The sequence below is a fragment of the Brevirhabdus pacifica genome, assembly GCF_002797755.1.
Taxonomy (GTDB): domain Bacteria; phylum Pseudomonadota; class Alphaproteobacteria; order Rhodobacterales; family Rhodobacteraceae; genus Brevirhabdus; species Brevirhabdus pacifica.
The window spans coordinates 613763-1518101 of the sequence record NZ_PGFI01000011.1 but is presented as its reverse complement, the minus strand read 5'-3'; the positions used below and the strand labels follow the sequence as shown (position 1 = coordinate 1518101).

The following is a 904339-nucleotide window of genomic DNA, read 5'->3' as shown; positions in this document are numbered from 1 at the left end:
GTCGACATGCCCACATCCCGGGCCAGAATGGCAGGGCTGATCGGCTCCTCGATGTTGCGCTCCATGATCTGGATGACCTGGCTCAGCTTGGGGTGGCGGACGCCGATGCGGGTGGGTACCGACAGGCGCTGAGTGTCACGATCGGTGCGGATGGCGCTGTAGATAAGCTGATCGGCGACGTGGCTGGCAAGGTCGGGCCCATGGTCGCGGGCGATGATCTGAAGCATCAGGTCGACAGAGGCGGTGCCGCCGGCGGTGGTGATGCGGTTGCCATCGATGACGAAGACCGACTTGGTGAGTTCGACATCCTCGAACTCTTCCTCGAAACTGTCCTGGTTCTCCCAATGGATGGTGGCACGCTTGCCGTCCAGCAGGCCGGCCCGGGCCAGCGAGTAGCTGGCGGTGCAGAGCCCGCCGATAGTGGTGCCGCGCCGCGATTCCCGCCGCAACCAGTTGAGAAGCTTGGGCGTCGTCGCCGCCTGGATGTCGAGGCCGCCGCACAGAAGTGCGGTATCGTGACGCTCCAGCTCGCCCAGATCGCCATCAAGCGCGAAGGAGGTGCCGGCCGAACAGGTGACCTGGGTGCCACCCTCGCCGACCAGAATCCACTGATAGACCTGGCGCCCGGCCATGCGGTTGGCGATGCGCAGCGCCTCGATCGCGCAGGCAAAGCACAGCAGGGTGAATCCGTCCAGCAGAACGAAGACGAAGCGGTGGGGCCGGGTCGCGCGCGCGCCGTCGGCACGGGCCTCGGCTGGGGTTGATACCGGTTCTTTCATCGCACTGCCTTCCACTGCCGTTCCATCACGGATGCACATTGCGGCGCGCCTTCGCAATAGGTCGCGGATTATCCACTGGCCCTCGGGGCCTCGCGATTCTATAAATCAGCCCTTCGATGCCGAAACGCCAATGTGGAGCTGAGACGATGACACGGGCCTGGAGCAAGTCGGACTGGCGCAACAAACCGCGCGTCCAGATGCCGGAATACACTGACGAAGCCGCCCTGCAGGCGGTCGAGAGCCAGCTGTCGAAATATCCTCCGCTGGTCTTCGCCGGCGAGGCGCGCAAGCTCAAGAAATCCCTGGCCGAAGTTTCGGAAGGCCGCGCCTTCCTGCTTCAGGGGGGCGATTGCGCCGAAAGCTTCAGCGAGTTCAACGCCGACAACATCCGCGACACCTTCAAGGTGATGCTGCAGATGGCGATGGTGCTGACCTATGGTGCCAAGATGCCGATCGTGAAGGTCGGCCGCATGGCCGGGCAGTTCGCCAAGCCGCGCTCGGCCCCGACCGAGACCGTCAACGGCGTCGAGCTTCCCAGCTACCGCGGCGACATCATCAACGGGTTCGAGTTCACCGAGGCCGACCGCGTGCCCGATCCCCAGCGTATGTTGCAGGCCTATACCCAGGCCGCCGCCACGCTGAACCTGCTGCGCGCCTTCTCGCACGGGGGCTATGCCGACGTGCATCAGGTCCACGCCTGGACGCTGGGCTTCACCGACCGCGAAGAGGCCGAGAAATACCGCGACATGGCCAGCCGCATCTCGGACACGCTGGACTTCATGAAGGCCGCAGGCGTCACCCAGGACAACGCCCATACCCTGCAATCAGTGGATTTCTACACCAGCCACGAGGCCTTGCTGCTGGAATATGAAGAGGCGCTTTGCCGGACGGATTCCACCACCGGCCTGCCGGTGGCGGGCTCGGGCCACATGATCTGGATCGGCGACCGCACCCGTCAGCCCGACGGCGCCCATGTCGAATTCGCGCGCGGCGTGCAGAACCCGATCGGCCTGAAATGCGGCCCCTCGACCACGGCCGATGACCTCAAGGTGCTGATGAAGAAGCTGAACCCGGCCAACGAGGCTGGCCGCCTGACCCTGATCGCCCGTTTCGGTGCCGGTCAGGTGGGCGAGCATCTGCCGCGCCTGATCCGCGCCGTCCGCGAGGAAGGCGCCAAGGTGGTCTGGTCCTGCGATCCGATGCACGGCAACACGATCAAGTCCTCGACCGGCTACAAGACCCGGCCCTTCGAGTCGGTCTTGCGCGAGGTTCAGGAATTCTTCGCCATCCACAACGCCGAGGGCACCAACCCCGGCGGCGTGCATTTCGAGATGACGGGCCGCGACGTGACCGAGTGCACGGGCGGTGTCCGTGCCGTCACCGACGAGGACCTGTCGAACCGCTACTTCACCGCCTGCGACCCGCGCCTCAACGCGAGCCAGGCGCTGGAACTGGCCTTCCTGGTGGCCGAGGAGCTGTCCTCGCGCCAGGAAACCATCGCGGCGGCATCGATGTAAGGATCGGGCGGGCCGGTCCAGTGACCGGCGTCCTTGCGAAAACAAGGGGCGGGCATCGCGGTGTCCGCCCTTTTTCGTGCGCGATTCCCGCTTTCCTCGTGCATCGCGGCCACGGTCCGGGCGCTCCGCCGCCGGCCTGGGATACCAAGATTGTCGGATTATCAACCTTCTGCTATCAAAACCGGGGGTAGCAAGTGAATTTCCGGGCCCGGATCAACCTCCGGTTGCCAGGCGGGAAGGTTGGTCATGGTAACGTCAATGACTGGGTTCGCGACCGAGACTGGCGAGGCCGCGGGCCACGCCTGGGTCTGGGACCTGCGCAGCGTCAACGCCCGCGGGCTGGACCTGAGGCTGCGCCTGCCCGAATGGCTGAGCGGGCTTGAACCCAAGCTGCGCGGTCGCATCAATGAAAATCTGTCCCGTGGAAACCTTTCGGTCAGCCTGCGCGTGCAGCGGGCCGAGACAGGTTCCCCCCTGGAGGTCGACCGTGAAGGTCTGGCCGTTGTCCTGAAGGCGCTCCAGGAGGTCGAGGCCGGGGCCGAAGCCAGCGGTTTCGTACTCGGGCCGACAGGCGCGCTGGAGCTGCTTGGCTTTCGCGGCGTGCTGGCGTCCCAGGACCGGATGGAGGCCGAGCCGGACGCCGCCGTCCTGGACGGGCTTGTCGGCAGCTTCGACACGGCACTCGCATCCCTGGTCGGGATGCGGCGGGCCGAGGGGGACGCGCTGTCGCTGGTACTCTCCCGCCAGCTAGACGAGATCGGGGAGCTGACGGCACGGGCGCGGGAGGCTGCCGCCGAGCGGCAGAACAGCGCCGCCGAGCGTCTGCGTCAGAACATCCGCCTGATCCTCGACAATGCCGATTTCGCCGACGAGGGGCGGCTGGCCCAGGAGCTGGCCGTGCTGGCCGTCAAGGCCGACATCACCGAGGAGATCGACCGCCTGGAAGCCCATGTCGGCGCCGCGCGCGAGTTGCTTCGCGCCGAGGGGCCAATCGGGCGCAAGCTGGATTTCCTGATGCAGGAATTCAACCGTGAGGCCAATACCTTGTGCTCCAAGTCCGGATCGGCCGATCTGACGCGGACCGGACTTGACCTCAAGGCCGTGATCGATCAGATGCGCGAACAGGTTCAAAACGTGGAGTGAACATGCGGTCGCGCAGGGGTTTGTTGCTTATCCTGTCGTCACCATCGGGTGCCGGCAAATCCACCCTGGCCAACCGCCTGCGCAACTGGGACCCCGATATCGTCTTCTCCGTCTCGGCCACGACCCGCGCCCCCCGACCCGGGGAGCTTGACGGACGCGAGTATTATTTCCGCAGCCGCGAGTCCTTCCTGGCCATGGTCGAGGATGGTGACATGCTGGAACATGCGGAGGTTTTCGGCAATCTCTACGGCTCGCCCCAGGGTCCCGTCGAAGAGGCGATCGTCGAGGGGCGCGACGTGCTGTTCGACATCGACTGGCAGGGCGGTCAGCAGATCCGCAATTCGGCCCTGGCCGAGGATGTGGTGTCGATCTTCATCCTGCCCCCCTCGATCGCCGAGCTTGAGCGCCGCCTGCGGTCGCGCGACCAGGACAGCGATGAGGTGATCGCCGCCCGCATGCAGAAAAGCCGCGACGAGATCAGCCACTGGGCCGAATATGACTATGTCCTGGTCAACCGCGACCTCGACGAGACCGAGATGAAACTGCGCGCGATCCTGCAGGCCGAGCGTCTGCGCCGCAGCCGCCAGGTGGGGCTGGTGGATCTGGTGCGCGAACTGAACAAAGAATTCGGAGACAGGTGATGACGATCTATGCCCTGGGGGACCGCTGTCCCGTGCTGCCCAGCGATGGCGATTACTGGATCGCCCCCGATGCCAATGTCATCGGCGGGATCATCGTGCACTCGGGCGCCTCGATCTGGTTCGGCGTCACGCTGCGCGGCGACAACGAGGATATCGTCGTCGGCGAGGGGACGAACATCCAGGATCATTGCGTGCTGCACACCGACATGGGCTACCCGCTGACCATCGGGCGCAACTGCACCGTTGGCCACAAGGCGACGCTGCATGGCTGCACCATCGGCGACGAGACCCTTGTCGGCATGGGCGCCATGGTGATGAACGGTGCCAAGGTGGGGCGCAATTGCCTGATCGGCGCGGGCGCTTTGGTCACCGAGGGCAAGGAGATCCCCGACGGCTCGATGGTGCTGGGCGCCCCCGGCAAGGTCGTCCGCCAGATCGACGAGGCCACCATGGAGGTGCTGCGCCAGGCCGCCGTCTCCTACCAGAACAACATGCGGCGTTTCCGCGACGGTCTGAAGGTCCTGCCGGCATGAGCGGCGCATCCGACACCCCGAATAGTACCCGCGACGCCGCGAACGCCCTGCGCCGCACGGCGTTTCCGGCCAGCAGCAGCCGCGCCGTCAGCAGCCCGATCATGCCCTCGGTCGTCTATGCCTCGGCCACGCCCGACGCGCTGGACGATCAGTACGAGGGCCGCGCCAAGGGCTTCACCTATTCCCGCGAAGGCCACCCCAATGCCGAGGCCTTGGCGCGCCGCATCGACATGATGGAAGGCGTCGAGGGCGGTATCGTCACCGGCTCGGGGATGGGGGCCGTGACGGCCATGTTCATGGGGCTTCTGAAAGCCAGCGACCATGTGGTTGCGGGCAACCAGCTTTATGGCCGTTCCCTGCGGATGCTGTCGGACCAGCTTCCGCGTCTGGGGATCGAGGCGACCCTGGCCGACCCCACCGACGCCAGCGCGATCGAGGCGGCGCTGACCGACCAGACCCGCCTGATCCTGGTCGAGACCGTCTCGAACCCGACCCTGCGGGTGCCCGACCTTGAGGCGATCGCCGAACTGGCCCGTCGCCGCGGCGTGCTGCTGGCGGTCGATAACACCTTCACGACGCCGCTGGCCTACCGTGCGCTCGACGCAGGCGCGGATATCGTGATCCACTCGATCACCAAGCTGCTTTCAGGCCATTCGGACGCGATGCTTGGCTATGTCGCTGCCCGCGACCCCGAGCTGATGCGCGCCATGGAAGAAACCGCCGTCACCCTGGGCCTGACCGCCAGCCCCTTCGATTGCTGGCTGGCAGAGCGGGGCCTTCTGACTTTCGAGCTGCGTTATCGCCGGGCGTGCGAGAACGCGGCGAAACTGGCCGATTGTCTGGCCGATCTGCCCGGCGTGCGCCGGGTGCTTTACCCCGGTCGCTCCGACCACCCCGATCATCAGCGTGCCATGGCGCTTTTCGGCGGGCAGGGGGGCAACATGGTCAGCTTCGAGGTCGAGGGCGGTCGCGCCGCCGCCAACCGGCTGGTCGCGGCGGCGCCCGATCTGCCCTTCGCGCCGACCCTGGGCGACGTGGCGACGACACTGTCGCATCCGCCATCCTCCTCCCACCGGGCCCTGACGGCGGAGCGACGCGAGGCGCTTGGCATCTCCGAGGGGTTCTTCCGCGTTTCGGTGGGGATCGAGGAGGCCGATCAGCTGTGCGAGGAGCTGCGCCGCGCCGTTGCGGCCGCCGCGGGCTGAGCAATGAAAAAAGCGGCCCCATCCCGGCCGCCCTTCCTGCCCGTCCGTGAGCTGGGACCGGGCCTTCCAACGCGTGATCCGACCGGTTCAGTCGTGAAGCGCGCCCCTTGCCGACATCCCCGACACCGCCTCGGCGCCAACGGCCGGATAGGTGTAGAAGGTGCAGCGGACCGACGGACAGCTGTCGCGCACGTCGCGGGCGACCACCTCGCTGTCCAGCCGCGGCTCCACCCCCACCACCAGAACGCCGCCGTATCTTGCCGCTTCAAGGCGCCGTGCCACTTCGACCGCGTCGAAACCGTTGCGGATCGCGGGGGTGACTATGGTGCGGGGCGACAGTTCACGCAGGGCGCTGACGGTCAGGCTGCGGAAACTCATCAGCCGCACGTCCGCGGCGATCGAACCGGCCCGCATCCCCGCCCATTCACTTGCACCGCAGTCGTCCAGAAGGAATATGGTCTCGGGGTGAGGCAAGCCACGGAGGTTCGAACTGGCGGCCGGAATGGCCGAGGACAAATTCGCTGCACGCATTGTCTAACCCGTAAACAAAAAAGCAAAACCGGAACTCACATTACTGCAATACCAATCCGGCAGATATTTGACCAGTCCACAAAGATTGTGACGTAACGACTCAATTGATTAACATGCCCCGAACTGGGCGTGGCGAGGGATCCAAGTGATTGATAAGACGACGCAATCAATATTAAACGGACTTCCGCAACCGATAGTTGCAATAGGAGTCGACGAGCGGATCGCCTTTTTGAATCAGGAGGCGCGGGCCCTTTTCGGAGCCGGTGTCGAGGGGCGCCATTACGCAACCGCCATTCGTCAGCCCGCCTTGCTGGAGGCCATCGACCGGGTCGGTCGGGGAGGGGAGCCGGAGTTTGCGACACTCATGCGCTCGACCGGCGGCTCGGACCAGGCCTTCCGCGTTCACGTGGCGCCGTTCGAGGGGCGCGCGACCGACGGGCAGGCGCGGGCGCGGCCGCTGGTTCTGTCGTTCGAGGATGTCTCGCAGCAACGGGCGGCCGGCCAGATCCGGCGCGATTTCGTGGCCAACGTCAGCCACGAGCTGCGCACACCGCTGACTGCGCTCACCGGTTTCATCGACACGTTGCAGGGCGCCGCGCGCGATGACGCGGCGGCCCGGGACCGGTTCCTGGCGATCATGGCGCGCGAAGCGGGGCGGATGAACCGCCTGGTCGAGGACCTGCTGTCGCTGTCCCGGGTCGAGGCCGAGGAGAGGATGCGCCCGCTTGACCGGATCGATCTTGTGGCGCTGAGCCGTTCGGCCATGGCCAGCCTCCTGCCATTGGCCGAGGAAGCCGGAGCGCGGCTGGAGCTTGAGACGAGCCATGACAGCCTTGTCGTGCGGGGCGATGCCGATCAGCTGACGCAGGTCCTGCAGAATCTGGTCGAGAACGGGGTGAAATACGGCGCCCGGGGCGACAAGGACTCAGGGGCGAATGTGGTCACCATCCGCCTGGGCGTGATCGCGCATGAACCTGTCCTGCGCCAGGCCGGGGCCGTGATGGAGGTGGCCGACCGTGGCCCGGGCATCGACCCTCTGCATCTTCCGCGCCTGACGGAACGCTTTTACCGGGTCGACAGCCACCGCTCCCGCGAGATGGGGGGGACGGGTCTGGGCCTGGCCATCGTCAAGCATATCGTGAATCGCCATCGCGGACGGCTTCGCATCACGTCCGAGAAGGGGCAGGGCAGCCGCTTCACCGTCATCCTGCCGATGGAATGATCGGCGGGTTTCGACCCAAAACGGCCTTTCGGGGCGGAAAATCTCGGAAATGGCGGATTGTCATGAAACTGTTACGCTGGTGTCACAAAAGCATTGTGGACGCGCCCTATCTGGGCGTCATGGATGCTCGAGACAGGGCGTCCTGAGGAACCTGAATTGGAGCTTGACCGAATGACCCTCGTGAAACTGACCGCTACCGCGTTGGCCCTCGCGGCCGTCAGCGCAACCGCCGCCACCGCACGTGATCAGATCCGCATTGTCGGTTCGTCCACCGTCTTCCCGTTTTCGACCGCCGTGGCCGAGCAATTCGGCAAGACCACCGATTTCGCCACCCCGGTCGTCGAATCGACCGGCTCGGGCGGCGGCCTCAAGCTGTTCTGCTCGGGCGTCGGCACCGAGCATCCGGACATCACCAATGCCTCGCGCCGCATGAAGGAGAAGGAATTCAAACTCTGCGCCGACAATGGTGTGACCGAGGTTACCGAGGCCGTCGTCGGCTTTGACGGTATCGTCGTTGCCAACTCCAAGGACGGCCCCCGGTTCGAGCTGACCCGCGCCCAGCTGGTCGAAGCCCTGGCCGCCAACGGCCCACTGCCCACCAACTGGTCCGAGATCGACCCCTCGCTGCCCGCCATCAAGATCGAGGTTCTGGGCCCGCCGCCGTCCTCGGGCACCCGCGACGCCTTTGAAGAGCTGGTCATGCACGAGGGCTGCGAAGACACCGACAAGGTCGAGTGCGAAGGCGTCACTGTCCGTGAGGACGGTGTCTATGTCGAGGCTGGCGAGAACGACAACCTGATCGTCTCGAAGCTGGAAGCCAACCCCAACGCACTGGGCATCTTCGGCTTCTCGTTCCTTGACCAGAACGCCGACAAGATCCAGGGCGCCGTGGTCGACGGGGTCGAGCCGACCTTCGAGAACATCGCCGACGGCGAATACCCCGTGTCGCGCTCGCTCTACTTCTACATCAAGAACGCGCATGTGGGCGTGGTGCCGGGCCTGCAGGAATACGCCAACGAATTCCTCAGCGATGCCGCCTCGGGCGAAGAGGGCTACCTGATCGACAAGGGCCTGATCCCGCTGGCCGAGGACAAGCATGACGAAATCGCCGACAACGTCGCCAACCTGACCCCCATGACGGGGAACGAGTGGCAATAATTCGCGAAGACGGATAAACCGGCGCGGAATCACGTTCCGCGCCGGCACCCGACCGCCGGCACTACCGGCGGTCGTTCGACATTGAAGGCCCTGCAGTTGACGCAGGGAGAAGACGAAGGGGCAAAGGATGCTGGGCACAACATTCGTCGTCATTCTGGCATTGTCGGCGGGCTGGTATTTCCTTCTCAGACGTCGGGCCATGGCGGCCGCCGGTCCGCGGCTTGCGGACCTGCACTCGCGCCCCTCCTACCACGGCTTCTACGCCGCGCTGGGATCGTTCCTGGCCGGCACGGCGGTTTTGCTGGTGGTTGGCATCGGCTGGGGCCTGTGGAACGACATGCAGCTCCAGAACCAGATTGGTCAGGCCCTGCCGGAAAGCAGCGCGATCGAGCGTCAGCTGGTCCTGTCGGATGCCAAGGCCGTGGCCGACGGCGCGCTGCCCTCGCGCAGCGGCGAGCTGCGCAGCGCCGTGGCCGAGCGTCACGCCACCCTAGAGACTGCCCGCCAATGGGGCACCGCCGCACTGGCGCTGGCCGCCGCGCTGGCCTTCGGCCTGCTGGCCTGGCGTCGCAGCGACCGCGACTTCCGCGCCCGCAACCGCACCGAGCGGATGGTGACCATCGTCCTGTGGGCGACCGCCGCGATCGCCGTTCTGACGACGCTGGGCATCGTGCTGTCGCTGATCTTCGAGACGGCCAACTTCTTCTCCAACATCGGCTGGCGGATCGATAAATTCCTGTTCGGCACAACCTGGAGCCCGCTTTCCGGCGTTCAAAGCGGCCAGATGAATCCCGACAAGGTTGGGGCCGTGCCGCTCTTTGCGGGCACCTTCCTGATCACCCTGATCGCGATGATCGTGGCCGTGCCCATCGGCCTGATGGCCGCGATCTACCTGGCCGATTTCGCCTCTCCGCGAACCCGCTCGGTGGTCAAGCCGATGCTCGAGATCCTGGCCGGTATCCCGACGGTGGTTTACGGCTTCTTCGCCGCCATCACCGTGGCGCCCTTCATCCGCCAGTCCGGCGAGGCGCTTGGCATCTCGGTCGCCTCCGAAAGCGCGCTGGCGGCCGGTGTCGTGATGGGGATCATGATCATCCCCTTCATCTCGTCGCTCAGCGATGACGTCATCAACGCGGTTCCCCAATCCCTGCGCGACGGCTCCTACGGGCTGGGCGCCACCAAGGCCGAAACCATCCGCCAGGTGGTTCTGCCGTCGGCGCTGCCGGGGATCGTCTCGGCGGTGCTGCTGGGTGTCAGCCGCGCCGTGGGCGAGACGATGATCGTGGTGATGGCCGCAGGGCAGGGGGCGAACCTGACCCTGAACCCGCTGGAGGCCGTGACCACCGTGACCGTGCAGATCGTGATGCTGATCACCGGCGACACCGAGGCATCGACCGCCGCAGGACCGGCCTTTACCCTGGGCTTCACCCTGTTCTGCATCACGCTGCTGATGAATATCATCGCCCTGCGGATCGTCCGCCGCTACCGTGAACTTTATGACTGAGGCTGGACAGATGACCGATCAAGCCCCCGAACAAGCGACCGACCGCCCCGCGACCCCGCGCAGCGACATCCACGGCGGCCCCGAGGCCGCCCGCCGTCTGCGTGGCCGCCGCCGGGCCGAGACGCGCTTGCGGATCTATGGCCAGATGGCGATCGGGCTGGCGGCGCTGGCGCTGGTGGCGCTGTTGTGGTCGGTCGTCGGCAAGGCCTCCGGTGCGCTGACCGAACATTACGTCACCCTGCCGGTGACACTGGACGCCAAGGAACTGGGCCTGAAAGAGCCCGAGCCCACGCCGCAGCAGATCCTGCGGTCCGATTTCAACGGGTTGACCAAGGACACGCTGCGCGTGCGCTTTCCCACCGTGAAGGGTCGCAGCGAGAAGCGCGAGCTTTACGACCTGTTGTCCGGTGGCGCCAGTTTCGAGCTGGCCGAGATGGTCACCGCCAACCCGTCGCTGCTGGGTCAGACCATCGAATTCCGCTTTCTGGCCTCGGACGTGGCCGACCTTTACCTCAAGGGCGACTACGGCACGCTTGAGCCGATGGAGACAAGCGGCACGCTGACCGTGACCCTTGACGATGACGAGGCGACGCTGACCTCCAGCTCGGCGGAGGATTTCGCCTCGGTGCTGGGACAGGTGCGCGCCAGCCTGCTGGACCGCGCGGCCCGGCTTCAGCGACAGGCCGACCGCCAGCAGGCGGGCGTCGAGGCTTTCACCCGCCGGGCCGAGGCCGCCGAGGATGCCGAGACCCGCGAAAGCAATCAGGCTCTTGCCGCCGAACGCACCGCCAACCGCGACAAGCTTCTGGCCGAGGTTGCCGATCTGAAGACCCGCGCCGAGGGTGGCGATGCCGCCGAGGCGCTGAACGACGCCAACGACTCGCTTTTCGTGCGGCTGGGCGGCGGCTGGGTGCGGATCGAATCCCTGACCAGCCGCGCCGCGACCGGCGCCGTCATGGCCCCGCTGACCGAACTGGAGGGCGCGGGCGCGGGTCCGGTTGAGGTGGCGGACTGGCAGCTCATGCGCTCGACCGTGGCGGCCGAGGCGCGCAAGGTCTCGGACGCCCAGATCGTCTGGCTGGAGGACCTGCGCGAGAAGGGCGCCGTGGATCAGGTCTTCAACTGGCGCTTATTCAGCGCCTCGGACTCGCGCGAGCCCGAGCTTGCCGGCATCTGGGGGGCGGCCGTGGGCACCTTCTGGACCATGCTGGTGACCTTCGCGCTGGCCTTCCCCATCGGCGTTCTCTCGGCGATCTACCTTGAGGAATTCGCGCCGCGGAACCGCTGGACCGACTTCATCGAGGTCAACATCAACAACCTCGCCGCCGTGCCCTCGATCGTCTTCGGTCTGCTGGGCCTTGCGGTCTTTCTGGGCGTCTTCGGCGTGCCGCGATCGGCGCCACTGGCGGGCGGCATCGTGCTGGCCCTGATGACGCTGCCGACGGTGATCATCGCCAGTCGCGCCTCGATCCGGGCGGTGCCGCCCTCGATCCGCGACGCGGCGCTGGGGCTTGGCGCCTCAAGGTTGCAGACCTCGTTCCACCATGTGCTGCCCCTGGCGATGCCCGGCATCCTGACCGGCACGATCATCGGCATGGCCCAGGCCCTGGGCGAGACGGCACCGCTGATCCTGATCGGCATGGTGGCCTTCATCGTCGACGTGCCCGGCGGCATCACCGACAGCGCCACTGTGCTGCCGGTTCAGGTCTACCGCTGGTCGGATTTTCCCGAACGCGCCTTCGAGGCGCGGACCGCGGCGGCGATCTGCGTGCTGCTGGCGTTCCTGGTGGTGATGAATGCGCTGGCGGTGTTCCTGCGCCGCCGGTTCGAGCGTAGATGGTAAGGGGCAGGGCGATGAACGATCCGCGACAGATCTCAGCACAGACGGAGAAGGCTTTGGACTCCAACGACATCAAGATCAGGGCCCGCGACGTGCAGGTCTATTACGGCGACAACCACGCCATCAAGGACGTGGACGTGGACATCCTCGACAAGACGGTGACCGCGTTCATCGGCCCGTCGGGCTGTGGCAAGTCGACCTTCCTGCGCTGCATCAACCGGATGAACGACACCATCGACATCGCCCGGATCGAGGGCGAGATCCTGCTGGACGGGCAGGACATCTACGACCCCTCCATCGACCCGGTGCAGCTTCGGGCCAAGGTGGGCATGGTGTTCCAGAAACCCAACCCGTTCCCCAAGTCGATCTACGACAACATCGCCTATGGCCCGCGCATCCACGGTCTGGCCCGCAACCGCGCGGAACTGGACGAAATCGTCGAAAAATCCCTGCGCCGCGGCGCCATCTGGGACGAGGTCAAGGACCGGCTGGACGCGCCCGGCACCTCGCTTTCGGGCGGTCAGCAGCAGCGCCTGTGCATTGCCCGCGCCGTCGCGACCGAGCCTGAGGTCCTGCTGATGGACGAGCCGTGCTCGGCGCTGGACCCCATCGCCACCGCGCAGGTCGAGGAGCTGATCGACGAGCTTCGCGCGCGCTATTCGGTGGTGATCGTGACCCACTCGATGCAGCAGGCCGCCCGCGTCAGCCAGCGCACCGCCTTCTTCCACCTTGGAAACCTTGTGGAATACGGCCTGACCAGCGACATCTTCACCAATCCCCGCGACAGCCGCACCGAGAGCTACATCACCGGCCGGATCGGCTAAGGAGAGATCACAATGTCCGACAAAGCCCATATCGCCTCTGCCTTCGACCGCGACCTCGAGACCATTCAGGCACTCATCATGAAGATGGGCGGGCTGGTCGAGGCCGCGATCATGGACGCCGCCCGCTCGCTCGAGAACCGCGACGAAGATCTTGCCGACCAGGTGCGCCGCAATGACAAACTGATCGACGCTATGGAGGAAGAGATCAACGCCGAGGCCGTGCGCGTCATTGCCCTGCGCGCGCCCATGGGCAGCGACCTGCGCCTCGTGCTGTCGGTCATCAAGATCAGCGCCAACCTGGAACGTGTTGGCGACTATGCGAAAAACATGGGCAAGCGCACCTCCGCACTGGTCCAGATGGAGCAGATCGAAGGGGCAGGGGGTGCCCTGCGCCGGATGTCCAAGGCGGTCGAGCAGATGCTGCGCGATGTGCTTGATGCCTATATCCAGGGCGATGCCGCCTTGGCCGAGGATGTCCGCCAGCGCGACGCCGACGTCGACCAGATGTACACCGCGCTGTTCCGCCAGTTCGTGACCTACATGATCGAGGATCCGCGCAACATCACCTCGTGTATGCACCTGCATTTCATCGCCAAGAACATCGAGCGCATGGGCGATCATGTGACCTCGATCGCCGAACAGGTGGTCTTCATGGTGACCGGCGAGCTGCCGGACGAGGATCGCTCCAAGGGCGACCGCACCAGCTATGACCGGCTGACCGGGGATCTCTGATCGGGGGACCGAGCATGAGTGCCAACCCCGACCAGCCGCTGATCCTGGTGGTCGAGGACGAGGACGCGCAGCGCGAGGTCCTTGTCTACAACCTGACCGCCGAGGGCTACCGCGTGATCGCCGCCGCCGATGGTGACCAGGCGATGGAGCGTATCGCCGAGGAAACGCCCGACCTTCTGGTCCTGGACTGGATGATGCCGGGTCTGTCGGGGATCGAGATCTGCCGCCGCCTGAAGACCCGCGAGGCGACGGCCAACATGCCGATCATCATGCTGTCGGCGCGGTCCGAAGAGGCCGACCGCGTCCGCGGCCTTGAGACCGGCGCCGATGATTACGTGGTCAAACCCTTTTCGGTGGCCGAGTTGCTGGCACGGGTGCGCGCCAGCCTGCGGCGGGTGCGCCCGGCCTCGGTAGGGGGGCGGTTGACCTTCCAGGACATCGTGCTGGATTCCGAAACCCACAAGGTCACCCGCGCCGACAAACCGATCAAGCTTGGCCCGACCGAGTTTCGTCTGCTGGCCACCTTCATGGAGCGTCCAGGCCGCGTCTTCAGCCGCGATCAGTTGCTGGACCGTGTCTGGGGGCGCGACATCTACGTAGACAGCCGCACGGTGGACGTGCATGTCGGCCGTCTGCGCAAGGCCCTGGGTGAGCATGGCGGCGAGGATCCGTTGCGCACGGTGCGCGGCGCCGGATACGCCTTGGGCTGAGGGACCGTAAGAGCCCGCAGGACTTGGGTGAAGCGGTTTGCAGGGGCGAGTGCCACGCAAGCAAACCTAATACGTATAATTGGTATTATGTAAATAATGGATTAACGCGACGTTCTGTTGCGCCCCCATGTCACATAAGACCAAAGAACATCTGAAACCTTCCGCAAAGCCCTGAAACCATACTCAATCTATGGTAAACGGAAGCTTCTGCATGCGCTTGCGCGTCCTCAATAACCTTGCGACCGACCGCCGGCCGCAGCGCGGAGACCAAAGATGTCATCGATCCTGATCCTCAACGGACCCAACCTCAATCTCCTGGGCACTCGGCAGCCCGAAGTATACGGCGCCCACACCCTCGCGGATGTCGAAGCGCTGTGCCGCTCGGTCGCAAAGGATCTGGGCCTGACGGTCCGCTTTGCGCAGTCGAACCACGAAGGCGTCCTGATCGACGAGATCCACGCCTGCCGTGGCAAGGATGACGGCATCCTGCTCAACGCCGGCGCCTACACACACACGTCGATCGCCCTGATGGACGCGATCCGTTCGGCCGAGGTTCCCGTGGTCGAGGTTCACCTGTCGAACATCCATGCGCGGGAAAGCTACCGGCACCGGTCCTACATCGCGCCGGTCGCCGTCGGACAGATCGCCGGCTTCGGCATCCAAGGCTATGAGCTGGGCCTGCGGGCGCTGGCCGCCCATGGCAAGGAAGATGGGAAGGCTCCGGGCGGATGACATTCGACCACCTGCACCGCCTGCTGGATGCCCAGAGCCTCGAGGAGATCTGGGAAATCCATACCACGAAGATGGCCGAGTTCGGATTCGATCGTCTTCTCTATGGGTTTACGCGGTATTATTCAGGCAGATCCTACGGTGATCTCGACGACATCCTGACCCTGTCGAACCACCCGCGCGCCTATCTCGACGATTATCTTGGCAAACGGCTTTTCATGAGCGGCCCGGCGCTGCACCAGCTGACAGAAGGTTGTAGTGAGATCAGCTGGGGCCCGATCGAGGAGCGGTTTGCCAAGGGGCTGCTCACCGAGGCCGAGGCTGAGGTCTGGGAATTCAATCGTCGCTGGGACGCCAACGTGGGATATTCGCTGGGCTTTCAAGGCATCTCGACCCGGTCTGTGGGGGCACTCAGCCTCGCGGCGCGGCCCGGTCTGAGCCAGGACGAGATCGACGAGGTCTGGCAACGCGAAGGTCGCGACATCGTCCTGATGAACCGGGTCATGCACCTCAAGGTCAGCCAGATGCCCTACCAGGGTCACCGGCGCCCGCTGACACCCCGGCAGATCGAGGTGTTGGAATGGGTCGCCGACGGCAAGACCATGCAGGACATTGCCCAGATCGTCGGCCTGAAGGTCGCCACGGTCGAGAAGCACCTGCGCCTTGCGCGCGAAACGCTGGACGTGGAAACCACAGCCCAGGCGGTTGCCAAAGCCTCTATAATGAACCAGATTTTCGTCAGCCAACCCCACCGTCCCGCTGAGCCGGGCGAGGAGATTCGGGATCCAGGTCCGTTCGATGGTTTCACCGAGAGCGATCGGGGAAGATCCGAGGGCTGATTTCGGGGGAAACTCCCCTGCCCTCTGAAACTTTCTGTCTAGCATCGCTTCACGCAATAATTTTGCGGCCTGCAATTCGACTATACGAAAGAATAGGCAGCCCTATCCTTTCGAGGTAGGGAATCCCTGACTTTTGCCTCCTCCCCGAAAAGGGGACACTCTTTACCGTTCCGTGAGTGATGGCTTAGGCCATGGGACTGGCGACCTGGGGGTCTGAATTCATTTTAATCAGCAAGTCCAAGTCGTCCCGGTTTCGACCGGTATAAATTGCCGACAGGAAAATTCCGGTCCGGTCGGTGGTCGCAGAACGAACGGGAGGTTTCCGCGAGATCTGCACAAATGAAAGGGTGGCCGATTGGAATCCGGCCACCCTTTTGTATTTTGAGAATCTTGTCCGATATAAAAACGTAGATCAGGATCCGGCGGCGGGGCCGCCGGAGGTTGATCAGGCGTTCATCTTCGCGACTTCCTCGGCGAAGTTCTCGGCTTCCTTCTCGATCCCCTCGCCCACTTCCAGGCGCACGAAACCGGTGATCTCGACGCCGGCTTCCTTGGCGGCCTCGGCCACGGTCTGGTCGGGGTTGATGACGAAAGCCTGGCCCAGAAGGGTCACTTCGGAGAGGAACTTCTTCATGCGGCCTTCGATCATCTTCTCGATGACCTGCTCGGGCTTGCCGGATTCACGGGCCTGCTCGGTCAGGACGCTTTTCTCGCGCTCGACCAGGGCCTGGTCCAGGTCGGCTTCGCCCAGCGATGCGGGGTTGGCGGCGGCGACGTGCATTGCGATCTGACGGCCGATGCCGTTGTCGGTGCCGTTCATGGCGATCAGCACGCCGATCTTGCCCATGTTCTCGGCAGCTTGGTTGTGAACGTAGGCGGTGACGGTCTCACCGCTGATCTTGGCCATCCGGCGGATCGCCATGTTCTCGCCCACGGTTGCGATCTTGTCGGTCAGGATGTCCTCGACCTTCTTGCCGTTGATGTCGCTGGCCTTCAGCTCATCGACCGAACCGACCTTCAGGGCGGCTTTCGAGAAATCAGCGACCATCGCCTGGAAATCGGCGTTCTTGGCGACGAAGTCGGTCTCGGCGTTCACCTCGAGGGCGACGGCTTCGCCACCTTCGATAGCGACGGCGACCAGGCCCTCGGCGGCGGTACGGCCGGACTTCTTGGCGGCCTTCGCCAGACCCTTGGTCCGCAGCCAGTCGACGGCGGCTTCCATGTCGCCATTGTTCTCGGTCAGCGCCTTCTTGGCGTCCATCATGCCTGCGCCGGTGGTGTCGCGCAGCTCTTTTACCTGTGCAGCTGTGATCGCCATGTCATGGCTCCTTTGCAAATGGTTGGGGGCCGGACGGGGCGGTGCCCGTCCGGTCTGCAATCTGGGGAAGAAGGATCAGACCTTCTCGCCGGGCTCGCTGTTTTCCAGGTCGTAGGGCGCGTCCTTGGCGACGGCGTCGTCGGCCACGGTCTCCGAGGAGGCATTGCCAACCTCGACGCCTTCGCCCTCGGCGACGGCCTCTTCCTCGGGGGCCTCTTCCATGGCACCCAGGTCGAAACCAGCGGCGCCCATCTGGGCGGACATGCCGTCCAGGGCAGCGCGGCTGACCAGGTCACAGTAGAGAGCGATGGCGCGGGCCGCGTCATCGTTGCCGGGGATGATGTAGTCGACGCCATCGGGCGAGGCGTTGGTGTCGACGACGGCGACGACCGGAATGCCCAGCTTCTTGGCTTCGGCGATGGCCAGATCTTCCTTGTTCACGTCGATGACGAACAGCAGATCGGGAACGCCACCCATCTCGCGGATACCGCCAAGCGAGGCTTCCAGCTTGACCTGCTCGCGCTCCATGCCCAGACGCTCTTTCTTGGTCAGGCCTTCAACGCCGTTCTGCATCTGCTCGTCGATCGCCTTGAGGCGGTTGATCGAGTTCGACACGGTTTTCCAGTTGGTCAGCGTGCCGCCCAGCCAGCGGTGGTTCATGTAGTATTGTGCGCAACGCTCGGCGGCGTCTGCGACGGGCTTCTGGGCCTGACGCTTGGTGCCGACGAACAGGATGCGGCCGCCCTTGGCGACGGTGTCGCGCACGACCTGCAGGGCCTGATCCAGCATCGGGACGGTCTGCGTCAGGTCGAGAATGTGAATGCCGTTCTTGTCACCATAGATGAACTCGCCCATGCGGGGGTTCCAACGCTGGGTCTGGTGACCGAAGTGAACGCCAGCTTCAAGCAGCTGACGCATGGTGAAATCGGGGAGCGCCATGTCCAATATCCTTTTCCGGTTTGCGCCTCGGCAGATCCATCAAGGGCTGTTGCCCAACCGGCGGACCGTCCGGGATTTCTCCCCTTCCGGCCCAGGATCCACCTGTGAAGTGCCCGCGCATTAGGCCATCGCGGGGGAATGCGCAAGCCCCGACCGTGGCCCGACCCAAGATTTGCGCCTTCCTCCCCTTGCGCGGGCTGCCGCCACGGGTCATCCCTCGGGCATGACACGCGCATCCGATCCAATGCTTTGCGACATCCTGTGCCTGGGCGCCGCCCATTGGGACGTGATCGGCCACGGCACGGGCAATGTCGTGCGCGGCGCCGATCTGCCCGGTCGGGTAAAGCGGCGGCCGGGCGGCGTAGCGTTGAACCTGGCGCTGGCGATGAGCGAGGTGTCCGCGCGGTCTGTCGGGCTGCTGGCCGCAGTGGGCGATGATGCGGAGGGACAGGCCCTGGTCGCGCACTGCACCGCGCAAGGGATAACGACCGACGGAATCCTACGCCTAAGCGGCCACGCCACCGACAGCTATGTGGCGATCGAGGACCCGGACGGGCTTGTCTGCGCCATCGCCGATACCGGAACACAGCTTGCCGCCGGGACGCGCATCCTGGCCCCGCTGGAGCATGGCACGTTCAGCGGCGTCGCCGTGATCGACGGCAACCTCGCGCCCGAGGTGCTGTTGCGCGCGCTGGAGCATCTTGCGCTGGCGCGGATCTGTCTGGTTGCGGCATCGCCCGCCAAGGCGAGCCGCCTTGCCAATCTGACGGCGGCGGGCGCCCTGCCCCATGCCACGCTTTACGCCAATCTGGCCGAGGCCGCCGCCATCTGCGGCGAAACTTTCGACGACAGCACGGCGGCTGCCCGCGCGCTGGTCGGGGCCGGCTTTGGCCGCGCGGTCGTGACCGATGGGCCCCGGCTGGCGGCCGATTGCGCGGAAGGCCGGGAGACGGCCACCCTCTGCCCGCCGCCTTTCAGCGCGGGCGCCCGTGTCACCGGCGCGGGCGACCGGTTCGCGGCCGCCCATATCACCGCCGTGCTGGACGGGCGGGATCCGGTCCGGGCCCTGGGCCAGGCCATCGCCGCCGCAGGCCAGGTGACCGACCAGGCCCATGAAGCCTCAACCCATGTTACGGCCCCGACACTAAAGAAAGGTCGCACAGATGTCTGAACTGCCTCTCGAAATCCTGCCCGAGCTGCGCGAGGCGCTGCGTGACGGGCGCCCCGTTGTCGCGCTGGAAAGCACCATCATCACCCATGGCATGCCCCACCCCGACAATATCGAGACCGCCCGCCGGGTCGAGGATGCGGTAAGGGAGGCGGGCGCCCTGCCCGCCACCATCGCCATCATGGACGGACGCATCCACGTGGGCCTGGACGCCGAGCGGCTTGAACGGCTGGCGACCGCCCGGGACGCGCGCAAACTGTCACGCGCCGATCTCGCGGCCTGCCTTGCCCGGGGGGAGACCGGTTCCACCACCGTGGCGGCGACCATGATCTGCGCCCACCTGGCGGGGATCGAGGTTTTTGCCACCGGCGGCATCGGCGGGGTTCACCGGGGCGCCGAGGAAAGCTTCGACATCTCCGCCGACCTGCAAGAGCTGTCGCGCACCCCCGTCAGCGTTGTCTGCGCGGGGGCCAAGGCGATCCTGGACATCGACAAGACGCTGGAGGTGCTGGAGACCCTGGGCGTGCCCGTCATCACCCGCGGCTCGGACGCCTTTCCCGCCTTCTGGGCGCGGGACTCGGGCCGGCCCAGCCCCCTGCGCATGGACGACCCGGCCATGATCGCCCGCGCCCACCGCATGCGCGCGCGCCTCGGTCTCGGGGGCGGCCAGCTGATCGCCAACCCCATCCCCTCAGAGGCCGAGATCCCCATGTCGCGCATCGCCCCCCTGATCGAGCAGGCGGTCGAGGAGGCCCGGCGCGACGGCATCGCCGCCAAGTCCGTGACCCCGCACCTGCTGGGCCGGATCCTGGAGCTGACGGGGGGCGAGTCCCTCTCCGCGAATGTGGCACTGGTGCTGAACAATGCCCGTCTTGCCGCCGAAATCGCCAAAGCTCTGTGCGAAACGGAATAAAAGCGGCAAATCGGACCCGCGCGCGTTGGATTCCGCCCAGCCTTTGCTTAGGTTTGGCCCAGCATCAAGATCGGTAGCCCATGACCTCCCCAAACGACCTTTCCCCTGCGGACCCGCCCAAGCGTCGCGGCCCGCGCGCATTTGCCCGGCTGAGGGGCAATTTCCTGGCCGGTCTCATCGTCGTTGTGCCCGTCGCCCTGACCCTGTGGCTGATCTGGGCGGTGACCGGCTGGATCGACAGCTGGGTGCTGCCGCTGGTCCCGGCCAAGCTGGCACCCAAACAGTATATCGGCGTCGACCTGCGCGGCGTCGGCGTCGTGATCTTCCTGATCTTCACCGTCATCATCGGCTGGCTGGCCAAGGGGATCATGGGCCGCTCGCTGTTGGGACTGGGGGAAAGCATCGTCGACCGCATGCCGGTGGTCCGCTCGATCTACAACGGCGTCAAGCAGCTGGTCGAAACCGCGCTCAGTCAGGGCGAGGCCTCGTTCGACAAGGCCGTGCTGGTCCAATACCCGCGCGAGGGGCTGTGGGCGATCGCCTTCGTCTCCACCCCCGCCAAGGGCGAGATCGCGGCCAAGGCCCCGCCCGAGGGCGAGCTTCTGTCGGTCTTCCTGCCGACGACGCCGAACCCGACATCGGGCTTTCTGCTTTTCGTGCCACGCAGCAACGTCATCTTCCTCGACATGTCGGTCGAGGATGCGGCCAAGCTGGTGATCTCGGCGGGCCTGGTCTATCCGAACCCCAAGGATCCCACCAAGCCCTCGGTGCCCGCCTCCTCGCTGGGCACCCAGTTGACCGTCGATCCGTACGCCACGAAATGACCGGCGCGGTGGCCGGGCCCGCCCTGGCGGGTTTCCTGACCGGGCTGTCGCTGATCCTGGCGATCGGAGCGCAGAACGCTTTCGTGCTGCGTCAGGGGCTGATCGGGCGCCACGTCTTCTGGCTGTGCCTGCTGTGCGCCATGTCCGACGCGGTGCTGATCGCGCTGGGGGTGGCCGGGTTCGGCGCGGTCGCGGCCCTGTACCCCGCACTGCCCCGGATCATGGCGCTGGCAGGCGCCGCCTTCCTGCTGGTCTATGGCGCGCTGCGTCTGCGGGCGGCCTGGCAGGGCGGCGGCGCGCAGATGGTGGCCGAGGGCGGTCGCGGCCTGAAGGGCACGCTGCTGGTGGGCCTCGCGCTGACCTGGCTCAACCCCCATGTCTATCTGGATACGCTGGCGCTGATCGGCGCGGTCTCGACCGGCTTTGCGGAGGGGGCGCCGCGCCTGGCCTTTGGGGCCGGCGCGGTCGTCTCGTCCTTCGTCTTCTTCTTCTCGCTGGGCTTTGGGGCGCGGCTGCTGTCGCCCATCATGTCCCGCCCCGGCGCCTGGCGCATCATCGACGCGGGCATCGGCCTGGTGATGTGGGCGCTGGCGGCGGGGCTGCTGCGCGGGGCTCTGGCCGGCTGAGCCGTCAGCTCAAAGCGCCGTCCAGCCGCCGTCCAGGCTTATCGCGGTGCCGGTGATCTGGTCGGCCACCGCCGAGCACAGGAAGGCCGCGGTGCCCGCGATCTGCTCGACCGTGACGAATTCCTTCGAGGGCTGGCGCGCCAGCAGCACGTCGCGCACGACCGTCTCGCGGTCCATGCCGTATTCCTTCATCGTGTCCGGGATCTGTGCCTCGACCAGCGGGGTCAGAACGTAGCCCGGGCAAATGGCGTTGCAGGTGATCGCCTCCTCGGCCGTCTCGAGGGCCACGGTCTTCGACAGGCCCACCACCCCGTGTTTCGCCGCCACGTAGGCCGACTTGAACGGAGAGGCCGTCAGCCCGTGGGCCGAGGCGATGTTGATCACCCTGCCCCAACCCGCCTGCCGCATCAGCGGCAGCGCCGCCGCCGTGGTGTGAAAGGCGGCACTCAGGTTGATAGCGATGATCTGGTCCCATTTCTCGGACGGGAACCGGTCGATCGGGGCCACGTGCTGGACCCCGGCATTGTTGACCAGGATATCGCAACGCCCGGCCTTCTCGACCAGGGCGCGGCACTGGGCGGCGTCGCTCATGTCACCCTGGATATACCGCACCTGGCGCCCGGTCTCACTGGCGATCTCCTCGGCAAGGGCGTGGTCGGCCGCCGTGTCGGTGAAGGAATTCAGGACCAGATCGGCCCCCCGCTCCGCCAGCGCCCGGGCAACACCAAGTCCGATGCCCGAGGTCGATCCCGTAACCACCGCAAGCTTTCCGCCGAGTTCCATCGCATTTCCCTTCCGTGACGATTCGCGCCGCTGCGTCACCGGTTCTGGCGGTGGACGTGCGGCCCCTGGTTCGGGCAGAAGGAAGGGCATAAAAAAAACGCCCGCACAAGGCGGGCGTTAAGTTATTGAGGCAGGTTTCATACAGGCAAGAAACCTATCGAGCAGTGACACCTTTATACGCAACTCGCCGCTCAGGGCCAAGCTAAAAGTTTGAACACATTGAATTCACTGCGTAGGCTTGCCGCCAGTAAAACAAGGTAAGCGAGGGATTGTCGCCGATATGCTACCAAACCTTTTCCAATGGCTGAGCGGGGCCGGAGCCTTAATTTGTGGCGTTTTTGCGGCAAATGTCGCATGGGCCGAGCCGAGCCACGGCATCGCCATGTATGGAGAGCCCGAACTCCCGGCGGATTTCAGCGCACTTCCCTACGCCAACCCCGATGCCCCCAAGGGCGGACGTATCGTCATGGGCGAGGGCGGCGGCTTCGATTCGCTCAACCCCTACATCCTTAAAGGCACTGCCCCTTACGGTGTGCGGACCCACGTGGTCGAATCGCTGCTGGGCCGCAACTGGGACGAACCTTTCAGCCTTTACGGCCTCTTGGCCGAGACTGTTGAGACGCCCGAGGATCGGTCCTGGGTGGAATTCACCCTGCGCCCCGAGGCCCGGTTCTCCGACGGCTCGCCGGTCACGGTCGAGGACGTGATCTGGTCCTACAAGACCATCGGCACCGAGGGCTCGCCCCGCTACACCGGCTCGTGGTCCAACGTCGAAAGCATCGAACAGACGGGCGAGCGCAAGCTGCGCATCACCTTCAAGAACGACGACCGGGAACTGGCGCTGCTGATGGGCCTGCGCCCCGTCCTCAAGAAGGCCCAGTTCGACGGCCGCGACTTTGCCGAAAGCTCGCTTGAAAAGCTTGTCGGTTCGGGCCCCTACGTGATCGGCGACTTCGAGCCGGGCCGCTTCATCGTCTTCGAGCGGGACGAGGATTACTGGGGCAAGGACCTGCCCTTCATGCGCGGTCAGGCCAATATCGACGAGGTCCGCTATGATTACTTCGGCGACGGTAGCGTCATCTTCGAGGCCTTCAAAGCCGGCAACCTGACCACCTACCGCGAGTTCAACGAGGCCAAGTGGAACGCCTCCTACGACTTCCCGCGCGTTCGTTCGGGCGATGTGGTGAAATCGGTCTTCCCGCACAAGCGCCCCTCGGGGATGGTGGGTTTCGTGATGAACACCCGCAAGGACATGTTCCAGGACTGGCGCGTCCGCGATGCCCTCATCCACGCCTTCAACTTCGAGTTCATCAACGAGTCGCTCAACGGCGGCTCCAAGCCGCGGATCACCTCGTATTTCTCGAACTCGGTCCTGAGCATGGAGCCGGGCGCCGCGGGCCCCGAGGTCGCGGCCCTTCTGGAGCCCTTCCGCGACGAGCTTCTGCCCGGCGCGCTTGAGGGGTATACCCTTCCCGAAGGGGATGGCTCGGAAGCCAACCGGCGCAACATCCGCAAGGCGCTGAAGCTTTTCCAAGAGGCCGGCTATTCGGTCAAGGATGGCGTGATGACCGGCCCCGACGGCAAGCCCTTCACCTTCACCATCCTGCTTCAGCAGGGCGCGTCCGAAAACCGGGCCATCACCTCGATCTACATCGAGGCGCTGAAGCGTCTGGGCATCGACGCCAAGGTCGAGACGGTCGATGCGGCCCAGTACAAGGAACGCACCAACCTTTACGATTTCGACATGACCTATTTCCAGCGCGGCCTCTCGCTCAGCCCCGGAAACGAGCAGAAGCTCTATTGGGGCTCGCAGGGCGTCGAGGAGCCGGGCACGCGCAACTGGATGGGCATGAACTCCCCGGCGGCCGAAGCCATGATCGACCGCATGCTGACGGCGACCGACCGGTCGGATTTCCTGTCGGCGGTCAAGGCGCTGGACCGGATCCTGACGACCGGACGCTACGTCATCCCGATCTGGTATCGCGACGTATCGACCGTCGCCCATGTGAAGGAACTGAAATACCCTGAAAAGCTGCCGATGTATGGCGATTGGCTGGGCTTCCAGCCCGACGTCTGGTGGTACGAGGAAGACTGATCCGGCGGGCGGGCGCCCGGCGCCCGCCCCTCTCCGGCCCCTTGCGGGCCCTTTCGTCGGAACCTTTCACTCCCCGGCCCATTGAGGCGGTAGAAACACGAAAGGAACGCGACATGGACTGGACGTTGGTCAAGGACAACTGGCCCGCCTTCATCGAGGTGATCACCGCGCGGTGGCCTCGCACCACCCAGAACGACCTGATCGGGATCGACGGCGACCGCGCCCAATTCACCCGCTACCTCGCCGAGAAGCATGCCCTCACCCCCACCGAGGCCGAGGAAGAGATCGGCCTGTGGCTTGAAGGTCCGATCCCGGTGGATGTCGCCACCGACGAGCATCACGACAACCAGTCGATCACCGAAAGCGGGCGCCACATCCCCGAGGGCGAGGATGTCTATTCCGACGACCGCGAATTCGGCGACGACAACGTGGCCGAACCGCCGCTGGGCCGCGACTGACTCAGCGGGGCCAACGGCCCCTTATCCGGCGGCCTCGCCCCTCCCTCTCGTGGCCGCCGGACTTCGATCATTGCCCCAGGCTTGATGCTGCACACCCCTGCCCGCGCCCCGGTCTTGCACCCCGCGAAAGGCAGGCGTAGCAGAGGGGGCATGTCACAGACCGACCCCCTCTCGATCCACGCCGAGGCCCCGCCCGCGCCCGCGCCCCGCGCCTTCAATATGGCGGCCTACGTGCTGGCCCATGCCGATGACATGCCGGCGCGGCTGGCCCTGTCGGTGCTGGCTCCTGATGGTGGGTCCGAGGACTGGAATTACGATGATCTGCGCCGCGCCGTCCTGGGCACGGCAGGCGCGCTTCTGGCGCGCGGGTTTCAGGCCGGCGACCGGGTCCTGCTGCGGCTGGGCAACACGGTCGACTTCCCCATCTGCTACCTTGCCGCGCTTTCGGTCGACATCGTGCCGGTCCCCGTCTCGTCCCAGCTGACGGCGGCAGAGCTTGCCCCGATCCTGGACGAGATCGCGCCGGTCGCGATCCTGGCCGACAGCCGCCTGGCGCTGCCGCCCACCGACGGGCCCGTCCTGACCGAAGAGATGCTGCGCGAAATGCGGGGCGCCGATCCGGCGGTCCCGGTGATGGGCGATCCCGACCGGCTTGGCTACATCATCTATACTTCCGGCACCTCGGGCCGGCCGCGCGCCGTGATGCATGCCCACAGGGCCGTTTGGGCGCGGCGGATGATGCACGCCGACTGGTGCGGGTTGGGCCCCGACGACCGGCTGCTGCACGCAGGCGCCTTCAACTGGACCTACACCCTGGGCACGGGGCTGATGGACCCCTGGACCGTGGGGGCCACGGCCCTGATCCCTGCCGAAGGCACACCGATCACCGCCCTGCCCACGCTTCTTGCCCGCCACGGCGCCACGATCTTCGCCGCCGCCCCCGGCGTCTTCCGCAAGCTGTTGAAAGACGGCGGGCCGCTGGATCTGCCGGCGCTGCGCCACGGGCTTTCCGCGGGCGAGAAGCTGCCGCCCGCAACCGCCCGCGCCTGGCAACAGGCCACCGGCACCCCCATCTACGAGGCGCTGGGCATGTCCGAATGCTCCACCTTCATTTCGACCGGGCCCGAACGCCCCGCAGCGCCTGACAGTTCGGGCTTGCCCCAGCGTGGCCGCCGCGTCGCCGTGGTCGACGAGGCCGGACAACCCCTGCCCCGCCGCACCCCCGGCATCCTGGCGGTCGACCGGGACGACCCGGGCATGATGCTGGGCTACCTGGGTCAGCCCGCAGAGACCCGCGACCGTTTCCGGGGCCAGTGGTTCCTGACCGGCGACACGGTATTGATGGAGGATTGCGGCTCCGTGCGCTATCTGGGGCGGGACGACGACATGATGAACGCCGGCGGCTACCGCGTCTCGCCGCTTGAAGTCGAGGCCGCGATGAGCGCCCATCCCGCCATCCTTGAAGCCGCGGCGTTCGAGGCGCAGGTCCGGGCCGACGCCAGCGTCATCGCCCTGTGCTACACCTGCCCGCCCGACGTCGAGGCACCGGAGGACGACACCCTTGCCGCCTTTGCCGCCGAGCGGCTGGCGCGCTACAAATGCCCCCGCATCTTCCGGCGCATCGACACGATGCCGGTCAATGCGAACGGCAAGATCAATCGCCGCGCGTTGCGCGAAGACCGGAAGGCAAGCCAATGATAAAACTCGACATAATCTCCGACCCGGTCTGCCCGTGGTGCTACATCGGCAAGGCCAATCTGGACCGCGCGCTTGCCGCGGCCCCCGATCATCCCTTCGCCATCGAATGGCATCCCTTCCAGCTGAACCCGGAAATGCCGCCCCAAGGCATGGACCGGCGCGAGTATCTGGAAACCAAGTTCGGCGGGCGCGACGCGGCCGTTCAGGTCTATGGCCGCATCGAAGAGGCCGCCCGCGCTGCAGGTCTGGAAATCAACTTCGCCGCCATCAAGACCACGCCCAACACCATCAACGCCCATCGCCTGATCCACTGGGCCGGGATCGAGGGTCGCCAGACGGCAATCGTCTCGGCGCTGTTCAAGGCCTATTTCGTCGAGGGGCGCGACATCGGCGCCACCGACGTTCTGCTGGATATCGCAGAGCATTGCGGCATGGATCGTGCGATGGTGCAGACCCTGCTGGAGGGCGACGCCGATCTGGCCGAGACCCGCGCCCGCGACGCCCACACCCGCGAACGCGGCGTCACCGGCGTGCCGACCTTCGTGGTGGCCAATCAGCATGTCCTTCCGGGGGCGCAGCCGCCCGACCTCTGGGCGCGGGTGATCGAGGATATCACCCAGCAGCTCGCCGAGGCCAACGCGGCAGGCACCGATGATGGCAGCGCTAATGGGACCAACGGGGGGGCCGCGCCTGAAGGAACCGGCGCGTGACACCCGTCCCGCCCGGAGGTGGTCCGCTCACGCCGCTGCCGGACCCCGGTTCTGACGCAGCGCCGGGTGCAGTCGCTGGCGATCTGGATAAGCAAGCGCCGAAGCACGGCTCTTACCTCGAATTCGTTGTCATCATGGCGTTGCTCTTCTCGGCCATCGCCTTTGCAATCGACGCCATGCTGCCCGCCCTGCCCCTGATGGCGGACACCCTGACGCCCGAGGCCCCGAACCGCATTCAGTGGGTCATCTCAAGCTTCCTGCTGGGGATCGGCCTTGGCACCATCGTCACGGGGCCGCTTTCGGACGCGGTGGGCCGGCGGCCGGTGATCCTTGGCGGGTTGGTCGTCTATGCTTTGGCCGCGGTCCTTGCCGCGCTAAGCCAAAGCCTTGAAGCGATGCTAGCGGCCCGCGTTCTTCAGGGGCTTGGTGCCTCGGGCCCGCGGGTGGCGGTGATGGCGCTGGTGCGCGACCGGTTCTCGGGGCGCGACATGGCGCGCACGAGCTCCTTCATCATGAGCTTCTTCACGCTGGTCCCGGCCATTGCCCCCACGCTTGGTGCCGGGCTGATGGCGGCCTTCGGCTGGCGGGCGATCTTCGTAGCCTTCGTCATCTTCGCGCTGATCGCGGGCGTTTGGTTCATGGCGCGTCAGCCCGAGACCCTGCGCCCCGAGATGCGCCGCTCGCTCCATCCCGGGCCGATACTGGTTGCCTTGCGTGAGGTCCTGACCAACCGTCAGGCGCTGCTGACCACCCTGGCCCAGGCCCTGGCCTTTGCACTGCTTTACATAATTCTGGCCTCGTCTGCGCAGGTCTTCACGACCACCTTCGATGCCGCCGATACCTTTCCCTTCTGGTTCGGGGTGATGGCGCTGCTGTCGGCATTCTCGACCTTGCTGAACGCAGTGCTGGTGGGTCGGCTGGGGATGCGCAACATCGTCTCGGTGGTCTTTGCGATCCAGCTTGTCCTGTCGCTTGTGACCCTGTTGATGAACGGTCCGCTCTCCTGGCCCGAGGGGCTGGCTTTTCCGGCGTGGATCTTCTGGCAGACCTCGATCTTCTTCACCGCCGGCATGACGATTGGCAATCTCAACGCGTTGGCGATGGAGCCGCTGGGCCACATCGCGGGCACCGCGGCCTCGGCCATCGGGGCGTTTTCGACCATCGTCGGGGTGCTGCTGTCGGTGCCGGTGGCGGCCGCCTATGACGGCACGCCCTTCTGGCTGGCCTTCGGCGCGGTGCTGGTGGTGGGCAGCGGTCTGGCGCTGATCCGGGCGAGTTGAGGGGCGGCCTCAGGCCTTGCCGCCCCTCGCCACCGATTTGGAAGCTGTCTTGCCAGAAGGCTTGGCGGGCGCCGCCTTCTGGGCAAGATCGCGGGCGATGGCGAAGGCGCCCTTGATCTTCTCGGCGTCCTTGGTCCAGTCGCGCATGACCACGATCTTGTTGTCGCGCACCTTGGCCTGACCCTTCTGGTCGTGGACGAATTCCACCAGCCCCTGCGGGTTGGGGAAGTGGTCGTTGTGGAACTGGATCGTGACGCCCTTGGGGCCGCCGTCCAGCTTGGCGATGCCGGCGCGCTTGCACATGGCCTTGATCCGCACGATCAGCAACAGCGTGTTGACCTCGCGCGGGAGAGGGCCAAACCGGTCGATCATCTCGGCGGCAAAGCCCTCCAGCTCGACCTTGGTGGCCAGCGACGACAGCCTGCGGTAAAGCCCCAGCCGCACGTCGAGATCGGGCACATAGGCCTCGGGGATCAGGACCGGCACGCCCAGATTGATCTGGGGCGCCCACTGGTCGTCGGTCTGGCTCAGACCCTCGCCCTCGCCGGCCTTGATCTTGGCGATCGCCTCTTCCAGCATCTGCTGGTAAAGCTCATAGCCCACATCGCGCACGTGGCCCGACTGTTCCTCGCCCAGAAGGTTGCCTGCACCGCGAATGTCCAGATCCTGACTGGCCAGCGTGAAGCCCGCGCCCAGCGTGTCGAGCGAGCCCAGAACCCGCAGCCGTTTCTCGGCCGTGGCCGTGAGCTTGGCGCGGGGCTTGGTGGTCAGATAGGCATAGGCCCGCGTCTTGGACCGCCCGACCCGGCCCCGGATCTGGTAAAGCTGGGCCAGACCGAACATGTCGGCCCGGTGCACGATCATGGTGTTGGCGGTAGGAATATCCAGACCGGATTCCACGATCGTGGTCGCCAGCAGCACGTCATACTGCCCGTCGTAGAAGGCGTTCATCCGGTCATCCAGATCCCCCGCCGCAAGCTGGCCGTGGGCCACGACATAGCTGACCTCGGGGACCTGCTCGGTCAGGAAAGCCTCGATCTCGGGCAGGTCGGTCAGACGGGGCACGACAAAGAACGACTGCCCGCCGCGATAGCGTTCGCGCAGAAGCGCCTCGCGGATGGTGACGGTGTCGAACTCGCTGACATAGGTGCGGATCGACAGGCGATCGACGGGCGGCGTGCCGATGATCGACAGATCCCGCACCCCCGACAGCGACAGTTGCAGCGTGCGCGGGATGGGTGTGGCGGTCAGCGTCAGCACATGGATGTCCGAGCGCATCTCCTTCAGGCGTTCCTTGTGCTGGACGCCGAAATGCTGCTCTTCGTCGATGATCAGAAGGCCGAGGTTCTTGAACCGCACCCCCTTGGCCAGAAGCGCATGGGTGCCGATGGCGATGTCCACAGTGCCGCGCGATATGCCGTCGCGGGTGTCGGCGGCGTCCTTGGCGGAGACAAAGCGCGACAGCTGCCGCACCTCCATCGGGAAGCCGCGGAACCGGTCCGAGAAGCTTTTGGCGTGCTGACGCGCCAGCAGGGTCGTGGGGGCGATCACGGCGACCTGCATGCCGCTGGCGGCGGCGATGAAGGCCGCGCGCATGGCGACCTCGGTCTTGCCGAACCCCACGTCGCCACAGATCAGCCGGTCCATGGGCTGGCCGCTCGCCAGGTCCGCGACCACATCCATGATGGCGTTCTGCTGGTCGTCGGTTTCCTGATAGGGAAAGCGCGCGCTGAAGGCGTCCCACATGTCCTCGGGCGGCTCCAGCATGGGCGCCGTGCGCAGGGCGCGTTCCGCCGCAACCCGGATCAGCCGTTCGGCGACCTGGCGGATCCGCTCTTTCAGTTTGGCCTTCTTGGCCTGCCAGGCACCACCGCCCAGCTTGTCCAGCAACCCTTCCTCGTGGCCATAGCGGCTGAGCAGCTCGACGTTCTCGACCGGCAGGAACAGCCGGTCGCCGCCCGCGTATTCCAGCAGCAGGCATTCGTGGGGCGCACCCATGGCGGTGACGGTTTCAAGCCCGCGGTAGAGGCCGACGCCGTGGTCTACGTGCACCACCAGGTCACCCGGGCTGAGGCTTTGCGCCTCGGTCAGGAAGTTGTCGGCGCGCTTGCGCCGCTTGGCCGAACGGATCAGCCGGTCGCCCAGCACGTCTTGCTCCGAGATCACGGTCAGCCCGTCGGTCTGGAAGCCCGCTTCCAGCGGCCACACCGCCAGGTGGACGCCACCCGACTTGCGGCTGCCCGGGGTGGCGTCGCTGTCCGGCACGTCGCGGAAATCAGAGATCAGGCGCGTGTCGGCAAGCTCCTCATCCTCCAGCAGACCCTGAAGGCGTTCGCGCGCCCCCTCGGAATAGCTGGCGATGATGACCGGACCCGAGGCGCGGCGCGCCTTCACATGGGCGGCCAGCGCCTCGAACAAGTTGATGCTGTCCTGCTGACGCTCGGGCGCGAAGCTGCGGCCGATACGGCCGCCCGCGTCGATGACCCCGGGCCCCGTCGCCTGGGGCAGCACCGACAGGTCAAGCCGCCGGCGGGGACCCAATGCCCCGTCGAACGCCCCCTCGTCCAGATACAGCAACCCCGGCGGGGCGGGTTTGTAGACCGAGTCCAGGCGCGCCTTCTTGACCAGCGCCTCGCGGCGGTTGTCATATTGGTCGGCGATGGTTTCCCAACGGGCCAGCCGGATCGCCGTGGTCTGGTCGTCCAGCACGACCGGCGCCCCCGGAAGATAGTCGAACAGCGTCTCAAGCCGCTCATGGAAGAAGGGCAGCCAATGTTCGATACCCTGGTGCTTGCGCCCCGCGCTCACCGCCTCGTAAAGCGGATCGTCGGTGCCGGCGGCGCCGAACTCGGTGCGGTAGCTCTGGCGGAACCGGGCGATGGCCTCGTCATCCAGAATGACCTCGGAAACGGGCGCCAACTCGACCGCGTCCAGCTTCTCGGTTGTCATCTGGGTCGCGGGATCGAACCTGCGCGCCCCGTCCAGAACATCGCCGAACAGGTCAAGGCGCACCGGCCCGTCCTGTCCCGGCGGGTAGATGTCGATGATGCCGCCGCGCACGGCATAGTCGCCCGGCTCGGTCACGGTGGGCGATTGGGTAAAGCCCATGCGCACCAGGAACTGGCGCAACTGTTCCTCGTCGATCCGCTCGCCCACCCGGGCGGCGAAGCTGGCACCGCGCAACACCTCGCGGGCCGGCAGCCGCTGGGTCACGGCGTTGACCGTGGTCAGCAGCACGAAGCGCCCCGTGAACCCGGCCGCCAGCGCCGCCAGCGTGGCCATCCGTGCCGCCGAGACATCGGCGTTGGGCGACACGCGGTCGAAGGGCAGGCAATCCCAGGCCGGGAAGGTCAGCGCGACCACATTGGGATCGAAGAAGGCCAGCGCCGCGCGCATCGCCTCAAGCCGGCGGTCGTCGCGGGCGACATGGATCACCGGGCCGCCGGCGCGCTCCAGCTCCCGCAGGACGATCTTTGCGTCGAAGCCCTCGGGCGCGCCGCTGACGGTTATGTGGTCTTTGCTGGACATGGCTGGCGAAGTACCGCCTTTCGGGGCGAAGTCAACCGGCCAGGGGCCCCAGGCGCAGGTTCTGGAACATACCCCACATGGAGGTGATGAAGATCGCGTTCATGCCGATGACCTGGGTCCAGAACCGGTGCCAGCGCAGAACGGGAAAAAGCGCCTCGTCGCGGATGTCGCGGCTGGCGATGCGCGAGGCGGTGCGCATCGACAGCGCCCCCACCAGCACCAGCGGGCAGAACAGCAGGAAAAGCGCCTGGCACAGCTCGACCCCGTAGCCAAATCCAAGGGCCGCCAGCATGGTCAGCGCGAAAAAGACGATGCCCACCAGGACCGCCCCCGCCTCCCGGGCGATATAGAGCAGCCGGCGCACGTAGATCCCCACCAACGCGTTCAAATCGTCCATTGCCCGACCGCCCTGGCGCTTGGCCCGCGTGACCATGTCGTAGGGGACGCCCAGAACCCAGTGACTGGCCGTTGACCAGATCACCGCCAGCACGATCCAGAACCACAGGTTCGAAAAGGAACGCATGTCGATCAATTCGAATATGGTGGCAAAAGCATCCATGGGCGACATCCGCTGGCAGTGAGGTTGGCGAAGACTATCCGCCGGGATCGGGGATTCCTACCCTTGAGATGCCCCCCGAACCGTGCGATTTCGGCATGAGGCCAAGAAGGATCACCCCATGCAACCCGTCACCGCCCCTTTTCCCGCATCCCGCCCCCGCCGCCTGCGCCGCACCGGCGCGATCCGCGACCTGGTGCGCGAGACGCGGCTTGCCACGGGCGACCTGATCTGGCCCCTCTTCGTGCGCGACGGCGAGGGGATAGAGGAGCCGGTGGCCTCGCTGCCGGGGGTGAGCCGGCTGTCGATCGACCGGCTGGTCGATGCCGCCGCCACGGCCCGCGACCTCGGGATCCCGGCGATCTGCCTTTTTCCCTACACCGACCCGGCCCTCAAGACCGAGACCTGCGAAGAGGCGTGGAACCCCGACAACCTGTCCAACCGCGCCATCCGCGCCATCAAGAAGGCGGTCCCCGAGATCGCGGTGATGACCGACATCGCCCTTGATCCCTACAACGCCAACGGCCACGACGGGATCGTGCGCGATGGCGTCATCGTCAACGACGAGACGGTCGAGGCGCTGGTGCGCATGGCCCTGGCCCAGGCCGAGGCGGGCGCCGACATCCTGGGTCCCTCGGACATGATGGACGGGCGGATCGGCGCGATGCGCGCGGCCCTCGAGGAGGCCGGGCACAACGACATCTCGATCCTGTCCTATTCCGCCAAGTTCGCCTCTGGGTTCTACGGGCCGTTCCGGGACGCGGTCGGCGCCAGCGGCGCGCTGAAGGGCGACAAGTCCACCTACCAGATCGACCCGGCCAACGCCGACGAGGCGATGCGCATGATCGCCCGCGATCTGGCCGAGGGTGCGGACATGGTCATGGTCAAGCCGGGCATGCCCTACCTCGACATCTGCCGCCGCGCCAAGGACCGCTTCGGCGCGCCGACCTTCGCCTACCAGGTCTCGGGCGAATACGCGATGATCGAGGGGGCGGCGCGCCAGGGATGGATCGACGGGGACAAGGTGATGATGGAAAGCCTGCTGGCGTTCAAGCGCGCCGGTTGCGACGGCATCCTGACCTATTTCGCCCCCCGCGCCGCCCGCATGCTGGCCGAGACCCGCCAATAGCCGCGCATCCGCCCCGGTGGGGCGCGCAGAAGGTGACAGGCCCGCACGGGTCGGATATAACGCAGGCGACCGCCCGGATAAGGGCGGCAGAGCAGATCGAGGGCACAGACATGAGCAGCATTATCCGCCAAGGCACCCGTGAGGGCGTTCACGGTTCGACCGGCACCGAGGCCGGGCGCAACACCCGCCGGGGCTTTCTGATCGGCGCGGGCGCCCTGACGATGACGACCGCCGCCTGCGGCAACGGCGTCGCCAGCCGGGGACCGGCGGCGGCGGACGCGCGGGTCGATGCCGCGCTGAACTACATGTACCGCACCGTTCCCGGCACCGAGGAGCTGTCGCGCAAGGCGGCCGGCGTGCTGGTGATGCCGCTCATCACCAAGGCCGGTTTCGGCGTCGGCGGCAGCTACGGGCGCGGCGCGCTGCGCATCAACGACGTGACGGTGGACTATTATTCGGCCACCCAGGCCACGCTGGGCCTTCAGATCGGCGCCCAGCAATATGCCCACGCACTGTTCTTCATGACGCCCGAGGCGTTGCGGGAATTCCGCCGCTCCCCCGGCTGGGCCGTGGGCGCGGACGTGGAATACGTGGTCAGCAACCGGGGCAACAACCTGGGCGTCGAGACGACGACCGTGCTCGACCCGGTGATCGCCGTCGTCTTCGGACAATCGGGCCTGCTGGCCGGCGCCACCATCGAAGGCACCAAGTACAACCGCATCATTCCCTGAGGCTTTCACGTCCCGGGAAACGCAAAAGGGCGGGCCATGTGGCCCGACCTTCGCGTCTTTGGGTGGCGGTAGGCGCTTAGCCGTCGATCCCATTGAGCCGGCGGATCAGGCTCGAGGTGTCCCAGCGCCCGCCGCCCATCTTCTGCACGTCCTTGTAGAACTGATCGACCAGCGCCGTGACCGGCAGGCTGGCGCCGTTGTTGTCGGCCTCGTCCAGGCAGATCCCCAGATCCTTGCGCATCCAGTCGACGGCGAAGCCATGTTCGAACTTGTCGTCCAGCATCGTCTCGTAACGGTTCGCCATCTGCCACGATCCGGCAGCCCCCCCGGCGATCACGTCGACCACGGCGCGCCCGTCCAGACCGGCCTTCTGGGCGAAATGCAGCCCCTCGGACAGGCCCTGAACCAGGCCGGCGATGCAGATCTGGTTGACCATCTTGGTCAGCTGGCCCGCGCCGCTGTCACCCATCCGCCGGCACAGCTTGGCATAGGCGTCGATCACCGGCTCGGCCCGGTCGAAGGCCGCCTGGTCGCCGCCGCACATCACGACCAATGCGCCGTTCTCGGCCCCCGCCTGGCCACCCGACACGGGTGCATCGACAAAGCAAAGCCCCGCCTTCTCGGCCACCGCAGAAAGCTCGCGCGTGACCTCGGCGGAAACGGTGGTGTGGTCGACGAAGACCGCCCCCGGCTCCATCGCCCCAAGCGCCCCGTCGTCGCCCAGACAAATGCCGCGCAGATCGTCGTCATTGCCGACGCAGGCCATCACCAGCTCGGCGCCGCGGGCGGCCTCGGCAGGGGTGGCGGCGGCGCGGCCGCCATGCTCGGACGCCCATTTCTCGGCCTTCGCGGCCGTGCGGTTATAGACCGTCACCTCATGCCCGGCCTTGGCCAGATGCCCCGCCATCGGATACCCCATGACCCCGAGTCCGAGGAATGCCACTTTCGCCATCTTGCCCTCCCGCAATTGCGCTTGTTTCGCTTTGTCCTTAACAAACGAATTCGAGGCAACGGTCAACCGGACAGGACGGGCGCACAGGCATGGCACTGGCATTTCGCTGGCTTTTAAGGATATTCGTCGCGCTGGTGGTGCTGGCGGTGCTTGCGTTGTCGCTTGTCTACTATTTCGCCTCGCGCTCGCTGCCCGACTATACGGCGGAATATCGCGTGCGCGGCGCCGAGCAGCGGATCGAGATCATCCGCGACAATGCCAATATCCCCCACATCATGGCCAAGACCGACGAGGATGCGTTCTTTGGCCTCGGGCTGGTCCATGCCCAGGACCGCCTGTGGCAGATGACCCTGCGCCGCCGCCGTGCCCAGGGCCGCATGTCCGAGGTCTTCGGAGAGCGGATGCTGCCCACCGACGAGCTGATGCGCCGGCTGGACCTCTACCGGCTGTCGGTCCGCTCGTTCCAGGCGATGGAGGCCGAGGACCGCGCCGCGCTTGAGGCCTACTCCCGCGGCGTCAACGCATGGATTGACATCGTCAACCGCGATGCGATGGGACGGGGCGCGCCCGAATTCTTCATGTTCTCCAACGCCATCGCCCCGTGGCAGCCGGCCGACTCCATCGCCATCGGCAAGCTGCTGGCCTTCGAGACGACAGACCAGATCCGGGCCGAGGTCCTGCGCGCGCAGGTTTCGCTGCGCCTGGACGAGCCGCGCCTGCGCGACATCCTGCCCGAGCCCAGCGGCCCGGCCCTGGCCACCTTGCCGCCCGTGACCGACGGCGGCCCGACCAGTCCCCGCCGGCGTGCGGCCCTGGCCGCACAGTCCGGCGCGCGCCAAAGCGCCGACAGCGCGGATGAGCCGGGGCTTGCCCTGGCCGGTGCCTCGAACGCCTGGGCCGCCGCGCCCAGCCGCGCCGCCAGCGGCGCCAGCCTGCTGGCGAACGACCCCCACAACCGGCTGACCGCCCCGACCCAGTGGTACCTGGCACGGCTTGAGCTGGAGAGCGGCGGCGTCATCGGCGCGACCATGCCAGGCATGCCCCAGGTCATGGCCGGGCGCAGCGACCGGCTGGGCTGGGGCATCACCTCGGCCTTCGCGGACGACCTGGATCTGTTCGTAGAGCGGCTGGATCCGGCCAATTCGCGCCGCTACGAGACCGAGGAAGGGTTCGTCCCCTTCCGCACCGAAAGCGCGGTCATCCGGGTCAAGGACGCGGCCCCGGTCACGATCACCCTGCGCTGGACCCGCAACGGCCCCGTCCTTCCGGGCAACCATTTCGACCTGAACAGCGTGACCCCCCCGGGCCATGTCATCGCCTTGTCCTGGACCGGGCTCAGCGATCGCGACACCACGATCGCGGGCTTCCGCGCGCTGATGAAATCGCGCACCACAGGCCAGGCGCTGAAGGCCGGCGAGCGTTTCGTAGCCCCCGCCTGGAACCTGGTTCTTGCCGACCGGCGCGGCATCGCGATGCAGACCGTGGGTGCCCTCCCCGAACGCTCGGACGAGCAGCAGGGCGAGGGGCGGCTGCCGACGCCCGGGCGTTTGGCCAGCAGCCCCTGGCGCGGCACCCTGCCCTACGCGGACAATCCCGGCTTCTCGGACCCCGAAGGCGGGATCGTCGGCAACACCAACAACCGCATGGTCGACCGTCCCTTCCCCCGCAACGTCAGCGGCAACTGGGGCGACATGCTTAGGATCCAGCGGTGGCGCCGGCTGATGCAAAGCCGTGGCGTCCACACCCGCGAAAGCTTCATCGAGGCGCAGCTTGATACCGTCAGCAACGCCGCCCGCACGGTGCTGCCGCTGATCGCGCGCAACCTGTGGTTCACCGGCACCGCCCCCGCCCAGGGCACGCCCGAGCGCAAGCGCCAGACCGCGCTGGAGCTTCTGGCCAACTGGAACGGCGAGATGAACGAGCACCTGCCCGAGCCGCTGATCTACGCCGCCTGGGCACGCAACCTGCAGCACCTTCTGATCCGCGACGAGCTGGGCGAGGTCGCCGACCGGCTGGCCCGGGTCGACCCGGTCTTCATCGAGCGGGTCTTCCGCGACATCGAAGGGGCGGGCGTCTGGTGCGACGTGGTCCAGTCGGCCGTTGTCGAAACCTGCACCGACATCTCCCGCGCCGCCCTCGACACCGCCATCGTCGAGCTGGAGGAGACCCACGGCGCCGGGCTGGAAAGCCTGCGCTGGGGCGACGCCCATCTGGCCGAGCATCGCCACCCGATCCTGGGCGACATCCCGTTGCTGTCGTGGTTCGTCAACATCCGCCAGTCGACAAGCGGCGGCGATCACACGTTGCAGCGGGGCCTGACGGCCGCCACGGGCAAGATGCCCTATGCCAACATCCAGGCAGCGGGCTATCGCGGGGTCTATGACTTTGCCGATCCCGACAGTTCGGTCTTCGTCACCGCCACCGGCCAGTCGGGCCACCCGCTCAGCCGCTTCTACGACAACCTCGGCGACCTGTGGCGGCGGGGGGAATACACGCCCATGAGCTTGGACATCGGCCTGGCCGCCGCCGCCGCCGTCGGACACACGGTCCTGCTGCCTGCGGCACAGCCACGCTAAGCCACACGCCCGGCGGAGTGCAACCTGCCGGGCGTGTGCTTCACGGGATCATTGGGAAACGTCCGGCCAAGACCGGATCAGAGGGCGGAGAACTGCTGTTTCTGACGCTCGGTCCAGTAGACCCGCATCTCGTAGCCGTCCTCGACCTGACGGTCCTCCTCGACGACGCCCTGCTCGAACAGCCAGGCGCGGCGTCGCCCCTCGGAAAAGCCCAAGGTCAGGGTCTCGCGCGTGCGGGGGGCCGCCAGCATGTCCGCGATACGGCCATAAAGCGCCTCGATCCCCTCGCCCGTCAGCGCCGAAAGCGCCAGCACGCCCGGATCACGCTCGGCCGTGGCAAGGACCGGGTCGCGGGCCTCGGCGGGCAGCGCGTCGATCTTGTTCCAGACCTCCAGCAGCGGTGCCTGATCGTCGATCCCCATGTCGGCCAGGATATGGCGCACGTCGGCGGCCTGCTCCTCGGACTGGGGATGGGCGATGTCGCGGACATGCACGACCAGATCGGCGTCCAGCACCTCTTCCAGCGTGGCGCGGAAGGCGGCGACCAGCTCGGTCGGCAGGTCCGAGATGAAGCCCACCGTGTCCGACAGGATCACCCGCGGGCCCGAAGGCAGCTCCACCGCACGCATGGTCGGGTCAAGCGTCGCAAACAGCATGTCCTCGGCCATCACCTCGGCGCCGGTCATGCGGTTGAAAAGCGTGGATTTTCCGGCGTTGGTGTAGCCGACCAGAGCCACGATCGGAAACGGCACCTTCTTGCGCGCGTCGCGGTGCAGCGCGCGGGTCTTGACGACCTTGTCGAGTTGCCGGCGCAGGCGCACCATGGCGTCGTCGATCGCCCGGCGGTCCGCCTCGATCTGGGTTTCGCCGGGGCCGCCGACAAAGCCGAGGCCGCCGCGCTGACGCTCGAGGTGGGTCCAGGCGCGGACCAGGCGCGTGCGCTGGTAACTCAGCGCCGCCATCTCGACCTGAAGCACACCTTCACGGGTGCGGGCGCGGTCCGAGAAGATCTCGAGGATCAGGCCAGTTCGGTCGAGGATCTTGACCTTCCACGCCTTCTCGAGGTTGCGCTGCTGGACGGGGGTGACGGGGCCGTCGATCAGGACAAGATCGACCTCGGCCTCTTCGAAGCGTTTGGCCAGCTCCTCGATCTTGCCGCTGCCAAACAGCAGGCCGGCGCGGGCCTTCGGAAGGGCCACGACCTCCTTGCCCACGACTTCGAGCCCCGGGAGGGCATCCCCCAGGGCGGCAGCCTCGTCCAGAGCGGCCAGCGCCTGTCGACGCTGCCGGTCATTGCGGATGTCGGGATGGATGACCCAGGCGCGGGTGACCGGCGCGTCGGTCGAGAACGGAGTGCTCAATCGTCCCCGTCGTAGAGATTGATCGGCTGGGCCGGCATGATGGTCGAAATCGCGTGCTTGTAGACAAGCTGGGACTGACCGTCGCGGCGCAACAGAACACAGAAATTATCGAACCAGGTAATGACGCCCTGCAGCTTGACCCCGTTGATGAGGAAAATGGTTACCGGGACCTTGGTCTTTCTGACGTGGTTTAAAAATGTATCTTGCAAGTTTTGTTTGTCCGCAGCCATTACATTTAGCCTTTTATTGTTAAAGCGGCCCTCCGACCGCTTTTCTTGTCGCCAGAGTATGTCTTGGCTTCACAACATATTCCAGCCCCAATCGGGCGAATTTCGCCTGTTATTGCTTACGCTTGCGTCAAGAGCGCCAGAAGTCCGGATTGAGCAGGGCGATGATGGCAAGGGTCTCCAGCCGCCCCAGGACCATGGCTCCCATCAGGATGAACTTGGCCGCGTCAGGCAATGTCGCGTAGGCAATCGGCGCCTGGGAGGCCACCTGGGCGATGGGCCCCGTCGTGGAAAGCGAGGCGATGGTCAGCACCATCGCCGGCTCGAACCCCAGCCCGGTCAGCGTCAGCGCCGTCATGATCAACGCGATCGACAGCGCGAAAAGCATGAAAAAGATCCAGGCGATATAGGCGCCCTGGCGACGGATGGAACGACCGGCGCGCCCTGCCCCGCCCACGGAGGAGGGGTGAACAAGTTTCTCCAACTCCCTGACACCGTGAGAATAAAGCGCGTAGACCCGCAACAGCTTGACGCCGCCCGCGGTGGTGGCCACCCCGCCCCCGACCAGCGCCAGGCCCATCAGGATCAGACCCGGTGTCTGCAAGCCCGACCAGTTCTGCGCCGCGTCCCAGTCAGCTGACACAAAGCCGGTGGTGCTGAGGAACGAGACCACGGTGAAGAACGCCCCCCAGAGCGACCGCAGCGCCCCTTCGGTGTTGGACAGGTCGTCCACCTCGATGGCGCCGTACCAGTGGCGCAGGAACAGCGCGACCGGCAGCGCCGCCGCGACCACGGCCGCCAGACGCAGTTCCGGGTCGTCGCGCAAATGGGCCAGCTTGCCGCTGCGCCGTTCGCTGGCGAAGGTCTGCCGCGACAAGGCGAAGATGAAGAAGACCGCGATCACGAACTCGGGCAGGAAGCCCGCCTCGACCACGCCGCCGGGGGGCATGATGCCGCTGGTCGACATGGTAGCCATCGCCGCCATCACCGAGAAATAGGGATCGCCCCCGGCCACGATCAGCAAGATCCACAGGGCCACCGTCAGCGACGAGTAAAGCGGCAGCAGGGTCTGGGTGAAGCGCACAAGCCGCTCGGTCGGGTCGGCGACATGGCTGATCTGGCGCATGGAGGTGGTCTGGCCCGCCTGGCGCAGGGATGTCACCTCGAACCCGCCCAGGTTCAGCGGCGCCAGGATCGCCGTGGCCGCCAGCCAGATCAGGAATCCGCCCATCCAGCCCACAAGCCCGCGCCACAGGTGGACCGCGTCGGGCACCGTGGCGGAGGGCTGAAATATGGTCGCGCCGGTCGTCGTCAGCGACGAGAGCATCTCGAAATAGACGTTCACGAACCGCAGGTTGGGGACCGCTTCGGACATGGGCACCGCCAGCACCAGCGGCAGCAGGGTGAAGCTGCCCAGAAGCGACAGCAGATGGCTGCGCGCGGCGCTGGACTGGGGGTAGTTGGCCGTTGCCAGCCCGATCAGCCCGGTGACGATCAGGAAAAGCGTGCCGAAGTAGAAATAGACGCGCGAGGTCGTGTAATCCGTCTGCGCCAGCGCGAATAGCGAGGGGATGAACATCGCCACGGCACCGATCCCCATGAGAAGGACGATGACCGGCAGGTTGAACAGGACCCGCATGGCCTAGAAGAAGTCCACAGAGACCTGCAACAGCCGTTCGACCTCGGGCACGTCTTCGGTCAGGGCGAAGAGGACGATGATGTCCCCCTCCTCGATCTTGGTGGTCGCCGTCGGGCGGATCACCTTGTCGCCCTTGCGCACCGCACCGACCAGCGCCCCTTCCGGGAAATCGATCTCGCGGATCATGCGGCCGGCGATGGGCGAGGTCGACAGGACCTGCGCCTCGATCACCTCGGCCTCGGCGTCGCCGATGGAGTAGATCGCGCGCACCCGCCCGTGGCGGATATGCTTGAGGATCGACGACACGGTGGTCGAGCGCGGGTTGATGTAGGCGTCGATGTTCATCGGCTCCAGCAGCGGCACCAGCGTCGGGTCGTTGATGAGCACGATGGCCATGGGGCAGCCCGCCGCCTTGGCGCGCACGGCCGCCAGCAGGTTGGTCTTGTCGTCGTCGGTCACGGCCAGGATGGCGTCGGCGCGCGAGATGTTGGCCTCTTCCAGCAATTCGCGATCCAGGCCGTCGCCGTTGAGAACGATTGTCCGCTCCAGCTCGTCGGCGGCACGCTCGGCGCTGGCGCGGTTACGCTCGATCACCTTGACGCGGACCCGGTCGGTCTGGGTCTCAAGCGAGCGGGCCACCGACAGGCCGACGTTGCCGCCGCCCACGATCACCACCCGCTCCTGCTTGCGGCTGGACTTGCCGAAGATCTCCAGCGTGCGCGAGACATCCTCGACATGGGCGATCAGGTAGATCTGGTCGCCCGGGAACAGCTGATCCCCCGGCTCGGGCGCGAAAAGGTTGCCCTTGCGCCGGATGCCCACGACGATGGCCCGCAGGGTCGAGAAAAGCTCAGAAAGCTGCTTCAGCGGCGTGTTCACCACCGGGCAGTTTTCCTCAAGCAGGATGCCCAGAAGCTGCGCATCGCCTTCAAGGAAGCTTTCGGTGTCGAAGGCCGCAGGCGCGTTCAACCGGCGCAGGGCGGCCTCGGCGACCTCGCGCTCGGGGCTGATCACCACGTCGATGGGCATATGCTCGCGGCGGTAGAGGTCCGAGTAGATCGCCGTCAGGTAGCTTTGGCTGCGCAGACGGGCGATCTTGCGGGTGATCGCGAAGACCGAATGGGCCACCTGGCAGGTGACCATGTTGACCTCGTCCGAGTGGGTGGCGGCGATGATCATGTCGGCGTCGCGCGCACCTGCGCGGTCCAGCACCTCGGGATAGGAGGCGAAGCCGGCGATGCCCTGCACGTCCAGCGTGTCGGTGGCCCGGCGCACGAGGTCGGGGTTGCTGTCGACGACGGTGACGTCATTGCGCTCGCCCGACAGGTGGCGGGCGATCTGCCAGCCCACCTGTCCGGCACCACAGATGATGACCTTCATGTCTCTGCCCTGTTGCGGCTGTCAGGCGCCCTGCATGGCAGAAGCGCCCCAAGCCGTCAATCGCGCGCGACCACGGGCGGCCTGCTGCGAATGCATGGCCGCCCTGCGTGGCGCGCGCGCCGGTTCGGACCCGTCCCTCGGACCCTGCGGCTAGGGGGCCGTCTTATGCGCCGTCGGCCTCCGCCTCTTCCATCTCGTCGACGCGGGCGACGCGGGTGCCCGCCTTGGCGCTGGTCACCACGTTCAGCGACTTCAGCTTGCGATGCAGGGCCGAGCGTTCCATGCCCACGAAGGTCGCCGTGCGGCTGATGTTGCCCCCGAAGCGGTTGATCTGGGTCATCAGATACTCCCGCTCGAACAGCTCCCGCGCCTCGCGCAGCGGCAAGGTCGCAAGGCTTCCCGACAGGATGACCCGATCGGGATCCTCGGGGCCGGTGTCGCTGGAGGGCAGCTCCTTGACCGAAACCTCGCCGCTGTCGGGGCCCAGGATCAGCACCCGCTCGATCACGTTGCGAAGCTGGCGTACGTTGCCCGGCCATACCATGGTCTGAAGCAGCGCCTCGGCCTCTTCCGAAAGCTCGCGCAGGGGCAGGCCCTGGCTGCGGTGAAAATCATCGATGAAATGCCGCGCCAGTTCGGGGATGTCCTCGCGCCGTTCCTCCAGCGAGGGGACGGCGATCGGCACCACGTTCAGGCGGTGGTAAAGTTCTTCGCGGAAGCGGCCGGCCGCCATCTCGGCCTTGAGGTCGCGGCTGGTCGAGGCCACGACCCGCAGGTCCACCCGCACCTTGTCCATCCCGCCCACGCGCTGGAACTGCTGATCGACCAGCACGCGCAGGATCTTGGACTGGCTGCCCAGCGGCATGTCAGCCACCTCGTCGAAATAGATGATGCCGCCGTGGGCCTGTTCCAGCAGACCGGGCTCGACCGAGCGGTCGGCGCTTTCCTTGCCGAAAAGCACCTCTTCCATCCGGTCCGGTTCGATCGAGGCACAGTTGACGCAGACGAAGGGTGCACTGGCCCGGTTGGAATGCTGGTGGATGTAGCGTGCCGCCACCTCCTTGCCCGACCCGGCGGGGCCAGAAAGCATCACACGACCATTGGATCCCGTCACCTTGTCAAGCTGCGATTTCAACGATTTGAAGACCGCGCTTGATCCGATCATCTCGGTCGCGCCACCGTCGGCGCGCTTCAACTCGGCATTCTCGCGGCGCAGGCGCGAGGTTTCCATCGCCCGCCCGATCACCACCATGAGCTGGTCGATGTTGAAGGGCTTCTCGATGAAATCATAGGCGCCCTGCTTGATCGCGGCGACGGCAATCTCGATGTTGCCGTGGCCCGAAATGATGACGATGGGAATGTCCGGGTTGTCGCGCTTGACGGTCTTGAGGATGTCGATCCCGTCCATGTCGCTGTCTTTGAGCCAGATATCCAGAACCATCAGCCCGGGGGGCGTGCGGTTGATCTCGGCCATGCACTCGCCGGAATTCGCGGCCAGGCGGGTGGAATAGCCTTCGTCCTGGAGAATATCCGCGATCAGTTCCCGGATATCCTTTTCATCATCAACGATAAGAATGTCACTCATGATACTGCAAACTCCCTGTTTCTCAGGCCGATTTCAGGACGCCGGCGCGTTCGGCGCCGACCTGCAAGGTGACGACCGCCATGGCCCCGCGATGCGCAGTCTCCCCGAAGGGGTCCGCATCGGTCAGCTCCAGCGTGCCGCCGTGTTCCTCGATGATCTTCTTGACGATGGGCAGGCCGAGGCCGGTGCCCTTTTCGCGGGTGGTAACGTAGGGCTCGAACAGTCGGGCCCGATCGACCGGCAGGCCGATCCCGTTGTCGCTGATGCGGATCACGACCTTCTGGTCCGTGGTCTCGACAGCGACGCGCACCTCGGGATCGTAATCCTCGGGTGCGCCTTTTTCGACAAGGCTTTCAATGGCCTCGCCGGCATTTTTTATCAGGTTCGTCAACGCCTGCGAGATCATGGTCGCATCCAGAACCGCCGGCAGCGTGCCGTCGGGGATGTCGGCGTTCAGCCTCACAGGCTCCAGCGCGGGGCGCTGCAGCAGAACGGCGCCGCGGATCAGTTCCAGGATGTCATGCTCACGCCGCTCGGGCTCGGGCATGCGGGCGAATTTCGAGAACTCGTCGACGATGCGGCGCAGGTCGTTGGTCTGGCGGATGATGACATCGGTCATCTGGGCCAGGGCCTCGCCATCCTCTCCCAGCCGGGGGGCGAACTTGCGCTTGAGCCGCTCGGCCGAAAGCTGGATCGGCGTCAGGGGGTTCTTGATCTCGTGGGCGATGCGCCGGGCGACGTCGCCCCACGCGGCCATCCGCTGAGCGCTGACCAGGTCCGTCACGTCATCGAAGGCCACCACGTAACCTTCTAGCCGTCCCTTGGCGTTGACCCGCACGCTCATCCGCACCAGCAGGCTTTCGCGCTTGCCGTGGCGGGTCAGTTTGATCTCTTCCTGGGTGGTGTCGCGCTGTCCGGCGCGAAGCTGCTCCAGCAGGTGCGAGAACTCGGGCACCACAAGGGCCAACTCCCCTTCAAGCCCGGCGCCCTCCTCCAGGTCCAGCAGCACCGCGGCCGAGCGGTTGACGAAATCGATCCGCCCCTTGCTGTCCAGGCCGATCACACCGGCAGTGATGGATGACAGGACCGAGTCGAACAACCTCCGACGCCGCTCGATCTGGCGGTTGGATTCAAGCAGCGTCTCGCGCTGGCCCTTCAGCTGCCGGGTCATCTTGTTGAAGATCCGGCCCAGCATGGCGATCTCGTCGTCGCCATCCTCTTCCATCACCTGCACGTTCAGATCCCCGTCGCCAACCCGCTGTGCCGCACTCGTCAGGCGACCCACGGGCCGCGACAGACGCTCGGCGAACCACAATCCCAGCCAGATGGCCGCCAGCATCAGGATCACCGCGAAACCAAGGTAGAGAAGGCCGAACTCAAAAAGCACCCTGCCCCGCTCATTCTCGAGCTGCTGGTAGAGGCGGACGGTTTCCTGGGTGTCGTCGAGAAGGTTGAGGATCTGGCCGTCGACCTCGCGCGAGACGTAGAGATAGCGGTCGTTGAAGGCCTCAAGCGCCACGAGGGCGCGAAACTCGTTGTTGCGCCAATCCTCGATGATGGCGATCCCGTCCTCGGTGGCGCGGGTGAAATCGCGGCGACTGGGAAGCTCGTAATCGAAAAGATAGCTGCGTTCGCCCCGGGCGCGGATCTCGCCGGTGCCGTCGATGACGTAAGCCTCGCGCAGGCCGCGCTGAATCCGCGCCTGGCCCTGGGTCAGAAGCTGGCGCAAATTGCCGTCCGACAACAGGAAAGTCGCCTGCCGCGCCACGTTGAGATAGGCGGCCAGGGACTCGGCGTCCTGGCGCAGGTCGTCGCGATGCTCCTGCTCGTAGGCCTCGGCGGCGGCGAGGGAGTTGCCCACCACCTGCCGAACCCGGTCCGAGAACCAGCCCTCAAGGCCGATGTTAACGGTCAGGGTGGCGAAGACGGCGACCAGGATCGTGGGGATCAGGGCGACAATGGCGAAAACGCCGGTCAGGCGCAGGTGCAGCCGCGAGCCGGCCGAGCGCGCCCGCCGCGCCGCGATCATCCGCGCCACCCGCTGCATCACCAGCGCCGCGATCGACAGCACATAGATCAGGTCGGCCAGCAAAACCAGCCGCAGCGCTGTTGCCGCCGAGCCGAGGTTGAGGGGGCCGAGAACCAGGTAGGTCGCCACCACCAGGACCGGGCCCAGAACCACCAGGCCGAATGTCACGATATTCTGCACCCGCCGCTGATGCCGCAGCTGGTTTACCCGTGCCCAGGTGTTCCGCTTCTTTCGCGAATGCCGCTGCGCCCCCGCCGGCGGCGTTGATGGGATGGGCCGACGCACGCTGTCTCCTGACCGCTCGAACAGGGAACGATTTCTGGTGGTGACCAGAAAGCGAACCTCCAACTGTGGGTGCGTGACCGAGGGCCTGTCCCCGAAGCGCAACGCACCTGTTGCATTCTTACATCAATTTGCGGCGGCGTGTCACGTGAATATCCAGCTCGGTGATCTTTTTTCGCAGGGTATTCCGGTTGATCCCGAGAAGTTCGGCGCATTTGGCCTGGTTTCCGCCCGTGGCCTCCAGCGCGATCTCGATCAGCGGAACCTCCACCTCCTTGAGAATACGCTGATAAAGTCCGCGCGCCGGCAGCACCCCGCCATGCAGGTCGAAATACCGCCGCAGGTGCTTGTAGACCGACGAGGTCAGTCGATCGCCGTCATCAAGCCCGATCAGCGGTTCCACCTCGGGCTGACTGCCCAGAACGCTGGTCACCGCGTTGACGCCGATCTCGTCCTCGGGCGAGGTCACGACAAGGCGGCGGACGGCGTTCTCAAGCTGGCGCACGTTGCCGGGCCAGCTGTAGGCGCGGATCATTGCCTCGGCATCGGCCGACAGCCTGCGCGCGGGGGCCCCCTCACGTTCGGCCTTGGAAAGGAAGTGCTGTGCCAGCAGCGGAATGTCATCGACCCGTTCGCGCAGCGATGGCACCTGGATCGTCACCCCGCCCAGCCGGTAATAAAGATCCTGGCGGATCACGCCGGCCTCGACCTTGCGCAGCAGGTCCTGCTGGGAGGAGGCCATGATGCGCGGTGCGTTCTGGCCAAGCGCGTCCAGCATCCGCACCACCCGCGCCTGGGCGTCGGCGTCCAGATCGCCGATCTCGTCAAACAGGATCGTGCCGCCGCGTGCGCGGGCGAGGATGTTGGTGGCACTGTCGACGCTGGTCAGATCGGCGGCGCTGACGGTGACGAAGGGCAAGGTGCGCCGGTCGCTGAAATCATGCACGGCGCGGGCGATCAGGGACTTGCCGGTGCCCGACTCTCCGGTGACCAGCACCGGCAGGTCGGTGTTCATCACCTGTGCCACCAGGCGATAGAGGGCCTGCATCTGCGGCGTGCGCCCGACCAGCGGCAGATCCTCCTGCGGGGTCTCGGCGCCGGCGGGGCGGGCCGCGGCGGCAGGGGCGCGGCGCTTGACCTCAAGCGCGCGGGCCGTCCGCTTCATCAGGTCCGGCAGATCAAAGGGTTTGGGCATGTAGTCATATGCCTCGGCCTCGGCGGCCTGGATCGCCGTCATAATCGTGTTCTGGGCCGAGATAACGATCACCGGCATGCCCGGACGTTTGGCGGTGATCTGCGGCAGCATCTCAAGACCGTTGCCGTCTGGCATGACCACGTCCGAGATCACCAGATCGCCGCGCCCCTCCTCGACCCAGCGCATCAGCGTCACCAGCGACGAAGTGGCGTGCACCTTGCACCCCGCCCGGGTCAGCGCCTGGGTCAGGACGGTGCGGATCGTGCGGTCGTCGTCGGCTACAAGGATCGTGCCATCCATCAGTTCGTCTCCTGGTCAGCGCGGGCCATGGGCAGCGAGATGCGGAACACCGTGCGGCCCGGCACGGTATCGAGGGAAATCCAGCCGTCGTGTTCCGAGACGATCTTGGAGACCAGCGCCAGGCCCAGCCCGGTCCCGTTCTCCCGCCCCGAGACGAAGGGTTCGAAGACCTCGCCGGCGATCTCGGGCGGCAGGCCCGGGCCGTCGTCGATGATCTCGACGTGCAAGGGCACGGGGCCGCCGGTGCCATCCCGGCGCTTCACCCGGATCGACAGCTCGTAGAAGGTGCGGATGCGGATCGTGCCGCCCTGGGGGCTGGCCTCCGCCGCGTTCTTGATCAGGTTCTGGAACACCTGCACAAGCTGATCGGCATCGCCCAGCGTGTTGGGAAGCGAGGGGTCGTAATCCTCGACGATCTGCATATGCGCGGCAAAGCCCAGCATCGCCGACTTGCGCACCCGGTCCAGCACGTCATGCAGGTTGATCGGCTGGCGTTGGGGCGGGCGCAGGTTGCCGAACTGCTCGACCTGATCCAGCAGCGAGGTGATGCGCCGGGTCTCGGCCACAATCAGGTCCGTCATCTCGCGGTCGGCGGCGGGCAGGTTCATCGACAGAAGCTGGGCCGCGCCGGTGATGCCGGCCAGCGGGTTCTTGATCTCGTGGGCCAGCATCTCGGACATGCCAATGGCCGAGCGGGCGGCCGATTTCGACGACAGCGCCCGGCCCAGCCGGTCCGCGAACTCGCGCGGCTCCAGCAGGATCAGAACCCGGGTTCCGTCATCGACCAGGGGCGCGATCTGAAGGTTGCACTGCATCGGCGGCCGCTCGCCACAGCCGACATCGACATCATTGACGAAAAGCGGCGCCTGGTTGGCGCGCACCCGCTCGAACGCCCCCTCAAGCGGCGCGTCCACATGGATGCGGTCCCAGACCGGCGCGCCCCGCAGCGCCCGGGCCGAGGAGTTCAGGAACAGCTCGGCCGCCGGGTTGACCAGGTCGATGCGGTCATCGACATCCACGATCACGGCCGGCACGGGCAACGAGGCCCAGATGGTTTCGGGCAGAAGGGTCATGCCGCCACCTCGACAGGGGCCTCGGCCAGGATCCGGCGCAGGCGTGGCGCGATCCGGTCGGGGTGGGTTTCGGTCAGCAGGGCGTGACGCTCGGGGTGGGCCCCCTGCCCCGCCGCGTCCAGATACCAGCCCAGGTGCTTGCGCGCGTTCTTCATCCCCAGCTCCTGGCCATAGAAGGACAGGATCGCGGCGTGATGCTCGGCCACTAGGTCGGCCAGGTCGTGGCCTTGGGGCTCCGGGCACTGGCCCCGGCCCTCAAGCCCCGCCGCGATCGCGGCAAGCTGCCAGGGACGACCGCGGGCGCCGCGCCCCACCATCACGCCCCCGGCGCCGGACAGGGACAGCGCCTTGCGGGCGGTGGCGGTATCGACGATATCGCCATTGGCGATCACCGGCAGGTCGAGCGCTTGGACCACGTCGGCGATGGCGGCCCAGTCGGCGGTCCCCTTATAGAACTGGCACCGGGTGCGACCGTGGATGGTGACCATCTGCACCCCGGCCTCCTGGGCGCGGCGGGCCAAAGGCGCCGCGTTGAGCGAGGCGTCGTCCCAGCCCAGCCGCGTCTTCAGCGTCACCGGCACCGAGACCGCGTTCACCACAGCCTCGATCAGCGACAGGGCGTGATCGGGCGTCTTCATCAGCGCCGAGCCGGAATAGCCGCTTGTCACCTTCTTGGCGGGGCAGCCCATGTTGATGTCGATGATGCGCGCGCCGCCGGCCTCGGCCATGCGGGCGGCTTCGGCCATCCAATGAGCCTCGCGGCCGGCGATCTGCACGGCCGTGCCCTCGACCCCCAGCCCCAGCTCGGCCTTGGCGCGGACCGAAGGCTTGGCCTGGACCATCTCCTGGCTGCCCACCATCTCCGAGACCACAAGCCCGGCACCGAAGCGGCGCACCAGGGTGCGGAAGGGCAGATCGGTGATTCCGGCCATGGGGGCCAGGAAGACGGGGGTATCCGGGGTTATGGATGCTATCCGAACGGTCAAATGCTCAATCCTTGTGCAACATCCTCGAGCTACCGCAGAGGCAGCCGGGATGCAACAAAACCGCCCCCCGGAAATGACCCCAGACATGCAGTGCCCAAAATTTGTGCAGACTTCCGGGCCAATGGGGCCGCCGTTGCCACAGCGCGTGCCGCTGCTTATGACGGGGGCATGAACATCACCGCAATCATCGTGGCCGCCGGGCGCGGCCTGCGCGCGGGCGGCGGCCTGCCCAAGCAGTTTCGCCCCTTGGCCGGCACCCCCGTCCTGCTGCGCACCCTTGCCGCCTTTGCCGATCATCCACGCATCGACGCGCTGATCCTCGTCACCAATCCCGACGATGCCGAAACGCTTGCCGCCCTGGATCTGGAGGCGCGCTTTCCCGGCCTGCGCCAGGTTCACGGGGGCGCGGACCGTGCCGCCTCGGTCCGCGCGGGGCTGGAGGCGGTCGAGACGGCGGGCGTCCTGATCCACGACGCCGCCCGTCCGCTGGTGGCGGCCGACCTCATAGACCGGGTGATCGATGCGCTGGACTCAGCCCCCGGCGCCGCCCCCGCCCTGCCCGTGACCGATGCCCTCTGGACCGGCAGGGACGATCTGGTCAGCGGCACCCGCGACCGCGCCGGGCTGTTTCGCGCCCAGACACCCCAGGGTTTCGCGACCGCCGCCCTGCGCGCCGCCCATCTGGCCCGCGCCGCCCAAACGGATGCGCCGCCCGCCGCCGACGATGTCGAGGTGGCCCGCGCCGCCGGCCTTGACGTCCGTATCGTCGCGGGGGATGAAACCAATCTGAAACTGACCACCGGCGCCGACTTCGCGCGCGCCGCGAAACTGCTGGGGGACCGGGTGGACATACGTACCGGAAACGGCTTCGACGTGCATCGCTTCGGCCCCGGCGACGGGGTTATCCTTTGCGGCGTGCGGGTCGATCACGACCGCGCCCTTGTCGGCCATTCCGACGCCGATGTCGGCATGCATGCCATCACCGACGCCATCTACGGCGCGTTGGGCGCGGGCGACATCGGTCGCCATTTTCCGCCCAGTGATCCGCAATGGCGCGGCATGGCCTCGGAGCGGTTTCTGGACCACGCCGTCGCCCTGGCCGCCGAGCGGGGGTTCCGCCTGTCGAACGCCGATTGCACGCTTATTTGCGAGCACCCGAAGATCGGCCCGCATGCCGCTGCAATGACAAAAGAAATCGCCCGCATCCTGCGGATCGAAGAAGACCGGGTCAGCGTCAAGGCCACCACATCTGAGCGGCTGGGCTTCACCGGTCGAGAGGAAGGGATCGCCGCCATGGCCACCGTTACCCTGATCGCCGAATGAGCCGGCTGTTCACCACCCCGCTTGCCACGCCCGTCGCCACCATGGGCGGCATCGGTTTTCTGCGCCCGGCCTCGGGGACATGGGGATCCGCCGCCGCGATCCCGCTGGCCTGGGTCATCCATGCCACGATGGGTTTTCCGGGCCTGGTGATCCTGACGATCCTGGCCTTTGGGCTGGGCTGGTGGGCAACGGGGGTGCATGTGCGCGCCACCGGCAGCCACGACCCGTCCGAGGTGGTCATCGACGAGATGGTGGGCCAGTGGATCGCCCTCTGGCCCCTGTCGGCGGGCCTGTGGCACGCGGGGGTCGATCCTTGGATCTTTCCCTACCCCGGCTGGATCGGGGCCTTCCTGATGTTCCGCCTCTTCGACATCTGGAAACCGGGCCCCGTCGGCTGGGCCGACCGGCGCGAGGATCCATTCGGCGTGATGATGGACGATGTCATCGCGGGTCTGCTGGCGGCCGTGGTCGTGGCGCTGGCGGCCGCCATCTCCCACGGGGCGCTGGGGCTGTGAAGACGCCCGCCGACAGACCGGACGCCGAAACGCCCGAGGCCCGGCTGCTGGAACTGTCGCGCGCCCACGGCATCCGCCTCGCCTGCGCCGAAAGCTGCACCGGCGGGCTGGTCGCGGCGCGTCTGACCCGGCTGGCGGGCTCGTCCGACATGTTTGACCGGGGCATCGTGACCTATTCGGACGACGCCAAGATGTCCCTGCTGGGGGTGCGCAAGGCAACGCTGGACGCCGTCGGCGCCGTCTCGGAAGAGGTCGCGCGCGAGATGGTCGAGGGGTTGCGCGCGGGTGCCAAGGCAGGCCTTGCGGTCTCGATCACCGGCATCGCGGGCCCCGGCGGGTCCGAGCACAAGCCCGAGGGCCGGGTCTGTTTCGGCCTGGCTTTTGCCGAGAGTTCTGGCCTCGCGACCCGGACCGAAACGGTCGAGTTCGGTGCCCTGGGCCGCGAGAACGTGCGCCAGGCCTCCTGCGAGCATGCGCTGCAACTGCTGATTGCGGGCTTTGCCGAGCTGTTTCACGACTGACGCTTTTTTGGGCATTCGTCCCGGGGCGCGCACAAATATGGGGCTTTCCCCAGTTTGCACAGCTATTCAGCGCCCGCCCATGCAAATGCTTCTTTTCTTTGCGCCCGTCTGTCGGCCATTGGCACCCAAACCTGCCAAAATGTCGAAAGGAAGCAAGATGAATGGTGCGGATACTGCCTGGATAACGGTGGCGACGGCGCTGGTGCTTTTCATGACCCTGCCGGGGCTCGCACTGTTCTACGGGGGCCTGGTGCGCGCGCGCAACGTGCTCAGCGTCTTCATGCAATGCTATGCCGTGGCCTGCCTGATGAGCGTCCTGTGGTTCGCGGTCGGCTATTCCATCGCCTTCGGCGGCGGCGACACCGGGTATTGGGGCGGCCTGGACAAGCTGTTCCTGGCCGGGATCGACGCCGACACCCTGTCGGGCACCCTGCCCGAGATCCTGTTCTTCGCCTTCCAGATGACATTCGCCATCATCACCCCCGCCCTGATCGTCGGCGCCTATGTCGAGCGGGTGGGCTTCGGCTTCGTGCTGCTGTTCTCGGGGCTGTGGATGCTGCTGATCTATGCGCCGGTGGTGCACTGGATCTGGGGCGGCGGCATGTTGGCCGACGGCGGCATCTTCGGAGAGACCGGGGTCAAGGATTTCGCCGGCGGCATCGTCGTGCACGAGACCGCGGCCATCGCGGCCCTGCTGATCGCCGTCTTCCTGGGGCCGCGCCGCGACCGCTCCAAGCCGCCCCACAACCCCGGTTACGTGATGATCGGCGCCTCGATGCTGTGGGTCGGCTGGTTCGGCTTCAACGGCGGCAGCCAGCTTGCCGCCGACGGCGGTGCTGCCATGGCGCTGACAGTGACCCATATCTCGGCCGCGACCGCGTCGCTGACCTGGGCCCTGTGGGAGCGGATCAAGTATGGCAAGGCCTCGCTGGTCGGCATCGTCACCGGCACGATCGCGGGTCTGGCCTCGATCACCCCCGCCTCGGGCTTCGTCGGTCCGATGGAGGCGCTGATCATCGGTGCCGTGGCCGGCATCCTCTGCCAGGAGGCGGTCAACCTTGTGCGCAACAAACTCAAGATCGACGACACGCTGGACGTCTTTGCCGTGCACGGCGTGGGCGGCATCTTCGGCACGATCATGATCGCGGCTTTCGGTGCCGGGAGCTGGGTCGCGCAGTTGGGTGGTTTGGCCATCGTCGGGATCTTCACCGTCGTGGGCACGATCGTACTGATCAAACTGGTCGGGCTGGTGACGCCGCTGCGCGTGGATGCCGAGACCGAAGTGACCGGCCTGGATCTGGCCGTGCATGGCGAACGGGCCTATGACCACGTGAGCTGAGGCCACGCCACGCCACTATTTCAGACAAGGAAAACGCGGGCCGAAAGGCCCGCGTTTTTCGTTTAACCGGATCAATCGAACCGCAGGGCCCGCCTCAGCCCTGGGCGTAAAGCTCGGCCGCGCGCCGCTCGAACGCGCGCACGATCCGCTGCATCGCCTCGTTGAAAACCACTCCGACGACACCCTGCAACACCCTGTTGCGAAACTCGAAATCGACGTGGAAATCGACGCTGCATCCGCCCTCGGGAAGGTCTGTGAACTGCCAGCGGCTTTCCATGTAGCGAAAGGGCCCGTCGAGGTAGGAGGTATCGATGCGATACTCGCGCGGCCACAGCACGACCCGGCTACCGAAACGTTCGCGGAAGACCTTGAAGCTGATGACCAGGTCGGCCTCGAGAACCTCGGCGCCCTCGGCCTTGTCGCCGGCAGGCGTGTCGCCCGCCACGGGCGTGCCGTCGAAGGGTCGGCGCGACCGGATGCGCGCCGCCGCGCACCACGGCAGGAACTCTGGGTAGGATTCGACATCGGCCACCAGCGCGAACATCTGCGCGGCGGTGTAGGGCAGGATCTTCTGTTCGGAATGTGTGGGCATGTGCTCCGTGAACTCGTCTGTGCGGCCCGGCCCGGGCCCTGCGCGCCCCGGACTTGGCGGCGGGCGCGGATTTGTTTAAGCCATGAAAATCAATGATGCCAGCCGGGTGCAAGCGGAATGCGGTCCGGCGCCGGCCTCTCCCCGCCCCCCGAAGCCCCCGGATCCGATCCGCGCAGGAGGATGCAATGAACCAGCGCTGGCTTTTGCGCATGGCCAAATGGGCCCACAACCCGCCAAGCGCGGCCCGGGTCAAGCTGGTGCTGGGCGTGGTCGCGGTGGCGCTGGCGTTGGGAGCGGTCGAGTATTTCGTGGGCTGGCCCGAGTGGCTGAAGGTCAATGCTCCGGTCAGCCGGGTGCCGAAACTCTGACCGGTGCCCCGGCGGCCCGGGGGCCTAGCCCGCCTGCCCCGCCGCACCAAGCAGCCGGTCGGCCTGCCGCTCCAGTGCCTGGGCAAGGCGTGAGCGCACCACGCGAATGCGCGGCACCTCCGACAGCTCAGCGTGGCAGGCGACCCAGATTGGCACCGAAAGCCCCCGGGCCGTGTCCCGCAACAGGCGCAGGCGCGGGTCGGCATCGGCGATGACACACGGCAGCAGCGCGCGGCCCAGCCCCGCGACCGCCATCTCGCGCAGCGTGATGAAACTGTCCGCCCCGCCGACCACCCGGTCGGGGGACACGTTGGCCTCCATCCACTCCGCCGGGCCCGAGCGTCGCAGCACGCCGCCCAGCTCCAGCCAGGGCAGCGCGTCATCCTCGGCGCCGATGCCGGCATAGGCGGCAAATCCCAGTTGCGCGGCGCAGATCCCGTCCAGGTCCTCGGGCAGGTTCTGGGTCGGGCGCACCGTCAGGTCGGCCTTCAGCCGCCCCAGCTCCACCGGCCCGTTGGAGCAGATAAGCTGCACGCTCAACTCATCCTCCTCGCCGCAAAGGCCGGACAGAAGCGGCGGCAGCACCGCGTGGCAGAACGTGTCGGTTGAGGTGACGCGCACCGTCCCGCTGAGGGGGCTGTGGATGCCGCCGATCTGACGCTCGGCCGCCGAGACCGCCCCGTCGATCTGGCGGATCGCCTCGATAAGGCGCAGACGGTCGGGCAGCACCACGTAGCCGCGCGGCGTGCGTTCGAACACCGGGCATTCCCAGCGCTCCTCGAACATGGCGACGCGGCGCAGGACGGTGGCGTGGTTGACCCCCAGCCGGCGCGCTGCGGATGAGACCGACCCCATCTCGGCGACCGCCAGCACATATCGGAAGTCATCCCATCCGGACTTGTGCAAATTTACACCGATCAATGCAAAATTTCAGTCTGTCCGCCAGTATAATCACAGATAAGATTCCCGTGCAAAACCTCGTTCCCTCAGGAGATTCTCATGAGACATTCTTCCCTGCTACTGGCCGGCTTGCTTGGCGCCACGGTCACCGCGACGGCCGTTCTCGGCGCCGCCCACATGGATCCCAAGGCGCTGGAAGATGCGGTTGCCGCGCGTCAGGCCCACATGAAGCTCTATGCCTTCAACCTCGGGCTGCTGGGCGGCATGGCCAAGGGCGAGGTCGATTACGACGCCTCGGCCGCCGAAGCCGCCGCCGCCAACCTCTCGGCCCTCGCCTCGGTCGACCAGACCCGCTACTGGCCCGAGGGAAGCGACGCAGAGGCGCTCAAGACCCGCGCCCTGCCCGACATCTGGACCAAGATGGACGAGTTCGAGACCGCCCAGGACGCGCTGATCCAGGCTACCATGAGCCTGGAAGAGGCCGCGGGCACCGACCTGGCCGCGCTTCAGGGCGCGATGGGTGACGTGGGCAAGTCCTGCGGCGGGTGCCACAAGCCCTTCCGCAAGCCCGAGTAATCGGGCGCACGGGCATGGGGGCCGGGCGCAGGGGTCTTGGCGCGGGCCTCGTCATGCTGGGGCTTCTGGCGGTCGGGCTCGGCGCCTATTGGCTGCTGACCCGGCCGGCCCCGCTGAGCGGCGCGCAGCTTAGCGGCGCGCTTGCCGCCGCCGAGGCGGTCGAGGCCGGGGGCGCCGCGACCCCCGGCGCATCGGGGCTGAGCGGGCAGCAGGTCTTCGACGCGGCGGGCTGCGCCTCGTGCCACGCGGCACCGGGGGCCGAACCCGCCGACCGCCCCGTCCTTGCGGGGGGCAAGCGTTTCGCGACCCCCTTCGGGACCTTCGTCGCGCCCAACATCTCACCCGACCCGAAGGCCGGGATCGGCGCCTGGACCGACGCGCAGTTGATGAACGCGATCATGCGGGGCATCTCGCCGGGCGGCGCCCATTACTACCCCGCCTTTCCTTACGCGACCTATGGCCGGGCCGATCCGGCCGACATCGCGCTGCTGGTCGCGCACCTGCGGGGCCTGCCGGCGGATGCCACCCCGAGCCAGCCGCACGAGATCGGCTTTCCCTTCAACATCCGGCGCAACATGGGAATCTGGAAACGACTTTTCGTCGATCACGACTGGGTCGTCGCGAATGCCGCCGAGCCCCAGATCGCGCGCGGCCGCTACCTGGTCGAGGCGTTGGCCCATTGCGGCGAATGCCACACGCCGCGCAACGCACTGGGCGGCATTGATCGCGGCGCCTGGCTGTCGGGGGCGCCGAACCCGACCGGCAAGGGGCGCATCCCCGACATCACGCCGCGCGGGCTGAGCTGGTCCGAGGCCGATATCGCAAACTATCTCAAGACCGGGTTCACGCCCGAATACGACACCGCCGGCGCCGAGATGGCCGAGGTGGTGGAGAACCTGTCGAAACTGCCCGAGACCGAGTTGAAGGCGATCGCCGCCTACCTGAAATCCCTGCCCGCCGGGAGCGAAGGCACGGGTGACGGGGCGAAATGATGCGCCGAGGGCAAGCCAGTGCTGTGACGCCGCCTAGCTGATGCCCAGCTTTTTCTGACGCGCCGCGCGCAGCCGCTCGAAATCGTCGCCCGCGTGATAGCTTGAGCGTGTGAGCGGCGTGGCCGAGACCATCAGGAACCCCTTGCCGAAGGCCGCCCGCTCGTAGCCCGCGAACTCGTCAGGGGTGACGAACCGGTCGACCCGGTGATGCTTGGGGGTGGGTTGCAGATATTGGCCGATGGTCAGGAAATCGATGTCGGCGGCGCGCATGTCGTCCATGACCTGCAACACCGACTGTCGATCCTCGCCCAGACCGACCATGATGCCCGACTTGGTGAACATCGAGGGGTCCATCTCCTTCACCCGCTGCAACAGGCGCAGAGAATGGAAGTACCGCGCACCGGGGCGGACGCCGGGATAAAGGGCGGGCACCGTCTCGAGGTTGTGGTTGAAGACGTCCGGCCGGGCGTCCACCACGATCTTGACGACCGAGGGGTCGCATTTCAGGAAATCGGGGGTCAGGATTTCGATCGTGGTGCCGGGGGCCTGACGGCGCACGGCGCGGATCGTCTGGGCGAAATGCTCGGCCCCGCCGTCGTCCACGTCATCCCGGTCGACCGAGGTGATGACCACGTGCTTCAGCCCCAGCTTCTTGACCGCATCCGCCACGCGCCCCGGCTCGAACACGTCCAGCGCCTGGGGCTTGCCGGTGGCCACGTTGCAGAAGGTGCAGCCGCGGGTGCAGATCTCGCCCATGATCATCATCGTGGCGTGGCCCTGGGACCAGCACTCGCCGACGTTGGGACAGCCTGCCTCTTCGCAGACGGTGGACAGCTTGTGCTCTCGCATGATGTCGCGGGTCTGGCGATACCCTTCCGAGGTGGGCGCCTTCACCCGGATCCAGTCGGGTTTCTTCGGCTGGGCGTTGTCGGGCCGGTGGGCCTTCTCGGGGTGGCGCTCCTGGGGCAGGCGAAGATCGCGCATGACGGACCCTTTCCGTTTGGCGGGCATTGCGACGGCTCCGGCAACCGGTGCGACCGTAGGCGTCAGGCCGGATATATCCGCTTCGCGCGCGATTGTCTTGCCGATCCCGCGGAATTCCGCCTTGCACCCCGCGCAATGCTGCATGTGCGCAATAACCGCGCCCCTTTAGGCCCCGGTGACCTTGTTTCGGGGCGGCAGATGGTCCACATCAAGCCGTGAAAACGGGGATCCATCCCCGGGGACGTGCGTTGTCGGGGTCGAACCCCCTCGTGATCGGCGTTCAGTCCCGCTGACGTGCAGAACTACAGGAGAAGCTGATGAAACCCCGCAACGAACTTCCCGACGTGACCTTCCACACCCGCGTACGCGACGAGTCGCTTGGTGGCGACAACCCCTTCCGCTGGGAAGACCGCACGACCCAGGATTATTTCGGCGGCAAGCGCGTTGTCCTCTTCGCCCTGCCGGGTGCTTTCACCCCGACCTGCTCGACCTACCAGCTGCCGGGCTTCGAGGATAATTTCGAGGCGTTCCGCGAGCAGGGTATCGACGAGATCTACTGCCTTTCCGTCAATGATTCCTTCGTGATGAACAAATGGGCCGAGGCCCAGGGCATCAAGAACATCAAGGTCATCCCGGACGGCGCGGGCGAGTTCACCCGCCGCATGGGCATGCTGGTTCGCAAGGACAACCTGGGCTTCGGCCTGCGCTCGTGGCGCTATGCCGCCGTCATCGACGACGGCAAGGTCGAGGCCTGGTTCCAGGAGCCGGGGCTTGAGGACAACTGCGCCGATGACCCCTATGGCGAGTCCTCGCCCGAGACGGTCCTGGCCTACCTGCGTGACGCCGCCAAGAGCCGCGCCGCTTAAGGCCAACCGGCACTCAGCGCCGCGCGCGTTTGCAACCCGCCATCCCCCGGATGGCGGGTTTTTTCGTGCTCTCCCCAAGGCTCTGGCCAAGCATGGATGCAGGCGCAGCATCCGCAACGCCAATGGCAGCTGACGAATGCCCCTTGCGCATGGCTCCGTGGCCTGGCCCGGCCCTCAGGCCGCCTGCGGCAGACCGGCGGCGTGGCGAATCAATTCCTCTCCGGCTTCGCGCATGGTGTCGGCCAACTCGCCCAGCCAGCCGTCGTCGGGGGTGCTGAGCCGGTGGACCAGGGCAACCTGGCGGGCGGGTTCGGGCGCGGTGAAGCGGCGGGTCGCAAGCTCGGGCGCGGCGCGGGTTTCGGTGGGCAGGGAAATCTCGGGCAGCAGGGTCAGGCCGAACCCCTGGGCGACAAGCCCCGACAGGGTCGACAGCGACGAGGCGCCAAGATCCAGGCTGCGCCCGTCGCGCCCCATGCCGCAGACCTCCAGCGCCTGGTCGGCCAGGCAATGCCCCTCATCCAACAACAAAAGCTGGTCCTGCGGCAGCGTGTCGGGGCGCAGATGCTCCTGCGCCCGGTCCATACCGGCCAGGCGCGAGCGTGAGCCCGCCAACACGAACCGGTCGCGAAACAAGGGGATGGCGCGCAATGTCGGGGCGGTGATCGGCAGACTCATCACTGCCGCATCCAGGCGTCCCTCGGCCACGTCGGTCACCAGCTGGCCGGTCATCGCCTCGCGGACGCGAATGTCCAGGGTCAGGTCGGCGGCCTTCAGACGGGTCAGCGCCACGGGCAGAAGATAGGGCGCGATCGTCGGGATCACCCCCAGCCGCAGCGCCCCCGCCAATCCACGGCCCAGCCCCGCCACTCGCCGCAGATCCTGCGCGTCGGCCAGAAGCTGGCGCGCCCGCACCAGCACCGCCTGCCCCGACCGGGTCAGCCGAATTTCCCGCGGAAGACGTTCGACCAGGATAGTGCCCAGGCGCTGCTCCATCTCCTTGATCTGTTGGGACAGGGCCGGTTGCGATACATTGACCCGCGTGGCGGCCATGTTGAACGATTGCGTATCGGCAAGGGCCACGAAATAGCTAAGCTGGCGAAGGGTGATGTCCATAATCTTAAATTATCGCACCGCAAAGATAATACAATTTCTATTTATATCCCCGCCCCGTCATACTTCGCCCGAACCCATTCATCGGAGGAGACGACCATGTCCGACAAGAACCGCCTGACAACCACCGCGGGGGCCCCGGTTCCCAGCAACAACACCAGCGCCACGGCGGGCGAGCGCGGTCCCGTTCTGCTTCAGGACTACCAGCTGGTCGAGAAGCTGGCCCACCAGAACCGCGAGCGGATCCCCGAGCGTGTCGTCCATGCCAAGGGCTGGGGTGCGCAGGGCACGTTCCGGGTCACCCACGACATCACCCAATACACCTGTGCCGACATCTTCTCGAAGGTGGGCAATGAATGCGAGATCCTGTCGCGCTGGTCCACCGTCGCCGGTGAGCTTGGCGCCGCCGATGCCGAGCGTGACGTCCGGGGCTTTTCGCTGAAGTTCTACACCAATGAGGGCAACTGGGACGTGGTGGGCAACAACACCCCCATCTTCTTCGTGCGCGACGCCTTCAAGTTCCCCGACTTCATCCGCACCCAGAAGCGCCACCCCAAGACCAACCTGCGCAGCCCCGAGGCGATGTTCGATTTCTGGGCGGCTCAGCCCGAATCCGTGCATCAGGTGACGATCCTGATGTCTGACCGGGGCATTCCGGTGAACCCGATGCACATGCACGGATACGGCAGCCACACCTATTCCATGTGGAACAAGGACGGCGTGCGCCACTGGGTTAAATTCCACTTCCGCTGCCAGCAGCCGATCCAGAACTACACCAATGCCGAGGCCGAGAAGCTGATCGGGTCGACCCGCGAAAGCTATCAGGAAGACCTCTACAACGCGATCGAGGACGGCAACTTCCCCCGCTGGGAGCTAAACATCCAAGTCATGCCCGAGGCCGAGGCCGAGACCTGCGGCTTCAACCCCTTCGACCTGACCAAGGTCTGGCCGCATGGCGACTACCCCCTGATCCCCGTCGGCATGCTCGAGTTCGACCGCAACCCCGAGAACTATTTCCAGATGGTCGAGAACGCGGCCTTCAGCCCCTCGAACAAGGTGCCCGGCATCGGCTACAGCCCCGACAAGATGCTTCAGGCGCGGGTCTTTTCCTATGCCGACGCCCACCGCTATCGTCTGGGCACCCATTACGAGGCGCTGCCGGCCAACGCGCCCAAGGCCGCGGCCGGGCTCAATCATTACCACAAGGACGGCACCATGCGGTTCTTCACCAATGATTTCGGCAACCCCGACGCCTATTACGAGCCGAACCAGTATGGCGGCCCCGTGGCCGATCCGTCGGTGGCCGAGCCTCCGCTTCGGATCAACGGCGACGCCGACCGCTACGTGCAGCAGGAAAGCGACGCCGATTACGTCCAGCCCCGCAAGCTTTACGCCGAGGTGCTGAACGATGCCGAGCGTGACCGGCTGCACAAGAACATGGCGGCGGCCTTCGGCCCCTGCTCGCGCAGCGTCAAGGATCGTTGGTTGGCGGTACTGGAGAAGGTGCATCCCGACTACGCCGCCGGCGTGCGGGCGGCGGACGCGGCCTCGGATTCGGACGTGAACGCGATCCCGGTCAGCGACGAGACCCCGACCGAGGCGGCCGAGTAAACCGCGCGCCCTGCAAGGGGCAGCCGACAAATGGAAACGCCCGGCCAATCGGCCGGGCGTTTTTGCATTGCGACGGGGGCGCCGGGGATCAGCCGATCAGGCGCGAATTGCCCTCGGGCAGGCTATCGTAATGGGCGTGAAGCTGTTGCAGGGCGATGCGTAGCACGACCTTGCCCGACCGGGCCGACCAGCCCATTCGCTTCTCGGCGGCCTCCAGCCCCTCCAGAAAACAGCAACAGCGCAAAAGGATGTCGCCCAGCCCCGGCCCCAGCGCCGACAGCGCCGCCATCACCCGGTCCCGGGCCGCCTGGGGGCCGTGCCCTGCCCCGCCCGCGCCATAGGCGCCGCGATCCCCCCCGCTGAGAAACCTGTCCCAATTCTGGGCCACGCGCGGCCCCATCTGCGCCAGCTCGAAATCCTCGCGCAGACGCTCGCCCGCGCGCACCAGCTCGGGCGGCAGGAAGGCCTGGCCGGTCTTGGCATCGCGCCGGCGCGACAATGCCAGCAAGGGCGACTCGGCCAGGTTGTAACGCGCCCGGCGCGGCGCCTGGCCGGCGGCGGGAATGGGGCCCGAATGATCCTCAGGCGCCCAGTCCCGGTGCTGATCGGCAAAGGGCTGGATCCCCTCGGCCCCGTCCACGCCCGCCTTGTCATCGGGCGGCGGTGTGCCCTCTGCCCGTCCGCCGCGGGCCTGGGCCAGCAGCCGCTTCAGCGCCGCGCGCCCGACGGTCGTGATCTCGTAGCGGGCGATGCGCCCCTTGGCGGCGCAGGCGATCCATTCCTTCACCGCAAAGGCGCGCGCGACCTCGTTGTCGAGGACCGCCGTGCGAACCGGATCCTGATCCGGTTCGGTCCGGCGCAGGACCACGGCCTTGGCCAGCCCCGGCGAGACGACCAGCGAGGCGCCGGTTTCGCACAGGCGGCGCAGGATGCGACGCGCCTCCCGTTCGATGGTGTCCTGATCGAGTGAGGTGGTGGAGCGGATCATCGTCGTCATGGGCGCGGATTCCTCAATATTCTTTTCATGTGAAATGCCGTGACCCCGAGGGGCGGAGGGGACGCGCCCGCAGGCCTGTCCGATCTCGTTCAATGCCTGATCGAAAAGCGGGTCGTCGCGCCGGGTCTCGCAACGCCGGACCTGGCGAAGCACGGTCGAGGCATGCACCCGTCTTCCCCGTGCCAGGCCGCGCAGGCTGGCGCCGGCCTCGACATGGAGAAGGTAGAGGCGCACGTCCTCGGGCACCCAGTCCGGAAGTCGCAGCGCGCGGCCTCCTCCGGTCATGTCCGGTTGATGTCCCATCGCCCTCCAACCCCTTGGTTCACCGGCGGAAACATCGTTTGATTGTCTTACTTACTCGTTAAATCATACCAATTTGGCTCAAATTGTTTCCATTCGCTAAACATTGGTTAAACCATGGCGCGGCACATCCCCCAGCGCGCAACAGCACCCCGCCCGTCGCCATGATGACGGTCCTGGACCAACTTGGGGGATGGACATGGATGACGTTTCGACACGGCTTGATGCACTGCGCCGGCCACGACTTCTGATCCGTGCCGCGCGCCATGCGCTGCGCGACTATGATCGCGGCAAGCTTTTGCGAAGGCTGCTGGCAACCGACAGGCCGCCCGCGCCCGACCGGGCGCTGGACCGATTGATGGATCAGGAAGATGCGCTGGAATCTGCCCGGCGCGAGGGGGACGCCGCCTACAGCGTAAGCCGCCATATCGAGGTGCTGGTCGCCCTGATCGGCGAGGCAAGGCTGCGCCGTCAGGGCGCGGCCTGAACCGTGGCCGGCCCGGCCCCCGATCGCGCGGGGGCCGGGCCGGGATCAATCGTCAGCCGCTGCGGCCGTCGATCTCGATCTTGCGGCGGGCCACGAAGTCGCGCAGCGCCTCGTGGGTCGCAGGATCCATCTCGGGCTGCCGGTAATCGGACAGCAGCTTGTCGACGCGCACGGCCGCAAGGGTGGCGCTGTCGCGGGCGCCTTCCTCGGACCAGGTCTCGAAGGGCTTGTAGTCGAAGACCTCGCTGCGCCAGAAGGCAGTCTTGAAGTTGGCCTGGGTATGGGCGCAGCCCAGGAAGTGCCCGCCCGGCCCCACCTCGCGCAGCGCATCCATCGCCTGGGCGTTCTCGTCCATCTCGACGCCCCGCGCCATGTGATGCAGCGCGCCGAGTTGATCCGCGTCCAGCACGAATTTCTCGGGCGAGGCCACAAGCCCGCCCTCAAGCCAGCCGCAGGCATGAAGCATGAAGTTCACGCCGGACAGCAGCCCTGTGTTGAGCGAGTTCGCCGTCTCGTAGGCGGCTTGGGCATCAGGCAGCTTCGAGCCGCAGAACGACCCGGCGGAGCGGTAGGGCAGCCCCAGACGCCGTGCGAGTTGCCCCGCACCATAGGTGATCTGCGCGGCCTCGGGGGTGCCGAAGGTGGGCGCGCCCGAGTTCATGTCGATGGAGGTGACGAAGGCACCGAAGATCACCGGCGCACCCTTGCGGACAAGTTGGCTGTAGGCCACGCCCGCCATCACCTCGGCCAGCACCTGCGCCAGCGTGCCCGCAACCGAAACCGGCGCCATCGCGCCGCCCACGATGAAGGGCGAGATGATCGAGGCTTGGTTGTTGCGCGCGAAGACCTCAAGCGCGCCCATCATCACCGAGTCGAACGTCAGCGGCGAGTTGATGTTAATGAGCGAGGTCATGCAGGTGTTCTGCTGCACGAAATGGGCACCGAAAAGCACCTCGCACATATCAACCGAGTCCTGCGCCCGCGAGGGTTCGGTGACCGATCCCATGAAGGCCTTGTCCGACAGGGTCATGTGAGCAAACAGCATATCAAGGTGACGCTTGTTGACCGGCACGTCGGTCGGCTCGCACACGGTGCCGCCCGAGTGGTGCAGCCATTTGGACATGTAGCCCAGCTTCACGAATTTCTCGAAGTCCGCCATCGTGGCATAGCGGCGCCCGCCTTCGGAATCGCGCACGAAGGGCGGGCCGTAGACCGGCGCCAGCACCAGATTGCGGCCTCCGATCTCGACGTCCTTGTTGCGGTCGCGAGCGACCTGGGTGAATTGCGAGGGCGCGGTGGCGCACAGGCTGCGGGCCAGGCCGCGGGGGATGTGCACCCGTTCGCCGCGCACGTCGGCGCCGGCCTCGCGCCACAGCTCCAGCGCGCCGGGGTTGTCGACGAAGTTGACGCCAATCTCTTCCAGCACGGTCTCGGCGTTGCGCTCGATGATTTCCAGCGCCTCCTCGTCCAGGATCTCCAGATCGGGGATGCGGCGGCGGATGGCGGGCGCGGTCTCGAAGCGGACGGCCGTGCGCTCGGCCCGGCGGGCCGCCCCACCGCCGCCACGGGTACGTCTGCGGGCGGGTTGTGCGGTTTCACTCATCTAGGCAGCCTCGCGTTCACGTCTGGTTGCGGGCCTGCGGCGGCCCGGTTCACGCCCGGTCTAGCGCACCTCGCGGCGGCGCCTCGCTCGGATTGCGGCGGATCAGGATGGAAAGCGACACCGTGACCGGTTGCATGACGTTACGGCCGCCTGCCCCGGGAATGGCCGATCGGCTTGATCATCTGGTTAAACTGCTGCTTTACGGGGCCACGGCCTTTGGTTTAGCTAGCGCAATGGATTTTTGTCCGAACAGGGAGAATATCAAATGAAAAAGCTGCTTCTGGCCTCTGCGGCCACTGCCTTGCTGGCCGGTCCGGGCCTTGCCGCCAGCCACTCGAACGAGATCAAGATCGGCGTGCTGCTGGGCTTCACCGGCCCCATCGAATCGCTGACCCCCTCGATCGCCGCCGGCGCCGAGCTGGCGATGACCGAAGTGAACGAGTCGGGCCTGCTTCTGGACGGCGCGACCGTGACGCCCGTGCGCGGCGATTCGACCTGTGTCGACGCCAGCGCCGCCACCGCCGTGGCCGAGCGTCAGATCACCGATGACGGCATCAAGGGCATCATGGGCGCCGACTGTTCGGGCGTGACCGGCGCGGTTCTGGCCAACGTGGCCGTGCCGAACGGCATCGTGATGATCTCGCCCTCCGCAACCTCGCCCGCGCTGAGCGAAGCCGAGGACAATGGCCTGTTCTTCCGCACCGCCCCCTCCGATGCCCGTCAGGGCGAGGTGATGGCCGACGTGCTGATGGAACAGGGCGTCAAGGAAGTCGCCGTCACCTACACCAACAACGACTACGGCAAGGGTCTGGCCGACGCTTTCCAAGCCGCCTTCGAGAAGGCCGGCGGCAAGGTCACGATCAGCGCCGCGCATGAGGACGGCAAGGGCGACTATTCGGCCGAGGTCGGTGCACTTGACTCCGCCGGTGGCGAGCGTCTGGTCGTCGTGGGCTATGTCGATCAGGGCGGTTCGGGCATCGTCCGCGCGGCGCTGGACGCCGGCGCCTTCGACACGTTCCACTTCCCCGACGGCATGATCGGCGACGCGCTGACCGAGAAGTTCGGCGACGAGATCGAAGGCTCCTCGGGTCAGCTTCCGGGCACCGACAGCCCCGGCGGCGACAAGTTCAAGGAACTGGCCGGCGATGCCGCTGACGCCTCCTCGCCCTTCACCCCCGAGGCTTATGACGCCGCGGCGCTGATGATGCTGGCCATGCAGGCCGCAGGTTCGGCCGAGCCCGGCGACTACAAGGACAAGATCGAGATGGTCGCCAACGCCCCCGGCGAGCAGATCTTCCCCGGTGAGCTGGCCAAGGCGCTGGAAATCCTGAAGAACGGCGGCGACATCGACTATGTTGGCGCCACCGCAGTCGAGCTGATCGGCCCGGGTGAATCCGCCGGCAGCTACCGCGAGATCACCATCAAGGACGGCAAGATCGAGACCGTCAAGTATCGCTGATCTCTGAACTTTACGACGCAACAGCCCGGCTTTGCCGGGCTGTTTGCATAAATGGAACTGATGAATGATCGAAGTGCGCAACATGGTGAAGTCGTTCGGCGGGTTCCGCGCCGTTGACGACGCGAGCCTGACGATCGAGACAGGCTCGATCACCGGCCTGATCGGCCCCAACGGCGCGGGCAAGTCCACGCTGTTCAACGTCATCGCCGGGGTTCACAAGCCGACCTCGGGACAGGTGCTGATGGATGGCGAGGACATCACCGGCCTTGCCCCGCACCAGCTGTTTCACAAGGGCCTGCTGCGCAGCTTTCAGATCGCGCATGAGTTCAGCACCATGACCGTGCGCGAGAACCTGATGATGGTCCCCGCCGCCCAGACCGGCGAGACCCTGTGGAACGCCTGGTTCCGGCGCGGCCAGATCGCCGCCGAGGAACGCGCGCTGGCCGAAAAGGCCGACGAGGTTCTGGACTTCCTGACCATTTCTCATCTCACGCATGAACTCGCCGGCAACCTGTCGGGCGGCCAGAAGAAGCTGCTGGAGCTGGGGCGCACGATGATGGTCGATGCCAAAATCGTCTTTCTGGACGAGGTCGGTGCCGGCGTGAACCGCACGCTTTTGCGCACCATCGGCGAGGCGATCCAGCGGCTGAACCGCGAACGCGGCTACACTTTCTGCCTGATCGAACATGACATGGATTTCATCGCGCGCCTTTGCGACCCGGTGATCGTGATGGCCTCCGGCTCGGTCCTTGCGCAGGGCAAGGCCGACGAGATCATGCAGAACGAAGCCGTGATCGAGGCCTACCTGGGCACCGGGCTGAAGAACAAGGTCGAGACATGACAGAACATGCATCCGCCCCCCTTGCCGGGGACGCGCCCTTCCTGATCGGCGAGGCCATGTCCGGCGGCTACGGCACCGGTCCCGACATCCTTCATGGCTGCACCATCGCCGTGAACCGTGGCGAGATTGCCGTGATCGTCGGGCCCAACGGCGCCGGCAAGTCCACCGCGATGAAGGCCGTCTTCGGGATGCTGGACCTGCACTCGGGATCGGTGCGGCTGGACGGGCAGGACATCACCGCCCTCAGCCCGCAAGAGCGGGTGTCGCGCGGCATGGGCTTCGTGCCCCAGACCTCGAACATCTTCACCTCGATGACGGTCGAGGAGAACCTTGAGATGGGCGCCTTCCTGCGCCGCGACGATATCCGCCCCACGATGGAGCAGGTCTATGACCTGTTCCCCATCCTGCGCGACAAGCGCCGCCAGCCCGCAGGCGAGCTGTCGGGCGGCCAGCGCCAGCAGGTGGCCGTGGGCCGCGCCCTGATGACCAAGCCCAGCGTGCTGATGCTGGACGAGCCGACCGCAGGCGTGTCGCCCATCGTCATGGACGAGCTTTTCGACCGCATCATCGAGATCGCCCGCACCGGCATCTCGATCCTGATGGTCGAACAGAACGCCCGCCAGGCCCTTGAGATCGCCCATCGCGGCTATGTCCTGGTGCAGGGTGCCAATGCCTATACCGACACCGGCAAGGCCCTTCTGGCCGACCCCGAGGTCCGCCGCACATTCCTGGGAGGCTGATCGCCCGTGTCCGATATCCTCAACGCCCTCGTGGCGATCACCAATTTCATCCTGATCCCGGCCACGGCCTATGGCAGCCAGCTTGCGCTTGGCGCTCTTGGCGTGACGCTGATCTACGGCATCCTGCGGTTTTCCAACTTCGCCCATGGCGACACCATGGCCTTCGGCGCCATGAGCACGATCCTGGTGACCTGGTGGCTGCAATCCCAGGGCATCGGCCTTGGTCCCTTGCCGACGGCGCTGCTGGCCCTGCCCGCCGGCGTCGCCGCGACGGTGCTGCTGGTGCTGGTGACAGACCGCACGGTCTACCGCTTCTATCGCCGGGCCAAGGCCAAACCGGTCTTCCTGGTGATCGTCTCGATGGGGGTCATGTTCGTCTACAACGGGCTGGTGCGTTTCATCATCGGTCCCGATGACCAGAACTTCGCCGACGGCGCGCGCTTCCTGATCTCGGCACGGGATTTCAAGCAGATGACCGGCCTTGACGAGGGGCTCGCGATCCGCAGCTCGCAGGCGATCACCATCGTCACGGCCGTGATCGTCGTGGCCTTCCTTTTCTGGTTTCTCGAGCGCACCCGCACCGGCAAATCCATGCGCGCCTTTTCCGACAACGAGGATCTGGCCCTGCTGTCGGGCATCAACCCCGAACGGGTGGTCATGCTGACATGGGTTCTGGTGGCGGCGCTGGCGACCATCGCGGGCGTGCTTTACGGGTTGGACAAGTCGTTCAAGCCATTCACCTATTTCCAGCTGCTGCTGCCGATCTTCGCGGCCGCGATCGTCGGCGGCCTTGGCAGTCCGCTGGGGGCCATTGCAGGCGGCTTCATCATCGCCTTCTCCGAGGTGGCCATCACCTATGCCTTCAAGAAGGTGGCGGGCTACCTGCTGCCCGAGGCGTGGGAGCCCGACGGCCTCGTCCAGCTTCTGAGCACGGATTACAAGTTCGCCGTCTCCTTCGTGATCCTGGTGATCGTCCTGCTGTTCCGGCCGACCGGCCTCTTCCGCGGAAAGGCCGTCTGATGCGCACCGTGTTTCTCTTTGCCCTGGTGGGGCTGCTGTTCGTCGTCACCGGCTTCACCTCGTCGTGGAACGTCGCCTTGGGGATCTTCAACATGGGGTTGATCAGCGCGATCATGGCGCTGGGGGTCAACATGCAATGGGGCTATGCGGGCCTGTTCAACGTGGGCGTCGTGGGCTTCGTGGCGCTTGGCGGTCTGGCCGCCGTGCTGGTCGGCATGCCGCCCACGCCCGACGCCTGGTCCGCCGGCGGTCCGCGCATCCTGCTGGCGCTGCTGGCAGGCGCCGGGGCTGTTGTGGCCACCATCGCCCTGCGGCGCGCCATGCGCCCGGGCTGGTCCCGCGCCCTGGCAACGGTCGCGGTGCTGGTCGTCGGGTTCTTCCTGTTCCGCGCGATACTCGACCCGGCGGTCGAGGCGATCGAGGCGGTGAACCCCTCCTCCACCGGCTATCTGGGCGGTCTGGGCCTGCCGGTGCTGCTGGGCTGGCCCGCGGGCGCGCTGTTGGCAGCGGGTGCGGCCTGGGCCATCGGCAAGACTGCCCTCGGGCTGCGCTCGGACTATCTGGCGATCGCGACGCTGGGCATCGCCGAGATCATCATCGCCGTTCTCAAGAACGAGGATTGGCTGAGCCGGGGCGTCAAGAACGTCATCGGCCTGCCCCGACCCGTTCCCTACGAGGTGGACCTGCAATCCTCGGAAAGCTTCGTGGCGCGGGCCCGCGACTGGGGAATCGATCCGGTCACCGCCTCGTCGATCACGGTCAAGCTGGCCTATGCGGGACTGTTCGCGCTGGTGCTGCTGGCGCTGCTGTGGCTGGCGCAGATGGCGCTGAACTCGCCCTGGGGACGGATGATGCGCGCCATTCGCGACAACGAGACCGCCGCCGCCGCCATGGGCAAGGATGTGACCGCGCGGCATCTGCAGATCTTCGTGCTGGGCTCGGCCATCTGCGGTATCGCGGGGGCGATGATGGTCACGCTCGACGGTCAGCTGACCCCCGGCAGCTACCAGCCCCTGCGCTTCACCTTCCTTGTGTGGGTGATGGTGATCGTCGGCGGTTCGGGCAACAACCTGGGCGCGGTGCTGGGCGGTTTCCTGATCTGGTTCCTCTGGGTCCAGGTCGAACCCATCGGCCTTTGGGTGATGGAGCTGGTGACCTCGGGCATGGACGGCGGCAATCCGCTGCGCCAGCACCTGATCGAGTCAGCGGCCCACATGCGCCTGCTGACCATGGGCGTGATCCTGCTCGTGGTGCTGCGTTTCAGCCCGCGCGGCCTGCTTCCCGAAAGGTAGCGTTACGGCACGGGCGCAGAAAATTCTGCGCCCGTGCGCAAAAGGACTATATCCGGGAGAAGCCCGGCGGCCTGCTTGCCGCCCCAATCAGCCGATCGACCAGACAAGAGATTTTCCCCGGTGATCTTCGGACTAGTAAAACTGCTGCTCAGGGTCGGACTGGGGCTGAGCCTGGCGCTGGGGATCTACCTTGGCCTGATCTGGTATCAGGTGACCCGTCTTGACGACGCGGGCCTGCGCGCGGCGCTGTCGCGGCCGCTGATGCTGGTGCAGGTCACGCCCCAGGGTCTTGGCCTTGCCGAGTGCAACTGTAACCGTACCCTGCGCGACGACGAGATCCCGCTGATGGTGCGCGACGCACTTGTCGCGACCGAGGACCGGCGCTTTTTCGATCATGGCGGCGTCGATCCCATCGCGCTGGTCCGTGCCGCCGCCACCGGCTTTGCCGAAGGGGGCAGCACCCTGACCCAGCAGCTGGCCAAATCCGCCCTGACAGGCGACTACGACCTGATCCAGCGCAAGATCCACGAGGCCATGTTCGCCTGGCGGATCGAAAGCCTCTACAGCAAGGACGACATCCTGCGCCTCTATCTCAGCCGGGTGCGGTTCGGTTCGATCCGGGGGGTGCCGGTCTTCGGGCTGCGTGACGCGGCCGAGGTCTATTTCGGGGTCGAGCCTGCCGATCTGAGCCTGGCGCAGTCGGCCCTGCTGGTCGGCATGCTGAAAGCCACGACCACCTACCAGCCGATCGAACACCCCCAGGCCGCCGCCGGCCGGGCACTGACGGTGGTAAACCTGATGCGCCGGGCCGGCCACATCCCCGCCAGCCTGCGCGTGGACATCGCCGCGGCCCTGCCCGACGGCCCGCGCAAGCGCCCCGCCCGCGACCGTTTCATCGAAGATCACCTGCTGGCCGAGTTCCGCGAACTGGGCTTCGATAGCAAGCCTGGGTGGTACCGCATCGTCACCTCCCTCGACCCCATCGCCCAGTACCAGGCCCGTCTGGTGGTCGAGGGCGAGATGTCCGAGCGGCGCGCCTCGGGCGCCCGGCGCGCGGCGCTCGTCACCCTTGATCGCGAGGGGCGGATCGTGGCCCTTTACGGCGGGCGGGACTACGGCCGCTCGACCTTCAACATCGCGACCCAAGGGGAACGGCAGGCCGCCTCGACCGCCAAGCTGGCCACCTATCTTGCCGCGCTCGAAGCCCGGTGGCAGGTGGATTACGCCGTCCAGGACAGCCGCGACGCCCTGACCGGCCCGTTCGAGCCGCGCAACGCCGATGACCGCTATCTGGGCAGCATCCGCATGGATCAATGCCTGGCCCAGTCGCGCAACGTCTGCACCATGTTCCTGGCCCAGGACGTGGGCATGCGCCGCATCTCAGAGATGGCGGCGCGGCTGGGGATGGTGGCGAAGGGGACGCCCGGATCCTCGGTCGTGCTGGGGGCGGCCGAGACCACGTTGCTGCGCAACACCGCCGCCTATTCCTCGCTGACCGCCGGCGGGCGCGTGCCCCATCCCCGCGCCATCCGCGCCGTTCTGGGTGCCTTCGGCCGAGTGCATTTCGGCGCCCCGCCCGAGCGGTCGCGCGCCGTCGCCTCCCCCACCAGCATCGACGCCATGCGCCGCATGCTGCGGATGGCCGTGACCGAGGGCACGGGGCGCAACGCCGATTTCGTCGGGGGCCGCGCCTTCGGCAAGACCGGCACCAGCCAGGAAAACCGCGATGCCTGGTTCATCGGCTTCACCGCCGACGATCTGACCACCGGCGTCTGGATCGGCCCGGCCGAGGGCAAGACCATGCGCGGCATATCGGGCGGCGACCTGCCGGCCCGCATCTTCAGCCGCTACAACCGCAACCTGGTCGAGCGTTTCCGCGACTACAGCGAAGGCGCGCCCAGCCTCAGCCGCTGAGGGGGCGCGGTTGCAAAGCCCGCGCGCCTGTCGCAGGCTTCCGGCCGCGTGACCGCCGCCCGGCCCGCGCCCACCATGCCCATGACATGACGGAGCATCCGATGTCCCAGCTACACGCCCTGATCCTTGCCGCCGGCCGCGCCGCGCGGATGCGAGGGGCCGACAAGCTGTTGGAAGAGGTTGCGGGCGTGCCCGTGTTGCGCCGCCTGGCCGAGGCGGCAATCGCGGCCGGGCTGCCCCTGCGGGTGGTGTTGCCGGCCCCGGACGCGCCCTTCGGTGCCGGACGGGCAGAGGTGCTTGCCGGCCTGCCCCTTTCGACGATCCGGGCGCCCGAGGGGGTGGTGGCGATGGGCCGCTCCCTCGCCGCCGGGGCAGCGGAGCTGCCTGCGGAGGCGTCGGGACTGATGGTTCTTTTGGGGGATATGCCAGGGATCGGGCGGGAGGAGGTGCGCGCAATGGCACAGGCCCACCTGGAGAACCCCGACCGGATCCTTCGCGGCACCGATGACAATGGCCGCCCGGGCCACCCGGTCATCTTTCCCGCCGCCCTTTTCCCGGCCCTCTCGGGGTTGAGCGACGACAGGGGTGCGGTCGCGATTATCCGGTCCCAGGCCCAACCGCCCCTGCCCGTCCCCCTGCCCGGCGCCCGCGCGACGGAGGATCTGGACACGCCTGAGGATTGGGAACGCTGGCGCGCCGGCAACCCGGACGATCAGGACGCCGACGGAGGTCAGTCCGCCGCGCGCGGCGGCAGCACCTCATAGCCTGCAAGCGCCAGCGTCAGCGCCTCGCCCGGCGCGGGCGTCTCCTGGGGGCCCGCGACCGGCGGCAGGGCCAGCGCCTGGCGCGCCACCTCCAGCAGGGGCATGCCGTCGGGACCGGGGGGCGCGACCCGCGCCTCGATACGCCCCGCCGCCGCGACCCCGGCTTCGGATCCGCTGATCCGCACGACCTGGTCCCGCCGCACCATCAACTGGAACTCGGCCCCCGGCGGCAGGTCCAGCCGCTGGCCCAGATGGCCGATGTCCAGCCGCGTGCCCTCGGGCCCAACCTCCAGCACCCGGGCATCCAGCAGGATCGCCCCTTCGGGCAGCAACAGCTCCGATCCGCCGCTGGCGGTGATGCGTCCCGCATCCATCCGCAGGACCCTGTCGGCCATCTTGCGCAACTCCGCGCGCGAGTGGGAGACATGGATCGCCGGCACCCCCGCCAGCGCAAGGCTGCGCTGAAGATAGGGGATCAGTTCGGACCGGCTGGCGTGATCGACTGCGCTCAGCGGCTCGTCCAGCAGGATCAGCCGGGGTGCCGACATCAGGCAACGGCCCAGGGCCACGCGCTGACGCTCGCCCCCCGACAGCCGCCCGGGCATGCGATCCAGAAGCCGCTCCAGCCTCAGCGTGTCGATGATCGCGTCCCGCTCGGGTCCGCGCTGCCCGGCGCCGCCGGAGGGGCCGGCGCGCCGCCGCTCCAGCCCGTAGTCGAGGTTCCGCGCAACATTCATGTGGTCGAAAAGGGCAGCTTCCTGAAAGACATAGCCGACCCTGCGGCGCCAAGCGGGCATCAGCCCGACCTTCGGACCCTGCCATTCCTCGCAGAATGCGCTGACGTGGCCAGTGGCCCCCGGCTCCAGCCCGGCGATGACGCGCAAAAGGCTGGTCTTGCCGCTGCCGCTGGGTCCCGAGACGGCCGTCACCCCGCGCAGGGCAATGGCGTGATCGACCGCAAGATCGAAGCCCGGCCGCCTCAGCGCCAATTCGAGGATCAGCTCAGAACACATCGCGCCGCCCCCTGCGGTTGAGGACGTAGACCGCGCTCAGCACCAGGAAGCTGAAGACCAGCAGCCCCGAGGACAACACGTGCGCGCGCTCGTAATCCAGCGTCTCCACGGCCGAGTAGACCTCGATCGAGATGACCCGCGTCTGGCCGGGGATGTTGCCCCCCACCATCAGCACCACCCCGAACTCTCCCACAGTGTGAGCAAAGCTGAGGACCAGCGCGGTCAGCAGCCCGCGTCGCGACTGGGGCAGGACAATGGTGCGGAAACGGTCGAACGGCCCCGCGCCCAGCGTCGCCGCGGCCTCGAGCGGGGGGCGCGGCACAGCCTCGAACGCGGTTTGCAGGGGCTGGACCGCGAAGGGCAGCGAATAGACCATCGAGGCCAGCACAAGCCCGGTGAAGGAAAAGGTCAGTGTCTCGCCGGTCAGCCGCACCCAGGCTGCACCAAGGCCCGTGTCGGGGCTGAAGAGGATCAGCAGGTAAAAGCCCAGCACCGTCGGTGGCAAAACCAGCGGCAGCGCGGTCACAGCCTCGATCAGCGGGCGGATGCGGGCCCGGGTGGTCGCCAGCCACCAGGCCAGCGGCACCGCCAGCGCCAGCAGCAACACGGCCGTCAACGCCGAAAGGTGCAGGGTCAGCCAGACCGGCGACCAGTCGATCGCCCATCCCCCTGCGCTGTTGGCCGGATCACTCCCCATCGGTTCCGTAGCCGAAATCACTCAGCACGGCGCGGGCCTCGTCGCTGAAAAGAAACTCGAAGAATTCCGCGGCTGCCGGATCCCGCTCGCCCGCAAGAAGCACCGCGTCCTGGCGGATCGGATCGTGCAGGCTGTCGGGCACCACCAGCCATTGATCGTTCAGGTCCTGGCGCGGGCTGCGCAGTTGGGACAGCGCCACAAGACCCAGCCCCGCGTTGCCGGTGGCGACGAATGCAAAGGTCTGGCCGATATTCTCGCCCAGAACCAGGCGGTCCGACAGGGCCTCGTCCATCCCAAGCGCCTTCAATGCCTGCATCGCCGCCAGACCATAGGGGGCCAGGACCGGATCCGCGATGGCCAGGCGCCCGAAATCCCCCGAAAGCCGCGCCTTGAGCATCTGGCCCACCGCAGCGTCGTCGGGCGGGGTGGTTCCTGTCCCCTCGGCCTCTTTGGCCGCTTTAGTCGGGCGCGAAGACCACAGCGCCAGCCGCCCCAGCGCGTAGGTCCGCGCGGGACCCACCGTAAGACCGGCCTTTTCCAGAAGGGCCGGCCGTTCCTGGTCGGCGGCAAGAAAGACGTCGAAAGGCGCGCCGCGCAGGATCTGGGCGTAAAGCTTGCCGGTGGAGCCGTTGATGATGCTGACCCGGTGGCCCGTCCGGGCCGCGAAGATCGGCGCCAGGGCCTCCAGCGGCTCGACCACGTTCGAGGCGGCGGCCACGCTCACCTGCCCCGCCCCGGCGGGCAACGGCGCCAGCCCCGAAAGGCCCAGCATGAGGGTAATGGCAAGCAGCGCGCGCATGGGATCCGGCCCTAGGAAATACGTCGGCGCAAGCTAGCGCCCCGCGCCGGGCGGTGCAATCGGGCGCCGGGCATTGTGTTCGGGCCGCGATGTCGCGGCAGTCACGCTAATTGATTGCTGATGAATGTTGGTACCCGAGGTCGGACTCGAACCGACAAGGTGTTGCCACCGGGGGATTTTGAATTGTCCCGACACCGGGCGATTTCAACGCCCTAGCCTACGCCGGATCACAGGGACATAGCAGAAACGTAGGGGGAAACTGTGACACGGGGGGATCGGCTCCCTCCTATCCATTGCGTCCGGGGCAGGGCCGCGCCGGGAGTCGAACCCGGAATGTGCCGCCATAGGCAGTGCGTCTAACCATTCCGCCACGCGGCCCTGTCGTTCCCCGAACCTCGGCTTTAATGGACTCCGAGGTGCGAATAGGCACCAAGCTCAATCGTGTACCACTTTCCGTTTGCATCCGGCCCAGCAACTGCAAATTCAGCTTCGTCTGGGTCACAGTCATTGCCGTGGTTGTCGAACCAATTTGTGATCGGGTACGTTTTCCCATCATCTAACAGAATGATGCGCAGACTTCGGTTTAGGGCTTCAATCGTCGCCATGCGTCCGCTCCTGTTCAGACTTTAGCGCGGGGGTCATAGCTGTAGCCGACCTTCCGCAATTCGCGGCGGTCATGGTCCCAATAGACCTTGCCAGCCTGCCACCAAACTTCATCGCCCAAAAGTGGCATTGCTGGCGCATCCTCGACATGAACAGCGCACTCGTCGCCGCTTCGGTCAACGCACCACAGGCGCGAAACGCTGCGGCCCTCGGGCGTTTTGCCAATCGGCATAATTTCAATAATTTTTCCGCCAACCATGGCTGCGCTCCTTTCTAGGATCTCTTCGCGCGCGACTTGCGCACATTGGCTGCGTTCTGTTCGGCCGCCACCATCGGCAAGGGAAAGGTCATGTGTCGCTTTCCTTGGCGCGACGCATCCGCGCATCGCACCGGATTTTCAACTTGCGCAAGGTGGCATCCCTGTCGGCCTTGACCGGCTCCAAAGCCCTTTGCGCCTCAGCGAATTTCGCATCTGCGGCTTCAAGCTCAGCACGCTCTTCATCGGTCAGGAAATCTTGCCACGCCATGCGCGTTTGTATGCTCATGGCCTGCATACTGGCAACTTATTAAATGTATGTCAATGTTTGACATACTGTATGTAATCGAATAGCATACATCAAGGGGAACACGGATTGCTGCGAAACCGCCCGCCTCGCGGCAATACCCAAACCAAGCGCGGGCACATTCGGAGGTAGAACCCGATGAAAGACCAGGCCGAGCAAATCAAGCTGCTGATCGCCAAAGCGGCTGAGGCGCACAGTGCCGCCGAGGCGCTGCACTTCTCACAAGCGGCCTGCAACGCCGCAAACGCTCTGTGTGCGCTCAGAAGCGCAGAGGGCGCCTAAACCCGCTGGCGGGGTTCGGCCCCGCCAGTCCAACAACCGCCCGGAGACCTATAACATGAGCGAACAAGAGAACTGGAAATGGTGGGTCGGCCACGACGATGAACGCTACCACACCGAATGCGAAACCAGAGAGGAAGCGGTCTACATCGCATCCGAAGAACAGGACGGCGGCCACATTGTTGAGGCGATGAAGCCAGCCAATATCAAGATAAGCCGATACTTTGACGGCCACATGTTCGCAGAGGAAGCCGAAGAACGCGCCTACGAGGATCACGGTGACCCCGAGGGAGACGTCGAAATCTTTCCGATCAAACCGGAACTCCGCGCCGACCTTGAAAAGATGGTGCGCGAGACAATGGACGCGTGGCAGGACAAGCATGGCCTGACCTTCACCGGGTTCCAATTCAAGGCCAGCCGGAACCAAGAATACATCCCGCCGAAACCCGAATCCAACTAACCCCCCCGGAGGAGAGAGATGCTTCATAACGACTGCGACGGCGGGGCTTGTGTCGCCTGCCACATGGCGGAGCAAAGGGCCAAAGGGCGGCGCTGCGACACGTGCTATTGGTGGCTTCGTGATTGGATGGGCGACGGCGAGGGCATCTGCCGCCGCTACAGGCCGGCACGGGTCGAGACCACCGGCGCAGGACATTTCTGCCGCGAACACTCTTTTGATCAACCACTGCCCAACTAACGCCCGGAGGCCGATATGGCGAAGCGCGGACGTGCTGATAGAATGAGCGAACAAGAGAACTGGAAATGGTGGGTCGGCCACGACGATGAACGCTACCACACCGAATGCGAAACCAGAGAGGAAGCGGTCTACATCGCATCCGAAGAACAGGACGGCGGCCACATTGTTGAGGCGATGAAGCCAGCCAATATCAAGATAAGCCGATACTTTGACGGCCACATGTTCGCAGAGGAAGCCGAAGAACGCGCCTACGAGGATCACGGTGACCCCGAGGGAGACGTCGAAATCTTTCCGATCAAACCGGAACTCCGCGCCGACCTTGAAAAGATGGTGCGCGAGACAATGGACGCGTGGCAGGACAAGCATGGCCTGACCTTCACCGGGTTCCAATTCAAGGCCAGCCGGAACCAAGAATACATCCCGCCGAAACCCGAATCCAACTAACCCCGGAGGCACCATGACCAGACCACTTTGGAGCATTGACCCTGAACAGCTAGAGCACTATCGGTGGGCCGCAAGCGTAGGTCGTGAAGCGCGAGACATGCAACCACAGGACTTTGAAGATTACCGCGAGGCGGCGAAAATCATCGTTGCGCAAGAAGCCGAAATTCGTCGCCTCCGCGGCGAGGCTAAATAGCCCCAACCGCGTCACCCCAAGGCAGAGGGACCGGCCCCCAGAAAGGAAAACGACATGGATGATGAATGGTATGATGATGCGCTGACAGAGGGCTATCGTCCAGACGAGGACGACGAAGACGAATGCCCGATCTGCGGCGATGACATCGGCATGTCGTGCCCCTGTCTTCGCGACTAACCCTCAATCCAACTGGATCAGCGAATTACCGGCCCCCTCGACGCAAAGGCCGGAGGAACACGGGGCGGCTTACCGCGCCGCGATACGGTTGATCTGGGCCTCGACCCTTTCGAGGATGGCGGTGCTTCTCGCCGCGGCGGTCTCCAGCTGATCGACCTTGCCGAGTATCAGGAATACCGCGACAGCAGCGCACCCGGTCAGGCCGCAGATGAGCCATCGAAGCGCAGATAGCCGGCCGGCAAGATCGCGCCGGAATATGTGGAAGGCCGTGCTGACTTCTTGGAGGGGTTCCGGCATGGCCTACGCCGGCTCACCTTCCGGCAGCGGATCGAACAGAGCAAACCCTGAGCCGATGGCGACCACGCAGGTCTCTCCGGTCGGGCTTGTCCGCGTGATGGTCCAGCCGCCGGTGTCGTCGTTTCCCCAGAACTCGATGATGAGCCGCCTGTCGGCGGTCAGTCCTGCCATTCGGCGCTGCTCAGAATACCGCTCGGTCAGCGTCTCCACCATGCTTTCGCGGGGGCCGCAGGGCGGGCCGGGTTCCGCCTTCACCGGCATAGGCCAGAGGATCGCCGCAGCCAGCGCTCCGGCAACCAGCAACACGATAACGAGGGTCAGGTCGAAGCATTTCCGCATTGGTCTTACTCCTTCATTTGCGCAATGCGCGGACCACCCCAATCGCGGCTGCCCCGCCGAAGTAGAGCGTTGCGATACGCTCTTGCAGGGACAGTAATTCCGGGCTGAGAGGGTCGGTGATGCCGAGGCCCAGAACCTTGTCCCAGACGACCAGCTTGAACGTGTAGATGATGAACGGCGCGGCCCACGCCATCTGCACCAGCGCCGTGATGCGGCCGCCGAGGGCGCGGTTGGCCTGCCGTTCCTCGAGGCGGGCGATCTCGACATTCGCCGCGATGCGCTCGCTCTCGTTCTTGGCGTTGTGCCGGGCTGCGTAGGCGTCCGCGAGGCGGTCCACCACGCCCCCGCTGAGCCACTTGAGGACGAGGGCGATCACAGCCCCACCTTCACGCGATGGATCTCGCCGCGCGTCTTGTCGTAAGTGATTGCCTGGATCTGCGCCCGAGCCGAGAAGGCGTTGCTGTAAGCGTGGGCGTCCCGCGCGGTCATCGCCCGCAGCTTCTCCCACAGCACCCCGCCGATGTCCGCGCTCCGGTGGTGGTGTTCGTGCGCCGTGTAGAGATACCGATGCAGGGTGCGCCCCCACATCACAGCGAACTGGTCGGCCATGAAATGAACCAGCCTTTCGGGCTTGGCCTTGTGGCCGTGGTGGGCGCCGAGCATGACCCGACCCCATTCCATCATGAAGAACTCGCCGGGGTCCTTCTCGACATTGACGCGCGGTTCATTGCGGTAGCGCTCGGCAAGCGCGAACATCACGGCCATGTAGCTGGTCGGGTTGTGGTTGCCGGGCAGGATGCGGATAATCACGTTGCGGTGCTTTTGCCGCGCCAGTTCCACAGCAGCCCCCAGCGCCTCGATCGACATGTCGAGGGTGCGGAAATGCCGGGTGTCTACGTCGAGCTGGTGGTGGGAGCGCGGCGTCTGGTTCGACTGATCGTCGGCGTGCTGCCCGTCCCCCACGTCGAGGATAACGGCGGTGTCGGATGCCGGGGCCGAGGCCACGCAGCGCCCCATCCAGTCGCGCAGACGGTCGCATGCTATCTTGGTGTCATAGTCCTCGCCGGTCTCCCTGCCCCATGCCATCATGCCGATATGCGCGTCTGCGATGGGATAGACCGTGCAAAGGTCGTCCAGCGTGTGCTGTGGGGTCGCCACCTCGGTCGCTGGCTCCATCCCCTCGAACGCCTCGCGCATCCGCTTGAGCATATCGTCCGGCAGATCCTGAGGCTTGAGAAGCACCGAATAACCGGGCTGGCCGTCCTTGGCCGGCACCTTCGCCCACGCCAGGCGGGGTTCCATCTGGGTGCCAACCGCGTCCATGCTGGCCTGAATGGCCGGGTCTCGATTGACGAAGCTCTCGTAGGCCCGCAGCCTGCCCTGTAGGCCGCCGCGAGACAGGTTCAGGGCCTCTGCCGCTGCGACCTGCGACCCGAACTGGCACAGGGCCTTGTGGGCCTCCTTGGCCTGTTCAAGCGTTATGCTCGGTGTTCCCATCGGGTTCCCCCCGCTTTGCCGCCAGCACGGCGACCGCCTGCTCCAGCCGCATGACGTGGCGGATCAGCGCCTCGTCCTCTCCGGCCATGATCCTGCGCAGCTTCGGTGTGCCGCGCAGGTATCTCTCCACGACCCGTTTCGCCGCCGCTGCGTCCTCTGCGATCAGGTCGGTCACTTGAGGTCGCGCTGTTTCGACCAAATGAGGGAAAACGCCACGGACGACAGGATCAGCGCCGCCTCGGTCATGTCGGCTTGCATCGCCTCGGGGATCCATCCGCGCGAAACGGCATAGATCACGGCCACGGGGACGAGGTGGCGAACGAGGCGCTTGATGTCTTCGGTCATTTGAACCTCCCGAGAATGCTGAGAATGAAAGAGACGAGGGCCGGCCACAGCCCTGCGACCTTCGGGGGCGTGGCGACGGCATCGGGCAGCGCCGGGGGCCGTGTGCCCCACTCCGCGGCCTCCAGCGCCGCCTCGAAGGACAGCGCGAAGTCGGCGTATTTCCCGGCCTCGAAGGTGCCGTTCCAGACCCGCCGGGCGGCCTTGTAGTCCCGGCGGTCGCCCTCGACGCACTGGGGCAGGCTGACGCCCGTGGCCCAGCCCTCGAGCATCGGCTGAACGAGGGCACGGACCGACAGGCGCAGATCTGACAAGGCTTCGGGGTTGCCGATCAGATCGACGCCCAGCCGGTCGCCCCATTTCTGGTGATTGTCGCGGCCCGTGATCTGGCCCAGCCCGTTGCCGCGATAGAGCCAACCGTCGTCGGAACTGACCCGGTTGCCCATGCGACCGTTGTAGACGCGGTTGGCGAGGTCACGCGGCTTTCGGGCGAAGCGCTTGGCTTCTTCCATGGTCCTGAAACGGTGCGGCCAAACCTCGCGAAGGCGCTTGGCGCTGTAGCTGAGGTTTTCACGGCGGGGCTGCATCTTCCCGCCCGTCTCGCCGTATGCCGTGGCGAGGATGTAGGCCGTCTGTCCGAGGTCAGCCCCGCGCACTTCGCATTCATCAAGGATCGCCTCGCAGACATCGACCTGGGGTTGGGACAGCTTGAAGCCGAACACACGCTTGTCGCGCCGCAGAGCCTCGTAGAATGCCTTTCGGTTCATTGCTTCTTCTCCCTCTCAAGCCGCTCCTGACGCGCGTCGCTGCGGGCCATGAATGTGAGGATGCTGGCGAACCGCTCGTCCGTGCGGGCTGCCTGCGTCTCCAGCAGTCGCATACGGATATCCATGTCGCGGCGGTCGATCCGCGCTTGCTCGATCTGGAGCGTGATGGTTTCGAGCGAATTGGCCGTTGATGCGTAATAGGCACCGACGCTGACCAGCAGGACCGCGATCTGGATCACATTGCCAAGGGTGATGGCGGGGGAGAACTCGGGCTTGGTCATCACGCCACCTTGAACGATCCGCTCAGGTAGAGCGTCTGACCGGACAGGTTGGCGTTCGTCACACCCCCCAAACCGGCCTGCGTGAAGACCTGCATCTTGTCGGCCGTGGGAAAGCCGTGGAAGCCCGAGATCGCAGTGCCGTAGGTAGATGTAATGCGCATCCCGGCGCGGGATGACGTGTCTGCGCGATCACCAAGCACCGGCATGTTGATTGTGACTTGAGTTGTGTCGGTGGTGGTGGGGAAGACGATGACAGCCCGGTATTCACACGTGTCCCCAATGACCTGATAGGACCCGCTGGCCGACGTGAACGTCAGGCCCGCCCCGCTCTTGTCCACCGGCGTCCACGACTTCTGCTCCAGCTTCCAGCGCGCTTCGCCCTCGTATTCCGCCAGAGGCCCGGCAGCGTTGCTGTTGGCCTTGACGTGAACCCCCGCGCGCAGCCCCTTGACCACGGGACCGTTGACCGAGCCGAAATAGACAATCGCCGTCTGGCCAACCGTCGTGCTGTAGGGACCAAAGCCCCAAAGCGACGAGCTGTCGGCGCTGAGCTTGAACCGCAGCCCGACCTCCCAGATGCCGGTCGCCAGCTCCTTGTTGTGGGTGACGACGAAATCCGTCGCGCCGGTGTTGCTGGTGACCAGCAGGTTCCCCACCGTCCCTGACGCGACCAGGGCAACCCCGGTATCATGCAGCTGCACCGAGGCGTTGGCAGACGTGCCCGCCGCGTAGACCCAGCGCATGTGATACTCGATGCCGGCCTTCATCGCCTCACAGGGCGCCGATGTCCGGTCTTGCGTGGACCCGGCGCTTGCGACCTCGAGGCCCGGATATAGACCCAGGGCGTTGTCGGCCCGATCCGTGCCTGCCGACCACGTGGCCGCCTTCGCGATCATGTTCTCGGAGCGGATGGTTGCGGCCAGGTTCTCGCCGTAGTTGCCCTGAACGACAATCGCCTCGCCAGTGCCGTTAAGTTCGAGCAAGTGAGAGCCAATTGTGGCGAACCCGATGTAGTTGCCGCTGACGACGCCGCCGGCCACCTTGCCGCCATTCCCGCCGCAGAAGATCGGGATATGGGCACCCGCATCCGACGTGAAATAGGATCCGTGGAGATTGAAGCCAGCCACCGTCTTGTTCGTCGCGGGGTAGAACAGGAAGCCATAAGCGCCGTTGCAGCCCTCGGTGCGGATCACACCGTCAAGGCCCCAGAGGTCGCCGTCGCAGCGGAACTCGTTCGTCACCGTCTGCTCGAAGTTGACCGAGGCAAGCGACATCTGAGAAACTGCAGACGCGCTGTCGATATAGATGCCGATGTCGCCCGTAACGGTGCTGTCGCCGAACGTGTAGTGCCCGCCGCCGGTGAAGGCCTCGAAGTGCACCCCGTAGCGGCTGATGTCGTAAAAGGTCAGGCCCCGGTGGCCGTTGGAGAAGGTGGAGGTCCCGCCGTAGACGAGGCCGTCCCGGAAGCCGTAGAATTCCGTGTCGCTGATGTCGCAATAGGACGCGTTCTCGATCAGGGCACCGTTGGTGCGCGTTCCGGTCGTGTCGCCGCGCAAGGTGATGTCACGGATGCCGAAGTGATAGGCGACATCCACAGCGTCTTTGTCGAGGTGCAGCGCATAGGCCGTCGAAGCCAAGCCCGACCAGAGGAGCGTGGTTGATTGCTTCCCGGCGCCCTCCAGGATCAGCCGCCCGCTACCAGCCGCGTGCGTGAGGGTCGAGGTCATGCCATAGGCAACGCCCGCATCAGCCGCCGGGATCGTCACCTTGTCCACCCGCTTCGTCCGCGCGGCGGTAACGGCTGCCTGCACCGCAGAGGTGACATCGCCGCCCGAGCGGACAAGACCGAACGCCTCAGCGCTGTAACCGCCCTTGGCATCGAGCAGAATATCCACCTGGACGGGTGTCGCGGCAGCGCTGGCCAAGTGCCCGGCGGACCCCGACGCTAGAACCACAGCACGGACCCCGCCGATCAGGACGATATCTCCCGCCGCCACATACTTGGCCGCTCCAAGGGTGTAGCTCGCAGTCGTGTCCGCCTTGAACTCAGCAGCCGTATCCCACGCATACCGAATATTCTCGAAGAGGTCGGCGATGCCCTGCGTTGAGGGCTGATTGGCCGTGTCCTTCGGATAGCTGAAAATGGCGTTCTCAGCGGCCTGCTTGATGCTCATATTGCTCTCCTGCCACGACAAAAGACCCCGCTGGCGGGGCTGAGGGGTCGTGCTGCTCTCTGGTTGGTTAGGTGACGGTCACGCTGAACGGCCCGCTTGGTGTTCCGGCCACACCGCTGCCGTTCTGCGGGGTCGCCCAGTAGTAATAGGTTCCGGCGGCAAGGCCGGTCTCCGTCGCCGAGTTGGTCACGTTCGCCCCGGCAATAACCGTGGTAATCAGGGTCGCGCTGCCGTAGGTGGCGACCGAGTTGCGATAGATCGCCACGCTGGCTTGGTTGGTGTCGTTGGCCGTGGTGAAGTCCACCGTCGCCTCACCCGCCCCGCCGGTCGCGCTGGCGCTGGCAAGGGCTGCCGGAGCTGTCGGGTTGGCCGTCGCCGTCACGTTGACGATGGAAGACCACGCCGAGGCCCTGCCCCCCGCCGTCGTGGTCTGGTATTGCACGTCGTAGACCACGCCATCCTCGACCACCGCCGAATAGGCCCGCTGGTCGTCCATATCCACGAAGAAATATTCGTAGACCGTTGTTCCCGTCGGCGCGTAGCGGAAGCGATAGCGGCGATCCACGCGCGAGGGGGCGTCGAACGTCGCCTCGAGCCGCACAGCCGCCCCGCTGCTGGTCTCCACGGGGGCCGCCGTAATCACCACGTTCGTCGCGGCCGCGATGGTGTCGCTGATGTTGAGCGCGGGCGTCGGTGCCGGCGGGACGCCCTCCTCCCCGGCGCCAAGGTCATAGCGATCGGTCTGCATCGGCACACAGGCAAAGCTGGTCGCCATGCCGCTGGGGTCTTCCTCGACCGGCGTCACGATCTCGTAATCCCCGGTGAACTGCGCGTCATAGTCCAGATCAATCGTGCGCTCGCCCTTGGCGAGGATGCCCTTGACCGTGGTCCCGACGCCGATCCGCTTGCTTGCCGCCGACCGCAGGCCGATGGCCTTCGCCAGCCGCACAGCCTGGTTGTGATTCTGACATCCCAGAATATCCAACGTGCGGTAGTTCGGTTCACTCACCCCGTCGTAGTAATTGGTATTCTGCCACGGCGCCGCGGGCTGCTTGGTGTAGTCGTGGTCGGGCGAGATGTAGTTGACGATCACCCCGTCCACTGCCGCCTCGCCGTCGTCAACCACCTCGGTCTCCGCCGACATGATGTCCCGCGCGGCCGAGAAAGTCAGTGTCGGGGCCTCGTAGACGCCCACGCGCGGCCATGCCTTGCCCTCGCTGTCGTAGACAACGAACGCATCCGCCGTCATCAGGATTTCGGCCTCGCACTCATGGCGGGGCTTGTTGTCGGGAAAGGCCACCCCGCAGCGATAGCGGGGGATGCTGTTGCCGCTGCGATCCAGCACCGTCGCATCGCACTTGTCCGCCTCTGCCGCGACCTTCGTCCAGTTGATCTCCGTCATCGGCCGGTTGCGTCCGCGCGACGAGGTGCGGAACCATGCCCAGGCAATCGCGGGGTTGCCGTCGCCTGCCGTCCATGTCGTCGGATCGTCTATATCGTGGGCGCCGTTGCGCGGGTCATACATCCGGTTGAAATTGGCGACGATGGTGACAGAAGGTTCGCCTATGCCGATTGCGCCGCGCCAGCGATAGACCTTGCCGCGATGCTCGGGCGGCGCGGCCTTGCAGCGGATGACCGTGTAGCAGACGCCGACGCCCAGAAAGTTGGCCGGCAGGTTCGAGAAGGCCGACGTGAAGGCCGAAGGCTTGGTCCCGTAGTCGCTGCCCGATGAAGGCGTGACCGTGTAAAGCCGGAAATACGGCACCCGCGTTCCGGTGCCCTCGTATTGCTCGTATTCGTCGGTCAGGCAGAAATCATCTGTCAGCACGTCGCCAGCCGTGAACCCATCCGTGCCGTCCGATAGCGTGACCTCGATCCCGTCGAGATAATAGGTCGGGGTGCCGGTGATTTCCGCATCCCCGTGAACCGCGAGATACCAGAAGTTGCCGCTCTCATCGTGTTCGCCGAAGATCCCTACCTCGCCCCCGCGCGAGACGGTCCCGGCCATCTGCCAGCGGGGCGCGTCGGCAAGGCGGCTGTTCACCCGCGCTTCCTCGATGGTCGGCGCCTGTGGCCCCTTCGGCTTGGACGCCGTGAGGAAGGCCAGGCCGACGTTCAGCAGGATCGAGCCGAGGGTGGACGAGAAGAACGCGGCGACATTGGTGCCTAGCGCAAACGCCCCCGTGACGCCGGCGCCCGCAACGACGCCTGTGCTGACAAACGTGCTGATACCGTAGAAGAAGGCCGAAACCGGCTCCGCCTGCGACGGGAATGGCACAACCAGCATGAACAGAACGAGCCACTTCATACGATCCACGCCCCCAACACTTCCGCCCGCATCTCAAGGACGCCGCGTTCCGTTCTGAATATCTGCCGTGGTCCCGCGCAGACCCCCGCGGCCTCCACCCCGAAAACCCGCGCCACAACCGGCCGACCCGCGATAGCCTCGCCCTCGGGAAAGCCCGCCTGCTCCATGCCGTACCGAAACAGCCCCAGCAGCCCGCCGTGAGCATCAAGGATCGCCCGTGCGCTGTCCTCGTCGCTGTAGGCGCCCCGCCACGGGGCGGCAGGGTCTACGCCCGTCCGGTCACGCACATAGTCGCAGACCGACAGGGCGCAGTTTGCCCCGCCCCATTCGAACCGGCTTGACCGCCAGTGCGCCTTGAGGGCGTCAATTTCCGCCGATGACATAGGTCCGGTTGCTGTTGGCTGCGACGAAGCTGCAAAAGGTGTCGGCGGCATAGCCCTCGAGCCGCGCCCGCTCTCTCTGCGCCGTATCGGTGTAGGTGCCGGAAGGAACCCGCGACCGGCCATATTCCAGCGAGCGACACAGCACCGAGGCCGAATAGGTCTTGGTGGTGGTCCCCTCGAGCGCTTCGGCCCGCTCCCCGAATTTCACGCCCATGATTTGCAGGCGGTAGTTGAACCGGATGGGCGTGGTCGGCGCGATGCCCTCCCCGTGGATGAAGATCGCGTTATGGCAGGTCACTTCCCGGCCCGCCGCCAGATCCTGGTCGGCCTTCAGCGCATCGAATGTGGCCTGGTCGATGAAGGGCATGGAGAATTCATAGCGCGGGCTGGCCCCGTCCCTCGCGTCCCTGACCGCCGCCGCCCGGTGGTGGTTGGTGCCGTTGCCGTCGATGGAGCCAAGCCATTCGTTGCCGTCCGATGTGGTCAGCACCCCCTCGCCGTCCCAGATCCGCACGGGATAGCCGAGAAAGTCATAGAAGAAGCATCGCCGAACCACCGCCCGGATGTCGTGGGCGTCCGTGGCCGCACCAGTGGCCGCAAGCAGGACCGTCGAGAAGTCGCTCATTCCTCGCCCCCCGTCTTGACCGGCGCGGGCCTGTTTTCGCCGATGCGGATCATACCAGCGCCTCCACGAATTCGGCCTTGCTGAACGCCATGTGACGCCCGCTCTGGAAGTTGTTCATCACCTCGCGGGCGTTCATGCACTGCACCAGCATCGAGGGGCGGAATTGCAGGGTGTCCGACGTGGTGACGGCCCTGCGAAGCGGCGGCGAGACGGTCATGGTCGCCACGTCCGAAGCGTCGTAGCTGATTTCCTCGACCATATGCGCGAACTCGAACCCGCCGGCCTTCACGCCGACGACATGGCCGATTTCGACAATCTCGCCATAGGTGCCCAGATCCGCCGTCAGGGTCGTCGTGCCCCGCCCTGCCGCCGCCGTGATCGCCGCCGAGGGCCGGGAGCGCCAGAAAGCCCCGCTGGACCACGTTTGCCCATTCGACCACGTAAGCCCGTTGGAAATCCCCAAGGCGCTGTTGGGCACCAGCTGGACGCTGTTCCAGAGGCCGATCCGCATGATGGCCCCGTTCATCATGCGGCTGATGGTCCAACTGGCCGCTTTGTTGGCCGCCGTGGTGGCGAAGGGTCCGAACTCCAGATGCAACTCACCGCGCCCGCCCGGTGCGGGGCTGACGACGTTGATCCCGCCGAGGGTCATGCCGCCTTCGTTTGCCCTGCCGCCCGCGCGAAACACCTGGCTCAACGGAACGCAGTCCGAGCGCCAGTCGTAGATGACCGGGCTGTAACTCATGCCAGCGCTCCATCCGTTTCAAGCTGGTTCTGCCAGTTCTTGAAGTTGCCCTTGACCTGCTGGACCGCAGCCCCGGCCGCGCCCCTCGCCGCGCTTGTGGACACGTTCTGGACATAAGCCCGCAGAGACCCGGCATCGTCCACGCTCACGCCCACCTGCACATTCACGTTCTGGTTTCCGCCCATCATCCGGGCCGTGTCGGCCCGGCTGGTGACAACCGCGCCGCTGGACGTTGAACGGACGATCTCCGGCCCGTTCTCGCCGACCACGCCATACTGACCCATTCCAATGGTGCCGCCGCCGTCGAAGAAGCCGCTGAACAGGCCCTTGAACAGCATCGTTCCCACACTGTCGGATGCGGTTGTGCCCTGGATCTTGCTCAGCAGGTTCTTCTTGAGGATGGCCTTGCCCAACTCCTTGATGACGTCGATCAAGGCGTCCTTGAGCGTGGCCGTCCCGTCGATAAGCCGGTCGATGGCAGACCCGCCAGCCTGTTTGAACTGCTCCCAGACCTTGCCCGTTTCCTCGGCCAGCTTCTTGGCCGCGTCCGCTGCCTTCTTGGCTGCTTTGGCGGCCTTGTCTGCCGCGCCCTTGCCCTTCTTCCCGGCCTTGTCGCTCGAGTCCGCAACCTTCTTGTATTCGGCATCGACCTTGCTCAGCGTGTCCTTGAGGCGCCCGAGGCTTTCCAGCGGAGCCGTGGCCCTATCAAACGCCGACGAGGCGGTGGCGCTGGATGACTCCGACCGTCCTAGGGCTTCTCGCGCTGCTAGATCCAGATCCTTTACAACCAGCCCGAGCTTCGCGCCGCTAAAAATGTTGGTGTTGAACAGCGCGTTCATGCCGTCCGCAATCTGATTGGTCAGCTCCATGAAGCCACTAAGCACGGAATGGATCGCATCGAGGAATACCGACTTGAGATAGGCCGCCGCCGAGGCGAACGTGTGTTTCAGCCCCTCCATGATGTCGTCGATCCGGCCAAAGGCTTCGGACGCCACGTCCTTCAGGATGGCCATTGCCTCACCGAAGCCACCCGCGCCGCGCACAAGACGGCTGAACTGGTAGACGAGTTCGCCCGCGCCGACGACCAAAGCGCCAATGCCTGTGCGGATCAACGCGCCCCGAAGGAAGGTCAGAGCGCCGGCCAGCGACATCGTGGCAACCCTTGCGGCAACAAGGCCTACCACGAACTTGCCCGCGAACAGCGCAGCCGCCGTGCCCGCGATAAACACCACCCGCTCAAGGTTCTCGACCGCAAAGCCGACCACCTTATCAAAGGTCTCTGCGATGCTGGAGACGCCCGAGAACGAGCCGGCGAGAATAGGAAATGCTGCGGACAAGTCGATTGCGCCTGCGGTCATCTTGAACAGCACGTTGCTGAGGGGAACGGCGATGGCAACCACGGCACCCATCGCGGCGCCAAGGACGCCGAAACCGCCCAGCAATTGCGGCATCTGTTGACCGAGCGCGACCGACGCCGCCGTGCCAGCACCCACCTGAGCCGCGAAGTCGCCGATCTGGAACGACACGTTCTGGACGCTGCGTCCGAAGTTGCGATTGACGCTGGTTCCCTCGCTCAACCGCCGCGAACCGCGCCTGACGCCCCGCCCCAGGCGCTCCACAGCGCTCTCGGCACGAAATGCGCTGGTCTTGACCCCTTCCAGCGACCGCTCCGCGCGGTCGGCGCCCGTTTCAAGGGGCCTCGGGTCAAGGTTGAGGCGAAGATTTGCCATGATATGCCGCCTCCGCGTTATCCAGAGCCACGATGAACCGCACATGGCGTTGCCGCTGCACCGGGCAGGTCAGCCCGAAGAAGTCGCAATTCGCCGCGATCTCTGAAAATGGTATGGTCGCGCCCAGACCTCTTGAGCCTCGGAGCATGTTGAAAGCCCGCCAAGCCAGCCAATTGCCGGGGTCTGGCGCTTCGATCACGGCCCCCTTGTTTCGCAGATACTCCAGCTCGTCGGCGGAATAGGTCAGCGAAAACTCAAGGGCCGCGATCAGTTTTTTTCCGTGGCCTTGTCCGATGCATCCACATCATCGGCTGCTTCGACCAACGCCCCCTCAAGGTCGGCCACGGCTTCCGCGATCTCGGGCACCCGCGCTTCGCACAGGGCGAGGAAGTTGGCCCGGTCGCAGACCAGATCCTTGCCGTCGTCCTGGATGTTGGTGCGCCACTCGATCACGCAGGCGTCATAGAGCAGGCCAAGCCGTTCGAGGGTGATTTCCTGCGCCGCCTTGTAGCCCTGCGAAACATAGGCCTCGTCGTCGGTCTCGCGCTCCAGACGCCGCTGCGCCACGCTGCCGCGAAGCATCAACGCTTCGGCGCCTGCGATATAGGCCGGGTTGATCGACCCGCCGGGCCGCGCATCCACCTCCAGAAAGCACTCGCCGCCGGGGCCGAGGAATTCGGGCAGGACGCGGCGGAAGTTGACCAGCGGCAGTTCGCGTTGGTTCAGCTTCATTTCGCCAGCCCCTTCCTGACGAGATCCATCGCCTCGGCTTCGGCCTTGGTGATCTTGTCGCCCTTCTCGAACCGGCGCTCCTTGCCGTCAATCACGCCGACGAAGCGTTTCAGGGCGATCATGCGACGGCCCGCGTGATCTTGACCACGGCGTCCTCGGTGGTGTCGTACTGGGGCAGGATCGTCACCTTCTGGAGCGCCTGCGCACCGGATGTGTCGATCTCGCCCATGCCGAAGTGACAGGACGGGAAGACCATCGTGTATTTCTCCCCCGACACGGAGCCGAGCGGGACGGTGACGGAGAACGCCGCGTGGGTCCGCGACCGGATGGCGTTGTAGATCGCGAGGAAGTTTCCCTCGATCAGGATGTTTGCCGTCAGCTCGGGCAGCAGGTCGCCCCGCGTGTGCCCGCACAGGTCATCCGACCCGATCTGGTTTTGCGGCTCCCGGCTCTCGTAGGTCAGCGCAATTTCCAGCGCCTGCATGCAGTCGAGCGTATAGCCCGAGAAGGCGATGGTTCCGACATCCGTCCCGCTGGACAGGGGGTCGGCCTCGGTCGGGTCGGTATAGGTAGCACCCGTGATGGCTGTCGTGGTCGCGTCGTCGGACCCCATGCCCGCCAGCGTCAGGGACAGCTGCGCCGCCGACTTCGATTGCAGGGATAGGGTGCCGCCGGTCGCCTCCACGCCCCGGAACCGCAGCATGGTCGAGGTGCCGCCCACGCCAGCCGGAAGCGTGTTCTCGATGGCGACGGTGGAAACGGCCTTGCCGTCCTTCAGCACGTTGGTCGCCCACGAGCCTTGAAGGAGGGTTGCCAGAAGCGTGTCGTAGACGCCGTAGATCAGCGGGCTTTCCAGCGATCCCGACACGCTGATCCCCTGGATGCCGTGGCCCATGCGGGCGCCGCTGGCGACAAGGGACCGGCCGGAAATCGGCTCCACCGCTGCGGTCATCCGCGCCGGTTGGTGCAGGGTGGTGAATCCGGGGAGGGCGGGAATCGTGCCCGCGGTGGTTTCGGCCACGTAGGCCGAACGCATTTGGCTGGATGCAGTGCCGGTCATGGACGGGCCTCCTTAGCTGTAGGAATAGCGCACGAACGGCGCCGTGATGTTGGTGACGTGGAACGGCGCGTCCTTGAACGAAGCCGAGATGTAGGGGTGCCGTCCCTCCCCCATTTCCGGCGGCGAAAAGCGCAGAAACGCCTCTGCTGTCGTGCTGATGACCGCGCCGCTACTGTTCAGCGTAACCTCGGTCAGGAAGCCGATGATCGTGTCCGCATAGGCCCGCCACGCAGCCGACCCGAGCGCCCCATCGGTGTATATGCCGACCACAAGCGTTCCGATGTGATCGTGGCGGTTGCTGGTGCGCCCGATGCTGCCCTGAAGGACAGCGCCGCTGTTGATGGTCAGGCGCACACTATCGGGGGTTGGCTCTCCGGTCTGCCCGTCAGGAATGACAGTCGTTGCCCCCGCCCACTGGGCGATGAAATAGGTCTCGATCGCCTTGCGTTCGTTGGCGTAGCTCATCACACGTCCTCGCCGTTGAACATCGTCTGCAACTCCGCCACGGTCAGCCCGACCATCCCGCCCGGTGCCTGCTTGGAATAGCCGTCCTCAAGCCGCTCCGAATAGGGCAGGTTGTTGACGATCCAGACCGGCGGGAAGTTCTTCAGGCCCGCATAAGGCGCGATTGCGGTGCTGCCCTTGGCGAGGGTTGCGCCGCCGCTCGGGTCGGTGGTCTCCAGTTGCCCCGCCTCCGGCGTCCCGATGGACAGTTGCCAGTTGCCCTTGAAGCGCCCGGTATCGACCGGGGATTTCTGCACCAACGCGCGAAGGGCCGTCAGACCCACAAGCGACACGAACTCGTGCAGGTCATCGACCTTTTCGGCCCACTCCCGATCCAGTTGCAGCGAGAATTCCCGCGCGGTCATTTGCGCCTCACGATCACATAGAACAGGGTGCCGGCGGACACGATGTCCTGCACCGCCATGATGGTGTGATCCTTGCCGGAGAAAGTCAGCGTCCACGTCTCCTTCGGGACCGTGGTGAAGCCCTCCAGCAGGACCATTTCGTCGCGCGGCCCGATCACATAGTCGGGAAAGATGTCCCGCGCCGGCGTGACCTGATCGACCACGGATCGCCCGGTCAGCGTGGTGGTCGTGGTGGCGTAGGTGCCGGTGGTGGCGTTGTAGGCCCCTTGGGTGTCATAGCTGATGGTGGCCGACTGGATGGCGTCGGTGATTTCCGCCGCGACCGCGGTGAATGCCTCGGCGGCGATTTCTGCAACGGTGGTTGCCATGTGAGTGACCTTTCAGCATTCTGCCGGCAAAGGAGTCCCCATGCGACACGCGATCTTTGCCTTCTTCCTCGCCGCCAGCCCCGCCTTTGCCGGCGGTGTCACTGTGGCGAACTGCGACCCCATCGACCCCGGCTTGCTGGAGTGCGATTTCACAAACCGGAATACCGAAGCGGTCGCCGAGTTTTCCTACACGGTCCTGGTGTCCGAAGAAGGCCGCGCGGTGCCGTGGGTGGATACCGACAGCCTCTCAAGCCGAGCGATGTATCAGTATCAGGTAGCGGGCGGCATCGAGCCTGCCGAGACGATCCGCATCCTCCTGCAATTCCCCGCCGTCTCCGAACGCGCCGACCCGGCTCGCCTCACCTACAGGGTCACTGTGACCGAAGCGCGGGGCGTAGACGGAAGCCCCCTGCCCTAACCACGCACCATCGGGCGCTGGCCTCGCCCTTGGGTCAGATAGGGTGCCAGCAGCCCGGAAATAGCCACATAGGACGCGCGGCCCTTGCCGCCTTGGTAGGTGGTCTCCGTCTCGACCGGCCCCGCCTTGCTCCGCGTTGACGCCACCACCCCTGCAATCGTGGCAAAGGGGTCCGCTCCGTTCTGGATCAGGTAGGCCATCTCGAACTGGGCATAGATGATCGCCTGCGGGATCGTCGTGGAAGACACGGCATAGCCCTCGATCAGGTCGTTGATGTCGCGCGGCCACTGGAGCGCTTGGGTAGAGGACGCGCGGTAGCCCTTGAACGCATATTGCCGGTCGATGACCTGAGCGGCGCGGCGTAGGTTCGCCTCATTGGCCGCATCTGCGGCAAGGGTCCAGCCCATGTCCGAGCCATACGCCTGATAGGCCGCCAGCGTGTCGTAGCTGTCCGACGATGCGCCGCCGACTGTGGTATCAAGGGCCATTGGTCAGGTCACTTCTGCTTTTTCTTCGGGGTCGTCTTCTGCTCGAACGGCTTGTGCTTCTTCGGGTCGTAGTCCGCTTCGTTGATGATGGCATAGCCATCTTCGGTCGCGATTTTCACGGTGGGGAGTTTCATGCTGTTCTCCTTTGCTGATCTTGGGAAAGGGGGCGAACATGGCCCGCCCCCTCAGAAAGATCAGCCCAGCAGGGCAGCGATCGCATCGGGCTTCCACGCTTTCGCGTCGTAAAGCGTGGTGATGTCGATCATCGCCTTGTTGTAGCCCTTGTAGGCGCTCAGCTGGAACACCAGGCCCGACTTGGGGTCCTGCACGGTCATCACATCGACCGCAGCATCGCCACCGAGCGGCTTTGCCAGCGGACGGACCACCAGCTCGACAGCCGACTGGTGCAGGCCGACGTGGCCCGTGTAGCTGGCGCCCACGGAGACAGCTTCGGAGCCGGCGGTTGCCTCGCGCAGACCGGGGGACGCGATGGTGATGGTCCCGGTGGTGGATGCGCCGATGGTGACGTCCGACGCCACCACGTACTTGTTGCTGTCACCCGCGAAGGTAACAACGTCGCCGGCGCTGAGCGAAACCGACGCACCGGCAGCGGTCGTCACGCCGATGGCAGTGGTCCCGATCGCGTTCACGCCCGTGACGGTCACGGTGCCGGTCACGGTCCCTGCGGTGTGGCTCTGCACCTGTGCGCTTTCACGCATCATGATGCCCGAGATGTCCGTTAGAACGCCCTGACGCAGCAGGCGGCTATCACCGGCCTCGTTCACCTTGTAGAGGTTCGAGAGGTTGCGGAAGTTGACGCCTGCCTCGGTGTTCATCACCAGCGACACGCGCCCGTCGTCCACCGGCATTCCGTTGTCCACCAGGATCTTGCGCACGTCGTTGACGACGCCATGAGCGGACGCGAAGGGAACCGTCCCGGCAGTGCCGGCCGCCCGCGAAGCCGCGACGTAGGCCGTGCTGGCGACCTTGGTTTCGATGGCGTTGGTGATGCCGCGCATGGCCTGCGCGATCTGGTCGCCGTAGATGGTCTCGAAACCGGAGCCGTTGCCGACATGCTTGATGTCTTCGCCGGTCCACGGGATGCGGACGGAGGCGATCTGCGAGACGGTCATGGTCTTGTTGTCAACCGTCTGGTCATCGCCTTCCGGGATGGTCATGCTCGGCGTTGCCGAGGTGTTGACGGTTGCCGAGCGGGTGAAGTGCGACCGCACGGTGTCGCCCTGCGCAGCCGCTTCGGCGCCAGCGTTCAGGGTAACGGAGGGGATGAAGCCGACGAGTTCGCGGCCTACGATGTCAGCGGCTTTGTAGATGTCAGCCGCCAGATCAGTGAGGACGTTTGCCATTCCTCAATTCCTTCTTTTTCGCGGGCTAGCCGTCAGTGACCTTGCCGCCTGATTTGGAGAAGTCGGACCGCTCGACCTGAGACATTCCGTCGAAGACGGCCCGCGTTACTGTCTTTGCTTCAGGCTTCCCGCCTTGTGATCCGGGCTGCTTCCCGCCGCCCCCCGCTCCACCGTCCTTGACGAGGTGCGGAATACTGCCCGCCAGTTCCTTGGCGAGGTCGGAGAGGGTGGCCCCCCCGTTCGCGCCGCTGCCGATCATCGGCTGCGACCCGTCAGACGACAGAACCTTCGGGGTGCCATCGTCGTTGAACTTGATGCGCGAGGCTGCGAACCCCGCCAGAAGGTCAAGGCCCTCGGGAACAACCCCGGCCTTGGCCAGTTCCGCCTTGAGGTCCGACGACGCTTGCCGCTGCCATGTCTGGGCGATCTTGTCGTCGCGCTCCTTCAGCTTGCCCTCGTAATCGGCCTTCAACTGGTCGATGATGGCCTGCTGGTCGGCGCTTGCCTTGCCGCCCTTCGACGCCTTGTCCTCGAGTTCGGCGATCTTGGCGGCGATCTCGTCGGCCGTGCCCAGCTTCTTGTAGGCGGCCGCGTTCTCGCGCTCCTTCACCAGAGCCGTCTTGAGGCCGTTGACAGCCTCCGCAGGCTCCACGCCCTCCACGTCCAAGACGAACTTCCCGTTCGCTTCCTTGTAGAGGTCCTTGATCGCGTCGTTTTCGATGCCGTCGAGTGTGTCCAGTTGATAGGCAATAGCCATTTTGCAGCTTCCCGCTGTTGAAAGTTGGCTTCCCGCCAACGAAAAAGGCCCCGCAAGATGCGAGGCCCGGTTAGGTCGATTTGGTGCGGCCTATGGCCAGACGATGTTCATGCAGTAGGGACAGAGCCATACAGACCCCTTCCCCTTGACCACACGGCCATCCTTGAACCGTGGTCGCCTCGTCTCGATCAGGTTCGGGTTGTTGTTGCATCGCTTGCAAACGATGGGTGTCCCGGAGTCGAGCGGCCGTTGCTTCTGCTTCTGGTTGGACACCAGTTTCAGGAATTTAGGCCTGCTTTCGTCCATGCTTCGGATTCCCGCTTGCGCAGTTCGTCCAAGGTCAATTCATTCCCGGCCCGGTCCACGAACCGATCCAGATCAACGCTACCCCTTCGGAACAAGGTGGCCTTTTTTACTCCCAAAACCTCGTTCTGGAAAGCCACCGACTGTTTGCGCAGCCAGGTGCTGTATGTCTGATCCGCCGGCACCTGCCCGTTCATGCTGGCCCGTGTGCTTTCCGGCAGGCCCTTGAGGCCCATTTCCCGCCAGCTTTTCAGCACTGGCACGACGCTCGATCGGCAACTCGGATGCGCCGGGGGGCGCGGGCCGCTATCGACCGGGAACACCTTGTTGTCACGGGCACGACAGATCGCGCTCGTGCGACCGTCAAGCGTGGATGTCCACTGCACCGCCTTTATCAGGGCGCTGTTGCGGGCGTAGAGGTCCGTGCGGGCCGCCTGCGCCGTGTGCGCAACCGCTGTTCTGACAACCACCTCCACATCGCGGCGGGTGCGGTTCAGTATGCCGTCCTTGTAGCCCTGCGCCGCCGTGCCCCGGATTTCTCGGATCATCTGGTCGGTCGTGCGCCCTTCCACGATACCCCCGCGGATGGTGTTGCGCAGCCTCCGGTAGGCCCCGGTCTCGATCTCGTCAAACCACTCCCGCAGGAATCTGCCTTGGAACGGGCGGCTGTTCACCACGGCCACGATCTGGCTTGATGGCGGCCGCACGAAATCCAAGCGCACCGGGGCGACGTTCTCGAACAGGTCGAGCTGATATTCCACTTCGTATTCCGCCAGCGCCTCAAGGTCGATGGTCAGGCGACCCAGCGTGTCCGCCTTGACCGTCTCAAGGATGGCCTCCAGATCCTTCAACAGACGCTCTTGCCGTGCCCGGCTCAGGGCCGACAGGTCATCCCGTGCCAGCCGCGCCAGAATGCGGCCCTCCGACCGGCGCAGCCGTGCGACGATCTTCCTTACCGTGGCGGTGCTGAGGCGTTGTAGCCCGATGCTGTGGGCGATCTGCGCGTCGGCGATGTCGTCATTCAACGACACAGCACACCCGCTCTATGTCTGCCGTGCCTCCGCAGCCGGTATGCAATGCACAGGCGGCGCGAACCGCCGTCTCAGCATCGGCCCCGACATGCAGCGCCCCGAGGGCAATCTCTGCCCCCGACCCGATGGCCTGAAAAGGTGCTTCGAGGCTGAACCATCCGCCGCCCTCATAATTGCGCACCGTGCCATCGCCGAGAAGCCAGATGACCTCGTAATCGCCGCCATCAACCTCTTCGGGACGTCCCGCGCCCATCTTTTCGAGAGCGGCCTGTGCCGGCGCCAGATTGCCGCTGGCCCCCGCAAAACCACCACCAACATGATCCGGCACAGCAACGATCTTTCGGACCTCGCCGCTCCGACCAGACCCGCATGTGACCAGCCGGTCAGCCGCGATCACGCCATCCCGGACTGCAATGACCGTCATTCCGCGTCTTCCATCACGTTGCCCTCGGCTTCGATCCGCTCGATCTCGTCCTCGACGTCGATGTCGGACCGGATCATGCCCCGCCGCGCCATTTCGCGCAGGAAGGTCTCGCGGCTCATGTTGCCGGTGTTGACCGCCGTCAGCATCGCCGTAAGCTCTTGTGCGCCCATCATGTGAACGCCGAAGTCCTTGTTGACCGTGACGGACGGCTCGAACGTCTGCCCGCCGTATTTGCCAAGCCAGTCCATAGCCTGTTCCAGGGCGTCCTTCAGTTGGTCGGCGGTCATCGACAGCGTGGATGTCTCCTTGGCCGCGTCCAGAGCTTCCCCTGTCGCTGATTGCTGCCCCTTTACCACCAGAAGCTGCAATCCGTGCGTCTCCATCTGGAATTCCAGATCCTTGAGGTCTTGACGGCCCGCATCAATCGCCTTTCCGGTATGCTCGACCCACTCCAGCTTGGCGTTCGCATCGGTTGCCGTGGTTGCGGCGCCCGAGCTGATAACCAGCGGGCCTTCCTCAGTGGTCATGCCGGCGGCGAACAGGATCGGCACCCGTGCGAAGTGCAGGATGTTGCGCTGGTCGCTCTGGCTCTGCCAGTGGGCGATGTTCACGTCCGACAGGTCATCCAGCAGCGGGGCGCCCGTGAAGAACCCCGCCCGGTTGGCGTAGAACGGGATGATGGTGATTTCGCTCAACTGGCTGGTGGACGCCATCTCAGGCACCTCAAGCCACTTCGATTTGACCTTGCGGTAGATCCGCGTCTGCACCCCTCCTTCAGATCGGTCCAGAACCCGCACCTGCTCGGTGGCGATCTCCGCGAATTCGTCATCGGGGTCAGGCTCCTTGATCTCCTCCATGATGCGGACCTGCGACAGCACGGTCGCATTGTTCACGGTGGCCGTCTTCCAGCCCAGAATATCCTCGACACGCAGATGCACGAAGTAGGGGCGCATGCCGCCCGCCTCGGCTTGTGCCCTCGTCACATCCCCGTCGCGCTGCGGTGCGTCCACCATGATGAAGCTGATGCCGGGGCCTGCCATTGCATCCTCGAACACCTGACGCGCGAAGGTGGAAAGGTCGCGGCCCTCCATGTCGATGTTCTCGACCCACCTCTTGACGGCCGCCGGCGCTTCCTCGCCCAGCTCGACCGGCTTGTCGAAGACCCGGCCCGTCATGTCGCGCACGGTTTTGCGATAGCCGTTGAACAGCCACGAAGAATCCTTCCGCGCCCGGTAAGCCTCCAGGCTTTCGCTGGGGAACTTGGGCAGGTACGTCTCGCCCGCCTGCCGCATTGCGTCCGAGCCGCCCATGAGCGCCCTGCCCTTGGCCGCCGACGCAACCATCGCGGCGCTGGCTTGGGAACGCTTGGCTACGCTGTCGCTCATATACGAAGCTCCGAACTGCGGAAGGTCGGCTTCACCACGGGCATTTCAAACGCCACAGGGTAGCCGAACGCATCATTCTGGTGGTCGAGGCCCGACGATTTGTCAGGCTCGCCGTTGTCGTCGTAGGCCTGTTGCTCAAGGCACTTGGCCGTTTCCGGGCAGCGACGGGCATTGACCCAGATCGCCTTGCGCTCGAACGCCTTGTTGACCGCAAGCACCCGATCGCGGACCCGCGGATTGCTGTCCTTGGCCCGGATCTTGTGCCCCGCCTTCCTGAGAAGACCGATGTCCGACACGCTGGCGCCCTTGCTGCTGGCGTTCTTGCCGCTGGCGTCCGGGTAGATCGTCAGGACGTGCCCGTCATACCGCTCGGCAAGCGTCTCGATCATTGCCGGCGTGTCGATGCCGCGTTTGATCTCATCGACGCAGTGCCAGCCGTCTTCGCGATCCACGAACACAGAGGCGGCCATGTTGCCGACGTTGAAATCCATCCCGACCCGCAATGGTTCACCGGCCCGGATTTCCTCGGTGCTGTCGTTCGCGGCCCTGTTGTAGCTGCGATAGACCGTGCCGCTCGTCAGGTTGACGAACTGCCCTTCGAGATACGCGCTGATGAGTTCCTGCGGGTAGGTGTCCAGCAGGGACGGAATGTAGTCGGGCGGCAGCGACCATGCGTTTTCGTAGGTGCTGGCCTGCACCATGCTGTAATCCCGCTTTGGGTTGTCCGCGAAGGCCCTGTATACGAAGCGGAACCCCTCCGGCGTCGTCGTTACTCCGATTCCATTGACCACACCGGGCACCTGCAAGCGCAGACGCGCGATGATCTTGTTCCAAGCGGCCTGCGCTTTTTCGGTCTTGAGCGTGTCGATCTCGTCCACCAAGGCGCGGGCGATCTTGAAGCCCACGATGGCCTCGGCTCTCTCCATCGATCGACAGATCACGGTCCCGTAGAAGGCCCGCCCCCGATAGACATGGACTTCCTTGTTGGCCTCGCGGATAGCCACGCGAAAGCCAAGCATCTCGGCGGCCTCGGAGAACGTGGGGTAGAACACGTCCCGAATGCTCGGGTATGTCGGCCCGAAGTAGCCTTGCACCAAGCTTGGGTGCATGCCCATGAACAGCAACAGGTCCAGGCACCCGACGAAGGTCTTGCCCCCACCGAAGCCCGCGACATAGGCCCTGAATTTGGTATCCAGCCCGTTCCCGTTGGCGTTCAGGAACAGCGACTGCGCGGCGTTAAGCCTTAGATCGTGTGACACGGACTTCCCTGACGGCCTCGACCGTCGAGATGTTGATCGACAGCGGGGCTGCGGCGTCCGGGTCGCCCACTCCCTCGAGATGCTGGCGCAGCTGGGTCAGCGCCGCAATGCGGGCCGAGTGGCTGGATTTCTCGTCGTCGCGCTCGGCCTCTATGACGAGCCTGCCGATGACGTAATCCATCGTGACCTGTGTCCGCTCCGTCCGTTCTGCCTTGGCCTTTGCAAGGGCGGCAGCGATCTGGGGTTTCCTCAGGTTTTCCGCGCCGACCGAATATGCCGTCTTATGGCTGTATCCCGCGTCCTTGGCAGCGCGGGTGGCGTTGCCGTCCTTCAGATACTCCTGGACGAAACGCTCCTGTTTCGCCGTGAGCGTCATCGTGACTTCCCGTCTGTGATGAATATGTGAAGGGCTTCCCGCCCTCTGGTTTGCCAGCCTGCTGAATGCGGCAACGAAAAAAGGCGCCCCGAAGGACGCCCTGTGTCTTGTCTGTATTCTGTGTCGGACTACTCCGATGATGCCAAGATCGCACCTTTTCCATTTCCGGTCAAGGGGCGCTGTGCCGATTGACTGAGGCCTCGAATGCGACGGCCGCGGCCTTGAACAGGTCCATGCCCGCCTGATAGCGCCGCCCCTTGAACCCTATCCGCATCACCGTCTGATTATCCAGCACGACACAGGTGATAACCCGCCGATGCTCGGGGCGAACGTGGGCCATCATCTGGGAGTATCTGCTGAGCCGATCCATGAGGATCGCGACCGCGTGATCAGGCTTCGAGCTGGTGTCTACCTGGAGTTCCTGAATGGCCGGAGGGCCACGCTGCGTTTTCTCGTAGGCCATGCGCAGGGCCATGAGCGCGGTGAACTCGGCCTGGGTAATTACGCCAATGATCCGGTAGTGCTCAATAAGGTCGATACGGCGTGCCCTCTTGATGCCGTTGGGGTTGACCCGCTTGCCTGTCTCCGGATCGGTCTCGGTAACGTCCTCGATGATCCGACCGGCCCGCTGTGCTGCGGTGTCCGGCCCTGCGTCCCACGTGGTCGGCGGGGTGTACGGTGCCCGCTTCTTAGCCTTGATCTTGCCCATGTCTGCCCCCGAATATGCGCTCTGCGATGGCGCTGTCTGTCAGTTGTGCCTCAAGTTCTGTGATCCGCGCCCGCTGCCAGTCCACCATGCCCTGTAGGGTCTCGCAGCGGCTCCGAAGGCGGGATAGATCCAGCCATGCCGCCTTGAGGCTTGCGGCCTGTGTCTCGACTTGCTCGGTGAGGCGGGCGGTGGTCATTCTGCCGCGAACCTCCCGGTCTCGTTGCCCCATGTTCCTGCCCCCTGATCTTCGTATAGGGTGATTGCCGCACCCGCTTGCGTGTCGATCACGGCCAAGAACATCCGACCGTCCGGCGCCGCCCGGAACCGGAACACCCGAACGCCCCGCCTGTTGCGGCGCCCGACATACTCGACCAGGTCCGATCTGTTTTCGCTGATGGCCCAGTCGAGCGCCGCAGCCAGTTCTTCAGGGTCAAGTGCGCCCCCAACTCGCTGCGCCACGCGCTCTCGGAAGTGGCTGGTGACGTGCATCAGAACGGGATCTCCGAGTCATCAAGATCCCCGCCGCCGTATCCCCCCGCCGGAGCGTCACCCCCCGACTGGTCGGCCATGTAGCCGCCACCGCCGCCGCCTTCACCGCCACGGCTGTCCAGCAGCGTCAGCTCACCCTTGTAGGGGCGCAGGACAACCTCGGTCGAATAGCGGTCCTGACCGGACTGGTCCTGCCATTTGCGGGTTTCAAGCTGACCCTCGAGATAGACCTTGGAACCCTTCCGCAGGTATTGCTCGGCGATGCGAGCCAGGGGTTCGGAGAAGATCGCAACGGAATGCCACTCGGTCCGCTCCTTGCGTTCGCCGTCTTTCGTGGTCCATTTTTCACTTGTGGCAAGTCTTAAGTTGCAGACCTTACCCCCGCTTTGAAAGGTCCTTACCTCAGGATCTCGGCCCAGGTTCCCTACCAAAATGACTTTATTTACCGACGACATCTCATCTTCCTTTTTCGATTAATTGCGCGCGATAGGGGTTATGGTTTAGCCAGTAACGGACGGTCCCGCCCCCCAGACCTAAAGCCCTCTCAGCCGCCTTTATGCTCTCGTAGTCTTTCCCTAAGACCCGGACGGGCTTAGCCTGCTTAGGACGTTGTTGCAGTTTTCCAAATTGGGGGTGGTCAGCGCCGCTGCGCATTCGCCCGCGCTCCGCCGCCTCTGCCATGTTTTCCGCGTGGCTTCCCGCCCTCAGGTGGTCTGGGTTGACACAATGCTTCACATCGCAAGAGTGTAAAATTTCCAAGCCATCGGGAATCGTCCCCTTATGAAGCTCATACGAGAATCGATGCGCGGAAACTACGCTGCCGAAAACCTTCAACCACCCATATCCGTTTTGATATGTTGATCCTTCCCACAGCCAACATCCAGTGTCGGGGCTGACGACAAAGCCCTTAAGAAACCGGAGGTAAGGGGCTTCAGGAGAGGGCATAATCGGCCCCCTTCCAGTTCTCGGAGGTGGCAATGCGCAGGTTGCAGACCTTGCCCCCGTTCTGGAATGTCCGAATTTCAGGATCGGCTCCGAGGTTTCCGATCAGCATTACGCGATTCAGTGATCCGGCCATCAGAAGTTCTCCGCCACGAATTGTTCCCACCAGTCGCCCTCGCCCATCGACATGGGATATTCGTCTGGCATGTCTCTGTTGTTCTCGACCCAGTTCAGAAGCCAATGTTCTACGGCGGCCCGCAGCTTCACCTCGAACTCTCGGAATGTGATTTCCCCTTCAGTCGCTCCCATCAGTCCATCCCCAGCGCTTGCTTGTAGAGGTCCAGCACCGCCTCTTCCTCGGCGATGTCGTCCTTGTCGCGCTTGCGCAGGGCGATCACCTTGCGCATGACGGCGGTGTCGTAGCCGCGCCCTTTGGCCTCTGCCATGACCTCTTTTTGCTGGTCGGCCAGGTCCTTCTTTTCCTGTTCCAGCCGCTCGTAGCGCTCGATAAACTGGCGCAGTTCGTCCGCTGTGACGCGGTAGGTTTGATCTGCCATCTACTTGGCCTCCTTGTTGGGTTGCTGCCACCGCGCCTCGCGCTCGGGCCAGTAATTCTCGGCTGCCCACTCGACAGCCTCCCGGATGATCTCGCGCACTGCTCGCCCTACGCGACCGGTGCCGCCGCAGAAGTTGCATGAAACCGCCTGTTTCATTGCTTTCACCTCGCGCAGACCTTCGCGGCGCAGAGCGCAAGCTGGGCAGTCCTCGCCGTTACCGTGCAGGGACACATCGGGCATCTACTTGGCCTCCTGATGTGAAATTCCGGGTGCGTCGAAGACCAGTTCCCACGCGCCGAGGTGGGTTGCGGGATCAATCCGGTCGAGGACCTTGCGGGCAGCTTCCCGGTCGTGGCGGTCGATGATGATTGACCGATTTCCCGGATCGCCATGCCCACAGCAGGCCCCGTAGGTCCAAATGCGCTCGGACCATAGCGCCAGCACGGTATCCGCGATGCACTCGTCAACGCAGATGGTAGCGCGGGCGTTCTCATGCTCACTTGCCCACTCCGGACACGTCAGTATCCGGCTACCAACTGTCTGCCACGGCTGCGGCTGGTTGTAGCTTATGCACTTGCACGTCATCTACTTGGCCTCCTTCATGAGTGTGTCGATCCTGCGAATGCTGTTGAGGACGCTCGTGTGGTCCCGGCCGAACATCCGCCCGATGCTGAGCAGGCTCATTCCGGTTTCCCGGTAGATCCGCCATTGGGCATACTGGCGGGCGCGGTAGATCTGGCGGGTCCGATTTGCGCTGAAAATCTTGCTGATCGGGATGCCGGTCTCTGCGGCGACATCCATGACGATCTGGTCGGCCCGCTTCTGGCGCGGGGCGAGGAAATCGGGAAGGGTCATGCGGCGTCCCTCCCGAAATAGCTGTGAACGACTGCGCCAAAGCGGCCCTCCATGACCTTCGCCGCATCGCTGCGGTAGAGGTCGAGATACTGGCGGACGCTGCCTTCCCGGTATCGGTCGAGGGTGGCGCGATCGACCAGCCCGCTCAGGAGGCGACCGCTGGCCGGCCCCCAGACGAAAGCCTCGGGAACGGCGGCGCCCTCCCGCATCAGCTTTGCCGCGCTCTCGTCACGGCTTGATGCCGCGAACGTCTCGGGGGCCTTGACCGGGGCCGCGCCGCGCCGGGAGATGTGCTTCACAAACGAGGCCTGCGGCGGCCAGGCGTAGCTGTCGTGCCCATCCAGCACGGCGGCGAACGTCAGGCTCAGGTTTTCGCGGAACTGATCCTCGTTGCCGACGGGCAGCTTGCGGTTCAGCGCATCGGCGATGCTCTCGACCATCTGCCCCTGCCCCTCCTCGGTCATCCCCCGAGGGGCTGAGAAGCGGCTGAGAAGCTCGATCAGTTCACGGCGTATGATCGCTATTCGTTGCTCATACTTCATCGGGATAATCCTCCGGCAGCAGTCGGCGCTTCACAGCTTCCGAAACACCGAATGAATGTGAATTCCTTCTCCGCCCCCCCGTGGGGGGGCTAAGGGGGGTGGTTCCCTTACGGGTTCCCTTTACAAGGTTAGTCTCCAATTTCTGGAGACGGGTCGGCCCGTTTTTTGGAGACGGGTCGGCCTGTTTTTTGGAGACGGCTCCGCCTCCATCTTCTGGAGTCAGGTCGGGCGGATTTCCGTCTCCATTTCCTGTAGACGGCCCCTGTGCCTCGCCAATCTCAAAGCCCAAGATGTAGCGCGTCGGGCGCTGCCGTTTGGTACGGTCATCAATCGCCCGGACACGCCGAATAAGCCCGCGGGCCTCCAGTGCGTTCAGGTGGTTGTTCAGGGAGCCATTGGAGACGTTGGCGCGGTCCATCAGGTACTCCTGGGAAGGGAAGCACCCCAGCGACGGGTTGTGGCAGTCGCACAGATGGAACAGGACGACGAATTCGCCGGGTCGCAAATCTCGAAGCCCCGCCAGCCAGGATGTCGCCTTGTGGCTCATGCTGCCCCCACAGAAGCCGCGACAGGGCGCACAGTGACCCGGCAGGGGGTCTGATCATGCACCCAGCGGAACGAGGACGCGACGATGACGCGGTTGTTGTCGTCCTCGATCACCCCGGCCTTGACCAGCGTGTCGAAGACGCATTTCAGCAGGTTGTCGCCGTCTCGTGCCCTCCGATCGGGGGCGGTGAAATCGACCTCCAGAACGACGGGGCCAGCCACCTTCGGGCTGCCTTGCGCGAGGATCATCTTGCCGGCCTCGCGCTGGTATGCAGCGTAGCGCGGGGTGGTCGCCCTCCCCCTGCCCCGGACGTTGTGGAAGCAGGCGCTGAGGGGCACGGGGAACGGCAGGTTCAGGGAAATGGTCATACGTCCCACCAGAGCGGGGGCATACCGCCGTCCATGTTCTCGGGCTTCTCGCAGGCGCAGGGATGCTTGCCACAGGCCAGACGGACGCGCCGACGCAGGCCGGAGGCCGTGCTGCGGGATACCCCGTTCAACCGGCCCGCCTCGTTCAACGTGCGCCCCTCGTTCTCGACCATGTGCAGGATCGTCAGGTCGCGCAGGTCGTGTTCACGGCTATGCTCGATCATGCTGCCTGTTGGAAAAGCCCGCCCCCGGTCAGGCGGCACCGGGGACGGGAGTTGGCCGCGTTCTGTGGCGGCTTGTCTGCTCATCGGGACACCTCGCGGAGAGGCGTCGCCTTGCCTGAGACCGGGGTGACTGTCGCGGTGCCCTGCGTCTCGAAATGGTTGGCGCAGCGGGTGTGGGCGTCTGCTGCCTCGCGATGCTCCACGGCGGCGCGGGCCGCATCACCGGCCTTGCCCGACGCGATCGCCTTAAGGCCCCACGATATGGCTTCACCGCCCTCCTTCGCCGCTGCCGACGACAGGTCCAAAGGGCTGGAAGCCCCGTCCTCCGCGCGTTGCTCCAATTCACGGCGGCGCATGTTGAAGAACGGGAAATAGCCCGAGGCGTTTTCGAGGATCTCGGCCCAGTGCCCAGGCACCATCGCGTTGCCGTTCTGGACCTGCGAGACTGTGGACCTGTGGGGGGCCTCGCCTGTCGCGGCCTCGATAACAGCGCAGGCAGCGTCGAACCCGCCAGTGCGGGCGATCAGGGCGCGGAACATCTCAGCGCGAAGACGGTCAGCCATCGTAAACCTCATTCATTTTGTGGTTGACGCCCCCTGCCCCATGTTCGGAGCATGGAAGACGCAGATGCAGAGAAAGGATCATCGGATGAGGTCCTTGCGCCCAATGGCGGTGAGGGCTTCATTCCGGGTGAGTTTGTTTCGCTTCATCAGATCGTAGTCCGCGCGTTCCTCAGCGGTGAGCGCGGCCAGCGGGTTGAAGGCGGGATCACGATGAAGGCGGCGCATGGCCTTGGCGCGGGCGGCGGCAATCTGGGGGTCGTGGCTCATCTTGCGCAACCGCTCGGCATTAGCGGCGGCGAACTCGGGGTCGGCGTAGCGTCGCTTCATCCGCTCGGCATTAGCGGCGGCGAACTCGGGGTCCTTGCGGGCGTCACGGAATTTCACCCCGTGCCTTTTGGTGGCCTCTCTTGCGGCCCAGATGCTCACCCCCCGCGCCTCGGCAGCCTCGGCGGCGCTCATGCCAGCGTCCGCGCACTCTTCCCACGAGGGGATGGGTGATGCGTCCCGGGGCATCAGGCGGCGTCCGTGGTGCGCTCAGGTTCTCCGAAGATGTCCGGGCGCAGTTCATGCTTGGACACCGCCCCATCGGTGGCAGCGTCAACCTTCATTGCCATGTCGGCGGTGATACCCTTGGCCTTGAGAAGGTAGGATATTTGCTGTTGCGAACACCCAATCGCCTCGGCGAGCCTCGCCTGAGAGCCATGGTGTTTAACAGCTCGCTCGATGTGTTTTCTGATGCTCATAATACTAGTTTTCTAGTATGACGGCACTCGCCAGTCAACTAGGAAACTTGTCTAGCGGCCAACAAGGACGCTGGTATGCTACGCGCGATATGAGCATCGCCGAGAACCTCAGGAGACTCCGCAAAGCGAGCGGAATGTCGCAGAAGACGCTGGCAGAAAAAGCCGGGGTCGGCCAGCAGTTGATTTCTCAGCTTGAGCGCGGCGAAAACACGAGCAGCAAGAAGCTACCGAAGATCGCCGAGGGGCTTGGATGTGCAGTTCACGACTTGGACCCTGCCTACCGTCCAAACGTCCCCGGAGGCGGTGATGAGGTGCGGGAAAAGTTCACTCAAATTGTTGAATCGAACGATGTAAATCAATTGCGTCTGCTAGACGATTACCTTGATTTCCTTTTGTCGCGACAGCGCGGTAGCACTCAATGAACGCTCTAATTTGCTCAGGCGGGAGAGTATCGGCCTTCGCCAATATGCGATTCCGAATTTCCATATACAACTCCAGATGTTCTCACTTCGTTCACGCTACATTCAGTTTCGGATCGGGGTCAACATAAAGCGCCACCCCCATTTAATCGCGAAGGAAGCAGTCCATGATCAATTTCATCGCAGAAGCATTCAAGCACATGGTAGGCTTCATCGCCGGGTTGGCGCTGATTGCGTCAGTGATCTTTGGGGTGGCCGCTTGGATCTCGACCGGCGGAGGCTGGCAGGCTTGGCTTGCTCTTGTCGCAGGTCCTCTATTGGTGATCTTCACGTTCGGGACATTGGCGCTGGTCATCCAGAACAACCAACTGCTGAGACGCATTGCGGATGGCCAGGACGCCCCGCCGAAACCACGCGCCGAACCTGCTTCGGACGCGGCGCTGCGCCGGGAACCCGCGATGCGGGCTGGCCGCTGATGTCCCGGTTCAACCTACCGCCTGAACTAGTGAGGAAGGTGACGTGATGGATGAAATCGCTGATCTGCGTGAGAAAGTGGCGGCGCTGGAGTCCGAGGTGCGACTATTGCGATCTGGCCTGGTCCATCTGCAAGGAATGACAATCGAGGCAATGACCGCAATCGTGTTCGACGATGAGCCAGAGAGGCGCAAGAAAGCCCTTAAAGACTTCACCACGACATACGGCGAGCTAAAGACCATTCTGCACTATGATCGTGAGATCGGTAAAAATGAGTGAGGTTCATGATATGACCGGTCAAGATCGAGCCATGGAAGAGCTTCTGAAGCACGTCAGGGATAGTGCCTTGTCAACCGGGGGCGGTGGCCCATATGATGGAGGAGGAGGCAAGCCACCCATGGAACGCGTAGCCGCACTTGAAGCACAGATCGGAAATGTTGAACATCGGTTCGATGGCCTCGACACCCGGCTTGATCGTATCGAGGACAAGATACCGTCGAAATGGGACATGGCGCAGGTCGTGTTCTTCGTCGTCGGCGGACTGATGGCGGCAGCAATTTTTGGGCCGCGCATTGCCGCTATGATCCCGACCGCCCCGTAAGTCTTTTTCCCCGCAGTCCTGCCCCAGCCCGCCCTCACCGGCGGGCTTTTTTGCACCGCAGCCGATTACCGCTTCCATGCTTTGAGAAAATCCAGTGACAGCCTGTCTATCGCTGAAGTCGGAATAGGGGCCGTCAGCCCCATATTTATGTTGGTCGCATCCGCCAGAAGCTCAATGAAGGTCGCCACGTCCAGAAAGTAGTTTGGGTAAGCCGCTCGTAGCGCCGCCATGCTGTCAACGGCAACCAGAATGCTCTGCTGACGCTCCCCGCTATCGACCATGCTATTATAGCTGGACTCTCCCATCCGGAATGAAGATTGCGCTGACACCGTAACTTCGCCTGTCTCCGCGTTCATCTGGACAAGGTAGAATCCTGATCCGGACCGGCTTTCGGTTTCACGAACTACCGAACGAAACGACGTAAGCGCCGCAATCGCCGACAGGCTGTGGCAGAGGTCGCGCAACTCAGCATTGCGTTCCGCTTGATCCATCGGCACGTCCGCGCCCTGCGGCAAGCCTTCCCGTTCGGCGATAACGCCAGACATCAGGGTTAACAGCCGCAGCCAACCGCGATTCCCCTCCCCAGCCTTCAGGTCCTCTCCGCGCATATTGCCGATCGCTTCGACAGCGGTCGCCCATACGTGTTGAAGGTGGGTGCGCAACTGAATTTCGACTTTCTGGCCGCGATACATGGCCCCTGCTCCCGCTTCATCGAACGGCTTTATCAGGTGGATGCTGCGGTATCCTCCGGGCTTTGGCTCGGCGACATAGTCTGATGTTCGGAGGTCTTCAGAGTAGCGGCGGCGAACTCGGTTCACATCTTCCATCGTAGGCAGAATGGCCCTGATCCCCGCCAGGTCCTGCATTCTGTCCAAGGAGATTGGAGAGCGCCGAAGCTTCTTCCTTATGGAGTCCATCCTCTTGATACGACCGGCGGTCAGCCCCTTGGATATGGTGGTCAGTCTGATGCGCTCCCGCATGAGCGGATAAGCATGAGCGGCACGCCAGTTGTGGGCAACATTAAATGCGGCGACTGCACCTGCCATGTCGCTGTCATAAGGCACCGTCCTGCCCAGCATTCGCCCCGCGTCTTTGATTTCCCGCTTGGACCACTCTCTGGTCGGATAGTCCGCCACGGCAATCACCCCCGCTGTCTCCGGGTAGATGCAACCGAGTACTAAGTGATTCTGCAATGACGTTGTCCCTGCGATCAGGTGCGCGACCGTCCCGCGCTGACAGGGACGGTGTAGCACATCGATTCCGTTACTACTAGTTTTCTTGTTTTCCATGTTGACCGAATACTAGTTTTCTTGTATTTCATCCCCAAGCACACCACTTGGAGGATGCACGATGGACCACCCGAGACCCGATATGGCCGATGCCCCCGTCGCCATGAAGAAGCGCCCGATCGACCATCGCGGCTTCTATGTCCCGTGGTTCGTCACGGAGAAGAACGAGGCGGGTCTTTGGGACTTCGGCATCGTCACCTACGAGCGACGGGCGCGCGCCTTGCGTTCTCGCCTCGACTGGGTGACGGGCGAGCCCCTTGGGCGACACATGGCCTTCGTAATCGGCCCGATGTGCATCATCAACAGGGTCGCGTCCGACCCGCCGGTGCGGCTGGAAACGGCGCGTTGGTCGGCGCGGGTCTGCCCGTTCCTGTCGCGCCCGCTGGCAAAGCGACCCGAGATGGAGCGGGATCACGACACCCCCGGCACCCCCGTCCTGACGAACCCAGGACTTTGCGCGGTCTATGTCACCGACAATATCACAATCCGGGACGGCCTGATCCATTTGGGCCATCCGTCCACTATCGAGTGGTGGACCAAGGGCCGCCGCGCTTCGCCTGACGAGATCGGCGCGGGCTTCGAAGCTGGCGCCGAACGCCTCCGCGCAATGGCCGCGCGGGAAGGGCCGGAATCCATCGCGCACTTCCACCGCCTGCTCTCTGCCGCGCGCACGATCATGCAAACGGCAGAAGCTGTCTAACCCCACCCCCACCACCTGAACCCACCCCGCCCAGCGGGACAGAGGGAGACGAGACATGACCCCCGACCACTTCGCCAACATCGCCGCCGATCCGAGGCATGACCTCACCGTGTCCGAGGCAGCCGCGATCTTCGAGGGCATGCGCGACGGCGACATCCACCACATCGACGGCCCCTTCATCCGCGCCCTCGATGAACTCGCCGGCGCTGGCTACACCGAATACGCCGGGTGCGAGATCACGCGCAGCGACGGGGACACGTTCACCATCCTTGCCGACGGACGCATGACCCACGAGGACAGCGCCGTCTGCGCCCTCATCATGGCATCCAACCCCTCCCATAACCGCCGCCATTGGAGCGCCTTAGAGAACGCTATGGCGCACCTAAGCGGCCAGCCGGAGGAAGCAGCATGAGCGTCCACCGCATCACCCCGACCGCCGGGCGCACCCAGGGCGTCAACACGCAGGCCCTCTATGCCGACCTGATCCGCAACGCCCCCACCGAGGAAATGCGCCGCGTTCTTGCCAACCTGAAGGACATCGACCGCAACCTCAGCGGCCTGCGGGACGACCCGTCGGAACTGCGCATGGCCAGCGATGATCTGGGCGAGAACGTCAGCCCGCTGATGCGCGACATCGAAGCCCGCGCCGACGAGATGGACGGGGGGACTGCGGCATGAAGCTGCTGATCCTCACCGCCGGTCTGCTGTCCAGCGCCCCTCTCTACGCCGCGTTCGACAGCATCATCCGGGACACCGCAATCACCTACGCCCTCGCATGTGAGCGGGGAGCGGACTGCCGATAGGAGGTAATGATGAAGGACGACCGCGCCAATGAACTGAGCCGTGAGGCGGTTGCCGCCAAGGACCTTATCGCGGCGCTTGCTTCCGACGACGAGCGCCTGAACCACGATATGGTCGAAGGCGAGACCTCGCTGTTCGAGGCATTTGACGCGGCCCTTGCCGAGATTGACGAGTGCCAGGTGATTGTCGAGGGCTGCAAGGCCAAAGAGGCGGTATTTGCCGAGCGCCGCGAGCGCTCACAGCGACGCATCGAGCGGCTGCGCGGACTGATCGAGCAGGCGATTGTCGTCAGTCAGATCGAAGGCGCGATCCGCCGACCGACCGCCACCCTGTCCGTCTCCAACCTCAAGCCGAAACCTGTTGTCACAGATGAGGCGTCCATCCCGGCCAAGTTCTGGAAGCCCCGCGACCCGGTGATCGACCTCAAGGCGATCAAGGACGCCATCGACAACGACGAAACAGTTCCCGGCGTCTCCATGACCAACGGAAGCACCAGCCTGACCATAAGGAGCAAGTGATGAGCAACGCAGTCACCCTCAGCGGATACACCCCCGCGCAGATCCGCACGATCAAGCAGACGGTCGCGAAGGACACCAACGAGACCGAGTTCGACCTGTTCATGGAAGCCTGCCGATCCTACGGCCTGGACCCGTTCCGCAAACAGATCCATGCCGTGGTCTACTCGAAGGATCGCCCGGACCGCCGCAAGATGAGCATCATCGTCAGCCGGGACGGCCTCCGTGTTCTCGCACAGCGCTGCCGCGACTACCGGCCGGCCAGCGAACCGGCGCAGATCGTCCACGACGAGGCGCTGGCCGGACCGACCAACCCCAAGGGGATCGTGTCCGCCACTGTCCGCCTGTGGAAGCAGGACAACCGCGGCGAATGGTATCCGGTGATCGGAGAGGCTTATTGGGACGAGTTTGCCCCGGTCATGGACGAATGGGCCTTCGACAAGGAGGCCGGAAAGCGCCAGCCGACCGGGCGCAAGACCCTCGACCAGTCCGGCAACTGGGCGAAGATGCCCATCGTTATGCTGACGAAGTGCGCCGAGAGCCAAGCGCTTCGCGCGGGCTGGCCCGACCAGTTCGGAAACATCTACTCCGAAGAGGAAATGGAACGCCTCAAGACCGACACCACGGCATCCGAAGCGCTGCACGAACTGGAGCAAGCGGAACGGGAGGCCCGCGTCGGCGGGGCCGGCATTCTCATGGTCTTTGACGACACCATGAAGCTGGAAAAGGTCCCGATGGGTATGGTCCACGATCGCTGCGCCGACTTCCTGCGCACAGCCACGCCCGAGGAAGCCCACGTCTTTCGCGTCCGCAATGAGCATGCGCTTCGGGACTTCTGGGTCCACGACAAGGGCGCAGCACTGGAGATCAAGAAGCTGATCGAGGGCAAAGAGGCCGATTTCAAGCCGGGCCAAGCAGCATGACCCCCGAGTCCCGCGGCTTCTGCATCCACCGCCTCACCAGCGCCGCCGATCTGGCTGGGTTGGCACGGGTCTGGGACAGCTTCGGAGTGGACGCACAGCGCGATCCCAAGGTCCGGGCGACGAAGGACTCGCTCAAGGCTGAGTTCCAGCGGGAGGGCGTGTGATGGCGACCCGCGTGATCCGAGCGCCAGAGGACATCGCCAAGCTGTCCAGCTTCCTGTCGGCCCGGACCAAGTTTCCCCTGACCGTCACAATCACGCAAGGGGCGGCCCAATCCAAGGCTCAGAACAGGCTGGCGCAGCGGTGGTTCACCGACATCGCCCGCCAACTTGGCGACCGAACCCACGAAGACGTGCGGGCCGAATGCAAGCTGCACTTCGGAGTGCCGATCCTGCGAGCCGAGAACGAGGCGTTCCGCCAGTCCTACGACAGCACCATGAAGCACCTGCCCTATGAGGAAAAGCTGGCTGCGGTGAAGGCGTTCGATCTGCCCGTCACGCGCCTGATGACCGCCAAGCAGATGACGGCCTTCATGGACGAAATACAGCGGACGTGGACGCAGCGCGGTTTCCGCCTGACGGACCCCGAGGCGCTGAAATACGAGGAGGAGTTCGCATGAGCCGCGCAGTCTCCGAATGGATCGGCAAGACCGACGACACGGCCATTCCGCCCCGCGTCAAGGTTCGTGTCATCGAAGCCCAAGGCGGCCTCTGCGCCTGCGGCTGTGGCGTCAAGCTGGGCATGGCCGGGGAGCGGATCGACTTTGACCACCGGGTCGCCCTCATCAACGGCGGCGAGAACCGGGAAAGCAACATCCAAGCCCTGCGCCACCCCTGCCACGTCCCGAAGACCCGAGAGGACGTGAGGATCAAGGCCAAGACCGCCCGGGTGCGCAAGAAGGCGCTGGGGCTGGACCGCCCGAAGAAGAAAATCCCCTACCGGAAGTTCGACAACACGCCGGTTTGGAAATGACCCCATGAACACGCCCCACTCACGGAGCGTGAGTCCCCGCCGCTACCCCTCCCAATCCTCCCAAGCGGCGGGGGCACCTGAGACAAGGACGAGCCAGATGAAAGTGCTGATCGGATGCGCCACAAGCTGCGTTGCTCTCGACGCCTTCCTCGCCCGGGGCCACGACGCATGGCAGTGCGACATCCTGCCGGCCGACGAGCCGACGAACCGGCACATTCAGGACGACATCCGCAACGTGCTGGGGCGTGGGTGGGATCTGATGGTCGCCAATCCGCCCTGCACCAGGCTCTGCAACAGCGGGGTGCGCTGGCTGAGCAAGCCGCCCGCTGGCAGGACGCCGGAGGATATGTGGCGGGAACTTGATGAGGGCGCTGCGCTGTTCAGCGACTGCCTGAACGCGCCGATCGCGCGGGTGGCTGTCGAGAATCCCGTCATGCACCGCTACGCCAAGGAGCGTATCCGCAACTGGATCAAGCCGCAGATCGTCCAGCCCTGGTGGTTCGGGGATCAAGCATTCAAGGCCACCGGCCTTTACCTGCGCGGCCTGCCGCCCCTGACCGCGACCGACCGGCTGATCCCGCCGTTGCCCGGGACGGATGCCCACAAGGCGTGGTCCGCAATCCACCGCGCCCCTCCGGGGCCTGACCGCTGGAAGATCCGCAGCAAGACGTTCCCCGGCATGGCCGCGGCTTGGGCCGACCAATGGGGCGATCACGCCCTCGAAGCCGCAGCATAGGAGCCGACATGACCCACCCCCTTGAGAGATCCCAGATGCGCCGCCTGTTCGAGCGGATGAACGCGCCCCAGATGTTCCGCGACTGCCTTCTCGGCTGGTTCCTCGCCGCGCTGACGGGCTTGGGCCTTGTGGTCACGGTATCCAGCATCCTCGCGATCCGGTGGCCGCTGTGATCCGCCGCATCCTCCGCTTCATCGGCATAACCTTGGGAGATTGAGACAATGAAATCCGACATCATCGATATCGACGTTCAAGTTCTGCACCGCACCGAGAAGGCCGTGCTGGTTACGCTGGATGTTCCCGACAACGGGGTTTGGCTGGCCCTGTCCAAGATCGAGATCGATCCGTCCGGTGTCGGCGGGATCGAAACCGTGACGCTGCCCGAATGGCTGGCGCTGGATAAGGGGCCGATCTGATGGCACCACATGAATTGAAAGCCGAAGTCATGGCATATTCCAGTGTTGTCGGTAGCGGCGTCCTGCTGTTCAACGAGCGCGGCCAAATGCTCGGGCAGATCGCCTTTCTATGTCAGGCCGACGAACTGCGCGAGAAGGCGTTTCAAGAACGCTTGGCCGGTGTCATATCGAACGCCATCAACGCCGCCTTCGCCGCCACCCAACCCACCCCGCAGGAAGCGGCGAAGGTGCTGCTGAGGCACGACGAAAACGGTGGGCGCAAGGAGGTCTACGACGCCTGTGAAAACCGCATCAAGGTTTACAAATTTGACGCCGCCCTCCGCGCCATAGCTGGGGAGGACAAGGCATGACCCCCACGATCCACGCCGTAGAGGTTCTCGGCTTTGCCTTCTTGGGCGGGCTGTTCATCGGCCAGTTCATCGCGTCACAGAGCGACTGGCTATCGCTGATCCTTGGCGGGATCGGCTGGACAATCGCAATCGGCCTGGTCGTCACAGGCCCGGACCAGGAGGATTCCCAATGAGCGGGAAGACAGACATATCGCCCGCGGCTGTTCGCACGATGCTCAAGCGTATCGGATCAACGCCGTTTCCCGATGGATTTCAGGGAATAGCCAACGATGCGGAGATAATGATCTATTTCCAAGCCGCTCGCATTGCTGATCTGGAAGCCGAGCGGAACACCGCCCGCGCCGAGGCGCTGCGGGAGGCGGCGGCTCTCTGTGATGACCACCGTCCAGACCGTCCCCTAGCAGCGCGTGTGAAAGCGGATTCCATCAAGTCCGCCATCCTCGCCCTGATCGAGAAGGAGGGCTGAGACATGGGCGTCGGCCGGCCCAAACAGATCGACGCAATCGCGGTGCCCGACACCGAGGCCGCGCGGATGCTGCGCTTGCGCCCCACTGAGTTTCGCGATTTGGTGTCACAAGGCGCCATCCCGCCGCCGCACCGGATCGGACCCTATGAACGGTGGTGGGTGTCCGAACTGGACGACCTTCGCAGCGGGGAGGCCGCCCTGCCGAAAGAGGACTTCGACCTGTGAACCCGCCCAAGCCCCGGATCACCAAGCCCCGCCTTGTCTGGCGCTGGACCCGTGGAAAATGGGTGCCCCGACATCGCGTGACGTGGACTGAGGCCGGCAAGCAGCGATCCAAGGAGATCACCCTCGACTGGAAGGGCGACCCGAAGGAGCTGGACCGGCTCTACTGGCTGGCTCAGGGCGGCAAGCACGAGGCGCAGAAGACCCGAGAGCGGTATTCCTGGCGGGCCTGCATCGAGGCGTGGCGGGTCGATCCGCAGTCGGCCAAGCTGGCCCTCTCCACGCGCAAGCAATATCGGCGCGTCATGGACGTGATCATGGAGAAGAACGGCGACAAGGACATGCGGCGCACCACCCGGCAGGCGGTCAAGGCCGCGCTGGCAAAGTGGTCGGACATGCCCCGCAAGGCAAGCCGATATGCTCAGACAATCTCGCTGCTGTGGAACTTCGCCGCTCGGGAACTGGACTGGCCGATGGGGCCGAACCCCGCCGCCGGTCTGGGTGCCCATAGGGCCGCGAACCCCTACAAGCCGTGGCCCGCGTGGATGATCGCCAAGCTGGGCACCGCGCCGGAATCGGTGCGGGTCGCCGCGAACCTGATCCGCTACACCGGCCAGCGCCCGACCGCAGCCATCACGATGCGCCGGGACCAGATCGACGGCGACTGGATGACGGTCGTTGACGAGAAGGGCGGGCAGGAGCTGGAAGTCTACTGCCCTGCCCCGCTGCGCAGCTTCGCCACCGGCCTGACGCCGCGCGGGGCGCACTTCATCCCCCGGAACCTGACGCAGCCTGTGGGCTATGACGCCGTAGAGCGGGCGTTCCGGGCGTGGCGAAAGTCGCTGGGCGACAAGGCCCTGCCATACTCGCTGCACGGTCTGCGCAAGCTGGCGATCATCGAACTGGCCGAGGCCGGGGCGAGTGACGCGGAGATCCAGGCCGTGACCGGACAGAGCGCGCCCATCGTCGCCTATTATCGGGTAAAAGCCAGCCGGCGGCGCCTGTCGAAGGCCGCGCAGGAGCGGAGAACATGACACGAACGAAAGCGGACACTGTGACTCGCCACTGTGACACACTCGAAAATTCGCACTAATTCACGCTGGGCTATTCGGCAAAAACGTCTTATAATTCAATGTGGTGCCCGAGGTGGGATTCGAACCCACACGCCTTGCGGCGGGGGATTTTGAATCCCCTGCGTCTACCATTCCGCCACTCGGGCATGCCGTGCCGGGGCCGGCTGCCGGCCCGGGCGCCAAGGCGCGCGGGCCGGTGTTTTGATGCCTCAGCCCGCGCCGGGGGTAAAGGGGCAAATCGCGCCCTTTCGGTAAAACCGACCCCCGGTGCCAGTGGCGCGACCCGCCCTCCCGGCCCCGCGATCAAGCCCTCGTCAAAGCTGGCGGGCGTTGAAGGTGTCGCAGGTTTCGAGCTTGGGCGACTCGTAGCCGCGCGAGAACCAGCGCTGCCGCTGCTCCGAGGTGCCGTGGGTAAAGGAATCGGGCATCGGCACCCGGCCCGCACCCCGTTGCAGCGCATCGTCGCCGATCCTGCCGGCGGCGTTCATCGCCTCCTCGATATCGCCCGGCTCAAGCGAGCCGAACCGAGCCTCGGCCCGCCGCGCCCAGAGACCCGAGAGGCAGTCGGCCTGAAGCTCGGTGCGCACCGAGATGGCGTTCGACTGGGTCTCGCTTGCGCCCTGCCGTGCCCGGGTGGTCCGCTCCAGGATCCCCAGCTCGTTCTGGACGTGGTGGGCAACTTCGTGGCCGACCACGTAGGCGGCGGCGAAATCGCCACCTGCGCCAAGCTGCTGGCGCATGGTGGTGAAGAACGCCGTGTCGAGGTAGATCTTCTGGTCCGTCGGACAGTAGAAGGGGCCCGTCGCGCCGCTGGCGCCGCCACAGGGGCTTTGGGTCACGCCCTTGAACAGCACCAGCGTCGCCGGCTGGTAGGGCCGGTTGACCTGTTCGGAAAAGACGTTGGCCCAGACCTCCTCGGTATCCGCCAGGGTGACCGAAACGAATTCGCCGGCCTGGCGGTCGGCTTCGGTGATCTGCCCGCCGCCGCTCTGGACCGGGGCGAAGCCGCCGCCCCCGCCGCCCAGCAGGGGCGTCAAGTCCACCCCCAGGAAATAGCCCACGACCACCACGGCCAGGATGCCCAGCCCCCCGGCCCCGCCGACCCGGCCGATGCCCGCGCTGCGCATGCCGCGCCGATCCTCGATGTTGCTGCTGCCACGTCTGCCTTGCCACCGCATCACGATACTCCTTCAATTCTTCAATGCGCCCTCGCGCCACAATGCCACGCCGATCCCCCGCCCGACTTGACTGCTCGTGACTTGACCTTGACTGCTGCGCGTGATGCATGAGTGCAATTCAAACCGACCGAGCGGGGCCAGCTTGATCCAACGCCTGTATGACTGGATGGTTCGGCAAGCCGTGTCGCCTTATGCGATCTGGGTGCTGGCCGGGGTGTCTTTCCTGGAAAGTTCGGTCTTTCCGATCCCTCCCGATGTACTGATGATCCCGATGATCCTGGCCCGGCCCGCCAAGGCCTGGCTGATCGCGCTGGTGTGCCTGCTGGCCTCGGTCGCGGGGGCGCTGCTGGGCTATTTCATCGGCGCGGTGCTGTTCGACACGGTCGGCCTGCCGGTGCTGGAGCTTTACGGCAAGACCGGATATTTCGACGAGTTCGCCACGCGCTACAATGAATGGGGCGCCTGGGCCGTGCTGATCGCCGGGATCACGCCCTTCCCGTTCAAGGTCATCACGATCCTGTCGGGATCGACCGGCCTGTCGCTGCCGGTCTTCATCGCCGCCAGCATCATCGCCCGCGGGGTGCGCTTCTACCTGGTGGCGGCACTTCTGCGCTGGTTCGGCCCGCCGGTGCGCGACTTCATCGAACGCAGGCTGGGCCTGATGTTCATCCTGTTCTTCGTCATCCTGATTGGCGGCTTTTATCTGGTGAGGTTCCTGTGACCCGCAAAACCCTGATCCTTCTGGCCGCCGGCGGCTCCGTAGCACTTCTGCTGGGGGCGTTGGCCTTCCAGTACCTGGGCGGTCTTGCGCCCTGCAAACTGTGCATCGTGCAACGCTGGCCCCACGTGGCGGCGGCGGTCGCGGGCGCGGGCGCCTTGCTGATCCCCGGCATCTGGCTGCCGCTGGCGGGGCTGCTGGCCGCGCTGACCACCGCGGCGGTCGGTCTCTACCACGCTGGGGTCGAGTTGACGTGGTGGGAAGGTCCCGACACCTGCACATCCGGTCCGGTCGGCAGCCTGACACCCGAGCAGCTGATGGAGCAGATCATGACCGCGCCGCTCGTACGCTGCGACGAGATCGCCTGGAGCTTCGCAGGCCTCTCCATGGCCTCGTGGAACGCCATCCTGTCGCTCGGGCTGGCTGCCCTGTGGGTGGCTGCCATCCGCCGCAGCCGCTGAGCACGCGGGCCCGGCCCGTCCGGAGCGGGCCCCTGCTTCCTGCGGTTCGGATCAGACCGTGAATTCACCCACCTGGTTGCGCCATTCGCCGGGGCCGATCATGCGCCGATGGGTGAAACGGACCGAATGGAGCGGCCCCTCGATCCGCTCGTGCCAGAATTCGATGAACCGGAACAGCTCGGGGTAATCCGGTGCAAGGTCCATCGCCTGCCAGACGAAACTGTTCAGCACACTCCTGAAATCCGGCATCCGGTAAAAGAATTCGGCCGTCGTCAGGCCGTATCCCCTGAGCATCAATTCGCTGTCGCGTTCTGCCATCGTAACCTCCTGCCTAAGATGTCACATGGGATCATGATGCCGCGAATTTAAAAATAATCAACTAAAACAGCTTCTTGAGCTGCGCCGCAGGACACGTTTGACGTTTATGCAAAGGGGGCATTGCACCCTACATCCGCGATAAGTTATAGTCGGGGCAACAATATATAGACGTTTCTGGATCAATCGGAACCCTGGATGAGCGATACACCCCAACCGCCTGAAATTGAGGATGAAAACGCCCCCGAGCGCCCTCATTTCGACGGCCCGACCATCGACATCACCGACGAGATGAAGACCTCCTATCTCGATTACGCGATGAGCGTGATCGTGAGCCGCGCGATTCCCGATCTGCGCGATGGTCTGAAGCCGGTCCACCGGCGCATCCTCTATGCGATGCACGAAACCGGAAACACCTTCGACAAGTCCTACCGCAAGTCTGCCCGTCCCGTTGGCGATGTCATGGGCAAGTATCACCCCCATGGCGACAGCGCGATCTACGACGCCCTGGTGCGGATGGCGCAGGACTTCTCGATGTCGCTGCCGCTTCTGGACGGTCAGGGCAACTTCGGCTCGATGGACGGCGACAACGCCGCCGCCATGCGATACACCGAAGTCAGAATGGCCAAGCCGGCCAATGCCTTGCTGGCCGACATTGAGAAAGAAACCGTCAACTTCCAGGACAACTATGACGGCAAGGATCGGGAACCGACGGTGCTGCCGGCGCGCTTCCCGAACATGCTGGTCAACGGCGCGGGCGGCATCGCCGTCGGCATGGCCACCAACATCCCGCCCCACAACCTCGGTGAGGTGGTGGACGCCACACTGGCACTGATCGAGGATCCCGACCTGACGTCGGAAGACCTGATGGAATACGTGCCTGCCCCCGACTTCCCCACCGGCGGTATCATCCTGGGCGTCTCTGGCGCGCGGAAGGCCTACCTTGAGGGGCGCGGTTCGGTCATCCTGCGGGCCAAGACCCGGATCGAGGAGATCCGCAAGGACCGCTACGCGATCATCGTGGACGAGATTCCCTATCAGGTGAACAAGGCCACCATGATCGAGAAGATCGCCGAAATGGTGCGCGAAAAGAAGATCGAGGGCGTCAGCCACGTTCAGGACGAATCCGACCGCAACGGCGTCCGCGTGGTGGTCGAGCTGAAGCGCGACGCCACCGCCGAGGTGGTGCTGAACCAACTTTACCGCTTCACCCCGATGCAGACCTATTTCGGCTGCAACATGCTTGCCCTGAATGGCGGCCGGCCCGAGCAGCTGACCCTGCGCCGTTTCCTGACCAGCTTCATCGCCTTCCGCGAAGAGGTTGTGGCCCGCCGCACGGCGTTTGAGCTTCGCAAGGCCCGCGAACGCAGCCACGTGCTATGCGGTCTGGCGGTCGCCGTCTCGAATGTCGACGAAGTGGTCGCGACTATCCGCGCCTCGGCCGATGCCGCCGAGGCCCGCGCCAAGCTGATGGAACGGCGTTGGCCCGCGGGCGACATCGCCTCCTACATCCGGCTGATCGACGATCCGACCCACACCGTGAACGAGGACGGCACCTACAACCTGTCCGAGATCCAGGCCCGCGCCATCCTTGACCTGCGCCTCCAGCGTCTGACCCAGCTTGGCGTCAACGAGGTCACGGACGAGCTTCAGGACCTGGCCGGCAAGATCCGCGAATACCTCGAGATCCTCGCCAGCCGCGAACGCATCATGGGCATCATCGCCGCCGAGCTGACCGAGATCCGCGATCAGTTCGCGGTCCCCCGTCGCACGACCATCGTCAACTGGTCCGGCGACATGGACGACGAAGACCTGATCGAGCGCGAGGACATGGTCGTCACCGTCACCTCGGGCGGCTACATCAAGCGCACCCCGCTGAACGATTTCCGCGCCCAGCGGCGCGGCGGCAAGGGCCTGTCGGGCATGTCCACGAAAGAGGACGATGTCGTCACCACCCTTTTCGTGGCCAACACCCACACGCCGCTGTTGTTCTTCACCACCGACGGCATGGTCTACAAGCTGAAGACATGGCGCCTGCCCCAGGGCGGACGCAATGCCAAGGGCAAGGCGATCATCAACATCCTGCCAATTCCGCAAGGCGTTTCCATCGCGGCGACAATGCCCGTCGATGCGCCCGAGGATGCCTGGTCGGATCTTCAGATCTTCTTCGCCACCTCTGCGGGTGACGTGCGCCGCAACCGCCTGTCGGACTTCACCAACGTGAAATCCAACGGCAAGATCGCCATGAAGCTGCCCGAGGGCGTGGAACTGGTGAACGCGCGCATCTCGACCGAGGATGACGATGTCATGCTGGTCACCGCCGGCGGCCGCGCCATCCGTTTCCGCACCACCGACGTGCGCGTCTTCAAGGGCCGCGATTCCACCGGCGTGCGGGGCATCCGCCTGGCCGAGGGCGATCGCGTCGTCTCGATGGCCGTGATCCGCCACTTCGAGGCCAGCGCCGAGGAGCGCGCGGCCTACCTCAAGATGCGTCGCGCCGTGGCCGGTCTGGCCGACGATGCCGACAGCACCGACGAGGATGACGCCGGCGAGGCCGCGGTCGCGGATCGCGAGTTCACGCAAGAGCAATACGCCGCCATGTCCGCGGCCGAAGACCTGATCCTGACCATCACCGAGAATGGCGCGGGCAAGCTGTCCTCGTCCCACGACTACCCGGTGCGCGGTCGCGGTGGCCAGGGTGTCGCGGCGATGGACCGTGCGATGCGCGGCGGCCAGCTGGTCGCAAGCTTCCCGGTGGAGATCCAGGACCAGATCATGCTGGCCACCTCCACAGGACAGTCGATCCGCTGCCCGGTCGAAGGGATCTCGTTCCGCTCGCGCAGCGCCGGTGGCGTCAAGGTCTTCGACACCGCCAAGAAGGAAAAGGTCGTCTCGGTCGCGTGGATCGCCGATCAGGGTGACGAGGCCGTCGACGCGATCGATGGCGAGGTCGAGGATGGCGGCACCGATAACGGCGGCGGCGACACCCCGTCCGTCGAGGGGTCGAACGACCTGGAATAAGTTTCATCGGCGGAGCCGGGCGCCACAGCCTGCCCGGGTCCGCCGATACCGTGAAATGTGACTGATAGCTGGTTTAACCTGTGCCATTCCAGCGCGAGGCCCCGGCCTTGGCTGCTTACCGAGGGGACTGCCCGTTCATGGACAACTGGGACGATTTTCGTTTCCTGCTTGCGCTGCACCGTTCCCAGACCATGGGGGCGGCGGCGCAGGATCTCGGCACGAACATCACCACGGTGTCCCGCCGGATCGAGCGGTTGAACGAAAGCATCGGCGCACCGACCTTCAAGAAGACCGGCAACGGCTGGCAGCTTACCGAAACCGGGCAGCTTTTCCTTCCGCTCGCCGAACGGCTTGAGGCCGCGCTTGAGACCGACCGCAACAACCGCCGGTCGCGTGACGGCATCAGCGCGACCCTGACCCTCGCGGCACCGCCCATGGTCTTCACGGGTATCCTCATCCCGCAGATGCACAACATCCTCAGCCAGCATCCGAACCTGTCGCTCAACCTCATCAACCGGGTGAATGTCCAGGGGCTGGGGGATGCCGACATCATGATCCGCTACGAGCGGCCGGTGCAGGGGCGCCTCATCACCCGTCGCCTGGGCGAGGTGACCTATCGCGCCTACCGCTCCACCGCCTGCCCCAACCCGGTCGATGGCTGGGTTTCGCTGGGCAAGAAATACGACCTGGCGCCCCAGGCGCGCTTTGGCCAGCGCCGTTTCGGCACCCAGCCGCGTGTCACGGCCGAGCTTTACGAGCAGAAATTCGCGATCATGCGGTCGACCGGCATGCAGGCGATCCTGCCCGACTGGATCGCCGATGTGCAGCCCGACATCGTTCCCATCGACCAGGATGACGAGTCGCTGCGCCTCGACGTGTGGGTCGCCTACCACGACACCCGCCGGCAGGACGTTGCCATCGCCGCGACCGTCGAATGGCTGGTGCATTGCTTCCGCCGCAGCGGTCTGAACCGCGCCGACATCGAAAGCGCGTCCGGCGATCAGCCCGACGACACATCAGGACCGGAGAGCGAAATCAGTGCCTGAAGGTCAAACAATGGACTACTGGGACGATCTGAAGTTCCTTCTGGCGGTCAATGACGCCGGCACCATGTCGGGTGCCGCGCGGGCGCTGAACACCAACGTCGCCACGGTCTCGCGCCGCATCGACCGGCTGAGCCAGAAGCTTGAGGTCGAGGTGCTGATCAAGACGCCCGACGGCTGGATCGCCAACCCCGAGGTCGAGGGGATGATCGCCTCGGCCTCGGCCTTCAGCCACGAACTCAAGCGTGAACAGAACCGCATGCTCTTCTCGGCGCCCGATACCCGGGTGCCCGTGCGCATCGGTGCGCCGATCGCGTTTTCGACCTATATGTTCACGCCATACATCAAGGACCTGCTGGACGCGCTTCCGAACGTGACGGTCGAGCTTTACCACCGGTTCTTCGAGGAAGGGCTGGGCGACAACGACATTGTGGTCGTGCCCTGGCCGCCGAAGCGCGGGCGTCTGATCACCCGCAAGGCCGGCACCATCATGGTCGGTGTCTATGGCAAGAAGGGCGGATCGCGCACCGGGCCGTGGATCGGTCTGCAAAAGGAAAACGAACGCAGCCCCCAGCACCAGATGGCGATGAACTACTTCCGCGAACCGCCGACGATCCGCATGGATCACTTCAACTCGGTGCTGGAAGGGATCCTAAAAACCGGCATGCCGGGGCCCCTTCCCAGCTTCATCGGACGCAGCCACGACGACCTGGTCGAGCTTACGCCGCCGGCCCAGATGGTGCAGATCCAGTTCTGGCTATGCTACCACCAGACCAGGCGTCATGACCCGGTCATCGACCTGCTTGTCGAGTGGGTGATTTCGTCCATTCGGAAGTCTGTACAAAAGTCGGATACCTGAAAGTGCAAAGGCCGGTTTGCGTTCTGGGACATTGTTGTCACTCATAAGTTGTGTATCGTTAACCATAACGCAGTAGAAAACTGCGATTATATAGGCAGTACACCCATGAGCACACTTCTCTCTACCCTCCAGTGCGGATTCCGAGTCGGGCTTGGCCTGGTGCTTTTCAGCCATTCCACCGCCACGCTGATCTCCCCGGCCTTTTCCGCCAACGCAAGCTCTGTCGTTTCCTCCGGTCACCTTCCGACCTTCGCGTCGCTCGCCCTGAACGGGCTGCTGTTGATCATCAGCATCTGGCTGTTCTTTGGCGTGCGCACCCGGGTCGTGGCCCTGACCGGTTCGCTTCTCTACGTCAGCTACTCCCTCTATCACGCCAGCGCCGAGATCGTGCCGACAGACGTGTCGGTCCCCGTCCTGCTGGTCGCGATCCTGGCGGCCCCGCTGGTCGCGTTCGGTGGCGGGCAGTACTCGATGTACAAGAAGGGTTGGCAGGGCGTTCTCTGACACATCACAGTTTTCCACGGGAAAAGACCGGCTGTTCGCAGCCGGTCTTTTCTTTTGTGCAGAAGCGTTTGTCGCGCCCCGCTCAGCTGTGCATGCGCAGCACGGGGTAGAGTGAGGCCACCAGAAGCGCCGCCATGCTGACGTTGAAGACCCGCAAGCGCGTTGCGTTCGACAACCACTGGCGCAGTACGGTGCCCAGCCAGGCCCAGACCGAGATCGCGGGAAAGCTGACCAGCGCGAAGGCCCCGGCGACGATCCCGACCGAGACCAGCGAGCGGTCCGGTGCGTAAAGCGTGACCGCCGTCAGGCACATGGCCCAGGCCTTGGGATTGACCCACTGGAACGCCAGCGCCTGAAAAAAGCTCATCGGGCGACCGTCGATCTCACCCTGCTGGACCGGGGCCGCCATGGCGATCCGCGCGGCCAGCCACAGAAGATAGATGACCGAGACCACCTGAAGAACGGTGCCCAGCACAGGCATGGCGTCGAACAGCGCCATCAGACCCGCGCCCACCAGCAGCGCCATCGCCGTCACACCGCCGACAATGCCAAGCATGTGCGGCAGGGTGCGGCGGAAGCCGTAATTGGCACCCGATGCCATCAGCATCAGGTTGTTGGGCCCCGGGGTGACGGTGGCAACGAAAGCAAAGCCCACGAGAGCGGTCAGGACAGCGATACTCATTTAGGGGGAGGCCTTTGGTTGATTGACCGCAACAATAGGTCATATATGGCGCAATGTTCCGCCTAAGATGGCGCCACTACCACAGATTGGACAACGAATGACCAACATGGACGCCCTGGAACAGAAAATATTGCGCGAGCTTCGCCGCGATGGTCGCATCAGCAACGTGGCCCTGGCCGAGCGGGTCGGCCTGTCGCCCTCGGCCTGTCTGCGCCGGGTGCAAGAACTGGAGCGGATCGGCGTCATCCGCGGCTACCGGGTCGTCACCGACCCCGAGCGAATGGGCCGGGGATTCGTGGCCTATGTGATGGTGGGCCTGTCGTCCCACACCAAGGCTGCCCAAGAAGGGTTCGAACGCGCGATGGCCGTCGCCCCCGAGGTGGTCGAATGCCACAATATCGCCGGCGCCTTCGAATATATCCTCCGTGTCGAAAGCGCGGATCTGGGCGAATACAAGCGCTTCCACACCGAGGTGCTTGGCACCCGCTCCCATGTCAACGCGCTGACCTCCTACATCGTGATGGGCTCGCCCAAGGACGAACGGGCGGGCTGAACCCGGGCTGCCGGTCGCGATCGTGGGTTCTGGCCCCTTCCCAATGTGCGCCGCATCCACTAAATCCCGGCCATGGAAAAAAGACTGAACATCGTGGGCGGCGGAATGGCCGGCTCGGAAGCCGCCTGGCAGGCCGTCAACATGGGCGTGCCCGTCACCATTCACGAGATGCGCCCGGGCGTCGAGACATTCGCCCACAAGACCGGCGATCTGGCCGAGATGGTGTGCTCCAACAGCTTCCGCTCGGATGATGACGAGGCCAACGCCGTGGGGCTGCTGCATTGGGAAATGCGTGCGGCCGACGGGCTGATCATGGAAATGGCAGACCGCCACTCCCTTCCGGCCGGCGGCGCGCTGGCGGTGGACCGCGATGCCTTCTCGGCCGCGGTGACCGAGCGGCTGCGCGCCCATCCCCTGGTCAAGGTCGAGCCGGCCGAGATCACCACCCTGCCCGACGACGGCACCTGGATCATCGCGACCGGGCCGCTGACCTCCGGCAACCTGGCCGAGGCGATCCGCGGCGTCACCGGCCAGCAGTCGCTGGCCTTCTTCGACGCCATCGCGCCCATCGTCTACGCCGACACGGTGGATATGGACACGGCCTGGCTTCAGTCCCGCTATGACAAGGGCGAGACAGAGGAAGAGCGGACCGCCTACCTCAACTGCCCCATGACCCGCGACCAGTACGAGGCCTTCATCGACGCCCTGCTGGCCGCCGACAAGACCGAGTTCAAGCCCGGCGAGACGGCCGGATATTTCGATGGCTGCCTGCCGATCGAGGTGATGGCCGAACGCGGCCGCGAAACTTTGCGCTTCGGTCCAATGAAACCCGTGGGTCTGACAAACGCGCACCAGCCCGATGTCAAACCCTACGCGGTGGTGCAGCTGCGCCGCGACAACGCGCTTGGCACGCTCTACAACATCGTCGGTTTCCAGACGAAGATGAAATACGGCGCCCAGACCGAGGTGTTCCGCATGATCCCGGGCCTCGAGAAGGCCGGTTTCGCGCGGCTGGGGGGCATTCATCGCAACACGTTCCTCAACTCGCCCACGCTGCTGGACGACCGGATGCGGCTGAAAACGCATCCGCACATCCGCTTTGCCGGCCAGATCACCGGCGTCGAGGGGTATGTGGAATCGGCGGCGATGGGCCTTCTGGCCGGCCGCATGGCCGCGGCCCAGATCCTCGGGCGTGACCTGCCCCCGCCGCCGCCTCAGACCGCGACCGGCGCACTGATCCACCACATCACCGGCGGTGCCGAGGCCAAGACCTTCCAGCCGATGAACGTCAACTTCGGTCTTTTCCCGCCGCTGACGGACGTCAAGGGCGGGCGGCGCAACCGCAAGGATCGCTACAAGGCCTATACCGACCGCGCCAAGGCCGATTACAGCGCCTGGCTGGCCCATGTGCCCGAACCGGCCTGACGAACACCCGGCGCCCGGCGCCTATGTCACCCGCTTCGCGCCCTCCCCGACAGGGCCGCTGCACCTGGGCCATGCCTATTCGGCATTGATCGGATACCGGCGCGCCCAGGCGCGGGGCGGCACCTTCCTGTTGCGGATCGAGGATCTGGACCAGGCCCGGTCCCGCCCCGAGTGGGAGGAGCTGTTGATGTGGGACCTTTCGTGGCTTGGCATCGACTGGCCCCGCCCCGCATGGCGACAGTCCGAGCGGCTGGATGCCTATGGCGCGGCGCTCGACCAGCTATGGGCGCGCGGCCTGCTTTACCCTTGCCGCTGTTCGCGCGCCGATATCCGCGCCGCCGCCGATGCCCCCCAGGAGGGCGCACCGCGTTTCGGGCCCGACGGGTTGATCTACCCGGGCACATGCCGGCCCGCCGCGCCGCAGGTTCCCCCCGGCCCGCGTCCGACCGATTGCGCCCTGCGCCTCGACATGGTCCGGGCCACCGCCGGGATGGATCCGCTATGGTTCGATGAAAGCGGCGCCTCCCCCGATGGGCAAAGCGGCCGGATCGAGGTTACGCCGCAGGACTTGATCGAAGGGGTCGGCGACGTGGTGCTGGCCCGGCGCGACATGCAGGCGGCCTATCACCTGGCGGTGGTGGTGGATGATGCGGCCCAAGGGGTAAGCGAGGTGGTGCGCGGCGCCGATCTGTTCGATGCGACCGCGATCCACGTGCTGCTGCAACGGCTTCTGGGCCTGCCGCATCCGGCCTATCACCACCACGGCCTTATCCGGGACGAGGCGGGCAAGCGGCTGGCAAAGCGTGACGATGCCCGGGCCCTTGCGACCTATCGCGATGCGGGGCTTTCCCCCGCCGACATCCGCCGCATGGTCGGGCTTGATTAAGCCACGCCGGGCCTCAGGCCTCGGGCGCCATCAGCTCGACCTCTGCGCCCTCGCGCACTGCGGTGTAGAAACAGCTGCGGCGGTTGGTGTGGCAGGCGGGTCCCGTCTGGCGCACCCGCAGCAGCAGGCAATCGCGGTCGCAATCGACCCGCAGGTCCACAAGCTCCTGCACGTGACCGCTGCTTTCGCCCTTGATCCAGAAGCTCTGGCGTGACCGGGACCAATAGGTGACGCGGCCGGTGTCCAGCGTGCGGGCCAGGGATTCGGCGTTCATCCAGGCCATCATCAGCACCTCGCCGCTGTCGGCGTCCTGCGCGATGGCGGGGATCAGGCCCCGATCGTCGTATCGCAGCGATTTGGGATCGAATTCCATGTGCCTCGTCCTTTGCAATCCGTGCAGCCGGGTTTATCTAAGGGGACAGAACCGAAAGAGAAACCCATGACCGCCGAAACCGACCTCATCAAACTCTACTCGGACCGGATCCTGGCGCTGGCCGCCGACATCCCCCACACCGACCGCCTTGAAAATCCCGATGCCACGGTCAAGCGCCGCTCGCCGCTTTGCGGCTCGACGGTTGCGGTGGACGTGCGCGTCGAGGGTGAGCGCCTGGTCGATTTCGGCCAGGACGTGAAGGCCTGTGCCCTGGGGCAGGCGGCGGCCTCGGTGGTGGCGGCGAATGTGATCGGCCGCGACCGGGCCGAGATCCGCGCCGGCCGCGACCAGCTTCTGGCCATGCTGAAATCGGACGGTCCCGTGCCCGAGCCCCCTTTCGACGGGCTTGAGGTCCTGCTGCCGGCCCGCGACTACAAGAACCGCCATGCGTCGATCATGCTGGCGTTCGAGGCGATCTGCGAGGCGATGGACCAGGCCGTGAACTCGGCCTGCGCCTGACAGCCGCGCGGGGCGCCTGTCGCGCTCCCTTCTCTTACATTGATGACAAAAAAAACCGCCGCGCTCCGGGGAAGGAGGCGGCGGAAGTAGGGTCTGTTGCATCCGGCGTGATCGGGGGGGTGACCGATCCCAGGCAGGTGCCCCGGGCGGGGCGGTGACGTCATGTCTTGGGGAAACAGAGCGTCGGGCCGGACAAGACCGCAGGCAGTGTCAACCGAAGCCCGGCAGGCTGAGCCCGCCTAGAAGGATCACAACCAGGGCGAACCCGCCGATCGCGTCCTTGGCGAAACTCGCCGGGGAGCGGGCGACGGCAATCCGGACAATCTCGGTCATGATGCGTTCCTTTCTGACTTCTGTTGCCACTTTGTTCTCATTTCGCGGCCCCGAAGTAAAGAACTTTATGGGAACATTCCGGAACATTTGTTGCCAACTCGGCCTAACCGACTGAAATCAAACGGATCGCGCTGTCCTGTTTCATCAGCCACAACAGCACCCGCGCCGCCTGCCCACGGGGTCCGGTCAGGTCCGAATCCTCGGCCAGCAGCTTGCGGGCGTCCGATTGGGCCACCTGCATCAGGTCGGCTTGGCGTTCGATATCGGCGATGCGGAAACGTGGCAGGCCCGACTGGGCGGTGCCGATCAGGTCGCCCGCGCCGCGCATGGCCAGGTCCGCCTCGGCGATGCGAAACCCGTCCTCGGTCTCGCGAAGGATCGACAGCCGCTTGCGCCCGGCCTCGCTGAGCGGCTCGCCGAACATCAGCAGGCAGGTCGAAGCCTCGGAGCCGCGCCCGACCCGACCGCGAAGCTGGTGAAGCTGCGCCAGGCCAAAGATCTCGGCCCGCTCGACCACCATGATCGAGGCGTTGGGCACGTTGACCCCGACCTCGATCACCGTCGTCGCGACCAGGATCCGGCTGCGCCCGGCCACGAAATTGGCCATGGCGGCATCCTTCTCGGCAGCCGGCATCTGGCCGTGGACCAGCCCAACCTTGTCGCCGCCGAAGATGGCCCGCAGGGCCTTGAACCGCTCTTCCGCGGCAGTCAGGTCGCTTTGTTCGCTCTCATCCACCAACGGGCAGACCCAATAGGCCTGCCGCCCTTCGTCGACGGCGCGGCGCAGACGGTCGATCACCTCTGCCATCCGCTCGAACGACACGAGGGCGGTTTTCACGGGCGTCCGTCCGGGCGGCTTCTCATCGAGGATGGAGACATCCATGTCGCCGTATTGCGACAGCGCCAGAGAGCGCGGGATCGGCGTGGCCGTCATCACCAGCACATCCACCCACCGCCCCTTGGCGCCCAGGTCCATGCGCTGGCGCACCCCGAAGCGGTGCTGCTCGTCGATGATCGCAAGCCGCAGGTCGGCGAATTCCACGTCCTTCTGGAAAACAGCGTGGGTGCCGACCAGAATGTCGATCCGCCCCGCGGCCAGATCCTCGAGCTTGCGGCGCCGCTCGGCACCCCGGTCGCGGCCCGTCAGGATCTCAAGCCGCACGCCGGCCGAGCGTGCGAGCGGCTCAAGCCCTTCCAGGTGCTGGCGCGCCAGGATCTCGGTCGGGGCCATCATCACCCCCTGCCCGCCCGCCTCGACCGCGATCAGCAGCGCCATCAACGCCACCAAGGTCTTGCCAGAACCTACATCGCCCTGAAGCAGCCGGTTCATCCGATGCGCGGCCCCCATGTCGCCCGCGATCTCCGAGATGGCGCGGATCTGCGCCCCGGTCGGGCGGAAGGGCAATTCGGCCAGCACCTTGTCCTGCAAGCGACCGTCGCCGGTCGAGGCGCGGCCGCTCTTGCGCCGCTGAGAGGCCCGCGCCAGCGCCAGCGTCAGCTGATGCGCCAGAAGCTCGTCATAGGCCAGCCGTTCGCGGGCCGGGGTCAGGGGTTGCAGGTCGGCGGCGTTCTGGGGGGCGTGGGCCTCGGCCATCGCCTGGTGCCAGTCAGGCCAGTGGGCACGGGCCTTCTGGCCCGGGTCAATCCACTCGGCCAGCTCGGGCACCCGGGGAAGGGCCGCCGCCACGGCCTTGGTAAATCCGCGCAGGGTCAGGCCGGCGGTCAGAGGGTAGACCGGCTCGAACGCCGGGATCGTGCCGGCCTCCTCCGGGCGGATGACGTGATCGGGGTGGGCCATCTGCACCATCCCGTCGAAAAGCTCGATCCGGCCCGAAACGATGCGCTTCTGCCCGTTGGGCAGCAATTTCTGAACGTAATCGCCGCGCGCATGAAAGAAGATGATGCGGAATTCGGCATGCGCGTCCGAGACGCTGACCCGGTGCGGCCGCCCCCGCCCCGAGGGGGGATCGTGGCGATCGACCGTCACCTCGACCGTCACGACCGAGGGCACGGGCGCGCCCTTGACGCTGTCGCGCGGGCGCCTGTCGATGCCGCCCGTGGGCAGGGTCATCAGCAAATCGCGCGGGCTTTCGATGTCCAGCGCGGCGAAGGTACGCGCGGTCTTCTCGCCCACCCCCTCAAGGGTCTCCAAGCCCGCAAACAGCGGGAACAGGATGGGGGGACGGCCCGCCACGCGCCCTAAAGCCCGCCCGTGAGGGTCAGCCAGGCGTCCTCGTCCAGCACCTCGACCCCCAGCTCGGCGGCCTTGGTCGCCTTGGATCCGGCGCCAGGCCCCGCCACCAGGTAATCCGTCCGCGCCGAGACCGAGCCTGCCACCTTGGCGCCCAAGGCCTCGGCCCGGGACTTGGCCTCGGCCCGGGTCATCCGCTCCAGCTTGCCGGTGAAGACGACGGTCTTGCCCGCGACAACGCTGTCGCCGGGATCGGGGGCCGCGACGGCTTCGACCTCCAGCTCGGCGACCAGACGCTCGATCGAGGCGCGTTCCCGGTCCTGCTGCAACGTCGTCACGAGCGAGGTCGCCATGACCTCCCCCACCCCGTCGATGTCGTTCAGCGCCTGCCAGGCGGGCGCGTCGGTCCCTTCGGCGGCGGCATCCATCGCCTGGGCGAAGGCCTCCCAGGTGCCGTAGTGGCGGGCCAGAAGGTTGGCGGCATTCTCGCCCACGTGGCGAATGCCCAGGGCGAAGATCAGCCGGTTGAGGGGGATGCGGCGCCGCTCGTCGATTGCGTTGAGCAGGTTGGCGGCGGATTTCTCGCCCCAACCTTCGCGGTTCTTGAGCTGTCGCGGCCCCGAGCCGTAACGCGCGCGCAGGCGGAAGATGTCGGCCGGCTCGGCGATCCATTCGTCGCGGTAAAGCGCCTCCACCTGGCGCGCGCCCAGCCCCTCGATGTCGAAGGCCGCGCGGCTGACAAAATGGCGCAGGCGCTCGACCGCCTGGGCCGGGCAGATCAGCCCGCCGGTGCAGCGCCGCACAGCGTCGCCCTCCTCGCGGATCGCCTCCGATCCGCATTCGGGACAGGTATCGGGAAAGACGTAAGGCTCGGCCCCATCGGGCCTAGCGGCCAGGTCGACATCGGCGATCTTGGGAATGACGTCGCCGGCGCGGTAGACCTGGACCCGGTCGCCGATGCGGATGTCCTTGCCCTCGCGGATCTCCTCGCCGCGGCTGTCGCGGCCGGCGATGTAATCCTCGTTGTGCAGGGTGGCATTGGCGACAACCACGCCGCCCACCGTGACGGGGCGAAGCCGGGCCACGGGCGACAGCGCGCCGGTGCGCCCGACCTGAATGTCGATCCCTTCCAGCCGGGTCCAGGCCAGCTCGGCCGGGAATTTGTGCGCCAGCGCCCAGCGGGGCGTGGTCGAGCGGAAGCCAAGGCGGCGCTGAAGCTCCAGGTCGTCGACCTTGTAGACGACGCCGTCGATGTCGTAGCCGAGGGTCGCGCGGTCCTCCTCGATCCGGTGATAATGGGCCAGCAGATCCTCGGGCGTGGACAGCCTGCGGGTCAGGGGGTTGGTCTCGAACCCCAGCGCGGCAAGCCGCTCGATGGCGCCCATCTGGGTGTCGGCCAAAGGCTCCGAAAGGCTGCCCCAGCCATAGGCGAAGAAAGCCAGCGGCCGGGCGCGGGTGATCTCGGCGTCTAGCTGGCGCAGGGATCCGGCGGCGGCGTTGCGCGGATTGGCAAAGGGTTTCTTGCCCTGGGCAAGCTGGGTGCGGTTCAGCTCGGCGAAATCGTCGTGGCGCATGTAGACCTCGCCGCGCACTTCCAGCAGATCGGGCGCCCCGGACAGCTTCTGGGGCAGGCCCTGGATGGTGCGGGCGTTGGCGGTGACATTCTCGCCCACCGACCCGTCGCCGCGGGTGGCGGCGGTCACCAGAACGCCCTTTTCATAGCGCAGCGACAGGGACAGGCCGTCGATCTTCGGTTCGGCCGTGAAGGCAAGCTCGGCGTCGCGGGCAAGGCCCAGGTACTTGCGGACACGCTCGACGAACTCGGTGATCTCCTCGTCCTCGAAGGCGTTCGAGAGGGACAGCATCCGCTGCTCATGCTCGACCTTGGAAAACCCCTCGGCGATGGTGCCGCCGACCTTTTCCGATGGGCTGTCGGGGCGTTTCAGCGCCGGAAAGCGCGCCTCGATCGCTTCGTTGCGGCGGCGCAGGGCGTCGTAGGTCGCGTCGTCGATGACGGGGGCGTCGTCGGTGTGATAGGCGCGGTCGGCCTCTGCGATGCGCGCGGCAAGGCGGGCCAGCTCGGCGCGGGCGGTCTTCTCGTCCAGCGCCTCGACCGGCGTGTCGGCGGCGCCCTTCGCGGCGGGGTCTGCCCCGGCCGTGCCTTCGTCCCCGCGCGGGGCGGTCGTGCCCTCGCCGGTGTCGTCCTCGCCCTGCCCGCTGCGCAAACTGTCGGTGCCCATGCACGCCCTCCTGTCCGCCCCTGCCACGGGGCTCAGGCGATGTGATAGGAGGCAGCGGCGCCCGCGTCCAGTGGCCGCCCGGATTGGCACGCGGTTTCGCGGGGCTTTAGGGGGGGGCTTCGAGGGGCGTCCGGCGCCACTCGGGCCACCGTGTACAGAGGGCCTTGAAACCTGCCCAATAGGGCCGCCCACCCGACGCAGACCCCGGAACCGAAGCCGAGTAGATGACAGGCGCAGGGGCAGGACAGACACCCCGAGCCGTCCCTGCGCGACGACGGCACACAGCGACCTGCCGTCTCAGATCCCCGTATCCAGCGCCCGAGACCTAACCCCCGAGGCCATGCCCTGCCCCTTGGTCCTCATCCGTGTCAGGCAACCGCCTCGCGGCCGGGCGTGTCATCCTCGGCCGGCACCGGGTCGCGCAGTACGTAGCCGCGCCCCCACACCGTCTCGATAAAACTTTGCCCGTCCGTGGCCTGCGAGAGTTTCTTGCGAAGCTTGCAGATGAAGACATCGATGATCTTCAACTCCGGCTCGTCCATGCCCCCATAGAGATGGTTGAGGAACATCTCCTTGGTCAGGGTCGTGCCCTTGCGCAGGCTCAGCAGTTCCAGCATCTGGTATTCCTTGCCCGTCAGGTGCACCGCCTTGCCGTCGGCGGCCACCGTCTTGGCGTCGAGGTTCACCTCGATGCAGCCGGTCTTGATGATCGATTGCGAATGGCCCTTGGACCGGCGGATGATCGCGTGGATGCGCGCCACCAGCTCCTCCCGGTGGAAGGGCTTGGTGAGGTAGTCATCCGCACCAAAGCCGAAGCCCTTGATCTTGTTCTCGGTATCGGCCGATCCCGACAGGATCAGGATCGGCGTTTCGATCCTGGCCAGACGAAGCTGGCGCAGCACCTCGTGCCCGCTCATGTCCGGAAGGTTCAGATCCAGCAGGATCAGGTCGTAATCGTATAACCTGGCCAGATCGATCCCCTCTTCGCCCAGCGTGGTCGAGTAGACGTTGAGGTTGGCATGGCTGAGCATCAACTCGATGCTCTTGGTTGTGGTCGGGTCGTCTTCGACTAGCAGAACGCGCATCGGACTCTCCTACTGAGGCACTCACAAATACTTTGCAGAAAACGGTTAATGGCTAGTTACCAATGCAAGGCTACAAGGATGGGTCGTTCTGCGTCCAAGAAATTATCTAAACTTGCGCAGGCTCGTGGCCTTCAGCGCCCCCTCCCCGTGGTTCCTGACGGCCGCGATCCAGCCCTGCAACTCCTCCCCGGACAGGTCGTAGGATCGGCATGCCTGTTCGGCCGTCAGCTTGCCGCCCAGGACCGCGTGCACCACCGCCGCCTTGCGGCTGGCGACCCAGCGCCGGACAGAGCGGGGTGGCAGCCCCGCGGCACCGTCACCCGCAGCATCTTCCTCCTCCGTGATTTCCTTTTCTATTTGCATGGCGGATCCTCCCTATTCCGGCCGGGCCGAAATTGCCCGGTGTGGGTCAAAGCCTTCCCCGGGCGCGTTTAGAAGTGGTGAAAACCGGGGGTTGAGAATAGCGGGCATTTTCTTATATTCTGCGCCACTTCCGTCCCCCTCCCGGACCAGAGGTCTTTCAATGCCCCTCGATACCCCCGCCCACCCGATCAATTCGCTGGGCTTTGCCAAGCCGCCCTCGGAAACACGGGTCGTGGTCGCCATGTCGGGCGGCGTCGACAGCTCGGTCGTGGCCGCGATGCTGGCCGAGGAAGGCTATGACGTGGTGGGCGTCACGCTGCAGCTTTACGATCACGGGGCCGCCTTGGCCAAGAAAGGCGCCTGCTGTGCGGGGCGCGACATCCATGATGCCCGCCGCGTGGCCGAGGCGATGGGCTTTCCCCATTACGTGCTGGATTATGAAAATGTCTTCCGCGACGCGGTGATGGACGAGTTTGCCGACAGCTATCTGGGCGGTGCGACGCCCGTGCCCTGCATCCGCTGCAACGAGCGGGTGAAGTTCAAGGACCTGCTGGAAACCGCCAAGGACCTCGAAGCCGACTGCATGGCCACCGGCCATTACATCGCCCGTGCCGACGGCCCCGGCGGCCCCGAATTGCACAGCGCCGCCGACCCGGCCCGCGACCAGAGCTATTTCCTGTTCTCGACCACGCCCGAACAGCTGTCCTTCCTGCGTTTTCCGTTGGGCCATCTGAAAAGCAAGGCCGAGACCCGGGCGCTGGCCGCGAAATACGGGCTGATGGTGGCCGACAAGCCCGACAGTCAGGACATCTGCTTCGTGCCCGACGGCAATTACGCAAGCGTCATCGAGAAACTGCGCCCTGGCGCGGCCGAGCCGGGCGAGATCGTCGATACCGAGGGCCGCGTCTTGGGCACCCACCGGGGCGTTATCCATTACACGATCGGCCAGCGGCGCGGCCTGGGCATCGGCGGGCTCAGCGATCCGCTTTACGTGGTCAAGCTGGATGTCGACAACAAGCGCGTGGTGGTCGGGCCGAAATCGGACCTTGCCACGCGGCAGGTCCCGGTGCGCGAGATCAACTGGCTGGGCGAAGCGCCTTTCGACAGCCGCGAGGAGTGGCACGTGGCGGTCAAGGTCCGCTCAACCCGGCCGCCGACGCCGGCGGTGATCCGGCCACTTTCGCCCACCACCGCCACGGTCGAGCTGGCGGAGGCCGAGGAAGGCGTGAGTCCGGGACAGGCCTGCGTGTTCTACGATACCGAAAGTAGCCGCATCTTCGGCGGCGGCTGGATCTGGCGCGGCTACTAGGCGCCGCCTGACCGGCGCTCACGCAGCCCGTCCAGAACGGCGCGGGCCGCGCGCAGGCCCGGATCCTCGCCGCCCCGGCCCAACCGCTCCATCGTCAGGGCCATAGCGCCCTGCTGGCCGTCGCGGGCGGCCGGATCATCCATCAGATTCACCAGCGCCTCGGCGATGGGGCCCGGCCGGCAGTCGTCGGCCAGAAACTCGGGGATGGTGCGGCTTTCGGCGACCAAGTTGACCAGGGTCACCGTGTCCGTGCGCAGCATCGGCAGCATGATCCGCCGGCTCAGCCAATTCATATCATAGGCAATCACCATGGGCGTGTCCGCCGCCGCCAGTTCAAGCGAGACCGTCCCCGAAGCCGCCAGCGCCACGTCCGCCGCCGCCAATGCCGCGCGCTTTCGCGCCTCGGCGGCGTCGGGCTCCATTCCCCGGGGATCCAGGATGATCGGGCGAACTTTCCAGTCAGCGCAGGCCTCGGCGACCATCCCCGCGACCTGGCGTCCGGCGGGCAGGACGACGCGGGCGTCGGGATGGCGGGAAAGCACCTTCTCCAGCGCCGCGCCGAAGACGGGCAGCAGCCGGCTGATCTCCCCCCGGCGCGAGCCGGGCAGCAAGACGATCAGCGGCGCGCCATCGGCCACGCCCAGCCCGTCGCGCATCGCCTGCCGCTCATCGGCCGAGACCCGGGGCTCGGCGACCACCGGGTGCCCGACGAAATCGCACCGCATGCCCGCGGCCTCCATGTAGGGCGGCTCGAACGGGAAAAGGGCCAGCACCTGGTCGATCAGCGGCGCCATCTTGGTGGCCCGTCCCGGACGCCAGGCCCAGACGGTCGGCGCCACGTAATGTACCGTCCTGATCCGGCTTTCGGCCCGCACCAGCCGCGCCACGCGCAGGCAGAAATCGGGGCTGTCGATGGTGATGAGCACATCGGGCGGATCTTGCAGAATTTCGCGTGCCGTTTGGCCAATGCGACGTTTCAACTGGCGATATTTGGGCAGCACCTCGGCAATGCCCATGACCGACAGCTCCTCCATCGGGAAGAGGCTGGTCAGCCCCGCATCCTCCATCAACGCGCCGCCGACCCCGGCAAAGCTGGCGTCAGGATCAAGGGCACGCAGGCCGGCCATGAGCGACGCGCCCAGGCGGTCGCCCGAAGGCTCCCCAGCGATCAGGAAATACCTCATGACGCCAGGCCCGCGGGGCGGACCCACAGGAAAAGACCTAGGCGTTCGGCCAGCTCCAGCACCCGATCACGCTCCAGCACCATGACGCCCCCGGCTTCGATGACCACGCCGTCAAGCCCGGCGGCGGCGGCCAGCAGAACCGTCTGGGGCCCGATGGCCGGCAGATCGACGCGGCGGTCCTGGGCCGGCTTTGGCGCCTTGAACAGGATCCCGCCAGACGGCAGGTCAGGCGGATAGTCTAGCCCGTCCACATCGGCACGCGGAGGATCGAGCCCCTCGGTCAAAGCAGCCGGCAGATTGCCAATGGCTATGCGGGCCGCATCACCGCGCCCCGAGAGGGAGCGCAACATCCAGTCGGTGCCCGCCAGCGCCTCGATCGCCAGCGCCTGGCCCCGTGCCACCACGCAGGCCTGGCCGATGTCGGCGGCCCCGAGGGCGGCGACGATCGCCTCGCCGCGCCTTGCGTCCTGGCGCGCCCGGTCATCCGGTCCCGCCTCGGTCAGCACACCGGCGGGCGGCAGCAATTCCGGCAGAAGATCCTGCACCGGGCGGATGGCAAACCCCTTCTCCTCGAAGAGCGCAAGGGTCTCGCGCAGCACCCCGTCATCGCCCGAGTTGATGGCGCGCATCATGCGCGGGACCAGCGGGATCGTCGCCATGTCCAGCGCTTTGGCATCGATGGCCGGGCGGGCGACACGGCCGGCAAAACACACCTCGGTTACGCCCCGCCGGGCCAGTGTCTTGAAAAAACCGCCCAGCTTCTCCACCCGGAACCGCAGGGCGTCGCGCCCCTCGGCGCAATCGGCCGGGTGCCCTTCCAATTCGGCCACGAGGAAGGGGACACCCCGCTCCTCCAGACGTTGGCATATCAGGGTCGGCAGGCCACCCTGCCCTGCGATCAGCGCCAGCATGGTCAGCTGGGCGTCAGGAACGAGCGGTCCGAGTCGCTCAGGATGAAGCGGACAATCTCGCGGACATATTCGCTGTCGCTTTCGTCCCCGAGACGGCGGGCCCGGTCCTGGAAGGCGCCTTCGCCCTGCTTGAGCATCTGGAAGGCCGCCCGCAGCGCGGTGATATCCTCGCGCCCGACGCCGCGCCGCTTCAGCCCGACCAGGTTCAGCCCGTCAAGGACGCCGCGCGGGCCCTGCACCAGGCCGTAGGGGATCACGTCGTTCGTCACCATGGTGACCGCGCCGACGATGGCGCCGCGACCCAGACGAACGAACTGGTGCACGCCCGACAGCCCGCCGATGATGACGTCATCCTCGACAATGCAATGCCCGGCCAGTGCGGCTTGGTTGGCCATGACGACCCGGCTGCCGACCACGGCATCGTGGCCCACGTGGGCGCCGGTCATGAACAGGCAGTCGTCGCCGACGCGGGTGACGCCGCCGCCACCCTTGGTCCCGAGGTTCAGCGTCGCGCCCTCGCGGATGCGGTTGCGCTTGCCGACGATCAGGCGGCTCTTCTCCCCGTCGTATTTCAGGTCCTGGGGCACCTCGCCGACAACGGCGAAGGGGTAGATCACGGTCTCGTCGCCGATCTCGGTCCAGCCGGTGACGACGGCGTGGCTCTTGATCTCGACCCGTTCGCCCAGGATGACATCGGGGCCGATGACGCAGAACGGGCCGACACGACAGTCGGCGCCGATGCGCGCGCCCTCCTCGACGACGGCGCTGGGGTGGATCTGGGCGCTGGGCGCGATGCTCACCTGGCGGTCTCCGCGTTTTCGGGCTGAACACCCATCATGGCGGTGAACTCGGCCTCGGCGCAAAGCTTGCCCTCGACCTCGGCCCGGCCCGAGAATTTCCAGATCTTGCCGCCACCGCGAATCTTGGTGACCTTGAGCTGCAGCACGTCCCCCGGCACGACCGGGTTGCGGAACTTGCACTTGTCGATCCCCATGAAATAGACCAGCGCGTTCTTGTCCGCGAGGTTGGCCGAGACGCCCACCACGACGGCGGCGGTCTGGGCCATGGCCTCGACGATGGTGACGCCGGGCATGATCGGGTGATCGGGGAAGTGGCCCTGGAAATGGGGTTCGTTGCAGGTGACGTTCTTGATGCCGACCGCGCTTTCATGGGCGACGATGTCGACGACCTTGTCGATCAGCAGGAAGGGGTAGCGGTGCGGGATCAGTCGCTTGATCAACGCCAGGTCGGCGGTGGCGGGGATCTCTTCGGTCATGGACTGGTCCTTCGGAATGGTCATTGTCTGCCCCCGTGCTAGCAATCCCGGCGCAGGCGAACAAGCGTTCCCCCGCGCTTTGCCGCCGCGTGCGGGCAAGTCTGTTGCCCAATCGGCAACGCAGTCGCAAGGGTTGCGCGGGCCCGCGGCGCGGGGCCGGTCAGCGCCCCTCGGGGTCCGTGTCGGAGGGGGGCGAGACCGCCGGGTCGTCCTTGGGGCCTTCGGTATCCTTGCCCGGTTCGGGGGTGGTGTCGGGCGCGGGGTCACCTGCCTCGGCCGGGCGGCTTCCGTCTCCCAGGGCCGCATCGATGCGCTTGATCGCGATCTCGGTGATGTCGATCGCATTCGACGACAACACGATGGAGCGGCTGTCCAGGATCGCGACCGCACCCGATTCCTGCACAAGCTGTGCCAGCACGCCGAAACTTCCCTCGAAGAAGGCCTGCCGCTGCTGGTCCATGGCGCGGCCAAGGCTGCGTTCCTTGCCGTCCTGGGCGCGGCGGATGGCGACGACCTTCTCGTCGAAGGCGTCGGCCAGCTTGCGGAATTCCTCGGGGCTCATGCGCGAGCGGCGTTCGGTCAGGTCCTTCTCCTCGGCGACCAGACGCTCCTCGATTTTGCGGTTCTCGTCGGAGAGGCGCGCGGTCGCGGCCTCAATCTCCATCACAACACGTCGCCCGAAGGCACTGTTGCGAAACAGTTTATCCTGATCGATGGTCAGCAGCGGCGATTGCGGCACACCCAGTTCGGCGGCCTTCGCCGCGGGCACCGCAAAACCCGAAGGGGCCGCCCACAGGACAGCCCCTCCAAGGATCAGCGACAGCAGGCCGCGCATCCTAGAACTCGGTCGAGATCGTGAAGTCGAAGAACTGCGACTTGTCGTAGCTCTCTTTCTGGATGGGGCGCGAGAAGTTGAACCGCAGCGGCCCGATCACCGTCCGCCAGAAGACCGAGACACCGACCGAGGCGCGCAGGTGCGCCTCGTCGTCGACGCTGTTGGCGATGGGCGCGCCCTGGGGCCCGCCGTTGGTGTTGTCCAGGCCCCAGACCGAGCCCACGTCCATGAAGACGCCGCCGGTGATGCCGTATTCCTCGGGCAGGCCCACGGGGAACTCTGCCTCGACCCGGGCGACTGCGTAGTAGTTGCCGCCAAGGGCGTCCCGGTTGGTCGCGTTCAGATCGCGCGGCCCGATCGAGTAGGATTCAAAGCCCCGGAACTGGCGCGAGGACAGCTGGAAGCGGTCGGTGATGCGCGAATTGCCCGAAAGCGAGTTCAACGCGCCGGCCTCAAGACCTGCGCGAAGGGTGATCTCCTCGCGGGCGATCTTGCGCTCGCCGATCACGCGGGCGACCGATTTGACGTATTCGTTGTCGCCGCCAACCCCTGCGAAATCCTGCGAGAATTGCAGAAGGATGCCCGAGTTCGGGTCAAGCCCGACGCGCCGGGTGTCATAGCTGAGCGTGTAGCCCACGGCACTGGTCAGGACCGATCCGGCCTCCTTGTGGAGGATGTCGGACGAGTTCGGGCTGACGTTGTAGATCCGGTCTTCCTTAAGGATGTAGCGCAGTTCCAGGCGCGTATCCTCCGAGATCGGAAACTCGATCGACGGCTGGATGCGGGCCAGCGTGGTGTCGAAATCGGAATTGGCCTTCTCGGTCTCGACATAGGTCGCGTTGAACGAGAACCGCAGGTCCCGGTCCAGCAGGCGCGGCTCGGAGAAGTTGAAGCTGTATTGCTGGTTGTCGGTGCCGGCGCTGATGGTTGCGCCGATCTGCTGACCGCGGCCCAGGAAGTTCCGCTCGGAGAAGGAGACCGCAAGCCCGATCCCGGAGTCGGTCGAATAGCTGGCACCGAAGGACAGGCTGCCGGTGGGCTTTTCCTCGACATCCACGTCGATGATGACCTGCTGGGGCGAGGAGCCTTCGCGCGCCGAGACATCCGCCTGCTCGAAATAGTCGAGGGCGCGGATACGCTCGGCGGTCTGGCGGATCTCACGCGGGTTGAAGGGATCGCCCTCGACCACGCGGAATTCGCGCCGGATGACCTTGTCCAGCGTGGTGTTGTTGCCCTCGATATCGATCCGCTCGACGAAGATGCGGGGGCCGCGCGACAGCTGGAAATTCACATCCAGGGTCTGGGCGGCGTCGTTGCGGGTGATCTGCGGCTCGACCCGGACGAAGTTCAGGCCCTTCTTGATGGCAAGCCGCTCCATCCGCGCGATGGTGTTCTCGATCGCGGTCGGCGAGTAGGTGTCACCGCTGTCGATCTTGCTGACGGCCAGGAACTCCTGGGCATCGACGCCTGGCAGAGTGCTGCTTGCGGTCAGCTTGCCGAAGTCGAAGGATTGCCCTTCCTGGACGTTGAACGTGATGAAGAAGGCGTTGCGCTCGCGCGTCAGCTCGGAAGTGACGTCGAGGATGCGGAAATCGACATAGCCGCGCGACTGGTAGAAGTCGGTCAGCACCTGCTTGTCGAAATCAAGCCGCTCGGCGACGAACTGGTCCGAGGAGATGATCGCCCGCAGCAAACCGGCCTGCTTGGATTCCAGAACCCGGCGCAGGCGGCGGTCCGAGAAATTGCGGTTGCCCACGAAGCTGATCCGCTCGGTCGAGGCGACGCCGCTCTCGGTAATCTCGAACACCAGGTCGACGCGGTTGTTGGAACGGCGGATGATCTTGGGATCGACCGAGGCGGCAAGTCGCCCGGCCTGGCGGTAGGCGCCGGCGATAGCCTCGGCGTCCTGCTGGGCCTGGGCCGGCGAGAAGACCCGCCGCGGGGTCGAGGTGACCAGCTCGGCCAGCGCCTCGTCCTTGAGGCGGCGGTTGCCTTCGAAGCTGACGCGGTTGATCGTCGGATACTCGGTCACCTTGATGACCAGCTGCCCGCCCTGTGGCACGATCTCGACGGATTCGAACAGCCCGGTATCGGCGATACGCTGGTAGGCTTCGTTCACCTGACCGGCCCTGACGACCTGCCCGCGCGGGATGCCGGCATAGGTCAGGATGGTCGCCGTCTCGATGCGCTGGTTGCCCTCGATCCGGACGCTGTCGAAGCGGTAATCCTGCGCATGGACCGCCGGCGCGGCCAGTCCGATTGCCAGAGAGAGTGCCACAACCTGTGGGATACGCGCTGGTGTCCCGGACAAGATCGTGTGATTCAGCAGCGTCACTGCGCTTTTGATTGAGGGAAGCATGCTCGGCCCCTTGCCAGTCGGTTTATTATAGCCTGACTAGCGGCAAAGCCCTAACGTGTCAAAACGAACTCGCGCCCGATGCAGCATCTGCGCAACAGCGGCCGGGCACCGCCTGGCGCCCCGCGCCGAGCAGGGGGCGGAAGCTGGTTCGCGCCACCCCTTTCAGGGTGCCGCGCGCATCGATCCGGGATCAGAGAGAGGCGATATAGGCGCTCAGCGCCAATGCGCCACCGATGGTCGCAAGCCACAGAAGGCGGTCCAGGTTCAGGCCCAGAACAAGGGCCACGCCGCGATATCCCGAAGAAATGATCTGCATGGTCGAAGCCTTTCGTGGCCGGAGGTACGCATATGGCTTCGGATCGTGGGGGCGAAATCTGGCGCAAATGCGGCACGCGCCTGACCATCTCGTGACAATTCGAATGGCATTGCCGTGATCGGGCGACCCCATCGGGCGCCGCCCCGGCCCCCAACGGGGCCGGAAGGATCAGGGGCAGAAGATGTCGTTGCTAAGCGCAAAGACCATCAGCGTCACGATGAAGGCCAGCCCCACCGCGAAGAAAACCCGCAGCGCCCGGTCCGTGGGCGGCTTGCCGACCACGGCCTCGTAGGCGTGGAAGACCAGATGTCCGCCATCAAGAACCGGCACCGGGAAAAGGTTCAGAAGGCCGACGGCCGTCGACAGCACGGCGATGAACCACACGAAGCTCTGCACGCCCTGGCTGGCAGCGGCGCCAGAGGTCTCGGCGATGCCCAGCGGCCCCTGAAGGTTGCACGAGCTGATCGCGCCGGTGACGATATGCGCCAGCCCTGAAAGCGAGGATTTGACGATCGACCAGGTCTGCTGGATGCCGTAGCCCACGGCCTCGAACGGACCCGGCGTCTCGGTCAGCGGCTCGAAGAACAGCCCCCCCGAGACCCCGATCAGATAGCGGGTCTCAAACCCGCCCTCGGGCAGCGGCAGGTCGCGGCGCTGGGGCACGAGGGTCACGTCGAAGGTCTTGCCGTCCCGCCACACGCTCATCAGAAGCGGGCGGCCTTCCGAAACCTCGACGATCTGGCGCAGCTCGCGGAACGCGGTGATGGGCTTGCCCTCGATGGTTTGGATGACATCCCCCACCTCGAGGCCCACGTCCATCGCGGCCGATTTGGGGTGGATCTGGTCGATGCGGGCGGGCATCGGGAACGGACCCGTCACCTCGGTCACCTCGCCGTCACGGCGCACGGTGTATTCGACCGGGCCCAGATCCAGCGTGTCGGTCAGGGTGAAAAGTTCGCCGAAATCGGCGACCTCCTTGCCATCGACCGCCAGGATCTCGTCGCCTTCCTGCAGGGCGGATTGTTCCTGCGGCAGGGTCTTGAGGCTGCCGACGGTCGGTGTTTCGACCGCGACGCCCTGGGTCCACATGACGCCCGCGAAGACCACGATCGACAGGATGAAGTTGAAGACCGGCCCCGCCGCCACCGTGGCCGAGCGCCGCCAGAGGGCGGCACCGTGCATGGTGCGCTTGGCCTCTTCCGGCGTCATTTCGGAGATCTGCGAGCCGTCCTTGCCGCTGGCGGCGTCGGCGTCGCCCAGGAACTTGACGTAGCCGCCGAAGGGCAGCGCGGCCAATTGCCAGCGCGTGCCGTGCTTGTCGAAGGTCGAGAAGAGAACCGGCCCGAATCCGAGCGAGAAGACCTCGGCGTGGATGCCGCACCAGCGACCGACGATGTAATGCCCATATTCGTGAATGGCGACGATGATGCTCAAGGCAAGGATGAAAGCCCCGAAAGTTCCGAGAAACCCGCCGAAAGACGGCAACATATCGATCATACCAACACTCTCCTACGCCCGGACACGGGCGGAATCGATCGCCGCCTTACGTGCCAGATGGTCCACGTTCAGCACGTTATCAAGGTTAAACTCGGCACTTCCAAGTCTCGTTTCGGCAGAAAGCGTGTCCAACACATGTTCGACAAGCACAGCCATGTCCAAAAACCCGATACGTTTATCAATGAATAGGTCCAGCGCCGTTTCCTTGGCGGCGTTGAACGCGGCCCCCGCAAGGCCGCCGGCCTCCATCACCTCGCGCGCCAGGCGCAGGGCGGGAAAGCGGTTTTCGTCAGGCGCTTCGAAATCCAGTCGCCCCAGGGCGGCCAGGTCCAGCCGCTCGACGGGAACGTCACCGCGCCCCGGCCAGTGCAGCGCATAGCCGATGGCATGGCGCATGTCGGCCGGGCCCAGGTGCGCCAGGATCCCGCCGTCCCGGAAGCCCACCAGCGCGTGGACCAGCGATTGCGGATGGACCAGCACCTCGATCCGGGCCGGGTCCAGACCGAAAAACTCATGGGTCTCGATGATTTCCATCGCCTTGTTGAACATCGAGGCGCTGTCGATGGTGATCCGCTGGCCCATGTCCCAGTTGGGATGGGTCGCGGCCTGGGCCGGGGTCACCTGGCGCAACCGCTCCATGCTCCAGTCGCGAAACGGCCCGCCCGAGGCGGTCAGGATCACCCGCTCCACCCCTGCCGGATCCTCCTGGCCAAGGCATTGGAAGATGCCCGAATGCTCGCTGTCGACGGGCAGCAGCGTGGCGCCGTGACGCCGGGCCGTGGCCATCATCAGCGGGCCGGCCGCCACCAGGCTTTCCTTGTTGGCCAGCGCCAGTGTGGCGCCCTGCTCAAGCACCGCAAGCCCCGGCGGCAGACCGGCCGCGCCCACGATGGCCGACATGGCCCAGTCGACGGGTCGGCGGGCGGCCTCGATGATTGCATCGGCGCCGCTGGCGCATTCGATGCGCGTGCCCGCCAGCCGCTCGCGCAGCTCGGGCAGGCAGGACGGATGGGCGGTGACGGCAAGGCTGGCATCAAGGGCCCGGGCCTGTTGGGCCAGCAGCGCCACGTTGGCCCCGCCCGTCAGCGCGACCACGTCGTAAGCGGACGGATCAACGTCGCGGCCCCGCGTCAGCAGATCCACCGTGCTGACACCGATGGACCCCGTCGCGCCAAAGACCGAAACCTTGCGTGTCAAAAGCGGACCTCGGGCACCTCGACCAGGGAGGCCACGAGCAGCATGAACAGCGCCGCGCCCAGAAGGCCGTCGAACCGGTCGAAAAGCCCGCCGTGCCCGGGGATCAGGTTCGAGCTGTCCTTGACCCCTACCCTGCGCTTGAGCGCCGATTCGGCCACGTCGCCCATCTGCGAGGCAAAGGACAGCAGCATCGAGATCCAGATAAGATCGCGCCCGGCGGTGGTGTAGACAAGGAAGATCGCCCCCACCAGCCCCGCGCCGATCCAGCCCGCGACGGTGCCCGACCAGGTCTTCTTGGGGCTGACACGCGGCCAGAACTTGGGCCCGCCGATGAACCGGCCGGCGAAATATCCGAATACATCCGTCACCACGACGACGATCACCATCCAGAACAGCCACGTGACGCCGTTCAGGCTGCGGAAGGTCACCAGCCCGTAGCCCGCGATCAGGATGGCCGAAAAGAAGATCGCGTAGATCGACGAGCGGCGCGGCATGGTCAGCGTCGCCACCAACGCCAGGCCGATCACCCAAGGCAGGATCCACAGGGCACCGATCTGCGGCACCGCCATGATCAGCGCGACCGAAAACTGGCCGAACAGCACGCCGCGGGCCGCAACCTCCGGGGCGACCATGCGGGTCAGCTCCCAGATCATCAGCCCGGTCGCGATGGAAACCAGGGCCTGGAACCAGATCCCGCCCATCCAGATCGCGAAGACGCCGACGCCGACCATCACGGCGCCCGAGATCAGGCGCGGCATCAGGTCGTCCCAGCGTCCGCCTGTCTTGGGGGCGGCGCTTGCAGGGGACGTCGGGTGGGTCGTGGTCGAGGCCGAAAGCTCGCTCATGCAGGGACTGCTCCGAACCGCCGTTCGCGGTTTCCGAAATTTTCCAGCACCGACTCGAACACCTCGGGGGTGAAGTCAGGCCAGAGCGTGTCGATGAATTCATATTCCGCGTAGGCCGATTGCCACAGCAGGAAGTTCGAGATCCGCGCCTCGCCGCTGGTGCGGATCACCAGGTCGGGGTCGGGAAGGACGCAGGTATCGAGGAAACGCGCCAGCGTCGTTTCGTCCACCTCATCGGGGTGCAGGCGGTCGGCGGCGACCTCCTGGGCTAAGCGCCGGGTGGCGCGGGCCACCTCGTCGCGGCCGCCGTAGTTCAGGGCGATGGTCAGGTGGGTGCGGTCATTGGCGATCGTCAGCGCCTCGACCTCGTCCATCAGGGCACGGAGCTTGGCATCCAGCCGCACCCGGTCGCCGATGAAGCGGACCCGCACGCCCTGGCGCATGAACTCCTGCATCTCCTTGGCGATATAACGCCGAAAGAGCGACATCAGCCCCGCAACCTCGGACTGGGTGCGTTTCCAGTTCTCGGTCGAGAAGGCGAAGATGGTCAGGTAATGCACGCCCAGCTCTGGGCAGGCTTCCACGATCTCGCGGACACGGCGCGCGCCGGCCTGGTGCCCGAACAGGCGCGGACGCTTGCGTTGGGTCGCCCAGCGGCCGTTGCCATCCATGATGATGGCCACATGTCTCGGCCGGTTCTTTTGGGCTTCATCTGCCACGCGGGATATCCTGTACGCTACGCCTGGGACACTATACCGGATCGCGCCGGGCCCGCCTATGGGCCATGCGCGCCGGCGGGCGGCTCCCGGCCGCCCACCCGGTGATCAGACCTGCATGATCTCGGCCTGCTTGGACTCCAGCGCCGCGTCGATGGCGGCGATGTGCTTGTCCGTCATCTCCTGGATCTCGCCGGACCAGATCTTCTGGTCGTCCTCGCTCATGCCCGCGGACTTGGCATTCTTGATCTGGTCCATCCCGTCGCGGCGCACGTTGCGCACCGCCACGCGGGCGGCCTCGGCATATTGGGCGGCGATCTTGGTCAGCTCGCGGCGGCGTTCCTCGTTCAGCTCGGGGATCGGCAGGCGGATGACCGTGCCGTCCATGACCGGGTTGATCCCCAGCCCCGACTCGCGGATCGCCTTTTCGACCTTGTTGACCAGCTGCTTGTCCCAGACGGTGACGGTAAGCATCCGCGGTTCGGGGACGTTAACCGTGCCCACCTGGTTGAGCGGGGTGACCGTGTCATAGGCGTTGACCGTGATCGTATCCAGCATCGAGGCCGAGGCCCGCCCGGTGCGCAGGCTCTGGAATTCCGAGCGCAGCGCGGTCATGGCGCCATCCATGCGATGGCCAAGATCGTCCAGATCGATTTCGATATCGTTGTCTGCCATTTCTGGGTATCCGTTTTTTAGTCGATATTTGACTGGGTTGGCACAGCTATAACGTCAAGCGACCGAGCTTGTATAGGCTCAAGCCCGGCGGGCGCCCGATCGACGCCCCCGGCCGGCCCCGCCCAGACGGGCCTGTGGCCCACCACGGGGCGCCGGGCCCGGTCGCGTGACGCTCAGCCGTGAACGCGGGTATAGGTGCCTTTGCCCTCGAGGATGGTGCGGAAGCCGCCCGGCTCATCCAGCGAGAAGACGATGATTGGCAGGCTGTTGTCGCGGGCAAGTGCGATGGCCGAGGCGTCCATCACCTTCAGCCGCTTTTGCAGCACGTCGTCGTAGCTGACCTCGTCATAGCGGGTCGCGGTGGGGTCCAGCATCGGGTCCGCGTCATAGACGCCGTCGACCTTGGTGCCCTTGAAGATCGCCTCGCAGGACATTTCGTTGGCGCGCAGCGTGGCGGCGGTGTCGGTGGTGAAATAGGGATTGCCGGTGCCGGCGGCGAAGATGCAGACGCGGCCCTTTTCCAGATGACGGACGGCGCGGCGGCGGATGTAGGGCTCGCAGATCTGGTCCATGGGGATGGCGCTGATGACCCGGGTGAAGACGCCGATGGTCTCCAGCGCCGACTGCATCGCCAGCGCGTTCATCACCGTCGCCAGCATGCCCATGTAGTCGGCGGTCGTCCGCTCCATCCCCTGGGCGCTGCCTTGCAGGCCGCGAAAGATGTTGCCGCCGCCGATGACCATGGCAATCTCGACGCCCATGTCATGGACGCTCTTGACCTCCTGGGCGATCCGCTCGACCGTCGGCGGATGCAGACCGTAACCCTGGTCCCCCATGAGCGCCTCTCCCGAGATCTTCAGCAGAACCCGCTTGTAGGACACCTGATGGTCGCTTGGATTGGGGTCGGTCATGCGGGAGGGCTCCTTGTCTGGAAAATCGACGCGACAATGTGCCAAAACAGGATCACGTTCAACGCTTAAACGGCTTGTCGTCGGCCGGCGGCGGCATTACGCGGCGCCCTGACCGGACGATCAGCACGCCGGCTGCACGAAGGACCCTGATGAACACTGCCCCCCGCCCCGCAGATACCGCCCCCGACGCAGTGGATGCGCAGGTTGACCGCCTGCTGCGCGACCTGCCGCCCGATCGGCCGGTGCTGATCGCGGGGCCGACCGCATCGGGCAAATCGGCGCTGGCCGCCCGGATCGTGCGCGAGGGCGGCGGCCTCATCGTCAACGCCGACGCGCTTCAGGTCTATGGCAACTGGCGGCTGTTGACCGCCCGTCCTTCGGCCGGGGAAGAGGCCGCGCTGCCCCATCGCCTTTACGGCCACGTGGCTGCCGGCGACAGCTATTCGGTCGGCCACTGGCTGCGCGAGGTGGCGGAGATCCTGGAGGGGCCGAACGCCCCCCGCCCGGTTGTGGTGGGCGGCACGGGTCTTTATTTCCGCGCCCTGACCGAGGGGCTGGCGCCCATCCCCGCGACCCCCGCCGACCTCCGCGCCGAACTTGACGCCCGCCTGCGTGAGGAAGGCGTTGCGGCCTTGGCGGCGGAGCTTGTGCGCGAGGATCCGGCCACCGCGGGCGGCATCGATCTGGCCAACCCCAAAAGGGTGCAGCGCGCGCTGGAGGTCCTGCGCGCCACCGGTCGGGGCCTGCGCACCTGGCAGGACGCGACCCCTGCCCCGCTTTTGCCGATCGACCGGGTTCTCCCCATCGTCCTGAGCCCCGGGCGCGACGCGCTCAACGCCCGCATCGACCTGCGGTTCGACCAGATGATGGATCAGGGCGCGCTGGAAGAGGCCCGGGCAAACCTGCCCGGCTGGGATCCCGCGGCCCTGTCGTCGCGGGCAATCGGCGCGCCCGAACTCATCGCCCACCTGCAGGGCGAGATCGATCTGGCGACGGCGGTGGCGCGCGCCAAGATCGCCACCCACCAATACGCCAAGCGCCAGCGGACGTGGTTCCGGGCGCGGATGGGGAACTGGCACCCGGTGGTGCCGTTCTGAATACGACGCGACCCGGCCCCGCCGGTCGGGAGTCCGGTTGCAATCCGGCGGGATGTCGGCTCTGATTTGGATGTGAGGTTCGGGTATGGTCCGGGCGCTGGTCGGGGGCCGTTCGGGCGCCCCTCCGGGTTCGGCCGCACCAGCAAGGAGAGACCGATGTCAGATCCCAATTCCCGCCCCACGCACCCGCTGATCGCCGCCCTTGCCGAGGAGACCCGGGCCGGCGGGATGCCCCGGCGCGAATTCCTGGCCCGCGCCACCGCGCTGGGCGCCAGCAGCGCGGCCGCCTATGGCGCCCTTGGCCTGACCGCCCCCGCCATCGCCCAGCGGAAAACCGACGAGGCCGCCCCCCAAGGAAAGACATTGCGCATCCAGACAGAGGTGCGCGCCGGCCTCGACCCGCGCCTCTTCGACTGGAGCCAGATCGCCAATTTCACCCGCGGATGGCTGGAATACCTGGTCGAGTATCAGCACGACGGCACTTTCCGGGGCATGTTGCTGAGAAGCTGGGAGGTGAACGAGGACGCGACCGAGTACCTTCTTCACGTCCGCCCCGACGTGACATGGTCCGACGGACGCCCCTTCACCTCTGACGATGTGCTGCGCAACATCGCGCTCTGGTGCGACAGCACGCTTGAGGGCAATTCCATGGCCGGGCGCATGTCGGTCCTGATCGATCCCGCGACGGGCCAGTTGATGGATGGCGCCGCCGAGGTGGTGGATCCGCTGACCGTCCGGCTGGTGCTGCCGCGCCCCGATGTCTCGATCATCCCCGGCATGGCCGATTACCCCGCCGCGATCGTCCCCGAGGGGTTCGATCCCGAAGCGATCCTGACCCGCCCCGTCGGCACCGGCCCCTTCCTTCCCGAAAGCTTCGAGCTGAACCACCGCGCCGTGCTGGTGCGCAACACGGCCCACCGGTGGTGGGGTGCCGACACGCCGGGATACGGCGGCCCCCACCTCGACCGGATCGAGTTTCTGGATTACGGCACGGACCCCATGACCTGGGCCCGCGCCGCCGAGGCCGGCGAGGTCGACATGCTTTACGAAAGCGTCGGCAATTTCATCGAACTGATGGACCAGATCGGGTGGGAACGATCCGAAACACTGACAGCGAACACCATCGTCATCCGTGCCAAGCAGGGCGCCGAGATCGACGGGCGCAAACCCTATGCCGACCCGCGCGTGCGCCGCGCCCTGGCACTGGCGGTCGACAACGAGATCTGTCTAGAGCTGGGCTATGGCGGCCGCGGGCTGGTGGCCGCCAACCACCACGTCTGCCCGGTGCAGCCCGATTACGCCGACATCGGCCCGGCCGAGTTCGATCCGGTGCGCGCGCTGGAGCTGATGACCGAGGCCGGGTTCGCCGATTTCGAGCATGAGCTCGTCTCGATCGACGACGACTGGCGCAAGACCACCACCGACGCGGTGGCGGCCCTGCTGCGCGATGCCGGGATCAAGGTGCGCCGCACCAGCCTCCCCGGCGCGATCTACTCGCCCAACTGGGCCAGCTATGCCTTTTCGTCGACCAACTGGAACATGCGCCCCCTGGGGGTGCAGGTGCTTGCGCTGGGCTATCGCAGCGGGGCCGCCTGGAACGAGAGCGGCTTTTCCAACAAGGAGTTCGACAGCCTCCTCAACGAGGCGCTGGGCGTGCCCGTTGCCGACCGCCGCCGCAGCGTGATGCGACGGCTTGAAGAGATCCTGCGCGAGGAGGGCGTCATCATTCAGCCCTACTGGCGCTCGGTCTTCCGACACTGGCGCAAGGGCGTTTCGGGGGCCGAAACCCACCCGACGTATGAGCTGCATCTCTACCGGCTGGGGATCGAGGACTGATCGGGCGGCAGACGCCGCAGGCCCGGCCTTGGGATAAGTGTCAAATGACGCGGTGACAGGGAACATTCCGCCCCCGGACCGGTTGGCCATGAGTAGTCGTTCCCGACCCTCCCAAGGAGCCTTGCCCATGTCCTCGCCCGATCTGTCCTGGACCGCCCCCGTCATGCGCGCGGGCTATGCCGGGCGCGGCCTTGTCTATCTGGTGATCGCGGGCTTTGCCCTTTTCGCCATCGCCCGGGGTGAGCGGGCCGAGGGCACCGGATCGGCCTTGGAAAAACTTGAGACCAGCGCCTGGGGCCTTGTCGTTCTGGCCCTGATCGCGGCCGGCATGGCCGCCTACGCAGTCTGGCGGCTGGTCGACGCCTGGTTCGACCTTGAGGATTACGGCCACGAGATCAAGGGCGTGATCGCCCGGATCGGCATGGTCGTCACCGGGCTCATTCACCTGGCCATCGGCTTTGCCGCGGCGGCCGTCCTCTTCACCCGCTTCGACACTGACAAGCCCGGATCGGGATCCACCATCGCGGAATGGACGGCCAAGATCATGTCGCTGCCGGCCGGGATCCAGATGGTGGGCATCGCCGGCGCGCTGACTGTCGGCGCGGGCATCTACTATACCGTCAAGGCGGTGGGCCGGACCTACCAGGACCACCTCCGGTCCAACACGATCACCCGGCGCTGGGACTGGATCCTGCGCCTGGGCGTCCTGGGCCAGGCCGTGGTGGTGACGCTGATCGGCGCTTTCCTGACCTATGCCGCCTTCACCGCCGATCCCGAGCACGCGGGCGGCCTGCAGAAGGTCTTCGACTGGCTGAACGAGCAGGCCTTCGGCCCTGCACTCGTCGCTGCCGTCGCCGTGGCGTTGGTCTGCTTTGCCATCTTCTGCGTGGTCAACGCGCTTTACCGGATCATTCCCAAGGTGGACGGCGACAGCGTCGAGTCGCTGTCCAACTGGGCCCAGGCCCGGATGCGGGAGGCGACGGGGCGGGCCTGAGGCCAGTCCCCAAACACGCCCCCAACGATTTGAGATCACCTTTTCAGATGTTTGCACACCGAAGCTGACCTTGCGGCTCAATGGCCCCAGATGATGCGGACGTAATTGCGCGTCTCGCGGTAGGGCGGGATGCCGTTGTACTTGGCGACCGCTCCCGGGCCCGCGTTGTAGGCGGCCAGGGCATGGCGCCAATCTCCGAACCGCTTGAACTGCCGCTTGAGATAGCGCGCACCACCTTCCAGGTTCGAGACCGGATCATGGGGATCCACGCCCAGTCCCCGGGCCGTTGCCGGCATCAGCTGTGCCAGACCCAGAGCCCCTTTCGAGGATTTGGCCCGCGGGTTCCAACCGCTCTCCTGCTGCACGAGGCGCAGGAAAAGATCCTCGGGGATGCCGTGGCGGCGCGCGGCCTGCCGGGCGTGGGAAAGGTACTGACCCTTGTAGCTGCCGGAATAGCGCGGCGGCGCGACGCCGGGCCGCCCGGGTGCCGCGGCGGCGGGCGCGGGCCGGTATTGCGGTGTCAGACGGACCGAGGCCGCGTATTGCTTTGACAGTCGCTGATCCATCAGTCGCGCCTGCGACGAGAAGATCTTGGCACGCGATTTCGACGAGGCGCGCGCGCCCTCGGCGCTGAGCGGCGCGGGCAGCGACAGGGCAAGGCCCAGCAGGCCGGCAAGAAGGGTTTTCATGATACTGACACCATATTGTTACTGTCCCCCGCCGGACTATAGGCACAGGCCGGACGAATCCCAAACCCCACCCCGGGCCGGACTATACCGATGGGACGAATGGCTCTTCTTAATTGCCCGTTCACCCGATAACGTCCACGGTTAACAAATTCAGGATTCGATGGAGGCGCATATGGCAGGTTCGGTGAACAAGGTCATTCTCGTGGGCAATCTGGGGCGCGACCCCGAGGTTCGGACATTCCAGAACGGGGGCAAGGTCTGCAACCTGCGCATTGCCACCTCCGAGAACTGGAAGGACCGCAACACCGGCGAACGCAAGGAGCGGACCGAGTGGCATTCCGTTGCGATCTTCTCCGAACCCCTGGCCCGCATCGCCGAGCAATACCTGCGCAAGGGCTCCAAGGTCTATCTTGAGGGTCAGCTTGAAACCCGCAAATGGCAGGACCAGTCCGGTCAGGACCGCTATTCGACCGAGGTTGTCCTGCGTCCCTACAAGGGTGAGCTGACGCTGCTGGACAGCCGTGGCGGTGAAGGCGGCGGCGGTGGCGGCTACATGGCCGACCAGTCTGGCGGCGGCTATAGCGGCGGTGGCAGCGGCGGCGCCAACGACGGCGGCGGCTATGGCGGCCCGTCGGGTGCGGCCTCGGACCTCGACGACGAGATCCCGTTCTAAGCCTGCCGCAGCAATCGGCACGACTAAAGAAAACGGCGCGGTCCCCGGGGGCCGCGCCGTTCTTGTATCTGCTCCGGGACCTCAACCCACTGTTGGCCCGGCCCGGCTCAGCGCATGGAAAGCGCGTCGTCCAGAACCTCCAGCACGGCCTTGTCGGGCACGTCGCCGGTGACGAAAGCCTCGCCGATCCCGCGTGCCAGGATGAACCGCAGCTTGCCCTGAACCACCTTCTTGTCCTGACCCATCAGACCCAGCAGTCCCCGCGCGTCGGGCAGCGGGCCGGGAATGTCGGCAAGGTCGGTCTTCATCCCCATTTCGCGCAGGTGGGCGCGGACGCGGCCCGGCTCTTCCTGGGCACAAAGGCCAAGGCGTGCCGAAAGCTCGAACGCCAGGGCACAGCCGATCGCGACCCCCTCGCCGTGAAGCAGCCGGTCCGAATAGCCGGTCGCAGCCTCCAGCGCGTGGCAGAAGGTGTGGCCCAAGTTCAATAGCGCACGATCGCCCTGCTCGGTCTCGTCGCGAACGACAATCTCGGCCTTCATGGCCACAGAGCGGCGGACGGCCTCGATCCGGTCGGCCTCGGCGCCCGGATCCAGCAGGCCGGGGCCATGGGCCACCAGCCAGTCGAAGAAATCCGCATCCCCCAGAAGCCCGTATTTCACCACTTCGCCATATCCTGCCAGGAAATCGCGGCGCGGCAGCGTGTCCAGAACATCGGTGTCGGCCAGCACCAGCGCGGGCTGGTGAAAGGCACCGATCAGGTTCTTGCCCTGGGGCGCGTTGATGCCGGTCTTGCCCCCGACCGAACTGTCGACCTGGGCCAGCAGGCTGGTGGGGATCTGCACGAAACGGACCCCGCGCCGAAGCACGGCGGCGGCAAAGCCTGCCAGGTCCCCGATCACGCCGCCGCCGAGGGCCACAACCATGTCGCGCCGCTCGATCTTCTGTTCCAGCAGCCATTCGGTGGCACGGGTGAACTGGGGCCAGCTCTTGGTCGCCTCGCCGGGCGGCAGGGCCAGGGCGACCATCTCGATCCCGTGGGAGGCAAGCCCCGCGCGCAGGGTCTCGAGGTGCAGGGCGGCGACCGTCTCGTCCGAGATGACGGCGACCCGGGGCCGATCCAGCAGCGGCGCGATCAACTCGCCCGACCGTGCCAGCAGACCACCGCCCACGTGCACGTCATAGGCCCGCGTACCCAGCGGCACATGGACCACCGCGCCCGCGCGGCCGGTGGTGGCAGAGGGGGCGTCGGTGCGGGTTCCTGCGGTCATGTCGTCTCCTTGATGATGCCGGCGCGGGACAGGGTGTCGGCCACGGCCTCGGTCATGTCGGCAATGCTGTATTCGGCCCGCGCCTCGACGGCCAGATCGGCCAGCGCATAGACCGGCGCCCGGGCGCGGAACAGCTCTCCCAGCGTGCGGCGGGGATCGTCGGTGCGCAGCAGGGGGCGGGTCGTCTTGTGGCGCACCCGGCTCCAGAGCAGCGGCAGGTCCGCGTCAAGAAAGACCGACACGCCCCTGTCCGAGACAAGCTGTCTGATGCGGGGGCTGAGGAACGCGCCGCCGCCGGTGGACAGGACCGAGGGCGCACCATCCAGAAGCCGGGCGATCACCTGCTCCTCCTTCTCGCGGAAGAACGGCTCCCCGTAGCGGGCGAAAATCTCGGCGATGCTCATCGAGGCCGCGACCTCGATCTCGGCATCGGAATCCAGGAAAGGCACGTCGAGACGCTTGGCCAGGGCCGTCCCGATCGCGGTCTTCCCCGATCCCATCATGCCCACCAGCACGACGGTTTTTGCCAGCTCATTCGCCATTGGTGGCATTGTCCCGCTTATGAAAGAATCTTTGTTTGAATGGCGTGAACTCGGCCGGAAATCCATATATAAACTTCACATAATGCGACAACGACTTCGGGGCAGGAGCAGAGGCAGGATGAAGATACTACTGAAATTGCTGGTTTTTCTGATTGTAATCGGTTTTCTCGGGCTGACGGGCTATGCCTTTCTGGGCGACATGTCGCCCCGGGTGGAGACCAGTTCAACGCCTCTCACGCTTGATGTCGACTAGGCTCAACCTCTCTACGCTGTTTCTCGCAGTCGGCATGCCCCTGGCCGTTGTGGCCGAGGGGGACCGCCCGCTTTCGGCCATCGACTGGCTGAGCAGCGAGGATGCGCAGCAATCCCTGCGCGCGCCCGAACCGCCGGTCAGCCGCAGCGCCCTGCCGGATCAGGTCGCCACCTCGTCCATCGGATCGGTGCGGCGCGACGCGATCGGCCTGCTGCCGGCGCAGATTACCGGCCTGCCCGCCTCGCTCTGGGGCGATACGCGGGTCGACGAGCTGACCGCGCTGATCGAACAGCAGGAGATCGTGGCCCTGCCCTCCGTGCAGGCGCTTCTGATGATGGCACTTCTGGCCGAGGCCGACGCGCCCCTTGCCGCCGTCACAGCCGGGCCGCCCCCGGGCGACGGGGCCGTTTTCCGCGCCCGGGTCGCCAAGCTGATCGAGTTCGGCGCCATCGATCAGGCGGCCGCCTTGCTGGAACAGGTCGATCCCCATGATGTCGCCACCTTCGGCCAGGCCTTCGATGTCAGCCTGCTGCTGTGGCGCGAGGATCAGACCTGCGCGCGGCTGATGAAGTCGCCCGAGATTGCGCCGACCCTCTCGGCGCGGATCTTCTGCCTGGCACGCAGCGGTGACTGGAATACCGCAGCACTGACGCTGGAATCGGGCCGGGCGGTTGGGGCGCTGGATCCCGACTCGGCCCTGCTGCTGGCCCATTTCCTTCAGACCGAAGATCCCGAGCCGGGCCGCCGCCCCCGCCTGCCGCAGCCCGTTTCGCCCCTGGCCTTCCGCATCATGGACGCCATCGCCGAGCCCTTGCCCACCAATGCCATGCCCCTGGCCTTTTCCCATTCGGACCTGCGCGATACCGCCGGCTGGAAAAGCCAGATCGAGGCGGCCGAGCGTCTGACCCGCGTCGGCGCCGTGCCGGGCCGTCGCCTTTTCGAGATCTATTCCGACCGCCTGCCCGCCGCCTCGGGCGGGGTCTGGGACCGGGTCTCGGCGGTGCAGGTCCTGATCGCCGCCATCGGAGCCGACAACCCGGTCGCGGTCGGCAACGCCCTGCCCGACGCCTGGTCCGCCATGCGATCGATCCAGCTTGAGGTGGCCTTCGCCCGCCACTTCGGCCCCCAGATCTGGCAGGTCATGGCGGGCAGCAGGACCGCGCCCCTGGCCCCCGGCGGTCAAAGCCTGCCCCAGTCCATTCCGGGCGGCGACACGCCCGGCGCTGGCGTCCTGGGTCCCAACACCGACCTTGCCTTCCGCATCCTGATGCTCTCGGACCAGGCCGAGGAGGTCGCCCAGGCCTGGCAGCCCGAACAAGAGGGCGACCGCCTGCTGCGGGACCTGGCCATGGGCCGCCACCCTGCCCCCGATCAGGCCGCCAACACCATGGAAGAGGCGATCCTGCTCTCGGCCGAACCCGCAACCCCGCCCAGCGACGAGGATCCCGCCGCCGCCGCCGCCCGCCACATGTCCCTTGGCGAGACGATCCTTGAGGTCGCGCTGCTGCTGCGCCGGGGCATCGAGGCCGATCCCGGCGACGTGACCCGCGCGCTTCAGCTCCTGCGCGATTGGGGGCTTGAGTCGACCGCCCGCGCGGCCTCGCTCGAACTATTGCTGCTGGGGGACGAGGCGTGACGCCGGCCCATTGGCTTTCAGTCTTTCTGGAGGCCCAGGCGGCCGAGCTGGACAATTCCGAGAACACGCGCCTGGCCTATGCCCGCGACCTCAGGGATTACGCCGAATGGTTGGATGGGCGCGGCAAAAGCTATGCCGAAGCCACCCGCGAGGATGTCGAGGCATATCTCGTCCATTGCGACGCGCAGGGCTTTGCCCGCGCCACCCGCGCCCGGCGGCTGTCGTCCATCCGGCAGCTTTACCGTTTCGCCTATGACGAGGGTTGGCGCAGCGACAATCCGGCGATCCGCATCCGCGGCCCCGGCAAGGAACGAAAGCTGCCGCGCACCCTGACCGAGGCGGAGGTCGACCGCCTGCTCGAGGCCGCGCCGCTTCAGGCCCGCAACCCCCATGACGCCGCCCGCAACGCCTGCCTGATGCAGCTTCTCTATGCCACCGGCATGCGGGTCAGCGAGCTGGTATCCCTGCCCGTCGCCGCCGCCCGGGGCGATCCGCGCATGTTGTTGGTGCGGGGCAAAGGGGGACGCGAACGCATGGTGCCCCTGTCCCCGCCGGCCCGCGCCGCGACGCTGGAATGGCTGGAACTGCGCGATCGGGACGAGGATCTGGCGCGCCGGAACGGTGGCACGGCCTCGCCATACCTCTTTCCCTCGCGCGGAAAGCTGGGTCATCTGACGCGACACCGCTTCTACGTTTTGATCAAGGACCTGGCCGTCTTCGGTGGCGTCTCGCCCGAGAAGGTGACGCCCCACACCCTGCGCCACGCCTTCGCCACCCACCTTCTGGCCAATGGGGCCGACCTGCGTTCGATCCAGACATTGCTGGGCCACGCGGACCTGTCGACGACCGAGATCTACACCCATGTGCTGGACGAGCGTCTGAAGGAGCTTGTCCTCAACCACCACCCGCTGGCGCGCTGACCGGGGTCAGGACAGGGGCGGGCGCATTTCGGCGGGCAGGATGTCGGTGCTGGGCCAGGACCCATCGGTCAGCGTCGCGTGATAGCCTTGCGTCAACCCCGCGGCTTCCATCGCCTGGCGCGCGGCTTGCGCGTCATACTCCAACCGGTGGAACAGGACGCGGCCCTTGTCCAGCGTGGCAAAGCGGGTCGCGGCGCGGCCGTCGTGGGGCGGCAGGCCGATGACGCCCGCGTTGATCCAGTCGAGCCCATCGAACCGCCGGCGGAAGGCCAGCCCGCAATGGCCCGCAACGATGGTGTCGAGGGGGCCGGTTTCGGCCTCAAGGACCCGGCGTTCGTGGCGAAACCCCTCGTCGGGGGTAGAAGGCCAGAGGAAGCGGGCGATGTCGGTGGCTCCGCCATGCAGCACTGCGATCCGCCGGCCCTCGTGATAAAAGACGATCGCGTCGGGCAGGTCCGCCATCCACGCACGCGAGTCCGCCGGGGTCTGGGCAAGTGCGTGAGGATACCAGCCGCGCGACAGCAGATCGCAGGCGCTTCCGGCATCGAAGCCACAGCCGCAATCGGGGGCACCCTCGGCCAACTGCCGCTCGCAATTGCCGGCGACCACGGCCCCGCCCCGCGCCCGCACCAGCGCGACGGTGGCCGCGGCACCAGCGCCATAGGCCACCACGTCGCCGGTGCAGATCCGGCGCCCCGGCGGGATGCCAAGCCCATCGGCGCGCTCCATCAGCGCGCTTGTCGCCTGCAGGTTGGAATAGGGGCCGCCGTAGACCAGCACGCTGCCGGTGATCTCGCCCAGGTCCGTGATCCGCATCATCCCCTCCGCGCCTGCAACCGGGCCGCCGAAACACCGCGCGACCGGCGCCACACTTGATCGCACCCCACCCAGACCCCATAAGACGGAACGACCCGCGACTGAACCCCATGGCTGCAAAGGATCAATCAAATGCTCGACACCGGTTTCTGGATCACATCGGGCGCGATCCTGCTGCTGCTTGTGATGTCGGCCTTCTTCTCGGGGTCCGAGACGGCGCTGACCGCCGCCTCGCGCGGCAAGCTGCGCAGCCAGAGCGACAAGGGCTCGCGCGGGGCCACGACCGCCCTCGCGATCACCGAGGACAACGAGCGTCTGATCGGGTCGGTCCTGCTGGGCAACAACTTGGTCAACATCCTGGCAACCTCGCTGGCGACGGCGCTTTTCACACGGCTGCTGGGTGATTCCGGCGTCGCACTCGCGACGCTGGTGATGACGCTGCTGGTGCTGATCTTTGCCGAGGTGCTGCCCAAGACCTACGCCATCACCAATGCCGAGGCCGCCGCGGCCCTGGTAGCGCGCCCCATCGCCTTCGTCATCACCGTGCTGTCGCCTGTGGTCAGCGCGGTGCGCGCCCTGGTCCGGCTGCTGCTCAGCGTCTTCGGCGTGCGCACCGATCCCGACAGCCACATCCTTGCCGTGCGCGAGGAAATCGCCGGCGCCCTGCAGCTTGGCCATTCCGAGGGCGTGGTCGAGAAGGAAGACAAGGACCGCATCCTCGGCGCGCTGGACCTCAGCGACCGCGCGGTCGAGGAGATCATGCTCCACCGCAGCAAGATCGAGATGATCAACGTCGACGACGCCCCCGGCGACATCCTCTCGCAGCTGCTGGAATCGCGCTACACCCGCCTGCCCCTCTACCGCGACGATCCCGAGAACATCATCGGTGTCGTTCACGCCAAGGACCTGCTGCGGGCCATGGACAAACTGTCGCGCGGCCCCGAAGCCTCGGAGGACGCGCTGGAGAAATTCAACGTGCTCGACGTGTCGATGAAGCCCTACTTCGTGCCCGAGACGACGCCGCTCGACGACCAGATGCGCGAGTTCCTGCGCCGCCGCACCCATTTCGCGCTGGTGGTGGACGAATACGGCTCGCTTCAGGGTCTCATTACCCTTGAGGATATTCTGGAAGAGATCGTGGGCGAGATCACCGACGAATTCGACGTCGACGCCGAACACCCGATCCGCAAGACCGACGACGGCGCCTATTTGGTCGAGGGCGGGATGACGATCCGCGACCTGAACCGCGCAACCGAATGGAACATGCCCGACGAAGAGGCCAACACCGTCGCGGGTCTGGTGATCCACGAGGCCCAAATGATTCCGACCCAGGGCCAGGTCTTCAGCTTCCACGGCTTCCGTTTCGAGGTGGTGCAGCGCAAGGACAACCGCATCACCAAGCTGAAGATCCGCCCGCTCTGATCCATCGGCCCGCGCGGGCGCGGCGGAAAAGGGGCGCGCTCAGCGCCCCTTGAAAAGCCCGCCCAGCACCCCGCGCACGATGGCCGAACCCGCCCGCGTGCCCAGCGACCGCGCCATCGACTTGGCAAAGGCCGTGCCGATGCTGTCGCCCCGTCTCTTGCGCGTGCTGGACCGGCTGACACGGGTGCCGCTGTAGCGCCTTCCGGCGCTGTATTCGCGCGCGGCGGCCTCCTCCTCCTCGGCCTTCTCCTCGGCGCGCGCAGCCTCATCGGCGGCCTTGGCGGCCCGTTCGGCCAGACGCTCGAAGGCGCTGTCGCGGTCGATGGTCTTGGAATATTTCGGGCCCATCTCGTCCAGCGTGATAATCTGCGCCCGCTCGGCGTCGGTGATCGGGCCCAGTTGCGAGGATGGCGGCCGGATCAGAGTCCGCTCCACCACGCCGGGCACGCCCTTCTTTTGCAACATCGAGGTGACAGCCTCGCCGACGCCCACCTCGCGGATGGCCTCCTCGGTGTCGAAGCGCGGGTTCTCGCGGTAGGTCTCGGCCGCCTGCGCCAGCGCCCGCCGGTCGCGGGCCGTGAAGGCGCGCAGGGCGTGCTGCACCCGGTTGCCCAGCTGGCCCAGAACATCCTCGGGCACGTCGGCGGGGTTCTGGGTGACGAAATAGATCCCCACCCCCTTGGAGCGGATCAGCCGCGCCACCTGCTCGACCTTGTCGACCAGGGCCTTGGGCGCGTCGTCGAACAGCAGATGCGCCTCGTCGAAGAAGAAGACCAGGCGCGGCTTGTCGGGATCGCCCACCTCGGGCAGCTCCTCGAAGAGCTCGGACAGCAGCCACAGAAGGAAGGTCGCATAAAGGCGCGGAGAGCTCATCAACCGGTCGGCGGCAAGGATGTTGATCCGGCCCATCCCCTGGGCATCGGTGCGTATCATGTCTGCAAGTTGCAGCGCGGGCTCGCCGAAGAAGCCGGCGCCGCCCTGGTTTTCCAGCACCAGCAGCCGGCGCTGGATCGCACCGATCGACTGGGGCGAGACATTTCCGTATTTCAGCGACAGGTCGGCCCGGTTCTCGCCCACCCAGACCAGCAGCGATTGCAGGTCCTTGAGATCCAGAAGCGGCAGCCCCTCCTCGTCCGAGACACGGAAGGCGATGTTCAGGATCCCTTCCTGCGCCTCGCTCAGGTCCATCAGCCGCGACAGAAGAAGCGGTCCCATCTCGGCAACCGTGCTGCGCACAGGATGGCCCTGTTCGCCGTAGAGGTCCCAGAAGGTAACGGGGAACGCGCGATAGGCGTAATCGTCAAATCCGATGGTGGCGGCCCGGTCCGTGAAGGCCTGATGCAGCTTGAAGTCGGCCGAGCCTGACTTGGCCAGCCCCGACAGATCGCCTTTGACATCCGAAAGGAAGACCGGCACGCCCCGGGCCGAGAAGGACTCGGCCAGGATCTGCAGTGTCACGGTCTTGCCGGTGCCCGTCGCCCCCGCGATCAGCCCGTGGCGGTTGGCGTATTTCAGCGCCAGCAGCTGCGGTTCTGCGTAATTCTCGCCGCCGCCCCCGATGAAGATGTCTTCGGCCATGTCTGCGTCCCTGTTCTGCCTTGCGGTCGTTGGTCTTGCCTGCCCTGCGCGGGCACGGGCTGCCCATCGCCGGGCGCCCCCACCTCCTTGATACAGCCTTAAGGAGTTTATGCCAGTTCTGAGGGGCCGGCCCGGACAGTCCGGGCGGCATACCTCCCTGTCGACTGGCCGTGCCCTCGTGGCACGGTCCTTTTTTGCCTGCCTGCGGGTGTTGCGGGCAGAGTCGGACCGGCCGTCGCGGGGATCCACGCAAAGCTTCCCTTACGTCATAGATGCTGACCGGACTGGCGCCCGCCTCGGGAAAAGCGGGTCATATTGTCGGGTTAAGCCCCGAAATTGACAGTTGACGGGTGCGTCGGAAGACCGTAGCGTTTCCTTAGAACAAGTCGGCCAGTCCGACGGGGAGAGAACGGAAAAAGGGTCCTTCACGGGGCCCTTTTTTCTGCGCGCCGTCCGGAAGCCTTCCTGCGCTGGTGCCTTTTGGCCGCCTGCCGCCTTGCCCCCGTCGCCCCCACCCTGCCATGCCCCCGTCCGCCTGCCGGTCCTAAGCGATTCCCCGCCGTAGGCCCCTGACAGTCGCGGGTGCCCGTGCTACATCCGGGCAAAGACAACTCATCAATGATGGATCAACATGTTCAACAATGTGCGTACCGCCCTGCTGCTCGGCGTGCTCCTGGCGCCCACGGCCGTTCTGGCCCAGTCAGCCGATGCCCCGAAACCCGCGGCACAGGACAGCGCGACCGAGCAGGGCGCGACCGAAACCCCGACCACGACGGCCGAACCCGCCGCCAGCGGCGAGGCCCCGGCCGAGACCAACGGCAAGCCCAAGGCCGTCACCGGCCAGGACTTGCCCGGTCAGCTTTCCATGGGCGAAAGCCGCGAGGAGACTGAGGTCGGCAAGACCTACGTCAAGGAGAAGGTCAAGGACTGGACGGTGCAATGCGTGCGCACGCCCGAGGGCAATGATCCCTGCCAGCTTTACCAGCTTCTGCGCGACAAGGACGGCAATGCCGTGTCCGAGATCAGCGTCTTCGCGCTGAAGGACGGCGGCCAGGCCAAGGCGGGCGCTACCATCATCACCCCGCTTGAAACCCTTCTGACCGAACAGCTGACCCTTGCCGTCGACAGCAGCTCGGCCAAGCGCTACCCCTTCTCGTGGTGCAGCCAGGTGGGCTGTTTCGCCCGTATCGGCCTGACCGAGCAGGATCTGGCGGCCTTCCGCAAGGGATCCGAGGTCAAGATGCTGATCGTTCCCGTCGCGGCCCCCGACCAGAAGGTCGAGCTTTCGATCTCGCTCAGCGGTTTCACGGCCGGGTTCGACATGGCAGCGGGCAAGTGACCCGTCGCTGATTGTCAGACGAACAAAAGACCAAAGGCGCCCCGCGGGGCGCCTTTTTCGTTTGAGCAGTGTCGTGGAGAAGCGTGATCGCGCCTCAGACCCGGCGCAGGGCGATCACCGCGTTCAGACCACCGAAGGCAAAAGCGTTGCTGAGGGCCACGTCGACCTGGGCCTCGCGCGCCGTGTTGGGCACCACGTCCAGGTCGCATTCGGGATCGGGGGCGTTGTAACCGACGGTCGGGGCCACCACCCCCTCACGCAGCGCCATCACGCAGGCCAGAAGCTCCACCGCGCCCGTCCCGCCGATCAGGTGCCCGTGCATGGACTTGGTCGACGAGATCATCAGCTTGTCCGCATCGGCGCCGAAGACGTCGCGCACCGCGGCGCATTCGGTCCGGTCGTTGGCGGCCGTGCCGGTCCCGTGGGCGTTGATGTAGCCTACATCACCCGGTGAGACGCCCGCGTCGCGCAGCGCCCCCGCAATGGTCCGCGCCGCCCCCTCGCGCGAGGGCATGACGATGTCGGCAGCATCCGAGCCCATGGCGAAACCGATCACCTCGGCCAGGATCGTCGCGCCCCGGGCGCGGGCATGTTCATATTCCTCGAAGACGAAGATCGCCGCGCCTTCACCCTGGACCATGCCGTTGCGGTCGGCCGAGAACGGGCGGCATGCATCGCGGGACATAACCCTCAGCCCCTCCCACGCCTTGATCCCGCCAAAGCACAGCATCGCCTCGGACCCGCCGGTCAGCATGGCGGGCGCCACGCCCGCGCGGATCAGGTTGAAGGCCTGGCCCATCGCGTGGTTCGAGGAGGCACAGGCGGTCGAGACGGTGAACCCCGGCCCCGTCAGGTTCCACTGCATGGACAGGTGACTGGTCGCGGCGCTGTTCATCAGGCGCGGCACGACGAAAGGATGAACCCGGTTCTTCCCTTCCTCGTAGACAGCGCGATAGCTGTCGTCCCAGGTGTTGACCCCGCCGCCTGCGGTGCCCAGCACGACGCCGCTCCGCTTGGCCAGCTCACCCTCGAACTCCAGGCCCGACTGGGCCACGGCCTCGCGCGCGGCGATCAGCGCGAACTGGGTGAAACGATCGTAGAGGGACAGTTCCTGGCGAGTGAAATGGGCGGTTTCGTCATAGCCCCGGACCTGACCGCCGATCTGGATCGACAGCCGGTCGAGATCGCGCAGATCAAGCGGTCCGATGGCACAGCGCCCCTCGCGGAACCCTTCCAGGGTTTCCCCGGCCGTGTGCCCAAGCGCGTTGATGCTGCCTTGGCCGGTGATGACAACCCGTTTCATACCGCCTGTCGGGCGACCAGAGCCTCGATCGCGTGGACGATGGTGCCGACGGAGGTGATGTCGAACTCGCTCTTCTCGGGCTCGTTGGCGTTGAACGGCACCTGGATGTCGAATTCTTCCTCAATGGCGAAAATGCTCTCGACCAGGCCGAGGCTGTCGATGCCCAGGTCCTGCGGCGAGGCGTCCATCGTGATGTCGCCACGCTCCAGCATCGCCTGTTCGGCAATGATCCCGACAACCCTGTCCCTGATCGATTGTGTCATTCTGCGCCTTTGCGGTGTCATCACCGAAGATCTATTCGGTCGGATCGATTTTTGAAACCCGTTTCTGCAACGCCGCAACCTGCTTGAAGAGGCGCGGCAACCGGCGCAGCGCCTTGTAGTTCTCGACCGCCTGGTCCATCCGCGTCGCCGGGTTTCCCCAGACCGCCTTGCCCGGCGCCACGCTGGAAACCACGCTGGCGCCGCCCCCGACGACCACGTCGTGACCCAGGGTGATGTTGTCGTTCAGACCCGCCTGCCCCCCCAGCACGCAGCGATCGCCGATCACGGTCGATCCGCCGATGCCCACCTGCCCGCAGAGCAGGCAGTCGCGGCCGACCTGGACGTTGTGACCGACCTGAACCATGCTGTCGATCTTGGTACCGCTTCCGATGCGGGTCGCGCGGATGGTCCCCCGGTCGATGCTGGAATTGGCTCCCACCTCGACATCGTCGCCGATCTCGACCGCACCGACCGAGGAGATGCGGATCCAGCTGCGATCTACGGGCTGATCATCGGAAGACGCCTTATCGGCCGCAGGCTTGTCACCCCCGGCCCGGACATCGCCGGAAAGCGTCTCGCGCACGGTCTCGACCGTGCTCTTGTCGCCGGTGACGAAGGAAAAGCCGTCGCCGCCGATGACGGCGCCGGGCTGGGCCACGAAACGCGCGCCGATTTGCACACGCTCGCCGATACGCACGCCGGGGTGGATCAGGCAATCCTCGCCGATGACCGCGTCGCGGCCGATGGATGCGTGGGAAAGAATGCGGGCGTTGGGCCCGATCACGGCCCCCGGCCCGATGACCACGAAGGGACCGACCGAGGCGCCCTCGCCCAGTCTGGCGCTGGCATCGACATGGGCCAGCGCAGAGATCCCCTCGTGGGTGTGGGGCGGGACCTCGAACAGGCGGGTGACCTTGGACATGCCCAGGCGCGGGCGGGCCACAAAGATGGCGGCCCGAAGGCCCATCTCTTGCCAACCCGCCCCGACCCAAAGCGCCGCCGCCTGGGCCCGACCCTGACCCAAGGCCTCGGCATAGGTGGGCTGCATCGCCATGGCGAGGTCCTCGGGACCGGCGTCCGAAGGCTCGGCCAGACGCGTGATTTTCAACCCGCCGTCGCCGACGAATTCCGCGCCCATCGCCTCGGCAATCTCACTGACGGTCCAGACCATGCCATCCCCCGCAATTCGGGCGGGAAAATCCCGCCCGGTCGATGCGCGGTTTAGCTTTCAATCGAACCCAACGCCACCCCGGCCTTGAGCAGGGCGTCGAAAATCAGGTCGTCCCGGTCATAGACATCGGGGCGGAAGTTGACCCGCCCGCCGGCCGGAACCCAGGCCGTGCGGTAGACCAGGTGCACGGGCAGCGGCGTGTCCAGGTTGACCTGGGTCTCGCGGCCGGTGCGCAGGATGCGGTTGAAGTAACCCTCCTCGTCCTCGATCTGCGGCGCCAGCAGGTGGTAGGCGAAGTCGAAAGGCTTCTCGAGGCGCACGCAGCCGTGGGAGAAATCGCGCTTGCTGCGCGAGAACAGCGACTTGGCCGGCGTGTCGTGCAGGTAGATCGCATAGCGGTTGGGGAACATGAACTTGACCCGACCCAGCGCGTTGCGCGGCGACGGCGGTTGCTTCATGTCGAAGGGGAAGTTCGTTTCGGTCAGCTGGGTGAAATCCACGCGCGAACGATTCACCTCGCGCCCTCGCCCGTCGTAAAGCTTGAGGTAGCTGACGGCGTTGGGGTTGCGCTTGAGCATCGGCAGATACTCTTTGGTGGCGATGCTGCGCGGTACGTTCCAGGTGGGGTTGATGACCATATGGGTCATCTCGTCCGAGAACTCGGGCGTGCGCCGGTCCGAGGTGTTCTTGCCCACGACGGAAACGGTTTCGAACGAGACCTTGCCATCGTCGACCACATAGGTGCGGAAATCGGCCAGATTGACCAGGATGTGACGCTTGCCCAGCGGCTGGTTCAGCCAGCGGCGGCGTTCCAGCGCGACGAGGACCTGCCGCAGGCGGCGATCAGGCTCGATATTGAGCTGTCCCAGCGTCGCGGGCCCCGCGACACCGTCATCGGTCAGCCCGTGATCGCGCTGGAACCGCTGCACGGCCTTCTGAAGGGTCACGTCGTAATCGACCGCCGGGGTCTTCTTCATGTAGCCCATGCGGATCAGGCGATTGCGCAGCGCCACGACCGAGGGGCCGCCGGTGCCGGGGCGCAGGACCGAGACGGGCACCTGCGGGCCCCAGCCGCCTTGGGCGGCGGCCTCGGCGAGGCGGCGACGCTCTTTCAGCAGCTGGGCGTATTCGGGGTTCTGCGGCGGCAGCTTGCGCAGGAACGCGCGGGGCGATCCTTCGGCAAAGCCGCGCATGGTTTCCAGCGGATCGCGCAGCAGGACCTTGCGCACGACGCCCGAGTCGACCTTGCCCGGGGTCAGCACCCCGGTCTGCACGTCCTTGGCATAGCGCAGGAACAGCAGGCTTGCCGCGACCTCGGCCTTGCCGCGCTCGCGCTCGCTGCGCACGGCGCGGAACTGGGCGGCCAGGGGGGCAGTATCGTAACGCTCGACCGGCAGGCCATGCTCGGCCGCCTGGGCCAAGGCCGAGAACAGGGCCGAGCGGCGCTCGGCATCGCCCTCTCCGGTCCAGATCGGCTGATAATCACGCTCCCGGTAGAAGGCGGCCAGGGCCTCGCTCTGGGCGGCGGCTTCGGCCAGGGCCTGCTTGAAGGCCATGGAGGGGCCAGCGTTCGCCTCGGGCGCGGGGGTGGTCGCGGCCGGTGCAGCGACGGCTGCCGTCGCGGTGATACCCTGGGAAGCGTTCTCCTGGGATGCCGGGGCGGCGCCAGTCCCGGCATCGGCCGATTGCGACCAGGCCGGCGCCGCCAGAAGCAGCAACCCTGCCAAGGCACCACCAGCGCCGGAAAGAACAGGTCTTCTCCAGCCGTCTACCGCGAAATTCGTCATCGTAATCCTCCAACCCGGGCACAGATTCACCGTTGCTCGCCTGACAATTTCCGTCGCGGCCACTCCGGCGTCCATTCACGAAAGCGAAAGTTGCCGAACCGTGTTGGTCTGGTAACATACTGCCTGCGCCGACCCGCGAATGCCCCGAAACAGGCAATTTCCCGCAGGCGAAACCCCAAAACGAGCAATTTATTGCCGGTTCCAACGCCCCAAACGGGATTCCGTTCCCCGGCGGTTGGGCGAAAGAGAAACCTGTGTCATAAACATACCACTTCCTGGGGATGGGAACGCGGAGCTGCCGAATAAGGCAGCCCACTGACAAATTGGGACACGTTTTGATATGGGCAAAACATCGACGAGCTTCTCGCGTCGCGGAATTCTGCGCGCCTTTGCTGCAACATCACTCATCGCCGCACCTTACAGCGCCAATGCCTTCGGCATCCTGCGCGGGGCCGGCGATATCCGACGCATTCGGATGTACTCGGGCCGGACGGGCGAAAGCCTGAACACGATCTACTGGATCGAGGGTGAGTACATCGAAGAATCTCTGAAAGAGATCAACAACTTCATGCGTGACTGGCGGACCGACGACGTGGTCGAGATGGACCGCCGCAACGTGGACATCCTGTCGGCCTCGCAGAACCTGCTGGACACGACCGAGGCGTTCACACTTTTCTCGGGCTACCGTTCGCCCAAAACCAACGCCATGCTGCGCAAGCGCGGCAACGGCGTCGCCAAGAAATCCCTTCACCTGCAAGGCAAGGCCGCCGACGTCCACCTGACGTCGCGCAGCGTCAGCCAGATCGCCCGCGCGGCCTCTGTCTGCAACGCCGGCGGTGTCGGTCGCTACTCCAGCTCGCAGTTCGTCCACATGGACTGCGGACCGGTCCGCAGCTGGGGCAAGTAACGCCTGTCGAGCAGCTGATAAAAAAAGACCAACGCGGGGCCCACGGGGCCCCGTTTTGCTTTCCAACCCTGCCCCATTCGGGCACGGCGCGGCACCGGATCAGACAACCAGATCAGACAACTGGATCACGACCCGCAAGGGCGTCGGGTGCAACGGCGGCGCAGGAAACATCGGCAATTGGGAAATGGCGCACCCGAGAGGATTCGAACCTCTGGCCTCTGCCTTCGGAGGGCAGCGCTCTATCCAGCTGAGCTACGGGTGCCTGTGGCGAGGGTTTAGCGAAAGCAGGACGGGCCTGCAATCGCAAACTCAGGCAAAAAGTTCGTGGCAGAGCTCCAGCGCCTCGACCAGCACATCGACCTCTTCGCGGGTATTGTAGAGGCCGAAGGAGGCGCGACAGGTGGCGCTGACGCCCAAGTGCTCCATCAATGGCTGGGCACAGTGATGCCCGGCCCGGACGGCGACACCCTTCTTGTCGAGAACGGTAGAAATATCATGAGGATGCGCCCCCCCGTTCAACGTGAAGGAGAAAATCGCGGCCTTGTCGGCGGTGGTCCCCTGCAGGTTCAGCCAATTGAGGCCCGAGAGCCGCTGGACCGCATAGTCGCGCAGATCCCCCTCGTGGGCCGCGACATTCTCCATGCCCAGATCCATCAGGTATTCAAGCGCGGCCCCCAGACCGATGGCCGAGACGATACTGGGCGTCCCGGCCTCGAACTTCATCGGCGGGTCGTTGTAGGTCACGTGGTCCTTGCGGACCTCACGGATCATGTCGCCACCGCCCATGAAGGGGCGCATTTCGGCCATGCGCTCGGGCGCGACATAGATCGCGCCCGACCCCGAGGGGCCGTAAAGCTTGTGGCCGGTGATGACGTAGAAATCGCAGCCGATCGCCTGAAGGTCCACGGGCGCGTGCACCGCCCCCTGGCTGCCGTCGACCAGCACCGGAACACCCTTTTCGTGGGCCGCCCGGGTGATCGCGGCAACATCGACCCGCGTTCCCAGCACGTTTGAAAGCTGGGTGATCGCGACCAGCTTGGTGCGCGGCGTGATCGCGTCGATTACCGCCTGCGGATCCAGCCCGCCGTCCTGGTCGATGTCGACCCAGCGCAGGTTGACCCCCTGGCGTTCGCGCAGGAAATGCCACGGCACGATATTGGCGTGGTGTTCCATCACCGACAGGACGATCTCGTCACCGGCTTCCATCCGCGGCATGGCCCAGCCGTAGGCGACCATGTTGATCCCCTCGGTCGTGCCGGTGTTCAGGATGATCGACTCCGGGTCGGCGGCGTTGAGAAACCGCGCGATGGTGCCGCGCACGGCCTCGTAGCGCTCGGTGGACAGATTAGAAAGGTGGTGCAAGCCACGGTGAACGTTGGCATATTCCTCGCCATAGCCCCGCAGGATGGCGTCGATAACCACCTGCGGCTTCTGGGCCGAGGCGCCGCTGTCCAGATAGACCAGCGGCTTGCCGTGAATGGTGCGGGACAGGATCGGAAAGTCGCCGCGTATCTTGTTGACGTCAAACATCTTCTCACATCTCCGGGGCGCTGATGCCGATCAGCGTGAGGATAAGGCTCAGGCCGAACAATCCGCCCAGCAGCGAGACGACCGCGCCGGCAAAAACGAGGCCCAGCGAGGCGAAACCGTGAAGCGCGGCCACGAAGTTGATGTAGATCCAGACGAAGATCACCAGGCCCGCGACCCCCACCACCGCCGCCAGCGGCGGCAGCACCACCAAAAGCACGGTCTGCACGACCTGAAGCAGGATCATCACCACCTGGAGCCACGCGATCAGCAGGATCGTGTCATCCAGCGTGCCGGTGCCCCCGAAGCCGCGCCCGATATAGAACGTGCCCAGGATCATCAGCACGGTCAGGCCGATCTGGATCACGCCCAGAACCAGCGGCCCGCCCAGCATCGCCTCCATGCCCATGGCCATGGGTGCAAGGAACGCGGTCACCTGGGCCAGCATCACGCTGAGGACGACGACCAAAGTCACCGCCTGCCACAGGACAGGGCGTGGAAGTCCCAGGCCCATCAGCCGGTGCGCCACCCCCTTGGGGTCGGTCACCGTGTCACCGGCCAGGCGTATCGTGCCACCGAGGTTCAGTTCAGACATGGGCGGTCTCCGCCTCTTCTTTCGGCGCGGCGTCGGGGCCGGGCCTTGTGGTGTCTTCCGCGGGCCGGGGACGCTCGGCCTCGCGCAGGTTGATCGCCCAGTAAACCACGAACATCGCCCCGGTCAGCAGGCTCAGCACCGAGGTTTCGGGACCACGACCAAGGAAGGCCTCGGTCAGGCCCCGCAAAAGAACGGGCGGCACGATCATCAGCAGCGTCCAGAAGAGCGCCAGCCGCGCGTCCAGCCAACCGCCCTGCCCGCCCAGGGCACGGGCCGCAAGATGACTGAGCGCGGCGACCCCGTAAAGGACCAGCGGCGCCATCAGGACAGAGCCCATGAACGTCCCCGAGGCCAGCGCCGCGAAACCCGGCTCCCCGCCCGACAGGAACGCCTGCCGCGAGACCGCCGGAAGCTGCGCCACAAAGAACAGCAGGCAGGCGATCATCACATAGGCCAGGGCTCGGGATTCACCGCGCCCCGTCGTCAGCAATCGGCGCATCACCCGTCGCGGCCGAAGATAGCTGCGCAGGATATCCTCGGTCACCGCCACGCGATCAGCTCCTGCGGCGCCGCAGCCAGGCCGCCAGCCGGTCGTTGATGTTGGCGGCGAGATCCGCGTCGTCGATCTCCTCGATGGCCTCGGCCAGGAAGGACAGGACCAGCAGGTCCTGCGCCTCGGCCTTCTCGACCCCGCGCGAGCGCAGGTAGAACAGCGCCGTTTCGTCGATCGCGCCGGTGGTCGACCCGTGGGAGCAGACCACGTCATCGGCGTAGATCTCAAGCTCGGGCTTGGCGAGGAACTGACTGTCCTCGTCCAGCAGCAGCGACTGGCTGATCTGATAGCCATCGGTCTTCTGCGCGCCCGCTTTGACCAGAATCTTGCCCTGGAAGACGCCGACCGCGCCGTTGCGCAGCACCTTCTTGAAGACCTGGCGGCTTTCGCAGCGCAGGGCATCGTGGGTCACGAAGATCGTGTCATCGTGGTGGAACGCGCCCGAGGCCCCGTCGCCCAGGGCGGCACCGGCCACGTGGGCCACGCCGTCGTCGCCGGTCATCTCGATGATGCATTCGTTGCGCGTCAGCGCACCGTTCGCCGACAGGGTGAAGGATTTGAACAGGCTCTCGCGACCCAGACGGGCGAAGATGTGGGTCGCCTCGCGCCGCTCGTGGTCGCGGCCCTGGGTGCGGATGTGATGGAATGCGGCCTCGTCGCCAAGGTCGACCTCCAGCACCGAGTTGAAGCGCGCCGCGGCCGGACCGTTCTCCAGCAGAGTAAGCGACGCCCCCTCCTCGACCCGGACCACGGAATGCAACATCGCATCCGCATCAGCGTCGCGGCGCAGATACCTGATCGCGATCGGCTTTTCGACCTTTCCGGTCGCCCGGATCAGCAGACCGTCGGTCGCCCGCGCGGTGTTGATCGCAGCCAGGGGCCGCACGACGGGTTTCTGGCCCCGGGCCTCCAGCACGCCGTAGAGCTCCTGCGCCCAGTGGTCCGAGGTCGCGGCCACATCGGCCAGCCGCTCGATCGTCAGACCCGTGCCTTCCAGCTTGTCCGAGGCGTCGGCATCGAAGGCGCCGTCGACAAAGACCAGGTTCAGGCAATCTGTGCCGCCGAAGAACGGCGCCTCATCATCTTTCAGCAGGGCTGCGGTGCCGGCCTCGGGGGCCGTCAGCGTATCGGGCCGGGTGAAGCGCCAGTACTCGTCCCGGCGGCCGGGCAAGCCGGTCTGCTCAAGCCGGGCCTCGGCGGCTGCGCGTGCGGCCTCAACCCAGCCGCCGCGCGGCGGGCGTGCCAGGGCCGATGCCAGGTCAGGCGCGGCGGGGGTGTTTTTCTGCAACGTCGCGGACATCAGGCGGTGCCCTCCAGCAGGTCCGCGTAACCGTTGTTCTCGACCTCGAGCGCAAGCTCGGGACCGCCGGTCTTGATGATGCGGCCGTCGGCCATGATGTGCACCACGTCGGGTTTGATGTGGTCCAGAAGCCGTTGATAATGCGTGATAACAAGGAACGAACGCCCCTCGTCTCGCAGGGCGTTGACGCCGTCGGCGACCAGCTTCATGGCGTCCACGTCAAGGCCGGAGTCGGTCTCGTCAAGGATGCACATCCGCGGCTCGAGCATGGCCATCTGAAGGATCTCGTTGCGCTTCTTCTCGCCGCCCGAGAAGCCCACGTTGACCGGACGCTTGAGCATGTCGGCGTCGATTTTCAGGCTCTTGGCCTTGGCGCGAACCTCTTTCAGGAAATCGGTCGCGGACATCTCTTCCTGACCGCGCGCCTTGCGCTGAGCGTTCACGGCGGTGCGCAGGAAGGTCATGTTGCCGACGCCGGGGATTTCGACCGGATACTGGAAGGCAAGGAACAGGCCGGCGGCGGCGCGCTCCTCGGGGTCCATCTCCAGGATCTCCTCGCCGTCCAGCTCGGCCGAGCCTTGGGTAACTTCGTAGCCTTCGCGGCCCGACAGAACATAGCTCAGCGTCGACTTGCCCGAGCCGTTGGGCCCCATGATCGCATGCACCTTGCCGGTCTCGACCGTCAGGTTGACGCCCTTGAGGATCTTCTTGTCTTCTTCTTCAAGCTGGACGTGCAGATCGGTGATCTTAAGCATGTGGTCTCATCCTTCGAATTGGGGGGCGCGGCCCGTGGCCTGCCCCTAGTCTTTCCATTGTCCCCGGAGGTTCGCGAGGAAGCTCTGTTTCGCCGTTTCGGCGATATCCTGCAGGTCGCTGTCATCCAGACAGCCCAGCGACTCTCCCATCCGCTTGAGATAGCCGCTGCGGGTCACCAGGCGCTGTGCGACCGCGTTCTTGAACGCCTCACGGCCGCTTGCCGGGTGAAAGATCTTGCCGTGTGTGTCGTCGCGGGCGCGGATGGCGTCCACGAACATGTCGGGATCGGTGGTCAGCACCGTGCCGTCGAACCACTCGGGCGCGTGGTCCTCCAGCGATTCAAGCCGCAGGTCCCCGGCCGCCCCCACATGCGAGAACGAGAAGATCTCGTCATTGGGGAAATGCCGTGGCCGGCAGTCGTTTTCGCTGCGCGCGCGCCGGCATTCCAGCAGGTGGTCCAATGCCCGGCCCGAGAAACGGGTCAACGCAAAGATCGCCCGGCGCAAGTGCAGGCCCTGATCCATGTCCGCCGCGAAAGGATGGTTGCGGGACACCCCCTCGACACCGAACCCCAGCGCATCGGCCTCGACCGTGTCGAACCGCTCGAAGAACCCTTCGGCATGGCCGTTGAACAGAACGTCAGGCTCGATCAGCCAGTATTGGTCGTAATCGGGGCAAGCCTCGCGCAGCGCGAAGTAGAAGTAGTCGCCGCACCGCCAGCCCCAGTCGCGCACCCCGCGCAGGCCCTGCTTTTTCACCCAGGCGCCGGTGATGTCGATCACCTTGAGGTGCAGGTTCAGATCCAGGTTGGCGGGCCGGTCGTGAAAAACCACGGCCAGGTCGTCGCCGAAGATCGGGCGCAGCGTGTCGTAAAGACGCTGCTCGTCCTCGCCCCAACGATGGGTGCGGATGGCGGCGACCTTCCTCATGCGCGGGCCCCGATCATGAAGTTGGTATTGTTCTTGTAGCGCTGGAAACGCTCCAGCACCTCGTAACCCTCGGCGGCGCACCAGCTGTCGAAGGCCTCGTAATTGCGCTTGTCCACCTCGATGAAGATCTTGGGGCGGTGGCGCTGAAGATGGGTTTTGAGCCCTTCGAGAACCTTGATCTCCATCCCCTCGACGTCGATCTTTACCAGATCGAACACCTCGTCGCGCAGCAGCTCGTCGCCGCTTTTGATCGGGATGTCGCCCTGCCCTTCCTTGACCCGTGCGCCGCCCAGGTTGTCATGGCCGGTGCGGATGAAGGCTTGGGCCACCGCGCCGTCCGACAGGCCGATGCCCAGCCGGGACAGGTCGCAGACATGGTCGATCCCGTTCAGGTGGACGTTGGCCTCCAGCAGGCCGATGGCCAGCGGATTGGGTTCGATCAGCACGATGCGCCGCGCATGCATGAACCGCGCCAGGTAGACCGAGTGGTTGCCCACGTTCGCGCCGATATCGCAGAACCGCCCGCCAGTGGGGAAATGGCGGCAGATGATGGCCAGCTCCTCGGGCTCGTAGAAATCACCTCGGGCGTGGTGGCTTTGGATCTCGTCGTCGACATTGGCGATTGCGAAGGCCACGCGCTGACCATGCACGGTCGAGACGGCGACGCGAAAGGGCTCGCTCAGGAAGACGGGGGCGGCGGCCCGCGCCATGGACGCGGACAGGGACGTTTCCCCCGCCGATACGGTGTCTTCCACCGTCACTTGCTTGTCCATCCGCCTGGCCCCTTCTGCATTCGCCGGCTCGTCTGACCGCGCTTTCGCGCCTAGCCTACGCTGCCTTCGAGCGAAATCGCCACAAGCTGCTGCGCTTCCATGGCGAATTCCATCGGCAGTGCCTGAAGAACCTCCTTGCAGAAGCCATTGACCACGAGGGCGACGGCCTCCTCCTCGTCCATGCCGCGCTGACGGCAGTAGAACAGCTGATCGTCGTCCACTTTCGAGGTGGTGGCCTCGTGCTCGACCCGGCTCGAGTTGTTCTTGACCTCGATGTAGGGGACCGTGTGGGCCCCGCATTCGCTGCCGATCAGCAGGCTGTCGCACTGGGTATAGTTGCGGCTGTTCTTGGCCTTGGGGTGCATCGAGACCAGGCCGCGATAGGTGTTCTGGGCATGGCCCGCGCTGATCCCCTTGGAGACGATGCGCGACTTGGTGTTCTTGCCCAGGTGGATCATCTTGGTGCCGGTGTCGGCCTGCTGGTAGTTGTTGGTGATTGCGATGGAGTAGAACTCACCCTGGCTGTCGTCGCCGCGCAGGATGCAGGACGGGTATTTCCAGGTCACGGCAGAGCCGGTTTCCACCTGCGTCCACATGACCTTGGCCCGGTCGCCCCGGCAATCGGCGCGCTTGGTGACGAAGTTGTAGATGCCGCCCTTGCCGTTCTCGTCGCCGGGATACCAGTTCTGGACGGTCGAGTATTTCACCTCGGCGTCTTCCTCGATCACGATCTCGACCACGGCGGCGTGCAGCTGCGCGGTGTCGCGCTGGGGCGCGGTGCAGCCTTCCAGGTAGCTGACGTAAGAGCCCTTGTCGGCGATGATCAGCGTGCGTTCGAACTGACCGGTGTTCTCGGCGTTGATGCGGAAATAGGTCGACAGCTCCATCGGGCAGCGCACACCCGGCGGCACGTAGACGAACGAGCCGTCCGAGAACACGGCCGAGTTCAGCGTCGCATAGAAGTTGTCCGAGGCCGGAACGACCGTGCCCAGGTATTTCTTCACCAGTTCGGGATGCTCACGGATCGCCTCGGAGATCGAGCAGAAGATGACGCCGGCCTTCTTCAGTTCGGCCTGGAAGGTGGTGCCGACCGAGACGCTGTCGAAGACGGCATCGACGGCGACCTTGCGCTCGCCGGCATCCTCGGCGCCCTCGACCCCGGCCAGAAGCATCTGCTCCTTCAGCGGGATGCCCAGCTTTTCATAGGTGGCCAGCAGCTTGGGGTCGACCTCGTCCAGGGACTTGGGCTTTTCCTCCATGCTCTTGGGGCGGGCATAGTAATACTGGTCCTGGAAATCGATCTCGGGATAGTTGACCATCGCCCAGGTCGGCTCTTCCAGCTGGGTCCAGCGCTCGAAGGCCTGCAAACGCCATTCGGTCATCCACTCGGGCTCTTCGTTCTTGTTCGAGATCAGCCGCACGATATCGGGGTTCACGCCCTTGGGGGCGTATTCCATCTCGATTTCCGTGTTCCAGCCGTGCTTGTACTTGCCGGCCATCGACTGGACGGTTTCCACGGTCTCGCGGTCCACGCCTTCGCGAATTTCTGCGTCCAATGCTGCCATGATCCTGTATCCCGTTCTATCCTATGCCGCCCGAGCCCGGAATTTCCGGTGGCTCGACAGCCATGCCTGCGCAAAGCGCAATATGTCTTCTTCACTCGTCGCCGGCCCGATCGAGACCCGCACCGCACTGCCGGCGGCCTCGTCGGGCAGGCCCATCGCGCGCAGCACCCGGCTGGCGCGGACCTTGCCGCTGGAACAGGCCGACCCCGCCGATATCGCGAAGCCCGCCAGGTCCATCTGCATCACCTGCGTCTCCCCCTTCCAGCCCGGCGTGGCGATGCACGAGGTGTTGGGCAGACGCGACGCGGTATTCCCGACAAAAATAGTATCCGAAGCCTCGGCTTCCAATGCCTTCTCGAGAATATCGCGCAGCTGCGCAACCCTTTCCCACACGCCGCGACCCAGATCGGCGACCGAAGCCTCCAGCGCGGCAGCCATTCCGGCGATGCCGATCAGGTTCTCGGTGCCGCCGCGACGGCCCCGTTCCTGACCCCCACCCGCAACCGGGCGGGCCGGGTCCGTGCCGCCCTTGAGCAGCAGGACACCCACGCCCTTGGGCGCGCCCAGCTTGTGCCCCGAGACCAGCCCCGCGCCGATCCCCGACCAGCCGAAGGCGAAAGGCAGCTTGCCCACACCCTGGGTCAGGTCCGACACCGCCAGCCCGTCGGGCAGATCCTGGATCACGCCCGTCTCGCTGTTGGCCCATTGCAGACAGGCCGCCGCAGGATCGGCGGGCGTCACGCGCCCGTCGGGCGCCACGGGCAGCACCGGGTCGATCCGGGCCAGCACCGCGTCATGTTCGATCTCGGCGCCCTTCAGGCCGCGCCCGTCCAGCGCAATCGACGCCGCCTCGGTCGCGCCGGAGGTGAAGATCACCTCCTCAACGTCTGCGCCCAAAGCCGCGGCCACCCGGGCGCGACAGCTTTCCAGCAGCGACTTGGCGGCGCGTCCTTCGGCATGGACCGACGAGGGGTTGCCCAGCACATCCATCGCCTCGCCCATGGCCTGCCGGGCCTCGGGGCGCAGCGGGGCCGTCGCGTTCCAGTCGAGATAGGCGCGCGCGCTCATTCCTCGTCCACCACCGCAAACAGGGTCGGCACCGCCGGACAGGGCGTCAGGTCGTTGCCGACAACATCGCTCAAACGGGTCTGGTGCAGGAATACATAGACATGTGCGCTGAGGCTTTCCCACAGGCGGTTCGCCATCGATTGCTCACGCGAACCCGACAGCCCGCCCGAGGCCCCTGCCCCCGTGTGCATGGCCGAAACCGTCTCGTCCACTGCGCCGAGGATGTCGGCGACGCGGATCTCGGCCGCGGGCCGTGCCAGGCGGTAGCCGCCCCCGGGGCCGCGCACCGACTCGACCAGCCCGGCCCGGCGCAGCTTGACGAAAAGCTGCTCGAGATAGGGCAGCGAAATGTCCTGACGCTTGGAGATCGCGACCAGCGAGGTCAGCTCCCCCTCCGCGCGGGCCGCAAGGTCGGCCAGCGCCACCATTGCATAGCGCCCCTTGGTGCTGAGTTTCATTGCCGCATCCGTTCGATCCGAGTCCCGCCGCCCCATGCCGTGCGCCGCATTGTCATTGACTGCGACAGTCGGGCGCTTTACCTCCCTACCATCCACACATGATCGCGCCGGCCGTGATTTAGAACAGTTCTAAAGTGCCCGACCAAATCCGTCAAGATAAGGCGGGGCACTTGGAAGCATACACAGGAATTAAATGCCCGAGGTTATTTTCCCAGGTCCGGAAGGACGGCTTGAAGGTCGCTACCACGCCCAGAAGGAAAAAGACGCGCCGATCGCGATCATCCTGCATCCGCACCCCCAGTTCGGGGGCACGATGAACAACCGCGTGGTCTACAATCTTCACTATACCTTCCTGAACATGGGCTTCACGGTCCTGCGGTTCAATTTCCGCGGTGTGGGGCGCAGCCAGGGCGAATACGACCAGGGCATCGGCGAGCTGTCGGATGCGGCCTCGGCGCTGGATTACCTGCAGTCGATGAACCAGAACGCCAAGCATTGCTGGGTCGCGGGTTTCTCCTTCGGGGCCTGGATCGGCATGCAGCTTCTGATGCGCCGCCCCGAGATCACGGGCTTCGTGTCGGTCTCGCCGCCCGCCAACATGTACGATTTCTCGTTCCTGGCGCCCTGCCCCTCCTCGGGTCTGGTCATCAACGGCTCGGCCGACCGGGTCGCGCCGCCCGCCGACACCCGCAACCTGGTCGAGAAGCTGCACGACCAGAAGGGCATCACCATCACCCACGAAGAGGTTGAGGGTGCGGGCCATTTCTTCGAGGATCCGCACATGGACGGGATGCTGGAAACCGTGCGCAGCTATGTCTCGCGCCGGCTGACCGAATCCACGCGCTAGGCGAAACCGGGGGGCCGGGCGCGCATCGTCGCGCCCACCCGCACCCCGCCATCAGAAGGCCTGCATCATGTCGCTTCTGAATGAACTTGCCGTCGCCCTGGCCCGGGACGTGTTCGAGCTGTCCCAGCGAACCGGCGACACGACCCTGCCCCAGGACGTGGCGACCTCGCTCGAGTCCTCCTCTTCGACCATGGCCGAGGAGTTCCTGACCTCCATCCGCTACCTGCGGGCCGAGGCCCGCGCGCGCGAGCTACTGGAACAGCGCCGGCACGCGCCCAAGGGCTAACGGCGCGACGGGCGCCTAGTTGCCGCCGGCACCCTTCTGGAAATCACCCATGTCGAGGATCGGAGAGGCCGGGATCTTGCCGGCGTCCAGCAGCGACGCCACCCGCTCGAGCGCGGCGACGATCATCGCCTGCTCCCAATCGGCCAGCTTCTCGAATTCCTTGACGTAGCGGTCGTGCAGCGGGTCAGGCGCACGCTCAAGCGCGTCGCGGCCGGCCTCGGTCACCAGAACGTTGGTCTGGCGCCGGTCCACGGCCGAGCGCTGACGCTCCACCAGGCCCTTGCCGACCAGCCGGTCGACCAGCGTCGTCACCGTCGCCTGCGAGACCGCCAACCGGGACGAGATTTCCTTGGGCGTCGCATGCCCCTTCTCGCCGATGGCCTGCAACACGCGGATCTGCACCGGGGTCAGCCCCGCCGCCCGCGCAAGATCGCGGCCATAAAGCTCGGTCGCGCGCAGGATCTGACGCAGCGCGATCAGGCTAATGTCAGATCTTTTCATATCGTTCGCCCTCTTACGCACCACGCCACCAACCGCGCGAAACTAGCTTGAGCCAGAATGTGCGATCAAGCGCAAATAATACTTCGAATGGGTTATTTGTCGCATCACGAAACAACCCTAGCCTGAATAATCGCGAAACTTCGTTATTCTTAAGGTTTTTAAGGCGCTTTATGATGGTTTTGTGACGGAATACTTAGGTGGTTGAAATTTTGCAAGACTAACTATATTGAATAGCCAAGCCCGAGGCTGCCTGGAGGAAAAGTAGCAGATATGAAGAATTCAAGCGACAGCATCACGTTCCGCAAGCCCACCGCAGAAGATGGCGGCGCAATCTGGGAACTCATCGGCCAGTGCAAGCCGCTGGATGAGAACTCCATGTATTGCAACCTCATCCAGTGCGATCACTTCGCGGACACTTGCGTGCTTGCAGAGCTTGATGGCCAGCTTGCCGGCTGGATCTCCGCCTATCTGCTGCCCCAGGACGACGAGACGCTTTTCGTCTGGCAGGTTGCCGTTGCCGATCACGCCCGTGGGCGCGGTCTTGGCCGGCGCATGCTCAACGCTCTGCTGGATCGCCGCGAATGCCGCGGCGTGCAGCGCGTCCAGACGACCATCACCAAGGACAACGACGCGTCCTGGGGTCTGTTCAACAGCTTCGCCGACCGCCTCGATGCCGACCTGAGCAGCGAGGCCCACTTCAAGCGTGACGCGCATTTCAACGGCGCCCACGCCACCGAGCACATGGTCACCATCGACCTGGCCGAGGTGCAGCCGGCGCTCCGCAGCGCCGCCTGATCCCCATTCCATCGACATTGCGCAGCGCGGGGGCCGCAGGCCCCCATCCTCGCCGCGCGCCCCTTTCATCATTCGGAGGTTCCGACATGACCAATTCGACACAGACCAGCGCCAAGACCAAAGAGATCTTCGCCCGCCGCGAGTCCGAGGCGCGCAGCTATTGCCGCAGCTTCGACACCGTCTTTTCCAAGGCCAAGGGCAGCGTGCTGACCGACACTGACGGCAAGGAGTACATCGACTTCCTCGCCGGCTGTTCCTCGCTGAACTACGGGCATAACGACCCCGACATGCAGGCCGCGCTGATCGAGCATATTCAGGGCGATGGCATCACCCACGCGCTGGACATGTTCACCGACGCCAAGGCCAAGTTCCTGACCGCGTTCGAAGAGATCATCCTCAAGCCGCGCGGCATGGACCACAAGGTGATGATGACCGGCCCCACCGGCGCCAACCCCGTCGAGGCCGCGATCAAGCTGGCCCGCAAGGTCACCGGTCGCCACACGATCATCTCGTTCACCAACGGCTTTCACGGCATGACGATGGGTGCGCTGTCGCTGACCGGCAATGCCGGCAAGCGCGGTGGTGCCGGCGCGCCGCTGGATGGCGTCGCCCGCATGCCCTACGAAGGCGCCTTTGGCCCCGACGTGGACACGCTGGCCCAGATCGAGATGCTGCTCAGCAACCCCTCGTCGGGCATCGACGCGCCCGCCGCCTTCATCGTCGAGCCCGTTCAGGGCGAAGGCGGCCTGAACGCGGCCTCGAAAGAGTGGATGCAGGGCATCGCCCGGCTGGCCCGCGACCACGGCGCCCTGCTGATCGTCGATGACATCCAGGCAGGCTGTGGCCGCACCGGCACCTTCTTCAGCTTCGAGGAGTTCGGCATCGACCCCGACCTCATCACCCAGGCGAAAAGCTTCTCGGGCATGGGCCTTCCCTTTGCCGCGCTGCTGATCAAGCCGCAGCATGACATCTGGAAGCCGGCAGAGCACAACGGCACCTTCCGGGGCAACACCCATGCCTTCGTGACCGCCCGCGTGGCACTGGAAAAGTTCTGGAAGAACGACGCCTTCGAGAAGGACGTTCAAGCCAAGGGCGACCGGCTGGCCGAGGGGCTGGAGCGCATCGCCGCCACCATCCCCGGTGCCACCACCAAGGGTCGAGGCATGTTCCGCGGCATCGACGTCGGCTCGGGCGATCTGGCTGCCGCCATCTGCGGCACCTGCTTCGAAGAGGGCCTCGTGATCGAGACCTCGGGCGCCCATGACGAGGTGGTCAAGGTGCTGGCCCCGCTCAACATCCCCGACGCGCTGCTGGACCGTGGCCTCGACATTCTGGCGGATGCCGTCAAGCGCCACGCCCCCACAATCACCACCATGGCTGCGGAGTAACCCAAATGATCGTTCGCGACTTTCACAAGCTCAAGGACACCGATCGCGCCGTTTCGGATGCACAGTGGACCTCGGTCCGTATGCTGCTGGCCGACGACAAGATGGGTTTTTCCTTTCACATCACCACGCTGGCGGCCGGTTCCGAACACACGTTCCACTACAAGAACCACTTCGAAAGCGTCTACTGCATGTCCGGCAAGGGCTCGATCACCGATCTGGCCACCGGCGAGACGCACCAGATCACGCCCGGCGTCATGTATGCGCTGAACCTGCACGACCACCACACCCTGCGGGCCGAGGAAGAGCTGGTCATGGCCTGCTGCTTCAACCCGCCGGTGACGGGCAAGGAAGTGCATCGGGCCGACGGCTCCTATGCCGCGCCGGAGGAGGTCGAGGGCTGAACCCCCTCCCCCCGACGTCGCCCGCAAGGCGCGGGCCGGTCCCCGGCCCCGCCCAAACAACGCAAGGAATATTCTGACGTGAGCATTCAAGTCCCCAATACGCAAGGCACACATACGGTCGAGAAGATCGGCGGCACGTCCATGAGCCGCTCGCACGAGCTTCTGGACACCCTGTTTCTGGGCGACCGCGAGGATGCGTCGCTCTACAACCGCATTTTCGTGGTCTCGGCCTATGGCGGCATCACGAACCTGCTGCTGGAAAACAAGAAGACCGGAGAGCCGGGCGTCTACGGCCTGTTCTCCAACGCCGAGAACGATCACGGCTGGTCCGAGGCGCTGAGCACCGTCGCCACCGCCATGTGCAAGGCCCATGACGCGGTGCTGGAGCATCCCGGCGACCGGGCCGACGCCCATGACTTCGTCCGCGACCGGATCGAGGGGGCGCGCGGCTGCCTGATCGACCTTCAGCGCCTGTGCTCCTACGGTCATTTCCGCCTGAGCCAGCACATGCTGGTGATCCGCGAACTTCTGTCGGGCCTGGGCGAGGCGCATTCGGCCTTCGTGACCGCGCAGATGCTGCGCCGGGCCGGCGTCAACGCCCGCTGCATCGACCTGAGCGGCTGGCGCGACGAAGGGATCTATACCCTGGACGAACGGATCGAGGCCGGCCTGCGCGATGTCGACGTGACATGCGAGCTTCCGATCGTGACCGGCTACGCCCAGTGTTCCGAAGGTCTGATGCAGGAATTCGACCGCGGCTATTCCGAGGTCACCTTCTCGCGGCTGGCCGCCCTGACCGGTGCCGCCGAGGCCATCATCCACAAGGAATTCCACCTGTCGTCGGCCGATCCCAAGATCGTCGGCGAGAAGGCCGTGCGCAAGTTGGGACACACCAACTACGACGTGGCCGATCAACTGTCGAACATGGGGATGGAGGCGATCCACCCCAAGGCCGCCAAGATCCTGCGCCAGTCGGGCATCCCCTTGCGCGTGACCAACGCGTTCGAGCCCCACGATTCCGGCACGCTCATCGACAACGAGCCGTCGAAAGAGCCGGGCGTCGAGATGGTGACAGGCCTGGGCGTCTACGCCCTGGAGCTTTTCGAGCAGGACATGGTCGGCGTGAAGGGCTACGACACCAAGGTCCTGGACGTGCTGGCACGCCACAAGATCCGCATCGTCGCCAAGTCCTCGAACGCCAACACGATCACCCATTACCTGGATGCGCCCCTCAAGGCCGTCCGCCGGGTGGAGCGGGACCTGTCCGAGATTTATCCCAACGCCACTCTGTCGGCGCGTAACCTGGCGGTGGTCTCGGCCATCGGGCGCAACCTGGCCGACCAGAACGTGCTGTTGAAGGGTCTGACCGCGCTTGACGAGGCCGGTATCGACATGATCGCGGCCCAGCAGACGACCCGCACGGTGGACGTGCAGTTCGTGGTTGCCCGTGATCGCATGACCGACGCGATCGAGGCGCTGCACCGCAAGCTGGTGGCCCGCGCCCGGATGGACGCCCAGAAGGCCAAGCCCGCCGCGGCTGCCTGAGCCGACACCCCCCCTATTGACCGGTTTCAACCGCCTGCCCCCACCGGGGCGGGCGGTTCAGCCATGCGTTGACGTCAGAACGGCATTGCATTGGTTCCGATTGATTGGTGCCCCCGAGCCCTTATATTGCAATGCAGCATGATAAGGAGTTCGATCATGGTTGATGTCACTTCTTCGACCCACAACGCCAAACCCGACAGTGGCTTTCTGGGCTTTTTCACCTCGCTCTTCGCTCGCCGCGATGCAGCGTTCTCCTTCGGCATCCTGTCGGGCCTGACCGCGCATCGGATCTACAAATCCCTCGACGCGAAAAGCGACGCCGAGCTTGCCCGCATGGGCCTCAAGCGGACGGATATTGCGCAGGCCGCCTTCACCCGCGCCTTCCCCGCCTGAGCCAAAGCCGACACGGGCCGCCAGCGCGCGGCCCCGAAGAAACACCGCCCCCGCCATCTGCGCAGGGGCGGTTTTTTCATGTCTGAACGGCCCCGCTGATCGCACCCCGCGGCGTGGGGCCGCTTTCTTCCCTCCAGCGACCAATTTACTCGACATTGGCTGAACCAATCTGATATTGGTTTCAGGAATCGATCCGCGCCCTCGTCGCGCGGTGGCCGGCAGGGTGAAGGGAGCGCCATGACGGAAGATGCCGGAGCCCTCACGCAGTTGCGTGCGTGGCTCGCCAACCAGCAATTGCCAGAGGACAGCCGGCTGCCCGCCGAACGGCAGCTCTGCACCCTTCTTGGCACCTCGCGCAGTGATCTGCGCAAGGCGCTCAGCGTGCTGGAGAAGGAAGGCGTGCTGTGGCGTCAGGTCGGCAAGGGCACCTTCTTCGGCATCCGCCCCGTCGACGAGATGACCTCGATCTCGACGCTGGCCGCCCGCTCCACCCCGTCGGAGGTGATGCGTGCCCGGGTCAAGGTCGAGCCGATGCTCGCCTTCGAGGCCGCGCTCAACGCCACCGCCCAGCAGATCGACGAGCTGCGCCACTGCATGCGCCTGTCGCGCGACGCGGATTCCTGGCGCAAGTACGAGACATGCGACAACCTCTTCCACAAGACCGTGGCCGAGGCGACGGGCAACAAGGTTCTGGTTTCGCTGTTCGATCAGCTCAACCTGGTGCGCCGCGCCGTGGTCTGGGGCCGCGGGCGAAAACGGGCGGAGGGTCCGCCCCCCGATCACCACAGCTATACCGAGCATCAGCGCGTCATCGACGCCATCGCAGAACGGGACGCGCCCCGTGCCCAGGCCGCGATGCTGGCCCATCTGCGCGCGGTCGAGGCCGCGCTGATCCACAACGAGCATGACGCGCCGACGCCGCTGGAGGCGCGCGCCGCGATGCGCCCCGCCACCCTTCCCGGTGCAGGCTCGGGCGCGGAGGCCGCCGAATGATCCCCCGCGCCGCCGCCCCCGCCACAACTACCAACGAGGACCCCGCCTTATGCTGAACCTGTCGCTGGCAACCTGGGATCATGATCGGGTCATGGCCCTGCACGACGGCCGTGTCACGGTGCCGGGTGTCAGCTTCGAAAGCCATGTGGAGCCGACATCCAAGCTGTTCCCCCTGGCCGTGCAGGAAGCCCGCTACGACGTGACCGAGCTGTCGGTCTCCAGCTACGCGCTCCAGGTGTCGCGGGGGGAATGCGAATACACCGCCATCCCCGCCTTCATCAGCCGCGCCTTCCGCCACAGCGGCTTTTTCGGGCGCCGCGGATCGGGCGTGGAAAGCCCCGCGGACTTGGCCGGGCGACGGGTGGGCGTGCCCGAATACCAGATGACCGCTGCCTTGTGGATGCGCGGGATCCTGGCCGACGAATACGGCGTCGACAATTCGGCCATTCACTGGCGCACCGGCGCCCTGGATGCCGGGGTCCGGCGCGAACGGCTGGAACTGGCCCTGCCCCCCGGCATGGTGGTCGAACCCATCACCGAAGGCGACACGTTGCAGGACATGCTGCTGCGGGGCGAGATCGACGGCCTGCTGGCCCCCAAGCCGCCCCGCGCCTTCCTGGATGGAAACCCGGATCTGGTCCGGTTGCTGCCCGACTTTGCCGAGCAGGAGCGCGCCTATCACCAGCGCACGGGGTTCTTCCCGCTGATGCATCTGGTGGCCGTGCGAAAAAGCATCGTTGAGGAACACCCCTGGCTGCCCCGGGCCCTTTACGACGGCTTCGTCGCGGCCCGCGATCTGGCACTCAAGCGCCTCGAGGATGTCTGGCTGGGCAATGCCAACCGCCTGTCCCTGCCCTGGCTGAACGAGACCATGGAGAAGACGCGCGCCGCCATGGGGCCCGATTTCTGGCGCTATGGCTTTGCCGCCAACCGGGCAGAGCTGGACGCCGTCTGTCGTTATTCCTTCGATCAGCATCTCGCCGCCAGACGCCTGGCGCCCGAGGATCTGATCCACCCATCGATGCAGGAGAGCTGATGTCGCCGGAAATGATCCATGCGGGCCTTGGATGGCAAGTGGCGTCGGTGCTGATCGCGGTCAGCTTCGCGGCCTCGTTCATCACTGCCGCCTTCGGCATCGGCGGCGGCGCGGTTATGCTTGCGGTGCTGGCCAGCCTGTTGCCGGCCGCCGCGATCATCCCGGTGCACGGGGTGGTGCAGTTCGGCTCGAACGTGGGGCGCGCGGGCATCATGCTGCGCCATGTCCACTGGGCCACGATGCTGCCCTTTCTGGCCGGCGCCGTGCTTGGGGTGGGCCTTGGCGGCGCGGTGGTGGTGCAGCTGGAGCCGGGGCTGATCCAGCTTGCGGTCGGCGGCTTCATCCTGTGGTCGGTCTATGCGCCACCGCCGGATTTCCTCAGGCGTTCGGCCGCGATCGCGGGGGGTGTGTCGAGCTTTCTGACCATGTTCTTCGGGGGCACCGGCCCCTTCGTGGCGGCCTATGTGCGCGCCCAGAACTTCGGCCGGATGCAGCATGTCGCCACCCACGCGGCGCTGATGACCGCGCAGCACCTGCTGAAATCGCTGGTCTTCGGCTTTCTGGGCTTTGCCTTCGCCGAATGGGCGATCTTCATCGCCATCCTGGTGGCGGTGGGTTTCCTGGGCACCGTGGTCGGCCGGCTGGTGCTCGGCAGGCTGGAGGATGTGGGCTTTCGCCGTATCCTCGGCGTCATACTGACATTGCTTGCGCTGCGGCTGATCTATGCCGGGGCGATGGATCTTTGGGCCGGCGGGGAGGCCGCCCTCTGATCGCGACGACACGAACCAACACCCCGGCCAAGCGCGGCGACCGGGGACACAAGACGAAAACGCGCGAAGACTGGATAAGGGAGGATCCGATGATCCGTAATAAACACATGAACCGCCGAGAGCTTCTGACCCGCGGCGTGGCGACCACCGGCATGGTGATGGCGGCGCCCTCGATCCTGCGGGCCGAAAGCTATCCGTCGCAGAACATCAACGTCTACATCCCCACCCGCGAGGGCGGCGGTGCCGACCGCAACTTCCGCGCCTTCACCAGCGTCTGGAAGGAAAAGCTGGGCGCCGATTTCGAGCCGGGCTTCTACCCCGGCGCCTCGGGCCGTGTGGGTTACGAGGTGTTCATGGGCAAGGCCGAGCCCGACGCCTATAACCTGATCTTCGGCAACATGGGTCCCGAGGTGCTGAACTGGGCGATGAAGGAGCCCAATTTCGACATCAACGACTATGTCTACTTCGGGCGTGTCGATACCGACCCGGGCTGTGCCTTCGTCGGTTCGGAAAGCAAGTTCACCTCGATCGAGGAGATCGTCGAGGAAGGCAAGAAGCGCGTCCTGAACGTCGGCACCAGCCGCATGGCGCACCCCGCCTCCATCGGCATCCTCGCCCTGGGCGAGAAGACGGGCGCACAGTTCAACCTGATCCCCCTGTCGGGTGGCAAGAACACCATCGCCGGTGCCGTCACCGGCGAGGTCGACTTCTCGGTGCTGACCTCGGGCTCGGTCATCGCGGCCGGCGACTCGGTCAAGACCGTCCTGGTCTTCGGCGAGAACCGCGTGGGCGAACAGCTCAACAACGCGCCCTCAATCAACGACCACTACGACATGCAACTGGCCGAGATGCTCTCGTCGCGTGCCTTCGCCATCCACCGCAAGGCCATCGAGGATTTCCCCGAGCGTTACGAGATCCTGAAGAGCACCTTCAAGGAGACCTTCGACGACCCGAAGCTGATGGAGGCCTACGTGGCCGCCAAGGGCACGCCTGAGTACCTCAACTACGGCGGCGAGGAGGAATGCGCCGAGTTCGTCAAGGCGATGCTGGAGCTGGGCGCCAAGTACAAGCCTCTGCTCACCGGCGCCTGATCCCGGGCAGACAGGAGGGCGGCGGCATTCCGTGCCGCCGCCGTCACTTCGCAAACCCGCAGTCCCACGACGAAAGGCCGAAAATGGCGCAGCCGCATCCGAAAAGACACCTTGGAGGGGAATTGGTCATTCCCGTCCTCGCGATCGTCTTTACCCTCTATTTCTTCAGTACCATCCTGAACTCCCCCTGGACCGCGCAGGTCAGCGCCTTCTCGCTGGGCTCCCTGCTGCTGCTGTTCTGCGTGATCTTCGTGGCGAAGACGGTCTATCAGCTTCGCCGGGGCGACGGCACGCTGAGCTTTGGCAACATCGTCTCGCGCGATGACCTGGCGTCGGGACGGGTGGGCCTTTTCCTGGCAACGCTCGGCTTTACGCTGCTGATCGACTACCTGGGCTTCACCCTTACGACATTCCTCTTCCTGCTTGTCAGCATGACCATCCTGGCACGCGGTCGCGGGTTCATGCGGATCACCCTGGTCTCGGCGCTGATGGCGCTGGGGGGCTGGGCAGTGTTCATCCTGGCCTTCGACACGCGCTTTCCGCGCGGCTGGTTCGAGACGACGATGAAGGCGGTGCTTGCAAATGGGTGATACAGCCAACCTTCTCGCCAGCGTCTTTCTGGACACCATCAGCTACTGGTGGGTCATCATCCCGACGATCTTCCTGGGGCTGATCGTCGGCGGCATTCCCGGCTTCTCGGCCGCCAACACCATCATCATCCTGATGCCCCTGACCCTGTCGATGGACCTTCAGACCGGTCTGATCTTCATGGTCTCGCTTTACAGCGCGGCGCGCATGGGCGCCGGCATCCCGGCGATCCTGGTCAATATTCCCGGAACCGCCGGGGCCGCGGCGACACCGCTGGACGGCTATCCCATGACCCGGCAGGGCCGTGGGCAGCAGGCGCTGGCGATCACCTTCGTCTCCTCCTCGCTGGGCGGCCTTCTGACCACAGTGGTGGCGCTTGCGACCATGCCGATCCTGGCCCGCGTGGGCTTTTACATGCACTCGGTCGAGATGATCGTCGTGATGCTCTTCGGCATCTCGCTGATCGCGTCGATCGCGGCGCAGGACATGCTCAAGGGTCTGATCGCGGGCTTCTTCGGTCTGATGATCGGCTCCATCGGGACGGACGTGGTCTATGCTACGCCCCGGGGGACCATGGGCTTTCTGGAACTTTACGACGGCGTGCCGCTGATCCCGGCGCTGGTCGGTCTTTTCGCCGTCTCCGAGGCGTTCATCATCATCGAGAAAAAGGTCATCCTGACCGACGAGGGTCAGGCGGCCATGGCCAACCCGTCGTGGTCGGCCACGTTCGAGGGGGTCAGCATCGCCCTCAAGCGCTGGGTGCACATCGTCTGGACCTCGCTCATCGGCCTGATCATCGGGGTGATCCCCGGCGCCGGCGCCTCGATCGCCAGCTTCGTCGCCTACCAGCAATCGCGCACCTTCTCGAAGACGCCCGAGCTTTACGGCACGGGCCATCCCGAAGGGCTGATCGCCCCCGAAAGCGCCAACAACGGTGTCACCTCGGGCACGCTGGTGCCGCTGCTGGTCCTGGGCATCCCCGGGGGTGCGACGGCCGCGATCATGCTGGTCGTGATGCAGTTCCACGGCGTCAGCTTCGGCCCCTCCCTCTTCGAGAGACAGCCGGAGGTCGGCTATGGCATGTTCATGGCCATGATGGTCAGCTACCTGCTGATGATCCTGACGATCCTGCCGCTCAGCCGCTACATGAGCCGGGTCACCACGGTGCCCACCATCTACCTTGCGCCGATGATCATCAGCTTCACGCTGGTCGGCGCATTCGTGCCCCGCGAATACATGTTCGACATGTTCCTGGCCCTCGCCTTCGGCGTTCTGGGCTACATCGCGCGCCGCACCGGCTACCACGTGGCGGCGATCCTGATCGGCGTCATCCTCGGCCCCCTGCTCGAAACCTATTTCCTGCGGGCGCTGAAGAAATCGCAGGGCGACATGAGCATCCTGTTCTCGTCGAACATCGGCAACGTGCTCTGGGTTCTCCTGGTGCTGTCGCTGGTGCTGCCACCCATCCTGAAACTGAAACGCAAGCGTCGTGACCGGCGTCTTGCAACCCTGAGCGGAGACTACCAATGAGCGCGACGACCACGATGAAACAAGAGGTCGAGTACGAACTCTCGCGCAACATCCGTCGGTTGGGCCGGCTGGAAATCCAGGGCGGCGGCCAGGTCGAGGTGCATGGCAACCTGGTCTTCGTCGGGCACATGAAGCCGCCGATGGGCACGTCGATCATCGACGTGTCCGACCCGGCCAACCCCACGGTGCTTAGCCATATCGAGCCGCCCGACGCCTATTCCCACACCCACAAGGTGCGCGTCTGCGGCAACATCATGATCACCAATGTCGAGCAGGATCGCCGTCACTTCCTGCGCAAGGCCGACAAGATCCCCGCCATTCGCGCCGAAATCGGCGACGGCGCGACCGACGCGCAGATTGCCGAACGGCTGGGCGTGAAGACCGAGGACATCGCCGATCTGGAAGAGGCCAAGGCACGCGGCTACTACGGGGGCGGTTTCCGCGTCTGGGACATCTCGGACCCGCGGGCACCGAAGCTGCTGTCCTATGTGCGCACCCACGGCTTCGGGGTGCACCGTTTCGATATGGACGAGCGCCACGCCTACATCTCGACCGAGATGGAGGGCTATGTCGGAAACATTCTGGTAACCTACGACATCACCGATCCTGCCAACCCGCGCGAAATCTCGCGCTGGCACATGCCCGGCCAGCACGAGGCCGGAGGCGAAAGCCGCGACTGGGAAGGTTATGGCATCCGTCTGCACCACGCCATGCGCTGCGGCGACGAGCTTTGGGCCGCCTGCTGGCACGCGGGCTTCCGGGTGCTGGACGCAAGCGATCTGAACAAGACGCCCAAGGTTCTGGGCAGCTTCGAGTTTCCGCCCGCCATTCCCGAGCCCACCCACACCATCATGCCGATGGAGCAGCGGGTGAACGGGCGCCGCTATGCCCTGTCGATCGACGAGGAGCATGACCACAAGCCCGGCCGTCTGCACGGTTTCCTGTGGGTGATGGACGTGACCGACCTGTCGGACATCAAGGCCGTCGCGGCCTGGGACCTGACCGAGCGGGCAAGCCCCTGGGTCGGCCAGCCCGGCGTGCGGTTCGGCGCACACCAGTATCGCGAAAAGCTGGACGGCAATCTGGTCTATGCCACCTGGTTCGCCGGCGGTCTGCGGGTGCTGGACCTATCCGATCCGCTGTACCCCACCGAGATCGCCCATTTCATCCCCGAGCCCGGCAAGGGCGGCCCCGCGCAATCCAACGACGTGGACGTGGGCGAGGATGGGAGGATCTACCTTTTGGACCGCAACCACGGACTGGACATATTGGAGATGACGACATGAGTGAAGATCTGCTGCCCCACAGCATGGGCGAAGGCGTCGACGTGTCCAAGACCGCCATCGGCATCCGCCGCGTCAGCGCCCGCAACCAGGGCTCCACCCGCAGCGTGATGATGGTGCGCGACCATATCCTTGTGACCGACGAGAAGGAAACCAACACCGGCCCGACTCCGCTGGAGATGACGCTGTCGTCGCTGCTGGGTTGCGAAGGGGTGATCATCAACCGCTGTGCCGAGGCGATGAATTTCGCCTACACCGCGGTCGAGATCGACGCCGACGGCGAAGTCGATCAGCGCGGCTCACGTGGGGTGCAGGGCGTGCGCCCCTATTTCACCAAGGTCGACATGCGCATCCGCGTCCATACACAGGAAACCCAGGACCGGCTGGACCGGCTGGCCCGCAACGTGGAATACCGCTGCCCCGTGATGAACCTCTTCCGCTCGGCCGACGTCGAGCTGAACGTGAGGTGGGAACAGGTCGTGCCATGAGCCTGACCCTTCGCATCAACGGTCGGGATCGCCAGATCGACAGCGATCCCGACACACCGCTGCTGTTCGTCCTGCGCGACGAGCTGAAGCTGAAGGGCGCCAAGCTGGGCTGCGGGCTGGAGCAGTGCGGCGCCTGTTTCGTGCTGGCCGATGGCGAGGCGGTGCCAAGCTGTGTCACCCCCGCCGCCGTCTTCGCCGACAAGCAGGTGGTCACGATCGAGGGTCTGGCAGAGCGTGAGACCGGCGCACGGGTGCAAAGGGCCTTCGTCGATGCTCGTGCCGCCCAATGCGGCTATTGCACCGCCGGCATGGTCGTCGCCGCGACCGCGCTGCTGGAGGCAGAGCCGGGTGCGGACCGTGACCGGGCACGGGTCGCGCTGGAGCGTAACATCTGCCGCTGCGGCAGCCATCCGCGCGTGTTGGACGCCATCGAGAAGGCCGCGAAAACTACATGAACATCCAGGAATATCCCCTTGTTTCGGATTGGCTTCGGCCCGATGGCGATCACTTGGTGATCCGTTCGGGCAAGGTCGAACTGGGCCAGCGGATCACAACCGCCTTGATGCGGATCGTGGCCGAAGAGCTGACGCTGCCCCTCGCGGCCCTGCGGATCGAGCCGGTGCGCACCGGCGTCACGCCTGACGAGGGCGTGACCTCGGGCAGCAACTCGGTGGTCGACTCGGGCGGGACCCTGCGTCTTGCCGCCGCCACCCTGCGCGCCCGCGCCATGGCCCTGGCCGCCGAACGGCTGGCCGAGGGGGTGGCCGACAATGCCCCCGATCTTCGGATCGCCGATGGGCGGATCACGGACCCGGCCAGCGGCCGGCACGTGAACCTGCTGAAGATCCTGGCCGACTGCGGCGACGCGCTGCCGGTCGACCCCGATGCGCCCCCCTTGCCCCTCGCGGACCGCGCACCCGCGCCCTCGGCCCCGCCCCTGGGCCTCGAGGAGATCGTGCGCGGCGCCTATGCCTTTGTTCAGGACCTGGAACGGCCGGGCATGCTTCACGCCCGCGTCATCCGCCCGCCCCGGCGCAATGGCCGGCTGGAAGCCATCGACGCGGAGGCCCGCGCCGCGATGGCCGAGCGCGGGCTTGAGATCGTCCAGGACGGGTCTTTCCTGGCCGTGGCCGGCCCGGCCGAATGGGACGTGATCCGGGGTGCCACCCGCCTTGCGCGGGGATGCTCCTGGACCCCCGGTGCGGATCTGGACGAGGGGGATTACCAGGACCTGCTTCTCAACAACCCCCGAACCTCCGTGCCGGTGGTGGACGGCATGCCCCAGGACGCCCCCGTCCCACCCCCTTTCGAGGCCCCGGATTTCGAGGCGACGTTCACCCGTCCCTACCAGCTTCATGGCGCGATGGGCCCCTCGGCCGCGCTTGCCGAATGGGGCAAGGACGGGCGGCTCGACCTCGTCACCCACAGCCAGGGCATCTACCCCCTGCGCCAGACGATCGCCGAAAGCCTTGGCCTTGAAGAAAATGCGATCACCATCAGCCATGCCCCCGGCCCCGGCTGCTATGGCCACAACGGCGCCGACGACGCGGCCTTCGAGGCCGTGCTGATCGCCCGCGCCCTGCCCGGCCGCCCCGTCCTGCTGAAATGGACCCGCGAGGACGAGCATGGCTGGGAACCCGTCGCCCCGGCGATGGTGGTGCGCATGGCGGCCCGGCTGGAGGGCGACCGCATCGCCGCCTATTCGGCCGAGGCCTACAGCGATACCCACCGCGGCCGCCCTCGTCCGGGTCCCGACCGCGCCGGGCCCCGCCGGCTTCTGGCCAACACCTACCGGGAAGCCCCCGAGGAGCCGTTCGTCGCCACGCCCAACATGACCCGGCACGCGGGCCTGCACCGCAACCTCGATCCGATCTACAAGGTCGGTGAAAAGCGCATGGTCAAGAACCTGGTGCACGACCTGCCGCTGCGCAGCTCGGCCATGCGCTGCCTGGGCGCGGCGGTGAACACCTTCGCCCACGAGGCGTTTCTGGACGAGCTGGCCGAGGCCGCGGGCCAGGATCCGCTGGAATTCCGGCGCGCCCATCTTGAGGATCCCCATGCCCTGGCCGTGCTGGACCGGCTGGCCGAGGCGCTGGCCGACAGCCCGCCTGCCGAGGGCGCGGCCCGGGGCATCGCATATGCTCAGTACAAGAACCGGATGACACGGGTCGCGGCGGCCGTGGACCTGCGCGTCACCGAAGCCGCAGAGCCAGTGCTGGAGCGTATCCTGCTGGTGGCCGACGCGGGCCGCATCGTCGATCCCGAAGGGCTGCGCGAGCAGCTTGAGGGCGGCGCCTTGCAAGGCGCAAGCTGGGCGCTGGTGGAAGAGTTGCACTGGGACCGCGACGGCGTGATTGACCGGGATTGGGACAGCTACCCCGTCCTGCGTTTCCCGCAGGTGCCACGGATGGAGACACTGCTGATCGACCGGCCCGACGCGCCCTCGGTCGGCGCGGGCGAGGCCTCTCCCGGCCCGGTGATCGGCGCCATCGCCAACGCGCTTTACGGAGCCACCGGAATGCGGATGCGGCGGATGCCCTTCACGGCTGACCGCCTGATGTCGATGGCGCTGGCTGAGTAGGCCTCCGGTACCACGCCCAGCCCTGGGTCACGACAGCAAAAGGCCCGCGCGATGGCGCGGGCCTTTTGTCCGTGGAACCTTTGGCCGGGCGCCGCATGGCCGCGCAGGCGCTTGGAGGGGCGCCGCCCGTAGCGCGCCCCCCTCCGCTCAGGGCAGCCTCAGACCACTTTGACCTTCAGCTCGCCCACACCCTCGATCTTGCCGACCATGGTGTCGCCCTTCTTGACCGCGGCCACGCCCGAGGGCGTGCCGGCCAGGATCACGTCGCCCGCCGCCAGTTCGAAATAGTCCGACAGGTAGGAGATCATCTCCGGCACCTTCCAGATCATCTGGTTCAGGTCGCCTTCCTGGCGCAGCTCGTCGTTGACCAGCAGCTCGACACGGCCCTCGGAAGGGTGGCCGATCTTGTCGGCGGGCACCAGCGCGTTGATCGGCGCCGAACGCTCGAACGCCTTGCCGATTTCCCACGGCCGGCCGGCCTTCTTCATCTCGCCCTGAAGATCGCGGCGGGTCATGTCGAGGCTGACGCCGTAGCCCCACACATGGCTCAGCGCGTCCTCGACCTTGATGTTGGTGCCGCCGGATTTCAGCACGACGGCAAGCTCAATCTCGTGGTGCACGTCCTGGCTGTGATCGGGATAGGGAAACTCGCCCGAGGAATCGAGGTTGTTGGGGTTCTTCTGGAAGAAGAACGGGTCCTCGCGGTCCGGATCGTGCCCCATCTCGACGGCATGGGCCGCGTAGTTGCGCCCGATGCAATAGACCCGGCGCACCGGGAAGGTGGCACCGGTGCCTTCGACCGGGATCGTCGGGACGGGCGGCTGCTCGATCACGTATTCGGACATTGCGGGTTCCTTTTCGCTGAATGATGGGCTTGTAATAGGACAGGGGCGCCATAAGATCAATCGCAACCAATCCGATTTTTTCGGATCAATGCGGGAAATCGCCCGTAACAACTGCATTCCGGTGCTTCGGCCCCGGATCAATCCTCTACGCGGAAGGGAATCGAACAGGGTGATTCAACGGCACGACAGGATGGAAGAGGGATCCGCACAGGACCGGCTTCGCCGTTTCATCGAAGGCGGCGGCTATGGCGTGGGCGACCGTCTGCCCCCCGAGCGGCAGCTCATCGCCGAGCTGGGCATGACCCGCACGGCCCTGCGCAAGGGGCTTGAGGCGCTGGAACGCGAAGGGGCGATCTGGCGTCACGTGGGCAAGGGCACATTCGTCGCCGGCGTCGCCTCGGAAGTGGCGGCGATGGAAGATACCGGCGAGGCACAGCCCCCCGCCATCCCCGCGCCTCTGATGGATCTTGGCCGCCAGATCACCCCGCTGCGGATGATGCGCGCACGCCTTTGCATCGAACCCGCGATTGCCCGCGAAGCCGCCGCCAACGCCTCGACCGAGGCAATCACCCGGGTGCGCCTTGCGATGGAACGCGCCAACGCGGCCACCAGCTGGCGCGATTACGAGGCCCAGGACGACCTGTTCCACCGCGCCATCGCCGAGGCCACCGACAACCCGATGCTGCTGGCCGTCTTCGACCAGATGAACCAGGTCCGCCGGGTGGTGATCTGGGGCAATCTCGAACGTGAAAGCGCGCGCCCGGCCCATGACCATTCGAGCTTTGGCGAGCATACGGCCGTCACCAACGCCATCGCAGAGCGCAACCCCGCCGCCGCCTACGAGGAGATGCGGATGCACCTGCGCTCGGTCTCGCGGCGGCTTTTCGACGAGGAATAGGCCCACGCGAGCCCGGCACCCTTCGCGCTTTCGGGTGCCTACGTCCAGGGGCCGCGCCGGGCGCAAGGACGGATTTGCCGGTTCGAATGGCGGCCCCGCGTTGCCGCCCTGCCCCGCTTCGCATACGGTGGGATACAATTACCCATCCCCAGTCAGCCGGAGCCCCGAGTGACCGTTCCCACGTGGCTCCCGCGCCTGAATGCCTTCGTGATCGCCTCAGCCGGCGCCGCGCTCTTCAGCCTGCTGGGCCTGCCCCTGCCCTTCCTCTTCGGCCCCATGTGCGCCTGCCTCTTCGCGGCGCTGGCCGGCGTTCCCATGCGGGGGCTGGGCCAGGTCTCGGTGGCGGCGCGGACGATCCTGGGCGTCGCCGTGGGTGCCTCGCTGACGGTCGCGGTGGTGATGCAGCTGCCGCGAATGCTGCCGACCCTGGCGCTGATCCCCGTCTACATCGCGGTGATCGCGGCGGTGGGCGTGCCCTTCTTCACCCGGCTTTGCGGCTTTGACCGGGTGACGGCCTTTTACGCGGCCATGCCGGGGGGGCTTCAGGACATGGTCATCTTCGGCCAGGAGGCCGGCGGCAACGTCCGCAGCCTGTCGCTGGTTCATGCCACCAGGGTCCTGATCATCATCAGCCTGGTGCCGCTGCTGCTCAACACCATGTTCGACCGCTCCCTCGACCAGCCCATCGGCGCGCCGGCGGCCCAGATCCCCCTGTGGGACCTCGTGCTGATGACACTGGCGGCGCTTGCCGGCTGGAAGATCGGCGAGCGGCTGGGCCTTTTCGGCGCCTCGATCCTGGGGCCGATGTTCGCCACCGCCGCCCTGGCGCTTACCGGGCTGATCACCCACCGCCCGCCGGCCGAGGCGATCCTGGCCGCCCAGTTCTTCATCGGCACCGGCATCGGTGTGCATTACGTCGGCGTGACCTTCGACGAGCTGCGCCGCGTCGTGCTGTCGGCCGTGGCCTTCGTCGCCGTCCTGGCCCTGCTGGCAGCCGCGTTCACCGAAGCACTGGTGCTGCTGGAACTGGCCCCCGCGGTCGACATCTTCCTGGCCTACGCCCCCGGCGGCCAGGCCGAGATGACGGTGCTAGCCATCGTGGCGGGCGCCGACCTGGGCTTTGTCATCGTCCACCATCTGGCACGGATCGTGCTGGTCATCATAGGTGCCCCCCTCGTCGCCAGGGTGGTCCTGAGACGACGGCCAAATGATGCGTCTAGGCGGTGAAAACCGGCTCGGGTCGGTGACACGGCAGGCGGTTCGGATAAGCGGGGGATAATGGCGGAGAGACAGGGATTCGAACCCTGGAGACGGTTTCCCGCCTACACACTTTCCAGGCGTGCGCCTTCGACCACTCGGCCACCTCTCCGTGCTGGGGTCTTTAGCCCCGAACCGACCCTCAAGACAAGGGCCGATATGCGATTTTTCATGTATCCAGGTGGATGTTCACCCGGCGGTTGCGGCGGCCCTTGTTCTCGACCTTGCCGACCCGGATGCCGCCGATCTCGCCCAGGCGCGCGACATGGGTTCCGCCGCAAGGTTGCAGGTCGATCTGGTCGTCCTCCTCGCCGATATGGATCAGCCGCACCCGGCCCGCGCCCGTGGGCGGGCGGACGGACATGGTCTTTACCAGCTCTGGCTGGGCGGCAAGCTCGGCGTCGGTGATCCAGCGTTCGCTGACCGGGTGATCCTGATCGATCAGTTCGTTGAGCGCGGCCTCCAGCCCGTCGCGGTCGGTCTCGCCGTCGGGCATGTCGAAATCCAGCCGCCCTTTCGCGGCGCCGATCGCACCGCCTGTCACCGGCAGCGGGATCAGCACCGAGAGCAGGTGCAGGGCGGTGTGGACCCGCATGTGGCGAAAGCGCCGGTCCCAGTCGAGCCGCTGGACAAGCTCGGTGCCGACGGGCGGCAGGGTGACAGGCTCGGCCGGCACCAGCACGATCCGCCCGTCGGTGCCGCGCACCGCCGTGGCGATCGGAAGTCGCCGCGCGCCCGCGACCAAAAGCGTGCCGCTGTCGCCGGGCTGGCCGCCGCCGGTGGGGTAAAAGAGGCTTTGGTCCAGCACCAGCCCCCCCTCCTCCGTGTGGGCCACGACCGTGCCCGGGGCCTCGGTCAGGTAGGCATCCTCGCGGTAGAGCATCCGGGTCATTGGCTCTTCTCCCCTGCGGGATCGGGCGTGTCGGGCGCGGCCGTCAGGGCCGAGGGGCGGGCGATCTCGTCGGCGACGTCGCTCGACATCTCCCCCTCGGGACGGGCAGTCCCCTCCTCGGGCTTGCTGGCTTGTTCCTCCTCGGCAGGTGGCGCGCCGGCGGGCGCGCCGCCGCCCCCGGGTTGCAGAACCTCGGGGTTGCGCAGCCACACGTCCCGCTGCGCGAAGGGAATCTCGATCCCTTCCTCGGCAAAACGCTTGGCAATGGCGTGGTTCAGCTCGGACTTGGTGGGCAGCAGGAAGTTCACGTCGCGCAGGATGGCGCGGATCTCGAAGTCCATGCTGTCGGCGCCGAAGCCCTGGAACAGGACGCCGGGGCGCGGGTTGGCCAGCACCATTGGATGGGCCTGGACGATCTCTTGCAGGACCTTCTCGACCTTGCGGGTGTCGGTGCCATAGGCCACGCCCACCGGCACGATCACCCGCCCGATCAGATTGCCCAGGGTGTAGTTGGTCACCGTGCCCGAGATCAGGTCGGCGTTGGGCACGATCACGTCCGTGCGGTCGAAGGTCTCGATCCGGGTCGAGCGGACCGAGATCGCCCGCACGTAGCCCATTGTGCCCCCGACCTCGATCCAGTCGCCTTCCGACACCGGCCGCTCGATCAGCAGGATGATCCCGGAGACGAAGTTCGAGACGATGTTCTGAAGGCCGAAGCCGATGCCGACCGACAGGGCGCCGGCGACGATGGCCAGCGACGACAGGTCGATGCCCGCCATGGTGATCGCGACCACGGCGGCCAGGAAGATCCCGACATAGCCGAGACCCGCCACGATGGCGTTGCGCCCGCCCACGTCGATCTTGGTCTTGGGCAGGACCGAGTTGCGGATCGTGCCCTGCACCAGGCGCGTCGCCAGATAACCCAGAACGAAGACGACGACAAAGGTCACGAAATCGGTGGGCGAGATCCGCGTCTCGCCGATCTGGAAACCCTCGCTGAAGCGCGCCCAAAGCTCGGTCAGGTCCGACACGCGCGCGCCCCAGATCAGCGCCGCCACCGGCAACGCGGCCAGCGACAGGGCAAAGCCGATCAGCACCGGGATCAGCGCGTCGCGTGCCCGGTCCTCGCCGCGCACCAGGACGGCGTAAATGTCGACGACCAGCTTTTGCAGCAGGCCCATCAGCGCCAGCAGCCCCAGAGTCAGGATCGTCGGGAACAGCAACGCCGCCGAGAACATGCCAAAGCCCACCGCCGCCAGAAGCGGCGCCAGGATCGAGATGGCGATCACCCCACGCCCCAGCAACGTCAGCAGCCGGTCGCGGTAGGAGGGCTCTTCCTCGGCAGGCTCAGGCCGGGTGCGGTTGGCCAGGATCTGCCCCAGCCGGAACAGCAGCAGCCCGCCCACGACCAACACGCCGAAATTCAGAACAGCGCGGGTCGGCTCGCTATAGTTCTCCGAGGCCGCCAGCGTCGCCAGCACGATCCAGACCGCATAGGTCCACCCCAGCAGTGTCGCGCTCCAACGGCCCTGCCAAGCACGCTCGGGCGTCAGGTCCACCAGCCGCGAACTCAGGTCAGACGACAGGGTCATCCGCCCGATCCAGGTGGCGCCCAGTATCGCCAGCGCCGCAATCGGCAGCACCGACAGCACCGCGTCGCCGCGCAGGCCCACGATCCCCAGCGCATAGACGATGCGCGTCAGCAGATAGATCCCCAGGATCGGCAGCCCCACCTGACCCAGCGACAGTGCGAAGATCGCGACGCTGGTGCCCAGACGCGGTCGGGCCTGCAACCGGGTAATCAGCGTCTCCACCCAGCGGCGCGAGCGCAGGATCAGCAGCGCGCCGATGGCGAAAAAGATCAGGATCCGCGGCAGGTTGTCGTTTGCCTCGCGCTGCTGCGCAGGGCGTCCCCAAGCCGAGGCGACCTCGGACTGGATGGTCATCACTGACTGGGTGATCGCCTCGAGCGCGGGCCCCCAGTGGCGCGGATTGAGCGGTGAGCTGCCAAGTTCCAGCAGCGCGTCGGCTTGGCGTTCACGGACCAGGCGGTCGATCTCGCGGATGATGCCGTCGGCCTGGCGATAGGCTTCCTCGGCGCGGATGCCCGGCGCCTGCGCGGTCGACAGCTGGCTGTTCAGCTCGGCGCGGCGGCGGGCAATCTCGGGCGCCTCGGTCTCGCCTTCCTTGGGCTCGGGGCCCAGCACGTCGATCTGCTGGCGCAGCGTCCGGATGCGGGCAGCGTTGGCGTCCTGCGCGGATTGGAACTGGGCGCGCCAATCGGCGATCTGGGCGCGCAGTTCCTCCAGCGCCACGGTCGAGGCGCGGCCCGCCTGGATCGCTTCTTCGGCGCGGGTGGCGGTGGCCTCCCACCGGGCATAATCGGGCGTATCGGCGGCCTGCGACGGGCTCGGCTCCAAGACCGGCAGAAGGCCCGGCACGGCCGTGCCGGGCACGGGTGTGTCGACGATTGCCCCGTCGGCCGCGGCGGCATCGGCGGCGGCGCCGTCGGCCGGCGCACCCTCAACTGGGGCCGCGACGGGTGCCTCGCTCTGCGGCTGTCCGGCCGTGCTGCCGGATTGCTGCGCCATCGCAGCCCCCGATGACAGCAGCGCCAAAACGAGAAGGATCACCGGCAGGGCCCGGAATGCCCCCCCGGGCACGCACAGGTTTCGCCAACACCCCGCGAACGCGGGGCGCATCGTCGCGCTGACAACACTCATCGGATCACTCTTTCTCGAAAACATCCGGCATCACGACCGGCGCGCGGTCCAGCCACTCGGGCACGGGCAGGCCCTTTTCCTTGAGGAAAGCGGGATTGAACAGCTTGGACTGGTAGCGGGTGCCGTAATCGCACAGCACCGTCACGATCCGGTGGCCCGGCCCCATGTCCCGCGCCATGCGGATGGCGCCCGCGACGTTGATCCCGGACGACCCCCCAAGGCAGAGCCCCTCATCGCGCAGCAGATCGAAGACGACCTGAACCGCCTCGTCGTCGGGCACCTGGTAGGCGTAATCCACCTTCAGCCCCTCGAGGTTGGTGGTGATCCGGCCCTGGCCGATCCCCTCGGTGATCGAGCTGCCCTCGGACTTCAGCTCGCCATCGGTGTAGTAATGGTAAAGCGCGGCCCCCATCGGGTCGGCGATGCCGATCTTCACATCCGCCTTGCGCGCCCGCAGCCCCTCGGCCACCCCCGCCAGCGTGCCGCCCGACCCCACGGCGCAGATGAACCCGTCGACCTGGCCGTCGGTGTCCTCCCAGATCTCGGGTGCTGTGGTTTCCACATGGGCCTGACGGTTGGCGACATTGTCGAACTGGTTGGCCCAGACGGCGCCGTCGGGCTCGGTCTCGGCCAGCCGCGCCGCCAGCCGCTCGGAATAGCGCACGTAGTTGTTGGGATCGCGGTAGGGGGCCGCCGGCACCTGCACCAGCTCGGCGCCCGCCAGGCGGATCATGTCCTTCTTTTCCTCGGACTGGGTCTCGGGGATGACGATCACGGTGCGGAACCCCATCGCCGCCCCCACCAGCGCAAGTCCGATGCCGGTGTTGCCGGCGGTGCCCTCGACGATGGTGCCGCCCGGGCGCAGGGTGCCGCGCGCGATCGCGTCGCGAATGATGTAAAGCGCGGCGCGATCCTTCACCGACTGGCCGGGATTGAGAAACTCGGCCTTGCCCAGGACTTCGCATCCCGTGGCCTCGCTGGCACCGTTGAGGCGGAAAAGCGGCGTGTGGCCAATGGCGTCCGGCAGGTCGCGATAGATCGGCATCGTCAGGCTCCTTTGAACGTGCCCCCCCTGATAGCCGCAGGAGGCGGTGATCTCAAGCGATGGCGCCCCGTGCGGATCGGGGCGTCGGCGGCTCTATGCCCCGCCCGCCCGCAGGCGCTCGCGGTTCGCCGCCAGCCACAGAAGCGAGATTATGAGCGGCGCATTGCGGGTCTGGTCTTCGGCCATCAGCGCCATTGCCTCGTCGAAGGGCAGCACGAAGGTGCGGATATCCTCGCCCTCCGACGCCTCGCCGCCGATGCCGCCCGCCCCATCCGGCAGCTCGGCCAGCCCGATGTAGGAGATGACGTATTCGGTGGTCGTGCCCGTGGCCGGGTAATAGCCTGCGATCCGCTCCAGCGCGCCGATCTCAAGCGACGCCTCCTCGCGCACCTCGCGGCGGGCGGCGGCGGCGGCCTCCTCGCCGGGATCGATGCGCCCCGCCAAGGGCTCGATCGACCACGGATAGGCCTCGCCCCGCAGGTAAAGGCTGCCGCGGAACTGTTCGGCCAGCATCACCCGGTCGCGTGAGGGATCGTAGGGCAGGACCGTCACCGCGTCGGCGGCCACGAAACATTCCCGCTCCATCCAGTCGCAAAGCCCTCCGTCGAACCGGGGATGGCGCAGCTCGGTCGTGCGGGTCTGGAAGAACCCGTCGTGGCTGACCCTGTCGGCGCGAACGTCCACTGCCTCGCGCCCCGGCCCTTCGGCATGGCGCGGACGGCTCCCCTTCCCCGCACGCAGACGCGCCGCGGCGCGCACGAGAATATTGTTGAGCCGCCCGGCCGGATCCCTCTCCGCGTCGCCGTGCAGGCCCCTGCCCCGGCCCGGGTCCAGATCCAGGATCTCCACAGCCGCGTGTTCCATGATCGCCAGCAGGCGCGGCCCCCAGTCATCCGGATCCCAGGCTTCGATGCTTTCACTGTCGCGAAAATATCCCTGCACTCCACCGGGGCCCGCGTCCGTTCCAGGCAGGTCGCACCGCCGGCCGCCCTGGAAGGCCATGAAGCGGTCCAGCCGCGCCAGCGCCTCCGGCGTCAGCGCCCATATCTCGCCCTCGACCGGCTCCCGGTCCCGTCCGCCCGCGACAAGGGACGGGATGGCGCCCGCCGCCGGTCCTTGGGCCAGCGAATGGCCCGGCAGGGACAGCGCGCCCTCAAGGGCGCCGTGCCCGTCCGGGCCCAGAATGCGTGCCAGCAGCGAGGGCGCGCAAAGCGGCCGGTGCAGGAAGACCCGCGCGCTCACTTCCAGCGGCGCCCGACCCAGGCGGCCAGGAAGGCGGCCAGCAGGCCGCCGATCGCCGCCGTCAGCAGGATCTCGAGCGAGAAGATCACCAGCCCCGCCTCCCCCATCAGCTCGAACACCCCGGTCAGTGCATCCTCCACCCCGCGATAGCGTTTCTGCATGCTGCGCTCGATCATCTCGACGATCGAGAAGATCAGCACGCCCCAGAACAGCACCAGCGCCCCGGCGACGATGCCCTGGTTGAAGCGCACCACCCAGCTGTCCTGGGAGCTTCCGGCCCCGCGCCCGCCCAGGGTGAACCACCCGACCAGCAGGCCGATCAGGCTCCAGCCCGGAACGATGTGCGGCGGGCGGTATTCCCGTGGCAGGTTCTCAAGGTAGAGGTCCGCGACCAGTCCGGCCGCGATTGCGAGAATGACGGCGGCAACCAGTCGGGAGGCTGTGGGCATGGGTTCAGGCCGGTCTTGCTATTGCGATCTGTGTCACGTCGCAGTTTCGGCTGTGGAAGGTCGCGGCGCAAGAGGTCAGATACAGATTCCACATCCGCCGGAATCCCTCGTCAAACCCCATCTCGCGGGCCTCGTCCCAGCGGCCGTTGAACCGGTCGTACCACAGGCGCAGGGTGCGGCTGTAGCTTTCGGCAAACTCGACCGAGCCCACGATATCGAGACCGGCGCGCGCCACCTGTTCGCGCAGGGCCGTGGGGCTGGGCAGCATACCGCCCGGGAAGATGTATTTCTGGATGAAATCGACACCCTTGCGATAAACCTCCCAGCGGCGGTCCTGGACGGTGATGATCTGCAGCCCGGCACGCCCGCCCGGTTTCAGCCGCGCCTTCAGCGTGTCGAAATAGACCGGCCAGTATTGCTCTCCCACGGCTTCGAACATCTCGATCGAGGCGATGGCGTCGTAGCTTCCGGTCTCGTCGCGGTAATCGCGCATGACGATCTCGACCTGGTCGGCAAGACCCGCCTGCGCGATGCGGCGGGTGGCATAGTCGTGCTGTTCGCGGCTGATGGTCAGCGCGGTCACCCGCAGCCCCCGCTCCCGCGCGGCGAATTCTGCGAACCCGCCCCAGCCGCAGCCGATTTCCAGCACGTGATCGCCCGGCCCCACCCCCAGCATGTCCAGCAGGTTCGCGTATTTCGCCTGTTGCGCGGTCTCCAGGTCGTCGTTGCCGTCCCGGAAATAGGCCGAGGAATAGGTCATCGACGGGTCCAGCCACAGCCCGTAGAACCCGTTGCCCAGGTCGTAATGGGCCGAGATGTTGCGCCGGGCCTGTTTCCGGCTGTTGCGCCGCAGCCAGAAGCGCCCCCGCTCCCAGGCGCGGATCAGCCCCATGCCGGGGAAGCCGTCGAAAAGGGCGTCGTTGTCCGCGTGCACGAGGTCCATGAACGCCTGAAGGTCGGGCGTGTCCCAGCCGCCCTCGACATAGGCTTCGCAGAACCCCAGGTCCCCGTCGCGGATCAGCCGCGAGAAGACGTCCGCATCCTTGATCCGCAACTCCGCCTCGGGGCCCGGGTTCTGCCCTTCGACCCGGAAACGGCGGCCGTCGGGCAGCACGAAATCCAGTCGCCCGTTGCGCATCTGGCTCGCCACGCGCATGGCCGAGGGAAAGAAGCGGGGAAGGTTTCTTTCGCCGCGGGTCGTATGTCTGACGTCCATATGGGTCCTCATGGGGTTTTCGGGATCATGGCAGATCGGAGAGGTCGGGCAAGGCCCTAGCGCCGGCTGTCGGCATAGGCCGCGAGGGCGCGGTCGCGCCCCTCGGAAAGATCGACAACAGGCGCGGGATAGCCGTCTCTGGGCGACATCGACCATCCGCGCGGAATGGCATCGAAATAGGCCAGCGCATCCGGGTGCGGATCGGCCCGCCCTTCGGCCAGCCAGCGGTTCACATAGGCCCCGTCGGGATCGAAGCGCTTCTGCTGGGTCTCGGGGTTGAAGACGCGGAAATAAGGGGCCGCGTCGGGGCCCGAGCCTGCAACCCATTGCCAGCCCATTGCGTTGGCGGCCGGGTCCCAGTCGACAAGGCAGTCGGCGAACCATTCCTGCCCCAACCGCCAGTCTGTCAGCAGGTGTTTGACCAGGTAGGAGGCCGCGATCATCCGCGCGCGGTTGTGCATGCGGCCGGTCACATACATCTCGCGCATCGCGGCATCGACGAAGGCGATCCCCGTCCGGCCTTGGCTCCAGGCGCGGAACTCGCGGCTGCGGCGATCTGCCGACCAGGCAAAGCCGTCCCACTCGGGCCGCCAGTTGTCGCGCAGCAGGCGCGGCGTGTGAAATGCCAGGTGATAAGCGAACTCGCGCCACGCCAGCTCCTTGCGAAAGGTCTCGGCACCCTTGCCGCGCGGATCGGCCCCGCATGAGGCGTGCCAGCACTGTCGGGGCGAAATCTCGCCCCAGGTCAGGTTCTCGCTGAGGTTCGAGGTGCCCGGGACGGCCGGAAAATCCCGGGCCTCGGCATACTCGCCGACCCGGTGCTCGACAAAGCGGTCCAGCCGTGCCGCCGCCTCCTCCTCCCCCACCCGGACATGGGGGCGCACGACCCGGGCGCCCCGGTCCATGGCGCGGCCCATCTGCCAGTCGTCCAGGCGGTCGGAGGCAGGCCACTTGTCCGGGACCGACAGCTTGCGCACGCCGGAAAGGGGCTGGGCCACCTCAAGCGCGCGCAGGGATTTCCAGTAGGGTGTGAAGACCTTGTAGTGATCGCCCGCGCCGGTGCGGATCGCGTCGGGCTCGTGCAATAGAAAGCCCGCGAAGGAGCGGGTTTCAAAGCCTACGCGCGCGCCCAGATCCTCGACCTCGCGATCGCGCGCCATAGCGTCGGGATCGTAGGCGCGGCTGAACCAAACCTCGCTCGCGCCCGTCTCCTCGACCAGGCGGGCGATCTGGGCCGCCGCCTGCCCCCGGCGCAGGATCAGCCTGCTGCCGATCCCCTCGAGCCGGCGCGCGAAATGCTCCAACGCAAGACCAAGACGCCAGCGCGGGGCGGCGCCGAAACCCTCGACCAGCTCGTCATGAATGAAGACCGGGATCACCGGGCGGCCGGTGCGGGCGCCCTCGTCGGCGGCGGCGCGCAGGGCCGGATGGTCATCCAGCCGCAAGTCGCGGCGGAACCACAGCAGGATCGGGGGCGGGCGGGATGTCTGCGTTGCCATGTGTCGCGCGCCCCTCCCCCGCGTTTTCTTAGGCTGATCTAGGGCGCCTGCGGTCCGGTCAAGGCCCGCCTGCTTCCCCCATGCGAAAGGGCCGCCCAAAGGACGGCCCCCTATCCTTTTTAGCCAAGCCTGATTAGCCGATCCTGGCGGCTCAGGCGCTCCGTTCACTCTGAAGGCCGCGCAGGATGGCGTAGCACATCAGAAGCAGGACGACCGTGAACAGCAACCCGGTCGAGATCACCATCGACTGCAACGCCGCGAGCCCGCCGCCGATCAGCAGCGCGATCGCCACCGCACCCTCGAAGATGCACCAGAACACGCGCTGGGGCATCGGTGCGTCGACCTTGCCGCCGGCGGTGATCGTGTCGATCACCAGGCTGCCGCTGTCCGAGGAGGTGACGAAGAACACCACCACCAGAACGATCCCCACAAAAGAGGTGATCTGCGTCAGGGGAAGCTGGTCCAGCATCTTGAAAAGCTGCAACTCCAGCGCCGCGTCCTGGGCCGCGGTGTAGCCGTCGGCCAGCACCTGATTGATGGCCGCGCCCCCAAAGATCGACATCCACATCACGCAGACGAGGCTGGGGATCAGCAGAACGCTGATGCAGAACTCGCGCACCGTGCGGCCGCGGCTGACGCGGGCGATGAACATGCCGACGAAGGGTGACCAGCTGATCCACCAGGCCCAGTAGAAGGCGGTCCAGCCCTGGCTGAAGTTGACGTCCTCGCGCCCGAAGGGGTTGGAAAGCGCCGGCAGGAATTCGGCATAGGCCAGAAGGCTGTCCCAGAAGAAGGTGACCAGGAACACGGTCGGGCCCGCGATCAGCACGAACAGCGCCAGCAACAGGGCCAGCCCCATGTTGATCTCGCTCAGAACCTTCACGCCCCCATCAAGGCCGCGCAGCACCGAGATCAGCGCAACCGCCGTGATGGCCGAGATCAGGATGACCTCGGTCGTGGTGCCCTTGGGAACGCCGAAAAGCTCGAAGAGGCCGGCATTAGCCTGTGTCGCACCAAAACCCAGCGAAGTCGCAAGACCGAAGAGCGTCGCGAAGACCGCGATGATGTCGATGACATGGCCCCACCAGCCCCAGACACGCTCGCCGAGGATGGGGTAGAAGGCCGAGCGGATGGTCAGGGGCAGGCCCTTGTTGAAGCTGAAAAGCGCCAGCGCCAGCGCCACGACCGAGTAGATGGCCCAAGGGTGCAGCGCCCAGTGGAAGATGGTGGCGGCCATGCCGAGGCGAAGCGATCCGGCCTCGTCGCCGGTGGCGGCACCTAGGGGCGCCCAGTCGCTGCGCAACCCGTTCTCGCCGACGCTGGTCTCGCCCAGGGCGGTCGAGAAATGGGTCAGCGGTTCGGACACGCCATAGAACATCAGGCCGATGCCCATGCCGGCGGCGAACAGCATCGCGAACCAGCCCAGGTAGGTATAATCGGGGGTCGCATCCTCGCCGCCCAACCGGACCGAGCCGTAGGGCGAGACGATGAGGAAAAGCACGAAGAGGACCACCAGGTCCGCCGCCGCGATGAAGAACCAGTCGAATGTCTTGGTGGTAAAGCTGAACATGGCCGAAAAGACCTCGCCCGCCTGATCCGGCAGCGCCAGCGTGTAGAAGACGAAGGCAACGATCGAGATGCCCGAGATCATGAAGACCGGGTTGTGGATGTCGAAGCCGATGGGCCCGACGCTGCCTTCGATATTGTCCTGACCGATCGCGTAATCGGTGTCGATGACATCCGCCGTCCCCTCGGGCGCCGGTATGCCGTGGTTGTCCATATCGGTCATTGCCGCTCCTGTCCTTGGTCGTTCCCGGGCCGAGGCCGCCCCTCCGCACCCGGACCGGACCCGCCCTGCCCCGACGCCGCGTCCCGCCCCGGCCCTCATGGAGGCCGGTATCGTGCGGGGTGGTGTCGATGGCCGGTGTCGCGGGGCCCAGGTCGGGAGCCTCCGGGGATGACCTAGCGCAACCTTTGCAGGAAACAATGCACGGCGGTTCCCCCGGGATCGCGCAAATTGCGCAAATCCGGGGGCCGGGTGACATTCATGGGCGAAGACAATGCCGCAGCCCGCGTGAGCAGGCACAGGGGAAGCAGGCACCCCGATGCGGCGCCCACCCAGACAGTATCAGGCGTTGACGTCGACCACGACGCGACCGCGCACCTGCCCTTTCAGGATGTCGGCGCCAAGACGCGGCAGGTCCGACAATGTGGCCGGCTGAACCATCGCCTCAAGCTTGTCCATCGGCAGGTCGCTGGCGATCCGCTTCCAGGCCCGCAGGCGGTTCTCGTAGGGCTGCATCACGCTGTCGATGCCCAGCAGGTTGACGCCCCGCAGCAGGAAGGGAATGACCGTCGCCGGCAGGTTCGCCCCGCCCGCAAGCCCGACCGCCGCGACCGAAGAGCCGTACTTCATCTGCCCCAGCACGCGCGCCAGCATGGCGCCGCCCACCGCGTCGACACAGCCCGACCAGGTCTCGCCCTCCAGCGGGCGCTTGACCGTCTCGGCCAGCTCCTCGCGGGCGACGATGCGGCTTGCGCCCAGTTCCTTCAGGTAGCTTTCCTGCTCGGGGCGGCCGGTGACACCGGCAACCTCGTAGCCCAGATTGGCCAGGATCGCCGTTGCGACAGACCCCACGCCGCCGGCCGCGCCGGTGACCAGAACCGGCCCATTGCCGGGAACCAGGCCGTGATCCTCAAGCGCGTTGACCGCAAGCATGGCGGTGAAACCGGCAGTGCCCACGGCCATGGCGCGGCGGGTGTCCAGCCCCTCGGGCAGCGGCACCAGCCAGTCGGCGCGCACGCGGGCCTTCTGGGCGTAGCCGCCCCAATGGGCCTCGCCCACCCGCCAGCCGGTCAGCACGACCTTGTCACCGGGCTTGTAGCGCGGATCGTCCGACGCCTCGACCGTGCCGGCAAAATCGATGCCCGGCACGTGGGGATAGTTGCGCACAAGGCCGCCACCGGGACCGATGCAAAGACCGTCCTTGTAGTTGACCGTCGAATATTCGACCGCGACCGTCACGTCGCCGTCAGGCAGGCGGTCGGTGTCGATCTGCTGGACCGAGACGCTTGTCTTGCCCTCGTCGTCCTTTTCAACCACCAGCGCGTTGAAGCTCATCGCGGGCCTCCTTTTCCTGTTGTCTTGTTGTCTATCTGAAAAACCGTTCGCGGACCGTGGCCTCTTTTGCCCCATCGGGCGTGTGGACCACAAGCACGGTTCCCGGCTCCCAGTGGCCCTTCTCGATCATGGCGATGGCGACGTTTGTGTCGAACTCGGGCGACCAGCTGGCCGAGCTGACGCGGCCAGCATGCTCGCCGTCACGGGTCGTGACCGGCCAGAATGCCCGCAGCGGCGGCACCCGGTCGCCCGGCATGGTGATGCAGCGCACCTGCCGGTCCGGCCCCTTCTCGCGGGCCTCCAGCAGTGCGTCGCGCCCGATGCAGGACACCTGTTCGGGCGCGCAGTAACGGCCCAGCCCCGCCTCGTAAGGCGTGTGTTCCGACGTCATGTCGCTGCCATAGCTCAGCAGGCCCGATTCCACCCGTTCGATCAGGTTCGGACAGCCTGCCCGCACCTCCAGGTCGGTGCCCAGGTCGAAGAGCGCGTCCCACAGGGGCATCGCGTTTTCCCAGCCCTCAACATAGACCTCGAAGCCGCCCTGCTTGGACCAGCCGGAGCGGGTGATCACATGCTCACGCCCGTCGAACCGGCCCCGGGTGGTGCCGAAGGGGCGCATCTCGCGGATGCCGTCCCCGAAGATCCGCGCCATCAACTCGGTGGCCTTGGGGCCCTGCACGGCCAGCGGGTTCACGTCCGGCTCGGATATGACCACGTCGAGGCCATGGCCCAGGGCCAGCCCCTTGGCCCAGAGCAGCACGTCGCTGTCGGCGATCGAGAACCACCAGCAATCGTCATCGACCTTGATCGCGATGGGATCGTTCAGAAGCCGCCCCCGGTCATCGACAAGCGGGGCATAGGCGCAGGAGCCTGGGCGCAGTGCCGAAAGGTCGCGCGGCGTCATCATCTGGGCCAGCGCGCCCGCATCCGGGCCGCGAAGCTGGACCTGCCGCTGTGCTGCGACATCCCAGACCTGAACATGGGTTTTCAGGTGGGCGCAGTCGGCCTCGAAACTCTCGAAGCAGACGGGCAGGCGCATGTGGTTGTAAACGCTGTAGATGCTGGCGCCGGCGGCATCGACGGCCTCGGAGTATGGGGTCGGGCGAAGCCGGGGGGCCAGGGCGAATCTGGGCAGTGCCTGCATGGGTCGCATCCTTGTGCAGTGAAGGGCGTGTGCGATGACGGCTTGTGCGGTTGCGGGCCTGTTTTATGACGGGCTTATGTGGTGGGGGGGCGCCCGGTCTACGGGCGGCCCCTGTCGTTTCCCCGGGCCTTAGCGCCGGCCGGGACCGGACCAGTCGATGGCACAGACCTCGGCGGACTTGCCCTCGAAATCCCACACGCGGCCATGATCGCGCAGCTTGGAGCGCAGCCCCCGGGCCGCCTTGATGTCGGGCCCCATCCAATAGGCCGAGTTGCGGATCATCACCGGCTCGTCAGGGTTGGCCCCTTCCAGAAGCTCGATCTCGCCCTGGATCCGGCGGTCGATGGTCAGACCATAGCGGTTGCCCTGGCGGGTGATCTCAACGGGCGCGGTCGTGACGTCGATGATGGTCGAGACGAGGTAGGTGAACAGCCCGGTGGTGCCACCGGCGGCCCCCGAGAAGATCGCCCCGATGCCGGCCTGCGCCGCCTCGGACGCGCGATCGTCGATGTAGAGGGCGACGCGCCAGTTGCCCTCGGCCATGCGGCCCGGGATCTCGACCATGAGGCCGATGTTCAGCCCCGACAGATCCTCATCCCCATAGCTTCCCTCGTCGATGGCGACGGCCATCCAGGTGTGGCAATGGCCCTCGGTGGGCGGGTGCTTGCCCAGCGAGACGACGCAGGGGCAGAAGACCTCGCACGAGCAGTTGAGAAACAGCTCGCCCTTGATATTCCAGTTGGGCTTGGCGTCCGGTGCGGCCTTGGCTGTCTGGTTCATCTTCCTATCCTTCCTGAGTGTTCCCTGCCCCGCGCCCTCAGGCAAAGGGCCCGATTCCAAGTTGTCCCGCCGCCACCAGCAGCCCGGCCGCGATCAGCACCGCGCCGCCCGGTCGCATCAGGCGATGGCCAAGCTCCGGCAGTTTCTCCAGCACCATGAAGACAGTGGCGAGGCCCATCCACAACAGGCTCATCGTGCCTCCGACAAAGCCCAGGGCCATGAAGCCCCAGCAACAGCCGCAGCAAAAGGCGCCCAGCCGGATGCCGTGGCGCAGCCCGCCCATGGTCGAGGGGTCCCAGTCGGTCAGCAGCAGGCCCAGCGGAGAATGACAGCGGGCGTGGCAGCCGCGCTTGATCGCGGTGAACTGGTAGGCGCCGGTCACCAGCAGCAAGGCCGCGGCGACCCAGCCCGACACCGCCATGCCGCGGCCGTCCAGCACCCCGGCCTCCCGCAGCCAAAGCTGCGCCGCCGCGATGCCCGCCGCGAAGACAAGCCAAACCATGAAATAGCCCGCCATGAGGCCCAGCCAGCCGCCGCGCGTGCCCCCGGCCGAGCGCATGAGATCCTCATAGACCTGTAGCGCCGGCACCAAAGTCGGCAGCATCATCGCCGCCATCATCAGGGTCCACATCCAGAAAAGCGTGGCGAAATCGGCGCCGCCCATCATGTTCATGCCCGAGGGGCGGCCAACCAGGTCGACCCCGGCCATGCCGGTCATGCGATAGAGCGCGAACCACGCGGCAAGAATGGCGGCGAAGAACGCCAACCACAGCAGCGATCTGGTGACCTGGACCATGGCGCCTCTCCCTTTTGCCGCGGACCCTCCCGTCGCGGCTGAATCGGCCGTAACAGAGTTGTGAGGACCGGGCAAACCCGACGCGCTTGGACGTGGCGTCCCGAACCGTATCCCGGCACCTGTTGAGGGGTGATTTTTGCCGCGTTTGCCGGTGCTTGCAGCAAACGCAATCTTTCGCACCCCCGCCCCCACCGCCCTTGCAACCGGGGCCACGGCGCTTATATTGGAACTGTCCTTCGGGACTATGGACATAAACGCGCTCGTAATAAGCGGATCGGACCCGGGGGCGGTACCCGGCGGCTCCACCATATATCCTTCATTTGGGGATCTTGGGGCCGAAACAGGATCGACGAACGTCTAAAGGGGTTTGCTTTGTCCCGGTGAGATACCACCGTTATCGGTTCACATAAGCTAGTTGCAAATGACAACAAAGCTCCGGTCGCGCTCGCAGCGTAAGCTGTGCGCAAGATCGAAATCTAAGCCCTTGCGCCTAGCAGCGTAAGGCGGGGTTCGCAGGCACCTGGCAACAGAAGCCTGCACTTAATTCCCCTCATCTTTCGAGTTGCTTGGCCAGCTTCCGGCCCTGCGCGCAAAGCCCTGATTGCGACCTTCCGCGACCCGACTCTGCGGGCCTCGTCCAGGGCGGCCCCGTGCCCTGCCGCAACGCCATTGCGGAATTGCGTGAAACCGCGGTGCCCGCCCCCATGCCCCCCCTTTCAATCCGATCCGAATCCCCTATGGTTGGGGGGCAATCAACGGGATACGGCATGTCTGGCAGCATCGAATACGGCAACCTCATGCACCGCGCCATGCGCCGGCTCATTTCGGACGTCCTTGAGGATGTGTCCGAGAATGGTCTTCCCGGGGATCACCATTTCTTCATCACCTACGAGACGACGCATCCCGACGTGGGAATGCCCGACTGGCTCAAGGCCCGCTACCCCGAGCAGATCATGATCGTGATCCAGCACTGGTTCGAAGACCTGATCGTCGACGAGAACGGGTTTCAGATCACGCTGAACTTCGGCGACGCGCCGGTGCCACTTTACGTCCCGTTCGACGCGCTTCAAACCTTTGTCGATCCCTCCGTCGAATTCGGGCTGCGCTTCGAATCCCAGGACAGCGACGAGGATGAGCACAGCTCGCCCATCCATATCGTCGACGATCTCGACGACGAGGAGCCCTCCGATTCCGACGCCGATGCGCCCGCCGCGCAGGCCGGCGAGTCGGCTTCCGGCGGCAAGGGCAAACCGGCCGAGGAAAAAGCTGCGGCCGCGCCGGCGAAGCGTGACGCCGAAGTGGTCAGCCTGGACAGTTTCCGCAAATAATATCAGAACGTTGCGCAGCGTTGCAACGATGGTGAATTAATCACTTCCCGCGCACGGGCAAGATTGCCCTTCGCCCCGGCCATGGCGTATGACTCCCTCACATCGCGCGAAGGAGAGCCCCATGAACACCCGCACAGAAACCGACAGCTTCGGCCCGTTGGAGGTTCCCTCGGACAAGTACTGGGGCGCCCAGACCCAGCGGTCGCTGATGAACTTTCCCATCGGCTGGGAGCGTCAGCCGATCGCCATCGTGCGGGCCCTCGGCGTCATCAAGAAGGCCTGCGCCCAGGCCAACGCCGCAAGCGGCAAGCTGCCGGCCGAACTGGGCCAGGCCATCGCCGACGCCGCCCAGGAGGTGGTCGACGGCAAGCTGGACGACAACTTCCCCCTGGTCGTGTGGCAAACCGGCTCGGGCACCCAGTCGAACATGAACGCCAACGAGGTCATCGCCAACCGCGCCATCGAGATGCTGGGCGGCACCATCGGATCCAAGGACCCGGTGCACCCCAACGACCACGTCAACATGGGCCAATCGTCCAACGACACCTTCCCCACGGCGATGCATGTAGCCACCGCCATGACCGCCCGCGACGTGCTGTTGCCGGGCCTTGAGAAGCTGCACGCAGCCCTTCAGGCCAAGGCCACTGCCTTCCAGGACATCATCAAGATCGGCCGAACCCACACGATGGATGCGACCCCTCTGACCTTGGGTCAGGAATTTTCGGGCTATACCCACCAGGTCGCCATGGGGATCGAGCGGATCAAGGGCGCGCTGCCCCGCATCAACGAACTGGCCCAGGGCGGCACCGCCGTCGGCACCGGCCTCAACACGGTCGAGGGCTGGGACGTGACCGTCGCCGCCAACATGGCCGAGATCACCGGCCTGCCCTTCGTCACCGCCCCCAACAAGTTCGAGGCGCTGGCCGCCCATGACGCGATGGTCGAGATGTCGGGCGCGCTGAAGACCGTGGCCGCCAGCCTTTTCAAAATCGCCAACGACATCCGGCTGCTGGGCTCGGGCCCGCGTTGCGGTCTGGGCGAGCTGATGCTGCCCGAGAACGAGCCCGGCTCGTCGATCATGCCGGGCAAGGTGAACCCCACCCAGGCCGAGGCCCTGACCCAGGTCTGTGCCCATGTCTTCGGCAACGACGCCGCGGTCGGTTTCGCCGGCAGCCAGGGCCATTTCGAACTTAATGTATATAAGCCAATGATGGCCTATAACGTCCTGCAATCAATGCAACTTCTTGGCGATGCGGCGGTGGCGTTCACCGACAATTGCGTCTCGGGGATCGAGGCCAACCGCGAACGGATCGACAAGCTGATGCGCGAGTCGCTGATGCTGGTGACGGCCCTTGCCCCCCAGATCGGCTATGACAACGCCACCACGGTCGCCAAGACCGCCCACAAGAACGGCACCACCCTGCGTGAAGAGGCGATCAACCTCGGCTTCGTCGATGGTGAGACTTTCGACCGCGTGGTGCGCCCGGAACAGATGATCGGACCCAAATCCAAATGAACGACGTGGTGAACCTGCGCACCGTCCGCAAACAGAAGACCCGGGAAGAACACCGCCAGGTCGCGGCACAGAACGCCATCAACAGCGGTCTGTCCAAGGCCCAGCGGATCCTGGCCGCCAGCCGCTCGGATGTGGCCCGGCGCAAGCTGGACGAGCACAAGCTGACGGGAATGGAAGAAGAATGAACGCGCGGCCCCGGAAACACTCTCTGACGCTCCGGGGCCACCGCACGTCGGTCACCCTGGAGAAGGAGTTCTGGGACGCCTTCCGCGCCGCCGCCGCAAGGCGGGACATGGCCATCAACGAACTTGCCGCCCGCATCGACGAGGAGCGGGGCACCGATTGCGGCCTCGCGACGGCGATCCGGCTTTTCATCCTGCGCGAATTGACCGAAGCCGCGCGCGCGGCCGAAGAAGGCGCGGCCCCCGACGGCCCCGAGGATGCTCAACCCTCCGACGAGTGATCCCGCGCCCGCACCCGCAACCAGATCCCGTCCCGGCCCCGCACGGTCAGGTGCGCCACGGGCATCGCCGGGCGCCCCTCCACCAGCTCGAAGTGATAGGCCTGCACCAGGCGTGCCAGAATCAGCACCCCCTCGATCATCGCGAAACCCGCACCCGTGCAAACCCGCGCGCCCGTCGAGAACGGGATGAACGCATCCCGCTGGCAGGCACGGCCGTTTTCGGTGTGCCAGCGGTCGGGGTCGAAGACATCGGGCCGGTCCCACAGGCGGGTGTGTCGATGCAGGTGCCAGGGCGACAGGACGATCTGACTGCCGGGGTCGATCCGCCGGTCCCGGAACCGTTCAGGGCAGCGAGTCTCGCGCACCATCATCGGCACCGGGGGATAAAGACGCAGCGCCTCGCGGAAGACATCGCGGGTGAACTTCGCCTTGGAAATATCTGAGAAGTCAGGGGTATCGTCGCCCCAAAGCGCATCAGACTCCGCCCGCACGCGGGCCTGCGCCCCCTGATCCATGGCTAGCAGGTAAAGCGCCCAGGCCAGCGCCGAGGCGCTTGTCTCGTGCCCGGCCAGGAAGAAGATCGCGACCTGGTCGACCATCTCGGCGGGGGTGAACCGCTCCCCGGTCAGGGGGTCTTCGGTCGTCATGATCTTGGTCGCCAGGTCATCGGGCGCCGTGCCCGCCTCGATCGCCTGCATGCGGTCGCGGGTCAGCCCCGTGATAAGCTGCCGGATCGAACGCGCGGTGCGCCGGGTGTCGCGGCGAAAGAGACGCGGCATCCAGCGCGGCAGCGGCACGAAGGCTGCCAGGTTCAAGATTGGCTGGGTCCGCTGGTAGGCGCGGAATTCATGAAAGACTCGGCGCGCGACCTCATCCTCAATCGGGATTGAGAAAAGGGTGCGAAAGATGACGTCGGCGGCGGCAAAGCTGGTGATCTCCTCGATCTCCAGCTCCCCGTTCGCCGTCTCGGCCTCGCCTGCCGCCTGACCCAGGCGCGTCACCGCCGCCTCGGTCGCGGCCAGCATGGCGGGAAACACCTCGCGCAGGCGCCCCCCCTCGAAGGCCGGGTCGATGATCCGGCGCTGGCGTTTCCATTCCTCCCCGTTGGTCAGGAAGACCGAGCGGCCCAGAAGCGGACGCAACCCCTCGCCCACCCGGTCGGATTTCGGGAAGTCATCGGGGCGCTCCTTCAGGACGCGGGCCACCAGCTCGGGCTCGTTCACAAGGTAAGAGCGGAAGAAGGGCGTGCGGAACGCGGCCATCCAGGCGCCGTAAAGGCGGGCGGGCTGGGCCGACAGGATGTCCCGACGAAAGAGCCGCGCATAGGTCAGCAGGCCCACACGGTCCTTGCGCGCCGGCGGCTTCGGCGGCAGTGGCCGATCGTCCTTCCCGGGGCCGGCGGCGGGACCGCTCATGCCGCAACGCTGCGGTAGGGGGAGAGCGGGCGGGCGATGCGGCTCGGTGTGGCCGCCCGCCCTGCGAAACGCGCGCCCAGGGTGCGCGGTCCTGCCGTTATCGCGAAGTAATCATAATCGCGCACCCGGTCGAAGGCGCAAAGATACTGGAAATGCAGCCGGAAGAAGCGCCAGCGCAGGGCCTTCCACCGCTCGGGCGAGAGGGTCAGGGTGAAGGCCGCCGTCAGCACCAGCGGCCAGCGCTGGCGCGGGGTGGCCACGCCACTGACCGCCACGGGATCGCAAAGGGCAAAGGCACAGCCGTCGCCCGGTGCCGTGACATCGACCCAAGGCACCTGGTCCTGCTCGGACAGGTAGCGCAGGTCGGCGCGCAGCCGGTCGGCCGCCGGCAGAAAGCTGACCATCGGCACCACCTGCCCCAACGACAGGAAAGAGAGCGCCGGCGCCCCCTCGGGAAGCGGCCCGTCCCGCAAGAGGTCGGCCAGGATCGACACGCCCAGATGCGCGCCCGAGGAATGGCCCACAACCAGCACCTCGTCGAGATCCTCGTCAAGGGCGGCGCGGATCACGGCCGTGAACTCGGTCATCCGCCCCTCGAGAAGTGGCGGGTTGGCGCCCCGGTGGGCCGCCGAATAGGCATAGTCATGCATCAGGTAATAGGCGAAGACCTTGTTGTCGTGGCGTTTGAACCAGCCAAGGATCGGCGGCACCACGACCAGCGCGGCCCAGCCAAGCCAGCCCAACCCCTCGGGCAAAAACCGCGCCAAAAGCAATCCCAGACCCGCCGCGACGGCCAGCGCCACCAGCAGTTGCACCACCAGGAAAAGGACCGGGTAAAGGGCGGCGATCACCGGCCCCTTGCGCATGCGGAAGAGCCGCCAGAGCGCGCCACTGCCGATGTAAAGCCACGCGGTCCGCAGCATCAGCAGATAGGTGCGCAGGATGCCGGGGTCCATCGACTCGCGCACCAGATCGGACCAGACCAGCACCTCGAAATCCGAACGGGTCTTCTCCCCCTCGATTACGGCTTCGACCCGCCAGCCATAGCGCCCCTCACGCCCGCCGGGGCTGAGCGCGATCTCGTGGCCCGAGATCGCCGTCTGGCGCGCGGATTCCTTGCGGTACAGCTCGCGGTAGCGGCGGGGATGGAACGGGTCGTAGCCGGGGATGTAGAACACCCGCCGGCGCCGGACCGGGCCTTTGTCGTCCATTCTCGGGTCCTTGTGGCGCGGGCCCCACGGGCGCCGCTGAATTCGGGGACAGGATAACGGCGCAATGCGACATTCCCATGGGGATTTTCGGCCCCAACCCGGATTATCGCCAGCTGCGGACAATCCGCCCCACGGGCTGGCATTCTATGGACAAGCCGGCCGCTTCGGAATAGCTCAATAGGCATGGAATGGACGCAGGAACTGGACGCGCGCGGGCTGCTCTGCCCGCTTCCCGTGCTCAAGGCGCGCAAGCGCCTGGGCGCGCTGGCCCCCGGCGACGTGCTGAAGATGGTCGCAGACGATCCCGCCGCCATCGTCGACGTGCCCCATTTCTGCGCCGAGGCCGGCCATGAGCTGGTCGCGACCGAGGAGGAGGGCGCCGCCCGCGCCTACCTGATCCGCAAGGGCGGCTGAGGCCCCGACTTCCCAAATTTTCGCATTTCGACGCGGGGCGTGATTGTGCCCTGTCCTTCGGGCCTTGCCCGTGCGACCGCTTCCCGTCACCGAAACGAAAAATGGCGCCGGATCGCTCCGGCGCCATTTCGATTTCTGTCCGTGGGCCGGATCAGCGACCCAGCGACCACCAGCCGCGCCGTTTGGGACGGTCGGAGGCGGGCTCGGCCGTTTCTTCGACCTTCTCGTCGGCCACGGCGACGGCGCCGGTCTCGGTCGCGTCCTCGTGCGAGATCTCGGGCTCGGCCCGCGTGTCCTCGCCTGTCACCGCCTCGGCCGAGGCCATGGCGGCTGCCGCAGGCTCGGTGCCCGGGGTCATGGGTGCCGCGGCCTCTGCGGGCACGGGTTCGGGCGTGTCGACCGGGGTCGCGGGTTCGACAGCATCGGCCTTGGGCTTGGCGCGGCTGCGGCGGGTCCGCGGCTTGGGCGCGGGCTTCTCGGCCGCATCCTCTACCACTTTCTCGACCACCTCGGGAAGTTCGGCGGCACCTTCGGCATCCGTCTTCTTCTTGCGGGGTGCCCGCTTGCGCGGGGCGCGCTTGGGCTTCTCGGCCTCATCCGCAGCGGCCTCGGGGGCTTCTGCGTCGGCCTTGGCGCTGTCGCCCTGGGCGGCTTCGGCCTCGGCGGCTTCGGTGCCCTCGGTCTCGGACTTGCGGCGGCGCGGGGCGCGGGTGCGCTTCTTGCGCGGGGCCTCTTCGGCGTCGGCTGCCTCGGCCGTGGCCTCGGCGTCCTGCCCCTCGCGGGCCTCGGCGGTCACGGCCTCACCGGCGCGGGACTGCTCGGGGTCGGCGTCGGTGGTGGCGGCCAGGGGCGCGTCGCCCTCTGCCCCGTCTGAGTCGTCGCTCTCGCGGCTGCGCTCCTCACCGGACTGATCGCCATTCTCGAAGCCCTGCTCGTCGCTGCGGCCACCCCGACGACGCCGACGGCGACGCCGGCGCTTCTTGGGCTGACCCTCGTCATCACCAGACTCGGCGCCACGGTTCTCGGCCTCGGAGCTCTCGGTCGCGGCCTCGGCGGCGTCCTCCTCGATCTCGTCCTCCTCGATGGCGTCGGGCATGTCGGACATGTCGATCGACACCACCGGCGAGGGCACCTCGGCCACGACGCGGGTCGCGGTCTTGAACTTCTCGATCGAGAAATCGGGGCTGATCAGGAAAGGATCGGCCTCGACCCGGATCGACAGGCCGTAGCGCCCTTCGATGCTGGCGACGTGCTCGCGCTTCTGGTTCATCAGGAAGTTGACGATACCGATCGGCGCCTTCAGCAGCACCTCGCGCGAGCGGCGGCGCACGCCCTCTTCCTCAAGCTGGCGCAGGATCGACAACGCAAGGCTGTCGTCCGAGCGGATCAGGCCGGTGCCGTGGCACGAGGGACAGGGCTGTGTCGTGGCCTCGATCATGCCGGGGCGCAGACGCTGGCGCGACATCTCCATCAGGCCAAAGCCCGAGATGCGGCCGACCTGAATGCGGGCCCGGTCGGTTTTCAGCTTGTCCTTGAAGCGCTTCTCGACGGCGGCGTTGTTCTTGCGCTCGTCCATGTCGATGAAGTCGATCACGATCAGGCCGGCAAGGTCGCGCAGACGCAGCTGGCGGGCCACTTCCTCGGCGGCCTCCAGGTTGGTCTTGAGCGCGGTCTCCTCGATGGAGCCTTCCTTGGTGGCCCGGCCCGAGTTGACGTCGATGGCGACCAGCGCCTCGGTCACGCCGATGACGATGTAGCCGCCGGACTTCAGCTGAACGGTCGGGTTGAACATGGCCGCCAGATAGCTTTCGACCTGGTAGCGGGCGAAAAGCGGCAGCGGCTCGTTGTAGAGTTTCACGTTCTTGGCGTGGGACGGCATGAGCATCTTCATGAAGTCCTTGGCCACCCGGTAGCCGGCCTCGCCCTCGACGAAGACCTCGTCGATCTCGCGGTTGTAGAGGTCGCGGATCGAGCGCTTGATCAGGTTGCCCTCTTCGTAGATCGGCGCGGGCGCGATGGATTTCAGCGTCAGCTCGCGGATCTGCTCCCACAGGCGCAACAGGTATTCATAGTCGCGCTTGACCTCGGACTTGGTGCGCTTGGCGCCAGCGGTGCGGATGATCAGGCCCGCGCCCTCGGGGACGGTGATGTCCTGGGCGATTTCCTTGAGCTTCTTGCGGTCGGCGACGTTGGTGATCTTGCGGCTGATGCCGCCGCCACGGGCGGTGTTGGGCATCAGCACGCAGTAGCGGCCGGCCAGTGACAGATAGGTGGTCAGCGCGGCGCCCTTGTTGCCACGCTCTTCCTTGACGACTTGCACCAGCAGGATCTGGCGGACCTTGATGACTTCCTGGATCTTGTATTTCCGGGGGCGTGCCTTGCGGGGCTGACGGATCTCGTCGGCCACGTCTTCGTCGGCAATGGATTCGATCTCGGAATCCTTGTCCGCCGCGTCGAGGGCGCCGTTGCCGTCATCCTCGCCGCCGTCGTCCTCGGACGGGGCGCGACCGCGGGTCTTGCGCGACGGGCTGTCGCCGGCATCGGGGGACGCGTCGGTGTCGGAGTTTTCGTCTGCGACCAGCGGGTCGCCATCGGTCTCGTCCAGATCGACAACGCCCATGCCGGGAATGTCGGTGCCGGTTGCCTCGGTGGTGCCGGTGTCCTTCTTGGCACCCCGGCGCGAACGCGAGCGCGAGCGGGGCTTGCGCCCCTCGTCACGGGCCGCGTCCTCGGTGGCGGACTCGTCACCGCCCTCGCCGCCCTCGGCGGTCAAATCGTCGGTCAGCTCTGCCGTGGTCGTGGGATCCCCACCCGATGCGTCCGCCGCCTTGGTGCGCGAACGCGAACGGGACCGCTTGCGCGGCTGCCCCTCCTCGTCGCCATCCTCAAGCGATGCCGCATAGGCACGCTCTTCGGCCAGCAGGGCCTGACGGTCCGCGACGGGGATCTGGTAGTAATCGGGATGGATCTCGGAAAAGGCGAGGAAGCCGTGGCGATTCCCGCCGTAATCCACGAAGGCCGCCTGAAGCGACGGCTCGACCCGTGTCACCTTGGCAAGGTAGATGTTTCCTGCAAGCTGGCGCTTGTTTACGGATTCAAAGTCAAATTCCTCAACCTTGTTTCCGTCCACCACCACAACCCGAGTCTCCTCGGCGTGGGTGGCGTCGATAAGCATTTTCTTGGCCATTTATTCTCTTTCAGCCACGTGCAAGGCCCAGCCCCTCGGGGCGGACCGATTGTCAGACGTGGGAGGTTTGCTGAGGCGAAGGCGCTGGCGCGGAGGAATACATTCACGGCAACTGGGCCTGTCTGCATGTCCTTGGTTAGCTCGGCGCGGCGCATCGCGGTTCTTCTCCGACACCCGGTTCCGGGTGTCCGTTGCATGGCCCGACACCTTCTCGAAGATATCGGGCAATCTCTCTGACCACTCGGGTCAATCGGTCTGTCCGCCGTGACGGGCGCGCGTCTGCGTCCTTCGTGACCTGGACAGGTAAACTATATGCGGGCCGTCGCAAGAACGGCCTCCCGCCCTGCGACCATACCGGGGGATTGCGCCAAATGACAATGGCCTATTTGCGCGCGGATGCATCGATTGTCGCAGGGCCGGGCGCGGCCTTCGGGCCGGCAGGCGGCCCCGTTCGCACCCGCGCCCGTCCGCCCGCGCCCGGGGCCCGACCGGGGACCGCCCGACACACGCCACCGCGCGCAACATCCCGGAATAAAAAGCGAAAGGACCGGACCTTGCGGCCCGGCCCCCTGCCCCGGATCAGTTCGGCAGCAGGTTCGGTACGATCGTCACCACCTCGGGGAAGAACCACAGCAGGCCCAGTCCCAGCACCTGGATCAGCACGAAGGGAATGACCCCCCGATAGATGTGGCCCGTGGTCACCGAGGGCGGCGCCACACCGCGCAGATAGAACAGTGCAAAGCCGAAGGGCGGCGTCAGGAACGAGGTCTGAAGGTTCACCGCGATCATGATCGTCACCCATTTGGGATCCATCGTGCCGCCGTAGATGACGGGGCCGACGATCGGGATGACGATGTAGATGATCTCGAGGAAGTCCAGAACGAAGCCCAGGAAGAACAGCACCATCATCACGATCAGGAAGACGACCATCTCGTTCTCAAAGCTGCGCAGGAACTGCTGGATGTATTCCTCGCCACCGAAGGAGATCACCACCAGGTTCAGCAGCTGCGAGCCGATGAGGATGGTGAAGACCATCGAGGTGACCTTGGCCGTCTCGCGGACGACGGGTCCCAGCACACCTTTGCGGAACAGCACCCAGCAGGCATAGAGGATACCGAAGATCGCCAGGTGATAGGCGGCCAGCGACACCAGGATCGCCACCCAGTCGGCAAAGGAGATGTCGGTGCGGTTGAGGCGCAGGTCGAAGTTCACACCGACCAGGATCATCACCACCACGGCAAAGCTGGCCCACAGGATCAGCTTGCCGCTGCGATGCTCTTCCTGAAGCTTGCGGTAGGCGGCCAGCATGATCGCGCCGCCAGCGCCCAGGGCGGCCGCGGGCGTCGGGTTGGTGATGCCGCCCAGGATCGAGCCGAGCACCGCCACGATCAGGACCAGCGGCGGGAAGACCACGCGGATCAACTCGTTCTGGCCCAGTCGGCGCGCGGCCTCACGCGCCCCGTAAAGCATCAGGATCATCGGGATGGCCATCAGCAGGAAGGTCATGCCCGGCCCGCTTCGCGGACCGATCAGGGCGATGTCCACGATCAGCGCCAGCACCGCGCCGGCGCCGCCGATCAGCAGGGGCATGGCCGGGGCCGCGGGTGCTGTGCCACGCGCCACGACCATGACCAGCGCCAGGATCAGCACGATGGTCGCGATGCCGGTCCCGATGGGCGCGGCGTTGGCGACCTTAGCGGCGCGGGCCTCGGCGATCTGCTCGGGGCTGAGGCGGGTCGAGGTCGCGACACCGCCGGCGGCGTCGATCTCGGCCTGCTCGGCGACGGCGCTGTCCCATGCCTCCTGCCCGTGCAGGTCGATCATGGCGGCGGCACAGGCCGGGCCGACGTTGGTGCGCAGCGACGCCGAAGTGCCCGCGTCCGAGAAGCTGTCGACCCGGGTGCCCTGATCGCCGACGGCGCCCAGGCTGAGGGCCAGCAGCAGCGCGCCGATCAGCGCGCCCGGAACCGCCAGGAACCAGATCAGGCCGTGGCCGCGGGCGCCGGGGGCGCGCGGACCGCCGGTTTGCACGGGCGGCGCCTTGGTCGGGTTGATGACCGCGTAGCCGAAGGCATAGGCGCCATAGAGGAAGGCCAGCAGGACACCAGGCAGGATCGCCGCCTGGAACAGGGTGCCGACTGACACGACGGCGGCTTCACCCAGATAGGTCAGCGCGTCGGAACAGCCGACCGAGGCCGCGCGGGCCTCTTGCGCCGTCGAATAAAGGTCCCCCGCCAACGTGCCCAGAAGCACGATCACGATCGAGGGCGGAATGATCTGCCCCAGCGTGCCCGAAGCCGCGATGACGCCGGTGGAAAGCTCGGGCGAATAGCCGTTGCGCAGCATGGTCGGCAGCGACAGCAGGCCCATGGTGACGACGGTCGCGCCGACGATGCCGGTCGAGGCGGCCAGGAAGGCGCCGACGACGACGACCGATACGGCCAGACCGCCCGGCAGCGGGCCGAAGACCCGCGCCATGGTGGTCAGCAGGTCGTTGGCGATCTTGGAACGCTCCAACGTGATGCCCATCATGACGAACATCAGCACCGCCAGCAGCGTCTCGATCGACTGGCCCGCGATCACCCGCTCGTTCATGCGGTTGACGATGAAGCTGAGGTTGCGGTCCATGGCCGTTTCCCAACCGCCGGGCAGCAGGTCCTGCGCCACGCGCGGCAGCTCGGGATAGCGGAAGATCGAGATTGTCTCTCGCGCCACCCCCTCGGCCAGAAGGGCGGCGTATTCCGCTGACCCCGTGTCGATTGCCTGGTGGAAAAGAATGCCCGCGCTGTCCAGCGCGGCCAGGATGCCGAAGGAGATCACCGCCGCCCCGCCGATGGCGAAGGCCACCGGAAAGCCGGACATGATCCCCGCGAACAGGCAGAGAAATACGATGATGAGGCCGATTTCGACGCCGTCGAGTCCGAAAACCATGCTGTTGTGTCCCGTCTTAGTTTGCCGGCCGTTCTTCGGCCGTCATCGGGACTTCCGCATCGTCCAGCGGGTCCACGTCCAAATATTTACCGTCGCTCTCGGGGCCTTCCTTCCACTCCAGGTAGGAGCGGAAGAAGAAGGCGATCGCCTGCAGGAAGACCAGCGCGGTGAAGGCCACCAGCAGGATCTTGAACAGGAAGTAGCCATTGAAGCCGTTGGGCGAGAAGCCGATCGTCTCGACGTTCCACTTGAGGATCCGCGCCTTGCGCAGCAACAGCTCGATCTTGTCCGAGGCGCTGACCTTGGGCGTCACCAGGTGACGCCACATGAAGAACCAGGAATAGAGCCAGATCAGCACCGTCGCGGGGATCATGAAGAACAGCGCGCCGAACATGTCGATCACGCGCCGGGCGCGGAAGCTGACGGCGGAATAGACCAGGTCGACCCGCACATGACCGCGCTGCACGAAGGTGTAGCTGACGCACAGGGTGACGACGAGGGCGTTGTAAAGCTTAAGCTCCTCGGAGAACCAGCTGAGATCCTTGGTGAAAATCACCCCGAACGGGCCGACCGAAATCTCGGAGACCCGGAAGATCCGCTGGAGGAAGATGATGATGATTTGCTGCAGCACCATGATCAGGCCGGCCCAGGCGGCGACGCGTCCGACCGCGTTGGCAAAGCCTTCCAGCACCCGCACGGTGCCCCACATGATCGAGTTGCGCCACATGCCGACGATGGTCAGCAACAGGAAGGCCGTCATCACCACGAAGAGAAGCTCGACCGAGGCCCCGTAATAGATGAAGCGGATCAGCGACTCGCTGTCTGACCAGTCCAGCCAGCTTTGCGGGTGGGTGATCGCATAGCCCAGGTTGTAGAAGGCCATGGCGATGTTGCGGAAGACCCAGATCAGAGCGTCCAGCATCCAATTTCCCCAGTTTCGCGAAAGGTTGGCCTCGTCCCGGAAGCGGCCCCTCGACGTTCATTCAGGAACGGCGGCCCCCGCCGCGCCCCGCCCGTCAGGCAGGGCGCGGCACAGGGGCCGCCGCCCGGTTCGGTTCAGACGCGGATCAGCCGAGGACCCGGTCGCGTTGCGCCCGGTATACACCTTCGGACTTGACCAGCCACCCCGAAGAAGACCGCATCGACGCCATCGCGCTGTCGTAGATCTTCTTGTAGAGCTCGTCGCCCATGTTCTCGTCGTGGACCTCCTGCGAGGCCTTGCCGAAGGCATCCCAGACGCTGTCGGGGAATTCCATGATCTTCACGCCACCCGACTGAAGACGCTGAAGCGCCGCACCGTTGTTGGTGAGGAATTGCGACAGGTTCCACTGGTGCGACTCGCCCGAGGCGATCTCGACGATCTTCTGGTGGGCGGGGCTCAGCGAGTCGAAGACCTCGCGGTTCATGGCCAGCGACAGGCCTGCACCCGGCTCGTGGAAACCGGCGGTGTAGTAGATCTTGGTGATCTCCTGGAAGCCGGCCTTCTCGTCGGCCCAGGGGCCGATCCACTCGGTCCCGTCGATCGCACCCGAGGAGAGCGACTGGTAAACCTCGGCGCCGGGCAGGTTCTGCACCGATGCGCCCAGCTTGCCGAGGGCCTTGCCGCCAAGGCCGGGCATGCGGAACTTGAGGCCGTTGAAATCCTCGGGGCCCTTGATCTCGTTGCGGAACCAACCGCCGGCTTGGGCGCCGGTGTTGCCGGCGAGGAAGGATTTCAGGCCGAAGATCTGGCCCAGCTCGTCGTGCAGCTCGTGGCCGCCGTCGTGGTAGTACCAGTTGACCAGTTCCTGCGCCGTCATGCCGAAAGGCACGGCGGTGAAGAAGGCATAGCCCGGGTGCTGGCCAACGAAGTAGTAGTCGGCGCCATGGTACATGTCGGCCTGGCCGGCGGTCACGGCGTCGAACACCTCGAAGGCGCCGACGAGTTCACCGGCGGCCTTGAGGTCAACGGTCAGTTCGCCATCGGTCATCGCGGTGATCGAGTCGGCGACACGCTGGGCGCTGTCGTGCACACCGGCAAGGCCGCGGCCCCAGGTGGTCACGAGGGTCAGCGTGCGCTTGCCCTGCGCATAGGCCGGCGCGGCCAGTCCGGTGGCTGCGGCGGTCCCGCCCAAGGCCGATGTTCTCAGAAATGAACGACGATTCATTTCGTCTCCTCCCGTTGGATTTGTTGGTGTTCTTTTCAACCCGCGCAAAGGCGGTTTATCGAAAGTGTAGATACACTAACCATCACCGTTAGCCGTGCAAACCGTTTTTCTGCGTTTTTTTATCACCGTCCTGTGCGGTCGCAATTCCATCCGCCCGGTGCGGCGCTTTCGCCCGACGCCCGGGGTGGGTCCGGGCCATCCCATGGGTCGGCACGCCTGCCCATAGCCCCGGGGTGCCGAGAATTGTTTCCCGAAACACGGAGGTCGCGAAATGAATGGAAAAATAACCGCCACAACGCGACATTTTATGCCCGCATATCGGTTGACCCCCCTTTTTCACGGCCATAAGGTCCGCCGGCACGGCACCCGCCCGGCGGGTGCATTGGGTGTGGCGGCGCTGTGCGGTTCCCGGTAATGAAACCGGGTCCGCGCCACCGGATCAGGCATCGTCCCGAAAGGGCGTCCGATCCCGGGGCGGCGACCACGGAACGTAGAGAAGGATGCATAGGCGATGTCACGTCAGATGACCGGTGCCCAGATGGTGGTTAAGGCGCTCAAGGATCAGGGGGTCGACACGATCTTCGGATATCCTGGCGGCGCCGTGCTGCCGATCTATGACGAGATCTTCCAGCAAAACGACATCCGTCACGTCCTGGTGCGCCACGAACAGGCCGCCGTCCACGCCGCCGAGGGCTACGCCCGCTCGACCGGCAAGCCGGGCGTGGCGCTGGTCACTTCCGGCCCCGGTGCGACCAACGCCGTCACCGGCCTGACCGACGCGCTGATGGATTCCATCCCGATCGTCGTGCTGACGGGCCAGGTCCCCACCTTCATGATCGGCAACGATGCCTTCCAGGAGGCCGACACCGTCGGCATCACCCGCCCCTGCACCAAGCACAACTGGCTGGTCAAGGAGACCGAGAAGCTGCCCGGCGTGATCCACCAGGCCTTCCACGTCGCCACCAAGGGCCGCCCCGGTCCGGTGCTGGTCGATATCCCCAAGGACGTGCAGTTCGCCTCGGCGCGCTACACCTCGCCCGAGAAGGCGCCGGTGGGTCACTACCAGCCGCGCACCAAGGGCGACGCCACGGCCATCGCCGAGCTGGCCCGGATGATGGAGACCGCCGAGCGTCCGATCCTCTATACCGGTGGCGGCGTCATCAACTCGGGCGACGAGGCGACGCGCCTTCTGCGCGAGCTGGCCGGCGCCACCAACTTCCCCGTCACCTCGACCCTGATGGGCCTGGGCGCCTACCCGGCCTCGGGCGACAACTGGCTGGGCATGCTGGGGATGCACGGGCTTTACGAGGCCAACATGGCCATGCACGGCTGTGACCTGATGATCTGCGTCGGCGCCCGCTTCGACGACCGCATCACCGGCCGGGTCGACGCCTTCTCGCCCAATTCCAAGAAGGCCCATATCGACATCGATCCGTCGTCCATCAACAAGGTGATCCATGTTGACGTGCCGATCATCGGCGACGTGGCTTCGGTCCTGGGCGACCTGCTGGAGGTCTGGAAGGAACGCGGCGCAAAGACCAACGAAGAGGGCATCGCCCGCTGGTGGTCGCAGATCTCGGAATGGAAGAAGACGCGCTGCCTCGATTACGCCCCCTCCAAGGAGACGATCAAGCCGCAGCACGCCGTCGAGCGGCTGGAGGCGCTGACCCGCGACCATCCCAAGCGCTACATCACCACCGAGGTCGGCCAGCACCAGATGTGGGCCGCCCAGTACCTGCACTTCAACGAGCCGAACCGCTGGATGACCTCGGGCGGGCTGGGCACCATGGGCTATGGCTTTCCCGCTTCGGTCGGCGTGCAGATGGCGCACCCCGACGCGCTGGTCATCAATGTCGCCGGTGAGGCGAGCTGGCTGATGAACATGCAGGAGATGGGCACCGTCGCCCAGTATCGCCTGCCGGTGAAACAGTTCATCCTGAACAACGAACGGCTGGGTATGGTTCGCCAGTGGCAGGAGCTGCTGCATGGCGAGCGCTATTCCCACAGCTGGTCCGAATCGCTACCCGATTTCGTCAAGCTGGCCGAAAGCTTCGGCATCAAGGGCCTCACCGTCAGCGATCCGGCGGATCTTGATGACGCCATCCGCGAGATGCTGGACCATGACGGGCCGGTGATCTTCGACTGTCTGGTCGAAAAGCACGAAAATTGCTTCCCGATGATCCCCTCGGGGGCGCCCCACAACGAGATGCTGCTTGGCAATGCCTCGACCAAGGACGCCATCGGCTCCAAGGGGGCGGTGCTGGTCTGATCCGGCCCCCTTCCCTTTTCCCGCGATTGCCGCCCCCCGGGCGACTGATGATGACAGACCACAGAAGGGCCCACCCCTCATGTCCCCACTGAAGATCAAGAAGGGCACGTCGAAGCATTCGGCCTATGACCTGCGCTCGAACTACGCCGACACCCAGGAGACCCACACGCTTGCCGTGATCGTCGACAACGAGGCCGGGGTGCTGGCCCGCGTCATCGGCCTTTTTTCGGGACGCGGCTACAACATAGACAGCCTGACCGTGGCCGAGATCGACCACCAGGGCCACCGCTCGCGCATCACGGTGGTGACCACCGGCACCCCCCAGGTGATCGAGCAGATCAAGTCGCAGCTGTCGCGCATGGTACCGGTCTACGAGGTCCACGACCTGACGGTCGAGGGCCCCTCGGTCGAGCGCGAGCTGGCGCTGCTGAAAGTGGTGGGCGAAGGCGAGAAGCGGGTCGAGGCCCTGCGCCTGGCCGACATTTTCCGCGCCAATGTGGTCGACAGCACGCTTGAATCCTTCGTCTTCGAGATCACCGGCCCGCCCGAGAAGATCGACGCCTTCGCCGAGCTGATGCGGCCGCTGGGTCTTGAGGAAGTGGCGCGCACCGGCGTCGCGGCCCTGTCGCGCGGCGGCAGCGGATCGCTGGGCGTCGCCTCGGACAAGGTGACGGCCGACGTAACGGGCGGCGCCAACGCCTGATTTCTATTTCGGGGCGGAGGAGGTCCGGGCGCTTGTGGGCACCCGGGATTTTCTTTGCCGCGGGGGGCACGGTTTGGGGGCGGTCGGAGCCTCCGGCGGGGATATTTTCGCGACAATGAAACTGGGGGAGCCCGCGCCTGTCAGGCGTTCGGGGGGGCGAGGTCGTGTTCGCGGATGAAATCGGCGAACTCCTCGGCGTAGCGGGCGGCGTCTTCGGCGGGCATCTCGTGCCGCCAGCGATGGGCGATGCCCTTGTTGAACTGGGTGAAGCGGCTGGTCGCAAGGGCGATCGCGGCGTCGAGGTCGACATCAAAACCCAGTTGCCGCGCGATGAGGGCGGCGCTGTCGCGGGTGCGGAAGGCCAGATCCTCATATCCGATCACCGGGGCATCGGGCAGGATCCGGCGCCAGTTCGCGACATGGGCAAGCTGGCCGCGCACATGGGCCATGGCCTGTTCGTAGCTGGTGATGGGCACGCCGTCGCGCATGCCCCAGGCCCGCCCCTCACGCCCCGCATCCAGCATGGAACAGGCGATGTCGCGGGGATCGCGGACCACGACCTGACCGGTGATCCGCCCGTCGCGCGCGGCCCGCTCCATGTCGCCCCAGACGCCGCCGTGGGTCTTGATGGCGAGGGGGCGCGCGCCCAGCAGGTCGGCCTCATGCAGCATCTGGCGCAGGTGGGCGTTGGTGATCGCCTGGCGGAAGTTGATCCGCGCGCCGGGGGCTACGGCGCCGTCGCCCAGGCGCGGCTGGGGCACGCCGCCGGCCTGGAGGATGGCCGACGTCAGCTCGAACGCCAGGGTCGAGCCCGACTTGGCCATTCCAAAGCAGATGTAGAGCGCGGGTTTCATGGCGGGGCCGGGCCTGCCTTCTTGCTGGACGAGAAAGGGGCGCCCGTCGGGCGCCCCAGTTTCGCAGGTCAGGCTCATCATTGGTACCGCCCGGTATCATTTCTGCCTGTGGCCTGACCGGCGTCGAGGGCGAGCGCACCCGCCCCGGAACTTGTCATGGGCGTCGGGCGGGCGTTCGTGCCCGCCCTGCCCTTCGCTCAGCTGCAGCCCGAGGTGCCGCCGCAGGTGTTGCACTTCATGCAGGTGCCGTTGCGCACCAGCGTGTAGTTGCCGCATTCACCGCAGGGATCGCCTTCGTAGCCCTGCATCTTGGCCTTGGTGCGTGCGTCCATCGAGACGCTGCCCGAGGCGACGGCGGTGCTGCCGCCCGCGGCCTGGCGCGCGGTTTCCGGGACCAGCGTCTGGAGCGCGGCCACGGTGTCAACCTCGGCCGCCGAGACGGCGGAGGCTGCGGTGCGGAAGCCGCCGGCGCCGCCCTGGAGCACCACGAGTTCCTGGGGCACCCGGTTGCGCAGATAACCGGTCGAGGCCACCTGTTTCAGCACCTCCAGGGGCGAGGAGCCGCGGCTGTCGGGCACGTCGGCCACGTTGCGGTCGTCCTGGCCACCGCCGATGTCGTCGAAGCTGGCGCCGGCGGGCTGGACATGGGCCAGATCCGTGCGGTCCAGATAGCTGACGGCCAGCTCGCGGAAGATGTAATCCAGGATCGAGGTCGCGTTCTTGATGGTCTCGTTGCCCTGGACCATGCCGGCGGGCTCGAACTTGGTGAAGGTGAAGGCGTCGACGAACTCCTCCAGCGGCACGCCGTATTGCAGGCCCACCGAGACGGCGATGGCGAAGTTGTTCATCATGGCGCGGAAGCCCGCACCTTCCTTGTGCATGTCGATGAAGATCTCGCCCAGCTTGCCGTCGTGGTATTCGCCGGTGCGCAGGTAGACCTTGTGACCGCCGACAATGGCCTTCTGGGTATAGCCGCGCCGCCGCTCGGGCATCTTCTCGCGCTCGGTGCGGATGACTTCCTTGTAGATGATCTTCTCGACGATCTTCTCGGCCAGGACCTGAGCCTTTTCGGGGATTGAGCCGCTTTCCAGCACCTCCTGGGCCTCGTCGTCATCCTCGACCAACGACGCCGCCAGCGGCTGGCTGAGCTTGGAGCCGTCGCGGTAAAGCGCGTTGGCCTTGACGCCAAGGGACCACGACAGCTCGTAGGCGGCCTGACAATCCTCGATCGTGGCGTCGTTGGGCATGTTGATCGTCTTCGAGATCGCACCCGAGATGAAGCTTTGCGCGGCGGCCATCATGTGGATGTGGCTGTCGACGCTGAGATAGCGCTTGCCGGTCTTGCCGCAGGGGTTGGCGCAATCGAAGATGCTGAGATGCTCGTCCTTGAGGTGCGGCGCGCCCTCAAGGGTCATGGTGCCGCAGACATGGTCGTTGGCGGCATCGATCTGGGCGCGGGTGAAGCCCAGATGGCGCAGCAGGTCGAAGGACGGATCGTTCAGCTTTTCATCAGGAATACCAAGGGTTTCCTTGCAGAAAGCCTCGCCCAGGGTCCACTGGTTGAAGACAAAACGGATGTCGAAGGCCGAAGGCAGAGCCGCCTCGATCTTGTCGATCTCGACCTGGCTGAAGCCGTGACCCAGCAGGGTGGTGTGGTTGATGGCCGGGGCGTTGCCGATGGTGCCGTGACCGACGGCGTGGCCGACGATCTCTTCGATCTGGGCCGAGGGGTAGCCCAGCTTTTCGAGCGCACCGGGCACCGACTGGTTGATGATCTTGAAGTACCCGCCGCCGGCCAGCTTCTTGAACTTCACCAGGGCGAAATCGGGCTCGATCCCGGTGGTGTCGCAATCCATCACCAGACCGATGGTGCCGGTGGGGGCGATCACGGTGGTCTGGGCGTTGCGATAGCCGTGGGCCTCGCCAAGGCTCAGCGCCTCGTCCCAGGCCGAGACGGCGGCCTCGAGCAGGCGGCGGTCCGGGCAGCGGGCGTGATCCAGCGGGACCGGCTTGACGGCCAGATCCTCGTAGCCGTCGGCGTTGCCGAGGGCCGCGTTGCGGTGGTTGCGGATCACCCGCAGCATGTGCTGCGCGTTACGCTCGTAGCCGGCAAACGTGCCCAGCTCGGCCGCGATCTCGGCCGAGGTGGCATAGCTGGTGCCGGTCATGATCGCCGAGAGCGCGCCGCCGATGGCCCGACCCTCGTCGCTGTCATAGCCGTAGCCCATGTTCATCAGCAGCCCGCCGATGTTGGCATAGCCAAGGCCCAGCGTGCGGAAATCAAAGCTGCGCTGCGCGATCTCTTTCGAGGGGAACTGCGCCATCATCACGCTGATCTCCAGCGTGACGGTCCAGAGCCGCGAGGCGTGGATGTAGCTGTCGACGTCGAAGTTCTGGCCATCATAGAAGGTCAGCAGGTTCATCGAGGCCAGGTTGCAGGCCGTGTCGTCCAGGAACATGTATTCCGAGCAGGGGTTCGAGCCGCGGATCGCCCCGTCTTCGGGACAGGTGTGCCAGGAATTGACCGTGTCGTGATACTGGATTCCCGGATCGGCGCAGGCCCATGCGGCGTGGCCGATCTGTTCCCACAGCTCGCGCGCCTTGATGGTGCGGGCGACCTCGCCGTCGGTGCGGTTGATCAGGTCCCAGTCGCCGTCGGCCTTGACGGCGCGCAGGAAGGCGTCGGTGACGCGGACCGAGTTGTTGGAGTTCTGGCCCGAGACCGAGTTGTAGGCTTCGGAATCCCAGTCCGTGTCATAGGTGGGAAACTCGATCGAGGTGTAACCCTGGCGGGCGTATTGCAGCACGCGGTTGATGTAGGTCTCGGGGATCGCCAGTTTCTTGGCGCCGCGAATGGCGGTCTTCAGCGCCTCGTTGGTCTTGGGGTCGGTGGCATCCTCGATGGTGCCGTCCCAGCCGCGGATGGCGGTGAAGATCTCGTTCAGGTGCTGCTCGTGCATCTTGGAGCCTGCGACGATCGAGGCGACCTTCTGCTCTTCCAGCACCTTCCAGTTGATGAATTGCTCGATATCGGGGTGATCGGCGTCGCAGATCACCATCTTGGCGGCGCGGCGGGTGGTGCCGCCCGACTTGATGGCGCCGGCAGCGCGGTCGCCGATCTTCAGAAAGCCCATCAGGCCGCTGGACTGGCCGCCACCCGACAGTTTCTCGCCCTCGGCACGCAGGGACGAGAAGTTGGTGCCGGTGCCCGAGCCGTATTTGAAAAGCCGCGCCTCACGCACCCACAAGTCCATGATGCCGCCATCTTTGACAAGATCGTCGGACACGGACTGGATGAAGCATGCGTGAGGCTGCGGGTGCTCGTAGGCTGACTTCGAACTGGTCAGCTTGCCTGTCTTGTAATCCACATAGAAGTGGCCCTGACCGGGGCCGTCGATGCCATAGGCCCAGTGCAGGCCGGTGTTGAACCACTGGGGGCTGTTGGGCGCGCCCATCTGGCGGGCCAGAATGACGCGCATCTCGTCGAAATAGCTGCGTGCGTCTTCCTCGGTGGTGAAATAGCCGCCCTTCCAGCCCCAGTAGGTCCATGCGCCGGCAAGACGGTCGAAGACCTGACGGGCCGAAGTTTCGCCGCCGAAGCGCTCGGCCTCGGGCAGCTTGGCCAGCGCATCCTCATCGGGGACGCTGCGCCACAGGAACTCGGGGACGTCCTTCTCACGGACCTTCTTCAGGCGGGCGGCGACACCGGCCTTGCGGAAATACTTCTGCGCCAGCACGTCCGAGGCGACCTGGCTGTAGCCGACAGGAACCTCGACCTTGTCCAGGCGGAAGACGACCGTGCCATCCGGGTTGCGGATCTCGGAAGACGTGAAGGTGAACTCCAGTGCCGAATAGGCGTCCTGTCCGGCTTTGGTGAGATTTCTGTCAATTTTCATGTCTGCCCCGTCAACAGCGGATTTCCAACGTTTCTTCTCGACACCCTGTCCCGAATGTCGGTGCGAAAGCGGCCCTGGCGAAAGAACGAGAACTCCTTGCCTCCCGAATGGCATCGGGGGGTGCCCCGGTGGCCCGGGGTGTGGCGGCCTGGTGGCCGGTTCTCGGTTTTCGCCGCCGGAAGCCACTAGATATGGTGGCGCCTCTTTCGACGCACACAAATTGGCCCGATCATCGGCCTCGGGTCAACGAAATTTTTTCCATGGTGGGGGCCAAAAAACTCTTGGCGAAAGCCGGGGGCTGTGCCCCTGCCCCGGCGTGCGCCGGATCATGCACACGGGACGGTGCAGGACTGTCCGCGGCGAAAGACCAACGGCACAAAAGGATAACAATTCCGTCCCCGCATTCTGCACCGTCTTATCCACACGCGACTCACTCGGGCGGATCGGGCGGATCGCGCTGTCGGAGTGGCTGGATTTTTTTTCGCCCACGCCCCGCCCGGTAATGGCCGGTGATGCGCCGATGCTACAAGATGCGTCCCAACTGCGCCCAATTAGCGTGCACCCACTACATGTAGTGTCGCACTGCAAATGCGGTTTTGCATGAAAGAAAGGGAATCGCCCCCGGAAAGCCCGCCCGGATTCGCCCACAGGCGCTGCGCGAACCCTGGTCCCCGCCAAAGGCCCACAAGGTCATCCAAGGTCTGAGGGAAGAAGTGGTCGGGACGGCAAGATTCGAACTTGCGACCTACGGTACCCAAAACCGTCGCGCTACCAGGCTGCGCTACGCCCCGATCCGAGCCCGTCCATAGCGGCAGCCACCGACGATGAAAAGCGCAAATCGGGTGTCGCGTGCCCCGGCGGACTCAGCGGCAGGGCCAGGCAGGCTCGGGCCCGATCGCGGGATGGCGAAGCTGCGTGCCCGGCGCGATGCCGTAGCGCCGTGCGAGGCCGCCGTTGATCTCAAGCACGTATTGAACCCCGCGCCCGCCATCGATCACCGTCTCGTCCAGGGGATTGGCATTGGAGTGAACCCGCGTCACCACCCCCTGTGCGTCCGCGAAGATCATGTCGAGGGGGATCAGCGTGTTGCGCATCCAGAAGGCCGCCCGTTGCGGCCGCGGATAGACGAAAAGCATGCCATGGGTCCGCTCCATCCTGGTGCGGTTCATCAGGCCCTGGGCGCGGGAGGCGTCGCTGTCGGCCAGCTCTACGATGAAGCGGGTCCGGCCCCAGCCCCCGCGCAGGCTGACGCGATCGGGCCGGCAGGCATCGGCCGAGGTTTCGGGCGTGCGCTTGCGCGCCGCCGCCGGCTCGACCGCTACGACACCGGGCTCCGCAGCACTGCTCGCGCCCGCAGGCGGAGTCTGGCCCATGAGCGCCGGAGCGGTACCGAAAGACAGGAAGATTGCGGTCAGAAGACCCGTAAGGGCCGCTGTGGAGTGGGATGTCACGACCGAGTCGCCATGTCCCAACTGCGCACCTCGACGGCCATCAGGCCGCGCTCGCCCTCGGCGACGCGGATGCAGATCGCCTCACCGGGTTGCAGGTCGGCAAAGCCATAGCGGCGAAGCGTTTCGATATGAATGAAAACATCCTCGGTCCGACCGAAGATATTTGCAAAACCGAAACCTTTTGCCTTGTCGAACCATTTAACCCGGGCGGCGCAAATCTCCAGATCCTCCAGATCCCCCTCGAAACCGGGGACCGAGGGCATCTCGGAAAGCGTGGCGCAATCGGCCTCGCCGATGCTGAGAACCTGGGTGGCCTGCATGCCGCGCGCGGTTTCCTGGACCAGGATCTCGATCTCGGTCGTGTCGGCGATGGAATTCTGCCCGAAGTTCCGCAAGACATTGGCATGCAACAAAATATCTGGTCCGCCGTCGTCCGCGACGACGAAGCCGAACCCTTTTGTCTGATCAAACCATTTCACAGTCCCGCGCACGGGGTGCGGGGTGGGCGCCACGAGTTGTTTTTGTTCTAGTTGCATATCCTGCACTCTTTAACGGGCATATATATCCTGCCATTCACTTCGCGGCTGTAGCAAGCTTTAAAAACGCAAACCGCGAATTACGTTTTCAATATGCAAGAACACCTCATGGATTGAGACGCTCGATCTTCCATTGTCCGGTAGCGTCGGGATTGCGGCGCCAGCGGAACCTGTCGTGAAGCCGAAACTCCCCGTCGGCCCAGAATTCGATCTCCACCGGCCTGATGCGAAAACCACCCCAGTAAGGAGGCCGGGGTGGGCTTGTCCCGTACTTTGCCGCATATTGAGCGACTTTCGCAAGCATTTCCGCCCGTCCTGACAGGGGCCGGGACTGTGCCGAAGCCCATGCGCCTAGGCGGCTCTTGACCGATCGAGAGGCGAAATATGCGTCTGCGTCCTTGCCATCTTCCCGACTGACGATGCCACGAACGCGAATCTGACGGCGCAGGGTCTTCCAGTGCAGAACGAAGGCCGCTTTCGGGTTCAGGGCCAGTTCCTCGCCCTTCGCGCTTTGATAATTCGTATAGAAGACGAACGCTTCTGCCTCGATCTCCTTCAAAAGGACCATCCGTACGTTTGGCAGCCCGTCGGCGTCCACTGTGGCCAGCGCCATGGCGTTCGGATCGTTGGGCTCGGTCCGGGTCGCCTCCTGCAGCCAACCGCGGGCGATGGCGAAGGGATCGCTGCCCGAAAAGATGCCCTTGCGCTGGGTCATGGTGATCCTGCTCCTCGAATGGCCCCACCCATGCGGCCCCGCCTGCGTTCTTGGCGTCCTTGGCAGGGGCACGGTTGCAATCAGTGGCGACGCTGCGCCCTTGATGCAACCCCCGGGATGGCATAAGGGATCAAGACTTTTCCGGAGCAGATGCAGAGGGCGGCGAATGGCGAGCGGATTAATGCAGGGCAAACGCGGGCTGATCATGGGCCTTGCCAACGACAAGTCCATCGCATGGGGCATCGCCCAGGCGCTGGCGGCCGAGGGCGCGGAACTGGCGTTCTCTTACCAGGGCGAGGCGCTGAAAAAGCGCGTGGGCCCGCTGGCCAATGAGCTGGGCAGCGATTTCATCGTCGAATGCGACGTGGGCGACGAGGCCTCGATGGACGCGCTGTTCGCGACCCTGGCCGAACGCTGGGACAACCTTGATTTCGTGGTCCATGCCATCGGCTTTTCCGACAAGAGCGAGCTGCGCGGCCGCTACGTCGACACCAGCCGTGCCAATTTCGCCATGTCCATGGACATCTCGGTCTATTCCTTCACGGCAATCGCCCAGCGGGCCGAGAAGATGATGAACAACGGCGGCTCTATGCTGACCCTGACCTATTACGGCGCCGAGAAGGTCATGCCCCATTACAACGTGATGGGTGTCGCTAAGGCCGCGCTGGAAGCCAGCGTGCGCTATCTGGCCGAGGATCTGGGCAAGGACGGCATCCGCGTCAACGCCATCAGCGCCGGCACGATCAAGACGCTGGCCGCCAGCGGCATCGGCGACTTCCGCTACATCATGAAGTGGAACCAGTACAACTCGCCCCTGCGCCGCACGGTGGACCAGAGCGAGGTTGGCAAATCCGCGCTTTACCTGCTGAGCGATCTTTCATCGGGCGTCACCGGCGAGGTGCATCACGTCGATGCGGGCTATCATGTCGTCGGCATGAAGGCCGTGGATGCGCCCGACATCTCCAAGACCTGACCCCCGTGACCCACGTGCGGGGGATCGGTGCCGCGACCGCCCCCCGCCCCTTCCCGCCGCGGACCCAATGACCGAGAATTTGCGATGAACGACAGACTGCCCCACGAAAAAGGCTTTCACATCAGCTGGGACCAGTTGCACCGCGACTCCCGCGCGCTGGCTTGGCGCCTGGACGGGCACGGCCCCGACGGCGGCGAGTGGAAGGCGGTTGTCGCCATCACCCGTGGCGGCATGGCCCCCGCGATGATCGTCGCCCGCGAGCTGGACATCCGCACCGTCGACACGATCTCGATCAAGTCCTACGACCAGCAGACCCGCAAGGAGGCAAAGGTGCTGAAATCGCCCGACGCCGATCTGATGGGCGACGGTACCGGCGTTCTGATCGTCGATGATCTGGTTGACAGCGGCAAGACGCTGGAACTGGTGCGGGTGCTTTATCCCAAGGCCCATTTCGCAACCGTCTACGCCAAGCCCGAGGGACGGCCCCAGGTCGACACCTTCGTGACCGAGGTCAGCCAGGACACCTGGATCTTCCTGCCCTGGGACATGGCGCTGCAATACGTCAAACCCTACCGCGGGCGCGACTGAAGCGGGCGCGCCGGCCTCCGGCGGGGATATTTTCGCGACACTGAAGGGGCGCGTGGCGCCCGGGTGGCCCGGGCTTCGTTGCGGGAGCGGAGATTTCCGAACCATGGCGCACCCTTCGATGGCCCCGCCTTCTGACCACCCCGCCCTTCCGCTCCGCCACGCTTGCCCCCCATGGGCAGAGCGTCTAGGAAACCCCGTATAGTTCAGGCAGGAAAGTTCCCTCATGGCCGGTATCCGCTCCAAAGGCGCAAACATCTTCGTCTACGTCCTCCTGGGCCTTCTGGTCCTGGGGCTCGCCGGGTTCGGCGTTGGCAATTTCGGCGGCAACGTGCGCGCCATCGGCACCGTCGGCGAGGTGGAGATCGGCACCCAGGAATATGCCCGCCGGCTGGAGCAGGAGCTTCGGCGCCTGCAGCAGCAGACCGGCCAGAGCTTCACCATGGCGCAGGCCCGGTCGCTGGGCATCGACCGCTCGGTGCTGCAGGGGCTGGTGGCGCAGGCCGCGCTGGACGATCACGCCGATGCCCTGGGCATCTCGGTCGGGGACGAGGCCGTGGGCGAGCAGATCGTGACCAGCCCCAGTTTCCAGAGCGCCGGCGGCAGTTTCGACCGCGAAACCTACAAGTTCGTGCTGTCCCAAGCCGGGCTGGAGCCTGCTGAATACGAGGAGCTGGTGCGCCGCGACACTGCCCGCGGCCTGATCCAGACCGCCGTTGCAAATGCCGTCGAGGCGCCTGCCACCTATGCCGACACGATGGTCGAGTTCATGGGCGCGCAGCGCGATTTCGAATGGGCGAGACTGGACGCGGGCGCCCTTGAGAGCCCCGTCCCGGCCCCGACCGACGAAGAGATCCAAACCTATTACGACGCGCACCCCGAGGCCTTCACCCTGGCCGAGGCCAAGCGCCTGACCTACGCCTGGGTCACGCCCAACATGATCGTCGACACGGTCGAGACCGACGAGGCGGAGCTGAAATCCCTCTACGAGGCGCGGATCGACGAATACCAGCGCCCCGAGCGGCGCCTGGCCGAGCGGCTGATCTTCGGCACCACCGAGGAGGCAGAGGCGGCCTCTGCCCGGCTTCAGGCGGGCGAGATCACCTTCGAGGAGCTGGTGGCCGAGCGCGGCCTGACCCTTGAGGATATCGACTTGGGCGAAGTGGCGGCCGAGGACCTGTCGGACAGCGTGGCGAAGGTCCTGTTCGCGATGGACGAGCCCGGCGTGACCGGCCCGGTCGAAAGCGATCTTGGCCCCGCAATCTTCCGCGTCAACGGCATCCTCGAGGCCCAGAACACCGCCTATGAGGACGTGCGCGACGAGCTTCTGGCCGAATATGCCGAGGACCGTGCCCGACGTCGCATCGCCGACCTGGAGCTGGAGCTGGAAGACCTGCTGGCCGGGGGAGCGACCCTGGAGGAGCTGGCCAAGGAGACGGCGATGGAGCTGGGCAAGATCGACCTGCGCGACGACAGCGATGAGGCGATCGCCGGCTACGACGAGTTTCGCGCTGCGGCCGCCGCCGTCGAGGCGGGCGATTTCCCGGAAGTGACGCGCCTGTCGGATGGCGGCATCTTCGCCCTGCGGCTTGACGAGACGGTCCCCTCTGCCCTGCGCCCGCTGGACGAGGTGCGCGACGAGGTGGTCGCCGCCTGGACCGCGCGCGCCACGCTGGACGCGCTGCGCAAGAAGGGCGAGGCGCTGCTGGCGCAACTGCGCCAGGGCAAGGTGGATGCAACCCCCGCCGCCGAGGAGGGGGAGCCCGTGACCGCCGAGGGCGTCGATCAGGACGCCACCGAGACAGCGGACGCGGCATCGGACGCGGCAGCCGCCGAGGCCGATGCGGACAGCGCGGATAGCGCAGGGTCCGACGACCAGGCCGTGACCGGCAGCGACGCCCCCGCGGCGGGGCGGACGACCCTGGCCTCGCTGGGTGTCACCGCCTACGCCGAGGAAGGGATCCGCCGCGACGCCTTCATCGAGGGCACGCCCCCTGCGCTGGTCGAGACGGCCTTCCGGCTGGCGCCGGGCGAGAGTGACCTGATCGAGGCCGGGCAACAGGTTTACCTGGTCGTGGTGACCGGTGCCGCCGCGCCCGATGAAGCCAATCCCGACATCGCCGCCCTGCGCGAAAGCGTGCAGGCCCAGGCGAGCCAGGGCATGTCGCAGGACCTGCTGCAGCTTTACACCCAGGCCGTCCTGGCCCGGGCCGAAGTCGCGCTGAACCAGGCGTCGATCAACGCCGTCCACGCCCAGTTTCCCTGATCGGAGCCCGGAATGACCCTGACCCCCGGCTTCGACGGCTTCAAGGCCACCTTCGACGCGGGCCGCAACCAGGTGGTTGCGATGCGGCTGGCGGCGGATCTCGACACGCCCGTATCGGTGATGCTGAAGCTGGCGCATGCGCGCAAGGACACGTTCATCCTGGAATCCGTCACCGGCGGCGAGGTGCGCGGCCGCTACTCGGTGGTGGGGATGAACCCCGACCTGATCTGGGAATGCCGGGGCACGGCCTCGCGCATCAACCGCCATGCAGAGACACGCGCCGATGCGTTCGAGGACCAGGAAGGCGGCCCACTCGATAATCTGCGGGCCCTGATCGCCGAAAGCCGGATCGACATGCCCGAGGACCTGCCCCCCATCGCGGCGGGGCTTTTCGGCTACCTGGGGTACGACATGATCCGGCTGGTCGAGCGCCTGCCCAACGTCAACCCCGACCCGCTGGGCCTGCCCGACGCGGTGCTGGTGCGGCCCTCGGTCGTGGCGGTCCTGGACGGGGTGAAGGGCGAGATCATCCTCGTTTCTCCGGTCTGGGCCGGGGGGGATCTGGATGCGCGCGCGGCCTATGATCGCGCCGTCGCGCGGATCGATGCCGCGGTGGCCGACCTCGACGGTGGCATCCCTGACCAAGGTCACGTCCTGGGCGACGCGGCCGAGGTGGCCGAGCCGGTATCGAATTTCACGCGCGAGGGCTATGTGGCGGCCGTCGAGAAGGCCAAGGAATACATCCGTGCGGGCGACATCTTCCAGGTCGTGCCGGCACAGCGCTGGACCCAGGACTTCAGCCTGCCGCCCTTCGCGCTATACCGCTCGCTTCGGCGCACGAACCCCTCGCCCTTCATGTTCTTCTTCAACTTCGGCGGCTTCCAGATCGTCGGAGCCAGCCCCGAGATCCTGGTCCGCCTGCGCGGCACCGAGGTGACGATCAGGCCCATCGCCGGCACCCGCCCCCGCGGCGCCACCCCCGAGGAAGACCTGGCGCTTGAGAAGGACCTTCTGAGTGACCCCAAGGAGTTGGCCGAGCACCTGATGCTGCTGGACCTGGGGCGCAACGACACCGGCCGGGTCAGCCAGATCGGCACCGTGCGCCCGACCGAGAAATTCGTGATCGAGCGCTATTCGCATGTGATGCACATCGTTTCGAACGTGGTGGGCGAGATCGCCCCCGAGCATGATGCCCTGTCGGCCCTGCTGGCCGGGCTTCCGGCCGGGACCGTCTCGGGCGCGCCCAAGGTCCGCGCGATGGAGATCATCGACGAGCTGGAGCCCGAGAAGCGCGGCGTCTACGGCGGTGGCTGCGGGTATTTCGCGGCCAATGGCGACATGGACATGTGCATCGCCCTGCGCACGGCCGTGCTGAAGGACGAGAAGCTTTACATCCAGGCCGGCGGCGGAGTCGTTTTCGACAGCGACCCTGACGCCGAGTTCGAGGAGACGGTCAACAAGTCCCGCGCCCTGAGACGCGCGGCGCGCGACGCGGGGCTTTTTGCGCGCAGCACCAAAGGATAGGCCCGTTGCCGGGGGCGGGACGCCTCCGGCGGGGATATTTTCGCGACAATGAATGGAAGGGGCCGGGCCGGGTGTGGTCCGGCCCTTTTTCGTGGGGCGGGCTGGTGGCTCAGCCCCGTTCGCCGTCGCCCTGGAACATGATCGCGGTCACGGGGGCCAGGGACAGCGCGGCGGCGCGCCCGTCAAGCGCCCAGGACACCAGCCCCTGAACCGTCTCGGGATAGGTGTGGCCCACCATCACGACGCTGCCGTCCTTGCCGGCCTTGAAGGCGGCCCGATCGAGGTAGCGGCGGATGACCTCGGCCCGCTCCTGCCCGCCGTCGAGCATGCGGAAGATCAACCCGGTGGGCACGCCCTCGCGGCGGGCGGCGGCGGCGGCGCTGTTGAGGCCCCGGTCGTAGAGCAGGAAGCCGTAGCCGCGGCGCGCCAGTTCGTCGATGACGCGCGCTTGGAGGGCGCGGTCGGCCTGGATGCCGCCGGCCTGGACATCCATGAGGCCCACGGCCTCGGGGAGGCGGCTGGCATATTTGTCGATAAGTCCGGGCGCCGCGTCGGGGCCGCCGGCGCGGGCCAGGCCCTGGGCCAGCATCAGCACCTCGTGCCCGGCGGCGCGGTAGGCGGCGGCGACGCGGGCGGCATCCTCGCGCGACGGATCGATGGCGAAGGTGACCGGGAAGGTCAGCGCCGAGAGCTGAGCCGGTGTCAGCCCTTGGCCCGGCAGGTCGATGAGAACCACGGACATCAGCGGCCGACCGGCCGTGTCGCTGTGCCGGACCGCGAAACGTTCCACGGGGGGCAGATCCTGGGAGCGGCTGTCGTCGGGGGTGGGCACGGCAAGCCCCGGCAGTTCGCGCGCCCGGTCGGCGTTGAGCGCGGCACTTCGGGCGGCCTTCTCGGACGCAGCGTCGTCGGGGGTGCTTGCGGCCTCGGCGGCAGCGCGGGCCTCGCCCTGGAGGAGCGGGCGGTTCTCGCCGCGTGGCCGGATGATGCGCGGTGTGGTGGCGCGGGGGGTGACGGCACGCTCGGACCGGGGGGTATCGGTCGTGGCCTCGGCGGGTGCCGCAGGGATCCGGGTGTCTTCCTGGTTCAGGTCTTCGGTTGCCGCCGCATCGGGGTCGAGCCGGGCGGTGACGTCCAGATCGTCAGCGGCCGTGTCGGGAACGGTTTCGGGGCGAGCCAGGGGTCGAGGCCCTTCGAGGGGCGCGTATTCCGCCGTCACGCCGGCGGGCGGGGCCGGCCGAGCGGCGGCGAGGCGGTCCGGGGTGGTGAGACCCTCGGGATCGGTGCTGTCATCGGCGGGCGCGCTTTCCGGTCGGCCGGGCGACGGAACCGGGCCGGGGGCGCTATCGCGGGGCGGTTGGGCCATAGACTCGGCCCCTGCCCCTGCGACGACGGGCGCGGTGGGATCGGCCCGGCGCGGGGTCGCGGGGCGGTCGGCATCGCCAAGGCCCGCCGCATCAAGGGCTTGCGCGCCTTGGGCGGTGCGGGGCGCGGCGGCGCTGCCTTCGACCACGGGACCTGCGGGCGACGCGGGGGCGGCCGCCAGCGTATCGGGGCCGCGCGGCAGGTCGGGCGCGTCCGTGCCCGCGCCTTCACCGCGCCCTGCCAGGGGTGTGGCGGGGGCACCTGCCCCGGCGCCTTCGCTGATGGCCAGTTGCCCCGGCCCCTCGGCGTCGACCTCGGCGGTGACGGGGCGGCCCAAGGTCTTTTCGACCTGGGGCAAGCTGTCGGCGCCGGGGGTCGCGGGGGGCTGGGCCGCATCGTCGGGCAGCGCGGGCGCGTCGCTTCCAAGGCGGGCAAGGCCGGTGCCGGTCGCGGGCTCCTGTCCGGTGGCGATGGTGCCGGCAGGCGCCTCCGTCACCGCGCCGGGGCGGGCGGGAGCCGCGGCGCTGTCCTGCAGCCGGCCCAGATCGCCGGGAAGGGGCGGTTCGTTGCGGGGGGCGGTGCCGGGCACGCGGCCGGCACCCTGGCGCGCGGGGCTGTCGGGGGTGCCCTGGGCGCCGGGACGGGCGGCTGCCACATCGCCGGGGCGGGCGGCCTGTGGGGCGGCCTGCGGGGCGGCGCTGTCGACAATGGGCTGGGGGCCGCGCGGCGGCGGGCCCAGCAGCGATGCGGTGCCGAGCCCTGCGATCAGAAGCAGCCCGCTCCAGAACACACCGGAAAGAAACCCTCTGCCCATGATCGCTCGCCCTGCAATGACTTTGTGTATTTGCCCGAAAGGCGCGTCAGCCCGGCCTTGACCCCGACGCGCCGCTCTGAGCATGTATAGCCCGACAATCAGCCCCGTTACACCCCCTGTCGGACACTATCCAACATGCTCCTACTGATCGACAATTACGACAGCTTCACCTACAATCTCGTCCATTATCTGGGCGAGTTGGGAGCCGAGGTGGATGTGCGCCGCAACGATGCGCTGAGCGCCGAGGAGGCCCTTGCGCTGGCGCCTTCGGCCATCGTTCTGTCGCCCGGTCCCTGCGATCCCGCCCGCGCCGGGATCTGCCTGGATCTGACCCGCGCCGCGGCCCGCGAGGGGGTGCCACTGCTGGGCGTATGCCTGGGGCACCAGACCATCGGAGAGGCTTTCGGCGGCACCGTTTCGCGCCATCACGAGATCGTCCACGGCAAGACGGCCCAGGTCCGTCACGCAGGCAAGAGCGTCTTTGCCGGCCTGCCCGATCCGCTGGAATCCACCCGCTACCACTCGCTGGTGGTGGATCGCGACACCCTGCCCGACGCGCTGGAGGTCACCGCCTGGCTGGAGGACGGCACGATCATGGGCCTGCAGCACCGCGAGCATCCGATCCACGGCGTGCAGTTCCACCCCGAAAGCATCGCCTCGGACGCAGGGCATGAGCTTTTGCGGAACTTCCTGCGGATGGCGAAGGTGGCGGCATGAGCGACATCATGCGAGAGCTGATCGGCGCGGCCGCTGACGGGCCGCTGAGCCGTCAGCAGGCCGAGGCCGCCTTCGAGGCGCTGTTTGAGGGTGAGGCCACGCCCAGCCAGATCGGCGGCTTCCTGATGGCGCTGCGCACCCGGGGCGAGACGGTGGAAGAATACGCCGCCGCCGCCGCCGTGATGCGCGCCAAGTGCAACAAGGTCCGCGCCCCCGAGGGGGCGATGGATATCGTCGGCACCGGGGGCGACGGCAAGGGCACGCTGAACATCTCGACCGCGACCGCCTTCGTGGTGGCCGGCGCCGGGGTTCCGGTGGCCAAGCACGGCAACCGAAACCTGTCGTCGAAATCGGGCGCTGCCGACGCGCTGACCGAAATGGGCATCGACGTGATGGTCGGCCCCGAGGTCGTGGAGCGGGCGCTGAAGGAATGTGGCATCGGCTTCATGATGGCGCCGATGCACCACCCGGCGATCCGCCATGTCATGCCGACCCGGACCGAGCTGGGCACGCGCACGATCTTCAACATCCTCGGGCCGCTGACCAACCCGGCCGGGGTCGACCGGCAGCTTACGGGGGCCTTTTCGCCCGCGCTGATCCGGCCCATGGCCGAGACCCTGCGCGAGCTGGGAAGCACCCGCGCCTGGCTGGTCCACGGCGGCGACGGTACCGACGAGCTGGCGATCTCGGCCCCGTCGCGGGTTGCCGCGCTGGAAGATGGCGCCATATCCGAATTCGAGGTCGCCCCCGAGGACGCCGGCCTGCCGCGCCATCCGTTCGAGGATATCCTGGGTGGCGCGCCGGCCGACAACGCCCGCGCCTTCCGCGCGCTTCTGGGCGGCGAACCCTCGGCCTATCGCGACGCGGTGCTGCTGAACGCAGCGGCCGCGCTGGTCGTGGCCGGCAAGACCGATACATTGCCCGAGGGCGCCGCCATGGCCGCCGAAAGCATCGACAGCGGCGCGGCCCGGGACAAGGTCGCGGCGCTGGCATCAATCACCAAGGGGACGCAATGAGCGACAACATCCTGAGCCAGATCAAGTCCTACAAGCTGCGGGAGGTCGCCGAGGCCAAGGCCGAATGCGACCTTTCCGGCATGGAGCAGCGCGCCCGCGAGGCCGACACCGTCCGCCCCTTCACCGAGGCGCTTCAGGCCGCCTCGCGCACGGGCTACGGTCTGATCGCCGAGATCAAGAAGGCGAGCCCCTCGAAGGGCCTGATCCGCGCCGATTTCGATCCCGCGCTGCTGGCAAAGGCCTACGAGGAAGGCGGCGCCACCTGCCTTTCGGTGCTGACCGACGGCCCCTCGTTCCAGGGCGCGCCCGAATACCTGGTTGAGGCGCGCGCCGCCGTCTCGCTTCCGGTTCTGCGCAAGGATTTTCTATTCGATCCCTACCAGGTGGTCGAATCCCGCGCCATGGGCGCCGATTGCATCCTGATCATCATGGCCGCCGTCACCGACGCCGAGGCTGCGGCCCTGGAAGAGACCGCAACCACCTGGGGCATGGACGTGCTGATCGAGGTTCACGACGCCGAGGAGCTGGAGCGCGCGGCGCTGCTGAAATCCCCCCTGATCGGCATCAACAACCGCGACCTGCGCAGCTTCGTCACCGACCTCGATGTCACCCGCCGCCTGGCCAAGCTGGTGCCCGAGGATCGCCTGATCGTTTCCGAAAGCGGCATGTCGACCAGTGACGACCTGGCCGACATGGCGATGAACGGCGCGCGCATCTTCCTGATCGGCGAGGCGCTGATGCGCAAGGCCGACGTCGCCGCCGCCACCCGCGAGATCCTGCGCCCCGCCACCTCGGCGATGGGGGGCATGTGATGTCGGGGCTGACGCATTTCGACACCAAGGGCGATGCCCACATGGTCGATGTCTCGGACAAGGAGGCCACCGACCGCACCGCCGTTGCCGAGGGGGCCGTCCGCATGAGCCCCGAGACACTCGCCATCATCACCGAGGGCCGCGCCAAGAAGGGCGATGTCCTGGCGGTGGCCCGGCTGGCCGGGATCATGGGGGCCAAGCGCACCAGCGACCTCATCCCCCTCTGCCACCCTCTGGCAATCACGAAGGTCGCGGTCGAGCTGGTTCCCGACAGCGACCTGCCGGGCGTCCGCATCACCGCTACTGTCCGCACCACCGGCCAGACCGGCGTGGAGATGGAGGCGCTGACGGCGGTCTCGGTCGCGGGGCTGACCCTTTACGACATGGTCAAGGCCGTCGAGAAGACCATGGTGATCGAGAACGTCCGCCTGCTCAGCAAGGATGGCGGCAAGTCGGGCCGTTTCACCGCCTCCGGCTTCGCGGCCCCCGACGCCGAATGATCTCGGTCGACGAGGCGCTGGCCGCCGTCCTGGCCCTTGCCGCCCCCCTGCCCACCGAAACCGTCGATCTGGCAGAGGCCGCCGGCCGCGTGCTGGCCTCCCCCGTGGTCGCCCGCCGGGCCCAGCCCCCTTTTGCCGCCTCGGCCATGGACGGATACGCCGTGCGCCAGGACGAGGTTGCCGCCGGCGCCCGGTTCCGGGTGATCGGAGAGGCCGCCGCGGGCCACGGGTTCGACGGCGCCTTGGAGCCCGGTCAGGCGGTGCGCATCTTCACCGGCGCGCCCCTGCCCCGTGGCGCCGACCGGGTGCTGATCCAGGAGGATGTGGATCGCACCGAGGGTGGCCGCGGGGATGATGCGACCGTCTCCATCACCCTGCGCGACGGGTTCGACACCGCCCGTTATGTGCGCCCTGCCGGGGGTGACTTCGACATCGGCGCCACGATCCCCGCGCCCCGGCGCCTGCGCCCGGCCGACCTGGCCCTGATCGCGGCCATGAACCAGCCCCGGGTCGAGGTGTTCCGCCGCCCCGACGTGGCCCTGATCGCCACCGGCGACGAGCTGGTGATGCCCGGCGAGGATCCTTCGCCTGACCAGATTATCGCCTCCAACAGTTTCGGCCTCAAGGCCATGCTGGAAGCCCAAGGCGCGCGCGCCCGGATGCTTCCCATCGCCCGCGATGACCGCGCCTCGCTGGAACAGGCGTTCGAGCTGGCGCGCGGGGCCGATCTGGTGGTCACCATCGGCGGCGCCTCGGTCGGCGACCACGATCTGGTGGCCGGGGTCGCGGGGGAACGCGGCCTCGACCAGGCCTTCTACAAGGTCGCCATGCGCCCGGGCAAACCGCTGATGGCGGGCCGTCTGGACGGCGCTGCGATGATCGGCCTGCCCGGCAATCCCGTCTCGTCCATGGTCTGCGGCCTGGTCTTTCTGGTGCCCATGGTCCGCGCGATGCAGGGCCTGCCGGCCGGGCCCATGCCGACGCGGATGGTCCCCCTCTCGGCCCCGCTGGAGGCCAATGGCCGGCGCGCGCATTACATGCGCGCCCGCCTGGACGAGGATGGCAGCGGGGTGGCGGCGCTGGACCGGCAGGACAGCAGCCTTCTGTCGGTGCTGGCAGCCTCGGACGCGCTGATCGTGCGGCCCGTCGGCGACACGGCACGAGGGATCGGCGAGCGGGTGCCCGTGATCGTGCAGCGCCTTCACGACTGAGGCGGGCTTTGCCCCCCTAGGCGTTGACACAAAACAGGAACAGGAGTAGAACTTCGTCGGAACGCCCGCATCGACGGGCGGCAACGGGATGAACGGTCGCGGCCCGCGTGCCCGGAATGTCCCCGCTGACGGAGGTGGCGATGCTGACGCGCAAACAGCTGGAATTGCTGAGTTTCATCAACGACAGGTTGAACAGTGACGGGGTGCCCCCGTCGTTTGACGAGATGAAGGAGGCGCTCGACCTGCGCTCCAAGTCGGGGATCCACCGTCTGATCACCGCGCTGGAAGAGCGTGGCTTCATCCGCCGCCTCGCCCACCGCGCCCGCGCGATCGAGATCGTCAAGCTTCCCGATGCCATCGGCGGCCAGCCCGCCGGGTTCGAGCCACGGGTGATCGAGGGCGACCGCCGCGATCCCCCCGCTGGCGCCATGGCCATCAGCAGCATCCACGCGATGGAGCTGCCGGTGATGGGCCGCATCGCCGCCGGCACCCCGATCGAGGCCATTTCGGAGGTGTCCCACAACGTCGCCGTTCCCGGCTCGATGGTGTCGAACGCGGGCAACCATTACGCGCTTGAGGTCAAGGGCGACTCGATGATCGAGGCCGGGATCAACGATGGCGACATCGTCGTGATCCGCGACCAGAACTCCGCCGACAACGGCGACATCGTGGTGGCGCTGGTCGACGGCCAGGAAGCGACGCTGAAGCGCCTGCGACGCAAGGGCGGGATGATCGCGCTGGAGGCCGCGAACCCGGCCTACGAGACCCGGGTCCTGCCGGCGGATCGCGTCAAGGTTCAGGGCCGGCTGGTGGGCCTGATCCGCTCCTACTGAACTGAACGCCGGAAGGGCGCCCTGCTGGGCGCCCCGTTTGGCATCGCCCTTCAGTGCCCCTTGTTTGGAGGGCGCCGCACGGCCCTTGCCCCTTCTGCACCTTCCGAGCTACCGCCCTTCTGACGTCCTTCCCAGCTGCGCCTTGCTTCGCCCCCTCGCTATGCCATCCCGGGTCCAAAGCCGCGGGCCCGTGACCTCCCGCGCCCCGGTCAGCTGAAGGCGGCCGTCCTTGATGTGCCCCGCCACTGCCCCCAGCCGGCGCAAGTCCCCTGCCGCCAGCAACCGGCATCCCGGCGGCCGGGCCGGCGCCTCCTGCCTTCCAAGGAACCCGTCCCAGATGACCAGATCGGCCGTGCGACAGGCCTCGTCCAGCCGCGCCTCGCCCTTCTTGCCGCGCAGGTGAACCACCCGCGGGCCATCGCCACCCAACCGAGGCACGCGCCCCGGCGGGTCGGCCACGGCGGCGGCCTGAACCCGTCCGTCGCCGTCATTCTCCAGCCACGTGCGGGCCACGAACCCTTCGCCGCGCGCGCGGCTGAGGACGCGCCCTCCCTCAGCCATCACCCCCACGAGCCCCCCGCTTTCCGAGATCAGCAGCGCGGGCCTCTCCTCCCCTGCCCAGGAAAGCCCTCCGGCCAGCAGAACCGGCAGCCCAACAAGCCGCAGCCCGCCGCGCAGCAGGCACAGCAGCAGACCGCCCACCACCACGACGCCCAGTGTCGCGGCGGGCGGCGTGGGCAGGTGGCTGACCGCATCAGGCCAGGCCGAGACCGTCCCGGCCACCCGCAGGATCCAGCCCACGCCCAGCCGCATCAACGCCAGGCCCGCCCCCTCCAGCCCCAGCGGCATTCCCAGCACCGCCAGGATGCCGCCGGGCATCACCAGGATCCCCATCACCGGGACCGACACCAGGTTGGCCGGGTAGCCGAAGCGCGACACCATGTTGAAATGCGCCGCCGCGATAGGCGCGGTCGCCAGCCCCGCGATCAGCGATGACAGCGCCAGCGCCGCGACCGGGGCCAAGAACCGGGGCACTCGCCCGCCGGGCGGCATCCCGCGCCGCCGGTCCCTGAGCCAGGCAAAGACCGTGACCAGCGCCGTCGTCGCCGCGAAGGACATCTGGAAACCCGGGCCCGCGACACTTTCGGGGCGCAAAACCATCACGATGAGCGCTGCCAGCGCGACCGCCCGCAGGCTGATCGCGCGCCGGTCCAGGATCAGCGCCACAAGCATCACGGCCACCATCACGAAGGCCCGCTGTGTCGCCACATTGGCCCCCGACAGCGCCAAATAGCCCGCCGCCACCAACAGGGCCGCCACCGCCGCGATCTTGCGCGCCGGGTGGTAGAGGGCGATTCGCGGCACCAGCGCCAGCGCCAGCCGCACTGCGCCCAGCACCAGCCCCGTCACCAGCCCCATGTGCAACCCCGAAATCGCCAACAGATGCGCCAGGTTGGTGCGCCGCAGATCGGTCAGCGTGTCGGCATCCAGGCTTGAGCGGTCGCCCGTGGCGATGGCGGCCGAGAACCCGCCCACCCGTCCCGGCAGGGCCGCGCGGATGCGGTCGGCCAAAGCGTGGCGGGTTCGGTGCAGCCACAGGGCCGGTCCCGGCGGCGGTCGGGCCAGCAGCAGGGCCGGCACCCGGGTATAGCCGACCGCGCCCAACCCCTGGAAGAAGGCGTGGCGACGGAAGTCGAAGCCCCCGGGTTCGGTCGGGCCCTGGGGGGCCGACAGGTGGGCCGTCATCGCCACCACCTGCCCCGGTAACGGCGTCAGATAACGCTGATCCCCGTGCAGGCTGATCCGCACCCGGCGCGGCGTGTGCCCGGGGTCCACCCGCGACAGGATCACCCGGTCGAGGGTAAGGCGCGTCTTGTCACTGGCCGAGCGGTCGATGGCGATCACCCGCCCCTGGACCGGCCCGTAGTAGCGAAAGGACAGGACAGGCCCCGCCACCAGGTGCAGCCGCGCCCCCGCCAGTGACCCGCCGAGGGCCAGCAAGGCCAGGGCGACGGGAAGGACCCCCACCAGGCTGTGCCGCAGAAGGCGCAGGCCGACCGCCAACAGCACGACCCCCAGCAACGCATTCAGAATCAGCGCCTTGACCGAGGGTTCCCACCCCAGAGACAGGAAGGTCAGGATACCCGCGCCGACCCAGACAGGCGCCCAGGCGAACAGCTGGCCGCGCTGTTTCTCAAGCGCGTTGATCGTGGCGAGAACCGGCACCGCTCTTGTCCTTCGACAGCGCATTGAATAGACATCGCTCAACGCTATTCCCCGCTGCATTACCGGAGAGTTAACCCTACATGGTCGTCACCCGCTTCGCCCCGTCTCCCACAGGTTACCTGCACATCGGCGGGGCGCGCACGGCGCTGTTCAACTGGCTCTTTGCCCGGGCCAACGGGGGGCAGTTTCTGCTGCGGATCGAGGACACGGACAGGGCCCGCTCCACCGAGGCGGCAAGCGAGGCGATCTTCGAAGGGCTACGCTGGCTGGGGCTGGACTGGGACGATGACGCGGTCAGCCAATGGGCCCGCCGGGACCGCCATGCCGAAGTGGCGCGCCAGATGCTGGAACGCGGCGCGGCCTACAAGTGCTTCGCCACCCAGGACGAGATCGAGGCCTTCCGCGAGGAAGCCCGCGCCGAGGGCCGCTCGACCCTCTACCGCTCCCCCTGGCGGGACGCCGGGCCCGAAAGCCACCCCGACGCGCCCTACTCGGTGCGTCTGCGCGCGCCCCGCGAAGGGACGATCAGCATCGACGATCAGGTGCAGGGCAATGTGACGTGGCAGGCCGATACGCTGGACGACATGATCCTGCTGCGCTCGGACGGCAGCCCGACCTACATGCTCGCCGTGGTGGTCGACGACGTGGACATGGGCGTGACCCACGTGATCCGCGGTGACGACCACCTCAACAACGCCGCCCGCCAGCGGCTGATCTACGACGCCATGGGCTGGGACCTGCCGGTCTATGCGCATATCCCGCTGATCCACGGGGCCGATGGCAAGAAGCTCAGCAAGCGTCACGGCGCCTTGGGGGTGACCGAGTATCGCGACATGGGCTACCCGGCGAGTGCGATGCGCAACTACCTCGCGCGGCTGGGCTGGAGCCATGGCGACGACGAATTCTTCACCACCGAGCAGGCGATCGAATGGTTCTCGCTGGACGGGATCGGCAAATCGCCCGCGCGGCTTGATTTCAAGAAGCTGGAAAACCTGTCCGGTCAGCATATCGCGGCGACGGAGAATGCTGCGCTGCTGAGAGAGATCGAGGAGTTCCTTGCGGCAACCGGCGCGCCGTCCCTGGACGAGCCGCGCCGCGACGGTCTTTTCCGCGCCCTGGACTTCGTGAAGTCCCGTGCGAAGACAATTCCAGATCTACTTGAGAAAGCTCATTTTATCCTGACCAGACGCCCTTTGGATCGGGACGAGAAATCGGCCGCTGCGCTGGATGATGTATCCCGTAGTATACTGGCGGAATTGACGCCGCACCTGCAGAATGCTAATTGGACGCGAGAGGCGCTCGAGGCAGATCTGAATGCCTTCGCAGAGGCCAGAGATCTCAAATTCGGAAAGCTCGCTCAGCCCCTGCGGGCCGCGCTTGCCGGTCGCTCGGCCACGCCGAGCGTATTTGACATGATGCTCGTCCTGGGCCGCGACGAAACCGTCGCTCGGCTCGACGAGGCCGCTGGAGGCGCGGTGGACTGACAAGGGTCCGCCGACGCCATTCAGCCAAAGGTTGGGGCGCAAAGCCCCTCGCACACTCGCCGCGACCCATGGGGTCCGGCGACCATGGAAGGGACGGATATGGCAGACCAGAAGAAACACGCGACGCTTGAATTTGGTGACACGCGCCTTGAGTTGCCGATGATGTCGCCCACTCTGGGCCCCGATGTCATCGACATCCGCAAGCTCTACGCCGAGGGCGACGTCTTCACCTACGATCCCGGCTTCACCTCGACCGCCTCCTGCGAGTCGACGATCACCTTCATCGATGGCGAGAAGGGCGAGCTGCTCCACCGGGGCTATCCCATCGACCAGCTGGCCGAGAAGTCCCACTATCTCGAGGTCTGCTATCTGCTGCTCTACGGCGAACTCCCCTCGGTCGAGATGCTGGAGGATTTCGAAGCGCGCGTGAACCGCCACACCATGCTGCATGAGCAGATGATGAACTTTTTCCGTGGCTTCCGCCGCGATGCTCATCCTATGGCGATCATGACCGGCGTGGTTGGCGCCATGTCCGCCTTCTACCATGACAGCACCGACATCAGCGATCCGTGGCAGCGCGAAGTGGCTTCGATCCGCATGATCGCCAAGCTGCCGACGATCGCCGCAATGGCCTTCAAGTATTCGGTCGGTCAGCCCTTCGTCTACCCGCGCAACGACCTCGATTATGCGTCGAACTTCCTGCGCATGTGCTTTGCCGTGCCGGCCGAGGATTACGTCGTCGACCCGATCCTCAGCCGCGCCATGGACCGGATCTTCACCCTGCACGCCGACCACGAGCAGAACGCCTCGACCTCGACCGTGCGGCTTGCCGGCTCCTCGGGGGCGAACCCCTTCGCCTGTATCGCGGCCGGTATCGCCTGTCTTTGGGGCCCCGCCCACGGCGGCGCCAACCAGGCCTGCCTCGAGATGCTGCGCGAGATCGGCACAGTTGACCGCATCCCCGAGTATATCGCCCGCGCCAAGGACAAGAGCGATCCCTTCCGGCTGATGGGCTTCGGCCACCGGGTCTACAAGAACTTCGACCCGCGCGCGAAGGTGATGAAGCAGTCCGCCGACGAGGTGCTGGACCTGCTGGGCTTCGAGAACAACCCGACCCTCCAGGTCGCCAAGGAGCTGGAAGCACAGGCGCTTCAGGACCCCTACTTCACCGACAAGAAGCTGTTCCCGAACGTGGATTTCTACTCGGGCATCATCCTCGAGGCGATGGGTTTCCCGACCTCGATGTTCACGCCGATCTTCGCGCTCAGCCGCACCGTCGGCTGGATTTCCCAGTGGAAAGAGATGATCGACGATCCGGTGCAGCGTATCGGTCGCCCGCGCCAGCTTTACACCGGCGCGCCCCGCCGCGACTACGTGGATATCGAAAACCGCTGACATCCGTGGGCCCCTCGGGACCCATTCGGACAGTGATACCGGGCCGCCCCTGCCAAGGGGGCGGCCCGTCGTGTTTCCGGGCATGACCTCGGCCGTCAGACCGTTTCAATGAGGCGGGGTCCGGGGAACCAGCCCCGCGCCCAGGTATTGGGCCTGCATGGAACCCCTCGCCCTCCCTGCCCTTGTCTGCGCGCTGGCCTTCGCCGCCGTGCACCTCGCCACCCCCTACCTGACCTTCTTCAAGGCCATGCCCCGAAGCCGCTGGCTGTCCTTCGCGGGCGGGGTGGCGGTGGCCTATGTCTTCCTGCACCTTCTGCCCGAACTCTCCGAGCATGAGGCGACCCTCGCCGAGGGTGGCGACGGGCGGGGCATCGTGGTCTATGCGCTGGCGCTGGCGGGGCTTGCGGCCTTCTACGCGCTGGAGCGGATGGTCAAGCTGGGCCGGGCCGCCCCTGCAACCGGCGAGGCGTCCGCTAACGGGGACCGCTCCGTGCATGGCGAGGAGCACGGCGACGACCGGATCTTTTGGATCCACATCACCTCCTTCGCCCTCTACAACCTGCTGATCGGCTATCTTCTCCTGCACCGGGAGGAAGGGGGTTGGCTGTCGCTGGGTTTCTACTTCGTTGCGATGGGCCTGCATTTCCTGACCAGCGATTTCGGCCTCAACCAGGATTACCCCGCGCTTTACCGTTCGCGGGGGCGCTGGGTTCTGTCGCTGGGGGTGCTTGGCGGCTGGCTGCTGGGCGTCGCCGTCGATCTGCCCGAGGAGGCCCTGATCGGCCTTTTCGCCTTCTTGGCGGGGGGCGTCGTGCTGAACGTGCTGAAAGAGGAGCTGCCGGAAGAGCGCAAGAGCAGCCTTGCGCCCTTCCTGCTGGGTGTCGCGGGCTACGGCGCGCTTCTGATCGCGCTATAGCCCCGGGGAAATGCGCCTCAGCGCCCTTCGTAGGCGGGCGGACGCTTCTCGAGGAAGGCGATCACCCCTTCGCGGAAGTCGCGGGACTTGCCGCATTCGCCCTGAAGCTGTGCCTCCAGCGCAAGCTGGGTGTCGAGGTCGTTGTTGTAGCTGGCGCGCAGGGCCTGCTTGACCGCGCCATAGGCCTTGGTCGGGCCATTGGCCAGATGGGCGGCACGGCCGAACCAGTGGTCGGCAAACTCGGCATCGGCCACCACTTCCCAGATCATGCCCCAGTCGCTGGCCTGCCGGGCGCTGATCTTGTCGGCAAACAGGGCGGCACCCATGGCCTTGGCAAACCCGATCTGGCGCGGCAGCCAATAGGTGCCGCCCGCGTCGGGGATCAAGCCGATGCGGGTGAAGGCCTGGATGAAGCTGGCGCTTTCGGTCGCGATCACTACGTCGGCGGCCAGGGCCAGGTTCGCCCCCGCCCCTGCCGCCACGCCGTTGACGGCGCTGATCGTCGGCACCGGGCAATCGTAGATCGCCTTCAGCATCGGCTCGTATTCGTCGCGCAGGGTCCGTTCCATGTTGATGTCGGTGACATCGCGCCGGTCTGCCAGGTCCTGGCCCGAGCAGAAAGCGCGATCGCCCTTGCCGGTCAGCACCACCACCCGCGCCGAACGCCCCGCCTCGGTCACGGCATGGGTGATCTCCAGGCGCATCTGGGCATTGAGGGCGTTCATCACCTCGGGACGGTTGAGGGTGATGACCGCGATACCGTCACGGTCGCTCAGGCGGATTGTGGAATAATTCAAGCTGGGGCCCTCCGGCGAAACTGGATTTCGCACCCGAGGATAGCGAAAGCCCGGCCGGAGGGAAGGCCGCAAAGCCGTCCCCGGGGCCGGGCGACGCGAAGTCAGGGGCGCGTGGCGCCCCCGAGGATCATCCGTTCAGGATCTGATCCAGCCGCGCCTTCTCCCCGTCCGAGAGGGTCTGATCGACCGTGGGGGCTCGGCTGCGCCGGATCACGTAGTAAAGCGCGCCCGCCAATGCAAGAAACAGCGCCAGGGGCGCCGCGATCCACAAAAGCAGGTTGGCGCCCTTGGTGGTCGGGTTCAACAGCACGTATTCCCCGTAGCGATCCACGAGGTAGGCGATCACCTCCTCGTCGCTGTCGCCGGCGACCAGACGCTCGCGCACCAGGATGCGCAGGTCCCGCGCCAGATCCGCGTTCGACTCGTCAATCGACTCGTTGCGGCAGACCAGGCAGCGCAGGCCCTTGGAAAGCTCCCGCGCGCGGGATTCCAGTACCGGGTCCGACAGGACCTCCTCGGGCTCCACCGCGGCCAGCGGCAGGGTGAAGAGGACCAGCATCACGGTCAGGATCAATCGCTTCAGCATGGGCCTACTCCGCCGGCATGGGAACAGGGGTCGCGCGGGTCTTGCGCGCGCCGGCCGCGATGCGATAGCGGCGGTCGGTCAGCGACAGCACGCCGCCCAGCCCCATGATGATCGCGCCCAGCCAGATCCAGTTGGCGAAGGGTTTGATGTAGGTCCGGACCGCCCAGCCACCGTTGGCCTGCGCATCGCCGATGACCAGATAGAGGTCACGGGTCACGCCCAGGTCGATCGCCGCCTCGGTGGTAGGCATGCCCGCCACCGGATAGACGCGCTTTTCTGGGAAAAGCCGGGCAACCTCGGCCCCGTTCCGCTCGATGGTCAGGTCGGCACGGGTCGCCAGGTAGTTGGGTCCGCGCAGCTCCTCCACCCCGTTGAGGGTGATGGTATAACCGCTGACCTCATAGCCCTCGCCGACATGGGCGACGCGGATATCCTCGACCTCGTAGGCCATCATGGCCGAGATGCCGAGGATGGTCAGGCCCAGGCCTGCGTGGGCCACGGCCTTGCCCCAGTCCGCGCGCGGCAGGCGCAGGACCCGCTGGAACCGGTCGCCCAGCCCCCCGCGACCCGAGCGCAGGCCAAGATCCACGACCGACCCCGTGATCAGCCAGACCGCCAGGAAGATGCCGATGGGGCCGAAGGCCGAGCGGCCGGTCTGCATGGCCCACAGAAGCGCCCCGGCCAGCACGGCCAGCGCCAGCGGCCAGCGCAGGGATTTCAGCGCCTTGCCGATCCGCCCGCGTTTCCAGGGCAGGATCGCCCCGATCGGCAGGACGATCGCCAGCAGCACCATGAAGGGCGTGAACGACGCGTTGAAGAACGGCGGGCCGACGCTGAGCTTACGCTCGAAGAAGGCCTCGGCGACCAGCGGCCAGATGGTGCCGACAAAGACGATCAGCGCCGCCACGGCCAGCAGGACGTTATTGAGGACCAGCATCGATTCGCGACTGACCACCGAGAAGACGCCGCGCGCCTCCATGGCGCTGGCGCGCATGGCGTAAAGGACCAGCGCCCCGATCATGAAGACGCCCAGGATCATCAGGATGAACAGGCCACGCTCGGGGTCGGTCGCAAAGGCGTGGACCGAGGTCAGAACGCCCGAACGCACGATGAAGGTGCCGATCAGCGAGAAGCCGAAGGCCAGGATCGCCAGCAGGATGGTCCAGCTTTTCAGCGCCTCGCGCTTTTCGACCACGATGGCCGAGTGCAGCAACGCGGCGGCCAGCAGCCAGGGCATGAAGCTGGCATTCTCGACCGGGTCCCAGAACCAGAAGCCGCCCCAGCCAAGCTCGTAATAGGCCCACCAGGACCCGAGGGCGATGCCGATGGTCAGGAACAGCCATGCCGCAAGGGTCCAGGGACGCACCCAGCGGGCCCAGGCCGCATCGACGCGCCCTTCGATCAGGGCGGCGACGGCGAACGAAAAGGACATCGAAAGCCCGACGTAGCCGAGGTAAAGGAACGGCGGGTGGAAGGCGAGGCCCGGGTCCTGGAGCAGCGGGTTCAGATCCTCGCCGTTCAGGGGGGGCACGGCCAGCCGCGCAAAGGGGTTCGAGGTGAACAGAATGAACGCCAGGAACGCCACCCCGATCGAGGCCTGCACCCCCAGCACCCGCGCCCGCAGGGTCGCCGGCAGGTTCTGTCCGAACCAGGCCGCCGACGCGCCGAAGAGCGACAGGATCATCACCCACATCAGCAAGGAGCCTTCGTGGTTCCCCCAGACGCCGGTCACCTTGTAAAGCATCGGCTTGGCGGTGTGGGAGTTGGCGGTCACGAGCGCCAGCGAGAAATCCGATGTCACGAACGCATAGGTCAGCGCCGCGAAGGCGCCCCCCGTCAACAGGAATTGAAGGGTGGCCGCCGGTTCGGCAACCGCCATCCAGCCCGACCAACCCTTATGCGCCCCGACCAGCGGGATGATTGTCTGCGCCACGGCCACCATCAAGGCGAGAATGAGCGCGAAATGTCCAAGTTCTGCTATCATGGCGGGATGATATTCGGTTTTTGGCATGTCTGCCAATGCCTGATCGGTCGCACCCCCGCTGGAGGGTTCATCACGTTTCGATGAACCGCCCCGGAAAACCCGCCACGCGGCTCAATTTCGGTCAGCCAGCCACTCTTCCAGCGCCGCGTTGCGGTCATGGAATGCCGCTCCCGATGCCGGGGCTGCCTGTCCCTTGTTGGATTGCCCATTGGGCGCGTTCAGGGGCACCGGGGCGGGGGCAACTGGCGCGGCGTCCGCCTGATCCCGAAGCTGGGCCAGATTGGCCTGAACCAGGGGTGTCAGTGCCAGCGTGCGCGCGACCGAGCGTTGGAAATCCTGCCCCTTCAACTGATAGCGGGCACCGAAGTAGAAACTGACGATCGCCCCCAGAAGCCACCACATGGGTTCGGGCACCAGCGCCAGCCCCTGCATTCTTGCGGCGAACCACACGGGGTCGACCATCGCGGCCACCAGAAGGCCCAGCGTCCCCAGCGCCAGCGCCGGGCGGGGCAGACGGTTCAGCCCGTCCATGAACCGGTCAAAGCCCCCGCGCCCGTCCCCGCCGCGGGTCGCAAACTCGGCCGCGAACTCCTCCAGCGCCCGCCCGTGCCGGGCAGAGGCGCGCCCTGCCCCGGCCTCCGCGTTCTCGCGGAAAACCTCGGCCGTCTCGCGCAGCACGTTGCCGCCATTTCCGAAAAGCGTCGCCAGGACCGTCTGGATCATGCCCATGCCGCCACCCTCCGTGCGTGTTCTGCGGCATCAAGGTGATAGCGCGGGGCGATGAACGCCTCTGCCCGGCGGATCCAGCCCCCCTTGCCGCCATCGCGCCTGCGGGCGAACTTGCGCAAGGCGGGGCGCCGGTCGCCCAGGCGGTAATAGTAGTTGCGCCGCTCAATCCCGTAGGCATCGGCCAGGTGATCGGGGGCGGCGCGCATCGCAGCGGCGGCGGCCGCGCGGGTCCGGGGGCCGATGCGCCCGTCAACGGCACAGGCAAAACCCATGCGGTCCAATAGGCGCTGCAACAGGCGCACGGCCTGACGACCGGCGTTGACCTGCATGTCGAAGACACTGGCGCGCAGCGGTTCGGGAAGGCCCGCGATGCCCGGCTTGCGATAGTAATGGTCGATGAAGATCGCAACCGCGTCTGCCCGGCTGAGACGGCGCAGGTCGGCCCGGTCGACAACCCCGTTGCCGTCGATGTCCCGGCCAAGTCCACGAAGCGTGCCGATGGTCACACCGTGGTTGGTGGCACCGCCCGGATCATCCGGATCGTCGGACCAGCCACCCTCCCGCGCCACGATCTCTTCCGCGATCTGCCGAACCGTCTGCATTCGCCACCCCCTTCTTGCGGGGCGCGCGCATGCCGCCCGCCCGCGTCAATCCCGCGACGCAGGCTGGGGAATGCCGGTTAAGATCGGGAGTCCTTGGCGTCCGGCTCCTGGTAGACGCCCTGTTCCTTCAGCGCGTCCACGACCTCTTTCGGCATGTAGGTCTCGTCATGTTTGGCAAGAATCTCAGAGGCTTCGAAGACGCCGTTGACGTAACGGCCGGTGCCGATCATGCCCTCACCCTCGCCAAACAGGTCGGGCAGGACGCCGGTGAAGGTGACAGGGATCGTGGCGCCGCCGTCGGTGACGCTGAAGCTGATGGTCTTGCCTTCGCCGCGCCGCAGGCTGCCTTCCTCGACCAGGCCGCCCATGCGGAAGACCTCGCGCTCGGTCGGCGGCTCGGCCGCGATCTGGCTGGGGCTGCGGAAGAAGTTGATGCCGTCGCGCATCGCGTATCCGATCAGCGCGGTCGAGATCGCCAGCGCCACGAAGGCCACCACGATGATCTGGATCCGCCGCTTCTTTTTCAATCCACGCATGACGTCCTCCTACGGGAACACCGGGGCCAGCATCAGCCCCTCGGTTTCGGCATTGCCCAGCATCAGGTTGGCGTTCTGCAACGCCTGCCCCGAGGAGCCTTTGGTCAGGTTGTCGAGGGCGGCGACGACAACCGCGCGCCCGGCGATCCGGTCCCCCACCACGCCCAAATGGCAGAAGTTCGAGCCGCGCACGTGACGGGTCGAGGGCAGTTCGCCAAAGGGAAGCACCTCGAGGAACGGCTCGTCCGCATAGGCCGCGCGCAGGGTCTCGTGCACCGTCTCGGCAGATCCGCGCACGTAGACCGTGGCCAGGATCCCCCGGTTGGCCGGCAGCAGATGCGGCGTGAACTGCACCTGAACGGGCCGCCCCGCCACGGCCGAGAATTCCTGATCGAACTCGGCCAGGTGGCGATGGGTGCCGCCGGCGGAATAGGCATGGGTGCCTTCCGACAACTCGGCGTGAAGCAGGTTTTCCTTGAGCGAGCGACCAGCACCCGACACCCCGGTCTTGAGGTCGATGACGATCTCGTCCAGGTCGATAACCCCGGCGGCGATCAGCGGGCGCAGGGCAAACTGCCCCGTCGCCGCGTTGCATCCGGTGCCGGCCACAAGGCGGGCGGCGCGGATCTCGTCGCGGTAGAACTCGGTCAGGCCATAGACTGCCTCGGCCTGCTGCTCGGGGGCGGCGTGGGGCTTGCCGTACCATTTCTCGTAGGCGGCGGCGTCACGCAGACGGAAGTCGGCCGACAGATCGACGATCTTGACCGTCTTGGGCAGCTCGCGGATGACCTCCTGGCTGGTGGCGTGCGGCAGGGCGCAGAATACCAGGTCCACGCCGCCGAAATCGATCTGGTCGATGGTGACAAGCTCGAGCAGGTCCAGGTGGCGCAGGTGGGGGAAGACGGCGCCCATGCTCTGGCCGGCCTTGCGGTCGGCACTGAGGGCCACGATCTGCATTCCCGGGTGGGTCGCGATCAGGCGGACAAGCTCGGCCCCGGTGTATCCGCTGGCACCCAAAATGGCGATCTTGTGACTCATGAATAGCCCTTTTGTCTTTCGGTGGGGGATTTAAGCATGTTCCGCCCCCCGCGCAACCGTTGCACCGCGCGGGACGGGTCACGATGCCGCAAGGTTGCGGGCGGAACGCCGGGTCGCGCCCGGCGGCCCCTGTGGTCCCCGGCGCTGCGGCTAGGCCTGCTGGAAGGTGATCTGTCGGCGCAGGAACTGGGTCGCGCCATCGCTGACGCGGCGCGGATCGCCGGTTGTCAGAAAGACCGACTCGTCCCCTTTTCCCAGTAGGTGGGGGTGCCGCTCAAGGTAGTCCGACAGGCTTTCGGCGACCAGGTTGGCCTGGCTGAAGACCCGCACGTCCGGCCCCAGCGCATCCTGGAAGACCTGTTCCATCAGCGGGTAATGGGTGCAGCCCAGGATCGCGGCCTCGGGATGGGGCATCCGGCGTTTCAGCGCATCGACGTGGGAGCGCACGAGCGCCTCGGCCAGCATCAGGTCGCCGGCCTCGATCGCGTCGACCAGACCGCCGCAGGGCTGAGCCTCGACATCGACGCCGATGGCGCGGAAGGCCAGTTCCCGCTGGAAGGCGCGGCTAGAGACGGTGGCCGGGGTGGCGAAGAGGGCGACATGCTTCACGCCCACCTCGCGCGGGGGCGAATTGTCGCCCCACTGACGCTCGGTCAAAGCCTCGATCAGGGGCACGAAGACGCCCAGCACGCGCTTGTTCGGCGGAATGAAGCTTTCCTGCATCCGACGCAGCGCGGCTGCCGAGGCAGTGTTGCAGGCCAGGATCACCAGATCGCACCCCCGGTCCCACAGCTTCTGTGTCGCGTCGCAGGTCAGCTTGTAGACATCATCGGCGTCGCGCACGCCGTAGGGGGCGTGGGCGCTGTCGCCGAGGTAGACCAGAGGAACCTCTGGCAGGCGCCGGCTGACGGCGTCGAGGACGGTCAGACCGCCCAGTCCCGAATCGAAGATACCTACGGCCATGTGCTCACTCGGATTTTCTGCCACGCGACGGGCGGGTTACGGGCGGGGTTCCCTGAACGGAATAAGTGCAGCCGGGGCCGATGTCCATCACCCTCCGGCACCGGGAGGCCGTGCGCGGGGCGCGGCCTATTCGGCCGCGGCCCGCATCGGCGCCGCCGGATCGCGGAAGGCCTTGAGGATCTCGTCACGCCGGCGCGCGGCGACCCGCGCGGCCTCTTCCTTGACCGGTCCGAAGCCCCGGATCGACAGGGGCAGTTCGGCCAGGGCGATGGCGGCGTCGCGGTTCTCGGGGCTCAGCCCGGACAGGACCTCGTCCATGTCCTGCTCGTACTGCCGGATCAGCTGGCGTTCCATCCGCCGCTCTGCGCTGTAGCCGAAGGGATCGAAGGGCGTGCCGCGCAGGCGCTTGAACGGGGCCAGCAGGCGGAATGCCGTGCCCATCCACGACCCGAAAGCGCGCTTGCGCGGGCGCCCGTCCGGTCCGGGGCGCGACAGCAGCGGCGGCGCCAGGTGATAGCGCAGCTTCAGATCCCCGTCGAATTCACGCCGCAGGCGCGCCCCGGTGTCCAGATGCAGCCGTGCCACCTCGTATTCATCCTTGTAGGACAGCAGCTTGTGATACCCCCGCGCCACTGCATCGCGCAGATCGGGGTCGTCGAAACGCGCCACCAACGCCCGGTAGCGGCGGGCCAGACGCGCCGATTGGTAATCGCGCAGGTGGCCGGCACGGAAGGCGATCGCCTCCTCCCCGCTTCGGCGCACGGGATGCGGGCCGGCCTGGCCCGAGGCGTCGGCGGCCAACCCGGCCGCGCCCTGGGGATCGACCGCGCACCAGCGGCCGTATTCGAACGCCTCGACATTGCCCTCGACGGCGGTGCCGTTGAGGGTGATCGCCCGGGTGATCGCCGCGTGGCTGAGCGGGATCAGACCCCGCTGCCACGCCGCGCCCAGCAGCAGCATGTTGGAATAGATCGAGTCGCCCAGCAGCGCCCGCGCCAGCACGGTCGCGTCGAACATCGACAGCCCGTCGCCCAGCCGCGCGCCCAGCGTCATCTCAAGCCGCTCGAAAGGAATGCGGAATTCGCGGTTGCGGGCGAAATCGCCGGTCATCACCTCGTGGCTGTTGACCACCGCTGCCGTGCGATCCTTGGTCATCAGCCCCAGGGTCTTGGACCCGGCACTGACCACCAGGTCGCCGCCCAGCAGCACGTCGGCCTCGCCGATGGCGACGCGGATGGCAGAGATGTCCTGGGGCTTCTCCGCAAGGCGGCAGTGGATGTGCACGGCACCGCCCTTCTGGGCCAGACCCGCCATTTCCATCATGCCCGCACCCTTGCCGTCTAGATGGGCGGCCATCGCCAGCACCGCGCCGACGGTGACGACCCCGGTGCCGCCGATGCCGGTGATAACCACGTTGCAGGTGCCGTCGATTGCCGGCAGCGCGGGTTCGTCCATGTGGGGCCGGGTGATCTTGCGGGTGGCGGATTTCTTCAGCTTGGCTCCCTCGACCGTCACGAAGGAGGGGCAGAACCCCTTGAGACAGCTGTAATCCTTGTTGCACGAGTTCTGGTCGATGGCCCGCTTGCGGCCAAGCTCGGTCTCCTCGGGGACGATGGAGACACAGTTCGACTGCACCCCGCAATCGCCACAGCCCTCGCAAACCTCGGGATTGATGAAGACGCGGGTGTCGGGATCGGGGAAGGTGCCGCGCTTGCGGCGGCGGCGCTTCTCGGCGGCGCAGGTCTGGACATAGACCAAGGCCGAGACGCCCTTGGTCTGGCCCAACTCTTCCTGCACGGTCATCAGCTCGTCGCGCGGGCGGGCGGTGACATCCGAGGGCAGGCGCGAGGTGTCGAAGCCTTCTTTCTCGTCATGGACCACGACCACGGGGCTGACGCCCATGGCGCGCAACTCGGCAATGATGCGGTGGGCGTCGAGGCCACCGTCGTTGGTCTGGCCGCCGGTCATCGCAACGGCGTCGTTGTAGAGCAGCTTGAAGGTGATGTTCGTGCCCGCGGCCACCGCCGCCCGCACCGCCTGCAGGCCCGAGTGGTTGTAGGTCCCGTCACCAAGGTTCTGGAAAACGTGCTCGCGGGTCGAGAACGGCGCCTCGCCGATCCAATTCGCGCCCTCGCCGCCCATCTGGGTGAAACCGACCGTCTCGCGGTCCATCCACTGCACCATGTAGTGACAGCCGATCCCGGCGTAGGCCCGTGCCCCCTCGGGCAGCCGGGTCGAGCTGTTGTGCGGGCAGCCCGAGCAGAAATAGGGCAGCCGCGCCGCCACGTCGGGGGCGTTGTCGGCCTTGCGCGCCTCTGCCAGCTTGGCGAGGGCGCCGCGCATCCGGTCGGTCGCCCTGCCCTCCTCGATCAGGATGGCGCCGATCTTCTCGGCAATCATCACCGGGTCCAGCGCGAAGCGGGCCGGAAACAGCTCCTCGCCCCGCTCGTTGCGCCACCCGTAAACGCGGCGGCCGCGACGGTCGTTGAAGATCGCCTCCTTGACCTGAACCTCGATCAGCTTGCGCTTCTCCTCGACCACCACGATCAGGTCCAGCCCGTCGGCCCAGGCGTTGAAGCTTTGCTCGTCCAGCGGCCAGGTCATGCCGATCTTGTAGGTGGTCACGCCCAGCCGTTCGGCCTCGGCCTCGCCGATACCCAGAAGTTGCAGCGCATGCACCAGATCCAGCCAGTTCTTGCCGGCCGCGGCAAAGCCGATCTTGGCGCCGGGCTTGCCCAGAACCCGCTTGTCGATCCGGTTGGCGCGGGCGAAAGCCTCGGCCGCGAAACGCTTGTAATCGATGATCCGCGCTTCCTGGGCGACGGGCGTGTCGGCAAGGCGGATGTTCAGCCCGCCTTCGGGCATGGTGAACTGGGGCGTGCGGAATTGCAGGCGGAAGGGATCGCCATCCACGACCGAGGTGGCCTCGACCGTGTCCTTCATGCATTTCAGCCCGACCCACATCCCCGAGAAGCGCGACAGCGCATAGCCGAACAGGCCATAATCCAGGATCTCCTGCACGCCGGCGGGGTTCATGATCGGCATGTAGGCATCGACCAGCGCCCATTCGGATTGGTGCAACGTGGTCGAGCTTTCGCCGGTGTGATCGTCGCCCATCGCCATCAGAACGCCGCCGTTGGGCGAGGTGCCGGCCATGTTGGCGTGGCGCATCACGTCGCCGGAACGGTCCACTCCCGGCCCCTTGCCGTACCACAGGCCGAACACGCCGTCGTAGCGCCCCTCGCCGCGCAACTCGGCCTGCTGGCTGCCCCAGAGGGCGGTCGCGGCCAGGTCTTCGTTCAATCCGGGCTGGAAGCGCACGTCGGCGGCCTCAAGCAGCTTGCCCGCACGCGCCATCTGCAAGTCCACCGCACCCAGCGGCGAGCCGCGATATCCGGTGACATACCCGGCGGTGTTCAGCCCTGCCTGCCGGTCCCGGGCCTTCTGCATCAGCATCAGGCGCACAAGCGCCTGGGTTCCGTTCAGCAGAACGGGCGATTTCTCAAGGTCGTAGCGATCGCTGAGGCTGATGTCTTGCATGGTCATCGAACTCCCCTCCCCTGGGTGCGACATTTGTGACCATTTTCGGTCAAAACTTCTGACCTATCAAATCAAATTTTCGATTTTTTCTTCGTTTGACGCCACCGCGCCCGTAACAGTAACAGCGTTAAAACTTCACGGTGGAACAGGACAGGATCGCAAAAGATGGACTGGGACAAGCTCAGAGTATTTCACGCCGTTGCCGATGCCGGCAGCCTCACCCATGCCGGCGAGACGCTGCATCTCAGCCAGTCGGCCGTCAGCCGCCAGATCCGTGCCCTGGAGGAGAGCCTGAACACCACCCTTTTCCATCGCCACGCCCGGGGACTGATTCTCACCGAGCAGGGAGAGCTGCTGTTCGACGCCACAACCGCGATGAACAAGCGCCTCGACGCCGCTTCCGCCCGCATCCGCGACAGCGAGGAGGAGGTCTTCGGCGAGCTGCGCGTGACAACCACCATCGGCTTCGGATCCCTGTGGCTGGCGCCGCGCCTGACCAAGCTTTACGAGAAATATCCCGACCTCAAGATCGACCTGATGCTGGAAGAGCGGGTGCTCGACTTGCCCATGCGCGAAGCCGATGTCGCCATCCGCATGAAGGAGCCCAGCCAGGCCGACCTGATTCGCAAGAAGCTGATGTCGGTGCGCATGCGCCTCTACGCCTCGCCCGCCTATCTTGAGAAATACGGCACCCCCGAAACGATCGAGGATCTCGCCAACCACCGGCTGATCTGCCAGAACATCGACAGCCACCAGGTCGGCGCCAGCGCCACGCTGGTCCAGATGCTGATGTCCTACGACATCACCTCGTTCCTTTACGTGAACAACTATTTCGGCGTGCTGCAGGCGGTGATCAACAACCTCGGCATCGGCGTCCTGCCCAATTACATCACCGAGGACATGCCCGACCTGGTCCGCGTGCTGCCCGATATCGAATCCAAGGAGGTGCCGGTCTTCCTCGCCTACCCAGAAGAGCTGCGCCATTCGAAGCGCGTACATGTCTTCCGCGATTTCGTGCAGGAGGAGATCATCGCATACCGTCGCCGCATGTCCGAACTGGAGACCGACTCCTGACCCACCAGGTCACGGCGAAAACCCCCTGACTGCCTTTACACACAGCCTCTTTCACGGGCGGCGATCAGGGTTTTCGCCTATCGCGTGGGCAATGCTGGACAGGCGGACCCGGCAAGCTATGCACATGACGCATATCGGCTTTGCATACATCGGAGTGCAAATTCTCTTGCGATGCCTCCGACGCCCCCCTAAATCCCCTCTCGAAGGCAACAGGCGCCTCACGGCGCTGCCTTCTACCTCCCTGTTGGACTTTGGCCGAGCTTTGTCTCGGCCTTTTTTTTTGCCCGCACGGAATTCGCCCCTGGGGCTCCATTTCAGACGAAGAAAAGGCGCCGGATCTGCCGGTATCGCCCGCCCCCCGGTCAAGCCCCGAAGGTCACGTGCCCCGCCTCGTCGATCGTCCAATAGGGATTCCACGCGATCTCCCACAAGTGGCCGTCGGGATCGGCCACGTAGCCCCGGAACCCGCCGTAGGGCGACGGATCGGCCGGGCGCATCACCTCTCCCCCCGCGGCCACCAGCCGCTCGATCAGCGGGGCCACGTCCTCCTGCTGCGGGACATTATGGGCCAGCGCCACCGCGCCCGTCCCCGTTCCCAGCGGGCGGGTCACGTCGGCCTCCATCTCCTCGCGCAGGTAAAGGCCCAGCATCAGACCGTTCATCTGGTAGAAGATGATTTCATCGTTGGCGAAGACGGCCTTCCAGCCGAACCCGTCGTCGTAGAAGGGGCGCGATGCCGACAGCGACGTGACCCCCAGCGCAATGACCGCGATCTGCTGCTGCATCGAACCCACCTATGAATCGGAAAAAGGATACTGCCATCATAGACCACCGGGCCCGCCCCGGGCACCCTTCCGTTGCCCGCCCCCGCGCGACGGCGCTCCAAAGGGTCCCGAACCGGGTCGGAATCCCCCCCTGTGACGCTCAGGACCACTTTCACCCGCCGTCCCGATGCAATAAGAGGACGCCAGATCGACAAAACCCGGGAAAATCTACCTATGGACGAGCCGCAGATCACCGAAGACCTGATTGCCGCCCACGGCCTCAAGCCTGACGAATATCAGCGCATCCTCGAGATCATCGGCCGCGAGCCGAGCTTCACCGAGCTGGGGATCTTCTCGGCCATGTGGAACGAGCATTGTTCCTACAAGTCCTCCAAGCACTGGCTGCGCACCCTGCCCACCGACGGCCCGCAGGTGATCTGCGGTCCCGGCGAGAACGCCGGCATCGTCGATATCGGCGACGGCCAGGCGGTGGTCTTCAAGATGGAAAGCCACAACCACCCCTCCTACATCGAACCCTATCAGGGGGCCGCGACGGGCGTTGGCGGCATCCTGCGCGACGTCTTCACCATGGGCGCGCGCCCGGTGGCGGCGATGAACTCGCTCAGCTTTGGCGCGCCCGATCATCCGCGCACCCGCACTCTGGTCAACGGCGTGGTGGCCGGCATCGGCGGCTACGGCAACTGCTTCGGCGTGCCCAACGTCGGCGGCGAGGTCCGTTTCGATCCCGCCTACAACGGCAACTGCCTGGTGAACGCCTTCGCCGCCGGCATCGCCGACACCGACAAGATCTTCTACTCCGCCGCCTCGGGCGTCGGCATGCCCGTGGTATATCTTGGGGCCAAAACCGGACGCGACGGCGTCGGCGGCGCCACCATGGCCTCGGCCGAGTTCGACGACACGATCGAGGAAAAGCGCCCCACCGTCCAGGTCGGCGACCCCTTCACCGAAAAGCGCCTGCTCGAGGCCTGCCTCGAGCTGATGCAGACCGGCGCCGTCATCTCCATCCAGGACATGGGGGCCGCGGGTCTGACCTGTTCGGCCGTGGAAATGGGCGACAAGGGCGATCTGGGCGTCAAGCTGGAGCTTGACCGCGTCCCCGTCCGCGAAGACCACATGACCGCCTACGAGATGATGCTGTCGGAAAGCCAAGAGCGGATGCTCATGGTCCTCAACCCCGAGCTTGAGGCCGAGGCCAAGGCGATCTTCGACAAGTGGGACCTGGATTTCGCCATCGTCGGCGAGACCATCGCCGAGGACCGTTTCCTGATCCTGCACGGCAACGAGGTGAAGGCAGACCTGCCGCTGAAGGCCCTGTCGGGCACCGCGCCCGAGTATCAGCGCCCCTGGGTGCCGACCCCCGCCGCGACGCCGCTCGCCGACGTCCCCGAGGTCGATCCCATCGACGCCCTGCGCGCGCTGGTTTCCTCGCCCAACTACGCCTCCAAGCAATGGGTCTGGGAACAGTATGACCACATGGTCATGGCCGACACGATCGTCGCCCCCGGCCTCGGCGCCGGCGTCGTCCGGGTCCACGGCACCGACAAGGCCTTGGCCTTCACCTCGGACGTGACCCCGCGCTACGTGCGCGCCAATCCGGTCGAGGGCGGCAAACAGGCCGTGGCCGAGGCATTCCGCAACCTCTGCGCCGTGGGTGCGCGGCCGCTCGCGACCACCGACAACCTCAACTTCGGCAACCCCGAAAAGCCCGAGATCATGGGCCAGCTCGTGGGCGCGATCCAGGGCATCGGTGCCGCCTGCACGGCCCTCGACATGCCCATCGTCTCCGGCAACGTCTCGCTCTACAACGAGACCGATGGAGAGCCGATCCTCCCCACCCCCACCATCGGCGCCGTGGGCCTTGTCGACCATGTCGACCACCTGATCGCCGGCACCGCCCGCGAGGGCGACCTCGCCATCCTGCTGGGCGAGACCGTGGGCCATCTGGGGCAGTCGGCCCTGCTGGCCGAGGTCTTCAACCGGCACGAGGGCGACGCGCCCCCCGTCGACCTCGAGGCAGAGCGTCGCCACGGCGAGTTCCTGCGCGACAACCGCACGCTGGTGCAGGCCGCGACCGATCTGTCGGACGGCGGCCTCGCTCTTGCGGCCTTCGAGATGGCCGAGGCCGCCGGCGTCGGCGTCACTCTCGATGACGGCGCCACTGCCCATGCCTTCGGCGAGGACCAGGGCCGCTACCTGCTGGCCTGTTCCTTCGACCAGGCCGAGGCGCTGATGGTCGCCGCCGCCCGCGCCGAGGTGCCGGTCGCAACCGTCGGCCGTTTCGGCGGTGACCGGGTCCGCATCGGCGCCTCCCAGGCCGAGCTGGCCGAGCTTGCGCAGATCTACCGCACCTCCTTCGCCGCAGCCGTCGCCTGACGATCTGACCAATGGGGTGCCCCCGCCGGGCGCCCCGCCAAAGTCCCAAGGCCCCCGCGCGCGCCCTCCCGCTTCATTGTCGTGAAAATATCCCGGCTCGACGCCCCCACGCCGCGCCCCCTCAGGGCAGCCGCCCCTGCCCGCCAAATCCGGCCTGCCCCTTGCAGCAGCGCCACGCGCCCTTTACATCGGAAACGCAAGACACGAAGGACACGCCCATGCCCATGCAAGCCCGCGAGATCGAGGCGCTGATCCGCGCCAGCTTCCCCGATGCGCGCATCACCGTCACCGACCTGGCCGGCGACGGCAACCATTACGCCGCCGAGGTGATCGACGCCTCCTTCAAGGGCCAGAACCGCGTGCAGCAGCAGCGCGCCGTCTACGCCGCGCTGAAGGGCAAGATGGACGGAAACAATGGCGAGCTTCACGCCCTCGCCCTGACCACGAAGGCCCCCGACTAGGGACCCGGAAATGACCGGGCGGCGGCACTGCCCCGCCCCCCCGATGACACCGGCCCCGAGGCCGGAAACAGGAAAGGCCGCCCCATGAGCGACGCAGAATCCCGGATCAAGCAGACCATCACCGCCAATGACGTGGTGCTCTTCATGAAGGGCACCAAGGCCATGCCGCAATGCGGCTTTTCGAGCCGCGTGGCGGGTGTGCTGAACTACATGGGCGTCGATTATGCCGACGTGAACGTGCTCGAGGATGACGGCATCCGCCAGGGCATCAAGGATTTCTCCGACTGGCCGACCATCCCCCAGCTCTACGTCAAGGGTGAGTTCGTCGGCGGTTGCGACATCATCACCGAGATGACCCTTTCGGGTGAGCTGGACCAGATGTTCGAGAAAAGCGGCGTCACCTTCGACAAGGACGCCGCCGACAAGATCCGCGAAGCCAACGGCTGAGCCCTCTCTTCCCGATTTGCGACGACAAGGCCCGCCGGCATCCCCGGCGGGCCTTTCGCTTTCGAGAGGCCCTGCCATGCCACGGCCTCAATCCGCGGGATTTCCGCCGACACCATTTGCAGATTGCGGCGGATTTCCACCGCAATCCGCAAGTTTTGTTGTCGGAGTCTAAAAGTTAACAAATTTACTCCATAGCTTTACGTGGATGCAGCAGGATCCAGAACGAAAAAGGAATGAATAGATGCCTCTCAACCGCAAACTCCTGACCATGAGCGGCCTTGCCGCGCTTCTCGCCAGCACTGCCTGGGCCGGCACCGGTTTCGGCGACATCGACACCAACGGTGACCGTAAGCTGACCGAGTCCGAGCTTGTCGCCGCTTTCGGTCCCGACGGCGCCCGCCTGATGCGCATGGATGCCGACGACGACGGCGCGATCACCTCCGAGGAGGTGCGGATGGCCTCGGCCGACGATGATGACGACGAGGAAGAAGACGAGGACGACGAAGACGAAGACGACGAGGATGAAGACGACGACGACGACGACGATGATGATGACGACAGCGACGACGACGACGACGACGACGACGATGATGACGACGACAGCGATGACGATGACGGCGACGACGACTGACGCCTGAGATCGGCGCCGCCTCGGTTCATCCACCGAAGCGTCACGAAAAAAGGCCCCGCGATCGCGGGGCCTTTTGCCTTTTCAGAGGGCCGGGGCGGGGTTGAATGACCGACCTGCCGCCCAAGGCGCACTACTCGTCTGCGCGGCCCTTGCCCAGGTGCTTGCGCAGGCGCGAGGGTGTGGATTTCTTGCGGTCCTTGTAGGGGTTCTTGTCGGCCTGGCTGCGGAAGGTCAGGCGGATCGGCGTCCCCGGCATGTCAAAGCTGTCACGCAACCCGTTGACAAGATACCGCGAATAGCTTTCCGGCAGTTTCTCGGGGTGCGAGCACATGACCACGAAACCCGGCGGCCGGGTCTTGGCCTGGGTCATGTAGCGCAGCTTGATCCGCCGCCCGCCCGGCGCGGGGGGCGGGTGCGCCTCCAGCATCCCGATCAGCCAGCGGTTCAGCGTCGCCGTTGTCACCCGCCGGTTCCAGACCTCATGTGCCTTCAGGATCGCTTCCTGCAACCGGTCGAGTCCCCGCCCGGTCTTGGCCGAGACGGTGATCAGCGGCGCGCCGCGAAGCTGGGGCAGCAGACGCGTGAACTCTTCCTTCAGCTCCTTGAGCTTGTTTTGGCGGTCGGTCTCGATATCCCACTTGTTGACCGCGATCACCACGGCGCGGCCCTCGCGCTCGGCCAGGTCGGCGATGCGCAGGTCTTGCTGCTCGAAGGGGATCTCCACGTCCAGCAGCACCACGACTACCTCGGCGAAGCGCACGGCGCGCAGCCCGTCCGAGACCGACAGCTTCTCAAGCTTGTCCTGCACCTTGGCGCGCTTGCGCATGCCGGCGGTGTCGAAGATGCGCACCGGGGCGCCGTCCCATTCGGTCGTGACCGAGATGGCGTCGCGGGTGATCCCGGCCTCGGGTCCGGTCAACAGGCGGTCCTCGCCCAGGATGGCGTTGATCAGGGTCGATTTGCCGGCATTGGGCCGGCCAACCACGGCAACCTGGAGCGGTTTCGCGCGGCTGGGCCGGGGGCTGGGCAGAACGCCGTCCTCGTCGGCATCCTCCTCGCCCGGCAGCGCGCCTTCCTCGTCCAGTTCCACGTCGGTCTCGGGGGCGCTGTCCTGGGCCTTAAGGGCGAACTCGTCGGCCAGCGGGGTCAGGACGGCCAACAGGTCCTCCATCCCCTCGCCATGTTCGGCCGACAGGCGCAGGGGCTCGCCAAGACCCAGCGAGTAGGCCTCCAGCATCCCGGCCTCGCCGGCCCGCCCCTCGGCTTTGTTGGCGGCCACGATCACGTGGGCCGACCGCTTGCGCAGGATCTCGGCGAAGACCTGGTCGGTCGGGGTAATGCCCACGCGCGCGTCGATCATGAACAGGCAGATGTCGGCCATGTCGACCGCGCGCTCGGTCAGCCGGCGCATGCGGCCCTGAAGGCTCTGGTCCGTGGCCTCTTCAAGGCCGGCGGTGTCGACGACGGTGAAACGCAGGTCGCCAAGCCGGGCCTCGCCCTCGCGCAGGTCGCGGGTGACGCCGGGCTGATCGTCGACCAGCGCAAGGCGCCGCCCCACGAGGCGGTTGAACAGGGTGGACTTGCCCACGTTGGGGCGCCCCACGATGGCGAGCGTGAAACTCATGGCCTTTTGATACTCCGGCTCGGGCGACAATGCGCCCCCTTACACGGACTTGGCCTCAGCGGAAAGCAAGGAGTTGGCCATCCTGCGAGACCACGTAGAGGGTGCGGTTCACCACGACCGGGTTCGAGGCCGCCCCGCCGGGCAGCGCCACGGCGCCCGCAAGCTGCCCGCTGGCCGGATCGAAGGCCCGCAACTGTCCGTCGCCCGAGGCGACCCAAAGCCGTCCGCCGGCCAGCACGGGGCCGAAATGGGCATAGAGGGCCAGGCGCCGGCGCGGGTTCGTCTTCGTGTACCAGGGCATGGGCGTGGCCCAGATCACCTTGCCGGTGGCCGCGTCCAGGCGCACCAGCTCGGACTGGTCCGAGATCAGGAAGACCGAGTTGCCGACCGGCCAGACCGGGCTGACAGCGCCTTCGTTGGCCGTCCAGATGGTCTTGCCGCCCGCCGCTTCCAGCGCCACGACCCGGCCCGAGGGGTTGCCGGCGTAGACCACGCCGCCATCCACGACCGGATCGGCCGAAATATCGGCAACCGCGGCATAGGCCCGGCCCTTGCGGAACCCGGCTACCCGGGCCGACCACAGGCGCAGGCCGCCTTTTTTCAGGGTCGCCACCATTTCGCCGGTGCCGAAGGGAAAGATCACCGTATCGCCGTTGATCGCGGGACCCGCGCCGCCGACGCGGACCAGCGCGGCCTCGACGCTGGGAAGCTGCCAGCGCACGCGCCCGTTCGAAGCCTCGATCGCCCAGGCCACCCCGTCGCGCGAGACGACGTAGACGACACCGCCCTCGACCGTGGGCGTGCCGGTAACGGCCGCGCCGATGCGCTGGCGCCAGATCTCGCCGCCAGTACGCGCGTCCAGGGCCACCAATGCGCCGAAGGCGGTGGTCGCGAAGACGCGCCCGTCGGCATAGGCCAGACCGCCGCCAGAGGCGTCGTCGGCGCTGTCGCTGGGCGGGGTCATGTCCACCGACCAAAGGGCAGCACCCGAGGTCGAATGCGCCGTAACACGCGCCCGCGAATCCATCGCGATGACGCGGCCGTCGGCGACGATGGGATCGGCGGTGATGCGATGGCGGCGGTCGTTGCCTTCGCCGACCTTGCCGGACCAGACGAGCCGGGGCGCGGTCGAAAGGGCCGGATGCTGCACCCGGTGACGAACCGAGCCGTTCTGATGGGTCCAGGCGGCGATATTCTGCTGGGCCGGCAATGCGATGGGCACGGCCTTGTTCGTGGCGGCGCCACGCTGGTCTGTTCCCGGCTCGGGACGGTCGACACCGCCCTGCCCGTGCACGGATTCGGTTCCGATCGACGCCTCCAGCGGGCTGGTCACGTCGAACCGCTCGCCGGTCAGCAGGACTTCACGCTCGCCACAGCCGGCCAAGGTCGAGAGGGCGACCAGGCTTCCCACGCACAGATTGAACTTCACCGCCAGGAACCTCTTCTCGTTTCCGTCCGCGCCTGCCCAGGGGCAACGCGCCTGTTCTGTCTGCCGGCGCTGCGCGGATGCCGCCGCGTGGCCCCGGGGGCCTTCGCATCCGCACATCCGTCGTTCCGGCCGTGTTCCGCCGCAAGCCTGACGGGCTTAGCCCTCGTCCAGACTTCCGCCAAGCGCCACAATCAACTGTGCGGCCCGCCGACGCAAGCCCGCAGTGGATTCCTGATCGTTCACAAGGCTTTTCAGGATACCGATGGCCTTCTCGGCCTGGCCCATCTCGACCAGCACCAGGGCGGTCTGCTCCAGCGCCAGGGTGCGGAAGGGCATGCCCGCCGACGACAGGGTCGTCAGCCGCTCAAGCCGCGCCTCGGCCGGGGCGTCCTTGCCTTGCGCGATCACCAGTTTCAGCGATGCAAGCTGGCGCAGCGTTTCGCTGGCGTCGGCATCGGTGCTCAGCTCCTCAAGGGTCTTGAGGGCGGCGGGACGGTCGGTTTCCAGAAGCGGGCTGACCTCGATCAGGCGGACCATGGCGCGGGTCTCGCCCTCGGCCTCGATGGCATTCAGCGCATCGACGCTTGCGCTCGGGCTCTCGGCCTCGATCGCGGCGCGGATCGCGTCGCCGGTGGCCTGGGCCTCTGCCTCGGCGCTGGCCTTGCGGTATTCGTTCACTGCGGCACCGCCCACCAGCACGACGACCGCTACGGCGGCAACCCAGCCCCAGCGTTTCATGACAGCAAACAGCCGGTCGCGGCGGACCTCTTCGGTGACTTCGTCGATAAAACTGTCGGTATTGCTCACGCAGAGACCCTTTCGCCGGATTTGGCCACGGTCTTAACGCGTTCATGGTCGGCTTGCCAAGTCCCCGGCGGGCCGCGACGCACGGGTCCGGCGGCCCACCCCGCAGGTCTTTACCTAAGGTCAACGCAAGCCTCCCGCGCGGCAACACTGGACCTCGGGCCAAGATAAGGATTTTATCACCCCTAGGGACGCGGCGCCGCGCCCTCCGCCCGCCCATGGCTTTGATGCCCGCGGGAGCAAGCAGAATACCAGAAGGCCGCTCATGAAACTCCTGCCACTGATAACCGCGGCTCTTGTCGTGTTCGCGTTATATGTTTCGGTCTTTGAACGCGACCGGGTGCTCGAGTTTGCCCGCTCCACCGGCTTTGGCAGCCAGCAGGAAGAAACTGTCACCGCCGACAGCTCCCCGACAGAAGGCACGGCAGATCCCGACACCGCCCCCGCCCCCGAAGCGCAAGGAGAGCACCAGGGCGCGGACGACGGGGTCCGGCGGGTTTCGGTCGTGGCGCTGCGCTCGCACGCGGCGATGGTCGACAGCGCGGTCACCCTGCGCGGCCGGACCGAGGCCTCGCGCCAGGTCGACGTGCGCTCCGAGACATCGGGGCTGATCCGCTCGGCGCCCCTGCCCAAGGGCAGCAAGGTCACCGCCGGACAGGTCCTGTGCGAGGTCGCCCCCGGCACGCGCGAGATCTCGCTCGCCTCGGCCCAGTCGCAGCTTCGCGAGGCCCAGTCGCGCCTGCCTGAGGCCCGCGCCCGCGTCCCCGAGGCCGAGGCCCGGCTGTCTGAAGCCCGCGCCCGGGTGAAGGAGGCCGAGGCAAGACTGGCCGAGGCCGAGATCAACCAGCGCGCCGCAAGCCGGCTGGGCCAAGGCGGTTTCGCCTCAGAAATCCGCGTCGTCACCGCGCAGGCCGCGCTGGAAGCCGCCCGCGCCGGGGTCGAGACCGCCAATTCGTCCTTGGAATCGGCCCGCTCGGGCATCGAGTCCGCCCTTGCCGGGATCGAGGCCGCGACCGCTGGCATCCAGTCGGCCCAAGCCGGTGTCGCCGCCGCCGAGAAGGAGCTGGAGCGGCTGAACATCACCGCGCCCTTTGACGGGCTGCTGGAATCCGACACGGCCGAGCTGGGCAGCCTGCTGCAACCCGGGGCCCTTTGCGCGACACTGCTGCGGCTGGACCCGATCCTGCTGGTTGGCTTCGTGCCCGAGCTGGAAGTCGGCCGGATCACCGTCGGCGCCCCGGCGACCGCGCGGCTGGTGGACGGGACCGAGCTGACGGGCGACGTGTCCTTCCTGTCGCGCGCCGCCGACGAGGCGACCCGCACCTTCCGTGTCGAGGTGACGGTGCCCAATGCGGACCTGACCCTCAGCGACGGCCAGACCGCCGAGATCCTGATCGCAGCCCCCGGCGTCACCGCGCATTTCCTGCCCCAGTCGGCCCTGACCCTGAACGATCACGGCGACCTGGGCGTGCGCGTGGTGGGCAAGGACAGCCTTGCCCATTTCCAGCCCGTCAGCGTTCAGCGCGACACCGCCCGCGGCATCTGGCTGTCGGGCCTGCCCGAGAGTGCAGACGTGATTGTGCTGGGCCAGGAATACGTGACCGAGGGCAGCCCCGTCACCCCCACCTACCGCGAGGGGCTTGATCCCGAGGCCGGTGTTCTGCCAGCCCAGGTGCCCCCTGCCGCCCCCGCCACGGGGCCCGTCCGATGACACGCATCGTCGACTGGGCCGCCGAACGCGCGCGGATGGTGATCGCTTTCATCGCCCTGTCGATCCTGGCCGGCGGCTATGCCTACGGCACCCTGCCCAAGGAGGGCGAGCCGGACATCGAGATCCCGGCGCTTTTCGTCTCGGTCCCCTTTCCCGGCATCTCGGCCGCCGACAGCGAGAAGCTTCTTGTCAAACCGATGGAGACCGAGCTGTCGGACCTCGACGGGCTGGAGAAGCTGACCGGCACCGCCAGCGAGGGCTATGCCGGCGTTGCGCTGGAATTCGGATTTGGCTGGGACAAGAGCAAGATCATCGCCGATGTGCGCGACCGGATGAACACGGCCGAGGGCCGCTTTCCCGACGGGTTCGAGAAATACTCGATCAACGAGATCAACTTCTCGGAGTTTCCGATCATCGTCGTCAACCTGACCGGGGACCTGCCCGAGCGCACATTGCTGCGTATCGCCAAGGACATGCAGGACCGACTTGAGGCGCTTGAGCCGGTGCTGGAGGCCGGCCTCGCCGGCCACCGTGACGAGATGCTGGAGGTCACGATCGACCCGCTGCGCCTGGAGGCCTACAACGTCACAGCGGGCGAGCTGATCGAGGTGGTGACCCGCAACAACCTTCTGATCCCCGCCGGCGAGATCGAGACCGCGACCGGCAGCTTCGCGGTCAAGATCCCCTCGTCCTTCGAGGAGGCATCGGATGTCTACGACCTGCCGGTCAAGACCAGCGGCGACCGGGTCATCACCCTGGGCGATCTGGCCGACATTCGCCTGACCTTCGAGGACCGGCGCGGCACCGCGCGTTTCAACGGCGAGCCGACGGTCGCGCTGCAGGTGGTCAAGCGCAAGGGCTTCAACCTGATCGACACGGCCCAGCTTGTGAAGACCAGCGTCGCGAGCATTCGCGACGAATGGCCCGTCGAGCTGCGCGAGGCGGTCCGGGTGGGCACATCGCTCGACCAGTCGCGGATCGTGGATTCGATGGTGCGACAGCTTGAAAGCTCGGTGCTGACGGCGATCGCGCTGGTGATGATCGTGGTGCTGGCGGCCCTTGGGACGCGCTCGGCCCTCCTGGTGGGGTTTGCCATCCCGACCTCGTTCCTGCTGTGTTTTGCCCTGCTGGCGGTGATGGGCGTCTCGATCTCGAACATCGTCATGTTCGGCCTGATCCTTGCCGTCGGCATGCTGGTCGATGGCGCCATCGTCGTCGTGGAATACGCCGACCGCCGCATCAGCGAAGGCTCAGGCCCCATGCGCGCCTATGTCGAGGCCGCCAAGCGCATGTTCTGGCCCATCGTCAGCTCCACCGCGACGACGCTTTGCGCCTTTCTGCCCATGCTGTTCTGGCCCGGCGTGCCCGGTGAGTTCATGGGGATGCTGCCCGTCACCCTGATCTTCGTGCTGTCGGCCTCGCTGGTGGTGGCGCTGGTCTACCTGCCGGTGATGGGCGGGGTCGCGGGCCGCATGAGCCGGGTTCTGGAACACGGCTCCGAGGGGTTGATGCCCCTGCCGTGGATCGTCCGCGCCCTGCTGGCGCTGGGTGCGCTCTGGCTGCTCTTTGCTGCCGCGATGCAGGCGCTGAACCCGGCCTACCTGCTGCCCGAGGGGGCGCTGCCGGACGGGTTTGCCGGGGCCTTGCCGGGCCTTTTGCTGTTCGTTCTGGCGGCGGTGCTTGTTTCGATCACCATGGGGGCCGCCCGGCCCCGGCCTCGCGCCCGGCGTCTGCGCAGCGGCACCCGCCGCAGCCCCTTCGGCTGGTTCATCTATCTGATCGTCGCCAACCCGGTGATGCCGCTTGTCGCCATTGGCGGCGTCGTCGCGCTGGTGATCGCGGTCTTCGGCTATTTCGGGGCCAACAACAACGGGGTGGAGTTCTTCGTTGAATCCGAGCCGGAGCAGGCGATCGTCTATGTCCGCGCCCGGGGCAACCTGAGCCTGAGCGAGAAGGACGCGATCCTGTCCCGGGCCGAGGCCGTGACCCTGGCCGACCCGGCGGTGCGCACGGTCTTTGCCTTTGCGGGCGAAGGCGGGCTGGACCAGAACACCGGCGGCGCCCAGGCGCCCCTCGACACCATCGGCCAGATGCAGATCGAGCTGATCCCCTGGGAGGAGCGGCCGCGCCAGGCCAATGACCTGGGACTTTCGACCGCCGCGGCCGAGTTCGACGGCGACCTGGTCCTCGACCGGCTGGAGCGGCGCCTGCGCCGCATGCCCGGGGTCGAGGTCGAGATCCTCGCGGCCGACCGTGGCCCCTCGTCCGGCAAGCCGCTGCACCTGCGGCTGAAGGGGGACGATCGCGAACTTCTGGCGCGCACCGCCGGTCGCGTGGCCGCGCATTTCGCCGCCACCCCCGGCCTGCGCGACGTCGAGGATACGCGCCCCCTGCCCGGCATCGACTGGCAGATCGACGTGGACGTGGAAAAGGCCGGCCGCTTCGGCGCCGACGTGGCAGCGGTCGGCGCGATGGTGCAGCTTGTCACCCGCGGCCTGCTGCTGGACACGATGCGCATCGAATCCTCGGACGAAGAGATCGAAATCCGCGTCCGCCTGCCCGAGGCAGACCGCCTGCTCTCGACCCTGGACACGCTGAAGGTCCGCACCGCCGGCGGGCTGGTGCCGCTTTCCAATTTCATCACCCGCCGCCCGGTGGCCAAGCTGGGCCAGATCGACCGGGTCGACCAGACCCGCTATTACGACGTGAAGGCCGATATCACTGCGGGCCTGACCAACGCCGCCGGCCAGCCGATCACCGCCTCCGAGCGGATCGCGATGCTGAGCGACTGGCTGGAGCAGGACGCGGGTTTGCCCCACGGCGTCAGCTGGGAATGGACCGGCGACCAGGAGGAACAGGCCGAAAGCCAGGCCTTCCTGATGAGCGCCTTCGCCGGCGCGCTGGGGCTGATGTTCGTGATCCTGCTTGCGCAGTTCAACAGCTTTTACAACGCGGTGCTGGTGCTTCTTGCGGTGGTCCTGTCGACGACGGGGGTGCTGATCGGGATGCTGGTGATGAACCAGCCCTTCTCGATCATCATGACGGGCACGGGCATCGTGGCGCTTGCGGGCATCGTGGTGAACAACAACATCGTGCTGATCGACACCTACCAGGAATATTCGCGTTACATGCCCCGGATCGAGGCCATCTCGCGCACCGCCGAGACGCGCATCCGCCCCGTGCTTCTGACCACCATCACCACCATGGCGGGCCTGACGCCGATGATGTTCGGCCTCAGCCTCGACTTCATCGGGGGGACCTCGTCGCTCGACAGCCCGACCGCCCTCTGGTGGAAACAGCTGGCGACGGCGGTGGTGTTCGGGCTGGGCATCGCAACCGTGCTGACGCTGATCTTCACGCCGTCGATGCTGGCGCTGCGGGTCTGGGCGACGCGCGGCTCCTACGGGGCGCTGCTAAGGGCGCGCGCCTTCGGCTTTGGCAAGCGCGCTCGGAGGATGCGCGAGGATCTGCGCCAGCGACGCAAGGCCCGCGCCATTAACGCGCCCGAGATCATCTGGGACGAGGGCACCGAGCGCACAGCACCGACTGCCCAAGACGCGCAAGCCGAAGATCAGGACAAGAAGCGCCCCGGCACGGGGTTGCAGGTCGCCGAGTAGGCCCTGAAGCTGCCGGGACCGTCGCCCGGCCTCAGATCTCGCTTTCGACCAGTTCTTCCTTCTCCCGCTCGGCCGCCTGGCGGTGCCACATGGCGTGGTAGCGCCCGCGCGCGGCCAGAAGCTCCTCGTGGGTGCCCCGCTCGACGATCACCCCGGCTTCCAGCACGATGATCAGATCGGCATCGGCCACGGTCGACAGCCGGTGCGCGATGGTCAGCACCGTGCGCCCCCGGCTCATTTCGCGCAAGGAAACCTGGATGTCCCGCTCGGTCTGGGTGTCGAGGGCGGATGTCGCCTCGTCCAGCAGCAGGATCGGCGGGTTCTTCAGCAGGGTGCGGGCGATGCCAACGCGCTGCTTCTCGCCGCCCGACAGCTTCAGCCCCCGTTCGCCCACGGCCGTCTCGTAGCCCTCGGGAAGGCTTTTGACGAACTCGTGGATCCGGGCTGCGCGGGCGGCATCCTCGATCTCGGCGCGGGTGGCGTCGGGTCGGCCATAGGCGATGTTGTAGTAGATCGTATCGTTGAAAAGCACCGTGTCCTGCGGCACCACCCCGATCTGGGCGTGCACGCTTTTCTGGGTCACGTCGCGCAGGTCCTGCCCGTCGATCCGCAGGGCGCCGCCATCGACGTCGTAGAAGCGAAACAGCAGCCGCCCGATCGTCGACTTGCCTGACCCCGAGGGCCCGACGATGGCGACAGTCTTCCCGGCCTCGGCGGTGAAGCTGATGCCCTTCAGGATGGGACGCGCCGCGTCGTAGCCGAAGCGAACATTGTCAAAAGCAATCTCGCCGCGCGGCACACCAAGGGCCCCCGCGCCGGGTTTGTCCTCAATCTCGGCGGGCTGTTCCAGCAGGTCGAACATCTCGGCCATGTCGATCAGGGCCTGGCGGATCTCGCGGTAGACCGTGCCCAGGAAGTTCAGCGGCATGGTGATCTGGATCATGTAGGCGTTGACCATGACGAAATCACCCACCGTCAGCTTGCCCTGTTGCACGCCGATCGCGGCCATCACCATCACGGCAACGAGGCCCAGCGTAATCAGGAGCGACTGGCCGAAGTTCAGGATCGCCAGCGAGTAGTTGGTCTTGAGCGCGGCCTTCTCATAGCCTTCCATCGCCTTGTCATAGCGCGCGGCCTCGCGGTCCTCGGCGCCGAAATACTTCACCGTCTCGAAGTTCAGAAGGCTGTCGATGGCCTTCTGGTTCGCATCGGTGTCCTGGTCGTTCATCTCCTTGCGGATGCGCACCCGCCACTCGGTGATGGCGAAGGTGAACCAGACATAGGCTGCGATCGTCAGCACCACCGTCACCAGGTACCAGACGTCGAAGAGCACGAAGAAGATGATCGCGATGAAGACCAGCTCCAGCGCCAGCGGCCCGATCGAGAAGAGCAAGAAGCGCAGGAGAAAATCGACACCCTTCACCCCCCGCTCGATAATGCGGCTGAGACCGCCGGTCTTGCGGGTGATATGATACCGAAGCGACAGCGCATGGATGTGGCGGAAGGTCTCGAGCGCCAGCATCCGCAGCGCACGCTGCCCGACCTTGGCGAAGATCGCGTCGCGCAGCTGTTGCAGCCCGACGTTGAGCACCCGCGCCACCCCGTAGGCCAGGGTCAGCCCGATCGCGCCCGCCCCCAGCATCCAGGCGGCCGAGGTCCCCTCGCCCGACAGGGCATCGACCGCCCCCTTGTAGAAGAAGGGGATCACCACCGACACAACTTTGGAAACGACCAGCGCCACCATCGCCAGCACCACCCGGACCCGGATCTCGTGATTGTCCGAAGGCCAGAGGTAGGGGGCGACCCGGCGGATGGTCCGCAGACCGCTGCTGCGGCCCGATGTGCCGGGGGTGGGTTTTCTGGCCATGGGGGGAAGTCCGTCCGATCTGTTGCCGAAGCACCTTAAGGGGCGCCGTCGCCGATGGCCATAGAGGGCACCCGGCGCCGAACCGGGCGCGACAACAGCCTGGGACCGCGCCTTTGGCCTACTGCGGAACCGTGAAGATCTGGCCCGGGTAGATCAGGTCCGGATCGCGGATCTGGCTCTTGTTGGCCTCGTAGACGCGGACATAAAGCATCCCCTCGCCATAGTTGCGCCGGGCGATGCCCCAAAGGGTGAAGCCCGGCTGAACCGTCACGACGCCGACGCCGCTGGCCACGCCCGCCGCCCCTCCGTCACCGGCATCGGTGGCAAGCATGCCATCCGCACCCGCAGCGGGGGCCGCCGGATCGCCCGAAGCGGCACCGGCCCCGGCCATGGCGGTACGGACGGTCTCGGGATCCTCGCGCTGGAACGGCGTCTCGAAGCGCGAGGCGACCTTGCCCGCCTCGTCGATCTCATCGACGCGCAGGGTGTGCACGCCGGTGTCGATATCCGGCAAGGGCGAACGCCAGGTCCCGTCGGCCCCGATTTTCGAGGTCAGGACAGGCCGGTTGTTGACGTAGAAACGCACGGCGCGGTCGGGCTTGCCCCGCCCCGCCAGCCGCAGGTCGCCCGTCTCGTCATAGCTGATGGTGTCGATGACGACATTGGTCATCGCCTCGGGCGACGGGCCGGGATCCGCGGGCTGCATCAGCCGCACCCCCTCGTCATCGGCCAGAAGCAGGACGGGGGCCTTGCCGGGTTCGGGATCCGTCCCGGTCGCGGTGCCCGTGTCCGTGCCCGTGTCCGCGGCGCCTTCAGCGGCCGTTTCCGTGGCCTTGGCCGTCTCGACGCCGGGCGCGCCGGGTCTTTCAGCGTCAGTCTCGCCGTCCGCCTGCATCACGGTGCTTTCACCGCCTGCAGAACCGGTTTCTTGCTTCATGTCGCCCAGGGAGGCCACCGCCTCCGGCGCGGGGGCCGCGAAGGGCGCGACGATCAGGCTTTGGGACGCGGTGCGGCTTTCGCCCCCGGGCGGCGTCGCGGTCAGTTCCACCAGTTGCGGACGGTCCGAGGGTTCGACCTTGAGGAAGGCCACGAAATTCCCGGCCTTGTCGGCTTGGGTCTCGGCCACCTGGCGACCATCGACGAAAAGGTTGATGCGACTGCCGGGCCGGGCGGTGCCTGCAACGATACCGTCGCCCTTGGGATCGACGCGGAAGATGTCGAAACGGCTGTCATCCCCGGCGCTTTCGCGCGCGATGGCCGTCGGGGCGTCCGGCGCGGTCCCGCCATCCGGCGTCAGCGCGCCGTCGCGCAGGGGCAGGCGCGGCGCGGGTTCGTCGCTCAGCGCGGCCATGCGCGACAGGTCCGGGCCATCCTCATTTGTGGGTGCGGTCCCCGGAACGATGCCCGCCGCGCCTGCAACTGACCCGGGCGCACCCGCCGGCCCATCGCTGGCCCCAAGGGGCCGAAGCGGCGCGGGCGGCTGGGGTGTTCCGGGCTCGGCGGCCAGCGCGATGCGCGGCGGCTCGGGTGCCGTGTCCTTCGCCGTGCCCGAAGGCGCAGGGGGTTCGGTGACGGAGCTCAGGGCGCGGGGCGCGTCGTCGGCGGCATCGACCGCCCCCTCGCCGCCCGCAAGCGTCGCAGGACCGCCTGTCGCATCAGGATCAAGGCGCATGGGCCTGCCATAGGGATAGAACCAGATCGCCGCCGTGACGGCCCCCGCCGCCAGCACCAGGCCGACGATTGCACCGCCACTCAGGCGGGAGGCGGACCATTGCGCCATGTATCTCCCCTTCGGGTGCCGGAACGGCACCGGCAGCAAGGACCATGGGCTTCAACCCTTTTGCGCCTTGCTTGTGAAACGATAGCAACAGCATTAACGACGGTCAAAGCAGCGAAAACCGGAAAGGGGACGGCATGGCACACGCGCAACGGTCTATCTGTGTCTATTGCGGCTCGCGCCACGGGGTCCGGCCCGTCTATTCCGAGGTGGCGGGCCAATTGGGCCGCGCCATCGCCGGGGCGGGCTGGCGGCTGGTCTACGGGGCGGGCGATGTCGGCCTGATGGGCGACGTGGCCTGTGCCGCGCAGGGCGCCGGCGGCGAAACCTTCGGCGTGATCCCGGTTCACCTGCTCGACCGCGAGGTCGGCAAGCGCGACCTGTCGTCCTTCATCGTCACCGAGACCATGCACGAGCGCAAGAAGGTCATGTTCATGAACGCCGACGCGGTGGTGGTGCTGCCGGGGGGCGCGGGATCGCTTGACGAGTTCTTCGAGGTTCTGACCTGGCGCCAGCTTGGCCTGCACGACAAACCCATCGTCATCCTGAACACCGATGGTTTCTGGGATCCGCTGATCGCGCTGATGGACCACGTCATCGCCGAGGGGTTCGCCGGCGAGGATCTGAGGGATCTTTACCATGTGGTATCGGATTGCGACGCCGCGCTGGAGATCCTGAACGCCCGGCTGACCGACACCGCCTGATCCTGCAAGGAGACGCCGCCAGTGACAGACGCGCCCCGCCCCGCCCGCCCCGCCAACCGCGCTGAGCCCACACCCGACAGCCGCGCCGCCCCCGAGGCCGCGGCGCTTGGCGGCAATCTTCCCCGGCTGGTCGAGATCATGCGCCGCCTGCGCGACCCGCAGACGGGCTGTCCCTGGGACATCGAACAGGACTTCGCCTCGATCGCGCCCTACACGATCGAGGAAGCCTACGAGGTGGCCGACGCGATCGAGCGGCAGTCCTGGGACGAGCTGCGCGGCGAGCTGGGCGACCTGCTGCTCCAGTCGATCTACCACGCCCAGATGGCCGACGAGGCCGGGCTTTTCGATTTCGAGGATGTCGCGCGCGAGATCGGCGACAAGATGGTCGCCCGCCACCCCCATGTCTTCGGCTCCGACACCACCCCCAAGACGGCCGAGCAGCAGACCGCCGACTGGGAGGCTGTCAAGGCCGCCGAACGCGCCGGCAAGGCCGAGACGCGCACACTTGACGGGGTGGCCCTGGGCCTGCCCGCGCTGCTGCGCGCGCTCAAGCTTCAGAAGCGCGCGGCGCGGGTGGGATTCGACTGGCCCGATACCGGCGGCGTGATGGACAAGATCGTCGAGGAATCGCGCGAGCTTGCCGAGGCAATCGACAGCAAGGACACCGACCATATCGCCGAGGAATACGGCGACCTGCTGTTCGTTATGGCCAACCTTGGCCGGCACCTGGGCCTGGATCCCGAGGCCGCCCTACGGGCCGCCAATGCAAAGTTCGTACGCCGTTTCAATGCGGTAGAAGACCGGCTTCAGCAGCTTGGCAAGCGCCCCGAACAGTCCACCCTCGAGGAGATGGACGCCCTGTGGGATGCGGCGAAACGGGCCGAGCGAGATATATCCGATTAATTCGATCAGGTATTGACCCGACAAAATTTGTAAGGTTTAAGGTCGCCATGACAGGGCAGCCCCGAACGGTGCATGTCCGTCCCGCAAAAGAACACTTGATTGGAGACCCCGATGATGGTCCGCACCCTGCCCTTCGCGGCACTGACCCTTGCCGCCGGCATGACCGCAAACGCCCTTCAGGCGGAAGAGGTCAACGTCTATTCCTACCGTCAGCCCGAGCTGATCCAGCCGCTGCTGGACGGCTTCACCAAGCAGACCGGTATCGACGTCAATGTCGCCTTCCTCAACAAGGGCCTGGTCGAGCGTCTTGAAGCCGAGGGCGCCCGCAGCCCCGCCGACGTGGTCCTGACCGTCGACATCTCGCGCCTGGCCGCCCTGGTCGACGCCGGCGTCACCCAGCCCGTCGAATCCGAGATCCTGGAAAAGAACGTCCCCGCCGAGTTCCGCGACCCCGGCAACCAGTGGTTCGGCCTGACCACCCGCGCCCGGATCGTCTATGCCTCGAAAGAGCGCGTGAAAGAGGGTGAGATCACCACCTACGAGGATCTCGCCGATCCCAAGTGGAAAGGCCGCATCTGCAGCCGCTCGGGCACCCACGCCTACAACGTCGCCCTTTTCGCCGCCGGCATCGAGCACATGGGCGAAGAGAAGGCGCAGGAGTGGATCGAGGGCATCAAGGCCAATCTGGCCCGCAAGCCCCAGGGCAACGACCGCGCACAGGTCAAGGCGATCTGGGCCGGCGAATGCGACATCTCGCTGGGCAACACCTATTACATGGGCAAGATGCTCTCGGACCCCGAGCAGAAAGAATGGGCCGAGGCAGTGCGTCTGGACTTCCCGGTGTTCGAGGGTGGCGGCACCCATGTCAACGTCTCGGGCGTTGCCATGACCAAATCCGCCCCGAACCGCGAGAACGCCCAGAAGCTGATGGAATATCTCGCCTCGCCCGAGGCGCAGAAGATCTACGCAACCGACAATTTCGAATACCCCATCGCCCCCGATACCCAGCCTGACGAGCTGGTCGCCGGATGGGGCACCTTCACCGCCGACGAGGTCAACCTTATGGACCTGGCCCGTCTGCGCCCTGACGCCCTTCGCATCGTCGAACGGGTTGACTTCGACGGCTGACCCCTTCAGCCCCGACGAAGTTGGCGGCGGTCCCTGCCCGGGGCCGCCGTTAGTCGTTTCCGGGGCCGAGAAACCTAATTTTCCGCCTTTTGATTTGCTTTGGCCCCCGTCTTCCGGGCGGTCACCGCCACCTCTTACCGCCTTCCGCCGCCCATGATCGCGGCCACCTGCCGCCCGCCGCGCCGTGCCAGAGGCTGCCGACCTGAACCGGTCACGCCGGTCTTCTGCACGCACGAAAGGATAGTTCCCTCCCATTTCGGAGGGTCGCCTATCCCTATGGGCACTCCGCCTACTCACCCGAACCCCGCTCCCAGTCCCGTCCCTGGTCTAACCTGAGACAGCAGGGTCGACCCGGATCCGCCCTCTGGATCCCGGGACCGGCCTGGCCTGTAGCCCGTGTTTTGATGTGAGTGTTCCGATGTCCCAAGTTGCCAGCCGCCCCGCGCGTCTTCGCCATCCGCCAGACCGGCGCTTTTTCCGCAAGCCCGGTCGCGGACCGCTCGACGTGCACCCGGAAACCTTGCGCGCTGCCGCGCAAGGAATGGGGCCGACCCTGCCTCGCGGTCGCGGGCTGCACCGCGACCGTCTTTCCGCGACCCCCCCGATCCCTGCCGACCTGCGGCTGCTTTCAGCTGTGCCCGCACTTCTGGCACTGCTTGCCCTGCTGCTGGGAGGCGACGCGCCCCTGCTGGTGCTGGGCGGCATCGCGATCCCGCTGCTGAGCGTGCTGACCATGGCGCGCGGCCTGCGGCCCGGCCCCGACCGCGACGGGGATCGCCTCGCGGATCTCTGCTGGTGATCCGGCCGGGCAGGATCCAGGCCCGACAGCCCGCCCCCGGTGGCGGTTCTTCAGGCGCGGGAAAGGGCGGGTGGTGCCGGGTGCAAGGCATCGCCCGTCCCGACGCGGCGCCTGACGCTCGGTCCCGACCCTGCCCTTCGCGGCATCGTCCCGCCCATCCGGCGACCCTGCCTTTCGGCACAGGCTGTGCCATCCCCACCAGTCCCTGCACGACCAGTCCCAGCCACCGTAGTCCCAGTCCCAAAAGGTAGTTTCATGCAAAACAGATCGCGCCCCACGGCCCCGCGCATTCCTGGCAACGACACTGCGAGCCCCCGCACCGGGGCCGGCTCTGTGTCGCGTCTTGCATCCCGCCTTTCCGCTTCCTTCGCGACCCGTACCCGGGCCCCGAGCCGTGCCCCGCGGCGTGCGGGCCGGGTCCTGGGCGCGGCCACGCTGGCGTGGGCGGGGCTGAGCCTTGCGGTGCTGGCCCACGGCGCCTGGCTGGGCGGCGGCGGCATCGACCTGACGGCCGCGTCCAAGCAGACCATCTCGGACAACATCCAGGCGAGGGCGCCCGCCCTTGGCAATGGCGACGTGATCGAGGTGATCGCCGATTTCCCGGTCATCACCGACGGCACGCTGGACGGCCCCGGTGGATATGCGACCATCTACGTTCCCGACGGGTTCGAGGTGGTCGGCGCCTATATCACCGATGTGAACGGCAGCCCCGTCGCCGCCCGCCCCGCCCGCGCCTCGACCGGCAGCGGCGTCTCGCGGGGCTGGGGGCCCAAGGGCCAGTTGATCTTCGACACCACGGCCAACGGCTGGAACCCCTCGTCCAACGACCAGTGCAGCCTGGCGGGCTACACCCCCGCCGACTGCAACGCGGGCCTGGCTTATGTCTATGGCGATACAGGCATTTTCTATTCCACCCGGGCGGACACCGCGATGTTCGCCAACGGCTCGGACACCGCCACGCTTGAGAATGGCTATCTGGTCGATCCCTCGAACGGCACGCCCTGGACCACGGTCGGGGGCACCGGCACGGCGCGGGTCCACAACAAATGGGACGCGGTGCATATCAATGCCTTTGGCGCGGGATCGATCCAGCCCAACGGATTTGCCACCAACGAGGAGACCGCCCTGAACGGCGGGCGCGGCACCACCCCGTTCCGCGCCGGCAGCCCCGTGGCGGGCCCCAACTCGGGCGCCGACTGGGACCGCTATGGCGTGACGGGACCGTGGAACCGCATCTCCTATGACGGGTCGTGCCGTGCGGACGATCCGGCGGTCGTGGGGCCCGAGGGGCCGGCGACCGGCGCAGGCTCGGTCTTTCCCGAAACCACCGACCCGGGCGTCAACTCGGTCGACGTCTGCACCGTGACCGCCGAGGGGTTCGACCTCAACAGCTCTGACCTGACCTCGCTGCCCACCGGGACCAACGCCCTGCGCTTCGCCTTCGGCGGCATTGCCGAGAACGAGATCTTCTATGCCGTGGTGCGCCTGCGCGTCACCGACCTGGACAGCGTCGCGCCAATCAATGCCGAAGGCCATGGCGGCGACTCGGCCGAAGGCGCGTCGGCGGGCAACGACAACCCCTGGCGCTACTGGGTCGCGGGCTCCTCCGCGCTGGCGCCGCCCTCGGCCGAGGATCTGCGCGTCTCGATTTCGATCGTGCAGGTAAACGGCGCGCCCTATACCGGCGGCACCATCCCCCAGGGCGCGACCCTGCGCTACCGCGTGACCTACGGCAACTCGTCCATGCAGGCGCTGAGCAACGTGGCAATCACGGTCGACCTGCCCACCCAGACCACGGGCACGGCCAATTTCGCACCCTCGCGCGGCGAGGATCTCAGCCCGGCGACCGCGCCCACGGGCGGCACCTTCGCCTTCCAGACCCTGCCGACCCTGGCGGGCCTGGCCAGCGGCTCGATGGAGTTCGACGTCACGACCAACGCCGTCAGCGGCGATGTCGTCACCGCCACCACCGACGCCAACAGCACCGAGTCCGGCCCCGCCTTCGACAGCGTCACCACCAACGTGGACGAGGCCCCGGTCGATGCGCTTCCCAGCTGCTCGGGCACGCGCTTCTCGCTCGTGGACTGGTCGACCGACGCGCCGCTGGGCGTCGGCACCTCGAACGTCGTGACCCATGCCGGCGTGCAATCGACGATTACCGTATCCGACAACAGCCAGCCCTTCCGCCCGGCCACCTTCACCACGGCCGCGCCGCTTTATGCCTCGGGCTATGGCGGCGGGTCGGTGGCGCAGGCCGGCTATGTCGACATCACGACCGAATTCGACAGCCCGATGAATGGCATCAGCTTCTATGTCACCAGCCTGGACCTCGACGAGTCCGTCACCGTCTGGGGTGAGCGCGGGACCGAACGCGTCTCGCCGGCCATGGCCGACGGCCCCATCTCGGCGGCGATGCGCCGGGTGGCGCTTCCCGACGGGTCGGTCCTGGGCGAACGCAACAACGCCTTCTCGACCTCGGCGCTGGAGGAGAACTTTGCCGTCCAGGTCGGGTTCAGCCTGCCCATTGACCGGGTGGTGATCCGCCTTTCGACCCGCCAGTTCAATTCGGCCAGCTTTGCCGATAGCGCCCAGATCACCGACATCCAGACCTGCGCGGACTTCACCGACGCGCCCAGCGCCCTGGGCGATGCCTTCCACGGCGTGCTGGAAAGCCAGGGCCTCTACCTCGGAACAACCGTGACCGGCGATGCCGGGCCCGGCAACTCGGCCGACGCCAGTTCCGACACCGACGAAGGGGTCGAGATTCCGGTCCTGACCCAGGGCCTGGCGGCCACCGTCGTGGCCACGGTCTCGGGCTCTGGCTATTTGCAGGGCTGGATCGACTATGATGGCGACGGTGTCTTCGCCGTCGGCACCGCCGAGGAGATTGCCCTTGATCTGCGCGACGACGGCACCGGCAGCGACCTGGCGGCCGAGGATGGCAAGATCGAGGTGGACCTGGTCGTGCCCGGCGACGCCGTGCTCAGCCAGACTTTCGCCCGCTTCCGCTGGTCGACCGAGACCACGATCGCCCCCGCCCAGAACGCCGTCGACGGCGAGGTCGAGGATTACGCGGTCAACATCGCGGCCGCCCCTCTGGTCGACCGGGGCGATGCGCCGGCCAGCTACGGCGATCCCACCCACGTGATCGCCGACGGCGGCGTTGCCGGCACCTACCTGGGCCCCGTCTCGCCCGACCCCGAGGCGGCGCCGCAGCATTCGGCCGACGCCACCGGTGACGATCTGGACGGCAACGACGACGAGGACGGCGTCATCCTTCCCACCCTCTACATCGGCGCCCGGGGCGAGATCACCGTGCTGGTCAACGAGGTCACGGGCGGGTTGGGCCCCGTTGCCTACCTCCAGTCCTGGATCGATTTCGACGGTGACGGCAGCTTTGACGCCGCCGACATGATCACCGCCGACCTCCAGGACGGCAGCGCTGGCGACAAGGACGGGACCGTCAACGGGCAGATCGTCTTCGACGTCGATGTGCCGGCCACGGCAACCGCCCTGCCGACCTTCGCGCGCTTTCGCTGGTCCACCACCGCGGGCGTGGTCGCGATGGCCGTCGACGGCGAGATCGAGGATTACCAGCTTACCTTCTCCAACGACCCGCCGCCCTTGGTCTGCGACGGCACGCTCTACCAGATCGGCGGCAAGAAATCCGCCCTCCAGCGGCTTACCTTCTCGGACAGCGGCAGCGCCTATTCTCTCGGCCTGACCTTCTCTCCCGAGTTCAACAACAAGGTCGAGGCCGGCTGGGGCTTCAACGAGTTGGACGGCTACATCTACGGGGTCCAGTCCAACAACCGGCAGCTGTTCCGCGTCGACGGCGCGGGTGGCTTTACCCTCCTCGGGGCGGTGCCGAACTCGGCCGCGCAGGGCGATGTCGCGGGTGACATCCTGCCCAACGGGATCATGGTCTATCCCAACGGCGACAGCGCCTTCCAGCTCATCGACCTGGCCGATCCCGCCAACCCCTCCGATGCCGGGCAGCTGACACTGAGCCAGCCGGTCACGCCGTTCGACATGGCCTACAATCCGGTCGACGGCAGGATCTACGGCATCGACGACTCCACACGGCGCCTTTTCAGTGCGGATGCAAATAACGGCGTGGCCGGCGCCAGCACCGTCACCTTCATCGGCCCGGCCATCCACGACGGCGCCTACGAATCCGCGTGGTTCGACGAGGACGGGCGCCTCTACCTGTGGGACAATGGCGACGACGGCCTTTACCTGGTCAACACACAGACCGGTCTGAAACAGCTTCTGGTCACCAGCGCCGATGCCTCGGGCAACGACAATGACGGCACCTCCTGCCGCGGGCCCGCGCCGCTTGCGCTGGCCGGCATCGCGGGCAACGTCTTCACCGACACCAACGCCTCCGACATCAAGGACGGGGCGGAAACCAACCTCGGCGGTGGCATCGCCATCGATGTCTACGACGACGAAGGCACGCCCAACGACCCGTCGGACGACCTGCTGGTGGCATCGACCGAGACCCTCTCCGACGGCACCTATGCTTTTGACGGGCTCGCGGCCCATGCCTCCTACCGCATCCAACTGGACGAGGCCGACGCGGACCTGCCCGCATCGGCGACGATCGGCACCTCGAACCCGCTGGTCGGGGTGGCGGCGACCCAGAACGGCTTCACCCCGGACCAGGATTTCGGTTTCGACCCCCAAGGCAGCGACCTGGAGATCACCAAGATCGCCTATCAGGCGGGCACCACCACCCCCGTTACCCAGGTGGCCGAGGGCGACGTGATCGATTGGGTGGTCTCGGTCTCCAACAGCGGGCCCGGCTCCCCCTCCAATGTCCGCGTGATCGAGCAGCTTCCCGACGGCTTTGCCTATATCTCGGACTCGGCACCCGCGACGGGGGATTTCTACGACCGCTCGACCGGCCTGTGGTTCGTGGACGAGATCCTGTCGGGCCAGACCGAAACCCTGACCATCCGCGCCCGCGCCCTTGGCAGCGGCACCTACACCAACGAGGCCGAGATCGTCGCAAGCTCGCTTCCCGATTTCGACAGCGATTTCAACGCGGGCTTCCTGGTCGACGACCTGGGCGACGGCATCGCCGACGATGACGAGGCGCGCTATGTGCTGAACGCGGCCGTCTCGGCCCGGACCATTTCGGGGCAGCTCTTCGTCGACACCGGCGTGGGTGGAGGGACGGCCCACGATGCCCTGCGCAACGGGGACGAGGTGGGCGGCGCCCAGGGGGTCCTGTCGATCCTGGACGACGCCGGCACGCTGCTGGCGCGCCCCGAACTCGACGGTGCGGGCAACTGGTCCTATGGGCTGGCGGGCGACTATGCCGGCACCATTACCCTCAGCGTCGCGCCCGACGAGGGGTGGCTGACCGTATCGGAGGCCAGCGCCAGCCATCCCGGCGTTACCAATGCCGATCCCCACGACGGCAGCTTCACCTTCACCCCCACCGCCGAGACCGATCATCCCGGCCTGGATTTCGGCCTTGCCCCCAAGCCCGAGCTGACCCAGGACCAGACCATGTCGGTCGAGCCTGGCCAGGTGATCGGCCTGCCCCACCTCTACAAGGCCGGATCGGCAGGCGAGGTCAGCTTCAGCTTCACCAACTTGGTACAGAAGCCCGACGCCTCCTACTCGGTCGGCCTGTTCACCGATGCCGATTGCGATGGTGCGCCCGAAAGCGCCATCACGGCACCGGTCGCCGTCACCGCCGGGCAGGAGCTGTGCCTTGTCTCGCGCGTCTCGGTCGGTGGCGGCGTCGGCCCTGGGGCGAGCTTCACCTACGACCTGGTCGCGGACACAAGCTACAGCGACACCACCGTCACCTACAGCAGCCTCAACTCCGACCGGGTCGAGACGGGGGACGGGCGCGGTCAGCTCAGCCTGCGCAAATATGTCCGCAACGAGACCCAGGGCACGCCCGAGGGCACCTCGAACGAGGGCGCGGTGGGCGACATCCTGGAGTACAGGATCGAGCTTTCGAACCCCTCCAGCTCATCGGCGACCGATGTCGTCATCTATGACCGGACGCCCTCCTACACCGCGCTTGCCGAACCCATTCCCAGCCCCGTGACCCTGGACGGAACCCTGTCCTGCACGGTGGGCGCGCCCACCAGCAACGTGGCGGGCTACTCGGGATCGCTGCGCTGGGATTGCAGTGGAAGCTATCCACCCGGATCCGTCGGGTCGGTGAGTTTCCGCGTGCAGATCAGCCCCTGACCCGGGGGATGATCCAACGGGATCGGGTGTGAAGTCGGACCTGGCGGCCGGGACTCCGCCGACACCGCCACACCCGTTGTTCAGGCCCGTCCCGTGTATTGGGGCGGGCCTGTTCTTTTTGCGTGAAGGGGCGTTTTGCGGTGATGCCGCCTGACCCGTGCCGGACCGTGCGGCGCGTGCGCCTTTGTGACGAGATGGCCGAGCGGCGATCCAGGGCCCCCTACCCTTTCCAAGCAATCGGACGGCCACCGAGAAGTAGGTGCAGGCGTCCGGAGGGTGCACGAACTCTTCTCTGATGACGCTGGTGTCCTAGGATCCGAAACGCGCGGCCCACCCTTCGCGCGATCCGACCGGACGACAGCACCTCTAGATACCCAGCATCGTGCCGCCCCCCTTGGACAGCGCCCCGAGATAAGGCAGCTTATTCCACCGATCTCTCCCCGCCTTAGGGACTGATCCTGACGGCGCCCGCCCCCCGATCCAACCTCGAAGACCCGCCAGCCCAGCGGGTGCGGACGCGGCTGTCGCTCTCATCATTCCAAGTTCCACTTGGCTCCGCCAGTGACACCAGAGGGCACGCTCTTGGAGTCTTGGACCCGCGCCCTCCCTTCGCTGGGGGGCTGGCCACGGCCTCGCGCCCGGCGGCCTTAGGCTCACACGGCGCAGCCCCCGGTCCTGACGACCTGCCATGAAATGCCAACCACAAGCCGACGGAAAAAAACGCGCCCCGAGGGGCGCGTTCCAGGTGTCTCCGGTCCGGCTGGCGGGGGTCAGCCCCCCAGGAAGTTATCCAGTCGGTCCCAGAGCGAGCTGTCCAGCTTCAGCCGGATCCTGACATAGGCGCCGTCCTGGTAGAGCGACGGCGCGTTCGGTGCCCGGTCTCGCGTGGCGTTGTAGCCGACCGAGAGCATCGTGCCCTCGCCCACCACAAATCCCAGCTCGGCCCCCAGGCCAAAGGTCGAGAAGTCCTGGTCGTCCCAGATGCGGAAGGCGTTGACCGTGGCCTCCAGCTTCTCGGGCAGGATGTCGAAACTGGCGCCGGCCTGGGCCAGTTGCATCAGGCCCACGGCCTCGACGCTGTTCGCGCTGCCCGGCAGTTCCAGCTCGGAGTAGCGGCCGGCGTATTTGCCGTTCAGGCGCAGGTTGCGGTTCACCTCCCAGGTGCCGGCCAGCGACCACAGGTGCTGTTCGCTGCGCTGGCCGTTTTCCTCCAGCTGATGCTCGTACCAGCCCAGGAACTCGAAACGCGGATCCTCGATCGGGCGGTAGGCCGCGCCGAAGCGCAGGCGGTGGCGCAGGCTGTCGGTATCGCCGCGCTGATCGGCGGCAAGCCGGCTGCGGCCCAGCAGCGTCCAGTCGGGGGTGAGCCGTCCGGCGACGCCCAGGCTGGCGAAGAAGGTGCGGCCATCCTCCTCGAAGGTCTGGTCGATGTCGGCGTCCATGATCCAGGCGCCGTCCGCGGCCTCCCACTTGCCGCCGATGGCAAGGCTTGTCAGCCGCTCGGCCGCGTCGCTCAGGGGCTCGGTATGCTCAAGCGAGTAGCTCAGGCTCAGCTGCTCGGTCAGCTGAGTCGTGCCGTTGAACCCCTGCACGAAACGGGCCTGGCCCGCGCCACCGCCCGATGCCTCGAGCGAGGATCGGCCGCGCAGCCAGGGCCGCAGGGTGTATTCCACATCCAGGCGGCTGTTGGTGACCTCGGGGCCGCGATCGTCCCGGGCGAAGGCCAGCTCGGTCGAGCCCTTCACCAGGAAGCCGTCGCGCACCCGGTATTCCGCGCCCAGTCGCAGCAGGCCGGTGCCGTGGCCCAGGAAAGGCTGTTCCAGGTCGGCCTTGAGCGTGAGGTCCGGGGCGAATTCCGGTGTCCAGTCGCCGCCCACGGTCAGGGCAAGATCGGTGGCGTCGCCATCGGCCTTGAGATCATGGTCAAAGCGCAGGCCGCTGCGCAGGCTCAGGTTGTCCGAGACCTTGCGCTCACCCGAGATCGCGCCGTCCAGCATCTCGGTCCCGGCCACCCGGTCGGCGACCCAGCTGGAGGACAGCTTCAGGCGCATCTGCTCGGTCAGGGCCGCATCGAATTCCAGCCGCACCTTGTCGGTGCCGCGCTGTGCGCTGGAGCCGGTGGGTGCGAAATTGGCATCCGTGTGGGTCGCCTCGATCTTCAGCGCGGCGCGATCGCCCTTCTTCTCGAAGGAAAGGCGCGCGGCGTTGCCGGCATCTCCCTCGGGGTTCACCGCCTGGGCCAGCTCGAACTGAAGCATGCCATTGCGGGTGAAGGCGGTCTCGATGAAGACGGCATAGACCGCTTCGCGCTCGGCCGTGCCCCGGGGGGCGTCGGAACGGATGACCCGGGCCCCCGCGCTGGCATTCTCGCCAAGCTGCACCCGCGCCTCGGCCCCGTAAAGCCAGTAGCGGCGGTCGGTGCCGGTCTCGAGCTGATAGGCGAAGCGGACCGAGACGGGGTTGCCGTCCTCATCGGTCTGGGGCACGGGGCGGTCGAAAATGACCGTGTCCAGGAAATAGTCCAGGACGTAATCCGACAGGCGGTCCAGACGCTCTTCGCTGAGGATCTCGCCGCTGTCCTTGTCGCGCACCAGCAGATCGACCCGGTCCGAGCCTTCGCGGAAATCGGTCAGGTCGATGTCATAGGGCCCCGAGATGCCGCGCCCGGCAAATTCCACGACCCGGTTCTTCTGCCCGGTGCGGGCGGCGAAGACGGTGATCTGGACGTGCTCGTCCTGCCAATGGGCCTTGGCGCCGGTGGTGACGGTCTGATAGCCGCCCAGGCGGAAGGCATCGGACTCGGGCTGCACGGTGATGTCGCCGTAAAGGAAGTAGCTGCCCCCCCGCTCGACCTTGATGAAGAGGTTGGTTGAGGATTGGGCGTCGAAGCCGCGCTCGGAATTGTCGCCGTAGACGGGATAGTATTCGTCGGCGCGGATATCGCGGAACAGCCGGTCGCTGGTGTCGCGGTCGCTGGTGTAGCGCAAGGTCAGCAGCGCGTCGCCCCGGATCCGGCCCTTGAGGTAAAGCTCCCCCCGCAGGCCGGTGGCCGTGTCCTCGAAGGCGCTCAGCCGGTCGGTCTCGATCAGGTCGGCCGAGCCGTTCAGGGCGACCGCCCCCTCCAGCACGCCGACCAGAACCCGCTCCGTCAGGTCAGGCAGGAAAGTGATCCGCGCCTCGGCCTTGCCGAAGCCACCGCGTACCGAGATCACGTCCTCGCCCGAGGCCTGGGGCGCCAGCAGGCCGAATGTCGCCTCGCCATTGTCGATGAAGGCCTGCACGCCGATCTGCTGGGGGCGGATGTCCGTGACATCCCAGCGGCCCAGCCGCGCCGACAGGGTGACGGTGCCCGAGGCCTGGACCGGCACACCGTCGCGGTCGAGGATCCGCACCACAACGGGCACGACGGTGCCGGGGGTCGCGGGGGCCTCGGCGGGCGCCACGATCTCGATCCGCTCGGGCTCTCCGGGGGCGGTGATGGTGACGGTTTCGCGGGCACGGTCGTTGCCGAAAGGTCCCTTGCCCACCATCTCCAGCGTGTTCTGCCCGGGCTTGAGCTTGATGGCGACGTATTCCATCGCCTGCACATTGCCGCCGGCCCAGGACGTCCGCTCGCCGATGCGCGAGCCGGGCTGCTCGACCCCGTTGACCATCAGGCGGATGGCCAGATCGGCCGGGCCTTTCAGGCGCACGGTGATGGTTTGGCGGCGCACGCTGTCGCCGTCGCGCAGATCCATGAACGCGAAATCGGCGTTCAGGGTCTTGATGATCGCATCCAGGGTCTGACGCTCTGCCTGTGCTTCCGAAACCTTGCGCTGCAACTCGCCCCGGGTCGAGGCGCGGTCGTCGGAGGCGGCCTCGCCAGCACCGTAGATCTGGCTCTGGGTGGCCAGGCCCGCCTCGTCGCGGACGCTGCGGCTGTCGCTGCGGGCGGCGTCGATGGGCAGGTCGGACAGGATGGCGTTGTTGGCGCTGCGCCCGTCCAGGAAGGCGACCTTGCGGTCCGCGATGCTGGAAAGGACCTCGGGCGTGCAGCCTTCAAGGGGGAAATGCTCGGCCCGCAGTTCGCCGCGCTTCATGGCGACCATGCGCGAGCCTGCGCGGCCCATGTCGGCGGCGCGTTGCACTGTGGGGCGCGCCCCTTCGGGCAGGGTGCGGTCCTGAAGCGCCAGCACGTGGGAGACGGGCCGCAGACCGAAGAGCGAGTAGCGCCCGCGTTCGTCGGTAACGACGCTCAGCCCCTCCTGGGTCAGGATCTGGACACCGGGAACGCCCGGCTCGCTGCGGTCGTCGCGGATGCCGTTGGCATTGCAATCCATGAAGACCGAGCCGATCACTGTTCCCTCGCGGGAGAAGACGCCGCCGCGATCGTCCAGCACGACCGAGGCTTCGGCCACGGCCGAGCTGCGCTGCTCGCCGGTGCCGGCCTGGTTGCCGTAGAGGATGGCGGCATTGTCGTGGCGGCCCTGGCGCGCGGTGGCGGCAAAGCGCAGCACGTAGGTCAGCTCACGGGATTCCAGCGGACCGATGTCGCCCAGCTCGAAAATGTGGTCCATCCCCTCGTCGACGGCGGGATCGTCGTGCATCTCGCCATCGACGCGGACGGTGCCGGCGACAAGCTGGGTGCCTTGCGGGAACCGGTCCATGATCTCGGCCCCGACCAGGGCCTGGTTCATGTTGTTCTGGGCGCGGATGGTATAGCTGACCAGCTCACCGCTGCCGATGCGGGTCTTGTCGGCGGATTTCTCAAGGGCCAGGGGCACGCCGTAATAGGGGTCGAGCGGCAGGTCGATCAGCTCCACATGGCCGCCGGCGTGCTGGAACTCCTCGCCGTAGGAGGCGCGGGTGTCGGCGTTGCGCTGATAGCCGCTGAAGCTGGGGCGCACGGAAGGAAAGCTGTACTCGGCGGGCGGCTCGGCCTCGATCCGGTAGCTGCCGGCCGAGACATCGCCCAGCGCGAAGTAGCCGCGGGCATCGCTGAGCGCGGTCGCGACGCGGTTGCCCAGCGCATCGACAAGGTTCACGCGCACATCGGCGACCGGGTTGTTGGTGATGCTGTCGAAGGCGAAGCTGCCGGGACGGACCGAGAGGGTCGTGGTGACGGTGGTGCCGTCGCAGCTGGCGGTCGCGGTCAGCGTGTCGCCCTCGGCGCTGGCCAGGACACCGTCCTGGGCGACGGGATTGTTCATGAAGGCCACCGGCAGCCGGGCCGAGCGGAAGGTCGCGGTGTTGTCGCCCGTCTCGCGGCCGGAAATCGTTTCCATGTCGCCGGTGATGCGGCTGGAAACGTCGATCTGAACCGTGTCTTCGCTGTCGGTGGTGTTGCACGCACCTGCCACCAGTTCCAGCATCGTGTCGGCATCGAGGTCACCGATCGCGGCGGCCTGGCCATTGGCCGGGTCGATGAAGGTCAGGCGCGCGGCCGCATCGACCTGGCGGCGGTGAACGATCTCGTTGGACAGAATGCGGGTGGGACCGCTGTCGGTGGGAATGAAGGTTTCGGCGGTGTTGCGCACGGTGACGGTGCCCATCTCGACCGGCACGAAGACCGAGAAGAAGATATCGGTCGAGCGGCCGACGGGATAGCCCTCGGGGCTGAACCACGCCAGGGCGTCGACATCGGCCGGATCGCCCGGCGCGGTCGAGGAGTAGCTCTGCTCGCCCTCACCGCGGATGTGGTAGAGCGGCTGAAGCTGCCCGCTGGAACCGACCGAGCGGAAGACGGTGTTGAGCGGGATCTCGTCGCGAACGATGACCCCCTCGGCGGCGGCGCCGTCGATCGAAAGGGCGTTGCCCGCAATCTCGGAATAGCCGGCGACCTCGCCCTCGGAATTGTTGCGCAGCTCCAGCATGTAGGTCAGCGTGTCGCCGTCCTCGGACTGGGACCAGGTGGCGGATTTCGCCAGCTCCAGCGTCGCGCTCATGATGATGACCTGGCCGGTGGCGGACTCGCTGCTGCTGACCTCAAGGACCTGGTTCTCGGTCCAGGCCTCGACGAAGAGGACGGATGTGGCGGCGTCGTCAAGCTGGGCATCGCTGGAGACGTGGAAGGAATAGATCAGGTAGACGGACTCGCCCATCGGAATGTCGATGGTGCTGTCCATGCTGAGGGCGGTTTCGTTGCCGTCGATCCGGCCGTTGGCGTTCTCGTCCCAGTAAAGGGTCGCCTGGTCGAAAAGATTGTCCTCGCCGGAGATGTCCATGTAGGGCGAGACCGTCAGGTCGACATTGCCGGTGTTGCGGATCTCGAACATGTGCTCGCCGTAGGCGCCCCGGGACAGGCGCAGGTCGGAGTTTCCAAGAACCTCGACCGCCGGCACTTCGTCGATGATGACCTCGACCGTGTTGGTGTCGACGACTTCCACCAGGCCAAGCCGGTCGTTGAAGTAGCTGACAGAGGCGGTGCTGTAGATGGATCCCGCGGGCGCAGGAGCGGCTTGGAGAAGCGGGCTCATCATCATGAGCAGGATCAGGGAAGCGGAAAGAAGAGCGCGACACAAGACCTTGACCTGGGAACGGCGGGCGGGACAACGCATTGGAATAAACCTAGATTACCATGGGACCAGTTACTGCACTTGGGGGTGGCGCACCCGGCGGACCGGGTGCGCCGATCGGTTTATTGGTCGACCTTCACGGTGAACTCGAGCTTGGCGAATTCGCCCGGAATGACCGTGTTGTGCGAGCTGTCGATCGTGGTGCCCGTCGCCGTGTAGGAGCTGTTGGGCGCTGCGGGATAAGTGGTCGGGCTACAGGCCCCGCCGCAGTTGTGGATCAAGGTGTACGCCGGTGCCACGTCGCTGATCTTGACGTTGCTGGCGTTGCTCGTACCGGTGTTCTCGGCCTCGATCAGGTAGCGGACACACTGGCCCGGGTTGACGTCCTGGCGCACCTTCGTCCAGGTCCCGACCGTGCCGTCGCAAAGCGGATCGACATACTGGTACTTGGTCAGGGTGACATCGCCCGAGATGATGGTGATCCGGTCCTCGACCGCGTTGTTGGCGGTGTCGGAGTCGGCCTCGGCATCGGCGCCGTTGAGCGAGGTGTCGAGGCTGACGGTGCCGATCTCGGTAACGCCAGGAGTGGCGGTCGAGGGGGTCTGCACCCGGTAGATCAGCGAGACGCTGTCACCTGCGGCAAGGCCGTTGACACCCACGCCCAGACCGTCGGTCAGGTCGTCGAAGTTGTCGATGACCAGTTCGCTCGCGTCGATCACACCGTTGCCGTTGGCATCGTAGTAGATCGCACCCGAGAAGTTGGTCAGGCCGGTCTGCAGGATGTCACCTTCGGTGATGGCGATGTTCGAGTTGTTGGTCACGGTGTGGACCATGTCGACGATACCGCCGGGCGAGGCCTGGGTTGCCTGGTCGGCCACGATTTCGACGTCGATGACCTTGTTGACGGTCACCTGGTTGACGATGCGGTCCGACTGGCCGGAGACGGCCGAGAGAACCTTGATGTCGACCAGCGTGTCACCGGGAGGGGTGCCCTCGGGCGGCGTCACGTAGACGTAGAAGTCCTTGTTGCCACCGGAGGGAATGGTCCCGGTGTTGGTCACGACCGTGCCGTCGGCAAGGCGGAACTCGACCGTCCAGCCATCGGGCAGCGCCTGGGCCAGCGACAGGTTGTAGCTGTCGGAGGTGGGGCCGCCGTTCTCGACGTTCATGACGAAGGAGGTGGTCTGACCCGGATCGGTGGTCTTGGTGATCCAGGGGTTGCCGCCATCGGTCGGCGCGGCGCCATCGCCTTCGGAACCCACGACCTTGTTCTCAAGGTCGACCGCGGCGGCAAGCACCTGACCCGTGAACTCGGCGGTGGAGCTGTCGCTCAGCCCGCTGCCTTCAGAGGTGGTGGTCACGTTGGCGGTGTATTCCGAGGTCGGAACCGGGGTCACATCCGTCGGCAGGGTGGCCAGCAGGATCACCTTGACCGAGTCGTTGGTCGCCAGCGGCCCGACCGATCCCACGACCGGCGTGATGCCGTCCGACTGGACCATGCGGAACGAGGTTCCGGCGGGGAAGTCGACGTTGGACACGTCCAGGGTGAAGCTGTCGGTCTCGTTCGACAGGTTGGTGATGACGAACTCGAACGGGATCGTCGCGCCCTGGTAGGCATCGGTTTGGTTGTTGACCACGTCGTTGGACAGCCCGTCCTGGTCATTCGCCGAGGCGATGGCCGTGTTCGGGGAACCGTCCGGGTTGGTGGCGGTGTCCGAGATCTCGACGTTGTAGTTGGCATCAACCACGATCGAAGCCGTGTTCGACGGGGCCGAGGCCGTGCCGTCGATCGACTGGGTCGCGGTGTTGGGGATGATCCCGGCGGGAACGGCGTCGTTGATCGTGGCCGTGAAGGTAACGCTGCCGCTGCGGCCCGAGGGCACGCTGCTGAGGGTAAAGCCGACGGTCTGTCCGCTTTCCGTCCAGGCGATGGTGTCGCCGCTGCCGTTGGAGGCATCGACGCCGTTGCCGTTGGTCTCGTCCAGGGTACCGGCGGCGTCCGACCATACGGCGGTGTTGGGATCGTAGGTCAGATAGTTGTTCAGAATATCCTGAACCGCATAGTTGTTGGCCGCTGCGAGACCGGTGCTGGAGTAGGTCAGCTTGATGACAACCGTGTCACCGGCATCAACCAGGTTGTCGTTGCCCGGGCCGCTGGTGGGATCGACGGTCATCGACTTGACCAGTTCCATGATCGCGGCGTTCGAGATGGTCAGCGTGTCGGTGTTGGTGTCGACGATGGTGCCGTCGAGGTTCGAGACCGAGGTGACGGTGATGCTGTCCGAACCGGTGCCGTCCGAGGGGGCGGTCGCTTCGATGATGAAGCCGAACTGCTCGCCGGGGGCCAGGGTCGGGGTGCTGGTGATGGGCGTCGCGGAATCGGCCACGCCATCCATGTCGGCATCCGGGTAGAAGACCAGCGACGCGGTATCGAGCGTGCCGGAATTGTCCTCGGTCGCGGAGAGGGCGAAGAAGTCCGGCCCGTTACCGTCGTTGGTCACGATATGCGGCAGGAAGGCCTTGCCGCCCGGCGCGATGGACTCGGTGTTGTCCGAGGTCAGCGTGACACCGGCGACCTGCTGGACGACCGTCTCGACCTTGTTCGAGGTCACGGTGATCTCGTCACCGGCGTTGTTGGTGTAGGTGGCAACAGCCTGGTTGCCGATGACCGAGCCCGCCTCGGGGGCGGCAGCATAGGCTGCGGCGCCAAGGACGGAGAGTACGGCCACTGCGCTGCATCCGCGCAGATAGAGCGAGTTGAATCTCACTGGTAAATACCTTTTGTTTGGGAGTTGGAGGGAGGGGTTGTCTCAACCCGTCAGAGGACAGGCGCCCTCAGTTGACGATCACGCGATAGGTGTTCATCGCCTTGTCGCCGCTGGGAATCGCGTCTTGCAGACTCCAGCGGACAGCCTCGATCGCCGATGCGGGCACCGGTTCCAGGCTTTCGCTTCCATCCTCCGCGATCACCTTGCGGAAGGCGGGCAGCGAGGACCATTCCAGCCCGGGCATCTCGGGTTCAAGTTCGGCCTGGATCTCGAAATTGGCGGGGATGGAACTGGACTCGGACCCGACGCTGAGTGTCACGCCCTGGGGCACCGGCGCCACGATCACCACGTCCGAAAGGTCGGTCTCGGCGACGTTCTCGTGGCTGATGATGTAATGGATGGTTTCGCCGGGACGCACCTTGTTGCGCTCGACCAGGATTTCTTCACCCGCATCGTCCTTTTCGACGACGCGATACTCGAACAGACTGGTAAGATCCTGGGCCTGGACCTGGGGCGCGAGCAGGACAAGGAAGGCTGCCGCCCCCCAACCCGCACGCTGCATTTTGAGATTATGGAACATTGAGAACTCCTCCGGCAGCAGCGCTCCGTCACCGATACCGACTTGATGGTTACACTTGCGCCCGCACCGCCGAAGCGGGACACGAACGATGGAACCAGTCTGGACGGAGTGGGTCCCCAAACCATTCCCCCGGAAGGTTAGGCGACGGACCATATCGGTCGCCCGCTACCCGAAAGGATTGGACGGCCGCTCTCTTTTGATCTGGAAGCTCTCAAACCGGGTGGGGCGCTCCGACCAAGCGGTTAGGGGCGCACGTCGGATGCCGGGGCGTGATCGGGGCCGGATTGTGACCCGTGCGGGGCAACCGCACCCTCAAGCGGGGCCGCACCCCGGTCGACGGGCCGGATTCGCGCCGAATCAAGCGCGACATCCGGGCGGACGACACCTTGGAAAGATCGGGGGAAAGGCAAAACCCTCAAGATCCAGGCCAAAGACTGGGTCAAGGATTGGCCGGGGCCGAAAGCATCGTACTTGTGCCAGGACAGGGACCGGCTCAAGCGGTGGGCTTCATCCGCAGGCACAGATCGAGCATTCGCGCCGAAAAGCCCCATTCGTTGTCGTACCAGCCGAAGAACCGGCAATGATCGGGCCCCCGGATCAGCTCGGGCCCGGCAAGGATCAGGGACTCGGGCCGCGCGCGCAGATCGCTCGATACCAGCGGCCGGTCGGTCCAGCCAAGGACCCGAGAGGCCGCGCACAATTCCCGCAGAGCGCCGGCGATCCCTTCGGTCGGCCGCTCCAGCCGCAGGGTCATGTCCACAGCAGAGACGCTGGCGACCGGGACCCGCACGGCGCTGCCGGTCACCCGGCCCGCCAGGTGGGGCAGAACCTTCTCGATCTGGTGGGTGGCGCTGGTGGTGGTGGGCACCATCGACAGGGCGGCGGCGCGGCTGCGGGCCAGGTCGCCGCGCGGCGCGTCGACCGTGGGCTGGCTACCGGTATAGCAGTGAATGGTGTTCATGTGCCCGCCCCGCACCCCCCATTCGCGATCCAGAAGCGCCAGCAGGGGCGCCACCGCGTTGGTGGTGCAGGATGCGGCCGAAACCAGCTCCTGTGCGCCAAGTTCGTGGTCATTCGCGCCGGGCACGATCGTCACCTGCGCCGCCTCGGACGGGCCAGAGATCAGGACGCGCCGGGCGCCCGCGACGATACCACGCCGGGCCATGCCCGTGCTGTCGGCCTTGCCGGTGCAGTCCAGCACCACGTCCACCCCGCTCAGGTCCAGCAGGGTCAGGTCGGGCTGCCGATGGAAGGGAATGACCCGCCGCCCGGCCCCGCCCCGACCCGAACAATCCAGCACCAGCCCCCCCTCGACCGTGTCGACACCGCAAGGGGCCGGTCCGAAGACGCTGTCGAACTCGAACAGGTAGGCGCAGGTCTCCAGCGGGGCGACATCGTTGATGAGAACCACGTCGATCGGCAGATCGGTCCGGCTGGACACAAGCTGGCGCAGGATGGTCCGCCCGATCCGGCCGAAACCATTGATGACGACGCGAATTCTGTCCATTGCGACCTTCCTGACTGCACGCGGGTCCCCTCGGGCCCCTTTTCCATAGGCGAGGCGCGGGGCAATGACCAGCCGCGCCCGGGGGCATACCCCGCGTTCCGCCACCCCCGCCCATAGCGCGACATCCTGGCGTGTTCAATTTTTTTGAAATCCGGTTTCAAATATCCTATGGTCGGATAAACCCCGGCGATATCGGGGGTTTGGATTTTTCATCGCGGGTCCGTCATCCGGGCCCGCCCCACCAGGGGGACCACCCGCCATGGCCAACGAGCATACACGCGACGCCGCCCGGCCCCGGGGCCGCCCCAAGGCGTTCAACGACGCCACCCCCCAGAACACCATCAAGTCGCTGGACCGCGCCCTGCATGTCCTGGCCGAGCTTGCGCGGATGGAAAACGCCACCCTGACCGGGCTGGCGCAGGAACTGTCGGAAAGCCCGGCCACCGTCTACCGGGTGCTGACCACCTTCCAGGGGCACGGCATCGTCGACATCGACGAGGCGGCGCAGACATGGCACGTGGGACCCAACGCCTTTCTCATCGGCTCGGGCTTCCTGCGCCGGACCAGCCTGATCGAACGGTCGCGCCCCGTGCTGCGCAAGTTGATGGAGGCCACCGGCGAGACCGCGAACCTGGGCATCGAGAACGATGGCGAGGTGCTCTTCGTCAGCCAGGTCGAGACCCATGCCTCGATCCGCGCCTTCTTTCCGCCGGGGACCAAGTCGCCGGCCCATGCCTCGGGGATCGGCAAGGCGCTGCTGGCGCATTTCCCCAAGGATCGGCTGGACCGGGTTCTGAGCCGCGAGTTGCAGGGGTTCACCCCCCACACGCTGACCCGTCCCGAGGCGCTTCTGAGCGATCTGGAGGCGATCCGCGCCCGCGGCTATTCCGTCGACAACGAAGAGCGCAACGAGGGCATGCGCTGCATCGCGGCCCCGATCCGCAACACCTACGGCGAGACGATCGCGGGGATCTCGGTCTCGGGCCCGACCAGCCGGGTCGGTCCCGACCAGGTCGAGGCGCTGGCGCTGAGCGTGCGCGAGGCGGCCGAGGAAGTCTCGGCCTCGCTGGGTGCCAAGGCCAGCCTGCCCACCGCCGGCAAGGCGGGCTGAGCGGGGACCCTCGCGGCGCGAAATCCGCGCGCCCCCTGTTGCGGTTTCCGCCCGTCCGGGACAGGGTCCCACTGGCGGGCCGCCGCGCCCAATGATGCCCCCGCCCTGCCCCGACCCGCCCGATGGAGGCCCCCTTGCCGCCCTTCCGCTTCATCCACAGCTCGGACCTGCACCTTGGCAAGCGGTTCGGCACCCTGCCCGAGGCCATCCGCGGCCAGGCGAGCGAGGCACGCCACAACGCGCTGCACGCCCTGGCCCGGGCGGCGCGGGATCACGAGGCCGGTCACATACTGGTGGCAGGCGACGTCTTCGACACCGAAACCCCGACCGAACAGGTCTGGCGCCAGGCCCTGACCGCCATGGCCGGCGCCGAGGGCATCGACTGGTGGCTGTTGCCGGGCAACCACGACAGCCTGGCGGCCGAAAGCCTCTGGCAGCGGGTCGCGGCCCAGGCCCCGGCCAATGTCCACGTGCTGACCGAGGCCGCGCCGCTGGAGATCGCGCCGGGCGTCATGCTGCTGCCCGCCCCGCTCAGCCGCAAGTTCCCGGGCCGCGACCTGACCGACTACATGCCGGCCGCCGCGACGCCCGCTGGCGCCCTTCGGATCGGCCTGGCCCATGGCGCGATCCAGGGCTTTGACGAGGATGGGGTGCGCGCCGAAGAGATCATTCCCCCCGACCGGGCGCAGAGTGCCGGGCTCGATTACCTGGCGCTGGGCGACTGGCACGGGCAGATGCGGATCGGGGCGCGGACCTGGTTCTCGGGCGCGCCCGAGCGAGACGGGTTCCGCCACGCCGGGCGCGGCGCCTGCCTTGCGGTAACGCTGGACGGCCCCGGCGCCGAGCCGGTGGTCGACGGCGTGCCCACCGGCACGCTGCACTGGGCCGAGGCGCCCTTGCCGCTGCTGCCGGGTCAGGATGCGGCCCAAGCGCTGCAAGCCCTGCTGCCCCCCGCCGCCGAGCGTCGCCAAACCCTTCTGCGCATCCGCGCCACCGGCCGCGCCAGCCTGCCCGAGCAGGCCGCCTTGCACCGGGCGGCCGAAGACGCCGCGCCCGAATTCGGCTTTTTCGAGCTGCTGGCGGCAGGTCTGGCCACCGAGTATGACGAGGCCGACCTCAGCGCCGTCATCCAGGGTGGTGCCCTTCAGGCCGCCGCCGAGGAACTGGGGCGTCCGCTGGCCGACGAAACCGCCCCCGAGGAAGACCGCCGCCTGGCGGGCGCCGCCCTGAACAGGCTCTACGCCTATCTGCAGGAGGATGCGTCTTGAGGCTGATCTCCATCCGGCTTGAGGATATCCGCCGCTTCTCCTCGCCGGTGCGGGTCGACGGGTTGCAGCCGGGGCTGAACGTGCTTTGCGCGCCCAACGAAAGCGGCAAATCCACCCTGTTCGATGCGCTCCAGGCCTGTTTCTTTCAGCTCTACCGCTCCAAGGGGGCCGCGATCGCGGCGCTGACGCCCCATGCCGGCGGCGCCCCCAGCGTCACGGTTGAGGTCGAGACCCCGGAAGGCCGGTTCGAGATCTTCAAGCGGTGGCTGAAAAAGCCCGTGGCCGAGATCCGCAGCGGCGGCCGAGTCATCGCCAAGGCCGACGAGGCCGAAGCGTGGATCGCGGCCCTGCACCATGGCGGAGGCGGCGGGGCCGATGCGGGTCCGGCGGGCCTTCTGTGGGTGCGGCAGGGCGCGACCGAACTGGATCAGAACATCCGCAACGCCCAAAGCGCCGAACTGGCCCGCCGCGACCTGCTGGACCCCATCGCCGCCGAGGTGGACATGGTCACCAGTGGCCGCCGCCTCGACCGGGTGTTGCAGCGATGCGAAGAGGATCTGGCCCGCTATCACAGCGGCACCGGCCGCCCCAAGGCCGGCGGGCCGCTGGCGCTGGCCATGGCCGAGGTCGAGGAGCTGGAGGCCAGGCACGCGGATCTGACCCGCCGCTCGACCCTGCTGCGCGACGACCTGGAAGCCCGGCGGCGGATCAAGAAGGACCTGGCCGAACTCCTGGGCGCCGAGGCCCAGGCCGAACGCAAGAACCTTCTTGAGCGCGCCGAGGCCGAATTTCAGGCAGCAGAGCTGCACGCCGGCAAGTTGGAGCGGGCAAGGGACGCGGTGGGTCTGGCGGCCATGAAATGCGACCAGGTGGCTGACCGCCAGCGGACCTTGGTCCAGGCCCGGCAGGAACTGGATCAGGCCGCCCGCGCCGCCAGCGAGAGCGCCGTGGCACTGGAAGGGCTGCGCCAGGAGAGCGAAGCTGCTGATGCCACACTCCAGGCCGCCCGCACGGCCGACCAAGCCGCCGAAGAGGCCGCCCGCGTCGCCGCCGCACAGGTGCAACGCGCCATGCGGGCCGAGGCCGCTGCCGCACAATCCCAACGCCGCGCAGACCTGCTGGCCAGCCTCGCCCGCGCCGAAAAGCTGACGCCCCGGATCGAGGCCGCGACCCGCGCCGCCGCCACGGGCCCCGACGCCAAGGCCCTGCGGCGGCTGGAGGCCGAGGCCGACCGCCTGACCCACCTGCGCCGCAGCTTCGAGGGGGCGGCGCCCGCCATCACCATGGAACATGCGCCGGGGGTGCGGGACGCGGTGCGCCTTGACGGCACCCCCCTGCGGGAGGGGCGCGCGACCCCGATCCCGGGCGGTGCCGTGCTGGACCTTGAAGGACTCGGCCGGCTGACGATCACCCCCGGACAGGGCCAGGACGACGGCAGCGCCCTGCGCCAGGCCGAGGCTGCCTTTGCCCGGGCGCTGGCCGAGCTGGGCCATGCCGACATGGCAGGTGCCGCCAAGGCCGCCGCCGACCGCGAGCGCGCGGCGGCCGACCTGTCAGAGCTGCGCCTGGAACTTGCCGCCGAGGCGCCCCGGGGCCTCGACGCGCAGCGCGCGGAAATCGCCGCCCTGCCGGCCCCTGAGGAGGCGGCGCAGGACGGCGACGACCCCGCCGATGTCGCCCGCGCCCAGCAGGAGGCCGAGATAGCCGCCCAAGCCCGCACCAAGGCCGCCCAGGCGCTGGAAGCCGCCCGCGCCGCCGCCGGGATGCGCCGTGAGGCCCGCATCAAGGCCGAGGCCGCCGCCGAAGGGGCCGCCGCCCGGCTGGCCCGCGCCAGGGCCGAAGTGCTGCGCGCCCTGCCTCCGGACACGGACAGCAGAGAGGGCGGCGAGGCGGCCGCCGGGGAGGACGAAGACGCCGTGAATGACCGCGTCGCCCGGGCCGAAGGCGCGCTGGCATCGCGCCTCACGGGTCTGGTGGCCGAGAGGGACCGCCTGCAACAGGCCCATGACGCCCTGAAACAGGACGCCCCTGACCTTGAGGCCGCGCGGATCACCCTGACCCGCGCCCGCTCGGTCTGCGAGGGGGCGGAGCGGGATATCGCCGCCAAGCGCACGGCGCAGGCCGCCCTCGACAGCACCATCGACCTGCGGTCGGGCGAAGGGGTGGAGGAGGACCTGGCCGATGTGGCCGAGCGCCTTGAGGCGGCCCGCACCGACCTGGAGCATATCCGCTTCGAGGTGGCGATGCTGACCCGGCTGCGCGACGCGCTGCGCCAGGCCCGGGCCGATGCCCGCGACCGGACGATGGCCCCGGTGCTGAAGGAACTGCGCCCGCTGCTGCGGCTGCTCTGGCCCGATGCCGAAATCCATTTCGACGACCGCATCCTGCCCACCCACCTGAGCCGCAACGGCCAGCAGGAAGAAATCGACCTGCTGTCGGGGGGCACACGCGAACAGATCGCCTTCCTGGTGCGGCTGGCCTTCGCGCGGCTGCTGGCGGGCTCGGGGAGGCACGCGCCGGTCATCCTGGATGACGCGCTGATCTTCACCGATGACGACCGGATCGAGGCGATGTTCGACGCCCTTCACCGGCAGGCCGGCGACATCCAGATCCTGGTGCTCAGCTGCCGTCAGCGGGCCTTCCGCGCCCTGGGCGGCACCAGCCTGACGATCGAACCCGACGGCGGCGGGTCGGGGCCGGCGTAGGCCCCGCCCCGCCCCGGCCCTGCCCGTCAGTTCGCCACAGCCATCGCCGCCAGCACCCGGTCGGGCGTGGCCGGGTAGTCGCGCACCCGCGCACCGGTGGCATTGTGGATGGCATTGGTGATCGCCGCCGCGGCACCACAGATCCCCAGCTCCCCGATGCCCTTGGACTGCATCGGGTTGGCCCAGGGGTCACGCTCTTCCATCAGGTGCACCTCCAGCTGGGGCACGTCGGCGTTGACGGGGATGTGGTAGCCCGCGAAATCGCGGTTCACCAGATGGCCGTCGCGGGGGTCGTGCTCCAACTCCTCGCTGAGGGCCATGCCGATGCCGAAGGTCATGCCGCCCAGGCACTGGCTGCGGGCGGTGCGGCTGTTGAGGATGCGACCGGCAGCAAAGACCCCCAGCATTCGCCGAACGCGGACCTCGCCCGTGTGGCGGCTGACCTCCACTTCGGCAAACTGGGCGCCATAGGTGGCCTGCCGCCGTTCCTTCGCGGTCTTGCCCGGCTCGATATGGCCCACCGCTTCGATGGTGCCCCCGTCCAGCAACTCGGCAAGAGGACGGCTGTGGTTGCCGCCCGTGGCCTGGCCGTCGCGAAGGGTCAATTCCCCCTCGTCACAGCCCAGCGCGCGGGCCAGCCGGGTCCGAAGCTCCAGACAGGCGAGGTAGACGGAGGACCCGGAAGAGCCCGCCCCCCAGGATCCCCCCGATCCCGGCGAGGGTGGCAGCGCGCTGTCGCCCAGCCGCGTCGTCACCCGCTCCATCGGCAGGCCCAGCATCTCGGCCGCGATCTGGCTGAGGACCGCGTAGCTGCCGGTGCCGATATCGGTCATGTCAGTCTCGACCTCGGCGCGAACGGGCGCGCCGTCCTCAGCGGGCAGAAGCCGCACGCGGGCCTCGGCCTCGTCCAGGATATTGCCCCGCACCAGCAACGACATGCCCATGCCGCGCAACCATTCGCGGCGCGGATCGCCTTCCCGCCGCAGGGCGGGGATCGGGTTTCGCCTCTGCCAGTCGAAACGGCGCGCCCCTTCGCGCAGCACCTCGGCCATCATCATGCTGGAAAAGGGCTTGCCGTCGGTCGGGTCCTCTTCGGGGACATTGCGCAGGCGCAGCTCCACCGGGTCGATGCCGATGGCCTCGGCCAGCTCGTCCATGGCGTTCTCCAGCGCGGTCAGGCCAACCGCCTCGCCCGGGGCGCGGACCGATCCCGCGCAGGTCCGGTTCACCCGCGCCAGCCTGAGGCTGAGGTGCCTGTTGGGCGCGGCATAGGCAAAGCGGCTGCCCTGGATCACAGGCTCGGCAAAGTCCTGGCCCGGCAGGTTCGAAACCAGGCAGTCGTGCCCGATGCCGGTCAGCCGCCCCTCTTCATCGGCACAAAGACGCAGGTGCTGGCGGGTTTCCGAGCGGCGCATCACCGCCTCGAACACCTGCTGGCGCGACAGCACGACGCGCACCGGGCGGCCAAGTTGGCGGGCGGCGATGGCGGCGCCCACCGCCTCGTGGCTGATCCCCAGTTTGGAGCCGAAACCGCCCCCAACGAACGGGGCCAGAAGGCGCACGTTTTCCGCGGGAATGCCCAGCGCGTCGGCGAGCTCGTCGCGGTTGAACTTCAGCATCTGCAGGGCGCTGCGAACGGTGAGGTGCTCACCCTCCCACCAGGCGACGGCTGCGTGGGGCTCCATCGCGGCGCTGACATGGCCGGGGGTGCGCCAGACGGCGTCGACGCTGTGGGCAGCCTTGGCCATGGCGGCATCGAGGTCGCCTATGTCCACGGTCTTCTTGTCGCGCAATTCGGTCGGGGTGGCGTCATCTTCGGGGTCGAAATGCCCCTCCTCCCCGCCCTCGTAGCGGATGCCCAGAAGGCGGGCACCGTGGCGGGCCACCTCGAAACTGGGGGCCACCACCAAGGCCAGCGGCTGGCCCACGTAATGAACCAGATCGGGACCCTGGGGCGGCGCCTTGCCATCCGTGCCCTGTGCCGGCACCTGCAAAAGGCGCGCGTCGGTGATGACCGTGACATCGTCGCCCAGGGCCTTCGCCAGGGCGTCCGTGTCGACATCGGCGACACGCCCGCCCGGGACCGTGGCGCGCACCAGGACGCCGTGCAGCATGCCCTCGCGCCGCTCTTCGGCGGCATAGGTGGCCGTGCCGGTGGCCTTTGCCATGCCGTCGGGCCGCGGCACGTCGGTTCCGATCAGACCCTGGGCCATACCGTCCAGGCGGTTCTGCCTGTCGGCGCTGTCCATCTTGTGATGCCGGTTCATGCTGCCTCTCCCGCCGTCTTGCCTGCGCCGCCTTCGGATCGCTCCACCGCCTGCCACAGGGCCGCGCGGATGGTGCGGCGGGCCAGGTCGATCTTGAACCCCGGCGCGCCGTCGCGCCCCAGGGCCGATCGGTCGACCGCCTCGGCCAGAAGGATGTTGGCTACCCGGTCGAAGAGCGCTTCCGAGGGGGGCTCGCCGGTCATCGCCTCCTCGGCGTGGGGGTTGCGCCAGGGGCGCGGGGCGACACCGCCCAAGGCGATGCGCCCGGCCTGGATGTACCCGTCCTCCAGCCGCAGGACCACGGCGGTCGAGACCAGCGCGAAGGCATAGGAGGCCCGGTCGCGCACCTTGCGATAGACATGGGTGCCCCCCGGCGGGGGTGGCAGCACGACGGCGCGGATCATCTCGCCCGGCTCCAGCACGGTGCGGATGTCGGGCCGCTCGCCGGGCAGGCGGTAAAGCTCCTCCAAGGACAGACTGCGCCCCTCTTGCCCCGGACGCGCAGTTTCGACCGCCGCGTCAAGGACCCCCATGGCGACGCCCATGTCGCCGGGATGGGCCGCGATACAGGCGGCGCTGGTCCCCAGAATGGCGTGCAGGCGCATCGGCCCGCCTTGGGCGGCGCAGCCCGAGCCGGGTTCGCGCATGTTGCAGGGCATGGCGAGATCCTGGAAATAGGGACAGCGCGGATGTTGCAGCAGGTTGCCGCCGGTGGTGGCCTTGTTGCGTAACTGCCCGCTGGCGCCCGCAAGGATCGCGCGGCTCAGCACCGGGTAGTCGCGGCGCACCACGGGATCGGCGGCCAGGTCGCTGTTGGTGACAAGCGTACCGATCCGCAGGCCGCCGTCGTCGGTCCGCTCGATCCGGTCCAGCCCTTCGATCCGGGTTATGTCGACCAGCCGGCCGGGCGTCTTCACCCCCAGTTTCATCAGATCCACCAGATTGGTGGCCCCGGCGACAAAGCTGGTTCCGTCATCGGCGGCGGTGGCGGTTGCGTCCTGCTCGTCACGGGCGCGGTGATACGCGAACGGGTTCATGGGCCTTCCTCCGCGATCACGTCCGCGATGGCGTCGACAATGTTGGGATAACAGCCACAGCGGCAGAGGTTGCCACTCATCCGTTCGGCAATCTCGGCCGGGGTCGGGGCCACCTCTCCCTCCAGACCCTCGCTGGCGTGGCTGGGCCAGCCCTGACGGATCTCCTCGATCATCGCCGTGGCCGAGCAGATCTGCCCCGGGGTGCAGTAGCCGCATTGCATCCCGTCCCGGTCGACAAAGGCGCGCTGCAGGTCCGAGGGGGTGTCTGGCGTGCCCAGCCCCTCGATGGTGGTCACCTCGTCGCCGTCATGCATGCACAGCAGCGTCAGGCAGGAATTCACCCGGCGACCGTTCAGCAAGACGGTGCAGGCGCCGCATTGCCCGTGATCGCACCCCTTCTTCGAGCCGGTCAGCCCCAGGTGGTCGCGCAGGGCGTCCAACAGGGTGAGGCGGGCATCGCCCTCTATCTCATGTCGGGTTCCGTTGATGCTGAGCGTGGTTTTCAATGGTGTCTGCACGGGCTTGCGGCCTTTCGGTCAGGATCGTTTCGGGGATGGAAGCGGGGAAAGGCGGGCTCAGCCGCCGATCAGATCACCGCCGTTCGGATGCAGCACCTGCCCGGTCATGAACGAGGCATCCTCGCAGGCCAGAAACAGCAGGCTGGGCGCCACCTCATTGGGTTGGCCCGGACGGCCGAGGGGCGAGGACTTGCCAAAATCCTTCACCTTCTCGGGCGGGAAGGACGCGGGGATCAGCGGCGTCCAGATCGGGCCGGGCGCGACACCGTTCACCCGGATCCCCTTGCCCGCCAGCCTGGACGACAGCGCCCGCACGAAAGACAGGATCGCGCCCTTGGTCGAGGCATAATCAATCAGCAGATCCTGCCCCCGGTAGGCCGTGACCGAGGTCACCCCGATGATCGAGGCCCCCTTCTTCAAGTGCGGCAGCGCCGCCTGCACCATGAACATGTGGCCGAAAATGTTGGTGCGGAAGGTGCGGGTGATCTGCTCTTCCGAGACATCGGTGAAATCGTCCTGCGCGTGCTGCTCGGCGGCGTTGTTGACCAGCACGTCCAGCCCGCCGAATTTCTCGACCGTCTGAGCAACAGCGTCCTCGCAGAAGGCCTTGTCGCCGACGTCGCCGCGCAGAAGAAACGCCTCGCTGCCCTCGTCGCGGATGGCGGCGGCGGTGGTCTCGGCGTCGGTATCCTCGTCGAGGTAAACCACGGCAACCTTCGCGCCCTCGCGGGCGAACAGCACCGCCGTCGCCCGCCCGATGCCAGAATCCCCCCCCGTGATCAGCGCGACCTTGCCCTTCAGCCGCCCCGAACCGGGGTAGCGGGGGCTGTAGTCGGGGGCGGGATCCATGCGGGACTCGATACCGGGCTGCCGGTCCTGCACGCGGTCGTCGGAATGCTGGGTCATGGCGGGGCTCCTGCGTTTGGTTCCTTCAGGCAAAGCGGCGGGCCCGAGCCACGCCACTCGGGTCGGTGGTCCAGACCCAACGCCGCCGAGGGGCTCCGGTTTCGTGGCTTGTGTCGGGGGACGGGGGTGTCGGCAGGGGATCGCCGGGGGGGCATTAAGGTGGTTTGGTGCTACCGGCCCTAAGCGGACAGCCAACCTTCCCCCGAATGCTGCAACCGCAGCGCGAATAGCCGCCATTCGGTACAGCCGCAAAAAGCTTGTCCCCGAGCCCTGGGCCTTTTCCACGTTAAAGCGGATTGGCTGTCCGTGTTTGATCGGAATCCTTGTCCGCTCCATCCCGGTACGCGCAACCAAGCAGAAAAAGACTGAATTGTAGATGAATCAAGGCTGATCAAAGGTTTGCAGGGTCACAAGATATCCAGGCTGTGTATTAAGCCATTATGGATGCAAATATTTTCATCCATGTTCATTACTTTAGTGTCGCTATTGTAGGCAAACACTCTATGGTTCCCAGTTGTGATGTTCCCAATTACATTAAAATGAAAGAGCAGCTTAAGGACCTGGCTCTCTGTCAGCGGCTTTTTTATGGAAGGATTTTGATTCACGAATTCACGATACCTGTCATTGAACTCTTTTCTCGTGAATATAGGCTTCCTGATTTTTGATAAAACGCCGAGGATCTCGGCGACATCATCCAAAACGGGGAACAGTTCGTCTACGATTTCCCTTCGCATATACGCAGATTGCCCTGATGCGGCATCTTTGATGTCAGAATTATCTATTCTCTTATGATCATTTGACAGGGCTATCTTGGCGCACTCCCTTACATGACTGATGATATCTCTTGGTCGGAGGAATGTGCGGCTGGTCAGATATTTAAAGGTATCAATTGCACCACGTCGATTGGCTCCAATGTTTGTTTTTCGGACTGCGAACACCTCGTCCCACGCCGTCGAGCTATCAGCGTTCACACCTGTTTTGAGCTGAATTGCTTTGGAAAGTCTAAACTGCACCAATTCACGAAGCTGTGCCTCATCCCAAGCCAATGTAACTGCGCGATCCAACCACTTGTTCTTATCGACGTCCCGACACAAATCAAAGATGTCATCCCGCAGAAAAATTATCGGCCTAATGTTGGTGCCCGAGTGAGAAAATTCAGATCTGATTACTTGAACTGCTTTGAAGAGACTTATCAACAATTCGAAGTAGGAATCACGGCGGTCTGGATTTAGCACATCGCGATAATCTTCGTCCAGCTCATCAAAAATTATATAATATTCGCTATCGTCGATAACTTTCCAAATGAATTCCCGCATAGCATCGTTAGCTTTAACGTAATCGAACTCGGCGGTTTCGCCATTCTCCTGAAAGCCGCCGCCAAAACCCGCTAGGTTTAAGCTATATCCTTTGCTCGTAATTGTTTTTACGGAACGAGCGAGCGTGCCTTTCATGTCGAAAGCGAACGACTTCTTGAGGTCGAAGTCGCATTTACTGCAAACTTCCTCGTTTTCCGCAAGCATCGAGCAGATGTAATGGTAAATAACATAAAGCCAAAGGGTTATGTACTGGTTGGGGCGATTATAGGCATCATCCGCGTGGCTATAGAGTGAGTTGAACGGAAAATTTTTAAATGAAAGCAGCCTAGAGAACTGATTATAATTTTTTTCGTTATGGAGATACTCCGCGATGGCCGTTTTGCCAGTTCCTTTTCTCCCGATTACATAGTTCTTTCGCCCTGCCTCAATATCTGATACGTCGTCGAAATGAAAAAAGTAGAGAGAATTATCTTCGTCTTTTGCTTCAATTGACCATTGTGATATCTCTTTCAAGACAGACGAATTTGCCATTCTGCTTCCCAATCCAAAAAGTCTAATGAGCTCAACCTTCCTTTATCTCGCCGTTGCAATCAAGTCCCGCCTCTCCGTCATGGGGCTCCGAGCGGCCATGCGGCGGAATAGCAACCCAACCTGCCCCAAGATCTCTGAATGTCAGCTTCCGCTAGTCTGGGAAGTTCTCTACGCGCCAGCGGTGAACGACCGCTTCCCGCCCTTTCCTCCAGACAACCCCGCCCTGCAACTCACCCGATCTTTCCCCAACAAAAAGGGCCGATCCCTTCGGACCGGCCCCCTCCACACTCAAACTTCTTGGCGCTGCGTCAGCCCAGCTGATCGCCCACGAATTCCATGAAGGCGTCCCAGGATTTCTTGTCGGCTGTTTCCTGGTACCGTTCGCTGCCCATGACAGTGAAGCCGTGGGGCGCGCCGGAATAGACCTCGATCTCGTATTGCACGCCGGCCTCTTCCAGACGTTTCGACAGATCGGCCACGTCGTCCATGCTGATCGAGCTGTCGGCGCCGCCGTGGGCCACGAGGATGGGCGCGGTGTCGGCGGCGTAGCTTTGACCATCGGGGGTCGAAAGGCCGCCGTGGAAAGTGGCGTAGCCCGTGGTGCCGACCTCGGCCCCCTGCCCCGAGCGGGCCAGTTCCAGCACCGCCGCGCCGCCAAAGCAGTAGCCCATGACCACCATCTTGTCGGACCCCATCTCGCCGGCCTTCCGGGCACCTGCAAGGATCAGGCTGCGCATCTTCTCGCGGTCCTTGTAAAGCTCGCCGGTCTTGGCCTTGTTCTCTTCGATGCTCTGGGGAAGGTTGCCTTGGCCGTAAAGATCGACCGCGAAGGCGTTGTAGCCGGCCTCGGCCAGCATATCGACGCGCTTTTTCTCATAGTCGGTCAGCCCGTCCCAGTCGTGGATGACAAGGATGGTGCCCTTGGCGCCCTCGGCGCTGGCCTGATAGCCCTCGAGGGTCATGCCATCGGACTCGTAGGTGACAGCCTCACCGGCGGCGGCCGGCAGCGCCAGCGCGGCCAGCACTGCACCGGACAGGATGGACGTGGCAAAGGCGGTGGCGGAAAAGGGTTTAACGGATTTCATCATGGGACTCCCTGCAATGGCTCTAGACGCTGAAATAGGCCGGCCGGGGCGCGTGGAAATGCTCATGCCGCCAGTGGCCGGTATCAACCATAGCACGCCCCGGCCCGCGGCCGGAGAGGATTTGCAAGGATAGAGAGCGGGCCCGCCGGCGGCCAGTAAGGGCGCCCGGCGGGCAAGGGGTCAGTTCGCCGGGGCGAAGCTGTCGGCGAAGCGATCGCGCAGCAGGTTCTTCTGGACCTTGCCCATGGTGTTCCGCGGCAGCTCGTCCACCACGACGAGGCGGCGCGGCTGCTTGAAGCGCGCAAGCTCTCCGCCAAGGGCGCCGGCGATGGCGTCGGTGTCCGGGGTTGCCCCCGGCTCGGCCACCAGCACACCCACGACGCTCTCGCCGAAATCGGGATGGGGGACGCCGATGACGGCGCTTTCCAGCACGCCCGGCTGCTCGTCCAGGATCAGCTCGATTTCCTTGGGATAGATGTTGTAGCCCCCCGAGATGATCAGATCCTTGTTGCGGCCGACGATGCTCAGATACCCCTTCTCATCGAATTGGCCGAGGTCACCGGTGATGAAGAAGCCGTTCTCGCGCAGCTCCTCTGCCGTCTTCTCGGGCATCTGCCAATAGCCCTTGAAAACGTTGGGCCCGCGCACCTCGATCTGGCCGATCTCGCCCTGCGGCAGGGGATTGCCGGTGGCGGGGTCGGTGACGATCACCTCGGTCCCCGGCAGCGCGAAGCCGACGGTGCCGGCGCGGCGCTCGCCCTCGTAGGGGTTCGAGGTGTTCATGTTGGTCTCGGTCATGCCGTAGCGTTCGAGGATCCGGTGGCCGGTGCGCTGCTCAAACCGCTCGTGGGTCTCGGCGAGCAGGGGCGCGCTGCCGGATACGAACAGGCGCATGTGGCGGGCCAGATCGCCGGTGAAACGCGCATCGTCCAGCAGGCGCGTATAGAACGTCGGCACGCCCATCATCGCCGTGGCCCGGGGCATCAGGCGCAGCATCTCATCCAGGTCGAACTTCGGCAGGAAGATCATCGACCCGCCCGAGGCCAGGATCACGTTGGTCGCCACGAAAAGCCCGTGGGTGTGAAAGATTGGCAGCGCGTGGAGCAGCACGTCGCGGTCGGTGAACCGCCAGTAGTCGACCAGCACCTCGGCATTCGACAGAAGGTTCTGCTGGGTCAGCATCGCCCCCTTCGAGCGCCCGGTCGTGCCCGACGTATAAAGGAAGGCCGCCAGGTCGTCGGCCTCGCGCGCAACAGGCTTGTGGCTGTCACCCTGATCCGCCGCCAGCTGCGCGAAGCTGCCGCCGCCATCGGCATCCAGGCTGTGCAGGATGGCGCCCGCCGCATCGGCCACGGGTTGCAGCGCGTCGCGCGCACCACCGTCACACAGCAGCAGCCGCGCGCCGCTGTTCTCGACGAAATACGAAACCTCGGCCGGGGTATAGGCCGTGTTGAGCGGCAGGAAGACCACGCCCGCCCGCACGCAGGCGGCGTAGACGGCAAGCGCTTCGGGCGACTTGGCGACCTGGACCGCGACCCGGTCCCCCGGCGCCAGGCCCAGGGCGGTCAGCGTGTTGGCGAAACGGGCCGAGGTCCGCAGGAAGGCGTCATGGGTGACGGTCGTGCCGTCGGCCAAGTGCAGGAACGGTGACTGGCGGTTCTGGTGCGGGGCGAAAAGACGGTCGAAAAGCGGATTGGCCACGGCGTTTTCCTTATGCGTCGGTCGTTTCCGCCGAGCGCGCCATCGTGCGCACCTGCGGCGAGGCGGCGATCTGGTGGCGGCCGACGAAGGCCTCGGAGTTCTGGGTGATGCGGGACAGGTCGTAGAGATAGTTCACCATCGCCCCTCCCGACTGGGCCAGGCCCTTGGGGGACAGATCCGCCTCGGCGTGGACGGCGTGGACCAATGCCCCGTTGCCCAGATGGAAGCGGGCGACCGGATCGACCGGCAGCTTGTCGCTGCGCCGGGCCTCGGTCAAGTAATGGGCCGCCAGCGCGCGCAGGGTCGCGGGCTCGGGCGGGGCGGCGGGATCAAGCGGCTTGCCCAGCTGCTCAAGCCAGCGCGCGAGGCCCGGAATGGGCGACAGGGTGACATAGGTCTTCAGGTTCGGCAGCTCGCGGCCCAGGTCCTGGGCCACCTGCTTGATCAGCGAATTTCCGAAAGACACGCCCGCCAGCCCCGGCTGGCAGTTGGAGATCGAATAGAAGACGGCCGTGTCGGCCTCCTCGGGCGCGATCGCCTCGCGGTTCTCGGCCAGCACCGCCTGGATCGAACTTGCGGCACCGCGGGTCAGCGCCACCTCGACGAAGATCAGCGGCTCGTCGGGCATCGCGGGGTGGAAGAAGGCAAAACAGCGCCGGTCGGGCGGCGCCAGGCGAAGGCGCAGCCCTTCCCAGGTGTCGATGGCATGCACCGCCTCATAGGCGATGATCTTCTCGAGGATCGCGGCCGGGCTGTCCCAGTTGATCGGGCGCAGAACAAGAAAGCCGCGGTTGAACCACGAGGTGAAAAGATGGCGGAAATCCTGGTCGAGCGCGGCAAAACCGGGCCGCTCCTGCCCGCCCTCGCCGCCCTTGGCCAGCCGGCGCAGGTCCGAGCGCATGGCCACCAGCCGCCCGGTTGCGCCGGGGGCCTGGTTGAGCCGCCGGATCAGTTCCTGGCGCGGCGGCTCGGCGGCCTTCATGTAGGCGCTGTAGCTGGCCCGGTCGGGCGCGGCCTCGTAGGCGGCAAGCGTGGTGCGCACCGCCTCGGGGTCGATATCCAGTTGCTCGGCCATGTGGGTGAAGAAGGCCGTCTTGGCCGCGTCGTCCATGGCCGCGAACCGATCGAGTATCCGCCGCGCGAGGCTAAGGCCCGCGACCTCGCCCTGATCGCTGAGTAGATCGGCGCACAGGGTCTCGATGTCGCGGTTGTCCCGGTCCGGCCGCGTGCCCGAGCGGTAGCGCCGCTCGAACACGGTCGACAGAAGTTCGGCCAGCATTGTCATATCTCGGCTCCCATGACGACATCGGGCAGCCAGGTCGCGATCGACGGGAAGATCGACAGCAGCACGATTGCCAGCACCATCGCCAGGACGAAGGGCATCGAACCCGTCAGGATCGTGCGCAACGAGATGTCGGGCGCGATGCCGTTGATGACATAGAGGTTCAGGCCGACGGGCGGCGAGATCAGGCCGATTTCCATGTTGATGGTCAGCACCACCGCGAACCAGATCGGATCGAACCCGGCGGTGGTGATGATCGGCAGCAGGATCGGGGCGGCCATCAGGATAACGGCGACGGGCGGCAGGAAGAAACCGGCGACCAGCAGGAAGACGTTGATCGCCCCCATCAGCACCCAGCGGTTCACATCCAGCGTGCCGATCCATTCGGCGATCGCCTGGGTGATGAAGAGCGAGCTGAGCATGTAGGAAAAGACGCCGGCGGCGGCGATGATGAACAGGATCATCACCGACTCCTTGGTGGAATCGCGCAGCACGGTCCAGATCGCGCGGGGCGACCACAGCTTGTAGATGATCACCGCGATGAGCAGCGTCAGCAACGCGCCCACGGCGGCCGTCTCGGACGGGGTCGCGACACCACCATACATGGCGTAGAGCACGCCCAGAATGATGGCCAGGAACGGCAGGACGCGGGGCAGAATCTCGAACTTTTCGCGCCACGTATAGCTGCCGCGCGTCAGCACGCGGACATCGCCCGACCGCCATGTGGCAAAGATCGACCAGGCCATGAACAGCCCCACAAGCATCAGCCCCGGCAGCACGCCGGCCAGGAAAAGCCGCCCGATCGAGGTTTCGGTGGCGATGCCATAGACGATCATGGTGACCGAGGGCGGGATCAGGATGCCCAGCGTGCCGCCGGCGGCGATCGAGCCTGCGGCCACGCCGTCGGGATAGCCGCGCTTGCGCATCTCGGGGATGCCCATCTTGCCGATTGCGGCACAGGTCGCGGGGCTGGAGCCCGACATGGCGGCGAAGAGGGCGCAGGCCCCAAGGTTCGACACCACCAGACCGCCCGGAACACGGGTCAGCCAGCGTTCCAGCGCCTCGTAAAGGTCGGCGCCCGCGCGGGTCGAGGCAATGGACGCCCCCATGATGATGAACATCGGGATCGACAGAAGCGCGAAATTGTCCAGCTTGCCGAACAGGATCTCGGGCATCAGCTCAAGCGAGCGGACGCCGTCGAAGGCGATGAGGAAGCCGGCCGAGACGACCAGCAGACCGATGGCGACCGAGACGCCGGAAAACAGTACCAGGATCGTGGCAAAGGCCACCAATCCGCCAAGCAGCAGGGGATCCATCAGAAACGTTCTCCTTCGGCGCCAGCGGCCACGACCGCCTCGCCTGTCTCAAGTCCGAAAGGTGTCTCGATGCGCAGGACCACAGCAACAAGGTCCGCGATCAGTTGCAGAAGCAGGAGGCCGAAGCCGACGGGGATCGACAGGTAGGGGATCCACAGACGGACACCCCAGACGGTGTCGGATTTCCAGTTCCGCTCGTAGGCGAAATGCCAGTATTCAAAGCCGTACCAGAGCATCATGGCGATGGTCAGGATCGACAGCGACAGCGTCACCATGCACATCACGAAGCGGGCCCGAGGCGCCAGCGCCAGGGGCACCAGGTCCACGTTGACGTGGCCGCGCAGGCGCTGGACGTAAGGCAGCCCGATCAGCGTCGCCGCGATGACCAGGTAGATGACCGCCTCGGTCTGCCACACGGTCGAGCCGTTCAGCACGAAGCGCACGAAAATCATCTGGCAGGTGATGGCCACCGCGGCCACGATCATGGCGGCCGAGGTCCAGCCCGCCAGGGTCGAAAGCGCCGCTACAGCCTTCAGGAACGGGTTGCCCCCGGTGCGGGCGACCGCGATCTGTGTTCCGTGTCCGGACATCGCGTTTCCTTGTTGTTCAATGGGTCATCGGGGGCGCGAAGGGATCTTTGCCAGGCCCCGGTCGGGCGGGCCGCGCACGGCCCCGCCCCTTCTTCAGGTGATCGGCCCGCCCTGCCCCCGCGCCGTTGCGGCATCGGGTGACGGGGCGGGCCGGCTCAGCCGGCGATCACTCGACCGCCAGCGCCAGGTCGAGCAGTTCCTGGCCCTCGGGTACTTCCTCGACGAACGCCTTGTAGGAAGTTTCCTTGGCAAGCTCGCGCCACTGCTGGAACTCTTCCTCGGTCATGTCGGCAATCTCGACACCGTTGTCGGCGAAGACCTTGCGCGAGGCTTCGTCTTCCTTCTTGGCCTCTTCGAGGTAGAAGGCCTGTGCCTTGGCCGAGGCATCCAGCAGCGCCTGCTGCTGCTCTTCGGTCAGACCCTCGAAGCGGCTCTTGTTGATCAGCATGGGCTGATACATGAACCACAGCGCCACGTCGCCCGCGGGCGTGTAGCAGGCGACCTGCTCGAAGATGCGGTAGCTGACGAAGGACGAGGACGAGGTGTTGGCCGCGTTCAGAACGCCTGTCTGCATGGCGTTGTAGATTTCCGAGCTGGCCATCGACGCGATCGAGGCGCCGGCACCTGCCAGCATCTGCTCGAACGCCTTGCCGGCGGCGCGGGTCTGCAGGCCCTTCACGTCCTCGGGCTTGGTGATGCACTTGTCCTTGCCGGCGAAACCGCCCGCCAGGTAGCCGTGCACCAGCACCATCACGTCATCATCGGCCATCTTCTCTTCGATGGCGTCCATGAAGGGGCTTTCAGACAGGCGCGCGGCGTGGTCGTGGTTCTTCACCAGACCGGGCATCAGCGTCAGGTTGTAAGCGGGCTGCTGGCCGCCGGCATAGCTGAGCGGCAGGACCGTCATGTCCAGCTGACCCCGGCTGAGCGGCTTGTACTGCTCGCGCGGCTTGAACAGCGACTTGGACGGAAAGATCTTGATTTCCAGATCCACGTCGGCGGCGGCCACCTCGTCGGCGACCATCTGGGCGACCTTGTGGCGAACGTCCTTTGTGGACCACTGGTGCGAAAGCCGAAGTTCCTCGGCCTGGGCCGTTGCCCCGGATGCGATGAGCGCAAGCCCGGCGACAGCCGCGTAAAGCGTCTTTTTCATGTATTCCTCCCTTTGGCATCGATTCCGGTAGGGTCCGGTTGCGATCCGTAATCCTTCCCCCTTTTTCGGGGGGGCTGTCAATTAGATTGTATACAATCTGCACCGGATGTGCATTCATTATGACCATGAACACCCCCAAGCCCAACCCGCCCAAACGCGCCGACCAGATCGCCAAGTCGCTGGAAGACATGATCTTTCAGGGAGAGTTTGCCGACGGCGACCGGCTGGACGAACAGCGCCTGGCCGAGCGGTTCGGGACATCCCGAACCCCGGTGCGCGAGGCGCTGCAGAAGCTTTCCGTCTCGGGGCTGGTGGCCCAGATCCCCCAGCGCGGCGTCTTCGTGCAGCAGCCCGGGCCGGTCGAGCTGATGGAGATGTTCGAGGTCATGGCCGAGCTTGAGGCCGTCTGCGGCCGTTTCGCCGCGATCCGCATCACCGACGAGGCCCTGGACCAACTGCGCCACGCCAACCAGCTTTGCCAGCAGGCCGTCGACGAGGGCGACACCGACGGCTATTATTTTCACAACGAGGATTTCCACCGCATCATCTACAGCCAGTCGGGCAACCGCTTCCTGGAACAGGAGGCGCGGCGCCTGTCGCGCCGGCTGCGCCCGTTCCGCCGGATCCAGCTGCGCCTGCGCGGGCGGATGCGCCAGTCGCTGGACGAGCACCTGGCGGTGGTCCAGGCCCTGACCGACAGCGATCCGGAGGGGGCGGGCAACGCCCTTCGTGACCACGTCGCCGTGCAGAACGAGAAGTTCCACCACCTGATGAATTCGTTCGAGGATCGCGGCAGCGCGCCCGAGAAGGCCCGCGCCGAACGCCCCGAGGGCGGAAGCCGCCGCCGCGCCTGAGGCTTGCGTCGACAGGGGACAGAACCGGGGATTTGCCCTAAACCACCAAACCGGGCCGCGGGCACGGGCTCAGCCCACCGCGCCCCCTGCCCGGCCCATGATGTCAGTCCTCGTTCAGCACCGCGTGCAACGCATGTGACAGCCGCGCCTGGCTCAGCGGCTTGGCCAGGACCGGGACGCCCGCCAGGTCGTCGGGCAAGCGCACTTCGGTGCCGTAGCCGGTGACGAAGACGATGGGCACGTCGCCGCCGCGCAGGCGGCTGCCCAATGCGTAGGAGGTCGAGCCGCGCAGGTTCATGTCCAGCACCGCAAGGTCATAGTCGCCCTTGTCCAGCAGCGCCTCGGCAGCGCTTGAGGAGCCGACGGTCGTCACCTTCTCGCAGCCAAGACGGCGCAGGGTCTCGGCGGTATCCATGGCCAGAACGACGTTGTCCTCGACCAGCAGGGCGCGGCGCCCGGCGGCAACCTGGCGGATTTCGATCACCGGGGCGACGCGCTCGGGCTCGACCAGGTCGGTGATGTCGGCCAGCGTGTCCTCGGGCAGGAAACAGCGGAAGCTGACGCCACCCGGGCCGAATTCCAGCTTGGCCGTGCCGTCGAACTCGAACGGGACCGCCTGCTCGATCAGCGAGCGACCGAAGCCGGGCCGATCCGGGTCGGGGGCGGAGACGGGCGGGCCGTTCATCTCGGACCAGCGGATCTCCAGCCCCTCGTCGCTGCGCGACCAGACCACGCGCACAAGCCCGTCGTCGACCGACAGGGCGCCGTATTTGGAAGCGTTGGTCGCAAGCTCGTGGAAGACCATCGACAGCATGGGCGCAACGCCCGCCTTCAGCCCGACAGCGGGGCCGTCCAGCAGGACGCGGCCGCGCTGGTCGACAAGGTAGGGCGCCATTTCCGTTTCCAGCAGCCGGCGCAGGGGCACGCCCTGCAACGTGTTGGTGGTGGCCAGGTCATGGGCGTTGGCCAGGGCGTTGATCCGCATCTCGACCGCCTCGGCATAGGCCTCGACCGAGCTTGCGCTGTGGCGGGCCTGGCTGACCACGGACTTGATGAGCCCCAGAATGTTCTTCACCCGGTGGTTCAGCTCGGCGATCAGAATGTCCTGTTGGCGCTGATGGGCGCGGATCGACTTGTTCTGCTCGGCCTGGCTGCGCTCGCCCCGGGCGGCGATCTGGGTCAAGAGAACCTGCAACTCGCGCGCGGCGGCGACATCCTCGTCGGTCCAGGGATCCGAATGATCGCGCCGCTCCTCGGCGTAGGCCTCGAACGATCCGCGCGGGCTGAGGCGCGGGCCGAACTTGCCGACCGTGACCGCCTTGTCGGGCTTTCCCGCCCAGGTCAGCTTGCGCAGGGTCTCGTCGCGGAAGAACGCCAGTTGCAGCGGATAGGCGGCGGTGGCGCGCACCAGCAGCATGCCGGCGCTGTTGCCAAGCTGCTTGCCGCCCAACTCGGGCGAGGCCAGCAGATGCTCGCATGTCTCGATCAGGTCGTCCTCGTCCGACTGGACATGGGCCAGCGACAGCAGGGCCGCCTTGGACGGGGTCGAGCCGATGACCCGCACGTCCCGCTCGCGCAGAACAGCCAGCCCGTCACAGTCGATCACCTGCTTGAGGATCGGCGCCAGGTTCTCGAACCCGTCCAGCAGATCGGTTTCGCGGTCGGTGGCCGAGATGATGGCATGGCGCGCCATCGCGGCGGCCTCGCGGGCCTCGGATTTCTTCAGCTCGATCGCCTTGTGCACGATGAGCGAGAACATCTGGGTGAAAAGCTCGCACGCCATCCGCGTTTCGGGCGACAGCTCCAGCGCCTCCATGTGATGGCCGGCGAACATGCCCCAAAGCTTGCCATCCACGACGATGCCCAGCGACAGCGTGCCGGTCACCCCCATGTTGCGCAGATATTCCAGGTGGATGGGCGAGACGCCGCGCACATGGGCCAGGCTCAGGTCCAGCGGCTCGGCCTGGGGGGCGTTGGCGACGATGGGCGCAGGCGTATGCTCGACATCCGGCAGGATACGCAGCGGGCTCTTGATCTGAAGCGCGCGCGCCTGGGTCGGCACGTCCCACGCGGGATAGCGCAGGCCAAGGAAGCTTTCGACGCCGGGCACGCAGAATTCGGCCACGACCTCGCCGTCGCCGTTGGCCATGTAGCGATAGGCCTTCACCCGGTCGTAGCCGGTGATCTGGTGCAGGCCCGTTACCGCGAATTTCAGCATGTCCGCCAGGTTCGAGCGGGCCGTGATCTGCGCCAGCAGCGCCCGCACCCGGTCGATGGCAACGGTGTGGCTTTCGCTCAGGGCGGGGACAGTCTCGATCTCGATGACGACAAGGCCCTGAGCGTTGCGGTGACAATAGAAATCAAGCTGCCGGTCGGACATCTCGTAGACGCCCACACGCTCACGCTGGACGGCCGAGGTGCTGGCCGAGAGGGCATTGCGGACCGCGTGGGCCAGCTCGGGCCCCAGCAGGTCGGCCGTGCTGGTGCCAAGCGCCTTTTGGTGGTCGATGCCGGTGATATCCGCAAGGTTCGCCGAGGCATAGAGCACCTCGCCCAGGCGCAGGTCGCAGGCAAGTACGGCGCCGAAGGGCTGGATGACCCCGGGCGTGTGGATGGGTTCACGATCGCAATTGTCGAGCGCGAGCCGCTGGTCTCTGGAATCCTGTAGCAGGTCGTCATCCCTTCGGGTCGGTCGGTTGTCCGGTCTTACTGGCATGCATCTTCACTGGCACGCGCGGACGGGCCCGGGCATCAGGCAACCGCATCAATGAACCAGAGATTGTGGCGATAATCGCGCAGCGCGTCCCCTTGTGCAATAACCTATCATGGTCGGGCAAAAAGGTGCCGGACAGCCCTTTCCCTGCTAGTTTCCCAGCAGATCATAGCGTTTCGCGAAGACAATCAACCTCCGGTAGATGTCATCTGACAATCGGTCGCTCTATAGGCGATAAGTCGGAAGACACGGCGGCCATGACCGCGCCGGGCTTTCTTCCCCACCTAGGGGGCGACAGCCCGGCCTTACCCGCTTGTGGCCTTGCGCCCGGCCTCGCGGATCTGGGTCAGCGTCTGTCCGGGGGTCAACGCCTCGGCGCCCACCATCAGTTCCAGCACCGCGCCGGTCGTCGACTTCAGCGCACGGTCGAAGGCGGCCGCGAAATCCTCGGTACGTTCGACCCGCTCGGCGTGAAAGCCATAGGCGCGGGCCAGCGCCGGAAAGTCCGGGTTCACCAGGTCCGTGCCCGAGACCCGGTCTGGATAGTGCCGTTCCTGGTGCATGCGGATCGTGCCGTAGGTGCCGTTGTTGAGGACAAGGATCACCGGCCGGGCATCGGCCTGCATGGCGGTTCCCAGCTCTGAGCAGGTCATCTGGAAATCCCCGTCACCCGCAAAGCACAGCACGGTGCGCCCGGGATAGGCGATGCGCGCGGCGATGGCGGCGGGCACGCCGTAGCCCATGGCCCCCGACTGGGGCGCCAGAAGGCGTTGACCGGCCGAGAGCATGAAATGCTTGTTGGGCCATATTGCGAAATTGCCCGCCCCATTGGTCAGGATCGCGTCATCGGGCAGGGTTTCGTGCAAATGCGCCATGACTTGGGACATGTCGACCGGCGCGGGCTGGGCGGGCGCGGAGATTGCCCGTTCATAGCCCGCGCGCGCCTCGGCGCGACAATCCTCGACCTCGGGCCGGGTCGCGCGGTCCAGCCGCGCCAATGCCTCGGCCATTCGGTTGGGACCGGCGTGGATCGGCAGGTCCGCGCTGTAGATCTTGTTCAACTCCCGGTCCGAGCCGTGGGCATGGATCAGCACCGGCGCCATGCGCGGCGGGGTGTGAATGGTCCAGTCATCCATCACCATCTCGCCGAACCGGATGTTGAGGGCAAGCACCAGGTCGGCCCCCGAGATCAGGGCGCGCACCCGCGGCGTCATCCCGACCCCGGCATCGCCCGCATAGAAATCGCCCCGGTTGTCCACCAGATCGTGGTAGCGGAAGGCCGAGAGCACCGGCAGCCCTTGCACCTCCAGGAACCGGGCCAGGTCGTCCCGGCCCTGCCCCGTCCAGCCGCCGCCGCCAGCGATCACCAGCGGCCGCTGCGCCCGGGACAGAAGCTGGCACAGCTCTTCAAGGTCGGAGGCGTGGGGCGCCGCCTCGGGCCGGCGCAGGGGACCGCAGGGCGCGACATCGCTGGGCGCGGACAGCATGTCCTCGGGCAGGGCTACGACCACGGGGCCGGGCCGGCCCGAGAGGGCTGTGGCCCAGGCGCGGCTGACCAGTTCGGGAATGCGGCCGGGCTCGTCGATCTCGGTCACCCATTTGGCCAGCGGGCCGAACATGGCGCGGTAATCGACCTCCTGGAACGCCTCGCGGTCCCGGTCGCGGGTGCCGATCTGGCCCACGAACAGGATCATCGGCGTGCTGTCCTGCATGGCCGTGTGCACCCCGATCGAGGCATTGGTCGCCCCCGGTCCGCGGGTGACGAAACAGATGCCGGGCGCGCCGGTCAGCTTGCCCCAGGCCTCGGCCATGAAGGCGGCGCCGCCTTCGTTCCGGCACAGGGTGAAATCCAGCGTGCCCCGGCTGTCGTGCAGCCCGTCCAGCACCGCCAGGAAGGATTCCCCCGGCACCCCGAAGGCGCGGGTCGCGCCCAGGTTCACCAGCGACCTGACCAGGACGTCGCCGCCGTGAGTCGCACCCGCCGACTTGGCTGTGTCCGCCGCCATCTGGCTGTTGCCCGTGTTGCCCGCGCTGCCTGTCATCGTCGTCGTTCCTTCCGCCTGTTCGCGGCGACAACCTGCGTCATCCGCGGGCGATGGTCCAGCGCCCGTGCCGCGTCTTGCGCCGCGCGGACTGCCCGACTTTCGGGACCGGGCGATGCGGCGGATGCGCCGTGACCCGCCGTTGTCGCCCTTTGTCGCTGGTCTTTTCGCCCAAGCTGCGGTAACGCACCGGCCACCCCAACAACCGAGGCCGGAAATGGACCTGCGCAATATCGCGATCATCGCCCACGTCGACCATGGGAAGACCACCCTGGTTGACGAGCTTCTGAAACAGTCTGGCACGTATCGTGAGAACCAGGCGACGACCGAACGCGCCATGGACAGCAACGACCTGGAACGCGAGCGCGGGATCACGATCTTCGCCAAGCCGACCTCGGTCGAGTGGAAGGGCACGCGGATCAACATCGTCGACACTCCCGGCCACGCCGACTTCGGCGGCGAGGTCGAGCGGATCCTGTCGATGGTCGATGGCGTCGTGCTGCTGGTCGATGCCGCCGAAGGCCCCATGCCCCAGACGAAATTCGTGACCTCCAAGGCACTTGCCCTGGGCCTGCGCCCGATCGTGGTGCTGAACAAGGTCGACAAGCCCGACGCCGAACCCGACCGCGCGCTGAACGAAGTCTTCGACCTTTTCGCCAGCCTCGACGCCGATGACGACCAGCTTGATTTCCCGCATCTCTACGCCTCGGGCCGCTCGGGCTGGGCCGATGCCGAGCTGGACGGTCCGCGCAAGGATCTCGCGGCGCTGTTCAACCTTGTTGTCCGCCACGTGCCGCCCCCGCGCCAGCAGAAGCACCAGGATGAGCCGTTCCGCATGCTGGCCACTACCCTGGGCGCCGACCCCTTCATGGGCCGCGTTCTGACGGGCCGCGTCGAATCGGGCAAGCTGAAGGTCGGTGCCACCGTCCAGGCCCTGTCGCGCATCGGCGAGAAGATTGAGCAGTTCCGCGTCACCAAGATCCAGGCCTTCCGCGGTCTGGCCCAGCAGGATATCGAAGAGGCACAGGCCGGCGACATCGTCTCGATCGCGGGCATGACCAAGGCGACCGTGGCCGACACGATCTGCGCCCTTGCGGTCGAGGATCCCCTGCCCGCACAGCCGATCGATCCGCCCACCATCACCGTGACCTTCGGCATCAACGACAGCCCGCTTGCCGGCCGCGACGGCAAGAAGGTCCAGTCCCGCGTCATCCGCGAGCGGCTGATGAAGGAAGCCGAGTCCAACGTCGCCATCAAGGTGACCGACACCCCCGGCGGCGAGGCCTTCGAGGTTGCCGGTCGCGGCGAACTTCAGATGGGCGTCCTGATCGAGAACATGCGCCGCGAGGGATTCGAGCTGTCGATCTCGCGCCCCCAGGTCGTGTTCCGCGAGCTGGACGGCCAGCAGATGGAGCCGATCGAGGAAGTCACCATCGACGTGGATGACGAGTATTCCGGCGCCGTGATCGAAAAGATCACCGGTTCGCGCAAGGGCGACCTGATCGAGATGCGCCAGGCCGGTGCCGGCAAGACCCGCATCATCGCCCACGTCCCCTCGCGCGGCCTGATCGGCTACCACGGCGAGTTCCTGACCGACACCCGCGGCACCGGCGTGCTGAACCGGGTCTTCCACTCCTGGGCGCCGCACAAGGGTGCCATCCCTGGCCGTCGCCAGGGCGTGCTGATCTCGATGGAGAACGGCACCTCGGTCGCCTATGCCCTGTGGAAGCTCGAAGATCGCGGCAAGTTCTTCATCGGCGCGCAGGAACCCGTCTATCAGGGCATGATCCTGGGCGAGCACAGCCGCGACAACGACCTTGAGGTAAACCCCCTCAAGGGCAAGCAGCTGACCAACGTGCGGGCCTCGGGCACCGACGAGGCCGTGCGCCTGACCACCCCCGTCACCCTGACGCTGGAGCAGGCCATCGCCTATATCGACGATGACGAACTGGTCGAGGTCACCCCCAACGCCATCCGCCTGCGCAAGCGTTTCCTCGACCCGCACGAGCGCAAGCGTCAAAGCCGCGCCGGCTGATCCCGCGCCTGCAACATCTGACGAAGGGGGCCCCCGTGGCCCCCTTTTCGCTTTCAGGGGTGCGTTCCCCCCTTTCGCCCGGCCGACCGCTGGAAAGACGCGGACAAGCGCTTACCTTTGCTTGCGGGGCCGCCCCATCTGCCGGGGCCGGGTCCCGCGCGGCGAGGGTCCGGTGCAACACCCTGCCCCCCTCGGCATCGCCGGGGATCGCCAAACCGGGGTCCCGCGCGGTAACGCTTGGGGCGCGCGCGCACACAGCCGGGGATGGCCCCGCCCAGAATACTGCCGGACCACCGGCCGCAAGGACCGACACGATGACCTCTTTTGAACCCTGTGCTGACACCATGCGCGAGTTTCGCGATGCGCTGGGCCAGTTCGGCACCGGGGTGACCGTGGTCACGGCCCAGTGCCCCGAGGGGCCGGTCGGCATGACAGCCAACAGTTTTGCCAGCGTTTCGCTGGACCCGCCGCTGGTGCTGTGGTCGCCTGCGCTGGCCTCGCTTCGCTACGCCCATTTCGAGGCCGCAAGCCACTATGCGATCCACGTGCTGCGCGACGATCAGGCCGGGCTGGCCCGCCGCTTCGCCCGCGACGCCCATGCGTTCGAGGGGCTGGACTGGCACAAGGGCGAGCATGACCTGCCGCTGATCGAGGGGTGCCTCGCACGGTTCGAATGCCGTCAGGAGGCCGCCCACGAGGGCGGCGATCACATGATCCTGGTGGGCCGGGTCCTGAGGGCCTGTATCGGCGCCGGCGCGCCGCTGCTCTTTGCCCAAGGTCGCTATGGCGGCTTTGCCCCGGCGGATGCCACCCGGGCCACCCAAGGCACGACGCCCGCCGCCAAGGCCGCCCCGTCCACCGACTGAGCCACCCTGCCCCGGACCTGCGCCGTCCCGTCCACGCCTCTGTGGCACATCGCGGTGTTGCCAGCCGGCGGCCGGCGCGTTACCCCGCCCATATCCCGCCAGCGCAAGGACCATCCCCATGACCGCCAAATCTTTCGACCGCTCGATCAAGATCGCCCCTTCTATCCTATCGGCGGATTTCGCCAATTTCGGCGCTGAATGCGAAGCGATCGAGGCCCAGGGCTGCGATTGGGTCCACGTGGACGTGATGGACGGGCATTTCGTGCCCAACATCACCTTTGGCCCGGCGACCTGCGCCGCCATCCGCCCCCACATCAAGGGGGTGATGGACGTGCACCTGATGATCGCGCCGGTCGATCCCTATATCGAGGCCTTCGCCGCCGCCGGTGCCGACGTTCTGACCGCCCATCTCGAGGCAGGCCCCCACATCCACCGCACCCTTCAGGCGATCCGTGGCGCGGGCTGCAAGGCGGGCATCGCCCTCAACCCCGGCACCCCGGCCGAGCATCTTCGTCACCTGCTGGACGACATCGACCTGGTCTGCGTGATGACGGTCAACCCCGGCTTCGGCGGCCAGTCCTTCATCCACAGCCAGATCGAGAAGGTGCGCGAGCTGCGCGCCATGATCGGCGACCGCCCCGTCCATATCGAGATCGACGGCGGGGTCGACCCCAAGACCGCCCCCCTGGTCGCCGCCGCCGGTGCCGACGTGCTGGTCGCGGGCTCGGCCGTCTTCCGGGGTGGCTCGGTCAAGGCGCCCGAGGTCTATGGCCAGAACATCAAGGCCATCCGCGACGCCGCCGAGGCCGCAGGCTGCACCTGGGCTTAGCGCCCCCACCCGGGGCCGCGACTCCGGCCGGGGCCCCCGTACGGGTATTCTCGGGGCTCTTGCAGAATGCCCACCTAATCCCTACCTTTTCGACACCCTCACAAGTGCAGGGAGAAAGGAAGGCTTCACTTGGAAGCTTTTTTGAACTCCCCGGACTTGGGGCTGTGAGTTGACTGGCTTGCAGAGGCTCTCTTGTGGGGAAGCTTGGGATGTGGCCTCAAGCATCAACCCGACCTCGGTTGGGAGTGCTCTGCAATCGCAGTCACGGTTGTAGTCTGGCTGCGCATGGCGCGGTAGGATAGGGTCGAAGGCAGGGCAGCTGAGAGCCTTGTGTGGAGCGAGAGGACTTAGGCGGCGACCGTGACGGTTGCCCCGAGCAACCACTCAATCCGCACACCACCAAGGATGTCCTGTCGTCCCTCCTCAGGGATTTTAAGAGCATCAAGCCATGCGCCGCGACCAACTCTGGATTGAATGGTGCCCCCACACGGACTCGAACCGCGGACCTACTGATTACAAATCAGTTGCTCTACCAGCTGAGCTATAGGGGCACTCGGGCCGATTTAGCGGTCCCTCCGCCCCGGTGCAAGCCCCGTTCGCAGGGCTTTTGCAGCCCCGGGGCCGCCCCGTCAGCGGTTGGCGCGGGCCAGGGCGATGACGGCGGCCAGACCCACCAGGATCACCAGCACCGCGGCCGGGGCCGCGTCGCCGATGTTCTCCAGCGAGGCCTGGTCGTAAACCCGTGTCGCCAGGGTCGAGAAGTTGAAGGGCCGCAGCAGCAGCGTCGCCGGCAGCTCCTTGACGCAATCGACGAAGACCAAGAGCAGCGCGGTTCCGACCGAGCCGCGGATCAGCGGCAGGTGGACGCTGCGCAGGGTGGCCGCCGGTCCCTTGCCCAACGAGCGTGCGGCCATCGGGATCGAGGGCGAGATCCGCCCCATCGCCGCATCGGCCGCCCCCACAGCGATGGCGAAGAAGCGCACCGTGTAGGCCAGCACGATCGCCGCCGCCGTGCCCGACAGCAAGAGACCCGGGTCACGCCCCGTCAGCGCCAGCGCAAGGTCCGCGATCCGGTGGTCCAGCCCGCTGAGCGGCAGCAGCAGTCCGATGCCCAGCACCGCGCCGGGCGCGGCATAACCGATCGTCGTGACCGGCAGCAGCGTCCGCGGCAGGCGCCGACCGCTCAGCCGCACGCCATAGACCAGCAGCAAGGCGCCGCCGACGGTGACCAGCGCCGCCGCCCCGCCGACGCCGACGGTGTTCAGGGTCGCCGCCACCAGCTCGGGATCGGCCCAGCGTTCGGCATTGGCAAAAGCGTGGGACAGGATCACGCCGGCAGGCAGCGCGAAACCCACCGCGAAGGGCAGAAGGCAGGCGACACTTGCCAGCCAACGGCCCGGCCCGGTGAGCACGATCCGCTCGACCGGGCGCTGGTGGCGCGACATCCGGTGGAAGCGGGCGTTGCGCCGGCTGATCTTCTCAAGCGTCACCAGCAACAGCACAAGCGTCAGGATCACCATGGCGATCTGGGCCGCGCCGCCGGCGTTGTAACTTTCCAGCCAGACCGAGAAGATGCCGGTGGTCAGGGTCTGGACGGCGAAATACTCGACCGTGCCGAAATCATTCACCGTCTCCATCATCACGATGGCCGCGCCCGCCGCGATGGCGGGGCGGCTGAGCGGCAGGCCGACGCTCCAGAACCGGCGCAGCGGGCCCGCGCCAAGCGCCCGCGCCACCTCGTAGGACGAAGCCGACTGTTCGCGCAGCGCCGCCCGCACCAGCAGGTAGACATAAGGGAAAAGCGAGGCCGCCAGCACCAGGATCGCCGCGCCGCGCGACCGCACCTCTGGGAAGGCGTAATCCTGGGCCGAGCTCCAGCCCATCAGCCCGCGCAGGCCGCTTTGCACGGGGCCCGCGTATTCCAGGAAATCGACCAGCGCGTAGGCTCCGACATAGGCCGGGATCGCCAGTGGCAGCAGCAATGCCCACTCCATGACGCGCGACAGTGGAAAGCGGTACATCACGATCAGCCAGGCGCAGACCGTGCCCGTGACCCCCGCCAGCGCCCCCACCGCCACCATCAGGATCAGCGTGTTGAGCATGTAACGCGGCAGGACCGTCGCCACCAGGTGGGGCCAGATGTTGTCGGTCGGGTTCAGCGCGATCCACAGGACAGACGCTAGCGGCAGCAGCACGATGGCGGCGATCAGCAACGCCAGGATCGACCAGCGGTCCGGCAGCATGGGCGCCCGTGCGACCGGGTGTAGTCGAGTGTTTTGCTTGGTCATCGGGGACGGCTTATCTAAATCAGGTTTAACTGTCCAGAAATCCCTATATATTGCCGGCGCGGGCACGATTGGGACGACAGACAGGACAGCATGGACATTTCGATACATCTGGGCGCGCATGACACCGATGACGACCAGATACTGAAGACCCTTCTGCGCAACAAGGGCGTGCTGGCCGAAGAGGGGATCGTGGTCCCCGGTCCCGGTCGCTACCGTCCCATCATGCGAGAGACGCTGAAGGCCCTGCGCGGCGCCGTCGCGACACCCGAAATCGAAGAGGTCGTCCTGGACAGTGCGATGGATGTCGATCGTGCCGAGCGGCTGGTGCTGTCCTCCGAGAATTTCATCTGCGTGCCCCAGCGGGTGCTGACCGAGGGCGTGCTTTACCCCAACGCGGCCGAGAAGACGATGTGGCTGCGCAACGTATTTCCCCGCCATGACGTCGAGTTTTTCCTGGCTTTGCGCGACCCCGCCACCTTCATCCCCGCCAACCTGCGCCGTCACCGGGACATGGACGCGGCCGATTTCCTGGCCCATTTCGACCCGATGGCACAGCGTTGGTCCGACGTGGTCGAGCGCATCCGCTCGACCAACCCCGGAACGCCGATCACCGTCTGGTGCAACGAGGATTCGCCCCTGCTCTGGCCCGAGATCCTGCGCGCTGTGGCCGATCACGACCCCTTCCTGAAACTGACCGGGGTCGACGACATCCTCGACGGGCTGATGACCGAGGAAGGCGCCACCCGCATGGCCGCCTTCATGGAGGCCAAGCCGCCCGCGAACGAGGCCCAGCGACGCCGCATCGTCGCCGCCTTCGTCGAGAAGTTCGGCATAGATGACGCGCTGGAGGAAGAACTCGACATGCCCGGCTGGACCGAGGAATACGTCGATGCGCTGACCGCGCAATACGAGGAAGACATCTACCAGATCCAGCGCATCCCGGGCGTCACCGTCCTGATGCCCTGAGGCGCGGGAGGCGCGCTTTTTCCGGGAACGCGTTGCACGCATGCGGATCGAGGCGGATTGAACGGCCCGCGCGTCGGTCTATCCTTCTGTGCAGGATCGCCGATGCGACCGCACAGGAGCCGCCAATGTCCCGCCCCCGCCTTTCCACGCCGATCGCCGTCCTGCCGCCACCGGGGCGCCTTGCCCGCATCGCGGCGCTGGGCCTTTGCCTGCTGGCCGCCACCAGCCCCGCCCGGGCCGAGCCCGTGGACATCCCCGACGGCGAATGCGCCGTGATCGTCGCCTCGCGCCGCAGCATGGCCGAGGTGCGCGACTTCATCCGCGCCAATCCCGACGCCGCCGGCGAGACGCCTTCGGTCTATCTTTCGCGCAATGGCTGGCACGCCATCTCGCGCGGGCTGCTTCGCCAGCGGGGCGCCGACGGGGTGCTCGACCGGGCCAAGCGCAACGGTCTGATCCCGCGCGACGCCTATTGCTCGACCGGGCGCGTCTATACCAGCCGGATCCCCCTGCAGGCGACAAGCCGCAACCCGGTCGAACTGCCCCCCGATTCACTGGTCGAGGAGGTTCCAGCGACCCGCGATGCGGCCACGCTTGATCCGCGCCGGATGTTCGACGCGCGGCCCCTATCGCGGGACGACAAGCGTGCCCTGCAGGCCGCGCTGGCGCTTTCGGGCGACTACACCGGGCTGCTGGACGGCCAATGGGGGCGCGGCAGCCAGGCGGCGCTGAACACCTGGTCGCAACGCCGGATGGGGCGCGATGCCCGCATGGGCGACGTCATGCGCCTGGGCGCCGAGGCGCGCACCATCCTGCGCGACGGCGGTTGGCGGATGCGCCGGGCCGCCGACACGGGCCTGTCGCTTGCCCTGCCGACGGCGCGCCTGCGCCCCGGCAAACGCGACGGCGACGGTCTAGGCGAAAGCTGGGAAGATCCCGAGACGGGTCTGTCGTTCCAGTTCGGAACCGTCGGCGACGCCGCCCTGCGCCGCATCCACGCACGTTTTGCCGAGGCTGCCGCAGGCGGCCGGCGCAACGATCCGCCCTACATGCTGCGCCGCGCGGACCGCTGGGTCTCCAGCGGCACCTTGGGCCGGGGGCTGTTCTACCTGCGCTCGGACCGGCGGGCGGGCGGCTGGGGTACGGTGGTGGTCTACGGCCCCTCCTCGGCCAAGCCCGAGATCGGGCTTGTCGCCTCGTCCATCCGCGAAGGCGGGCCCGTCGCGCTGGAGCCCGACCCCGGTGGCCCGCTCGACCTGTTGATCGACCGCTGGAACGGGGCCGCACCGCGCGATCCCGCGCCCATCGTGTCGCCACGGATGCCCGAACCTGCCCCCGCCCCCCGCAACACGGGCGGCACGGGCACCGGTTTTCTGATCAACTCATCGGGGGTCTACCTGACAAATGCCCACGTGGTCGAAGGTTGCCGGGCGCTGTCGGTCAACGGCATCCCGGCCCGGCTGATGGCCGAAAGCGCAGGCTTCGACCTGGCCGCGGTCGAGGCGATCATGCCGATCGCGGGTGCCCGCCCGCTGCCGATCGCCGACCGGCCCGCCGGGTTGAACAGCGATGTCACGATCGCCGGCTATCCGTTGCATGGGCTGCTGGGCGGGTTGAACGTTCAACGCGGCTCGGTCGCGGGGTTGAGGGGGCCGGGAGGCGATGACCGGCTGATCCAGATCTCGGCCCCGGTGCAGGCCGGCAATTCGGGCGGTCCGGTGATCGACAACGACGGCGCCGTGGTCGGTGTGGTGGTGGCCAAGCTGGATGCGCGCAAGGTGGTCGATGCCCTGGGCGACATGCCCCAGAACGTGAACTTCGCGATCCGGGGGGCGCTGGCGCGCAGCTTTCTCGAGGCCAACGGCATCCCCTTCCGGCGCCAGTCCAGCGCCGTGGCCCAGACCCGGGCCGAAGCCGCGGCCGCGCTGGACGCCGCGACCGCGCTGCTGGAATGCCTGCCCTGAAACGGGGCGTGGGGCCCGTTGGGGCCCGTGGTCGGGCGGCACGGCGGGGAATGACCTCCCCCGCGCGTTCCCGCCCGGGCGCTCAGCTCATGCCGAGGGCTTCCTTGTACATCTCCAGCACCGCCTCTTCCTCGGCGATGTCATCCTTGTCGCGCTTGCGCAGGGCGATGACCTTGCGCATGACCTTGGTGTCGTAGCCGCGGGCCTTGGCCTCGGCCATGACCTCCTTCTGCTGCTCGGCCACGTCCTTCTTCTCTTGCTCGAGCCGCTCGAAGCGCTCGATGAACTGGCGCAGTTCGTCCGCGGTGACGCGGTAGCTCATGTCGGATTCGGAATCGCTCATCGGGGCCTCGGTCTGCTGGAGGGTGTCAAAGACCCCTTCCGTATCGCCCCCCCCGCCGGGCTTCAAGAACCTTGCCCGGGGGCGGTGCATGGATTAGGCGACTGTGACAATCTGAAGTGACATCGGACGAAGCGGGGCAAGGCGATATGGAAATTCTGGTCTGGATCGGGGCGGCGCTGTCGGTGATCGGCCTTTGCGGCCTTCTCTATTGCATCGTGCTGGCGGCGCGGGCGCGCACCTCGGGCGCCCCGCATGCCGAGATACAGCAGCGCATGCAGAAGGTCGTGGCCCTCAACCTCGCGGCGCTGTCGCTGTCGGGCCTGGGGCTGGGCATGGTCATCGTGGGCGTGCTGCTGAGTTGACGTCCCCGACCCGGGCCGAAAACCCGGTGACGATCCGGTGACGATCCGGCGACCGGACGTCATCGACAGCAGCTAGACGTTGCAATATGCGCGAATACGCATATATAAGCGGCCGAACTGCCCTGTCGCCCGCCCCCGGGGCCGCGGCGAGGGGCCGACATCAAACGGGGGGCCGATGCCCCCCACCCACGCAGGAGCGAATTGCATGGAACAAGACTGGATCTGGGGTCTCGTCGGCGGCGGGCTGATCGGCCTGGGCGCGGCCTTCTACCTTCTGGTCAACGGGCGGATCATGGGAGCCAGCGGCATTCTTGGTGCCGTCGTCGACGGCTCGGCCCGCGAGACGCGCTCCGAGCGCCTCTGGTTCCTGGCCGGGGTGATCGGTGTGCCGGCGGTGCTGATGCTGGTCACCGGGGGCGCCCCCGACACCAACCTCACCGGCAACTGGGTCGTCGTGATCGCCGCCGGTCTGCTGGTCGGCCTGGGCACGCGCCTGGCCAACGGCTGCACCTCCGGCCATGGCGTCTGCGGCATCTCGCGGCTGTCCATCCGGGGGATCGTCGCGACCCTCATCTACATTGGCGCCGGCGTCCTGACCGTCGCCCTCTTCCGTCACGCACTGGGGGTGATCTGATGAACTTGCGCAATCTTGCCGCGGTAATCGCGGGCGGCCTTTTCGGCGCCGGTCTGATGCTGTCGGGGATGACCGACACCGCCAAGGTCCAAGGCTTCCTTGATGTGCTTGGCGCCTGGGATCCGACGCTGATCTTCGTGATGGGCGGGGCCATCGTGCCGATGTTCATCGCCTGGCGGATCGCTGCCATGCGGCGCATGCCCGCCCTCGGCGGCGCCTTCCCGCCCCCCTCGACCGATGACCTGGGCCGTCGCTTGGTCGTAGGCTCGGTGATGTTCGGCATGGGCTGGGGCCTGGCCGGCCTCTGCCCCGGACCGGCGCTTGCCTCGCTGAGCTATGGCGGCATTGGCGGCCTGGTCTTCCTGGCGGCCATGGCGACCGGCATGTTCGCCGCCCCGCCGGTGGCCCGCCGGCTGGAGCCCGCGATGTGATCGGGACCCGACCCGACTAGAAAGACTGGAGACGACGGCAGGCCCCCTGCCGTCGTTTTCGTTTGCGCAGGGCGTCAGCCCCGCACCCCACGCTCAAAGCGGCAATGTCACCCGGAACGCCGCGCCGCCCTGCCCCGGCAGGTAATCGATCCCGCCGCCCAGCTTCAGCATGATCTCGCGGCAGATGGCCAGGCCCAGCCCGGCACTGCCGGCGGCGCTTTCGTCCGACAGGCGCGCGAATTTCTCGAAAATGATCTGCTGGCTCTTCTCGGGAATGCCCCGGCCGTTGTCGATGAAATCCACCGTCAGCAGGTTCCCCTCGACCCGGGGGACGATGCGCAGGACTGGGTGGTCGCGCTGGCAATACTTGCGGGCGTTGGAGATCAGGTTGATGAAAACCTGCGCCAGCCGGTCGCCGTCGGTGACAAGGCGCACCGATTCCGCCAGCGGCTGCCGCTCGATCCGCAGGGGCGCGCGCGCCGCACCGGGGGGCGCATCGGGACCCGGGGCACGACCGACCAAAGCCGACCCGCCGGCCGAGCTTTGGGCGCGATCCAGGACGTCGCGCAACAGCACGTCCTGCCGGTGCAGCACCACCTGCCCGTTCTCCAGCACGCTGAGGTCCAGCAGGTCATCAAGCAGGCGGGTCAGGCGGATGCTCTCCTCGTGGATGATACCGGAATAGCGGCGCGTCGCCTCCTCGTTCAGCCCGTCACCGTCCAGCAGGATCTCGGAAAATGACCGGATCGAGGTCATCGGCGTGCGCAGCTCGTGGCTGATCTGGCTGAGGAAAGCGTCCTTCTGGATGGAGATATCGGTCAGCTTGGCATTGGCATCGCGAAGCTGGCGGGCGGTCTGGGTCAGCTCGCGCGACTTGAGTTCAAGCTGGGTGGAGTATTCGCGCATCTGAGCTGTCTCGTCGGCCACCGCCAGCAGGTCCTGGACCGAGACCGCGGCCCCGCCCGTGATCTGGGCCACCATGGCATGGGCCGTCGCCGCACCCACCGATCCCGCCAGCTCGCGCTCCAGCAGTTCGACAAACTCGGGCGTGGGTTCGGGCAGGTATCCGGTGCTTCCCTGCCGGGCGGCCGCCTGCTGGAATAGCGCCTGCGCATCGCCGGGGCCAAGGATCCGCTGGGCCATGACCAGCAGGTCCTCGGTCTCGGCCTTGGTGCCCAGCCACCCCCGCGCCCGACCCGAGTGATCGAAGACATTGACGATCTGCGCGCCTTGCAACCGCTCCAGCGGCGTCGGGAAGGTGACCAGCGAGATGGCGATGAAAAAGCCCGCGTTGAACAGCATCGACCAGAACATCGCATGCACCAGCGGGTCCATCCCCTCGATCCCGAAAAGGGCGGTCGGGCGCAACCAGCCAAGGCCGAAGGGTCCCTCGGCCAGCAGGGTCGCGGGCATCATCGGGCTGGCGCCGAAACTGGGCAGGAAGAAGCTGTAGGCCCAGATCAGGAAGCCCGCGATCAGGCCGGCCCCCGCGCCATACCGCGTGGCCCCGCGCCAGAAGATCCCGCCCAGCAGCGCCGGCAGCACCTGCGCCACCCCCGCAAACGAGATCAACCCGATGGACGCCAACGCCGCACCGCCCCCGGAAAATCGAAAATATCCGTATCCCAGAAGGAGAACGCCGCCGATGCTGATGCGGCGTGACAGCAGCACGACCTTGCGCACGTCACCCGAAACGGTTGCGCCCTCGCGGCGCAGGGTCAGCCACAGGGGCATGACCACGTGGTTCGACACCATGGTCGACAGCGCGATCGCTGCCACGATCACCATCGAGGTGGCCGAGCTGAAGCCGCCCAGAAATGCCAGCGTCGCCACCTCTCCCTGACCGTGGCTGAGTGGCAGGGAAAGAACAAAGAGGTCCGGGTTTGAGCCGGCGGGCAGTTCGGCCAGGCCGATGACGGCGATCGGGACGACGAACAGGCTCATCAGCATCAGGTAGAGCGGAAAGGCCCAGGCGGCTGTGCTCAGGTGGCGCTCGTCCGAGTTCTCGACGACGATCACTTGGAACATCCGCGGCAGGCAGATCACGGCAGCCCCCGCCAGGAAGGTCAGCGCGACCCAGCGATCGGGCGCGACCGGGCTTTGCACCAGGGTCGAGGCATCGATCCGCGCCAGCATGTCGCCCATGCCGTCGGCCACGCCCCAGACCACGAATATGCCGACGGCCAGCAGCGCGATCAGCTTGACCACAGCCTCGACGGCGATGGCCATGACGACCCCGTGGTGCCGCTCGTTCGCATCGAGGTTGCGGGTGCCGAAGAGGATGGTGAACAGCGCCAGCCCCGCCGCCACCCAGAACGCCGTCTGGTCCAGGTCGCTCAGGTCCCAGCCGGAGGGGTTGGCGGCGGCGAAGGCCGCGAAGGACAAGGTAACAGATTGAAGTTGCAGGGCGATATAGGGCGTGGTGCCGACCACGGCCAGCAGGGTCACGATCACTGCCAGCGCGTTCGACTTGCCGAAGCGCGACGAGATCAGGTCGGCGACCGAGGTGATCCGCTGCAACCGCCCGATCCGCACCAGCTTGCGCAGGATCCACCACCAGCCGACGAAAACCAGCGTCGGGCCCAGGTAGATCGTCAGGTATTCGAGGCCCGATCGCGCGGCGTAGCCGACGGCGCCATAGAACGTCCAGGCGGTGCAGTAGATCGACAGGGACAAGGTATAGATCAGCGGCGAGCGGAGCCAGCTTTCCTGACCCTGCCGCGCCCGCCGCTCGGCCCAGAAGGCGACGGCGAACAGACAGGCGACATAGACCAGCGCCACCCCGAGCAGGAGGTTGAAGCCGATCATCGCCCCGGCGATCCGCCATCGCGCGGCGGCGAAGGCATCGCCGGCGTGTCAACGGTCCCGCGCGCGCCGGTCCCGCCGGCACCCCCCGGCGCGCCGGGCGATCGCGGCTCGGCCTCGGCGCCGGTGATGGTGCGGGTGGTCAGCGCGATGGCGAGGATCAGGCCGGACCAGGCGACGAAAAGGTAGATGACGCGGCCCGACAGGCTCATCTCGGTGACGCGGGGCATCAGCGCGGGTGCCAAGAACAGGATCACGCCCACGAAGGGCAGCAGCCGCACCGCGTCCAACATGCGCCGCCGGCGGTAGTTGCGATGCTCAAGGAACAGTGGTGTGCCCTGGTCGCTCATCGCGGGGCGCGCCCCTGCCTGGCGGGCCGCCCGCTCATGGCTGCGTCAGCTCCTGGAGGCGTGCCAGGATCTCCTGGTTCGAGAAGGGCTTGGTCATGAAATGGCTGACCCCGTAGCTTTCGGCCAGGGCGCGGTCCTTCTCCTGGCCCTTGGCGGTCAACATCAGCACCGGCAGGTCGCGGGTCTGCCGGGCGGCACGGATGTCGCGCAGGATCAGGAACCCGCTGCGGTTGGGCAGCATCACGTCCAGAACCACCACATCGGGCCGCACCCGGTCGACCGCATCCAGCGCGGTCGCGCCATCGGCGTGGATCGACACGCTCCAGCCGTCGCGTTGCAGAATGAAGCGCATGGCCTCGGTGATGTTGGGTTCGTCTTCGATCAGAAGAACGGTCTTGGCCACTCCCCGCCCTCCCCTGCGTCGAGTTCGTGCGTCGCCCGCCCAGGGCCGGTCGCGGGGCCCGCCGTGGGACCGCCGACTGTGCGGTATATTGCCGGTTCCTGGAGACGAGTCAAAACCCAAGCGTCGCGAAAGGGTTGCGGGCGGGGTCCGTGATGCCGCAGCAAGGGGCCTCGAGGACGCGCGCGCGTGCCGTTTTCCCCCAAGAGGCAACGCGGCTCAGGCCTCGGCGGCGCCTGCGAACCCTTCGCGCCGGGCGGGGCAGCGGGGGCGCGGACAGGTCCGGCAGGAGGAACCGACGCCAAGCGCGGCCCCCTCCAGTCCCATCGGGGGCACGCCGTCCTGTCCCATTGCATCCGGCGCGTGGGCCAGGTCCATCGGCACCACAAGCATCGTCGCCTCGAGGACGGGGGGCGCGTCGAACTGTGCCGGACCCCGAGGCTCGGCCACAGCGAAGGCCAGCACGCGCTGACCGCCCGGCGTCTCCAGCAGCTGGCGCAACGGCAGGTGGGGGCGCGACAACGCCTGGTATAGCGGCCAGAGCGGACAGGCCGCGCCGAATTGCGGCATCGGAAATCCCTCAAGCCGGCGGCGGAACAGCAACGCCCCCGCCCCGTCGCACAACACCAGCCCCACGCGCTGCAACGGCCCCTCGGGCGGCAGGCAGGCCAGCCGCCTCAGGATCAGCGACAGGGGTTGGCCAAGCTCCCCCGCGATCGCGGCGGGCTCCAGCCCGTGCCGGTCCAACGCCTGCAACAACCGGTCCGGGGCGACCGCCGCCGCGTCCGAGGCATAGCGGCGCGCCACTCGGCGGGCGACGGCAAGCTCCTCGGCGCCGCCGTCGCGGGCCATGCGGCGGGCCAGCCCTTCGATCCGGGCCTCCCCGTCCTCCTCCGTCCCGTCGCTCTCCAGCTCGGGCAGGTGGTGCCGGGCTGCGGCCAGGTAGGATTCCACGCGCTCGGTGGGCGCGGCGAACCCCGTCTCCTCCCGGGCCATCGCGTCGAAATACGAGACCAGCGACTGGGCAGTGCGGGCCAGGCGGGCGCTGTCCTCGTGCAGGTTTGCGTGAAAGCGCGCGCGCCAGTTCGGGTCGATGTCCGGTGTCTGGTTGAGGATCGAGGCGGTCGAGCGGACCGAGGTGACCGCTGACAGGATGTCATGCAGGTTCTCGGCCAGAACCGGGTCATGGGCCAGGCGGTCCGACAGCCCTTCGACCGTGCGCTCCAGCGCGGCGATGCGGCGGTGCTGGGCGGCCACGACGCGGGCCCAGCCCGGGAAGCGGGCCACCAGAGAACCCGGATCTTCCACCCCTGCCTCACGCTCGGGCCGCGCGGCGGCGCCGCCCGACGCCGGGGCGCGATCCGTGTCCAAGGCCGGCCCCGCCGCGTCGCGCAGGGTGTCCAGCAGCTCCTCGTCGGCGCCCTCCGAGAGGCTGGATGCCGCAACCCCCAGCGCATCCGCCAGCGACAGCAGAAGCTTGCCGCCGATGTTTCGGCGATTATGCTCGATCAGGTTGAGGTAGGAGGCCGAGATCCCGACCCGGCGCGACAGCTCGGTCTGCTTGATGCCCCGCTGCATGCGGCGTTCGCGGATCCGGTCGCCGGTAAAGCTTGTGGACATCGGGATTTTCCTTTCCGAAACGGGGCGCGACGGGACGGCAAACGTCAAACAATTTACAAGCTGGCTTAATCCTATGTGGAATTATTTACAAAAAAAACGTTGCGAAAAAAGGAGTTGTTGCGAAATTTTCGATTGTGAAGCGATAATGCCCTCACTCTGTAAAAGGAGTGCCGGCGGACGTGTTTGAGGAGACACCTGACTGTCGGCTGACACTCAAGGGAGGAAATTGATGTCCAAGAACATTCTGACCCGCCGTGGCCTTATGCGCACCGGCGCTGCCGCCGGTGCCGGCCTTGCGATGCCGACCATCTTCACCGGCCAGGTGTGGTCCGCGGCCCATTCCGGCTATACCAACGCGCCGCAGGGCAGCACGGTCACGCTGGGTTTCAACGTGCCCCAGACCGGCCCCTACGCCGATGAAGGCGCGGACGAGCTTCTGGCGCAGCAGCTGGCGGTCGAGCATCTGAACGGCGAAGGCGACGGCGGCTGCCTGAACACCTTCAGCTCCAAGGCGCTGAAGGGCAACGGCATTCTGGGCAAGAAGGTCCAGTATGTGACCGGCGACACCCAGACCAAATCCGACGCCGCCCGTGCATCGGCCAAGTCGATGATCGAAAAAGACGGCGCCATCATGATCAACGGCGGCTCGTCCTCGGGCGTGGCCGTGGCCGTTCAGGGCCTGTGCCAGGAAGCCGGCGTGATCTTCATGGCCGGTCTGACCCATGCCAACGACACCACCGGCAAGGACCGCAAGGCCAACGGCTTCCGCCATTTCTTCAACGCCTACATGTCGGGTGCAGCACTTGCGCCGGTGCTGGCCAAGGAAATGGGTTCGGATCGCCGCGCCTACCACCTGACGGCGGACTACAACTGGGGCTGGACCCAGGAAGAGTCGATCGTCGCCTCGACCGAGGCTCTGGGCTGGGAGACGGTCAACACCGTCAAGACGCCCCTCGCCTCGACCGACTTCTCGTCCTACATCACGCCGGTCCTGAACTCGGGCGCCGACGTGCTGGTCCTGAACCACTACGGCGGAAACATGGTCAACTCGCTGTCCAACGCCATCCAGTTCGACCTGCTCAGCAAGCAGGTGAACGGCAAGGACTTCAAGATCGTCGTGCCGCTCTACTCGGAACTGATGGCCGCCGGTGCCGGTGAGAACATCAAGGGCGTTCTGGGCTCGATGAACTACAACTGGCAGCTCGACAACGAAGGCTCCAAGCAGTTCGTCAAGTCGTTCGGCGAGAAATACGGCAAGCCGCCCTCGAACTCGGCTCAGACCTGCTATGCACAGGTTCTGCTTTATGCCGACGCCTGCGAACGTGCCGGCACCTTCAACCCCTGCGGCGTGGCCGAGGCTCTGGAAGGGTTCGAATTCGACGGTCTGGGCAACGGCAAGACGCTTTACCGCGCCGAAGATCACCAGTGCTTCAAGGACGTCCTTGTGGTGCGTGGCGCCGAAAATCCCACCAGCGCCTACGACACGCTGGAGATTGTCGAGATCACGCCCGTGGATCAGGTCATGTACGCCCCCGACCACCCCATGTTCGGCGGTGCCGAGGCCAAGCTGGGCGAGTGCAACCCCGGCGCCTGAGCCCGACACGACTCATAGGAAAGGCCGTGCCGCGGTGCGGCCTTTCCCCTATTCGGTCCCGAGCGCCCGACGCGGCGGACCGACAGCAGCAAACATCATCGAGGTGGGGAGATGGACGCTTTCATCCTTCAAATTCTCAACGGCCTGGACAAGGGCTCGGCCTATGCGCTGATCGCCCTCGGGCTGACGCTGATCTTCGGCACCCTGGGGGTCGTGAACTTCGCCCACGGGGCGCTCTTCATGATCGGCGCATTCTGCGCGGTCTTTCTCCAGCGGATCCTCAGCCTCAGCTTCCTGACAGTGGATGAGACGCGGACCGACTTTCTGGGCAACCCCATGAAGGTCGAAACCCCCTATGTCGTGGACTGGTTCGGACCCGAGCTGGGCAATGCGATCATCGACTGGTCGGTGCCGCTGGCCATCCTGTTCGCGATCCCGGTCATGGTCTTCGTCGGCTTCGTGATGGAGCGGGGCCTGATCAAGCATTTCTACAAGCGGCCCCACGCCGATCAGATCCTGGTCACCTTCGGTCTGGCCATCGTGCTGCAGGAAATCATCAAGTATTTCTATGGCGCCAACCCCATCCCCACCCCCGCGCCCCGCGCGCTTGCCGGTGCCTTCGACATCGGCACGGTCATCGGGTTCGACGCCAACACGATCATCTATCCCTACTGGCGGATGATCTACTTTGCCTTCTCGCTTATCATCATCGGCGGCGTCTTCGGCTTCCTGCGCTACACGACCTTCGGCATGGTGGTGCGCGCCGGCATGGCCGACCGCGAGACGGTGGGCATGCTGGGCATCGACATCGACCGCCGCTTCACACTGATGTTCGGCATCGCGGCCGCCGTCGCCGGGCTTGCGGGCGTGATGTACACGCCCATCAACCCGCCCAACTATCACATGGGCATGGACTTTCTGGTCCTCAGCTTCGTGGTGGTCGTTGTCGGCGGCATGGGTTCGCTTCCCGGCGCCGTGCTGGCGGGGTTCCTTCTGGGGATCCTTGAAAGCTTTGCCTCGACCTCCTGGGCGACTTCGGCCCTGCCGGGGATCAACCAGATCATCATCTACCTTGTCGCGATCATCGTGCTGCTCACCCGTCCGCGTGGCCTGATGGGCCGCAAAGGCGTGATGGAGGAATAATCAATGCTGGGTCTGTCGTCCAAGGACACCGCTCTACTCATCATCGTCGCGCTGCTGGCCCTGCTGGCGCCGGTGCTTCTCAACCCCTTCCCCGAAGCCTCGGCGATGGCGCAGTTCAACGCGGGCTATCCTGACCTGATGCAGCGGTTCGTGATCTACGGGATCTTCGCGATCGGGTTCAACATCCTGTTCGGTCTGACCGGCTACCTGTCCTTCGGTCACGCCGCCTTTCTGGGTGTGGGTTCCTACGCGGCGGTGTGGATGTTCAAACTGCTCAGCTACAACGTCGTGCCCGCCATCCTGCTGAGCGTGGTCGTCGCGGGGCTGTTCTCGGTGCTGATCGGCTACATCTCGCTGCGGCGGTCGGGGATCTACTTCTCGATCCTGACGCTGGCCTTCGCGCAGATGTCCTTTGCGCTGGCCTATTCGGTGCTGTCGAACCCGAAGTTCAACCTGACCAACGGCGAGACGGGCCTTCAGGTCTACACCGACGATCCGCAGATCTTCCACCGCGCCGGCCTGCCCGACCTGCCGCATTTCTTCGGCCTGTCGATGCGCTCCACCTATACCGTGGACATGGGCGGTTGGTCCTTTGACTTCAACGCGGGCTACTACCTGTGTGCGATCATCCTGCTTGTGGCCTTCTACATGTCGATCCGGATTTTCAATTCGCCCTTCGGCATCATGCTTCGGGCAATCAAATCCAACCAGCAGCGGCTGAACTACACCGGCCTGAACTCGCGCCCCTACACGCTGGCGGCTTTCGTCATCTCGGGCATGTATGCCGGTCTGGCCGGTGGCCTGCTGGCCGCGATGGACCCGCTTGCGGGCGCCGAGCGCATGCAATGGACCGCCTCGGGTGAGGTCGTTCTGATGACGATCCTTGGCGGTGCCGGCACGCTGATCGGCCCGATCCTGGGCGCCGGTTTCATCAAGTATTTCGAAAACATCTTCTCCAAGATCAACGACAATGTGCTTCACCAGTGGTTTTCGTTCATGCCGGACGGGGCCGAGGATTTCCTCGTCGCCATTGTCCACCCCTTCGTCGGCAAGGGCTGGCACCTGACCCTGGGCATCTTGTTCATGCTGGTCGTCATCTTCCTGCCCGGCGGGCTGGTCGAGGGCGGACAGCGGATCGGACGCTTTGTCTTCCGGCGCAACAATCGCAAGGGTGGCGGGCTTGAGCCCGACGCCAAAGCCAAGCAACCCGCCGAATAAGGAGCGCACATTATGGGTATCCTGGAAGTAAAAGGCGTCGGAAAACGTTTTGGAGGTCTTCAGGCGCTGGGAAACGTCAACCTCAGCGTGGCTGAAAACACCGTGCACGCCATCATCGGCCCGAACGGGGCCGGCAAATCCACCCTTCTCAACTGCCTGGTGGGCAAGCTCATCCCCGACACCGGTTCGGTCACCTTCCAAGGTGAATCGGTGCTGGGGCGCAAGCCGCACGAGATCAATCAGATGGGGATCAGCCGGGTCTTCCAGACCCCCGAGATCTTCGGCGATCTGACCGTGTTCGAGAATGTGATGATCCCCTGTTTCGCCAAGCGCGACGGGGCGTTCCGCATGCACGCCTATGAGTCGGTCAAGGACGAGGTGGAAATCCGCGAAAAGGCCCGCCTGATCCTGGATGACGTGAACATGCTGGAAAAGCGGGACATGATCGCGGCCTCCCTGTCGCGCGGCGACAAGCGGCGGCTGGAGATGGCGATGTGCCTGGTGCAGGAGCCCAAGCTGCTGCTGCTGGACGAGCCCACCGCCGGCATGGCGCGGGCCGATACCAACAACACGATCGACCTGCTCAAGCATATCAAGGCCACCCGCGACATCACCATGGCGATCATCGAACATGACATGCACGTCGTGTTCAGCCTGGCCGAGCGGATCACAGTTCTGGCCCAGGGCACGCCCCTGGTCGAGGACACGCCCGAGAACATCAAGGGCCACCCCAAGGTCAAGGAAGCCTACCTTGGCGAAACCCAGGCATGAGGACCGCGAAATGAACGTTCCTTTCGACAAATTCGCCAACAACGCGGCGACGGCCCCGGCCTATTTCTCGGTCCACGATCTGCACGCCTATTACGGCGAAAGCTACATCGTGCAGGGCGTCAGCTTCACCATCCACGAGGGTGAGATCCTGGCCCTGCTGGGGCGTAACGGTGCGGGCAAGACCTCGACCCTGCGGGCCATCGCGCGGCTGGACAGCCCCGAGGTGCGCACCGGCGAGATCTGGCTGGACCACCAGGCCCTCCACAAGATGCGCAGCCACGAGGCCGCGGTCGCAGGCATCGGCCTGGTGCCCGAGGACCGGCGCATCATCCCCGGCCTGACGGTCGAGGAGAACCTGGAACTGGCCCAGATCGTCGAGCCCGTCGGCTGGTCGATCGAGCGTCTCTACGGCCTCTTCCCGCGTCTGGGCGAGCGCCGCAAGCAGGAGGGCGTGACCCTTTCGGGCGGCGAGCAGCAGATGCTGGCCATCGCCCGCGCACTGGCCCGGGACGTCAAGGTCCTGCTGCTGGACGAACCCTACGAGGGTCTGGCCCCCGTCATCGTACAGGAGATCGCCAAGACCCTTGGCCTGATCCGCGAACAGGGCATCACCACGATCATCGTCGAGCAGAACGCCGTCGCGGCCCTGAAACTGGCCGACCGGGCGGTGATCCTGGACACCGGTTCGGTGGTCTACGACGGCTCGGCCGCCGAGGTACTGGCCGACGAGAAACTGCGCCACGAATACCTGGCCATCTGACACCGGGACGCCCCCGACACCGCCCGCCCGGCCCCCGTTCGCGGGGTGCGGACGGGCGCCCCGGGGACGCCGCCGCGACCCTGCCCCCTTGAAGCCGCGCGGCCTTCGGGTATTGCTTGACGCAAGGGACAGGCAAAACACGCCACATAATCCAATGGGGGGACAATGACCGACACCGCCAAAACCTATCCGCCAAGCGCCGAAATGGCTGCCGCCGCCCATGCCGACAAGGCGACCTATGACCAGATGTATGCCGACTCGGTCAAGGATCCGGCAGCCTTCTGGGGCGAGCAGGGCAAGCGCCTGCAGTGGATGAAGCCCTATTCCAAGGTCAAGAACGTCACCTACGAATATCCCGATGTCTCGATCAAATGGTACGAGGACGGCACCCTGAACGTCGCCGCCAACTGCATCGACCGCCATCTGGAAGAGCGCGGCGACCAGACCGCCATCATCTGGGAACCCGACAGCCCCGAGGATGAAGCCAAGCACATTACCTACAAGCAGCTGCACCGCTCGGTCTGCCGCTTTGCCAATGTGCTGAAGGAACTGGGCGTCGAAAAGGGCGACCGGGTCGTGCTTTACATGCCGATGATCCCCGAGGCCGCCTATGCCATGCTGGCCTGTGCGCGGATCGGTGCCATCCACTCGATCGTCTTCGCCGGCTTCTCGCCCGACGCGCTGGCCGCCCGGATCAACGGATCGGAAGCCAAGGTGCTGATCACCGCCGACGAAGCCCCGCGCGGCGGCCGCAACACGGCCCTCAAGGTCAACGCCGACAAGGCCTTCGAGACGGTCGAGCACAAGTGCAAGATGCTGGTCGTCCAGCGCACCGGCGCCGATGTCGCGATGGAGAACGAGCGTGATTTCTGGCTGCACGAGGTCGAAGGCGACGTCAGCGACGACTGCCCCCCCGAGGAGATGAACGCCGAAGATCCGCTGTTCATCCTCTACACCTCGGGCTCGACCGGCATGCCCAAGGGCGTCGTGCACACCAGCGGCGGTTATCTGGTCTATGCCGCGATGACCCACCAATACACATTCGATTACCACGACGGCGACGTCTACTGGTGCACCGCCGACGTGGGCTGGGTCACGGGCCACAGCTATATCGTCTACGGGCCGCTGGCCAACGGTGCCACGACCCTGATGTTCGAGGGCGTGCCCACCTACCCCGACGCGGGCCGGTTCTGGGCCGTCTGCGAGAAGCACAAGGTCAACCAGTTCTACACCGCCCCCACCGCCATCCGCGCGCTGATGGGCAAGGGCCCCGAGTTCGTCGAGCCTTACGATCTGTCCTCGCTGAAGGTGCTGGGCACGGTCGGTGAGCCGATCAACCCCGAAGCCTGGAACTGGTATAACGACGTTGTGGGCAAGGGCCGTGCGCCCATCGTCGACACCTGGTGGCAGACCGAAACCGGCGGCCACCTGCTGACCCCGCTGCCGGGTGCCACCACCACCAAGCCCGGATCGGCCACCCTGCCCTTCTTCGGGATCGAGCCTGTGATCCTTGAAGCCGAAAGCGGGGCCGAGATCTCCAGCACCGAGGCCGAAGGCGTCCTGTGCATCCGCGACAGCTGGCCCGGCCAGATGCGCACGGTCTGGGGCGATCACAAGCGGTTCGTCTCGACCTATTTCGAGCAGTACAAGGGCTATTACTTCACCGGCGACGGCTGCCGCCGCGACGCGGACGGCTATTACTGGATCACCGGCCGGGTCGATGACGTCATCAACGTCTCGGGCCACCGCATGGGCACCGCCGAGGTCGAAAGCGCGCTGGTCGCCCACCCCAAAGTGGCCGAGGCCGCCGTCGTGGGCTACCCCCATGACATCAAGGGCCAGGGCATCTACGCCTATGTCACCCTGATGGCCGGCGAGGCCGCCGACGAAGATCTGCGCAAAGAGCTTGAGACATGGGTCCGCAAGGAAATCGGCCCCATCGCCAAGCCCGACCTGATCCAGTTCGCGCCGGGCCTGCCCAAGACCCGCTCGGGCAAGATCATGCGCCGCATCCTGCGCAAGGTGGCCGAGGATGATTTCGGCAGCCTTGGCGACACCTCGACCCTGGCCGAGCCCGAGGTCGTGGACGACCTGATCGCCAACCGCATGAACCGCAAGTGACCCATCGGGCCGGGAACTTCCCCGGCCCGTCCTTACCGGCGCATCCGATCCGCGCCCTGTCCCCGGCCCGTCACGACTGCCTGCCCCCGGTCCGGCCACCATCGGAGCCGCCATGACCGACGCAGACAGCCGCCCCCCCACCCCGACCCAGCAGCGCAAGACACAGATCATCCTCGACGCCGCCCTGGGCGTCTTTTCCATGTTCGGGTTCCGGGGGGCGACGCTGGATCAGATCGCCTCGGCGGCGGGGCTGTCCAAGCCCAACCTGCTTTATTACTTCCCCTCGAAGGAGGCCATCCACATTGCCCTTCTTTCGGGGCTGATGGACACGTGGCTGGCGCCGCTCCATGCGCTGGACCCCGACGGCGACCCGCAGGAGGAGATCCTGGACTACGTCCGGCGCAAACTTCAGATGAGCCGCGACATGCCCCGCGAAAGCCGCCTTTTCGCCAACGAGATCCTTCAGGGCGCCCCCCGGTTCGAGGGGCACCTTGCGACCGATCTGCGCGCCCTTGTCGACCGGAAGGCCGAGGTGATCGCAGGCTGGATCGAGGCCGGCAAGATCGCGCCCGTCGATCCGCATCACCTGATCTTCTCGATCTGGGCGCTGACCCAGCATTACGCCGATTTCGACGCCCAGGTGCGCATGGTGCTGAACCGTCAGGACGATTCCCATTTCGACGAGGCCGAGGCCTTCCTGGAGACGCTTTACATCAAGCTGCTGACCCCCTGAGCGGCCCGCGTCGTCGCCGGCGGGCATCCGCGCCCGCATGGCCCGGCGGCCCGCCCGCCCCTTCGCGACACTTGCCGCAGGGTCGCGTTTGCGCGAGGCAGGGGACAGAATTCGTTGACACCGCTTTCCAACCCGTGCCTGCTGACGTATACACCCGAAAAATTACGGCCCTGAAATTACGGGAAACCCCCGTGCTTGCGGGCAATAAAGACCGAGGATGGGATGACAGACAAACCTCATGACGCCGATGTGGCCTTCATTCAGGCTTTGGCCGAGCTTCTGCGCGAAAACGACCTGACCGAGCTGGAGGTCCGCCGCGATTACGGCGAGGACGACAGCCTCAAGGTGCGCGTGTCGCGCCGCAAGGAAGTGGTAAGCCACGTTCAGGCCGCACCGGCCCCTGCCCAGGCCCCCGCCGCCGCGCCCGCACCGGCCGCCGCCCCCGCTGCGGCACCTGCAGCACCCGCCGCCTCGGATGATCCCGCCCAGCACCCGGGCGCCGTCACCTCGCCCATGGTGGGCACCGTCTACCTGCAGGGCGAGCCCGGCGCGCCGGCCTTCGTGTCGGTGGGTGACAAGGTCTCCGAGGGTCAGACCCTTCTCATCATCGAGGCGATGAAGACCATGAACCAGATTCCCGCCCCCCGTGCGGGCACCGTCAAGCGCATCGTTGTCGAAGACGGCGCCGCCGTCGAATTCGGCGCGCCGCTGATGATCATCGAATAAGCGCGGGTCGGCCGATGTTTGAAAAGATCCTGATCGCCAACCGCGGCGAGATCGCGCTTCGCGTGATCCGCGCCTGCCGCGAAATGGGCATCCGTTCGGTCGCGGTGCATTCCACCGCCGACGCCGACGCGATGCATGTGCGCATGGCCGACGAGACCGTCTGCATCGGCCCGCCCTCCTCGACCGACAGCTACCTGTCGATTCCGGCCATCATCTCGGCCTGCGAGATCACCGGCGCCCAGGCCGTGCACCCCGGTTACGGCTTTCTGTCCGAGAACCAGAACTTCGTGCAGATCCTGGAAGATCACGACATCACCTTCATCGGCCCCACGTCCGAGCATATCCGGGTGATGGGCGACAAGATCACCGCCAAGGAAACCATGCGCAAGCTGGGCGTGCCCTGCGTGCCCGGCTCCGAGGGCGGCGTGCCCGATCTGGCCACTGCCCAGACCGTCGCCGAGGAGATCGGCTACCCGGTCATCATCAAGGCCACTGCCGGCGGCGGCGGACGCGGCATGAAGCTGGCCCGCACCGCCGAGGAGCTGCCCGACGCCTTCCGCACCGCGCGCGCCGAGGGCAAGTCGAACTTCGGCAACCCCGAGGTCTATATCGAGAAATACCTTGGCACGCCGCGCCACATCGAGATCCAGGTCTTCGGTGACGGCAAGGGCAACGCCGTACATCTGGGCGAGCGGGACTGCTCGCTTCAGCGGCGTCACCAGAAGGTCTTCGAAGAGGCCCCCGGCCCCAGCATCGACGCCGAGACCCGCGCCCGCATCGGCAAGACCTGCGCCGACGCCGTGGCCGCGATCAACTATGCCGGCGCCGGCACGATCGAGTTTCTCTACGAGAACGGCGAGTTCTACTTCATCGAGATGAACACCCGCCTTCAGGTCGAGCACCCGGTGACCGAGGCCATCTTCGGCGTCGACCTGGTGCGCGAGCAGATCCGCGTGGCCGAGGGGCTGCCGATGTCCTTCACCCAGGACGATCTTGAGATCAACGGACACGCCATCGAGGTGCGGATCAACGCCGAGAAGCTGCCGAATTTCGCGCCTTGCCCCGGCAAGATCACCCAGTACCATGCCCCCGGCGGCCTGGGCGTTCGGATCGACTCGGCGCTTTACGACGGCTACCGGATCCCGCCCTATTACGACAGCCTGATCGGCAAGCTGATCGTGCACGGTCGCGACCGCAACGAGGCGCTGGCGCGTTTGCACCGGGCGCTGGCCGAACTGATTGTCGACGGGGTCGACACCACCGTCCCGCTGTTCCACGCCCTGCTGCAGGAGCCCGACATCCAGAAGGGCGACTACAACATCCACTGGCTGGAAAAATGGCTGGAGACCAACCTGGGAAGCTGATGGAACGATCGGGCGGAACATCCTGCCCGGTCCCTTTCCGGGCCCCTGACGCCGCCCTGCGGGCGCCGCAGACACCTTTCGGGCGCGTCCTGCCATGACCGACCGGGCACTTACTTCAACGCTGTTACTGCAGGCCTATGCCAGGGGCATCTTCCCCATGGCCGAATCCCGCGACGACGACGCGGTGTTCTGGGTGGATCCGCACCTGCGCGGGGTGCTGCCGCTGGAGGCGTTCCACATCTCGCGCCGGCTTGCGCGGCGCATCCGCCGCGGCGATTTCCGCGTCACCGTCGACCGCGCCTTCGAGGATGTGGTCAGGGGCTGCGCCGACCGCGATACCACCTGGATCAGCGACCAGATCTTCCGCCTCTACACCGAGCTTCACGAGGCCGGCCATGCCCATTCCGTCGAGGTCTGGGAAGGCGAGGAATTGGTCGGTGGGGTCTATGGCGTGGCGATCGGCGGCGCCTTTTTCGGGGAAAGCATGTTCTCGCGCCGGACCGACGCGTCAAAGGTGGCGCTGGCCTACCTGGTGTCGCGCCTGCGCGAAGGGGGGTTCACCCTGCTGGATACCCAGTTCCTGACCGAACACCTGGCGTCGCTTGGCGGGCAGGAAATCACCCGCGCCGAATATCGCAGGGCGCTGGCGGCGGCGCTGGAACGCCCCGCCGACTTCATGGCTCAGCCGCCGGAACCCGACGTCGCCTCGGTCCTGCAACGCAGCACCCACACGTCGTAGCGCGGGTGATCCAGCGGGTTCAGCGCCGGCGCGTTGGCGATCATCCAGCCCCGGAACCACTGCTTGTTGTCGTCGCTTTCCTCGCTGACCGTCAGGAAGGCATAGGCGTTCGACGACGGATCGTCCTGGGGATATCGGCATTCGTCCAGGGTGACGGTCAGATACCCAAAGGCGCGGGTCTCTCCCACGGCGAAAGGAATGTCCGTCGTCTCGCCCGACACCTTGTCGAGACCGCGAAGAATGGCGCCATCGGCCTCCACCACCACGGTTTCCGAGGTTACCCCCTCCTGGATCATCTCGGCGTCGGGGTCGCTCTGGGTCGTGGTCAGGGCGTCATCGGGCCCCGAAGGCTCCTCGAAGAGGCCCGGCTCGGTCTCCAGACCGTTGTCGATGCCGTCGGGGTTCTCGGTGACGACAGACCCCTCGGCGGGGTTGTCGTTGAGGCTGTTGGCCAGGTCGTTCAGGATCTGGTTGGCTATGTCGTCGCTGTTCTGCGCCAGCACCGGCGCCGCCGACAGCAGCGCGCAGACGCCGGCCGTGGCGGCAAGGCCGATGAGCGGGCGGCGCGGGGCGTTGCGGGTGCCGGACGCGCGAAAGGACAGACGGCTCATTGCCCCCCACTCCCCGAGACGAATTTCAGCAACAGCGTGATCAGCGACACGGCGCCCTGGGTATTTTCGACCTCGGCGCCGGGCTCCAGGTTGAAGGGCGAGCCGCCGGGAACAAGCTCCAGGAAGTTGCCGCCCAGAAGCCCCTCTGAGGCGATGACGGCGGATGTATCGTCGGGCAAGTCGATCCCCTCGCGGACGGTGAAACGGGCGTCGGCGCGGAAGGTCTTGGGGTTGAGATCCAGCGCCGTGACCGTTCCTACCTTGACGCCGCCCAGACGCACATCGGTTCCGGGCGTCACCCCCTCGACCGAGCGAAAACTCGCCGTCAGCTCGTAGGAGCCCGCCTCGCGGCTGATGCCGGCGGCACTGGCCAGATGGATCAGGAAACCCGCCGCCGCGGCAAGCACAACGCCGCCGACGATCACTTCTGTTGTGTTTTCGGCCATCACTCGGGCTGCCAGGCCTCGTAGTCCATGCGCGGCGCCGGGGCCGCCCGGCGGATCGATCCCGGGGGTGCATAGGCCATGTCCGTGCCGGTCAGGTTCTCCACATGCTCTTTTTCCCAGGGCTTGTGGACCAGCGGCACCTCGGTCGGCGGCTCGTTCCAGGTATGGTGCAGCCAGCCGTGCCACTCGGGGCTGACGCGGCTTGCCTCGGCCTCGCCGTTGAAGATGACCCAGCGGCGCTTGCCACCTTCGGTCTGGTAGAAGATGTTGCCCTGTGCGTCCTCACCGACCTTGAGGCCGTTGCGCTTGGTGAAAAGCTGGGTGCCGAGGGTCTGGCCGTTCCACCAGGTCACGGCGCGCAGCAATACAGTCTTGATCCCCATCGAAATGTCTCCGCACGTCATTCGGTTTCTTCTGTCGCGGAGCGGGTCGACCGGCATTCCGTCCGGCCCGCCGAAATACATTCGCGCGGCTCAGCCCTGCGCGGGTGCCAGCGCCGTCACCTCGATCTCGATCCGGTATTTCGGGTCGATCAGACCGCATTCGATCATCGTCGCGGCGGGGCGGGCGTCGCCGAAGGTCTCGGCCAGCACGGGCCAGCAGGCCTCGAACTCGGTCCGGTCCTGCAGCATGTAGGTCACGCGCACCACGTCCGCGAAGCCGCAACCGGCTTCCTTCAGAGCACCCTCGATGACCTTGAAGGCCGAGCGGCACTGATCCACCACGCCCTCGGGCACGTCGGGCCCGGCGGCGACGGTGCCCGCCACGTGGACAAAGCCACCCGCGACCACAGCGCGGCAATAGCCGATCTTGTCTTCGAAGGGGCTACCCGAGGAAATTCTGCGCATTCTGCTCATCCGGCTGTCGCGGGCTCTTCCTTGGCGCGGTCGGCGTAGATCAGCAGCGGCTTGGCCTCTGCCAGCACGGCCTCTTCGTTGACCACGACTTCCTCGACATCGTCCATGCCCGGAAGGTCGAACATGGTGTCGAGCAGGATGTCCTCCATGATCGAGCGCAGGCCACGGGCGCCGGTCTTGCGCTCGATGGCGCGGCTGGCGATGGCCTTCAGGGCATCCTCGGTGAAGGTCAGCTCGGCATCCTCCAGCTCGAACAGGCGCTGGTACTGCTTGACCAGGGCGTTCTTCGGCGCGGTCAGGATGGTGACCAGCGCCTCGGCGTCCAGATCCTCGAGCGTGGCGATCACGGGCAGACGGCCGACGAATTCCGGGATCAGGCCGAACTTCAGCAGATCCTCGGGCTCAAGCGACTTGAAGGTCTCGCCGATGCCCTGCTTTTCCTCTTCGCGGACATCCGCGCCGAAGCCCATTGCGGACCCCTTGCCGCGCTGCGCGATGATCTTTTCCAGACCCGCGAAGGCGCCGCCACAGATGAACAGGATGTTGGTCGTGTCCACCTGCAGGAATTCCTGCTGGGGATGCTTGCGCCCGCCTTGCGGCGGCACCGAGGCGACGGTGCCTTCCATGATCTTCAGAAGCGCCTGCTGCACGCCCTCGCCCGACACGTCGCGGGTGATGCTGGGGTTGTCGGACTTGCGAGTGATCTTGTCGACCTCGTCGATGTAGACGATGCCGCGCTGCGCCCGCTCGACGTTGTATTCGCTGGCCTGAAGCAGCTTGAGGATGATGTTCTCGACATCCTCACCGACGTAACCGGCTTCGGTCAGCGTGGTGGCGTCGGCCATCGTGAAGGGCACATCCAGAATGCGCGCCAGCGTCTGGGCCAGCAGCGTCTTGCCGCAGCCGGTGGGGCCGATCAGCAGGATGTTGGATTTCGCAAGCTCGATATCGCCGGTCTTGCCGGCCTGATTGAGGCGCTTGTAGTGGTTGTGCACGGCAACCGAGAGCACACGCTTGGCGTGCATCTGCCCGATCACGTAGTCGTCCAGAACCTCACAGATTTCCTTGGGCGTGGGCACGCCGTCGTGGGACTTCAGACCCGAGGTCTTGGTCTCCTCGCGGATGATGTCCATGCAAAGCTCGACACATTCATCACAGATGAACACCGTGGGGCCGGCAATGAGTTTTCGCACCTCATGCTGACTCTTTCCACAGAAGCTGCAGTAGAGGGTGTTCTTGGAATCGGTGCCTGAGTTCGTTGCCATCGCTTACCTCGAAGGTTCCCTTCTGTTGGCAAATGCTCCGGTGGAAACATCGGCCTTTCGCCTGTCCGAAAAGACTAAGGCAGGCGGTATGGGGGCACAATGGCAAAATGTGCCACAGGCCCCGTCCCGCCGCCCCGTCAGATCAGCTTTTGGGATCGTCGCCGCGGGGACGGCTTTCCACGATCTCGTCGATGAGGCCCCAGTCCTTGGCAGCCTGCGCCTCCATGAAATTGTCCCGCTCGAGGGCTTTTTCAACCTCTTCCAGCTTGCGGCCGGTGTGCTTGACATAGATCTGGTTCAGCCGGTCCTTCAGCTTCTGGGTCTCCTGGGCGTGGATCATGATGTCCGTCGCCTGGCCCTGGTACCCGCCCGAGGGCTGGTGAACCATGATGCGGCTGTTGGGCAGCGAGTAGCGCATGCCCGGCTCACCCGCGGCAAGCAGGAGCGAGCCCATCGAGGCCGCCTGACCGATGCACACGGTCGAGACCTTGGGCTTGATGTACTGCATCGTGTCGTAGATCGACAGGCCCGAGGTGACGACGCCACCGGGCGAGTTGATGTACATCGAGATTTCCTTCGAGGGGTTGTCGGCCTCGAGGAACAGAAGCTGGGCGACAATCACGGTCGCCATCTCGTCGTGGACGGGGCCGGAGACGAAAACGATCCGCTCTTTCAGCAGCCGCGAGAAGATGTCGTAGCGCAGCGAACCGCGGGACGTCGTTTCCTCCACCGTCGGGATGATGAAATTCTGGACCTGCTGGGTGGGGTTGAACATTATCGAGCCTCTGCTGGGTTGGGGCCTTGTAACGGGCCAAAGCTTTCAAAATGTTAGTTGCGGGCCCGGTGGGCTGCAAGGGCCAGCGCCCCAGTTTTCTTGCCGGCGCGCAATGACCCTGCGACGGGCCGGCCGCCGGGGGCGCGTGCGGAATGGCCGCCCGGCGGCCAAAGCTTGCGCCGCTGGAACGGGTTGATTGCCCCGGCGCCCGGCCTACAACGGCTAGGAGGGGTGCCGGTCCCGGCCGGTGCCCCCTTCGCCACAGGACAGGGAACACGACGAATTGAACCGCCCAAGCCCCGAGCGTGACCCCGTGACCCACCCCCTCGCCCGCCCCGTGCGCGCCCCTGCGCCGGGTGGCCGCGCCCGGCCGGGGCCTGGGCGATGAGCTCTGTCGAGACCACATCCGGTGGTACCGGGGGAGGTGTCGGAGGAGGCGCCGGCAACGGCTCGGGCAACGGCTCGGGCGGCGGCGAAAAACCGACCGCCAGCGTCGTGACCCTCGACAACCATCCCGCCAGCCTTGCCGCGCGGCGGATGCCGACGCGCGAGACCGCGCTCAACATCCTCAACGCCTTCCTGCCCGACGCCGCGGGCGAGCACGCCGATATCGCCGCGCTTGCCCCCTACCTGCGCCACCGCCTGTTGTCGGAGGCCGAGCTTCTGGAGGCTGCGCTGGCCCGCCACGGCGCCGCCAACCTTCCGGGGCTGATGCGGCTGATGTCGCGCCGCCTGCATGCCCGCGCCTGGATCCAGGCCCGCCCCTCGGTCTGGTACGGGTATCGCCAGGGGGTTGCGACCGCCGCCGACAAGATGCAGCGCGACGAGGGCCTGCACCAGGCCTGGCAGGACGCCTGCGACGGGCAGACGGGGATCGAGCCCTTCAACGCCTGGGCGCGCGAGCTGGTGGACACCGGCACCCTTGCCCACCGCAAGCGGCGCTGGTTTGCCTCGGTCTGGATCTTCACCCTGCGCCTGCCCTGGGAGCTGGGGGCCGATTTCTTCATGCGCCACCTGCTGGACGGGGACCCGTCCCTCAACACCGTGCTCTGGCGCGAGGTGGCGGGCCTTCAGGACGGCCACCCCTACCTGGTCACCGTCGAAGAGATCGCCGAGGGCTCTCCCCCCGGCCATGGGCTGTGTCACAGCGCCCTGACCCGGGCCGCCCGCGCAATCGGGGGCGAGGCCCCGCCCCTTCCCGCCCCGATCAATTGGGAGCGCGCAGACCGCATCGGCGCCACCGGGCTGGTGGTGCACGAGGACGACCTGAGCCCCGAGAAGCTGCTGCCCCACGACCTCGACATTGCCGAGATCCGGTTCCTCTCCTCGACCGAGGAGCGGGCGGTCATGCCCCCCGCCTCGGCGGTGCTGGGTTTTGCCCAGGTCGGCATGGCCGATGCCCGCCGCCGTCTGGGACCCAGCGAGAAGCCGGTGCGCCCCCTGGCGCCGTGGGGCACGGTCGAGGCGACGCTGGAATGGGTGCTGGACCGGGGTCTGCGGCAGGTGGTGACGGCCCACGCGCAGGTCGGGCCAGCCGCCGAGAAACTGGCGGACCTGGAGGCGAGGCTTCGCATCCACCGCATACCCCTGCGCCGCCTGCCCCGACGGATCGATGTAGAGACGTTCGCCCAAGGGCATGCCAGCCTGCTGCAATTCCGCCGCGCCTTTCCCGAGATGCTGAACCGTGCCGGCGTGCGCGGCACCGGCATACCCCGCACCGAGGGCTGGCAGTAGGACAGGGCAGACGAGCGGGAGCGCCCTAGATGACCCCAGATAACCTCTTGTTACCAAACGAATAACGGCGGCACGTCCGATTGGCGCGCCGCCGTTCTCACATCTTCTGATCCGCCCGCAAAACAGGCGGGGCTTGACCCGGTCACGCCGGGGTCAGCAGGCCCTTTTCCTTGGCCAGGCTGCGCATGCGGTCCTGCAACTTCTCGAAGGCGCGCACCTCGATCTGGCGGATCCGCTCACGGCTGACGTCATACTGGCCAGAAAGCTCCTCCAGCGTGACGGGCCGGTCCTTGAGACGGCGCTGCATCAGGATATCCTTCTCGCGGTCGTTCAGCACCGACATCGCTTCGGCCATCAACTCACGCCGGGCCTCCAGCTCATCGCGCTCGGCGTAGTCCTCGGCCTGGTCGGCGTCGGTATCCTCAAGCCAATCCTGCCACTGGGTCGCCCCCTCGCCATCCGAGCCAACCAGCGCGTTGAGCGAGGCATCGCCCCCCGACATCCGGCGGTTCATCGAGATGACCTCGTCCTCGGTCACGCTGAGGTCGGTGGCGATCTTCTTGACCGTATCGGGATGCAGGTCGCCATCCTCCAGCGCGCCGATGCGCGCCTTGGCCTTCCGCAGGTTGAAGAACAGTTTCTTCTGACCCGAAGTGGTGCCCATCTTGACCAGCGACCAACTGCGCAGAATGTATTCCTGGATCGAAGCCCGGATCCACCACATCGCGTAAGTGGCCAGCCTGAAACCTTTTTCCGGATCGAAACGCTTGACCGCCTGCATCAGACCGACGTTGGCCTCGGACACGACCTCGGCCTGCGGCAAGCCGTAGCCGCGATAGCCCATGGCGATCTTGGCGGCCAGGCGCAGGTGGCTTGTGACCATCTTGTGCGCGGCCTCGGTGTCCTGATCCTCGACCCAGCGCTTGGCAAGCATATATTCCTCTTCCGGCTCCAGCATCGGAAACTTGCGGATTTCCTGCAGGTAGCGGTTGAGGCCCTGTTCGGGCGACGGTGCCGGTAGATTTGCGTAACTCATCTGATCCTGTCCCATTCTGCCAAACGAACCTATGTATGTGCCATTAACATTTCAACAACATGCAGGGTTCCGTCGGGCCTGAAGCGCAAGCGGCAGTCCGCCAGCAGCGGGTCCAGAATGACCCCTGCGGCGCGATGCGTCGTCACAAATCGGCGTGGCTCACACGGTGTTGAAAAGGGCGCGACAGGCGGCGCGGGCCCGGAAAGGCCCCTAGGGTCAGCGCCCGGCCCCTTCCCGCAGGGCGGCGATCAGGCGCGCCATGTCCTCGGGCGGTGCCGCCTCGAACCGCAGGGTCTCGCCCGTTACCGGATGCTCGAACCCCAATGTGGCGGCGTGGAGGGCCTGGCGCGGAAAGGCCATCACCTGGGCCGCCAGCCCCTCGCCAAGCGCCTTGGCCGAGCTTTTGCGCCGACCGCCATAGGTCGCATCCCCGATCAGCCCGTGGCCGATATGGGCCATGTGAACCCGGATCTGGTGGGTGCGGCCCGTCTCCAGCCGGCATTCGGCCAGCGCCACCGCGCCCGGGTTGCCGAACCGCTCCAGAAGCCGCACCCGCGTCACCGCGTGGCGACCGCCCTGGAACAGCACCGCCTGGCGCTGCCGGTCGGTCTTGTGGCGGGCAAGCTGGGTGGTGATCTTCAGCAAATCGCCCGCCTCGAACGAAACGCCGCGCATGCCGCGCACCCGCGGATCGCCCGGATCGGGGACGCCGTGGCACAGCGCCAGGTAGCGCCGCTCGACGCTATGGGCCTCGAACTGGGCGGCAAGGCCGTGGTGGGCCGCGTCGCTCTTGGCCACGACCAGCAGGCCCGAGGTGTCCTTGTCGATGCGATGAACCACGCCCGGGCGCTTCTCTCCGCCCACGCCCGACAGGCGCCCGTCGAAATGGTGCAGCAAGGCGTTGACCAGAGTGCCCGAGGGGGAACCCGGCGCCGGGTGCACGACCATCCCCGCCGGCTTGTTCAGCACGATCAGGTCGTCGTCCTCGTGCAGGATCTCCAGCGGGATTTCCTCGGCAAGGATATGGCTGTCGATGGCGACGGGAACGGCGATGCGCACCAGATCCCCCTCGGCAACCCGACCCTTTGGGTCGGTGACGGTGATCCCGTTGCAGGCGACACCACCCTCGGCGATCAGCCGGGCCAGGCGCGTGCGGCTCAGGGCCGCCTGCTCTGGCACATCGCGGGAAAGGGCCTTATCAAGACGGGCGGGCGGATCGGCTGCGATCCGGAACTCGACTGTCTCGACCTTCTCGGTAGGGGAACCGTTCATGGATGATGCTCCTCAGCCGGCTGACCTGCCGGCAAATATCAGGTTCCTGCGGGTCCTTGTGACGGCGCTGGCGGTGACGATGATCGCGGGGCTTCTAACCATTGTCGGCCTGCTTGTCATGCGATTCAGTGCAGACACGGAAAAGAGCGCGGCATCTGCCCCCACCGGGCCCGCTGCGGCCGGTCTGCCGGGGCTGGCCGAACTGGCCGCCGGGCTGGACCTGCCGGCCGGCGCGGCGCTTCGGTCGATCTCGGTCGTGGACGATCTTGTCATCGTGGTGACCGAGGACGCGCGCCTGCTGGTTCTGGACCGCACCACCGGCGCCCTGCGCCAGAACGTGGCGCTGGACCCCGCCCAGTAAGCCCGCGAACGACAGAAACCACGCGAAAACAGCGTCTTGTGCCCGCTTTTAGTGGTCGATCCGAAGGATGGTTGGGATGGTACCGCCTCCCCGGCTTGAACGGGGGACCTCCGGATCCACAATCCGGCGCTCTAACCAACTGAGCTAAGGCGGCACTGGCTGTGGCGTTTACCCCCGGCCCGGAAAGTTTGCAAGAGCGACCGGCGTTTTTTCCTGCCCCCTTTCGGCTTTCCTTTATCCCCCGATCCCGGCACGCCGGCGCGGCGCTGGCCCGGGGCGTGCGGAACGTGGCCACCAAGGCCCCAAAGCCCCCTATCGGCCCCCGCGGGCCCTATGCTTGGCCTTGTGAATCCGTGCCCGCCCGCTTAACAAGCCTTGGTCATCAGGAGGCCATCATGGGCATCAATTCAGAAAGCGATATCGCGGCCAATCTGCAAATCGGTCCCACCACCGAGGGCATGGTGCGAATCTATGTCGAGGCCGAGGGCGTCGACCTTCCTTTCGACTTCGACCCCGAAGAAGCGCTCGAGATCGCCGAGGAGCTGAAGGCCGCCGCCGAGCAGGCGCGGCACATGACCGCCAAGCCCGCCGGGCGCGGCAAGCCTAAGGGCGGTAAGCGCTGAGCATCCCCGGATCGCGCAGACCCTGCAACCGCAGGGCCGCGTGGCGGGCAAACTTGCGCATCAGCACCTTGCGACGGGCTGCCGGCAGGCGCCGTTCCTCGCCCATGCGCAGGATCTCGGCGTCGTAGCCATCCGCCAGCAGCAGGCCGGTGCCCTCGGGCAGCAACTCGGCGGGAAAGTCGCGATCGACCGCCCAGAAATAGCGATCACACCATTCCAGGTAGCCCTGCCATTTCCGGTCGCCGGTGAAATCCGCGCGGCAGGACTTGCACTCGATCACCCAGATTTCGTCCCGGGGGCCCAGCCCCATCACGTCGACCCGCAGGCCACGGGCGGGGACGAATTCCTCGACGGTGACGAAGTCATGGGCCCGCAGGTGGCGGCAGACGCCGCGCGCCAGCATCTCGCCGGGCCGGTCTCGGGCGGGCACGGGCGAGCGTGGCGCCAAAGGATCGGCGCGCGATGCTTCGGGCTGGGGCGCCTCCGCCGCCACGGGGTCGGGACGGCGGTAAAGGGGTCCCTCCTCCCAGCTGTCATCGCCGCCCGTGGGCTGTCCGCTCTGGCTGTCGTTATCCTGCATGGGCAAGGATATGAACGTTAGGTGAACAAAAATCAAGCGACCCGGGGGGTTGCCGCAAGGGCGGCGGCGGCTTACCTAGGCCCTGTGGCGGGTGCTGTCCTTCCCGTGACGAGGTTAAATTCCGGTGGCCTTAAGCAACTCCGAGGGAGCTGGCTCTGGCAGGATCCTGGTTCTGCTACCTGGTGCCCACCTGTATACACAGGTCCTCGGGAATTCATCACCTCAACGGTCGCGTACGGGCCCGCCACGCAATTCCCCCTTCGACATTTTCAGAACCTCCCCTTCGGGGCCGCGCGCGGCGTGGGCTTTGCCCTCCCCAAAAGCGGCGCACCCCTCCGCCCGCTGGGGCGAAGGGGTGCGCTCTGCTCGAAGGGTTGTGCCGCCGGGCGGCACGGTTTCATGGGGGAATGGCCGGGGCGGCGATGCCGCCCGTCACCACCCGGGCGTCAGCGACGCGCGGGGGCGTAGACCGGGATCGCGGCGCGGGCCGGCAGGGCGCTGCGGCTGCCCGAGGGGCGCCGGTCCATGCGGTCGCGTGCGGAATGGATCAGGAAACGGATGCTGGTGAAGGCGATGGCGTTGAAGAGCAGCAGCATGCCCGCCGCGACCAACCCTTCGTCCGAGCTGGTCACCACCTCCCAGAGGTTTGCCACGTTGAGAACAAGCAGCACCGAGACGAAACCTGCCGCCATCATGAAGCCATAGAGGCCATGGGCCAGCAGTGAGCGATAGAGCTTTGTCATCGAAGTTCCTCACAAGTTGCACCAAAAGGCATAGCGCATCTTGGAGGGATAATCTCCGCCACCAGCCCCGCCCCGCCCCGTTCGGCGAGGTTCTGCCGAACCCCGCGCCCCTTGTTTTGCGGGGCATGGGCGGCTCCGGTCCGGATTTTCCCTACCAGCAAAGGAGATAGCCGAAGGGCACCCGACGCGGCGCGGGAGGCTGCGGCCCCGGCGATTGTGGACAACTGCCCCCGAAGGACAGCCAGCCGGGCCGGGCCGCGCCCCTCGGAAACGAGGGGCGGCGACGCCGCGCCCCGGCCGTGACAGCGGATTTGGGGATGGGGATTCGCGCCGCCCGAAGGGGCGCGCGCGTGGTGGTCAGCGGTGGCTCAGAATGCCTCCGGCCGGGCCTCGCGGGCCATGTGGTCCAGGACGCCGTTGACGAACTGCGCTTCCTTGCCCTCGGGGAAGAAGGCGCGGGCGACATCGACGAACTCGTTGATGACGACCTTGGGGGGGGTGTCACCGGCCGTCAGCTCGGCGCCGGCGGCACGGAAGACGGCACGCAGGGTGGGGTCGATGCGGGCGATGGGCCACTTGGCGACCAGAGCACGGTCTGCCATCTGGTCGATCAGCGCCTGCCGTTCGACCGCGTCGTTGACCAGCCGCCGGAAAAGGACCGGATCGCCCTCGGCCATCTCGTCGCCCTCGTAGGTGGCGCCGAAGCGGTGATCCTCGAACTCGACGGTGACCTTCTCGACCGTGCTGCCCGAGGCCTCCATCTGAAACAGGGCCTGCACGGCGTAAAGCCGCGCGGCCGAGCGCATCTGGCGTTTGCTCTCGCGGGTGTCGCTCATGCGATGTCCGTCCCCTTGTCCTGCCCCGCCATGCGGAAGGGCGCCTGTTGCGTGCCGGTCGTGCCGGATGCCCCGTCTGTCTCGGACCCGCCCGCGGGCCAGCGCCGCGACAGGGCGACCAGGTGCAGGGCCGCCGCGGCCGCGCCGCCGCCCTTGTTCTGGCCTTCCGGGTCGGCGCGAACCTCGGCCTGATTGCGGGTCTCGACCGTCAGGATGCCGTTGCCGATGCAGGCCCCGTCCAGCCCCATGAGGGTCAGGGCGCGGCTGCTGTCGTTGCAGACGGTCTCGTAATGGGTGGTCTCGCCACGGATGACGCAGCCCAGGGCGACAAAACCGTCGAAATTGGCGCCGCGCCGGGCGATGGCGATGGCACCGGGCACTTCCAGCGCGCCGGGCACTTCGACCACCTCGTGGGTGGCGCCGGCCTTGTCCAGCGTGGCGATTGCGCCGGCCAGCAGGTCGTCCGCGATGTCCTTGTAATAGGGCGCCACGACGATCAGCAGCCGCAGCGGCCGGTCAAAGCCGGGCAGCGGCAGCACGTGATGGGTCTCGGTTCCGGCCATCGGTCAGTCCTTCGTTGCAGCGGGATCCAGCGGGATCGGACGGGTGCCTTCGATGGACAGGCCATAGGCATCCAGCCCGACGACGCGGGGTGTCGGTGAATTGGTCAGCAGCACCAGGCGCGACAGACCCAGGTTGGACAGGATCTGCGCGCCCAGCCCGTATTGCCGCAGGGTCTGGGGCGAGGCCGCGCCGTCGGTCGTCAGCTTCAACGTCGTGTCGCGCAGCAGGACCAGCGCGCCGCGCCCCTCCTGGGCGATGATCTCCATCGCGCGACCGAATTCCTGCGACCGGCCCGCCGGGCCGACGCCGATCACATCATGCATGGCGTCCAGCGCGTGCATGCGCACCAGCACGGGATCGTCCCCCGACAGGTCGCCCTTGACCAGGGCGATATGCTCGTCACCGTGGGTCTCGTCGGTGAAGACGCGCATCTGCCACTCGCCGCCGAACTCCGAGGTGACGGTTCGCTCGGTCGAGACCTTGACCAGGTTGTCGTTGCGCCGCCGGTAGGCAATCAGGTCGCTGATGGTGCCGATCTTCAGGTTGTGCAGCTGGGCGAAGGACACCAGATCGGGCAGCCGCGCCATCGAGCCGTCGTCGTTCATGATCTCGCAGATGACGCCCGAGGGGTTCAGCCCGGCCAGACGCGCCACGTCCACCGCGGCTTCGGTGTGGCCCGCGCGGACCAGCACGCCGCCGTCGCGGGCGCGCAGGGGAAAGATGTGGCCGGGGGTGGCGATGTCGGCGGCGGCCTTTGCCGGGTCGATGGCCACGGCGACGGTGCGGGCGCGGTCATAGGCCGAGATGCCCGTCGTCACCCCTTCACGAGCCTCGATCGAGATGGTGAAGGCGGTCTCGTGGCGCGACGAGTTGTAGGAGGCCATCAGCGGCAGGCCCAGGGCGTCGATCCGCTCTCCGGGCAGCGACAGACAGATCAGGCCGCGCCCGTGGGTGGCCATGAAGTTGATCGCCTCGGGCGTCGCCATCTGGGCGGGGATGACCAGGTCGCCCTCATTCTCGCGATCCTCGTGATCGACCAGGATGAACATCCGTCCGTTGCGCGCGTCATCCAGGATCTCTTCGATGGGCGAGATCGCGTCGCTGTAGCTGTCGTGGTCTGACATGGGGCGTGGCTCCGGGCGGTGAACGTCTTGCGGGCGCGGTGGCCTGCATGGGCTGGCGGATCATGGGCCGGCCCGGCGCGCGCCGGTCGGTCCGGGGGGCTGATAGCCCGTCGCGCCGGGGGAATCCAGAGCATGTTGCGCCGCCCGCTCTGCGATGACGCCGCGACGCCCCCGATGACAGGCGGGGCCGCGCCCCCAGCCTTCGACCGGCAGACGCAAGATCCGGGCCCCAAGGGGACCGGAAACCCCCTCCTCAGCCGGCCTCGGCCAGGCGGGCGACGTAGCGGGCCAGCGTGTCGATCTCGAGGTTGATGGCGTCGCCCGCGCGGGCCTCGGACCAGTTGGTCGCGGCCATCGTGTGGGGGATCAGGTTGACGCCGAACCGCTCGCCCTCGACCTCGTTGACGGTCAGCGAGGTGCCGTTCAGTGCGACCGAGCCCTTGGGCGCGATGAACCGGGTCAGGGCGGCGGGCGCGCGGAAGGTCAGCCGCGTGCTGTCCCCCTCGGGGCGCAACTCCTCAAGCGTCGCAGTGCCATCCACGTGGCCCGAGACGATGTGACCGCCCAGCTCGTCGCCGACGCGCAGGGCGCGTTCAAGGTTGATGTGCCGGCCGTCCTGCCAGGCGCCGAGGTTGGTGGCCGAAAGCGTCTCGGCCGAGATGTCCACGTCGAACCAGTTTTCCGGTCCAACGCCCGCCCCATCGACGCGGCCCTTGTCGACCACGGTCAGGCAGACGCCGTCGCAGGCGATCGAGGCGCCGATGTCGATGCCGGCGGCGTCATAGGCCGTGGCGATACGCGCTCGCATGTCGCCGCGCCGCTCGACCGCGATCAGCCTGCCGATATCCGTGACGATCCCCGTGAACATGGCGTGCCTCCTGCCGCGAAACCCTTCCCGCATCTAGCCGCCCTGCCCAGCCAAGACAAGCCGCGCGCGCCGTGGGGCGGTTACGGGGCGCCCCGCCTCGACACTGCGTTCCGCCCGCCGCCGGGCAAACGCGATTGTCCCCAAATCAGCGCGAAAGCGGCCCCCTTCCGCCCCATTGGTGACACGAGCGGGGGGTAATCCCGAAAAAAGATCGTTTCAAATGCGGATTTTCCCGGTTGTCCGGCAGCGACAGGCCGGCATAGTTGAGTAGGTGGTGACATGGTCAAGGCGCTTGGCGTGGGCAAGAAATTCCTTTTTCTCCAGGGACCGCACGGCCCCTTCTTCGATACGCTGGCCGCGATGCTGCGTTCGGCGGGGGCCCAGGTCTGGCGCGTCGGCTTCAACCGCGGCGACGAAGCCTTCTGGTCCGACGGTGCCACCTACATTCCCTTCATCGAGAAACAGCAGGCCTGGCCCAGCGAGATCGGCAAGCTCTACCGTCGTCTCGGGATCACCGACATCGTGCTTTACGGTGACGTGCGCTTCGTCCACGCCGAGGCGATCCGCGCCGCCCAGAAATCCCATATCCGCGTCCACGTCTTCGAAGAGGGCTACCTGCGCCCCTATTGGGTGACCTACGAGCGGGACGGATCGAACGGCAATTCCAAGCTGATGGAAAAATCCGTCGCCGACATGCGCCACGAGCTGGCCGAGCTGGACGCCGACCTGCCCGACGCGCCCGCCCGCTGGGGCGACATGCGCCATCACATCTTCTACGGCGCGCTCTACCACGGCTTCGTCATGCTGAGAAATCGCCGCTATGCCAATTTCCGGCCCCACCGGGACATGACGGTCGACAAGGAATTCCAGCTTTACGCCAAGCGTCTGCTGACCATGCCCTTCCGCTCGGCCGAGCGGGCGCTGGCGACCCGGCGGATCACCCGGGGCGGCTTTCCCTACCACCTGGTTCTGCTCCAGCTTGAGCACGACAGCTCCTTCGTGAAACACAGCCCCTTCAAGTGCATGGAAGAGTTCCTGCGCGTCTGCATCGAGGGGTTTGCCGAGGGCGCACCGCCCCATCACCAGCTGATCTTCAAGGGGCACCCGCTGGAGGATGGCCGCCGTCCGATGCGCGCCACCATTGCCGCCATCGCCCGCGAGTTCGGCGTCGAGGGGCGCGTGCGCTACGTGCCGGGCGGCAAGCTGGCGGCGCTGATGAACCACGCGCGCACCGCCGTCACCGTCAATTCCACCGCCGGCCAGCAGGCCCTGTGGCGCGGCCTGCCGCTGAAGGTCTTCGGCTCGGCGGTCTATGCCAAGCCCGAGTTCGTCTCGGAACAGCCCCTGCCCGAGTTCTTTGCCCGCCCCATGCGGCCCGACAGCCGCGCCTACCGCGACTTCCGTCACTACCTTCTGGAGACCAGCCAGCTTACGGGCGGCTACTATTCGCAGAAGGGGCGGCAGGAGCTGCTGCGCCAGGTCGCGGACCTGATCCTGGCCAAGCAGGATCCCTACGACTCGCTCAAACTGGGCAACGCGGCACCCCGGCAACACTTGCGCCTGGTGAACTGAGCCGCCGCCGGGACACTGGCTTTTTCATGCATGCTTCCGTAATGTCGCAAAAAAAGCACGGGCAGAGCAGCAGAATGAGGGCAGTTCCCATGAAATTCATGGCATCGAACGGAGCGCGCGTCGCCGCGCTCCTGGCGGGCGTCGCGGTTGTCTCCTCCTGCGGCCTGCCGCGATCGGGCCCGACCAAGAGCGAGATTTTCGCCGGATCGGTGATGCGCCAGGGCGATGCCTTTATCGTCTCCGTGAACCCCCGGGTCACCCGCGCCACCGCCGTCACCCCGGCGCTTGGCTTCTCCAGCGCCTTCCGCAACGCCGGCGTCATCGGTTCCGACATCATCCGCCCGGGCGACAGCCTGGGCCTGACCATCTACGAGAACGTCGAGGACGGGCTGCTGGCCAAGGGCGGCCTGTCGCAGCTGGACGAGGTCCAGGTCGACGGCGCGGGCTTCATCTTCGTGCCCTACGCCGGGCGCATCCGTGCCGCCGGCAACACCCCCGAGGCCCTTCGCGGCGTCATCACCCGCAAGCTGGACACCCAGACACCCGATCCCCAGGTGATCGTGCGGCGTCTGGCCGGCAACGGCGCGACCATCTCCATCGTCGGCGGTGTCGGCGGCCAGGGCGTCTACCCGATCGAGCGTCCGACCCGGACCCTTCTGTCGATGCTGGCCCAGGCCGGCGGCATTTCCAGCGACCCCGAGGTGACCCGCGTCACCCTGATCCGCGGCAGCCGCCGTGAGACCGTATGGCTCTCCGACCTCTACACCAATCCCGCCCTCGATATCGCGCTGCGGGCCAATGACCGCATCATCGTCGACGAGGACACCCGCGCCTTCACCGCGCTGGGCGCGACCGGCACCCAGAGCCGCCTGAACTTCCCCACCCCCAATATCTCCGCGCTCGAGGCGATCGCCCAGGTCGGCGGCCTATCGTCCTCGCTGGCCGATCCCACCGGCGTCTTCGTTTTCCGCAACGAGCCGGCCGAGATCGCCAACAACGTGCTGGGCCGCACCGACCTGCAAGGCACCCAGCGCTTCGTCTACGTGCTGGACCTGACCGAGCCCAACGGCATGTTCGAGGCCCGCGATTTTGCTATCCGCGACGGCGACACGGTCTACGTGACCGAAGCGCCCTTCGTGCAGTGGAACAAGACCATCTCCTCGCTGACGGGCACGCTCAACCAGGCCAACAACCTGGCGGGCATCGCCCAGTAACGGGCGCAGCCCCGTGCCCCCGGCAAGCCAGACACCCGATCCCGGCCCTGCCGGGGACGGCAATGCCGGCCCGGGGGCGCGCCGCCTTTTCGTCTATTCCGCCGGTTTCCTGCGCCAGCCCCGCCTGCGCCGCATCCTGTCGCTTGCCGGCTGGCAGATCACGCCCGCGGTGCCGCCCTTCAAAGGCTCTCCCTTCCCCCTGCCGGGCCCCGACGACGCGATCGGTGTCTGGGGGCATTCGCCCTACGCCGCGCGGGGCGAGCGGGCGGCGCGGTTGACCGGCGCGCCCTTGGTGCGGATCGAGGATGCCTTCATCCGTTCCCTCCACCCCGGCCGCAGCGGAGAGCCGCCCCTGGGCCTGGTGATCGACCGGCGCGGCCTCTACCTCGACGCGGGCCGGACCAGCGATCTTGAGCACCTGCTGCGCGAGACCCCGTTCGACGACGCGGCCCTGCTTGGACGCGCCCGCGACGGGATCGAGAGGCTTCAGGCCGCCGAGGTCAGCAAGTACAGCGCCTACGACCCCCACCACCCGCTTCCCCGGCCCGGATACGTTCTGGTAATCGACCAGACCCGCGACGACGCCTCGATCCGGCTGGGCGGGGCAAACGCCAGCCATTTCCGCGAAATGCTCTTCACCGCCCGGGACGAGCATCCGGGCGCGCGCATCGTCATCAAGACCCACCCCGAGACCGCTGCCGGCCACCGCCCCGGCCATTTCGGCCCCGAGGATGTCGATAACAGCACCACCCTGCTCTCCGACCCGGTCTCGCCCTGGCTTTTGCTGCGCGGCGCGGTGGCGGTCTATGTCGTCACGTCGCAGATGGGGTTCGAGGCGATCATGGCCGGCCACCGCCCCCACGTCTTCGGACAGCCCTTCTATGCCGGTTGGGGCCTGACCCAGGACCTGCTGCCCCAGCAGCGGCGCGGCCGCACCCTGACCCGCGCCCAGCTTTTCGCGGGGGCGATGCTGCTCTATCCCACCTGGTACGATCCCCACCGCGACCGGCTGTGCGAGTTCGAAACGAGCCTTGCCGCGATGGAGGCCGCCGCCCGCGCCTGGCGCCAGGACCGCTTCGGCCATGTCGCCGGCGGCATGCGCCTGTGGAAACGCCGCCCCCTGCAACGCATATTCGGCCAGTACCGGCGCCTGCGCTTTGCCGAGGGTCCCGCCCTTGTGCGCACGGCCCGCCGCGAGGGGCGCCCGGCCATGGTCTGGGCCGGCAAGGCCACGCCCGAGCTGACGGAGGCCGCCCGCGCGTCCAAGGTCCCGCTGGTGCGGGTGGAGGACGGGTTCCTGCGGTCGCGCGGTCTGGGGGCCGAACTGGTGCCGCCGCTGTCGCTGGTGCTGGACGATCTTGGCATCTACTACGATCCCTCAGGGCCCAGCCGGCTTGAGACGCTGATCCGCGACGCCGCCAGCCTGAGCGACGCGCGCCGCAACCGCGCCCGCGCCCTGCATGACCGGATCCTGCGGGCCGGACTGACGAAATACAACCTTGGCCCCGGGCCGGACCGGGCCGCCTCCGCCGGGCGTCCCCACGCGCCCCGCATCCTGGTGCCGGGACAGGTGGAGGATGACGCCTCGATCCTGACGGGGGCCGGGACGGTGCGCACCAACCTCGACCTTCTGCGCGCCACGCGACAGGCCAATCCCGGGGCACTGATCCTCTACAAGCCCCACCCCGATGTCGCGGGCGGCCTGCGGATGGGCCACGTGGCCCCCGACGAGGTGCTGCGCCACGCCGACGAGCTTGTCGAGGGGGTCGATGCCGCCGCCCTTCTGACCGAGGGGACCGAGGTCTGGACCATGACATCCCTGCTGGGGTTCGAGGCGCTGTTGCGGGGCCTGCGGGTCACCTGCCTCGGCACGCCCTTCTACGCGGGCTGGGGCCTGACGCGGGATCTGGGCCCCGTGCCCGACCGCCGCCGGCGCGAAGTCTCGCTGGAAGGGCTGATCCACGCGGCCCTGATCGATTATCCGCGCTATTTCGATCCGGTGACCGGCACGGCCTGCCCGCCCGAGGTTGCGGTCGACCGGCTGGCCGGCGGCAATTTGCCCCGGCCCGGCCCGCTGAACCGGCTGACCGCCAAGGCGCAGGGGGCGCTATCCTCCTACGCCTGGCTGTGGCGCTAGGACCTCGTCTGCTGGGCTATTTGCTGCGCAAGCCGTCGGGGCGTTCCCAGGTGGCGTGAACGTCGCCCCCGACCTGCTCCAACCGTCGCAAGCGGAAGCGGGGCGCGTCGGACAGGCGTTCCAACCCCAACTCGCCCAAGGCGGGGCGCCCCTCGGCGCCGATGGCGATACCTGCGCCAAAGCCGTGCAGCTCGTCGACCAGGCCGGCCCGTAGAAGGCTGCCGGCAAACTGTCCGCCCCCCTCGCAGAAGACGCGGGTCAGGCCCCGCGCCCCGAGGGCACGCATAAGCCCCGCAAGCTCAAGCCGTCCACCCGTCTCGGGCACGGCGACGCAGACCGCGCCGCGATCGGTAAATGCCTTGATACGCGCCTTGTCTGCGCGGGGGCCGTGGCACAGCCACAGGGGCACCTGGCGGGCCGAGGCCGCAAGCGCCCCCTCGGGCGGCAGGTCCAGCAGGGCGGAGGCCACAACCCGCACGGGCTGCGCCACCTCGCCCAGGCCGCGCACGGTCAGAAGTGGGTCGTCGTCGCGCGCCGTTCCGCCGCCCACCAGCACCGCATCATGGGACAGGCGCAGGGCATGCACCCGGCGGCGCGCCTCGGGCCCGGTGATCCACTGGCTCTCGCCCCCCGCCGTCGCGATCCGCCCGTCGAGAGAGCTTGCCAGCTTCAGGGTGACCATGGGCCGGCCCAACAGCACGCGGGTCAGGAAACCGCGCTGCTGGCGGTGGGCCTCCTCGGCCATGATACCGGTCGCAACCGCGATCCCGGCGGCCCGCAGCCCGGCAATGCCGCGCCCCGCGACCCGCGGATCCGGGTCGCCGATGGCGATGTTGACCCGCGCCACGCCCGCCGCCTTCAGCGCATCGGCGCAGGGGGGCGTTTTGCCATGATGGGCACAGGGTTCAAGGGTGACATGGGCGGTGGCACCCCGGGCCGCGTCCCCGGCCTGGTCCAGCGCCATGCGCTCTGCATGAGGACGGCCCCCGGGCTGGGTCCAGCCCCGGCCCAGCACCCTGCCCTCCTGTTCGATGACACAGCCGACGGCGGGGTTGGGCCAGACATTGCCCAGCCCCCGCGCGGCCAGCGACAGGGCCATTCGCATCCAGCGAATGTCCGCATCCGTCGGCGCGGAGGGGGGGTGCGGCTTGCGCGGGGCGGCGCCCATCTGCGCCATGGGCTCAGCCCTCTGGCGTGCTGGGCGGGCGCAGCTCGGCGACGAAATCCTCGAAATCGTCGGCCGCCTGGAAGTTCTTGTAGACGCTGGCGAAGCGGACGTAGGCGACTGTGTCGATGCGGGCCAGGGCCTCCATCACGATCTCGCCGATCAGCTTGGAGCTGATGTCGGTATCGCCCATGCTCTCAAGCCGCCGCACGATCCCCGAGATCATCTGATCCATGCGCTCGGGCTCGACGGGGCGTTTCTGAAGGGCGATGCGGATCGAACGCTCCAGCTTGTCGCGGTCGAAATTCTCGCGCTTGCCATTGGTCTTGATGACCACCAGGTCGCGTAGCTGAACACGCTCGTAGGTGGTGAACCTGCCGCTGCAGGCCGGGCAGAAGCGGCGGCGGCGGATAGCGACATGATCCTCGGCGGGCCGGGAATCTTTGACCTGCGTATCTACATTTCCGCAAAACGGACAGCGCATCGGACCGCCTCCTTGATCTTCGGGCTCGGGTGCCCACAGGCACTATAGGAAACCCGCGACGGCTTGGGTAGTGCCCATTTCCGCCCACAACATCCTGTTGTCGCTGAGAAACACCCACCCGCCAAAGGGGCCCGGCGGAACAGCCGGGCCGGCCTTCGTGTTGGCCCTGCGAACACCTTCCCAACCAAGGACAGCGATCATGGCAAAGACCCTCTTCATTACCGGGGCCTCGACGGGCATCGGCGCGGAAACCGCACGGGTCGCCGTGGACCACGGTTGGAACGTGGCGCTCTTCGCCCGCTCGGCCGAAACGCTGGAGGAGGTCGCGGGCGACCTGGGCCGCGCTGCCATGTCCCTGCCCGGCGATGTCACCGACCCCGAGGCCCTCGTGACGGCGATGGAACGCGCCGCCGGGCATTTCGGCTCGCTCGACGCGGTCTTCGCCAATGCGGGGACCGGCCTTTCCACCCCCGGGACCGAGGCCGGCGCGATCGACGAGTGGCGCGCCATGGTCGACGTGAACATCATGGGGCTTCTCTACACCGCACGGGCGGCCCTGCCCCACCTGCGCAAAAGCCGGGGGCATTTGGTGCTGACCGGATCGGCGGCCGGGCGGCGGCACATCAAGGGCTCGATCTACGGGGCGACCAAGTGGTTCGTGCACGGCTATGCCGGCAACATGGCCGAGGAAATGCGCGACTGGGGCGGGCGCTGCACCGTCGTCGCGCCGGGGATGGTCGACACCCCCTTCTTCGATGACGGCGCCCCCGACAAGCTTCAGCCGCGCGACGTGGCCGACGCCGTGCTGCACGCGCTGAACGCGGATCCGCGCAATTGCGTGCGCGAGATCTACCTTATGCCCCAGAACTGAGCGGGCGAGCCGTGCAGGATGGCCGGGCGGATTATCCGAGCAGGCTCAGCGCGACCTCGCGCCGATGGGGGGCGCGGCGGTGCTCGAAAAGGTAGATCCCCTGCCAGGTGCCCAGCCGCATCCGCCCCGCCTGCACCGGGATCTGCAGGCTGACCGGCATCATCGCCGCCTTGATATGGGCGGGCATGTCGTCGGGGCCTTCCGACGTGTGGCGCAGATAGGACATCGCCGGATCGTCCGAGGGCGGCACCAGCCGGTCGAAGAATGCCCGTAGATCGCGCTGCACGTCCGGGTCTGCGTTTTCCTGTATCAGCAGCGAGCAGGACGTATGCCGCACGAAGAGCGTCAGCAGGCCGTCACCGGCGCCCTGCCCGTTCAGCCAATGCGCCACCTGATCGGTAAACTCGTAAAGCCCGCTGCCATTCGTGGATAGGGTGATCGTGCCCTGCATTGCTTGCCTCTTGCTTGTCCGGACGGTCCGGCGTTTGACCGCAGCCTATCGTCGGCAGCGGCCCGCGCCAAAACGAAAAAGGGCGCCCCGACCGGAGCGCCCCTTCACCGTTCTCGAATAACCCTACTGGTCCAGGAAGGACCGAAGCTTGCGCGACCGGCTGGGGTGCTTGAGCTTGCGCAGCGCCTTCGCCTCGATCTGACGGATCCGTTCGCGGGTGACGCTGAACTGCTGACCAACCTCTTCGAGGGTGTGGTCAGTGTTCATGCCGATGCCGAAACGCATGCGCAGCACACGTTCCTCGCGCGGGGTGAGGCTGGCGAGGACGCGGGTCGTGGTTTCCTTCAGGTTTTCCTGAATGGCGCTGTCCAGCGGCAGGATCGCGTTCTTGTCCTCGATGAAATCGCCAAGCTGGCTGTCTTCCTCGTCGCCGATGGGCGTCTCGAGGCTGATCGGCTCCTTGGCGATCTTCATCACCTTGCGAACCTTCTCCAGCGGCATTTGCAGCTTTTCGGCCAGTTCCTCAGGCGTGGGTTCGCGGCCGATCTCGTGCAGCATCTGGCGACCCGTGCGGACCAGCTTGTTGATCGTCTCGATCATGTGGACCGGGATGCGGATGGTGCGGGCCTGATCGGCAATCGAACGGGTGATCGCCTGGCGGATCCACCAGGTCGCGTAGGTCGAGAACTTGTAGCCTCGGCGATACTCGAACTTGTCGACGGCCTTCATCAGGCCGATGTTGCCTTCCTGAATAAGATCAAGGAACTGCAACCCGCGGTTGGTGTATTTCTTGGCGATCGAGATCACGAGGCGCAGGTTAGCCTCGACCATTTCCTTCTTGGCCTGACGGGCCTCTTTCTCGCCCTTCTGGACCTGCTGGACGATGCGGCGGAATTCGCTGATGTCGAGGCCGACATACTGGCCAACCTGAGCCATCTCGCCGCGCAGTTCCTCGATCTTGTCGCGCGACCGCTCAAGGAAGGCGGACCAGCCTCGGCCGGGCTTGGCGGCGATCTGGTCAAGCCAGGTCGGGTCAAGCTCGTGGTCGCGGTAGGTGTCGATGAATTCGCGCCGGTTGATGCGGGCCTGGTCGGCCAGCTTCACCATGTTCGAGTCGATCGCCATGATCCGGCGGTTGATGCCGTAAAGCTGGTCGATCAGCGCCTCGATACGGTTGTTGTGCAGGTGAAGCTCGTTCACCAGCTCGACGATCTCGCCGCGCAGGGACTGGTAGGCCTCTTCCTCGCCGGCCGAGAAGCTTTCGTCCTCGTTCAGCGTGGCCGAGATGCGCACATCCTGCATGTCCGACAGGCGGGCATAGTCGGCGGCGATACGGTCCAGCGTCTCAAGCACACGGGGCTTCAGCGCGGCTTCCATGGCGGCAAGCGACATGTTCGCCTGCTCGTCCTCGTCGTCATCGTCGTCGGTCGAGCGGATGGGATTGCCGTCGGCATCAAGCTCGGGCTCGGCGCTTTTCTTCTCGGGCTTGGGGGTGGTGGTCGTCGCGGCGCCCACGTCGAGGCCAGCGACGACATTCTCCTCGCCCGCCTCGCCATCCTCGCCCATCGAGCGGCCGAAGGTCGTCTCGAGGTCGATCACGTCGCGCAGCAGGATATCCTCGGACAGAAGTTCGTCCCGCCAGATGGTGATGGCCTGGAAGGTCAGCGGGCTTTTGCACAGGCCCGCGATCATGGTGTTGCGCCCGGCCTCGATCCGCTTGGCGATGGCGATCTCGCCCTCACGGCTCAGCAGCTCGACCGAGCCCATCTCGCGCAGGTACATCCGCACCGGGTCGTCGGTCCGGTCCAGCGTCTCGGAGCTGGTGGTCGCGACGGTGATTTCCTTGCTGTCCGAGGTGGTCGTAAGCTCGGTCGACTTCTGCTCGCCGTCCTCTGCCTCATCATCCTCGATGATGTTGATGCCCATCTCGGAGAGCATCGACATCACATCCTCGATCTGCTCCGAGGACACCTGTTCGGGGGGCAGCACCTGGTTGAGCTGATCATAGGTGATGTAACCCCGGGCCCGCGCCTCGGAGATCATTTTCTTGACGGCGGCCTGGCTCATGTCCAGCATCGCCTCGTTGTCCTGATCGTCCTGCTTCCGGTCTTCGGTGTCCTTGGCAGCCATGCAGCTCTCCTACAGCGGGGGTGATTCGGTCGCGCGTGCTTTTGCGAATCATTAAACGCGAATCAATGATTCGCACACCCGTTTACCTTGTTTTCTTTACCCAAACCTCACCGTCGATGAGGTCTTGCAGCATCTTCGACAGGGCGTCGCGATCTTCGCCCATATCAGGACTGTCGTCCACGCCCCATCTTTCGGCCCTGTCGCGGGCCTCGGCGGCCTGTCCGAGGCGCCATGTCAGCCCCTCGTCGGCCAGCCCCTCGAGGTCCTGCGACGCCTCGTCTATCTCCCTTTGCACCCCCCGGCGCGAGGCCAGTTTCGACAGTTCCTGGCGCACGGTCTGCGCCGCGAGCTCGGCGTCGTCCCGGTGCCTGAACGGGGGGGAGATCTGGACATGGCTCAGGGCGAACAGCTTTTCAAGGGCGCCGCCGGCGTCGGTGGCGATCCGCTCGGGCAGCTCGGCAAGATCGCCGGCAAAGCCGTGACGCAGCAGCGCCGCGCGCACGGGCTCGTGGGCGGGGGCCAGTTCCAGCGTTTCCAGCTCGGCCTCGAAATCGCGCAGGATGGCGGGATGCACGACCAGCGCGGCCAGGATCACCGCCTCGCGAAGGTGCTCCTCGACCCCCGGCTCGGCCATGGCGAGAAGCGATCGGCGGGTGGAATCAAGGGGCTGGGCAGGCGCGTCGCCCCAGCCCCGGCGGTTGCCGCCCCGGTCCTTGCGGCCCTTGCCGAAGCCACCTCCGCGCCCCCCGCCCTGGCCCAAACCCTGGCCCGATCCATAGCCCGTCCCACGGCCCGAGCCGCGGTTGGGATCGCGGTCGGCCTCGCGCCCCGTCTCCCGTCCGTAGTCCTGCCCCTGCCCCATGTCCCGGTCAGGGTAGCCCCCGCCATCGCGCGGATCGTCATAGGGGCCCCGGTCATCGGGTTCGTAGCCGGGCCCGGCGCCTGCATAGGGGTCGGGATATGGGCCCGGATCGTAGGGGGGTGCGCTGTCGTAGCGCATGTCCTGCCCGCCCCGGCCCGCGCCGTCGGGCCCCACGAGGTCGCCGCCCAATTCACCACCCAGGCCGCTTTCGGGGCCGGTGCCGAAAAGATCCCAGCGCAGGCGCTTGATCTCGTCGGCGTAATGGCCGCGGATCGAGCGGTCGCGGATCCGGCGCAGGATGTCGCGCAGGGACTTGTCGAGAGCGGCCTTGCGCTCGGGGCTGTCGAAGACGCGGCCCTCGGTCTCGCGCTGCCAGAGCAGGCGCACCATGGGCACCGCGCCATCGACCACGCGCTGCATGGCCTGCGCCCCCTCGGCACGGATCAGATCGTCAGGGTCCTTGCCCTCGGGCAGGATGGCAAAGCGCAGGGATTGGCCAGCCTCCTGCAGGGGCAGCGCCAGGTCGATCAGTCGTTGGGCCGCGCGCAGGCCGGCGGCATCGCCGTCGAGGGCGATCACCGGCTCGGGCGAGATCTGCCACAGCATCCGAAGCTGGTTCTCGGTGATCGCGGTGCCCAGGGGGGCGACGGTGGCCTCGAACCCGGCCTGAACAAGGGCAATCACGTCCATATAGCCCTCGGCCACGATCAGGGTGCCACGCTTTCCGGCGGCCTCCCGGGCAGGGCCGAGGTTGTAGAGGCTGCGCCCCTTGTCGAAAAGCTCGGTCTCGGGGGAGTTGAGATACTTGGCGCGGGCATTGGCGCTCATGGCGCGCCCGCCCAGCGCGATGGTCCGCCCGCGCCCGTCGCGGATGGGGAAGATGATGCGCCCGCGGAAGCGGTCGTAGGGGGCGCCACCATCGTCGGGCCGCGCCGCGAGGCCCGCGTCGACGATCATGTCGGGCGCCACCCCCGCTCCGGTCAGGTGCGACCAGAGCGCCTGGCGCGCGTCGGGGGCGTAGCCGATGGCAAAGCGCTTGCGCGCCCCCTCGTCGAGGCCGCGCCCATCAAGATATTGCCGCGCCGCCCCTCCCGCCGCGGTGCCAAGCTGCATCGTGAAGAAGCGCACCGCCTGTTCCATGACCTCGGCCAGAGCCGAGCGCCGGTCGGTACGGGCCTGGGCACGCGGGTCGCTTTGGGGAACCGGCAGGCCGGCTTCCTGCGCCAGGATGCGGATCGCCTCCATGAAGCCCACGTTCTCGGTCTCGCGCACGAAGGAGATGGCGTCGCCCTTGGCCTGGCAGCCGAAGCAGTAATAGAAGCCCTTGCGATCATCGACGTGGAACGAGGCGCTCTTTTCCTGGTGGAAGGGACAGGGCGCCCAGAAATCGCCCTTGCCCTGGTTCGACTTGCGCGGGTCCCACATGACCTTGCGCCCGACGACCTGGGAGAGGCTGAGCCGCGTGCGCAGCTCGTCGATGAAACCGGGGGGCAGACTCATGGCATCCATATTGATCCGGGCGGCGCCAGAGTCCAGCCGGCAGAGTTGCACCGGCTGGCCGGGGCGCGGCGATATCCCGCCGGGGCGCGGGGTGCGGGCGGGGACGCCTCCGGCGGGGATATTTTTGCGACAATGAAGGGGAGCGAGCCCCCTTTCGGGCGGGTGGACGGGTTCAGAGACCCTTGGCGTGGTAGCTGCGGGCAACCCGCTCGATGGCGACCAGGTAGGCGGCGGTGCGCAGGTCGTGGACATCGGCGCGGCCATGCCAGACCGCCCGCATGGACTGGTAGGCCGTGCGCATCGTGTCGTCGAGGCCCGAGCGCACCAGCTCCAGCTCATCGGCGCCACGCAGGTATTTCTGCTTGAAGTCCGGGGTCATCGACCAGGCGTCGCCCATGTAGCGGTCGAGCCGCTCGAGCTCGTTCATCAGGAGCTGGTGGCGGGCCTCCTCCTGGCGGCGCTGCATGCGGCCGAAGCGGATGTGCGAGAGGTTCTTGACCCATTCGAAATAGGAAACGGTGACGCCGCCGGCGTTGGCGTACATGTCCGGGATGATGACGCAGCCTTTCTTGCGCAGCACCTCGTCGGCGCCGGCGGTGATCGGACCGTTGGCGGCCTCGATGATGAGGGGGGCCTGCACGCGGCCCGCGTTACCCAGGTTGATCACCCCTTCGAGGGCGGCGGGGATGAGGATGTCGCATTCCTCCTCGAGCAGGAGGTTGGGATCCTCGACCAGCTCGCCCACCGGGCAGCCGCGCACGGTGCCGTGGTTCTGCATCCAGTCATGGACCGCCTGCACGTCCAGCCCCTCGGGGTCGAAAAGACCGCCGTCGCGCTCGGCGATGCCGGTGATGCGGGCGCCGTCTTCCTGGCTGAGGAAGAGAGCGGCGTGGTAGCCCACGTTGCCCAAGCCCTGGACCACGATGCGCTTGCCATCGAGGCTGCCGGAGAGGCCGGCGGCGGCGATATCCTCGGGGTGGCGGAAGAATTCCTGCAAGGCGTATTGCACGCCGCGGCCCGTGGCCTCGACCCGGCCCTGGATGCCGCCGGCGTGGATCGGCTTGCCGGTCACACAGGCGCGGGCGTTGATGTCGGTGGTGTTCATGCGGGCGTATTGGTCGGCGATCCAGGCCATCTCACGCTCTCCGGTGCCCATGTCGGGCGCGGGGACGTTCTGGCTGGGGTGGATCAGGTCGCGCTTGGCCAGCTCATAGGCGAAGCGGCGGGTGATCCGCTCCAGTTCGTCCTCTTCATAGTCGCGCGGATCGATGCAGAGCCCGCCCTTCGAGCCGCCGAAGGGCGCTTCGACCAGGGCGCATTTGTAGGTCATCAGCGCGGCCAGCGCCTCGACCTCGTTCTGGTTTACGGCCGGCGAGTAGCGGATGCCGCCCTTGACGGGCTCCATATGCTCGGAATGGACCGAGCGGTAGCCGGTGAAGGTGTGGACATGGCCGCGCAGGCGGACGCCGAAGCGCACGGTATAGGTGGCGTTGCAGACGCGGATCTTCTCTTCCATGCCCCGGGGCAGGTCCATCAGCGCCACGGCGCGGTTGAACATGAGGTCGACGGAATCGCGGAAACTCGGCTCGGACTGAATGCTCATGGCACCCCCTGAATTCTGAGGTCGAAACGGGCGCCCCCGGGGCGCGCCCGTTTTCAACCTAGGGGTCGGGGCCGAGTCGCACACCCCCGAAATGCGCAAGCGCCTGATTGTCGCCTACTTGTCGTCGTCGGCGTCGGGCTTGAGTTCGTCCAGGAAGGTGAAGCGGCGGGTGCCCAGCCGCTCGGCCACGCGCATGGAGAGCATGTCGGCCATGGCCTTGGTCTGGGGCACGGGCGTCACGCCGCCGACGCCGACGCGGCGGCCGATGCGCCACCACAGGCCCGGCGCCCAGGCCAGGCCGTGGCGCCCGTCGATCAGCAGCACGAAGCCGTTGGAGGGCTTGAAGGCGAAGGTGCCGCGTTCGACCTTGGTGATCTCGTCCATCCGGCAGAGCAGCCGGCCGGTGCTGTCTTCCAGCCGGTCGGGCCAGAGCAGCAGGCTGAGCGCGCTGGACCGGCGGAAGCGTTCGGCCTGGATCAGCACCAGCAGGCCGGTGCCCAGCAGGAAGACCTGCCAGCCCAGCGCCTCGGGCGGGCGGGCCATGGCGAGGTAGAGCAGCAGCCCCCCCAACCCCAGCAGCACGATAAGGGCAATGACCCGGCGCGGGCCCGAGGTGGTGATGATGTAATCCGGCTCTTGCATGGTGTCCCCTTCGGCTGCGCCCCGCCAATAACCGGCCCCGGCCGGGGCCACAAGCCGCCAGGGGCGCGCGCCCGCTCTGTGCCCTGCTGCACAGCCCCCCTGCGCCCCTGCGCCGGGGCCGGCGTTGTGCGCGACGCTTGGCGGGCATATTTCAATGTCAGGATGCGATGGGCTGACCGCAAGGCGGGCCATCACGAGACAGGAGAAAGCCCATGTCCATCAGACCCGTCACCGCGCTCAGCAAGGCCCAGCCCACGCTCGAGGGGGCCGGCGTGCACCTGCACCGCGCCTTCGGCTTCCACGAGCCCGAGGCGCTGGACCCGTTTCTGCTGTTCGACGATTTCCGCAACGAGCGGCCCGAGCATTTCCAGCGCGGCTTTCCCTGGCATCCCCACCGCGGGATCGAGACCATCACCTATGTTCTGAACGGCAGCGTCGAGCATGGCGACTCGCTGGGCAACAGCGGCACCCTGGGGGCGGGCGACGTGCAATGGATGACCGCGGGATCGGGCATCCTGCACCAGGAGATGCCCAAGGGGAACGCGCGCGGGCAGATGCACGGGTTCCAGCTTTGGGCCAACCTGCCTTCGTCGCTGAAGATGACCGCGCCGCGCTATCAGGACGTGGGCGGCGGCGACATCCCCGAGGTGATCGACGATGACGGCACCCGGGTGAAGGTGATTGTGGGCGAATTCTGGGGCAAGCGCGGCCCGGTCGACGGCATCGCCGCCGATCCCCAATACCTGGATATCTACGTACCCCCCGGGGTCACCAAGACCTTTCCGGTCGACACCTACCGCCGTGCCTTTGCCTATGTGTTCGAGGGGGCCGGCCGGTTCGCCGATGCCAGCCAGCCGGGCGGCGTCCTGCTGGAAAAGGAAGTGATGGGCCAGGAGGTCAACATCCGCGACCTCTCGGGCGACCGCACCCTGGTGCGTTTCGGCACCGGCGACGAGGTCACGGTCCAGGCCGGGCCCGAGGGCATCCGCTTTCTGCTGGTTTCGGGTGCCCCCATCCAGGAGCCGATCGCCTGGCACGGGCCCATCGTGATGAACACCCAGGCCGAGATCCGGCAGGCGATGAGCGACCTGCGCAACGACCGCTTCATCCAGCCGGCGCACTGACCGCCCGGGACGATCCGCGCTTTGGCCGGGGCGGTGCGCCCGCCCCGGCCTTCTCCCGCCCGGTCCTCACCGGGGTCCCGGGTCAGGAGCCGCCGGTCACCGTCAGCCCCAGCACCCGCCAGATCTGCATGCCGCCCCGGTAGTAGTGGATGCGGTCGACCGGGTAGCCCTGTTCGACCATGTGGCGGATGGCCGTCGGGGACTGGCCACACCAGATGCCATTGCAGAAAAGCGCCACGCGCTTGGCCTCCTCGCAATTCCAGCCGTCGAAATCGGCCTCGCAGCCCAGCTTGTCCAGCTGATCCAGGATCTGGTCATAGGGGATGTTGATGGCCCCGGGGATGGTGCCGCCCTGAAACCAGTCGACGGTCCGGCTGTCGATCACCACGGCCTCCGGGTCCTGCAGCATCTCGATCAGCTCCAGTTCGCCGATCGTGGTGACCCCCTCGGCCGGGGTCACGGGCTGGATGCAGAAATCGGGACAGGGGCGCGAGGTGCGGGCCCAGTCGCCGGTGATCTTGTGATCGGTATCCTGGATGCGGCGGATCTCGACCGGGCCGTCGGCGGTCTCGACCGTGACGGTGGGCATATCCTTGGTGATGCCGACCTGGATCCCGGCGTCGGGCTTCGGCGCGGCAGCGGCACCGGCGTCTGTCTGGGCCTGGCCGGCGCCGGCCAGAAGGGTCAGGGCGATGGTCAGGGCGATCCTATTCATTGCAACCTCCTATGCTGGCGGGACTTTGGGGCAGATGGCCGTCGCCGCCCGCGCGCGCCGGCCCGTCCCCCCAAAGATAGCGTTGAAAGATCATCCGGCGAGGGTATCGCTTGGCCAACCACCGGCCCCTATTCGGCGCCGACGGCCTTCAGGACAAGATCGCGATAGATCGCCTCGACCCCCTCGCGATCCAGGCGGCCGCCCTCGCGGAACCAGGTGTTGACCCCAGTCAGCATCGCGATCAGGGCCATGGTGGTCAGCTTGACGTCGCGGATGCGGAACTCTCCGGCCAGCTCGCCCGCGCACAGGATCTCCTCAAGCCGCGCCTCGTAGCGGCGGCGCATCGCCTCGATCACGGCGAAGTTCTCGGGCGTCAGGTTGCGCAGCTCCATGTAGGCGATGAATACGAGATCGGGCCGGTCGAGGTGAAAGCGGATGTGAAAGCGGGCGAAAGCCTCCAGCCGGGCGCGCGGGTCCTGATCCGGGGCTGCGGCCGGCAGCTTCTCCAGCAACTCCTGCATGTGATCGTGCATCAGACTGAACAGAAGCGTCTGCTTGTCGGGCGTGTAGAGATAGAGCGCGCCGGCGCCCAGCCCCACCTCGCCCGCGATCTGGCGCATGGAGACGGCGGCATAGCCGTGGCGCGCGAAAAGCCGCAGCGCGGCGGCCCTGACCCGGGGGCCGGTGATGTCGGAGTGGGAGCCCTGTCTTCGTGCCATCGCGAAAGGCTATCTGAACAGGTGTTCAGTTCCAAGTCGGGAATGGGGCCACCCCGCGCCGCGCCCGCTTGTGTCGGCCCGCGCCGGTGCTATGTTCCGCACATGCCGGCCCACCGCCCCCATTCCTTACCGCGCCCGACCCTGGCGCTGCTCCTCGCCCTGCCCCTGCTGGCGGCGGGATGCGACGCGCCGCCGGACCTGCGCGGGCAAGCCTCGCCCGCGGCCCGGGCCGCCCCCTATCCTGACCTGATCCCCATCGACGCGCTGCTGGCCGAGGCCGCGCGAGGGCGCCTCGACGCCGCCGAGGTTGCCCGGTTCGAGGCCGAGATCGGCCGCCTTCAGCGCAAGGCCGACATCCTGCGCCGCCAGATGGTGCTGACCCGGGCCGAACGTGACCGCCTGCGCCAGCGCGCGGCGCGGCTGCAACCGGCCAGCATCGAGGCCGCCCGCGTCGACGCCCGCATCGACGCCCTGCGCCGGCGGGCCGATGACCTGCGCCGCCAGATGCTGATGAACGACGAGGAACGCGCACGCCTGCGTGCCGCGATCGAACGGGCGGGTCAGGCCTGAGGCCACGACAAGGCCGGGCAAACCAGCCCCTCGCATCGCGCAAATTCCATCCGCATTTCCGCCCCGATCCATCCCCCCGGCCCCGTCGGCCGTGGCGGCCGGATGCCCCACCCCTGCACCGGCGGCATGCCCCGCCCCCCGAGGCGATTGCGCCGGGACGGCAGAGCCGCTAACAGGGCGCCACCCGAATACCGACAGGAGAGTTTGCAATGTCCACCCCGCTGCGTCTTGGTATCGCCGGACTGGGAACCGTTGGCGCGGGCGTCATCAAGATCGTCCAGCGGCATGCGCGCCTGTTGGAAGAACGCGGTGGCCGTCCGGTCAGCATCAGCGCCGTCTCGGCCCGGTCGCGGGGCAAGGATCGTGGCGTGCGCCTGGATGACTACGCCTGGGAAGACGACGCCTCGGTCCTGGCGGTGCGCGACGACATCGACGTTTTCGTCGAGCTGATCGGCGGCGAGGACGGCCCCGCCCTGGCCGCCACCCGCGCCGCGATCGCCGCAGGCAAGGATGTCATCACCGCAAACAAGGCCATGATGGCCCTGCATGGCCAAGACCTGGCCGAGGCCGCCGAGAAGGCCGGCTGCGTCATCCGTTTCGAGGCCGCTGTCGCCGGCGGCATCCCCGTCGTCAAGGCCCTGACCGAAGGGCTGGCCGGCAACGAGGTCACCCGCGTCATGGGCGTGATGAACGGCACCTGCAACTATATCCTGACGCGCATGGAAAGCGCGGGCCTGCCTTACGCCGAGGTCTTCGACGAGGCGCGCAAGCTGGGCTATCTCGAAGCCGACCCCACCCTGGACGTGGGCGGGATCGACGCGGGCCACAAGCTGGCGCTGCTGGCCTCCATCGCCTTTGGCACCAAGGTTGATTTCGACGCCATCGAGATCGAGGGGATCGAGCGCGTCACGATCGAGGATATCGAGCACGCCGCCGACATGGGCTACAAGGTCAAGCTGCTGGGCGTGGCCCAGATGACCGGGCGCGGGCTGGAACAGCGCATGTCGCCCTGCCTCGTGCCCGACACCAGCCCCTTGGGACAGCTTGAGAATGCCATGAACATGGCCGTCCTCGAAGGCGACAGCGTCGGTCAGATCGTCCTGCGCGGTGCCGGTGCCGGCGAAGGGCCGACGGCCAGCGCGGTGATGTCCGACGTGATCGACCTGTCGCGCGGCACGCGGGTGTCGACTTTCGGCCGGCCGGCGGCGGGCCTGATACAGGCCAAGCCCGCGGGCGCCAGCGCCCCGGCCCCCTACTACCTGCGGATGTCGCTGCTGGACCGTCCCGGCGCGCTTGCCAAGGTCGCCACCGTCCTGGGCGAGGCCGGAATCTCGATCGACCGCATGCGCCAGTATCGCCACGCGGCCTCGGACGCGCCGGTCCTGATCGTCACCCACAAGACCGCCCGCGACGCCCTTGCCCGCGCGCTGGAGGGCTTTGCCGCCACCGGCGTCGTGGTGGGAGAACCCGTCGCGCTCAGGATCGAGGACGTCTGACGCTTGTTCCGGGCCCATGGGCCGGGCTATTGCTGGGGGAACCCCGGCGGGCCCGGCCCCGGCCTTTCGGACCGCTTTGACCGCCGCCCGCCCGTCATACGCCTGAGACCAGGCCGCCATTAGATAACCGACCGCTTTCCCAAGGATCCGATATGCCAAACCAAGACATCCCCTTCGACGACCGCATGCTCTCGCTCGGGCTGGCCCGCGTCAGCGAAGCCGCGGCGCTGGCCTCGGCCAAGCTGATCGGGCGCGGCAACGAGGAGGCCGCCGACCAGGCCGCCGTCGACGCCATGCGCACCCAGCTCAACCTGCTGGACATCCGCGGCGTGGTCGTCATCGGCGAGGGAGAGCGCGACGAGGCCCCGATGCTCTACATCGGCGAAGAGGTCGGCCGCGGCACTGCCACCGGCTCGGGCCCCGAGGTCGACATCGCCCTTGATCCGCTGGAAGGCACAACCCTGACCGCCAAGGACATGCCCAACGCGCTGGCCGTCATCGCCATGGGGCCCCGTGGATCGATGCTACACGCGCCCGACGTGTACATGGACAAGCTGGCGATCGGCCCGGGCTTTGCTGCGGACGTGGTCAGCCTGGACATGACCCCCGCCCAGCGGGTCGAGGCGCTGGCCGCCGCCAAGGGCGTCTCGTGCGAGGACATCACCGTCTGCATCCTCGAGCGTCCCCGCCACCAGGACCTGATCGCCGAGGTGCGCGGCACGGGTGCTGCGATCCGCCTGATCACCGATGGCGACGTCGCCGGTGTCATCCACTGTGCCGAAAGCGCCAAGACCGGCATCGACATGTACATGGGTTCGGGCGGCGCGCCCGAGGGGGTGCTTGCCGCCGCCGCCCTGAAATGCATGGGCGGGCAGATCTTCGGCCGGCTGCTGTTCCGTAATGATGACGAGCGTGGCCGCGCCGCCAAAGCCGGCATCACCGATCTTGACCGGGTCTACACCCGCGACGACATGGTCACGGCCGACGTCATTTTCGCCGCCACCGGCGTCACCGACGGCTCGCTTCTGGCCGGGGTTCAGCGCGAGCCCGGCGCCCTGACCTGCGAGACGGTGCTGATGCGCTCGATGACCGGGTCGGTGCGGCGCATGACCTACCGCCATCCCATCGGCTGAGGCGGACTTGGCCCCGCCCCGCGCCTTCCTGGATGTCGAGGCCTCGGCCACCGGCCGCCGCTGGGTCGGGCTGGACCCCGAGCAGGTGCGCCTGTCCGAGGCCATGTGCCAGACGACGGGCCTTCCCGACGCCGTGGCGCGGGTGCTGGTCCGGCGCGGCGTCCTGCCCGAGGCGGCGGCCGGGTTCCTGACACCCGCCCTGCGGGACCTGATGCCCGACCCGCGCAGCCTGCGGGACATGGAAAAGGCGGCGGCGCGTCTGCTCGACGCCCTGCGCGAGCGTCAGCGCATCGCCATCTTCGCTGACTACGACGTGGATGGCGGCGCCTCTGCGGCGCTGCTGCTGGACTGGCTGCGCCAGATGGGCCACGGCGCCACCCTCTACATTCCCGACCGCATCGACGAGGGTTACGGCCCCAACGTGCCGGCGATGGAACAGCTTGCCGATGCCCACGACCTGATCGTCTGCGTCGATTGCGGCACCCTCAGCCACGAGCCGATCGCGGCCGCCATGCGCCGCGCGCGCTGCGAGGTGGTCGTGCTGGATCACCATCTGGGCGGCGAGACCCTGCCCCCCGCCCATGCCGTCGTGAACCCCAACCGCCAGGACGAGGATGGCACCCTTGCCCATCTGTGTGCCGCCGGGGTCGTCTTTCTGCTGCTGGTCGAGGTCAATCGCCGCCTGCGCGAGGCCGGCACCAAGGGGCCGGACCTGCTGTCGATGCTGGATCTGGTGGCGCTTGCGACCGTGGCCGACGTGGCGCCGCTGGTGGGGCTGAACAGGGCCTTGGTGCGCCAGGGGCTGAAGGTCGCGGCGCAGCGGCGGCGGCCGGGCATGGTCGCACTGGCCGATGTGGCGCGGATGGACGGGCCGCCAAGCTCCTACCACCTAGGGTTCCTTTTGGGTCCGCGGGTCAACGCGGGCGGGCGCATCGGCGCGGCCGACCTGGGGGCGCGACTGCTTTCCACGACCGATCCGGCCGAGGCCCGCGCCATCGCCGACAAGCTTGACGAGTTGAACGCCGAACGCCGCGAGATCGAGGCCCGCGTCACCGACGCCGCCCTCGCCCAGGCCGAGGAGCGGGGGCTGGACGGCCCGCTGGTTTGGGCCGCGGGCGAAGGCTGGCACCCTGGCGTTGTCGGCATCGTCGCCTCGCGCCTGAAGGAGGCCACCAACCGCCCCGCCGTGGTGATCGGCTTTGACGGGGACGAGGGCAAGGGATCGGGCCGCTCGATCAGTGGCGTCGATCTGGGCGCCTCGATCCAGAGACTGGCGGCCGAGGGGCTGCTGACAAAGGGCGGCGGACACAAGATGGCGGCGGGCCTGTCGCTCGCGCGCGACAGGCTGGAACCGGCGATGGAGCGGCTGGCCGAGCTTCTGGCCCGTCAGGGCGCCGGTGATGCCGGCCCCGCCGACCTGGCCCTCGATGCGGCCCTGATGCCCCGCGCCGCCACCGTCGAGATGATCGAACAGATCGAGGCCGCCGGTCCCTTCGGCGCCGGTGCCCCCGCGCCCCGCTTCGTCTTTCCCGACCAGGCGATCCGCTTTGCAAAGCAGGTGGGCGAGAATCATCTCAAGGTCACGTTCGGAAGCACCGACACCGGCACGCTCGAAGCGATCTGTTTCGGGGGCTGGAGCGGCCCGATGGGCCCGCTGCTGACCAACGCCGGCCACCGCCGTTTCCATGTCGCAGGCCGCCTGGAGGTCAACAACTGGGGCGGTCGTCAGCGTCCGCAGCTTCGTCTGGAAGACGTCGCGGAGGTGAAATGAAATTTGCGGGCAAAAGGATGAATTTTCCTCTTGATCCCGCCGGAGCCATTTCATAAACACCGCCCTACGAGAAACGCGGTCCCTTCGTCTATCGGTTAGGACGCCAGGTTTTCAACCTGGAAAGAGGGGTTCGATTCCCCTAGGGACTGCCATTCTCGCCCTCCCCAAGATGACCTGAGAATACCCGGCGCGCTGCCCGCGCGACTGGCGCTATTTCCTTTTTTCCCAATCTATTGCGGGGCGTGGGTGATCCGCCCTCTCAACGGTCTTTTTCCGCTGCGCGGGTGGATTGCCGGTAAAGATCCAGCAGGATCGGCAGCACCGCCGCCTCGGTGAACCGGGCCTCGACACGCGCGATGGCGCGGCGGGCCATGACCGCGCGGGCGCGGCCCCCGTCTTGGTGAATCAGCCGCGCGATCCGCGCCGCGATCGGGCCATGGTCGCCCCGATTCCCGACCAGGACTCCGCAATCCCCCACGACCGAGGCGTTGAACCCGTGGCGCGTCACCACCGGCACGCAACCCCGCGCCATGGCCTCGGTCAGCGCGTTCGACTGCCCTTCGCCCCGCCATCGGGTCAGGAACAGGAAGACCTGCGCCCGGTCCAGAAGGGGCCGCGCCGCCTGGGGCGACATGGGCCCGTGCAACCGCACCCAGGGGCGCGTGCGACAGCGGGTCTGAAGTTCCGCACCATATCCCGGCGCGGCCCGCCCGATCACGTCGAATCGCACCCGCAAACCCAACCCCACCAATGCATCCGCCACCGCAATTGCGTCGTCCACGCCCTTGGCCGGCGACACCGTGCCTAGATGCACCAGCCGAACCACCCCGGCGTCACGCTCGGGCCGGGCGCCCTCTCGCTCGGCCGTGCTGACGAAGTTCGGAAGCCACGCCAGGGGCTTGCCCGGCGCCAGCCGCTGCCAGGCGGCGGCCTGCTCCTGCCCCTCGTGGGCGATGACGTGGGCCTGGCGCAGGCAGGCCGCCAGCAGTGCCCGGTAAGCCGGGCCGAAGCGGTCGTGATCGCGCAGCTTGTTGCCCGCGCGCAGGTCCAGGACCACCCCGAAGCCCGCCGCCCGCGCCTGTCGCAGAAGGCGCAACTCCTGCAAGGCGAACTGCCGGAAAAGCGGGGTGAAATGGACCAATCGAGGACTGGCCGCCCCTTCATCGCCGCGCCCTGCTTCGGCTGCCAGATCCCTGCGCAATCCCGCGAACCCCTTGCGGTAGCGCAGCAATTTCGCGACCGCGCCAAGTCCGAGTGTGGGCGGATAGGCCAGCGGCAACACCTCCGCGCCGCAAGACCGCAGCAGGAGCGACAGGCGCAGGTTGGCGCTTTCATACCCGCCCCGCGCCGCCCCACGGGCCGGGGCCACCGGGCCACAGATCAGGATCCGCCGCCCCGCCAGGTCCGGGGTCAGAGTTACCGATCCGTTAACCGGCCCGGGTGTAACGCTGGGGTCGGACGTGGCCGCCACCCTGGGGGACACGGGCCCGGACGCAGCAGCCTTGAGGGTCGACAGGGGCATGGAACTTTCCTTTCTACGAAGGGCGCGGAGCGGTCGGGCCTCGGCCGGGCCAAGCACAGTTGGGCCAGGCACGGCCGGGCTGGGCCGTTCGGCCCTGCTGCTGCTCGGGCTGCGGCTGCTGGGGGTTGGGGGACAGCTGATCCTTCTGGCCTATCTCGCCAACCGGCTGAGCATGGCGCAGATGGCGGTCTTCGCCCTCTGCTACGCCGCGCTGGGGCTGGTGCGGGTGCTGGGCCCCCTGGGTATGGACCAAGCCTCGCTCCGCCTGCTGGCGCTTACTCGCCAAGCGGGCGGGACCGGCAGCGATCCGGGCGCACGGCTGGCCGCCGCGGGCCTGGCGATGAGTGCCCTGACCGGCGTGTTGGTGGCGATGCTGGCCGCGATCCTGCTGCTGGCTGGGTGGCTTCCCGGGTTCTCGGGCGGGCTGGACCCGGTCACGGGATGGGCCATGGTCGCGGCGCTTCCGGCCCATGTGCTCATCGGGCTTCTGGTCGGGCAGCTGCGCGGTCTGGGCCATAACCTGGCCGCCCAGGCGCCCGAGGCGCTGGTGCTGCAACTGGGGACGCTGGGGCTGGTGGGGTTGGCTGGCGCCCAATGGGCGGTTCCGGCACTGGCCTTGGCCAGTTGGGCCGTTGTCATCGTTCAGCTTTTCCTGCGCCACCTGGCACTGAGACGCCGCCGCGAAAGCCGCTTGCCGGCCCGTTTCGGCCGGGCCGAATGCCTGGCCCTTCTGCGCAGCGGCTGGCCCGTCCTGCAGGCCCAGGGGCTGAACGCCCTGTCGGTTCGCGCGCCGCTGTTCCTGGCCGCCGCCACCAGCTCCCCCGGCGTCGCGGCCGCCGCCGTCGCCCAGCTTGAGGTGGCGCTGCGGCTCGGGAACCTGCCCAGCCTGCTGACAGGCTCGGTCGGGGCAACTTTCTGCCCGCGATTGGCCCGACAGGCCCGCGCCGGCGACCGGCCCGGCCTTGCCCGCAGCCGCCGCGCGATCGGCCTGATGGCCGGGGTGCCGGCCCTGGCCTATTTGGCCCTCTCTATCCTGCTGGCCGGACCGGTGCTGGAGGGGGTGCTGCCGCCAGCCTACCGCGCGGCTGCCTTGCCCCTGGGGTTCATCGCCCTGGCGGCTGCGGCCAACGCGGTCTGGGCCGGCGCCTCCTACCAGCTTCTGATGTCGGACCGGGCCGAGGTGGTGCGCCGCTACGGGCTTCTGCGGCTGGCCGTGCTGACCCTGGTTGCCCTGCTGCTGGCGCCCGAATGGGGGGCGGCGGGGGTCGCCATGGCCGTGGCCGCGGGCGGGGTCCTGGCCGACGGCGGCATGGCCCTTTCGCTCTGGCGCGAGGATCGCGACCGCCTCGGGGAGCGCACGCCCACTCATGCCGCAGGCCGGGACGCGCCGCGCCCCTCCTGCCAGGCCAGCCGCGCGGCGGCACAGGCAAAAAGCAGAAAGGCCGGGTTCGGTCGCGCCAAATAGCCGTTCGAGATGGCCGAGGACAACAGCACCGCGCCCGACAGCGCCATCATCGTGCCCCCGTGGCGCATGGCCAGCGATACCCAGAACCACAGCATCGCCAGGAACCCGACCAGCCCCCCCTCCCACAGGATCTTGAGCAGATCGCTGTGGGAATCCTTCTCCTCCCACCACCAGACGCCGGTGCGCAGAAGGTCGCTGCCCGGACCGGTGCCGACCAGGAAGATGCCGCCGCCCCGCTGCCACAGAAGCGCGAACCGCTCGGCGTAATTGGCAAGCCGGCCACTGGCCAGAATGTCCAGCCTTTCCCAGCCCGGCAGAAGCAGCAACAAAAGCACCAGGATCACCACATGAGCCAAGGCCAGTACGGAAAGCGGCGACGGCAGCACCGGGCGGCGCCCACCGCTGACCCAAACCAGAAGAATGTAGCAGGCCAGGAAGACCAAGGGCGTGCGCACCCCGTTGCCCAGAAGCAGTATCGCCAACCCGGCCATCAGGGTCAGTCGAAGCGGTCTGCCCGGCCAACCGCGTTCACTCAGATGCGCCACGATCAGCATCGCCGCCACCAGCCCATAGCCCGAGCTGTGAAGGTTGGCCGAATATGGCGCCAGCCGCGCCCGCCCGTTGAGATATTCCGCCGGCAACAACAGCGCGTGCATCAGGGCCGAGATCGCCACCCCCACGGCCAGCGTCAACAGCACACCGGGCGCGATCCGCGATCGCATCACCAGGCAGGCCAGCAGCGCCCCGTAGGTCGCGACCTGGCGCAGGGCAGGCTCCAGCGCCGGGGGGTGCCCCTCCGGGCGCCACGCCACCGCCAGCGCCCAGCATCCCATCAGGACCGCGAGAGGTAGGATGCCGCCGCCCGCCCCCAAGCCCTCGGGATCCGCGCTCACGCGAAGCCCCGCCAGGATCACGCCCAGATAGGCCACCAGCAATCCGCCCGCCGCCGCCGTCCGCAACGCCCCGGGCAGGTAATCGAACCCCAGGAACAGGGCGCCGTGAGCGATCAGCAGGACGTTGATTGGATGGGGCCCGGCGAGGCCCCGGCCCACCGGGGCGAAGGGGTCCGTATGGGGGTCGGCCCCCATGCTCACAACCCCAGCACCCGGCGATAGGCGGCATGCAGGGCCGGCACCTGCTGCGGCCAGCAAAGCCCTTCGCGCAGGCGCTTCAGCCCGGCTTGGCCCATGACATGGCGCATCTCGGGATCGGCCAGCAACGCCTCGATCCGGTCGGCGAAATCCTCGGGGTCGTTGGCGCGGGCGTAGAGGGAGGCCGGCCCCGCCGAGACCCGCCCTTCGGTCACGTCGAACTGCACGATGGGCTTGGCGAAGACCATGTACTCCAGGATCTTGTTCATGGTCGACAGATCGTTCATCGGCGTGACCCGGTCGGGGTTCACGCAGATGTCCGCCGTCGACAGCATCTCGAACAGATCCGCATCGGGCAGCCGTCCGGGAAAGCTCACCACATCCTCCAGCCCCATTCGGCGGCTGAGGGCGCGAAGGGCCTCAAGCTCCGGCCCGCCGCCCACCAGCACGAATTGCAGGTCGCGCCGGCCCCGCTCGCGGCACAGGATCTCGGCGCTGCGCAGCAAAAGGTCGATCCCCTCCTGCGCGCCCATCACCCCGACATAGCCCACCAGGAAACGCCGGCCTGACTTCCAGCGGGGGTTGGCCGGAACCCGGCGCAGTCGCCCTTGGTCGGGACCGGAGCGCACCACGAACACCCTCTCGGGCGCCATCGCGCCGCGCCCGCAGGCGATCTTGCGATAGCTTTCGTTGGTCGCGATGGAGACATCGGCCACCGCGAAGGTCAGCCGTTCAACCCCGCGTAAGAGCCACCATAAAACCCCACGTTTTCCGAATTTTGCTTCGAAAAGCTCAGGTGATATGTCGTGGTGATCGAAGACGAAACGACAGCCTGCCAGCCGGAACTGAAGCGCCACCAGGAAGATCAGGTCGGGCGGGTTGCAGCCGTGGATCACGTCAAAGCGGCGCCGCCGCCAGATCCGCCAGGCAAGGCGCGACTGCTGCCACAGGGCGGCCGCGTATTCGCGCAGGTAACCCGCCGCGCCCCGGGCATCGGGCGGCAGCGGGTGGCGATGAATATGGATCCCCTCTACCAGATGCTCGCCGGCGGGCGCGCCATCCCCGGCAGGGCAGATGACCGAAACCTCCGCCCCACCGTCGCGCAGGGCCAGCGCCTCCTGCCAGACTCGGCGGTCGAAGGGAACGGGCAGGTTCTCGACGATGATGAGCACCCCGCGGCCAGCCAGAAACCCCGGCGTTGACACCGGGGCGAAAGGATCGGGGATGCCGGTTTCCGGCAGGGCAAGGGCACGCTGCGCGCCGCTGGAATGGGCCTGCGGATCGGGATCGAGCAGCATGTCGCGCCCTTGGCCGGCCTTCATCCCCGCGCGGGGACGCTCCGCGCTCATTCCGAATAAACCTTATCAAAATCAATATCATGAAGTGGGACTTTTGACATATCACTCAACCTCCGCGCGTATTCAGGCCAGCGATCTTACGCCCCGCAAATCTTAAAAATTTCCAAATTCAGGATTTGCTAACCAAGCTTTGGCCAGATCGACGGGGCGGCGGCAAAGGGGGGCTCGATGGACAAGGCATCACTGCAATGGATGCTTCGGCGGGCGGCGGGGATGTCCGCGCCCGAAATCGCCCACCGCATCGCCGAAAGCGCCCGAAGCGGCCGCGACCGGGCCGGGTTCCGCAGGCGCGGACGCCCGGCGGGATTGCCGCCAGACTTGGCGGGCCCCGACGCATCTTTCGGGCTTCCCGTGGAGCCCGCGGCCTTCGACCGGATCGCCGACCGCTGCCGCACCGAATGGCGGGCGGAGGTCGATCGCATCCGCCAAGAAGGCTGGCACTTCCTGGGCCAGGACTGGCCCGTTGTGCCCCCCGATCGCCTGTGGCACCTGGATCCCGTGACAGGCGAAGAGTGGGAGGCGGACCGCTTCTGTTTCGACATCCCCTACCGCCACAGGACGGACATGGGGGATGTCAAATACGTATGGGAAATCAATCGGCTTCAGCTTGTTCCTGTCATGGCCGCCCTGTGGCGGGCCGAGGGGCGGGAACAGGATCGGGCCCTCTGCCTCGACCTGCTGGAAAGCTGGCTGAGGAGGAACCCGCCGTGGCAGGGAATCAACTGGTGCTCGGGGATCGAGATCGCGCTGCGGTCGGTCAACATGCTGGCGGCGGCGGGCCTTCTGGGGCAATTGCCGGAGGGCTTGGCGCGCGGGCTGCGCCGCAGCCTCGGCGCTCATTTCGCCTGGCTGCGCAGATACCCCTCGCGCTTCTCCTCGGCCAACAATCACCGCATCGCCGAGCTGGGCGCGCTCTACGTGCTGGGCCGACAGGTGCCGGGGCTGGACCCCGGCGGCGACATCGCCAGCCGCGCCTTGGCAGAGCTGGGCGCCGAGGCCCTGCGCCAGATCCATCCCGACGGGGTCGGTGCCGAGCAGTCACCAAGCTACACCGCCTTTACCCTCGAATGGTTGCTGCTGGTCCAGAACCTGGCCCGGGGCCAGGGCGATAGCCTGCCACCCGAAGCCCTTGACCGATTGGCGGCCTCCGGGCGGCACCTGCGCTGCATCATGGATTGCCGGGGTGTCGTGCCGCGCATCGGCGACGATGACGAGGGGCGGGTCTTCCTTTCGGGACCTGCGCGAGAGGCCGACTATCCTGCCCGCGTCCTCGAGGCGCTGTCGGACAACCTCGCCCTGCCCGGGCTTGCTCCACCCCTCCGCCGCCCGCACCTGCGCCAGCTTTGGCTGGGCGGCGAAGCACCATCAGTCGCTCCCCCCGCCTCACCCACGACAGCCGGGCTGAGCCATTTCGATAAGGGTGGCTATAGCGTGCTGCGCGCGGGGGCTGGGGAAACCGAAAGCCTGGTGGTGATGGATCATGGGCCGCTGGGCTACCTGTCGATCGCCGCCCACGGTCACGCCGACGCGCTGTCGGTCTGGTGGCACCTGGGCGGGCGGCCCGTTCTGGTCGATGCGGGCACCTATCTTTACCATTCGGGCGGCGCCATGCGGAACCGGTTGCGCGGCACGGCGGTGCATAACACGCTGACCCTCGGGGGGCAGGATCAAAGCCGGATCGCGGGGCCCTTCAACTGGTCCCGAAAGGCCCGGGCCGAGCGGCTGCCAAGCCGCGATGGCATCCACGCCCGGCATGATGGCTACCTGCGCCGGCACGGCGTCTGGCACCACCGCCGGCTGACACAGGTGGCCGACGGTGGCTTTGCGCTTCGCGACTGGTTGGTGCCGCGTCGAGCCGGGCCACTGCCCCCCCTTCCCGACGCCGAACTGACCTTCCTGCTGCATCCCGACCTGACGGTCGAGCGGGTCGCCACCGGGTTATTGCTGTCAGGTGCGGGCGGCGCCCTCACAACCGTCTCGGCCACGCTGGGGGATCAGTCGGTTCCCCTTGCGACAGGATCCGCCCCCTATTCCCCCGCCTTCGGCACGCTGCGGCAAACCGTGGCCATCCGCCTGCGCCGGCCCGCGGCGGAATTCGCGGGCCGGGGGATCCTTTGCCGCTTCAGACCGGTCTGAGCCGCCCCCGCGCTCAGAGGACCGTGATCCGGCGCAGCCATCCGTTGAGGAACTCGGCGCCGCCGTTGCTGCCAAGGGTCAACGCATCGATCCCCGTCGCCGCCGGTTCGGAGGTAACGCTGCTGCTACCGGCGGCTGTCGACAGCCCCTCGGACCAGGCGACCTGGTGGGCGGCGCCCGCCGCCTCCCAGCTCAGGCGGTGGATGCCCGCGGGGGTCGCCTGCCCCGCGCCCGCGTTGACCGCCAGCCCACCGCCCGCCCCCCGGATCTGGGCAAAACTGACGCTGCCGGCACGCAGGCGCGAATAGCCCAGCGCGCCCGTCCAGCGGATCAGCGTGGCGACCCCGTTTTCGGCCAGGCCGCCCGGCTGAAGCTGTTCCCACTCCACCTCGAGCTTACAGGCCGAGGGGTCCAGCCATGAGGTGTCCGGAAGGCTGATCACGTCACCCGCCCGCGCGCCCCCGGCCCCCGCTGGCGTTTCGATGGGAGAGGTTGCGAAGGCGCCAGGCTCGATTTGCACCCAGTCGGGAGTGCCGGTGATGCTGAGCGACAGGTCGCCCGCGGCCGCCGGGGTAAAGGCCAGCGGCGCCCCCGGCGTGGCGCTGCCGCTGGCCGCCCCCGAGATGGTCGCGCCGCCCCCGGGCCCTACCGACAGCACGTGGGGCGCCGCCGCCACGGCGATCACCTGGTCGGCGGGCGCGAAGGCGTCGGCCACCAGATTGTCTCGCCCCTCCTCGATCAGCATGCCCCTGGGGCCACGCCGCATCTCGCCGGGGCCGAAGGCCCGACCGTCGAACAGCCGCCCCGGCGTCGCGCGGACCGTCTGGACGATATCGTCCAGACGCTGCACCACCCCCTCCTGCCGCGCCTCGCCCCGGATGAAGTCCAGTTCGAGGCGGAACGCCCCGCCGCCCGGGCCGGAGGTGACGGGCGCCAGCCCGGTCGAGGGCCCGATCCTCATACCAGCCCCACGACCGACTGCGCGGTCGAGCCGGTCGCGCGCACCGCCCGCACCCGGATCGGCAGAACCGTCCCGGCCAGCAGGTTGACCAGGGTCACACTTCCCCCCTCTTTCGTGACCACCGACAGGTCCCCGCCGATCCCGATATAAAGGGCGCGGGTGATCTCGGGCAGGTCGGTGGCATCGTCGGGGGTGATCGCGAACGCGTCGATGGCAGGGCTGCTTAGGTTTGCGAAAGTCGAGCTGTAGCGGTCGGGCATCATGGCCTCCTGCGATAGGTACGGAAATCCGACCATGTCGCACCGATTGCTTGCCAGCCGGTCAAACCGGCGCACGCCGCGCGCGCCGTTGCAGCAACGACCGGATGCTGCGACCGGCGCGATTAAGACTTCGTTTGCCAATTTGGGAAACTCTGGCGGCAATGCGGGTGATGGGCGGAGGCGCTGGCGTGAGAGTTGCTGTATTCGGACTGGGCTATGTAGGCTTTACCGCTGCCTGCTGCATCGCAAGCCAGGGGCACGAGGTTGTCGGCGTCGATGTCAGCCGCACCAAGGTCGCCGACGTCAATGCCGGCCGCGCGCCCTTCCACGAACCCGGCCTTGCCGATCTCATGGCCCCCTCGGTCGCGGCGGGACGGCTGCGCGCAACCGCCGACCCTGCCGAGGCGATTCCACGCGCCCAGATGGCCTTGGTCTGCGTCGGCACGCCCAGCGGCGCCGACGGTGCCCATGACATGCGTTTCGTGGCCGAGGTCACCCGCCAGATCGCCGCCCAGCTTGCGCGCCAGGCCGCGCCGCATGACGGCGCGCCCCTGACCCTGGTCTACCGCTCGACCATGCGTCCGGGGTCGGTGCGGGGCCTCATCATCCCTATCCTGCGCGCCCACCTCGGCCCCGGATGGGAGGATCATGCCCGCGTCGTCTACAACCCCGAGTTCCTGCGTGAAGGCAGTGCCATCGAGGATTATTTCCACCCGCCCAAGGTCGTGGTCGGGACCGCCGATGGCGGGGGTTGCGCCCTGCTCGACACGCTCAACGAAGAGATGGACGCCCCCGCCTTCAACACCTTCTACGAGGTGGCGGAGCTGACGAAGTTCGTCGACAACTCGTGGCATGCGGTCAAGGTCGCCTTCGCCAACGAGATCGGGCGCATCTGCGAGCGGCTTTCCATCCCCGCCGCCGATGTCCACCGGATCTTCGTCTCGGACACCAAGCTGAACATATCGGCCCATTACACCCGGCCGGGGGGCGCCTTCGGGGGCTCCTGCCTGCCCAAGGACGTACGCGCGCTCCAGCATATCGCGGCCGACGTGGGCGCCCACACCCATCTGGTCGACAGCCTCCTGCGCTCGAACGACGCCCACAAGAACCACCAGTTCGAATGCGCGATCCGCAGCCTCGGGAAAGGCGCGCGGGTGCTGATGCTGGGCCTGGCCTTCAAGCCCGGCACCGACGATCTGCGCGAAAGCCCCCATATCGACCTGCTGCGAAAGCTGGCCAATGCCGGGCATCTCCTGCGGGTCTACGATCCCCATGTTTCGCCCACGAAACTGGTCGGGCACAACCTCGGCTTCCTCTACGCCGCCCTGCCCCGGATCGACGCGCTGATGATCGACCGGGCCGAGGCCGAGGCGGGCGAATGGGATCTAGTGATCGTCGCCAACGAGATGCAGGGCGCGCCGCACCTGCCCGGCGTTCCGGTGCTGCGCACGGATGTGATGGCCTAACCGGGTTAGCCGTCCTCCTCCCTCCCGTGTTTCGTCCCTTCACCATCCACCCCGGGGTCGAAGATATGGAACCGCCCCCGCCCCGCCCGTTTGGCCGCGTATAGGGCCTTGTCGGCATCGGCCAGCATCCGGTCGGGGTCGGGATCCGGGTAAAGCAGCGACAGCGCAATCCCGACCGAGGCCGATATCCTTATAGGTCTGCCCTCGTACTCCATTGGTCGTTCCAGCGCGGCGATGATGCGCCGGGCGATGACGCGAAGCTGCTCGATGGGCGGGCTGTCGCGCAGAAGCAGGGTGAACTCATCCCCGCCCAGCCGTGCCGCCATGTCCGAGGCGCGGGTCTCGGCCCGCAGCACCCGCGCCACCCGCCCCAGCACCCGGTCGCCGGCGGCATGGCCCAGCGAGTCGTTGACCCGCTTGAAATGGTCCAGGTCGATCTGCATCAGCGCCACCGACCTCGACAGATCTTCCCCGGTGACCCGGGACAGGGCATCGCGCAGGGCGCGGCGGTTCTTCAACCCGGTCAGCGGGTCGGTCACGGCTCGGGTCTCGGCGGCACGGCGGTCGCCTTCCAACCGGCGGTTCAGCCTTTGCCAGGCCGCGGTCACGGCGCGGTTCGCCTCGACCAGGTAAAGGATGTCCGAGGTCTGATCGGTGGCGGAGAAATCGGTGACCGTCAGGTCCAGCTCTCCCACCGCCGCAACGGCCCCGATCCCCAGCGCCAGGTCCACCAGAAGCCCGCCGCCCGCAAGCGGCACCACCGTCCCGCGCAGGTCGACCCCCGGTCGTTCGCACAGAACGGCAGCAAGCCGGGTGCCGGCCAGTTCCGCCAGGCGCGCCGGGCTGCGGATGCGGCGCGACCGGCGCAGGTCGATCACCTGATGAAACGCCCGCCCCAGGGGATCCGTCGGATGCAGCAGCTTGCGCAGCGTCGGGCCGCAGGAAACCACCAGCCCGTCCGCCCCGATGCGCAGGTGCATGGGCATAACCAGATCCAGCGCCTCGGCCCCAAGGGCGGCGGGCGTCCCGTCGGCGGGCAACACGGCCCCCCCTGCGTCAGGGCCGGGGGCGACGATCCGGCCCTGGTTTCCGGCCGCCCCCGTCACGGCCGATCGCTCAACTCGAAATCCCGCGGTCGGGCGAAACGGGGATCCAGCAATTCCAGGCGCAATGTGGCGGCACCGTCCGGCCCCTCGATGCAATCCGACAGGACCAGCGCGCCGTAATCATCCGCCATCGCCCGCAGCACCCCCATCAGCACTAGCCCATAGCCGCGCATCCCCGGCTCGACCCGCAGATCGAAACAGCTGGAGGATTTCTGCCGCACGATAACTACCGGCAGGCGAAGCTCGGGGATGGCGAGGGCAACCCGGTCGCTCAGATCCTCGAGCGACAGAAGAAAATCGGCGAAACTGTCGCCGCTGAACCTCAGCAGGCGGCGGGTGATCCGCTGGCGCGGGTTGCTGATCAGGTAGGTGCCAAGATCCTCCAGCAGGTCGCTGCGCCGCTTGTTGAATTCCCGGCAGGCGGCGGCAAGCACCCCCTCGACCACGGCATCGTCGTAGGTTTGCATCGCCTCGAACCGCCCGAACCGGGGATCGGCGGCGCGCCCGATCCGCCCCCAGGCGTCGGCGCCGTAGCTGTCGATCACGAAGGACTGGATCGAATAGGGGACAAGTCCATGCATCATGCCTCCGCCCGCATTACCGGACGCATGCTAGGACCTGCCCCGTTAACGAGGGGTTTCGCCGCCTTCCTGCGCATCGATCCAGGCGGCAATCTCACCGATATCGCGCAGGACGGCTTCGGCGTGTGGCGCCAGCTCCTGCGCCGGGGCGGGCCCGGTCAGCACCGCCAGCCGCCGCATACCCGCCGCCTGCCCCGCCGCCAGATCGTGCAGGCTGTCGCCCACCATCACCACTTCCTCGGGGGCCAGCCCCAGCGCCCGCGCGCCGGCCAGCAACGGACCCGCCTCCGGCTTGGCGCCGTGGCCGCTGTCGTAACCTGCAACGAAGGCGAAGGCACCGATGACGCCCGCCCGTTCCAGATGGGCGCGGGCCGCCCCTTCCCCGTCGTTGGTCACAAGGCCCAGCGCAATGCCCCGCCCCGCCATCTCGGCGCAGAAGTGGGTCAGATCTACGGCGGGCACCATCTCGGCCCGCGCGGCGCGTCTTTCCAGGAATGTCTCAAGTGTGGCCGCGTCCGGCTCGCGGATGACCGTGGCCAGCAACTGGGCGATCTCGGCCAGCGTGCCGGCGATGACGGGGCTTTCGGGATAAAAGCAACAGGCCGCCATGTCGAATTCCAACACCTTGGCGATCCGCGCGACGCGTTCGGGATCGCCCTCTGCCAGCTCGGTGATGATGCCGGCCGTCCAGGCGTTCCAGCTTGCGGCGAAATCGAAGAGCGTGCCGTCCTTGTCCAGCAAAAGGCCCCGGACCGGGGGCCACCGCCCCTCCGACACGCATTCCGCCGCCTTGTGCTGTCGTCGCATCCCGCCTCCGCCCTCTGACGCGCCATTCCTGCGGGCTGCGGGCGCCGAAGGCAAGCACCCCGCCCCGCGCCGCCGGCCAGGGTTAAGATTTCCGCGCCGGCTCGTTAACGATACCCGCACCCTGCCCAAAGCGCCGCGAAGGTTCAGGTCCATTGCGTCTGCGCCCCGCCCGGAAGCGCGTGGCGGGCGACCAGGAAATCCTCGGGCGCAAGACCCGTGGCTTCGGAACAGCGCAGCACCCAGGCGTCGTCCATCGACAGGAAATCAAGGACGGAGGCCAGGAATTCGGGGTTTGCTGCCCCCTGCCGCAGCGCCTCCGCATCGCAGCCGGTGGAGCCCATGAACGTGCCCAGAAGGTCCTCGTCCGAGATCAGCCAGCCAAGGGCGGTCAGGGCGAAAGCTTCGGCAGTCTCGGCGCGCATGACGGGCCCCTTCAACGATTTCTTAACCAATATTCATAAACACTGATAGCGTGGACTGGGCAACCGACGGTCGTGGGAAACATGACAGCAAATCGGAGGTAGGCGATGACGGGACGCATCCTTATCGTGGATGACATCTCGACCAACAGGATCGTCCTGAAGGTCAAGCTTGCCGCGTCCTACTACGAGGTGCTCCAGGCCCGCAACGGGCAGGAAGCCTTGCGCATCGCCCGCGCCGAACAGCCCGACCTCATCCTGCTGGATCTGCGCATGCCCGATCTGTCGGGGATCGAGGTCTGTCGCCTGCTCAAGAAGGATTCCGCCACCCAGGACATTCCCGTCATTCTGGTAACGGGCGCAGACGATCCGGCAAGCAAGCTTGAGGGCCTGCGCGCGGGGGCAGAGGATTTCCTGACCAAGCCGGTGGACGAGCGCACCCTGCTCGCGCGGGTCCGCTCGCTCCTGCGGGTGCGCAACGCCCAGGCCGAGCTGATGGCGCGCGACCAGACCTGCCGCTCGCTGGGCTTCGCCGAGGCGATGGCGCCGATGCAGGTGCCGGGGCAGATGGTCGTGGTGGGGGGCGATGGCCTGGCGGGGCGACAGCTTTGCGACACGCTGTCCCAAATGCTGCCCCACAATATTTCGCTGATGTCGGCGCAGGACGCGCTGAGCCGCCGGTCCCGGGGCACGCGCCCCGATGTCTTCGTGCTGATGGCGGCGACGGGCGGGTCCATGAAGGCGATCAGCCTGCTCACCGACCTGCGCAGCCGGGACCAAAGCCACAATGCCGCGATCATCCTGCTGTCGGATGACTTGGACGAGGGGCTTCCGGCCACGGCCCTCGACCTGGGCGCCAACGACATGATCCGCCTGCCCGCCGAGCCCGAGGAAATCGCCCTGCGGCTGGAACTGGTGTTCAAGCGCAAGAAGGTCGCCGACCGGTTGCGCGCGATGGTGGATCGCGGCCTCGAGATGGCGGCGGTGGACCCGCTGACCGGCCTCTACAACCGCCGCTACGCGCAGCATCACCTGACCCAGCTTCGCGAACGCTCGCGCCGAAGCTCCCGGCCCTTCGCGCTGATGATCCTGGATGTGGATCGTTTCAAGCGCATCAACGACGAGCATGGGCACCGGGCCGGCGACGCCGTGCTGGTCGAAATCGCCCGCCGGCTCAGCGACAATCTGAGGCGGGTGGATCTGGTGGCGCGATACGGGGGCGAGGAATTCCTGATCGCCCTGCCCGACACCTCTCTGGATAACGCGCTGACGGCGGCCGAGCGGCTGCGTGAACGCATCGCGGCCCAGCCCTTCGCGCTGCCCGGCGGACCGGATGCGATTCCCGTCACCGCCAGCATCGGCCTTGCCATGAGCATCGACCACCACGACACCAACGACGCGCTGCTCGACCGGGCGGATACCGCGCTCTATTCCTCGAAGACGGCAGGGCGTAACCTGGTCACGGTCAACCGCTCCGCCGCCTGAGATCGCGCCCACGGCGACGCGCTCCGACCCCGAGTCGCGTGGCGCAGGGCTTGGCCCCCTGCCCTTGCCACCTCCGGCTTTTCTTTGGCGTCAGGTCAGCCGCCGCACCCCGCCAAGTTGACCCAAGGGCCGGCATCCCCCTGTAAACGCTGCGCCGCGGCAGGCGTTTTGCGACATCCCGCCGCAAGACATCCTGTCAGGGTGTGCGCGGGGCGGGCGTTGCTTATGTAGGGGGCATAATCATTCGGATATCGGGGACCGGCATGCAGGCTCGGAACAATGCGGCAGAGCAGCGAGAGATCGCCCAGGCGGATCTGTCGGAGGCGGACCAAACCGCGCCCTTCCCCCATAACCCGGATCCCATTCCGCCCAAGCATTCCTGTCCCGGCGACGCCGACCGGCCCATGCGCCCGGCCATGCTGCGCGGCTGGCGCCGGCGCTGTCCCAACTGTGGCTCGGGTCCGCTGCTGACAGGGTATCTGACGGTGCGCGACGACTGCCCGGTGTGCAACGAGGAGCTGCACCACCACCGGGCTGACGACGGCCCGGCCTACCTGACCATCCTGATCGTCGGCCATGTGATGGCGCCGCTGATCCTGTGGTTCTTCACCACCTTCCGCCCCGATCCCCTGGTGATGGCCAGCGTTTTCTCGGTTGGCTGCGTGGCGCTCTCGCTCTATCTTCTGCCCAGGCTCAAGGGGATGATCGTGGGTATCCAGTGGGCGAAACGCATGCACGGCTTCGGCCGCGCCGAGCAGGTCGCCCGCACCCCGGCCGGGTAAAAGGCAACAGGGCAACGAATGGACAGAAGCGCTATCCGCGACGCGGCGACGGTCATCATGGTCCGCCACCGGGGCGACCGGCCCCACCTGCTGCTGGGCCAGCGCGGCAAGACCGCGGCCTTCATGCCGTCGAAATTCGTCTTTCCCGGCGGCGCGGTCGATCCCGAGGACGGCGCGCTGGACCTGACCGGCGATCTTGACCGGGCCTGCCTGACCCGCCTGCGCCAACAGAGTGATCCAGCCCTTGCCCCCGCCATCGTCACTGCCGCGATCCGCGAGGTCTGGGAGGAGACGGGCCTGAAACTGGCTGTCCGGGACGAGGCTGGCGAGACCCCTACGCCGGGCTGGGAGGCGTTCCAGCGCGAGGGCTTGCGCCCCTCGGCCCAGGGGTTTTCCTTCGTCTTCCGCGCGATCACGCCCCCGGGCCGGCCGCGCCGCTTCGACGCGCGCTTCTTCCTGGTCTCGGCCGACCAGGCCCATGGCGACCTCGACGATTTCTCCGAGGCCTGCGACGAGCTTTCCCACCTTCAATGGGTGCCGCTGGACGAGGTGCGCCGGTTCGACCTGCCCTATATCACCGAGGTCGTGGTGGCCGAGGTGGCGCACCTGCTGAAGGCCCCGCGCGTCCGCCCCGCCAGCGTGCCCTTTTTCAACAACGTGAGCGACACCCCGGCCTTCCGCCACCTGACCTGAGCCGCGACCGGATATTTTCACGACAATGAAGGCAGGGGTCCCGCGCCGCCCTTGCGGGTGGGCATGGGTGGCCTGTCAGCGCTCAGGGGTCGCGGGGTTGCCCGACGTGACGGCCGATGCCTGCCGGGCGCGGCAGGGCGGCATGGGCCGCGGTGAGCCGGGCCAGGGCGCGCGCCACCGTCGACCCCGGGGGCGTGGCGCGCCGGGCAGCCAGGTCCATGTGGATCAGCATTTGCTCGGCCGTGGCGACGGGGCGATCCCCCTCGAACATCTGTGAAAAGAGGTGCATGCGCCGGCCCTCGCCGGCCAGCACGAGGATCGCGATGCGGATTGTTGCGCCGGCCATCACCTCGTCAAGGTGGCGCAGGTGGGTCTCGGCGGTAAAGAAGCTTTGCCCGGCCGCGATGTAATCCGCATCGCAGCCGAGAAAGGCCATCAACTCGTCCGTGGCCTGGCTGAAGGCCTGGAGATAGCGGGCCTCGTTCATGTGGCCGTTGAAATCGGTCCAGGACGGGGGCACCACCCTGGCCGAGGCCTGCCAGGGACCGGGGGGCGTGGTGTCGGCGTCAGTTGTGTTGCCAATCATCCGCGCCTCCCGGCTTTCTCAATAGGGCATCGGGTGCTGCTTGTGGACCGCGTCGAGATCGCGGCACAGCTCCTCGCTCAGCTCAAGTTCGGCCGCGCCCAGCGCCAGGTCAAGCTGCTCCATGCTGGTCGCCCCGAAGATGGCCGAGGCCGTGAAAGGACGGCGCGCGGCCCAGGCCAGGGCCATCTGCACCATGTCGACCCCATGCCGGCGTGCCACCTCCAGGTAGGCGGCAACCGCCTCGTGGACCCGTTCCCCCTCGCGCCCGCCCATGTCGTCGCGGATGCTTTTGCGGGACCCCTCCGGGACGGCGCCATCGGCGTATTTGCCGGTCAGGTAGCCCGCGCCCAGCGGCGAGAACGCCAGCAGGCCCACATCCTCGTGGGTGCTCAGCTCTGCCAGGTCGGTGTCGTACAGGCGGCAGAGCAGCGAATATTCGTTCTGCACCGAGACGGGGCGGGGACGGTCCCCCTCCCCGGCCAGGCGCAGCCACTGGCCAAGCCCCCAGGCCGTCTCGTTGGACAGGCCGAAATGGCGGACCCGGCCGGCCCTGACCTGGGCCTGCATCTCGTCGAGCACCTCGTTCATGTGGTCGAAGACCTGCGCGCTGTCCTGCCGGCTGGGGTCGTAGCGCCAGTTCTGGCGGAACATGTAGCTGCCGCGGTTGGGCCAGTGAAGCTGATAGAGGTCGATGACGTCGCTCTGAAGCCGGCGCAGCGATCCCTCGATCGCCTCGCGGATCGTCGCGGCCGAGATTGGCGCCCCGTCGCGGACGGATTTCTGCCCCTTGCCGGTGATCTTGGTGGCCAGAACGACCTGGTCGCGACGGGCCCGGTTGGCGGCGACCCAGGTGCCGATGATCTCCTCGGTCCGGCCGGTGGTCTCGGCGGAGATCGGCGTCGTGGGATACATCTCGGCGGTGTCGATGAAATTGACCCCGCGCTCCAGCGCCCGGTCGATCTGGGCGTGGCCTTCAGCCTCGCTGTTCTGCGTCCCCCAGGTCATCGAGCCCAGGCACAGTTCGGAAATCTCAAGGTCGGTGCGACCCAGTCGGTTCATGCGCAATAGTCTGCCCCCTCATGTTATCGGGAGCAGACTTAGAGTTTGCGCGCCCCGCAGCCAAGCGCTTTGCGCGTCAAAGGCGGCGGCGGGGCGGCTCGGCGGGGATGGAATCCCCGCACCCTTTACGGGCGAACGTAGGAATAGCCCTCTTCCTGCAGCTCCATCAGGCGCACGACACCCGAGGGCACGACCGTGGCTTCCGACATCAGCGGCACGTCGTGGCCGGCCTTCTTCTTCATTCCTTCGAGGGTGTTGCCACAGGCCGCGAAGCTGAGGTTGTCCATCTCGAGGGACATCGACGCGATGCGGTCGGCAACCGGGCTCTTGTCCTTGACCAGCATGTTCAGGCCGGGACCGTAGGCGACCAGTTCGATGATCACCTCCTCGCCCTTCTCCTTGTAGTAGCTGGCGACGTTGGCGGCGTTGTTCAGCGCCATGTTCATCACCTGGGGGTCGTTCTGATCGACATGGATGGCCAGGCGGTGGGGCTGGCCTTCGGCCATGGCGCCCCCGGTCAGCGCAAAGGCCGCGGTAATGGCGATCAGGGCAGCAGCAAAGATTTTTTTCATGGGTGTTCCCTCCCGTTGGAATGTGGCCGGAGCTTAGCCTGAGCCTCGGCGCGGAAACCACCAGAATGTTTTCACGAATGCGTTTTCGTGCGACCTTTGCGCAGGCCCCCTCTCCTCCCGGCGTGCCCCGCCCCACTTCATTGTCGTCCAAGTATCCCCGCCGGAGGCGGCAACACGCGTGCCGGCCCGCGAAACCCTGTGGCAACGCTCCTGCCCATGCGATAAGGGAGGCGCCAAGCAGACAGAGAGGCCCCAATGGCGCGCGTATTGATCACTTCGGCCATCCCCTACATCAACGGCATCAAGCACCTGGGCAATCTGGTCGGCAGCCAGCTGCCCGCCGACCTCTATGCCCGCTACATGCGTCAGCGCGGCCACGAGGTCCTGTTCCTTTGCGCCACCGATGAACACGGCACCCCCGCCGAGCTGGCCGCCGCCAAGGCCGGCAAGCCCGTGGCCGAGTTCTGCGCCGAAATGCACGCGGTTCAGGCCAAGCTGGGCGAGGGTTTCCGCCTGTCGTTCGATCACTTCGGGCGCTCTTCCAGCCCCCAGAACCACGCGCTGACCCAGCATTTCGCGGGCAAGCTGGCCGAGGCCGGCCTGATCGAGGAGGTCAGCGAGCGTCAGGTCTATTCCCACGCCGACGGCCGCTTCCTGCCCGACCGTTATATCGAGGGCACCTGCCCCAACTGCGGCTACGACAAGGCCCGCGGCGACCAGTGCGAGAATTGCACCAAGCAGCTTGATCCCACCGACCTGATCGAGCCGCGCAGCGCCATCTCCGGCTCGACCGACCTGGAGGTGCGCGAGACCAAGCACCTTTACCTGCGCCAGAGCCAGATACGCGACCGGCTGCGTGACTGGATCGACGGGCAAAGCGACTGGCCGATCCTGACGACCTCGATCGCGCGCAAATGGCTGGATGACGGCGACGGGCTGCGCGACCGGGGCATCACCCGCGATCTGGACTGGGGTGTGCCGGTCAAGAAGGGCACGCAAGACTGGCCGGGCATGGAGGGCAAGGTCTTCTACGTCTGGTTCGATGCCCCCATCGAATATATCGCCAGCGCCAAGGAATGGACCGATGCCGATGGCCGGCCCGACGCCGACTGGGAACGCTGGTGGCGCACCGACAAGGGCGCCGAGGATGTCCGCTATGTCCAGTTCATGGGAAAGGACAACGTGCCTTTCCACACCCTGAGCTTCCCGGCCACGATCATGGGGTCGGGCGAGCCGTGGAAGCTGGTCGACTACATCAAGTCCTTCAACTACCTGAATTATGACGGCGGCCAGTTCTCGACCAGTCAAGGGCGCGGCGTCTTTCAGGATCAGGCGCTGGAGATCCTGCCCGCCGACTACTGGCGCTGGTGGCTTCTGTCCCACGCGCCCGAAAGCTCGGACAGTGAGTTTACTTGGGAGAATTTCCAGGCCGGCGTGAACAAGGACCTGGCCGACGTGCTGGGCAATTTCGTCAGCCGGGTGACCAAGTTCTGCCGCTCGAAATTCGGCGAGGTGGTGCCCGAGGGCGGCACCACTGGCCCGGCGGAAGAGGCGCTGGTCGCCGAACTGACCCGCCGTCTGGCCGCCTATCAGGACCACATGGAGGCGATCGAGATCCGCAAGGCCGCCGCCGAGCTTCGCGCGATCTGGGTTGCGGGCAACGAATACCTGCAATCGGCCGCGCCCTGGACCCTGTTCAAGACCGACCCCGAGGCCGCCGCCGCCGTGGTGCGCCTGTCGCTGAACCTGATCCGTCTTTACGCGGTGCTGTCGCGACCCTTCATCCCCGACGCGGCCCAGGAACTGATGCGTGCGATGAATTGCGACGACTGGACCTGGCCCGAGGATATCGGCGCGGCACTCACCACCCTGCCCGCCGGCCATGCCTTCACCGTGCCCGACGTGACCTTCCGCAAGATCACCGACGACGAGCGCGAGGAATGGAAGGCCCGCTTCTCCGGCACCCGGGACTGAGGCGGCCCCCGTTCACCGGGGTGGCCCGGCCGCTCAGGGTAGAAGACACTCCGCCGGCAGGCGCCACAGGGTGAACAGCCGCCCCCGGTAGGCGCCTTTCCCGGGCTCGATCCGCGCCAGCGGCGGGTCCCCGGCGGGGCACCCTTGGGGCGGCACCTCGGCCTCACCCACATAAAGCACCGGGCCGCGGGTGCCCTCGGGCAACGGATAGCTACGGGCGTAATGGTTCATCGCCCGTCCCCTTGGTGGGGTTGAACGAACCTCGACGGGCTGCCCCTCAAGACGATACATCAGGTCGGCCAGCACGTCGCGGTTCTCGGCCACGATCATCGGCAGATCAGCGCGCCGGGCCGCGTCGAAGATCTCAATGCTCAATGCCGCGCGCCCCTGGTAGCGGGCCAGCAACAACCGGTTGCCGTCCAGCGACAGGCTGTCCGCCCGGGTGGTGGCCAGCGGCAGCGCCGCCGCGATAACCCCGTTCACCACGAAAGACAGCGCCAGGACCCAGCGCCGCCAGCGCCCGCCCTGCATCAGCGCGGGCACCACCAGCAGCGCCGCCGCCACATAGGCCGCCGCGGCCCAGTTGGCATAGGCGCGCGAGGCCAGCGCCTGGCCACAGACCAGCAGCACCACCGGCAAAGAGAACCACAGCAGCAGCCTCTGCAACGGATCGCCCCGGCGCAGCACCGGTACCAGCAGCACCAGCCAGGTGGCAAAAAGAACGGGGCCGAAAAAGCCGAACTGCCCGCCGACGAACTCTCCCAGACCGGACCAGTTGGGGCGGAAGGGCGCCTGCCCGACCTCCCGGGCCCAGTCGACGTTGTCCAAGGTATGCTCGACCGTAGTCAGCCCGTTTTGCAGGTTCCACCAAGCGTTGGGCGCCACGACCAACGCAAAGGTCAGCGCCGCCAGCCCCGCGTCGCGCCAGGCAATCCGCATCATCGGCACCAGAAGCGCGGTCAGACCCGCCCCCAGCACGAAATAGAGGGCCGCGTATTTCGCCATCGCTCCCAGCCCCAGCGCGGCCCCCATCGCCAACGCCCGCCGGGCCGACGACCGGCCGCTGAGATCCAGGTAGAACAGCAACGCCAGCGCGTAGAACGGCAGCATCACCGTGTCGGTCGAGAACAGAAGCGATCCGACCACGATACCGGGCATGGTCAGATAGGCCAGCGCCACCAGCACCGGCACCCAGCCGGCCCAGAACCGCCGGGCGATCGCCATCAGGACCAGCGCCGTCGCCCCGTGCAACAGCGGCGCGGGCAGTCGCACCCAGAAGGCCGCGTCGCTGCCCGCAAGATCCGTGACCGCGCGGATCACCCAGCCGATCAGCGGCGGCTTGGAATAGTACCCGAACTCAAGGCTTTGGCCCCAAAGCCAGTATTGCGCCTCGTCGACGAACAGCTCGGCCTCGCTCAGGGCCAGAAGCAGCACGCGGTAAAGGGTAATGGCGCCGATGGCCCAAAGCCCGGCGCGGCGGATCCGGTCATCATCGCCCGTGACCTTCGGGGCGGCCGGCAGCACCGCTCAGGCCGCGTTGTGGCGTTCGGCGTGCAACAGGTAAAGGTTGCGCGCGTAGACGAAGATGCCCAGCGCCTGGCCCAGAACGAAGACCGGATCCTGACGATAAAGCGCATAGGCCAGCAGGATCACCCCGCCGATGATCGAGAAATACCAGAAGGCGACCGGCACCACGGATTTATGCTCTTTCTCCGAGGCCAGCCACTGAAGGATGAACCGCATCGAGAACATAAGCTGTCCCGAAAGGCCGATCAGCACCCAGATCAGCTCGGACAGGGTCTCGACCTTGAAGATGTGTTGCAATGTTTCGAGCAAGGCTCAGTCCTTCATGACTGCGGCCCTGCCGGGCCCCGTGGTGTCTATCTTGACAGTCCCGGTGGTCGGGGCTGCGGCGGGGTCGGCGCCTGCGCTATCCGACCGGGCGGCCCCCTCACCGCCCTGCCAAAGGGCAGGCCCGGTTTCGGACAGTTCGGCCGGCCGGGCAGTCTTGCGCCGGCGGATCAGCCAGGCCACCCCGACAAGGTCATAGACCCCGACCATGGCACGCCCGACATTGGTATAATTCGATACCCCCGCCCCGCGTTCCCGGTGGGTGACATCGACATGGGCCACCGACCAGCCGTCGCGCCGGAAAAGGGCCGGCAGATACCGGTGCATGTGGTTGAAGAAGGGCAGCCCCAGAAAGGCGTCGCGGCGAAAGGCCTTCAGCCCGCAGCCGGTGTCGCGGGTGTCGTCGCGCAAAAGCCGCGCCCGCAAGGCATTGGCCCCGCGCGAAGCCAGCCGCTTGGATACCGTGTCGCGCCGCCCCACCCGCTGACCGGCGACGAGGCCGAGGTCGGCGGGCGCACCGGCGGCGCGGAACGGTGCGACCAGCACCGGAATCTGGTCGGGCGGGTTCTGCCCGTCGCCGTCCAGCGTGGCGCAGATCGCTCCGCGCGCGTGAATGACACCCGAATGCACGGCCGCCGACTGCCCGCCCGACTGTTCGTGCCGCAAAAGGCGCAGCCAAGGCAGCTCGGCCTGCAGGCCGGCGATGACATCGGCGGTGCCGTCGGTCGAGCCGTCGTCGACCAGGATCAACTCGAACGCGCCCAGCGGCGTGCAGGCCGCCCCCACTTCGCGCACCAGCCGTTCGACATTGCCCGCCTCGTTCTTCATGGGCGAGATCACGGTGATCATGTCGTAGGGGGTGACGGTGTCATCGACGGGGGCATGCCCGACAGTATCCCCGGCAACGTGACCGGATGTCGGCGCGGTGGGTTGAGTGGTCATCGGGCTCGCTCGGTTGAGGAAGTCGGCTTGGTCACGTGATAGCACAAAGGCCGGGGGTTTCCATGCCGAAGCGCAGCCCATTCGGGCCAGCGTGGCCGGGCCGCATGAACCCGTCGCAAGCGGAGCGGAGCGGCCGGGCGCCCCGGGGGCGCCCGACGGGTTGTGGTTGCCGGGTGGTGGTTACCGGGTGGGCGCGGCAAAGGCCGCGCGGCCCCCGTCCGGCGATCAGGCGGCGGCCTCGACCGCGCGCCCGGCCAGGACCTTGATCAGATGCGCCCGGTAGGCGGCCGATCCGTGCATGTCCGCGATCATCCCGTCGGCAGAAACCGTCAGGTCCTTCAGCGCCGAGGCCGCGAAATTGTCCGACAGGGCCTTCTCGGCCTCGGTCCATCTGAAGACCCCTTCCTCGGAGGCGCCGGTCACGGCCACGCGCACGCCGCCGGCGTATTTCGCGACCATCACCCCCACCAGCGCGAAGCGCGAGGCGGGCTGGATGAATTTCTGATAGTTCGAGGCCTCGGGCACCGGGAAACGCACCTCGGTGATGATCTCGCCCTGCTCGAGGGCGGTGGTAAACATCCCCTCGAAGAAATCGTCCGCCGCGATCTCGCGCCGGTCGGTGATGATCCGCGCCCCCGAGGCCAGCACCGCACAAGGGTAGCAGGCCGAGGGGTCGTTGTTGGCAAGGCTGCCACCAATGGTGCCCCGGTTGCGCACCGCCGGATCACCGATCCGCGCGGCCAGGCCGGCGAGCCCCGGGTAGATGCCGGCGGCCTCCTGCGCCACCACCGCATGGGACGTGCCGCCCCCGATGCAGAGCGCCCCGTCATCGGCCCGGCAGACGCCGCGCATCTCGGCGATGCCGCTCAGCGACACCAGTGTGCCGGGGCTGGCCAGCCGCTGGCGCATGGTGGGCAGAAGGGTCTGCCCGCCGCCCAGGGCTTGGGCTTCGTCGTCCTTCAGGGCCTCGACCGCGGCCTGGATGGACGTGGGTTTCTGGAATTCAAAGGCATACATGTCACTGCCCTCCGCTTTGCTGCATCGCCGTCCAGACGCGCGAGGGCGTCAGCGGCATGTCGATATGGGTGATGTTGTGGCCCGCGCGCTGCAAGGCGTCGCAGACCGCGTTGACGACCGCCGGAGGAGAGCCGATGGCCCCGGCCTCGCCGCAGCCCTTCACGCCCAATGGGTTGTGGGTGCAGGGCGTCTGGCACGAATGATCCACCGAGAAGAACGGCAGGTCGTCGGCACGCGGCATGGCGTAATCCATGTAAGAGCCCGTGAGTAGCTGTCCGTTCTCGTCGTAGACACAGGCCTCCATAAGGGCCTGACCGACCCCTTGGGCAATGCCGCCGTGCACCTGGCCCGAGACGATCATCGGGTTGATGATGTTGCCGAAATCGTCGGCGGCGGCAAAACGTTCGATTGTGACGCGGCCAGTGTCGGGGTCCAGCTCCACTTCGCAGGCATAGGCGCCCGATGGGTAGGTGAAGTTGTTGGGATCGTAGAACGAGGTTTCCTCGAGCCCCGGTTCGATATCCTCCAGCGGGTAGTTGTGGGGGACATAAGCCGCCAGGGTGACATCGCCCCAGGCGACCGACTTGTCGGTGCCCGCAACGCTGAACTTGCCGTCCTTCAGCTCGATGTCCTGCTCCGAGGCTTCCATCAGGTGGGCCGCGATCTTCTTGGCCTTGTTGATGATCTTCTCGGCCGCCCGCACCATGGCCGAGCCGCCGACCGCGATCGAGCGCGAGCCATAGGTGCCCATGCCCATCGGCGTGTTGGCGGTGTCGCCGTGGACGATCTCGACCATCGACTCGTCGATGCCGATCATGTCGGCGATGACCTGCGGGAACGAGGTCTCATGCCCCTGCCCGTGGCTGTGGCTGCCGGTCATCACCACGATGCCGCCAGTGGCGTTGACCCGGACGGTGGCGGATTCGTAAAGACCCGCCCGCGCGCCCAGCTGCCCCACCAGGTTCGACGGCGCGATGCCGCAAGCCTCGATATAGCAGTTCACGCCCAGCCCGCGCAGCTTGCCGCGCTTCTTGCTTTCGGCCAGCCGCGCCTCGAACCCCGACAGGTCAGCGATCTCCTCCAGCTTGTCCATCGTCGCGTTGTAGTCGCCGGTGTCGTATTCGACGGCGACCGGGGTGGCATAGGGAAACTCGGTGATGAAGTTCTTGCGGCGCAGGGCGATGGGATCCATCCCCAGCTCGCGGGCGGCCTTGTCGATCACCCGTTCCAGCTGGAACGTCGCCTCGGGCCGGCCGGCACCGCGATAGGCATCGACGGGCACCGTGTTGGTGAAGACAGCCTTGACGTTCACGTAGATCAGCGGCGTGCGGTAATTGCCCGCCATCAGCGTGCCGTGCAGCCATGTGGGGACCGAGGGCGCGAAGGTCGAAAGATAAGCGCCCATGTTGGCATAGGTCTCGGTGCGCAGGGCTTGGAATTCCCCGTCCTTGGACACCGCCAGTTCGATCTTGGTCACGTGGTCGCGCCCGTGGGCGTCGGACATGAAAGCCTCGGACCGGGTCGAGCACCACTTGACCGGCATCTTCAGCTGCCGCGCGGCGAAGGTGCAGAACGCCTCTTCGGCGTAGTGGAAGATCTTTGTGCCGAAACCGCCGCCCACATCGGGGGCGACGACGCGCAGCTTGTGCTCGGGGATCCCTAGCACGAAGGCGCCCATCAGCAGACGGATGACGTGGGGGTTCTGGCTGGTGGTGTAAAGCGTGCTTTCGTCGGTGGCGGGGTTGTAGTCGCCCACCGCGACGCGCGGCTCCATCGGGTTGGCGATCAGCCGGTTGTTGACCAGCTCCAACGTGGTGACGTGATCGGCGTTGCGGATGGCCTCGTCGACGGCATCGCGGTTTTCCTCGACGAAGCCCCAGTCGTAGCAGAGGTTCGAGGTCAGATCGTCGTGAACCTTGGTGGCCCCGTCCTGCACCGCCTGTTTCATGTCGATGACTGCGGGCAGTTCCTCGATGTCCAGCACGATCGCCTCGGCGGCGTCGCGGGCCTGGGCCAGGGTGTCGGCCACCACGGCGCAGATCGGATCGCCCACATGGCGCACCTTGCCCTGGGCCAGAACGGGATGCGCGGGTTCCTGCATCACCTCGCCATGCCGGTCGGTGATCTGCCAGCCGCAGGGAATGCCGCCCACGCCTTCGAAATCGGCGCCGGTAAAGATCCGGTGCACGCCGGGCATCGCCTCGGCGGCCTTGGTGTCGATGCCGTTGATCCGCCCGTGCGCCACGTCCGAGCGCAGGAAATGCACATGCAACGCGCCGTGCAGGGTGATGTCGTCGGTATAGCGGCCGCGCCCGGTCAGGAAGCGTATGTCTTCCCGTCGCTTGGGGCTTGCACCGATGCCGGTGGTCTTTTCGGGGCCAGTGTCCTTGGGCATGTCAGTCCTCCCTGAAATGCGTGCGCCCGGGGGCGCATGATCCTGTTGCCCGCGGCAACCCGCGGTGCGCGCCCGCCCCTCGGGCGGATGCGGGGGGTTTGGTCGTAAGGGCCTATTCGGCCGCCATGGCCGAAACATCCTGCCCCGAGGCCGCCATGATCGCCTTGACGATGTTGTGGTAGCCGGTGCAACGGCAGATGTTTCCCTCGAGGTATTCGCGGATCTCACGCTCGTCGGGCTTGGGATTGTCGGCCAGCAGGGCCGCGGCCGACATCACCATGCCGGCGGTGCAGAAGCCGCATTGCAGACCGTGATGATCCTGGAACGCCTGCTGGATCACCGAAAGAGAGCCGTCCTGGTTGGCCATGCCCTCGATGGTGCGCACCTCGGCGCCCTCGGCCTCGACTGCCAGCATGGTGCAGCTTTTGACCGCGCGGCCGTCCACGTGGACGACGCAGGCGCCGCACTGGCTGGTGTCACAGCCCAGGTGCGTGCCCGTCAGCCTCTGGCCCTCGCGCAGGAAATGCGCCAGCAGCATGCGGGGTTCGGCCTCTCCCGAGACCTCGCGCCCGTTCACCGTCATAGTTACAGTGGTCATCGTTACCTCCCTTGAATTCCGCGAACCACATGGGTCCGCCGCGCCGGTTGCCAGGTCGCGCTCCCTTGGCGCGGGCAGCAATGCCGCCCGCCCCCCGTGGTCTAGCTTCCGGCCGCGGCCGGTTCGTCCTTCTCGCCGCCGGCATTCTCTCCGGTGCCCTCCCCGGCACCGTCCTGGCCGCCTTCGACGACGTCCTGGAAATTGGCGAAGAACTGGTCGGCCATCTTCTTGGCGAAACCGTCGATCAGCCGCGAGCCAAGCTGCGCCAGCTTGCCGCCGACCTTGGCCTCGACCTCGTATTCCAGCCGCGTGCCCGCGCCGCCGTCGATTTCCGACAGGCGCACCTTGGCGCCGCCCTTGGCAAAGCCGGCCGCGCCGCCCTTGCCCTCGCCCGAGATGGTGCAGCTTTCGGGCGCCTCGATATCGCTGAGGCTGACTTGCCCCCGGAAGGTCGCCTTGACCGGGCCCACCTTCTGGGTGACCACCGCCTCGAACCCCTCCTCGGCCGAGCCGGTCATCTCCTGGCAGCCGGGCACGCATCGGCACAGGATCGCAGGATCGAAAAGCGCCGCCCAGACCGTGGCCCGGTCTGCGGCGATGTCTCTGTGATCGTTCAGTTGCATGGAAAGTCCTCGTTGTCTGAGCGAAGGCTAGCCGCGCTCCGGTCGCACTCCTATGCGACCATGGTGCAGCCTGTCGGGGCCGGCCGCAAGGTGCATGCCCGGGGGACTTGCCGCGCCCCGTCCCGGGCGGCACTATGAACCCGCGACGCCACCAAACCGGCCCCGAAAGAAGCAACCGCGCGCCCAACAGGAACGGAGCAAGACCAGATGCAAAGCCACGCGCCCCAGCAGACCGACCGCCCGCTGCAACGTGCCCTTCTGATCGACGACCACCCGCTGTTCTGTGATGCGCTTTCCATGACCCTGGAGGCCGTCGCCGGTATCACCGAGGTCGAAACAGCCGACCTGCTGGAGACGGCGCTGGACAAGCTGCGCGAGGGCGGGCGTTTCGATGTCATCATCCTGGACCTGCACCTGCCGGACGTGAACGGCCTCGACGGGCTGATCCGGCTGAAGTCGCTGGTCCCCCAGACGCCGGTGGTCGTGGTCTCGTCCATGGCCGACAACCGGGTCATCGGATCAGCCTTGCGGGCCGGCGCGGCGGGTTTCGTGCCCAAGCACAGCCAGCGCGCGATCTTCCAGCGTGCCTTCGACGCCCTGGCGCGGGGCGAGACATTCGTGCCCGAGGGTTATGTCGACGTGACCGCCGGCAATGCCGCCGCCACCAGCCGCGAGGACGCGATCGCGCGGCTGGCGACGCTGACCACCCAACAGGGGCGCATCCTTCAGCTCATCTGCGAAGGGAAGCTCAACAAGCAGATCGCCTATGACCTGACCATTGCCGAGACGACGGTGAAGGCCCACGTGACCGCCATCATGCGCAAGCTGGGGGTGCAAAGCCGCACCCAGGCGGTGCTGGTGGCGCAGGAGGCTAATTTCGCCAACTTCCAACCCGATTCCGACGGGATCGCCTAGGGTGGCGCGCGCCCTGCCCCCCGGCCCCCGACCCGACCGTCCGGCACCGTCCGTCCGCAACGGGGCCGCGCCATGAGCGCCGGACCCGACGAGGGGCCGGCGTCCAGGACCGACGCACGCAACGTTCCCGGCACCGCGCGGGATCCGTCCCGCCAAGCCCCGCCCACCCCCGTCCTGCGCTCCGCCCATGCCATGGCCGACGCCGCCGACCCGGTGGCCGAGCTGGTGCGCGGCCTCGGCCCCGAGCCGATGGCGGCGGTGTTCCTGTTCGTCAGCCCCGCCGCCCCCTTCGACGGGGTCGTCGCCTCGGCGCAGGCAGCCCTCGCCCCCGCCCGGGTGATCGCCTGCACGACCGCCGGCGAGATTTCCAGCGAGGGGTATGGCGAGGACACGATCGTCGCCGTAGGCCTGCCCGCAACGCTGTTTGCCGTCGACACCATGCTTGTCGATCTGGACCGGATCGAACAGCAGGAACTGATCGGAGAGTTGATCCGCACCCGCTCGGCCCTGGCCCGCGAGGCGCCCCTCTGGCCCCATGAATTCGCCTTTCTCATCGTGGACGGCCTGTCGCTGAAGGAGGATGAGCTGACGGCGGCCCTTGCGCCCGGCCTGGGACCGCTGCCGATGTTCGGCGGATCTTCCGGCGATGGCACCCGGTTCGAGACGACGCGCATCGCCCTCGACGGGCAAAGCCACGACAACGCCGCCGTGCTGACAGTCGTGCGCACCGCCTGCCCGGTGCGCGTCTTCTCGCTGGATCACCTGCGCCCGACCAAGCGGCGGATGGTCGTGACCCGCGCCGATCCGGCCCGCCGCATCGTCCATGGTATCAACGGCGAACCCGCCGCCCGCGAATACGCCCGCATCCTGGGCAAGGATCCCGAGAAGCTGTCGCCGACCACCTTTGCCGCCCACCCGGTGGTGGTGCGCATCGGCGCGACGCACCACGTCCGCTCGATCCAGAGCGTGACCGACGCGGGCGAGCTTGTGTTCTTCTCGGCCATCGATGAGGGGCTGGTGCTGAACCTGGCGGACGCCGAGCCGATGACCGATCATCTCGACGCCGGGCTGACCGCGCTGGGAATGGAACACGGCAGGGCCGGCCCCGCCTTCACCCCGCCCGATTCGATCCTGGCCTGCGACTGCATGTTGCGGCGCCTGGAGGCCAGCGAGAAGCAGATGGGCCGCGCGATCTCGGAAATCCTTCGCCGGCACAACGTCGTCGGCTTCTCGACCTACGGCGAGCAACTGGGCGCCATGCACGTGAACCAGACCATGACCGGGGTGGCGATCTTCGCCCCCCCTGCCGACGACGGCGATGACGATTCCGATGCCGGCAGTGGGCCCGTCCCGTCGCGGAGGCGCTGATGACCGACTCTCTCATCAACCCCGCCGACAGCCTCGAGCGGCAGAACCAGAAGCTGCTCGTCATCGCCGAGGCGCTGATGCGCCGGGCCGAGATGGACACCGACCAATACGGCGCGGCCTACGCCCAGTTCGAGCGTGCGGCGGTTCTGGAAGGCCAGGTCAAGGACCGCACCCGCGACCTTGAGGAGGCGCTGGACCTGCTCAACCAGTCCAACGCCCGCCTGGCCGACGCCAACCAGGAGACCGAGGCCGCCAGGGTCGACCTGGCCAACGCGATCGAGGCCATCCAGGAAGGCTTCGCCCTCTTCGCCCCCGACGACCGCATGGTCATGTGCAACAGCCGTTTCGGCATGCACCTCAAGGACATCAAGCCACAGCTTGTCCCCGGCCTCAGCTTTGCCGCCTATACCGCGATGGTCAGCACCAGCCGTCACCTTTCCCTGCCCGAGGGGGTGACGCCGGGCGCCTGGACGCGCAACCGGCGCAAGCAGCACGCGCGCAGCCATTCGATGTTCAACGTCCGTCTGCGCCAGGACCGCTGGCTTCAGATCAGCGAACACCGCACCCCCAACGGCGGGACGGTGATCCTTCAGACCGATGTCACCGACATCATGCGCCTTGAGCGCGAAGAGCGCGACAAGCTGCTCGACAACCAGGCGCGGCTGATCCGGGCGACGCTGGAACATATCAACCAGGGCGTCTGCATCTTCGACAGCAACGCCCGGCTGATCGGCTGGAACGGGCGGCTGTCCGAACTGCTGACCCTGCCGCTCAGCCAGATCCGGCTGGGATCGGGGTTCGACGTGATGTTCGAGCGCCTGCGCGCCGAACTGATCTTTCCCGATCAGGACCTGCCCGACCAGGTGCTGGACTGGGTGCGCAAGAAGAACAACCGCCCCCCCAAACGGTTCGAGATCAGACGCCGTGGGGGCGTCGTCCTCGATGTCTTCGCCCAGGAGATGCCCGACGGCGGCTTCGTCATCAGCTTCACCGATGTCACCGCCGAACGCCGCAGCGCGCGCGCCCTTTTCGAGGCCAACGAGCTGCTGGAACACCGGGTGACCGAGCGAACGATCGAACTGGAGGAGGCGCTGTCGGTGGCCGAGCGGGCCAATGCCTCAAAGTCGCGCTTCGTGGCCGCGGCCTCCCACGACCTGCTGCAACCGCTGTCGGCGGCCAAGCTCTACATGGCTTCGCTCAACGCCGACGACCGGCCCCCGCAGGATCGCACCATCATCGAAAAGGCCCAGAGCGCCCTGGCCAGTGTCGAGGGGATCCTCGATGCGCTTCTCGACATCTCCAAGCTTGAAGCCGGGCGCACCAGCCTCGACATCGCCAGCGTCGACCTCGGCGAGCTGATGACCGGCCTGCGGGACGAGTTTGCCCCCGCCGCCGCCCTCAAGGGCCTGCGGTTCCGGGTCGTGGCGCCCGCCGTCTCGGTGCTGTCGGACCCGGGCTACCTGCGTCGGATCATGCAGAACCTCGTGGCCAACGCCGTGCGCTACACCGAAAGCGGCAAGGTGTTGATGGGCGTGCGCCTGCGCGGCGAGACCGCGCGGCTGGAGGTGTGGGACACCGGCCCCGGCATCGCCGAGGAGGACCGCGAGACCATCTTCCGCGAGTTCCAGCGCCTGCACCGCCGTGCCTCGGCCTCGGAGGGGATGGGCCTGGGCCTTGCCATCGTCGAGCGGGCCTGCTCCCGCTTGGGCCACCCGCTGGAACTGCGCTCCGAGCCGGGGCGCGGCACGGTCTTTTCGGTCACCGTGCCCCTGACCGCGCCCGACGTCGCCGGCCCCGCCAGCCCGCCCCGCGACCAGGCCGTGCGCCCCTTCCAGGACCGGGGCCTGATCGTCCTGCTGGTCGAAAACGACCAGGAACTCAGCCGCGCCATGACCATGTTGCTGGAACGCTGGCGGATCGAGGTTCTGTCGGCCTCGGACGCCGAGGAAGCGCTGACCCTGCTGGACGAGATCGGGATCGAACCCGACGCCGCCCTAGTCGACTACCGCCTCGACGGAGAGCGCGACGGTCTGGAATTGATCGCGCTGCTGGGCCAACGTTTCGGCGGCCTGCCCTGCCGGCTCATCTCGGCCGAACGTTCGGCCGAACTGCGCCAGCGATGCCACGAAGGCGGGGTCGAGCTGTTGAACAAGCCCATCGACACCGCGACGCTGGAAGCTTTCCTTGACCGCATCCAGCCGCGCCCGCCGGTTGCCGGGCGCCGCAACGGCTGAGGCGCCCATTCCCGAAACGCCGCCCCTTCAAACAACACCCTCCCATATGCCACTGCATGAATTTGGACACAGGGGGCGCAAAACATGCAGTGCCCGCGCCAAATCACGCTCTGACACCGGTCCGGCCGTGTTATCCTTGGTATGCGGCGCCTGTGTCTGGACGTCCATTCTCGTCCCGGCCGGCAACGCGGATCGACCGAATTTCAAACCTTGCCCCGTAGACGGGCCTTGGAAAGGAACGGGTGAGATGAACGTGGATTTCAGGCTGCAGCAGTATTTCAGCAACGCGCGGCTGTTCAACCGGACAGGCGAAGAGGTGTGGAAAGAGGCGCTGCACCACATGGCCCGGCTCGAGAAGGGCCCGGCAGGACGCGCGGCGCGACGGTTTTACGAAAGCATTCGCTAGGCGGCCCGGCTTCCCATAGCGACGGCGGCGCGCCCCCTCCCTGCGTGCCGGCCGACGCGCGCCCCGCCCGGGCGCTTCAGGCAGGGCCGGACCCCGGAAATTCCTCCGGCGTCCGGCTTCCATCCCGGCTCAGGCCTGGCCCCGGGCGGCGTTGCGCTTTTCGACCTCGGTCATGAAACGGTGGCGGATCACCACGGGGTCCAGCTCGATCACCGGGACCTTGATGTTGCCCGACTCGCACGAGCAGACGATCACCGTCCCCTGGTCCGATTCCAGCGCCTTGCGCATGGTCTCGGGCGCCTCCTCGGCCTTGCATTCCACGACATTGTCGCAGCCGCAGGCACGGGCCACGTCGGCCAGCTTGGTCTTCTTGCCGGCATAAGTCGGCTGGTCCCCGGTCGAGCCGTAGCTGCCGTTGTCGATGATCAGCAGGATGAAGTTCGGGGCCTCGTTGTTGCCGATCGTGGGCAGCGTGCCCAGGTTGGTCAGCACCGAGCCGTCGCCATCGATGGCGATCACCTTCTCCTTCTGCGCCAGCGCCAGCCCCAGCCCGATGGACGAAGACAGGCCCATGGTCCCCAGCATGTAGAAGTTGCTGGGCTGGTCATCCATCATGTGCAGCTCTTGGCTGGGCAGGCCGATGTTGCACACCACAAGCTGGTCCGAGATGACGGGGATCAGGCTTTTGATTACTTCGGAACGGATCATGTCAGTAGCCTTTCCAGAAAGCGGCATCGGTCAGGATCGCGACCGGCTTGCGGGCCATGAAGCTGTGGTTGAGGATGGCGTCCAGCTCGTCGGCGTCTTCCTCGCGGTGGAAGTGGTAGGTGGGGATCAGCATCTGATCGAGAAGCGCCTTGGTGTGCACCGCCATCTCGACCTGGCAGGCGACCGGCTCGCCGATCTCGCCGCGGTAGCTGATCAGCATCGGCAGCGGCATCCGGTAGAACTGGGTCAGGGTCGCCAGCGTGTTCAGCGTCACCCCCAGCGCGGTGTTCTGCATGACGATCGCCGCGCGCTTGCCGCCCATGTAGGCGCCGGCGCACAGGCCCATCCCCTCGTCTTCCTTGTTGCAGGGCACGTGATGGATCTCGGGCGCCTTGTCGATCTTGTCGATCACCCCGGCCAGCTGCTTGCAGGGCACGGATGTTACGAATTCAATTCGGTTCTTGATTAGATCTGCGACGATCCTGTCGTTCACGGACATGGACGATGCCTCCCTTGCTGTCCCCCGGAGCCGCGCGGTCCCGGCTGGTACCCGCGGCCGGACTCGAACCGGCACGGCTTGCGCCTGAGGATTTTAAGTCCTCTGTGTCTACCATTCCACCACGCGGGCCCAGTGGGGCGGACGATAGACAAGCCCCCTGTTGAGGGAAAGGGAAATCAGGGCTGTCCGGGCCGGTTTCGGGGCGATTTTCGGCCCGCGGATAGAAGGCCTAAATCTTTGCGATACAATCGCTTACTGAAAGCAGCCGGCAGGGTGGAATGACGCCTGGGCAGAGGCCCGCGACCCAGGATCTGGCCCTACAGCTCGATCTCGGGATTGGCCGATCCCTCGACCGGAAGCAGGTGCCTTTCGGGCAGCCACGGGTGCAGATCAAGCGCCTCGCGCATGACCCCGCGCGCCGCCAGGATCCGCCCCAGCCCCATCAACGACAGCGCCATGCCCGACCGGGCCGCCACGTGCAACGGCGCCCGCGCGACCGCCCGTTCCAGATCCTCGAGCGCGGTGGCGTAGTCGCCCCGGATGAAGGCCACGAAGGCGCGCTGGTTGTAGCCCTCGGCATAGTCCGGACAATAGGCCACCAGCCGGTCAAAGGCCGAGGTGGCCGCATCCAGATCCGCCATCGCCCGCCGCTCCATCCCCTCGTCCAGCAGCCGCTGGGCGCGGGCGTCGGGCGCGCTGGCCCAGATCTCCCACAGGCCGTTGGTCAGACGCCGGGCTTCCATCTCGTTGGTGGCGCCGCGAATGTCGGCCAGGATCGCGCGCTGACGCGCGGTGGTGTCGCGCTGCTGGGGGCAGACGCCGGGTGCCTCGGCACGACCTCCTTCGCCCTCCCCGGAGCGAGCCGCACCCTGGGGCGCCTGCGCCTGCGCCGTGCCAACCGACAGAAGCAGCACCGCCGCAGCAAGCTTTGACAAGACGATATGGGACATGGACAAACCCTCCTCAGACCGGACCGGGGATCCCCCCATCAGGCCCGGCGCGGCGCGGCCCTGTCAACTCACAGCCCGGAGAGCGCGCGGCACAGTTGACGCAAGCCACCGTTGGGATAAGTCCATGACATGTTCCCGATCCGCGATCACAACCCGTCCAACCGGACCCCTTTCGTCACATACGCCCTGATCGCGGCGAATGTGATCGTCTTCATCGGCTACTGGCCGCTGTTCTCGGACGAAAGGGCTCTGTCGGGCTTCTTCGATGTCTGGGCCATGGTCCCGCGCGAAATCTCGCAGGGACGCGAGCTGCACACGCTGCTCACCTCGATGTTCCTGCATGGCGGGTTGATGCATATCGGCGGCAACATGCTGTTCCTGTGGATCTTCGGCGACAACCTCGAGGACGAGATGGGCCATATGGGCTTTCTCGGCTTCTACCTCAGCGCGGGCGTGCTGGCGGGGTTGGCGCAATGGCTGGCCGCCCCGGCGTCGCCGGTGCCGACGGTGGGTGCATCCGGAGCGATCGCGGGGGTGATGGGCGGTTACATCCTGCTCTTTCCCCGGGCACGTGTGGATGTGCTGATCATCTTCGTCATCTTCTTCAAGGTCTTCCCCCTGCCCGCCTGGGCGATGCTCGGGTTCTGGTTCGGCTTGCAGGTCTTCAGCGGTTTTGGTGCCGACGCGACCCAGGGCGGCGTCGCCTACTGGGCCCACGCGGGCGGCTTCCTGGCGGGGCTGGGCATGACCCTGCCCCTGTGGCTGCGCCTGGGCGGTCCCCGCTTCTGGAATCGCACCCACGGGCGCCCGCCCCACCCCGAGGCAAAATACGGCGAACGCACCAGCCCCATCCCGCGCGTGACGCGGCGCCGGGGGCGCAGGTGGTAGCGGGCACCACCCGCCGCCTGCGCTGCCACTGCGGCGCGGTCGAGCTGGAGCTGCGCAATGTGCCGCCGCTTGCCACGGCAGGCCATTGCAACTGTTCCTACTGCCGCCGCCGCGCGGCCGCGACCTTGTCGGTAAAGCTGCCGGACCTGACCGTGCTCAAGGGACAGGACGCGCTCAGCCTCTACACCTTCAACACCGGCACAGCGAAGCACCATTTCTGTCGCCATTGCGGGATATACACCCATCATCAGCGGCGCAGCGATCCTTCGGAATACGGGGTGAACCTGGGCGCGATCGAAGGCGTCAATCCTTCGACCCTGGAACCCCTGCCCTGGTCGGACGGGGTAAACCACGTCAGCGACCGCGAGGATCCCGACGAGAGCTGAAAGCTGGGCTGAAAAGTCGGCTGGAAGGCTGTGTCACGAAAAGGGCGCTTGTCGGGAAAAGATCGATCGGCCGCCCGGGGCTCAAGTCGCCCGGATCACTTGTTCATCGTGTTCGCGATCTTGGTCGCAAGGAAATCCCCGCCGGTCACGATTGAGCTTGCGGCGAAAACCGCAAGCAGCACGCAAGCTGCTGTCAGCACGATAAAATCCACGGTCACGGCGCCATCGCGCCGCTTGCAGAAATCGACCAGAGCCGAGAGGGATCGCCAGTTCTTCATGGCGGCCACCCTAGAAGGGCGATGTGACCTTTTCGTGACGCGATTTCACCGCAAAGACGGCAAAGTCGCGGTCAGATCATGGCGTCAGGCGCCGCGGATTGCCTTGGCGAACTTGTCGAAGATCTGCTCGTTGCCGGCGATCACCTCGCCGCTTTCCAGCATCCCGGCCTCGGGGTCGATCGACTGCACGAAGCCGCCCGCCTCGCGCACCAGCAGGATGCCGGCGGCCATGTCCCAGGGCTTCAGATCCCGTTCCCAGAACCCGTCGAAACGACCGGCCGAGACATAGGCCAGATCCAGCGCCGCCGCACCCCAGCGCCGCACGCCGGCGCATTGGGGCAGAAGCCGGCCCAGATCGCGCAGGGTGTCGGGCAGGTCGACGCGGCCGCCGAACGGAAGACCGGTGGCGAAGATCGCCTCGATCATCGAGCGGCGCCCCGAAACCCGCAGGCGGGATTCGTTCATGAAGGCGCCAAAGCCCTTCTCGGCCACGAACATCTCGTCCTTGGCTGGATCGAAGACCACGGCGGCGACGATCTCGCCCTTGTGCTCAAGCCCGATCGAGACCGCCCAGTGCGGCAGCCCGTGCAGGAAGTTGGTGGTGCCGTCCAGCGGGTCGACGATCCAGCGCCGGGTCGGATCCTTGCCCTGGATCTCCTCGGCGCTTTCCTCGGCCAGCCAGCCATAGTTGGGACGCCCGTCCATCAGATCCTCCTTGAGGATCTTCTCGGCGGCCAGGTCGGCACGGCTGACGAAATCGCCCGCCCCCTTCATCGACACCTGAAGGTTCTCGACCTCGCGGAAGTCCTTGACCAGCGAGCGGCCGGCCCGGCGGGCGGCCTTGATCATGAGATTGAGATTGGCACTGCCTTGCATCGCGGGGCTCCTTTGGACAAGGCCGCGCGTATAAGGGACGCCGGGGGCTTTGCCAAGTGCTCACGCGTGCGCAGGCCCGGCACGACCCGGGACATATACCGCCGATCAGGCGGGCGCTGGCACCCGCTGCAGCTTGACCGCCTCGCTGCGGGCCAGCCGGATGAAATGGGACATGAAGGGCTTTTGCACGTCCTCGCTTCGGGTCGCAGCATAAAGGCGCCGGGTCAGCCCGCCCCTGGTCAGCGGCCGGGTGACGTAATCCGAGCTGTATTTGACCTGCCGCACCACCCAGTCGGGCAACACCGACACCCCGCGGTTCGACGCCACCAGCATCAGGATCATCGCCGTCAGCTCGACCTGCCGGACGCTGCGCGGCTCGACCTTGGCGGGGATCAGAAGCTGGCTGAAGATGTCGAGCCGCGTCCGCTCCACCGGATAGGTGATCAGCGTCTCGCCCGCGAAATCCTGGGCCTCGATATAGGGGCGCTGCGCCAGCGGATGGCTGGCGGCGGCAACGAAGACCGGCTCGTAATCGAACAGGGGCGTGAACTCCACATCCTGGATCTGCTCGGGGTCCGACGAGACGACAAGGTCGACCTCCTCGCGCCCCAGCGCCGGCAGCGCATCGAATGAAAGGCCAGGGCGGATATCGACGTCGATCTCGGGCCAGGCCTTGCGGAACTGCTCCAGCACCGGGAACAGCCACTCGTAGCAGGCGTGGCACTCGATCGCGATATGCAGCCGCCCCGAGCGGCCCGAGCGAAGGGATTTGAAATCCTCCTCCAGCGCCGCGATCTCGGGCAGGATCCGCTCGGCCAGGCGCAAAAGCCGTATACCCGCGGGCGTCAGCTTCATCGGCTTCGAGCGGCGGATGAACAGCTCCACCCCCGCTTGCTCCTCCAGCGCCTTGACCTGATGGGACAGGGCCGACTGGGTGATGTGCAGAAGATCGGCCGCCCGGGCCAGCCCGCCGGCCTCATGGATCGCCTTCACCGTGCGCAGGTGGCGAAACTCGATATGCATATGGAACTCATGTTCATCTTGAGTATTATGAATTTGTTTCACATGACGCCCCGTGCGACAAGGGCGGACAGAATTATTTGCCAAGGATGCCCCCGATGCCCTCCGCGCCCAGCGTTTCGTTCGAATTCTTCCCGCCCCAGTCGCTGGATGCCAGCTTCCGCCTGTGGGAGACCGTGCAGGCCCTGGCCCCCCTGTCGCCGGAATTCGTCTCGGTGACCTACGGCGCGGGCGGCACCACCCGCAAGCTGACCCACGAAGCGGTCGAGACCATCCACAAGAACTACGGCCTGCGGGTCGCGGCGCACCTGACTTGCGTCGACGCCACCCGCGAGGAGACGATGGAGATCGTGCGCGGCTACAAGGAGGCCGGTGTCACCGACATCGTGGCCCTGCGCGGCGATCCTCCGAAGGGCGCGGCCCGCTTCACCCCCCACCCCGAGGGGTTCGCAAGCTCGGTCGAGCTGATCGAGGCCCTGGCGGCCGAGGGCGGCCTGACACTGCACGTGGGCGCCTATCCCGACCCCCACCCCGAGGCGACCAACCCGGTGGCCGATGTCGAATACCTCAAGCGCAAGATCGACGCCGGCGCCTCGACCGCCATCACCCAGTTCTTCTTCGAGAAGGAAACCTTCCTGCGCTTCCGCGACCGCTGCGTGGCGGCGGGCATCGACGCACCGATCGTTCCGGGCATCCTGCCCATCGACAACTGGAAGCGGGTGCGCAACTTCGCCGCGCGCTGCGGCGCCTTCATCCCCGACTGGGTCGACGAGGCCTTCGACAAGGCCGATCGCGACGACCGCTCGGAGCTTTTCGCGACCGCCATGTGCACCGAACTCTGCAGCGACCTGATCGACGAGGGCGTCGACACCCTGCATTTCTACACGCTCAACCGTCCCTACCTGACCCGCCAAGTCTGCAACGCGCTGGGTGTGCATTCCACCCAAGGTTTGGAAAAGGTGGCCTGAGGCGGAGCCTCCGGCGGGGATATTTCCCCGACAATGAAAACCATGCGTTGAACAAGGGCGTCCCGGCTTCAGGCAGGGGGCGCCCTTTTCCTTCATTGTCGTCCAAATATCCCCGCCGGAGGAGCAGCTCAGGGCCCGTGCGGCGCCTCACCTTGGGCGCTTTCGCCGATCGAGGCAGGCATCGCCTCGGCCGCGGGCGGGGAGGTGCGCGGGCCTGCGCCCAGCAACGGATGGCGGCCGACACTGGGGTGGACGGCCTCGCTGCGGTCGCGGCCGACCCGGCGGCGGCGGCGGATCACGAAAAGCTTGCCCCAGCCGCGCAGGGTCCCCACCGACTTGGCCGAGGGATCCTGGGGAAACCGCGCGCGCCAACCCTCGGGCAGCTCGAGGCCGCAGGCCTCGGCCTTGTCCAGCATCCAAACCAGGGGGATGTTCGACAGGGGCCGGGCCGCCGAGAACTCCGACAGGTGGCCGCCGATGTCCCCGTGGGTGCCGCGAAACCACATCTGCTCCACATGGCCGGTGAAGTCGGGGGGGCAGTCCCATAGAACCGGGTCGAAGGCGAGCCGGGTCTCGTCGAGTGCCAGCGCGTGGTAGCCGTGCAGGATCGAGGGGCCCAATCGGTGGTTGTGGAACTCGTGGGGCGAGGTGTCGAGCGCCTGCGCCACACGCCACAGCACCGGCAGGCGGATGCCCAGCGACTTCACCGTGTCCCAGACGCCGACCATCTGCACCGGGGCGTGGATGTGGCAGTAGCGGCGGCGGAAGATCCCCGCGGCCCGGCTGTCGGGATCGGACTGGTAGTGGCGATAGGCTTCGCGGATCATCCGCTCGGTCGCGTGCTCGGCCTTCAAGAGCCCCATCCGGTCGATCATGCCCGCCAGTGAGCGCACGGCGTAGGCCCCGCGCGAGAAGCCGAAGAGGTAGATCCGGTCGCCCGGCCTGTAGCGCGAGGCGATGAACCCGTAGGAGCGGCGGATCTGGCGGTTGAAGCCGACGCCGACGATGATGTCGCGGATCCGCCGCAGCCCGGTCCATTGCAGGCCCGGTTCATATTTCAGCGACAGGCCCGCGCTGGCCGGCATCTCGCGCAGCAGGCGATAGGTCAGGCCGGCGTTGGTCTCGAGCCCGGGGTCAAGGCTGGACATGGTGCCGTCGAGGATGACGACATGGTTGCGCGGGCGCGCGGAGGTGGTCCCCCGCACGGTGCGGACGGTTTCGCGCCGGCCAAGGATATCCCCCTTGAGACGGCCGACGAACCCTCCTGCCCAATCCCTAAATCCTGTCAGCATCCGCATTCAGCATCGACCATGTGCGCAGCGGAGTGAAGGGCATATCGACCCGGCGCACGCCGCGTTCCCAGACCGCGTCCAGAACCGCGTTGGCCACGGCCGCCAGCGCGCCGACGGTGCCCGCCTCACCACAGCCCTTCATGCCCAGCGGGTTGGCGGTCGAGGGCACGGGCCGGTGGGCAAATCCCATCATCGGCAGATCGCGGGCCCGGGGCACGGCGTAATCCATGAAGCTTGCGGTCAGAAGCTGGCCGTCGGCGTCGTGGACCACGTGCTCGCTGAGGGCCTGGCCGATCCCCTGGGCCACGCCGCCGTGGATCTGCCCCTCGGTCAGCATCGGGTTCATCAGCACGCCGAAGTCGTCCACCACCGTGTAGCGATCGACGGTGACAACCCCGGTTTCGGGGTCGATCTCGACCTCGCAGACATGGGCACCGTTGGGATAGCTGCGCCCCGGTAGGGTTGCCGTGTGATCGTGGCGGAGCAGCTCGTCGCGCCCCTCCTCCCGCGCGAGGCCCGCGGCCCCCATCATATCGACCGAGCGGTTCGTGCCGGGGGCGCGGAAGCGGTGGTCCTGCGCGTCGAAAAGGACCTCGTCCACCTCCCACAGCTCGCGCAGGAAGCCGGCGAACCCCTCGACCATGGCCTCGACATTGGCGCGGGTCGCCGTGCCCTGGGTCGTGACCGAGCGCGACCCGCCGGTGCCGCCGCCCGATGCGATGCGGTCGCTGTCGCCCTGCACCACCCGCACCCGGTCATGGGGAATGCCCGAATATTGCTCCAAGATCTGGCGATAGACCGTCTCGTGCCCCTGCCCGTTCGAGATGGTCCCGACATAGAGAGTCACGCCGCCGTCCGCATCAAAGCTGATGGCCGAGTTCTCGGTCGGATCGCCCAGGATAGCCTCGATGTAATAGCAAAGCCCCTGGCCGCGCAGCAGGCCCCGCGCCTCGGAGGCCGCGCGCCTTTCGGCGAACCCCGCCCGGTCGGCGCGGATCGCGGCCTCGTCCAGCAGCCCGTGGAAATCGCCCACGTCGTAGATCTCGCCCGTGGCCGAGGTGTAGGGGAAGGCGTCGGCGGCGATGAAGTTGCGGCGGCGCAGCTCCCACGGATCCACCCCGAGCTGGCGCGCGGCGTTGTCGATGGCGCGTTCCAGCACGTAGATCGCCTCGGGCCGGCCCGCGCCGCGATAGGCGTCCACCTGGTTGGTGTTGGTGTAGACCGCCCGCGCCCCGAACCAGACCGTCTGCACGTCGTAGGTGCCGGTCAGCACCTTGAGCGCCAGCTCGGTCTGGATGGCCTGGGCGTGCTGGCCGTTGTAGGCGCCGAGGTTGAATATCGTCTCGACCCGGTAGGCGGTGATGCGCAGGTCGGCATCGAAGGCCAGATCCACGCTCGACGCCAGGTCCCGCCCGCCATTGTCGGACAGCATGGTCTCGGTGCGGTCGGCCATGAAGAGGACCGGCCTGTCCAGCATGCGCGCGGCCTGGGCCACGCAATACATCTCGGGGTAATCCATGGCCTTGGTGCCGAAACCGCCGCCCACGTCGGGGATGGTAACGTGGATGTCGGCTGCCGGCATGCCCAGCAGTTCGGCCATGCGTTCCTTTGGCGCCCAGGCGTTCTGGTGGCTGATGGTGACGTGCAGCCGGTCGTCGCGCATCTCGGCCCAGTAGCCGCGCGGCTCCATCGGGTTCGAGATGATGCGGTTGTCCTCGACCTCGAGGCTGACGGTATGGGCGGCGGCTGCGAAGGCAGCGTCGGTCGCCTCGGCATCACCCCAGCCCCAGTCGAGGGCGACGTTGTCGGGCGCCTCGGGGTGGATGGCGGGGCCGCCGGGGCGCGGGGTGACATGGACCGGCAGATCCTCGTAATCGAACTCGACCAGCTCGGCCGCGTCGCGGGCGGCAATGGCGCTGTCGGCCACGATCACCGCCACGGCCTCACCCACGAAGCGGACGCGGTCGCGGGCCAGGATGGGCCGTTCGGGCGCCGCGCCGGGGGTGCCGTCGCGATTTTCAAGAACGGTGGATTTCATGGCCAGGCAGACGCCGGCGGCTTCCAGCTTTTCGGCCGTCAGCACCAAGTGGACGCCCGGGGCCTCCTCGGCGGCCGAGACATCGAGCGCGGTGATCCGGCCATGGGCCACCGGCGAACGGAAGACGACGGCGTGCAGAGTGTCGGCCGGGGCGGTGTCCTCAAGATAACGTCCGGTCCCCGTCAGGAACCGGACGTCCTCGATCCGTCGAACCGACTGGCTAGTCCCGAATTTCCGCATCGATCCCCCTGAGATTTGTCTTCAGGGCGACACTAGCGTCGGGACCGGCACTGTCCAGAGGCGAAGCCGCCTAGCGGTAAAGCTGGGCGACGGTCACGTTCTGGGGGTCGCCGTAGCCGTTGAAGCGGCAGGCGGTGACCACGGTGTAGGCGCCGGTCCCGTGGAACAGCAGGTGGTCGCCCTCGGCAAGGTCGGCCGGCACGTCCAGCCCGCCTGGCAGCATGTCGACGCTGTCGCAGGTGGGGCCGAAGACGGTGCGGTTGACCCGCTCGCCCACCAGGGGGGTGCCGTCGGCGCCCAGGTAGGTGATCCGCTTCAGCGTGCCCAGCAGCAGCGCCTCGGCCAGCGTGCCGTAGATGCCGTCGTTCAGGAAGACGGCACCGTCCGAGCGCATGGCCTTCACGCGCAGGGCCAGCGCGTAGGATTCGGCGACCATGGCGCGACCCGGCTCGCAGACCAGGACGGGGGCGGTGGCGAAGTTGGTGGCCACGGCATCCTCGATCACGGCGATCGTCTGCTCCAACTGGGGCACATGCTCGCCGGTGCCACGGTCGGCCGGGAAGCCGCCGCCGACGTTCAGGCGGGCAAGGGTGACGCCGGCGTCTTCGGCGACGCGGGCCGCGACCGAGATATACTCGCGCCAAGCCTCGGGGTCGGTGCACTGGGTGCCCGGGTGGAAGGTCATCGCAGGCTCGAACCCGGCCTCGACGACGCGGCGCAGCAGGGCGACGGCCATCTTGGGCTCGGCGCCGAACTTGGCACCGAAGTCATAGGCTGCGCCCTCAACCTGAAGCTTGAAGCGCACGGCGATCTCGGTGCCCTCGGCGGGGACCAGTTCGATCAGCTTTTCCAGTTCCGAGACGGAATCGACCGAATAGCTGCGCACGTTCAGGCGCACGGCCTCGGCAATCTCGAGGCGCGAGCGGACCGGGTTGTTGTAGTGCAGCACGGCCTGGGGTGCGACGGCGCGCACTGCGCGCATCTCGGGGGGGGAGGCCACGTCAAAGACCTGCACGCCCTCGGCCGCGATGGTGGCAAGCACCTCGTCGCGGTCGTTGCACTTGATGGCATAGCTCACCACGCCGGGGAACGTATCCAGAAACCGCCGTGCCGTGGCCCGCAGGGCCTCGGGGCAGAAATACAGAACCGGAAGATCCGGTTGGGCCGACCGGAGATGGTCGATAGGATCGAGGCAGATCGGATGAGACAGATCCATGTGAGCGCAACCTTATATGGCGTAGCGACGCAAGGGTTCAGAAGATGGGGTGAAGGTGGGGTCGGGTCCGTAATTTACCGGCCCTTAGCCGCCAATTTGATTCCGTGCAAGCCTGCTGTTCGCACTGATCAAAAAATGGCGTTTTGGCCCACGTATTCAAGGGCCTCCACGATTTTTCCCGGGGCGGTTTTTCGCCCATCTTCGCGCGGTTTTCCGGAACCCTTTGCGCGGGCCCCCCGAGGGGGCCGCGCGGACGGAATCGCGGGGCCGGTGCGACCGGCCCGCGGCAAAAACCGCAAATAGCGCAAAATGTTAGCAGCTCGCCTATGGATCGGGCCCGTCACGACCCGCGCCGCATCACGTCTTCAGGGACCCGGAGTTCGCCCTCGAAAAGTCGGCGCTGACGCAGCGGCATGCGGCTTCGGGACGCGCAGGGCGCCCCTTTTGACAGGACGAAATGTGACCGTAGCGCAACAGCCCTGGAGGGCGCCTGGCCCTGCCCTCAGCTGCCCATACGGGACAGGCGGGACTGCAATTCGGCCAGCTGCTTCTTGATCTCGTCAAGGTCGTCGGCCGATCCCGCGGCGCGGGCGCCCTGGACACCGGCCTTGCCGGCCTCGGCCTCGGTTTCGCCGCCGGGCATGGTGCTACCGGCCCAGCCGCCGCTCATGGCCTTGAGGAAGGCGCGCTGCTGCGCCTGCATCGCCTCCATCCCCGGGATCGAGGCCAGCGGATTGATCGTTCCCATGTTCTCCATCATCCGCGACTGGCTGTCGCGCAGCATGTCGAAGCTGACGGCAAGGAACTGGGGCACGACCGATTGGGCCTGCGTCGTGTAGCTGCGGACCAGATCGGTCAGCACGCCCAGCGGCAGCACGCTTTCGCCGCGGCTTTCATGCTCGGCGATGATCTGAAGAAGATATTGGCGGGTCAGGTCGTCGCCCGATTTCAGGTCGACGATCTTCACCTCGCGCCCGTCACGGATGAAGCGGGCGATGTCTTCAAGCGTGACGTAGTCGCTGGTCTCGGTGTTGTAGAGACGACGGCTCGCATAACGCTTGATAAGCAGGGGCTTGTCCGACTCGGCCACGTTCATCCTCCCAAGGTTTGCAGCGCAGAAACCATGCTATTTCAGTGCGGCGGAAAAAGAAAGGGCAGCCGCGGGGCTGCCCTTGGGTTCCGCGCCGACAGGGAGGCGTCTTGGCGGAAGTCTTTCGTGCCGGGCCCGGGGGCCGCGCGGCGCGCTTACTTTGCGGTCGCGTTGACCGGCTTCTTGGCAGCCGAAGCGGCCTGGTCGGTGGCCTTGCGGGTCGCGGTGTTGACCTCTTCCGAGAAGGTCTTGCCGGCGGCCATCATGATCTCGACCGTGTCCATCTGGACCTTCTTGGCGACTTCGGCGAAGGCGGCCAGGTTCTCGGACGCGGTCTCGGCCGAAGCCGAGGCAAACTCGGACATCGCCTTGGAATAATCGGCGGGATCTTCCTTGACGCGGGTCACATTGCCCATGCGCGACAGGGTGGTCTTGGTCCAGTTCGAGGAGATCTCGGTGGACTTCTCGGCAGCCTGCAGCGCGACGTTGGACATACGCTCGCCCAGTTCGGCCTGTGCGCGGAAAGCCTCGGTGAAGGCCGAGGTGTCGATCGGGAAGGCGCTCATCATGTCGTTGAACGCTTTGGTGTAATCTTGTGCGGTAGCCATTTGAAAACTTCCTTTCAGCTGCCTTCGTGGGGGAAGGCCCTCTATTCTGTGAAAAGGATATAGATGCCGCGTCGCAGCATTGCAAGATCTTTGTGCCGCACTGCAGCAAAAATTTCGGAATGAGGGTTTCGGCCCCTACGGGGCCTCCTTGCGGGGCTTGGCCACAACATAGGTCCCGGGCGCGGGACAAAGCACCGGGTAATCCGCCGAACCTGGCTGGCGTGCCGGCACCTCGTCGCCCGACCGCGCGCGCAGCCATTCCTCCCACCGGCCCCACCAGGATCCTTCGTGGAACTCGGCGCCCGCCTTCCATTCCTCGGGGGTAAGGCCACCGCCCTGCCCTGCACGCCCCTTGCGCGACCCGCCGGGCGCATCGCCCGTGTAATGGCCGTACTTGTTCTTGCTGGGCGGATTGACGATGCCGGCGATATGGCCCGACTGGGACAGCACGAATGTCTTGTCCTTGCTGCCCATCGTCGCGACACCTACATAGGACGAGGGCCAAGCCGCGATATGGTCCGTCTCGCAGGCAACGGCGAAGACCGGCAGGTCCACGTCCCCCAGCGCCAGCGATGTACCCGCCAGGTCGAACCCGCCCTCGGCAAAGCGGTTACCCTGGCAAAGGCCGCGCAGGTACTGCACCGCCATCCGGGCCGGAAGGTTGGTCGAATCCCCGTTCCAGTACAGCAGGTCGAAGGCCGGCGGCGCCTCGCCCAGCATGTAGCTGCGGATCGCGGGCTGGTAGATCAGGTCGTTGGACCGCAGGTAGGAGAAGGTGCGCGACATGAAGAAGGATTGCAGGATCCCCTTTTCGGTGACCTCGCGCTCGATCGCGTCGACGAAATCGTCGGTTAGAAAGACCCCCACCTCGCCCTTGTCGCTGAAATCGGTCAGCGTGGTGAAGAAGGTGGCCGAGGCGACGGGCGCCTCGCCGCGCTGCTTCAGCAAGGCCAGCGACAGCGCCAGCGTGGTGCCCGCGATACAGTAGCCGGTGGCGTTGACCTGCTCTTCGCCCGTGATCTCGCGAACGACGCGGATCGCCTCCAGGAACCCGTCCTCGACATAGGTTTCCAGCCCCACGTCGCGATAGCTGGGATCAGGGTTGACCCAGCTGACCACGAACAGCGTGTAGCCCTGCTCCACGATCCAGCGGATCAGGCTGTTGCGGGGCTTCAGGTCCAGCACGTAGAACTTGTTGATCCAGGGCGGAAACAGGATCAGAGGCCGCGCCCGCACCTTCTCGGTCGCGGGGGCATACTGGATCAGCTCGAACATGGAATTGCGGTAGACGACCGAGCCTTCGGTCGCCGCCAGGTTCTCGCCCACGGTGAAGGCATCGCGGTCGGATAGCGAAACCAGCAGCTCGCCGTCGTTGGCCTCGATATCGCGCACAAGGTTCTCAAGACCCTGCACCAGCGACTGGCCGTTGGTGGCAACGGCCTTCTCCAGCGCCTCGGGGTTGGTGGCCAGGAAGTTGGCCGGCGACATCATGTCGATAATCTGGCGGGCAAAGAATTCCAGCCGCTGCTTGTCGCGCCCCTCGACCTCAAGCTCGCGCACGCTGGTCTCGATCGCCTCGGCGCTCAGCTGGTATTGCTGCTTTATGAAGTTGAAATAGGGGTGGGTATCCCAGAGGGGATTGGAAAAGCGCCGGTCCTTGGGGCCGGGATCGGCAGGCGCGCCCGAGGGGCCCGCCGCACCGGCCTCCGCCCCCGGGATCGCCCCGGGAAAGGCGCCGGGGGTCATGGACGCAAGGGCGTGGTTGGCCTCGACGAAATGCTTCAGCGCCTTTCCCCAGTAACCCACCTGATGCTCGATGATCCGGGCCGGGTTGGCCATCATCTCGGACATGTAGGCAGAGGCCGCCTTGGCATAGAGGTCCTGGCCCGGCCCCTCCAGCCCCTTGTCCGACGGCTTGCGCGCCGCCATGGCCGCGACAAGGCGCTGCGAAAGCTCCTCGACCTTGGCCAGGTTGGCGTTCAGCGTCTCGACGTCGCGTAGATCGGCGGGCTCTTCAGTTGCCATAAGGTCCTGTTGCTCCTATCTTGCTGCTGTGCAGCATAAGCATCTGGCGACGGGCGTTCGCGGGGACTTCGCGAAACGGCAATCTTTACTGGTCATACCCGATTCCGGGAAAAGGATGAACGATGAACTACCTTCTGACCTACGATATGATGGAAACCGCCCGGAACACGAACCAGTGGCTGGGTTCCACCGCGCGCACCTTTGCATCCTACCCCGTCTGGGGCCTGACGGCGAACCCCTGGGTGCAGTGGATGGCCGCCTGGGGCGAGGTGACAGAGCACAGTTTCAACCGGATGGTGGCCAAACCCGACTGGGGCATCGACAGCGTGCTGGGCGATGACGGGCGCGATCACCCGGTCGAGGTGGAACAGATCCTCACCCGTCCCTTCGGCGACCTGATCGGATTCCGCGTTCAGGGCCGTGCCCCGATGGCCCGCCGCATTCTGCTGGTCGCGCCCATGTCGGGCCATTACGCGACGCTACTGCGCTCGACCGTGCGCTCGCTGCTGCCTGATGCCGATGTCTACATCACCGACTGGCACAACGCCCGCGACATCCCCGTGTCGGAAGGCAAGTTCGATATCGAGGATTATACCCTTTACCTCGTGGATTTCATGCGCGAGCTTGGGCCCGACATCCACGTCATCGCCGTCTGTCAGCCCGCCCCGCTGGCCTTGGCCGCGACCGCGTGCCTTGCCGACGAGGCGCCCGAGGCGCAGCCGCGCAGCCTGACCCTGATCGGCGGGCCGATCGACCCCGACGCCACCCCGACCGATGTCACCGATTTCGGCCGCCGCATCACCATGGGTCAGCTGGAGCACAGCGCGATCCAGCGCGTCGGCTTCAACCACGCCGGCGCCGGGCGCAAGGTCTACCCCGGGCTTTTGCAACTTCTGTCCTTCGTGTCGATGAACGCCGAAACTCACGCCAAGGCCTTCCAGGACCAGATCCTGGCCGTCGCCAAGGGCACCGCTTCGGATCACGACAAGCACAATCGCTTCTATGACGAATACCTGGCCGTGATGGACATGACGGCCGAGTTCTACCTTTCCACGGTCGAGCGGATCTTCAAGGGCCGCGAGGTTGCCGACAACGTCTTCACCGTCGGCGGCCGCCCGGTGGACATCGGCAAGATCACCACCGTTGCCGTCAAGACGGTCGAAGGGACCAAGGACGACATCTCGGCCCCCGGCCAATGCGTCGCCGCGCTGGATCTTCTGACCGGCCTGCCCGACGACAAGAAGGCCAGCCACCTTGAAGAGGGCGCGGGCCATTACGGGATTTTCGCGGGCCGCTCGTGGCGCAACAACATTCGCCCGCTGGTGCTGGATTTCATCGACGCCAGCATGGAGGATGCGCCCGCGCGCGCCACCACCACCCCGGCGCGCGGACCCTCGGCCCGCAAGACCGGCGCCGACGCGGTCGATGGCGGCGACAAGGCGGCCGAGGTGCGGACCCTGCTGGACGACACGGCGGACCTTCTGGACCGGGCGATCCGCGAGGCCACGAAGAAGGCCCAGACCGCCAAAGGTGCTGACAAGGGTGCCGAAAAGGTGTCGGACGAGGCCGGCGAGAGCGCGACGCAGGACAAGACACCCGCCCCGGCAAAGACCGCCCCCGAGGCGAAAAAGCCCGCCGATCCGAAGCCCGCTGAGGTGAAGGCGACAAGCGCAAAGGCCACCGATCCCAAGCCTGGGGCCCAAGCCGCCGCACGACCGGCAACCAAGGCCAGGAAACCCGGCAAAGGCTCGAAGTCTCGCAAGAAATCCTGACGTAGTCGGGGGGCCACGCCCCCCCCGCAATGGCCCTAGCGCGGGCTGCGCGGCGGCGGCGGCGCGGCCGGCCGCGTGGCCAGCCCGCCGGGCACCCGGCGCACAGGCTCGGGCCAGCCAAGCCAGTCGGCCAGGACGTGGCTGACCGCCTCGGGCTGCTCCAGGGTCGGCAGATGGCCCGCCCGCTCGATCAGGGCCAGCTTGGCGCCGGGGATCAGCGCGCTCATGAATTCGTGGCGGCGCGGCGGGCTCAGGCTATCCTCGGCCCCGCAGACGATCAGCACCGGCAGGTTGCGCAGCTTGCGCAGGGTCGGCTGCTGATCGGGGCGGCGCTGGATCGCCTTGATCTGCCGCTCGTAGACCTGCGGGCCAAGATCCATCGCCATGGCCATGAACTTTGCCAGCACATCCATCCGCGACGGCCCGGCCGCCAGCTGGTCGGGGCCCAGATCCTCGCGCAATGCATCCGCCAAACGGCCCGACCGGGCGCGGATCAGGCGCGGCTCGCGCGAGGCTGCGATGGCCGGCGTCTCGCTCAGGCAGCTCGTGTCCATGACGCACAGGCGCGACACCCGGTCGGGGGCCTGGCGCAGGATCTCCATCGCCACCATGCCGCCCAGGTAATGGCCCGCGAGGGCAAAGCGCGCCGGCGCATCGGCCAGCACATGGGTTGCCATCTCGGCGATGGTATCGCCCCGGGTGAGGTTGGCCAGGTGAAGGGTTCGCCCGCCGGACAATGCCGCGATCTGGGGCGCGAAAAGCCGCGCGTCGCACATCAGCCCGGGCAGCAGGACAAGAGGTTCCGACATGGGGTCCACTTCGTGTAAGCACTGGCGTTGAACCGCTTATGCCCGTGAAGCGGCGACGGGTCGAGGGGGCGGGCAGTTTTCCGCTGCCGCCCCACCCGCCACGGCCGGAAATCGCCGAGTTGCGCGGCTGGGGCGACGGGGCGGATCAGGCGTGCCGGGTCAGCACCTCCTCGATGGTGGTTTCGATCAGCTCCAGACACTCGGCGTCCGAAAAACGGTGATCGGCCCCCTTCACGCAGGTCAGGCGCATGTCCGGCCCGCTGGCATGGTCCAAGAGGCGCAGGGCCACGGACATGTCCACGTCCTCATCCGCCGTGCCCTGGAGGAAGCGCACCGGAAACGGCAACTCCAGCGGCGTGCGCAGGACGAGGTTGCCGCGCCCCTCCTCGATCAGGCGTCGGGTGATGACGTAGGGCTCGCCATAGTCCGAAGGCAGGGCCACGCGACCGTCCCGCTCCAGCGCCTGGCGGTGGGGTTCGTCGAAATTGGCCCACATGCTGTCCTCGGTGAAATCGGGGGCGGCGGCGATGGTCACCAGCCCCGCGATGCGCGACCGCCGCGCCCGGCAGAGCAGCAGCGAGATCCATCCCCCCATGGACGAGCCGACAAGCACCTGCGGCCCCTCGGTCAGCTTGTCGAGAACGGCCATCGCATCCTCGGCCCAGTCGCCGATCGCCCCCTCCTCGAACGTGCCCGACGACACCCCGTGCCCAGAATAGTCGAAGCGCAGGAAGGCGTGGCCCGTGCGCCGCGCCCAGTCTTCGAGATGCGCGGCCTTGCTGCCCTCCATGTCGGACTTGAACCCGCCCAGGAAGACCACGCCGGGCGCGGTCCCCGCCCCCTGGGCCGCGGTCTGGCGATAGGCGATGCGGCGGCCTTGGGGCGTGTCGAGATGGGCGATGTCGGTCATGGATCCTCCGGGATCTGCAAGGGTGGTGCGGCGCAGTCTTCGGCAGATCCGCCGCCCCGTCCAGCCCCCTTCGGCACCCGATCCCGCCGGCGCGGGCGTGCCATCGCGTCGCCAAGGCCCCGCTTGGTGTTGACACCCCGCCCGCCGCTGGCCAGAAAGCGCGGACATCTTACCCGCAACCGGGCGTTCCGTGGGCGCCAAACCGACGAGGATCCAGTCGCATGACGCAGATCTCCCTGACATTTCCCGATGGCAATTCGCGCAGCTTTCCCGCCGGCGTGACCGCGGCCGAGGTGGCCGCCGACATCTCGACCTCGCTGGCCAAGAAGGCCATCAGCGCCACCGTCGATGGCCGCCACTGGGATCTGCAATGGCCCATCGAGGGCGACGCCGCCATCGCCATCAACACCATGAAAGAGGCCGAGCCCGCGCTTGAGCTGATCCGCCACGATCTGGCCCACATCATGGCCCGAGCGGTGCAAGAGCTGTGGCCCGACGTCAAGGTCACCATCGGCCCGGTCATCAAGGACGGCTGGTATTACGATTTCGACCGCGAAGAGCCCTTCACCCCCGAGGATCTGGGCGCGATCGAGAAGAAGATGAAAGAGATCATCAACAGCCGCGACCCCGTCCGCACCGAGGTCTGGGACCGCCCCCGCGCCATCGCCCATTACGAAAGCCTGGGCGAGCCCTACAAGGTCGAGCTGATCGAGGCCATTCCCGGCGACGAGCCGCTGCGCATGTATTGGCACGGCGACTGGCAGGACCTGTGCCGCGGCCCGCATCTGGCCCACACCGGGCAGGTCCCCGCCGACGCCTTCAAGCTGATGAGCGTGGCCGGCGCCTACTGGCGCGGCGACAGCTCGCGCCAGATGCTGCAACGGATCTACGGCGTGGCCTTCCAGAACAAGGAACAGCTGAAAGCCCATCTGCACATGCTGGAAGAGGCCGCCAAGCGCGACCACCGCAAGCTGGGCCGCGAGATGGACCTGTTCCACATGCAGGAAGAAGCCCCCGGTCAGGTCTTCTGGCATCCGGGCGGCTGGACCGTCTACACCACGCTTCAGGACTACATGCGCCGCAAGCAGCGCGCCGGCGGCTATGTCGAGGTCAACACCCCGCAGGTCGTGGACCGCAAGCTGTGGGAAGCCTCGGGCCACTGGGAGAAATATCAGGACCACATGTTCATCGTCGAGGTCGACGAGGAACACGCCCGCGAGAAATCGGTCAACGCTCTCAAGCCCATGAACTGTCCCTGCCATGTGCAGATCTTCAATCAGGGCCTGAAAAGCTATCGCGAGCTGCCGCTGCGCATGGCCGAGTTCGGATCGTGCAACCGCTACGAGCCGTCGGGCGCGCTGCACGGCATCATGCGGGTGCGCGGGTTCACCCAGGATGACGGGCACATCTTCTGCGAGGAAGACCAGATCGAGGCCGAAACCGCGACCTTTATCAACTTCCTCTCCGAAGTGTACCGCGATCTGGGTTTCGAAAGCTTCAAGGTGAAATTCTCGGACCGGCCCGAGACCCGCGCAGGCTCGGACGAGGTGTGGGACAAGGCCGAGGCCGCGCTTTTGAACGCCACCCGCGCCGCCGGGATCGAGCCCGAGCTGAACCCCGGCGAAGGCGCCTTCTACGGTCCCAAGCTGGAGTTTGTGCTGACCGACGCCATCGGCCGTGACTGGCAGTGCGGCACCCATCAGGTCGATTTCGTGCTGCCCGAACGGCTGGACGCCAATTACATCGGCCGCGACGGCGAAAAGCACCGCCCCGTCATGCTGCACCGCGCCACGCTGGGCAGCTTCGAGCGGTTCATCGGCATCCTGATCGAGGAACACGCCGGCAAGCTGCCCTTCTGGCTTGCCCCGCGACAGGTGGTCGTGGCCGCCATCGTGTCGGACGCCGACGCATATGTGCACGAGGTCGTCGCCACCCTGCGCGCCGCCGGCATCCGCGCCGAGGCCGATACCCGCAACGAAAAGATCAACTACAAGGTGCGCGAACATTCGGTCGCCAAGGTGCCCGCGATCCTTGCCGTCGGTATGTCCGAGGTGGCCGACAAAACCGTCTCGGTCCGCCGTCTGGGTCAGAAGCAAACCCAGGTCCGCACCCTCGACGAGATCCGCGACGAGCTTGCGCTTGAGGCGACACCGCCAGATCTGCGCGGCTGATCCCGCTGCTCCCCGGTGCGCCGACAGGCTTGCCGGGGGCATCCAACCCTGCTGACGAAAGCGCCCGAAGGTCCCCGTCCCCAATGCTTCTGCCCCGATGCTTCTGAAAGAGGCAATGTTCCTGTCGAACTGCGATTCCGTGCGCAGGCTTGGCGTAGAAGAGCTGACCAAGCGGGTGCTGATCGGGGCCATGTTCGCCCGTGGCGTGATCGCCACGCCCAGCCTGCTGCTGGACAATCCGCACATGCTGATGGTGCTGGATCGGCGCAACCTGCAAGACTGGCTGGCCGGGTCTCAAGGCGGCGGGCTGGTCCTGCGCGGCCCTGCCGGGCATGTGGGCATGCGCCTGCGCGACTATTTCGACGCCCTGCCGCCGGACTATATCCTAAGCAGATGCGGCGGGCGCACCAAGCAACAGCTGAGTTTTCTGGAACGCCGGGACATCGAGGACGATCTGAAGCGTCTGGACCTGATCCTGGCGCGGGTGGCCAGGCCGCCCGAACCGGTGGCGCTTCGCCCCTCGTCGCTGACCGAGGCGATCCAGCAGGGATCCTCGCTTGCCCAGTGGCGGGAAACCTCGTCAGATGCGCTGAGTACGATGCTGAAGGGGACGGATACTCTCAACTCGCGCTCGGCCTGGTACAAGGCGGCCGGCGACGCGTTCGACCCCGCCACCGCCGCGCGGTTTCAGGCCGAGGTGATCGACCCCGCCTATCACGGGCTGTTCGTTCGCAAGGGCGAGGCCTTTGCGATGGACCGCATCGCCGTCATCGACGCCCTGCCCCCGCAACTGCTGGACGCGACGACCTCGTTCCGGTTGCTGCGCCGCAAGACCGAGTTCATTGACCACGCCATCAGCCTGTTCAATCTGGTCTCGGCGGCGGGCACCAACCAGCTTCTGGCTCATCTGACCGACGAGGCCATTGGTTTCGTCGAGGACAAGATGCAGGATAAGGGCATGGGTTGGGCCTCGCGGCGCAACTGGTTCGGGCTTTATCCGGCACTGATACGCAAGATCGGGGTGGAAATCCGGTGATCGAATATGAAAACCCCTGGTTCCGTGTGATCCGCGAGGGCCGGCAGCATTGGGTCGAAGAACCCGACGCCCGTAACGGCGCCGCCGTCATCGCCATGCGCGGCGACCGTCTGATCCTGCTGGAAATGCACCGGCCCGCCCAGGGCGGGGCCCGGACCCTTGAGATCCCGCGCGGCTATGGCGCAGAGGGCGAGACCGCCCGGCAGGCCGCCCGCCGCGAGCTGTGCGAAGAGACGGGGTATGACGCGCCGCTGGCGTCGTTCCAACCCTTGGGCTTTGTGCGCCCCAACACCGCGATGCTGTCCTCGCGGGTGGCCGTCTTCGCGGTGACGTTGGCGCCCGATGCCCGCCCCGGCCCCCGCGACGCCGAAGCCGGCGCGGTGACCGATCATGCCACGGCGGATCTTGACGCGCTGATCCGCGCGGGCGGGATCGAGGACGGGTTCACCCTGTCGGCCCTGTGTCTGGCGCGGGCGGGTGGCGTACTGCGCTGACGGGTGCGGCCAACCACGCGAGCGATTGCCTGCGCTAGCCCAGCCAAACCTCGCGGACATCCCCGGTCCAGCCTAGGGTCATGCGGTCGCCGTCGGTGATCACCGGACGCTTCATCAACGCCGGGTGATCGGCCAGAAGCTCGGTCGCGGGGCGCGCCCGTTCCTCATCGGAAAGCGCCCGCCAGGTGGTCGATTTCCGGTTGACCAGCGCCTCGCCGAAACGCCCTTCGAAACGGGCGATTTCATCGGGCGAAAGCGGCTCCTGCCGGACGTCGCGCAGGGTGATTTCATGCCCATCCGCTGCCAGCGCGCGCAGGGCCTTGCGGCAGGTGTCACAGGTCTTCAGTCCGAGCATCCGCATTGGGAAAAGCCTTTCGGTTTCTTGGTGCCAAATCATCTAGTGCGAAGATTAAACTTGCTTTTCCCAGGACACGACCCAGTTTTTTCCCCAGAGGGCACGCGGGGTCCCCGACCCCACCCGGGAGCGGCGCCCAAGCAAAAATTCTCGTCGAACGCGGGATCCGAATGGCCGGTTTGGCGGTTGGGAAGTAACAAGTCTAAGAAGGAGTGACGCGATGCCCACTGGCACCGTGAAATGGTTCAACACAACGAAAGGATACGGCTTCATCGCCCCCGACGACGGCGGCAAGGACGTATTCGTGCATATCTCCGCGGTGGAGCGTTCGGGCCTGTCCGGCCTGGCCGATGACCAGAAGATCAGCTACGAGCTGGAAGAGGGTCGCGACGGCCGGCAACTGGCGGCGGATCTGAAGACCCTCTAGATCGCCGGATCTAGGTCCTGGTGTCGTCCGGGCATCGCTGCGCGAACTCGCGCACCATCGCCGCGATGATCGGGCACCAAGGACAGGTCACCGCGGTAGCCATGCCTGACGCCGCCCTTCTTCCGGCGGCGGCAGGGCCACCCTCGCCCCCGCGCCCCAGGTCCAGAATTCCCGTTGGTTCAGCTGGTCATGGCCCTTGTCACAAGGACGCCTGCAAATGCGGCTCCGCCGGTCAGCGCGGTTCCCCACAGCCCGTCGATCACCACCTGCTGTAGCGACCAGTCGCGCATTACTGCGTAGCTGGTGAACTCGTAGGTGCCATAGGCGATGGCGCCCAGAAGCGCCCCGTTCACGAGGGACTGCGCCGGAACGCCGTCCCGTAACGCGGGCCAGGACACCAGCCACAGCAATCCCGCCACGTAGAACATGTAGAAGACGACCGCCGCCCCCATCCGGGGCGAGTCGAGCACCGCGTCGCCCAGGTGTTTTACGAACAGCGGTTTCATCACGGTTTTCAGCATGATGGCGTCCGCGACCAGGAACACGGTGGCGGTAGTGAGATACAGGATGACGATCTGCATTGTGGCCCCTCCTCGGGTTTGACGAAGGGGTTACGCGCGGAATTCCCGCGTGGATTGAATTTTCAGGATCATCCGCCCGGCCTGGTTGCCCGAGGGCCGTGCGGACCCGGGCTCAGCCCTCGTCCAGCAGGGCGCGAAACTCCCGCCACTCGCCCTTGGACATGCCGGAGTTCTCCTGATCCACGGCCTCGCCCGCCAGCATCCGGCGCACGCAATCCAGCGCCTTGCCCGACAGGGTTGCGCCGCCCATGCGGTAATCCTCGAACGCGGCATAGGCGGCGGGCACCCAGTCGGCCACCACCTTGCAGATCGCGTCGGCATAGACCCGGATCTCGTACTGGGCGTGGGAATCGGCGCGCAGGCGCAGGAAGTGGAACAGATTGTGCAGGTCCACCTTCCAGTACCATTGGGTATAGATGTTGGCCGGCAGGTTCATGCGAGCAAGCTCGCGCGCAAGGCCCGACTGGCCCTCCTGGCTCAGCATCTGCTCATAATGGTCATAGGCGCGCCCGGCGTCGGATTTCAGGATCTCCAGCACACGCGCGGCCTCTTCGCCTTGCAATGTCTCGCCCCGGCCCTGGTTGTTGATGGTGGACTGGGCGGCAAGCTGCTCGGGGGCCGGAATGTAGAATTCGCGGTCCAGGATCGAATAGCGGGCCGAGTATTCGTTGACGTTGGCGGTCCGGTGACGGATCCACTGGCGGGCCACGAAAACCGGCAGTTTCACGTGCAGCTTGATCTCGCACATCTCGAACGGGGTCGAGTGCCAGTGCCGCATGAGATAGCGGATCAGCCCCTCGTCATTGCTGACATGCTTGGTTCCGGCGCCATAGCTGACCCGCGCGGCCTGCACGATGGCCGAGTCGTCGCCCATGTAGTCGACAACCCGCACGAACCCGTGGTCCAGCACCTCGTGGGCGCGGTAGAGATGTGCCTCCATCCCTTCCGAGACGGCACGGAGCGTCGGGCGCGGATTGGCGCGGGCCGCCTCGATTTCCTGTGTCTGCTCTGGTGTCAGGGGCATCGGCAACCTCGCTTCGGTGGAATCGCTGGAAACCCATGTCTAGCATGAGAGGCCCGGTCATCCACCAGATAATGTGTCCCACCCATCCGGTGCGCGGCGCGTTTTCGGCGCGCGACGTGGCAGATAAAACACCCTTGCCGCAAACCGCTCGGGGCGCGATTGACTTTGACCCCCGCTGAACGGACCGTGGCCCGCAAGCGGCGTAAGACCACGACCCATCCTTGCAGGCGAAACAACCCGGGCGATCCCATGATCCGTATGACATCTGTGCTTCTGATGGCCGGCCTGCTGACCGCCTGCGGCGGTTCGGGCAGCAACATCATCGCGGACGGCTTCGGCGGCGCCGGCGGCGGTGGCACCGGCAGCGGCACGGGCGGCACCTCTGGCGGCACCACCAATGCCGAGGGCATTCCCACGGTGCTGGCCAAGAATGTCGAGAAGATCACCTACGATTCCACCGCCCAGACGCTGAAAGTCACCCTGTCGGGCCTCGATGCGTCGGACAAGGAAGCTACCTACAACCGCAACGCCGCCCTCGATCTGAACGGCTATCTTGCCTACGACATCCAGGAAAGCTCGGCCCAGCGGCGCTTCGTGGCGCTGGTCAAGGAATCCGCGCGCGGCACGGTCATGGCCTCGGTCGTGGCGGACGGTGGCCAGTTCAACCGCTATTTCGGCGGCGGCTACTACAGCCGCATCGACGCCTACACGATCCCGACCTCGGGCCTGGCCACCTATATCGGCAGCTACGCCGGGGTGATCACCCTGAACGACGGCTCGGGCGGGCCCCAGCGGACCCAGGGCACGGTCACGCTTAACGCCGACTTCACCAACAGCCTGGTCAACGGCGCCGTCACCAACCGCTCGACCACGGGCGGCCAGGCGCTGGACACGCTGGTGCTGACCGCGACCAGCATCGACGAGACGGGCACATTTCTGGGCAAGGTCGAGTTCGAGGATCTGACCGGCGTCGGCGATTACGGCGGCCTTTTCGGGGGCACCGATGCCAGCGACGTGGCCGGCGTTCTGGTGGTCAATCCGATTGGCGGCGACGGAACCGTGTGGGAGCATGGCGCCTTCGTGCTGCCGCGCTGTGGCACCGCCGGCGACGCCGCCACCTGCCCATGATCCCCGTCCTGCGGAAGCGTCCCCGGACAACCGCCGCGATCGCGCTTCTGCTGACCCTGGGATGGACCGCGCCCGGCGCATCCCAGTCGGTCGATGGGGACGCTGTCACAGCCCCCGCGCCCGACGCCAGCGGCGCCGTCACCCTTGATCTTGACCAGTCCCGCGCCCTGGCGCGCGGCGCCCTGCGGCAGGGCAACGCGGGCCTGGCCCACCGGCTGGCCAGCGCCCTGCTGCGCGCCGATCCGGCCGATGCCGAGGCGCGGCTGATCCTTGCCGCCTCTGCCGCGCAACTTGGAGAGCCGGCCCTGGCCTATGCCGAGGCCCTGCGGGTCCACGGCCAGACCGACAACCGCGCCCTGCGCTACGAGGCCGCCCATGTCGCGGCCGAGGCCGCGTTCCTGCAAGGGCGCGAAAGCCTGGCGCAGATCTGGCTGAGGGCGGCCGCGCAGGACGCGGATGACGACGCCAGAATGCGCCAGACCGCGCAGGATTACCGCGCCGTTCGCGCGCGCAATCCATGGCGCACGCAGCTAAGCTTCTCGCTGGCGCCCACCTCCAACATCAACAACGGCGCCTCGACCGACCGGCTGATCGTCAACGGCGAGAATACCCAAGCGACCCTGTCGGGCGACGCCCAGGCGCTGTCGGGCATGGAAAGCCGCGCCGTCGCGCAGCTTGGCTACCGGCTGGCGGGGGACGCGGGGCAGATGACCGAATTCGGCCTGCGCCTCGAGAACCGCAGCTACCTGCTATCGGACAGCGCCAAGGCACGGGCGCCCGGGGCACGCGGCGCCGATTTTCGCTATGGCTCGGTCGAGCTGTCGGTGAACCGGCACCTGCGCCGCCCGGGATCGACGGGGCCGCTTTCGTTCGGCGCGACGGTCGGGCAAAGCTTCTACGGCGGACGCGATCTGGGGCAGTACCTGCAACTGCGTGCGGGACGCGGCGCCACCTTGGCGCCCGGGGTGAACGGCGCCCTGACCCTTCTGGTCGAGCGGCAGTGGCGCGCGGTCGGCGACGGTGGCGACACCGACACGCTGGCCCTGGGCGGCCAGCTACAGCGCCATTTCGCCGCCGGCTTCACCGGCGGGCTGCGGTTGGGCCTGATGCACGTGGCGGGCGAGATGCGCAACGCACGCCAGAACACCCTCAGCCTTGGCGTCAACATCGTGCCGGATCGTCCATGGGGCCCGGTGCAGCCCGGACTGACCCTGGGCGCCAGCCTGCGCGACTTTCCCGACTATGTGCTCGGGCTTGCCAGCGTGCCGGACGGGCGTCAGGATACAAGGCTGTCGGCCGAGCTGGAGCTGCTGTTCCCCAAGCTGGACGCCTGGGGTTTCGCGCCGACGCTGACGCTGACGGCCGCGCGCGGCAGCTCGAACATCTCGCGGTTCGACACGCGGCAGCTGGGCGTCTCGCTGGGGTTCCGCTCGTTGTTCTGATTGCTGGAAAGGAGCGTGGCCGTGATCCGCGCCGGGGTGCAGACCTGCCAAGACGGCCTTCGCCCCCGGCGGAGGTTGATCGGCCTGCGCGCCGCGCTGTCCGCGCTGTTCCTCGCACTTGCCGTCCTTGGCGCTGCCACCCCCGCCGGGGCGGCCTGCCGCCAGGCGCTGACGCTGGGGCTGGATGTCTCGGGCTCGGTCGATGCCGAGGAATACGCCATGCAACGCGACGGCCTGGCCTCGGCACTGGAGGATCCCCGCGTGGCCCAGGCCCTGCTGGCAATGCCCCGCGCCGCGATATCCCTGTCGATCTTCGAATGGAGCGGGTCCGAGTTTCAGCGCGTCCTGGTGCCCTGGACCGCGCTTTCCGACCTGCCGGCACTTGCCTCGGTCGTGGGGCAGTTGCGGGCCAGCCGACGGGTTGCCGCCCCCTCGACCACGGCGCTTGGCACGGCGATCGCGGTGGGCCGCGCCATGCTGGCCCAGCGCGGCGACTGCTGGCGGCACACGCTGGACATCTCGGGCGACGGCCGCTCGAACGAGGGGCCGCGCCCCCGCGACCTGCTGGGCACCGGCGCGGGCCCCATGGTGACCGTCAACGCCCTGGTCATTGGCGAAGGCGGGCCCGACAGCGGCCCCGCACCGGGCGCAGGGACAGGCGGCCCGGCAGCCGGGGGCGGCACCCTCGCGGGCACGAGCGGCGCCCGCCCGGTCGACGACCTGCTGACCTACTTCCGGGCCGAGGTGATCGAAGGCCCCGGAGCCTTTGCCGAGCCTGCTTTGGGATACGGCGACTATCGCGACGCGATGGTGCGCAAGCTGTTGCGTGAAATACGGACGCTTGCCGTGGGAGACGCAACCACGGACCTGCCGGTGCGCGCCCACTAACCAAAGGGCGAGGCGCTGGCCGCTGTCCGCTCAGTAGATATAGCGGATCTGGTCACTCCAATATCTTTCGACCCGGCGCAGGGCCGTATTGATCTCGTCGATCTCGCCCGCGTCGAGGATGCCCCGTTCGGCCAGGGCGCTGGCGTGACTTCCGAACAGGTCGGCGACCAGGCTGCGCACGCGGCGCCCCTTCTCGGTCAGCCGGACCCGGACCGAGCGGCGATCGATCTCGCAGCGCTGGTGGTGCATGTACCCCATCTCGACCAGCCGCTTGAGATTGTAGCTGACGTTGGAGCCCTGGTAATAGCCGCGCGATTTCAGCTCGCCCGCCGTCACCTCGTTGTCGCCGATGTTGAAGATCAAAAGCGCCTGCACCGCGTTGATGTCCAGCACGCCCACCCGCTCAAACTCGTCCTTGATCACGTCCAGCAACAGCCGGTGAAGCCGTTCGACCAGCGCCAGGCTTTCGAGGTAGCCGGTCATTATCATCGCGTGATCTGCACCCGATGCTGCTGTCCCGGGGGCGGAGATTTTCATGGTTTGCGCGGTCATCTTTCCTGTCCACCTGCCTCTGGCCTGCCCCGGGTCTAGCGGTCAATTCCGAACAACCGGTTAAGTGGCGTGGCCGTGGCAGGGGCAGGATCACAGGCCCTTCAGGCCCCTTGCGCGGCCTTGCCGGGGATGTTGGCGCGGGCATGCGCGACCATCCGTTCCAGAAGGGGGGCAAGCTGCGCAGGCGCGGTGCCCGCGCCCGTCGACCAGGCCAGCAGGTCCTGATCGTTGCAATCAAGGATCTCCTCGAACAGGTCCAGCTCGGCAGGGGACAGATCGGCAAGGCGACTGTCGGCATAGGGGCCCAGGATCAGGTCCATCTCCTTGATGCCGCGGCGCCAGGCTCGCATGCGCAGACGGCGCAGGCGGACCGCCGGGTCTTCCGCCTGTCCGCTCATTGCGCGCCCCCGGTGCGCAGGCGCTTTTCCAGCACGCCCAGCCGGTCGGCGGCGCGCACCATGTCGGCACGCAGCTTGCGCATCTCGGTCAGGATCGCGGCCACGTCCTGGGGTCCGCCGGGCAGATCCTCGGTCGCGGTACCGGGCGCGTCGACGCCCATCCCCTGCCCCGTCAGCAGCCAGACGATCGACACGTTCAGGACCCCGGCCATCATCTGAAGCTTGTTGGCGCGGGGCTCGGACATGTCATCCTCCCAGGCGCGGACGGTCTTGTGCTTGACCCCAAGCCGGCGGGCCAGCCCCTCCTGGGTCAGGCCCAGCTGTTCGCGCGCGGCGGCAAGCCGGTCGCCAAAGGTCGCCGTATCCTCGGAGAACCAGCCGCCCTCGTCGCCGTTCGCGCCTTCTCCCTCAGCCGTCCGGTCCTGCATGCTGTTCCCCCTCAATGGCTTGATCGACGTAGAGACGCAGCCTATGACAAGGCTCCATCACATTCAAACCCGAGTTTGCGCATGGCTTTCCTTTCCGACCGGCTTGCCCGCGTCAAACCCTCGCCCACCGTGGCGGTGACGACGCTGGCCCAGCAGCTGAAGGCCGCCGGCCGGGATGTCATCGGCCTTGGCGCGGGCGAACCCGACTTCGACACGCCCGAACATATCCGCCAGGCAGCCGTGCGCGCGATCGACGAGGGGCGCACGAAATACACCGCCCCCGACGGCATGCCCGAGCTGAAGGAGGCCGTCTGCGCCAAGTTCCGGCGCGACAACGACCTTGTGTACACCCCCGAGCAGATCAGCGTCGGGACGGGCGGCAAGCAGGTGCTTTTCAACGCGCTGCTGGCCACCCTGAACCCCGGCGACGAGGTGGTGATCCCCGCCCCCTTTTGGGTCAGCTACCCCGACATCGTGCGCCTGTGCGGCGGCGAGGCGGTGATCGTACCCACCACAATGGCCGACGGTTTCAAGCTGAGCGCCGAGGCGCTGGAGGCCGCGATCACGCCGGCCACCAAGTGGTTCATCTTCAACTCTCCCTCGAACCCCACGGGCGCGGCCTATACCCATGACGAGATCCGGGCACTGACCCAGGTGCTTCTGCGCCACCCCCATGTGCACGTGCTCAGCGACGACATTTACGAGCATCTCACCTACGACGGGTTCCGCTTTGCCACCCCCGCCCAGGTGGAGCCGGCACTGATGGACCGCACGCTGACGCTGAACGGTGTTTCCAAGACCTACGCGATGACCGGGTGGCGCATCGGCTATGCCGGCGGGCCGGTCGACCTGATCGCCGCCATGCGCAAGATCCAGTCCCAGTCCACCACCAACCCCAGCACCATCTCCCAATGGGCCGCGGTCGAGGCGCTGAACGGCAAACAGGATTTCCTGGAGGAGAACCGCGCCATCTTCGTGCGCCGGCGCGACCTTGTCGTCTCGGCCCTGGATGCCATTCCGGGCATCGACTGCCCGGTGCCCCAGGGCGCGTTCTATGTCTATCCCTCCATCGCCGGGTTGATCGGCCGGCGCAGCGCGGCCGGCACCCTGATCGCGGATGACGAGGCCTTTGCCCGCGCCCTGCTGGAAGAGACCGGCGTCGCCGTCGTCTTCGGCGCGGCCTTCGGTCTTTCGCCGTGCTTTCGCGTCAGCTACGCTACCTCGGATGACACGCTGACCGAGGCTTGCGCACGCATCCGCCGGTTCTGTTCTGGCCTGAGTTGAGAGGTTCCATGTCGGTAACCCTGCCCGAGTTCTATTTCCGCGTGCGTGAGAACGGCGCCTTCGTCTTCCGCGTCGACGCCCAGAACCGTCAGCGGCGCATCGACATGAACCAGATCGCCGTCGTCAACATGAAGAACGGCGAGGTGAAGCCCCACGGAGACCACCGGCTTTCGGCCGAGGAGATGGAAGTCATCCGCGACTGGATGGCCGAGCGGGCACAATTGCTGGCCCGCCGGGACATCGACGACATCTTCCGCACCATCGATCATCTGAACCTGACCACCCACTGGGCCCAGTCCCGCGCCTCGGACGAGGACCTGGAAGCCGTGACCGACAGCCTGCTGCTGGCCATGCACGACCTGCGCAGCATGTTGGCGCGCAAGAAGGCCGACCGCCTGGCCGAGGGCTGAGCGCGCCGCCGCAGGGGCAGCCCCCGCCGTCCGGGCCCCAAGGCCCCCACCGCCCCGCGCGATGGCCACAATCCTGCCTTCAGGCCGCATTAATGCCGGATTTCACCACCTGACCAACACGATCACGCCGCAACTTCGCCGTTTTGAGTCAGCAAAAGCATGGGATGGACAATACCTCGGCATATGGGCGCGCCAGGCGCGCCGAAGGGCGGCTTTCGGGCCTGACGCGTCACATGCGCCGCTGGCGCCGCGACGAAAGCGGATCGCTAACGATCGAGTTCTGCCTGTGGATGCCCGTCTTTCTGGCCATCATCGTGCTGGTGCTGGACACCTCGATCCTGTTTGCCAAGCACACATCGCTGATGCGGCTGACCAGCTACGTCACGCGCCAGCTTTCGGTGGGCGCCATGACCGACGCCGAGGTCACGCAATACATCGTTGACCAAGGCTATAGCACCAATGATTTCACCGCGACCGTGGCCCGCCCCGGGTCCGAGGTGAAGCTCAAGATCGACATCAAGGTCGCCGCCCTCGAGGCCGCGGGCCTTTATTCCCGGCTGGGGTTCACCGACCTGACAGTGGAGGCCGTCCAGCGCGACGAGCTGTAATCCGATGATGAACATCTCCCCCGAACTTCGTTCGCCCGCCGCACGCCAGACCCGGCGGACCCGCGCCCCGTTCCTTCGCGACGAAGCAGGCGGCGCAGGCTCGGCCTGGGGGCTGTTCATGGCCGCGGTCTTCATCCTGATCGGTGGTGTCGCGACCGACTATTCCTTCGGCCACCTGGTCAAGGCCGACTTGCAGAACGCCACTGACGCGGCCGCCCTGGCGGCGCTTCAGGACCTGCCCAACGCCACGGCGGCCGTGCAGAGCGCCATTTCCTACGCCAAGAAAAACGACCCCAAGAAGACCGTCAACGTTGCAGAGACCAACGTCACCACCGGGCGCTGGCTGAACAGCACGCGCACCTTCGTGCCCAACGGTCACCCCACCAACGCGGTCAAGGTCGTGCTGACCCGCAGCGGCAGCGACGCCACCCAGGTCAAATCCTTCCTGATGCGCCTGGCCGGTGTCGACAGTTTCGACGTGAGCGCCGCAGCCATCGCCGCGATCCGTCCCCGCTGTCTGGGTGGACGGATCTTCGCCAAGTCCCTTCTCAAGGGCAACAGCAACAGCTCCGTCTCCGACGGGTTCTGCCTGCATGGCGAGGGTGGTGTCCACATCAACAACAACAATGTCTTCGAGGCCGGGACCGAGATTTCGAACGGCGTCGGCTCGACCTTCCGGACGGGCAACAAGAACCCCGGGATCGAGCTTGCCCGGGTCGAAAAGTCCAAGGAACTCAAGTTGGTGGACGAGATCGACTCTGTCTACAACGGGGTGCGCAACGGCACCGACCACCTGCCCTCCTGGATCACCAACGGCCCCGTGCATGTGCCCAACCTGCCGGCCTACCCGACCCGTGGCACGATCTACGTCGTCAGCGGCAACGTCGTCATCAACGACGGCACCGCCCTGGAAGAGATCGCTATCGTCACCAGCGGCAAGATCACCGTCAACTCCAACACCACCATGTCCAAGGTCGTGTTGGCCGCCGGGGGCCTGGTCGACATCAACTCGAACGTCGACATCGGCTCCAGCAGCTATTGCAGCGAAGGCGCCTATGACAGCTACATCGTCTCCAAGGACAGGGTAGAGCTGAATTCCAACGACGTGCTGCGCGGGGTGCAGATCGCCTCGAAAAAGGATTTCGTCATCAATTCCAACGCAGTGGTGACCGATGGCATCGTCATCGAAACCGGCGGCAACGCCGACTTCAACAGTAACCTGAGCTTCGGTGGCTGCCCCGACGCGCTGGTCTCGAACGTCTTCGACTCGATCCACGGCGACAACAGCCTGGTGCAGTAAACAGGCGCCCATCGCGGGCCGCCCTTCCCACCACTCCATCTGAGAATGCGCCCGCGCGGCCCGTGCCCGCAGACGTTCAAGACAGATTGCCCTTGCCCCGGCGCCTCGCTATATCGCGCCCATGCTGGATCGCCCCACAAACCGCCCCGACCTGCCCGAAGAGATTGCGCGCCGCCGCACCTTCGCGATCATCTCGCATCCCGATGCGGGCAAGACGACGCTGACCGAAAAATTCCTGCTGTATGGTGGCGCCATCCAGATGGCCGGTCAGGTCCGCGCCAAGGGCGAGGCCCGGCGCACACGCTCGGACTTCATGCAGATGGAAAAGGACCGGGGCATCTCGGTCTCGGCCTCGGCCATGTCGTTCGACTATTCGGGCTACCGCTACAATCTGGTGGACACACCCGGCCACTCGGACTTTTCCGAGGATACCTATCGCACCCTTACGGCGGTGGATGCGGCGGTGATGGTGATCGACGGCGCCAAGGGCGTCGAAAGCCAGACCCAGAAACTGTTCGAGGTCTGCCGCCTGCGCGACCTGCCGATCCTGACCTTCTGCAACAAGATGGACCGCGAAAGCCGCGACGTCTTCGAGATCATCGACGAGATTCAGGAAAATCTGGCCATCGACGTCACCCCCGCCTCTTGGCCCATCGGCATGGGACGCGAATTCATCGGATGCTATGATCTGCTGCGCGACCGGCTGGAACTGATGGACCGGGCCGATCGCAACAAGGTCGCGGCCTCGATCGAGATCTCGGGGCTGGACGATCCCAAGCTGGAACAGCACGTCCCCGCCAACCTGCTGGAGAAGTTCCGCGAAGAGCTGGAGATGGCGCGCGAGCTGCTGCCACCGATGGACCCGCAGGCCCTGCGAGACGGCACGCTGACCCCGATCTGGTTCGGCTCGGCCATCAACAGCTTTGGTGTCAAGGAGCTGATGGAAGGCATCGCAGGCTTCGGCCCCGAACCCCAGATCCAGAACGCCGAGCCGCGCAAGATCGCCCCCGAGGAGCCCAAGGTCACGGGCTTTGTCTTCAAGGTACAGGCCAACATGGACCCCAAGCACCGCGACCGGGTGGCCTTCGTGCGCATGTGCTCGGGCCATTTCAAGCGCGGCATGAAGCTGACCCATGTGCGGTCCAAGAAACCCATGGCGGTGTCGAACCCGGTGCTGTTCCTGGCATCCGACCGCGAACTGGCCGAAGAGGCCTGGGCCGGCGACATTATCGGCATTCCCAACCACGGTCAGCTTCGCATCGGCGACGCGCTGACCGAGGGCGAGACCCTGCGCTTCACCGGCATCCCGTCCTTTGCGCCCGAACTTTTGCAGACCGTGCGCGCGGGCGATCCGATGAAGGCCAAGCACCTTGAAAAGGCGCTGATGCAATTCGCCGAGGAAGGGGCCGCCAAGGTCTTCAAGCCGGCCATCGGCTCGGGCTTCATCGTCGGCGTCGTCGGTGCGTTGCAATTCGAGGTTCTGGCCAGCCGGATCGAGCTGGAATACGGCCTGCCCGTCCGGTTCGAGCCGTCGCAGTTCACCTCGGCCCGCTGGGTCACGGGGCCGGACAAGGAAATGGACCGCTTCATCAACGTCAACAAGGGCCATATCGCCCATGACAACGATGGCGCGGTGGTCTTCCTGACCCGCCTGCAATGGGACATCGACCGGGTGGTGCGCGACTACCCCGAGCTGACGCTGTCGGCCACCAAGGAACTGATGGTCTGATCCATCTGTGAAAAGCCGGATGCGCGGCGCTTGCCGCCGCATCCGGCAGCCCTATCGTTGCAGGACAAGTGTTCACACAAGGAAGATGAACCATGTCCGACGGCGGGGCGCTGAGCGACGTGATCGAAAAACTGATCGAGGCCGCCGAGGGCGAGAAGGTCCGCTTCGGCGAGATCGTCGAAGCCCTTGGAGAGCGGGGTTTCGGCCCGCTTCTGCTGGCGCTCTCGGCGTTCCTGGTGCTGCCGACGGGCGCCATCCCGGGCATCCCGGCGGTGGTCGGGCTGGCGCTGCTGCTGCTGATGGGTCAGCTGATCCTGGGCCGGCGCAGCCCCTGGATCCCGAAATGGCTGGCCAATTTCCGGATTGATGCCGAAACCCTGCGCAAATCGGGCCGCACGGCCCGCCCCTGGGGCCGCCGGCTGGGCCGCATCCTGTCCCCCCGCATGCGCTTTCTCGCACAGGAAAAGGTCATCGCGGTGGTGTCGTTGCTGTCGTCGGCCATCGTCATCGCCCTTGGCTTCGTGCCGCTGCTGCCGATGGTCTTTGGGTTCAACCTGATGCTTCTGGGAATGGCGCTGGTGGCACGCGACGGGCTGGCCGCACTTCTGGGCTATCTGGTCAGCCTCGGCGGCCTGATCCTGGCGGTGATGAACCTGGGCGGATCCTGAACCCCGGGGGCATGCGCCCGGCAACAGGCCAAGGGGCCAGTTGCCGGGCGTTGTCGTCAAATGGATCAGCCCTTCAGCTTGGCGTCCATCGTGATCCGCGCGTTCAGCAGCTTGGAAACGGGGCAGTTTTCCTTTGCCGTCTCGGCCGCCTTCTTGAACCGGGCCTCGTCGGCGCCGGGGATGCTGGCCTCAAGATCGAGGTGCACCGCGGTGATGGCAAAACCGCCATCCTTCTGTTCGAGGGTCACGGTGGCGCGGGTGCTGATCTCGTCGGCGGTCAGGCCGTCCTCGCCAAGGATGTTCGACAGCGCCATCGAGAAACAGCCCGCGTGGGCCGCGCCGATCAGTTCCTCGGGGTTGGTGCCGGGCGCGCCCTCGAACCGGGTGTTGAACCCGTAGGGCTGATCCTTCAGCGCACCGCTTTCGGTCGAGACCTGGCCCTTGCCATCCTTGAGGCCGCCGCTCCACTTAGCCGATCCGTATTTCTTCATGTCACAGAACTCCTGTCTGGTCTGGGCCGCGCAGTCGGCGCGCGGCCCGGCGGGGCTTCTGGCCCCGGTTGCGCACCAGCTAGGGCGCGGCGGCGCGGCGGCAATCCCGGGCCAGCCGCCCTGGCACCTGTGCCTTGCGGGTCCGCGCACTCGCCGAAAAGGGGCGCACATGCCCGTCAAAGCCCCGCACAGGGGCCCTGTCGCCCCGTCAGGTGCTTGTCGCGTTGACCCATGCGGGGATTTGCGCTAGGTGCTCCCTGACCTGCATCTTGCAGGACGACGCGGGGCGCGTTGAACTTGGCGTCCCATAACCCGGCGGCCCGATGCCGCCCATATGGACGCGAATGACAAAATTCTCTGATCTGAAGCTGGACCCCAAGGTCCTGAAAGCCGTCGAAGAAGCCGGCTATGAAACCCCCACGCCGATCCAGGCTGGTGCCATTCCCCCCGCCCTCGAAGGGCGCGACGTGCTGGGCATCGCCCAGACAGGTACGGGAAAGACGGCATCCTTCACCCTGCCGATGATCTCGATGCTGCGCCGCGGGCGCGCCCGTGCCCGGATGCCGCGCAGCCTCGTGCTGGCGCCGACGCGCGAGCTGGCCGCACAGGTCGCCGCCAACTTCGACATTTATGCAAAGAACACCAAGCTGACCAAGGCGCTGCTGATCGGCGGCGTCTCGTTCAAGGAACAGGACCAGCTGATCGACAAGGGCGTCGACGTTCTGATCGCCACCCCCGGCCGCCTGCTGGACCATTTCGAGCGCGGCAAGCTGCTGCTGACCGGCGTGCAGATCATGGTGGTGGACGAAGCGGACCGGATGCTCGACATGGGGTTCATCCCCGATATCGAACGCATCTTCGGCCTGACCCCCTTCACCCGCCAGACCCTGTTCTTCAGCGCCACGATGGCGCCCGAGATCGAGCGGATCACCAACACCTTCCTGTCGAACCCCGCCAAGATCGAGGTGGCCCGCGCCGCCACGACCTCGGAGACGATCGAACAGGCGCTGATCATGCACACGCCCAAGCGGCGCGACATGACCGCCAAGGACAAGCGTGCGATCCTGCGCTCCATCATCGACAGCGAGGGCGAGGGTTGCAGCAACGCGATCATCTTCTGCAACCGCAAGACGGACGTGGATGTGGTCGCCAAGTCGCTGAAAAAGCACGGCTATGACGCCGAGCCGATTCATGGCGACCTGGATCAGTCGCACCGCACCCGGACGCTGACCGGCTTCCGCGAGGGCAAGATCCGCTTTCTCGTCGCCTCGGATGTGGCCGCGCGCGGCCTCGATATTCCGATGGTCAGCCATGTCTTCAACTTCGACGTGCCCAGCCATGCCGAGGATTACGTCCACCGCATCGGCCGCACCGGCCGCGCCGGGCGCAAGGGCAAGGCCTACACCATCGCCACGCCCCATGACGACAAGCTGCTGGCAGCGGTCGAAAGCCTGGTGAAGATGACGATCCCGCGCCTCGACAGCCCGCTAGGCGGTGGCGCCCCCGCCTCCGACGCTGGCCCGGCCGCCGAGAGCGGTGATGAAAAGCCCACGACCGATCGCAAGCGCAGCCGTCGCCGGGGCAAGTCCGACACTAAGGCCGACGCCAAGCCCGACGCCAAGCCCGAGGCCGAGACCCGTTCCGAAGAGGCCGAGGCCCCCGTCGCCGTGGCCGAGGACAACGCCGGCGAGAAGCCCAAGCGCCGCCGCCGCAGCCGCCGTTCGGACGCCGTCGAAGGCGCCGAGGCCGTGCAGGCCGCCAAGTCCGACGAGAAGGCCGACGCCGCCGAGGTCAGCGAGGCCCCCAAGGCCGAGAAGGTCGAGAAGGCCGCCGAGGAGGCATCCACCGACGCCCGCGCCGAAAGCCGGAGCGCACCCCGGTCCGAGCCGCGTTCCGAAGCCCGCTCCGCCCCGCGCGCCGAGCGTGACCAGAACCAGGTCCGCAACCGCGACGGCAATCGGGGACGTGACAATGGCGACCGCAAGGGCGTTGTCGGCATGGGCGATCACATGCCCGAGTTTCTGACCCGCAACTTCATGGATCAGGCGGGCTGACCCCGCCCGGCGCGGCCCCTTCGGGGGCCCGCCACCGCATCTGCGGCCCCGGGGTCGCTGACTGCGGCAAATCGGGCGCGCGGCCGGCTTGCGCATTGCCTTCCGGCGCCCGAGACCCATCTTCAACACAACGTATACGCGAACAGGAGTCCGCCGCCGATGTCCTTGCGCCGGAAAATCGACAAATTCTTCGACAGCGACGCGGCTGGCGGCATCTTTCTGATGCTGGCCGCCGCCCTCGCGATGATGATCGCCAACTCGTCGCTGGCCCCCCTCTACCAGGACTTCCTGGAAGCCGACCTGTCCATCACCCTCAATGACGAAGGCCTGACCAAGCCGCTGATCCTCTGGATCAACGACGGCCTGATGGCGGTCTTCTTCCTGCTGGTGGGTCTTGAGCTGAAGCGCGAGCTTCTGGAGGGCAAGCTCTCGCGCCCTTCGGACGTGCTGTTGCCCGGCGCGGCGGCGGTGGGCGGCATGATCGTGCCCGCGCTGATCTATGCCGGCATCAACATGGGCAATCCCGAGACCATCCGCGGCTGGGCCATCCCAGCGGCGACCGACATCGCCTTCGCCCTGGGCATCCTTGCCCTCGTCGGCAGCCGCGCCCCCACCTCGCTAAAGATTTTCCTGCTGACGCTGGCGATTCTGGACGACCTGGGCGCGATCCTTATCATCGCACTTTTCTACACCAGCGAGATGAAGATCGACTATCTCATCATGGCCGTGGTGCCGCTGGGACTGATGGTGCTTTTGAACCGTCGCGGCGCCCACCGGATCGCCCCGACCCTGATCCTGGGCACGGTGCTTTGGGTGCTGATCCTGAAGTCGGGAGTCCACGCGACCCTGGCGGGCGTGATCACCGCCTTCTGTCTGCCGCTCAAGGACCGTTGGGGCAAGTCCCCCCTCCACTCGCTTGAGAACGGGCTGACGCCTTACGTGCTCTATCTCATCATCCCGCTCTTCGCCTTTGCCAACGCGGGCGTGGTGCTGACCGGCCTGTCGCTGGCCGACCTGTTAGCGCCGGTGCCGCTGGGCGTGGCCGCGGGCCTTTTCGTGGGCAAGCAGATCGGTGTGATGGGCGTCACCTGGGCGCTTGTGCGCATGGGCAAGGGGCGCCTGCCCCATGGCGCCAACTGGTGGCAGATCTACGGCATCGCCTGCCTTGCGGGGATCGGCTTTACCATGTCGCTCTTCATCGGCGGGCTCAGCTTCAGCGACGGCGCGATGATGAATGACGTGCGGCTGGGCGTGCTTGCGGGCTCCCTCGCCTCGGCGGTCATGGGTTACGGCGTGCTGATGCTGGCCGGCAGCCGGAACGAGGCCCAGGCACACGGCGCCCCGGAAAAACAGCCCGCGCTGGAAGACATTGCGGAAGGCAAGGCCGACCACCTCGGCTGAGCACAGGGGGCGGCGCGGCAACAGCCGGGCCGCCCCTTCCGCTGCACACAGGCCGCACGCGCGCCGCGCTAGCCCTTCCCGCCCTCGGGCGGTGTTTCGGCGAAACGGTAATCCACCAGTTTCCCCCGCCCCGCCGCCAGCCAGTAAAGCTGTCGCGGCAGGCGGTTCACCTCGAACCAGCCGCGGCGCAGCTTGCGCCAGCGCAGGGCCCAGCCCTTGGGCCGCGCCGCCTTGCCGAGGGCCGCGATGTCCGAGTTGTAGGCCCAGTTGCGCTGTGTCGCCATGGCCGGCACCACCAGCAACGCCGCGTGGCGCCGGGCAAAGACCGACAGGTTTGCATTGAACAGCATGTGGTCGATCGGCACCCGTGTCCGGCCGCGCATCCCTAACGCCGCCTCCGCGCCCCGCCGCGACAGGATATAGGCCCCGCCGCCGACATGGCGCGACATCAGCCGGTAAAGCGCGCGCCCGCCCGGCAGGTCCGCCACCGGCCCGCCCAGCAGCAGGCGCGAGGACCCGTCGCCGAATTTCTCCAGCTTGATCACATCCGCCCCCTCGGGGATCCATCCGGTATCGGCCAGAAGCCCGGCGGTGTCCTCGGCCAGGAACACGTCATCCTCCATGAACATCGCGTGGCCGGCCGGCCCGTCGAGAAAGCTTTGCCAAGCCGCGAAATGCGAGGCGGTGCACGCCCGGTCGCCATTGCCAAGCGCGCCCAGCGGGCCGCTGGCGGCGATCACTTCATCAAGCGCCTCGGGCGGGGCCGAGGCCGCGTCGACCGCATCCTGGCGCTGCCATTCAAGGCCGCGCTCTTGCAGGTGGGCGGCAAGACGCTCCATCCGGTCGGGACGGCGGGCAAGGTTGATGACGTGGATCGGTATGGCCTGGCTCATGCAGCGGTTCTGCCACGGCGGGACGGCGCGCGCCAGTGCCGGCGCGCCACCCCTCTCGCCTGCTGGCCGCGCCCGTCCCCGGTGGGACAGGCCGGCGGCCGCCCCTATTCGGCGCGCGCCTCGCGGACCAGCTTGAGGATCTTTTGGGCCGCCTCGGGGATGTTGGTGCCGGGCCCGAAGATGGCCTGCACCCCGTGGTCGTAAAGATACTGGTAATCCTGCTGGGGGATGACCCCGCCACAGATGACCAGGATTTCCCCCGCGCCCTGGTCGCGCAGGGCCTGCACCAGCTTGGGTGCCAGGGTCTTGTGACCCGCCGCCTGGGACGAGATGCCGATCACATGGACATCGTTGTCGATGGCGTCCTGCGCGGCCTCTTCCGGGGTCTGGAACAGGGGGCCCACATCCACGTCGAAGCCGATGTCGGCGAAGGCGGTGGCGATCACCTTGGCGCCCCGGTCGTGGCCGTCCTGCCCCATCTTGACCACCAGCATCCGCGGGCGGCGCCCCTCGTCGCGGGCAAACTCCTCGACGCTTTGCTGGATGGCGGCGAAACCCTCGTCACCCTCGTAGGCCGCGCCGTAGACCCCGGCCAGAGTCTTCACCTCGGCGCGGTGGCGGCCGAATGTCTTTTCCATCGCCATGCTGATCTCTCCCACGGTGGCGCGCGCGCGGGCGGCCTCGACGGCCGCTTCCAGAAGGTTGCCGCCCTCGGAGGTGCGGCGGGTCAGCTCGTCCAGGGCCGCCGTGCAGGCGGCCTCGTCGCGGCTGGCGCGGATACGCTCCAGCCGGGCCACTTGGGCCTCGCGGACCTTGTCGTTGTCGATGTCGAGGATGTCGATCGGGTCTTCCTTGGAACGGCGGTACTTGTTCACCCCCACGATCACCTCGTCGCCCCGGTCGATGGCGGCCTGCCGACGTGCGGCGCTCTCCTCGATCCGCAGTTTCGGCATGCCCGATTCCACGGCGCGGGTCATGCCGCCCAGCTCTTCGACCTCCTCGATCAGGGCCCAGGCCTGCTCGGCCAGGTCGGCGGTCAGCTTCTCGACGTAGTAGCTGCCGGCAAGCGGGTCGACGACGTTGGTCACACCCGTTTCCTCTTGCAGGATCAGCTGGGTGTTGCGGGCGATGCGGGACGAAAATTCCGTAGGCAGTGCAATGGCTTCGTCGAAAGAGTTCGTGTGCAGCGACTGGGTGCCGCCCAGCACCGCGCTCATCGCCTCGAACGCCGTGCGCACGACGTTGTTGTAGGGATCCTGTTCCTGCAGCGACACGCCCGAGGTCTGGCAATGGGTCCGCAACATCGAGGATTTGGGGTTCTTGGGTTCGAACTCGGCCATGATGCGGTGCCAGAGCAGGCGCGCGGCGCGCAGCTTGGCGGCCTCCATGAAAAAGTTCATGCCGATGGCGAAGAAGAACGACAGCCGCCCGGCGAAGCGGTCCACATCCATGCCGCGTGCGATGGCGGTGCGCACGTATTCGCGCCCGTCGGCCAGGGTGAAGGCCAGCTCCTGCACCAGGTTCGCGCCGGCCTCCTGCATGTGGTAGCCCGAGATCGAGATCGAGTTGAAGCGCGGCATCTCGTTGGCCGTGTACTCGATGATATCGGCAACGATCCGCATCGAGGGTTCGGGCGGGTAGACATAGGTGTTGCGGACCATGAACTCCTTGAGGATGTCGTTCTGGATCGTGCCCGACAGTTGCGCGCGGTCGACGCCCTGCTCCTCACCGGTGACGATGAAGGCGGCTAGCACCGGGATCACCGCGCCGTTCATCGTCATCGAGACCGAGACCTTGTCCAGCGGGATGCCGTCGAACAGGATCTTCATGTCCTCGACCGAGTCGATGGCCACGCCGGCCTTGCCCACATCGCCCACCACGCGGGGGTGGTCACTGTCATACCCGCGATGGGTGGCCAGGTCGAAGGCGACCGAGACGCCCTGCTGGCCCGCGTCGAGGGCCTGGCGGTAGAAGCGGTTCGATTCCTCCGCCGTCGAGAAGCCGGCATACTGGCGGATGGTCCAGGGCCGGCCCGCGTACATCGTGCCCTTCACGCCACGGGTGAAGGGGGCGGCACCCGGGACCCCGCCCAGGTGATCCAGCCCCTCGATATCCTCGGGGAAGTAGACGGGGGCGACATCGATGCCCTCCAGCGTCTTCCAGGTCAGGTCCTCGGGCGAGCGACCGCGCAGTTCATCCTCGGCCAGCTTGCGCCAGGCCTTCTTTCGTTCCGTCATCGCGGTGTTCTCCTGTCTGCCCGGCCCGGGACCCGGCCGCCGCCCGCAAGGGGCCGCGCCGGTCCGTGGCCGGTGCTTCGTGAAATCTTGCCAACCCGTCGGCGCCATTGCGCAGCCACCGCAGATCCTCCAGGTAGCTGGCGCCCAGACCGTCCAGTTGGGCGGGGGTGAAGGGCTGCCAGAGGGTGCCTGCGCTCGGGGCCTTCTGCACAAGACTGTCGGAGGCGTGCCCGGCACGAGCCAGGGCCGTGCGCAGTGCCGCCAGGTCGCCCGAGCGGTTGTGTTGGCCGGGCCTCTCCCCCAGCCCCGGTGGCCAGGTTCGGGACCCCAGCAGCGCCAGTCGCGCGCCGGGCCTGTGGCCATAGCCCTCGAAACTCGTCACGTCGATCACCGCACCCGGAAAGGCACGGGCCACGTCCTGCACCAGGTGCCGCCACCGCCGGGGCTGTCGCACCAGCCGTTCCACCAGATCGGGACCGGGCGCCGGGCGCCCTTGCGCCACAGCGTGGGCCAGAACCGAGGGCCACCAGCCGCGATAGTCGCGCACCGACAGCAGGATCGTGGGCGAGGTGCCGAACACCTCTGCAAAGCGGGTCAGCCGGAATTCCGCGTCCGGGTAGAGGCTGGCGCGGGACAGCATGTGCGGCATCGCGCCGGCCATGTTCTCCTCGCTGACCAGCAGGCGCCGGATGCCGCGATGGGCCAGGCGCTGCATCTCGATCGCGATGCGGCCCGCGGATCGCGCGCCCTGGCGCCGGATCTCGTCGGTCACATCCTCCTTGCGCCGGATCAGGCCGGCGAAGAGGCCAGAGCGCGTGCGCCCGGGTCCCCAGAATTCCGTCCCCTGCGCCCCAAGCGCCGGTCCGTGCCGGGCGATGGCCCGTTGAAAGGTGGTGGTCGCGGTGCGATGGGCACCGACATGCAAGATCACGTCCATTGCGCTCTGCCTCGATACTGCGGGGCGGACGCCTGCCGTCCGACCTTCCTGCGGACACGGACATTAGGAAAGCCTCCTTTGGCGGATCTTAACCGAGGCCGCGCGCGCAGGGTCCCGAGGGGCGCCTGAAGGACAAGTCAGATGCCCCCTTCCGCCCGAGGTCGAAATCGGCGCATTGTGCATTATATGAAGCTGAAAAGGAGACAGAATGAACCAGACGCTTCGCGTTGTATTCGCTGCGCTTTTCGGCTTTGCGGCCATGGGCGTCACGGCCGCCGAAGACAGCGGCAAGGAAGAACCACCCCTTACTCCCGCCGAGATGTGGGAGGGGGACCGCAGCCTGGAATTCGACGCAGTTGAATTGAATCTGGACGACTTTCTCTGGATCGCGCGTCCCGTGGTGATCTTTGCCGAGACCCCGGCAGACCCCTCGTTGCAGCAGCAGCTACAGCTTCTGGCCGACCGCAAGGACGAGCTGGCCGAGCGCGACGTGGTCGTCATCGTCGACACCAACCCCGAGGCGAAAAGCCCCCTGCGCCAGAAGCTGCGGCCGCGGGGCTTCATGCTGGTGCTGATCGGCAAGGACGGCAACGTCAAGCTGCGCAAACCCTTTCCATGGGATGTGCGCGAGCTGACGCGGGTGATCGACAAATCCCCCGTGCGCCAGCAGGAAGTGCGCGACCGTCGCAACCTGGCACAATAGGCCCCGGGCGCCCCGCCCTTCGGGGCCCCTGCCGTGTCACGTTGGGTCGCGCGGCCTGTCATCGGATCAATCGAACTCCATGATGATTTCGTCCACGGCCAGGCTGTCGCCAGCCTCGGCGTTGATCTTGGACACGGTGCCCTTGCGCTCGGCGCGCAGGATATTTTCCATCTTCATCGCCTCGATGGTGCAAAGGGCCTGACCCTCCTGCACCTCCTGACCCTCCTCGACGTCGATCTTCACCACCAGACCCGGCATCGGGCAGAGCAGCAGCTTGGAGGTGTCGGGCGCCTGCTTCTCGGGCATCAGACGCGCCAGTTCCGCCTGACGGGGCGTGCGGACATGGACCTTCAGGTCCGCCCCGCGGGACCGCACCCGGAACCCGCCCGAGATCTTGCCGACCTTCAGCACCAAGGGCGCCTCGCCGACCTGCAGCATCGCCAGCGGCTGACCGGGCTGCCAGTCCGAGGTCACGCGCAGGCTTTCGCCATCGTCGAACCGGATGGTGGCGCCCTCGCGGTCGGCCTCGATCTCCACGGCGTATTCCTGACCCTGAAGGGTGACGACCCAGTCGCGGCCCACATGGCGTTCGTGGTTGTCCATCCGGCCCGAGACGCGGGTGCGCCGGATCTCGGCCACCCGGTTCATGGCCGCCGTGGCGGCGGCGATGCGGCGCAGCTCGTCTTCGGGCAGGGTCGCGCCCTCGAAGCCTTCGGGGTATTCCTCTTCGATGAAGGCGGTGGTGATGTTGCCCGACACGAAGCGCGGGTGATCCATCACGGCGCTGAGGAAGGGAAGGTTGTTGCCGATCCCCTCGACCTCGAAACTGTCGAGCGCCACGCGCATCGCCTCGATCGCCTCAAGGCGCGAGGGGGCCCAGGTGCAGAGCTTGGCGATCATCGGGTCGTAATACATCGAGATTTCGCCACCCTCGAAGACGCCGGTGTCGTTGCGCACGACAAGGGTGTCGCGGACGACTTCCTCTGGCGGGCGATAGCGGGTCATACGCCCGATCGAGGGCAGGAAGTTGCGATAGGGATCCTCGGCGTAAAGCCGGCTTTCCATCGCCCAGCCGTTCAGCTTGATGTCGGATTGCTTCAGCGTCAGCGCCTGACCATCGGCCACACGGATCATCTGTTCGACCAGATCGATGCCGGTGATCAGCTCGGTCACAGGGTGTTCGACCTGAAGGCGGGTATTCATCTCGAGGAAATAGAAGTTGCGGTCGCCATCGACGATGAATTCCACCGTGCCCGCGCTGGTGTAGCCCACGGCCTGAGCCAAGGCGACGGCCTGCTCGCCCATCGCGCGGCGGGTTTCTTCGTCCAGAAAGGGGCTGGGGGCCTCTTCAATGACCTTCTGGTTGCGGCGCTGGATCGAGCATTCGCGCTCGCCCAGATACAGCGCGTTGCCGTGGGCGTCGGACAGAACCTGAATTTCGATGTGGCGCGGCTGGGTGACGAATTTCTCGATGAAGATGCGGTCGTCGCCAAAGCTGTTTGCGGCCTCGTTTTTCGAGGATTGGAACCCCTCGCGGGCCTCATCGTCGTTCCAGGCGATGCGCATGCCCTTGCCGCCGCCGCCGGCGCTGGCCTTGATCATCACCGGATAGCCGATCTGGGACGCGATGCGCACGGCCTCTTCGGCGTCAGCGATCAGACCCATGTGGCCGGGGACCGTGGACACCCCCGCCTCCTGCGCGATCTTCTTCGAGGTGATCTTGTCGCCCATCGCCTCGATCGCGCCCTTGGGGGGGCCGATGAAAGCGACGCCCTCGGCCTCGAGCGCCTCGGCGAACCTGGCATTCTCGGACAGGAAGCCATAGCCCGGATGCACCGCCTGCGCCCCGGTCTGGCGGATCGCGTCCATCACCTTGTCGATGACGATGTAGGACTGATTGGCGGGCGCCGGGCCGATGTGCACCGCCTCGTCGGCCATCCGCACATGCAGCGCGTTGCGGTCCGCGTCCGAGTAGATCGCCACCGTCTTGATGCCCATGCGCCGCGCGGTCTTGATGACCCGGCAGGCGATTTCTCCGCGGTTGGCGATCAGGATCTTGTCGAACATTGGGCTTCCTTCGTGGTTCGCGTGGTCTTGGCTGCGTGGGCTGGGCCTGGGGTCAGGGTCCCTTGGGGCCAGGCTTGGGGCCGGGCGTGGGATCGGCCGTGCTGGGCCGGGCGCCTTGGCAGATCTTCGGGCGGGGACGTGCGCGGGTGGCGCGAACGAAAAAACCCCGCCCCCGCACAATGGCGGGAACGGGGCCTTTTGACAGATGCAGAACCGTGATCCGGCGCCGGGCGCCCCCCAAGGGAGATGCCGGTCCGGGCGGTCAGCGCACCGGGATTAGCGGCGGCAGATGCCAGCGTCGTCGCAGAACACGCCTGCTGCGCCGCCGATGATCGCGCCCTTGGTGCCGTCGTTGCCGGTCGCGTCAGCGATTGCGGCACCGGCTGCGGCGCCGACGACGCCCCGCTCCAGGTCGTTGTTGATCGTGTCACAGGCCGACAGGCCAGCGAGGAGAAGACCGGAGAGGACGAGGTTCTTGGTAAACATTGTGTAGCTCCTGAAGCTTTTTTACTTTTCGATTGAGCGGAGCGCGACGCGACTCCGGACCCGATACACTTTCCCAACTCTCTCATTGCCGCAGTGGTTCCGGCGCCTTCGCCCGGAAGGGTCGACACGTTGCCATTTGCAGGAAAAAGACGAGGTCCGCACCGCGTCGGCGCGGACCTCAGAGAAGGGGAAGGGTAACGGTTTTGAACAAAGAAGACTGCCGATGCCGGGGCATCAGCGCCCTCGGAGATTACCGTGCCGTAATGTTCGCAGCGGCAAAATCCCCAATCGTCGACCGGGGAAATCTGGGCCGAAAGCTGCTCAAAGACGGATCGGGCCGGCAAGTTCATGCTCAATCCTCGTCGGGGTCGTACATGGCGACGGCGCCCTCGCCGAAGGCGTCGGGGAAGGCGGCGCGGGCGCGGGCCTCGTCGATGCGCAACAGCGCCTCGTAATCGGTCGGATCGAAGGGGTCGGTCGCGGGCACCACCTCGCGGCCGAACAGCCAGCTCAGCCGTCCGGCGTCAAGGTTCCCGCGCTCGAACGGCTCATCGCCGAAGTGATCCCACAGGCAGGCCATGAAATAGGCGTCCGCCCGGCGGTCGGCGGGCCGGCGGTCGGCATAACGCTCGCGCCGGATCAGCGGCGTCGCGCCCGCCTTGTTGGGGCGGCGGATGACGAATTGGAAATCGGTGCCGGGAAGGCGCCCGGGAAAGCCGCGATGCTTGATCATGCCCGCACCCCCCGCACCCGGGCGAAGGCCGGGCTGGTGGTGCCCCGTCCCGCGTGGCGGGCGAGGATCAAGGCGATCCGGGAAGGGTCCAGGGGGGCGGACAGGCGCCGCCCCCGAGGGGAATTACTTGTACTTGCCGGTGTAGACAGGCTCGGCCGCGACGGGCTCGGGCTCGACGAAGACGACTTCGTCCTGACGGGCGGTGGTGCACGCCGCTGCGAAGGCCGCGAGGCCCAGCATGCTGGCAATCTTGATAGTCCGGAACATCCTGCTCTCCTGGTTGATCCGGTGCCGACCGCCGTCAATTCATCGGCGCCCGGAGCCGGGTTTTGATTAAAGACCGCTTTGTCGCAATCCACGCGGAGAGTAGCCGAGAAAGGGCCCGAAATACACGGAAATGCACGCCCCCGTGAGCCCTGTGTCGCGGTTGCATCAAACGCGTGGGCGCGCGGCTCGATGGACGCAAGATGTTGTGACATCGTTAGAATGCCTCCCAGATGCAGCGGCCGTCCACGGGCCGATATGCGTTGTTGAACTGTGTGACCGAGGGGTCCGGCGCCCCGCGTTTCAGCGGCCGGTCCAGCAGGCTGACGAGGATCTGATTCACGCCCCCCTGCTCATCCAGGCCCGCGTTTTCGATCGCCTCGAATCCGGCGGTCCCGCACAGCTGGTCCATGTCGGGTTCGGCTATGGCGAAATCGACACTCCGGTTGTCGCGGGCGATAGCGGGGGCGACGTAGCGCAGGATCAGCCAGCGCTCGTCGCCATGGGGTTCCAGCAGCACGTCAAGCAGCGTCAGCGCCTGGCCCGAGGGCACCTGCGGGCGCGGATCCAGCCCGGCGCGCGGGGTGATGTCGGCGGCCTCCTGCACGGGCGTTCCGCCCAGGTTGCCCATCTCACTTTCCTCGCCGGCGGTGGTGACCGGGGCGGTTGGGGCGGCCTCTGTGGCTTCCCCTGCCCCGGCTGTCGTCGCCGTGCTCTGGCGCGCGTCCGCCTCGGACTTCCGCGCGGGTTCACTCGCGGCACCCGTCTCGGCGGACCTCTCCGGGGACAAGGCCCCGCCCTCATCCCCCCGCCAGCCCCAGGCCAGCAAAGCCGCGCCCCCGGCCAGCACGAGAACGGTCGCGCCGACGATGTGCCGGCCGCGACGGGGCGTGTTCTGGTTTCCGAAAGGGTTCTGCATCATCGCCTCGGGCGTCCGACCGGCCAGCGGTCAGAGCGGAATGTTGTCGTGTTTCTTCCAGGGGTTCGCCAGGCTCTTGTTGCGCAGCGAAGCGAAGGCCCGGCAGACCCGGCGGCGGGTCGAGTGGGGCATGATCACCTCGTCGATGAAGCCTTTTTCGGCGGCCACGAAGGGGTTAGCGAAACGGTCCTCGTAATCCTTGGTGCGGGCCGCGATCTTCTCGGCATCGCCCAGTTCCGAGCGGTAAAGGATCTCGGTCGCGCCCTTGGCCCCCATCACCGCGATCTCGGCGGTGGGCCAGGCATAGTTGAAATCACCCCGCAGGTGCTTTGAGGCCATCACGTCATAGGCCCCGCCATAGGCCTTGCGGGTGATGACCGTGACCTTCGGCACCGTCGCTTCGCCATAGGCAAAGAGCAGCTTGGCACCATGCTTGATGACACCGCCGTATTCCTGACCCGTTCCCGGCAGGAAGCCCGGCACGTCCACAAGGGTCAGGATCGGGATCTCGAAGGCATCGCAGAAGCGCACGAAGCGGGCGGCCTTGCGAGAGCTGTCGATATCCAGACAGCCCGCCAGCACCATCGGCTGGTTCGCCACCACCCCCACGGTCGAGCCTTCCAGCCGGATGAAGCCGGTCAGGATGTTCTTGGCGAACTCTTCCTGAATCTCGTAGAAATCGCCCTCGTCCCCCAGCTTGGTGATCAGCTCCTTCATGTCGTAGGGCGCGTTGGGGTTGTCGGGGATCAGGGTATCAAGGCTGTCCTCGATCCGGTTCACGTCATCGAAGAAGGGCCGCACGGGCGGCTTGGAGCGGTTGTTCTGGGGCAGGAAATCCACCAGGCGGCGCACCTCGGCCAGGGCCTCGACATCGTTCTCGAAGGCACCGTCGGCGACGCTGGACTTGCGGGTGTGGGTGCTGGCGCCGCCCAGTTCCTCGGCGGTGACGACCTCGTTGGTGACGGTCTTGACCACGTCGGGGCCGGTCACGAACATGTAAGAGCTGTCCTTCACCATGAAGATGAAATCGGTCATGGCGGGCGAATAGACCGCGCCGCCCGCGCAGGGGCCCATGATGACGCTGATCTGCGGCACCACGCCCGAGGCCATGATGTTGCGCTGGAAGACATCGGCATAGCCCGCGAGGCTGGCCACCCCTTCCTGAATCCGCGCCCCGCCCGAGTCGTTCAGCCCGATCACCGGCGCGCCGTTCTGCATCGCCATATCCATGATCTTGCAGAGCTTCTGGGCGTGGGTTTCGGAAAGCGAGCCGCCGAAGACGGTGAAATCCTGGGAGAAGACATAGACCTGGCGGCCATTGATCGTGCCCCAGCCCGTCACCACGCCGTCGCCGGCGGGGCGGTCCTGCTCCATCCCGAAGTCGGTGCAGCGGTGGGCGACGAACATGTCGAACTCTTCAAAGCTGCCCTCGTCCAGCAAAAGCTCGATCCGCTCGCGCGCGGTCAACTTGCCCTTGGCATGCTGTGCCGCAATCCTGCGCTCGCCCCCTCCCATGCGGGCGGTTTCGCGGCGATTTTCGAGTTCTTGCAGGATATCTTTCACGGCAGCTCTCCCAAAACCTGTGGTGGCGGCCATCCTATCGACCGCGCTCGCGGCTGAGAAGGACAAACGGGCGAATTTGAAAACCTTTGGCGAGCGGTAATCTGCGAATTGCAAATTTGCGAAGTCGCCACCGCCGAACCGGCCTCGGTTTAAGGATTCCAGCGCTTAAGGCCCCCTCTCGGCGGCCAGCGCAAAGCCGCATGTGCACCTTCGAAACCTGCAACGTCTGCAATGGTGCCTTTGCAGAAAAGCGGCTTATCCGGGGATGACAGAACGCCGCAATGAGCCTAATTGCCCGGCATGGATCACAACCGACACGCGGGTATCGCCGTTCGTTTTCTCGACCGGACCACCCCTCCCCACATCCTGACGCTTGTCCTTGTCGCCGGTCTTTCGGCGATGAGCATGTCGGTATTCCTTCCCTCCCTGCCCGGGATGACCCGGTATTTCCAGACGGATTACGCGGTGATGCAATTCGCCGTGTCGGGATACCTTGCGACGACGGCCTTGCTGCAATTGCTGGTCGGGCCGATCTCGGACCGGTTCGGGCGGCGCCCGGTGATCCTGGGGTCGATCGCGATCTTCATCCTGGCCTCGGCGGGTTGTGCGCTGTCGACCTCGGTCGAGATGTTCCTCGTCTTCCGGATGATTCAGGGCGCCATCGCCACGGGCCTGGTGCTGAGCCGGGCCACAGTGCGCGACATGGTCTCGGCGCGCGAGGCCGCCTCGATGATCGGCTATGTCACCATGGGCATGGCCTTGGTGCCGATGTTCGCCCCCATGATCGGGGGCGCGCTGGACGAGATCTGGGGCTGGCGCGCGACCTTCATCTTCCTCGTCGTCTTCGGCGCGGCCGTCCTCGGGCTCGTCTGGGCCGACCAGGGCGAGACCTTGCGACAGGGCGGCAAGAGCTTTGGCCAGCAGCTGCGCGACTATCCCGAGCTTCTGTGCTCCCCCCGGTTCTGGGGCTACGTCTTCGCGTCGGCCTTCGCCTCGGGCGCCTTCTTCGCCTACCTGGGCGGCGCGCCCTACGTCGCGACGCAGGTCTTTCACATGGCGCCGGGCATGACCGGCGTAATGCTGGGCCTGCCGGCGCTTGGCTATGCGGCCGGCAATTTCCTGACGGGGCGCTACTCGGTCCGCTTCGGAATCGACCAGATGGTCCTGTGGGGGACGCTGATCTCGACCACCGGGATGGTGCTGTCGCTGATGGTCACCTATTCCGGGCTGGGCAACGCCTATGCCTTCTTCGGCTTCTGCACCTTCATCGGCCTTGGCAACGGGCTGGTCATGCCCAACAGCGCCTCGGGGATGCTGTCAGTGCGCCCCGACCTTGCAGGCTCGGCCAGCGGTCTGGGCAGCGCGATCATGATCGGCGGCGGCGCGGCGCTGTCGTCGGTGGCGGGCACGGCGCTGGCCGGATCGACCGACAGCCTTCCGCTGCAGTGGATCATGTTCGCCACCTCGGCGGCCTCGATCCTGGCGATCCTGTACGTGATGCGCCGCAACAACGGCATGCTTCAGGGCGCCTGACCCAGGCCGCCCGGCCCCTTGCCGGGGTGAATTTGCAAAGTTATGGCTAATTGCGGAAAACCCGCAAACCCCGCGTGCCGAGGATGCCATGGCCACCCAGAAGCTTTATGTCGGCGTCAAGCTGCGCGAGATCCGCCAGAAACTGGGCCTGACCCAGAAGGCCTTTGCCGAGAAGCTGGGCGTCTCGCTGCCCTATCTCAACCAGATGGAAAACAACAACCGCCCCGTCAGCACCGGCGTCGTGCTGGCCCTGGCGGGCGAGTTCGGCTTCGACGTGACCGAGCTTAACGTCGGAGAGGCCGAGCGCATGGTCACCGACATGCGCGAGGCGTTGGCCGACCCGGCTTTCGGCGATCTGGAACCGTCGCTGGCCGACCTGCGGCTGACCGCCTCCAACGCGCCGGCGCTGGCGCGCGCCTTCCTCCAGCTGCACCGCGCCTACCGGCAGGCCCATGAGCGGCTGGCATCGCTAGACGAGGCCTTGGGCCGCGAGGAGGCCCGGATCGCCGCCAGCCCCTGGGAGGAGGTGCGCGATTTCTTCCATTACTGCGACAACTATTTCGACGCCGTCGATCGGGCCGCCGAGCGGCTGGGGACCGAGGTGACCAGCCAGCCCGACCGTTTCGCCGCCGCCGCAAGCCTCTTTCGCGACCTGGGCTACGACGTGCAGGTCACGGGCGATGGCCCAATGCGCCATTACGATGCCGAGCGGGGGCTTCTGACCCTGTCGGCCCGGGCCGAGCCGCCAACCCGCCTTTTCCAGCTTTATCATCAGATGGCGCTTCTGACCCAGGACGACCTGCTGGACGCGACCCTGGATCTGGCGCGGTTCCAGACCGGTCAGGCCCGTCAGATCGCGCGCATCGGCATGGCCAACTATTTCGCTGGCGCAGCACTGATGCCCTACAGCCCGTTCCAGCGCGCGGCTCTGGAAACCCGCCATGACCTCGAACAGATGGCAGACAGGTTCGGCGCCTCGATCGAGCAGGTGGCGCACCGGCTTTCCACCCTGCAGAGGACCGGCGCCAAGGGCGTGCCCTTCTTCTTCGTGCGGGTCGATCAGGCCGGCACCATCACCAAGCGACACTCGGCTACGCGGCTGCAGTTCGCCCGCTACGGCGGCGCCTGCCCCTTGTGGAACGTGCACCGCGCCTTCGAGATGCCGGGCCGGTTCCTGCGCCAACTGGCCGAGACGCCGGACGGGGTACGCTATTTCTGCCTGGCGCGGGATGTCAGCAAGCCGGGAGGCTCGTTCCGGGCGCCTGTGCGCCGCTATGCCATCGGGTTGGGATGCGAGGTGCGCCACGCCGACAAGCTGGTCTATGCTGACGATCTGGACACCTCGAAGGCCCAGGCATTCGAACCGATCGGGATTTCGTGCCGCATCTGCCAGCGGCGCGACTGCCACCAGCGTTCGGTGCCGCCCCTTGGCAACCCGCTGCTGGTCGATCACGACCGGCGGGGCGTGCTGCCCTACGATCTGGGGACCTGATCGGCCCGCCTTGCGCCGGGCCCTGCGCCCGGCGTCAAGGGTGAACGCGGATCGCGCCTAGCCGCGCGGGGCGCGCCAACCCGCCGTGCGGGCCTCGCCTTCTGAACAGAACCACCGTTCCCCACGCGACGTGTCGATGCGGGTGCGGTTGTAGCTGCGCGAGCCCGGAACATGGTAGATCATCCCGTTCTTCGAGATGTTGCCCTTGATCTGGCAATCCTTGGGCCCGGCATCCACGGCGCGGGCCAGAAATTGCGCCGGCACCTGCGGCCGGTCCGCCCAAAGGCCCAGGCCCGCGCGGCGCGCGGCCTCCTCGGCGGGGACATATTCGGTCGAATAGCGGCGATAGGCCCGCGCCACCCCGGCCCGGGTCAGGTCCGCGCCCAGATCGCGCCCGTCCACCCGGCAATGGGCCAGCGTGCGGGCATAGCGGTCGCGCCCCTCGTCCAGGCATTCCACGCGCAGGCCCTGTAGCCGCTGGCGCAACCAGTGGGTCGCGTAGGAGCCACAGCGCCAGACCACGCCCGAGGGGCTTTTGCAGGTCTCGGCCGCTTCGGGGGTATCGATGCCGATGAGGCGGATATGGGTCGCGCCGATCTGGATCGTGTCCCCGTCGATCACCCGCGCCGGCCCCACGATCACCCGCCCCGCGGCATCGACCGGCCCCGTCAGGGGCGCGGGCAGCGCCAGGATGGCGGCCAGCCCCAGCGCCCAAAGGCGGCAGGCTGGAACGCGATGGGGGAACGCGCGGCGAAGAAAGGGGCGAAGGGGCACGTCGACCTCGGTGGCTGGGGCGGATTAACGAAGGTTAATCAATCGTTAACCCAGCCCCGGCACCCGGGCCAGTGACAGATCTGTCGAAGGCGGGTTTACACCGCCCCGGCCCCTGGTCTGAGGGAGGCTCAGCGCTGGCTGGTCTGCCAGGCCGGGTTGATCCAGGGGCGGGCATTCTCGGCCGCAAGCGGCGCGCGGCCCAGCACGTGGTCGGCGATCTTCTCGCCCACCATGATCGAGGGCGCGTTGAGGTTGCCGTTCGGAATGCGCGGGAAGACCGAGCTGTCGGCCACCCGCAGGCCCGAAACCCCGATCACCCGCCCCTCGGGATCGACAACCGCCTCGGGATCGTCGGCCCGACCCATCCGGCAGGTGCCGCAGGGGTGATAGGCGCTCTCGGCGTGTTCGCGGATGAAATCGTCAAGCTCCTCGTCGCTTTGCAGGGCAGCGCCGGGCTGGATCTCATGCTTGATGTAGGGGGCGAAGGCGGGCTGGGCGAAGATCTCGCGGGTCAGGCGGATACAGGTGCGGAAGTCCTCCCAGTCCTGGGGATGGGACATGTAGTTGAAGGCGATGCGCGGCGGCTCGGCCGGATCGGAGGAGCGCAGGGTGACCGCCCCCCGCGAGGGGGAGCGCATCGGCCCCGTATGGGCCTGGAACCCGTGCCCCTCGGCGGCCGCCTTGCCGTCGTAACGCACGGCGATGGGCAGGAAATGATATTGGATATCAGGGTATTCCACCCCCGCCTTCGAGCGGATGAAGGCGGCGCTCTCGAACTGGTTCGAGGCACCGAGCCCGGTGCGCGAGGCCAGCCACTGCGCCCCGATCAGCGCCTTCGAGACCAGGTTCCAATGCCGGTAAAGCGTGATCGGCTTCGACGAGGCCATCTGGATGTAGACCTCCAGATGGTCCTGCAGGTTGCGCCCGACGCCGGGACGGTCGGCCAGCGGGTCGATGCCCAGCGCGCGCAGCTCCTCGGCCGGGCCGATGCCCGACAGCATCAGCAGCTTGGGCGAGTTGATGGACGAGGCCGTCAGGATCACCTCGCGCCGGGCGCGCACCACCTCTGTCCGCCGGCCGCGCCGGATCTCGACCCCGGTGGCGCGACACTTGGCGGCGTCTGAGCCACCGCCCTCACCCTCGCTATCGAACACGACCCGGGTCGCCAACCCGCGCATCACCGTCACCGCGAAACGCTTCTGCGCAGGGCGCAGATAGGCGTTGGCCGCCGACCAGCGCCGCCCACGCCAGACGGTCTGCTCCATCGGGCCGAAGCCTTCCTGCTGCTCGCCGTTGTAGTCGAGCGTGATCGGATAACCGGCCTGCGCCCCCGCCTCGACGAAGGCGTGGAACAGCGGGTTGCGCCGGGGCCCGCGTGACACATGCAGCGGCCCGTCGTTGCCCCGCCACGCGTCGTCGCCGCCGTGGGGGCCGGGGTGCCAATGCTCCATCCGGCGGAAGTAGGGGAGCACGTCGGCATAGGACCAGCCGTCGGCCCCCATCTCGGCCCAGTGGTCGAAATCCCGCGCGTGGCCGCGCACGTACACCATCCCGTTGATCGAGGAGGATCCCCCGATCACCTTGCCGCGCGGCGTCGCCAGCCGGCGGTTGCCCAGGTGGGGCTCGGGCTCGGTCCGGTAGCCCCAGTCATAGCGGGACATGTTCATCGGGTAGGACAGGGCCGCGGGCATCTGGATGAAGGGGCCCGCGTCGGTGCCGCCATACTCGATGACGACGACACTGTGACCGGCCTCGCCCAGCCGGTAGGCCATGGCACAGCCGGCCGACCCCGCCCCGACGATCACATAATCCGCTTCCATGACTGGTCCTCTCGTTCCGCCGCTCGACCCGGGCCGCCCCGCAGGGCGGGCGTTGGTATCAGTAAGGCGCCTCGACCGGGCCCATGCCGACGTAGACGCTTTTCAGCTGGGTGTAATGTTCGATCGCGGCGCGGGAATTCTCGCGCCCCACACCCGACAGCTTCACGCCGCCGAAGGGCGCCTCGACTGGGGTCAGGTTGTAGGCGTTGATGAAGCACGAGCCTGCGTCGAGCTTGCCGATCACCCGGTGCCCGCGCCGCAGATCGCGGGTGAAGACCCCGGCCGCCAGCCCGTAGGGGGTGGCATTGGCGCGGGCGATCGCCTCTTCCTCGGTCTCGAAGGACAGGACCGACAGCACCGGGCCGAAAATCTCCTCGCGGGCGATGGTCATCTCGTCGGTGACATCGGCGAAGACGGCAGGCGACATGTAGAACCCCTCGCGGTCCAGCCGCTCACCGCCCGTGACCAGGCGCGCGCCCTCGTCGCGCCCCGCCTGAACGAAGCCCAGGACCTGATCCAACTGTGCCTGGCTGACAAGGGGGCCGAAGCTGGTGGTCGGGTCCAGCGGATCGCCGATCACCGCGTGGCCCAAACGCTCTGCCAGCCGATCCAGGAACGCCGGCAGAATGCCCTTCTGAACGAAGACACGGGTGCCGTTGGAACAGATCTGCCCCGAGGAATAGAAATTGCCCAGGATCGCGCCGCCCACCGCGTCGTCGAGGTCGGCGTCGTCGAAGATCAGCATCGGGGACTTGCCGCCCAGCTCCATCGTCACGTGGCGGATGCCTTCGGCGGCGGCGGCGTAGACCTTGCGCCCGGTGGGCACGGAGCCTGTCAGCGAGACCTTGGCCACCCGCGGATCACCCACCAGCGCCGAGCCCACGGCACCGTCGCCCTGGACCACATTGAAGACGCCATCGGGCAAACCGGCCTCGGTCAGGATCTCGGCCAGTTTCAGCGCCGACAAGGGCGTGGTTTCCGAGGGTTTGAACACCATCGTATTGCCGCAGGCCAGCGCGGGCGCGGCCTTCCAGCAGGCGATTTGCATCGGGTAGTTCCATGCGCCGATCCCGACGCAGACCCCCAGCGGCTGGCGCACGGAATAGACGAAATCATCGCCAAGCTGGACGTGCTCGCCGGTGATCGAGGCCGCGAGCCCGCCGAAATATTCCAGCGCGTCGGCGCCGCTGGTGGCGTCGGCGACAACGGTTTCCTGGTAGGGTTTGCCGGTGTCCATCGTCTCCAGGCGGCTCAGCTCATCGTTGCGCTCGCGGATGATCTCGGCGGCGCGGCGCAGGATGCGGCCACGTTCGGTCCCGGTCATGGCGGCCCAGGCGGGTTGTGCGCGGCTGGCGGCGGCAAGCGCCTGCTCCACCAGGTCGGGGCCTGCGTGTTCCAGAGTGGCGATGGTGCTGCCATCGGCGGGGTAGATCACCGGCAGGGGGCGCCCGCCGGCATCGGCCACATAGGCGCCATCGATATGGTGGCTGCCTTCGGGCTGGGTCCGGGGGCGTTCAAGCGGGGATTTTGCGGTCTCGGACATGGGGGGCCTTTGCATGGATGGTTCGGGGGCGCATGGCGCCCGCACGGGGGTGTCGGTGTCAGCCGCGCGGTCAGCCGTGTGGGCAGCTGTGCGGGCCGCCGCGCGCGCGGCGGCGGGGCGGGACGGGGCAGGCGCCGGGTTCCGCATGGTTGGATCGAGGGCGCATCATGCCCCCTGCCGGATCAGCAGGTCGGCCGTCTCGATGACGCGGGCGGCGGCGATGCGGGCGGCCTGTTCGGTCGAGCCCTCTGGGTCGCCGTCGGTGGCGGGCGCCCCCTCTCCGCCAGCGGCGGCGGCGAAACGCTCGGGCGCCAGGGCGGCGCGGATGTAGATGCCGTCGATCAGCGCGGCCAGGGTCTCGGCGATCATCTCGGCGCGGGCGCCCGCCAGCGGCCTCAGCGCCACCAGCAGGTTCGAGCGCAGCCGCCGCTGATAGACCGTCAGGAGCCGCCGGGCCGAGGGGTTGCCCTGGGCCTGGACGTAGAAATTCAGCCATGCGCCGACCACCTCGGGACGGAACTGGCCGGTGGTGAAGCTGGCCTCGGCGATGGCTTCGAGGCGCTGGCGCGGCTCGACCGCGCCTTCAAGGGCCTGGCGGACCGTGGTGCCGTACTGGGTCAGGATGTGGCGCATCGCGGCCAGCAGGATCTGTTCTTTGCCACCGAAGTAATGGTGCGCGAGCGCGGCAGAGACCCCTGCCCTGCGCGCGATCTGGCCGACGGTGACATCGAGCGATCCGGCGCGTCCGATCTCCTCGATGGTTGCGTTGACCAGGGCCGCGCGCCTGATAGGTTCCATTCCAAGTTTCGGCAAGGTGACCTCTATACCGGGTTGCCAGACCGAACTTGATCGTTTTTAATTGAGCCGTCAATCAAGAAAACCCGGGGAGCCTCCAATGATCTTCAAGACAACCGCTTCGGCCATCGCGCTGGTCGCACTGTCCGCGCCCGCCTTCGCCGCCTGCGAGACCGTGAAATTCGCCGATGTCGGCTGGACCGACATCACGGCGACCACCGCCACCACTGCCGTCGTGCTCGAGGCGCTGGGATACGAGACCGACACCAAGGTCCTGTCGGTTCCGGTCACCTACACCTCGCTTGCCAAGAAGGACATCGACGTCTTCCTGGGCAACTGGATGCCCTCGATGGAGGCCGATATCGCCCCCTACCTGGCCGACGGCACCGTCACCTCGGTCCGCGCCAACCTTGAAGGGGCCAAGTACACCCTGGCCGTCAACAAGGCCGCCGCCGAGATGGGCATCCGCAACTTTGCCGACATCGCCAAGCACAAGGACCTGCTTGAGGGCAAGATCTACGGCATCGAGCCCGGCAACGACGGCAACCGCCTGATCCAGTCGATGATCGACGAGAACGCGTTCGACCTGGAAGGGTTCGAGGTCGCCGAAAGCTCGGAACAGGGGATGCTGGCGCAGGTCGCCCGCGCCGACCGCAAGGGTGAGCCCGTGGTCTTCCTGGGCTGGGAGCCGCACCCGATGAACGCGGCCTTCGAGATGACCTACCTGGAAGGCGGCGATGATTTCTTCGGCCCCGACCTGGGCGGCGCCACCGTCTACACCAACACCTGGACCGGCTTTGCCGAGGAATGCCCCAACGTCGGCAAGCTGCTGAACAACCTCGAGTTCACGCTGGCCATGGAGAACGAGATCATGGGCGCGATCCTGAACGATAACGCCGACCCGGAGAAGGCCGCGACCGAGTGGCTGAAGGCCAACCCCGAGGTGCTGGGCACCTGGCTTGACGGCGTCAAGACCCGCGAGGGCGAGGACGGCAAGGACGCTGTCGAGGAAGCGCTGGGTCTCTGATCCCGCTGCGGGTGCCGCCTGACGCGGCACCTGCGCCCCGGGGTCCCGGGCCGGCCCGCGCCGGCCCCTTCCCCTCATGCAGATCCCGTCGCGCCCCCGGGGGCGGCGCCCCCGAACATCCGACAGGAGCGCCGCCATGGAGTGGCTGACCGACAACAAGATCCCAATCGGCCTGACCGCCCGCAACATATTCGACTGGTTGCAAACCAACGGCGCGTGGTTCTTCGACGGGCTGGCCGAGGTGATGGAGGCCATGATCGACGGCATCCTGTGGGTTTTCCAGACACCGCACCCGCTGATCGTCGTCGCCGCCTTCGCCGCCCTCAGCTACGCGCTGCAGCGGTCGTGGAAGACCTCCCTCTTCGTGGTGCTCGGGTTTCTCTTCATCCTCAACCAGGGCTACTGGGAAGAGACCACCGAAAGCCTGACGCTGGTGCTTTCGGCCTGTGTCGTCTGCATGGCGATCGGGGTGCCCATCGGCATCTTCACCGCCCACAACCCGCGGCTCTACGCGGCGCTGCGGCCGGTGCTGGACCTGATGCAGACCCTGCCGACCTTCGTCTACCTGATCCCGGCGATCGTCTTCTTCGGCATCGGCATGGTGCCGGGGCTGATCGCGACCGTGATCTTCGTGCTGCCGGCGCCGATCCGGCTGACGCATCTTGGGGTCTCGTCAACGCCAATGCCCCTTCTGGAGGCCGCCCGCGCCTTCGGCGCCACCCGCTGGCAGACCCTGTGGAAGGTCGAGCTTCCCTATGCCCTGCCCCAGATCATGGCCGGGCTGAACCAGACCATCATGCTGTCGCTGTCGATGGTGGTGATCGCGGCGCTTGTGGGCGCCGACGGGCTGGGCGTGCCGGTGGTGCGGGCGCTGAACACGGTCAACACCGCGCTTGGATTTGAAAGTGGGATCATCATTGTGGTGGTCGCGATCATGCTTGATCGCGTGCTTCGGGTGGGCCGGACATGAGCGCGGTAATCTTCGACAACGTTTCGATCGTCTTCGGCGAGCACCCCGAGCGCGCCCTGCCGCTGATGGACCAGGGGCTCAGCCGCTCGGAAATACAGGAACGCACGGGCCAGGTTCTGGGCGTGCACGACTGCTCGCTCCAGGTGGCCGAGGGCGAAATCCTGGTGCTGATGGGCCTTTCGGGTTCGGGCAAGTCGACGCTTTTGCGGGCGGTCAACGGCCTCAACCCCGTCAGCCGGGGCGAGGTGCGGGTGCGCCGTCTGGGCCCCGGCAGCGATGGCCAGGAGGAGGGAGCCGAGGAGATGACCTCGGTCACCCATGCCGACCGCAAGACCCTGCGCGAGCTGCGCCTGTCGCATATCGCGATGGTCTTCCAGCAATTCGGCCTGCTGCCCTGGCGCAGTGTCCGCGAGAACGTGGGCCTGGGCCTGGAACTGGGGGGCATGTTGCGCGCCCGCCGCAACGAGCAGGTCGAGCGTCAGCTTGATCTGGTGGGTCTGTCGGACTGGGCCGACCGCAAGGTCGGCGAGCTTTCGGGTGGCATGCAGCAGCGCGTGGGCCTTGCCCGCGCCTTTGCCACCGACGCGCCGATCCTTCTGATGGACGAGCCGTTTTCGGCCCTCGACCCGCTGATCCGCACCCGGTTGCAGGACGAGCTGCTGGAACTTCAGCAAAAGCTGAACCGCACCATCATCTTCGTCAGCCACGATCTTGACGAGGCGTTCAAGCTGGGCAACCGCATCGCCATCATGGAGGGCGGGCGGATCGTGCAATGCGGCACCCCGCAACAGATCTTCTCGGACCCAGCCAGCGATTACGTGGCCGATTTCGTGGCTCACATGAACCCGTTGGGCGTGCTTTGCGCCCGCGACGTGATGGAGCCCGCGACCGGCACCCCCTCGGTCACCGTCCCACCCGAGGAGGATATCCGCCGGGTAATGGAACAGGTCACCGCCACCGGCGCGCCGGTGGGCGTGGTCGATGACGGCCGGCTTCTGGGCCAGATCACCCGGGACACGGTGCTGAACCGCATCCTGGATCCGCGCAACGGCTGAACGCCCGCGGCTTTGGCGGCACGTCTGCCCTGCCAAAGGGGGCGTGCGGGGCCTTCGCGGGGTTGCATTTGCCCGCCGATCCGCGTCCCTTTGGGCCGCGTTGACAAAGGGCAACAACGGAAGGATCCGCCGGTGCGGAACGAGATGAAATCCGATCGCATCGCCGAGACCCTGGCGGACCGGATCGTGCGGGGCATCCTGGCCCCGGGCGAGAAGCTGACCCAGGATCTGATCGCCCGCGAATTCGGCGCAAGCCAGGTCACCGTGCGCGAGGCGCTGCTGCGCCTGGCCGGGCGCGGTCTGGCCGTCAGCCTGCCGCGCCGGGGGATGTGCGTGGCCCCTCTCGACAAGGATGCCATGGTCGAGATCCGCGCCATGCGCCACGCGCTTGAGCCGCTGGCCCTGCTGCACTCCGCCCCCCGCCTCGACGCGGCCCAGGTCGAGGAGATTGCCCGCCTCCACCAGCTTTGCGACAGCGCCACCAGTGCCGAGGAATGGGAGACCGCCAACCGGGGCTTTCACAACGCGCTGATCGCCGCCTGCCCGATGCCGCGCCTGACCGAGGAGGTGCGCAACCTGCAACTTCTCTACTCGCGCGAGTTTCTGGCCCGGCGCGCCGCCCGCTGGCAGCCCCGCCCCGACCCCGATCACCGCGCCATCCTTGCCGCCGTCAAGGTGCGCGACGCGGCGCTGGCCAGCGCCACGCTGAAGCGCCACCTGTCGCGGCAGGGCTGAAGCGCGTTCCGCCCCCTCGCGACGGCTCAGCCCGGATTGCTTGCCAGCGCCACCATCGCCCCGGTGACGCGGCTCAGATCTTCGGAAGTAATCACGTAAGGCGGCATGCAGTAGATGTTGCGCCCGAAGGGCCGCAGCCAGACGCCGGAGCCCGGGGCGCGGCCGTGGGCCACGCGCGGATCGACGGGCGCCTTCATCTCGATCACCCCGATCGCGCCCAGCACCCGCACGTCGGCGACCCCGGGAAGGGCCGCGGCGGGGGCCAGTTCCTTGTGCATCTGGCGGGCGATGGCGGCGACGTTCCTGCGCCACGTGCCTTCCGCCAGCAGCTCCAGGCTGGCAATCGCCGCCGAACAGGCCAGCGGATTGCCCATGTAGGTCGGCCCGTGCATCAGCACCCCCGCCGGGCTGTCGCCGATCCGGGTCGCGACCCGGTCGCCCGCCACCGTGGCCGCGAAGGAGATATGCCCACCCGTCAGACCCTTGCCCAGGCACAGGATGTCGGGAACGACCCCGGCCAGGTCCATCGCGAACATCTCGCCCGTGCGGCCGAAGCCGGTCGCGATCTCGTCGAAGATCAGCAGGATGTCGTGGGCATCGCAAAGGGCGCGCGCCCGCCGCAGCCATTCGGGGTGGTAGAAACGCATGCCCCCCGCCCCCTGGACCACCGGCTCGAGGATCAGGGCAGCGATGCGGTCGCCCGCCTCGTCCAAAAGCCGCGCCAGCGGGGCGATGCCCGCCAGCTCGGGGTCCTCGGGCCATTCGGCGCCCAGAACGACCGGCGGTTGCGGCAGGAAATGCTGAACCGAAAGGGCGCCCTGGAACAGCCCGTGCATCCCGTTCACCGGGTCGCAGACGCTCATCGCCTTCCAGGTGTCGCCGTGGTAGCCGCCGCGAATGGTGGCGAACTCGACCCGCCCGGGCCGCCCGGCGGCGACCTGGTACTGCACCGCCATCTTCAGCGCCACCTCGACCGAGACCGAGCCGCTGTCGCAATAGAAGATCCGGTCCAACCCTCGTGGCAGCATCGCCACCAGCCGGCGGCCCAGGGCAATCGCGGGCTCGTGGGTCAGCCCGCCGAACATGACGTGGGGCAGACGGTCGATCTGGTCGTGCATGGCGCCAGTGATCGCGGGATGGCGGTGACCGTGGATCGCGCACCACCACGAGGACATGGCGTCGATCATCCGGGTTCCGTCCGCGCACGTCAGCCAGACCCCCTCGGCGCCGGTAATCAGGTGCATGGGTCCGGGATCGGCCACATCGGTATAGGGGTGCCACAGGTGGCGGGCGTCGAATTCCAGCGGCGTCATGCCGGGCCCCGAAGCACGTCCAGATCGAACCCCTCGAAGGCCCGCGCCAGCGCCCCCCGCGAGAGGGCCGGCAGATGGTCCAACCGGCCCAGTCGGCGCACGCCGCAGATCTCGACGATGCTTTGCTCGACCGCGGGCTCGGGCGCGCCCACGAAGGCCACGCCCGCCACCCGGCAGCCCGCGCCGCGCAGGGCGGCCAGCGACAGGGCGGTGTGGTTGATGGTGCCAAGGCTGGTGCGTGCGACCAGCACCACGGGCGCGCCCCAGCGGGCGAAGAGGTCCAGGTAGCTGAAGCGCCGAGTCAGCGGCACCATGACACCGCCCGCCCCTTCGACCACCAGCGGCCCGCCCCCCCGGGGAAGCGACAGGCGGTCGGGATCGATCTCGATCCCCATGTCCTCGGCCGCCAGGTGGGGCGATGCCGGCATTTCCAACCGATAAGCCTCGGGCAGCACCGGGCAGCCCGAAAGGTCGGCCACGACCTGGGCATCGGTGGCCCCGTCCAGCCCGGCCTGGACGGGTTTCCAGTAGCGCGCGCCAAGGGCCGCGCAGAGGCCGGCGGAAAAGACGGTCTTGCCGATGCCGGTGTCGGTGCCCGTGACGACGATCGCGTTCGGCTCTGCCTCGTGCAGGCTCATGCCGGCACCGGCTTGGATGCGCCCTCGCAGGCGCGAAGCTCGTGGGCGATTGCCTCGAAAACGGCGGTGATCGCCGCCGGATCGACGTTGCCGGTGATCGACACCCGCAGGCGCGAGGTGCCTTCGGGCACGGTGGGCGGGCGGATGGCGCGCACGTCGAACCCCTGTGCCTGAAGCGCGGCGGCCGAGGCCAGGGCCCGCGCCTCGGAGCCGAGGATCACGGGGATGATCTGGCTGTGGAAGGGACCGGGCATGCCGCAGCGGGCCGCCTCGGCATGGGCATGGGCCATGCGCGCGCGGGCCTGCGCCACCAACTCGGGGCAGGTGCGAAGGGCGGCAAGCGAGGCGCGGACCAGTGCCGCGTCGAAAGGCGACGGGGCGGTGGCGAAGATGAAGGGGCGGCCACGGTTGACCAGCATCTCGATGATCGAACGGCTCCCACAGACCAGCCCGCCAGACACCCCCAGCCCCTTGCCGCAGGTGTGCAGGCTGAGAACCTGTGCGTCGAGCCCGTGGGCCAGGCCCGCGCCGCCCGGGCCGAACACGCCCGTCGCGTGGGCCTCGTCCACCACCAGCACCGCATCCTCCGCCCGGGCCAGGGCGGCGAAGGCATCCAGATCGGCGAGATCCCCGTCCATCGAATACAGGCTTTCGACGGCGATCCACACCTGCCCGTCACCCCCGGCCGCACGCCATTCGCTGATCTGACGTTCGGCGTCGGCGGCATCGTCATGGCGGAAGGCGCGCACCGTAGCCCGGCCCAGGCGCATGCCGTCATGCACGCTGGCGTGGATCAGCGCGTCGTGCAGGACCAGGTCCCCCGCGCCAGGCAATGCCGTGAAGATCGCCACGTTGGCCTGGAAGCCGCCACCGAAGAACAGCGCGGCCTCGGCCCCGAAGAAGGCGGCGGCCTCACGCTCCAGCGCCTCGTGCTCCTCGTGGTTGCCCCGCAAGAGGCGCGAGCCGCCCGAGCCCAGCGGCACGCCCCGGGCAAGCGCCTCGGCCGCCGCCTCGCGCAGCAGGTCCGATCCCGCCAGCCCCAGGTAGTCGTTGGAGGCAAAGTCATGGCCCGCCCGGGGGGCAAGACGGCGCCGGCGGTGGCGTTGTTCCAGCCCGCTCAGCATCTCTTCCATGCGGGCCGCGGCCCTCATGCCGGGGCCCTGTCACCGCAGCAGGCGGGCGTGACCTTCTCCTCGGCTGAAGCTTCGGCTTCGGGCGCGCCCCGCCCCTCGGGGACGGGCGCGGCCTGCACCCTCAGACCCAGCTTGGCGAAAAGGGCCGCGTCGCGCGATTCCTCGGGGTTGTCGGCGGTCAGCAGGCGATCCCCCGAGAAGATGGAGTTGGCGCCCGCCATGAAGCACAGCGCCTGGGTCTCGTCGCTCATGTCTGTCCGCCCGGCCGAAATCCGCACATAGGCGCGCGGCATCAGGATCCGCGCCAGCGCGATCAGCCGCACGAAGGCGATGGGATCGACCGGCTCTGCCGCGGCCAGCGGTGTGTCGGGCTGTGGCATCAGCATGTTGATGGGCACCGACTCGGGCGGCTCGGGCAGGTTGGCCAGGGTCAGCAGCATGTCGATCCGGTCGCCGCCGGTCTCCCCCATTCCGAGGATCCCGCCCGAACAGACCTTGATCCCCGCCTCGCGGACGCGGCTCAGCGTGTCGAGCCGGTCGGCGAATGTCCGGGTGGTGATGACCTCGGGGTAATACCGCTCGGACGTGTCGATGTTGTGGTTGTAGTAATCAAGCCCCGCCTCGCGCAGCTGGGCCACCTGGGTGTCGTCCAGCATGCCCAGGGTCATGCAGGTTTCCATTCCCATCTCGCGCACGCCCTCGACCATTGCGACCAGCGCCGGCATGTCGCGCGCCTTGGGTTCGCGCCAGGCGGCGCCCATGCAGAAACGGGTGGCGCCGCTGTCGCGGGCGCGGCGCGCCTCGGCCAGCACACGCTCGACCTCGATCAGCTTGGCGGCGGGCAGCTTGGAGCCGTTGCGCGCCGATTGCGAGCAATAGGCGCAATCCTCGGCGCAGCCACCGGTCTTGATCGACAGCAGGGTCGAGGTCTGGATCTCATTGGGATCGAAATGCTCCCGGTGGATGGTCTGGGCCCGATAAAGCAGGTCGAAGAGCGGAAGGTCGTGGAGGGCCTGGGCCTCATCCCGCGACCATCTTTCGGCGGCATCTCTCATTTTATCGATAATCCTGCTTGTTTATCCCTGTTATCTGAATTTCTATCGATAACGTCGAGAAGATCAAGCAGGGTTGGGCAGGGCGGCGGGTTTTGACCGCCCCGGCGAGGACCCGGAGAAGGGGAACGGCCGCAGAGCGCGGCCGAAAATGCCCGCCGAAACCGGCTGTTACCGCAAGGCCCGTCCGTTCAGTCTACCTTCGGCAACCGGTCCGCCACGCCCAGCAACGCCCCCATCCGCCGGGCGGTGTCGAGCATGCGGCACGAGAATCCCCATTCGTTGTCATACCAGCTGACGACCCGGATCATCCCGCCCTCGGTCACCGCCGTCTGGGGCGCGGCCACGGTCGAGGAATGCGGATCGTGGTTGAAATCGACCGAGACCAGCGGCTCCTCCTCAAAGCCCAGCACGCCGGCCAGCTCCCCCGCGGCGGCGTCGCGCAGGGCTTCGTTCACGGCGTCGCGGTCGGCCTCGCGGGTCGGCATGAAGCACAGATCCACCATCGAGACATTGGCCGTCGGCACACGCACGGCCGATCCTTCCAGCCGGCCCGCCAGCTCGGGCAGGACCAGCGAGATCGCCCGCGCCGCCCCGGTCGAGGTCGGAACCATCGACAGCGCCGCCGCCCGACCCCGGTAGAGGTCCGAATGGGCCGCGTCATGGGTGGGTTGATCGCCGGTGTAGGCGTGGATCGTGGTCATGTAGCCCGTGCTGATGCCGAAGGCGCGGTGCAGCACCATCGCCACGGGCGCCAGGCAGTTGGTCGTGCAGGAGGCGTTCGAGACGACGATATCGCGCGTGGTCAGGTCCATGTGGTTGACCCCGAAGACCACGGTGCGGTCCGCATCCTTGCCGGGGGCCGAAATCAGCACCCGCCGCGATCCGTTTTCAAGGTGCTGGGCGGCCTTGTCGCGGGCGGTGAAAAGGCCCGTGCATTCCAGCGCCACGTCCACCCCCTGCCACGGCAGTTCGCGCGGATCGCGGATCGCGGTCAGGGCGATCCGCCGGCCGTCGACCAGCAAATCGTGCCCCTCCACCCGCACGTCGGCCCGCAGACGGCCGTGGACGCTGTCATATTTCAGCAGGTGGGCCAGGGTCTCGGGCGGGGCGAGATCGTTGATGGCCACGACCTCGATGTCGCGTGCGTTGTTCTCGATCGCTGCGCGAAGCACGTTGCGGCCGATCCGGCCAAATCCGTTGATGGCGATTTTCAGGGTCATGGGAAACCTCCGTGGTCTGGACGCGGGCCGTTCCCGGCCCCCGGAAGGCCACCTCGGGCGAGGTGGTCGCGAGTCTTGGCCCCAGCTTGTATGTTAGCGCTAACACAAATGCAGCAAAAAAGTGCAGCAGGAGCGCGGGCAAGGTTTGCCGCGCCCCGAACCGGGCCTGCAACTGCCCCTGCCTCGCTACATTATCGGCGTAACCTGCCCTCTAAGCCCAGGGCGGGCCGCACTCAGACCTTGGTCTGCAACGGGTCCGGGGTGATCTGGCGGCGCTTCAGAACGGCCTCCCGCCAGGTTATGAAGCTGACCGACGCCAGGATCATCCCGCCTCCCGTCAGCACCCAGAAATCCGTGGCCTCGCCGAAGACCACGGCGCCAAGGATCGCGGCCCAGATGAGCTGAAGGAACGTCAGGGGCTGGGTCACGGTCAGGGGCGCCGCCCGGAAGGCCAGCGTCATGGTCAGGTGGCCGGCGGTCGCGAAACAGGCGACCAGGAACATGCCGCCGATCACCTCGAGGCTGGGCGGCACCCAGACGGCCCAGGCGAAGGGCGCAAGCCCGATGGTGACCGCCACCGACAGCATGGTGACGACGACCAATGGCTCGACCCGGTCGCTCATGATCTTGGCGATGAGGTAGGAAAAGGCAAACAGCACCGCCGCCGCCATCATCGCCATGTGCCCCGCCTCGACCGTGCGGATGCCGGGGCGCAGGATGACGAAGGCACCGACCAGGGCCACGACGATTGCCAGAATGCGGCGCATGGCCAGACGCTCCCCCAGGAACAGGGCCGCCAGCAGGGTCACGTAGACTGGCGAGAGGTAGTTCATCGCCGTGACCTCGGCGATGGAGATCTGCGTCATGGCGAAGAACCACAGCATCACCGCGATGCTGTGCGCCGCGCCGCGCAGGGCGAACAGCCCGAACCCCCGCCGCCCGATCCGCGCCCGCAACATCGGACCGATCGCCGGCAGCAGCAGAAGCAAGCCCAGCGCATAGCGAAGAAAGGCCGATTCCGCCGCCGGAACCGTGTTGCCGACGTATTTGACCACCGCCGTCACGCAGACAAAGAGGATGCCCGTGAGGATCATCCACAACGCGCCCGCCAGCGGGTTGGAACGGTCCACGGGCACAGCCCCGGGCGGGGCGGTCGCATCGTCCCGGGCCCGGGCCTGGTTGCCCAGCGCGGGGGCGCCGTCGGATTGGGCAACGGGGGCGGCACCTTCGGCCCGAAGGGCGCCGGTCGATGGCGGATAGGCCGGGTCGGGTTGCGCCGCGCCCTGCCCGTTGCCGGTGACATGGGCATCCTGGTCAACCTGGGGCGCATCGCCCCCATCCCGTGGGTCAAATTCATTCATGGTGCGCCATGATGATCCCCCGCGCGCGGCGTTAACAAGCCCCCCGGGCCGGCAAAGACGCATCTGCGTCCACGTCCTGTTCCGCCCCGACCCCTGCCAGGGCCCCTGCCCCATCCCCGGAAACCGCTTCGGCAAACCTTCCGGCGGCGGGCCGGGCGACCACCCCGGCGACCCGCGTCTCCAGGACCGCACGGTCGTCGCCCATCATGATCGTGGGGAAAAGCGCCTCCCAGAAATTGTCGGCGCGCGCCGCCCGCTGGGCGATTGCCGGGGTCGAAGCCAGATCCAGCACCACGAGGTCGGCCTCCGCCCCGATACGCAGGTGGCCCACGGCCTCGCAATGCAGCGCCTCTGCCGCGCCGCCGGTCGCCATCCACCACAGCTCGGCCGGGTGCAGGGGGGTGCCGGCAAGCTGACTGATCTCGTAGGCCGCGGCCATGGTGCGGAGCATAGAAAAGGACGACCCGCCCCCGGTATCGGTGGCAAGCCCCAGGCGCAGGCCGCGCCGCCGCAGGCTCGCGGCCTGGAAAAGGCCCGAGCCGATGAAGGCATTGGAGGTCGGGCAATGGACCAGCCCGGCCCCCGCCTCGGCCAGTCGGTCGACCTCGCGCGGGGTCAGGTGGATGGCATGGCCATAGACCCCCCGCGCGCCCAGCAGGCCGTGGCGTTCGTAGATGTCGAGGTAATCACGCGCACCGGGATGCACCCGCGCGACCCAGTCCAGCTCTTCGGCCTGCTCGCTCAGATGCGTCTGCATCAGGCATTCGGGCCGCTCGGCCCAGAGGGCGCCCAGCGCGTCCATCTGCGCGGCGCTGCTGGTAGGGGCGAAACGCGGCGTGATGACATAGCTTGCCCGACCGCGACCGTGCCAGCGGTCGGCCAGGGCGCGGCTGTCGTCATAAGCGCTCCGGGGGGTGTCGCGCAGGCCCTCGGGGGCGTTCTGATCCATGCAGGTCTTGCCGGCCCAGACCCGCATGCCCCGTGCCGCCGCGGCTTCGAAGAAGGCGTCCACGCTTTCGGGATGGATGGTGCAATAGCTTGCGACCGAGGTTGTCCCCTCGGCCAGCACCAGGTCGAAGTAGAGGCCGGCGATCTGGCGGGCATGGTCCGGGTCGCCGAAGCGCATCTCCTCGGGGAAGGTGTAATGCTCCAACCAGTCCAGTAGGCGCTTGCCCCAACTCGCGATGATGCCGGTCTGGGGGTAATGGACATGGGCATCGACGAAGCCCGCCGAAATCAGCGCATTGCCATGGTCGACGCGGGCGGCCTCGGGGTGGCGGGTACAAAGCGCGTCGGCCTCTCCGATGTCGGCGATCCGGCCCTCGCGCACCAGCACCGCGCCCCCGCTGCGGTGGCGCGCGGCCCGCTCGGGGTGGCACGGGTCGGGCGCAGCGTCGAATTCCAGCGTCTGGCCAAGAAGCAGCAGCGGCCCGGCCCCCGAATTCGCGCGGCTTTCCCCCGCCGCCCCGGCCCCGGAAACGGGTTCCGTGGTGGCGGCGCGGGCGGGCGCGGGCGCCGGGGCGGCGTTCCGACCGGGGTCGGCTGACGGGGTGGTGTGCTGACGCATGGGCGATCCTCCGCCGCGCAGGGTAAGCTGCCCGTCGGACGAGGTAAATCGGCCCGTGGCCCCTGTCGCCCGTAAGGCGAGTTGTCTATGGTGGCGCGAAACGGCAGGAGGACAGGTGGATGACCGACGAAAGCCCCGATCTGGAGGAGCGCGAGGACGCGGGCTATGCCCTGGACAAGGCCACCGTCCATGCCATCCACGAGGCGCTTCTGTCGGATGACGACGCGGCCCTGCGCGCCCTGATCGACCCCTTGCACCCGGCCGACGTGGCCGACCTTCTCGAACAGGTCAGCGGCACCGAGCGGCGGCAGCTTCTGACGCGCTGGTCCGGCTCCATGGCCGGCGAGATCCTGTCCGAGTTGGACGAGAGCCTGCGCGAGGAGGTGATCGAGTATCTCGAACCCGGCATCCTCGCCGAGGCCGTCCGCGAGCTGGACAGCGACGATGTGGTCGACCTGGTCGAGGACCTGGAACAGGACCAGCAGGACCTGATCCTGGATTCGCTGTCGGACGCCGACCGGGTCGCGGTCGAGCTGTCGCTCTCCTACCCCGAGGAATCGGCCGGCCGCCTGATGCAGCGCGAGGTCGTGCGCGTCCCCGAGGACTGGACCGTGGGCGAGACCATCGACTTCCTGCGCCGCGAGACCCAGCTGCCGGAACAGTTCTACCACGTGATCCTGGTCGACCCGCGCATGCGCCCGACCGGCTATGTCACCCTGGGCAAGCTTCTAGGATCGCCGCGCGCGGCGCCGCTGTCCGACATCGTCGAGGAAAGCTTCCGCACGATCCCCGTCTCCCAGCCCGAGGAAGACGTGGCCTATGCCTTCAACCAGTATCACCTGATCTCGGCCCCCGTGGTCGACGAGGATGACCGCCTGGTCGGCGTCATCACCATCGACGACGCCATGGCGGTCCTCGACGAAGAGGCCGAGGAAGACCTTCTGCGCCTCGCCGGTGTCGGCGATGAGCGGGTGTCGGACCGCACCCTGAAGATCGCGCGGCAACGCTTCCCCTGGTTGTTCGTCAACCTGGCGACCGCGATCCTGGCCTCGCTGGTCATCTCCCAGTTCGAGGCCGCGCTGACCCAGGTGGTGGCCCTTGCCGTCCTGATGCCGATCGTGGCCTCGATGGGCGGCAATGCCGGCACCCAGTCGCTGACCGTGGCGGTGCGGGCGCTTGCGACCCGCGACCTGACCGGATCGAACGCCGTGCGGGTCCTGACCCGCGAGGCGGTGGCGGGCCTGCTGAACGGGGCCGCCTTCGCCCTCATCATGGGGGTGATCGCAATCCTGTGGTTCGACACGCCGATCCTGGGGGCGGTGATTGCCATCTCCATGGTGGTCAATCTGGTGGTGGCCGCCCTTGCCGGGATCCTGGTGCCGCTGGCGCTGGAAAAGGTGGGGATCGACCCGGCGCTTGCCTCGGGCGCCTTCGTGACAACGGTGACGGACGTGGTCGGCTTCTTCGTCTTCCTGGGCCTCGCCGTCATCCTGATGCTCTGAGGGAGGGACCGCCATGAACGACACCACCGACCCCGACGAGATGAAGCGGATCAAGGACGCGGCCCGCGCCGCCGCCTTTGCCGCGCGCGCAGCACATCGCGCCCGCGACGAAGGGCGTCTGGCCGACCGCGACGCCAACCGGCACCTGGCCCACGCCCTGGCCGAGTGGAGCGCCCTGCCCCTGTCGGGTTTCCTGCCCATGGGGACCGAGATCGACCCCCGCCCCACCATGGCCGCCTGGTCCGGCGCCGCCGTCGGCGTGCCCCTGATCGAGGGCAAGGCCCGGCCGCTGGCCTTCGCACGCTGGACGCCCGATATGCCGCTGGTCGCGGCCTCCTTCGGCACCCACGCCCCCGCCGACCCGGTGCCGATGGTGCCCGAGGTGCTGATTGTGCCGCTGCTGGCCTTCGACCGGCGCGGCTTCAGGCTGGGCTATGGCGGGGGGTTCTACGACCGCACGCTGGAGGGGCTGCGTCGCAACCGCCCGACCTTTGCCGTGGGCCTCGCCTACGGCGCGCAGGAGGTCGAGGAGGTCCCGATCGAAGCGACCGACCAGCCGCTGGACCTGATCGTGACCGAGGGCGGCGTCATCCGCCCCGTCTGAGGCGCGCCGGGCCGTGTTTCGGGCCCTTCCGGCGGCCCGGAACCTACGTTCCCCTGCACCAGCATCTTGCGCTTTGCGCCCCGCCGGTCTAGCCCGGTGGCATGAGAATTCTGTTTCTGGGCGACGTCGTGGGACGCGCCGGTCGCAAGGCGATCACCGAACATCTGAAACCCCTGCGCGAGGCGTGGAAGCTGGATTTCATCGTCGTCAACGGCGAGAACGCGACCGGCGGCGCCGGTCTCAGCGCGGCCCATGCCAAGACCCTGCTGGATGCCGGCGCCGATTGCCTGACCTTGGGCGATCATGCCTTCGATCAGCGCGACATGCTCAGCTTCATCGAGCAGGAGCCGCGGATCCTGCGGCCGCTGAACTATGCCAAGGGGGCGCCCGGGCGCGGCCACCGCCTGTTCACCGCCACCGGCGGGCGCAAGGTCCTGGTGACCCAGGTGCTGGGCAATGTCTTCATGAAGCGCGCCTTCGACGATCCCTTCTCGGCGGTCGAGCCGGTGCTTAAATCCCACCCTCTCGGCGGCATGGCCCAGGCGATCCTGGTCGACATGCATTGCGAGGCCACGTCCGAGAAGATGGGGATGGGCCATTGGTGCGACGGGCGCGCCTCGGTCGTGGTCGGCACCCATACCCACGTACCCACCGCCGACGCGCAGATCCTGCCCCGCGGCACCGCCTTCCAATCCGACGCCGGCATGTGCGGCGACTACAACTCGGTCATCGGGATGGAAAAGGAAGAACCCATGCGCCGCTTCGTCACCGGCATGGGCCGGGGCCGCTTCACCCCCGCCATGGGCGAGGCGACGATGAGCGGGCTTCTGGTCGAGACCGATGACCGCACAGGCCTGGCCAAATCGGTGCGGATGATCCGCCACGGCGGCCGCCTCGAAAGCGCGGCCCCGTGAACCGGCGCCCGTGGCCGGCATCGGTCCGGGCCGATTTTCCGGCATCCCTTCTGGCGATGCTGCTGCCCGTCCTGCTGCCCGTGACGGTCCTGATCGTGCTGGGCGCGACCTGGGCGATGACCCAGCCCATGACCCGCATCGCCGTCAGCACCGGCCACCCGCCCCTTGGCCTGTTGGTCTGGCAATTGGTGGTCTCGGTCCTGCTGCTGGGCGGCTGGAACCTGTGGCGCCGCAAACCGCTGCCGCTGACGCCGCGCGCGCTGGTGCTTTTCGTCGTGGTGGCGCTGCTGGGCACGGTCCTGCCCAATTCCGCCAACTACAAGGCCGCCGCTCATCTGCCCTCGGGCGTGATGTCGATCATCATTTCCACCGTGGCGATGTTCACATTCCCCCTGGCCATCGCCGTCGGGATCGACCGCTTTTCCTGGGCCCGCATGGGCGGGCTGGTGCTGGGCCTCGTCGGCATCGTCCTGATCGCCACCCCCGAGGCCAGCCTGCCCGATCCCGCCGGCGCGCCCTTCGTCTGGCTCGCCCTCTTCGCCTCGGCCTGCTACGCGGGCGAAGGAGTCTACCTAGGCCGGCGCGGCGCCGAGGGGCTGGGTCCGGTGACCGTCCTGCTGGGCGCCTCGCTCGTGGCGCTGGTGCTGGCGCTGCCGCTGGCCTACGCCAGCGGTCAGCTGGTCAATCCGCTCCGCGTCTGGGCGGCCCCCGAATACGCCATCACCCTGTCGTCGGTGCTGAACGTGGTGGCCTATGTCGGGTATATCTGGCTGGTCGGCCATTCCGGCGCGGTCTTCGCGGCACAGATCACCTATCTCGCCACCGGCTTCGGCGTCTTCTGGGCGATGATCCTGCTGGGCGAAAGCTACAGCGGGCCGGTGTGGATCGCCCTCGCCGCGATGATGGGCGGCCTGGCCCTGGTTCAGCCGCGCCCCCGCCCTGAGCCACAAATGCCACCCGATGACGCGGCCCCGCGAAACGACGTTGTGCCCGGCGGGACAAGGCCGCAAGATGCGCGCTTGACCGCGACCTCGGACCGGGACCCGACATGATAGATCTGGCGCTGCCACCCCTTGCCCAGGCCTTCGCCACCATCGCCGTGGTGGTGGTGATGTTCATCCTCTTTCTGCGCGAGACCTACCCGACCGAGGTGGTCGCCATCGCCGGCACCGCCGTGATGCTGATCTTCGGCCTGCTGCCCTATGACGAGGCGCTGCGCGTCTTCGCCAACCCCGCCCCCTGGACCATCGCCGCGATGTTCATCGTGATGGGGGCGCTGGTGCGGACCGGTGCGCTTGACTGGTTCACCCAGGCGGCCGAGCGGACCGCCCGCGGCCGCCCCGCCCTGGCGATGGCGGGCCTGCTGATGTTCGTGGTCCTGTCCTCCGCCATCGTATCGAACACGCCCGTCGTGGTGGTGATGATCCCGGTCTTCATGCAACTGGCCAAGACGCTGAACGTCTCCGGCTCCAAGATCCTGATCCCGCTCAGCTATGCCGCGATCCTGGGCGGCACGCTGACCCTGATCGGCACCTCGACCAACCTGCTGGTCGATGGTGTCGCCCGCGAACAGGGCCTTGCCCCCTTCGGCATATTCGAGGTGACCCCCCTCGGCATCGTCCTGGTGATCTGGGGCATGGTCTACCTGCGCTTCATCGCCCCCCGCCTTCTGCCCGAACGCGAGAGCCTCGCCTCACTCATCTCCGACAAGTCAAAGATGAAGTTCTTCACCGAGGTCGCCGTCCCCGAGGACAGCAACCTGATCGGCCAGATGGTGCAGGAGGTCGACCTTTTCCGCCGCGAGGGCGTGCGCCTGATCGACGTGCTGCGCGGCGACGCCTCGCTGCGCCGCGACCTCGGCTCGGTCCAGCTTGAGCCCGGCGACCGGGTCGTGCTGCGCACCGAGATGGCCGAACTGATGGGCCTGCAACAGAACCCCTCGGTGCGCCCGGTCGACAAGCTCTCCTCGGTCCAGACCACCACGGTCGAGGTGCTGATCACCCCCGGCTGCCGCATGGTGGGGCGCAACCTCGGCGCCATGCGCCTGCGCCGCCGCTTCGGGGTCTATCCCCTGGCCGTGCACCGCAGGAACCAGAACATCGGCCGCCAGCTCGACGATCTGGATGTCCGCGTCGGCGACACGCTGCTGCTCGAGGGCGCGCCCGAGGATATCCAGCGCCTGGCCGCCGAGATGCGCCTGCTCGATGTCTCCAAGCCCTCGGCACAGGCCTACCGCCGCAACCACGCGCCCATCGCCATCGCCGCCCTGCTGGGGGTCGTGGTGCTGGCCGCCTTCGGCGTGGCACCGATCTTCCTGCTCTCGGCGGTCTCGGTCGCGGTGGTGCTGATCACCCGCTGCATCGACGCCGAGGAGGCCTTCGCCTTCATCGACGGCCGGCTGCTGGCTCTGATCTTCGCCATGCTGGCGATCGGCGTCGCGCTCGAATCCACGGGCGCCGTGCGCCTGATCGTCGAGGCGGTGGCGCCAGGCCTTGCCGGCCTGCCCCCCTTCCTGATCGTCTGGATGATCTACCTGCTGACCTCTCTTCTGACAGAGCTTGTCTCCAACAACGCCGTGGCGGTGGTGGTCACGCCGGTGGCCATCGGCCTGGCCAACACCCTGGGGCTCGATCCCCGCCCCCTGGTGGTGGCGGTGATGATCGCGGCCTCCGCCAGCTTCGCCACCCCGATCGGCTACCAGACCAACATGCTGGTCTACGGCCCCGGCGGCTACCGTTTCACGGATTTCATGAAGGTGGGGATCCCGCTGAACCTCTCCGTCGGGCTGCTGGCCTCGGCCCTCATCCCCCTGCTGTGGCCGCTGTGAGGGGTGCCGCACGGGCCGGTCTGGCAATGCTCGGGGCCCTTTCGCTGGCGGCCTGCACGCCCCCGGCCACCCTGCGCCCGGCCATGACCGCCGCCGACAGTCCGCCCCGCCAGGTGCTGCTCTATCGCGACACGCTGACCGTCACACGGGTCGACGGCAGCCTCTGCGCCGGTCCCGCCCGCCGCGCGCCCGCCGCCGGCTGGTCGGGCACCATGGGCGGCTGCGAGAACCCGCCAGGCTTCACCGTCGCCCCCGGCGCCGCACCCCGGCGACAGCCACGCCTAACCCTGGCCCGGATCAATACCCCTCCCGGCGATCAACCACCCGTCCGCATCACCCTGCCCGGCGGGTCCAACCTCGACTACGCGCCGGCAAGCGCACGTTGAGCCGCCCCGCGCGGCGGCCCCTTCAGTGTCGCGAAAATATCCCCGCCGGAGGCGTCACAACGGCCAAAACACCAGGATCGCCGGGATCGACACCGCGATCACGATGATCTCCAGCGGCAGGCCCATCCGCCAGTAATCCCCGAAGGCATAGCCCCCCGGCCCCAGGATCAGCGTGTTGTTCTTGTGCCCGATGGGCGTGAGGAACGCCGAGGAGGCCGCGATCGCCACCGCCATCAGGAAGGGGTCGGGATTGACGCCGAGGCTCTGGGCCATCTGGATGCCGACCGGCGCCGCGACGATGGTCGTGGCGGTGTTGTTCAGCACGTCGCTCAGCGTCATCGTCACCACCATCAGAACCGCCAGCGTGACCCAGGCGGGCATGCCCCCCGTCAGCGCCGTCAGCGCATCGGCGATCAGGCGGGTGCCGCCCGTGCTTTCCAGCGCGGCGCCCAGCGGGATCATCGAGCCCAGCAACACCACCACCGGCCATTCCACGTGGTCGTAGATCTCGCGCACCGGCACGATCTGGGCCAGCACGTAGGCCACCACCACCAGACCCAGCGCGACCGGCAGGTAAAGCAGCCCGAAACTGGCCGCCGCCACCGCCCCCAGGAACAGGCCGATCGCCAGCCAGGTCTTGGTGTTCTGGGTCACCGCCAGCCCCCGGTCGGCCAGCGGCAGCGTGCCCAGCCAGTCGATTACATCCGTCTGGGTGTCCGAGGGCAGCAGCAGCAGCAGCACGTCGCCGCTTCGGATCGTGGTCTTGCGCACCTGGCGGGTGATGCGCTTCCCCGCCCGCGAGATGCCCAGCAAAATCGTACGCCGTCGCCAGGCCAGGCCCACTTGCTGGGCGGTGCGCCCGTTCAGGCGCGACTGCTCGGTCACGACCACCTCGGCCAGCGCCATCCCCGCCCCCTCGGCCTGGATGTAGCCCTGGCGCGTGGGCTCGGCGAAATCCAGCGACAGGGTGGCGCGAAACTCGTCCAGCGCCTCGGGCGTGGCCTCCAGCACCAGCGCGTCACCGGGCTCCAGCTCGATGTTGCGGGCGGTGCCGTAAAGCCGCTCTCCCCGGCGCACGATGCCCAGAACCGCCACGTCGGCCTTGTCGGCCTCTGGCTTCAACTCGGCCAGCCGCTGGCCCAGCAGGGACGATCCCTCGGGCACGGTCAGCTCGGCCACGTAGGCCTTGATCTCGGCCATGGCCTCGGCGGTCTGGTCCGTGCGGTCGGGGATCAGCCGCCAGCCGACGGTTGCCACGAATATCAGACCCGCCAGCGCCGCCACCCCGCCCACGGGGGCGAAATCGAACATCTTGAAGGGGCTGCCCAACGTCTCCTGCCGGATCGAGGCGATGATGATATTGGGCGGCGTGCCGATCAGCGTCACCATGCCCCCCAGGATGGTGGCGAAGCTCAGCGGCATCAGCGACAGGCGCGGCGCCCGCCCCGCCTTGCGCGCGGTCTGGATATCCACCGGCATCAGCAGCGCCAGTGCCGCCACATTGTTCATGAAGCCCGACAGGGCCGCCGCCACCCCGCCCATGATGGCGATATGGCCGCCCAGGGCGCGGGTGCTGTCCACAAGGGTCCGGGTGATCAGGTAGACCGCGCCCGAACGGACCAGCCCCGCCGAGACGATCAGGACCAGCGCCACCACCAGTGTCGCCGGGTGGCCGAAGCCGCTGAAGGCCCGGTCGGTCGGCACCACCCCCAGCACCACCCCCGCCATCAGCGCGGCGAAGGCCACCAGGTCATAGCGCCAGCGCCCCCAGAGCAGGAGGGCGAAAACCGCGCCGAAAAGGCCGAAGACGATGATCTGGTCTGTTGTCATACCCCCCGATGTAGCTCCTTGCCCCGCCCGGGTCACGCCTCCGATTGGCCCGCGCGGGCCGGGGCGCCGCTTTTCCGCCCGCGCGGGCCAAGATAGCGCGGGGGTTGGGATTGCGCGGGTCGCACCGCTTGCCGTATAGACGGGCCGACGGAATTCACAGGACGGGGAAAGACCCATGGCAGGCCATTCCAAATGGGCGAACATCCAGCACCGCAAGGGGCGTCAGGACAAGCTGCGCTCGAAGCTCTTTTCCAAGCTGTCCAAAGAGATCACGGTCGCCGCCAAGATGGGCGACCCCGATCCCGACAAGAACCCGCGCCTGCGCCTGGCCGTCAAGGAGGCCAAGTCCCAGTCGGTGCCCAAGGACGTGATCGACCGTGCCATCAAGAAATCCCAGGGTGGTGACGCCGAGAATTACGACGAGATCCGCTATGAGGGCTACGGCCCCGGCGGCGTCGCCGTCATCGTCGAGGCGATGACCGACAACCGCAACCGCACCGCCTCGTCCGTGCGTTCGACCTTCGCCAAGAACGGCGGCAACCTCGGCGAGACCGGCTCGGTCAGCTTCATGTTCGAGCGCAAGGGCCAGGTCACCTACCCCGCCGAGGTCGGCGACGAGGACACGGTGATGATGGCCGCGATCGAGGCCGGCGCCGAGAATGTCGAAAGCTCCGAGGACGGGCATGTCATCATCTGCGCGGACACCGACCTCAACGAGGTGTCGACCGCGCTCGAGGCCGAGCTGGGCGAGTCGGATTCGACCAAGCTGGTCTGGATGCCCACCACCACGACCGAGCTTGATCTGGACGGCATGCAAAAGCTGATGAAGCTGATCGACGCGCTGGAGGATGACGACGACATCCAGAACGTCACCGCCAATTTCGAGGCCAGCGACGAGGTCCTGTCGCAGCTTTGATCCCGTGGCGACCCCGGTCGCCGCGCCTTCGGAAATTCAAAGACCGGCCTCGCGGCCGGTCTTTTTTCGTTCTGAGATAACAAATGCTTGGCGCGCGCGATTCACACGGCGCCGCAAGGCCCGGATCAGCTCGGCGCGGCCGACAGGATCTCAAGGGCCGCGTCGCGCAGGTGCGGGTTGGCGGCAGCCAGGATGCGCCCGCCTCGGTGCGCAGGCCCGCCCTGCCAGTCGCAGACGACGCCGCCCGCAGCCTCGATCACCGCGATGGGGGCGGCCACGTCATAGGCCTGCAATCCTGCCTCGATCACTAGGTCGATCTGGCCTAGGGCAAGCAGTGCGTAGGCATAGCAATCCATCCCGTAGCGGGTCAGCCGACAGCGGTCCGAGACGGCGGCGAAGGCGCGCCCCTCCTCGGGGCTTCCCACCTCGGGGAAGGTCGAGAACAGGGTCGCCTCGGCGAGGGTCGCGGTCTGCCGGGTGGCGAGGGCACCCGGCCCGCGCGGCCCGTCGAACCGGGCCGTGCCGAAGCCGCCGTGAAACCGCTCGGCGGTGTAGGGCTGATCGATGATGCCGTAGAGGGGGCCCGCATCGTTCGCCACCGCGATCAGCACACCCCAGGTCGGCGTGCCCGACATGTAGCCCCGGGTGCCGTCGATCGGGTCCAGCACCCAAGTCAGTCCGGATTGCGAGGGGACGGGGCCGAACTCCTCGCCCAAGATACCGTCTCTCGGGCGGACGCGTGCCAGATGCTCGCGCATCTCGGCCTCGGCCTGGCGGTCGGCCACGGTGACCGGGTCGAACCCGCCCTCGCCCTTGCTGCGGGTTTGCAGCGCCTGGCCCCGGAAGGGGCCCAGGGTCGCAGGACGGGCGATATCGGCAAGCCTGTGCGCAACGGCGACAAGCTCATCCTGAAGGGGTTTGTCGGGGGTCATGGAATGCTCCGGCACTGGTGGGCCGAGCGGTAGGGAATGCCGCGTGCCGGGTCAAGCCCGGCCGGGGCGGTGTTCGGGGCAGTGGTCAGCGGCAGTGTTCGGGGGCCGCGTGCGGGCGGCGGGTCTGGCGGGGCCGGCGAATGCCGGTCGCCGGACCTTCAGGCCGCGTCGCTGAGGACGCGGGCCAGTTCGAAAAGGCGGCGACGCTGGTTCTCGGGGATCGCGTAGTAGGAGCGCACCAGTTCCAGCGCCTCGCGATCGGCCAGGATGTCGGCCGGCATGTCGCTGGCATTCGTATTCTCGCCGGGCGCGGTCTCCAGCCCCTCGAAGAAGAACGCGATCGTGGTGCCGAGCGCATCCGCGATTTCCCACAGGCGCGAGGCGCTGATGCGGTTCATCCCGGTTTCGTATTTCTGGATCTGCTGAAACTTGATCCCGACTTTCTCGGCAAGCTTCTGCTGGGTCATTCCCAGCACCCATCGACGGTGCCGGACACGCTTGCCGACATGAACATCTACATGGTGCTTCATGCTAACCTCTCGCCGTCCTGGAATTACACTGGTGGTTGAAACGGACAACCCTGCCTTGTGTATTTCGACAAATGTTGCAGACGGCGCGCAATATTTTCAAAGGATATCTTCGTGATAGTTGAAATATCGGGATTGCGAAAGCGCAATCCTTGCAAAATATGCAAGTTTGAGCAGGTATTTACCATTTTGCAATTGCAGAATGCAAATAAATTTCGATTTGCCAAGCCCTCTTTCCCCCGCCGGGCTTCTCGCGCCATGATTGCAGACGATTCCTTTCGCGCGGCTTCTTTCATCGCAGGGGCCGCCCATCCGCACAACAGGGAGAATGCAATCTATGCGTGCGTTGCAGGTAACCGAACATGGGCGCCCGCCCGAGCTGAGGACTCTCGCCCGACCCGAACCCGGCGAGGGCCAGATCCTGGTCCGCATCGGCGCCTGCGGGGTCAATTTCGCGGACCTGCTGATGATCGAGGGGACCTACCAGGAAAAGCCGCCCCTGCCCTTCACCCTGGGCCTTGAAGTCGCGGGCGAGGTCGTGGCCGCCGGCCCCGGCGTCGAGGGGTTCGCCCCCGGCACGCGGGTGGCCGTCGCGGGGGGCGGCGCCGGCATGGCCGAATACGGTGTCTACCAGGCGGCTCAGGCCGTGCGCATCCCCGACAGCCTGGGCTTGGCCGAGGCCGCCGCCTTCCAGGTCGCCTATGGCACCAGCCACGTGGCGCTGGATCATCGTGCCCATCTGCAACCCGGCGAGACGCTGCTGGTGCTGGGCGCGGCCGGCGGCGTCGGCCTGACCGCGGTCGAGCTGGGCCACCTGATGGGCGCGCGCGTCATCGCCTGCGCCCGCGGCGCCGATCGGCTGGAGGCCTGCCGCCAGGCCGGTGCCGACCACCTGATCGACAGCGAGAACGAGGACATCCGCGAGGCGGTCAAGGCACTGGGTGGTGCCGACGTGGTCTATGACCCGGTGGGTGGCGACCAGTTCACTGCCGCCCTGCGGGCCTGCAAACCCGAGGCGCGGATGCTGGTGATCGGCTTTGCCTCGGGGACCGTGCCGCCCATCCCCGCCAACATCCTTCTGGTCAAGAACATCAGCGTGCTGGGCCTCTACTGGGGCGCTTACCGCAGTTTCCGCCCCGAGGTGGTGCGCGACAGTCTCGCACAGCTTTTCGACTGGGCTGCGTCAGGCCGACTGAACCCCCATGTCAGCCACGCCGTGCCGCTGGAACGGGCCGAGGAGGCGTTCGATCTGCTGCGCAAGCGCAAGGCCACGGGCAAGGTTGTCGTGACCATGGATGGCGCGGCCGATTAACGGCCGACTAAAGGGCGCCTGACGGGCACGCAAACGCGTCTCAGATCGTGGCAAAGCCCTGGCGGATGAAGTCGCGCAGCGGTTCGATCACGTCCGCCCGCCCCGAACTGGTGCCATAGAGGTTGATGCGCTGGCTGCCCAGGTTTGGCAGGCCGCAATTGTGGGGCAGCACCGACAGGTGGCGCGGCTCGGTCCCTTCCAGCATGGTGGTGACCGCCAGGTCGGCGCTGACCGTCGCCTCGACCGTCCGGTCGGAATCCGACTCCACCGCCATCACCCACGGCAGGTGCGCCGCGTCCAGGCGGTTGCGAACCTCACCCCGGAAGGTGCAGTGCCGGCAATGGGCCAGCGGCAGGGGCCGTTCGCGCCACGCCTGCCCCTCAGGCGCGCCTATCCAGCGCAGGGGCACATCGGTCAGGGTTTCCCCGCCAGCATCCAGCCCCAGTTCGGTCGTCAGGATCAGGTCGACCTCGCCCCGCGCGAACATCCGTTTCAACACCGAGGTGAACAGCGACAGAAGCTGCACCCGCATGCGCGGAAACTCGGCGTTGAACCTTTGCAGGACGCGCGGGATCACCGGGTAGACGATGTCGTTGGGCACGCCGAGGATGATCTCCCCCTCGTAGCCCTGATCGGTCATGCGCTGGAACGCCTCGTCGTTCATCTCGACCATGCGCCGGGCATAGGTCAGCAGCTGCTCGCCCGCGAGGGTCAGGCCCACGCGGCGGCCCGAGCGGTCGATCAGCTCGAGGTTCATCATCGCCTCAAGTCGCTTGAGCTGCATCGAGACGGCCGATTGCGTCAGGTTGAGATAGCCCGCCGCGCGGGTGACGCCGCCGGTCTCGGCAACGGCGACAAAGGAGCGGAGGATGCCGACGTCGAGGTTTCTCATGAATCAACTTTCGTGATGCTGAACTTAAGGAACATTCGTTTTACTAATACGCGAGCCCGGGCGATACATCAATCATCGAAATACAACTGCTCTCCGGCATCAAGATATCGAAAGGCGTTACCATGTTCCTGCTTTCCGCCCCCTTCCGCCTTATCGCCCTGCCCTTCCGCCGCTTCAAATCCCCCCTCGCCCGGCTGCTGGAGCTTGATGCGGCCTTCCGCGAAACCACCCGTCTGGAGCGCCTGGACGACAGCCGCCTGCGCGACATGGGGCTGGAGCGGCACGCCGGCCGGACCGCCCGCCGCGCGGGTCGCACCGGCCCCACCTGGGACAGCCCCGCGCACTGGCGCCGCTGATTGCGCGACGCCGGCGGCGGCAGGCGCGGCGACCGACGGTCGCATGCGCCGCCGCAACCCGCGACAAACGCCGGTCGGGCCTTGAAAAAACCCTCCAAGCTGCCAATATCTCAACCCAAAGGCCGGACAAGCTTCCGGCCCCGAGAAGATCAGCCTTTCTGGAGGGATAAGATGGCCGAATTTGACACGATCCGCAGCACTGGGCGCGTAGCCGGTGCCGCCCGGATCGACGAGGGGCTTCGCGCCCACATGAACAAGGTCTACGCGACCATGTCGATCGGCATGGCTGTGACCGGGCTTGTCGCCTACCTGGTAGGCACCAACGAGCAGCTGCTGGCCGCCATCTTCGGCACCGGCCTGAAATGGGTCGTGATGTTCGCGCCCCTGGTCGTGGTCTTCGCCTTCGGCGCCGCGATCAACAAGCTGTCCGCCGCCGCAGCGACGGCCGTGTTCTACGGTTTCGCCGCGCTGATGGGCCTGTCGATCAGCTTCATCTTCGCCGTCTACACGGGCGTGTCGATCGCACAGACCTTCCTGGTCACCTCGATCGCCTTCGCCGGTCTCAGCCTTTACGGCTACACGACCAAGCGCGACATCTCGGGTTGGGGTTCATTCCTGATCATGGGCGTCATCGGCCTGATCGTGGCGTCGATCGTCAACATCTTCATGGCGTCCGAGGCGCTCAGCTTCGCGATCTCGGTGATCGGCGTGCTGATCTTCGCCGGCCTGACCGCCTATGATACGCAGAACATCAAGAACACCTACATCCAGATGGCCGCCCATGGTGACAGCGAGTGGCTGCACAAGTCGGCGATCATGGGCGCCCTGTCGCTCTACCTGGACTTCATCAACATGTTCATGTTCCTGCTGCAGTTCATGGGCAACCGCGAATAAGCGCCAGAACAGCACGATACGGAAAAGGGCCCCTCGGGGCCCTTTTTTGTTGCCTGGATCCGGGGAACGGCAGGGGCAGGCGCGACAGCAGCAGGCCATGAAAAAGGCCGCCCCCGATGACGGAGGCGGCCCAATCCGAAGATCCTGAAGGAAGGTCTTACTTGATCTTGCCTTCCTTGTACTCGACATGCTTGCGCACGACCGGGTCGTATTTCTTGACGACCATCTTCTCGGTCATGGTGCGGGCGTTCTTCTTGGTCACGTAGAAGTGGCCGGTGCCAGCGGACGAGTTCAGGCGGATCTTGATCGTGGTTGGCTTCGCCATGGGCTTTGCTCCGGTCAGCTTGGGCGCAAACGCATGGCGCCCCATAAATCTCTTGAAGCCCGCCTTTTACCTATGCGCGGGGCCGAGTCAACCGCAATCGCCGGTCAAATCCGTCCCGTGGCGAATGACCACGCCAGCCCGGCCGCCGTGGTGGTGGCCAGGACCGGGATCAGCGGCCAGCGCCGCACCAGCAGCAGCCAGCCCGCCAGCACCGCCAATAGCAGCGGCGCGGGCTGGAGCGAGGCCGGATCGGGCCAGGCAAAGCGCAGCGGCCCCACCTCGGCCCGGCCCACGTCGGCAAAGAAGACATGCAGCGCGAACCACAGCGACAGGTTGCCCACCACCCCCACCACGGCGGCCATGATGCCCGTCAGGGCACCCTTCAGCCTGGGCTGGGCGGTGATCCACTGGATGTAGGGGGCGCCGGTGAAGATCCACAGGAAGCAGGGCACGAAAGTCACCCACAGGGTCAGCGCCGCCGCCGCCAGCGCAGGCCCGGGACCGCCGGTCTTGGCGGCGGCAAGATAGCCCACGAACTCGGTCACCAGGATCAGCGGGCCCGGCGTCGTCTCGGCCAGGCCCAGCCCGTCCAGCATCTCGGCCGCATCAAGCCAGCCGCGAATGCCAACCACGTCCTGGGCCATGTAGGTCAGCACCGCGTAGGCGCCGCCGAAGGTGACGACCGCCAGCCGCGAAAAGAACAGCCCGATCTGAAGCAGCAGGCCGTCCGGATCCCAGAGCGCCAGCAGCACCAGCGGCGCGGCCCAGATCCCGCCCCAGAGCAGCACGGTCCCAAGCGTGCGCCAGAGCGGCACGCCGGCGACAGGTCCGCCCCCCGGCCCCGCCTGCCGGTCGTAGACCGCAAACCCGTAGAGGGCCGCGGCAAGAACGATCAGCGGATAGGGCACGGCCAGGAAATAGATGGCGACGAAGGCCAGGGCCGCGACCAGCCAGCGGTCGGCCGAACCGAGTGCCCGTCGGGCCACCCGCAGGAGCGCCTCGACGACCACCACGACCACGGCGGCCTTGACCCCGAGGAAGACCGCCTGGAACCAGGGCACCGAGCCCAGGGCGGCGTAGAGCGCGGCCAGCGCCAGGATGATCGCCGCCCCCGGCAGCACGAAGAGCCCGCCGGCGATCAGCCCCCCGGCCCAGCCGCGGCTGCGCCAGCCGGCATAGGTGGCGATCTGCGTCGCCTCGGGGCCGGGCAGCAACATGCAGAAGCTGACGGCGTTGAGATATTGCGCCTCGCTCAGCCAGTGGCGGCGATCGACGATCTCGCGGTGCATGAGGGCGATCTGACCGGCCGGGCCGCCGAAGGAGAGAAGCCCGATCCGGAACCAGACGCTCAGCAGCTCGGCATAAGGCACCGGCCGGGCGGGGTCATCGCCGGGATGGGCGGCATCGGCCGGAGACGGGGGCAGCGGCATGGCGGAGCGGTCCATACAAAAGGGGTGTCCGGGACCTGGCGGGTGGGGTCCGATCCTGTCCCGCGGGCCCGGGCGGGCGACGCTTGTGCATGCTTGGCAGGTTGCGGCGCGGGCATCAAGGCGGGGCGCCGGGTGGCGCGGTGGGGACTTGGATATTTTCACGACAATGAAGGGGGAGGATCCGCGCCTGTCGGGGCGCGTGCGCGGGTTGGGGGGCGGCTGCCTGTGAGTGGTCGGGGAAAAAATACGCGCGGACGGCCTGTAAGCCGGATTCTGTTCCGGGCCTTGCGGCCCTTCGATGACCATTCATCTGGGCGCCGGATTGCCCCGGCGCTCTAGCTGCCAACCCGAACCTCCGGGCTGAGACGGCCCTGGGGACATGCCCCGCGAGGTTCCTATTTGGCATTGCTCCCGGTGGGGCTTGCCGTGCCGGTCCGGTTGCCCGGGCCGCGGTGGGCTCTTACCCCACCGTTTCACCCTTACCCCCGGCCGAAGCCCGGGGCGGTCTGTTTTCTGTGGCGCTTTCCCTCGGGTTGCCCCGGCCGGGCGTTACCCGGCACCGTTGCCTCATGGAGTCCGGACTTTCCTCGCACCACCCGCGAGGGCGGCACGCGGCCATCCGGCCATCCGCGCAGGCCTGCGTTACGCCCTTGTCGGGGGGCGGTCAACGGGGAAGCGCCGGGCGAGGTCGTCGATCGCCGAGAGGTCGGCGGCGCAGAGCGGGCCGTGATCCCAGGGGCGGAAACGCTGGCGGAAGGCCTCGAGCAGGGGCGCGTCCGCGACATCGGGGTAGCCGAAGGCGCGCGCCCGGGCGCGAAAGAGGGCCGGCAGATCCTGCGCCGGGGCCTCGATTGCGGCCCCTGCCCCCGGCCAGACCGAGAGGCCTTCGCGGGCAAGGCCGCGCCAGTCGAAGCGCCGGCCCGGATCGGCCTTGCGCCCGGGCGCCATGTCCGAATGGCCGATCACCCGTTCGGGCGGGATGGAATGGCGCGAAAGGATGCCCCCCAGCAGCGCAATCAGCGCCGCCATCTGGTGGGCAGCAAATGGATGGTCGCCGCGATTGACGATCTCGATCCCCAGCGAGCGCGAATTGACGTCACCCACCGCGCCCCAGGCGCCGGCCCCGGCGTGCCAGGCGCGCTCCTCCTCGTCGACGAGCTGGCGGACGGCGCCGTCCTCGTGGACGAGGTAGTGGCAGGACACCTCGGCTCCCGGATCGCAGAGCCGCGCGAGGGCGGCGGCGCCGCTGGTCATGCCGGTGTAATGAAGCACCACGAGATCGGGCAGCGCCCCGCCGCGACGCGCGCCGCGATTGGGCGAAGGGTGCCAGAGCGGGCCGGGAATGCCCGCACGCCCGGCCGCCCCGCTCAGCGGTTCACGGCCCGGCGGAAAGGCGAGGGATCCCAGCCGCAGGCGAAGCCGTCGCCATCGGGATCCAGGTTCTCGCGGTCCTTCTGGGGCCCGCCATTGGCCAGGAAAGCCTCCTGAGCGATGTCGGCGGCGCCGTATTTGGCGCAGTTGCGGGCGTTGGAGCCCGAGGTCACCCAACGCGAGCGCCGGTACATCTGAGTGCCGGGCAGATGGCTGGTCGAAAGCGCGTACTGGACGATGTTCGGCCCGGTGTTGCCCGTGCGCTGGGGCACCGGCTCGGGCTGGATGACGCGGTATTGCTCGCGCTGCTGCTCGATACGCTGACGGTCGCTCTCGATGGATTCGCGCGAGGCGACGGCCTCGAAGCTTTGCTCGTCCGAGATCTGGCGGCGGCCGGTGCCGGGGGCGCCTGCGGCCGTCGCGGCCTCGGACGGGGGGGCGCCGCGGGGGCGTGTGCCGGGCTCGGCCGGGGCGGCGGTGACGCCGCCCGAGGCCGGAGCCAGGGTCGCGGTCTGCACCGCGCCGCCCGAGAGCTGACGGTCACGCTCGGCGCGACGCTGCTGGTATTCGCTGTAATTGTCGAAGCCGACCCCGGCGCCCGAGTCGGGCACCTGGGGGGCACAGGCGGCCACCCCCGCGACGAAGACCAGTCCTGCGATGCTGCGCATGTGTTCCGCTGCCTCTGTGCTGTGAGACCCTGCGCCGGCCGGTTCAGCCGCCCGGCAGGGTTTTGCGGCTCATTACCACCATTTGGCGGGCTTGGAAACAAACCCGGCTGCCGATTCAAGCGCATAGGCAGCATTCAGCAACTCGCCCTCTTCCCACGGACGCCCGATCAGTTGCAGCCCCAGCGGCAGGCCCTTGGCATCCGTGCCCGTGGGCACCGCGATCCCCGGCAGGCCGGCCAGGTTGACCGTCACCGTGAAGACGTCGTTGAGATACATCGCGACGGGGTCGGCCTCGGTCATCTCGCCCAGACCGAAGGCGGCCGAGGGGGTGGTGGGCGTCAGGATGGCATCGACCCCGGCCTCGAAGGCCTGATCGAAGTCGCGCTTGATCAGGGCGCGGACCTTGCGGGCGCGGTTGTAATAGGCGTCGTAGAAACCGGCCGACAGCACGTAGGTGCCGACCATGACCCGGCGCTGGACCTCGGGGCCGAAGCCCTCGGCGCGGGTCTTTTCATACATCTCGGTGATGCCGTCGCCCTGAGCCAGCGTGGCCCGGTGGCCGTAGCGGACGCCGTCATAGCGCGCCAGATTCGACGAGGCCTCGGCGGGCGCGATCACGTAATAGGCCGGCAGGGCGTATTTGGTGTGCGGCAGGCTGATGTCCCGGATCTCGGCGCCGGCGTCGCGCAGCATGTCGGCGCCCTCGGCCCACAGCTTCTCGATCTCGGCGGGCATGCCGTCCATGCGGTATTCGCGCGGCAGGCCGATGACCTTGCCCTTGATGTCGCCGGTCAACATCGCCTCGAAATCCGGCACGGCCAGATCGGCACTGGTGCTGTCCTTGGGATCATGACCGGCCATCGCGCCGAACATGATGGCCGCATCCCGCACGGTCTTGGTCATGGGACCGGCCTGATCCAGCGACGAGGCGAAGGCCACCACGCCCCAGCGCGAGCAGCGACCGTAGGTGGGCTTCAGCCCGGTGATGCCGGTGAAGGCGGCGGGCTGCCGGATGGAGCCGCCGGTGTCGGTGCCCGTGGCCCCCAGACACAGATCAGCCGCCACGGCGCTGGCCGAGCCACCCGACGAGCCGCCGGGCGTCAGCGCGGTGTCGTCCCCGTCGCGGCGCCACGGGTTCACCGCATTGCCGTAGACCGAGGTTTCGTTCGACGAGCCCATCGCGAACTCGTCCATGTTCAGCTTGCCCAGCATGACCGAGCCCGCGTCGCGCAGCTTGGCCGAGACGGTGGATTCGTATTGCGGCAGGAACCCTTCGAGAATGCGCGAGGCGGCCTGGCTGGGCACGCCCTCGGTGCAGAAAAGATCCTTGATGCCGATGGGAATGCCGCACATGGCGGGAGCGTCGCCCTTGGCCAGCCGGTCGTCGGCGGCGCGGGCACGCTCCAGCGCGATCTCGGGGGTTTTGTGGACGAAGGCGCCCAGGGCGTCGGCCCCTTCGATACGGGACAGGCAGGCTTGGGTCAGCTCGACCGAGGTCACCTCGCCCTTGCGCAGGGCGTCGCGGGCGCCGGCGATGGTCAGCGCGGCCAGATCGGAGCTCTTGGTATCAGCGGACATCGGTCACTCCACCACTTTGGGAACGGCAAAGAAGCCCTCGCGGGCGTCGGGGGCGTTGGCGAGGATCCGGTCCTGCATGCCGCCATCGGTGACCTCGTCGGTCCGGCGCTTGAGACGCATGGGCGTGACAGAGGTCATGGGCTCCACGCCCTCCACATCCACCTCATTCAACTGCTCGATGAAGCCCAGGATATTGTTGAACTCCTGCGCCAGGTCGGGAAGGTGGTCGTCCTCGACCTTGATGCGGGCCAGCTTGGCGACGCGGCGGGCGGTTTCGATGTCGATGCTCATGCGGGAAATCCCCTCGGTCGGCCCGGCAAGGGCCCTCAATTGGTCAGAGGTCCGTTTAGCGCCCCCTCCCCGCGCCCGCAAGCCCGGGCGGGCCGCGGACAGCAGGGCACAGGGGCGCATGCGGCGCGCGCGGGTCGGGCGATGACAGGACGCCCCCGGCTGCTATGTTGACAGGCGCGGCAACCACGGCCGCCGCAGACCGCGCCCCGCGCAACCACAACCACGGAGATCCCGATGAAACTCACCTGGCTCGGCCACGCCTCCTTCCGTCTGGAAATCGCGGACCAGATCCTGCTGATCGATCCCTGGCTCAAGGGCAACCCCAGCCTGCCCGACGGGCACCGCGACGACATCATCAAGGGGGCGACCCATATCCTCGTGACCCACGGTCATGGCGACCACGCCACCGACGCGCCCGAGCTGGCGCGCGAGCTGGATATCCCCGTCGTCGGTATCTACGACCTGATGAGCTGGTGGCAGGAGCGGCACGGCATCGCCACCACCGGGTTCAACAAGGGCGGCACGGTCAGGCTGGGCGAGGTCGCGGTGACGATGGTGAACGCGGTGCATTCCTCCTCGGTCGCGGGCCCCGACGGGCCGGTCTATGCCGGCGCCGAGGCCGGCTACATGATCGCCGCCGAAGGCCACACGATCTACCTGAGCGGCGACACCGACATCATGGCCGACATGGACTGGATGGGCGACCTGCACCGCCCCGACATCGGCATCCTCTGCGCCGGCGGCCATTTCACCATGGACATGAAACGCGCGGCCTACGCCGCCAAGCGCTACTTCGATTTCCGCACCGTGATCCCCTGCCACTACGGCACCTTCCCCCTGCTCGAGCAATCCGCAGACGCCCTTGTCGAAGGCCTGCCCGGCGTCGACGTGCGCACGCCCAAGGTGCTGGAAACCATCGAGATCTGAGCAAAGGCCCCTACTGCCGGATTCCTCCGGCGGGGATATTTTGACGACAGTGAACCGGGGGCGCGCGCCATGCCCCTTCAGTGTTGCTCAAATATCCCCGCCGGAGGCATCCGCGCCCCTGCGGGCACGGAAGAAGTCGGTCAGGAGCGCCTCGGCCTCGGCCTCGGCGATGCCGCCGTAGACCTCGGGCACATGATGAGCCTGGGGATGCTCGAAGATCCGCGGGCCGCGGGCCACGCCGCCCGACTTGGGATCGGCCGCGCCGTAGTAGAGGCGCCGGATCCGCGCGAAGGAGATGGCGGCGGCGCACATCGGACAGGGCTCCAGCGTGACGTAGAGGTCGTGGCCCGGCAGGCGCTCCGATCCGGCGGCGGCGCAGGCCGCGCGCAGGGCGAGGATCTCGGCATGGGCGGTGGGGTCGCTGTTCATCCGGGTGCGGTTGCCAGCGGCGGCGACGATGCGGCCTGCGGGGTCGACCACGACCGCGCCCACCGGCACCTCGGCCCGGTCGGCGGCGGCGCGGGCCTCGGCAAGGGCGCGGTGCATGTGGGACGTGAAGCTCATCGCGCCATTTGCCCCCCGATCGGCCCCTGCCGCAAGGGTTTTGCGCAAGCCGCTTCCCCTGCGGGCCGGGGCGCTGTAAAGCCTGCGCCATGACAGATCAGGAAAAACAGGGCGACCGGATCGCCAAGGTGCTGGCGCGTGCCGGCGTGGCCAGCCGGCGCGATGCCGAGAAGATGATCCTCGAGGGGCGCGTCCGGGTCGATGGCAAGCGCATCGACAGCCCGGCGCTGAACGTCACCGGGCGCGAGCGCATCACCGTCGATGGCACCGAGCTTGCGCCGCCCGAGCCGCCGCGCCTGTGGCTTTATCACAAGCCCCTGGGCCTGGTGACGACCGAACGCGACGAGAAGGGCCGCACCACGGTCTTCGAAAGCCTGCCCGAGGAGATGCCCCGGGTGATGTCGGTGGGACGGCTTGACCTGAACTCCGAGGGCCTGTTGCTGCTGACCAACGACGGCGCCATCAAGCGGCAGCTTGAGCTGCCGGCCACCGGCTGGCTGCGCAAGTACCGGGTCCGGGTCAAGGGCACTCCCGAGGACGCCGCCCTGGAGCCCTTGCGCAAGGGGCTGGTGGTCGAGGGCGAGCGTTTCCAGGGCATGATCGTGCAGCTCGACCGTCAGCAGGGCGCCAATGCCTGGCTGACGGTGGGTCTGCGCGAGGGGCGCAACCGCGAGATCCGGCGCGCCATGGAGGCCGTCGGCCTGACCGTCAACCGGCTGATCCGGGTCAGCTATGGCCCCTTCCAGCTTGGCGACCTGAAGCCGGGCGAGGTCTCGGAGATCAAGGGCCGGGTGATGCGCGACCAACTGGGCCTGACGCCCGAGGAGGAGCCCACCGGCACCGCCCGCAAGGCCCGTCGGCCCGGCAAGCCCGACGGGCGCAAGCCGGGCGCCCGCAAGCCCGCCGGCACCGGCGCCCAGGGCGGGCGGATGCAGGGCAAGGTCCTGCAACGCCCGCGCCGCAACGCGGCCGAGACCGCCGAGCGGGACGCGGAGCGCACGGAGCCGCGCGGCGACGCGGGGCCGAAGGGAAGACCCCAGGGTAAGCCCGGCGGGAAACCCAGGGCGCGGACGGGCAGCAAGCCCGCCGCCAGCAAGCCGGGCAACCGGGGTACCAATGATCGCGGATTTGGCGAGCGGGGCTTTGCGGAGCGCGGCGCGGGCAAGCGACCGGGCGGCCCTTCCCCGCGCAAGCCCGGCAAGCCGGGCGGGCCGCGCAGGGGCTGACCCCGCAAAGCCACGGCGTCGTCGCCGCGGTCTCGTGCCCCCATTCTACCGGCGAACGCACCCGGTCCCCCACCGAGCGGCGCTCCCCCTGCCCGTTCGCGGCGCGCGACCGGTCCCCGCCGCCCCTTCGCCCTGTGGCGGGCGGTCGCACGGGGCGGAAAAATCCGTTTTGTCACGAACCGTTGGGCATTTGCCGCGTTGGCGCTAGGATACGGATGACACACATGTGACCGGAGCGTGAAATGGCGGACCTTCTGACCCTCGAAAACATGGGCAACCTCGTGATGTTGCTCTTTCTCCAGGCGGTTCTGGGGTTCGACAACCTTCTCTACATCTCGATCGAAAGCCAGCGCGCGCCGCTGGCCCAGCAGAAGGCGGTGCGCTTCTGGGGGATCGTCCTGGCGGTCGCCCTGCGGATCGTGCTGCTTTTCGCGATGATCGAGCTTCTGGACATGCTCAAGGAGCCCTTCTTCATCATGCCTTGGGAAGGGATCCTGGAGGGCGGGGTCAATTTCGCCACCGTGGTCTTCGTCGTCGGCGGTGTCTTCATCATGTACACCGCCGTGAAAGAGATCAGCCACATGCTCTCGATCGAGCATCTGGACACGGATGTCGATGCCAAGCAGGGCAAGTCGGCCTTCCAGGTGGTGATGCTGATCGTGCTGATGAACCTGATCTTCAGCTTCGACTCGGTGCTTTCGGCGCTGGCGATCACGGATGTCTTCTTTGTCCTGGCGACGGCGATCCTGGTGTCGGGGCTGGCAATGCTGCTTCTGGCCGACGGGGTCACGGCCTTCCTTCAAAAGAACCGTATGTACGAGGTGCTGGGCCTTTTCATCCTGCTGATCGTCGGTGTCGTCCTGCTGGGCGAGGCCGGGCCGGCGGCGGCGCATGCCGTTCATGATGACGCGCTGATGATCAAGGTCTTCGGCTATGACATCATACCCATGTCCAAGACGACCTTCTATTTCTCGGTCGTGGTGCTGGTGCTGGTCGAGGTAATCCAATCCGGCTACCAGCGGCGCCTGGCGATGGAGCGCACGGCGTCGCAGCGGCGTTCATGAAACTGGCCCCGGCCCCCGGTCTGACCTATATTGATCCCACGAAGTCCTTGGATTGGGTAGCGACGCATGAGCGGTGACGGCCTGCGCAAGATTTCCTATGTGGTGCTGGTCGTTCTGCTGGCCGGGGTGACGACCGGCCTGCTGGGGGTCGTGTGATGGCCCGGCAGTATGGCGGCAAGTTTTCGCCCGACCGCACCGGCGACGGAGCCGGCCCCGCGACGGACCGCACGCGCCCTTTCGACGGGCGGGTGCCCGACACCTCGCTGGCGCGGCCGAATTTCCTTTTCCTGACAGCGGTGCCGCTGCTTTTCACGGCCTTCGGCGAAGGCCCGGTGGGCATGGCGGTGGACCTTTTGGCCTTCGCGGTTCTGGTCACAGGCTTCTGGCTGCTGCGCGAGGGGCTGCGGGCCGAGATGGCTTATGCCGCCCGGCGGGTGGCCCGGCGTCCGGCCCTGCCCCGCAAGCTGATCGCCGCGGTCTTCACCGGCCTGGGCGCGGGTCTGGCGGGATGGGATCCGACCGGCGGCGGCATCGGGGCGCCGGTGGTCTACGCGGGTCTTGCCGGCATTCTGCACGTTGCGGCATTCGGCGCCGACCCGCTGCGCGACAAGGGCATGGAGGGGGTCGATCCGCTGGCCAACGGCCGCGTGGCCGACGCGGTCGAGCGGGCCGAGGGGCATCTGGCCGCCATGGCCGACGCCATCCGCCGCGCAGGCGACCGCGACCTTGAACGCCGGGTCGCCGATTTTGCCGCCACCGCCCGGCGCATGTTCCGCCGCATCGAGGAGGATCCGCGCGACCTGCGGGCCGCGCGCCGCTACCTGGGGATCTACCTGCAGGGCGCGCGCGATGCGACGGTCAAGTTCGCCGATCTCTACGCCCGCACCCGCGACCCCGAGGACCGCGTGCGCTACGTCGCGCTGCTGGAGGATCTGTCGGGCAATTTCGCCGCCCGTTCGGACCGGCTGCTGCTGGACGACCGCTCGGACCTCGACATCGAGATCGACGTGCTGCGCGAGCGGCTTGAACGAGAGAACGACCGCGCCCGGTGAAACCGGGCCGTAGATGCCATCAGGAAGGACACCCCATGTCGGAAACCACCCGCCGCCAAGCCGAAGCGACCATTGCCGAAGTCGATGCCGTCAGCCGGGCCGTCCTGCCCGAGCCCTCGACGGATCTTGTGCCGCTGGAGGCCGCCGAGCCCCCGCTTCAGGCCGAGATCCGGCGCCGCATGGATGAGCTGGACATGACCGACACGGGCTCGATCGTGCGCTTCGGCTCGGCCGCGCAGGCCGAGTTGCAGCAGATCAGCCAGTCGATGCTGGCCGACGTGCGCAACAAGGACGTGGGCCCCGCGGGCGACAGCCTGCGCGACATCGTCTCGACGATCCGCGGCTTTTCGGTCAGCGAGCTGGACGTGCGGCGCAAGCGCTCTTGGTGGGAAAAACTGACCGGGCAGATCGCGCCCATGGCCAAGTTCGCCGCCCGGTTCGAAAAGGTCCAGGACCAGATCGACAAGGTGACTGATGACCTGCTGGGCCACGAGCACCAGCTTCTGAAGGACATCAAGTCGCTTGATCTGCTGTATGGCAAGACGCTGGAATTTTATGACGAGCTGGCCGTCTACATCGCCGCCGGCGAAGAGAAGCTTGCCCGGCTTGACGCCGAAACCATCCCCGAGAAGGAGCGCGAGGTCGAGGCCGCCGCCGAGGACCAGCAGCTTCTCAAGGCGCAGGAGTTGCGCGACCTGCGCGCCGCCCGCGACGACCTGGAACGCCGGGTGCATGACCTCAAGCTGACCCGCCAGGTGACGATGCAGTCCCTGCCCTCGATCCGGCTGGTGCAGGAGAACGACAAGAGCCTTGTCACCAAGATCAACTCCACGTTGGTCAACACCGTGCCGCTTTGGGAAACCCAGCTGGCGCAGGCGGTCACGATCCAGCGCTCGCGCGAGGCGGCCGAGGCCGTGCGCGGCGCCAATGACCTGACCAACGAACTGCTGCGCTCGAACGCCGAGAACCTGCGTGACGCCAATCGCGAGATCAGGCAGGAGATGGAGCGTGGCGTCTTCGATATCGAGGCGGTCAACCATGCCAACGCCGAGCTGATCGCCACGATCGAGGAAAGCCTGCGCATCGCCGACGAAGGCAAGGCCCGCCGGGCCGCCGCGGAGGTCGAGCTTCAGCGCATGGAGAGCGAATTGAAAACCACGCTGTCGGCCGCCTCGGCGCGCAAGGATGGCAAGGGCGACAACCTGGGCACCAGCGTGCCCAAGAACGGATGACATGACGCGAACAACCTTTCTGACCCGCGCGGCGATCCCTGCGCTTTTCCTGCTGGCGGCCTGCGAGGCACCCGTCGCCACCGCGCCCGTGCCCGCACCCCAGCCCGAGGCCCCCGTCGTCGCGAAGCCCGCAAAGCCCCAGCCCTCGGCCCGCAGCCGCGAGTTCAGCCAGTATTACGCCCGCTCCGAGGCCCGTCTGAAAAGCCAGGGGCTTCTGCGCACCGACCAGGGGGGCGCCGATGCCCCCTTCACCCGGCGCGCGCTGGTCGAGAATTTCATCCGCATCGCGCTTTACGACGAATACACCGTGCGCGGCGGCCGTTTCGTGGCCCAGGAAACCCCCAGCGCCCTGCGCCGCTGGGAGGAGCCCGTGCGCCTCAAGCTCTATTTCGGCGACTCGGTCGACGAGGCCCAGCGCAAACGCGACCGCGACATGACCCGGCGCTACGTGCAGCGGCTGGCGCGGCTCACCGGCGCCGACATCCGCATGACCGAGGGCGCGGCGAACTACCACGTGCTGGTGATGAACACCGACGAGCTTGCCGCCTCGGGCCCGCGCCTGGAGAATCTGGTCCCCGGCATCGGCCGCCCCACCCTGAACGAGATCGCGCGCCTGCCGCGCTATACCTTCTGCTCAGTCTACGCCTTCTCCGAACAGGGCAACGACAACCGCTACTCGGCGGCCGTGGCCGTGATCCGGGCCGAGCATCCGCCGCTTCTGCGCCAGTCCTGCCTGCACGAGGAGCTGGCCCAGGGCCTGGGCCTGGCCAACGACAGCCCGGCGGCGCGCCCCTCGATCTTCAACGATGACGAGGAATTCGCGCTTCTGACCCGCCAGGATGAGCTGCTGCTGAAAATCCTCTACGACAAGCGGCTGAAGCTGGGCATGACCCCCGAGACCGCCCGCCCCATCGTCGAGCAGATCGCGGCCGAGCTGATGCCCGGCGAAAGCTGACCCGCCCCCGGGGCCGCGCGGCGGCCCCCGGCATGAAACGACCGTCACGAAGGAACGCTGAGCATGGGCATTTTCGATTTTCTGACCGGTGAGTTCATCGACGTCATCCACTGGACCGACGACACCCGCGACACGATGGTCTGGCGGTTCGAGCGTGAGGGCCACGCCATCAAGTACGGCGCCAAGCTGACCGTGCGCGAGGGCCAGGCGGCGGTCTTCATCCACGAAGGACAACTGGCGGATGTGTTCACGCCCGGCCTCTACCTTCTTGAGACCAACAACATGCCGGTGATGACGACGCTCCAGCACTGGGACCACGGGTTCCAGTCGCCGTTCAAGTCCGAGATCTATTTCGTCAGCACGACCCGGTTCAACAACCTCAAATGGGGCACGAAGAACCCGATCATGCTGCGCGACCCCGAGTTCGGGCCGACCCGGATCCGCGCCTTCGGCACCTACGCGATCCGCGTGACCGATCCCGCCCGTTTCCTGACCGAGATCGTCGGCACCGACGGCGAGTTCACGATGGACGAGATCAGTTTCCAGATCCGCAACATCATCGTGCAGGAATTCAGCCGCGTCATCGCCTCAAGCGGCATTCCCGTCCTGGACATGGCCGCCAACACCGCCGATCTGGGCCGGCTGGTCGCGGCCGAGATCAGCGGCACGCTGGAGGCCTACGGCCTGGCGATGCCCGAGCTTTACATCGAGAACATCTCGCTTCCCCCGGCGGTGGAGGAGGCGCTGGACAAGCGCACCTCGATGGGGCTGGCGGGCGACCTGGGGCGCTTCTCCCAGTATTCCGCAGCCGAGGCCATGACCCAGGCCGCCCGCCAGCCGGGCGGCGCCATGGGGGCCGGCATCGGCGCGGGCATGGGGATGGGAATGGGCATGGCGATGGGCGGCCAGGCCGGTCCCTGGGGCACGCCCCGCCAATCCCCCGCCGCGGCGCCCGCCCCCGCCCCGCAGGCCCAAAGCACGGCTCCACAGCACGCGCCGCCCCCGCCGCCGCCGGTCGAAAAACTGTGGCACATCGCCGAGAATGGCGAGACGCGCGGTCCCTTCTCGCGCGCCAGTCTGGGCCGGATGGCCCGCGACGGCGCCCTTGGCCGCGACAGCCACGTCTGGACCCAGGGGCAGGACGGCTGGAAGACCGCCGACGAGGTGCCCGAACTGGCACAGCTTTTCACCGTGATGCCGCCGCCGCCGCCCAAGCCCTAGGACGCCGGGCCCCGCCGGGCCGCACACGAGAAACCGCCCCGCCTGCCGGCCCGCCCCGGGGGGCCGAGATGTCACAGTTCAGGTAACGCCATGGCCCGCAAACCGTCCGACACCCCGCCTCCACCACCCGGCCCCGCGGCCCCCTGGGGCACGCGCCCCCCCGAGGATGCCCCCGACAATACCCCCGACGCGGGCGACAGCCCCGACCTGCTGGTCGAGCCTGCGCCGGGCAACGCCCCGGCCACGCGGTTTCCCTGCGACAGTTGCGGCGCCGACATGCGCTATGCCCCCGGCACGGGCGAGATGGTCTGCGACTTCTGCGGCAATCGCACCCCCATCGACGGCACCACCCCAGAGGCCCGCGCCCGGGCGGTCACCGAGATGGATTACGACCGGGTTCTGTCGGGCCTCGAGCGGGCCGAGATGGAAGAAACCATCGTCATGCCCTGCCCCAATTGCGGCGCGCAGGTCACGTTCGGCACCGACGTGCACGCGATGGAATGCCCGTTCTGTGCCACGCCGCTGGTCGCCGGCACCGGCACCCACCGGCACATCAAGCCCCGCGCGCTGTTGCCGTTCGAGCTGAACGAGCGCCAGGCGCGGGCGGCGATGACCGATTGGCTGGGCCGCCTGTGGTTCGCGCCGAACGGGCTGCGGGCCTATGCCCGCAAGGGGCGCAAGATGTCAGGGATCTACGTGCCCTACTGGACCTACGACGCCGACACCCAGTCCAGTTACACCGGGCAGCGTGGCACGATCTATTACGTGACCGAGACCGCTTATCGCGACGGCAAGCCCGTCCAGGTGCAGCGCCAGCGGATCAACTGGCAGCCCGTCTCGGGGCGGGTCGCACGCTGGTTCGACGACGTGCTGGTCCTGGGCTCGACCTCGCTGCCCAAGAAGTTCACCGACGCGCTGGCGCCCTGGGATCTGACGGCGCTGGAACCCTACGCGCCCGAATACCTGGCCGGCTTCGTCTCGGAGGGTTACACCATCGGCCCCGAGGATGGTTTTGCCGAAGCAAGACAGGTGATGGACGCCACCATTCGCCGCGACGTGCGCTTCGACATCGGCGGTGACCGCCAGCAGATCGCCTCGGTCAGGACGCGCGTTTCGGATGTGACCTTCAAGCACGTGCTGCTGCCGGTCTGGCTGGCGGCCTACAAGTACAACGGCAAGACCTACCGCTTCGTGGTCAACGCCCGGACCGGCGCCGTCCAGGGCGAACGCCCCTACTCGGCCATCAAGATCGCGATTGCAGTCATCCTGGGCTTGATCCTGGCGGGAATAGCTGGCTACTTCCTCGCGTTGCAGGAAGGGGTCGTTCAATGAACCGCACGTCGCAGGGCGAGAAGCCGTCGGAAATCCTATGCCTGGGCGAGGCGCTGATCGACATGCTGCCGGCCACCACCGCCGAGGGCGCCGCGGCGTTCCAGCCTGTGGCGGGGGGCGCGGTGATGAACACGGCCGTGGCCCTGGGGCGCCTGGGTGTCGCCACGGGCTTTGCCGGGCCGCTGTCGCGGGACATGTTCGGAACCCTGCTGCGCGAGCACCTCGAGGCGAGCGGCGTCGATCTTTCGGCGGCCCCGCTTCTCGACCGGCCCAGCACCCTGGCCTTCGTGCGGCTGGTGGACGGGCACGCAACCTATGAATTCCGGGACGAGGAGACGGCGCTGCGCCACCTGTCGCCCGACGAGCTGCCGGCGCCGGACGCCGCCACGCCCGCGCTCTTCGCGGGCGGCATCAGCCTTGCGACCGAGCCCTGCGGCAGCGCCATCGAGACCTGGCTGCGCCTGCACGCGCCCGGCCGGGCGCTGATCCTCGATCCCAACATCCGCCCCGGGTTCATCCGCGACCCCGAGGCCTTCCGCGCCCGGCTGGACCGGCTGCTGGCCCTGGGGCAGGTCCTGAAGCTTTCGGACGAGGACCTGGCCTGGCTGGCGGGCCCCGGCACCCCGGTCGAGCAGGCCCGCAGCCTGCTGGCGCGCGGCCCTGCGGCGGTCTTCGTGACCCGGGGCGGCGACGGGGCGCTGGCCGTCAGCCGCGACGCGGTGGCCGAGGTGCCCAGCCGGCCGGTAACGGTGGTCGACACGGTGGGCGCGGGCGACACGTTCAATGCGGGCCTGATCGCGGCGCTGTCGCGGCGCGGAAAGCTGACAAAGGCCGGGCTGGAGAGCCTGGACGAGGCCGACCTGCGCGCCGCGCTGGAACTGGGGGCGGCGGCGGCTGCGGTCACGGTCTCGCGCCGGGGGGCCAACCCGCCCTGGCAAACGGAGCTGGACGCGGCCTGATGCGGGCGCTGGTGCAGCGGGTCAGCCATGCCGAGGTGGCGGTCGATGGCGAGGTCATCGGGCGCACGGGCCCCGGCCTGCTGATCCTGGTCTGCGCCATGCAGGGCGACGACGAGGCCCGGGCACGCAAGCTGGCCGAACGCATCCACCGGCTGCGCATCTTCGCCGACGCCGAGGGGCGGATGAACCGCTCGCTTGCCGACACCGGGGGTGGCGCGCTGGTCATCAGCCAGTTCACCCTGGCGGCCGACACCAGCCGGGGCAACCGGCCGGGCTTTTCCACCGCCGCGCCGCCCGAGGAGGGCCGTCACCTTTACGAGGTCTTCGCGGATGCGCTGGCCAATCTGGGGCCTGCCGTCGCGCGCGGCCGCTTCGGCGCCGACATGGCCGTCAGCCTGACAAACGACGGGCCGGTCACGATCTGGATCGAGAGCTGACGCCTCCGGCGGGGATATTTTCGCGACAGTGAGAGAGGCGCGCGCCGCGCGGGGTGCCCGCGGGGCGCATCAATCCTTGATGTAGAGCGTGCGCGGGGTCTCGGTCAGGCAGGCGCAGCCGTCCTCGGTGATCAGGATCGGCTCGGTGATCTCGAGCCCGCCGTCGTTGAGCCAGAGCGCGGGCATGAAATGGAAAGTCATCCCCGGCTTCAGTTCGGTCTTGTCGTCGCGCCGAAAGGACATGGTCCGCTCACCCCAATCCGGGGGGTAGCTGATGCCGATGGCGTAGCCGCAGCGGCTGTCCTTCTCGAACCCGCGGGCGTTGAGGGTGGTGTTGAAGGCCCGCGCCACGTCCTCGCAAAGCGCCCCGGGCCGGGCCACGGCCAGCCCGGCCAGCGTGGCTTCGAGCACGGCCTCCTCGGCCTCGAGATAATGGGCGGGGGGCTGGCCGAAGAAGAGGGTGCGCGATTGCGGGCATTGATAGCGGCGGTGGGCGCCCGCGATCTCGAAGAAGGTGCTCTCGCCCCGGCGCAGGGGCTGGTCGTCCCAGGTCAGATGGGCGGCGGTGGCATCGAGCCCCGAGGGCGCCATCGGCACGATCGCCGGGTAGTCGCCCCAGTGGCCGTCGGCCCCCTCGATCGCGGTGGCATAGATGCGCGCCACGAGGTCGTTCTTGCGCATCCCCGGTTCGGCCTCTTCGAGGATGGTGGCGTGCATCCGCTCGACGATGCGGGCGGCGCGGCGCATGTAGGTGATTTCCTGCGGGCTTTTGACCGCGCGTTGCCAATTGACGAGGCCGGTGCTGTCCTGGAACCGCGCCTCGGGCAGGTGGTCCAGCAGCGACAGATGCGCCTTGGCCGAATAGTAGTAATTGTCCAGCTCGACCCCGATCCGCCCCTGGTGCCAGCCGTTGTAGGCGATCCAGCCGGCAAGGTCGGACATGGGATGTTTCTCAGGGTTCTGCACGAAGCTGTCGTCGTAGCCCAGGATGTGGTCGTAGGGCATGAAGACCGTCCGCTGGGCGCCCGAGACGTCCATCGCCCTGCCCCACCAGATCGGCAGCCCCTCCGCCCCCAGCAGGACGCATTGGTGGACGTAGAAGGACCAGCCGTCATAACCCGTCAGCCAGGACATGTTGGACGGGTCCGACACCACGATCAGATCGAGGCCCCGCGCCGCCATCTCGGCCTGGGTGCGGCTGACACGGTCCTGGTATTCGGCGGTCGAGAAATTCGCCTCGGAGGTGGTCATCGGGCGCGCCTTTCGTGACGGGGGGCGGTGCGGGGTATGGCGGGACGAGGCCGGCGGGGCCGGAAATTCCCCTGTCCACGGGATCAGTCGTCGGTCAATCGCGACGCCATTGCAAGGGCCACAATACGGAAAATACGGAACTATTCCCCGGTGGCGGGAATTTGCTAGAGAGGGGAAAAGGGGATAGTCCGGATGACATCGAAGGCGGAGGACGCGCGGCCCTTCATCCAGTTGGGCGCCTATGACAGGCCCGCCCTTCCGGCCGAGGAATCCGCGCGGCGCTGGCTGGAGCGGTTGCGCAACCGTCTGCGCCCGGCCGACGAGGCCCCGCTGATGCCCGGCGAGAACCTGGAGCGCGCCGGCGCCGACCGGCTGGACCGCATCGCCCCCCACCCGCCCACCGGCCCGCTGCGCGAGGATCTGGAGCTGACGCTGGCGGACTGGGCCCGGGGGCCAGGACCCTCGGCCTGCGTGGTGGTTCTGCCGCCGGGCGACCCCGACGACACGCTGGCGGCCTGGGCCGGGCGCAACGGCGCCGTGGTGCCCGAACCGCCCGAGCGCGCGCGCCTGCTGGACTCGCGCAGGCTGGAGTTGCCGGACCTGTCGGCCCCGCTGATCGTGATCCCGCGCCTTGAGGAATGGTTCCTGCGCCACAGCGACGGCATGGACCTGCTTGAGCGGCTGCTGGCGGCCATCGACGAGGCGCCGGGGCTGGTTCTGGTCGGCTGCAACAGCTGGGCCTGGCGGTTTCTGGCGTCGGTGTTCGGCGCCGATGCCCTGCTGCCGCCGGCGCTGACCTTCCAGCCCTTCGACGCGCCGCGCCTGGCGGCCTGGTTCATGCATCTTGCCCGCGACGAGGGGGAGGCCGACGATCAGATCGTCTTCCGCCGGGTCGATACCGGCAGCGACGTTTTCGCCGACGAGGCCGAGGCCCACCGCAAGAACGACTATTTCCGCAAGCTGGCGGCGCGCAGCCTGGGCATCCCCTGGGTGGCCTGGCACATCTGGCGCCAGGGCCTGCGCACGGGCCGCGACCTGGCCGAGAGCGAGGAGCGGGCAGAAAACGGCGGTGATGGCCACGAGGGCGACGGGTCCGGCACCCGCCCCCCGGCGGTCGAGGACCTGCGCGCCGAGGATGAGACGACCGTCTGGGTGGCCACCCTTGACGACGGCACCCTGCCCTCGCGCGGCGGGCAGGAGACGCTGCTGGTGCTGCATGCGCTGATGCTGCATGGGCCGCTGACGGCCGAGATGCTGCGCCACACGCTGCCGGTGGTCGGGCGTTCCGTTGCCGTGCCCGCGCTTTTGCGGGCGGGGCTGGCGACCCGGGACGCGCAGGATCGCATCGCGGTCCGGCCCGAGGCCTATCCGACCGTCCACGATGGTCTGCGCAATGCGGGCTTTCCCGTGGGAGAGATGTGATGGGCGACATCAGCAAGGAGCGGGCGTCGAAGCTGCTCAACGATTTCCAGGACATCAATTTCGTCAGCATCCTGCTGATCATCGCCATTGCCTGGCTGGTGATCCACCTGTCGCGGCGGGTGCTGCCCTATCTGGCCGAGCGCGGGCCGAGCCAGTTCCGCCTCTACCTGATCGGCGCGGTCCCGGTGATCCGCCTGCTGACCCTGACCGTGGCGATCCTGTGGATCATCCCGATCATCTTCAACATCACCATGCAGAATTTCCTGGTGATCGCGGGTGCCGCCAGCGTCGCCATCGGCTTTGCCTTCAAGGACCTGGCCAGCAGCGTCATCGCCGGCGTGGTGGCCGTGTTCGAGCGGCCCTACCGGCCCGGCGACTGGGTGCGCATCGACAAGGATTACGGCGAGGTCGTCTCGGTCGGATTGCGGTCGTTGCAGCTGCGGACACCGGCGGACGATATCGTCACCGTTCCCCACGACCGCATCTGGGAAGAGAATATCGTCAATTCCAACGACGGGGCCCACACGCTGATGTGCGTGGCGGATTTCTACGTGGCCCCCGGCAACGACGCGGCGCGGCTTCGGGCGGGGTTGCAGCGGGTGGCGGCGACCAGCGCCTATCTTCATTACGACCGGCCGATCCTGGTGATCGTGACGGAAAAGCCTTTCGCGACCCACTTCAAGCTGAAGGCCTACCCCTTCGATATGCGCGACCAGTTCCAGTTCCTGAGCGACCTGACCGTGCGCGGCCAGATCGCGATCGCGGCAGCCGGAGCGCGGCCGATCTCGGCCCCCGTCTCGATCGACGAGGAGGGCACGGCGGGCTGAACGGGGTGTGAAAGGGAGGACGAGGCTCAGCCTCTAACAGAGACAATCGAACCGCGACGGCATGCCAAACAGGAGTTCCCCCAGAGATCTTCGGAGGCCGTGCGTGACCAAAGCTCGCGGAGTGGGCTCCCTCGCGGGTGCACAGAGCTCAAGCAATCGTCTCGCTGTAAGATCGGACGACCGCTTCCGCCATCGCCTTGGCGAGCGGGCTCACGGATGTGGCCGCTATCTCAAGCACCAGTTGCGCCGGGGGAATTTCCCCGAGGCCAGGCATGGCCGTAAGCGGAACGAGATCCTTCGGCAGACTTGAACAATCCAGAAGGCCGACGGCGATACCGGCCTCAATGGCGGCGGCGATGCCCCCTGCGCCCTCGCTGGTGAGCACGACCCGGTAGCCACGTTCACAGTTCTCGAGTGACCTGATCGCCGCCTCGCGCCACCAACATGCGCGGTCAAAGAGCGCCACCGGCAACGTCCCGTCCTCGGCAACCGGGTGCGCGCGACTGCCGACCCATCCAAGCGGAATCTCCCGAAGGAGCGTCATGTTCTCCTTCACCGTCTCGACCTCGTGGATGGCCATGTCGAGCTTGCCGGCTACGAGAGCGGCCGGGAAATCGGCACTGTTGGCGCATCGGACAATCAATTCCGCTGCGGGGTGGCTGCGTGCGAACCGGCCGATGATATCCGGCAGTCGCTCGGCACCCTGCTCTTCCGGGATGCCGATCCGGAGGCGGCCGCCAAGGCCCGTCCCACCGATCTCTGCACGCGTTCGATCCAGCGTCTGAACCACCTGGCGGGCCACGGGCAGAAGCGCCTCGCCGGCCTCGGTGAGCCCTACGCCGCGCCCATGGCGGACGAAGACCGGCTTGCCCAGAAGCTCTTCAAGTTGTCCGACCTGCAAGCTCACAGCCGATTGGGAGCGATGAACGGTTTGCGCGCCCCCCGTAATGCTTCCGGCATCGGTAACGGCGAGAAATGATCGCAGAAGGTCGCTGTCGAGTTGTCTCATGCCACCAGATTACCTCATGGCTGATATATATTCTATTCGTTTTACGTATGCCCTTCGCTCCTCCACATTTACCGATGCAGATATCGGAGCATCGTTATGACCGAAGGCATCCTGTCCACGTCCTCTGGCCGCATCGCGGGTGCTTCGGCACTCCTCATCGGTCTTGTCGTGTGCATTCTCGCGCCGAAAGCTGTCCTCGGCACGCTGGTGTTCGTGGTTGATAGTCTGCTGGATGTCGCACCTCTGGTGATCCCGGGGATTCTCCTTGCGGCTTGGGTAAGCGCGAGCGGAGCGTCATCCCATGTTGCCCGGGTCTTCCACGGAAGACGCTACAAGGCCATCGCTGCGGCCTCGGCGGTGGGCGCCATCACTCCGGTCTGCGGTATCACGGTTCTGCCCCTGATGGTGGGGCTGCTTGCCTCGGGTGTGCCGCTTGCCCCAGTCATGGCCTTCTGGCTCGCCTCGCCGATCACGGACCCGGCGATGCTGTCGGCCACAATCGCGACGCTTGGTCTCGACTTTGCTGTGGCCAAGACCGTTGCGGCGTTCGGACTGGGCTTGTTCGCCGGCTTGGCCACACTGGCCGCACCTGTGGCGTGGACCTCCAGCCCGCTGCGAAGCTCTCGTTTCGTGCCCGCGTCTTGCCAAGGCTCAGGTTGCGGCCCGACCGGGTTCCTTCCCGCCTTCTGGAGGGAGGACGTGAGGCGGCGCAGTTTCTGGCGCAATGCAGTGGCCACGTCGCGACTGATTGTCATCTGCCTTGTGCCGGCTTTCGCGGCGGAGTTCTGGCTGAACGAAGCTCTTAGTCCCCGCGCACTCTCCACCTACGTGGGCACCGATAGCTGGTGGGCGGTGCCTTTGGCCGTGCTGGTTGGCGCCCCTGCCTATCTTGATGGATTTGCGGCCCTGCCGCTGACCCGGGCGATGCTGGACCATGGTATGGCGCCGGGGGCCGCGCTTGCGTTCCTCGTCTCGGGAGGCGCAATCAGCGTCTGGGGCGCTATGGCGATTTTCCCGGTGCTGAGGATCAGGCCATTCCTACTCTACATGGCGCTGGCCGTCTCCGGCTCGATGCTGGCGGGCTGGGGGTTCGGCGCCTTGCTTTGAGCCTTCGAGAGCCGTCGGGTAGGCGCCCGGAGCGGTCATCGCGCTCCGGGCGTTGCGGCCACTTGCACGCAAAGTGCAAAAGCCTGGGCCGAGGCCCCCTTGTCGCTCGTCCACCGAGCAAATCCCTTCAGGCGTCGGCGCGGACCTTCTGGCGTTGGCGGCCCAGTCCCTCGATCCAGATCTCCATGACATCGCCGTCCTTCAGGTAGACCGGCGGTTTCATTCCCATGCCGACGCCCGGCGGGGTGCCCGTCAGGATCACGTCGCCCGGGTGCAGGGTCATCAGCTCGGAGAGGTGGGCGATGATCTCGGCCACGGTGAAGATCATCGTGGCGCTGTTGCCGGTCTGCATGCGCTTGCCGTTGACGTCGACGCTCATGTCCAGATCCTGGGGATCGGGCACCTCGTCGCGGGTCACCAGCCACGGGCCGATGGGACCGAATGTGTCGCAGGACTTGCCCTTGGTCCACTGGCCCGACAGGTCCATCTGGAAGCCGCGCTCGCTGACGTCATTGGCGACGCAATAGCCGGCCACGTGGTCCAGAGCCTCCTCGGGGGTGACGTATTTCGCGGTCTTGCCGATGACGGCGGCAAGCTCGACCTCCCAGTCACCCTTTTCCGAGCCGCGCGGCAGGATCACGTCGTCATCGGGCCCGACGATGGCCGAGTTGGCCTTGAGGAACAGGATCGGGTGGTCCGGGATGGGCAGGCCCGTCTCCTCGGCATGATCGCGGTAGTTCAGCCCGATGCAGAGCATCTTGCCGACATTGCCGACGCAGGCGCCCAACCGGGGCGAGCCTTCGACCACCGGCAGGTCCGCAGGATCCAGCGCGCGCAGCGCCTCCAGCCCCGCGTCGCCCAGAACGTCGCCCGCGATGTCGGCAACCTGTCCCGACAGGTCCCGCAGGGTTCCGTCGGCATCGATCAGGCCCGGCTTTTCCTGCCCGGACTGCCCATAGCGCACCAGTTTCATGTCTTCCTCCCATCCGAAAATTAGCTGTTGGAGGGGTAGCGCGACCCGGCGTCAAGGACCAGCCCCAAGAGGGCGGCGCGCGATGCCAGCGCCAGGAAAAGCGCCAAGGAAAAGGGCGGGCCGCGCTTGGCGGCCCGCCCCCGGGCTTCTGTTAGATCAGTGCAGATCGCGCCTGCCCGGCCCCTCGGCTGCCTTGGGGGCCGCGCCGCCCGGCGTCTTGGGCTTGGCGCCCGCCTCGGGTGCGGCGGCCACGGCGGACAGCGCATCGACCAGCTCGCGTTCCAGCTTGGAGCCGGGGGCCGCCTTCTCGGACGCAGGGGCTTGGGGCATCCGTCGGGGGGTGGCGCGCGCACCCGCCCACCGCTCGACACCTTCCAGCACGCCGTCGGCGAAGGGTTTGCTGGAACGGTAGACATTCGGCAGATCGACAAGGTGATCCAGCTCGGCACTGTGGTTGCGAACGATGATGGAGCGGTGACAGCTTTCCAGCAGATCACTGTCGTTGCCCGAATCCCCGGCCGCCACGCATTGGGCCATTTGCAGGGTCCGCCGCTCGGCCACCCAACGCATTGCGGCGGCCTTGCCCGCGCGTTCCGGCAGGATGTCCAGGAAATTGCCGTGGGACAGGATCACCCGCGCCTTCAGCCCGGCCTCCGAAAGCAGACGGCAGACCTGCTGCCGCGCGCCCTCGGTCAGGGTGTAGTAGCTGACCTTGAAGCGGCGCTGTTCGATATCGGCCTGGGGCACGATCACCGGGCAGTCGCGCAGCAGCTCGCGAATGCGGTCGGGCTCCCACCCTTGGGAGAGGTGATCGGCATAGTCGGAATCGAAGACCAGCCCCTCTTCCGAACTGCGGTAGATCTCGGATCCGACGCTCGAGATGAAGAGGTCAGGCTCCGGCAGGCCCCAGCGGGACAGGGTGAACCGGGCCTCGGGCAGGGAGCGGCCGGTCGCCACGGCGAAGAGCCAGCCCCGCTGCCCGTAGCGCCAGTCGGCAAAGCGGGCCGAGGCGCGCAGATTGCCGGTGAGCGTATTGTCGATATCGCTGAAAAGGGCCATTTCGGGCGTGGCCAGACGCAGGACACGGGGCCGGCGCACCAGCCGGTTAGCGATCCGCAGATGTTCCAGCGCGTAGCGTTTCCAGTTCCAGCGGGCGCTGTTGGTGCGAGCGGCCTGAGCCGCCTCGGCCCGGCGCTGGTCGTCGTCGATCAGCTCTAGGATGGCGCCGCCGAAGGCCTTGTGATCGCCCGGATCGGCGCAGACACCGTGATGCAGCAGGTCGACGATATCGACGGGGCCGCCATGGGCCGTCGCCACCACCGGCAAGCCGTAAGAGGCCGCTTCCAGCAGGGTCAGGCCGAAGGGCTCGGTCAGGGCCGGATTGACGAAGATGCCCCGGGCCTCCGAGGCCAAAGTGTAGAGCGAGGCGATGTCTTCGGGCTCGTGCTTCTTGGGATAGGCGACGCAGCCGTAAAGGTTGTGACGGTCCACCGCCTCGACCAGACCGCGATGCACCCGGCCCGATTCAGTGGTCTCGTCCCCGATCTCGTCGCGAAGCCCCGCGATGACGGCAAGGTTGGCCTTTTCGCGGAGGCCCGGCGTCTCGGCGTAGATGTCGACCAGCGCGGGCAGGTTCTTCTTGGCCACCGGGCGGGCGATGGTCAGGATCAGGGGCTTGTCCATGTCGCGCAGGAAGGGTTGCAACAGCTTGCGCGCGCGCCGGCTGTCACAGCCCTTCTCGCAGGGACCGATCCCCGGCATCACCCGGTGAATCCGCTCCTGGCGGGCGGAGGGGTAGCACATCAACTGACGCTCGGCCTCGTCGCGCGAGGAGGCGATGATCGCGTCGGCTTCGGCGATGGCGCGGCCCTCCCGCTCGATCCGGGCCTCGAGCGAGGGGTTCGTCTGACCCGTGACCTCGCGCTTGTCGATGGCCAGCGAATGGGCGGTGTAGATGAAGGGGATGCCCAGCCGCTCGCGGATCGCGATCGCAACCTCGGCGGCGTCGGCGAAATGGGCGTGGATCAGGTCGGGCCGCTTGTCCCCGAGGCTTTCCAGATAGGAAATCACCCCCTCGGTGAACGAGGGGAGCTGGGGGATCAGGGCGTCCTTTTCCAGATATCTGTGATCCTCGGACCAGATACGGGTGAGGCGGACACCATGGCCCAGATCCTCGTGCATCTGTTCATAGCGGCTGCCCAGCCGAGGGTCCGAAAAGCGGCGGGTCAGGATCTCGACCCCCCGGATCTGGGAGAGCTGGGCCTGGGCGTGGGCCGCGTCCATGATGTAGGCGATATGCCCACCGGTGTCTTCGGTGATTCCGTATTCTACAGGAGGCGCACGAAAGCAACCACCCAACGCTATATGAGAGATTCTCATTGAGTTGCTCGCAGTTGAGGGTGAATTGATTATCTTTAAAACGCCTCCCCTCACGAAAGGTTTCAGCTTTTGTTGCAATCCCCGTCGGAATGGGCGGGATCTGACCGACCGCGTTTTGCACGGCCCATTCTCCCCCCGCCTTGCCCGCAAACCGGCGGCCCGGGTTTTCTTCGGGGGCACAGGTATTTGCGTGACTTCCTGAACCCCCGACGCGGGTGGAGGTTCCGGCCCGACCCGCGCGGGCGCCCGGCCCGGCAATTCCCCGCGCAATCGGGCCCGTGACCACGCCGCCCGCCCCTGGCCCTGCTCCACCCGGCACGATTCATGCCCAATGCGGTGCGACAAGGATCCCGCTGAACTTTGCCGCGTTCTGGTGTAGCCCCATTTGCAAGTAAGGAGCATGTGCATGATTCCCCGCCCCGTTGTCCGCCCCCTGAACCCCGCATCCGCCGGGATCATGCATGCCTGAACTTTCCCCGATCGAACTGGGCTTTCTCGGCAGCCTTGCCGCGGGGTTGATGACCTCGGTCGGCGCGCTGCCGGTGCTATTCGGCCGCCGCCCCTCGCGCAGCATGCGCGACACCTCCCTGGGCTTTGCCGCCGGCGTGATGCTGGCGGCCTCGTTCTTCTCGCTGATCATTCCCGCCCTCGACGCGGCCGAGCTGCGGCTTGGCGCGGGCGCCTGGCCTGCGCTGATCGTCTGCATCTCGATCCTGCTGGGCATGGGCGCCGTCGCGCTGATGAACGAGCTGCTGCCCCATGAGCATTTCAAGACCGGCCGCGAGGGGCCCGAGGCAGCATCGCTCCGGCGGATCTGGCTGTTCATCGTGGCGATCACCATCCACAATTTCCCCGAAGGCTTGGCCGTGGGCGTGGGCTTCGGCGCCGAGGGGGTCGAGAGCGGCCTGCCACTGGCCATCGGTATCGGCCTGCAGAATGCCCCCGAGGGGCTGGCGGTGGCTGTGGCCTTGCTGGGGGAGAACTATTCACGCCGGCGGTCCTTCGGGATCGCGGCTCTGACCGGTCTGGTCGAGCCGCTGGGCGGCATCCTGGGTGCAGCCGTGATCACCATCTCGCAACCGCTGCTGCCCTGGGGCCTCGCCTTCGCGGCGGGCGCGATGCTTTACGTCATCAGCCACGAGATCATTCCCGAAACCCACCGAAGCGGCCACCAGAACCACGCCACCGCCGGCCTGGCCGTTGGGCTGGTGGTGATGCTGTTCCTCGACGTCTACCTGGCAGCCTGAGCGGGACCTCCTTGGGCGGGCCGGCGCGCAGGGCCACCGCCACGCTTGACCCGGCCCCCGCCACCGCCTAACCATTCCCCTACGTCAGGGGGGCTCCGACAAGGAGCTGAGAGGCTGATGGCGCGGGCCCGCCCGCGCAGCGCAGCGACCCTTTGAACCTGACCCAGTTAATGCTGGCGTAGGAAGACAAGGGATCGCGGCAACATCCGCCCCCGGACCGTTTTTCCCCCGGAGAGTCCCGGCGGAATCGATCCTTCCTCAAACGCAACTCGGGTCTTTTTGAGTGTACGCTTGAGGAGAACCAAATTGAACAAGCTGACCCCCACGATCACGACGGGCGCCCTGCCCGCCTCGGCCAAGATCTACGTTAACGGCCGGCTCCACCCCGAAATCCGCGTGCCGATGCGCCGGATCGACCTGCACCCCTCGGCCGGGGAGCCGCCGGTCGTGGTCTACGATCCCTCGGGCCCCTATACCGACCCCGACACCCTGACCGACATCGCATCGGGCCTGTCGCCCCTGCGCCGCGACTGGATCCGGGCGCGCGGTGATGTCGAGGAATACGAGGGCCGCACCATCAAGCCCGCCGACAACGGCTTTGTCGAAGGCAAGCGCCTGACGGCCGAGTTCCCGGTCAACCGGAAGCCCCTGCGCGCCCGCGACGGGCTGGCCGTGACCCAGATGGAATACGCCCGCGCCGGCATCATCACCCCCGAGATGGAATTCGTCGCCATCCGCGAGAATCTGGGCCGCGATGCCGCGCGGAAGGCCGCGCGTGACGGCGAAAGCTTCGGCGCCGCGATCCCCGATCACGTGACGCCCGAGTTTGTCCGCGACGAGATCGCCCGAGGCCGCGCCATCATCCCCGCCAACATCAACCACCCCGAGGCCGAGCCGATGATCATCGGCCGCAACTTTCTGGTGAAGATCAACGCAAACATGGGCACCTCGGCCGTCACCTCCTCGATGGAGGAAGAGGTGGACAAGATGGTCTGGGCGATCCGCTGGGGGGCAGACACGGTGATGGACCTGTCGACCGGCAAGAACATCCACAACACCCGCGAATGGATCATCCGCAACAGCCCCGTGCCCATCGGGACCGTGCCGCTTTATCAGGCACTTGAGAAGGTGAACGGCATCGCCGAGGACCTGACATGGGAGGTTTTCCGCGACACGCTGATCGAACAGGCCGAACAGGGGGTCGACTATTTCACCATCCACGCCGGCGTGCGGCTGCATTACATCCCGCTGACCGTCGAGCGTGTCACCGGCATCGTCAGCCGAGGCGGCTCGATCATGGCAAAGTGGTGCCTGCACCATCACCGCGAAAGCTTTCTTTACGAGCATTTCGACGAGATCTGCGACATCTGCCGCGCCTATGACGTCAGCTTCTCGCTGGGCGACGGCTTGCGCCCCGGTTCGGTCGCCGACGCCAACGACGCCGCCCAGTTCGCCGAGCTGGAGACCCTGGGCGAACTGACCCAGATCGCATGGGCCAAGGGCTGTCAGGTGATGATCGAGGGGCCGGGCCACGTCGCCATGCACAAGATCAAGGAGAACATGGACAAGCAGCTTGAGGTCTGCGGCGAGGCGCCGTTCTACACGCTTGGCCCCCTTACCACCGACATCGCGCCTGGCTATGACCATATCACCAGCGGTATCGGGGCCGCGATGATCGGCTGGTATGGCACGGCGATGCTTTGCTATGTCACACCCAAGGAACATCTTGGCCTGCCCGACCGGGACGACGTGAAAACCGGGGTCATCACCTACAAGATCGCAGCCCACGCGGCAGATCTGGCCAAAGGCCACCCGGCGGCCCAGATCCGCGACGACGCCCTGTCGCGGGCCCGGTTCGAGTTCCGCTGGGAAGATCAGTTCAACCTGTCGCTGGACCCCGACACCGCGCGCGAGTTCCACGACCAGACCCTGCCGAAAGAGGCCCACAAGACAGCGCATTTCTGTTCCATGTGCGGCCCCAAGTTCTGTTCGATGCGGATCAGCCACGACATCCGCGCCGAGGCCCAGAAGGAAGGCATGGAGAAGATGGCCGAGAAATACCGCGAGGGCGGCGACCTTTACATGCCGGTGGACGAGATCGCCAAGGATTGATCCATCCCCGTGGGGCGGCGCTTACGTGCCGTCCCCGGGGTTCGTCCAGGCGGGGCGGGCGCGCAGCAGTGCGCGGGCCAGTCCCTCGAACGCGTCGGTCGCGGCACCCAGACGATAGGGTGCCGCGATGGCCGTCCCGCGCCGCGCAGCCTCGGCCAGCGCGGTATCGCCTGCCAGCATTTCCGTCATCGCCTGCGCGATCAGCCCCGGCAGGTCCGGCGCGTCGCGCGGCAGCAGGCGCCCCGCCCCGCCCGCAGCAGCCAGAAGATGCGCGGGCCCGGCGCAGTCGGTGGCCAGCACCGGCGTTCCGGCCGCCAGCGCCTCGACCACCACGTTTCCGAACCCCTCGCGGCGGGAGGGCACGACCAACAACCGCGCCCGCGCCAGCCGCGCCGGCAACTCGCGGGTAACGCCGGGTAGCTGGATATTCTCAGACAGTCCCAACTCAGCCAGTTGCCGCTCCAACGCGGGGCGGGCAGCGCCCTCGCCCCAGATCGTCAGGTCGGGGGCCGCCCCGCCGTCGCGCAGCAGCGCCATCGCCGCGATCAGCTTGTCGAACCCCTTGTCGTGGTGCAGCCGACCGACAGCGACGACCCCTTGGCGGGGGGCCTTGGTGACACTCTCAGCCCCTTCCCGGGCATCGGGAAGGACGGGGTTGGGAAGGGTCGCGGGCCGTGGACGGTCCAACCCCAAGTGATCCAGCCAGTCACGCGCCAGCCCCTCAAGCGGCGCGACCAAGCAATCGGCGCGGGGGTAAAGCCCGCGCATCGCCAGGCGGCGCAGCATGGGCCATTTGGCCTGGGACAGGTAGGCGGCCGGGGTACTGTGCTCTGACAGCATATGCGCGGGGCGTGCGTCGGGTGTCATGCGCCGCAGCGCCAGCGCGGCGCCAAGGTTCATCGCGTTGGTCCCGCTGTAGAGAAGCGCGATGCCCTCGCGCGTCAGCCCCCGGGCCAGCCAGCCCGAGAGGGCGATGGCGCGGCGCCCCCCGGCGTCGTGGCGGCGGACGCGCGGATCAAGCTCTTCCAGAAGCTGGCCCTCGGCCCGGCGCAGGAACAGATGCACCTGGTGGCCACGGCGCGTCAGCTCGTTGGCCAGAGCCAGCACGCCCACCTCGATCCCGCCTGCCCGCAGATGCGGCAGGGCGAAACCGATGCGCAGCGAAGCGTTATCGGAGGGCGTCAACACCCCCACGGCTTGCCACGGGCCGTGATTCTGCACAAGCGCGGTCCTTTTGCGCCCGCCCAAACAATCACCGCCGGGTCAACGGATTGAACCCCCGCGTGGAAACAATCGGGCCTGCGCCACCAATCTGGGCACAACAGGGGCGCAAAGGCGCAATTGCAGCAAAATCATGTCATCCGTCAGACCAAAAACAGACTGTTTCCAAGACCTCGCTTGCGTCATCGGCTCATCCGGCAAACACCGAAAGCGGGTGGCATTGAGACGGGCGCGTGTTTCGCGGCGGATCGAAGGGGCTTTTGCTTCTTCGGCGCGGGTTGCGGACGGGAACTGGAAAGAGACAGCCGTGGATAGCAAGCCGGCCGAGACGCTGCCGCCCGTGACAGGAGAATTCCTGCCCGGCCGGTTCCTTCCTTCAAAGATGACAGCCAGGATTGCCGCCGCAACGGCGTCGGCCATTCCCTCGCCAGCAAGAGGCGCGGGCGACAACAGCGCCCTGCGCTCGGCGATATGGAAACGCCATCTGCGACTGGTCAACGGCGGCCGGGCGCGCGGGCTGCTCAGCGGGCGCGAATTGCGCTCGGGCTACCTGCCGCGGAACGAGATGCTGGACCAGGTTCTGAACCGGGGGCTGGCGGCCTTTCTGATCCTGTCGACCATGCCCCTGTTCCTCACCATCACCGCGATCATCCTGCTGTCGGGATCGCGCCAGATCTTCTACTCCGGCACCCGGATCGGCCGTTACGGGGTGCCGTTCCAGATCCTCAAATTCCGCACGCTCGATCCCAGCGCCGCCAAGGCGACCAGCAACGGGACCCTGCCCAAGCGGACCCAGCTGGAAACCTCGGTCGGCTCCTACCTGCGCAGCTCGCGCATGGACGAGCTGCCGCAGCTCATCAACATCCTGCGCGGCGAGATGGTCTTTTTCGGCCCCCGCCCCACCCGCCCCGAGCTGGCCGCTCAATATGCCGCCGAGGCCCCGGGCAACGAGCTTCGCTTCCTGGTGCGGCCGGGCCTCACGGGGCTTGCGCAAGCGTTGATGACCCACCAGACGCCGAAACGGGTGCGGGCGCGCTTCAACTCCATGTGCTGCCGGACCCATATCAACTACCCGCGCATGGCCGGGTTCGTCTTCCTCGTGGGGCTGAACGTGTTGATAAAGGGGGTGCTGACCCTGTTCTCCGCCCTGCGTGACGCGGGCTCGCCGGTGGGCTCGCACCGCTGGCTTTACTCGGGCTTTGCCAAGCCGCGCAACGCCACGGTCAACATCGAAACGCCCGAAGGTCCGGTCGCGGGCGCCCTTGGGGGCATGTCCGACGAGGTCCTGCAATTCGCCACGACCCAGCCGCTGGCGCCGGGCGACTACAGCATGGAGCTGGTGCGCAAGCGCCGGGGCGGCCGCCGCACCCGGGTGCGCATCACCGCCCATATCAAGTCGGTGATGCCGATGGGGATCGGCCTGTCGGGCTATGCCCATTTTGCGACCTACTCGATCCCCTCGCCGCTGGGCCGATACCGGATCGAGCGGTATTTCCTGGATCTCGCCGTCATCCCGGGCTGAGCGGATGGGCAATCCCCTTCACCTCCTGCCCGGGGCCGCGCAATCCGCTGCCCCCGACCCTGCCGCCTGCCGGCCCGAGGATCGGCACCCCACCGACCGGGCGCCGCTGCGGCGTCGTCGGGTGCTGGGCTGGCTGGGCTGGGTGGTGGCGGCCCCGCTTTTGCTGGTTGCCCTCGGCTGGGTCCTTGGCGCGGGGGTCTGGGCCCTTCTGCCGGCGCTGGCCTGGGCGGGTCTTGCGGCGCTGGTCCTGCATCCGTCGATGATCCTGCCCGGCGGCGTGCCGGTGCTGACCTATCACAGCGTCAGCCGTCAGCCTGGCTGGCTGCCCTGGGCGCGACAGATCTCGATCCGCCCCGAGGTGCTGGACCGCCAGATGGGGCAGCTGGGGCGCATGGGCGTGACCGTCATCGACGATGCCGAGCTGATGCGCATGCGAAGGTTCGGGGCGGCCCTACCGGACAATCTGGCAGTGCTCCATTTCGATGACGGCTACCTCGACAACCGGGTCGCGGCCTGGCCGATCCTGCGCCGCCACGGGTTGCGCGCCACGCTTTTCGTGTCGATCGATTTCGTCGATCCCGCCCCCGGCCTGCGCCCCACCATGGAAGACAGCGCCACCCCCCGCTGGGACGGCTACCTGCGCTGGGACGAACTGCGCGAGATGGAAGCCTCGGGCGTCTTCACGATCGAGGCTCATGGGACCGACCACGCAAGGGTCGAGACGGGGGCTGCCGTGCTTGAGACCCTGACCGCCGGAAACTGGAAACGCCTGGCCTGGAAGCAATGGGCCGCCGATCAGGGGCCCAAGCACGACTGGTACCTGGCCGCCGCTCCCGCCATCGTGTCCCTGGGCGCGCCGGTACGCCGCAGCGCGCCTGCCCTGGCGGCCCGCGCCTGGAGGCCCGACGGCTCCTCCCCGCAAAACCTTGAGACACCGGCGGAATACGCGGCCCGCGTCACGAAGGTCTTTGCCCGCTGTCAGCAGGTCTTCCGGGCCGAACTTGGCCGCCCCGCCCGCATCTTCTGCTGGCCGCAGAACGTGGCCAGCGCCGCCGCGCATGACATAGCGGTGAAGGCGGGCTTCGTCGCCACGACCGGCGCGCGGGAGCGCAACACGCCCCACGAGCCCACCGAGCGGATCAGCCGCATCCATATCGGGCAGGACTGGATCGGGCTGCGCTGTCCGCTGGCCGACGACCTGGGGTTTCGCGCCACCCTGCGCTGTTTCCAGGGCAACCTCTACTGGGGGCTGGTGCTGCTGGCCCTGGGCGGCATCCGCCGCGCCGTCACCGCGGGGCAGCGCCTGACAGCGCCCCTGCGCAGAAGCCGGCCGCACGACATGGCCGCCCCCTCTTCCGCCCCGTCCCGAACCCTTGCCAAGACTGGACCGACGCCGTGAAACTTGCCGTTTTCGTAACCGAGTTCCCCAAGACGACCGAGACCTTCATCCTGCGCGACCTGATGGTCTTTCTGGAGGCGGGCGTGGACCTGCGGATCTATCACCTGGCGCCCTGGCGCAAGGATCAGATCCTGCACGGGTTCGCCGCGCCGCTGGCCGGGCGGGCCCGGCACCTGGGGCTTGGGTCGGGCGCGGCGGTGGCCGGCGTCCTGCGCCATCCCCTCACGGCCGCCTGGATGGCCGCGCGGATCCTGCGCCACCAGGGGGCGGAGCCTGTGATGGCGGCCAAGTCGCTGGCCCTGCTGCCCGCCGCGCTCGGCATCGCCGAAGAGCTTCGCGAATGGGGCGCCGACCATGTCCATGCCGAGTTTGCGGGTCATCCGGCGACCGCCGCCTGGATCGTCAACGCGGCCATCGGCGTTCCCTACTCGGTCTCCTGCCGGGCCCATGACATCTTTCGCAGCCAACGGCTGCTGGCCCAGAAATTCGCCGCCGCCTCGGCGGTCCGCAGCGTCAGCGAGTTCACCCGCGTCTTCCTGGCCCGCAAGGTCGCGGGCGTGGGCGAGGCCGATATCGACGTCATCCATTCCAGCGTCGACGTGGCCGCGATCCCGGCCCTGCCCCCAGCGCCCCGGAACGGGACATTCCGCGTCCTTTACGTGGGCGCCCTGCAACAGCGAAAGGGTGTGGACGTGCTGCTCTCGGCGCTGGCGGGGCTGGATGGCGATTGGCGGCTGGACCTGGCCGGCGACGGCCCCGAGCGTGCGCGCCTCGAGGCGCTGACGCGGGACCTGGGGCTGGAGGCGCGGGTGGCCTTCCTGGGCGCGCGCCCGTTCGAGGAAATCTCGGGCCTGATCGAGGCGGCGCATGTCTGCGTCGCCCCGTCGGTGATCGGGCCGAAGGGCCGGACCGAAGGCATTCCCAACGTGATGATCGAGGCGCTGGCCCACCAGCGCCCCGCCATTTCCACCCGCGTCTCGGGCATCCCCGAGCTGATCCGCGATGGCGAGACCGGGCTGATGACCGAGCCGGGCGACATCGACGCCCTGCGCCGCGCGCTGGTTGAGGTCCGCGACGACCCTGACGCAGCACATGCCCTGGCCGTGGCGGGGCGGGCCCATGTCGCGGCCGAGTTCGACCTGCGCCGCAACGCCGCCCGCCAGCTTGAGATGTTCACCCGCACCGGTCCGCTGAAGGCGGCCACGGCTGCCACCCCGCCCGCGCCCCTTGCGCCCGAACGGATCATCCCCGATGCTGGCTGATCGCGCGCCCTCCCTATCCGCGACATCCCCCCGGCCCATCTTCGTTCTGGGCATCCAGCGTTCTGGCACGACCTGGGTTGCGAACCTTCTGGCCTCGGATCCACGGGTCGCGGCGGTGACGGCGGCCCGCCATCGCGGGGTGCATGAAAGCCTGTTCTTTTCGCATTTTGCCCGTGCCTATGGCCCTTGGTCGGACCTCGCCGCGCGTAAACGCGCGATCGCCGAATTCGTCGACAGCGACTATGGCCGCCTGGCCGGGATCGACGCACTGGCCGCCGCAGAGCTTCCACGCCACAGCCCCGAGGCCTTTTTCAGGGGAGCGATGGACACGCTGGCCGCCCGCGACGGCCGCGCCGCCTGGGTCGAGAAATCGCCCCATCACACGCCGCTGGCCTTTGCCCTGGCCCGGGCCATGCCCGATGCCCATTTCGTCTGCGTGCATCGCGACGATCTGGGGCTGGTGCGTTCGCGCCTCTGGGCCTATGGGCGGGTGCCCGCGCGCTGGCCTCGCCGGGGGGCCGCGATCCTTCGGGGGGCGGGGTCGAACAACTGGCACCGACGTCTGATGCAGCGCCTGGCACAGACCTATCCCGACCGGGTGACGCCGGTGCTGTTCACGGACCTCGCTCTCAATCCGACCGACGCTTTGTCGCCGGTATTCCGCAAGGCGGGGCTTGATGCGCCGGAAAGGCTGCTCTCGGCTTTCGAGGCCAATTCCAGCTTCGCGCCCGGACGGGAGGAACGCGCCGACCGCAGCCGCCGCGCGTTGACCCCGGCCGACCGGCTGGCGATCCGCCTGGCGGGCGGGCTGGTGAACGCGGCGCCGGGTCCGGCGCTGGCGGCCGCCCGCATGGCCGCGCGGGCAGCCCAGTCGCGCCGCCGCCCCATCTTCCCCCACTGGGTCTGGTCCGAGGCCGAGGCCGCAGGACGGCAGGCGGGACCGGTTCAGGACTGATCGGCACCCGTGCGCCCGCGCCGCCAGCGGGCAAGCATCAGACGCTTCAGCACCATCACCTCTTTCAGGCGGCCAAGGGCGCAGCCGGCGACAAACAGGCCCGCCAGCACCAGCCCCGACAGTAGCAGCCCCGCCACGCCCCCCAGTTGCAGCGGCACCATGGCCCCCAAGGCCGCCACCGCCCCTGAGACCAGCATCACCCCCAGCGCCCGCAGGTCGTGGCCAAGAAACAGCCGCCCGTGGCTTTGGCCCAGCGCCCGGCCCAGAACCAGCGCCCCGGCGCAGGATGACAGGATGATCGCGAGTGCCAGGCCCGCAAGCCCGGCCCCCTCCACCAGCGCCAGCCCCAGCACCAGCCGCAGCCCCAGCGTCGCCAACGAAAACCACAGGAAGATCCGCACCAGCGGCAGCCGCCCGTCGGCCAGGGTCGCGGCCAGGAAGGCTGCAAGCACCGCGTTGATAAGCAAGAGCGGCGACAGCAGACGCATCACTTGGGCCGTGGCCGCCGTATCGGCGGCGGTGAAGGCACCGCGCTCCAACAGGACCTGGACCAGGGGTGTCGCGGCAACCAGGATCAGGAAGGCCAGCGGCACCACCATGAACAGGCTGATCCGGACGGCGGCGGCGACCTGACCGCCGCGCGCGTCCCGCCCCTCGGCCGCACTGGCCGCGTCGTGGGAATACTCGGTGTAGAACACCGCCGTGACCGAGGAATTGACCGCCCCGGGGGCCGAGCTCAGCAACCGCTGCGCCACGAACAGCACCGTCACCGCCCCCGCTCCGGCCAGCGAGGCGAGGCCGGCATCCAGCCATCCCATCGCCATCTGCGCCACCACGTTGATCGCGATCGCCGCCGCCCGCTGGCGTCGTCGCCCGGCATCCCCGTCGCTCTGGTTGGTCGCGGCGGCTGCGCTCTCGGCCAACGCGTTCTCGGCCGGCGCCTCGTCCTCCTCGCCCGCGTCGCGCCCCGCCTCGCGCAGGCTTTTCCAGATCACGACCCCGGTCGAGATCGCGACCCCCGCCACCATCGCCCAGGTCAGGACCACCGGCCCTGCTGCCGCGCCCATCGCCAGCAGGACCAGCACCAGGACAAGGCGCGGCGCCATCCGCGCCAGGGTGGTGATGCCGAAGCGGCGGCGCGAGAAGTTGAAGGCGCCCGCGACACCGCCCATCATCGCCAGCGGCAGACAGATCGCGGCGATGCGCAACAGCAGCTCGGCCTCGCCCGCCCGCTGGGTGTCGAACCCCGGCGCCAGCGCAGCCACCACCGCGGGCGCGAACCCCGCGACCAGCCCCGCCAGAACCAGCGACCCCAGCACCAGAACCGCGCCGCCCCGGGCCATCGCCCGCCGCGCCCGCCCCGCGCCCTGCCGGGCGGTCTGGCGCACGAACTCGGGCACCAAAAGCTGGTTGGTCGCCTCTCCGGTCATGTTGATCGCCGACAGGATCAGGCGGCGCACCATGAAATAGGCATCCGCCAGCGGCCCCGTGCCAAGCACCGCCGTCTGCAGCATCACCAGCACCAGGCTGAGCAGAAGGCCCGAGCCCTTGAGCAGGGTGAGCAGCAGGATATTGGCCACCGTGCGTGACATGAACGCCCCTTCCCGGACCGCGATCCGGCGGCCGCCGCCCCCGGTATCGGTGGCGGGATCATGGCAGCCAATGGCCGAATGCGAAACAGTCTGTTCACGGCTAATTTCTTGAATTGAGGCGATTTCAGGGCCAGTGTCTCAATCGTGCTGGGAAGGGGCCCGATTTTCGCCGCATTCAAGCCAGCTGCGCGGGGGCGCGGATGGCGGCCGGACTGGATCCGGGGGCGGCGATGAACATGAGGGTGACAGGGTGAGCAAGCGTGACGCCACGGGACCGACCCCGAAGCGCGCCGTCCTCGAGGCGTTGCGGCCGTTGTGCCGTGGCGTGGGAGGGAAGGATGGCACCGGCTTCGGAACGGGCGTGGCCGCGGCTTACCCGTCGGGCCGCTTCCCGGCACCGCCATCCCCACGATCAGGCCTCTTCGGTCAGGTAGGACACAGATCCCCCTGCCCCGAAACCTTCATCTCCCATGGAAGGCAGGCCCCACGTGCAGCATTATCTTGAACTGGCCCGCCTGCATCGCAGGCTGTTGATCGGCGTGCCGCTGGCGGCCGCGGCGCTGGCCTTTGCCGTCTCGCTCTACCTGTTGCTGAGCGCGCCTGTCTTCACCGCCTCGACCAAGGTGACGGTCAAGCCGTCGGACGCCGAACTCAGCTTCTCGCGGCGCTTCGTACGCTCGTCGTCGTCGGACGCGGCCAATGTCGTGACCCAGACCCATATCGAGTATCTGACCAGCCGCGAGATCGCCAGCCGGGTGGCCGGGCGCCTTGACGCCAAGTTCGGCGCCGAGGCCGCGGCCAAGCCTGCGTCAGGTGGGCTGATTGGTGCTCTGCGCGCCATCAAGGGCACGGTGAAGCGCGGGCTGCGGGTCATCAACTCCGGCCGGTTCGTCGAGGTCCCTGCCGAGGAAAAGCGCATCGCCGCGATCCGCAAGGCGATCCGCATCGACATCGTCGAATCCTCATACATCATGAAGATCGAGGCGCGCTGGGACGACCCCGAGATCGCCGCCGAGATCGCCAATGTCGTGGCCCAGGAATACCGCAGGCGCGCCTCGGAGGAGGCCGTCGACCAGGTGGGCACGATGAGCAGCTACCTCGAGCAGCGCCGCCGCGAGGCCGAGGCGGGGCTTGCCGACCTGCGCCAGCAGGAGGCCGATCTGCGCCGCAAGCTGGGCATCGTCGATCTGCCCGCCCAGCGCGCCGCCCTGCTGGCCCGGCGCGACGGCACCGAGGTCAAGCTTCAGGACGACCTGATCGAGCTGTCGGCCAGCCGGGTCAAGGTCGCAGCCCTCAGCCAGAACGACACCGGGCTGCGCCGCTCGGGCCTGTCGCCGGAGATGCAGCTTGAGCTGAGCATGAGCGAGCTTGCCACCCTCGAGTTGGAACGCCGCATCGCCGACCGCGAACAGACCCTGGCCGCGACCGAGGCCGCCCTGACCCAGCTTTCGGGCAAGGAGGCGCCGCTGGTCCGCATCGCCGACCGCATCGCCCAGGCCGAGGAGAAGATCAACGACATCTCGCAGCGGCTGCTGACCCTGGACCTGGCCCGGTCCGAGGGGCTGGACGCGATCCGCATCGTCGATCCGGCACGGCCCGCCCTTTATCCCGACAGCCCCAAGGTCCTGGTCAACACCATGGCCGCCGCGATTGCGGGGCTGATGCTGGCGCTGATAGCCGTTCTGCTGCGCGACGCGACCTCGCGCAGCGCCGCCACCCGGGCCGACCTGGGCGAGGTGCCGGGCACCCGCAGCCTGCCGGCCCTGCGCCCGTCGGACGTGGCCTTGACCCGCCGGCGGCTGGGCGGGCCCGAGCGCCCGGATCCCCTGTCGCCCGGGCGAATGGTCGCCGGGCTGGGCGAAGGGTTGGGCGAGCGGCTTGGTGGCAGGCGCTTGGGGTCGTCTTTTGCCGCCCGGCGCTGGCCCTCCCTGCGCGGTCACCTTGGCGCTTTGCGCCTCAGGGCACTGCGCGATCATGTCCTGGCGCCGCTGGCAGGGCTGAAACCCGACCCCGAAGGCGGGGCTCGGGTTGTGATCGATTATTCCAGCGACCGCCGCGCCGCCCTGGCCGGTCGCATCCTGGAACAGCTGGCCCCCAGCCGGGGCCGCACCTTCTTGGGCAGTTTCATCGACGACCGGCTCTGGTCGCGCCTGCCGCGCCAGGCCGGTGAGGTCATCGTGACCCTCGGCCGCGACGAGATCACCATCGACGAGCTTTCGGAGGTCGTAGGCGTCGTCGCGCGGCGGCTGGGCGCGCCCGTCTTCCTTGTCTTCGTGGACGGCTGAGATGACCGCCCCCGCCGCCATGTTCTCCGCCCCCGCCGCGCCGCATGGTCCGGCGCGCGCGGCGCGGTCGGGTCCCGGCGCGGCGCTGCTGGCCCTGTTGGGCGGCGGGCTTGCGCTGGCGCTCTCGGGGAGGCCTTTGTTGGCAGTGGCGGCGGTGCCGGCGGCGCTGGCCGGGCTGTGGCTACTGCTAAACCCCTTTGCCGGGATGACCGCGCTGGCGGCGTTCTCACAGCTCGACGGTTTCGCGCTGATGCTCAGCAAGGCACTGCCGCTTTCGGCTTTCAAGCTGCTGACGGCCGTGACCCTTGCCGCCATCGTGATCGAGGCCGCCCGCCACCGGACCTGGGCCGGCCGCCCCCGGCCCAGCGCGGTGGTCACCCTGTCGCTCTGCTTTGCCTGCTGGCTGGTGGTCAGCTACCTGGTGTCGGACTACCGTGCGGCGGGGCGCAACCATCTGATCGGCTTTCTCAGCACCATCCTTCTGGTGCCGATGCTGGCGCTGACCGCGACAAGCCATGCGCGGGTGCGGCTGCTGATCCTGGTCGTCGGTGTCTCGGGGGCGATCTCGGCGGCGCTGGTGATCCTTGAGACGCTGACCGGCATCCGCATCATCCCGCATGCCGACCCCGCCGACATCGCCGCCTGGCGTGGGCAGGTCCGCTCGGCCGGGGCGTCGGCCTACAACCCGACGACGGCTGCGCACATGGTCCTGGCCAGCAGCTTCGTGTGGATCCTGCTTGCGATCGAGGGGCGGCAGCGGCGCGCCCTCTGTGCGGGTCTTGCCGCCCTGTGCCTGGTGGCACTGGCGATGATGGCGGCGCGCAGCGCGATCCTGGCACTTGCGGTGACTGGCCTCGTGCTGCTCTGGCGCTATCGCGGACGGCGGATCTTTCCGCTGGTGGTGGCCCTGGGGCTGAGCCTGTCGCTGGCTGCCCTGCCGTTCCTGCCCGAGACGACGACCCAGCGTTTCGCCGCTGTGTTCCAAGGGGCCAACACAAGCGATCGCACCCTGCTGCGGCGCATGTCCTACAATCTGATCGGGGTGGAACAGGTGATCCGCCATCCGGTCGCGGGCATCGGGCCCGGCGCCTATCCCACGGTCTACGCGGGGCATGAATACCGCTGGTATCCGGGGCGCGAACAGGGCGGCCGACAGCTTCACAACGCCTATATGGAGGTGGCCGCCGAAACCGGGCTGGTGGGGCTGGCGCTGTTCCTCGCGGTGCTGCTGACCGCCTTCACCGCCGTTGTGCGCACCGCCCGGGCCGAGCGTGATCCACAGCGCGCAGCCCTTGCGCGGGGGCTGGCCTATGGCTTTGGCGCGTTTCTGCTGGCGAGCCTCTTCATGCCCAACGAGGATACCAAATACATGTGGCTGCTGGCCGCGCTTTCGGGGCAGCTTGCGCTGACCGCCGGGCGCGAGACAATGCCACGGCCCGCGCCCGCACCGGCCCCCCAGACGGACCCGCGACGCCTGTTGGCACGCCCCGCACCGGGGGACCGGACATGAGCTGGCTTTATACAATATCGGGCGGCATCGTGCTGTTCTCGCTGGTCGGTTACGGGCTTCTGTGGATCGTGCTGGCGCGGCTTTTCGGGCGCAGCCGTCCGCACCCCGGCACCCCGGTCCGCGCCACCATGCTGATCGCCGCCCGCAACGAGGGCGCCGACATCGCCGACAAGCTGCGCTCGGTCCTCGCGCAGGATCTGGGCGGGCACGCGCTTGAGATCCTCGTCGTCTCGGACGGGTCCGAGGATGATACAGCGGCGCAGGTCCGCGCCCTGGACGTGGCGGGCGTCCGGCTGCTTGAACTCCCCGCGCACGAGGGCAAGGCCGCCGCGCTGAACGCGGGGCTGGGCGCCATCGACGGCGACCGGGTGGTCATCTTTTCGGACGCGAACGCGCTGCTGCGGCCCGGGGCACTTGCGCGGCTGCTTGCGCCCTTCGGCGATCCTTCGGTCGGCGGAAGCATCGGCCAGTTGGAAATCGCGGCGCGGGGCGGCTTTCTGGGCCGGGCCGACCGGCTGTTCTGGCGCTATGACAACGCCCTTAAGCGGGCCGAGGACCGGCTGGGCGGCACGGTCTCGGCCCAGGGCACGCTTTACGCGGTGCGCCGGTTCCTTGTGGGGACGGTGCCCCCGGACATGGCCGACGACCTGGTGATCTCGCTGGGCGTGGTGGCGCGCGGCTACCGGCTGGCCTATGCGCCTGGCGCCGTCGCGGTGGAGCCCGTGACCGGCCGCACCGGCGCCGAGCTGGCCCGCCGCGTCCGCTCGACCGAGCGGGGCTGGCGCGGGCTGATGGCCCATGCCGGGCTGATGAACCCCGCGCGCAGCGGCCTCTATGCCGTTCAGCTTTTCTGTCACAAGGCGCTGCGCCGGCTGGTGGCCTTTGTTCTGCCGGTGCTGCTGATGGCCAACATCGCGCTGGTTGCGGGCGGCGACGCCGGCTGGCTGACCTGGAGCACGCTGGTCCTGCAACTGGCGGTACACGGGCTTGGGCTGGGGGCCTGGGCGTTGCCGGCGCTGCGCCGCGTGCCCGGGGCCTCAGTCGCGGTGCTGTTCACGATGGGCCACGCCGCCATGGCCGCCGGGGTCCTGCGCGCCATGAGCGGGCGTCGTTCGGCCAAGTGGACACCGGTGCGCGATGTCCCCGCCCGCGCCGTCCCCGTGGCCCTTGCCATCCCCGCGACCAACCGAAAGCGGGGGAAATAGATCCGATGCTGCAATCCAAGATCCCCTGCGCCGAGGCGATGCAGACCGAGATCGTCACCGATCCCGCCCGCTTCCGCGAGATCGAGGGCGCCTGGCAACGGCTGCATCAGGAGGCCGGCGGCGGCATCTTCGTGCATCACGGATACCTGCGCGCCTGGGGCGAAAGCCTGGGCCGGGGCCGGCGCCTGCGCATCACCCTGCTGTGGCAGGGGTCGCGCCTTATGGCGGCGCTGCCGATGGAGCATGCCGGGCGGGCGCGCACCTGGGCGGTGATGGGGCACGGACGGTCGGGCTTGGCGCAGTGGCTCGTCCATCCCTCTATTGGCGTGCCGGGGGTCGATCCCAACGCCGACGCCGCGCTGTCCCGGCTGCTGCGGCTGCCGCTGTTTTCGGTTCTGCTGCTGGAGCCATTGGAAAGCCACGACGCCGAGGCCGCCGAGCATGCGTCCCGCACCGCCGGCCTGCGTGCCCGCCGCAAGATGACCATGCGGGCGGCCCGGGTGGATGCACGGGGCGATTTCGACAGCTACCTGGCCGAGTGCAAGCCCAAGACCCGCAGCAATTTCAACCGGTCCGAGCGCAAGCTGGCGCAGGCCGGCGCGGTCGAGCTGCGCTCGGACCGCGACGGGTCCGCCGCGCGGCTGGGCTTTGTCGAGGCATCTTGCCGCTCGTGGAAGGCGGCCACGGGCACCGGGCTGGGCGTGACCGATCCCGGCCGGCGGTTCCTTGAGCGCCTGTCGGAGAACCTGGGCGACCGGGTCTGCCTTTTCTCGGTCCGCCGACAGGGCGATGCGGTGGTCGCCGGGCGGTTCACGCTGGTGCATGACGGGGTGCACCACGGCATGGCCAACGATTTCAACGAGGCATTCGCCACCCTCGGCGCGGGCCGCAACTCGATGATGCACTGGGTGCGAGAGGCCTTCGAGGATCCCGAGGTCCGCGCCCTGGACCTTATGCGCACCAACGCGCTGAACGCCGACGTGGCCACCGACACGCGCGAGCTGGAACGCGTGATCGTGAGCCGCCCCTTCGACCCCGCGATCCTGGTGTTTCTGGGCGGACAGGCCCTGCGACGCCTGCAAAAACGCGCGACCGGCTGGACCAAGGGCCGGCGCGGCACCCGTTTCGGGGCGCGTGCGCCTGACGGACACGGGCCCAACGGGGCGGCGGGCTGATGCGCGCCCGCCTCTCCCCCGTGCTGGACCCGCAGGACCGGGCGCGGGCGCAGGCCTTCTGCCGGGCGAGCGCCGGCTACAGCTATCTTCAGGACCCGGGCTGGATCGACGTGGCCCCGCGTGGCGGGCGGCACGACTACCTGCACGTCGAATTGCTTGAGGGCGAGGAGTTGCGCGGCTACGGCCTTCTGCGCCGCACGCGGTTGCCCGGGGGCTATGCCCTGGGCGCGTTCCGGCGCGGTCCCGTCACCGCCGACCCCGAGGCGCTGGCCGCGGCGCTGGACGCGCTTCTGCCCGAGCTTGCGCGCCGGGGCTTCGTTGCCGTGACCGCCAACCCCCGCTGGGAGGACGACGATGCCGACCGGGCGGAGGCCGTCATGGCCAGTGCCGCCAAGGACCGCCCGGTTGGCACCGTCGCCCGCCCGGGGCGCCAGAACCTGCACAGCGTCACCGGGCTGATCGATCTTTCCCTGGGCCCCGACGCCATCCTGGCGGCCTGCAACTCGCATACCCGGCGCAAGCTGCGCGGCCTGGAAAAGCGGGACATCAACGTCCGGCCCCTGTCGGGGGCCGCCGACCTCGAGCTTTTCCGCCGCTGGCAGGGGCATTTCGCCGCCGACCGGGGCCTCGACCTGCGCGGCCAACCGGACCTCGGGGCGCAGCAGCGCTGGGTCGCGGCCCGGGGGGGCGACTTTGCCCTGATCGAGATCGACGGCGCGCCCTTCGGCGCCTTCTCGATCCTGCGCGACGGGCCGCGGGTGCTGAACGTGGGGCTGGCCTGGGCCGACCCCGACTCGAAGCTGCCGCGCAGCTACATCACCTTCTGGCACGCGATCCGCCGCTACGGGGCCGAGGCCATGGCGGGCCAGGACGGGCCGCGCTGGCTGGACGTGGCCGGGCTGACCGATCCAAGGGTGGCGCGCGCCGACCCCGGCGCCGAGGGGCGCGACCGCTTCAAGCTGGGCTTTCCCATGCGGGTGGTGCGCCTGACAAGGGTGCATAACTTCGTGCTGCGCCCGGCGCTTTTCGCGGCCCTGGGCGCGCTGAGGCCGGGGTTGAAGTGATGGCATTCAGCGCCCTGATAACACTCGATAATTATTTGCCCTGTGGGCGAAACCCCTCAGCGGTCCGCCCGCTGGCGCGTCAGCTCCAGGCCGCGCAGATAGACCACCGCCTCGCCGGGGTTCGAGTTGGCGGTGACACCGATCTGAAGCCGGTCCACCCCGGCCCGATCCGGCGGCAGGTCCGGCAGGTTGCGGCCCCGGTTGCGCAGCACGGTGCGCCCGTCCAGCGTGACGATCGACAGGGTCGGATCCCCCTCAAGGCCCAGCCGCAGGGACCAGACAATCTCGACCCAGCGGCCGGGGGCAAGGCGCGGGGTGCGGTCGTAGGCCCAGGCGTGCCGCCCGCCGATCTTCTTGCGGTCGATCCGCAGCCGCCCGTCGCGCAGGTAAAGGCGCAGCCCCGGGTTGCCCCGCTGGCCGCAATGCTTGCACTCGATATCCATCAGGTGGACCGAGTTGCGCGGGGCTCCCTCGGGGATCATCACCTCGGCCCGCACGGCCAGATGGTCGCCCGGGCGCAGGGTGGCGAATGGCACGATCAGCGCGGCCTTGCCGACCCGGTCCTTGCCCGCGCGGCCTTTCGGCCCGGCGGCAAAACGATGAACCTCGCGCCCCCCGCCCAGCGGGTCGGGAACGCGCCGCACCTCGCCCGCCTGACGCTGCACACCCAGGTCGGGACGCTGGGAAAGGGTGCGGGCATCGCTGAAACGCTCATGCTCCAGCACCTGCGCCCGGCCGGGCACGCCGGCTGCCAGCAGCATCGCCACAGCCATCACGACAACGGCCGCCCTGCCCCGGGCCAGACGGCCACGGGCAGCGCCCCGCGACAATGCGGGCAACGCCATCGGGGGCCACGCCAACTGGGAAGGACATCTCATGAACCCATTGCTAGCTGAACTGGACAAGATCCTCCAAGTGGGAATGCTGCTGGTCTCGTCGATCCTGATCCGCCAGGCGGTGATGTTCTCGCGTCAGACCTGGATCCGATCCTACTCGCACACGCTGACGCTGATCCTCTTGCCGATTATCACCTATGCGCTGACCTCGATCATCTCGGGCAACATCGCGCTGTCGCTGGGGATGGTGGGCGCCCTGTCGATCGTGCGTTTCCGCAACCCGGTGAAATCGCCGCTGGAGCTGGTGGTCTATTTCCTGATGATCTCGACCGGCATCGCCGCCGCCGTCAGCCCGGCCTGGCTGGCGCTTCTGGTGGGCAGCGCGGTCGCGATCCTTGTGGGGACCGAGGTGCTGAACCGCTGGTCCTGGCGGTTCCGGGGGCGACCGCTTTACAACGTGTCCTTTACCGAAGGCAATTCCCTCAACACGCTCGAGGTCTATTCCGAGGCCGCCTTCGAGGAGCTGATGGGCCGCGCCGAGCTGGTCAGCTTCACCCGTGGGCAGGAGGGCAACATCTATCGCTTCGCAAGCGCCTCGCGTGAGGACCTGCTGGATCTGAGCCGCGAGATGGACGGCAATCCGCAGGTCAGCCGCGTGGCCTTCATGTCCGCCTGACCATGGCACGCGGGGCGTGGATCGCCGCACTCGCGCTCATGGGCGCCCTCGCGCTTCCCGGCGGGGCCGCGGCGAAGCAGGAGGGCTGCGATTTCCCGACCGCTGCCCATGCCGCCGAGCTGGCCGATATCGCCAGCCTGCGCCGCATCGTGATCGAGACCCGCAAGTACCGCAAATGGGTCGAGAACGGGTTTCGCATCGTCACCTCGCGGCGCGAGAACATCGCCCCGCGTTACAAGAAATCCTTCAAGGCCGACGTTCGGCTGGAATACGATTTCGGCAGCTGCACCTACGGCGCCCGGATCCGCCAGCACGGGGATTTGAAGGATCACGTCGCCTTTCGCCGGGGACGGCTTCTGCAAAGCCTGGATCTGAAGTTGAAAGAGGGCAACATCGCCAACGCCGTCCGCTTCAAGCTGTTCCTGGAGGAGACCCGCAGCGGCGCCGACGAGATCCTGGCGACCGAGCTGTTGCGCCGGTTGGGGATGCTGGCCCCCCGCACCCGCCGCATCGACGTGGTTCAGAACGGCGCCGCGCTGACGATGCTGCTTCAGGAGGTGCCCGCCAAAGAGATGCTGGAGCATAACGGCCGGCGGGAGGGGCCGGTTCTGGAGGGGGACGAGACGCTGATCTTCGACCTGCCGGGGGCCGAGCCCTTTGCCTTCGAGGACCTGGCGCTGGCGCGGCTGGTCAACGGCAAATGGGCCGCGAAGGGCGATGCCTCCCTCGGTATGTCGCTGGATGCGCTGGCGCGGCTCCAGCACAGCTATGCCCGTTACGGCAACGCCAAGGAGCTGGCCCCGCGAACCCTGTCCAGCGCCCTGCCCCCGCCGCCCGGCAGCGACGCGGCCGCGCGCGCGCTTTGGTGGGATTATGGGGCCATCATGCTGGCCATGCGCGCCAGCCACGGGCTGCGGCCCCACAATCGCAAGTTCTACTGGAACGCCCTCGCCCGGCGGTTCGAGCCGATCTATTACGACGGCGCCCCGGACCCCGCGCTTGCGCGCAACAAATACCTGCGTCCGGGCGACGCGCGGATGTGGCTGACCGGGATCGACGCGGGCGTCGTGGCCCGGCTTTCGGCCCGCCTGGCTGCACTGGACGCGGAGGAATTCGAGGTCCGGTTCCGGGCGCTCTGCGGGTCCGGATGCGCCTCTGGCCGGGCCGCGCGATTCCTGTCGCAGGTGTCGGACAATCTGGCGGCGCTGGGGGATGATCTGTTGCCCCCCACGGCGGCGGGCCGGGCGCCCGAGGACCTGGCCCTGCGCGAGGCCGCGCCCAACACGGCCTTCGCCCGACGGCTGGAACGGCGGCTTCCCGGTTCGGCCATAAAGGGGCGGGACGCGGTCGGCTGGTCGTCCGAGGCGGACCCGGTGCTGGCGCTGGCGCGTGCCACGGGGCTGGAGGGATCCGTAGCGACCGTGCTGCTGGAAGGCCCGCCCGAGGATCCGGCAGAGGGGCTGGTCGCCCTACCAGGTACCACCGCCCTGCTGCGCCATGCCCCCGGCGGGCGGGTAGATCTGCTTGAGGACGGGCGTCTCATCCGCCTGGTCCAGACCGCGCCCGATGATTGGTTCGTGATCTCGGGCGGCCGCCTGGGCCCGGTGCGGATCATCCTGGAGGGGCTCCCACCCGCCAAGGGCCAGCCTGAGGATCCGGCGGCCCAGCGGTTCAACAGCCTTGGCCTGACCGGCTGCCTGACGGTCTACGACACGGTGCTGGACGGCACCCGCATCGCGGCCACCGGCGGTGGCTGCGAGGATGCGATCAACCTCGTCTCGGTCAGCGGGTGGATGGACACGCTTGAAAGCAGTGGCGCCATGGCGGACGCCATCGACATGGATTTCAGTTCCCTGCGGGTCGAGCATCTGGCGATCAGCGACGCGGGCAACGATTGCCTGGATGTCAGCGCCGGGAATTACCGGCTGGGCGTGCTGGAGGCACGGGGTTGTGGCGACAAGGCCCTCTCGGTCGGCGAAGGCAGCCGCCTCGAGGCCGGGGCGCTGCGGGTCGAGAGGGCGGCGATCGGGGTTTCGTCCAAAGACGGCTCGACAGTGACCCTGCGCCAAGCAAGGGTCGGGTCCGCGCCGACCTGCCTGCAGGCCAACCGCAAGAAACAGGAATTCTTCGGCGGCCGCCTGGTGGTGGGGGACGTGCAATGCGGCGGCGGGCGGATCGCGGTGGATGCCGAGTCGGTGCTGGAAAGGATGTCGGGACAATGAGCTTCCGCCACGAAGAGAAGATCCCCCTGACCCCGTCCGAGGCGGTCGAGCTGGAAGAGCGGATGCGCACGCGGGGGATGGTCACGCTTTACCCCGAACGGCTGATCCGGAGCGTCTATTTCGAAACGCCCGACTGCCGCATGCTGGCCGATGGGGAGGAAGGGGTCCTGCCCCGGCGCAAGATCCGCATTCGCGATTACCCGGAGGGAGAGGCGGAGGACACGGCGGGCGGCGCCTTGGAAACCAAGATCTCGGCCGTCGAGGGCCGGTTCAAGTTGACCCGGAAACTGGACCAGGCCGAGGTGCGGCGGCTGATGCGCGACGGCATCTTCGACCAGGCCTACGGCGTGCTCGAACCCCGGCTCGAGGTGCGTTACCTGCGGCGGTATTTCAGTTTTCGGGGCATCCGGGTGACGTTCGACCGTCAGATCCGCTATGCCAAGGCCGAGGTGGGCGTACAGGCCGACCCGGGCCTGGCCGAGCCTTGGGAGGTCTGCGAGCTGAAAGCGCCGGTGGGTCTGTCGCCCGACCACCTGATGGACGCGATCGACATCCCCCGCCGGCGGTTTTCCAAGTTCGCCAACGGCATGTTGGCCGTCACCCGGGGGCGCCCGCTGGCCGATGCCAGCATGGCGCTGATGGCCGGCCGGGAATAGCGCCCCGCCCGTCCCGGCCTATTGCAGGCGCAGACCGCCGATCGTCGCGCGGATGCTTGTCCCGGTGTCGTCGCTGTCGGCCGAAACCGCGATCCCCAGCAGCTTGCCAGGCGCCTGCCCGAAGGCGCGCCGGTAATCGGCCACGAGATCCACGGCCTCGGCCGCCGCGCCGGTGCCGCTGTCACGAAGCACGATGGTCTTGCCTCGCTCGCCCATGTAGGGGCTGGCCAGGATGCGGCCCCGCCCGTGGGCCCCGCCGCGCACGTAGACCAGCGCGCGCGAGGATCCGTTGGCCAGAAGCCGGGTCAGCCCCGCCTTTTCCAGCCCGGCGGCCTCTGCCTCGGGGACGAAGACGAAATATAGCGCGAGATCCCGGTCGTCGCCGCCCTTGCGGGCAAGATCGGTGGGCGGGACCCCGTCGCTGACCGACCAGTTCCAGTTGGCCCGCATGGCGTCCCGTTCCCTGCCATCGAGGCGCCGGTAAAGGATCGACACCGAGCGGTCCGAGGAGACGCGCAGCCGCGCGCCCTCCTGCCGGTAGCTGTTGGCGCGCTTGAAAGGGAACCCCTGTTCTTTCCAGGCCCCATCGAAGAGGACGGGGCCAGCTTGGGCCATGCCCCCTGCCCCGGCGGTGATGCCCAGCGCGGTAGCGAGGATCAGGGCGGAACGATGCGCCATGTTGCGGGGTCGGATCGGGGGTGTCATGCGGACATCCTTCTGAGGGCGCGCAGGCTTGCGCGGGGAGGCGTCGTCACCCGCCAACCGCGCTGCGCGCCGGTGGGGCGGCCGTGGCGGGGGCCTCTCCGGCGGCGGCGGCAAGGTCGGCCAGGATCGGACAATCGGGGCGGTCGTCGCCGGCACAGGCGTCGATCAGGTGCGACAGGGTCGCGCGCATCTCGGCAAGCTCGGTCAGCTTCTGCTCGATCTTGCACAGGTGCTCCTCGGCCAAGGACTTTACGTCGGCGCTGGCGCGTCCCTTGTCGGCGTAAAGCTGCATAAGGGTGCGGCAATCCTCAATCGTGAAGCCGAGAGAACGGGCGCGCCCCAGAAAGCTGAGCCGGTGCAGGTCGCTTTGCCGGAAACGCCGGTAGCCATTGGCGTCGCGCTGGGGCTGCACAAGGTCGATCTCCTCGTAATAGCGGATCGTCTTGGCCGGCAGGCCGGAGAGGCGGGCGATTTCACCGATGTTCATGGGGCGGTCTCCTTCAATGGTCTTGGCCGGGGGCGCGAACCGCCCCCGGAATCGCGGCGGCCTACTCGGCCGCCACGGGATGCAGGGTTGTGTCGGTCTCGGGGCCCTCGTCCCCCTCGGCCAGGCGGGGGCTGACAAAGCGCAGGCGCAGGGCGTTGGACAGGACGAAGACGCTGGAAAGCGCCATCGCCCCGGCGGCCAGCACCGGCGACAACAGGATGCCGAAGGCAGGGTAAAGCACCCCCGCCGCCACCGGGATCAGCGCGACGTTGTAGCCGAAGGCCCAGAAAAGGTTCTGGCGGATGTTGCGCATGGTCCGGGTCGAGATGTCGAAGGCGTTCACCACACCGCGCAGGTCCCCCGACATCAGCACCACGTCGGCGCTTTCGATGGCAACGTCGGTGCCGGTGCCGATGGCGATGCCCACATCGGCGGTGGCCAGGGCGGGCGCGTCGTTGATGCCGTCGCCGACGAAGGCCAGGGTTCCACCCTCGGCCCGCAGGCTGTTGAGCGCCTCGACCTTACCCTCGGGCAGGACCTCGGCGACGACGTGGTCGATGCCAAGCTGGCCGGCGATTGCCCGGGCCGTGCCGGCGTTGTCGCCGGTGATCATCGCGACCTTCAGGCCCAGGTCGTGCAGCGCGTCGATGGCGGCGCGGCTGCCCGGCTTGATCGGGTCCGAGACCGCGACGACCGCCGCCGCCCGCCCGTCCACCGCGGCGTAAAGGGGGGTCTTGCCCGCCTCACCCAGGGCCTGGCCGCGAACCAGCAGCTCGCCAAGGTCGATCCCTTCGCGCGCCATCAGCCGGTCGGCCCCAACCAGCACCCGCTGGCCCCCGACGCGGGCCTCGACCCCGTATCCGGTGATCGAGGTGAACTCGGTCGTCTCGGGCAGGCTGCCGCCGCGCCGCTCGGCGGCGCGGACGATGGCCTGGGCGACGGGGTGCTCGGAATTCTGCTCGACCGCGGCGACAAGGCGCAGCAGGTCGTCCCGCTCGAACCCCGGGGCGACCTGGAAATCGGTCAGCTCGGGCCGGCCGAGGGTCAGCGTGCCGGTCTTGTCGACCGCGACCACGTCCACGTCCTGAAGGCTTTGCAGCGCGTCGCCGCGCCTGAACAGCACGCCCATCTCGGCGGCCCGCCCGGTGCCGACCATGATCGAGGTCGGCGTGGCAAGGCCCATGGCGCAGGGGCAGGCGATGATCAGCACGGCCACGCCCGCGACCAGCGCATAGGTCACCGCCGGATCGGGCCCGAAGAAGAACCAGACCACCACTGTCAGCAGGGCAAGGGTCATCACCGCAGGCACGAACCACATGGTGATGCGGTCCACCAGTCCCTGGATCGGAAGCTTGGCGCCCTGGGCCTCCTCGACCATGCGGATGATCTGGGCCAGCATGGTGTCGGCGCCGACCTTGGTGGCGCGGAAGGTGAAGCTGCCGGTGCCGTTGACGGTGCCGCCCACGACCGGAGCGCCCGTGGCCTTGAGGACGGGCACAGGCTCGCCCGTGATCATGCTTTCGTCGACATAGCTCTCGCCGCCCGTGACCTCGCCGTCGACGGCGATCCGCTCGCCGGGGCGCACCCGCAGCAGGTCGCCGGTGACGATTTGGTCGATGGGCATCTCGACGAAGGCGCCGTCCCGCTCGACCGTGGCGCTTTGGGGGCGCAGGCCCACAAGCTTGCGGATCGCCTGCCCGGTCTGCCCCTTGGCCCGGGCCTCAAGGAACCGGCCCAGCAGGATCAGCACGACGATCACCGCCGCCGCCTCGTAATAGACCGCGCGGGTCAAGGCCGGCAGCAGCCCCGGCAGGAACGTCGCCACGACCGAGTAGCCGTAGGCAGCCGAGGTGCCCAGCGCAACAAGGCTGTTCATGTCGGGCGCACCGCGCAGAAGTGCGGGATAGCCCTTGGTGTAGAATTGCTGCCCCGGCCAGGCCAGGACGATGGTGGTCAGAACGAACTGGATCAGCCAGCTTGCCTGCTGGCCGATTGTCTCGCTCACCGCCATGTGGAAGGCGGGGACCAGGTGGCCGCCCATCTCGAGGATGAAGACCGGCAGGGTCAGGATGGCGGCGATCAGGGTCAGTCGGCCCTGGCGGCGCATTTCCTCGGCCTTGCGGTCGCCCGCTTCCTGGGCGGCCTCGCCCATGGGGGCGCCGGTATCGCGCAGGGTTCCAGGGTAGCCCGCAGCGGTTGCCACGGCAGCCAGATCCTGCGGGGTTGTGGCGCCCTGGACGTAGGTGACCGTGGCGGATTCCGAGGCAAGGTTCACACGCGCCTCGACCACGCCGGGGGCGGCTGCAAGCGCCCGCTCCACCCGGCCCACGCAGGAGGCGCAGGACATGTTGGCCACGTCGAACGTGACGCTGGCGGTGCGCGCCGGATAGCCGGTGGTTTCCAGCGTCTCGATGATCTGCTCGGCGGTGGCGGGGGCTGAATATTCAACGCTGACGGCCTCTGCGGCAATGTTTGCCTGGGCCGAACTTACCCCCGGCAGGGCGGCAAGCGCCCGCTCGACCCGCCCAACGCAGGAGGCGCAGGACATGCCGTCGATTGGCAGTTTGACTTTGATGGGATCGGACATGGGGGGCCCCGCGGATTGGTGTGGCTGTTCCGACTCTAGGTATTCCAGTTACTGGAAGGTCAAGGGCGAGAAGCGCCGGTCACGCATGCGTGACCATCTTCGGGACGCGGGGAACACGGCGTCGCAGGGGGAGTGCGGGGGCGCCGGTTGGTCAAACCGGCGCCCCTGCGGATCATGAAAGGTCAGGGATCAATCGACGACCGTCGCCTCGGGCGCGGGATCTGCGGCCCCCGACATGGCCGTATCAACGGCCTCGGCCTCCAGCAGGTAGGTGGCCATCGCGGTCAGATCCTCTTGGCGCAGGAAGGAGGTGCCGTTCTGCACCACCTCGGCCATCGACCCGCCGAAGGCGTCCCCCTCGGGCGTCAGGCCGGTCTGAAGCGCATAGGCCAGGTTGGAGACGGTCCAGCCCCGTTCGCGCAGGTCGCGGGCCCGGATCGAGGGCGACTTGCGCCCGCCGGGCAGCGAGTCGCTGCCCTCGAACCGCGCCTCGGAGACCCGCGCGCCGGCAAAGTTGCGCCCGGTGTGGCAGGCCCCGCAATGGGCGGCCCCGTTCACCAGCTCCTTGCCGCGGTTCCACAGCTCGGACCGCCCCGGGTCGGGATCGGTCAGCGGCCGTTCCAGGAAGGAGGCGCGCCACAGCTTCAGACCCCAACGCTGATCGAAGGGAAAGGAAACCTCATGCTCGGGCGTCTCCTCGGCCACGGGGGGAACCGTGGTGAAGGCGGCGTAAAGGTCGGCGATGTCCTGGTCCGTGAAGTTGGCGTAGAACGGATAGGTGAAGGTCGGGTAGTAGGGTTCCCCCTCGGGGGAGACGCCCTGGCGGATCGCCTTGGCGAAATCCTCCCGGCTCCAGTCGCCGATGCCGTGGACCTTGTCGCTGGTCAGGTTGGGTGGATAGAATACCCCGAAATCGGTCTTCAGCGGCGCGCCGCCGGCAAGCGGGGCGCCCCCTTTCTCGAAGTCGGTATGGCAGGCGATGCAGCCGCTGGCGCGCGCCAGGTAGGCGCCACGCTCGACATTGCCCTCGGGCGGGATCGGGTCAGGCGTCCGCCCCACCGGCCAGACGACAAGGGCGGCCACGGCCGCCCCCCCCGTCAGCGCGGCGGCGGCGGCAAGGCCGACAGCTTTGCGCAGCATGTCAGCGTGCCTCAAGCCGGTATTGACCGTGACAGGCGGCACAGGTCTTGCTGACCTCGGTGAAGACCTGGTTGACGGGCATCGCCGCCAGTTCCTCAAGCGCGGGGACCGGGGTGTTGCCCATCATGGCCGCACCGCCCCCCATCATCGCAGAGCCCGAGCCGCCCATCGGGGACGTGCCGCCCATCATGCCGGACGCACCGGCATTGCCCGCGGGGGCCGCACCCATCATCGAGCCTGCCGAGGCGCCGCCCATCATGGCGCCGGCGCCGTGACCCGCACCCTTGGCCGGGGGATTGTCCGCCGCCTTCTCAAGCCCGTCGGCATAGGCTGCCAGACGATCGGCCAGGCGCGCGAAATCCTCGGGCCGTTCCCAGATCGCGGGGCTGGCCTCGGAAGGTTTGCCGGTGGTGCCGTCGGGGAACAGGCGGGTCAGCCCCTCGTCGCCCGAATGCTGGCGAAGGGTCCGGGCCCCTTCGCGGACCTGCTCTGCGTCGTATTTCGCCTCGCCGCGCATCATCGGGGCCAGGGTCTTCATCACCTTGCCCATGGCGCCCATGGCTTCCATGCGTTCCTTGACGATGCCGGTGGCGCCGTTGTGGGCGCCTGCGGCCGTCGCGATTGCCAGGGTTGCCGCAGCGGCGGCCCAGAGGTTCTTCGTTTTCATCGTGGATATCCTTGTCAGTCGTGCCTGTACCGGGGGCGGTTCGCGCAACCCCGGGCGTCTTGGTATTTCGGATCAGGCCCGATTTCGCGGAGGCGGCGGATCTGACAGGAGCAAGGTGCCGGCACGGGCCGGCAGCATCTGGGGCAGCGTCGGATCGGGCCGCCCGTAGAGGAAGGCGCCCAGCGGCTGGTGATGCACCACCGCTTGGGTGAAGCAATCCAGCCCGGGGTGGCAGTGCCCTGCCTCCGGGGTCACGTCTAAGGACGCGAATTGTTCGTCGGAATTGCGGGCGTTATGGGGCTCGGGATGGGCGTGGGCGCGATGATCCTCGGCAAGTCCGGGCGCGATGACGGCCGGCGCATGCGGCTCGGCCTCCGCGTGGGCGTCGCCGGACACGGGTGCCAGGGCGAACACGGCCAGTGCCATGCTCAGCAGCATCCTGAACATCAGCCGCAGGGCGGCGGTCCCGTATCGGTGCGCGCTTGCCATCAATCGATGCCGTTGGCCCTTTGCAGTTCACGAACGTAGGTCGCGATGTAGCGCGCATCGGCCTGGGTGACACCCTTTACCGGAGGCATGTTGCCAAAGTTCCAATGATGAGAGGTCACGCCATTCATCGCCGCGGCGACAAAGCTGCCGTCGCCGTGGTGGCTGGGCTCGTAGATCTTGTGGACCAGCGGGGGGGCCACGCCGTTCTGGCCGGCGGCATTGTCGTTATGGCACTCGGCGCATTTGGCATCGAAGGCGCGCTTGCCGATCTGGGCATCGGCCGACAGCTCGGCCGGCAGGGCCACGTTGACGATGGGCGCGCCCTGCGAGATGCCGGCCGTGTCGGGCGGCGCCATCGAATGGCCCGCCGTCTGGGTGACGGGCGCAGGGGTCAGCAGGTAGGCGAAAATTCCGCCCAGCGCGAGCGCGCCAAGCGCGATCCAGATCGTCTTGTTCATGTATGATGCCTGTATCAGCGTTGTGTTGGGTAAGTTGGGCCCTTTGCGGGCGTTTGACAACCGCGGCGCCGGGGCGGGCCACGCGTGCCCAGGCCCCGTCTGCCGCCGACGGGTCAGATCAGCTTGACCTGGGTTCCGACCTTGGCCAGCGCGAAAAGCTCGGCGATCTGGCGGTTGTAAAGACCGATGCACCCGTTCGAGGAGCGACGGCCGATCTTGCGCGTGTCGTTGGTCCCGTGGATCCGGTAATACTGCCAGCTGAGATAGAGGGCATGGGTGCCCAGCGGGTTGTCGGGGCCGGGGCCGACGAAATCGGGCCACTCGGGATTGCGCTCCTTCATCGAGGGCGTGGGCGCCCAGGAGGGCCCCTCGACCTTGCGGATCACCTTGGTATAGCCGCGCCGGGTCAGATCGTCGGTCATCGGGACCGAGGTCGGGTAGACCTTGTAGACGCTGCCGTCCTCGGACCAGTACTGCAACATGCGTGAGGTGGTGTCCGACAGGATGATGCCGTTTGCGCGGCTGTCGAAATGATCCTGCCACGCCTCGACCCTGAAGGACGACACATTGCGCTTGGCGGCAGGGGCCGCGAGTTCCGCCGGGGATTGCGTGCCGATCTCTGCCGCCGTCTGGGCCCGCAACAGCGGGGCCTGCGCCGCGAGAAGCCCGCCGGCGGCACCGGCACGCAGCAGGGCACGCCTGCCGAACTTCGTCGATCTGTTCGAATCGCTCATGTCTGACCTCGTGGGATCTGGATCACATGGTTTATGGGGACCCTCCGGGGCGGGAGGGTCAAACCGCCCGGACTCACAAAGCGGTGAGCGTGGCCGATAGGCGACGGGTTTCGGCCATTGCTTGCCGAAATCGCCCAAATCCGACCCCGCCGGCGGGCGGGCGGCCCCCTGCCCGGCCCTTTCACAACCCTGACATGTTGCCTCCGCGCGGGGAGTGGCGGGCCGAAGAACGGAAATTTTCCCCGTGAATCCGCCCGGGTGGCCTCGGCAAAATGAAAATCAGCCGTCTGCTCCCCCACCTTGCCGTGGCGGTTCGATCACAAATCGTCGCGGGCGGAAACTTGCTGGAACCGGGCGCCGCCCTTGCGCCTTGTCTTGACAAATGCCTGTCCGGGCACCGCCGAGCAGACACGGGGTCAACACCGCGACTGCTCGGCGGACCGGGCCGGAGCGGAGCCGCCCCGGCGGCCTCCGCGCCACTCAAACGATGGAGCAGTTGATGATTACCAAACGCCAGTTTCTCGCAGGCCTCGCGGCCGTCCCCTTTTCGGCCGGTGTCGCCCGCGCCCACAAGTCCAAGCCCTTCGTCCTGGAAGACCGTTTCAAGCCCCAGATCGTGCGCGTGAAGGCCGATTACGCCCCCGGCGACATCCTTGTCGTCCCGCAGGAGCATTTCCTTTACCTCGTGACCGAGCCGGGCAAGGCGATCCGCTACGGCGTCGGCGTCGGCAAGGCGGGGCTGGAGTTCAAGGGCTCGGCCGTGATCGAGCGCAAGGCCGAGTGGCCCAGCTGGCGCCCCACCGACGCCATGATCGAACGGGACCCCGACCAGTATGCCCAGTTCGCGGACGGCGTGCCCGGTGGCCCGACCAACCCGCTGGGGTCGCGCGCGCTCTACCTCTACCAGAATGGCATCGACACCTATTACCGCATCCACGGCACCACCCAGCCCAGCTCGATCGGGCGGTCGGTATCGAACGGCTGCATCCGGATGCTGAATTCCCACGTGCAGGACCTTTATGAGCGCGTGCCGCTGGGCACCCGCGTCCACGTCTTCTGATCGCGGGGCGCCACGCCCGAGCCAAGGACACGACTTACGCCCCCGCAGATTGCCTGCGGGGGCGTTCTGGTTTCGGGCAGCTGGTTAACGGGTCACTCTATATAGGTTGAGATCTCGATCAGATTTCGATCCGGATCACGGATGTAGACCGAGGTGATCGGCCCCGTGGCCCCCGTGCGTGCCACCGGCCCCTCCTCGATCTCGACGCGCAGACGTTCCAGGTGGGACACGACCTCGGCGATCGGCGTCGAGGTGACGAGACATAGATCGGCGGATCCAGCGGTCGGGCGCGCGGCCTTCGGCTCGAACTCCTGCCCCAGTTGATGAAGGTTGAATTTCTGGGAGCCGAAGGTCAGCGCCTTGCGCCCCGCGCCGAAGGTCGTCACCCCGAAGCCGAGCACCTCGGAGTAGAAGGCACAGGTCCGCCCGATATCGGCGACGGTAAGCACAAGATGGTCGAGACGGTCGATCGAGATCATGCGGCTTCCCCCATTTCCGGGCCAACGGATACCCGGCTGCGATAGCGCGCCCGCAACGGGGCGGCAATGGGCCCGCGTTGGATCCGCGATGGCCGGGCGGCGCGACGCGCCGGGGTCCTGAAACATCTTCTCGCCCCGCTTTGATTGCCTGTGTAGTGACAGGGCCGCGAAGACGTGCTTGACCAGAGGGAACGACGATCCGGCACCGCCGGCAAGGACCATCTGGAGGCTTTACATGACGATCAGGATCACGCGACCGGCAAGCGGGACAGCCAGGGCAGCAGCGGCGGCGATGGCCTTCGCGGTCGCGCTGGCGGGGATGGCCCTGCCCGGGCGCGTGGATGCAGCCACCTCCGAGACCCACAGCAGCGTCCCCGCCGAAGTGCATCTGATTACTGCGGAAAATGGCGTCGCACCGGGCCGCGAGACGGTTTCCGCCGGGCTTGATGTGCAGCTCAAGGACGGCTGGAAAACCTATTGGCGCTCTCCCGGCGAGGTGGGGATCGCCCCCTCCATCGACTGGGAAGGGTCCGAGAACGTCGAGGGGGTCGAGTTCCTGTGGCCCGCCCCCGACCGCTTTCGCGCCTTCGGGATCGAGAATTTCGGCTACAAGCACGAGGTCGTCTTTCCCCTCAGCGTGACGCTGAAGGAACCGGGCGAGCCGGTGCGGCTGAATGCCTCGGTCAACATGCTGGTCTGTTCCGACGTCTGCGTGCCCGAGAACTTCACCCTGTCGCTGGTCCTGCCCGCGGGCTCGGGCATCGACACCGACGCTGCCGCCCGCATCGCCACCTTCGCGCGCACCGTGCCGGCCGAGGGCGAAGGCACAGGCATCAAGGTCGAGGGTGCCCATGTCGACAATGACGCCAAGACCCTGACTGCCAGCCTGCGCTCCGACACGCCTTTTACCAACCCCGATGTCTTCCCCGAGATGGGGGATCTTGCCTCCTTCGGCACGCCTGACATTCGTCTGGATGACGAGGGGCGCAGCCTCTGGGTCCAGTTCCCGGTTCTTTCCTCCTCCGACGAGCAAAAACCGCTGCAACTGACCGTGGTCGACGGAGAGCGCGCGGCGACCCTGGAGGCGGGCCTTTCGGATGCCCCCCTCGCCCCGCCCTACGAGCAGAAGCAGGCCGCAGTCGGCCTGGGGGAGCTGGCCTGGATCGCGCTGATCGCGCTGATCGGCGGCCTGATCCTCAACGTCATGCCCTGCGTGCTGCCGGTGCTGTCGATCAAGCTCAGCTCGGCTGTGAAGGGCCAGGGGCAAAGCCTATCGCGCATCCGTGGCGGGTTCCTGATGTCGGCCCTGGGCGTGCTGGCCTTCATGTGGGTGCTGGCCACGGCGACGCTGATCGCGCGCTCGGTCGGCCTGTCGGTGGGCTGGGGCCTTCAATTCCAGAACCCGCTGTTCCTGACCGTGATGATCGTGGTGCTGGTGCTGTTCGCCGCCAACCTCTTTGGCGTGTTCGAGATCAACCTGCCCTCTTCGTGGCAGACGCGCATGGCGCGGGCCGATGGTGAGCCGGGCTATGCCGGGGATTTTGCGACGGGGGCCTTCGCAGCCGTGCTGGCGACCCCCTGCTCGGCCCCCTTCCTGGGAACGGCCGTGGCCTTTGCCCTGTCGGGGCGGCCGATGGACATCTTCGTCATCTTCACGGCGCTGGGGGTGGGCCTGGCCCTGCCCTATTTTGCCGTGGCGGCAAAACCGGGGCTGGTGCGCCGCCTGCCCAAGCCGGGCAAGTGGATGCTGCTGGTCAAGGTGGCTCTGGGCGGATTGCTGGCGCTGACGGCGACCTGGCTCTTCTGGGTGCTGGCCGGTGTTGCCGGGCAGCGGGCCGCGATGATCGTGGGCCTGCTTCTTCTGGCGGCGGTGGGTCTGTTGATGATCCGCAAGCTGGGCGCGCTGCGCTGGGGGGCGGTGACGGTGCTGGCGCTGGGTGCGCTGGCGGTGCCGATGGTGATGCAACCGGGCGCCGCCCTCGACGCGCCCGCCGAAAAGACCCAGTGGGTGGCCTTCGACCGGGGCGACATCGCCCGCCGCGTCTCCTCCGGCGAGGTGGTGTTTGTCGACGTGACCGCCGACTGGTGCCTGACCTGCAAGGCCAACAAGGCCCTGGTGATCGAGCGTAATCCGGTCGCCGAGGCCCTGGCCTCGGACGGGGTAACCCCGATGCAGGCCGACTGGACCCGGCCCGACCCCTCGATCTCGCGCTACCTGGAAAGCTTTGGCCGCTTCGGCATCCCCTTCAACGCCGTCTACGGCCCCGGCGCCCCCGAGGGCGTGGTCCTGCCCGAGCTGTTGTCGGCAGATGCCGTCCTCGAGGCGATCGAGAAGGCCGCGCGCAGCAAGGTCGCCACGAACTAGGCCCCCGGGCGCGCCGGGATCGCGGGCGACGGGATGAAAGAAGGGCGGCGCCAACCGGCGCCGCCCTTTCTCGTTCGCAACGAACGCTCCCGCAATCAGGAGACGGTCATCTGCCCCATCATGCCGTTATCCTCGTGTTCGAGGATGTGACAATGGAACATGAAGGGTGTCTGACGGTCAGCCGGACGGTTGAAAGGCACCAGGATCTCGGCCCGTTCGCGCACCAGAACCACGTCCTTCAGGCCGGTTGTGGCGAAATCCATCGCTCTGCCGTCGACGTTCAGCACCTTGAACGAGGTGCCGTGAACGTGGAACGGGTGCGCCATGCCGTCGGTCACCACCTCCCACAGCTCGGTCGTGCCCAGCTTGGCCGCAACGTCGATCCGGCCCATGTCGTAGGGCTTGCCGTTGATCGAGAACGGGCCGGGGCTGTCGCCGCCGCGCCCGCCCATCATGCCCCCCATCATGCCGCCGCCCCCCCTCATGCCGTGCATCATCTCAAGGCTGATGCGGCGGCGGGCGACCGGCTCGGCCATCTCTCCGTTCGGAGCGCCGGGCAGGGTCGCCGGCAGGCTGGTGCGGGCGGCGCGGCGGGCGGGATCGACCTCGAAGCTCATGATCTCGAAGCCGTCGGCGCCGCGGATGTTGTCGGGGCTGCTGCCGCCGCCCATGATCCGGGACATCATGCCCCCCATCATTCCCATCATCGCGTTGTTGTCATCCGCCGACAGCAGACGCGTGCCGCCGGTCGAGAAATCGACCACGATCTCGGCCCGTTCGCCGGGTGCAAGGGTCAGCCGTTCCATCGCGACCGGAGCCTGAAGCAGCCCCCCGTCGCTGGCGACCTGGTGGAACCCGCGCCCGTCCTCGAAGAAAAAATGGTAGATCCGCGCGTTCGAGCCGTTCAGAAGCCGCAGGCGCACAAGCCCGCCGGGCACGCTGGCCACCGGGCGCAGGGCACCGTTGACCAGGATCGCATCGCCCTTCATCCCGTTCATCATCATCATGCCGCCGGAGGAATAGCGCAGGTGCCCCTCGGGGCTGAAATTGCGGTCCTGCACCGCCAGCGGCAGGTCATCGACCCCCAACTCGTCGGGCAGGCCCGGGTCGGGCGCCTCGGGATCCTCGATCAGGAAGAAGCCGGCCAGGCCCTGATAGACCTGCTCCGCCGTCAGCCCGTGGGTATGGCTGTGATACCAGTAGGTGCCGGCGGGCTGATCGATTTCCAGCTCGCGGGTCAGCCCGGCACCGGGGGCGACGGCCATCTGGGGACCGCCGTCCATGCTGCCGGGGATATGCAGCCCGTGCCAATGGGTGGCAACCGGCGCATCAAGGCGGTTGGCAAGCGAGACGCGGGCGGTACCGCCGCGACGGGCCCGCAGGATCGGGCCAAGGTAGTTCTGGCCGTATCCCAGGGTCGTGGCGGCGCTGGCGCCCTCGTAGAAGGCATGAGAGCCCGCGCGCGTCTCAAGCGTGGCGCCCGCCCCCTGGTCGAGGTCCAGCACCGGCGGCAGCGGCAGCGGCTGTCCCCCGGTCGGGGCCGCAATGGCCCGCCCGATGATCGAGGGCGCGAAGGCCAGGCCCGCGGCGGCGACAAGGCCGGCACCGGCGGTCAGTTCGAGGAATGCGCGACGTCTCATGGCAGTCTCCCATTTGCGGGGCGCCTCTGCGAGACGCCCGCAGGTCTTCGATTTCAGGTCGGCTCGGGGTTGCGGCGGGAGCCGAATGTCTCGGCCTGCTCATCCTCGGCCGGGGGGGCGACGGGCACCGAGGGGCCGCGCAGGCGCGGCTCCCCCCGGGCAAGTTCGCGGATGGCGTCATGCTGGCTGAGGAAGACCTTGCCCGTCAGCTCCTCCAGCAGGTGGCTGCGTTTCAGCCGGTCCATCACGGGGCCCTTCACCTCGGACAGGTGGAAGCGCACGTCGCTGGCGGCCAGGCGGGTGTTGATCGCCTCGAGCGATTCAAGCGCGCTCAGGTCGATCTCGTTCACCGCCGGGCACATGAGCACGACGTCCGTCAGTTCGGTGCGATGGGCAACCATGTCGTAAAGCTGATCCTCGAGGTAGCGGGCGTTCGGGAAATATAGGCTTTCGTCCACGCGCAGGGTCAGCACGTTGTCGTGTACAAGCACGTCGTGGCGGCGGATGTTCCGGAAATGCCGGGTGCCCGGCACCTCACCCACCACGGCCATGTGCGGATGGGACGTGCGGTAAAGGTGGTTGAGCAGCGACAGAAGCACGCCCGACATGACACCGATCTCGACCCCGAAGATAAGGGTGGCCAGGATGGTGATCGCGACGGCGGTGAAATCGGCCCGCGAATAGGTCCAGGCCCGGCGCAGGATCGAGAAATCGACCAGGCTCAGGACCGCGACGATGATGGTCGCCGCCAGGGTCGCCTTGGGAAGGTAGTAGACCAGCGGCGTCAGCAGCAGGGCCGCCAGCGCAAGGCCGACGGCGGTATAGGCGCCGGCGGCGGGCGTCTCGGCCCCCGCGTCATAGTTCACGACCGAGCGCGAGAATCCGCCGGTGACGGGAAAGCCACCCGTGAAGGCCGCGCCGATGTTGGCCGCGCCCAGGCCGATAAGCTCCTGGTCGGGGTCGATGCGCTGGCGCTTCTTGGCCGCCAGGGTCTGCGCCACCGAGATCGACTCGACAAAGCCGATGATCGAGATCAGCGCCGCGGGCAGCAGAAGCTGGCTCAGCAAGGCAGGATCGAAGGACGGCATGGTCAGCGGCGGCAGGCTTTGCGGCACCTCGCCCACGATGGCCACGCCCCGGGATTGCAGGTCCAGCCCCCAGGTCGCCAGCGTGGTCGCGGCGATCGCGGCGACGGGGCCGGTCTTGGCCAGGATGTCGGCCATGCGAGGGCCGAGGCCGGCGCGGCGCAGCATCGGCTTCAGACCGCCCCGCACCCAGTAGAGAAAGGCGATGGTCGAGACCCCGATCAGCAGGGTCGGGATGTTGGTGGCGCCCAGCTGGGCAAAGATGCTTCCCAGCAGCTCCAGCAGGTTGTGCCCCTCGGCCTTGATGCCAAGCACGTGTTTCAGCTGGCTGGCCGCGATCAGCAGCCCCGAGGCGGTGATGAAACCCGCGACCACCGGGTGCGACAGGAAATTGGCCAGAAAGCCCAGCCGGAACAGCCCCGTCACAAGCAGCATCGCCCCCGACAGGAACGCCAGCGTCAGCGCGGCCACGGCATAGCCCGCGGTCCCCGAGGCCGCGATGTCCCCGATTGCCGCCGCGGTCATCAGCGAGACGACCGCCACCGGGCCCACGGCCAGCGCCCGGCTGGTGCCGAAGATGGTGTAGAGCACAATGGGCGCGATCGAGGCGTAGATCCCGACCTCGGGCGGCAGCCCGGCCAGCAATGCATAGGCCAGCGATTGCGGGATCAGCATGATCGTCACGATCACCGCCGCCAGCAGGTCGCCGGTCAGGTTGTCACGGTCGTAGTGGCGGCCCCAGTCGAAGACCGGCATGTAGCTTCGCAGGGTGCGCGCCAGTTCTCGGGGCAGTTCCTTGGGGCTCATGGGAAAGGTTTCTCCTTAAGAACATAGCCGTCGACTGGTCGGATCCAGGCGGCGGTCCGAAGGACGGACCTTGCACCGGCGGGGGCGCCGGGCCGAAGGTCGGGGAAATGCCGGACAGGGTGCCAGGCGGGACAAGTGCCGGGGGCCCAGGGGCCGGCGGCGATGGGCCGGGGCGCGGCGGGGGCATGGCGTCTTCGCGCCGCGCCCCCGCCCGGGGTTGTCGTGGTCCGGGCGGGACCCACCAGAGCCGCTCAGAGGGTCTGGGCGGCCTGCGCCAGGGCGTTCGAACGCGCGCCCGAGCGGCAGTAGGCCAGGACCGGCTGCGGCAGCTCGGCCAGCGCGCGGGCGAAACGCTCGGGCAGGTCAGGCTCGGACCGGTCGTGGTGCACCGGGATGTAGCGGGCCTCGATCCCCTGCTCGCGGGCGGCCTGCTCGATCTCGGCGAAGGTGGGCTGTCCGGCTTCTTCACCGTCGGGACGGTTGCAGATGATCGCGCGGATGCCTTCGGCCTTCAGCTCGGGCAGCTGCTCTGGGCGGATCTGGGGGGCGACGTAAAGCTTCTGCCCCTCGCCGGCGTTATCCTGTTGCGTCTGGGTCATCGACTTACTCCTTGGGTATCCTGCGTTGTCTCAAAGCCCGTTCAGGGGCACTTTCAGCATCGGTTTGCCGTCCTTGTCGGTCGGCAGCTCGCCGGCGCGCATGTTCACCTGAAGCGAGGGAATGATCAGGCGCGGCATGGCCAGGGTGGCGTCGCGTTCGGTCCGCATGGCGATGAACTGTTCGCGGGTGGCCCCTGCCCCAACGTGGATGTTGTTGGCGCGTTCCTCGCCGATGGTGGTTTCCCAGGCGATGTCACGCCCGTTCGGTCCATAATCGTGGCACATGAAGAGCCGCATCTCGTCCGGCAGGCTGAGCAGCTTCTGGATCGAGTCGTAGAGAACGCCCGCATCACCGCCGGGGAAGTCCGCCCGGGCCGAACCGCCGTCAGGCATGAAGAGCGTATCGCCCACGAAGGCCGCGTCGCCGATCACATGCACCATGCAGGCCGGGGTGTGGCCGGGGGTGAACATGGCAAAAGCCTCAAGCCCGCCGATCCGGTAGGTGTCGCCATCCTTGAACAGGGCGTCGAACTGGCTGCCGTCGCGCTGGAACTCGGTCCCCTCGTTGAAGACCTTTCCGAAAGTTTCCTGCACGACCATGATCTTCTCGCCGATGCCGATCTTGCCACCCAGCTTTTCCTGGATGTAGGGCGCGGCCGAGAGGTGGTCGGCGTGGACGTGGGTCTCGATGATCCATTCCAGCGTCAGGTTGTTGTCGCGAATGTGCTCGATCATGCGGTCGGCGTGATCGTAGGTGATGCGCCCGGCGGCATAGTCGATGTCCATGACGCTGTCGATCACCGCGCAGGAGGCGCTGTCGGGATCCTTGACGACATAGCTGATCGTGTTCGTCTGCTCGTCAAAGAACGGTGTGACTTCGGGCTTTTGCGCAAGGTTCACGGGATAGTTCATCGTCTCAACTCCTTCGTGCCGGGGGAAAACCCCGTCTTCGGGCCCCCAACCGGCGGTGCCGGACAGGGGTTCCCATCGTCGCACCCGGGCGGTCGGCGGGTATCTCCCGATTGACCTTATGCCCGGCTTGCCTAAATTGTATCAACCGCGTGCGGTCCGCGCAGAGTTATTTCTTGCGGCCTGCAACCGCGACGCCGCCTCCGGGTCGTTCCCGCCGAATCCATTTGGCGGACACCCATTGAACGGCGCTGATTGGAAGATATATGCGCCATGACGAATATTCAATAAGGCGAATACATGAAAGACGATGCAGACCCCCTCGCGGAACATGTCGTCGAGGCCGCTGGCCTCATGGAGATGCTGGCGTCGCCCTCGCGGCTGAAGATCCTGTGCTGCCTGACCGACGGTGAATCCAGCGTCGGTGAGCTGAGCGGCAAGTGCCGCATGGCACAGCCAGCCATGTCCCAGCAACTGCGCCGCCTGCGCGAGGCGGGGCTTGTCACCTCGCGCCGCGAGGCACAGACGATTTACTATTCCCTGTCGGGCCGGGAAGCGAAGGCTGTCCTGGGCCTGCTGCACGACCTGTACTGCAGCCGCCAGTAATCTCTGGCCGTGATGGGTGGCCGTTGATCAAGCGGGTATAACCGCGTGGACCGAAGCCTGCTTTCGCCCATTGCTCTGCCCCCTGCCCCGCAAGCCCCCTGACGGGGCGCGAACGCCTAGGCTGCGGGCGGGGGCGCGGTGGTGGCGCGCAGGACCAATTCGACATCGAACTTGCTGCGCAGCACCTCGTCGGGCCGGTCGCCCGCGATGGTCGCAACCAGGTGACTACCGGCAAGCCCGCCGATCCGCATGGCGGGAATGCGCATGGTGGTCAGCGCCGGCTCCATCTCGGCCGAGCCTGGAAAGTCGCCGATCCCGATGATCGAGATGTCTTGCGGGATCCGCAGGCCCAGCCGGTTCGCCGCGTGGATGGCGCCGTGGGCGATGATGTCGTTGGCGCACAGGATCGCCGTCGGCCTTGGCGAGATCGCAAGCAGGTCCATGCAGGCCTGCTTGGCATGGCCCACGCTATAGGGCGCCTCGGTGCACCAGCCCTTGGGCACCGTAACCCCTGCCGCGTCCAACGCGCCCTGGGCGCCGCGCAGGCGGGCGCGGGCGCGGTCATTTTCACCGATCTGGGGAAAGATCATCCCGATCTTGCGATGCCCCAGCTCGATCAGATGGTTGGCGGTCTGCCAGCCGGCATCGAAATTCTCGGCCCCGATGCACGAGATTCGCGAATCCTCCTCGTAGTTCCAGATCGCGATCGCGGGGATCTCCTGCTGCTCCAGAAGCTGGTAGGTCTCGTCCAAGTGATCCAGGCCGATGATGCCGATCCCGTCCACCCGATGTTCCAGCAGCTTGCGCAGAATCTCGTATTCCTTGCGCAGGTCGAACCCGTGGGTGGAGATCAGGATAGTAAACCCCTCCTCCTCGACGATGTCCGAGAAGGATTGGATCAGTTCGGAGAAGATGGCGTTGTTCACGCTGGGCACGATCAGGCCGATGGTGCCACTGCGCTTTCCGTGCATCGTCTGGGCCGCGCGGTTGCGGATGTAGCCCAGGTCGCGGACCGCCGCGGCGATCGCCTTACGAGTCGCCGGGCGCACCAGCTCGGGGTGGTTGAAGGACCGTGACACGGTCGACGGCGAAACGCCCGCCGCCTTCGCCACGGAAATGATGTCAACCTTAGTACTTTGTTTCCGCATGGCTTTCCCGCTGCGACAAAGGCGACAATGAAAACCTTTGCAAAACTATTTTCATTCCGTAGCCTCTGGCCAAGTCCAAGTCAAGGAGAGCGCCCGGCGCTCAGGGAGGAACGCCTTGGAGTTCATCTATTATTTCGGCGACGTCTTCGCGCCGATGTCTTTCATGCTGTTGCTGATCGGGACGGTCGGGGGGCTTATCCTTGGCGCGACCCCGGGTCTGTCGCCAACAATGGCGGTGGCGCTCCTGATCCCTTTCACGTTCCAGCTTGAGGCCGCGCAGGGTCTGATCCTGCTTGGGGCGGCCTATACCTCGACCGTGGCCGGCGGCGCGGTCAGTGCGATCCTGCTCAAGATCCCCGGCGCCCCCGCCAACATCGCCACCACCCTCGACGGCCACGAGATGGCCCGCCGTGGCAAGGGCGCGCGCGCCCTGCAACTGTCGTTCCTGGCCTCGGCCGTGGGAGGGGTGATCGGCGTGCTGCTGCTGATCTTCCTGACGCCGGTCCTGTCGCAATGGGCGCTGGCCTTCGGCCCCTCGCACCTGTTCTGGCTGGCGATCCTGGGTGTCACGATCATCGGCTCGCTGGAATCGCGCTCGGTCGTGAAGGGATTGCTGTCGGGCTGCATCGGGATGTGGCTGGCGACGATCGGTTTCGACGACATCATGGGCGCCCAGCGTTTCATCTTCCACCCGGCCCTGGGCGGCGGCGTCAACATCATCGCCGCGCTGATCGGCATCTTTGCCATCCCGCAGGTCCTGAACATGTTCGCCAAGGGCCGCAACGATCCCAATGTCGAGGTGATCCATGTCCAGAAAAGCCCCCTGCGCGAGGCGGTGGTCGAGCTTTTCTCGAAATCGCGCGCGCTGGTCATCGGCACGGTCACCGGCTCGTTCATCGGGTTGATCCCGGGTGTCGGCGGCCAGATCGCGGGCCTTGTCGCCTATGACCAAAGCCGCAAGATGTCCTCGACCCCCGAGAAGTTCGGCACCGGCCATTCCGAGGGCGTGATCGCCGCCGAGGCCGCCAACAACGCCATGGTCGGCCCCTCGCTGGTGCCGCTGCTGACCCTGTCGATCCCCGGCAGCCCCACCGCCGCCGTTCTGCTGGGGGGCCTTCTGATCCACGGGATCTTCCCCGGCTCGGACCTCTTCGACAACTATCCCGATGTGGCCTGGACCTTCATCAACTCGATGCTGGTGGGCCAGATCCTGATGTGCATCTTCGGTCTTTACGTGGCCGGGCTTGCCGCCCGGGTGGCGCAGGTGCCGCAATCGGTGATGGCCGCCATCGTGCTGGGCCTTGCGGTCTATGGCTCCTACTCGGTGCAAAGCTCGATGGGCGATGTCTATGTCATGGCCTCGCTGGGCATCATGATGTTCTTTCTGGAAAAGTTCGGCTATTCGGCGGCGCCGCTGGTGCTGGGCCTGATCCTGGGCCCCATCGCCGAGGCCAACTTCATCCAGGGCACGATGATCGCCGACGCAGGCGACGGGCGCATGGGCTATTTCTTCACCGGCACGCTCAACATTGTCCTGATCGCTATCGTGGTGCTGTCGGTGGCCTATTCCGCCTTCATGGAACTGCGCGCCCGGCGTCAGATGCAACAGACGGAGGCCCTGGCATGAGCCGTATACAGCATATCCTGCCCTCGGGGCTGATCCTGGCCGTGGGCATCTGGGTGGCCTGGATCAGCTTCACCCGCGAGCCGGCGGGCGCCTTCCTGTTCCCGCGGCTGATCTCGGCCGCATTCGTGGCCTTGGCGGCCTGGACCTTCGGCAAGGCGGTCCTGGGCAAGTCGCGGGTCGGCACGGGCCTTTCGGCCGAGCTGGTGCGCAACCTGTTGCCCGGGCTGATCGTCGCCGGCATCTACATCTTCTGGGCGGCGCAGGCGCTGGGTTTCTACACCGCCACCACGATCACCTTCTTCGTTCTTCTGTCGCTTTACGACCCGGCCCCCCACGGGCAGCCCTCGACCTGGGTCAAGCGCGCGATCATCACGGCCGGGTACATGGCCGTCATGTATGGTCTCTTCGCCCTTCTGCTGAAGGCCTATACCCCGCGGGAGATCCTGTTCTGACGCGCCGCGTCGGACATCCCGGTCAACGAACCGGACCACATCAATTCAGGGAGGATTGAAAATGAAGAAACTTCTTGCCGCACTGGCACTCACCACCGCCACCCTTGCGGGCGGCGCGGCCCAGGCCGAAGGCTACCCCGACCGGCCCATCATGATGATGGTGTCCTACGGCGCCGGCGGCGCCACCGATTTCCAGGCCCGCATCGTCACCATGACCGCGGGCAACGATGATGCGCTTGGCGTGCCGATTGCCATCATCAACAAGCCGGGCGCCGGCGGGCGCGTGGGCTGGAACTGGCTGGCCACCCAGGCCGAGGCCGACGGCTACACCCTTGGCGCCTACAACGTGCCCCACTTCATCGCCCAGTCGATCCAGGGCGGTGTCCAATATGACGCCGACAGCTTCGAGCCCATCGCCAACTGGGGCGCCGATCCGGCCGTCTTCGTGGTCAAGGCCGACAGCGAATTCAACTCGATGCAGGACGTGATCGACTTTGCCAAGGAAAACCCAGGCAAGTTCACCTATTCCGGCGCGGGTCTTTTCGTCGGTCACCACATCGCGGCCCTTCAGATCGAGAAGGCCGCTGACGTGAAGATGGCCTACATTCCCAACAACGCGGGCGGTGCCGGGGCCATGAAGGCCGTGATCGGCGGCGACGTGATGGGCGGCGTCAACAACCTGTCCGACGCCTTCCGCGCGGCCGAGGCCGGCAACATCAAGATCCTTGGCGTCGCCGACCTGGAGCGCAGCGAGTTCCTGCCCGACGTGCCCACCATGAAGGAACAGGGGCTGGACGTGGACGACGCCTCGGTCAACTTCCGCGGCGTGATGGTGCCCAAGGGTACCCCGCAGGAAGCCATCGACAAGCTGGCCGCCTTGGTCCCCGAGATGTTCAAGAACGACCGCATCGCCAAGAAGATGAAGGACGGCGGCTCGCCCATGAAAGTCATGAACCGCGAAGAGGTTCAGGCCATGTGGGCCAAGCGCCAGGAAACGCTCAAGGAGCTTCTGGCCGGCCTCTGATCCGACCCTTCGGGGCCGGGCGGCACCGCGTCGCCCGGCCCTCTCTCTCCCCCTCCTCTACTCAGCCGAATGGATGGAAAAATGACCGCTCAGGACGAGATTCTGCTAGTCGATGAAATCGTTGCCAAAGCCCGCGCGGCCCAGGCCGATTACGAGGCCCACGGCTCCCAGGAGCTCTACGACAAGGCCGCTCTCGCCGCGGCCTGGGCGATCATGGAGCCCGAGCGCAACCGCCAGATGGCCGAGCTTGCGGTCCAGACGACCGGCATCGGCAACGTCGCCGACAAGATCACCAAGAACCACCGCAAGACCCTTGGCCTGATGCGCGATCTTCAGGAGGCCCGCACCTTCGGCGTGGTGCGCGAGGACCCCGAGAAGGGCATTACCGAGATTGCCCGGCCCATCGGCGTGATCGGCGCGGTCGTGCCCTCGACCAACCCGGTGGCGACGCCCGCCAACAACATCATCAACGCCCTGAAGGGCGGCAACGCGATCATCCTGTCGCCCTCGCCCAAGGGCGTGCCAAGCTGCGAGGCGCTGCTGGGCCACATCCATGACGAGTTCGACAAGATCGGCCTCAACCACGACCTGGTCCAGATGTTGCCGCCCCCCGGCTCCAAAGCAAAGACCCAGCGCCTGCTCGAGGCTTCGGACCTGGTGATCGTGACCGGGAGCCAGGACAACGTCCGCCGCGCCTATACCAGCGGCACCCCCGCCATCGGCGTCGGCGCTGGCAACGTGACCGTGATCGTGGACGAGACCGCCGACCTGGCCGCCGCCGCCGAGAAGATCGCGGCCTCCAAGACATTTGACAACGCCACCTCCTGCTCGTCCGAGAACGCGCTGGTCGTGGTCGATGCTATCTATGATGATTTCATCGCCGAGATCGCCCGCCAGGGCGGCGCCCTCATCCCCGAGGAACGCGCCTCCGAGGTCACCGACCGGCTGTGGGTCGACGGCAAGCTCAACCGCCAGGTCATGGCCCAGGACGCCGACGTGATGCTGGGCGCGCTGGACATGGCCGACAAGGTGCCTCAGGGCACGCGGTTCCTTCTGGTCGAGACCATGGGCATCGGCCCGGGCCACCCGCTGTCGGGCGAGAAGCTGTCGCGCATCGCGGCGATCTACCGGGCCCGGGATTTCGACGATGCCGCCGAAATCGCCTCCCGCGTTCTCGAACACCAGGGCGCCGGCCACTCGATCGGTCTGCACAGCGCCGATGACGCCCGCGCTCGGCGCTTGGGCGAAACGGTCCCCACCTGCCGGGTCATCGTCAACCAGGCCCATTGCTTCGCGACGGGTGGGTCGTTCAACAACGGCATGCCCTTCTCGCTTTCGATGGGTTGCGGAAGCTGGGGCGGCAACTCGATCGACGACAACCTACACTGGAAGCATTTCATCCAGACCACCAAGATCGTTCGTGAAATTCCGCCCGTCGAACCCACGGTGGAGGACATCTTCGGCACCTATTTCGCGCAGACCCGCGGCTGATCGGAGGGCCCGAGATGCAGTTCCAATTCGACGAGGCCACCCCGCCCGAAGGCACGGTGCGCGACTGGGTCGATTACCGCGCCGACACGAGCGGCGAGGCGATCAGCCACCTGTTCCCCGGCAGCGACGCGGCCCCCCTGACCTGGGCCGAGCTGCGCGAGGGCGCCCGCGCCGTCGCGGCCCGGCTGACGGGGCTGGGCGTGGCCCGGGGCGAAAGCGTGGCCCTGATGATGCCCAACGGCCGCCCGGCGGTCCTGTGCCTGATGGGCGCCCTTTACGGCGGCTTCCGCATGACGGCGATCAACCTGGTTGCCGGCGCCGAGGCCGTGGGATACGCCCTCTCCCATTCCGAGGCGCGGTTCGCCTTCGTTGCCGAAGGCCAGGAAGACCTGTTCACCGACGCGGGCCGGGCCCATGCCAACACGGTCACCGCGATCCCCGTCGGCACCGCAGGCACAATCGACTGGCCCGCGGGGACGGCGGCCAAGCTGCATCCGGTTGCCCCCGATGACCACGCGCTTTTGATGTATACCTCGGGCACCACGGGCCGGCCCAAGGGCGTGATCCACACCCAGGCCAGCCTGCTGGCCGGGGGCTGGACGCCCACGGTCGCGCATCGGCTGGATGCCGACGACCGGGCGCTTTGCGTGCTGCCGATCTATCATATCAACGGGCTTTGCGTGACGGTGATGGGGCCGCTGGTTTCCGGCGGATCCGTGGCCATGTGCGCCCGCTTCTCGGCCAGCCGTTTCTGGCAGGATGTCGAGCGCACGGGCGCGACCTGGTTCTCGGTGGTTCCGACGATCATCTCGCACCTGCTGCACGGGCCCCACGATCCGTCGGGCCAGGCGCGCGCCCGGCTGCGATTTGGCCGCTCGGCCTCCTCGGCGCTGGCGCCCGAGGTCCAGACCGGGTTCGAGACCCGCTTCGGGGTGCCGATCGTCGAGACGATGGGTCTTACCGAGACTGCCGCGCAAATCCTGTCGAACCCCCTGCCCCCCGGCCTCCGCAAGATCGGCTCTCCGGGGATCGCCTACGGCAACGAGGTCGCCATCCTGGACGAGCGCCTGCGCCCCATCGGCCCCGGGGTCGAGGGAGAGGTCGCGGTGCGCGGCCCCAACGTGATGCACACATATTTCAAGAACGAGGAGGCCACCGGCCAGGCCCTGACGCCGACCGGCTGGCTGCGCACCGGCGACCTGGGCCGCATCGACGAAGACGGCTATGTCTTCATCACCGGCCGCCTGAAGGAGTTGATAATCAAGGGGGGCGAGAATATCGCCCCGCGCGAGATCGACGAGGCGCTTTATGCCCATGCCGACGTGGTCGAGGCCGCAGCTTTCGCCCGTCCCTGCCAAAGCTACGGCGAAAGGGTCGAGGCCGCCGTGCGCCTGCGCGAAGGCTCCACCGTCGCCCCCGGAGAGCTGATCGAGCTGTGCCGCGCGCGTCTGGGCGCCTTCAAATGTCCCGACCAAATTCACATCATGGATGACCTTCCCAAAGGTCCGTCTGGCAAGATACAACGTCTCAAACTCGCCTCAATGACCCAGGTCGCCCAAAGCGCCTGAACCGTCCCCTAAAACCGAGCTACCAAGGAATATCCCGATGAAAATGACGACCGAAGAAGCCTTTGTGAAAGTCCTCCAGATGCACGGCATCGAACATGCCTTCGGCATCATCGGCTCTGCCATGATGCCGGTGTCGGACCTTTTCCCCCAGGCCGGCATCACCTTCTGGGATTGCGCCCATGAGTGCAGCGCCGGCTACATGGCCGACGGCTTCACCCGCGCCACCGGCGAAATGTCGATGATGATCGCCCAGAACGGCCCCGGCATCACCAACTTCGTCACCGCCGTCAAGACCGCCTACTGGAACCACACGCCGCTGCTGCTGGTGACGCCGCAGGCCGCCAACAAGACCATCGGTCAGGGCGGTTTCCAGGAAGTCGAGCAGATGAAGCTCTTCGAAGACATGGTCGCCTATCAGGAAGAGGTTCGCGACCCCTCGCGCCTTGCCGAGGTTCTGAACCGCGTGATCCAGCAGGCCAAGCGCGCCTCGGCCCCGGCGCAGATCAACATCCCCCGCGACTACTGGACCCAAGTGATCGACATCGAGCTGCCGGCGATCGTCGAGTTCGAGCGTCCTTCGGGCGGTGAGACGGCGATCGACCAGGCCGCCAAGCTGCTGTCCGAGGCCAAGTTCCCCGTCATCCTGAACGGCGCGGGCGTGGTGCTGGCAGGCGGCATCGACGCATCGGCCAAGCTGGCCGAGGCGCTGTCGGCCCCGGTCTGCTGTGGCTATCAGCACAACGACGCCTTCCCCGGCAACCATCCGCTCTTCGCCGGCCCCTTGGGCTACAACGGCTCGAAGGCGGGAATGGAGCTGATCTCGAAGGCCGATGTGGTGCTGGCACTGGGCACCCGTCTCAACCCCTTCTCGACCCTGCCCGGCTATGGCATCGATTACTGGCCCCAGGACGCAAAGGTCATTCAGGTCGACATCAACCCCGACCGTATCGGCCTGACCAAGAAGGTCACCGTCGGCATCGTCGGCGACGCCAGGAAAGTGGCCGAGCAGCTTCTGAAGAAGCTGGCGGACGGCGCCGGCGACCAGGGCCGCAAGGAGCGCGAGGACACCATCGCCCAGACCAAGTCCCGCTGGCTGCAGGAGCTTTCGTCGATGGACCACGAGGACGACGATCCCGGCACCACCTGGAACGAGCGGGCCCGCAACCGTGAACCCGACCGCATGAGCCCCCGCATGGCCTGGCGCGCGATCCAGTCCGCCCTGCCCGAGAACGCGATCATCAGCTCGGACATCGGCAACAACTGCGCCATCGGCAACGCCTATCCGTCGTTCACCGAGGGCCGCAAATATCTGGCCCCCGGCCTGTTCGGCCCCTGCGGTTATGGCTTCCCGGCCATCGTCGGTGCCAAGATCGGCAAGCCCGACGTGCCCGTGGTGGGTTTTGCCGGCGACGGCGCCTTCGGCATCTCGATGAACGAGATGACGGCGGTGGGTCGCGGCGACTGGCCCGCGGTCACGATGGTCATCTTCCGCAACTACCAGTGGGGCGCCGAAAAGCGGAACACCACCCTGTGGTATGACGACAATTTCGTCGGCACCGAGCTGGACCAGGACGTCTCCTACGCCGGTATCGCGCGGGCTTGTGGGCTGGAAGGCGTGGCCGTGACCTCGATGGACGATCTGCGCGCCGCACTCGACAAGGCGATCGAGGCGCAGATGAAGGACAACAAGACCACCTTCATCGAGATCATCCTGAACCAGGAACTGGGCGAGCCCTTCCGCCGTGACGCGATGAAGAAGCCTGTCGCGGTGGCCGGCATCAACCGCGACGACATGCGCAAGGCCTCTTCGACCGCTGCAGAGTAGGACCCACCGGTTGTTACCGCCTGAACGCCTGATGAAAAGCGCGGCGCGATCGTCCCGGACGATCGCGCTTAGCGAAGGCGCGGATCCCCGCATCGTCCAGGCGGCGCTGGAAGCGCGTCGTCTGGGCCTTGCGCGGCTTATCCTTGTGGGCGACGGCGACGAGGTTCGCGCCCAACTGAAGGCCCATGGCTACGACGGGCAGGACGGGGACGGGATCGCCATCCAAGATCCGGCAAGTTCGCCCCATGCCGACGACATGGCGCAGGCCTATTACCGGCTGCGCCAGCACAAGGGCGTCACCCTTGATCAGGCCGCGAAACAGGCCCGCGATCCGCATATCTACGCCGCCCTTCTGGTGCGCGAGGGGCTGGCCGACGGCACTCTTGGCGGTGCCGTGGTGCCCACCGCCGAGGTGGTGCGCAACGCGTTGCAGATCATCGGCCGCGCCCCCGGCAGCAAGATGGTCTCGAGCTTTTTTCTGATGATGTTCGACGCCCCCCACCACCCCCGCAAGGGCGCCCATGTCTTTGCCGACGGCGGGCTGGTGATCGACCCCGATGCCGACGAGATGGCCCAGATCGCGCTGGCCTCGGCCGACTCGTTCCGGGCCATGACCGGGCAGGAGCCGCGCGTCGCCATGCTGTCCTTTTCGACCCACGGCAGCGCCAAGCACGCCGATGTCACCAAGGTCGCCGAGGCCACGGCGCTGGTCCGCGCCGCCCGGCCCGACCTGATCGTCGATGGCGAGATTCAGTTCGACGCCGCCATCATCCCCGAGATCGCGCAGGCCAAGGCCCCTGAGAGCCCCCTGCAAGGCGCGGCCAATGTCTTTGTCTTTCCTGATCTCAACTCGGGCAACATCGGCTACAAGATCGCCCAGCGCATCGGCGGGGCCACCGCCATCGGCCCCATCCTGCAGGGGCTGGCAGCCCCCGCCAACGACCTGTCGCGCGGCTGCAGCGCCTCGGACGTGCTGCACATGATCGCCGTCACCGCCTCGCAGGCCAATGCGCTGCGCGATGCCGCCTCCGAAACACCAGCCGGCCCCGACGCCGAAGTGGAAAAGACCTGATGACACAGCCAGCCCTTGATACCTCGCCCCCGGTCTCGGACGAAATCCGCAAGACGACCTGCTACATGTGCGCCTGCCGCTGCGGCATCAACGTGCACCTGAAAGGCGGCAAGCTGGCCTATATCGAGGGCAACCGTGACCACCCGGTCAACCGCGGCGTGCTGTGCGCCAAGGGCTCGGCCGGGATCATGCAGGCGCTGGCACCGTCGCGTCTGCGGGCCCCGCTGAAGCGCACCGGCCCCCGCGGCTCTGGCGAGTTCGAGGAGATCTCGTGGGAAGAGGCGCTGAGCCTGGCCACCGACTGGCTCGCCCCGGTCCGCGCCAAGGACCCGTCGAAGCTGGCGTTCTTCACCGGGCGCGATCAGTCGCAATCCTTCACCTCGATGTGGGCGCAGGGGTTCGGCACGCCGAACTATGCCGCCCACGGGGGGTTCTGTTCGGTCAACATGGCGGCGGCCGGCATCTACACGATGGGCGGCGCCTTCTGGGAATTCGGTCAGCCCGACTGGGACCGCACCAAGCTTTTCATGATCTTCGGCGTGGCCGAGGATCACGACAGCAATCCGATCAAGATCGGTCTGGGCAAGCTGAAGGCACGCGGGGCAAAGGTGATCGGCGTCAATCCCGTCCGCTCGGGCTATAACGCCATCGCCGACGAGTGGGTCGGCATCACCCCCGGCACCGACGGTCTGTTCATCCTGTCGCTGGTCCATTGCCTTATCAAGGCGGGCAAGGTCGATCTGGAGTATCTGGGCCGCTTCACCAACGCCCCCGTGCTGGTGAACGAGGATCCGAACTCGGACGAATTCGGCATGTTCCTGCGCGGCGAGGATGGCGAGCCGCTGGTCATCGACCGCGCCACCGGCAAGCCCGCCGGCGTGCTGGCCGAGGGGGTTCAGCCCGATCTGGCCGGGCAGTTGCGCCGCGCCGGCGTCACCCATCGCACCGTCTTCCAGCAGATGGCCGAACGCTATCTCAGCGAGGATTACGCCCCCGAGGCCGTCGCCGCCCGCTGTGGCCTGACACCCGCCCGCATTCGTCGCATCGCCGCCGAGCTGGCCCGCGTGGCCTTTGACGAGGCGATCGTCATCGACCAGCCCTGGACCGATTTCCGGGGCAAGCGCCACGAGAAGATGACCGGACGCCCCGTCAGCTTTCACGCCATGCGCGGCATCTCGGCCCATTCCAACGGCTTCCAGACCGCGCGGGCGCTGCATGTGCTGCAGATCCTGCTGGGCTCGGTCGAGGTGCCGGGCGGGTTCCGGTTCAAGCCGCCCTACCCCAAGCCGTCGTGGGCACACCCCAAGCCCCATTGCAAATCCACGCCCGGTCAGGCGCTGGACGGCCCGCACCTTGGCTTCGTACAGGGCCCCGAGGATCTGGCGCTGGACGATCAGGGCCAGCCCGCCCGCATCGACAAGGCCTTCACATGGGAAAACCCGATGTCGGCCCACGGGCTGATGCATATGGTGATCTCGAACGCCCACGCGGGCGATCCCTACAAGATCGACACGCTGTTCATGTATATGGCCAACATGTCGTGGAACTCGTCCATGAACACGCGCGGCGTGCATGACATGCTGACCGATCAGGACGAGAACGGCGATTACGTGATCCCGCGGATCATCTATTCCGATGCCTATTCGTCGGAAATGGTGGCCTATGCCGATCTGGTGCTGCCCGACACGACCTACCTTGAGCGGCACGACTGCATCAGCCTGCTGGACCGCCCGATCTGCGAGGCCGACGCCGTCGCCGACGCCATCCGCTGGCCGGTGATCGAGCCTGACCGCGACGTGCGCGGTTTCCAGTCGGTGCTGGTGGATCTGGGTGCGCGTCTTGGCCTGCCCGGTTTCGTCAACGACGACGGCAGCGCCAAGTATCGTGATTATGCCGATTACATCACCAACCACATCCGCCGCCCCGGCGTCGGCCCGCTGGCCGGCTGGCGCGGCAAGGACGAACAAGGTGCAGGGCGTGGCGAGCCGAACCCAGACCAGCTGGACCGCTATATCGAGAACGGCGGCTTCTGGATGGAACATGTCCCCGAGGAAGCCGCGTTCTACAAACCCTGGAATACCGCCTATCAGGACTGGGCCGTCGAAAAGGGCTTTTTCGACAAGCCCGCGCCCTATCTTTTCCAGCTTTACGTCGAGCCGATGCGCAAGTTCCAGCGTGCCGCCGAAGGGCTGGGCGAACGTCAGCCCCCCGATCACCTGCGCGACCGTCTGAAACAGACGATGGACCCGCTGCCGATCTGGTATCCGCCCGAGGCGATGGGCACCGGCAACTTCAGCCCCTCGCAATCCGACGAGGATGCCGAGTACCCCATCCACGCCCTGTCGCAACGCCCGATGGCGATGTATCATTCCTGGGGCTCGCAGAACGCATGGCTGCGCCAGATCCACGGGCGCAACCCGCTTTACGTGCCAACCGATATCTGGGTGGCCAACGGCTTTGCCGAAGGCGACTGGGCGCAGGTCAGCTCTCCGCACGGGGCGATCACGGTGCCTGTGGCGCATATGGCGGCCCTCAACCCCCACACGGTCTGGACGTGGAACGCCATCGGCAAGCGCAAGGGCGCATGGGCACTGGACAATGACGCGCCCGAGGCGACCAAGGGCTTCTTGCTGAACCACATCATCCACGAGCTGCTGCCGCCCAAGGGCGACGGGCTGCGCTGGGCCAACTCTGACCCGGTGACGGGTCAGGCCGCGTGGTTCGACCTGCGCGTGCGCATCGAGAAGGTGCCCGCCCCGGCCGAGGCGCAGCCGGTGCTGCCGCCCATCGCCTCGCCGGTGGGACGCGGCCCGGACGTGGTGCGCCAGAAGGTGCGGCAGGACTGATGGACATGCGCATTTCCCGGAAAAATGCCCCGCGCCCCGGCGCCGGGCCTGTCAGAAATACGAACCCAAGAGGTGCAATGTGACCTCCCTCCCCTCTCAACCCTCGCTCAAGAAGATGGGTCTGGTGATCGACCTCGACACCTGTGTTGGCTGTCATGCCTGCGTCGTGGCCTGCAAGGGCTGGAACACCGAGAACTACGGCGCGCCCTTGGCCGACAAGGACGCCTATGGCGCCGAGCCGGTGGGATCTTTCCTGAACCGCATCCATTCCTATGAGGTGACACCCGAGGTCGGCCCGGCCCAGACCGTGCATTTCCCCAAGTCCTGCCTGCATTGTGAGGACGCGCCCTGCGTCACCGTCTGTCCCACCGGGGCCAGCTACAAGCGGGTCGAGGACGGGATCGTGCTGGTCAACGAAAGCGACTGCATCGGCTGCGGCCTCTGCGCCTGGGCCTGCCCCTATGGCGCGCGCGAGATGGACCCGGTTGAGAAGGTGATGAAGAAATGCACCCTCTGCGTCGACCGGATCTACAACGACAACCTGCCCGAGGTGGATCAAGTGCCTGCCTGCGTGCGCACCTGCCCCGCCGGCGCGCGGCATTTCGGCGATCTGGGCGATGCGGAGAGCGACGTGTCGAAACTGGTGGCCGAGCGTGGCGGCTTTGACCTGATGCCCGAGCAGGGCACCAAGCCCGTCAACCAATACCTGCCCCCCCGCCCCCGCGACGCCTGGGTCGCCGAGGAAGACGACGACACCCAGATCGACGTGCTGGCCCCCTTCCTGGCCCCGGTGGCCGAAGAGCCCAAGGGTTTCTTCGGCTGGCTCGACAAGGCACTCGAAAGGCTCTGACATGCATCCCGCACCTTCAATCATCCTCTTCACGGTCCTGTCCGGCCTGGGCTTTGGCCTGCTGTTCTTTCTGGGGCTGGACATGCCGCCGGTTTCGGGCTGGACAGCCTTCTGGTTTCTGGTGATCGCCTACGTGCTGGCGGTCGGGGGGCTTCTGGCCTCGACCTTTCACCTGGGCCACCCCGAGCGGGCGCTGAAATCCTTCACCCAGTGGCGCAGCTCTTGGCTGTCCCGCGAGGGCTGGGCCTCGGTGGCGACGCTGCTTGTCATGGGCGCCTGGGGCGGGCTGGTGGTGTTCTTCGACACCGACATCCTGCCGCTTGGCTGGTTGGGGGCGGTTCTGTCGCTGATCACGGTCGGCGCCACCTCGATGATCTACACCCAGCTGCGCACGGTGCCGCGGTGGAACCACTGGCACACGCCGGCGCTTTTCCTGCTCAGCGCGCTATCGGGTGGCGCCCTGTTGGCCGGGCAGGTCACGCTGGCCATCGTCCTGCTGATCGCAACCGGCCTTTTCCAGATCTGGGCCTGGCACGCGGGCGACCGCCGTTTCGCCGCGCGCGGCCACACGGTTTCCAGCGCGACGGGTCTTGGCCGCCCCGGCTTCGTGCGCCTTTTCGAGCCGCCGCACACAGGCTCGAACTACCTCACGCGCGAGATGGTCTTCACCGTCGCCCGGCGCCATGTGGCCAAGCTTCGGCTGATCGGGCTGGGGCTGTTTTCGGTCCTGCCGGTGGTGCTGTTGCTGCTGCCATTCAACCATTTCATCGCGCTGGGGGCTGTGCTGTCCCACGTGGCGGGGGCGTTCGTTCTGCGCTGGCTGTTCTTCGCCCAGGCCGAGCATGTGGTGGGCCTCTACTACGGGCGCCGCGACCCGGCCGGGATCGCCGCCTGAGATCTACCTGAAGGTCTACTGAACGCCTGACCCATCCCGCCGGCACAGCCCGCGCGGGACGGGGGCCAAGTAGCGCCCCGACCCTCCCCTCACCCAAGACCACGCCGCCGAAACGAAAAGCGGGGGCCGCCTGCGCGACCCCCGCCGTTGGTTTGCGCTCAACTGACGCCCCTCAGGACGTCGCGACCTTGCCCTGGCCGCGTGTCGCCCAGGCCAGCACCGCCAGCAGGATGAAGACGCCCAGCGAGACCCAGGTCCACACCGGATCGACGGTCATGCCCACGAAGGCCGCCAGGGACGCCACAGCGAAGCCCAGCCGCTCCAGCCCCGACAGATGCCGGAAGAGGTATCCGTAGGAGGCCGTCGACAGCGCCCACTGGATATAAAGCACCTCGGCGATCGCGGGGATCACCGCCCAACTGAAGGACGGGAAGGTCATCAGCTCGGGCGAGTAGACGAAGGCGAAGGGGATGACGAAGGTGGTCAGCGCGATCTTCATGGAATCCTTCGCCGTCCCCAGGAACGAGGCATCCGCCAGCTTGGCCGCCGCCAGGACGCTGACCGCCACCGGCGGCGTCAGGGTCGAGAAGACCGCGAAGTAAAAGACGAAGAAATGCGCCTGAAGCGGCGGAATGCCGATCTGCTGCATGAAGGGCACCAGTGCCAGTGCGACGATGATGTAGGCCACCGGCGTCGGCAGCCCCATGCCCAGCACCAGCGACACCGCCATCGCGCCCAGCAGCATCAGGATCTGGCTGTCGGGCAGATACTGGATCAGCATGATGCCCAGCCGCCCCGAGAGGTTGGTGGTCAGCATGATCTGGCCCAGCGGCCCCACCGCCACCAGCAGCAGCGACAGGATCGCGACCAGGGTCAGCCCCTCTTCGATCGCCTCGTAAAGCTTGGCAAGCGTCGGGCGATACCTGCCCTGGAAGAGGCACAGGACCAGCGCCAGCACGATCCCCGCAAGCCCCGCAATCGCCGGAGAGCGGTAGCCAAGCAGCAGCCACAGCACCACGCCGAAGGAAATGACGAAGGTCGGCGTCAGCCGGTAGATGATCGCGGTGTCGACCTTGGCCACCAGCTTGGGCAGCCGGTTGCGGTTGGCATAGACGATGACCGCGATGGTCACCCCCGTCAGGTAGAGAAGGCCGGGGTACATCCCCGACAGCGCCACGTCGATGTAGGGCAGGTTCAGGAACGAGGCGATGATGAAGGCCGCAAGCCCCATCACCGGCGGCATGATCTGTCCCGCGGTCGAGGCCGTCGCCTCGATCGAGCCCGCCATCGTGCCGGAATAGCCGAACTTCTTCATCATCGGGATCGTCAGCCGACCGGTCAGCACCACGTTGGACACCGCCTGCCCCATGATTGAGGCCACGATGCCCGATCCGATGATCGCAGGACCAGCGGCGCCGCCCGGCACCTTGCGCCCGGTCAGCTTGCCGACCTCGAGCACCATGTCCAGCATCCCGATCCCCAGCAGGATCGCGGCGTAGATGATCAGGAAATAGACCGAGTCGGCGGCCACCTGCGCCAGATAGTAGAACCCCTGGTTCGTGCCCAGCCCGATGTAGTTCATGATGAACCCGGTGTCGTAGCGCGGGGTCTGGAACAGCGGGTTGTCGATCTGGTAGCCGAAGAAGAAATAGACGATCGAGATGGCGATGATGCTGGTCAGCAGCAGGCCCCAATGGATCAGGGTCAGCGCCAGGATCGAGAACATCATCATCCAGCCGACGATCATGTCGGTATCCGAGAAGAAGGGCTGTGTCGTCTCAAGCGCCACCGCGTTGAGGCGCACGTATCCCATCGCCAGCGTCGCCACGATCAGCGAGGCGGCGGCAAAGGCCAGGCGCGGCCAGAACATGGGCCGCACCGCACCGGCGATGCGTTCGTCGCACAGGTTGCGCACGGCCAGCAGGCCGGACATCACCACCACGCCGAGGATGAAGTTGGAATAATGCTCCGACGAGTTGCGCACGAAGCCGAACGCCGAGAAGGCGATGTAGACCGTCAGCAGCCCGCCGACCGCCAGGAAGGCGATGTCCACGGTCCTGCGCGTGATGTTCCATAAAGTCATGAGCCACCTGAATGGGAAAAAGCGTGGCACCGCGGGCGGGTGCCCCTGCCCTGATACGGGCCTGTTATGGATTGGGGGGGCGGGCGTGTCTTATCCACCCGCCGCCCCGTGCCGCGACCGGAACCCCTCGCGGGGCCCCGATCCCAGTCCGTGAACGCGGCCCCGAAGGTGCCGGATCAGCCCTTGTCGGGGTAGGACATCGGCTCGCAGTCCTTGGTCTTGTCCCACCAGCCCAGTTCCTTGTAGGCGCGGATGGCACCGGGGTGGGTGTTCTCCTCGGACAGGCCACAGGTCATCAGCTCGGGCGACCAGATCTTCCACAGGGCGTGCAGCTCGGTCATCTGCTCGCCAAGCCCCGCGATGGCCTTGACCACCTTGTAGGCCTTCTCCTCGTCGAAGGAGGGGTGAACGGCGGCAAAGCCCCGATCAACGCCGATGCCCAGCGGCTCGGTCTGGCTGGGCAGTGTGTTGGGGGGAAGCTCCACGTAGAGGAAGGTGGTGTTGAACTTGTCGTTCAGGGTCTTGATGTCATCCTTGGTCACGCCGAGGTAGCAGATCTTCTTGCCCGTCGCCTCAAGCTGGCGGACCGGCCCGGGGATGATGAACTTGGTCAGCGTCGGTTCTGCGCCGATCGGGGTGACCGAGGCGTCGGTCGCCCCGTCGATGAGCTGTTGGGTCAGCTGGGCGGGCGACAGGTGGCGCACGTCCGAGTTCTCGGGGGTCACGTCGAAGACATGCTCGAGCAGCAGGCGCGAGAAGACGCCCCAATCGGATTGTCCCCGCAGACCAAGCGAGATGCGCTTGCCCTTCAGGTCGCCGATGGTCTTGAGGTCGCAATCGAAGGTGGCGAAGAACTTGCCCTGCCCCCACCATGCCTCGCCATAAAGCAGCTTCCAGGGAATGGTCACCGGCTCGGGCAGGAATTCCTTCATCTCGGGGCTGCCGCCGACATAGGCCAGCTGGATCAGCGTATCCTCGGTCTTGAAGATGAAGTCCTTCCACTTGGACTCGTTCTGGCCCATCTCGCGGACGTTATACATGTAGCCCGGCGTTTCCTGCGGCAGCAGCACCACGTCCGAACCCGACTTGATCATCTGGTTCATCAGGATGGTGTCACCGGCCATGGGACCACAGCCGAAGGGGCACAGCAGGACGGGGATCGTCTCTGCCGAGTTGGCGCTTGGCGCCGCGGCGCCAAGGCCCGCGACGGCAAGGGCGGTGGCGGCTGTCAGACCGCGCAAAGCCTTCTTGATAAACATTTCATTCTCCCTGGTTGAAATATCCGGCCGATTATTTTCCGGTCCTGGATGAGGTGGAGCTTACCGCTCTCGTATATAAATGATACGTTTCGTATCGTATTGCGGACAAATTCAGAGTCAAGAATTTCATCCAGCCGGAGAGGGTCATCCATGTCGCAGCCAACGGACGGCGCACCAAGCCCCACCGACCAAGGGGCGGAGGGTTCTTTTGATCCGCTTTTCGACCTGCGCGGCAGGGTCATCCTTGTTGCCGGGGCCGCAGGCGGCCTGGGCCGCGCATTGGCAGAGGAACTGCATCGCCGGGGCGTGCGGCTGGGGTTGATGGACCTGCCGGGCCCGGCGCTGGATGATCTGACCGCTGCCCTGCCCGGCGCCCGTGCTGCCCCTGCGGATATTACTGACGCGGGGGCGCTTGCGGCGGCCTACGATACACTGGGCGCGGCACTGGGACCGCCCGACGGGGCACTGAACGCGGCCGGGGTGCTGAAGACCGGCCCGGGCCTCGAGATGAGCCCCGGCACCCTGCGCCAGACATTCGAGGTCAACGTGACCGGCGCCTTCGCCTTCTCCCAAGCGGTCGCACGGCGGATGATCGACGCGAAGCGGCAGGGCGCGATCCTGCACCTTTCCTCGGTCTCGAGCATGGTCGCGAACCCCGGTTACGCCGCCTATTCCCCCTCCAAGGCGGCACTGTCGCAGATGGTGCGCGTGCTGGGCCGCGAATGGGCGGCAGAGGGTCTGCGGGTCAACGCCATCGGCCCCTCCCTCGTGCGGACCCAGATGACCCGGGACGCGCTGGCCGCGCCCGAGCAGCGCACGGCCGCGCTGGCCCTTATCCCCACGGGCCGCTTTTGCGAGCCGGAGGACCTGGTCGGTCCGGCGGTGATGTTGCTGTCGGACGCTGGGCGCTACATCACTGGCCAGACTCTGCACGTGGACGGCGGTCGCACGCTGGTCTAACGTGCCCTGCCCCGGTTCAGCCGCCGCGCGGCTTCTCGATATAGTGGAAGGCGCGCACGTCGGGGCGGTTCGCGATCTCCTTCATCAGCGTCTTCAGGGGCGTGTCCATGATCCGGTACTCGGTCTGGATGGGGCCCGCCGCCTTCAGGGCACTGTATTGGCCATCGTCGTAATAGGCCGCCAGCAGCAGATCGTCGTCGGAGGCGAAGGGCCCGCGCTTGCGCCGAAGCTGCTCAAGCTGGGGATAGACCAGGGATCCGGGGCGTTCGGTGATCGGCTCGGCACCCCGGGTGATGCGGTCATAGAGGTCGGGGGCGATGGTTCCGGCAATCTCTCCATAGCCGCCGCGGGCATAAAGCCGGATCTCGTCGGGCACGGAGTCATAGCGCGGCCGCCCCTGGTCCATCGCCGTCACGTTCAGCACCGCCTGGGTGACGATATATTGTGCAAAAGGGCTGACCACGATGGGGTAGCCAAGATCGGCGCGCACGCGACCGGCCTCTTCCAGCACCTCGTTGATGCGGTCGGCCAAGCCCACGCCCTCAAGCTGGACCTTGAGGTTCGAGATCATGCCCCCCGCCACCTGGTGATGGAAATGAAACTCGTCGTATTCGACCGGGGCGCCGGTGGGCTTGCCCTCCACGCGGGCGATGTAGTCCAGCCGCTCGGCCACCTCGCGCACCGCCTCAAGATCCAGCGGCGCGTCATGGCCACGCCTGCGGCAGTTCTCGACCAGCTTCTCGGTCGAGGGGTGCGAGGCCGCGTTGGCCAGGGTGGAGGTCGCGGTGTGCACCACCTCGACCCCGTGTTCGATCGCCTGCAGGGCGACATAGGGCGCCAGCCCCGACAGGCAGTGAGAGTGCAGTTGCAACGGCAGATCGCCGATCGCCTGCTTCAGCGCCGGCACCAGCGTCGCCGCGCGCTCGGGCGTCAGAAGGCCGGAAGGATCCTTGATGAACAGCCCGTCGATGCCGATGGCGACAAGCTCCCGCGCCTTGCGGGCATAGTATTCGTCGGTGTGGACCGGGCTCCAGGTATAGACCAGGCCCGGGACGGTATGGATGCCATGGGACCGGGCAGACTGGATCGGGATCACCAGGTTGCGGGTGTCGTTCAGCGGGTCATAGGGCGTGTGATAGCGCATGCCGTTGGCGGCGAACCGCTCGGCCGACAGGGCGACCACGTCATCGGCGAAGAACTCGAAGGTAAAGAGGCTCTGTCCCCGCGTATGGATGATCAGCGGCGTTTCGGTCACCCAAGTGTTGAGAATGCGCATCCGTTCCCACGGATCCTCGCGCAGGAAACGGACGCAGACGTCGAATACCGCACCGCCCACCAGGTCGATCGCCTCGAACCCGGCCCGGTCGAGGCGGGGGGCGATGTCCTTCATCATCGCCGTCGTCATGCGCGTGGCCCAAAGGCATTGGTGGGCGTCGCGCAGGGTGACGTCGATGAAGCGGACGGATCGCGATGGGGTGCTCATGCCTGCTCTGTCTCCTGGGGCGTTGCGGCGGGGGCGGGTCGGCCCGGGGTTTCGGGGGCGTCGTCGGAAGCCTCTGGCGCAGCGGGGGGCGCGTTCAGTTCCGTCTCGATCCAGCGGGTGTGGACCCGGTTGGCCAGAAAATCGTCGTGCTCCAGCAGCATCCGGTGAAAGCCGATGGTGGTTGCCACCCCTTCCACCCCGAACCCTGCCAGCGCGGCGCGCGAGCGCGCGATCGCCTGTTCGCGGTCGGCGCCATGGACGATCAGCTTGGCGATCATCGAATCGTAGAAGGGCGAGACGCGCTGCCCCCGGCAGCTTGCCGCATCCAGGCGCAGGCCCGGCCCGGCCGGCACACGCCAGCCCGTCAGCTCGCCCGGGGCGGGCTGGAAATCGCGCTGCCAGTCCTCTGCGTTGATGCGGTACTCGATGGCGTGCCCCTGCCCGGCGGCCGCGGCGGCGGCCTCGTCCAGCCCCTCGCCGCGCGCGATGCGGATCTGGGCCGCGATCAGATCGAGGCCGATCCGCTCCTCGGTCACGGTATGCTCGACCTGGATACGGGTGTTCATCTCGATGAAGAAGAATTCCTGCGTTGCCGGGTCCAGGATGAATTCCAGCGTTCCCGCCCCTTCGTACCGGATCCCGCGCGTCAGCTTGCCCGCCGCTTCCTTCAGGCGCTGGCGCAACGAGGCCCCCACCACCGGCGAGGGCGATTCCTCGACCAGCTTCTGGTGCCGCCGCTGGACGCTGCAATCGCGCTCGTCGAACTCGACCGAGCCGCCGGCACCGTCGCCCAGCACCTGAACCTCGATGTGGCGGACCTTGGCGAAGAACCGTTCCAGGTAGATGGCGCCGTCGTCGAAGGCGGCCTCGGCCTCGCGGTGGGCGTCCGAGAAGGCGCGGGCGAAGCCGTCGGCCGACTCGACGATGCGCATGCCGCGCCCGCCGCCGCCCGACCGGGCCTTGAGCAGCATGGGATAGCCGACCGCGGCGGCGGCCTCCTCGGCCTCGGCCAGGGTGTCGTAGGCGCGGGGCGATCCCGGGACCACCGGCACGCCCAGCCCCTCGGCGGTTTCGCGCGCCCGGGACTTGTCGCCCATGGTGCGAATGGCCTCGGCCGATGGGCCGATGAATTTCAGACCGTTTGCGGCGCAAAGTTCTGCAAACTCCGCATTTTCGGCCAGGAACCCATAGCCCGGATAGATGGCGCCGCAACCGGTTTCCAGCGCGACGTGGACCAGGGCCGCGGCGTTGAGATAGCTGCGCTGTGCCGCGGCGGGGCCGACGCAGACGGCCCGGTCTGCGGCAAAGACATGGGGCTGGGCGGCATCGGCGGCGGAATGCACCGCCACCGTTTGCAGCCCAAGCGCGCGGCAGACCCTGACCGCCCGCAGGGCGATTTCGCCCCGGTTGGCGATCAGAACCCGGTCGAAACCGGTCTCAAGGTTCATCGGGGACGTCCCTCTCGTGATCAAGGCAGACAGCGCGTCTTGAAAGACAAGACGTTTCGTTCCGTTTTACAATAATGCGATTGATTTCACTTTGGCAAGTGGGCAGTATGGGCCCGCGACCGCGACATGGCCTGCGTTACGCCTGCCGCCTCCGCATCCAGAGGACCGATAGACGAAAGCGTATCCATGGCACCCAAGACCACCCGTTCCGCCATCGAAGAGGGGTCCCCCAGCGGGCATGGCACCGTCACCCGGCTGGAAACCCCCAAGCGGCCCGAGACGCCGCCGCCCTCGGGCGACCGCCAGGATCGCCTGGCCGAGCTTGGCGTGACGGGCAAGGCCTTCATGGTACTCGAGATCGTCGCCGATTCCGCCGCCCCCACATCCATCCCCGAGATCATCCGCCGCACCGGCCTGACCAAACCGACCGCCCACCGGGTGGTCAACCTTCTGGCCGAGATGGGTTTTCTTGAGCGTGACCAGTCCGAGGCCGGCTTTGTCGAAGGGCCGAGCCTGGTGTCGCTGGCCCATCGCACGCTGGTCGCCTCCGCCCCGCGTTCCATGCGCCGCGCCATCCTGCAGGAGATCGCCTCCCAGACCGGCGAGACCTGCAACTACGGCGTGCTCAGCGGGGCCGAGGTCACCTACCTCGACCGGATCGAGGCCAAGTGGCCCCTTGGCCTGCGCTTCGAGGCCGGCAGCCGCGTGCCCGCCCATTGCACCGCCATCGGCAAGCTGATGCTGAGCAAGCTGTCCGAGCATGAGCTTGAGACCATGCTGAACGTCATGCCGCTGTCGTCCTACACGGCCCAGACGCTGACCGACAAGGAGGCCCTTCGTCAGGCGATCGCGCGTATCCGCCAGGACGATATCGGCACCGACAACCAGGAATTCATGCATGGCGTGGTCTGCGTCGCGGTGCCCATCGTGGGCCCCGACGGGCGCTGTTACGGCGGGCTTGCCGTCTCGGCCCCCGAGGCCCGCGTTACCCTGAACGAGATGCTGGGCATGGTGCCCCGGATGCGCGACGCGGCCCGGCGCTTTGCCGACACCTACAGCCGCAATGCGGACGATCGGACACTGGGAGTGATTGATGACGCTTAGTTTCAAGGATGTCGCGGATATCGTGAAGATCATCGATTCCAGCAGCTGCGACGAGGTCGTGCTGGAACTTGAGGGGGCCAAGCTGGTGGTGCGGCGGGGCGGCGCCGCCGGCGCGCCGTCGGGCGCCCCTGCCCCGACCCACGCCCAGGCACAGGCCCAATCGGCACCCGGGGGGACCAGCCAGGCCCCCGCCGCAGCCCCTGCCGCCCCGCAACAGAGCAACGCGCCGGCCGCCCGCGGCGCCGCCGAGGGCGAGGTCACCGTCTGCTCGCCCATGGTGGGCACTTTCTACACCCGCCCCTCCCCGGACGAGGAGCCCTTCGTCACCGTCGGCAGCCGCATCGCCGCCGGTGCGCCCCTGTGCATGGTCGAGGTGATGAAGCTTTTCACCACCATCGAGGCCGCGAGCGGCGGCACCGTCGTCGCCGTCCTGGCCGAGGATGGTCAACTGGTCGAGTTCGATCAGCCCCTCTTCGTCATCCGCACCGACTGAGACCCCGCAGAAGCCTCGTCGCGATTGCAACTAAGTCGCATTAACGTCTGAAAATCAAGGGGTTGCCCCCTGCGGCCCGCTTTCCTACCCTGCCCCGGAAAGCGCGGAGGTGCCCCCTTGAGCCGGACAGTCGCATACGCCCTTGGCAGCGTCGGGATCGGCCTGTTGGTGCTGGCCCTGAAATTCGCGGCCTACCAGGTGACCGGCTCGACCGCGCTGCTGTCGGACGCGATGGAAAGCATCGTCAACGTCGCCACCGCCATCGCGGCCCTGATCGCGGTGCAGGTGGCCGCCCGCCCCCCCGACAGCAATCACCCCTTCGGACATCATAAGGCCGAGCTGCTGAGCGCCATTCTTGAAGGCGTTCTGATCGTGCTGGCCGCGCTCCTGATCTTTCGCAGCGCCGCCATCGCGCTGATGGATCCGCGCCCCTTGACCGCGCCGGTCGCGGGCCTTGCGCTGAACGCGCTGGCAGGGGCGCTCAACTGGATCTGGTATCGCCAGCTTCTGCGGGTGGGGCGGCAGGAATGCTCGCCCGCGCTGACGGCGGACGGCTACCATCTGCGCAGCGACGTGGTCTCGTCCCTGGCGGTGATCGCGGGGGTGGTGCTGGTGGTGCTGACGGGCTGGACCATGCTGGATCCGCTGATCGCGATCCTGGCGGGGATCAACATCCTCTGGCACGGCTGGCACGTGATCCGGGATTCGGTGGGCGGCCTGATGGACGAGGCCGTCCCCGAGGAAACCCTGGCCGAGATCCGCGCCATCATCGCCGCCTCCGCCGCCGGGGCGATGCAGACCCACGACCTGCGCACCCGCCACGCCGGCAGCGCCACCTTCATCGAGTTTCACCTGGTGGTGCCCGGCCACCTGCGCGTCGACGAGGCCCACGCGCTTTGCGACCGGATCGAGGACGCGCTGGAAGCGCGGATCGCCGACGCCCGTGTCACCATCCATGTCGAGCCTGACAGTGAATTCAAGCGCAGCGGCGCGCCCGTGCGCGCAAGCGGCGCGAAGGCCTGAGGCCGCCCGTCACCTTTTCTCGCCAAACCCATGATCCCGAAACGGAAAAAGCCGCCCCCGAAGGGACGGCCTTTCAGAAGTGCAGTGGTGCCGAGGGGCGGAATCGAACCACCGACACCAGCATTTTCAATGCCGTGCTCTACCCCTGAGCTACCCCGGCCAACTGCACTGCGTGGTGCTTAAATCGAGCGGCGCGGGGTGTCAATCTGATCTGCGCAATCAATTGCGGGATATTTTGACATGGGCCACATCGCGCCCCCGAACCCGCGCCTGCGGGCCGATCCTTTCCCGCCCCCGGCTCAGCGAAGCCCCTCGCGGGCCAGCAGTTCGGCCAGGTCGCGGATCAGCCGGCCGCGGGCGGCGGCAACGGCGGGGGGACCGCCCTTGGCGTCGAAGGGCACGGCCAGTTCGAAAAGACCCGTGCGTTCGCGCCCGCCGCTGGTGGCGCTGACGAAATACTGCCCCTCGCCCCGCATCACGCCGGCCTTGCTGGCCACCAGCTCGGCAAAGCGCACCTCGAGCCTTGCGTCGGGATAGGCTTCGAACGGCCAGGGATCGGGGGCGATCCGGGCGCCGGTCATCCGTGTCAGGTGGCGTGACAGCTCCAGGCCGATGGCGCGCTCGGGCGAGTCGGACCACAGGGCGCCATCTTCCTCGACGACCTTGCCGCCCGGCTCCTGCAACGAGATTTCCTCGGCAGCCGCATGGCTGGGCAGCGACACTTGCCGGATCTCGACCGAGCGGAAGACGATCCGCTGTTGCGAGGTGACCGTCGGGGCCTCGACCGAGTAGCGGTCGGGCGAGCCGGAGCAGGCGGCCAGAAGCGCCACGGCCGACAAGGCTGGCACGGCAAGAAACACGTGGCGTCGGATCATGTCATCGTCCCCTGATTAGCGCGCTGGGATTGCGTTCCAGCATGCGCGCCAGTGATGTCAGCGCATCGGCCGCGGCCGAGATGTCGCGCAGCGTGTCGCGGGCGTCGCGGCTGAGCGCCTCGCCCTTGTTGTAGCCGGCGATCGTGGTGCCGGCCTGGTTCAGAACATCGCGGATACGGACCACCAGCGACGGCAGGTCGCGCGCCGAGATGGCGACAGCATCCGCCGCGCGCCGGGCCGAGTCCAGCGTCGCGTTGACGTTCTTGACCGCCCCGCCCTCGCGCAGTTCGGACAGGGTCGCGGTGATCTGGTCCAGCGCCTGCTTCAGCTCTGCCGGGATTTCCTGGGCGTCCTGCGAACCGATCAGCGCGTTGGCCGACTCGGTCAGGGTCGACAGCCGTTCCACCAGCTCGGGCAGCGGCAGGTCCTGGGCCATGGCGGCGACGCTTTCGATCCGCTCGATCAGGGCAGGCAGGTCGCGGGTCGATTCCGAGACGGCGTCGGCGGCCTTGCGGGCCGATTCCAGCGCCGCGTTGATGTTCTGGACGCTGCCACCCGCACGCAGCTCGGACAGGGTGGCCGTCACCTCGGACAGGGCCGCGCTTGCATCGGCCGGCAGGGCGCGCGCCTCCTCGGTGCCGATCAGCAGATCGGCCGAGCTGGCCAGCGCCGACAGCCGCTCCACCAGTTCGGGCAGCGGCAGGGTTTCGGCCATGGCGGCGACACTGTCGACGCGCGCGATCAGCTCGGGCAGCCCCTCGGTCGAGGTGGTGACCGCGTCGGCCGCCTTGCGCGCCGAGGTCAGCGCCGCGTTGATGTTGGCGATGCTGTCGGCCTCGCGCAGTTCGGTCAGGGTGGCGGTCAGCTGTGTCAGGGCGGCGTTGGCCTCGTCCGGCAGCGCCTGCGCCGCCTCGGACCCGACCAGCGTATCGGCCGAGTCGGCCAGCGACGACAGCCGCTCGACAAGGGCCGGCAGCGGCAGCTCGTCGGCCATGGTCGCGACCGAGTTCAGGCGTTCGACCAGGCTCGGCACCCCTTCGATCGAGGCGGTGATCCCCTGCCCGGCTGCGGCTGCGGCGCCCAGCGCCTCGACCAGCTTGTTGGCAAGCTCCTGCTCCTCGAACTGGGTCATCAGCGTCTCGAAGCTGGACAGCGAGGAGTTCAGCGCCACGGGAATGTTCTTGACCTCTTCCGAGGAGACGATGGCGGCGATCTCGGCCAGCAGCTCACGCAGATCCTTGGGGACACTGCGGACATTGTCGTCGGCGGCCAGCGCCTTGGCGCTTTCCAGGAAGTCGATCGCGCTTTTCAGCAGCTCTTCGATGGGCAGGTTGTTGACGCGGGTCAGCACCCCCTCGACCGTGGCCGAGGCGTCGGTGATCTCGCTCTGGGTCGTGGGAAGGACGGGCATCACGCCCTCGGTCACCGTCAGCTCGAAGGGCGCGGCATCCTCGACCTCGACCAGCTCGATCTTGAGGCCGCCGGTCAGCAGGCTGGCCGAGGCCAGTCGCGCCCGCAGGCCCTGGGCGACCCGGTCCGACAGAAAGCGCAGCGCGCCGGTGGGCGTGACGGATTCCTGCAAGCCCAGCCGTGCGGGCTGGATCGCCAGCACGGCGCTCAGGCGCACCCGCTCGTCGCCAAAGGCGTCGGCGTCGATCATGCCCGAGACGCTCTGGACCTTGCCGATGCGCAGGCCGCTGATTTCGACCGGCGCGTCGACGGCCAGGCCCGAGATGTTCTCGTCAAAGATGACGCGCATCTCCAGCGCCTCGACCTCGGAGGCGTTGAACAGGCTGTTGCGGGCCGCAGCGGCATCCTCGAACACCTCGAAGACGGCGCCCGGCTTCACGCCGCCACCGCCCGACACGAAAGTGTCGAAGGTCAGGCCGCCGCCGACGAGCGTGGCAAAGGAGGAAAAGTCGATCTCGGCGCCCGAGGGGCCGACCGAGAAGGTGAAGCCCGAGGTGTCCCAGAACCGCGTCGTGGGCGAGATAAGCTGTTCGTGGGGCGTGTAGATGATGGCATCGGCGGTGGCGTTGCTGCCGCCCTCGGCGATGGTGGCCTTGCCGACGCGCCCGACCTCGATCCCGCGATAGAGGATGGGGCTGTCGTCGGTCATGCTGCCGCCGGCGGTGGTGCGCAGCTTGATGACCAGCCCCTCCTTGCCGTAACGGATGAGCGGCGCGTCCTCCTGCCCCTCGAACCGGGCGCGGAAACGCCCGATCTCGCTGTCCCAGGCCCCCTCGATATAAACCCCCGACAACACGGTATCGAGGCCGGTCACACCGCGCGCGCTGACTTCGGGGCGCACCACCCAGAAACTGGAATCGGCATCGACGAAGGGGGCGACGGATTTGCTGAGGCGGATCACCGCGACAACGCGCGACAGATCCTCGGAAAAACGCACGTCCTCGACCACGCCGACGGCCACGTCGCGGTAGCGCAGCTCGGTCTGGCGCTTGGTAATGCCGGCGCCATTGGCGAAGGTCACCTCGATCAGCGGGCCGCGGCTGGTGTAGCTTTGCCAGGCGACGCCCAGCGCGATGGCCAGCGCCAGCAGGGGGATCAGCCAGACGAAGGAGGCCCGCTGGAAAAAGCTTTTCCGGCGGCGGGTCAGCGTCACGGGCGGGGGGGCGTCATTCATCTTTTTCCGTCTCTTCCCGACCGGATTGCGCATCCCAGATCATGCGGCTGTCGAATGCCTGTGCGGAAAGCATGGTGAAGATCACCGACAGGGCGAAGAACAGGCTGGCCGGTCCCGGGTTAATCGCCGCTAAAGCATTCAATTGCACCAGAGAAGACAGGATCGCAACAACAAAGATATCGATCATCGACCAGCGCCCGATGTATTCCACGACCTCGTAGAGCAGCTGTCGCTGGTGATAGGAAACCGCCGAACGCCGCTCGACCGAGACGGCGAGAAAGGCGATGACGAAGAACTTGGCAAGCGGGATCACCACGCTGGCCAACAGGATGATGATGGCGATGCCCGGCGCGCCGTGCTGGGCCAGTTCGACCGCGCCGCCGACGATCGTGTCCTCCTGGACCTGGGCCAGGGTGCGGGTGCGCAGCATCGGATAGATATTGGCCGGGACATAGCACATCAGCCCTACCAGCCACAGCGCCCAGACCCGTTGCAGGCTTTTGCGATCGCGCGAGACGATGGTGTTGCCGCAGCGGGCGCAGACATCCGTCTCCAGGGGCCAGACCCGGCCGCAGCGGGTGCAGCCCGCGACGCCCATCTCGCGGGCGGTGACGAAACGCGCGTCGGTGCCCGCGGCATCGGCGTCCCCCGTCAGACCGACGGGCACGGGGCCGTTGATCTCCCCGCTCATGTCGCGGGCTCCTCGTCGAGGGAATTCCACACCGACCAGCGGCACATGATCCGGTCCTGCGCCACCACAAGGATGACCAGCGCGGCGAACATCCAGAAGGCGGGGCCAAGCTCGACCTGGGCCAGGTCGGTGATCTTGACCAAGGCCACGGCGCAGCCGATCACGAAGATCTCTGCCATCGACCAGGGGCGAAGCGCCTCGGACCAGCGGAAGGCCAGCGCCGCCCCCCGGGCGGGCGGTCGGTCCAGCACGATCGGCGTCAGCACGTAGATCGCCAGCATCATCCGTGCCAGCGGCACGAAAAGGATCAGCGCCGCCGTCAGCAGCGCCAGCGCGATCAACGGGCCGTCGCTGAAGGCCAATGCCGAATCCAGGATCGAGACCGAATTGCGCGCGCCCCCCGCCTGGATCGACAGGAAGGGAAAGATCGCGGCGGCGATGATCAGGATTACCACCGTGACCGAGACCGCGATGATCTGCAGGCCGGCCTTGTGGCGGGTATCGATCAGCACCTGGCCGCAGCGGTCGCAGACGGCCCGCTGGCCCGCGGGCGGCACCTGCAGGCTGTAGGCGGCGTCGCACTTGGGACAGACGATCAGGTCGGTGCAGGGAATCGGCGGGGTGTCGGACATGCGCTCAAGCTATCGCAATTCCGCCGGGCGGCAATGAGGCGCCGAGGCCGCGCCGCGCTTCGTCCGGGCACGGGGCCGAATTGCACCGCTTCGCCGGCGCCTTGCGCGACCGCCCCCTGTTGAAAGCCCCCGCGTCCCGACATAAACCGCAAGGCGCGCGCCCGGCATGACCGGCGCCCCCCAGGACAGGAAATGCCGCATGATCCGTCACATCGTCTTCTTCACCGTGCCGCGTGACGGCGATATCGAGACCGCCCGCAAGGGTCTGCAGATCCTGACCCGCATTCCCCATGCAAGCCACCTTGAGGTGGCGCTCAATCGCAAGTCCGACCCCACCAGCAAGGAGGTCGACATCGTCGTCTATGGCGAGTTCGAGGACGAGGCGGCGCTGGCTGCCTACAAGGCCCATGAGATCTATGCCGAGTCGATCCGGCGGGTGAAGCCCCTGCGCGAGATGCGTCTGGCGGTGGATTACCGCGTGGCTGAGGCGTTCGACACTGACGCCGGCGCCGACCCCGACGAGGGTTGATCCCTTCCGGGACATCGGCCCCCACCCGATGCAAAAGGCGACCGCGCCCCCGTCTGGGGTGCGCGATCGCCTGATTTCATGTGCCCCCCCGCCAGGCAAGGGGGCCGGGGTTGGCGGGATCAGCTGGCCGGCAGGGCCTGGCGGCGTCCGCTGCCCGACAGCCTTTCAGGCAAGGCAAAGGCCGCCGCGATGAACAGCCCGCCCAGCGCGATGCCCACCAGGTCGCCGCGCAGCCCGGGGATCAGGGCCGGCGCATCCAGGCCGGGAACAGCGCCCAGGGTGGATTTTCCGCCCGCGATGTCGGCCATGATCGCCGTGCCCTCGAACCAGGGATAGCTGAGCATGTAGGCCGCGGCGCCCACGAGGCCGCCGATCACGAAGACGGCCGCGTCCCAGCGCCCGGTAGCAGCCGAGGCAAGGCCGGTGCCGGGGCAGAACCCCGAGATCGCCCAGCCGAGACCCAGCAGCATCCCGCCCAGGAAGACGCCGGCATAGGCCGCCTTGATGGACATGTGCGCCACCTCGACCAGCCCGATCAGCTGGGCTGCGAACATCAGCACCGAGGCGGTGCCGATGGCCAGGAGAATGGCCTTCATCAGGTGCAACGACCGCAGGGTCAGCATGCCGATGATCAGATTGGGCGACGTCGCGCCGACCCGGTCGAGTGCCACGCCGAAGGCGGCGCCGACGATGATTGCGAGAAGGATGGTCATGACTGGGCCTCCCGGGGGTAAAGGAACATGGCTGTGGGAATGGCGGCAACGAACGCGCCGGCGGCGAAGATGTAGCCGGAAACGGCGGTCTGCATGATGCCGCTCATCATGTGGCCGGAGGTGCAGCCACCGGCCAGCCGGGCGCCGTAGAGGACGAGAAAGCCGCCCAGGAAGGCCACCGCGAAACGCCGCACCGGCGTGGGGCCGTGATTCTCCAGCCAGACCTCGGGCATGAACCTGTGGGCGTCCTTGAAGCTGCCCCGCAGCCACCCCGAGATCCCCGCCCCCAGCATGATGGCCAGGACGAAGACAAAGCCGTAGTTGAGCGGGTTGGCGATCGCCTTGGCGTATTTGCCGCCGCTCTTGGCCAGGTAGGCGTTGGGTGAGGTGTAGCCGCTCTTGGCGGCCTCGTCGACGGCGACGACGGCGCTGTCGGCCGCGCTCCACAGGATCCCGTCGAAGATCACGAACTGGGTGGAAACACCGATCGGCTTGACCAGCGCCACCGCCAGGAAGAAGACCGCGCCAAGCAGGAATCCTCCGGTTTTCCAGGATAAGGGCCAGGATAAAGGCATGTGTTGAGCTCCTATATGCATGAGCTGTAATATACACCCGCCGCCAGGGCCCACCTTGATCAGGATCAAATCGCGCCGGTCCCGCGCATCCCCTTTTCCCGTCAGTGAAAATCCCGGCTGGGAAAAAGCTTTCGGGCCTGTTCGCGCGGGTGGCGCGCGGTCGGGCGCTCCGTCGAGCGGATGCTGCCGCCCGCCGGGCGGCGGGTCTCGTCCGCGCGGCCGTCGTTGGCCTCGAACTCGGCCCCCTGCCCCAGGGTCGACAGCATCCCCGAGACATCCTCGACCCGCTCGGCGATCAGGTGGATGACCTGGCCGTCGCGCTGGACCGGCCCCGTCACCCGCAAAAGCCGCCCCGCGATCACCGCCTTGCGAAACGCCTCGTAGACCTTGTTCCAGACCACCACGTTGGCAACGCCCGTCTCGTCCTCCAGCGTCAGGAAGATCACCCCCGAGGCGGTGCCCGGGCGCTGACGGGTGATGACCAGCCCGGTCAGGGTGACGCGCCCGGCGGCCCCCGCCAGCCGGTCGGCGGGCAGGCTTTCCGGCAGGCTTTGCGACAGGCGGGGGCGCAGCAACTCCAGCGGATGCGCCCGCAGGGAAAGACGCAGGGAAAGGTAATCCTCGATCACCTCCTGGCCCAGGGTCATGGCCGGCAGCGCGACGCCGGGCTCGTCCCCGCCCTCGCCATCGGCGCCGAACAGCGGCAGCGGCGCGGGACCGCGCAGCGCCCGCGCCGCCCACAGCGCGTCGCGGCGGTTCAGGCCCAGCGGCGCGAAGGCGTCCCCCTCGGCCAGCCGTTCCAGCGCCCGGGGCGCGACCCCCGCGCGTCGCCACAGGCTTTCGACATCGGGATAGCCGTTGCCACGGGCGGCGACGATCCACTCGGCATCCTCGGCCCGCATTCCCTTGATCTGCCGGAAGCCCAGGCGCAGGGCCAGCGCCCCGTCCGACCGCGGCTCGAGCCGGCAGTCCCAGGTCGAGTGGTTGACCGAGATCGGCCGAACCTCGACCCCGTGCTCGCGGGCGTCCCGCACCAGCTGGGCCGGGGCGTAGAATCCCATCGGCTGGCTGTTGAGAAGCGCGCAGGTGAAGACCGCCGGATGATGCCGCTTCAGCCAGGCCGAGATGTAGACCAGCCGCGCGAAGCTGGCGGCGTGGCTTTCGGGAAAGCCGTAGCTGCCGAACCCCTCGATCTGGGCAAAGCAGCGTTCGGCGAAATCGGCCTCGTAGCCGCGGGCCAGCATCCCCGAGATGAAGCGGTCGCGGAAGGCGCCGATGGTGCCCATGCGCTTGAAGGTCGAGAGCGAGCGGCGCAGACGGTCGGCCTCGGCCGGGGAGAAGCCGGCGGCGACGACGGCGATCTGCATCGCCTGCTCCTGGAAAAGGGGCACGCCGTAGGTGCGGCCCAGCACCTCCATCATGGCCGGGCCCAGGTCCTCGACCTTTTCCTTGCCCTGCCGGCGGCTGATGAACGGGTGCACCATGCCGCCCTGGATCGGACCGGGGCGGACGATCGCGACCTCGCAGACCAGATCGTAGAACCTGCGCGGCTGCATCCGCGGCAGAAAGTTCAGCTGCGCCCGGCTTTCGACCTGGAAGACGCCGATGGCATCGGCGCGGCACAGCATCTCGTAGACCTCGGGATCCTCGGGCGGGACATTGGCCAGGTCGAACTGCCGGCCCCGATGCTCGGCGATCATGCCGAAGGCCTTGCGGATGCAGGTCAGCATGCCCAGCGCCAGCACGTCCACCTTCAGCAGCCCAAGCGCGTTGATGTCGTCCTTGTCCCACTCGATGATGGTGCGGTCCTCCATCGCGGCGTTCTCGATCGGGCACAGCTCGTCCAGCCGCCCGTGGGTGATGACGAAACCGCCCACGTGCTGGCTGAGATGGCGGGGAAAGCCGATGATCTCGGCGATCAGCCGCGCCGCCAGCACCACCCGGCCGTCGCCGGGATCCAGCCCCGCGTCGCGCATCCTATCCTCCCCCGGCGCGCTTGAGGACCAGCCCCAGATCTGTCCCGAAAGCCGCGCGATCACGTCCTGGCTGAGCCCCATCACCTTGCCCACCTCGCGGATCGCCGCGCGGGAGCGGAAATGGATCACCGTGGCGGTCAGCCCGGCGCGGTGGCGGCCATAGCGCCCGTAGATCCACTGGATCACCTCCTCGCGGCGCTCATGCTCGAAATCGACGTCGATGTCGGGCGGCTCGTCGCGCTCCTTCGAGATGAAACGCTCGAATATCAGGGTGATGCTTTCGGGCGGGACTTCCGTCACCCCGAGCAGGTAGCACACCACCGAGTTGGCGGCCGAGCCGCGCCCCTGGCACAGGATCCCGCGCGAGCGGGCGAAGGCCACGATGTCGTGCACGGTCAGGAAATAGGGCGCATAGCCCATCTCGCCGATCAGGCGCAGCTCCTTTTCCACGCGGCTGATGATGCGGGCCGGCGGCCCCTCGGGATAGCGCCAGTGCAGCCCCTCGCGCGACAGCCGTTCCAGCCGGGCCTGGGCCGGCTCGCCGTCCCGCTCCTCGTCGGGGTAGTGATAGCGCAGATCGTCCAGCCGGAAGGCGCAGCGGCCGGCGATCTCCAGCGTGCGCCGAAGCGCGGCGGGGTGGCGGTGAAACATGCGGGCCATGTCGGCGGAGGATTTCAGCCGATGCTCGCCATTGGTCAGGCGACGCTCTCCGATCGCGTCGATGGTGCAGCCTTCGCGCAGGCAGGTCAGCACGTCGGCCAGGGGCCGGCGCGCGGCGCGGTGCATCATCACCTCGCCCACCGCGACCATGGGCAGGCCCGTGGCCTGGGCAAGCTGTGCCATGCGGTCCAGCCGCAGCGGGTCGCGCCCGTCATAGGCCGGGGCCGCCCCCAGGAAACACTGTCCCGGAAAGGCGCGCAGCACCTGGCGCAGATCGCGCGGGATGCCGCCCCGCGGGGCCACCTCCAGCGGGTCGGGCGGCCGGGCGATCAGCACCAGCCCCTGCCCCCATTCCAGAAGGTCGGCGCGGGTCAGCAGGCACTTGCCCTTGGTGGTGCGCCGCTTGCCCTCGGACAGCATCCGCGTCAGCCGCGACCAGGCGGCCAGGTCGGTCGGCAGGGCCAGCCATTCGACCGGGCTGTCGTCCAGCACCAGCCGCGCCCCCGCGATCAGCTTGGGCAGGGGCAGATCGGGCGCGATCTGCGGCCCCTCCTCGCCGATGTGCCGGGTCTGGCGGCTGGAATGGTCGGTCACCTGCCGCGAGCGGACGGCCAGCCCCCCGGCGGCGGGGCCCTGGGCCTTCAGCGCCTCCTCGCGCAGGCGCTCCAGCTCTTTCAGCGCCGAAAAGGCCCGCACCACCCCGGCTACGGAATTGCGGTCGGTCAGGGCGATGGCGGCCAGCCCCAGCTCGGCCGCGCGGGTGACCAGCTCCTCCGGATGGGAGGCCCCGGTGAGAAAGGTGAAATTGCTGGTGACGCACAGCTCGGCATAGCCGGTCATAGGAACTCTCCCTGCGCGAACCAGTGCCCGGCGGGCCAGGCCGGGGCCTGGGGCGTGTGAAAGAGCCACAGGCGCGGCCCCTCGCGGGTTTCGACCCGCCAGTAGTCGCGCAGCCCCGTGCGCCAGGCCGGGTCGTCCTGCCACCATTCGGGGGCGATGCGCTCGGGTCCGGTGGCGCGCAGGGTGCGGAAGGACATGTTGCGCCAGCGAAAGGCCGAAGGGGGATGGCCGGGCCTGCCGCCCCGGGCCGCCACCGGCTCGGGGGGGAAGATGGTGATCGGCCGCTCGGGGCCGCGCTGGGGCGGCGGCGCCTGGGGGCGGCTGTAGACGGCGGGCAGAAGCTGGAAGCTGCGCTCGGGGATCTTGCTGTCGCGGGGCACCAGCCGCAGCACCCGCTCGAATCCCAGCCGGTTGCCCAGGGTGGAAAAGAGATCCGCCAGCGCGTCCTGCTCACGCAAGGCGGCGTGACCGCCCAGCTGCTCGGGGTCCATGGCCTCGGTGACATGGGCCACCAGGCGCATCATCTCGATGCCGAAGGCGGCCTCGACCTCGGCCACACCGCGGGTGAAAAGCGCGGCGATGCGGTCGGGATCGCGCATCGGGCGGGCCAGGCCGATCTCGACGCGGGCGGTCTCTCCGTCGACCCGGTGCAGTTCCAGCCGCAGCCGCCGCGCCCCCCGCCTGTGGCGCGCCAGGGTCGCGCACAACCGCCCCAGCAGGCGGGAAAGGCCGGCCATGACATCCTCTTCCAGCCCGATGGGTTCGGGCAGGGTCATGCGCACCCCGAAATACGGCAGATCCGCCTCGGGCGAGATCGGCTCGGGCTGGAGGCCCAGCGCCTGGTCGAGGCGCAGCACCAAGGCCGGACCGAAGCGCCGGGCCAGCGGCGCGCGCGGCAGGCCGGTCAGGTCGGCGATGCGCTTCAGCCCCATGCGGGACAGGCCCTGGGCGCTGTCCTCGCCGATCCGCAGGGCCGAGACCGGCAGATGCCCGATGCCCCGCGCCACCGCCCCTTCGGGCACGATGCCGCCGCCATGGCGGGCCAGCGCCTGGGCCGCGCCCCGGGTCTCGGCGATCGCCGTTCCGACCGACAGGCCCACCCGCTCAAGCCGGGCGTGCAGGTCGGCCCGAAGCTCGGCCTCGCCGCCGAAAAGATGGGGCACGCCGGTGATGTCGGCGACCAGCCCGTCGGCGCCGTCGCGCGCCACCATCGGGGAATATCGCTCCAGCCATCGCCGCAGACCGCCCAGGGCGGCGGCCTCGCGCACCAGATCGGCAGGGCGGGTAATCAGCGCGGGGCAGATGGCGCGGGCATCGGCCAGCGCCATGCCCCGGTGCAGCCCCTGCCCTTCGGCGGCGGGGTTCAGACAATGCAGGTGGTCGGCGTTCCCTGATCGGTGGACCAGGGCGAAAGGCCCCTCAACGGGGCGTCTCCGCAGCGCCGTCTCGCTCGCGAGACGCGGAAACCAGATTGAAAGCAGCCGTCGCGCCATTCCGATGCACAGTCCAGAATCCCGTTGTTCCCTTTTTGTTCTTTTTAAGTTCCCAATGCTGGGGAGTCGAGTCCCCCTCCTCGGATGGCAGCGGCGCGCAGTGCCATCGCGTCTCGGCGGCGTTGCTGCCCTGACCTTCGCGGACAAGCATCAGCCCGGTGGTCGCCCCCGCCTCCGCCGCCAGTTGCAACCGCCGGCCCGCCAGCAGGGACAGGGGTTTTTCCGGCTCGGCGATGACCAGCCCCACACCGGGGGAGCGCAGGCATTCCTCGACCGCCCAGAGCAGGTCCGCCTCGCCGGCGGGGCGCAGCAGGTGCAGCCGTTCGCCCAAGCCCTCGGGCAGGCCACGCAGCATCGGCAGCTGCGCCACATGGGCGGGCAGCACCCAGATCACCTGGCCCCGGTGCCGCGCCGCCTGGACCAGGGCAAAGCCGCGCCGCGCGGGGCCCTCGGCCTCGTGCACGCGGCCCCCGGCAAGGGCGGGCGGATGGGATCGCGCCGGATCACGCAGCATCTTCGCGCACCCCCTCGGCCACGATTCGCAGCCGCCCGTCGGGCAGCGGGCGTTGCAGTTTCAGCGCCTCGGCGGTGGGCGCGGTCAGCCATTGGCGCCATTCCTCGGGCCGGGTCAGAATGACAGGCATCGCCTTGGGATGGACCGGCCCCACCTCGGCATTGGGCGGGCAGGTCAGAAAGGCGAAAAGCTCGGCCGTCACCTCGCCCTCCTTCAGCTTGCGCACCGAGGTCCAGCGGGTGCGCAGCCCGGCGAAGAAGCCCAGCGGCCGATCCTCGCCCAGCGCGAACCAAACGGGGGAGTTGCGCGGCGCGCCGGGGCGGCTGTCGATCTCGGAAAAGCTGGTGAAGGGGACCAGGCAGCGGTGTTCCGGGCCCAGCCAGCGCCGCCAATGGGGCGAGGCGAGGTTGCGGATGTTGGTCACGCCCTTGTCGGTCTTTCGTCCTTGCAGGAAATTCTCGGGCGTGGGCATGCCCCAGCGCGCCATCGTCAGCCGCCACCTCCCGCTCTGGCCCCCGCTCTGGCCCCCATGCGCGCCCCCGTCCCCGTGCCGGATGATCGGCGCGGGATAGTCGGGCCAGATTCCCGACATGGCCGGCAGGTTGCCCGTCTCATCGACAAGCTCCTCCCCCGCCTCGAGCATGCCGTCGAAGACATGTCGCATGGCGTCCTGGCTCTTGGTCTGGGAATAAAGGTTGCACATGGGCACAATTCTCGGGCTTCGCGGGGCGGACATCAACCACGAATGAAGGCATGCCGGCCCGGCCCCGCCACCGGCCGGGAAAGCTGCCCCAACGTCACGGAGGGCGACCTATACGAAAGAGATATCGGCCGCACCTTATGCGCCGTCAAATCCTCCTATCGGAACGCTAGTCTAGGGGTTCATTGACAAGTAATGGAGCAGTCCCCTGTACCAGTATGTGAAAACCCGCAAACTGCCCCAGCCGCGGAAGCTGGCGGGCGCCGCCCTGCTCTGGCTAGCCTCGGTGGCGGGGCCGGTCATGGCCGACACCAGCTATGCCTTCGGCGTCGTTCCCCAGTTCGAGGCCCGGCGCCTGTCCGAGATCTGGACGCCCATCCTCGACGAGCTTGAGAAGCGCGTGGGCATAGACCTGCGTTTCCAGGGCTCTCCCAAGATCCCCGAGTTCGAGAGGGCTTTCGCCCGGGGCGAGTTCGACATCTCCTACATGAACCCCTACCACGCGCTCGTGGCGCTCGACAGCCAGGGCTATCAGCCGATCATCCGCGACGGGGACCGGCAGCTTTTCGGCGTGCTGATCGTGCGCAAGGATTCGGATTATCAGAAGGTCTCGGACCTCCAGGGCGCCCGGATCGCCTTTCCCGCGCCCAACGCGCTGGGGGCCTCGCTGTTGATGCGGGCAGAGCTGGACCGCCAGCACGGGCTGGACTTCACCGCCGATTACGTCAACACCCACACCTCGGCCTATCTCAATGTGGTGCTGGGCGACGCCGATGCGGCCGGGGGCGTGATGGGGACGTTCAACCGCCTCGACCCCGCCATCCGCGAGCATCTGCGCGTCATCTACAAGACGGCCCCCGTGCCACCCCACCCCATCGTCGTCCACCCCCGGGTGCCGAGCGAGGTCGCGACCCGCATCCAGGACGCCTTCCTTGACCTGGCCGCCACCCCCGAGGGGGCCGAGCTTCTGGCGCAGGTGCCCATCCGCAACGCGGTCAAGACCGACATATCCGAGTACCAGATGCTTCGGGACTTCAAACTTGAAGACTACTATGTTGCGATTGATGAGAAATAACAGGGGTCATCGCAGGCGTTCACCATGACCGGCTGGTCGATCAGAAAACGATACTGGTCCGCGATGCTTGTCTTCGTGGTCCTTATCGTGGGCATGTTCCAACTGGTGATGGTGCCGCGGATCACCAATGTCCTGATGGAAGTCGAGCGCCGGGAAGTCGACCGCCAGCTGACCGTGCTGATCGACGGCATCTCGCCCTTCATCCTCAGCAACCAGAACGCCGCGATCCACGAGACGCTGAACAGCGTCGGCGAAGGCTTTCCCGACTGGCACAACATCATCCTGACGCGAAAGGACGGGCTTCAGGTCTATCCGCTTTTCCGGGTGAACCGCGACACGGGCGAGAACTACATCCACATGTCCCAGGCCATCCGCGTACATGGCGAACCCTGGGGGACGATGGACGTTTCGGTCGACCTGGGCGAGCCGATCGCCGCCCTGCAACGGGAATTGCGCCGGCTGGGCCTGGGCGCGATCCTGTTCTTCCTGGCGCTAGCGACCGGGATCGGCGTGCTGATCGACCGGCTGGTCACCCGCCGCCTGTCACAGCTGGCGACAGCGGCGGACGAGCTTGGGTCAGGGGATTACCAGGTCAAGCTGCCCAACCCCTCCTCGGACGAGGTGGGGCGCCTGACCGAAAGCTTCAGCGTCATGCGCAGCCAGGTCCTCGAGAACGTCTCGTCGCTGGAACAGGCCCGCGCCGAGGCCGAGCGGGCGCTGGCCGCCAAGTCCCGTTTTCTGGCCACCATGAGCCACGAGCTGCGCACGCCCCTCAACGGCATCATCCCCGTCGCCGAGATGCTGGCCGACTCGAAGCTCGACCCGGTGCAGCACCGCAAGGTCGAGACGATCCACCGCTCCAGCAAGGCGCTGCTGTCGATCGTCGACGACATCCTGGACCTCGCGCGACTGGAGGAAGGCCACCTGGAGGTCCGCGCGACCCCCTTCAGCCCCGCCGCGCTGATTGAGGAGGTGGGCGACCTGCTCACCGCCGCCGCCGCGCAGAAGGGTCTGAGCCTTTCGGTCCGGGTCGAGCCGGGGGCCGAGGGCGAATTCCTGGGCGACAAGGACCGGATCCGCCAGGTCCTGGTCAACCTTGCGGGCAATGCCGTCAAGTTCACCAACGCCGGCCATGTCACCATCCGCTGCCGGCCCGACCGCCCGGGCGAGGGCGCGACCGGGCTGACATTCGAGGTCGTGGATACAGGCATCGGCATCAACGAGGCCGACGCCGCGCGCATCTTCGAGCGGTTCGAGCAGGCCGAAAGCGGGCCCACCCGCCGGTTCGGCGGCAGTGGCTTGGGGCTGCCGATTTCCAAAGCACTCGTCACCGCGCTGGGCGGGCGGATCGGCCTTGAAAGCGGCCGCCTCCGGGGAAGCACCTTCTGGTTCACCCTTCCCCTGCCCCGGGCCGAGGCCCAGGCGGCGCAATCCGATCCGGTCGCGCCCCCCGCTCCCCCTGCTTCGGCAGAGCCTGATACGGCCGTCCCTTCGGGCCGTGCCCTTCAGGTCCTGATCGCCGATGACAATGCGATCAACCGCGACGTGGCCATCGCCATGGTCGAGAAGCTGGGCCACCAGGTCCGCGCCGTGACCGACGGCAAGGAGGCGGTCGAGGCCGCCGCCCGCGCCCATTTCGACCTGGTCTTCATGGATGTGCACATGCCGGTGATGGACGGGCTGGAGGCCACGCGCGGCATCCGCGCTCTCTCTCCCGAAAAGGCGGGGATGTTCATCGTCGCCCTGACCGCCAGCGTCATGGAAGAGGATGTCGCCCGCTGCCGCGCGGCCGGCATGGACGACGTGCTGTCGAAGCCGCTGACCTTCGCCTCGATCCGGGGCGCGATCGCGGCCTCGGGCCTGCCCGCGGCCCGCCCGGAATGGGCAGACTAGGCCGGCCCAGCCACGCACCGTGCAGCGTGCATCATACACCGGCCCGATCTGACGCTTCCTAGACCGACGGCGCCAGCTCGCTTGACGAGACCGAGCCCTCGGCCTCGGCCCCAAAGCGTACGAAGGCCCAGTCGGCCACCATGGCGCCGACCCACATTCCGATCAGCGCCGTCCAGGCCGTGACCGCGAGGATCGAGCCGCCGGTCACCCCTGCCCCTACCGCGCAGCCGCCCGCAAGCATGGCGCCAAACCCCATCAGAAGCGCCCCGGCGACATAGCGCGGCACCGTGTGGCCGCTGTCGAATCCCTGGATCTTCAACTCCCCGGTCAGGAAGGCCGCGGTGAAGGCCCCCAGGAAGACGCCGGGCATGATCCCGATGCCGAAGTCCAGCGCCTTGTCGAAGGGGGCGACGGTCAGCATCAGCAGCTCGGCCGAGGGCCCCGAGAAGGTTAGCGATTCGACCGACACGATGTCGAAGGAGGCCTGGGAGACCGAGTAGGTGAAGATCCAGCCCAGCGGGATCGCGAGGCCCGCGCCGATGGCCGCCATCAGCTTGGCGCGGCTGACCCGGCTGTAAAGCGCGACCGCCAGCCCGGCACAAAGCCACAGCAACCCGATCGCCAGCCCCAGGCGCGGCCCGCCGCCCAGCAGGCTGAGCACCTCCCGGTTATGCCCACCCGGCACCACCCACAGCGCCGATAGCCCGTTGCGCAGGGGCGCCAGCAGGCCCATGTAGGCCGATTGCGCCGCCACGGCAAAGACCAGCCCGGCCAGAAGCGCCCGCAGGTTGCCGGTGGCCGACAGCACCAGAAGCCGCGTCGCGCAGCCCCGGGCACAGATCATGCCGACACCGAAGAGAAGGCCGCCGATGGCCGCGCCCGACATGCTGCCGGTGGCCGCGATCATCCGCGATTGCGACACGTCCAGCCAGCCCAGGATGATGGCGGTCTGAACCCCGGCCATGGCGACCGAGAAGGCAAAAAGCCACACGGCCAGCTTGGTGCCCGGTTCGCGGCGGCGGAACTCGGTCACGGCAGACCGCAGGCAGAAGCGGCTTTGCTGGGCAAAGGCCCCGAAGAGGAACCCCACCGACACGCCCCCCAAAAGCAGCAGGTCCGCCGTTCCGATCCAGTCGATCAAAGTCTCTATCACCGTCTTGTCTCCTGCTCTGGTCGTGGGGTCCGCCCCTCTTTCCCCCGGGCTATCGCGCGGGGCCGACCAGCGGTTTAATCTGGATCAAAGGGGCGGCATTTTTCCATTGCTGCCAACACCTTTAGCCCTGCGGACAAGGATCAGGCGCCGGGCCTGGCCCTAGGCTTGCGCCACCAAGTGCCGATGCCCCGGCTTGCCGTGGTAGAAGCCGTTCGAAAGGGGCGTCCGGGCGCTCAGCTCGGCCAGGCGCGCGGTGGCCTCGTCAGGGGCCATGGTGCCGCATCGCAGCCCGTCGAACAGTCGCGCCACGGCAACCATGTCCACCAATTCGGGCATCAGGCGCAGGTGCGAGACACCCATGGCCTGAAGCGCGGCCACCTCATCGCCCAGCGCCACGTAGGTCTCGGACAGCGTCTGGATGCCGTTGACCCGCAGGAAGGGGCTTCCGTCGCGGGTGGTCAGGGGCATGCCGTCGCGGTCCTTCTCGCACAGGAACCGGCAGTTGTCCTTGGTCCGGCCATGGGCGCGGGCGTGGTAGCAGCGCGCCGAGGTGGCCAGCGGCGCGCGGCCAAAGACCTGCACCTCGATCCCGACGCCGATCTGCTGACCCCGCGCCGCCATCAGCGCGATCGAGGGCGCGCGCATCTCGACCGGAAGGCAGACATGCTCGGCGCCCCGGCGCACCAGCTCGTCAAGCGTTTCGGCGTTGTAGACATTCATGAAGGGGCCGATGCGATGGCGCCGCCCGTCTGCCCCAAGCAGGCCCGCGGCATTGTTGATCTCGACCTCCAGCGCGTCCTCGGCGACCAGCGCCGCCGTCGCCTTGCGCTCGCGGGGGAGCATGACCTCGGCCAGGGATGAGTGGATCACCCGCTTGCCCCCGCGCCGCAGACGCTCCACCACCTCGGGCAGGGCATCTTCGACGAAAGGCGCGCGCTTGGAACAGACGACCTCGCCGACATAGACGGCATCAATCGGGGCTTCGTCGGCAATGCGGGCATAGAAATCGCGCCGGATCCGGGGGCTCCAGTGATAGGCGATCGGGCCGAGGGTCAGGGCGGCGCGCGCCGGTCGGGTCTGTGTCATCTTCACCGCCATTTCTTGGTTTCGAATGCGCCCTGGGTCTGCTTCTGCCCCTCGGTCAGGGCCAGCAGGTCGGCCATGTCGGGCAGAACGCCTGCGCGGATGTCGTCCACCGCGTCGCGGAAGGTCGACACGACAGTGCGGATGTAGCTGCGCGAACGCTGGCGGCCCTCGATCTTGAAGGCGTTGACGCCGGCGTCGATCAGCTCGGGCAAGAGCTGCGACAGGTTCAGGCTGACCGGCTCCTCGAAGGCGTAATAGCCCTCGGGCCGCGCCGGCGCGAGGTAGCGTCCCTTGCAGATGGTGGGATAGCCGGCGGTATCGCCGGGGCCAAAGCGGTCGATGGTGAACGCGCCCAGCCGGGTCGAGAGCGAGCCATCCTCCTCGCGGGCGTATTCCACGTCGGCGGCGGGCGAGCAGACGCCGTCCATGTTGGTCGAGCAGCCGGTGGCGTAATTGGTCAGGCTGCACCGCCCCTCGACCATCAGGCCGTGGTTGCCGAAGATGAAGGTCTCGATCTCGCAGGGGATCTCGCGCTTGATCTTGCGGATCTCGGGGATGGTCAGGATGCGGGGCAGAACCACGCGGCGCACGCCGAATTCGTTGCAATAGTAGCGGATCGCCTCGGGGCTGGAGGCCGCGGCCTGCACCGACAGATGCAGCCTTTTGCCCGGATGGGCGCGGGCGATATGGGCCGCCACGCCGATGTCGGCGACGATGAAGGCATCGACCCCCAGCCGCGCCCCGGTATCGGCCGCATCGCGCCACAGCGCGAACCGGCCCGCCGGTGGGTAGGTGTTCAGCGCCAGCAGCACCTTCGCCCCCCTGTCATGGGCATAGGCGACCGAGGCCTCCAGCTCCTCGGGGGTGAAGTTCAGGCCGGGGAAATTGCGGGCGTTGGTTTCGTTCTGAAAGCCGCAATAGACCGCATCGGCCCCGGCATCGACCGCCGTGCGCAGGGCGGCCGGGGTGCCAGCGGGGCAGACCAGCTCGGCGATGGCGGGTTCGTCAAATGGCATGGGGGCCCTCCTTGGGCGTGACGTTGGCCGCGGCATCGCGCAGCCGCGACAACAGGAACTGTCCGGGCGGGCCGAAAAGCGCGGCGGCATCGCCTGCGATCGAGCCCTCGACATCGTCGAGCGCGTTGCGCAGCCGGACGACCGCCTCGGTGTCGCCGCTGACCGTCAGATCGCGCGAGAAGAACAGCGCGTCGCCGTCGGCACCGGCATCGACCAGCGCAAGCAGCGTCAGGAAATCGCCGCTGATCCGGGCCCGGTGGTCGGGGATGGCGTCGCGCTTCACGGCGCGAAGCTGCGGGTTGGCGGGATCGGGGCGCAGGACCAGGGCAAAGCCCATATCGCGAGGCTCGATCACGAAGGTCGCGCTGCGGCAATCGCCCAGCCGCTGAAAGATCGACGGGTGCAGGGCGGCGATCCGGCGCACGATCCGGCCCAGCGCCGGTTGCATCAGGACGGGCGGGACCACCCCGATCAGCCGCAGGGCCAGCCCGCCCTGTCGGGGCGGGGGTGGCGTGGGATGGGCCATGGTCATGCGGCACCTTGCCGGCCGGATCCAACCACAGCCCCCTCCGCGCTCTCGGCGACTGGCACGCCGGCCTCCCGACACCACTCGACCAGCGCCCGCAGGTCCGAGGGCAGCGCCTCGCCCATGCCGCCGGTGAATGCGTGAAAGGCTTCGGCGTTCTGACCGCCCAGCCCCACAAGCACCGGCAGGTCCAACTCCAGCGCCCGGGCGATCAGGGTGCGATACCCTCCGCCCGCCGCCTCATGCTTGCCGAACTTGTTGACCAGCAGCAGGTCGACCGCGCCCCCCTCCAGCACGTCGGAGGTAAGCGAGACCGCCCGTTCCAGCGCCTCCGGGTCCAGGCGGCAGCCTTCGGCATGGCGGCCCAGCGCCTGCGATATGCGCACCACGGGCCCGTCGGGCAAAACGGTCACGTCCATGTCACAGCCGCGCTGGCCGGGCGCGTCATGGTTGACCTGAATGGTGCCGCAAAGCCGGGCGCCCCCCTCCTCCAGCCGCTCGGCCAGCCGTGTCAGCAGCCGGTCCGTGGCCCCGGGGCCGCTTGATTTCGTGTAGGCAATTTTCATCGCGTTCTCCCTTTGCGCGAAGTGTCTTGTTGATGGGCCCAGCGGCCCAGCGGCCCCGGCCCGATCAGGCCGGGGCGCTTTCATGCAGCGACACGCGCACCGGCAGGCCCTGGCGGACGGCGGCGCCGCTGATCGGCTCCAGCCAGGTGCCGGGAACGCGGCGGGTGGGGTCGGCAAAGCCCAGGTCGTTCAGGTTCACCCCGGCCCCCACCCAGGGGTTGCCGCCGTGATCCTGCCCGTCGATGCTGTGCCGGGCGGCGCCCAGCTCCCGGTGGCCGAACCCGTGCTCGATCCCCAGCGCGCCGCGCATCACGCCCCGGCTGACCAGCGCCATGCCGATCACATGTCCGCCCGGGCTTTCGATCCTGACAAGGTCGCCGTGGCCGATCCCCATCAGGGCCGCGTCCCGGTCGTTCATCAGCACGGGGTTGTAGGGCTTGATCATTCGCAAGCGATCCAGCCCGGCGGCATATGGGTTCATCAGGTTCGACTTGAACGAGAAGGCCAGCAGCGGCCATTCGGCCTCCGGGAACCGGTCTCGCATGGGGGTGCCGTCGGCCAGCCGCGCCACGCGCAGGCCGGGCACGCCGCTGTGGCGCCGCCCGGTCTGGCTGTCGATGGCGGTACCCACCTCTTCGTTGTAGATGCAGAACGTGCGTTTCCAGCGGTTGCCCAGCCGTTCGCCGTCATGGGCGCCGTCATAGGTCTGAAACCGCCCGCCCCGTGCATAAAGATAGGCGACCGGGCCGCGCTCCTGCTCGGGCAGAACGGCCTCGATCCGGGGCAGGAGCGAGGCCAGGCCCGACAGCTCGGCGTCGTCGTCGGTGACCGGCGGCAGAGGCTCCCCCATGAAGGCGATGTTGGCGCCGGCCCGGAGGAAGAAATCCTCGGCCGTGTTCAGCGGCCAAAGCGCGCCATCGGCCGAGGGGATCGCCCCCTCGCCAAAGCCGGCCAGGCCAAGACGCTTGGCCAGGGCGATGAAAAAGCTTTCCATGCTGACGGGCTGACCGTCGGCGGTCTTGACCTGGCGCGGCGCGACCACCGGCCAGCAGGCCGTGGTCATCTTGGTCAGGTTGCCGGACCAGGCGCCCGTGAAGCCCCAGACCTCGTACATCACGGAGTCGGGGAAGATGTAATCGGCGTAGCGGTTGGTTTCGTTGATGAAACCGTCGACGGCCACGTAGAGGCCCAGCCGGGCCGGGTCGCGCAGCCGTTCGCCGATCAGCGCGTCAAGGCCGGCCTGCCCGTAGATCGGGTTGGCCATGCAGCCGATCAGCGCCTTGATCGGATAGGGATAGCCATCCAGCGCCGAGGCCAGATGCTCCGACAGGGTCGGCGGCGCCAGCGAACGCCAGGGCGCAGTTGCAGGATACGGATCCTCCCCCGCCGCCACCCGGCGCTTGAACTCCGAGGACTTCTCGTAGGGAAACTTCGAGCGGGACAGGAAGATCCCCTTGGGCTTGCGCATCTCGGGGAAGGTGGCGAGGTCATAGCGCGGCCCCTTGCCGGTGCCGTTGAAACTGCCGCCGCCATGGGCCGAACCGCCGGCATGATTGATCGAACCGGCCAGCAGGTTCATAAGCTGCACCGCGAAAGTGGCGTAGAAACCGCTGGCCGACATCATGCCGCCATGGCAATCGGCCACCGCCCGGCGACCGCCGGCCTTGAACCGGGCTGCGATGGCGGCGATGCGCTCGTGGGGGACACCGCATGCCTCGGCGTATTCGTCCATGCTGTATTCCAGCGCGGCCTCGCGCAGAAGCATCAGGCTGCTCTTGACCGCAATGCGGCCGCCGTCGGGCAGTACCAGGGTCTCGTCGGCGAACAGATCGCCCCGGCTCGAGGCCTCGGCGCTCAGAAGTTTGCCGTGATCGAAGACCATGGGCAGATCGCCCTCGGCCCCCGGCGCAACCTCGCCCAGGTCCGAGCGGCGCAGAAAATGCCCCTGCCTGGGGTGGTCCGCCTGCACGATCACAAGGTGGCTGGCATTGGTGTGGCCGACCTCGCCCGCCGCGTCGGCGGCGCTGGCCGAGGGCAGGGCCAGGAATTCGGCCGCGTAGCCGTCGTTCTCCAGCAGCCAGCGGATCAGGCCCATTGCCAGCGCGCTGTCCGTTCCGGGCCGCACCGGCACCCAGTTGGAGTGGGCCCCCGCGCTTTCCACCACCGAGGCGTTCAGCGCCGGGTCCACCACCACGTAGTCCAGCGTCCCCCGTGCCCGCGCCTCGGCCAGAAGACGGCCCTGGCGCTTGAAGGGGTTGCCCGACTGGCTGGGCGCAGAGCCGATGAACAGGCCGAAGGCGGCGTTGGCGAAATCGGGCTTGGTATGGGCGAACTTGGCCATGTCGTTCATGACCGCGCCCGACCCCATGCGGAACGCCAGGCCACAGTAGGACCCGTGGTGCCCGTAGTTGCGGGTTCCGAAGGCGTTGAAGGCAAAGCGTTTAAGCAGCGCCGAGCGTCCGTAGTCCGTGGCCTCCATCACCAGAAGCTGGTTGCTGAGGGGGCCAAACTCGGGGTTCTCGGGATCAATCGGTGTTTCGTAATCGTTGATGGCGCGCAAACCCTCGACCGGTCCCTCGCCGAAAAGGTCGCCCCCCTCGCATATCTCCTCGATCGCCTGCTCGAACGGGACCGAGGTCCACCTCCCCTCGCCCCGCTTGCCGGCGCGTTTGAGCACCTTGAGCACCCGGTGCGGGCTGTCGATCTGTCCAATCATGGCGTTGCCCCGCGCGCAGGCGGTGGAGCGGTTGATCTGACCCGCCTCGCCAAAGGCCGAGACGCAGCGCAGCGCCTCGCGCACCGGCGTCGCGTGGTCAAGGTGGCGGTCGGCCGACAGCGGATTGTAGGGGTTGCCCGCGACCCGGATCACCCGGTCGGTGGCGTTGTCGATCCGCACCCGGACACCGCATTTCGTGGTGCAGCCGTAGCAGACGGTGAAGGCCATGCGCTGCTCGGCGTTGGGTGTCAGCGCGCCCGTTTTCAGGTCAACGCTGTATTCGGGCTTGGGCGCGTTGCCATAGACCGGGTGGGCCGGCTTTTCGCCCGCGCTGCCGCTCAGCCCGTGGGCAAGCTTCTCAAGCGGTTCGGCATAGCCGGCGGCGAAGGTCGCGGCCCCGCCTGCGGCGGCGGCCACCTTCAGCAGTCTGCGGCGGCTTTTATCCATGATCAGGTTCTCCGTGAACGGCGGGGGAGTGGTCGGGCGTTCCGTCGCGCCCGCCAAGGGCGGCGCGCCAGGGCACGAAAAGGTCGATGACAAGCAGGACCGAGAGCAGCAGACCGAAGCTTCCGACGATGCCCAGCAGCCCCTGCGAGCCCATGCCGACGGCGTAGTTCTGGAACCCCGCGCTGTTGCGCGCGACGGTCTGCACCTCCATCAGGACCGTCCAGCGGAAACTCCAGGCGACGTAGAGGGCCAGCAGGCCCAGCACCCAGCGCGTGCCGCGCAGCGATCCCAGCACCTCCATCAACCCCGAGGCCAGAAACAGGAAGACCCCGGCCACCACGCCCCAGTAGGCCAGGCGCCGCCATTCGGGATTGTCGCGCACCGAACCGAGCGCGGCCGCGACCGACCCCTCGTTGATCGAAAGGCCCTGCGCCAGCCAGCCCCCCGCCACCAGCCCCGCCAGCACCAGCGAGACCAGGATCACGCTGAGGAACTGGTCCCCCGCGACCGGGTGGCGGATGCCCGAAACCCGGTTGATCACCACGGCCAGGCCGGCCGCGCCGATCACCCCCGTCAGCAGGAACATCGCAGGCAGGTATTCGGTGTGCCACAGCGGCCGTGCCTTCAGGATCGCGACCTCGGCCCCGGTATAGACCATCACCCCCACCGACAGCGCGACCGCCACGAGGCCCAGCAGGACCACAAGCCAGCGCGGCGTGGCCCAGGCGCCGAGCGGAACGTGACGCCCGATCCATCCCTGAATGCCGCCCTCGCCCGCGCGGGCCCGAAGGGGTTCGCGCCAGACCAACCATGCCAGTCCCAGGGTCGCGCCCACGTATAGCGGCAGAAGGATGCTGCCCAGCGCCATCCAGGATGTGGGGTTCGGGTAGGCGTAGAAATGCCAGAAGCGCAGCGGCTGGTGCAGGTCGGCAAGCAGCGTGACGGGCGCCACGATCGCGGTCGCGACCGCGCCCAGCAATGCCAGGCGCGCCGCCGGCTTCCAACGCTCAACCCCAAGGACCACCCCCGGCACCGCCAGCCAAAGCGAGGCGTAGGACAGCGCGATCAGGAAGAAATACTGCACGGCCCAGGGGTACCAGGCGATGCCGTAGCGTGGCGCGATCAGTTCAATGCTCTGCATATTCATACCCCAGTTCTTCGCCTTCGCCGTTGCGCACGGTCCACAGGCTGGGCTCGGCCGCGGGGCGGGTCACGAAACGCGCGTCCATGCCCAGGTAGAAGACATGCGGCCGGGTGTTCTTGTCGGGCTGAAGCACCATCAGCTCGTCGCGGTATTGCTCGACCATGCGGGCGATCTGGCTTTCGGGATCGTTCAGGTCGCCGATGATCCGCGCCCCGCCGACACAGGATTCGACGCATGCCGGCAACAACCCCGCCTCAAGCCGGTGGGCGCAGAAGGTGCACTTGTCGGCTGTCTGGGTCCGGTCGTTGATGAAGCGCGCGTCATAGGGACAGGCCTGCACGCAATAGGCGCAGCCAACACAGCGGTCGCTGTCGACGACGACGATCCCGTCCTCGCGCTGCCAGGTGGCCTGCACCGGGCAGACCGGCACGCAGGGCGGGTTGTCGCAATGGTTGCACAGGCGCGGCAGCATGAATTGCGCGGGCTCTGCGGTCTCGAGGCTCTGGACCTCGGTCTGTGAGACGATGGTGCGGAACTTGCCCAAGGGGGTTTGGTTCTCGATGTGGCAGGCCACGGTGCAGGCTTGGCAACCGATACAGCGGCGCAGGTCGATCAGCATGGCATAGCGCCGCGCCGGATCACCGCCCCGCCGGGGGGGCTGGTCGTTGATACCTGCCTGGGCGACGCTGGCCAGCGGCACGAAAGCCGCCCCCACCGTCATCTTCGCGCCCTGTGAAAGAAAGAGCCGTCTGGCGAGATCCATCTCTTCTCCTGCCCTCGTTATTCTTCGAAGTGGAACGCCCCCTCTCTAGCAACCGGTTGGGATGGAACGGTTTGATCGACATCAACTTTCACCATGCGCATAGCGGGCATGCGCCAGGCGGGGGCCTTTGCCATGGCAGGGGCTGCCTTTCCGGGGATCGGGGGGTGCTTGAACGCACTAAGCCGCCCCGTGGGGCGGCTTGGTCGGGGGAATTGTGGGCCGCAGGCGGCACGGAATGACAGCGCCGGCTGCTGCCCGGATCGGCGCGCTGAGCCGCGCTATTGTCTGAGGATCGTCAGGCGGGCCAGCAGCCCTTTGGCGCCCGGCTCGAACGTCAGGGATCCGCCGTGCAAATTCGCAACCGTCGAAACGATGGTCAGTCCCAGCCCGTGGCCCTTGATCATCTGCGTGTTGTCGCCGCGTTTGAAGGGCGCCACCAGGGTCGCGATCTTCTCGGCCGAGACATTGGTCCCCTCGTCCTCGACGGTGATGATCGCGGTGTCTGCATCCCGCTCCAGCGAAACCTTGGCGCGACGCCCGTATTTCAAGGCATTCTCGATGAGGTTCGACAAGGCGCGGCCCAGCGCGACGGGGCGCGCGAAGACGATCACCTTGTCGTCCTGCGGCAAGGTCCCCGAGCCGCGCCGCGACATGAAGAGCGACTGCCCGCCCCGTACCGACAGCTTCTCGCCGATCTGGAATTCCACCGGACGGCCGGTGTCCTGATAATCGGCCACCACTGATTCAATCAGCGACGTGAGCGAGATTTTTCGGGGCGCCTCGGCGTCCAGCTCGGCGCGGGTATAGGTCAGCACGCTTTCGATGATGCCCGTCATGCTGTCGATGTCGGATTCCAGCTTGGCGCGAAGCTCGTTGTCCTGGATCAGGGCTGTGCGCAGCTTCAGCCGGGTGGCGGGGGTGCCCAGGTCGTGGCTGACCCCCGACAGGACGGCGGCGCGTTCGGCCAGCATGTCGCGTTCGATCGCCAGGTAGGTGTTCACCGCCGAGACGATGTCGCGCAATTCCTGCACGCCCCCGGTCTCGTAGACGTCGGGGCCGCCGATGCGCTTGCGATCCCTCAGCATCTGGGCGAAGTCGGCAAAACGGGCCGAGGTGTTCAGAACCAGTGTGAACAGCATACCGATGGCCAGCAGCGCGAGCACGCCGGCCAGCAGGCGGAAATCCGAGGGTCCCGCGGCACAGTCCCAGATGCCGGCGCCCGTGATCCGGACCCATGGGGCCTCTCCCAGCTTGGCGATCAGCACCGGGTTGCTGCAGTAGGTGGCCAGCAGCTGCGCAAAGGATCCCATGGTCTCGGCCGGGGTCTGATCCGGCCGCGAGGAGACGCTTGCCAGCGGGTAGCGCAGATCGGGCGAGATAGCGGCCAAGACCAGCGGCGCCGAGCTTCGATCGCCCGACAGGCTTGGCCTGATGGAAAAGTTCGTCACGATCGGCGGGCGTGGCACGTCCGCGATGGCCTCGAACCGGCCCCGTTCCGCCTGCTGCTGGTCCCTGGGGGCCAGCGTGCTCACGCTCATTCCCGACGGCGGCGCCCTGCCCGATGCCAGGCTGTCGTAAAGAACCGCGCCCGCGAACCGGGCGTCGTTGAGGTGGGCCGCCCATCGTGCATTCGACTGGACCCACATGCCCGCCGCCACCAGCCCCAGCAGAAATGCCGTGAACACCGCCAGAACCCCACCGACGCGCAGGCTTTGCAGGTCGCGCATCAAGGTTCCTCGGTCGCGACATCGACGGCGAAGACATAGCCGACGCCGCGTTCGGTCCGAAGCATCTCGGGGTGCTTGGGGTTGGCCTCGATCTTGGCGCGCAGGCGTCCGACCAGAACATCGACGGCGCGCCCCTCCGAGTCCGAGGGCGCTTCGTCATCGCTGGTCACATGCAGGGCCGCCGCAATCTCCTGCCGGGTCAGGGGGATGTGCGGGTTGGCCAGCAAGGCCTGCAACAGGGCCGTTTCGCGGCGCGACAGGGCAACCAGGTATCCCTCGGGCGACAGCACCTCGTTCTGTTTGGAATCGTAGGTCCAGCCGGCAAAGCGGAACACCGCCTTGCGGCGGCGATATGCCAGCGAGGATGTCCGGTGGGACCGCGCGCGCACCGCACGGATACGGGCGAACAGCAGTTCGGGATTGAAGGGTTTGGCGATGTAGTCGTCGGCACCGACCGCATACCCCGCCATGCGATCCTTGTCGGACGACAGGGCCGAGATCATGATGATGGGCACGGATTGGTCTTCGCGAAGGCGCGAACATATCTCGACCCCGCTTTCGTCGCCCAGCATGACATCCAGCAGGATCAGGTCGATCCGCCCCGCCGCCAGGTGCTTGCGAATGCTGGCTTCGCCCGTGGCGGGCAGCGCGATGCACCCGTTCTGCTGCAACAGCTGGGTCAGCATGCTGCGCAATTCAGGATCATCATCGACGACCAGAACTCGTGGAATCGTCACTCCTGGCCTCCCAACCTAAGCGTTCTTTCCCCTCCCCGGTGGAGCCTCCTATGTAACATCAAGCAACAGAATCAACGCCCGGGTAACACTTGGTAACAGATCGGTCGGAATTCTGCTTCCGCGGGGGGAATAGCCGGTTTGCCGTTGTTGCATGGCTTGGGCGGTGCAGTTCAGAATTTCTCCACAGGATCCCGGGCCACGAGAACTGGCCCGATCCGCAAAAGGGAGGAACCAAACAATGAAGAAATCCGTATTCAGCGCCGTGTCCGCGGTCGCGATGATCTCGGCCAGCGTTGCCGTGGCCGAACCCCAGGCCGAGGTCCTGCATTACTGGACATCCGGCGGCGAAGCCAAGTCGGCGGCGGTCCTGCAAAAGGAATTCGCCGACAATGGCGGCACATGGACCGACATGCCGGTCGCGGGCGGTGGCGGTGATGCCGCCATGACCGCGCTGCGCGCACGGGTCCTGTCGGGCAACGCGCCCACCGCCGTTCAGCTGAAGGGCCCGGCCATCCAGGAATGGTACGAAGAAGGCGTTCTGGCAGACATTTCGTCCGTAGCCGAGGCCGAGGGCTGGGCGGATGTCCTGCCCTCTTCGATCGCGGCCCACATGAAGTGCGAGGGCACCTGGTGCGCGGCACCGGTGAACGTGCACCGGGTTGACTGGATCTGGGCCAACGCCGACGTGCTGGAAGCCAATGGCATCGAGATGCCCACCTCGTGGGACGAGTTCAACGCCGCCGCCGAGAAGCTTCAGGCTGCCGGCGTCATCCCCTTGGCGCATGGTGGCCAGGCCTGGCAGGACGCGACCGTTTTCGAAGGCGTGGCGCTTGGCATTCTTGGGCCCGACGGGTTCCGCAAGGCCTTCGTCGACCTCGACGCTGACACGCTGACCTCGGACAAGATGAAGGCCGTGTTCGACCAGATGCGCACCATGCGCGGCTTTGTCGACGAGAACTTCCCGGGCCGCGACTGGAACCTTGCCACCGCGATGGTCATGAACGGCGAAGCGGCCTTCCAGATCATGGGCGATTGGGCAAAGGGCGAATTTCTGGCCGCAGGCAAGGTGCCGGGCGAAGATTTCCTTTGCGCGTCCACCCCGGGGGACGGCTTTCTCTACAACGTCGACAGTTTCGCGATGTTCGACGTCGGCGGTGACGACAAAAAGGCCGGCCAGGAGCTTCTGGCCAAGCTGGTCGTCGGCAAGAACTTCCAGAAGGTGTTCAATCTGAACAAAGGGTCGATCCCGGCCCGGACCGACGTTGAGCTGGACGAGTTCGACAGCTGTGCGCATCTGTCCGCCGAGGACATGAAGGCAAGCTCGGAAGGCGGCTCGCTTCTGCCCAGCTATGCCCATGGCATGGCCCTGCGCGGGGCGCAGGCGGGCGCGATCACCGACGTGGTGACCTCGCATTTCAACTCCGACATGTCGTCGGACGACGCTGTGCAGCAGCTGCTGACAGCCGTTCAGAACAGCATGTAACCTGGAAACCTCGGCCTGCCCTTCGGGGCGGGCCATCCAAACGGGGGGAAATTCCATGTCCAAGTGGCTCGAAGAGCACTTGCCGAAAGTGGTGCTCGCACCGTCATTCATCGCCGTACTGGTCTTTGTCTACGGGTTCATCATCTGGACAGCCTGGGTGTCGCTGACACGCTCGCGGCTGCTGCCGAAATATGAGATCGAAGGCTTCATCCAGTACGAGCGCCTGTTTGCAGCGCCGCGCTGGGACGTGGCGATGAACAACCTGTTCATCTTCGGCACCCTGTTCATCGTCATCTCGATGGTGCTCGGCCTGATGCTGGCGATCCTGCTTGACCAGAACATCCGCACCGAAGGAGCGATCCGCACCATCTACCTCTACCCCATGGCCCTTTCGATGATCGTGACGGGCACGGCGTGGAAATGGATCCTCAACCCCGGCCTGGGGCTGGAGGCTACCGTGCAAGGCTGGGGTCTTGAGAATTTCACCTTCAACTGGCTCGTCGACCCGGACAAGGCGATCTACACCGTGGTCCTTGCCGCCATCTGGCAAAGCTCGGGCTTTGTCATGGCGCTGTTCCTCGCCGGCCTTCGGTCCGTCGATACCGAGATCATCCGCGCCGCGCAGGTGGACGGCATCCCCACCTGGCGGGTCTATTCCGCGATCATCATCCCCTCGATGGCCCCGATCTTCCTGTCGGCCTTCATCGTGCTGGCCCACCTCGCAATCAAGAGCTTTGACCTCGTCATCGCCCTGACCGGCGGAGGCCCCGGCTTCGCCACCGACCTGCCCGCCACCTACATGTACGCCATGGCGTTCTCGCGCGGGGACATTGGCCAGGCGGCAAGCTCGGCGATGGTCATGATGGGCGTCGTCTTCACCATTGTCGTTCCCTACCTCTACTCGGAACTGAGGGCGAAAAATGACTGATTTCGCGATCGCTCCCCCCCGCAGCCAAAGCCGAGCCGTCAGGATCGGCCTGCGCTGGCTTCTCTACGTCATCCTCGGCCTCTTCGCGCTTTACTACCTGCTGCCGCTGTTCGTGATGATCACCACCTCGCTGAAAAGCCTCGAGGAGATCCGCACCGGCGACCTGATGGCCCTGCCCCGCGAGGTGACGTTCGACGCCTGGAAGACCGCCTGGTCGGGGGCCTGCACCGGCATCCAATGCGACGGCGTGAAACCCTACTTCTGGAATTCCGTGCTTATCGCGGTTCCTGCGGTGCTGATCTCGACCCTCATCGGCGCAATGAACGGCTATGTGGTGGCGCACTGGCACTTCCGCGGCGCCAACATCTTCTTCGCCCTGATGCTGTTCGGCTGTTTCATCCCGTTCCAGGTCGTGCTGCTGCCGATGGCGCGGGTGCTGGGCCTGATGGGCATCGCCGGAACCATACCGGGGCTGATCTTTGTCCACGTGATCTACGGGATCGGGTTCACAACCCTGTTCTTCCGCAACTACTACGTGACGATCCCGTCCGAGTTGAGCAAGGCCGCCAAGGTCGACGGTGCGGGCTTCCTGCGCATCTTCTGGTCGATCTTCCTGCCCCTGTCGCTGCCGATCATCGTCGTCTCGATCATCTGGCAGTTCACCCAGATCTGGAACGACTTCCTGTTTGGCGTCTCGTTCAGCCAGGCCGGTACCCAGCCGATCACCGTGGCGCTCAACAACATCGTCAACTCCACCACCGGCGTGAAGGAATACAACGTGGACATGGCCGCCGCCATCATCGCGGCGCTGCCCACGCTCCTCGTCTACATCGTCGCTGGCAAGTATTTCATCCGCGGTCTGACCGCCGGCTCCGTGAAAGGATAAAACTCATGGCACCGATCCTGGATATCAAGAACCTCTACAAGAACTACGGCGCCGTCGAGATCCTGAAGGACATCAACGTCTCCATCGAACAGGGCGAATTTCTGGTGCTGGTCGGCCCTTCTGGCTGCGGCAAGTCCACGCTTCTGAACTGCATCGCCGGGCTCGAGCCGATCACACGTGGCGAGCTGCACATCGGCGGGCGCAACATGACCGACGTCAGCCCCAAGAACCGCGACATCGCCATGGTGTTCCAGTCCTACGCGCTCTACCCCACGATGACCGTGGCGAAGAACATCACCTTCGGCATGAAGGTGCGCGGCGTCGACCAGGCGACCCAGCAGGAAAAGCTGCAACAGGTCGCCCGGCAGCTTCAGATCGAGCAGCTGCTGAACCGCCGCCCCGGCCAGCTTTCCGGCGGTCAGCGCCAGCGGGTGGCAATGGGCCGGGCGCTGGTGCGCGACCCCAAGCTCTTCCTCTTCGACGAGCCGCTGTCGAACCTCGACGCCAAGCTGCGGGTCGAGATGCGCACCGAGATAAAGGAGCTTCATCAGCGGCTTGGCGCGTCGATGGTCTATGTCACCCACGACCAGATCGAGGCGATGACCCTGGCCACGAAGATCGTCGTCATGAAGGGCGGCGTCATCCAGCAGATCGGCAGCCCGGCCGAAATCTACAACCGCCCCGCCAACCTCTTCGTGGCCGATTTCATGGGCAACCCGGCGATGAATCTGATCCCCGCCAAGACTCGGGCGAACGGGGTCGGCACCAAGATCGAGATCGCCCGCAAGGACGGCGCCCCCATCGTGCTGACCGACACGCAGAACCGCAACCTGCCCGAGGACGTGATCCTCGGCGTGCGCCCCGAGGATATCGGAGAGCCGGATCACCGCGCCAGCCAGACCGCCCAGGCCGCCGAATGCATGGTCGACATCGTTGAGCCGGCCGGGGCGGACACTTTCGTCGTGATGCAACTGGGCGGCAAGCATGTGACCGCGCGCCTGCACTCCGAAACCTCGGCGCAGCCCGGAAAACGACAGCAGCTCGCGTTCGACCTCGGCAAGGTCTCTTACTTTGCGCCCGATACCGGGCAACGTCTGAACTAGATAGCGGGGGGCGGTCGCTGACAGCTTCGACCAGAGGCCACTTCTCGCCGCCGTGAGGGTGCCGGAGCGTTTGTTGGCTAATCTTACTCCCTCCCCTGCCCGCAGATCCGCGCCCAAGGCTGACCCCGAACGCAAGAAGCCGCCCTATTGGGCGGCTTTGTCTTGGGTATATTTTCGCGGAAGTTGGTTGCGGGAGTAGGATTTGAACCTACGACCTTCAGGTTATGAGCCTGACGAGCTACCGGGCTGCTCCATCCCGCGCCATTTAGCGCTGCCCCATTTTGGTGATGGTATATGGGGCTGGCATCGTTTGAGAGAATACGTTTCGTGTTCCTTACTAGGTTTGGCGGTGACCTACTCTCCCACGTCTTGAGACGCAGTACCATCGGCGCGACGGCACTTAACTGCCGAGTTCGGGATGGGATCGGGTGTTTTGCTCGCGCTATGACCACCAAACCGAGAAAGGAACACGAGATTTCCAAGTCATGCTTTTGACTTTGTTCCGAAGCCTTACCTGGCTTCTACTGGATCAAATCAAGCCTATCGGGCAATTAGTACCGGTCAGCTGAGCACATTGCTGCGCTTACACCTCCGGCCTATCGACGTGGTGGTCTACCACGGCCCTCAGGGAGACCTTGTTTCTGGGGGGGCTTCCCGCTTAGATGCCTTCAGCGGTTATCCTTTCCGATCATAGCTACCCAGCACTGCCGTTGGCACGACAACTGGTCCACCAGTGGATCGTTCACCCCGGTCCTCTCGTACTAGGGGCAACTCCCATCAAGTCTCCTACACCCACGGCAGATAGGGACCGAACTGTCTCACGACGTTCTAAACCCAGCTCACGTACCTCTTTAAACGGCGAACAGCCGTACCCTTGGGACCTGCTCCAGCCCCAGGATGAGATGAGCCGACATCGAGGTGCCAAACGGTGCCGTCGATATGGACTCTTGGGCACCATCAGCCTGTTATCCCCGGCGTACCTTTTATCCGTTGAGCGATGGCCCTTCCACTCGGGACCACCGGATCACTATGGCCGTCTTTCGACTCTGCTCGACTTGTCAGTCTCGCAGTCAGGCTGGCTTCTGCCATTGCACTCAACGAGCGATTTCCGACCGCTCTGAGCCAACCTTCGCGCGCCTCCGTTACTCTTTAGGAGGCGACCGCCCCAGTCAAACTACCCGCCACACAGGGTCCCGGATCCGGATAACGGACCGCGGTTAGACATCAAGCGAGCGAAGGGTGGTATCTCAAGGGAGGCTCCACAGAGACTGGCGTCCCTGCTTCAAAGCCTACCACCTATCCTGCACATCGCTGACCTAATGCCAGTGTGAAGCTGTAGTAAAGGTGCACGGGGTCTTTCCGTCTAACCGCGGGAAGCCTGCATCTTGACAGGCAATTCAATTTCGCTGAGTCCACATTTGAGACAGCGGGGAAGTCGTTACGCCATTCGTGCAGGTCGGAACTTACCCGACAAGGAATTTCGCTACCTTAGGACCGTTATAGTTACGGCCGCCGTTTACCGGGGCTTCAATTCGGTGCTTGCACACCTCCTTTTAACCTTCCGGCACCGGGCAGGCGTCAGACCCTATACGTCGTCTTGCGACTTCGCAGAGCCCTGTGTTTTTAGTAAACAGTCGCCACCCCCTGGTTTGTGCCCCCCGCCAAGACTTGCGTCCTAACGGGGCCTCCTTCTCGCGAACTTACGGAGGTATTTTGCCGAGTTCCTTAAATGTGGTTCTCTCAAGCGCCTTGGTATTCTCTACCAGTCCACCTGTGTCGGTTTAGGGTACGATCTAACGGAGGGCTATTTCCAGGAACCCCTAAGCAGCCATCTCAATCCGATAAGAGATAACTACCCTCGGGATCCGTCACATCCTCCTGGCCCAGGAATATTAACCTGGTTCCCATCGACTACGCCTTTCGGCCTCGCCTTAGGGGTCGGCTTACCCTGCTCAGATTAGCTTTAAGCAGGAACCCTTGGACTTTCGGCGACAGGGTCTCTCACCCTGTTTGTCGCTACTCATGTCATCATTCTCACTAGTGATCTCTCCACCGGATCCCTCACAGGCCGGCTTCACAGAAAGCTCCTTGTGTCCAATCCCACCGAAGTGGGCAAGGACACATGGAACTATGTCACACTACGCTCCGCTACCATATGCTACGCATATCCAAAGCTTCGGCTCGTGGCTTGAGCCCCGTTACATCTTCGCCGCAGGACAACTTATTTAGACCAGTGAGCTGTTACGCTATCTTTAAAGGATGGCTGCTTCTAAGCCAACCTCCTGGTTGTTTTGGTCGTCCCACATGCTTTCCCACTTAGCCACGAATTGGGGGCCTTAGCTGTTGGTCAGGGTTGTTTCCCTCTCCACGACGGGCGTTAGCACCCGCCGTGTGTCTGCCGCATAGTACTCCCGGGTATTCGGAGTTTGGTTAGGATCAGTAAGCCTGTGGGGCCCCATTACCCATCCAGTGCTCTACCCCCCGGGGTATTCGTGCGACGCTCTACCTAAATAGATTTCGCGGAGAACCAGCTATCTCCGAGTTTGATTGGCCTTTCACCCCTAGGCACAGCTCATCCCGACCTTTTTCAACAGGTGTGGGTTCGGTCCTCCAGTAAGTGTTACCTTACCTTCAACCTGGCCATGCCTAGATCACTCGGTTTCGGGTCTGATCCCACGAACTCATGCGCCCTATTAAGACTCGCTTTCGCTGCGCCTACACCTATCGGCTTAAGCTTGCTCGTGAGACCAAGTCGATGACCCATTATACAAAAGGTACGCCGTCAGAGCTCGAGGCTCCTCCGACTGCTTGTAGGCGTCCGGTTTCAGAAACTGTTTCACTCCCCTCGTCGGGGTGCTTTTCACCTTTCCCTCACGGTACTGGTTCACTATCGGTCAGTAAGGAGTACTTAGCCTTAGAGGGTGGTCCCCCCATGTTCAGACAGGATTTCACGTGTCCCGCCCTACTTAATACGTCCTATCGAGCTTCCTGTACGGGACTGTCACCCGCTATGGTCTGGCTTTCCAACCAGTTCCAGTCACTCTCAAGGCTCGGCTGGTCCCCGTTCGCTCGCCGCTACTAGGGGAGTATCTGTTGATTTCCTTTCCTCCGGGTACTTAGATGTTTCAGTTCCCCGGGTTTGCTCTTTTAAGCCTATGTATTCAGCCTAAAAGTACCTGGTTCACCCGGTTATTGATAGCAAGGCTAACAATAACTGAGTGTCAGGTGGGTTGCCCCATTCGGAAATTCGTGGGTCAAAGCTTATTCTCAGCTCGCCACGACTTATCGCAGAGTATCACGTCCTTCATCGCCTCTTACTGCCAAGGCATTCACCAAACGCCCTTCTCGCGCTTGATTTGATCCAGAAGAAGACAGGCTTCTTCCGGTGTCAAAAGCATGCACTTCCCGCTTTCGGATCTCTCCGAAAGCATGTCGATCCGAAGATCGACAGGTTAGTGTTCTTGACTTGGAAAGACTGTAAATCTCTTATCGTCGGCCTGCAGGCGCACTGCCTGTGGTCCCGGTGACGGCGCGGCAAGGGATTGGTCGTCCCATAGCGTTACCTCGGCCATTCAAGGCCAGTCACTACCCCTCCCGAAGGAAGAGCAACGTAAGTTGACTTACGTCTCGTGTATTCTCTCTAAACGATGTCAATTCGTCCGATTGGACGATCAAACGCACCGGAATGCGCTTGATGGTCAAATCAAACCTGAGTGTCAGAACCTGGGGAAAGGATGCCAACCGACGGTTGGCGGAGCGTGCCATCCCGAAGGGATGCAAACCGCAAATCGATACGTGGAGCCAAACGAAGTTTGGTGGAGCGTATCGGGATCGAACCGATGACCCCCTGCTTGCAAAGCAGGTGCTCTCCCAGCTGAGCTAACGCCCCATATGTCCCCGGAACGTCCGAAGAATGATGGTGGGTCGAGGAGGACTTGAACCTCCGACCTCACGCTTATCAGGCGTGCGCTCTAACCACCTGAGCTACCGACCCAAGAACGGGCGGTAGCCCGTGTGTTCTGTTCTGAAGAGATATGAGGACGGCCTGGCCCGTGATGTGATGGCTTTGATTGCCATCATGCTAAGTGTTCCTCGAGACCGGTGCTCCGAAGAGCGGGCCGATCTGCCTGGAACATCCTTAGAAAGGAGGTGATCCAGCCGCAGGTTCCCCTACGGCTACCTTGTTACGACTTCACCCCAGTCGCTGATCCTACCGTGGCCGCCTGCCCCCCGAAGGTTAGCGCAGCGTCGTCAGGTAGAACCAACTCCCATGGTGTGACGGGCGGTGTGTACAAGGCCCGGGAACGTATTCACCGCGTCATGCTGTTACGCGATTACTAGCGATTCCGACTTCATGGGGTCGAGTTGCAGACCCCAATCCGAACTGAGACAGTTTTTTGGGATTAACCCATTGTCACTGCCATTGTAGCACGTGTGTAGCCCAACCCGTAAGGGCCATGAGGACTTGACGTCATCCACACCTTCCTCCCGCTTATCACGGGCAGTTTCCCTAGAGTGCCCAGCCGAACTGCTGGCAACTAAGGATGTGGGTTGCGCTCGTTGCCGGACTTAACCGAACATCTCACGACACGAGCTGACGACAGCCATGCAGCACCTGTCACCGGGTCACCGAAGTGAAAACCAGATCTCTCTGGCGGTCCCGGGATGTCAAGGGTTGGTAAGGTTCTGCGCGTTGCTTCGAATTAAACCACATGCTCCACCGCTTGTGCGGGCCCCCGTCAATTCCTTTGAGTTTTAATCTTGCGACCGTACTCCCCAGGCGGAATGCTTAATCCGTTAGGTGTGACACCGAACAGTATACTGCCCGACGTCTGGCATTCATCGTTTACGGTGTGGACTACCAGGGTATCTAATCCTGTTTGCTCCCCACACTTTCGTACCTCAGCGTCAGTATCGAGCCAGTGAGCCGCCTTCGCCACTGGTGTTCCTCCGAATATCTACGAATTTCACCTCTACACTCGGAATTCCACTCACCTCTCTCGAACTCAAGACTAGCAGTATCAAAGGCAGTTCCAGGGTTGAGCCCTGGGATTTCACCTCTGACTAACTAATCCGCCTACGTACGCTTTACGCCCAGTAATTCCGAACAACGCTAGTCCCCTCCGTATTACCGCGGCTGCTGGCACGGAGTTAGCCGGGACTTCTTTACCAGGTACTGTCATTATCATCCCTGGCGAAAGAGCTTTACGACCCTAAGGCCTTCGTCACTCACGCGGCATCGCTAGATCAGGCTTGCGCCCATTGTCTAAGATTCCCCACTGCTGCCTCCCGTAGGAGTCTGGGCCGTGTCTCAGTCCCAGTGTTGCTGATCATCCTCTCAAACCAGCTATGGATCGTAGGCTTGGTAGGCCATTACCCCACCAACTACCTAATCCAACGCGGGCCAATCCTTCACCGATAAATCTTTCCCCCGTAGGGCGTATACGGTATTACTCTCAGTTTCCCGAGGCTATTCCGTAGAAAAGGGTATGTTCCCACGCGTTACTAACCCGTCCGCCGCTCCCTCCGAAGAGGGCGCTCGACTTGCATGTGTTAGGCGTGCCGCCAGCGTTCGTTCTGAGCCAGGATCAAACTCTCAAGTTGAAATGCCCTTGCAGGCATATCCTTGACGTTCGAACCTCTGCACATCGCATCAGTTGTTCAAACTGATGCAGTCTCTGTTCTGTGCTTCAGTTACCGAAGTAACAAAAGCCGCAAAACAGTGAAGCTGACCTTCCATAATCGGACCGAAGCCCTAGGAAGTCGATATGAAGAGGCTGATCCATCGAATGAACCAAACCGCCCACATATCTCTTCAGATACTCGCGATTTCAAAGAGCGAGAGACAAAATCAACCGAAGGCGCTGTAATCTTCCAGCGCGCCCCGCCTCATTTATCCCTTGTTTTTATCGTGCGTCTCGTTGGCCTCAGCCCCGTCTGGCGCCCCGTGCCGCGCCTCAGCGCCGCCGGTGAAGGGGTATCTACGGATCAACGCAGGAACCCGCAAGAGCTTTTTTCAGGAAATCTGCGCGATCGGCGGAAATTTCTTGTCCATCCGGTCAAAAGCCCAGTGTTTGTTGGGGTTTCGCGATGAAAACTTTCTGAAAACAACCCGGGCCTTGCCCCTCAGGCTGGCTAAGGGCCCGTCGTGGAAGGCCCAAATCAGGTCCGCTACGGCGGAATCATAGGTGGATTTTCGGCCCTCTCAGGGCTCGGAGGTATCCAGGTAACTCAAACCGGGCAAATCAGCCTCTGAAAGTGGCCCGGCCCCGATTCACCCGGTCCTCCGGGCCCGACTCGGGCGACTCGGGCCCCCTCCCTGCCCCGCATTTTGCCCCATCGCGCGCGGGATCCTTATATGCCCCGTTTTCCCGCCCATCCCTGCGCCCCCGCGTCCCCTTGCACGTGCAGCGTCGCCGCGGGTTTCGCCCGGACCGCCGGCAGGATAGTCTGGAGCGAAAGACACATAGCGGAGCACAGCATGCCCGACTTCCTGACCGCCGAGATCCTCGCGCGATTTCAGTTCGCCTTCACCGTATCCTTCCACATCATCTTTCCCGCCTTCTCGATCGGGCTGTCGAGCTTTCTGGCGGTGCTGAACGCCCTGTGGCTCTGGACAGGGGACAGCGCCTACCGGACGCTCTTCGACTACTGGAAGAAGATCTTCGCGGTGGCCTTCGGCATGGGCGTCGTCTCGGGGATCGTCATGTCCTATCAGTTCGGCACGAACTGGAGCGTCTTTTCCGACAAGACCGGCCCGGTGCTGGGGCCGCTGATGGCCTATGAGGTGCTGTCGGCCTTCTTCCTGGAGGCGGGCTTTCTGGGCATCATGCTTTTTGGCCGCCAGCGGGTGGGCAACGGGCTGCACATGTTCGCCACCGCGATGGTCGCCTTCGGCACCCTGATGTCGGCCACATGGATCCTGTCGGTGAACTCGTGGATGCAGACGCCTGCGGGCTACGAAATCAACGCGGCGGGTCAGTTCATCCCGCTGGACTGGTGGGCCATCGTCTTCAACCCCTCCTTCCCTTACCGCTTGCTGCACATGGTATTGGCCGCCTACCTGACCACGGCCTTCGTGGTCGGCGCCGTGGGTGGCTGGCACCTGTTGCGCGATCATACCAACCCGGCCACGCGGACCATGTTCTCGATGGCCATGTGGATGGCCGCACTGGTGACGCCGCTTCAGATCTATGCGGGCGACCTGCACGGTCTGAACACGCTGGAGCATCAGCCGGCCAAGGTCATGGCGATGGAGGGTCACTATGACAGTCATCCCGACGGTGCGCCGCTGATCCTGTTCGGCATCCCCAACCCCGCCGAGAAGCGCATCGACTACGCGATCGAGATCCCCAAGGCCTCGAGCCTGATCCTGAAGCATTCGCTGAACGCACCGCTGGCGGGGCTGGACACCATCCCCGACGAGGATGAGCCGCCGGTCATGATCGTCTTCTGGAGCTTCCGCGTCATGGTTGGTCTGGGCTTTGCCATGCTGGGCATCGGGATGTGGAGCCTGCTGAACCGTCTGCGCGGGCGTCTTTACGACGGGCGCTGGCTGCACCGGGCTACGCTGGTGATGGGGCCTGCGGGCTTTGTCGCCGTGATCGCCGGCTGGATCACCACCGAGGTCGGGCGTCAGCCCTTCACCGTCTATGGGCTGCTGCGCACATCCGAGTCGTTGTCGCCCATCGACGCGCCCGCGGTCGGCGTCTCGCTGCTGGCCTTCATCATCGTTTATTTCTTCGTCTTCGGCGCCGGCACGTTCTACATCCTGCGCATGATGGGCAAGACGCCGGGAACCGTCCGGCTGGGCCTGCGCGACGGGCCGATCCGCACCGCCGGCATTACCCCCGGGCCGCACATGTCCGGCGACCCCAAGACCCACACCGACTGAGGAGGCCGCAATGGCATTCGATCTTGCTTTCATCTGGGCCGGCATCATCGCCTTTTCGGTGCTGACCTACGTCATCCTGGACGGGTTCGACCTGGGCGTCGGCATCCTGTTCCCCTTTGCGCGTGGCCCGATGGACCGCGACATCATGATGAACTCGGTCGCGCCCGTCTGGGACGGCAACGAGACATGGCTGGTGCTGGGCGGCGGCGGGCTGTTCGCGGTGTTCCCGCTGGCCTATGCCGTGGTGATGCCCGCGCTCTACATGCCGCTGGTGCTGATGCTGCTGGCGCTGGTCTTCCGGGGCGTGGCGTTCGAGTATCGCTGGCGGACCAAACGCTGGCAGCGGGTGTGGGACCTGGCGTTCTTCGGCGGCTCGGCCACGGCGGCGCTGTGTCAGGGGATCGCCCTGGGCGCGCTGGTGCAGGGCATCAAGGTGGCTGACCGGGCCTATGCCGGCGGCTGGTGGGACTGGCTGTCGCCCTTCTCGCTGATCTCGGGGATCGCGGTGCTGGCGGGTTATGCCCTGCTGGGGGCGACCTGGCTGGTGCTGAAGACAAGCGGGCCGCTGCAGGCGCAGATGCGGATGTATGCCTGGATGCTGGGCATCTTCACCCTGTTCTTCATGGCGTTGGTCAGCCTGCTGACGCCCTTCCAGAACCCGGTCTATTTCAGCCGCTGGTTCAACCTGCCCGGCAGCCTCTTCTCGCTGCTGGTGCCGGGGCTGGTCCTGCTGGCCGCCTGGCAGCTGCTGCTTGGCCTGCGGCGGGGCGATGACCTGCGCCCCTTCCTGTCGGCGCTGTCGCTGTTCATCGTCAGCTTCATCGGCATCGGCATCAGCTTCTATCCCAACATCGTGCCGCCCAGCCTGTCGATCTGGGAGGCCGCAGCACCCGAGGCCAGTCTGGAGTTTGCCCTGGTCGGCACGCTGGTGCTGATCCCGATCATCCTGATCTACACGGCCTATGCCTACTGGGTGTTCCGCGGCAAGGTCGACCCGACCGAGGGGTATCATTGACCGGGCCCGAGGGCGCGGATCCCGGGCCACGGGACGCAGATGTGCCTCCCCGGCCCACCCACGCCCGGGGCGGGACGGGCTGGGCCGGGCGGCTGGCCTGGTTCGCGGCGATCTGGCTGGCCAGCATCGCCGCCCTGGCGGTCGTGGCCTACGCCATCCGCCTCGCCATCAACTGACGCTTTTGCCCGTCCTCTTGCCGCGCGGCAGCGGGCGCGGTGATACGGGCGGGAACCTCAGCGTCACCACCAGGCCGGGCGCGTTGTCCCCCAGTTCCAACGTCGCGCCGTGCAGGTCGGCGATCACCGACACCAGGCTCAGCCCCAGGCCGCTGCCGGGGGTGGAGCGGCTCTGCTCCAGCCGGTAGAGGCGGCGAAGAACGTTGCCCCGCTCCTCCGCCGGGATGCCGGGTCCGTTGTCGCGCAGCTCCAGCACCGCCTGCCCGCCGTTCTCCCCGCTCTCGCGCACAGACAGCTCGATCAGGCTGCCGGGCGGCGTGTGGCGCAGGGCGTTCTCGATCAGGTTGGCCAGCACCTGGCCCAGCAGCCGCCGCTCTCCGTTGACGCGCACCGGCGCCTCGGCCTCAAGGACAAGGCGGCGCCCCCCTTCCTCGGCGGCGGGTTCGTAGACCTCGGCCAGAGTGGCGGCCAGGGCGGCAAGGTCCAGCACCTCGAACCGGCTGCGGGGGCTGCCCCCCTCGATCTGGGCGATCTGTAGCAGCGACTGGAAGGTGGCGACGATATTCTCGGTCTCGGCCCCGGCGCGGCGGGCCAGCTCCCGCGCCTCGGGGTCCAGCCCGGCGTTGCCCTGCAACCGATCCAGCAGGACCGAGACCCGCTGGATCGGGGTCTTGAGGTCATGGGCGATGTCCGCCGACACCTGGCGCAGGGCCGAGACGGACTGCTGCTGTGCCTCGGCCATCCGGTCGACCCGGGCCGCGATCGCCGTCAGGTCGTCGGCGCGGCCCGGAAGCTCGGGCACCCGCGCTGCAAGATCGCCCGAGGCCAACCGGTCCAGCGTCGCTTCCACCGCCGTCAGGCGCCGCGCCGTGCGCCGGGCGATCAACAGCCCGCCCCCCAGCGCGAAGATCACTGTCGGCAGCAGGCTGAGCAGCAGGACGGTCGCGAACATCTCGCCCAGGTCGTCGATCTGCGAGCGGCTGTTGGCCACAGTAAGCTGCCCCCGGTGCAGCCCAGCCGTCAGCGCCAGATAGCTTTCGCGCACCGGCGTGTTGGGCCGGTCGAAGACGACGATGCGGAACCCTTCTTCAGAACGTTCGATCGCACCGTTGCCATAGGCCCGCCCATCGGGCGCGAGATAGCTGACGATGCGCCGGTCGGGGTCGGTCACACGCGCCTGCGCCTCGACCAGGGCGGCCAACGCGGCGGCGCTGGGGGCGGCGCGAAAACCGGCCACCTCCTGGCGCAGGTCATCGCGCAGGGCCTGGTCGAACGTGTTGCGCAGCACCAGGTAGGTCCCGCCAAGGCTCAGCAGGCTGATGACGCTGAAGAGAAGCACCAGACCGATCGCCATCCGCATGGGCGCGGATTTCAGCAGCCCGGGCCGCGGCAGGGCCTGCGCGGCATCCGCAGCGCCTGCGGCCGGGGGCGCCGGCTCAGTCATCGATCCGGTATCCGGCACCGCGCACGGTCTGGATCAGCTCGCGCTCGAACGGGCGGTCGACCTTGGCGCGCAGGCGGCTGATGTGGGTTTCGACCACGTTGGTCTGGGGATCGAAGCCCAGGTCCCAGACTCCTTCGAGAAGCATGGTGCGGGTCTGCACCCTGCCCTTGCGCCGGAGCAGATGTTCCAGCAGCGCGAATTCCCGGGGCAGCAGGTCGATCTCCTGGCCCTGCCGGGTGACGCGGCGGCGCACCAGGTCCATCTCCAGATCCCCCGCGCGCAGCACCGTTTCCTCGGCGCGCATCTGGGGCCGCCTTGCCAGCGCCGCCACCCGCGCCGACAGCTCGCCAAAGGCGAAGGGCTTGACCAGGTAGTCGTCGGCCCCGGCATTCAGCCCGTCGATCCGGTCGTCGATACCGCCCAGCGACGTCAGGATCAGCACCGGCAGCTTGCTGCCCGCCCCGCGCAGGGTCTTGACCAGCGACACGCCGTCCAGCCCGGGCAGCATCCGGTCGACGATCAGCACTTCGTAATCGCCCGCCGTCGCGCGGATCAGCCCGTCGCGCCCGTCTGCCAGAAGGTCGACCGAATGCCCCTCCTCGCGCAGGCCGGCGGCGATGTAGTCGCCCGTCGTCTCGTCGTCCTCGATCACCAGTATCTTCATGTTTTCAAGCCGGTCCGTTCCGGGGCGCAGTCCCGCACAAGGTTGATGTCGTCTCAAGACCTAGCCCACCAGCCGCCGGTTGGCGAACCCGGCCCGCGGCCCCGAAGGGATCTTGCCCGCGCACGCTGCCACGAAGGGGGCGCGGGCGCAGGTTACAAATCTGTATAGCGCGCGACAGACCCTTTTCATCCGGCCCCGCCATATCGGTCTCATCAGAAATTTCCCATGCAACGGAGATGCCGCAATGACATCAACGATCCGAACCGATCTTGGCGCCCGCCTGGCCGGGCTGACCCTGGCCGCTGCGCTGGCCACCACCGGCGCCGTCGCCGTGGCCCCGACGGCCGCGCTGGCCGTTCCCGCCGGCGGCTACGGCGACCTGGTCGAGGCCGTCTCGCCCGCCGTGGTCTTCATCGAGGTCTCGACCGAAGCCAAGCCTGCCAGTTTCGACGACGACCGGATGGAAGAGCTGAAGCGCCGCTTCGGCGGCCAGATCCCCGGCATGCCCGGCATGCCCGGTGGCGAGGGTGTCCGGCAGGGCGTCGGCTCGGGCTTCATCATCAGCGAGGATGGCGACATCGTCACCAACAACCACGTGGTTGAAGGGGCCGACACCGTCACCGTCAAGCTTTCGGACGGGCGCAGCCTGAAGGCCGAGGTCGTGGGCACCGATCCCGCCACCGATCTGGCGCTGCTGAAGGTCGAGGCCGACGCGCCCCTGCCCTCGGTCAAGCTGGGCGACTCGTCGGTGATCCGCGCCGGCGACGAGGTTGTCGCCGTCGGCAACCCCTTCGGGCTGGGCGGCACCGTGACCTCGGGCATCGTCTCGGCCACCTCGCGCGACATCCGCTCGGGACCCTATGACGATTTCATCCAGACCGACGCCGCCATCAACCGCGGCAACTCGGGCGGGCCGCTCTTCAACAACGCCGGCGAGGTGATCGGCGTCAATACGGCGATCTTCTCGCCTGACGGCGGCTCTGTCGGCATCGGCTTTGCCGTGCCCTCGCAGATCGTCACCAAGGTCGTCGCCGACCTCAAGGACGACGGCACCATCGATCGCGGTTGGCTGGGCGTTCAGATCCGGCCGATGTCGGACGAGGTCGCGGGCGTGCTGGGCTTCGACAAGCCCAAGGGTGCCGTGGTCGAGAAGGTCTCGGCCGACAGCCCCGCCCAGAAGGCCGGCCTGAAGGATGACGACATCATCCTGCAATTCGGCGAGGCCGAGATCACCGACCTGCGCGACCTGACCCGCGCCGTGGCCGACACCGCCCCCGACAGCGCGACCTCGGTCAAGGTGCTGCGCAAGGGCAAGGAGATCACGCTCGACGTCACCGTGGGCAACCTGGCCTCGCAGAAGACCTGATGCGGACGATGCGGCGCCGCCCTCACCGGGCGCCGCATCCAGCCGGTGCGGTCCGTTGCATGCGCGGACCCCGGCCCCCGGCCCATCCGGCAGACGCCGGGTGGGCCTTTTTGCGTCAGCGCACCGCCTGTCTGCGCCGGGGCGCGGGCAAATCTGGCGCGATGGTCCACATGACGCATGTTGTAACCGCCCCGCATCCCACCATAGATGAGTAATCAGCCGCAGCGACGGAGACAGGATGTCAGAGGCCGAAGCGAGTGTATCCCCGGGGTCCTGGTCGCGCCTGAAGGCCCTGGCCCCCTACCTGGTGACCGGGCTGCTTTTCGCCGCCGGCATCTACGCGCTCTACCACCTTCTAAAGCCTGTCGAGTTTCGGGACGTGATGGACCATGTCCGCGCCACCCCCTGGGGTGTGCTGCTGGCGGCCCTGGCGGCCACGCTGGCCAGCTACGGCGCGCTGATCGGCTACGACTGGTCGGCGCTGCGCTACATCGGCAAGCCGCTGCCCCTGCCAACCGTCGCCCTGGGCGGCTTTCTCGGATATGCCTTCGGCAACACCATCGGGGCGGGCGCCATCTCGGGCGGGGCGGTGCGATACCGCATCTATTCCTCGATGGGGCTGACGGGATACGACATCGCAGGCGTGGCGCTTTTCGCCTCGCTGGCCTACGGGCTGGGGGCGACGATCATCGGCTTCGGCGCGCTTCTGGTGCACCCGGCGGCGCTGGCAAGCCTGACCAGCCTCAATCCCCATGTGCTGCGCTGGATCTCGGGGCTGGTGCTGATCGCGCTGATCGGCGTGCTGGCGACCCTGTCGATCCGTCGCGCCTCGGTCGAGTGGCGGGGCATCCGCCTTGATGCGCCAAGTCCCGGCCTGATGTCGGCGCAGCTTGGCTTCACTGTGCTGGACATGGCGCTGGCGGGCTGTGCCCTCTATCTGCTTCTGCCGCCCAACGACCTGGGCTTTGCCGCATTCATGGCCGTCTTTGCCGCCGCGATGATGGCCGGCGTGCTCAGCCACGTGCCGGGCGGGGTCGGCGTCTTTGAAAGCGTCATCATCGCCGCCCTGCCGGCGGGCGTCCCGATCGAGCAGGCGGCGGCCGGTCTGCTGCTTTTCCGGCTGACCTATTATCTGGTGCCCTTCGGCCTGGCCCTGCTGACCCTGGCCCTGGTCGAGCTGCGGATGGCGATGGGCCCGCTGCGCGACACCCAGATCCGCGACCTGGCCCCGATCTTCAAGGCCGTCAGCTCGATCGTGCCGCTAGCCATGTCCGCGATGATCTTCGCCTCGGGCGTCTACATGCTTTTTTCGGCCGTCATCCCGGCCCTGACCGATGTCGCCGAGGAGATGGAGCTTTTGATGCCCCTCGCCATGATCGAGGGGGGCGCATTGCTGTCCAGCATCGTGGGTGCCGCGCTGATCGTTCTCGCGCACGGGCTGCTGCGCCGGGTCGAGGGGGCCTGGTGGCTGGCCACGGCCTCGCTGGCGGGCGGGGTCGCGGCGGCACTACTGAACGGCTGGGACCTGGACCGGGCGGGGCTGATGCTGCTGGCGCTCTTGATCCTGCTGCCCTGCCGGCGCGAGTTCTACCGCAGCGCGCGGCTGACCCGCGACGCGCTTTCGCCCCGCTGGATCCTGCTGATGTCCTGCGTTCTGCTGGCGACCCTCGGGATCTTCTTCTTCTCGTTCAAAGCGACCCCCTACGCGCATGAGCTGTGGTGGCAATTCGCCGTCGACGAACGCGCGCCCCGCTCGATGCGCGCGGGGCTGGTGGGGTCGATCGTGGTGGCGCTCTGGGCGCTGATCTACGCCCTGCGGCCGCCGCGCCCGCGCCAGCGCCCCACTTCGCAGGACGAGATTGCCCGCGCCCTGGCGGTGATCGACGCTCAGGACAACCCGGACGCCAATTTCGCCCTGACCGGCGACAAGTGCCTGCTGTTCTCCTCTACCGGGCGATCGTTCCTGATGTACGGGGTGCAAGGGCGTAGCTGGATCGCCCTGGGCGACCCGGTGGGCGACCCGGACGAGGCCGATCAACTGGCCTGGGACTTCTTCGACGCGGCCAGCGCCGCCAACGCCCGCCCCGTCTTCTACGAGGCTTCGGCCCGCTTCCTGCCCCTCTGGATCGAGATGGGCCTGTCGCTTTACAAGATGGGAGAGGAGGCGATCGTCCCGCTGTCCGGCTTCAACCTGGAAGGAGGCAGCCGCAAGCGCCTGCGCACCACCGCCAACCGTGCCCGCAGGGATGGCATGGATTTCCACGTCATCGAGCCGCCTGCCCCCGACGCCGCCCTGGCCGAGCTGAAGCGGATCTCGGACGACTGGCTGGACGCCAAGAACAGCCGCGAGAAGCAATTCTCGGTCGGCCGCTTCGACGCCGACTACCTGCGCCGCAGCCCGATCGCCGTGGTGACCTGGAACGGGAGCACCGTGGGCTTTGCCAACATCCTGGCCACCGCCACCGGCAAACGCGCTACCATCGACCTGATGCGCCACACCGCCGATGCGCCGGGCGGCATGATGGAGTTTCTGTTTATCGAGCTGATCCTCTACCTGCGCGACCGCGGCTTCGAGGAGTTCAGCCTGGGCATGGCGCCCCTGGCGGGGCTGGACTCGCGGCGCGGCGGGCGCTGGACCACGCGGATGGGCGCGCTGGTCTACCGCCACGGGCGGCATTTCTACAATTTCGAGGGGCTGCGTCAGTTCAAGGACAAGTTCGATCCCCAATGGCAGGCCAAGTTCCTGGTGGTGCCGCCCCGCGCCAACGTGCTGCTGGTGGCGGCAGATGCCGCGGCCCTGATCGGGGGCGGGCTTCGCGCGGCGGTGACCAAGCGGGGCTAGGCCCCGCCCCGGGCGCCATCCGTCGCCCCTTTCCGCCCCCTCGGCGCCTTCCCCGCAATCAAGCAAGTGCGACGCGCCGGAACCCCCTGCGTCGCGCCGGGTTGGTCCCTGCATGGCACATGCATGTTTTCATCGGAAAGGCCGGAAATGTTTGATTGGATCGTCGGTTACATGGGGTCGGCGGGATATTTCGGCCTGTTCGCCCTGATGCTGGGAGAGAACGTCTTCCCCCCGATCCCGTCCGAGCTGGTGATGCCGCTGGGCGGGTTCCTTGCGGCACAGGGAACACTCAACATCATCTTCGTCGTGTTGGCGGGCACCGCGGGCTCGGTCCTGGGTGCGCTGATCTGGTACTACGTCGGCAAGCTGATCGGCGAGGAGCGCCTGCGCAACTTCGCCAAGCGCCACGGCCGCTGGCTGACCCTCTCGCCCCGCGAGGTGGACGCCTCGATCAGCTGGTTCGACAAGCACGGCTGGAAGGCGGTGCTGATCGGGCGGATGATCCCGGGCGTGCGGACGCTGATCTCGGTGCCGGCGGGCATCGCCGACATGCCGCTGACCCCGTTCCTGATCTACACCTCGCTCGGCAGTCTGTTCTGGACGGCCTTCCTGGCCGCCGCCGGCTACCTGCTGGAAAGCCAGTATGACAAGGTTGCAAGCTGGGTGAACCCGGTCTCGACCGCCATCCTTGTCGGCGCGATTGCCTGGTATGTCTTCCGGGTCATCAAGGGCACGGGCCAGACCGAAGAGACCCCGGACAACCGGCCCGCCGACTAGGGCGCGAAACGCCCCCCAGGGGGGCCATGACCGTGCGGCTGCGGGACAGCTCCGGCGCCGCTGCCCCTTAGCCGATGACCTCGTCCGACCGGTCATCGGTTTCGCCGTAACGTTTCAGGGTCGCGGGGCGCGTGCCCTCGTAGACCCGATGCAGGTTCTCGGCGATCTTGGCGTTCTCACGCTCGAACAGGCAATTGCCCTCGTTGTCCGAAGCCACGATGAACGGCCCCATCCTGTTGCAGCGGATCACCCACATGGCCTGCGCCAGACCCAGCTCGTCGTTCCAGTGGACGGCCTCGACATTCTCGACGCCGCGCCCCAGCAACGCGCCGGTGCCATAACCCACGGTGCTGAGATAGATGGCACCGTTCGGCACGAAGTAGGACTTGTAGTCCTTGCTGCTCATCCCGCCCTTGCCGATCACCAGCTTGGCGCCGGATTTCTCCAGCCATTCGGGCAGCCACTTGGCAAAGCGGAACGAGGCCGTGGCCGTCACGGCCCCCAGATCGAAGCTGCCGTCGGCATTGATCCTTGCCGCGGGCGAGCAATGGAAGTTCGCGGCACTTTCCGACGGCAACTCCATCGGAATATTGGCCTTTTCCTCAAGCGCGCGCTTATAGACGCCCTCCCGGGCGGTATACATCAGACCGTCCAGATAGACGATATCCCCCAGACGCAACTCGGCCAGCGCCTCGGGCGTGGGCGTTGTGCTCAGGCGGATTTCTCGTGGCATTGCGGTGTTTCCCATTCCACTGTCTCCCGGCGTTGATAAGGGGTGAACCATTCGGGGTCTGTGCGGTATTCGACCCGCCCGTCCGAATGGATGCGGGCGACGGCGCGGCGCGAGGACAGGCAGAAGGCGTGCACCGACATCTGCATGCCGCCCGTGTGGCAATAGCCGACCTCGATGTTGCAGTCGATGACCATCGACTTGCCGACAAAGCCCATCGCGCCCATCCCGATCGAGTTGCCCAGTTCCTTGAACTCGTCCTCAAGCTCGGCGATCTTGGGGTCGGGGTTGCGGTCGCCGACGGTGCGCAGGCAGGCCGCACGTTTGCCCAGCACCATGCAAGTGTCTTTTGACCCGCCCAGACCGATGCCGATGATCGCCGGCTGACAGGCCAGACCGCGTTTGCCGAAGGCCACGAGGCTGTCGAGGTAGAACCGCTTGATCCCCTCGATCCCGTCCGAGGGGAAGAGCATCCGGTAATCGGTGCCGAACAGCCCGCCCTTGTGGACGGTGATGAGGTCGATCCACTCGCCGCCCGGCTCGAAGCCGTATTCGATCTCGGGGGCGCCGATGCCGACGTTGTTGTTGTGATCGGTGCGCCACAGGGGATGCACCCGGTTGGGCCGCAGGGGCACGCCGTTGGTGGCATCCGCCGTCGCCCGGCGCAGCGCGGCCTCAAGCGCCACGGGGCCGCCTTCGATGCGGGCGTCGTTGCCCATCTTCACATACCAGCGCGGACAGCCCGTATCGCCGCACATGGCGCGGCGGTCTTCCTTGGCGGCCTTGTAGTTTTCAAGCATCGCCTGAAGCACGAAGGACGACAGATCGCCGTCCTCGACCTCGGCGGCACCTTCCAGCCCGTCCAGATAATCCTGCGGGATCTCGATGGCGGCCTTGTCCATCAACACGCCTGCGGTCTTCTCGATAAGGTCGATCGAAATCATTGCGCGGCCTCCACCAGTGTTTCGGGTTCATGGGCGGGCAGCACCGTCTCGCCGGGGCGGACGATGGTGAACTGCACGTCCTCGCGGCTGACGTCCACCGTGTCGCCCTGCTGACGGGCCACCGTGAAATACGAGCTTTCCATCGAGCCGCTTTCGGGGAAATCCTCGCGGAAATGGGCCCCGCGCGAGTTTTCACGCGCCAGCGCCGCCCGCGCGATCACCCCGGATATATCACAAAGCGAGCGCATGTTCAGCCAGTCGTGCCATGTCAGGTTGAACGCAAGGTTCGAGCCGTCGACGCCCACGTCCATCAGCGCGTCGCCAATGCTGGCGACGGCCTGCGCCCCACGTTCCAGCCCGAAGGCGGTGCGCATGACGCCCACGTCTTCCCACATGGCGTCCTGCAGTTTCATGCGCAGCTCCAGCACGTTGCCAGGCTTGCGGGTCAGCGGATGGGTGGCGCGGGCAATCTCGGCGGCCAGGACATCCTCGTCCGGGTCGCGCAGGGCGCCCATGCGGCGGATGTCGGTGCCCATCACGTCACCGGCAACCCCGCCATAGACGGTCGAGTTCGCGACCCCATTGCCCCCCAGCCGGTTCGAGCCGTGGGCCCCGCCCGCGTCTTCGCCGGCGACGTAAAGCCCTTCCATCGCGGTGCGGGTGTCGGGGTCGACCACCACGCCGCCCATGAAGTAATGCGCCGTCGGCACCACCTCGACCTTGCCGCCGGCCAGATCGAAGCCCGAGTCGGCGCAGCGTTTGACCATGCCCGAGAATTTCTTGCGCACGTTCTCGGGCCCCAGATGGGCCATCGAGATGAAGACGCCGCCATTCTCGCTGGTGTTGTTCTTGCGCATCTCGGCGTAGATGCCTCGGCTGACCACATCGCGGGTCGCCCGTTCGCCTTTGGCGTCATAGTCGAACATGAACCGATGGTCCGAGCCGTTCAGAAGCTGGCCGCCCGCGCCGCGCAGACCCTCCTCCAGCACGGTGCCGGTCATCTTGGTATGCTCGCCCGCCAGCAGGCCGGTGGGGTGAAACTGCACCATCTCCATGTCGCGCAAGGGCAGGCCCGCCCGCAGGGCCATCGCCAGCCCGTCCATCGTCTTGTCGCCCGAGGGGGTGTGATACTTGTACATGGTCGGCCCGCCGCCGGTGGCCATCAGCACCGTCTTGGCCCGCACGAAACGGAATTTGCCGCTGCGCATGTCGATGAACAGCACCCCGGCCAGCGCGCTGCCGTCGCGGGTGGGGATCAGGCCGATGGCGCGGTGTTCCTGCAAGCGTTCCAGCGGGCGCGACAGGACCTGTTCCATCAGGCGGTTGATGATCTCGATCCCGGTCAGATCGCCCTTGTGGACGGTGCGGTCGGCGGTCTGCCCGGCAAAAGCCTTCTGATGCAGGCTGCCGTCGGCGTTGCGGTCGAAGAAGCAACCGATCTCGTTCTCAAGTTCGCGGATGCGCACGACAGCCTGTTCGCACAGTTTCCACGCCATGTCCTGATTGGGCAGCCACTTGCCGCCGTTGATCGTGTCCATGAAATGCCGCTCGACCGTGTCGCCGCCACCAAGGGCCACGTTATAGCCTCCCTGCACCATCCGGGTGCAGCCGCATTTGCCGATCAGCCCCTTGACAGCGATGGTGATCTTGGTGCCGGCGGGTGCCGTCTGCTGGGCGTGGAGGGCGGCGAAAAGACCCGCACCGCCGGTGCCCAGGATCAGGATGTCGGTGTCGTGCCGCTCGATACTGGTGTTCATCGCGCTCATGCTCATACCGCCTGCAAAAGAAAGGTGCCCGAGACCAGAAAGGCCAGCCCGACGGCCGAGGCCGCCAGCGTCTTCTGCCACCCGGTCCAGGGCAGCCATTCCAGCGCCATCAACCGCAGCCCGCCGAAGATGTGCACCGCCAGCAGAAAGACCAGACCGAATTCCGCGAACTTGACCAAGGGGCTGTCGGTCAATGCCAGGAACCCGTCCAGATCGGCGGGGCGGCTCACGGCCATCGCCAGCACGTAGAAATGCGCGGGCAGAAACAGCGCCAGACCCAGCCCCGAGATACGGTGCAACAGGAACGCCAGCCACAGCGGGTGGGACCGGTGGGGACGGATCCTCATGCCAGCGTCACGGCCAGAACGGCCCGTGCCCCCAGATAAAGCAGCCCCAGCCCCGTGGCCCACATCAACAGGCTCAGCGCCGCGCCGCGCAGGCCGAAGGTCTCGAACACGATGACCCGCAGGCCGATGGCGGCGTGGATCGACACCGCCAGAACGAAGAGGCCATAGAAGAGACCCCAGCCAAGGCTGCCTTGGGTCCGCGACAGGATCTCGCCCGTCGAAAGCCCGCCCTGAATGGCGTAGATCATCACCGCGATATGCCCCAGCACCAGCGGCACCATCACCAGCGCGCTCAGCCGTTGCACCATGTAAAGCCGCAGATCCAGCATCACTTGCCCCCTTTCAGGAACGACCATGCCGTCGCCCGCTTCAGCCCCGCGATCGATTGCATCGGGTTCAGCTCGTTCGGGCAGAACCGGGTGCAGCTGCCCTGACTGTGGCAGCTGTGACAGCCCCCGTGCGCCGAGACCGCATCCAGGATCGTCTGACCGCCGCCGTCCTTGCTGTCGTTGTAAAGCGTCCAGGCCCGGTTCAGCGCCGCTGGCCCCAGATAATCGGCATCTGCCGCCACCACATCGCAGGCCGCATAACAGACCGAACAGTTGATGCATTCGATGCCCGCATCGGCCTCGGCCCGGCCCTCGCTGTCGGGGGTGACGGCATCAATGGGGTCGTGGCGCGACCGGGTCGGGTGGTGCACGCCGCCGGCGGCCACCCATTTTTCAAAGAACGGGTCCATGTCGGTGGCCAGATCCTTGATCACCGGCAGATTGCGCAGGGGCGCCACCGTCAGCCCGCCGTCCTTCAGCACCTTTTTCACATGGGTCCGGCAGGTCCAGCGCGGCTGGCCGTTGACCATCATCGCGCAGGATCCGCACATGCCGACCCGACAGGCATAGCGGTAGGACAGGGTCGGATCCTCGTGCTGCTGGATCCAGGCCACCACGTCCAGAATCGTCTGGCTTTCGCGCAGGGGCACGGAATACTCGCGGTAGGCGCCCGCCTCGGCATCGCCCCGCCAGACCGAGACTTTCATGACCTGGGTGGCGATATCCTCGCCCGGGGTATCTGCTTTATCCGTGGTCAAACCGTCGATGCTCCGATTGCAGAATGCAGGGACCGGACCGACGCCAAGGGCATTGCGGGCCGGGACCGGGCAACTCTAATCCTCAGCTTTTCTAACGAAAAGGAATAAAATCTTATAGGTTTGGATAGCCTGGCTATCGCTACGACCCTCGCCCGCGGCCCCAACCCGGCCCCTAACCGCGCCAGAACCGGGGCAGCAGCAGGACGTAGACCGCGATGATTTCCAACCGGCCGAACAGCATGCCCGCCACCAGCAGCCATTTGGCGATCACCGGAAAGCCTGCCAGCGCCCCGGTGGGGCCGACCTCGGGGCCGAAGGCGGGGCCGACATTGGCAATGGCGGTCCAGGCGGCGGTGATCGAAGTCTGGAAAGACAGGCCCGACAGGGACAGCCCCACCGCCAGCGCCCCCAGCGTCAGGATGAAGAGGGTAAAGAAGGTCATCACGGAGTCGATGACCCCGTCCGACAGTGGCACCGCGCCCAGCCGCGGCCGCAATACCGCGTGAGGGTGGCGGATCTGCCGGATCTGGCTGCGGATGCACTGGATCGCCACCAGCCAGCGGAACACCTTGATCGAGCAGCCGGTCGACGCGGTGCACCCCCCGATCAGCCCGACCAAGACCAGCACCACCAGCGGAAACGCCCCCCAGCCGTTCAGATCGACGCTGCCGAACCCGGTGCCCGAGAACAGGCTGACCACGTTGAAAAGCGTCTCGCGAAGCGTCTCGGTGACAGGCTCGGAAGCCTCTTGCCAGATCCTGTAGGCAAAGATCATCAGCACCGCCGCCGCCGTCCAGCGCAGATAGGCGCGGGCCTGGATGTCGGCCACCAGCGGCCGCGGCCGCCCCTGGACCAGCTGGACAAAGCGGATGAACGGAAGGGAGGCCAGGATCATGAAGATCACCGCCACATATTCCAGTGGCCCCCGGAACCGCCCGAACGAGGCGTCATCGGTCGAAAAGCCCCCCGTCGATGTCGTGGTCAGCGCGTGAACCACCGCATCGAAGGGGCGCATCCCGAAGGCCCAATAGGCGGCAAAGCAAAGCCCCGTCAGCAACACGTAGACCCCAAGGAGCGACCGGGCGATGTCGAAGGCGCGCGGCATCACCTTGCCCAGCGTGTCGAAGCCTTCCGTGCGAAAGAACTGCATCCCGCCCACGGCCATCACCGGCAGGAAGATCATGGCCACCACCACGATGCCCAGCCCGCCCAGCCATTGCAGGATCCCGCGCCACAGCAAGATGCCGCGCGGCAGATCCCCCAGCCCCACGAAAACCGTGGCGCCGGTGGTGGTCATTCCGGAAACGGCCTCGAAATAGGCGTCCGTCAGGGTGGCGGCGGTGGCCCCCGCCATGAAAGGCAGCGCGCCCGCCAGCGGCAGCAACACCCAGACCGCCGTGGTCAGGATGAAGGCCTGTCGAAGGGTCAGCGCGGCGGGATCGGACTCGCGGTTGGCAAGCACCAGCATCACGCCGAAAAGAACGGTGAAAGCGCCGGTCAGGCCGAAGATCTTCCAGCTTTCGGCCGCGTCCACGGCGTCGAGCAGGGCCGAGGGAAGCATGGCCAGCCCCATGGCGATCAGCAGAAAGCCCAGAATGTATACGACGGGTCTTGGATTCATCCCGGTGCCTGACCGTATCTTCGCCCCTTGGGCTACGCCCGTCCGGCGGCAATGACAAGATGTCACGGCAAGAGGGCATGGCGGGATTGCGCGGGCGGTCGGTCAGGCGCCGTCCGGGTCGATCAGGGGTCGGTAAGGGGCTGGGCCGGCGATGTCCGGCCGCCCCCGACCCTCAGTTGACGATGTCCAGCACCTCGACCCTGTAGGCATGGGAGATGGTCCGCCCCAGAACCGGGTCGTGCAGTTCCATTCGCAGGCCGGGCGCGGCCCGCACGCCGCCGATCGCTGGCATGGTGCCGCACAGCATCGCCATCCCCGGCGTCAGCCCCGCCCGCTCGGCCAGGTCGCACAGGGGAAGCAGGCCCGAAAGCGGTCCTTCCTGGTAAAGGGTCTCGGCCCCCTCCTCCTCGATCCAAGAGCGCAGGACCAGCTTGTCCAGGTGATCCTCGACCTCGTCATAGGCCCACAATTCGGACGCACAGGGCTTGGCCGCGATCTGCTTGGAATGGGCCACCGAGTAGGCCTCGAGCGCACGGTCGGTGTGGTCCGAGGCCAGGCCCAGCCACATCCGCTTGCCGGCGTGGACCAGCAGCGGTTCGGCCTCGCCCGAGGTTTCGGGGCCCAGCGCCTCGATCCGGTCGGCGGGGGTCAGCAAGTCCGCCGCCACCTGGTAGAAAAGCGGCACCTCCGACGGCGGCGCGACCCCGATCGCCGCCAGCTCCTCGATGTGGTGATCGACGGCAGCCCGGTCGCGGGCGGTCCAGCCGGCCACGATCAGCCGGCGCAGGGGGGCGTCCACGACGCCCTGGGAAGAGTTGAACTTCATCTCTCAAGCCTTTCCGGTGCTTGCATGTTCGGGAATGTCGGTGCCGGTATCGCTACAGGATCGAGGGCAGCAGCAGCGCGATCTGCGGCACCGCAATCAGCGCGCCCGCCATCACCAGCATCGCCAGCACGTAGGGGATCGCTCCGACCATCACGTCGCTGAAACTGCCGCCCCGCCGGGCACTGTGCACGACGTAGAGGTTCAGGCCCACGGGCGGGGTGATCAGCGCCATCTCGACCAGCAGGATCATCAGGATGCCGAACCAGACCTTGTCATAGCCCAGCTGCTCGATGATCGGCACGACGATCGGGATCGTCGCCACCATCAGCGATAGGGTCTCGATGAAAAAGCCCAGCACGATATAGATCAGCACGATCACCAGCAGCATGCCCAGCGCCTCGAACCCCAGCCCGTTCAGCAGGTTGGTCAGGGCACGGCTGACGCCGGCGGCGGTGAGCACGAAGTTCAGCACATAGGCGCCAATCACCACCAGCATGATCATCGCGGTGGTGCGGATCGTGCCCAGCAGCGCCTCGCGCAGCATCGAAAGGCTCAGCGCGCGCTGCATGCCGGCGATCAGGAAGGCGATGCCGACGCCCACGGCCGCGGCCTCGGTCGGTGTGGCAAGCCCTGCGTAGATCGAGCCCACGACCACCAGGAACAGGCCGAAGATCGGCACCAGGTCCTTGAGGCTGGCCAGCTTCTCGCCCCATGTGCTGCGGGCGGTAGGCCCGCCCAGCTCGGGGCGGATCATGCAGATCAGCACCGTTACCGCCATGAACAGCAGCGCCAGCAGAAGGCCCGGCAGCAGGCCGGCCAGAAACAGTTGCGGGATCGAGGTTTCGGTCAAAAAACCGTAGACGATCAAGTTGATCGAGGGCGGGATCATGATGCCCAGGGTGCCACCTGCCGCGATCGCGCCCGAGAAGAGCCGTTGGTCATAGCCCAGCTTCTCGGCCTGGGGCATGGCGACCGTGGCAACTGTCGCGGCCGTGGCCACAGATGAGCCCGAGGTCGCCGAGAACATGGTCGCCGTGGCGATGTTGGCATGGGTCAGGCCACCCGGCAGCCAGCTTACCCAGGTGTTCAGCGCGGCATAGGTCCGCTGAGCCACGTTGCTGCGCACCAGCACCTCGCCCAGCAGCACGAAAAAGGGAATGGCGATCAGCGTGGCGCTGTTGGACGAGGACCAGACCACCTGCCCCAGCCCCCGCATCAGGGGAAAGGGGCTGAAGAAGACGTCGAGGCCGACGGACAGCAGGAAAAGGACGATGCCCACCGGCAGCGACAGCGCCAGAAGGCCCAGAAGGCCGACAGTCGTGAACCAGATCATTGCCCCGTCCCCCGGTCCGCGCCGCTGTCGTCGCGGTGGTCATCTTCGCCGTGAAGCGGCAGCTCTGCCGTCTCGGCGCCCTCGTCGATGCCGGCAGCGGCGGCCACCGCCTCGGGGTCGCGGCGCGCCACGGCGACCAGCGCCACCAAAGACAGGATGGAGGCCGACAGCGCGAACCACAGCCAGCCCGTCCACCACAGGATCTGCGGGATCCACAGCGGCGTCTCGAGCGGGGTGTTGGCCCGGGCGTCATGGGCGAATGTCTTGGCCAGCACGCCCCAGCCCTGGACCGCCACCAGCATCGCCACCCCGGCGATGGTCAGGATCGACAGCAGGTCCATCAGGGCCCGGGGGCCGGCGGTAAGGCGCGCGCGGATCAGATCGATCCGCACGTGCACAAGCTCGGTCAGCGCATAGGAAAGCCCCCAGGCGGTGGCGATCGCCATGGCATAGCCCGAGATCTCATCGGTGCCGCCCAGCGAGCCGCCAAGCCGCCGCGCCACCACGTCGTAAAGCGTGACGGCAACGGTCAGCATCAGCAGCGCGCCGGCCGACAGGGCCACGCCCGTGTTGATCCGCCGCAGCAACAGGACCGTCCGGCCCGCGGGCGCGGGATCCGAGGCGGCGGCGGGCACGGGCGCGGGCTGGATCATTCGATGGTCAGACCGGCGGCGGCGCCGACCGTATCGTTCCAGCGGGCAGTCCACTCGGCGCCCACGCGCTCGGACCAGTCGGGCAGAACCGTGCCGGTCAGGGCTTCGCGGACGGTCGCGACATCGCCCTCGGCGGGCTCGACCAGGGTCATCTCGTGGGCGTCGCCGACGGGGCATTCGCCGTTGCCGGTCAGGCAGGCGATGTCGGTTTCAAGCGCACCCTGGGCAGCAGTCCAGGCCGGGGCGACCAGATCCTGATCGACCCCGGTCTGCACGGTCTGCTGAAGCTCGGGCGACAGGCTGTTCCACTTGTCCATGTTCATGGCGATCACGACCGGATCCCAGCCGCCCAGCGGGATCGGCAGCAGGTGGGTCGACACCTCCCACCAACCGGCGGAATAGCCCGAGCCGGCGCCGGTGACGGCACAGTCGACCACGCCCTTCTGCAACGCGCCCGGCACTTCGCCGAAGCTGACGTTGACACCCTCGGCGCCCAGCGCGTCGAGAAGCTTGGCGGTCATCCGGCCCGAGGCACGGACCTTCTTGCCCTTGAGATCCTCAAGGCTGCCGATCTCGGCGTTGCAGAAGACGACCTGCGGCGGATAGGGCGCGACGCCCAGAACCTTGGCGTTGAAGACGTCCTTGTAGATGTCGTCGACCAGCGGGCGGGCGGCATCGACCAGCTTCTTGGCCTGGTCGGCGTCATCGGCCAGCATCGGCACGTCGAGACCCTCAAGCGCGGGGGTGTCGGCCACGGCGTAATCGGCCACGGTCATGCCCACGTCGAAGACGCCGTCGCCCAGCATGCGGAAGACGTCGCCGCCGCCGATGCCCATCTGGTCATGGGTGGTCAGGCTGACGTCGAGATCGCCGGCAGCGGCGGGCAGCTTCTCGGTCCAGAAGGGTTGTTCGTAATTCTTGTGCAGCGGCAGGCCGCTCCAGCTTCCGACGACGGAAAGGGTCTCGGCCTGGAGGGTGGTGCCGGCCAGCAGCATGGCGGTTACGGCCAGGGGTCGCATCATCATGGTCAGGTTTCCTCGGTTTCTGTTGGAAGGATGGTGTCCGCTTCGGGGCGGGGCACCTTGGTTTCGTCGAGATCGGTCACCAGCATGGATCCGGGCGCATGGGTGATCGCGATTGGAAGCGCGGCCTCGAGCAGGGCCACCTGCGGGGTGACGCCACAGCCCCAAAAGACGGGGATCTCGTTGGCGGCGACGGGCACGGGCTCTCCCCAGTCGGGATGATCGAGGCTGGAAAGCCCCACCCCGGCCGGGTCGCCCACGTGCATGGGCGTGCCGTGGGCATGGGGGAAGCGGGCGCAGATCTGCATCACCTCCTCCAGCCGGTCGCGGCGGATGGGGCGCATGGTCATCACCACCGGCCCGCCGAATACGCCGCGCCGCACGGTCTGGATCCCGGTGCGGTACATGGGCACGACGGTGCCGCGCTCAATATGGCGGATGGGGATGCCGGCGGAGATCAGCGCGCGTTCGAAGGTGAACGAGCAGCCCAGCGCGAAGCCGGTGAAATCGGGCTGCCAGAGGTGGGTGATGTCGGCCGTCCGCTCGGCCAGAACGCCGTGGCGGTAGACATGGTAGAAGGGCAGATCGCTGCGCAGGTCGATGTCGCGCCCCAGGCCGGGAAAGGCGGGCTGGCCGGGCGCGGTGATCGCGTTCAGCGGACAGGGCTTTGGATTGGCCTCGCAGAAGGCGCGGAAATCGGCAGCCTGGGCCCGCGGCAGGATGACGATGTTGCTTTGCAGGCGGCCATCGGCCAGCCCCGCCGTCGTGCCGGCATATTGCCCCGCGCGCAGAACAGCCCGAAGGGCGCCGCTGTCGAGGGCACGCAAATCCGCATGGCTGCGCAAGGAGGGGGTCGTTGTCATGGGCAAAGGAGAACGCCGCCGGGGAGATAATGTCAAATTTTGAATTTTTATCGTTTATGATCCGGTAATCTGATCGTATGCAGGCCGGAACGCCCCGGATCCGCATAAGAAAGACCGCCCATGACCCTTGAGCAACTTCGCACCTTCCTGTGGGTGGCGCGGCTGGGCGGGATCCGCAGGGCGGCGCAACAGATGAACATCTCGCAACCCGCCGTCTCGAACCGGATCGCCCTGCTGGAGGCCGATTTGGGCACCCAGCTTCTGGACCGGTCGCGCAAGGGGGTGATGCTGACAAAGCAGGGCGTGATGCTGCGCACCCATGCGGAACAGATCCTGCAATCGGTAGAGCGTATCCGCGCCGAGGTGGTCCCGCCCGAGAACATGACGGCCCTGCTACGCCTGGGCGTAGCCGAGACCATCGTGCAATCCTGGCTGCCCGAGTTCCTTGGCCGGCTGCGCGCCACCCATCCCAGGGTGACGATCGAGATCTCGGTCGATATTTCGCGCAACCTGCGCGAACACCTCTTCGACCGGACGCTGGACCTGGCGCTTCTGATGGGGCCGGTCTCGGACTACAGCGTCGAGAATGTCGAGCTGCCGGAATTCGCCATGGCCTGGTTCCGGCCCGTGGCGCTGGAGAAGCCGGACCTGACCCGGGTGCCGGTCATCAGCTACCACCGGCAGACCCGCCCCTACCTGGAGCTGCGCACCCAGTTGCAGGACCGCTATGGCAACGGGATCCAGATGTTCTCGTCAAGCTCGCTTTCGGCGGGGTTCGAGATGGTGGCGGCGGGCCTTGGCGTCGGGGTCTTTCCCCGGGTGCTGGGTGAGCGCATGCAGCCCGGCCGCATCCGGGAGTTCGATCCCGGCTGGATGCCGCGGCCGCTGAGCTTCTCGGCCTCCTACATCGGGCATCCGCGCGATGCGCTGGCGGCACGGGCGGCACAGATGGCCCGCGAGGTGGCGCTGGAGCACGCGGCCGAGACCGGGGCGGAGACCTGAGGCGGGGGCGAATCCCCCTGGGCCCGGCGGTCCGCGGGACGGGATTCGGGGGCCTCCGGCGGGGATATTTTCGCGACACTGAAGAATCGCGGTGGCGATTTCGGGACCGGGGGTGCGACATGGCCTCCCTAATGTCACCTTCAGGTTGTGGCGAGGTCGCGCACTTCGCGCTCTAGAGCTGCGGCAAAAACGCGCCGTGCTGGTCGCGAACGAAGTCCAGAACCGTCTTCACGGCGCCCGACGGCTCGATCGCGGCGTCGTGGAGGACGAACCAGTGGCGCAGGATCGGCAGGTCCCCGAAGTCGATCCGCGCCAGCCGCCCGGCGCGCAATTCCTCGATCACCGTGTGCTGCGAGATGAGGGCGATTCCGAGCCCCGCCATGACCGCCTGCTTGATGGTCTCGTTGGAGTCCATCTCGATGGTGGAATAGGGCTCCCCCTCGCCGATCCGGTCGAGGTAGCGGGTCATCAGGATCCGCGTTCCCGAGCCCTGTTCGCGCGAGATTATGGTCTCCGACAGGATGTCGTGGGCGGTGATCTCGGCCCGTCTGCCGACCAGCGGATGGCCGGGTTGGGCGATCATCACATGGGGGTGGTCACCGATGGTGTAGGCGGTCACCAGGGGCTGCCGGGGAGGCCGGCCCATGATGACGAGATCGACGACACCCTGTTGAAGCAAAAGGACAATTTCGTCCCGGTTACCGACCTTGAGAACGACATCGAGACCGGGGTGGGCGCGGCGCACCAGGGCCACCAGGCCGGGGGCGAAATACTTGCCCGTGCTGACCACCCCGAGGCAGACGCGACCGGTGTGGCCGTCGCGCAGAGTGGCGATCTCGGCCTCGACCTTGGCGAGGATGGCATCGATCCGTTCCTGGGCCTCGCACAGGCGCACCCCTTCCATGGTCAGCCGGGCCGCGGCGCCGCCCCCACGCACCACCAGAAGACAGCCCGCCTGCTCCTCGAGCTTGCGCAGCTGGGTGTGCACTGCGGGAGCCGTCAGGTTGAGCCGCGTGGCCGCCCCCGCCAGGCTTCCGGCATCGCGGATGGCACAGAGGGTACGGAGCTGTTTGAGGGTCACGGAGTCGGTCAGGTTCATTTATTTTTTTTATACCCTCTCTCACGTTTCTTAAATTTGAATAAACCGCCACCCATGCCATGACAACGGTGTGAGACCAACAAATCGCAAGGGAGGGCGGTTCATGGAACACCACAACGATAGCGTTGCTGCCGACGCACCGGCCAGCCTGGCCCCGACAATGGCGGCGCTCTGCGAGGTCGCGATCACGCTTGCGCAGACGATCGCCCGCGGCCCCCTGAACACCACCAACCTGCATTCCGAAGTGGGCGAGAATTCCGACGGCGATCACCAGAAGGCCCTGGATGTCATCGCCGACGACGCCTTCGCCGCCGCCCTTGGGGGGACCGGCGTGCGCTGGTACGCTTCCGAAGAACAGGACGTGGTCGTGCCCCTCGACGCCGAGGGCACACTGGCCTTGGCGATCGACCCGCTGGACGGATCGTCCAATATCGACGCCAACGTCTCGATCGGCACGATCTTCTCGATCTTCCCGGCCGAGACGGAAGCCGACGCCAGCTTCCTGCGCCCCGCCTCCGAGCAGCTGGCGGGGGGCTATTTCATCTATGGGCCCCAGACCTGTCTGGTGGTGACCTACGGCGACGGCGCCCGGCAGTATGTGCTGGACCCCGCGAGCCGGAGCTTCGTGCTGGTCAGCGAGCGGCTGAACATTCCCGCCACCTCGTCCGAGTTCGCGATCAACGCGTCGAACTACCGGCACTGGTCGCGCCCGGTGCGCGCCTTCATCGACGATTGCCTTGCCGGCGCCGAGGGGCCGCGGGCCACGGATTTCAACATGCGCTGGGTGGCGTCGCTGGTTGCGGAAACCCATCGCATCCTGACCCGGGGCGGGTTGTTCCTTTATCCCGGCGACGCCCGCCCTGGCTACGGTCAGGGCCGTTTGCGCATGGTCTATGAATGCGCGCCCATCGCCTTTGTCATCGAACAGGCCGCCGGTGGCGCCACCGACGGGTTCGACCCGCTGATGCGCCTGCGCGCTGACACGTTGCACGGGCGCACGCCGCTGGTCTTCGGCTCGCGCGAGATGGTCGAGCGCGTCACCGCCTACAACACCCTGCCCGAAAGCGAAGTGTCGGCCCTGTTCGGCAATCGCGGTCTGTTCCGCGCCTGAGGAGGGCCCCAATAGCATGAGCACGAAACACCCCATCATCTCGGTCACCGGATCCTCCGGGGCCGGCACGACCACGGTCAAGTCCACCTTCGATCAGATCTTCCGGCGCGAGGGCGTCAAGGCGGTGGCGATCGAGGGCGATGCTTTCCACCGCTACAACCGCGCCGAGATGAAGGACGAGCTGCGCAAGCGGCTGGAGGCGGGCGACGAGACCTTCAGCCACTTCAGCTTCGAGGCCAATGCCCTCGACGAGCTTCAGCGCGTCTTCTCGGATTATTCCAAGACCGGCACCGGGCACACCCGCCACTATATCCACGATGAGGAGGAGGCCGAGAAATTCGGCACCCCGCCCGGACATTTCACCGACTGGGAGGAGCTGGAGCCCGGCTCGGACCTGCTGTTCTACGAAGGGCTGCACGGGGCGGTCGTCAACGACGAGGTCAATCTGGCCAAGCTGGCCGACCTGAAGGTCGGGGTCGTTCCCGTCATCAACCTTGAATGGATCCAGAAGATCCACCGCGACAAGAACATGCGCGGCTACAGCACCGAGGCGGTGACCGACGTCATCCTGCGCCGCATGCATGCCTATGTGCATTGCATCTGCCCGCAGTTCGTCGAGACTGACGTGAATTTCCAGCGCGTGCCCGTCGTGGACACCTCGAACCCCTTCTGCGCCCGCTGGATTCCCACCGCCGACGAAAGCCTGGTGGTCATCCGCTTCAAGAACCCGCGCGGCATCGACTTCAGCTATCTGACCTCGATGATCCAGAACAGCTGGATGAGCCGCGCCAACTCGATCGTCATTCCGGGGGGCAAGCTGGATCTTGCTATGCAGCTGATCTTCACCCCGATGGTCGAGCGCCTTGTCTCCGATTCCCGCCGCGCCTGATGATTTGCTGAGGATTTGACCATGAACACCCATGTGAATGTCTCTGCCCCCGCTGCGGGGACCGCCCCGGCCACCAAGGCCGATGAACGGCTGATGGCCAACGCGATCCGCGCGCTGACGATGGACGCGGTCGAGGCCGCCAATTCCGGCCACCCCGGCATGCCGATGGGCATGGCCGATGTGGCAGCCGTCCTGTTCAACCGCTTTCTGAACGTCGATCCCGCCGCCCCCGACTGGCCCGACCGTGACCGCTTCGTGCTGTCGGCGGGCCACGGCTCGATGCTGCTTTATTCGGTGCATCACCTGTTGGGCTACGCCGACATGGACATCGACCAGCTGCGCAACTTCCGTCAGGACGGGTTCCGCACGGCGGGCCATCCGGAATACGGCCATGCGGCGGGGATCGAGACCACCACCGGCCCGCTGGGCCAGGGCATCGCCACCGCCGTTGGCATGGCGCTGGCCGAGCGGATGATGAACGCCCGCTTCGACGACGATCTGGTCGATCACCACACCTATGTCATGGCCGGCGACGGCTGCCTGATGGAAGGCATCAGCCACGAGGCCGCCGACATGGCGGGCCACCTGAAGCTGGGCCGGCTGATCGTGATGTGGGACGACAACGGCATCACCATCGACGGCTCGACCGACCTGTCGACCTCGACCGATCAGGCGGCGCGCTTCGCGGCCTGCGGCTGGCATGTCACCAAGGTGGACGGCCACGACCCCGAGGCCATCGCCCAAGCCATCGCCGAGGCCCGCCAGGACCCCCGCCCCAGCCTCATCGCTTGCCGCACCGTCATCGGCTATGGCGCGCCCAACAAGCAGGGCGGCTCGGGCGTGCATGGCGCCCCCCTGGGCGCCGACGAGATTGCCGCCGCGCGCAAGGAGCTGGGTTGGCCCCACGCTGCCTTCGACATCCCCGCCGAGGCTGCCGCCCTCTGGTGCGCCGTGGCCGAGCGCGGGGCTGAGGCCCGCACCGCCTGGGAAGGCCGCCGCAAGGCACACCCCGATACCGCCGCCTTCGATCGGCACATGGCCGCGCCCGAGGCCTGTCGCATCGGCAAGGCCATGGCCGAGCACCGCCGCGCCCTGCTGAAGGACCGGCCCAAGGTCGCGACCCGCAAGGCCTCCGAGATGGCGCTGGAGACGCTGAACGCCGCGATGCCCAACTCGGTCGGCGGCTCGGCGGACCTGACGGGCTCGAACAACACGCGCTCCAGCAAGATGCGGCCCGTCACGGCCGAGGATTACAGCGGGGACTACATCCACTACGGCATTCGCGAACACGGCATGGCCGCCGCGATGAACGGCATCGCCCTGCACGGGGGCCTGCGCCCCTATGGCGGGACATTCCTGGCCTTCGCCGATTACTGCCGCCCCTCGATCCGGCTGTCGGCGCTGATGGGTCTTCCGGTCACCTACGTGATGACCCACGACTCGATCGGCCTGGGCGAGGACGGGCCGACCCACCAGCCGGTGGAACAGATCGCCTCGCTCCGGGCGATGCCAAATCTCGACGTGATCCGCCCCGCCGACGCGGTCGAAACCGCCGAGGCTTGGGAACTGGCCGCCCGGTCCACCGCGACGCCGACGCTGATGTGCCTGTCGCGCCAGAATCTGCCCACCCTGCGCGACGCGGACCATGACGCCAGCCAGAACCTGACCGCGCTTGGCGCCTACCTGCTGCGCCGGCCCGAAGGGGCGCGCGACGTGACCCTGATCGCCACCGGCTCGGAGGTCGAGATCGCCCTGGCCGCCGCCGACCTGCTCGAGGCCGAGGGGATCACCGCCGCCGTCGTCTCGGCCCCCTGCTTCGAAGCGTTCGAGCGCCAGGACTGCCGCTATCGCCGCACGGTCCTGGGCGATGCCCCCCGCATCGGCATCGAGGCCGCAGTGCGCCAGGGCTGGGACCGGATGCTGGACCGTGAGGATGCCTTCGTCGGCATGACCGGTTTCGGTGCCTCGGCCCCTGCCCCGGCCCTCTACGCCCGCTTCGGCATCACCGCCGAGAACGTCGCCAAGACCGCGCGCGAACTGCTGGCATGAGCGTGGCGAACATGGATATCCGCCCGGTCACCGACCTGGACGTGCGGGGTCTTCGCCTGCTGGTGCGCGCCGACCTGAATGTGCCGATGCAGGACGGCCGCGTCACCGACGCGACCCGGCTGGAGCGGTTCGCCGCCGGCATGCGCCCGCTTCTCGCCGCCGGGGCGCGGCTGGTGATCCTCACCCACATGGGCCGGCCCGAGGGCGACATGGACCCGACCTACTCGGTCGACAAGCTGCGTCCGCTGCTCTCGAAGGCCATGGGCGCGCGGGTCCTTTTCTCGGACATAAGCTGTGGCCAGTCGGCCGTGACCCTCAGCGAAAGCCTTGCCGATGGCGAGGCGCTGTTGTGCGAGAACGTGCGCTACAACCCCGGCGAGGAGGCCAACGATCCGGCCCTCGCTGCCCAGTTCGCCCTGCTGGGCGATGTCTATGTCAACGACGCCTTCTCCTGCGCCCACCGCGCCCATGCCTCGACCGAGGCCGTTGCACGCATGATGCCCGCCTGTGCCGGCCCCCTGCTGATGGAGGAGATCGAGGCGCTCACGACCGCGCTCGAGACCCCCACCCGGCCCTGCGTCGCGATCGTCGGCGGCGCCAAGGTCTCCAGCAAGATCGCGGTGCTGCGCAATCTGGTGCAGCGGATGGACACGATCATCATCGGCGGCGGCATGGCCAACACCTTCCTTTTCGCCGACGGCTGCAACGTCGGGCGATCCCTGCACGAGGCCGACTGCCTCGAGGTGGTGGCCGAGATCCGGGCGACCGCGAAGGACGCCGGGTGCCGCCTGATGCTGCCCCATGACGTGATCGTCGCCCGCGAATTCGCCGCCGGCGCCGCCTGGGAGGCCCTGCCCGCCCACGCCTGCCCCGAGGACGCGATGATCCTCGACGCCGGCGAGCGCAGCACCCGGGCCTTCGAGCAGGAGCTGTCGGGCGCCGCGACGATCCTTTGGAACGGGCCGCTGGGCGCGTTCGAGATGCCGCCATTCGACCGCGCCACGACGCGGCTTGCCGCCCACGCGGGCCGGCTGGCGGCCCGCGGCCTCGTTACGGCGGTGGCGGGGGGCGGCGACACCGTGGCCGCGCTGAACGCCGCCAACGCGACGCAGGACTTCACCTATGTGTCCGCCGCCGGCGGCGCATTTCTGGAATGGCTCGAAGGCCGGACATTGCCGGGCATCGCCGCGCTGCAACGCGCCGCCCGCGCCGCATAAGGAGAGACGCAAATGGCACTCATCACCCTCAGACAATTGCTGGATCATGCCGCCGAGAATGGCTACGGCGTGCCCGCCTTCAACATCAACAACATGGAACAGGGTCTGGCGATCGTGAAGGCCGCCGCCGCCTGCGACGCCCCCGTGATCCTGCAGGCCAGCCGCGGCGCCCGCTCCTACGCCGGCGACATCATGCTGCGCCACATGGTGCAGGCGCTGGCCGAGATGTTCCCCGACACCCACATGGTCATGCATCAGGACCACGGCAACAACGAGGCCACCTGCTTCTCGGCCATCCGCCACGGCTTCACCAGCGTGATGATGGACGGCTCGCTGGAAGAGGACATGAAGACGCCCGCCTCCTATGACTACAACGTCGACATCACCCGCCGCGTCACCGAAACCGCCCACGCGGTCGGTGCCTCGGTCGAGGGCGAGCTGGGCGTTCTTGGCAGCCTCGAGACCGGCGAGGCCGGCGAAGAGGACGGGTCGGGCGCGGTCGGCAAGCTCAGCCACGATCAGCTTCTGACCGATCCCGATCAAGCCGTCGATTTCGTCGCCCGTACCAAATGCGATGCGCTGGCCATCGCCTGCGGCACCAGCCACGGGGCCTACAAGTTCAGCCGCAAGCCCGATGGCGACATCCTGTCGATGGAAACGATCCGCCAGATCAACCAGAAGCTGCCCAACACCCATCTGGTGATGCACGGCTCGTCCTCGGTGCCGCAGGCGCTGCAGGACCTGATCAACGCCAACGGCGGCCAGATGCCCCAGACCTACGGCGTGCCCGTCGAAGAGATCGAGCGCGGCATCAGCATGGGTGTGCGCAAGGTCAACATCGACACAGACTGCCGCATGGCGATGGCCGGACAGTTCCGCAAGATCGCCACCTCGAACCCTGCCGAGTTCGACCCTCGCAAGTTCCTGATCCCCGCGATGAAGGAACTGGAGGACCTGTGCCGCGACCGGTTCGAGCGGTTCGGCACGGCCGGTCAGGCCGGCAAGATCAAGCCCGTCTCGATGGACGAAATGGCCAAACGCTACGCCAGTGGCGCGCTTGACCCGCAAATCGCTTCCTCCAAGGCCGCCTGAAGCCCATCAGGAAGGAACCGATAGTGTTGGCGGATAATAAGCAGACGTTGCCGGCCTTGATCGGAAGCTGCGCCCTGCACGCGGCCGACGGCACACGCGACGCCTGCCCCCCTCCTCTTGCACCCGGACGCCTCGCCGCCCGGGTGCCCCAGATCGAAGGAGCGACCCGTGAACGAGATGAGTGACACGCCGGCCCCGCCGACCAGTGTGGACCTCGCCGCTGCCTTTGAGCAAAGCGGCGTCCGCGAGGTGCTGCGCGAACTCGACGAGACGATGATCGGCCTCGGACCGGTCAAGGACCGCATCAAGGAAACCGCCGCCCTTCTGCTGGTCGATCAGGCCCGCCGCCAGTTGGGTCTGGCCACCGAGACCCCCACCCTTCACATGAGCTTCACCGGCAACCCCGGCACCGGCAAGACGACCGTGGCACTCAAGATGGCCGATCTGCTGCACCGCCTAGGCTATGTGCGCAAAGGCCATCTGGTCACCGTGACCCGCGACGATCTTGTCGGCCAATACATCGGCCACACCGCGCCCAAGACCAAAGAGGCGCTGAAGAGGGCGATGGGCGGCGTGCTTTTCATCGACGAGGCCTATTACCTCTACCGCCCTGAAAACGAACGCGACTACGGGCAGGAAGCCATCGAGATCCTGCTTCAGGTCATGGAGAACAACCGCGACGATCTGGTGGTGATCCTTGCGGGCTACGCCGAACGCATGGACCGCTTCTTTGCATCCAACCCCGGCTTCCGCTCGCGCATGGCCCACCACATCGAATTCCCCGACTACAGCGACACCGAGCTGGAGAAGATCGCCGGCGTCATGCTGAGCAAACAGAACTACGTGCTGGACGACAGCGCCCAGGAGGCGCTGCGCGAATACGTCACGCTGCGCCGGGGACAGCCGCATTTCGCCAACGCCCGTTCGATCCGCAACGCGCTGGACCGCGCCCGCCTGCGCCAGGCCAGCCGCCTGTTGCGAACCGCAAGTGGGCCGCTGGACGCCATGGCGCTTTCGACCATCACCAGTGAGGACATCCGCGTCAGCCGCGTCTTCAAGGGCGGTCTGGACCCCGCGCGCCAGACGCCCGGGCCCGCAGGCACCGAGGGATGAGCGCCCCCAGCCCCCGTCGCTTGCGCCGCTTCTCCGGGCGGGCCATATTCCAAACAGCGAATGTTTGGGAGGATCCGACGTGAAGATTACGCGCAGAACACTGCTTGGGACCGGTTCGGCCGGCCTGTTGACCGCGGGGCTCGGCCCCATCCTGCCCACCCGTGCCTGGGCAAATGCCCGGCTGGAGGCCGACGGCCGCAGCCTCGACACCCTGAGCGACGGCAACCTGGTGCTGCCGATGGGCTTTCTGACGGCCGAGGGCGTCGATGCCGCAGCCCTGCGCCCGATCCTGGAAAAACACGGCGTGACCGGCGACAGCTACACGCCCGACTGCAACGTCACGCTGCTGCGCGACGGCGACCGGGTGGTGCTGTTCGACGTGGGCTCCGGCCCCGACTTCATGCCCAGCGCCGGCAAGTTGACCGAGGCGCTGGACGCGGTCGACCTGACCCCGGACGACGTCACCCACGTCGTCTTCACCCATGCCCACCCGGACCACCTCTGGGGTCTGCTGGACGAGTTCGACGATCCCATCTTCCCCGAGGCCTCCTATATGATCGGGCGCAGCGAGTGGGATTACTGGATTGACCCCGAGACCGTCGACACGATCGGCGAGGCACGGGCCTCCTTTGCGGTGGGCGCCCAGCGCCGGCTGGAAGCGGTCGAGGACCGGATCGAGTTCTTCGATGACGGCGCCGAGATCCTGCCGGGCGTCGCCGCCCGCGCCACTTTCGGCCACACCCCCGGCCACATGGCCTTCGAGGTCGCCCTGGGCGGCGAAAGCGCGATGATCGTGGGCGACGCCATCGGCAACCACCACATCGCCTTCGAGCGCCCCGAGATCGCCTCGGGCGCCGACCAGGACGCCGAGAAGGGGATCGCCACCCGCGTGGCGCTGCTGGACCAGATCGCGGCGGCAAAGATGCCGATGATCGGCTTCCACCTGCCCACCCCCGGCATCGGCCGGGCCGAGAAGACAGACGACGGCTACCGTTTCGTGGCCGTGGAGTGATTGCGGCGGCGGCCTTCGTCCGTTCGCCTGACTGAAGCCGCGCCCGGGCCCCGGCCCGCGCGCCCTTGGAATGGAGGACCGGCGATGGCCGTCACCCCCCCTGTGTGCGACTTCGGATGGAAGGCGCCCGATTTCGCGCTGCCCGGCACCGACGGCAAGCGGCACGCCCTGTCCGACCTGGCGGGCCCGCGCGGCACGCTGGTCATGTTCATCTGCAACCACTGCCCCTATGTGAAGGCCGTGCTGGACCGGATCCTGCGCGACGCCCGCGACCTCGCGCCGCTGGGCGTTTCGGTGGTGGCAATCAACTCCAACGACAGCGTGGCCTATCCCGCCGACAGTTTCGAGGCGATGCAAGCGGTGGCCCGGGACCGCGATTTCCCCTTCCCCTACCTGCACGACACCGACCAGCAGGTCGCGCGCGCCTACGGCGCCGCCTGCACCCCCGATTTCTTCGGCTTCGACGCCGGGCTGGAGCTGCAGTACCGCGGCCGGCTCGACGCCTCGGGCAAGGCCGCCGGTCCCGAGGACCTCAGACGCGATCTTTACGAGGCGATGCGCCAGGTGGCCGAAACCGGAAAGGGCCCGGCCGACCAGGTGCCCTCGATGGGCTGTTCGATCAAATGGAAGGAACCCGCATGAAGGCCATCATCTTCGACCTCGACGGCACGCTGATCGACAGCGCGCCCGACATCCACGCGGCCTCGGCCGTGGTCCTCAAGGCCGAGGGGCTGCCGCCCCTGCCCTTCGAGCAGGTGCGCGGCTTCATCGGCAATGGCGTGGGCGTGCTGATTTCGCGCGTGATCGCCGCCTCGGGCGTCGAGGAGACGCCCGAGCTGCACGCCCGCATGTCCCGGCGCTTCTACGACATCTACGAGTCTGCCGTGAACCTGACCGAGCTTTACCCCGGCGTGCCAGCACTCTTGGAGCGGCTGCAAAAGCGCGGCTTCCGACTGGGCGTCTGCACCAACAAGCCGATAGAGGCGACCCGCGCCGTGCTGGGCCATTTCGACTTGCTGGGCCGGTTCGACATGCTGGTGGGCGGGGAATGCCTGCCGGTGAAGAAACCCGACCCCGCGCCGTTGCAGCACACGGTCAGATCGCTCGGCGCCACCAATATCCTCTACGTGGGCGACAGCGAGGTCGACGCCGAGACCGCCCGCGCGGCGGGGCTCGACTTTGCCCTCTTCACCCCCGGCTACCGCAAGGCGCCGGTGGAAAGCCTGCCCCACGTGCTGGCCTTCGATCACTACGATCAGCTGGGCCGCTACATCGACAAGAGATTCGGCGTGGTCGAACCGACCTAGCCACGCCGAAGCCGCGCCGCCCTTTCTGTCCTGTAGGGGCGGCGCGGCACTGATCCCCGCAGGGCTTCATTGTCGTCGAAATATCCCCGCCGGAGGCTCCCTTGGCCGGGAACCGGAGCCTCCGGCGGGGATATTTTCGCGACAATGAAAGCGCGTGCGAGGTGCTACGATCTTTCGCAGTTGCAGCAAACGGCGCGAACGGCGAGCCATGCACAGGGCGAAACGCCGCCTTGCGTGGGCCTAATTACCATTGCTTTCCATGAGCTCACCAATATGTTGCAGTGCAGCAAATGATTGGAGAATGTAATGGCCGATACCCTGATTTCCCGCCCGAACGGTGACCTGCGCAGCTTCTTCGCCTCGCTGCTGCCGCGCAACCTGTCGCTGGATCCGCTGGGCATCTTCGCGGGCTTTGCCGCCTACCGCCTTTACATGGAGCTGGACGCCAAGACCGACCGCGAGCTGGAAGGCATGGGCATTGCCCGCACCGACATCGCCCAGGTTGCGATGGACTCGATCTCCCAGAAGTAAGACCCGGTGTCTCGGGCCGCGGGGGCGCCCGGATCCCTCCCCTTTCCGCCCCCGATCGCACGCCCGTCCGCCGGGCGAACCTTCGCGGCGCGGGATCGGGCCGCGGGGGCGACAGCCCCCGGGCCCTTCGCGTCAGGCGCGCGCCTACCAGCTTCCGGTGTTCTCCATGGACGCCCAAGGCTCGGCCGGGGCCAGCGCCTTACCTTCCTGCAAAAGCTCGATCGAGACGTCGTCCGGCGACTTGATGAAGGCCATCCGCCCGTCGCGCGGGGGCCGGTTGATGGTGACGCCCGCGTCCATCAGCTTCTGGCAGGTGGCGTAGATATCCGAGACCCGATAGGCGAGGTGCCCCCAGCTTCGGCCGGTCTGGTAGACCTCGTCCCCGTCCCAGTTGTACGTCAGCTCCAGTTCGGGCGCCTGCTCGGCCTCGGCGGTTTCGCGGTCCCGGGGGGCGGCGAGGAAGATCAGGGTGAAGCGGCCGGCCTCGTTCTCGGTGCGCCGTGTCTCCACCAGCCCCAGCTTGTTGCAGTAGAAATCAAGCGAGGCGTCCACGTCGCGGACGCGGACCATCGTGTGCAGGAATTTCATCGGATTCTCCTTGGTGACTCCCGTCGGCATATAGCAGCCAGGGGGGGCGGGGCCAGCCGGGACCAAATGGGGGTGCGGGCCGCGCCGGGCGGCCCGCGAAGCTCAGGCGCCGGTCACAGGCCTGCGGATTTGATCGCCTTGACGGTCTTGGCAACGATCTCGTCGGCCTCGTCGCGGCTGAGGCAGAAGGGCGGCGCAAAGCCCAGGATGTCGCCCTGGGGCATGGCCCGGCCGATCACCCCGTCGGCAAAAAGCGCGGCCGCCACCGTGGCGCCCACCTTGGCCGAGGGATCGAAGTAGCGGCGCGTCTCGCGGTCCTCGACCAGTTCGACCGCGCAAAGCATCCCCTCGCCCCGGATCTGGCCCACATTGGGATGATCGCCCAGCGCGTCGTGCATGGCAGCGTTCAGATAGGCGCCCGTCTCGCCCGCGTTGGCGATCAGGTTCAGATCGTCCAGCAGCTTCAGGTTGGCGACCCCTGCAGCGGCGCCGATGGGGTGGGCCGAGTAGGTCCAGCCGTGGCCGATTGGGCCGTTCTCGTCGGTGCCCTGTTCCAGAACCTTCCACATCTTGTCCGACACGATCGAGCCCGACAGCGGCGCATAGGCCGAGGTCAGACCCTTGGCGATAGTGATAAGATCGGGGGTCATGCCGTAATGCTCGGATCCGAACATGCTCCCCAGACGGCCGAAACCGGTGACGACCTCGTCGGCGACCAGCAGGATGTCGTGCTTTTTCAGCACCTCTTGGATCGCCTCCCAATAGCCTTCGGGCGGGGGGACGATGCCGCCGGTGCCCAGAACAGGCTCGCCGATGAAGGCGGCGATGGTGTCGGCGCCCTCGCGCTCGATCATCGCTTCCAGCGCGTCCACGCAATGCTGGGTGAACTGCGCCTCGGTCTGGTTCAGATCATCGCGGCGGTAGTAATAGGGCGCCTCGGTGTGCAGCACCTGTGCCAGCGGCAGGTCGAACTTGTTGTGAAACAGCTCCAGACCCGTCAACGAGCCGGTCATCAGCCCCGAGCCGTGGTAGCCCCGCCAGCGGCTGATGATCTTCTTCTTTTCGGGCCGGCCGAGGATGTTGTTGTAATACCAGATCAGCTTGATGTTGGTTTCGTTCGCGTCCGATCCCGAAAGGCCGAAATAGACCTTGGACATATGGGCCGGGGCGCGGTCCAGAACCATCTTGGCAAGGGTGATGCTGGCCTCGGTGCCGTGGCCGACATAGGCGTGGTAATAGGCCAGCTCGCGCGCCTGCTCGGCGATGGCGTCCGCGATCTCGGGGCGGCCGTAGCCGGCGTTGACGCAGTAAAGCCCGGCGAAGGCGTCCAGCAGCTTGCGGCCGTCGCGATCCTCGATATGGCAGCCCTTGCCGCCGGTGATGACGCGGGTCGGCGTCTCGCCGCGGGCGTGCTGGGCCAGATGGGTCGAGGCGTGGAAGAAATTCTCGCGGTCCCACTGGGCCAGTTGGTCGTTCGTCAGCATTGTCATTCCTTTTTCGTTCGCTCGGTCGGTCGTGACGGCGGGGCCCTTTGCCGGGGCCCCGCGCCGCATGGGTGGTCCTGCGCGCCGGGTCAGCCCCAGTCGCGGCAGACGTACTTGATCTCGGTGAAGGCCTCGAGCCCGAAGCGCGACCCTTCGCGCCCCAGACCCGATTGCTTGAACCCGCCGAAGGGGATGGGCGCGCCGGTGACCTTGGTGCGGTTGACCGCCACCATGCCGAATTGCAGCGCCCGGCTGAGCCGATAGATGCGGCGCGGATCCTGCGTGTGCAGGTAGGCGACCAGCCCGTATTCGGTGTCGTTGGCGCGCGTGGTCACCTCCTCCTCGGTATCGAAGGGGATGATGGCGGCCACGGGGCCGAAGGTTTCCTCATGCAGGATGGCGGCCTCGGCGGGAACGTCGGCCAGCACCGTCGGCTGGTAGAAAAGCGGCCCCTTGGCGTGGCGCGCCCCGCCGCACAGCAACCGCGCGCCCCGCGCCAGCGCGTCGGCGACATGGGCCTCCTGCTTGGCGACGGCCTTTTCGTTCATCAGCGGGCCGATGTCCGGGTCCTCCATCCCCGCGCCGACGCTCAGCGCGCCGGTCGCTTCGGCGAAGCGGGCGCAGAAGGCATCATAGATTCCGCGCTGAACGAAGATCCGGTTCGCCCCCAGGCAATCCTGGCCCGAGGTGGCGAACTTGGCCTTGATGGTCTCGGTCACAGCCCGCTCCAGCGGCGCGTCGTCGAAGACCAGCACCGGGGCGTGCCCGCCCAGTTCCAGCACCAGCGTCTTGATCGAGGCCGCCGAGGCTTCGTAAAGCAGCCGCCCCACCTCGGTCGAGCCGGTGAAGGACAGCACCCGCACGCGCGGATCGTCGGTCCAGGCCTTGACCACCACGGGTGCCAGACCCGTCACCACGTTGAAGACACCGGCGGGCACGCCCGCCCGCTCGGCCAGTTCGGCCAGCGCCAGGGCCGAGAAGGGCGTCTCGGCCGAGGGGTGGGCCAGCACGGTGCAGCCGGCGGCAAGCGCGGCCCCCGCCTTGCGCGTCAGCATGGCCGCAGGGAAATTCCAGGGCGTGACCAGCGCCGCGACGCCCGCCGGTTCGCGCCACAGCTCGACCTCGGCATCGGGCAGGTGGCTGGTGATCCCCTCGATATTGGGACGGCGGGCCTCTTCGGCGTAGAATTCCAGGAACGAGGCGGCGTAGTCGATCTCGCCGCGGGATTCCGACAGCGGCTTGCCCTGCTCCAGCGTCATCAGAAGGGCGAGGTCCTCGCGGTTCTCCTGCATCAGTTCGAACCAGCGGCGCAGGATCGCGGCGCGGTCCTGGGGCAGCATCGCCGACCAGCTGGCAAAGGCCCGCTGCGCCGCGTCGACCGCAAGGGCGCTGTCATCGGCCCCCAGACAGGCCACGTCCCCCAGCCACGCGCCAGTGGCCGGATCGCTCACTGCGAGAAGGCCCCCGTCGGCGGCGCCGCACCAGCGCCCGTCGACGTAAGAGAAACAGCGCATCAGCCGCCGGTCGGACAGGTGGCGCAGGATCGGCGTGTCGGGCAGGTTGTGGCGGGTGATCGCATTCATGGGAACGGGCCTCCGTCTGGAATGATGGCTGATGCCCCATTCTGTCCCCTCTCGCGGCGAGGGTTCGTCCAAACCGCCGCTTGGGGCAGCAGAATCCTCGGAATGGGCGGTTCGGCGCAGGCAGGATCGTCTGTTCAGCCCCGGCCACACCTGCTCCGCGCGATCTGCTAGTCTGAAATGCGAATCCCCCCAACACCCCGCAACGACGGAGACTTTCGATGGATTTTCCCGATTTCATGCGCGCCTTTCCGGCCATCGACATCCCCCTTCCCGAGGACGTGGTCAGCACCAATGTCCTGCGCTCGGACGCGGGCATCGTCGTCTTCTTCACCGTCCACCAGGATTGCGAGATCCCGGCCCACGCGCATCTTGGCCAATGGGGCACGCTGGTCGCCGGCGAGATCGAGCTGACAATCGATGGTGAGACCCGCACCCGCAAACCCGGCGACAGTTGGAATATCCCCGCAGGGGTCGAACATTCGGCGCGGCTGAAGGCCGGTGCGCGCATCATCGATGTCTTTGAAGAACCGGACCGCTATCCGCTCAAGCCCGTGGCCATGGGCTGATCGGGATCGGCGGTTACTCAACCGGGCTGAGGCCTGCCCCGGCGCGGCATCAGCCCGGGGCGAACCCGGGCGGCAGGGCCATGCCGCCGCCTGGCTGCTTGACCGGCTTGGTGACGATGTAGGTGTAGTAGCGGGCCAGCCCCAGGTCGCCTTGCAAAAGCTCGTCCATGAACCGCTGGTAGCGGTCGATGTCGGGCACCACGATCTGCAACAGATAGTCAAAGCCGCCGCCCAGTGCCCAGCAGCCCGCCACCTCGTCGCGGGCCTGCATCGCCTCTTCGAAAGCGGCGAAATCGGCGGCGCGGTGACGCTCGATCTCGGCGGTGACGAAGACCTCGACCCGCGCCGCCACGATGCCGAGGTCGATGTCGGCGTGATAGCCCCGGATGACGCCCGAGGCTTCCAGCCGGCGCAGGCGCTCCCAGGTCGGGGTGGGGCTGAGGTTGACGCGCTTGGCCAGCTCGGCCTTCGAGATGCGCCCCTCGGCCGCCAGCACTCGCAGGATGGCAATGTCGCGATCGTCCAGCTTCAGCATCATGCCTCCTTGTTGCGTGGCGGGCGGGGATGAAAGCGGCCTAGCACAGGCCGCGCCCCGGCGCACGGGGGCGCGTGTTCGGGGCGCGTGTTCTGGCCCGCATGTTCTTACCCGCATATATCGGGGCGAATTCTTGGCAGGCCCGCTCCTAGGCCACGCACTTGGCGCGCAAGCGGTTGGAGCGGGCGCGCGGACGTGGAATAACCGGGCAAAGCCACCCGTCCGCGAAAGGCCCTCCCTTGTCCGATCTTGAGCGCAGCATCGACATCCTCGGCGACCTGATCGCCTTTCCCACGGTTTCCGCCGACAGCAACCTCGAGATGATCGCCTATCTCGCGGACCGGCTGGGCGATATCGGCGCCCAGGTGCGCCTGATGCAGGATCCCTCCGGCACCAAGGCCAACCTTTTCGCCACCATCGGCCCCGAAGGCGACGGCGGCATCGTCCTTTCGGGCCATAGCGACGTGGTCCCGGCACAGGAACCCGACTGGCAGGGCGATCCCTTCACCATGCGCCGCGCCGACGGGCGCCTCTACGGGCGGGGAAGCTGCGACATGAAGGGGTTCATCGCCGCCTGCATGGCGCTGGCACCCGAGTGGGCGGCCGCCCCGCTACGTCGCCCCCTGCACCTGTCCTTCACCTATGACGAGGAGGTCGGTTGCATCGGCGCCCGCCATCTGGTCGAGGAGCTGAAGGCCGCCAACATCCGCCCGGCCATGGCCATCATCGGCGAGCCGACCGAGATGCGCATCATCGAAGGGCACAAGGGCTGTTGCGAATACTCCACTGTCTTTCACGGGCTGGAGGGTCACGGATCGCAGCCCGATCTGGGGGTCTCGGCCGTCGAATACGCCAGCCGCTACATCGCCCGCCTTCTGGACCTGCGCGAAGAGCTTCAGACCCGCGCGCCCGCCGAAAGCCCCTTCGATCCGCCCTGGAGTACGCTTCAGATCGGCCGCGTCGAGGGGGGCGTTGCCCATAACGTCATCGCAGGGCGCTGCCAGGTCGACTGGGAAATGCGTCCCGTCACCAACGAGGATCGAGAGTTCGTCAAGGAGCGCATCGACCGCTATCGCGACGAAGTGCTGCTGCCGGCCATGCGCCGGGTCAGCCCCGCCGCCTTCATCGAGACACTTGTCATCGGCGAGGTCGAGGGGCTGGAGCCCATGCCCGAGAACGAGGCCCGCCATCTTGTCGCCGAACTGACCGGCGCCAACAGCGCCGATGTCGTTGCCTTCGGCACCGAGGCGGGGCTTTTTCAGTCCATGGGCATGAGCGCGGTTCTGTGCGGTCCGGGCTCCATCGCCCAGGCCCACAAGGCAAACGAATTCGTCAGCCTGGACGAGATGCGCCGTTGCCTCGACATGCTGTCGGGCCTGGGCGCGCGGCTGCGGGCCTGAGGGGCTTTCGGCTTAGATAACCACGTGGCCGGTGCGGTTGCGTATCTCCCGCAGCAGGCTGAGCATGGTCGAGGCCGAGGTGCGGGCGTTGCCGGCGCTGGCGCGTCCTTCGATGCGCATGGCGATGCGCGCCGCGTCGGTGGTCACCGTGTAGTCATGGATATTGCCGGTGGCGTCGGGATCCGCGATCAGCTCGACCGTGACATGATCCAGCCCCGGACCGGCCAGCGCCAGGGTGGCGGCCACGTTGGCGTTCTTGGGATAGGCGGTCGCGGCCTCGCGCGCGGTGCCGGTGAAATGGACGGCGGGCTCTGTGACCTTGCCCAGGTCCAGCCGCGTCTCGGCCGGTGATCCGGCCCAGGCGGCGGGCGGCTTGATGCCCCGGTATTGCAGTTGCATCGGCTGCCCCGAGAGGGCCAGCGCCGAGACCAGGTCGATCCCCCCGATCGCGCCCGAGGGCAGGATCAGCCGCGCCCCCCCCTCCTCCGCCGCACGGCGCAGAAGTGCCTCGCACCCCTTGCCCGCAAGACTTCCGACCGAGGCGAGGACCACGTCGATCCCGGACCTCAAAACGACAGGCAAATGGGCCGTCACCGCCGCGTGCCCGGCGCATTCCACTACAAGGTCCGGGCGGGCTGCGGCAAGGTCCGTGGCGTCCGTATAGACATGGGCGTCACGGGCCAGCGGACCGCCTGCGGTCAGGTGGGATTGGGCGGTCGCGCGGCTTTCGGTTCGCGCCAGGAGGCTGAGGCGGGTGACGCCGAAGGATCCGTCGCGCCCGTCCAGCGCCGCGATCAGCGCCTGCCCGATGGCGCCCAGTCCGATCACTCCCAGATGCATCGCGCCCTCCCCGCTGCCATGTCCCGCATGACCGGCATAGCGCGGCACGCTCGCCCCTGCCAGCCCGGGTTAGCCGCCGAGAGGGTCGCCCCGCCTCAGCCCGCGCGTTCCAGCACCGCGCGCAGCTCGGCCACCCCCAGGGGGGCTGGGTTTGCCTTCATCGATGAGGAGGCGCCGGCGGCCTCGGCCACGCGGACGTGGCTGGTGGGGTCAAGCCCCATGTCCGACAGGCGCGGCAGGCCCTGCCCGTGGCTCCAATCGGCGAAGGTCTGGGCCCCCTCCCCGCCGGCAATCGCCGCCATCTTCCCCTGCACCCAGGCGATGCGGGCGGAGGGGCTGTCGGCGCCGGCCTCGCCGGTCGCCAGGGCCGTCGCGTTGGCCTCCAGGACGAAGGGCAAAAGCGCGCCGCAGATCGCGCCGTGGGGCGCGCCCGGAACTTCGCCGCCGATCACTCCCGCCAGCCCGTGAACCGCGCCCAACCCCGAGTTGGCAAGGGCCAGCCCGCCAAAAAGCGAGACCAGCGCCATGTCGTCCCGCGCCGTCCGCAAGGCCTCGGCACCGGCCTTTGCATCCATCAGCACCGCCAGCGCCGACAGCCCCCGGGGGATCGCGTCGCGGCACAGCGCGTCGGTCATCGGGTTGGCGCGGGTGCAGACGAAAGGCTCGATCACCTGGGTCACGGCGTCCAGCCCCGAGGCCAGGGTGACGCCGCGCGGTGCGCCGTCGGTCAGCGCCGGGTCGACGATGGCCAGGTCGGGCAGCATGCGCGGATCGCGCAGGGAGACCTTGCGCCGATGCTCGGGCACGCCGATCACCGCGTTGCGCGTGACCTCGGCCCCCGTGCCGGCGGTGGTGGGGATGGCGACGAAGGGTGCCGGGGGCACCTGCAGGGGCATGCCGCGCCCGACCACCTCCAGGTGGTCCATGGGCGCGCTGTCGGCGTCCAGCAGCCCGGCCACAGCCTTGCCCAGGTCGATCGCCGCCCCGCCCCCGATGGCACAGACCGCGTGGGCGCCGAACTCGCGCGCCGCCGCAAGCGCCTGTTCCAGGCTCGCCAGGTCCGGCTCTGCCGCGCAGGGCCAGCCGAGGACGCGGATGTTCAGCGCCCGAAGCCCCTCCAGCAGCCAGGCCGCGCGGGTGGCGTCGGCGCCGTGGACGACCAGGACGTGAGGGGCGCCGGGGCCCTTGCGGCGCGGGGCAGCCAGCTCGGCGATGGCGGCCGGTGCCTCGGCGGCGGTGCCCCGGCCAAAGCGGATCTGACCGGCGCTGGCAAAGGCGAAGACGCCCGGGGGGCGCTGATGCGTGACGTTGCTCATGCCAAGCTCATGGTGGCGCGGACAGCGGCTTTCCAGCCGTCGTAGCGACGGGCGCGCATGTCCTCGGCCATCGCGGGCTCGAACCGGCGATCAAGGGACCAGCCGCGGGCGAATTCCTCTGGGTCGGGGTAGATCCCCGCGCGCATCCCCGCCAGCCAGGCCGCACCCAGCGCCGTGGTCTCGAGGATGGCGGGCCGGTCGACCGGGGCGCCGATGATGTCCGACAGGAACTGCATGGTCCAGTCGCTGGCGCTCATGCCGCCGTCGACCCGCAGGACCGCGCCGCCCTCATCGAAGGCCTCGCCGCAATCGGCGCGCATGGCCTCCAGCAGATCGCGGGTCTGGAAGCCCACGCTTTCCAACGCCGCGCGGGCAAACTCGGCCGGCCCCGATCCCCGGGTCAGCCCGAAGATCGCGCCCCGGCTCTCGGCGCTCCAGTAGGGCGCGCCGAGGCCCACGAAGGCCGGCACCAGAATCAGGTTCTGGGCCGGGTCGGCCCCCTCGGCCAGGGGCTGGACCTCGGGCGCCTGGCGGATCATCCGCAGCCCGTCACGCAGCCATTGCACCACCGCCCCCGCAATGAAGATCGAGCCTTCGAGCGCATAGGTCGGCTTGCCGTCAAGCTGATAGGCGATGGTCGTCAGCAGCCGGTTCTTCGAGGCAACCGGCCGATCGCCGGTGTTGAGCAGCGCGAAACACCCCGTCCCATAGGTGGATTTCATCATCCCCGGCTTGAAACAGGCCTGGCCCAGGGTCGCGGCCTGCTGATCGCCCGCGACGCCCAGGATTGGGATAGGCCGGCCGAAAAGATCGGGGCGCGTGGTGCCGAAATCGGCGGCGCAATCGCGCACCTCGGGCAGCATCTGGGGCGGGATGTCGAGCATCTCGCACATCGTCCGGCTCCAACGGCCCTTGCGGATGTCGTAAAGCAGGGTGCGGGCCGCGTTGGTGGCGTCGGTGGCATGGACCGCCCCGCCCGTCAGCTTCCAGATCAGGTAGCAATCGACCGTGCCGAACAGCAGCTTGCCCTGCCGGGCGCGTTCGCGCGCGCCGTCGACATTGTCCAGGATCCACTTCAGCTTGGTGCCCGAGAAATAGGGATCCAGCAGCAGGCCGGTGCGGTCGGTCACCGTCTCTTCCAGCCCCTGGTCGCGCAGGGCGCGGCAGGTGTCGGCGGTGCGCCGGTCCTGCCAGACGATGGCGTTGTGGATCGCGCGGCCCGTCTCGCGGTCCCAGACGATCGTCGTCTCGCGCTGGTTGGTGATGCCGATGGCGGTGATGTCGCCGGCGCCCAGACCCGCCCGTTCGATCGCCTGGCGGCAGGTGCCGGCGGTGGTGGACCACAGATCGTCGGGATCATGTTCGACCCAGCCAGAGTCGGGGAAATGCTGGGTGAACTCTTCCTGCGCGGTGGCGACCGGGCGCATCTTCGCGTCGAAAAGGATCGCGCGGCTGGAGGTCGTGCCCTGATCGATGGCCAGGATATGGGTCATGTCGCACCTGTCTTGTCGTCTTGTCCGAAGGGGGATCCAACGGGAATCCCCGGGCCTTTCCGGCGGGGGGCGCGGAAGGACCGACCGTCAGATTGGCAGCAGGTCGCACGGATGGAAACCCGCATTCCCGCGGTGGTGATCGGGCGATCCCGCGGCCGGCGGGTGGTCAGCGGGTGGCCGGGGCCGGTCACGAAATGGCCGGGGCCCGCGGACCCCGGCCGGTCGAATGGCCGGGGCACACCGCGCCCCGACCCGGGAGGTTCTATTTCCAGGAGGCGATCAGCTCGTCATAGGAAACGGTCTGCGGCTCGGGATCCTCGTTCTCCAGCTTGGCCTTGGGGGCACCGGGCTGCGAGAGCCATTCCTGGGGATCCTTCTCCTCGTTCATCTTGGGACCGAGGTCGCCCTGGACGCCGGCGCGCTCAAGCCGTTCGAGAACGCGCTCCTGCTGGGCGCAGAGGCTGTCGAGGGCTTCCTGGGCGGATTTCGCACCCGAAGAGGCATCCCCGATGTTCTGCCACCACAGCTGTGCCAGCTTGGGATAGTCGGGCACGTTGGTGCCGGTCGGCGACCACTGGGTCCGGGCGGGCGAGCGGTAGAACTCGACCAGACCGCCCAGCTTCGGCGCACGCTCGGTGAAGCTTTCGTGCTGTATGGAGCTTTCGCGGATGAAGGTCAGGCCGACATGGCTTTTCTTGACGTCCACGGTCTTGGAGGTGACGAACTGGGCATAGAGCCAGGCCGCCTTGGCGCGATCCACCGGGGTGGATTTCATCAGCGTCCAGGAACCGGCGTCCTGATAGCCGACCTTCATGCCCTCTTCCCAATAGGCACCGTGGGGGCTGGGGGCCATGCGCCACTTGGGCGTGCCATCCTCGTTCAGCACGGCCTTGGCGCCGTCGCCCACCATGTCGGCGGTGAAGGCGGTGTACCAGAACATCTGCTGCGCGATGGCGCCCTGTGCCGGAACGGGCCCTGCCTCGGAGAAGACCATGCCCGCGGCCGAGGGGGGCGAATACTCGTTCAGCCACTTGGTGTATTTCTCGATCGCGTAGACAGCGGCCGGAGAGTTGGTGGCACCGCCGCGCGCCACGCAGGAGCCGACGGGCTGGCTGTTCTCGTTGACGCGGATGCCCCATTCGTCGACCGGCAGGCCGTTCGGCTCACCCTTGTCGCCCATGCCGGCCATGGACATCCAGGCATCGGTGAAGCGCCAGCCGAGGCTGGGGTCCTTCTTGCCGTAATCCATGTTGCCATAGACGGTCTGGCCGTCGATCTCGCGGCCGGTGAAGAACTCGGCGATGTCCTCGTAGGCGGACCAGTTGACCGGCACGCCCAGGTCGTAGCCGTATTTCTCCTTGAACTCGGCCATCAGGTCGGGGTCGGTGAACCAGTCGTGGCGGAACCAGTAGAGGTTGGCGAACTGCTGGTCCGGCATCTGGTAGAGCTTGCCGTCGGGGCCGGTGGTGAACTGCAACCCGATGAAATCCTCGATGTCGAGGCCGGGGTTGGTGACGTCCTGCCCCTCGCCCGCCATCCAGTCGGTCAGGTTGCGCGCCTGCTGGTAACGCCAGTGGGTGCCGATCAGGTCACTGTCGTTGATGTAGGCGTCGTAGATGTTCTCGCCCGACTGCATCTGTGTCTGCAGCTTCTCGACGACATCGCCCTCGCCGATCAGGTCGTGGGTGATCTTGATGCCGGTGATCGCGGTGAAGGCGGGCGCCAACACCTTGGATTCGTACTCGTGGGTGGTGATCGTCTCGGACACCACCTTGATCTCCATCCCGGCGAAGGGCTGGGCCGCGTCGACGAACCATTGCATCTCGGCTTCCTGGTCGGCGCGCGACAGGGTCGAGTTGTCGATCTCGGAATCGAGGAACTGCTTGGCTTCCTCCATCCCGGCGTGGCCGGGGCCCGCCATGAGACCCAGCGCAAGCGCCAGGGCCGTGGTTGATTTCAGTGAAATTGTCATGTCTTCCTCCCAGTTATTCGGAAACGTGCAGTCGTCTCAGGTGCCCGGGCGTTGATCGCCCGATGCGGATCTCGTGGCCGTCTCAGACCCAGCGGAACACCGCCACGGCGTAGATCAGGCAGAGGATCAGCGCATACCATTGGTCCGCGCCGACCAGTCCAAGCCAGGCCAGGTTGATGAAGGCCGAGCCCAGAAGGGTGATGAAAAGCCGGTCCCCGCGCGTCGTCTCGATCCTGAGAATGCCGGTGCGCGGCGTCTCGGGAAATCGGATCGCAAGCACGGTGAACGTCAGCAGCAAAAGGGCGATCACTCCGAAGAAGATCGCGGTCGGCAGTGTCCAGGCCATCCAGTCCATTGCGTGTCTTCCTTTCTTCGCGGGTCAGACCCGGCCCAGGGCAAAGCCCTTGGCGATGTAGTTGCGGACGAAATAGATCACGAGAGCGCCGGGCACGATCGTCAGCACCCCGGCGGCGGCCAGCACGCCCCAGTCCAGCCCCGAGGCCGAGACCGTGCGCGTCATGGTCGCCGCGATCGGCTTGGCCTCGACCGAGGTCAGCGTGCGCGACAGCAGAAGCTCGACCCAGGAGAACATGAAGCAGAAGAAGGCCGCGACGCCGATGCCGCTGGCGATCAGGGGCATGAAGATCCGCACGAAGAAGCGCGGAAAGGAATAGCCATCGATATAGGCCGTCTCGTCGATCTCGCGGGGCACGCCGCGCATGAACCCTTCCAGGATCCAGACCGCCAGCGGCACGTTGAAAAGCGTGTGCGCCAGCGCCACGGCGATATGGGTGTCGAACAGCCCGACGCTGGAATAAAGCTGGAAGAACGGCAGCGCGAAGACCGCGGGCGGCGCCATGCGATTGGTCAGCAGCCAGAAGAACAGGTGCTTGTCGCCCATGAACGAATAGCGCGAGAAGGCATAGGCCGCCGGCAGCGCCACGGTGATCGAGATCACGGTGTTCAGGGTCACGTAGATGATCGAGTTGACGTAGCCCATGTACCAGCTGGCGTCGGTCAGGATGGTCTCGTAATTAGCCAGCGTCAGGTTCTGCGGCCACAGCGAGAAGGTGCTGAGGATCTCGGAATTGGTCTTCAGGCTCATGTTCAGCAGCCAGTAGATCGGCAGCATCAGAAACAGCAGGTAAAGCCCCATGACGATGGCGCTGCCGTTGACGCGGGCGGCGCGGCGCGGCCGGGCGGCCTCGGTTGTGGTGGCTGCGGGGCTGGCCGTCACGGCGCCGGGAATGGCGTCGTGCGTGCGGCCGGGGGCATCGGTGCGAATGTCGGTCATCACAGCCCATCCCTTTTGTCGAGATTGGTCATCACGGTGTAGAACACCCACGAGATCAGCAGGATCACCAGGAAGTACATCAGGCTGAAGGCGGCCGCGGGGCCCAGGTCGAACTGTCCCAGCGCCATCTTCACCAGGTCGATGCTGAGGAAGGTGGTCGCGTTGCCCGGCCCGCCGCCGGTGACGACGAAAGGCTCGGTATAGATCATGAAGCTGTCCATGAACCGCAGCAGGATCGCGATCATCAGCACGCCCTGCATTTTCGGCAGCTCGATGTAGCGGAAGACCTTCCAGCGGCTGGCCTGGTCGATCTTGGCCGCCTGGTAATAGGCGTCGGGGATGGATTGCAGGCCAGCATAGGCCAGCAGCGCCACCAGCGAGGTCCAGTGCCACACGTCCATGACGATGACCGTGGCCCAGGCGGCCAGGAAATCCTGGGTGTAGTTGTAGGAGATCCCCAGCTTGTCCAGCGTGTGGCCCAGCAGACCGATGTCGACCCGGCCGAAAATCTGCCAGATGGTGCCGACCACGTTCCACGGGATCAGCAGCGGCAGCGACATCAGCACAAGGCAGAGCGAGGCCCAGAATCCCTTCTTGGGCATGTTCAGCGCCACGAAGATGCCCAGCGGCACCTCGATCGCCAGAATGATCGCCGAGAAGGCAAGCTGACGGCCCAGCGCATCCCACATCCGTTCGGAATGGAGAAGCTCGTCGAACCACTCCAGACCGGCCCAGAAGAACTGATTGCCGCCGAACGTGTCCTGAACCGAGTAGTTGACCACCGTCATCAGCGGGATCACCGCCGAGAAGGCCACCAGCACCAGTACCGGCAGCACGAGGAACCAGGCTTTCTGGTTGATCGTCTTGTTCATCACGCGGCCCTCCCCGTGGCCTGACCCTCGACCCGCCAGTCGTCGGCATAGACATTGATCCGGGCGGGATCGAAGCTGACGCGGGTCATGTCGGCGCCGATGCCGGCGCCCTCGTCGACAATGATGTTGAGGTCGTGGCCGAAGCAGTCGGCGCGCACGATTTGGTGGCGGCCCACGTCCTCGACCCGGCGGATATTGACCGGCAGACCCTCGCTGTCGGACAGGCGGGCGTATTCGGGGCGGATCCCGATCTCGACCTTGCCGCTCAGCGGGCCGTACCCCCGGCCCAGCGGCAAGCTGGTGCCGTTGACATAGGCCTGATCGCCCTCGATCCGGGCGGGCATGACGTTCATGCCGGGCGAGCCGATGAAATAGCCCACGAACGTGTGCTGGGGCGTCTCGAACAGCTCTTCCGGCGTGCCGATCTGGACCACCCGGCCGTCGTGCATGACCACCACCTTGTCGGCGAAGGTCAGCGCCTCGGTCTGGTCGTGAGTGACGTAGATCATGGTGTGGCCGAACTGATTGTGCAGCGATTTCAGCTGGGTCCGCAGCTCCCACTTCATGTGGGGGTCGATGACGGTCAGCGGCTCGTCGAAAAGCAGCGCGTTGACATCCTCGCGGACCATGCCGCGCCCCAGGCTGATCTTCTGCTTGGCATCGGCCGTCAGCCCGCGAGCCTTGCGGTTCAGCTCGGCCTCCATCCCGATCATGGCCGCGATCTGCTGAACCCGGCGGGCGACGTAATCGGCATCGGCGCCCCGGTTGCGCAGCGGGAAGGCCAGGTTGTCGCGGACGGTCATGGTGTCGTAGACGACCGGAAACTGGAAGACCTGGGCGATGTTGCGCGCCGCCGTCGGCTGGGCCGTCACGTCCACGTCGTCGAACAGGATCCGCCCCTGGCTGGGCTGCAGCAGCCCCGAGATGATGTTGAGCAGGGTGGACTTGCCACAGCCCGAGGCGCCCAGCAGGGCATAGGCCTCGCCGTCGACCCAGTCGTGGTTCAGCTCCTTGAGGGCGTAATCCTCTTCGCCCCTCGGGTTGGGCATGTAGGAATGCGCCAGGTTGTCGAGCGTGATCTTGGCCATGGCCGCGTCTCCTCAGGCTGCCAGGGCGTAGGCGGCCGGCGCGATCAGCCGTCCGTCCTGCCCGAAGATGTAGACATGCGAGGGGTCCAGATAGACCCGCAGGTCCGCCCCCTGCTCCAGCTGGTGCACACCATGCAGCAGCCCGACCCAGCGTTCGCCGTGGTGGTCCAGGTGCACGAATGTCTCGGAGCCGCTGAGCTCGGTCACGATCAGCCGGGCGGTGAATTCCAGCGCCCCGGGGGTGGGGCGCGCGATGCGCAGATGGTTGGGCCGGAACCCGGCCATGTAACGCCCGTCGGCCAGGCTTGCCAGCGGCCCGGTCGCCTCGGTCGACTGGCCCTCGCCGAACATCAATCGCCCGCCGGTGACCGAAACGTTGAGGAAGTTCATCGGCGGGTCCGAGAAGACCCGCGCCGTGGTCGCATCGGCGGGCTGGCGGTAGACTTGGGGGGTGGGGCCGAACTGGGTCACGCGCCCTTCCCACATGGTGGCGGTGTTGCCGCCCAGCAAAAGCGCCTCTTCGGGTTCGGTGGTGGCATAGACGAAGATGCTGCCGGCCTCCTGGAAGATGCGGGGGATCTCGACCCGCAGTTCCTCGCGCAGCTTGTAGTCCAGGTTCGCCAGCGGCTCGTCCAGCAGCACCAGGCCCGCGTCCTTGACCAGCGCCCGCGCCAGCGCGCAACGCTGCTGCTGGCCGCCGGAAAGCTCCAGCGGCTTGCGCTCGAGAAAGGGGGTCAACTGCATCAGGTCGGCGGCCTTGCGCACCGCCGTGTCGATCTGCTCGCGGCTCTTGCCCATCAGGCGCAGGGGCGAGGCGATGTTGTCGTAGACGCTCATCGACGGGTAGTTGATGAACTGCTGGTAGACCATCGCGACCTTGCGGTCCTGCACGCGCATGCCGGTGACATCGCGCCCCTCCCACAGGATCCGGCCGGTCGCGGGCTGGTCCAGCCCCGCCATCAGCCGCATGAGAGAGGTCTTGCCCGAAAGCGTCGGCCCCAACAGCACGTTCATGGTGCCATTCTCAAGGGTCAGGTCGGTGGGGTGGATATGGGTGCTCCCCTCCACGACCTTCGAGACGCCTTCCAGCACGAGTGTCATCTCAGTTCCTCCGGTTCATTCCGCGGCCGATCTGGCGCGGCCGCGATGCAGGCGCATCCAGTCGTCCAGGGCCGTAATCTCGTCAGCGCCCAGCCGCAGCCCCAGCTTGGAGCGGCGCCAGACCACGTCCTCGGCGGTGCGGGCATATTCATGGCTCATCAGCCACTCGACCTCGGCGGCGTGCAGCGTGGCGCCGAACCCCTCGCCCAGATCACCGGGGGCCTTGGCCGCCCCCAGGATCGCCCAAGCGTCGGTGCCGTAGGCGCGGATCATGCGCCGCGCCCAGAAGGCATCCAGGAAGGGATAGTCCTGGCGCAGCCGCGCGATCAGGTCGGGCACTTCGGCGACGGCGAAATCGCCGCCCGGCAGGGGCACGCCGGCGGTCCAGTCGCCCGGCATCTCGCGCGCCGCACCGCCCGGGGTGGCGGGTGCCTCGAAATGGGGCACGATCAGCGCCAACGCGGCCTCGGCCAGGCGCCGGTAGGTGGTGATCTTGCCGCCGAAGATGTTCAGCACCGGCGCCCCGCCCCGGTCATCGACCTTCAGCGTGTAGTCGCGGGTGGCGGCCGTGGCCGAGCTTGCGCCGTCGTCATACAGGGGCCGCACGCCCGAATAGGTCCAGACGATATCCTCATCGGTCACGGGGCGGCGGAAATAGCGCGAGGCGAAGCGGCACAGGTAGGCGCGTTCCTCGGGAGTGCAGACGGGGGGCGTGTCGGGGTCGTCATGCTCGGCATCTGTGGTGCCGATCAGGGTGAAGTCGGTCTCGTATGGGATGGCGAAGATGATCCGCCCGTCCTCGCCCTGGAAGAAATAGCATTTCTCGTGATCGTAGAGCTTGCGGGTCACGATATGGCTGCCGCGCACCAGGCGGACCCCCTCGTCCGAGCGGATGTCGATGCGATCCTTGATGACCTCACCGACCCAGGGCCCCGCGGCGTTGATCAGCATCCGCGCGTAATGGGTGTCGCGGGTGCCCGTCTCGGTCGCCTCGACCTCGATCCGCCACAGGTCCTGCTCGCGCTCGGCGCGGACAACGCGGTGGCGGGTCAGGATCCGCGCGCCCCGCGCCTCGGCATCGCGGGCGTTCAGCACCACCAGGCGCGAATCCTCGATCCAGCAGTCGGAATATTCGTAGGCGCGGCGAAACTCCTCGCGCAGGGGGGCGCCCTCGGGACCGGTGGTCAGGTCCAGCGTGCGCGTCCCCGGCAGGATGCGGCGGCCGCCCAGCGTGTCGTAAAGGAAAAGGCCCAGCCGGATCAGCCAGGCCGGGCGCCGCCCGCGCATCCAAGGCATCACCAGGCTCAGCAGGCGCGAGGTCGGCGTCTCGGCCTCAAAGCGCATGCCGGGGTGGTAGGGCAGCACGAAGCGCATGGGCCAGCTGATATGCGGCATGGCGCGCAGCAGCGTCTCGCGCTCGATCAGGGCCTCGCGCACCAGGCGCAGTTCGAAATACTCAAGATACCGCAGCCCGCCATGAAACAGCTTGGTCGAAGCCGAGGAGGTTGCGGAGGCCAGGTCACCCATCTCGGCCAGCGTCACGCTCAGCCCGCGGCCGGCTGCGTCCCGGGCAATGCCACAGCCGTTGATCCCGCCGCCAATGACGAAAAGATCACTCACCTGCGCTGTCGGCGACGTGGACACCCGGACGTTCCTCCCATTGTCGAGCAGGGCAGAGGAAACCACGGCCGGAAAGCCCGAGTCAATCCGACCTGTTCGATTTTTTTCCTTTCAAAGGGTATTGATGTTCGATCAAGATCAAAGCGAACATTATTCCGAACGTTGGACGGGACGAAGGTCAGCCCCCGGGTCGGGCTATCCAACCTTGTTTAACAGGGCATATTTCAAAAATCGGGCCGTTTTCGGCGTCACCCTTGCCTCTTCGCGGGATTTCGCCAAGGATGCGACGAAGCAAAAGGAACATCATCTTGTCCCAGACCCTGCGCCACCCGGAAATCCTGGATATCGCCCGCGCCGAGGGAAAGGTCACCGTCGAGGGGTTGGCCGAACGTTTCGGCGTCACCGTCCAGACCATCCGCCGGGACCTGGCCGAGCTGGCCGAGGCCGGTCGGTTGGAGCGGGTCCATGGTGGCGCGGTCCTGCCCTCGGGCGTGTCGAACATCGGCTATGAGGACCGGCGCGTCCTGAACCACCCAGCGAAATCCGCCATCGCCCGCGCCTGCGCCCGCGAGATCCCCGACAGCGCCTCGGTCTTTCTGAACATTGGCACCTCGACCGAGGCTGTCGCCCGCGAGTTGCTGGACCACCGCGACCTGCTGGTCATCACCAACAACATGAACGTGGCCAACATCCTGGTGTCGAATCCCGATTGCCAGGTGATCGTCGCCGCCGGCACCCTGCGGCGATCGGACGGGGGGCTGGTGGGCAACCTGACCATCGACACGATCAACCAGTTCAAATTCGATTTCGCGGTCATCGGCTGTTCGGCCCTGGATGCCGAGGGGGATCTGCTGGATTTCGACGTGCAGGAGGTGCATGTCAGTCAGACCATCATCCGCCAGGCCCGGCGCAGCTTTCTGGTGGCGGACCATTCCAAGTTTCAGCGCAGTGCGCCGGCGCGGATCGCCTCCCTCTCCGAGATCGACACGTTCTTCACCGACCGCCCCCTGCCCCGCGACCTGACCGGGCGCTGCGCCAGCTGGGGCACGCGGTTACGGATCGCAAGCGAGGGGCGCGGGTCGGAGGATCCGGCGACTGCCCCGGCGACGGGACAACGGGGCGAGGCTGCGCGCGGCTGATCAGGGGATGGGATCGGGGGCCGGCGGCGCGGGTGCCTGCGCGTCGTCTCCGGCCACGGGCTGCGACGCCTCGTGGCGCAGCACGGCACAGCACTCCTCGCCCGAGCGCAGCAGGTGCTTGCGCCAGACCCGGTGCGCCTCGGCCCCGTCGCCGCGGCTCAGGGCCTCGACCAGCAGCTCGTGATCGCTCATCGCCAATCCGCGCCCGGTGCCGACGGCGACGGACAGGAATCGCGCCCGCTCCGCCCGCACCGACAGCTGCGACCGCAGCTGGCTGAGGATCGGGTTCTCAGCATATTCCACCACCAGATCGTGGATGCGGCGGTTGGCGTCGAAATACTTCGCCCGGTCGCCGGTCTCGAAATGCCGTCGCATCTCCTCGTGGTTCTGGCTGATCCGGCGCAGCTGCGTGGGGGTGATGCGCGCCGCCGCCAGTTCGGCCGCCAGCGCCTCAAGCCCGGCCAGCACCTCGAAAAGATGCCGGGTCTCGTCGATGGTGACGGGGGTCACGCGGGCACCCCGGTTCGGCGTCAGCTCGATCAGATGTTCGCCCGCCAGGACCTTCAGCGCCTCGCGCAACGGCGTCAGTGAAACGCCCAGCTCATCGGCCAGCTCGTTGCCCGGAACCTTCTCTCCGCCGGCGAAGCGGCCGGCCACGATCATGGCGCGGATGCTGTCGGCGACCTGCATGTGCAAGGGCTGGCGGTTGATGATGAGCTTGCCGCGACGGCTGAGCTTGTGTCGCCCGGGGGTCGGGGTTTTGGTGACTGGCATTCGCTCTTCCTCCAGTGCGAAGACCGGCAGGTGCGAAACCCGTCCGGTGCGCCACCGGGGCCCGGCGCGACCCACAGCGCCCGCCGATCATAGTTGCAAGGTGCAAACCATGTAAATCCGGGCGTTTCCCAGGGATCTGATTTTTTATTTTCCGCCCGATGCTGTTGCCGACATGCCAGAGAGGGCGCGGCATCCGGTATGGCATGTGATGGCTGGCGATCCCGCGAGGACTCGAACCCCGAACCTGCTGATTAGAAGTCAGCTGCTCTATCCTGTTGAGCTACGGGACCGCTGGGCCTTCTTTGCAAGAGGGGCCGGGCAAGATCAAGGCCAAGCTTCCGGTGGCGGACGCCGAACACCGGGGGCAGACCCGGCCCCGGCCGCACGCGTCCTGACCGCCCCGTACGGGGGCGGGCTACCGGCCGCTGCGGCGCGGGCTGGGTGTCAGTGGGTCCAGACGGTCCGGCGGTTGGTGGCGAAATTCTCGCCATAGCCGCCGCCGCGGATGTTGGGGCGGCGCTTGTGGCTTTGCATGACCACCGCGTCGATCCCGTGATCGCGGGCGTATTCCTGGGCCTGCTCGCAGCTGTCGAACTTCAGCCGGACCTGCGACTGGGTATCGCCGGAGCTGGTCCAGCCCATCAGCGGATCCACCTCGCGGGCGTCGGCGGGCAGAAACTCAAGATACCAGCTTCTGGTCTTGGCCATCCCCGAGGAGGTGGCCGATCGGGCCGGCTGAAAAATCCGTGCGCGCATGAAAATCCTCCGCTTGCTGGCCCGTTATCCCCGAACCCCGCCACCGGATCAAGAGGGGGACATGACGCGGCCAGTGCGGGTGCGGCGGGGATCGGGTGGCGGCCGGGCACGGGCAGCCCCGTGACGCAAGCGCCGATTTTTCGCGCATCCGCCTGCCCCTTGCGCAGATTGCGGGCAAACGCGCGCTTTTGCCCCCTGCCGCCGGGCGCGGCGCCTTGTGTTGTCGCCGGCCAGCGGTGTGGCTGAGCGCACCTGAAGCCGACCAACAAGAAAGTTTTCGGAATGCATCGACGCAAGTTCATCGCCGCCGGGACCACGCTGGCCGCGGCCCCCCTCGCCGCGCCCTCGATCGCCCGGGCGCAGACCTCCTTCAACTGGAAGATGACCAACGCCTACGGGCCCGGCTCGCCCTTCTACGTCGAGGGGCCCGGCAGCCCGACCGACTTCTGCAAGAAGGTCGCCGCCATGTCCGACGGACGGCTGACAATCCAGCATTTCGCCGCCGGCGAGCTGATCCCCGCCCTCGAAGGGTTTGACGCCGTGCGCTCGGGCGCGGTCGAGATGAACGCCGCCAACGCCTATTTCTGGGCGGGCAAGCTGCCGGCGGCCCAGTATTTCACCACCGTGCCCTTCGGCCTGAACTTCCAGGGGATGAACGCCTGGCTCTACCACGCCGGCGGCATGGAGCTGTGGGACGAGCTTTACGCGCCGCTGGGCATGAAGGCCCTGCCGATGGGCAACACCGGCGTGCAGATGACCGGCTGGTTCCGCAAGCCGATCGAGACGGTCGCCGATTTCGACGGGCTGAAGATGCGTATCCCGGGCCTGGCCGGCAAGGTCTATGCCCAGCTTGGAGTCGACGTGAAACTGCTTCCGGGCGGCGAGATCTTCCCCGCGCTCGAGCGTGGTGTGATCGACGCGGCCGAGTTCGTGGGCCCCTACCAGGACCGGCGCCTGGGCCTGCAGAACGCCGCGAAATACTACTACACCACCGGCTGGCACGAGCCGTCGAACACCACCGAGCTGCTGATCGGCAAGGCGGCCTGGGACAGCCTGCCCGACGATCTGAAAGCCATCGTCGAGACCGCCGCCATGGCCTGCAACCTCGAAAGCCATGCCTGGTCCGAGGCCAACAATGCCGCGGCCCTGAAGGATCTGGTCGAGAACGAGGGCGTGATCGCCGACGTGCTGCCCGAAGACGTGGTGGCAGAGCTGAAATCGGTCACCGACAAGGTGCTCGAGGAGGGCGCCGCTGCCGATCCCGCCACCCGCAAGGTGCATGACGCCTTCATGGCCTTCAAAGCCGAGCACCAGGCGTGGTCCCGGATCTCCGAGGCCCCGCTCTTCGCGCTGCCGTCCTGAGGGCGATGATGCGCACGGTCGCAATCCTGGCGCACGGGGCCTCCGCCCTCGTGCGCCACATCGGACAGATCAGCGCCTGGCTCGGGCTGGCGCTGGTCTGCGTCGTCAGCTTCAACGTGCTGGCCCGTTACCTCTTCGGCTTCGGCAGCGTCGCCCTTCAGGAAGCCGAGTGGCACCTGATGAGCGCGGCGGCACTCCTGGGGATGTCCTACGGGCTGAACCAGGGGGGCGAGGTGCGGGTCGACATCTTTTACGCCCGCATGTCGTCGCGCCGGCAGGCCCTGATCGACACGGGCGCGGCGCTGTTGCTGATGGCCATCTCTCTCATCATCGCGTGGCTCAGCCTGGCCTATGTGCAAAGCAGCTACTCGATCAACGAGGGCTCACCGGATCCCGGCGGGCTGGGCTATCGCTACCTGCTGAAATCCGTGCTTCCGATCGCCTTCGCGCTGCTGGCGCTGCAAGCGGTAGCCATGCTGGGCGAAGCGCTGCAACGGCTTCTCGCCCGCCGGCCCTGACGCCCCTTCCCGATACACCTGACAAAGATCGAGACCCCCTTGCCCTATACTGAAATCTTGGCGCTGTGCATGATCGGCGCTTTCTTCGTGATGCTCCTGATCGGGTTTCCGGTGGCCATCTGCCTGGGCGCCACCGGCCTGGTCTTCGGCTACCTCGGCTTCGGCACGATGCTGTTCACCCTGCTGCCCGCGCGGGTCTTCGGGGTGGTGACGAACTACACGCTGCTGGCGCTGCCACTGTTCATATTCATGGGCATAATGCTGGAAAAATCCCGAATAGCCGAGGACCTGATAGAGGTCATCGGCCTGGCCATGGGCGGGCTGCGCGGCGGCATGGCGCTGGCGATCATCCTGGTTGGGGTGCTGATGGGCGCGGCCTCGGGCGTGGTGGGGGCGACGGTGGTGACCATGGGGCTGATCGCCCTGGGCCCGCTGATCAACCGCGGCTACGACGCGGGCGTGGCCTCCGGGGTGATCTGCGCCTCGGGGACACTGGGCCAGATCATCCCGCCCAGCCTGGTGCTGATCCTGCTGGCCGACATCATGGGCGAGTCGGTGGGCACCCTGTTCGCGGCGGCGCTGATCCCGGGGCTGATGCTGGCGGGGCTTTTCGTGGCCTACGTGCTTGTCCTCGGACTGGTGCGGCCGGCGGCGGTGCCGGCCATCCCGGCGGCGGAGCGGGCGTTGACCTCGCCCCGCGCTCTGGCGGGCAAGCTGGTGAAGGTGGTGCTGCCGCCCATTGCCCTGATCGTTCTGGTTCTGGGCTCGATCATCGGCGGGGTGGCGGCACCGACCGAAGCCGCCTCAATGGGGGCGTTGGGCAGCGTGGTGCTGGCGGCGATGGCCGGGCGGCTGAACCGCAAGGTGCTGACCGGGGCGGTGCGCGCGGCCTTCGTCACCAGCGCCATGGTCTTCCTCATCCTCATCTTCGCCCAACCCTTCGGCCTTGCCTTCCGCGGCCTGGGCGGCGAGCGCATGGTCCAGGACAGCTTTGCCCTGGTGCCGGGCGGGCTGGACGGGCAGATCCTGTTCCTGATGCTGATCCTCTTTGTGCTGGGCTTTTTCCTTGAGTGGATCGAGATTTCCTACATCGCCCTGCCGCTCTTTCTGCCGATCTTCCACCAGGCCGGGGTGGACATGGCCTGGATCGCGATCCTGGTGGGCGTGAACCTGCAAACCTCGTTCTTGACACCGCCTTTCGGCTGGGCACTTTTCTTCCTCAAGGGGGTCGCCCCGCCCGAGGTCTCGACCGGGGACATCTATCGCGGCGTGCTGCCCTTCATCGCAATCCAGCTCGTCGGCGTGGCGCTGGTCTTCTTCTATCCGGCTCTGGCCCTGTGGCTACCCGAAGCTATCGGGTGGTAACATGCTCAAAGCATCCCTTGGACTGAACGGCGGCATGACCGCCCCCCATCGGGCCGCCGCGCTGGCGGGCCGCGACATCCTTGCCCAGGGCGGCACCGCGATCGAGGCGATGGTCGCGGCCGCCGCCACCATCGCGGTCACCTACCCGCACATGAACGGGATCGGCGGCGACGGGTTCTGGATCATCCACCGTCCGGGCACCGCGCCCGTCGGCATCTCGGCCTGCGGCACGGCGGCGGCACTGGCGACGCCGGAGTTCTACGCCCGTCACGGGCATGAGACGGCAATTCCCGCCCGTGGCGGGCTGGCGGCGCTGACCGTCCCGGGCACAATCAGCGGCTGGGAGAAGGCCCTGTCGCTGGTGCCCGCCGAACGGCGCCTGCCCCTCTCGGTGCTTCTGGCCGACGCGATCGGCCACGCGGAGGGCGGAATCGCCGTCACCGGCAACCAGGCCGATTGCACCACCGACAAGCTGGCGGGCCTGCGCGACGTGACCGGCTTTGCGCCGACCTTCCTGCTGGACGGGGCGCCGCCCCGCGCCGGCGACCGGCTGGTGCAGGCCGCCCTGGGCGGCACGCTTCGCCACCTGGCCGAGAATGGCCTGCGCAGCTTTTACCAAGGGCCCCTGGCGCAGACCCACGCTGCCTTCCTCGAGGCCGAGGGCAGCCCCCTGCGCGCCGACGATCTGGCGGGGTTCGAGGCACGGCAGGTGACGCCCCTGACGCTCGAGACCTCGGCGGGCCAGTTGTTCAACATGACGGCGCCGACCCAAGGCGTCGCCTCCCTCGGGATCCTCGGGATCTTCGACCGGCTGGGTGTCAGCCAGGGCGAGGGGTTCGCCCATCTGCACGGGCTGATCGAGGCCACCAAACAGGCCTTCATCCGCCGCAACGCCGAGCTGGGCGATCCCGCCCACATGACGGTGCCGGCGCAGGAGTGGCTGACCGCCCCGGCGCTCGACGCCATGGCTGCGCGGATCGATCCTGAACGGGCCCTTGCCTGGCCCTACGAGCCGGCCGAGGGCGATACGATCTGGATGGGCGCCACCGACAGCGACGGCACGGTCGTCAGCTTCATCCAGAGCGTGTTCTGGGAATTCGGATCGGGGCTGACCTGCCCCGAGACGGGCGTGTTCTTCCAGAACCGCGGCGCGGGCTTCACCCTCCACGAGGGGCCGAACCAGCTTGGCCCGGGGCGGCGCCCCTTCCACACGCTGAACCCGGCGCTGGCGCATCTGCGCGACGGTCGGGTGATGGCCTATGGCACCATGGGCGGCGAAGGACAGCCTCAGACTCAGGCCGCGGTCTTCACCCGCCACGTGCAGTTCGGCATGGACCTGCAACAGGCGATCACCGCGCCGCGCTGGCTGCTTGGGAAGACCTGGGGAGATGACACGACCTCGCTGAAGATCGAGGACCGCGTCGACCCGGCTCTGGTCGAGAAGCTGCGCCAGGCGGGCCACCAGGTCGAGATGCTGCCCGGCTTCAGCGACCTGACGGGGCACGCGGGTGCCGTGGTGCGCCATGCCGGCGGCCTGGTCGAGACCGCGACCGACCCCCGCGCAGACGGCGCCGCGCTGAGCTTCTGATTGGCTGGGCTTCTGATCGGCTGAGCTTCTGACCGGACGCCCGCGCCGACGGCGCGGATGGCTTCCTGTTCATTGATGTGGTGAGGGGCCAGGCGTCCCTGCCCGGGCCACCGGTGTCTGTCCGGGGACGAGCACGCCGAGACACGCCGAATAGGACTGGTCATCGCAGAGGATGGGAGGCGGATGCCGAAAGCGGCTTCCCTGCCCCCCCTTTCCGCACCAGTGCGGAACCGGGCGCAAAGGGAACGCGCCGTTGAGGGGCTGTGCAAGGAGACGATGGCGCCCGTCAGATGTGGGAGCGAGGGGGTGAGGCGGGTGCTACACCTGCCGGGTCGCCATCGTCACTGCTTGCAACCTCACGTTAGGTCAAGCGGCTCAGGCAGACAAGAAATCAAAGATTACAAGTGTCTGTAATACCTTCGAATTTCCTGCCCACGCTTAACCGGATCGAAAGATCTCGTTTGGGTCAGTGCCCGCCCAGGATGCCCGTCCGCACCCCGTAATTGACCGCCAGCCCATAATCCGGGTCATCCCCGGCCTCGGCCACCAGCTGGCCCGCCCGCTTCAGCAGGCGGTGGCAATCGCGCGAAAGATGGCGCAGTTGTAGGGTCTTGCCCTCGGCCTCGTATCGCTCGGCCAGCGCCTCGATCGCCTGAAGGGCGGATTGGTCGACGACACGGCTGTCGGCGAAATCCACCACCACAAGATCGGGGTCCGCCTCGGGGGTGAAGAGGTCGGCGAAGCCCTGGGTCGACCCGAAGAAAAGCGGCCCCTCGATCCGGTAGACCTTGGCGCCCAGATCGTCGGTCTGGGTGCGGGCGTGGATGCGGGTCGCGTTGTTCCAGGCATAGGCCAGCGCCGAGACAATGACGCCCACCACCACCGCGATGGCAAGGTCGGTCAGCACCGTCGTCACGGTCACAAGCAGCATCACCAGCGCATCCGTCAGGGGGATCTTGCGCAGGATCGTCAGGCTGCGCCACGCGAAGGTGCCGATGACGACCATGAACATCACGCCCACCAGTGCCGCAAGGGGGATCAGCTCGATCAGACCCGAGGCGAAAAGGATGAAGATCAGCAGGAAGACCGCCGCCGTCACCCCGGAAAGCCGGGTCCGGCCGCCGGATTTCACGTTGATCATCGACTGGCCGATCATGGCACAGCCGCCCATGCCGCCAAAGAAGCCGGTCACGGTGTTGGCCACGCCCTGGGCCACGCATTCCTGACTGGCGCCACCTTTCTCGCCGGTGATCTCGCCCACAAGGTTCAGGGTCAGCAGGCTTTCGATCAGGCCGATCGCCGCAAGGATCAGCGCATAGGGCAGGATGATCTGGAAGGTTTCCCAGTTCAGGGGCACCGTGGGGATGTGGAAGGCCGGCAGCCCGCCCTCGATCGAGGCCAGATCCCCGACCCGCGGCACATCAAGCCCGAAGCCGATCACCAGCAGCGCGACGATGCCGATGCCGGCAAGGGGAGCGGGGATCACTGTGGTGAAACGCGGCAGGATCCAGATGATCGCCATCGTCAGCGCCACCAGCGCCAACATCAGAACCAGCGGAAAGCCCGAAAGCCACTGCCCCGACGCCAGCCCGTGGCTGGCCGACGTGGCCGAGCCCGGCACCTGGAACTGCGACAGCTGCGCCATGAAGATCACGATCGCCAGACCGTTGACAAAGCCCAGCATCACCGGGTGCGGCACCAGACGGATGAACTTGCCCAGCCGGAAGATCCCCGCGCCGATTTGCAGGATCCCCATCAGAACCACCGTCGCGAATAGGTATTCGACCCCGTGCTGCGCGACCAGACTGACCATCACCACCGCCAAGGCGCCCGTCGCACCCGAGATCATGCCCGGCCGTCCCCCGATCAGCGCCGTGATCAGGCCCACGATAAAGGCCGCATAAAGCCCGACCAGCGGGTGCACCCCGGCGACGAAGGCGAAGGCCACCGCCTCGGGCACCAGCGCCAGCGCCACGGTCAGGCCCGAAAGCACCTCGGTCCGGATGCGCGCGGGCCCCCAGTCGGTGGTGCCGCTGCGGGCGAAGTTCTCGGTGAAAAGGGCAAGCGAGGTTTTGACCACGGCGGCGGGTCCTCCGTTTGTGAAGGTGGCGTCGATCTGTGCAAGGGTTTCCGCGCGCTCTATAGCACACGAACCCTGCCGGCCAGTGCCAAGCGGCGAATTGCCGCTATGCGCGTGGGGTCATCCCGGTCTGCGGGGCGGCGCCTTGGGCCGAAGCCCCTTGATTGCCCGGCGAAAGGCCTCAAGTTAGGCGCAAGGAGACCGCCACATGCCCCATGCCCATACCGACCGCTCCATGCCGGTGATGCACGCGCCCGCGCCCGACGTGCGCAACCGCAAGAAACTGGAGGGCGGTCGCCGCTTCAAGCTGGAGACCGAGTTCAGCCCCGCCGGCGACCAGCCGACGGCGATTGCCGAGCTGTCGGCCGGCGTCATGGCCGGCGAGCGGGATCAGGTCCTGCTGGGCGCCACGGGCACGGGCAAGACCTTCACGATGGCCAAGATCATCGAGGAGACCCAGCGCCCGGCGATCATCCTGGCGCCGAACAAGACCCTTGCCGCCCAGCTTTACGGCGAGTTCAAGGGCTTCTTCCCCGACAACGCGGTCGAGTATTTCGTCAGCTACTACGACTACTACCAGCCCGAGGCCTACGTGCCCCGCTCGGACACCTATATCGAGAAGGAATCCCAGATCAACGAACAGATCGACCGGATGCGCCACTCGGCCACGCGGGCGCTTCTGGAACGCGATGACGTGATCATCGTGGCCTCGGTCTCGTGCATCTACGGTATCGGTTCGGTGGAAACCTATGGGGCCATGACCCAGGATCTGATCGCGGGTCAGGAATACGACCAGCGGGCGATCATCGCCGATCTGGTGGCGCAGCAGTATCGCCGCAACGATCAGGCGTTCCAGCGCGGCACCTTCCGGGTGCGGGGCGACAGCCTCGAGATCTTTCCCGCCCACCTCGACAGTCGCGCTTGGCGGCTGTCGTTCTTCGGCAACGAGCTGGAAAGCATCACCGAGTTCGACCCCCTGACCGGCGAGAAGACCGACACGTTCCAGCAGATCCGCGTCTACGCCAACTCGCACTACGTCACGCCCAAGCCGACGATGAAACAGGCCGTCAATTCGATCAAGAAAGAGCTGCGCCAGCGGCTGGACCAGCTTGTGGCCGACGGCAAGCTGCTGGAAGCCCAGCGGCTGGAGCAGCGCACCAATTTCGACATCGAGATGCTGGAGGCCACGGGCGTCTGCAACGGCATCGAGAACTACTCGCGCTACCTCACCGGCCGCGCCCCCGGAGAGCCGCCCCCCACCCTGTTCGAATTCATTCCCGACAACGCCATCGTCTTCGCCGACGAGTCCCACGTCAGCGTGCCCCAGATCGGCGGCATGTATAAAGGCGACTACCGGCGCAAGTTCACGCTGGCCGAGCACGGGTTCCGCCTGCCGTCCTGCATGGACAACCGCCCCCTCAAGTTCGAGGAATGGGACGCCATGCGCCCGCAATCGGTCTTCGTCAGCGCGACCCCCGCCGGGTGGGAGCTGGAGCAGGCCGGCGGCGTCTTCACCGAACAGGTGATCCGCCCCACCGGCCTTCTGGACCCCGAGATCGAGATCCGCCCCGTCGGCACGCAGGTCGACGACCTGCTGGACGAGGTGCGCCGCGTCACCGCCGCCGGCTACCGCACGCTGGTCACCACCCTGACCAAGCGCATGGCCGAGGATCTGACCGAATACATGCATGAACAGGGCATCAAGGTGCGCTACATGCACAGCGACATCGACACGCTGGAACGCATCGAGATCCTGCGCGACCTGCGGCTGGGGGCGTTCGACGTGTTGATCGGCATCAACCTTCTGCGCGAGGGTCTGGATATTCCCGAATGCGGGCTGGTCGCGATCCTTGATGCCGACAAGGAAGGCTTCCTGCGCTCGGAAACCTCGCTGATCCAGACCATCGGCCGGGCCGCGCGGAACGTGGACGCCCGCGCGATCCTTTACGCCGACCGCATCACCGGCAGCATGGAACGCGCCATGCGCGAGACCGAGCGTCGGCGCGAAAAGCAGATCGCCTACAACACCGAACACGGCATAACCCCCGCCACCGTCAAGAAGAACGTCGAGGATATTTTGGCCGGCCTCTATCAGGGCGACGTGGACATGAACCGCGTCACCGCCAAGATCGACGCGCCGATGGCCGGTGCAAACCTTCAGGCCCATCTGGACGGGCTGCGCGACAAGATGCGCAAGGCCGCCGAGAACCTCGAGTTCGAAGAGGCCGCCCGCCTGCGCGACGAGGTCAAGCGGCTGGAAACCGTCGATCTGGTGGTCAGCGACGATCCCCTGGCCCGCCAGCAGGCGGTCGACCGGGCGGTCGATGCCGCGCAAAAGGCCTCGGGCCGGTCCACGGCCGGGCGTGGCGGCATGCGGGGCGGCAACGTCAAGCGGCGGCGCAAGGGCTGAGCCGGGTGCCACCATCTTTAAGCTGCCGTTAACCGCGATGCCCCCACCCTCCTCTGATCAACGGAGGGGGCCATGGGGCGCAGGGCATCGGTTTCTGACAGAAAGGTTCCCTCGGGGCGGCAGGCCCTTGCGGCGCGCGTCGCGGCATCCGCCGCCGCGCGCCTTGCCACCCTTGCCGCCGGGGCCCTGCGCCGCGCCCTTGTGCCAGGTGCGCTTGGCCTATTGCTGCTGTCCCCACCCCCAGCCGCCGCCGGCGCCTGGCCCCGCGAGGAGGGGCGGCGCTTCATCTCCCTCTCGCAGGAGCTGGTTCGTCAGCCGGGCGGCACGCTGACGGGCTATGCCGGCTTTCTCATGGAACAGGGGCTGGGCGGCAACCTGACAGTGGGGATCGAGGCGGGCAAGCCGACCGGCCCGCCGGGGGGACGGTGGCAGGCCCTCTTCTTCCTGCGCGGGGCCATCCCCAACCCCTCCGAAATCCGCGCCGCCTGGTCGCTGGCACTGGGCTTCCACGGGGTGACGGGCGGCAAGATCGGCCGCGCCCGGCCCGTCATCCGGCCCGCCTTGCATCTGGGCCGGGGGTTGTCGCTGGGGTCGCGCCACGGCTGGCTGGCGCTCGATGCAAGCGCCGCCCTGTCACCGGGCGACCGGGCCATCTGGAAGATGGACACCACGCTGGGGATCAGGGCCGATCGCGACCGCCTGTGGTTCGTGCAGCTTCAGGCCAATCGCTACCCAGGGGCGCGCCCGCGCTTGCGGATCGTCCCCACCCACGTGCGACGCCTGTCGCGCCGAGTGCATCTGGAACTGGCGCTGGCGTTCGACGCCCGCGCGCCCCGGCGCACCGCGCTGAAAATCGGAAGCTGGGTCGAGTTCTGATCTTCCTTCCGCGCCCGTCAGGCCAGCGCCGCCGGATCCGCCGCAAGGATTACCGGCACGACAAGATCCTCCTCGTCCAGCAGGTGCCGCTCCAGAAGGCTTCGGAAACTCTCAAGCTGGCTGGCGAAGCGGTCCACCGCCGGGCGCGGATCGTCCAGCGCCCCTTCCCGGGCGTCGCCCTGTGGTCCCGAACCCCCTGGCCCGTGCACCGGCAGTGAGCCATGCCCGGCCATCGCAACGATGGCCGAATTGGCCTCCCGCGCGAACTCGGCCAAAAGGCCGTCCAGCGCGTCGTGGTCCCGTTCCAGCATCTCGAAGCCGCGCTCCAGGCGCGGCTCCAGCTCGGTCAGAAGGGGGAAGTAATGCAGATCCTCGATCTGGTGGTGGCCGTTCAGCTGCTGCACCAGCATGCCGCCGAACCGGCCCAGTCGCCGGGCGCTGATCGCGGGGTCCGCCTGGCGTTCCAGCACCGCCTGCAGGTCCCGGCCCATAAGCTCCTCAAGCTGGCGGAACATCATGTGACGCTCCAGCCAGAATTGAACGAGGCCGGTGAATTGCGGGTGCTGTTCCCAGGCCTCGCGCGGGTAATCGGCCAGAAGGGTCCGCAGCGCGTCGGGAAGACCGTCGCGGTCGCGCAGTGGAAGTGACTCCATCATCTTGCCCCTCTCCCCAGAGCTGCCCGTCGCCCCCTGCGCGCGGGGGCCGTGGCCCAGCCTAGCACATCGCACCCGAGGCGTCAGTTCGGGTTGTCGCAGCGCGCCGTCACCCAGACCTTTCCTGTCACCGGCTGGGACCAGTTCACCCTGACCTGGTCGCCATTGGCGCCCTGCTGCGTATTCACGTCCCAGCCCGGAAACACCCGGCCGCCGCCCGCATCGCGAAAGCTGTTGTGGCGCACGACCGACTGAACCGTCCGGGCCGATCCGTCGAATGGAAGGTAGCCTGAAAAATCCACAGTCCACGCATCTGACGCGGTGTTCTGCTCATGATACTGGATGGTGGGATTGCCGATGATCTGGTCGATGCCGTTGAAGGTGTTGGCCTCGACCACGATGTTGCGGAACCGGCTGCGGTCCAGGGTCGCGATGCTTTCGTCGACCATCTCGGGGCGATCGAGGTTGCCGTTGATGGCCTTGAACGTGTTCCCCCGAATGGTCAGCCCGTGGATGTAATGACCCCCGCCATGGGGCTTGATGATCAGCCAGCGGAACCAGCTTCCCGAGTTGAGCGAGTAGAAATTGTTCCCCGTCAGCGTCAGCGCCCCGAAGGAGAACTCGGCCGAATGCTCGGGCGCGCTGTCATGCTCGTTCGTCCATTCGATGGCATTGTTGTCGATGTAGTTACCGGTGATCACCGTCGAGCAATTGGGCTGCGTCAGGACCAGCCCCGCCGTTCGCGTGCCGCCGCTTTCGTCGTCGCCCTGGAACCAGTGGTTGCCCACGAACAGGTGCGAGCCGCCGTTCATCACCGCGAAATGCTTGAACTTGACGATGCGCGAGTCGCGGACCTTCACGTCGTTGGCGTTGGTGTTCATCGCCACGGTGCGCCGGTCCTGCACCCGCAGCGCCTGCTCGGACGAGATCATGTTGCACTGGTCGATCAGCATCCCCTGACACCCCCGCCCGATCGAGGTGATGCCCCGGTCCGCCGGCTTGGTGATGAAACAGTCGCGCAGGTGAAAGGTGACCCCGTCGCGCGCCAGCGCGATGCCCGACGCCTTGCCGTCCAGCTGGAATTCCACGTCCTCGATCGAGAACTTGGCAAGGTATTCGAAGCCGGTGAAATCCAGCATGTATTTGAAGCGGGTGAAGGTATAGCTTTGGGTGCCCGCCGCCGCGTGCAGGGGCTGGCTGAGGGTGAGTGTGCCGGCAGCGACGTTGCGGTCGCGAACATAGACCTCGCGGCCGACGCCCGCCCCCTCGACCAGCGAGCCCACGGCGATGCCCGCGACGTTCGAGACATTCGACAACGTCGTGTTGGCCGAGGTCGCGTAGCTGGCCTGCGCCACCACCTGATCGGGGGTCCAGCCGCTGCCCGCCACGGCGTTGAGCTGCCCGTTGCGGATCACCCGCCGGATCGCCCAGGAGGTCTTGTCGTTAACCGCCGCCTGCATATCGATCGGCCCGTCCACATCGATGCGGCGGCCGCCAAGGTCCAGGCTTTCATGGTCGGAAAAGTTCAGCAGCGCCTGAAACGCCTTGCGAAAGGCCAGCTGCTCCGAGCCGAAGGCGTCGATATAGGCCGGCAGGTCGAAGTTGCGCGTCAGGCTCAGCACCGCGCTGTCGGGCATGCTCAGCGTGCCCTGGAACCGCACCCGGCTGTCGAAAGTCACGCTGCTTTCCAGCCGGAAAACCCCGTCCGAGACCAGGACCGTGCGCCCCGCGGCCGCCAGGTCCGCCGCCTCGAAGGCCGCGCTGTCATCGGTGGTCCCGTCCCCCCGCGCGCCATAGTCGCGCACGTCCACGATATCCATCATCTCGCGCAGGAAGGATTGGGTGACATCCTCGACAATCAGGTCGTCGATCCGCACCAGCCCGCCGTCTGGACCCGTCAGGTCCAGGCCGAAATGGCCATAAAGCGTTTCGATCCCCCAGGCCAGTTCGACCCCCGTGCGCGCGCCCGACCCGACGATCGCCTCGACCGTGACGACCTTGCCGTATGTGTCGAGGGTGGTGGCGGTCGCCACCTCGGTCAGGCCGGTGACATGGGCCCCGCCGCTACCCCCCGCCCAGCCTGCAACGCGCACGTTGGGAAGGTTGCCGCTGACCGCCTTCACCCGGGCCGAAATCTTCAGGTAGCAGCCGGGCAGTAGGGGCGTCTCGCCCATGTAGCGCAGTTTCTGGACCGCCTGGGTCTTCTGCATTTCGAGGCAGGAGCCGAAATCCTGGTCGCCGGTCACCAGCGCGGCGTTGGCGGCGCCGTCGTAGGTGGCCGACCCGGGCGTGCCGTCGCCGCTGGAATAGACCGCAAGGCCGTCCTCGAAGGGCGGCGGCATCAGTTGGGCGGAAGTGGTGCTGGCCATGATCATCTGTTCCCCATGTTGGGGGCGTGCGCCGCGGGTCCGACCGACAGGGGACGCGGCGCGCGGCCGCCCCGGGGCCAGAAGCGGCACAGGAAGCGGGCCGGACCGGCCCCGTTCTCGATTGTCGATGTCAGGAAAGACTCGGGGCGCGCAGCCCGGATGGCGGCGATCTAGCAGAGTGGGCTTAAAACGCCGTTAACCACAGCCCCCGGAAACCCCGCGTCCCGGGCCGTTACAACCTGGCGGCGCCTAGAGGGTCATGTGCCGGGCGCGCGCGCTCAGCTCGATCGCGGCGCCATGCAGGCGGTTGATATCCAATTGATAGCGGATCTCGGCCAGAAGCTGCAGCTCGGTCTCCTGCAACAGCCCGTCGGAGGCGGCGACATCGCAGGCCAGCGCATAGGCCGTCTCGTACAGCCGTTCGGGCAGGCTGTCGTGGATCATCCCGAACAGGGTATCCAACCCGTCTTCCTTCTCGAAAAGGTCGAGAACCGTGACCGAAGTCGCCTTCATCCGCGCCTCGTCGTAGTCGGCGAAGACCGGCAGCGAGTTCACCATCCGCTCGATCGACAGCAGTTCCGCGGTGCGGATCGTCTCGTCCGAGGCCGAGACCGCCACCATGAGGGCGACAAGACAGTCCTGGGGGCTCAGCTGGATGGGGGTATCTGGCACGGGTTCGCCTTCCTTGGTTGGCTTCTGCCTTCCAAATTATTGACGCCCACGCCCCGCGGCAATAGGGAGTGGACCGATTGTGGACACGGGGTCCACGAATTGACCGGAAGCCTTAACAAATGTCCGAATTGCGTGAACTTGCGATGTCGTCGAAAGCCTGGCCCTTCGAAGAGGCCCGCCGACTGGTCAAACGCTATTCCAAGGCGCCCCCTGAAAAGGGGTTCGTGCTGTTCCAGACCGGCTATGGCCCGTCGGGCCTGCCCCATATCGGCACCTTCGGCGAGGTGCAGCGCACCACGATGGTCCGCCGTGCCTTCGAGGCGCTGTCGGACATCCCCACCAAGCTGCTGTGCTTTTCGGACGATATGGACGGGCTGCGCAAGGTACCCGGCAACGTGCCCAACCAGGAGCAGATGAAAGAGGATCTGAACCTGCCCCTGACCAAGGTGCGCGATCCCTTCGGCACCCACGCGGGCTTTGCCCAGCACAACAACGCCCGCCTCTGCGCCTTTCTCGACAGCTTCGGGTTCGAGTATGAATTCGCCTCGGCGACCGAGTATTACACCTCGGGCAGGCTGGACGAGATGCTGCTGCGCGCGCTGGAGCGGTTCGACAAGATCATGGAGATCATGCTGCCCTCTCTGGGTGCAGACCGTCAGGCGACCTACTCGCCCTTCCTGCCCATCAGCCCCAAGACTGGCCATGTCCTCCAGGTGCCGACGCTTGAGCGGAACCTGTCGCGCGGCACCATCGTCTACGAGGAGCCCGACGGCGAGCGGGTCGAAGTCCCTGTCACCGGCGGCAACGTCAAGATGCAGTGGAAACCCGACTGGGCCCTGCGCTGGGCCGCGCTGGGGGTGGATTACGAGATGTCGGGCAAGGATCTGATCGACTCGGTCACCCTGTCGACCAAGATCTGCCGGGCCCTGGGCGAGACCCCGCCCGAAAGCCTCTCCTACGAGCTTTTCGGCGACGAGAAAGGTCAGAAGATCTCGAAGTCGAAGGGCAACGGCCTGTCGATGGAAGAGTGGCTGACCTACGCCCCGCCCGAGTCGCTGTCCTATTTCATGTATCAGAAGCCCAAGACCGCCAAGCGGCTCTACTTCGACGTGATCCCCAAGGCCGTGGACGAGTACCACCAGCAGCTTCGCGCCTTCCCCGAGCAGGACCTGAAATCGCAGCTGGCCAACCCGGTCTGGCACATCCACGAAGGCAAGCCGCCGGTGTCCAGCCTGACGGTACCGTTTGCCATGCTGCTGAACCTGGCGTCCGCCGCCTCGGCCGAGGACAAGACCGCCCTGTGGGGGTTCATCAACCGCTACGCCCCCGAGGCCACGCCCGAAAGCCACCCTGACCTCGACCGGGCGGCCGAGTTCGCCGTACGGTACTTCAACGACTTCGTGCGTCCCGCGAAAACCTACCGCGCCCCGACCGAGCAGGAGCGCGCGGCCCTGGCTGACTTGGCCGGGCGCCTGCGCGACTGGCAAGGCGGCACCGATGCCGAGGAGCTGCAATCGCTGGTCTTCGCCGTCGGCAAGGACCACGGGTTCGAGCAGCTGCGCGACTGGTTCATGGCGATCTACGAGGTGCTTCTGGGTGCGACCCAGGGTCCGCGCTTTGGCGGCTTCATCGCCCTTTTCGGCGTGACCGAAACCGCCGACCTGATCGACGCGGCCCTCGCCGGCAAGCTGGGCTGAGCCCACAGCGACATGCGTGTGCCGGGGCCTCGTTGCGGGCCCCGGCAACCGCCCGAACTACACTCGGGCCTTAATTTACAGGCAGTTTCGCCCAGCGGGTCAGCAGCGTCCGCTGCAACCGGCGCGAACGCGCGTTCCAGGCACGGCTGCCGTCGGGACGCTCGCGATCCTCCTTCGGGATCTTCGCCCGTTCTTCCAGGTTGACCGAGAAGATGGCGAAGGTCAGCTCGCGCTCACCCGGGGCACTGATGTAGCCGGCCAACGCCGAGGCGAAGTTCAGCGTGCCCGTCTTGGCCTGGATCCGAACCCGCGTATTCGAGACCGCCTTGCCCTCCTCGTCGCGGGGGGTGACGGGTTTCATCAGTTCGGGCAGCGGGCCGTCGAAGCCGGCCTTGGCCAGCCCCGCCGCCATGGCGTAGGAGCTGACGCGCGAATCCTCGCCCAAGCCCGAGTGATCGACCAGGGCCACGTCCTCGACCCCGTAACGCTGCATCAGCCACAGGTTCATCGCCGCACTGGATTCGCGCAGCGATGTCACCGGCAGCCCCCGCGCCCGGCTGGCAGCCAGGCCCACGGTCTCGGCCGTCAGGTTGGTCGAGTATTTCAGCATGTCCTTGAGGATCCGGCGCAGGTCCGCACTGGACCGTTCGGCCAGGATGCGCGCATCGTCCGGCAGGGCGCCCGTTTCGGGCTCCGGCAGACGGATGCCCTTGTCCTTGGCCAAGGTCAGAAAGACCTCGCCGGCATAGAGCGACGGGTTGCGGACCGGCAGCCAGCGCCCCCCGCCCTTGCCCAGCGCGCCCTTGGCCACGGTCCAGCCGTCGCGGTCGCCCTCATCCTCGTAGGTGTAGACAGGGACCTTTCTGTCCACGACGCGCATCCGCGCCACCGACACCGGCGGCCGCAGCCCGGCCGAGCGGGCCTCCATCGTGATGTCGTAACCGGCGCTTTCGCGCTTCCACTCGAAAAAGACACGGTTGAAGTTCAGGTTCAGCCCCGAGATCGCGGGGTTGTAGCCCACGTGGTCGGGCTGGTCCTTGTCGATCATCCGCAGGCTCGGCAATGCCGCGTCGGCCAGAATGAACCGGCCGGTAACGCCGTTGATCCCGGCCTGGGCCAGCTTGTCGACCAATGTCGCAAGCCCGTCGGACTCCAGCGTCGGGTCGCCGCCGCCGGCCAGCACGATGTCGCCCTGGATCACGCCGTTGACCGTGGGGCCGGTCGCCAGCACCCGTGTCTTGAAGCGATAGCCGGGGCCAAGCGCGTCCAGCGCGTAGAGCGTGGTCAGCGACTTGGCGACGCTGGCGGGCGGCAGGGAAAGCGCGGGCTGATAGGCCTCCAGAACCTCGCCGGTGTGGGCATCCATGACGACGCAGCTGAACTGCCCCGACAGGCCCGCCCCTTCCACCACCGAGGCCAGATCGGCAAGCGGCGGCGGTGCCGGACGTTCGCGGACGACCCCCTCCTCACCGCGCGGCAACGGCCTGATCGAGGTCCGGGGCGCGATAAGCGACGCCTGCTGCGCCGAGACGGAAGTTGCAACGCCGGCAGCCAGCCCAGCCAGTAGCGCGCGACGACTCGTTATATCGATCCTTTTAGCCATATCGAACCTAAACCAAACCTCATGCTGCTTCGCAATTCACCGGCAGGCTTGCACTGCCTGCCCTTGTAAAGACGTTACTTAGCGTGATCTCGGCAAAGGAAAGTGGGGGACGGCGGCCCGCGCCAAGGGGTCGCGGCCCAGGGGGAGGCCGGGGTGGTGGCACTGGCGGGGGATCGCCGATCGCAACCCTCCCGACCGGCGGTCAGCGCCAGCCGCCGCCTGCGCGGATGCGGCTGGACGAGGCGTCGTTCAGCGGCACGTTGACGAAGCACCAGGCCGGCGGGTCGCACCGGGGCAGCATGCGCGAGGCAACCTCGGACAGCATGCTGTCGCGGTAGAGCTGTGCCGCCGGAGAGGCCCGCGCCGCCGTCCGCGAGCCGGGCCGCGCGATCACCCCCACCGGCACGTTCTCCATGATCCAGCGCCAATCCTGCCAACGGTGCAGCCCGGCCAGATTGTCAGCCCCCATAAGCCACACGAAGGTGACACCGGGATAGAGGCGCCTGAGCCGGCGCAGGGTCTGGGCGGTGTGGCGAGTGCCCAGCAACGCCTCGACATCGGTGACTGTGACGCGCGGGTGATCCATCACCCGCCGGGCCGCCGCCAGGCGACGCTCCAGCGCGGCGGGCTCCTTGGCCTTCAGCGGGTTGCCAGGCGAGACCATCCACCAGACCCGATCAAGGGCAAAGCGGCGCAGCGCCATGCGGGTGATATGGGCGTGCCCCTCGTGGGCCGGATCGAAGGAACCGCCCAGAAGGCCGATCACCTGGCCCCGGGCCGCGACCGGAAACCGGTGGCGGAAGGGATGGCTGCCGGCCCCGGGCCGCGTCACCGCCGCCCCTGCCCGCATTCCGGCGTGCCCACCTGCATTTGCCACGCCGACCCCTTCCCGGAACGCCTCATCAAACCGGCGGGCACCTTACCATGTGCGTCGCGGGGGAAAAGCGCCCTCGGCACAGACGCCGGGCGCCGGGGCGCGCGGGTAACACTTCGTCTGCGCGCCCTGCCAGGCGGCGTGGGGGGATCAGTGATGTTCGGACGGCTTTTCGGCACCGAGGAAGCTGCCGAACACGCGCCAGCCCTCGATATTGTCACAGATGACCTTGATCAGCACCAGGAAGGGCACCGCCATCAGGGCGCCAAGGATGCCCCAGATCCAGATCCAGAACAGCACCGTGATCAGGACGGAGACGGTGTTCAGCTCCAGCCTGCGGCCGACCAGGTAGGGGGTGATGAACTGCCCCTCAAGCGTGGTCAGCGAGAAATAGGCGATCGGCGCCAGCATCGCGTGCGAGGCCGAATCGAAGGTGACGAAGGCAATCGCGCCCACCAGGATCGTGCCGATGAGAGAGCCCAGGAAAGGCAGGAAGTTCAGGGCAAAGGCGGCCGCCCCCCAGACGAAGGCATAGGGCATTCCGATGAAGAATAGCGCCGTGCCGATGGCCAGGCCAAGGCCCGCGTTGATCACCGTGATCGCCGCCAGATAGCGCGAGATCTGCTGCTCGATGTCGCGGACGATCCGATAGGCCTTCTTCTTGTCCTGAAGTTTTGGCGTCGCCTCGATGATCCGCCTGAGGAAGAAATCCCCCGAGGCCAGCATGAACAGGGCCAGGACCATCGCCGCCACGATGGACGAGCCGGCGCTGGCAAGGCCGTTCAGCGCCTGGCGAACCGGGCCGGGCTTGTCGACCACCACCTTCTGGGTGGGTGCCGGGCTGTCGCCGTCGGCCAGATCCTGGACCTGCTTTTCGGCCTCCTGCACCGCCTCGACCGATTTCGTCACCGGCGTCAGCTTGGATTTCAGCCGGTCGCCGATCTCGGGCGCCTGGCTGACAAGGTCGGAAACAGGCCCGCTCATCATGTAGACCCCGACGGTCGAGCCGACGCCGATGCCCACGATCAGCAGCACCGCCGAGACCGGGGTCGGCACGCCGATACGCTCCAGCCCACGGGTGACGGGGCTGAGCGTCAGCATCAGAAGAACCGACAGCACGATCGGCAGCAGCACGTCCTTGGCAAAGTAGATGGCGGCAAGCAGCAGGATCAGGAAGATGCCGATCAGCATGACCTTGATCGTGCGAAGCTGTCCCTCGGTATCGGTACCGACCGGCTCGGCGCCCTCGATATCTTCACTCTCTACGAGGGGTTGGATCCTGGTGCTCACGCTGATTGTCCCGATTGATACGGTTTTCAACGCGGGCGCCGCCCGTTTGTTCCTTGGCCATCTGCGTTCCGGCCAAGGGAAAAAGGCCGTAGCGTCCCATGTCGCAGACAGCCGATTGCTCTTGCCTCCGCCCCCCGTTATCTAACGCCCGAACCTGCAAAGGAGCACACCATGGCAGCTTATCAGTACGTTTATCACATGGATGGCGTCTCCAAGACCTATCCCGGCGGCAAGAAGACCTTCGAGAACATCCGCCTGTCCTTCCTGCCCGGCGTCAAGATCGGCGTCGTCGGCGTCAACGGCTCGGGTAAATCCACCCTGCTGCGCATCATGGCCGGCATCGACAAGGATTTCTCGGGCGAGGCATGGTCCGCCGAGGGTGCCAAGGTCGGCTACCTCCCCCAGGAGCCCGAGCTTGATCCCGCCCTGGACGTGCGTGGCAACGTCATGGCAGGCGTCAAGGCCAAGCGCGACATCCTGGACCGCTATAACGAACTGGCGATGAACTACTCGGACGAGACCGCCGACGAGATGGCCAAGCTTCAGGACGAGATCGACAGCCAAAACCTGTGGGATCTGGACAGCCAGATCGACGTGGCGATGGAGGCCCTGCGCTGCCCGCCCGACGACGCCGACGTCTCGACCCTGTCGGGCGGTGAAAAGCGTCGCGTGGCGCTGTGCAAGCTGCTGCTCGAAGCGCCCGACATGCTGCTGCTGGACGAACCGACCAACCACCTTGACGCCGAGACCATCGCTTGGCTGCAACAGCACCTGATGGACTACAAGGGCACGATCCTTGTCGTCACCCACGACCGCTATTTCCTTGACGACATCACCAGCTGGATCCTGGAACTGGATCGCGGCCGTGGTGTGCCGTGGGAAGGCAACTATTCCAGCTGGCTGGAACAGAAGGCCAAGCGGCTGGAACAAGAAGCCCGCGAGGACAAGTCCAAGCAGCAGACCCTTGCCCGCGAACTTGAGTGGATGCGGCAGGGCGCCAAGGCCCGCCAGGCCAAGTCCAAGGCCCGGATCAACGCCTATAACGAGCTGGCAAACCAGTCCGAGCGTGAAAAGCTGGGCCGCGCCCAGATCATCATCCCCAACGGCCCCCGCCTGGGCGGCAAGGTGATCGAGGTCGAAAACCTGCAAAAGGCCATGGGCGACAAGCTTCTGGTCGAGGATCTCAGCTTCTCGCTGCCCCCCGGCGGCATCGTCGGCGTGATCGGCCCCAACGGCGCCGGCAAGACCACGCTGTTTCGGATGCTGACCGGCCAGGAAGAGCCCGACGGCGGCTCCGTGACCTACGGCGACACGGTCAAGCTGGCCTATGTCGACCAGTCTCGCGACGCCCTCGACCCCGGCAAGACGGCTTGGGAAGAGATCTCGGGCGGGGCCGAGCTGATCGAGCTGGGCGATGCCCAGATGAACAGCCGCGCCTATGCCTCGGCCTTCAACTTCAAGGGGGGCGACCAGCAGAAGAAGGTGGGCATGCTCTCGGGCGGTGAACGCAACCGGGTCCACATGGCCAAGCTGCTGCGCTCGGGCGGCAACGTGCTGCTGCTCGACGAACCGACCAACGATCTGGATGTCGAGACCCTGCGCGCCCTCGAGGATGCGCTGGTGGAATTTGCCGGCTGCGCGGTCGTGATCTCTCACGACCGTTTCTTCCTCGACCGGATCTGCACCCACATCCTGGCCTTCGAGGGCGAGGCCCATGTCGAATGGTTCGAAGGCAACTTCGAGGATTACGAGGAAGACAAGAAAAAACGTCTGGGGGCCGACTCGCTGGAGCCCAAGCGCGTGAAGCACAAGAAATTCACGCGCTGATCGGATCGGACAGGCGACCGCCCTCGGGGGTGGATCGCACCAAGCAAAGCCCCGGCCTTAGCCGGGGCTTTGCCGTTTCCGGCGCCGCGCCCTGTCAGCGGCCCACCGGAAAGCGGGTCACGAGTGCCACTTCTCCGCGTGCTTGCCCTCTTCCTTGTCGTGACCCTTGCCGTTCGAGGTCGCGTGGCCGTTGCCCTTGCCCCCACCGCCGCTGCCCTGCGCCTTGTCGCTGGCGTTCTCGTTCGGAATGCCGCCCTTGTCGGCCGCCGCCGGCAAACCCATTGCCATGGCGACCACGAAGACGGTGAATGCTGCAAATAGCTTTTTCATTGTGAAATACCCCTTACCTTGAACACTTCCGCGAAATTGCGGGAAGGCCCCCAGAATATCACGAACAGACCAAAACCCCAAGTTTCACAGGGGTTCCGGCCACCGGAACGGGGCCCATTCAAGGTGAACATCGGCTAGAGATCGGTTTGTACCGGGAAAATTATTGGGGCAGAGTGCGCCCATGTTGAGAGCGGTCCTGCTGATCATCCTTGCCCTGCCCCTGCCCGCCCTTGCCGACGCCGGCGCCGAGGAGCGGCTGGTGCGCAGCGTGCTCAATCAGCTTCAGCCCCCTTCCTTTGCCGCAAACCGCGAATACTGCGGCTTTATCGGCTACGACAGCCGTGGTCGGCTGAAGGCCGGTCGCGCCCGGCGCGGCAACCGCGACGAATGCACGCCCGAGCTGCCGCAGGACCTTGAGATCGTCGCCTCATACCACACTCACGGCGGGTTCGACCGGGGCGCCGACAGCGAAATCCCCTCGGTCGACGACATCGAGGCGGACGAGGCCGATGGCGTCGACGGCTGGGTCGCGACCCCCGGCGGACGCCTGTGGTACGTGGACACCCAGGACATGGTCGTCTCGCAGGTCTGCGGCATCGGATGCCTGCGCAGCGACCCCAATTTCCGCGCCGGGGTGCAGGGCAAGATCCGCAAATCCTACACCTATCAGGAGCTCTTGATTCTGGAGGGAAACTGATCCTCCAGCCCCCCGGATCCGCGATTCCGGGGGCCGCGGATTAATTTCTCCGGCGATTGAATCAATAGCAAAACTTGCAAAAGCGCCGTTCTGACAAGGGAATTACAAGGGTCTTGAAATTGTTATGGCTGTCGGCAATATGAATCCGGCGACGTTACCACTATCGACCACTGTTTCCTTTATCGGGCCTCAGTCTTTCGATTCTGCACTGACGAGCCAAGCTGCCGCATTCTGCGGGCAGATCACTAAAGGAGACTACAGATGGCCACTGGCACTGTGAAATGGTTCAACACCACCAAAGGCTACGGCTTCATCGCACCCGAGGGCGGCTCCAAGGACGTGTTCGTCCACATTTCCGCTGTCGAGCGTTCGGGCCTCACCGGTCTGGCTGACAACCAGAAGGTCAGCTTCGACATCGAGAACGGTCGCGATGGTCGCGAAAGCGCCGTGAACCTCGAACTGCTCTGAGCCGTTTCGACATCACGAAGAATACCGACCGGGCGTGCCTGCCGCACGCCCGGTTTTTTTATCGGTGCCGCCCCCATGACCCGATCCCCGCCCCCGCAGGTTGCCGCAATGGCCGGTGAGACGGCCCCGCAAGACGCGCGGCCTTTCGACGTGGTGGTGGTCGGCGGCGGCCCGGCCGGCAGCGCCGCCGCCCGGCGCGCGGCCGCCCTCGGCCTCCGCACGGCGCTGATCGACCGCGCCGATTTTCCCCGCGACAAGCTGTGCGGCGGGCTGGTCACGGGACGCAGCCGCACCGCTCTCGCCCGGATCTTCGATCTGCGGGTCGAGGCGGAACCTACCCTGTTCCTGCCCTCCCGCACGATCCGCTTCATGGCCGGCGGCACAACCCTGCGCCGGATGGACGACGCGCCCGCCATGTGGCTGACCATGCGACGCGCCTTCGACGCCCGGCTGGTCGAATTGGCCCGTCAGGCGGGGGCCGAGGTGCTGACCAACGCGGCCGTGACCGAGGTGCGACCGGATGACCGGGCGATTGTCCTGCGCGACGGGCGCTGCCTGCGGTATCGCGTGCTGATCGGCGCCGACGGGGTCAACTCGACCGTGGCGCGCGCCCTTTTCGGCCGCGCCTTCGATCCCGCCACCATCGGATTTGGACTGGAGGCAGAGCTGTCTCTGCCCGCCGGAACCGCCCCCGAGACCCTGCCGACCCAGGAGGTGGTGCTAGACCTCGACGCCGCCGACTGGGGCTATGGGTGGATCTTCCCCAAGGCCCATGGCGTCACCCTCGGGGTGGGCGGCCTGCACGCCCATAACCCCGACATGCGGGACCGGATGCTGGCACAGCTGTCCCTGCGCGACCCGGCGGGCGACCCGGCCGCCCGGACGATCAAGGGGGCCTACCTGCCCTTCGGCGATTTCCGCAAACTGCCCGGGCGGGGGTGCGTCCTGCTGGCGGGGGACGCGGCGGGACTGGTCGACCCGATCACCGGCGAGGGCATCGCCCATGCCCTCGACAGCGGCAGTCTGGCGGCCGAAGCGGCGGCGGCGGCCCTGTCGGGCACGCGCCCCGACCCCGACCGCGCGCTGGTCCTCTACCGCCGATCCCTGCGGCCGTTGCAGAGTGAGCTTCGCCAGTCCCGTTTCTGGCGACGCATGATCTTCAGCCGGGCGATGCGCCCCGTCTTCAAGGCCAGCATCGCACGCGGCAGTTCCATGCCCGCGCGCTTTCTGGCCCTGCTGGCCGGGGAGCTGGATTACGGCGACCTGCGGCGCGACCTGATCCTGCGCACGCCCCGCAGCCTTCTACGCGCAGTAATGGCGCGCGGGCGCTGACAGGCCGGACGACCAAGCGCCTTTCACAGGTTGGTGGATGGTGGAGCCGATCGGGATCGAACCGACGACCTCGTCATTGCGAACGACGCGCTCTCCCAACTGAGCTACGGCCCCACTATGCCTTGATTTGCGCATTTCCAGCGGCGCTGTCAACATCGCGCTAAGCCCTTCCCGCAAGCGGTGCCCGCGCGGCTTCGCCCCCGTCGGGCCGCTTGAACTTTGTGCGCCGGAGAGGCACATATCGCCCATGCAGAACCCTTATTTCTTCGGCTACGGCTCCCTGGTGAACAGACGCACCCACGCTTACGAGCGGGCGCATCCCGCCCATGTCTCGGGCTGGCGCCGGGTCTGGACCCATACCAACCTGCGGCCGCTTGCCTTCCTGTCGGCCCTGCCCGACACGCCCAGCCGCATCGCCGGCCTGATCGCCGAGGTGCCGGGCGGCGACTGGGCAGCGCTCGATGAACGCGAGTTTGCCTATGACCGGCTGAGCGCGCGCGACCAGGTCACCCACACGATCGGCGGCACCCCCGACATCCAGATCTACTCGGTCGCCCTCGACAAACACCCGCAGGAGGCGCGCAAGCACCCGATCCTGCTGAGCTATCTCGACGTGGTGCTACAGGGATACCTGACCGAATACGGCCCCGAGGGGGCCCACGCCTTCATGCAGACGACAGATGGCTGGGACACGCCCGTCCTGGATGACCGGCATGAGCCGCTTTACCCCCGCCACCAGATCCTGACGGGGGACGAGAGGGGCTTCGTCGACGACGCGCTGAAGGCAGTGGGCGCCACGATCCTGCAACCGGACTGATCCGGAGCGGCCCTAGCCGCGGGCGCGGATGACCTGCAAGAGCGGCAGCACCTTGGCGATGTCGGGCCCGCGTTCCTGGCCGGTCAGCGCCAGGCGCAGCGGCCGGAAAAGGTTGCGGCCCTTGCGGCCCGTCCGCTCCTTGACCGCGTCGGTCCACTCGCCCCAGCTCTCGCGGGTCAGCGGACCCTTGGGCAGCATCTCCATCGCCTCGGCGACGAAGGCGGCATCATCTTCCTCGATCACCGGCTCTGCGCCGTCGCGGAACATGGTCCACCAGGGCGCGATCTCGGCGCGGGTGCCGACGTTCTCGCGCACAGCATCCCAGAAATCCTCGGCCAGCGCATCGGGCACGCCGGCGGCGGCGACATCCTCGCGCACAGCCTCCAGCGGCAGCGATTGCAGGTGCCGAGCGGTCAGCGGATCCAGATCGGCCTCGTCGAATTTGGTGGGTGCTGCGCCGAAATGCGACAGGTCGAACCCCTCGACGATGGCGTCCAGGTCGGGCTGAAGCTCGACCGGCTGGGACGACCCCAGCCGCGCCATCAGCGACAGCAGCGCCATCGGCTCAACGCCACGCGCGCGCAGGTCGCGCAGCGACAGGGTGCCAAGACGCTTGGACAGCGCCTCGCCCTGGGGGCCGGTCAGCAGCGAGTGGTGGGCGAATTCCGGCACGGTGCCGCCCAGCGCGTTGATGATCTGGATCTGGGTGGCGGTGTTGGTCACATGGTCCGAGCCGCGCACCACATGGGTGATCCCCATTTCGGTGTCGTCCACGACCGAGGCGATGGTATAAAGCACCTGCCCGTCGCCCCGGATCAGCACCGGGTCCGAGACCGAGGCCGCGTCGATCGAAATGTCGCCAAGGATGCCGTCGGTCCACTCGATCCGCTCGTGGTCCAGCTTGAAGCGCCAATGGCCCGAACGCTCGGCCCGCAGGGCGTCTTTCTCGGCGTCCGACAGGCGCAGGGCGGCGCGGTCATAGACCGGCGGCTTGCCCATGTTCAGCTGTTTCTTGCGCTTGAGGTCCAGCTCGGTCGGCGTCTCGAACGCCTCGTAAAGCCGTCCCGAGGCGCGCATCTTGTCCGCCGCCTCGGCGTAGCGGTCCAGGCGCGCCGACTGTCGCTCGATCCGGTCCCAGCCCAGGCCCAGCCACGTCAGATCCTCCTGGATCGCCTCGGCATACTCGTCCTTCGAACGGTCGGGGTCCGTGTCATCAAGCCGCAGGATGAAGGTGCCCCCGGCCTTGCGCGCAATGAGCCAGTTGAAAAGCGCCGTGCGCAGGTTGCCGACATGGAGCAGGCCGGTGGGGGACGGGGCGAAACGGGTAACGGTCATCTTCGGTCTCCTGTTGCGGCTGCTCTTTCACAGGCGCTCGGAATTGTCCATATCTCGGGCATGAACCAGATTTGGAATCGCGCCATCGCGCCCGACAACCAAGCCCTGCACGAAATGGCCCTCGCGGCCATCGCCGGCTTACCCGAGTCCTACCGTAGTGCCGCCCGCGAGGTCGCCCTGCGGATCGAGGATTTCGCGTCCGAAACCCTCCTGGAGGAGATGGAGATCGCAGATCCCTTCGACCTGACAGGGCTTTACCAAGGAATACCGCTGACCGAGAAGTCGATCTCGCACCAGCCGATCGGCCCCGATGTCATCTGGCTGTTCCGCCGCCCCATCCTGGACGAATGGGCCGGGCGGGGCGACGTGCGGCTGGGCGAGTTGGTGGCCCATGTGCTGGTGCATGAGCTGGCCCATCATTTCGGCTGGAGCGACGAGCAGATCGCCCGCATCGACCGCTGGTGGGAGTGATCCCACCAGCCCGGACGGCTCAGCTTGGGTCGCGCCAGCGGTTGACGATGGGATAGCGCCGGTCCAGCCAGAAGGCCCGCGCCGTCAGGCGGGTGCCCGGTGCGGACTGGAAGCGTTTGTATTCCGACAGGTAGACAAGCCGCTCGACCCGGCGCACCACCTCGGCATCGAACCCCTTGGCGACCACCGCATCAACCGAGGCGTCCTGGTCGACAAGCATCTCCAGGATCACGTCCAGCTCTTCATAGGGCGGCAGGCTGTCGGCATCCTTCTGATCCTCGCGCAGCTCGGCCGAAGGGGGCTTGTCGATGATGCGTGTGGGGATGACCTCGCCCTCGGGGCCCTGCATCCAGTCGCGATGGTTGGCGTTGCGCCAGCGGCAGGTCTCGAACACCCGCATCTTATAGAGATCCTTGATCGGATTGTAGCCGCCCGCCATGTCGCCGTAGATCGTGGCATAGCCCACCGCCACCTCGGACTTGTTGCCGGTGGTCAGAAGCATCTCGCCGAACTTGTTGCTTAGCGCCATCAGCATGACGCCGCGAAGGCGGGACTGGATGTTCTCCTCGGTCAGGTCCTCGTCGCGGCCGGCGAAAAGCGGCGCCAGCGTCGCGTTGACCGCGTTCTGCGCCTCGGTGATCGGCAGCTCGTCCAGCCGGGTGCCAAGGGCCCGGGCACAGGCCGCGGCATCTTGCAGCGAATGCTGCGAGGTATAGCGCGAGGGCAGCATCACGCAGCGCACGTTCTCGGCGCCCAGCGCGTCGGTCGCGATCGCAGCTACCAGCGCCGAGTCGACGCCCCCCGACAGGCCCAGCAGCACCTTGCCGAACCCCGTCTTGCCGCAATAGTCGCGCAAGGCCAGGACCATGGCCTTGTAATCGGCCTCCCACGGGTCGGGCAGGCTGGCGCGCGGCCCCTGCTCGGCCCGCCAACCGTCGTCGCCGAGGGTGAAATCAACATGCTGGATGGCCTCTTCCATGGCGGGCATCTGCACCGCCAGGCCGCCGCCGGGATTCAGCACGAAGCTGGCCCCGTCGAAGACCTGGTCGTCCTGTCCGCCAACAAGGTTCAGGTAGACCAGCGGCAGGCCCGTCTCGACCACCCGCGCCACCATCAGGTTCTGGCGCACCTCATGCTTGCCGCGGTGATAGGGGGATCCGTTGGGCACCAGCAGCATCTCGGCGGCCGACTCGGCCATGGTCTCGGCCACGTCGTCGAACCAGGCATCCTCGCAGATGGGCGAGCCGATGCGCATCGGCCCCACCCGGTAGGGGCCGCTGATCGGGCCGCTGCCAAAGACGCGCACCTCGTCGAAGACATCGGCGTTGGGCAGATGATGCTTGAGGACACGGGTGGCGATCCGCCCCCCTTCCAGCACGGCGTAGGAATTGTAGGCGCGCAGGCCCTCCATGTAGGGCGCGCCGATCGCCAGCGGGGGGCCGTCGGCGCAGGCCCGCGCCAGTTCCTCCAGCGCCTCTTCCGAGCGGGCAAGGAAGGCCGGGCGCAGCACCAGATCCTGAAGCTGGTAGCCCGACAGGAACATCTCGGGCAGGGCCACCAGGTCGGCGCCCGCGTCGCGGCCCGCGCGCCAGGCCTCCAGCGCCTTGGCGCTGTTGCCGGCGAAATCGCCAACCGTCGGATTGAGCTGTGCCAAAGTCAGTCGGAAACGCTCGGTCATGACCATCCTCTTTGCTGTGCCGCGTGCTATACGCAGAAGCCGGCCCAGAGAAAAGCGCCAAGCATCAAAAGCGTTGCGACCCGTTCCCCCCTCAACTAGGCTCCAACGAAAGACGTCAAATCCCAGAGGCAAGCCGACCGCATGTTCCGAAAAGGCCACCTGAGTATCGGATCCCGGCCCGGGGTTCTGCGTCCCTTCGCCCTGGCCGTGGCCGTCGGCTTCGCGCTGGCCCAGTTGACGGCCACCAGCTCGGACGCCCAGTCGGGCGAGGTCGTCACCAAGCAGTATGACGACGGCGGCGTCTACGAAGGCACCTTCAAGGACGGCAAGCAGAACGGGCGCGGCACCTACCGGCTGCCCAACGGCTACGAATACGTGGGCGACTGGGTCGACGGCGAGATCAAGGGCCAGGGCACCGCGCGCTTTCCCAACGGCTCCGTCTATGTCGGCAGCTTCGAGAAGGGCAAACCTCACGGTTTCGGCAAGATCACCTTCGCCGACGGCGGCACGTTCGAGGGCGAATGGGTCGACGGCAAGATCAACGGCAAGGGCATCGCCGAATACGCCAACGGCGTGCGCTACGAGGGCGAGTTCCTCAACAAGCTGCACCACGGCATGGGCACGATGCAGGCGCCCAGCGGCTACCGCTACAGCGGGCGCTGGGTGAACGGCGTCAAGGACGGTCGCGGCACCATCACCTATCCCGACGGCTCCACCTACGAGGGCGAGCTGGTCGGCGGCCAGCTTGAGGGCAAGGGCAAGCTGGTGATGCCCGACGGGCTGATCTACGACGGCGAGTGGAAGGACGGGCAGATCAACGGCACCGGCGTGCTGACCCAGTCCAACGGCGACATCTACGAGGGCCAGTTGGTCAACGGAGAGCGCCAGGGCCAGGGCAAGGTCACCTATGCCAACGGCGACACCTACGAGGGCGAGTTCGCCGCCGATCAGCGCAACGGCACCGGCACCTTCCGGGGCGGCGACAGCTATGTCTACACCGGCGACTGGGTCGACGGCCGCATCCAGGGCGAGGGCAAGGTCACCTATCCCGACGGCTCCGTCTACGAGGGCGCGTTCAAGGACGACCTGGCTCACGGCAAGGGGCGCATCACCTACCCCGACGGTTCAACCTATGAAGGCGACTGGGTCGCCGGCGTGATCGAAGGCGAAGGCACCGCCACCTACGAGAACGGGCTGGTCTATACCGGCGAGTTCCGCAACGCCAAGAACCACGGCAAGGGTGTGATGACCTACTCGGACGGCTACCGCTACGAGGGGGATTGGGTGAACGGCCTGCGCGAGGGCGAGGGCACCGCCACCTATGCCGACGGCACCGTCTACGTCGGCGGCTTCAAGGCCGGCCAGCGCGAGGGCCAGGGCTCGATCTCGATGCCCGACGGGTTCAATTATGTCGGCCAGTGGAAGAACGGCGAGATCCACGGCGAGGGCATCGCGACCTATGCGAATGGCGATGTCTACGAGGGCATGTTCGAGCAGGGAAAGCGCTCGGGCAACGGCACCATGCGCTATGCCAGCGGCGAGACCCGCACCGGCGACTGGACCAACGGCGCGCTGGAGCGCGAGGACGAGACCGCCCGCACCCCTGCCCCCGATGCCACGGGCGGCGAGGCGACGGGTGCCGGGACCGATGCGGTCACCGACGCCCCCGACGGGGACGAGCGTGCCGGGGGCGACGACAGCGACCCCACCGCCGGCCAGTAACGCCGCCTTCTCCCGGCCAGCGCGGGGTGGTCAATCGGCCCCTGCCCGGGCAGAATGGGCGCGCATTCCCAGATCCGCCGAAGGCCGCCATGACCCGCCCCACCCTGCACCACATTCCCGTCTGCCCCTTTTCCCAGCGGCTTGAAATCCTGCTGGAGCTGAAGGGCCGCCGCGATGCCGTCGACTTCAACACCATCGACATCACGCGCCCCCGGCCCGACTGGCTTCTGGAGCTGACGGGCGGCACGACCGCCCTGCCGGTGCTGGATCTGGGCGACGGGCGGGCATTGAAGGAAAGCATGGTGCTGCTGCGCTATTTCGACGAAACGCTGCCCGAGCGCCCCGTCGCCCGCACCGACCCCTTCGAGCGCGCGGTCGAGCGGTTGATGATCACGCGCGAAGGCGCGTTTACCATGGCCGGCTATCGCTTCGTGATGAACCGCGACCGCGACCGCCTTCCCGAATTCCGCGAGGCGATGCTGGAGCCCTACCGCTGGCTCAACGCCTTCCTGATGCGCCACAACCCCGGGGGGACTTTTCTGTTCGAGGACTTCGGGTTGGCCGAGGCGGTCTACACCCCGATGTTCTGGCGCTTTGTCTTCCTGGAATATTACGAGGGGTTCACCCTGCCCCAAGGGCCCGAGTACGACCGCGTCGCCCGCTGGCGTCAGGCCTGCATGGATCACCCGGCGGCCCAGCAGGTCAGCGCCGAGGAGATCAACAAGCTCTACTATGACTACGCGGTCGGATCCGGCAACGGCGCCCTGCCCGAGGGGCGCAGCCGCTCGTCCTTCACGTTCGATCCCGATTGGCGCGATCGCCCGATGCCGCCCCGGGACAAGTATGACCGTATCGCCACCGACGGGGAGTTGGGGCTGCTGTGACGATCCCGGGTCGAGAAAGCACTTTATCTTTTCGCCCCCGCGCTCCATAAAACTCCCATGAAGTGTGCCACTGCCATAAACACGATGACCGCGCGTTCCGCGCAAGGCGCCCCCGGCGTCCCCGGTCTGGCACTGCTGCTTCTCCTTAGCCGCCTCTGAGCGTGCCTATCGGCGCGACCGCTCAGAGGGGTATCAGCGCCGGTGACAACCGCTAAGGACAACCAAAGAGAATTCCGATGACACAATCGACCGAACGCGACCGCGTATTGATCTTCGACACCACCTTGCGCGACGGCGAGCAATCGCCCGGCGCCACCATGTCCCATGCCGAAAAGCTCGAGATCGCGTCGATGCTGGACGAGATGGGCGTCGACATCATCGAGGCCGGCTTCCCCATCGCCTCGGAAGGGGATTTCAAGGCCGTCAGCGAGATCGCCCGTGCCTCGCGCAATGCCGTGATCTGCGGCCTTTCCCGCGCCAATATCGGCGACATCGACCGCTGCTGGGAGGCCGTGCGTCACGCGGCCCGCCCCCGCATCCACACCTTTATCGGCACCTCGCCGCTGCACCGGGCCATCCCCAACCTGACCCAGGACGAGATGGTCGAGCGCATCCACCAGACCGTCACCCACGCGCGCAACCTGTGCGACAACGTGCAATGGTCGCCCATGGACGCCACCCGCACCGAGGAGGATTACCTCTGCCGCGTGGTCGAGACCGCGATCAAGGCAGGCGCCACCACGATCAACATCCCCGACACCGTGGGCTATACCGCGCCGCGCGAAAGCGCCGAGCTGATCCGCATGCTGATCGAGAAGGTCCCCGGCGCCGACGAGGTGGTTTTTGCCACCCACTGTCACAACGACCTGGGCATGGCGACGGCCAACGCCCTGGCCGCCGTCGAGGGTGGCGCACGCCAGATCGAATGCACCATCAACGGGCTTGGCGAGCGGGCTGGCAACACCGCCCTGGAAGAGGTGGTGATGGCCCTGCGCGTGCGCGGCGACATCATGCCCTTCACCACCGGCGTCGACAGCACCAAGCTGATGGCGATCTCGCGGCGGGTGGCGACGGTCTCGGGCTTCCCGGTGCAATTCAACAAGGCCATCGTCGGCAAGAACGCCTTTGCTCATGAATCGGGCATCCACCAGGACGGCATGCTCAAGAATGCCGAGACGTTCGAGATCATGCGCCCCGCCGACGTGGGCCTGAAGGAAACCAACATCGTCATGGGCAAGCACTCCGGGCGGGCCGCGCTCCGCTCCAAGCTGTCCGAGTTGGGTTTTGATCTGGCCGACAACCAGCTCAAGGATGTCTTCGTGCGGTTCAAGGCCCTCGCTGACCGCAAGAAGGAGGTCTACGACGACGACCTCCTGGCCCTCATGCGCGACCAGGCCGACGAAACCCAGGACCGCATCCAGGTGAAATTCCTGCGCGTGGTCTGCGGCACCCAGTCGCCCCAGACGGCGGAGCTTGTTCTGACGATTGATGGCGAGGACCACGAGGTCACCGCCACCGGCGACGGCCCGGTCGACGCCACCTTCAACGCGGTGAAGCAGCTTTTCTCGCACGAGGCGCGGCTTCAGCTTTACCAGGTGCACGCCGTGACCGAGGGCACCGACGCCCAGGCCACCGTCAGCGTGCGGATGGAGGAGAACGGCCGCATCGTCACCGGACAGTCGGCGGATACCGACACGGTCGTGGCTTCGGCCCGGGCCTATGTCAACGCGCTCAACCGCTTGCTGGTGCGGCGCGAGAAATCGGCCCCTGACTCGGACGTGAAGACCGTCAACTATCTCGACGCGAACTGATCCGAGCCCCCTTGCGCCCGCCCCGCGGCGGGCGCAAACATCTTCCTGACCGACCCGGCTCCCTGCCCGCCCGTGCGCCCAGTTCAGGCGTCTCGGGCATGGCGCCGAAAGGGCGCGATGGCGGCGGGAAGCCGCCGGAGCGATGTCCGCGAAAGGGCAATTTGCCCCCACCGCGTGGTTTTCGGGCGAACAAGCCCGGTTTTGGCGAAAAGACGCTGACGTTTGCAGCCGTGGGGCCTTTCCCCGGCATCGCCCCTTGCCTATAAGCCGAAGGGCCCGATACGGAACCGTAGCGGATACAGGCACAGGGAAATTACGGGAAAAATCGCTAGATGTTTGGTTTTGGAAGTCTGTTCTCGGCGGATATGGCAATCGACCTGGGGACGGCCAATACGCTCGTCTACGTCAAGGGCAAGGGTGTCATACTGAACGAGCCGTCTGTCGTGGCCTATCACGTCAAAGACGGTCGCAAACAGGTTCTCGCCGTCGGCGAGGACGCCAAGCTGATGCTGGGGCGCACCCCCGGCTCGATCGAGGCCATCCGCCCCATGCGCGAAGGGGTGATTGCCGATTTCGACGTGGCCGAGGAGATGATCAAGCATTTCATCCGCAAGGTTCACAAGCGCACGACCTTCACCAAGCCCAAGATCATCGTCTGCGTGCCCCACGGCGCCACCCCCGTTGAAAAACGCGCGATCCGCCAGTCGGTCCTGTCGGCCGGCGCCCGCAAGGCGGGTCTGATCGCCGAACCCATCGCCGCGGCCATCGGTGCCGGCATGCCCATCACCGACCCCACCGGCAACATGGTCGTCGACATCGGCGGCGGCACCACCGAGGTGGCCGTTCTCAGCCTTGGCGACATCGTCTACGCCCGCTCGGTCCGGGTCGGCGGCGACCGCATGGACGAGGCGATCATCTCCTACCTGCGCCGTCAGCAGAACCTGCTGATCGGCGAGGCCACGGCCGAGCGCATCAAGACCTCGATCGGCACCAGCCGGATGCCCGACGACGGGCGTGGCGCCTCGATGCAGATCCGCGGTCGCGACCTGCTGAACGGCGTACCCAAGGAAATCGACATCAACCAGGCCCAGGTCGCCGAGGCCCTGTCAGAACCCGTCCAGCAGATCTGCGAAGCGGTGATGACCGCGCTGGAAGCGACCCCGCCCGATCTGGCTGCCGACATCGTCGACCGGGGCGTCATGCTGACCGGGGGCGGCGCGCTTCTGGGCGATCTGGATCTGGCGCTGCGCGAGCAGACGGGCCTGTCGATCTCGGTCGCGGACGAGTCGCTCAACTGCGTGGCTCTCGGCACCGGCAAGGCGCTGGAATACGAAAAACAGCTGCGCCATGTTGTGGACTACGAAAGCTAGACACCCGGCGTAGCCCCCTCCAGGAGAATTGGCGGTGGTTCAGGAACGCAGACGAAAGCCGCAATACGCCCGGCCGGTCCGCAGGATCGTGATCGGGCTGGTGGTGTTTGCGCTTTTCGGACTGTTCATGCTGTGGCGCATCGACAGCCCCCGGGTGGAGCGTTTCCGCGCCCAGTTGGTGGACCGCGTCATCCCCAGCTTCGAATGGGCGCTGGAGCCGGTGACCGGCGCCGCCCGAATGCTGGATGGCTTCCGCTCCTACACCCGCATCTACGAACAGAACCAGGAACTGCGGCGCGAGTTGCAGCAGATGAAGGCCTGGAAGGAAGCCGCGCTTCAGCTTGAACAGAAGAACGCCAAGCTGCTCGATCTCAACAACGTCCAGCTTGACCCCAAACTGACCTATGTCACCGGCGTCGTGCTGGCCGACAGCGGCTCCCCGTTCCGCCAGTCGGTGCTGTTGAACATCGGCAGCCGCGACGGGCTGATGGACGGCTGGGCCACGATGGACGGGCTGGGCTTGGTGGGGCGGATCGCAGGCGTGGGGCGCAACACCGCCCGGGTGATCCTGCTGACCGATTCCAACAGCCGCATCCCGATCACCGTCCAACCCTCGGGGCAGCGCGCGATCCTGGCCGGCGATGGCACCGCCAACCCCTTGGTATCCTTCCTGGAAAGCCCTGAGCTGGTGCGCCCGGGCGACCGGGTCGTAAGTTCCGGCGATGGCGGCATCTTCCCCGCCGGCCTGCTGGTCGGACAGGTCGCCCAGACCCGCGACGGCCGCCTGCGCGTGCGCCTTTCGGCCGATTACGAGCGGCTTGAATTCCTGCGCGTCCTGCGCTCCCACCGGACCGAGCCGGTCGAGGGCGAAGGCATGCTGCTGATCCCCCAGGGCGCGGGCACCGGCCCCTTCCTGCCAAGCGCCGACGCGCCCGATCCCGATGCCGGAACGACCGCGGCGGGCGATCCCACCGCGGCCTCGCCGGCGACACCCCAGACCCCGGCCGATGGCTGATCCGCGCCAGAACCGGCGGTGGGTCTACCGCTTTGCCTTCCTGGGGCTGACGGTCGTGATCCTCTACCTGCGGCTGCTGCCCCTGGACAGCGGCCCGAAGGTGCTGGCGGGGCCGGACCTGTTGCTGTGCCTGGCGCTCGTCTGGACGGCCCGCAACCCCGAGTACGTGCCCGTCGCCCTCATTGGCGGGGTCTTCCTGCTGACCGACTTCCTGCTGATGCGGCCGCCGGGGCTGTGGACCGCGCTGGTGATACTGGGGACCGAGTTCATGCGCTCACGGACCGGTCGCGGGATCGAGATGACGGCAACCCTTGAATGGGCGCTTGCGTCTGTCACAATCGCGGGGATCATCCTGGCCAACCGGGTCGTCCTTGCGATTGCCGCCGTGCCGATCCCGCCGCTGATAAACGATCTGATGTTCATCGCGGTCACGGTCATCGCCTACCCTGCCGTCCTGGCCTTTTCGCACTATGTCTTCGGTGTCCGCCGAAGCCTTGTCAGAGAGAACCGCAACCCATGAGACGGTCCCACAAGGAAACCAAGGAAAGCGCCAGCCGGATCACCCGCCGCGGGCTGATCGTCGGCGGCGCCCAGGCCGCGTTCCTGGGTGTGCTGGCCATGCGCATGCGCCAGCTTCAGGTCGAGGAGGCGGACCAGTATCGCCTGCTGGCCGAGGAAAACCGCATCAACATGCGCCTGCTGCCGCCGGCGCGGGGGCTGATCTTCGACCGCCACGGCATCGCTCTGGCCGAGAACGCCCAGAACTACCGCATCGTCATCGTGCGCGAGGATGCCGGCGACGTGGACGCCACGCTGGCGCGGCTGTCACGGCTGATCAGCCTCAGTCCCGAGGATCTGGAAAAGGCCGAGAAGGAACTCAAGCGCCGCAGCTCCTTCGTTCCGGTCACCATCGCCGACCGCCTGCCCTGGGAGGATATCGCCCGCGTCGCCGTCAATGCCCCGGCCCTGCCCGGCGTCACCCCCGACGTGGGCCTGTCGCGCAACTACCCGATGAAAGAGGATTTCGCCCATATCATCGGCTACGTGGGCCCGGTCTCGGACTATGACCTGAGCAAGCTTGAGGATCCCGATCCCCTGCTCCAGATCCCCAAGTTCCAGATCGGCAAGTCCGGCGCCGAGAACCGGCTGGAGCATCTGATGCGTGGCAAGGCCGGCTTCAAGCGGATCGAGGTCAACGCCGTCGGCCGCGTCATGCGCGAGCTGGACCGCAAGGAAGGCGAAAGCGGCGCCAACATCCAGCTGACGATCGACGCGGGTCTTCAGAACTTCGTCCAGGCCCGGCTGAGGGGGGAAAGCGCCTCTTCGGTGGTGATGGACGTGCGCTCGGGCGATCTGGTGGCGATCGGCTCGACGCCCTCGTTCGACCCCAACCTCTTCGTGCGCGGCATCTCGGTCGCCGATTATCGCACCCTGACTGAGAACAAGTATCGCCCCCTGGCCAACAAGTCGGTGCAGGGCACCTATCCGCCCGGCTCGACCTACAAGATGGTGACGGCGCTCGCCGCGCTTGAGGCCGGCGTCGTCGGCGTCGAGGACCGGGTCTATTGCAAGGGCTGGATCGAGAAGGGCGGCCGGCGCTTCCACTGCTGGAAACGCTCGGGCCACGGGCAGGTGAAGCTGAAGGAATCGCTGATGCGCTCCTGCGACGTCTACTATTACGACGTGGCCGAGCGGGTGGGCATCGAGAAGATGAGCGAGATGGCCCGCCGCCTGGGCCTGGGCGAGCGTCACGACATTCCCATGTCCGCCGTCAACGGCGGCCTGGCTCCCACCAAGGCCTGGAAGCGCGAGCAGCGCGGCGCGGAATGGGTGGTGGGCGACACGCTCAACTCGGCCATCGGGCAGGGTTTCGTGCTGGCCTCGCCCCTTCAGCTTGCGGTGATGACCTCGCGGATCGCAACGGGCCTCGAGGTGCAGCCGCGTCTGGTCAAATCGGTCAACGGCAAGGAAGAGCCCGGCGGCCCCTGGCCCGAGCTGGGGATCTCGGAGCGGTCGCTCAAGGCCGTGCGCAACGGCATGTTCGCGGTCTCCAACAACACCCGCGGCACGGCCTACCGCACCCGCATCGCCGCCGACGGCATGGAGATTGCAGGCAAGACCGGCACCAGCCAGGTGCGCAACATCTCCAAGGCAGAGCGTGCGCGCGGCGTCTTCCGCAACGAGGACCTGCCGTGGGAGCGGCGCGACCACGCCCTCTTCGTGGCCTTCGCCCCTGCCGACAACCCGCGCTACGCCGTCTCGGTGGTGGTCGAGCACGGCGGCGGCGGTTCGACCGCGGCGGCGCCGATCGCCCGGGACATCATGCTGCGCGCCCTTTACGGCGAACTGCCCCCGCTTGAGGCCTACCCCTCGGACCAGCGCGCCGCCGCGCAGGAGATGATGGACAAGCTGGAGCTGCGCGAAATCGCCCTGCCCGACGACGGCAAGGTCCGGGCATGAGCTATCTTGAATACACGGTGAAGCGCACGCCCTCGGGCCTGCGCAAGCTGCTCTATCTGAACTGGCCACTGGTGATCCTTCTGGCCGCCGTCTCGGGTGTGGGCTTTCTGATGCTCTACTCGGTCGCCGGCGGCTCCCTCAGCCCCTGGGCCGAGCCGCAGATGAAGCGCTTTGCCCTAGGCATGTTCCTGATGTTCGTCGTCGCGATGGTGCCGATCTGGTTCTGGCGCAACATGGCGGGGCTGGCCTACCTGGTGTCGCTGCTGCTGCTGGTCGCGGTCGAGCTTTTCGGCTCCACCGGGATGGGGGCGCAGCGCTGGATCAACTTGGGCTTCATGCGGCTTCAGCCGTCCGAGCTGATGAAGGTGACGCTGGTGATGATGCTGGCCACCTATTACGACTGGCTGGATGTCAAGCGGACCTCGCGCATCCTGTGGGTGCTGATCCCGGTGGCCCTGATCCTTGTGCCCACGGCCCTTGTCCTGCGGCAGCCTGACCTCGGCACGGCGCTTCTTCTAATGATCGGCGGGGCGGCGGTGATGTTCGCAGCCGGGGTCCACTGGCTTTACTTCGCGCTGGTGGCCGCGCTTGCGGGCGGGGCCGTCACCTCGGTCTTCGTGTCGCGCGGGACCGACTGGCAGCTTCTCAAGGACTACCAGTATCGGCGCATCGACACCTTCCTCGATCCGTCCCAGGATCCGCTGGGGGCGGGTTACCACATCACCCAGTCCAAGATCGCCCTTGGTTCGGGTGGCTGGACCGGGCGCGGCTTCATGCAGGGCACTCAGTCCCGGCTGAACTTCCTGCCCGAAAAGCATACCGATTTCATCTTCACCACCCTGGCCGAGGAATTCGGCTTTGTCGGCGCCTCGTCGCTGCTGGCGCTCTACGCGCTGATCGTGGTCTTCTGCATCGCCACCGCGATCGCCACCCGCGACCGGTTCTCGTCGCTGATGACAATGGGGATCGCGGTGACCTTCTTCCTGTTCTTCGCGGTGAACATGTCGATGGTGATGGGGCTGGCGCCTGTGGTCGGCGTGCCGCTGCCGCTGGTCAGCTATGGCGGCTCGGCGATGATCGTGCTGCTGGTCGCCTTCGGCCTGGTGCAAAGCGCCCACGTTCACCGCCCGCGCTGAGGGGGCCGCGCGCCCCCTTTTGCCTCCGAGAGGGAGGCGGTGGACAAGCAGGGGCATTCACGCCCATCCTGCGCCCCGATCCTGTCCCTGTCCCCGGAGGCCCGCCATGTCCGTTCTTGTCCTTTACGCAGGCAGCGCCGAGCAATGGGGCCCCTACCGCCCCGCCCTGACGCGCGCCTTCGAGGCCGAGGGTCTGGACGTGGAGCTGGTCACCGAGGTCGAGGATCCGGCGACGGTCGACTACATCGTCCATTCCCCCAGCGGCCCTATCCGGGATTTCACGCCCTACACCGGCGCCAAGGCGGTGCTGAGCCTCTGGGCCGGGGTTGAGGAGATCGTCGGCAACGCCACCCTGACCCAGCCGCTGGTGCGCATGGTCGACGCCGGGCTGACCGAAGGCATGGTCGAATGGGTGACAGGTCACGTTCTGCGCCATCACTTAGGCATGGATGACCACATCCTGAACCAGGACGGCACCTGGCGCCCCGTCGCCCCGCCCCTTGCCCGGCAGCGCCGGGTGGCGCTTCTGGGGCTGGGCGCCCTGGGATCGGCGGTGGGTCAGGCGCTGGCGGCGCTGAATTTCCAGGTGACGGGCTGGAGCCGCTCTGCCCACGAAGTGCCGGGCCTGCAATGCTTGTCGGGGGACGAGGGGCTGGAAGCGACGCTGAAGGGGGCCGATTTTGTCATTCTGCTGCTCCCCCTCACCCCGCAGACAATCGACGTGATGAACGCGCGCACCATGGCGCTTCCGACCCGGGGCGCGGTGATCCTGAACCCCGGGCGCGGTCCGCTGATCGACGACGCCGCCCTGCTCAAGGCCCTCGAAGACGGGCAGATCGGTCATGCTACGCTTGATGTTTTCCGGACCGAGCCGCTGCCGCCCGAACACCCGTTCTGGGCCCACCCCAAGGTCACGGTCACGCCCCATATCGCGTCCGAGACGCGGCCCGTGACCGCCGCATTGGCGATCGCCGCCAACATCCGCCGGTCCGAGGATGGCGAGCCTATGATGCACGTGGTCGACCGGGCGCGCGGGTACTGAACAGGCGTTACGCGGGGCCGAAGAACGCCCGGGTCTACTTCAGGCGCGGCGGGCGGTCGGGGTCTGACCCGGGCGGCGCCATGGGCGCCAGCGGCACCGCCTCGGGCGGCAGTGGCAGATCGAAGCGCAGGCCGACCCGCGCCAGCCGCTCGGCCACCGGATCGTCGGCTTGGAAAAACCCCACGTCCATTTCGCCCGCGTCCAGCCCGCTAAAGCGCAGCGCCTCGCCCGCGGCGGTGGTCAGGGCGGGCTCGGCCCCCGGCTGAGCGCCGATAAAGGCCAGCAGGTGTCCCCGGCGACCGCCGCGATAAGTGACCCTTACCAGACAGGCGCTGGCAGCCATCCCGGCGGCAAGCGCCAGCTTGGTATCCAAGCCGGTTAGAAGGTCTTGGGGCAGGTTCTCGGGGGCGCCGATCTCCTCTGGGGTCTCGGCAACCTCGGCGGGCTGGCTTTCGATCATCCCCGAAAGCCAGGCGACGGCCGTCGCATCCAGCAGCACCTCGGAGGCTGCGACCCCGAGGTTGAGGCCAAGACCCAGTGCCTGCCCTTCGATCATCGCGATCAGGGCGCGGCCGGACAGGGCCGCGTAGGGCGCATCGCGACCGACGAAATCCGATAGGCGCGAGTCGCGATCGAAGGCCAGGATGACCTGGCCGCCGTCGACAGGGAAGACCACCGGCTCGATCACCCCGTCGCCGTGGGGCTCTGCCTCGAGCAGCAGGAACAGCTCGGAATCGATCAGCCGCTCGTAGAAACGCATGCGCAGGCGCTCGTCCTCGGGGGCGGCGGACATCGCCTGGTGGGCCCGGTCAAGCGCCGTAACCTCGGCCTGGTTGGCCGGGGCGGAAGATACATCCTCCTGCCGCGCGATGTCGTTCTTGGTCATTCCAGCGCCTCCTGCACCCGGGCCCGCAGGGCTGGCAGAAGCTCGGCCTCGAACCACGGGTTCCGGTTGATCCAACCCGTATTGCGCCAGGACGGGTGCGGCAAGGGAAAGATCCCCGGCGGCTGATCGCGCCAGGCGGCGACCGTAGCCGTCACACCCCCGCGCGCGGCCGCGCCCAGGTGCCATTTCTGCGCGTAGCCTCCGATCAGCAGGGTCAGCGGGACCTGGCCCAGCGCCTCCATCGCGGGCTGGCGCCAGGTCTGGGCGCAGATGGTCGGCGGGGCCAGATCGCCGCCCTTGGCGTCATAGCCCGGAAAGCAGAAGGCCATGGGCACGATCGCCACCCGCGAGCGGTCATAGAAGACGTCCTTGTCGATCCCCAGCCACTGACGCAGCCGGTCGCCCGACCGGTCCCAGAAGGGCTTGCGCGCCTCATGGACCCGCATGCCGGGGGCCTGGCTGGCGATCAGGATCCGGGCCGGGCCGTCGAACCAGACCACAGGGCGCGGCGCGTGGCCCGTGGCGGTGGAGGCAAAGCGCCCGGCACAGATGCGGCAGGCCGAGATGCGCTGTCCCAGCGCGCGAGGATCTTCGGGGGTCGATGGCTCCATGCCCGAAGAGATAGGCGGGCGCGATGCGCGGTTGAAGGGGGCACGAAAGCGTCCGTCTTCTTGCGCCAGGGGCAAGCCCGCGAACAGGCACCTTGCAGAAATTGCACGCGCATCCGGCGGCGACCCCTTGCCCGCTGCCACACCGGCGTCTAGTTTCGCAGCGTCAAGCACCGACATCCGCGCGCAGCAAACAGGCGCGCGCCCTTGTCAGAAAGGGGAATTGCGGGATCATGACTGCCCTCTGCCCTCTCGGGATCATTGTTCGACCAGCAGCATGCAATCGTCCCATTTCGGGCGGATCATCTACGCGATCAGCCTTAATCCCGCCCCAAATCCCACCTAACCTGCAAGACAATGTAAAAGGCCGCACAGTGGCGGCCGTGGGGCAGTGTAGGTAATGTTAGAGTTCAGTAACGTGAGTAAATCCTTCTGGACCGGGGCACAGCGCAAGGTCATCCTCGACCGCGCCTCCTTCCGGGTCGAGATTGGGAACAGCCTGGGAATTCTTGCGCCCAACGGCACAGGCAAGACCACCCTCATCAACATGATGTGCGGCCTGGAGAAGCCCGACGAGGGCACGATCCGCCGCACCTGTCGCATCTCCTTCCCCTTGGGATTCATGGGCGGGGTGAACAACAAGCACTCGGCCCGCGAGAACGCGCGCTACATCGCGCGGCTCTACCAGCTTGACCCCGATTACGTGGAGGCCTTCTGCCGCTACGTCTGCGGGCTCGAGGAATATTTCGACATGCCGGTCGGGACCTACAGCGCGGGCATGCGCTCGCGGTTTTCCTTCGCGCTGCTTCTGGCGCTGGAATTCGACATCTACCTGATCGACGAGGGAATGCCCTCGACGACGGACCGGCAGTTCAACCAGAGAGCAGGGTCGATCCTGCGCGAACGTCTCAAGAGCGCGACGGTGGTGATCGTTTCCCACCAGGCCTCGACGCTGGAGAAGTTCTGCAATACCGCGGCAGTTCTCCAGGACGGTCAGCTGCACATGTTCGACACCCTGGACGAAGCAAAAAGGCTCTATGACTATGAAACCCAGAGCTAAGAAATTCCGCATCCGGCGCAGCGCGCCGCTCGAGGCAACGGCGGCATCCGCCCAGGCCCCGTCGAATGCTCCCGCTCAGACCCCGGTGCATGCAGCCGTGCAGGATCCGCCCCGCGCCCAGGCGCAGGCCCCGGCACCCGCCGCACCGGCTGCACCGGCGGCCCCTGCCGCACCAGTTGCCCCCCAGGGTAACGCGCGGCCTGCCAACCGTGCCCAGGCCGCCCTCCAGGCCCGGGGTGCCGGACGCCTGCCGCAGGGCGATTTCGACACCCACGAGGACGGGTTCGGCAACCAGGTCTTCGAGACCGCGCGCAACGGCGCGCCCCGGGCAGCCTCGGCGGCGCCCGCGCCCGTGCCGTCCCAGGCTCCGGCCGCACCCCACGGGGCGCAAGCCCAGGGCCGGGCCGTCACCAGCCCCGCCGCCACCGCCGCTGCAACAACCCAGCAGCCCGACGCCCAGGTCCATGACCCGGCCGCCGAGATCGAGGCCATCCGCAACGAGGACCTGACCGGCCGTCAATTGCGCATGGCCCGCCGGATCGCCCAGAAACACGGTCTGAACCCTTCCAGCGACTATGATGCCGTGCGGCTTCTGCGCCGCCGGGGCGTCGACCCGTTCCAGCGCTCCAACATGCTGGAGCTGGTGGTCGCCGGACAGGGCGCCTCGCGGACCAACCCCGACAACCTGCCCCAGACCGTGCGCGCGCCCGCGCCGCCGCCCGCCCTGCCGTCCGAGCAGGCCGAGGCCCGCCGCGCCAGCGAGATCCGCCGCATCCAGCGTGACATCGTCCGCCGGCGCCGCCGCTCGATGGTGATGCTGTTCGCGCGGCTGGCCTTCTTCGTGATGCTGCCGACCGTGATCGCCGGCTACTACTACACCAAGGTCGCGACCCCGCTTTACGCGACCAACGCGCAATTCGTGATCCAGCAGGCCGAAAGCGCCGGCAGCAGCCCGCTGGGCGGCCTGTTCTCGGGCACGACCTTCGCCACCTCGCAGGATTCGATCGCGGTCCAAAGCTACCTGCAATCCCGCGACGCGATGATGCGCCTGGATCGCGACCTGGGCTTCAAATCCCACTTCGCCAACCCCGAGGTCGACGTCATCCAGCGCCTGCCCGCAGACGCCACCAACGAGGACGCCTACAAGCTTTACAAGAAACACGTGAAGATCGGCTACGATCCCAGCGAGGGCGTGGTCAAGATGGAGGTCGCCGCGACCGACCCGAAGGCATCCGTCGCCTTCTCGCAGGCGCTGATCTCCTACGCCGAGGAACAGGTCGACCACCTGACCGCCCGCCTGCGCAAGGATCAGATGTCCGGCGCGCGCGAAAGCTACGATGACGCCGAGGCCAAGATGATCGCCGCCCAGCAGCGCGTGGTGCAGCTTCAGGAAGCCCGCGGCATCCTGAGCGCCGAGGCCGAGAGCTCCATGGTCATGGGCCAGATCAACACCTTCGAGCTGGAGTTGCAGCAAGAGCGCCTGCGCCTTGCCGAGCAGAAGGCCAACCCCCGTCCCAACCGCACCCGCGTCGCGGTGATGGAAGGCAATATCACCCGGCTCGAGAAGGTCATCGCCGACCTGCGCTCTCAGCTGACGGACGGCAGCGACGGCAGCAACTCGCTGGCCCGCATCACCGGCGAACTGATGGTCGCCCAGGCCGATCTGGAAACCCGCCAGCTGATGCTTCAGCAATCGCTGCAGCAGATGGAGAACGCCCGCGTCGAGGCCAATCGCCAGGTCCGCTACCTGTCGCTGGCGGTCTCGCCGGTGCTGCCTGACAAGGCATCCTACCCGCGGGCCTTCGAGAATACGGCCCTGGCCTTCTTGATCTTTGCGGGCATTTACCTGATGGCTTCCCTGACGGCCTCCATTCTCAGGGAACAGGTGACAAGCTGACATGAAGACCATCGACATCAACGGGGTGCAGATCGGAAACGATCTGCCCCTCACCGTCATTGCAGGGCCCTGCCAGCTGGAGACGGCCGAGCATGCCCGCATGATCGCCGAGCAGATGGCCGAGATCTGCGCCGCCGCTGGGGCGGGCTATGTCTTCAAGGCCTCCTACGACAAGGCGAACCGCACCTCCCTCAAGGGCCGCCGCGGCCCGGGGGTCGAGGAAGGGCTGCGCATCCTCGACGACATCCGCAGCACGCTGGGCGTGCCCGTGCTGACCGACGTGCACACGGCCGAGCAATGCGCCCCCGCCGCGCAGGCCGTCGACATCCTGCAGATTCCCGCGTTCCTGTGCCGCCAGACCGACCTGCTGCTCGCGGCCGGCAACACCGGCGCGGTGGTCAACATCAAGAAGGGCCAGTTCCTGGCACCCTGGGACATGCCCAACGTGGTCTCCAAGGTGGAATCCACCGGCAACGAGCGGATCCTGCTGACCGAGCGCGGCACCTCCTTCGGCTACAACGCCCTGGTTGCCGATATGCGCAGCCTGCCCACCATGATGCAGACCGGATACCCGGTGGTGATGGACGCCACCCATTCGGTGCAGCAGCCCGGCGGGCTTGGCGGCGCCTCGGGCGGGCAACGTGAGTTTGCGCCCGTGATGGCCCGCGCCGCCGTCGCCCTGGGCATCGGCGCGGTCTTCATCGAGACCCACGAAGATCCCGACACCGCTCCCTCGGACGGGCCCAACATGATCCCCCTTTCCCAGATGCGCGCCCTGATCGACGGCCTGATGGATTTCGACCGCCTGGCCAAGGCGTCTCCCATCCGCCTTTGACGTTGACCGGGTCTGGTTTCGAAATAGGTAAGCAGATCCATTTTCCGCAGGAGGCCCCGATGACCAGACCCTCGCCCGACGTGCGCCCGAACACCTGGGACTTCCTGCGTGAGCCGATGATCGCCCCGACGGGTTTCCGCGAATATGACGCGCGCTGGAAATACCCCGAAGAGATCAACCTGCCCGGCGTCACCGCATTGGGCCTTGGCATCGGCACCCAGATGCACGCCCAGGGGATCGCCCCCGAGATCTGTGTCGCCAACGACTACCGGGACTATTCCTTGTCGATCAAGAATGCGCTGATGCTGGGCCTGCAACAGGCCGGGATCACCGTGCATGACATCGGCACCGCGATCTCGCCGATGGCCTATTTCAGCCAGTTCCATCTGGACGTGCCGGCGGTGGCGATGGTCACCGCCTCGCATAATCCCAACGGCTGGACCGGGGTGAAGATGGGCTTTCACCGCCCCCTGACCCACGGCCCCGACGAGATGGCCCAGCTGCGCGACATCGTGCTGGAAGGGCGCGGCCAGGCTCGCGACGGCGGTTCAATCCGCCGGGTCGACGGGGTCTATGAGGCCTACATGGACGATCTGGTCGGCGATTTCCGCATGAGCCGTCCGCTCAAGGTCGTCTGCGCCACCGGCAACGGCACCGCCTCGGCCTTCGCGCCCGAGCTTCTGCGCCGCATCGGGGTCGAGGTCGTCCCCCTGCACAACGAGCTGGATTACACCTTCCCCCATTACAACCCCAACCCCGAGGCGATGGAGATGCTGCACGACATGGCCGACGCCGTGCGGGCCTCGGGTGCCGACATGGCGCTGGGGTTCGATGGTGACGGCGACCGCTGCGGCGTCGTCGATGACGAGGGCGAGGAGATCTTTGCAGACAAGGTCGGCGTCATCATGGCCCGCGATCTGGCCCGCCTGCATCCCGGCGCCACCTTCGTGGCGGACGTGAAATCCACCGGCCTCTTCGCCTCGGACCCCGAGTTGCAGCGCCTTGGCGCCAAGGCCGATTACTGGAAGACCGGCCACAGCCACATGAAGCGCCGGGTCCACGAGCTGGGCGCCCTGGCGGGCTTCGAGAAGTCCGGCCACTACTTTCTGGCCGAGCCGGTGGGCCGCGGCTACGACTGCGCCATGCGCGTCGCGGTCGAGCTGTGCAAGCTGATGGACCGCCACCCAGGGCAGTCCATGTCCGACCTGCGCCGCGCCCTGCCCCGCACCTATTCCATGCCCACCATGTCCCCCCATTGCCCCGACACCAGCAAATACGACGTGCTTGAGCGGATCGTGGACAAGCTGGTCCAGCGCCACGCCGAGGGCGGCACGCTGGGCGGCCGCGCGATCGAGGAGGTCGTCACCGTCAACGGCGCCCGGGTGATTTTGGACAATGGCGGCTGGGGCCTCGTGCGCGCCTCGTCGAACACCCCCAATCTTGTGGTGGTCTGCGAAAGCCCCGAGTCCGAGGCCGAGCTGCGCGCGATCTTCGCCGACATCGACACCGTCATCCGCACCGAACCCGAGGTCGGCGACTACGATCAAAGCTTCTGAGCCCACCCCGGACGGGTGCCCTTTGGGCGGCCGGGAAATCTCTCCACCCAAGGGTGAAATTTTTCCCAGATCAGGTCTTGAAGGCCGCGCAAACTCCGCGTAATTACGCGCTCACCGTTGGGGTGTAGCCAAGTGGTAAGGCATCGGTTTTTGGTACCGTGTATCGTAGGTTCGAATCCTACCACCCCAGCCATATTTCCCTATTCAGATCCAAAATCGCCAAGATAATTGGGTCGACGGGTCCCTGTCGCCAATGTGCTGCCCAGGCCATCGGCCGCCGCAGAGACGGGCGAGGCTGCGCTGCTTGAGGAGGTAAGTGACGAACCCGTGAACCTGCGCTCCTATGCTGTTTGTGGACATCCCGCGAGTTCGTTTCTAGATATTCACCATGCGCCTTTGGGTTCGCCTTCTCACACTCTGCATCTCACTTGCCTTTCTGGGCGGGCTGATGCTGCATGACGTGGCGGGAGCGCGAATGTCCTTCAACATGGTCGCCGCAGAGACCTCGGACGAGGGTGGCGAGGTTTGCCCCGCTTGTGAGGTCGAGGACGCCGAAACCGTCATTTGCAAACTCGACTGCACCACGCCGATGCTTTTCCTCGGTGCCTTCGCAGCCGCGTTGCCCGAACGGTTGGTCGCTGACGTCCATCTCGCCACATCACCGCATTCCCTCCGAATGCGGCCCCCGGGTTTCGACCCCGCGCCTCCACGAACCACCATCCTGAGCTGACCGGCCGCATCCTGTGGATGTCGGCCCGGTCCTGCCATGCCCGGCCTGCACGCAGGCGGGCGGCAATCTGGCCCTTCCATCTCAGGATGTCTCTTCATGTCTTATCCGACTTCCGGTGCGCTATCGCGCCGCCACTTCGTGTTCAGCGGCCTGGCCGCTTTGGGCGCGACGTCCCTGCTTCCCCGACTGGCCTTGTCAGAGGCACTCTCTGCTGATCCGGCGGCCATGGCTTTCGATGGCCCTACGCTTCTTGCCGCGACAGCGTCAGGAATTCTCCGGCACGACGGCGCTGGCTGGGCCCTTATGTTCAGCGGCGCAACCAGTGCCCTTGCCACCCACCCGGACCGCCCCGGCGTGATCTTCGCCGGCGGGCCGGACGGTCGTCTGCACCGCAGCACGGATGCCGGGCAGAACTGGACGCAGACCGATGCCGGCTTGCCGGGCGCGGCGATCCTTGCACTGACCCTCGGCGCCCGATCGCCCCAGATCCTCTACGCCGCGGTTGAGGGAGACGGGCTGTGGCGCAGCGAGGACGACGGGGCGTCCTGGGAATTCGTCATGGACCGCCCCTATCTCTCCGGCACCGAACATGACGTGCTGTCCCTCGTCTCCGTCGCGCACGAAACCGGCATGGGCGGCATCTGGCTTTACGCCGGAACGGCCGCCGGGCTTACCCGCGTGCCCGATTGCTTCTGCCGCTGGCAGGACGTTGTTGCGGGCGATGCCATGGATGCGCTGATTGCCGGAAAGACCCCTGCAAAGGCGGCATCGCTGCCGGAGGAACCTCTGCAAACACTCGTCGCGGCGCCTGGCGCTCCGGGCCAGCTATACGCCGCGCTGCCCTCGGGCATCTGGCGCTCAACCGACGCGGGCGTGAACTGGGCCCGGGTCAGCAACGAGATCGCCACCGCACTCACCGTGGACCCAGACGATCCGCAGCACGTGGTCGCAGCCGTCGCGGCGAGACTTCGCACGTCGCGCGATGGCGGCGCCACCTGGACCCCCTTCCCCAATTCAAAGGAAAGCTGAAATGAACCGCAAGCATCTTACCCTCTCGGCCATTGCTCTGGCCGCGGCCTCCGCCATTGGCGTCGCCACCCTTTCAACGGCTCAGACCGACACTGCGCCCGGGGCCTCCGTTCCGGTCGATCGGCAGATGACCATCTGGCGTGATCCGTCCTGCGGCTGCTGCGATGCCTATGCCGACTACATGGAAGAGAACGGATACCACGTGACCCGCATCGACGACCGCGACTTCGACAAGCGCTCGATCAAGGTGGGTGTGCCCGAGCAGGGTCTTGGGTGCCATCTTGCTGAAGTGGATGGTTATTACGTGAGTGGCCTGGTCCCCGCAGAGATCGTGAACCGGCTGACGACCGAGCGGCCCGACATCACGGGGATCACATTGCCGGGAATGCCGACGAACGCCCCCGGAATGAGCGGCAAGAGTGGCACGCTCAAGACCTACGCCTTCGGCGAGGACGGCATCGCGGTCTATTCCAATGAGTGAGGGCATGAACGGTATGATGTCGATGATGAACGGACCGATGATGGGCGCCATGATGCTGGGCGTCGGGCTGGTCGCGCTTCTACTATTGGCCCTGCTGATCCTGGGCGTGCTGGCCCTGGTCAAGTTTCTTCGGGGGCCGGCATGAAACGCGCGATGATGATTGGCTCCGCGGTCCTGGTGCTCGGGGCGGCGGCGCTTGCCACCCTTGCACAGACGGGCAGAGACGACGCCGAGCCGGCCCTTGCCGGCCTGACCATCCTCGGCGATCCCGTCACCGCCGCCATGGTCGAGACAGGGGCCGAGGTCTACGCCGAAAGTTGCGCGTCCTGCCACGGCGCCAAGCTTGAGGGGCAGCCCGACTGGCGCCGGCGCAACGAGGATGGGCGCATGCCCGCCCCCCCTCACGATGACAACGGCCACACCTGGCACCACGCAGACCGGGACCTTTTCACCATAACGAAGCGCGGCGTCGGGGCGGTGGTGCCGGGCTATGAGAGCGACATGCCCGGCTTCGAGGGCAGTTTGAGTGACGAAGAGATCGCCGCGGTGCTGGCCTATATCAAAAGCAATTGGTCCGAGCGCGAGCGCGGCTTCCAGGCCAAGGTGACCGCCGGCACGGAGGGCGAGAAATGAGCGCCGCGCAAGTTGCCCCCGGGTCGCGCAGGCCAGGGCGGGCCCGGGCTCTGCTGCCGGCTGTGCTCTTCTCTGGCTCGGTGGGTGCATTCAACTGGGGGCTCAGCAGCCTCAACGATGATGCCCCAGCAAACGGAGCTAACCACGCGGGACAAGGTGCCGATTCACGGCATCAGCAACATGATCCAAACGGCCGCCGCCCCGCAGGCAACGACGACAATTGCGGGGCCCAGAACGGCTGATTCCAGAACCTACCCAGCCCTTTGCCGGGCGGGACCATCCGAAAGACAGACAGATGCACGAACCCTCCTCATCTTCGTTTCATAAGTGGCTGCGCCTCTTCCTATGGGGCAGCGCCGCGATACTGGCCATCGTATCAATCGGGGCGCTTGCCTTGCGCGATCCCGATGTTCCGCAAGTCGTTTATACCGGCGAGGCAGATATTCGCTCCGACTCGATCTCGTAGATCACAGCGGCCGCTCGGTGACCGAGGCTGATTTCGCCGGCCGCTGGCAACTGGTGTTCTTCGGCTTCACCCATTGCCCCGACGTCTGTCCAACGACCTTGGCTTACATGGCCCGCGTGCTCGACCTGCTGGGCGCGGGTGCCGACCAAGTCGCGCCGCTCTTCATCACCGTCGATCCCGAACGGGACACGCCGGAGGTTATGGCGGCCTTTGTCTCCAGCTTTCACCCCCGGCTCGTGGGGCTGACAGGAAGCCCGCAACAAGCAGCGGAGGCTGCGCGGAACTTCAAGGTCTACCATGAGCACATGGCGGATGCTCATGCCCCGGACGGATACACCATGGCCCATGCCGGGCACATCTACCTGATGCGTCCCGATGGAAGCTTCGAGGCCGTGTTCCTCGAAGGGGATCAGCCGCCTGCGGATCTCGCCGGAGAGGTCCGGATGCGTCTGGACCGAGAGGGGCGCATCTGATGCGAAACGTCATTCTCATTTCCATCACGGTCGCAATGCTCGGCGTGCCCGCCGCGGCTGATCACCCTGGGGAGCGGCTGAACGAGGTTACGGCAGATCGAGAGCCGGGCTTCGAGGCGATCTCCCGCCCCGGCCCCGAACTCGATCTCATCACTGCGGATCGGCAGACCGTCGGTCTGGAGGATTTCGCCGGGCGCATCCTGGTGGTCAATCTTCGCCCCTCCTCCTGCACCCTGACCTGTGACGCCCAGCACCGGGCGCTGGCGCAAACCGTCACCTCGCTCAACGCCAGCCCGATGCGCGGGATGGTCAGCTTCGTCACCGTGACCGAAGGTGCGGCGGACATGGACACGCTGGACGCCGGGAACTGGTCGATTTTGCGTGCGCAGGGGAGGCTCGAGGATCTCGAGGCCCGGCTTCCGCTCTATACCATCTGGACCGAGGGCAGCGTCGGCGAGATCGCCTTCGCCATCGTGCACTGCACCGGGGGCGATCTGATGATCACCTTCAGCACCCTTTTCCTGGCATTGTTCGTGTTCGGGCGACCGAATTGGCCACAGGAACGGGCGACCCCGGTGTTTCTGGCCGCCGTGGTGATGGGAGTTGGCTACACCATCTTCAGCGAATGGCTGAACATCACCGTTCGGGAAGCCTGGGCCTATCGCGAACTGATGCCGGTGGTTCCGGTCATCGACACGGGTCTGACGCCGTTCCTGCAATGGCTGGTCGTGCCCACGGCGGCCTATCTCGGCGCCACGTCCCGGCGCGTGTCGTGGAGATGAGGGGGGCCGGTTATCCAGACACGCGGCCTCCTCTTCGTGCCCCTGGCGGGCACGGTCGCGTTCCTGCTGCGGGCGTTACAAGCTGAACATCCTCGGTGGGGCGTATGCACTTCTACGCTGCGCTGCTTCGAACAAGGCAGGCATTCGAGCGATAGTGCAGCCTACGCCTTGCTCTACGGGATCAATCCTCAGGGCAGACGCGAAAACCACGGATTCCAGGGTTCAGTTTCTGTAGCGCCTATTCGGATAGCTATCGGGCGTGTGCGACGAGGTTCTTCTCCGACGCGAAGATGCTGAGCCCCAGCCATTGCTGCATCGACCTGGCAATCTGACGTGAGCCGTCGAAATCAATTTGTTCCTGCGCCTGCTCAACCGTGGCGAGCCCCATCCAGATCGTCGTCATCGTCCGGAGATCGGTTGTGACATAGAGATCTATGTCGAAGCCGGGGTCCGTGGCGCAGAGATCGACACTACCAGCGGGCTCGACCACGAGCCAGAAATTGCACCTCGTGGAGGGCAGTTCAGGGTAGTGGAATTTGACGACCACGCGCCTTTTGGGGAGCGGCGTGGGGTCGAGGTTGCGGCGCATGTCCCACATCAACAAAGAGGCGTCGAGGTTGCGCAATGACAGGTTCGACTCGACCCATCTCTGGCCCCAAACGCCCAGCGATTTGACCACCGGGAGCAGATCCTCGCCCGCAGGTGTGAGGTGATATTCGTTGATCCCAGGCTCGCCGGGAACTGGAACGCGGACGACGACCCCGGCGGCCTCGAGTTCCTTCAATCGCTGTGACAGCAGGGTCGGCGACATCCTCGGCACGCCGCGTTTGAGGTCGTTGAACCTGGTCGAACCCGCCACCAGCTCGCGCACGAGCACCATCGTCCAGCGTTTGCAGAGAACTTCCGCGGCCATCGCGACTGGGCAAAACTGGTAATAGCTGCCTTGGGTCATCACTCGCGCTCCCGGAGGGCATGCCGACCATACGGCTAACTGATCGTAGCACGGATCACCCCCGATGCTGAGGAAATAGCGCGAGTCTGGTGCCGAGCCGGTCCAGATCCTGCACTCGTCACAACCTTCCCACCGCGCGATGATCCTGGCGTCTCGAGGCAAAGAACCGCCTGACCGGGGGCGCCCCTGATCGAGATGCCGCCAGTCGCAGCCCAATCAGGGCGCCTGGGCCCCGACGGCCGTGCGCCGCATCGCATCAAAACAATGGAGATTAAGATGATACGTTCATTAAAAGGATTGCAGGTACTCACCTGCCTTATGATCTCAGCCATTCTGATGGCCTGGATCGCCACCCCCGGCCTTACGGCCGAAGAGCGTCACACGCTGACCCCGGCCGAGGAAATCACGTATCAGCCGGGTCCGCCCACCCTTCCCGAAGGCGCCCAGATTGCCGTCCTGCTGGGCCACCCCGCCGAGGAGGGTCCCTTCGTCATTCGGCTCAAGTTTCCTGCCGGCTTCGAGGTGCGTCCGCACCGCCATTCCAAGGAAGAGCACCTGACGGTGCTTTCGGGCAAGTTTGCCATGTCGACGGGCGAAACCTTCGACAAAACGGGTAGCGCGCCGCTGAGCCCAGGCAGCTTCGTGCGCATTCCCGCCGGCACGGCGCACTTCGCCTGGACCGAGGAAGCCACGGTCGTTCAGCTTAACGGCATGGGGCCTTTTGACATCAACTATGTGGACGAGGCGGACGATCCGAGGATCAACTGATCTCCTGATACAGGCCGATTTCGTAAAGCGATGACATCCTCGGGGGGCCAGTTACGCGGCCCCCCGAGGCATGTGCGCGACCGGCGCAATCCACCTGGCCGGAACTGTCACCCCCTAGGCTTCCCCTATGGCCCTGCCCGCAAGCCGCAAGCTTCCCCTCCACAGGTCTCTATGCCGCCGTGCATCCGGTCCCGCGGCAGGAGTCCAGTTCCTGCACTCGTCCGGGCCTTCGATACGACGCAAACTGGTCCATGTCGGGTGTTGGAGCCCGATGCCGCATCGGTTTCACAGTTGAAGGTATCCGACGGGCGGCCATCACATGCACCTACCGGAGATACGGACATGACCTATTCCCTGAAGGATTTGAACGGTAGCCCGACATCTGTGAGCGACGAGGATCTATCCGCGCTCCGCGCTGAAATGCGAGGATCGGTGTTGCTGCCGGACGACGAAGGCTATGAGGCGGCGCGGACGGTCTGGAACGGCATGATCGACCGCCATCCCGGCCTCGTCGTGCAGCCGCTCGGAACAAGCGACGTCAAGGCGGCGGTGGAATTTGCCGCCCGTCACGCCCTGCTCATTTCGATCCAGGGCGGCGGCCACCAGATCGGCGGGCTCGCGGTGGCCGATGGCGCGCTCCTGCTGGACATGTCGCGGATGCGCCACGCCCACGTGGACCCGGACGCCCGCACGGTACGCGTCGGTGCGGGCTGCCTGCTGGGAGACGTGGACCGCGAATGCCAGCGGCACGGGCTTGCATTCCCCACCGGCATCAACAGCACCACCGGCATCGCCGGGCTGACGCTGGGCGGCGGCTTCGGCTGGATCACCCGCAAGCACGGAATGACCGTGGACAACCTGCTTTCCGCCGAAATCGTGACCGCCGATGGCTCGATCCTGACGATCAGCCCCGACAGCCACCCGGATCTGTTCTGGGCCTGCACCGGCGGTGGCGGAAATTTCGGTGTCGTCACATCCTTCAAATTCCGCCTGCATCCGGTCGGGCCGGAGATCTTGTCAGGGCTACTCGTGCATCCGCTCGACGCGGGTCCCGAGCTGCTCCGGAAATTCCGCGAGATCAGCACCAGCGCGCCTGATGAGCTTACGGTGTGGACGGTGATGCGCAAGGCGCCGCCATTGCCCTTCATCCCCGAGGATTGGCACGGGCGTGAGGTGCTGATCTTTGCGGTATGTTACTGCGGTGACATGGCCGAGGGCGAAGAGGCCGTGGCCGAGCTGCGTGCGCTCGGGCGCCCAATCGCCGACGTGATCGGCCCGCATTCCTACATTGGCTGGCAGGCCGCCTTTGATCCGCTGCTGACGCCCGGCATGCGCAATTACTGGAAGAGCCAGGACTTCCTCGATCTGACCGAGGAGACCATCGGCCACCTTCTCGACGCGGCACGCGACCTGCCCGATGACCAGAGCGAGATCGTCCTGCCGCATCTGGGCGGCGCGATGGCGCGGGTCGCCCCTGATGCCACCGCCTTCCCCCAGCGGGCGTCTCACTTCACGATGAACCTGCATACACGGTGGGAAGATCCCGGCAAGGATGAGGCCTGTATCGCCTGGGCGCGCGCGCTGTCCGACAAGGTCGCGGCGCAATCGGCGGGCAGCGTCTATGTCAACTTCATGCCCGAAGACGATGCCGGGCGGATCGACAGCGCTTATGGTGCAAACATGGATCGGCTGCGGGCGGTGAAAGCCCGATACGACCCGGGAAACCTATTCCGCGTAAACCATAACATCCGCCCCGAGGCCGATGCCCGCGCCGCGGAATAGCGCGGTCCTTTCCGAAGGACCGGAGAGGCCCCCGTTCCGGGGGGGACCGCAAGAAAGGCTGTTCGCCCCGAGTTGAGCGGGGGCCGCGCCACGGATTATCGCCGCGCCAGCAGCCACACGAAGAAAAGCCCGCCCAGCAGGCCGGTCACGACGCCGATCGGCATGTCCTGGGGTGCCAGGACTGTTCTTGCGAAGAGGTCGCACCAGACCAGGAACACCGCGCCCAGCAGGGCCGACAGGGGCAGCACGCGGGCCTGGCTGCCGCCAACCAGCATGCGGGCGACATGGGGGATCATCAGCCCCACGAAACCGATCACCCCCGAAAAGGCGACCATCACCCCGGTCAGCAACGCACCCACGACGAACACTTCCAGCCTGAAGCGCGCGACGGGGATGCCCAGCGTCGCCGCCGTCTCGTCACCGATCGTCATCGCATCGAGGTCCTGCGCCCGAAACCAGAGCCAGGGGCCGCAGAATGCCAGCACGAGCGCCGGGAAGGCCAGTTGCGACCATTGTGCAAGGCCAAGCCCCCCCAGCATCCAGAAGACCACCGTATGGGCGGCCCGCGGATCGCCGAGGAAAAGCATGACATTAGCGCCGGCCATCACGATGAACGAGACGGCAACACCGGCCAGGACCAGACGCTCGGCCGAGGCGGCGTCGGCCAGCCGTGCCACCCCCAGCACCAGCGCCATCGCGCCAAGCGCTCCGGCAAAGGCGAAAAGCGGCACCGTCGCGAGCCCGAGGATCAGCCCCGTGTGCATCAGCGCCGTGATCGCCCCGAATGCCCCGCCCGAGGAAATGCCCAGCAGGTGCGGGTCGGCCAATGCGTTGCGCGTCACCGCCTGCAACCCTGCCCCCACCAGCGCAAGCCCGGCCCCCACCAGACCGGCGAGGATCGCGCGCGGCACCCGCAGGTCCCAGACGATAGCCTCGTGCCCGGCAGGCCAGGTAACCTCGACCAGGCCCGGCACCAGCCGGTTCGCGATGACGCCCCAGACCGTCCCGGGTGCCACGGGCACCGCACCCACGCTGACGGCCAGGGTGAAAGACAGACCCAGGATCAGCGCCGCCAGACCCAGCGCGACCGGGAAAAGCCGGGCGCGCCGGTCGGGGACCGGTGCCGTAATCGCCATGCAGGATCCGCTCATTCACCTGCCCTTGCGAAGGCTTCGGCCAGGATGCCGACCGCCTCGATATTGCGCGGGCCGGGCGTGGCGGCGACATAGTCGAGGGTGACGAAATTGTCTTCGCGGACGGCGGTGACGGTGGCGAAGGCGGGGTTGGAGACCATGAAGTCGCGCTTCTGCTCCGCCGTTACCTCGCCGTAGTCGACGATCAGGATCACCTCGGGGTCGCGCGCAATGACCTCTTCCCAGCCGATGGTGGCCCAGCTCTTGGCGAAATCCTCCAGAATATTGACGCCGCCCGCCGCCTCGATAAGCGCGGTCGGCATGGCGTAGCGCCCGGCGGTGAAGGGGGCGTCCTCGCCACTGTCGTAGACGAAGACGCGGGGGCGCGTGGCGCCGGTGGCGGGCTGCGCGGCGAGGTCCTTGCGCCAGCTTTCGATCAGGGCCTCTGCCCGGTCCGGGACGCCGAAGATCTTGCCGAGGTTACGGGCGTCGTTGAACAGGTCCTCGAAGCTTGCCTTGGGCTTTTCCATCACGTGGATGCAGCTTTCGGACAGCTCGTAGACCGGGATGCCGAAGGGGGCGAGCGTGTCGGGGGTGACCTCGCCTCCGACGTTCATGCCGTAGTTCCAGCCGGCGAAGTAGAAATCGGCATCGGCGCCCAGCAGAACCTCACGCCCCGGGTAGCGCGGCGACAGCTCGGGCAGTTGCTGGATGTCGGCGCGCAGCCTTTCGTCCAGCGTCTTCCAACCCGAGATGCCGGTATAGCCCGCCATGCGGTCGCGCAGGCCAAGCGCCAGCATCAACTCGGTCAGGTTGACGTCATTCGACACCGCGCGCCGGGGCGGCTCGGCGAACGTGACCTGCCGGTCACAGCTTTGGACGGTGACGGGAAACGCCTGGGCCGTCGTCGGAAGGGCGAGAATGGCAAGCGAAAGGATGCGTCGGATCATGGGTCAGGTCCTGTCGGAAGGGGCAAGGGAATAGGTAAAGCGGGTGCGACCCGAGGGTTCGAGACGCTCGCGGCTGGCGGTCACGGCGAAGGCGCGGGCGACGGTGGAAGCGTCCAGCGCGGCCTCGGGGGGGCCGCAGGCGATCATCTCGCCCCGCGACAGGACCACCACCTCATCGCAAAGATCGAAGGCCAGGTTCAGATCGTGAAGGCTGGTGACGACGGTGACATCGAGGCCGCGCAACATCTCAAGCACCTCGAGCTGGTGGCGGATGTCGAGGTGGTTGGTCGGCTCGTCGAGGATCAGGACCTGCGGCTCCTGCACGAGGGCGCGGGCCACCATCACGCGCTGTTTCTCCCCGCCCGAGAGGGTGCCGAAGCGGCGCTGGCCAAGGCCCCCCAGGTCCAGCCGGCGCAGCGCGGCCTCGACAATGGCGCCGTCCCGCGCCCCCGCCGAGGCTAGGCCGTTGCGGTGCGGGACACGGCCCAGCCGCGCAATCTCGCGCACGGTCAGGGCGAAATCCGTCGGCTGGTCCTGAAGCACGGCGGCAACCCGGCGCGCCGCCGCCCTGGAGGTCATGCCCCAGAGGTCGTCGCCCCCGATGCGGACCATGCCGCTGAGGGGCCGGTGATAACGGTAAAGCAGTCGCAGCAGCGTTGACTTGCCCGCCCCGTTGGCGCCCACCACACCCAAGGTCCTGCCGGCGGGCAGTGCAAAGCTTACCCCGTTCAGGATCGCCGGGCCGCGTGGCGGTCCCCAGGCCAGATCCGTGGCGCTGATCGCGGCGGCGGTCATGGCCGGGTGCCCGGGCAAAGAGTTTTGCACGCCGTCGAGGCCCCCCGCGACACGGCGGTGCTAGGTCCCCACGGGCAACCGCGTTTGCGGGTAATGTTCAAAGATAGGTTGGTCCGGCCCATGCAGCCCTCCGCGCATTCGCGGGGCGCGAAGGTTCAGGGATCGGCAATCTGGGTTCGGCATCGACCGACAAGCCATCATGGCCTCCTGTCCGGGACACCCCGCCCGGGTTGAGTGACATCGACGATGGCAGGTCTCCTGACTCACGGGTCGAAGCCTTTCCGAACCTTCCCGGGTCACGGGGGACCCAGTGGCGTTCTCGGAAACACTCGCCGCTCACAGTTGCGGGGGCAGTCACGGATTCGGCGCCTGTTGGCTACACCTCACCGTATTCCCTTTTCATCCCGCGTCGCCCTCAGGGGCCAACGGGAAACCATCGTGGCCATGGGATGCCACAGCCGACCCGCGCGGGCAAGCTTCATGCAAGAGGATCGCAAGACGGCGCCTGTCTATGGCCGTTTCGCGCCAACCTGGCGGTCGTCGGTCATTGGGGATGGCAGGCAAGGGGCAGGTTGAAGGTGAAGCTGGTGATCCCCTCGTCGCAGGTCACGTCGATCCCGCCATTGTGGGCGGTCGCGATGGACGATGCGATGTGAAGACCAAGGCCAAGGCCCTCGCCCGTCGCGTTCGCGCCCCGGTGGAAGGGCTTGAACAGGCTCTTTCTGACATCATCGGAAATGGCATTGCCCCGGTTCGCGACCGTGATCCCGAATGCGTCGTCGCGGACCGCGCCGCGCACACTGACCGGGAAACCCTGCTCGGAATGGCGGATGGCGTTGGACAGCAGGTTCGATATCGCTTGGGCGACGCGCGGCGCATCGCAGCTGATCGGGCGCTCAAGCACCAGGTCCAGGTTGATTTCATGGCCGGGTTCTGCGGCACGCAACTCTTCCACGACCTGTTGGATCGCTTCGGCAAGCGGCGCGTCCGAGCGGACGGACACCCGGATGCCCCCGCCAAGGCGGGACTTGGCGTGCAGCATGATGTTCTCGATCAGGTCGGCGGCACGAAACAGCGAGGATCGCATCAGGGGCACGATCTTGCGGCCCTTTTCGGACAGGCCTTCCTTCTCAAGTTGGCGCAAGCCCGCGTCGATTGCGGCCACGGGGTTGCGAAGGTCGTGCCCCAGCACCGCCACCAGCTCTTCCTGGATGCGCGCCATCTCGCGCTGATGCTCGATCTGCCGCTCCTGGGCTTGCAGGCGCTCCTGCGTCTCAAGGCCTTGGCCGATGATGTCGGCGAACATCTCCAGCATCGCGACGGCGCGCGGATGGGCGAGGTCGCGGGGCACGCTGTCGATCGCGCAGAGGGTGCCGAAGAAAGTGCCGTCGCTTCGGAAGATCGGGATCGAGGCGTAGCTTACGATGCCGAACTTGGTCGCGATCGGATGGTTGCGATAGGTCTCGTCGGTGGCGACATCGCTGAACAGAACTTTCTGGGACGTCTCCCGCACCGATTGGCAAAAGGTCGACTCGATCTCGATCTCGTCTCCCGCGGCGAGGGAGAAATTGACCTCGTCGACGGTTCGGCAGGCGACCCATCGTTCGGCGGTCACCCGTGCCACGGCGGCAAAGCGCACCTCCGTGGCAAGCATCACCGTTTCCAGGATCGTGCCGACAAGTTCGCTTCCAGCCAACGTCTCGATATCGGACTGGAAATCATGCGTTCCCTCAAGAAAGGCCGCATGATCCTGGATTTTCGCCCGTCGCTTTGTTTCTTCGCCCACGATTTGCCTCCATGGCCGCCTCCCTCAATATCACCTGTCGGTTGACTGGCAATGGTTTCCGGTCCCGCGAGTCGATCACTTTCCCGGCCCGGAACGGCCCATACGAGCGCGGTGCGCCGCTTTTCGCGCGCAATCGGCGTGGTGGAGAGGACCAAGCGCAACCGCGCGGCGCCCGTAGTGCCCCACCTGCCGCCGCCCCAGAGCGTCCGGGCGTCAGGCGGCGTGGAACACGAACGACCGCATCGAGACCGACCCGAGGTCGATGGCGTCGGTCATGAAGGTCAGATCATCCTTTGCGCCAGAGGCCCCCGCGATGGTGAGCGCGGGCAAATAGTGATCGACCGTCGGGTGAGCGGTTGTCAGGAGGGTGCCCAGTTTCTCGCGATTTGAAAGCGAGGCGAAGTCGCGGTCCGTGAGGCGATCGGCGAAAAGCGCGTCGAACTCCAAGGCAAAATCCAGCGGGGCGGCCCTGGGGCGCATGGCCCGGAGGTTGTGCACCACATTGCCCGATCCAAGGACAAGCACCCCGCGATCACGCAGTCCGGAGAGGGCCCGGCCGACCGAAAGCTGGTAGTCGAGGTCCCGCCCCATGTCGATCGAGACCTGGAAGACGGGCACATCGGCCTCGGGATAAAGGAACTTCAAGACGGCCCAGGCGCCGTGGTCCAGGCCCCAGGTGTCGTCTTCCTGCGCATGGTGACTGGCCAGGAGCGTCGTCACCTCCCGGGCCAGGTCAGGGGCGCCGGGGGCCGGGTACCGCTCTTGGTAGAGCGGCTCGGGGAAGCCGTAGAAATCGTGGATCGTTCGCGGCACGGCCGAGACATCGACAAGCGTGGTCTCGCGGGTCATCCAATGCGCCGACACCACAAGAATGGCCCGGGGTCGCGGCAGGCTATGGCCCAGCTCGGCCCAGGCGCGGCTATAGGCCGTGTCCTCGATGGCGTTCATCGGGCTGCCATGCCCAAGAAAGACCAGCGGCATCCGCTCGGTGCGGGCGAGGCTGTCCTTCAGGTTCTCGAGCTGGCGGGCGACAGACATTGACAGGTCCTTTGCTTGGCAGGGCGATAAGGCCTCTGCGGGTCAGCCCGGCCCAAGCGCACTGGGGCCGGGCAATTGATAATCAGGCAAACTGCCCGAAGCGACGGTCGAGCGCCGGCACGCGGATAGCGAAGGATCCGCGCCCCAGGACGACGACGACAGCTTGCACCACGGTCCAGAACAGCGGGTATTCCCAGCCGCCGCCTTCACTGGAAAAGGTCCAGCCGAAGCCCGAGTGCGCCCAGACCGCACCCAGAAGTACGGGGATCAGCGCAAGCGACACGATGCGGGTGCCGATGCCGAGGATCAGGGCGATGCCGCCCACTATTTCGGCGAAGATGGTCAGGTAGGCGAAGATGCCGGGCAGGCCCAGGCTTTCGAAGAATGCCACGGTGCCTGCGATGGTGAAAACGCTCACCTTCAGCCAGCCGTGGGCAAGGAACAGCACGCCGGTCGTGATGCGCAGAACGGCGGCGGCGAAGTCGGCTTGTGTCTGAGTTGTCATGTCGAATGCTCCGGTCAGCTAGTTCATGAAATGCGCCAGCGCGGGGCGCTGCGATTGACTGGATGCAAAGTAGGCCTTTCCTATATTCCACGAAATAGCGATGCTATGGAATGACTATCATTGATTTGTTCCTAATGGGGGCCTCATGGACATCGTGGATCAGCTCAAGGCTTTCGTGGCGACCGCTCGGACCGGATCCTTTACCGCCGGGGCCGAACAACTGGGTGTCTCCAACCGCCTGACCTCCAAATACGTGGCGGAACTGGAAGGGCGGCTGGGCACGCGCCTGCTTCAGCGGACCACCCGCAAGGTCGGGCTGACACCGGCCGGCGAGGATCTTCTTGCCCGGGCGCCGGCGGTTCTGGACGAGCTGGACGATCTACTGGGCACCGTGACCGAAGGGTCGCGCGGCCTTGGGGGCATCATCCGGATTTCGGCGCCCGTCACCTTCGGAGAGGTCTACGTGGCCGGCATGCTTGCCCGGTTCGCCCGGGAACATCCGGACCTGACCCTCGACCTGCGGCTCGACGACCGCTTCGTCGATCTGGCCTCGGACGGCATCGACCTGGCGTTCCGGATGGGAGAGTCGCAGACCCTGTCCCTGAAGACACGCAAGCTGGGCGTTTTCCACAGCTGCCTGGTTGCCCATCCCGACTACTTGAAGGCACACGGCATCCCCCGGGCGCCCGACGACCTCTCCGGGCATGCCTGCATCGTCGACACCAACCGTCGCCAGCCCTACCGCTGGGCGTTCCACAAAGACGGCGCCGAGGTCATCGTCCAGGTCCGGGGGCGGTTCCACGTCAATTCCGCCCGTGCCGCGATAGAGCTGGCCGCGGCGGGCATGGGCATTGCCTATGCGCCTCGTTTCGCGATGGCGGGCATGCTCGGGACGGGGCGGCTTGTTCCGCTGCTGGAGGATCTTGATGCCGACGGTGGCCCGATCAACGCGGTTTACCTCGAAGGGCGCGCCCTGCCCCGCAAGGTCCGCGCGCTGATCGAGTTCGCGGCCCAGGACGTCCGGACCGCCCATATCCTCTGACCGCCCCTCCCCCACGCGGGGAATTGCACGGGGGCCACGGCGATCCGCCCGCGCTATCTTGCAGGCATTCCCTTGGGTCGGGCCAGACGCTTCTGGGCGGCGATCCGGAACGGGGCGTTCGGGCCGCCGAAACCCTTGTAGCCAGGGGCGCGCTGCACGATTTCGAAGAACATGCCGCCCGCGAAGGCGCGCGAGTAGAGCTGGAAGAACTCCGCCCCGTTTTCCTGGTCGTAAAGCAGGTTCGCGGCGCGCAACCGCTCCAGCAGGTCGGGGGAAATCTCGAACCGGGTGGCAAGGTCGTCGTAGTAATTGTCCGGGATCGGCAGGGCCGCGAAGCCAAGCCGGTCCAGTGCTGCGGCGCTGGCAAAGATGTCCCGGCTCGCCAGCGCGATGTGCTGGACGGAGGCGCCGAACGTGTCCGCCAGAAACCGCCCCGCGAGCGTGCGATGGGTCTCGGCCCCGTTCAGGGTGACCCGCAACGCGCCATCGGGGCTTGCCACAACCTGGCTGCGCACCAGACCGTCCGGGTCGATGACGTCGACCATCGGTGATTTCTTCATGTCGAACAGCGCGGTGTAGAACAGCGTCCAGCTCAGCATGTCCTCGTAGGACATGGTCTGCGCCAGGTGGTCGATGCCGACAATGCCGGCGCCGCCTTCCTCTGCGTCCCCGCCCTGCGCCTCCCCGTCCACGGGCAGGAACTCCGTCTCCCACACCCGGTCGAGGCCGCTTTCGCCGTCGATGAAATGCAGAACCGATCCGCCCAGCCCCCGGATCGCAGGGATGTCGAGCTCCCCCGGTGCCACGGGCTGATGGAAGGGAACCGACCCCAGTGCAGTCGCCCGCGCCACGGTGTCCCGGGCTGAGGCGACCGACAGCCCGATGTCGCAGATGCAGGTGCCCCGCGCGTTCCACGCATGACCCGCGTGGCCGCCCGGATCGGCGTTCACCACGATGCGCACGTCGTTCTGCTGCCACAGGTCGATCTGCCGGTTGCGGTGCCGGCCCGCCTTGCGGAATCCCAGCGTGGCAAGGAAATCCGTCAACGTCGCGGCCTCCTGCCCCTGGGTGGCAAACTCGACGAAGGCGACGCCCTCGGCCCGCTGTCGCGCGGGAAGGCGCGGCAGGTCGGCCCGCACCTCGGGCTCGGCCCGGCGCACATCGTCCATCAGCGCCACCAGCGCGCGGTAGCCATCCTCGGCCACGTCGCGGGGATTGGTGCCGCGGAACTGGTCGTTGAAGATCTCGAGGCTGAGGGGCCCGGAATACCCGGTGGCCATCACCGCGTTGAGAAAGCCGCGCACGTCAAGATCGCCCTCGCCGGGCATGTTGCGAAAGTGGCGCGACCAGTACAGCAGGTCCATATCGATCGCCGGTGCGTCGGCCAGCTGGACGAAGAAGATGCGATCGCCGGGGATCGCGCGGATGGACTCGCTGTCGATGCCGCGCCCGAGGCTGTGGAAACTGTCCAGGATCAGCCCGATGTTCGGATGATCGGCACGCCGCACGATTTCCCAGGCATCACGGTGATCGTTGACATGCCGCCCCCAAGCCAGCGCCTCGTAGCCGACCTTTATGCCCATGGGCGCCGCGATCTCCCCCAGGGCAGCCAGGTCGTCGGCGGCGCGGTCGATACCGCCCAGGCTGGCGGGGTGCACCGACGAGCAGACGAGGATGCGGTCGACGCCCAGTTCCTGCATCACGTCGAACTTGCGCCGCGCCCGTTCGAACGCCTTGCCGCGCAGAGGCTCGGGCAGGCACTCGAAATCGCGGAACGGCTGGAACAGGGTAATCTCCAGCCCGTGGTCGCGGATCATCTGGCCCACCTCGCGCGGCCCGCCGTCATGGGCGATGAAATCCTGCTCGAAGATCTCGATCCCGTCGTAGCCTGCGGCCGCGATCGCCTCCAGCTTTTCGGGAAGCGAGCCTGAGATCGACACGGTGGCGATGGAGGTCTTCATGTGCCTCTCCTCAGTATCCAAGGACGCGGGGCAGCCAGATCACCGTCTCGGGCACGAAGGTGAGGATCAGCAGCACCAGCACCTCGACCAGGAAGAACGGCACGATCGAGCGGATGAGCCGCGCCATGCCGACCTGCGCCACCCCCTCGGCCACGAAAAGACACAGGCCAAGCGGCGGGGTGATCAGCCCGATCATCAGGTTGAAGATCACGAGGATGCCGAAATGCACCGGGTCCACCCCCATCGAGACGGCGATCGGGTGCATGATCGGGACCAGCACCAGCATGGCCGCGATCCCCTCAAGAAACAGCCCCACCAGCAGGAACAGCAGGATCACCGCGATCAGGAAGGTGTTCTTACTGTTCACGTTGCCCAGCACCCAGTCAGTCAGCATGTTGGGCACGCGGTTGTAGGTCAGCAGCCAGTTGGCGGCCGAAACGGCGGCAATGATGATCAGGATCATCGCGCTGTCGCGCATGGCGGCCGTGAAGATCCCCGGCAGCGCCCGCAGTGGAATGTTGCGGTAGACCAGCACGCCCAGCACCAGGGCATAGGCCACGGCAAAGCTTGCCGCCTCGGTGGGCGTCACCACGCCCAGCAGGATCGAGCCCACCACGAAGACCGGCATCAGTAGCGGCAGGATACCGGCCAGCAGCGCCCGGCCGGCGCCCTCCTGCGGGACAGCGGCGGCGGCGGCCTCGGGGTCCACCTTGACCGTCATCATGACATAGCCCGACAGGAAGATGGCCAGCAAAAGCCCCGGCACCACCCCCGCCATGAACAGCGCCGGCACCGACACGCCCGAAACGATCAGCGCGTAGATGATGACCGGGATCGACGGCGGGATGATCGGCCCGATGACGGATGAGGCGGCGGTCAGCGCGGCGGCAAAGCTGCGGTCGTAGCCGTGTTTCTCCATCTCGGGGATGAAGACCCGGCCGATGGCCGAGGTATCGGCGACGGCCGAGCCCGACAGCCCCGCGAAGATCACCGAGGCCCAGATGTTGACCAGAGCCAGCCCGGCCCGCAGGCGCCCCACAAGGACGCTGGCGAACGCGATGATCCGGCTGGTGATGCCGCTTTCGTTCATCACCTCGCCGGCCAGCACGAAAAGCGGAATGGCCAGCAGCGGGAAGGAGTTCAGCCCCTTGAACATCTCGGTCGGCACGATGCGCAGGCTGTATGGCGCCTCGCCCAGGCCCATGAACACCAGAAGGGCGGCGATGATGGCGATCGCAATGGGAACCCCGGCCACAAGCCCGGCGATGAGAACGGCATAGACCATGGGTTACCCTTCCGCGGGCGTCGTCAGACGCTCGGCCAGTTTGAGTGCGGCGGAAAGCGCCAGCAGCGCCCCGCCGAAGGCGATGGCGTATTGGTAGGGTCCGACCTTGCCCAGCCAGGCAAGCGCCTCGATCCCGGTGGACCCGGCCAGCGCGTCGGCGGTGGATTTCAGCCCCGATGCGGTCACCCCGCCCCTGCGGACGGCAAAGACGTGCCCCGCATAGGCCAGCAGCCCGCCCGCCGCGATGCTCACCACATCCGACAGGATCAGCAGCCCCCGCCGCACCCGGTCGTTCAGCAGGTCCAGCACGAGCGTGAAGCGGATGTGGCTGTCACTCAGATAGCCCAGGGCCAGACCAAACATCACGCCATAGATCGTCAGGTAGATCGGCAGCTCCTCGCCCCAGGGGACCGAGCGGCCCATCGTGTAGCGGCGCAGCGAGTTGAAGAAGATGACGACGAAGACCAGCGCCATCGACAGGCCGGCACCGAAGCCAAAGACGCGCCGCGCGAACCCGTTCACCCTGACCATGAAGCTCCCCCCTTTCGAAAAGTCCGGGCCGACGGAAACCGCCGGCCCGACAGATGCGCCGTGGCGCGATTCAGTTGGACGCCTCGGCGACCGCTTGCTGCAGACGGTCGATCCACTGGGCATCATCGCCCAGCTCGCCGCGCAGGTAGTCGACGACCGCAGGCTGCGCCGCTTCGGCGAAGGCCGCCAGCTCTTCGGCGGTGGGGCTGTAGACGGCCATGCCTTCCTGCTGCACCTTGGTCACGCCTTCGGCGGTGTTCCACTGCTGGATCGCGCGGCCCATGTTGCCCGCCACGGTGGCGGCCTTGCGGATCACCTCCTGCTGCGCAGGCTCAAGCCCCTGGTAGAAATCCTCCGAGATCAGAAGGAAATCGGCGGCGTAGACGTGGCCGTCCAGGGTCATGTGCTTTTGCAGCTTGTGCAGCCCGTTGTTGTAGATCACGCCCACCGGGTTTTCCTGACCGTCGACCACGCCGGTCGACAGCGCGTTGGGCAGTTCGGTCCATGCGATCGGGGTCGGCTCGCCGCCCAGCGCCTTGACCATCTCGAGGTAGAGCGGGATCGGCTGCACCCGGAACTTCAGGCCCTTCATGTCCTCGGGGGTGCGGATCTCGCGGTCGTTGTTGGTGAAGTTGCGGAACCCGGTCTCGCCATAGGCCAGCGTGCGCAGGCCCGTCTGCTCAAGGCAATGCTCGGCCAGGGCGTCGCCGAATTCGCCGTCCAGAACCTCCCAGGCCAGGGGAGCCGAGGCGAAGGTGTAGGGAATGTCGAGGACGGAGGCCGCCGCGCAGACCTTGGACATGGCGCCCGAGACCAGCACAACCTGTGTCAGACCGTCCTGGGCCTGGCTGACCAGTTCGTCCTCGTTGCCCAGCGCACCGGCGGGGAACAGCTCCACCGTCATGTCGCTTTCGCCCTCGACGATGTTCTTGAAGATCTGCGCCGCGGCGCCCTTCTTGGACCCGGTCCAGTCGTCCGGGTCCACATGCGCGACGCGCAGGGTCTGCGCCCCGGCGGTGGTTGCCGCGAGGCCCATGCAGAAGACCGCGGTGGCGGCCAGTGTCTTGGTTTGGAAACGCATCGAATATCCTCCCTCTTGCGTATCTCAGGTTGCCATCTGCCGCGGCGCGGCGTCGAAGGCGTCGAAAGTTGCCCGCATCCTTTCGGGGCAGGCCTTGCGTCCGGTGAAAAGCTCGAAGGCGCGCACCGCCTGGAAGACGGCCATGCCGCTGCCCGGCAGCACCCGGCACCCGCGCGCGCGCGCCACCGACAAAAGCTCGGTCTCGAGCGGGAAATAGACGATGTCCGCGACCCACATTTCGGGCGCGATCAGTGCGGCGGGCACGGCCATGCCCGGCAGTTTCGCCATCCCCATCGGCGTCGCGTTGACGATGCCGTCCGGCCGATCCCGCCCGCCAAGGCCAAGCGCATCGGCCAGCGGCGCGGCGTTGGTGCCGGGCCGGTTTGCCGTGACCTGTGCGGCCAGCCGCGCCGCCCGGTCCGTGTCGGTGTCGAAGATGGACAGGCGCCGCACGCCGCAATCGGCCAGCGCATGGGCGACCGCAACTCCCGCCCCGCCGGCCCCCGCCAACAGGACGTGCTCGCAGGCCTCGGCGCCCAGGCCGCGGCGAAAGCTTTCGGCAAAGCCCCACAGGTCGGTGTTGTGTCCCATGCGCCGCCCGTCGCGCAGCACCACGGTATTCACCGCGCCCACTGCCCGGGCGTTGTCCGACAGCTCGTCCAGCAGCGGGATGATCTCGATCTTGTAGGGATAGGTCACGTTCAGCCCGTCGAAGCCGCAGGCCTCGGCGCTGCGCAACAGCGCCTCAAGATCCATGCCGCGCCGCTCGGGGGCGTCCATGTCCAGCAGCCTGTAGACCGCGCCCTGCCCCTGCGCCGCGGCCTCGGCCATGTGCATCCCCGGGGTCCGCGACAGCGCGATCCCGCGGCCCACCAGTCCGGCAAGCATGGGTCGATCGGTGGCACTCGGCTGCTGCAAGACGCACTCCCCCGTCCGGCGTTTCGATTCGGGGCGATAATGAACCCGCCGGTTAATTACGTCAATCCAATTGAACCCCCGGGTTAAAATGCTAGGATGACGCAAGGTGCATCAATCAGCCCCCCGACCGGAGGACCCCCTTGGAAGATCAGCCCAAGTCCCGAAGATGGAAGCAAAATCCCGAGGCCGTGCGCGCCGACATCCTGCGCGTCGCGCAGGAAGAGTTTGCCCGCAATGGACTCTCGCGGACGCGGATCGAAGACATTGCCGACCGCACCAAGACCTCCAAGCGGATGGTCTTCTACTACTTCGGTGACAAGGAATCGCTCTACAAGGCGGTGCTGGAGGCGGCCTACGCCGAGGTTCGCGCCGGCGAGGCCGAGCTTGATCTCGAGGATCTGCCGCCGGACCAGGCCCTGCGGCGCCTGGTCGAGTTCACCTTCGACCACCACCGGGCCAACCCCGATTTCATCCGACTGGTGATGGTCGAGAACATCCACGGCGGCAGTCACATGAGCCAGATGGAGCAGCTTGCGCAGCAGAACCTCGCCGCCATCCGGGTGCTGGAACGCATCTGCGAGGCGGGCCGCGAGGCCGGGTTATTCCGCGAGGACATCTCGGCCCTGGCCCTGCATTGGCGGATCAGCGCGATGAGCTTCTTCAACGTCTCCAACCGCGCGACCTTTGCGCTGAACTTCGGCGACAGCCTGTTCGACGAGAAGGGTCAGGCGCTTTTGCGGGAAGAGGCGGCGCGAAGCATTCTGCTTTCAGTGCTGAAAGACCCGACGGGCTGAGCAACTGGGGGGCGCGGCCGCCAGAGCCCCATGGCGATCCTTCCGGCAACGGTGTAATGTCTGTAGCGACTACAGGACAAAGGATCCCCCATGCCCGACGACCACGCCCACGCGGCCGATCTCAAACGCTCGGACCTGGCCCGGATGACGGGCTGCAACCTGGAAACGATCCGCTATTACGAATGCGTCGGCCTGATGCCCGATCCGCCGCGCAGCCCCTCGGGGCACCGGCGCTACGGCGCCGCCCATGTCGAGCGGCTTGGCTTCGTCATGCGCGCCCGCGAGCTGGGGTTCAGCATGGAGGAGATCCGCGGCCTGCTGTCGCTTGTCGACCGGGGCAGCCATACCTGCGCCGAGGTCGAGAAGGTCGGGCGCCACCACCTCAACGTGGTCCGCGCCAAGATCCGCGATCTGCAGGCGATCGAACGGACGCTGGCCGGAACAATCTCGCGCTGCAGCGGCAGTGACACGCCCGACTGCCCGCTGCTGGATACGCTCTCGGACGCCCGCGCTCAGTGAAGCGGCAGGGCCGCCGGGACCCGGGGGCCTGCACCCGCCTCGCCGCCCTGCCCCAGTCCTGCCGCCGCCTCCGCCTGCGGCAGGCGCAGCATCAGCAATGCGTTGCCGGTGATCCCCTCGCGGGCCAGGCGCCCGGGCAGCGCATCGATGCTTGTCACCAGCGACCGCTGGGCGGTCTTGCTGACATCCGCCGCCACCGTCACCTGCGTCTCGGGCGCCAACCCGCGACGCAGGAGCGCGCCGCGGATCTCGTCGGCGGCACCGACCCCCATGTAGAAGACCAGCGTCGTGCCGGGATGGGCATGGCGGGCCCAGTCCCCGGGCAGGGCGCCATCCCGGTGGCGCCCGGTGGTCAAGACCAGCGTGTCGCTCTGACCCCGCTCGGTCAACGACTGGCCCAGCGAGGCGGCGGCGGCGCTGGCGGCGGTGACGCCGGGAACGATCTCGGTCGCGATGCCGGCGGCGCGGGCGGCGGCGAGCTCCTCGCCGGCGCGGCCGAAGATGCCGGGATCGCCGGATTTCAGCCGCACCACCCGGCGGCCCCGGGCAGCCTCGGCCACGACCAGCGCTGAGATCCTTTCCTGGGGCCAGGCGTGGGCGCCGACGACCTTGCCGACATAGACCCGCTCGGCATCGCGGCGGGCTAGTTCCAGCACCTCGGGGTCGACCAGCCGATCATAGAAGATCACGTCGGCTTCCTGCAGACGCTCGACCGCGCGCAGGGTCAGCAGGTCGCGTGCGCCGGGTCCTGCCCCCACCAGCGCGATGTGACCCCCGGACGGGGCGCGATCGCCGCTGGTGATCGCGCGCTTGAGCATGTCGGCTGCCGCGCGCTCCTGCCCGCCCCGGTGCAGGTGCCACGGATCGCCCGCGAAGGCCCAGCGCCAGAAGGCGCGGCGTTCGGCCCGGGGCAGGTGTCGGGCTACGCCCTGGCGCAAACGGCCCGCCAGGGCGGCGAAGCTACCAAGCCGGGGGTCCAGCATCCGCTCGACCCGGGTCTTGATCTGACGTGCCAGTACGGGGGCCGTGCCCTCTGTGCCGATGGCGACTACCACCGGGTCGCGGTCGACGATGGAGGGGGTGGTCAGGTCGCAAAGTGCTGGCTGATCGACCACGTTGACCGGCGCGCCCCCGGCCTTGGCCAGCGCATGCAACGCCGCATCCAGCCCGGGACAGCCGGTCGCGACAAAGACCATGGCCGCCCCGGCAAAGCTGTCGGGTGTGACGGGCCCCTGGTCCAGACCGGCCCGGCCACTGGCGACAAGGCTGGCAAGCTCGGGCTCCAGCTCTTGGGCCAGCAGCACCAGCCGGGCGTCGGTCTTGAGCATCAGCCGCGCTTTCTGGGCGGCCTGCTCGCCGCCGCCGGCGATGACGACGCGGCGACCGGTGGTGCGGATGAACATGGGAAAGCTGTGCATTATGGTCCCCTCAGGCGGCGTTGGCTTGGTGACGGCGGTGCCACAGGTCCCGCGCCAGCGGTGCGGCGTCGGCTAGGCCCGTGGCCGCCAGGGCAAGGGCGGCGGTGCTGGTGACGATGGCCTCGGCAAAGGGATCGGCGCGCGCGCCGTGCCAGACCTCGGCCAGGGTGGCGCCCGTCTCCGACAGGCGCCGGTGGCCGCTGACCGGGGCGCCGGTGGATCCTTCCCAGGGCGCGCCGTCCGACAGGCCATGCAGGGTGATGTCCTTGGCCGGGTGATGCTCGAACTCGCCGCCGCCGCCCTTCAGGACCCGCAACGCGGGCTGGCCCAGCAGCAGCGCCGCGTCGCGCTGCAACTCGCGGTAGGACGGGTGGAAGACACCCTGCAGGCTGACCGGCGCCCCGGCGGGGTTCAGCATCCGCAGAACCGTGTTGATACAGGACCGCAGGCCCAGCACGTCGCGCAGGCGCAGCAGATCCATCAGACGCGGCTGCATAGTTTCCAGCGGGACATAGACGATCCGGTCGCGGGCAAGGATCGCGGGGGCTTCGCCCCATGCGGCCTGCGCGATGCCCAGATCCCCCAGCGCCGCGCGGGGAGAGGCCGCGGCCATCTGGTGGGAATTCCAGCCGTGAAGGAGGACCGGGAAGCCCGCCTGCGACACCAGCTTGGCCGCCGCCAGGAACCAGGGCTGCCCCCGGGTCCGGCCCGCGGCGTAGGAAGGCCAGTCGATCGCCACGCATTCCACGCTGCCCTGCCCCTGCAGGGGGGGCAGCGCCTCCCGGGCGGCCCGCGTCAGGCCGGCGATCTCTTCTGCCGTCTCGCCCTTCATGCGCAGCAGCATCAGCAGCGCGCCAATCGCCTCGGGCTCTGCCCGGCCCGACAGGATCACCTCCATCGCGGCCTGGGCCTCGGGCATGGTCAGCGACCGGGCGCGCCCCTGCCCGCGACCCAGGATCGCAACATAGGGCGCAAGGGTCATTCTGCGGCCTCCATCCGGCGGGCGGCGTTGAGAAGCGCGGCCAGCTCTGGCCGGCAGGAGCCGCAGTTGGTCCCGGCCGAGGTGCAGGTGCCCAGCCCGGCGACACTGTCGACGCCGCCCGCGATGGCCGCGCCCAGGGTATTGGCGCCCACGTTCAGGCAGGCACAGACGATCGGGCCCGGGTCGGGCATGTCGGCGCCGGGCCGGCCCGACAGCGGCGCCACCGCCTGCGTGCCCAGCAAGGAGACCAGGTGATCGCGCGACAGGGCCACCGGGTCCGGCGCGGTGAAAAGTGCTGCAACCAGGCGCCCATCCTCGAAAAAAGCCAGGCGGGTGGTGCCGGCGGCGCGGTCGGTGATGACCTGGCAGGGCGTTTGGGGCCGCGCGAAAAGCCGCCGCGCCTCGGCCTCCCAGTCGGACGGGGTCTCTTGACCCGCAAGCTCGGCCCGCCACCCGTTCTCGACCCGGCTCTGCGCCCAGTAGGGGCAATCGGGCCGCAGCCGTTCGGTGCTGACGGCAAAGCCGAACCAGGCCGCTTTCCACTGGGTGACGGCGACCGCAGCGGCCTTGCTTTCGGGCTGGCCGGAAAGGGGATCGGTCACGCCGGGCACCACGGCGTCGATCCGGCCGCTGGGGGCCGTCACGCCGGTCCAGTGGATCGGCGCGAAGACCTGTCCCTGCTGCACCCGGTCGGTGACCAGCGCGCGCAGAATGCAGCTTCCGGTCGGGTTGGCCACCCGCACCAGCGTGGCGGGCGCCACGCCCAGCGCGGCGGCGTCGGCCGGATGGATCTCAAGGAAGGGCTCGCCCAGGTGCTGGTTGAGGCGGGGCGCCTTGGCGGTGCGGGTCATCGTGTGCCACTGATCGCGGATGCGGCCGGTGTTCAGGCGGAAGGGATGGCGCGGCCCGGTCCGTGCGGCGGGGGGACGCGCCGTCACCGGCACCATGCGGGCGCGGCCGTCAGGGGTGAAGAACCCGCCCTTGGCGAAGAACCGTTCGGTGGTGCCCTGGGCGGTGACCGGCCAGCGCGTCGGCGGCAGCGCCGCGTAGCCCGAGGGGCCAAGCCCCGCCAGGCCCGAAATATCGAAATCCCGTCCCATGGCGGCGGCAAGCCCCGACAGGGCCGCGTATTCGTCGAAGATCTCGGCGGCGGAGCGATAATCGAACGCCTCGGTCCAGCCCATGCGGCGGCCGACCTCGGCCAGGATGTCCCAGTCGGCCCGCGCCTGGCCGGCGGGTGGCAGCACGGCGCGCTGCCGGCTGATCATCCGCTCGGAATTGGTGACGGTGCCGTCCTTTTCGCCCCAGCCCGTGGCGGGCAGCAGCACGTGGGCCAGACGGGCGGTGTCGGTATCATCCGTCACGTCGCTGACCACGACGAAATCGCATGCCCCGATGGCGTCGCGCACGGCATCCGCGTCGGGCATCGACACCGCCGGGTTGGTGCAGATGATCCACAAGGCCTTGATCCGCCCCTCGCGCACCCGCTGGAACAGGTCCACGGCCTTGGGGCCGGCGGCCTCGGGGATGGCGGGGGCGTCCCAGAAGCTGCGCACCAGATCGCGATGCGCCGCATTCTCCAGCTCCAGGTGGCAGGCCAGGGTATTGGCCAGGCCGCCCACCTCGCGCCCGCCCATGGCATTGGGCTGGCCGGTGACCGAGAATGGCCCCATCCCGGGCCGCCCGATGCGCCCGGTCGCCAGGTGGCAGTTGAGGATCGCGTTGACCTTGTCGCTGCCGCTGGAGGATTGGTTCACCCCCTGGCTGAAGACCGTGACCACCCGCTCGTTCGCCAGCCACAGCTTGCAAAAGGCGGCAAGCTCTTCGGTGGAAAGGCCGGTGGTGGCGCCGTCTTCTTCCCGGGCAGCGCCAAGGGCCGCGTCATAGCCTTCGACATGGGACAGGTAGGCGGGGTCGGTCGCCCCGTTCGCGTCGATGGCCGCCAGCAGCCGGTTGAAAAGAGCGACATCGCTGCCGGGCTGCAGGGCAAGGTGCATGTCGGCCAGGTCGCAAGTCGCCGTGCGGCGGGGATCAACCACCACCACCTTCATCCCGGGACGGGCGGCCTTGGCGGCGGCCAGACGCTGGTAGAGCACCGGGTGACACCACGCCAGGTTGCTGCCCACCAGCACGACCAGGTCCGCCAGTTCCAGATCCTCGTAGGTGCCGGGCACCGTGTCCGTGCCGAAAGCCCGCCGGTGCCCCGCGACGGTCGAGGCCATGCAGAGGCGAGAGTTGGTGTCGATATTGGCCGAGCCGATGAACCCCTTCATCAGCTTGTTGGCGACATAGTAATCCTCGGTCAGAAGCTGGCCCGAGACGTAGAAGGCCACGGAGTCGGGACCATGCTCGGCGATGGTGCGGCTGAAACGGTCGGCCACCAGCCCCAGCGCGGTGTCCCAGCCCACCTCCTGCCCGTCCACGCGGGGGGCCAGCAGGCGATCCTCCTGCGACAGGGTCTCGCCCAGCGCGAAGCCCTTCGAACAGAGCCGCCCGTGGTTGGCAGGGTGTTCGGGGTCGCCCCGCAAGGTTATCCCGCCGGCCCCGTCGGGCCGGGCGAGGATACCGCAGCCGACACCGCAATAGGCGCAGGTGGTCCGCACCTCGCCGGGCCCGGCCGTGTCCGGTGGAGGCGCGCCGTCCATCACGCCACCCGCCCGCGCCGCAGGCCCGAGGCGTCGAGCAGGATGCGCCCCCCCTCGACCACGATCGGATGGGTGGCGACCGCCCCCTCGTCGGCGCCCTGCGCCTTGCCCGTGTCCAGCCGCAGCACGAGGTTGTGCAGCGGGCAGGTGACCGCGCGGCCGTGAACGATCCCCTCGCTCAGCGGACCGCCCTTGTGGGGGCAGGCGTCGTCGACGGCAAAGACCTCGTCGTCGACGGTGCGGAACACCGCGATACAGCCCAGCCGCGTCCTGACCACCCGTGCCCCGCGCCGGGGAATATCCTCAAGCGCGCCAATGTCTGTCCAGTCGGTCATTCCGCTGCCTCCAGTGTCAGGTCCGCCAGGGGCGCATAAAGCCTGCGGTATTCCGGCCGGGTCCGCTCGGCCCAGGGGTCGGTCTGCATGAAGCGTTGGGCGTGGTAGAAGCGCGCGGCCAGGGCCTCGCGGCTTTCGGCGTCGGTGACGACACGCTCGGTGACGTGTTCAAGCCCCACGTTGTCCAGCCACTTGTACATCCGCTCGAGATAGGCCGCCTCCTCGCGGTAGAGCTGCACCACCGCGGCGGTGTGCTCCAGCACCTCGTCCTCGGTCTTCAGCGTGCACAGGATGACGGTGCCCCGGATGTGCAGCCCCGCCGCGCCCCCGACATGCAGCACGTAGCCCGAGTCGACGCAGACCACACCCACGTCCTTGCAGGTGCTCTCGGCGCAGTTGCGCGGACAGCCCGAGACCGCCATCTTCACCTTGGCCGGGGTCCACGCCCCCCAGAGGGCCTTTTCCATGCGAATGCCAAGGCCGGTGCTGTCCTGGGTGCCAAAGCGGCAGTGATCCGTTCCGACGCAGGTCTTCACCGTGCGCAGACCCTTGGCATAGGCCTGGCCGCTGACCATGCCGGCGGCGTTCAGATCGGCCCAGATGTCGGGCAGATCCTGCTTCTTGACGCCCAGCAGGTCAATGCGCTGCCCGCCCGTGACCTTGACGGTCTGGACCCGATACTTGTCGGCCGCGTCCGCGATCGCGCGCAGCTCGTCGGCGGTGGTGATACCGCCCCACATGCGGGGCACGACCGAATAGGTGCCATCCTTCTGGATGTTGGAATGCATCCGCTCGTTGACGAACCGGCTCTGGTCGTCGTCGCGGTATTCGCCGGGCCAGTCGCACAGCAGGTAATAGTTCAGCGCCGGCCGGCAGGAGGCGCAGCCGCAGGACGTGGACCAGCCGCATTCCTGCATCACCGCCGCCATGGATTTCAGCCCGCGCGAGCGGATCAGCCGGCGCACGTCCATATGGGTCAGCGGTGTGCAGGGGCACATGGGCTGAACCGTCGGCGCCTGGAAATCATCGCCCAGGGTCAGCGCCATCACCTGCTCGACCAGGCCCGTGCAGGTCCCGCAGGAGGCGCTGGCCTTGGTGCGCGCGCGCACCTCCGACAGGGTATCGGCACCGTCGCGGATGGCCTCCACGATGCGGGATTTGCATACGCCGTTGCAGCCGCAGATCTCTGCGTCAGCCGGCAAGGCTGCAACGGCCGCCAAAGGGTCCGCGGGGGCGCCCCCCTGGAAAGCGGGTCCGAATATCAGTGTCTCGCGCATGCCGCTGACATCGGTGCGGTCCTGGATCAGCCCGTGGAACCAGGTCCCGTCCCCGGTCTCGCCGTACATGACCGCGCCCACCAGGCGTTCCCCCTCCAGCACCAGCCGCTTGTAGACACCCCGTGCCGGGTCGCGAAAGACAATGTCCTCGCGGCCCTCGCCCTCGGCGAAATCGCCGGCACTGAAAAGATCGCAGCCGGTGACCTTCAGCTTGGTGGCAAGCTCCTTCGCGACGAAGTTCGCGGGCCGCTCGCCCAGGGTCTCGGCCGCGACCCGCGCCTGGTCGTAGAGGGGTGCCACCAGGCCGAAGACCGCGCCCTGATGCTCGACGCATTCGCCGACCGCCAGGATCGACGGGTCGGACGTGACCATCGCGTCGTCCACGTGGATGCCCCGGCCCACCGCCAGCCCCGCCGCCTGGGCCAGCGCCACGTTGGGCCGGATACCCACCGCCATCACCAGCAGATCGCAGGGGATGCTTGTGCCATCGTCCAGCAGCAGGGCACGGACATAGCCGTCGCGGCCCAGTATTTCCTTGGAATTGGCCGAGGTCAGGACCTTGATCCCCCTGCCCTCCAGCGCCTTGCGCAGCAGGTAGCCCGCGGCCTCGTCAAGCTGACGCTCCATCAGGTGACCCATGACATGGACGACGGTGACGTCGATGCCCCGCGCCTTCATGCCGGCCGCCGCCTCCAGCCCCAGAAGGCCACCGCCGATGACCACGGCGCGGGCGTCCGGGCGGTTTTCCAGCGCCATCATCCGCTCGGTATCCTCGAGGTCGCGGTAGGGGATCACCCCCTCCAGGTCGTGCCCCGGCAGCGGGATCATGAAGGGGTTGGAGCCGGTGGCGATCACCAGCCGGTCATAGGGCAGCGCCCCGTTCTCCCCCTCGACGATGCGGCGGTCGCGGTCGATGCGCAGCACCCGCTCGCCAAAGCGGCAGGTGACGCCGTGCCGCTCGTACCAGGCCGCGTCATGGGTGACGATCTCGTCATAGGTCTTTTCGCCCGACAGCACGGGCGAGAGCATCAGGCGGTTGTAGTTACCCCGCGGCTCGGCATTGAAAAGGGTGATGTTCCAGTCGCCGGCCTGGTCCTCGAGAAGATGCTCCAGCATCCTGCCCGAGGCCATGCCGGCCCCGATGACGATCAGGTTCTTGGCCATGTCTTACTCCGCCGCAAGGGTTGCAGGTTTCGGGGCGGGCTTGGCCCCGTGTTCGTATTCGGTCAGGAAATCAAGGACTTCCTGCCGGTATTCGTAGTAATCCGGATGGGCCAGAAGCGCCTTTCGGCTGCGCGGGCGCGGCAGCTCCACCTCGGTGATCCGGCCGATCGTGGCGCGGGGGCCGTTGGTCATCATCACCACGCGGTCGGCCAGCAGGATCGCCTCGTCGACATCATGGGTGACGCAGATCGCGGTCACGCGGGTGCGCGACCAGACCTCCATCAGCACCTCCTGCAATTCCCAGCGGGTCAGGCTGTCGAGCATGCCGAAGGGCTCGTCCAGCAGCAGCAGTTTGGGCGACAGGGCGAAGGCGCGCGCGATGCCCACGCGCTGTTTCATGCCGTTGGACATAGCGTGGGCGGGCCGGTCCATCGCCTCGCCCAGACCCACCCGTTCAAGGTAGTATTCGACCACGTCCTGGCGCTCGGCCTGCGAAGCACGCGGATAGACCCGATCGACGCCGATCGCGACATTCTCCCGGGCGGTGAGCCAGGGAAAAAGGTTGGGCGACTGGAAGACCACCGCGCGTTCGGGATCCGCCCCCTCCACGTGGCGACCGTCGAGCTTGATCGCGCCCTTGCTGATATCGTTCAGCCCGGCCGCCATGGTCAGCACCGTTGACTTGCCGCAGCCCGAGTGGCCGATCAGGCTGATGAACTCTCCCTGGTTGATCTTGAGGTCGAAATTCTCGACCACCGTCAGCGGCCCCTTGGGCGTGGCGTAGATCTTGTGCAGCTGCGAGATGTCCAGGAAACGCTCCTCGATCATACCTTCGCGGGCGCCGCGCACCGCCTCGGGCAGCATCTCGTGGATGGGGGTGACATCGGGCAGCCGGCGGGTCTCGGCCCCTTTGGCGGCAAAGCCCACGTCCATCAGATACTGGGTGACGCGGGCGCGCAGGCGCTTGAAATCCTCGTCGTGGTTCATGGCCTCGCGGTTGCGCGGGCGCGGGATCGTGACGCTGACCGGGTCGGCAAGGGTGCCGTCGGGGTTCAGCACGATGATCCGGTCGGCCAGCAGGATTGCCTCGTCCACGTCGTTGGTGATGAGGATGCAGGTCCGCTGATCGGCCTCCCAGATGTCCAGGATCTCGTCGGCGAGGTTCGCGCGGGTCAGCGCATCCAGCGCGGACAGCGGCTCATCCAGAAGCAGAAGCTCGGGCTCCATCGCCAGGGCCCGGGCGACGGCGACCCGCTGGCGCATGCCGCCCGACAGCTCGGACGGATAGCGATGGGCCGCGTGGGACAGGCCCACCATGGCGATGTAATGGTCGGCCTTTGCCCCCCGCGCGGCGCGCGACAGCTCAGCGTGGACCGCCTCGACCGCCAGCAGGACGTTGCCGCGCACGGTCAGCCAAGGCATCAGGCTGTAGCTTTGGAAAACAAGGCCCCGGTCGGGCGCGGGGCCGGTGACCGGGCGGCCACGGAAGGTCAGGCTACCGCTGTCCGGCATCTCCAGCCCGGCGACGAGGTTCATCAGGGTGGATTTGCCGGTCCCCGAGAAACCCAGGATCGCCACGAACTCCCCCTCGGCCACCTCCAGGTTGATATTCTTCAGGATCTCGGTCCGGTTGGTCCCCTCGCCGAAGCCCTTGCCGACGGATTTGAATGACAGGATGCTCATGCCGATCACCGCTGGGTCGAGAAGGTGAAGAAGGACTGCATCGCGAACATCACCCGATCCAGCAGGAAGCCGATGATGCCGATGGTCAGCACCGCGACGATGATCCGCGCCAGCGACTGGGAGGATCCGTTCTGGAACTCGTCCCAGACGAATTTGCCCAAGCCGGGGTTCTGGGCCAGCATCTCGGCCGCGATCAGCACCATCCAGCCCACGCCCAGCGACAGGCGCAGCCCCGTGAAGATCAGCGGCAGGGCCGAGGGCAGCACCAGCTTGGTCAGCTTCGCATAGGGTCCCATCTTCAGGACCCGGCTGACGCTGATGAGATCGCGATCGATCGAGGCGACGCCCAGCGCCGTGTTGATCAGCGTCGGCCAGAGAGAGCAGAGCGTGACGGTGATCGCCGAGACCAGGAAGGACTTGGCGAAGAAGCCGTCGTTGGTGGCATAGACGGCCGAGACGACCATGGTCACGATCGGCAGCCAGGCCAACGGCGAGACCGGCTTGAAGATTTGGATCAACGGGTTCAGCGCCGCGTTGGCGGTGGGCGACAGACCCGCCGCGATACCCAGCGGGATGGCCACCGCCGAGGCGATCAGGAAGCCGAAGAAGACGGTCTTGATCGAGGTTGCGATCTGTCCGTAGTAGGTCGGCGCGCCGGTGTAGGCGATCTGCTTGACCTCGTCGGCGCGACCGGCCTCGACCAGCTTCTGGTTCCGCTGGGCCAGCCGCTCCTCGAACTTGGCCTCCTTTTCCCATTTCACCACGGCGTCGGCGTGCAGACCGCGTGCCTCTTCCCAGACCGCCGCCGGCCCCGGAATCGCACCCAGCGAGGTGACGACCCGCGGCGCCAGCGCCGCCCAGAGCATCAGGAACACCGCGATCGACAGCAGCGGCACCCCCAACAGGCGCCAGAGGTCCCGGAACTGGGCGCGCGGGTTGTCCCCGAAGGAAAGCTTCAGCAGGGGCGTCACCCAGGCCAGGCCCAGGACGGCGAACCAGGCGTCGGCCTTATTGATGCGGGTGAACCAGACGGCGCGGCGGTGTTGGGCCGCAAGCTGGACGGGATCGACGGCGGTCATGGCGGTCTCCGGAATTGGATGTTCGTGGCGGGAGGGAGGAAGGGGGCGCCGCCCCGCCCCGGGACGGGGCGGCGCCGGCGGGTCAGCCGCCCGCGACCTCGTTGGACTTCAGGCCGATGGGCAGGCTGTCGATGTAGGCGTTGGGCGTGCGGCCGTCGTAGGCGATGCCGTCGATGATGTCCGCGGCCGGGGTCGGTTCCTTGTAGCCGTCGCTGTCCCAGGGAAAGTCGCCTTCCTGCGCCAGCCCTTCGTCGACCAGCAGCCGCGCGGCCTTCAGGTAGATGTCGGGCCGGTAGACCGAGCGGGCGGTGCTATCGAACCACGCATCGTCGCGCGGCTGGGCAATCTGGCCCCAGCGGCGCATCTGGGTCAGGTACCAGACCGCGTCGGAATAGTAGGGATAGGTCGCGTTGTAGCGGAAGAAGACGTTGAAATCGGGCACCTCGCGCACATCGCCCTTCTCGTATTCGAAGGTGCCGGTCATCGAGGCCGCGATCACGTCCCGGTCGGCGCCCACATACTCGGGGCGGGCCAGCATCTCGACGGCCTCTTCGCGGTTGGCGTTGTCATTCTCGTCCAGCCAGATCGCGGCGCGGATCAGCGCCTTGGTCAGGGCGACGGTGGTGTTGGGATACTCCTCGGCGAAGGCGTCGGTGATGCCGAAGACCTTCTCGGGGTTGTTCTTCCAGATCTCGTAATCCGTGACGACCGGCACGCCGATCCCCTTGACCACGGCCTGCTGGTTCCAAGGCTCGCCGACCGAGTAGCCGTCGATCGTTCCGGCCTCCATCGTGGCCGGCATCTGCGGCGGCGGCGTCACCGACAACAGCACGTCCGCGCCGATCTGCCCCGAGGTGTCGCCGGGCGTGTAGAAACCCGGGTTAAGCCCGCCCGCCGCCAACCAGTAGCGCAGTTCGTAGTTGTGGGTCGAGACGGGGAAGACCATGCCCATGTTGAAGGGTTTGCCAGCCTGCTTGAACTCGGCCACGACGGGGCCCAGCGCCTCTGCCCCGATCGGGTGCTGCGGCTTGCCGTCTTCGCCGGTGGCGACATGGGGCTTCATCGCCTGCCAGACATCGTTCGACACGGTGATGCCGTTGCCGTTCAGGTCCATCGAGAAGGGGGTGATGATATGCGCCTCGGTGCCGTATCCGATGGTCGCCGCCAAGGGTTGCCCGGCCAGCATGTGCGCGCCGTCCAACTGCCCGCCGATCACGCCATCCAGCAGGACCTTCCAGTTGGCCTGCGCCTCCAGGGTAACGAACAGGCCCTCGTCCAGGAAATAGCCCTTCTCGTAAGCCACGGCGAGGGGCGCCATGTCGGTCAGCTTGATGAAGCCCAGCTTCAGCTCGTCCTTTTCCAGGGCCTGGGCGAAGGCGGGACCTGCAAGCAGCGTGGTGGTCAGAAAACAGGCGGTGAGGTGTCTCATGTGGTTGTCCCTTCTGTTCCGGGACGGGCCCGGACATACGAAAAATAGCCGCTGACAATCCTCGCGCGTTGGCACGAGGGTTGAGCGGCTTTGCTCGGATAACCCGGTCTTTGGGAGTGGGGTCTGGCGGACGCCATTGTCTGCCTGACCCTGATTAAGACCCGAGAAGGATCGCCATTCAACGGGATCGCGGGGGATTTCTGCATCGCAGCATCAGAATGCCACTTTTTGCATCACTCTGGCGGGCCGGGGATGAATTCATGGTCGCTGCGGGGACGCGGCAGCGATTCCCCCAAAGGCGCGAAACCCGCCACCGGCGCCACGGCGCGGGCATACAGATCGGTGCGGAAGGTGTCTTTGGCGGCCCGGCGCGCGGGATCAACCTCGCGCCCCAGACGCTCGGCCAGGCGGTCCGCGATCCAGGCGGCCTCGGCCGCGCGGGGCGCGCCCTGCCCGAAGTCGATGAAGCGGTCGACCTTGCGCGTCTCGCCCCGTGGCGAGATTGTCAGCTCCCCCGACAACGCGCGGTCCAGCACCTCGGCCGGCACGTCGAGATAGTCGCGCCCCGACATCATTTCGCAGGCGGTGACGCGGCTTTGCGGGTCGGTCAGCCAGCGGCCCGCATGCCACAAGGCGCGGATCAGGGCGTGAAGCTGGTCGGGCGCGCGGTCGGCAAGGTCGGCGCGGACGCCCAGGATCTTCTCGGACGCGCCGGGCCGGATGGCGACACCCGGTAGCAGAAGCGCGCCCGCCCCCCGCTCGACGGCCATCGAACCCCAGGGCTCCCCCACGCAGAAGGCGTCGATCTCTCCTGCTGCCAGGGCGGCGGCCATCAGGGGCGGCGGCACGGTGCGGATGTCCAGGGCGGGCGGCTCGGTCGGTCGCAGCCGCCGCATCCAGTCGTGCAAAAGCTCGGCATGCATCGAGAAGGGAAAGGGCACGCCGACCCGCAGGCCCTCAGGCGCGGCGGCAAGCAGGGCGCGGCCCGCCGCCTCCATATCCTCGAAGCCGAAATCATGGCCCGACGCGCGTAGACGGTCGGCGATAGCGTTGCCGACGCAGATGACCTCTCCGTTTAGGGACAGGACCGCGACCGCCGCCAGCGGCGCCCCCGCCCCGCCGAGGCCCAGCGCCGAGGCGACGGGCATCGGCGACAGCATCTGCGCCGCCGTCACCTGGCCAAACGACACCATGTCCCGCAGCACCGACCACGAGTTCGCACGGCGCAGGTCCAGCGCGATGCCCTCGGCCCGGTCGAACCCCATCTCAACCGCGACGATCAGCGGCGCGGCGTCGGTCAGCGGCACGAAGCCCACAGGCAGACGGGGGGTCATGACAAAAGCCCCGCCGTGCTGACCAGCGCCTCGGCCACATCGACAACCTTGCGCCCCTGGTCCATCGCGGCCCGCCGCAACAAGGCGTAGGCGGCCCCCTCGTCCAGCCCCTTGGCCTTCATCAGGATGCCCTTTGCCCGGTCGATCACCTTGCGCTCTTCCAGGGCGCGTTTGGTTGCTGCCAGTTCGACGCGCATCTGGCGGAACATCTCGAACCGCGTCACGGCGGCATCGAGCACCGGCTTCAGCCGGTCGGCCCGTAGCCCGTCGACGACATAGGCCGAGACCCCCGCCTCGATCGCGATCCGGGTGAGGTTGGCATCGCTCTGATCGACGAAAAGGGCGACCGGGCGTTCCAGCGGCGCGGTGGCCAGCGTCAGCTCCTCCAGCGTGTCGCGCGAGGGGTTGTCGAGGTCAATCAGCACGATGTCGGGATTGGTCGCCGCGATCGCCGCCGTCAGCCCCGCCATCCTGGTCAGGGTCGTCAGCTCGTATTGACCGGCCAGCGACAGGCTTTCCTCGATCAGCGCGGCGCGCGCGGGGTCGCTTTCGACAATGGTGATCTTGAGACGGCGTTGCATCGCCGCAGCCTCGTCAGAGGGGCGCGCCCGTGGCAACGCGAAAGCGGCGGGCCCGATACACCGGACCCGCCGCTGCCCGCAAATTGGGCATCCAGCCGAAGAATGGCTTCAAAAACGGCAGACGCCATCTGCGCAACCGCGCCCGGAACGCCCCCCTGGTCGACGCACCCGTAATGCCGACCAGGGGAGGCCCCGCGCCCGGTATCAGCCGGCGCAACAGGACAGAGCCGCCACGTCCTTCTCGAACGTCTGGGCGGCAAGTTTCAGCCCTTCGACCGTGGTAAGATAGGGCATGATCGTGTCGCCCAATTCCTCGTAGGTCATGCCCGCCTTGATCGCCATGGCGGCGGTCTGGATGCTGTCGGCCCCCTCGGGCGCCAGGATCTGAGCGCCCAGAAGGCGTTTGGTTTCGGCCTCGGCCACCAGCTTGATCAGGCCGCGCGTGTCGCGGGCGGCAAGGGCGCGGGGTACCGCATCAAGCGGCAGGACCGATGTCACGACCTCGTGGCCCTGATCGATCGCTTCCTGCTCAGACAGGCCCACACCCGCGACCTGCGGATCCGAGAAGACGACCCAGGGCATCGCCCCGTTGTCATAGCCGCGCCCCTCGTTGCCCATGGCGCTGCGGGCGGCGATCTTGGCGCCGTAAGCCGCCATGTAGACGAACTGATCCCGCCCGGTGACGTCGCCGGCGGCCCAGATCGTGGAATTGGCGGTGCGCATCTGGGCGTTGACCTCGATACCGCCGCGCGCATCCGTCTTGATGCCTGCGGCCCCGAGGTTCAGACCCTCGACATTGGGCAGCCGACCGGTTGCCAGCAGCAGGCGCTCGCCCCGCAGCTCCTCGCCATCGGTGACGGTCAGGCACACGCCCTGCCCGTCCTGGCTGACCCGTTCGTAGCTGCGGGTGCGGTGCAGGCGGATGCCCTCGTGGGAAAGCTGACGCTCCAGCTCGCGCGAGATCTCGGGCTCGGCCCCCGGCAGAACGCCGCGGCGGCTGATCAGCGTCACCTCGACCCCGGCACGGGCGAAGATCTGGGCAAGTTCCACCCCGATGTAGCCCGCGCCCAGCACCAGCATGGAAGCCGGCAGCGCCGTCAGCTCCAGCGCCGAGGTGCTGTCGAGCGTTTCGACCCCTTCGATGCCGGGGATCGGCGGCACATGGGCGCGCGAGCCGGTGGCGATGATGACCTTGCCCACCGCGAAGGGCGCGCCATCCACGGTCAGCTTGCCCTCGTCGCTGAACCGCGCCAGCCCCTCGATGTAGGTGACGTTCTCGTGGCGCGGCAGCACGTCGATGTACTTGGCGCCGCGCAACTCGTCGACCAGGCTCTGCTTCTGGGCGACGGTGGCGGCCCAGTCGGTGACGCGCGCCTCGGCCTCGATCCCGTCGAAACGGCTGGCGGCGCGGGCATTGTGCAGGGTCTCGACCGCGCGGATCAGCGCCTTGGACGGCACGCAACCCACGTTCACGCAGGTCCCGCCGATTGTGCCCGATCCGATCAGGGCCACCCGGGCCCCCGCTTCGGCGGCGGTGATGGCGGCCGAAAAGCCGGCGGATCCCGCGCCGATCACCGCAAGGTCATAGGCGCCGTTGTTGTAGGAGCAGCAGTCTTTCATGGGTAGGCATTCCTTGTCTTGCGGGCCGTGTCGTGCAGGGGTCGGCCCGGTCCCGCGGTTGCCCCGCAAGGACCGGCCCGACAATGGGCTTTCGCCCGTGATGCTTTCGCCTGTGATCAGGAGCCTTTTTCGGCCTTGTCTTCATCTGCCTCGGGGTCGACGGCCAGCGTCGCGCCATATCCCACGCCGGTCACGGCGGCGATCAGGGCCTCGGGGTCGGTCACCGCGTCATCGTAGTTGACTAGGTAGGTGCCATCCTCGAAGTCGCCCTCGATGAAGTCCACGATCTCGACGGTCTCGACCTTCTTCAGGGCGGTGGCGACGATGTAGCTGCACGAGGGGCAGGTCAGCCCGGTGACGTCAAGGCGGGTGGTTGCGGTCTCGGCCTGGACGGCGGCGACGCTCAGCAGCAGGGCCGCGGCGGCGGGGAGAAGTCGGTGGATCATGTGAAGCCTCATGTTCAGAAGGTAAGAAGGAACGGGGAAATGACGGGGAAGACCAGGGCCAGCAGCACCAGCACAAGCGCGCCCCAAAGCACCGCGCGCATCACCCGCCGGTCGAGGGGTCTGGCACAGGTGCCATCGGCACAGGTCTCGGCCGGAACGGGCCGGTAGGCTTTCCAGAACCCGTAGGCCAGCGCGGCGGCGGCGAAGCTGAAGGTCAGCCACTTGTAGGCGTAAAGCGCGGTCAGCTGCCCGATGAAGACACCCGACACGCCCATGCTGATCAGCACGAGCGGCAGGATGCAGCATGAGGACATCGCCAGCGCGCCCAGGATACCTGCGCCCGTCGCGGCCCAGCCGCTCTTGTCGGACCGGGCGGCGGTGTCGTCGGTCCGGTCCAGGTCTTGCATCGTTTCGGTTGCCATCTTCGCGGTCTCCTTGCCGGTTGATGAGGGGAACTTGGGGTCTGTAGCCACTACAGGATCAAGAGGAAATCTCACTCGGTCCGATCACACAAGCGCGAGCACTCTCTGCAAGGCGTGGGGCGCGGCCCACTTGGGCTAAGGGTTCTGCCCTCCCTTCAGCCCCCCTCTCAGCCGGTCACCAAACACGTGGGGGGTCCAGCGCAGGTTCCTGCAGTGTAAGGTTTATTTCGGCTCTGCGCCCTCGCCCGGCGGGGAGGTTTTTGCGGGAACCCGCCGGTTCCCGCGACGTTGCGTCAGAGAGGGACATGACCGATCCGGCAACGGGGACACCCCACGGAAAGGCGCGTTGGCGGCCCCTCGGAAGGCTGGAAAGGACGTTGGGTGGACGCGCTGTTGATCATTGCCGCATGGACCGGGCTGGCTGCGCTGGCGGCCTGGGGAATGCAGCGGCAGGCCGGTGCGACAGCCCCTCTGGCCGCGCCATTCCTGGGCGGCGGCACCCCCGACACCCACGCCTGGCAGCGATACCACTTCCGCCCCTACACGATGGCGCTGGTCTTCATCGCGTTCGAGATGGAGATGATGTTCATGTACCCTTGGGCGGTCGTCTTCGTCCGCGAGGGGGCGAAGGCCCTGGCCGAAATGGGGATGTTCCTGGGCATCCTGTCGGTGGGGCTGCTCTACGGCTGGCGCGAGGGGATCTTCCGGTGGCAATGAGCTGGCTGCGCACTCTGGCCGCCGGGGCGGCCGCGCCGATCTACCCGTCGATCGGCGCGGGCATGCTGGCCGAGGTCGAGCAGCTTTTCGCATCTGCCCCCGGCCTGCGCCGTGCCGCAAGCCCGCGCGATGCCGCCCTGCTGCTGGTGGCGGGCGATATCCCGGCCGAGGCCCGGCCCGCCCTCGACCGGCTCCACGATCAGCTTCCCCATCCCCGCCGCACCCTCGCCTGGAAGGCGGGCGAGCCATCCACGCAAATCTCGGCGCGGCTGAACGAGGCTTGGCGCGACCTGGCCCACGGCGCGCCAAGCGAGCCGGATCGCCTTCCCGACGAGCCGCCAAACCCCTGGCGCGGCATCGGCCCCCACGGCCAGGGCGGCAAGGGAATGATGGGAGGCACGCCCCGGGGCCGGCCGATGGCGATGACGGGCGCGGACATCCGCGACGGGCTGGAGCTTGACCGCTACACCGCGCGGGTGGGTCCCTTCGCCCCCATGCTGCCCCCGGGCCTGACGCTGGAACTGACCTTGCAGGGGGACGTGATCGTCGAGGCACACGTGCTGAGCCTGCCTTTCCCCCAGCCGGAAGAGGCCGACCTGCCCGCCCTTTGCGCCGCGCGGATGCTGCGCCTGCTGGGCCTTGAGGGGGCGGCCGACCGGATGACGCGCGGCCACGCGCCGCGCGCCGCCTGGATCCGCGGTGCCGTGCCGGCGGGGCTGGGCGCGTGGCCTGGTGCGGGGGATGCGCGCGACCGCCTCGACGCCTGGCTCTCGGGCCGACAGGAGGGCGGCGCACCCCGGGACCCCGCCCGCGCCCTGCCCGGGCTGGAATGGCACGAGGCGACGCTGCTTCTTGCGTCATTCGCGCCAGGCACGCTGCGCCGCGCCTTGGCTGAGGCACAAGATCTGCAGGAGATCCCGGCATGAGCGTCCTTCTGGCAGCGGGCGTGTTGGTCGCACTGGCGCTGGGGATCTGGCTGGGGGCCTGGTTCGACCGGCTGGCCCCGGCGCTGGAAGGGGGCCGCGCGGCCGGGCCCATGGCGCCGCTGCGCGACTGGGCCGCCCTTCTGATCCGCGATCAGGCAGAGACGGAGGCACCCGACCGGATGAACCGCCTGCTCGCCCCCGCATGGTACCTGGCGCTGGCGGCGATCGGACTGTCGGTCGTGCCGGTCGCCGAAGGCCTGGCCCTGTGGCACAGCCCCGTCGGCATCGTGGTCTGGGGCAGTTGCGAGGCGCTGATCGTCATCACGGTTTTCCTGCACGGCTGGTCGCCGAACGCGCCTTTCCCCCTGATCGGTGCCTATCGCTATGCCGCCATCGGCCTGCCGGTGATGCTGCCGTCCATGTTCGTTCTGATCGCCGCCGCCCTTCCCGCCGAAAGCCTGTCGCTGATAGCGATCGTCGACAGCCAGCGCGACAGTTGGAACCTTGTGCGCCAGCCCCTCGGCCTGCCGCTGTTCCTGGTCGTGGGACTGACCCTGACCCTGCGCGGGCCGCTGGATTTCGCGGGCGGGGTCGACATCGCCGGCGGAACCTCGGCCGAGGAAAGCGGCGCGGGGCTTTTCCTGTGGCAGGTCGCGCGGTTGGCGACGCTGGTGGCCTTCTCGGCGCTTGCGGCGGCGGTGTTCCTGGGCGGCCCGCTGGGCCCGCTGCTGCCGGGTCCCGTCTGGCTGGCGCTGAAGACGGCGCTGGTGATGGCACTGACCGTGCTGGCAGGGCGGCTGATCGCACGCACCACCCCCTCACGGATGCTGCACGTGCTGTGGGTCTGGCTTCTTCCGCTGTCCTTCGCGCATCTGGCGGTTTCCGGGATGGTGGCCCTGTGACGGACCTGGCGATCATCCTGCTGGCCCTGTTCGGCGTCTGGACCGGATGGCGCGTGTTCCGGGTGGATTCGATGGTGCGGGCCAGCTTCGCGCTGATGCTTTCCTTCATCGCCACCGCCGGCATCGGGCTGCTGCTGTCGGCCCCCTATATCGGGGTTGCGACGGTCTTCATGATGGCGGTCGAGATGCTGGTGATGGCGATCTTCATGGTGATGTTCATGATGAACCCCGCCGGACTCAACCCCATGAGCATGGTCCACCAGCACCGGCTGTCGATCGGCGCGGGGGTGGTGGCCTTCGCGGGGCTGGGCGCGGCGGTACTTCTGTCGGACCTGCCCGACAGCCCGGTCGCCCCGGGCACCGACGTGGTCGCGCAGCTTGGGTTCGAACTTCTGGGCCCCTCGATGCTGATATTCGAGACGGCCGGGGTCACGTTGCTGGCGACGATGCTGGGCGCGGTGATCCTGTCCTCTCGCCAGGGTCGCTTTGGCATGGCCGACCACGGTTCGCGCCCGCCCGGGCTGGAGCCCGGCGGCGCCCCCGCCGGTCGCCGCCCCGAGAAGGGGGGCGGTCATGGGCACGGGCATGGAGGACATGGGGGCCACGGAGATGGCGGCCATGGCCGCGCAAGCGACGACCACGGCGGCGAGCATCGCGGGCACATGAGCGACGGCGATCACGAGGGACACGCAGGGTACTCCCCCGACGGTGCGATGGGCGCACCCGGGCCGGAGCACGGAGCGACTCATAGGACGCCCGCGAAGTCGGAGCACGGCGGCGAACACCGGACGGCGCATGGTCCAGGGCATGCACCCCAGGACCAGAAAGCGGCGGACGCCCCCCAAGAGGACGCCGCCCCCAACGCTGACCCCCATGCCCACCACCGCAAGGGAACCGGACACGACGGAGACGACACATGACCCTCATCATCGTTCTCCTGGCCGCCTCGGCCCTTTTCGGCATTGGCCTTTACGGCGCTCTAAGCCAGCAAAGCTTCGTGATGCTGATGATGGGGTTAGAGCTGATGTTGAACGGTGCCCTGCTGGCCATTATCGGATTCTGGAGCCGCGGGCTTGGCGGCATGCCCGAGGGGCAGCTGCTGGCGATCATCGTCATGGCCGTGATGGCGATCGAGATGGCCATTGGATTTGCCTTGGTGGTCGCGCTCTACCGCAAGCGACAGGCCGACGTGACCGAGGCGATCGGGACCCTGAAGCGATGATCTGGACCCTGCCCCTTGTGCCCGCGCTGGCCGGGCTGGCGATCTGGGCGATGGGCGACCGCCCGGGGCGCGCCCTGCCCGGGGCCGCAGCCTTCTTCGCGGCGGCGGCGACGCTGCTGCTGGCCGCCATGCTGCCCGAGGGGGCGGCCCCGCTGCACTGGGCCCCGGGGCTGGAGCTTCGGGCCGGACTGCCGCCGATGGCCCGGGCCGTGGCGATCACGGTCGCTGGCGTGGGAATGGCGGTGCTGCTCTATGCCGCCGCGCAGGAGGCCGCGACCGGGCTGGGTCGGCTGCTGGGAATAATGCTGATCTTCGTGGGGGGCATGCAGATGGTCGTCATCGCCGACGACCTGCTTGCCCTGCTGATCGGGTGGGAGGTCATGGGCGCCTGCTCCTGGGCCCTGATCGGCCACCGCTGGCGCGAGAGCGCACCCATGCGCTCGGCCAACTATGCCTTCGTGATGACGCGCGCGGGCGACATCGGCCTGTTCGTGGCGCTTTTCGCCGTCTTCGCCGGCACCGGCAGCACAAGCTACGCAGCACTTGGTCAGCTTGAGGGCGGCATGCTGGGCGTAGCGGCGTGGGGCCTGCTGGTTGCGGCGGCGTCGAAATCGGGGCAGCTGCCCTTCGCACCCTGGCTCTTTCGCGCCATGGACGGGCCTGCGGCGGTCTCGGCGCTGCTGCATTCGGCGGCGATGGTGGCGGCGGGGGTCTACTTGCTGGCCCGGCTGGGGCCTGACCTTGCGGCGGCCCCCGGATTTGCCCCAGGGGCGCTGGCGGTCGGCCTTGCCACCGCCGTCGCCGGCGGGGTGGTGGCGATCCGGCAAACCCACGCCAAAAAGCTTCTGGCCGGATCGACCTCGGCGCAGATGGGCCTGATGATCGCGGCGGTCGGGGCGGGATTTCCCGGCGTCGCGATCCTGCACCTGGTCGTTCACGCCGCGTTCAAGGCGGCCCTCTTCATCGCGGCGGGTATCGCCCACCACGCCACAGGCAGCCACGACTTGCGGGACATGGCGCTTGGCCGGGCGATGCCCCGGGTCGCGCTTCTGGTGCTTCCGGCCGCATTTTCGCTGGCGGCGGTGCCGCCGCTTGCCGGTGGCTGGAGCAAGGAGGAGATCCTGAAGGCGCTGGAAGCCGCGGGGCCGGTCGCGAGCGCGCTCGGTGTGCTTGCCGGTGGCCTTTCGGCCGCCTATGCCGCGCGGTTCGCCATCCTCGCCTTCGGCCTCGGTCGGGAAGAGCGGCTGCCGGTGCCCGCGGCAGCCCGCGCGGCAATGCTGCTTCTGGGCGCGGCGACGCTTGCGCTGTCGCTTCTGTGGGTGCCCACGGTCTCCGAGGCCGTGCTCGATTGGCTGGGCGCGGCCGCGCCCCGGGGCAGCACCGGCTGGCTGATTGCCTCGCTGGCGGCGATGGGCGCCGGTCTGATGGCCGGCTGGGCCGGGGCCCGCGCGCCCTCCGCCCCGCCGCACCACGAATGGCTGGGGCTTTCGGCCCTTGTCGACGCGGCAATCGTTTCCCCCTTCGATTGGATGTCCCGCCATGCCGCCCGGCTGGATGACGCGGTGATCGACGGGATGGGCGTGCCCCGCCGCGATGACGTGCCCCCGGGGCGGGGCGCGCTGGCGCTGGCCGTGCGGGGTGCCACCGGGACCGCCAGCCTGGCCGCGCGGTTCGACGACGCCTGGATCGACGGGCAGAGGGTGACGCCCCGGAGCCGCCTTACCCCCGGGCACGCCACTCGCCCTGCCCCGGGCGGCGGCGCGATCGCCCTTCTGACCCGTGCCACGGCCGCCCTGGCCCGCATTGCCGGTCGCGGGGGTGAGGCCATTTCGGACCTGATCCCCGAGGGCAGTGGCCGCGTCGCGGGGCTGGTTGGCGCAGACCTGCGCCGGGTTCAGACCGGGATGGCCCATCACTACTACGCCCTGCTGCTGGCCGGCACGTTCGCGGGCGCCCTGTTCCTGATTTTCGGAGGCTGACGTGCTGACACTTTCCGTTCTCCTGCCGCTTCTCGCCGCCATCGCGCTGGCCCTTCTGCCACGGATCGGCGACCGGATGGCGCGTCTTTTGGCCGTCGTCTTCACCGCATTGCCAATGGTGCTTCTGCTGGCCGTCTGGATGACCGATCCCCCTTCGGGCGGCTTCGCGGCCCAGTTCGAGGCGCCCTGGATCCCCTCCCTCGGGATCGCCTGGCGGGTCGGTGTCGACGGTATGTCGCTGGCGCTGGCCCTGATGAGCGCGCTCATCTTCCTGGCCGCCGCCGCCTGGCCGATGCAGATCGCGCGCGCCCGCGCCTATTACGCCTGGATCCTGTTCCTGACCGGCGTGTCGCTGGGCCTGTTCGTGACGCTGGACCTGGTGATCTTCTACGTCTTCTTCGACCTCAGCCTGGTGGGGATGTATTTCCTGATCGGGCGCTGGGGTCACGGCGACGCCCAGCACGCGGCGCTGAAATTCTTCGTCTACACCCTGGCCGGATCGCTTCTGATCCTGATCGCGATCATCGTGCTGGCCCTGTCGATGCCGGAACTGACCTTCGACATGCGCGCCATCATCGCCGCCCCGCCCCTTGCTGCCCTGGCCGATGGCGGCACCGTGGTGCCGGGCCTGGTGTTGCTGGCGCTGGTGGTGGGCTTCGGGATCAAGACGCCGTTGTTCCCGCTGCACACCTGGCTACCGCCCGCCCACGTCAACGCGCCGGGTCCTGCATCGGCCATCCTGGCGGGGGTGCTGCTGAAGATGGGAACCTACGGGCTGGTGCGGCTGGGGCTTCAGATGATGCCCGAGACCTTCGCCCGCTGGGCTTTCTGGATCGCGCTGCTGGCGCTGGCCTCGATCCTGTGGGGGGCCATCGTCGCCTATGCCCAGCCGAACCTGAAACGACGCATCGCCTACACCTCGGTCAACCACATGGGCTACACCGTGCTGGGCATCGCGGTGGCGGGCTCTGCCGCGGGGACCGAGACCGCTCGCGCCCTGGCCCTGACCGGCGCCGTGGTAGAGATGATCGCCCACGGGCTTATCACCGGGGCACTTTTCCTTGTGGCCGGCGTCTTCTGGAAGCGCACCCAGGACTACGAGATCGCCCATTACGGCGGCTTAGCCGAGGAGGCGCCCCGGCTTGCCATGATGGCGACGCTGGCGGCCTTTGCCTCGCTGGGTCTTCCCGGGCTGGCCGGTTTCGTGGCCGAGCTTCATATCTTCCTCGGCGCCTTCGCGGTCTACCCCTGGGTGGCGGCAGCGGGGCTGCTGGGCCTGCTGATCACGGCGGCGCTCTTCCTGCAGCTTCTGCGCGCGGTCTTCTTCGGACCGCGCCCCGCCGAGGGGGGCGTGGCACGTTTTGCCGACCTCGACCGCACCGAGATGGCGATCCTGTCGGCGCTGCTGGCGCTGGTCGTGCTGATCGGGATCTGGCCCCTGTGGCTGCTTGAGCTGATCGATGCCGCCACCATCCTGGCCGCCCCGGGCGGGGGCGGCTGATGCAGGGCATGTCCGACATGCCCCTGGGCGACCTCGCGCCCGAGCTTGCGGTGCTGCTGGGGGCGGTGGGCGTGTTGCTGCTGGCGATGCTCCTGCCACAGCGCCACCACCGGCTTTGCGCCCCGATCACCATCCTCGTCCTGGCCAGTGCCACCGCTCTGGCCCTGTCGCAGGCGGGGGCGGAGCGGTTCACCTTCTCGGGCACTTTCCGGCTGGACGCCGCCACGACCTGGGGGCGGGTGATGGTCCTGGGACTGACCGCCCTCTGCGTCGCCATGACCCCCGCCTGGATGGAGGATGACCGGCGGCACGGGGAATTCTACAGCATGATGCTGCTGTCGGCCCTGGGCGCAATGGCGATGATCGGCGCCGCCGACCTGATGCAGATGCTGATGGGGGCGCTTTTGTCCTCGGTTACGGGGTATGTCCTGGCGGCCTATCATCGAGACTGGGAAATCTCGCTTGAAGCCGGGATGAAATACTTTCTTCTCGGGGCACTGGCCAACGCGCTGATGGTCTTCGGCGCCATCCTGGTAATGGGCCTTGGCGGCAGCACCGACTACCAGCAGCTTTCCAACGCCTTTCCGACCGAACCGCTGGCGCTGGTGGGGCTGGCCTGCGTCGTCTTCGGTCTGTTTTTCAAGCTGGGTGCAGTGCCCGGCCACGCATGGGTCCCCGACGTGGCCGAGGGCGCGCCCCTGCCCGCCGCCGCCTTTCTGACGGTCGTGCCCAAGATCGCGGGCGCCATCGCGCTGGCCCGGCTGGTCGCGCTGGTCCCTGCCGAGGCGATGCCCCTCTCGGCGCTGGTCGCGACGGTGGCGGCCCTTACCATGACATGGGGAAACCTCTCGGCCATGTGGCAGGAGGATCTGCGCCGGTTGCTGGGCTGGTCCTCGGTCTCGCAGACGGGATACGCGCTGATGGCGGTGGCGGTGCTGGGTCGGGCCCCCGATGCCTGGGCCGCGCTGATCGCCTTCATGGGGGTCTACGGACTGGCCAACATCGCCTGTTTCGCCGTCGTCGCCCACCTGCGCGGCCGCACCGAATTGGCTGGCTGGGCCGGGATCGGGCGGCAGCATCCGCTCGCCGTTTCCATCCTGGCACTGGGGTTCCTTTCACTGGTGGGCATCCCGCCGCTGGCCGGCTTCCTGGGCAAGTTCGCGTTGTTCAAGGTCGCCCTGGATGGCGGCATGGCCTGGCTGGCCCTGCTGGCGGTGGCCAATACCGTGTTGTCCCTGTTCTACTATTTGCGGGTGCTGGGACCGGCGGTGATGGGCACGCCCGAGAAGAGTGCCGCGACGCTGGGCCGGGCGAACCTGTGGATCGGGGCACTGGCGGCTGTGGGCGTCGTTCTGCTGTTGCCCTGGGCCTGGCAGGACCTCTGGCGCGCGTTGAGCGGGGGCTGAGGCGGGCCCAGCCAGCCCTGGCCGAAGGGGCACGCGGCTTGACTTGCCGCGCGGTTGCAGGGACTGCTCGTGCGGATTTTCCGAGCTTGGAGGCCAGATGACCCCCGCCCCCACCGACCTGGCACCCACCGACCTGGCCGCGAACGAGCGGCCCGCCGCCGCGCCGGGCAGCAATCCCGGGGCCGGGCACATGCTGGGCGTACTCTTCTGTCTCTTTGCCGCGACCGCATGGGGCACCACCGGCACCGCGGCCACCTTCGCGCCGGGGGTGGGGCCGTTGGCGATCGGGGCGGCGGCCATGGGGTTCGGCGGCTTGCTTCAGGCCTTTGTCGCGCGGCGCGGCATTCGCGCCCATTGGCCGGTGCTGCGCGCGCGCCTGCCGCTGCTGGCGCTGGGGGCGGTGGCGGTGGCGGTCTACCCGCTGGCCTTCTACGCCTCGATGCGGCTGGCGGGGGTGACCATCGGCACCGTCATTTCCATCGGCGCGGCGCCGGTCATCTCGGCGCTGATCGAGAACCGGCTGGAAGGGCGGCGCCTGACCCTTCGCTGGGCCATCGGGGCGGCCATCGGCTTGAGCGGCATCGCCTTGCTGAGCATGACCCCGCACGCCCCCGGCTCGCCCGTCACGGGTGCCTCCGGCACAGCGGCGCCGGATGTCGCTTTGGGTGCCGCACTCGGGCTGCTGGCGGCCGCGACCTATGCGCTTTATTCCTGGACGTCCCGCCGCCTGATGCACCGCGCCGGGGGGCATGCGGCCCTGCCGTCACGGGTGGCGATGGGGGCGACCTTCGGATTGGGGGGGCTTCTGCTGATGCCGGTGCTGGCCGCGACGGGGGCGGCATTCCTGGAGGGGCCGGTCAACCTGGCGGTCGGGCTTTACATGGCCGTCGTGCCGATGTTCCTGGGCTATCTGGCCTTCGGCGCGGGGTTGGCGCGGGTGCCGGCAAGCACCGCAACAACCATCACCCTGTTCGAGCCCGTGGTCGCGGCGATCCTGGCCATCCATGTGGTGGGCGAGATGCTGACGCCGCGGGGCTGGCTGGGGGTGGCACTGGTGATCGCCTGCCTGCTGTGGACGAGCTGGCCCATGGGCCGGGCGCGCCGCTGCACCCGGAAGAGCGCGGCGGGCTGAGTGCCCCCTACATGCGGACGCGTTCCGATGTCGGATCGTAGATCGGGCGCAGGAAGGCTTCGGCCGGGACATGCCTGCCGGCCACGTCGATGCTGTAGGCCGAGGTCAGCATCTCCTCGACACTCTCGCCCCGCTGACGGCAGGGGACATAGCCCAGACCCACCGCCCCACCGACCGCATGACCGTAATTGCCCGAGGTCAGGTGCCCCACGATCTGCCCGTCGCGCAGGATCGGTTCGTTGTGGTGCAGCAACGGGCCGGGGTCGGTCAGGCGGAACTGCATCAATCGGCGCGTCAGACCTTCCTCGCGCCGGGCAAGAACCGCGTCGCGGCCGATGAAATCGCCCTTGTCGGTCTTGACGGCAAAGCCCAGTCCCGCCTCCAGCACGTGATCCTCGTCGGTGATGTCATGTCCGAAATGGCGGAACCCCTTCTCGATCCGGCAACTGTCCATCGCGTGCAGACCACAGAGTTTCAGGCCGTGGTCGGCCCCGGCCTCGACCAGGGTCTCGAAGACATGGGCCGCCTGGTCGGTGGGCACGTAAAGCTCCCAGCCCAGCTCGCCGACATAGGTGACCCGGTGGGCGCGGGCGAGGGTCATGCCGATCTCGATCTCGCGGGCTTGGCCGAAGGGATGGGCCGCGTTCGTCAGGTCCGAGGGGGAGACCGCCGACAGCAGGTCGCGCGCCTTCGGCCCCATGACCGGCAACACGGCCTCGGCGGCGGTGACATCGGTGATGACCACGAATTCCTCCCCCAGGTGCCGGCGCAACCAGGCCAGGTCGCGGTGCAGCGTGGCGGCGGGCACGACCAGCAGGAAGGCGGTCCGCGACAGGCGGGTGACGGTCAGGTCGCATTCGATGCCGCCGCGCGGGTTCAACATCTGGGTATAGACGATGCGCCCCGCCGCCACGTCCATCTGATTGGCGCAGAGCCGTTGCAGGAATTTCAGCGCCTGCCCCCCTTCGACCCGGATCTTGCCGAAGGAGCTCATGTCCAGCAGGCCCACGCCTTCGCGCATGGCCATGTGTTCGGCGCGGCTGTTCTCGAACCAGTTCTGCCGCCCCCAGGAATAGCGATACTCGGCCGGCTGGCCCGGCTCGGCGAACCAGTTGGCGCGCTCCCACCCCGCAAGTTCGCCGAAGACGGCGCCGCGATCTTTCAGATGCCCATGCAGGGCCGAGCGGCGGATGCCGCGCGCCGTCTCCACCTGGCGGTAGGGGAAGTGATCGGCATAGAGCAGGCCCAGCGTCTCGGTCACGCGCTCGCGCAGATAACGGCGGTTCTTCTGGAAGGGCTGGGCGCGGCGGATGTCCACGTCCCACAGATCGAAGGGCGGCGCGCCGTCCTCCATCCACTGGGCCAGCGCCATGCCCGCCCCGCCCGACGAGACGATGCCGACCGAGTTGTATCCCGCCGCGACCCAGTAATTGTCGATCTCGGGCGCCTGACCCAGGTAATACCTGTCATCCGGCGTGAAGCTCTCGGGCCCGTTGAAGAATGTGTGGATCCCGGCCTCGGCGAGGACCGGCATCCGGTTGACCGCGGCCTCGAGGATCGGCTCGAAATGGTCGAAATCCTCGGGAAGCTGGTCAAAGCAGAAATCTTCCGGAATTCCGCCCATGCCCCATGGCTTTGCCCGGGGCTCGAAGGCGCCCAGCAGGATCTTGCCCGCATCTTCCTTGTAGTAGGCGCATTCGTCGGGCACCCGCAGGACCGGCAGGCGGGCCAGGTCTGGGACCGCCTCGGTGACGATGTAGAAATGCTCGCAGGCGTGCAGCGGCAGGGTGACGCCGTCGCGGGCGGCCAGATCGCGCCCCCACATGCCGCCACAGTTCACCACGTGCTCGGCGGCGATCGTGCCCTCCTCCTCGCCGCGGGACCAGGTGACGCCGGTGACACGGCCCTCGGCCTGGTGGACCGCGCCGACGCTCACCCCCTCGACGATGCGGGCGCCCATCTGGCGCGCCCCCTTGGCCAGCGCCAGGGCGATGTTGCCGGGATCGGCCTGACCGTCGCCGGGCAGGTGCACGCCCGAGACCACGCCGTCGATGTTCAGGTGGGGGTAGAGTTCCTTGATGCCGGCGGGCGACAGGTCGTGAACCTCGACCCCGAAGGCGCGCGCCATCGCGGCCTGGCGCAGCAGCTCCTCGCGCCGCTCATCGCTGAGGGCAAGGGAGATCGAGCCGCATTGGCGCAAGCCCGTGGCTAGGCCGGTCTCTTCCTCGAGCCGGGCGTAGAGGTCGGCGGAATATTTCGCGAGACGGGTCATGTTCTGGCTGGCCCGCAATTGTCCCACCAGCCCCGCCGCATGCCAGGTGGTCCCGCAGGTGAGCTGTTTGCGTTCCAGCAGAACTATGTCGCGCCAGCCCAGCTTGGCCAGGTGATAGGCCACCGAACAGCCCGATATGCCGCCGCCGATGATGACGACCCGTGCCCGTGTCGGAAGATCGCCCATGTCCCTGACCCCGCGGTTGGCTGCGCATGAACCATCGGGGGGGTGTCGTGAAAAATCAATTGATTTGCGGCCCTATTGCGCGTGGCGACCGGGGCGCCGCCATTTGGGGGCGGCACCGCCCGTCTACTCGCCGGGGCGGGGCGTGACGCGCTCCGCCCCCTCTTCCCGGCGATAGGCACGGGGATCCAGCGCGCCGCCGCTGGCCGGCCCGCGCAGGGGCTGAAGCAGCATCCGGTCCAGCCACAGGTCGCGGCGGGTTCGGAACTGTTCGATCCCGATCTCCATGCCGGTGTGACCCTTGGCGGGCTGTGCCAGGTAGGTCCCGAACAGCCGGTCCCACCACGGCAGGTTGAACCCGTAGTTGGAATTGGTTTCGCGCGGGTCGGTCGAATGGTGGACCCGGTGCATGTCGGGGGTGACGATCAGCCAGCGCAGCACCCGGTCCACGGGTCGCGGCAGGTCGATGTTGGCATGGTTGAAAAGCGCGCTTGCGTTCAGCACCACCTCGAACAGCAGAACGGCCACCGCGGGCGGGCCCAGCGCCGCCACCACCGCCAGCTTGATCCCCATCGACGCCAGGATCTCGACCGGGTGAAAGCGCAGGCCGGTGGTGGCGTCGAAATCCAGGTCAGCGTGATGCATCCGGTGCAGCCGCCACAGGCCCGGCACGGCGTGGAACATCACGTGCTGAAGGTAGATCGCAAGGTCCAGCACCATCATCGAGACGAGGACCGAGAGCCATCCCGGCACCGCGAGGTTGTTCAACAGCCCCCAGCCCCGGTCCTCGGCCATCAGGGCCAGACCCACCGCCAGCATGGGAAAGCTGAGGCGCAGGATGATCGTGTCGACAACCACCAGCGCCAGGTTGTTCGACCAGCGCAGGACGCGGGGGATCTCCAGCCGGCGGCGGGGGGCGGCAAGCTCCCACAGGGCCATGGCCGACAGAACGCCCAGGAAGGCGACCAGCCTGACGAGGGATTCGGATGACAGGAGAAGATCGCTCATTCGGCACCTTGGGGCTTGAGGGCGATTGATGATATGCTATCATTCAATCTAATACTTGAATGTTATGTATGCGGGGTCCCCATGTCAATGAATGCCAAGCAGGCCCTCCTGGCCGAATACGCGCTGATCGCGCGCGCCCTTGCCGCCCCCGCCCGCCTGATGCTGCTGGAACAGCTGGCCCAGGGCGAGCGCGGGGTCGAGGCGCTGGCGGCCAAGACGGGGCTGAGCGTTGCCAACTGCTCGCAGCACCTGCAACAGCTTCGCCGCGCGGGCCTTGTCACGGGCGAGCGGCGAGGCAAGGCTGTGGTCTACCGCCTGACCGACTCGGGCACCCTTCAGATCCTCGAGCTGATCCGCGACGTGGCCGAGCGCAACCTGGCCACCGCCGAGCAAATCCGCCGCCAGCTTTGGGATGGCGAGACGCCGCCCGAGCCCATCGGCCGCGACGAGCTGGAGGCGCGCCTGGCCGAGGGGACCGTGACGATCCTGGATGTTCGCCCCGAGGACGAGTTCGCGGCCGGTCACATACCCGGTGCCCGCCACGTCAGCCCCGCGCGGCTGGAAGAGATGCTGGCCGAGCTGGAAGGCAAAGGCGGCACGGGCGGAGCCTTGGGCGAGATCGTCGCCTATTGCCGGGGCCCCTACTGCATCTATTCCGACCAGGCGGTGCGGATGCTGCGGGCCCGGGGCCTCAACTCTCGCCAGATGCGGGGCGGCCTGCCGGACTGGCGGGCCGAGGGCCGCGCTGTCGAAACCGGCCCGGCGGGCGGCTGAGCCCGCCTTTACCCCCATCCAGCCAAGCACCGATATCCGCTCGTGAAAACGGCGCCGGCGTTCAAACGCCGCCCTCCCCCACGCCCCCTCGGATGCAAGTTTCTTGATACGCCTCGCCATTGCGTTATCTATCCCGGATGAATGCGAGGTGAGCGAGGAAAGGTAGCACTTGGCTCAGACGTCGGTCGTATCTTTGAGAAGCCGCTACGCCCGTCGTGCAGATACTCGACAGGGCGCACGGAAACTGTCAGGAGCAGCTGACGAACATACCCCAGAAAGGAACGGACCCCCTCATGCCCCTCGGTGATCGCGACGCGTACCTGTTCCTCGAGAACGGCGGCGAGCTGGGCCGGCGGATCGAGGCCGTGAACTGGCACCACACACCGCTGGGGCCGCTTTCCGATTGGGGCCCGGGGCTGAAATCCGCAGTCGGCACGATCCTGGGCTCGCCGCAGCCGATGCTGGTCGCCTGGGGGCAAGAGCTGACCGTCGTCTACAACCAGGCCTGCGCGGAGCTGCTGGGGTCGGGGCATCCCGCCGCCCTTGGCAAGCCCGCCTCCGAGCTGGGCGGCACAGCCTTCGCGCCCATGCTGCCCTTGCTTGATGAGGTGCGCCGCACAGCCCGTCCCCAAAGCGCAACCGACGCGCCCGTTCCCGGTAATGACGGCACTCAGTCCGACACGCGGATCGTCATGGTCAGCCCCCTCGGTTCCGTCGACGGCTCGGCCGAGGGCGTGCTTTGCAGCCTTTGCGACATGTCCGAGTCGTCCGAGGCCCCCAAGCGCGGGCTGGAAACCTGGCAGAAGGACGATCTGCACGCGCTCCAGCACCGCCTGCTGGAGCTGACCCTTCGCGAGAACTCCATCGAGGAGATCCTGCAAGAGCTGGCCAGCGCACTGCCTTCCTTCTCGGACAATCGCCTCGCCTGTTCGATCCACCTGAGCGACGACAAGGGCCAGGCGCTGATCGGCGCCGCAAGCTCGGGCCTGAGCCAGGAGTACGCGACCGCGCTGCAAAGCATCGACATCGTCGACGGCAACGGCTCCTGCGGCTCGGCCGCCGCCATTCACGAACCGGTCTTCGTCTCGGACATCGCCGAGGATCCTCGCTGGGATGACTTCAGGGACCTGGCGATGCCGCTGGGGTGGCGGGCCTGCTGGTCGGTACCGATCCTGTCCAGCCAGCACGACCTTCTGGGAACTTTCGCGGTCTACAGCGACCATGTCGGCATGCCCTCAAGGCGCGAGCGTGAATTCCTGGAAATGGTGGCGCAGACCGCCGCGATGATCCTCGAACGCTATGACACCCGCGAAGAGCTGGAGGTCCAGAAGCGGCTGCTGGAGACGCTGAACCGTACCGGCGTCGGCCTGGCCTCCGAGCTGGATCCGGACGCGCTTGTGCAGATGATCACCGATGCCGGGGTCGAAGTGACAAGCGCCGCCTTCGGCGCATTCTTCTACAACAAGATCGACGACAAGGGCGAAAGCTACATGCTTTTCAGCCTGTCGGGCGTTGAACGCGCGGCTTTCGAGAGTTTCCCAATGCCGCGCAACACCAAGGTCTTCTCCCCGACTTTCGGCGGTGAGGGGATCGTGCGCTCGGACGACATCACCACCGATCCCCGCTATGGCCAGAACGCGCCATACAAGGGGATGCCCGAGGGCCACCTGCCGGTGCGCAGCTACCTGGCGGCGCCGGTGCTGTCGCGCTCTGGCGAGGTGATCGGCGGGCTTTTCTTCGGTCACCCGGAGCCGGCCCGCTTCACCGTCCACCACGAGATGCTGCTGGAAAGCATCGCAGGCCAGGCCGCGATCGCGCTGGATAACGCGCGCCTCTACCAAGCCGCGCAGACCGACATCCAGGAACGCCGCAACGCCGAGATTGCCCTGCGCCAGACCCAGAAGAACCTGGAAGAGGCGCAGGAACGGGTCGAGCTGGCGCTGGCCGCCGGCGCCATCCTCGGCACCTGGGTCTGGGAGGTTCAGGCCGATCTATTCACCGCCGACGAGCGGTTCGCCCGGTCCTTCGGCCTTGATCCCAAGATCTGCAGCGAGGGCGTCGGCCTGGACCAGGTCGTCGTGTCGATCCACCCCGAGGATTTGCCTCGGGTCGAGAAGCTAATCGGAGAGGCCATCGCCAACGGCGGCAACTACCGCGCCGAGTACCGCGTCAAGCAATATGACGGCGTCTATCGCTGGGTAGAGGCCAACGGCCGCTGCGATCTGGATGCGGAGGGCCGCCCGGCCCACTTCCCCGGCGTGCTGATCGATATCGAACAGCGCCGCAAAACCGAAAGCGATCTGCGCCGCCGCGAGGCGGACCTGGCGCTGTTGCTGGATGCCACTGCCGACGGCTTCTATGCGGTCGACAGGAACGGGGCGACCACCCGCTGCAACGCGGCCTTCCTCAGGATGCTTGGGTTTGACAAGGAAGAGGACGTGATCGGCAAGCAGCTGCACGCCGTCATCCACCATTCCCACCCGGACGGCTCCCACTACCACGAGGAAGATTGCCCCATCTACCGCGTCGCCCGGGACGGGGGCATGGCCCATATCGACGACGAGCTGCTCTATCACACCGACGGCACCGCCTTCCCGGTGGAATACTGGGTGCGCCCGGTCATCTGGCAGGGCGAGCTTCAGGGCGCGGTCTGCACGATCGTCGACATCTCCGAGCGCAAGCGCGCCGAGGAGGCGCGGCAACTGCTGCTGCGCGAACTGAACCACCGGGTGAAGAACCTTTTCGCGATCACCTCGGGCATGATCCAGATGACCGCCCGCAACTCGACCGACGTGACCGAGATGGCCAGCGCGCTGACCGGGCGGCTGATGTCGCTGGCCCGGGCGCACGAGCTGATCACCACCTCGATCACCTCGAACCAGACCGTCGTGGCGCCCACCTCGCTCGAAGCCCTTGTCGGGGCGGTGATGGAACCCCATGTTGCCGAACGCCCGGATGCGCTTCATGCCTCCGGGCCCGAGGTCGAGATCGGACCGACCGCGGCCACCAGCCTCGCGCTTATCCTGCACGAGGTGGCCACGAACGCGGCCAAATACGGGGCGCTATCGACCGCCACGGGCCGCATCGACATGACCTGGGAGCGGGATGACGAACGGGTTGCCGTGACTTGGCGCGAAAGCGGCGGTCCGGCCATTGAAGGAGCCCCGCAGCGGGTCGGCTTCGGAAGCCAGCTTGCGCGACTCAGTGCCACCGGCCAATTAGGCGGGGGCATCAATTACACATGGAACCGCGGCGGAATTGAAATTGTATTGACCGCTGCACTGGAACGGCTGCTAGTCTGATGAGCATGGCTTCACAGGAACCGATTTCTCCGTCACCAGCCCCGGCCCCGCTCAGGGGACGGCGCGTGCTGGTGGTCGAGGATGAACCCTTCATCGCCCTAAATCTTGTCTTCGGAATCGAGCAGGAAGGCGGCGTCGCCCTGGGGCCCGCCACCACGGTGGCCGAGGCGCTGCGCCTGATCGAGACCGAGCTTCCGGACGCCGCCATCGTCGATGTCGACCTGCCCGACGGCACGATCGAGCCGGTGCTTCAGGTTCTGCGGCCCCGCGTGCCGGTCATCGTGCACACCGGCGTCGGCCTGCCCGACCACCTGCGCCAGGCCCATCCCGACGTGGAGGTCTGCAGCAAGCCGACCCCGCCCATCGATCTGGTGCGGCGCCTGCGCCGCGGCGGCATGGACGAGGCCTACTGAGCCGCCGGCGGCCCGGCCCCCGATCAGATAAATTCCACAGACCTGTCCCATTGGGGCCAAGAGAGATCCGCGCCCGCCGCCCTTGGCGGCGCCATGCGCCCGCTCTCGCCCGTGCTCTGCCCCCCCTCGCACCCGGCGAACTTTGGGGCTAGGTATCAGGCTACGAATGCGCCCCGATCAACGACAAGAGGCAGACGATGACAGACCACAGCCCCTACACCCCGCCCGAGGTCTGGACCTGGGACGATGAGAACGGCGGAGAATGGGCCAGCATCAACCGCCCCATCGCCGGCGCCACCCACCAGGCCAAGCTGCCGCGCGGCCGCCACCCCTTCCAGCTTTATTCCCTCGGCACCCCGAACGGCCAGAAGGTCACGATCATGTTCGAGGAGCTGCTGGCCGCCGGAGAGGCGGGCGCGGAATACGACGCCCACCTCATCCGCATCGGCGAGGGAGACCAGTTCTCCTCGGGCTTCGTCGAGATCAATCCCAACTCCAAGATCCCGGCCCTGCTGGACACACGGACCGGCACGCGGGTCTTTGAATCGGGGAATATCCTCCTCTACCTCGCCGAGGAGTTCGGGCATTTCCTGCCCCAAGACCACGCCCACCGCACCGAAGCCATGAACTGGCTTTTCTGGCTGCAAGGCTCGGCCCCCTACCTGGGCGGCGGCTTTGGCCATTTCTACGCCTACGCGCCCGAGAAGTTCGAATACCCGATCAACCGCTTCACCATGGAGACCAAGCGCCAGATGGACGTGCTGGACCGGGAGCTGGCGCAGAACCGCTATCTCGGCGGCGACGAATACACGATCGCCGATATCGCGACCTGGCCGTGGTATGGCAACCTGGTCCTGGGCAAGGCCTATGACGCCGGCACGTTCCTGGACGTGGAGTCCTACGTGAACCTGCGCCGCTGGGCCGAAGAGATTGGCCAGCGCCCGGCCGTGCGCCGGGGCCGTATCGTCAACAAGACCTCGGGCCACCCCTCGCAGCAGCTTCACGAGCGTCACGACGCCTCGGATTTCGAGCTGCGGACCCAGGACAAGCTGTCGCCCGCCGCGGAGTGATGCGACTTCCCGCCCCCCCACAAGGGGGCGGATCTACTCGCCCAGTTCGACCTGAATGCCGGCCTCGCCCAGCAGGCGGTAGACCTCTGCAAATGCCTCGTTGACGTGCAGCGCCTCGTGCTTGCGCTGGCGCAGGAACGCCTCGACCGGCTCGAAGAACCGGATCGCGGCGTCTGTTTCGGGGTGGGAGCCGGGCTTGTAGGCGCCGATGCGTATCAGCTCTTCCATGTCGTAATACTTTGCCAGCAGACGGCGGGCGGCCTGAAGCACCGCGTATTCGGCCCCCGAATGACAATCGGGCAGCATCCGCGAGATGCTTTTCAACAGGTCGACCGCCGGGTAGCGCCCGCCCTCGGCGATGCGCCGGTCCAGCACCACGTGACCATCCATGATCCCGCGCACCGCGTCCGCCACCGGGTCGTTCATGTCGTCGCCATCCACCAGCACGGTATAAAGCCCGGTGATGTCGCCCGCGCCCCCCGCGTTGCCGGGCCCCGCCCGTTCCAGAAGCTGCGGCAACTCGGCGAAGACGGTGGGCGGGTAGCCCTTGGTCGTCGGCGGCTCCCCCCCGGCCAGGCCGATCTCCCGCTGGGCCATGGCAAAGCGGGTGACGCTGTCGACCAGCAAAAGCACCTGCTTGCCCTCGTCGCGGAAATGCTCGGCCACCGCCGTCGCGGTCCAGGCCGCCTGGCGGCGCATCAACGGCGCCTCGTCCCCGGTCGAGACGACGAGGACGGCGCGCGACATCCCCTCCTCGCCCAGGTCCTGCTGGATGAAGTCCTGAACCTCGCGGCCCCGCTCGCCCACCAAGCCGATGACGATCACGTCGGCCTGGGCGTTGCGGGCCAGCATGGCCATCAGCGTCGACTTGCCAACGCCCGAACCGGCGAACACGCCCATCCGCTGCCCCCGGCAAAGCGGGGTGAAAATGTCGAAGGTCTTGATACGGGTGTCGAGGCGGTCGCCGACGCGGCGGCGCTGGAAGGCGGGCGGCGGGCCGGCACGCACGCGGCGCGCCTCGGGCCCGTCATGGAGCGGGCCGCCCCCATCCAACGGCCGGCCGAGCGCATCCATCACCCGTCCCACCCATGACGCATCGGGCCGGATCAGGTCGCCCGCGTCGCAGGCCGTCACCGCCACACCCGCCGCGACCCCGTCCCAGCTCCCAAAGGGCAGCACATGGGTTCCGTCGGGGCCCAGGCCCACCACCTCGCCCATCACCGGGCCGTGGCGCCCGGCGACCATGCAACGCTCGCCAATGCCAAGGGCGCGGGTCAGGCCGGTGACGGTCAGCGTCAGCCCGGTGATCGACGCAACCTCGCCCGCTATTCTTGTATCCTCGACCGAACGGGCAAGCTTCGATAGGTTGGAGAAGGCGGTGTGCATGGATTAATCCCGGGTAGCCATGAATAAATACATATGTTATTCTTGATCCTGAAGAAAGGGATCTGTGCATGAAACTCGAATCCATGTCGTTCTTTGAAATCGCGTCGAAGCGGATGCAGTGGCTGGGTGTCCGGCAACAGGTCGTTGCCGAGAACGTGGCCAATGCCGACACGCCCGAATACAAGGCGCGTGACGTTTCCCCCTTCGCCGAGATGATCGACGCGGCCACCCGCGGTGGTGGCCCCCAGACCACCAACCCCAAGCACATCAGCTCGAATGCCTTCGGCGACGGGATGCGCGTGGACGAGGATCAGGTCGCCTGGGAGGCCAAGCTTGACGGCAACACGGTCGTGCTGGAACAGCAGTCGATCAAGGCGGCCGAGATCTCCGAGAACTACCGCCTGGCGTCCCAGCTTTACCGCAAGGGCTACGAACTGCTGACCCTTTCGGTCACCGGCGGTCGATAAGGAAAGGCTGACCCATGGATCCGCTCAAGACAATATCCTCGATCGCGGCCAGCGGCATGCACGCCCAGGGCCAGCGCCTGAAGGTGGTGTCCGAGAACGTCGCGAACGCCGGCTCGCTCAGCGCCGAGCCGGGCGGCGACCCCTATCGCCGCAAGACCATTTCGTTCCAGGAGATGGTCGGCGAGGCAGGCGAATCGCGGGTCGACGTGGCCGAGATCGCGCGCGACAGCTCGGACTTTCAGCTGGTGTACGATCCGATCCACCCGGCGGCCAACGAACAGGGCTACGTCAAGACATCGAACGTGAATCCCATCCTCGAGATGAGCAACATGCGCGAGGCCTCGCGCAGCTACGAAGCCAACCTCAACATGCTCGAAGCCGGGCGCCAGATGCGCAACCGCCTGCTCGACATGCTGAAATGAGGCGCTGACCCATGGCTGATTTCACCTCGATCATATCCTCCGGCGCGGCGCGCAACGCCTACCGCTCCTCCCAGTCGCTGCAAAGCCGGCCCGATGCGCTCCAGGCCCCCGACACCGACGCCAAGCCCACCTTCGCCGACGCCCTGCGCGACGCGGCCAACCAGGCCGTTCAGGACACTCGCCAGGCCGAGGCCACGGTTCAGGCCGGGATCTCGGGCCAGGTCTCGACCCAGGCGGTCATCGAGAGCACCATCGCCCTGGAAAGCACGGTCAAGGTGGCCGTGACCATGCGCGACAAGCTGGTCGAGGCCTACAAGGAAGTGCTGCGGATGCCGATCTGAGCCCGGTTTCGGCACAGGATCGGCCCGCGCGGAGGGGGCCATGGAAGCAAGCGATACCTATGTGATCCTGTCCGACACGCTTTGGGTGGTTCTGCTCGCCTCGGCCCCGGTGCTGATCCTCGCCCTTGGCGTCGGGCTTGCCATCGCCTTCTTCCAGGCCCTGACCCAGATCCAGGAAATGACCCTGACATTCGTGCCCAAGATCATCGTGATCTTCATCGGGCTGATCGCGTCGCTGCCGTTGATCTACGCCACGCTTTCGGGACTTTCCGACAAAGTCTTCGACCTGATCGGGAGCGGCACGGTATGAGGGGCACGCGCGCCCTGCCCCTCGTTCGCCGGCCGCTTGGCGCCCTTGGCCTGGCCCTCGCCCTTGCCCTGCCGCCTGCCACCCCCGCCCAGGCGGGTTGGGACGGGTTCTATGCCCCCGCCACCCCCATCGCGCGCAGCGTGCCCGCCGCCGTGGCCCGCGCCCCGGGCGACGGCGCCCTCGGCGGCAACGGCGGCGAGGGCTGGGCGCGCGGCGCCTGCGTGCGCGAGATCCTCCTCGCGCAGCTGCGCCACAACATTCCCGACAACATCCTGCTGGGCATCGGCCTGCAAGAGGCCGGGACCCGCCGCGAGGGAGAGCTGACCGTCTGGCCCTGGGCCGTCAACGCCGCCGGCGAGGGCCGGCTGTTCAACAACGGCGTGGCGGCGGCCGGATGGGTGCGCGAGCGGCTGGCCCAGGGAGTAGAATCGATCGACGTGGGGTGCCTTCAGATCAACCTGCGCTGGCACCCCGACGCGTTCGCCCGTCTTGAGGACGGGTTCGACCCGCGCCGCAACGTCGATTACGCGGCGCGCTTCCTGAAGGGTCTTTACGAGAAGACCGGCGACTGGCGCCTGGCGGCGGGCTCCTACCACAGCTTCACCCCCGAAAAGCGCGAGATCTATCTGGCCTCGCTGGAGCGGAACGTGGCCGTCGCCAACGAGCGGATCGCCGGGTTCCGCGCCCTTGCGAATACCCAGGGCGGCGGGGATTTCGCCCCTGACCGGAGCCCCGAGATGATGGCCGAGCGGGCGCCCGAGCTGCCCCCCGACACGGGCCCGCTGTGGTCCGCGCACCTGTCCGGCGGACGGCGCGGGATCTACAGCCGCGCCGACATCCAGCCCGTCCTTCCCGTCTTCCAACCCGCGTCATGAGCTTGGCACCCAGATGAGCACCGAAATCTCCCGCCCCGCCCCGGTTTCCGCCACCGCCGCCGTCTCGCCGGTGGGCGGTGCGCGCCGTGGCGACAGCTGGAAGGCCGTGGGCCTAGCCAACCGCGACGTCGGCTTTGCCATCGGCATCACGCTGGTGCTGGCGATGCTGTTCGTGCCACTGCCGCCGATGGTGCTGGACCTCGGGCTCGCGATCTCGCTTTCGGTCTCGGTGCTGATCCTGATGGTGGCGCTGTGGATCCCCAAGCCGCTGGAATTCAACTCTTTCCCGACGCTCTTGCTGGTCGTGACCCTTCTGCGCCTGTCGCTGAACGTGGCCTCGACCCGCCTGATCCTCAGCGAGGGGCACACCGGCACGGGCGCCGCGGGTGGCGTCATCGAAGGCTTCTCGCGCTTCATCGTGGCGGGCAATTTCGTCATCGGCATCGTGATCTTCGCGATCCTCGTGGTCATTAACTTCGTCGTCATCACCAAGGGCTCGACCCGCATCGCCGAGGTCTCGGCCCGCTTCTCGCTGGATGCCATGCCCGGCAAGCAGATGGCGATCGACGCCGACCTGGGCGCCGGCCTCATCGACGAGGAACAGGCCCGCAGCCGCCGCAAGGAGCTGGAGGACGAAAGCAAGTTCTTCGGCGCCATGGACGGTGCGTCGAAATTCGTGCGCGGCGATGCGGTCGCGGGCATCATCATCACGCTGATAAACGTGGTCGGCGGCATCCTGATCGGGGTGGCCCAATACGGGCTGAGCATGTCCGAGGCCGCCAATGTCTACACCGTCCTGACCATTGGTGACGGGCTGGTCAGCCAGATCCCCGCGCTGATCGTCTCGATGACCGCGGGCCTGCTGGTCACCAAAAGCGGCACCGAGGGCGCCGCAAACGAGGCGATCCTGGCCCAGCTGGGCAAATTCCCGAAAGCCCTCTACATGGCCGCCGGCCTGCTGCTGGCGATCGGCACGCTTCCGGGCTTTCCGCTGGCCGTGTTCCTGGTGCTGGCCGCGATGATGAGCGGGCTGGGCTACGTGATGCAGCGCCGCACCGCCCGCGCCACCGCCAGCGCCGCCGCCGAGGCCAGCGCCAAGAAGACCGCCGATGCCAAACCTGACGAGAACGACCTGAGCGACGCGCTGAAGCTGGACGACATGCGGCTGGAACTGGGCAGCGCCATCGTGCCGCTGATCAACGATCCCACAGCCGCCCTGCCCGGCAAGATCAAGAGCCTGCGCAACCTCTTCGCCCGCGACTACGGCTTCGTCATGCCCCAGGTCCGCATCAAGGATGAACCGGGCCTGCCCGCACATGCCTATGCGATCTCGGTCCAGGGGGTCGAGGTCGTGCGCGGCGAGGTGCGACCGGGGGCCATGATGGTCATCAACCCCGCCGAGACGCCCATCGACCTGCCCGGCGAACGCTGCAAGGAGCCGACCTTCGGCCTGGATGCCGTCTGGGTCGACCAGGCGAACGCCATCGAGGCCGAGAATCGCGGCTACACGGTGGTCGACCCCGAAAGCGTCATCGCCACCCACCTGACCGAGGTGCTGAAAGAGCATATGCCCGAGCTTCTGACCTATGGCGCGACCCAGACCCTGATCGAGGGGCTGGACCGCGAATACCAGAAGCTGATCACCGACCTGTCGTCGAATTCGCCCGCCATCCTGGTGCAGCACGTGCTTCAGGCACTGCTGATCGAGCGACTGTCGATCCGCAACCTGCCCCTGATCGTCGAGGCCATCGCCGAGGTCGGGCGCAACACCTCGAACGTGACCGCCATCACCGAGCATGTGCGCCGCCGACTGGCCAACCAGATCTGCCACGCGCTGACCGACGCCAACGGCTTCGTGCCGGTGATGGTCATGTCCCCCGCCTGGGAGGCGGAGTTCAACGAGGCCGTGCGCGTCAACGGCGACGACAAGAGCTTCCTGATGTCGCCCCAGCGGGTGCAGGAATTCGTGCTCCAGGTCCGCCAGGAGATCCAGAAATTCGCGGCCCAGGACCAGTGGCCCGCCATCCTGGTGGCCCCCGAGGTGCGCAGCTTCGTGCGCTCCATGCTGGAGCGGGTCAGCCCGATCACCCAGGTGATTTCCCACAACGAGGTGCACCGCAAGGCCTCGCTGCGCACCGTCACCACGATCGGCGGCTGAGAATGGGCGGCATCACCCTGCCGGCCGCCCTCTCCGCCGAGTTGCTGGGAATGTTCACGGTCTTCGCGCGGCTGGGCTCGGTGCTGATGTTCCTGCCGGGCTTTGGCGAATCGATGTTCCCCATGCGCCACCGGCTGGCCTTTGCCGTGCTGATGAGCATCGCGCTGGCCCCCGCGGCCCCTGTCGGCCCCCAGAACCTGGACGAGCCGGTGGAAATCCTGGCCTTGCTGGCCAAGGAGGTGACGATCGGCCTCTGGATCGGCCTGACGGCGCGGGTGCTGATGAGCGCGCTGCAGATGGTCGGCTATCAGGTGGGGATGGTGTCGGGCCTGGCCAACGCCTTCGCGCCCAACACCGGCAGCTTCGAGGGGGCGACCCTGCTGGCAAGCGTGCTGATGATGGCGGGAATTACCCTGATCTTCGCGACCGACCTCCACCACGTGATGATCGGCGCGCTGATGCTCTCATATGAGGTGTTTCCCCTGGGCCGCATCATGCCCGGCGACCTGGCCGAGCAGAGCATCCGCGCCGCTGCCCGAAGCTTCTATATCGGCATCGGCCTTTCCGCGCCCTTCTACGTGATGGGCCTGGTGCTGAACGCGGGCCTTGGCCTCGCCAACCGGATGATGCCGAATCTGCCGGTCTTCTTTGTCGCCGCCCCGGTGCTGATCGGCACCGGGCTTTTCGTGCTGGTCGTCGCCGCACCCCATGTCCTGCGCGCCTTTCTCGACGGTTTCGCCGTCTGGTTCGGCAGCGGCTTTTCCTTCTGATCGGGGGCATCCATGGCCAACGACGAGGACAAGAGTTCAAAGACAGAGGAACCGACGGAGCAGAAGCTGCGCAAGGCGCGCAAGAAAGGCGACGTTCCCAGTTCCCGCGAAACGGGCAACATGATGGTCGTCTTCTCGCTGTTCGTGCTGGTGACCTTCCTGCTGCCGGCGGCGCTTCCGAAACTGTCTGACGCCCTGGGCGAGATCTTTGCCGGCGCGGGTCAGATCGAGGTCGGCACCGGCCGCAGCGGCCTGCGCGACCTGGGCGGGGTGCTGTGGTCGCTGGCGACGGGGCTGGGTGTGATCTTGGGGCCGGCCATGCTGTTGATGGTGCTGGCCGCGATGTTCGGCGTCCTGATCCAGGGCGAGACGGTCGTCAGCGCAGAGCGGATCAAGCCGAAGTTCAACAAGCTCAACCCCTGGTCGGGGTTCAAGAAGCTCTTCTCTCCCGACAGCCTGGTCGAGTTCCTCAAGAACGTCACCAAGGTGCTTGTCGTGGCCACAATCACCGTCTTCGTCGCCCGCAACGCCGTCACCGGCATATGGGAGGCGGAAGGTTTCCTGCCCGAGCAGATCCTGAGCTATATTTCGCGCTACGCCGCCATCCTGCTGATCGGGGCGTCGGTCTTTCTGGTTCCGGTCGCGATCGGCGACATCCTGTGGAAGCGTTTCCAGTGGATGAAGAAGCAGCGGATGAGCCTCAAGGAGATCAAGGACGAGGTGAAGGACAGCGAGGGCGATCCGCAGATGCGCGGACGCCGGGCCGAGATCCGCCGCGAGCGTGCCCGTCAGCGCATCGCCGTGGCCGTCCCGACGGCGACGGTGGTGCTGACCAACCCCACCCATTATGCCGTCGCCCTGCGTTACCAGCCCGGGGTCGATCACGCGCCTGTCTGCGTCGCCAAGGGTATGGATGCGGTGGCCCTGCAGATCCGCAAATTGGCGCGCGAGGCCGAGGTGCCCCTGGTCGAGAACCGCCCCCTGGCCCGCGCCCTGCATGCCGTGGTCGAACTGGACCAGCCCGTGCCTGTGGAGCACTGGCAAGCCGTGGCCGAGATCATCGGCTACGTGATGGACCTCAAGCGCAACATCCGCCGCAAGCCGCCCAGCGGCTCGGCCCTGCGCGAGGATTGAGGGACAGACCAGCGAAGGTAGCGCCTTAGCCCGCCCATTGTTCCGGCCCGCTCTTCCATCCCCTGATCGCGAAGTATGCCGCCCGTGCAGGCGCGCGGCATCCCCAGGCACGGCATACGAAAATCCCCGCCGCGGCCGGGCCGGGCGGGGGTAAATGGTTCGAGGGGCCGGGCGGCGCGTTACTGAAGCACGATACCGTTAAGGTCCTGGTCGCCCGGCAGCTTGGAACGTTCCAGGATGATCTTCGACACCGCCCGCGCGCGGGCCATCGAAAGCCGCGCCATGATCGGGCCCGCGTCCCGCTCGGGCATCTGGCCCAGGACGGTGACGGCGACCGAGATGTCGATCTCGTTCATGATCTGGGCGGCATCGGCGGGCTTCATGTTGGTATAGAGCTTGACCAGCCGGTTGACGTCCTCGCCCTCGGCCGTCTCGACCTTGTTCATAAGCGCCTCGAGCGCGGTCTTCAGCTCGGTCAGCCGCGCGGTCTCGATCCGCAGCTTCTCCTCAGCCAGGTCGATCTCGGCCCGCCGCTGCGACAACGCATCTTTCTGGTCGGCCAGCAGTTCGCGCTCGGTCCGGATCGCCGACAGCAGCTCTTCGGGAACCGGGCAAGAATCCGGCAGGCTGGCGGGCACGGGCACACCCGAGGGCGCGCCGGGCTTGGGCGGCACCGTCTGGGCCTGGGCCGCGCCGGCGGGGACATGGTCCGCGCCGGGAACCAGTTCGCCGATCACGTCGACGGCCTTCAGGCCGCCGACCAGCGCCAGCCCCCCGATCAGCAGGTGGCTGGGGCGCGGCTTGAAGCGCGGATCAAGGCGGGAGAGGAAGGACCTGAGCATCATGCCTCGCGGGCGCGGATCGCGTCGAAGAAGCCGCGCACCATGTCGGCCTTGTCGGTGACGCGGCTGGCACCGAAGCTGGGCCGCTCGGCCGCGCGGCGCGAGCTGAAGACGGCGGCGGCGGCCTCACCCTCGCTGGGCTCGGCACCCTCGGCGGACCCTTGCCCCCGGCTTTCGGCCGGGGCGTCATCGCGGGTAGCGGCCGGCTTGGCGGCCCGCACGGCGGGCTGTGCGGAAGTCGGGCCCCCATTCTGGCCCGCCTGCTGAGAAGGCACGCGCGCCGGCGATTGGGGCGCCGTGCGAACGCGGGCAGGCTCGGCCGGAGACAGATCGCGCGTCGCGTCGCGCAGGGCCGCGACCGAGGATTGGGACTTGTCGACCGCGGCCGAGAATTCCCCGACCATCGGCTGCAACTCATGCAGCACACTCATCAGCCGCCGGACGCGCCGATCGACCAGAAAAGCGTAAGCGAGCGTGCCGGCAAGAAGGGCCAGGATCATCGTGTCGATAAGCATTGTCATGTCGGTGCTCCGTCGTCGGCAGGGGTCTCTTCGGGGTCGGGATCGGTTTCGGTGACGATGCGCAGCGCGACCGCCCCGTTCCGGCAACGCCCCATGGCGCCGCGGAACATCTCGTGGCCGCTGCAGGTCACGCGCGGCATGTGGTCGACGTTGATGCCCAGGTCGAGGGTCTGGCCCGGCGCCCAGCGCAGGACATCCGTCATCGGCAGGTTGACCTCGGTCAGGATCGCCTCAAGGCTGACGGGCGTGTCGCTCAGCAGGTGCTTGAGGCTGTTGCGCCAGTTCTGGTCGCCGCCCAGCTGCCCGCCCAGGAAGACCTGGGAAAGCAAGCCGCGAACGGGCTCCAGCGTGGCGTGGGGGATCAGGACCGAGATCTGGCCGCCCCGGTCATCAAGCATCACGTCGAGGGTGATCTTCACGCACGGGCTGGCCGGTGGCGCCAGGATGGTCGAGCGCGGGTTGTTCTCCAGCTCTTCGATGACGAACTGCACGTCTGCGAGGGTGGCAAAGGCCTCGGCCATTTCGGCCAAGATGATCTCGGCCACGCGGGCGCCCACGCGTTTCTCGATCATGGTGAAGAATCGCGGCGTCTGCGGGCGCGGCCGGATCGAACGGCCCCCCAGCATCAGCTCCAGCGTCGAGAACAGCAGGTCCGTGTTGAGCGCCAGCAACAGCCGCCCGTCCCAGGGCCGGGCGTTGGTCATCACAAGGAAACCGGGCGACGGCAGGCTGTCCAGCGCGTCGCCGCAGGACATGTAGTCGATCGAGGCGATCGCCACGTCCGTTCCCGTCGAGGTATAGCTTTTCAGCGCGGCGCCCAGCGACAGGGCGAAGCGGTCGAAGACCACTTCGAGCATGGGAAGCTGGTCGAAATTCGACCGCGCCTTGTGGATGATCTCCTCCTCGACCGTCAGGTCGCGGGGGGGCTTCTTCGGGACGCGATCGACAAGGACGGTCTCGTCCTCGTCATCGTCCATCTCGTCTGTGTATTCCTCGTCCATCATTGCACGATCAGGTCCGCTACAAGGATTTCACGGGGCGCCTCGCTGCCGGCGATGGCACGGGCGCGGCGCAGCAGTTCTTCCTTCAGGGTCAGGAGGCCCTGGGTGCCCTGGAGGTCCCGCTCGGTCAGTTGGCGCAGGTAGTCCTGGAAAGCATCGCGCATGTAGAGCTGTCGCGCGCTCACAAGGCCGTCGGCGTCCTGGGCGGCATCGTAGACCAGCGCCACGTTCAGCTTGAGGAACCGGCTGGTGCGCCGGCCGCTGGCCGTGATGGCGGTGATGTTCACGATGATTTCCTTGAAGGGCATGATCTCGGTCGCGGCCCCGCCGGCGGAGCCTGCCCCCTTGCTGTCGGCGGCCTGCTTGGGGGATTCGGCCTTGGGGTCGGTGGCGGCCTCGGCCGGGCCGCCGGTCAGCATCGCCATCACCGAGGATGGCCCCATCGCCATCATCAGACCGCCCACCGTCGCCCCGCCCGCCAGCAGAACCAGCACGAGGATGATCGACAGCTTGCGCCACAAGGGGCGCGGCGCGGCGTCCCCGGGCTTGCCGGCGGTGGCTTGGCTGTTGGCTTTGGCGTCGCTCATTCCATTCCTCGGGGCGGTCTGGTTGCAGCCATCTCGGGCCTTGGCGGGAATCCGGGCCAGCAGCGGCACACGGCTATCCGTCAAGTACTTCTACCATGACTTGCCGGGGGTCAGGCAAGTATAAATTTGAATGCAATACTTGCTTTGCATGGATAGATATGGATATTTAATGGGTGTAATCCCAGATTGAGCAAGGCTTCGCCCGTGCAATCCATCATCGACAACCTCAGGTCCCTCGGACGCAACCGGCTCATGGCCCTGGCCGGAACCGGCATCGCGCTTGTCGCGGCGCTGTTTCTGGGCATGAACCTCGCGCTCAAACCCACCTATGTGCCGCTCTACTCCGAGCTTTCGCCAACGGCGGCCGCGGACGTGGTAGCAACGCTGGAATCGGCGGGCTTCGCGGTCGAGCTGAACCCCGGCGGCACCGCCGTCTCGGTTGCCGAGGGCGATCTTGCCCGGGCCCGCATGGCGCTGGCCGAAAAGGGCCTGCCGGGCGAGGGGGTGATCGGCTGGGAAATCTTCGACCAGGCCTCGGGGCTGGGAATGAACAGCTACATGCAGCGGGTGAACCGCCTGCGCGCGTTGGAGGGGGAGCTGACCCGCTCCATCCAGACGATCGAGGGCGTCGAGGCCGTCCGCCTGCATCTGGTGATGCCCGAGCGCGAGGCCTTCTCGCGCAGCCGCCCCGAACCCAGCGCCTCGGTCATCGTGCGCGGCCGTGGCGCCGACGGCATCAACCGGCGCAATGCGCTGGCCATCCGCACCCTGGTCGCCAGCGCGGTGCCGGACCTGGATCCCGGCCGGGTGACCGTTATGTCGGCCCGGGGCCAGACGATCCTGGGCGACGAAAGCGCCGGCGGCGGCGAAGGCGCCTTCGAAAGCGCGCGCGTCGCGGCCGAGGAGCGGCTGTCGCGGGCGATCTCGGACATCCTGACGGCCCGGGTCGGCGCCGGCAACGCGCGGGTCGAGGTCAACGTCGATCTCAGCACCGAGCGTCAGATCATCCGCACCCAAAGCTTCGACCCCTCCCAGCGGGTCGTCCGCTCGACCGAGACCCGGGAAGAGAATGTCGAGGGCACCGATTCCCGCCAGGGCGAGGTCAGCGTCGCGGGCAACATTCCCAATGCCTTGGGCGGCCAGGAAGACGGCACCAAGTCCACCAACCGGCGCAACAAGGTCGACGAGATCGTCAACTACGAGATCGGCAGCACCAACACCGAGACCATCCGCGAGGCCGGCGAGATCGAGCGCGTGACCGTCGCCGTGCTGGTCAACGGCATCTACAACGTCGCCGACAACGGCGATGTCGCCTATGAGGAGCGCAGCCCCGAGGAACTGGGCCGCCTGACCCAGCTGGTGCAGGCCGCGATTGGTTTTGATGGGGCGCGCGGCGACACGGTCTCGGTCGATAGCCTGAGATTCATGGACTACTCGATGGACCTCGACGCGCCGGTGGCGCGCGGCTTCTCGCAGATCCTGGCCGACAACATGATGACCATCCTGCGCGGCCTTCTGGGCCTGGCGGTGGTGGCGCTGGCGCTGATCTTCGGCGTGCGCCCCATCCTGGCGCGGATTTCCGACGATCCCATGGCCGGCATGGCGCTGGCGGGCGGCCCCTCGGGTGGCGCGGGCGGCTTTATCGGCGATGACGGCGCCCAGCGGCGGGAGGCGTTGCCGGCCGTCGGTGGCGGCCAGGCCGGACAGGGTGCCCAGGGCGGCCAGGGGGGCGAAGTTGCTCTTCGCGGCGGCAGCGGCGGCGGCGGCCTGCGTGGCACGGTTGTCGACGACGGGGACGGCGAGTTCGGCGACGAGATGATCAATTTCAATAGCTCGCGCCGCGAGGGCACCCCGCTGGATCGGCTGGCCTCCGTCGGCGATCTCATCGAATCGAACCCGGTCGAGGCGCTGAAGGTCCTCCAGGCCTGGCTGGCCGAGGATGAGTGACGCCATGACCCTTTTCGCCCGCAATTTCGATCACGAGCGCGAGGCCGAGGAGGCCGAGGCGCGGCGCCTGGAACGCGCCCGCCACACCGAAGAGGAATTGCAGGCCGCCGTCGCCCTCGCCCGCGCGGAGGGGCGCGAGGAAGGGCGCATGCAAGGCATGGCCGAGGGCCAGGCCGCCGCGTTGCAAAGCCTCGCGGCCCGGCAGACCGAGGCACTCGAGGCGCTTGGCCCCGCGATCTCGGACCTGCTTTCGCAAGCGGGCGCCCATCGCCAGGCCCTTGAGGCGCAAAGCCTCGATTTCGCCCTGTCGCTCTGCGAGCGGTTGATCCCCGAATTGCTGCGCGGCCATTCGCGCGACCGCACCGCCGAACGGGTGCGCCGGTCCCTGCGCCTGGCGCTGGGGTCCAGCGCGCTGCGCATCCACCTTGCGCCCACGACGCTGGAGGCCTTGGGCCCCGGCATTCAGGCGGCCGCCGCGGCGCGACCCGATGCCCCTGCCCTGCACCTGCTGGCCGACCCCGAACTGGACGATGGCGACATGCGCGCGGCCTGGGACAACGGGCAGATGGAATACAGCTACGAGCGGACCTGCGGCCAGATTCTGGACGTGTTGCGGCGCAGCCGGCTGGTCGCCATCGAAGAGGCGCCGCAGACGGCCCCCCTCACTCCGCCCGCCACGAAAAGCGCCGAGACGAAGCGCGCCACGGGCGTCCCCCCTTCCGACCAATCCCCCCCCGAGGAGATCCAGCGACATGGCTGACGAACGCGACGAGACAGGCAAGACGGCCGCCCCCGCCGGGGCCGCCAGCGACGCAACTATGGCATCGGGTGCCGCCTCCGGCATGGAAGAGGGCCTTGGCCTGAAGCCTGCCCCCGAGGATCCCCCCTCGGTGATCCAGACCATGGCCGGCGAGGTGCAGGGCCGCAACATCGACGCCATGCTGAATGTGGGCCTCGACGTGCAGATCATCCTGGGCCGCAGCCGCATGCCCATCTCGAAGCTGCTCAAGCTGTCGCGCGGCTCTGTGATCGAACTGGACAAGAAGATCGGCGAGCCGGTCGAGGTTGTCATCAACGACCGCCTCGTGGCCCGCGGCGACCTGGTGAAGCTGGCCGGCGACCGCATCGGCGTCACCCTGACGGCCATCGCCAAGGACTATGTCGGCGAAGTCTGATCATATGACGGGGCCCTGCCCCGGCCCGCGCGTCCGGCAGGCAGCCGGCGCGCGTGGATCCGCGTCCGTGAACGGGCGCGGGACGCGCCGCGCGTGGTGGCTTGGGCTGCCCGCCCTTCTGCTGACGAGCCTTGTCATCGCGGCCAGCGCCGGCACCGCCTGGGCACAGGACGGCGGCGGGCTGCTGGGCGCGCTGTCCGAGGCGATCGGCGATTCGGCCCCCGGCACCGACGCGGGCGCCACTCTTTCGGGCCGCATCCTGCAGCTTATCGCCCTGATGACCGTGCTCAGCATCGCGCCGGGTCTGCTGGTGGTGATGACCAGTTTCACCCGTTTCGTCATCGTCTTCTCGATGCTGCGCTCGGCGCTGGGGCTGAACCAGACGCCGCCCAACATGGTCCTCTCCTCGATGGCGCTGTTCATGACCTTCTTCGTCATGCAGCCCGTGTTCGAGGACGCTTGGGAAACCGGGCTGCAGCCCCTTCTCAACAACGCCATCACCGAGGAACAGGCGCTGACCCGGATCGGCGCCCCCTTCAAGACATTCATGTTCGCCAACACCCGGCCCAAGGATCTGCTGCTGTTCCGTGACATCGCCGCCCGCAGTGCCGACGAGGCCCGGCGCGCCGGGGACGGGCCGAACGACGTGGCCGACCTGGGCCAGGAACAGGCCGCCGGCCCCGCCCCCCGCACCGCCGAGGAAGCAAGCTGGCGTGCGCTGGTGCCGGCCTTCATGATCTCGGAGCTGCGCCGCGCCTTCTCGATCGGCTTCCTGATCTACCTGCCCTTCGTGGCCATCGACCTGATCGTCGCCTCCGTGCTGATGAGCGCGGGTATGATGATGCTGCCGCCGGTGCTGATCTCGTTGCCGTTCAAGGTGATCTTCTTCGCCCTGATCGACGGCTGGTACATGCTGTCGGGCAGCCTGATGGAAAGTTACATACCGCTGGCGGTCGGCGGCGGATGAGCAGATTGCCCCGCCCCGCGCCGCCCCTCCCCCATTCAGCCGCGAAAGTCTGACCATGGCCCGCCAAGCAAAGACCCTTCCGCCCCGGCGCACCGACGCCAAGAAGCTCTCGGGCTCGGAGAAGGCCGCGATCCTGTTCCTTTGCCTCGGAGAGGAGCGCGGCTCGGAGCTGATGAAGCAGCTTTCGGTCCGCGAGATCGAGAAGATCACCCGCGCCATGTCGGTGCTGGGCCTGATTTCGGCCAAGGTGGCGCAGGACGTGGTGGCGCAGTTCGTCCATGACCTGGCCAGCGGCGGCGGGCTGGTGGGGTCGGTCAGCGTGGCCGAGAAGATGCTTCACAGCTTCCTGCCGGCCAACGAGGTCGCGGCGATCATGAACAAGACACGCGTGCCGATCGAGGCGCGGCTGGTCTGGGACCGTTTCAGCGCCATGAACGAGAACCTGATTGCCAACTACCTGAAAAGCGAGCACGCCCAGACCGCCGCCGCCATCCTGTCGAAGGTACCGCCCGAGATCTGCGCTAAGGTGCTGCCCCTGCTGGGCGAGGAGCGCATGCAGGAGGTGATCGAGCGGATGATCAGCCTGGAAGCCGTGCCCTTCCACATGATGCGTCAGATCGAGGAGACGCTGCAGAACGAGATCGTCACCGCCGGCTCCCAGCCATCGGCGCCGGACGTGCAGCAGCGGATGGCCGACCTGTTCAACCGGCTGGACCGGGACCTTTTCTCGCGGCTGTCGGAAAAGCTGGAAGAGACGGTCCCCGAGACCCTGGCCAAGATCAAGCAGAAGATGTTCACCTTCGACGACCTGATGAAGCTGGACCAGCAGAGCCTGGCGCAGGTGATCCGCGCCGTCGGCGGCAACACCCTGCCCATGGCCCTGCGCGGCAGCACCAAGGAAATGCGCGAGCATTTCCTGTCGGTGCTGCCCAGCCGATCGCGGGACATGCTGGTCGAGGAAATGGCCTCGATGGGGCCGGTCCGCGGCTCGGAGGTGCGCACCGCCCAGACACTGATGGTCGAGACGGCCAAGGAATTGGCCGAGAACGAAGTCATCATGCTGCCGATCAGCGACGACGACCAGCTGATCGAATGACGGCCAGCGGCCCGCCCAAGCGGGCGCCTTGCGCCTTCAGGGCCGGGATTTAGCGGTAGGGGCTGCGCGGCAGGCTGGAGATTGCTTCCAGATCAAGGGTGATCGGCACGAACTGACCGCCGCCGCTGGCGTTCAGGATGCCGGTCAGCATCTGGATCGCGCCGTTCTGTTGCAGGCGCGACGTGTCCAGCGCGTCGGAGATGGCGGCGAACTTGCGCTCCAGCTTCCGAAGCTCGGCCGGGTCCTGCAATTTCTTGATGTCGTATTTCGCCTCGAAAAGCTTGGCCTGGCGGTCGATGTCCAGGCGCACGGCCTCGTCGGGGATGCCAAGAGCGCGGCGCATGAAACGGCCAAGCGCGGGCTTTTTGAGCACGTCGAACCAGGTCTTGACGCCGCCCACCCTCTCGCGGAATTCCAGGATGTCGCCGACGCTTTCGTTCTGGTCGGCGGCCCCGTTGATGAAAGCCCGCTCGACAAAGCGATCAACGGTCAGGTCCTGCCAGTATTTCTGCTTGGTGCGGGTGGTGAAGGTGCCGTTGGCGACGAAGGCCAGTTCCTTGTGCAGCTCGCGAAAGCGCGGGTCGGTCAGGCGGTTCACCAGCGATTTGGGATCGCTCAGGTCGCTTTGCAGGACCTTCTTCATCAGCCCCTTGCCGAAGATCTGGTCCTCAAGGTCGAAGGCGCGCATGACGAACGCATAGAGATCCTGATCGGCCATCAGGTCGTCGACGGTCTGGACCGAGCCGATCCTATCGCGGAAACCCTGGATCGCGCGGGCATTCTGGGCCGTCTTGGCGATCAGCGTCAGCTGTTTCTCGCGGGTCGCGTCGATCAGGTTCAGACCGACCTGGGTGCCCATGCCGGAAATCGGAATCATGCGTTGCCTCCCTCTCCCCTGCCCCCGGTGTTATCATTGCCAGCCCAGTCGCCCGCATCCGCGCCCACGGGCTCAGGGGCCCCATCGGGCCCGCCGGCCCCTGCGGGGGCCATCGGCGCACCCGGCGCCGTGTCGCCCCCAGCCTGTGCCGCGGCAAAGGCCAACAGCTCAGCCTCGCGTTTCAGCACCGGGCGCAGGGCGCGCAGCGCCTTGTAGAAATCGCCGATCGAGACGTAGTTGGCGGCCTCGAAGACATGGGCGCGCGTGGCGTTGCCCATCACCGTCACCAGCGTCGCCAGATCCCCCTGGACGACGGGCACGATCTTCTCGCGCGTTTCGGGACGTGTCAGGGCGGTCTGGATCAGGAAATAGGCGCGGCCCACGGGCGTGGACATCGCGCTTTCATCCAGCAGGTCGAAGCCCCGGACCACGTCAGCTTGGCTTTCGATCGTCAGCACGTGCCGGCGGTTGGAATTGCGGATCACGCAGCCGTTGACGACGATGCGCTCGTTGGCTTTCAGGGTAAGTTTCAGGGGCATCAGATCGACGCCGTGCTGTCGGTACCCTGTCCTGCCACCGCCCCCGGGGCGGTCGCGCCCGGGCCGGATGGCGCCTGGCCCGACAGGCCGGCGATGATGTTGCGGTTGACCTGGACCAGGTCCTGGATGCCGACCCCGCCGCCGATCACGACGTTTGTCTGGCGTTCGACCCACAGCGACAACGAGATCAGCATGGCGCGCAGGTCGGCCGGCAGGGCATTGCCCGGGTTTGCCAGGTCGCTTTTCAGGGCCTGCCAGATGGCGACGTTGTCGGAAAGGGCCTCGCGCAGGGCAGAGGTCAGAAGGGTGACGCGGGCGAAGCCGGCCTCGGCGCTGTCATACTCGCGCGCGCTGGCATCCAGCGTGGCGGTGACGCGAACCAGCAGGCGGCGTTCGATTTGTCTGGGGGATTCGCTTTCGCGGATGGTGGTCTTGTAGGCTGCGATGCTCATGCGTTCTGCTCTCATCTGCTTTCATCATTCTGAACGAAAGTCTTCTTGCGGGTTTTGTGCCGGTGTTTCGGATCAAGTGACGCGCAAGGGCCGGTGACAGGACCCGGGTCGCCCCGGGTCCGTGCCGTGTCATCTGTTCAAAGCGTCTTAACGGAAGAGGCTCAGAAGGTTCTGCGGTCCCTGGTTCGCGATAGAGAGGGACTGTGTCGCAAGCTGCTGCTGGACCTGGAGGGACTGAAGCCGTGCGGCCTCGACTTCCATGTCCGCATCGACCATCGAGCCGACGCCGCTGTCGAGCCGGTTGGTCAGCTCGGTCAGGAAGTCCTTCTGGGTCTCGATCGACCGCTCGGCGATGCCCAGCGAAGTCGCGGCCGAGATGGCCTCGGTCAGCTGGGTCTCGGCGGTCTTCAGGTCGGCTTCCTGCAGGGCAGCGGTCGAGCTGGTGGTCAGGTTGATCGCACCCAGGGCGCTTTGGATCACGCCCAGGTCCTGCTCGTTGAAGGAAATGGTCGTGGTTGCGACCGAACCCGCGGACGAGCGCGAGATGCCGGTAACCACGGTCACTGCCGCGCCGCTGTCGACCAGGCTTTCGCCGTTGAAGGTCGACTGGCTGATGGTGGTGCCGATACGGGCAGCCAGCTCATCAAGTTCGTTCTGCACGCTGGCACGCACTTCGGCGGTGCCGCCTTGGGCGAAGGCCACACGCTCAACGAACTGCTTGGCCAGGTCGGCCACGGTTTCGGCACCCAGACGGGCGGTCGAGACCGAGTTCTTGGTGAGCGTCAGGCTTTCGTCGATGGCTTTGTACATGCCGCTGTCACCGCTCATCGTTTCCGAAATAGCGAAGTATGCAGCGTTGTCCTTGCCGGACTGGATCTTGAGACCCGAGCTGATTCGACCCTGGTTTTCACCCAGACGGTTGTTCACCGACCGAAGGGTCGAAAGGGCGTTCATTGCAGAGTTGTTCGTAAGAATGGAGGACATTTAGACCTGCTCCGTTTTTTCTTCTGTGTACTTCGTCTTTCTGACGAAAAAGCGGGGTACTAAGCCGCTGTACTGGCACTGAAACTGACAATTAAGGCAATAGCAAGGATCAGATCGATTTATCCATGCGAGATGATCCAGGTTGATTCGTTTCTGTCACAGGTTGCCCCGAACCGCCGTAGATACCCTTGAGGCTGTGGCGGTCCCGGATGCGCTGAAGTTCGGCCAGAACCTCACCGGCGGCCTCGGCTAGGTAACGGAGCTGACGTTCGCTTTCCGCAGTCAACTTTTGCAGCCTGTGAATGTCCTGGCGCAGGGCGATGGCGCTATCGCCATCGGCAGCCAGCCCGGCCTCGATGGCGTCGCGGGCATCGTCCAGCCGCTCCAGCATCTGCTCCTTCTCGGGGCGCAGCGCCTCGATCGTGTCCATGTCACCACGACCAATTGCGGCGATTTCGCGCTCGAAGAGTTTCAGGGCCGCGGCAATGGCACCGGTGGCATTGGCCGGGTTTGATTCGACGGGGTCGGTCATTTGTCACCCTCCGCCGCCGCGGCGCGCCCATAGGCGGCAATCGTGCTTTCGACGCTGCGGGCGATCCCCGTGCCGGCACCCGCCTGGCCCGCGATCTCGTCGGCGATGGCCCGCGACAGGAAGCTGCGCCAGGTCTCCTCGGCGCTGCCGGCGGCAAAGCTGCCCAGGTCGACGGTCTTCATCATCTCGTCGACCGCCTGGGTCAGGAACAGCGCCTCGAACTCGCGCGCGGTTTTGGCGGCGGGGTCGGCGGGATCCGCCCCGCCCTGCCCGCCGGCGCGGTTCGCGGCGGCCTGGCCCGCGGCCTGGCTTGCGGATTGGCCTGCGGTCTGAAGGGCGGTCAGGCCCGTGGGAAGACCGGGAATTTGCATGGATGCGTCCTCAGATGATTTCCAGATAGGCGTGCAGCGCGCCGGCGGCCTTGATCGCCTGCAGGATCGAAATGGTCTCGGTCGCGCCGACACCGATGGCATTCAGCCCGTCCACCAGCCGCTGAAGGCTGACATCCCCTTCCAGCACTGTGAACTTGGCTTCCTTCTCGCGCACCTCGACCGTTGTCTTGGGCACGACGACCGTATTGCCGATGGAGATCGGTTTGGGCTGGCTGACGGATATGTCCTCGCGCACGATCACCGTCAGCCCGCCCTGGCTGACCGCGACCTGGGCGATGCGGACATCGGCCCCGATCACGATGGTTCCCGAGCGGGCGTCGATCACCACCTTGGCGACGCTGTCGGGGCGCACTTCCAGCACCTCGATCGCGGCCATCAGGTCCGGCAGGTCGGCCTTCTCGGCGAATTCCACCTCAATGGTGGTGGGGTCCAGCGCCCGAGCCCAACGTCCGCCCAGCGCCTGGTTGATCGCGTCCTCGACCCGGGTGGCGGTGGTAAAGTCGGGCACCCGCAGCGCCAGGCGCACGGATTTCAGGCTGGCCAGTTCGAAGTCGATCTCGTTCTCGACCGTAGCGCCATTCTCGATCCGGGCGACGGTGGGCACGCCCTCGGTCACGCTGGCGTTGAGGCCTTGGGCCGCGAAACCGGCCACCGCTATCGGCCCCTGGGCCACGGCGTAGATCTCGCCATCGGCGCCCGACAGCGGGGTAACGATCAGCGTTCCGCCCCGCAAGCTGCCGGCATCGCCCAGCGACGAGACCACCACATCGATGGTCGATCCCCGCCGCGCGAAGGGCGGCAGCATGGCCGTCACCATCACCGCCGCCGTGTTCTCGGTCTTCATCTGATCATCGCTGAGGTTGCCGACGCCCAGCCGCTCCAGCATCCCTTCGATGGATTTTTCTGTGAAGGGGCTGTTGCGCAGCCGGTCGCCCGTGCCGTTGAGGCCGACCACCAGGCCATAACCCACAAGCTGGTTTTCCCGGACGCCCTCAAAACTGGCGATGTCCTTGATGCGCACATCGGCCGAGGCTGCCCCGGCGAAAAGGGCGCCGGCCAGGATCACGAGCGGGAGAAACAGCTTCATGGTCATTCAACCCCAAGGACTAAGCGTTCGAGACGGACTCGGCGGAACAAGTCCCTTATACGACAGTCCAAGTATAATTTCCAGATCTACAAGAATTAAGCCGCATCTATTCTTGCGTCAGATCAAAGGTAGTTGAGGAAGCTGAGCCGCGTGATCCGGGCGCTGATCGTATAGGTCGCCTCAAGCTGGGTCTGAAGCGCGGTCACCCGGCTTGCGGCCTCGTAGGGATCGGCCCCTTCCAGGGCTACGATCTGGGTGTTGTAGAGCAACCGGCGGCTTTCCTGCACCTGCTGGGTGTTCTCAAGCTGCACCTGCTGACCGCCCAGACGGGATTCAGTCTCGATCATGCCGGCGATCCCCTGCGAGATCAGGTCCACCGCGGCGCTGACCCAGGTCTCGTACCCGCCCGGATCGGCAATCTGGCTGACATCGGTCGCGGCGATCATCGCCATGCCCTGCATCACCTGAACATATGGCCGGTCATTGGCCTGTACCCCGTAGGGCAGGACCAGCTCCGACTCGATCCGTGCCTCCAGGCGCGCCTCGGGCACGCCGGCGGGGGTCTGCTGGGGCGTGCCGTTGTAGAACGTCGCCTCGTAATTCGTGGTCGGATCGACCGCCGCCCCCTGATAGACCGCGTTCATCTGGGCCACCTTGGCCGCCGCGTCGGCGGCATTGCCGATGCCGCCTCCGACGATCGCCTGCACCACGTCGCGGGGCGACTTGCCCGTGGCGGGATTGACCTCGCTCCACTTCTGCATCGGCGCCACGTCCGAGGTCGTCCCCGAATAGAGGAAGGCCCCCTGGTAGGAGACGTTGAGCCGCGCGATCATCTGCTCCAGCGCCGCGCCGGCCTCAAGGCTGAGGGGGTCGACGGTGCCACTGGGCGCGCTGCGGTTCGGTACGGCGAGGTTCAGGAAGTCCTGGGCCGTGTCACGCACGTCCGACAGGGTCAGCGCGGTGAAGTCCAGCCGCGCGGCCAACAGCTTGTTCGAGTTAGACAGGCCCTCGTTGCGGTCCATCCGCGTGCGCAGCGCCAGCGCCTCGTAGGAGCGTCCGCCCAGCGCGTCGAAGGCATCGGCCTTGAGGCCGGTCGAAAGCTCCTTCTCGGCGATGCTGAGGTCGCGGTTGACCTGCGCGACCCTTCGCCGGCTGTCGAGCCCCGCGTTGAAGGTCGAGATCGTGTTGACTGTGCTTGACATCGAGTGCCTCCTCAGACCGCGCGCAGGAGCGTGTCCATCATCTCGTTGAGTGTTTTCATCATGGTGGCGTTGGCCGCGTAGGCCTGCTCGATCAGCATGAGCTGCTGCAACTCGTCATCGATGTTGACGCCCTGCCCGTCCAGACGGGACGCGCCGATCGCCTGTGCCGACAGGCTGGAGGCGAGCGCCCGCTCGTCGGCGACAGAGCGGCGGACCTGCTGGTCCGAGATGATGCCGGCGGTGAAATCGGTCATGTCGGTGCGGTCGCCCTGCCCGACCAGCGGGTCGAAGTCCCGCGGCGTCTCCATCACCGAGATGAAGGCGTTGATCTGGGCGGTCTCGCCCTGGCGGCCCTGGGTGGTGGCGCCCATCCCGTCGCGCATCCGCCACAGGTAGCCGCCCTTCTCCGGGTAGACCGCGTCGTTGATCGAAAGCCGCGATGCCAGGCCGTCCCGCTTGGTCGGATCATAGGCGTTGCCCCCGTCGGTGAATAGGCCGGGCACGCCGGCAGCCAGCGAGGCATCGGCATCGGTGAAGCCGACGATCATGGCGCGGGCCAGTTCGTCGATCTGACGGTTCATCGCCGGCAGGTATCGGTTGAGCAGCGTGAAGGCCCCTGCCAGCCGCCCCTCGTCCGAGCCACGAAGACCGGGGTCGCCGGGGGTGATGTCGGTGTTGCCTGCGTAAAGCCGACCCGCCACCGTGTCATAGCGCAGCGGGATGCGCGTGGCCCCGTCGACAAGCTGGGCGCCGCCGGTCGCATAGACGCTGACCGTGCCGTTGCCCTCGAAGCGAATCTGCACTTCCATCAGCTCGGACACCTCGTCGAGACGGCGGCCGATCTCGTCCTGAAGGCCCGTACTTTCGGCGGTATTGGCAGGGGTGATCAGGATCTCCTGGTTCAGCTGGGAGATCCGGCGCAGGGCGTCGTCCATGGTGCGCACGTCCTCGAGCACCCGGCGCGCGGTGTCACCGCGGGCCTGCTCAAGGCTGTCGGCGGCCAGGTTGATGCCCCGGACGAAGCTTTCCGATTCCTCCAGCACCGAGCGCTGGAGCGCCGAGTCCGACGGGTTGTTGGCCAGAAGGTCGAAACTGTTTTGAAGGCTGGACAGGCGGGACGACAGGTTCGACGGATCCGAGGGCTGGCCCAAGTGCGTTGCATGGGCCCGCAGCCCGTCCGAGATCGCCTGCTGCGTCGCCTGGCGCGACAGTTCGCGCCGGTACATCCGGTCCAGCGCCATATTGACCTCGCGCCGGACGCCGACCACCTCGACCCGGCCGCTGGCGCTGGTGCTCAGCATCACCTCCTTGCGGGTGTAGCCGTCGATGTTGGCGTTGGCGATGTTGTCCGAGGTCAGGTCCGACCAGCTGGAGGTGGCGCGCAGGCCGCTCTGGCTGACCGTGTAGGAGGCGGTGATGCCCATGGCGATGCTCCGGTCCCTTCAGGGCGCGACCCGCCCCGAAGGGCGGACCGCGCAGGTTATCAGCGCTTGAGGCGCATGGTCTCGTCCAGCATCTCGTCGACCGTGGTCACGATCTTGGCGCTGGAGGAATAGGCCCGCTGGGTCTTGATGAGGTCAGTCAGCTCCTCGGTGATCTCGACGTTCGAGGTCTCGAGCGTGCCGGGGGTGATGCCACCTGTTCCGCCCTCGCCCGCCGTGCCCAGGGACACAGGGCCCGAGCTTTGGGTCGCGCGGTAGGCGTTGCCGTCCAGCGCCTGCATGGCGTTGGGGTTGGTCAGCACCGCCAGCGGCGTGTTGAAGAGCGGCCGGCGGTCCCCGTTGTCGAAGACGCCGAAGATGTCGCCGCGATCATTGTACTCGGTCCGCACCATCCGCGAGGCGAGAGAGCCGTCGGAATCGACGTCCAGCGGCGAGTAGTCGCCCGAGAACTGGGTCATCCCGTCGAACGTGTCGGGCGCACCCAGGTTCACCTCGATCACCTGCGGGGTGGTGCCGTTGTTGATCGTGACCGTCGCCATCCCGGTGGCGGGATCGAAGGCGAAGCCGGCCGGCGCGGGCGCCAGGCTGGTTGCACCGCTGTAGGCCAGGGGCGCACCGGCCAGGGCGCCGGAATCGTGGAACTCGGCCGTGACCTGGCCGAAATCCAGACCCTGATCGTCCGAGACGGTCAGCTGCCACTGGTTCGCCGTAGCGCTGGGCTGCCACGAGAACTGCATCCGCGAAGCGGCGCCCAGGGGCGAATAGAACTCGGCCGAGGACAGGAAGGCCCCACCCGGGGTCGCAACGCCGGTTTCCTGCGACGGCAGGTTGCCCGAGACGCCGATCGTCGTGGTCGGGCTGCCGGTGATCGAGACCTCGGCCACGTTCACCGTCTTCAGATCGACATAGCTGTTGCGGTCGACCGAGCCGAGGTCGCCGTTCATGTCATAGGGAAAGCCCGCCAGGTAAAGGCCGGCCGCGTTGCGCAGGTTGCCCTTCTCGTCAGGCACGAAAGAGCCTGCCCGGGTCAGCATGAAATTGGACTGAAGTGTCTCGTTCGGGTTCTTGGAAACCACGAAAAAGCCGGGGCCGTTGATAGCCAGGTCGTTCTGACGCCCGGTGGCGCGCAGGGTACCGTCGCTGGTGATGTCCGCCCCGAAGGCCGTCCGCACGCCGGTGGAGTAATTCCCACCCGTGCCGCCGGCCGTGGTCGTGACCATCTGCGAGAAGGTCCGGCGATAGCCGTCCGTGTTGGCGTTGGCGATGTTGTCCGAGATGTTCCCGACCTTGGTCGAGTTGGCCAGCAGGGCGCTGACGCCTGTTTGCAATGCGGCGGAGATGCTCATGGGTCTCTGTTCCTTCCCAATGCTTGGGCACGCCCGGGCTGAAAGAAGGCGGAGCCCATTATATTTTTACTTGCTTCCGCAAGTTTTGATACAATCACTACATGATAATTTAAGTTTGCGCAAAGATTATCTAAGAATGCCTTCTTCTATTGTTGCAAGATTATCCAAGGTTCGGCCCGCTCTCTCCATGCGGGAGCGGACGCCGTCGCTTGCCAGCGGGTCGACGGCGGCGGCGGGTTCGGTCAGGCCCTGGGCGATTTCGGCCCACTGGGGCACGTCGGTCAGCGCCGGAAAGGCGCGCGCCAGCTCACGGGTCAATTCGACATCTCCCGACCGGTGCGCGGCCAGTAGAAGCGAGATGGCGTCGCGGAACGGAAACCCGTTGCCCTCGGCCAGCCACAGGTCGCGATAGGTGTCTCGGGCGGCGGCCCAGTCGGTGTTGGCAAACCGCGCCTCGGCCATCAGCCGCTTGTAGCCCGGCGTCGGCTCCACCAGCCGGGTGGCCAACAGGGCGCTGCGATCATCGACCAGGGCGTAGATCCGGGCGGCCAGCAGGGCAAGGCGCTGCTCCTGCTCCGGCGAGGCGCCGACCCGCGCCTGGGACAGCAGCATCGCCGCCTCCTCGTGCTGGCCGCCGGCGATCAGGGCGCGGATCTGCTTGATGCGCAGGGCGTCGGTCCGGGCCTCGGGGATGTCCTGCAGCCCAAGGTCTCGGCTGACCGAAAGATAATCGTGCACCGCGTCGTATTCCGCCGAGGCGACCGATGTCGCCCCCGCCGCCAGCAGGGTGTCGGCGAAGCTTTCGGCATGGCGGGCGAAGTCATCCTCGAACCGGTAATGGATCGCCAGCCGGCGGTGGCCGGTAAGGAATTCCGACAGGGGCAGCTCGCCCCGCGCGCCCGCGTCGTAGAACTGGTCCAGCAGAACGTTTGCCTTCTGGCGGATCAGCGGCGCGTCGGAATGCCCCGGATAGTTGACGATCACCTCGCCATAGGCCAGCAGCGCCTCAAGCGGGTTGCCCAGGCTCAGCTCGATCCGGGCCAGGCGGCGCAGGGTCGTGACCGCCAGCTCGTCGCCCCGCCACATGCCCTTCGCCTCGGCCATCAGGTCGCGGGCCTCCTCTGGCCGCAGGGAGCGGCTGGCAAGGCCCAGCGAGACGAGCGCCAGGCGCGCCCGCTGCGCGTCGCGGCCCATGCCTTCGGAGGCGCGGACGTAATTATCGAACGCCACCAGCCGCGCGTCCCCGGCCTCGGCCGCGCGGCCCAGCAGGTAATAGTAGCTTTCGCCGTCGCGGAGGGCCGCGTGGTCGTCGAAGCGGCGCGCCAGGTCCCGCGCCACGCCCCAGCTTCGCAGATCGATCGCCAACTCCAATAAACCGGGCAGAACCGCCTCAACGAAAGGCGCGGGAAAGGCGGAGAGGCGCGCGACCGCGGCGGCCAGGTCTGCCGGGGTGGGCCTGCCCTCGACCGGCGGCGCGGGCTGGGCAACGGCCGGCGCCGCTTTCTCGGGTTCGGCCTCCTCCCAGAGGTCGGAAGCGGCGGTCGGATCCTCGGGGATCAGGGCCATCACCGGCGCCTCGTCCGGCACGGCCCGCGCCAGCGCGTGGGACAGCACCTTCCACAACGGCTGGTCCGGCCAGGCCTTCCACTCCGGGCCCAGCGGCTCAGGGCGCACAGGCCGGTCGCCCGCCAGCAGCGAGACCGCCGCCCGCTGGGCCAGCACCCTTCCCGCCAGAACCGGGGGCATCGCCGCAAGATCCAGCGGGCGCAGCAGCGACCGCGCCTCGGCCAGCATCACGTGGGCGGTGTAGAATTCGGCCAGGTTCAGCCGGGCCTCCGACAACAGCGACAGGGGCGCGCGGCCGGCGGCCACAGCCTCGGATGCCTCGACCAGTCGGGTCGCAAGGCGGTGGCGATCGTCGATGAAGCTTGCGCGCTGATAGGCCGAGAGGTCGCGGGCCCCGGGCGGCAGCGGATCGCCGGTCGCCTGCGCGGGGGCATCCGCACCAGCCACCGACAGGGGGCGGAAGCCGTCATCCGGCGGCCCGGCCATGACCACGCCCGGACACAGTGCCAGCAAAAGGGCGGTCGGCAGCAGCGGGCCGGGGCGCCCTCGCGCCCGACCTCCACCCAAGGATAAAGTCAATCCAAACCGCCGTTGCACCGTGTCTCTTCTTAAATTTACTTGCTTCTTGGAAGAATAGCATACACGATAAGCAAGAACTGTGAAGTATAGTTTGCTTCACCAAACCTCGCGGCTGCCAGCCGCAGCGGACAACCGGAGAGTGCTTCGGAATGGACAACTCGACCTTCGTATCCCTTTCCCTTGCCACGGCAATGCGCCGGGACATGGACGTGACGGCCAACAACATCGCCAACGCCAACACCCCCGGCTTCCGGGGTGAGCGGGTGCTGTTCGAATCGCTGATCATGGACGAGCAGAACGGCGATAAGGGCACGGCGTTCGTCCTCGACTCGGGCTCCTACGTCGATACGCGCCAAGGCATGCTGACCCAGACCGGCAACCCGCTGGACATCGCGCTTCAGGGCAATGCCTGGCTGTCCTATCGCACCGACACCGGACAGATGGCTTATGGGCGCGACGGGCGGCTGACGATGGATGCCCAAGGCAACCTGGTCACCGTCTCGGGCGCGCAGGTGCTGGACGTGGGCGGCAACCCCGTCGCCCTGCCCCCCGACCTCGAGGGGCCCGTCTCGATCAGCGCGGACGGCACCATCAGCGCGCCCGGACGCGGCACGCTGGGCCGGCTGGGCCTTTACGACCTGCCCGACGAACAGGGGCTGGAGCGGATCGGCAGCGGCCTCTTTGTCGCCGCCGAGGGCCGCCCCGCCGTCGCCACCCCCGCCATCGATACCAAGGTTGTGCAGGGCGCGATCGAGGGCAGCAACGTGCAACCCATCATCGAGATGACCCGCATGATGGCCATCCAGAAAGCCTATGACCGCGCCGTCAAGCTGATGGGCGGCGAGGACGAGCTGCGCCGCGACGCGCTGCGCCGTCTCGGCAAGCAGTTCTAAGGAGGAACGCGACCATGAAAGCACTTGGAATCGCCGCGACGGGCATGCTGGCCCAGCAGACCAACGTGGACGTGATCTCGAACAACATCGCCAACGCCAACACGACCGGGTTCAAATCCAGCCGGGCCGCGTTCCAGGACCTGATCTACCAGTCGGTCGAGCGCGAGGGCGCGCTGACCTCGGAAAACGGTACCGCCCGCCCCACCGGCATCGACCTGGGCCTCGGGGTGCAGACCTCGGGCACGGTGCGGCTGAACACCCAAGGCGGGCTTCAGGCTACCGAAAACCAGCTCGACATGGCGATCCAGGGTGAGGGGTATTTCACCGTGGCCCTGCCCGACGGCAGCCGCGCCTTCACCCGCGACGGCAGCTTCCAGCTGAGCGCGGAAGGCCAACTTGTCACCCTTCAGGGCTATGAGCTGGACCCGGGCATCGTGGTCCCCGCCAACACCGTCAACGTGGAGATTTCCGAGACCGGGACCGTCATGGCCTATGTCGAGAATGACCCCGCGCCGGTCGAGCTGGGCCAGCTTGCCCTGACGACCTTCGTGAACGAGGGCGGGCTGAAGCCGCTGGGCAACAACCTTCTGGCGGCCACCACCGCCTCGGGCGATCCGCTGGCGGCCAATCCGGGTGATCCGGGCGTCGGCGTGATCCGACAGGGCTACCTCGAGGCGTCGAACGTCAACATCATCCAGCAGATCACCGATCTGATCGCGGCCCAGCGCGCCTACGAGATGAACTCGAAGGCCATCGAGACCGCCGACCAGATGATGACAACCACCAACCAGATCAAGTGATGATGTCCCGCGCGCCCCTCCCCGGTCGCAGCCTCGGGCACGGCCGCCTGTTGCTGGCCCTGGCGCTGGTCGCCGCGGCGGCCCTGCTGCCGCCGGCCCCTGCGCGCGCCGCGACCGAGGCGCTTTCCGTCCTGATCGAGGAGCGCGCCCGGGACACCCTTGGCCCCACCCTGCCCGAGAACGGCACGGTCGAGGTCACCCTCGCCCCCGGCGCGGTCGAGCGCGCGGTCATGCTCTCGGCCTTCTGGATGGACACGGCGACAGGGCGGTTCGTGGCCAATGCCGTCACCCCCGCCGGCCAGGTCCAGCGGGTGTCGGGCCTGGCCCTGTTGACGGTCGACGTTCCCGTTCCCAACCGGCGCATGCTGCCGGGCGAGATCGTGACCGAGGCTGATCTTGCCACCGTCGCCCTTCCCCACGGCCGGCTCAGCGCCTTTGCCCTCACCGAAACCACCAAGCTGGTCGGTATGCAGGTGCGCCGGGTCCTGACCCAAGGCCGCCCTATCGTGGCCCAGTCGATCCAACCGCCCCAGGTCATCGACCGCGGCGACCAGATCACGATCCGCTATTCCGACGGCAACCTGTCCCTTGCGGCACCCGGCCGGGCCCTGGCCGGCGCCGCCCTCGGCGAGGACGTCAAGATCGTCAACCTAGTAAGCAACACCTCCCTTGTCGGCACGGCGACCGGCAAGGGCATCGTGGAGGTAAGCCAGTGAGATCCGCCCAGATAATCCCCGCAGCCCGTCGCGCCCCCTTCCGCCGGGGCCGGCTGCTGCTGGCCACGACCCTTCTGGCGGGGCTGGCCGCGTGCGGCACAGGCAACCCCTTCGACCGCGACCCGCAGATCTCGGGCATGGAGATGAGCCCCGAGACGATGCCCGAGGCGGCGTCGGTCCGGGTCCCCATGCCGCCCCCCGAACCCACCCGCGTCAAGTACCGGGCCGAGGCGGCGTCGCTGTGGGAACGCGGATCGGGCGGGTTCTTCGGGGATCAGCGCGCCTCGAAGGTGGGCGACATCCTGACCATCGACGTGGCGATCAACGACGGCGCCAAGCTGCGCAACGCGACCGAGCGGTCGCGCGGCGGCGGCAGCACCCTCGCCTTCCCCAAGCTCTTCGGCTACGGGACCCAGATCGACAAGATCCTGCCCGGTGTCGGCCCCGACGACCTGCCCCAGGGCGATCTGGTCGATCTGAGTTCCTCGACCCAGGCCAGCGGCTCCGGCTCGATCAACCGCAACGAGACCATCAATCTGCGAATTGCGGCACTGGTCGTCAAAAAGCTGCCCAACGGAAACCTTGTTGTCGCCGGCCGCCAAGAGGTCAAGGTCAACCAGGAGCTGCGCGAATTGCGCGTGGCGGGCATCATCCGGCCCGAAGATGTCCAGATGAACAACACAATTTCCTATGACAAGATGGCCGAGGCCCGCATCGCCTATGGTGGGCGCGGGCAACTTTCCCGTGCCCAGACGCGGGGTTACGGCGAAGATGTCATGGACATCATATTGCCCTACTAGAACAAAACTTCCGCCTCGATAGCGCGTCATACCGGCAGGACCAAACCTGTGAGTTCTGTCGGTATGAAAAGACTTTCGATTCTAGTATTCGCCCTTACTGCCATTTGCGCCGCCGGGGGCTACGGCCTTGGCGTCGTGATGTCGCCTGACGCCGACGCGGCCCAACTCGCCGATGGCGGGTCATCGGGCATGCGCGACGGCGCTGACGGCCTGCCCGAGGACCAGATCGCCCGGGCGATCGTGGCCGAGGCCGAGACCACCCATGAGGAGGCCATCCCCGAGGATGACGGCCTGGTCAAACTGGGCCGCATCACGGTCCCGGTCTATCGCTCGCGTAGCGTGACCTACATCGTCGCCGATTTCGGCGTCACCCTGGCCGATGCCACCCAGGCCAAGACCTGGCGCAAGGCCGAGAACGCCGCCCGCCTGCGCGACTCGATCCTGGCCTCCATGCACGAGGCCGCGCGCTCCAGCCAGCTGACCGATCCGGCAGCGGTGCAAGAGCGCCTGTCCCAGCGCATCCTGTCCTCCCTCGACAGCAAGTTCGAGGGCATCAAGGAAGTGCGGTTCCTGGAATTCTATCAGGGCGACGTGCCGCTCATCTGACGCACGCGCCTCTGGGCACGAAAAGAAAAAGGCGTCCCCCGGGGGACGCCTTTTTTCGTGGCGGGGCTGTGTGCCCGGTTACTGGACCGACAGGACGCTGCCCGACGACGCCTCGGTCCCGTTGCGCAGCACCAGCATCGGCTGCGCCCCTTCAAGGCTGACCCGCTCGACCCTTGTGGTGGCGTAGCCGGAGTAGCCGATCGACCCTTTCTGGCTGTCCTGGGCGACGAGGCGAATGCCATAGGCGCCATCTTCAACCGTCGCGCCATTGGCGTCCAACCCGTCCCAGCGGAAGCGGTGCCGGGCGCCGGCCTCGGTCGGCAGGCCCGAGACCGTGCGCAGCACATCGCCGTTGGCATCCAGGATCTCGGCCCGGACGCTGTGGGCGCTTTCCTCAAGCTCGTAATCGTAAAGGCCCTCGCCGCCGATCCGTTCGATCCGGTCGGCTGGCAGGGTCACGTCGCGACCGATCAGCTGGATCCCCGACAGGTCCGCCGCCGAGGCGAGCTTGGCCGCGATCTGCTCGAGGTTGGTGTTGGCCATCACCGACTGCTCCACCTGCGAAAGCTGGGCAAGCTGGGTGACGAACGTGGTGCTGTCCATCGGCTCAAGCGGGTCCTGGTTCGAGACCTGGGCCGTCAGCAACTTGAGAAAGCTGTCGAAATCCCCGCTGAGCTTGGTCATCGCACCCTTCGCCGCCGAGTTGGAGGTGGCCGTGCCGCTGGCCGCGCTGGCCGTCGTGCTGTCTATGCTCATGTCGCTCTCCGCCTCCTCAGGTGGTGATGTCCAGGCGGCCGGACGTGTCGCCCGTCCCTGTGTCCGCGTCCGTCGTGGAAGCGTCGCGCGCGGCGATCGCCTCGTCTGCCGGGCCGGTGGCGTCGGTGCCGGTCACGGCATCCGCCTCACTGTCCGATCCGTCGCCGCGACCGTCCTGGCTGAAGGTCTCAAAATCCAGGCCCGCCCCGTCAAGCGACAGGCCGCTGTCGTCCAGCATGTTCATCAGCATCTGCCGGTCGTCCCGCAGGGCTTGCAGCACCAGCGGATTCTCGGCCCGCAGAACGATGCGCATGCGGCCGTTGTCGGTGCTCTGCATGTCGATCTCGATGTCGCCCAGTCCGCGCGGCGCCAGTTCGATGCGGGTGCGCCCCTCGGCGAAGCTGGACTTGCGGATCTGGCCGATCAGGTTGCGCGCAAAGCCCGAGGCGGCGGCTTGCGCCGGCGTGTCGGCATGGGCGGCCACCGGGCCGCGGGCCTCTGCGGGGGCGGCGATGCGTTCCATCCCGGCCTGGCCGGAGGCCGGGCCGAAGGTCTGCTCCAGCGCCTGCGCCAGCGTCAGGCCGAGCGAAGGGTTCGCCACGGGGGCCGCCGCGGGGTTCGGGCCTTGGTTCGCGTTGCCCGGCTGGGCGGCGTGCGCGTTCTGGTTTGAATTCTGCGCCCCGTTCTGTGCGTTTGCCTGGGCCTGAGCCTGGGCGCGCCCACCTTCCTGCGCGGCTTGGCGAAGGGGCGAAACCGCCTCTTCCGGCAGCACTCCGGGGCCGGCGGCAGGTGTCGCCCCCTGCCCGGCCGGGGCGGCTGTCGGGCCGGCGACAGATGCGGCCGGGGCCGGGTCAGCGGTGCGCAGTCCGATCCGCTGGCCCGGTAGCTGGACGGCCGGAGGCGCTGCCACGGGCACTTGGGCCGGTGTGGCGATTATCGCGCGCAGTGCTGCGGGCAGCATGCTGGCCGGGCCGCCCCGGGCGTCACCCAGCATCGCGGCCAGTGCGGCGTTCACCTGAACCTCGGGGCCCGAAAGGCCGGTGGTTGCGGGACCGCCGGGGCCCTGTGCCAGAAGCTGCCGCGCGGCGCCCGCAAGGTCGGTGCCGTGCTGGGCGTCGAACCGGGTCAGCAGATTGGCTATGGCGTGCCCCGCGGAAAGGGCCGCAACGCCGGGGGCGCGAGCGCCCGCCTGAAGCCCACCAGCCCCTTGTACGTTGGCCTGGGGCGCGGCACCGGTCGCGGCGGGGGCGAACCCCTCCAACACGGTGCGAATATCCTCCATAAGGGTCGAGACAGCCGCGTCAACGGGCTGCTCATCGGTCGGGACGGGATTGCCGGCGGTGTCGAGCGTGGGGTCGGCCGTCTCGGTGCCGCCGCCCTCGGTCGTGGTGTCGGTGATTGTCTCGGGCGTCTCCGTCCCCGCCTTAGTCGCGGGGCCCTCGCTCCGGGGCCGACCGGCTTCGGCGGCCAGAAGGTCGGCAAAGCCCTTGCCCTTGGCGCCTTCATCCCGGCCGTGGCCGGCACTGGCCGGTGCGGGCCGTTCGCTGACTTGCGTCGCTGCCCCGACGCCGACCCCGATCATTTAGCCCTCTCCGCAACTGTGGTGCGGTTACCCCCACGATCCTGCATCGAAACCTTCCAATTACTTGCTCAATTCATACGAAATAAGCACAGTTTGGACAAAATTGAAAGTATTCTTTGCGGAGGCAAGGATTAACTGGCGCGCATCAGGTGCATATCGGACCCGGTCTGGAGCGAGGCGAGCGATTGCGAGACCCGCAGCTCCACCTCTTTCAGCCAGGCCTCGTAGCTGCGGCAGCGATGGGCGAACAGCATCAGCCCTGCGGGCGCACGGCGCACGTCGGGCGCCGAGAAACCGGCGTCGACCGAGCGCAGGAATGTCTTCAGCCGCTCGCTTTCCAGGAAGTTCGGCTCTAGAAACATGCCGCTCATGTCGTGGCGACTGCTGCGCACGCCGGTCCAGTAAGCCCCCAGCGTCGCCGCCAGCCCGGTCCGGAACGCCGCAGGCACCAGGCCAAGGTGCTGGAAGCCGGCCGCGCCGGCCAACCGGTGGAAGGAACAGGCCATGAAATAAAGGGCATCATTTTCGCGCCGCAGAGGGAAAACCCCCTGCCGGATGACGTCCAGCAGAACCTCGGCGACCAACTCGCCCACGTGGTAGGACAGGCCTTCCCCGTCGCTCCAGGCGGCATAGGGATCGTCCTGGCCGATCACGATCAGCGTGCCATGGGGCACGTCGAGACCCAACTCCTCGGCGATGACATCGCCAAGGGGAAGTTCGGGCATCACCTCGGCCCCGTCCGAAAGGACGGCCGGGTGGGCATGACCGCGCCGGGCCTGCAGACAGAGTGTCGGCACCGGCACGAGAGCTTCGAGTATTCTTGCCTTACGGGCAGTTACTGGTCCGTTACCCAACTGGATGGCACCTTGCCAGATCGACTGGAGAACAGTGTCGGTCGCAACTTCCATGGGTTGGTCCCCTATTATCCTTGCTTATCCATCACCGTAATGGGTCGTTTTGATTCCACAAAGCCTAAATAGTGTGGTCACCCCCCGCCGATCCGCCAGATGATGTGTCATTGCGTCCCCAAGGCACAATTGTCACTCCTGTGGACAAAACTTGGCCCAACAAGCGGGATTGCGCTGAATCCCTTGCCACATTTGCACCATGCGGCTCACGCCGGTGGCGCGGCGCGACTGTGGACAAGTTGGCCACAACTGCGCCCTCCCGGGGTTTGGGGCCCGCGCAGAAAAAATTTAACGGAGTCGCTGTTGACGAGGAATGCGAATTGCGCAGGGGCCTTTTCAAGGCCGAAATGCCCAGATTCGCGGCGCAGCCGGACCCGCTCCCTCCCCTGCCAAACGGGGCAAAAAGGGCCCCGAGTCGCGTGGATTCGGGGCCAGAAACAGGCTAAGCCACTGTTACTCGGGGATATTCTTCAGAAGAATGCTGATTCGACGGTTCACAGGGGCCGTCGGATGCTCGGGATCCAGCGGCTCGGTGTCCGCCAGGCCCGAGATTCGCGTGATGCGATCCGCCGTCACCCCGGACTCGAGCAATACCCTGCGGGTGGCATTGGCGCGGTCGGCCGACAGCTCCCAGTTGCCATAGCCCCCCTGCCCGCTGAAGGGCACGGCGTCGGCATGGCCCGAGATCACGATAGGGTTCGGCAGGCCGGAGATTGCGTCGCCGACAATGCGGATCAGGTCACGGGTCGCATGCTCGATCCGGGCGCTGCCCGAGGGGAACATCGGACGCCCCTCCTGATCGACGATCTGCACCCGCAGTCCTTCAGGGGTCTGGTCCAGCATCACGTTGTTGGTAAAGGGCGCAAGCTCGGGCCGTTGGGCGATGGCGGCGCCGACCCGCTGTTTCAGCGCCTCGAAGGCGGCGTCGCGCTCCTCGGCGGCCATGGCGGCGGCCTTCTCGGCGGCGGCGCGCCGCAATTCGGCATCGGCCTCGCTCTCGGCCGTGTTGTCGCGCGTGTCGTCCGGCGCCTGGTTGTCCGGGCTCAGGCCGGCGCGGCGGGCGGGCTGCGCCTCGAACGCCTCGGCGGCCTTCTCGATATCGTCACGCATGCGGCTGTCGAACACCGCCAGCGGATTGGTGCGCCCGAAGGTCGGCGCGGGCGGGGTCTTGCTATCCTCGGTGGCGCCGTTCTTGTCGCCCTCGCCATCGACGGCCTTGCCGTAAAGCAGGCCGCTGCTGCGCCCGCCCGTGTTGCTAAGGCTGGGGCTGAAGTAATCGGCAAGCCCGCGCAGCTTCTCCTCGTCGGCGACCGACAGGATCCACAGCAGCAGGAAGAAGGCCATCATCGCCGTCATGAAGTCGGCGTAAGCCACCTTCCAGCCACTGCCGGCATGGGAATCGTGGTGGCCGTCGTCGTCGACCACCTTCTTGATGATGATCTCGTTCTGTCCGCTCGGTGGCATTGCCGATCTCCGCTTTGGCCGGATTCCGCGCGCATCCCGCAAGGCGGGTCAGGCAGCGCGAATGGTCCGGACCGGGCCAGGTTGGGGAAAGCTCAGGAGATGCTTTCGTTCTGCACGGCGCGCGGGTCGGTCGGATGTCCGGCCTGATCGCGGCTGTACTTGCCCAGTCCCGCCTGCTTGGCATAGTCGGCCTTGCGGGCGCTGTAGCTGGGGGCCACCAGCGGCATGTCCTCGGGCAGACCGTAAAGCCGGCGATACTCGGCCTCGGTCAGGCCATGCTCGGCACCCAGGTGCCGCTTGAGCATCTTGAACCCCTTGCCGCAGCACAGGCAGAACACCTTCTCTTCGGTGACGGCCTGGTCGATCGGCAGGGCGGGTTCGGCGGTTGCGATCGGCGGTCCCGCAAGCGGCGCCTGCCCGATCGGGGCGGCAAGCCCGGCGGTGCCGGTGCCAAGTTCCTGTTTCAACCGCGCCACGAGGGCCACGATCTCGTCCGGACCAACATCGGGCCGGGCCGCATATGCGGAAACGATGCGGGCCATGATTTCGCCCGCCTGGTCAGTATCAGTCATGTTGCACCTATCTTTCAGGCAAGGAGTTCTGCGCTCAAGCGCCTTGCTCTAAACAAGAGCAATCTCCATATGATCCCATCATATATGAAAAATTCCTTGCTTGACCATTTATAAAATCAAATTAGTGAAAACTATTTTTGGTAGTGCTTGTAATACGATGGCATAGCCGCCCTATCAGTCAAGCTTTCTATGATGCAAAAGGATAGGCAGGCGACTATGCGCCTGCAAGGGAACCGTCCTGACGCGGTTCGATTTGATCAGACGGCCAGTCGTTTCGCGACCTGATCCAGCAGCCCGTCCCAGTCGTAAAGACGCTCCTGCCGGTGGATAAGAAGGCTGCCGTACCAGGCGTCCCGCCCGGTCGCGCTGCTGGCACCCTCGTCGCCCCAATACCACATGCTTTCGGTGCCGCAGGGGATCATCACGTGACAGTTTGGATGCCCCATCGCGCCGCAGGCGTGGACGGTGGTGTTGTCGATGCTGATCACCGTTTCAAGCGCCGCAAGCTGGGCGAAGAACCCGGCAAGGTCCGCCATCTGGTCGATCTTGGGATCGGTGAAGACCTCGACATCCGGGCGGGCAGTGCGGGCGGCCGCAATCTCTTCGGGGGTCGAGTTGTATTGCAGGTCGATCACCAGCGCGTCGGTGGGGGCCAGGCGCACCATCTCGGCCAGCGGGATCGAGCGGAGCTGACCCGTCAGGTTGCCCGAACTGCGCCAGGCCATGCCCAGCACCGGCCGCCCGGCCGCCTTCTTGGCGTAGCGCGCGGCGATCGCCGCGACGCGGACGGGATCGGGGCGCAGAACCGGATGGTGTAGAAGGGCGGGATCGACGCCCTGGCGATACCTGACCAGGTCGCCCAGGTGCAGCACCTTTGCAACCGGCACCTCATCCTCGTTGCCGGCGAGATCCCGGAAGGAGCGCCCATCGATCCCCAGCGGAGAGCCTTTCAGCGCCTCGATCATGCGGTCGTCGCCCAGCAGGGTCAGCCGCGTCCGGGACAGGTCGATTGGTGCCGCCCGCACCAAGGTCAACAGGGCCAGCTGGTCACCGATCCCCTGCTCGCCCAGGAAGAACAGGTGATCCTGGGCCGCCAGGTTCTCGGGGGCCGAGTTCTCGTAGGGCACGCGGGCACGGACCGCCGGGCTGATGCGGCTGCGGTAGAACGGCTCGCCCTCGGCAAAGCGGCCCTGACGGAAACGGAAAACCCCGAGGGAGCGGGCGACCCGGCCCTCGCCGGGCGCGGCGTGGGTCCCTTCCAGCAGCGCGTGCTCGGCCTGCTCCATCTTGCCCTGGTCCTGAAGGATGTTGCCGGCGACGCCGCAGGCCGCGGCAAAGGCGCCGATCTCGCTGAAACGCGTCGCCTCAATCAGCTCCAGCGCCTCGTCCAGCCGGCCCAGCATGCGCAAGGCCGTCATACGCAGCAGTGCGATGTTGTCGCTGTCGGCATCGCGGGGAACGTCCTCGCCCGATTGGCGGGCCTCTTCCTCGCGCGCACGGTCGAAGGCATCGCACCCGGCCAGGGCCTCGGCGAAGCGGCCCTTGAAAAGAAGCGCGCGGAGACGACCGATGCGGTGATGCACGGGCGCCGGGTCGAACCGATGGGCGCGCAGGAACCAGTCGGCGGCGCGGCCGGGCTCGTCCCCTTCGCTGAGAAGCGTGGCAACCTGGTAGCTGAGATCGGCATCCTCAAGCGCCGCGACGGCAGCACCCGCGGCGTCGACGGCCCGCAGGGTCCAGCCCATCTTGCGGCAGAGCGTCAGGTAGAGGTTGATCATCGGCGCGTCGCGACTGCCCGCCGCGAGGGCCTCCTCGAACTTCTGAAGCGCGGGGCCGACCTCGGCCGCCAGCACCAGCGCCTTGCCCAACCCGCCCAACACGGCCGGGTCCCTGGGGGCAAGTGCGCGGGCCTGCTCATAGAAGGCGCGGGCCGTTGCGGCATCGCGCCGGTCCAGCGCCACCGCCCCGAGGATCAGCCATGGGTGCAGGCTTTTCGGGTGGCTCTGGGAAATCGGCAGCGCCAGGCGGGCGGCCTCGGCCCCGTCCCCGCGCCCCATCGCGTCATAGGCCTCTTGGACCGCGCGCGCCGCCGCCCCCTTCAGGTCAAAGCGCCGCTCGGCCCCGGAGGCGCGGGCGCGGCGTGCTTTGCGGGAAAGGCTCAGCTCGTTCATGTCAATCCTTCGGCACGGCGAAATAGTCCACCGTATGAGTGTAGGCGATGCTGTCGGTGATGCGGTAGCCGGCCTGGCGGCACCAGTCCTGCGCGACCGCCAGCATGTTGTCGCGCATGACCTCGATCCAGATGACGGGGCGGGTGCGGGCGATCAGCGCATTGGCGCCCGCCAGCACGTCGACCTCCATCCCCTCGACGTCGATCTTGATGATGTCGGCGGGCACATCGGCGAACAGGGTGTCCAAGTCGCAGACCTCGATCCCGCCTGCGGCGTCCGGCACCAGGCGGGTGGCGCCGAGGTTGTCGGCGTCGGGGGTCTCGACGGCAAAGCGCCCGGCCTGCCGCCCGGCGCCCAGCCCGAGGCCCCGGCCATCGACCAGCGGCGCCAGGTCGTTCAACTCCAGATTCTCGTTCAGTAGTTGCAGGGCAACCGGGTTCGGCTCCACCGGGTAGATGCGCGCGGCGTTGAGATGACGGGCATACCAGACGACGTGGTTGCCGATGTTGGCGCCGACCTCGATCACATGGGGGGCGGGCGCATCGCATAGCCGGCGCAGCTTTTGCAGCCCCTCGGAATCGAAATAGCGCCCCGCGAGGTGGGTGGCCTGGATCAGGTCGTGGGGGTTGGTGACACGCATCCGCGCGGCGACCCCGTCGTGGGAGGGCTCACTCAGCACCAGTGTCCGGGCCAACGCATCCCGCCGCTGCTGCGAGACCGAGGCCTGCCAGTCGGCGCCGGTCGCCGAACGGGGCCCGACGCTGTGCTCGCCCCGGCGGTTGAGAAAGAAGATCTCGGGCAGCTTGGCGCAGCGGCAGCCGTCCCATAGCTGAAGGTAGAGCTTGTAATCCTCGCCCGTGTCCATCTGGGGATCGAAGCCCAGCGGCGCCACGCAGGCGGTGCGGTAGAAGCCGCCGATCTGCACGGCCAGGTGGGGTTCGGTCCGCAGGAAAGCGGCCTGGTCGGCGATGGTCTCGGGCTGACCCTCGCGAAGCTGCGGATCGCCGGTGGCATCCATCTCGCAGATCAGACCCCAGGCGACGTCCAGGTCGGGGTTGTCGGCAAGGACCCGACCGAAGGCCTGAAAGGCATTGGGCGCGAGGATATCGTCGGCGTCGAGGAAGAAGATCCAGTCGACACCCTCGTCCCGGGCCTGGGCCAGGGCGGTGTTGCGCCGCGCCGACCGGCCGTGCGCACCGGCGGTGTCGTCCATCGCGTAATGCAGGATCTTGTCGAAGGGGCCCGGATCGAAATCCTCGGCCTGGCGGACCGAGGGGGCACAGCTTTCGTCAAAGAGCTTTTGGTGACCGGGGCCGATCGGGGTGATGATGGCACAGATCAACGGGCCGTCCCCGTGGTGTCACGAGCGGTCACATCACCGCGCGCCAGCGACAGCATCTCGTCGAGGGGCGAAGCCTCCGCGATCGGGGTCGGGGTCGTGTCCGTGGTTGCGTTTGTGTTCGGAGCCTGACCCAAGGCATCGGCAAACCGGGGCGCCCCTGTAGGCTGGACCTCCCCCGGGCGGGCCGCATTCGGCGTGACATCACTCGGCACGGCCTTGGCAGCCTGCGGTTCGGCAGTGTCCCCCGAAATCGCGCTGGCGGCGCGCTTCTCGGACCCGATGGCGGCGTTGGCCGGGGTGATGATCGCGGCGATGCCCTCGGGCAGCATGCGCGACCAATGGGTTTCCCCCTCGCCCGCGCCCGGCAGATCGCCCAGGCCCAGCCCGACCAGCACCCCTGCGACCCCCGCCGCAAGCGCCAGCGAAAGCCGTCCGCGAACGCCGCCCGCGCCAGCGCGAGCCCCGGCCCCACGCCGGCGTCCCCGTGCGGGTGCCTCCAGCGGACAGATGAAGATGCCCTGCGGCGTGACCGTGGCGGTCGCAGCACAGGGTGCCTCGGCGAAGCGTTGCGCCAGCGCCTCGGGGAACTGCGCGGCCGCCAGTGTCAGGATGGCCGGCGCGTCGGGTGTCCAGCTGCCAAGGCAATGGCGCGGCAACACGAAACGGGCGAAATCATCGCGAAACCCCATGACCTGTGCCGGGCGGGCCTGGGTGGTGACCCCCGCCTCGTCGGGCCGCAGTATCAGGCGCAGATCCTGGCCACGAGGTTCCATCCGCGCGTCCAACACCTGGCAATCGCCCCGCCGCGCCGGGCCCAGCGGCGAATAGCCGGCGGGCAACGCGGGATCGGTCGCCACCGCCGGGATCGGCTGGCTGGCGGGGGCAAGCTGGCCCGGCATGGACATGGCTGGCGCGGGTTCGGCCATGAAGGCCGCCGCCAGGCGCGCGGTCAGAACCTCGTCGGTCAGCTCGGAGGGGGCTGGCGCATCGTCGTCGCGCCGCGCTTCCGCAGGCTCGGCCTTGCGGGGGGCCTCGCCACCCGCACCCTCGCGGCTGGAACGGAAAAGACCGCTTGGCGCAGTGGTTTCCGTGCCCCCCTGCCGATCGGTGGCTGCGGGCGCCTGAACGGGCGGCGCAAGCTTGCGCGCGCGCCCGCGCCGGGGGGAGATCACGTCCTCTGGGTCCAACCCTTCATCACGGGCGAAAGCATAGTTGATGGCATAATCCGCCGCCCGCTCGACAAGATCCTCGGCCTCGAGGATCAGGCCCAGAAGCTGCTGCTCCTCGGAAAAGAGGATCCTGCGGGTCGGGTAGCCGTCCTGCTCGGGGAAGACAGCGAAACCGCCACGGGCCTTGCCCAGCGCGCCGGCAGCACGGCGCAGGACCGATTCCCCCTCGTCGCGGTGACAGACCAGCACCTCGCAGCGCCCGGCGTCATCCAGGCACAGCACCGCCGCCATGCCGTCGGGCCAGCCCGGCAGCAGGTGGGCCAGATCGCGTTCGTCGGGAAAATAGGCCAGCGCGTCGCCGATGGTCATGGTGTCCGCCTGTTCGCAAAACGTCGGGTAAGATGGGTTATTTACTTGCAAACTATTCTTGTCTAATCTTGCGGATATGTCAATTATACTTATTACACCCAACTATGGGATGGATAGCGCGGTAAATGTTTCGGTGCGCTCAGATCAGGTGACACAGCGATGACGATGATCCTTGGATTGGTAATGGTGTTCAGCCTCGTGTTCGGCGGCTTCATGCTATCGGGCGGCAAGATGGAGATTGTCCTCCACGCCTTGCCCTTCGAGGGGATGATGATCGGCGGCGCGGCTCTTGGCTCTTTCGTCATCGCCAACTCGTTCTCGGTCATCAAGGCGTCGCTGCGGGGCATCGGCAAGGTGCTGAAGGGCCCCAAGTGGAAGGCCTCGGATTACACCGACCTGCTGAACCTGCTGTTCGAGTTGACGCGCCTTTACAAGACCAAGGGGATCCTGGCCCTCGACCCCCATATCGAAAGCCCCAAGGAAAGCGAGATCTTCGCACGCTATCCGCGCATTCTGGGCGATCACTTCGCGACCGAGCTGATCACCGACAGCTTCCGCATGCTCTCGATGCAGTTCGACGACAAATATGCGACCGAGGATGTCATCAACCGCAAGATCAAGAAGCATCATGGCGAGGCGCTTTCGGCCGCGCAGGCGATCCAGACGATGGCCGACGGCCTGCCCGCGATCGGCATCGTCGCGGCCGTTCTGGGTGTCATCAAGACCATGTCGTCGATCGACCAGCCGCCCGCGGTCCTGGGCGCGATGATCGGCGGCGCGCTGGTCGGCACCTTCCTGGGCGTCTTCCTGGCCTATTGCATGGTGCAGCCCATCTCGGGCCGGCTGGCCCAGATCGAGAACGAGGACGGGACCTTCTATCAGGTCATCCGCGATGTCTTCGTGGCGATGGTCGCCGCCCACCCGCCAAGCATCTGCATCGAGATCGGGCGCGGCAACATTCCCACCCCGAAACAGCCCGATTTCTACACGGTCGAGGCCGCCCAGCGCGAGCTTGCGACCGTATGACCGGCGCGGCGGCAGGCGGCACCGCGGGGACGTGGCGCGGCTGGCCCGCCGGACTTGCCCTTGCCCTGCTGTCGGCCCTGCTGCTTGCCGGCCCCGCCGACAAGGCCCTGGCCGCCGGCGGCGGTGACGCCCCGGCCAAGACGGACCCGGGCGCCCCGGAAAGCGGGGACGAAAGCGCCGATGGGCCCGCCCAGGGCAGCGAACGCATCTCCGTCTCCCCGCCCCGCGTGCGGCTGCAACTGGATCCCGTCATCCTGAAGCGCATGCGCGAACGGCTGGAGGAGCTGGAAGCCCCGGCCAAGCCCGCCGAAGAGGACGAGAGCAGCGAGGCGCCCGGCATCGGCGTCGTGCCCGGCGACGTGCCCGAGGCGCTCGCCTCGCCCAAGCGCCAATGAGCACCCGCCAGACCGCCGCCCGCCGCATCCGCGCGCTGGACCTGCTGGAGCGGGTAAAGCGCCACGAGATGGAAGATGAGCTGAGGGAGCTGGCGCGCATCAACGGCAAGATCGCCGAAACCCGCGCCCAGCGCGAGGAACTGGATCGCCGCCTGCGTGAGGAAACCCGTTCGCGCGATCTGGAGGTCGCCCCCTACATCGCCGGATTCGCCCGCGCCATGCGCGAGCAGATTGCCGGGCTCGACGGGCAGCTTGAGAAGCTTGCCGCCGAAAGCCGGACGCTGGACGATTTCGTCAGGGAGCGCTACCGCGAGGCGCGGACCTATGCCAGCGTCGCCGACCGCCTGCGCCAGGAGGCGCGGCAGGAGGCCGCCCGCCGCGAGGCCAAGGACCTGGACGAGATCGCGCTGACGCTCTGGCAGCGGGCGTCGGCCGGATAGGCCGGCCGGATCGGGGGAAGGTCAGCCCCTGGCCGTCAGGCTTCGGCGGTCAGGCGCTTTTCCAGAACGTCGAAGGGCACGCCCGGCTCGTCCTTGGCACAGCGGATCACCAGCGATGTCTTGACGCTGGCCACGTTCTCGGCCGCCGTCAGCTGCTCGGTCAGGAAGGACTGGAATGTGCTGAGGTCGGGTGCGACGCATTTCAGGATGAAGTCGATCTCGCCGTTGAGCATGTGACACTCGCGCACCAGCGGCCAGTCGCGGCAGCGGGCCTCGAACGCGCTGAGGTCGACCTCGGCCTGGCTGTGCAGACCGACCATGGCAAAGACCTGAACCTCGAAGCCTAGCGAACGGGGATCGACATCCGCATGGTAGCCGCGAATCAGGCCACTCTCCTCGAGGGTGCGGACCCGCCGCAGGCAGGGCGGCGCCGAGATGCCGACCCGCTTGGCCAGCTCGACGTTGGTCATGCGGCCGTCGGCCTGCAGTTCCGCCAGGATCATCCGGTCGATCGGATCCAGTTTCGCTCCGGGCATCGGCCCCTCCGTGAGATTGCTTTGCGCAACTTACAATTCACCGAACCGGGGCGCAATAATGTTTCAATCATGCGCAACATTTTTACGTCGCCTCCTACCCCGAAGGCGCCCCGCGGCCGGCGCGGCACTCGGCCACCCGGCGGCGCGCAGGGCTTTCGCCTGCGGGTCGCGCGACATATACCCGGAAAAACATATTCGTCAGTCTGCAGGAAGCGTGTCATGTCCGAATCCCGTCACAGCAAAGTTCTCATCATCGGCTCCGGCCCCGCGGGTTACACCGCCGCCGTCTACGCCAGCCGCGCCATGCTGGAGCCGGTCCTGATCCAGGGCATCCAGCCCGGCGGACAGCTGACCATCACCACCGAAGTTGAAAACTGGCCCGGCGACATCGAGGTGCAGGGCCCCGACCTGATGGCCCGGATGGAGGCGCACGCGCGTTCCGTCGGCACCGAGATCATCGGCGACATCATCACCGAGCTTGACCTCGGCAGCCGCCCCTTCACCGCCAAGGGCGACAGCGGCACCACCTATACCTGCGACGCGCTGATCCTGGCGACGGGCGCCCAGGCAAAATGGCTGGGCCTGCCCAGCGAGGAGAAGTTCAAGGGCTTCGGCGTCTCGGCCTGTGCCACCTGTGACGGGTTCTTCTACCGCGGCCAGGAAGTCGTGGTGATCGGCGGCGGCAACACCGCCGTCGAGGAGGCGCTGTTCCTGACCAATTTCGCCAGCAAGGTGACGCTGATCCACCGCCGCGACGAGCTGCGCGCCGAGAAGATCCTGCAGAACCGCCTCTTCAAGAACCCAAAGGTCGAGATGCTGTGGAACCACGAGGTGACCGAGGTCCTGGGCAGCGAAAACCCCCTGGGGGTCGAGGCCGTGCGCGCCCGCAATGTCCAGACCGGTGAGACGACCGACGTGCCTTGCAAGGGCTTTTTCGTTGCCATCGGCCACGCGCCCGCCTCGGAACTGGTGAAGGACAAGCTGGAAACCCACATGGGCGGCTACGTCGTGACCAAGCCCGACAGCACCGCGACCTCGATCCCCGGGGTCTTCGCGGCGGGCGACCTGACCGACCACATCTATCGCCAGGCTGTGACCAGCGCCGGCATGGGTTGCATGGCCGCGCTGGAGGCAGAGCGGTTCCTGGCCGAACATGAAGAACAGGACGACAAGGACGTCTCGGAGCCCCTGGGCTACGGCGCCCCGGTCGAAGGCTGAACGAACGGGCGGGCGGTGGGGTGGTGATTCCCCCGCCGCCCGCCGCGCCCCGCCCCTGCGGCCCGATTGCCGCCGGGCCGGGCGTTGCCCGCAAAGGGCCCCTTGCGGAACGCTGTGGCGGCGTTTCCCGTCCCGGCGGGAAAAAGCTCCTTGTGCCGCCGCAAACCCGCCGCAAGGCTTGAATTTCGCCATGTTTGGGTTCTAAACGCCCCGCGAATGACAGTGGTCGCGGCACTTTTGCCGTTTGTTAAAACAATCCGGGTGACAGAATAATGATGATGAGCAACCTCGCGCCGATTTCCGAGCTGTACGTGTCCTATGACAGCGCACAGAAACTCAAGGCCGAGGCCGGCGACCTGCTGAGCTGGGACCTGACCCCGCGCCAGATCTGCGATCTGGAACTGCTGATGAACGGCGGCTTCAACCCGCTGCGCGGTTTCCTGGGGCAGAAGGATTACGACAGCGTCGTCGAGAACATGCGCCTCGCCGACGGTTCGCTCTGGCCCATGCCCATCACTCTGGACGTCTCCGAGGAGTTCGCCGCCAAGCTGGAAGAAGGGCAGGACATCGCCCTGCGCGACCAGGAAGGCGTGATCCTGGCGACCATGACCGTCACCGACAACTGGACCCCCGACAAGTCGCGCGAGGCCGAGAAGGTTTTCGGCGCCGACGATCAGGCGCATCCGGCCGTCAACTACCTGCACAACACCGCCGGCAAGGTCTATCTGGGCGGCCCCGTCACCGGCATCCAGCAGCCCGTGCACTATGACTTCCGCGCCCGTCGCGACACGCCGAACGAGCTGCGCGCCTATTTCCGCAAGCTGGGCTGGCGCCGCATCGTCGCCTTCCAGACCCGCAACCCGCTGCACCGGGCGCATCAGGAACTGACCTTCCGCGCCGCCAAGGAAGCGCAGGCCAACCTGCTGATCAACCCGGTCGTCGGCATGACCAAGCCCGGCGACATCGACCATTTCACCCGCGTGCGGTGCTACGAGGCCGTGCTGGACCAATACCCAAGCGCCACCACCTCGATGAGCCTGCTTAATCTGGCGATGCGCATGGCCGGCCCGCGCGAGGCTGTGTGGCACGGTCTGATCCGCAAGAACCACGGCTGCACCCATTTCATCGTCGGCCGCGACCACGCCGGCCCCGGCAAGAACTCGGCCGGCGAGGATTTCTATGGCCCCTACGACGCCCAGGACCTGTTCCGTGAGCATCAGGACGAGATGGGCATCGAGATGGTGGACTTCAAACAGATGGTCTACGTGCAGGAACGCGCCCAATACGAGCCTGCCGACGAGGTCGAGGAAGGCGCCACCGTCCTGAACATCTCGGGCACCGAGCTTCGCCGCCGCCTGCAGGAAGGGCTTGAGATCCCTGAGTGGTTCTCGTTCCCCGCCGTGGTGGCCGAGCTGCGGCGCACCCGTCCGCCCCGCTCGCAGCAAGGCTTCACCGTGTTCTTTACCGGCTTCTCGGGCTCGGGCAAATCCACCGTGGCCAACGCTCTGATGGTCAAGTTGATGGAGATGGGCGGCCGCCCGGTGACGCTGCTGGACGGGGATATCGTGCGCAAGAACCTCAGCTCGGAGCTGGGCTTCTCGAAGGAACACCGCGACCTGAACATCCGACGCATCGGCTATGTAGCGTCCGAGATCACCAAGAACGGCGGCATCGCGATCTGTGCGCCGATCGCCCCCTACGCCACCACCCGCCGCGCCGTGCGCGAGGATGTCGAACAGTTCGGCGCCTTCGTCGAGGTGCATGTGGCCACCAGTCTGGAAGAGTGCGAGCGGCGCGACCGCAAGGGCCTCTACAAGCTGGCGCGTGAGGGCAAGATCAAGGAATTCACCGGCATTTCCGACCCCTACGACATGCCCGAGACCCCCGAGCTGCGGCTTGAGACCGAAGGCACGGATGTGGATTTCTGCGCCCAGCAGGTTCTGCTGAAGCTGGAAAGCATGGGTCTAATCGCGGCCTGATCGCGACTAAGGGTTTCGCACGGGGTTCCCGCGCGGGACCCGGTTGATCCCGCGACACGGAACGGCAAAGGTTGGGGCGGGGCGCGCAGGCACCCCGCCCTTTTTGCGATCCGCTCGCCGGCAAGTGACCCTTGGCTGATCCATGTCAAAGCGGGGGGACCTCGGGCCGGTCCAGTCAGGGGCGGCAGACATCGTTCACCAACCCGGAGCCCCCCATGACGACAGCCCGCCTTCTTTATTTCTCGGATATTCTTTGTGTCTGGGCCTATGTTGCCCAGCGCCGGATCGACCAGCTGACCGAAACCTTCGGCGAACGTGTCCGCATCGACGCGCATGTCTGCTCGGTCTTTCCCGATGTGAAAGAGAAGATCGCCCGGCAATGGGGCCATCGCGGCGGCCAGCAGGGGTATGGCGAGCATGTCCAGCAGGTGCTGGAGGGCTTTCCCCATGTCTCGCTGCATCCCGACACATGGGTGCGGACCGTGCCCGCGACTTCGGCCGGGGCGCATATGTTCCTGAAGGCCGTAGAGCTGATCGAGCGTCCTGCCGAGACGGATGCCGAGCCCGCCGCCTACCCCGACCGCCCCTCGACCGCCGCCGCGCACGCATTGCGCCACGCCTTTTTCGCCGAGGGGCGCGACATCTCGGACTGGGATGTTCATGCCGAGATCGCCCAGCAGATCGGGATCGAGCAAAAGGACATCGAGGCCGAGATCAAATCCTCCCGCGCGCTGGCCGCACTTGAGGCCGACTATGCCCTCTGCCAGCAGCACGGCATCGGCGGAAGCCCGACGGTGGTGCTGAACGAGGGGCGGCAGCGGCTCTTCGGGAACGTCGGTTACCGGCTGATCGAGGCCAACGTCCACGAGGTGCTGGAAGGGGCGCACCCGGATGAGGCCAGCTGGTGCTGAGGCGCGCCCGGCGTCAAAAAAAGGGCCCGCCCCGGCGGGGGCGGACCCTGAAAATCAAAGCCAGAAGCATGGGACCGGGTCCGAGGCGCCAAAAGGCACCAACCCGGCCTTGGTGCGTCCTCAGTGGACGTTCACCGGCGAGAAGTCGTTCTGGCGGGCAAGCAGGAAGGCCATCGCGCGATCACGCACCAGGGCCAGCCGTTCGCCGGTCTCCGAGTGCAGGGCGTAAAGCTGTTCAAGCCCTTCCGCCTCGGCACGGACCTCCTCGGGCAGGTCATCCACATCCACGGCCCGGACGTAGACGATCGGCTTGCCGTTGGCGGCTGCCTCAAGGTTGAATTGTTCAAACATCGCTGACCTCCTTCTGGTAAGCCTTGCCGATGCGGATGGTCTGCACCTCCGCTTTGGGAACGGCGCGTTTCAGATCCACGTGCAGCAGCCCGTTTTCCATCGACGCTCCTGACACCTCAACGCCGTCTGCCAGCAAAAAGGTCCGTTGAAACTGCCGCGCGGCGATTCCGCGATGCAGGAAAACACGGCCCTCGTCCTCGGCCGGCTGGCGGCCGCGGATCATCAATTGCCGCTCTTCGACGGTGATGGACAGGTCGTCTTCGGTGAAGCCGGCGACCGCCAGCGTGATCCGGTAACGATGCTCGGAAGCCTGTTCGATGTTGAAGGGGGGATAGCCGTCATTGCCAGTCTTTGCAGTGCGTTCGACCATCCGTTCCAGTTGCTCGAACCCCAGAAGGAAGGGATGCGAGCCCAAGGTAAGTTTCGTCATGTCGGGGTCCTTGAATAAGCGATCCGTTTCTTGGCGCGGCCCCATCATTGGCAACCGCACTTCCGATATATGGGGATCTGGGTCGGGCCGCGCAAGAACCCGCCCATGACCTTGCGTCACCCTTGACCCAGGCAGTCCCGGTCTTGCGCAATGGCCGCACCCCTGTGGCAGCAACGCCCTTTGCGCAGGCGGAATTCCGCAGTAGGCTGTTTGCATATTCCAAGCATTCGGACCGCAGTGTGATGAAAAATTTCAATCAGATGGACCGTATCGAGGTTCTGCGCATTCGCCTCGAGGCCCAGCGCCGCGAGCATCGCGACCTCGACTCGGCGATCGACGCGCTGCAGGAAAGCCCGGGGGCCGATCCCCTCGTCCTCAAACGGCTGAAAAAGCAGAAACTGTCGCTCAAGGACAGCATCCGCTCGTTGGAGGATCAGCTGCTTCCCGACATCATTGCGTAGGCTTCGCATCTAGCTATAGTGCCGCTTCCTTGAACGGAGGTGATGATGAGCCGCGTCGAAGTCGGGATAATCATGGGCAGCCAGTCGGACTGGTCCACCATGAAGGAGGCCGCCCAGATCCTGGACGAGCTGAACGTGCCCTATGAGGCGCGGATCGTCTCGGCGCACCGCACCCCCGACAGGTTGTGGGACTATGGCCGCGGCGCGGTCGAGGCCGGGCTGAAGGTCATCATCGCGGGCGCCGGGGGCGCGGCACATCTGCCGGGCATGATGGCGTCCAAGACGCGGGTTCCGGTGATCGGCGTGCCCGTGCAAACCAAGGCACTGTCGGGTGTCGACAGCCTGTATTCCATCGTGCAGATGCCCAAGGGCTACCCGGTCGCCACCATGGCCATCGGCGCGGCCGGCGCGGCCAATGCGGGCCTGATGGCCGCCGCGATACTGGCCAATGGCGATCCGGCTTTGGCCCGGCGCCTCGATGAATGGCGCGCGGCGCTTTCCGATTCCATCCCCGAGGTGCCCCGCGATGACTGAGCGCGCGACCGACACCCCCCTGCCCGCCGGATCGACCATCGGCATCCTCGGCGGTGGCCAGCTTGGGCGAATGCTGTCCGCCGCGGCCTCGCGGCTGGGCCTGCGCTGTCACATCTACGAGCCGGGGGCCAACCCGCCCGCCGCCGACGTGGCCCATGCCCTCACCACCGCCTCCTATGACGATCACGAGGCTCTTGCCGCCTTTGCCGCCTCGGTCGACGTGGTGACCTACGAGTTCGAGAACATCCCGGCCCCGGCGCTGGACCTGCTGGCAGATTCCGCCCCGATCCGCCCGGGACGCCGCGCGCTGGAGGTCAGCCAGGACCGGCTGACCGAGAAGACGTTCCTGTGCGACCTGGGCCTGCGCACCGCGCCCTTCGTGGCCTGCGACGATGCCGGTGCCCTGCGCGACGCGCTGGCACAGATCGGCCCCCGCGGCATCCTCAAGACCCGACGCTTCGGCTATGACGGCAAGGGCCAGGTGCGGCTGGACGCGCCCGACCAATGCGAGGATGCGATCGCCCAGATGGCCGGCGCGCCCGCGATCCTGGAAGGATTTGTCGATTTCAGCGCCGAGGTCTCGGTCATCGGGGCCCGCAGTGCCAGCGGCGACATCGCCTGTTTCGATCCCGGGGAGAATGAGCATCGGGACGGCATCCTGCATCGCACGCTGGTGCCCTCGCGGCTGTCTCCCTCGCTTCGTTCGGACGCGGTGCTGCTGGCCGCGCGGATCCTGAACGCGCTGGATTACGTCGGCGTCATGGGGGTCGAGCTTTTCGTCACGCCCGACGGGCTGGTCGTCAACGAGATCGCGCCCCGTGTCCACAACTCGGGCCACTGGACGCAGCTTGGCTGCGCCGTTGACCAGTTCGAGCAGCATATCCGCGCGGTCGCGGGCTGGCCCCTGGGCGATGGCAAGCGGCACGCCGATGTCGAGATGCTGAACCTCATCGGCGACGACATCCTGACGGCCCATGAACACGCCGGACAGACCGGGACACAGCTTCACCTTTACGGCAAGGCCGAGGCGCGGCCGGGCCGCAAGATGGGGCATATCAACCGCCTGCGCAGCGCCGGCTGATCCCCCGCCGGGGCCTCAGTTCTCGACGCCCGTCAGGATGCCGCCCAAGGTCCGGGTCAGCCCGTCGGTCAGCCCTTCGGTGACGCTGAGATCGTGGTCGAACCGCCCATTGCGCAGGAATTCGATCACCTGGGCGATGACCAGCGGGTTCATCATCATGAAGGTGTGGGTTACCGGCAGCACGATGTGATCGCGCATCCCGGCCACCCGGGTCGAGGCGACCGAAACCTTGCCGTCATCCGCCCCCTTTATCAGCCGCGAATAGATCGGGTTCATCGAGCGGTCGCCGGCGATCACGCCCAGCTCAAACGCCGCGCGGCTGAGGCGGTTGGGCAGGCTGCGGCGGCCGGTGCCAAGCTGCATCCCCGCCGGCCCGTTGATCCAGCGAAAGGGACGCAGACCGCCGAACACATCCACCAGCTCGGAGCCGCCGTTGGGTGGCCCCATCATCACCACCCGGCCCATGCGGGCCGGCAGCTCCGCCTCCTCGGCCCAGGCGCGCAACAGGATGCCGCCCATGGAATGGGTTACGAAATTGACCCGCCGCGCCCCGCAATCCCGCACCGCCCCGGGCAGCGTCGCCGCCACCAGCCGGGCGACCGGTGCCCGGGTCGAGGGATAGCTGCGATTGACGACGTGATAGCCCGCGTCCTCCAGCGCCTCCTCCATCACCAGCATCGAGCGCGAGGAGCGGGCCAACCCGTGAAGCAGCACCACACATTCCGCAGGCTCCACACCAGCGGCATCCTCAGCCGCCGGGGCGGGCCGGGGCGACAGGGCCGTGGCCAGTGCCAGGACCGCGAGCATCCGAAGGTTGGTGGCGGAGAGGGGCCGCATGCGCATCTTCATGCGGTCCAATGTAATGCGCGCCCGCCCCCGATGCGAGCCCGCTTGCGCCGCCGACACGCCGCCGCGACACGGACGGGGACCGCCCCTCTTGCACGTTTCGCGCGCCGCCGCCAAGGTCGCGGCATGGACCAGACGCCCCCCACCCCACCCGCCGCCGCGCCGCCAGGCCACCCGCTGCCGTCCGCCACCGCGCGCCCCGTCCGGCTGGCGGTGCGCGCGCTGATCCTTCACGACAACCGGCTGCTGCTGGTCAACGCCTTTCCGGGCGGCGTCAGCGACCTATGGTGCGCACCGGGGGGCGGGGTCGATCCCCATGCCTCCCTGCCCGACAACCTTGTCCGCGAGGTGCACGAGGAGACGGGGCTGACCATCGACGTGGGCGCCCCCTGCATGGTGAACGAGTTTCATGAACCCACCCGCGACTTTCACCAGGTGGATGTCTACTTTCGCTGCCGGATCACCGCCGGCACCCTCGACACCGGCTGGATCGACCCCGAGGCGGTGGTGACCGAACGGCGCTTCTTCTCGCGGGCCGAAATGGTGTCCCTCCGGTTCAAGCCCGACAGCCTGGCCGATGTCGCCTGGGACGCGGGCCGCATTCACTATGACGCGCTGGAGCGCCTGGTGCGCTGAGGCCCCTCCGCCAGGCCCGACCGACTGGCCCCTCGCGGCAAGGCGGAACAAAATCGAAATAAAAAAAGGGGCGCCCCGATGGGACGCCCCTTTCCTGTTCTTGCGAACTGATGTGCCCGAAAGCTTACATCATGCCGCCCATGCCGCCCATGTCGGGCATGCCGCCGCCGGCACCGGCACCATCTTTCGAGGGCTTGTCGGCAACCATGGCTTCGGTGGTGATCAGCAGACCGGCGATCGAGGCTGCATCCTCGAGCGCGGTGCGCACCACTTTGGCGGGGTCGATCACGCCGAACTTGAACATGTCGCCATATTCTTCGGTCTGGGCGTTGAAGCCGAACTTCGGATCGTCGGATTCGCGGATCTTGCCGGCGACGACGGACCCGTCGACGCCTGCGTTCTCTGCGATCTGGCGCAGCGGAGCTTCCAGCGCGCGGCGCACGATGGCGATACCGGCGTTCTGGTCGCTGTTCTCGCCGGTCAGGTCGGCCAGGGACTTGGCACCCTGAACCAGAGCCACGCCGCCACCGACAACGATGCCTTCCTGAACGGCCGCACGGGTCGCGTTCAGCGCGTCATCGACACGGTCCTTGCGCTCTTTCACTTCGACTTCGGTCATGCCGCCGACGCGGATGACGGCAACACCGCCGGCCAGTTTGGCCACGCGCTCTTGCAGCTTCTCACGGTCGTAGTCCGAGGTGGTCTCTTCGATCTGCTGACGGATCTGGGAAACGCGGGCCTCGATTTCGGACTTCTCGCCAGCGCCGTCGACGATGGTGGTCTCGTCCTTGGTGATCTGGACCTTCTTGGCGGTGCCGAGCATGTCGATGGTGACCGACTCGAGCTTCATGCCAAGATCTTCCGAGATCACCTGACCGCCGGTCAGGATCGCGATGTCCTGCAGCATGGCCTTGCGGCGATCGCCGAAGCCGGGTGCCTTGACGGCTGCGATCTTCAGACCGCCGCGCAGCTTGTTGACGACCAGCGTGGCCAGAGCCTCGCCTTCGACGTCTTCAGCGATGATCAGCAGGGGCTTGCCCGACTGGATGACGGTTTCCAGCAGGGGAACCATCGGCTGCAGCGACGAGAGCTTCTTCTCGTGCAGCAGGACCAGGCAGTCCTCCAGCTCGGTGGTCATCTTCTCGGGGTTGGTGACGAAGTAGGGGCTCAGGTAGCCACGGTCGAACTGCATGCCCTCGACCACGTCGGTCTCGGTCTCGAGGCCCTTGTTCTCTTCGACGGTGATGACACCCTCGTTGCCGACCTTCTGCATCGCGTCGGCGATCTGACGACCGATTTCTGCTTCGCCGTTGGCCGAGATGGTGCCGACCTGCGCGACTTCGGCGCTGTCGTTGACTTCACGGGCAGCGTTGCGGATGTGCTCGACGACCTTGGCGGTGGCCAGATCGATGCCACGCTTGAGGTCCATCGGGTTCATGCCGGCGGCAACCGATTTCATGCCTTCCTTGACGATGGCCTGAGCCAGAACCGTCGCGGTAGTGGTGCCGTCGCCGGCCTCGTCGTTGGTGCGGGAAGCGACTTCCTTCACCATCTGGGCGCCCATGTTCTCGAACTTGTCTTCCAGTTCGATTTCCTTGGCGACCGAAACACCGTCCTTGGTGATGCGCGGGGCACCAAAGGACTTGTCGATGACGACGTTGCGGCCCTTGGGGCCCAGGGTCACCTTGACCGCATCGGCAAGGATGTTCACACCCTTGAGCATGCGGTTGCGGGCATCGGTATTGAACTTGACGTCCTTAGCAGCCATTTGACTTGCTCCTATTCAGATTGCGGATGAAAGCGTCGCTCAGGCGATAATGCCGAGGATGTCGCTTTCCTTCATGATCAGCAGCTCTTCACCGTCGACGGTGACTTCGGTTCCGGACCATTTGCCGAAGAGGATCTTGTCGCCCTCCTTGACGCCCATCTCGATCAGTTCGCCGCTGTCCTTGCGAGCGCCGTCGCCACATGCGACAACCACGCCTTCGGCGGGCTTTTCCTTGGCGCTGTCGGGGATGATCAGTCCGCCCTTGGTTTTCTCGTCGCTTTCGGTGCGACGGACCAGCACGCGGTCATGAAGCGGTTTGAATGCCATCTCTGAGGCTCCTTGCTCAAAGTTTCCTGTTGACCCTCCCGGCCGCGGCCGGGGGCCTTGTTAGCACTTGAGGATGGAGAGTGCTAACAGCAGGGAGATAGGCAAAGCGCCCTGCGCTGTCAACAGGTCCGCGCGCCCCGACATGCACCGCGCGCCCTGCCCCGGCCGATCGCAACGGCACCGGGGAAATTCCGCGCCCGGTGGCGGCGGCGTGATGACATCCCCGCGAGCACTGCCTATAAGGGCCGCGATCCGGGCCGGGTCCCGGCCTGCCGGGCTCTTCCTGGCCCCGCCGCGCGGCGGCATTGCGACATTCTGACACCAACCACGGACGTGACATGACCATCAAGGTTTTCGGCCACAAGGCCCCCGACACCGACAGCACCGGCGCCGCCATCATCTGGGCCTGGTATCTCGACAAGGTTCTGGGCCAGCCGGCCGAGCCCTGCCTGCTGGGCACCCCCAACACCGAGGCCGCCTTCGTGCTGGAGCGCTGGAAGCTGGAGCAGCCGCGCATCATCGATAGCGTCGCCCCCGGCGAGCCCGTCATCATCGTCGACACCAACAACCCCGCCGAACTGCCCGAGGGTATCAACGAGGCCGACATCCGCGCCATCATCGATCACCACAAGCTGACCGGCGGGCTTGAGACCAAGGGGCCCATCGACATCACCGTGCGCCCGCTGGCCTGCACCGCGACGATCATGCACCAGATGATGGGGGCCGACGCCGCCAAGATGCCCGAATCGATCCGCGGCGCCGCCCTGTCGTGTATCCTGTCGGACACGCTGGAATTCCGTTCGCCGACCACCACCCCGGCCGATCGCGAACTGGCCGAGCAGCTGGCCCGCGAACTGGGCGTCTCGATCCCCGACTGCGCGGCCGAGATGTTCGCCGCCAAGTCCGATGTCTCGCGCTTCTCCGAGGCCGAGCTTCTGCGGATGGATTCCAAGGCCTACGAGGTCGACGGCGTCAATTTCCGCGTCTCGGTGCTGGAAACCACCTCCCCCGCGACCGTCCTGTCGCGCAAGGACGCGCTGATGGAGGCGATGGTCGACGTGGCCGTCGAGGACAAGGTCAACCAGGTGCTGCTGTTCGTGGTCGACATCCTGAACGAAGAGGCCACCCTGCTGGTACCCAACGACCTGGTGAAGGGCGTGGCCGAGAAAAGCTTCGGCGTCGACGTGGCGGGCGACAGCGTCGTGCTGCCCGGCGTGGTCAGCCGCAAGAAGCAGATCATCCCCGCCCTCAAGGTCTGATCGCGAGGGGGGCCGCCGGCCCTCTTTTCCCCCTGCCCTCAGCCCCCCCGAACCAGCCCGGAGGTCCCATGACCCAGATCGTCGAATCCCTGTCCGAGATCGCCGCGCAATACGATGCGCTTTTCGTCGATCTCTGGGGCTGCGTGCATGACGGGCAGAAGCCCTTCGCCGAGGCGGTCGAGGCACTGCGCGCCTATCGTGCCGGCGGGGGCAAGGTGGTGCTGGTCACCAACTCCCCCCGGCCGCGCAAGGCGGTCGAGGCGCAGCTTGCCCAGATCGGGGTCGATCCGGAGGCTTGGGACAGCATCGCAACCTCGGGCGACAGCGCCCGCACGGCCATGTTCCAAGGCGCCGTCGGCACCCGGGTCCATCATGTGGGCACGCCCGAGGAGCTGAGTTTCTTCGAGCCGATCCGCGTCGTCGATGACCCGGTCCATATCGAACTGGTGCCGCTGGATCAGGCCGAGGGCCTGGTGGTCACGGGCGTTGTCAACGACCTCGAGGACCGGCCCGAGGATTACCGGGGCACCCTGCTTTATGCCAAGCAGAAGGGCATGAAACTGCTTTGCGCCAACCCCGACCTGATTGTCGACCGGGGCCCGCACCGGGTCTATTGCGCGGGTGCCATCGCACAACTTTACACCGAGATGGGGGGCACCTCCCTCTATTTCGGCAAGCCGCATCCGCCGATCTACGACCTGGCCCGCCGGCGTCTGGCGAAACTGGGCGCAGATGTGCCCGACGGGCGCATCCTGGCCATCGGCGACGGCATCCGCACCGACGTCGCGGGCGCCGCGGGCGAGGACCTGGACTGCCTTTTCATCAGCGGGGGTCTGGCGGCCGAGGAAACGGGCACGGAGCGCCAGCCCGACCCCGGGAAGCTCACCGCCTATCTGCGTGAGGTGCAGATGGATCCGAGCTATACGATCGGCTTCCTGCGCTGAGGGTTGGCCGATCTGGCAGCGGGTGGCTTGGCCGGATAGCGGGGCGCATGTGGCGAGCGGGGCCTCCGGCGGGGATATTTTTGCGACAATGAAATGGGGATGGGGCCGCGTGCTGTCCGGGGCGGCGGGTGTCCTTAGGCGGTGCGCAGAAGTTTCTGCACTTGCAAAGTAATTTAGTTGCGCTAATATTTGTGGAGTCGCACGATAATTTCCCCTGCAAGGTTTCTCAAGATGCTGGACAACATGCCCCGTGGAACCATCGTCATCGAAGAGCTGGAGATCGGGATGACCCGGTCGCTGCGCAAGGAGGTGACGGATCTGGACATCGAGCTTTTCGCCCAGGTCTCGACCGACCGGAACCCGGTGCATTTGGACGACGATTATGCCCGCGACACGATCTTCGGCGGGCGCATCGCCCACGGGATGCTGACGGCGGGGCTAATCTCGGCGGTGATCGGGGAGCAGCTTCCGGGGCATGGCACGGTCTACCTGGGCCAGTCGCTGAAATTCCTGGCCCCCGTGCGCCCCGGCGACATGGTCCATGCCGAGGTACGGGTCAGCGCCATCGACTATGGCCGCCGCCGGGTGACCCTTGATTGTCACTGCGCGGTGGGCGATACGGTCGTCCTGAAGGGCGAGGCGCAGGTTCTGGCGCCCTCGGCCAAGTTCGACTGACGGGTTCCGGCGTTCCGGGCCAACCGGGATGACATGCGGATCTTGCACCACTGGACAGAGCTGGAAGAAAGCGATCGCGGCGCCTGCGCGGCGATCGGCAATTTCGACGGCGTGCACCTTGGGCACCAGCATGTGCTGTCGATCGCCCGGGACCGGGCGGCCGAGCTGGGCGCGCCCAGCGGCGTCATCACCTTCGAGCCCCATCCCCGCAGCTTTTTTGCCCGGGCCGCAGGCCGCGAGATCGCGCCCTTTCGCCTGATGAACCCGGCTGCCCGCGCCCACCGGCTTGAAAAGCTGGGCCTCGACCGCCTTTACGAGCTGCCGTTCGACGGCGCGCTTTCGGGTCTCGAGGCCGAGGCCTTCGCGGCCGAGGTGCTGGCGCGCGGACTGGGCCTGCGCCACGCTGTGGTGGGGGAGGATTTCTGTTTCGGCAAGGGCCGGCGGGGCACCGCACGCGACCTTGCCCGTCTGGGCGAGGAACTGGGTTTCGGCACCACCATCGTGCCCCTGGTGCGGCTAGAACAGGGAGAGGTCTCCTCGACCCGGATCCGCGAGGCGCTGAGCGAGGGCCGCCCCGAGGAGGCCGCGCGCATGCTTGGCCACATGCACCGGATCGAGGGCGTGGTCGAACATGGCGAGAAGCGCGGCCGCGAGCTGGGCTTTCCCACCGCCAACATGTCGCTGGAGGGTCTGCACCTGCCCCGCTTCGGCGTCTACGCCGTGCGGGTGGACGTGCTGGACGGGCCCCACGCGGGCAGCCATTCGGGCGTCGCCTCCCTTGGGGTACGGCCGATGTTCGGGGAAAACCGGCCCAACCTGGAAACCTACCTGCTGGATTTCGAGGGCGATCTTTACGGCGCGGAGCTGTCGGTCGCGCTGGTTGCCTTCCTGCGCGACGAGGCCCGTTTCGACGGGGTGGCGGAGCTGGTCGCGCAGATGGGCCGCGACACGGAACGCGCGCGCACGATCCTGGCCGCGCCCGCGGCCCCACAGGCGCCCGCGCCATGAGCCGCCGGCGCACGGGCAAGCCCCAGACAGACCCCATCCCGCGCGAAGGGCTGCGCGACCGGTTCTGGGAACGGGTGCCGCTGGCCAACATGGCCCCCAAGGAGTGGGAAGCCCTTTGCGACGGTTGCGGCAAGTGCTGCCTCAACAAGCTCGAGGATCCCGACACCGCCGAGATCGCCTTCACCGACGTTGCCTGCCGCCTGCTGGATGACGAAACCTGCCGCTGCGCCCAGTACGAGATCCGCAAGCAGTTCGTGCCCGATTGCGTGGTGCTGACCCCTGCCAACATCGCCGAGATCGCCTATTGGATGCCGCAGACCTGTGCCTACCGGCTGCTGTTCGAGGGCAAGGCGCTATACGACTGGCACCCGCTGATTTCGGGGACGGCCGAGACGGTGCACGAGGCCGGCATCTCGATGCGGGGCCGGACCGTGTCGGAATTCGACGTGGACGAGGAAGAGTGGGAAGACCACATCATCGAAGAGCCGGTCTGAGCCCCCCGCCGCCTCAGCCGAACAATCGCGCCGGATGGAAACCGCTTGGATCGCGACCGGCAAGCGTCAGCAGGTGCCAGGCCAGGACCAGGTTGCTGGAGAGCACGGGCATTCCCAGCCGGGTTTCCAGCGGGGCGATGAGGTCAAGCACCCTAAGGTTGGTGCAGGACAGGAAGAGGCCGTCCACATCCTCGGATGCCACGAGCTCCGCGCAGGCGTCGAGGATTGCCTGAGACGCGATCCGGGCCACGATCGCTTCTTCCGCGACACCGAAGCTGCCGCAGATCGGGGTCTCGATCCCGGCCTGTGAAAGCGCGGCCCTGAGCTTCGCCGAGACTGGAGCCGTGTAGGGCGACAGAAGCGCGATCCGGCCCAGCCCCATCTTGCGGCAGGCGGCGATCAGGGCGGTCACCGGGTCGGTCACCGCCCGGGCCTGGAGGACGGGACGCAGCAGTTCGGCCACGCGCGCGGGACCGATCTGAGCCGCGCCCGACGTGCAGGCGTAGGCCAGTGCGTCGAAGGTCGATCCTTCCGGGAAAAGCGATGCCGCCCCGGCCAGGTCATCCGCCATCGCCGTCAGTGTATCGGGCGTAACCTCGCGCCCCGAGGGCACGCGGCTGACCAGAAGCTCGACCTCGGGGGGAACCAGGCGGCGGAAATCGCCCTCGATCGTCTCGTCGGCCTGCAGGACCACGAGGCCGAGGCGCGGCGCCCTCTCTGCCGTGAGGTGATAGGGGAAAAGCCGCTCGGTCATACTGTCCTCAGCCGGTCGGGCGCCGGGGTCGACAGCCATTCCGCCGGTCCGTCGCGGATCACGATGTTTTCCTCGTGCACCATCATCCGGCCGGGGCCAAGCTCGACCGACGGCTCGAGGGTCAGGACCATTCCGGGGGCAAGGACGGTGTGATCGTCGGGGTGCAGGCTGGGCGGTTCGGTCAGTTGCAGGCCCAGCCCGTGACCATAGCGGCCAACCTTCGCGCCATCGGTGCCCGATCCCAGCATGGCCTGCATGGCATGGAACAGCTCGGAGGCGGTCGCGCCGGGGCGGGCGCGCTCGAACCCCGCGCGGGTGGCCTCCACCAGGCGGGAGTGGGCCGCGGCGGCGGAGGGGCTTGCGGGGCCGAGGGAGATATTGCGGTCAAAGTCGCAGAAATATCCGCCCCGTTCGAGGCCCGTGTCCAGCATCAACACCTCTCCGGCCTCAAGCGCCCGGTTGCTGGCCGGCGAGATCACGTCGGTATAGCCGTCGCGCCCCGCGCCACCGGCGAGGTAGGCCACCCGGTCGGCCCCCTCCTCAAGGCAAAGGATCTGGAAGCGGCGAAAGACATCGCCCAAGGGCACCCCGGCGGCGGCGATCTCGGGCAGGCGGGCGAAGGCGCGGTTGGCGGTCGCACAGGCGGCTGCGATCAGGGCGATCTCGGCCTCGGACTTCACCATGCGCAACCGCCGCATGACGCCCGCATCGCTGCCGAACCTGCGGTCGGGCAGGCGTTCGCGCAATGCCGCCCAGTCGTCCAGCGGCATGCGCAGATGGGTGCCCTGCCCCGATGGGAGGCCGATCGCACCGCCAGCGGGCACCATGTCCGACAGGCTTGCGCCAAGCAGGCCAACGCCGTCGTCGGTGTAATGGGGCGCGGGCCAGGTCCGCACGTCTTCGACCCAGGTCCGGCCCATCAGGTCGGCGCCGATCTCGGGAACGACCGCCACCGGCTCGCCCTCATGCGGCAGCAGCAGGAACCAGGGGCGGGTCGGGCTTTCCCAGAAGCGGGTGCGAAACCCGGTCAGGTAGGCGATGTCCGCCTCGGTCGTCAGCATCAGGGCGGAAAGGCCCTCTTGCGCCATAAGCGCCTGGGCCCGACGGCAGCGGGCGCGAAATTCGGCCTCGTCCACCGCCGCCGCCGGGGTCATGCCTCGGCCGCCTCGGACAGGATGACGAAGGCCCGAGATGTCTCATCGAGCGCCAGCGCCTCGCGGACCGGCCCGGCGGCCAGCAGCGCCGCGAGGCCCGCCGCCCCCGAGGCGGTGGAGGCAAGCCCCTCATCCGCCGCCCGCTCAACCCCGGTCTGGGCCTCCTGCTCAGTTATGGTGAGGAAATGGTCGGCCTCTCTTGCCAGTCCCTTCAGAGCGATCAGCGAGGGCGCCTTGCAATCAAGCCGCCCCATGATCGAGACGGGCCCCTCGGTTGCCACTGGCGCGCCTGCCGCGATCGAGCCGAACAATGCCGGCGCGAACTCGGGCTCGACCACGACGATCACCGGCGCCTCGCCCCAGGCAAGCCGGGCATGGGCGGCCGCCGCCGCGGCCAGCCCCCCGACACCTGCCTGCAGGAAAAGATGCGTGGGGGACGCCTTCACCTGTTCGGCGGCCTCGGCCATCAGGGCGGTATAGCCCTCCATCAGCAGATGCGGCAGCTCGGTATACCCTGCCCAGGAGGAATCCGAGAGCAGCGTGCCGCCGCCCCCTTCGGCATCGGCCTGGGCCGCGTCCATGCTTTCCTCATATGCCGCGCCCGCGCGCACCACCTCGGCCCCCTCGTCACGCAGGCGCTGGGCAAAGCCTTCGGGCACCGTCTCGGACAGGAAGACCCGCGCCCGTGCCCCGAACGCCCGGGCGCCAGCCGCGACCGAAAGGCCGTGGTTGCCGGCCGAGGCCGTGACATAGGTCCGGCCCGAGGCCTGCCCGTCCCGGGCATGGTGGGCGATGACGTTCGCCGCACCGAGCGCCTTGAAACTTCCAAGCCCCATCCGCCCGCGTTCATCCTTCACCTCGATCGCGGCGATGCCGGCCTGTGCCGCCAGGCCGGGCGCCTGCCGCAACGGGGTTTCGGCGGCCCGAGGGCAGCGCGCCAGCATGCGGCGGGTCACATCCGCCGCCGCACTGGGCCAGGGTATGTCGACAAGGGCGGGGTGAGGCATACCCGTCCGGCGAAAGGGGTTGGCCAGATGATCCATACCCCACGGTAGGGGCGCGGCGTGCGATACGGCAAGGATTAGCTGTGGGGCGGCGTGAGAAACCGGGCGTGCCGACGGGCCGGGGCGAAGCGCGGCCGGTCACGACGATCCATTTCAGGCTGCAAATGCAAGGCCGCCAAGGCTTTCGCCTTGGCGGCCTTGAAGATCTGGAATGAGCAAGCGTGTCCGCGCGAAGAGACGCGCAGATGGGCCCCGCTTATCAGCCGTTGGCGAGGTGCCGGTCCAGGGCGTCGAGGCGGTCCTGGCCCCAGAACCTCTCGTCCCCGTCGGCGATGTAGAAGGGGGAGCCGAAGACGCCCCGCTCGGACGCTTCCTCGAGGTTGGCAGCGTAGGTCTCGGCGCCCGACAGCAAGCCGCTGTCGGCCAGGGCGGGATCGAAGCCGGCGTCTTTCAGGCAGGCGCGGATCACGTCATCTTCGGCGATGTTCTTCTCCTCGGCCCAGCAGGCGCGCATCACGCCGTGAACCAGGCGGCCCATGTCGCCCCCGGGGGCCGCGCCCTTCTGCTTTTCGGCCTGGGCCGCGATGATCGCGTAAGAGGACGGCGCCATGTTGGTGGGGAAGAACGCGGGCTTGAGGTTGATCGGCAGGCCCGTCTCGGCCGCCTGGCGGCGCAGTTCCTGCAGGCGGTATTCCTGGCGCGAGGCGTGGCGCTCGGCCGGCTTGGTGCCGCCCGTGCGGCCGAAAAGGCCCATCAGATCAACGGGCTTGTAGCTGATCGAGGCGCCGTGCCGGTCGGCGATTTCCTCGAGACGGGTGCCGGCGAGATAGGCGAATGGCGAAATAGTCGCAAAATAGTAATCTACGTGGGGCATTCCGAGGGTCCTTCCGGCATTGGTTTGCCGGGAGCCTAGACCGGTGGTAATCGGTGTCAACGTCACGAATCTGTCACAAATTCCGCTGCCCCGGGGACCCACATGCCTGCCAACACCGAACCGAAACTGATGTCCGGAAACGCCAACCGGACTCTGGCCCAATCCATCGCGCGCAGGATGTCGATGCATCGGGGGATGAACATCGGCCTGGTCGACGCCCGGATCGAGCGTTTCAACGACGCCGAGATATTCGTCGAGGTCTACGAGAATGTGCGTGGCGAGGACATGTTCATCATCCAGCCCACCTCGAACCCGGCCAACGACAACCTGATGGAGCTTCTGGTGATGACCGACGCGCTGCGCCGGTCGTCGGCGGCGCGGATCACCGGCGTCATCCCCTATTTCGGCTATGCCCGTCAGGATCGCCGCACCAAGGCCCGCACCCCCATCACCGCCAAGCTGGTGGCCAACATGATGGTCGAAGCCGGGATCGAGCGGGTGCTGACCATGGACCTGCACGCGGCCCAGATCCAGGGCTTCTTCGATATTCCGGTCGACAACCTCTATGCCTCGCCGATCTTCGCGCTGGACATCCAGCATCATTTCAAGGGCAAGCTGGACCAGGTGACGGTGGTTTCGCCCGACGTGGGCGGCGTGGCCCGCGCCCGTGAGCTGGCCAAGCGGATCGGCTGTGCGCTGGCCATCGTGGACAAGCGCCGAGAGAAGCCCGGTGAGGTCGCCGAGATGACCGTGATCGGCAACGTCAAGGATCAGACCTGCATCATCGTCGACGACATCTGCGACACCGCCGGCACCCTGTGCAAAGCCGCCGAGGTGCTGATGGAGGCCGGCGCAAGCCAGGTTCATTCCTACATCACCCACGGCGTTCTGTCGGGCCCCGCGGTCGAGCGGATCACCAACTCGGTCATGGAGAGCCTGGTAATCACCGACTCGATCGAGCCCACCGATGAGGTGAAGGGCGCCCACAACATCCGCATCGTGCCCACCGCGCCGATGTTCGCCCAGGCGATTCTGAACATCTGGTCGGGCACCTCGGTCTCCAGCCTCTTCGAGCATGAGACCCTGGCCCCGATCTACGAAGGCCTCTACACCGGCGCCTGAGGGTGCCCTGCCCCGGCAGCCGCTGCCGGGGCCCACGGGCGGCGCGCCCAAGCGCGGCGCCGCCCCCTCCCCCCATATGACATGATGACAACGCTTCGCCCCCGGCCTTGGCCGGCGGTGGCATCACGCGGTGCGCGGGGGCGCCCGTCTCAGTAAAGCTTCCACTCGTCTTCGCTGTCGGGCACGGGGCCGATGGCCGTCCACGCGGCGCGGATCCTGGCGACGCGGGTGTCGCCCCAGGTGCGGAAGACAATCTCGAACCCCTCGGGGGTGATCTCCTCGGCGGAGATGTCTGCGCGCTGATTGCGGGCGTTGTCCATGTCCCACATGGCGATCGAGACCTGGACGGACGGCGGGGCCGCGAAAACTTCGGAAAAGGTGACGGGGCGGCGGAATTCGCGCGGGCCCTGGCCGGTCCACATGGGACCGTCATCCTCGTAATCCGAAAAGAGCACGGGTTCCCCCTGCTCTATGCCGATGTGCTGTGAAGGAAACTTCCGCATGACCGCCCGAAATTGACCAACCGTCAACTAGCCTGTCAAATTTGGCAGGAAAAGGACAGGCCCCGCAAAATATTGCGGGGCCTTGCTTTTTTCAACCGATGGGGCGCTGACGCCCCGCTGTCGCCGTGGCGTCAGGGTGCCGGGGCGCGGGCGGTGTCGGACAGGCCGATCTCGGTGCCCATGGCGACCATGTCCGCCAGCAGCTTGGCTGCCGAGTCGACGCTTTCGGCGCCGAGGTCATGCTCCCGCGCCTGGGCGAGGGTGGTGTTGGCCTCCTCGATCCACTGGTCGAGATGCTCGCGGGTCACCTCGGAGGCGGGCAGCGCCCGCTCTGCCAGAACGGACACGCTGTCGGCCGTGACCTCGGCGAAACCACCGGTGACCACGAACTCCCGCGTCTCCTGCTCACCGACCACGCGCAGCACACCCGGGCGCAGGGTGGTGATGACGGGCGAGTGCTGGGGCATCGCCGTCAGGTTGCCGTCGGTGCCCGGGATCAGGACCTCGGACGCCGCGAAGGACGCGACGCGCCGCTCCGGCGAGACCAGGTCGAATTGCATCGTGTCTGCCATGCTGGCTCCTTACGCCGCGTCTGCGGCCATCTTTTCGGCTTTGGCGATCACGTCCTCGATGCCGCCAACCATGTAGAAGGCGCCCTCGGGCAGGTGGTCATACTCGCCGGCGACGACGGCCTTGAACGAGGCGATGGTCACGTCCAGCGGCACCTGGATGCCGTCGGAACCGGTGAAGACCTTTGCCACGTCGAAGGGCTGCGACAGGAAGCGCTGGATCTTGCGGGCGCGCGACACGGTCAGCTTGTCCTCTTCCGACAGTTCGTCCATCCCGAGGATGGCGATGATGTCCTGAAGCGACTTGTAGCGCTGAAGGATCTGCTGAACGTCGGTCGCGGTCTTGTAGTGCTCGTCGCCGATGACGGCGGGGTCGAGCAGGCGCGAGGTCGAGTCGAGCGGGTCCACAGCGGGGTAGATGCCCAGTTCCGAGATCGCACGGCTAAGAACCGTGGTCGCGTCGAGGTGGGCGAACGAGGTTGCCGGCGCGGGGTCGGTAAGGTCGTCGGCGGGCACGTAGACGGCCTGAACCGAGGTGATCGAACCGGCCTTGGTCGAGGCGATGCGCTCCTGCATGGCGCCCATGTCGGTGGCCAGCGTCGGCTGGTAGCCCACGGCCGAGGGGATGCGGCCCAGAAGTGCCGACACCTCGGAACCCGCCTGGGTGAAGCGGAAGATGTTGTCGACGAAGAACAGAACGTCCGAACCGGATTCGTCGCGGAACTGCTCGGCCAGGGTCAGACCCGACAGGGCGATACGCATACGGGCTCCCGGGGGCTCGTTCATCTGGCCATAGACCAGGGCGATCTTCGATTCCGTCAGGTTATCGGGGACGATAACGCCGGATTCGATCATCTCGTGGTAAAGGTCGTTGCCTTCACGGGTCCGCTCGCCCACGCCGGCGAAAACCGACAGGCCCGAGTGCACCTTGGCGATGTTGTTGATCAGTTCCATGATGAGAACCGTCTTGCCCACGCCGGCACCGCCGAAGAGGCCGATCTTGCCGCCCTTGGTGTAGGGGGCCAGCAGGTCGATGACCTTGATGCCGGTGACCAGGATCTCGGTCTCGGTGGACTGGTCGGCGAAGGCGGGTGCCTCGCCGTGGATGGCGCGGGTCTCGGTGGAATCGACGGGACCCTTTTCGTCGACCGGGTCACCGGTGACGTTCAGGATCCGGCCCAGCGTCGCGTTGCCGACGGGCATGCGGATCTGGCCGCCGGTGTCGGTGACGGCCTGGCCACGGACCAGACCTTCGGTCGCGTCCATGGCGATGCAGCGGACGGTGTTCTCGCCCAGGTGCTGCGCGACTTCCATCACCAGACGCTTGCCGTTGTTCTCAGTCTCAAGTGCGTTCAGAATTTCAGGCAGCTGGTCGTCAAACTGAACGTCCACGACGGCGCCGATGACCTGGGTCACTTTGCCTTGTGCGTTTGCCATGTCGTTTCTCCGGTTCCTTAGAGCGCCTCGGCGCCCGAGATAATTTCGATAAGCTCGTTGGTGATGACGGCCTGACGCGAGCGGTTGTACTGGATCGTCAGCTTGTCGATCATTTCACCGGCGTTGCGCGTGGCGTTGTCCATGGCCGACATGCGGGCCCCCTGTTCGGACGCCGCGTTCTCCAGCAGGGCGCTGAAGATCTGCGTCGCCACCCCACGGGGCAGCAGGTCGGCAAGGATGCCTTCCTCGCTGGGCTCGTAGTCATAGAGCGTGGTGTCGGCCCCTGCGTCCTCTTCCGCGGCGGTCTCGTAGACCGCCGGGATGATCTGCTGGGCGGTCGGGACTTGGCTGATGACCGAACCGAAGCGCGCGAAGAACAGCGTCGCGACGTCGAATTCGCCGGTGTCGAAGCGCGACAGCAGATCGCGGGCGATCCCCTGCGCGGTATCGTAACCGATGCGCTTCACCTCGCTCAGGTCGACATGGCCGATCAGCGTATCGCCGTATTCACGGCGAAGCTGTTCGCGGCCCTTCTTGCCGACGGTCAGGACCTTGACGGTCTTGCCCTCGCCGCGCAGCCGTTCGATGTGCTGCTTGGCCAGCTTGACGATGTTCGAGTTGAAGCCGCCCGCCAGGCCACGCTCGGAGGTCATAACCACCAGCAGGTGGGTCTGATCCGATCCGGTCCCGGCCAGAAGCCGGGGCGCGTTGTCACCCGTGCCGACAGATGCCGCCAGCCCGCCGAGAACGGCATTGAACCGCTCGGCGTAGGGCCGGCCGGCCTCGGCAGCTTCCTGGGCGCGGCGGAGCTTGGCCGCCGCGACCATCTGCATGGCCTTCGTGATCTTGCGCGTCGACTTGACGCTCTCGATCCGGTTCTTGAGATCCTTGAGACTGGGCATGAGCCTTATGTCCTTTAGGCGAAGTCTTTGGCGAACTCGTCGAGAACGGCCTTGATACGGTCTTCCGCGTCACCCTTGATCTTGGGGTCCTCGGTGGTGATCCAGTCCAGCAGGTCCTTGTGCTTGCCGCGCAGGAAGGCCAGCAGGTCACGCTCGAACCGGCCGACGTCCTTGACCGGCAGCTTGTCCAGGTAGCCGTGCGTACCAGCGTAGATGATCGTGACGATCTCGGCGTTGGTCAGGGGCGAGTACTGGGGCTGCTTCATCAGCTCGGTCAGGCGGGCGCCGCGGTTCAGCAGCTTCTGCGTGGCCGCGTCGAGGTCGGAACCGAACTGGGCGAATGCAGCCATCTCGCGATACTGCGCCAGTTCCAGTTTCACCGGGCCGGCAACCGACTTCATCGAGTTGGTCTGGGCCGAGGAGCCAACGCGCGACACCGACAGACCGGTGTTCACGGCGGGGCGGATGCCCTGGTAGAACAGTTCGGTTTCCAGGAAGATCTGGCCGTCGGTGATCGAGATCACGTTGGTCGGAATGAAGGCCGACACGTCGCCGCCCTGGGTTTCGATGATCGGCAGAGCGGTCAGCGAGCCCGAGCCGTTCTCTTCGTTCAGCTTGGCCGAACGCTCCAGCAGGCGGGAGTGGAGGTAGAACACGTCACCGGGGTAGGCTTCGCGCCCGGGCGGGCGACGCAGCAGCAGCGACATCTGGCGGTAGGAGACGGCCTGCTTGGACAGGTCATCGTAAACGATCAGCGCGTGGCGGCCGTTGTCGCGGAAATACTCGGCCATGGCGGTCGCGGCATAGGGGGCCAGGAACTGCATGGGCGCGGGATCCGAGGCGGTGGCGGCGACGACGATCGAGTAGTTGATCGCGCCGGTTTCCTCGAGCTTCTTCACCAGCTGGGCAACGGTCGAACGCTTCTGGCCCACGGCGACGTAGATGCAGTAGAGCTTCTTGCTTTCGTCGTCGCCAGCAGCTTCGTTGTAGCTTTTCTGGTTCAGGATGGTGTCGAGCGCGATCGCGGTCTTGCCGGTCTGGCGGTCGCCGATGATCAGCTCCCGCTGGCCACGGCCGACGGGGATCATGGCGTCGACCGACTTCAGGCCGGTCGCCATCGGCTCGTGAACCGATTTACGCGGGATGATGCCCGGTGCCTTGACGTCGGCGACGCGACGCTCGGAGGCGTTGATCGGACCTTTGCCGTCCAGCGGGTTGCCCAGACCGTCAACAACGCGGCCCAGCAGCTCGTCGCCGGCGGGAACGTCCACGATCGAGTTGGTGCGCTTGACGACGTCACCTTCCTTGATGTCCGAGTCGGAACCGAAGATCACGACACCGACGTTGTCGTTCTCCAGGTTCAGGGCCATGCCTTGGATCCCACCGGGGAACTCGACCATCTCGCCGGCCTGCACCTTGTCCAGGCCATAGACCCGGGCGATGCCATCGCCGACGCTAAGCACGCGGCCGACTTCGGCGACCTCTGCTTCCTGACCGAAGTTCTTGATCTGCTCCTTGAGGATCGCAGAGATTTCGGCTGCTTGGATACCCATTATCCGACCTCTTTCATTGCATTCTGCAGGTTGGCGAGTTTCGACGCGATCGACGTGTCGATCATCCGCGAACCCACTTTGACGACAAGACCGCCGATGAGGGCATCATCGACGGCCAGATTGATATTCACATCCTTGCCGACGGCGGCCTTCAGCACGCCGGCGAGTTTTTCCTGTTGTGCCTTGGTCAGGGCCTTGGCGGCGGTGACCTCTGCGGTGACCTCGCCCTTGGCCTCGGCGATACGCTCGCGCAGGGCGCGGACGAATGCCGGCAGCACGAAGAGGCGGCCCTTGGCGCCCATCAGTGCAAGAGTGTTGGCGACCGTCTCGCTCAGGCCCATCGCCTTGGCAAGTGCGACGGCGGCGTTGCCGGTGTCTTCACGGCTGTAGATCGGAGAGGAGATGACGGCGCGCAGCTCGGCGCTGTCTTCCAGCGCCTGCGACAGCGCCTCCACATCGGATTCGAGGCCGGCGAGGTCGCCGGCTTCGTTTGCCAGTTCAAAGGCAGCAGTCGCATAGCGAGATGCGATGCCGGTCGAGATCGAAGCTGGTTCGGACACGTCCACCCTTTCGATTAGCAGGCCGCGTGCATACGCGGTCGCGCTGCGGGCCATCATTACAACGCCCGGGGGCGTGTGCGGTAAAATCGGCGTCGATGTAGCAGACGAGTCCCGGCACGGCAACAGCCTAAACCGGCCTCGGACGAGGCGCGGTTCGACATGTGCGACCGAACGGGGACCTCCCGCCAGCCCCCACCGACCGGCCCGGCCGGTCGGAAGACCGGCGGCCCGGCACGAAAGGGACCCGGGCAGGCGTATCCCGTATCGCATGGCAGCACAGTATGGTTGCGATAACAAGCGTTGATCTGTCGCGGCAGGGGCGCCGCCGGGCCGATGCGGGGGCACCCCGCGCGGGCGCATGCCGGGGCGCGAACCGCATGGCCAACAGCCCTCAGATGGGCTTTGCCTCGGGATTCGGCAGCCCCTCGAGCACCTTCAACGGTTTGAGGATCCGCTCCCGCGCGGTCAGGCCGCTGGGTTTCGGCACCTGCTTGCTGACCTCGACCATCAGCACGCCGCCCGCCCGGGACGACGGCAGGTTGCGACCGATTCCCTCCCACAGCCGGGAGGTCCGCAGCCAGAACGGCTGCTCGGAGGGCGGAGTGTGCAGGGCGGCAAGATGACGTTGCGGCCGCAGCCCCTGCTGGGCCAACTGAGCCTCAAGCTGGCTGAGGCTGTAGGGGCGACCGAATCCGAAAGGCGTCCGGTCGCGCCGCGCCCAGAGGCCGGCGCGGTTCGGCACGATGAAGATCGCCCGCCCGCCCGAGGTCAGCACCCGCCATGCCTCGTCCATGAGGTCCAGGGGCGTGTCGGAGGTTTCGAGCCCGTGAAGCACGACCAGCTTGTCCACACTCTCGGTCTGGAGCGGCCAGTGGGTGTCGCGGCACAGCACCGACACGTTGGGCATTCCCGGCGGCCAGGGCATCACCCCCTGCGGCCCCGGCATCAGGCCGATGACGCGCCGCGTCTCGTTCATGTAGGGGCGCAGGAGCGGCACGGCGAAGCCATAGCCGACCATCGTCTGGCCCCGCGCCTCGGGCCAGAATTCGGCCATGCGCTCGCGGATCACGCGCTGAACCGCCCGCCCCAGCGAGGTGCGGTAGTAAAAGCTGCGCAGGTCCTGAACGTCCAGGTGCATTGCAAACGCTCCGGGCGATGGGCAAATACTTGAGGAACCATAACCGAAAGGATCGGAAAGACCATGCCCCTCGACATCCGCGTCATCCCCTGCCGAACCGACAATTACGCCTACCTGCTGCACGATCCCGCCAGCGGCGAAACGGCCCTTCTCGACGCCCCCGAGGCCGCCCCGATCCTGGCCGCGCTGAAGGACACCGGCTGGTCGCTGGGCCAGATCCTGATCACCCATCACCACGCCGACCACGTGGAAGGGGTCGAGGAGCTGCGCGCCGCCACGGGCGCCCGGGTCCTGGGCGCCGGAGAGGATGTCCACCGCCTGCCCCCGCTCGACCGCGAGCTGGCCGGCGGCGACAGCGTCGAGGTCGGCGGATCGCGCGGCGAGGTGATCGAGGTTCCGGGCCATACCGTCGGCCACATCGCCTTTCACTTCCCCGACAGCCGCGCCGTCTTCACCGCCGACAGTCTGATGGCGCTGGGATGCGGACGCCTTTTCGAGGGCACGGCGCCAATGATGTGGGAAAGCCTCTCGCGGCTGAAGGAGCTGCCGGGCGACACGCTGGTCTACTCGGGACACGAATATACTGCCTCGAACGCAAAATTCGCTTTGACGATTGAACCGGATAATGAAAGCCTTATCTTGAGATCAGAGGCGATCGCCAAGGCCCGTTCGGAGGACAGGCCGACCGTGCCCGCCCTGCTTGAAGACGAGCTTCGGACCAACCCTTTCCTCCGCGCCGACCTTCCCGAGGTGAAGACCCTGCTGGATATGGACGGGTATTCGGACGCGGATGTCTTTGCTGAAATCAGGCAGAGAAAAGACGATTTTTAGGCGGAAATGTGGCGGGCACTGCCTGCCACCTCTTTCATCGGCATGAAAACAACGCCGACACATGCGCCCTGACAAGATTTGAACAAAAAAACCTTGATGCCGGACGATTTAAACCGAACTCTCATTTTATGAGGCCACGGTTGGTTGCGGGTCTGCCCGGACCGGCCACTGTAAAAGGAGCAACCACGTGCCTTCGTTCTCGAACACGCTGGAACAAGCCATCCACTCCGCCCTGGCCGAGGCCAATCAACGGCGGCACGAGCTGGCCACACTTGAACATCTGCTTCTGGCTCTCGTCGATGAGCCGGACGCGGCCAAGGTCATGCAGGCCTGCGGCGTCGAGCTGGAGATCCTGCGCAAATCCTTGATCGACTTCATCGAGGATGACCTGTCCTCGCTGGTGACCGACGTGGACGGCTCTGAAGCCGTGCCCACGGCCGCGTTCCAGCGGGTGATCCAGCGTGCCGCGATCCATGTGCAATCCTCTGGCCGGTCCGAGGTGACGGGCGCCAACGTGCTTGTCGCCATCTTCGCCGAGCGCGAGTCGAACGCCGCCTTCTTCCTGCAAGAGCAGGACATGACCCGTTACGACGCGGTCAACTTCATCGCCCACGGGGTCGCCAAGGATCCCAGCTACGGCGAACAGCGCCCCGTCCAGGGCGCCGCCGAGTTCGGCGAGGAGCAGACCGCCGGGGCCGAGCCCGAAGACGACGGCAAGGAATCGGCGCTGGCCAAGTATTGCGTCGACCTCAACGCCAAGGCCCGCAAGGGCGATGTCGATCCGCTGATCGGCCGCGACCAGGAGGTCGAGCGTTGCGTCCAGGTGCTCTGCCGCCGGCGCAAGAACAACCCCCTGCTGGTGGGTGATCCCGGTGTCGGCAAGACCGCCATCGCCGAGGGGCTGGCCCGCAAGATCGTCGACGGCGAGACGCCCGAGATCCTGTCGGATGCCACGATCTACTCGCTCGACATGGGCGCGCTTCTGGCCGGCACCCGCTATCGCGGCGATTTCGAGGAGCGGCTGAAGGCCGTCGTGACCGAGCTTGAGGAACATCCCGACGCGGTTCTCTTCATCGACGAGATCCACACCGTGATCGGCGCCGGCGCGACCTCGGGCGGGGCGATGGATGCCTCGAACCTGCTGAAGCCCGCGTTGCAGGGCGGCAAGCTGCGTTGCATGGGCTCGACCACCTACAAGGAGTTCCGCCAGCACTTCGAAAAGGACCGCGCCCTGTCGCGCCGGTTCCAGAAGATCGACGTGAACGAGCCTTCGGTCGATGACACGATCAAGATCCTCAAGGGCCTCAAGCCCTATTTCGAAGAGCATCACGACATCAAATACACCACCGACGCGATCAAGACCGCGGTGGAGCTGTCGTCGCGCTACATCCACGACCGCAAGCTGCCCGACAAGGCGATCGACGTGATCGACGAGGCCGGTGCGGCCCAGCATCTGGTGGCGGAATCCAAGCGCCGCAAGACCATCGGCGCCAAGGAGATCGAGGCCGTCGTTGCCAAGATCGCCCGCATCCCGCCGAAATCGGTCTCGAAGGACGATGCCGAGATCCTCAAGGATCTGGAAAAGACCCTCAAGCGGGTGGTCTTCGGTCAGGACAACGCGATCGAGGCGCTCAGCTCGGCGATCAAGCTGTCACGGGCGGGTCTTCGCGAACCCGAAAAGCCCATCGGCAACTATCTCTTCGCCGGTCCCACGGGCGTCGGCAAGACCGAGGTCGCCAAGCAGCTGGCAGACACGCTGGGCGTGGAACTTCTGCGCTTCGACATGTCGGAATACATGGAGAAACACGCGGTCAGCCGCCTGATCGGCGCGCCTCCGGGCTATGTCGGCTTCGATCAGGGCGGTCTTCTGACCGACGGCGTCGACCAGCACCCCCATTGCGTGCTGTTGCTGGACGAGATCGAGAAGGCGCACCCGGATGTCTACAACATCCTGTTGCAGGTGATGGACCACGGCAAGCTGACCGACCACAACGGCCGGCAGGTGGATTTCCGCAACGTGGTGCTCATCATGACCTCGAACGCGGGCGCGGCCGAACTGGCCAAGTCGGCGATCGGCTTCGGGCGCGACCGGCGCGAGGGCGAGGATACTGCCGCGATCGAGCGGACCTTCACGCCCGAGTTCCGCAACCGTCTGGATGCGGTCATCAGCTTCGCGCCCCTGGGCCGCGAAGTGATCCTCCAGGTTGTCGAGAAGTTCGTCCTCCAGCTCGAAGCACAGCTGATGGATCGCAACGTCTCGATCGAGCTGACCAAGCCGGCGGCCGAATGGCTGGCCGAGCGTGGCTATGATGACCGCATGGGCGCGCGCCCTCTGGGCCGCGTCATCCAGGAGCACATCAAGAAGCCCCTGGCCGAAGAGCTGCTGTTCGGCAAGCTGGCCAAGGGCGGCGTGGTCAAGGTCGGTGTCAAGAACGACAAGATCGACCTGCGGATCGAGGCGCCCGACAAGCCGCGCCTCGCATCCAAGAAGCCGCCGCTTCTGACCGCCGAGTGATCGTTGCGGCGCTGACTTCACTGCTGATCGCCTCTGCACCCCTATCGGGTGCAGAGGCTCTTTTTACTTTTACAGGTGTCGTTCCCTCCGCCCCCGTGGCGGCAGGAACGCCGGCGCAAACCATCCGAATGGCGCAGGATACCGCGCCGGCGCCCGAAGCGCCCCCCGCGCCCGATCAAGGCACAGTGGCCCCTGCCCCCCCGGCGGCGCCGCCCGCCGCCTCCGCGCCGGAACCTCCCTCGCCCGCCATCACCCCTCCTGCACAGCCGGCCCCTGAGCTGGCCTCACCACCGCCCGACCCGCTGGCGGAGGCGCCGCGCCTGATGCTGCCGCTGGAATGCGAGCTGGGCCTGACCTGCGATTTCCAGAACCTGGTCGATCACGACCCCGGCCCCGGCACCCGCGATTTCCAGTGCGGACCGCTGACCTATGACGGGCACATGGGCACCGACATCCGAGTCCCCGACCTGGCCGCGATGGAGGCCGGCGTCACCGTGCGCGCGGCGGCGGCGGGCCGGGTGCTGCGCCGGCGCGACGGGATGGCCGACAACGACCTGGCCCCCCTGCCCGTGGCGTCCGGCCAGGATGCCCGAGATTGCGGCAACGGGGTTCTTCTGGACCACGGTGGCGGTTGGCAGACCCAGTATTGCCACATGGCCCGCGGCTCGGTCAGCGTGCGGGCGGGCGACGAGTTGCCGGCCGGCGCGCCCCTGGGCCGGGTAGGCCTGTCGGGCCGGACCGAGTTTCCGCATCTGCATTTCAGCGTCACCTACAAGGGCCAGGAGGTGGACCCCTTCAGCCCCACGGATGTCGCCCAATGCCCCCTCGTCGCCCTGCCCGAGGGGCAGCCCGCCCCTGCGGCCACCGAACCCGCCCCCACCCTGTGGGAGCCGCCCCTGCGCCCCCGGCCCGGGGGCTTCATGCGGCTGGGCTTCTCGACCGCCCTGCCCGAGCTGGACCAGCTTCGCCGGGGCGGGGTGGCCCTGAAGGCGCTGCCGGCCGACGCGCCGGCTTTGGTTCTGTGGGGCTTCGGCTTTGCCGCCCGGGGCGGCGACGAGGTGCTGTTGCGGATCGACGGGCCGGACGGGCCACTGGTGGACCGGCGGATGCCGGTCGAGGCACCTCAGGCCCAGTTCTTCAGGGCCGCCGGCCTGAAACGCGAGGGCGAGGCCTGGCCCCCCGGCCCCTACACCGGGCTGGTGGAGCTTTGGCGCCAGGGCAAACGGATCGACAGCGGCACGCTGCGGATCGACTTGGACCAGTAACGCCCCCGGCGCGGGCTTTGCCCTATTTCTCGGTCAGCTTCAGTTCGATCCGGCGGTTCTGGGCGCGCGCCTCGGGCGTGTCGGCGGTGTTGACGGGCTGGTATTCGCCAAAGCCCGTGGCGGCCAGCCGGTCGGCGGGAATGCCCAGCACTTCGTTCATGTAAAGCACGACCGAAAGGGCGCGGGCCTGGGAAAGCTCCCAGTTGTTGGCATAGCGGGCAAAGCCGGCAAGGGGCACGTTGTCGGTGTGCCCGTCGACCCGAATGATCCAGTCGATGCTGTCGGGGATGCGGTCGGACACGGATTTCAGGATGTCGGCGACCTTGGCGATCTCGGCCCGGCCCGAGGGCGAAAGCTCTGCCTGGCCGGAGCGGAAAAGCACTTCGGAGGAGAAGACGAAGCGGTCGCCCTCGATCCGGACGCCGTCGACATTGTCCAGCACCTCGCGCAGCCGTCCAAAAAAGTCCGAGCGGAATTTCTCAAGCTGCACCGCCTCGGCCTCCAGACGCTTGCGCTCGGCCGCCTCCAGCTCGGCGCGGCGCTTCTGTTCGGCGGCGGTCTGGGCCAGCGCCAGGTTCAGCTTGGAGCCCAGGGCCTGGATCTGCACCTGGTTGGCCTCGTCGCGGGACTGGGCGTCGTCCAGCAGGGCCTGGAGGCTGGCCAGTTCCGAGCGCAGCTGCGACGCCTGCCGGTTCAGCAGTTCCAGCTTGCGCCGGGCCTCGTCGCCGCTGGCCTTTTCGCGCGACAGGTTCTCCTGGGCCTGGCGCAGCAAAAGCTCCCGCTCCTCGGCCTGGCTGAGGCGGCGGGCGGCGGTTTCCTCGGCGGCGACCCGGGCGGCCAGGGCGGCGGCCAGGCGCTTTTCCAGCGTTTCCTGACTGTCGTCGAGAGAGGCGCGCAGCGCCTCGTTCTCGGCCCGCAGCCGCGCCAGCTCGGCAGCCCGTTCGTCGGCGCCGCCCTTGAGCGTGCTGACCTGTTCGCTCAGCGCCAGGCGTTCGGCCAAGGCCGCGGCGAGGCGCTGGTCAAGGTCGGCGCTGGCGTCGCGGGCGGCGGCCAGCATGGTCAGCGTTTCCTCCGCGCGGGCGCGCTCCTGCTCCAGCTTCAGGGTCATCGCCTGCAATTCCGTATCGGCCGAGCGCAGCTTGGCGCGCAGCCGCTCGGCGGCGGCGGCCTCGGCAAGGCGGGCGGCCTCTTCGTCGGTGAAGGCGGTCTCGACCTCGGCCAGGCGCTTGCGCAGGGCCTCGGCGGCGGCGGCTTCGGCCAGGCGCGCGGCCTCTTCCTCGGTCAGCCCCTCTTCAAGCTGTGCGAGGCGGCGGCGCAATGCCTCGGTCTCGGCGATCTGGGCGAGGCGGGCGCTTTCCTCCTGGGTCAGCGCCTCGTCGACACTGGAAAGCCGGGTGCGGGTGTCCGACAGCTCGTCCTGCAATTCGGCCAGGGCGGCGCGGGCCTGAGCGGTGGCGGCCTCGGCCTGGGTGCGGGCCTCGGACTGGGCGGCCAACTCGTCGCGCAGACCGGCGATGGTCTTGCCCAGATCGGCGGCGCGGGCCTCCAGGGTCTGGGTGCCGCTTTCGCTGGCCTCAAGCTGGGCCAGCACCTCGCGCATGGAAAGCTGTGTCTCCTGGGCGCTTTGCTTGAGATCGGCGATCATCGCCTCAAGCGCCTCGCGGCGGGCAGCGGCAAGGCGCGCGGCCTCGGCGCCGGCGTCGATCTCGTCCCGGGCCTGGGCCAGCGCCAGGTTCAGCGCCTCCTGCTCGGTCACCAGGCGGGCATTGGCGGCCTCGATGTCCTCGATGCGGGCGAAAAGCCCCTCCTTCTCGGCCTGCAGGTCGGTCTTTTCGTCCTGCAATTCGGCCAGGCGGCGGCTGGCCTCCTCGTTGCGGCCCTGAAGCGTCTCGATCTGGGACTGGGCCTCGTCATTCTGGCTGAGCAGCCCCGAGATGCGCTTCTTGGCCTCGGTGTTCTCGCCCAAAAGCGCGGCGATGCGGGCGCGCGCGTCCTGTTGGCTCGCCAGAAGACCGGCCACCTGGCTTTCGAAATCCTCGATCCGGGAGGTCTGGCGGCGGGCCTGTTCGGTCAGGGTGTCGATGGCGCGGGCCTGCACCTCGGTCAGAGAGCGGCTTTCGCCCAGCTCTCCGCTGAGGGAGTCGACCTCTTCCTCAAGCTGGAAGCTTTTCTGCTGCTCCAGGCCCAAAGCCGCCGCAAGATCGGCGACCTGAAGCGACAGCTGGTCCAGCTCGGTGTCCTGGGTCGAGATCGTCTCGCGCAGCATGAATTGCACGATCATGAAGATCGTCAGCACGAACATCAGCACCAGCAGCAGCGCGGTCATCGCATCCACGAAGCCGGGCCAGATACTGCCCGATACACGTTGGGTGGACCGCCGCGTCAGCGCCATGGCCTAGCCTTCCGGCCGCTCGGACCCGCCGCCGGCCTCGCGGATGGCGCGGGTCAGCGCCGACAGATCGCCGCGCAGGTCCTGCAAGGCCTCCTGCCGTCCCGACGACATTTCTTCGAGGACGCGCAGAAGCTGCACGTCGATCGAGCGCAGGCGCATCCGGCTTTCGGCGTCCACGTGTTCGTTGCCGGCCTGCTTCTCCAGCGCGTCGATCAGCCGTTCCTGGCCCTGGGCCACGCGGGACATGACCGTCTGCTCGGTCTCGGCACCCTGAAGCAACTGGCGGGTCAGCTTCTCGACCGAGCCTGTCAGCGCCTCGAGCCGCGCCTCGACGGCGGCACGCCCCTCATCCGAGCGGCGGAAAAGCTGTTGCAGCGCATCCATCTGCTCGACCATCTGGTCGAGGACGGTGGCCACGGCGCCCTGATCGACGTGGCCGCCCTCGGCATCGGCGCCGGCGAAACCGACCCGGGTGATGGTTGACAGCCAATCCTCAAGCTCGCGGTAGAAACGGTTCTGACCGTGGCTGGCGAACAGTTCCAGCAGCCCCACGATCAACGAGCCGGCCAGGCCCAGCAGCGAGCTGGAGAAGGCCGTGCCCATGCCGCCCAGCTGCGCCTCCAGCCCCGTCATCAGCCGGCTGAAGATGTCGACCGATGTCTCGCCATTCTGCGGCGCGAGGGACCGGATCGTCTCGACCACCGCGGGGACGGTGGTGGCCAACCCGTAGAACGTGCCCAGAAGGCCAAGGAAAATCAGCAAGTTGACGATATAGCGGGTGATGTCCCGCGCCTCGTCCACGCGGGTGGCAACCGAATCCAGGATCGAGCGCGACGAGGTGGTCGAGATTTGCATCCGGGCACCGCGCGCCCGCAGCAACGCCGCCATCGAGGCCAGAAGGCGCGGCGGTTGCAGCCCCTCGTAGCCGGGCCGATTGGTGGCGAAGGCCTTGATCCAGATGACCGAGTTGATGAGCTGGAAGACCTGCCAGAAACAGGCCAGCACCCCGAACAGGAAGACCCCGGCGATGACGCCGTTCAGCCAGGGGTTTGCCAGGAAGACGGGGGCCACCCGCGGAAAGGCGACATAGCTGCCCAGCACCGCCAGTCCGACGACGATGAGCATAAGCGTGATCTGGCGGATCGGGAGGGCAAACTGCGGCTCGGCCTCTGGGTCCGTTCTATCCATTCGACGGGTCCTGGCAGACGTTGTTTTCCAAGCACCATAGGCCCGGGCGGGGGCTGTGCCAACATCGAAAGGCGCCGGCGCCGGACTGTGGCGCGAAGGGAACAGGCCCGGGGCGGGCGGCCCTGGTGCCGGGGCCCGCGCGGGGGCGCGTCAGGCCGCGCTCAGCTCGCGCACGCGGCGCGCCAGCCAGTCCAGTTCGGGGTCGGTCAGTTGCAGCTCGGCCAGGTGGCTGGCCGTGTTATGCAGATACTCGGTATTGGGGCCGCGCTGACCCCGGGCGCGGGCGATGATATGCGCCTGCTCTTCCAGCGGCAGGCCGCCGCAATACTGCACGTGGTCAGGATCGATCACGTAGGTCAGCGCCTCGACCTGCCGCCCGTCGCGCAGGGTCAGCGGTTGCACCGTCTCGAGATAGGCGGCCGAGACCAGTTCGCGCGCCCGCAGAGCGGCAAGCGATGCCTCGAGGCCGTGATCGTCCATCAGGAAGGCCACGCCGTCGCAATGGGCCCCCTCCTGCCGGTCCAGCGCCAAGACAAGCCCCGGCTCCTCGGCGGTGCCGCGGTGGTGGACCGAACGCATGCAGAAACTGCGATGATACCCCTCCAGCCGGGCGATCTGCCGGGCCAGGACGGGAAACTCGGGGTTCCACATGAGCGATCCATAGCCAAATACCCACACGGGTGACTGCATCGGTCTGGCCCTCCTTCCTTCGGGCAGATAAACACCATCGAACCGGGCTTTGAAAGGGCGTGAACATGCGGATTCTGCTGATCTTGATCGTCTTGGCGGCCAGCCTCTGGGGGGGCTACTGGTTCGTCGGCGCCTCGGCGCTTGAAAGCAGCACCCAGGCCTGGCTGCAGCAGCGCCGCGCCGAGGGTTGGCAGGCCGATGCGCAGGTCGACGTGCGCGGCTTTCCCAACCGCTTCGACCTGACCCTGGACAAGCCCGCCATGGCCGACCCCGACACCGGCGTCGCCTGGGCCGCGCCCTTCTTTCAACTTCTGGCCATGTCCTGGCAACCCAACCACGTCATCGCCATCTGGCCCGACACCCAGACCATCCAGACGCCCCTGAGCCGGCTGACCGTCAACACCGAGAAGATGCAGGGCAGCCTGGTCTTCGACGCCGACAGCGACCTTGCCCTGGGCCGCAGCGTGATCGAGATCGACCGCATGGCCCTGACCGCCGAACAGGGCTGGACGGCCGACCTCGACTCGGCCCAGTTCTCGGTCCGGCGGATCGAGGAAGGCCAGGCCGATGCCCCCGGCGCCGCCAAGGCCCAAGGGGCGGGACCGGCCGCCACCTATCAGATCGACCTCGACGCCGACGATTTGCGGCTGCCGCCCCAGGCGGTCGCCGCCCTCGACCCCTCCGGGCGCCTGCCCGAGCGGATCGGCACCCTCAGCCTCAAGGCCTCGGTCGGGTTTGACCGGCCCTGGGACCGCCGCGCGATCGAGGACAGCCGCCCCCAGCCCCGCCGCATCAATCTGACCGGCGTGCGCGCCAACTGGGGTCAGCTTGACCTGCGCGCGGCCGGCGATCTGGAGGTCGACGCCGAGGGCATCCCCGAGGGGCGCGTCACGGTCAAGGCGCAGAACTGGCGTGAGATCCTGGCGCTGGCCGTCAACGCGGGCACCGTGCCCCGAGGCATGGCCGGCACGATCGAAAGCGTCCTGGGCATGCTGGCGGGAAGCACCGGGGACACCAACACACTGGACGTGCCGATTACCTTCGCGGGCGGTCGGATGATGTTCGGGCCGATCCCGCTGGGCATGGCCCCGCGGCTGATCCTGCGCTGACGCGCGCGCGCCGCCGGTCAGGGCCGGGCACGCAGCGCCCCTAGCGGCAGTAGCTGCCCTTGCGATAGCGGGCCGTGTCCAGGTGGAAATGATCCTGGTGATAGCGGTCGGCCGAGGGGCCCAGCACCGTCCCGAAAGGCCCGCAGGCAGATTGGTGCATCTGCTTGAGCATGCTGCCCTTGCTGGACTTGCGCCAGTCCTGAAGCACCGACAGCGTGCTGCCGTCCTGCAACCGGATCTCCGAGATGTCGATGGCGCGGCCCTTGCCATGTTCGCTGATCTTGCCGCCCTTGCGGTTGTTGCGGGTGCGGCAGGAGTAGTGCGCCGCCACCTTCAGCGACTTCACCCCACCACCCTTGCGGCCGACGGCGGGCTTTATGCCGTTGCGGACCCAGGATTTCAGCGCCTTGGCGGTGGTGCAATCCATCTTGGCCGGGGTCGAGAGCACGACGCCGTCGACGGCGGTGACCGCCACCGGGTTGCGCACGCCACAGCCGCTGATCCGCCCGGGGATGTCGGGGATCTGCTGGCCCAGGATCGAGGCGTCGCCGCAGATCGCGCCGCGCCCGGTGGCAACGCCGCGTCCCGATCCCTTGGGCTTGTGGAAGAAGGCGTCCCGCAGGCGGGCCGAGCCCGGGGCTTTGGCAAGATCGTCGGGCCGGGTCTGCGGCCGGAACGACCGGCTGACGGCGGCGGCAGAGGCCACGCGCGTTCCCTGCCCCGTGCTCGCCGTGGCGGGGGCCGCATCAGACCGGGCCGCCTGCCCCGCGCCCGCGCCCGTGCCCGCACCGGTCAGGTCCAGGTCGCTGACCATTGCCTCGGTCAGGGCGGCGTGGACCAGGCCGGGGCGCGTGGCGGCGGTGGGGCGCCAGCGCGGGCGCGGCTGACCGAAAGTGACCATGCTGTCGATCGTCTCCTGCATGGCCAGCCGGGCGTGGGCGGTGCCGGCGCGCGGCAAGGGCCGGGCGGAGCGTTCGGGGGCGGTGACTTCGGTGCCTGCCTGCTCGGCCCCGGCCACGCCGGGCCACGCCAGCAGCGCGGCCGCAACGACAAGAAAAAGCCCGGTCACGGGCGCCAGCGAAGCAGGGATGAGATCGGGGCGAGGAACAAGGCGGGACATGACACCGGGAAAACAGGAAAAGCCTGTTTCACAGGACCACAGCCGGCTGGTCGGGGCAAGTGCGGGGCTTGGGCTGCCCCCGTCGGTCGGCGATGCGGCGCCGTCGCTCTCAAGCGCCGGAGGCGTGCCGCGCGGGCGGCGCCGGGCCGAAACGGGGCGATGGGCGACAGGCCCCGCCCCTCGCGCCTCAGTCCTTGCCGGGCTTGGGCAGGCGGCCGAAATCGGGGGCGTCCGTGTCCTGGCCGGCCTCGATGATGCCCCGGCGGATGGCGCGCGTGCGGGTGAAATAGTCGTGCAGCATCTCACCGTCCCCGGTGCGGATCGCCCGTTGCAGGGCGAACAGCTCTTCGGTGAAGCGGCCCAGTATCTCGAGCGTCGCGTCGCGGTTGGTCAGGAAGACATCGCGCCACATGGTCGGATCGCTGGCGGCGATGCGGGTGAAATCCCGAAAGCCCGCGGCGGAATACTGGATCACCTCGCTGTCGGTGACGCGGCCCAGGTCGTCGGCCACCCCCACCATCGTGTAGGCAATCAGGTGCGGCGCGTGGGAGGTCACGGCCAGCACCAGGTCGTGGTGCGCCGCGTCCATCCGGTCGACCCGCGAGCCCATGGCGTGCCACAGCTCGGCCAGCCGTTCGACGGCGGCTTCGTCGCTTCCCTCCGCCGGGACGAGCAGGCACCAGCGGTTCTCGAAAAGCTCGGCAAAGCCGGCGCGGGGGCCCGAATGCTCGGTCCCGGCCAGGGGGTGGGCGGGAACGAAATGCACGCCCTCGGGCACATGGGGGCCGACCGCGTCGATCACCGCCTGCTTGACCGAGCCCACGTCGGTCAGCGTCGCGCCGGGCTTGAGGTGGGGGGCGATTTCACTGGCCAGCGTCCCCATCGCGCCCACGGGCACGGCCAGCACCACCAGGTCGGCATCGCGCACGGCCTCGGCGGCGGTTTCTGCAACGCTGTCGCACAGGCCGATTTCAAGCGCGATCTGCCGGGTCTCGGCCGAACGGGCGGTGCCGGCGATATGGCCGGCCAGCCCCGCGCGCCGCATGGCATGGGCCATGGACGAGGCGATCAGCCCCAGCCCGACAAGGGCCACGCGCTGGTAGATCACGCTCATTGCCGGCGGCCCTTGAAGGTCCCCACCGTATGGGCCACCCGGCGGCAGCTGGCCTCGTCGCCGACGGTGATGCGCAGACAGTTGGGCAGGTTGTACCCCCCGACCCGGCGCACGATGATGCCTTCGGATTTCAGGTGCTCGTCGCAGGCCTCGGCCTCTTCGGCGTCGGCGAAACGGGCGAGGATGAAATTGGCGCAGGACGTGTCCGAGGGCACCCCATGCTCGGCCAGGGCCTCGGCAAGCCAGTTGCGCATCCGGGCATTCTCCCGGCGGCACTTCTCCATGTAGGCGACATCGCGGACCGCGGCGGCGGCGGCGGCCATCTGCGCCTCGGACAGGTTGAAGGGGCCGCGCAGGCGGTTCAGCACGTCGATGATCGGCTTGGGGGCATAGCCATAGCCAATGCGCAGACCGCCGAGGCCGTAGATCTTCGAGAAGGTGCGCGTCATCACCACGTTGTCGCGGGAATCGACCAGATCGGCGCCGCCGTCATAGCCCTCGACATACTCGGCATAGGCGCCGTCCAGAACCAGGATCGCGCCGCGCGGCAGCCCGTCGGCCAGGCGGGCAAGCTCGTTGCCCCCGATCATAGTGCCGGTGGGGTTGTTGGGATTGGCGATGAAGACCAGACGCGTCTTGCGGTTACAGGCCGCCAGGATCGCGTCGACATCGGTGACCCGCTCGCTTTCGGGGACCGAGACCGGGGTCGCCCCCGCCGCCAGCGCCGAGATGCGGTACATGGCAAAGCCGTGCTCGGTGTGGACCACCTCGTCGCCCGGGCCGGCGTATGCCTGGCAAAGCAGGGTCAGGATCTCGTCCGAGCCGACGCCGCAGATCACCCGTTCCGGATCAAGGCCCCAGACCTCGCCGATGGCGGTGCGCAACGGCAGGTGGTGGGTGTTGGGATAGCGGTGAAGCTGGTGCATCGAGCGGCGGAACGCCTCGGTCGCGGCTTCGCTGGGCCCGAACGGATTCTCGTTCGAGCTGAGCTTGACCACGTCGGTGCGGCCCTCGATCGTGGATTGGCCGCCCTCGTAAAGGTCGATTTCCATGATACCGGGCTGCGGCTTGATGTCCGATGTCATAACCGATCCTCCTGCTCCGGGTGTTCTAGCTTTGCCCCAAAAGGCTGACCAGTGACAAAAGGCGGATCGGGGCGGGATGGTGGCGCGGGGGACACGCTAACGCGGCGTGCGGACCGGGATTGCGCAGGGTCCGCGAAGATGCTGCGCCGCCCTGTCGCAAACCGCTAGCGCAAACAGCTTTCGCGCGCCCCTGCCGCGTGCCTCCCGCCCCCATGATTGCACCCCGCAAATGCGAAAGGGCCGCGGCGGGAAGTTCCCGGCCGCGGCCCTTTGCAAGATCCGTGGATGGTGGCGGCGAAGATCAGTTCTTCGCGTAGAATTCCACGACCAGGTTCGGCTCCATCATCACCGGGTAGGGCACGTCGCCCAGCGCCGGGGTGCGCACGAAGGTGGCGGTCATCTTGGAGTGATCGACCTCGAGGTAGTCGGGGACGTCACGCTCGGCCAGCTGGACGGCCTCGAGCAGGACGGCCATCTGCTTGGAACGGTCGCGGACCTCGATCACGTCGCCTTCCTTCACGCGGTAGGAGGGGATGTTGACCTTCTTGCCGTTCACACGGACGTGGCCGTGGTTCACGAACTGGCGCGCGGCGAAAACGGTCGGCACGAACTTGGCGCGGTAGACGATGGCGTCCAGGCGGCGCTCGAGCAGGCCGATGAGGTTCTCACCGGTGTCGCCCTTGACGCGCTCGGCCTCGGCATAGATGCGGCGGAACTGCTTCTCGGTCAGGTCGCCGTAGTAGCCCTTGAGCTTCTGCTTGGCGCGCAGCTGGATACCGAAATCGGACAGTTTGCCCTTGCGGCGCTGACCGTGCTGGCCGGGGCCGTATTCGCGGCGGACGACGGGCGACTTGGAGCGGCCCCAGATGTTCTCGCCCATGCGGCGATCGAGCTTGTACTTGGCAGACGTGCGTTTGGTCACGACTGTTCTCCTTCGTTGTGGCCGCCCCGGGGGCGGCGATGAAGGGCGTTGTCCTCTGGACCCGGAGACCGGGGCCTGACAGGCATCCCCTTGCGGGGGCCACCAACACCAATGATCGCCCCGCGGCACCGGTCGAAACCGAAGCACGGGAACAGCGCGCCTTCTAGGTGGGGTGGTGGGTGGTGTCAATGGGCGATGGCCGCGCCGCGCATCCCGCCTGCGCCGCAAGAAAGGACGGGCCGCGAAAAAGGCCGGGCCCCGGCGTGGGGTCCGGCCAAGGCGGGACGCGCCGGGCAGGGAGGGGCCCGTCGCGCCCGCGGCGCGGCCCCCGGATAGCTTGGGCCCCGCCGCGTCGCTCGTTTCCGACCACAGGCTAGTGCCGGTGGTCGATCCCGTGCAGCAGGATAGCGGCCTCGGACCTGCTCAGGTCGCGCCGTGCCATCTCGCCGTAGGACATCAGGTCCTGTTCAAGCCCCGGAAAGACGTTCAGAAGCTGCTCTCGCTGATCTTCCTCGATGGTCTTCAGCGTGGTGTTGGCGGGATGGAAGCTTTCGCATTCCACGCCGTTGGCCCACAGCACCTGGTGCCGGTCGAACATGAGGTGGTGATAGACCGTCTCGGAAAGATTGTATTCCACGGTGACCGAGCGGTCGTTCAGCAGGTGCTCTGCGGCGACCAGGACCTCGGGCTCATTGAACAGCGCGCGAGCCAAGGGGCCACGGACCATCACCCGGTGCTGGGGCGAAACCAGCAGGTCGCCGTCGGGACGGCGATCGCCCAGCGCCCCGGCCGCGATTCGTACGGGGCGCAGCTCGGGCATGGCGTAAAGGCGCGCGCCGCTCATGCGGCGATGTCCACGCCAGACGATCTGCTGGGCGCCGTTATCCTTGGTGCGCACCCAATCGCCGGCCTCAAGCTCCTGCACGAGGCGGGGACCGTCGGGCGTGTCGATGCGGGTGCTCTCGGTAAAGCAGATGACGCCGCCGCCGAAATCCGTGGTGCGGCGGACCGGGGCATCGTCACCGACCCGGCGCACGACCCAGTGGTCGACATCGGGGCGTGGCAGGCGGTCGTTGAACATGACCAGCGGCGGCAGCCCCTCGCGCAGGCGGATGAAGGTCGCGGGATAGGTGTGGCGCCCGTCGGTCAGCACGAAGCCCGCGTCGAACAGGGGATCACCCTCGTCGAAGGCCGGGCCCGGGCGCGCAATGGACAGTTCCGGTGCCAGCAGCCGCCTGAGCGAGCGCGAAGCCCGCCGGCGCAACCGCAGCCGTTCGTTGATATCGCCCCGAAGGACCACGTGGTCCGGCCCATCCACCCGAATGGCGCGCCCACTCCACCGCCACGTCGCTCCGTCGCAGACGGCCGTCGTCGACGGGCAAGCCACGCCGTCAATCTCTGCCTGCTGCCACCGGATGACGTACGTGCCTGCCAAGCCCGTTGTCATACTGGTTACCTGCGTTCTTTTTTATACTGCTCGTTCTTGTTGAACCGAGACTAGCACGCAGGCGGCCACCGAAGAAGCGTTGCCATCCCCATATTGTCAGAAGTTGAACTTGAGTGTCACGGATCCCACGGTCTGGCCTTCGGCCTGGGCCTCGAACTCCGGGGAAAGGTAGGTGGCGCCGTAGAAGATCGCGCCGCTGCCCCAGGAATGGTGCACGCCCGCCCGCAGCCGCGCGCGCCCCTCCTCGAGGCGGTAGCCAAGGTCACGGGGCAGGTAGACGCTGTCGGTGACATGGGCCACATCGCCGCCCAGCAGGAACGAGGTCCCCTCGCCCGCGTCGTCGGACTGGATGCCGGGCATGCGCTGGCCCGTGACAACGTCGCGCATACGCAATGCGCCGATGCCGAAGCTGCCGACCGTCAGGTCCGAGCCGACGCGAACCAGTGTCTCTGCCCCGGCCTGAACCTCGGCGAAGGGGCGCAGCCGGGCGCGGCCGATCTGCATCTCGCGGGCCACTTCGAAGCGGGCGGTGGGGCGGATCGCGTTGCCGATCTGGAAATTGTCCACCCGGGGGGCGGTCGCGCCCAGCAGCTTGTGCAGGCGCTTTTGCATGCTCAGCACCCCGGTCTGGGGACCGACGGCGACCAGGTCGATGCCGCCTTCGTAATCCATCCCCCCGCGGGTGGCATAGCTGTGCAGGCCCAGCGACAGCACGCCGACGTGGCGGCGATCGCCCGGGGCGGGGTTCTGAAGGTTGTCGGGGGCGATGGTCTCGCCGCGCAGGCGGAATTCAAGCAACTCGCCCAGCACGCCGGGACGGGTGCCGTCCCAGACCGGGCCGCGGAAATAGCTGAGCTGGTAGGAACCTGTCCGCCAGCGGTCCTTGCCGTCACCGAGGTAGTCGTTGTTGAACACCCGGGCGAGGCCCAGGCCGACGCGTTCCTGGGCGTTCGACGCAGTGGCGCTGAGAAGAAGGACGGCGACGAGCAGCGAGCGAATCATGATAGCCTCTTGGAACATTGCCCCCGATGTCTGGCCCAGGGGCGGCACGGAAAAAACCACCTGTCGTTTCTCTCGCAGCAATCGGACCGAAATGTGGCCTTATGGCCGATATGGACGGTCTGCCGCGGCGTCATTTGCGGGGCTGGAGGTCGAAGGCGACAGTAGTTGAGAATGATTATCATTTTCGATTGACACTTGCGAATGATTATCATTTACAAAAGCGGCACACCGACAGGAGGTCCCATGTCTGCCATCGCTCGCCGCCCCGCCCTTTCCATCGCCCTCATGGCCGCAACCGCACTTTCCCCGCTTGCCGCCTCGGCCGCCGGGGATGGGGCGTTCAAGGTCGTCACCACCTTCACGATCATCCAGGACATGGCCAGCAACATCGCCGGCGACGCCGCCGAGGTCGTCTCGATCACCAAGCCCGGCGCCGAGATCCACGGTTACGAGCCGACGCCCCAGGACATCGTGCGGGCCTCGGACGCGGACCTGATCCTCTACAACGGGCTGAACTTGGAGCTGTGGTTCGAACAGTTCATCGCAAACCTGGGCACGATGCCCTCGGCCATCCTGACCGACGGGATCGCGCCCATCGCCATCGCCGAAGGGGATTACGAGGGGCTGCCCAACCCCCACGGCTGGATGGGGCTGGCCAACGCGCTTGTCTACGTCGACAACATCCGCGACGCCCTGTCCCAGCACGACCCCGACAACGCCGAGGTCTACGCCGCCAATGCCGACGCCTACAAACAGCAGATCGAAGACACGGTCGGCCCCCTGCGCGACCGCATCCGCGAGCTGCCCGAGGAGCGCCGCTGGCTTGTCACCTGCGAAGGTGCCTTCAGCTACCTGGCCCAGGACTTCGGCCTGCGCGAGGCGTATCTCTGGCCCATCAACGCCGACCAGATCGGCACGCCCCAGCAGGTGCGCGGCGTGATCGACACCGTACGCGAACATGACATCCCGGCGGTCTTCTGCGAAAGCACCGTCAACCAGGCACCCGCCGAGCAGGTCGCGCGCGAAACCGGGGCCGCCTATGGCGGCGTGCTTTACGTCGACAGCCTGACGGCGGCAGACGGCCCGGTGCCCACCTACCTCGATCTGCTGCGAATTGACGCCCAGACCATTGCCGACGCTCTGGCGCCGCAGTCGAAATGATCGCACCCTCGCAACAGTCGCTACCCGGCCAGGAGGCTCATGATGCGTGACAGGTACTTCAAACCCGCCGGGGGCGCGGGCACCCCGGCCCGCACCCCCGACGGCACCCCCGACGGTATCGTCGCCCGGGATGTGACCGTCACCTATCGCAACGGTCACACCGCCCTGCACGATGCCAGCTTTCAGGTGCCCCGCGGCACGATCACCGCGCTGGTGGGCGTGAACGGCGCCGGAAAGTCGACCCTGTTCAAGGCGATCATGGGCTTTGCTCCCATGGCGCGCGGCGACATCAGGCTGCTGGGCCTGCCGATCAAGCAGGCGCTGGCGGCCAACCTCGTGGCCTATGTGCCCCAGGCCGAAGAGGTCGACTGGGCCTTCCCCGTCCTGGTCGAGGATGTCGTGATGATGGGCCGCTTTGGCCACATGGGCTTTTTCCGCCGCGCCGGCCGCGCCGACCACGAGGCGGTAGCGGCGGCGCTGGAGCGGGTCGGCATGTCCGATTTCCGCGACCGCCAGATCGGCGAGCTGTCGGGGGGCCAGCGCAAGCGGGTCTTTCTGGCCCGCGCCATGGCCCAGGACGGCCAGGTCATCCTGCTGGACGAGCCGTTCACCGGGGTGGACGTCAAGACCGAGGAGAAGATCATCACCCTTCTGCGCGAGCTTAAGGAAGAGGGCCGCGTGATGCTCGTCTCGACCCACAACCTGGGCTCGGTGCCCGAGTTCTGCGACCGCACCGTCCTGGTCAAGGGCACCGTGCTGGCCCATGGCCCGACCGAGACGACCTTTACCCACGAGAACCTGGAACGGGCTTTCGGCGGCGTGCTGCGCCATTTCACCCTTGGTGGCGACGACCTGCACCACGACCGCGAGGACACCCGCGAGCTGCGGATCATCACCGACGACGAGCGCCCCTTCGTCCAATATGTCGAGACCGAGGGCACCGCCGGCGCCCCTACCGCGCCCCGGCCTGAGGATGACGGCAAGGACGCGGAGGACGGGTCGCGATGATCGACACCCTGCTCGAACCCTTTTCCTACGGCTACATGTTCAATGCCATGTGGGTCTCGTCCCTGGTGGGCGGGGTCTGCGCCTTCCTGTCCAGCTACCTGATGCTGAAAGGCTGGTCGCTGATCGGCGACGCGCTCAGCCACTCGGTCGTGCCGGGCGTCGCGGGGGCCTACATGCTGGGCCTGCCCTTCGCGCTGGGTGCCTTTTTCGCGGGCGGGCTGGCGGCGGCGGCGATGCTGTTTCTCTCCGAACGCTCGGGGCTGAAGATCGACGTGGTGATCGGCATCATCTTCACCTCCTTCTTCGGGCTGGGGCTGTTCATGGTCTCGCTGTCGCCCATGTCGGTGTCGATCCAGACGATCATCATGGGCAACATCCTGGCGATCACCCCCGGAGACACCCTGCAACTGGCAATCATCGGGCTGGTCTGCCTGGCCGTTCTTCTGAGCAAGTGGCGCGACCTGATGGTGGTCTTCTTCGATGAAACCCACGCCCGTACCGTCGGCCTGCGCCCTGAGGTGCTGAAGGCCGTCTTCTTCGTCCTGCTCTCGGCCGCCGTGGTCGCGGCGATGATGACCGTGGGCGCCTTTCTGGTGATCGCGCTGGTGGTGACCCCGGGGGCGACGGCCTATCTGCTGGCCGACCGCTTTCCACGTCTCATCATGATCTCGGTGCTGATCGGCACCGTAACCAGCTTTCTCGGGGCCTACGCCAGCTTCTTCCTGGACGGGGCGACGGGCGGGATCATCGTCACGCTTCAGACGCTGATCTTCCTGGCGGCCTTCGTGTGGGCACCGAAACACGGGCTTCTGGCCGCCAGGCGCAAAGCGGCGCAAAGCCTCGCCCGGCCCATCGCGGGGCCCGTTGCGGAGTCCGACGCCACCACCGGGGGGACCGGCGCATGATCGACATCCTGATGCAGCCCTTTCAGTTTCCGTTCATGCAGAACGCTTTCTGGATCAGCCTCCTGGTCGCCCCGCCGACGGCGCTGCTGTCGTGCTTTCTCGTGCTCAAGGGCTGGGCGCTGATGGGGGATGCCGTCAGCCACGCCACCCTGCCGGGGATCGTGCTGGCTTGGATCCTGGGCCTGCCGCTGATCGTGGGCGCGTTCGGGGCGGGCATGCTCTGCGCACTGGCAACCGGCTACCTGGCCGACAACAGCCGGGTCAAGCAGGACACCGTCATGGGGGTGGTCTTCGCCGGCATGTTCGGCCTGGGCATCATCCTCTACACCTCGATCCACACCAACGAGCACCTGGACCACATCCTTTTCGGCAACATGCTTGGCGTGGGTGTGCAGGACCTCTGGACCTCGGGGCTGATCGGGCTGGTGGTGACGACGCTTCTGGTCGTGAAGTGGAAGGACCTGCTGCTGCATGCCTTCGATCCCACCCAGGCGCGGGCCTCGGGCCTGCCGGTCGGATGGCTGCACTACGGCCTTCTGTCGGCGCTGTCGCTGACGGTCGTCTCGACCCTGTCGTCAACCGGGCTGATCCTAGCGGTGGGACTTTTGGTGACGCCCGGCGCCATTGCCTTCCTGACGGTGCGCAGCTTTGACCGGATGCTGGTGGTCTCGGTCGCGGTCTGCCTTTTCGCGATGCTGTCGGGCACCTACGCCAGCTTCTACCTCGACAGCGCCCCCGCGGCGACGATCGTGCTGATCCTGACGGCCATCTTCATCGCGGCCTTCACCCGCCGCCTCGCCCTTGGCCGAAAGACCGAAGCCGAGGCGTAGAAATCCCCCGGCGCGAGGGGATACCCACGCCCCTCGCGCTGCCCCCCGTCACTACCCAACTCGCCGCCGCCGGCCCTCGCCGCCAGGCGGCGAGCCTCGTTTTACGGGGGATATTGGAGACAAATGGTGGAGGAGGTGTCTGTCGCACGATTACGATAACATACTGTTGTTAAATATATTTCCCGACGACGACAAAGAACGTACCACGTTTCATACCACACAAGAGGTGAGAAATGGTGAAAAGGGCGACCTGTGCGGTCCGATGACAGCACCGCGACCAAATCATCTTCCGCGCCCACGTACAATCCGCCTCCGCAGAGAGGGAGGGGGGGGTATAAGAAAGTTGAGGTGTGTTAGAAGTCGGGACCGGGGGCTTGCCTTTTGCACGCACATCCACAAATCGGACAACGCGCCCCGTCCCCTATCCCTTGCGCAAATGACAGTTTGCCCGTCTGCCACAAGTCATTCGCCGGTCAGCGACTGAACGCTCGTCAGGGGGATAGCCAAGGGCGGCGATCCCGCGCACTAAGAACCCGGCAATCTCCTCCGGGTCCGGTGTGTCGCTACCTGCCCCCGGCTTTGACTACATCCCCGACAATCGCCTGCCCACCTTCGTTGACAGTGACACGTTCCACCCTGACCACCTGCTGCGCCTTGCGCCGGTATTTCTTCAGCGCGTCCATCTGATACGTGAACAACCGGCCTAGACGGACCATCGCCTTTTCGTGGCTCTCACGAAGTCTGAGACTGGTCTGGTGTGTCATGTGCCCCGCCGCTTTCGTCATTGCCATGTGGGTCGCGGTCATCTGCGCCACCAGCATCGCCTCTATGGCGTCTGTCGGCTCCAACTCAGCGAACATGGCAGAGGCCATCCCGCCGACATCCTCAGCGCCCTTGCCCAGGGCCTCCAGCGCGGAACAGAACACGCCGTTCGCGGCATCTATCGTCTTCATGCCAACTAGCTCTCGGATGGTGTGATCGGAGTCGACGGCAATAGTCAGCTTGCCATCGCCATCTTTTGCCACCTCGGGATAAGCGCGCACATCCAGCCCGGAAGTATCGGGCCTGTCGATCTGTCCTGCCATGCTCTTTTCCTTACAGGGAGTGGTTTATATTAGTGTTCCGATCCAGAACCGTGCCGTCCCTTCGTGGGTGGCTCGACGGGTTCCGGCTTGGAACCATTGGGCATCTTATGGTTTCCAAACGGAACCACACGGCCCCCGGACCGGTCCGCATTAGAACCGCATTCTGTTTTTGCTGTGCGATAGCCGCGCCATTCATGGGTGGGGATTTCTTTGCCCCGAACCCTATGAACACCCTTGGTTGTGATGCGCCATTCGTGAGCGTGACGGTGATAGAAGTTGCCCTTGCTCTCCAGCACCACCAGCCCCTTGTCCTGTAGATCGCGAAAGGCCCGCTGCACCGTTGCCTTGCCCATGTGCAGCGTCTTGGCGGCCTCGGCGTAGGACAGGCGCAGGTTGGCGTTGTTGCTGCCGTTGAACCGCGTGTGAAGCTCCAGGAAGACTTTCACCGCAGGGCCGGACAGGGCACGCCAAGCATCGCTTTTGAGTAGGGCGTAAGGAAGAGGGGCATATTGCCCCTCCTCCGATCTTTTGCCATTGCGCTTAGCCATTGGAGCCACCCGCCCCGTGATCTAGGACGCCGTAGCCCAGCGCTTTAAGCTCGACGCGAGCCTGCGAGGCCGAGGGGGGATAATCCAGCGCCATAACATTGCAGCCATCGACCAGCCGGTAAAAGGCAACGCCCGACTTGTCAGGACGTTGGTCCTCGATAGGCCAGCCATAGCGGACCCTCAGCGTGTGAATGATAGCGCCCAGACGCCAACCGCGCCGTTCTGCGATCTCGTCCATGTGCGTCAGCGTTCGGCCCATCGCCAATGCACGACAGGTCCAAGCGATTTGCGTGGGTTTGCTGAACCAATGGTCATTCATGCCAGACCCTCCCCAGATGGAGCGTCATAGGCTGAACCGAATTGCTGAGACGATCCCAATAAAACCGGGCGTCCGACGGGCTTGCGAAGGCGGTGCCGGATATGTCATCTGTTGCACGTACCACCGTGGCATTGGATGTCACACGAAAGGCCCCGGCCCCGCGTGCGGAGTTGGGGTTTTTCATTATGCGGCCTCCCCGTTCGGATCGACGCGCTGAGCGTTTAGATAGGCGTTCAGGTCGGTGCCGTGATAGGCGATGCGTCGCCCGATGCGGATGAAGGCTGGCCCGCGATTGCGGTGCCGCCATTGCGCCAGCTTTTCCACGCTTCCCAGAACGCGGAGCTCCGGGTCTTCGGGAAAAAAGATGCGGTCTTGATCGAAGATGTCTGCCATCGGTAATCCCCTTTCTTGGGTTATTCCTGATGCCAGATAGTCTCAGTCCCCTCACCATGTCGTAGGAATAATTTGCAACCTACTTTTCTAATACAGAAGCGCGAAAATTTCACTCGCCCTCATCGCCCCTCGCTTCTGCGGCATAGATTTTGGCGACTGCATCGTAGCCGAGGTTGACGCCACCTAGCGAGCCTATTGCTTCGGCAACGTAGTCACAGGCAGACGTCGGTTTACTAACGGCGTTCCGAGTGGGCGAATACCCGATATCCACTAAGATCTCTACTGCCAGCGCTATCTGCGAATTTCGCGCTTCATTTTTTTTGGGGTCCGGCCCCTTTCTCTTTCTTGGTGGCGTGACGGAGCCGGAGAGAACTCCTGCAAGCCATCGCGCAAGCAAGGGGTGCATTTCTTTCGGATTATGCAGCAAAATTTCTTCGCAAGCCTTTAATGCCCCATGATAATATTTCTTATCGGATCGCGTGCGCGCCAACAGGTCGCTTAGGTACTGCGGAATTGAGTCGAACTGGGCCTCTGCGAAGGGGGTACGCCCCATAGCCAATGCGACAAAGAACCCCTTCCCCGCCACAGCCTGTTGAAACATTTTTTTTCGGATATTGATGAAATTTTCTTCCCAGGATTCCGCGCCCAGGCGGTCCAAACGCAAATACTGTGTATCACTCAGAACGAACATCGCTAATTCACGCGTGAGCCCTTCTGCTGCTACTACTGCGCTCGCTAAATCTACCCGATCTTGCAAGCTATATTGCTCCTGCTCAGAATTCATCTCTTACGTCACCGTTTGGGTTCCGGGATTAGGCAGACCGACCAAGTCTGCATCAGTTCCCGCCGCCGCTCCAGCAAATCCGATCGCGCATAGGCCCGCTCCACATCCGTTCCGACTTGATGCGCCAACGCCGCCTCTGCGACCTCTCGCGGCGCGCCTGCCGCCTCGGCGGCCCAATCGCGGAACGTGCTGCGGAAACCATGCACCGTGAATTCCCCCCGCCCAATGCGCCGCAAGAGCATCAGCATGGACATGTTGGACAAAGGCCGGTGCCGCTTCTGCCCCTCGAAGACATAGGCAGAGGCCATCGCCCGCATCGGCTCAAGTATCCGCAACATTTCGTCGGTCAACGGCACGCGATGCGCCACGCCAGTCTTCATCCTCTGCGCAGGAATTGTCCAAAGCCTCGTCTCCGAGTCAATCTCTTCCCACGTCATGCCCAACACCTCGGAAGTGCGACAGGCGCTCAGAATGGTGAATTGCAGCGCCTTTGCCGCCGTGGCGGTACGCCCCTCCAACTCGGCATAGAAGGCAGGCACATCGCGCCACGGCATCGCTTCGTGATGTACCACCCTGGCTTTAACTTTGGGCAGAACTCCGGCCTCCTTCACCGCAATTACCGGGTTCTCCCCTTCTCGGAAGCCGGATGATTTGGCCACGTCCAGCACTGTCTTGATCCGCTGCATCAGCCGCCGCGCGGTTTCGTGCTTGGCCGTCCAGACCGGCAACAGGCACATCAGCACTTCGGGCTGACCGATGCTGTCCACCGGCATTCTGCCTATCTTGGGAAAGGCATAGTCGCGAAGGGTGTTCAGCCATTGCTGGCCGTGCTTGGGGTTTTTCCATGTGGGCAGGCGGTCGATATGCACTTGTCGCGCCAGCTCCTCGAATGTCGGAACGTCGCGCCGGGCATTGAAACGCGGATTCAGCCCTGCCTTGGCCATGCGGCGATAGTCCAACGCCCTTTCGCGGGCTTGGTTCAGCGTGACAACATCCGCGCCACCCAAACCGAAGTCGGTCCGCAGGGGGGCACCCTTCCGGTTCTTCTGCCCCTTCACGGTGACGCGCACGATCCAACGTCGCGCGCCAGACGGATCGACCACTAGATAGAGGCCCGCGCCGTCGCCGTGCCGCCCCGGCCCCAGGTTCTCCACCAGCTTCTTCGTGAGCTTGCCGCCAAGCGCCGCCATTGTCATACCACCTTAGATACCACACAATGAAAGCATACAGGCGGGATCAAACAAAATCCAACGAAACCCCGCAAGAGGATAAAGCCCCACAACAGCAGGGCATTTTGGGTCTTTTGGCCATTGTGAAAAACTCGGGGCAAGGTGCCGCTGGCGGAGGAGGTGGGATTCGAACCCACGGTACGCTTTCACGCACGCCGGTTTTCAAGACCGGTGCAATCGACCACTCTGCCACTCCTCCGGTCGGGGCTGCGTAACGCCGGGGGGGCGATTCGGGAAGGGGGCAGGCCCTGTTGGGGCGCAAGCGTGCTCTGGCTACGCGCGATCATTTTATGCCGATGCGGCGGGGGGGCGCTTTTCATGTATGGGCGCAGCCGGTAAGATGCCCGGCGCGGGCGGCAGTACCGTGGTGTGACCGGACGGGATGAACCGGGGGCACCTTGGGCCCGGGCCGAAAACAGCGCGGGGCGAACCGTGCATCAGAGGGGCATCGCATGATGGGCAGAACAGAATTCAAGCGACCGAACCGGGACGGGCGGCCCGCGTCAGGATCGCCGGCGGGAACGGCCGGGATCGCGAGCGGCATCGGGCGGCGCGGCATCGCGCGGATTGCCACCGTGCTGGCGGCCTCCGCTTTGCTGGCCGGTTGCACCGAGGGCGGCGGGCTGAACATCCTCAAGGGCGGAACCAAGGCCGAGGCCAAGACCAGCGCCTCGAGCGGCGCGGTCCGCCTAGTCGAGCGCGACGTCGAGGCGCCCGAGGTCTTCCAGGTCGAGGAGAGCGGCCTGTGGGACGGACGCCCCTCGCTGGGCGGGGTCTGGGTGGCCCATCCCGATACCAAGGATCCCGAGCGGGTGATCATCCGCAATACCGCCAACGGCAAGTTCGTCATCGGTGCCCTCTTCCGGCGCGAGCGGGACAATCCCGGCCCCCGGCTACAGATCTCGTCGGACGCGGCGGCCGCCATCGGCGTGCTTCCCGGTCAGCCGACCAAGCTGAACGTCACCGCCCTGCGCAAGGAAGAGGTGCCGGACGAGGCGCCGGTCGCCGTGCTGGCCCCCGCCAAGGTCGAGGCGACGCCGCTGGCCCCCCTCGCCGCAGCCTCGGCCGCCATCGACAAGGCGCCCGCGACCGCCGGCGCCACTGCCAGCGCGGCCCCCTCGGCAGCACCCGCCGCGGCCGAGCCAGCCCCGACCCGCAAGAGCGGGCTCGACAAGCCCTATATCCAGATCGGTTTCTACAGCGTCGAGGCCAATGCCAATGCAAGCGGCAACGCCCTGCGCAAGGCCGGCATCGTGCCGGTGATCCGCAAGCAGTCGACCGCAGGCAAGACCTTCTGGCGGGTGCTGGTCGGTCCTGCCACTTCGAACGCCGAGCGCGCGCAGCTGCTCAAGGCCGTCAAGGCCCAGGGCTATGCCGACGCCTACCTGGTGAAGAACTGATGTCCCGCGCGGCCGCCCCCCGGGGCGGTCCCGCGACCAACGCAACACTGAACCCGAGCGGAGAACCATGCTGAACAGAATCTCACCGTCCAGCCTGGGGGCCCTCTGCGCCGCGATCGTGCTGTCGATCGTCGCCGCCCTGCCCCTGCGTGCCTACGAGACCGCCGCCACAGGCGCCTATGTCTTCGACGTCAACACCGGCACCGTGATCCTGGAAAAGAACTCCGAAGTGCCGCTACCGCCAGCCTCGATGTCCAAGCTGATGACGCTTTACATGCTGTTCGAGGCGCTGCGCGACGGGCGCGTCACCATGGACACGCGCTTTGGCGTCTCCTCCAAGGCCAAGAGCATGGGCGGCTCGACCATGTTCCTGAACGAGCGGGACCGCCCCTCGGTCGAGGAACTGATCCAGGGCATCATCGTGCTGTCGGGCAACGACGCCTGTGTCGTCGTGGCCGAGGGGCTGGCTGGTTCTGAATCCGCCTTTGCCCGGACAATGAACGAAAAGGCCGAAGCGCTGGGCATGACCGGCTCGAACTTCGTGAACGCCAGCGGCTGGCCCGACCCCGAGCATCGCATGAGCATGAAGGACCTGGGCATTCTGGCGCGGCACCTGATCTCGGAATTCCCCGAATATTACGGCTATTTCAGCCAGAAGGAATTCGAGTTCGACGGTCGCGCGCCCCAGAACCGGTTCAACCGCAACCCGCTGCTCAGCCTCGGGATTGGGGCCGACGGCCTGAAGACCGGCCACACCAACGAGGCGGGCTATGGCCTCGTCGGCTCGGCCGCCCAGGGCACGCGCCGTATCGTCTTCGTCATCACCGGCCTGTCGTCCGAGAAGGAGCGGGCCGAGGAATCCGAGCGTATCGTCAACTGGGCCTTCCGCCAGTTCGTCGAAAAGACCCTGTTCGACGCCGACACCCAGCTTGCCACAGCCGATCTGTGGCTGGGCGCCAAGCCCCAGGTGGGTCTGGTGACCGAAAAGCCGCTGACCGTGCTGGTGCCGGCCGGTGCCGGTGACACGGTCGAGGCCCGGGTCGAATACGAGGGGCCCATCCAGGCACCCATCAAGAAGGGCCAGAAGATCGGCGAGCTTGTCGTCGCCATGCCTGACCAGAACGAACGCCGCATCCCCCTGCTGGCCCAGGAAGCCGTGGCATCGGGCGGGTTCGGCGTGCGCCTGAAGACCGCCGCCAAGGTGCTGTTCCACAAGGTCGCCGGCGAGGCCGCGGTCTTCAACTGATGCCGCAACGAAAGGGCAGCGCGTGACAAAGCCGAGCCGGCCTGGCCGCTTCATCAGCTTCGAGGGGATCGACGGCAGCGGCAAGTCCACCCAGGCGCGGCTTCTGGCCGAAGCGCTGCGCGAAGGCGGCTCCCCCGTCACCCTGACGCGGGAGCCCGGCGGCTCGGCCGGGGCCGAGGAAATCCGACGCCTGCTGGTCGAGGGCGCCCCCGACCGCTGGTCCCCCGAGACCGAGATCCTGCTTTTCACCGCCGCCCGCCGCGATCATGTCGAAAAGCTGATCCGCCCCGCGCTGGAGGCCGGGGAAACCGTGATCTGCGACCGGTTCGTCGATTCCACCCGGGTCTACCAGGGCACGGCGCGTGCCGACCTGCGCGACATGGTGGACGCGCTGCACGCCAGCATGATCGGCCTGGAGCCTGACCTGACGCTGGTGATCGACATGAACCCCGAACAGGCCCTTGCCCGGGGCCTGGCCCGCGACAGCGGCGAGGACCGGTTCGAGGACATGGGCGCCGGATTCCAGCACCGGTTGCGCCGGGGGTTCCTGGACCTGGCCGCCGCCAACCCCGACCGCTGCGCGGTGATCGACGGCATGGCCGACCCCCAGACCGTCGCCGGGCGGGTGCGCGAGACGCTCGAGGCGAGGACCGGCCCATGAACGACATCCCCGAATCCGACCGCCTGCCCGAGGCGCCCCACCCCCGCGAGACCGTGGCGCTTTTCGGCCAGGAGGCCGCCGAGGCCGCCTTTCTCGAGGCATTTTCGACCGGGCGGCTGCATCACGGCTGGCTGATCACCGGGCCCCGCGGCGTCGGCAAGGCGACCCTGGCCTGGCGAATGGCGCGGTTCCTGCTGGCCAACCCGCCCGCCGCCGCCGAGGGGGGCCTCTTTGGCGACACCGATCCGGCCCCTGCCCCCAAGGACTTGGACATCGGCCCCGACCACCCCGTCGCCCGCCGCATCGCCGCCCGGAGCGAGCCGGGGCTTTTCCACCTCAAGCGCGGGATCAACGACAAGACGGGGCGGCTGCGCAACGAGATCGTCGTCGACGAGGTTCGGCGGCTGAAGGAGTTCTTCGCCCTGTCCTCGACCGACGGGGGACGGCGCGTGGTCATCGTCGACAGCGCCGACGAGCTGAACACCTCGGCCGCCAACGCATTGCTGAAGCTGCTGGAAGAGCCGCCCGCCAACGCGACCCTTCTGCTGGTCAGCCATCAGCCCTCGGGCCTGTTGCCGACCATCCGCAGCCGCTGCCGCGTGCTGCGGTGTGCGCCGCTGGCGCCGCCGGTGCTGGCCCAGGCCATGGACCAGGCCGGGATCGTGCCCAGCGGCCCCAAGGGCGCGTCGGACGAAGAGGTGGCCCGAGGCCTCGCACAGCTTGCGGGCGGTTCGGTCGGCGACGCGATCGGGCTGATCAGCCTCGACGGGCTGAAGACCTATGGCGAGTTGGTGGCGCTGATGGGGGGGCTGCCACGGCTGGACCGGGGCCGCGCGCTGAAACTGGCAGAACGCGCCGCCGCCCGCGGGGCCGAGGATCACCTGGCCCTGCTGATCCGGCTGATCGACCTGTTCCTGACGCGCCTGGCGCGTAGCGGGGCCACCGGCGCCCCCCCGCCCGAGGCGGTCCCCGGCGAAGCCGCCCTACTGATGCGCCTTTGCCCCTCGGCCCGGGCGGCGCGGGGCTGGGCAGAGCTGTCGCAGGAGCTGTCGGCGCGCGCCAGCCACGCAAGGGCGGTCAACCTTGACCCTGCCGCGCTCATCCTTGATATGGTCTTCAGGATTGACCGAAGGGCCGCCGATCTGGTCGCCCCCGCAGGCGCCGGAGCCCCATGACCACCGCATTTCTCGTCGACAGCCACTGCCACCTGGACTTTCCCGATTTCGAGGGTGAACAGGCGGACCTGATCGCCCGCGCCGCCGAGGCCGGCGTCACCCGCATGGTGACGATCTGCACGCGGCTGCGGCTGGAGCCGCAGGTCCGCGCCATGGCAGAAGCCCATGCGCCTGTCTTCTACGCCGCCGGAACCCATCCCATGAGCGCCGCCGAGGAACCTCTAGCCACGGTCGACGAGCTGGTCGCGCTGGCCGAACATCCTAAGTTCGTGGGCATCGGCGAGACGGGCCTTGATTATCACTACACGGCCAAAAGCAAGGACATCCAGCAGCAGAGCCTGCGCATCCATATCGAGGCCGCGCGCCGCACCGGCCTGCCGCTGATCATCCACGCCCGCGCCGCCGACGAGGACATGGCCCGGATCCTGGCCGAGGAACACGCCGCCGGCGCCTATTCCTGCGTCATGCACTGTTTCTCGAGCGGCCGCGCCCTGGCCGAGGCCGCGCTGGACCTAGGCTTCTACCTGTCGATGTCCGGCATCGCCGCCTTCCCCAAAAGCGGCGAGCTGCGCGAGATCTTCGCCATGGCCCCCCGCGACCGGATCCTGGTCGAGACCGACAGCCCCTACCTTGCGCCGCCGCCCCATCGCGGCAAGCGCAACGAGCCGGCCTATGTCGCCCACACCGCCCGCGTGGGCGCCGAGGCGATGGGGATGGAGTTCGAGGAATTCGCGCGCCAGACCACCGCCAATTTCGACCGGCTTTTCACCCGGGCGGCCACGCCCGGCGCGGCGCAGGACGCCCCCGCCACGGCATCCGGCCGGGGATGAGGCGCAGGCGCTTCACCATCCTGGGCTGCGGCTCCAGCGGCGGGGTGCCGCGGCTGGGCGGCATCTGGGGCGCGTGCGATCCCGACAATCCCCGCAACCGCCGCCGCCGCTGCTCTCTGCTGATCGAACAGGAAGGTCCCGGGGGCGTCACCCGCGTCCTGGTGGATACCTCGCCCGACATGCGCGACCAGCTTCTGGATGCCGATGTCGGCACGCTGGACGGGGTGGTCTACACCCATGCCCATGCCGACCATGTCCACGGTATCGACGACCTGCGCATGATCGTCTTCAACACAGCCAAGCGGCTGGGGGTCTGGGCCGACGGGGCGACGCAGAACGACCTGCTGAACCGCTTCGGCTATGCCTTCGCCCAGCCCGAGGGCTCTCCCTACCCGCCGATCCTGGACCTGCACACGATCAACGACGGGCTGAGGATAGAGGGCGCGGGCGGCGAGATCGCGATGCTGCCCCTGCGGGTCCACCACGGCACGATCGACGCCTTGGGCTTCCGGGTCGGGGATCTGGCCTACCTGCCCGATGTCTCGGAGATCCCGGCCGAGACCTGGCCGCGGCTGGAGGGGCTGGACTGTTTCATCCTCGACGCGCTGCGCCGCACGCCGCACCCTTCGCACGCGCACCTGGCCCGCTCGCTCGAGTGGATCGAGCGGGCGGCGCCCCGTCGCGCCATCCTGACCAACCTGCATATCGACCTCGACCACGATACACTGGAGGCCGAGACGCCCGGCCACATCACCCCCGCCCATGACGGCATGACCGTCGAATACGAGCTTTAGCCGTGGGCGCGGCGCTGGAAGTCATCCTGCCGGTCTTCCTGCTGCTGGGTTTCGGGTATGCCGCCGTCTGGCGCGGACTTTTCGCCGAGGAGCAGGTCGACGGTCTGATGCGCTTCGTGCAGGTCTTCGCGGTGCCAGCGCTGCTGTTCCGCGGAATCTCGACCCTGGACATGGGGCTGTTGCTGGACGGGCCGCTGATGCTGTCCTTCTATGCCGGGGCGACGGTGGCGTTCATCATCGGCATCCTCGGCTCCCGGCTGCTGTTCGGCAGGCCCTGGGAGGACAGCGTCGCGATCGGCTTCTGCTGCCTCTTCTCGAACTCGCTGCTGCTGGGCCTGCCGATCACCGAGCGCGCCTATGGCACCGCCGCCCTGGCCGCCAATTATGCCATCATCGCCGTGCACGCGCCCTTCTGCTACCTGCTGGGGATCACCACGATGGAGGTGGTGCGCGGGCGCGGCGGCGGGGTGGCGGCGACCCTGCGGCGGGTGGTGTCCGCCATCTTCCACAACGCGATGATCATCGGCATCCTGCTGGGCCTGGCCGTGAACCTGACCGGCCTTGCCCTGCCCGGGGTGCTGGTCGAGGCGATCGACCTGCTGGTGCGCGCCGCCCTTCCGACAGCGCTTTTCGGTCTCGGCTGCGTGCTGTTCCGCTATCGGCCCGAGGGGGACCTGCGGATCATGGCCTTCGTGAGCCTGCTGTCGCTGTTCCTGCATCCGCTGGTGACCTACACGCTGGGCAACACGCTGGAGCTGGGGACAGACAGCCTGCGCTCGGCGGTGGTGACGGCCTCGGTCGCGCCGGGGATCAATGCCTATGTCTTTGCCAACATGTACGGGGTAGCCAAGCGGGTGGCGGCGACATCGGTGCTGATGACGACGGCGCTGACGGTGCTGACAACGCCGGTCTGGCTGGCGCTGCTGCCCTGAGGGGGCGTGAGCCCTAGGGGTCAGGCGGGCCGGCCGCGGGGCGGCCGGTGCCTCCGGCGGGGATATTTTGGCGACAATGAAACAGGGGGCGGGCCGTGGCGGCGCGCCCCCTTTTTGTCAGGCCGGGCTGAGGCCGCGCAGGCGCTCGGAGCGGCGGCGGAGCATCTCGACCGTGGCAAGAAGCAGGATCGAGATGCCGACCAGGATCGTGGCGACGGCGAGGATCGTCGGGCTGATCTGTTCGCGCAGGCCGATGAACATCTGCCACGGCAGTGTCTTCTGGCCGGCCGAGCCGACGAAGAGCACCACCACCACCTCGTCGAAGGAGGTGATGAAGGCAAAAAGGCCACCCGAGATCACACCGGGCAGGATCAGCGGCATCTGCACCCGGAAGAAGGTGGTGATCGGGTTGGCGCCCATGTTGGCCGCGGCCCGCGTGAGCGAACGGTCGAAGCCCACCAGCGTCGCCGTCACTGTGATGATGACGAAGGGAATGCCCAGGGCGGCATGGGCCAGGACGACGCCCAGGTAGGTGCCCTGAAGGCCGATCCGGCTGTAGAAGAAATACATCCCCGCGGCCGAGATGATCAGTGGCACGATCATCGGCGAGATCAGGATCGCCATGATCGCCCGGCGGAAGGGCACGTGGGGCTGGCTGAGGCCGATCGCGGCCAGGGTGCCGAAGCCCACCGACAGCAATGTCGCCACCGGCGCGATCGTGACCGAGTTCCACAGGGCGTTCTGCCAGTCGGAGTTGGTCAGGAAGTCGCGGTAATGCTTGAGCGAGTACCCCTCGGGGTCGAAGCGCAGCATCTCGGGGGTGAAGGTGAAGAAATCCTCGGCGTTGAACGACAGCGGCATCACCACGATGATCGGGGTGATGAGGAAGATGAAAATCGCGCCGCAGATCACCCGGAAGGTATAGTGCCACAGCACCTGGCCCGCACTGGTGTAGGGCGGCAGCCGGTCGCGGTAGCGCCCGGTGCCCAGCCAGAAGGTGAACCAGCCGAAGAAGGCGCCGAAGAGCGCGCCGATAACGGCGCCCGGGATCGAGGCCAGCAACAGCCCCAGCAGCGCGAAAAGCGCGGTCGAAAGCCAGAAGGCGGGCCGCTGTTTCGGGAACAGGGTCAGGAAGAGCGCCGCCAGGATCGCTGTCCCAGCAGCCCCGATGAGCACGCCGGTCAGGCTGGCGTCGTTGGCGGTGCCCACGAAGAGCCCGGCCACGGCCCCGGCAAGGGCCACGATGGGAACGACGAAGCCCAGCGGGCGGGTGATCGGTCTTTGCTTGGCCATGGTCTCAGCCCCCCAGCTTGACGTTGTCGATGCCGACGATGCGGTCGTAGGCCCAGTAGAGCAGCAGCACCGCCGCCAGCAGGATCGAGCCAAGCGCCGCCGCCAGACCCCAGTTCAGCGAGGACGAGATGTGGTAGGCGATCCGGTTCGAGATGAACGTGCCGGTGGTGCCGCCGACGATCTCGGGCGTGATGTAGTAGCCGATGGCCAGGATGAAGACCAGGATCGAGCCTGCGCCGATGCCGGGCACCGACTGGGGGAAATAGACCCGCCAGAAGGCCGTCCAGTTGGTGGCGCCCAGGGATTTCGCGGCCCGCAGGTATGTGGGCGGGATGGTCTGCATCACCGAGTAGAGCGGCAGGATCATGAAGGGCAGCAGGATGTGGGTCATCGCCACGATCGTGCCGAACTGGTTGTTGATCATGATCAGGCGGTCGGCATTGTCGACCACGCCCAGCCAAACCAGCACGTCGTTGATCACCCCCTGCTGTTGCAACATCACCTTCCAGGCCGAGGTCCGCACCAGAAGCGAGGTCCAGAAGGGCAGAAGCACCAGGATCATCAGCAGGTTGGCGGTACGCGCCGGCAGGTTGGCCAGCAGCCAGGCCACCGGGTAGCCCAGCAGGATGCAACTGCCGGTGATCATCAGGCTCATGAAGAGCGTGCGCTTGAGCAGGGTGAAGTAGATCTGTTGGCTTTCGGGGCGCATCTCGGGGCCGTCGAGGCCCTTTTGCATGTCCACCGCGTTGAGGAAATAGCCGTCGGTATATTCCGGCGAATAGATCTTGAGGGTCTGCCAGACCGGCAGGCTGGCCCAATCCTTGTCGGCATCGAGGAACTCGGCCTTGAGGTCGACCCGCTCGAACGCTTCGACCGCGGCGTCGGCCCGGGCCAGGCGCCCCTCGGTGAAGGCCGACTGATCGCCGGTGGTCAGGTCGTGGTAAAGCGCGGTGAACAGGATGTCCTCGGGCTTTTCCTTGGCCGGGTCGTCCCCCTCCTCCTCGATCAGGAAGTCGCTCCAGCGATCCCAGGTGCGGGCGGTCAGGGGCAGCGCCTTGCGCAGGTCGTCCTGCTCGAACATGGCGACCCAGACGGCGGGGTTCTCCCACTCGGGGTCGAGGGCCACGAACTGCTTGGTGTAATCGTCGGTGGCAAAGCGCTTCACCCGCCGGCCCGTCTTGCGGAAAAGCGAGGAGATTCCCGTCTGTTCGTAGTTGAGGCGGGTGCCGAGGCGGGTATGCAGCTTGCGCTCGGAGGCGAGATAGAGGTCGATGTAGAGGGCGGTAAAGGTATCGGGACCCG

The 904339-nt window shown here is 67.0% G+C and carries 842 protein-coding genes, 17 tRNA genes, 3 rRNA genes, 2 other RNA genes, 4 pseudogenes and 2 riboswitches (2 of these 870 cut by a window edge); of the genes and pseudogenes, 399 read left to right on the top strand and 469 right to left on the bottom strand.

The features are described 5' to 3' along the window. Positions 1-779 carry the 5' portion of a GlxA family transcriptional regulator gene (locus tag CLV77_RS07340; protein ID WP_076978590.1) on the bottom strand. 250 nt of this gene lie to the left of the window's left edge, so the window shows 779 of its 1029 coding nt (coding positions 1-779); its start codon is at positions 777-779; the stop codon falls past the left edge of the window. Positions 780-925: 146 nt separating this feature from the next. Between CLV77_RS07340 and CLV77_RS07335 the strand changes: the two genes are divergently transcribed. The 5 genes from CLV77_RS07335 to CLV77_RS07315 all read left to right on the top strand — a co-directional run bounded on the left by CLV77_RS07335 (position 926) and on the right by CLV77_RS07315 (position 5818). Further along, positions 926-2296, top strand: a complete 1371-nt coding sequence (locus tag CLV77_RS07335) for a class II 3-deoxy-7-phosphoheptulonate synthase (RefSeq protein ID WP_076978591.1) — start codon at positions 926-928, stop codon at positions 2294-2296. Positions 2297-2554: 258 nt separating this feature from the next. Continuing rightward, positions 2555-3439 (top strand): YicC/YloC family endoribonuclease, encoded by an 885-nt coding sequence (locus CLV77_RS07330; protein WP_233128070.1) that lies wholly within the window; start codon positions 2555-2557, stop codon positions 3437-3439. 2 nt (positions 3440-3441) lie between these two features. Next, positions 3442-4080 carry a guanylate kinase gene (gene gmk, locus CLV77_RS07325; RefSeq protein WP_076978593.1) on the top strand — a complete coding sequence of 213 codons (639 nt, stop codon included), beginning with the start codon at positions 3442-3444 and terminating at the stop codon, positions 4078-4080. After that, complete coding sequence (locus tag CLV77_RS07320) at positions 4080-4613, top strand: gamma carbonic anhydrase family protein (RefSeq protein WP_076978594.1); 534 nt, start codon at positions 4080-4082, stop codon at positions 4611-4613. The genes gmk and CLV77_RS07320 overlap by 1 nt, the downstream gene beginning before the upstream one ends. After that, the gene (locus CLV77_RS07315) at positions 4610-5818 is read left to right on the top strand and encodes a trans-sulfuration enzyme family protein (protein WP_076978595.1); all 1209 of its coding nucleotides are present in this window, start codon (positions 4610-4612) and stop codon (positions 5816-5818) included. The genes CLV77_RS07320 and CLV77_RS07315 overlap by 4 nt, the downstream gene beginning before the upstream one ends. A gap of 87 nt (positions 5819-5905) precedes the next feature. Here CLV77_RS07315 and CLV77_RS07310 read toward each other — a convergent pair whose 3' ends face one another. Then, the gene (locus CLV77_RS07310; RefSeq protein ID WP_143815090.1) at positions 5906-6349 is read right to left on the bottom strand and encodes a hypothetical protein; all 444 of its coding nucleotides are present in this window, start codon (positions 6347-6349) and stop codon (positions 5906-5908) included. Positions 6350-6497: 148 nt separating this feature from the next. Between CLV77_RS07310 and CLV77_RS07305 the strand changes: the two genes are divergently transcribed. The 10 genes and pseudogenes from CLV77_RS07305 (at position 6498) to CLV77_RS07265 (ending at position 15907) form a co-directional block, all read left to right on the top strand. Next, positions 6498-7571, top strand: a complete 1074-nt coding sequence (locus tag CLV77_RS07305) for an ATP-binding protein (protein ID WP_100053060.1) — start codon at positions 6498-6500, stop codon at positions 7569-7571. A 171-nt stretch (positions 7572-7742) separates the two neighbouring features. Continuing rightward, positions 7743-8729 carry a PstS family phosphate ABC transporter substrate-binding protein gene (locus CLV77_RS07300; RefSeq protein WP_076978598.1) on the top strand — a complete coding sequence of 329 codons (987 nt, stop codon included), beginning with the start codon at positions 7743-7745 and terminating at the stop codon, positions 8727-8729. 127 nt (positions 8730-8856) lie between these two features. Then, the gene (gene pstC / locus CLV77_RS07295; RefSeq protein WP_076978599.1) at positions 8857-10233 is read left to right on the top strand and encodes a phosphate ABC transporter permease subunit PstC; all 1377 of its coding nucleotides are present in this window, start codon (positions 8857-8859) and stop codon (positions 10231-10233) included. Continuing rightward, positions 10226-10747 (top strand): annotated as a pseudogene (locus CLV77_RS16850) (DUF3333 domain-containing protein); the annotation flags it as partial. The gene pstC and the pseudogene CLV77_RS16850, both read left to right, overlap by 8 nt. Before the next feature lie 528 nt (positions 10748-11275). After that, positions 11276-12076 (top strand): annotated as a pseudogene (pstA, locus tag CLV77_RS16705) (phosphate ABC transporter permease PstA); the annotation flags it as partial. Between the two features lie 11 nt (positions 12077-12087). Beyond that, a complete protein-coding gene (gene pstB / locus CLV77_RS07285) occupies positions 12088-12897 on the top strand; it encodes a phosphate ABC transporter ATP-binding protein PstB (RefSeq protein ID WP_076978600.1) in 810 nt (269 codons plus the stop codon). 12 nt (positions 12898-12909) lie between these two features. Beyond that, positions 12910-13629, top strand: a complete 720-nt coding sequence (gene phoU / locus CLV77_RS07280; RefSeq protein WP_076978601.1) for a phosphate signaling complex protein PhoU — start codon at positions 12910-12912, stop codon at positions 13627-13629. A 14-nt stretch (positions 13630-13643) separates the two neighbouring features. Next, positions 13644-14339: a phosphate regulon transcriptional regulator PhoB gene (gene phoB, locus CLV77_RS07275; protein ID WP_076978602.1), complete on the top strand. Its 696-nt coding sequence runs from the start codon at positions 13644-13646 to the stop codon at positions 14337-14339. A 273-nt stretch (positions 14340-14612) separates the two neighbouring features. After that, entirely contained in the window at positions 14613-15071 is a 459-nt protein-coding gene (aroQ, locus tag CLV77_RS07270) for a type II 3-dehydroquinate dehydratase (RefSeq protein WP_076978603.1), read from the top strand. After that, complete coding sequence (locus CLV77_RS07265) at positions 15068-15907, top strand: LuxR family transcriptional regulator (protein ID WP_076978604.1); 840 nt, start codon at positions 15068-15070, stop codon at positions 15905-15907. Before aroQ ends, CLV77_RS07265 begins: the two co-directional genes overlap by 4 nt. Before the next feature lie 445 nt (positions 15908-16352). On the opposite strand, the gene tsf is transcribed toward CLV77_RS07265, so the two are convergent. Both tsf and rpsB read right to left on the bottom strand, forming a co-directional pair. Then, positions 16353-17225, bottom strand: coding sequence for a translation elongation factor Ts (gene tsf, locus CLV77_RS07260; protein WP_076978605.1), 873 nt, complete (start codon positions 17223-17225; stop codon positions 16353-16355). Between the two features lie 75 nt (positions 17226-17300). Continuing rightward, positions 17301-18164, bottom strand: a complete 864-nt coding sequence (rpsB, locus tag CLV77_RS07255; protein ID WP_076978606.1) for a 30S ribosomal protein S2 — start codon at positions 18162-18164, stop codon at positions 17301-17303. A gap of 223 nt (positions 18165-18387) precedes the next feature. Here rpsB and CLV77_RS07250 point away from each other — a divergent pair, with 223 nt between their 5' ends. The 4 genes from CLV77_RS07250 (at position 18388) to CLV77_RS07235 (ending at position 21695) form a co-directional block, all read left to right on the top strand. Next, complete coding sequence (locus tag CLV77_RS07250; RefSeq protein ID WP_236861002.1) at positions 18388-19335, top strand: PfkB family carbohydrate kinase; 948 nt, start codon at positions 18388-18390, stop codon at positions 19333-19335. Continuing rightward, the gene (locus tag CLV77_RS07245) at positions 19328-20245 is read left to right on the top strand and encodes a pseudouridine-5'-phosphate glycosidase (protein ID WP_076978608.1); all 918 of its coding nucleotides are present in this window, start codon (positions 19328-19330) and stop codon (positions 20243-20245) included. Before CLV77_RS07250 ends, CLV77_RS07245 begins: the two co-directional genes overlap by 8 nt. Positions 20246-20325: 80 nt before the next feature. Further along, on the top strand, positions 20326-21069 hold the full coding sequence (locus CLV77_RS07240) for a DUF502 domain-containing protein (protein WP_076978609.1): 744 nt from the start codon (positions 20326-20328) through the stop codon (positions 21067-21069). Positions 21070-21077: 8 nt separating this feature from the next. Continuing rightward, complete coding sequence (locus CLV77_RS07235; RefSeq protein WP_236861003.1) at positions 21078-21695, top strand: LysE/ArgO family amino acid transporter; 618 nt, start codon at positions 21078-21080, stop codon at positions 21693-21695. Between the two features lie 9 nt (positions 21696-21704). Here the strand turns inward: CLV77_RS07235 and CLV77_RS07230 are convergent, their stop codons facing one another. Beyond that, positions 21705-22478 carry a 3-hydroxybutyrate dehydrogenase gene (locus CLV77_RS07230; protein ID WP_076978611.1) on the bottom strand — a complete coding sequence of 258 codons (774 nt, stop codon included), beginning with the start codon at positions 22476-22478 and terminating at the stop codon, positions 21705-21707. A 280-nt stretch (positions 22479-22758) separates the two neighbouring features. Here CLV77_RS07230 and CLV77_RS07225 point away from each other — a divergent pair, with 280 nt between their 5' ends. The 5 genes from CLV77_RS07225 to CLV77_RS07205 all read left to right on the top strand — a co-directional run bounded on the left by CLV77_RS07225 (position 22759) and on the right by CLV77_RS07205 (position 28719). Beyond that, positions 22759-24573 carry an extracellular solute-binding protein gene (locus tag CLV77_RS07225; protein WP_076978612.1) on the top strand — a complete coding sequence of 605 codons (1815 nt, stop codon included), beginning with the start codon at positions 22759-22761 and terminating at the stop codon, positions 24571-24573. Between the two features lie 113 nt (positions 24574-24686). After that, positions 24687-25031 carry a CsbD family protein gene (locus tag CLV77_RS07220; protein ID WP_076978613.1) on the top strand — a complete coding sequence of 115 codons (345 nt, stop codon included), beginning with the start codon at positions 24687-24689 and terminating at the stop codon, positions 25029-25031. Between the two features lie 150 nt (positions 25032-25181). Further along, on the top strand, positions 25182-26729 hold the full coding sequence (locus CLV77_RS07215; RefSeq protein ID WP_233128174.1) for a class I adenylate-forming enzyme family protein: 1548 nt from the start codon (positions 25182-25184) through the stop codon (positions 26727-26729). Further along, entirely contained in the window at positions 26726-27439 is a 714-nt protein-coding gene (locus tag CLV77_RS07210) for a DsbA family oxidoreductase (RefSeq protein ID WP_076978614.1), read from the top strand. Before CLV77_RS07215 ends, CLV77_RS07210 begins: the two co-directional genes overlap by 4 nt. Continuing rightward, positions 27436-28719: a multidrug effflux MFS transporter gene (locus tag CLV77_RS07205; protein WP_233128175.1), complete on the top strand. Its 1284-nt coding sequence runs from the start codon at positions 27436-27438 to the stop codon at positions 28717-28719. Before CLV77_RS07210 ends, CLV77_RS07205 begins: the two co-directional genes overlap by 4 nt. 9 nt (positions 28720-28728) lie before the next feature. Here the strand turns inward: CLV77_RS07205 and mfd are convergent, their stop codons facing one another. Then, positions 28729-32247: a transcription-repair coupling factor gene (mfd, locus tag CLV77_RS07200; protein WP_076978616.1), complete on the bottom strand. Its 3519-nt coding sequence runs from the start codon at positions 32245-32247 to the stop codon at positions 28729-28731. A gap of 31 nt (positions 32248-32278) precedes the next feature. Continuing rightward, positions 32279-32806: a component of SufBCD complex gene (locus tag CLV77_RS07195; protein WP_076978617.1), complete on the bottom strand. Its 528-nt coding sequence runs from the start codon at positions 32804-32806 to the stop codon at positions 32279-32281. A 118-nt stretch (positions 32807-32924) separates the two neighbouring features. Here CLV77_RS07195 and hemB point away from each other — a divergent pair, with 118 nt between their 5' ends. Together hemB and CLV77_RS07185 are read left to right on the top strand one after the other, a co-directional pair. Next, a complete protein-coding gene (gene hemB / locus CLV77_RS07190; protein ID WP_076978618.1) occupies positions 32925-33932 on the top strand; it encodes a porphobilinogen synthase in 1008 nt (335 codons plus the stop codon). 221 nt (positions 33933-34153) lie between these two features. After that, complete coding sequence (locus tag CLV77_RS07185; RefSeq protein WP_076980918.1) at positions 34154-34663, top strand: lipid-binding SYLF domain-containing protein; 510 nt, start codon at positions 34154-34156, stop codon at positions 34661-34663. 76 nt (positions 34664-34739) lie between these two features. On the opposite strand, the gene CLV77_RS07180 is transcribed toward CLV77_RS07185, so the two are convergent. After that, the gene (locus CLV77_RS07180) at positions 34740-35717 is read right to left on the bottom strand and encodes an NAD(P)-dependent oxidoreductase (RefSeq protein WP_083707879.1); all 978 of its coding nucleotides are present in this window, start codon (positions 35715-35717) and stop codon (positions 34740-34742) included. On the opposite strand from CLV77_RS07180, the gene CLV77_RS07175 reads away from it, so the two are divergent. After that, a complete protein-coding gene (locus tag CLV77_RS07175) occupies positions 35705-38191 on the top strand; it encodes a penicillin acylase family protein (protein WP_076978619.1) in 2487 nt (828 codons plus the stop codon). The genes CLV77_RS07180 and CLV77_RS07175 overlap by 13 nt on opposite strands. Positions 38192-38268: 77 nt before the next feature. On the opposite strand, the gene hflX is transcribed toward CLV77_RS07175, so the two are convergent. From hflX to dusB, 9 genes are all read right to left on the bottom strand, one after another. Next, complete coding sequence (hflX, locus tag CLV77_RS07170; protein WP_076978620.1) at positions 38269-39552, bottom strand: GTPase HflX; 1284 nt, start codon at positions 39550-39552, stop codon at positions 38269-38271. Next, positions 39549-39782: an RNA chaperone Hfq gene (gene hfq / locus CLV77_RS07165; RefSeq protein ID WP_076978621.1), complete on the bottom strand. Its 234-nt coding sequence runs from the start codon at positions 39780-39782 to the stop codon at positions 39549-39551. The genes hflX and hfq overlap by 4 nt, the downstream gene beginning before the upstream one ends. A gap of 127 nt (positions 39783-39909) precedes the next feature. Continuing rightward, the gene (locus CLV77_RS07160) at positions 39910-41418 is read right to left on the bottom strand and encodes a TrkH family potassium uptake protein (RefSeq protein WP_076978622.1); all 1509 of its coding nucleotides are present in this window, start codon (positions 41416-41418) and stop codon (positions 39910-39912) included. A gap of 3 nt (positions 41419-41421) precedes the next feature. After that, positions 41422-42798, bottom strand: a complete 1377-nt coding sequence (gene trkA, locus CLV77_RS07155; protein ID WP_076978623.1) for a Trk system potassium transporter TrkA — start codon at positions 42796-42798, stop codon at positions 41422-41424. A 163-nt stretch (positions 42799-42961) separates the two neighbouring features. Further along, on the bottom strand, positions 42962-44383 hold the full coding sequence (gene ntrX, locus CLV77_RS07150) for a nitrogen assimilation response regulator NtrX (protein WP_076978624.1): 1422 nt from the start codon (positions 44381-44383) through the stop codon (positions 42962-42964). A 22-nt stretch (positions 44384-44405) separates the two neighbouring features. After that, on the bottom strand, positions 44406-46592 hold the full coding sequence (locus CLV77_RS07145; protein ID WP_083707633.1) for a sensor histidine kinase NtrY-like: 2187 nt from the start codon (positions 46590-46592) through the stop codon (positions 44406-44408). A 223-nt stretch (positions 46593-46815) separates the two neighbouring features. After that, complete coding sequence (locus CLV77_RS07140) at positions 46816-48189, bottom strand: sigma-54-dependent transcriptional regulator (protein ID WP_076978625.1); 1374 nt, start codon at positions 48187-48189, stop codon at positions 46816-46818. Continuing rightward, entirely contained in the window at positions 48189-49262 is a 1074-nt protein-coding gene (locus tag CLV77_RS07135) for a two-component system sensor histidine kinase NtrB (protein WP_076978626.1), read from the bottom strand. The genes CLV77_RS07140 and CLV77_RS07135 overlap by 1 nt, the downstream gene beginning before the upstream one ends. Further along, positions 49259-50194, bottom strand: a complete 936-nt coding sequence (dusB, locus tag CLV77_RS07130) for a tRNA dihydrouridine synthase DusB (protein ID WP_233128035.1) — start codon at positions 50192-50194, stop codon at positions 49259-49261. The genes CLV77_RS07135 and dusB overlap by 4 nt, the downstream gene beginning before the upstream one ends. A gap of 222 nt (positions 50195-50416) precedes the next feature. Here dusB and CLV77_RS07125 point away from each other — a divergent pair, with 222 nt between their 5' ends. The 4 genes from CLV77_RS07125 (at position 50417) to CLV77_RS07110 (ending at position 53946) form a co-directional block, all read left to right on the top strand. Then, on the top strand, positions 50417-51571 hold the full coding sequence (locus tag CLV77_RS07125; RefSeq protein WP_076978628.1) for a bifunctional 2-C-methyl-D-erythritol 4-phosphate cytidylyltransferase/2-C-methyl-D-erythritol 2,4-cyclodiphosphate synthase: 1155 nt from the start codon (positions 50417-50419) through the stop codon (positions 51569-51571). Continuing rightward, positions 51568-52086 carry a phosphatidylglycerophosphatase A family protein gene (locus CLV77_RS07120; protein WP_076978629.1) on the top strand — a complete coding sequence of 173 codons (519 nt, stop codon included), beginning with the start codon at positions 51568-51570 and terminating at the stop codon, positions 52084-52086. The genes CLV77_RS07125 and CLV77_RS07120 overlap by 4 nt, the downstream gene beginning before the upstream one ends. Further along, positions 52083-52607, top strand: coding sequence for a CinA family protein (locus tag CLV77_RS07115; RefSeq protein WP_076978630.1), 525 nt, complete (start codon positions 52083-52085; stop codon positions 52605-52607). The genes CLV77_RS07120 and CLV77_RS07115 overlap by 4 nt, the downstream gene beginning before the upstream one ends. A gap of 157 nt (positions 52608-52764) precedes the next feature. Continuing rightward, positions 52765-53946 (top strand): ammonium transporter, encoded by a 1182-nt coding sequence (locus CLV77_RS07110; RefSeq protein WP_076978631.1) that lies wholly within the window; start codon positions 52765-52767, stop codon positions 53944-53946. 94 nt (positions 53947-54040) lie between these two features. On the opposite strand, the gene CLV77_RS07105 is transcribed toward CLV77_RS07110, so the two are convergent. Beyond that, on the bottom strand, positions 54041-54538 hold the full coding sequence (locus tag CLV77_RS07105) for a type II toxin-antitoxin system RatA family toxin (RefSeq protein ID WP_076978632.1): 498 nt from the start codon (positions 54536-54538) through the stop codon (positions 54041-54043). A gap of 185 nt (positions 54539-54723) precedes the next feature. Between CLV77_RS07105 and CLV77_RS07100 the strand changes: the two genes are divergently transcribed. Beyond that, positions 54724-54906, top strand: coding sequence for a hypothetical protein (locus CLV77_RS07100; protein ID WP_076978633.1), 183 nt, complete (start codon positions 54724-54726; stop codon positions 54904-54906). Between the two features lie 24 nt (positions 54907-54930). Here CLV77_RS07100 and CLV77_RS07095 read toward each other — a convergent pair whose 3' ends face one another. Further along, positions 54931-55812 (bottom strand): LysR family transcriptional regulator, encoded by an 882-nt coding sequence (locus CLV77_RS07095; protein ID WP_076978634.1) that lies wholly within the window; start codon positions 55810-55812, stop codon positions 54931-54933. A 93-nt stretch (positions 55813-55905) separates the two neighbouring features. On the opposite strand from CLV77_RS07095, the gene CLV77_RS07090 reads away from it, so the two are divergent. Next, positions 55906-56382 (top strand): c-type cytochrome, encoded by a 477-nt coding sequence (locus CLV77_RS07090; RefSeq protein ID WP_076978635.1) that lies wholly within the window; start codon positions 55906-55908, stop codon positions 56380-56382. Between the two features lie 53 nt (positions 56383-56435). Further along, positions 56436-57374 (top strand): cytochrome c, encoded by a 939-nt coding sequence (locus tag CLV77_RS07085; RefSeq protein ID WP_236861005.1) that lies wholly within the window; start codon positions 56436-56438, stop codon positions 57372-57374. Between the two features lie 33 nt (positions 57375-57407). Here CLV77_RS07085 and lipA read toward each other — a convergent pair whose 3' ends face one another. Further along, positions 57408-58358: a lipoyl synthase gene (gene lipA, locus CLV77_RS07080; protein WP_076978637.1), complete on the bottom strand. Its 951-nt coding sequence runs from the start codon at positions 58356-58358 to the stop codon at positions 57408-57410. 317 nt (positions 58359-58675) lie between these two features. Here lipA and CLV77_RS07075 point away from each other — a divergent pair, with 317 nt between their 5' ends. Next, on the top strand, positions 58676-59224 hold the full coding sequence (locus CLV77_RS07075; protein ID WP_076978638.1) for a peroxiredoxin: 549 nt from the start codon (positions 58676-58678) through the stop codon (positions 59222-59224). Positions 59225-59398: 174 nt separating this feature from the next. On the opposite strand, the gene CLV77_RS07070 is transcribed toward CLV77_RS07075, so the two are convergent. Continuing rightward, positions 59399-60337, bottom strand: coding sequence for a hydrogen peroxide-inducible genes activator (locus tag CLV77_RS07070; RefSeq protein WP_076978639.1), 939 nt, complete (start codon positions 60335-60337; stop codon positions 59399-59401). 96 nt (positions 60338-60433) lie between these two features. Here CLV77_RS07070 and CLV77_RS07065 point away from each other — a divergent pair, with 96 nt between their 5' ends. Then, a complete protein-coding gene (locus CLV77_RS07065) occupies positions 60434-61945 on the top strand; it encodes a catalase (protein ID WP_076978640.1) in 1512 nt (503 codons plus the stop codon). A gap of 88 nt (positions 61946-62033) precedes the next feature. Here CLV77_RS07065 and CLV77_RS07060 read toward each other — a convergent pair whose 3' ends face one another. Beyond that, complete coding sequence (locus CLV77_RS07060) at positions 62034-63227, bottom strand: DUF6456 domain-containing protein (protein ID WP_076980921.1); 1194 nt, start codon at positions 63225-63227, stop codon at positions 62034-62036. A 214-nt stretch (positions 63228-63441) separates the two neighbouring features. On the opposite strand from CLV77_RS07060, the gene CLV77_RS07055 reads away from it, so the two are divergent. Further along, the gene (locus tag CLV77_RS07055) at positions 63442-63729 is read left to right on the top strand and encodes a DUF6477 family protein (protein WP_076980922.1); all 288 of its coding nucleotides are present in this window, start codon (positions 63442-63444) and stop codon (positions 63727-63729) included. 52 nt (positions 63730-63781) lie between these two features. Here the strand turns inward: CLV77_RS07055 and CLV77_RS07050 are convergent, their stop codons facing one another. After that, entirely contained in the window at positions 63782-65332 is a 1551-nt protein-coding gene (locus CLV77_RS07050) for a trimethylamine methyltransferase family protein (protein WP_076978641.1), read from the bottom strand. A gap of 265 nt (positions 65333-65597) precedes the next feature. Between CLV77_RS07050 and CLV77_RS07045 the strand changes: the two genes are divergently transcribed. From CLV77_RS07045 to CLV77_RS07015, 7 genes are all read left to right on the top strand, one after another. Next, on the top strand, positions 65598-66791 hold the full coding sequence (locus tag CLV77_RS07045; protein ID WP_076978642.1) for an ABC transporter substrate-binding protein: 1194 nt from the start codon (positions 65598-65600) through the stop codon (positions 66789-66791). A gap of 64 nt (positions 66792-66855) precedes the next feature. Continuing rightward, a complete protein-coding gene (locus tag CLV77_RS07040; protein WP_076978643.1) occupies positions 66856-67632 on the top strand; it encodes an ABC transporter ATP-binding protein in 777 nt (258 codons plus the stop codon). Next, the gene (locus CLV77_RS07035) at positions 67629-68372 is read left to right on the top strand and encodes an ABC transporter ATP-binding protein (protein WP_076978644.1); all 744 of its coding nucleotides are present in this window, start codon (positions 67629-67631) and stop codon (positions 68370-68372) included. The genes CLV77_RS07040 and CLV77_RS07035 overlap by 4 nt, the downstream gene beginning before the upstream one ends. Positions 68373-68378: 6 nt before the next feature. Continuing rightward, positions 68379-69392, top strand: a complete 1014-nt coding sequence (locus CLV77_RS07030; protein WP_076978645.1) for a branched-chain amino acid ABC transporter permease — start codon at positions 68379-68381, stop codon at positions 69390-69392. Continuing rightward, a complete protein-coding gene (locus CLV77_RS07025; protein WP_076978646.1) occupies positions 69392-70684 on the top strand; it encodes a branched-chain amino acid ABC transporter permease in 1293 nt (430 codons plus the stop codon). The genes CLV77_RS07030 and CLV77_RS07025 overlap by 1 nt, the downstream gene beginning before the upstream one ends. Positions 70685-70804: 120 nt before the next feature. Beyond that, on the top strand, positions 70805-72598 hold the full coding sequence (locus CLV77_RS07020; protein ID WP_076978647.1) for a transglycosylase domain-containing protein: 1794 nt from the start codon (positions 70805-70807) through the stop codon (positions 72596-72598). A 101-nt stretch (positions 72599-72699) separates the two neighbouring features. Continuing rightward, on the top strand, positions 72700-73362 hold the full coding sequence (locus tag CLV77_RS07015; RefSeq protein ID WP_076978648.1) for a nucleotidyltransferase family protein: 663 nt from the start codon (positions 72700-72702) through the stop codon (positions 73360-73362). Here the strand turns inward: CLV77_RS07015 and CLV77_RS07010 are convergent. The 7 genes from CLV77_RS07010 to CLV77_RS06985 all read right to left on the bottom strand — a co-directional run bounded on the left by CLV77_RS07010 (position 73329) and on the right by CLV77_RS06985 (position 77019). Next, positions 73329-74375, bottom strand: a complete 1047-nt coding sequence (locus CLV77_RS07010; protein ID WP_076978649.1) for an ATP-binding cassette domain-containing protein — start codon at positions 74373-74375, stop codon at positions 73329-73331. The genes CLV77_RS07015 and CLV77_RS07010 overlap by 34 nt on opposite strands. Beyond that, a complete protein-coding gene (modB, locus tag CLV77_RS07005; RefSeq protein WP_076978650.1) occupies positions 74365-75072 on the bottom strand; it encodes a molybdate ABC transporter permease subunit in 708 nt (235 codons plus the stop codon). Before modB ends, CLV77_RS07010 begins: the two co-directional genes overlap by 11 nt. Further along, positions 75062-75871: a molybdate ABC transporter substrate-binding protein gene (modA, locus tag CLV77_RS07000; protein WP_076978651.1), complete on the bottom strand. Its 810-nt coding sequence runs from the start codon at positions 75869-75871 to the stop codon at positions 75062-75064. Before modA ends, modB begins: the two co-directional genes overlap by 11 nt. Before the next feature lie 307 nt (positions 75872-76178). Next, positions 76179-76249: transfer RNA gene (locus CLV77_RS06995), tRNA-OTHER, on the bottom strand. Positions 76250-76272: 23 nt separating this feature from the next. Continuing rightward, entirely contained in the window at positions 76273-76476 is a 204-nt protein-coding gene (locus CLV77_RS16325) for a hypothetical protein (RefSeq protein WP_143815091.1), read from the bottom strand. Between the two features lie 14 nt (positions 76477-76490). After that, positions 76491-76733: a hypothetical protein gene (locus tag CLV77_RS06990; RefSeq protein ID WP_076978652.1), complete on the bottom strand. Its 243-nt coding sequence runs from the start codon at positions 76731-76733 to the stop codon at positions 76491-76493. Positions 76734-76821: 88 nt separating this feature from the next. After that, positions 76822-77019 (bottom strand): hypothetical protein, encoded by a 198-nt coding sequence (locus CLV77_RS06985; protein ID WP_143815092.1) that lies wholly within the window; start codon positions 77017-77019, stop codon positions 76822-76824. A 156-nt stretch (positions 77020-77175) separates the two neighbouring features. On the opposite strand from CLV77_RS06985, the gene CLV77_RS16320 reads away from it, so the two are divergent. The 5 genes from CLV77_RS16320 to CLV77_RS16845 all read left to right on the top strand — a co-directional run bounded on the left by CLV77_RS16320 (position 77176) and on the right by CLV77_RS16845 (position 78827). Further along, complete coding sequence (locus tag CLV77_RS16320; RefSeq protein ID WP_157802027.1) at positions 77176-77319, top strand: hypothetical protein; 144 nt, start codon at positions 77176-77178, stop codon at positions 77317-77319. 55 nt (positions 77320-77374) lie between these two features. Then, entirely contained in the window at positions 77375-77776 is a 402-nt protein-coding gene (locus CLV77_RS06980) for a hypothetical protein (protein ID WP_076978654.1), read from the top strand. 279 nt (positions 77777-78055) lie between these two features. Further along, positions 78056-78457: a hypothetical protein gene (locus CLV77_RS06975; RefSeq protein WP_076978654.1), complete on the top strand. Its 402-nt coding sequence runs from the start codon at positions 78056-78058 to the stop codon at positions 78455-78457. A 13-nt stretch (positions 78458-78470) separates the two neighbouring features. Then, positions 78471-78650, top strand: coding sequence for a hypothetical protein (locus CLV77_RS16315; protein ID WP_143815093.1), 180 nt, complete (start codon positions 78471-78473; stop codon positions 78648-78650). A gap of 54 nt (positions 78651-78704) precedes the next feature. Then, the gene (locus tag CLV77_RS16845; RefSeq protein WP_257787319.1) at positions 78705-78827 is read left to right on the top strand and encodes a hypothetical protein; all 123 of its coding nucleotides are present in this window, start codon (positions 78705-78707) and stop codon (positions 78825-78827) included. A gap of 69 nt (positions 78828-78896) precedes the next feature. Here CLV77_RS16845 and CLV77_RS06970 read toward each other — a convergent pair whose 3' ends face one another. The 20 genes from CLV77_RS06970 to CLV77_RS06885 form a co-directional block, all read right to left on the bottom strand. Then, complete coding sequence (locus CLV77_RS06970) at positions 78897-79124, bottom strand: hypothetical protein (protein WP_076978655.1); 228 nt, start codon at positions 79122-79124, stop codon at positions 78897-78899. Positions 79125-79127: 3 nt separating this feature from the next. Continuing rightward, entirely contained in the window at positions 79128-79463 is a 336-nt protein-coding gene (locus CLV77_RS06965; protein ID WP_076978656.1) for a hypothetical protein, read from the bottom strand. A 13-nt stretch (positions 79464-79476) separates the two neighbouring features. Next, complete coding sequence (locus CLV77_RS06960) at positions 79477-79800, bottom strand: hypothetical protein (protein WP_143815094.1); 324 nt, start codon at positions 79798-79800, stop codon at positions 79477-79479. Positions 79801-79835: 35 nt separating this feature from the next. Then, positions 79836-80960 (bottom strand): hypothetical protein, encoded by a 1125-nt coding sequence (locus CLV77_RS06955; protein WP_076978658.1) that lies wholly within the window; start codon positions 80958-80960, stop codon positions 79836-79838. After that, positions 80935-81135: a hypothetical protein gene (locus CLV77_RS06950; protein ID WP_076978659.1), complete on the bottom strand. Its 201-nt coding sequence runs from the start codon at positions 81133-81135 to the stop codon at positions 80935-80937. Before CLV77_RS06950 ends, CLV77_RS06955 begins: the two co-directional genes overlap by 26 nt. Beyond that, entirely contained in the window at positions 81132-81305 is a 174-nt protein-coding gene (locus CLV77_RS16310) for a Pam3-gp28 family putative phage holin (RefSeq protein ID WP_157802025.1), read from the bottom strand. The genes CLV77_RS06950 and CLV77_RS16310 overlap by 4 nt, the downstream gene beginning before the upstream one ends. Beyond that, on the bottom strand, positions 81302-82069 hold the full coding sequence (locus CLV77_RS06945; RefSeq protein WP_076978660.1) for a hypothetical protein: 768 nt from the start codon (positions 82067-82069) through the stop codon (positions 81302-81304). Before CLV77_RS06945 ends, CLV77_RS16310 begins: the two co-directional genes overlap by 4 nt. Beyond that, a complete protein-coding gene (locus tag CLV77_RS06940) occupies positions 82066-82350 on the bottom strand; it encodes a hypothetical protein (protein WP_076978661.1) in 285 nt (94 codons plus the stop codon). The genes CLV77_RS06945 and CLV77_RS06940 overlap by 4 nt, the downstream gene beginning before the upstream one ends. After that, positions 82350-84524 carry a hypothetical protein gene (locus CLV77_RS06935; protein WP_076978662.1) on the bottom strand — a complete coding sequence of 725 codons (2175 nt, stop codon included), beginning with the start codon at positions 84522-84524 and terminating at the stop codon, positions 82350-82352. The genes CLV77_RS06940 and CLV77_RS06935 overlap by 1 nt, the downstream gene beginning before the upstream one ends. A 67-nt stretch (positions 84525-84591) precedes the next feature. Then, a complete protein-coding gene (locus CLV77_RS06930; protein ID WP_076978663.1) occupies positions 84592-86832 on the bottom strand; it encodes a phage tail protein in 2241 nt (746 codons plus the stop codon). Continuing rightward, positions 86829-87215: a DUF6950 family protein gene (locus CLV77_RS06925; RefSeq protein WP_076978664.1), complete on the bottom strand. Its 387-nt coding sequence runs from the start codon at positions 87213-87215 to the stop codon at positions 86829-86831. The genes CLV77_RS06930 and CLV77_RS06925 overlap by 4 nt, the downstream gene beginning before the upstream one ends. After that, positions 87196-87840, bottom strand: coding sequence for a hypothetical protein (locus tag CLV77_RS06920; protein ID WP_076978665.1), 645 nt, complete (start codon positions 87838-87840; stop codon positions 87196-87198). The genes CLV77_RS06925 and CLV77_RS06920 overlap by 20 nt, the downstream gene beginning before the upstream one ends. A 49-nt stretch (positions 87841-87889) precedes the next feature. Then, the gene (locus tag CLV77_RS06915; protein ID WP_076978666.1) at positions 87890-88585 is read right to left on the bottom strand and encodes a hypothetical protein; all 696 of its coding nucleotides are present in this window, start codon (positions 88583-88585) and stop codon (positions 87890-87892) included. Next, the gene (locus CLV77_RS06910; RefSeq protein WP_076978667.1) at positions 88582-90315 is read right to left on the bottom strand and encodes a hypothetical protein; all 1734 of its coding nucleotides are present in this window, start codon (positions 90313-90315) and stop codon (positions 88582-88584) included. The genes CLV77_RS06915 and CLV77_RS06910 overlap by 4 nt, the downstream gene beginning before the upstream one ends. A gap of 267 nt (positions 90316-90582) precedes the next feature. Beyond that, positions 90583-91047 (bottom strand): hypothetical protein, encoded by a 465-nt coding sequence (locus CLV77_RS06905; RefSeq protein ID WP_076978668.1) that lies wholly within the window; start codon positions 91045-91047, stop codon positions 90583-90585. After that, positions 91044-91169 carry a hypothetical protein gene (locus CLV77_RS16840; RefSeq protein WP_257787320.1) on the bottom strand — a complete coding sequence of 42 codons (126 nt, stop codon included), beginning with the start codon at positions 91167-91169 and terminating at the stop codon, positions 91044-91046. The genes CLV77_RS06905 and CLV77_RS16840 overlap by 4 nt, the downstream gene beginning before the upstream one ends. Further along, on the bottom strand, positions 91166-92107 hold the full coding sequence (locus CLV77_RS06900) for a phage tail tube protein (RefSeq protein WP_143815095.1): 942 nt from the start codon (positions 92105-92107) through the stop codon (positions 91166-91168). The genes CLV77_RS16840 and CLV77_RS06900 overlap by 4 nt, the downstream gene beginning before the upstream one ends. 12 nt (positions 92108-92119) lie before the next feature. Beyond that, complete coding sequence (locus CLV77_RS06895; RefSeq protein WP_076978670.1) at positions 92120-92572, bottom strand: hypothetical protein; 453 nt, start codon at positions 92570-92572, stop codon at positions 92120-92122. Beyond that, a complete protein-coding gene (locus CLV77_RS06890; RefSeq protein ID WP_076978671.1) occupies positions 92572-92976 on the bottom strand; it encodes a hypothetical protein in 405 nt (134 codons plus the stop codon). Before CLV77_RS06890 ends, CLV77_RS06895 begins: the two co-directional genes overlap by 1 nt. After that, positions 92973-93344 (bottom strand): hypothetical protein, encoded by a 372-nt coding sequence (locus CLV77_RS06885; RefSeq protein ID WP_076978672.1) that lies wholly within the window; start codon positions 93342-93344, stop codon positions 92973-92975. The genes CLV77_RS06890 and CLV77_RS06885 overlap by 4 nt, the downstream gene beginning before the upstream one ends. A gap of 40 nt (positions 93345-93384) precedes the next feature. Here CLV77_RS06885 and CLV77_RS06880 point away from each other — a divergent pair, with 40 nt between their 5' ends. After that, entirely contained in the window at positions 93385-93762 is a 378-nt protein-coding gene (locus CLV77_RS06880; RefSeq protein ID WP_076978673.1) for a hypothetical protein, read from the top strand. On the opposite strand, the gene CLV77_RS06875 is transcribed toward CLV77_RS06880, so the two are convergent. The 26 genes and pseudogenes from CLV77_RS06875 to CLV77_RS06755 form a co-directional block, all read right to left on the bottom strand. Next, a complete protein-coding gene (locus tag CLV77_RS06875) occupies positions 93759-94250 on the bottom strand; it encodes a DnaT-like ssDNA-binding protein (RefSeq protein WP_076978674.1) in 492 nt (163 codons plus the stop codon). The genes CLV77_RS06880 and CLV77_RS06875 overlap by 4 nt on opposite strands. Positions 94251-94258: 8 nt before the next feature. Continuing rightward, positions 94259-94384, bottom strand: a complete 126-nt coding sequence (locus tag CLV77_RS16835) for a hypothetical protein (protein ID WP_257787321.1) — start codon at positions 94382-94384, stop codon at positions 94259-94261. A gap of 60 nt (positions 94385-94444) precedes the next feature. Further along, entirely contained in the window at positions 94445-95614 is a 1170-nt protein-coding gene (locus tag CLV77_RS06870; RefSeq protein WP_076978675.1) for a major capsid protein, read from the bottom strand. A 25-nt stretch (positions 95615-95639) separates the two neighbouring features. Then, positions 95640-96371, bottom strand: coding sequence for a hypothetical protein (locus tag CLV77_RS06865; protein ID WP_076978676.1), 732 nt, complete (start codon positions 96369-96371; stop codon positions 95640-95642). Positions 96372-96649: 278 nt separating this feature from the next. After that, entirely contained in the window at positions 96650-97699 is a 1050-nt protein-coding gene (locus tag CLV77_RS06860) for a minor capsid protein (RefSeq protein WP_157802023.1), read from the bottom strand. Then, positions 97692-98129, bottom strand: coding sequence for an Ntn hydrolase family protein (locus CLV77_RS06855; protein ID WP_085047415.1), 438 nt, complete (start codon positions 98127-98129; stop codon positions 97692-97694). Before CLV77_RS06855 ends, CLV77_RS06860 begins: the two co-directional genes overlap by 8 nt. Continuing rightward, the gene (locus CLV77_RS06850) at positions 98126-99514 is read right to left on the bottom strand and encodes a DUF4055 domain-containing protein (RefSeq protein ID WP_076978679.1); all 1389 of its coding nucleotides are present in this window, start codon (positions 99512-99514) and stop codon (positions 98126-98128) included. Before CLV77_RS06850 ends, CLV77_RS06855 begins: the two co-directional genes overlap by 4 nt. After that, on the bottom strand, positions 99511-100773 hold the full coding sequence (locus CLV77_RS06845) for a terminase large subunit domain-containing protein (protein WP_083707636.1): 1263 nt from the start codon (positions 100771-100773) through the stop codon (positions 99511-99513). The genes CLV77_RS06850 and CLV77_RS06845 overlap by 4 nt, the downstream gene beginning before the upstream one ends. Beyond that, the gene (locus tag CLV77_RS06840; RefSeq protein WP_076978680.1) at positions 100751-101149 is read right to left on the bottom strand and encodes a terminase small subunit; all 399 of its coding nucleotides are present in this window, start codon (positions 101147-101149) and stop codon (positions 100751-100753) included. Before CLV77_RS06840 ends, CLV77_RS06845 begins: the two co-directional genes overlap by 23 nt. A gap of 169 nt (positions 101150-101318) precedes the next feature. Then, the gene (locus CLV77_RS06835) at positions 101319-101858 is read right to left on the bottom strand and encodes a hypothetical protein (protein ID WP_076978681.1); all 540 of its coding nucleotides are present in this window, start codon (positions 101856-101858) and stop codon (positions 101319-101321) included. Positions 101859-102050: 192 nt separating this feature from the next. Next, entirely contained in the window at positions 102051-102347 is a 297-nt protein-coding gene (locus tag CLV77_RS06825) for a hypothetical protein (protein ID WP_076978683.1), read from the bottom strand. Then, positions 102347-102802, bottom strand: a complete 456-nt coding sequence (gene ssb / locus CLV77_RS06820) for a single-stranded DNA-binding protein (RefSeq protein WP_076978684.1) — start codon at positions 102800-102802, stop codon at positions 102347-102349. The genes CLV77_RS06825 and ssb (CLV77_RS06820) overlap by 1 nt, the downstream gene beginning before the upstream one ends. Position 102803: 1 nt before the next feature. Beyond that, entirely contained in the window at positions 102804-103292 is a 489-nt protein-coding gene (locus tag CLV77_RS16935) for an HNH endonuclease signature motif containing protein (RefSeq protein WP_083707637.1), read from the bottom strand. Between the two features lie 10 nt (positions 103293-103302). Continuing rightward, positions 103303-103425, bottom strand: a pseudogene (locus CLV77_RS06810) (single-stranded DNA-binding protein); the annotation flags it as partial. Beyond that, on the bottom strand, positions 103425-103598 hold the full coding sequence (locus CLV77_RS16305; protein ID WP_157802021.1) for a hypothetical protein: 174 nt from the start codon (positions 103596-103598) through the stop codon (positions 103425-103427). The pseudogene CLV77_RS06810 and the gene CLV77_RS16305, both read right to left, overlap by 1 nt. Next, positions 103598-103846 (bottom strand): DUF2312 domain-containing protein, encoded by a 249-nt coding sequence (locus CLV77_RS06805; protein ID WP_076978686.1) that lies wholly within the window; start codon positions 103844-103846, stop codon positions 103598-103600. Before CLV77_RS06805 ends, CLV77_RS16305 begins: the two co-directional genes overlap by 1 nt. Further along, positions 103847-104002 carry a hypothetical protein gene (locus tag CLV77_RS06800; protein ID WP_157802019.1) on the bottom strand — a complete coding sequence of 52 codons (156 nt, stop codon included), beginning with the start codon at positions 104000-104002 and terminating at the stop codon, positions 103847-103849. A gap of 84 nt (positions 104003-104086) precedes the next feature. Continuing rightward, complete coding sequence (locus CLV77_RS06795; RefSeq protein WP_076978688.1) at positions 104087-104431, bottom strand: hypothetical protein; 345 nt, start codon at positions 104429-104431, stop codon at positions 104087-104089. Beyond that, positions 104432-104701 carry a helix-turn-helix domain-containing protein gene (locus CLV77_RS06790; protein WP_076978689.1) on the bottom strand — a complete coding sequence of 90 codons (270 nt, stop codon included), beginning with the start codon at positions 104699-104701 and terminating at the stop codon, positions 104432-104434. Further along, entirely contained in the window at positions 104698-105243 is a 546-nt protein-coding gene (locus CLV77_RS06785; protein ID WP_143815096.1) for a hypothetical protein, read from the bottom strand. The genes CLV77_RS06790 and CLV77_RS06785 overlap by 4 nt, the downstream gene beginning before the upstream one ends. Then, the gene (locus tag CLV77_RS06780; RefSeq protein ID WP_083707638.1) at positions 105233-105790 is read right to left on the bottom strand and encodes a helix-turn-helix domain-containing protein; all 558 of its coding nucleotides are present in this window, start codon (positions 105788-105790) and stop codon (positions 105233-105235) included. The genes CLV77_RS06785 and CLV77_RS06780 overlap by 11 nt, the downstream gene beginning before the upstream one ends. Beyond that, positions 105787-106158 (bottom strand): RusA family crossover junction endodeoxyribonuclease, encoded by a 372-nt coding sequence (locus tag CLV77_RS06775; protein WP_076978692.1) that lies wholly within the window; start codon positions 106156-106158, stop codon positions 105787-105789. Before CLV77_RS06775 ends, CLV77_RS06780 begins: the two co-directional genes overlap by 4 nt. After that, on the bottom strand, positions 106155-106382 hold the full coding sequence (locus CLV77_RS06770) for a hypothetical protein (protein WP_076978693.1): 228 nt from the start codon (positions 106380-106382) through the stop codon (positions 106155-106157). Before CLV77_RS06770 ends, CLV77_RS06775 begins: the two co-directional genes overlap by 4 nt. An 80-nt stretch (positions 106383-106462) precedes the next feature. Further along, positions 106463-106945 (bottom strand): hypothetical protein, encoded by a 483-nt coding sequence (locus tag CLV77_RS06765; protein ID WP_076978694.1) that lies wholly within the window; start codon positions 106943-106945, stop codon positions 106463-106465. A 78-nt stretch (positions 106946-107023) separates the two neighbouring features. Beyond that, positions 107024-107404 carry a hypothetical protein gene (locus CLV77_RS06760; RefSeq protein WP_076978695.1) on the bottom strand — a complete coding sequence of 127 codons (381 nt, stop codon included), beginning with the start codon at positions 107402-107404 and terminating at the stop codon, positions 107024-107026. A gap of 53 nt (positions 107405-107457) precedes the next feature. Further along, the gene (locus tag CLV77_RS06755) at positions 107458-107688 is read right to left on the bottom strand and encodes a transcriptional regulator (RefSeq protein WP_076978696.1); all 231 of its coding nucleotides are present in this window, start codon (positions 107686-107688) and stop codon (positions 107458-107460) included. Between the two features lie 89 nt (positions 107689-107777). On the opposite strand from CLV77_RS06755, the gene CLV77_RS06750 reads away from it, so the two are divergent. The 4 genes from CLV77_RS06750 to CLV77_RS06735 all read left to right on the top strand — a co-directional run bounded on the left by CLV77_RS06750 (position 107778) and on the right by CLV77_RS06735 (position 109182). After that, the gene (locus CLV77_RS06750; protein ID WP_076978697.1) at positions 107778-108110 is read left to right on the top strand and encodes a helix-turn-helix domain-containing protein; all 333 of its coding nucleotides are present in this window, start codon (positions 107778-107780) and stop codon (positions 108108-108110) included. Between the two features lie 164 nt (positions 108111-108274). Then, complete coding sequence (locus tag CLV77_RS06745; protein WP_076978698.1) at positions 108275-108583, top strand: hypothetical protein; 309 nt, start codon at positions 108275-108277, stop codon at positions 108581-108583. Between the two features lie 46 nt (positions 108584-108629). Then, positions 108630-108860, top strand: coding sequence for a hypothetical protein (locus CLV77_RS06740; protein WP_076978699.1), 231 nt, complete (start codon positions 108630-108632; stop codon positions 108858-108860). 118 nt (positions 108861-108978) lie between these two features. Then, entirely contained in the window at positions 108979-109182 is a 204-nt protein-coding gene (locus tag CLV77_RS06735) for a hypothetical protein (RefSeq protein WP_076978700.1), read from the top strand. A 65-nt stretch (positions 109183-109247) separates the two neighbouring features. Here CLV77_RS06735 and CLV77_RS06730 read toward each other — a convergent pair whose 3' ends face one another. Continuing rightward, on the bottom strand, positions 109248-110471 hold the full coding sequence (locus CLV77_RS06730; RefSeq protein ID WP_083707640.1) for a RelA/SpoT domain-containing protein: 1224 nt from the start codon (positions 110469-110471) through the stop codon (positions 109248-109250). A gap of 82 nt (positions 110472-110553) precedes the next feature. On the opposite strand from CLV77_RS06730, the gene CLV77_RS06725 reads away from it, so the two are divergent. The 17 genes from CLV77_RS06725 to CLV77_RS06665 all read left to right on the top strand — a co-directional run bounded on the left by CLV77_RS06725 (position 110554) and on the right by CLV77_RS06665 (position 117606). Further along, positions 110554-111171 carry a hypothetical protein gene (locus CLV77_RS06725; protein ID WP_083707641.1) on the top strand — a complete coding sequence of 206 codons (618 nt, stop codon included), beginning with the start codon at positions 110554-110556 and terminating at the stop codon, positions 111169-111171. A gap of 55 nt (positions 111172-111226) precedes the next feature. Further along, positions 111227-111583 carry a hypothetical protein gene (locus CLV77_RS06720; RefSeq protein ID WP_076978702.1) on the top strand — a complete coding sequence of 119 codons (357 nt, stop codon included), beginning with the start codon at positions 111227-111229 and terminating at the stop codon, positions 111581-111583. After that, positions 111580-111849: a hypothetical protein gene (locus CLV77_RS06715; protein ID WP_076978703.1), complete on the top strand. Its 270-nt coding sequence runs from the start codon at positions 111580-111582 to the stop codon at positions 111847-111849. Before CLV77_RS06720 ends, CLV77_RS06715 begins: the two co-directional genes overlap by 4 nt. Continuing rightward, the gene (locus CLV77_RS16830) at positions 111846-111974 is read left to right on the top strand and encodes a hypothetical protein (protein ID WP_257787322.1); all 129 of its coding nucleotides are present in this window, start codon (positions 111846-111848) and stop codon (positions 111972-111974) included. Before CLV77_RS06715 ends, CLV77_RS16830 begins: the two co-directional genes overlap by 4 nt. A 9-nt stretch (positions 111975-111983) precedes the next feature. After that, positions 111984-112490, top strand: a complete 507-nt coding sequence (locus CLV77_RS06710; RefSeq protein WP_157802013.1) for a siphovirus Gp157 family protein — start codon at positions 111984-111986, stop codon at positions 112488-112490. After that, positions 112490-113410: a phage recombination protein Bet gene (bet, locus tag CLV77_RS06705; protein ID WP_076978705.1), complete on the top strand. Its 921-nt coding sequence runs from the start codon at positions 112490-112492 to the stop codon at positions 113408-113410. Before CLV77_RS06710 ends, bet begins: the two co-directional genes overlap by 1 nt. Then, positions 113407-113574 carry a hypothetical protein gene (locus CLV77_RS16300; RefSeq protein ID WP_157802011.1) on the top strand — a complete coding sequence of 56 codons (168 nt, stop codon included), beginning with the start codon at positions 113407-113409 and terminating at the stop codon, positions 113572-113574. Before bet ends, CLV77_RS16300 begins: the two co-directional genes overlap by 4 nt. Next, entirely contained in the window at positions 113574-114029 is a 456-nt protein-coding gene (locus CLV77_RS06700; RefSeq protein ID WP_076980925.1) for a NinB/YbcN family protein, read from the top strand. The genes CLV77_RS16300 and CLV77_RS06700 overlap by 1 nt, the downstream gene beginning before the upstream one ends. After that, complete coding sequence (locus CLV77_RS06695; protein ID WP_076978706.1) at positions 114026-114382, top strand: HNH endonuclease; 357 nt, start codon at positions 114026-114028, stop codon at positions 114380-114382. The genes CLV77_RS06700 and CLV77_RS06695 overlap by 4 nt, the downstream gene beginning before the upstream one ends. Positions 114383-114479: 97 nt before the next feature. Next, on the top strand, positions 114480-115118 hold the full coding sequence (locus CLV77_RS06690) for a hypothetical protein (protein WP_076978707.1): 639 nt from the start codon (positions 114480-114482) through the stop codon (positions 115116-115118). An 8-nt stretch (positions 115119-115126) separates the two neighbouring features. Next, complete coding sequence (locus CLV77_RS16295; RefSeq protein WP_157802010.1) at positions 115127-115291, top strand: hypothetical protein; 165 nt, start codon at positions 115127-115129, stop codon at positions 115289-115291. Positions 115292-115339: 48 nt separating this feature from the next. Beyond that, positions 115340-115534, top strand: coding sequence for a hypothetical protein (locus CLV77_RS06685; protein WP_076978708.1), 195 nt, complete (start codon positions 115340-115342; stop codon positions 115532-115534). Next, positions 115534-115884 (top strand): hypothetical protein, encoded by a 351-nt coding sequence (locus CLV77_RS06680; RefSeq protein ID WP_076978709.1) that lies wholly within the window; start codon positions 115534-115536, stop codon positions 115882-115884. The genes CLV77_RS06685 and CLV77_RS06680 overlap by 1 nt, the downstream gene beginning before the upstream one ends. Then, on the top strand, positions 115881-116057 hold the full coding sequence (locus CLV77_RS16290; protein ID WP_157802009.1) for a hypothetical protein: 177 nt from the start codon (positions 115881-115883) through the stop codon (positions 116055-116057). The genes CLV77_RS06680 and CLV77_RS16290 overlap by 4 nt, the downstream gene beginning before the upstream one ends. Then, the gene (locus CLV77_RS06675) at positions 116054-116350 is read left to right on the top strand and encodes a hypothetical protein (protein ID WP_076978710.1); all 297 of its coding nucleotides are present in this window, start codon (positions 116054-116056) and stop codon (positions 116348-116350) included. Before CLV77_RS16290 ends, CLV77_RS06675 begins: the two co-directional genes overlap by 4 nt. A gap of 3 nt (positions 116351-116353) precedes the next feature. Beyond that, positions 116354-116575 (top strand): hypothetical protein, encoded by a 222-nt coding sequence (locus CLV77_RS06670; RefSeq protein ID WP_076978711.1) that lies wholly within the window; start codon positions 116354-116356, stop codon positions 116573-116575. After that, positions 116572-117606 (top strand): tyrosine-type recombinase/integrase, encoded by a 1035-nt coding sequence (locus CLV77_RS06665; protein WP_076978712.1) that lies wholly within the window; start codon positions 116572-116574, stop codon positions 117604-117606. The genes CLV77_RS06670 and CLV77_RS06665 overlap by 4 nt, the downstream gene beginning before the upstream one ends. Positions 117607-117707: 101 nt before the next feature. On the opposite strand, the gene CLV77_RS06660 is transcribed toward CLV77_RS06665, so the two are convergent. Beyond that, a tRNA-Leu gene (locus CLV77_RS06660) sits at positions 117708-117791 on the bottom strand. Positions 117792-117959: 168 nt separating this feature from the next. Then, positions 117960-118823: a KPN_02809 family neutral zinc metallopeptidase gene (gene ypfJ / locus CLV77_RS06655; RefSeq protein ID WP_076978713.1), complete on the bottom strand. Its 864-nt coding sequence runs from the start codon at positions 118821-118823 to the stop codon at positions 117960-117962. A 142-nt stretch (positions 118824-118965) separates the two neighbouring features. Between ypfJ and CLV77_RS06650 the strand changes: the two genes are divergently transcribed. Both CLV77_RS06650 and CLV77_RS06645 read left to right on the top strand, forming a co-directional pair. Next, on the top strand, positions 118966-119544 hold the full coding sequence (locus CLV77_RS06650; RefSeq protein ID WP_076978714.1) for a YqaA family protein: 579 nt from the start codon (positions 118966-118968) through the stop codon (positions 119542-119544). Further along, positions 119541-120002: a disulfide bond formation protein B gene (locus CLV77_RS06645; RefSeq protein WP_076978715.1), complete on the top strand. Its 462-nt coding sequence runs from the start codon at positions 119541-119543 to the stop codon at positions 120000-120002. The genes CLV77_RS06650 and CLV77_RS06645 overlap by 4 nt, the downstream gene beginning before the upstream one ends. Before the next feature lie 51 nt (positions 120003-120053). Here CLV77_RS06645 and CLV77_RS06640 read toward each other — a convergent pair whose 3' ends face one another. After that, on the bottom strand, positions 120054-120320 hold the full coding sequence (locus CLV77_RS06640; RefSeq protein ID WP_076978716.1) for an usg protein: 267 nt from the start codon (positions 120318-120320) through the stop codon (positions 120054-120056). A gap of 195 nt (positions 120321-120515) precedes the next feature. Between CLV77_RS06640 and gyrA the strand changes: the two genes are divergently transcribed. From gyrA to CLV77_RS06620, 4 genes are all read left to right on the top strand, one after another. Beyond that, positions 120516-123338, top strand: a complete 2823-nt coding sequence (gyrA, locus tag CLV77_RS06635) for a DNA gyrase subunit A (RefSeq protein WP_083707642.1) — start codon at positions 120516-120518, stop codon at positions 123336-123338. 137 nt (positions 123339-123475) lie between these two features. Then, positions 123476-124384, top strand: a complete 909-nt coding sequence (locus CLV77_RS06630; RefSeq protein WP_076978717.1) for a LysR family transcriptional regulator — start codon at positions 123476-123478, stop codon at positions 124382-124384. Between the two features lie 10 nt (positions 124385-124394). Continuing rightward, on the top strand, positions 124395-125240 hold the full coding sequence (locus CLV77_RS06625) for a LysR family transcriptional regulator (protein ID WP_076978718.1): 846 nt from the start codon (positions 124395-124397) through the stop codon (positions 125238-125240). Between the two features lie 105 nt (positions 125241-125345). Then, positions 125346-125744 carry a hypothetical protein gene (locus tag CLV77_RS06620; protein ID WP_143815097.1) on the top strand — a complete coding sequence of 133 codons (399 nt, stop codon included), beginning with the start codon at positions 125346-125348 and terminating at the stop codon, positions 125742-125744. Between the two features lie 82 nt (positions 125745-125826). On the opposite strand, the gene CLV77_RS06615 is transcribed toward CLV77_RS06620, so the two are convergent. Then, complete coding sequence (locus tag CLV77_RS06615; protein ID WP_076978720.1) at positions 125827-126426, bottom strand: LysE family translocator; 600 nt, start codon at positions 126424-126426, stop codon at positions 125827-125829. A 97-nt stretch (positions 126427-126523) separates the two neighbouring features. Between CLV77_RS06615 and CLV77_RS06610 the strand changes: the two genes are divergently transcribed. From CLV77_RS06610 to gluQRS, 3 genes are all read left to right on the top strand, one after another. Then, positions 126524-126979 (top strand): Lrp/AsnC family transcriptional regulator, encoded by a 456-nt coding sequence (locus CLV77_RS06610; protein ID WP_076978721.1) that lies wholly within the window; start codon positions 126524-126526, stop codon positions 126977-126979. Positions 126980-127051: 72 nt separating this feature from the next. Next, a complete protein-coding gene (gene trmFO, locus CLV77_RS06605; protein WP_076978722.1) occupies positions 127052-128404 on the top strand; it encodes a methylenetetrahydrofolate--tRNA-(uracil(54)-C(5))-methyltransferase (FADH(2)-oxidizing) TrmFO in 1353 nt (450 codons plus the stop codon). Next, positions 128385-129290, top strand: coding sequence for a tRNA glutamyl-Q(34) synthetase GluQRS (gene gluQRS, locus CLV77_RS06600; protein WP_076978723.1), 906 nt, complete (start codon positions 128385-128387; stop codon positions 129288-129290). Before trmFO ends, gluQRS begins: the two co-directional genes overlap by 20 nt. 13 nt (positions 129291-129303) lie before the next feature. On the opposite strand, the gene hisI is transcribed toward gluQRS, so the two are convergent. Beyond that, positions 129304-129663, bottom strand: coding sequence for a phosphoribosyl-AMP cyclohydrolase (gene hisI / locus CLV77_RS06595; RefSeq protein ID WP_076978724.1), 360 nt, complete (start codon positions 129661-129663; stop codon positions 129304-129306). Positions 129664-129729: 66 nt separating this feature from the next. Between hisI and CLV77_RS06590 the strand changes: the two genes are divergently transcribed. Then, positions 129730-130182 carry an iron-sulfur cluster assembly scaffold protein gene (locus CLV77_RS06590; RefSeq protein WP_076978725.1) on the top strand — a complete coding sequence of 151 codons (453 nt, stop codon included), beginning with the start codon at positions 129730-129732 and terminating at the stop codon, positions 130180-130182. A 210-nt stretch (positions 130183-130392) separates the two neighbouring features. On the opposite strand, the gene CLV77_RS16825 is transcribed toward CLV77_RS06590, so the two are convergent. The 5 genes from CLV77_RS16825 to CLV77_RS06570 all read right to left on the bottom strand — a co-directional run bounded on the left by CLV77_RS16825 (position 130393) and on the right by CLV77_RS06570 (position 136394). Then, positions 130393-130515 carry a hypothetical protein gene (locus CLV77_RS16825; protein WP_257787323.1) on the bottom strand — a complete coding sequence of 41 codons (123 nt, stop codon included), beginning with the start codon at positions 130513-130515 and terminating at the stop codon, positions 130393-130395. A gap of 103 nt (positions 130516-130618) precedes the next feature. Next, positions 130619-132709: an ATP-dependent DNA helicase RecG gene (gene recG / locus CLV77_RS06585; RefSeq protein ID WP_076978726.1), complete on the bottom strand. Its 2091-nt coding sequence runs from the start codon at positions 132707-132709 to the stop codon at positions 130619-130621. A 5-nt stretch (positions 132710-132714) separates the two neighbouring features. Beyond that, the gene (ligA, locus tag CLV77_RS06580) at positions 132715-134946 is read right to left on the bottom strand and encodes an NAD-dependent DNA ligase LigA (protein WP_083707643.1); all 2232 of its coding nucleotides are present in this window, start codon (positions 134944-134946) and stop codon (positions 132715-132717) included. Between the two features lie 368 nt (positions 134947-135314). Continuing rightward, complete coding sequence (ctrA, locus tag CLV77_RS06575; protein ID WP_076978727.1) at positions 135315-136031, bottom strand: response regulator transcription factor CtrA; 717 nt, start codon at positions 136029-136031, stop codon at positions 135315-135317. Positions 136032-136133: 102 nt separating this feature from the next. Then, positions 136134-136394 (bottom strand): DUF1153 domain-containing protein, encoded by a 261-nt coding sequence (locus tag CLV77_RS06570; RefSeq protein WP_076978728.1) that lies wholly within the window; start codon positions 136392-136394, stop codon positions 136134-136136. Positions 136395-136554: 160 nt separating this feature from the next. On the opposite strand from CLV77_RS06570, the gene mnmA reads away from it, so the two are divergent. Continuing rightward, positions 136555-137703: a tRNA 2-thiouridine(34) synthase MnmA gene (gene mnmA, locus CLV77_RS06565; protein WP_076978729.1), complete on the top strand. Its 1149-nt coding sequence runs from the start codon at positions 136555-136557 to the stop codon at positions 137701-137703. Here mnmA and lpxB read toward each other — a convergent pair. The 13 genes from lpxB to pyrH form a co-directional block, all read right to left on the bottom strand. Further along, positions 137700-138887 carry a lipid-A-disaccharide synthase gene (gene lpxB, locus CLV77_RS06560; RefSeq protein WP_076978730.1) on the bottom strand — a complete coding sequence of 396 codons (1188 nt, stop codon included), beginning with the start codon at positions 138885-138887 and terminating at the stop codon, positions 137700-137702. The genes mnmA and lpxB overlap by 4 nt on opposite strands. After that, a complete protein-coding gene (locus CLV77_RS06555; RefSeq protein WP_076978731.1) occupies positions 138884-139798 on the bottom strand; it encodes an LpxI family protein in 915 nt (304 codons plus the stop codon). Before CLV77_RS06555 ends, lpxB begins: the two co-directional genes overlap by 4 nt. 2 nt (positions 139799-139800) lie before the next feature. Continuing rightward, positions 139801-140598, bottom strand: a complete 798-nt coding sequence (lpxA, locus tag CLV77_RS06550; RefSeq protein ID WP_083707644.1) for an acyl-ACP--UDP-N-acetylglucosamine O-acyltransferase — start codon at positions 140596-140598, stop codon at positions 139801-139803. Then, positions 140595-141074 carry a 3-hydroxyacyl-ACP dehydratase FabZ gene (gene fabZ / locus CLV77_RS06545; protein ID WP_076978732.1) on the bottom strand — a complete coding sequence of 160 codons (480 nt, stop codon included), beginning with the start codon at positions 141072-141074 and terminating at the stop codon, positions 140595-140597. Before fabZ ends, lpxA begins: the two co-directional genes overlap by 4 nt. A 160-nt stretch (positions 141075-141234) precedes the next feature. Continuing rightward, positions 141235-141909, bottom strand: a complete 675-nt coding sequence (locus CLV77_RS06540) for an OmpH/Skp family outer membrane protein (RefSeq protein ID WP_076978733.1) — start codon at positions 141907-141909, stop codon at positions 141235-141237. A 1-nt stretch (position 141910) separates the two neighbouring features. Then, positions 141911-144268: an outer membrane protein assembly factor BamA gene (gene bamA / locus CLV77_RS06535; protein WP_076978734.1), complete on the bottom strand. Its 2358-nt coding sequence runs from the start codon at positions 144266-144268 to the stop codon at positions 141911-141913. A 190-nt stretch (positions 144269-144458) separates the two neighbouring features. Continuing rightward, on the bottom strand, positions 144459-144584 hold the full coding sequence (locus CLV77_RS16820) for a hypothetical protein (RefSeq protein WP_257787324.1): 126 nt from the start codon (positions 144582-144584) through the stop codon (positions 144459-144461). Positions 144585-144752: 168 nt separating this feature from the next. Next, on the bottom strand, positions 144753-146081 hold the full coding sequence (gene rseP, locus CLV77_RS06530; protein WP_076978735.1) for an RIP metalloprotease RseP: 1329 nt from the start codon (positions 146079-146081) through the stop codon (positions 144753-144755). 12 nt (positions 146082-146093) lie between these two features. Continuing rightward, positions 146094-147278, bottom strand: a complete 1185-nt coding sequence (dxr, locus tag CLV77_RS06525; protein WP_076978736.1) for a 1-deoxy-D-xylulose-5-phosphate reductoisomerase — start codon at positions 147276-147278, stop codon at positions 146094-146096. Further along, a complete protein-coding gene (locus tag CLV77_RS06520; protein ID WP_083707645.1) occupies positions 147275-148123 on the bottom strand; it encodes a phosphatidate cytidylyltransferase in 849 nt (282 codons plus the stop codon). Before CLV77_RS06520 ends, dxr begins: the two co-directional genes overlap by 4 nt. Then, entirely contained in the window at positions 148120-148806 is a 687-nt protein-coding gene (gene uppS, locus CLV77_RS06515) for a polyprenyl diphosphate synthase (protein WP_280522644.1), read from the bottom strand. Before uppS ends, CLV77_RS06520 begins: the two co-directional genes overlap by 4 nt. A gap of 141 nt (positions 148807-148947) precedes the next feature. Continuing rightward, a complete protein-coding gene (gene frr / locus CLV77_RS06510) occupies positions 148948-149514 on the bottom strand; it encodes a ribosome recycling factor (protein ID WP_076978738.1) in 567 nt (188 codons plus the stop codon). Positions 149515-149687: 173 nt separating this feature from the next. Beyond that, complete coding sequence (gene pyrH / locus CLV77_RS06505; protein WP_076978739.1) at positions 149688-150425, bottom strand: UMP kinase; 738 nt, start codon at positions 150423-150425, stop codon at positions 149688-149690. A gap of 149 nt (positions 150426-150574) precedes the next feature. Here pyrH and miaA point away from each other — a divergent pair, with 149 nt between their 5' ends. The 3 genes from miaA (at position 150575) to CLV77_RS06490 (ending at position 154352) form a co-directional block, all read left to right on the top strand. Next, entirely contained in the window at positions 150575-151522 is a 948-nt protein-coding gene (gene miaA, locus CLV77_RS06500; RefSeq protein WP_083707646.1) for a tRNA (adenosine(37)-N6)-dimethylallyltransferase MiaA, read from the top strand. Between the two features lie 156 nt (positions 151523-151678). Beyond that, positions 151679-153358: an ABC transporter substrate-binding protein gene (locus CLV77_RS06495; RefSeq protein ID WP_076978740.1), complete on the top strand. Its 1680-nt coding sequence runs from the start codon at positions 151679-151681 to the stop codon at positions 153356-153358. A gap of 127 nt (positions 153359-153485) precedes the next feature. Further along, the gene (locus CLV77_RS06490) at positions 153486-154352 is read left to right on the top strand and encodes a DUF1206 domain-containing protein (RefSeq protein WP_083707647.1); all 867 of its coding nucleotides are present in this window, start codon (positions 153486-153488) and stop codon (positions 154350-154352) included. Between the two features lie 77 nt (positions 154353-154429). On the opposite strand, the gene CLV77_RS06485 is transcribed toward CLV77_RS06490, so the two are convergent. Beyond that, positions 154430-155041, bottom strand: a complete 612-nt coding sequence (locus tag CLV77_RS06485) for a lytic transglycosylase domain-containing protein (protein WP_076978742.1) — start codon at positions 155039-155041, stop codon at positions 154430-154432. A 172-nt stretch (positions 155042-155213) separates the two neighbouring features. Here CLV77_RS06485 and ssb (CLV77_RS06480) point away from each other — a divergent pair, with 172 nt between their 5' ends. After that, complete coding sequence (ssb, locus tag CLV77_RS06480; RefSeq protein WP_076980930.1) at positions 155214-155714, top strand: single-stranded DNA-binding protein; 501 nt, start codon at positions 155214-155216, stop codon at positions 155712-155714. Positions 155715-155821: 107 nt separating this feature from the next. On the opposite strand, the gene aroB is transcribed toward ssb (CLV77_RS06480), so the two are convergent. Both aroB and CLV77_RS06470 read right to left on the bottom strand, forming a co-directional pair. After that, positions 155822-156985 (bottom strand): 3-dehydroquinate synthase, encoded by a 1164-nt coding sequence (aroB, locus tag CLV77_RS06475; RefSeq protein WP_076978743.1) that lies wholly within the window; start codon positions 156983-156985, stop codon positions 155822-155824. Continuing rightward, the gene (locus CLV77_RS06470; RefSeq protein ID WP_076978744.1) at positions 156982-157527 is read right to left on the bottom strand and encodes a shikimate kinase; all 546 of its coding nucleotides are present in this window, start codon (positions 157525-157527) and stop codon (positions 156982-156984) included. The genes aroB and CLV77_RS06470 overlap by 4 nt, the downstream gene beginning before the upstream one ends. A 118-nt stretch (positions 157528-157645) precedes the next feature. On the opposite strand from CLV77_RS06470, the gene CLV77_RS16815 reads away from it, so the two are divergent. From CLV77_RS16815 to CLV77_RS06460, 3 genes are read left to right on the top strand one after another with little or no spacing between them, the layout of a single operon-like run. Further along, entirely contained in the window at positions 157646-157780 is a 135-nt protein-coding gene (locus tag CLV77_RS16815; protein ID WP_257787325.1) for a hypothetical protein, read from the top strand. A gap of 34 nt (positions 157781-157814) precedes the next feature. After that, positions 157815-159416, top strand: coding sequence for a hypothetical protein (locus tag CLV77_RS06465; RefSeq protein WP_076978745.1), 1602 nt, complete (start codon positions 157815-157817; stop codon positions 159414-159416). Continuing rightward, entirely contained in the window at positions 159413-160336 is a 924-nt protein-coding gene (locus CLV77_RS06460) for a site-specific tyrosine recombinase XerD (RefSeq protein ID WP_076978746.1), read from the top strand. The genes CLV77_RS06465 and CLV77_RS06460 overlap by 4 nt, the downstream gene beginning before the upstream one ends. Positions 160337-160342: 6 nt before the next feature. On the opposite strand, the gene CLV77_RS06455 is transcribed toward CLV77_RS06460, so the two are convergent. Next, positions 160343-161152, bottom strand: coding sequence for a metallophosphoesterase family protein (locus tag CLV77_RS06455; RefSeq protein ID WP_076978747.1), 810 nt, complete (start codon positions 161150-161152; stop codon positions 160343-160345). Positions 161153-161284: 132 nt separating this feature from the next. Between CLV77_RS06455 and CLV77_RS06450 the strand changes: the two genes are divergently transcribed. Continuing rightward, positions 161285-162574 carry an HlyC/CorC family transporter gene (locus tag CLV77_RS06450; protein ID WP_076978748.1) on the top strand — a complete coding sequence of 430 codons (1290 nt, stop codon included), beginning with the start codon at positions 161285-161287 and terminating at the stop codon, positions 162572-162574. A gap of 39 nt (positions 162575-162613) precedes the next feature. Here the strand turns inward: CLV77_RS06450 and CLV77_RS06445 are convergent, their stop codons facing one another. Further along, positions 162614-164152 carry a helicase HerA-like domain-containing protein gene (locus CLV77_RS06445; RefSeq protein ID WP_076978749.1) on the bottom strand — a complete coding sequence of 513 codons (1539 nt, stop codon included), beginning with the start codon at positions 164150-164152 and terminating at the stop codon, positions 162614-162616. 631 nt (positions 164153-164783) lie between these two features. On the opposite strand from CLV77_RS06445, the gene CLV77_RS06440 reads away from it, so the two are divergent. Then, positions 164784-165491: an invasion associated locus B family protein gene (locus tag CLV77_RS06440; RefSeq protein ID WP_076978750.1), complete on the top strand. Its 708-nt coding sequence runs from the start codon at positions 164784-164786 to the stop codon at positions 165489-165491. 94 nt (positions 165492-165585) lie between these two features. Here the strand turns inward: CLV77_RS06440 and CLV77_RS06435 are convergent, their stop codons facing one another. Genes CLV77_RS06435 through CLV77_RS06420 form a run of 4 tightly spaced genes read right to left on the bottom strand, consistent with a single transcriptional unit; the run spans position 165586 to position 170015 of the window. Next, entirely contained in the window at positions 165586-166794 is a 1209-nt protein-coding gene (locus CLV77_RS06435; protein WP_076978751.1) for a beta-ketoacyl-[acyl-carrier-protein] synthase family protein, read from the bottom strand. Further along, positions 166791-167057 carry an acyl carrier protein gene (locus CLV77_RS06430; RefSeq protein ID WP_076978752.1) on the bottom strand — a complete coding sequence of 89 codons (267 nt, stop codon included), beginning with the start codon at positions 167055-167057 and terminating at the stop codon, positions 166791-166793. The genes CLV77_RS06435 and CLV77_RS06430 overlap by 4 nt, the downstream gene beginning before the upstream one ends. A 31-nt stretch (positions 167058-167088) precedes the next feature. Next, positions 167089-168228 (bottom strand): UDP-3-O-(3-hydroxymyristoyl)glucosamine N-acyltransferase, encoded by a 1140-nt coding sequence (locus CLV77_RS06425; protein ID WP_076978753.1) that lies wholly within the window; start codon positions 168226-168228, stop codon positions 167089-167091. A 50-nt stretch (positions 168229-168278) separates the two neighbouring features. Beyond that, a complete protein-coding gene (locus CLV77_RS06420; RefSeq protein WP_233128031.1) occupies positions 168279-170015 on the bottom strand; it encodes a L,D-transpeptidase family protein in 1737 nt (578 codons plus the stop codon). Between the two features lie 340 nt (positions 170016-170355). On the opposite strand from CLV77_RS06420, the gene mepK reads away from it, so the two are divergent. Next, complete coding sequence (gene mepK / locus CLV77_RS06415; RefSeq protein ID WP_076978754.1) at positions 170356-170922, top strand: peptidoglycan L,D-endopeptidase MepK; 567 nt, start codon at positions 170356-170358, stop codon at positions 170920-170922. 185 nt (positions 170923-171107) lie between these two features. On the opposite strand, the gene CLV77_RS06410 is transcribed toward mepK, so the two are convergent. The 11 genes from CLV77_RS06410 to iscR form a co-directional block, all read right to left on the bottom strand. Further along, positions 171108-171184 (bottom strand) — tRNA-Arg (locus tag CLV77_RS06410). Positions 171185-171231: 47 nt separating this feature from the next. Then, positions 171232-172452 (bottom strand): cysteine desulfurase, encoded by a 1221-nt coding sequence (locus tag CLV77_RS06405; RefSeq protein ID WP_076978755.1) that lies wholly within the window; start codon positions 172450-172452, stop codon positions 171232-171234. Between the two features lie 4 nt (positions 172453-172456). Then, positions 172457-173044, bottom strand: coding sequence for a YIP1 family protein (locus CLV77_RS06400; RefSeq protein ID WP_076978756.1), 588 nt, complete (start codon positions 173042-173044; stop codon positions 172457-172459). Continuing rightward, on the bottom strand, positions 173037-173594 hold the full coding sequence (locus tag CLV77_RS06395) for a YIP1 family protein (protein ID WP_076978757.1): 558 nt from the start codon (positions 173592-173594) through the stop codon (positions 173037-173039). Before CLV77_RS06395 ends, CLV77_RS06400 begins: the two co-directional genes overlap by 8 nt. Positions 173595-173598: 4 nt before the next feature. After that, a complete protein-coding gene (locus CLV77_RS06390) occupies positions 173599-174897 on the bottom strand; it encodes a SufB/SufD family protein (protein WP_076978758.1) in 1299 nt (432 codons plus the stop codon). After that, positions 174897-175652, bottom strand: a complete 756-nt coding sequence (sufC, locus tag CLV77_RS06385; RefSeq protein WP_076978759.1) for a Fe-S cluster assembly ATPase SufC — start codon at positions 175650-175652, stop codon at positions 174897-174899. The genes CLV77_RS06390 and sufC overlap by 1 nt, the downstream gene beginning before the upstream one ends. Positions 175653-175697: 45 nt before the next feature. Continuing rightward, a complete protein-coding gene (locus tag CLV77_RS06380) occupies positions 175698-176582 on the bottom strand; it encodes an SH2 domain-containing protein (RefSeq protein WP_076978760.1) in 885 nt (294 codons plus the stop codon). After that, entirely contained in the window at positions 176579-177355 is a 777-nt protein-coding gene (locus tag CLV77_RS06375) for an FkbM family methyltransferase (protein ID WP_083707648.1), read from the bottom strand. Before CLV77_RS06375 ends, CLV77_RS06380 begins: the two co-directional genes overlap by 4 nt. Positions 177356-177405: 50 nt before the next feature. Next, positions 177406-178920, bottom strand: coding sequence for a Fe-S cluster assembly protein SufB (gene sufB / locus CLV77_RS06370; protein WP_076978761.1), 1515 nt, complete (start codon positions 178918-178920; stop codon positions 177406-177408). 21 nt (positions 178921-178941) lie between these two features. Next, entirely contained in the window at positions 178942-179988 is a 1047-nt protein-coding gene (locus tag CLV77_RS06365) for a cysteine desulfurase family protein (RefSeq protein WP_076978762.1), read from the bottom strand. Beyond that, on the bottom strand, positions 179985-180446 hold the full coding sequence (gene iscR, locus CLV77_RS06360) for a Fe-S cluster assembly transcriptional regulator IscR (protein WP_076978763.1): 462 nt from the start codon (positions 180444-180446) through the stop codon (positions 179985-179987). Before iscR ends, CLV77_RS06365 begins: the two co-directional genes overlap by 4 nt. A gap of 193 nt (positions 180447-180639) precedes the next feature. On the opposite strand from iscR, the gene CLV77_RS06355 reads away from it, so the two are divergent. Together CLV77_RS06355 and CLV77_RS06350 are read left to right on the top strand one after the other, a co-directional pair. Beyond that, on the top strand, positions 180640-181293 hold the full coding sequence (locus CLV77_RS06355) for an alpha/beta hydrolase (protein ID WP_076978764.1): 654 nt from the start codon (positions 180640-180642) through the stop codon (positions 181291-181293). A 67-nt stretch (positions 181294-181360) separates the two neighbouring features. Further along, positions 181361-181579, top strand: a complete 219-nt coding sequence (locus tag CLV77_RS06350; protein ID WP_076978765.1) for a hypothetical protein — start codon at positions 181361-181363, stop codon at positions 181577-181579. A gap of 15 nt (positions 181580-181594) precedes the next feature. Here CLV77_RS06350 and CLV77_RS06345 read toward each other — a convergent pair whose 3' ends face one another. Next, positions 181595-182080 (bottom strand): MarR family winged helix-turn-helix transcriptional regulator, encoded by a 486-nt coding sequence (locus tag CLV77_RS06345; protein WP_076978766.1) that lies wholly within the window; start codon positions 182078-182080, stop codon positions 181595-181597. 270 nt (positions 182081-182350) lie between these two features. Between CLV77_RS06345 and ectA the strand changes: the two genes are divergently transcribed. From ectA to CLV77_RS06270, 15 genes are all read left to right on the top strand, one after another. Next, entirely contained in the window at positions 182351-182875 is a 525-nt protein-coding gene (gene ectA, locus CLV77_RS06340; RefSeq protein WP_076978767.1) for a diaminobutyrate acetyltransferase, read from the top strand. A gap of 86 nt (positions 182876-182961) precedes the next feature. Beyond that, positions 182962-184263, top strand: a complete 1302-nt coding sequence (ectB, locus tag CLV77_RS06335; protein WP_076978768.1) for a diaminobutyrate--2-oxoglutarate transaminase — start codon at positions 182962-182964, stop codon at positions 184261-184263. Positions 184264-184268: 5 nt separating this feature from the next. Beyond that, positions 184269-184664: an ectoine synthase gene (locus CLV77_RS06330; protein WP_076978769.1), complete on the top strand. Its 396-nt coding sequence runs from the start codon at positions 184269-184271 to the stop codon at positions 184662-184664. Positions 184665-184748: 84 nt separating this feature from the next. Beyond that, a complete protein-coding gene (locus CLV77_RS06325; protein WP_269843280.1) occupies positions 184749-186209 on the top strand; it encodes an aspartate kinase in 1461 nt (486 codons plus the stop codon). 156 nt (positions 186210-186365) lie between these two features. Further along, the gene (locus tag CLV77_RS06320) at positions 186366-186602 is read left to right on the top strand and encodes a hypothetical protein (RefSeq protein ID WP_076978771.1); all 237 of its coding nucleotides are present in this window, start codon (positions 186366-186368) and stop codon (positions 186600-186602) included. 237 nt (positions 186603-186839) lie between these two features. Then, the gene (locus CLV77_RS06315) at positions 186840-187595 is read left to right on the top strand and encodes a FadR/GntR family transcriptional regulator (protein ID WP_076978772.1); all 756 of its coding nucleotides are present in this window, start codon (positions 186840-186842) and stop codon (positions 187593-187595) included. Between the two features lie 49 nt (positions 187596-187644). Beyond that, positions 187645-188631: a type 2 periplasmic-binding domain-containing protein gene (locus CLV77_RS06310; protein WP_076978773.1), complete on the top strand. Its 987-nt coding sequence runs from the start codon at positions 187645-187647 to the stop codon at positions 188629-188631. Further along, positions 188631-189401 (top strand): sulfite exporter TauE/SafE family protein, encoded by a 771-nt coding sequence (locus tag CLV77_RS06305; RefSeq protein WP_083707650.1) that lies wholly within the window; start codon positions 188631-188633, stop codon positions 189399-189401. Before CLV77_RS06310 ends, CLV77_RS06305 begins: the two co-directional genes overlap by 1 nt. A gap of 89 nt (positions 189402-189490) precedes the next feature. After that, a complete protein-coding gene (locus tag CLV77_RS06300; protein ID WP_114351056.1) occupies positions 189491-190492 on the top strand; it encodes a type 2 periplasmic-binding domain-containing protein in 1002 nt (333 codons plus the stop codon). Between the two features lie 122 nt (positions 190493-190614). Continuing rightward, a complete protein-coding gene (locus CLV77_RS06295; RefSeq protein WP_076978775.1) occupies positions 190615-191082 on the top strand; it encodes a tripartite tricarboxylate transporter TctB family protein in 468 nt (155 codons plus the stop codon). Next, the gene (locus CLV77_RS06290) at positions 191075-192610 is read left to right on the top strand and encodes a tripartite tricarboxylate transporter permease (RefSeq protein ID WP_076978776.1); all 1536 of its coding nucleotides are present in this window, start codon (positions 191075-191077) and stop codon (positions 192608-192610) included. Before CLV77_RS06295 ends, CLV77_RS06290 begins: the two co-directional genes overlap by 8 nt. Further along, positions 192607-193896, top strand: a complete 1290-nt coding sequence (locus CLV77_RS06285) for an LVIVD repeat-containing protein (protein WP_197685753.1) — start codon at positions 192607-192609, stop codon at positions 193894-193896. Before CLV77_RS06290 ends, CLV77_RS06285 begins: the two co-directional genes overlap by 4 nt. Next, positions 193893-194381: an OsmC family protein gene (locus CLV77_RS06280; RefSeq protein WP_083707651.1), complete on the top strand. Its 489-nt coding sequence runs from the start codon at positions 193893-193895 to the stop codon at positions 194379-194381. Before CLV77_RS06285 ends, CLV77_RS06280 begins: the two co-directional genes overlap by 4 nt. Further along, positions 194378-194836 carry a (2Fe-2S)-binding protein gene (locus CLV77_RS06275; RefSeq protein ID WP_076978777.1) on the top strand — a complete coding sequence of 153 codons (459 nt, stop codon included), beginning with the start codon at positions 194378-194380 and terminating at the stop codon, positions 194834-194836. Before CLV77_RS06280 ends, CLV77_RS06275 begins: the two co-directional genes overlap by 4 nt. Beyond that, entirely contained in the window at positions 194833-196962 is a 2130-nt protein-coding gene (locus CLV77_RS06270) for a molybdopterin cofactor-binding domain-containing protein (RefSeq protein WP_076978778.1), read from the top strand. The genes CLV77_RS06275 and CLV77_RS06270 overlap by 4 nt, the downstream gene beginning before the upstream one ends. 158 nt (positions 196963-197120) lie before the next feature. Here CLV77_RS06270 and CLV77_RS06265 read toward each other — a convergent pair whose 3' ends face one another. Continuing rightward, complete coding sequence (locus tag CLV77_RS06265) at positions 197121-197807, bottom strand: fumarylacetoacetate hydrolase family protein (RefSeq protein WP_076978779.1); 687 nt, start codon at positions 197805-197807, stop codon at positions 197121-197123. A 190-nt stretch (positions 197808-197997) separates the two neighbouring features. On the opposite strand from CLV77_RS06265, the gene CLV77_RS06260 reads away from it, so the two are divergent. Together CLV77_RS06260 and CLV77_RS06255 are read left to right on the top strand one after the other, a co-directional pair. Continuing rightward, positions 197998-198705, top strand: coding sequence for a FadR/GntR family transcriptional regulator (locus tag CLV77_RS06260; RefSeq protein ID WP_076978780.1), 708 nt, complete (start codon positions 197998-198000; stop codon positions 198703-198705). Between the two features lie 168 nt (positions 198706-198873). Next, entirely contained in the window at positions 198874-199932 is a 1059-nt protein-coding gene (locus CLV77_RS06255; RefSeq protein ID WP_233128032.1) for an AbrB family transcriptional regulator, read from the top strand. A 52-nt stretch (positions 199933-199984) separates the two neighbouring features. Here CLV77_RS06255 and CLV77_RS06250 read toward each other — a convergent pair. The 13 genes from CLV77_RS06250 to CLV77_RS06190 all read right to left on the bottom strand — a co-directional run bounded on the left by CLV77_RS06250 (position 199985) and on the right by CLV77_RS06190 (position 214869). Next, positions 199985-200074, bottom strand: a tRNA-Ser gene (locus tag CLV77_RS06250). Positions 200075-200131: 57 nt separating this feature from the next. Further along, positions 200132-200854 carry an alanyl-tRNA editing protein gene (locus CLV77_RS06245; RefSeq protein ID WP_076978782.1) on the bottom strand — a complete coding sequence of 241 codons (723 nt, stop codon included), beginning with the start codon at positions 200852-200854 and terminating at the stop codon, positions 200132-200134. Beyond that, positions 200851-203487 (bottom strand): DUF3772 domain-containing protein, encoded by a 2637-nt coding sequence (locus CLV77_RS06240; RefSeq protein WP_144023216.1) that lies wholly within the window; start codon positions 203485-203487, stop codon positions 200851-200853. Before CLV77_RS06240 ends, CLV77_RS06245 begins: the two co-directional genes overlap by 4 nt. A gap of 94 nt (positions 203488-203581) precedes the next feature. Beyond that, positions 203582-204622: a cysteine synthase A gene (locus CLV77_RS06235; protein WP_076978784.1), complete on the bottom strand. Its 1041-nt coding sequence runs from the start codon at positions 204620-204622 to the stop codon at positions 203582-203584. Positions 204623-204715: 93 nt separating this feature from the next. After that, positions 204716-205864 carry an NUDIX domain-containing protein gene (locus CLV77_RS06230; protein WP_083707654.1) on the bottom strand — a complete coding sequence of 383 codons (1149 nt, stop codon included), beginning with the start codon at positions 205862-205864 and terminating at the stop codon, positions 204716-204718. Next, entirely contained in the window at positions 205861-206313 is a 453-nt protein-coding gene (locus CLV77_RS06225; protein WP_083707655.1) for a TrgA family protein, read from the bottom strand. Before CLV77_RS06225 ends, CLV77_RS06230 begins: the two co-directional genes overlap by 4 nt. Before the next feature lie 4 nt (positions 206314-206317). Next, positions 206318-207529: an SAM-dependent methyltransferase gene (locus CLV77_RS06220; protein WP_076978785.1), complete on the bottom strand. Its 1212-nt coding sequence runs from the start codon at positions 207527-207529 to the stop codon at positions 206318-206320. Positions 207530-207585: 56 nt separating this feature from the next. Beyond that, positions 207586-209028, bottom strand: coding sequence for a cryptochrome/photolyase family protein (locus CLV77_RS06215; RefSeq protein WP_076978786.1), 1443 nt, complete (start codon positions 209026-209028; stop codon positions 207586-207588). A gap of 151 nt (positions 209029-209179) precedes the next feature. Next, positions 209180-210817 carry a BCCT family transporter gene (locus tag CLV77_RS06210; RefSeq protein ID WP_076978787.1) on the bottom strand — a complete coding sequence of 546 codons (1638 nt, stop codon included), beginning with the start codon at positions 210815-210817 and terminating at the stop codon, positions 209180-209182. Positions 210818-211156: 339 nt separating this feature from the next. Further along, a complete protein-coding gene (gene acuI, locus CLV77_RS06205; RefSeq protein WP_076978788.1) occupies positions 211157-212149 on the bottom strand; it encodes an acryloyl-CoA reductase in 993 nt (330 codons plus the stop codon). Positions 212150-212180: 31 nt separating this feature from the next. After that, on the bottom strand, positions 212181-213293 hold the full coding sequence (locus CLV77_RS06200; protein WP_076978789.1) for a dimethylsulfoniopropionate demethylase: 1113 nt from the start codon (positions 213291-213293) through the stop codon (positions 212181-212183). Between the two features lie 129 nt (positions 213294-213422). Then, positions 213423-214073 carry a DUF1326 domain-containing protein gene (locus CLV77_RS06195; protein ID WP_076978790.1) on the bottom strand — a complete coding sequence of 217 codons (651 nt, stop codon included), beginning with the start codon at positions 214071-214073 and terminating at the stop codon, positions 213423-213425. Positions 214074-214110: 37 nt separating this feature from the next. After that, complete coding sequence (locus tag CLV77_RS06190; protein ID WP_076978791.1) at positions 214111-214869, bottom strand: DUF2182 domain-containing protein; 759 nt, start codon at positions 214867-214869, stop codon at positions 214111-214113. A 193-nt stretch (positions 214870-215062) separates the two neighbouring features. Between CLV77_RS06190 and ssrA the strand changes: the two genes are divergently transcribed. The 5 genes from ssrA to CLV77_RS06165 all read left to right on the top strand — a co-directional run bounded on the left by ssrA (position 215063) and on the right by CLV77_RS06165 (position 218176). Next, positions 215063-215410, top strand: a transfer-messenger RNA (tmRNA) gene (ssrA, locus tag CLV77_RS06185). Positions 215411-215636: 226 nt separating this feature from the next. Beyond that, entirely contained in the window at positions 215637-216197 is a 561-nt protein-coding gene (locus CLV77_RS06180; protein ID WP_076978792.1) for an SspB family protein, read from the top strand. Between the two features lie 121 nt (positions 216198-216318). After that, on the top strand, positions 216319-217713 hold the full coding sequence (gene fumC / locus CLV77_RS06175) for a class II fumarate hydratase (RefSeq protein ID WP_076978793.1): 1395 nt from the start codon (positions 216319-216321) through the stop codon (positions 217711-217713). Next, positions 217710-217898 carry a DUF4169 family protein gene (locus CLV77_RS06170; protein WP_076978794.1) on the top strand — a complete coding sequence of 63 codons (189 nt, stop codon included), beginning with the start codon at positions 217710-217712 and terminating at the stop codon, positions 217896-217898. Before fumC ends, CLV77_RS06170 begins: the two co-directional genes overlap by 4 nt. Continuing rightward, entirely contained in the window at positions 217895-218176 is a 282-nt protein-coding gene (locus CLV77_RS06165; RefSeq protein ID WP_083707657.1) for a ribbon-helix-helix domain-containing protein, read from the top strand. The genes CLV77_RS06170 and CLV77_RS06165 overlap by 4 nt, the downstream gene beginning before the upstream one ends. Here CLV77_RS06165 and CLV77_RS06160 read toward each other — a convergent pair. Together CLV77_RS06160 and CLV77_RS06155 are read right to left on the bottom strand one after the other, a co-directional pair. After that, positions 218158-219591, bottom strand: coding sequence for a cytochrome P450 (locus CLV77_RS06160; RefSeq protein WP_076978795.1), 1434 nt, complete (start codon positions 219589-219591; stop codon positions 218158-218160). The genes CLV77_RS06165 and CLV77_RS06160 overlap by 19 nt on opposite strands. After that, entirely contained in the window at positions 219588-220802 is a 1215-nt protein-coding gene (locus tag CLV77_RS06155) for a hypothetical protein (RefSeq protein WP_076978796.1), read from the bottom strand. The genes CLV77_RS06160 and CLV77_RS06155 overlap by 4 nt, the downstream gene beginning before the upstream one ends. 183 nt (positions 220803-220985) lie before the next feature. Here CLV77_RS06155 and CLV77_RS06150 point away from each other — a divergent pair, with 183 nt between their 5' ends. Then, on the top strand, positions 220986-221216 hold the full coding sequence (locus CLV77_RS06150; protein ID WP_083707658.1) for a sulfurtransferase TusA family protein: 231 nt from the start codon (positions 220986-220988) through the stop codon (positions 221214-221216). A gap of 151 nt (positions 221217-221367) precedes the next feature. On the opposite strand, the gene CLV77_RS06145 is transcribed toward CLV77_RS06150, so the two are convergent. The 4 genes from CLV77_RS06145 to CLV77_RS06130 form a co-directional block, all read right to left on the bottom strand. Further along, the gene (locus CLV77_RS06145; RefSeq protein WP_076978798.1) at positions 221368-224403 is read right to left on the bottom strand and encodes an Rne/Rng family ribonuclease; all 3036 of its coding nucleotides are present in this window, start codon (positions 224401-224403) and stop codon (positions 221368-221370) included. 579 nt (positions 224404-224982) lie between these two features. Beyond that, positions 224983-227334 carry a TRAP transporter large permease gene (locus tag CLV77_RS06140; protein WP_076978799.1) on the bottom strand — a complete coding sequence of 784 codons (2352 nt, stop codon included), beginning with the start codon at positions 227332-227334 and terminating at the stop codon, positions 224983-224985. Between the two features lie 16 nt (positions 227335-227350). Beyond that, positions 227351-228256 carry a TRAP transporter small permease subunit gene (locus tag CLV77_RS06135; protein WP_076978800.1) on the bottom strand — a complete coding sequence of 302 codons (906 nt, stop codon included), beginning with the start codon at positions 228254-228256 and terminating at the stop codon, positions 227351-227353. A 145-nt stretch (positions 228257-228401) separates the two neighbouring features. Then, positions 228402-229481 (bottom strand): TRAP transporter substrate-binding protein, encoded by a 1080-nt coding sequence (locus CLV77_RS06130; RefSeq protein ID WP_076978801.1) that lies wholly within the window; start codon positions 229479-229481, stop codon positions 228402-228404. A 511-nt stretch (positions 229482-229992) separates the two neighbouring features. Here CLV77_RS06130 and CLV77_RS06125 point away from each other — a divergent pair. Beyond that, on the top strand, positions 229993-231750 hold the full coding sequence (locus CLV77_RS06125; RefSeq protein WP_076978802.1) for an acetolactate synthase 3 large subunit: 1758 nt from the start codon (positions 229993-229995) through the stop codon (positions 231748-231750). Positions 231751-231829: 79 nt separating this feature from the next. After that, positions 231830-232453, top strand: coding sequence for an acetolactate synthase small subunit (ilvN, locus tag CLV77_RS06120; protein WP_083707659.1), 624 nt, complete (start codon positions 231830-231832; stop codon positions 232451-232453). Between the two features lie 140 nt (positions 232454-232593). On the opposite strand, the gene CLV77_RS06115 is transcribed toward ilvN, so the two are convergent. From CLV77_RS06115 to pdxH, 6 genes are all read right to left on the bottom strand, one after another. After that, the gene (locus tag CLV77_RS06115) at positions 232594-233307 is read right to left on the bottom strand and encodes a sulfotransferase domain-containing protein (protein WP_144023232.1); all 714 of its coding nucleotides are present in this window, start codon (positions 233305-233307) and stop codon (positions 232594-232596) included. Positions 233308-233504: 197 nt separating this feature from the next. Beyond that, on the bottom strand, positions 233505-237203 hold the full coding sequence (locus tag CLV77_RS06110) for a vitamin B12-dependent ribonucleotide reductase (RefSeq protein ID WP_076978804.1): 3699 nt from the start codon (positions 237201-237203) through the stop codon (positions 233505-233507). A gap of 714 nt (positions 237204-237917) precedes the next feature. After that, positions 237918-237994: transfer RNA gene (locus tag CLV77_RS06105), tRNA-Pro, on the bottom strand. Between the two features lie 72 nt (positions 237995-238066). After that, positions 238067-238654, bottom strand: a complete 588-nt coding sequence (locus CLV77_RS06100; protein ID WP_416171604.1) for a DUF192 domain-containing protein — start codon at positions 238652-238654, stop codon at positions 238067-238069. Next, entirely contained in the window at positions 238651-239190 is a 540-nt protein-coding gene (locus CLV77_RS06095) for a cold-shock protein (protein ID WP_076978806.1), read from the bottom strand. The genes CLV77_RS06100 and CLV77_RS06095 overlap by 4 nt, the downstream gene beginning before the upstream one ends. 106 nt (positions 239191-239296) lie before the next feature. Further along, positions 239297-239905, bottom strand: coding sequence for a pyridoxamine 5'-phosphate oxidase (pdxH, locus tag CLV77_RS06090; protein WP_076978807.1), 609 nt, complete (start codon positions 239903-239905; stop codon positions 239297-239299). A 166-nt stretch (positions 239906-240071) separates the two neighbouring features. Here pdxH and fabI point away from each other — a divergent pair, with 166 nt between their 5' ends. The 4 genes from fabI to trpE all read left to right on the top strand — a co-directional run bounded on the left by fabI (position 240072) and on the right by trpE (position 245253). After that, the gene (fabI, locus tag CLV77_RS06085) at positions 240072-240878 is read left to right on the top strand and encodes an enoyl-ACP reductase FabI (RefSeq protein WP_076978808.1); all 807 of its coding nucleotides are present in this window, start codon (positions 240072-240074) and stop codon (positions 240876-240878) included. 84 nt (positions 240879-240962) lie between these two features. Then, positions 240963-241466, top strand: a complete 504-nt coding sequence (gene gpt / locus CLV77_RS06080; RefSeq protein ID WP_076978809.1) for a xanthine phosphoribosyltransferase — start codon at positions 240963-240965, stop codon at positions 241464-241466. 223 nt (positions 241467-241689) lie between these two features. After that, positions 241690-243729 (top strand): SurA N-terminal domain-containing protein, encoded by a 2040-nt coding sequence (locus CLV77_RS06075; RefSeq protein ID WP_083707660.1) that lies wholly within the window; start codon positions 241690-241692, stop codon positions 243727-243729. Positions 243730-243741: 12 nt separating this feature from the next. Next, the gene (gene trpE, locus CLV77_RS06070) at positions 243742-245253 is read left to right on the top strand and encodes an anthranilate synthase component I (RefSeq protein ID WP_076978810.1); all 1512 of its coding nucleotides are present in this window, start codon (positions 243742-243744) and stop codon (positions 245251-245253) included. A 109-nt stretch (positions 245254-245362) separates the two neighbouring features. Here the strand turns inward: trpE and CLV77_RS06065 are convergent, their stop codons facing one another. After that, positions 245363-247432, bottom strand: a complete 2070-nt coding sequence (locus CLV77_RS06065; RefSeq protein ID WP_076978811.1) for a divergent polysaccharide deacetylase family protein — start codon at positions 247430-247432, stop codon at positions 245363-245365. Positions 247433-247567: 135 nt separating this feature from the next. On the opposite strand from CLV77_RS06065, the gene CLV77_RS06060 reads away from it, so the two are divergent. The 6 genes from CLV77_RS06060 to lexA all read left to right on the top strand — a co-directional run bounded on the left by CLV77_RS06060 (position 247568) and on the right by lexA (position 252521). Beyond that, on the top strand, positions 247568-248149 hold the full coding sequence (locus CLV77_RS06060) for an anthranilate synthase component II (protein WP_076978812.1): 582 nt from the start codon (positions 247568-247570) through the stop codon (positions 248147-248149). Then, positions 248146-249165 (top strand): anthranilate phosphoribosyltransferase, encoded by a 1020-nt coding sequence (gene trpD, locus CLV77_RS06055; RefSeq protein WP_076978813.1) that lies wholly within the window; start codon positions 248146-248148, stop codon positions 249163-249165. The genes CLV77_RS06060 and trpD overlap by 4 nt, the downstream gene beginning before the upstream one ends. Then, positions 249162-249977 carry an indole-3-glycerol phosphate synthase TrpC gene (trpC, locus tag CLV77_RS06050; protein WP_076978814.1) on the top strand — a complete coding sequence of 272 codons (816 nt, stop codon included), beginning with the start codon at positions 249162-249164 and terminating at the stop codon, positions 249975-249977. Before trpD ends, trpC begins: the two co-directional genes overlap by 4 nt. Then, positions 249977-250477 carry a cyclic pyranopterin monophosphate synthase MoaC gene (gene moaC / locus CLV77_RS06045; RefSeq protein ID WP_076978815.1) on the top strand — a complete coding sequence of 167 codons (501 nt, stop codon included), beginning with the start codon at positions 249977-249979 and terminating at the stop codon, positions 250475-250477. The genes trpC and moaC overlap by 1 nt, the downstream gene beginning before the upstream one ends. Next, a complete protein-coding gene (locus CLV77_RS06040) occupies positions 250474-251688 on the top strand; it encodes a molybdopterin molybdotransferase MoeA (RefSeq protein ID WP_076978816.1) in 1215 nt (404 codons plus the stop codon). Before moaC ends, CLV77_RS06040 begins: the two co-directional genes overlap by 4 nt. A 140-nt stretch (positions 251689-251828) precedes the next feature. After that, a complete protein-coding gene (gene lexA / locus CLV77_RS06035) occupies positions 251829-252521 on the top strand; it encodes a transcriptional repressor LexA (protein ID WP_076980938.1) in 693 nt (230 codons plus the stop codon). A 108-nt stretch (positions 252522-252629) separates the two neighbouring features. On the opposite strand, the gene CLV77_RS06030 is transcribed toward lexA, so the two are convergent. Further along, a complete protein-coding gene (locus CLV77_RS06030; RefSeq protein ID WP_076978817.1) occupies positions 252630-254747 on the bottom strand; it encodes a ComEC/Rec2 family competence protein in 2118 nt (705 codons plus the stop codon). 80 nt (positions 254748-254827) lie between these two features. Here CLV77_RS06030 and gltX (CLV77_RS06025) point away from each other — a divergent pair, with 80 nt between their 5' ends. From gltX (CLV77_RS06025) to CLV77_RS16700, 3 genes are all read left to right on the top strand, one after another. Next, positions 254828-256231, top strand: coding sequence for a glutamate--tRNA ligase (gene gltX, locus CLV77_RS06025; protein WP_076978818.1), 1404 nt, complete (start codon positions 254828-254830; stop codon positions 256229-256231). A gap of 99 nt (positions 256232-256330) precedes the next feature. Beyond that, on the top strand, positions 256331-257626 hold the full coding sequence (gene gltA / locus CLV77_RS06020) for a citrate synthase (protein WP_076978819.1): 1296 nt from the start codon (positions 256331-256333) through the stop codon (positions 257624-257626). A gap of 157 nt (positions 257627-257783) precedes the next feature. Beyond that, complete coding sequence (locus CLV77_RS16700; protein ID WP_076978820.1) at positions 257784-258542, top strand: hypothetical protein; 759 nt, start codon at positions 257784-257786, stop codon at positions 258540-258542. Positions 258543-258559: 17 nt separating this feature from the next. On the opposite strand, the gene CLV77_RS06010 is transcribed toward CLV77_RS16700, so the two are convergent. The 9 genes from CLV77_RS06010 to CLV77_RS05970 form a co-directional block, all read right to left on the bottom strand. Beyond that, positions 258560-259339 carry an enoyl-CoA hydratase-related protein gene (locus CLV77_RS06010; RefSeq protein ID WP_076978821.1) on the bottom strand — a complete coding sequence of 260 codons (780 nt, stop codon included), beginning with the start codon at positions 259337-259339 and terminating at the stop codon, positions 258560-258562. A 127-nt stretch (positions 259340-259466) separates the two neighbouring features. Beyond that, complete coding sequence (locus CLV77_RS06005) at positions 259467-259925, bottom strand: cytochrome c-type biogenesis protein (protein ID WP_076978822.1); 459 nt, start codon at positions 259923-259925, stop codon at positions 259467-259469. Positions 259926-259929: 4 nt separating this feature from the next. Continuing rightward, on the bottom strand, positions 259930-261909 hold the full coding sequence (locus tag CLV77_RS06000) for a heme lyase CcmF/NrfE family subunit (RefSeq protein WP_076980939.1): 1980 nt from the start codon (positions 261907-261909) through the stop codon (positions 259930-259932). 111 nt (positions 261910-262020) lie between these two features. Then, positions 262021-262638 carry a holin family protein gene (locus CLV77_RS05995; RefSeq protein ID WP_076978823.1) on the bottom strand — a complete coding sequence of 206 codons (618 nt, stop codon included), beginning with the start codon at positions 262636-262638 and terminating at the stop codon, positions 262021-262023. Continuing rightward, the gene (locus CLV77_RS05990; protein ID WP_076978824.1) at positions 262629-263240 is read right to left on the bottom strand and encodes a holin-associated N-acetylmuramidase; all 612 of its coding nucleotides are present in this window, start codon (positions 263238-263240) and stop codon (positions 262629-262631) included. The genes CLV77_RS05995 and CLV77_RS05990 overlap by 10 nt, the downstream gene beginning before the upstream one ends. 77 nt (positions 263241-263317) lie before the next feature. After that, on the bottom strand, positions 263318-263776 hold the full coding sequence (ccmE, locus tag CLV77_RS05985; RefSeq protein WP_076978825.1) for a cytochrome c maturation protein CcmE: 459 nt from the start codon (positions 263774-263776) through the stop codon (positions 263318-263320). 9 nt (positions 263777-263785) lie between these two features. Beyond that, complete coding sequence (gene argC, locus CLV77_RS05980) at positions 263786-264814, bottom strand: N-acetyl-gamma-glutamyl-phosphate reductase (protein ID WP_076978826.1); 1029 nt, start codon at positions 264812-264814, stop codon at positions 263786-263788. A gap of 150 nt (positions 264815-264964) precedes the next feature. Then, complete coding sequence (locus CLV77_RS05975) at positions 264965-265777, bottom strand: glutamate racemase (protein WP_076978827.1); 813 nt, start codon at positions 265775-265777, stop codon at positions 264965-264967. Positions 265778-265903: 126 nt separating this feature from the next. Further along, positions 265904-269323 carry an indolepyruvate ferredoxin oxidoreductase family protein gene (locus tag CLV77_RS05970; protein WP_076978828.1) on the bottom strand — a complete coding sequence of 1140 codons (3420 nt, stop codon included), beginning with the start codon at positions 269321-269323 and terminating at the stop codon, positions 265904-265906. A gap of 159 nt (positions 269324-269482) precedes the next feature. Between CLV77_RS05970 and CLV77_RS05965 the strand changes: the two genes are divergently transcribed. Next, the gene (locus tag CLV77_RS05965) at positions 269483-270391 is read left to right on the top strand and encodes a LysR family transcriptional regulator (RefSeq protein ID WP_076978829.1); all 909 of its coding nucleotides are present in this window, start codon (positions 269483-269485) and stop codon (positions 270389-270391) included. A gap of 362 nt (positions 270392-270753) precedes the next feature. Here CLV77_RS05965 and CLV77_RS05960 read toward each other — a convergent pair whose 3' ends face one another. After that, complete coding sequence (locus CLV77_RS05960) at positions 270754-271176, bottom strand: VOC family protein (RefSeq protein ID WP_076978830.1); 423 nt, start codon at positions 271174-271176, stop codon at positions 270754-270756. Positions 271177-271389: 213 nt separating this feature from the next. Between CLV77_RS05960 and purL the strand changes: the two genes are divergently transcribed. The 4 genes from purL (at position 271390) to CLV77_RS16515 (ending at position 275088) form a co-directional block, all read left to right on the top strand. Next, on the top strand, positions 271390-273549 hold the full coding sequence (gene purL / locus CLV77_RS05955) for a phosphoribosylformylglycinamidine synthase subunit PurL (RefSeq protein WP_076978831.1): 2160 nt from the start codon (positions 271390-271392) through the stop codon (positions 273547-273549). Positions 273550-273767: 218 nt separating this feature from the next. Next, a complete protein-coding gene (locus tag CLV77_RS05950) occupies positions 273768-274010 on the top strand; it encodes a BolA/IbaG family iron-sulfur metabolism protein (RefSeq protein ID WP_076978832.1) in 243 nt (80 codons plus the stop codon). A gap of 84 nt (positions 274011-274094) precedes the next feature. Then, positions 274095-274457, top strand: coding sequence for a Grx4 family monothiol glutaredoxin (gene grxD, locus CLV77_RS05945; protein ID WP_076978833.1), 363 nt, complete (start codon positions 274095-274097; stop codon positions 274455-274457). A gap of 241 nt (positions 274458-274698) precedes the next feature. Further along, positions 274699-275088, top strand: coding sequence for an EF-hand domain-containing protein (locus CLV77_RS16515; protein WP_162781869.1), 390 nt, complete (start codon positions 274699-274701; stop codon positions 275086-275088). Positions 275089-275218: 130 nt separating this feature from the next. Here the strand turns inward: CLV77_RS16515 and der are convergent, their stop codons facing one another. From der to CLV77_RS05925, 3 genes are all read right to left on the bottom strand, one after another. Beyond that, positions 275219-276712: a ribosome biogenesis GTPase Der gene (gene der / locus CLV77_RS05935; protein ID WP_076978834.1), complete on the bottom strand. Its 1494-nt coding sequence runs from the start codon at positions 276710-276712 to the stop codon at positions 275219-275221. Between the two features lie 55 nt (positions 276713-276767). Next, positions 276768-278141, bottom strand: a complete 1374-nt coding sequence (locus CLV77_RS05930) for an outer membrane protein assembly factor BamB family protein (protein ID WP_076980940.1) — start codon at positions 278139-278141, stop codon at positions 276768-276770. Positions 278142-278297: 156 nt separating this feature from the next. After that, on the bottom strand, positions 278298-278948 hold the full coding sequence (locus CLV77_RS05925; RefSeq protein ID WP_076978835.1) for a hypothetical protein: 651 nt from the start codon (positions 278946-278948) through the stop codon (positions 278298-278300). Between the two features lie 262 nt (positions 278949-279210). On the opposite strand from CLV77_RS05925, the gene CLV77_RS05920 reads away from it, so the two are divergent. Continuing rightward, positions 279211-280656, top strand: coding sequence for an efflux RND transporter periplasmic adaptor subunit (locus CLV77_RS05920; protein WP_076978836.1), 1446 nt, complete (start codon positions 279211-279213; stop codon positions 280654-280656). Further along, positions 280653-284273 (top strand): efflux RND transporter permease subunit, encoded by a 3621-nt coding sequence (locus tag CLV77_RS05915; RefSeq protein WP_076978837.1) that lies wholly within the window; start codon positions 280653-280655, stop codon positions 284271-284273. Before CLV77_RS05920 ends, CLV77_RS05915 begins: the two co-directional genes overlap by 4 nt. Before the next feature lie 31 nt (positions 284274-284304). Here the strand turns inward: CLV77_RS05915 and CLV77_RS05910 are convergent, their stop codons facing one another. Both CLV77_RS05910 and CLV77_RS05905 read right to left on the bottom strand, forming a co-directional pair. Next, the gene (locus CLV77_RS05910) at positions 284305-286140 is read right to left on the bottom strand and encodes an ABCB family ABC transporter ATP-binding protein/permease (protein WP_076978838.1); all 1836 of its coding nucleotides are present in this window, start codon (positions 286138-286140) and stop codon (positions 284305-284307) included. A 118-nt stretch (positions 286141-286258) separates the two neighbouring features. Continuing rightward, positions 286259-287920: a LysM peptidoglycan-binding domain-containing protein gene (locus tag CLV77_RS05905; protein WP_076978839.1), complete on the bottom strand. Its 1662-nt coding sequence runs from the start codon at positions 287918-287920 to the stop codon at positions 286259-286261. 134 nt (positions 287921-288054) lie between these two features. On the opposite strand from CLV77_RS05905, the gene CLV77_RS05900 reads away from it, so the two are divergent. The 5 genes from CLV77_RS05900 to CLV77_RS05880 all read left to right on the top strand — a co-directional run bounded on the left by CLV77_RS05900 (position 288055) and on the right by CLV77_RS05880 (position 297670). Continuing rightward, entirely contained in the window at positions 288055-288621 is a 567-nt protein-coding gene (locus CLV77_RS05900) for an LOG family protein (RefSeq protein ID WP_076978840.1), read from the top strand. Between the two features lie 126 nt (positions 288622-288747). Next, positions 288748-289524 (top strand): nucleoside triphosphate pyrophosphohydrolase, encoded by a 777-nt coding sequence (gene mazG, locus CLV77_RS05895; protein WP_076980941.1) that lies wholly within the window; start codon positions 288748-288750, stop codon positions 289522-289524. Between the two features lie 114 nt (positions 289525-289638). Continuing rightward, the gene (locus tag CLV77_RS05890) at positions 289639-290652 is read left to right on the top strand and encodes a Fe(3+) ABC transporter substrate-binding protein (RefSeq protein ID WP_076980942.1); all 1014 of its coding nucleotides are present in this window, start codon (positions 289639-289641) and stop codon (positions 290650-290652) included. A gap of 418 nt (positions 290653-291070) precedes the next feature. Further along, entirely contained in the window at positions 291071-291451 is a 381-nt protein-coding gene (locus CLV77_RS05885) for a hypothetical protein (protein ID WP_143815099.1), read from the top strand. Positions 291452-291706: 255 nt separating this feature from the next. Next, entirely contained in the window at positions 291707-297670 is a 5964-nt protein-coding gene (locus CLV77_RS05880) for a DUF11 domain-containing protein (RefSeq protein WP_100053044.1), read from the top strand. A 770-nt stretch (positions 297671-298440) separates the two neighbouring features. On the opposite strand, the gene CLV77_RS05875 is transcribed toward CLV77_RS05880, so the two are convergent. The 4 genes from CLV77_RS05875 to CLV77_RS05860 form a co-directional block, all read right to left on the bottom strand. After that, positions 298441-304125, bottom strand: coding sequence for a DUF11 domain-containing protein (locus CLV77_RS05875; RefSeq protein ID WP_158086696.1), 5685 nt, complete (start codon positions 304123-304125; stop codon positions 298441-298443). Between the two features lie 161 nt (positions 304126-304286). Then, positions 304287-306893 (bottom strand): COG1470 family protein, encoded by a 2607-nt coding sequence (locus CLV77_RS05870; RefSeq protein WP_233128015.1) that lies wholly within the window; start codon positions 306891-306893, stop codon positions 304287-304289. 106 nt (positions 306894-306999) lie between these two features. Next, entirely contained in the window at positions 307000-307512 is a 513-nt protein-coding gene (locus tag CLV77_RS05865; protein WP_076978845.1) for a hypothetical protein, read from the bottom strand. Between the two features lie 493 nt (positions 307513-308005). Next, entirely contained in the window at positions 308006-309019 is a 1014-nt protein-coding gene (locus CLV77_RS05860; RefSeq protein ID WP_083707662.1) for a type I glyceraldehyde-3-phosphate dehydrogenase, read from the bottom strand. A gap of 259 nt (positions 309020-309278) precedes the next feature. Here CLV77_RS05860 and bhcR point away from each other — a divergent pair, with 259 nt between their 5' ends. From bhcR to CLV77_RS05845, 3 genes are all read left to right on the top strand, one after another. After that, positions 309279-310130, top strand: coding sequence for an HTH-type transcriptional regulator BhcR (bhcR, locus tag CLV77_RS05855; protein WP_076978846.1), 852 nt, complete (start codon positions 309279-309281; stop codon positions 310128-310130). Between the two features lie 122 nt (positions 310131-310252). Further along, complete coding sequence (locus CLV77_RS05850; protein WP_076978847.1) at positions 310253-311398, top strand: metallophosphoesterase family protein; 1146 nt, start codon at positions 310253-310255, stop codon at positions 311396-311398. Beyond that, on the top strand, positions 311395-314103 hold the full coding sequence (locus CLV77_RS05845) for an AAA family ATPase (protein WP_076978848.1): 2709 nt from the start codon (positions 311395-311397) through the stop codon (positions 314101-314103). The genes CLV77_RS05850 and CLV77_RS05845 overlap by 4 nt, the downstream gene beginning before the upstream one ends. 26 nt (positions 314104-314129) lie before the next feature. Here CLV77_RS05845 and CLV77_RS05840 read toward each other — a convergent pair whose 3' ends face one another. The 11 genes from CLV77_RS05840 to dctP form a co-directional block, all read right to left on the bottom strand. Then, positions 314130-316370, bottom strand: a complete 2241-nt coding sequence (locus CLV77_RS05840; protein ID WP_076978849.1) for a xanthine dehydrogenase family protein molybdopterin-binding subunit — start codon at positions 316368-316370, stop codon at positions 314130-314132. Beyond that, a complete protein-coding gene (locus tag CLV77_RS05835) occupies positions 316367-317407 on the bottom strand; it encodes an FAD binding domain-containing protein (RefSeq protein WP_076978850.1) in 1041 nt (346 codons plus the stop codon). The genes CLV77_RS05840 and CLV77_RS05835 overlap by 4 nt, the downstream gene beginning before the upstream one ends. Continuing rightward, positions 317404-317913 carry a 2Fe-2S iron-sulfur cluster-binding protein gene (locus CLV77_RS05830; protein ID WP_076978851.1) on the bottom strand — a complete coding sequence of 170 codons (510 nt, stop codon included), beginning with the start codon at positions 317911-317913 and terminating at the stop codon, positions 317404-317406. Before CLV77_RS05830 ends, CLV77_RS05835 begins: the two co-directional genes overlap by 4 nt. A gap of 69 nt (positions 317914-317982) precedes the next feature. Further along, the gene (locus tag CLV77_RS05825) at positions 317983-318831 is read right to left on the bottom strand and encodes an SDR family oxidoreductase (protein ID WP_076978852.1); all 849 of its coding nucleotides are present in this window, start codon (positions 318829-318831) and stop codon (positions 317983-317985) included. Positions 318832-319238: 407 nt separating this feature from the next. Next, positions 319239-320660 carry a P-loop ATPase, Sll1717 family gene (locus CLV77_RS16285; protein WP_170043952.1) on the bottom strand — a complete coding sequence of 474 codons (1422 nt, stop codon included), beginning with the start codon at positions 320658-320660 and terminating at the stop codon, positions 319239-319241. A 326-nt stretch (positions 320661-320986) separates the two neighbouring features. After that, a complete protein-coding gene (locus CLV77_RS05815) occupies positions 320987-321763 on the bottom strand; it encodes a dienelactone hydrolase family protein (protein ID WP_083707885.1) in 777 nt (258 codons plus the stop codon). 180 nt (positions 321764-321943) lie between these two features. Further along, positions 321944-323464: a malonate--CoA ligase gene (locus tag CLV77_RS05810; protein ID WP_076978854.1), complete on the bottom strand. Its 1521-nt coding sequence runs from the start codon at positions 323462-323464 to the stop codon at positions 321944-321946. A 10-nt stretch (positions 323465-323474) separates the two neighbouring features. Then, the gene (locus CLV77_RS05805; protein WP_076978855.1) at positions 323475-324749 is read right to left on the bottom strand and encodes a malonyl-CoA decarboxylase; all 1275 of its coding nucleotides are present in this window, start codon (positions 324747-324749) and stop codon (positions 323475-323477) included. Then, entirely contained in the window at positions 324746-326062 is a 1317-nt protein-coding gene (locus tag CLV77_RS05800; protein WP_076978856.1) for a TRAP transporter large permease, read from the bottom strand. The genes CLV77_RS05805 and CLV77_RS05800 overlap by 4 nt, the downstream gene beginning before the upstream one ends. Continuing rightward, on the bottom strand, positions 326062-326652 hold the full coding sequence (locus CLV77_RS05795; RefSeq protein ID WP_076978857.1) for a TRAP transporter small permease: 591 nt from the start codon (positions 326650-326652) through the stop codon (positions 326062-326064). Before CLV77_RS05795 ends, CLV77_RS05800 begins: the two co-directional genes overlap by 1 nt. 166 nt (positions 326653-326818) lie before the next feature. Then, a complete protein-coding gene (dctP, locus tag CLV77_RS05790; protein WP_076978858.1) occupies positions 326819-327805 on the bottom strand; it encodes a TRAP transporter substrate-binding protein DctP in 987 nt (328 codons plus the stop codon). Between the two features lie 119 nt (positions 327806-327924). Here dctP and CLV77_RS05785 point away from each other — a divergent pair, with 119 nt between their 5' ends. Next, on the top strand, positions 327925-328659 hold the full coding sequence (locus tag CLV77_RS05785; RefSeq protein WP_076978859.1) for a GntR family transcriptional regulator: 735 nt from the start codon (positions 327925-327927) through the stop codon (positions 328657-328659). 103 nt (positions 328660-328762) lie between these two features. On the opposite strand, the gene CLV77_RS05780 is transcribed toward CLV77_RS05785, so the two are convergent. Together CLV77_RS05780 and CLV77_RS05775 are read right to left on the bottom strand one after the other, a co-directional pair. Continuing rightward, the gene (locus CLV77_RS05780; protein WP_076978860.1) at positions 328763-331375 is read right to left on the bottom strand and encodes an HWE histidine kinase domain-containing protein; all 2613 of its coding nucleotides are present in this window, start codon (positions 331373-331375) and stop codon (positions 328763-328765) included. A 302-nt stretch (positions 331376-331677) separates the two neighbouring features. Next, positions 331678-333414 (bottom strand): thiamine pyrophosphate-dependent enzyme, encoded by a 1737-nt coding sequence (locus CLV77_RS05775; protein WP_170043951.1) that lies wholly within the window; start codon positions 333412-333414, stop codon positions 331678-331680. Positions 333415-333631: 217 nt separating this feature from the next. Here CLV77_RS05775 and typA point away from each other — a divergent pair, with 217 nt between their 5' ends. The 3 genes from typA to rpe all read left to right on the top strand — a co-directional run bounded on the left by typA (position 333632) and on the right by rpe (position 337144). Continuing rightward, positions 333632-335449 carry a translational GTPase TypA gene (typA, locus tag CLV77_RS05770; RefSeq protein WP_076978861.1) on the top strand — a complete coding sequence of 606 codons (1818 nt, stop codon included), beginning with the start codon at positions 333632-333634 and terminating at the stop codon, positions 335447-335449. A gap of 314 nt (positions 335450-335763) precedes the next feature. Continuing rightward, the gene (locus CLV77_RS05765; RefSeq protein WP_076978862.1) at positions 335764-336315 is read left to right on the top strand and encodes a flavin reductase family protein; all 552 of its coding nucleotides are present in this window, start codon (positions 335764-335766) and stop codon (positions 336313-336315) included. Positions 336316-336433: 118 nt separating this feature from the next. Further along, the gene (gene rpe / locus CLV77_RS05760; RefSeq protein ID WP_076978863.1) at positions 336434-337144 is read left to right on the top strand and encodes a ribulose-phosphate 3-epimerase; all 711 of its coding nucleotides are present in this window, start codon (positions 336434-336436) and stop codon (positions 337142-337144) included. Positions 337145-337619: 475 nt separating this feature from the next. On the opposite strand, the gene CLV77_RS05755 is transcribed toward rpe, so the two are convergent. Both CLV77_RS05755 and CLV77_RS05750 read right to left on the bottom strand, forming a co-directional pair. Beyond that, positions 337620-337695, bottom strand: a tRNA-Thr gene (locus CLV77_RS05755). Between the two features lie 78 nt (positions 337696-337773). Further along, a complete protein-coding gene (locus tag CLV77_RS05750) occupies positions 337774-339432 on the bottom strand; it encodes an ABC transporter permease (RefSeq protein WP_076978864.1) in 1659 nt (552 codons plus the stop codon). Positions 339433-339522: 90 nt separating this feature from the next. Between CLV77_RS05750 and CLV77_RS05745 the strand changes: the two genes are divergently transcribed. Both CLV77_RS05745 and CLV77_RS05740 read left to right on the top strand, forming a co-directional pair. Continuing rightward, complete coding sequence (locus CLV77_RS05745) at positions 339523-340398, top strand: hypothetical protein (protein WP_076978865.1); 876 nt, start codon at positions 339523-339525, stop codon at positions 340396-340398. Positions 340399-340523: 125 nt separating this feature from the next. Continuing rightward, entirely contained in the window at positions 340524-342362 is a 1839-nt protein-coding gene (locus tag CLV77_RS05740) for a S1 family peptidase (RefSeq protein ID WP_076978866.1), read from the top strand. A gap of 82 nt (positions 342363-342444) precedes the next feature. Here CLV77_RS05740 and CLV77_RS05735 read toward each other — a convergent pair whose 3' ends face one another. After that, a complete protein-coding gene (locus tag CLV77_RS05735) occupies positions 342445-342705 on the bottom strand; it encodes a DUF2312 domain-containing protein (RefSeq protein WP_076980946.1) in 261 nt (86 codons plus the stop codon). Positions 342706-342851: 146 nt separating this feature from the next. On the opposite strand from CLV77_RS05735, the gene CLV77_RS05730 reads away from it, so the two are divergent. From CLV77_RS05730 to CLV77_RS05720, 3 genes are all read left to right on the top strand, one after another. Further along, the gene (locus tag CLV77_RS05730) at positions 342852-343067 is read left to right on the top strand and encodes a hypothetical protein (RefSeq protein ID WP_076978867.1); all 216 of its coding nucleotides are present in this window, start codon (positions 342852-342854) and stop codon (positions 343065-343067) included. Positions 343068-343272: 205 nt separating this feature from the next. Continuing rightward, on the top strand, positions 343273-343701 hold the full coding sequence (locus CLV77_RS05725) for a YeeE/YedE family protein (protein WP_076978868.1): 429 nt from the start codon (positions 343273-343275) through the stop codon (positions 343699-343701). Continuing rightward, the gene (locus tag CLV77_RS05720) at positions 343701-344132 is read left to right on the top strand and encodes a DUF6691 family protein (protein WP_416171595.1); all 432 of its coding nucleotides are present in this window, start codon (positions 343701-343703) and stop codon (positions 344130-344132) included. Before CLV77_RS05725 ends, CLV77_RS05720 begins: the two co-directional genes overlap by 1 nt. 93 nt (positions 344133-344225) lie before the next feature. Here CLV77_RS05720 and CLV77_RS05715 read toward each other — a convergent pair whose 3' ends face one another. The 4 genes from CLV77_RS05715 to CLV77_RS05700 all read right to left on the bottom strand — a co-directional run bounded on the left by CLV77_RS05715 (position 344226) and on the right by CLV77_RS05700 (position 349307). Continuing rightward, on the bottom strand, positions 344226-346940 hold the full coding sequence (locus CLV77_RS05715; RefSeq protein WP_100053046.1) for an ATP-binding protein: 2715 nt from the start codon (positions 346938-346940) through the stop codon (positions 344226-344228). Next, complete coding sequence (locus CLV77_RS05710) at positions 346937-347287, bottom strand: hypothetical protein (protein ID WP_076978869.1); 351 nt, start codon at positions 347285-347287, stop codon at positions 346937-346939. The genes CLV77_RS05715 and CLV77_RS05710 overlap by 4 nt, the downstream gene beginning before the upstream one ends. 34 nt (positions 347288-347321) lie before the next feature. Continuing rightward, complete coding sequence (locus CLV77_RS05705; RefSeq protein ID WP_076978870.1) at positions 347322-347690, bottom strand: response regulator transcription factor; 369 nt, start codon at positions 347688-347690, stop codon at positions 347322-347324. A gap of 216 nt (positions 347691-347906) precedes the next feature. Further along, positions 347907-349307, bottom strand: a complete 1401-nt coding sequence (locus CLV77_RS05700; RefSeq protein WP_076978871.1) for a short-chain fatty acyl-CoA regulator family protein — start codon at positions 349305-349307, stop codon at positions 347907-347909. 229 nt (positions 349308-349536) lie between these two features. Here CLV77_RS05700 and CLV77_RS05695 point away from each other — a divergent pair, with 229 nt between their 5' ends. The 10 genes from CLV77_RS05695 (at position 349537) to aat (ending at position 360476) form a co-directional block, all read left to right on the top strand. After that, positions 349537-350901, top strand: coding sequence for a substrate-binding protein (locus CLV77_RS05695; RefSeq protein WP_076978872.1), 1365 nt, complete (start codon positions 349537-349539; stop codon positions 350899-350901). Positions 350902-351012: 111 nt separating this feature from the next. Further along, positions 351013-352044, top strand: a complete 1032-nt coding sequence (locus CLV77_RS05690; RefSeq protein WP_076978873.1) for a branched-chain amino acid ABC transporter permease — start codon at positions 351013-351015, stop codon at positions 352042-352044. A 3-nt stretch (positions 352045-352047) separates the two neighbouring features. Next, complete coding sequence (locus tag CLV77_RS05685) at positions 352048-353262, top strand: branched-chain amino acid ABC transporter permease (protein ID WP_076978874.1); 1215 nt, start codon at positions 352048-352050, stop codon at positions 353260-353262. 12 nt (positions 353263-353274) lie between these two features. After that, positions 353275-354033 carry an ABC transporter ATP-binding protein gene (locus tag CLV77_RS05680; RefSeq protein WP_076978875.1) on the top strand — a complete coding sequence of 253 codons (759 nt, stop codon included), beginning with the start codon at positions 353275-353277 and terminating at the stop codon, positions 354031-354033. 10 nt (positions 354034-354043) lie between these two features. Continuing rightward, a complete protein-coding gene (locus tag CLV77_RS05675) occupies positions 354044-354793 on the top strand; it encodes an ABC transporter ATP-binding protein (protein ID WP_076978876.1) in 750 nt (249 codons plus the stop codon). 165 nt (positions 354794-354958) lie between these two features. After that, the gene (acs, locus tag CLV77_RS05670) at positions 354959-356914 is read left to right on the top strand and encodes an acetate--CoA ligase (protein WP_076978877.1); all 1956 of its coding nucleotides are present in this window, start codon (positions 354959-354961) and stop codon (positions 356912-356914) included. A 112-nt stretch (positions 356915-357026) separates the two neighbouring features. After that, positions 357027-357647 (top strand): TetR family transcriptional regulator C-terminal domain-containing protein, encoded by a 621-nt coding sequence (locus tag CLV77_RS05665; RefSeq protein WP_076978878.1) that lies wholly within the window; start codon positions 357027-357029, stop codon positions 357645-357647. Between the two features lie 222 nt (positions 357648-357869). Beyond that, on the top strand, positions 357870-358373 hold the full coding sequence (accB, locus tag CLV77_RS05660; RefSeq protein WP_076978879.1) for an acetyl-CoA carboxylase biotin carboxyl carrier protein: 504 nt from the start codon (positions 357870-357872) through the stop codon (positions 358371-358373). A 14-nt stretch (positions 358374-358387) separates the two neighbouring features. After that, the gene (gene accC / locus CLV77_RS05655; RefSeq protein WP_076978880.1) at positions 358388-359737 is read left to right on the top strand and encodes an acetyl-CoA carboxylase biotin carboxylase subunit; all 1350 of its coding nucleotides are present in this window, start codon (positions 358388-358390) and stop codon (positions 359735-359737) included. Positions 359738-359831: 94 nt separating this feature from the next. Continuing rightward, positions 359832-360476, top strand: coding sequence for a leucyl/phenylalanyl-tRNA--protein transferase (aat, locus tag CLV77_RS05650; protein WP_076978881.1), 645 nt, complete (start codon positions 359832-359834; stop codon positions 360474-360476). Here the strand turns inward: aat and CLV77_RS16695 are convergent. From CLV77_RS16695 to CLV77_RS05620, 6 genes are all read right to left on the bottom strand, one after another. Beyond that, complete coding sequence (locus CLV77_RS16695; RefSeq protein WP_233128110.1) at positions 360419-361087, bottom strand: DUF2155 domain-containing protein; 669 nt, start codon at positions 361085-361087, stop codon at positions 360419-360421. The two genes, aat and CLV77_RS16695, sit on opposite strands and share 58 nt — an antisense overlap. Beyond that, the gene (gene mlaD, locus CLV77_RS05640) at positions 361084-361533 is read right to left on the bottom strand and encodes an outer membrane lipid asymmetry maintenance protein MlaD (protein WP_076978882.1); all 450 of its coding nucleotides are present in this window, start codon (positions 361531-361533) and stop codon (positions 361084-361086) included. The genes CLV77_RS16695 and mlaD overlap by 4 nt, the downstream gene beginning before the upstream one ends. Next, positions 361533-361916, bottom strand: a complete 384-nt coding sequence (locus CLV77_RS05635; protein ID WP_076978883.1) for an NADH:ubiquinone oxidoreductase subunit NDUFA12 — start codon at positions 361914-361916, stop codon at positions 361533-361535. The genes mlaD and CLV77_RS05635 overlap by 1 nt, the downstream gene beginning before the upstream one ends. Before the next feature lie 90 nt (positions 361917-362006). Continuing rightward, positions 362007-362390, bottom strand: coding sequence for a RidA family protein (locus CLV77_RS05630; RefSeq protein WP_197685754.1), 384 nt, complete (start codon positions 362388-362390; stop codon positions 362007-362009). Further along, positions 362387-363655, bottom strand: coding sequence for an ATP-dependent Clp protease ATP-binding subunit ClpX (gene clpX / locus CLV77_RS05625; RefSeq protein ID WP_076978885.1), 1269 nt, complete (start codon positions 363653-363655; stop codon positions 362387-362389). The genes CLV77_RS05630 and clpX overlap by 4 nt, the downstream gene beginning before the upstream one ends. Before the next feature lie 142 nt (positions 363656-363797). Beyond that, the gene (locus CLV77_RS05620) at positions 363798-364430 is read right to left on the bottom strand and encodes an ATP-dependent Clp protease proteolytic subunit (RefSeq protein WP_076978886.1); all 633 of its coding nucleotides are present in this window, start codon (positions 364428-364430) and stop codon (positions 363798-363800) included. Between the two features lie 384 nt (positions 364431-364814). On the opposite strand from CLV77_RS05620, the gene CLV77_RS05615 reads away from it, so the two are divergent. Beyond that, on the top strand, positions 364815-366164 hold the full coding sequence (locus tag CLV77_RS05615; protein ID WP_076978887.1) for an FAD-binding domain-containing protein: 1350 nt from the start codon (positions 364815-364817) through the stop codon (positions 366162-366164). A gap of 142 nt (positions 366165-366306) precedes the next feature. Here the strand turns inward: CLV77_RS05615 and rpoH are convergent, their stop codons facing one another. After that, entirely contained in the window at positions 366307-367200 is an 894-nt protein-coding gene (rpoH, locus tag CLV77_RS05610) for an RNA polymerase sigma factor RpoH (RefSeq protein ID WP_076978888.1), read from the bottom strand. Between the two features lie 216 nt (positions 367201-367416). Further along, positions 367417-368472 (bottom strand): RluA family pseudouridine synthase, encoded by a 1056-nt coding sequence (locus CLV77_RS05605; protein WP_076978889.1) that lies wholly within the window; start codon positions 368470-368472, stop codon positions 367417-367419. Here CLV77_RS05605 and CLV77_RS05600 point away from each other — a divergent pair. Next, positions 368471-368833, top strand: coding sequence for a DUF6476 family protein (locus CLV77_RS05600; RefSeq protein ID WP_076978890.1), 363 nt, complete (start codon positions 368471-368473; stop codon positions 368831-368833). The genes CLV77_RS05605 and CLV77_RS05600 overlap by 2 nt on opposite strands. A 77-nt stretch (positions 368834-368910) precedes the next feature. Here the strand turns inward: CLV77_RS05600 and CLV77_RS05595 are convergent. Beyond that, positions 368911-368987, bottom strand: a tRNA-His gene (locus CLV77_RS05595). Between the two features lie 241 nt (positions 368988-369228). Here CLV77_RS05595 and CLV77_RS05590 point away from each other — a divergent pair. Further along, the gene (locus tag CLV77_RS05590) at positions 369229-369456 is read left to right on the top strand and encodes a DUF6324 family protein (RefSeq protein WP_076978891.1); all 228 of its coding nucleotides are present in this window, start codon (positions 369229-369231) and stop codon (positions 369454-369456) included. Here the strand turns inward: CLV77_RS05590 and CLV77_RS05585 are convergent. The 6 genes from CLV77_RS05585 to CLV77_RS05560 form a co-directional block, all read right to left on the bottom strand. After that, positions 369437-369859 (bottom strand): MmcB family DNA repair protein, encoded by a 423-nt coding sequence (locus CLV77_RS05585; protein WP_076980950.1) that lies wholly within the window; start codon positions 369857-369859, stop codon positions 369437-369439. The genes CLV77_RS05590 and CLV77_RS05585 overlap by 20 nt on opposite strands. A gap of 623 nt (positions 369860-370482) precedes the next feature. Then, positions 370483-370779: a hypothetical protein gene (locus tag CLV77_RS05580; RefSeq protein ID WP_076978892.1), complete on the bottom strand. Its 297-nt coding sequence runs from the start codon at positions 370777-370779 to the stop codon at positions 370483-370485. A gap of 368 nt (positions 370780-371147) precedes the next feature. Further along, entirely contained in the window at positions 371148-371615 is a 468-nt protein-coding gene (gene nusB / locus CLV77_RS05575) for a transcription antitermination factor NusB (RefSeq protein ID WP_076978893.1), read from the bottom strand. After that, entirely contained in the window at positions 371612-372178 is a 567-nt protein-coding gene (locus tag CLV77_RS05570; protein ID WP_076978894.1) for a 6,7-dimethyl-8-ribityllumazine synthase, read from the bottom strand. Before CLV77_RS05570 ends, nusB begins: the two co-directional genes overlap by 4 nt. A 3-nt stretch (positions 372179-372181) precedes the next feature. After that, positions 372182-373303 carry a 3,4-dihydroxy-2-butanone-4-phosphate synthase gene (gene ribB / locus CLV77_RS05565; RefSeq protein WP_076978895.1) on the bottom strand — a complete coding sequence of 374 codons (1122 nt, stop codon included), beginning with the start codon at positions 373301-373303 and terminating at the stop codon, positions 372182-372184. Positions 373304-373556: 253 nt separating this feature from the next. Further along, entirely contained in the window at positions 373557-374171 is a 615-nt protein-coding gene (locus CLV77_RS05560; protein ID WP_076978896.1) for a riboflavin synthase, read from the bottom strand. Between the two features lie 279 nt (positions 374172-374450). On the opposite strand from CLV77_RS05560, the gene CLV77_RS05555 reads away from it, so the two are divergent. From CLV77_RS05555 to CLV77_RS05545, 3 genes are all read left to right on the top strand, one after another. After that, positions 374451-375743, top strand: coding sequence for a capsule biosynthesis protein (locus CLV77_RS05555; protein ID WP_076978897.1), 1293 nt, complete (start codon positions 374451-374453; stop codon positions 375741-375743). 89 nt (positions 375744-375832) lie between these two features. After that, on the top strand, positions 375833-376957 hold the full coding sequence (locus tag CLV77_RS05550) for a polysaccharide biosynthesis/export family protein (RefSeq protein ID WP_076978898.1): 1125 nt from the start codon (positions 375833-375835) through the stop codon (positions 376955-376957). Between the two features lie 13 nt (positions 376958-376970). Next, positions 376971-379094 (top strand): capsular polysaccharide biosynthesis protein, encoded by a 2124-nt coding sequence (locus CLV77_RS05545; protein WP_076978899.1) that lies wholly within the window; start codon positions 376971-376973, stop codon positions 379092-379094. A 16-nt stretch (positions 379095-379110) separates the two neighbouring features. On the opposite strand, the gene ribD is transcribed toward CLV77_RS05545, so the two are convergent. Together ribD and nrdR are read right to left on the bottom strand one after the other, a co-directional pair. Continuing rightward, positions 379111-380271 (bottom strand): bifunctional diaminohydroxyphosphoribosylaminopyrimidine deaminase/5-amino-6-(5-phosphoribosylamino)uracil reductase RibD, encoded by a 1161-nt coding sequence (gene ribD / locus CLV77_RS05540; protein WP_236861008.1) that lies wholly within the window; start codon positions 380269-380271, stop codon positions 379111-379113. 4 nt (positions 380272-380275) lie between these two features. Continuing rightward, the gene (nrdR, locus tag CLV77_RS05535; protein ID WP_076978900.1) at positions 380276-380743 is read right to left on the bottom strand and encodes a transcriptional regulator NrdR; all 468 of its coding nucleotides are present in this window, start codon (positions 380741-380743) and stop codon (positions 380276-380278) included. A gap of 199 nt (positions 380744-380942) precedes the next feature. On the opposite strand from nrdR, the gene CLV77_RS05530 reads away from it, so the two are divergent. Beyond that, complete coding sequence (locus CLV77_RS05530) at positions 380943-381614, top strand: SDR family oxidoreductase (RefSeq protein WP_076978901.1); 672 nt, start codon at positions 380943-380945, stop codon at positions 381612-381614. A gap of 31 nt (positions 381615-381645) precedes the next feature. Here CLV77_RS05530 and CLV77_RS05525 read toward each other — a convergent pair whose 3' ends face one another. From CLV77_RS05525 to CLV77_RS05505, 5 genes are all read right to left on the bottom strand, one after another. Beyond that, positions 381646-382065, bottom strand: a complete 420-nt coding sequence (locus tag CLV77_RS05525) for a secondary thiamine-phosphate synthase enzyme YjbQ (RefSeq protein WP_076978902.1) — start codon at positions 382063-382065, stop codon at positions 381646-381648. A 123-nt stretch (positions 382066-382188) separates the two neighbouring features. Next, positions 382189-384195: an RNA polymerase sigma factor RpoD gene (gene rpoD / locus CLV77_RS05520; protein WP_076978903.1), complete on the bottom strand. Its 2007-nt coding sequence runs from the start codon at positions 384193-384195 to the stop codon at positions 382189-382191. An 82-nt stretch (positions 384196-384277) separates the two neighbouring features. Continuing rightward, positions 384278-386557: a DNA primase gene (gene dnaG, locus CLV77_RS05515; protein WP_076980952.1), complete on the bottom strand. Its 2280-nt coding sequence runs from the start codon at positions 386555-386557 to the stop codon at positions 384278-384280. Positions 386558-386729: 172 nt separating this feature from the next. Further along, complete coding sequence (locus CLV77_RS05510) at positions 386730-388160, bottom strand: Glu/Leu/Phe/Val family dehydrogenase (protein WP_076978904.1); 1431 nt, start codon at positions 388158-388160, stop codon at positions 386730-386732. Positions 388161-388274: 114 nt separating this feature from the next. Continuing rightward, on the bottom strand, positions 388275-388802 hold the full coding sequence (locus tag CLV77_RS05505) for a hypothetical protein (protein ID WP_076978905.1): 528 nt from the start codon (positions 388800-388802) through the stop codon (positions 388275-388277). A 212-nt stretch (positions 388803-389014) separates the two neighbouring features. Here CLV77_RS05505 and CLV77_RS05500 point away from each other — a divergent pair, with 212 nt between their 5' ends. After that, positions 389015-389926, top strand: a complete 912-nt coding sequence (locus CLV77_RS05500) for a pirin family protein (RefSeq protein WP_076978906.1) — start codon at positions 389015-389017, stop codon at positions 389924-389926. 82 nt (positions 389927-390008) lie between these two features. On the opposite strand, the gene CLV77_RS05495 is transcribed toward CLV77_RS05500, so the two are convergent. Further along, positions 390009-390641: a rhodanese-like domain-containing protein gene (locus tag CLV77_RS05495; RefSeq protein ID WP_076978907.1), complete on the bottom strand. Its 633-nt coding sequence runs from the start codon at positions 390639-390641 to the stop codon at positions 390009-390011. 128 nt (positions 390642-390769) lie between these two features. Then, positions 390770-391360 carry a TetR/AcrR family transcriptional regulator gene (locus CLV77_RS05490; protein ID WP_076978908.1) on the bottom strand — a complete coding sequence of 197 codons (591 nt, stop codon included), beginning with the start codon at positions 391358-391360 and terminating at the stop codon, positions 390770-390772. Between the two features lie 102 nt (positions 391361-391462). Here CLV77_RS05490 and CLV77_RS05485 point away from each other — a divergent pair, with 102 nt between their 5' ends. The 5 genes from CLV77_RS05485 (at position 391463) to CLV77_RS05465 (ending at position 396482) form a co-directional block, all read left to right on the top strand. After that, the gene (locus CLV77_RS05485; protein ID WP_076978909.1) at positions 391463-391930 is read left to right on the top strand and encodes a hypothetical protein; all 468 of its coding nucleotides are present in this window, start codon (positions 391463-391465) and stop codon (positions 391928-391930) included. A 209-nt stretch (positions 391931-392139) separates the two neighbouring features. Next, positions 392140-393426, top strand: coding sequence for a homoserine dehydrogenase (locus tag CLV77_RS05480; protein ID WP_076978910.1), 1287 nt, complete (start codon positions 392140-392142; stop codon positions 393424-393426). Between the two features lie 152 nt (positions 393427-393578). Further along, complete coding sequence (gene glpX, locus CLV77_RS05475) at positions 393579-394559, top strand: class II fructose-bisphosphatase (RefSeq protein ID WP_076978911.1); 981 nt, start codon at positions 393579-393581, stop codon at positions 394557-394559. A gap of 7 nt (positions 394560-394566) precedes the next feature. Then, positions 394567-396330, top strand: coding sequence for a single-stranded-DNA-specific exonuclease RecJ (recJ, locus tag CLV77_RS05470; RefSeq protein ID WP_076978912.1), 1764 nt, complete (start codon positions 394567-394569; stop codon positions 396328-396330). Positions 396331-396407: 77 nt separating this feature from the next. Next, positions 396408-396482, top strand: a tRNA-Glu gene (locus CLV77_RS05465). 107 nt (positions 396483-396589) lie between these two features. Here the strand turns inward: CLV77_RS05465 and CLV77_RS05460 are convergent. Then, positions 396590-397852: a glycosyltransferase family 4 protein gene (locus CLV77_RS05460; RefSeq protein ID WP_100053047.1), complete on the bottom strand. Its 1263-nt coding sequence runs from the start codon at positions 397850-397852 to the stop codon at positions 396590-396592. Between CLV77_RS05460 and CLV77_RS05455 the strand changes: the two genes are divergently transcribed. Continuing rightward, entirely contained in the window at positions 397851-399317 is a 1467-nt protein-coding gene (locus CLV77_RS05455) for a lipopolysaccharide biosynthesis protein (RefSeq protein ID WP_076978914.1), read from the top strand. The two genes, CLV77_RS05460 and CLV77_RS05455, sit on opposite strands and share 2 nt — an antisense overlap. Here CLV77_RS05455 and CLV77_RS05450 read toward each other — a convergent pair. After that, on the bottom strand, positions 399218-400405 hold the full coding sequence (locus tag CLV77_RS05450) for a hypothetical protein (protein ID WP_100339205.1): 1188 nt from the start codon (positions 400403-400405) through the stop codon (positions 399218-399220). The genes CLV77_RS05455 and CLV77_RS05450 overlap by 100 nt on opposite strands. Positions 400406-400407: 2 nt before the next feature. Then, the gene (locus CLV77_RS05445) at positions 400408-401757 is read right to left on the bottom strand and encodes a glycosyltransferase family 4 protein (RefSeq protein WP_233128097.1); all 1350 of its coding nucleotides are present in this window, start codon (positions 401755-401757) and stop codon (positions 400408-400410) included. Positions 401758-401934: 177 nt separating this feature from the next. Between CLV77_RS05445 and CLV77_RS05440 the strand changes: the two genes are divergently transcribed. Further along, positions 401935-403902 (top strand): heparinase II/III family protein, encoded by a 1968-nt coding sequence (locus CLV77_RS05440; RefSeq protein WP_076978916.1) that lies wholly within the window; start codon positions 401935-401937, stop codon positions 403900-403902. Between the two features lie 13 nt (positions 403903-403915). On the opposite strand, the gene CLV77_RS05435 is transcribed toward CLV77_RS05440, so the two are convergent. Further along, positions 403916-404863 carry a hypothetical protein gene (locus CLV77_RS05435; protein ID WP_076978917.1) on the bottom strand — a complete coding sequence of 316 codons (948 nt, stop codon included), beginning with the start codon at positions 404861-404863 and terminating at the stop codon, positions 403916-403918. Next, a complete protein-coding gene (locus tag CLV77_RS05430; protein WP_197685755.1) occupies positions 404860-405159 on the bottom strand; it encodes a spike base protein, RCAP_Rcc01079 family in 300 nt (99 codons plus the stop codon). Before CLV77_RS05430 ends, CLV77_RS05435 begins: the two co-directional genes overlap by 4 nt. Positions 405160-405311: 152 nt before the next feature. On the opposite strand from CLV77_RS05430, the gene CLV77_RS05425 reads away from it, so the two are divergent. Next, a complete protein-coding gene (locus tag CLV77_RS05425) occupies positions 405312-406589 on the top strand; it encodes a nucleotide sugar dehydrogenase (protein WP_076978919.1) in 1278 nt (425 codons plus the stop codon). Between the two features lie 5 nt (positions 406590-406594). Here CLV77_RS05425 and CLV77_RS05420 read toward each other — a convergent pair whose 3' ends face one another. From CLV77_RS05420 to CLV77_RS05405, 4 genes are all read right to left on the bottom strand, one after another. Beyond that, on the bottom strand, positions 406595-407629 hold the full coding sequence (locus CLV77_RS05420; protein WP_236861009.1) for a GGDEF domain-containing protein: 1035 nt from the start codon (positions 407627-407629) through the stop codon (positions 406595-406597). Between the two features lie 62 nt (positions 407630-407691). Beyond that, a complete protein-coding gene (locus tag CLV77_RS05415) occupies positions 407692-408276 on the bottom strand; it encodes a heme NO-binding domain-containing protein (protein ID WP_076978920.1) in 585 nt (194 codons plus the stop codon). A 45-nt stretch (positions 408277-408321) separates the two neighbouring features. Then, a complete protein-coding gene (locus CLV77_RS05410; protein ID WP_076978921.1) occupies positions 408322-409083 on the bottom strand; it encodes an HAD family hydrolase in 762 nt (253 codons plus the stop codon). A gap of 143 nt (positions 409084-409226) precedes the next feature. After that, positions 409227-409505, bottom strand: coding sequence for a DUF3572 domain-containing protein (locus CLV77_RS05405; protein WP_083707665.1), 279 nt, complete (start codon positions 409503-409505; stop codon positions 409227-409229). Positions 409506-409610: 105 nt separating this feature from the next. Here CLV77_RS05405 and CLV77_RS05400 point away from each other — a divergent pair, with 105 nt between their 5' ends. The 3 genes from CLV77_RS05400 to CLV77_RS05390 all read left to right on the top strand — a co-directional run bounded on the left by CLV77_RS05400 (position 409611) and on the right by CLV77_RS05390 (position 412462). Continuing rightward, positions 409611-410987: a diguanylate cyclase gene (locus tag CLV77_RS05400; protein ID WP_076978923.1), complete on the top strand. Its 1377-nt coding sequence runs from the start codon at positions 409611-409613 to the stop codon at positions 410985-410987. A gap of 404 nt (positions 410988-411391) precedes the next feature. Further along, positions 411392-411769 carry a DUF983 domain-containing protein gene (locus CLV77_RS05395; protein WP_076980955.1) on the top strand — a complete coding sequence of 126 codons (378 nt, stop codon included), beginning with the start codon at positions 411392-411394 and terminating at the stop codon, positions 411767-411769. An 18-nt stretch (positions 411770-411787) separates the two neighbouring features. Beyond that, positions 411788-412462 (top strand): NUDIX hydrolase, encoded by a 675-nt coding sequence (locus CLV77_RS05390; protein ID WP_076978924.1) that lies wholly within the window; start codon positions 411788-411790, stop codon positions 412460-412462. Positions 412463-412544: 82 nt separating this feature from the next. Here the strand turns inward: CLV77_RS05390 and CLV77_RS05385 are convergent, their stop codons facing one another. From CLV77_RS05385 to CLV77_RS05375, 3 genes are all read right to left on the bottom strand, one after another. Beyond that, positions 412545-413048, bottom strand: coding sequence for a thioesterase family protein (locus CLV77_RS05385; RefSeq protein ID WP_076978925.1), 504 nt, complete (start codon positions 413046-413048; stop codon positions 412545-412547). 18 nt (positions 413049-413066) lie between these two features. Then, positions 413067-414107 carry an aldo/keto reductase gene (locus CLV77_RS05380; protein WP_321174926.1) on the bottom strand — a complete coding sequence of 347 codons (1041 nt, stop codon included), beginning with the start codon at positions 414105-414107 and terminating at the stop codon, positions 413067-413069. Between the two features lie 125 nt (positions 414108-414232). Beyond that, entirely contained in the window at positions 414233-414679 is a 447-nt protein-coding gene (locus CLV77_RS05375) for a DsrE family protein (RefSeq protein ID WP_076978927.1), read from the bottom strand. 255 nt (positions 414680-414934) lie between these two features. Here CLV77_RS05375 and metG point away from each other — a divergent pair, with 255 nt between their 5' ends. Continuing rightward, on the top strand, positions 414935-416653 hold the full coding sequence (metG, locus tag CLV77_RS05370) for a methionine--tRNA ligase (protein ID WP_076978928.1): 1719 nt from the start codon (positions 414935-414937) through the stop codon (positions 416651-416653). A 33-nt stretch (positions 416654-416686) separates the two neighbouring features. Here metG and CLV77_RS16810 read toward each other — a convergent pair whose 3' ends face one another. The 7 genes from CLV77_RS16810 to CLV77_RS05335 form a co-directional block, all read right to left on the bottom strand. Continuing rightward, complete coding sequence (locus CLV77_RS16810; protein WP_083707667.1) at positions 416687-418177, bottom strand: ArnT family glycosyltransferase; 1491 nt, start codon at positions 418175-418177, stop codon at positions 416687-416689. A 3-nt stretch (positions 418178-418180) separates the two neighbouring features. Next, positions 418181-418477 carry a lipid-A-disaccharide synthase N-terminal domain-containing protein gene (locus tag CLV77_RS05360; RefSeq protein WP_244901587.1) on the bottom strand — a complete coding sequence of 99 codons (297 nt, stop codon included), beginning with the start codon at positions 418475-418477 and terminating at the stop codon, positions 418181-418183. A 15-nt stretch (positions 418478-418492) separates the two neighbouring features. Further along, positions 418493-419446, bottom strand: coding sequence for a glycosyltransferase family 2 protein (locus tag CLV77_RS05355; RefSeq protein ID WP_076978930.1), 954 nt, complete (start codon positions 419444-419446; stop codon positions 418493-418495). A 225-nt stretch (positions 419447-419671) separates the two neighbouring features. Further along, complete coding sequence (locus CLV77_RS05350; RefSeq protein ID WP_076978931.1) at positions 419672-420463, bottom strand: FAD binding domain-containing protein; 792 nt, start codon at positions 420461-420463, stop codon at positions 419672-419674. A gap of 1 nt (position 420464) precedes the next feature. Further along, complete coding sequence (locus CLV77_RS05345; protein ID WP_076978932.1) at positions 420465-422858, bottom strand: xanthine dehydrogenase family protein molybdopterin-binding subunit; 2394 nt, start codon at positions 422856-422858, stop codon at positions 420465-420467. Positions 422859-422970: 112 nt separating this feature from the next. After that, the gene (locus CLV77_RS05340; protein WP_076978933.1) at positions 422971-423456 is read right to left on the bottom strand and encodes a (2Fe-2S)-binding protein; all 486 of its coding nucleotides are present in this window, start codon (positions 423454-423456) and stop codon (positions 422971-422973) included. A gap of 101 nt (positions 423457-423557) precedes the next feature. After that, positions 423558-424079 carry an SRPBCC family protein gene (locus tag CLV77_RS05335; protein ID WP_076978934.1) on the bottom strand — a complete coding sequence of 174 codons (522 nt, stop codon included), beginning with the start codon at positions 424077-424079 and terminating at the stop codon, positions 423558-423560. Positions 424080-424286: 207 nt separating this feature from the next. Between CLV77_RS05335 and CLV77_RS05330 the strand changes: the two genes are divergently transcribed. From CLV77_RS05330 to CLV77_RS16280, 4 genes are all read left to right on the top strand, one after another. Beyond that, positions 424287-424994, top strand: a complete 708-nt coding sequence (locus CLV77_RS05330; protein ID WP_076978935.1) for a response regulator — start codon at positions 424287-424289, stop codon at positions 424992-424994. 192 nt (positions 424995-425186) lie between these two features. Further along, positions 425187-426362, top strand: a complete 1176-nt coding sequence (locus tag CLV77_RS05325; RefSeq protein ID WP_100053067.1) for an FIST N-terminal domain-containing protein — start codon at positions 425187-425189, stop codon at positions 426360-426362. Then, the gene (locus CLV77_RS05320; protein WP_076978936.1) at positions 426362-428596 is read left to right on the top strand and encodes a PAS-domain containing protein; all 2235 of its coding nucleotides are present in this window, start codon (positions 426362-426364) and stop codon (positions 428594-428596) included. The genes CLV77_RS05325 and CLV77_RS05320 overlap by 1 nt, the downstream gene beginning before the upstream one ends. A gap of 247 nt (positions 428597-428843) precedes the next feature. Continuing rightward, positions 428844-429002 carry a hypothetical protein gene (locus tag CLV77_RS16280; protein ID WP_157802007.1) on the top strand — a complete coding sequence of 53 codons (159 nt, stop codon included), beginning with the start codon at positions 428844-428846 and terminating at the stop codon, positions 429000-429002. Between the two features lie 129 nt (positions 429003-429131). Here the strand turns inward: CLV77_RS16280 and comE are convergent, their stop codons facing one another. The 4 genes from comE to CLV77_RS05300 form a co-directional block, all read right to left on the bottom strand. After that, complete coding sequence (gene comE, locus CLV77_RS05315) at positions 429132-429710, bottom strand: sulfopyruvate decarboxylase subunit beta (protein ID WP_076978937.1); 579 nt, start codon at positions 429708-429710, stop codon at positions 429132-429134. A gap of 1 nt (position 429711) precedes the next feature. After that, complete coding sequence (gene comD / locus CLV77_RS05310; RefSeq protein ID WP_076978938.1) at positions 429712-430209, bottom strand: sulfopyruvate decarboxylase subunit alpha; 498 nt, start codon at positions 430207-430209, stop codon at positions 429712-429714. Positions 430210-430254: 45 nt separating this feature from the next. Next, a tRNA-Leu gene (locus tag CLV77_RS05305) sits at positions 430255-430338 on the bottom strand. Positions 430339-430526: 188 nt separating this feature from the next. Next, positions 430527-431159, bottom strand: coding sequence for a tetratricopeptide repeat protein (locus CLV77_RS05300; RefSeq protein WP_233128081.1), 633 nt, complete (start codon positions 431157-431159; stop codon positions 430527-430529). 129 nt (positions 431160-431288) lie between these two features. Between CLV77_RS05300 and CLV77_RS05295 the strand changes: the two genes are divergently transcribed. Next, positions 431289-432047, top strand: a complete 759-nt coding sequence (locus tag CLV77_RS05295; protein WP_076978939.1) for a rhomboid family intramembrane serine protease — start codon at positions 431289-431291, stop codon at positions 432045-432047. Continuing rightward, on the top strand, positions 432041-432433 hold the full coding sequence (locus CLV77_RS05290) for a GFA family protein (protein ID WP_076978940.1): 393 nt from the start codon (positions 432041-432043) through the stop codon (positions 432431-432433). Before CLV77_RS05295 ends, CLV77_RS05290 begins: the two co-directional genes overlap by 7 nt. Positions 432434-432528: 95 nt before the next feature. Here CLV77_RS05290 and CLV77_RS05285 read toward each other — a convergent pair whose 3' ends face one another. The 3 genes from CLV77_RS05285 to CLV77_RS05275 all read right to left on the bottom strand — a co-directional run bounded on the left by CLV77_RS05285 (position 432529) and on the right by CLV77_RS05275 (position 434610). Then, positions 432529-432711, bottom strand: a complete 183-nt coding sequence (locus CLV77_RS05285) for a hypothetical protein (protein WP_076978941.1) — start codon at positions 432709-432711, stop codon at positions 432529-432531. A gap of 84 nt (positions 432712-432795) precedes the next feature. Beyond that, the gene (locus CLV77_RS05280) at positions 432796-433587 is read right to left on the bottom strand and encodes an inositol monophosphatase family protein (RefSeq protein ID WP_076978942.1); all 792 of its coding nucleotides are present in this window, start codon (positions 433585-433587) and stop codon (positions 432796-432798) included. Positions 433588-433692: 105 nt separating this feature from the next. Then, positions 433693-434610, bottom strand: a complete 918-nt coding sequence (locus CLV77_RS05275) for a LysR family transcriptional regulator (RefSeq protein WP_076978943.1) — start codon at positions 434608-434610, stop codon at positions 433693-433695. A 95-nt stretch (positions 434611-434705) separates the two neighbouring features. Between CLV77_RS05275 and metF the strand changes: the two genes are divergently transcribed. Then, complete coding sequence (gene metF / locus CLV77_RS05270) at positions 434706-435575, top strand: methylenetetrahydrofolate reductase [NAD(P)H] (RefSeq protein ID WP_076978944.1); 870 nt, start codon at positions 434706-434708, stop codon at positions 435573-435575. A gap of 128 nt (positions 435576-435703) precedes the next feature. Here the strand turns inward: metF and CLV77_RS05265 are convergent, their stop codons facing one another. The 6 genes from CLV77_RS05265 to CLV77_RS05240 form a co-directional block, all read right to left on the bottom strand. Next, a complete protein-coding gene (locus CLV77_RS05265) occupies positions 435704-436873 on the bottom strand; it encodes a DUF2235 domain-containing protein (RefSeq protein ID WP_269843282.1) in 1170 nt (389 codons plus the stop codon). Then, positions 436851-439145, bottom strand: coding sequence for a xanthine dehydrogenase family protein molybdopterin-binding subunit (locus tag CLV77_RS05260; protein ID WP_076978946.1), 2295 nt, complete (start codon positions 439143-439145; stop codon positions 436851-436853). Before CLV77_RS05260 ends, CLV77_RS05265 begins: the two co-directional genes overlap by 23 nt. A gap of 70 nt (positions 439146-439215) precedes the next feature. Beyond that, complete coding sequence (locus tag CLV77_RS05255) at positions 439216-440361, bottom strand: type III PLP-dependent enzyme (protein WP_076978947.1); 1146 nt, start codon at positions 440359-440361, stop codon at positions 439216-439218. A gap of 502 nt (positions 440362-440863) precedes the next feature. After that, entirely contained in the window at positions 440864-441457 is a 594-nt protein-coding gene (gene phaR / locus CLV77_RS05250; RefSeq protein ID WP_076978948.1) for a polyhydroxyalkanoate synthesis repressor PhaR, read from the bottom strand. Between the two features lie 149 nt (positions 441458-441606). Further along, positions 441607-442059 carry a phasin, PhaP gene (locus CLV77_RS05245; protein ID WP_076978949.1) on the bottom strand — a complete coding sequence of 151 codons (453 nt, stop codon included), beginning with the start codon at positions 442057-442059 and terminating at the stop codon, positions 441607-441609. A 135-nt stretch (positions 442060-442194) separates the two neighbouring features. Beyond that, positions 442195-444084: a PHA/PHB synthase family protein gene (locus CLV77_RS05240; RefSeq protein ID WP_076978950.1), complete on the bottom strand. Its 1890-nt coding sequence runs from the start codon at positions 444082-444084 to the stop codon at positions 442195-442197. A 122-nt stretch (positions 444085-444206) separates the two neighbouring features. On the opposite strand from CLV77_RS05240, the pseudogene phaZ reads away from it, so the two are divergent. After that, positions 444207-445463 (top strand): annotated as a pseudogene (phaZ, locus tag CLV77_RS05235) (polyhydroxyalkanoate depolymerase); the annotation flags it as partial. Positions 445464-445891: 428 nt separating this feature from the next. Here phaZ and CLV77_RS05230 read toward each other — a convergent pair. Next, the gene (locus tag CLV77_RS05230) at positions 445892-446665 is read right to left on the bottom strand and encodes an alpha/beta fold hydrolase (RefSeq protein WP_076978951.1); all 774 of its coding nucleotides are present in this window, start codon (positions 446663-446665) and stop codon (positions 445892-445894) included. A 145-nt stretch (positions 446666-446810) separates the two neighbouring features. Continuing rightward, positions 446811-447575, bottom strand: a complete 765-nt coding sequence (locus CLV77_RS05225) for an alpha/beta hydrolase (protein WP_076978952.1) — start codon at positions 447573-447575, stop codon at positions 446811-446813. 221 nt (positions 447576-447796) lie between these two features. Between CLV77_RS05225 and thrS the strand changes: the two genes are divergently transcribed. The 3 genes from thrS to CLV77_RS05210 all read left to right on the top strand — a co-directional run bounded on the left by thrS (position 447797) and on the right by CLV77_RS05210 (position 451276). Continuing rightward, on the top strand, positions 447797-449746 hold the full coding sequence (thrS, locus tag CLV77_RS05220; RefSeq protein WP_076978953.1) for a threonine--tRNA ligase: 1950 nt from the start codon (positions 447797-447799) through the stop codon (positions 449744-449746). Positions 449747-449843: 97 nt separating this feature from the next. Beyond that, positions 449844-450782: a hypothetical protein gene (locus CLV77_RS05215; protein WP_157802006.1), complete on the top strand. Its 939-nt coding sequence runs from the start codon at positions 449844-449846 to the stop codon at positions 450780-450782. Further along, positions 450779-451276, top strand: coding sequence for an NUDIX hydrolase (locus tag CLV77_RS05210; RefSeq protein WP_076978955.1), 498 nt, complete (start codon positions 450779-450781; stop codon positions 451274-451276). Before CLV77_RS05215 ends, CLV77_RS05210 begins: the two co-directional genes overlap by 4 nt. Positions 451277-451310: 34 nt before the next feature. Here CLV77_RS05210 and CLV77_RS05205 read toward each other — a convergent pair whose 3' ends face one another. Beyond that, positions 451311-451637: an arsenate reductase family protein gene (locus CLV77_RS05205; protein WP_076978956.1), complete on the bottom strand. Its 327-nt coding sequence runs from the start codon at positions 451635-451637 to the stop codon at positions 451311-451313. Between the two features lie 214 nt (positions 451638-451851). On the opposite strand from CLV77_RS05205, the gene CLV77_RS05200 reads away from it, so the two are divergent. Then, a complete protein-coding gene (locus tag CLV77_RS05200) occupies positions 451852-452058 on the top strand; it encodes a cold-shock protein (protein ID WP_076978957.1) in 207 nt (68 codons plus the stop codon). Between the two features lie 179 nt (positions 452059-452237). On the opposite strand, the gene CLV77_RS05195 is transcribed toward CLV77_RS05200, so the two are convergent. After that, complete coding sequence (locus CLV77_RS05195) at positions 452238-452639, bottom strand: DUF2177 family protein (RefSeq protein ID WP_076978958.1); 402 nt, start codon at positions 452637-452639, stop codon at positions 452238-452240. A 112-nt stretch (positions 452640-452751) separates the two neighbouring features. Next, complete coding sequence (thyX, locus tag CLV77_RS05190; RefSeq protein WP_076978959.1) at positions 452752-453663, bottom strand: FAD-dependent thymidylate synthase; 912 nt, start codon at positions 453661-453663, stop codon at positions 452752-452754. A gap of 249 nt (positions 453664-453912) precedes the next feature. Between thyX and CLV77_RS05185 the strand changes: the two genes are divergently transcribed. From CLV77_RS05185 to CLV77_RS05175, 3 genes are read left to right on the top strand one after another with little or no spacing between them, the layout of a single operon-like run. Then, positions 453913-454791 carry a HupA family protein gene (locus tag CLV77_RS05185; RefSeq protein WP_100053048.1) on the top strand — a complete coding sequence of 293 codons (879 nt, stop codon included), beginning with the start codon at positions 453913-453915 and terminating at the stop codon, positions 454789-454791. Further along, positions 454788-456233, top strand: coding sequence for a tetratricopeptide repeat protein (locus CLV77_RS05180; RefSeq protein ID WP_143815101.1), 1446 nt, complete (start codon positions 454788-454790; stop codon positions 456231-456233). The genes CLV77_RS05185 and CLV77_RS05180 overlap by 4 nt, the downstream gene beginning before the upstream one ends. Positions 456234-456254: 21 nt before the next feature. After that, positions 456255-457121, top strand: coding sequence for a DUF1194 domain-containing protein (locus CLV77_RS05175; RefSeq protein ID WP_321174927.1), 867 nt, complete (start codon positions 456255-456257; stop codon positions 457119-457121). A 30-nt stretch (positions 457122-457151) separates the two neighbouring features. Here CLV77_RS05175 and CLV77_RS05170 read toward each other — a convergent pair whose 3' ends face one another. The 3 genes from CLV77_RS05170 to CLV77_RS05160 form a co-directional block, all read right to left on the bottom strand. Next, positions 457152-457658: a MarR family winged helix-turn-helix transcriptional regulator gene (locus CLV77_RS05170; RefSeq protein WP_076980960.1), complete on the bottom strand. Its 507-nt coding sequence runs from the start codon at positions 457656-457658 to the stop codon at positions 457152-457154. A 116-nt stretch (positions 457659-457774) separates the two neighbouring features. Further along, positions 457775-458071 (bottom strand): FAD assembly factor SdhE, encoded by a 297-nt coding sequence (locus CLV77_RS05165; protein WP_076978962.1) that lies wholly within the window; start codon positions 458069-458071, stop codon positions 457775-457777. Next, entirely contained in the window at positions 458068-458499 is a 432-nt protein-coding gene (locus CLV77_RS05160; protein WP_076978963.1) for a helix-turn-helix domain-containing protein, read from the bottom strand. Before CLV77_RS05160 ends, CLV77_RS05165 begins: the two co-directional genes overlap by 4 nt. Positions 458500-458580: 81 nt before the next feature. Between CLV77_RS05160 and CLV77_RS05155 the strand changes: the two genes are divergently transcribed. The 6 genes from CLV77_RS05155 to CLV77_RS05130 all read left to right on the top strand — a co-directional run bounded on the left by CLV77_RS05155 (position 458581) and on the right by CLV77_RS05130 (position 464498). Next, positions 458581-459783: a pyridoxal phosphate-dependent aminotransferase gene (locus tag CLV77_RS05155; protein WP_076978964.1), complete on the top strand. Its 1203-nt coding sequence runs from the start codon at positions 458581-458583 to the stop codon at positions 459781-459783. 8 nt (positions 459784-459791) lie between these two features. Next, positions 459792-460193, top strand: coding sequence for a hypothetical protein (locus tag CLV77_RS05150; protein ID WP_076978965.1), 402 nt, complete (start codon positions 459792-459794; stop codon positions 460191-460193). 164 nt (positions 460194-460357) lie between these two features. Next, positions 460358-460801 (top strand): TadE/TadG family type IV pilus assembly protein, encoded by a 444-nt coding sequence (locus CLV77_RS05145; protein ID WP_076978966.1) that lies wholly within the window; start codon positions 460358-460360, stop codon positions 460799-460801. A gap of 7 nt (positions 460802-460808) precedes the next feature. Further along, the gene (locus CLV77_RS05140; RefSeq protein WP_170043950.1) at positions 460809-462101 is read left to right on the top strand and encodes a TadG family pilus assembly protein; all 1293 of its coding nucleotides are present in this window, start codon (positions 460809-460811) and stop codon (positions 462099-462101) included. A 121-nt stretch (positions 462102-462222) separates the two neighbouring features. Further along, complete coding sequence (locus CLV77_RS05135; protein ID WP_076978968.1) at positions 462223-463830, top strand: peptide chain release factor 3; 1608 nt, start codon at positions 462223-462225, stop codon at positions 463828-463830. Positions 463831-463922: 92 nt separating this feature from the next. After that, complete coding sequence (locus CLV77_RS05130) at positions 463923-464498, top strand: exopolysaccharide biosynthesis protein (RefSeq protein WP_076978969.1); 576 nt, start codon at positions 463923-463925, stop codon at positions 464496-464498. Positions 464499-464563: 65 nt separating this feature from the next. On the opposite strand, the gene CLV77_RS05125 is transcribed toward CLV77_RS05130, so the two are convergent. Beyond that, on the bottom strand, positions 464564-464989 hold the full coding sequence (locus CLV77_RS05125) for an OsmC family protein (protein WP_076978970.1): 426 nt from the start codon (positions 464987-464989) through the stop codon (positions 464564-464566). A 344-nt stretch (positions 464990-465333) separates the two neighbouring features. On the opposite strand from CLV77_RS05125, the gene CLV77_RS05120 reads away from it, so the two are divergent. Continuing rightward, positions 465334-467043 carry a DEAD/DEAH box helicase gene (locus CLV77_RS05120; RefSeq protein WP_076978971.1) on the top strand — a complete coding sequence of 570 codons (1710 nt, stop codon included), beginning with the start codon at positions 465334-465336 and terminating at the stop codon, positions 467041-467043. 159 nt (positions 467044-467202) lie between these two features. Further along, positions 467203-468444: a Na+/H+ antiporter NhaA gene (nhaA, locus tag CLV77_RS05115; RefSeq protein ID WP_076978972.1), complete on the top strand. Its 1242-nt coding sequence runs from the start codon at positions 467203-467205 to the stop codon at positions 468442-468444. A 68-nt stretch (positions 468445-468512) separates the two neighbouring features. Here nhaA and CLV77_RS05110 read toward each other — a convergent pair whose 3' ends face one another. The 3 genes from CLV77_RS05110 to CLV77_RS05100 form a co-directional block, all read right to left on the bottom strand. Next, complete coding sequence (locus CLV77_RS05110) at positions 468513-469337, bottom strand: glycosyltransferase family 25 protein (protein WP_076978973.1); 825 nt, start codon at positions 469335-469337, stop codon at positions 468513-468515. A gap of 104 nt (positions 469338-469441) precedes the next feature. Then, complete coding sequence (gene scpA, locus CLV77_RS05105; RefSeq protein WP_076978974.1) at positions 469442-471574, bottom strand: methylmalonyl-CoA mutase; 2133 nt, start codon at positions 471572-471574, stop codon at positions 469442-469444. Beyond that, the gene (locus CLV77_RS05100) at positions 471531-472511 is read right to left on the bottom strand and encodes a hypothetical protein (RefSeq protein ID WP_076978975.1); all 981 of its coding nucleotides are present in this window, start codon (positions 472509-472511) and stop codon (positions 471531-471533) included. The genes scpA and CLV77_RS05100 overlap by 44 nt, the downstream gene beginning before the upstream one ends. 208 nt (positions 472512-472719) lie before the next feature. Here CLV77_RS05100 and CLV77_RS05095 point away from each other — a divergent pair, with 208 nt between their 5' ends. Then, complete coding sequence (locus tag CLV77_RS05095; protein ID WP_076978976.1) at positions 472720-473214, top strand: DUF4174 domain-containing protein; 495 nt, start codon at positions 472720-472722, stop codon at positions 473212-473214. Positions 473215-473280: 66 nt separating this feature from the next. Here the strand turns inward: CLV77_RS05095 and CLV77_RS05090 are convergent, their stop codons facing one another. From CLV77_RS05090 to CLV77_RS05070, 6 genes are all read right to left on the bottom strand, one after another. Then, positions 473281-475281 (bottom strand): acetyl-CoA carboxylase biotin carboxylase subunit, encoded by a 2001-nt coding sequence (locus CLV77_RS05090; RefSeq protein WP_076978977.1) that lies wholly within the window; start codon positions 475279-475281, stop codon positions 473281-473283. Between the two features lie 276 nt (positions 475282-475557). Then, entirely contained in the window at positions 475558-475767 is a 210-nt protein-coding gene (locus tag CLV77_RS05085) for a hypothetical protein (protein ID WP_076978978.1), read from the bottom strand. A gap of 352 nt (positions 475768-476119) precedes the next feature. Then, positions 476120-476500 (bottom strand): hypothetical protein, encoded by a 381-nt coding sequence (locus CLV77_RS05080; protein ID WP_076978979.1) that lies wholly within the window; start codon positions 476498-476500, stop codon positions 476120-476122. 123 nt (positions 476501-476623) lie between these two features. After that, on the bottom strand, positions 476624-476767 hold the full coding sequence (locus CLV77_RS16510; RefSeq protein ID WP_170043949.1) for a hypothetical protein: 144 nt from the start codon (positions 476765-476767) through the stop codon (positions 476624-476626). Between the two features lie 214 nt (positions 476768-476981). After that, entirely contained in the window at positions 476982-477686 is a 705-nt protein-coding gene (locus CLV77_RS05075; RefSeq protein WP_083707670.1) for a DUF6497 family protein, read from the bottom strand. A 27-nt stretch (positions 477687-477713) separates the two neighbouring features. Beyond that, a complete protein-coding gene (locus tag CLV77_RS05070) occupies positions 477714-479246 on the bottom strand; it encodes an acyl-CoA carboxylase subunit beta (protein WP_076978980.1) in 1533 nt (510 codons plus the stop codon). A 300-nt stretch (positions 479247-479546) separates the two neighbouring features. Here CLV77_RS05070 and CLV77_RS05065 point away from each other — a divergent pair, with 300 nt between their 5' ends. Both CLV77_RS05065 and CLV77_RS05060 read left to right on the top strand, forming a co-directional pair. Continuing rightward, positions 479547-480779 carry a multidrug effflux MFS transporter gene (locus tag CLV77_RS05065; protein ID WP_076978981.1) on the top strand — a complete coding sequence of 411 codons (1233 nt, stop codon included), beginning with the start codon at positions 479547-479549 and terminating at the stop codon, positions 480777-480779. 88 nt (positions 480780-480867) lie between these two features. After that, positions 480868-482271: a helix-turn-helix domain-containing protein gene (locus CLV77_RS05060; protein ID WP_076978982.1), complete on the top strand. Its 1404-nt coding sequence runs from the start codon at positions 480868-480870 to the stop codon at positions 482269-482271. A gap of 57 nt (positions 482272-482328) precedes the next feature. Here the strand turns inward: CLV77_RS05060 and CLV77_RS05055 are convergent, their stop codons facing one another. From CLV77_RS05055 to betI, 4 genes are all read right to left on the bottom strand, one after another. Beyond that, positions 482329-483045, bottom strand: a complete 717-nt coding sequence (locus CLV77_RS05055; RefSeq protein WP_233128045.1) for a thermonuclease family protein — start codon at positions 483043-483045, stop codon at positions 482329-482331. A gap of 128 nt (positions 483046-483173) precedes the next feature. Continuing rightward, positions 483174-484865, bottom strand: coding sequence for a choline dehydrogenase (betA, locus tag CLV77_RS05050; RefSeq protein WP_076978983.1), 1692 nt, complete (start codon positions 484863-484865; stop codon positions 483174-483176). A 58-nt stretch (positions 484866-484923) separates the two neighbouring features. Beyond that, entirely contained in the window at positions 484924-486408 is a 1485-nt protein-coding gene (gene betB / locus CLV77_RS05045) for a betaine-aldehyde dehydrogenase (protein ID WP_076978984.1), read from the bottom strand. A 165-nt stretch (positions 486409-486573) separates the two neighbouring features. Continuing rightward, entirely contained in the window at positions 486574-487206 is a 633-nt protein-coding gene (gene betI, locus CLV77_RS05040) for a choline-binding transcriptional repressor BetI (protein ID WP_076978985.1), read from the bottom strand. A 97-nt stretch (positions 487207-487303) separates the two neighbouring features. Between betI and CLV77_RS05035 the strand changes: the two genes are divergently transcribed. The 4 genes from CLV77_RS05035 to CLV77_RS05020 all read left to right on the top strand — a co-directional run bounded on the left by CLV77_RS05035 (position 487304) and on the right by CLV77_RS05020 (position 490990). Then, complete coding sequence (locus CLV77_RS05035; protein ID WP_076978986.1) at positions 487304-488230, top strand: choline ABC transporter substrate-binding protein; 927 nt, start codon at positions 487304-487306, stop codon at positions 488228-488230. A 136-nt stretch (positions 488231-488366) separates the two neighbouring features. After that, positions 488367-489200 (top strand): choline ABC transporter permease subunit, encoded by an 834-nt coding sequence (gene choW, locus CLV77_RS05030; protein WP_076978987.1) that lies wholly within the window; start codon positions 488367-488369, stop codon positions 489198-489200. Continuing rightward, on the top strand, positions 489197-490255 hold the full coding sequence (gene choV / locus CLV77_RS05025; protein WP_076978988.1) for a choline ABC transporter ATP-binding protein: 1059 nt from the start codon (positions 489197-489199) through the stop codon (positions 490253-490255). Before choW ends, choV begins: the two co-directional genes overlap by 4 nt. Before the next feature lie 132 nt (positions 490256-490387). Beyond that, positions 490388-490990 carry a GntR family transcriptional regulator gene (locus tag CLV77_RS05020; RefSeq protein WP_233128085.1) on the top strand — a complete coding sequence of 201 codons (603 nt, stop codon included), beginning with the start codon at positions 490388-490390 and terminating at the stop codon, positions 490988-490990. A gap of 26 nt (positions 490991-491016) precedes the next feature. On the opposite strand, the gene bioA is transcribed toward CLV77_RS05020, so the two are convergent. The 7 genes from bioA to guaD form a co-directional block, all read right to left on the bottom strand. After that, positions 491017-492303: an adenosylmethionine--8-amino-7-oxononanoate transaminase gene (bioA, locus tag CLV77_RS05015; RefSeq protein WP_076978989.1), complete on the bottom strand. Its 1287-nt coding sequence runs from the start codon at positions 492301-492303 to the stop codon at positions 491017-491019. Next, complete coding sequence (gene bioD / locus CLV77_RS05010) at positions 492300-492941, bottom strand: dethiobiotin synthase (RefSeq protein ID WP_076978990.1); 642 nt, start codon at positions 492939-492941, stop codon at positions 492300-492302. The genes bioA and bioD overlap by 4 nt, the downstream gene beginning before the upstream one ends. Then, positions 492938-494092, bottom strand: coding sequence for an aminotransferase class I/II-fold pyridoxal phosphate-dependent enzyme (locus CLV77_RS05005; protein WP_076978991.1), 1155 nt, complete (start codon positions 494090-494092; stop codon positions 492938-492940). The genes bioD and CLV77_RS05005 overlap by 4 nt, the downstream gene beginning before the upstream one ends. Further along, positions 494089-495129, bottom strand: a complete 1041-nt coding sequence (gene bioB, locus CLV77_RS05000) for a biotin synthase BioB (RefSeq protein ID WP_083707671.1) — start codon at positions 495127-495129, stop codon at positions 494089-494091. The genes CLV77_RS05005 and bioB overlap by 4 nt, the downstream gene beginning before the upstream one ends. 188 nt (positions 495130-495317) lie before the next feature. Beyond that, positions 495318-496349 carry a type I glyceraldehyde-3-phosphate dehydrogenase gene (gap, locus tag CLV77_RS04995; RefSeq protein ID WP_076978992.1) on the bottom strand — a complete coding sequence of 344 codons (1032 nt, stop codon included), beginning with the start codon at positions 496347-496349 and terminating at the stop codon, positions 495318-495320. Positions 496350-496582: 233 nt separating this feature from the next. Beyond that, a complete protein-coding gene (locus tag CLV77_RS04990) occupies positions 496583-497710 on the bottom strand; it encodes a DMT family transporter (protein ID WP_269843284.1) in 1128 nt (375 codons plus the stop codon). A 31-nt stretch (positions 497711-497741) separates the two neighbouring features. Beyond that, positions 497742-499277, bottom strand: coding sequence for a guanine deaminase (gene guaD, locus CLV77_RS04985; RefSeq protein WP_083707672.1), 1536 nt, complete (start codon positions 499275-499277; stop codon positions 497742-497744). Positions 499278-499396: 119 nt separating this feature from the next. Here guaD and mgtE point away from each other — a divergent pair, with 119 nt between their 5' ends. The 6 genes from mgtE (at position 499397) to CLV77_RS04955 (ending at position 505510) form a co-directional block, all read left to right on the top strand. Beyond that, positions 499397-500779 (top strand): magnesium transporter, encoded by a 1383-nt coding sequence (gene mgtE, locus CLV77_RS04980; protein WP_076978993.1) that lies wholly within the window; start codon positions 499397-499399, stop codon positions 500777-500779. Between the two features lie 13 nt (positions 500780-500792). Next, the gene (locus CLV77_RS04975; protein WP_076978994.1) at positions 500793-501383 is read left to right on the top strand and encodes a 5-formyltetrahydrofolate cyclo-ligase; all 591 of its coding nucleotides are present in this window, start codon (positions 500793-500795) and stop codon (positions 501381-501383) included. A 101-nt stretch (positions 501384-501484) separates the two neighbouring features. Beyond that, on the top strand, positions 501485-502297 hold the full coding sequence (locus tag CLV77_RS04970; RefSeq protein ID WP_076978995.1) for a TIGR00282 family metallophosphoesterase: 813 nt from the start codon (positions 501485-501487) through the stop codon (positions 502295-502297). A 56-nt stretch (positions 502298-502353) separates the two neighbouring features. After that, positions 502354-503349 (top strand): DMT family transporter, encoded by a 996-nt coding sequence (locus tag CLV77_RS04965; protein ID WP_076980965.1) that lies wholly within the window; start codon positions 502354-502356, stop codon positions 503347-503349. Beyond that, positions 503346-505124 (top strand): SLC13 family permease, encoded by a 1779-nt coding sequence (locus CLV77_RS04960; protein ID WP_076978996.1) that lies wholly within the window; start codon positions 503346-503348, stop codon positions 505122-505124. The genes CLV77_RS04965 and CLV77_RS04960 overlap by 4 nt, the downstream gene beginning before the upstream one ends. Positions 505125-505150: 26 nt before the next feature. Beyond that, on the top strand, positions 505151-505510 hold the full coding sequence (locus CLV77_RS04955) for a hypothetical protein (RefSeq protein WP_076978997.1): 360 nt from the start codon (positions 505151-505153) through the stop codon (positions 505508-505510). Between the two features lie 54 nt (positions 505511-505564). Here CLV77_RS04955 and CLV77_RS04950 read toward each other — a convergent pair whose 3' ends face one another. Continuing rightward, positions 505565-507340 (bottom strand): SLC13 family permease, encoded by a 1776-nt coding sequence (locus CLV77_RS04950; protein WP_076978998.1) that lies wholly within the window; start codon positions 507338-507340, stop codon positions 505565-505567. Positions 507341-507515: 175 nt separating this feature from the next. On the opposite strand from CLV77_RS04950, the gene CLV77_RS04945 reads away from it, so the two are divergent. Further along, a complete protein-coding gene (locus CLV77_RS04945; protein WP_076978999.1) occupies positions 507516-508256 on the top strand; it encodes a YebC/PmpR family DNA-binding transcriptional regulator in 741 nt (246 codons plus the stop codon). 125 nt (positions 508257-508381) lie between these two features. Here CLV77_RS04945 and CLV77_RS04940 read toward each other — a convergent pair whose 3' ends face one another. After that, positions 508382-509188: an inositol monophosphatase family protein gene (locus tag CLV77_RS04940; protein WP_076979000.1), complete on the bottom strand. Its 807-nt coding sequence runs from the start codon at positions 509186-509188 to the stop codon at positions 508382-508384. 158 nt (positions 509189-509346) lie between these two features. After that, the gene (locus tag CLV77_RS04935) at positions 509347-509718 is read right to left on the bottom strand and encodes a helix-turn-helix domain-containing protein (protein WP_076979001.1); all 372 of its coding nucleotides are present in this window, start codon (positions 509716-509718) and stop codon (positions 509347-509349) included. 334 nt (positions 509719-510052) lie between these two features. Between CLV77_RS04935 and CLV77_RS04930 the strand changes: the two genes are divergently transcribed. Continuing rightward, complete coding sequence (locus CLV77_RS04930) at positions 510053-511027, top strand: NADPH:quinone oxidoreductase family protein (RefSeq protein WP_076979002.1); 975 nt, start codon at positions 510053-510055, stop codon at positions 511025-511027. A gap of 40 nt (positions 511028-511067) precedes the next feature. On the opposite strand, the gene CLV77_RS04925 is transcribed toward CLV77_RS04930, so the two are convergent. Beyond that, on the bottom strand, positions 511068-511919 hold the full coding sequence (locus tag CLV77_RS04925; RefSeq protein WP_076979003.1) for a LysR family transcriptional regulator: 852 nt from the start codon (positions 511917-511919) through the stop codon (positions 511068-511070). Between the two features lie 122 nt (positions 511920-512041). Here CLV77_RS04925 and CLV77_RS04920 point away from each other — a divergent pair, with 122 nt between their 5' ends. Both CLV77_RS04920 and CLV77_RS04915 read left to right on the top strand, forming a co-directional pair. Next, positions 512042-512275 carry a hypothetical protein gene (locus CLV77_RS04920; RefSeq protein WP_076979004.1) on the top strand — a complete coding sequence of 78 codons (234 nt, stop codon included), beginning with the start codon at positions 512042-512044 and terminating at the stop codon, positions 512273-512275. Positions 512276-512446: 171 nt separating this feature from the next. Further along, positions 512447-513169 (top strand): Bax inhibitor-1/YccA family protein, encoded by a 723-nt coding sequence (locus CLV77_RS04915; RefSeq protein ID WP_076979005.1) that lies wholly within the window; start codon positions 512447-512449, stop codon positions 513167-513169. Positions 513170-513326: 157 nt separating this feature from the next. On the opposite strand, the gene rpmG is transcribed toward CLV77_RS04915, so the two are convergent. From rpmG to gatC, 7 genes are all read right to left on the bottom strand, one after another. Next, the gene (gene rpmG / locus CLV77_RS04910; protein ID WP_055082637.1) at positions 513327-513494 is read right to left on the bottom strand and encodes a 50S ribosomal protein L33; all 168 of its coding nucleotides are present in this window, start codon (positions 513492-513494) and stop codon (positions 513327-513329) included. Between the two features lie 104 nt (positions 513495-513598). Then, the gene (gene chrA / locus CLV77_RS04905) at positions 513599-514924 is read right to left on the bottom strand and encodes a chromate efflux transporter (protein ID WP_083707892.1); all 1326 of its coding nucleotides are present in this window, start codon (positions 514922-514924) and stop codon (positions 513599-513601) included. Positions 514925-515170: 246 nt separating this feature from the next. Next, positions 515171-515555: RNase P RNA component class A (gene rnpB / locus CLV77_RS04900), an RNA gene on the bottom strand. Between the two features lie 11 nt (positions 515556-515566). Continuing rightward, positions 515567-516295, bottom strand: a complete 729-nt coding sequence (locus CLV77_RS04895; protein ID WP_083707893.1) for an N-acetylmuramoyl-L-alanine amidase — start codon at positions 516293-516295, stop codon at positions 515567-515569. Beyond that, positions 516292-516963 carry a hypothetical protein gene (locus tag CLV77_RS04890; protein WP_076979006.1) on the bottom strand — a complete coding sequence of 224 codons (672 nt, stop codon included), beginning with the start codon at positions 516961-516963 and terminating at the stop codon, positions 516292-516294. The genes CLV77_RS04895 and CLV77_RS04890 overlap by 4 nt, the downstream gene beginning before the upstream one ends. A 72-nt stretch (positions 516964-517035) precedes the next feature. Then, positions 517036-518541 (bottom strand): Asp-tRNA(Asn)/Glu-tRNA(Gln) amidotransferase subunit GatA, encoded by a 1506-nt coding sequence (gene gatA / locus CLV77_RS04885; protein ID WP_076979007.1) that lies wholly within the window; start codon positions 518539-518541, stop codon positions 517036-517038. Between the two features lie 3 nt (positions 518542-518544). Continuing rightward, a complete protein-coding gene (gene gatC / locus CLV77_RS04880) occupies positions 518545-518832 on the bottom strand; it encodes an Asp-tRNA(Asn)/Glu-tRNA(Gln) amidotransferase subunit GatC (protein WP_076979008.1) in 288 nt (95 codons plus the stop codon). Between the two features lie 234 nt (positions 518833-519066). Here gatC and CLV77_RS04875 point away from each other — a divergent pair, with 234 nt between their 5' ends. Next, a complete protein-coding gene (locus CLV77_RS04875) occupies positions 519067-519759 on the top strand; it encodes a metal-dependent hydrolase (protein ID WP_076979009.1) in 693 nt (230 codons plus the stop codon). Between the two features lie 87 nt (positions 519760-519846). Here the strand turns inward: CLV77_RS04875 and CLV77_RS04870 are convergent, their stop codons facing one another. Further along, on the bottom strand, positions 519847-520323 hold the full coding sequence (locus tag CLV77_RS04870; RefSeq protein WP_076979010.1) for a nucleoside deaminase: 477 nt from the start codon (positions 520321-520323) through the stop codon (positions 519847-519849). Positions 520324-520412: 89 nt separating this feature from the next. Here CLV77_RS04870 and CLV77_RS04865 point away from each other — a divergent pair, with 89 nt between their 5' ends. The 9 genes from CLV77_RS04865 to dtd all read left to right on the top strand — a co-directional run bounded on the left by CLV77_RS04865 (position 520413) and on the right by dtd (position 529801). Beyond that, on the top strand, positions 520413-521549 hold the full coding sequence (locus tag CLV77_RS04865; RefSeq protein WP_083707673.1) for a pseudouridine synthase: 1137 nt from the start codon (positions 520413-520415) through the stop codon (positions 521547-521549). Positions 521550-521791: 242 nt separating this feature from the next. Next, entirely contained in the window at positions 521792-522613 is an 822-nt protein-coding gene (locus tag CLV77_RS04860) for a TerC family protein (protein WP_076979011.1), read from the top strand. 155 nt (positions 522614-522768) lie between these two features. Then, positions 522769-523665, top strand: coding sequence for a 5-bromo-4-chloroindolyl phosphate hydrolysis family protein (locus CLV77_RS04855; protein ID WP_076979012.1), 897 nt, complete (start codon positions 522769-522771; stop codon positions 523663-523665). Between the two features lie 35 nt (positions 523666-523700). Then, on the top strand, positions 523701-524897 hold the full coding sequence (locus tag CLV77_RS04850; protein WP_076979013.1) for a toxic anion resistance protein: 1197 nt from the start codon (positions 523701-523703) through the stop codon (positions 524895-524897). Position 524898: 1 nt separating this feature from the next. Beyond that, positions 524899-525852 (top strand): DUF2927 domain-containing protein, encoded by a 954-nt coding sequence (locus tag CLV77_RS04845; protein ID WP_076979014.1) that lies wholly within the window; start codon positions 524899-524901, stop codon positions 525850-525852. Positions 525853-525915: 63 nt separating this feature from the next. Further along, positions 525916-527073, top strand: a complete 1158-nt coding sequence (locus CLV77_RS04840) for an SPFH domain-containing protein (protein ID WP_076979015.1) — start codon at positions 525916-525918, stop codon at positions 527071-527073. Between the two features lie 90 nt (positions 527074-527163). Then, the gene (locus tag CLV77_RS04835) at positions 527164-528405 is read left to right on the top strand and encodes a primosomal protein N' (replication factor Y) - superfamily II helicase (RefSeq protein WP_418222454.1); all 1242 of its coding nucleotides are present in this window, start codon (positions 527164-527166) and stop codon (positions 528403-528405) included. Then, entirely contained in the window at positions 528402-529364 is a 963-nt protein-coding gene (locus tag CLV77_RS04830; protein WP_076979016.1) for a carbohydrate kinase family protein, read from the top strand. Before CLV77_RS04835 ends, CLV77_RS04830 begins: the two co-directional genes overlap by 4 nt. Next, positions 529364-529801 carry a D-aminoacyl-tRNA deacylase gene (gene dtd, locus CLV77_RS04825; RefSeq protein ID WP_076979017.1) on the top strand — a complete coding sequence of 146 codons (438 nt, stop codon included), beginning with the start codon at positions 529364-529366 and terminating at the stop codon, positions 529799-529801. The genes CLV77_RS04830 and dtd overlap by 1 nt, the downstream gene beginning before the upstream one ends. Before the next feature lie 69 nt (positions 529802-529870). Here the strand turns inward: dtd and doeA are convergent, their stop codons facing one another. Further along, positions 529871-531052: an ectoine hydrolase DoeA gene (doeA, locus tag CLV77_RS04820; protein ID WP_076979018.1), complete on the bottom strand. Its 1182-nt coding sequence runs from the start codon at positions 531050-531052 to the stop codon at positions 529871-529873. A gap of 192 nt (positions 531053-531244) precedes the next feature. Between doeA and CLV77_RS04815 the strand changes: the two genes are divergently transcribed. Both CLV77_RS04815 and CLV77_RS04810 read left to right on the top strand, forming a co-directional pair. Then, positions 531245-532474 carry a hypothetical protein gene (locus tag CLV77_RS04815; RefSeq protein ID WP_076979019.1) on the top strand — a complete coding sequence of 410 codons (1230 nt, stop codon included), beginning with the start codon at positions 531245-531247 and terminating at the stop codon, positions 532472-532474. Next, complete coding sequence (locus CLV77_RS04810; RefSeq protein ID WP_076979020.1) at positions 532474-533301, top strand: mechanosensitive ion channel family protein; 828 nt, start codon at positions 532474-532476, stop codon at positions 533299-533301. Before CLV77_RS04815 ends, CLV77_RS04810 begins: the two co-directional genes overlap by 1 nt. A 148-nt stretch (positions 533302-533449) precedes the next feature. On the opposite strand, the gene CLV77_RS04805 is transcribed toward CLV77_RS04810, so the two are convergent. Then, positions 533450-534310: a LysR family transcriptional regulator gene (locus CLV77_RS04805; protein ID WP_076979021.1), complete on the bottom strand. Its 861-nt coding sequence runs from the start codon at positions 534308-534310 to the stop codon at positions 533450-533452. Positions 534311-534406: 96 nt separating this feature from the next. Between CLV77_RS04805 and CLV77_RS04800 the strand changes: the two genes are divergently transcribed. After that, on the top strand, positions 534407-535417 hold the full coding sequence (locus CLV77_RS04800; protein ID WP_076979022.1) for a permease: 1011 nt from the start codon (positions 534407-534409) through the stop codon (positions 535415-535417). Positions 535418-535544: 127 nt separating this feature from the next. Here CLV77_RS04800 and CLV77_RS04795 read toward each other — a convergent pair whose 3' ends face one another. Then, a complete protein-coding gene (locus tag CLV77_RS04795; protein ID WP_076979023.1) occupies positions 535545-536390 on the bottom strand; it encodes a fumarylacetoacetate hydrolase family protein in 846 nt (281 codons plus the stop codon). A 156-nt stretch (positions 536391-536546) separates the two neighbouring features. After that, positions 536547-538769, bottom strand: coding sequence for an HAD-IIB family hydrolase (locus CLV77_RS04790; protein ID WP_206779622.1), 2223 nt, complete (start codon positions 538767-538769; stop codon positions 536547-536549). A 461-nt stretch (positions 538770-539230) separates the two neighbouring features. Between CLV77_RS04790 and CLV77_RS04785 the strand changes: the two genes are divergently transcribed. Continuing rightward, on the top strand, positions 539231-540016 hold the full coding sequence (locus tag CLV77_RS04785; protein WP_076979025.1) for a ZIP family metal transporter: 786 nt from the start codon (positions 539231-539233) through the stop codon (positions 540014-540016). A gap of 76 nt (positions 540017-540092) precedes the next feature. After that, positions 540093-540218, top strand: a riboswitch (TPP riboswitch). Positions 540219-540322: 104 nt separating this feature from the next. Next, the gene (thiC, locus tag CLV77_RS04780; protein ID WP_076979026.1) at positions 540323-542128 is read left to right on the top strand and encodes a phosphomethylpyrimidine synthase ThiC; all 1806 of its coding nucleotides are present in this window, start codon (positions 540323-540325) and stop codon (positions 542126-542128) included. A 21-nt stretch (positions 542129-542149) separates the two neighbouring features. Here thiC and CLV77_RS04775 read toward each other — a convergent pair whose 3' ends face one another. Beyond that, a complete protein-coding gene (locus CLV77_RS04775) occupies positions 542150-543313 on the bottom strand; it encodes a glycosyltransferase (RefSeq protein WP_170043948.1) in 1164 nt (387 codons plus the stop codon). Between the two features lie 343 nt (positions 543314-543656). On the opposite strand from CLV77_RS04775, the gene CLV77_RS04770 reads away from it, so the two are divergent. Genes CLV77_RS04770 through CLV77_RS04755 form a run of 4 tightly spaced genes read left to right on the top strand, consistent with a single transcriptional unit; the run spans position 543657 to position 548487 of the window. Then, positions 543657-544871 (top strand): sugar transferase, encoded by a 1215-nt coding sequence (locus CLV77_RS04770; protein ID WP_076979028.1) that lies wholly within the window; start codon positions 543657-543659, stop codon positions 544869-544871. Positions 544872-544875: 4 nt separating this feature from the next. Further along, positions 544876-546270, top strand: coding sequence for a polysaccharide deacetylase family protein (locus tag CLV77_RS04765; protein WP_076979029.1), 1395 nt, complete (start codon positions 544876-544878; stop codon positions 546268-546270). Continuing rightward, entirely contained in the window at positions 546267-547532 is a 1266-nt protein-coding gene (locus CLV77_RS04760) for a glycosyltransferase family 4 protein (RefSeq protein WP_076979030.1), read from the top strand. Before CLV77_RS04765 ends, CLV77_RS04760 begins: the two co-directional genes overlap by 4 nt. Continuing rightward, a complete protein-coding gene (locus tag CLV77_RS04755) occupies positions 547522-548487 on the top strand; it encodes a sulfotransferase family protein (RefSeq protein WP_076979031.1) in 966 nt (321 codons plus the stop codon). Before CLV77_RS04760 ends, CLV77_RS04755 begins: the two co-directional genes overlap by 11 nt. Here CLV77_RS04755 and CLV77_RS04750 read toward each other — a convergent pair. Further along, positions 548478-550079 (bottom strand): lipid II flippase MurJ, encoded by a 1602-nt coding sequence (locus CLV77_RS04750; protein ID WP_076979032.1) that lies wholly within the window; start codon positions 550077-550079, stop codon positions 548478-548480. The genes CLV77_RS04755 and CLV77_RS04750 overlap by 10 nt on opposite strands. A gap of 488 nt (positions 550080-550567) precedes the next feature. Between CLV77_RS04750 and CLV77_RS04745 the strand changes: the two genes are divergently transcribed. Genes CLV77_RS04745 through CLV77_RS04725 form a run of 5 tightly spaced genes read left to right on the top strand, consistent with a single transcriptional unit; the run spans position 550568 to position 557318 of the window. Then, positions 550568-552364, top strand: coding sequence for a GumC family protein (locus tag CLV77_RS04745; protein WP_157802005.1), 1797 nt, complete (start codon positions 550568-550570; stop codon positions 552362-552364). A gap of 1 nt (position 552365) precedes the next feature. Then, complete coding sequence (locus tag CLV77_RS04740; RefSeq protein ID WP_076979034.1) at positions 552366-553874, top strand: O-antigen ligase family protein; 1509 nt, start codon at positions 552366-552368, stop codon at positions 553872-553874. Beyond that, complete coding sequence (locus CLV77_RS04735; RefSeq protein ID WP_076979035.1) at positions 553871-555079, top strand: glycosyltransferase; 1209 nt, start codon at positions 553871-553873, stop codon at positions 555077-555079. The genes CLV77_RS04740 and CLV77_RS04735 overlap by 4 nt, the downstream gene beginning before the upstream one ends. Before the next feature lie 5 nt (positions 555080-555084). Further along, positions 555085-556254, top strand: coding sequence for a GNAT family N-acetyltransferase (locus CLV77_RS04730; RefSeq protein ID WP_076979036.1), 1170 nt, complete (start codon positions 555085-555087; stop codon positions 556252-556254). Next, positions 556254-557318, top strand: coding sequence for a hypothetical protein (locus tag CLV77_RS04725; RefSeq protein ID WP_076979037.1), 1065 nt, complete (start codon positions 556254-556256; stop codon positions 557316-557318). The genes CLV77_RS04730 and CLV77_RS04725 overlap by 1 nt, the downstream gene beginning before the upstream one ends. 56 nt (positions 557319-557374) lie before the next feature. Here the strand turns inward: CLV77_RS04725 and CLV77_RS04720 are convergent, their stop codons facing one another. Further along, positions 557375-558079: a hypothetical protein gene (locus CLV77_RS04720; RefSeq protein ID WP_144023241.1), complete on the bottom strand. Its 705-nt coding sequence runs from the start codon at positions 558077-558079 to the stop codon at positions 557375-557377. A gap of 115 nt (positions 558080-558194) precedes the next feature. Between CLV77_RS04720 and CLV77_RS04715 the strand changes: the two genes are divergently transcribed. From CLV77_RS04715 to CLV77_RS04705, 3 genes are read left to right on the top strand one after another with little or no spacing between them, the layout of a single operon-like run. Further along, a complete protein-coding gene (locus tag CLV77_RS04715; RefSeq protein WP_083707677.1) occupies positions 558195-558830 on the top strand; it encodes a DUF4956 domain-containing protein in 636 nt (211 codons plus the stop codon). A gap of 2 nt (positions 558831-558832) precedes the next feature. Beyond that, complete coding sequence (locus tag CLV77_RS04710; RefSeq protein ID WP_076979040.1) at positions 558833-561052, top strand: hypothetical protein; 2220 nt, start codon at positions 558833-558835, stop codon at positions 561050-561052. After that, positions 561049-561708, top strand: coding sequence for a VTC domain-containing protein (locus tag CLV77_RS04705; protein ID WP_076979041.1), 660 nt, complete (start codon positions 561049-561051; stop codon positions 561706-561708). The genes CLV77_RS04710 and CLV77_RS04705 overlap by 4 nt, the downstream gene beginning before the upstream one ends. Before the next feature lie 18 nt (positions 561709-561726). On the opposite strand, the gene CLV77_RS04700 is transcribed toward CLV77_RS04705, so the two are convergent. The 8 genes from CLV77_RS04700 to CLV77_RS04665 all read right to left on the bottom strand — a co-directional run bounded on the left by CLV77_RS04700 (position 561727) and on the right by CLV77_RS04665 (position 568975). Continuing rightward, positions 561727-562413 carry a DUF3047 domain-containing protein gene (locus CLV77_RS04700; RefSeq protein ID WP_076979042.1) on the bottom strand — a complete coding sequence of 229 codons (687 nt, stop codon included), beginning with the start codon at positions 562411-562413 and terminating at the stop codon, positions 561727-561729. A 46-nt stretch (positions 562414-562459) separates the two neighbouring features. Further along, entirely contained in the window at positions 562460-562900 is a 441-nt protein-coding gene (cueR, locus tag CLV77_RS04695) for a Cu(I)-responsive transcriptional regulator (RefSeq protein WP_076979043.1), read from the bottom strand. A gap of 61 nt (positions 562901-562961) precedes the next feature. After that, positions 562962-565487 (bottom strand): heavy metal translocating P-type ATPase, encoded by a 2526-nt coding sequence (locus CLV77_RS04690; RefSeq protein ID WP_076979044.1) that lies wholly within the window; start codon positions 565485-565487, stop codon positions 562962-562964. A gap of 189 nt (positions 565488-565676) precedes the next feature. Further along, complete coding sequence (locus tag CLV77_RS04685; RefSeq protein ID WP_197685757.1) at positions 565677-566627, bottom strand: c-type cytochrome; 951 nt, start codon at positions 566625-566627, stop codon at positions 565677-565679. 1 nt (position 566628) lies between these two features. After that, positions 566629-567294 (bottom strand): c-type cytochrome, encoded by a 666-nt coding sequence (locus CLV77_RS04680; RefSeq protein ID WP_076979045.1) that lies wholly within the window; start codon positions 567292-567294, stop codon positions 566629-566631. A gap of 72 nt (positions 567295-567366) precedes the next feature. After that, positions 567367-567783, bottom strand: a complete 417-nt coding sequence (locus CLV77_RS04675; RefSeq protein ID WP_076979046.1) for a hypothetical protein — start codon at positions 567781-567783, stop codon at positions 567367-567369. Further along, a complete protein-coding gene (locus CLV77_RS04670; protein ID WP_076979047.1) occupies positions 567783-568241 on the bottom strand; it encodes a c-type cytochrome in 459 nt (152 codons plus the stop codon). The genes CLV77_RS04675 and CLV77_RS04670 overlap by 1 nt, the downstream gene beginning before the upstream one ends. A gap of 113 nt (positions 568242-568354) precedes the next feature. Then, positions 568355-568975, bottom strand: a complete 621-nt coding sequence (locus tag CLV77_RS04665; protein WP_076979048.1) for a L,D-transpeptidase — start codon at positions 568973-568975, stop codon at positions 568355-568357. A gap of 499 nt (positions 568976-569474) precedes the next feature. Here CLV77_RS04665 and CLV77_RS04660 point away from each other — a divergent pair, with 499 nt between their 5' ends. Further along, on the top strand, positions 569475-570035 hold the full coding sequence (locus tag CLV77_RS04660; RefSeq protein ID WP_197685758.1) for a L,D-transpeptidase: 561 nt from the start codon (positions 569475-569477) through the stop codon (positions 570033-570035). A gap of 92 nt (positions 570036-570127) precedes the next feature. Here the strand turns inward: CLV77_RS04660 and CLV77_RS04655 are convergent, their stop codons facing one another. Further along, positions 570128-570514: a VOC family protein gene (locus CLV77_RS04655; protein ID WP_076979049.1), complete on the bottom strand. Its 387-nt coding sequence runs from the start codon at positions 570512-570514 to the stop codon at positions 570128-570130. Between the two features lie 235 nt (positions 570515-570749). Here CLV77_RS04655 and CLV77_RS04650 point away from each other — a divergent pair, with 235 nt between their 5' ends. Next, positions 570750-572879: a protein-disulfide reductase DsbD family protein gene (locus CLV77_RS04650; protein ID WP_233128051.1), complete on the top strand. Its 2130-nt coding sequence runs from the start codon at positions 570750-570752 to the stop codon at positions 572877-572879. 95 nt (positions 572880-572974) lie between these two features. Here CLV77_RS04650 and CLV77_RS04645 read toward each other — a convergent pair whose 3' ends face one another. From CLV77_RS04645 to CLV77_RS04630, 4 genes are all read right to left on the bottom strand, one after another. After that, entirely contained in the window at positions 572975-574519 is a 1545-nt protein-coding gene (locus CLV77_RS04645; RefSeq protein WP_143815102.1) for a multicopper oxidase family protein, read from the bottom strand. Between the two features lie 53 nt (positions 574520-574572). Beyond that, a complete protein-coding gene (locus CLV77_RS04640; RefSeq protein WP_083707678.1) occupies positions 574573-576411 on the bottom strand; it encodes a SulP family inorganic anion transporter in 1839 nt (612 codons plus the stop codon). 251 nt (positions 576412-576662) lie between these two features. Further along, the gene (locus CLV77_RS04635; protein WP_076979051.1) at positions 576663-577010 is read right to left on the bottom strand and encodes a protein tyrosine phosphatase family protein; all 348 of its coding nucleotides are present in this window, start codon (positions 577008-577010) and stop codon (positions 576663-576665) included. A gap of 30 nt (positions 577011-577040) precedes the next feature. Then, the gene (locus tag CLV77_RS04630) at positions 577041-577922 is read right to left on the bottom strand and encodes an MBL fold metallo-hydrolase (RefSeq protein WP_076979052.1); all 882 of its coding nucleotides are present in this window, start codon (positions 577920-577922) and stop codon (positions 577041-577043) included. Positions 577923-578219: 297 nt separating this feature from the next. On the opposite strand from CLV77_RS04630, the gene CLV77_RS04625 reads away from it, so the two are divergent. After that, the gene (locus CLV77_RS04625) at positions 578220-578525 is read left to right on the top strand and encodes an ArsR/SmtB family transcription factor (RefSeq protein ID WP_076979053.1); all 306 of its coding nucleotides are present in this window, start codon (positions 578220-578222) and stop codon (positions 578523-578525) included. A gap of 116 nt (positions 578526-578641) precedes the next feature. On the opposite strand, the gene CLV77_RS04620 is transcribed toward CLV77_RS04625, so the two are convergent. Then, positions 578642-579673 (bottom strand): LacI family DNA-binding transcriptional regulator, encoded by a 1032-nt coding sequence (locus tag CLV77_RS04620; RefSeq protein ID WP_076979054.1) that lies wholly within the window; start codon positions 579671-579673, stop codon positions 578642-578644. Between the two features lie 115 nt (positions 579674-579788). On the opposite strand from CLV77_RS04620, the gene CLV77_RS04615 reads away from it, so the two are divergent. The 10 genes from CLV77_RS04615 (at position 579789) to CLV77_RS04570 (ending at position 593323) form a co-directional block, all read left to right on the top strand. Next, positions 579789-581300, top strand: a complete 1512-nt coding sequence (locus CLV77_RS04615; RefSeq protein ID WP_076979055.1) for a tripartite tricarboxylate transporter permease — start codon at positions 579789-579791, stop codon at positions 581298-581300. Beyond that, the gene (locus tag CLV77_RS04610) at positions 581297-581752 is read left to right on the top strand and encodes a tripartite tricarboxylate transporter TctB family protein (protein WP_076979056.1); all 456 of its coding nucleotides are present in this window, start codon (positions 581297-581299) and stop codon (positions 581750-581752) included. The genes CLV77_RS04615 and CLV77_RS04610 overlap by 4 nt, the downstream gene beginning before the upstream one ends. Before the next feature lie 61 nt (positions 581753-581813). Further along, positions 581814-582776 (top strand): tripartite tricarboxylate transporter substrate binding protein, encoded by a 963-nt coding sequence (locus CLV77_RS04605; RefSeq protein WP_076979057.1) that lies wholly within the window; start codon positions 581814-581816, stop codon positions 582774-582776. An 81-nt stretch (positions 582777-582857) separates the two neighbouring features. Continuing rightward, positions 582858-584267, top strand: coding sequence for an acylating sulfoacetaldehyde dehydrogenase (gene sauS / locus CLV77_RS04600; RefSeq protein WP_076979058.1), 1410 nt, complete (start codon positions 582858-582860; stop codon positions 584265-584267). Positions 584268-584281: 14 nt separating this feature from the next. Next, on the top strand, positions 584282-585835 hold the full coding sequence (locus CLV77_RS04595) for an AMP-binding protein (protein WP_076979059.1): 1554 nt from the start codon (positions 584282-584284) through the stop codon (positions 585833-585835). A gap of 37 nt (positions 585836-585872) precedes the next feature. Next, the gene (gene xsc, locus CLV77_RS04590) at positions 585873-587660 is read left to right on the top strand and encodes a sulfoacetaldehyde acetyltransferase (protein WP_076979060.1); all 1788 of its coding nucleotides are present in this window, start codon (positions 585873-585875) and stop codon (positions 587658-587660) included. Between the two features lie 31 nt (positions 587661-587691). Further along, entirely contained in the window at positions 587692-588732 is a 1041-nt protein-coding gene (gene pta / locus CLV77_RS04585) for a phosphate acetyltransferase (RefSeq protein WP_076979061.1), read from the top strand. After that, on the top strand, positions 588732-591578 hold the full coding sequence (locus CLV77_RS04580; RefSeq protein ID WP_076979062.1) for a molybdopterin oxidoreductase family protein: 2847 nt from the start codon (positions 588732-588734) through the stop codon (positions 591576-591578). The genes pta and CLV77_RS04580 overlap by 1 nt, the downstream gene beginning before the upstream one ends. A gap of 79 nt (positions 591579-591657) precedes the next feature. Beyond that, the gene (locus tag CLV77_RS04575) at positions 591658-592428 is read left to right on the top strand and encodes a 4Fe-4S dicluster domain-containing protein (RefSeq protein ID WP_076979063.1); all 771 of its coding nucleotides are present in this window, start codon (positions 591658-591660) and stop codon (positions 592426-592428) included. Between the two features lies 1 nt (position 592429). Then, entirely contained in the window at positions 592430-593323 is an 894-nt protein-coding gene (locus CLV77_RS04570; protein ID WP_076979064.1) for a dimethyl sulfoxide reductase anchor subunit family protein, read from the top strand. 172 nt (positions 593324-593495) lie between these two features. Here CLV77_RS04570 and CLV77_RS04565 read toward each other — a convergent pair whose 3' ends face one another. Together CLV77_RS04565 and CLV77_RS04560 are read right to left on the bottom strand one after the other, a co-directional pair. Further along, the gene (locus CLV77_RS04565; protein ID WP_083707679.1) at positions 593496-595406 is read right to left on the bottom strand and encodes a TRAP transporter permease; all 1911 of its coding nucleotides are present in this window, start codon (positions 595404-595406) and stop codon (positions 593496-593498) included. Between the two features lie 176 nt (positions 595407-595582). Then, on the bottom strand, positions 595583-596665 hold the full coding sequence (locus CLV77_RS04560) for a TAXI family TRAP transporter solute-binding subunit (protein ID WP_076979066.1): 1083 nt from the start codon (positions 596663-596665) through the stop codon (positions 595583-595585). A 150-nt stretch (positions 596666-596815) separates the two neighbouring features. Here CLV77_RS04560 and CLV77_RS04555 point away from each other — a divergent pair, with 150 nt between their 5' ends. Next, complete coding sequence (locus CLV77_RS04555) at positions 596816-597625, top strand: SDR family NAD(P)-dependent oxidoreductase (RefSeq protein ID WP_157802003.1); 810 nt, start codon at positions 596816-596818, stop codon at positions 597623-597625. 16 nt (positions 597626-597641) lie between these two features. On the opposite strand, the gene CLV77_RS04550 is transcribed toward CLV77_RS04555, so the two are convergent. Both CLV77_RS04550 and CLV77_RS04545 read right to left on the bottom strand, forming a co-directional pair. Continuing rightward, complete coding sequence (locus CLV77_RS04550; protein ID WP_076979067.1) at positions 597642-599108, bottom strand: pyruvate carboxylase subunit B; 1467 nt, start codon at positions 599106-599108, stop codon at positions 597642-597644. Further along, the gene (locus CLV77_RS04545) at positions 599105-600556 is read right to left on the bottom strand and encodes an acetyl-CoA carboxylase biotin carboxylase subunit (RefSeq protein WP_083707681.1); all 1452 of its coding nucleotides are present in this window, start codon (positions 600554-600556) and stop codon (positions 599105-599107) included. The genes CLV77_RS04550 and CLV77_RS04545 overlap by 4 nt, the downstream gene beginning before the upstream one ends. 186 nt (positions 600557-600742) lie before the next feature. Here CLV77_RS04545 and CLV77_RS04540 point away from each other — a divergent pair, with 186 nt between their 5' ends. From CLV77_RS04540 to CLV77_RS04530, 3 genes are all read left to right on the top strand, one after another. Continuing rightward, positions 600743-601660 (top strand): IclR family transcriptional regulator, encoded by a 918-nt coding sequence (locus tag CLV77_RS04540; protein WP_162781872.1) that lies wholly within the window; start codon positions 600743-600745, stop codon positions 601658-601660. After that, on the top strand, positions 601650-602153 hold the full coding sequence (gene accB / locus CLV77_RS04535) for an acetyl-CoA carboxylase biotin carboxyl carrier protein (protein WP_076979068.1): 504 nt from the start codon (positions 601650-601652) through the stop codon (positions 602151-602153). Before CLV77_RS04540 ends, accB (CLV77_RS04535) begins: the two co-directional genes overlap by 11 nt. A gap of 117 nt (positions 602154-602270) precedes the next feature. Further along, a complete protein-coding gene (locus CLV77_RS04530) occupies positions 602271-603176 on the top strand; it encodes a cation diffusion facilitator family transporter (protein ID WP_076979069.1) in 906 nt (301 codons plus the stop codon). 85 nt (positions 603177-603261) lie between these two features. Here the strand turns inward: CLV77_RS04530 and CLV77_RS04525 are convergent. The 5 genes from CLV77_RS04525 to CLV77_RS04505 form a co-directional block, all read right to left on the bottom strand. Next, positions 603262-603336: transfer RNA gene (locus CLV77_RS04525), tRNA-Phe, on the bottom strand. A gap of 139 nt (positions 603337-603475) precedes the next feature. Further along, positions 603476-604051, bottom strand: a complete 576-nt coding sequence (locus CLV77_RS04520) for a PqiC family protein (RefSeq protein WP_076979070.1) — start codon at positions 604049-604051, stop codon at positions 603476-603478. Between the two features lies 1 nt (position 604052). Continuing rightward, positions 604053-606695, bottom strand: coding sequence for an MlaD family protein (locus tag CLV77_RS04515; protein WP_076979071.1), 2643 nt, complete (start codon positions 606693-606695; stop codon positions 604053-604055). Then, on the bottom strand, positions 606688-607293 hold the full coding sequence (locus tag CLV77_RS04510) for a paraquat-inducible protein A (protein WP_076980974.1): 606 nt from the start codon (positions 607291-607293) through the stop codon (positions 606688-606690). The genes CLV77_RS04515 and CLV77_RS04510 overlap by 8 nt, the downstream gene beginning before the upstream one ends. Positions 607294-607382: 89 nt before the next feature. Further along, a complete protein-coding gene (locus CLV77_RS04505; RefSeq protein ID WP_076979072.1) occupies positions 607383-608018 on the bottom strand; it encodes a paraquat-inducible protein A in 636 nt (211 codons plus the stop codon). Between the two features lie 199 nt (positions 608019-608217). On the opposite strand from CLV77_RS04505, the gene CLV77_RS04500 reads away from it, so the two are divergent. Then, positions 608218-608547 (top strand): Dabb family protein, encoded by a 330-nt coding sequence (locus CLV77_RS04500; protein WP_076979073.1) that lies wholly within the window; start codon positions 608218-608220, stop codon positions 608545-608547. A 119-nt stretch (positions 608548-608666) separates the two neighbouring features. Here CLV77_RS04500 and CLV77_RS04495 read toward each other — a convergent pair whose 3' ends face one another. From CLV77_RS04495 to CLV77_RS04470, 6 genes are all read right to left on the bottom strand, one after another. Beyond that, positions 608667-609260 carry a DUF6691 family protein gene (locus tag CLV77_RS04495; RefSeq protein WP_076979074.1) on the bottom strand — a complete coding sequence of 198 codons (594 nt, stop codon included), beginning with the start codon at positions 609258-609260 and terminating at the stop codon, positions 608667-608669. After that, positions 609257-609835 carry a YeeE/YedE thiosulfate transporter family protein gene (locus CLV77_RS04490; RefSeq protein ID WP_076979075.1) on the bottom strand — a complete coding sequence of 193 codons (579 nt, stop codon included), beginning with the start codon at positions 609833-609835 and terminating at the stop codon, positions 609257-609259. Before CLV77_RS04490 ends, CLV77_RS04495 begins: the two co-directional genes overlap by 4 nt. 101 nt (positions 609836-609936) lie before the next feature. After that, the gene (locus tag CLV77_RS04485) at positions 609937-613311 is read right to left on the bottom strand and encodes an error-prone DNA polymerase (protein ID WP_076979076.1); all 3375 of its coding nucleotides are present in this window, start codon (positions 613309-613311) and stop codon (positions 609937-609939) included. Then, a complete protein-coding gene (locus tag CLV77_RS04480; protein WP_076979077.1) occupies positions 613308-614804 on the bottom strand; it encodes a Y-family DNA polymerase in 1497 nt (498 codons plus the stop codon). The genes CLV77_RS04485 and CLV77_RS04480 overlap by 4 nt, the downstream gene beginning before the upstream one ends. After that, complete coding sequence (locus CLV77_RS04475) at positions 614731-615318, bottom strand: ImuA family protein (RefSeq protein WP_076979078.1); 588 nt, start codon at positions 615316-615318, stop codon at positions 614731-614733. The genes CLV77_RS04480 and CLV77_RS04475 overlap by 74 nt, the downstream gene beginning before the upstream one ends. Next, positions 615308-616021, bottom strand: coding sequence for an SOS response-associated peptidase (locus CLV77_RS04470; RefSeq protein ID WP_076979079.1), 714 nt, complete (start codon positions 616019-616021; stop codon positions 615308-615310). The genes CLV77_RS04475 and CLV77_RS04470 overlap by 11 nt, the downstream gene beginning before the upstream one ends. Before the next feature lie 217 nt (positions 616022-616238). On the opposite strand from CLV77_RS04470, the gene CLV77_RS04465 reads away from it, so the two are divergent. Then, entirely contained in the window at positions 616239-617093 is an 855-nt protein-coding gene (locus tag CLV77_RS04465; protein ID WP_197685759.1) for a phosphate/phosphite/phosphonate ABC transporter substrate-binding protein, read from the top strand. Between the two features lie 24 nt (positions 617094-617117). Beyond that, the gene (locus CLV77_RS04460; RefSeq protein ID WP_083707683.1) at positions 617118-618986 is read left to right on the top strand and encodes an ATP-binding protein; all 1869 of its coding nucleotides are present in this window, start codon (positions 617118-617120) and stop codon (positions 618984-618986) included. A gap of 58 nt (positions 618987-619044) precedes the next feature. On the opposite strand, the gene CLV77_RS04455 is transcribed toward CLV77_RS04460, so the two are convergent. The 10 genes from CLV77_RS04455 to CLV77_RS04410 all read right to left on the bottom strand — a co-directional run bounded on the left by CLV77_RS04455 (position 619045) and on the right by CLV77_RS04410 (position 630867). After that, entirely contained in the window at positions 619045-620139 is a 1095-nt protein-coding gene (locus CLV77_RS04455; RefSeq protein ID WP_076979081.1) for a YeeE/YedE family protein, read from the bottom strand. A gap of 159 nt (positions 620140-620298) precedes the next feature. Next, positions 620299-621225 carry a ubiquinone anaerobic biosynthesis protein UbiV gene (ubiV, locus tag CLV77_RS04450; protein ID WP_076980976.1) on the bottom strand — a complete coding sequence of 309 codons (927 nt, stop codon included), beginning with the start codon at positions 621223-621225 and terminating at the stop codon, positions 620299-620301. A 2-nt stretch (positions 621226-621227) separates the two neighbouring features. After that, a complete protein-coding gene (gene ubiU, locus CLV77_RS04445) occupies positions 621228-622241 on the bottom strand; it encodes a ubiquinone anaerobic biosynthesis protein UbiU (RefSeq protein ID WP_076979082.1) in 1014 nt (337 codons plus the stop codon). After that, positions 622231-622767: a ubiquinone anaerobic biosynthesis accessory factor UbiT gene (ubiT, locus tag CLV77_RS04440; protein ID WP_083707895.1), complete on the bottom strand. Its 537-nt coding sequence runs from the start codon at positions 622765-622767 to the stop codon at positions 622231-622233. The genes ubiU and ubiT overlap by 11 nt, the downstream gene beginning before the upstream one ends. 2 nt (positions 622768-622769) lie before the next feature. After that, positions 622770-623333 (bottom strand): DUF2478 domain-containing protein, encoded by a 564-nt coding sequence (locus CLV77_RS04435; protein WP_076979083.1) that lies wholly within the window; start codon positions 623331-623333, stop codon positions 622770-622772. Positions 623334-623397: 64 nt separating this feature from the next. Next, positions 623398-626496, bottom strand: coding sequence for a molybdopterin dinucleotide binding domain-containing protein (locus tag CLV77_RS04430; RefSeq protein ID WP_076979084.1), 3099 nt, complete (start codon positions 626494-626496; stop codon positions 623398-623400). Beyond that, complete coding sequence (nrfD, locus tag CLV77_RS04425; RefSeq protein WP_197685760.1) at positions 626489-627637, bottom strand: NrfD/PsrC family molybdoenzyme membrane anchor subunit; 1149 nt, start codon at positions 627635-627637, stop codon at positions 626489-626491. Before nrfD ends, CLV77_RS04430 begins: the two co-directional genes overlap by 8 nt. After that, positions 627624-628403 carry a sulfate reduction electron transfer complex DsrMKJOP subunit DsrO gene (dsrO, locus tag CLV77_RS04420; protein WP_076979086.1) on the bottom strand — a complete coding sequence of 260 codons (780 nt, stop codon included), beginning with the start codon at positions 628401-628403 and terminating at the stop codon, positions 627624-627626. The genes nrfD and dsrO overlap by 14 nt, the downstream gene beginning before the upstream one ends. A 278-nt stretch (positions 628404-628681) precedes the next feature. Then, a complete protein-coding gene (locus CLV77_RS04415; protein ID WP_076979087.1) occupies positions 628682-630130 on the bottom strand; it encodes a sensor histidine kinase in 1449 nt (482 codons plus the stop codon). Beyond that, positions 630130-630867: a response regulator transcription factor gene (locus CLV77_RS04410; protein WP_076979088.1), complete on the bottom strand. Its 738-nt coding sequence runs from the start codon at positions 630865-630867 to the stop codon at positions 630130-630132. The genes CLV77_RS04415 and CLV77_RS04410 overlap by 1 nt, the downstream gene beginning before the upstream one ends. 238 nt (positions 630868-631105) lie before the next feature. Between CLV77_RS04410 and CLV77_RS04405 the strand changes: the two genes are divergently transcribed. The 4 genes from CLV77_RS04405 to CLV77_RS04390 are packed head-to-tail and all read left to right on the top strand — an operon-like array spanning position 631106 to position 635267. Beyond that, entirely contained in the window at positions 631106-632350 is a 1245-nt protein-coding gene (locus CLV77_RS04405) for an ABC transporter substrate-binding protein (RefSeq protein WP_076979089.1), read from the top strand. A gap of 55 nt (positions 632351-632405) precedes the next feature. Continuing rightward, positions 632406-633278 (top strand): carbohydrate ABC transporter permease, encoded by an 873-nt coding sequence (locus CLV77_RS04400; RefSeq protein ID WP_076979090.1) that lies wholly within the window; start codon positions 632406-632408, stop codon positions 633276-633278. Next, positions 633271-634164 (top strand): carbohydrate ABC transporter permease, encoded by an 894-nt coding sequence (locus CLV77_RS04395; protein ID WP_076979091.1) that lies wholly within the window; start codon positions 633271-633273, stop codon positions 634162-634164. The genes CLV77_RS04400 and CLV77_RS04395 overlap by 8 nt, the downstream gene beginning before the upstream one ends. Before the next feature lie 5 nt (positions 634165-634169). Next, positions 634170-635267, top strand: coding sequence for an ABC transporter ATP-binding protein (locus CLV77_RS04390; RefSeq protein ID WP_076979092.1), 1098 nt, complete (start codon positions 634170-634172; stop codon positions 635265-635267). A 184-nt stretch (positions 635268-635451) separates the two neighbouring features. On the opposite strand, the gene CLV77_RS04385 is transcribed toward CLV77_RS04390, so the two are convergent. The 6 genes from CLV77_RS04385 to CLV77_RS04360 form a co-directional block, all read right to left on the bottom strand. Next, a tRNA-Met gene (locus CLV77_RS04385) sits at positions 635452-635528 on the bottom strand. Positions 635529-635608: 80 nt separating this feature from the next. Then, a 5S ribosomal RNA gene (gene rrf / locus CLV77_RS04380) occupies positions 635609-635723 on the bottom strand. Positions 635724-635797: 74 nt separating this feature from the next. Further along, positions 635798-638624, bottom strand: a 23S ribosomal RNA gene (locus CLV77_RS04375). 456 nt (positions 638625-639080) lie between these two features. Then, a tRNA-Ala gene (locus CLV77_RS04370) sits at positions 639081-639156 on the bottom strand. 28 nt (positions 639157-639184) lie between these two features. Beyond that, positions 639185-639261 (bottom strand) — tRNA-Ile (locus CLV77_RS04365). A 148-nt stretch (positions 639262-639409) separates the two neighbouring features. Continuing rightward, positions 639410-640871 (bottom strand): 16S ribosomal RNA (locus tag CLV77_RS04360). The 16S, 23S and 5S rRNA genes sit together here with 3 tRNA genes alongside, the layout of an rRNA operon. Positions 640872-640989: 118 nt before the next feature. Between CLV77_RS04360 and CLV77_RS04355 the strand changes: the two genes are divergently transcribed. The 4 genes from CLV77_RS04355 (at position 640990) to CLV77_RS04340 (ending at position 644352) form a co-directional block, all read left to right on the top strand. After that, the gene (locus CLV77_RS04355) at positions 640990-641361 is read left to right on the top strand and encodes a hypothetical protein (protein ID WP_083707685.1); all 372 of its coding nucleotides are present in this window, start codon (positions 640990-640992) and stop codon (positions 641359-641361) included. Positions 641362-641748: 387 nt separating this feature from the next. Further along, a complete protein-coding gene (locus tag CLV77_RS04350) occupies positions 641749-643161 on the top strand; it encodes a cytochrome ubiquinol oxidase subunit I (protein ID WP_076979093.1) in 1413 nt (470 codons plus the stop codon). 10 nt (positions 643162-643171) lie between these two features. Further along, positions 643172-644176, top strand: a complete 1005-nt coding sequence (cydB, locus tag CLV77_RS04345) for a cytochrome d ubiquinol oxidase subunit II (protein WP_076979094.1) — start codon at positions 643172-643174, stop codon at positions 644174-644176. Next, positions 644173-644352: a DUF2474 domain-containing protein gene (locus CLV77_RS04340; protein WP_076979095.1), complete on the top strand. Its 180-nt coding sequence runs from the start codon at positions 644173-644175 to the stop codon at positions 644350-644352. The genes cydB and CLV77_RS04340 overlap by 4 nt, the downstream gene beginning before the upstream one ends. Here CLV77_RS04340 and CLV77_RS04335 read toward each other — a convergent pair. Both CLV77_RS04335 and CLV77_RS04330 read right to left on the bottom strand, forming a co-directional pair. Further along, positions 644345-645796, bottom strand: coding sequence for a HAMP domain-containing sensor histidine kinase (locus CLV77_RS04335; RefSeq protein ID WP_083707687.1), 1452 nt, complete (start codon positions 645794-645796; stop codon positions 644345-644347). The genes CLV77_RS04340 and CLV77_RS04335 overlap by 8 nt on opposite strands. Next, positions 645789-646460, bottom strand: a complete 672-nt coding sequence (locus CLV77_RS04330) for a winged helix-turn-helix domain-containing protein (RefSeq protein WP_076979096.1) — start codon at positions 646458-646460, stop codon at positions 645789-645791. Before CLV77_RS04330 ends, CLV77_RS04335 begins: the two co-directional genes overlap by 8 nt. Positions 646461-646704: 244 nt before the next feature. Here CLV77_RS04330 and CLV77_RS04325 point away from each other — a divergent pair, with 244 nt between their 5' ends. The 3 genes from CLV77_RS04325 to CLV77_RS04315 all read left to right on the top strand — a co-directional run bounded on the left by CLV77_RS04325 (position 646705) and on the right by CLV77_RS04315 (position 651445). Then, entirely contained in the window at positions 646705-647826 is a 1122-nt protein-coding gene (locus tag CLV77_RS04325) for a S1C family serine protease (RefSeq protein ID WP_076979097.1), read from the top strand. Between the two features lie 238 nt (positions 647827-648064). Then, on the top strand, positions 648065-650668 hold the full coding sequence (mprF, locus tag CLV77_RS04320) for a bifunctional lysylphosphatidylglycerol flippase/synthetase MprF (protein ID WP_076979098.1): 2604 nt from the start codon (positions 648065-648067) through the stop codon (positions 650666-650668). A gap of 147 nt (positions 650669-650815) precedes the next feature. Next, positions 650816-651445, top strand: a complete 630-nt coding sequence (locus tag CLV77_RS04315) for a DedA family protein (RefSeq protein ID WP_076979099.1) — start codon at positions 650816-650818, stop codon at positions 651443-651445. A gap of 67 nt (positions 651446-651512) precedes the next feature. Here CLV77_RS04315 and CLV77_RS04310 read toward each other — a convergent pair whose 3' ends face one another. From CLV77_RS04310 to CLV77_RS04255, 12 genes are all read right to left on the bottom strand, one after another. Then, complete coding sequence (locus CLV77_RS04310) at positions 651513-652193, bottom strand: fumarate hydratase C-terminal domain-containing protein (RefSeq protein ID WP_076979100.1); 681 nt, start codon at positions 652191-652193, stop codon at positions 651513-651515. Continuing rightward, entirely contained in the window at positions 652157-653119 is a 963-nt protein-coding gene (locus tag CLV77_RS04305; protein WP_076979101.1) for a fumarate hydratase, read from the bottom strand. Before CLV77_RS04305 ends, CLV77_RS04310 begins: the two co-directional genes overlap by 37 nt. Beyond that, positions 653116-654876 (bottom strand): L-aspartate oxidase, encoded by a 1761-nt coding sequence (locus tag CLV77_RS04300; RefSeq protein WP_076980979.1) that lies wholly within the window; start codon positions 654874-654876, stop codon positions 653116-653118. Before CLV77_RS04300 ends, CLV77_RS04305 begins: the two co-directional genes overlap by 4 nt. A gap of 11 nt (positions 654877-654887) precedes the next feature. Continuing rightward, positions 654888-655232: a succinate dehydrogenase/fumarate reductase transmembrane subunit gene (locus tag CLV77_RS04295; protein ID WP_076979102.1), complete on the bottom strand. Its 345-nt coding sequence runs from the start codon at positions 655230-655232 to the stop codon at positions 654888-654890. Next, positions 655229-655561 (bottom strand): succinate dehydrogenase, encoded by a 333-nt coding sequence (locus tag CLV77_RS04290; protein WP_076979103.1) that lies wholly within the window; start codon positions 655559-655561, stop codon positions 655229-655231. The genes CLV77_RS04295 and CLV77_RS04290 overlap by 4 nt, the downstream gene beginning before the upstream one ends. Beyond that, complete coding sequence (locus CLV77_RS04285) at positions 655561-656268, bottom strand: succinate dehydrogenase/fumarate reductase iron-sulfur subunit (RefSeq protein ID WP_076979104.1); 708 nt, start codon at positions 656266-656268, stop codon at positions 655561-655563. Before CLV77_RS04285 ends, CLV77_RS04290 begins: the two co-directional genes overlap by 1 nt. 223 nt (positions 656269-656491) lie before the next feature. Next, on the bottom strand, positions 656492-657940 hold the full coding sequence (locus CLV77_RS04280; protein ID WP_076979105.1) for a TrkH family potassium uptake protein: 1449 nt from the start codon (positions 657938-657940) through the stop codon (positions 656492-656494). A 172-nt stretch (positions 657941-658112) separates the two neighbouring features. After that, a complete protein-coding gene (locus CLV77_RS04275; RefSeq protein WP_076979106.1) occupies positions 658113-658766 on the bottom strand; it encodes a DUF2848 domain-containing protein in 654 nt (217 codons plus the stop codon). A gap of 52 nt (positions 658767-658818) precedes the next feature. Beyond that, entirely contained in the window at positions 658819-660099 is a 1281-nt protein-coding gene (locus tag CLV77_RS04270) for a TRAP transporter large permease (protein ID WP_076979107.1), read from the bottom strand. Further along, on the bottom strand, positions 660096-660752 hold the full coding sequence (locus tag CLV77_RS04265) for a TRAP transporter small permease subunit (RefSeq protein ID WP_076979108.1): 657 nt from the start codon (positions 660750-660752) through the stop codon (positions 660096-660098). The genes CLV77_RS04270 and CLV77_RS04265 overlap by 4 nt, the downstream gene beginning before the upstream one ends. Continuing rightward, a complete protein-coding gene (locus CLV77_RS04260) occupies positions 660749-661774 on the bottom strand; it encodes a TRAP transporter substrate-binding protein (protein ID WP_076980980.1) in 1026 nt (341 codons plus the stop codon). The genes CLV77_RS04265 and CLV77_RS04260 overlap by 4 nt, the downstream gene beginning before the upstream one ends. A 5-nt stretch (positions 661775-661779) precedes the next feature. Then, positions 661780-662637: a putative hydro-lyase gene (locus tag CLV77_RS04255; RefSeq protein WP_076979109.1), complete on the bottom strand. Its 858-nt coding sequence runs from the start codon at positions 662635-662637 to the stop codon at positions 661780-661782. Positions 662638-662757: 120 nt separating this feature from the next. Between CLV77_RS04255 and CLV77_RS04250 the strand changes: the two genes are divergently transcribed. Further along, the gene (locus CLV77_RS04250; protein WP_076979110.1) at positions 662758-663639 is read left to right on the top strand and encodes a LysR family transcriptional regulator; all 882 of its coding nucleotides are present in this window, start codon (positions 662758-662760) and stop codon (positions 663637-663639) included. A 172-nt stretch (positions 663640-663811) separates the two neighbouring features. On the opposite strand, the gene CLV77_RS04245 is transcribed toward CLV77_RS04250, so the two are convergent. Further along, positions 663812-664738 carry a LysR family transcriptional regulator gene (locus CLV77_RS04245; protein ID WP_076979111.1) on the bottom strand — a complete coding sequence of 309 codons (927 nt, stop codon included), beginning with the start codon at positions 664736-664738 and terminating at the stop codon, positions 663812-663814. Positions 664739-664841: 103 nt separating this feature from the next. On the opposite strand from CLV77_RS04245, the gene CLV77_RS04240 reads away from it, so the two are divergent. From CLV77_RS04240 to CLV77_RS04195, 10 genes are all read left to right on the top strand, one after another. Continuing rightward, positions 664842-665849, top strand: coding sequence for a class 1 fructose-bisphosphatase (locus tag CLV77_RS04240; protein ID WP_076979112.1), 1008 nt, complete (start codon positions 664842-664844; stop codon positions 665847-665849). 16 nt (positions 665850-665865) lie between these two features. Next, positions 665866-666738, top strand: coding sequence for a phosphoribulokinase (locus CLV77_RS04235; RefSeq protein ID WP_076979113.1), 873 nt, complete (start codon positions 665866-665868; stop codon positions 666736-666738). Positions 666739-666831: 93 nt separating this feature from the next. Continuing rightward, entirely contained in the window at positions 666832-668787 is a 1956-nt protein-coding gene (gene tkt, locus CLV77_RS04230; protein ID WP_233128162.1) for a transketolase, read from the top strand. 11 nt (positions 668788-668798) lie between these two features. Next, positions 668799-670004 carry a phosphoglycerate kinase gene (locus CLV77_RS04225; RefSeq protein ID WP_076980981.1) on the top strand — a complete coding sequence of 402 codons (1206 nt, stop codon included), beginning with the start codon at positions 668799-668801 and terminating at the stop codon, positions 670002-670004. Positions 670005-670016: 12 nt separating this feature from the next. Further along, a complete protein-coding gene (fba, locus tag CLV77_RS04220) occupies positions 670017-671096 on the top strand; it encodes a class II fructose-bisphosphate aldolase (protein ID WP_076979115.1) in 1080 nt (359 codons plus the stop codon). A gap of 177 nt (positions 671097-671273) precedes the next feature. Next, entirely contained in the window at positions 671274-672209 is a 936-nt protein-coding gene (gene cbbX / locus CLV77_RS04215; protein ID WP_076980982.1) for a CbbX protein, read from the top strand. 79 nt (positions 672210-672288) lie between these two features. Further along, positions 672289-673221: an MBL fold metallo-hydrolase gene (locus tag CLV77_RS04210; protein ID WP_076979116.1), complete on the top strand. Its 933-nt coding sequence runs from the start codon at positions 672289-672291 to the stop codon at positions 673219-673221. 84 nt (positions 673222-673305) lie between these two features. Continuing rightward, a complete protein-coding gene (locus tag CLV77_RS04205) occupies positions 673306-673863 on the top strand; it encodes a thioredoxin family protein (protein ID WP_076979117.1) in 558 nt (185 codons plus the stop codon). After that, positions 673860-674528 carry a phosphoglycolate phosphatase gene (gene gph, locus CLV77_RS04200; protein ID WP_076979118.1) on the top strand — a complete coding sequence of 223 codons (669 nt, stop codon included), beginning with the start codon at positions 673860-673862 and terminating at the stop codon, positions 674526-674528. Before CLV77_RS04205 ends, gph begins: the two co-directional genes overlap by 4 nt. Before the next feature lie 306 nt (positions 674529-674834). Continuing rightward, complete coding sequence (locus CLV77_RS04195; RefSeq protein WP_076979119.1) at positions 674835-675059, top strand: hypothetical protein; 225 nt, start codon at positions 674835-674837, stop codon at positions 675057-675059. 144 nt (positions 675060-675203) lie between these two features. Here CLV77_RS04195 and CLV77_RS04190 read toward each other — a convergent pair whose 3' ends face one another. From CLV77_RS04190 to CLV77_RS04180, 3 genes are all read right to left on the bottom strand, one after another. Then, positions 675204-675647 carry a VOC family protein gene (locus CLV77_RS04190; RefSeq protein ID WP_076979120.1) on the bottom strand — a complete coding sequence of 148 codons (444 nt, stop codon included), beginning with the start codon at positions 675645-675647 and terminating at the stop codon, positions 675204-675206. Positions 675648-675760: 113 nt separating this feature from the next. After that, positions 675761-677131: an aspartate aminotransferase family protein gene (locus CLV77_RS04185; RefSeq protein ID WP_076979121.1), complete on the bottom strand. Its 1371-nt coding sequence runs from the start codon at positions 677129-677131 to the stop codon at positions 675761-675763. An 89-nt stretch (positions 677132-677220) separates the two neighbouring features. Next, entirely contained in the window at positions 677221-678645 is a 1425-nt protein-coding gene (locus tag CLV77_RS04180; protein WP_416171610.1) for an NAD-dependent succinate-semialdehyde dehydrogenase, read from the bottom strand. Between the two features lie 287 nt (positions 678646-678932). Here CLV77_RS04180 and CLV77_RS04175 point away from each other — a divergent pair, with 287 nt between their 5' ends. After that, positions 678933-679280 (top strand): cupin domain-containing protein, encoded by a 348-nt coding sequence (locus CLV77_RS04175; RefSeq protein ID WP_076979123.1) that lies wholly within the window; start codon positions 678933-678935, stop codon positions 679278-679280. 49 nt (positions 679281-679329) lie between these two features. Here CLV77_RS04175 and CLV77_RS04170 read toward each other — a convergent pair whose 3' ends face one another. Beyond that, complete coding sequence (locus CLV77_RS04170; RefSeq protein ID WP_211285979.1) at positions 679330-679812, bottom strand: Lrp/AsnC family transcriptional regulator; 483 nt, start codon at positions 679810-679812, stop codon at positions 679330-679332. A 242-nt stretch (positions 679813-680054) separates the two neighbouring features. Here CLV77_RS04170 and argE point away from each other — a divergent pair, with 242 nt between their 5' ends. Then, positions 680055-681215, top strand: a complete 1161-nt coding sequence (gene argE, locus CLV77_RS04165; protein WP_076979125.1) for an acetylornithine deacetylase — start codon at positions 680055-680057, stop codon at positions 681213-681215. Positions 681216-681227: 12 nt separating this feature from the next. Here argE and CLV77_RS04160 read toward each other — a convergent pair whose 3' ends face one another. From CLV77_RS04160 to glpD, 10 genes are all read right to left on the bottom strand, one after another. Beyond that, complete coding sequence (locus CLV77_RS04160) at positions 681228-682055, bottom strand: aspartate dehydrogenase (RefSeq protein ID WP_076980983.1); 828 nt, start codon at positions 682053-682055, stop codon at positions 681228-681230. Positions 682056-682150: 95 nt separating this feature from the next. Further along, positions 682151-683371: an iron-containing alcohol dehydrogenase gene (locus tag CLV77_RS04155; protein ID WP_076979126.1), complete on the bottom strand. Its 1221-nt coding sequence runs from the start codon at positions 683369-683371 to the stop codon at positions 682151-682153. Continuing rightward, positions 683368-684864 carry a glycerol kinase GlpK gene (gene glpK, locus CLV77_RS04150; RefSeq protein ID WP_076979127.1) on the bottom strand — a complete coding sequence of 499 codons (1497 nt, stop codon included), beginning with the start codon at positions 684862-684864 and terminating at the stop codon, positions 683368-683370. Before glpK ends, CLV77_RS04155 begins: the two co-directional genes overlap by 4 nt. 262 nt (positions 684865-685126) lie before the next feature. Next, the gene (locus CLV77_RS04145) at positions 685127-686836 is read right to left on the bottom strand and encodes an ABC transporter substrate-binding protein (protein WP_197685761.1); all 1710 of its coding nucleotides are present in this window, start codon (positions 686834-686836) and stop codon (positions 685127-685129) included. Between the two features lie 82 nt (positions 686837-686918). After that, positions 686919-687191 carry a DUF2160 domain-containing protein gene (locus CLV77_RS04140; RefSeq protein WP_076979128.1) on the bottom strand — a complete coding sequence of 91 codons (273 nt, stop codon included), beginning with the start codon at positions 687189-687191 and terminating at the stop codon, positions 686919-686921. 24 nt (positions 687192-687215) lie between these two features. Further along, the gene (locus tag CLV77_RS04135; protein ID WP_083707688.1) at positions 687216-688130 is read right to left on the bottom strand and encodes a carbohydrate ABC transporter permease; all 915 of its coding nucleotides are present in this window, start codon (positions 688128-688130) and stop codon (positions 687216-687218) included. Then, the gene (locus CLV77_RS04130) at positions 688130-689002 is read right to left on the bottom strand and encodes a carbohydrate ABC transporter permease (protein WP_085047437.1); all 873 of its coding nucleotides are present in this window, start codon (positions 689000-689002) and stop codon (positions 688130-688132) included. Before CLV77_RS04130 ends, CLV77_RS04135 begins: the two co-directional genes overlap by 1 nt. Beyond that, positions 689002-690090: an ABC transporter ATP-binding protein gene (locus tag CLV77_RS04125; protein ID WP_076979129.1), complete on the bottom strand. Its 1089-nt coding sequence runs from the start codon at positions 690088-690090 to the stop codon at positions 689002-689004. The genes CLV77_RS04130 and CLV77_RS04125 overlap by 1 nt, the downstream gene beginning before the upstream one ends. Before the next feature lie 12 nt (positions 690091-690102). After that, on the bottom strand, positions 690103-691191 hold the full coding sequence (locus CLV77_RS04120) for an ABC transporter ATP-binding protein (RefSeq protein WP_076979130.1): 1089 nt from the start codon (positions 691189-691191) through the stop codon (positions 690103-690105). Positions 691192-691206: 15 nt separating this feature from the next. Further along, positions 691207-692835, bottom strand: coding sequence for a glycerol-3-phosphate dehydrogenase (glpD, locus tag CLV77_RS04115; protein ID WP_076979131.1), 1629 nt, complete (start codon positions 692833-692835; stop codon positions 691207-691209). A 284-nt stretch (positions 692836-693119) separates the two neighbouring features. On the opposite strand from glpD, the gene CLV77_RS04110 reads away from it, so the two are divergent. After that, positions 693120-693950 carry a DeoR/GlpR family DNA-binding transcription regulator gene (locus tag CLV77_RS04110; protein WP_076979132.1) on the top strand — a complete coding sequence of 277 codons (831 nt, stop codon included), beginning with the start codon at positions 693120-693122 and terminating at the stop codon, positions 693948-693950. On the opposite strand, the gene CLV77_RS04105 is transcribed toward CLV77_RS04110, so the two are convergent. The 3 genes from CLV77_RS04105 to CLV77_RS04095 all read right to left on the bottom strand — a co-directional run bounded on the left by CLV77_RS04105 (position 693951) and on the right by CLV77_RS04095 (position 695480). Continuing rightward, positions 693951-694724 (bottom strand): GntR family transcriptional regulator, encoded by a 774-nt coding sequence (locus CLV77_RS04105; protein WP_083707689.1) that lies wholly within the window; start codon positions 694722-694724, stop codon positions 693951-693953. A gap of 213 nt (positions 694725-694937) precedes the next feature. Next, a tRNA-Arg gene (locus CLV77_RS04100) sits at positions 694938-695014 on the bottom strand. A 154-nt stretch (positions 695015-695168) separates the two neighbouring features. Next, positions 695169-695480, bottom strand: coding sequence for an ETC complex I subunit (locus tag CLV77_RS04095; RefSeq protein ID WP_076979133.1), 312 nt, complete (start codon positions 695478-695480; stop codon positions 695169-695171). Positions 695481-695762: 282 nt separating this feature from the next. Here CLV77_RS04095 and CLV77_RS04090 point away from each other — a divergent pair, with 282 nt between their 5' ends. The 4 genes from CLV77_RS04090 to CLV77_RS04075 are packed head-to-tail and all read left to right on the top strand — an operon-like array spanning position 695763 to position 700313. Beyond that, on the top strand, positions 695763-696842 hold the full coding sequence (locus tag CLV77_RS04090) for a TRAP transporter substrate-binding protein (protein WP_076979134.1): 1080 nt from the start codon (positions 695763-695765) through the stop codon (positions 696840-696842). An 8-nt stretch (positions 696843-696850) separates the two neighbouring features. Beyond that, positions 696851-697360, top strand: a complete 510-nt coding sequence (locus CLV77_RS04085; protein WP_076980988.1) for a TRAP transporter small permease subunit — start codon at positions 696851-696853, stop codon at positions 697358-697360. Positions 697361-697399: 39 nt separating this feature from the next. Beyond that, entirely contained in the window at positions 697400-698725 is a 1326-nt protein-coding gene (locus CLV77_RS04080; protein ID WP_100053106.1) for a TRAP transporter large permease, read from the top strand. A 1-nt stretch (position 698726) separates the two neighbouring features. Beyond that, on the top strand, positions 698727-700313 hold the full coding sequence (locus CLV77_RS04075) for a gamma-glutamyltransferase family protein (RefSeq protein ID WP_076979135.1): 1587 nt from the start codon (positions 698727-698729) through the stop codon (positions 700311-700313). A gap of 466 nt (positions 700314-700779) precedes the next feature. On the opposite strand, the gene CLV77_RS04070 is transcribed toward CLV77_RS04075, so the two are convergent. Beyond that, positions 700780-702318: a SulP family inorganic anion transporter gene (locus CLV77_RS04070; protein WP_233128038.1), complete on the bottom strand. Its 1539-nt coding sequence runs from the start codon at positions 702316-702318 to the stop codon at positions 700780-700782. A gap of 283 nt (positions 702319-702601) precedes the next feature. Here CLV77_RS04070 and uvrB point away from each other — a divergent pair, with 283 nt between their 5' ends. Next, positions 702602-704803, top strand: coding sequence for an excinuclease ABC subunit UvrB (uvrB, locus tag CLV77_RS04065; protein ID WP_076979137.1), 2202 nt, complete (start codon positions 702602-702604; stop codon positions 704801-704803). 72 nt (positions 704804-704875) lie between these two features. Then, entirely contained in the window at positions 704876-705679 is an 804-nt protein-coding gene (locus CLV77_RS04060) for a hypothetical protein (RefSeq protein ID WP_076979138.1), read from the top strand. A gap of 17 nt (positions 705680-705696) precedes the next feature. Here CLV77_RS04060 and CLV77_RS04055 read toward each other — a convergent pair whose 3' ends face one another. From CLV77_RS04055 to CLV77_RS04045, 3 genes are all read right to left on the bottom strand, one after another. Beyond that, complete coding sequence (locus CLV77_RS04055) at positions 705697-706332, bottom strand: hemerythrin domain-containing protein (RefSeq protein ID WP_076979139.1); 636 nt, start codon at positions 706330-706332, stop codon at positions 705697-705699. A gap of 83 nt (positions 706333-706415) precedes the next feature. Then, on the bottom strand, positions 706416-708701 hold the full coding sequence (locus CLV77_RS04050) for a glycosyl hydrolase family 28-related protein (RefSeq protein WP_233128151.1): 2286 nt from the start codon (positions 708699-708701) through the stop codon (positions 706416-706418). A gap of 249 nt (positions 708702-708950) precedes the next feature. After that, positions 708951-709322 carry a tellurite resistance TerB family protein gene (locus tag CLV77_RS04045; protein WP_076979141.1) on the bottom strand — a complete coding sequence of 124 codons (372 nt, stop codon included), beginning with the start codon at positions 709320-709322 and terminating at the stop codon, positions 708951-708953. A gap of 170 nt (positions 709323-709492) precedes the next feature. On the opposite strand from CLV77_RS04045, the gene CLV77_RS04040 reads away from it, so the two are divergent. Next, positions 709493-711070 (top strand): lysine--tRNA ligase, encoded by a 1578-nt coding sequence (locus tag CLV77_RS04040; protein ID WP_076979142.1) that lies wholly within the window; start codon positions 709493-709495, stop codon positions 711068-711070. A gap of 70 nt (positions 711071-711140) precedes the next feature. On the opposite strand, the gene dacB is transcribed toward CLV77_RS04040, so the two are convergent. The 3 genes from dacB to CLV77_RS04025 form a co-directional block, all read right to left on the bottom strand. Next, a complete protein-coding gene (gene dacB / locus CLV77_RS04035) occupies positions 711141-712673 on the bottom strand; it encodes a D-alanyl-D-alanine carboxypeptidase/D-alanyl-D-alanine endopeptidase (RefSeq protein WP_076979143.1) in 1533 nt (510 codons plus the stop codon). Between the two features lie 202 nt (positions 712674-712875). Continuing rightward, positions 712876-713523 carry a nicotinate-nucleotide adenylyltransferase gene (locus tag CLV77_RS04030; RefSeq protein WP_076979144.1) on the bottom strand — a complete coding sequence of 216 codons (648 nt, stop codon included), beginning with the start codon at positions 713521-713523 and terminating at the stop codon, positions 712876-712878. Between the two features lie 174 nt (positions 713524-713697). Continuing rightward, positions 713698-714837 (bottom strand): AI-2E family transporter, encoded by a 1140-nt coding sequence (locus CLV77_RS04025; protein WP_233128149.1) that lies wholly within the window; start codon positions 714835-714837, stop codon positions 713698-713700. Positions 714838-715008: 171 nt separating this feature from the next. Here CLV77_RS04025 and ettA point away from each other — a divergent pair, with 171 nt between their 5' ends. Beyond that, the gene (ettA, locus tag CLV77_RS04020; RefSeq protein ID WP_076979145.1) at positions 715009-716664 is read left to right on the top strand and encodes an energy-dependent translational throttle protein EttA; all 1656 of its coding nucleotides are present in this window, start codon (positions 715009-715011) and stop codon (positions 716662-716664) included. A 117-nt stretch (positions 716665-716781) separates the two neighbouring features. Here the strand turns inward: ettA and CLV77_RS04015 are convergent, their stop codons facing one another. Next, a complete protein-coding gene (locus CLV77_RS04015; protein WP_076979146.1) occupies positions 716782-716994 on the bottom strand; it encodes a hypothetical protein in 213 nt (70 codons plus the stop codon). A gap of 181 nt (positions 716995-717175) precedes the next feature. Here CLV77_RS04015 and CLV77_RS04010 point away from each other — a divergent pair, with 181 nt between their 5' ends. From CLV77_RS04010 to CLV77_RS04000, 3 genes are all read left to right on the top strand, one after another. Next, on the top strand, positions 717176-717691 hold the full coding sequence (locus CLV77_RS04010) for a DUF4329 domain-containing protein (protein ID WP_076979147.1): 516 nt from the start codon (positions 717176-717178) through the stop codon (positions 717689-717691). A gap of 261 nt (positions 717692-717952) precedes the next feature. Then, entirely contained in the window at positions 717953-718159 is a 207-nt protein-coding gene (locus tag CLV77_RS04005; RefSeq protein ID WP_076979148.1) for a cold-shock protein, read from the top strand. A 108-nt stretch (positions 718160-718267) separates the two neighbouring features. Then, positions 718268-719491, top strand: a complete 1224-nt coding sequence (locus tag CLV77_RS04000) for an NAD(P)/FAD-dependent oxidoreductase (RefSeq protein WP_076979149.1) — start codon at positions 718268-718270, stop codon at positions 719489-719491. Between the two features lie 38 nt (positions 719492-719529). On the opposite strand, the gene CLV77_RS03995 is transcribed toward CLV77_RS04000, so the two are convergent. Next, positions 719530-719605, bottom strand: a tRNA-Ala gene (locus tag CLV77_RS03995). A 133-nt stretch (positions 719606-719738) separates the two neighbouring features. Here CLV77_RS03995 and CLV77_RS03990 point away from each other — a divergent pair. After that, complete coding sequence (locus CLV77_RS03990; protein ID WP_076979150.1) at positions 719739-720308, top strand: gamma-glutamylcyclotransferase family protein; 570 nt, start codon at positions 719739-719741, stop codon at positions 720306-720308. Between the two features lie 12 nt (positions 720309-720320). On the opposite strand, the gene gltX (CLV77_RS03985) is transcribed toward CLV77_RS03990, so the two are convergent. After that, a complete protein-coding gene (gene gltX, locus CLV77_RS03985) occupies positions 720321-721643 on the bottom strand; it encodes a glutamate--tRNA ligase (RefSeq protein ID WP_076979151.1) in 1323 nt (440 codons plus the stop codon). A gap of 60 nt (positions 721644-721703) precedes the next feature. On the opposite strand from gltX (CLV77_RS03985), the gene CLV77_RS03980 reads away from it, so the two are divergent. After that, entirely contained in the window at positions 721704-722114 is a 411-nt protein-coding gene (locus tag CLV77_RS03980) for a metallopeptidase family protein (RefSeq protein ID WP_076979152.1), read from the top strand. Between the two features lie 19 nt (positions 722115-722133). On the opposite strand, the gene CLV77_RS03975 is transcribed toward CLV77_RS03980, so the two are convergent. Continuing rightward, positions 722134-723792 carry an NAD+ synthase gene (locus CLV77_RS03975; protein WP_076980990.1) on the bottom strand — a complete coding sequence of 553 codons (1659 nt, stop codon included), beginning with the start codon at positions 723790-723792 and terminating at the stop codon, positions 722134-722136. Positions 723793-723933: 141 nt separating this feature from the next. Here CLV77_RS03975 and CLV77_RS03970 point away from each other — a divergent pair, with 141 nt between their 5' ends. The 9 genes from CLV77_RS03970 to CLV77_RS03930 all read left to right on the top strand — a co-directional run bounded on the left by CLV77_RS03970 (position 723934) and on the right by CLV77_RS03930 (position 735232). Next, positions 723934-725514 carry an MORN repeat-containing protein gene (locus tag CLV77_RS03970; protein ID WP_083707692.1) on the top strand — a complete coding sequence of 527 codons (1581 nt, stop codon included), beginning with the start codon at positions 723934-723936 and terminating at the stop codon, positions 725512-725514. Positions 725515-725603: 89 nt separating this feature from the next. Next, positions 725604-726398, top strand: a complete 795-nt coding sequence (locus CLV77_RS03965) for a glutathione S-transferase family protein (protein WP_076979153.1) — start codon at positions 725604-725606, stop codon at positions 726396-726398. Between the two features lie 236 nt (positions 726399-726634). Continuing rightward, positions 726635-728209, top strand: a complete 1575-nt coding sequence (locus CLV77_RS03960; RefSeq protein ID WP_076979154.1) for a 2-isopropylmalate synthase — start codon at positions 726635-726637, stop codon at positions 728207-728209. A 332-nt stretch (positions 728210-728541) separates the two neighbouring features. Then, positions 728542-729579 carry a rod shape-determining protein gene (locus CLV77_RS03955; RefSeq protein WP_076979155.1) on the top strand — a complete coding sequence of 346 codons (1038 nt, stop codon included), beginning with the start codon at positions 728542-728544 and terminating at the stop codon, positions 729577-729579. Positions 729580-729613: 34 nt separating this feature from the next. After that, positions 729614-730594, top strand: coding sequence for a rod shape-determining protein MreC (mreC, locus tag CLV77_RS03950; RefSeq protein WP_076979156.1), 981 nt, complete (start codon positions 729614-729616; stop codon positions 730592-730594). After that, on the top strand, positions 730587-731114 hold the full coding sequence (locus tag CLV77_RS03945) for a hypothetical protein (RefSeq protein WP_076979157.1): 528 nt from the start codon (positions 730587-730589) through the stop codon (positions 731112-731114). The genes mreC and CLV77_RS03945 overlap by 8 nt, the downstream gene beginning before the upstream one ends. Continuing rightward, entirely contained in the window at positions 731111-733054 is a 1944-nt protein-coding gene (mrdA, locus tag CLV77_RS03940) for a penicillin-binding protein 2 (RefSeq protein ID WP_076979158.1), read from the top strand. Before CLV77_RS03945 ends, mrdA begins: the two co-directional genes overlap by 4 nt. After that, positions 733051-734190, top strand: a complete 1140-nt coding sequence (gene rodA, locus CLV77_RS03935) for a rod shape-determining protein RodA (protein ID WP_076979159.1) — start codon at positions 733051-733053, stop codon at positions 734188-734190. Before mrdA ends, rodA begins: the two co-directional genes overlap by 4 nt. A gap of 106 nt (positions 734191-734296) precedes the next feature. Beyond that, positions 734297-735232 (top strand): 2-hydroxyacid dehydrogenase, encoded by a 936-nt coding sequence (locus tag CLV77_RS03930; protein WP_076979160.1) that lies wholly within the window; start codon positions 734297-734299, stop codon positions 735230-735232. Positions 735233-735266: 34 nt separating this feature from the next. On the opposite strand, the gene CLV77_RS03925 is transcribed toward CLV77_RS03930, so the two are convergent. After that, positions 735267-736118, bottom strand: coding sequence for an SseB family protein (locus tag CLV77_RS03925; RefSeq protein ID WP_076979161.1), 852 nt, complete (start codon positions 736116-736118; stop codon positions 735267-735269). Then, entirely contained in the window at positions 736115-736729 is a 615-nt protein-coding gene (locus CLV77_RS03920) for a uracil-DNA glycosylase family protein (protein WP_076980992.1), read from the bottom strand. The genes CLV77_RS03925 and CLV77_RS03920 overlap by 4 nt, the downstream gene beginning before the upstream one ends. A gap of 397 nt (positions 736730-737126) precedes the next feature. On the opposite strand from CLV77_RS03920, the gene CLV77_RS03915 reads away from it, so the two are divergent. The 5 genes from CLV77_RS03915 to CLV77_RS03895 all read left to right on the top strand — a co-directional run bounded on the left by CLV77_RS03915 (position 737127) and on the right by CLV77_RS03895 (position 742267). Continuing rightward, on the top strand, positions 737127-737786 hold the full coding sequence (locus tag CLV77_RS03915; RefSeq protein WP_076979162.1) for an ABC transporter ATP-binding protein: 660 nt from the start codon (positions 737127-737129) through the stop codon (positions 737784-737786). Beyond that, complete coding sequence (locus CLV77_RS03910; RefSeq protein WP_236861012.1) at positions 737770-739683, top strand: KpsE/RkpR family capsule polysaccharide export protein; 1914 nt, start codon at positions 737770-737772, stop codon at positions 739681-739683. The genes CLV77_RS03915 and CLV77_RS03910 overlap by 17 nt, the downstream gene beginning before the upstream one ends. A gap of 1 nt (position 739684) precedes the next feature. Continuing rightward, on the top strand, positions 739685-740518 hold the full coding sequence (kdsA, locus tag CLV77_RS03905; protein ID WP_076979164.1) for a 3-deoxy-8-phosphooctulonate synthase: 834 nt from the start codon (positions 739685-739687) through the stop codon (positions 740516-740518). Positions 740519-740577: 59 nt separating this feature from the next. Continuing rightward, the gene (locus tag CLV77_RS03900; RefSeq protein ID WP_076979165.1) at positions 740578-742074 is read left to right on the top strand and encodes a phosphomannomutase/phosphoglucomutase; all 1497 of its coding nucleotides are present in this window, start codon (positions 740578-740580) and stop codon (positions 742072-742074) included. Positions 742075-742192: 118 nt separating this feature from the next. Continuing rightward, positions 742193-742267 (top strand) — tRNA-Gln (locus CLV77_RS03895). A gap of 231 nt (positions 742268-742498) precedes the next feature. Here the strand turns inward: CLV77_RS03895 and CLV77_RS16275 are convergent. Continuing rightward, the gene (locus tag CLV77_RS16275) at positions 742499-742723 is read right to left on the bottom strand and encodes a hypothetical protein (protein ID WP_157801999.1); all 225 of its coding nucleotides are present in this window, start codon (positions 742721-742723) and stop codon (positions 742499-742501) included. Positions 742724-742900: 177 nt separating this feature from the next. Between CLV77_RS16275 and CLV77_RS03885 the strand changes: the two genes are divergently transcribed. From CLV77_RS03885 to CLV77_RS16680, 7 genes are all read left to right on the top strand, one after another. Further along, on the top strand, positions 742901-743833 hold the full coding sequence (locus CLV77_RS03885) for a sialidase family protein (protein WP_197685762.1): 933 nt from the start codon (positions 742901-742903) through the stop codon (positions 743831-743833). 1 nt (position 743834) lies between these two features. Beyond that, entirely contained in the window at positions 743835-744314 is a 480-nt protein-coding gene (locus CLV77_RS03880) for a DUF411 domain-containing protein (RefSeq protein WP_076979168.1), read from the top strand. 4 nt (positions 744315-744318) lie between these two features. After that, positions 744319-744459 (top strand): hypothetical protein, encoded by a 141-nt coding sequence (locus CLV77_RS16505; RefSeq protein WP_170043947.1) that lies wholly within the window; start codon positions 744319-744321, stop codon positions 744457-744459. 8 nt (positions 744460-744467) lie between these two features. Further along, on the top strand, positions 744468-744947 hold the full coding sequence (locus tag CLV77_RS03875) for a c-type cytochrome (RefSeq protein WP_416171601.1): 480 nt from the start codon (positions 744468-744470) through the stop codon (positions 744945-744947). Between the two features lie 295 nt (positions 744948-745242). After that, the gene (locus CLV77_RS16905) at positions 745243-745413 is read left to right on the top strand and encodes a hypothetical protein (RefSeq protein ID WP_321174960.1); all 171 of its coding nucleotides are present in this window, start codon (positions 745243-745245) and stop codon (positions 745411-745413) included. A gap of 17 nt (positions 745414-745430) precedes the next feature. Further along, positions 745431-745886, top strand: a complete 456-nt coding sequence (locus CLV77_RS03870; RefSeq protein WP_321174959.1) for an SCO family protein — start codon at positions 745431-745433, stop codon at positions 745884-745886. Next, a complete protein-coding gene (locus CLV77_RS16680; protein WP_100339204.1) occupies positions 745886-746668 on the top strand; it encodes a thioredoxin domain-containing protein in 783 nt (260 codons plus the stop codon). The genes CLV77_RS03870 and CLV77_RS16680 overlap by 1 nt, the downstream gene beginning before the upstream one ends. A 250-nt stretch (positions 746669-746918) precedes the next feature. Here CLV77_RS16680 and CLV77_RS03860 read toward each other — a convergent pair whose 3' ends face one another. After that, positions 746919-747620, bottom strand: a complete 702-nt coding sequence (locus tag CLV77_RS03860; RefSeq protein WP_076979170.1) for a winged helix-turn-helix transcriptional regulator — start codon at positions 747618-747620, stop codon at positions 746919-746921. Positions 747621-747938: 318 nt separating this feature from the next. Here CLV77_RS03860 and CLV77_RS03855 point away from each other — a divergent pair, with 318 nt between their 5' ends. After that, positions 747939-748388, top strand: a complete 450-nt coding sequence (locus tag CLV77_RS03855) for a cupin domain-containing protein (RefSeq protein ID WP_083707693.1) — start codon at positions 747939-747941, stop codon at positions 748386-748388. 342 nt (positions 748389-748730) lie between these two features. After that, complete coding sequence (locus CLV77_RS03850; RefSeq protein ID WP_076979172.1) at positions 748731-750170, top strand: FAD-binding oxidoreductase; 1440 nt, start codon at positions 748731-748733, stop codon at positions 750168-750170. Positions 750171-750265: 95 nt separating this feature from the next. Here CLV77_RS03850 and CLV77_RS03845 read toward each other — a convergent pair whose 3' ends face one another. The 6 genes from CLV77_RS03845 to CLV77_RS03820 all read right to left on the bottom strand — a co-directional run bounded on the left by CLV77_RS03845 (position 750266) and on the right by CLV77_RS03820 (position 756377). Continuing rightward, a complete protein-coding gene (locus CLV77_RS03845) occupies positions 750266-751321 on the bottom strand; it encodes a FecCD family ABC transporter permease (RefSeq protein ID WP_170043946.1) in 1056 nt (351 codons plus the stop codon). Next, complete coding sequence (locus CLV77_RS03840) at positions 751318-752253, bottom strand: ABC transporter substrate-binding protein (protein ID WP_076979174.1); 936 nt, start codon at positions 752251-752253, stop codon at positions 751318-751320. Before CLV77_RS03840 ends, CLV77_RS03845 begins: the two co-directional genes overlap by 4 nt. Positions 752254-752256: 3 nt before the next feature. Then, the gene (locus CLV77_RS03835) at positions 752257-753048 is read right to left on the bottom strand and encodes an ABC transporter ATP-binding protein (protein WP_076979175.1); all 792 of its coding nucleotides are present in this window, start codon (positions 753046-753048) and stop codon (positions 752257-752259) included. 231 nt (positions 753049-753279) lie between these two features. Then, positions 753280-753501: riboswitch (cobalamin riboswitch) on the bottom strand. Between the two features lie 91 nt (positions 753502-753592). Continuing rightward, on the bottom strand, positions 753593-754834 hold the full coding sequence (locus CLV77_RS03830) for a GAF domain-containing sensor histidine kinase (RefSeq protein WP_076979176.1): 1242 nt from the start codon (positions 754832-754834) through the stop codon (positions 753593-753595). A gap of 213 nt (positions 754835-755047) precedes the next feature. Then, positions 755048-755872: a 4,5-DOPA-extradiol-dioxygenase gene (ygiD, locus tag CLV77_RS03825; RefSeq protein WP_076979177.1), complete on the bottom strand. Its 825-nt coding sequence runs from the start codon at positions 755870-755872 to the stop codon at positions 755048-755050. Between the two features lie 82 nt (positions 755873-755954). Further along, positions 755955-756377 carry a DoxX family protein gene (locus CLV77_RS03820; protein ID WP_076979178.1) on the bottom strand — a complete coding sequence of 141 codons (423 nt, stop codon included), beginning with the start codon at positions 756375-756377 and terminating at the stop codon, positions 755955-755957. A 145-nt stretch (positions 756378-756522) separates the two neighbouring features. Between CLV77_RS03820 and CLV77_RS03815 the strand changes: the two genes are divergently transcribed. Continuing rightward, positions 756523-757419, top strand: a complete 897-nt coding sequence (locus CLV77_RS03815; protein ID WP_076979179.1) for a LysR family transcriptional regulator — start codon at positions 756523-756525, stop codon at positions 757417-757419. A gap of 53 nt (positions 757420-757472) precedes the next feature. Here the strand turns inward: CLV77_RS03815 and CLV77_RS03810 are convergent, their stop codons facing one another. From CLV77_RS03810 to CLV77_RS03790, 5 genes are all read right to left on the bottom strand, one after another. Next, positions 757473-759380 carry a bifunctional sugar phosphate isomerase/epimerase/4-hydroxyphenylpyruvate dioxygenase family protein gene (locus CLV77_RS03810; protein ID WP_076979180.1) on the bottom strand — a complete coding sequence of 636 codons (1908 nt, stop codon included), beginning with the start codon at positions 759378-759380 and terminating at the stop codon, positions 757473-757475. A 10-nt stretch (positions 759381-759390) separates the two neighbouring features. Continuing rightward, positions 759391-760665 (bottom strand): TRAP transporter large permease, encoded by a 1275-nt coding sequence (locus CLV77_RS03805; protein WP_076979181.1) that lies wholly within the window; start codon positions 760663-760665, stop codon positions 759391-759393. A 3-nt stretch (positions 760666-760668) separates the two neighbouring features. Beyond that, the gene (locus CLV77_RS03800) at positions 760669-761196 is read right to left on the bottom strand and encodes a TRAP transporter small permease (RefSeq protein ID WP_076979182.1); all 528 of its coding nucleotides are present in this window, start codon (positions 761194-761196) and stop codon (positions 760669-760671) included. Between the two features lie 70 nt (positions 761197-761266). After that, positions 761267-762277: a DctP family TRAP transporter solute-binding subunit gene (locus tag CLV77_RS03795; RefSeq protein WP_076979183.1), complete on the bottom strand. Its 1011-nt coding sequence runs from the start codon at positions 762275-762277 to the stop codon at positions 761267-761269. A 24-nt stretch (positions 762278-762301) separates the two neighbouring features. After that, positions 762302-763165 carry a shikimate dehydrogenase gene (locus CLV77_RS03790; protein WP_076979184.1) on the bottom strand — a complete coding sequence of 288 codons (864 nt, stop codon included), beginning with the start codon at positions 763163-763165 and terminating at the stop codon, positions 762302-762304. A 218-nt stretch (positions 763166-763383) separates the two neighbouring features. Here CLV77_RS03790 and CLV77_RS03785 point away from each other — a divergent pair, with 218 nt between their 5' ends. After that, complete coding sequence (locus CLV77_RS03785) at positions 763384-763989, top strand: TetR/AcrR family transcriptional regulator (RefSeq protein ID WP_236861014.1); 606 nt, start codon at positions 763384-763386, stop codon at positions 763987-763989. A gap of 90 nt (positions 763990-764079) precedes the next feature. After that, the gene (locus CLV77_RS03780; protein ID WP_076979186.1) at positions 764080-764508 is read left to right on the top strand and encodes a MerR family transcriptional regulator; all 429 of its coding nucleotides are present in this window, start codon (positions 764080-764082) and stop codon (positions 764506-764508) included. Here the strand turns inward: CLV77_RS03780 and cysG are convergent. The 13 genes from cysG to CLV77_RS03715 all read right to left on the bottom strand — a co-directional run bounded on the left by cysG (position 764502) and on the right by CLV77_RS03715 (position 780923). Next, positions 764502-765926, bottom strand: coding sequence for a siroheme synthase CysG (gene cysG, locus CLV77_RS03775; protein ID WP_076979187.1), 1425 nt, complete (start codon positions 765924-765926; stop codon positions 764502-764504). The genes CLV77_RS03780 and cysG overlap by 7 nt on opposite strands. Positions 765927-765936: 10 nt before the next feature. Further along, a complete protein-coding gene (locus tag CLV77_RS03770) occupies positions 765937-766908 on the bottom strand; it encodes a glycosyl transferase family protein (protein ID WP_076979188.1) in 972 nt (323 codons plus the stop codon). Continuing rightward, positions 766905-769553: a nitrate reductase gene (locus CLV77_RS03765; protein WP_085047227.1), complete on the bottom strand. Its 2649-nt coding sequence runs from the start codon at positions 769551-769553 to the stop codon at positions 766905-766907. Before CLV77_RS03765 ends, CLV77_RS03770 begins: the two co-directional genes overlap by 4 nt. Then, positions 769553-769888, bottom strand: coding sequence for a nitrite reductase small subunit NirD (gene nirD / locus CLV77_RS03760; protein ID WP_076979190.1), 336 nt, complete (start codon positions 769886-769888; stop codon positions 769553-769555). The genes CLV77_RS03765 and nirD overlap by 1 nt, the downstream gene beginning before the upstream one ends. Beyond that, the gene (nirB, locus tag CLV77_RS03755; RefSeq protein ID WP_076979191.1) at positions 769885-772329 is read right to left on the bottom strand and encodes a nitrite reductase large subunit NirB; all 2445 of its coding nucleotides are present in this window, start codon (positions 772327-772329) and stop codon (positions 769885-769887) included. The genes nirD and nirB overlap by 4 nt, the downstream gene beginning before the upstream one ends. A 3-nt stretch (positions 772330-772332) precedes the next feature. Beyond that, on the bottom strand, positions 772333-774012 hold the full coding sequence (locus CLV77_RS03750; protein ID WP_076979192.1) for an ABC transporter ATP-binding protein: 1680 nt from the start codon (positions 774010-774012) through the stop codon (positions 772333-772335). A gap of 5 nt (positions 774013-774017) precedes the next feature. Beyond that, entirely contained in the window at positions 774018-775091 is a 1074-nt protein-coding gene (locus CLV77_RS03745; protein WP_076979193.1) for an ABC transporter permease, read from the bottom strand. Between the two features lie 82 nt (positions 775092-775173). Continuing rightward, positions 775174-776520: a CmpA/NrtA family ABC transporter substrate-binding protein gene (locus CLV77_RS03740; protein ID WP_076979194.1), complete on the bottom strand. Its 1347-nt coding sequence runs from the start codon at positions 776518-776520 to the stop codon at positions 775174-775176. Positions 776521-776753: 233 nt separating this feature from the next. Next, positions 776754-777854: an ABC transporter substrate-binding protein gene (locus tag CLV77_RS03735; protein WP_076979195.1), complete on the bottom strand. Its 1101-nt coding sequence runs from the start codon at positions 777852-777854 to the stop codon at positions 776754-776756. After that, positions 777851-778435, bottom strand: coding sequence for an ANTAR domain-containing response regulator (locus CLV77_RS03730; RefSeq protein ID WP_076979196.1), 585 nt, complete (start codon positions 778433-778435; stop codon positions 777851-777853). The genes CLV77_RS03735 and CLV77_RS03730 overlap by 4 nt, the downstream gene beginning before the upstream one ends. A 204-nt stretch (positions 778436-778639) precedes the next feature. Further along, on the bottom strand, positions 778640-780055 hold the full coding sequence (gene merA / locus CLV77_RS03725) for a mercury(II) reductase (RefSeq protein ID WP_076979197.1): 1416 nt from the start codon (positions 780053-780055) through the stop codon (positions 778640-778642). 116 nt (positions 780056-780171) lie between these two features. After that, a complete protein-coding gene (locus CLV77_RS03720; protein ID WP_076979198.1) occupies positions 780172-780501 on the bottom strand; it encodes a heavy-metal-associated domain-containing protein in 330 nt (109 codons plus the stop codon). Between the two features lie 14 nt (positions 780502-780515). Continuing rightward, a complete protein-coding gene (locus CLV77_RS03715) occupies positions 780516-780923 on the bottom strand; it encodes a mercuric transporter MerT family protein (RefSeq protein ID WP_233128034.1) in 408 nt (135 codons plus the stop codon). A 381-nt stretch (positions 780924-781304) separates the two neighbouring features. Here CLV77_RS03715 and CLV77_RS03710 point away from each other — a divergent pair, with 381 nt between their 5' ends. The 9 genes from CLV77_RS03710 (at position 781305) to CLV77_RS03670 (ending at position 790708) form a co-directional block, all read left to right on the top strand. Then, positions 781305-781640, top strand: a complete 336-nt coding sequence (locus CLV77_RS03710) for an NADH-quinone oxidoreductase subunit A (protein ID WP_076979199.1) — start codon at positions 781305-781307, stop codon at positions 781638-781640. After that, positions 781637-782566: a hypothetical protein gene (locus tag CLV77_RS03705; RefSeq protein ID WP_076979200.1), complete on the top strand. Its 930-nt coding sequence runs from the start codon at positions 781637-781639 to the stop codon at positions 782564-782566. Before CLV77_RS03710 ends, CLV77_RS03705 begins: the two co-directional genes overlap by 4 nt. Then, on the top strand, positions 782563-783468 hold the full coding sequence (locus tag CLV77_RS03700) for an NADH-quinone oxidoreductase subunit H (RefSeq protein WP_076979201.1): 906 nt from the start codon (positions 782563-782565) through the stop codon (positions 783466-783468). The genes CLV77_RS03705 and CLV77_RS03700 overlap by 4 nt, the downstream gene beginning before the upstream one ends. Next, positions 783465-784388, top strand: coding sequence for an NADH-quinone oxidoreductase subunit J family protein (locus CLV77_RS16580; RefSeq protein WP_083707695.1), 924 nt, complete (start codon positions 783465-783467; stop codon positions 784386-784388). The genes CLV77_RS03700 and CLV77_RS16580 overlap by 4 nt, the downstream gene beginning before the upstream one ends. After that, positions 784385-784690 carry an NADH-quinone oxidoreductase subunit NuoK gene (nuoK, locus tag CLV77_RS03690; RefSeq protein WP_076979202.1) on the top strand — a complete coding sequence of 102 codons (306 nt, stop codon included), beginning with the start codon at positions 784385-784387 and terminating at the stop codon, positions 784688-784690. The genes CLV77_RS16580 and nuoK overlap by 4 nt, the downstream gene beginning before the upstream one ends. Beyond that, positions 784687-786669 (top strand): proton-conducting transporter transmembrane domain-containing protein, encoded by a 1983-nt coding sequence (locus CLV77_RS03685; RefSeq protein WP_076979203.1) that lies wholly within the window; start codon positions 784687-784689, stop codon positions 786667-786669. Before nuoK ends, CLV77_RS03685 begins: the two co-directional genes overlap by 4 nt. Before the next feature lies 1 nt (position 786670). Then, positions 786671-788170, top strand: a complete 1500-nt coding sequence (locus tag CLV77_RS03680; RefSeq protein ID WP_076979204.1) for a complex I subunit 4 family protein — start codon at positions 786671-786673, stop codon at positions 788168-788170. A gap of 8 nt (positions 788171-788178) precedes the next feature. Next, the gene (locus CLV77_RS03675) at positions 788179-789576 is read left to right on the top strand and encodes an NADH-quinone oxidoreductase subunit N (protein WP_162781873.1); all 1398 of its coding nucleotides are present in this window, start codon (positions 788179-788181) and stop codon (positions 789574-789576) included. Positions 789577-789673: 97 nt separating this feature from the next. Beyond that, positions 789674-790708, top strand: coding sequence for a DMT family transporter (locus CLV77_RS03670; RefSeq protein WP_197685763.1), 1035 nt, complete (start codon positions 789674-789676; stop codon positions 790706-790708). Between the two features lie 7 nt (positions 790709-790715). Here the strand turns inward: CLV77_RS03670 and CLV77_RS03665 are convergent, their stop codons facing one another. Next, the gene (locus tag CLV77_RS03665; protein WP_076979205.1) at positions 790716-793166 is read right to left on the bottom strand and encodes a GcvT family protein; all 2451 of its coding nucleotides are present in this window, start codon (positions 793164-793166) and stop codon (positions 790716-790718) included. Positions 793167-793289: 123 nt separating this feature from the next. Then, positions 793290-794171, bottom strand: coding sequence for a sterol desaturase family protein (locus tag CLV77_RS03660; protein WP_076979206.1), 882 nt, complete (start codon positions 794169-794171; stop codon positions 793290-793292). An 87-nt stretch (positions 794172-794258) separates the two neighbouring features. On the opposite strand from CLV77_RS03660, the gene CLV77_RS03655 reads away from it, so the two are divergent. The 4 genes from CLV77_RS03655 (at position 794259) to yghU (ending at position 799730) form a co-directional block, all read left to right on the top strand. Beyond that, a complete protein-coding gene (locus tag CLV77_RS03655; protein ID WP_236861015.1) occupies positions 794259-794945 on the top strand; it encodes an ArsR/SmtB family transcription factor in 687 nt (228 codons plus the stop codon). Between the two features lie 293 nt (positions 794946-795238). Then, positions 795239-798247, top strand: coding sequence for a GAF domain-containing protein (locus tag CLV77_RS03650; RefSeq protein WP_076979208.1), 3009 nt, complete (start codon positions 795239-795241; stop codon positions 798245-798247). Beyond that, positions 798247-798660 (top strand): response regulator, encoded by a 414-nt coding sequence (locus CLV77_RS03645; RefSeq protein WP_083707696.1) that lies wholly within the window; start codon positions 798247-798249, stop codon positions 798658-798660. Before CLV77_RS03650 ends, CLV77_RS03645 begins: the two co-directional genes overlap by 1 nt. A gap of 197 nt (positions 798661-798857) precedes the next feature. Continuing rightward, positions 798858-799730 (top strand): glutathione-dependent disulfide-bond oxidoreductase, encoded by an 873-nt coding sequence (gene yghU / locus CLV77_RS03640; RefSeq protein ID WP_076979209.1) that lies wholly within the window; start codon positions 798858-798860, stop codon positions 799728-799730. Between the two features lie 33 nt (positions 799731-799763). On the opposite strand, the gene fliI is transcribed toward yghU, so the two are convergent. Continuing rightward, complete coding sequence (gene fliI, locus CLV77_RS03635) at positions 799764-801116, bottom strand: flagellar protein export ATPase FliI (protein ID WP_076979210.1); 1353 nt, start codon at positions 801114-801116, stop codon at positions 799764-799766. Between the two features lie 68 nt (positions 801117-801184). Here fliI and CLV77_RS03630 point away from each other — a divergent pair, with 68 nt between their 5' ends. From CLV77_RS03630 to CLV77_RS03595, 8 genes are read left to right on the top strand one after another with little or no spacing between them, the layout of a single operon-like run. Then, positions 801185-801583, top strand: coding sequence for a flagellar basal body rod protein FlgB (locus CLV77_RS03630; RefSeq protein ID WP_076979211.1), 399 nt, complete (start codon positions 801185-801187; stop codon positions 801581-801583). Between the two features lie 14 nt (positions 801584-801597). Next, complete coding sequence (gene flgC, locus CLV77_RS03625; RefSeq protein ID WP_076979212.1) at positions 801598-802005, top strand: flagellar basal body rod protein FlgC; 408 nt, start codon at positions 801598-801600, stop codon at positions 802003-802005. Positions 802006-802016: 11 nt separating this feature from the next. Then, entirely contained in the window at positions 802017-802346 is a 330-nt protein-coding gene (gene fliE, locus CLV77_RS03620) for a flagellar hook-basal body complex protein FliE (protein WP_076979213.1), read from the top strand. Between the two features lie 40 nt (positions 802347-802386). After that, the gene (locus tag CLV77_RS03615; protein WP_076979214.1) at positions 802387-802656 is read left to right on the top strand and encodes a flagellar biosynthetic protein FliQ; all 270 of its coding nucleotides are present in this window, start codon (positions 802387-802389) and stop codon (positions 802654-802656) included. Then, the gene (locus tag CLV77_RS03610) at positions 802653-803531 is read left to right on the top strand and encodes a lysozyme family protein (RefSeq protein WP_076979215.1); all 879 of its coding nucleotides are present in this window, start codon (positions 802653-802655) and stop codon (positions 803529-803531) included. The genes CLV77_RS03615 and CLV77_RS03610 overlap by 4 nt, the downstream gene beginning before the upstream one ends. Positions 803532-803544: 13 nt before the next feature. Beyond that, positions 803545-805689, top strand: coding sequence for a flagellar biosynthesis protein FlhA (flhA, locus tag CLV77_RS03605; protein ID WP_083707697.1), 2145 nt, complete (start codon positions 803545-803547; stop codon positions 805687-805689). Between the two features lie 2 nt (positions 805690-805691). Next, positions 805692-806459 carry a flagellar biosynthetic protein FliR gene (locus CLV77_RS03600; protein WP_197685764.1) on the top strand — a complete coding sequence of 256 codons (768 nt, stop codon included), beginning with the start codon at positions 805692-805694 and terminating at the stop codon, positions 806457-806459. Between the two features lie 12 nt (positions 806460-806471). Continuing rightward, positions 806472-807593 (top strand): EscU/YscU/HrcU family type III secretion system export apparatus switch protein, encoded by a 1122-nt coding sequence (locus CLV77_RS03595; RefSeq protein ID WP_076979216.1) that lies wholly within the window; start codon positions 806472-806474, stop codon positions 807591-807593. 179 nt (positions 807594-807772) lie between these two features. On the opposite strand, the gene CLV77_RS03590 is transcribed toward CLV77_RS03595, so the two are convergent. The 4 genes from CLV77_RS03590 to CLV77_RS16805 are packed head-to-tail and all read right to left on the bottom strand — an operon-like array spanning position 807773 to position 810544. Further along, positions 807773-808438, bottom strand: a complete 666-nt coding sequence (locus CLV77_RS03590; RefSeq protein ID WP_236861016.1) for a MotE family protein — start codon at positions 808436-808438, stop codon at positions 807773-807775. After that, on the bottom strand, positions 808435-808956 hold the full coding sequence (locus tag CLV77_RS03585) for a hypothetical protein (RefSeq protein ID WP_143815121.1): 522 nt from the start codon (positions 808954-808956) through the stop codon (positions 808435-808437). The genes CLV77_RS03590 and CLV77_RS03585 overlap by 4 nt, the downstream gene beginning before the upstream one ends. Then, entirely contained in the window at positions 808953-809957 is a 1005-nt protein-coding gene (locus tag CLV77_RS03580) for a flagellar motor switch protein FliM (protein WP_170043945.1), read from the bottom strand. The genes CLV77_RS03585 and CLV77_RS03580 overlap by 4 nt, the downstream gene beginning before the upstream one ends. Next, complete coding sequence (locus CLV77_RS16805) at positions 809957-810544, bottom strand: flagellar basal body-associated FliL family protein (protein WP_076979220.1); 588 nt, start codon at positions 810542-810544, stop codon at positions 809957-809959. The genes CLV77_RS03580 and CLV77_RS16805 overlap by 1 nt, the downstream gene beginning before the upstream one ends. A 186-nt stretch (positions 810545-810730) precedes the next feature. On the opposite strand from CLV77_RS16805, the gene fliF reads away from it, so the two are divergent. The 5 genes from fliF (at position 810731) to CLV77_RS03550 (ending at position 815729) form a co-directional block, all read left to right on the top strand. Continuing rightward, positions 810731-812491 (top strand): flagellar basal-body MS-ring/collar protein FliF, encoded by a 1761-nt coding sequence (gene fliF / locus CLV77_RS03570; RefSeq protein ID WP_244901585.1) that lies wholly within the window; start codon positions 810731-810733, stop codon positions 812489-812491. 4 nt (positions 812492-812495) lie between these two features. Further along, positions 812496-813251, top strand: coding sequence for a FliH/SctL family protein (locus CLV77_RS03565; RefSeq protein ID WP_076979222.1), 756 nt, complete (start codon positions 812496-812498; stop codon positions 813249-813251). After that, positions 813244-813666 (top strand): FliM/FliN family flagellar motor switch protein, encoded by a 423-nt coding sequence (locus CLV77_RS03560; RefSeq protein WP_076979223.1) that lies wholly within the window; start codon positions 813244-813246, stop codon positions 813664-813666. The genes CLV77_RS03565 and CLV77_RS03560 overlap by 8 nt, the downstream gene beginning before the upstream one ends. Before the next feature lie 121 nt (positions 813667-813787). Then, positions 813788-814633, top strand: a complete 846-nt coding sequence (locus tag CLV77_RS03555) for a flagellar type III secretion system pore protein FliP (RefSeq protein ID WP_236861025.1) — start codon at positions 813788-813790, stop codon at positions 814631-814633. Positions 814634-814688: 55 nt separating this feature from the next. Next, positions 814689-815729, top strand: a complete 1041-nt coding sequence (locus CLV77_RS03550) for a flagellar motor switch protein FliG (RefSeq protein WP_076979224.1) — start codon at positions 814689-814691, stop codon at positions 815727-815729. A 49-nt stretch (positions 815730-815778) separates the two neighbouring features. Here CLV77_RS03550 and CLV77_RS03545 read toward each other — a convergent pair whose 3' ends face one another. The 11 genes from CLV77_RS03545 to CLV77_RS16800 form a co-directional block, all read right to left on the bottom strand. Next, entirely contained in the window at positions 815779-816606 is an 828-nt protein-coding gene (locus CLV77_RS03545) for a DUF1217 domain-containing protein (RefSeq protein ID WP_076979225.1), read from the bottom strand. Beyond that, positions 816603-817145: a flagellar biosynthesis repressor FlbT gene (locus CLV77_RS03540; RefSeq protein WP_076979226.1), complete on the bottom strand. Its 543-nt coding sequence runs from the start codon at positions 817143-817145 to the stop codon at positions 816603-816605. The genes CLV77_RS03545 and CLV77_RS03540 overlap by 4 nt, the downstream gene beginning before the upstream one ends. Next, entirely contained in the window at positions 817145-817597 is a 453-nt protein-coding gene (locus tag CLV77_RS03535) for a flagellar biosynthesis regulator FlaF (protein WP_076979227.1), read from the bottom strand. Before CLV77_RS03535 ends, CLV77_RS03540 begins: the two co-directional genes overlap by 1 nt. A 147-nt stretch (positions 817598-817744) precedes the next feature. Beyond that, complete coding sequence (locus CLV77_RS03530; protein ID WP_076979228.1) at positions 817745-818581, bottom strand: flagellin N-terminal helical domain-containing protein; 837 nt, start codon at positions 818579-818581, stop codon at positions 817745-817747. A 109-nt stretch (positions 818582-818690) separates the two neighbouring features. Further along, complete coding sequence (locus tag CLV77_RS03525) at positions 818691-819113, bottom strand: hypothetical protein (RefSeq protein WP_076979229.1); 423 nt, start codon at positions 819111-819113, stop codon at positions 818691-818693. Then, entirely contained in the window at positions 819110-819484 is a 375-nt protein-coding gene (locus CLV77_RS03520) for a rod-binding protein (RefSeq protein ID WP_076979230.1), read from the bottom strand. The genes CLV77_RS03525 and CLV77_RS03520 overlap by 4 nt, the downstream gene beginning before the upstream one ends. A gap of 10 nt (positions 819485-819494) precedes the next feature. After that, positions 819495-820598, bottom strand: coding sequence for a flagellar basal body P-ring protein FlgI (locus CLV77_RS03515; protein WP_076979231.1), 1104 nt, complete (start codon positions 820596-820598; stop codon positions 819495-819497). A gap of 116 nt (positions 820599-820714) precedes the next feature. Further along, positions 820715-821794 carry a flagellin gene (locus CLV77_RS03510; RefSeq protein ID WP_076979232.1) on the bottom strand — a complete coding sequence of 360 codons (1080 nt, stop codon included), beginning with the start codon at positions 821792-821794 and terminating at the stop codon, positions 820715-820717. An 11-nt stretch (positions 821795-821805) separates the two neighbouring features. Then, positions 821806-823218 (bottom strand): flagellar hook-associated protein FlgK, encoded by a 1413-nt coding sequence (gene flgK / locus CLV77_RS03505; RefSeq protein WP_076979233.1) that lies wholly within the window; start codon positions 823216-823218, stop codon positions 821806-821808. A gap of 59 nt (positions 823219-823277) precedes the next feature. Beyond that, positions 823278-824582: a flagellar hook protein FlgE gene (locus CLV77_RS03500; RefSeq protein WP_076979234.1), complete on the bottom strand. Its 1305-nt coding sequence runs from the start codon at positions 824580-824582 to the stop codon at positions 823278-823280. Positions 824583-824708: 126 nt separating this feature from the next. Beyond that, on the bottom strand, positions 824709-826634 hold the full coding sequence (locus tag CLV77_RS16800; RefSeq protein WP_076979235.1) for a hypothetical protein: 1926 nt from the start codon (positions 826632-826634) through the stop codon (positions 824709-824711). A gap of 242 nt (positions 826635-826876) precedes the next feature. Here CLV77_RS16800 and flgF point away from each other — a divergent pair, with 242 nt between their 5' ends. The 5 genes from flgF (at position 826877) to CLV77_RS03465 (ending at position 830542) form a co-directional block, all read left to right on the top strand. Beyond that, complete coding sequence (gene flgF, locus CLV77_RS03485; RefSeq protein WP_076979236.1) at positions 826877-827620, top strand: flagellar basal-body rod protein FlgF; 744 nt, start codon at positions 826877-826879, stop codon at positions 827618-827620. Positions 827621-827634: 14 nt separating this feature from the next. Continuing rightward, positions 827635-828420, top strand: a complete 786-nt coding sequence (flgG, locus tag CLV77_RS03480) for a flagellar basal-body rod protein FlgG (RefSeq protein WP_076979237.1) — start codon at positions 827635-827637, stop codon at positions 828418-828420. A 2-nt stretch (positions 828421-828422) separates the two neighbouring features. Further along, on the top strand, positions 828423-829136 hold the full coding sequence (gene flgA, locus CLV77_RS03475; protein ID WP_076981001.1) for a flagellar basal body P-ring formation chaperone FlgA: 714 nt from the start codon (positions 828423-828425) through the stop codon (positions 829134-829136). After that, on the top strand, positions 829133-829936 hold the full coding sequence (gene flgH / locus CLV77_RS03470) for a flagellar basal body L-ring protein FlgH (protein WP_233128048.1): 804 nt from the start codon (positions 829133-829135) through the stop codon (positions 829934-829936). The genes flgA and flgH overlap by 4 nt, the downstream gene beginning before the upstream one ends. 63 nt (positions 829937-829999) lie before the next feature. Continuing rightward, complete coding sequence (locus CLV77_RS03465) at positions 830000-830542, top strand: hypothetical protein (protein WP_076979238.1); 543 nt, start codon at positions 830000-830002, stop codon at positions 830540-830542. 78 nt (positions 830543-830620) lie between these two features. On the opposite strand, the gene CLV77_RS03460 is transcribed toward CLV77_RS03465, so the two are convergent. The 8 genes from CLV77_RS03460 to CLV77_RS03425 all read right to left on the bottom strand — a co-directional run bounded on the left by CLV77_RS03460 (position 830621) and on the right by CLV77_RS03425 (position 840875). After that, a complete protein-coding gene (locus CLV77_RS03460) occupies positions 830621-831298 on the bottom strand; it encodes a flagellar hook assembly protein FlgD (RefSeq protein ID WP_076979239.1) in 678 nt (225 codons plus the stop codon). A gap of 16 nt (positions 831299-831314) precedes the next feature. Further along, a complete protein-coding gene (locus CLV77_RS03455; protein WP_076979240.1) occupies positions 831315-832880 on the bottom strand; it encodes a flagellar hook-length control protein FliK in 1566 nt (521 codons plus the stop codon). A 131-nt stretch (positions 832881-833011) separates the two neighbouring features. After that, a complete protein-coding gene (locus CLV77_RS03450) occupies positions 833012-833788 on the bottom strand; it encodes a hypothetical protein (RefSeq protein ID WP_143815120.1) in 777 nt (258 codons plus the stop codon). A 453-nt stretch (positions 833789-834241) separates the two neighbouring features. Next, positions 834242-835252, bottom strand: a complete 1011-nt coding sequence (locus CLV77_RS03445; RefSeq protein WP_076979242.1) for a flagellar motor protein MotB — start codon at positions 835250-835252, stop codon at positions 834242-834244. A 92-nt stretch (positions 835253-835344) separates the two neighbouring features. Then, complete coding sequence (locus CLV77_RS03440) at positions 835345-835824, bottom strand: Ros/MucR family transcriptional regulator (RefSeq protein ID WP_076979243.1); 480 nt, start codon at positions 835822-835824, stop codon at positions 835345-835347. Between the two features lie 257 nt (positions 835825-836081). Next, complete coding sequence (locus CLV77_RS03435; RefSeq protein WP_076979244.1) at positions 836082-837995, bottom strand: tetratricopeptide repeat protein; 1914 nt, start codon at positions 837993-837995, stop codon at positions 836082-836084. Position 837996: 1 nt separating this feature from the next. Further along, a complete protein-coding gene (locus tag CLV77_RS03430; RefSeq protein ID WP_076979245.1) occupies positions 837997-839337 on the bottom strand; it encodes an FkbM family methyltransferase in 1341 nt (446 codons plus the stop codon). Further along, a complete protein-coding gene (locus CLV77_RS03425; protein ID WP_076979246.1) occupies positions 839334-840875 on the bottom strand; it encodes a hypothetical protein in 1542 nt (513 codons plus the stop codon). The genes CLV77_RS03430 and CLV77_RS03425 overlap by 4 nt, the downstream gene beginning before the upstream one ends. A gap of 159 nt (positions 840876-841034) precedes the next feature. On the opposite strand from CLV77_RS03425, the gene motA reads away from it, so the two are divergent. The 3 genes from motA to CLV77_RS03410 are packed head-to-tail and all read left to right on the top strand — an operon-like array spanning position 841035 to position 842736. Then, the gene (motA, locus tag CLV77_RS03420) at positions 841035-841901 is read left to right on the top strand and encodes a flagellar motor stator protein MotA (protein ID WP_076979247.1); all 867 of its coding nucleotides are present in this window, start codon (positions 841035-841037) and stop codon (positions 841899-841901) included. Next, positions 841898-842296 (top strand): hypothetical protein, encoded by a 399-nt coding sequence (locus CLV77_RS03415; RefSeq protein ID WP_076979248.1) that lies wholly within the window; start codon positions 841898-841900, stop codon positions 842294-842296. Before motA ends, CLV77_RS03415 begins: the two co-directional genes overlap by 4 nt. Next, positions 842293-842736 (top strand): flagellar FliJ family protein, encoded by a 444-nt coding sequence (locus CLV77_RS03410; protein WP_076979249.1) that lies wholly within the window; start codon positions 842293-842295, stop codon positions 842734-842736. Before CLV77_RS03415 ends, CLV77_RS03410 begins: the two co-directional genes overlap by 4 nt. 35 nt (positions 842737-842771) lie before the next feature. On the opposite strand, the gene CLV77_RS03405 is transcribed toward CLV77_RS03410, so the two are convergent. After that, entirely contained in the window at positions 842772-843272 is a 501-nt protein-coding gene (locus CLV77_RS03405) for an Lrp/AsnC family transcriptional regulator (protein ID WP_076979250.1), read from the bottom strand. Between the two features lie 219 nt (positions 843273-843491). Here CLV77_RS03405 and trxB point away from each other — a divergent pair, with 219 nt between their 5' ends. From trxB to CLV77_RS03390, 3 genes are all read left to right on the top strand, one after another. Then, positions 843492-844490 (top strand): thioredoxin-disulfide reductase, encoded by a 999-nt coding sequence (trxB, locus tag CLV77_RS03400; RefSeq protein WP_076979251.1) that lies wholly within the window; start codon positions 843492-843494, stop codon positions 844488-844490. Between the two features lie 272 nt (positions 844491-844762). Continuing rightward, positions 844763-846469: a bifunctional sulfate adenylyltransferase/adenylylsulfate kinase gene (locus CLV77_RS03395; RefSeq protein ID WP_076979252.1), complete on the top strand. Its 1707-nt coding sequence runs from the start codon at positions 844763-844765 to the stop codon at positions 846467-846469. Positions 846470-846684: 215 nt separating this feature from the next. Next, on the top strand, positions 846685-847380 hold the full coding sequence (locus tag CLV77_RS03390; protein ID WP_076979253.1) for a DsbA family oxidoreductase: 696 nt from the start codon (positions 846685-846687) through the stop codon (positions 847378-847380). Positions 847381-847500: 120 nt separating this feature from the next. Here the strand turns inward: CLV77_RS03390 and CLV77_RS03385 are convergent, their stop codons facing one another. Together CLV77_RS03385 and CLV77_RS03380 are read right to left on the bottom strand one after the other, a co-directional pair. Continuing rightward, complete coding sequence (locus tag CLV77_RS03385; protein ID WP_076979254.1) at positions 847501-847731, bottom strand: DUF1150 family protein; 231 nt, start codon at positions 847729-847731, stop codon at positions 847501-847503. Then, positions 847724-848161, bottom strand: a complete 438-nt coding sequence (locus CLV77_RS03380) for an Hsp20 family protein (protein WP_076979255.1) — start codon at positions 848159-848161, stop codon at positions 847724-847726. The genes CLV77_RS03385 and CLV77_RS03380 overlap by 8 nt, the downstream gene beginning before the upstream one ends. Positions 848162-848403: 242 nt before the next feature. Between CLV77_RS03380 and CLV77_RS03375 the strand changes: the two genes are divergently transcribed. From CLV77_RS03375 to CLV77_RS03365, 3 genes are read left to right on the top strand one after another with little or no spacing between them, the layout of a single operon-like run. Beyond that, the gene (locus CLV77_RS03375) at positions 848404-848622 is read left to right on the top strand and encodes a YdcH family protein (RefSeq protein ID WP_076979256.1); all 219 of its coding nucleotides are present in this window, start codon (positions 848404-848406) and stop codon (positions 848620-848622) included. A gap of 45 nt (positions 848623-848667) precedes the next feature. Then, the gene (gene purE / locus CLV77_RS03370; protein WP_076979257.1) at positions 848668-849156 is read left to right on the top strand and encodes a 5-(carboxyamino)imidazole ribonucleotide mutase; all 489 of its coding nucleotides are present in this window, start codon (positions 848668-848670) and stop codon (positions 849154-849156) included. After that, positions 849149-850237: a 5-(carboxyamino)imidazole ribonucleotide synthase gene (locus tag CLV77_RS03365; protein ID WP_076979258.1), complete on the top strand. Its 1089-nt coding sequence runs from the start codon at positions 849149-849151 to the stop codon at positions 850235-850237. The genes purE and CLV77_RS03365 overlap by 8 nt, the downstream gene beginning before the upstream one ends. A 15-nt stretch (positions 850238-850252) precedes the next feature. On the opposite strand, the gene CLV77_RS03360 is transcribed toward CLV77_RS03365, so the two are convergent. Next, on the bottom strand, positions 850253-851086 hold the full coding sequence (locus tag CLV77_RS03360) for a lipase family protein (RefSeq protein ID WP_236861018.1): 834 nt from the start codon (positions 851084-851086) through the stop codon (positions 850253-850255). Positions 851087-851209: 123 nt separating this feature from the next. On the opposite strand from CLV77_RS03360, the gene CLV77_RS03355 reads away from it, so the two are divergent. Then, positions 851210-851719 (top strand): NUDIX domain-containing protein, encoded by a 510-nt coding sequence (locus CLV77_RS03355; protein WP_083707703.1) that lies wholly within the window; start codon positions 851210-851212, stop codon positions 851717-851719. A gap of 124 nt (positions 851720-851843) precedes the next feature. On the opposite strand, the gene groL is transcribed toward CLV77_RS03355, so the two are convergent. Continuing rightward, entirely contained in the window at positions 851844-853487 is a 1644-nt protein-coding gene (groL, locus tag CLV77_RS03350) for a chaperonin GroEL (RefSeq protein ID WP_076979259.1), read from the bottom strand. Positions 853488-853526: 39 nt separating this feature from the next. After that, the gene (locus CLV77_RS03345; protein WP_076979260.1) at positions 853527-853814 is read right to left on the bottom strand and encodes a co-chaperone GroES; all 288 of its coding nucleotides are present in this window, start codon (positions 853812-853814) and stop codon (positions 853527-853529) included. Between the two features lie 338 nt (positions 853815-854152). On the opposite strand from CLV77_RS03345, the gene CLV77_RS03340 reads away from it, so the two are divergent. The 5 genes from CLV77_RS03340 to CLV77_RS03320 all read left to right on the top strand — a co-directional run bounded on the left by CLV77_RS03340 (position 854153) and on the right by CLV77_RS03320 (position 858194). Beyond that, the gene (locus CLV77_RS03340) at positions 854153-855073 is read left to right on the top strand and encodes a manganese-dependent inorganic pyrophosphatase (RefSeq protein ID WP_076979261.1); all 921 of its coding nucleotides are present in this window, start codon (positions 854153-854155) and stop codon (positions 855071-855073) included. A 68-nt stretch (positions 855074-855141) separates the two neighbouring features. Further along, the gene (locus CLV77_RS03335) at positions 855142-856017 is read left to right on the top strand and encodes a TIGR01459 family HAD-type hydrolase (protein WP_076979262.1); all 876 of its coding nucleotides are present in this window, start codon (positions 855142-855144) and stop codon (positions 856015-856017) included. A gap of 231 nt (positions 856018-856248) precedes the next feature. After that, positions 856249-856692, top strand: coding sequence for a MaoC family dehydratase (locus CLV77_RS03330; RefSeq protein ID WP_076979263.1), 444 nt, complete (start codon positions 856249-856251; stop codon positions 856690-856692). A 33-nt stretch (positions 856693-856725) separates the two neighbouring features. Then, a complete protein-coding gene (locus CLV77_RS03325; RefSeq protein ID WP_076979264.1) occupies positions 856726-857700 on the top strand; it encodes a bifunctional riboflavin kinase/FAD synthetase in 975 nt (324 codons plus the stop codon). Then, positions 857697-858194: a YcgN family cysteine cluster protein gene (locus CLV77_RS03320; RefSeq protein ID WP_076979265.1), complete on the top strand. Its 498-nt coding sequence runs from the start codon at positions 857697-857699 to the stop codon at positions 858192-858194. Before CLV77_RS03325 ends, CLV77_RS03320 begins: the two co-directional genes overlap by 4 nt. A 13-nt stretch (positions 858195-858207) precedes the next feature. Here the strand turns inward: CLV77_RS03320 and CLV77_RS03315 are convergent, their stop codons facing one another. The 4 genes from CLV77_RS03315 to CLV77_RS03300 form a co-directional block, all read right to left on the bottom strand. After that, positions 858208-858948: a maleate cis-trans isomerase family protein gene (locus CLV77_RS03315; RefSeq protein WP_076979266.1), complete on the bottom strand. Its 741-nt coding sequence runs from the start codon at positions 858946-858948 to the stop codon at positions 858208-858210. After that, entirely contained in the window at positions 858945-860102 is a 1158-nt protein-coding gene (locus CLV77_RS03310; RefSeq protein ID WP_076979267.1) for a M24 family metallopeptidase, read from the bottom strand. The genes CLV77_RS03315 and CLV77_RS03310 overlap by 4 nt, the downstream gene beginning before the upstream one ends. Further along, positions 860099-861145, bottom strand: a complete 1047-nt coding sequence (locus CLV77_RS03305; protein WP_076979268.1) for a pyridoxal-phosphate dependent enzyme — start codon at positions 861143-861145, stop codon at positions 860099-860101. The genes CLV77_RS03310 and CLV77_RS03305 overlap by 4 nt, the downstream gene beginning before the upstream one ends. A gap of 220 nt (positions 861146-861365) precedes the next feature. Further along, complete coding sequence (locus tag CLV77_RS03300) at positions 861366-861980, bottom strand: 2-hydroxychromene-2-carboxylate isomerase (protein WP_076979269.1); 615 nt, start codon at positions 861978-861980, stop codon at positions 861366-861368. Positions 861981-862082: 102 nt separating this feature from the next. On the opposite strand from CLV77_RS03300, the gene CLV77_RS03295 reads away from it, so the two are divergent. Beyond that, positions 862083-863102 (top strand): ribose-phosphate pyrophosphokinase, encoded by a 1020-nt coding sequence (locus tag CLV77_RS03295; RefSeq protein WP_076979270.1) that lies wholly within the window; start codon positions 862083-862085, stop codon positions 863100-863102. 149 nt (positions 863103-863251) lie between these two features. Here CLV77_RS03295 and CLV77_RS03290 read toward each other — a convergent pair whose 3' ends face one another. From CLV77_RS03290 to CLV77_RS03260, 7 genes are all read right to left on the bottom strand, one after another. Further along, complete coding sequence (locus tag CLV77_RS03290; RefSeq protein WP_076979271.1) at positions 863252-863605, bottom strand: H-type lectin domain-containing protein; 354 nt, start codon at positions 863603-863605, stop codon at positions 863252-863254. A gap of 131 nt (positions 863606-863736) precedes the next feature. Next, on the bottom strand, positions 863737-864177 hold the full coding sequence (locus CLV77_RS03285) for a F0F1 ATP synthase subunit epsilon (RefSeq protein WP_076979272.1): 441 nt from the start codon (positions 864175-864177) through the stop codon (positions 863737-863739). A gap of 9 nt (positions 864178-864186) precedes the next feature. Beyond that, on the bottom strand, positions 864187-865611 hold the full coding sequence (atpD, locus tag CLV77_RS03280; RefSeq protein WP_076979273.1) for a F0F1 ATP synthase subunit beta: 1425 nt from the start codon (positions 865609-865611) through the stop codon (positions 864187-864189). A 17-nt stretch (positions 865612-865628) separates the two neighbouring features. Then, entirely contained in the window at positions 865629-866513 is an 885-nt protein-coding gene (locus tag CLV77_RS03275) for a F0F1 ATP synthase subunit gamma (protein ID WP_076979274.1), read from the bottom strand. Positions 866514-866527: 14 nt separating this feature from the next. Next, positions 866528-868066: a F0F1 ATP synthase subunit alpha gene (gene atpA, locus CLV77_RS03270; protein ID WP_076979275.1), complete on the bottom strand. Its 1539-nt coding sequence runs from the start codon at positions 868064-868066 to the stop codon at positions 866528-866530. Beyond that, positions 868066-868683 carry a F0F1 ATP synthase subunit delta gene (locus tag CLV77_RS03265; RefSeq protein WP_233128103.1) on the bottom strand — a complete coding sequence of 206 codons (618 nt, stop codon included), beginning with the start codon at positions 868681-868683 and terminating at the stop codon, positions 868066-868068. Before CLV77_RS03265 ends, atpA begins: the two co-directional genes overlap by 1 nt. Positions 868684-869017: 334 nt before the next feature. Beyond that, a complete protein-coding gene (locus CLV77_RS03260) occupies positions 869018-869764 on the bottom strand; it encodes a methyltransferase domain-containing protein (protein ID WP_076979276.1) in 747 nt (248 codons plus the stop codon). A 63-nt stretch (positions 869765-869827) separates the two neighbouring features. Here CLV77_RS03260 and gloB point away from each other — a divergent pair, with 63 nt between their 5' ends. From gloB to CLV77_RS03245, 3 genes are all read left to right on the top strand, one after another. Continuing rightward, positions 869828-870595 (top strand): hydroxyacylglutathione hydrolase, encoded by a 768-nt coding sequence (gene gloB, locus CLV77_RS03255; protein ID WP_076979277.1) that lies wholly within the window; start codon positions 869828-869830, stop codon positions 870593-870595. A 187-nt stretch (positions 870596-870782) separates the two neighbouring features. Beyond that, a complete protein-coding gene (gene clpA, locus CLV77_RS03250) occupies positions 870783-873110 on the top strand; it encodes an ATP-dependent Clp protease ATP-binding subunit ClpA (protein WP_076979278.1) in 2328 nt (775 codons plus the stop codon). A 323-nt stretch (positions 873111-873433) separates the two neighbouring features. Further along, positions 873434-874375 (top strand): M23 family metallopeptidase, encoded by a 942-nt coding sequence (locus CLV77_RS03245; RefSeq protein ID WP_143815119.1) that lies wholly within the window; start codon positions 873434-873436, stop codon positions 874373-874375. 22 nt (positions 874376-874397) lie between these two features. Here CLV77_RS03245 and CLV77_RS03240 read toward each other — a convergent pair whose 3' ends face one another. The 3 genes from CLV77_RS03240 to CLV77_RS03230 all read right to left on the bottom strand — a co-directional run bounded on the left by CLV77_RS03240 (position 874398) and on the right by CLV77_RS03230 (position 878645). Then, positions 874398-876767 carry a peptidoglycan -binding protein gene (locus CLV77_RS03240; RefSeq protein WP_076979279.1) on the bottom strand — a complete coding sequence of 790 codons (2370 nt, stop codon included), beginning with the start codon at positions 876765-876767 and terminating at the stop codon, positions 874398-874400. 3 nt (positions 876768-876770) lie between these two features. Further along, complete coding sequence (locus tag CLV77_RS03235; RefSeq protein ID WP_076979280.1) at positions 876771-877955, bottom strand: biopolymer transporter ExbB; 1185 nt, start codon at positions 877953-877955, stop codon at positions 876771-876773. Between the two features lie 150 nt (positions 877956-878105). Continuing rightward, positions 878106-878645: a gamma-glutamylcyclotransferase gene (locus CLV77_RS03230; RefSeq protein ID WP_076979281.1), complete on the bottom strand. Its 540-nt coding sequence runs from the start codon at positions 878643-878645 to the stop codon at positions 878106-878108. Between the two features lie 65 nt (positions 878646-878710). Between CLV77_RS03230 and CLV77_RS03225 the strand changes: the two genes are divergently transcribed. After that, complete coding sequence (locus CLV77_RS03225) at positions 878711-879754, top strand: DUF2125 domain-containing protein (protein WP_076979282.1); 1044 nt, start codon at positions 878711-878713, stop codon at positions 879752-879754. A 40-nt stretch (positions 879755-879794) separates the two neighbouring features. Here the strand turns inward: CLV77_RS03225 and CLV77_RS03220 are convergent, their stop codons facing one another. From CLV77_RS03220 to CLV77_RS03195, 6 genes are all read right to left on the bottom strand, one after another. Continuing rightward, positions 879795-880874, bottom strand: a complete 1080-nt coding sequence (locus tag CLV77_RS03220) for an extensin-like domain-containing protein (protein WP_076979283.1) — start codon at positions 880872-880874, stop codon at positions 879795-879797. A gap of 187 nt (positions 880875-881061) precedes the next feature. Next, positions 881062-881988, bottom strand: coding sequence for a prephenate/arogenate dehydrogenase family protein (locus CLV77_RS03215; RefSeq protein ID WP_076979284.1), 927 nt, complete (start codon positions 881986-881988; stop codon positions 881062-881064). Continuing rightward, entirely contained in the window at positions 881985-883073 is a 1089-nt protein-coding gene (gene hisC, locus CLV77_RS03210) for a histidinol-phosphate transaminase (RefSeq protein WP_076979285.1), read from the bottom strand. Before hisC ends, CLV77_RS03215 begins: the two co-directional genes overlap by 4 nt. 301 nt (positions 883074-883374) lie before the next feature. Beyond that, positions 883375-883995 (bottom strand): 30S ribosomal protein S4, encoded by a 621-nt coding sequence (gene rpsD, locus CLV77_RS03205; RefSeq protein ID WP_076979286.1) that lies wholly within the window; start codon positions 883993-883995, stop codon positions 883375-883377. 373 nt (positions 883996-884368) lie between these two features. Then, a complete protein-coding gene (locus CLV77_RS03200) occupies positions 884369-885295 on the bottom strand; it encodes a Hint domain-containing protein (RefSeq protein WP_233128011.1) in 927 nt (308 codons plus the stop codon). 243 nt (positions 885296-885538) lie between these two features. Further along, positions 885539-886444 carry a lipid A-modifier LpxR family protein gene (locus tag CLV77_RS03195; RefSeq protein WP_076979288.1) on the bottom strand — a complete coding sequence of 302 codons (906 nt, stop codon included), beginning with the start codon at positions 886442-886444 and terminating at the stop codon, positions 885539-885541. Positions 886445-886729: 285 nt separating this feature from the next. Here CLV77_RS03195 and CLV77_RS03190 point away from each other — a divergent pair, with 285 nt between their 5' ends. From CLV77_RS03190 to CLV77_RS03175, 4 genes are read left to right on the top strand one after another with little or no spacing between them, the layout of a single operon-like run. Next, positions 886730-887605: a metal ABC transporter substrate-binding protein gene (locus CLV77_RS03190; RefSeq protein ID WP_076981007.1), complete on the top strand. Its 876-nt coding sequence runs from the start codon at positions 886730-886732 to the stop codon at positions 887603-887605. Positions 887606-887647: 42 nt separating this feature from the next. Next, positions 887648-888613: a manganese/iron ABC transporter ATP-binding protein gene (locus tag CLV77_RS03185; RefSeq protein ID WP_076981008.1), complete on the top strand. Its 966-nt coding sequence runs from the start codon at positions 887648-887650 to the stop codon at positions 888611-888613. After that, positions 888610-889518, top strand: a complete 909-nt coding sequence (locus CLV77_RS03180; RefSeq protein ID WP_076979289.1) for a metal ABC transporter permease — start codon at positions 888610-888612, stop codon at positions 889516-889518. The genes CLV77_RS03185 and CLV77_RS03180 overlap by 4 nt, the downstream gene beginning before the upstream one ends. Then, positions 889515-890348: a metal ABC transporter permease gene (locus CLV77_RS03175; protein ID WP_076979290.1), complete on the top strand. Its 834-nt coding sequence runs from the start codon at positions 889515-889517 to the stop codon at positions 890346-890348. Before CLV77_RS03180 ends, CLV77_RS03175 begins: the two co-directional genes overlap by 4 nt. A 563-nt stretch (positions 890349-890911) precedes the next feature. Here the strand turns inward: CLV77_RS03175 and CLV77_RS03170 are convergent. From CLV77_RS03170 to CLV77_RS03145, 7 genes are all read right to left on the bottom strand, one after another. After that, on the bottom strand, positions 890912-891433 hold the full coding sequence (locus tag CLV77_RS03170) for a hypothetical protein (RefSeq protein WP_076979291.1): 522 nt from the start codon (positions 891431-891433) through the stop codon (positions 890912-890914). Between the two features lie 29 nt (positions 891434-891462). After that, the gene (locus tag CLV77_RS03165; RefSeq protein ID WP_076979292.1) at positions 891463-891981 is read right to left on the bottom strand and encodes a helix-turn-helix domain-containing protein; all 519 of its coding nucleotides are present in this window, start codon (positions 891979-891981) and stop codon (positions 891463-891465) included. Beyond that, positions 891974-892300: a hypothetical protein gene (locus CLV77_RS03160; RefSeq protein ID WP_076979293.1), complete on the bottom strand. Its 327-nt coding sequence runs from the start codon at positions 892298-892300 to the stop codon at positions 891974-891976. Before CLV77_RS03160 ends, CLV77_RS03165 begins: the two co-directional genes overlap by 8 nt. Positions 892301-892483: 183 nt before the next feature. Continuing rightward, the gene (locus CLV77_RS03155; protein WP_076979294.1) at positions 892484-892693 is read right to left on the bottom strand and encodes a MerR family transcriptional regulator; all 210 of its coding nucleotides are present in this window, start codon (positions 892691-892693) and stop codon (positions 892484-892486) included. A 109-nt stretch (positions 892694-892802) separates the two neighbouring features. After that, positions 892803-893477 (bottom strand): hypothetical protein, encoded by a 675-nt coding sequence (locus tag CLV77_RS16270; RefSeq protein ID WP_143815118.1) that lies wholly within the window; start codon positions 893475-893477, stop codon positions 892803-892805. 8 nt (positions 893478-893485) lie between these two features. Beyond that, positions 893486-894667, bottom strand: coding sequence for a tyrosine-type recombinase/integrase (locus CLV77_RS03150; protein WP_076979295.1), 1182 nt, complete (start codon positions 894665-894667; stop codon positions 893486-893488). Between the two features lie 148 nt (positions 894668-894815). Then, positions 894816-894905, bottom strand: a tRNA-Ser gene (locus tag CLV77_RS03145). Between the two features lie 253 nt (positions 894906-895158). On the opposite strand from CLV77_RS03145, the gene CLV77_RS03140 reads away from it, so the two are divergent. The 7 genes from CLV77_RS03140 (at position 895159) to CLV77_RS03110 (ending at position 901744) form a co-directional block, all read left to right on the top strand. Then, a complete protein-coding gene (locus CLV77_RS03140; RefSeq protein ID WP_236861020.1) occupies positions 895159-896106 on the top strand; it encodes an SPOR domain-containing protein in 948 nt (315 codons plus the stop codon). Positions 896107-896173: 67 nt separating this feature from the next. Then, the gene (locus tag CLV77_RS03135) at positions 896174-897352 is read left to right on the top strand and encodes a D-alanyl-D-alanine carboxypeptidase family protein (protein ID WP_076979296.1); all 1179 of its coding nucleotides are present in this window, start codon (positions 896174-896176) and stop codon (positions 897350-897352) included. 22 nt (positions 897353-897374) lie between these two features. Further along, positions 897375-898013, top strand: coding sequence for a dTMP kinase (gene tmk, locus CLV77_RS03130; RefSeq protein WP_076979297.1), 639 nt, complete (start codon positions 897375-897377; stop codon positions 898011-898013). Next, the gene (locus CLV77_RS03125; protein ID WP_076979298.1) at positions 898010-899188 is read left to right on the top strand and encodes a DNA polymerase III subunit delta'; all 1179 of its coding nucleotides are present in this window, start codon (positions 898010-898012) and stop codon (positions 899186-899188) included. Before tmk ends, CLV77_RS03125 begins: the two co-directional genes overlap by 4 nt. After that, a complete protein-coding gene (locus CLV77_RS03120; protein WP_076979299.1) occupies positions 899185-900018 on the top strand; it encodes a TatD family hydrolase in 834 nt (277 codons plus the stop codon). Before CLV77_RS03125 ends, CLV77_RS03120 begins: the two co-directional genes overlap by 4 nt. After that, entirely contained in the window at positions 900015-900812 is a 798-nt protein-coding gene (locus CLV77_RS03115; protein ID WP_076979300.1) for an MBL fold metallo-hydrolase, read from the top strand. Before CLV77_RS03120 ends, CLV77_RS03115 begins: the two co-directional genes overlap by 4 nt. A gap of 2 nt (positions 900813-900814) precedes the next feature. Beyond that, complete coding sequence (locus tag CLV77_RS03110) at positions 900815-901744, top strand: AEC family transporter (protein ID WP_076979301.1); 930 nt, start codon at positions 900815-900817, stop codon at positions 901742-901744. A gap of 117 nt (positions 901745-901861) precedes the next feature. Here CLV77_RS03110 and CLV77_RS03105 read toward each other — a convergent pair whose 3' ends face one another. Then, complete coding sequence (locus CLV77_RS03105; protein ID WP_076979302.1) at positions 901862-903037, bottom strand: ABC transporter permease; 1176 nt, start codon at positions 903035-903037, stop codon at positions 901862-901864. A gap of 4 nt (positions 903038-903041) precedes the next feature. Then, a protein-coding gene (locus CLV77_RS03100) for an ABC transporter permease (protein ID WP_083707707.1) crosses the window boundary here: on the bottom strand, positions 903042-904339 show its 3' portion. Its footprint extends 331 nt past the window's final position; 1298 of the gene's 1629 nt are visible here — the last part of the coding sequence; the start codon falls outside the window, past its right edge; it ends in the stop codon at positions 903042-903044.

Bases quoted from the DNA above. Each gene is read 5' to 3' on its own strand.
- CLV77_RS07335 (WP_076978591.1), top strand. From the start codon at position 926: ATGACACGGGCCTGGAGCAAGTCGGACTGGCGCAACAAACCGCGCGTC.
- CLV77_RS07330 (WP_233128070.1), top strand. From the start codon at position 2,555: ATGACTGGGTTCGCGACCGAGACTGGCGAGGCCGCGGGCCACGCCTGG.
- gmk (WP_076978593.1), top strand. From the start codon at position 3,442: ATGCGGTCGCGCAGGGGTTTGTTGCTTATCCTGTCGTCACCATCGGGT.
- CLV77_RS07320 (WP_076978594.1), top strand. From the start codon at position 4,080: ATGACGATCTATGCCCTGGGGGACCGCTGTCCCGTGCTGCCCAGCGAT.
- CLV77_RS07315 (WP_076978595.1), top strand. From the start codon at position 4,610: ATGAGCGGCGCATCCGACACCCCGAATAGTACCCGCGACGCCGCGAAC.
- CLV77_RS07310 (WP_143815090.1), bottom strand. From the start codon at position 6,349: ATGCGTGCAGCGAATTTGTCCTCGGCCATTCCGGCCGCCAGTTCGAAC.
- CLV77_RS07300 (WP_076978598.1), top strand. From the start codon at position 7,743: ATGACCCTCGTGAAACTGACCGCTACCGCGTTGGCCCTCGCGGCCGTC.
- pstC (WP_076978599.1), top strand. From the start codon at position 8,857: ATGCTGGGCACAACATTCGTCGTCATTCTGGCATTGTCGGCGGGCTGG.
- pstB (WP_076978600.1), top strand. From the start codon at position 12,088: ATGAACGATCCGCGACAGATCTCAGCACAGACGGAGAAGGCTTTGGAC.
- phoU (WP_076978601.1), top strand. From the start codon at position 12,910: ATGTCCGACAAAGCCCATATCGCCTCTGCCTTCGACCGCGACCTCGAG.
- phoB (WP_076978602.1), top strand. From the start codon at position 13,644: ATGAGTGCCAACCCCGACCAGCCGCTGATCCTGGTGGTCGAGGACGAG.
- aroQ (WP_076978603.1), top strand. From the start codon at position 14,613: ATGTCATCGATCCTGATCCTCAACGGACCCAACCTCAATCTCCTGGGC.
- CLV77_RS07265 (WP_076978604.1), top strand. From the start codon at position 15,068: ATGACATTCGACCACCTGCACCGCCTGCTGGATGCCCAGAGCCTCGAG.
- tsf (WP_076978605.1), bottom strand. From the start codon at position 17,225: ATGGCGATCACAGCTGCACAGGTAAAAGAGCTGCGCGACACCACCGGC.
- rpsB (WP_076978606.1), bottom strand. From the start codon at position 18,164: ATGGCGCTCCCCGATTTCACCATGCGTCAGCTGCTTGAAGCTGGCGTT.
- CLV77_RS07250 (WP_236861002.1), top strand. From the start codon at position 18,388: ATGACACGCGCATCCGATCCAATGCTTTGCGACATCCTGTGCCTGGGC.
- CLV77_RS07245 (WP_076978608.1), top strand. From the start codon at position 19,328: ATGTCTGAACTGCCTCTCGAAATCCTGCCCGAGCTGCGCGAGGCGCTG.
- CLV77_RS07240 (WP_076978609.1), top strand. From the start codon at position 20,326: ATGACCTCCCCAAACGACCTTTCCCCTGCGGACCCGCCCAAGCGTCGC.
- CLV77_RS07230 (WP_076978611.1), bottom strand. From the start codon at position 22,478: ATGGAACTCGGCGGAAAGCTTGCGGTGGTTACGGGATCGACCTCGGGC.
- CLV77_RS07225 (WP_076978612.1), top strand. From the start codon at position 22,759: ATGCTACCAAACCTTTTCCAATGGCTGAGCGGGGCCGGAGCCTTAATT.
- CLV77_RS07220 (WP_076978613.1), top strand. From the start codon at position 24,687: ATGGACTGGACGTTGGTCAAGGACAACTGGCCCGCCTTCATCGAGGTG.
- CLV77_RS07215 (WP_233128174.1), top strand. From the start codon at position 25,182: ATGTCACAGACCGACCCCCTCTCGATCCACGCCGAGGCCCCGCCCGCG.
- CLV77_RS07210 (WP_076978614.1), top strand. From the start codon at position 26,726: ATGATAAAACTCGACATAATCTCCGACCCGGTCTGCCCGTGGTGCTAC.
- mfd (WP_076978616.1), bottom strand. From the start codon at position 32,247: ATGTCCAGCAAAGACCACATAACCGTCAGCGGCGCGCCCGAGGGCTTC.
- CLV77_RS07195 (WP_076978617.1), bottom strand. From the start codon at position 32,806: ATGGATGCTTTTGCCACCATATTCGAATTGATCGACATGCGTTCCTTT.
- hemB (WP_076978618.1), top strand. From the start codon at position 32,925: ATGCAACCCGTCACCGCCCCTTTTCCCGCATCCCGCCCCCGCCGCCTG.
- CLV77_RS07185 (WP_076980918.1), top strand. From the start codon at position 34,154: ATGACGACCGCCGCCTGCGGCAACGGCGTCGCCAGCCGGGGACCGGCG.
- CLV77_RS07175 (WP_076978619.1), top strand. From the start codon at position 35,705: ATGGCACTGGCATTTCGCTGGCTTTTAAGGATATTCGTCGCGCTGGTG.
- CLV77_RS07180 (WP_083707879.1), bottom strand. From the start codon at position 35,717: ATGCCAGTGCCATGCCTGTGCGCCCGTCCTGTCCGGTTGACCGTTGCC.
- hfq (WP_076978621.1), bottom strand. From the start codon at position 39,782: ATGGCTGCGGACAAACAAAACTTGCAAGATACATTTTTAAACCACGTC.
- CLV77_RS07160 (WP_076978622.1), bottom strand. From the start codon at position 41,418: ATGCGGGTCCTGTTCAACCTGCCGGTCATCGTCCTTCTCATGGGGATC.
- trkA (WP_076978623.1), bottom strand. From the start codon at position 42,798: ATGAAGGTCATCATCTGTGGTGCCGGACAGGTGGGCTGGCAGATCGCC.
- ntrX (WP_076978624.1), bottom strand. From the start codon at position 44,383: ATGAGTGACATTCTTATCGTTGATGATGAAAAGGATATCCGGGAACTG.
- CLV77_RS07140 (WP_076978625.1), bottom strand. From the start codon at position 48,189: ATGGATGGCACGATCCTTGTAGCCGACGACGACCGCACGATCCGCACC.
- CLV77_RS07135 (WP_076978626.1), bottom strand. From the start codon at position 49,262: ATGACCCTTCTGCCCGAAACCATCTGGGCCTCGTTGCCCGTGCCGGCC.
- dusB (WP_233128035.1), bottom strand. From the start codon at position 50,194: ATGGCCGGAATCACCGATCTGCCCTTCCGCACCCTGGTGCGCCGCTTC.
- CLV77_RS07125 (WP_076978628.1), top strand. From the start codon at position 50,417: ATGAACATCACCGCAATCATCGTGGCCGCCGGGCGCGGCCTGCGCGCG.
- CLV77_RS07120 (WP_076978629.1), top strand. From the start codon at position 51,568: ATGAGCCGGCTGTTCACCACCCCGCTTGCCACGCCCGTCGCCACCATG.
- CLV77_RS07110 (WP_076978631.1), top strand. From the start codon at position 52,765: ATGAATGGTGCGGATACTGCCTGGATAACGGTGGCGACGGCGCTGGTG.
- CLV77_RS07105 (WP_076978632.1), bottom strand. From the start codon at position 54,538: ATGCCCACACATTCCGAACAGAAGATCCTGCCCTACACCGCCGCGCAG.
- CLV77_RS07100 (WP_076978633.1), top strand. From the start codon at position 54,724: ATGAACCAGCGCTGGCTTTTGCGCATGGCCAAATGGGCCCACAACCCG.
- CLV77_RS07090 (WP_076978635.1), top strand. From the start codon at position 55,906: ATGAGACATTCTTCCCTGCTACTGGCCGGCTTGCTTGGCGCCACGGTC.
- CLV77_RS07085 (WP_236861005.1), top strand. From the start codon at position 56,436: ATGCTGGGGCTTCTGGCGGTCGGGCTCGGCGCCTATTGGCTGCTGACC.
- lipA (WP_076978637.1), bottom strand. From the start codon at position 58,358: ATGCGCGATCTTCGCCTGCCCCAGGAGCGCCACCCCGAGAAGGCCCAC.
- CLV77_RS07075 (WP_076978638.1), top strand. From the start codon at position 58,676: ATGAAACCCCGCAACGAACTTCCCGACGTGACCTTCCACACCCGCGTA.
- CLV77_RS07070 (WP_076978639.1), bottom strand. From the start codon at position 60,337: ATGGACATCACCCTTCGCCAGCTTAGCTATTTCGTGGCCCTTGCCGAT.
- CLV77_RS07065 (WP_076978640.1), top strand. From the start codon at position 60,434: ATGTCCGACAAGAACCGCCTGACAACCACCGCGGGGGCCCCGGTTCCC.
- CLV77_RS07060 (WP_076980921.1), bottom strand. From the start codon at position 63,227: ATGACCGGAGGAGGCCGCGCGCTGCGACTTCCGGACTGGGTGCCCGAG.
- CLV77_RS07055 (WP_076980922.1), top strand. From the start codon at position 63,442: ATGGATGACGTTTCGACACGGCTTGATGCACTGCGCCGGCCACGACTT.
- CLV77_RS07050 (WP_076978641.1), bottom strand. From the start codon at position 65,332: ATGAGTGAAACCGCACAACCCGCCCGCAGACGTACCCGTGGCGGCGGT.
- CLV77_RS07045 (WP_076978642.1), top strand. From the start codon at position 65,598: ATGAAAAAGCTGCTTCTGGCCTCTGCGGCCACTGCCTTGCTGGCCGGT.
- CLV77_RS07040 (WP_076978643.1), top strand. From the start codon at position 66,856: ATGATCGAAGTGCGCAACATGGTGAAGTCGTTCGGCGGGTTCCGCGCC.
- CLV77_RS07035 (WP_076978644.1), top strand. From the start codon at position 67,629: ATGACAGAACATGCATCCGCCCCCCTTGCCGGGGACGCGCCCTTCCTG.
- CLV77_RS07025 (WP_076978646.1), top strand. From the start codon at position 69,392: ATGCGCACCGTGTTTCTCTTTGCCCTGGTGGGGCTGCTGTTCGTCGTC.
- CLV77_RS07015 (WP_076978648.1), top strand. From the start codon at position 72,700: ATGTCCCAGCTACACGCCCTGATCCTTGCCGCCGGCCGCGCCGCGCGG.
- CLV77_RS07010 (WP_076978649.1), bottom strand. From the start codon at position 74,375: ATGTGTTCTGAGCTGATCCTCGAATTGGCGCTGAGGCGGCCGGGCTTC.
- modB (WP_076978650.1), bottom strand. From the start codon at position 75,072: ATGGGGAGTGATCCGGCCAACAGCGCAGGGGGATGGGCGATCGACTGG.
- modA (WP_076978651.1), bottom strand. From the start codon at position 75,871: ATGCGCGCGCTGCTTGCCATTACCCTCATGCTGGGCCTTTCGGGGCTG.
- CLV77_RS16325 (WP_143815091.1), bottom strand. From the start codon at position 76,476: ATGGCGACGATTGAAGCCCTAAACCGAAGTCTGCGCATCATTCTGTTA.
- CLV77_RS06990 (WP_076978652.1), bottom strand. From the start codon at position 76,733: ATGGTTGGCGGAAAAATTATTGAAATTATGCCGATTGGCAAAACGCCC.
- CLV77_RS06985 (WP_143815092.1), bottom strand. From the start codon at position 77,019: ATGAGCATACAAACGCGCATGGCGTGGCAAGATTTCCTGACCGATGAA.
- CLV77_RS16320 (WP_157802027.1), top strand. From the start codon at position 77,176: ATGAAAGACCAGGCCGAGCAAATCAAGCTGCTGATCGCCAAAGCGGCT.
- CLV77_RS06980 (WP_076978654.1), top strand. From the start codon at position 77,375: ATGAGCGAACAAGAGAACTGGAAATGGTGGGTCGGCCACGACGATGAA.
- CLV77_RS06975 (WP_076978654.1), top strand. From the start codon at position 78,056: ATGAGCGAACAAGAGAACTGGAAATGGTGGGTCGGCCACGACGATGAA.
- CLV77_RS16315 (WP_143815093.1), top strand. From the start codon at position 78,471: ATGACCAGACCACTTTGGAGCATTGACCCTGAACAGCTAGAGCACTAT.
- CLV77_RS16845 (WP_257787319.1), top strand. From the start codon at position 78,705: ATGGATGATGAATGGTATGATGATGCGCTGACAGAGGGCTATCGTCCA.
- CLV77_RS06970 (WP_076978655.1), bottom strand. From the start codon at position 79,124: ATGCCGGAACCCCTCCAAGAAGTCAGCACGGCCTTCCACATATTCCGG.
- CLV77_RS06965 (WP_076978656.1), bottom strand. From the start codon at position 79,463: ATGCGGAAATGCTTCGACCTGACCCTCGTTATCGTGTTGCTGGTTGCC.
- CLV77_RS06955 (WP_076978658.1), bottom strand. From the start codon at position 80,960: ATGGGAACACCGAGCATAACGCTTGAACAGGCCAAGGAGGCCCACAAG.
- CLV77_RS16310 (WP_157802025.1), bottom strand. From the start codon at position 81,305: ATGACCGAAGACATCAAGCGCCTCGTTCGCCACCTCGTCCCCGTGGCC.
- CLV77_RS06945 (WP_076978660.1), bottom strand. From the start codon at position 82,069: ATGAACCGAAAGGCATTCTACGAGGCTCTGCGGCGCGACAAGCGTGTG.
- CLV77_RS06940 (WP_076978661.1), bottom strand. From the start codon at position 82,350: ATGACCAAGCCCGAGTTCTCCCCCGCCATCACCCTTGGCAATGTGATC.
- CLV77_RS06935 (WP_076978662.1), bottom strand. From the start codon at position 84,524: ATGAGCATCAAGCAGGCCGCTGAGAACGCCATTTTCAGCTATCCGAAG.
- CLV77_RS06930 (WP_076978663.1), bottom strand. From the start codon at position 86,832: ATGAAGTGGCTCGTTCTGTTCATGCTGGTTGTGCCATTCCCGTCGCAG.
- CLV77_RS06925 (WP_076978664.1), bottom strand. From the start codon at position 87,215: ATGTCATCGGCGGAAATTGACGCCCTCAAGGCGCACTGGCGGTCAAGC.
- CLV77_RS06920 (WP_076978665.1), bottom strand. From the start codon at position 87,840: ATGAGCGACTTCTCGACGGTCCTGCTTGCGGCCACTGGTGCGGCCACG.
- CLV77_RS06915 (WP_076978666.1), bottom strand. From the start codon at position 88,585: ATGAGTTACAGCCCGGTCATCTACGACTGGCGCTCGGACTGCGTTCCG.
- CLV77_RS06910 (WP_076978667.1), bottom strand. From the start codon at position 90,315: ATGGCAAATCTTCGCCTCAACCTTGACCCGAGGCCCCTTGAAACGGGC.
- CLV77_RS06905 (WP_076978668.1), bottom strand. From the start codon at position 91,047: ATGAAGCTGAACCAACGCGAACTGCCGCTGGTCAACTTCCGCCGCGTC.
- CLV77_RS16840 (WP_257787320.1), bottom strand. From the start codon at position 91,169: ATGATCGCCCTGAAACGCTTCGTCGGCGTGATTGACGGCAAGGAGCGC.
- CLV77_RS06900 (WP_143815095.1), bottom strand. From the start codon at position 92,107: ATGACCGGCACTGCATCCAGCCAAATGCGTTCGGCCTACGTGGCCGAA.
- CLV77_RS06895 (WP_076978670.1), bottom strand. From the start codon at position 92,572: ATGAGCTACGCCAACGAACGCAAGGCGATCGAGACCTATTTCATCGCC.
- CLV77_RS06890 (WP_076978671.1), bottom strand. From the start codon at position 92,976: ATGACCGCGCGGGAATTCTCGCTGCAACTGGATCGGGAGTGGGCCGAA.
- CLV77_RS06885 (WP_076978672.1), bottom strand. From the start codon at position 93,344: ATGGCAACCACCGTTGCAGAAATCGCCGCCGAGGCATTCACCGCGGTC.
- CLV77_RS06880 (WP_076978673.1), top strand. From the start codon at position 93,385: ATGCGACACGCGATCTTTGCCTTCTTCCTCGCCGCCAGCCCCGCCTTT.
- CLV77_RS06875 (WP_076978674.1), bottom strand. From the start codon at position 94,250: ATGGCCCTTGATACCACAGTCGGCGGCGCATCGTCGGACAGCTACGAC.
- CLV77_RS16835 (WP_257787321.1), bottom strand. From the start codon at position 94,384: ATGAAACTCCCCACCGTGAAAATCGCGACCGAAGATGGCTATGCCATC.
- CLV77_RS06870 (WP_076978675.1), bottom strand. From the start codon at position 95,614: ATGGCAAACGTCCTCACTGATCTGGCGGCTGACATCTACAAAGCCGCT.
- CLV77_RS06865 (WP_076978676.1), bottom strand. From the start codon at position 96,371: ATGGCTATTGCCTATCAACTGGACACACTCGACGGCATCGAAAACGAC.
- CLV77_RS06855 (WP_085047415.1), bottom strand. From the start codon at position 98,129: ATGACGGTCATTGCAGTCCGGGATGGCGTGATCGCGGCTGACCGGCTG.
- CLV77_RS06850 (WP_076978679.1), bottom strand. From the start codon at position 99,514: ATGAGCGACAGCGTAGCCAAGCGTTCCCAAGCCAGCGCCGCGATGGTT.
- CLV77_RS06840 (WP_076978680.1), bottom strand. From the start codon at position 101,149: ATGACGCTCACGGCGAAACAGGAGCGTTTCGTCCAGGAGTATCTGAAG.
- CLV77_RS06835 (WP_076978681.1), bottom strand. From the start codon at position 101,858: ATGGGCAAGATCAAGGCTAAGAAGCGGGCACCGTACACCCCGCCGACC.
- CLV77_RS06825 (WP_076978683.1), bottom strand. From the start codon at position 102,347: ATGCACGTCACCAGCCACTTCCGAGAGCGCGTGGCGCAGCGAGTTGGG.
- ssb (WP_076978684.1), bottom strand. From the start codon at position 102,802: ATGTCGTCGGTAAATAAAGTCATTTTGGTAGGGAACCTGGGCCGAGAT.
- CLV77_RS16935 (WP_083707637.1), bottom strand. From the start codon at position 103,292: ATGCCCTCTCCTGAAGCCCCTTACCTCCGGTTTCTTAAGGGCTTTGTC.
- CLV77_RS16305 (WP_157802021.1), bottom strand. From the start codon at position 103,598: ATGGGAGCGACTGAAGGGGAAATCACATTCCGAGAGTTCGAGGTGAAG.
- CLV77_RS06805 (WP_076978686.1), bottom strand. From the start codon at position 103,846: ATGGCAGATCAAACCTACCGCGTCACAGCGGACGAACTGCGCCAGTTT.
- CLV77_RS06800 (WP_157802019.1), bottom strand. From the start codon at position 104,002: ATGAAACAGGCGGTTTCATGCAACTTCTGCGGCGGCACCGGTCGCGTA.
- CLV77_RS06795 (WP_076978688.1), bottom strand. From the start codon at position 104,431: ATGACGTGCAAGTGCATAAGCTACAACCAGCCGCAGCCGTGGCAGACA.
- CLV77_RS06790 (WP_076978689.1), bottom strand. From the start codon at position 104,701: ATGACCCTTCCCGATTTCCTCGCCCCGCGCCAGAAGCGGGCCGACCAG.
- CLV77_RS06785 (WP_143815096.1), bottom strand. From the start codon at position 105,243: ATGAAGTATGAGCAACGAATAGCGATCATACGCCGTGAACTGATCGAG.
- CLV77_RS06780 (WP_083707638.1), bottom strand. From the start codon at position 105,790: ATGAGCCACAAGGCGACATCCTGGCTGGCGGGGCTTCGAGATTTGCGA.
- CLV77_RS06775 (WP_076978692.1), bottom strand. From the start codon at position 106,158: ATGACCATTTCCCTGAACCTGCCGTTCCCCGTGCCCCTCAGCGCCTGC.
- CLV77_RS06770 (WP_076978693.1), bottom strand. From the start codon at position 106,382: ATGATCGAGCATAGCCGTGAACACGACCTGCGCGACCTGACGATCCTG.
- CLV77_RS06765 (WP_076978694.1), bottom strand. From the start codon at position 106,945: ATGGCTGACCGTCTTCGCGCTGAGATGTTCCGCGCCCTGATCGCCCGC.
- CLV77_RS06760 (WP_076978695.1), bottom strand. From the start codon at position 107,404: ATGAGCGCCGCCGAGGCTGCCGAGGCGCGGGGGGTGAGCATCTGGGCC.
- CLV77_RS06755 (WP_076978696.1), bottom strand. From the start codon at position 107,688: ATGAGCATCAGAAAACACATCGAGCGAGCTGTTAAACACCATGGCTCT.
- CLV77_RS06750 (WP_076978697.1), top strand. From the start codon at position 107,778: ATGAGCATCGCCGAGAACCTCAGGAGACTCCGCAAAGCGAGCGGAATG.
- CLV77_RS06745 (WP_076978698.1), top strand. From the start codon at position 108,275: ATGATCAATTTCATCGCAGAAGCATTCAAGCACATGGTAGGCTTCATC.
- CLV77_RS06740 (WP_076978699.1), top strand. From the start codon at position 108,630: ATGGATGAAATCGCTGATCTGCGTGAGAAAGTGGCGGCGCTGGAGTCC.
- CLV77_RS06735 (WP_076978700.1), top strand. From the start codon at position 108,979: ATGGAACGCGTAGCCGCACTTGAAGCACAGATCGGAAATGTTGAACAT.
- CLV77_RS06730 (WP_083707640.1), bottom strand. From the start codon at position 110,471: ATGGAAAACAAGAAAACTAGTAGTAACGGAATCGATGTGCTACACCGT.
- CLV77_RS06725 (WP_083707641.1), top strand. From the start codon at position 110,554: ATGGCCGATGCCCCCGTCGCCATGAAGAAGCGCCCGATCGACCATCGC.
- CLV77_RS06720 (WP_076978702.1), top strand. From the start codon at position 111,227: ATGACCCCCGACCACTTCGCCAACATCGCCGCCGATCCGAGGCATGAC.
- CLV77_RS06715 (WP_076978703.1), top strand. From the start codon at position 111,580: ATGAGCGTCCACCGCATCACCCCGACCGCCGGGCGCACCCAGGGCGTC.
- CLV77_RS16830 (WP_257787322.1), top strand. From the start codon at position 111,846: ATGAAGCTGCTGATCCTCACCGCCGGTCTGCTGTCCAGCGCCCCTCTC.
- CLV77_RS06710 (WP_157802013.1), top strand. From the start codon at position 111,984: ATGAAGGACGACCGCGCCAATGAACTGAGCCGTGAGGCGGTTGCCGCC.
- bet (WP_076978705.1), top strand. From the start codon at position 112,490: ATGAGCAACGCAGTCACCCTCAGCGGATACACCCCCGCGCAGATCCGC.
- CLV77_RS16300 (WP_157802011.1), top strand. From the start codon at position 113,407: ATGACCCCCGAGTCCCGCGGCTTCTGCATCCACCGCCTCACCAGCGCC.
- CLV77_RS06700 (WP_076980925.1), top strand. From the start codon at position 113,574: ATGGCGACCCGCGTGATCCGAGCGCCAGAGGACATCGCCAAGCTGTCC.
- CLV77_RS06695 (WP_076978706.1), top strand. From the start codon at position 114,026: ATGAGCCGCGCAGTCTCCGAATGGATCGGCAAGACCGACGACACGGCC.
- CLV77_RS06690 (WP_076978707.1), top strand. From the start codon at position 114,480: ATGAAAGTGCTGATCGGATGCGCCACAAGCTGCGTTGCTCTCGACGCC.
- CLV77_RS16295 (WP_157802010.1), top strand. From the start codon at position 115,127: ATGACCCACCCCCTTGAGAGATCCCAGATGCGCCGCCTGTTCGAGCGG.
- CLV77_RS06685 (WP_076978708.1), top strand. From the start codon at position 115,340: ATGAAATCCGACATCATCGATATCGACGTTCAAGTTCTGCACCGCACC.
- CLV77_RS06680 (WP_076978709.1), top strand. From the start codon at position 115,534: ATGGCACCACATGAATTGAAAGCCGAAGTCATGGCATATTCCAGTGTT.
- CLV77_RS16290 (WP_157802009.1), top strand. From the start codon at position 115,881: ATGACCCCCACGATCCACGCCGTAGAGGTTCTCGGCTTTGCCTTCTTG.
- CLV77_RS06675 (WP_076978710.1), top strand. From the start codon at position 116,054: ATGAGCGGGAAGACAGACATATCGCCCGCGGCTGTTCGCACGATGCTC.
- CLV77_RS06670 (WP_076978711.1), top strand. From the start codon at position 116,354: ATGGGCGTCGGCCGGCCCAAACAGATCGACGCAATCGCGGTGCCCGAC.
- ypfJ (WP_076978713.1), bottom strand. From the start codon at position 118,823: ATGCGGTGGCAAGGCAGACGTGGCAGCAGCAACATCGAGGATCGGCGC.
- CLV77_RS06640 (WP_076978716.1), bottom strand. From the start codon at position 120,320: ATGGCAGAACGCGACAGCGAATTGATGCTCAGGGGATACGGCCTGACG.
- gyrA (WP_083707642.1), top strand. From the start codon at position 120,516: ATGAGCGATACACCCCAACCGCCTGAAATTGAGGATGAAAACGCCCCC.
- CLV77_RS06630 (WP_076978717.1), top strand. From the start codon at position 123,476: ATGGACAACTGGGACGATTTTCGTTTCCTGCTTGCGCTGCACCGTTCC.
- CLV77_RS06625 (WP_076978718.1), top strand. From the start codon at position 124,395: ATGGACTACTGGGACGATCTGAAGTTCCTTCTGGCGGTCAATGACGCC.
- CLV77_RS06620 (WP_143815097.1), top strand. From the start codon at position 125,346: ATGAGCACACTTCTCTCTACCCTCCAGTGCGGATTCCGAGTCGGGCTT.
- CLV77_RS06615 (WP_076978720.1), bottom strand. From the start codon at position 126,426: ATGAGTATCGCTGTCCTGACCGCTCTCGTGGGCTTTGCTTTCGTTGCC.
- CLV77_RS06610 (WP_076978721.1), top strand. From the start codon at position 126,524: ATGACCAACATGGACGCCCTGGAACAGAAAATATTGCGCGAGCTTCGC.
- trmFO (WP_076978722.1), top strand. From the start codon at position 127,052: ATGGAAAAAAGACTGAACATCGTGGGCGGCGGAATGGCCGGCTCGGAA.
- gluQRS (WP_076978723.1), top strand. From the start codon at position 128,385: ATGTGCCCGAACCGGCCTGACGAACACCCGGCGCCCGGCGCCTATGTC.
- hisI (WP_076978724.1), bottom strand. From the start codon at position 129,663: ATGGAATTCGATCCCAAATCGCTGCGATACGACGATCGGGGCCTGATC.
- CLV77_RS06590 (WP_076978725.1), top strand. From the start codon at position 129,730: ATGACCGCCGAAACCGACCTCATCAAACTCTACTCGGACCGGATCCTG.
- CLV77_RS16825 (WP_257787323.1), bottom strand. From the start codon at position 130,515: ATGACCGAGATTGTCCGGATTGCCGTCGCCCGCTCCCCGGCGAGTTTC.
- ligA (WP_083707643.1), bottom strand. From the start codon at position 134,946: ATGGGCACCGACAGTTTGCGCAGCGGGCAGGGCGAGGACGACACCGGC.
- ctrA (WP_076978727.1), bottom strand. From the start codon at position 136,031: ATGCGCGTTCTGCTAGTCGAAGACGACCCGACCACAACCAAGAGCATC.
- CLV77_RS06570 (WP_076978728.1), bottom strand. From the start codon at position 136,394: ATGCAAATAGAAAAGGAAATCACGGAGGAGGAAGATGCTGCGGGTGAC.
- mnmA (WP_076978729.1), top strand. From the start codon at position 136,555: ATGCCCCTCGATACCCCCGCCCACCCGATCAATTCGCTGGGCTTTGCC.
- lpxB (WP_076978730.1), bottom strand. From the start codon at position 138,887: ATGAGGTATTTCCTGATCGCTGGGGAGCCTTCGGGCGACCGCCTGGGC.
- CLV77_RS06555 (WP_076978731.1), bottom strand. From the start codon at position 139,798: ATGCTGGCGCTGATCGCAGGGCAGGGTGGCCTGCCGACCCTGATATGC.
- fabZ (WP_076978732.1), bottom strand. From the start codon at position 141,074: ATGACCGAAGAGATCCCCGCCACCGCCGACCTGGCGTTGATCAAGCGA.
- CLV77_RS06540 (WP_076978733.1), bottom strand. From the start codon at position 141,909: ATGCGCGGCCTGCTGTCGCTGATCCTTGGAGGGGCTGTCCTGTGGGCG.
- bamA (WP_076978734.1), bottom strand. From the start codon at position 144,268: ATGCTTCCCTCAATCAAAAGCGCAGTGACGCTGCTGAATCACACGATC.
- CLV77_RS16820 (WP_257787324.1), bottom strand. From the start codon at position 144,584: ATGCAGATCATTTCTTCGGGATATCGCGGCGTGGCCCTTGTTCTGGGC.
- rseP (WP_076978735.1), bottom strand. From the start codon at position 146,081: ATGATCGATATGTTGCCGTCTTTCGGCGGGTTTCTCGGAACTTTCGGG.
- CLV77_RS06520 (WP_083707645.1), bottom strand. From the start codon at position 148,123: ATGAGCGAGCTTTCGGCCTCGACCACGACCCACCCGACGTCCCCTGCA.
- frr (WP_076978738.1), bottom strand. From the start codon at position 149,514: ATGGCAGACAACGATATCGAAATCGATCTGGACGATCTTGGCCATCGC.
- pyrH (WP_076978739.1), bottom strand. From the start codon at position 150,425: ATGACCGACCCCAATCCAAGCGACCATCAGGTGTCCTACAAGCGGGTT.
- miaA (WP_083707646.1), top strand. From the start codon at position 150,575: ATGAACACTGCCCCCCGCCCCGCAGATACCGCCCCCGACGCAGTGGAT.
- CLV77_RS06495 (WP_076978740.1), top strand. From the start codon at position 151,679: ATGTCAGATCCCAATTCCCGCCCCACGCACCCGCTGATCGCCGCCCTT.
- CLV77_RS06490 (WP_083707647.1), top strand. From the start codon at position 153,486: ATGTCCTCGCCCGATCTGTCCTGGACCGCCCCCGTCATGCGCGCGGGC.
- CLV77_RS06485 (WP_076978742.1), bottom strand. From the start codon at position 155,041: ATGAAAACCCTTCTTGCCGGCCTGCTGGGCCTTGCCCTGTCGCTGCCC.
- ssb (WP_076980930.1), top strand. From the start codon at position 155,214: ATGGCAGGTTCGGTGAACAAGGTCATTCTCGTGGGCAATCTGGGGCGC.
- aroB (WP_076978743.1), bottom strand. From the start codon at position 156,985: ATGACCGCAGGAACCCGCACCGACGCCCCCTCTGCCACCACCGGCCGC.
- CLV77_RS06470 (WP_076978744.1), bottom strand. From the start codon at position 157,527: ATGGCGAATGAGCTGGCAAAAACCGTCGTGCTGGTGGGCATGATGGGA.
- CLV77_RS16815 (WP_257787325.1), top strand. From the start codon at position 157,646: ATGAAGATACTACTGAAATTGCTGGTTTTTCTGATTGTAATCGGTTTT.
- CLV77_RS06465 (WP_076978745.1), top strand. From the start codon at position 157,815: ATGCCCCTGGCCGTTGTGGCCGAGGGGGACCGCCCGCTTTCGGCCATC.
- CLV77_RS06455 (WP_076978747.1), bottom strand. From the start codon at position 161,152: ATGCGGATCACGGACCTGGGCGAGATCACCGGCAGCGTGCTGGTCTAC.
- CLV77_RS06450 (WP_076978748.1), top strand. From the start codon at position 161,285: ATGCTCGACACCGGTTTCTGGATCACATCGGGCGCGATCCTGCTGCTG.
- CLV77_RS06445 (WP_076978749.1), bottom strand. From the start codon at position 164,152: ATGGCCGAAGACATCTTCATCGGGGGCGGCGGCGAGAATTACGCAGAA.
- CLV77_RS06440 (WP_076978750.1), top strand. From the start codon at position 164,784: ATGTTCAACAATGTGCGTACCGCCCTGCTGCTCGGCGTGCTCCTGGCG.
- CLV77_RS06435 (WP_076978751.1), bottom strand. From the start codon at position 166,794: ATGAAACGGGTTGTCATCACCGGCCAAGGCAGCATCAACGCGCTTGGG.
- CLV77_RS06430 (WP_076978752.1), bottom strand. From the start codon at position 167,057: ATGACACAATCGATCAGGGACAGGGTTGTCGGGATCATTGCCGAACAG.
- CLV77_RS06425 (WP_076978753.1), bottom strand. From the start codon at position 168,228: ATGGTCTGGACCGTCAGTGAGATTGCCGAGGCGATGGGCGCGGAATTC.
- CLV77_RS06420 (WP_233128031.1), bottom strand. From the start codon at position 170,015: ATGACGAATTTCGCGGTAGACGGCTGGAGAAGACCTGTTCTTTCCGGC.
- mepK (WP_076978754.1), top strand. From the start codon at position 170,356: ATGGGCAAAACATCGACGAGCTTCTCGCGTCGCGGAATTCTGCGCGCC.
- CLV77_RS06405 (WP_076978755.1), bottom strand. From the start codon at position 172,452: ATGTTTGACGTCAACAAGATACGCGGCGACTTTCCGATCCTGTCCCGC.
- CLV77_RS06400 (WP_076978756.1), bottom strand. From the start codon at position 173,044: ATGTCTGAACTGAACCTCGGTGGCACGATACGCCTGGCCGGTGACACG.
- CLV77_RS06390 (WP_076978758.1), bottom strand. From the start codon at position 174,897: ATGTCCGCGACGTTGCAGAAAAACACCCCCGCCGCGCCTGACCTGGCA.
- sufC (WP_076978759.1), bottom strand. From the start codon at position 175,652: ATGCTTAAGATCACCGATCTGCACGTCCAGCTTGAAGAAGAAGACAAG.
- CLV77_RS06380 (WP_076978760.1), bottom strand. From the start codon at position 176,582: ATGAGGAAGGTCGCCGCCATCCGCACCCATCGTTGGGGCGAGGACGAG.
- CLV77_RS06375 (WP_083707648.1), bottom strand. From the start codon at position 177,355: ATGGACAAGCAAGTGACGGTGGAAGACACCGTATCGGCGGGGGAAACG.
- sufB (WP_076978761.1), bottom strand. From the start codon at position 178,920: ATGGCAGCATTGGACGCAGAAATTCGCGAAGGCGTGGACCGCGAGACC.
- CLV77_RS06365 (WP_076978762.1), bottom strand. From the start codon at position 179,988: ATGAGCGCGCGCGCCTATCTCGACTGGAACGCGACGGCCCCGCTGCGC.
- iscR (WP_076978763.1), bottom strand. From the start codon at position 180,446: ATGAAACTCAGCACCAAGGGGCGCTATGCAATGGTGGCGCTGGCCGAC.
- CLV77_RS06355 (WP_076978764.1), top strand. From the start codon at position 180,640: ATGCCCGAGGTTATTTTCCCAGGTCCGGAAGGACGGCTTGAAGGTCGC.
- CLV77_RS06350 (WP_076978765.1), top strand. From the start codon at position 181,361: ATGTCGCTTCTGAATGAACTTGCCGTCGCCCTGGCCCGGGACGTGTTC.
- CLV77_RS06345 (WP_076978766.1), bottom strand. From the start codon at position 182,080: ATGAAAAGATCTGACATTAGCCTGATCGCGCTGCGTCAGATCCTGCGC.
- ectA (WP_076978767.1), top strand. From the start codon at position 182,351: ATGAAGAATTCAAGCGACAGCATCACGTTCCGCAAGCCCACCGCAGAA.
- ectB (WP_076978768.1), top strand. From the start codon at position 182,962: ATGACCAATTCGACACAGACCAGCGCCAAGACCAAAGAGATCTTCGCC.
- CLV77_RS06330 (WP_076978769.1), top strand. From the start codon at position 184,269: ATGATCGTTCGCGACTTTCACAAGCTCAAGGACACCGATCGCGCCGTT.
- CLV77_RS06320 (WP_076978771.1), top strand. From the start codon at position 186,366: ATGGTTGATGTCACTTCTTCGACCCACAACGCCAAACCCGACAGTGGC.
- CLV77_RS06315 (WP_076978772.1), top strand. From the start codon at position 186,840: ATGACGGAAGATGCCGGAGCCCTCACGCAGTTGCGTGCGTGGCTCGCC.
- CLV77_RS06310 (WP_076978773.1), top strand. From the start codon at position 187,645: ATGCTGAACCTGTCGCTGGCAACCTGGGATCATGATCGGGTCATGGCC.
- CLV77_RS06305 (WP_083707650.1), top strand. From the start codon at position 188,631: ATGTCGCCGGAAATGATCCATGCGGGCCTTGGATGGCAAGTGGCGTCG.
- CLV77_RS06300 (WP_114351056.1), top strand. From the start codon at position 189,491: ATGATCCGTAATAAACACATGAACCGCCGAGAGCTTCTGACCCGCGGC.
- CLV77_RS06290 (WP_076978776.1), top strand. From the start codon at position 191,075: ATGGGTGATACAGCCAACCTTCTCGCCAGCGTCTTTCTGGACACCATC.
- CLV77_RS06285 (WP_197685753.1), top strand. From the start codon at position 192,607: ATGAGCGCGACGACCACGATGAAACAAGAGGTCGAGTACGAACTCTCG.
- CLV77_RS06280 (WP_083707651.1), top strand. From the start codon at position 193,893: ATGAGTGAAGATCTGCTGCCCCACAGCATGGGCGAAGGCGTCGACGTG.
- CLV77_RS06275 (WP_076978777.1), top strand. From the start codon at position 194,378: ATGAGCCTGACCCTTCGCATCAACGGTCGGGATCGCCAGATCGACAGC.
- CLV77_RS06270 (WP_076978778.1), top strand. From the start codon at position 194,833: ATGAACATCCAGGAATATCCCCTTGTTTCGGATTGGCTTCGGCCCGAT.
- CLV77_RS06265 (WP_076978779.1), bottom strand. From the start codon at position 197,807: ATGTCCGAATACGTGATCGAGCAGCCGCCCGTCCCGACGATCCCGGTC.
- CLV77_RS06260 (WP_076978780.1), top strand. From the start codon at position 197,998: ATGGAAGAGGGATCCGCACAGGACCGGCTTCGCCGTTTCATCGAAGGC.
- CLV77_RS06245 (WP_076978782.1), bottom strand. From the start codon at position 200,854: ATGACCCGGATGCTCTACCGCGAGGATGCCTACCTGACCGAGGCCCCG.
- CLV77_RS06235 (WP_076978784.1), bottom strand. From the start codon at position 204,622: ATGCCGATCTATCGCGACCTGCCGGACGCCATTGGCCACACGCCGCTT.
- CLV77_RS06225 (WP_083707655.1), bottom strand. From the start codon at position 206,313: ATGCCCACAGCCTCCCGACTGGTTGCCGCCGTCATTCTCGCAATCGCG.
- CLV77_RS06220 (WP_076978785.1), bottom strand. From the start codon at position 207,529: ATGGACGTCAGACATACGACCCGCGGCGAAAGAAACCTTCCCCGCTTC.
- CLV77_RS06215 (WP_076978786.1), bottom strand. From the start codon at position 209,028: ATGGCAACGCAGACATCCCGCCCGCCCCCGATCCTGCTGTGGTTCCGC.
- CLV77_RS06210 (WP_076978787.1), bottom strand. From the start codon at position 210,817: ATGACCGATATGGACAACCACGGCATACCGGCGCCCGAGGGGACGGCG.
- acuI (WP_076978788.1), bottom strand. From the start codon at position 212,149: ATGAGCTTCAACGCGCTGGTGGTTGAAAAGGACGACGAGGGCAAGACA.
- CLV77_RS06200 (WP_076978789.1), bottom strand. From the start codon at position 213,293: ATGCAGGCACTGCCCAGATTCGCCCTGGCCCCCCGGCTTCGCCCGACC.
- CLV77_RS06195 (WP_076978790.1), bottom strand. From the start codon at position 214,073: ATGAACCAGACAGCCAAGGCCGCACCGGACGCCAAGCCCAACTGGAAT.
- CLV77_RS06190 (WP_076978791.1), bottom strand. From the start codon at position 214,869: ATGGTCCAGGTCACCAGATCGCTGCTGTGGTTGGCGTTCTTCGCCGCC.
- CLV77_RS06180 (WP_076978792.1), top strand. From the start codon at position 215,637: ATGTCTGGCAGCATCGAATACGGCAACCTCATGCACCGCGCCATGCGC.
- fumC (WP_076978793.1), top strand. From the start codon at position 216,319: ATGAACACCCGCACAGAAACCGACAGCTTCGGCCCGTTGGAGGTTCCC.
- CLV77_RS06170 (WP_076978794.1), top strand. From the start codon at position 217,710: ATGAACGACGTGGTGAACCTGCGCACCGTCCGCAAACAGAAGACCCGG.
- CLV77_RS06165 (WP_083707657.1), top strand. From the start codon at position 217,895: ATGAACGCGCGGCCCCGGAAACACTCTCTGACGCTCCGGGGCCACCGC.
- CLV77_RS06160 (WP_076978795.1), bottom strand. From the start codon at position 219,591: ATGAGCGGTCCCGCCGCCGGCCCCGGGAAGGACGATCGGCCACTGCCG.
- CLV77_RS06155 (WP_076978796.1), bottom strand. From the start codon at position 220,802: ATGGACGACAAAGGCCCGGTCCGGCGCCGGCGGGTGTTCTACATCCCC.
- CLV77_RS06150 (WP_083707658.1), top strand. From the start codon at position 220,986: ATGGAATGGACGCAGGAACTGGACGCGCGCGGGCTGCTCTGCCCGCTT.
- CLV77_RS06145 (WP_076978798.1), bottom strand. From the start codon at position 224,403: ATGGCCAAGAAAATGCTTATCGACGCCACCCACGCCGAGGAGACTCGG.
- CLV77_RS06140 (WP_076978799.1), bottom strand. From the start codon at position 227,334: ATGGTTTTCGGACTCGACGGCGTCGAAATCGGCCTCATCATCGTATTT.
- CLV77_RS06135 (WP_076978800.1), bottom strand. From the start codon at position 228,256: ATGCTGGACGCTCTGATCTGGGTCTTCCGCAACATCGCCATGGCCTTC.
- CLV77_RS06130 (WP_076978801.1), bottom strand. From the start codon at position 229,481: ATGAATCGTCGTTCATTTCTGAGAACATCGGCCTTGGGCGGGACCGCC.
- CLV77_RS06125 (WP_076978802.1), top strand. From the start codon at position 229,993: ATGTCACGTCAGATGACCGGTGCCCAGATGGTGGTTAAGGCGCTCAAG.
- ilvN (WP_083707659.1), top strand. From the start codon at position 231,830: ATGTCCCCACTGAAGATCAAGAAGGGCACGTCGAAGCATTCGGCCTAT.
- CLV77_RS06115 (WP_144023232.1), bottom strand. From the start codon at position 233,307: ATGAAACCCGCGCTCTACATCTGCTTTGGAATGGCCAAGTCGGGCTCG.
- CLV77_RS06110 (WP_076978804.1), bottom strand. From the start codon at position 237,203: ATGAAAATTGACAGAAATCTCACCAAAGCCGGACAGGACGCCTATTCG.
- CLV77_RS06095 (WP_076978806.1), bottom strand. From the start codon at position 239,190: ATGCAACTAGAACAAAAACAACTCGTGGCGCCCACCCCGCACCCCGTG.
- pdxH (WP_076978807.1), bottom strand. From the start codon at position 239,905: ATGACCCAGCGCAAGGGCATCTTTTCGGGCAGCGATCCCTTCGCCATC.
- fabI (WP_076978808.1), top strand. From the start codon at position 240,072: ATGGCGAGCGGATTAATGCAGGGCAAACGCGGGCTGATCATGGGCCTT.
- gpt (WP_076978809.1), top strand. From the start codon at position 240,963: ATGAACGACAGACTGCCCCACGAAAAAGGCTTTCACATCAGCTGGGAC.
- CLV77_RS06075 (WP_083707660.1), top strand. From the start codon at position 241,690: ATGGCCGGTATCCGCTCCAAAGGCGCAAACATCTTCGTCTACGTCCTC.
- trpE (WP_076978810.1), top strand. From the start codon at position 243,742: ATGACCCTGACCCCCGGCTTCGACGGCTTCAAGGCCACCTTCGACGCG.
- CLV77_RS06065 (WP_076978811.1), bottom strand. From the start codon at position 247,432: ATGGGCAGAGGGTTTCTTTCCGGTGTGTTCTGGAGCGGGCTGCTTCTG.
- CLV77_RS06060 (WP_076978812.1), top strand. From the start codon at position 247,568: ATGCTCCTACTGATCGACAATTACGACAGCTTCACCTACAATCTCGTC.
- trpD (WP_076978813.1), top strand. From the start codon at position 248,146: ATGAGCGACATCATGCGAGAGCTGATCGGCGCGGCCGCTGACGGGCCG.
- trpC (WP_076978814.1), top strand. From the start codon at position 249,162: ATGAGCGACAACATCCTGAGCCAGATCAAGTCCTACAAGCTGCGGGAG.
- moaC (WP_076978815.1), top strand. From the start codon at position 249,977: ATGTCGGGGCTGACGCATTTCGACACCAAGGGCGATGCCCACATGGTC.
- CLV77_RS06040 (WP_076978816.1), top strand. From the start codon at position 250,474: ATGATCTCGGTCGACGAGGCGCTGGCCGCCGTCCTGGCCCTTGCCGCC.
- lexA (WP_076980938.1), top strand. From the start codon at position 251,829: ATGCTGACGCGCAAACAGCTGGAATTGCTGAGTTTCATCAACGACAGG.
- gltX (WP_076978818.1), top strand. From the start codon at position 254,828: ATGGTCGTCACCCGCTTCGCCCCGTCTCCCACAGGTTACCTGCACATC.
- gltA (WP_076978819.1), top strand. From the start codon at position 256,331: ATGGCAGACCAGAAGAAACACGCGACGCTTGAATTTGGTGACACGCGC.
- CLV77_RS16700 (WP_076978820.1), top strand. From the start codon at position 257,784: ATGGAACCCCTCGCCCTCCCTGCCCTTGTCTGCGCGCTGGCCTTCGCC.
- CLV77_RS06005 (WP_076978822.1), bottom strand. From the start codon at position 259,925: ATGCTGAAGCGATTGATCCTGACCGTGATGCTGGTCCTCTTCACCCTG.
- CLV77_RS06000 (WP_076980939.1), bottom strand. From the start codon at position 261,909: ATGATAGCAGAACTTGGACATTTCGCGCTCATTCTCGCCTTGATGGTG.
- CLV77_RS05995 (WP_076978823.1), bottom strand. From the start codon at position 262,638: ATGGGCATGATCCAGACGGTCCTGGCGACGCTTTTCGGAAATGGCGGC.
- CLV77_RS05990 (WP_076978824.1), bottom strand. From the start codon at position 263,240: ATGCAGACGGTTCGGCAGATCGCGGAAGAGATCGTGGCGCGGGAGGGT.
- ccmE (WP_076978825.1), bottom strand. From the start codon at position 263,776: ATGCGTGGATTGAAAAAGAAGCGGCGGATCCAGATCATCGTGGTGGCC.
- argC (WP_076978826.1), bottom strand. From the start codon at position 264,814: ATGAGTCACAAGATCGCCATTTTGGGTGCCAGCGGATACACCGGGGCC.
- CLV77_RS05975 (WP_076978827.1), bottom strand. From the start codon at position 265,777: ATGGCCGTAGGTATCTTCGATTCGGGACTGGGCGGTCTGACCGTCCTC.
- CLV77_RS05970 (WP_076978828.1), bottom strand. From the start codon at position 269,323: ATGACCATGCAAGACATCAGCCTCAGCGATCGCTACGACCTTGAGAAA.
- CLV77_RS05965 (WP_076978829.1), top strand. From the start codon at position 269,483: ATGGACTGGGACAAGCTCAGAGTATTTCACGCCGTTGCCGATGCCGGC.
- CLV77_RS05960 (WP_076978830.1), bottom strand. From the start codon at position 271,176: ATGCAGCAGCAGATCGCGGTCATTGCGCTGGGGGTCACGTCGCTGTCG.
- purL (WP_076978831.1), top strand. From the start codon at position 271,390: ATGGACGAGCCGCAGATCACCGAAGACCTGATTGCCGCCCACGGCCTC.
- CLV77_RS05950 (WP_076978832.1), top strand. From the start codon at position 273,768: ATGCCCATGCAAGCCCGCGAGATCGAGGCGCTGATCCGCGCCAGCTTC.
- grxD (WP_076978833.1), top strand. From the start codon at position 274,095: ATGAGCGACGCAGAATCCCGGATCAAGCAGACCATCACCGCCAATGAC.
- CLV77_RS16515 (WP_162781869.1), top strand. From the start codon at position 274,699: ATGCCTCTCAACCGCAAACTCCTGACCATGAGCGGCCTTGCCGCGCTT.
- der (WP_076978834.1), bottom strand. From the start codon at position 276,712: ATGAGTTTCACGCTCGCCATCGTGGGGCGCCCCAACGTGGGCAAGTCC.
- CLV77_RS05920 (WP_076978836.1), top strand. From the start codon at position 279,211: ATGAAACTCCTGCCACTGATAACCGCGGCTCTTGTCGTGTTCGCGTTA.
- CLV77_RS05915 (WP_076978837.1), top strand. From the start codon at position 280,653: ATGACACGCATCGTCGACTGGGCCGCCGAACGCGCGCGGATGGTGATC.
- CLV77_RS05910 (WP_076978838.1), bottom strand. From the start codon at position 286,140: ATGGCCAGAAAACCCACCCCCGGCACATCGGGCCGCAGCAGCGGTCTG.
- CLV77_RS05905 (WP_076978839.1), bottom strand. From the start codon at position 287,920: ATGGCGCAATGGTCCGCCTCCCGCCTGAGTGGCGGTGCAATCGTCGGC.
- CLV77_RS05900 (WP_076978840.1), top strand. From the start codon at position 288,055: ATGGCACACGCGCAACGGTCTATCTGTGTCTATTGCGGCTCGCGCCAC.
- CLV77_RS05890 (WP_076980942.1), top strand. From the start codon at position 289,639: ATGGTCCGCACCCTGCCCTTCGCGGCACTGACCCTTGCCGCCGGCATG.
- CLV77_RS05885 (WP_143815099.1), top strand. From the start codon at position 291,071: ATGTCCCAAGTTGCCAGCCGCCCCGCGCGTCTTCGCCATCCGCCAGAC.
- CLV77_RS05880 (WP_100053044.1), top strand. From the start codon at position 291,707: ATGCAAAACAGATCGCGCCCCACGGCCCCGCGCATTCCTGGCAACGAC.
- CLV77_RS05875 (WP_158086696.1), bottom strand. From the start codon at position 304,125: ATGAGCCCGCTTCTCCAAGCCGCTCCTGCGCCCGCGGGATCCATCTAC.
- CLV77_RS05865 (WP_076978845.1), bottom strand. From the start codon at position 307,512: ATGTTCCATAATCTCAAAATGCAGCGTGCGGGTTGGGGGGCGGCAGCC.
- CLV77_RS05860 (WP_083707662.1), bottom strand. From the start codon at position 309,019: ATGGACAGAATTCGCGTCGTCATCAATGGTTTCGGCCGGATCGGGCGG.
- bhcR (WP_076978846.1), top strand. From the start codon at position 309,279: ATGGCCAACGAGCATACACGCGACGCCGCCCGGCCCCGGGGCCGCCCC.
- CLV77_RS05850 (WP_076978847.1), top strand. From the start codon at position 310,253: ATGGAGGCCCCCTTGCCGCCCTTCCGCTTCATCCACAGCTCGGACCTG.
- CLV77_RS05840 (WP_076978849.1), bottom strand. From the start codon at position 316,370: ATGAACCGGCATCACAAGATGGACAGCGCCGACAGGCAGAACCGCCTG.
- CLV77_RS05835 (WP_076978850.1), bottom strand. From the start codon at position 317,407: ATGAACCCGTTCGCGTATCACCGCGCCCGTGACGAGCAGGACGCAACC.
- CLV77_RS05825 (WP_076978852.1), bottom strand. From the start codon at position 318,831: ATGACCCAGCATTCCGACGACCGCGTGCAGGACCGGCAGCCCGGTATC.
- CLV77_RS05815 (WP_083707885.1), bottom strand. From the start codon at position 321,763: ATGAAATCCGTTAAACCCTTTTCCGCCACCGCCTTTGCCACGTCCATC.
- CLV77_RS05805 (WP_076978855.1), bottom strand. From the start codon at position 324,749: ATGACAATGCTGGCCGAACTTCTGTCGACCGTGTTCGAGCGGCGCTAC.
- CLV77_RS05800 (WP_076978856.1), bottom strand. From the start codon at position 326,062: ATGGATCCCCTGCTGCTTGGCGGATTGGTGGCCTTTGCCACGATCCTG.
- CLV77_RS05795 (WP_076978857.1), bottom strand. From the start codon at position 326,652: ATGTCCGGACACGGAACACAGATCGCGGTCGCCCGCACCGGGGGCAAC.
- dctP (WP_076978858.1), bottom strand. From the start codon at position 327,805: ATGAAAAAGACGCTTTACGCGGCTGTCGCCGGGCTTGCGCTCATCGCA.
- CLV77_RS05785 (WP_076978859.1), top strand. From the start codon at position 327,925: ATGACCATGAACACCCCCAAGCCCAACCCGCCCAAACGCGCCGACCAG.
- CLV77_RS05780 (WP_076978860.1), bottom strand. From the start codon at position 331,375: ATGCCAGTAAGACCGGACAACCGACCGACCCGAAGGGATGACGACCTG.
- CLV77_RS05775 (WP_170043951.1), bottom strand. From the start codon at position 333,414: ATGACAGGCAGCGCGGGCAACACGGGCAACAGCCAGATGGCGGCGGAC.
- typA (WP_076978861.1), top strand. From the start codon at position 333,632: ATGGACCTGCGCAATATCGCGATCATCGCCCACGTCGACCATGGGAAG.
- CLV77_RS05765 (WP_076978862.1), top strand. From the start codon at position 335,764: ATGACCTCTTTTGAACCCTGTGCTGACACCATGCGCGAGTTTCGCGAT.
- rpe (WP_076978863.1), top strand. From the start codon at position 336,434: ATGACCGCCAAATCTTTCGACCGCTCGATCAAGATCGCCCCTTCTATC.
- CLV77_RS05750 (WP_076978864.1), bottom strand. From the start codon at position 339,432: ATGACCAAGCAAAACACTCGACTACACCCGGTCGCACGGGCGCCCATG.
- CLV77_RS05745 (WP_076978865.1), top strand. From the start codon at position 339,523: ATGGACATTTCGATACATCTGGGCGCGCATGACACCGATGACGACCAG.
- CLV77_RS05740 (WP_076978866.1), top strand. From the start codon at position 340,524: ATGTCCCGCCCCCGCCTTTCCACGCCGATCGCCGTCCTGCCGCCACCG.
- CLV77_RS05735 (WP_076980946.1), bottom strand. From the start codon at position 342,705: ATGAGCGATTCCGAATCCGACATGAGCTACCGCGTCACCGCGGACGAA.
- CLV77_RS05730 (WP_076978867.1), top strand. From the start codon at position 342,852: ATGGAAATTCTGGTCTGGATCGGGGCGGCGCTGTCGGTGATCGGCCTT.
- CLV77_RS05725 (WP_076978868.1), top strand. From the start codon at position 343,273: ATGGAACAAGACTGGATCTGGGGTCTCGTCGGCGGCGGGCTGATCGGC.
- CLV77_RS05720 (WP_416171595.1), top strand. From the start codon at position 343,701: ATGAACTTGCGCAATCTTGCCGCGGTAATCGCGGGCGGCCTTTTCGGC.
- CLV77_RS05715 (WP_100053046.1), bottom strand. From the start codon at position 346,940: ATGATCGGCTTCAACCTCCTGCTCGGGGTGGCGCTGGTCTATGTCGCC.
- CLV77_RS05710 (WP_076978869.1), bottom strand. From the start codon at position 347,287: ATGAGCGACCAGGGCACACCACTGTTCCTTGAGCATCGCAACTACCGC.
- CLV77_RS05700 (WP_076978871.1), bottom strand. From the start codon at position 349,307: ATGTCCACAAGCTTTACCGGCGACCGGATCCGCGAACGCCGCATGCAG.
- CLV77_RS05695 (WP_076978872.1), top strand. From the start codon at position 349,537: ATGTCCAAGAACATTCTGACCCGCCGTGGCCTTATGCGCACCGGCGCT.
- CLV77_RS05690 (WP_076978873.1), top strand. From the start codon at position 351,013: ATGGACGCTTTCATCCTTCAAATTCTCAACGGCCTGGACAAGGGCTCG.
- CLV77_RS05685 (WP_076978874.1), top strand. From the start codon at position 352,048: ATGCTGGGTCTGTCGTCCAAGGACACCGCTCTACTCATCATCGTCGCG.
- CLV77_RS05680 (WP_076978875.1), top strand. From the start codon at position 353,275: ATGGGTATCCTGGAAGTAAAAGGCGTCGGAAAACGTTTTGGAGGTCTT.
- CLV77_RS05675 (WP_076978876.1), top strand. From the start codon at position 354,044: ATGAACGTTCCTTTCGACAAATTCGCCAACAACGCGGCGACGGCCCCG.
- acs (WP_076978877.1), top strand. From the start codon at position 354,959: ATGACCGACACCGCCAAAACCTATCCGCCAAGCGCCGAAATGGCTGCC.
- CLV77_RS05665 (WP_076978878.1), top strand. From the start codon at position 357,027: ATGACCGACGCAGACAGCCGCCCCCCCACCCCGACCCAGCAGCGCAAG.
- accB (WP_076978879.1), top strand. From the start codon at position 357,870: ATGACAGACAAACCTCATGACGCCGATGTGGCCTTCATTCAGGCTTTG.
- accC (WP_076978880.1), top strand. From the start codon at position 358,388: ATGTTTGAAAAGATCCTGATCGCCAACCGCGGCGAGATCGCGCTTCGC.
- aat (WP_076978881.1), top strand. From the start codon at position 359,832: ATGACCGACCGGGCACTTACTTCAACGCTGTTACTGCAGGCCTATGCC.
- CLV77_RS16695 (WP_233128110.1), bottom strand. From the start codon at position 361,087: ATGAGCCGTCTGTCCTTTCGCGCGTCCGGCACCCGCAACGCCCCGCGC.
- mlaD (WP_076978882.1), bottom strand. From the start codon at position 361,533: ATGGCCGAAAACACAACAGAAGTGATCGTCGGCGGCGTTGTGCTTGCC.
- CLV77_RS05635 (WP_076978883.1), bottom strand. From the start codon at position 361,916: ATGGGGATCAAGACTGTATTGCTGCGCGCCGTGACCTGGTGGAACGGC.
- CLV77_RS05630 (WP_197685754.1), bottom strand. From the start codon at position 362,390: ATGAGCAGAATGCGCAGAATTTCCTCGGGTAGCCCCTTCGAAGACAAG.
- clpX (WP_076978885.1), bottom strand. From the start codon at position 363,655: ATGGCAACGAACTCAGGCACCGATTCCAAGAACACCCTCTACTGCAGC.
- CLV77_RS05620 (WP_076978886.1), bottom strand. From the start codon at position 364,430: ATGTTCAACCCCACCCAGCAGGTCCAGAATTTCATCATCCCGACGGTG.
- CLV77_RS05615 (WP_076978887.1), top strand. From the start codon at position 364,815: ATGAGCTCTGTCGAGACCACATCCGGTGGTACCGGGGGAGGTGTCGGA.
- rpoH (WP_076978888.1), bottom strand. From the start codon at position 367,200: ATGAGTTACGCAAATCTACCGGCACCGTCGCCCGAACAGGGCCTCAAC.
- CLV77_RS05600 (WP_076978890.1), top strand. From the start codon at position 368,471: ATGGATGATGCTCCTCAGCCGGCTGACCTGCCGGCAAATATCAGGTTC.
- CLV77_RS05605 (WP_076978889.1), bottom strand. From the start codon at position 368,472: ATGAACGGTTCCCCTACCGAGAAGGTCGAGACAGTCGAGTTCCGGATC.
- CLV77_RS05590 (WP_076978891.1), top strand. From the start codon at position 369,229: ATGGGCATCAATTCAGAAAGCGATATCGCGGCCAATCTGCAAATCGGT.
- CLV77_RS05585 (WP_076980950.1), bottom strand. From the start codon at position 369,859: ATGCTGGCGCGCGGCGTCTGCCGCCACCTGCGGGCCCATGACTTCGTC.
- CLV77_RS05580 (WP_076978892.1), bottom strand. From the start codon at position 370,779: ATGACAAAGCTCTATCGCTCACTGCTGGCCCATGGCCTCTATGGCTTC.
- nusB (WP_076978893.1), bottom strand. From the start codon at position 371,615: ATGAGCGACACCCGCGAGAGCAAACGCCAGATGCGCTCGGCCGCGCGG.
- CLV77_RS05570 (WP_076978894.1), bottom strand. From the start codon at position 372,178: ATGGCCGGAACCGAGACCCATCACGTGCTGCCGCTGCCCGGCTTTGAC.
- ribB (WP_076978895.1), bottom strand. From the start codon at position 373,303: ATGTCAGACCACGACAGCTACAGCGACGCGATCTCGCCCATCGAAGAG.
- CLV77_RS05560 (WP_076978896.1), bottom strand. From the start codon at position 374,171: ATGTTCACGGGGATCGTCACGGATATCGGCAGGCTGATCGCGGTCGAG.
- CLV77_RS05555 (WP_076978897.1), top strand. From the start codon at position 374,451: ATGGTCAAGGCGCTTGGCGTGGGCAAGAAATTCCTTTTTCTCCAGGGA.
- CLV77_RS05550 (WP_076978898.1), top strand. From the start codon at position 375,833: ATGAAATTCATGGCATCGAACGGAGCGCGCGTCGCCGCGCTCCTGGCG.
- ribD (WP_236861008.1), bottom strand. From the start codon at position 380,271: ATGGCGCAGATGGGCGCCGCCCCGCGCAAGCCGCACCCCCCCTCCGCG.
- nrdR (WP_076978900.1), bottom strand. From the start codon at position 380,743: ATGCGCTGTCCGTTTTGCGGAAATGTAGATACGCAGGTCAAAGATTCC.
- CLV77_RS05530 (WP_076978901.1), top strand. From the start codon at position 380,943: ATGGCAAAGACCCTCTTCATTACCGGGGCCTCGACGGGCATCGGCGCG.
- CLV77_RS05525 (WP_076978902.1), bottom strand. From the start codon at position 382,065: ATGCAGGGCACGATCACCCTATCCACGAATGGCAGCGGGCTTTACGAG.
- rpoD (WP_076978903.1), bottom strand. From the start codon at position 384,195: ATGGCTGCCAAGGACACCGAAGACCGGAAGCAGGACGATCAGGACAAC.
- dnaG (WP_076980952.1), bottom strand. From the start codon at position 386,557: ATGAGTCTGCCCCCCGGTTTCATCGACGAGCTGCGCACGCGGCTCAGC.
- CLV77_RS05510 (WP_076978904.1), bottom strand. From the start codon at position 388,160: ATGAGCATTCAGTCCGAGCCGAGTTTCCGCGATTCCGTCGACCTCATG.
- CLV77_RS05505 (WP_076978905.1), bottom strand. From the start codon at position 388,802: ATGCAAGAGCCGGATTACATCATCACCACCTCGGGCCCGCGCCGGGTC.
- CLV77_RS05500 (WP_076978906.1), top strand. From the start codon at position 389,015: ATGTCCATCAGACCCGTCACCGCGCTCAGCAAGGCCCAGCCCACGCTC.
- CLV77_RS05495 (WP_076978907.1), bottom strand. From the start codon at position 390,641: ATGAATAGGATCGCCCTGACCATCGCCCTGACCCTTCTGGCCGGCGCC.
- CLV77_RS05490 (WP_076978908.1), bottom strand. From the start codon at position 391,360: ATGGCACGAAGACAGGGCTCCCACTCCGACATCACCGGCCCCCGGGTC.
- CLV77_RS05485 (WP_076978909.1), top strand. From the start codon at position 391,463: ATGCCGGCCCACCGCCCCCATTCCTTACCGCGCCCGACCCTGGCGCTG.
- CLV77_RS05480 (WP_076978910.1), top strand. From the start codon at position 392,140: ATGTCCACCCCGCTGCGTCTTGGTATCGCCGGACTGGGAACCGTTGGC.
- glpX (WP_076978911.1), top strand. From the start codon at position 393,579: ATGCCAAACCAAGACATCCCCTTCGACGACCGCATGCTCTCGCTCGGG.
- CLV77_RS05455 (WP_076978914.1), top strand. From the start codon at position 397,851: ATGGAACTTTCCTTTCTACGAAGGGCGCGGAGCGGTCGGGCCTCGGCC.
- CLV77_RS05460 (WP_100053047.1), bottom strand. From the start codon at position 397,852: ATGCCCCTGTCGACCCTCAAGGCTGCTGCGTCCGGGCCCGTGTCCCCC.
- CLV77_RS05450 (WP_100339205.1), bottom strand. From the start codon at position 400,405: ATGGGGGCCGACCCCCATACGGACCCCTTCGCCCCGGTGGGCCGGGGC.
- CLV77_RS05445 (WP_233128097.1), bottom strand. From the start codon at position 401,757: ATGAGCGCGGAGCGTCCCCGCGCGGGGATGAAGGCCGGCCAAGGGCGC.
- CLV77_RS05440 (WP_076978916.1), top strand. From the start codon at position 401,935: ATGGACAAGGCATCACTGCAATGGATGCTTCGGCGGGCGGCGGGGATG.
- CLV77_RS05435 (WP_076978917.1), bottom strand. From the start codon at position 404,863: ATGAGGATCGGGCCCTCGACCGGGCTGGCGCCCGTCACCTCCGGCCCG.
- CLV77_RS05430 (WP_197685755.1), bottom strand. From the start codon at position 405,159: ATGGTCGGATTTCCGTACCTATCGCAGGAGGCCATGATGCCCGACCGC.
- CLV77_RS05415 (WP_076978920.1), bottom strand. From the start codon at position 408,276: ATGCATGGACTTGTCCCCTATTCGATCCAGTCCTTCGTGATCGACAGC.
- CLV77_RS05410 (WP_076978921.1), bottom strand. From the start codon at position 409,083: ATGCGACGACAGCACAAGGCGGCGGAATGCGTGTCGGAGGGGCGGTGG.
- CLV77_RS05405 (WP_083707665.1), bottom strand. From the start codon at position 409,505: ATGCGCGCCGAGACTGCCGAAGCTTTCGCCCTGACCGCCCTTGGCTGG.
- CLV77_RS05400 (WP_076978923.1), top strand. From the start codon at position 409,611: ATGACGGGACGCATCCTTATCGTGGATGACATCTCGACCAACAGGATC.
- CLV77_RS05395 (WP_076980955.1), top strand. From the start codon at position 411,392: ATGCGCCCGGCCATGCTGCGCGGCTGGCGCCGGCGCTGTCCCAACTGT.
- CLV77_RS05390 (WP_076978924.1), top strand. From the start codon at position 411,788: ATGGACAGAAGCGCTATCCGCGACGCGGCGACGGTCATCATGGTCCGC.
- CLV77_RS05385 (WP_076978925.1), bottom strand. From the start codon at position 413,048: ATGATTGGCAACACAACTGACGCCGACACCACGCCCCCCGGTCCCTGG.
- CLV77_RS05380 (WP_321174926.1), bottom strand. From the start codon at position 414,107: ATGAACCGACTGGGTCGCACCGACCTTGAGATTTCCGAACTGTGCCTG.
- CLV77_RS05375 (WP_076978927.1), bottom strand. From the start codon at position 414,679: ATGAAAAAAATCTTTGCTGCTGCCCTGATCGCCATTACCGCGGCCTTT.
- metG (WP_076978928.1), top strand. From the start codon at position 414,935: ATGGCGCGCGTATTGATCACTTCGGCCATCCCCTACATCAACGGCATC.
- CLV77_RS05355 (WP_076978930.1), bottom strand. From the start codon at position 419,446: ATGACCACTCAACCCACCGCGCCGACATCCGGTCACGTTGCCGGGGAT.
- CLV77_RS05350 (WP_076978931.1), bottom strand. From the start codon at position 420,463: ATGTATGCCTTTGAATTCCAGAAACCCACGTCCATCCAGGCCGCGGTC.
- CLV77_RS05345 (WP_076978932.1), bottom strand. From the start codon at position 422,858: ATGCCCAAGGACACTGGCCCCGAAAAGACCACCGGCATCGGTGCAAGC.
- CLV77_RS05340 (WP_076978933.1), bottom strand. From the start codon at position 423,456: ATGACCACTGTAACTATGACGGTGAACGGGCGCGAGGTCTCGGGAGAG.
- CLV77_RS05335 (WP_076978934.1), bottom strand. From the start codon at position 424,079: ATGCAACTGAACGATCACAGAGACATCGCCGCAGACCGGGCCACGGTC.
- CLV77_RS05330 (WP_076978935.1), top strand. From the start codon at position 424,287: ATGCAAAGCCACGCGCCCCAGCAGACCGACCGCCCGCTGCAACGTGCC.
- CLV77_RS05325 (WP_100053067.1), top strand. From the start codon at position 425,187: ATGGCCGACGCCGCCGACCCGGTGGCCGAGCTGGTGCGCGGCCTCGGC.
- CLV77_RS05320 (WP_076978936.1), top strand. From the start codon at position 426,362: ATGACCGACTCTCTCATCAACCCCGCCGACAGCCTCGAGCGGCAGAAC.
- CLV77_RS16280 (WP_157802007.1), top strand. From the start codon at position 428,844: ATGAACGTGGATTTCAGGCTGCAGCAGTATTTCAGCAACGCGCGGCTG.
- comE (WP_076978937.1), bottom strand. From the start codon at position 429,710: ATGATCCGTTCCGAAGTAATCAAAAGCCTGATCCCCGTCATCTCGGAC.
- comD (WP_076978938.1), bottom strand. From the start codon at position 430,209: ATGTCCGTGAACGACAGGATCGTCGCAGATCTAATCAAGAACCGAATT.
- CLV77_RS05300 (WP_233128081.1), bottom strand. From the start codon at position 431,159: ATGTCCCATATCGTCTTGTCAAAGCTTGCTGCGGCGGTGCTGCTTCTG.
- CLV77_RS05295 (WP_076978939.1), top strand. From the start codon at position 431,289: ATGTTCCCGATCCGCGATCACAACCCGTCCAACCGGACCCCTTTCGTC.
- CLV77_RS05285 (WP_076978941.1), bottom strand. From the start codon at position 432,711: ATGAAGAACTGGCGATCCCTCTCGGCTCTGGTCGATTTCTGCAAGCGG.
- CLV77_RS05280 (WP_076978942.1), bottom strand. From the start codon at position 433,587: ATGCAAGGCAGTGCCAATCTCAATCTCATGATCAAGGCCGCCCGCCGG.
- CLV77_RS05275 (WP_076978943.1), bottom strand. From the start codon at position 434,610: ATGCATATCGAGTTTCGCCACCTGCGCACGGTGAAGGCGATCCATGAG.
- metF (WP_076978944.1), top strand. From the start codon at position 434,706: ATGCCCTCCGCGCCCAGCGTTTCGTTCGAATTCTTCCCGCCCCAGTCG.
- CLV77_RS05265 (WP_269843282.1), bottom strand. From the start codon at position 436,873: ATGCGGATGCTGACAGGATTTAGGGATTGGGCAGGAGGGTTCGTCGGC.
- CLV77_RS05260 (WP_076978946.1), bottom strand. From the start codon at position 439,145: ATGCGGAAATTCGGGACTAGCCAGTCGGTTCGACGGATCGAGGACGTC.
- CLV77_RS05255 (WP_076978947.1), bottom strand. From the start codon at position 440,361: ATGGATCTGTCTCATCCGATCTGCCTCGATCCTATCGACCATCTCCGG.
- phaR (WP_076978948.1), bottom strand. From the start codon at position 441,457: ATGAACGTGGCCGAGTCGGACAAGCCCCTGCTTATCAAGCGTTATGCG.
- CLV77_RS05245 (WP_076978949.1), bottom strand. From the start codon at position 442,059: ATGGCTACCGCACAAGATTACACCAAAGCGTTCAACGACATGATGAGC.
- CLV77_RS05240 (WP_076978950.1), bottom strand. From the start codon at position 444,084: ATGGCAACTGAAGAGCCCGCCGATCTACGCGACGTCGAGACGCTGAAC.
- CLV77_RS05230 (WP_076978951.1), bottom strand. From the start codon at position 446,665: ATGTCGGAACCTCTTGTCCTGCTGCCCGGGCTGATGTGCGACGCGCGG.
- CLV77_RS05225 (WP_076978952.1), bottom strand. From the start codon at position 447,575: ATGACCGACATCGCCCATCTCGACACGCCCCAAGGCCGCCGCATCGCC.
- thrS (WP_076978953.1), top strand. From the start codon at position 447,797: ATGACGCAGATCTCCCTGACATTTCCCGATGGCAATTCGCGCAGCTTT.
- CLV77_RS05215 (WP_157802006.1), top strand. From the start codon at position 449,844: ATGCTTCTGAAAGAGGCAATGTTCCTGTCGAACTGCGATTCCGTGCGC.
- CLV77_RS05205 (WP_076978956.1), bottom strand. From the start codon at position 451,637: ATGCGGATGCTCGGACTGAAGACCTGTGACACCTGCCGCAAGGCCCTG.
- CLV77_RS05200 (WP_076978957.1), top strand. From the start codon at position 451,852: ATGCCCACTGGCACCGTGAAATGGTTCAACACAACGAAAGGATACGGC.
- CLV77_RS05195 (WP_076978958.1), bottom strand. From the start codon at position 452,639: ATGCAGATCGTCATCCTGTATCTCACTACCGCCACCGTGTTCCTGGTC.
- thyX (WP_076978959.1), bottom strand. From the start codon at position 453,663: ATGCCCCTGACACCAGAGCAGACACAGGAAATCGAGGCGGCCCGCGCC.
- CLV77_RS05185 (WP_100053048.1), top strand. From the start codon at position 453,913: ATGATCCGTATGACATCTGTGCTTCTGATGGCCGGCCTGCTGACCGCC.
- CLV77_RS05180 (WP_143815101.1), top strand. From the start codon at position 454,788: ATGATCCCCGTCCTGCGGAAGCGTCCCCGGACAACCGCCGCGATCGCG.
- CLV77_RS05170 (WP_076980960.1), bottom strand. From the start codon at position 457,658: ATGAAAATCTCCGCCCCCGGGACAGCAGCATCGGGTGCAGATCACGCG.
- CLV77_RS05165 (WP_076978962.1), bottom strand. From the start codon at position 458,071: ATGAGCGGACAGGCGGAAGACCCGGCGGTCCGCCTGCGCCGTCTGCGC.
- CLV77_RS05160 (WP_076978963.1), bottom strand. From the start codon at position 458,499: ATGCAGGACCGGACGGCTGAGGGAGAAGGCGCGAACGGCGACGAGGGC.
- CLV77_RS05155 (WP_076978964.1), top strand. From the start codon at position 458,581: ATGGCTTTCCTTTCCGACCGGCTTGCCCGCGTCAAACCCTCGCCCACC.
- CLV77_RS05150 (WP_076978965.1), top strand. From the start codon at position 459,792: ATGTCGGTAACCCTGCCCGAGTTCTATTTCCGCGTGCGTGAGAACGGC.
- CLV77_RS05145 (WP_076978966.1), top strand. From the start codon at position 460,358: ATGGACAATACCTCGGCATATGGGCGCGCCAGGCGCGCCGAAGGGCGG.
- CLV77_RS05140 (WP_170043950.1), top strand. From the start codon at position 460,809: ATGAACATCTCCCCCGAACTTCGTTCGCCCGCCGCACGCCAGACCCGG.
- CLV77_RS05135 (WP_076978968.1), top strand. From the start codon at position 462,223: ATGCTGGATCGCCCCACAAACCGCCCCGACCTGCCCGAAGAGATTGCG.
- CLV77_RS05130 (WP_076978969.1), top strand. From the start codon at position 463,923: ATGTCCGACGGCGGGGCGCTGAGCGACGTGATCGAAAAACTGATCGAG.
- CLV77_RS05125 (WP_076978970.1), bottom strand. From the start codon at position 464,989: ATGAAGAAATACGGATCGGCTAAGTGGAGCGGCGGCCTCAAGGATGGC.
- CLV77_RS05120 (WP_076978971.1), top strand. From the start codon at position 465,334: ATGACAAAATTCTCTGATCTGAAGCTGGACCCCAAGGTCCTGAAAGCC.
- nhaA (WP_076978972.1), top strand. From the start codon at position 467,203: ATGTCCTTGCGCCGGAAAATCGACAAATTCTTCGACAGCGACGCGGCT.
- CLV77_RS05110 (WP_076978973.1), bottom strand. From the start codon at position 469,337: ATGAGCCAGGCCATACCGATCCACGTCATCAACCTTGCCCGCCGTCCC.
- scpA (WP_076978974.1), bottom strand. From the start codon at position 471,574: ATGACGGAACGAAAGAAGGCCTGGCGCAAGCTGGCCGAGGATGAACTG.
- CLV77_RS05100 (WP_076978975.1), bottom strand. From the start codon at position 472,511: ATGGACGTGATCTTGCATGTCGGTGCCCATCGCACCGCGACCACCACC.
- CLV77_RS05095 (WP_076978976.1), top strand. From the start codon at position 472,720: ATGAACCAGACGCTTCGCGTTGTATTCGCTGCGCTTTTCGGCTTTGCG.
- CLV77_RS05090 (WP_076978977.1), bottom strand. From the start codon at position 475,281: ATGTTCGACAAGATCCTGATCGCCAACCGCGGAGAAATCGCCTGCCGG.
- CLV77_RS05085 (WP_076978978.1), bottom strand. From the start codon at position 475,767: ATGTTTACCAAGAACCTCGTCCTCTCCGGTCTTCTCCTCGCTGGCCTG.
- CLV77_RS05080 (WP_076978979.1), bottom strand. From the start codon at position 476,500: ATGATCAAGCATCGCGGCTTTCCCGGGCGCCTTCCCGGCACCGATTTC.
- CLV77_RS16510 (WP_170043949.1), bottom strand. From the start codon at position 476,767: ATGTTCCGGACTATCAAGATTGCCAGCATGCTGGGCCTCGCGGCCTTC.
- CLV77_RS05075 (WP_083707670.1), bottom strand. From the start codon at position 477,686: ATGATGCAGAACCCTTTCGGAAACCAGAACACGCCCCGTCGCGGCCGG.
- CLV77_RS05065 (WP_076978981.1), top strand. From the start codon at position 479,547: ATGGATCACAACCGACACGCGGGTATCGCCGTTCGTTTTCTCGACCGG.
- CLV77_RS05060 (WP_076978982.1), top strand. From the start codon at position 480,868: ATGGCCACCCAGAAGCTTTATGTCGGCGTCAAGCTGCGCGAGATCCGC.
- betA (WP_076978983.1), bottom strand. From the start codon at position 484,865: ATGGAAGCGGATTATGTGATCGTCGGGGCGGGGTCGGCCGGCTGTGCC.
- betB (WP_076978984.1), bottom strand. From the start codon at position 486,408: ATGTCCGAGACCGCAAAATCCCCGCTTGAACGCCCCCGGACCCAGCCC.
- betI (WP_076978985.1), bottom strand. From the start codon at position 487,206: ATGGAACCTATCAGGCGCGCGGCCCTGGTCAACGCAACCATCGAGGAG.
- CLV77_RS05035 (WP_076978986.1), top strand. From the start codon at position 487,304: ATGATCTTCAAGACAACCGCTTCGGCCATCGCGCTGGTCGCACTGTCC.
- choW (WP_076978987.1), top strand. From the start codon at position 488,367: ATGGAGTGGCTGACCGACAACAAGATCCCAATCGGCCTGACCGCCCGC.
- choV (WP_076978988.1), top strand. From the start codon at position 489,197: ATGAGCGCGGTAATCTTCGACAACGTTTCGATCGTCTTCGGCGAGCAC.
- bioA (WP_076978989.1), bottom strand. From the start codon at position 492,303: ATGACGCCGCTGGAATTCGACGCCCGCCACCTGTGGCACCCCTATACC.
- bioD (WP_076978990.1), bottom strand. From the start codon at position 492,941: ATGAGCCTGCACGAGGCAGAGCCGAACGCGATCGTCGTCACGGGCACC.
- CLV77_RS05005 (WP_076978991.1), bottom strand. From the start codon at position 494,092: ATGAGGGCCGCGGCCCGCATGGAAGAGATGCTGAGCGGGCTGGAACAA.
- bioB (WP_083707671.1), bottom strand. From the start codon at position 495,129: ATGAGAGATGCCGCCGAAAGATGGTCGCGGGATGAGGCCCAGGCCCTC.
- gap (WP_076978992.1), bottom strand. From the start codon at position 496,349: ATGACCCTGAAAATCGCCATCAACGGATTTGGCCGGATCGGCCGCAAC.
- CLV77_RS04990 (WP_269843284.1), bottom strand. From the start codon at position 497,710: ATGAATGAATTTGACCCACGGGATGGGGGCGATGCGCCCCAGGTTGAC.
- guaD (WP_083707672.1), bottom strand. From the start codon at position 499,277: ATGCGTCAGCACACCACCCCGTCAGCCGACCCCGGTCGGAACGCCGCC.
- mgtE (WP_076978993.1), top strand. From the start codon at position 499,397: ATGACCGACGAAAGCCCCGATCTGGAGGAGCGCGAGGACGCGGGCTAT.
- CLV77_RS04975 (WP_076978994.1), top strand. From the start codon at position 500,793: ATGAACGACACCACCGACCCCGACGAGATGAAGCGGATCAAGGACGCG.
- CLV77_RS04970 (WP_076978995.1), top strand. From the start codon at position 501,485: ATGAGAATTCTGTTTCTGGGCGACGTCGTGGGACGCGCCGGTCGCAAG.
- CLV77_RS04965 (WP_076980965.1), top strand. From the start codon at position 502,354: ATGCTGCTGCCCGTCCTGCTGCCCGTGACGGTCCTGATCGTGCTGGGC.
- CLV77_RS04960 (WP_076978996.1), top strand. From the start codon at position 503,346: ATGATAGATCTGGCGCTGCCACCCCTTGCCCAGGCCTTCGCCACCATC.
- CLV77_RS04955 (WP_076978997.1), top strand. From the start codon at position 505,151: ATGCTCGGGGCCCTTTCGCTGGCGGCCTGCACGCCCCCGGCCACCCTG.
- CLV77_RS04950 (WP_076978998.1), bottom strand. From the start codon at position 507,340: ATGACAACAGACCAGATCATCGTCTTCGGCCTTTTCGGCGCGGTTTTC.
- CLV77_RS04945 (WP_076978999.1), top strand. From the start codon at position 507,516: ATGGCAGGCCATTCCAAATGGGCGAACATCCAGCACCGCAAGGGGCGT.
- CLV77_RS04940 (WP_076979000.1), bottom strand. From the start codon at position 509,188: ATGACCCCCGACAAACCCCTTCAGGATGAGCTTGTCGCCGTTGCGCAC.
- CLV77_RS04935 (WP_076979001.1), bottom strand. From the start codon at position 509,718: ATGAAGCACCATGTAGATGTTCATGTCGGCAAGCGTGTCCGGCACCGT.
- CLV77_RS04930 (WP_076979002.1), top strand. From the start codon at position 510,053: ATGCGTGCGTTGCAGGTAACCGAACATGGGCGCCCGCCCGAGCTGAGG.
- CLV77_RS04925 (WP_076979003.1), bottom strand. From the start codon at position 511,919: ATGAGAAACCTCGACGTCGGCATCCTCCGCTCCTTTGTCGCCGTTGCC.
- CLV77_RS04920 (WP_076979004.1), top strand. From the start codon at position 512,042: ATGTTCCTGCTTTCCGCCCCCTTCCGCCTTATCGCCCTGCCCTTCCGC.
- CLV77_RS04915 (WP_076979005.1), top strand. From the start codon at position 512,447: ATGGCCGAATTTGACACGATCCGCAGCACTGGGCGCGTAGCCGGTGCC.
- rpmG (WP_055082637.1), bottom strand. From the start codon at position 513,494: ATGGCGAAGCCAACCACGATCAAGATCCGCCTGAACTCGTCCGCTGGC.
- chrA (WP_083707892.1), bottom strand. From the start codon at position 514,924: ATGCCGCTGCCCCCGTCTCCGGCCGATGCCGCCCATCCCGGCGATGAC.
- CLV77_RS04890 (WP_076979006.1), bottom strand. From the start codon at position 516,963: ATGCGCAGCATCGCAGGACTGGTCTTCGTCGCGGGGGTGGCCGCCTGT.
- gatA (WP_076979007.1), bottom strand. From the start codon at position 518,541: ATGTCCGCTGATACCAAGAGCTCCGATCTGGCCGCGCTGACCATCGCC.
- gatC (WP_076979008.1), bottom strand. From the start codon at position 518,832: ATGAGCATCGACATCGAAACCGCCCGCCGCGTCGCCAAGCTGGCCCGC.
- CLV77_RS04875 (WP_076979009.1), top strand. From the start codon at position 519,067: ATGAAACTCACCTGGCTCGGCCACGCCTCCTTCCGTCTGGAAATCGCG.
- CLV77_RS04870 (WP_076979010.1), bottom strand. From the start codon at position 520,323: ATGAGCTTCACGTCCCACATGCACCGCGCCCTTGCCGAGGCCCGCGCC.
- CLV77_RS04865 (WP_083707673.1), top strand. From the start codon at position 520,413: ATGACAGATCAGGAAAAACAGGGCGACCGGATCGCCAAGGTGCTGGCG.
- CLV77_RS04860 (WP_076979011.1), top strand. From the start codon at position 521,792: ATGGCGGACCTTCTGACCCTCGAAAACATGGGCAACCTCGTGATGTTG.
- CLV77_RS04855 (WP_076979012.1), top strand. From the start codon at position 522,769: ATGGCCCGGCAGTATGGCGGCAAGTTTTCGCCCGACCGCACCGGCGAC.
- CLV77_RS04850 (WP_076979013.1), top strand. From the start codon at position 523,701: ATGTCGGAAACCACCCGCCGCCAAGCCGAAGCGACCATTGCCGAAGTC.
- CLV77_RS04845 (WP_076979014.1), top strand. From the start codon at position 524,899: ATGACGCGAACAACCTTTCTGACCCGCGCGGCGATCCCTGCGCTTTTC.
- CLV77_RS04840 (WP_076979015.1), top strand. From the start codon at position 525,916: ATGGGCATTTTCGATTTTCTGACCGGTGAGTTCATCGACGTCATCCAC.
- CLV77_RS04835 (WP_418222454.1), top strand. From the start codon at position 527,164: ATGGCCCGCAAACCGTCCGACACCCCGCCTCCACCACCCGGCCCCGCG.
- CLV77_RS04830 (WP_076979016.1), top strand. From the start codon at position 528,402: ATGAACCGCACGTCGCAGGGCGAGAAGCCGTCGGAAATCCTATGCCTG.
- dtd (WP_076979017.1), top strand. From the start codon at position 529,364: ATGCGGGCGCTGGTGCAGCGGGTCAGCCATGCCGAGGTGGCGGTCGAT.
- doeA (WP_076979018.1), bottom strand. From the start codon at position 531,052: ATGACCACCTCCGAGGCGAATTTCTCGACCGCCGAATACCAGGACCGT.
- CLV77_RS04815 (WP_076979019.1), top strand. From the start codon at position 531,245: ATGACATCGAAGGCGGAGGACGCGCGGCCCTTCATCCAGTTGGGCGCC.
- CLV77_RS04810 (WP_076979020.1), top strand. From the start codon at position 532,474: ATGGGCGACATCAGCAAGGAGCGGGCGTCGAAGCTGCTCAACGATTTC.
- CLV77_RS04805 (WP_076979021.1), bottom strand. From the start codon at position 534,310: ATGAGACAACTCGACAGCGACCTTCTGCGATCATTTCTCGCCGTTACC.
- CLV77_RS04800 (WP_076979022.1), top strand. From the start codon at position 534,407: ATGACCGAAGGCATCCTGTCCACGTCCTCTGGCCGCATCGCGGGTGCT.
- CLV77_RS04795 (WP_076979023.1), bottom strand. From the start codon at position 536,390: ATGAAACTGGTGCGCTATGGGCAGTCCGGGCAGGAAAAGCCGGGCCTG.
- CLV77_RS04790 (WP_206779622.1), bottom strand. From the start codon at position 538,769: ATGAGAATCTCTCATATAGCGTTGGGTGGTTGCTTTCGTGCGCCTCCT.
- CLV77_RS04785 (WP_076979025.1), top strand. From the start codon at position 539,231: ATGCCTGAACTTTCCCCGATCGAACTGGGCTTTCTCGGCAGCCTTGCC.
- CLV77_RS04765 (WP_076979029.1), top strand. From the start codon at position 544,876: ATGGGCAATCCCCTTCACCTCCTGCCCGGGGCCGCGCAATCCGCTGCC.
- CLV77_RS04755 (WP_076979031.1), top strand. From the start codon at position 547,522: ATGCTGGCTGATCGCGCGCCCTCCCTATCCGCGACATCCCCCCGGCCC.
- CLV77_RS04750 (WP_076979032.1), bottom strand. From the start codon at position 550,079: ATGTCACGCACGGTGGCCAATATCCTGCTGCTCACCCTGCTCAAGGGC.
- CLV77_RS04740 (WP_076979034.1), top strand. From the start codon at position 552,366: ATGACCGCCCCCGCCGCCATGTTCTCCGCCCCCGCCGCGCCGCATGGT.
- CLV77_RS04735 (WP_076979035.1), top strand. From the start codon at position 553,871: ATGAGCTGGCTTTATACAATATCGGGCGGCATCGTGCTGTTCTCGCTG.
- CLV77_RS04730 (WP_076979036.1), top strand. From the start codon at position 555,085: ATGCTGCAATCCAAGATCCCCTGCGCCGAGGCGATGCAGACCGAGATC.
- CLV77_RS04725 (WP_076979037.1), top strand. From the start codon at position 556,254: ATGCGCGCCCGCCTCTCCCCCGTGCTGGACCCGCAGGACCGGGCGCGG.
- CLV77_RS04720 (WP_144023241.1), bottom strand. From the start codon at position 558,079: ATGCTGCTGGCAGCCGGCGTGCCCGGCCGGGCGCAGGTGCTGGAGCAT.
- CLV77_RS04715 (WP_083707677.1), top strand. From the start codon at position 558,195: ATGAACCCATTGCTAGCTGAACTGGACAAGATCCTCCAAGTGGGAATG.
- CLV77_RS04710 (WP_076979040.1), top strand. From the start codon at position 558,833: ATGGCACGCGGGGCGTGGATCGCCGCACTCGCGCTCATGGGCGCCCTC.
- CLV77_RS04705 (WP_076979041.1), top strand. From the start codon at position 561,049: ATGAGCTTCCGCCACGAAGAGAAGATCCCCCTGACCCCGTCCGAGGCG.
- CLV77_RS04700 (WP_076979042.1), bottom strand. From the start codon at position 562,413: ATGACACCCCCGATCCGACCCCGCAACATGGCGCATCGTTCCGCCCTG.
- cueR (WP_076979043.1), bottom strand. From the start codon at position 562,900: ATGAACATCGGTGAAATCGCCCGCCTCTCCGGCCTGCCGGCCAAGACG.
- CLV77_RS04690 (WP_076979044.1), bottom strand. From the start codon at position 565,487: ATGTCCGATCCCATCAAAGTCAAACTGCCAATCGACGGCATGTCCTGC.
- CLV77_RS04685 (WP_197685757.1), bottom strand. From the start codon at position 566,627: ATGCTGCGCAAAGCTGTCGGCCTTGCCGCCGCCGCCGCGCTGACGGGG.
- CLV77_RS04680 (WP_076979045.1), bottom strand. From the start codon at position 567,294: ATGAAAACGAAGAACCTCTGGGCCGCCGCTGCGGCAACCCTGGCAATC.
- CLV77_RS04675 (WP_076979046.1), bottom strand. From the start codon at position 567,783: ATGGCAAGCGCGCACCGATACGGGACCGCCGCCCTGCGGCTGATGTTC.
- CLV77_RS04670 (WP_076979047.1), bottom strand. From the start codon at position 568,241: ATGAACAAGACGATCTGGATCGCGCTTGGCGCGCTCGCGCTGGGCGGA.
- CLV77_RS04665 (WP_076979048.1), bottom strand. From the start codon at position 568,975: ATGAGCGATTCGAACAGATCGACGAAGTTCGGCAGGCGTGCCCTGCTG.
- CLV77_RS04660 (WP_197685758.1), top strand. From the start codon at position 569,475: ATGATTACCAAACGCCAGTTTCTCGCAGGCCTCGCGGCCGTCCCCTTT.
- CLV77_RS04655 (WP_076979049.1), bottom strand. From the start codon at position 570,514: ATGATCTCGATCGACCGTCTCGACCATCTTGTGCTTACCGTCGCCGAT.
- CLV77_RS04650 (WP_233128051.1), top strand. From the start codon at position 570,750: ATGACGATCAGGATCACGCGACCGGCAAGCGGGACAGCCAGGGCAGCA.
- CLV77_RS04645 (WP_143815102.1), bottom strand. From the start codon at position 574,519: ATGAGACGTCGCGCATTCCTCGAACTGACCGCCGGTGCCGGCCTTGTC.
- CLV77_RS04640 (WP_083707678.1), bottom strand. From the start codon at position 576,411: ATGAGCCCCAAGGAACTGCCCCGAGAACTGGCGCGCACCCTGCGAAGC.
- CLV77_RS04635 (WP_076979051.1), bottom strand. From the start codon at position 577,010: ATGACCCAGACGCAACAGGATAACGCCGGCGAGGGGCAGAAGCTTTAC.
- CLV77_RS04630 (WP_076979052.1), bottom strand. From the start codon at position 577,922: ATGAACTATCCCGTGAACCTTGCGCAAAAGCCCGAAGTCACACCGTTC.
- CLV77_RS04625 (WP_076979053.1), top strand. From the start codon at position 578,220: ATGAAAGACGATGCAGACCCCCTCGCGGAACATGTCGTCGAGGCCGCT.
- CLV77_RS04620 (WP_076979054.1), bottom strand. From the start codon at position 579,673: ATGCGGAAACAAAGTACTAAGGTTGACATCATTTCCGTGGCGAAGGCG.
- CLV77_RS04610 (WP_076979056.1), top strand. From the start codon at position 581,297: ATGAGCCGTATACAGCATATCCTGCCCTCGGGGCTGATCCTGGCCGTG.
- CLV77_RS04605 (WP_076979057.1), top strand. From the start codon at position 581,814: ATGAAGAAACTTCTTGCCGCACTGGCACTCACCACCGCCACCCTTGCG.
- sauS (WP_076979058.1), top strand. From the start codon at position 582,858: ATGACCGCTCAGGACGAGATTCTGCTAGTCGATGAAATCGTTGCCAAA.
- CLV77_RS04595 (WP_076979059.1), top strand. From the start codon at position 584,282: ATGCAGTTCCAATTCGACGAGGCCACCCCGCCCGAAGGCACGGTGCGC.
- xsc (WP_076979060.1), top strand. From the start codon at position 585,873: ATGAAAATGACGACCGAAGAAGCCTTTGTGAAAGTCCTCCAGATGCAC.
- pta (WP_076979061.1), top strand. From the start codon at position 587,692: ATGAAAAGCGCGGCGCGATCGTCCCGGACGATCGCGCTTAGCGAAGGC.
- CLV77_RS04580 (WP_076979062.1), top strand. From the start codon at position 588,732: ATGACACAGCCAGCCCTTGATACCTCGCCCCCGGTCTCGGACGAAATC.
- CLV77_RS04570 (WP_076979064.1), top strand. From the start codon at position 592,430: ATGCATCCCGCACCTTCAATCATCCTCTTCACGGTCCTGTCCGGCCTG.
- CLV77_RS04565 (WP_083707679.1), bottom strand. From the start codon at position 595,406: ATGACTTTATGGAACATCACGCGCAGGACCGTGGACATCGCCTTCCTG.
- CLV77_RS04560 (WP_076979066.1), bottom strand. From the start codon at position 596,665: ATGTTTATCAAGAAGGCTTTGCGCGGTCTGACAGCCGCCACCGCCCTT.
- CLV77_RS04555 (WP_157802003.1), top strand. From the start codon at position 596,816: ATGTCGCAGCCAACGGACGGCGCACCAAGCCCCACCGACCAAGGGGCG.
- CLV77_RS04550 (WP_076979067.1), bottom strand. From the start codon at position 599,108: ATGAGCACCCCATCGCGATCCGTCCGCTTCATCGACGTCACCCTGCGC.
- CLV77_RS04545 (WP_083707681.1), bottom strand. From the start codon at position 600,556: ATGAACCTTGAGACCGGTTTCGACCGGGTTCTGATCGCCAACCGGGGC.
- CLV77_RS04540 (WP_162781872.1), top strand. From the start codon at position 600,743: ATGGCACCCAAGACCACCCGTTCCGCCATCGAAGAGGGGTCCCCCAGC.
- accB (WP_076979068.1), top strand. From the start codon at position 601,650: ATGACGCTTAGTTTCAAGGATGTCGCGGATATCGTGAAGATCATCGAT.
- CLV77_RS04520 (WP_076979070.1), bottom strand. From the start codon at position 604,051: ATGATCCGACGCCACGTGTTTCTTGCCGTGCCAGCCTTGTCGGCCGTG.
- CLV77_RS04515 (WP_076979071.1), bottom strand. From the start codon at position 606,695: ATGAATGACGCCCCCCCGCCCGTGACGCTGACCCGCCGCCGGAAAAGC.
- CLV77_RS04510 (WP_076980974.1), bottom strand. From the start codon at position 607,293: ATGGGCGTCGCGGGCTGCACCCGCTGCGGCCGGGTCTGGCCCCTGGAG.
- CLV77_RS04505 (WP_076979072.1), bottom strand. From the start codon at position 608,018: ATGTCCGACACCCCGCCGATTCCCTGCACCGACCTGATCGTCTGTCCC.
- CLV77_RS04500 (WP_076979073.1), top strand. From the start codon at position 608,218: ATGATCCGTCACATCGTCTTCTTCACCGTGCCGCGTGACGGCGATATC.
- CLV77_RS04495 (WP_076979074.1), bottom strand. From the start codon at position 609,260: ATGACCATCCTTCTCGCAATCATCGTCGGCGCCGCCTTCGGCGTGGCA.
- CLV77_RS04490 (WP_076979075.1), bottom strand. From the start codon at position 609,835: ATGCCTTTATCCTGGCCCTTATCCTGGAAAACCGGAGGATTCCTGCTT.
- CLV77_RS04485 (WP_076979076.1), bottom strand. From the start codon at position 613,311: ATGACCGGCTATGCCGAGCTGTGCGTCACCAGCAATTTCACCTTTCTC.
- CLV77_RS04480 (WP_076979077.1), bottom strand. From the start codon at position 614,804: ATGGCGCGACGGCTGCTTTCAATCTGGTTTCCGCGTCTCGCGAGCGAG.
- CLV77_RS04475 (WP_076979078.1), bottom strand. From the start codon at position 615,318: ATGCTGCGTGATCCGGCGCGATCCCATCCGCCCGCCCTTGCCGGGGGC.
- CLV77_RS04470 (WP_076979079.1), bottom strand. From the start codon at position 616,021: ATGTGCAACCTTTATTCCCAGACCAAGAGCCAGGACGCCATGCGACAT.
- CLV77_RS04460 (WP_083707683.1), top strand. From the start codon at position 617,118: ATGACCGGCTGGTCGATCAGAAAACGATACTGGTCCGCGATGCTTGTC.
- ubiV (WP_076980976.1), bottom strand. From the start codon at position 621,225: ATGACACAGACCCGACCGGCGCGCGCCGCCCTGACCCTCGGCCCGATC.
- ubiU (WP_076979082.1), bottom strand. From the start codon at position 622,241: ATGCCATTTGACGAACCCGCCATCGCCGAGCTGGTCTGCCCCGCTGGC.
- ubiT (WP_083707895.1), bottom strand. From the start codon at position 622,767: ATGGCCCATCCCACGCCACCCCCGCCCCGACAGGGCGGGCTGGCCCTG.
- CLV77_RS04435 (WP_076979083.1), bottom strand. From the start codon at position 623,333: ATGAAAATTGCCTACACGAAATCAAGCGGCCCCGGGGCCACGGACCGG.
- CLV77_RS04430 (WP_076979084.1), bottom strand. From the start codon at position 626,496: ATGGATAAAAGCCGCCGCAGACTGCTGAAGGTGGCCGCCGCCGCAGGC.
- nrfD (WP_197685760.1), bottom strand. From the start codon at position 627,637: ATGCAGAGCATTGAACTGATCGCGCCACGCTACGGCATCGCCTGGTAC.
- dsrO (WP_076979086.1), bottom strand. From the start codon at position 628,403: ATGGATCTCGCCAGACGGCTCTTTCTTTCACAGGGCGCGAAGATGACG.
- CLV77_RS04415 (WP_076979087.1), bottom strand. From the start codon at position 630,130: ATGCGCGACCTGCAAAGCCTGCGCGTCGGTGGGGTTCTGGCGGTGTTC.
- CLV77_RS04405 (WP_076979089.1), top strand. From the start codon at position 631,106: ATGAAGAAATCCGTATTCAGCGCCGTGTCCGCGGTCGCGATGATCTCG.
- CLV77_RS04400 (WP_076979090.1), top strand. From the start codon at position 632,406: ATGTCCAAGTGGCTCGAAGAGCACTTGCCGAAAGTGGTGCTCGCACCG.
- CLV77_RS04395 (WP_076979091.1), top strand. From the start codon at position 633,271: ATGACTGATTTCGCGATCGCTCCCCCCCGCAGCCAAAGCCGAGCCGTC.
- CLV77_RS04390 (WP_076979092.1), top strand. From the start codon at position 634,170: ATGGCACCGATCCTGGATATCAAGAACCTCTACAAGAACTACGGCGCC.
- CLV77_RS04350 (WP_076979093.1), top strand. From the start codon at position 641,749: ATGCCCGACTTCCTGACCGCCGAGATCCTCGCGCGATTTCAGTTCGCC.
- cydB (WP_076979094.1), top strand. From the start codon at position 643,172: ATGGCATTCGATCTTGCTTTCATCTGGGCCGGCATCATCGCCTTTTCG.
- CLV77_RS04335 (WP_083707687.1), bottom strand. From the start codon at position 645,796: ATGACTGAGCCGGCGCCCCCGGCCGCAGGCGCTGCGGATGCCGCGCAG.
- CLV77_RS04330 (WP_076979096.1), bottom strand. From the start codon at position 646,460: ATGAAGATACTGGTGATCGAGGACGACGAGACGACGGGCGACTACATC.
- CLV77_RS04325 (WP_076979097.1), top strand. From the start codon at position 646,705: ATGACATCAACGATCCGAACCGATCTTGGCGCCCGCCTGGCCGGGCTG.
- mprF (WP_076979098.1), top strand. From the start codon at position 648,065: ATGTCAGAGGCCGAAGCGAGTGTATCCCCGGGGTCCTGGTCGCGCCTG.
- CLV77_RS04315 (WP_076979099.1), top strand. From the start codon at position 650,816: ATGTTTGATTGGATCGTCGGTTACATGGGGTCGGCGGGATATTTCGGC.
- CLV77_RS04310 (WP_076979100.1), bottom strand. From the start codon at position 652,193: ATGGGAAACACCGCAATGCCACGAGAAATCCGCCTGAGCACAACGCCC.
- CLV77_RS04305 (WP_076979101.1), bottom strand. From the start codon at position 653,119: ATGATTTCGATCGACCTTATCGAGAAGACCGCAGGCGTGTTGATGGAC.
- CLV77_RS04300 (WP_076980979.1), bottom strand. From the start codon at position 654,876: ATGAACACCAGTATCGAGCGGCACGACACCGACATCCTGATCCTGGGC.
- CLV77_RS04295 (WP_076979102.1), bottom strand. From the start codon at position 655,232: ATGAGGATCCGTCCCCACCGGTCCCACCCGCTGTGGCTGGCGTTCCTG.
- CLV77_RS04290 (WP_076979103.1), bottom strand. From the start codon at position 655,561: ATGCTGGATCTGCGGCTTTACATGGTGCAACGGCTGAGCGCGCTGGTG.
- CLV77_RS04285 (WP_076979104.1), bottom strand. From the start codon at position 656,268: ATGAAAGTCTCGGTCTGGCGGGGCGATGCCGAGGCGGGCGCCTACCGC.
- CLV77_RS04280 (WP_076979105.1), bottom strand. From the start codon at position 657,940: ATGAATCCAAGACCCGTCGTATACATTCTGGGCTTTCTGCTGATCGCC.
- CLV77_RS04275 (WP_076979106.1), bottom strand. From the start codon at position 658,766: ATGAAGTTCAACTCTTCCCAGGGCGTCGTGGACGCCCCCCTGCGCCGG.
- CLV77_RS04270 (WP_076979107.1), bottom strand. From the start codon at position 660,099: ATGATCTGGTTCACGACTGTCGGCCTTCTGGGCCTTCTGGCGCTGTCG.
- CLV77_RS04265 (WP_076979108.1), bottom strand. From the start codon at position 660,752: ATGATCCAGCCCGCGCCCGTGCCCGCCGCCGCCTCGGATCCCGCGCCC.
- CLV77_RS04260 (WP_076980980.1), bottom strand. From the start codon at position 661,774: ATGATGCGACCCCTGGCCGTAACCGCCATGCTGCTGGCCGGCACCACC.
- CLV77_RS04255 (WP_076979109.1), bottom strand. From the start codon at position 662,637: ATGACAACGACCCCCTCCTTGCGCAGCCATGCGGATTTGCGTGCCCTC.
- CLV77_RS04250 (WP_076979110.1), top strand. From the start codon at position 662,758: ATGACCCTTGAGCAACTTCGCACCTTCCTGTGGGTGGCGCGGCTGGGC.
- CLV77_RS04245 (WP_076979111.1), bottom strand. From the start codon at position 664,738: ATGAACCTGACCGACTCCGTGACCCTCAAACAGCTCCGTACCCTCTGT.
- CLV77_RS04240 (WP_076979112.1), top strand. From the start codon at position 664,842: ATGGAACACCACAACGATAGCGTTGCTGCCGACGCACCGGCCAGCCTG.
- CLV77_RS04235 (WP_076979113.1), top strand. From the start codon at position 665,866: ATGAGCACGAAACACCCCATCATCTCGGTCACCGGATCCTCCGGGGCC.
- tkt (WP_233128162.1), top strand. From the start codon at position 666,832: ATGGCCAACGCGATCCGCGCGCTGACGATGGACGCGGTCGAGGCCGCC.
- CLV77_RS04225 (WP_076980981.1), top strand. From the start codon at position 668,799: ATGGATATCCGCCCGGTCACCGACCTGGACGTGCGGGGTCTTCGCCTG.
- fba (WP_076979115.1), top strand. From the start codon at position 670,017: ATGGCACTCATCACCCTCAGACAATTGCTGGATCATGCCGCCGAGAAT.
- cbbX (WP_076980982.1), top strand. From the start codon at position 671,274: ATGAGTGACACGCCGGCCCCGCCGACCAGTGTGGACCTCGCCGCTGCC.
- CLV77_RS04205 (WP_076979117.1), top strand. From the start codon at position 673,306: ATGGCCGTCACCCCCCCTGTGTGCGACTTCGGATGGAAGGCGCCCGAT.
- gph (WP_076979118.1), top strand. From the start codon at position 673,860: ATGAAGGCCATCATCTTCGACCTCGACGGCACGCTGATCGACAGCGCG.
- CLV77_RS04195 (WP_076979119.1), top strand. From the start codon at position 674,835: ATGGCCGATACCCTGATTTCCCGCCCGAACGGTGACCTGCGCAGCTTC.
- CLV77_RS04190 (WP_076979120.1), bottom strand. From the start codon at position 675,647: ATGAAATTCCTGCACACGATGGTCCGCGTCCGCGACGTGGACGCCTCG.
- CLV77_RS04185 (WP_076979121.1), bottom strand. From the start codon at position 677,131: ATGCTGACGAACGACCAACTGGCCCAGTGGGACCGCGAGAATTTCTTC.
- CLV77_RS04180 (WP_416171610.1), bottom strand. From the start codon at position 678,645: ATGCGCTGTTTCTCTTACGTCGACGGGCGCTGGTGCGGCGCCGCCGAC.
- CLV77_RS04175 (WP_076979123.1), top strand. From the start codon at position 678,933: ATGGATTTTCCCGATTTCATGCGCGCCTTTCCGGCCATCGACATCCCC.
- CLV77_RS04160 (WP_076980983.1), bottom strand. From the start codon at position 682,055: ATGCATCTGGGAGTGATCGGACTGGGCGCCATCGGGCAGGCGCTGATC.
- CLV77_RS04155 (WP_076979126.1), bottom strand. From the start codon at position 683,371: ATGAGCAACGTCACGCATCAGCGCCCCCCGGGCGTCTTCGCCTTTGCC.
- glpK (WP_076979127.1), bottom strand. From the start codon at position 684,864: ATGACCCATATCCTGGCCATCGATCAGGGCACGACCTCCAGCCGCGCG.
- CLV77_RS04145 (WP_197685761.1), bottom strand. From the start codon at position 686,836: ATGACAATTTCACTGAAATCAACCACGGCCCTGGCGCTTGCGCTGGGT.
- CLV77_RS04140 (WP_076979128.1), bottom strand. From the start codon at position 687,191: ATGGACTGGATGGCCTGGACACTGCCGACCGCGATCTTCTTCGGAGTG.
- CLV77_RS04135 (WP_083707688.1), bottom strand. From the start codon at position 688,130: ATGACCGACATTCGCACCGATGCCCCCGGCCGCACGCACGACGCCATT.
- CLV77_RS04130 (WP_085047437.1), bottom strand. From the start codon at position 689,002: ATGAACAAGACGATCAACCAGAAAGCCTGGTTCCTCGTGCTGCCGGTA.
- CLV77_RS04125 (WP_076979129.1), bottom strand. From the start codon at position 690,090: ATGGCCAAGATCACGCTCGACAACCTGGCGCATTCCTACATGCCCAAC.
- CLV77_RS04120 (WP_076979130.1), bottom strand. From the start codon at position 691,191: ATGACACTCGTGCTGGAAGGCGTCTCGAAGGTCGTGGAGGGGAGCACC.
- CLV77_RS04105 (WP_083707689.1), bottom strand. From the start codon at position 694,724: ATGCCAGTCACCAAAACCCCGACCCCCGGGCGACACAAGCTCAGCCGT.
- CLV77_RS04095 (WP_076979133.1), bottom strand. From the start codon at position 695,480: ATGCGCGCACGGATTTTTCAGCCGGCCCGATCGGCCACCTCCTCGGGG.
- CLV77_RS04090 (WP_076979134.1), top strand. From the start codon at position 695,763: ATGCATCGACGCAAGTTCATCGCCGCCGGGACCACGCTGGCCGCGGCC.
- CLV77_RS04085 (WP_076980988.1), top strand. From the start codon at position 696,851: ATGCGCACGGTCGCAATCCTGGCGCACGGGGCCTCCGCCCTCGTGCGC.
- CLV77_RS04075 (WP_076979135.1), top strand. From the start codon at position 698,727: ATGCTCAAAGCATCCCTTGGACTGAACGGCGGCATGACCGCCCCCCAT.
- uvrB (WP_076979137.1), top strand. From the start codon at position 702,602: ATGCCCCATGCCCATACCGACCGCTCCATGCCGGTGATGCACGCGCCC.
- CLV77_RS04060 (WP_076979138.1), top strand. From the start codon at position 704,876: ATGGGGCGCAGGGCATCGGTTTCTGACAGAAAGGTTCCCTCGGGGCGG.
- CLV77_RS04055 (WP_076979139.1), bottom strand. From the start codon at position 706,332: ATGGAGTCACTTCCACTGCGCGACCGCGACGGTCTTCCCGACGCGCTG.
- CLV77_RS04050 (WP_233128151.1), bottom strand. From the start codon at position 708,701: ATGGCCAGCACCACTTCCGCCCAACTGATGCCGCCGCCCTTCGAGGAC.
- CLV77_RS04045 (WP_076979141.1), bottom strand. From the start codon at position 709,322: ATGGTGGCGGTCTCGGCCTCGGACGAGACGATCCGCACCGCGGAACTG.
- CLV77_RS04040 (WP_076979142.1), top strand. From the start codon at position 709,493: ATGTCCGAATTGCGTGAACTTGCGATGTCGTCGAAAGCCTGGCCCTTC.
- dacB (WP_076979143.1), bottom strand. From the start codon at position 712,673: ATGGCTAAAAGGATCGATATAACGAGTCGTCGCGCGCTACTGGCTGGG.
- CLV77_RS04030 (WP_076979144.1), bottom strand. From the start codon at position 713,523: ATGCGGGCAGGGGCGGCGGTGACGCGGCCCGGGGCCGGCAGCCATCCC.
- ettA (WP_076979145.1), top strand. From the start codon at position 715,009: ATGGCAGCTTATCAGTACGTTTATCACATGGATGGCGTCTCCAAGACC.
- CLV77_RS04015 (WP_076979146.1), bottom strand. From the start codon at position 716,994: ATGAAAAAGCTATTTGCAGCATTCACCGTCTTCGTGGTCGCCATGGCA.
- CLV77_RS04010 (WP_076979147.1), top strand. From the start codon at position 717,176: ATGTTGAGAGCGGTCCTGCTGATCATCCTTGCCCTGCCCCTGCCCGCC.
- CLV77_RS04005 (WP_076979148.1), top strand. From the start codon at position 717,953: ATGGCCACTGGCACTGTGAAATGGTTCAACACCACCAAAGGCTACGGC.
- CLV77_RS04000 (WP_076979149.1), top strand. From the start codon at position 718,268: ATGGCCGGTGAGACGGCCCCGCAAGACGCGCGGCCTTTCGACGTGGTG.
- CLV77_RS03990 (WP_076979150.1), top strand. From the start codon at position 719,739: ATGCAGAACCCTTATTTCTTCGGCTACGGCTCCCTGGTGAACAGACGC.
- gltX (WP_076979151.1), bottom strand. From the start codon at position 721,643: ATGACCGTTACCCGTTTCGCCCCGTCCCCCACCGGCCTGCTCCATGTC.
- CLV77_RS03980 (WP_076979152.1), top strand. From the start codon at position 721,704: ATGAACCAGATTTGGAATCGCGCCATCGCGCCCGACAACCAAGCCCTG.
- CLV77_RS03975 (WP_076980990.1), bottom strand. From the start codon at position 723,792: ATGACCGAGCGTTTCCGACTGACTTTGGCACAGCTCAATCCGACGGTT.
- CLV77_RS03970 (WP_083707692.1), top strand. From the start codon at position 723,934: ATGTTCCGAAAAGGCCACCTGAGTATCGGATCCCGGCCCGGGGTTCTG.
- CLV77_RS03965 (WP_076979153.1), top strand. From the start codon at position 725,604: ATGACCCGCCCCACCCTGCACCACATTCCCGTCTGCCCCTTTTCCCAG.
- CLV77_RS03960 (WP_076979154.1), top strand. From the start codon at position 726,635: ATGACACAATCGACCGAACGCGACCGCGTATTGATCTTCGACACCACC.
- CLV77_RS03955 (WP_076979155.1), top strand. From the start codon at position 728,542: ATGTTTGGTTTTGGAAGTCTGTTCTCGGCGGATATGGCAATCGACCTG.
- CLV77_RS03945 (WP_076979157.1), top strand. From the start codon at position 730,587: ATGGCTGATCCGCGCCAGAACCGGCGGTGGGTCTACCGCTTTGCCTTC.
- mrdA (WP_076979158.1), top strand. From the start codon at position 731,111: ATGAGACGGTCCCACAAGGAAACCAAGGAAAGCGCCAGCCGGATCACC.
- rodA (WP_076979159.1), top strand. From the start codon at position 733,051: ATGAGCTATCTTGAATACACGGTGAAGCGCACGCCCTCGGGCCTGCGC.
- CLV77_RS03930 (WP_076979160.1), top strand. From the start codon at position 734,297: ATGTCCGTTCTTGTCCTTTACGCAGGCAGCGCCGAGCAATGGGGCCCC.
- CLV77_RS03925 (WP_076979161.1), bottom strand. From the start codon at position 736,118: ATGACCAAGAACGACATCGCGCGGCAGGAGGATGTATCTTCCGCCCCG.
- CLV77_RS03920 (WP_076980992.1), bottom strand. From the start codon at position 736,729: ATGGAGCCATCGACCCCCGAAGATCCTCGCGCGCTGGGACAGCGCATC.
- CLV77_RS03915 (WP_076979162.1), top strand. From the start codon at position 737,127: ATGTTAGAGTTCAGTAACGTGAGTAAATCCTTCTGGACCGGGGCACAG.
- CLV77_RS03910 (WP_236861012.1), top strand. From the start codon at position 737,770: ATGAAACCCAGAGCTAAGAAATTCCGCATCCGGCGCAGCGCGCCGCTC.
- kdsA (WP_076979164.1), top strand. From the start codon at position 739,685: ATGAAGACCATCGACATCAACGGGGTGCAGATCGGAAACGATCTGCCC.
- CLV77_RS03900 (WP_076979165.1), top strand. From the start codon at position 740,578: ATGACCAGACCCTCGCCCGACGTGCGCCCGAACACCTGGGACTTCCTG.
- CLV77_RS16275 (WP_157801999.1), bottom strand. From the start codon at position 742,723: ATGGACGTCAGCGACCAACCGTTCGGGCAACGCGGCTGCGAAGGCACC.
- CLV77_RS03885 (WP_197685762.1), top strand. From the start codon at position 742,901: ATGTCTTATCCGACTTCCGGTGCGCTATCGCGCCGCCACTTCGTGTTC.
- CLV77_RS03880 (WP_076979168.1), top strand. From the start codon at position 743,835: ATGAACCGCAAGCATCTTACCCTCTCGGCCATTGCTCTGGCCGCGGCC.
- CLV77_RS16505 (WP_170043947.1), top strand. From the start codon at position 744,319: ATGAACGGTATGATGTCGATGATGAACGGACCGATGATGGGCGCCATG.
- CLV77_RS03875 (WP_416171601.1), top strand. From the start codon at position 744,468: ATGATGATTGGCTCCGCGGTCCTGGTGCTCGGGGCGGCGGCGCTTGCC.
- CLV77_RS16905 (WP_321174960.1), top strand. From the start codon at position 745,243: ATGCACGAACCCTCCTCATCTTCGTTTCATAAGTGGCTGCGCCTCTTC.
- CLV77_RS16680 (WP_100339204.1), top strand. From the start codon at position 745,886: ATGCGAAACGTCATTCTCATTTCCATCACGGTCGCAATGCTCGGCGTG.
- CLV77_RS03860 (WP_076979170.1), bottom strand. From the start codon at position 747,620: ATGACCCAAGGCAGCTATTACCAGTTTTGCCCAGTCGCGATGGCCGCG.
- CLV77_RS03855 (WP_083707693.1), top strand. From the start codon at position 747,939: ATGATCTCAGCCATTCTGATGGCCTGGATCGCCACCCCCGGCCTTACG.
- CLV77_RS03850 (WP_076979172.1), top strand. From the start codon at position 748,731: ATGACCTATTCCCTGAAGGATTTGAACGGTAGCCCGACATCTGTGAGC.
- CLV77_RS03845 (WP_170043946.1), bottom strand. From the start codon at position 751,321: ATGAGCGGATCCTGCATGGCGATTACGGCACCGGTCCCCGACCGGCGC.
- CLV77_RS03840 (WP_076979174.1), bottom strand. From the start codon at position 752,253: ATGATCCGACGCATCCTTTCGCTTGCCATTCTCGCCCTTCCGACGACG.
- CLV77_RS03835 (WP_076979175.1), bottom strand. From the start codon at position 753,048: ATGACCGCCGCCGCGATCAGCGCCACGGATCTGGCCTGGGGACCGCCA.
- ygiD (WP_076979177.1), bottom strand. From the start codon at position 755,872: ATGTCTGTCGCCCGCCAGCTCGAGAACCTGAAGGACAGCCTCGCCCGC.
- CLV77_RS03820 (WP_076979178.1), bottom strand. From the start codon at position 756,377: ATGACAACTCAGACACAAGCCGACTTCGCCGCCGCCGTTCTGCGCATC.
- CLV77_RS03815 (WP_076979179.1), top strand. From the start codon at position 756,523: ATGGACATCGTGGATCAGCTCAAGGCTTTCGTGGCGACCGCTCGGACC.
- CLV77_RS03810 (WP_076979180.1), bottom strand. From the start codon at position 759,380: ATGAAGACCTCCATCGCCACCGTGTCGATCTCAGGCTCGCTTCCCGAA.
- CLV77_RS03805 (WP_076979181.1), bottom strand. From the start codon at position 760,665: ATGGTCTATGCCGTTCTCATCGCCGGGCTTGTGGCCGGGGTTCCCATT.
- CLV77_RS03800 (WP_076979182.1), bottom strand. From the start codon at position 761,196: ATGGTCAGGGTGAACGGGTTCGCGCGGCGCGTCTTTGGCTTCGGTGCC.
- CLV77_RS03795 (WP_076979183.1), bottom strand. From the start codon at position 762,277: ATGCGTTTCCAAACCAAGACACTGGCCGCCACCGCGGTCTTCTGCATG.
- CLV77_RS03790 (WP_076979184.1), bottom strand. From the start codon at position 763,165: ATGCTTGCCGGACTGGTGGGCCGCGGGATCGCGCTGTCGCGGACCCCG.
- CLV77_RS03780 (WP_076979186.1), top strand. From the start codon at position 764,080: ATGCCCGACGACCACGCCCACGCGGCCGATCTCAAACGCTCGGACCTG.
- cysG (WP_076979187.1), bottom strand. From the start codon at position 765,926: ATGCACAGCTTTCCCATGTTCATCCGCACCACCGGTCGCCGCGTCGTC.
- CLV77_RS03770 (WP_076979188.1), bottom strand. From the start codon at position 766,908: ATGACCCTTGCGCCCTATGTTGCGATCCTGGGTCGCGGGCAGGGGCGC.
- CLV77_RS03765 (WP_085047227.1), bottom strand. From the start codon at position 769,553: ATGGACGGCGCGCCTCCACCGGACACGGCCGGGCCCGGCGAGGTGCGG.
- nirD (WP_076979190.1), bottom strand. From the start codon at position 769,888: ATGACCGACTGGACAGACATTGGCGCGCTTGAGGATATTCCCCGGCGC.
- nirB (WP_076979191.1), bottom strand. From the start codon at position 772,329: ATGGCCAAGAACCTGATCGTCATCGGGGCCGGCATGGCCTCGGGCAGG.
- CLV77_RS03750 (WP_076979192.1), bottom strand. From the start codon at position 774,012: ATGAGCATCCTGTCATTCAAATCCGTCGGCAAGGGCTTCGGCGAGGGG.
- CLV77_RS03745 (WP_076979193.1), bottom strand. From the start codon at position 775,091: ATGACCGCCGTCGATCCCGTCCAGCTTGCGGCCCAACACCGCCGCGCC.
- CLV77_RS03740 (WP_076979194.1), bottom strand. From the start codon at position 776,520: ATGAGACACCTCACCGCCTGTTTTCTGACCACCACGCTGCTTGCAGGT.
- CLV77_RS03735 (WP_076979195.1), bottom strand. From the start codon at position 777,854: ATGACCCCCCGTCTGCCTGTGGGCTTCGTGCCGCTGACCGACGCCGCG.
- CLV77_RS03730 (WP_076979196.1), bottom strand. From the start codon at position 778,435: ATGCAACGCCGTCTCAAGATCACCATTGTCGAAAGCGACCCCGCGCGC.
- merA (WP_076979197.1), bottom strand. From the start codon at position 780,055: ATGAAAGACTGCTGCTCCTACAACAACGGCGCCTATGACCTTGCGGTG.
- CLV77_RS03720 (WP_076979198.1), bottom strand. From the start codon at position 780,501: ATGATCCACCGACTTCTCCCCGCCGCCGCGGCCCTGCTGCTGAGCGTC.
- CLV77_RS03715 (WP_233128034.1), bottom strand. From the start codon at position 780,923: ATGGCAACCGAAACGATGCAAGACCTGGACCGGACCGACGACACCGCC.
- CLV77_RS03705 (WP_076979200.1), top strand. From the start codon at position 781,637: ATGAGCTGGCTGCGCACTCTGGCCGCCGGGGCGGCCGCGCCGATCTAC.
- CLV77_RS03700 (WP_076979201.1), top strand. From the start codon at position 782,563: ATGAGCGTCCTTCTGGCAGCGGGCGTGTTGGTCGCACTGGCGCTGGGG.
- nuoK (WP_076979202.1), top strand. From the start codon at position 784,385: ATGACCCTCATCATCGTTCTCCTGGCCGCCTCGGCCCTTTTCGGCATT.
- CLV77_RS03685 (WP_076979203.1), top strand. From the start codon at position 784,687: ATGATCTGGACCCTGCCCCTTGTGCCCGCGCTGGCCGGGCTGGCGATC.
- CLV77_RS03675 (WP_162781873.1), top strand. From the start codon at position 788,179: ATGTCCGACATGCCCCTGGGCGACCTCGCGCCCGAGCTTGCGGTGCTG.
- CLV77_RS03670 (WP_197685763.1), top strand. From the start codon at position 789,674: ATGACCCCCGCCCCCACCGACCTGGCACCCACCGACCTGGCCGCGAAC.
- CLV77_RS03665 (WP_076979205.1), bottom strand. From the start codon at position 793,166: ATGGGCGATCTTCCGACACGGGCACGGGTCGTCATCATCGGCGGCGGC.
- CLV77_RS03660 (WP_076979206.1), bottom strand. From the start codon at position 794,171: ATGAGCGATCTTCTCCTGTCATCCGAATCCCTCGTCAGGCTGGTCGCC.
- CLV77_RS03655 (WP_236861015.1), top strand. From the start codon at position 794,259: ATGAATGCCAAGCAGGCCCTCCTGGCCGAATACGCGCTGATCGCGCGC.
- CLV77_RS03650 (WP_076979208.1), top strand. From the start codon at position 795,239: ATGCCCCTCGGTGATCGCGACGCGTACCTGTTCCTCGAGAACGGCGGC.
- CLV77_RS03645 (WP_083707696.1), top strand. From the start codon at position 798,247: ATGAGCATGGCTTCACAGGAACCGATTTCTCCGTCACCAGCCCCGGCC.
- yghU (WP_076979209.1), top strand. From the start codon at position 798,858: ATGACAGACCACAGCCCCTACACCCCGCCCGAGGTCTGGACCTGGGAC.
- fliI (WP_076979210.1), bottom strand. From the start codon at position 801,116: ATGCACACCGCCTTCTCCAACCTATCGAAGCTTGCCCGTTCGGTCGAG.
- CLV77_RS03630 (WP_076979211.1), top strand. From the start codon at position 801,185: ATGAAACTCGAATCCATGTCGTTCTTTGAAATCGCGTCGAAGCGGATG.
- flgC (WP_076979212.1), top strand. From the start codon at position 801,598: ATGGATCCGCTCAAGACAATATCCTCGATCGCGGCCAGCGGCATGCAC.
- fliE (WP_076979213.1), top strand. From the start codon at position 802,017: ATGGCTGATTTCACCTCGATCATATCCTCCGGCGCGGCGCGCAACGCC.
- CLV77_RS03615 (WP_076979214.1), top strand. From the start codon at position 802,387: ATGGAAGCAAGCGATACCTATGTGATCCTGTCCGACACGCTTTGGGTG.
- CLV77_RS03610 (WP_076979215.1), top strand. From the start codon at position 802,653: ATGAGGGGCACGCGCGCCCTGCCCCTCGTTCGCCGGCCGCTTGGCGCC.
- flhA (WP_083707697.1), top strand. From the start codon at position 803,545: ATGAGCACCGAAATCTCCCGCCCCGCCCCGGTTTCCGCCACCGCCGCC.
- CLV77_RS03600 (WP_197685764.1), top strand. From the start codon at position 805,692: ATGGGCGGCATCACCCTGCCGGCCGCCCTCTCCGCCGAGTTGCTGGGA.
- CLV77_RS03595 (WP_076979216.1), top strand. From the start codon at position 806,472: ATGGCCAACGACGAGGACAAGAGTTCAAAGACAGAGGAACCGACGGAG.
- CLV77_RS03590 (WP_236861016.1), bottom strand. From the start codon at position 808,438: ATGATGCTCAGGTCCTTCCTCTCCCGCCTTGATCCGCGCTTCAAGCCG.
- CLV77_RS03585 (WP_143815121.1), bottom strand. From the start codon at position 808,956: ATGACAATGCTTATCGACACGATGATCCTGGCCCTTCTTGCCGGCACG.
- CLV77_RS03580 (WP_170043945.1), bottom strand. From the start codon at position 809,957: ATGGACGAGGAATACACAGACGAGATGGACGATGACGAGGACGAGACC.
- CLV77_RS16805 (WP_076979220.1), bottom strand. From the start codon at position 810,544: ATGAGCGACGCCAAAGCCAACAGCCAAGCCACCGCCGGCAAGCCCGGG.
- CLV77_RS03565 (WP_076979222.1), top strand. From the start codon at position 812,496: ATGACCCTTTTCGCCCGCAATTTCGATCACGAGCGCGAGGCCGAGGAG.
- CLV77_RS03560 (WP_076979223.1), top strand. From the start codon at position 813,244: ATGGCTGACGAACGCGACGAGACAGGCAAGACGGCCGCCCCCGCCGGG.
- CLV77_RS03550 (WP_076979224.1), top strand. From the start codon at position 814,689: ATGGCCCGCCAAGCAAAGACCCTTCCGCCCCGGCGCACCGACGCCAAG.
- CLV77_RS03545 (WP_076979225.1), bottom strand. From the start codon at position 816,606: ATGATTCCGATTTCCGGCATGGGCACCCAGGTCGGTCTGAACCTGATC.
- CLV77_RS03540 (WP_076979226.1), bottom strand. From the start codon at position 817,145: ATGCCCCTGAAACTTACCCTGAAAGCCAACGAGCGCATCGTCGTCAAC.
- CLV77_RS03535 (WP_076979227.1), bottom strand. From the start codon at position 817,597: ATGAGCATCGCAGCCTACAAGACCACCATCCGCGAAAGCGAATCCCCC.
- CLV77_RS03530 (WP_076979228.1), bottom strand. From the start codon at position 818,581: ATGTCCTCCATTCTTACGAACAACTCTGCAATGAACGCCCTTTCGACC.
- CLV77_RS03525 (WP_076979229.1), bottom strand. From the start codon at position 819,113: ATGACCGACCCCGTCGAATCAAACCCGGCCAATGCCACCGGTGCCATT.
- CLV77_RS03520 (WP_076979230.1), bottom strand. From the start codon at position 819,484: ATGCAAATTCCCGGTCTTCCCACGGGCCTGACCGCCCTTCAGACCGCA.
- CLV77_RS03515 (WP_076979231.1), bottom strand. From the start codon at position 820,598: ATGACCATGAAGCTGTTTCTCCCGCTCGTGATCCTGGCCGGCGCCCTT.
- CLV77_RS03510 (WP_076979232.1), bottom strand. From the start codon at position 821,794: ATGTCAAGCACAGTCAACACGATCTCGACCTTCAACGCGGGGCTCGAC.
- flgK (WP_076979233.1), bottom strand. From the start codon at position 823,218: ATGGGCATCACCGCCTCCTACACGGTCAGCCAGAGCGGCCTGCGCGCC.
- CLV77_RS03500 (WP_076979234.1), bottom strand. From the start codon at position 824,582: ATGAGCATCTCCGCCGCATTGCAAACAGGCGTCAGCGCCCTGCTGGCC.
- CLV77_RS16800 (WP_076979235.1), bottom strand. From the start codon at position 826,634: ATGGCCGGGCCGCCGGATGACGGCTTCCGCCCCCTGTCGGTGGCTGGT.
- flgF (WP_076979236.1), top strand. From the start codon at position 826,877: ATGGACAACTCGACCTTCGTATCCCTTTCCCTTGCCACGGCAATGCGC.
- flgG (WP_076979237.1), top strand. From the start codon at position 827,635: ATGAAAGCACTTGGAATCGCCGCGACGGGCATGCTGGCCCAGCAGACC.
- flgA (WP_076981001.1), top strand. From the start codon at position 828,423: ATGTCCCGCGCGCCCCTCCCCGGTCGCAGCCTCGGGCACGGCCGCCTG.
- CLV77_RS03465 (WP_076979238.1), top strand. From the start codon at position 830,000: ATGAAAAGACTTTCGATTCTAGTATTCGCCCTTACTGCCATTTGCGCC.
- CLV77_RS03460 (WP_076979239.1), bottom strand. From the start codon at position 831,298: ATGAGCATAGACAGCACGACGGCCAGCGCGGCCAGCGGCACGGCCACC.
- CLV77_RS03455 (WP_076979240.1), bottom strand. From the start codon at position 832,880: ATGATCGGGGTCGGCGTCGGGGCAGCGACGCAAGTCAGCGAACGGCCC.
- CLV77_RS03450 (WP_143815120.1), bottom strand. From the start codon at position 833,788: ATGGAAGTTGCGACCGACACTGTTCTCCAGTCGATCTGGCAAGGTGCC.
- CLV77_RS03445 (WP_076979242.1), bottom strand. From the start codon at position 835,252: ATGCCACCGAGCGGACAGAACGAGATCATCATCAAGAAGGTGGTCGAC.
- CLV77_RS03440 (WP_076979243.1), bottom strand. From the start codon at position 835,824: ATGACTGATACTGACCAGGCGGGCGAAATCATGGCCCGCATCGTTTCC.
- CLV77_RS03435 (WP_076979244.1), bottom strand. From the start codon at position 837,995: ATGAACGAGCTGAGCCTTTCCCGCAAAGCACGCCGCGCCCGCGCCTCC.
- CLV77_RS03425 (WP_076979246.1), bottom strand. From the start codon at position 840,875: ATGACCATCGGCGACGCGCTGGCCTATTTTCCCGACGAACGCGATCTG.
- motA (WP_076979247.1), top strand. From the start codon at position 841,035: ATGACGATGATCCTTGGATTGGTAATGGTGTTCAGCCTCGTGTTCGGC.
- CLV77_RS03415 (WP_076979248.1), top strand. From the start codon at position 841,898: ATGACCGGCGCGGCGGCAGGCGGCACCGCGGGGACGTGGCGCGGCTGG.
- CLV77_RS03410 (WP_076979249.1), top strand. From the start codon at position 842,293: ATGAGCACCCGCCAGACCGCCGCCCGCCGCATCCGCGCGCTGGACCTG.
- CLV77_RS03405 (WP_076979250.1), bottom strand. From the start codon at position 843,272: ATGCCCGGAGCGAAACTGGATCCGATCGACCGGATGATCCTGGCGGAA.
- trxB (WP_076979251.1), top strand. From the start codon at position 843,492: ATGTCCGAATCCCGTCACAGCAAAGTTCTCATCATCGGCTCCGGCCCC.
- CLV77_RS03395 (WP_076979252.1), top strand. From the start codon at position 844,763: ATGATGATGAGCAACCTCGCGCCGATTTCCGAGCTGTACGTGTCCTAT.
- CLV77_RS03390 (WP_076979253.1), top strand. From the start codon at position 846,685: ATGACGACAGCCCGCCTTCTTTATTTCTCGGATATTCTTTGTGTCTGG.
- CLV77_RS03385 (WP_076979254.1), bottom strand. From the start codon at position 847,731: ATGTTTGAACAATTCAACCTTGAGGCAGCCGCCAACGGCAAGCCGATC.
- CLV77_RS03380 (WP_076979255.1), bottom strand. From the start codon at position 848,161: ATGACGAAACTTACCTTGGGCTCGCATCCCTTCCTTCTGGGGTTCGAG.
- CLV77_RS03375 (WP_076979256.1), top strand. From the start codon at position 848,404: ATGAAAAATTTCAATCAGATGGACCGTATCGAGGTTCTGCGCATTCGC.
- purE (WP_076979257.1), top strand. From the start codon at position 848,668: ATGAGCCGCGTCGAAGTCGGGATAATCATGGGCAGCCAGTCGGACTGG.
- CLV77_RS03365 (WP_076979258.1), top strand. From the start codon at position 849,149: ATGACTGAGCGCGCGACCGACACCCCCCTGCCCGCCGGATCGACCATC.
- CLV77_RS03360 (WP_236861018.1), bottom strand. From the start codon at position 851,086: ATGAAGATGCGCATGCGGCCCCTCTCCGCCACCAACCTTCGGATGCTC.
- CLV77_RS03355 (WP_083707703.1), top strand. From the start codon at position 851,210: ATGGACCAGACGCCCCCCACCCCACCCGCCGCCGCGCCGCCAGGCCAC.
- groL (WP_076979259.1), bottom strand. From the start codon at position 853,487: ATGGCTGCTAAGGACGTCAAGTTCAATACCGATGCCCGCAACCGCATG.
- CLV77_RS03345 (WP_076979260.1), bottom strand. From the start codon at position 853,814: ATGGCATTCAAACCGCTTCATGACCGCGTGCTGGTCCGTCGCACCGAA.
- CLV77_RS03340 (WP_076979261.1), top strand. From the start codon at position 854,153: ATGACCATCAAGGTTTTCGGCCACAAGGCCCCCGACACCGACAGCACC.
- CLV77_RS03335 (WP_076979262.1), top strand. From the start codon at position 855,142: ATGACCCAGATCGTCGAATCCCTGTCCGAGATCGCCGCGCAATACGAT.
- CLV77_RS03330 (WP_076979263.1), top strand. From the start codon at position 856,249: ATGCTGGACAACATGCCCCGTGGAACCATCGTCATCGAAGAGCTGGAG.
- CLV77_RS03325 (WP_076979264.1), top strand. From the start codon at position 856,726: ATGCGGATCTTGCACCACTGGACAGAGCTGGAAGAAAGCGATCGCGGC.
- CLV77_RS03320 (WP_076979265.1), top strand. From the start codon at position 857,697: ATGAGCCGCCGGCGCACGGGCAAGCCCCAGACAGACCCCATCCCGCGC.
- CLV77_RS03315 (WP_076979266.1), bottom strand. From the start codon at position 858,948: ATGACCGAGCGGCTTTTCCCCTATCACCTCACGGCAGAGAGGGCGCCG.
- CLV77_RS03310 (WP_076979267.1), bottom strand. From the start codon at position 860,102: ATGACCCCGGCGGCGGCGGTGGACGAGGCCGAATTTCGCGCCCGCTGC.
- CLV77_RS03305 (WP_076979268.1), bottom strand. From the start codon at position 861,145: ATGGATCATCTGGCCAACCCCTTTCGCCGGACGGGTATGCCTCACCCC.
- CLV77_RS03300 (WP_076979269.1), bottom strand. From the start codon at position 861,980: ATGCCCCACGTAGATTACTATTTTGCGACTATTTCGCCATTCGCCTAT.
- CLV77_RS03295 (WP_076979270.1), top strand. From the start codon at position 862,083: ATGCCTGCCAACACCGAACCGAAACTGATGTCCGGAAACGCCAACCGG.
- CLV77_RS03290 (WP_076979271.1), bottom strand. From the start codon at position 863,605: ATGCGGAAGTTTCCTTCACAGCACATCGGCATAGAGCAGGGGGAACCC.
- CLV77_RS03285 (WP_076979272.1), bottom strand. From the start codon at position 864,177: ATGGCAGACACGATGCAATTCGACCTGGTCTCGCCGGAGCGGCGCGTC.
- atpD (WP_076979273.1), bottom strand. From the start codon at position 865,611: ATGGCAAACGCACAAGGCAAAGTGACCCAGGTCATCGGCGCCGTCGTG.
- CLV77_RS03275 (WP_076979274.1), bottom strand. From the start codon at position 866,513: ATGCCCAGTCTCAAGGATCTCAAGAACCGGATCGAGAGCGTCAAGTCG.
- atpA (WP_076979275.1), bottom strand. From the start codon at position 868,066: ATGGGTATCCAAGCAGCCGAAATCTCTGCGATCCTCAAGGAGCAGATC.
- CLV77_RS03265 (WP_233128103.1), bottom strand. From the start codon at position 868,683: ATGATGGCCCGCAGCGCGACCGCGTATGCACGCGGCCTGCTAATCGAA.
- CLV77_RS03260 (WP_076979276.1), bottom strand. From the start codon at position 869,764: ATGCACCTGGACGTTCAGGACCTGCGCAGCTTTTACTACCGCACCTCG.
- gloB (WP_076979277.1), top strand. From the start codon at position 869,828: ATGCCCCTCGACATCCGCGTCATCCCCTGCCGAACCGACAATTACGCC.
- CLV77_RS03245 (WP_143815119.1), top strand. From the start codon at position 873,434: ATGCTGCCGCTGGAATGCGAGCTGGGCCTGACCTGCGATTTCCAGAAC.
- CLV77_RS03240 (WP_076979279.1), bottom strand. From the start codon at position 876,767: ATGGCGCTGACGCGGCGGTCCACCCAACGTGTATCGGGCAGTATCTGG.
- CLV77_RS03235 (WP_076979280.1), bottom strand. From the start codon at position 877,955: ATGGATAGAACGGACCCAGAGGCCGAGCCGCAGTTTGCCCTCCCGATC.
- CLV77_RS03230 (WP_076979281.1), bottom strand. From the start codon at position 878,645: ATGCAGTCACCCGTGTGGGTATTTGGCTATGGATCGCTCATGTGGAAC.
- CLV77_RS03225 (WP_076979282.1), top strand. From the start codon at position 878,711: ATGCGGATTCTGCTGATCTTGATCGTCTTGGCGGCCAGCCTCTGGGGG.
- CLV77_RS03220 (WP_076979283.1), bottom strand. From the start codon at position 880,874: ATGTCCCGCCTTGTTCCTCGCCCCGATCTCATCCCTGCTTCGCTGGCG.
- CLV77_RS03215 (WP_076979284.1), bottom strand. From the start codon at position 881,988: ATGAGCGTGATCTACCAGCGCGTGGCCCTTGTCGGGCTGGGGCTGATC.
- hisC (WP_076979285.1), bottom strand. From the start codon at position 883,073: ATGACATCGGACATCAAGCCGCAGCCCGGTATCATGGAAATCGACCTT.
- CLV77_RS03195 (WP_076979288.1), bottom strand. From the start codon at position 886,444: ATGATTCGCTCGCTGCTCGTCGCCGTCCTTCTTCTCAGCGCCACTGCG.
- CLV77_RS03190 (WP_076981007.1), top strand. From the start codon at position 886,730: ATGGCCGCAACCGCACTTTCCCCGCTTGCCGCCTCGGCCGCCGGGGAT.
- CLV77_RS03185 (WP_076981008.1), top strand. From the start codon at position 887,648: ATGCGTGACAGGTACTTCAAACCCGCCGGGGGCGCGGGCACCCCGGCC.
- CLV77_RS03180 (WP_076979289.1), top strand. From the start codon at position 888,610: ATGATCGACACCCTGCTCGAACCCTTTTCCTACGGCTACATGTTCAAT.
- CLV77_RS03175 (WP_076979290.1), top strand. From the start codon at position 889,515: ATGATCGACATCCTGATGCAGCCCTTTCAGTTTCCGTTCATGCAGAAC.
- CLV77_RS03170 (WP_076979291.1), bottom strand. From the start codon at position 891,433: ATGGCAGGACAGATCGACAGGCCCGATACTTCCGGGCTGGATGTGCGC.
- CLV77_RS03165 (WP_076979292.1), bottom strand. From the start codon at position 891,981: ATGGCTAAGCGCAATGGCAAAAGATCGGAGGAGGGGCAATATGCCCCT.
- CLV77_RS03160 (WP_076979293.1), bottom strand. From the start codon at position 892,300: ATGAATGACCATTGGTTCAGCAAACCCACGCAAATCGCTTGGACCTGT.
- CLV77_RS03155 (WP_076979294.1), bottom strand. From the start codon at position 892,693: ATGGCAGACATCTTCGATCAAGACCGCATCTTTTTTCCCGAAGACCCG.
- CLV77_RS16270 (WP_143815118.1), bottom strand. From the start codon at position 893,477: ATGAATTCTGAGCAGGAGCAATATAGCTTGCAAGATCGGGTAGATTTA.
- CLV77_RS03150 (WP_076979295.1), bottom strand. From the start codon at position 894,667: ATGGCGGCGCTTGGCGGCAAGCTCACGAAGAAGCTGGTGGAGAACCTG.
- CLV77_RS03140 (WP_236861020.1), top strand. From the start codon at position 895,159: ATGATGGGCAGAACAGAATTCAAGCGACCGAACCGGGACGGGCGGCCC.
- CLV77_RS03135 (WP_076979296.1), top strand. From the start codon at position 896,174: ATGCTGAACAGAATCTCACCGTCCAGCCTGGGGGCCCTCTGCGCCGCG.
- CLV77_RS03125 (WP_076979298.1), top strand. From the start codon at position 898,010: ATGAACGACATCCCCGAATCCGACCGCCTGCCCGAGGCGCCCCACCCC.
- CLV77_RS03120 (WP_076979299.1), top strand. From the start codon at position 899,185: ATGACCACCGCATTTCTCGTCGACAGCCACTGCCACCTGGACTTTCCC.
- CLV77_RS03115 (WP_076979300.1), top strand. From the start codon at position 900,015: ATGAGGCGCAGGCGCTTCACCATCCTGGGCTGCGGCTCCAGCGGCGGG.
- CLV77_RS03105 (WP_076979302.1), bottom strand. From the start codon at position 903,037: ATGGCCAAGCAAAGACCGATCACCCGCCCGCTGGGCTTCGTCGTTCCC.